This window comes from Streptomyces sp. SAI-170, from assembly GCF_049739565.1.
In the GTDB taxonomy this organism is placed as follows: Bacteria; Actinomycetota; Actinomycetes; order Streptomycetales; family Streptomycetaceae; genus Streptomyces.
The window spans coordinates 2,706,418-3,619,103 of sequence record NZ_JBMGQD010000001.1; the positions used below are offsets into that span (position 1 = coordinate 2,706,418).

The window sequence follows — 912,686 nt, forward strand, 5'->3', positions numbered from 1 at the left end:
GTACAGCCCGTGGGTGCCCTTGCCGGTGTGCAGGAGCTTCGGCGTGGTGAACTTGTCGCCGTCCAGCACCCACATGCCGTCGGCCATCATGTCGGCGACGTAGAACCTCTTGCCGTCCGGGGACACCTTCACGTCCTGCGGCATGGCGCCCTCGAAGGGCAGCTTCTGCTGTCCGATCACCTTCATCTTCTCGGTGTCGACCTTCAGCAGCTCGCCGCTGAACTCGCAGGAGACGATGAAGTACCTGCCGTCCATGGAGAAGTCGGCGTGGTTGACGCCGTAGCAGCTGACGGGCTCGGTCTTGACGACCTTCATGGTGTGCGGGTCGCGGAAGACCAGCTCGCGGTCGAGGGACGCCATCACCACCGCGTACTTGCCGTTCGGCGTGAAGTAGAGGTTGTACGGGTCGTGCACCTCGACCGGCTCGCCCGCCTCGCCCGTCCTCGGGTCGATGGGCGTGAGGGTGTGGCCGCGGTTGTTGTTGACCCACAGCGTCTTCATGTCCCAGGACGGCACCACGTGCTGCGGCTGCCGGCCCACCCGGATCGTGTCGACGATCTCGTACGTCCTGGGGTCGATCACCGACACGGTGTCCGACTCGGTGTTGGGGACGTACACCCGCGACGGGAAGTTCTTCACCGCCGGCGAGAGCCGGTTCGGCCGGTCGGCGGCGTACACGTCCTGCGGGTCGAGCACCGGCGGCATCCCGGGCAGGCCGTGGATCTGCTTCTTCTTCGGCGGCGCCGGGACGACCGCCGCCCGGGTGGTCGGCGCGTCGGCGTCCCGGTGGCCGGCCCCGGTGCCGCAGGCGGCGACGGCGGCGAGCCCGAGGAGGCCGACGGTGGCGAGGAGGGTGCGGGTCATCGGTTGGTGGCGCATCAGCTGAGCAGCTCCGTGGTGGTGACGGCGCGCAGGCCGCGGCGGTCGAGTTCTTCCAGTACGGCGGGCAGGGCGGCGACCGTGTCGGCGTAGCCGAAGTGCAGGCTCACCACGGAGCCGGCCCGGACCTCGCCAAGGACGGTCCGGGCCACGGCAAGGGCGCCCGGACCGGTGAAGTCGAACGAGTCGACGTCGTACGACAGCACGTGCGGGTAGCCCGCGCGGCGGGCCAGCGTCTCGACGAGCGGGGAGGCGCGGGTGGCCCGGGAGGGCCGGAACCAGGTGCCGATGGAGCCGGTGAGCCGCCTCAGCCGGTCGGCGCACTCGGTGATCTCCCGGCGTGCCTCCTCCTCGGGCATCGCGTTGATGTCGAGGTGGTTCTGGGTGTGGTTGCCGAGGTCGTGTCCGCCGTCGAGGATGCGGGTGGCTACCGCCGGGTTTTCGTCCAGCCATGTTCCTACTGCCAGGACGGTCAGGCGGGCGTTGTGTCGCTCGGCCTCTTTCAGCAGGGCTCTTGCTGTGGTGGGGTCGCCGCTGCCGTGGAAGGTGAGGGCCACCTGGGGTTTGTTGCGGGGGCCGTGGGTGATCTGGGCCGGGAGGTGGCTTGTCGGGGGTGGGGTTTTGGGGGCCGGGGGGGTTGTGGAGGAGCAGCCTGCTGTGAGGGCTGTCAGTAGTCCGGCGGCGGCTGTGCGGAGGGTTGAGCGGCGGTCATTGGGGGGCACGTTGACCATTTAAGGGGCATTTAGGTCGGATCCCGCCTATTGACGCATCTCGCTGCCCGGCTGCGGGCCGTATGTGGCTGGTCGCGCCCACGCGGCGGAGCCGCAAATCGATACAGCCCCGCGCCCCTAAAGACAGCTACCTCACCTGTCGGCCACTCTCATTTCGAACCACGTCGTCTTGCCCCGTGGCAGTAGGTCCACTCCCCACCTGTCTGCCAGTTTGTCCACCAGGAACAGGCCCCGGCCGCTGATGTCCAGTTCCTGGACCGGCATGAGGCACGGCAAGCCCCGGGACGGGTCGCGGACCTCCACCCTGATCCAGCCGCGGCGCCGATGCATCCGCAGGCCGAAGACGCGGGCGCCCGTGTGCCGTACGGCGTTCCCCACGAGCTCGGACACGAGTAAGACGGCGTCCTCGGTGAGCTTGGGGGTGAGGCCCCAGTGGCGTAGGACGACGACCTGGGCGAGGCGGCGGGCCGTTGCGGCCGACTCCGGGCGGGACGGCAGCGGAACCTCCGCCTCCGTCGGGTTGCCGAACAACTCCAGCGCCTTGAGCGCTCGTTCGTCCTCCACCGCGGGCGACCAGCGCGCCGCCGTCGCACGGCCGTGTCCCCGCGGCTGTTCGATGCCCTCCAGCCCCGCCATGCCCCCATCATGGCCGCCCAGCGCCCTCCGCGTGGCCGTTCCTGAGGAATACGCCCCCCGGAAGCGCTCATTCCGCGAGATCCGATCGGCATATGCCGAAGGCACTTCGGAGGTCTCCGCACCCTCTGTGACCTGCGAAGACGGCTCACCAAGAGGCAATGGACGGGCTCCCTCGACAAGGCGGACCTAAGGCAGCCTTAAGGTTTTCATGAACCGCCCCATCGAGGGACCCGGATCAGACACCTCGTCAATTGCAAGGGTCTGCGACGGGATTCACACCGCCGTCAGAGGAACTTCGCCTTGCCCGGCCCCTCCTCCACGAAGCTGCGCATCCCGCGCTCGCGGTCCTCGGTCGCGAACAGCCCCGCGAACCAGTTGCGTTCCACCGCGAGGCCCGTGTCGATGTCGGACTCCAGGCCGACGTCGATCGACTCCTTCGCGGCGCGCAGCGCGAGCGCCGGTCCCTGCGCGAGCTTCGCGGCCCAGGCGTGCGCCTCGGTGTAGACGTCCGCCGCGGGCACGACACGGTCCACCAGACCCAGTGTCAGGGCCTCGTCGGCCTTGACCATCCGGCCGGTGAAGATGAGGTCCTTGGCCTTGGAGGGGCCGATCAGCCGGGACAGGCGCTGGGTGCCGCCGGCGCCCGGGATCAGGCCGAGCAGGATCTCCGGCTGGCCGAGCTTGGCGTTGTCGGCGGCGATACGGAAGTCCGCGCACAGGGCCAGCTCGCAGCCACCGCCGAGCGCGTACCCGGTGACGGCGGCCACGACCGGCTTGGGGATGCGGGCCACCGCGGTGAAGGAGTCCTGCAGGGCGCGGGCGCGCAGGACCATCGCGGTGTGGTCCATGGCCTGCATCTCCTTGATGTCCGCACCCGCCGCGAACACCTTCTCGCCGCCGTAGATCACCACGGCGCGCACGTCGTCGCGGCGCGTGGCCTCCTCGGCGAGTTCCTTCAGCCGGTCCTGCGTGGCGATGTCCAGCGCGTTCATGGGCGGACGGTCCAGGCGGAGGGTGCCGACGCCCTCGGCCACTTCGAGATTCACGGTCATGCAGGCAGGTTAACGAGTATTAACGACAGCGGACCCGGTGCCGTAGGTCACAGCACCGGGTCCGTCAGCGGCGAAGAGCTACTTCGTCCACTCCGCCCACGACAGGTTCCAGCCGTTGAGGCCGTTGGACGGGTCGACCACCGGGTCGGTGGAGTTCTTCACGTCGACCACGTCACCGACGATCGAGTTCTCGAAGAACCAGGCCGCCTCGACGTCCTTGTCCCAGCCGCCGCGCACGTCGCGCAGGCCGATGCAGCCGTGGCTGGCGTTGTAGTTGCCGAAGGCGTCGCCGCCCCAGTAGTTGCCGTGCACGAAGGTGCCCGAGTCGGTCAGGCGCATGGCGTGCGGCACGTCCTTGATGTCGTACTCGCCGTCGTAGCCCACCGTGTCGCCGTTCATCCGGGTCACGGTGAACTTCTCGCTGATGACCATCTTGCCGTTCCAGGTGGCGTAGCCGGGCTTGCCGGTGGTCACCGGGACCGTCTTGAAGAGCTTGCCGTCGCGCATGACCTTCATGGTGTGCTTCTCGGCGTCGACGATCGCCACCTGCGAGCGGCCGATGGTGAAGGACACGGTCTTGGACTGCTCGCCGTAGACGCCGTCGCGGCCCTCGACGCCGTCGAGGTTGAGTTCGACGGTGACCTTGGTGCCGGCCTTCCAGTACTGCTCGGGCCGGAAGTCGAGCCGGTCGTTGCCGAACCAGTGGCCCTGGACGTCCACGGCCGGCTCGGTCTTGATCTTGATGGCCTTCTCGACGTCGTCCGGGTTGGTGATGCCCCGGGTGAAGCGGACCGAGAAGGGCATGCCCACGCCGACGGTGGAGCCGTCCTCGGGCGTGAAGGTGCCGACGAAGGTGTTCTCCGGGGTCAGCGTGGTGAAGCTGGAGTCCTCGGCGGCGGTGCGCCCCTCGGAGTCCTTGGCGACGGCGTGCACCTGGTACTTGGTGGCCGCCGCCAGATGCGTCTTCGGCGTCCATCCGCTGCCGTCGGCGGATATGGAGCCGTCTATCTTCCTGCCCTTGTCGTCCTTGACGACGACCTCGGTCAGCTTGCCCTTTGCGGCGGCGACCTTCAGCTCGCCGCTCGTGTCCACATCGCCGGCGCCGTTCTTCGGCGCGATGGTGACGACGGCCTCGGACTGTCCGGTCGCGGCCACCGAGCCGCCGCCCTTGCCCTTGCCGTCCCCGGGGTCCTTCCCGGAATCCGATCCCCCACCACCGCAGGCGGTCACGGCCAGCAGCAGCGCACCGGCGATCACGGCCCCCAGCCGCCGCCCGCGTGCGTCAACCGACGCCCCCGGTATCGGTCGCACGTTCAAGTTGTTCTCCCCTCCCCGGGCCTGGTCGGGCCCGCGAACAGCGCGTCCCGCGCGCGCACTGGCGCATATTAACCGTCCGTTCAGGAGCACCAAGGTCGCGCGATTGTCACCGTTCGGTCCCAACCGGCCCGGTCCGGGGGCTATCCGAGCGCGCTGCCCGCTTTCCACTCCTTCCAGTCCAGATTCCAGCCGCCGAGGCCGTTGTCGGGCGCGACCTTCTTGTCCTTGCTGTGGACGACCTCGACGACGTCCCCGACGATGCTGCGGTCGAAGAACCAGCCCGCCGGGGTGTCGGAGCCGCCGCCCTTGGCGTCGCGCAGTCCGACGCAGCCATGGCTGACGTTGGTGGTGCCGAAGACGGAGGCGGGTGCCCAGTAGTTGCCGTGCAGGAAGGTGCCGGAGTCGGTCAGGCGCATGGCGTGCGGTACGTCCTTGATGTCGTACTCGCCCTTGCCGTTCTTCTTCTTGAAGCCGACCGTGGCGCCGTTCATCCGCGTCACCTCGTACATCTCGGTGACGACCATCTTGCCGTTGTACGTCGTCGTCTTCGGGGCGCCCGCCGTGACGGGCACGGTGGCCAGCAGTTCGCCGTCGCGCCGCACCTCCATGGTGTGCCGGGCGGCGTCCACGAGGGAGACCTGGCTGCGGCCGACCGTGAAGGTGAACGTCCTGTCCTGCAGCCCGTACACCCCGGGCGCGCCCTCCACGTCCCGCAGGCCGAGGTCGACGGTGACCTCGGTGCCGGGCTTCCAGTAGTGCTCGGGCCGGAAGTCGAGGCGGGCCGTGCCGAACCAGTGGGGCCGGATCTCGACGGCGGGCTTCGCCGTGACCCGTACGGCGCGCTCCACGGCCGCGCGGTCGGCGATCTCGCGGTTGAACTCCAGGGAGACGATCATCCCGGTGCCGACGACGGCCCGGTGCTCCGGGGTGACGTAGCCGATGAACCGCTCCTCGGGGACGTACGTCGTGAAGGTCGTGTGCCGGGCCGAGCGGCGGCCGTGGCCGTCGAGGGCGACCACGTCGACCGTGTACCTGGCGGCCAGCGCCAGCCGCTCCTCGGCGGGCCGCCAGCTCAGCCCGTCCTCGGAGATCCGGCCTGGCACCTCCGTCTCCTGCGCGTCCTGCGACCTGCTGACCTTCACCGACTCCAGCCGCCCGTCGGGCACCCGCACCAGGAGCGGCTCCTGCGGCCGCACGGCCCTGCTGCCGTCGTCCGGCGAGATACGGATGACGTCGTCGGACGCCGGCGGTCTGCCGAGCATGCGGTCCGTACCGCCGCCGTCCGTGCAGCCGGACGCGCCGGCCAGCAGTCCTGCCCATGTCACTACGGCGGCCAGTGCGGCCCTCGCGCGCCGAGCGCGCCCATGTACGTGCCTCACATGGGTGTCCAACGAGCGGGCGGGCCCTGGGGAAACGTGAGTGCGACCCCGCCTCTGGGCAGAACAGGGGGAAGGGCCGACACGAGCCGAGGGAGGGGTGCGTGCCATGGCGCACCCGTCCCGTGTCGTGCCGACGAGCCGCGGGAGGCCGACAGGTGTCGAGCGCAGCCGAACAGGAGACGGTGGCCGTCGGGGACGGGCGTACGGCCGCCGTCGTCGAGGGAGCGCGGCGCGGGGCGCCGGCCCTGCCCGTGCCCGTGTGGCCGGGCGCGCCGACCCCGCTGGGCGCCCGGTTCCGGGTGGGTCCGGACGGGGTGGCCGGCACGAACTTCGCGCTGTGGGCGGGCGGGGCGGAGGCCGTGGAGCTGTGTCTGTTCGACGAGGAGGGCCGTGAGACGCGGGCCCGGCTGAGCGAGCTGACGCACGAGATCTGGCACGGCTTCGTGCCGGGCGTGCTGCCGGGCCAGCGCTACGGCTACCGGGTGCACGGCCGCTGGGACCCGTGGACCGGCGCGCGCTGGAACCCGGCGAAGCTGCTGCTCGACCCGTACGCGCGTGCGGTGGACGGCGACTACGCGGCCTCCGGACTGGCGCCGGAGCTGTACGGGCACGTCCGGGACTGGCCCGAGCAGCAGGTCGCCGACACCGTGCGCGACGACCGGGACTCGGCGCCGTTCGTGCCCAAGGGCGTGGTCGTCCATGACGACGACGACTGGTCCGACGACCGCCGCCCCAAGACGCCCTGGGCGGACTCGGTGATCTACGAGCTGCATGTGCGCGGCTTCACCAAGCGGCACCCCGGCATCCCCGAGGAGCTGCGCGGCACGTACGCGGGCCTCGCGCACCCCGCCGCGATCGAGCATCTGGTGAAGCTGGGCGTCACGGCGGTGGAGCTGCTGCCGGTGCACCAGTTCGCGCACGAGGACCACCTGCTGCGCAGGGGCCTGCGCAACTACTGGGGCTACAACTCCATCGGCTACTTCGCGCCGCACGCCGCCTACGCCGCCTCCGGTACGACCGGTCAGCAGGTCGGCGAGTTCAAGCGGATGGTGCGCGCGCTGCACGCGGCCGGGATCGAGGTCGTCCTCGACGTGGTCTACAACCACACGGCGGAGGCCGGCGAGTTCGGGCCCACGCTGTCGCTGAAGGGCATCGACAACCGCGGCTACTACCGGCTCCAGCCGGACGCGCGCCGGTACGCCGACTACACGGGCTGCGGCAACACCCTGCACGTGGTGCAGCCGCATGTGCTCCGGCTCATCACCGACTCGCTGCGCTACTGGGTGACGGAGATGGGCGTGGACGGCTTCCGCTTCGACCTGGCGGCCGCGCTGGCCCGCTCGATGCACGACGTCGACATGCTGTCCCCGTTCCTCGCGGTGATCGCCCAGGACCCCGTGCTGCGGCGGGTGAAGCTGATCGCCGAGCCGTGGGACGTCGGCTCGGGCGGCTACCAGGTGGGGGCGTTCCCGCCGCTGTGGACGGAGTGGAACGACCGCTACCGGGGTGCCGTACGGGACTTCTGGCGTGGCGCGCTGCCCGATGTGCGCGACCTCGGCTACCGGCTGTCGGGCTCCAGCGACCTGTACGCGTGGGGCGGGCGGCGGCCGTACGCCTCGGTCAACTTCGTCACCGCGCACGACGGTTTCACCCTGCGCGACCTGGTGTCGTACGAGCACAAGCACAACGACGCCAACGGCGAGGGCAACCGGGACGGCACCGACGACAACCGCTCCTGGAACTGCGGCGCCGAGGGCGACACCGACGACGAGCGGGTGCTGGCGCTGCGGCGCCGCCAGTTGCGCAACCTGATGACGACGCTGCTGCTGTCCACGGGCGTGCCGATGCTGGTGGCCGGGGACGAGCTGGGGCGCACCCAGCGCGGCAACAACAACGCCTACTGCCAGGACGACGAGACCAGCTGGCTCGACTGGGGCCTGCTGGAGGACCCCGGGTGGAAGGCGCTGCACGAGCTGACGTCCCGGCTGATCGCGCTGCGCCACCGGCACCCGGTGCTGCGCCGGCGGGCGTTCTTCTCCGGCCGGGCGCACTCCGCGGACGGGCTGCGGGACCTGGCCTGGTTCACCGCGCGGGGCTCCGAGATGACCGAGGGCGACTGGTACGCGCCCGCCGCCACGCTCGGCATGTATCTGTCCGGCCGGGACATCCCCGGCCGGGACGGGCGCGGCGCCCCGATCCTCGACGAGAGCTTCCTCGCCGTGCTGCACGCCGGGGAGCGGCCGGTGGACTTCGTGCTGCCGGGCCCGCCGTGGGCCGAAGTGTACGAACTGGTCGTCGACACCTCCCGGGAGGACCAGTCCGAGCCGCCGGGCACCGTGCACCGGGCGGGCACGCGGCTCACCGTGCCGGGACGGGCGGTGCTGCTGCTGAAAGTGGGCTGAACGGCAGGTCGTAGGACCTTCGGCGGAGGCCGGCCCGGCCGAAACTCGGTGGGCAGTGTCAGTGGCGAACCGTAGGCTCGCTGCTGATGCCCACGATGATGCCCACGACACGTGCAACCGCCGAGGACCGTTCCGCCGTTCGCAGCCTGCTGCGCCTGTGGCCGTACGTACGGCCGGTGCGCGTACGGCTGTTCAGCGCCGCTCTCGTGGCGGTCGTGGCCTCCTGTGTGGGGCTGGTGATCCCGCTCGTGCTGAAGTGGGTGGTGGACGGCCCCGTGGCCGACGGCGACCCGGCGGGTGTCTGGCTGGGCGCGCTGTATCTGCTGCTTCTCGGGTTCGCCGAGGCCCTGCTGTTCGGGTTCCGGCGCTGGCTGGTGGCCCGGCCGCTGTCGGGCGTGGAGGCGGCGATGCGGGCGGACCTCTACCGGCATCTGCAGCGCCTGCCGGTGTCCTTCCATGACCGCTGGGCCTCCGGCCAGTTGCTGTCGCGCGGCACGACCGACCTGATGCTGCTGCGGATGTTCCTGGCCTTCCCGCTGACCTTCCTGCTGGTCAACGGGGTGACGATCCTGGTCGGCGTGATCATCATGCTGGTCCAGGACCTCACCCTCGGCCTGGTGATCCTGCTGCCGGCCGTACCGGTGATGGTCACCTGTGTGGTCTTCGAGAAGCGGTACGCGGACGTGGCCCGGCTCGCCCAGGACCAGGTCGGCGATCTGACGACGGTCGTCGAGGAGAGCGTCCTCGGCATCCGCATCATCAAGGGCTTCGGCCGGCATCGCAGCCAGGCACGGGCGTTCCGCGAGCTGTCCGGCACCCTGCGCGGCACGGAGTTGCACAAGGCGCGGCTGCTGGCGGCGATCTGGGCCGTCATCGTGACGCTGCCGGAGGTGGCCATCGGGGCCGCGCTGGTCCTGGGCGCCGTCCAGGTGGCCGACGGCGACCTGTCGGCGGGCACGCTCGTGGCGTTCCTGTCGACCGCCCTCGCGCTGCGGTGGCCCGTCGACTCGATCGGCTTCCTGCTGGCGATGAGCCAGGAGGCGGCGACGGCGACCGAGCGGTACTTCGAGGTGATGGACGCGAGCCCGGAGGAGACGGGTACCGGTACCGCGACCGGTACTGGCACCGGTGTCGCGCCGGCAACCGGTACTGGCGCCGGTGCCGCTCCGGCAACCGCTGCCGACACCGCTGTCGTCGACCGTCCCGCAGCCACCGCCACCGCTGTGGGCAGTCGTTCCGCAGGGCGGAACGGGTGGGCACAGCCGACAGCGCCCGGCACCGCTGGAAGAGGGCTCCGCTTCGAGGACGTCACCTTCCGCTACCCGGACGCCCCGCCCGACACGCCGCCCGTCCTCGACGGCATCGACCTCCACGTCCGCCCCGGCGAGTCCATGGCCCTCGTAGGAGCCACCGGCAGCGGGAAGACCACGCTCACCGCGCTGGTCCCCCGCCTGCACGAGGTGACGTCCGGGAAGATCACCCTGGACGGCGTCGACATCACCGCCATCCCCCGCGAGGAACTCCGCGCCCTCATCTCCGTCGCGTTCGAGGAGCCCACCCTCTTCTCGGCGAGCGTCGGCGAGAACGTCCTCATGGGAGCCGGCGACAACCCCGGCCCGGAGGACCTGGACCGCGCGCTCGACATCGCGCAGGCCGGCTTCGTGCACGCCCTCCCGCAGGGCGCCGGCACCCAGGTCGGCGAGCAGGGCCTGAGCCTGTCCGGCGGCCAGCGCCAGCGCCTCGCGCTCGCCCGGGCGGTCGTGGGCAGACCGAGGTTCCTCGTGCTGGACGACCCGCTGTCCGCGCTGGACGTGCACACCGAGGCGGCCGTGGAGGCCGCGCTGCGCCAGGTGCTGGCCGACACCACGGCCCTGATCGTCGCGCACCGCCCCTCCACCGTGCTGCTCGCCGACCGGGTCGCCCTGCTGTCCGGCGGCCGGATCGCCGCCGTCGGCACCCACCACGAACTGCTGCGCAGCAACGCCGAGTACGCGCACCTGATGTCCGGAGCGGACGAGGAGGCCCACCGATGACGGCGACCGCCGCGAGCGCCCCCACGAAGGACGCGCCTCACGACGAGGAACCCCACCGCACCGGCGACCCCTTCGACCGCGACACCCTGCCCACCCCGCCGGGCGCGGTCACCGCCCTGCTGCGCTCCCTGCTCGCCCCCATGAAGGCCAGGGTCGCCGTCACCACGCTCCTGCTGCTGCTCCAGCAGGCGGCGGTGCAGGCGGGCCCGCTGCTGGTGGCGTACGCCATCGACAGGGCCGTCCCGGCCTTCCGCGCCGACGACCGCGGGCCGCTGCTCGCGGTGGCCGTCGGCTATCTGCTGTGCGCGCTCACCGCGGGGGCGCTGCAGTACGCGTTCATCGTGCTGTCCGCCCGCGTGAACCAGGACGTGCTGCTCGACCTGCGCGGCCGTATCTTCCGGCACGCGCAGGCGCTCAGCGTCGACTTCCACGAGCGGTACACGAGCGGCCGCCTGATCTCGCGCTCCACCACGGACGTGGAGTCGCTGCGGGAGCTGCTGAACGAGGGCCTGCAGGAACTCGTGACGGTGGTGCTGTCCTTCGTCTACATCTCGGCGCTGCTGCTCTGGCTGGATCTCGGCCTCGGCGCCGTCGCGGTCGCCTCGTTCGTGCCGCTGTACGGGCTGGTGCGGCTGTACCAGCGGCGGGCGGCACGGGTGTACGAGGAGCGGTCGACGGCGATCGCGGCGGTGATCGTGAAGTTCGTGGAGACGATGAACGGCATCCGCCCGGTGCGCGCGTTCCGCCGCGAGGCGGTCAACGACGCCGAGTTCCGAGTCCTCAACCGCCGCCACGAGCGCACCAACGGCGACGCGCTGCTGGAGATGATGCGCTATGTGGTCGGCTCCCGGCTGGTCGCCAACACGGCTGTCGCGCTGATCGTGCTGTGGGGCGCCTACCGGGTCGCCGACGGCGGGCTGGCCCTCGGTGTCCTCGCCGCCTCGGTGCTGTACCTGCGACGGCTGTACGACCCGATCGACCGGCTCGGCATGTTTCTGAACTCCTACCAGTCGGCGGCCGCCTCGCTGGCGAAGATCGCCGGTCTGCTGGCCCAGACGCCCTCGGTGCCCGAGCCGGCCGAACCGCGCCCGCTGCCCGAGCGCCGCTCGGAGCTGCCCGGCCGCGAGGTCGTCTTCGACGGCGTCCGGTTCGCCTACCGCACGGGCGGCGAGGTGCTGCCCCGCTTCGACCTGACCCTTCCGGCCGGGCAGACGGTCGCCGTGGTCGGCACCACCGGCGCGGGCAAGTCGACGCTCGCCAAGCTGCTCGCCCGCTTCTACGACCCCACCGACGGGCGGGTCCTGCTCGACGGGGTGGACCTGCGCGAGCTGGCGGTGCCCGAGCTGCGGCGCGGGGTGGTCATGGTGACGCAGGAGGCGTTCCTGTTCTCCGGCACGGTCGCCGAGAACATCGCCATCGGCCGCCCCGACGCCACCCGCGAGGACATCGAGCGGGCCGCGAAGGCCATCGGCGCCCATGACTTCATCAGCGCCCTGCCCGACGGCTACGACACCGACGTCCGCAAGCGGGGCGGCCGTATCTCGGCCGGTCAGCGCCAACTCGTCGCCTTCGCACGGGCGTTGCTCGCCGACCCGGCGGTGCTGATCCTGGACGAGGCGACCAGCTCGCTGGACATCCCCGGCGAACAGGCGGTGCAGCGGGCGATGGCGACGGTCCTGAAGGGCCGTACGGCCGTGGTCATCGCGCACCGGCTGTCCACGGTCGAGATCGCCGACCGGGTGCTGGTGATGGAGAAGGGCCGGATCGTCGAGGACGGCAGCCCGGCCGAACTCGTCGCCGGTACGGGCCGCTTCGCCGATCTGCACCGCGCGTGGCGGGACAGCCTGGCGTGAGGCGGCGGCAGGCGATCGACGCGTACGCCGACCCCGGGACGCCGGACACCCGAAGCTCCGGACGCTATCTGTGGTGGCTGGTGATGCGGCAGCCCGGGCGTTCGGTGACGGGGGCGGTGCTGTCCAGCGTGTGGATGATGCTGCTGGCGCTGACGCCGTACGTCATGGCGCGGGCCATCGACGACGGTCTGGAGACAGGCGACTTCCCGGCGCTGGCCGGGTGGTGCGCGGCGCTGGTGGGGGTGGGCGCGGTCACCGCCTGGGTGGGCATCCTGCGGCACCGGACGATGACCCGGGTGCGGATGGACGCCAACTTCCGCACGGTGAAGGTGCTCGTGGACCACTCCGTGCGGCTGGGCGCGGCCCTGTCCCGGCAGGCCGGGGCCGGGGAGGTCGTCACGATCGGCGTGGGCGACGTCCAGACGATCGCCGGCTCGCTGACGGCGGTGGGCCCGGGCCTCGGGGCGCTCGTCGCCTTCGTGGCCGTCGCGGCCCTGCTGCTGTCGGTGTCGCTGCCGCTCGCCGTCGTGGTGCTGGTCGGCGTGCCGGTGCTGGGCCTGGTGATGGGCCCGCTGATGAAGCGGCTGCAGGGCCGGGAGGCGGAGTACCGCGAGCGCCAGGGCGCGCTGACCGCGCGGATCGCCGACCTCGCGGGCGGGTTGCGGGTGCTCAACGGCCTCGGCGGCAAGAGCCTGTTCACCGACGCCTTCCGCCGGGACTCCCGGCATCTGCGCGACCAGGGCTACCGCGTGGGCGCGGTGACCAGCTGGATGGAGGCCCTCGGGGTCGGCCTGCCGGTGCTGTTCCTCGCGGTGGTGACCTGGCTCGGGGCGCGGCTGGCCGCCCAGGGCGACATCACCGTGGGCGAACTGGTCTCGGTGTACGGCTATGTGGCGGCCCTGATGTGGCCGGTGGCCTTCCTCGTCGAGTGCAGTGCCCAGATCAGCCGCGCCCTGGTGGCCGCCGGCCGGGTCGTCCGGTTCCTGCGCCTGGAGGCGGAGCCGGTGACCGGCACGGCCGACGCCCCCGCCGAGCCGTCGCTCCTGCGCGACCCCGACTCGGGCGTGTCCGTGCGCCCCGGCTCGCTGACCGCCCTGGCGGCCGCGCGCCCCACGGACGCCGCCGAGATCGTCGAACGCCTGGGCCGCTACGCCCCCTCGGCCGTCACCTGGGGCGACGTCTCCCTGGCCGACGTCCCGCTCCCGCAGGTCCGCTCGCGCATCCTGGTCGCCGATCACGAGGCCGACCTGTTCGCGGGGCCGCTGCGGGAGGTGCTGGGGGGCGACGACCCACGCGCCCTGCACGCGGCGGTGGCCGAGGACATCGTCCAGAGCCTCCCCGACGGCCTCGGCTCCCCGCTCGACGCCCAGGCCCGCAACCTCTCCGGCGGCCAGCGTCAGCGCGTCCGCCTCGCCCGGGCCCTCCTGACCGACCCCGAGATCCTCCTGGCCGTCGAACCCACCTCGGCCCTGGACGCCCACACCGAGGCGAAGGCGGCCGAACGCCTGAAGGCCGTACGCCAGGGCCGTACGACAGTGGTGACCACCACCTCCCCCCTGGTCCTGGCCCAGGCGGACATCGTCCACTACGTGGTGGACGGCAAGACGGCAGCCACGGGAACGCACCAAGCCTTGCTACAAACGGACCCGGGCTACAGGGAGTTGGTGGCCAGAGATGCAGAGTAAGACGCCCCAAAGGACACGCCCGAAGGGGCGCGGGGAACTGCGCGAGAAACCACAACGAACCCGCATCCGGCAGACCACAGAAGCCCCCCTCCCAGTAGCCGCCCCACCCCAGGTAAGACGCGCCGCACTCAACCTCGTCCAGGCGGACAAACGCGCCTTCGTCACCACCCTCGCCCTCAACTCCGCCGCAGCAGCGACAGGCGCAGCCACCCCTTGGCTCCTCGGCCGCATCATCGACGAGGTACGGGCAGGCGCAAACGTCACCACGGTCGACAAGCTGGCCCTGGCCATCCTCCTGTGCGCCCTGGCCCAGCTCCTCCTGACCCGCCAGGCCCGCTGCACGGCCCACCGCTTCGGCGAGAGAACCCTCGCCCGGGTCCGCGAACAGTTCGTCGACCGCGCCCTGGACCTCCCGGCCTCCACGGTGGAACGCGCCGGGACCGGCGACCTCACCGCCCGCGGCACCGCGGACATCGCCGCGGTCGGCGCCACCCTGCGCGACGTCGGCCCCGACCTGCTCATCAGCACCGTGCAGGCGCTGTTCCTGCTGGGCACCCTGTTCGTCGTCGACCCCCTGCTGGGCGCCGCCGGCCTGCTGTGTCTGATGCCGATCCACTGGGCCCTGCGCTGGTATCTGCGCCGCGCCCGCGACGGCTATCTCGCCGAGGGTGCGGCCACCTCCAAGGTCGCCGAGATCCTCGCGGCGACCGCGTCGGGCGCGCGCACGGTGGAGGCGTTCGGGCTGGGCGAGAAGCGCGTCGCGGCGAGCCGGGACGCGCTGGAGGAGTCCCGCCGCACCCGTGAGTACACGCTGTTCCTGCGCTCGGTGTTCTTCCCGTCGGTGGAGGTGTCGTACGTCGTGCCGGTGGCGGGTGTCCTGCTGCTCGGCGGTGTGCTGCACGCGCACGGCTCGGTGAGTCTCGGCTCGGTCGTGGCGGCGGCCCTGTGCATGCACCGGTTCGCCGAGCCGCTGGACCAGATCCTGATGCGGGTGGAGCAACTCCAGTCCAGCGGCGCCTCGTTCGCGCGGGTCGAAGGTCTGGCGCAGGCGCCCCGCCCCGACCGGGGCCCCTCCCGGAGTCCGGTCGGCGACCGGATCGACGTCTCCGGCGTGCGCTACGCCTACGACCGCGGGGGCGAGGTCCTGCGCGGCGTGGACCTGACGGTCCGCCCCGGGGAGCGGCTCGCGGTGGTCGGGCCCTCGGGCGCGGGCAAGACCACTCTGAGCCGGCTGCTGGCGGGTGTGGACGCGCCCACCGAGGGCGCGGTGACGGTCGGCGGGGTGGAGGTGGCCGCGCTGGACCCGGAGCAACTGCGCCGCCAGGTGGTGCTGGTGACCCAGGAGCACCACGTCTTCCTCGGCACGGTCCGCGACAATCTGCGCATCGCCGCGCCGGACGCCGGGGACGCGGCGCTGTGGGCCGCGCTGGGCACGGTCGGCGCCGAGGAGTGGGTGCGGGAGCTGCCGGACGGCCTGGACACCGAGCTGGACGCCGGCCGTCTGGACGGCTCGCAGGCCCAGCAGCTCGCCCTGGCCCGGGTGGTGCTGGCGGACCCGCACACGCTGGTGCTGGACGAGGCGACGGCCCTGCTGGACCCGGCGACCGCCCGGCACGCCGAGCGCGCCCTGGCGGCCGTACTGCACGGCCGTACGGTCATCGCGGTGGCGCACCGGCTGCACACCGCGCACGACGCGGACCGGGTGGCGGTGATGGAGGACGGCCGACTCGCCGAACTCGGCACGCACGAGGAGCTGGTGGCGGCGGGCGGGGCGTACGCGCGGCTGTGGCGGACCTGGCACGGGGAGCCGTCCGCAGCGCCGGTCGGACCGGCCGGCTCCGCGCCGAGCGAACGGTCCGCATATCGAACGTGAACTCCCGGTCAACGGACGATTTCCAGCCAATCTATTGACGCGCTCCTGACAGACAGCGCGATCTGCTGCCACTCTTCCCACGGCCACCCCACAGCAACCCCACAGTCCGACCACCCGCTGTGGGCCGGGTCATCGCTCTGACGCACGTGGTTGTCACGTACCACCCCGTTCTGCCCGGACGCCCCACCTCGGCGCTCCGGTCTCCCCCGGCCGCGCAACCCCGCGGCCCGCAGAAGGAGTCAGTGTTGAGACGCAGTTCCTCCCACAGACGCACCTCCCACACCCTGCACCGCAAGGCCGCGGCCGTCGCCCTGGTGGGCGTCTCCGCGCTTCTGGCCGCCGCCGTCCAGGCCGGCTCGGCCACCGCAGCCCCCGACCAGGCACCCGTGGCCGCGGGCAAGGCGGACCCCGGCGCGCTGCCGGCCAAGCTCAGCCCCGCCCAGCGCGCGGCGCTGCTGAAGGACGCGCAGTCCGCCAGCGCCGACACCGCCAAGGACCTCGGCCTCGGCGCCCAGGAGAAGCTGGTCGTCCGTGACGTCGTCCAGGACCGCGACGGCACCGTGCACACCCGCTACGAGCGCACCTACGCCGGCCTCCCGGTGCTCGGCGGCGACCTGGTCGTCTCCACCACCAAGGACGGCGCGCGCGAGGGCGTGGTCAAGGCGACCCGGGCCACCGTCAAGGTCGCCTCGCTGAAGCCCTCCGTCGCGGCGAGCCGCGCCGAGCAGCAGGCGCTGGGCGCCGCCCGGGCCGAGCGCGCCAAGGACGCGGACGTCAACCGCGCCCCGCGCAAGGTGATCTGGGCCGCCACCGGCAAGCCGACTCTCGCCTACGAGACGGTCGTCGGCGGCCTCCAGCACGACGGCACCCCGCAGGAACTGCACGTCGTCACCGACGCCACCACGGGCGCGAAGCTCTTCGAGTGGGAGGCGATCGAGACCGGCACCGGCAACACGGTCTACAGCGGCACCGTCGCGCTGACCACCACCCAGTCGGGCTCGACGTACAACCTCACCGACGGGGCCCGCGGCGGCCACAAGACGTACAACCTCAACCGTGGCACCTCCGGCACCGGCACGCTGTTCTCCGGCCCCGACGACGTCTGGGGCAACGGCAGCCCGTCCAACCTGGAGTCGGCCGGCGCGGACGCCCACTACGGCGCGGCGCTGACCTGGGACTACTACAAGAACGTGCACGGCCGCAGCGGCATCCGCGGCGACGGCGTCGGCGCGTACTCCCGGGTCCACTACGGCAACAACTACGTCAACGCCTTCTGGTCGGACAGCTGCTTCTGCATGACCTACGGCGACGGCTCGGGCAACACCAACCCGCTCACGTCGATCGACGTGGCCGCGCACGAGATGAGCCACGGCCTGACCTCCGCGACCGCGAAGCTGGTCTACAGCGGCGAGTCCGGCGGCCTGAACGAGGCCACCTCGGACATCTTCGGCTCGACCGTGGAGTTCTACGCCAACAACTCCTCCGACATCGGTGACTACCTCATCGGCGAGGAGATCAACATCAACGGCGACGGAACGCCGCTGCGCTACATGGACAAGCCGAGCAAGGACGGCGCGTCCAAGGACAGCTGGTACTCCGGCATCGGCTCGATCGACGTGCACTACTCCTCGGGCCCGGCGAACCACTTCTTCTACCTGCTCAGCGAGGGCAGCGGCGCCAAGGTCATCAACGGCGTCAGCTACAACTCGCCGACCTCGGACGGCCTTCCGGTGACCGGCATAGGCCGCGCCAAGGCCGAGCAGATCTGGTTCAAGGCGCTCACCACCAAGTTCACCTCGAACACCAACTACGCGGGCGCCCGCACCGGCACCCTCGCGGTCGCCGGTGAGCTGTACGGCACCACCAGCGCCGAGTACAAGGCGGTGCAGGACGCGTGGGCGGCCGTCGCGGTCGGCTCCCGCTCCGGCGGCGGTGGCGGCGGCACGACGTTCGAGAGCACCACGGACGTGTCCATCCCGGACCAGGGCGCCGCGGTGACCTCGCCGATCACCGTCACCGGCCGCTCCGGCAACGCGCCGAGCAACCTCCAGGTGGGCGTGGACATCGTGCACACCTACATCGGTGACCTCCAGGTCCAGCTGGTCGCCCCCGACGGCACGGCCTACACGCTGAAGGCGTACGGCACCGGCGGCAGCGCGGACAACATCAACACCACGTACACGGTGAACGCCTCCTCCGAGGTCGCCAACGGCACGTGGCTGCTGAGGGTCCAGGACAACGCGGCCATCGACACCGGTTACATCAATGGCTGGAAACTGACCTTCCCGTAAAACTCACAGGAACGGTCACCCGACGCCGCCCCGGGGCTTCAGCTCCGGGGCGGCGCCCTGCGTTTACCTGCCTGAAACGTTCACCGACCAGTCGGTATCCGGTCAACATCACTTGCTAGTCATGACATGTACGCACCATGGATGCCAGGCTTCCTCCACCGCCGCACAAGCACCAACACCCCCACGAACCAAGGAGCCTGTGTGTCCTCCCGCTACGCGCGTCACCAGCGCGCCACCCTGGCCATCGCCACCGCGGTGGCGTCCGGGGCGCTGCTCACCACCGCCCTGACCACCGGATCGGCCTCCGCGCAGACCCCCGCCGACACCGGCCGCACCTCCGCCGCCGCCACGCCGCTCGCCCTCTCCCCGGCGAGCCGCACCGCGCTGATCGCGCGGGCCGACGCGGCCAAGGCGCGGACCGCCGAGGAGATAGGCCTCGGCGCCCAGGAGAAGCTCGTCGTCCGGGACGTCGTCAAGGACGCCGACGGCACCCTGCACACCCGCTACGAGCGCACCTACGCAGGACTCCCCGTCCTCGGCGGCGACCTGGTCGTCCACGAAAGCCCGACCGGGCGGACCGAGGGCGTCACCAGAGCGACCAAGGCCGCGCTGAAGGTCGCCGACCTCACCCCGGAGGTCACCGCGACGGCCGCCGAGAAGCAGGCGGTCGGCCGCGCCAGGTCCCTCGGCGCCACCGCCCCCGAGGCCGGCCAGGCCCCCCGCAAGGTCGTCTGGGCCGCCACCGGCAAGCCGGTCCTCGCCTACGAGACCGTCGTCGGCGGCCTCCAGGAGGACGGCACCCCCAACGAGCTGCACGTCATCACCGACGCGGCCACCGGAAAGAAGCTCTACGAGTACCAGGGCATCGAGACGGGCAGCGGCAAGAGCCAGTACTCCGGCACCGTCACCCTCGGCACCTACCTGTCGGGCTCGACGTACCAGCTGAACGACACCGCGCGCGGCGGCCACAAGACGTACAACAAGGCCCGCTCCACGACCTCCTCGGCCGGCACGCTGTTCACCGACACCGACGACGTCTGGGGCACCGGCACCGCCTCCAGCTCCTCCACCAGCCAGACCGCGGCCGTCGACGCCGCCTACGGCGCGCAGGTGACCTGGGACTTCTACAAGAACACCTTCGGCCGCAACGGCATCAAGAACAACGGCGTCGCCGCCTACTCCCGCGTCCACTACGGCAACGCCTACGTCAACGCCTTCTGGTCCGACACCTGCTTCTGCATGACGTACGGCGACGGCGAGGGCAACGTCAAGCCCCTGACCTCGCTCGACGTGGCCGGGCACGAGATGACCCACGGCGTCACCGCCAACACGGCCGGCCTCAACTACAGCGGGGAGTCCGGCGGCCTGAACGAGGCCACTTCGGACATCTTCGGCACGGCGGTGGAGTTCTACGCGGGCAACGCCTCCGACCCCGGTGACTACCTCATCGGCGAGAAGATCGACATCAACGGCGACGGCACCCCGCTGCGCTACATGGACAGGCCGAGCAAGGACGGCGCGTCCGCCGACTCCTGGTCGTCGTCGCTGGGCGGCCTGGACGTGCACTACTCCTCCGGCCCGGCCAACCACTTCTTCTACCTGCTCAGCGAGGGCAGCGGGGCGAAGACGGTCAACGGCGTGAGCTACAACTCGCCCACCTCCAACGGCTCCACGGTCACCGGCATCGGCCGCACCAAGGCCGCCGCGATCTGGTACAAGGCGCTGACCGAGTACATGACGTCGACCACCAACTACAAGGGCGCCCGTACGGCGACCCTGAGCGCGGCGTCGGCGCTGTACGGCTCGACCAGCACCGAGTACAAGGCCGTGGCGGCCGCCTGGGCGGCGGTCAACGTCAACTGACGGCCTTCTAGGCTTGGGCGGCATGTCCTTCACCTATGAAGAGGTCGGCGCGACGCGTCGTGCCGGCCACTGCCCGCCCGGCTTCCACCCGCTGCACGTCCGTACCCGGATCGGGGAGGGCGAGGCGGTGTTCGAGCGGGCCGCGGAGGCGGTCCGCACCTGGGAGATGCACAGGGCGCTCGGCGTCGGCGTTCAGGCCGAGGCCGAGCGCGCCGCCGAGGGTGTCGGGGTCACCGTCACCCTCGCGGGCGTCATCAAGGCGCCGTGCAGGATCGTGTGGACGGTCGACGAGCCCCGCCGGGCGGGATGGGCCTACGGGACGCTGGAAGGCCACCCCGAGTGCGGGGAAGAGGCGTTCGTCGTCGACCGGACGGGAGACGGCACGGTGTGGCTGACCGTCTCCGCGTTCAGCAAGCCGGCCAAGTGGTACGCACGTGCCGGAGGCCCGGCCACCCGGGGCCTCCAGCACGCGTACGCCCGGCGGTGCGGGAAAGTACTGCGGGATTTGTGTGCCGCCTAGGGGCGGGGGGCTTGTGTGCGTGGCGGACTGCGAGCCGTCCGTGGTTGCTCGCGCCCGCGCGGCGGAGCCGCATATCGATACAGCCCCGCGCCCCTTGGGGCGTCACCTCTACCTCAGCAGCACCCCGGCCGCCTCCACCACCTCCTCCGACGGTGTCGACATCAGGCCCAGTTCCGCGCCGGAGGCCAGCAGGCGGTGGCAGGGCAGGACGCGGACCGTGTAGCCGTAGGGGCCGGTGCGGTCCAGGGACAGCGGGCCCTCGTAGGACCAGCGGCCCTCCAGATCGGGGCCGCCGCCGACCGGCTTGAGAGGAGCCGCCGTGGCGTCGGTGATGCGGTCGTCGGCGTCGACACGGCCCGAGACCGCCTGGATCTCGACGTCGTCCGGGCTGAGGTCACCGAGACGGACCCGGACCCGCAGGGTGAGGGTCGTACCGAGTTCGGCGGTGGCCGTCGCCGCGGAGGTCTCCACATGGTCCACCCGCACCGCCTGCCAGGACCTGCGCACCCGGTCCTTCCAGACGGCCAGTTCGCGGGCCGCGCCGGTGTCCATGGCCCGATGGGCATGGGCGGCCGGCGTGTAGAGGCGCTCGACGTACTCGCGGACCATCCGGCCCGCCAGCACCTTCGGGCCGAGCAGCGTCAGCGTCTGCCGGACCATCTCGATCCACCGCTCGGGCAGACCGCCCCGGCCGCGGTCGTAGAAGCGCGGGGTGATCCGCTGCTCCAGCAGGTCGTACAGGGCGGCGGCCTCGATGTCGTCGCGGTGGTCCGCGTCCGTCCCGGCGCCGTCAGCGGTGGGGATCGCCCAGCCGAAGTCCGGCTGGAACCATTCGTCCCACCAGCCGTCCAGCACCGACAGGTTGAGGCAGCCGTTGAGAGCGGCCTTCATCCCGGAGGTGCCGCACGCCTCCAGCGGACGCAGCGGGTTGTTCAGCCAGATGTCGCAGCCCGGGTAGAGCTTCTGCGCCATCGCCATGCCGTAGTCGGGCAGGAAGACGATCCGGTGGCGCACCCGCGGGTCGTCGGCGAACTTCACCAGCTCCTGGATCAGCCGCTTGCCGCCGTCGTCCGCCGGATGCGCCTTGCCCGCGACGACGATCTGCACCGGCCGCTCGGGATGCAGCAGCAGCTCCATCAGCCGGTCGCGGTCCCGCAGCATCAGCGTCAGGCGCTTGTACGACGGGACACGGCGGGCGAACCCGATGGTGAGGACGTCCGGGTCGAGGACCCCGTCGATCCAGCCCATCTCGGCCGTGCCCGCGCCGCGCTGCCGCCAGGAGGCACGCAGCCGGGACCGCACCTCGGTGACGAGCTGCTCGCGCAGGTCCCGGCGCAGGTCCCAGATCTCCTGGTCGGGGATGTCGGCGACGGCGTCCCAGCGGTCCGAGCCGCCGACGGTCAGCGCGTCCTCGGTGCGCTGGGCGCCGACCTGGCGGGCGCCGAGCCGCAGCACCTGCGGGGCGACCCAGGTCGGCGCGTGCACACCGTTGGTGACGGACGTGATCGGCACCTCGTCCGGGTCGAAGCCGGGCCACAGGCCGGAGAACATCTCGCGGCTGACATGGCCGTGCAGGAGGGACACGCCGTTGGCGCGCTGGGCGAGGCGCAGGCCCATCACGGCCATGTTGAACAGATTGGGCTCACCGCCCGGATAGGTCTCCATGCCCAGCCGGAGGATGCGCTCGACCTCGATGCCCGGCAGTTCCGCACCGGAGCCGAAGTGCCGCGCGACCAGCTCGCGGTCGAAACGGTCGATGCCGGCGGGCACGGGCGTGTGCGTGGTGAACACCGTGCCGGCCCGCACCGCCTCCAGACCGGAGTCGAAGTCCAGCCCGTCCTCGACCAGCTCGGCGATGCGCTCCAGACCGAGGAACCCGGCGTGCCCCTCGTTGGTGTGGAACACCTCCGGCTCCGGGTGCCCGGTGACCCGGCAGTACGTGCGCACCGCCCGGACTCCTCCTATGCCCAGGAGCATCTCCTGCAGCAGCCGGTGCTCGCTGCCGCCGCCGTAGAGCCGGTCGGTGACGCCGCGTTCGCCGAGGGCGTTCTCCTCGACGTCCGAGTCGAGCAGCAGCAGCGGGATCCGGCCGACCTGCGCGACCCAGATCCTGGCGTGCAGCGCCCTGCCGCCCGGCAGCGCCAGGGACACCTGGGCGGGGCTGCCGCCGGGCTCCTCCAGGAGTGCCAGCGGCAGCTCGTTGGGGTCGAGGACCGGGTAGTGCTCCTGCTGCCAGCCGTCCCGGGACAGGGTCTGGCGGAAGTAGCCGTGCCGGTAGAGCAGACCGACCCCGATCAGCGGCACCCCGAGATCGCTGGCCGCCTTCAGATGGTCGCCGGCCAGGATGCCCAGGCCGCCGGAGTACTGCGGCAGCGCGGCGGTGATACCGAACTCCGGCGAGAAATAGGCGATCGCGGCGGGCAGCCCGGCGGGCTGCGCCTGGTACCAGCGGTCGCCGTGGACATAGTCGTTCAGGTCGTCGACGGCCGCGGTCAGCCGGCGCAGGAACCTGCGGTCCCCGGCGAGTTCGGCCAGCCGTCGCGGCGGCACCCCACCCAGAAGCCGTACGGGATCACCGTCCGACGCGGCCCAGCGCTCGGGGTCCACCGACTGGAAGAGGTCACGGGTCTCGGCGTGCCAGGACCAGCGCAGATTACGGGCGAGATCGCCCAGGGGGCGAAGGGGTTCGGGGAGAACGGGACGGACGGTGAATCGACGGATCGCCTTCACATTCCACCTCGGCGCGATTGTGGATGAGACCGCACGGCGGTGTGCGGCTCAACGTCACCCCCGACGTTACCGGCGCCGGTACCGGCCTCGCTGGACCTCTCACCCGCGCGTGCGGGGGAGATCTGTTCGCCTCGGCGTGTCGATCACGTCCGCGGTGTGCGCCGACGAGACTGTGCACGTGACTTTCTCCGGTACTCCGACGACTGTCTCGAACGCAGCAACGTTTCTTTCCGGACATCCGAAAGCCTCACCCGCTTCGGTCGCCAGGCCTTTGGCCAAGGCACCGGCATCCGGCAAAGTGTCCGGAAGGGGCCTCGGCTCGCCGGACGAACTTCTGCGAGTGCCGCGCCAGTAACGGCGGACAGATGGGACCGGCCCCGTTCACCCGGAACGGGGCCGAACTTGTGCGCAGATGTACGCGTGAGTAGTTAACAAAGTGCCGGATTGCCCACCCGAATAGGGTGGGAAGGCTCCTGCGGTACACGCCACCGGTCTCCCGTCACAGGGACACCGAAGGTTCACCCGCAGGACCCATTCCCCACAGCCATCCGCCCACCCACGTTGACGCGGACAGGAGCGGTGATGCCCGCCACGCACCAGACGTCGGCAGTCCCGACGCCCAGCACCGAGCAGACCCCCGTACGACGCGCCCCGCGCGCCAAGACCAGCACCAAGCGCACTCCCGCGAAGACCGCGGCGAAGGCCCCGGCGAAAGCCGCGGCCAAGACCACGGCGAAGACCGCGAAGAAGGCCGCGGCGAAGCCCTCCACGGCTGTGGGGCGTATTCCCGTGCTCGATGTCCAGCCGGCCGTGCAGCGCGGGCGGCGGCCCGCGAAGTCCGTCACCGGCGAGGCCTTCGAGGTCTCAGCGACCGTTTTCCGTGAGGGACATGACGCCGTTTCGGCCAATGTGGTCCTCACCGGCCCCGACGGAAAGTCCGGTCCCTTCACCCCCATGAGGGAACTGGCCCCGGGCACCGACCGCTGGGGCGCCACCGTCGCCCCCGACCGCCCGGGCCTGTGGACCTTCACGGTCGAAGCGTGGAGCGACCCCATCGCCACCTGGCGGCACCACGCGCGGATCAAGGTCCCGGCCGGCATCGACACCGGCCTGGTCCTGGAGGAGGGCGCCCGCCTCCATGAACGGGCGGCCGTGGACACCCCCGAGGCCGACGGCATGCGCGCGACGCTGCTCGCCGCGGCGGACGCCCTGCGCGACGAGAACCGCCCGGCGGCCGTCCGTCTGGCCGCCGCCCTGATGCCCGAGGTGGACGAGGTCCTGGCCCGCCATCCGCTGCGGGATCTGGTGACGGCCTCGGAGCCGTTGCCGCTGCTGGTGGAGCGTGAACGGGCCCTGTACGGCGCGTGGTACGAGTTCTTCCCGCGCTCGGAGGGCACGCCCGAGAACCCGCACGGCACGTTCCGCACCGCCGCCCGCCGGCTCCCCGCGATCGCGGGGATGGGCTTCGACGTGGTCTACCTGCCGCCCATCCACCCGATCGGCACCACCCACCGCAAGGGCCGCAACAACACCCTCGACGCCCTCCCCGACGATGTGGGTGTGCCGTGGGCGATCGGCTCGCCGGAGGGCGGCCACGACGCCATCCACCCCGCACTGGGCACGGCGGAGGACTTCGCCTGGTTCGTCGGCCAGGCGCAGGCCAACGGACTTGAGATCGCCCTGGACTTCGCGCTGCAGTGCTCCCCGGACCACCCGTGGGTGCACAAGCACCCGGAGTGGTTCCACCACCGCCCCGACGGCACCATCGCCTACGCCGAGAACCCGCCGAAGAAGTACCAGGACATCTACCCCATCGCCTTCGACGCCGACATGGACGGCCTCGTCAAGGAGACGGTGCGGGTGCTGCGGCACTGGATGAGCATGGGTGTGCGGATCTTCCGCGTGGACAACCCCCACACCAAGCCCGTGGTGTTCTGGGAGCGGGTCATCGCCGAGATCAACGGCAAGGACCCGGATGTGATCTTCCTGGCCGAGGCGTTCACCCGCCCGGCGATGATGCACACCCTCGCCCAGATCGGGTTCCAGCAGTCGTACACGTACTTCACCTGGCGCAACACCAAGCAGGAGCTCACGGAGTACCTGACCGAGCTGACCGGCGAGGCCGCGAGCTACATGCGGCCCAACTTCTTCGCCAACACCCCCGACATCCTGCACGCCTACCTCCAGCACGGCGGCCGCCCCGCCTTCGAGGTCCGCGCCGTCCTCGCCGCGACCCTCTCGCCGACGTGGGGCATCTACTCCGGCTACGAACTGTGCGAGAACACCCCGGTCCGCGAGGGCACCGAGGAGTACCTCGACTCGGAGAAGTACCAGCTGCGCCCCCGCGACTGGGACACCCCCGACACCATCGCCCCCCTCATCACCCGCCTGAACCAGATCCGCAGGGACAACCCGGCCCTGCGGCAACTGCGCGATCTCCACTTCCACCACGCGGACAAGGAAGAAGTGATCGTGTATTCCAAGACGAGCGGATCGAACACGGTTCTGGTGGTGGCCAACCTCGACCCCCACCACACCCAGGAGGCAACCGTCTCGTTGGACATGCCGCAACTCGGCCTGGACTGGGACGAGTCGGTGCCGGTACGTGACGAACTCACCGGCGAGACCTACCACTGGGGCAGGACGAACTACGTACGTCTCGAACCGGGCCACGCGCCCGCGCACGTGCTGACCGTCCTGCGACCGTCCACCCCGCAGATCGGAGGGTCACCCATAAAATGAGCGTCAACGAGCCCGTTCCGGACACCTTCGAGGACACCCCCGCCAAGGACCGGGATCCTGACTGGTTCAAGCGCGCGGTCTTCTACGAGGTCCTGGTGCGTTCCTTCCAGGACAGCAACGGCGACGGCGTGGGAGACCTGAAGGGTCTGACCGCCAAGCTCGACTATCTGCAGTGGCTCGGTGTCGACTGCCTGTGGCTGCCCCCGTTCTTCCAGTCCCCGCTGCGGGACGGGGGCTACGACGTCTCCGACTACACCGCCGTACTGCCGGAGTTCGGTGACCTGGCCGACTTCGTGGAGTTCGTGGACGCCGCCCACCAGCGCGGCATGCGGGTCATCATCGACTTCGTGATGAACCACACCAGCGACCAGCACCCGTGGTTCCAGGAGTCCCGCAAGGACCCCGACGGGCCCTACGGCGACTACTACATGTGGGCCGACGACGACAAGCAGTACCAGGACGCCCGCATCATCTTCGTCGACACCGAAGTCTCCAACTGGACCTTCGACCCGGTGCGCAAGCAGTACTTCTTCCACCGGTTCTTCTCCCACCAGCCGGACCTCAACTACGAGAACCCGGTGGTGCAGGAGGAGATCCTGTCGGCGCTGAAGTTCTGGCTGGACCTGGGCATCGACGGCTTCCGCCTGGACGCGGTGCCGTACCTGTACGCGGAGGAGGGCACGAACTGCGAGAACCTCCCCGCGACCCATGAGTTCCTCAAGCGGGTGCGCAAGGAGATCGACGCCCACTACCCCGACACGGTGCTGCTGGCGGAGGCCAACCAGTGGCCTGAGGACGTCGTCGACTACTTCGGCGACTTCCAGTCAGGTGGCGACGAGTGCCACATGGCGTTCCACTTCCCGGTGATGCCGCGCATCTTCATGGCCGTACGGCGGGAATCCCGCTACCCGGTCTCCGAGATCCTCGCCAAGACCCCGGCGATCCCCTCGAGCTGCCAGTGGGGCATCTTCCTGCGCAACCACGACGAGCTCACGCTCGAGATGGTCACCGACGAAGAGCGCGACTACATGTACGCGGAGTACGCCAAGGACCCGCGCATGCGGGCCAACATCGGCATCCGCCGCAGGCTCGCGCCGCTGCTCGACAACGACCGCAACCAGATCGAGCTGTTCACGGCCCTGCTGCTCTCCCTGCCGGGCTCGCCGATCCTGTACTACGGCGACGAGATCGGCATGGGCGACAACATCTGGCTCGGCGACCGGGACGCCGTACGGACGCCGATGCAGTGGACACCTGATCGCAACGCAGGATTTTCCTCGTGCGACCCCGGCAGGCTCTACCTGCCGACCATCATGGATCCGGTGTACGGCTACCAGGTGACCAACGTCGAGGCGTCCATGTCGTCGCCGTCGTCGCTGCTGCACTGGACCCGCCGGATGATCGAGATCCGCAAGCAGAATCACGCCTTCGGGCTCGGCTCGTACACGGAACTGCACTCCACCAACCCGGCGGTGCTCGCGTTCCTCCGGGAGTACGGCGACGATCTGGTGCTCTGCGTCAACAACTTCTCCCGCTTCGCCCAGCCCACCGAGCTGGACCTGCGGGAGTTCAGCGGACGCCACCCGGTCGAGCTGATCGGCGGGGTGCGGTTCCCGGCGATCGGCGAACTGCCGTATCTGCTGACCCTGGCGGGTCACGGCTTCTACTGGTTCCGGCTCCGCAAGGACGCCGTATAAGACCGGAAGACGTCGTCCACAACCTGGGGCGGGTCGGTTTTCACCGTCCCGCCCGGGGCACGCAACAGTAATCACCCTGCCGGGGAAAGGACGCATGCCATGTCGGAAGCCGTCACCCGCCCCGCAACGATCCGCAGCGGCCTGCTCCCGTCACTCGAACCCTTATTGCGCGAATGGCTTCCGCGGCAGCGCTGGTTCGCGGGGAAGGGACGCCCGGTCACCGGACTGTCCCTGGTGTCGGCGACCGAACTGGTGCCCGCGAACGGCCGGTTGGGCTTGCACCATCTGCTCGTCCGCGCCCATCAGCCCTCGACGCTGGGCGCCCCGACCCACCCCGGCGACTGCTACCAGCTGCTGATCGGAGCGCGCGAGGCACTGCCGCCGCATCTCGCGCCCGCGCTGATCGGCCATGTGCAGGACGGCCCCCTCGCCGGACGCACCGTGTACGACGCGCTCTACGACCAGCGCCCCGCGGAGCTGCTCCTGGAGGCACTGCGCAGCCGGGCCCGGGTGGGCGCCCTCCGCTTCGACGGCGAGTCGGCCCAGGAGATCCGGTCCGGGCTGGTGCCGCGGCTGGTGACGTCCGAACAGTCCAATTCGTCCGTCGTCTATGGAGATACGTTCATCCTGAAGCTGTTGCGCCGGGTCGTGCCGGGCGTCAACCCCGACCTTGAGCTGCCGCTGGCGCTGGCGCGTGAGGGCTGCGCCCGGGTGCCCGAGCCGACGGCCTGGATACGGGCGGAGCTGGACCCCGAGCCGTACGTCCTCGGTGTGCTGCAACCGTTCGTGCAGGGCGCCGCCGACGGCTGGGAACTGGCGCTGAGCGAGCTGGCCAAGGGCGAGGACTTCACCGCCGAGGCCCGCGCGCTGGGCCGGGCCACCGCCGAGGTGCACACGGCCCTCGCCGCCGCCCTGCCGACCGTCACTCTCGGCCACGCCCAACTGGAGCCCCTGGTGGCCGGCATGCGCGAACGTCTGGACGCGGCCGCCCAGGCGGTGCCCGCGCTGCGGCCCTACGCCCCCGGCCTGCGCACCGCCTTCGACGCCCTGGCCGACCTCGCCGCCGAGGGCCACACCTGGACCGCCCAGCGCATCCACGGCGACCTGCACCTCGGGCAGTGCCTGCGGTCGCCGTCGGGCCGGTGGTCGCTGATCGACTTCGAGGGCGAGCCCGCCAAACCGCTCGCCGAGCGGCGGATGCCGCAGCCGGCCGTCCGGGACGTCGCCGCCATGCTGCGCTCCTTCGACTACGCGGCCCACTCCGTGAACCCGCCCGCGCCCGCCTGGGCGCACGCCTGCCGGGCCGCCTACTGCACCGGATACGCGGAGGCGGGCGGACCCGATCCGCGGACCGATCCGGTGCTGCTGCGTGCCTATGAGACCGACAAGGCGGTTTACGAAGTGGTCTACGAGGCCCGCCACCGCCCCGACTGGCTTCCGGTCCCGCTCTCCGCGGTGCACCGGCTCGCGTCACCCGACCTGACCTGACCACCTCACCAGACCCGCGCCCAGGAGGCTCCTCCCGTGACCCCCAGCTCCCCGTCCAGCGGCCCGCGCCAGGAAACCACGGCCGAAGAGACGGCCAAGGAGACGCGCATTCCGGCGCAGAAGAAGGCTGCTGCGGCCAAGAAGACTCCTACGGCGAAGAAGGCCCCGGCTCCGGCCAAGAAGGCGACGCCCGCGAAGAAGGAAGCTTCCGCGACAAAGGCGGCTCCCGCGAAGAAGGCCACGGCGAAGAAGACGACCGCTGCGGCGGCGAAGAAGACGGCAGCGACGGCGAAGAAGACAACGACCGCGGCGGCGAAGAAGACAACCGCCCCGGTCGCGAAGAAGGCGACGAAGGCAACGGCGAAGACGACCAAGGCCGTGGCGAAGAAGGCGACCACGAAGAAGGCGGCACCGGCCAAGAAGACGGCTCCGGCCAAGAAGGCCCCCGCCGCCAAGAAGGCCCCTGCCACCAAGAAGACCGCTGCTGCCAAGAAGGCCACCCCGATCACGCCCGCCACCCCGGTCACCCCGGCCCCCTCCCCCGCCCTCGACGCGGTCGACCGCGACCGGCTGCTCTCCGGCACGCACCACGACCCGCACGGCGTCCTCGGCGCGCACCCGCACCCCGACGGTGTCGTCTTCCGCGCCCTGCGGCCGTACGCCCTGTCGGTCACCGTCGTCACCGGCGACCTGCGGGCCGACCTGCACGACGACGGGGACGGCTTCTTCTCGGGCCTGCTGCCGCTGCGGGAGGTGCCGGAGTACCGGCTGCGGGTGACGTACGAGGGCAGCGAGCTGGAGGTGGAGGACGCGTACGGCTTCCTGCCCACGCTCGGTGAGCTGGACCTGTATCTGATCGGTGAGGGGCGCCACGAGGAGCTGTGGAAGGCGCTGGGCGCGCACCCGATGACGCACCAGGGGGTGACCGGCACCCGGTTCGCGGTGTGGGCGCCGAACGCGCGGGGTGTGCGGGTGGCCGGCACCTTCAACTACTGGGACGGCACCGGCTCTCCGATGCGCTCGCTGGGCTCCTCGGGGGTGTGGGAGCTGTTCGTGCCGGAGATCGGCGAGGGTGAGCTGTACAAGTTCGAGATCACCCGCCCCGACGGCTCGCGCACGCTGCGCGCGGACCCGCTGGCCCGCCGTACGGAGGAGCCGCCGGCCACGTCGTCGATCGTGTACGCCTCGCACTACGAGTGGGGCGACGAGGAGTGGCTCGCGCAGCGGGCGGAACGCCCCGCGCACGAGGCGCCGTTCTCGGTGTACGAGGTGCACCTGCCGTCCTGGCGGCCGGGGTTGACGTACCGGCAGCTGGCCGAGCAGCTCCCGGCGTACGTGAAGGACCTGGGCTTCACGCATGTGGAGCTGATGCCGGTCGCCGAGCACCCGTTCGGCGGGTCGTGGGGCTATCAGGTCACCGGCTTCTACGCGCCGACGGCCCGGCTCGGTACGCCGGACGACTTCAGGTACCTGGTGGACCAGCTGCACCAGGCGGGCATCGGTGTGCTGATGGACTGGGTGCCGGCGCACTTCCCGCGGGACGACTGGGCGCTGGCGGAGTTCGACGGGCGTCCGCTGTACGAGCACGAGAACCCGCTGAAGTCGGCGCACCCCGACTGGGGCACGCTGGAGTTCGACTTCGGCCGCCGTGAGGTGCGCAACTTCCTGGTCGCGAACGCCGTGTACTGGTGCGAGGAGTTCCACATCGACGGCCTGCGGGTGGACGCGGTCGCCTCGATGCTCTACCTGGACTACTCGCGCGAGCCGGGTCAGTGGGTGCCGAACGAGCACGGCGGCCGGGAGAACCTGGACGCGGTGGCGTTCCTGCAGGAGATGAACGCGACGGTGTACCGCAGGGCGCCGGGTGTGGTGACGATCGCGGAGGAGTCGACGGCCTGGGACGGCGTCACGCGTGCCACCCACCACAAGGGCCCGAGCGGTTTCGGCGGGCTCGGTTTCGGCCTGAAGTGGAACATGGGCTGGATGCACGACTCGCTGGACTACATGAGCAAGGAGCCGGTGCACCGCAAGTACCACCACAACGAGATGACCTTCTCGATGGTGTACGCGTACAGCGAGAACTACGTCCTGCCGATCTCCCACGACGAGGTCGTCCACGGCAAGCGGTCCCTGGTGTCGAAGATGCCGGGCGACTGGTGGCAGCAGCGCGCCAACCACCGCGCCTACCTCGGCTACATGTGGGCCCACCCCGGCAAGCAACTGCTGTTCATGGGGCAGGAGTTCGCCCAGGGCGCGGAGTGGTCGGAGGCGCACGGCCCCGACTGGTGGCTGCTGGACCCGGCCTACGGGGCCGAGCAGGAACACCGGGGCGTCCGCGACCTGGTCCGCGACCTGAACACCACCTACCGGGCCGTCCCCGCCCTCTGGGAGCGCGACAGCCACCCCGACGGCTTCGCGTGGGTCACCGCCGACGCCGCCGACGACAACGTCCTCGCCTTCCTCCGCCACGACGCCGAGGGCACGCCCCTGCTGGCGGTCAGCAACTTCTCCCCGGTGCCCCGCGAGGACTACCGCCTGGGCGTCCCCGACGACGTCCCCGCCTGGCACGAGGCCCTCAACACGGACGCCGCCCGCTACGGCGGCACCGACGTCACCCTCCCCGGCCCGGTCAAGCCCGAGCCCCAGCCCTGGCACGGCCACCCGGCCAGCATCCGGCTGACCCTGCCGCCCCTGGCCACGGTCTGGCTGCGGCCGGCCTGAGCCTGAGGCCCGCTGCCCGGCCGGGGTCCCGTCCTTCGGGGCTCCGGCCCGGCTGCGCCATCAGGGGCCCTGGACCGGAAATCCTTTGACCCGTTCGTCCCGCCCCGCTCACGCTGGAACCCCTCCGCACCACCCACCTCCGGCACACGGGGAGACGCCGCATGACGGATTCCGGCAAGGTCGAGATCGTCAGCTCGGACGAGTACGAGGCGCGGTTCGGACCGGACCGCGAGCCCTCGCCGCTGTCGATCGAGGAGGTCAGCGGGCTGTTCACCGAGTTCCTCATGGCGGTCGCCCGGCCGCGCCGCAAAGAGGCCGACGAGAGCCGGGACCTTAGCCGGCGCCTGCGTGAGCATCTCGGGGCCGCGCCCGCCGACCGGCCGGTGGTGAAGGCGGCGTACCCGCCCTACGACCTGCCCAATGTGCACCTCGCGCTGGAGCGCTGGTTCGAGGCCGAGGACCGCTCCTACGAGCTGATCGGCATGCGCGGCGCCCAGCACCACGGCGAGCTGACCCTCGGCGACATCCTGGAGGCCGCCGATCGCTACGACCGGTTCACCGTCGGCGCCGTCGACTACGCCCATCTGCCGGTGTCCCCGGACGAGGAACTCGCCTGTGTCTCCTGCGGGTTCTACCTGGGCCGTGCGGGCGGCGAGCGTTTCGCGGTGCTGCTGCGCGGCCCGCAGGACGAGTACGGACGCAACAAGGTCGAGGTCGAAGTCCTCGCACAGGACAAGGAGTTCGCCGACCGGATGCTGGCTGGGCTGGACGCCCTGGTGCGCGAGCACAACATCTTCCGCGGCCAGGTGCTCTCCTTCGAGGGCGCGGAGTTCGGCCACGGCCTCGGCCCGTTCCGCTTCCACCGCCGCCCCGCCCTGACCCGCGCCGACATCGTCCTCCCGGACGGTCTGCTGGACCGCGTGGAGCGCCAGGTCGTGGGCGTGGCCCGGCGGCGCGAGCGGCTGCGGGCCGCGGGTCAGCATCTGCGCCGCGGACTGCTGCTGTACGGGCCGCCCGGCACCGGCAAGACGCACACGATCCGCTATCTGCTGTCCCACCTGCCGCAGTTCACGGTCGTCGTCCTGTCCGGCGAGAGCATCGACGCCATCGGTCCGGCCTGCGCCCTCGCCCGGATGCTCCAGCCGGCCCTCGTCGTCCTGGAGGACTGCGACCTGATCGCCGAGTCCCGCGACCACGGCGGCGGTGAACAGCCCCTGCTCTTTCAGGTGCTGAACGAGATGGACGGCCTCGGCGACGACGCCGACGTCGCCTTCCTGCTCACCACCAACCGGGCCGACCTGCTGGAGCCGGCCCTGGTGCAGCGGCCGGGCCGGGTCGACCTCGCCGTGGAGATCCCGCTGCCGGACGCCGCGGGCCGCGCCCGGCTGCTGGAGCTGTACGGTGCCGGCCTCGGGCTGGACGAGGAGATCACCGCCGAGGTGGTGGCCCGCACCGAGGGCACGACGGCGTCCTTCACCAAGGAGCTCGTACGCCGGGCCGTGCTGATCGGCGCCGAGCGCGAGGCCCCGCGCACCGAGCCCGCCGACGTACGGGCCGCCCTCGACGAGCTGCTCTCCGACCGGGACCTGCTGACCCGGCGGCTGCTGGGCGTGCCTGATCAGGAGGAGTGAACCGCGGCGTCCAGGCGGGCCCGTTCCTGCGCCGAAAGCTCCAGGCCGGCCGCTGCCGCCGAGTCCCGGATCGTCTCGGGCCGGCTCGCGCCCGGGATCGGGATCACCGTCGGGGACCGTGTGAGCAGCCAGGCCAGGCACACCTGCTGGGGGCTGACCCCGCGCTCGTCGGCCACGGCGTGGAAGGCCGCGAACCGGGGCTCGCGCTCCTGCCGGGAGGGCCCGTCCAGGGAGCTGCGGGAGATGCCGCCGAGCGGGCTCCAGGGCAGGAAGGCGAGCCCGAGCCCGGCGCACAGGCGCAGCTCGGGGTCGCTGTCCCGGACGGCCGGGGAGTACTGGTTCTGCACGGAGACGAGCCGGTCGCCGAGGATCGTACGGGCCGTGCGGATCTGCCCGGCGTCGGCGTTGGAGAGGCCGGCCAGCCGGATCGTGCCCGCGTCGAGCAGGTCGCGCAGCGCGCCCACAGACTCCTCGAAGGGGATGGACGGGTCGGGCTTGTGCAGCTGGTACAGGCCGATGGCGTCGACGCCGAGCCGCTTCAGGGACCCCTCGGCGGCGGCCTTCAGATGCGCGGGGTCGCCGTTCACCGTCCAGGACCCGTCCGCCGGCCTGCCCCGGCCGCCCTTCGTCGCGACGAGCACCTGCGAGGTGTCACCGCCGTACGTCGCCAGGGCGCGGGCGAGCAGCAGTTCGTTGTGGCCGGGTTCGGCGCCGGGCAGGTGGTAGGAGTCGGCCGTGTCCAGCAGGGTCACGCCCGCGTCGAGGGCGGCGTGCACGGTGGCCAGGGCGCGCGCCTCGTCGGGGCGGCCCTCCAGGGACAGCGGCATCGCGCCGAGCCCGATCGCGCTCACCTTCACGTCACCGAGGGTGCGGTAGCGCATGTCAGTGGTCCTTTCCGAGAGTATGCGCGGCGGCGAGGGTTTCCGTGACGGCCCGCGGGAGCCACTGCCGTGCGTTGCCGAAGCGGAAACCGAGCTCGACGGCCCGGGAGTTGTCCATCCCGTACGAGCGGCGGAAGGAGAACGGCGACACGGCGCCCACTTTCACCTCCTGGAAGACGGTCTTGCCGTGGGGCAGGTGCACGGCCAGCTCCGCGCACAGGTCGTCGGTGGTCAGCCGCCCGTGGGAGGCGGCGTTGACCGGCCCGGTGAAGTCCTGGCCGGCCGCCCACAGGAGGAAGTCGGCGATCTCCTCGACGTGGATGTACGTCGCCGGATGGTTCGCCTCCGGGACGGCGATCGGCTCGCCCGCGCTGATGCGGTCGGCGTAGTGGGCCAGCCGGCCGGTGAAGTCGTCGGCGCCGCCCAGCACATGGGCCACGCGGACGGCGACGTACGACAGGCCGGGCGCCGCCGTGAACACCGCCTCGGCCTGCCGCTTGCCCTCGCCGTAGTGGGCTTCGAGGAACTCCGGGTCGTCCCAAGGGAGTTCGAGGTCCACGGCGATCGTGCGCGGGTCCAGGTCGCTCTCGCGGACGGGGGCGATGGAGTCCTCGTACTCGTACACCTCCACCGTGGACGTCATCACATAGCGGCCCACCCGGCCGGCGAGGACACGGACCGCGAGGTCGGCCTGGCGCGGGGTGTAGCAGACCTGGTCGACGACGACGTCGAAGGTGCGCTCCCCGAGCGCGGCCCGCAGCGCGTCCTCGTCGTCCCGGTCGGCGATCAGCCGGACCGCGCCGGGCGGGGGCGGGGCGGAGCCGCGATTGAGGACCGTGACCCGGTCACCCGCGGCCAGCAGCCGCTCGATCAGCCGCCTGCCGAAATAGCGGTTGCCTCCGATGACCAGTACCTCGCGTGCCTTTGTCATGGCCATAATTCTCCTGGCCGGACAGCGCGCCATGAAGGGGAGAACATGGGAGATCAGGCGGCCGCGCCGAAAGAAACACGGCATCTGCGGGCGGCTACCAGCGAAACATCGGCGGCCCTCGACGCCCTGGACCGGCAGATCCTGCACCTGCTCCAGACGGACGGCCGGATCAAGCTGAGCGAGCTCGGGCGGCGGGTGCGGCTGAGCCCGGCGGCGGTCACCGAGCGGGTGCGCCGACTGGAGGCTGCGGGCGTGATCAGCGGCTACGGCGCCCGGGTCGTCCCGGCCCGCCTCGGCTACGGCATTCAGGCGTTCATCAGGGTCAACCCGCACGGCGGCTACACCCTCAAGCATCCGCGGACCCTGGAGCTGATCGAGCGCCCCGAGATCACCGAGGTGCACCACGTGGTCGGTGAGGATTGCTGGATCCTCAAGGTCGCCGTGCGCGACACGGTCCATCTGGAGGACGTCCTGGAGGAGATCTCCGCGCTGGGCCGCACGACGACCTCGATCGTGCTGACCTCGCCGGTGGAGGGCAAACCGCTGCTGCCGTGAGAAGCGCGCTGCCGCGCGCAGGACACAGAAAATCCCCCGGGCAATTGCGCTCGGGGGATTGCTTTGCGTATATTTATTGATTCGCGACTTCAAGAAGATTGGGTCGCAAAGAAGTTCAGTGAGCACAGTATATCTGCGCGGGAGTGGCATTGTCAAACAGGGTTGAAAACAGCGGTGAAATTCTTGCCGAGCAGGAATTCATCGACGGTCTGTACGCCCGCGTGGACCTGCTGCGCGGCGAGACCGAGACGTCCGTGGACGACGCGCTCGCGCAGGGCGACACGCCCATGCAGGCCCGGCTGGAGCGGGACATCCTCGTCGCCGAGCGCTCCGGACTGCTGGCCGCGCTGAACGCCGTGGACGGCTCGCTGTGCTTCGGCAGGATCGACCTGTCCTCCGGCGACAGCCACCACATCGGCCGTATCGGCCTGCGCCGCGACGACGCCGAGCGCACGCCCGTGCTGATCGACTGGCGCGCGGAGGTCGCCCGCCCCTTCTACCTGGCCACCGGCCACACCCCGATGGGCCTGCGCCGGCGCCGCCACATCTCCACCGACGGCCGCCGGGTCACCGCCCTGCACGACGAGTTCCTCGACGTCGGCGACCGGGAGCGCACCGGCTTCGAGGACCCGGCCGGTGACGCCGTGCTGCTCGCCGCGCTGAACTCCGCCCGCACCGGCCGGATGAGCGACATCGTGCAGACCATCCAGGCCGAGCAGGACGAGATCATCCGCGCGCCCCACCGCGGCGTGCTCGTCGTCGAAGGTGGCCCGGGCACCGGCAAGACCGCGGTCGCGCTGCACCGCGCGGCCTACCTCCTCTACGAGCACCGCGAGCTGCTCGCCCGCCGCGCCGTGCTCATCGTCGGCCCCAACCCGGCCTTCCTCGGCTACATCGGCGAGGTGCTGCCCTCCCTCGGCGAGACCGGCGTGCTCCTCGCGACCGTCGGCGAGCTGTTCCCCGGCGTGAAGGCGACCGCCACGGACACGCCCGAGGCGGCCGCGGTGAAGGGCCGCGCCGACATGGCCGACGTGCTCGCCGCCGTCGTACGCGACCGGCAGGCGCTGCCCGACCCGGTCATCGCCGTCGAGCACGACCGCGAGGTGCTGATGCTCGACGACGGCCTGGTCAATGTCGCCCGGGAGCGCACCCGCGCCGCCAAGCTGCCGCACAACGCCTCCCGCGAGTACTTCGAGGGCCACATCCTCAACACCCTCACCGAGCTGTACGCCGAACGCGTGGGCACCGACCCCTACGACGGCTCGAACCTGCTCGACGCCAGCGACATCACCCAGATCCGCGACGACATCGCCGAGAACCCGGAAGTCTGGGCGGCCATCGACCAGTTGTGGCCGCGCCTGACCCCGCAGCGACTGGTCGCCGACTTCCTCGCCGCCCCCGAGGGCTACGTCGCCGACGCGGACGCCGCCGCCATCCGCCGCCCGGTCACCCGGGCCTGGACGGTGGCGGACGTGCCGCTGCTGGACGAGGCGGCCGAACTCCTGGGCGAGGACGACCGGTTGGCCCGCGCGCTGGCCGAGCGGGAGCGCGAGACGCAGGTGGCGTACGCGCAGGGCGTGCTGGACGTGTCGTTCGCGTCGCGGACGTACGAGTTCGAGGACAAGGAGGAGGACGACCCCGAGGCCTCCGAGGTCCTGTCCGCGCACGACATCATCGACGCCGAGCGGTTCGCCGAGCGGCATGAGGAGGCCGACCACCGCAGCGCCGCCGAACGCGCCGCGGCCGACCGCACCTGGGCGTTCGGGCACATCATCGTCGACGAGGCGCAGGAACTGTCCCCGATGGCCTGGCGGTTGCTGATGCGCCGCAGCCCGACCCGCTCGATGACCCTGGTCGGCGACCCGGCCCAGACCGCCGAGGCGGCCGGCGTCGGCTCCTGGGAGAAGATCCTCGCGCCCTACGTCGAGGACCGCTGGGAGCACACCCGCCTCGGCGTCAACTACCGCACCCCGGCCGAGATCATGGACCTGGCGGCAGCGGTCGTACGCGCCGAGCAGCCCGGCTTCGAGCCGCCCCGCTCGGTCCGCTCGACGGGCGTACACCCGTGGATCCGCGCCACGACCGACCTGCCCGCGGCAGTCTCGGAGGCGGTCACCGAACTCACCCCCGAGGAGGGCCGCCTGGCCGTCATCGCCCCACGCGACCTCCACCGCAGGCTGGCCGCCCACCTCGACGGCGTCACGGCGGGCGGGGAGCCCGACCTGACCCACCAGGTCGTCCTCCTCGACCCCCGCCAGGCCAAGGGCCTCGAATTCGACTCGGTCCTGGTCGTCGAACCGGCCCGCTACGGCACGAGCGACCTCTACGTGGCCCTGACGCGGGCGACGCAGCGGCTGGGGGTGCTGCACACGGGGGCGTTGCCCAAGGGGCTGGTGGACGCGGCCTGAGCCGCACGGCCGCGCTCAGCGGTGGCAGACGAGGATGCCGCCCAGACATGTGACCTCGAAGGTCCCGTACCGGGCAAGGTGTTCGAGGAGGATCGTGCGGGCCCGCTCGATCGTGTCCGCGAAGGGCACGTCGTGCTGATCCGCCCATGCCCGGTAGGAGGCCATGTGCGCGATGACCGGCTCGGGCTCCCGCACCGTGATGGTGCCCGGCAGTTCGATCGTCTCCACGCGACCGAACTCCTCGCCCAGGAAGACTCCGGCCTTCTCCAGGGAGAAGCGGGCGCTGAGCGAGATACGGGCCGGGCCGCGTCCGGTGCCGAGGACGTCACCGGCGGCCCGCTGCCACAGGTCGTCGAGTTCGGCCTTGTCCCGGTCGCTGTTGGTGGAGGCGATCACCATCCCGTCGGCGGCGACGACCCGGGACAGCTCCCGTACCGCCCGGGGGATGTCGGGGACGTGGTAGAGCATGTGCAGCGCCAGAGCGGCGTCGACGCTCGCCGTCGCCAACGGCAGGTGGGTGGCGTCCGCCACGGCGACAGGGCCGGGCACGCCCGCGAGGATGCCGGGAGCGAGGTCAAGTCCGAGCAGGGCCAGATCGGGCCGGTCGTCGCGAAGCCGCCGGATGAACCTGCCGTTGCCGCAGCCGACGTCCACGACGCTCCCGCGTACGCCGCTCAGCTGCTCGGCGACGATGCCGGGCAGGTCGTAGCGGGGTGTCTGCCAGCGGTAGAGCGACTGGCGGGCGGCCAGATCCCGGTCGCTGCTGTAGGCGCTCCCGGCGAGGCGGTCCCGATCGGTGACGGCGGCGTCGTGTGCGGCGGACAGTTCGGTCACGTCGGCAGATCCGGAGGGTTGACTGGGGGCGAGGTCGCGAGGACGGCTGTGTGGTGGAGTCGTTCGCGTAGGTGTGCGGCCTGCGCGGCTCCACCGTACTGCGGTCCACTCAGCTCCCGGCCCAGAGCGGTGAGCCGGCGCACGATGCTGGCCGACATGCGCTCGGCTGGGGATTCGAGGACGAACAGGAGCATCGCCTCGGTGCCGTCGAGGTCGCCCAGGAGCAGACGGCCGCGGGCCAGGTCGACATGGGCGGCGAACAGGTCGCCGACCGACCGGTCGTCGTCCGCCGCGCTGCGGTAGAGGAGAATCGCGGTCTCGGCGCTGGCAATGGCCTGCTGGACATGTTCCCGCCCCCCCAGGGCCAGATGGCTCGTCCCGGCGTACGCGAACTGTTTGGCCGCCGGGAAGGCGAAGACGCCCAGCACCTCGTCCTGCGCTGACAGTGCCTCACGGGAGCGTTCGGCGTCCGCCAGCGCGGCCACCGCTCCCACCCGGTCCCCGGCTATGGCCAGCGCCCGCGCCTCCAGGCTTGCCAGCCTGGCCCCGATGCTGCCGGGCGCCCGGTGGCGGTGGCCGGACCGGGCCAGCCGAGCCGCCTGCTCGTACCGCCCGGTCCAGTAGGCGATCAGCGACTCCACGGCTCGCACCCAGGCCAGCATCCCCTGGTGCCCGGCCGCCTCCGCGCACGCCCGCGCGGTACGGGCATGCGTGGCTGCGGACTCGTAGTCGCCCACGTCCAGGCAGACATGCGAGGACAATCCGCACAAACGTGAGGCCGCCAGGTACAGGTCGGCGGTCTGCCGAGGGTGCTGACGCCCCCGCAGCAACGCGAACGCCCCGTCCCGCAGCCGCTTGATCTCGACGTACAGCTCCAGCAACGGATGGCTGACGTAGGCGCGGGCGAGCCGGGCGACATCGGCCTCCAACTGTTCGACGACGAACTCGTCGGCGTTGCGCTGCGCGATGAACCGGGCGAAGTCGGCCGACACCGCTGCGTCCGCCGACACGGCCTCCGCGGCCGGGCGCGGACGCCGAACACCTGGGCCAGGTATTTCCGGGTGTACGGGACGGGAACACGCACCTCGCGCTCGTATCGCCCGATCTCCTTCCCGGTCTTGGCGGCGCGCCCCTCCAGGGCGTTGTACTCGTCGGCCACCCGCTGCTGGGTCCAGCCGCGGGCGGTGCGCAGCCGGACGAGTAATGCGCCGATCCCTGCTTCGTCCATCCCCTCTCCCCGGACCGTGCGAGCTCTGGCCCCCATAGTGGCCCCCGGAACGGCCCCCACGTCGGCTCCCGACCCGAACGAGGGACAGCGGTTGACTGTGGAACATGCCCAGCACCCCGCCCGACGAGCCGGGCGTCCTCACACCGACCTCAGTCCTCGGCCGCGCCGTCGAGCACCGAACGATGCTCTTCGACCGCCGCCGTTCCACGCCGGCCGCCGCTCGGTCGTTCGTCGCCGACACCCTTACCCGATGGGGCCGGACGGAACGCCTCGACGACATCCGGCTGTGCGCCTCCGAACTCGCCACCAACGCCATCCTGCATGGAGCCCCCACAGGGGGAAAGGTCCTCGTACGAGTCGAACTGCACGCCACCTCGCTGCGCATCGAGGTGCACGACGGCGGCAATGGCACCCCGACCGCGTGCACGCCCCGAAGCGTCGCCGAGGGTGGCCGCGGCCTGCTGCTCGTGTCGACCGTCGCCGATCGCTGGGGCGTGGAAGAGCGGCACGGCCCCGGCAAGTGCGTCTGGGCTGCCTTTCACCACAGCGCGGTCTCCGCATGCTGACGCAGGCCCGCACCGAAGAGACGCCTGTCCGATCCCAGGGGGGACATCCCGTGACGACCCACCCCGCCTCACCGAACACCGTCCTGGCCAACGCTCTCCACCACGCCGAGGACGTCCTGACCCCACGCGTCCTGGCCACCCGACCGGAGCGGATCGTGCTGGTCGTCGGCACCCAGATCAACGGCGCCCCGCACATCGGCACCTCACTCGTGCAGTCCCTGGCCTTCGCCATGGCCGCCCGCCTGCGCGAGCGCTTCGGCTTCCCCACCGAAGTCCTCTTCAGCGCCCTCGACAACGCCCCGTACGAGCTGGCCACAGACCTCGCGACCGGCCACCGTTACCAGCGCGCGTACGCCCACGCCCTCGGCGATCAGGCACTGACGGACCTCGTCGACACCCTCTACCAGCCCCTTTTCACCGCGTTGTCTCGGCGCCTGGGCATCCCGCATCGCGTCGAGACCTACACCGAACAGCAGGCCGCCGAGCACTTCCGGCTGACCTGGCTGCGGCTCCAGCCCCGCCTCGACGCCGCCCGCTGGTGGCTGGCCCCCTCCACCGGCATCCCGCACCTGCGCATCCCCTGCCCGCTCCCCGGCTGCGGCTGGACCGAGAAGCACGCTGAACGCACCCGCGTCCACCTCAACGACCGGGAGACCGCGCAAGTGGCTGCCGTCTGCCTCCACCACGGTCCCTACCGGGCCACCGTCACGCCGACCGGAGGCGCCTACCTCGACCTGGCCACCCTGTACCGCAACCTCGTCAAGGAGCTCGCTCTGGCCGACGCCCGGGGGACCCTGCACGTCATGGTCAAGGGCGGAGACTGGGTCTTCGGGACCCACTTGGTCGACGAAGCCCTCCAGGCGGTCGGTCTGACCCGCGCCCAGCTTCCGACCCGTCTGTTCTGCCCCCAGGTCGTCACCGACACCGGTGCCAAGCTGTCCAAGTCGATGATCCGCGAGGGCCTCGCCTCCTTGCCCGAGGGAGCCGCCGATTGGATGCTCGACACGCGTCGGTGGCCCGGCACGGTCGCGGAGTACGCGGATCAACTGCTGGGCGTGACCGATACCTTGCTGTCCCACCCCCGCCACTTCTTCCGTTCGTACTCGGCCGCCGAGATCGGCCGCATGATGACCGCGCCAGCCGCAAGGAGCGTCCCCGGCCCATGACCGACACCGCCGCCCGCGTCCACGAGCTCAACCTCTACCGGCAGTACTTCGACCTTGTCGCCGCCGGCACCAAGACCATCGAGGTGCGCGTCAAATACCCGCATCTGGCCGACCTGGCCGCGGGCGACGTGATCCGCTTCCGCATCAGGGGAACCGACGAAACCTGCGAGGTCAGGGTCAAGCGGGTCACCGAGTACCCGGACTTCGAAGCACTGCTCGACGGCGAAGGCCCAGCCAACGTGAACCCGACCGCCACCCGCGAGCAGCAACTCGCCAACATCCGCACCATCTATCCACGCGAAAAGGAAGCTCTCGGCGCCCTCGCCATCGAAATCGGAGGGATCGCTGCGCGCTGACCCTGCTGCGGGAGGTCACCGACCGGTGGGCGTGACCTCCTCGGGCACCGCCTCCGGCTCGGGCTCCTCCTCCTGCGGGACAGCCTCCGCCTTCCCGCCGCGCCCCGGCAGCAGCACAGCGACCAGCACCGTCCCCACGCCCAGGATCACCGCGCCCACCAGGCTCGTACGGGCGACCGCCTCGGAGAAGGAGGAGCCGACCGCGTCGGCCATCTGCCGGGCGCCGTCGGTGAGCTGGCCGGAGCGGGCCTTCAGCTGCGCGGCCTGCTGCGGGTCCGTGACCAGGGCGGCGCGCTCGGCGAGGTTGCGGGCCTGGGCGCCGATGGCCTGGGCCGTGGCGTAGCCGGCGCCCACGGAGTCCTGGGCGGTGGCGAGGGCATCCGCGGGGAGCCCGCTGCCTCGGGTCGCGTCCGTGAGGTGGTCGGCGTAGGACGTGCCGAGCAGGGAGCCGAGGATGGCGATGCCGAGGGAGCCGCCGAGTTCGAGGGAGGTGTCGTTCACCGCGCCGCCGACGCCCAGTTCGGACTCGGGGAAGGCGCCCATGATGGCGTCCGTGCAGGGCGAGAGCGCCAGGCCGATGGCGAGGCCGAGCACGACAAGGGGTGCGACCAGATCGCCGTACGACGATCCGGCGTCGACCTGGGTGAGCAGCGCGAGCGCGGCCGTGCCGCCGACCATGCCCGCGGTGACGGTGAGCTTCATGCCGACCCGCGGGGTCAGCACACCGGTCAGGGCCGAGCCGACGAACACCGCGCCCGCCAGCGGCAGCATGCGCAGGCCGGTGTCGAAGGCGTCGTAGCCGAGGACGAACTGCAGGTGCTGGGTGAGGTAGTAGAAGGCGCCGAAGACGGCCAGGAAGAACAGGGCGACGGCGAGGTTGGAGCCGGCGAAGCGGCGGTCGGTGAAGCGGCGGACGTCCAGGACCGGGCGCGGGTGGCGCAGCTCCCAGAGGACGAAGGCGAGCAGGCCCGCCCCCGCCACCACGGCCGCGGCGATCGCCTTCGTGCCCCAGCCGAAGTGCGGGCCCTCGATGATCATGTAGACCAGCGCGGCGATCCAGACCACCGACAGCAGTCCGCCGACGTAGTCGATACGGCCGTGGTGTCCGGCCTTGGACGGCGGTACGAGGACGAAGGCGGCGACCAGGGCGACCGCGGCCACGGGGACGTTGATCAGGAAGGTCGACGACCAGCCGTGGTGCTCCAGGAGCGCGCCCGCCACCAGCGGGCCGGCGGCGATGGCGAGGCCGGCCGTGGCGGTCCACAGCACGATCGCCTTGGCGCGTTCGGCGCGCGGGAAGGTCGCGGCGAGGAGGGAGAGCGTCGCGGGCATGATCAGCGCGGCGCCGACGCCCATCACGGCGCGGGCCGCGATGACCGTGGTCGCACTGTCGGCCAGGTAGCCGAAGACGGCACCGCCGCCGAAGACGACGAGGCCGAGGGCGAGCGCGCCGCGGCGGCTGTACTTGTCGCCGATCGCGCCGAGCAGCAGCATCAGCGCCGCGTAGGGGACGGTGTAGCCGTCGATGACCCATTGCAGGTCGGCGCTGGACAGGCCGAGGTCGCGGGTCATGTCGGGCGCGGCGACGGTGAGGGCGGTGTTCGCCATCACGATGACCAGCAGGCTCAGACAGAGCACCAGCAGGGCCCACCAGCGGCGGCGGTAGGGGCCCTCCATCCGTTCGACCGGTTCGTTGAGGACGAGTGGCATGGCGGAGGCGGCCTTCCTGGGGTCGTGCGCGGCACCGGCTCCCGCTCGTGACGGGCACCGGTTGCACATGGATGTGCAATTGCTCAACACTGTGCAATCTACGACTCTGCACACCACTGTGCAAATCGAAAGGCGTGCAGAATGACAGCCATGACCACGGGCCCCACCAGCCGCGCCGACGCCAACCGGCGGCGCATCCTCGACGTCGCCCTCGCGGAGCTGCTGCGCGACCCCGACGCGTCCATGGACCAGATCGCGCGCGCCGCGGGTGTCGTACGGCGCACGGTGTACGGGCACTTCCCGAGCCGTGAGGCGCTGATCGCGACGCTGGTCGACGACGCGGTCGCGGCGGTGGAGGCGGTGCACACGGCGGCGCGGGACGGGGTCGCCGACCCGGCCGAGGCCGTGGCCCGCTCCGTGCTCGCCGTCTGGGACATCGCCGACCGCTACCGGCTGCTGACCGCACTGGCCCAGCGCACGGTCACCATGCAGGGCATCCGCGAACGGCTGGCCCCCCTCAGGCGGGACGCCGTCGCGCATCTCCGGCAGGGCCTCGACGACGGCGTCTTCGTCTCACCGCTGCCGGCCGAGGCCCTGGCCTATGTCCAGGAACAGACGATCTTCGCGCTCATGGAGGCCGTCAACGACGGGCTGCTGCCGACCGAGGAGGCCGGCCGCTCGGCCGCGGTCACCGTGCTGACCTCGGCAGGCGTGCCGGCCTCCCGCGCCGCCGCGCTGGTGCGGGAACTGATCGCCTGAGCCGTATCCCGCGTATTTCCGTTTCTCCGTACGACCGGACGCCCGGCCCCCGTTCAGGTGGGGCCGGGCGTCCGGTGGCTCGAAGGGCGCAGGTCAGGCCTTGGCCAGCTCCTCGCGCTGGTCCGGCACCTCCGCGGGGGCCGGCGCGTGGTCGTCCAGGAGGGTCTTCTCGTCGAAGGGCAGCCGGCCCGCGAGGACCTCAAAGACGCGCTCCTTGTCGATCTCCTTGGTCCAGGTGCCGACCAGCACGGTGGCGACCGCGTTGCCCGCGAAGTTGGTCAGGGCGCGGGCCTCGCTCATGAAACGGTCGATGCCGACGATCAGGCCGATGCCGTCCACCAGGGCGGGCTTGTGCGACTGGAGGCCGCCGGCCAGCGTGGCCAGGCCCGCGCCGGTGACACCGGCCGCGCCCTTGGAGGCGACCAGCAGGAACAGCAGCAGCGGGATCTGCTCGCCGAGGGACATCGGCGTACCCATGGCGTCGGCGATGAACAGCGAGGCCATGGTCATGTAGATCATGGTGCCGTCGAGGTTGAAGGAGTACCCGGTCGGGACGGTGATGCCGACGACCGGCTTGCTGACGCCGAGGTGCTCCATCTTGGCGATGAGGCGCGGCAGCGCGGACTCAGACGACGACGTCGACAGGATCAGCAGGAACTCGCGGCCCAGGTACTTGAACAGGGTGAGGATGTTCAGCCCGGCGACGACCCGAAGCAGCGCGCCGAGGACGACGAAGACGAACAGGAAGCAGGTGACGTAGAAGCCGAGCATCAGCACGGCCAGGCTCTTGAGCGCGTCGAGTCCCGCCGAGCCGGTGACGGCCGCGATGGCGCCGAACGCACCGATCGGGGCGGCCCACATCACCATCGCGAGCACCCGGAAGACCAGGCGCTGGATGTGCTCGACGCCGCGCAGGATCGGCTGCCCGGCGGAGCCCATGGCCTGCAGCGCGAAGCCCACGAGCAGCGCGATCAGCAGCGTCTGGAGCACCTCGCCCTGGGTGAAGGCGGAGACGATGGTCGTCGGGATGATGCCGAGCAGGAACTCGGTGGTGTCCTTCGCCTCCGGCGACACCTGCGCCTGGCCGGTCTCCTTGACCGCGTCGGTCACCGCGAGGCCGGTGCCCGGCTCCAGGATGTTGCCGACGGCCAGACCGATGGCGAGCGCCACCAGCGACATCGCGAGGAAGTAGACGAGCGCGATCCCGCCGACCGCGCCGACCTTGGCGGCCTTGCGCACCGACCCGATGCCCAGCACGATCGTGCAGAAGATGATCGGCGAGATCATCATCTTGATCAGGTTCACGAACCCGGTGCCGATGGGCTTCAGCTCGACCGCGAAGTCGGGGGCGATCAGACCCACGGTGATACCGAGGGCGACCGCGACGATCACCGCGATGTAGAGGTAGTGCGTGCGGTCCCGTTTCACTGCGGGTGCCGTTTCGAGGGTTCTGGCGGCCACGGCTGCCCTCCTTGACGTCGTCGTCGGCATCACCGGCGTGCGGCTCACGTCCGGGCGAATTTGGGGAATGCCGTGACTATCTCCCGGCGTGTGAGGGCGGTCACCTTTACGTTCATTGAGTTCACGCGTGACACGCATTTACTCGGCGGCGGGGCGTGGAGGCACACTGACGGCATGCGCCCCCGCCTCCCCAGACCCCGCAGCCTGGCCGGCCAGCTGTTCGCCGTGCAGGCCGTGCTGCTCGCGGTCGTCGTCGCGGGATACGCGCTGTTCACGTACGCCGGCGACCGCAGCCAGGCCGAGGAGGCCGCGGGCCGGCAGGCCATGGCGGTGGCCCGCGCCGTCGCCGACGCCCCCTCGGTGCACGCGGCGATCCGCACCTCCGACCCGACCGCGCAGCTTCAGCCGTACGCCGTGGCGGTGATGCGGGACGCCGACGTCGACTTCGTCACGATCATGAACCCGCAGGGCATCCGCTGGACCCACCCCGACGAGCGGCAGATAGGGAAACGGTTCCTCGGCCATATCGCCCCCGCCCAGCGCGGCCGGGCCTTCACCGAGACCTACACCGGCACCCTCGGCCCGTCCATGCGCGCGGTCACCCCGGTCCTGGACGGCGGCCATGTCATCGGCCTGGTCAGCGCCGGCATCAAGGTCGAGGCCATCAGCAGGCGGGTCTCCGACCAGCTCACCGCGCTCGTCGGCGTCGCGGCCGGCGCCCTCGCCCTGGGCGCGATCGGCACCTACGTCGTCAACGCCCGGCTCCGCCGCCACACCCACGGCATGAACGCCGCCGAGCTGAGCCGCATGCACGACTACCACCAGGCCGCGCTGCACGCCGTACGCGAGGGGCTGCTGATGCTGGACGGGCAGTACCGGGTGGCGCTGATCAACGACGGCGGGCGCGAGCTGCTCGGGGTGTCCGGCGAGGTGGTCGGCCGGTCGGTCGCCGACCTGCGGCTGCCCGCGCCGCTGACGGGCGCGCTGCTGTCGTCCGAGCCACGCGTCGACGAGGTGCATCTGACGGCGGACCGGGTGCTGGTGGTGAACACCTCGCCGGTGTCGGGCGGCGAGCGCCGGGGCACGGTGGTGACCCTGCGGGACGTCACCGAACTCCAGTCCCTGATGGGCGAACTGGACTCCGAACGCGGCTTCACCCAGGCACTGCGCTCCCAGGCCCACGAAGCGGCGAACCGCCTGCACACGGTCGTGTCGCTGATCGAACTGGGCCGGGCCGAGGAGGCCGTGGACTTCGCGACGGCCGAGCTGGAGCTGGCGCAGGCGCTGACCGACCAGGTGGTCGCGGCGGTCGGCGAACCCGTCCTGGCGGCCCTGCTCCTGGGCAAGACCGCGCAGGCCAACGAGCGGGGCGTGGAGCTGGTGGTGTCGCAGGACAGCTCCCTCGACGACGGCCTCCTGCCCTCGACCCTGCCCGCCCGTGACCTGGTGACCATCCTCGGCAACCTGATCGACAACGCCGTCGACGCGGCGCAGGGCGGGGTGCCGGCCCGCGTGACGGTGGCGGCGTACACGTCGGGCGCCTCGGAGCTGGTGCTGCGCGTGTCGGACACGGGGGCCGGGGTGGACCCGGCTCAGGCCGAGCTGGTCTTCCAGCGCGGCTACACCACGAAGCCGGCCGGACCCGGGGGCCGGGGCCTGGGACTGGCCCTGGTCCGGCAGGCCGTGCACCGGCACGAAGGGACGCTGACGGTGACGGAGGCCGCCGGCGGTGGCGCGTCGTTCGAGGTACGCCTGCCGCTGCGCACGGCGCCGGTGAGAGGAGGTACCGCGTGACGGGCGTGGCTCCCATCCGCGTGCTGGTCGTGGAGGACGACCCGGTGGCCGCCGACGCGCATGTCCTGTACGTCGGCCGGGTGCCGGGGTTCGTCGCGGTCGGAAAGGCGCACACGGGCGCGGAGGCCCGGCGGGCACTGGAGCGCACCCCGGTGGACCTCCTGCTGCTGGACCTTCACCTGCCGGACGTGCACGGCCTCCAACTGGCCCGCTCCCTGCGGGCGGCCGGCCATCACGCCGACGTCATCGCCGTCACCTCGGCACGGGATCTGGCCGTCGTACGGGAGGGGGTGTCACTGGGGGTCGTCCAGTACGTCCTCAAGCCCTTCACCTTCGCGACGCTACGTGACCGGCTCGTACGGTACGCCGAGTTCCGCGGGGCCGCCGGTGAGGCCAGCGGCCAGGACGAGGTCGACCGGGCCCTGGCGACGCTTCGCGCCCCTGGGCCCGCCGCCCTGCCGAAGGGCTTGAGCGCGCCGACCCTGGAGCGGGTGACCGTCGCTCTGCGAGAGGCGCCGGAGGGACTCACCGCGGCGGGGGTCGCCGAGACGGTGGGGATCTCGCGGATCACCGCCCGGCGGTATCTGGAGCACCTGGTGGAGGCGGGGCGGGCCGGCCGGAGTCCGTTGTACGGGCAGGTGGGGCGGCCGGAGTTGGTCTATCGGTGGGGGAGGTGAGCCGGGCGGCGGCCTCAGGGGCGTGGGCGGCTTCGGTGGGGGCGTCGGCTCGGGTGTAGGCGTCGGCGGCCTTGCGACAGTAAGTGCGGGCCTCGGTACGGCGTCGGTCTCCGTCGAGCAGGTCCGCCACCCGGTCACCCCAGGCCCGCACCGCCTCGCGCCCCTCCGGACGGCCCGCGGCCTCGGCGAGCGCCTGCACCGAGCCGCCCGCGCCCAGCAGCCCCGCCGTCACGGCGGAGTCAGCGCCGGTCCCGCCGGCCTCGTGTACAGCACGACCTGCACGCCGAGCCCGACCACCGCGAGGGCCTCAAGGGCGGACAGCACGACCATCAGGCCGCCGCCCTCCCCGCTCACCCAGAACACGACCAGCGCGGCCAGCGGCACCGCGCAGAAGGCCACCAGGTCCACCACGCACTGGATCGCCTTGCGGGACCTGCGCCGCGCGTCACGCCGGTGGTACACCTCCCACCCGAAGGTCGAGAACCCGCCGCCGGTGCCCGGCACTTGGGCCGCCAGCCGGGGACCCAGCTCGTCCCGCACGTACAGCCCTATCGCCGAGATCTTCTCGTCGTTGACGAGGTACGTCCATCCGAGCACGACGCACACCGGCGGCAGGGCGAGCAGCATCGCCGGCTGCTTGGCCTGGGCCGCGGCGGCGATGACGGCGGCGGCCGCGGCGAGGGTGACGTAGAGAAGGTTGTCGCGGAAGCCGATGCGGGTCTTCTGCTCGTCCTTGACGGTCTGGTACTCGGCGAGCAGCAACTGCCCGACGCTGACGTCCCGTTCACGCTCGGCCATCTCCGACGCCCCCTTCCCCCAGGACCACTTGCCAGTACTTTAAGGGGGTGCCGCACAGAGACCGCACCGTCGTCGTCCTGACCGCGCTCGCGCTGGAGTACACCGCCGTACGTGCCGGAGCGGGAGGAGCGCGTCCACCGCGACGGAACCCGCGTCGAGGTGCCTGCTGCCCGGCACGGACTGGCAGGTCGCCCTCGCGGAGCTGGGTGAGGGCCCCGATCCGCCGCAGACGCATTGACCTGACCACCCCACGCGTTTACGTTCACCACGCACCCATCCCCGGCCACAAAGAAGTGAGTCCGCAGGAGGTCTGCCCGTGCGTGTCCGCCCCACCGCGTTATTGACCACGGTCGTCGCCCTGACAGCCGCCACCCTCACCGCCTGCGGCAGCGGCTCCGGAAGTGACCCCGACACCCTGAAGGTCTCCTTCAAGCAGTCCACGGACAACTCGGTCCGGGTGATGGACGACCACCTCGCGGACGTGAAGAAGCAGTTCGAGAGGCAACACCCGGGCAAGAAGGTGGAGTTCGTGCCGATCAAGGCGCCGGACTCGGAGTACTACACCAAGCTCCAGCAGATGCTCCGCTCCCCCAAGACGGCTCCCGATCTGGTCTACGAGGACACCTTCCTCATCAACTCGGACATCACCAGCGGCTATCTCAAGCCGCTCGACCCGTACCTCGCCAAGTGGCCGGACTGGGAGCAGTTCGTCGACACGGCCAAGCGGGCGGCGAAGGCCGAGGACGGGAAGACGTACGGCGTGCCGGACGGGACGGACACCCGGGGCCTGTGGTTCGACAAGGGGATCTTCGCCGAGGCGGGCCTGCCCGCCGACTGGCAGCCGAAGACCTGGGACGACGTCCTCGACGCGGCCCGGACCGTCAAACGGCGGGTCCCCGACGTCATCCCGCTCAACGTCTACACCGGCAAACCCGCGGGCGAGGCCGCCACCATGCAGGGCTTCGAGATGCTGCTGTACGGGACAGGGCAGGACCCCCTCTACGACCCCGCCACAAAGAAGTGGGTCGTGAACAGTCAGGGCTTCAAGGACGCGCTCGCCTTCGTGGAGACCGTCTACCAGGAGAAGCTCGGCCCGGACGTCTCCACCGCGCTCGACCCCAACATCCAGACCATCGTGCGCGGCGACCTCCTCCCCAAGGGCAAGCTCGCCATCGACCTCGACGGCTCCTGGCTGCCGCAGGACTGGCTCCCCGGTGCCGGGCACGCATGGCCCGAGTGGTCGCAGAAGCTCGGCCTGGCCGCCATGCCGACGCAAGCCGGGCAGGCGCCGGGCAAAGTGAGCATGTCCGGCGGCTGGACCTGGGCGATCCCCGCCAAGGCGGCCAACCCGGACCTCGCCTTCGAGTTCATCAAGACGATGCAGACAAAGGCGAACGCCCAGAAGTGGTACGTCGCCAACTCCGGCATCGCCGTCCGCGAGGACGTCGCCGCCGACCCCGCCTACGCCGAGGCGCAGCCCGGTATCGCGTTCTTCACCGAGCTGGTCGCCAGCACCCACTACCGGCCGGCGTACCCGGCGTATCCGCGGGTGTCGGTGGCGATCCAGGAGGCGATGGAAGGGGTGACGACCGGCGACAAGTCCGTGGACGAGGCCGCGCGCGCGTACGACCAGGCCCTGAAGGAGATCACCGACGACCGGGTGATCGCCCGGTGAGAGGCCGCTCCCTCCTCCGGCTCCTCCCCCTCTCCCCCGCCGTGGCCCTGCTTCTCCTCTTCCTCGGCGGGCCCCTCGCCTACTGCGTCTACATCGCCTTCACCGACCTCCAGCTCACCGGCCAGGCCGAGTCGTCCTTCGTCGGCCTGGAGAACTTCCGTACGGCGTTCCAGGACGAGGCGTTCCTGAACGCCGTATGGCTGACGCTGGTGTTCACCGTGCTGTCCTCGCTGGTCGGCCAGAACACCCTGGGGCTGGTGCTGGCCGGGCTGATGCGGCGGGCCTCCAAGCCCGTGCGGACCCTGACCGGAGGAATCATCGTCACGGCGTGGGTGCTGCCGGAGGTGGTGGCCGGGTTTCTGCTGTACGCGTTCTTCCGGGACCAGGGCACCCTGAACGCCGTCCTCGGCCTGCTCCATCTGCCCGCCCAGAACTGGCTGTTCAGCCTCCCCGTCCTCGCGGTGTCGTTCGCCAACGTCTGGCGCGGGACGGCGTTCTCGATGCTCGTCTACTCGGCGGCGCTGAACGACATACCCCGGGAGGTCGAGGAGGCCGCCGAGATGGACGGGGCCGGGGGCTGGCGGCGGGCGTGGCACATCACGCTGCCGATGATCCGCCGCTCGATCGGCACGAACCTGATGCTGAACACGTTGCAGACGCTCTCCGTGTTCGGGCTGATCTGGGTGATGACCCGCGGCGGGCCCGGCGGCAAGTCGCAGACGCTGCCGCTGTTCATGTACGAACAGGCCTTCCAGAACAGCCTGATCGGGTACGGCACGGCAGTGGCGCTGCTCCTGCTGCTGGTGGGCTCGCTGTTCTCGGTCGTGTATCTGCGGCTGCTGCGGACGGAGGTCTGAGGGACATGGCCCGCGCACGACGCCGTCTCGCCGCCGACGCCGGCCTGTTGCTGTTCGCCGCCGCGTTCGCGCTGCCGCTCGCCTGGGTGGTGCTCTCCGCCTTCGATCCGCGCGCCGACCTGAAGGTGAAGGCGCCCGACGGGCTCACGCTGGAGCACTTCGACGCCATCTGGACCGACGACATCACCTTTACGCCGCTGCTCAACAGCCTGCTGCTGTGCGGTGGGGCGACCGCACTGACCGTGGCGTGCGCGGCCGTCGCCGCGTATCCGCTGTCTCGGTTCCGGTCCCGGCTGAACCGGCCGTTCCTGCTGACGATCCTGTTCGCGACGAGCCTGCCGGTCACGGCGGTCATGGTGCCGGTGTACGCGCTGTATGTGCGGGTCGATCTGATCGACACCAGGTACGGGGTGATCCTTTTCTTCGCGGCCTCCCAACTCCCGTTCGCCATCTGGCTGATGAAGAACTTCATGGACGGCGTGCCGAAGGAGCTGGAGGAGGCGGCATGGACCGACGGGGCGTCCGCGGCGCAGTCCCTCACCAGGATCGTGCTGCCGCTGATGGGGCCCGGGGTGGCCGTCGTGACCGTCTTCTCGTTCGTGATGATGTGGGGGAACTTCTTCGTCCCGTTCATGCTGCTGCTCACCCCGGACCAGATGCCGGCGTCGGTGAGCATCAACGAGTTCTTCGGAAATCGTGGCATGGTCGCCTATGGTCAGCTCGCGGCGTTCTCGATCGTCTACTCCACGCCGGTGATCCTGCTGTACGTGCTGATCGCCCGGCGGCTCGGCGGAGGCTTCGCCCTGGGAGGAGCTGTCAAGGGGTGACCCGTAAGTAACACTGCGTGGCGGGGAAAACCGTACGTTCATACAATGCGTGATTGTGTCCGAACAGACCGTAGTCACCACGGCCGTCACACCTCTAGCTTGAGGTCCCGTGCGCCAACCCTCAGCTCAGCCGAACCACCCCGGTCCGCCCTTCAACGCCCCGGCCGCCCGCAGACTCCGTGCCGCGCTCGGCATGGGCCCCGAGCACGTCGCCTACGGGCTGCGTGCGTCGTACGGCCTGCCCTATGTGACACCCGACCTCGTGATCGCCTGGGAGCGCGGGACGCTCAGCCCGAGCAATCCGGAGCTCACCGCGCTCGCGGGTGTGCTGTGGTGCTCGCCGGGCGAGCTCATCGGGCGGGCGCGGACCCTCAAAGAGCACCGCATCGCCCGCGCGCTGGCCCCGGAGGACGTCGCGCGGGCCGTCGGACACGACCTCGACGTGTATCTGCGGATGGAGGACACCGGCCAGTGGCGGGGCACGGACCGGCAGGCCGCCGCGCTCGCGGAGGTGCTTGAGCTGTCGCTGCCCGACCTGGTGACCGTCACCGGGCGCGAGGGCAAGCTCGCCGAGCTGCTGCGCAGCGCGGTCGCCACGCGCTGGCAGGCGTACGTGCGGCCCGTGGGCAAGATCGTGCCGCTGGAGCGGCGCCATCTGGAGCACACGCTCCAGGCGCTGCACCAGGAGTACCAGGGCCAGATGGTCGCCACCCTCAGCTGGGCGGGCGGCAACGCGGCCGACGACTCACGGGACGCCGGCCGCGACTTCCTGGACCGGATCGTCGAGCGGTTCTGGACGGCCGTCGAGAACAGCTCGGCGTACTAACCGGTACGGCCTTGAAGGCTCCTGCCGGCACGGCCTCGAAGGCTCCTAGAAGACCGACTCCGCCTCGTCCATCCGGTCCTTCGGTACGGTCTTCAGCTCGGTGACGGCCTCCGCCAGCGGCACCATCACGATGTCGGTGCCCCGCAGCGCGGTCATCCGGCCGAACTCGCCCCGGTGCGCGGCCTCGACGGCGTGCCAGCCGAAGCGGGTGGCGAGGACACGGTCGTACGCGGTCGGGGTGCCGCCGCGCTGGACGTGGCCGAGGATGACCGGCTTGGCCTCCTTCCCGAGGCGGCGCTCCAGCTCATGGGCGAGAGCGGTGCCGATGCCCTGGAAGCGCTCGTGGCCGAACTGGTCGATGGCACCCTTGCCGTAGTCCATGGTGCCGTCGGCGGGGTGGGCGCCCTCGGCGACGCAGATGACGGCGAACTTCTTGCCGCGGGCGAAGCGCTCCTCGACCATCTTCACCAGGTCGGAGGGGTCGAAGGGGCGCTCGGGCAGGCAGATGCCGTGGGCGCCGCCGGCCATGCCGGACTCCAGGGCGATCCAGCCGGCGTGGCGGCCCATCACCTCGACGACCATCACCCGCTGGTGGGACTCGGCGGTCGTCTTCAGCCGGTCCATGGCCTCCGTGGCGACACCGACGGCGGTGTCGAAGCCGAAGGTGCGGTCGGTGGAGGAGATGTCGTTGTCGATGGTCTTCGGCACGCCCACGACGGGCACGCCCGCGTCGGACAGCATGCGGGCGGCGGTCAGGGTGCCCTCGCCGCCGATCGGGATGAGGGCGTCGAAGCCGCTCTTCTCGATGAGTTCCTTGGCGTTGTCGCAGGCCGCGCGGAAGCGGTCGCGCTCAAGGCGGGAGGAGCCGAGGATGGTGCCGCCGCGGGCGAGGATGCCGCTGACCGCGTTCAGGTCGAGGGTGCGGTAGCGGCCGTCCAGCAGACCCGCGTAGCCGTCCTCGAAGCCGATGACCTCGTCGCCGTAGTTGTCGACCGCTCGGTGCACGACCGACCGGATCACTGCGTTCAGGCCGGGGCAGTCGCCGCCTGCGGTGAGAACTCCGATACGCATCGTGCTGTGTCTCCTGCTCGCTGTGGTTCCGGTGAGCCGGTTCCGATTGTTCCACGTCCCACAGTGCGCTGCCGCCTCCGCACTTGACGGGCGCCTTATCTATCGAGGGAGGTATTGTCAAGAGGGTTCTGCTCACCTCGGTGGGCGATTTTTATGACAGCCCGGCGGGCAGGCCCAGGGCATCGGCACATCACCCACAGAACACCACCCACGAAACATCACCCATGAAACGGAGAGCACGCGTGACGCGCAGCGTGTACGTGACCGGTATCGACCGCGGCGACGGCCGGCAGGTCGTCGAGCTGGGGGTCATGGAACTCCTGACCCGGCAGGTCGACCGGGTGGGTGTCTTCCGCCCCCTCGTCCACGACGGCCCGGACCGGCTGTTCGAGCTGCTGCGCGCCCGCTACCGGCTCTCCCAGGACCCGGCGACGGTCTACGGCATGGACTACCACGAGGCGTCCGCGCTCCAGGCCGAGCAGGGCACGGACGAGCTGGTGTCGGTGCTGGTGGACCGCTTCCACGCGGTGGCCCGCGACTACGACGTCGTCCTGGTCCTCGGCACCGACTTCGCCGACACCCAGCTGCCGGACGAGCTGGCCCTCAACGCCCGGCTGGCCAACGAGTTCGGCGCCTCGGTCATCCCGGTGGTGGGCGGCCGCAAGCAGCCGGCCGAGTCGGTGCGCGCCGAGACCCGCAACGCCTACCGCGCCTACGACACCCTGGGCTGCGACGTGCTGGCGATGGTCGCCAACCGGGTGGACCGCGAGGACCGCGAGCTGATCGCCGACAAGCTGGCCTCCCGGCTGCCGGTCCCCTGTTACGTGGTGCCGGACGAGCCCGCGCTGTCCGCGCCGACGGTCTCCCAGATCGCCCAGACCCTCGGCGCGAGGGTGCTGCTCGGCGACGACTCGGGGCTGGCGCGGGACGCGCTCGGGTTCGTGTTCGGCGGCGCGATGCTGCCGAACTTCCTGGGCGCCCTGACGCCGGGCTGCATGGTCGTCACCCCCGGGGACCGGGCCGACCTGGTCATCGGCTCGCTCGCCGCGCACAGCGCCGGCACCCCGCCGATAGCCGGCATGCTCCTCACCCTCGACGAGGTGCCCAGCGACGAGGTCCTCACCCTCGCCGCCCGCCTCGCACCGGGCACGCCGGTGCTGTCGGTGTCCGGCAACAGCTTCCCCACCGCCGAGCAGCTGTTCTCCCTGGAGGGCAAGCTCAACGCGGCCACCCCGCGCAAGGCGGAGACCGCGCTCGGCCTGTTCGAGCGGTACGTCGACACCGCCGACCTCGCCCGGCGCGTCTCGGCGCCCAGCTCCGACCGGGTCACCCCGATGATGTTCGAGCACAAGCTGCTGGAGCAGGCCCGCTCCGACCGGCGCCGGGTCGTGCTGCCGGAGGGCACCGAGGCGCGGGTGCTGCACGCGGCCGAGGTGCTGCTGCGCCGGGGCGTCTGCGATCTGACGCTGCTCGGCCCCGAGGACCAGATCCGCAAGAAGGCCGCCGACCTCGGCATCGACCTCGGCGACTCCCAGCTGATCGACCCGGCGACCAGCGAGCTGCGCGACTCCTTCGCCGAGAAGTACGCCCAGTTCCGCGCCCACAAGGGCGTCACGGTCGAGCTGGCGTACGACGTCGTCTCGGACGTGAACTACTTCGGCACGCTGATGGTCCAGGAGGGCCTCGCCGACGGCATGGTGTCGGGGTCGGTGCACTCCACCGCGGCGACCATCCGGCCGGCCTTCGAGATCATCAAGACCAAGCCGGACGCCTCGATCGTGTCCTCGGTGTTCTTCATGTGCCTGGCCGACAAGGTCCTCGTCTACGGCGACTGCGCGGTCAACCCGGACCCGGACGCCGAGCAGCTCGCGGACATCGCCGTCCAGGCGGCGGCGACGGCCGCGCAGTTCGGGGTGGAGCCGCGGATCGCGATGCTGTCGTACTCGACCGGTACGTCGGGCTCGGGCGCGGACGTGGACAAGGTGCGCGAGGCGACCGAGCTGGTGCGCGCGCGCCGGCCCGACCTGAAGATCGAGGGGCCGATCCAGTACGACGCGGCCGTGGAGCCGACCGTCGCGGCGACCAAGCTGCCGGAGTCGGAGGTGGCCGGGCAGGCGACGGTGCTGATCTTCCCGGACCTCAACACCGGCAACAACACCTACAAGGCCGTGCAGCGCTCGGCCGGCGCGATCGCCGTCGGGCCGGTGCTGCAGGGTCTGCGCAAGCCCGTCAACGACCTGTCCCGGGGCGCGCTCGTCCAGGACATCGTCAACACCGTCGCCATCACGGCGATCCAGGCCCAGAACCCGAGCGAGAAGGTTTCCGCCCAGTGAGCTCCACGCGTGTCCTCGTCCTCAACTCCGGCTCCTCGTCGGTGAAGTACCAGCTGCTCGACATGCGCGACAGCAGCCGACTGGCGATGGGCCTCGTCGAGCGCATCGGCGAGCAGACCTCCCGGCTCAAGCACACGCCCCTGGCCGGCGGCGGCGAGAGCCGTGAGTGGACCGGCCCGATCGCCGACCACGACGCGGCGCTGAAGGCGGTGGCGGCCGAGCTGGCCAAGGACGGCCTGGGCCTGGACTCGCCGGAGCTGGCAGCCATCGGCCACCGGGTGGTGCACGGCGGCAAGCACTTCACCGAGCCGACCGTCATCGACGACACCGTCCTCGCCGAGATCGAGCGGCTCATCCCGGTCGCCCCGCTGCACAACCCGGCCAACCTCACCGGCATCCGCACGGCCCAGCACCTGCGCCCGGACCTGCCGCAGGTCGCGGTGTTCGACACGGCGTTCCACACGACGATGCCGGAGTCGGCGGCCCGCTACGCCATCGACGTGGAGACGGCCGACCAGCACCGCGTCCGCCGCTACGGCTTCCACGGCACCTCGCACGCCTATGTCTCCCGGGCGACGGCGAAGCTGCTGGGCAGGGCGCCGGAGGACGTCAACGTGATCGTGCTGCACCTCGGCAACGGCGCGTCCGCCTCCGCCGTACGGGGCGGGGTGTGCGTGGACACCTCCATGGGGCTGACGCCCTTGGAGGGGCTGGTGATGGGTACACGCTCCGGAGATGTCGACCCGGCCGTCATCTTCCATTTGATGCGCGTCGGTGGAATGTCCGCCGACGAGATCGACACTCTTCTCAACAAGAAGAGCGGGCTGATCGGGCTGTGCGGTGACAACGACATGCGGGAGATCCGCCGGCGGATCGAGGAGGGCGACGAACAGGCGCGCCTCGCCTTCGACATCTACATTCACCGGTTGAAGAAGTACATCGGCGCCTATTACGCCGTTCTCGGCCGGGTGGACGCGGTCGCGTTCACCGCCGGGGTCGGCGAGAACGCGGCCGAGGTGCGGGAGGCCGCCGTCGCGGGCCTGGCGGAGCTGGGCCTGGCGGTCGACGGCGAGCTGAACGCCGTACGCGGGGACGAGCCGCGGCTGATTTCGCCCGAGGACGCGCGCGTCGCCGTCGCGGTGGTGCCGACGGATGAAGAACTGGAGATCGCGACGCAGACCTACGCACTGGTCGGAAAGAACAGTTAAGCCCACCTGAGCAAAAGGGCACTCATTTGTATCTTCCACCAGACGGAATATTCCGGAGCGAAACAAACCGATAGGATCGCCTCATGCGCCGTTCGAAAATCGTCTGTACTCTCGGCCCCGCGGTCGACTCCCACGAACAGCTCGTGTCGCTGATCGAGGCCGGCATGAACGTGGCCCGCTTCAACTTCAGTCATGGCACGCACGCCGAGCACCAGGGCCGGTACGACCGGCTCCGGGCCGCCGCCAAGGAGACCGGCCGGGCCATCGGTGTCCTCGCCGACCTCCAGGGCCCCAAGATCCGTCTCGAGACCTTCGCCGAGGGCCCCGTCGAGCTGGTGCGCGGTGACGAGTTCACCATCACCACCGAGGACGTCCCGGGCGACAAGACGATCTGCGGCACCACCTACAAGGGCCTGCCCGGCGACGTCTCGCGCGGCGACCAGGTCCTGATCAACGACGGCAACGTCGAGCTGAAGGTCCTGGACGTCGAGGGCCCGCGGGTGCGGACGATCGTCATCGAGGGCGGCGTCATCTCCGACCACAAGGGCATCAACCTGCCCGGCGCGGCCGTCAACGTGCCCGCGCTCAGCGAGAAGGACATCGAGGACCTCCGCTTCGCGCTCCGCATGGGCTGCGACCTGGTCGCGCTGTCCTTCGTCCGGGACGCCAAGGACGTCGCCGACGTCCACCGGGTCATGGACGAGGAGGGCCGTCGCGTCCCCGTCATCGCCAAGGTGGAGAAGCCGCAGGCGGTGCAGAACATGGAGGACGTCGTCGCGGCGTTCGACGCCGTGATGGTGGCCCGTGGCGACCTGGCCGTCGAGTACCCCCTCGAGAAGGTCCCCATGGTGCAGAAGCGCCTCATCGAGCTGTGCCGCCGCAACGCCAAGCCGGTGATCGTGGCGACCCAGATGATGGAGTCGATGATCACCAACTCCCGGCCGACCCGCGCCGAGGCCTCCGACGTGGCCAACGCGATCCTGGACGGCGCCGACGCGGTCATGCTGTCCGCCGAGTCGAGCGTGGGCGCGTACCCGATCGAGACCGTCAAGACGATGTCGAAGATCGTCACCGCGGCCGAGCAGGAGCTGATGAGCAAGGGCCTGCAGCCGCTGGTCCCGGGCAAGAAGCCGCGCACGCAGGGCGGTTCTGTGGCCCGCGCCGCCTGCGAGATCGCCGACTTCCTCGGCGGCAAGGGCCTGGTGGCCTTCACCCAGTCCGGCGACACCGCCCGCCGCCTCTCCCGCTACCGCGCGGCCCAGCCGATCATCGCCTTCACCACGGACGAGGGCACCCGCAACCAGCTGGCGCTCAGCTGGGGCGTGGAGCCGCACGTCGTGCCGTTCGTCAACAGCACCGACGAGATGGTCGACCTGGTGGACCAGGAGATGGTCCGCCTGGGCCGCTTCGCCGACGGCGACACCGTCGTGATCACCGCCGGCTCGCCCCCCGGCGTGCCCGGCACCACCAACATGGTCCGCGTCCACCACCTGGGCGGCGGCGAGCGCGACTGACGCCCTTCAGGGCATACGACACCGAGGGCGCCCCTTCTCGTGGAGAGGGGGCGCCCTCGGTGTTCTCCGCGGCTCCCGGAGTGGCCTTGCGGGCTCTCAGTCGGTGATGAACTGGTGCAGCCCGGGGACGTGCAGGTCGCCGCCGAACTGGCCGGCCTGGGTGACCTCGACGTCGGTGAAGTAGATCAGCGGGATGTTCAGCGGCGGCGGACTGTCCGGGCTGAACGTGACCGGGATCAGGCCGAAGAGCTTGCCCGATATCTTCTCCGTGTACATGGTCGTCTTGCCGTTGGTGATGGTCGACTTCGACCCCTTGGCAGCCTGGACGTGGTAGGTCTTGCCGCCGTCCTCGTCCTTGACGAGCTGGTGCAGATCGCCGATCTCGGTGCCGTCGCTGATGACGTACTTCAGCACCTTCTTCACCGTGCCGTTGGCGGTGCGCACCTCGACGATGCCCTGGTAGTCGGCGCCCTTGAGGAGCAGGGAGCTGGCCTCCAGGCGCCAGGGCCGGTCGGGCAGCTGCGGCGCGTTCGCGTACTCGCCCTCGGCGTCGGTGGCGACCGGGCAGTCCTCGGGGTCCGCGCTCTCGGAGGCGGACGGGCTGGGCGTGGCCGTGGCGGAGGGCGCCTCGGAGGCGGCCTCCTCGGCCTTGTCGCCGGCCTCGTCGACCGTGTCCGTGACGTCCTCGGCCGTGTCCTCGACGGTCCCGGTCGTGTCCTCGAGGGTGTCCTTCGCCGACTGGACCGGGTCCGGGGCGTCGGTGTCCGGCGCGCTCGGGGTCGCCGTGGGCGTGGGTGTGGCGGAGGAGGGCGCCGGGGCCGGGGCCTCTTCCTCGTCGCCGCCGGTGAGGAGGTCACCGAGCGCGTCCCCGATGCCCAGCGGGTCCAGCGGGTTGCTGGTCTCGCTCTCGGACGGGGCGGGCTCGGCGGACTGCTGGCCGGCGTCCGTGTCCGTGGAGCCGGCCGGCTGCTCGGGTGCCTCGGTCGTCGGGGTCGGCGCGGGGGTGTCCGTGCCGGAGCCCGTGTCCGTGCCGGAACCCGTGTCGCCGGAGCCGGTGTCGGTGTCGGTCGAACCCTCGTCCGTGGAACCGCCGTCCGTGGAACCGCCGTCGGCGGAACCGTCGTCCGCGGTCTCCGAGGCGCTCGGCGACGGCGTCGCGGAGGGCTCGGCACTCTCGTCGACCCCGTCCGCGCCGTCCTGAGCGACCTCGAGGGCCTCCACGCAGGCCTGGTACTCCTCGGCCGTCAGCCGCTTGGGGTCCTGGCCGTCGGCCTGGGCGAGGGGGCCCATGCCGACGCCCATGAGGACGGCGGTGGGCATCGCGGCCAGCGCGATGGCACGACCCGTGGGCATGTGAAGTCGGGTCAGGAGCGGCTTCTTGGGGGCCGCGTGGCGCGGCCCTGATCTGATGCGCGGCTCGGCCGCGACGTCGTCCGCGCCCTGCGGCTCAGCCGGCACGGTGCCTCCCGTTGTCGTTGTCGGGCACGACGTCCTCGCTGTGCTCTCGCGGACCGGGCACGGAACCCGCGCCTTCCTCGGCGGCCTGCGGCTCGCGGGGGACCGGCGAGGCGGCCGCAGTGGCTGCCAGCATGGCGTCGGCGGCCTCGTCCTTGGCCTTGGCGGCCTTGGACTGGGCGCTCTCCTCGCCCGGCGCCCAGGACAGCGCGAGCGCGCCGCCGATCAGGGCGAGCAGGAAGCCGATCACGAAGCCGCCGATGTTGGACACCACCAGCGAGACCAGCGCCAGCACGATCGAGGCGACGCCCGCGAAGATGCGGGTGGCCTGCTGGAACCACATGGTCAGGCCGAGCGTGACCAGAAGGACACCGATGATCAGGGAGCCCGCACCGGCCGTGGTCGCCATCGCGATGGAGATGTGGCCCAGCTTGAGGGTGGCGTACGGGAAGTAGGCGATCGGCACACCGCCGAGCAGCGTGAACAGGCCCGCCCAGAAAGGCCGGTCGCCCCGCCAGGCGCGGAACCGCAGTCGCGTCCGGGTGAAGGCCCCGGCGCTCTGGACCGGAGTCTCGGCACTCATGGAAAAACAGCTCCCTGGATCCGGGGGAAGTACGTACCGGCGCTGTCGCCGTGGAGAGTTCGAGGTCGGCGCGCGAAGAGCGGTGCCCGGTGCTCCCGCACCGGACGAGGAGTCCGGTCGGGCGGGGAAGCCGTGGCTCCCCCGCCCGGCGGTCAGCTCAAGTACCGGTGGGTACCCGCGCGACGGAGGCTCAGAAGCACTCCATCTTGGAGTCGGTGCCGAGCCGCAGGCTCAGACCGCTCAGCTTGAAGGTGCCGGCGGTGGTGGCCCACGCCGTCTGCTTGGCGTCGTCGAGGATCGCCTTGTCCGCCTGCTGGGCGAAGCCGCCCGGCAGCACACCCTTGTCCGTGACGGCCGGACCCTTGCTCTGGTCCTTGACGGCCACACCGATGTCGATGCCCTTGAAGGTGGCGTCGGCGTCGAGCTGGGCGATGTCGAGGTACAGCTGGTCCGCGATGACGGGGTCCTTGTGACCCGCCTCCAGGCGCATGTAGACGGTGCCCAGGAGCGGGATGTCCGTCTTCAGCGACTGGCACATGTCGTTGATCTTGGCGTGTTCGAACGTCGAGATCGCGACCGGGCGCTTGGTGGTCTTGGAGCCACTGATGTCGGTGTAACCCTCGTCGACACCGCCGTACTGGGCGAAGCCGTCACCTTCGAGGTGACCGGCGCGCACCTTGAACTGCTGGCCGGAGACGGTGAACGACGCGGCGAGCGCACCCTGCGCCAGACCCACGCCGACCGCTGCGGCCGCGGCGACGCTGGGCACCATGACCACAGCGAACCGCTTCCATCTGGTCCCGCCACGAGGCTTGGAACCCATGATTTCCTCCTTCTCGGACGTACATCTCCGGCCCTGACTGCCCCGTGAAGGCGGCTCAGCCGGGCAGGGATGGGAGAAGTGCTACGTCCTCGGTAAGGAGAGCGCCCGCGCTCGGTGGCGCTTGTCGCGCCCGAATCACCGGCGATCACCCCCGAGCGACAACCACTGGTCGCGCCTGACACGCATCACGCACAACCTTGCTGGACAGGCTTCGCCGAGCGGCGAAGACCCCCCTGCCCAAGAGCCGGCTCCACTGCCGCCGTCTCTGCTCGGTGGGGACCCAGGAGCTGCCGCCACCCGACCGGCTGCCGGGGTACGTCAATGGACCGAGCGTGGCCGATCGTGGTGCATTCTCGCCGCCCGCACAAGGGGGTTCGTTACTCGCTAGTAACGGCCGGATAACCGAACAACGACCCGCTGATCTCGGTCGGCGACGCTCGGTGTCAGAGAGGTGCGGGACAAAACTATTGATCGCTGGACAGAAGCCGACAGATCGATGCGCTGGACTTACTTGCAGTAACAGCGGCCGCGATTACCAAGATTTGGTAAAGCGCGGCCGCTGTCGGGGTCCGAAGCCTCAGAACAGGGCGCGGGCCAAGGCCCGTCGGGCCGCGGCCACCCGCGGATCCTCGGCGCCGACCACCTCGAACAGCTCCAGCAGTCGCAGCCGTACGGTGTCCCGGTCGTCACCCACCGTGCGCTGCACCGTGTCGATGAGCCGCCCGAAGGCGTCCTCGACATGTCCGCCCACCAGATCCAGGTCGGCGGCGGCGATCTGCGCCGGCACGTCGGAAGGCCGCTCGGCGGCGTCCCGGCGCGCCTGCTGCGGGTCGAGGTCCTGCACCCGTTGGAGCAGCTCGGCCTGGGCCAGCCCCAGCTTGGCCTCCGGGTGGGCCGGGTCGTCGGCCAGTACGTTCTTGTACGCCTGGACGGCGCCGGCCAGGTCACCGGCGTCCAGCGCCTGCGCGGCGGCGTTGAGCAGGGAGTCGTAGGGACCGGCCGCGGGCGCGGCGGCCGGGGCGGCGCCCGGCTCGGCTTCCGGGTCGACGGTGAGGCCGGTCAGCCCGAAGCGCTGCTCGCCGACCTCCACCAGCTGGTCGAGGGTCTGGCGGATCTGCGCCTCGCCGGCGGCCCCCTGGAAGAGCGGCAGCGCCTGCCCCGCGACGACCGCGAAGACGGCCGGGATCCCCTGGATCCCGAACTGCTGCATCAGCATCTGGTTGGCGTCGACGTCGATCTTGGCGAGCAGGAAGCGCCCGTTGTACTCGACGGCGAGGCGCTCAAGGACCGGGCTCAGCTGCTTGCAGGGCTCGCACCACTCGGCCCAGAAGTCGATGACGACCGGTACCTCGGCGGAGCGCTGCAGGACGTCCTGCTCGAACCCCGCCTCATCGACGTCGATGACGAGGTCGGCCGGGGACACCGCCCCGCCCCCGCCCCGCCGCGCCGCTTCCGCGCGCGCCTGCTCCGCCTTCGCCTTGGCCTCCTGGGCCGCCTTGACCGCTGCGAGGTCGACGACGCCGCTCATGGACATGTTCCGTGGCTGCATGCGTCTATCCTCCCCCGTACCCGCGCGTGAGCGAAAAAGCGGTGCGAAAGCCGGTCGCTCCGCTCGGTGACGCCGGGTCCCCACCCGCGCCGCGCGGTGCTCCTCCGTGCACGTCCAGCACGGATCGCCGTTCAGCTTTCGCTACGAGTCGTAGCGTAATGCGGTCGGGGGCCGGCCGGGGTGCCGCGGGCCGGTGATCTGCCTCACTGTCGCAGCCGCTGTGGTGTGCGGACCAGCGGTTTATGGTCATGGGATGCAGAGCCGCTCCCCAGCCGTCCGAGGACGTCCGCGCAGTGCCGCCGCCGATACGGCGATCCTCGCGGCGACGCGGGCCGCCCTGGTGGAGCTGGGCTGGTCGAAGCTCACGCTGGGGGACGTGGCGACGCGGGCGGGTGTCGCCAAGACGACGCTCTACCGCCGATGGGCGGGCAAGAACGAGCTGGTCGTCGACGCGGTGGCCGAACTCTTCGACGAACTGCGTCTCCCGGACCGCGGCTCCCTGGCGGCCGACATCGAGGGCGTGGTGCTCCAGTTCGCGGCGATCCTGGCGCGGCCCGAGGCCAAGAGCGGGCTGATGGCGGTGGTGGCCGAGTCGACTCGGGACGACGCCCTGCGTGAGCGCATCCGCGCGTCCATCGTCGAGCGGCAGAAGTGCCTGGTGACGGAGGGGCGTGAACGGGCCCAGGCGCGGGGGGAGTTGCCGACGGAGGGCGACGCGGCCGAGGCCGCCCGCATGGCCGACCTGATCTTCGACATGGTCGCCGGCGCGGTGGTCCATCGCACGCTGGTGAGCGCGGAGCCGGCGGACGAGGAGTGGGTGCGGGGCTTCACTCGGGTGCTGGTGCTGGGTCTGGCGGGGGCGGGCCTGGAGGGGGCGGGCTGAGCTGCGCGGACGGGTGCGGGTGGTCCGTGGCTGGTCGCGCAGTTCCCCGCGCCCCTCCCAGGGACGTCCTAGCTGCGGGCATGCGTGCCGCCTGGGGCGGCACGGGTGGGCTCGGGGTCCCCCCTCTGGGGGAGGCACCTCACCTCGTAGCGCCGAGTTGCGCGCCCACCCCCGCCTGAATCGGAACGCCCGTCAGAACCCGGCAGGCTCCGTGTACACGCCCCATTCGTCCCGCAGCACGCCGCAGATCTCACCCAGAGTCGCCTCCGCGCGGACCGCGTCCAGCATGGGCTCGATCATGTTGGACCCGTCGCGGGCGGAGGCCAGCATCGCGTCCAGGGCGGAACGGACGGCCGCCTCGTCGCGGTCGGTCTTGCGGGAGGCCAGGACGCGCACCTGCTCGCGCTCGACCTCGTGACTGACGCGCAGGATCTCCAGGTCACCGGTGACGGAACCCGTGTGGACGTTGACGCCCACGACCTTCTTGTCGCCCTTCTCCAGCGCCTGCTGATAGCGGAACGCGGACTCGGCGATCTCGCCGGTGAACCAGCCGTCCTCGATGCCCCGCAGGATGCCGGAAGTGATGGGCCCGATGGGGTGCTGACCGTCGGGGTGCGCCCGCAGGCCCCGCTCCTTGATCTGGTCGAAGATCTTCTCGGCGTCGGCCTCGATCCGGTCGGTGAGCTGCTCGATGTACCAGGAACCGCCCAGCGGGTCGGCCACGTTGGCGACCCCGGTCTCCTCCATCAGCACCTGCTGCGTGCGCAGCGCGATCTCCGCGGCCTGCTCGCTCGGCAGGGCGAGGGTCTCGTCCAGGGCGTTGGTGTGCAGCGAGTTGGTCCCGCCGAGGACGGCGGCCAGGGCCTCCACCGCCGTACGGACTACGTTGTTGTACGGCTGCTGGGCCGTGAGGGAGACACCCGCGGTCTGCGTGTGGAAGCGCAGCCACTGCGACTTGGCGGAGCGGGCGCCGTAGACGTCCCGCATCCAGCGCGCCCAGATGCGCCGCGCGGCACGGAACTTGGCGATCTCCTCGAAGAAGTCGAGGTGCGCGTCGAAGAAGAAGGACAGTCCGGGCGCGAACGCGTCCACGTCGAGGCCGCGGCTCAGCCCCAGCTCGACGTACCCGAAGCCGTCGGCCAGCGTGTACGCCAGCTCCTGCGCGGCCGTCGCGCCCGCCTCGCGGATGTGGTAGCCGGAGACGGACAGCGGCTTGTACGCGGGGATGCGCGCGCTGGTGTACTCCATCAGGTCGCCGATGAGGCGCAGATGCGGCTCGGGCTGGAAGAGCCACTCCTTCTGCGCGATGTACTCCTTGAAGATGTCGGTCTGGAGCGTGCCGTTGAGCACCCCCGGATCGACACCCTGCCGCTCGGCGGCGACGAGGTACATGCAGAAGACCGGGACGGCCGGCCCACTGATGGTCATGGAGGTGGTGACGTCCCCGAGCGGGATGTCCTTGAACAGCACCTCCATGTCGGCCGCGGAGTCGATGGCGACACCGCAGTGCCCGACCTCGCCGAGGGAGCGCGGGTCGTCGGAGTCACGGCCCATGAGGGTCGGCATGTCGAAGGCGACGGAGAGCCCGCCACCGCCGTTGCCGAGGATCATCTTGTAGCGCTCGTTGGTCTGCTCGGCGTTGCCGAACCCGGCGAACTGCCGGATGGTCCACGTGCGCCCCCGGTACCCGGTCGGGTACAGCCCGCGGGTGAAGGGGTACTCACCGGGCCACCCGATCCGTTCGAAACCGTCGTACGTGTCTCCCGGCCGCGGCCCGTACACCGGCTCCACGGGATCGCCGGAGAGCGTGGTGAAGTCAGCGTCGCGCGTGCGCGCGGCGTCGTACCGGGCCTGCCAGCGTCGGCGGCCCTCCTCGATGGCGTCAGCGTCCATACTTCGAATTTACTAGGACGTCCTAGTAAATGTCGATGGGGAACCGCCGTGAGAGGGTCACGGCGGTGGAACGTTACGCCTTGGCAGGGACCGGCTGTGCGCCGCTGACCAGCGGAAGCGTCTCGCGGACGACCTTGCGCTCGACGAAGAAGGCGGCGAAGGGAATCGTCCCGGACAGCAGCACCCACAGCAGCTTGCCGAACGGCCACTTGGCCTTGGAGCCCAGATCGAAGGCGAAGATCAGGTAGATGATGTAGAGGACGCCGTGCACCTGGGAGACCGCGAGGGTCACGTCCTCGCCCATCTTGAACCCGTACTTGAACACCATGCAGGTACACAGCACGAGCAGCATGACGGCGGTCACGTAGGCCATGACGCGGTAGCGGGTCAGCACGCTGGATTTCATGCCGTCGAGCGTAACCGCACGTTCCGGGCGATCTTCGCGGGGGCTCTACTCCTCCTCGAAGTCCCCCGCCGCGATCCGCAGCGGCCGGAGCATCGCGAAGATCTCCCGGCACTCCTCGTCGTCGTACGCGGCGAGGCCGAAGTCCATGGACATCAGGTCGCGCGTGGCGGCGTCGACGACCTCGCGGCCCTTGTCGGTGATGGAGGCGAGGGTGCCGCGGCCGTCGTTGGGGTTGGGGCGCTTGTCGACCAGGCCGGACCTCACCAGGCGGTCGACGGTGTTGGTCACGGACGTGGGGTGCACCATGAGGCGCTCGCCGATCTTGGACATCGGCAGCTCACCGGCCTTGGAGAAGGTGAGCAGCACGAGCGCCTCGTAGCGCGCGAACGTCAGTCCGTACGGCTTGACCACCGCGTCGACCTCGGCGAGCAGGATCTGGTGCGCTCGCATGATCGAGGTGATCGCGGCCATGGAGGGCACGCCGCCCCAGCGCTGCTTCCAGAGCTCGTCGGCGCGGGCGATGGGGTCGAACGGGAGACTGAGCGGCTTCGGCACGGCATCAGACCTTACCGGCCGGTCACATGCTGGTCAGCCCTGTCTCGCCTTTCGGTCCGCGGCTACTGCGCGAGGTACCGCTCCACCCTCTCGACCTTCGCGGTGAGCCCGTCCGTCACCCCAGGGCGGACGTCCGCCTTGAGGACCAGGGACACCCGAGGCGCACGCGCCTCCACGGCGGCCACCGCTCGCTTGACCACGTCCATGACCTCGTCCCACTCACCCTCGATGGAGGTGAACATGGCGTCCGTACGGTTGGGCAGGCCCGATTCGCGGACCACGCGCACGGCGTCGGCGACGTACTCCCCCACGTCCTCACCGACACCGAGCGGCGTCACGGAGAAGGCGACGATCATGCGCCGACGACCCCTTCCTTGCGGGCGCGGGAGGCGATGACCGCGTCCTCGGACTCACGGCGGAGCTTGCGGTCGGCGAAGAAGCCGCCGGTGGGCAGGACCGAGAGGACGAAGTAGAGCGCGGCCGTCCCGAAGGACCACTTGGCGCGGTTCCAGGCGTCCGCCCAGAAGATCACGTAGAGGACGAAGAGCAGGCCATGGATCAGCCCCATGGGGAACACCGCGTCGAACTCCGTGGTCCGCTTGAGTACCGAACAGGTCAGCAGCAGCAGGAAGGACACGGCCTCAGGGGTCGAGACCAGGCGGAGCCGGCGCAGGGCGGATGCGGTCTTGATGTCCACGGGTCACCTTCGGTGGGAGGTTCGTCGGCCAGTTTGTGAACGGGTGCACAAACGTCCTCGCCATTGTGACAAACCGGCTGAGGGTCCCGGCGACCGGGCCCCTAGGGGCCGGCTCCGCCTGGGGGCTCTGTCGGTGTCAGGCCCTCCGGGCTACCTTCGCAGCGTGGCGATGTTCCGACTTCAGGGAAGCAAGGTGCTCGCCGTCGACATGACCGGGGACGCCGTGAAGGCGAAGAACGGCTCGATGGTCGCGTACGACGGGCAGATGGCCTTCAAGAAGCTGAGCGGCGGCGGTGAGGGGCTCCGGGGCATGGTGACCCGGCGGCTCACCGGCGAGCAGATGACGGTGATGGAGGTGAGGGGGCAGGGGACCTGCTGGTTCGCGGATCGCGCGTCCGAGATCAACCTCGTAGGACTACGGGGGGACAAGCTGTATGTGGAGAGCAGCAATCTGCTGGCCACCGACGCGGGGCTGAAGACCGGGACCACGTTCACCGGGCTCCGGGGCGCCTCTCAGGGCAACGGGCTGTTCACGACGACCGTCGAGGGGCACGGCCAGGCGGCCATCACCTCCGACGGACCGGCCGTGGTGCTGCGGGTGACTCCGCAGTATCCGCTGAGCGTCGACCCCGGCGCCTATGTCGCGCATCAGGGCGACCTGCGGCAGTCCTTCCAGTCGGGTGTGACCTTCCGCACGCTGCTCGGCGAGGGCGGCGGCGAGGCCTTCCAGATCCGCTTCGAGGGGGACGGCCTGGTGTACGTACAGCCCAGCGAGCGGAACACGATCGCGGGGGATGTGTGACATGGCCTTCCGGGAGCTCAACTCGAAGATGGTCGAGGCGACCGTCGCGCCGGGGCAGCGGCTGTTCAGTCAGCGGGGGGCGATGCTCGCCTACCAGGGCGAGGTGACCTTCACTCCGAACGTCGCCGGCGGCCAGGGCGGCGTGATGTCGATGATCGGGCGCAGGGCCGCGGGCGAGGACACCCCGCTGATGACCGTCGAGGGCAGCGGCACCGTGCTCTTCGGGCACGGCGGCCACCATGTGCACGTCATACACCTGACCGGTGACACCTTGTACGTCGAGGCCGACCGGCTGCTCGCCTTCGAGGGCACGCTGGAGCAGCGGACCGTGTTCCTGGGCGCGCAGGGCGGGGTGATGGGCATGGTGCGCGGCCAGGTCAGCGGGCAGGGGCTGTTCACGACGTCCCTGACCGGCCACGGGGCCGTGGCCGTGATGGCCCACGGCGGTGTGTTCGAGGTGCCGATCACCCCACAGCGGCCCGTGCACGTGGACCCGCAGGCCTACGTCGCCCACCACGGCGACGTACGCAACAAGCTGTCGACCGCGCTCGGCTGGCGCGACATGGTGGGCCGTGGGTCCGGTGAGGCCTTCCAGCTGGAGCTCAGCGGCAGCGGCTCGGTGTACGTCCAGGCCTCGGAGGAGAAGCTGTGACCGCCCACCCCGGCGCGGGTCCCGTCGTGCACGACCCGATGACGCTGCCCGCCGACGACAACGTCAACGCGTACACCTTCTGCGTGGAGCTCAAGGGGAGCCAGTGGTTCCTGCAGAAGGGGAAGATGATCGCCTACTACGGCTCGATCGAGTTCAACGGCATCGGGCACGGGCGATTGGACCGGCTTGTCCGTACGTCGTTCCATTCGCCTCTGCACGCCTCCGACTGGGTCGTGGCGGAGGGCTCGGGCAAGATGCTGCTCGCCGACCGGGCCTTCGATGTCAATTCCTATGACCTCGAGGACGGCAATCTGACCATTCGCTCGGGCAACCTGCTCGCTTTTCAGCCAACTCTGTCACTGAAGCAATCGATCGTGCCGGGTTTTCTGACCCTCATCGGAACCGGCAAGTTCGTCGCCGCATCTAACGGTCCGGTGGTGTTCATGGAACCCCCGATCCGGGTGGATCCGCAGGCGCTCGTCGGCTGGGCCGACTGCCCGTCACCGTGCCATCACTACGACCATGGCTACATGACCGGTGTGATGGGCGGTCTACGTGCGCTGACGGGCCTCGGCGGGGCCTCCGGGGAGGAGCATCAGTTCGAGTTCGTCGGGGCCGGGACGGTGCTGCTGCAGTCGACCGAGACCCTGATGGCCGAGCAGGCGACGGGGGCGGCTCCGCAGCAGCCGGGCGTGCCCGGCGGCGGGGCTCAGGGCGTCCAGGGTGGACCGCGTCTTCCCGGACAGTTGGGGGACCTCCAGCGTCGCTTCGGACTGTGAGCGGTAGTCTTCGGAGAGTGACATCGAACGCGTGCACGTAGTCACAGCCACCCCCCGTTAGTACGCCTTTCAACTTCTTAGGTAGACTTCATTTATGGAGACCGAAACGGCCACCCGCTGGCTGACCGATGCGGAGCAGTGCGCCTGGCGCACCCACCTGGAGGTCAACAGGCTGTTGACGTACCAGCTCGAAAAGGATCTGCAGCCGTTCGGCCTGACGATGAACGACTACGAAATCCTGGTCAACCTCTCCGAGTCCGACGACCGGCGGATGCGGATGAGCGACCTCGCCTCCGCCACTCTCCAGTCCAAGAGCCGTCTCTCGCACCAGATCACCCGCATGGAGAACGCCGATCTGGTGCGCCGGGAGAACTGCGAGTCCGACCGTCGCGGGCTGTACGCGGTCCTCACCGAGCACGGCATGGAGACCATGCAGCGGGTCGCACCCCACCATGTCGCCTCCGTGCGCAGGCACTTCATCGACCTGCTGTCCCCCGAGGCGCTCACCGAGCTCGACAAGTCCCTGAAGCCGATCGCGGAACACCTGCGCGGACAGCGCGGCCGCCCCTGAAACGCCAGTTCCCCGCGCCCGAGGGGCGCGGGGAACTGCGCGACCGGCCGAAGACGGCCCGCCGCCCGGCGACAGTCGCCGGCCCGGCTGCTCGAAGGCCGGTCCTCAGCTCTGGGTGAGCCCGGTCACCAACTCGTCCGCCGCCCGGTACGGGTCCAGCTCGCCGGCGACGATCCGCTCGGCCAGCGTGCTGAGCCGGCGGTCACCGTGCAGATCCCCGATGCGTTCGCGAAGGGTCGTGACCGCGATGGTCTCCACCTCGTGCGCGGCACGGGCCAGCCGGCGCTGCTTCAGGACGCCGTGCTCCTCCATCCACGCGCGGTGCTTCTCCAGGGCCTCCACGACCTCGTCCACACCCTCGCCGCGCGCGGCGACCGTCTTCACGATCGGCGGGCGCCAGTCGCCCGGGGCGCGGGACTCCCCGAGGCCCAGCATGTGGTTCAGCTCGCGCGCGGTGGCGTCGGCGCCGTCCCGGTCGGCCTTGTTGACGACGTAGACGTCGCCGATCTCCAGGATGCCCGCCTTGGCCGCCTGGATGCCGTCGCCCATGCCCGGGGCCAGCAGCACCACGGAGGTGTCGGCCTGGGAGGCGATCTCCACCTCCGACTGGCCCACGCCGACGGTCTCCACCAGGACCACGTCGCAGCCGGCCGCGTCCAGGACGCGGATCGCCTGCGGCGCGGCCCACGCGAGGCCGCCCAGGTGGCCGCGCGTCGCCATGGAGCGGATGTAGACGCCCGGGTCGGAGGCGTGCTCCGACATCCGGACCCGGTCGCCGAGCAGGGCGCCCCCGGAGAACGGGGAGGACGGGTCGACGGCCAGGACGCCAACCCGCTTGCCCTGCTTGCGGTAGGCGGTGACGAGCGCCGAGGTCGAGGTCGACTTGCCGACACCGGGCGAGCCCGTCAGGCCCACCACATAGGCGTTGCCCGTGAGCGGGGCCAGCGCCGCCATGACCTCCCTGAGCTGCGGGGACGCCCCCTCCACCAGGGAGATCAGCCGGGCCACGGCACGCGGCCGGCCTTCCCTGGCCTGGGCCACCAGCGAGGAGACGTCCTGCATCACAGCTCCGTTCTTCACTTCAGGGTCGTACGGAAACTCAGTCGTACGGAAACGAACTCAGGCCTTGGGTACCCGGACGATCAGCGCGTCACCCTGACCGCCGCCACCGCACAGCGCGGCCGCGCCGACACCGCCGCCGCGCCGCTTGAGCTCCAGCGCCAGGTGCAGCACCAGACGGGCGCCGGACATGCCGATGGGGTGGCCCAGCGCGATGGCGCCGCCGTTGACGTTCACCTTTTCCGTGGACACGCCGAGGTCCTTCATTGACTGCACGGCGACGGCCGCGAACGCCTCGTTGATCTCGATCAGATCGAGGTCGGAGACCTCCAGGCCCTCCTTCTTCAGGGCGTGCAGGATCGCGTTCGACGGCTGCGACTGCAAAGAGTTGTCCGGGCCGGCCACGTTGCCGTGGGCGCCGATCTCGGCGATCCAGTCCAGGCCCAGCTCCTGCGCCTTGGCCTTGCTCATCACGACCACCGCGGCGGCGCCGTCGGAGATCTGCGAGGAGGAGCCGGCGGTGATCGTGCCGTCCTTGGCGAACGCCGGGCGCAGCTTGCCCAGCGACTCGGCGGTGGTCTCGGCGCGGATGCCCTCGTCCTTGCTGAAGACGACCGGCTCGCCCTTGCGCTGCGGGATCTCGATCGGGGTGATCTCGGCCTCGAACAGGCCGTTCTTCTGCGCGGCGGCGGCCCGCTGGTGGGACAGCGCGGCGATCTCGTCCTGCTCGGGGCGCTGGATGCCGAGGCGCGTGTTGTGCTTCTCGGTGGACTCGCCCATGGCGATGCCCTCGAAGGCGTCGGTCAGACCGTCGTACGCCATGGCGTCGAGCATCTCGATCGCCCCGTACTTGAAGCCCTCGCGGGACTTGGGCAGCAGATGCGGGGCGTTGGTCATCGACTCCTGGCCGCCCGCGACCACGATGTCGAACTCACCGGCGCGGATGAGCTGGTCCGCGAGCGCGATGGCGTCGAGGCCGGAGAGGCACACCTTGTTGATGGTGAGCGCCGGGACGTTCATCGGGATGCCGGCCTTGACGGCGGCCTGGCGCGCCGGGATCTGGCCCGCGCCGGCCTGGAGCACCTGGCCCATGATGACGTACTGCACCTGGTCGCCGCCGATCCCCGCACGGTCGAGGGCGGCCTTGATCGCGAAGCCGCCGAGGTCGGCTCCGGAGAAGGACTTCAGCGAGCCGAGCAGCCGCCCCATGGGGGTGCGGGCGCCCGCGACGATGACGGACGTCGTGCCGTTCGTTGCAGAAGACATGAGCTGCGATCCCCTTACCGGCTGCACAGCCGAGGAGTGAACGAGGGTTTACTCGAATGTACTGAGCGGTACTCCGCCCGTCATCGGGCCGTCGGTGTGATCGCGCGCACGTTGCGTAACCACCTCCGGAGCGCTCCACTGAGTTCCATGCTGACGCGAATCGACCACATCGGGATCGCCTGTTTCGACCTCGACAAGACCGTCGAGTTCTACCGGGCCACGTACGGCTTCGAGGTGTTCCACTCCGAGGTCAACGAGGAGCAGGGCGTGCGCGAGGCCATGCTCAAGATCAACGATACGTCCGACGGCGGTGCTTCCTACCTCCAGTTGCTGGAACCGACCCGGGAGGACTCCGCGGTCGGCAAGTGGCTCGCCAAGAACGGCGAGGGCGTCCACCACATCGCCTTCGGCACGGCGGACGTCGACGGGGACTCCGAGGACATCCGCGGCAAGGGTGTCCGGGTGCTCTACGAAGAGCCGCGGCGCGGCTCCATGGGGTCACGGATCACCTTCCTGCACCCCAAGGACTGCCACGGCGTTCTCACAGAACTGGTCACTTCGGCGGCCGTTGAGTCACCTGAGCACTGACCCCCGTACATATGGGCCGGTAGGGTTGGGTGCGGTCGCCCGCCTCACAGCGGGCGTCCGCACGCCGGGGTCCGGGTTTTAGGGGGACGAGCGCCGGGCAGCAGCCCAAGCTCCGCCGTTGATCTGACACCATTCCCCGGGGGCCCCGTTCGGCGGACGGACGGAGCTCGTTCGGAAAGACTTGCGACCAGGGGACGGATGGGACCGCGCAGTGCGGGGCTACGAGAGCCAGGAGCGAGAGCCGGCGGCTGACGTCGACCACCTCTCTCGGTTCGAGGCCGAGATGAAGCGGCTGAGGACCGAGCGGGAAAAGGCGATCCAGCACGCCGAGGACCTCGGCTACCAGGTCGAGGTGCTGCGCGCCAAGCTGCACGAGGCGCGCCGCACCCTGATGACCAGGCCCGCCTACGACAGTGCCGACATCGGCTACCAGGCCGAGCAGTTGCTGCGCAACGCGCAGGTGCAGGCCGACCAGCTCCGCGCCGACGCCGAGCGCGAGCTGAGCCAGGCCCGTGCGCAGACCCAGCGCATCCTCCAGGAGCACGCCGAGCAGGCCGCCCGGCTCCAGGCCGAGCTGCACCAGGAGGCGGTGACGCGCCGCCAGCAGCTCGACGAGGAGCTGGCCGAGCGCCGGCAGACCGTCGAGTCGCACGTCAACGAGAACGTGGCGTGGGCGGAGCAGTTGCGCGCCCGCACCGAGGCCCAGGCCCGCCGCCTCCTCGAGGAGTCCCGCGCCGAGGCCGAGCAGGCCATGGCGGCCGCCCGCGCGGAGGCCGAGCGGCTGACCGCCGAGGCCCGGCAGCGGCTGCAGTCCGAGGCCGAGAGCGCCCGCACCGAGGCCGAGCAGCTGCTGCGCCGGGCCCGCGCGGACGCCGAGCGGCTGCTGAACGCGGCGTCCACCCAGGCCCAGGAGGCCACCGACCACGCCGAGCAGCTGCGCTCGTCCGCGGCCGGCGAGTCCGACGCGGCCCGCCGCCAGGCCGCCGAGCTCTCCCGCACCGCCGAGCAGCGCATGACCGAGGCCGAGGAGGCGCTGCGCAAGGCGCAGACCGAGGCCGAGAAGCTCGTCACGGAGGCCAAGGAGGCCGCCGCCAAGACGCTCTCCAGCGCCGAGGCCGCCAACGAGACCCGCACCCGCACCGCCAAGGAGCAGGTCGCCCGGCTGGTCGGCGAGGCCACCAAGGAGGCCGAGACCACCAGGGCGGAGGCCGAGCAGCAGCTCGCCGACGCCCGCGCGGAGGCCGAGAAGCTCCTCGCGGAGGCCGCCGAGAAGGCCCGTACGATCACCGCCGAGGAGAGCGCGACCCAGCTGTCCAAGGCGGCCAAGACCGCCGAGGACGTCCTCAACAAGGCGGCCGAGGAAGCCAAGCAGACCACCAAGGCCGCCGCCGAGGAGGCCGAGCGCATCCGCCGCGAGGCCGAGGCCGAGGCGGACCGGCTGCGCGCCGAGGCGCACGACATCGCCGAGCAGCTCAAGGGCGCGGCGAAGGACGACACCGAGGAGTACCGCGCCAAGACGGTCGAGCTGCAGGAGGAGGCGCGCCGGCTGCGCGGCGAGGCCGAGCAGCTGCGGGCCGACGCGGTCGACGAGGGCGAGAAGATCCGCGCCGAGGCCCGGCGCGAGGCCGTGGCGCAGATCGAGGAGGCCGCCAAGTCGGCCGAGGAGCTGCTGTCCAAGGCGAAGGCCGACGCCGACGAGCTGCGCCGCACGGCGACCGCGGACAGCGAGAAGGTCCGCACCGAGGCGATCGAGCGCGCGACCTCCCTGCGCCGGCAGGCCGAGGAGACCCTGGAGCGCACCCGCGCGGAGGCCGAGCGCCACCGCGAGGAGGTCGTGGAGCAGTCCGAGGGCATCCGCGCGGACGCCGAGCAGGCCGCGCGGGAGCTGCGCGAGGAGACCGAGCGCGCGGTCGCGGCCCGGCAGGCGGAGGCCGCCGAGGAGCTGACCCGGCTGCACACCGAGGCCGAGCAGCGCCTCGCCGCCGCCGAGCAGGCGCTGACCGACGCCCGCGAGGAGGCCGAGCGGATCCGCCGCGAGGCCGCCGAGGAGACCGAGCGGCTGCGCACCGAGGCCGCCGAGCGCATCCGGGCGCTCCAGCAGCAGGCGGAGACCGAGGCGGAGCGGCTGCGCACCGAGGCCGCGGCCGACGCGTCGGCGTCCCGTGCCGAGGGCGAGGCCGTCGCCGTACGGCTGCGCACGGAGGCCGCGACCGAGGCGGAGCGGCTGCGGACGGAGGCGCAGGAGAGCGCCGACCGGGTGCGCGCGGAGGCCCAGGCCGCCGCGGAGCGGCTCGGCACGGAGGCGTCGGAGACGCTGGCCGCCGCGCAGGAGGAGGCCGCCCGGCGCCGCCGCGAGGCGGAGGAGCTGCTGGGCTCGGCCCGGCAGGAGGCCGACCAGGAGCGCGAGCGGGCCCGCGAGCAGAGCGAGGAGCTGCTGGCGAGCGCGCGCAAGCGTGTGGAGGAGGCGCAGGCCGAGGCGACCCGGCTGGTCGAGGAGGCCGACCGGCGCGCGACCGAGATGGTGTCGGCCGCCGAGCAGCACGCGCAGCAGGTGCGCGAGTCGGTGGCGGGCCTGCACGAGCAGGCGCAGGAGGAGATCGCCGGGCTGCGCTCGGCCGCCGAGCACGCGGCGGACCGTACCCGCCGGGAGGCCGAGGAGGAGGCGGACCGGGTCCGCGCCGACGCCTACGCCGAGCGGGAGCGGGCGAGCGAGGACGCGTCCCGGCTGCGCCGCGAGGCGTCCGAGGAGTCGGAGGCCGCCAAGGCGCTCGCCGAGCGCACGATGGCCGAGGCGATGGCCGAGTCCGAGCGGGTGCGCTCGGACGCCGCCGAGCACGCCCAGCGGGTGCGCACGGAGGCCTCCGACACCATCGCGCAGGCCGACCAGGACGCGGCGCGCACCAGGGCGGACGCCCGCGAGGACGCCAACCGCATCCGCTCCGACGCGGCGACGCAGGCGGACACCCTCATCACCGAGGCCCGCAGCGAGGCCGAGCGGCTGACGAACGAGACCAACGCCGAGGCCGAGCGCGTGCGTTCGGAGGCCCTCGCCGAGGCTGAGCGGCTCACCACCGAGACGACCGCCGAGGCGGAGCGGGTGCGCACGGAGGCGCTGGCCTTCGCCGAGCAGCTCACGTCGGAGACCGCCGCCGAAGCCGAGCGGGTACGCACGGAGGCGCTGGCCTTCGCCGAGCAGCTGACGTCCGAGACCGCGGCCGAGGCGGAGCGGGTCCGGACCGAGGCGCGCGAGCAGGCCGAGCGGCTCACCGGTGAGACCGTCGCCGAGGCCGACCGCGTACGGACCGAGGCGCTGGCCGAGGCCGAGCGGCTCGCCACCGACACCGCGGCGGAGAGCGAGCGGGTGCGCGCGGAGGCCAAGGCGGCCGCCGAGCGGATGCTCGCGGACGCGTCCGGCGACGCGGAGCGGCTGCGGGCCGAGGCCGCGGAGACGGTCGGCTCCGCGCAGGCGCACGCCGAGCGGCTGCGGGCCGAGGCCGAGCGGCTGCGCGAGGAGGCGGCGCAGGAGGCCGAGCGGGTCACCACGGCCGCCCGCGAGGAGGCCGAGCGCACCCTGGACGAGGCCCGCCAGGACGCCAACAAGCGGCGTTCGGAGGCGGCCGAGCAGGTCGACACGCTCATCACGGAGACCACGGCCGAGGTCGACAAGCTGCTCGCGGAGGCGCAGGAGCAGGCGCTGAAGACCACCGCGGACGCCGAGTCGCAGGCCGACACGATGGTGGGCGCGGCCCGCAAGGAGGCCGAGCGGATCGTCTCCGAGGCGACGATCGAGGGCAACTCCCGGGTGGAGAAGTCCCGTACGGACGCCGACGAGCTGCTGGTCGGGGCGCGCCGGGACGCGACCGCGATAAGGGAGCGCGCGGAGGAGCTGCGCGACCGCATCACCAGCGAGATCGAGGAGCTGCACGAGCGGGCCCGCCGTGAGGCCGCCGAGACGATGAAGTCGACCGGCGACCGCTGCGACGCGCTGATCAAGGCAGCCGAGGAGCAGCTCGCCAAGGCCGAGGCGAAGGCCAAGGACCTGGTGTCGGAGGCCAACTCCGAGGCGGGCAAGGTCCGCATCGCCGCGGTGAAGAAGGCCGAGGGCCTGCTGAAGGAGGCCGAGCAGAAGAAGGCCAAGCTGGTCAAGGAGGCCGAGGACCTCAAGGCCGAGGCGATCCGCGAGGCCCGGCGCACGGTCGAGGAGGGCAAGCGGGAGCTGGAGGTCCTGGTGCGCCGGCGCGAGGACATCAACGCCGAGATCTCCCGTGTCCAGGACGTCCTGGAGGCGTTGGAATCCTTCGAGGCCCCGACCCCGGCCAAGGACGGCGGCGTCAAGGCGGGCGCCACGGTGGGGGCACCTCGTTCGGGTGGCAAGGCGTCGGACGGCTAGTCAGCAAGCGGCGTTCCGGTGTGTTCTGGGACCTTTGCCCAAGACTTGGCAAGCGATCCGGCGGTCAGCCACTCAAAAGAGGTGTCATTCTCCAGATCAAACACGCATCCGCTCGATGACACACCGTTCCGACCCCTAGGATTCCCCCTATCACCTCACCGGTCTCATTCGACAGGAACCCCATGAGCGACACTTCCCCCTACGGCTTCGAGCTTGTGCGGCGTGGATACGACCGCGCTCAGGTGGACGAACGTATCTCCAAGCTCGTCTCCGACCGTGACAGTGCTCTCGCCCGCATCACCGCTCTGGAGAAGCGCATCGAGGAACTCCACCTCGAGACGCAGAACGCCCAGGCCCAGGTGAGCGACGCCGAGCCGTCGTACGCCGGTCTCGGTGCGCGCGTCGAGAAGATCCTGCGCCTCGCCGAGGAAGAGGCCAAGGACCTGCGCGAGGAGGCCCGCCGCGCGGCCGAGCAGCACCGTGAGCTCGCCGAGTCGGCCGCCCAGCAGGTGCGCAACGACGCCGAGTCGTTCGCGGCCGAGCGCAAGGCCAAGGCCGAGGACGAGGGCGTCCGCATCGTCGAGAAGGCCAAGAGCGACGCCGCGCAGCTGCGCTCGGAGGCGCAGAAGGACGCGCAGTCCAAGCGCGAGGAGGCCGACGCGCTCTTCGAGGAGACCCGCGCCAAGGCCGCGCAGGCCGCCGCGGACTTCGAGACCAACCTGGCCAAGCGCCGGGAGCAGTCCGAGCGGGACCTGGCCTCCCGTCAGCAGAAGGCGGAGAAGCGCCTCGCGGAGATCGAGCACCGCGCGGAGCAGCTGCGTCTGGAGGCGGAGAAGCTGCGCACCGACGCCGAGCGCCGTGCCCGCCAGACGGTGGAGACGGCCCAGCGCCAGGCCGAGGACATCGTGGCCGACGCCAACGCCAAGGCCGACCGCATCCGTTCGGAATCCGAGCGCGAGCTGGCCGCCCTCACCAACCGCCGCGACTCCATCAACGCGCAGCTGACGAACGTCCGCGAGATGCTCGCGACGCTCACCGGCGCCGCGGTGGCCGCGGCCGGTGCTCCGGCCGAGGACGAGCCGATCTCCCGCGGGGTTCCGGCGCAGCAGACCCGGTAAACCGGACGGCGTCCATCCGCTGAACACTTGACGAGCCCTCTGTCACTCCGGTGGCAGAGGGCTTTGTCCCGTTTTAGCGTGGCCGCATGATCGAGCTCGAGGGGCTGACCAAGCGGTACGGCGAGAAGGTGGCGGTCAACAACCTGACCTTCACCGTCAGACCGGGCATCGTCACGGGCTTCCTCGGCCCGAACGGCGCCGGCAAGTCGACCACCATGCGGATGATGCTGGGCCTGGACCGGCCCACAGCCGGCGACGTCCGCATCGACGGCAAGCGCTACGACCAGCTGAAGGACCCGCTCACCTACATCGGTGCGCTGCTGGACGCCAAGGCGGTGCACGGCGGGCGCAGCGCCTTCAACCATCTGCTGTGTCTGGCGCAGAGCAACGGCATCCCGAAGGCCCGGGTGCACGAGGTGCTGGACACGGTCGGCCTGACCGCGGTCGCCCGCAAGAAGGCCAAGGGGTTCTCGCTCGGCATGGGGCAGCGGCTCGGCATCGCGGCGGCGCTGCTCGGCGACCCGCGGATCCTGATGTTCGACGAGCCGGTCAACGGCCTCGACCCCGAGGGCATCCACTGGATCCGCAACCTCATGAAATCCCTCGCGGCCCAGGGCCGGACGGTGTTCGTCTCCTCGCACCTGATGAGCGAGATGGCCCTGACCGCCGACCATCTGGTCGTCATCGGCCAGGGGCGGCTGCTCGCCGACACGTCCATGGCGGACTTCATCGCCCGCAATTCACGGACGTACGTCCGGATCCGTACGCCGCAGCGCGAGCGGCTGCTCGATGTGCTGCGCCGGGCCGGGATCACGGTGGTGGAGACGGGCGGCGGGGTGCTGGAGGTCGACGGCGGCAAGCCCGAGCTGATCGGCGAGCTGGCCGCGCAGCACCAGATCGTGCTGCACGAGCTGAGCCCCCAGCAGGCCTCCCTGGAGGAGGCGTTCATGCAGCTGACGGCGGAGTCCGTCGAGTATCACGCGCACGCCGGCACACCTGCCCCGCAGCAGGCGTGGGGCGACGGCTGGAAGAGGGACTGAGCATGGCGGCCACACAGGTCATCCGGTCCGAATGGACCAAGATCCGGTCGGTGGCGTCCACGGTGTGGACACTCTCGCTCTCGGTGGTGGTCACCATCGCGCTCGGGATGCTGATCTCGGCGCTGTCGAAGAACGAGTTCGACAGCATGGACGCCCGGCAGCGGCTGAACTTCGACCCGACCTACATCAGCTTCGCCGGGATGAGTCTCGGCCAGCTCGCGATGATCGTGTTCGGGGTGCTGGTGGTGTCCAACGAGTACAGCACCGGCATGATCCGCGTCTCGCTGTCCGCCGTACCGCAGCGGGCCACCTTCCTCTTCAGCAAGGTCGCCGTCGCGACGGGGCTCGCGCTGGTGGTCGGCATGGCGACCAGCTTCATCACGTTCTTCCTCGGACAGTCGATGCTGGGCTCGCTGAAGGCGTCCATCGGCGACCCGGGCGTGCTGCGGGCGGTGCTCGGCGGCGGCCTCTACATGGCGCTGATCGCGATGTTCTCCATGGGCGTCGCCGCGATGCTGCGCTCGCCGATGCTCTCCCTCGGCATCCTGATGCCGTTCTTCTTCCTCATCTCCAACATCCTCGGCAACGTCGGCGCGACGAAGAAGATCGGCCGCTATCTGCCCGACCAGGCCGGCAGCAAGATCATGCAGGTGGTCCGCCCGGTCGACGACGACACCCCGTACGGCCCCTGGGGCGGCCTCGGGATCATGGCGCTGTGGGTGGTCGCCGCGCTCGTCGGCGGTTACGTGCTGCTCAAGCGGCGGGACGCGTAGTCCCGGCCGGTTTTTACCCTCTCTTGGAGGGAACCGTCAGCGCCTCGATATCCTCCTAACCCTTACGGGGGCGTGTGCCCCGCTGTCCTGAACCTTTCGATGGGTGCGGAGCATGATCGAGGCAGTCGGCCTGACGAAGCGCTACGGCGACAAGACCGCTGTACACAACCTTTCCTTCCAGGTGCGGCCCGGCGCCGTCACCGGCTTTCTCGGGCCGAACGGCTCGGGCAAGTCGACCACGATGAGGATGATCCTCGGGCTGGACAACCCCACCTCCGGGCAGGTGACGATCGGCGGCTACCCCTACCGCAAGCTGCCGAACGCCCCGCGCCAGGTCGGTGCGCTGCTCGACGCGAAGGCGGTGCACGGCGGCCGCTCGGCCCGCAACCACCTGCTCAGCCTCGCCCAGCTGTCCGGCATCCCGGCCCGCCGGGTCGACGAGGTGCTCGGCGTGGTCGGCCTGCAGGACGTGGCCCGCAAGCGGTCCAAGGGCTTCTCGCTCGGCATGGGCCAGCGCCTCGGCATCGCCGGCGCGCTGCTCGGCGACCCGCAGGTACTGCTCTTCGACGAGCCGGTCAACGGCCTCGACCCCGAGGGCATCCTGTGGGTGCGCAACCTGATGAAGGCGCTCGCGGCGGAGGGCCGTACCGTCTTCGTCTCCTCGCACCTGATGAGCGAGATGGCCCTGACCGCCGACCACCTCATCGTGATCGGGCGGGGTCAGCTGCTCGCGGACATGAGCGTGCAGGACTTCATCGCCGCGAACTCGGCGGGCTTCGCGCGCGTGCGCACCCCGGACACCGAGCCGCAGCTGCGCGAGAAGCTGAGCTCCGCCCTGACCGAGGCGGGCGCGCACGTGATGCCCGAGCAGGACGGCGCCCTGCGGGTGACCGGGCTGCCGCTCCCCCGCATCAGCGACATCGCGCACGACACGGACGTACGTCTGTGGGAGCTGTCGCCGCACCAGGCCTCCCTGGAGGAGGCGTACATGCGGATGACCCAGGGCGCCGTCGACTACCGCTCCACCGTCGACCAGAAGGCGGGCCTCCAGCAGCCGATGCCGCCCGGCGCCCAGCCCCCCATGCCGGTCGCCGGCCAGGGCCAGCCCGGCTGGTACGCCCCGCCGCCGCCCCAGCAGGGCGGACAGCCCTTCGCGATGCAGCAGGGCCAGAACCCGTACCTCCAGGGCGGCCCCCAGGCCCCGGGCGCGGGCGGGCAGGCGTTCGCCGGCGGCCCGGCCCCGCAGGGTGCAGGCGCCCCGCAGGGTGGTGTTCCCCAGCCCCCGCTCGGCGCCGCGCCCGCCCCGGCCGCCCAGCCGGTCCCGGGCCCGCCCGCCGCCGCCCCGCACCCGCAGACGCCCCCGCAGGGCGGCCCGGCCCCGCAGCCGCAGGCACCCGCGCCTCAGCCCCCGGTCGCCGCGCCGCAGGCCCCCGCTCCCTCCGTAGACACCACCAAGTCCGAGGACGCCCGATGAGCACGCCCCAGCCCCCGATGCCGCAGGCGGCGGCCGGATCGCCGTACGCCGGTTACACCTCGCCCATCCCCGTGGTGCGCACGCACCTCGGACACGCGATCGCGTCCGAGTGGACGAAGATCAAGTCGATCCGGTCGACCATGTGGACGCTCGGCGTGTTCGTGCTGCTGGTCGTCGGCATCGGCCTGCTGACCGGCGGCGTGGTGGCGGCCAACTCCGACGAGGCCGGTCTCGGCGACGAGAACCCGCTGGGCCTCGGCTTCTTCGGACTGCTGCTGCTCGGCACCATGTGCGTCATCACGCTCGGCGTGCTGACCACGGCCTCCGAGTACGGCACCGGCATGATCCGCACCACCATGACCGCCTGCCCCAGCCGGGGCCGGGTCCTCGCCGCGAAGTCGATCGTGTTCTTCACGCTGGCGTTCGTGGTGACGCTGATCTCCTCCGGCCTGGTCGCCGTCGCCCAGATCGGCATGGTGAGTGACGCCCGCGAGCCCACCGGCGCGGAGTGGTTCAAGGGCACGGTCGGCGTCTCGCTCTACCTGGCCCTGCTCGGCCTGCTGTCGCTGCTGATCGGCTCGGTCATCCGGCACTCGGCGGGCGCCATCACCATCATGATCGGCGCCGTGCTGGCCCCGCTGGTGATCGCGCTGTTCATGTTCTCGTCGTCGCTGGAGGACCTGCGCCAAGCGCTGTTCGAGTACTCGATCCCGAACCAGCTCAGCGTCTTCTACTCCAACTCCCTCACCGAGACCGGCCCTTCGGGCTGGGACCCGCTGTGGATCATGCTGGTCGCGGTCGCCGCGGCCTTCGGCGGCGCCTACGCCCTGCTTCAGAAGCGCGACGTGTAGGTCGGTTCAGAACCTCGGCGCGTTACGGGACCGCTGCACCCGCGTGGTGCGGCGGTCTCGTGCGTTCCAGCACGCCTTGTGCCAGTGCCGCCGGTCGTCGACCCCGGCGTGCGCGGGCCACGCCACCACGTGCGGGACACCGGAGGGGATCATCTGGTCGCAGCCGGGGCAGCGATAGGTCTTGCCCTGTGCGCTCGCGCCCGCCACATGCCGCACGGTCCAGTCCTCGCCCTGCCAGTCCACCGAGGACTCCCAGCCGCCGTAGCGGCCCGGCCGGTCGGCGTCGGCAGCGCGGCCGGACGCGGAATCGCCACCCTTGGGTCGGTTGCGACGCGGGGACACAGAACACCTCACGGAGCTATACAGGAAGCAGGGTCCGTCCAGCGTACGCGGCGGGCACGAGGGCACCCGGAGGGTCCGGGGCGAGCCGGGGCGCCCGCAAGTCCCCCGACGGGGCCGCCCATTCCGCAGACAATCCGCAAATTACTCCGTCAGGCCGTGTCCTCGGCACGTGTCGGGCGGTTATGCCGGGTGGGGGAGCTCCGTGTCGGAGCCAAGGAAGCAGGAATTGCGATGCGCGTAGGAAGTTTCGTGCTGGCGGCCCAGTTCCCGGGGCAGGGCCAGGGGGAGGCGCTGCACCGGGCGGTCCGTTCGGCCGAGGTGGCGGAGGAGGCCGGGCTGGACGCGGTCTGGCTGGCCGAGCACCACTTCGTGCCCTACGGCACCTGCCCGTCCGCGGTCACGCTGGCCGCGCTGCTGCTCGGCCGCACCCGCCGGATCCGGGTCGGCACCGCGGTGAGCGTGCTGCCCACGACCCACCCCGTGGCCCTCGGCGAACAGGCCGCGCTGCTGCATCTGACGAGCGGCGGCCGCTTCTCGCTGGGCGTGGGGCGCGGCGGGCCGTGGGTGGACCTGGAGGTGTTCGGCGCGGGCCTCGACGCCTACGAGAACGGCTTCACGGAATCACTCGATCTGTTGGTGCGCTGGCTGCGCGAACCCTCGGTGGCGGCCGCCGGTGAGCGCTTCGTCTTCCGCGAAGTCCCGGTCGTACCCCGCCCGTCGGAGTCGCTGACGGACACCGCGGGCCCCGAGGTGCTGGTCGCCTGCACCTCCCCGGCGAGCGTCCGGCGGGCCGCCGAGCGCGGGCTGCCGATGCTGCTCGGCATGCATGTCGGGGACGAGGAAAAGGCCGAGATGGTCTCCCTGTGGCGGCAGTGCGCGCGGGCGGCCGGCCGGTCCCCGGAGGAGATCCGGGAGGCGGCCCATGTGTCGGCGGGTGTCTGCCAGATCGCGGACCGGCGCACGGACGCGGCGGAGACCCTCATGAAGGCGATGCCGGGCTGGCTGAAGCAGGGCCTGGACGCGCATGTGACGGTGGACGGCAGGGAACGCCGTATGCGCGATCCGCTGGCCTACACCGAACTGCTCTGCGGGCTGCACCCGGTGGGCACCCCGCGGCTGTGCGCGGACCGGCTGGCCGCGACCGCCGAGCGCACCGGCGTCTCCCGCTTCGCCCTGCTCGTCGAGGGCTCGGGCGATCTGACGGCCACGGAGGAGAACGTACGGCGGCTCGGCGCCGAGGTGCTTCCGCACCTGCGCTGAACCGCCGTGCCCCCTGAATGCCTGCCGCCCCGGCACAATCTGCACCTCCCGCGTACGGAGCGGCAAGCGGGCTGGTCAACCGCCTCAGCAGTCCCGCAGCTCCGGAGACTGGTTCAGCAGCTGACCGCGGATCGAGGTGAATCGGGCCAGCCTCTCGTCGGCAGAGGCATCCAGCGGGAACACCGCCACCCGGTGGCAGTTCTGGAAGGCCAGCCGCACCCCGAAGTGCCGCTGCAGCGCTCCGCGTATGGCGTCACTCGCGAGCGCACGCAGCAGCTGACCCCGTGCCTGCTCGTCCGGCGGAGGCGTCTGGTTGTCGGCGAACTGTCCGCCGTCCACCTTCAGCTGGGCCACCAGGGAGCTGATCATCTCCCATGCGTAGGGCAGGGAGGTCCGGACGCAGTCGACGAAAGCTGCTTCGTCGACCTCGCCTCGCTCGGCCTGTTCGAGTAGGGCCGGTGAGACGTCGAGCGACATGGGTTCTCCTCTCGCACCCCCGCACCAGCAGGGGTTGCCGGACAGGTAAGGGAGTTCGCGAATCTCGATACGCTGCGTACACACATCGCAACCTCCCGTTTAATACGGTAGGCAACGGACGGTGACCGCACCAGGAGATTGCACACATAGAGAACGACGAGTGTGCGCACAATCGGCCATTGCCGAACAGGCTGCATCTGGATCAAAAGGGGCGGCCCGGGGGGCCTCGGGGTGAGGGTGGGCGAATCGCGTGCACCCCTGCCCGTCGAGTAGCGTTGCGGACCATGCGTCTCGTCATCGCCCGGTGCTCCGTCGACTACGCCGGCCGGCTCACCGCCCATCTGCCCTCGGCTCCCCGCCTGATCCTGGTCAAGGCGGACGGCAGCGTCTCCATCCACGCCGACGACCGGGCCTACAAGCCCCTCAACTGGATGTCGCCGCCCTGCACGCTGAAGGAGGGCACGGGCGCCGAGGACGGCGTGTGGACCGTCGTCAACAAGGCGGGCGAGAAACTGATCATCACGATGGAGGAAGTCCTCCACGACTCGTCGCACGAACTGGGCGTCGACCCGGGCCTGATCAAGGACGGCGTGGAAGCGCACCTTCAGGAGCTGCTCGCCGACCGCATCGAGACGCTGGGCGAGGGCTACACCCTGATCCGGCGCGAGTACATGACGGCCATCGGCCCGGTCGACATCCTGTGCCGGGACGCCGAGGGGCAGACCGTCGCGGTGGAGATCAAGCGGCGCGGCGAGATCGACGGGGTCGAGCAACTCACCCGCTACCTGGAGCTGTTGAACCGCGACCCGCATCTCGCGCCGGTGCGCGGCATCTTCGCCGCCCAGGAGATCAAGCCCCAGGCCCGCGTCCTCGCCACCGACCGCGGCATCGGCTGCCAGGTCCTCGACTACGACGCCCTGCGCGGCATCGAGGACGACAAACTGCGGCTGTTCTGACAGACGCCTTCCCCCCTACGACGATCAGGGCCGGGTCTCCCCCACGGGAGCCCGGCCCTGATGTGTGCGCGGGGTCGGTCAGATGACGGCGTCCGAACCGCTCGGAGTGCTCCCGGCACCGGACTCCGAGGCGCTCGCGGACGCGCTGGCCGTCCCGCTGGCGGTGTTGGTCGTCGGGGGCTCCGCGGGCGTCTCGGTGGGCGTCTGCGTCGGCGTCGGCGAGGACGACGGCGTCGGGGACTCGCTCTCCGTCCGGGTCGGCCTCGGGGACATCGACGGGGGGCTCGTCGGCGACTGGGACGGCGGCTTCTTCGTCGTGGAGGTCGCCGACGGCTCGGTCGTGGGCCGCGGTGAGCCGCTCGGGGTGTCCGACGGCTCGGCCGGGTCCGTGGCGGCCGGGGGAGCCTCTGCGTCGGAGCTGCCGCCGTTGCCGGTGCCGGAGGCGGAGGGCCGGCTGGTGGCGGAGCCGGTGTCGCCGCCGGGGGTGGGCTCGGCCTCGTCGCCGCCCAGGTCGTCGTCCTCGCTCTGGACGGAGGTCGGGTTGACGCCCACCCGGTGCGAGGGGTCGTCGGCGTCGTTGTCGCCGGAGGTGGCGCCGAGGGTCACCACCGTGCCGAGCACGGCGACGAGCAGCGCGCCCGCACCCGTGGCGGCGAGGTTGCGCCGGGCCAGCCCGCGCAGCCCGCCCAAGGCGCGCCGCGGCCCGGAGCCGGAGGCGGTGGCCCGGTCGGTGACGAGGTCGAAGGAGTCGTCGGGCCGGTGCAGCGGCGGGAAGGCGGCGAGGCCCGCCGGGACGCCGTCGGAGGGCGAGGCGGACTTCCCCTGGGCGCCGTCCGCCCCCGGGCCGAGCTGCCCCAGGGCGCCGACCGGGGCCGGACCGCCGTACGGCAGGCCCCCGGACGGGGTCGTGCCCGCGGCGAGTGCCGGCAGTCCCGCACCGGGCGTACCGGACGGGCTCGTGCCGAGGGACCCGAGCGGCAGCCCGGGACCCGGGGTCGTACCGGAGCGGTCGTCGACGAGGGCCAGTGCGCGGCGGCCGGCGACCGTGCCGCGCTTGTCGGCGAGGGCGCCGCGCAGCCCGATGGAGGCCTCCAGCTCGGCGCGGGCGCGGTCGAGCTGTCCGCCGCACAGGGCGAGGATGCCGAGTTCGTGGTGGAAGTAGGCCTGCTCGGAGACGGCACCGGCGAGCCGGGCGGCCTCCGCGCCGGAGCGCAGGGCGCGTTCCCAGGCGCTCCAGTTGAGGCCCGCGGCGAAGGCGGGCGCGGCCGTGCGGGCCAGCTGGACGGCCGGGCTCTCCTCGTCCTCGGCCGGCACGGTGGTGAGAGGCACCAGCACGCTCAACGCGGCGAGCACGGCGTCGGCCTCGGCGCAGACCCGGTCGGGGCCGACCGAGGGGTGTCCGACCCACCAGGTGTAGTGCTGTGCGGCGGTCAGGGCGTAGGCATCGATGTCGTCGGCGTAGCCGGCGGCCTCCAGCTGGGTCAGCACACCGGCGGCGAGGCGGTGACGGCCGCCGACCGGGGAGACCAGGGCGCAGCCGATGAGTTCGCCGAGGGCCGCGTCGGCGTGGGTGTCGCCGACGAGGGCGGGCAGATGGGCCTGGTGCGGGATCTCGCCGCCCAGGGCGACGGCGAAGCGCAGGGTGGCGCGGGCACAGGCGCTGAGCCGGGAGGCGAGCAGGGCGGCGGGGGCGGCCCCTTCGGCGAGCGAGGGCAGCGGTATGTCCTCGCCGACGGGCGGTTCGGCGGGGACGGCGTCCTCGACCGGGACTTCGGGTTCGAAAACGCCATAGTCGTCCAGGGCGTCGGCCCCGGCCCGCAGCCGGTCGCGCTGCCGCAGCAGGGCGCCCGCCTGGACGAAGCGCAGGGGCAGGCCCTCGGACTCGAACCAGAGGTCGCCCGCCCAGTTGGCCTCGTCCTCGGTGAGGGTGCGGCCGACGGCGTGTTCCAGGAGCTCAAGTCCGCCGGCGCGGTCGAGGCCGTCGAGGAAGACCTCCTCGATCGGGGAGTCGGCGGACGGCGCGGGCACGTCGGGGGTCGCGGCGATCAGGAAGGCGCACTCGGGGGTGGCGTCCAGCAGCGTGTCGAGGGCGGCGCCGCCGAACTCGATGTCGTCGAGGACGACGACGGCACCGACCTCGCGGACGTAATCGAGCAGTTCGGCGCGTTCCAGCCGGTGCAGGGGGGCGCGGTGGACGGCGTGGAAGAGGTCGTGGAGGAGTTCGTCGGCGGTGCGGCGGAAGCCGCTGAGGCGGACGACTCCGTCGGGGGCGAGGTCGGCGCAGTCCGCGGCGACGACGTCCAGGAGGCGGGTGCGGCCGGAGCCCGCGGGGCCGGTGAGGCGGACGGAGCGGCCGCGGGCGAGGAGGCGGACGAGCCGCTCGTGCTCGTCGTGGCGGCCGAGCAGCGGCAGTTCGGGGCGGGGCGGTCCGGGCGGGGCCGGCGCGGCGGCACGGGCCGCTTCCGCACGTTCGGCGGGGGTGCGCCTCTCGGGCGCGGCGGGCCGCTGGGCCGGCGGGCACAGCTCGATCTCGCTGCCGTCGACGGGGTTGACGGTGAGCAGGTAGTCACCGGAGACGAGCTGCGTCGTCCTGGCCTGGGCGGGCGCGTGCTGGCCGAGGTCGCCCGCCAGCGGGTCCCTGGGCGGGCGCTGGCGCGGCGGCTGGCCGGCGCTGTCGTGGCCGCCCGCCTCGGGGCCCCGGGTGTTCGGGTCCATCGGTGTCCAACCCCCAAAAGCGTCGTGTGGCGTAGCCCTTCCCGGCCTTGCTGCACACTGCGCTGTCGCTTCTGGTCCGGTACCCGCTCGTGGGTTTCTGGCGGCGGGCAGTCGAACCGTAAACCGTCGCCCGGTGTCTGCGACAGCCCGGGGTGCCGGGCCGCCCGAGACGTCATGGTCTCGTGATGATTGGGCGCGTCGGGTGTTTCTACGCCGGACGTCCGGGTCCTGGTCACCGAACCCCGCGGTCCTGGTCACCGGCCGTGCGCGCGGTCACACGCGGGGCAGCGACTCCACGCCGAGGCCGCCCTCGATCGCAAGGATCCGGTGCAGCCGGGTGGCCACCAGCAGGCGCTGCATCTGCGGCGGTACGCCGCGCAGCACCAGTCGGCGGCCGCAGCGGCCGGCCCGCCGGTGGGCGCCCATGATCACGCCGAGTCCGGTGGCGTCCCACGAGTCCAGTTCGGACAGGTTCAGGATCAGATCGCCGGCTCCGTCGTCGACGGCCGAGTGCAGGACCGTACGGGCGTCCGCCGCGGTGCGGACGTCGAGGCGGCCCCCGACGACCACCTCGGCGTGGTCGCCCCTGATGTGCATATGCGCTCCTGTGCGTGCGTCTGGTGCTCCGCGATGCGATGAGTGTGGGCCGCGTTCTGCGAGCCACGGTTGCAACCTCTGACGGCGTCGCGCTGCCAGAGGTTGCCGTCCGTAAGCGAACCGATACCGAATTCACCCCGAGGTGTGACACCCCTGGGGCGTGTGCGGTTTCGGAGGCCGGGTGCCTCAGTGCTTGTAGAAGCCCTGCCCGCTCTTGCGGCCGATGTCACCGGCGTCAACCATCCGGCGCATCAGCTCCGGCGGAGCGAACTTCTCGTCCTGGGTCTCGGTGTAGATGTTGCTGGTGGCGTGCAGCAGGATGTCCACGCCGGTGAGGTCGGCGGTGGCCAGCGGGCCCATGGCGTGGCCGAAGCCCAGCTTGCAGGCGAGGTCGATGTCCTCGGCGGTGGCGACGCCCGACTCGTAGAGCTTGGTGGCCTCGACGACGAGCGCCGAGATCAGCCGGGTGGTCACGAACCCGGCGACGTCACGGTTGACGACGATGCAGGTCTTGCCGACGGACTCGGCGAACTCCCGCGCGGTGGCGAGGGTCTCGTCGCTGGTCTTGTAGCCGCGCACCAGCTCGACGAGCTGCATCATCGGCACCGGCGAGAAGAAGTGCACGCCGACGACCCGTTCGGGGCGCTCGGTGACGGCCGCGATCTTGGTGATCGGGATGGCGGAGGTGTTGGAGGCGAGCACGGTGTCCGGGCGCACGATCTTGTCGAGCGTGCGGAAGATCTCGTGCTTGACCTCGAGCTTCTCGAAGACGGCCTCGACGACGACGTCCGCGTCGGCGGCCGCGTCCAGGTCGGTCGTGGCGGTGATCCGGCCGAGCGCGGCCTCGGCGTCGGCCGCGTCGAGCTTGCCCTTGCTCACGAACTTGTCGTACGACGCCTTGATCCCGTCGGTGCCCCGCTTGAGTGCCTCGTCGGTGACGTCGCGCAGGACGACGTCCCAGCCCGCCTGCGCGGAGACCTGGGCGATGCCGGAACCCATGAGACCGGCCCCGATGACGGCGAGCTTCCGTGCCACTCCGACTCCCCTTGTGTGCATACACGCTGTTTACGTTTGCTCACGGCGGACACTAGCGGGCGTGAGCCGCTGTGTGACCGGTTAGTAATGCGCGTCACGTCTCACATGACGGACATCACACCGGTGGGGGCGGCGGGGCGTAACTACCCTGGCCTCATGGTCAATCTGACGCGCATCTACACGCGGACCGGCGACAAGGGCACCACGAACCTGGGTGACATGAGCCGGGTGCCGAAGACCGATCTGCGGATCGCCGCCTATGCCGACGCCAACGAGGCGAACGCGGTCATCGGCACGGCGATCGCGCTGGGCGGCCTGGCGGAGGACATCGTCGAGGTCCTCACCCGGGTGCAGAACGACCTGTTCGACGTGGGCGCGGACCTGTCGACGCCGGTGGTGGAGAACCCCGAGTTCCCGCCGCTGAGGGTCGAGCAGTTCTACGTCGACAAGCTGGAGGCGGACTGCGACCGCTTCAACGAACGCCTGGAGAAGCTGCGCTCCTTCATCCTCCCGGGCGGCACCCCCGGCGCGGCCCTGCTGCACCAGGCCTGCACGGTCGCCCGCCGGGCCGAGCGCTCGACGTGGGCGGCGCTGGAGGTGCACGGGGAGGTCATGAACCCGCTGACGGCCACGTACCTCAACCGGCTGTCGGACCTGTTGTTCATCCTCGCCCGAGCGGCCAATCAGGAGCAGGGCGATGTGCTGTGGGTCCCCGGCGGGGAGCGCTAGCTCACCTTTTCGCGCTTCGGGAACAGGGTGTAGCTCCCGGCGATGACCAGGTTGATGCCGATCACCCAGAGCATGCGCTGCTGCCAGGCGCGCAGGGAGCTGATGTCGCCGTCGGTGCCGATGTACCAGACGGCCGACTGGAGCAGGGCGAGGGCGACGACGGCCGCGAGGGTCCAGCGGCCGGCGACCTTCCACTCGTGGACCGCGCGGGCGGTGCCGTACTTCGGCGGGCGCACCGGCGGCGGCCCGCCCGCGAAGCGGTGGGCGAAGCGGGCGTCGGCCCACCTGATGGTGGAGTGACCGAGGCCGACGGTGAAGCCGATGTAGACGGCCGCCAGGCCGTGCTTCCAGTCGGGCTCCGCCCCGTTCTTCAGGTCGATCGCTGTGACGGTGAACAGCACGACCTCCAGCAGCGGCTCGCACAGCAGCAGGGCCAGGCCCACGCGCGGCATCCGCAGCAGATAGCGGAAGGACAGTCCCGCGGCCAGCAGCGCCCAGAAGGCCACTTCACAGGCGACGATCAGTCCGACGATCACGGCTCGCTCCTCTCGGTCACCCTTCCAGGCTGACGCGCGAATGGGCCGGGGTCGTCGTCGCCGATGAGGAAGCCGCGGTACATCGAAAGATGCAGTCGGCGACCCTCCCGCCGGACCATGCGACCGGTGGGCGGTTGCGTGTTGGATGGAGCCCATGGCCGCGCCGCTCCCCCGCCCCCACCGCTTCGACGTGTATCTCGGTGTCGCCGGGCTGCTCGGCGGGCTGGTCATGTGGAAGCTCGGCCTGAACACGGCGGGCAGCGGTCTGCTGCCGTCGGAGTGGGGGCTCATCCCGCTGGCCGTGACGGCACTCATGGAGCCGCTGCGCCGCACCAGACCGCAGGCGGCGCTCGTCGTGGGCACCTTCGCGCTGGTCGCGGACACCTTCACGCCGGGCAACCCGGCGACCATCCTGATGTTCACCGACCTCGCCTACGCGGCCGTGTTGTACGGCACCCCCGCCGCGGTCCGCCGTATCCCGGTCACCACCGGTCTGATCAGCATCGGCATCACCCTGGGCTTCCTGGTGTGGTGGCGCAGGCCCGAGGCGCTGCTGGTCGGGCTCGGCGCGGCCATCGTCTCCTTCGGCCCGGCCGCCACCGGCGCCATCGTGCGCAACCACCGCGACGCCGCGGACTCGGCCCGGCTGCAGGCCGAACAGACCGCGCTGCTCGCCGAGATGGACCGCACCCAGGCCGTCACCGCCGAACGCGCCCGGATGGCGCGGGAGCTGCACGACATGGTGGCCAACCACCTCTCGGCGATCGCGATCCACTCCACGGCGGCGCTGTCCCTGGACGACCCGGCCACCTCCCGTGAGGCCCTGGGGGTGATCCGGGAGAACAGCGTCCAGGGGCTGGCCGAGATGCGCCGGCTGATCGGCATCCTCAGGGACAGCAGCGGCGACCTGGAACCGGCCGTGGCGCCCACGCTCGACGGGCTCGGCTCCCTGGTCGAGGGCGCCCGCGCCAACGGCCTGGACGTCGTGCTGGACGCCGACCGCGGCGAAGGGCTGCCCGCACCGGTCGAACTGGCCGCCTACCGGCTGGTGCAGGAGGCGCTGACCAACGCCCTGAAGCACGCGGGGCCCGGCCGGGTCACCGTACGGCTGCGGCAGCGGGACGGGGCGCTGTGCCTCGCGGTGACCAGCCCGTACGGCGACCGGGACGGGCCGCGCGCGCCGGGTTCCGGGGCCGGGCTCGTGGGCATGCAGGAGCGGGTGGCCCTGCTGCGGGGCACGTTCGAGGCCGGCCCAAAGGAGTCGGCAGACGGCAAGGTGTGGGCCGTACGGGCCACGCTGCCGACCGGGGACATCGAGGAAGGGATGCGGGAATGATCCGGGTGCTCGTCGCGGAGGACCAGTCGGCCGTGCGGGCGGGGCTGGTGCTGATCCTGCGCAGCGCGCCCGACATCGAGGTCGTCGGCGAGGCGGCGGACGGCGAGCAGGCGGTGGAACGGGCCCGCGAGCTGCGGCCGGACCTGGTGCTGATGGACGTACAGATGCCGCGACTTGACGGAGTGTCGGCGACGCGGAAGGTCGTCGCGGAGGGGCTCGCCGATGTGCTGGTGCTGACCACCTTCGACCTCGACGAGTACGTGTTCGGGGCGCTGCGGGCCGGGGCGTCGGGGTTTCTGCTGAAGAACACCGAGGCGCGGGATCTGATCGAGGCCGTGCGGACGGTCGCGCGCGGTGAGGGCCTGATCGCACCCGCTGTCACCCGGCGCCTGATCGCGGAGTTCGCCGCGAAGCCCGTACGGCAGCCGAAGGCCGATCCGGCCGTCCTCGGTGGTCTGACCCGGCGTGAGCGCGAGGTGCTGGCCTGTCTCGGCGAGGGGCTGTCCAACGCGGACATCGCGGCCCGGCTGGACATGGCCGAGGCGACGGTGAAGACGCACGTCAGCCGGTTGCTGGGGAAGCTGGAGCTGCGCAGCCGGGTGCAAGCGGCGGTGCTCGCGCAGGAGTTGGGGATGTAGGGGCCCGCCTGTCGCGAGAGCTCCGAAGTGGTCCAGACCTATTGACCTCTGGTCCAGACCTTTCCTATCCTCGCGGCACCGTGGGCGTGAAGGCTCAGTCACGCCCCACCCCCTGTCGACAAAGGAGGCGCTGCATGCGCTTCAGACACAGAGCGGCGGCCGGACTCGCCACGCTCCTCCTCCCCGTGGCCGGCATGGTCGGACTCGCGAGCCCCGCCGAGGCCGCCACCAGCGCCACCGCCACCTACACCAAGGCCTCGGACTGGGGCAGCGGCTTCGAGGGCCGCTGGACGGTGAAGAACACCGGCACCACCACCCTCAGCGCCTGGACCGTCGAGTGGGACTTCCCCTCCGGCACCTCCGTCACCTCCGCCTGGGACGCCGACGTCACCTCCTCCGGTCTGCACTGGACCGCCAAGAACAAGTCCTGGAACGGCTCCCTCGCCCCCGGCGCCTCCGTCTCCTTCGGCTTCAACGGCACCGGCACCGGCTCCCCCTCGGGCTGCAAGCTCAACGGCGGCTCCTGCGACGGCACCTCCGTCCCCGGCGACGCGGCGCCCTCCGCACCGGGCACCCCCACCGCCTCCGGCATCACCGACACCTCGGTGAAGCTCAGCTGGAGCGCGGCCACCGACGACAAGGGCATCAAGAACTACGACGTCCTGCGCGGCGGCGCCAAGGTCGCCACTGTCACCGGAACGAGCTACACGGACACCGGCCTCACCGCCGGCACGGACTACTCCTACTCCGTCCAGGCCCGTGACACCGCCGACCAGACCGGCCCCGCCAGCGGCTCGGTCGCCGTGCGCACCACCGGCGGCGGAGGCACGGACCCCGGCCCGCAGCCCGGCTCCAAGGTCAACCTCGGCTACTTCACCGAGTGGGGCGTCTACGGCCGCAACTACCACGTCAAGAACCTGGTGACCTCGGGCAGCGCCTCGAAGATCACCCACATCAACTACGCGTTCGGCAACGTCAAGAACGGGCAGTGCACCGTCGACGACACCTACGCCGCCTACGACAAGGCGTACACCGCCGACCAGTCCGTCTCCGGCACCGCCGACACCTGGGACCAGCCGCTGCGCGGCAACTTCAACCAGCTGCGCCAGCTGAAGGCCAAGTACCCGAACATCAAGGTGCTGTACTCCTTCGGCGGCTGGACCTACTCCGGCGGCTTCGGCCAGGCCGCGGCCAACGCCGCCGCCTTCGCCAAGTCCTGCAAGGCCGTCATCGAGGACCCGCGCTGGGCCGACGTCTTCGACGGCATCGACATCGACTGGGAGTACCCCAACGCCTGCGGTCTGAGCTGCGACACCTCCGGCGCGGCCGCCTTCAAGAACCTCATGCAGGCGCTGCGCACCGAGTTCGGCCCGAACTACCTGATCACCGCGGCCATCACCGCCGACGCCAGTGACGGCGGCAAGATCGACGCGGCCGACTACGGCGGCGCCGGGCAGTACGTCGACTGGTACAACGTGATGACGTACGACTACTTCGGCGCCTGGGACAAGACCGGCCCCACCGCCCCGCACTCCCCGCTCACCTCGTACGCGGGCATCCCGAAGGCCGGCTTCAACTCGGCCGACGCCATCGCCAAGCTGAAGGCCAAGGGCGTCCCCGCGAGCAAGCTGCTCCTCGGCATCGGCTTCTACGGCCGCGGCTGGACCGGCGTCACCCAGGCCGCCCCGGGCGGCTCGGCCACGGGCGCGGCCCCCGGCACCTACGAGGCCGGCATCGAGGACTACAAGGTGCTCAAGAACTCCTGCCCCGCCACCGGCACCGTCGGCGGCACGGCGTACGCCTACTGCGGCAGCAACTGGTGGTCCTACGACACTCCGGCCACCATCGGCACCAAGATGACCTGGGCCAAGAACCAGGGCCTGGGCGGCGCGTTCTTCTGGGAGTTCAGCGGCGACACCAGCAACGGCGAGCTGGTCACCGCGATCAGCAACGGCCTGAAGTAAAGATCACGCACACGCACTAAGCGACATTGACGCGCTGTCCGGGCGGGGCTGCCTCCAGCCACGCGAGGAAACCGGTCAGCGCGTCTTCGCTCATGGCGAGCTCGAGACGGGTGCCCCGGTGCAGACAGACGAGGATCACCGCGTCGGACAGCAGGGCCAGCTCCTCCTCGCCCTCGGGGACGCGGCGGCCGGCCACCTCGATCGCGGAGCGCTCCAGGACGCGGCGCGGGCGAGGAGCGTAGGAGAAGACCCGGAACCACTCGATGCGGTCGCCGTTGTAGCGGGCGATGCCGTAGGCCCAGCCCTTGCCACTGGTGTCACCGCCCTCGGGGACGTCCCAGCGCAGGGAGCAGTCGAAGGTGCCGCCGGAGCGCTGGATCAGCCTGCGGCGCAGGCCGAAGACGAACAACCCGATCACCACGAGGGCGACGACGATTCCGCACACAGTCAGAGCGAGGACCATCGACACCGACCTCCTCGTCTGCTAGGTAACGGAACGTAAAAAACACCCAGATCTGCCTCAGCCGCGGCCGGTACCGGAAGTGTCCGGTGCCGGCCGCGGCTGAGTTACATCATCGCGTGCGAGCGCTGTGTCAGCGCGCCGCCGCCGCCCGCAGGCGGACATCCGCACGGCGCTCGGCGGCGGCGTCGCCCTCCGCCTTCGCCCGCTCGAGCTCCCGCTCCGCGCGCTGGACGTCGATCTCGTCCGACAGCTCGGCGATCTCGGCCAGCAGCGACAGCTTGTTGTCCGCGAACGAGATGAAACCGCCGTGCACCGCGGCGATCACGGTCCCGCCGTCACTCGTACGAATGGTCACCGGGCCCGACTCCAGCACACCGAGCAGCGGCTGGTGACCGGGCATGACGCCGATGTCGCCGGACGTGGTGCGCGCGACGACCAGGGTGGCCTCGCCGGACCAGACCTCTCGGTCGGCCGCGACCAGCGCGACGTGCAGCTCAGCAGCCAAGGTGGCTCCTCGGGTCACCACCCGGCGGTTCTGCCGGGTGTTGGTTACAAGTCTAGTAGGCGTGAGTGAGGGGGCGGGACGTGCCCGCCCCCTCACGACTCAGGCAGCTGCCCGGGTCAGGAGACGCCCAGCTCCTTCGCGTTCTTCTTCAGGTCCTCGAGACCACCGCACATGAAGAACGCCTGCTCCGGGAAGTGGTCGTACTCGCCGTCGCAGATCGCGTTGAACGCAGCGATCGACTCGTCCAGCGGCACGTCCGAACCGTCCACGCCGGTGAACTGCTTGGCGACGTGGGTGTTCTGGGACAGGAAGCGCTCCACGCGACGGGCACGGTGGACGACGAGCTTGTCCTCCTCGCCGAGCTCGTCGATGCCGAGGATCGCGATGATGTCCTGCAGGTCCTTGTACTTCTGCAGGATGTTCTTCACGCGCATCGCGGCGTTGTAGTGGTCCGCCGCGATGTACCGCGGGTCGAGGATGCGGGACGTCGAGTCCAGCGGGTCCACGGCCGGGTAGATGCCCTTCTCGGAGATCGGACGGGACAGAACCGTCGTCGCGTCGAGGTGGGCGAAGGTGGTGGCCGGGGCCGGGTCGGTCAGGTCGTCCGCGGGGACGTAGATCGCCTGCATCGAGGTGATCGAGTGACCACGGGTCGAGGTGATGCGCTCCTGGAGGAGACCCATCTCGTCGGCCAGGTTCGGCTGGTAGCCCACCGCGGAGGGCATGCGGCCGAGCAGGGTCGACACCTCGGAACCGGCCTGGGTGAAGCGGAAGATGTTGTCGATGAAGAACAGCACGTCCTGCTTCTGCACATCGCGGAAGTACTCCGCCATGGTCAGACCGGCCAGGGCCACGCGCAGACGGGTGCCCGGGGGCTCGTCCATCTGGCCGAAGACCAGCGCGGTCTTGTCGATGACGCCGGAGTCCGACATCTCCTCGATGAGGTCGTTGCCCTCACGGGTGCGCTCACCGACACCGGCGAACACCGACACACCGTCGTGGTTGTTGGCGACGCGGTAGATCATCTCCTGGATGAGCACCGTCTTGCCGACGCCGGCACCACCGAACAGACCGATCTTTCCACCCTTGACGTACGGGGTGAGAAGGTCGATGACCTTGACGCCGGTCTCGAACATCTCGGTCTTCGACTCGAGCTCGTCGAAGTTCGGGGCCTTGCGGTGGATGCCCCAGCGCTCGCCCTCGTAGGCCTCGTCGACGTTCAGCACCTCACCGAGGGTGTTGAACACCTTGCCCTTGGTGAAGTCGCCGACCGGCACCGTGATGGAGGCACCGGTGTCGGTGACCGGGGCCTGGCGGACCAGACCGTCGGTGGGCTGCATGGAGATCGTGCGGACCAGGCCGTCACCCAGGTGCTGGGCGACCTCCAGGGTCAGCGTCTTCTTCTCGCCGGCGTTGGCCGGGTCGGCCACCTCGACGTGCAGGGCGTTGTAGATGTCGGGCATCGCGTCGACGGGGAACTCCACGTCGACGACCGGGCCGATGACCCGGGCGACGCGGCCCGTGGCAACGGCCGTCTCAGAAGTCGTCGTCATTACTTGTCACTCCCCGCGGTCGCGTCGGCAAGGGCTGCGGAGCCACCGACGATCTCGCTGATTTCCTGGGTGATTTCGGCCTGGCGGGCCGCATTGGCAAGGCGGGAGAGCGTGTTGATCAGCTCGCCCGCGTTGTCGGTGGCCGACTTCATCGCGCGGCGCGTGGCGGCGTGCTTGGAAGCAGCCGACTGCAGCAGCGCGTTGTAGATCCGGCTCTCGACGTACCGCGGCAGCAGGGCGTCGAGGACGTCCTCCGCCGAGGGCTCGAAGTCGTACAGCGGAAGAAGCTCACCCTGGGGGGCGGCCTCCTTCGCGACCTCTTCGAGGCTGAGCGGCAGCATCCGGCTGTCGATCGCCGTCTGCGTCATCATCGACACGAACTCGGTGTAGACGATGTGGAGCTCGTCCACGCCGCCCTCCGCCGTGTCCTTCTCGATGGCCTCGATCAGCGACGCGGCGACCTTCTTCGCGTCCGCGTAGGTCGGCTCGTCGGTGAACCCGGTCCACGACTCCACGACCTTGCGCTCGCGGAAGTTGTAGTGGGCCACACCGCGCCGGCCGACGATGTACGTGTCGACCTGCTGACCCTCGCGCTCGAGGCGCTCGGTCAGCTGCTCCGCCGCCTTGATGGCGTTGGAGTTGAACGCACCGGCCAGACCACGGTCACTGGTCAGCAGCAGGACTGCGGACCGGGTGACCGTCTCGGCCTGGGTGGTGAGCGGGTGCTTGGTGTTCGACCCGGTGCCGACCGCCGTGACCGCGCGGGTCAGTTCCTGCGCGTACGGCGTGGAGGCCGCCACCTTGCGCTGCGCCTTGACGACGCGCGAGGCGGCGATCATCTCCATCGCCTTGGTGATCTTCTTGGTCGCGGTGACGGATCGGATGCGACGCTTGTAGACCCGGAGCTGGGCTCCCATGAGTCAGGTCCCTTCCTTACGTCACTTGGCGGCAGCGGCCGGAGCGTCCTCGCCGAGCAGCTTGCCGTCGGAGGTCTCGAACTGCTTCTTGAACTCCGCGACGGCCGAGTCGATGGCGGCGATGGTGTCGTCCGACATCTTCGCGCCCTCCTTGATGGAGGTCATCAGACCCTTGTGCTGGTCCTTGAGGTACTGGAGCAGCTCGCGCTCGAAGCGGCGGATGTCGACGACCGGGACCTCGTCCATACGGCCGTTGGTGCCGGCCCAGACGGAGACGACCTGGTACTCGGTGGCCATCGGCTGGTACTGGTCCTGCTTCAGCAGCTCGACCATGCGCTGACCGCGCTCCAGCTGCTGCTTCGACGCGGCGTCCAGGTCGGAACCGAAGGCGGCGAACGCCTCCAGCTCACGGAACTGGGCGAGGTCCACGCGCAGACGGCCGGAGACCTGGCGCATCGCCTTGTGCTGGGCGGAGCCACCGACGCGGGAGACCGAGATACCGACGTTCAGGGCCGGACGCTGACCGGCGTTGAACAGGTCGGACTCCAGGAAGCACTGGCCGTCGGTGATGGAGATGACGTTGGTCGGGATGAACGCCGACACGTCGTTGGCCTTGGTCTCGACGATCGGCAGACCGGTCATCGAGCCGGCGCCCATGTCGTCGGAGAGCTTGGCGCAGCGCTCCAGCAGACGGGAGTGCAGGTAGAAGACGTCGCCCGGGTAGGCCTCGCGGCCCGGCGGACGGCGCAGCAGCAGCGACACGGCACGGTAGGCGTCGGCCTGCTTGGACAGGTCGTCGAAGATGATGAGGACGTGCTTGCCCTCGTACATCCACTGCTGACCGATGGCCGAGCCGGTGTAGGGCGCGAGGTACTTGAAGCCGGCCGGGTCGGACGCCGGGGCGGCGACGATGGTCGTGTACTCCAGGGCGCCGTTCTCCTCCAGCGCGCGGCGCACGCCGGCGATGGTGGAGCCCTTCTGGCCGATGGCGACGTAGATGCAGCGGACCTGCTTGTTCGGGTCGCCGGTGCGCCAGTTGTCGCGCTGGTTGATGATCGTGTCGACGGCCAGGGCGGTCTTGCCGGTCTGGCGGTCACCGATGATCAGCTGACGCTGACCACGGCCGATCGGGGTCATCGCGTCGACGGCCTTGTAGCCGGTCTCCATCGGCTCGTGCACCGACTTGCGCTGCATGACCGTGGGGGCCTGCAGCTCAAGGGCACGACGACCGCTGGTCTCGATCTCGCCGAGGCCGTCGATCGGGTTGCCGAGCGGGTCGACGACGCGGCCGAGGTAGCCCTCGCCCACCGCGACCGACAGGACCTCGCCGGTACGGGTGACCGGCTGACCCTCCTCGATACCGCTGAACTCGCCGAGCACGACGGCACCGATCTCGCGCTCTTCCAGGTTCAGCGCGAGACCGAGGGAGCCGTCCTCGAACTTCAGCAGCTCGTTCGCCATGGCCGAGGGCAGACCCTCGATCTTGGCGATACCGTCGCCGGCGACGGTGACCGTACCGACCTCCTCGCGCGAGGCCGCGTCCGGCTTGTACGCCTGGACGAAGTTCTCCAGCGCGTCCCGGATCTCCTCCGGCCGGATCGTGAGCTCCGCCATCTGGGTTCCCTGCTCTCCTTGTTGGGCCCGAAGTTTCACTTGGGGGGATGGGGACTCCCCCCATCAGGAGGTGAATCCTCTGCACGGCCCAACATGGGCCGTCGTAAGTACGTACTGCGTATTGAGTTGCGGGCTAGCTCGCCAGGCGGCGGCCGGCGTCCTCGATGCGGTCCGCGAGGGAGCCGTTGATGACCTCGTCACCGACCTGCACCCGGATTCCGCCGAGGACCGCGGGGTCCACGTCGAGGTTGAGGTGCATCTGACGCCCGTAGAGCTTCGCCAGTGCGGCGCCCAGGCGCTGCTTCTGGCCGTCGCTCAGCGGAACCGCCGAGGTGACGACGGCGACCATGCGGTCCCGGCGCTCGGCGGCGAGCTTGGACAGGGACTCCAGTCCCGACTCCAGGCTACGTCCCCGCGGCGCGGTCACAAGGCGCGTCACCAGACGCTCGGTGGTGGCCTTGGCACGGCCGCCGAGCAGGCTGCGCAGCAGCTCGCCCTTGGCCGCGGTGGTGGCCTTGCGGTCGGTCAGCGCGGCACGCAGCTCGGTGGAGCCGGAGACGATCCGGCCGAACCGGAACAGCTCGTCCTCGACGTCGTCCAGCGAGCCGCCACGCTGCGCGGCGGTGAGGTCGGCGGTGTTCGCCAGCTCCTCCAGCGCGTCCACCAGGTCGCGGGACTGCGACCAGCGGGAGCGCACCATGCCGGCCAGCAGGTCCGCGGTCTCGCCGCCGACCTGTCCACCGAACAGGCGCTGGGCCAGCTCGGCCTTGGCCTCTCCGGCCTGCGCCGGGTCGGTCAGGACCCGACGCAGCGACACCTCGCGGTGGAGCAGCGCGGTGACGGCGGCCAGCTCGTCGGCGAGCCGCGCCGCGTCCACGGACGTGGCGTCCGTCAGCGCGTCGAGACGCTCGCGCGCGGCTGCCAGGGCCTCGCGGCTCGCTCCGTTCATCGCGCGGCCTCGGCCTTCGCGTCGAGCTCGTCCAGGAACCGGTCGATGACACGGCTCTGGCGGGCGTGGTCCTCGAGGGACTCGCCGACGAGCTTGCCGGCCAGGTCGGTGGCGATCTTGCCGACGTCCTGGCGCAGCGAGGACGCGGCGGCCTTGCGGTCGGCCTCGATCTGGGCGTGACCGGCGGCGATGATCTCCTCGCGCTGGCGCTGGCCCTCCGCACGCATCTCCGCGATGAGCGCGGCACCCTGCTCCTGCGCCTCCTGGCGCAGACGCGCGGCCTCGTGCCGGGCCTCGGCGAGCTGGGCCTTGTACTGCTCGAGGACGCTCTGGGCCTCGGTCTGCGCGGCCTCGGCCTTCTCGATACCGCCCTCGATGGCCTCACGCCGCTCTTCCAGAACCTTGTTGATGTTCGGAAGGAGCTTCCAGGCGAGGAAGCCGAAGACGATGACGAAGGCGAGAAGGCCAATGACGAGCTCAGGGATCGGCGGGACGAGGGGATTCTCGGTCTCCCCCTCGGCCGCCAGAATGAGCAGCTGGCTCATGTCGTTGCCTTTCGTCTGGATTGCGGTCGTCAGCCTGAAGTGATCAGGAGCCGTAGACGAACGGCATAACCAGACCGATCAGGGCGAGCGCCTCACAGAAGGCGAAGCCCAGGATCTGGTTGGCGCGGATCAGGCCGGCGGCCTCGGGCTGGCGGGCGAGGGCCTGCGTACCGTTACCGAAGATGATGCCGACGCCCACGCCGGGGCCGATGGCGGCAAGGCCGTAGCCGATGGAGCCGAGGGCCTTGAGGTCACCGGTGACAGCGGCAAGAGTAGACATGCCAGTTCTTCCTTCTCTTTCAAGGACCGGTGGGGGTTGGCCACCGGACGTCTGCGGGGGTTCGAAAGTGGCGGGTGCTCAGTGGTGCTCGGCGAGCGCGCCCTGAATGAAGGTGCAGGTCAGGAGCACGAAGACGTACGCCTGAAGGGCCTGGACGAAAAGCTCGAAGGCCGTCATGACGATGACCATGATGAACGAGACGCCGGCGTAGGCGATGCCGATGCCGTTCAGCAGGTACCAGCTGGCGATCGTGAAGAGCAGCAGCAGGGTGTGGCCCGCGAACATGTTCGCGAAGAGTCGTACCGCGTGGGTGAACGGACGGACGATCAGGTTCGAGAAGAACTCGATGACCATCGCCAGCGGCAGAACCGGGCCGAGTTCCTTGTTGTAGCCCGTGAAGTTCTTGAACGCGCCCACGAAGCCGTGCCGCTTGAAGGTCAGCGAGACCCACAGGACGTACACGATTCCGGCGAGGACGGCGGGGTACGAGATGATCGACGTCACCGGGAACTGGGCGAGCGGGACGATCGACCAGAGGTTCATCATCCAGACGAAGAAGAACAGCGAGACGATCAGCGGAACGTACTTCTCGCCCTCCTTCTTGCCGAGCGTCTCGTAGACGATGCCGCGGCGGACGAAGTCGTAGCCGGCCTCGGCGACCATCTGCATCTTGCCCGGGACGACCTTGGGCTTGCGGAAGGCGGCCCAGAAGAACCCGATCACAACGATGGAGCCGAGCAGCGCCAGCAGCATCGTCTTGTTGAAGTACAGGTTGCTGTCCGCGTCGCCCCAGATGGGCTCGAACAGGAACGAGTGCAGGCCGGGAGCGGGGAAGCCACAGCCGTCGAAGATGTGGCAGTCGGTCTCGAAGGCGAGCACCTGCGTCGGGTCAGCACTCACCGCGGGCTCCTTCAGCGTGGCGCATAGGTACGGCAACCTCGTTGTGTCGGCGCGGCGCGCAGCCGCGGGTCGGCACTGGACTGGTGTTTCGGATGTGGGGGCGGCTGTTCGGGGTCGAGCCTCGCGATGGAACAGGCGTCAGCTCGGATGCCCGCGCCCGCAGTGCCGCAGTTGGCACCGGACGATAGCAGCTTGTCGAACGCGTCTTTATCCCGGGCCTACCCCTCACGACGAAGGGCCCGTCTTCTCGGGCTTGCTGCCCTCGGAGGAGTCGGGTTCGACGTAAAGGATCTTGGACTTCATGTGCGCGTACGTCTGTGCGCCGATCCACACGAGGGTGGTCGCGACGAGCGTGAACGCGAAGGCCTTGGGGTGGAACAGTGACGTGTTCTTGAACGCGGCGAGGAAGATGAACAGCAGCAGGATCTGCGCCGCGTAGAGCATCAGGCCCATCGCCTGGAACAGGTGCGGAAGCGATTTGGCAGTGCGCTGGAGCACGATCAGGCCGATCCCCATGAAGAGGATCGTCACCACCGCGGCCACGCCGGACCCCACGGCGCCCTTGCCGCCGACCAACAGGCCACTGACGACAGCGGCAACCGCACCGACGGCAGCTGTGGGCACAGCGACCTTGGCCAGGATCCGGACGTCATTGGACGGCATGGCGGCAACTCCGCTTTCAAAGGGGGCAGGGGTGTCGTCATGGACGAGCGTAGCCCCGGGCTGAGAGAGAACCTCACGTCCGAGCGGACCCTCGCACTAGGGTCCTTCGGCTCTATCCCGGGTTCTCGTGAACCGTATCACAAACTATTTGATGAGGTCTTTACCTGGCAGGTGTGCTCGCTGTCACACATGAGAGTGAACGCGCGCGTCTGTGCAGGAACCGGGCCGACTTGTCTGCTATTGGCCCGGTTCGCTCCCCCATGATTTGGCAATGCTCTAGTCAGATTCTTACCTTCGCGTCAGCGCGAGGTGCCGGCCTTACGCCGGTCCGAGACCTGTGCGCGGGCGCTCAGAGCCGTCGCCCCGTTGGCCGTGCGGGCGCCGACCGCGACCGGGGTACGGGGCTCCGCCGTGGTGGCCGCCAGGGCCTGCGGGGCGGGCTCCGGGGCGTGGCGGCGGCGGTAGCGGGGCGGCACGAAGTGGTGGGCCCACCTCGGCACGCGCGGCCGGAAGCGCGGCAGCAGAAGCAGCACCAGGCCGATCGCGCTGAGGCCCACCACACCGAGGACGATCCACATGGACGCCGAGTTGACGGAGTAGGCGAGCGCGCCGAAGGCGATCAGCGCGGACCAGAAGTACATGATCAGCACCGCGCGGCTGTGGGAGTGGCCGATCTCCAGCAGACGGTGGTGGAGGTGGCCGCGGTCGGCGGCGAAGGGGGACTGGCCGCGCCAGGTGCGGCGGACGATCGCCAGGATCAGGTCGGCGGCCGGGATCGCGATGATGGTCAGCGGCAGCAGCAGCGGGATGTAGACCGGCACCGTCTGGTGCACGGCCTCCTTCTCCGAGCCCGCGAACAGCTTCAGCGCGTCCGGGTCCACCTGGCCCGTGATGGAGATCGCCCCGGCCGCCAGGACCAGGCCGATCAGCATCGAGCCCGAGTCGCCCATGAAGATGCGCGCCGGATGCATGTTGTGCGGCAGGAAGCCCAGGCACATGCCCATCAGGATCGCCGCGAACAGCGTGGCCGGGGCGGCGGCCTCGATGCCGTACGACACCCAGACGCGGTAGGCGTAGAGGAAGAACGCGGCCGACGCGATGCACACCATGCCCGCGGCGAGGCCGTCCAGGCCGTCCACGAAGTTGACCGCGTTGATGGTGATGACCACCAGCGCGACCGTGAGCAGGGTGCCCTGCCACTGGGTCAGCGCCACGTTGCCGAAGCCCGGGATGGGCAGCCAGAGGATCGTCAGACCCTGCATGACCATCACGCCCGCGGCGATCATCTGGCCGCCCAGCTTGATCAGCGCGTCGATCTCGAACTTGTCGTCCAGCACGCCGATCAGCCAGATCAGCGCGGCCCCGGACAGCAGCGCCCGCGGCTCGTTGGACGTCTCGAAGACCGCGCTGAGGTTCGCCAGGTGCGCCGCCACCAGCAGGCCCGCGCACAGCCCGAAGAACATGGCGATACCGCCGAGCCGCGGAGTCGGTTCCCGGTGCACGTCCCGGGCCCGGATCTCCGGCATCGCCCCGGCCACGATCGCGAACTTACGTACCGGCCCTGTCAGCAGATACGTCACCGCGGCCGTGATGCAGAGCGTCAGCAGGTATTCACGCACGGGCTTCCCCACAGGTCTCGCTGGCCATCACAGCCCCACACCCTAGCGACGGTCGCATACGCGACGCATATGTGTGGGGACTTCCGGGTAGCGACGATGGTTGCACGTGCGGCTGTGTGCCGCCGCACACTCGGTGCGCACAGCCTCCTCCGCACCCGGGAGCGCCTACCCCCGATCAGCCGGGATACGGCGGGAAGTCCGCCGTCAGCCGCCGTACCTCCTCGCGCGCCGTCCGGCTGTCGACCTCGTCACGCACCACCCCCGCCAGCAGTACGGCGACCCGGCCCATCTCCGCCTCCCCCATGCCCTGGGTCGTCACCGCGGCCGTGCCCAGCCGCAGCCCGCGGGTGTCGCCGTGCGGCAGGGCGCAGCAGTCCAGCACCACCCCGGCCGCGGCGAGCCGGCCGCGCGCGTCCCGGCCGTCCACGCCCAGCGGCGCCGGGTCGGCGGTGATCAGGTGGGTGTCGGTGCCGCCCGTGGTGACGACCAGGCCCTCGGCCGCGAGCCCGGCGGCCAGCGCCTTCGCGTTGGCGACCACCTGATGGGCGTACACGGAGAACTCAGGGGTCGACGCCTCGCCGAACGCGACCGCCTTCGCGGCGATGGTGTGCATCTGCGCGCCGCCCTGGGTGAACGGGAACACCGCCCGGTCCACCCGCTCGGCCAGCTCCTGCCCGCACAGCAGCATCCCGCCGCGAGGCCCGCGCAGCACCTTGTGGGTGGTGGCGCACACGATGTCGGCGTACGGCACCGGGTTGGGCGCCGCTCCCCCGGCCACCAGGCCCATCGGGTGGGCGGCGTCGGCGATGAGGTAGGCGCCGGCCTCGTCGGCGATGGCCCGGAAGTGGGCGTAGTCGATGTGGCGGGGGTAGGCGATCGAGCCGCACACGATCGCCTTCGGGTGGTGCGCGCGGGCCAGGGCGCGGACCTGCTCGTAGTCGATCAGCCCGGTCTCGGCGTCGACGCCGTAGCCGACGAAGTCGAACCAGCGGCCGGAGAAGTTCGCGGGCGAGCCGTGCGTGAGGTGGCCGCCGTGCGGCAGACCGAGGGCGAGGACGGTGTCACCGGGGCGCAGGAGGGCCGCGTACGCGGCGAGCACGGCGGAGGAGCCGGAGTGCGGCTGGACGTTGGCGTGCCCGGCGCCGAACAGCGCCCTGGCCCGGTCCACGGCGAGCCGCTCGGCCACGTCGACGATCTCGCAGCCACCGTGGTAGCGGTTGCCCGGGTAGCCCTCGGCGTACTTGTTGGCGAGCGGTGAGCCCAGCGCGGCCAGCACGGCGGGCGAGGTGAAGTTCTCGGCGGCGATCAGCTGGAGCGTCGTGGACTGCCGCGCGAGTTCTCCGAACAGGACGTCCGCGAGTTCGGGGTCCTGACGGCGTAGGGCGTCGGTCTCTTGGGCGGGAGTGACCGTCATGGGTCCAATGTAGGACCGGGGGGACCGGGGCGCCCGCCTGAGAGCTCGGGGTGTGCTCCAGTCGCGCGACTACGGGTCCGCGGTGGTCGACCGCGCAGTTCCTCGCGCCCCTAGGTGCGTGCGGCGACGCCCGTCAGAGCTGTCACCACCGGGTCCAGCGCCTCGTGTATCTCGTCGCCGATCGAGCGGAAGAACGTCAGCGGAGCCCCGTACGGGTCGTGCACCTCGTCCGCCTCGGCGGTCGGCGCGAGGAGCCACCCGCGTAGAGCGGCGGCGGCACGCACCAGGGCGCGGGCGCGCGTGACCACGCCGTCCTCCAGCGGAGGCAGCGTGGCCGGATCTATCGCCTTCACCAGGCGGGTGAACTCCTTCAGCGTGAAGGTGCGCAGCCCCGCCGAGTGGCCCATGGAGATGACCTGGGCGCGATGGTCGCGGGTGGCCGTCAGGACGAGGTCGGCCATGATGACGTGCTCGTCGAGGAGTTCACGGCCGGTGAATCCGGCGGCGTCCGCGCCGAAGTCGGCCAGCACCGTCTCGGCGTTGGCCTCCATCGGCGCGCCCTCGTGGCCCCAGGTGCCCGCGCTCTCCACTATCAGCGGGCCGCCCAGCACACCGAGCCGCTGGCTGACGAAATGGCGGGTCAGCCGCTCGGTGATCGGCGAGCGGCAGACGTTCCCGGTGCTGACGTGGAGGATGCGGAAGGAGTCCCGGGGGAAGCCGAAGGTGGTGGTCTCCTCCCCGATGCCGCCTATGCCACGCCCCGCGTCAGGGGCTGTCAATTGGCCACCTCGAGGTCGGGGACGACCTTGCGCAGCTCGTCCGGGGAGAGGGCTCCCTCGCGCAGCAGGACGGGCACCGGGCCGGTGACGTCGACGATGGAGGACGGCACGTTGCCCGGGGTGGGCCCGCCGTCGAGGTACACGGAGACGGAGTCGCCGAGCATGCCCTGCGCGGCGTCACAGGTCTCCGGGGAGGGGTGGCCGGTGAGGTTGGCGGAGGACACCGCCATCGGGCCGACCTCGGTGAGCAGCTCGATCGCGACCGGGTGCAGCGGCATGCGCACCGCGACGGTGCCGCGGGTGTCGCCGAGGTCCCACTGCAGGGACGGCTGGTGCCGCGCGACGAGGGTGAGCGCGCCCGGCCAGAACGCGTCGACCAGCTCCCAGGCCTGCTCGGAGAAGTCGGTGACGAGGCCGTGCAGGGTGTTGGGCGAGCCGATGAGCACGGGCGTGGGCATGTTGCGGCCCCGGCCCTTCGCGGCGAGCAGGTCCGCGACGGCCTCCGAGGAGAACGCGTCGGCGCCGATGCCGTACACCGTGTCGGTGGGCAGGACCACCAGCTCACCACGGCGGACGGCGGACGCGGCCTCACGCAGACCGGTCACGCGGTCGGTCGCGTCGTTGGTGTCGTATCGCCGGGCCATGTCTAGCGGTCCTCCTCGTACACGTAACTCTGGGGTGAAGTCTGGCGGGTGCTCACGGCAGGGCCTTGCGGGCCGTGGCGAAGCGGGGGCGCTTGTTGAGGTCCGGGTGATCGGCAGCGTCCGCCCAGCCCCGCTCCTCGGCGAAGATCCACGGCACCTGGCCGCCCTGGGTGTCGGCGTGCTCGATGACGACGACGCCGCCCGGGCGCAGCAGCCGGTGCGCGGTGCGCTCGATGCCGCGGATCAGGTCCAGGCCGTCCTCGCCGGAGAACAGCGCCATCTGCGGGTCGTAGTCACGCGCCTCGGGGGCGACGTACTCCCACTCGGTGAGCGGGATGTACGGCGGGTTGGAGATGACCAGGTCGACCTGGCCGTCGAGGTCGGGGAAGGCGTCGAGGGCGTTGCCCTGCCGCAGGTCGACCCTGGACCCCTCCATGTTCTTGCGGGTCCACACCAGGGCGTCCTCGGACAGCTCCACGGCGTGCACGCGGGATCGCGGCACCTCCTGGGCGAGGGCGAGCGCGATCGCGCCGGAGCCCGTGCACAGGTCCACGATGCAGGGCTCTACGACGTCCATCGCGCGTACGGCGTCTATGGCCCAGCCGACCACGGACTCCGTCTCCGGCCGCGGCACGAACACGCCCGGTCCTACCTGGAGCTCCAGGTAGCGGAAGAAGGCGCGCCCGGTGATGTGCTGGAGCGGCTCACGCGCCTCGCGGCGGGCGACGACCTCCCAGTAGCGCGCGTCGAAGTCGGAGTCCTTCACGGAGTGGAGTTCGCCGCGCTTGACGCCGTGCACGAACGCGGCCAGCTCCTCCGCGTCGGTGCGCGGCGAGGGCACGCCGGCGTCGGCCAGCCGCTGAGTGGCCTGGGCCACCTCTGCGAGCAGCAGGTTCACGCTCGTCCTCCGTGGGTGGTACTCGTACGTCCCGGGCTTTACGCGGCTGCGAGCTTGGCTGCCGAGTCCGCGTCGACACAGGCCTGGATCACCGCGTCGAGGTCGCCGTCCAGGACCTGGTCCAGGTTGTACGCCTTGAAGCCGACACGGTGGTCCGAGATGCGGTTCTCCGGGAAGTTGTACGTACGGATCTTCTCGGAGCGGTCGACGGTACGGACCTGGCTGCGGCGGGCGTCGGCGGCGTTGCGCTCCGCCTCCTCCTGCGCCGCTGCGAGCAGCCTGGAGCGCAGGATACGCAAGGCCTGCTCCTTGTTCTGCAGCTGGCTCTTCTCGTTCTGGCAGGAGGCGACGACTCCGGTCGGAATGTGCGTGATGCGCACGGCGGAGTCGGTGGTGTTGACGGACTGCCCGCCGGGGCCGGAGGACCGGTAGACGTCGATGCGCAGGTCGTTCGGGTTGATCTCGACCTCGACCTCCTCGGCCTCCGGCGTCACCAGGACACCGGCCGCGGAGGTGTGGATCCGGCCCTGCGACTCGGTCGCCGGCACGCGCTGCACGCGGTGCACGCCACCCTCGTACTTCAGCCGCGCCCAGACGCCCTGGCCGGGCTCGGTCGCGCCGTTGCCGCCCTTGGTCTTCACCGCTACCTGGACGTCCTTGTAGCCGCCCAGCTCGGACTCGGTGGCGTCGATGATCTCGGTCTTCCAGCCGACGCGCTCGGCGTAGCGCAGGTACATGCGCAGCAGGTCGCCCGCGAACAGGGCCGACTCGTCGCCGCCGGCGCCCGCCTTGATCTCGAGGATGACGTCCTTGTCGTCGCTGGGGTCACGCGGGACCAGCAGGAGACGCAGCTTCTCGGTGACCTCTTCGCGCTGCTCGGTGAGGTCCTTGACCTCGGCGGCGAAGTCGGGGTCGTCGGCGGCGAACTCACGCGCGGTCTCGATGTCGTCGCCGAGCTGCTTGAAGGAGCGGTACGTCGAGACGATCGGGGTGAGCTCGGCGTAGCGCTTGTTCAGCTTGCGCGCATTGGCCTGGTCGGCGTGGACCGAGGGGTCCGCGAGCTTCTTCTCCAGGTCGGCGTGCTCGGTGACCAGTTCCTCGACGGCCTCGAACATCTTGGGCTCCTGTGGGTGTACGGGGGTGAAGGGGCGGGCGACCAAAAACGCCGGTCCCGGGCGCACCCCCGCGGGGGCGCGGCCGTGGACCGGCGAATTGGGGCTCGCTACTTCTTGGAGCCGGCGGCAGCCTTGCCGAAGCGGGCCTCGAAGCGGGCCACACGGCCACCGGTGTCGAGGATCTTCTGCTTGCCCGTGTAGAACGGGTGGCACTCGGAGCAGACCTCGGCGCGGATGGTGCCGCTCTCGATCGTGCTGCGGGTGGTGAACGACGCGCCACAGGTGCAGCTGACCTGCGTCTCGACGTACTCGGGGTGGATGTCGCGCTTCAAGGTGTCTCCTAGGTTTCGGGAGGGCGCCGGGTCGCCTGCCGCGGGGTGCGGGGGCGTGAACCGGAGCCGACGTACCAGTCTGCCAGGACTGGGGCCATCTCCCAAAACCGGGTCTTGCTCTTATCTATTCCGTGCGGACCGTGGTCGCTTTTCGCGCAGTTCCTCGCGCCCCTTAAGAGCTACTCACCACGGACTTTGCCTGGCCTGTGGCTGTACCCGTTGTTGCCGACCTCGGAATCTGCTGGTCGTTCTTGAGGGCTGTCCAGACCATCTGTGCCTTGTCCTCGTCCAGCAGTACGCGGTTCAGGTCCGCCGGGTCGTACTGGACCGGCATCGTGACCATGGTCATGTGGGACGGGCTGATGCCCTTGAGGCCGTTGGCCCAGGACAGGAGGGAGTTGACCGAGCCGATGTCGGAGTCGGTGGTGACCGTTTTGGTGGCGGTGTCGGCGAGGTCGTAGAGCTTCTTGGGGTTGGTGAAGACGCCCACGTCCTTGACCTGGGCGACCAGGGCCTTCATGAAGGCCTGCTGGAGCTGGATGCGGCCGAGGTCGGAGCCGTCGCCCACGCCGTGCCGGGTGCGGACGAGGCCGAGGGCCTGGGCGCCGGTGAGCTGGTGGGTGCCGGCCTTCAGGTTCAGATGGCTCTCGGTGTCCTTGATGTCCTGGTGCGTCGTGACCTCTACGCCGCCCAGTTCGTCGACGAGCTTCTGGAAGCCGGCGAAGTCGACCTCCAGATAGTGGTCCATGCGCAGGTCGGTGATCGACTCGACGGTCTTCACGGCGCAGGCCGCGCCGCCGGTGGAGTACGCCGAGTTGAACATGACGCCGCTCGCCGCGTCATGGGTGACGCCGTCGGTGTCGGTGCACTCGGGGCGCTCGATGAGGGTGTCGCGCGGGATCGAGACCACGCTGGCCTTCTTGTGGCCCTTGTAGACGTGGACGATCATCGCCGTGTCGGAGCGGGCACTGCCGTCGTCCTCGCCGCCGCCGAGCTCCCGGTTGCTGCCGGAGCGGGTGTCCGAGCCGAGGACCAGGATGTTCTCGGAGCCGTTGTCGGCCTTGGTGGGGCGGTCGGTGCCCAGCGCCTGGTTGATGTCGACGCTGTTGAGGTTGCCGTTGAGCTTGAAGTACACGTAGCCGGCTCCGGTGCCGCCCAGGACGACGACGCCCGCCGCGGTCCAGGCCGCGACCGTCAGGCCCTTGCCGCGCTTGCCACGGGGCTTGCGGCGACGGCCCTTGGCGCGGTGGCGCGCCCCGCTGGTGCCGGGCGTTCCCGGTATGCCGGGTCCCGGCGTGCTGTCGGCAGACATGTGCTCCTCGGCTCTCGTCCGGTCGGTTACCCCCTGGGTCGGCGGACAGGCCAGGTCATTTCGACCTGCACCGCTCCATCGTCGCTCCAAACGGTCAGACGGTGGAACCCGGGACAGGGTTGCACAGCGTTCTGTGACGACCCTGTGGTCCAGGCGGTCACAGAGCGTCAGGGAGCAGGCCGAGGATGCCTGAGTGACCAGCGGTTTCAGCCGAGGAGGTCGTACTGGTCGAAGTCCGGCGCCGCCGGGACGCGTGTGGCGAAGATCTCCGGCGAGGCCTTGCCGGTGCCCTTGTACAGCCACAGCGTGCCGTCGTGGTCGCGGGCGAGCAGGTCGGCCCTGCTGTCGCCGTTGACGTCGCCGACGGCGTCGAGGAGGTCGTAGTCGGGCCAGGTGCGCACCTTGATGCGCGGGGCGAACGCGTCCGGGCCCGCCGCGCCGGTGCCCGGGTGGAGGTAGAGGTGGTGGCCGTCCTCACTCCGGGTGACCAGGTCGGGCTTGCCGTCGCCGCTGAAGTCGCCGTGGCCCACCACGGCGTCGTACCGGTTCCAGCCGGGGCCGACCTTCACCTGCGCGGCGAAGGTGCCGTCGCCGTTGCCGGGGTGGATCCACAGCACGCCGGCGGAGTCGACGGAGAGCAGGTCCGGCAGGTCGTCGCCGGTGACGTCGCCGGGGGCGACGAGCCGGGTGCGGGACGCCCAGTCGCCGGGGAGCTTCGTGGTCCGCCAGGTCTTGGCGGAGGGCGCGTAGTGCGCGAGGAAGACCGCGCCGTCGTCGGCGCGGCGCCAGAGAAGGTCCTGGAAGCCGTCGCGGTCCAGGTCCGTCTGCAGCACCAGTTCCGCCGCGCCCCAGTTGCCGACCTCGTCGCGGTTGTCGAGGGTGCTGCCCTTGGACGCCTTGAAGTAGCCCAAGTCGTCCTCGGAGCGGCGGACGAACACATCGGCCCGGTGGTCGCGGCTGAAGTTGCTGTCGTCGATGCGCGCGCGGACCGGACCGAGGTAGTGCCGGACCTCCAGGAACCGGCCGTCGGCGGCGGCGACTCCGACGACGCGGTCGCCGACGACCAGCGGGGCGCCGGGCTCGGGCCGTGCGGTGCCGCCCGTGCACACCATGTGGCCCGGGACGAAGTCCTGCTGCCGCGCGCAGTCGGCGTCCGGCCGGATCGGCAGCGTGGCCGCGCGGGTGTGCCCCCAGCCGAAGGTCCTGGCCGCGGTGCCGGGCGCGTACGCCGCGGTGTCCGTGGACGTCGTCAGACGGATCGGGGTGGCCCGTACGGGGGCGTCCAGGGTGAGGACCGCGATGTCGTTGTCGGAGGTGTCCGGGTTGTACGCCGGGTCGTAGAACTGGCGCAGCGGCAGCGAGGCGGTGCCGCCGTGCAGGTTCGCCCCGCGGGTGCCGGAGGTGGGGAGGTCGGTGGTGCCGGTGACGACGGCGCCGTACGCGTACCAGTTGTAGCCCTTGACGCAGTGCGCGGCGGTGAGGATCTTCGTCGGGGCGACGACCGTGCCGGCGCAGAAGAAGCTCACGTCGTCGGTCTTGGCGGGGGTGCCGCGGTCGTCGTGGTACCAGAGCTGGGCCAGCCAGGGGGCGCTCGAGCCGGTGGCGGTGCTCCGGGCGGAGGGACTCGGGGACGGCGCGGCGCCGAGCGCACCCGCCACGCGCCGCTCCAGCTCGCCGGAGGCCAGGGTGGTGTACCCGGGCGGCGTCAGCGTCGGCTCGGGCACGGCGGGGGCGGCCCCCGCGACGCGGGTGAACACCACGGCGGCGACGGCGGCGACAGCGGCTGCGGCGACGGGCAGGGCGATCCGCGTACGGCGCCTGCGACCCTCGGATGTGGACTTCTCCACTCCAGTCCCCTTAGGGGTGAAAGCTGTACAAAAAGAGGGCCGCCCCTGGTGAAAGGGGCGGCCCTTTCAGAAGAACAACCGTCAGTCGCCGTTGCCCGGCGTCGGCGTCGTCTTCTGGATCTGCATCAGGAACTCGACGTTCGACTTCGTCTGCTTCATCTTGTCGAGCAGCAGCTCGATCGCCTGCTGCTGGTCGAGCGCGTGCAGCACCCGGCGCAGCTTCCAGACGACGGCGAGCTCCTCGTTGCCGAGCAGGATCTCTTCCTTACGGGTACCGGACGCGTCGACGTCCACCGCGGGGAAGATGCGCTTGTCGGCGAGCTTCCGGTCGAGCTTGAGCTCCATGTTGCCGGTGCCCTTGAACTCCTCGAAGATCACCTCGTCCATGCGGGACCCGGTGTCCACCAGCGCGGTGGCGAGGATGGTCAGCGAGCCGCCGTCCTCGATGTTGCGGGCCGCACCGAAGAAGCGCTTCGGCGGGTACAGGGCGGTCGAGTCGACACCACCGGACAGGATGCGGCCGGAGGCGGGCGCGGCGAGGTTGTACGCACGGCCCAGACGCGTGATGGAGTCCAGCAGGACGACCACGTCGTGACCCAGCTCGACGAGACGCTTGGCGCGCTCGATGGCGAGCTCGGCGACCGTGGTGTGGTCCTCGGCCGGGCGGTCGAAGGTCGAGGAGATGACCTCGCCCTTGACCGACCGCTGCATGTCGGTGACCTCTTCCGGACGCTCGTCGACCAGGACGACCATCAGGTGGCACTCGGGGTTGTTGTGCGTGATCGCGTTGGCGATCGCCTGCATGATCATGGTCTTGCCGGTCTTCGGCGGGGCCACGATCAGACCGCGCTGGCCCTTACCGATCGGCGACACGAGGTCGATGATGCGGGTGGTCAGCACGCCCGGGTCCGTCTCCAGGCGGAGGCGGTCCTGCGGGTACAGCGGCGTCAGCTTGTTGAACTCCGGGCGGCCACGGCCGTGTTCGGGCGCCATGCCGTTGACGGAGTCGAGGCGGACCAGCGCGTTGAACTTCTCGCGGCGCTCGCCTTCCTTGGGCTGGCGGACCGCACCGGTGATGTGGTCGCCCTTGCGCAGGCCGTTCTTGCGGACCTGGGCGAGGGAGACGTACACGTCGTTCGGGCCCGGAAGGTAGCCCGACGTACGGATGAACGCGTAGTTGTCGAGGATGTCCAGGATGCCCGCGACGGGGATCAGGACGTCGTCCTCGGCGATCTGCGGCTCGGGGGTGCCCATCTCGTCGCGGCCGCGACGGCCACGGCGGTCCCGGTAACGGCCGCGACGGCCACGCCGGCCGCCCTCGAAGTCGTCGTCGTCCTGCGGACCGGCGTTGCGGTCCTGGCGGCCGCCGCCCTGCTGCTGACCGCGCTGCTGACCCTGCTGGTCGTCGCCCTTACGGCGGTCGCGGTCACGGTCCCGGTCACGGTCGCCGCGGTCACGGCCGCGCTCACGGCGGTCGCGGCGACGGCCCTCGCCGCCGTCCGAGTCGGACTTGGCGTCACCCTGCGGGGCGGGCTGCTCGACCTTGGGCTCGCTCTTGGCCTCGGCTACGACCGTCTCGGGGCTGCCGGCCTCGGCGGTGGCGCGGCGACGGCGGCGCTCGGTGGGCGCGTCGTCGCTGGCGGGCTGGCCCGGGATCTCGATCTGCTGCTGGGCCACGGCCTTCTCGGCGGGGGCCTCGGCCTTGGCGTCCGCCTTCTTCGCGGCGGCGTCGTCGCCCGTACGAGCCTTGGAGGTGGCGCGGCGCTTGGGCTTGGTCTCGGTGGCGGTCTCCGCCTTGGGAGCCGCGGCACCTCCCTGGGCCTGCGCCTCCTTGATGACCTCGATCAGCTGGCTCTTGCGCATCCGCGCGGTGCCCCTGATGCCGAGGCCGGAGGCGACCTGCTGCAGCTCGGCCAGCACCATGCCCTCGAGGCCGGTACCGCGGCGCCGCCGGGAGCCGGCACCGGCGGCAGGCGCGGAGGCGTCCGTGGCGGGCGCGGCAGCGGTCTCCTCGACACGTGCGCCCATCAGATCGGTGGTGTCGCTCACGAAGGGTCCTTCCCTGGAGCGGACGTCGGCCTGTCTGGCTCGGCGACCGGTTGTGCTGTCCGGCTTCGGTCCTTGCTGTGGACCGGCCGGGGCGGTAATCCGCCGAAGCGGCGGAAGAGATATCTGGTGATGGCGCTTCCTCGAGCCGTGGCACCCAGTGTCACGTGGCGTGGTCGCACCGATTCCGGAGCGTGCCCGGCGGACCGCTCAGTGTCCGCATACGGCGTACTGCCCGCGTATGACGTACGGAACACAGTGCGGCTTGGGGGGCTCCCGGAAGAATGTCTGTCCCGGACGGGGACACGAGGCACCTCGCCATGGTGGGGTCGGGTGCAGACTTGAGATTAACACTACCGGATCCAACAAACATTCCCCCTCTCCAAATCCGGCAACCGCGTGCCCTACTCCCCGCCCGCCGACGCGAGCGGCAGGACGCTCGCTCCCTGCAGGTCGAGGCCGAGCCGGTTGGCGGCCCATTCGGGACCGGCCAGGGCCTCGATCTTGTCGGCGGACTCGGCGTCGGCCAGGGCCATCACGGTGGGTCCGGCGCCGGAGATCACGGCGGGTACGCCGTCGGCGCGCAGCCGCTCCACCAGTGCGGCGCTCTCCGGCATGGCCGGGGCGCGGTACTCCTGGTGGAGCCGGTCCTCGGTGGCCGGCAGCAGCAGCTCGGGGCGCCGGGTGAGGGCCTCGACGAGCAGCGCGGCACGGCCCGCGTTGACGGCGGCGTCGACGTGCGGCACGGTGCGCGGGAGCAGGCCGCGGGCGGTCTCGGTCAGCACCGGCTTCCCGGGGACGAAAACCACCGGAACGATGGAATCCTTGGGCTCCAGCCTGATCGCCCGGGCGGCACCGGACTCCATCCAGGCGATGGTGAACCCGCCGAGCAGACACGGCGCCACGTTGTCGGGGTGGCCCTCGATCTCGGTGGCCAGCTCCAGCAGAGCGGCGTCGTCGAGCTTGGACTCGCCGCCTATGGTCACGGCGCGGGCGGCGACGATTCCGGCCACGATCGCGGCGGAGGAGGAGCCGAGGCCGCGGCCGTGCGGGATGCGGTTGGCGCACACGATCTCCAGGCCGCGCGGCTGTCCGCCGAGCGCGTCGAAGGCGGTGCGCAGGGAGCGGACGAGAAGGTGCTTCTCGTCGCGAGGGAGCGTTTCGCTGCCCTCACCCGCGATGTCGATGTGCAGCCCGGAGTCGGCCACCCGGACGACGACGTCGTCGTAGAGCCCCAGCGCGAGGCCGAGGGCGTCGAAGCCCGGGCCGAGGTTGGCGCTGGTGGCGGGGACGCGCACCCTGACGGCGGCGGCGCGGAAGGCTGGACCGGCCATCGCTCGATGACTCTCCTTGAGCTGCGGTGACTGTCGGAAGTCGCTCGACAGACATTCGATGACGTACGAGGAACCCTCGGGCCGCGGCGCAGACGCGGCCCCGAGCGCGACGCTCGGGCATATGCGGCAGGCGGGTTCGGTACAGCCTATCGAAGGAAGGTTCTGTGGCGACATAGGGCGCACAGGAGGCGCACGATGCGTGTCGCGAGCCCCCTGTGCACCCGTTGCAGGGAAAACCCGTACTACCGGGAATTCCCGTGACGGCGTCGGGGTCAGGCCAGGCCGAGGCGCTCGGCCGCGGTGGCCGCGTCGACCGGGACGGTGACCGGCTGCGGGGCGCCGGCGACGGCCCAGTCGGGGTCCTTCAGACCGTTGCCGGTGACGGTGCAGACGATGCGCTGGCCCGGGTCGACCAGGCCCTGCTCGGCGGCCTTCAGCAGACCGGCGACCGACGCGGCGGAGGCGGGCTCGACGAAGACGCCCTCCTGCGCGGCCAACAGGCGGTAGGCGCGCAGGATCTCACGGTCCGTCACCTCATCGATGAGTCCGCCCGATTCGTCCCGAGCGGCCAGCGCGAACTGCCAGGAGGCCGGGTTGCCGATGCGGATGGCGGTGGCGATGGTCGAGGGGTCCTTGACGACCTCGCCGCGCACGATCGGGGCACTGCCGGAGGCCTGGAAGCCCCACATCCGGGGGGTCTTCGAGGCGACGCCGTCGGCGGCGTACTCCGTGTACCCCTTCCAGTAGGCGGTGATGTTGCCCGCGTTGCCGACCGGCAGGACGTGGATGTCGGGCGCGTCGCCCAGCATGTCCACGATCTCGAACGCGGCCGTCTTCTGGCCCTCGATACGCACCGGGTTGACCGAATTGACCAGCGCCACCGGGTAGTTCTCGCTCAGCCCGCGGGCGAGGGTGAGACAGTCGTCGAAGTTGCCGTCGACCTGGAGGATCTTCGCGCCGTGCACGAGGGCCTGGCCCATCTTGCCGAGCGCGATCTTGCCCTGCGGGACGAGCACGGCGGAGACCATGCCCGCGCGCACCGCGTACGCGGCGGCCGAGGCGGAGGTGTTGCCGGTGGAGGCGCAGATGACCGCCTTCGCGCCCTCCTCCTTGGCCTTGGAGATGGCCATGGTCATACCGCGGTCCTTGAAGGACCCCGTCGGGTTGGCACCCTCGACCTTGAGGTGGACCTCGCAGCCCGTGCGCTCGGAGAGCACCTGCGCGGGCACGAGCGGCGTACCGCCCTCGCGGAGGGTGACGACCGGCGTGCTGCCCGACACCGGCAGCCTGTCCCGGTACTCCTCGATGATTCCGCGCCACTGGTGGGTCATTGCTGGTTACTCTCCTTCAACCCGCATGATGCTGGCGACACCGCGCACGGTGTCGAGCTTGCGCAGCGCCTCGACGGTCCCGTTGAGGGCGGCGTCGGACGCGCGGTGGGTGACGACGACGAGGGAGGCCTCGCCGTCCTTGCCCTGCTGGCGCACCGTATCGATGGACACACCGTGCTCCGCGAACACGGTCGCGACCTGGGCGAGCACGCCCGGTTTGTCGGCGACGTCCAGGCTGATGTGGTAGCGCGTGACGACCTCGCCCATGGGCGAGACGGTCAGGGCGGCGTACGCCGACTCGCCGGGCCCCGTCGCCCCGCTGAGCCGGTTGCGGCACACGGCGACCAGGTCGCCGAGCACGGCCGAGGCGGTGGGCGAGCCGCCCGCGCCGGGGCCGTAGAACATGAGCTGGCCGGAGGCGTCGGACTCGACGAACACGGCGTTGTAGGCGCCGCGCACCGAGGCCAGCGGGTGGGTCAGCGGGATCATCGCGGGGTGCACGCGCGCGGTGACGGACTGCCCGTCCGCGGCCCGCTCGCAGATCGCGAGCAGCTTGATGGTGCAGCCCATCTCCTTCGCGGAGGCGAAGTCGGCGGCGGTCACCTCGGTCATGCCCTCGCGGTAGACGTCGTCCAGGCGCACGCGCGTGTGGAAGGCGATCCCGGCGAGGATGGCGGCCTTGGCGGCGGCGTCGAAGCCCTCGACGTCGGCGGTCGGGTCGGCCTCGGCGTAGCCCAGGGCGGTGGCCTCGTCGAGGGCCTCCTGGTAGCCGGCGCCCGTGGAGTCCATCTTGTCGAGGATGAAGTTGGTGGTGCCGTTGACGATGCCGAGCACCCGGTTGACCTTGTCGCCGGCCAGCGACTCGCGCAGCGGGCGGATCAGCGGGATGGCACCGGCGACGGCGGCCTCGTAGTAGAGGTCCCTGCCGTGCTCCTCGGCGGCCGCGTGCAGGGCGGCGCCGTCCTGGGCGAGCAGCGCCTTGTTCGCGGAGACGACGGAGGCGCCGTGCTCGAAGGCGGTGGTGATGAGGGTGCGGGCGGGCTCGATACCACCGATGACCTCGACGATCACGTCGATGTCGCCGCGTTTGACGAGGGCCGTGGCGTCGGTGGTGATCAGCTCCCGCGCGATGCCCTCACGGACCTTGTCGGGCCGTCGTACGGCCACACCGGCGAGCTCGACGGGCGCGCCGATGCGGGCGGCGAGGTCGTCGGCGTGCGTCGTCATGATGCGCGCCACCTCTGAGCCGACCACTCCACAGCCCAGCAGCGCCACCTTCAGCGGACGCGTACGCATCATCCGACCTCGTTTCCTCATACCGTCTAGGTTGGTCCAGTCTCACTCACCGGACCGGAGTTTCTGCCCCTGGTCCGGATCGTGAGACATCTATTTCATCTGTGCAGGGGTGGCAGACCGAAGATCTTCCACCTGGGGGTTTTCGTCGATCATCGGTCGATCACCCGACGTCGAGCCGCAGGAGGTCCTCCTCGGTCTCCCGGCGGACGATGACACGGGCCTCCCCGTCCTTCACCGCCACGACCGGCGGCTTGAGGAGGTGGTTGTAGTTGCTGGCCATGGACCGGCAGTACGCACCCGTCGCCGGGACGGCGATCAGGTCGCCCGGCGCCACATCGGCGGGCAGGAACGCGTCCCGCACCACGATGTCACCGCTCTCGCAGTGCTTGCCGACCACCCGGGACAGCATCGGCTCGGCGTCGGAGGTCCGGGAGACGAGGGAGACGCTGTACTCGGCGTCGTAGAGCGCCGTACGAATGTTGTCCGACATGCCGCCGTCCACGGAGACATACGTCCGCAGCCCGTCGAGCGGCTTGACGGTGCCGACCTCGTAGAGGGTGAAGGCGGTGGGGCCGACGATGGCGCGGCCGGGCTCGACGGAGATGCGGGGCGTGCGCAGCTTGGCGGCCTCGCACTCACGCGTGACGATCTCGGTGAGGGCCTTGGCGATCTCGTGGGGCTCGCGCGGGTCGTCGTCGCTGGTGTAGGCGATGCCGAGGCCGCCGCCGAGGTCGATCTCGGGCAGCTCGACGCCGTGCTCGTCGCGAATGTCCTTCAGCAGACCGACCACCCGGTGGGCGGCGACCTCGAAGCCGGACATGTCGAAGATCTGCGACCCGATGTGCGAGTGGATGCCGATCAGCTCGAGCCCGTCGAGCTTCAGGGCCCGTCGTACGGCCTCGGCGGCCTGCCCGCCGGCGAGCGGGATCCCGAACTTCTGGTCCTCGTGAGCGGTCGCGATGAACTCGTGCGTGTGCGCCTCGACGCCGACGGTGATACGGATCTGCACCCGCTGCCGCTTGCCGAGCTCCTGGGCGATGTGGGCGACGCGCACGATCTCCTGGAAGGAGTCGAGCACGATCCGACCGACGCCTTCGGTGATCGCGCGGCGGATCTCCTCGGGGGACTTGTTGTTGCCGTGGAAGGCGATGCGGTCGGCGGGCATGCCTGCGGACAGCGCGGTGGCCAGCTCGCCGCCGGAGCACACGTCGAGGTTGAGCCCCTCCTCGTGCAGCCAGCGCACGACGGCCTTGGACAGGAACGCCTTGCCCGCGTAGAAGACGTCGGCGTCCGGCCCGAAGGCGGTGCGCCAGGCGCGGGCCCGCTCGCGGAAGTCGGTCTCGTCGAGGATGTAGGCGGGGGTGCCGAACTCCTCGGCGAGACGGGTGGCGGGGATGCCGCCGACGGTGAGCACGCCGTTGTCGTCACGGGTGACGGTCTCGGCCCACACCTTGGGGTCGAGGGCGTTCAGGTCGGCGGGCCGGGGCGCTGTAGTGGCCCTCGGGCAGGACATCGGCGTGACGGGGCCCGGCGGGGTGGGCGGAACGGCTCATCGTGGCTCTTTCAAAGATGGTCGGGTGCGTCGATGCCGAGCAGGGACAGGCCACCGGCCAGCACCGTCCCGGCGGCTTCGGCGAGGGCGAGCCGGGCGCGGTGGGCGGCCGAGGGTTTCTCGTCACCGCGCGGGAGCACGCCGGGCAGCAGGGCGAGGACGGCATCGGCGACGGTGACGAGATGCCGGGCGAGCCGGTCCGGAGCGCGGTGAGCGGCGGACGCGGCGAGGATGCGGGGGTGGTCGGCGAGGAGGGCGACCAGGGCGTCGCCGCCGGGACCGGGCTCGGAGCCGAAGCCGAGGTCGGCGGCGTTGCGACCGAGCGCCCGGGTACGGGCGTGGGCATACCGGACGCGGAAGAGAGGATTGCTCTCCCGCTGCACGAGGTGCTCGGCACCGATCCGGGGCCTGTCGTGCGGAGCGGGGAACAGCAGGGCCCAGCGGGCGGCGTCGGGCCCGAGGGGGACGGGGTCCTCCGGGGCGGGGACGGGGCGCAGATCGACGGCTTGGCCGTGCGGGACCTCGCCAGGACTGCTGTGCAGGACCTCGACACGGCCGCCCTGCGAGGCGACGATCCGGCCGAGGGCATCGGCGACGACCTCGGCGCGCACCTCGTACGGCACGCGCAGCGCGAGCACCTGCCCGGCGAGGGCGTCGGAGTGCCCGTACCGCACGCCGTCGCGCAGGACCTTCCGCACGACCTCGGCGCCGGCACCGCCGTCGAGGCTGATGTTGAGGAACCCGGGCCCGGTGACGGCGACGTCGCGGACGCCCTCGGCCCCGGCCAGATACGACCGCAACACCTCGGCCACCTGCCGCGGAGGCCGCCCGGCGGGCCTGGCCAGCTGCAACGCCACGTTGGTGGCGTAGTCCCCACACCCCCCGGGCCCCGGCGGCCCGACCTTCACCTTCTCCGGCACGGCCACGGTCAGCTCACCCTCGTCCACGGCACGACGAACCGCGTGCAGGACGGTGCGGGAGAGCTCGACGGGGGTCACGGGACAAGCGTATGGGAGGAGGGGGGTGGGTAGGCGAGCCGGTTTGGACGTTGGTCCGCGATGTGGACGGAGGGAGTGGGCAAGGGCCCGCCCGCCCGCCGCCCGCCCGCCGGCCGGCTACGCCCGGCTGCGCTCGGCTAAGCCTCGCCGCCGCCGAGGGCGCCTTCGAAGGTGTCTCCGAAGGAGGCGGCCTGTTCGCCGTCCTCTGCATCGCCGTCCTGGGGCCGCTCGATGAGCTGCCGGACGAGCCGGACCAGTTCGGTGGGCTCGAAGGGCTTGGCGAGGAAGGCGTCGACGCCGACGTCGAGGCCGGTCTCGACCTCGTACGGGGTGCAGGCGCTGACGATGGCGACGGGCAGATCACGGGTCCGCGGGTCGGCACGCAGCCGCGCGACGGTCCGCAGTCCGTCGAGGCGGGGCATGACGACATCGATCGTCACGACATCGGGCCGCACCTGATGGATGACATCCAGACACTCGACACCATCGGCCGCGGTCACGACCTCGAGGCCCTCCAGCTCGAGATTGACCCTGATCAGCTGCCGGATGACCTTGTTGTCGTCCACAACAAGCACCCGGCCCGACGCGCCTGGCACAACTTGAGAGTAGGTCGGGACCGGCCATCCCGTCCGGCTTTTCCCCACTTCCACCCCTGCGAGGGACACACCACCCCACCGGCCTCCCAAAACCCGTTCCGGATCACCCCGACAGAGCTGGTAGTGTTCTACCCGTCGCCGCGAGCAACACGCTCCATACCGACACGCCCCCGTAGCTCAGGGGATAGAGCAACGGCCTCCGGAGCCGTGTGCGCAGGTTCGAATCCTGCCGGGGGCACACTGTGCAAGTGTGCCAAGACCTCACCACCAGCAGAGATGCTGAGGGTGGGGTCTTTTTGCGTGTGCGGGCAGGTCGGCCTGGATCGAACGGTGTGGTGTGCATCTAGGATGACCGGGCCGTGCTCGAGGGCCGGCGGTGGTCGCGTCCTGGAGAACTGTGTGCGAATAGGCAAGAGGGCTGCCCGTCGAAGGGTGGCCGGTGTGCGGTCCGGGGGCGGCGGCGAGCGGATCGTCGTGCTCGACGGGTTGCGGCTCGTGGCCGCGTTGATGGTCGTGGCCTATCACTACGTGGCCTTCGGGGAGGGCTGGGAGGGGTCGCAGGCGAAGCTGTTCCCTGTGATCTTCCGGCCTTCCGCCTACGGGTGGCTGGGTGTCGAGCTGTTCTTCATGATCAGTGGCTTTGTCATCTGCATGAGCTGCTGGGGGCGTACCGTCCCGGACTTCTTCACCTCTCGGGTGATCCGGCTGTTCCCCGCGTACTGGGTGGGGGTGATCGCCACCACGGCGGTGGCGGCCCTGCTGCCCGGGGGGATCGATCCGCTGGCCTGGCGGGACGTGCTGGTCAATCTGACCATGCTGCAGTGGCCGATGGGGGTCGATCATGTCGACGGGGTGTACTGGACTCTCTGGGCCGAGCTGCGGTTCTATCTGCTCTTCGCGCTCGTGGTGTGGCGTGGGGTGACCTACCGGCGGGTGGTCGCCTTCTGTTGTGTGTGGGCGACCGGCGCGCTGCTCGCCACCGGGTACGACCTCGGTGCCCTCGACGATCTGCTGGTCGTCCCGCACTGCTGGTTCTTCATCGCCGGACTGGCCTTCTTCCTGATCCACCGCTTCGGGTCGAACCTGCTGCTGTGGGGCATCGTCGGCCTGTCCTTCGTCATGGGGCAGCACACGGTCATGCAGACCTGGCAGCGGACGCTGGAGCGCGTCGGGCACAACGTGCCCGGCTGGGGTGTCGCCGTTCTCATCACCGTCTTCTACGGGGTGATGGCCGGGGTCTCACTGGGCTGGTTCCGGCGGATCGACTGGCGGTGGCTGCCCGCGGCCGGGGCGCTCACCTATCCGCTGTATCTGCTGCACGAGTCCATCGGCTGGGAGATCTTCCGCCGTTTCCAGGGCTCGGTCGACCGCTGGGTGCTGCTCGGCGGCACGGTGGTGGGCATGCTGGTGCTGGCCCATCTGGTCCACCGGTGGGTGGAGCGGCCCGTGGCCCGACGGCTCAAGCGCGCCCTGAGCTCGGCCTTCGCGCAGGTCCGCAGTGGCGGCGCCGAGCCGCCTGCGGCTGGACCTGCTGAACCGGGTCGGCCTGCTTTCCAGGCCTTCGTGCCCGGGGAGCGCGCTCCGGAGTTCGACGCCGCCGCGGGGCCCTACGGGCGCTGATGCGCCGGCCCGTCACGCCGAGCGCTTGCGGGCCGTCGTCTTCTTGGCCGGGGTCTTCTTGGCGGAGGCCGTGGACTTGGTCGTGGATTTGGACGTCGACTTGGTCGCGGAGGTTTTCTTCGCCGTCGTCTTTTTCGCTGCCGTCGTCTTCTTCGCGGCTGTCGTCTTCTTCGCGGTCGACTTCTTGCCGGCCGGTTCCTTCGGCTGGGCGCGGCTGGATCTGCGTTGGGGGAGGTGGGTGACCTCGGCGGGTTCCTCGCCGCGGGACTCCTTGGCGGCGCGGACGCTGTTCTCGAGGGCGGCCATGAGGTCGAGGACCTTGCCGCCGGTGGCGGGCTCGGGGGCCTCGGGGGGTGCTTCGCCGGCGGCCTTGGCGGCGATGACCTCCTCCACGGCCTCGCGGTACTCGTCGTGGAGGTCGTCGAGGTCGACCTCGCCGAGGGTGTCCATCAGGGCGTCGGCGAGGTCCAGCTCCTTGTCGCGGACCGTGACGGAGGTGTCCGGGGCCACGCCCTCGGGGGCGCGGACCTCGTCCGGCCAGAGCAGGCCGTGCATGGCGATGGCGTCGCCGACGACCCGCAGCATGCCCAGGCGTTCGCGGCCGCGCAGGGCGTATTTGGCGATGGCCACCTTGTGGCTGCGCTTGAGGGCCTCGCGCAGGAGGGTGTACGGCTTCGCCGCGGGGGCGCCGCCCGCCGCGAGGTAGTACGCCGCGTCCATCTGGAGCGGGTCGATCCGGTCGGCCGGCACGAAGGCCACGATCTCGATCGTCCGGGCCGTGGGGAGCGGCAGGTGGGCCAGGTCCTCGTCGGTGATCGGGATGATGGTGCCGTCGGCGTCCTCGTAGCCCTTGCCGATCTCCGCCTGGCTGACCTCGCGCTCCTCCAGCTCGCAGACCTTGCGGTAGCGGATGCGGCCGCCGTCCTCGGTGTGGATCTGGCGGAAGGAGATCGAGTGGCTCTCGGTGGCGTTCACCAGCTTGATGGGGATGCTGACCAGGCCGAACGAGATGGCTCCGTTCCATATGGATCGCACGTGCAGCACACCTTTCGCGGTGGTTTGACCCGGATTCGTGTGATTCTCATCGTATGACGCCCATCACAGAGGTGGAGGGGCGGCGGCTCGCGCTCAGCAATCTGGAGAAGGTGCTGTACCCGGCGACCGGGTTCACCAAGGGCGAGGTGCTGCACTACTACGCGACCACCGCCGAGGCCCTGCTGCCGCATCTGCGGGACCGGGCGGTGTCCTTCCTGCGCTACCCGGACGGCCCCGACGGGCAGGTGTTCTTCACCAAGAACGTGCCGCCGGGTACGCCCGAGTGGGTCACCGTCGCCGAGGTGCCGCGGTCGGAGGGGCCGGCCCGGATGGTGGTGATCCAGGATCTGCCCTCTCTGATGTGGGCGGCCAATCTCGTCACGGAGTTCCACACCCACCAGTGGCTCGTCGACGACCCGGGCGAGGCCGACCGGCTGGTCTTCGACCTCGATCCCGGGCCGCCCGCCACGATCGTCGAGTGCTGCGAGGTCGCGCTCTGGCTGCGCGAACGGCTCGCCGGGGACGGCATCGAGGCGTACGCCAAGACCTCCGGCTCCAAGGGGCTGCATCTGCTGGCCGCCGTACGCGGAGCGTCCTCCGAACGGGTCTCGGAGTACGCCAAGGCGCTGGCGGTGGAGGCGGAGCGGGCCATGCCGCGGCTGGTCGTGCACCGGATGACGCGCAGCCTGCGGCCGGGCAAGGTGTTCGTCGACTGGAGCCAGAACGCCGCGCGCAAGACCACGGCCACGCCGTACACCCTGCGGGCCCGGCCGGAGCCGCTCGTGTCCGCGCCGGTGACCTGGACGGAGGTGGAGGAGTGCGGGGCGCCGGACCAGCTGTCCTTCGGCGCCGCCGACCTCGCGCCCCGGCTCCAGGACGGCGATCTGCTGGCGCCGCTGCTCGATCCGGCCCACGCGGGCGAGCTGCCGTAGTCCCGTCCGTACGTGGCTAGACCCGGCTCCAGGTGTTGCGGTCACGGGCCATCGCGTGCAGGGCCTCCACGTCCGCCGGTTTGAGTACGCCGCCCAGGCGGGCGAGGCCGCCGAGGTCCGTGTCCTCCAGGACGCGGACCTCGCGGGGCTCGGCGGTGACGGTGACGCGGCCGGTCGGGCCCACCAGGGCCAGGACGGGGCGGACCTCCGCGGTCAGGGCGTAGGAGGCGCGGTCGGCGGTGGCGCGGACGCGGCGCAGCAGCGGGGTCGCCTCGGCGCGGCCGAGGGTCACCATCGGGTCGGCGATCAGCACGCGCAGCCGGCGTGCGTAGACGGTGTGGACGGCGAACAGGCCGCCCGGCCCGATCACCAGGTGGTGGACGCGGTCGCCGCCGGGCAGCGGGAGGGAGTGCAGGGCGTGCCAGCCGGCGCCGTCCAGCCGGTCCAGCGCCTCCCCCACCGCCTGCTCGGCCAGCAGCGCCCTGCGCCGCGGGTCGGCACGCAGCCGGTGGGCGGGGCCGCGGTCGCGGTCCAGGGCGATCTGGAGGGCCTCGCCGGGGCGGTTGGGCGCCAGGTCGTCGTCCGGGTGCAGGGCGAGCCGGGCCAGCTCGGCGGGGGTCGGCGGCGGGGGCGGGCCGACCGTGACGGGGCCCGTGATGAAGGGATCCAGGGCTTCGAGGACGTCGGCTCTGCGGTCCTCCCTGAGCAGGTTCACCCGGCCGCCCTCCCTGTCGTACCAGGCGATGTTCCGGCCGTCGGTGAGACAGACGTAGAGCCGCTCACGGCCGTGCCGCCAGGTCGGTATGACGCGCAGTCCGCTCATGCACCATCACCCCATGACCATGGGACCAGGCGGGGTGCTCCCGGGGCAAGAACCCGGTTACCTTGGAGAGCAGTTGGGCAGGTCCCGGGGTTGGGGAGGCGCCGTTGCGTACCCGCAGGAAGCAACCCGACGTACCCGCTCCGGAACGCCGGTGGGACGAGGTCGTGCCCGGTCTGTGGATGGGCGGGCACGAGGTCCGGGGCCGTACGGGGCAGGTGGAGACCGTGGTGGTCCGTGACGAGTTCGACCTCGTGCAGACGCTGCTGCGGCTGCCGGGGTACGGGCCCGACCAGGGGGTCGAGCACCAGGTGTGGCCCATCCCGGACGGGCCGCTGGACGGCACGCAGCTCGCGGGCGTGATCCGGCTGGCCGAGGCCGCGTGCGACGCGCTGGACGCGGGCCGGCGGGTGCTGGTGCGCTGCTTCCACGGCTACAACCGCTCCGGCCTCGTCGTCGCCCACGCCCTGGTGCGCCGCGGTCATCGCCCGGAGGACGCCATCCGGCTCATCCGCACCCGCCGCTCGCCCTGGGCGCTGCACAACGGGCTGTTCGAGGACTACCTCCGGACCGGCCTGCCGACGGCCCGGCTGCTGGAGGAGCTGGCGGAGTAGCGGAGTAGCGGAGCCTCCCGCGTGCGCACCCCCCGGTTTCGCGTTACTACAGTTACGGGGCCCCCGGCCACGTTCCGTCGCCGTTCGATCCGCAGGAGTCCCGTGCCGTCGCCCCTCCGCCGCCCCTCGCGGGCTCTTCTCGCCGTCTGGGCCGTCGCCGTGCTCGCGGTGGTCACCGGCTGTGGTGACGCGGGCGGGCTGCGCGGTGCCGGGGCGACGCCGACCGCGGTGGGGCCGGCGCGGCTGTGGCCCGAGCTGGCGCCCGCCTCCTCGCCGGCCTTCGACTTCGACGAGGCGGAGACGAAGGTGATCAAGGGCGTCCGGGTGACCGGCGGCATTCACGAGGTCGATCCCGTGGCGATCGTCAGGGCGGAGGTCGACGGCGACCCCAAGCGCTACGCCGGTGAGAAGGCCGAGTTCCGGGAGACGGGCGCGCGGATGGCGGACTGCGCGGACGGCCCCGGCAAGGGCCGCTGCCCGGTGCTGCGGCCGTACTACCGCGACCTGACCGGTGACGGCCGCGACGATCTGACGCTGGGCTTCCGGCAGCTGCCGGGCACGCTGACCGCCGTACGCGTGTACACGGTGGACCGGCACCGGCTGGTGCAGGTCATGCACTACGAGGACGCCCTGAGCGGCGTCGAGCTGGCCGGGCACTCGGTGATCATCCGCTCGCCGTCGGAGGTCGCGGGCTACGAGTACCGGTTGCAGTGGACCTGGGACCCGGACCAGAAGGCGATGCTGCTGACCCAGGACGAGATGCTGCGCACCAGCGGACGAACCCCCACCCCCACCCTCACGGCGGCCCCCCGATGAGGCTCGCCCCGACCGGCACGCTCGCCGTGAAGTCGGCCGTGTTCATCACGGTGATGTGCTGCGCGCTGGCCGCGCTGCTCGGCGTACTGGTGCATGTGTCGGTGACGAACCAGACCGTGGGCCAGGCCCGCGACCTGGCCCTGGACCGGCTGGCGCAGGCGACGGACGCGTTCGAGGCCGGGGACACCCCGACGCCGGGCACAGGAGTGGACCCGGAGGGGCTGCCCACGCGGCTGCGGGAGCTCGCGGCGGGCGGCGAGCGCGGCACGATGGTCGCCCATCACCACGGCCGGCCGACGATGTGGGCGGCGGGCCCGGCCGACGGCGGGCGCGTCCTCGCGGTGCGGGTCGACTACTCGCAGCAGGCCCGCACCATCGACGGCCTCGACCGGGCGATCCTGTGGTCCTCGGCGCTGGCGATCGGCGCGACGCTGCTGGTCGGCGCGCTCGCGGTGCAGCGGGTGACCCGGCGGCTGCACGCCACCGCGCGGGTGGCCCGGCGGATCAGCGCCGGTGACCTGGACGCGCGGGTGGACGACCGCCGCTCCAAGGACCCGCGGCGCCCGCAGGACGAGGTGGCCGCGGTGGCCGCCGCGCTGGACTCGATGGCGGCGTCGTTGCAGGGCAAGCTGCTGGCCGAGCAGCGGTTCACGGCGGACGTGGCCCACGAGCTGCGCACACCGCTGACGGGGTTGCACGCGGCGGCGGAGCTGCTGCCGCCGGGGCGGCCGACGGAGCTGGTGCGCGACCGGGTGGCGGCGCTCAGGACGCTGACGGAGGACCTGCTGGAGATCTCGCGGCTGGACACCGGGCGTGAGCGGCTGGATCTGACGACCGTGGAGCTGGGCGCACTGGCCGGGCGGGTCGTGCGGGGGGCCGGCGGGGAGACCGAGGTACGGGTCGTACGGGATGTCACCGTCGAGACGGACCGGCGGCGGCTGGAGCGGGTGCTGGGCAATCTCGTGGCGAACGCGCACCGGCACGGGCGGGGGCCGGTGGTGCTGACCGTGGAGGGGCCGGTGGTGACGGTGCGGGACCACGGGGAGGGGTATCCGGAGTATCTCCTTCGGCACGGGCCGCAGCGGTTCCGTACCGAGGGGGGTTCGAAGGGGCACGGGCTGGGGCTGACCATCGCGCGCGGGCAGGCGGAGGTGCTCGGAGCGCGGCTGGAGTTCTCCAACGCCGTCGACGGTGGGGCCGTGGCGACGCTGACGTTGCGCCAGGGCGGGTAGGGCGCCTTCGTTTGGCCCAGCTCAGCGGGCAGGCGCCCGTCGGTCCTCCTAGCGTGGCGACTAGCCAGTTCCGCCCCCTTTCACGGAGGTTCGCATGTCCTTGCGCTCCCGTTTCGGCATATCCCTGACCGTCGCCGCACTGGCCGCCGGGGCCCTGGCGACGCCCGCCGTCGCGAACGACGAGGGGGCCGGTCAGCGAGGCAGTCTCGCCCCCCGCCTGTACAAGGGGCAGGTCACCGCGAGCACGCTGCTGCTGCGCAGCGCGCCGAACCGCGGCGGTCAGATCATCGGGTCCGTCCGCAAGGGCGACATCGTGAAGATCTTCTGCAAGACGACCGGCGAGAAGATCAACGGCAACAACCGCTGGTACCTCCTCAGGGACGGCACCTGGGCCTTCGCGTCGGCGTACTACATCAAGACCATCGGGACCGCGCCCCGCTGGTGCTGAGCGACATCGGCGCGACACCGCACGGCGTCAGCGGGCCACAAGGCCCACAAGGAGCTCTATTTGGGTAAGTTCCGGACATGACGAAGGCCGGAACCGGAATCACCGCGACGGCTACGGGCACGCCCGCTCCGCCGGTGCGCCTCCCCCGGCGCCGGGGCGTCGAACTCGCCCTCATCGTCCTCGCCGTCCTGTTGTCGGTGTACGGCTACTGCGCGGTGGGCCTCGCCCGGAACGGCACCGTCCCGCCCGGCGCCGCAGGTTACGGCGCCGGGCTGGGCGTGCTGGCGCTGCTGGCGCATCTCGCGGTGCGGCTGCGCGCCCCGTACGCCGATCCGCTGCTGCTGCCGATCGCGGTGCTGCTCAACGGGCTGGGCCTGGTGCTGATCTACCGGCTCGACCTGCAGACACCGGGCGACCGGGCGGCCCTCACCCAACTGGTGTGGTCCACCCTGGGCGTCGGGCTGTTCACCCTGGTCGTGGCCGCCCTGCGCGACCACCGGGTGCTCCAGCGCTACGCGTACGTGTGCGTGGCCGCGGCGCTCGCCCTGCTGTCGCTGCCGATCCTGTTCCCCGCGGTGAACGGCGCCCGCATCTGGATCCGGATCGCCGGGTTCTCCATCCAGCCGGGCGAGTTCGCGAAGGTGCTGCTCGCGGTGTTCTTCGCCGCGTATCTGGCCGCGAACCAGGGCGCGCTGGCGTACGCGGGCCGCCGGGTGTGGTTCGTGCAGCTGCCGACCGGCCGGGTGCTCGGCCCGATCGTCACCATCTGGCTGCTGAGCGTCGGCGTGCTCGTCCTGGAACGCGACCTGGGCACCTCGCTGCTGTTCTTCGGCCTGTTCGTCGTCATGCTCTACGTCGCCACCGGCCGCACCGGCTGGATCGCGGTCGGCCTGCTGCTCGCGGCGTCCGGCGCGGTGGCCGTGGGCTGGCTGGAGCCGCATGTGCACAGCAGGGTGGAGGACTGGCTGCACCCGTTCGCGTCGATCGAGGCGGGCGACGGCCCCAACCAGCTCTCCCAGTCGCTGTTCGCCTTCGCGGCCGGCGGCGTCCTGGGCACGGGCCTGGGTCAGGGGCACTCCATCCTGATCGGCTTCGCCGCCAAGTCGGACTTCATCCTGGCGACGGCCGGGGAGGAGCTGGGCCTGGCCGGGCTGTCGGCGATCTTCCTGCTCTATGGTCTGCTGGTGGAGCGCGGCTACCGGGCGGGGCTCGCGCAGCGCGACCCGTTCGGGCGGCTGCTGGCGGTCGGGCTGGCCTCGATCGTGGCGCTCCAGGTGTTCGTCATCGCGGGCGGGGTGACCGGGCTGATCCCGCTGACCGGCATGGCGATGCCGTTCCTCGCGCAGGGCGGCTCCTCGGTGGTCACCAACTGGGCGATCACCGCGCTGCTGATCCGGATCAGCCACTCGGCGCGCCGGAATTACGACGGGCGGGCCGCCGTATGACCCGCTACATCCGGCACGCGGCCGTCTTCTGCGCGCTGCTGCTGACGGCGCTGCTGGTCAACGCGGCCCGCATCCAGGTCTTCCAGGCCCAGCGCTACGACGACAGCCCGGCCAACCGGCGGGCCGTCATCGCCCAGTACGGCCAACCGCGCGGCGACATCCTGGTCGGCGGGCGCCCGATCACCGGCTCCCTGGACACCCGCGAGCAGCTGCGGCATGAACGCACGTACGGCAACGGGCCCTTGTACGCCCCGGTGACCGGGTTCGCCTCGCAGAAGTACGGCACGAGTCTGCTGGAGCGGGCCGAGGACCCGGTGCTGTCCGGCACGGACCCGATGCTGACGCCGTTGCAGCTGTGGAGCGACCTCACGCGGGCGCGCAACCCGGGCGGCGATGTCGCAACGACGCTGAACGAGGCCGCGCAGAAGGCGGCGTACGCGGGGCTCGGGGCGCGCAAGGGGGCGGTGGCGGCGATCGAGCCGGCGACCGGGCGGATCCTGGCGCTGGTGTCGACACCGTCGTACGACCCGGCGGTGCTGTCGGGCAACGGGCCCGAGGTGACGGACGCCTGGGCGCGGCTGAACGGCGACCGGGAGCAGCCGATGCTGAACCGGGCGGTGCGGCAGACGTATCCGCCGGGGTCGACGTTCAAGGTGGTCACCGCGGCGGCGGCGCTGGACGCGGGCGTGGTCACGGACCTGGACGAGCCGACCGACTCCCCCGACCCCTACACCCTGCCGGGCACCACCACCTCGCTCACGAACGAGTCCGACGGCTGCGAGGACGCCCCGCTGCGGATGGCCTTCGTGTGGTCCTGCAACACGGTGTTCGCCAGGCTCGGGGTGCAGGTCGGGCTGGCCGACATGGCGGCTACGGCGCAGGCGTTCGGGTTCAACGACACCGAGCTGCGCATCCCCTTCTCGGTGGTGCCGAGCACCTTCGACACGAGCGTCGACCGGGCGCAGCTCGCGCTGTCCTCGATCGGGCAGTACAACACGCGGGCCACTCCGCTGCAGATGGCGATGGTGGCGGCGGCCGTCGCGAACGGCGGGCAGGTGCGGGCGCCGTATCTGGTGGACCGTACGACGACGGCCCGGGGCACGACCCTGATGACGCCCGGCCCGCGCCCGGTCCGCCAGGCCATGCGCCCGATGACCGCGGAACGGCTGCGGGAGCTGATGCGGGACGTCGTGGAGAAGGGCACCGGCAGGAAGGCGGCCATCCCCGGCGCGGTCGTCGGCGGCAAGACCGGCACGGCCCAGCACGGCGTCGGCAACTCCGGCATCCCCTACGCCTGGTTCGTCTCCTGGGCCCAGGGCGCGCGCGACATGGAGCCGAAGGTCGCCGTCGCGGTGGTGGTCGAGGACGGCTCCCTCGACCGCGACCACATCACCGGCGGCGGGATGGCGGCGCCGATCGCCCGAGCGGTGATGAAGGCGGTCCTGACCACGCCACGCACCGGCTGACGCCCTTCAGGGCACGTCCCCAGGGGGACCTCCACAGTGACCGGACGACACCGCGGCCCTCAGGACTGCGCACCCTCCTCGATCGCCTGCTCCACCTCGGCCACCCGCTCCCGCTCCTCCACCGCGAACCGCTCCGCGTCCAGCCTCTCCGCGATCTCCTCGTCCTGGGACATCAACAGATCCAGGTCGGAGTCCCCCAGTTCGAGGACGCCCATGTCGACGTAGGCCTGCTGAAGCCGCTTGCCCCACAGTCCGATGTCCTTGACGCAGGGCACGATGCGCGAGAACAGAAGCTTGCGGAAGAGCGCGAGGAACTCGGACTGCTCGCTGAGGGCCTCGGCCTCGGCCTTGGGGATGCCGAAGTTCTCCAGCACCTCGACACCGCGCAGCCGGTCGCGCATGAGGTGGCAGCCCTCGATGACGAACTCCTCGCGCTCGCGCAGTTCGGCGTCGGTGAGCTGCTTGTAGTAGTCGCGCAGCGCCATGCGGCCGAAGGCCACATGGCGGGCCTCGTCCTGCATGACGTACGCGAGGATCTGCTTGGGCAGCGGCTTGTCGGTGGTGTCGCGGATCATGCCGAAGGCGGCGAGGGCGAGGCCCTCGATCAGCACCTGCATGCCCAGGTAGGGCATGTCCCAGCGGCTGTCGCGCAGGGTGTCGCCGAGGAGCGACTGGAGGTTGTCGTTGATCGGGTAGAGCATCCCGATCTTCTCGTGCAGGAAGCGGCCGTAGATCTCGGCGTGCCGGGCCTCGTCCATGGTCTGGGTCGCGGAGTAGAACTTGGCGTCCATGTCCGGCACCGACTCCACGATCCGCGCGGCGCAGATCATCGCGCCCTGCTCGCCGTGCAGGAACTGGCTGAACTGCCAGGAGGCGTAGTGCCGGCGCAGCTCGCCCTTGTCCTTGTCGGTGAGCTTGGCCCAGTGCTTGGTGCCGTACAGGCTCATCGCCTCGTCCGGGGTGCCGAGCGGGTCGTACGGGTCGACCTCCAGGTCCCAGTCGATGCGCCGCTGCCCGTCCCACTGCTTGTCCTTGCCCTTCTGGTACAGGGCGAGCAGTCGTTCGCGGCCGTCGCCGTACTCCCAGCCGAAGCGGGCCGCGCCGCTCGCGGGCACCTGCCAGTGCGGATCTCCGGGGTCACGGGCGTACAGCTCATACGTCGACATGTCCCGCAGGCTCACATGCACACGACAGACGAAGCAACAGGGTCTCGCTCACACCGGAAGGACAAGTTCGTGCGCGAGGGATTGACGACCTTGCTGACAGGCAGTCTCATAAGAGCAGTGACCGGCGGGTAACCCGCCACGCCCCCGTACGACGAGGTGGATCAGCCATGACGACCCTGACGGAAGCCGACGCGCTGGACGGGCTGCGCGACGCGCTCGGTCTGCTCAAGGACCGGGAGCAGGTGGCCGAGCGGCTGCTCGCCTCCTCCGCCAAGCACTCCTTCGATCCGGACAAGGAGCTGGACTGGGACGCGCCCTTCGAGCCGGGCAAGTGGTTCTGGCCGCCCGAGCTGGTGTCTCTGTACGACACCCCGATGTGGAAGCGGATGAGCGAGGAGCAGCGCATCCTGCTCTCCCAGCACGAGGCGGCCGCACTGGCCTCGCTGGGCATCTGGTTCGAGATCATCCTGATGCAGCTGCTGTGCCGGCACATCTACGACAAGGCCGCCACGAGCGCGCATGTGCGCTACGCCCTCACCGAGATCGAGGACGAGTGCCGGCACTCGAAGATGTTCGCCCGGCTGATCTCGCGCGGCGAGACGCCCTGGTACCCGGTCAGCCGCGTCCACCAGAACCTCGGCCGGCTCTTCAAGACCATCTCCACCACGCCGGGTTCCTTCACGGCGACACTGCTCGGCGAGGAGGTCCTGGACTGGATGCAGCGGCTGACCTTCCCGGACGAGCGCGTGCAGCCCCTGGTCCGGGGCGTCACGCGGATCCACGTCGTGGAGGAGGCCCGCCATGTGCGCTACGCCCGTGAGGAGCTGCGCCGCCAGATGGTGACCGCGCCGCGGTGGTCGCAGGAGTTCACGCGGGTCACCTCCGGCGAGTTCGCCCGGGTGTTCTCCGTCGCGTTCGTGAATCCCGACGTCTACACGAACGTGGGGCTGGACAAGCGCGAGGCCATGGCCCAGGTGAAGGCCAGTGGGCATCGGCGGGAGGTCATGCAGAACGGGGCGAAGCGGTTGACGGACTTCCTCGACGACATCGGCGTGCTGAGGGGTGTCGGCCGGAAGCTCTGGAGGTCTTCGGGGCTGCTTGCCTGAGTTTCGGCTTGCGGGCCGTCCGTGGCTGGTCGCGCCCACGCGGCGGAGCCGCATATCGGAACAGTCCCGCGCCCCTGACCACTTCACCGGCGGCTACGCTGCCGTCCATGAGTCCCTCCGCCCCCGCCTACCGTCGGCTCAGCGTCGAGGAGCGGCGAGCACAGCTCCTCGACGCCGCCCTCTCCCTCTTCGCGCACCGCGCGCCCGAGGACGTGTCGCTGGACGACGTGGCGGAGGCGGCCGGGGTCTCCCGGCCCCTGGTGTACCGGTACTTCCCCGGCGGCAAGCAGCAGCTGTACGAGGCTGCCCTGCGGTCGGCCGCCGAGGAGCTCCAGCACTGCTTCGACGAGCCGCGCGAGGGCCCGCTGCTGATGCGGCTGGCACGGGCCCTGGACCGCTATCTCGCCTTCGTGGACGAGCACGACGCCGGCTTCAGCGCACTGCTCCAGGGCGGCAGCGTGGTGGAGACCTCCCGTACGACGGCCATCGTGGACGGCGTACGGCGGTCCGCGGCGGAGCACATCCTCAGCCATCTCCAGGTCGCCCAACCGGGGCCCCGGCTGCGGATGACGGTCCGGACCTGGATCACGGCCGTGGAGGCGGCCTCCCTGATCTGGCTGGACGAGGACAAGCAGCCGCCCGTGACGGAGCTGCGGGACTGGCTGGTCGAGCAGTTCTTCGCGATGCTCACGGTGACCGCCCGGCGCGACCCCCAGACGGAGGCGATCGTGGCCGCCCTCGCCGGGGCGGACGGCTGACCCCGGTGCGCTGAAGCGCACACTGGTGCCGTGAAGAGCGAAGACACCCCGTTCGAGGGCGGGCCGATGGACGGCCGGGTGCTGCCGGTCCTGCTCGGCATGACCGGGCACCCGCCCAAGACGTACAAGATCCCCGTGCCCGACCCGGCAGGCGGCAGCCCGGCCGTGCTGGTGTACCGGCGCGTGCCGCGCCACGAGGGCAGGCCCGTCGGACTGCGCAACCGCTGGAAGTACCGCTACGACCCGCAGGGCGACCAGGGCGGCAGCGGCCTGCGATGGCCCTGGTCCAAGCCCCACGCCGGCTGAAGACGTACGGCCGCCCGCGCCAGCGCCATTTCCATAAGCTATGAATATAAAAATGTTATGCTTCGACCATGAGTCGTCACGACACCGCTCCTGACGCGTCCGCCGCCATCGGGGAAGCCCTCTACGGCCTGGCCACCAGGGCCGTGAGACGCCTGCCCCGGGACATGAGCCTGACGTCCGCCGCCACCCTGGCCACCCTGGACCGGACCGGCCCGCGGCGCATCACCGATCTGGCCGCGGTCGAGGGCGTCACCCAGCCCGCGATGACCGCCCTGGTCCGGGTGATGGAGGAGTCCGGCCTGGTCGAGCGGCGGGGCGACGCGTCCGACAAGCGGGTCACGCTGGTGTGCCTGACCGAGGCCGGCGCCTCCTATGTCCGCACGCGGCGCCAGGCGGGCGTCCACGCGTTCGAGCGGTTGATCGGCGAGCTCACCGGCGACGAGGTCGAGGCGCTGGTGGCGGCCCTTCCGGCGCTGAAGCATCTGGCAGAGCTCGAAAGCCAGGACCGCGAAGGGCCGAAGCCGTGACCGGGCAGCCGGCCGGCGAGGTCCCGCGGTGAAGGCGTTACCAGTGGCGCGTTCCGAGGCGCGGCCGCTGGTCCCCGCCCTGATGTTCATCGCTCTGGTCGTGGCGGCGGTCGCCAGCCTCGGGACGCCGCTCATCACCAGCGTGGCGACCTCGTTCCACGTCTCGCTCGGCAGCGCGCAGTGGACGCTGACCATCGCGCTGCTCAGCGGCGCCGTCGCCACGCCGGTCCTGGGCCGGCTCGGAGCCGGCCCGCACCGGCGGGCCACGATCCTCGCCACGCTGGCGGTCGTCGTCGCCGGCAGCGCGCTCACCGTGCTGCCGCTGCCGTTCGCGTGGCTGCTGGCCGGCAGGGCGGCCCAGGGCGTCGGGCTCGGGCTGACGGCGCTGATGATGGGCGTGGCCCGGGACCACCTCCCCGAGGAGCGCGGCGCGGCCGTGATCGCCCTGATCTCGGTGGTCTCGATCATCGGGGCCGGCGTCGGCTACCCGCTGGCCGCACTGCTCGCCGAGCTCGGCGGGGTACGGGCCGCCTACGGCCTCGGCCTGGTCGTCACCGCCGCCGCCCTCCTGACCGCGTGGCGCTCCATGCCCGAAGCCCCTGCGGGCCGCTCGGCCCACGTGGACGTGGCAGGCGCGGTCGTCCTGGCCGCTGCGCTGCTCCTGGTGCTGTTCCTCGCCGGCGAACGGAATCTGTGGAGCCGGCACCTCGCCGGGGCGGCGGGCCTCGCCGTCGTCGCGGTGGTGCTGCTCTGCGTCTGGGCCGTCATCGAACTGCGCAGTACGACGCCCCTGGTCGATGTGCGGGCGGTGCGGCACCCGGCGGTCGCCGGGGCGAACCTCGCCATGTTCGTCGGCGGGATCGGCATGTACCTCCTGCTCACGCTCATCACGCGGTACGCGCAGACGCCGCACGGCGCCGGCTACGGCTTCGGGCTGACGACCTTCGTCGCCGGGCTGGTCCTCATCCCGTTCTCGGTGCTGGGGTTCGTCGCCGGCAAGCTCACGCCACGGGTCCGGACGCGGATCGCCGACCCGCTGCTCCTGGCCGGCAGCGCCGTGGTGGTCGGCGGCGGGTTCGCCCTGTTCGCGGCGGCCCGGTCGGACCTGGCCGAACTGTTCGCGGCGATGAGCGTGCTCGGCTTCGGCGTCGGCGGCTTCTCGGCCGCGATGCCCGGCGTCATCCTGGCCGTCACCCCCAAGAGCGAGACGTCGAGCGCCATGAGCTTCAACTACGTCGTCCGCAGCGTCGGGTACTCCCTGGGCAGCGCCATCGGCGGCCTGATCCTCGCCGCGGGCACCGGCCCCGGCCGCCTCTTCCCCGACGACAGCGCCTACACCACGGCGGCGCTGGTCGGCATCGGCGCCATGGCGATCACGACGCTGACAAGCCTCGCTCTCGCCCGCCGACGCTCGTCCGAGACCAACCCGTAAGTCAGATGCACTCATCCGCACACTGGAGGTTCCATGCCCAAGGGCTACTGGGTCAGCGTCTACCCCGCCATATCCGACCCTGAGAAGCTGGCTGCCTACAACGCGCTGGCGGGTCCGGCTGTCCGGGCCGGGGGCGGGCGCGTCCTGTCCAATTTCGGTCGAGTCGTCGCCCACGAGGCCGGAATCGCCGAACGCGTCGTTCTGATCGAGTTCGACAGTTTCGAACAGGCGGTCGCGGCATACGAGAGCGAGGCGTACCAGAAGGCGCTGGTGGCCCTCCCCGACGGCTTCGAGCGCGACTTCCGCATCGTCGAAGGCATCGACTGACCGAGGTCCGGTCGGATCGGCTTGGCGCCGGTTTCAGCGACCGGGGCAGCTGCGCGCGACGGCCCCGCCGGAAGCCACACGCCACGCCGGGCGGCAAGTCGGACGACACCGACGGGTGACGGTGTTGCGCCACCTCACCGACACTCGGCGCGCGGACCTGCCCGGACCCGTCCCATGCTCGCGGTGCGGAGCGACCGCTCCTCACGCACCGGAGGTGATGACGTGTCAGGAAGGCTTGTGCGCCTGGTCTGCACGGTGGCGGTGGCCGCCCAGGCCGTCCTCGTGGCCGCACCCGCGACGGCCGCAGCCGAACCGGACCCTGCCGGTCAGCGGCCCGTCGCCGAGCTGCTGACGGACCTTCAGCGGTTGTACCGCGAGGCCGAGCGGGCGACCGAGACCTACAACGCGACCGAGGAGAAGCTGAAGGAGCAGCGCGCCCGGGTCGCCCGGCTCGACGGCGAGCTGGCGCGCGTCCGGCTGTCCCTGCACGACAGCCGGGGCGCCGCCGGACGGCTGGCCCGCCAGCAGTACCAGAGCAGCACCGACATCTCCCCCTACGTACGGCTGCTGCTCGCCCGTAACCCGCAGCAGGCGCTCGACCAGGGCCATGTCATCGGCCAACTCGCCCGCGACCGCGCCGAGACGGTCGGCCGCCTCACCGGCACCGAACGCAAGGCCGACGAACTGGCCCGCAAGGCCCGCGAGGCCCTCGACCGGCAGCTCACCCTCACCGAGAAGCGGAAGAAGCAGCGCGACGAGGTCCGCGACCGGCTCGACGACATCGAGGGCCTGCTCGCCGGCCTCACCCCCGAACAGCTCACCGCGCTGGCCGACTTCGAGAAGAAGGGCATCGACGAGGCCCAGCGCGAGATCATGTCCGCCCCCGGCGCCCCGGGCACCTCACTGGAGCCCTCCCGCGCCGGCGACACGGCCCTGCGCTACGCCGTCCAGCAGATCGGCAAGCCCTACGAATGGGGCGCCGAGGGCCCGGAGACGTACGACTGCTCGGGCCTGACCTCCCGGGCCTGGGCGAAGGCAGGCATCCCCATCCCCCGCACCAGCCAGGAGCAGTGGGCCCAGCTCCCCCACATCCCCCTGACCGACCTGCGCCCGGGCGACCTGGTGATCTACCACCCGGACGCCACCCACGTGGCCCTCTACCTGGGCGAGGGGATGATCGTCCACGCCCCCAGGACAGGAGAAAGGATCGAGGTGGCCCCTCTGGGCTCTCTACCGATCCGAGGTGCAGTGCGCCCCGAAGGGGCGCGGGGAACTGCGCGAGCAACCGCCGACAACCGATAGCCGCCCGCGCACAGGACCCTCAAAGGCGATCAGGCGAACGACCCGAGGTACGCCGAGGTCTTCGACGGCTCGTAGAAGAACTCCTCGAAGTCCCCAGGATCGTTGAACCCATTGGCGAACCGGTCGGCGACAGGCTGGATCTGCCCGGCCGCCCCGATGAGGTTCAGCACATGCTCCGGCGGCGGCGCCAGCATGGCATTGGTCCACTTCACCACGTGCTGCGCCGTGGCCCAGTACCGGTCGAACGTCGCCTGCATCCACGCCTCGTCGAACTCCTTCTCCCCGTGCTCGAGGATGGAGGCGAGGTAGGCGGCGGCGCACTTGGACGCCGAGTTGGAGCCCTGCCCGGTGATCGGGTCGTTGGCGACGACCACGTCGGCCACACCGAGCACGAGCCCGCCTCCGGGCAGCCGCCCGATGGGGTTGCGCACGGTGGGGGCGTAACGCCCGGCCAGCGTGCCACCGGCGTCGGTCAGTTCGACCTTGGTCGCCCGCGCGTACTCCCACGGCAGGAACTTCTCCATGAGTTCCAGCGTGAGGGAGAGGTGCTCCGCGGGGTCCTTCACCCCCTGGAACACGTCCAGGGGACCGCCCGGGACGCCCTCCCAGAAGAGGATGTCGGCGCGGCCGGACGTGGTGAGCGTCGGCATGACGAACAGCTCGCCGACCCCGGGGACGAGGTTGCAGCGGACCGCGTCGAACTCGGGGTGCTCCGGGCGCGGGCCGAGGCCGTGGACGTAGGCGACCGCGAGGGCGCGCTGCGGCTCGCTGTACGGGGAGCGGGAGGCGTCGCGGCCGAACATCTGGACGAGCTCGCCCTTGCCGGCGGAGACCAGGACGAGGTCGTAGGCGCGGGAGAAGTAGTCGAGGTCGCCGACCGCGGCGCCGTGGATGACGAGCTGGCCGCCGCGCTGGGCGAAGGTCTCCATCCAGCCGGCCATCTTCACGCGCTGGTCGACGGACTGGGCGTAGCCGTCGAGCTTGCCCACCCAGTCGATGACCCGCTGCGACTCGGGGCCGGCCACGGAGACGCCGACGCCCTCGATCTTCGGGGCCTGGGACTCCCAGAAGTTCAGCTGGAGGTCGCGCTCGTGCTGGAGTGCCGTGTGGAACATGCACTGCGTCGACATGACCCTCCCGGAGCGGATCTCGTCCGCGGTCCGGTTGGACATCAGGGTGACCTCGTAGCCGTGCGACTGGAGCCCGAGGGCGAGCTGGAGGCCGGACTGGCCGGCTCCGACGACGAGTATCTTCCGCATGCGGGGGTGTCTCCTACTCGGGGGTTTCGTCGAGCGCGTGGCCCACCAGGGCCAGGAGGGTCTCGATCACGGAGATCCGGCGACGCGCGTCCATGATCATGACAGGCACATGCGGAGGAACGGTGAGGGCCTCGCGCACATCCTCCGGCTCGAACAGCTCGGTGCCGTCGAAGTGGTTGACCGCGACGACGTACGGCATCCCGCAGCTCTCGAAGTAGTCGAGCGCGGGGAAGCAGTCCTTGAGCCGGCGGGTGTCGGCCAGCACGACGGCGCCGATCGCGCCGCGCACCAGGTCGTCCCACATGAACCAGAACCGCTGCTGGCCCGGCGTACCGAACAGGTACAGCACGAGGTCGTCGTCCAGCGTGATGCGGCCGAAGTCCATCGCCACGGTCGTGGTGAGCTTGCCCGGCGTGGCCGACAGGTCGTCGGTGTCCTCGCTCGCCTCGGTCATCAGCGCCTCCGTCTGCAGAGGCGTGATCTCCGAGACGGCGCCGACCAGGGTGGTCTTGCCGACACCGAAGCCGCCGGCCACCACTATCTTCGTGGCGATGGGGGCGCGGGTGCGGTCCGTCTGCCAGGCTTTCAGGTTCTCGTCCTCGTCGACGAGAGGGGCGACGCCCAAGGAGGAGGCGACGTCAGAGACGACGGAGTCCACTCATCACCCTTTCGAGCAGTGCGCGGTCCGGACGGCCCGTGCCGTGGCCGGTGCCCGTGCCGTACACCCTGATCTTTCCCTGGTCCGCGAGGTCGCTGAGGAGCACCCGGACCACGCCGAGCGGCATCTTCAGCAGCGCGGCGATCTCGGCCACCGTGCGCATGCGGCGGCACAGTTCGACGATGGCCCGCATCTCCGGCATCACCCGGGTGCTGAGGGAACCATTCGCCAGCTCCTTGCGCTGCTCCGGCGCCTGAAGCTCCGCCGTGGTCGCCACGAAGGTCTCCACCAGGAGCACATGGCCGAAGCGGGTGCGGCCACCGGTGAGCGAGTAGGGGCGCACGCGGGCGGGCTTGCGCTCGCCGCCGCGGACGGGGAGCCGGTTCTTCGGCGCGCCCGCGGTCATCGGACGCTCCCGGCGGTCTCGGTCTCCAGGGATTTTCGCAGCTCGCTGCGGAGTTCGGGGGTCAGCACATGGCCGGCCCGGCCCACGAAGAGCGCCATGTGGTACGCCACCACGCTCATGTCGCAGTCCGCGGAGCCGTGCACGCCGAGCAGGGAGCCGTCGCTGATGGACATCACGAACAGGCTGCCCTCGTCCATGGCGACCATGGTGTGCTTGACGCCGCCGAACTCCAGCAGGCGGGCGGCGCCGACGGTGAGGCTGCCGATGCCGGAGACGACGGTGGCCAGGTCGGCGGCGGACCCGCGGGGTCCGGTGGGCCGGCCCTCGGGCGCCTGCCGGGCCGCCTCGTTCCTTCCCGGGTCGGAGGAGAGCAGCAGCAGGCCGTCGGAGGAGACCACGGCGACCGAGAGGATGCCGGGCACCTCCTCGACCAGGTTGGTCAGCAGCCAGTGCAGATTGCGGGCCTCACTGCTCAGTCCGAAGGTACTGGGCGCGGTCAACTGCTTGCCTCCTCGACTGTGCCCCCCGTGGCTTCATCAGCGTGTGCGTGTGCTTCTCGTACGGTTCCTGCGGTCGGTGCCTCGGTCTGTGCGGTGTGCTCGGCGATCTCCGCCTCCACGTCCCGGTAACCGGCCTCCGCCCCCCGGCGGAAGCCGCCGAGGCGGCGCCGTAGGGCGTCCGCGTCCACGGAACGGCTGCGCTGGCGCGGTGCCTGCGCCGGAGCGGTGATCTTCGGGGTGCGCTTGGGCAGGCCCTTGTCGGTGAGGGGCTCGTCCTGGTCGTCGGGCACCCGGTCGTGGGTGGTGGGCTCCTCCGGGGCCGGCGCGGCGGGTTCCTCCACCGCCGGGACCGGGGCCAGCAGCTCCATGGTGGTCTCGGAGGGCGTCTCCGGCGGCGCCTTCGGCCCGGCTTCCGCCGGTTCCGCCTCCGTCTGTTCCGCCTCCGCTTCCCGTACGGCCTTCTCGGCCAGGTCCACCAGCGGGTCGCCGCTCGCCGTGCGGCCGGGCAGGACGTTGGAGTTGGCCTCGGCGTCGGCGCCCGGGAGGGAGAAGGAGTGGGCGCCGCCGGGGGCGGTGACGGCCGTGGGCGGGACCGGGGTCTGCGGGGCCGCCGCGAGCAGCGAGGTCGGCAGGACGACGACCGCCGCGACACCGCCCTGCTTCTGCTCGCGCAGCTGCACCCGCACACCGTGCCGGTGGGCGAGGCGGGCGACGACGTAGAGGCCGAGGCCGAGACCGTCCTCGCCCTCCTGGTCGTACGGCGTATCCGGGTCGAAGTCGGCGAGGCGGGAGTTGAGGCGCTCCAGGCGCTCGGCGGCCATGCCGATGCCCTCGTCCTGGACGGAGAGCATGACCTCGCCGTTCTCCAGGAGCCAGCCGGAGACCTCGACGGGCAGGTCGGGCGGGGAGAACGAGGTGGCGTTCTCCATGAGTTCGGCCAGCAGATGGCTCAGGTCGTCCGCGGCGAACCCGGCGATGTGCGCGTGCGGCGGCAGGGCGGCGATCCGGACGCGCTCGTAGCGCTCGATCTCGCTGACCGCGGCGCGCACGACGTCGACCAGCGGCACGGGGTGCGCGGTCTGCTGGACGTGCTCGGTGCCGGCGAGGACGAGGAGGTTCTCGCTGTGCCTGCGCATGACGGTGGCGAAGTGGTCGAGCTTGAAGAGGGTGGCGAGCCGCTCCGGGTCCTGCTCGCGCTCCTCCAGGCCCTCGATGACGGCGAGTTGCCGCTCGACCAGGCCGAGGGTGCGCAGGGCGAGGTTGACGAAGGTGGAGCCGATGCTGCCGCGCAGCCGCTCCAGGGCGGCGGCGGACTCGCCGAGCTCGGCGCGCAGTTCCTCGCGGGCGTCGGCCATCCTCTGCCGCTGGCCCACCAGATGCTTGCGGTCGGACTCCAGCGTGGCGATCCGCTCGTGCAGGCCGGCGGCGTGCGCGTGCAGGGCGTTGACGGAGCGGACGACCTGCGCGAACTCGTCGTTGCGGCCGGTGAACTTCACCGGCTCCTCGGCGGCCGGGTCGGCCGCCTCGGCCAGGCGCTTGGAGCCCAGGCGCAGCACCGCGAGCGGGCGGGTGAGGGTGCGGGCCATGCCGGTGGCGACGCCGATGGCCAGCAGCATCAGGGCGCCCAGGACGGCGACGCGGATCTCCAGCGCGGTGACGTCGTCGTCGCGCAGCTGGGCGAGGTCCTTGACGCGCTGGTTGTAGAGGGCCGACTCCACGCCGCGCATGGTCTCGATGCGGGCGGTGAGGGCGGCGTCCAGCTTCTCGGGGCTGGTGCCGAGCTCGTCGTCGGAGAGGGTGGGCTCGTCGGTGAGGGAGGCGAGGTACTTCTCGGCGGAGTTGACCTCGGCACCGGTGACCGTGGACTCGTAGGAGGTACGGGCCTTGGTGGTCGCGGTGTCGGAGAAGTCGGCGAGGGCGGCGTCGGCGCGCAGCCGGGCCTGCTGGGCGGCGGCGGTGAGGGCGTCGCGCTGCTCGGGGTCGGAGGAGACGCTGTTCTCGACGTTCTGGCCGGTGACCGGGTCCCAGACGGTCTCGGTCTCGCTCGGCACGTTCAGCGCGGCCAGCAGCAGACCGCGGGCGGCGGCGGACTGCTGGACGGCGGCGTCCAGTTCGGCCAGAGCGTAGGCGCCGGAGCCGGCCCTGGGGGGCAGTTGCTCGGCGAGGTCCTCGGCGAGGCGGTGCAGCTCGGTGATGGCCGCGGAGTACGCCTCGTGCGTCTGGAGAGCGGTGCTCTTGCCGGTGAGCGCCGCTCGGCGCAGGGCCGCGACGGCGTCCAGGTCCTCCCGCAGCACGGCGGGCGTGTCGCTGTTCGCGCGCAGTTCGTCCACCTGCCGGTCGACGCGGGCGCTGCGCTGCTCCGAGGGCGCCTTGGCCTTCGGGCGGCCGGCCGCGACGAAGGAGGTGACCTCGTCACGCTCGTCGGCGAGGGAGTGGGCGAGGGTGAGCGCGTCCCGGGTCTGCTCGGCGAGGGTCACCAGGTCCTGGGTGTCCTTCAGCTGCCCGGACGCGGCGAGCACCGAGGGTGCGCCCGCGCCGGCGACGGCGGCCGCCACGACGGCACACGCGACGATGAGCCGGTTGCGCACATGGGTGGGCCGCCCCTTGCCGGCCGGGGTGCCGGGCTGCTGCTCCGGGCCCCCCGTGGGAGCCGTCTGCCTGCCTGTGCGCCGAGGCCGCATCTTCTGCACCGGTGCTCGCAATCCTGTACTCGTGTACCCATGGGCCCGGGTGACGCTCCGTCAATCGCTGCAACTGGTGCGCGCACACCGGGTTACGGCTCCAGACCCTCCCAGTGCCGGTCGGCAGGGGGCGCGCATCACCAGACCCGCCACCCGAAGGAGTGAACATCGGAGGGGAGTTGGCGGGCAAGTTCCGGTGGCCTGTGCGACGGCCTTGTGCGGCGGGCCGGTTGGACGTGGGCGACGGGCTTTGACAGGATTCGCCACCACGCCTTCCCGGAGTGCGGTATTCCACCCCAAACCCGGCGCGTGACCTGCGCCGGTGCGTCGATTCCCGGGCGGTTGCCAGCCTTTGGCGAAGGACGTGAAGGGGTCGTGCAGACTGGCCGGATGCGAACCGAAGTCGTCTGCGAACCCGGCACCCGCACACGCCCCAACGAGGACTTCGCGAGTGTCGGCACATCCGCCTGCGGACAGGGCGGTTCGCTCGTCGTGCTGGACGGCGTGACGCCCCCGAAGGGCGGCACGGGGTGTCTGCATTCCGTCCCCTGGTACACGGCACGACTGGGCGGCGCCCTGACCGAACTGACCGTTTCACTCCTGGATGTCCCCCTCGCCGAGACCCTCTCCCGTGCCCTCACGCGTACCGCCGAGTACCACGCGGACACCTGTGACCTTTCTCACCCACGCACCCCTCAGGCCACAGTGGTCGTGGCGCGCTGGGACGCGGAGACGCTGGAGTACCTGGTCCTTTCGGACTCGGCGCTGCTGCTGGAGTCCCCCGACGGCACCGTCACCGCCGTACTGGACGACCGTCTGGACCGGGTCCCGCGCCATCTGCGGGTCTCCGACGACGTGCTGGACGCCGCCGCGCGCAACAAGGAGGGCGGCTTCTTCACGGCCGCCGCCGACCCGGCTGTCGCCGCTCGCGCGGTCACGGGCACGGTGGCGCGCTCACATGTCAGCGCCCTGGCGGCCCTCACCGACGGGGCGACCCGCTGGACGGAGAAGTTCCACGAGGGCGACTGGACGGACCTGTTCACCTACGTGCGCAAGCTCGGCCCGCGCGCGCTGATCGAGCGCGTACGGGAACTGGAACGCGCGGACGCCGAGGAACGAAGGCATCTGGGCCGCGGCAAGACGCACGACGACGCGACGGTGGTGTACGCGGAGCTGTGAGGCGCGGGGGCGTTACTTCTCGAAGCCTCGGTTGAGCTGGTGCAGCAGCCGGGCCAGTTCGGCCACCTCGTGGCGGTCCCAGTGGGCGAGCTTGCTGACGTAGCGGGCGCGGCGGGCCTCGCGGACGCGGCCGACGCGGGTGCGGCCCTCCTCGGTGAGGCGGACCAGCCAGGCGCGGCCGTCGGCGGGGTCGGGCTCGCGGGCGATCAGGCCCAGTTCCTCCAGGGCGCGCAGTTGGCGGGACATGGTGGCCTTGCCGACGCCGATGTAGCCGGCGAGGTCGGTGGCGCGCTGTCCGCCGCTCTCGTCCAGCCGGACCAGCAGGCCGTACGCGGAGGATTCCAGGTCGGGATGGACCTCGCGGGCCATCTCGCCCTGGTTGGCGCGGGCCCGCCGCAGAAAGACGGTCAGCTCGCGTTCGAGGGCGAGGAATTCCTGGTCCACACCACTCGGCGGGGCGTCGGATTCGCCCGGCCGCCCGCCACCGTTACCGCGCTCGTGCACGTCAGCACCCCTGCTCCGGTTTCCCGTTCCTGAAAGTTTCCGCCAAAGGCGACCATCGCCGCAGCTCGGTCAGTATTTCGCAGGCGTAGACCAACGGCGGTATCCGGACCCTCTTCCCTCACGGAGGTCTACGTGCGTAGCTTCGTAACCCTGCACATACTGGCATGCCCACGCCATGCCAGGCGTTTCCCCCCACCGAGCACCACCGAGTCTTTCGAAAGGCACGTCATATGCTCGTGCACAGACCCGGAACCACTCGCCGCCGGCGCCTCACGCTCGCCGGCACCCTCGCCGCGGCCTTCTCCCTCCTGTTCACCACGCCCTCCTCGGCGGCCGACGTACCGCCGCGCGGCTCCGCCCACATGGGCATGGGCGTCATCGCCCACGACGGCCAGGACGGCACGCCCGTCCCCGGTGACGCCACCCAGACCGAGGGCGTGGACGTCAGCGGCCACCAGGGCAACGTCGCCTGGACGACCCTGTGGAACAGCGGCGTCAGGTGGGCCTACGTCAAGGCGAGCGAGGGGACGTACTACACCAACCCGTACTTCGCCCAGCAGTACAACGGCTCCTACAACGTCGGCATGATCCGCGGCGCGTACCACTTCGCGACCCCGGACACCACGAGCGGCGCCACCCAGGCCAACTACTTCGTCGACCACGGCGGCGGCTGGTCCCGCGACGGCAAGACCCTTCCCGGGGCCCTCGACATCGAGTGGAACCCGTACGGCGCCGCCTGCTACGGCAAGACGCAGTCCGGCATGGTCACCTGGATCCGCGACTTCCTGAACCAGTACAAGGCCCGCACCGGCCGCGACGCCGTCATCTACACCGCCACCAGCTGGTGGAAGCAGTGCACCGGCAACTACGGCGGCTTCGCCTCCTACAACCCCCTGTGGATCGCCCGCTACGCCACCGAGGTGGGCGAGCTGCCGGCCGGATGGGCGTACTACACCATGTGGCAGTACACCTCGAGCGGCCCGACGGTCGGTGACCACGACAAGTTCAACGGCGCCCTGGACCGCGTCCAGGCGCTGGCGCTCGGCTGATCCGAGCTCGCGTTCACTCCCCGTTTCTCGGACAGGGCGAAGGCCCGGGCCTCCCTCACGGGACCCGGGCCTTCGCTCTTCTCCCCATGGCGTCCGTCACGCCGCCACGGGAACCTCGGGGGTCGCGGTGCTGGTGGCCGGCGTGAGGGCCAGTTCCAGCACCTGGCGGACGTCGGTGACGGCGTGGACGTCCAGCTTGTCGAGCACCTCGGCCGGGACGTCGTCCAGGTCGGGCTCGTTGCGCTTGGGGATGATCACCGTGGTGACCCCGGCGCGGTGGGCGGCCAGGAGCTTCTGCTTCACACCGCCGATCGGCAGGACGCGTCCGGTCAGGGACACCTCGCCGGTCATCGCGACGTCCGTACGGACCAGGCGGCCGCTCAGGAGCGAGGCCAGGGCCGTCGTCATCGTGATGCCCGCGCTCGGGCCGTCCTTCGGGACCGCGCCGGCCGGGAAGTGGATGTGCACGCCCCGGTCCTTCAGGTCGGCGACGGGGAGCTCCAGCTCGGCCCCGTGGCTGCGCAGGAAGCTCAGCGCGATCTGGGCGCTCTCCTTCATGACGTCGCCCAGCTGGCCCGTCAGGGTCAGACCGGCCGCGCCCGTCTCCGGGTCGGCCAGCGACGCCTCGACGTACAGGACGTCACCACCGGCTCCCGTCACCGCCAGGCCCGTCGCCACACCCGGGACCGCCGTACGGCGCTCCGCCGGGTCCTGCGCGGACTCGGGCACGTGGTGCGGCCGCCCGATGAGACCCCGCAGGTCATCGGCACCGACGGTGAACGGCAGCTGCCGCTCGCCCAGTTCGTGCTGGGCCGCGACCTTGCGCAGCAGCCGCGCGATGGACCGCTCCAGGGTGCGCACGCCCGCCTCGCGGGTGTACTCCCCGGCCAGCTTGCGCAGCGCGCCCTCCTCCAGGACGACCTCGTCCTTGTCGAGCCCGGCCCGCTCCAGCTGACGCGGGAGCAGGTGGTCCCGGGCGATGACGACCTTCTCGTCCTCGGTGTAGCCGTCCAGCCGGACCAGCTCCATCCGGTCGAGCAGCGCCTCCGGGATGGCCTCCAGGACGTTGGCCGTGGCCAGGAAGACCACGTCCGACAGATCCAGCTCCACCTCCAGGTAGTGGTCCCGGAAGGTGTGGTTCTGCGCCGGGTCCAGCACCTCCAGCAGAGCCGCCGCCGGGTCGCCCCGGAAGTCGGACCCCACCTTGTCGATCTCGTCCAGCAGCACGACCGGGTTCATCGACCCGGCCTCCTTGATGGCCCGCACGATCCGCCCCGGCAGCGCACCGACGTACGTACGCCGGTGACCCCGGATCTCGGCCTCGTCCCGCACACCACCGAGCGCGACCCGCACGAACTTCCGCCCCATCGCATGGGCGACGGACTCCCCCAGCGAGGTCTTGCCGACACCGGGCGGCCCGACGAGCGCCAGCACAGCCCCACCGCGCCGCCCGCCGACGACAACCAGCCCCCGATCGGTGCGCCGCTTACGCACCGCCAGGTACTCGGTGATGCGCTCCTTCACGTCCTCCAGACCCGCGTGCTCCGCGTCCAGCAGGGCCTTGGCGCCCTGGATGTCGTACGCGTCCTCCGTGCGCTCGTTCCACGGCAGTTCCAGAACGGTGTCGAGCCAGGTCCGGATCCAGGACCCCTCGGGCGACTGATCGGACGCCCGCTCCAGCTTGTCGACCTCCTTGAGCGCGGCCTCCCGCACCTTCTCCGGCAGGTCGGCGGCCTCGACACGGGCGCGGTAGTCGTCGGACTCCTCGCCCTCCTGCTCGCCGTTGAGCTCGCGCAGCTCCTTGCGTACGGCTTCCAGCTGGCGGCGCAGCAGGAACTCGCGCTGCTGCTTGTCGACGCCCTCCTGGACGTCCTTCGCGATGGTCTCGGCGACGTCCTGCTCCGCGAGGTGGTCGCGCAGCTGCTGGGTGGCGAGCTTCAGCCGGGCGACGGGGTCGCTGGTCTCCAGCAGCTCGACCTTCTGCTCGATGGTCAGGAAGGGCGAGTATCCGGAGTTGTCCGCCAGCGCGGACACGTCGTCGATGGCCTGCACCCGGTCGACGACCTGCCAGGCGCCGCGCTTCTTCAGCCAGGTCGTGGCGAGGGCCTTGTACTCCTTCACCAGCTCGGCGACGGCACCGGGCAGCGGCTCGGGCACCGTCTCGTCGATCCGGGTGCCCTCGACCCACAGTGCGCGCCCGGGCCCCGTGGTCCCGGCGCCGATCTTCACGCGTCCACGCCCGCGGATCAGCGCGCCCGGGTCGCCGTCGGCCAGCCGGCCGACCTGCTCCACGGTCCCGAGAACGCCCGTACCGGCGTACGTCCCGTCGATGCGCGGCACCAGGAGCACCCTGGGCTTGCCGGGCTCCGTGCGGGCTGCGGCCTGGGCGGCCTCCACCGCGGCCCGTACGTCCGTGTCGTTGAGGTCCAGCGGAACCACCATCCCGGGCAGCACGACCTCGTCGTCGAGCGGCAGCACAGGCAGGGCCAGCGGTGTGAACGCCGTGGACTCAGCAGCCATGATCTCCCCTTCGGCAGTCAAGTTGAGCTATGCCGACTCAATGCATGTGAGCCCCGGGATGTTCCCGACCCGGTGTTCGCTCTGAGCGATCACCTCTGCCGGACGCCCAACGCCCCGCCTACGGTAGGCCAAGGTAATAGCCACTACCCACCAGCACCTATTACGGGGGCGGAACATGAACGAGCTCGTACGAGCCTGGATCGACGGCTGGGTCGTCTCGCGCGGGGCGGCGGAGCCGTACGCCGAGCCCTGGGGCTGGACGATCGACTCGGGCCAGATGAAGGAGGTCACCCGGCACGTCCTCGGGGCGGTCGACGACGACGTCGAGGAGACGGTCGTCCGTAAGGTGGCCGACTCGGTGACCGGTGAGGGCGTCTGGCTGAAGATCTTCCGCGACCCGGCCGACACCGCGGGCTGGCTGCGCGGCAACTGGTGGATCGACCCCGAGACCGGCTACCTGATGTCCCTCCCCCTCACCTCGACGACCGCCCCCGACGCCCCCTCCGGCTACCGCCTCGCCTCCTGGACGAGGGCCGGGGTGACCCGCGTGATGCTCACCGCCGAGGACGGCTCCCTCGCCGCCCGCGGCCAGATCGCGGTGACCGGCCCCACCGCGGTGGCCGACCAGATCGAAACGGCCCCCCACCACCGCCGCAGGGGCCTCGGCTCCGTGATCATGCACACCCTCCACCACGCCGCCGCCGCGCAGGGTGCCCACACCGCCGTCCTGGCCGGCACACCCGCTGGGCGCGGCCTGTACGAGTCACTGGGCTGGCGCGTGGAGGCCCTCCTGACCAGCGCGAAGTACCTGGGCGGCGAGGGGCCCCACTGACCCGGGCACCGCGACCGCCATCCCACCTTCCCCCTTCCCGCCGTACGCGACCGCGGGCCGCCGCAGGCTGATCGCGCAGTTCCCCGCGCCCCTGAGGACGTGGACCCTTCCCGCCGTATGCGACCGCGGGCCGTCGTCGGCTGGTCGCGCAGTTCCCCGCGCCCCTAAGGGCGCGACCGTCAGCCGCGTACGGTCGCAAGGAACCACGGACGGTGGGCGATGGGGTCAGTCGCGAACGGCGGGGAGGGGACGGGACGGGGGGGTTGTCCGCCCGCAGCGGCCGGCGGAAACCCAGTGAGACCCCGTAGCCGACCAGATCGCCGGACCGAGGACGGACAACCCCCCGGCCCGGCCCCGGCCCACCCACACACCGGATGCGCTACAGCAACCCCCACCGAAGCCGCGCAGGCCGCCGCAGGCATTCGGCGGTCGAAGCCACCAAAGCCTGAGTCAGACCTAATTCCCCCGACACCCCGTCAGGAAAGTGCCAGGATGGCCGGATGGCCACCTCCTACGACATCCCCGAAGTCCTGGACCGTCGCGAGGGCCCGTACGGTGAGATCGTCCTGCGCCGGCACGGAAATTTGCTGCAGATCATCGCCAACGGCTGCTTCCTGATGGACACCTCGGACGGACGCTCGGAGCGCCTGCTCGTCGACGCCGCACTGGACGCCCTCGACGACAGACCCCGCCCTCACCTGCTGGTCGGCGGCCTGGGCGTCGGCTTCTCGCTCGCACACGCCGCAGCGAACCCCCGCTGGGGACGCATCACCGTGGTCGAGCGAGAACGCGCCGTCATCGACTGGCATCGGAACGGCCCCCTCACGGAACTTTCCGACGAGGCACTGAAAGATCCCCGCACCCGCATCGTCGAGGCCGATCTCCTCACACACGTCAATGAGACATACGCCACGTACGACGCCCTCTGTCTCGACATCGACAACGGCCCCGACTGGACCGTCTCGGAGGACAACGACAGCCTCTACTCACCCCCCGGACTGGCAAGCTGCGCAAGGGCGTTGAGCCCCGGCGGGGTACTCGCCGTATGGTCCGCCCAACCCTCCCCGGGTTTTGAAGAAACCTTGTGGAATGCCGGATTCCAACGTGTGCGTACCGAAGAGATCCCCGTTGCCCGGGGCGTTCCGGACGTCGTGCACCTCGGCGTCCGACCTGAATAGCAATGCCGTGGTGACTCCCCGTACGCTGCTTCCCTGACGCCGATCATTCAAGCGTCAATCGCAGACATGGGATCACCCCACTGATTCCGGAAAGCACACTTCAGGGGCGGGCGATGGAGCAGACACACACCTCCCACAACAACGGCACGGCGACGACCTCACCGGGCGCGCAGCGCCGGGTGCTGGTGGTCGAGGACGACGCGACGATCGTCGACGCCATCGCGGCCCGCCTGCGCGCCGAGGGATTTCTGGTGCAAACCGCAGGCGACGGACCGGCCGCGGTCGACACGGCCGAGGCCTGGCAGCCGGACCTGCTGATCCTCGACATCATGCTGCCGGGCTTCGACGGCCTGGAGGTGTGCCGCCGGGTCCAGGCCCAGCGCCCCGTCCCGGTCCTGATGCTCACCGCACGTGACGACGAGACGGACATGCTGGTCGGCCTGGGCGTAGGCGCGGACGACTACATGACGAAGCCATTCTCGATGCGCGAGCTGGCGGCGCGCGTGCACGTCCTGCTGCGCAGGGTCGAGCGCGCCGCACTGGCGGCGACGACGCCCCGCAGCGGCATCCTCCGGCTCGGCGAGCTGGAGATCGACCACGCGCAGCGCCGGGTGCGCGTCCGCAGCGAGGACGTCCACCTGACGCCGACCGAGTTCGACCTCCTGGTCTGCCTGGCGAACACGCCGCGCGCGGTGCTCTCCCGCGAGCAGCTCCTCGCCGAGGTGTGGGACTGGGCGGACGCCTCGGGCACCCGGACCGTCGACAGCCACATCAAGGCGCTGCGCCGGAAGATCGGCGCGGAGCGGATCCGTACGGTGCACGGCGTGGGCTACGCGCTGGAGACGCCGACGCCATGAGCGACGGGCGGAGAGCCGCACGGAGGAGCCCCGGGGAGCCCTGGGGCGGCGTACGCCCGTTCTCGATCAAGACCAAGCTGGGCGCGCTGGTCGTCATCTCGGTGCTGATCACCACCGGCCTCTCCGTGATCGCGGTGCACACGAAGACGGAGCTGCGTTTCATCACCGTCTTCTCGATGATCGCCACGCTGCTGATCACGCAGTTCGTGGCGCACTCGCTGACGTCGCCGCTGGACGAGATGAATCTGGTCGCGCGCTCGATCTCGTACGGCGACTACACCCGCAGGGTGCGTGAGAACCGCCGGGACGAGCTGGGCGACCTGGCCCAGACCATCAACGTGATGGCCGACGAGCTGGAGGCGCAGGACCGGCAGCGCAAGGAGCTGGTGGCGAACGTCTCGCACGAGCTGCGCACCCCCATCGCGGGGCTCAGGGCGGTGCTGGAGAACATCGTGGACGGGGTCACGGAGGCCGACCCCGAGACGATGCGCACGGCCCTGAAGCAGACGGAGCGGCTCGGCCGCCTCGTCGAGACCCTCCTCGACCTCTCCCGCCTGGACAACGGCGTCGTCCCCCTCAAGACCCGCCGCTTCGAGGTGTGGCCGTACCTCTCCGGCGTGCTGAAGGAGGCCAACATGGTCGCCTCGGCGCGCGCGGGGATCGCCTCCGGCTCGGGCAGCCACACCCGCGCGGACGTGCATCTCGCGCTGGACGTGTCGCCGCCGGAGCTGACCGCGCACGCGGATCCCGAGCGCATCCACCAGGTCGTGGCGAATCTCATCGACAACGCGGTCAAGCACAGCCCGCCGCACGGCCGGGTCACGGTCAAGGCGCGGCGCGGGGCGTATCCGGAGTCGCTGGAGCTGGAGGTCCTCGACGAGGGCCCCGGGATTCCGCGGTCGGAGTGGCACAAGGTCTTCGAGCGGTTCAACCGCGGCGCGGTGACCCGGCCGCACGGCCCGGGCAGCGACGGCGGCACCGGTCTGGGGCTGGCGATCGCGCGCTGGGCGGTCGATCTGCACGGCGGCCGGATCGGAGTGGCCGAATCCGAGCGGGGCTGCCGCATCCTTGTCAGCCTTCCGGGGATCCCTCGGTCGGGAAGTTGACGTAGGGTTCGAACCGCAGCCCCAAGATCCACGAGCGTCCGCGCTGACGGACACGTGTGATCAGGCACAGGTCCGCGCCGATCAGGCGCCGGACCTGCATCGACGCACCCTTTGCGCACCCTCACAGAAGCGGAACCCCGCTTGTTTCCCGCCATTTACGGCGCCGAAACACCCTCTGCAATGTGACTTACGCGACGATGAACGGGCCCGACCTGACCTTCTCGGTCTGGGAGGCGTAGCCTTTATTCCCGCTGTCCATCACCTTGTGAAGCGGAAGAGGGCGGTTGCCGCCGTGTCGCCACAGTCCCCCAGTAACTCATCGAGCATCTCGACCGACGCCGACCAAGCGGGCAAGAACCCCGCGGCCGCGTTCGGCGCCAACGAGTGGCTCGTCGACGAGATCTATCAGCAGTACCTCCAGGACCCGAATTCGGTAGACCGTGCCTGGTGGGACTTCTTCGCCGACTACAAGCCGGGGGCCGCCGCGTCCCAGGCCGCGTCGGGTACCACCACCCCGGCTCAGGCCCCGGCTCCGGCCGCGACCGCGGCGGCTCCCGCACAGGCCGCCGCGCCCGCGCCCGCCGCCCCGGCACCGGCCGCCCCGGCTCAGGCCCCGGCCGCGCAGGCCCCGGCTCCGGCTCCGGCGAAGCCCGCCGCAGCCCCGGCCCCGGCCCCGAAGCCTGCTGCCGCCGCCAAGGCCGCCCCGGCGACCGAGGCCCCGGCCGGTCCGGAGTTCGTGACGCTGCGCGGCCCCGCCGGCGCCGTCGCGAAGAACATGGACGCCTCGCTGGAGATGCCGACCGCCACCTCGGTCCGCGCCGTCCCGGTGAAGCTGCTGTTCGACAACCGCATCGTCATCAACAACCACCTCAAGCGCGCCCGCGGCGGGAAGATCTCCTTCACGCACATCATCGGGTACGCGATGGTGCAGGCGATCAAGTCGATGCCGTCGATGAACTGGTCGTACCAGATCAAGGACGGCAAGCCGACGCTGGTCAAGCCGGCGCACGTCAACCTGGGCCTCGCCATCGACCTGGTGAAGCCCAACGGCGACCGCCAGCTCGTCGTCGCGGCCATCAAGAAGGCCGAGACGCTGAACTTCTTCGAGTTCTGGCAGGCCTACGAGGACATCGTCCGCCGCGCCCGTGACGGCAAGCTGACGATGGACGACTTCACCGGCGTCACGGTCTCCCTGACCAACCCGGGCGGCCTCGGCACGGTCCACTCCGTGCCGCGTCTGATGCCCGGCCAGTCGGTGATCATGGGCGTCGGCTCCATGGACTACCCGGCCGAGTTCCAGGGCACCTCCCAGGACACCCTGAACAAGCTCGGCGTCTCGAAGGTCATGACGCTGACCTCGACGTACGACCACCGGGTGATCCAGGGCGCCGCCTCCGGCGAGTTCCTGCGCGTCGTCGCCAACCTGCTGCTCGGCGAGAACAGCTTCTACGACGACGTCTTCGAGGCGCTGCGGATCCCGTACGAGCCGGTCCGCTGGCTGAAGGACATCGACGCGTCGCACGACGACGACGTCACCAAGGCCGCCCGTGTCTTCGAGCTGATCCACTCCTACCGGGTCCGCGGCCACGTCATGGCCGACACCGACCCGCTGGAGTACCGCCAGCGCAAGCACCCCGACCTGGACATCGTCGAGCACGGCCTCACCCTGTGGGACCTGGAGCGCGAGTTCGCCGTCGGCGGCTTCGCCGGCAAGTCGATGATGAAGCTGCGCGACATCCTCGGCGTGCTGCGCGACTCGTACTGCCGCACCACCGGCATCGAGTTCATGCACATCCAGGACCCCAAGCAGCGCAAGTGGATCCAGGACCGTGTCGAGCGCCCGCACGCCAAGCCGGAGCGCGAGGAGCAGCTGCGCATCCTGCGCCGCCTGAACGCGGCCGAGGCGTTCGAGACCTTCCTGCAGACGAAGTACGTCGGCCAGAAGCGCTTCTCGCTGGAGGGCGGCGAGTCCGTCATCCCGCTGCTCGACGCGGTGCTCGACTCCGCTGCCGAGTCGCGCCTGGACGAGGTCGTCATCGGCATGGCCCACCGCGGCCGGCTGAACGTGCTGGCCAACATCGTCGGCAAGTCGTACGCCCAGATCTTCCGCGAGTTCGAGGGCAACCTCGACCCGAAGTCGATGCACGGCTCCGGCGACGTGAAGTACCACCTGGGCGCCGAGGGCACCTTCACGGGCCTGGACGGCGAGCAGATCAAGGTCTCCCTGGTCGCGAACCCCTCGCACCTGGAGGCGGTGGACCCGGTCCTGGAGGGCGTCTCCCGCGCCAAGCAGGACATCATCAACAAGGGCGGCACGGACTTCACCGTCCTGCCGGTGGCGATCCACGGCGACGCGGCCTTCGCGGGCCAGGGCGTGGTGGCCGAGACCCTGAACATGTCGCAGCTGCGGGGCTACCGCACCGGCGGCACGGTCCACATCGTCATCAACAACCAGGTCGGCTTCACGGCCGCGCCCGAGTCCTCCCGCTCGTCGATGTACGCGACGGACGTGGCGAGGATGATCGAGGCCCCGATCTTCCACGTGAACGGCGACGACCCGGAGGCCGTGGTCCGCGTCGCGCGGCTGGCCTTCGAGTTCCGCCAGGCGTTCAACAAGGACGTGGTGATCGACCTCATCTGCTACCGCCGCCGCGGTCACAACGAGTCGGACAACCCGGCCTTCACCCAGCCGCTGATGTACGACCTGATCGACAAGAAGCGCTCGGTGCGCAAGCTCTACACCGAGTCCCTCATCGGTCGCGGCGACATCACCCTGGAAGAGGCCGAGCAGGCGCTGCAGGACTACCAGGGCCAGCTGGAGAAGGTCTTCACCGAGGTCCGCGAGGCCACCTCGCAGCCGACCGCGGTGGAGGTCCCCGAGGCGCAGGCCGAGTTCCCGGTCGCCGTGAACACCGCGGTCTCCGCGGAGGTCGTCAAGCGGATCGCCGAGTCCCAGGTCAACGTCCCGGACCACATCACCGTCCACCCGCGTCTGCTGCCTCAGCTGCAGCGCCGGGCGGCGATGGTCGAGGACGGCACCATCGACTGGGGCATGGGCGAGACCCTGGCCTTCGGCTCGCTGCTGCTCGAGGGCGTGCCGGTCCGCCTCGCGGGCCAGGACTCCCAGCGCGGCACCTTCGGCCAGCGCCACGCGGTCATCATCGACCGCAGCACCGGCGAGGAGTACACGCCGCTGCAGTACCTCTCCGAGGACCAGGCGCGGCTGAACGTCTACAACTCGCTCCTCTCCGAGTACGCGGCCATGGGCTTCGAGTACGGCTACTCGCTGGCCCGCCCGGACGCGCTGGTGCTCTGGGAGGCGCAGTTCGGTGACTTCGTCAACGGCGCGCAGACGGTCGTGGACGAGTTCATCTCCTCGGCGGAGCAGAAGTGGAGCCAGACCTCCGGCGTCACGCTGCTCCTCCCGCACGGCTACGAGGGCCAGGGCCCGGACCACTCCTCGGCCCGCCCGGAGCGCTTCCTGCAGCTGTGCGCGCAGAACAACATGACGGTCGCCATGCCGACGTCGCCGTCGAACTACTTCCACCTCCTGCGGTGGCAGGTGCACAACCCGCACCACAAGCCTCTGGTCGTCTTCACCCCGAAGTCGATGCTGCGCCTGAAGGCCGCCGCGTCGAAGGCGGAGGAGTTCACCACGGGCCAGTTCCGCCCGGTCATCGGCGACGCGTCGGTGGACCCGGCGGCCGTCCGCAAGGTCGTCTTCTGCGCGGGCAAGGTCTACTACGACCTGGAGGCCGAACGGGTCAAGCGCGGCGTCACGGACACGGCGATCATCCGCATCGAGCGGCTGTACCCGCTGCCGGGTGCCGAGCTCCAGGCGGAGATCGCCAAGTACCCGAACGCCGAGAAGTACCTGTGGGCCCAGGAGGAGCCGGCGAACCAGGGTGCCTGGCCGTTCATCGCGCTCAACCTGATCGACCACCTGGACCTCGCGGTCGGCGCGGACGTCCCCCACGGCGAGCGCCTGCGACGCATCTCGCGCCCGCACGGCTCGTCCCCGGCGGTGGGCTCCGCGAAGCGGCACCAGGCCGAGCAGGAGCAGTTGGTGCGTGAGGTGTTCGAGGCGTAAGCCTCCGGCGGTTCAGCAGCCCTGAGGGCCCGGCCCCGAGTTCTTGCTCGGGGGCGGGCCCTTTCGCCTGCCCAGCGGGGTTGTGCTGTTCGTGTGCGGGTGCGGGTTGTGGCTGGCTGATCGCGCCGTTCCCCGCGCCCCTGGGTGAGTCACCCGAGGTACGGCTCGAAGTCCCAGTACGGCCTTGTGCGCTGGCGGGCCGAGATCGTGTGGGGGTGTTGGGCGCCGAGGGCTCGGGTGAGGGCTAGGAGGCCGGTTTCCTCCAGCTTGGTGGCCTCTTCCTGTTCGCGGGCGGCGCGCAGGTCCGCGGCGAGGGCGACCGTGCAGGACAGGGTCAGCGGGTGATCCTCGCCGAGGGTGTGGCGGGCGCGGCGCAGGGTGTCGCGGCTCAGTTCCACCGCGTCGGAGATCCGGCCGGTGAAGTTGCGTCCGCTGGCCGCGTTGAGGGCGCAGCCCAGCACCCACGGGTGGTCGGGGCCGAGGGTGGCGGTGAGGCCGGCCAGGGCGGCCTCGAACATGGACAGGGCCTCGGCGCGTTCCCCGGCGGCCTGCATGACGAGGCCGGTGTTGCTGAGCATGCCGGTGGCGACGGGGTGGGCGGGGCCGAGCAGGGCGCGGTAGCCGGCCTCGGCCTCGTCGATGAGCCGGCGGCACTGGGTGAGGTCGCCGTGCTCGCGCAGGAAGTTGGCGTAGTTGGTGATGAACGACAGGGTGAGGTAGTGCTCGCGGCCGTGCAGCTGGACGAGCTGGTCCAGCAGGCTCGCCATGGAGGGGCCGACGTCCGGTGAGGCTCCGCTCTCGCGGCGGCGGCACATGGCCAGTTGCGCGCGTGCGGCGAGGGTCTGCGGGTGCTGGGCGCCGAGCACCTGCACATGGAGGCGGACGATCGGCTCCTGCCGGGCGAGGGCGTCGCGGTAGCGGCCGAGCAGCCGCAGGTCGTGGGTGACGGCGTTGCCGGAGTTGAGGGTGGTGATGTGCCGGGCGCGCAGCACGCTCTCACGCCGGGTGAGGGTCTCCAGGTCCAGCTCCAGAGCCTCGGCGTAGCGGCCCAGGAGCCGCAGGGCGACGCCCAGGTTGTGCCGGGCGACAAGGGTCTGGGGCTCCTCGGTGCCGAGGAGCTGCTCGTTGCCCTCCAGCACCTCGCGCTGGAGTTCGTAGGCCTCCTCGTAGCGGGCGAGGTGGCGCAGGCCGGCCGCGACGGCGCTCTTGGTGACGAGCTCGCCGAGGGGGTCGCGCTCGGGGGCCTCCTGGAGCTTGGCCAGGACGCCCCGGTGCAGTTCGTAGGCGTCGCGGAACCGGCCGCCGGCCCGCAGCAGGTTGCCCTCCTGGGTGGCGAGATCCAGCATGGGCTGGTCCACCGGGTCCATGAACCGCGGCCACCACTCCCTGACCCGCCGGGCCAGCGCCAGGCCGCCGTTGTACTCGCCGCTGCGCACGCAGTAGCGCAGACAGTTCAGGACCAGTTCCTGCACACGCGGCTGGCGGCTCTCCAGCGCGCCGGACGGCTCCAGATGGGGCAGCAGTTCGGCGTACGTCGGCCAGGTGCGGCTGTCGGCCGGGTTGCCGGGGTCGGCCTCGGCGAGGAGGGTGCGTACGGCCCTGCGGTGCAGGTCGCGGTTGTCGTCGCTGGTGAGCTTGGAGACGATGTCGTGCACCAGCCGGTGCATGTGGACCGACTCCTGGTGCGGGCCCATCTCCGCGGCGAGAGGACCGCGGGTCTCGCGGGTGAGCACCGAGTAGTTGACCAGGGTGTCCAGGGCGCGGGTCCAGGCCGGCAGGTCGGTCGTCATCCAGCGCAGTTCCTCGGGCAGTTCGGCCCGCGGGTAGGCGCGGATCAGACCGAGCGGGATACGGCCGGGGGCGAACGAGGTGCACAGGCTGAGGATGTCGATGGCCTGGGGCTGGGCCCGCCGCAGCCGGTTGAGCAGTATCGACCACGAGGTGAGGGACGACTGCGGGTAGCCGTCGCCGGTGGCGGCGGGCTCGTCCACCGTGGACAGCTTGCGTTCGCGGACCATCCGCAGGTACTCGGACACCTCCATGCCCGACTCGCCGAGCCAGGAGGCGGCCTGCACCAGCGGCAGCGGGACGTCCCCGAACTCGGCGGCGACCTCGTCGGCCTCGGCGGCGGTGATGTGCGGGGCGCGGCGCATCAGGTAGCCGGTGGACTCCGGGCGGACGAAGGCGGGGATGTCCAGGACGTCGGTGTGCTCGCTCCAGCCGCGGTTGCGGGAGGTGATCAGCACATGTCCGGGGCCCTGCGGCAGCAGTGCGGCGGCGCCCTCGACGTCGTCCCAGCCGTCGAAGATGACCAGCCAGTTGGCGTACGGCTCGCCGCGGCGCAGGGCGTTGCGCACGGCGCGGATGCGTTCGCCGGGCTCGTTGCCGATGCTCAGGCCGAGTTCCACGGCGAGTTCGCCGAGGCGGTCACGCTGGATGTTGCGGTCGTCGCTGTTGACCCACCACACCAGGTCGTAGTCGGTGCTGAAGCGGTGGGCGTATTCGGCTCCGAGCTGGGTCTTGCCGATGCCTGACATTCCGACGAGGGCGCAGGCGGCGGCGCCGCGCTCGGCGTCGGCGAGGCGCTGGTGCAGTTCGTTCAGCAGGTCGTCGCGGCCGGTGAAGCGGGGGTTGCGGCGCGGGATCTCGCCCCAGATCTCGGCGCGGGTGTCGGGGTAGCGGACGCGGCCCTGCGTGGCGCGCGGCGGGCGCAGTCGCTCCAGGCCGAGTCTGCTGAGCAGGCGCTCCTCGGCGGCGGCCTCGCCGAGCCCCCACAGGCTGGCCGGTTCCAGGACGGCGGTGGCGGGCAGCAGCGGGCGGTTGGTGAGGTTGACGGCGGCGAAGCGCTCGGAGTTGGCGGCGACGAATCCGCGGAGCACGTCGTTCCACTCGCCCGCGGGGCGGGGGCCCAGTTCGAAGAACCAGTCGTTGAGGACGAGCAGCACCCGGCCCCGGGCGAGCAGCAGGTCACCGAGGGAGTCCTCCAGCGGCACCTCGCGGGGCGGGTCCCAGCGCTGCAGGGTGGCCCGGTGGCCGTTGCGCTCCAGGCAGTGGGCGATCCAGGCTGCCCACGAGCGGTGGTACCCCGGGAAGACCACGAGGAAGTGCTCGGAGGCCGCCGCTCCGTCCCCGCCCGACCGCCGCTGTTCCGCCATCGCCGCTCCTTGTTCCTGCGGCTGTCTCCCTGTCGGACGGCCGCACCGCATAACGTAACGCAATCGACGTTCTACGCAGGGTTACCCGGCCGGTCGGCCGCACTGCCGAGCCTTTCATGGCAGGCGACCATGCCGTGGACGAACTCCCTTCCTGCAGAGGTCAGTTCATCGGATTCACGCAAGATGGACAAGGCTTCGCCCACCCGCTCGCGGTGGGCCTCGAAGCGCTCGGCGGCCCGTCGGCGCCACGCCGTGAAGGAGGTGGGCGAGTCCCGGGCCCGGTGCCACAGGTCCAGCAGCGCCAGATGGGCGTAGGCGCCCTGCAGGACGCCGGGGACGGGGCGCGGGTCGCGCCGCCAGCCGACGCGGTGCAGGGTGCGGCCGTCGGGGCGGCACAGCGGGAGCAGTTCGTCGAGCGCGGCCAGTTTGGTGTGATGCGTCTCGTGCACCAGCAGCTCCACCAGGTCGGCGGGGGTGGCGGGCAGCTGACTGAGGACGGCTCCGGGGGCGGTGTGCAGGGTGGCGCTGGTGGGTGTGCCGGGGCGGGCCGGGGTCGCCAGGGGTACGACGGCCCGTACGAGGGCGGTGGTCTCGGCGACGCGCCCGGGGTCGGTGGCCGACAGCAGGACCCGGGCGTCGCGCCAGCGCGCGGCCCAGGCCGGGTGGTCGGTGTGCGGGCGCTCGGCGGCACGCAGGGCCGCGGGCCCGATCCCGTCGGGCGGGGCCCGGTAGGGGTCCTGGTCGTCGAGGACGGCCGCACTGTCGGGCAGGGGCCGCAGCGCGGACCAGGACAGGGCGCCGTTCCCCGCGCGCGGGTTCGGTCCGGCGACGGGGGCGGCGAGGACGCTGTCGCCGTCGGCGGTGACGCGCAGGCCGTCCGCGCCCGCGGTCAGGGTGACCTGGCCGGGACGGCAGCGCAGGAGGCCGAGGCCGGGAAGGTTCAGTGCGGGGGCGGTCAGGACGCGCTCGGTCCCGAAACGGCAGCCCGCGCGCACCGCCGCGGCCAGCGCCGGGCCGGTCAGCCGGCCCAGGTGCTCCTCGAACTCCGGCCCGTCGGGCACGGCCAGGGCCTCGGCCAGCCAGGCGCCGATGGTCGGGTAGTCGACGACGTCCCGAACGGCGGCCGCGTCGGTCTGTTCGGCCCGGACCAGGAGCGTCCAGTCGTCCTCCAGCCGGCGCCGCACGGCGGCCGAGAGACGGTCGCCCGTGCGGTCGGCCCTGACGAGCAGGGCCTTGAGCAGCAGGAGCCGATGGGAGTGGAGCGCGGCACGCAGTGTCGCCGTGAGGGCGGGCCGCGGCCGGGTCCGCGCCAGCGGGGAGAGAATCTCGAAAGAGCCGGGCGCCGGGGTCATGCCCCGGGGTCCTCACCCCGGGGGGAGTCTCCGTGACCGGCCGAAAATGGACGTACGCGGGGCCGGTCCGTCACGCCGTCCGGGTCGGGGTTGGCGTACCAGATCATGTGCGGTTCGCGGGCCCGGCTCAGCACCCGGTCCACCGCCGCGATGAGCCCGGGATCGTCCATGGCACGCAATGCCCGCAGGTCGACGTAGGTGAGGTCGGGCAGGGGCGCGGTCCGTACGGTGTGCGCGCCAGGGCTTGCCGCCCTCTCCCTCTGCTCCGGCACCCTCGGCTCCTCCCTGCCCGCCACCGCCCCGCACGGCTGCATTGGCTGCCCAGTTCTTCCCGACGGGCCCGGAACGGAAACCCTGTGTGGATCAACTCCGGTCAGTCGAGGCGCTGGTGGACCATTCCCGCGCCCAGGGCCACCAGGGCGGTGCGGCCTCGTTCCAGTCCGGCTCGGTGAGTCCGGCGGGGGCGGGGGCGCTCGCGTCCAGCGCCCGCTCGGCCGCGCGGGTCAGCTCCACATCCCCCCAGTCCACCTCGCGCAGCGCCCCCACCAGCCGCTGCCACTGCTCCCGGGCCGCCCGGTACGCCTCCCGCGCGGCGCCGGGACGGCCCATGAGCGCGAGGACCGCTCCGCAGGCGTGCCGGGCCCGGGCCGCGGTCATCGAGCCGGGGTCGGTGCCGTGGGCGGCGCGCGCCTCGCGCTCGGCGTTCTCGTATGCCTGGAGGGCGTCGACGAGGACGGGGGCGCCCGCCCGGTACCAGCCCTCCAGGCGGACGCGGCCCAGTTGCAGCCAGGCCTCGGCGCGTACGCCGGCGTCGGCCGCCGCCCGTACCGCCTGTCCCAGCAGATGCCGGCTCTCGAACAGATCCGGCAGGAAGCCCAGATGCCGGAAGCGCTGGGCGAGCGCGCTGCCGACCAGGCCCTGGAGGCGGCCGCGTTGGCCGGAGCGGGCGGGCAGTGCCTTCAGGGCCTCGCGCAGGACGTTCTCCGCGCGGTCGACGACGGATGCGCCGTCCTCGGCGGAGGCCCGCCGCAGCAGGGACTCGCCCCAGGCGGTGAGGAGTTCGCAGCGGCGGGGGCTGTCGGCGGGGGCGAGCATGGCGGCGGTCTCGTACGCCTGGTCCGCGGCCCGGGCCTCACCGGCCGCGTCGTGGAACGCGGCGCGGGCGGCCAGCACCGGCAGCAGCAGCTCGGGGTCGCGGCCCGCGGCCTCCTCGGCGCGGTCGAGGGCGTCGCGGATGCCGGTGTCGTCGGCCCCGGCGCCGCGCAGGGCCGCGGCGAGGTCGAGCAGGGCCCGGCTGCGGACGGAGGCGGAGGCGCCCTCGGCGTCCAGCAGGGCGCAGGCCTCGCGCAGTTCGGACGCGGCCGCGCCGGGCCGGCGCAGGGCGAGCAGCAGGCGGCCGCGGTGCAGCAGCCGGGAGCGGTGGGCCGCGGGCCAGGGGTCGGCCTGGTCCGGCGGGGCGGCGCGGCGGGCGGCCTCGGGCCAGGGCGCGATGTCGGGGGCCAGTACGGCGAGGGCGGCGGTGAGCAGCTCGCGCTGTCCGGTCAGCCGCCACAACTCGTGCCGGGCGGCGGCCAGTTCGAGGGCCGCCTCGGCCTGTTCGACGCTGTCGGCGGCAGCCCCGCCGTGCGCGGCGGCGAGCTCCGTCACGGCCTCGCGCAGCAGTTCCGTACGGCGGTCACCGGTGCGGGCGGCGGCGGTGCCGGCCTCGGCGCGCAGGACCTGGCCGAGGACGAGGCGGGCCTGTACGCCCAGCGGCTGGGCGGTGTCGCCGGCCTGGGCGCTGTCGCCGGGCCGGGTGTCGACGGCCCGTACCGCCGCCTCGGCCTCCTCCCGGGCCCTGTGCAGCACCGCGGGGTCGGCGAGGCTGCGGTACTGGCCGAGCAGCCTGCGGGCGGCGGCGACCGGCTGGGCGGCGACCAGGTCGGGCAGGTAGTGGCGCAGCACGCGCGCGGGGATACGGGCGAACAGCTCGGCCCGGGCGTCGCCGTGGGCGTCCGGCTCGGCCGCCTCCGCGAGGGCCTCGGCGGGGTCGGGGTCCGGGGCGGCGTGGTCGGCGAGGCGGGCCGCGGCCAGGGCGGCGAAGTTGCGGGTGCCCTTGCCGAAGTGGCGTTCGACGTAGGCGGAGCAGTGCTTGAGGACGAGGACGGCGGTGTCCTGGTCGAGGGAGCCGAGCAGCAGGTCCTGGAGGCGGCCGGGGTAGGCGAAGCAGGGCTGGTCGCCGGTGCCGGGCAGTTGCCGCAGCAGGCCGCCGAGGAGCACCTCGGCCAGTTCCATGGGGCCGGTGTCGGGCAGCATGGCCCGCTGCACGAGCTGCATGACCGGCAGGGTGAGCGGCGCGGCCGCGAGGTAGACGGCGAGGCGGACGGCGCCGGGGGAGGCACCGGCCCGGAAGGCGCGCAGCAGCTCCTCGTCGGTGCGGGCGCGGCCCGTGGGCACGGCGGCCGGTCCGGCGGGCCGCGGGGCCGTCCAGGCGGCCCAGGCGCGCTCGCTGGTGGGCCCGGTGCCGGACAGCAGCCGCGCCCACGCCTCGAAGGCCTCCGGGGTGGGTTGCAGGACCGGCACGGGCCGGGCGTCGGGCGCGGGCTCGTCCCAGGGCTCCTCGTCGGGCTCGAAGTCGATCCGGCCGCCCAGTTCGCCGGGGCGCACGAGCGTTCCGGGTTCGGCGGGCAGGGCCGTACGCCCCCACAGGCGCGGCGGCAGGGGCTGGACGACGGCGATCGGGGAGGTGCGGGGCCAGGCGTGCAGCAGCCGCTGGGCGCTGCCGTTCTGCCACAGCGGGCCGACGCAGTCGCTGATCACCACGGTGAGGCGGCGTCCGGTGGGGTCGTGCAGTTCCTCGGCGGAGCGCAGCCGGGTGTGCCGGCCGGGTCCGGCGGTCGTGCCGACGAGCGGGGTGCCGCCGCCGTCGGCGTACAGATGGTGGACGCGTACGGAGTCGAAGGCGCCGGACTGCTGGCAGGCCTGGCGCAGTTCCTCGACCATCTGGCCCCAGACGGCCATGGCGGGACCGGTGTCCATCAGCAGCTGGATGTCGCAGCGCCGGCGGCGGCCGGTGCGCGCGACGGGCAGCAGGATGCCGCTGGCGGCGGCGCGTTCGGCGGTGGCCTCCTCGTCGATGCCGCCGTCCTGCGCGGTGTCGGCGGTGACGCGGTAGCGGCCGAGGGCGCGCAGCGCCTTCTCCAGGCCGAGCAGCCCGGGCAGCGCGCTGGCGGCGGGCACCCGCACAGGGAACGACGGCGCGGTGTCCTCCGTGGCGTCGCTCGAGCGCGGGCCTCCGCCGCCCGACCGGTACAGGGGTACGACGTCGGAGGAGCGGTCGGGCGCGGGCCGCGGCCCCTCACCCGGGTCGCCGGCGTCGGCGCCGTCGGCGGCCCCGTCGTCGGGCGGGGAGTCCCGGCCGGTGTCCGGCGGCAGCACGGCACCGCCGGTGGGCGCCGGGTCCGCGGGGGCGTCGCGGGACGGGCGCGAGCCGATCCGCCGGGCCAGCCAGACCGCGTCCGCGACCTCTTCGGCGGTGAGGTCGAGGCCGCCCTGGCGGAGCCTGCGGATCAGCTCGTCCAGATGCATCCCCGGCATCCGGTCATCACCTCGAACGGTCGAGTGGCTGCATGAGCAGGTCCGCGATCCGCTCGCGCGTGACGCGTTCCGCGTGGGGGGCGTGCTGGGTGAGGAAGAGCGCGTTCAGCAACTGGTCGGCGGCGACGACCTCGCCGGGTTCGCGGTCGAGGAAGCGGTCGATCAGATCGCGGCCGGTGCTGACGCTGTCGTCGCCGAGGTGGGCGGCGACCATGGCGGTGAGCTGCTCCTCGCCGGGCGGCTCCAGTTCGAGCTGGACGCAGCGCCGCAGCAGCGGGGCGGGGAAGTCGCGTTCGCCGTTGGAGGTCAGGACGATCACCGGGAAGGCCGTGCAGGCGACCCGCCCGCCGTGCACCTCGACGCGCCGGCCGTCGTGGGTGAGCACCTCCACGACCGGCTCGCGGTCGGCGATCCGCTCCAGCTCGGGGATCGCGAACTCGCCCTCCTCCAGGGTGTTCAGCAGGTCGTTCGGCAGATCGAGGTCGCTCTTGTCGAGCTCGTCGATGAGCAGCACGCGCGGTAGTTCCGCGGGCAGCAGGGCGGTGCCGAGCGGGCCGAGCCGGATGTACGAGCCGATGCCCGAGGCGGTCGCGGCCCCTGCCTCCGTGCCCTGGGCGCGCTCCAGCTGGACGTCCTGGAGCCGGCCGATGGCGTCGTAGCGGTAGAGGCCGTCCTGGAGGGTCGTACGGCTGACGATGGGCCAGCGCAGCACGCGGCCGAGGCCGAGTTCGTGGGCGACGGCGTAGGCGAGGGTGGACTTGCCGGTGCCGGGGTTGCCGGTGACGAGCAGGGGGCGGCGCAGATAGAGCGCGGCGTTGACGGCGTCGACCTCGGCGGGGCGGGGCGCGTAGTTCTCGACCATCCGGCGGCGTACGCCGAGGCGGCGGGCGCTGCTGGGGTCCTCCGGGCCCGCCTCCGGGTCGCTGCGGCCGGCCGCGAAGTCGCGCCACGGGGGCGGCTCGGGTAACTGCCGCACACCGTCGTGCGGCTGACCCACGCCGCGGTAGATCCGCCAGTCGTTCACCTCGGTCTCCTCCCGGCTGTGGTGATCGTGCTGTGGGTCCGGCCGTTCGACGTACGACGTTACCGTCAGGCGGCCGGGCCTGCCGAGTTCCCGGACGCGTCGGGTCTCATTTCCGATCCACCGAAAGTCCGTGCAGGACAGTGGGGTTGACGGTCATTCAGTTGTCGGGGCCGACCAGTGGCGGAGGCTGCATGGTGTCCTCTCCGTGCGGGGGCCGGTCCGGGGGATCGAAAAGCACGGCGATCTTGCCTTTGAGACCTTGCGCGCGGGCGGTGTCCGGATCGGCCAGGCTGATGCGCAGCTCGCGCACCGGTTCGTGCAGTCCGTCCGCCTGGCCGGCCAGCTCCAGCACCCGGGCGGCCTGGTGGTGGAAGGCGGCGCAGTCGGCGTGGTCGTGTCCGTCGCGGCGCCACAGCAGCACCGCGTGGCCCGCGGTGAGCGCGGCCGCCATCGCCTCCCGGCCCTCGCGGCCGGTGACCGGGCCACAGTGCACGGGAACACGGCCGTCCGTCAGCGTGGACAGCCTGCCGTACGCGGCGACGGCCGACTCCCGGCGGACGCCCGGGGCATGCCCTTCGGCGGGCGCCTCCGCGCGCAGCGGGGTGTGGCCCAGCCGGCCGCGCCGTACACCGCCGAAGCGCGTGCGCCACTCGGGGCTCGGGGCGCGGGTGTTGCGCTTGAGGTCCCGGATGACGACCGTACGGCGCAGGCCGAGCGGCACGGAGTCCTCGTCGAAGTCGAACTCGAAGTCGGCGTCTGCGTCGAGGTCGAGATCCAGGTCGTCGTCCTCGGCCGGAGGGTCCCCCTCCGGGACGAGCCGCCACTCGTCGACGGGCAGGTCGAACAGCCGCCGCGGCAGGAACACCTCGACGGCGGCCAGGTGTTCGCCCTGGTCGCCCTGGCGCAGGGCCCGCAGCAGCGGCTCGCGGATCGCGTCGTAGAGGCCGTCGAGCGGTACGCCGCGGTCGTCGGCCGCGACCGGGGTGACGTCCTGGCCGTCGTACAGGAGTTGGACGCTCCACGGGTACAGGTCGCCGTAGACGCGGTCGCCGACGCGGACGAGGACGTCGGCGCGCAGCCGGGGTTCGGTGGGGCGGGTGGTGATGAACAGGCCGCGCAGCAGGCCGTCGATGGTGTCGCGGGCGCCCCAGTGGGCGTGCCGGCGGGCGTGTTCGGTGATCCAGTCGGCGAACGCGCGCAGCCGCGCCCGGTCGACGCCGGCGGGGTGCGTCTCGACGGTGTGCCGGGCGACCTCGGCGGCGTAGAGCAGGACGGCGTCGAGTTCGGCCTCGGATCTGCTGCGCAGGGCCTGGCGGTCGCGCAGGCCGAGCAGCAGGCCCGCGCCCTCGCGCCAGGTGCGGGGCTCGTGCAGGATCGGCGAGGGCTGGCCGACGCCGGTGACCCGGCGGCGGACGTTGTGCACCAGGGTCATGACCTCGCCGCTGCGGCCGGGCGGCGGCAGGTGCGCGAAGTGGCCGTAGAGGTGGACCCGCAGCTCGGGGGTGACACCGGCGGCGGCGTAGCCGGGCAGGCCGCTCTGGACGGTGGTCCAGTCGGCGTCGGCCGAGCCGTCGAGGTACCGCTGGAGGTGGTGCAGGTCGTGCTCGCGGACGACGGTGTGCAGCAGGTCGCCGCCGCGGACGTCGAACAGCTCGCGCAGGGCGGTGACGGCGACGGCGGCGCCCTCGTGTTCGTTGCGGCCCTTGTTCATGCCGACCAGCGCGCCGTGCCGCAGATCGACGACCGGCCCGCCGGAGACGCCGTCGACGAGCCGGCCGCCGCCGAGCACCAGCGCCCTGTCGTCGACACCCTGGATCTCGCCGGTGACGTCCCGTACGCCGAGCTCGCCGGTCTGGCGCGACCAGCCGTGCAGACTCACGGGGGTGCCGAGCACGGGTGCCCGGTCGCTCAGCCACACGCACGGGGCGTCCACGGCGTCGGGCACGCGCACCAGGGCGACGTCCGGGAAGTCCCAGTGGCGCCGGCCGGCGTCGGCCTCCTCGGGGCGGGGCTTGGCGAGGACCACCTCACCGGTGGTGCGGCCGCCCTGCCAGGTGACGCCCACAGCGCTCTCCCCTCGCCACACAGCCGCTCCCCCCTCCGCCACCACATGCGCGCAGGTCAGCAACCAACCCGGCGCGACGAAGAATCCACTGCCCCAATATCCGTCACGGTCCGGTGCATACCCGTCACGCGGCGCGACGATGCGTGCGAGCGAGGGGCGCACCATCTCCTCGAGGGCGCTCATACGACGCCGGAGGCCGGGTCGGCGGCCCCCGCGGCAGTGCTGCCGCCCGTGCCCGGGCCGGCCGTGTCGCCGTCGCTCGGGGGCTCGGTCCAGGTCAGGGACACCGACAGCGTGGCCTGGCCGCCGCCGCTCGCGATGGCGCTCACGATCCGGCCGGCCTGCGCCGACAGTTCGATGCCGAAGCTGACGCTGACCTCCACGGGTGCCGTGGTGTCGAGACCGGCGCGCAGGGAGCGCACGACTCCGCCGACGGTGCCGGCGAGGCCGCCCGCGAGTTCCATGACCCGGTCCCCTGCGCCGGTGTCCCGGTATCCGCCCCCGTGGGGCGCTCCTTCGTCGTCCGTACCGATCCTCGCCCAGACGACGGTCCCGTCGTCGAGCCGTATCTGCTGGATCCCTCCGCCCATGGCGCCCCCGTCCGTTCGCAGGTACTGCTGTGGCTCTACCGCAATGGGAGGGAAAGGCTAACTCCCGATGAAGTCGGGGAGCGAGGGAGAACGATCAACTGGCCGAAGTGGAGCGGTGGTTCAGGGGGGTCCGCCGGTCCGGGGCGGTCGTCCGCCGGGCGGGTGCGGTCACTCGTCGTCCTCGTCGTCCAGCCGCGCCAGCCAGGTGGCGAGCCGCTCGACCGGCACCTCGAAGTCGGGGTTGAGATCCACGAACGTCCGCAGCTGCTCGGCGAGCCACTCGAAGGTGACCTCCTCCTCGCCGCGCCGCTTCTCCAGCTCCTCGATGCCGCGGTCGGTGAAGTACATGGGGTGTTCTCTCCTGCGTACGGGGGTGACGTTCCGGTACGTCAAGCGTAGGCGGAGGTGCGGCAGGCCAGGGCCTCAGGTCCGGGGCCCCGGCCTCCCGAAGCCGCTCAGTCGCGGGGGCGCATCACGGCGTGGACCAGACCGACGGCCCCGTGGGTGAGCAGGACCGCGCCGGCCGCGAGCCAGCCGCCGCTGCGGCGACGGGCGCCGTGGACCAGGAAGGGGACGGCGAGGGCGACCTGGGCGAGGGCGAGGAGGCGGGCCTCGGTGCCGCCGGAGGACGGGAGGCGGGGGCCGAGGGTGCCGCGCTCGACCACATCGAGTTCGGCGCGGACGGTCTCGCGCAGGCCGGCCCACTCGATCTGCCGTACCTCTGGATGGCTGCGGGCCGCCTCGCGCAGGCGGTCCACGGGTTCGCCAGGGGTCAGGCCGTCGGGCAGGGACACGCCCACGCGGGTGAGGACGGCGATCAGGCCCCGCACACGCGTGTGCCCGTCGGCGTCGGGGTCCGGCTTCGTCAGCCGGTCCAGGGCCTGTACGTCCAGGACGGGGTCGAGTCCGAGCCGTGCCGCGAAGGTGCGCATGGCCTCGTCCTCGCCCGCGGGCGTGCCGTCGGCGAGCCAGACGTAGCCGACGCCGCGTCGGAAACCGGAGGCCAGGGTGTAGCCGCTGCGGTCGGCGTCCCACCACAGGGCGAGCACGGGCCAGGGCGCGGCGACGGCGAGGGCGGTGGCCCAGCCGGTGAGGACGCGGTCGACGGGTTCGCGGCCCTGCAGCCAGGGCTTCCCCTCCGGCACGAGCACGCTCCAGCCGTCGCCGGCCGGGGCGAGCAGCACGGGTTCGCGCAGCAGCTGGGCGGCGGGCGCGACGGAGTCGGGTTCCGCCCGGCAGAGCAGCAGGGCGCCGGGGGCGCGTGCACCTTGGGCACCGAAGCGGGACTCATCCGTCGACATGGTCACACGCTAGGACAATTCACCCCCTTGCGGGGGCGACTGATCACCAGAACGAGTGGCTTGACTTTGCCTATCCGCGATATATCGTGAATGGAAGGAGACGCGATATGCCGCGTTGATCCGTCGTCCAGTCGCCGGAGGTCTGCACATGTCCGAGTGGTCCGTCGCCGAGCCCCAGAAGCTCACCTTCGACGAGCCCGTGCGCGAGCTTCAGGTCCGCATCGTCAACGGCACGGTGAACGTGGTGGGCACGGACGAGGGTTCCGCCCGCCTGGAGGTCACCGACGTCGAGGGCCCACCCCTGCTGGTGACCCATCGGGACGGCGTCCTGACGGTGGCTTATGAGGACCTGCCCTGGAAGGGCTTCCTGAAGTGGCTCGACCGCAAGGGCTGGCGCCGCAGCGCCGTCGTCTCCCTGGCCGTGCCCGCGGCCACCCGGGTCGAGGTCGGGGTGATCAGCGCCGCCGCCGTGGTCTCCGGCGTCGACGGCCATGCCGAGGTCAAGGGTGTCACCGGCGACACCACCCTGGTCGGCCTCGCGGGTCCGGTGCGCGCGGACACCGTCTCCGGGGCCGTGGAGGCCCAGGCCCTCACCGGCGATCTGCGCTTCAACTCCGTCTCCGGCGATCTGACGGTCGTCGAGGCGGGCTCCTCGGTGAAGGCCGACTCGATCAGCGGCTCGATGGTCGTCGACCTCGACCCGGCGAGCCGCCCCACCGACATCGACCTCACCAGCGTCTCCGGCGAGATCGCCATCCGGCTGCCCCAGCCCGCTGACGCGCGGGTGGAGGCCAACACCGCCAGCGGCTCCGTGTCCAACGCCTTCGAGGACCTGCGGGTCAGCGGGCAGTGGGGCGCCAAGCGCATCACCGGCCGCCTCGGCGCGGGCAACGGCCGGCTGAAGGCCACCACCGTCTCCGGCTCGATCGCCCTCCTGCGCCGCCCGCAGACGGAGGAGGAGCCGTGGGACGGGGAACCGCAGGACGAGCCACGGCGGGACGAGGCACGGCAAGGCGGGGAACCGCGGGGCGGGGAGCCGTCGGACGAGGCACCGCGGGGCGGGACACCGGACACCCCGGGAGACAATGCGGTATCCGGCCAGACCGAACAGGCCACCCCCGACCAGGCCGACGGCCCGACCGACAAGAAGGTGCTCTGACATGCCCCCCGTCTTCGCCCACGGCCGTCTGCGGCTCTACCTGCTGAAGCTGCTGGACGAGGCCCCGCGCCACGGCTACGAGGTCATCCGTCTGCTGGAGGAGCGCTTCCAGGGTCTGTACGCCCCCTCGGCGGGCACCGTCTATCCGCGCCTGGCCAAGCTGGAGAGCGAGGGTCTGGTCACCCACACCACCGAGGGCGGCCGCAAGGTGTACGCCATCACCGACGCGGGCCGGGCCGAACTGGCCGACCGCAGCGGGGAGCTGGCCGACCTGGAGCTGGAGATCCGCGAGTCCGTCGCCGAACTGGCCGCCGAGATCCGGGCCGACGTACGCGGCGCGGCGGGCGACCTGCGGCGCGAGATGCGGGCCGCGGCGAGCGAGGCACGACAGGGCCCCGCCGAGGAGCAGCCCACCGAGCAGGAGACCTGGCGCGCCGCCAAGGAGGAGATGCGCCGGGTCCGCCAGGAGTGGAAGGAGCAGGCCCGGCGCGCCAAGGACGAGAGCCGTCGCGCCCGCGATGAGGCCCAGCGTGCCCGCCGCCAGGCCAAGGAGGCCCAGGACCGGGCCCGCGCCCAGGCCCAGGAGGAGGTGCAGCGCATCGCCCGCCGGGTCCAGGAGCAGGTGCAGGACCACTTCGCACGCGGCGACTGGCCGTCGGGCGTGCGCGAGGGGCTGACGGAACTGGCCAAGGAGTTCGGCGACTTCGGCCGCGACTTCCCCTTCGGCCGCAACGGCACGCACCGCCCGCCCTCCGAGCCGGAGTACACCGTCACCCGCGAGGACTTCCCCGCCGACTACGAACCGGCCTGGGCCCATGACCCCGGCACCGGCGACCCGGCCCGCGACCTCGACCGGCTCCTCGACCGATTCCGCGACGACATCCGTGACGCCGCCCGCGACCACGGAGTCACCGCGGACCAACTGCGCGACACCCGCCGCCATCTCTCCACGGCGGCCGCCCACATCGGCGCCCTGCTGCGGTCACCGAAGCCCTGACGCCCGACGCGGCAGGCCGGCCCCCGCCAGCCGGCCTGCACCGAAACCTGACGACCGACGGCGAGCGCCACCGCGCCCCGTCGCCGTTCAGCCGGCCTGCACGGCACCCGTCGCGTCCAGCCGGCTTGCACCGAAGCCCTGCCGACCAACGGCCAGGCAGCCCCCGCCCCTCGGTTCGCCGCCGCCCGGTCGGCCTGCACCGCACCCCGTCGCCGTCGCGGTCGCGGTCGCCGCAGGCCAGCTGTCCAGCCGGCTTGCACCGAAGCCCTGCCGACCGACGGCAAGCGCCGCCAGCCCCCCGTCGCCGTTCAGCCGGCCTTCGCCGCACCCCCGTTGGCGCCGTCGGCCCCGTCGGCGCCGTCGGCCCCGTCGGCGCCGTACAGCACCCGGACGACGCCGTCGTACGTCACCCCGTGATCGGCCAGCACCTCGGCGGGGACGCCGGGGCGGGCGGTGAGGGCGAGGAGGAGGTGCTCGTCGCCGATGGCGCGGTCCTTGTGGGCGAGGGCGATGCGGAGGGTCTGTGTGAGCAGGTCCTTGGCGCCCCGCCCGAACGGGCGCCGGCGCAGGCGCCGACCGCCGTCGGGGGCCAGCGCGCCCTGCCCGTGCGCCTCTTCGACCCGCGACACGATCGCCGCGAGGTCGATGCCCAGTCCCGACAGCGCCTCCTCGTCCGCGCGGGAGAGCCCGCCCTTGCGCCGCGCCTCGGCAAGGTCGCGCGCGACCCGCTCCCGGCGCTCATCGGACAGCCCCAGCGCGGACAGCGCGAACGACCCGCGGCTGCCGTCCCGGTCGAGCAGGGCGAGCAGCACATGCGTCTCGTCGACCTGCTCGGCACCCGCCTTCTCGGCATGCCCCGCGGCCCCTTCGACCACGGCCCGGGCTTCCTTCGTGAACCGCTCGAACATCATCGCCTCCCGTACTTCTTGTGCACGGCCTGCCTGCTGACGCCCAGTTCCGCGGCGATCTCCTGCCACGACCAGCCCTGATGGCGCGCGCTGCGCACCTGTACCGCCTCCAGCTGCTCCAGCAGCCTCCGCAGCGCGGCGACGGCCCGCAGTCCGACCCGTGGGTCGCGGTCCCCCGCCCGCTCGGCGAGATCCGTTGCTTCGGTCATGCTGTCAACATAGGTTGACAGGAGGGTGATGTCAACCGAGGTTGACAACAGTGGCCGAAAAAAAGGGCCGGGCGGACCCACCCAAGGACCCGCCCGCCCCAAACGCCCCGGAGCGCTCAGGAATTGGTCAGAACGACCTTCCCGAACAGCTCACCGGACTCCATCTTCTCGAAGCCCTCCCGGGCCCGGTCCAGCGGAAGCACCTCGTCGATCACGGGCCGCACCCCGGTGGCCGCGCAGAAGGCCAGCAGGTCCTCCAGCTCGTCCTTGGTGCCCATGGTCGAGCCGACGACCTTCAGCTCCAGGAAGAAGATCCGGGTCAGCTCCGCGTGCGAGGGCCGGTCCCCGCTGGTGGCACCGGAGATGACGATCGTGCCGCCGGGGCGCAGCGACTTCACCGAGTGCGACCATGTGGCGGCACCCACCGTCTCGATCACGGCGTCGACGCGCTGCGGCAGCCGTGCCCCCGGCTCCACCGCCTCCACGGCGCCCAGCTCCAGCGCCCGCTTCCGCTTGGCCTCGTCCCGGCTGGTGGCGAACACCCGCAGCCCGGCCGCCTTGCCCAGCACGATGGCGGCCGTGGCGACCCCGCCGCCCGCGCCCTGCACCAGCACCGAGTCCCCGGGCCGCACCCCGGCATTGGTGAACAGCATCCGGTACGCCGTCAGCCAGGCCGTCGGCAGACAGGCGGCCTCCTCGAAGGACAGCTCCTTCGGCTTGGGGAGGATGTTCCAGACCGGCACGGCCACCCGCTCGGCGAAGGTGCCCTGATAGCGCTCGGTGAGGATGGACCGGGGCTCGTTCGGCCCGACCCCGTGGCCGGTCTGCCCGATGACGGAGTGCAGGACGACCTCGTTGCCGTCCTCGTCGACACCGGCGGCGTCACAGCCGAGGATCATCGGCAGCTTGTCCTCCGCGAGGCCCACCCCGCGCAGGGACCAGAGGTCATGGTGATTGAGAGAAGCGGCCCTCACATCGACGGTCGCCCACCCGGCCCGGGCCTCGGGAGCCGGACGCTCCCCCAACTCCAGGCCGCGAAGCGGCTGCTCACGATCGATTCGGGCGGCGTAGACAGCGAACATGAAGCCGACCCTAGGTTCCCGAGGCCTCAGGGGGAACGCCAGACCCCTGTGACACACACCCCCTTGCGCAACCACGCCCCGCCTTTAAGGGGCGCGGGGCTGTATCGATTTGCGGCTCCGCCGCGTGGGCGCGACCAGCCACAGGCGGCCGGCAGCCGCGAACGGTACGCACCACGTAGACGAAAGGCGTAAATCACCCGAAAAGCCCAATCGCAAAGTAAAAAATGACCCCGCCCAAAAAGGACGGGGCCACTCGGCCGACTCAGCGAATCACCGCCGAGCCACACCCTCCGCCCGAGCCGCCGCAGCGACAGCCGCGGTGACGGCGGGAGCCACCCGCTCGTCGAACGGCGACGGGATGACGTAGTCGGGCGCGAGGTCGTCCCCGACGACAGAGGCCAGCGCCTCCGCGGCGGCCAGCTTCATGCCCTCGGTGATGCGCGAGGCCCGCACCTGCAGGGCGCCCGCGAAGATCCCGGGGAACGCCAGCACGTTGTTGATCTGGTTCGGGAAGTCCGACCGCCCGGTCGCGACGACGGCCGCGTACTTGTGGGCGACCTCCGGGTGGACCTCGGGGTTCGGGTTGGCCATGGCGAACACGAACGCACCCTCGGCCATGGAGGCGACAGCCTCCTCCGGCACCGTACCGCCGGAGACGCCGATGAAGACGTCCGCGCCGACGAGGGCGTCCTCGAGGGACCCGCTCAGCCCGGCCTTGTTCGTGAACCCGGCCAGGTCGCGCTTGACCGGCGTGAGGTCGTCCCGGTCCGCCGACACGACCCCCTTGCGGTCGGCCACGGCCACGTCCCCGATACCGGCCTCGACCAGCATCTTCGCGATGGCGACACCGGCCGCGCCGGCGCCGGAGATGACGGCGCGCAGCTGCCCGATCTCGCGCCGGCTCAGCCGCGCGGCGTTGCGCAGGGCGGCCAGGGTGACGACGGCCGTGCCGTGCTGGTCGTCGTGGAAGATCGGGATGTCCAGCTCCTCCTGGAGCCGGCGCTCGATCTCGAAGCACCGCGGCGCCGAGATGTCCTCCAGGTTCACGCCACCGAAGGACGGGGCCAGACGCACCACGGTCTCGACGATCTCGTCGACGTCGGTGCAGGCCAGAGCGATGGGAACCGCGTCCACACCGCCGAACTGCTTGAAGAGGATGGCCTTGCCCTCCATCACCGGGAGGGAGGCCTCGGGCCCGATGTCACCGAGTCCGAGCACGGCCGTGCCGTCGGTCACGACGGCGACGACGGACGACTTCCACGTGTAGTCATGGACGAGTTCCGGCTGCTCGGCGATCGCGGTGCACACTTTCGCGACGCCGGGCGTGTACGCCAGGGACAGGTCGTCCTTGTCACGGACCGGCACGGTGGCTTGCACTGCCATCTTGCCGCCGCGGTGCAGCGCGAACGCCGGGTCGAGATCGAAGGAATCGAGGGGCTCGCCCCCGGCTTCCCTGTCCGTACCGGTGTCACTGTCGCTGCGAGGATTGACGATCTCCGCTGCCACTTCTCTTTACCCCTTAAGTATTCAAGGTTGAGGGTTTGGTCCACTCCCGGTGAGGGGTGGGCGGGCACCGCGTACGCCCCTTGCTGAGTGATGCATACGGGCATGTACGCGACGGGCGCGCCGCACACGCGCCCTGGGCCCCGGATGAGGGGTGTAAAGAACCTTCTTACCGGACGGACCGCGTTCCGGACGAGTCCATAACGCGAAGGTCACACGCGGGTGCCCCGACTCATACCTCGATATCGGGACAAGGACCGGACAAACCCGCTACAACCGCCCAAGCGGTCGATGCGACCGGGGACCGGCCATCCGCATGCCGAGACAAACCGAAGATCTTCCGGCCGAAAAGCGGGATGCCGACAGATGATCCGGCCTGGAAGGACGGGACGGAGTGGGTTCACCGTCATCCCGTTATCTTATTTTGACATTGCGGCCCCCCTGAATGGCCGAGTCCGAATGGCAAGATGCGGTAATCACACGAGGTCGCGACACCCGAAGGTGTGTGTTCTCGTCGACCCATCGGCAACTCCACCCATCCGCCGGAGGAACCCACCATGACCGCAAGCACCACCCGTCGTACGACCGCCGCGCGCTCCCGGCTGGCAGCGGTCGGCTCGATCGCGGTCGCAGGCGCTCTGCTTCTCACCGGCTGCGGTGACCAGACCAAGGACAGCGGCTCCGACACGGCGGGCACCGCCACCTCGGCGGCCCCGCTCGCCGACAAGCTCCCCAAGGAGATCCGCGACAAGGGTGTCGTGAAGGTCGGTTCGGACATCGCGTACGCCCCGGTCGAGTTCAAGGACAGCTCCGGCAAGACGGTCGGCATCGACCCGGACATCGCCGACGCCATGGGCAAGCAGCTCGGCGTGACGTTCGAGTTCGAGAACGGCACGTTCGACACCCTGCTGGGCGGTCTGCGCTCCAACCGCTACGACATCGCCATGTCGGCCATGACGGACACCAAGGACCGTCAGGAGGGCATCGACGCCGACACCGGCAAGAAGGTCGGTGAGGGCGTCGACTTCGTCGACTACTTCACGGCCGGCGTGTCGATCTACACCAAGAAGGGCGACGACCAGGGCATCAAGACCTGGTCCGACCTGTGCGGCAAGAAGCTGGTCGTCCAGCGCGGCACGGTCTCGGAGGACCTGGCCAAGGCCGAGGCCCAGAAGTGCCCGGCGGGCAAGAAGCTCTCCATCGAGGCCTTCGACAACGACCAGCAGGCCCAGACCCGCCTGCGCTCGGGCGGCGCGGACGCCGGTTCCTCCGACTTCCCGGTCGCCGCGTACGCGGTGAAGACCTCCGGCGGCGGCAAGGACTTCCAGCTGGTCGGCGAGCAGGTCGAGGCCGCCCCGTACGGCATCGCCGTCGCCAAGAACGACACGGAGCTGCGGGACGCCCTGGTGGCCGCGCTGAACGCGATCATCGAGAACGGCGAGTACCAGAAGATCCTGGAGAAGTGGGGCGCTGCCGAGGGCGCCGTCAAGGAAGCCGCCGTCAACGGCGGCAAGTGACCGCCCGGCTCGCGGCCACTGAAAGGCAACACCCGTGACTGACATCGACAAGACGGACGGCCCGGCGGACACCCCGTCCGCCGGCCCGGAGGCCATCAAGGCCGTCCCGGTCCGGCACTACGGCCGTTACGTCTCCGCGGTGATCGCGCTCGCGATCTTCGGCTCGATCATCTGGGCCTTCGCGAACGGCGACATCAACTGGGGCGCGATCCCCGACTACTTCTTCAACGACCGCATCCTCAAGGGTGTCCGCGAGACGCTCTGGCTGACGTTCCTCTCGATGGTCATCGGCATCGCCGGCGGCCTCATGCTGGCCGTGATGCGGCTGTCGACGAACCCGGTGACCTCGTCCATCGCGTGGTTCTACATCTGGTTCTTCCGGGGCACCCCGGTCCTGGTCCAGCTGTTCGTCTGGTTCAACCTGGGCTTCGTGTTCGAGTACGTCAACCTGGGGCCGTTCTACAAGGACGAGTGGTCGGACTTCATGACCCCGTTCCTGACGGCGCTGCTGGGCCTCGGCCTCAACGAGGCCGCGTACATGGCGGAGATCTGCCGCGCCGGTCTGCTCGCCGTCGACGAGGGGCAGAGCGAGGCGGCGCACGCGCTGGGCATGAGCCACAGCAAGACCCTGCGCCGGATCGTGATCCCGCAGGCCATGCGCGTGATCGTGCCGCCGACGGGCAACGAAGTCATCAACATGCTGAAGACCACCTCGCTCGTGGCGGCGGTCCAGTACTACGAGCTCCTGCGGTACGCCCAGGACATCGGCACGAGCTCGGGTGCCACGGTCGAGGCGCTGTTCCTCGCGGCGGCCTGGTACCTGATCCTCACGTCCGTGCTGAGCGTCGGCCAGTTCTACGTCGAGCGCTACTACGCCCGCGGATCCAGCCGCCAGCTGCCGCCCACACCGTGGCAGAAGGTCAAGGCGAACCTGGCCGCCTTCTCGCACCGGCAGGGGGCGACCCGATGACCGACAAGCTCAGCAAGACGGACGAGCCCGTGAAGAACTCCACCGTCCCGATGGTCAAGGCCGAGGGCGTCCACAAGAGCTACGGCCCCATCGAGGTCCTCAAGGGCATCGACCTGGAGGTCAGGCAGGGCGAGGTGTTCTGCCTCATCGGCCCCTCCGGCTCCGGCAAGTCGACCTTCCTGCGGTGCATCAACCACCTGGAGAAGGTCAACGCCGGCCGGCTGTACGTCGACGGCGAGCTCGTCGGCTACCGGCAGAAGGGCGACAAGCTCTACGAGCTCAAGGACAGCGAGGTCGCGCTGAAGCGCCGGGACATCGGCATGGTGTTCCAGCGGTTCAACCTCTTCCCGCACATGACGGCCCTGGAGAACGTCATGGAGGCCCCCGTCCAGGTCAAGGGGAAGAGCAAGGCCGAGGCAAGGGAGCGCGCCGCGCAGCTCCTGGAGCGCGTGGGCCTGGCCGACAAGGCCGGGAACTACCCCTCGATGCTCTCCGGCGGCCAGCAGCAGCGCGTCGCCATCGCCCGGGCCCTCGCCATGGACCCGAAGCTGATGCTGTTCGACGAGCCGACCTCGGCGCTGGACCCGGAGCTGGTCGGTGACGTCCTCGACGTCATGCGCGACCTGGCCGAGTCCGGCATGACGATGGTCGTCGTCACCCACGAGATGGGCTTCGCCCGCGAGGTGGGCGACAGCCTGGTCTTCATGGACGGCGGTGTGGTCGTCGAGGCCGGCAACCCGCGCGACGTCCTGACGAACCCGCAGCACGAGCGGACCCAGGCATTCCTGTCGAAGGTCCTCTGATCCACACGCGTCGAGGGGCGGTACGGCAGACCCGTACCGCCCCTCACGCATGTCCCTTACGGCAACAGCTCCGGCTTCAGGGCGAGTTCGCGCAGCTGGTCACGGTCCAGCGGGAACTCCTTCAGCAGCGGGCCCTGCGAGCCCTGGCCGAGGAAGCCGGCGGTGTCCCGCAGGCGCAGCACCGTGCCGTCCTTCAGTCGCAGGCTCGCGGTGAGCTCGGGCCCCCACTGCGGCTGCCCTCCGTCGTCGGCGTACGTCCATTCCCACAGCGACAGCCGGGCCCCGTCGGGCAGCTTCTCGGTCGTGCAGTCGGTCATCCCGGTGTCCTCGTCGGCGAGCGCGCAGGGGTCCTGGAGCGTCCCTTTGAGCTTGGCCTCCTTCGCCCCGTACGCCCGGACGGTGAGGTATCCGACCCCGCCGTCGCGCTCGACCGCGTAGTCACCGTCGTACGGCCCCACGTCCTCGGGCAGCTGCGCGTCCGGGGCCTGCTTGATCAGGCGCATCAGCGACACCTCGCTGAGGTCGCCCACGTCCTCGGGCAGCAGCTTCGCGAAGCCGTCGGCGCCCGTGCCGAGGCCGCCGCCGGTGGGCGAGGCGGCGACCGGCGCCCCCTGCCCGTCCCCCGGCAACGCGCCCGACCCGAGCAGGACTCCCCCGGCCAGCACGGCGGCGACCGCTCCGGTCACCGCGGCCCGCCGACGCCACCGTAGGCGCGCGGCGCGGGTGAAGACGGCCTCGGCGCCGCGCCCGGCCGGTGCGGGCACGCCGTCGACGGCCCGTCCGAGCAGCGAGCGCACTTCCTCTGTCTCTGTCTCGTTCATACGTGTTCCTCCCGCACGGCGGCCCTGAGGGCCGCCAGTCCCCTCGCCGTGTGGCTCTTGACCGTGCTCTCGCGCATCCCGAGCAGCTCGGCGGTGGCGGCGACACTGAGGTCCTCCCAGTAGCGCAGCACCAGCACCGCCCGCTGCTTGGGCGCGAGCCCTGCCAGAGCGGCCCGCACCATCAGCCCGGTGTCGCGGTCGGCGCTGTGCCCGGGGATGTCGGGCAGTTCGCCGTACGCCTGCTCGCGCCGCCAGAACCGGCGGCGGGCCGAGATGAAGGTGTTGACGAGCGTCTTGCGCGCGAAGGCCTCCAGGTTGTCCAGCCGCCCGTGTCTGCGCGCGCCGAGGACGACCTTGACCAGGGTGGTCTGTACGAGGTCCTCGGCCTCGTCGCGGTTGCCGCACAGCAGATAGGCGCTGCGGAACAGCGCCGTGCGTCTGCCGTCGACGAAGGCGTGCAGCGCCGCGTCAGCGCCCCGCGTCATCGCTCCCCCTCTCCCGGTCCACCGGATACGGACCGTCTCACCTCTTCAGTGCGGTGGGGGGCGCGTCAGGACGCAGAAGAGGCGGTACGAATTCGTCGTACCGCCTCTGTCCCGTCGTACGGCCTGCTTACTTGAGCGCGAGCAGCAGGGTGTCCGAGGGCGAGCACCACACCGGCCGGACCTCGCCGAAGCCGTGGTCGCGCAGGACGCGGGCGTGCCAGGCGGCGGAGGGCATCTCGCCGTCGGCGTGTTCGCCGTAGATCTCGAAGCGGCGGGCGGTGGGTTCGGCGAGGACGGGGTCCTCGGCGGCGAGCTGCCACCACTCGGACCAGTCGAGGGCGCCGCCGTCCTTGGCGCGGTCCATGCGGGTGTGGCGCAGGGCGCGCTCGGCGGCGTTGATCCGCGGGGTGGTGTCGTCGATCATGTGGTCGGCGTTCATGAAGACACCGCCGGCGCGGACCAGCCCGGCGACCTGGCCGTAGAGGGCGGCGAGCGGCTCGCTGTGGAACCAGTGCAGGGCGGTGGCGGTCAGGACGGCGTCGTAGGAGTCGTACGGCAGTTTCGCCGTCCAGTCGGGGTCCTTGAGGTCGGCGGTGACGAGGGTGACGCGGTCGTCGCCGGCGAAGGTGCCCTCGGCGATGGTGAGGAGGGCGGGGTCGAGGTCGACGCCGGTGCTGGTGGCGCCGGGGAGGCGGGCGAGGAGCCGGGCGGTGATGGTGCCGGTGCCGCAGGCGAGGTCGAGGACGCGCGGGGTGGAACCGACGAGGGCTTCCACCATGTCGAGCATGATGCGGAAGCGTTCCTCGCGGTCGGGCATGTACCACTCCTGCTGCCGGTCCCAGCTGCGCTGCCAGGCCGGCCAGTCGGCCCCGGCCGCGGTGAAGCCGGTGGTGGTGTCCGTCATCGACGCCCTCCGTCCACGCATGTCCCGTAATACCCTGGATGCACGATCAGCTGTTACCGACCGCACGCCACGACGATAGATCGCCTCCGTAAGGACTACAAGTGGAACTGGCCTATTACTCGGATTACGCCGTACGACTCGTCAACAGCGAGGAACCGGCCCGGGGCACGGACAGCCTGACCTCGGTCGAGGCCGTCCGTGAGCTGTTCGGCGGCAACCAGTCGGCGGCCCGGCGCGCCACCGAGGCGGACGTGACGCGCTTCCGCTCGGTCCGCTCCCGGCTGCGGGCGGTCTTCGAGGCCGCCGACCAGGGCGACGAGACACTCGCCGTGGACCTGCTGAACTCCCTGCTGCTGGAGTTCCCGGTCAGCCCGCAGATCTCCGGCCACGACCACCGCGACGACGACGGCCGCCCCCTGTGGCACATGCACCTGGCCGACCACCCCTCCAACGCGACCGCGGGCTACGCCGCCATCGCCGCGATGGGCCTGGCCTTCCACCTCACCGAGTACGGCGTCGACCGGCTGGGCCTGTGCGAGGCGGCGCCGTGCCGCAACGCCTTCCTGGACACCTCGACCAACCGCTCCCGGCGCTACTGCTCCGACCGCTGCGCCACCCGCGCGAACGTCGCCGCCTACCGCGCCCGCAAGCGCCAGGAGGCCGACCGCGCGGCGAGCACCGGGCGTACCGCCGACAGCGCCCAGCCCAGCGCGGCGAGCGGCCCGCGCTGACCGGGCGTACGGGGTCGCAGCCGCAGCCGCGCCCGCGCCAGCACGAGCTCCTCGGGTACGACGCCGTAGTCGGTGCTGTCCCCTCCCGCGCGGGCGTTGTCGCCGAGCACCCACCAGCCGCCCTCGCGGCGCTCCGTGGCGCGCTTGACGACCAGCAGGTCCTGCTGGAAGGGATGGCGCAGGACGACCACGTCACCGGGCCTGATCCGGGCGCCGTAGTGCACGACGAGCCGGTCGCCGTGGTACAGCGTGGGCACCATCGACGGCCCGGTCACCTCGGCCAGCCCGAAGGGCAGCAGCGCGCCCCTGCGCTCGGTGTCCTGCGACAGCTCCGGCATCACCCGGCACCTCCCCGGTTCATCCTCCACCAGTCTCAGTCTGACCCTGGACTTTTGTCCTAAGCCCATGGGGGCACTCGCGAAAACCCGTGGCTCAGGGAGTAATGTCCCACCTGAGAAGACGATCACGAGGAAGGAACGCTCCATGCTTTCCCGCCTGTTTGCCCCCACGGTCAAGGTCAGCGCGCACTGCGACCTGCCCTGCGGTGTGTACGACCCGGCCCAGGCCCGCATCGAGGCGCTGTCGGTGAAGGCCGTGCAGGAGAAGATGGCCGCCAACGACGACCCGCACTTCCAGGCGCGTGCCACGGTCATCAAGGAGCAGCGCGCCGAGCTCGCCAAGCACCACGTCTCGGTGCTGTGGAGCGACTACTTCAAGCCCCCGCACTTCGAGAAGTACCCCGAGCTGCACCAGCTGGTCAACGACACCCTGAAGGCCCTCTCGGCCGCCAAGGCGTCCACCGACCCGAAGACCGGCGAGAAGGCTCTGGAGCTCATCGACCAGATCGCCGACATCTTCGCGGAGACGAAGAAGGGCTGACGAGGGCAACCCCCTCCGACCGGCGGTCGGTGCACCACCGCGGGTCCTTCGCCTCGACTCAGGGGTCCGGCCGAACCATCGGTCGGACCCCTGAGTCGTTGTCAGCGGGCGCCTGCGCCCTCCACCGCGGCCACGACCAGCGGCCGGACCGGGCGCGGCGGGTTGTCGAGCAGCTCCGGCAGGTCGCTGCGGTCGGCCGTGAGCCGGCCCGCGCGGTGGTTGGCGAAGATCGAGACGGTGTGGCCGATCTGGTACGGGAGCTGGCCGTTCGCGGCCAGGACCTCACGGGCGGGGCCCAGGGGCGTCGGCTCGTAGCGCACGGGCCGGCCCAGGGCGTCCGTCAGCGCCGCGGCGATGTCGTCGCCGTGCAGGCTCTCCACGCCTTCCAGCTCGTAGGTCCGGTCCGCGTGCCGGCCGGGTTCGGCGTGCGCCTCCAGCGCGACCTTCGCGGTGACGTCGGCGAGGTCCTCGCGGGCCACCACCGAGACCCGGCCGTCGCCGAAGGGCGCGCCGAAGACGCCGGTATCGGCGGGCGGCGCGGCGGCCGCGGCGAGCGCGAGGACGGCCGGGATCTCGGCGTACAGGCCGTTGCGCAGCACGGTCGTGGCGAAGGGGCCCTCGGCCAGGCGCTCCTCGGTCCAGCGGTGCGCGACGGACAGGGTGATCCGCTCGCCCGAGCCGGCCAGGCTCGTGTAGATCACATGCCGTACGCCCGCCGCCGCGGCCGCGTCGACGACCGCCCCGTGCCGGTCCATCACCACGTCGTCCTCGGCGTACCCGGCCGAGACGAACACCAGGACGTCGACGCCCGCGAAGCTCTCCGCGAGGGACGCCGGGTCGTCGAAGTCGACGCGGCGCTGCCCCGAACCGGGGGCCGGCGCGCGCGTGCCGGCGGCCACCTCGGGGCCGCCGGCCGCTTCGGCGGCCCTGAGCCGGTCCAGGACGAGGCCCGCGAGCGCTCCGGACGCGCCGGTCACGAGAATCATGGAAATGCCTCCGCATCGACGGTGGTTGGATCGAGTGATCGACACGACCAGCTTCGCCGGGATCGGCTCCGGGCGTAAGGAGGCACTTTTATGTCAGTGGGGCACACAGCGGTAACCACCCCCGAGGCCGCGCACGGCCCCTGCGGGGACGACGACTGCGGCATCCGGGAGGTGCTGGACCGCATCGGCGACAAGTGGTCGGTGCTGGTCGTCGTCGAACTCGCCAAGGGGGTACGGCGGTTCCGCGAGCTCCAGCGCGCGATCCCGGGCATCTCCCAGCGCATGCTGACCGTGACGACCCGCCGCCTGTGCCGGGACGGCCTGGTGGAGCGGACGGTGTACCCGACGATCCCGCCGCAGACCGAGTACGCCCTGACCGCGACGGGCCGCAGTCTCGCCGGGATGATCGAGGGCCTCGCCGACTGGTCCCGCGCGCACACCCCGGCCATCACCGAGGCCCGCGCCCGCTGGGACGCCGAGCACGCCGAGGAGACCGCGGGCGCGCCGGACCGTGCCATGCTGGGGGCGTGAACAGGGACGACCTGGTCCGGCTGCGGAAGGCGCGGGACCGCATGGACCGCGAGTACGCCGAGCCGCTGGACGTGGCGGCGCTCGCGGCGACCGCGCTGATGTCGCCCGGCCATTTCCAGCGCAGCTTCCGCGAGGCGTACGGCGAGACACCGTACGGCTATCTGATGACGCGCCGGGTCGAGCGGGCCAAGGCGCTGCTGCGGCGCGGCGACAGAAGCGTGACCGAGGTGTGCATGGCGGTGGGCTGCACCTCGCTCGGCTCGTTCAGCGCCCGCTTCACACAGCTGGTGGGCGAGACACCGAGCGCGTACCGGGCGCGCTCGCACGAGGACAGCGCGGTGATCCCACCCTGTGTGGCCCGCAAGTACACGCGGCCGCGTCGTGCGCCCCAGCGCCGGGCGTCCTAGCGTGAGGGCATGGACCTCAAACTCAGGCAGTGCTTCATCGCCGTCGACGACCACGACAAGGCGCTGATCTTCTACCGTGACGTCCTCGGCCTGGAGGTCAGGAACGACGTCGGCTTCGAGGGCATGCGCTGGGTGACGCTGAGCTCGCCGCTCCAGCCGGACGTGGAGATCGTCCTGGAGCCGCCGGCCGCGGACCCGGACGCCTCCCCGGCCGACAAGGAGGCGATGGCCGTGCTGCTGGCCAAGGGCCTGCTGCGCGGGGTCAACTTCACCACCGCCGACTGCGACGCCCTGTTCGACCGGGTGCGCGAGGCGGGCGCCGATGTGATCCAGGAGCCGATGGACCAGCCGTACGGGGTGCGCGACTGCGCGTTCCGCGACCCGGCCGGGAACATGCTGCGCTTCCTGCAGCGGCCCGCGCAGTGAAATTCCGGAGGCCGCACAGGACTTCGCGCCTACGATCACCGGCATGAGCATCCGCTGGACGTACGCCTTCGCCGACCGGCCCGCCGCGCGCTTCGAGCAGGCGTGCGCGTTCTGGACCGCGGTGACGGGCACCCGGTTGTCCGAACTCCGCGGTGACCTGGGCGAGTTCACCACACTGCTGCCGGACGGCGCCGACCCGTGCGTGAAGGTGCAGGGGGTTGCGGCGGGCGAGGGCGGCGCGCATCCGGACTTCGCCGTCGACGACGTCGACACCTTCACCGAACAGGCGCTGGGGCTGGGCGCGGTCCTGGCCGCCGGGCATGAAGGGTGGGCCGTGCTGCGCTCCCCGGCCGGGCAGTTGTTCTGCGCGGTGCCCTGGCAGGGTGAGGCGGTCCGGCCGCCCGTGGTGCACGGCAGCCGGCTGGACCAGCTCGCGCTGGACGTCCCGCCCTCCGCCTACGACGCCGAAGTCGCGTTCTGGAGCGGCCTGCTGGCCGGCTGGCAGTCGCTGCCCGGCTCCCGGCCGGAGTTCCATGTCCTCAAGCCGCCGCCCGGGCTGCCCGTACGGCTGCTGCTGCAACGCCTGGGCACCGAGCGGCCCGCCTCCGCGCACCTCGACCTCGCCTGCGCGGACATCGAGGCGACCCGCGCGCGGCACGAGGAGCTGGGCGCCGAGCTCGTGGCCCGCGGCGGCCACTGGACGGTGATGCGCGACCCGGCGGGCGGCACGTACTGCCTGACCGGCCGGGACCCGGAGACGGGCGCGCTGCCGGGGCGCTAGCCGCCGATGGTGGCGTAGGCGCAGACCACGTACTCGGCCTCGTGCGTGGGGCACGTGTAGTCGCTCGGCACCGGGACCGGGGTGCGGTACTCCTCCCAGCGGGCGTCCGGCGGCGGCTCCACGGAGTCCTGGAGCCACAGGGTCAGCACGCCCCCGACAGCGACCAGGACCGCCCAGCACAGGACCACCCGCCGCCATAACCGGCTCACGCCCAGACCTCCACGTCGACCACGGCGTCCACCGGGACGGGCCCGTACACGTGCGGGAACTCCTCGGCGCCGGGCTCGGGCGCCTCGTACTTCAGCGGCGCCGTGAGCCGCGCCGGGTCGATCACCAGGACGACCAGCTCGTCGGGGCCGTCGTAGGAGCCGTAGAGGAAGGCGGCGACGGACGGGAGCTGCTCGCGGGTCGAGCAGTGGATGAAGCCCTCCTCCTGGAGGGTGCGGCCGCGGGTGGACATCTCGTAGGTACCGCGCTCGCGGGCCGCGTCCCACAGGGAGCGCTCGGTGATGTGGAGGATCAACGGCTGGTTGGACGGCTGTTCGGGCATGGGCCCACGCTAGCCGCTCAGCCGTGCCGCCCGCTGCCGCAGATAGCGCTGCTCGGGCAGGCTGAGGGTCTTCGCGGCCGCCGACTCGTAGGCGGCGCGCGCGGCCCGGTGCTCGCCCGCCCGCTCCAGCAGATGCGCGCGTACGGCGTCCAGCCGGTGGCCCAGCTCGCCGTCGAGGGCGTCCAGCGCGGCGAGCCCCGCGCGCGGGCCGTGGACCATGGCGACGGCCACGGCCCGGTTCAGGCGCTCGACGGGGCCGGGGACCAGGCCGACGAGCACGTCGTACAGGCCCAGGATCTCGCGCCAGTCGGTGGCCTCGGGTGTCGGGGCCTCGTCATGGACGGCGGCGATGGCGGCGCGCAGCGCGTACGGTCCGGCCGGCCCTGCCGTGAGCGCCCGGGTCACCAGGGCCACGCCCTCCTCGATCGCGGCCTTGTCCCAGCGGCCGCGGTCCTGCTCGTCGAGCGGGATCAGCTCGCCGTGCGGCCCGCTGCGCGCCTCGTGGCGGGCGTCGGTGAGCAGCATCAGGGCCAGCAGTCCGGCCGCCTCGCCGTCGCCGGGGAGCAGCCGGTGCAGGGCACGGGCCAGCCGGACGGCCTCGCGGGCCAGGTCACGCCGCTGGAGGCTGCTGCCGGAGGTGGCGGTGTAGCCCTCGTTGAAGATCAGGTAGAGGGTGTGCAGGACGTCCGGGAGGCGCTCCTCCCAGTGGTCGGGGCGGCCGAAGCGCACCCCGCGCAGCTTCTTTTTGGCCCGGCTGATCCTCTGGGCCATCGTCGCCTCGGGGACGAGACAGGCGCGGGCGATCTCGGCGGTGGTCAGACCGCCGACCGCGCGCAGGGTGAGGGCGATCCGGGCGGAGGGCGGCAGGCCGGGGTGGCAGCACAGGAAGAACAGGGTGAGGGTGTCGTCCTCGCGCGGTGCCCCGTCGTCGGCGGGCGGCGCGTCGCGCGAGGTGAGCCGGACGACCCGGCGCTCCCGCTCGCGCCGCGCCTCGTCGCTGCGCAGGGCGTCGGTGAGCCGCCGCGAGGCCACCCTGATCAGCCAGCCGCGCGGATTGTCGGGCACCCCCTGCTCGGGCCACTGCCGGGCCGCCGCGAGCAGGGCCTCCTGCACGGCGTCCTCGGCGGCGTCGAAGTGACCGTGACGGCGGACGAGCGCGCCGAGGACCTGCGGGGCGTGGCCGCGCAGCAGGTCCTCGATCGCGTACGGCTCGGACACCGGGTCAGCAGACGTCGTCCCCGGCGCCTTCCATGATCTGCCGGATCACCACCGGATAGACCGGGGCACCCGCGGGCTGGGGGCAGCGAATGACGCGCTCGGCGATCTCGGTGACCCGCTCCAGGCTCGCGCAGTCCAGCACCCAGTAGCCGGCCAGCAGCTCCTTGGTCTCGCCGTACGGCCCGTCCGTGACGACCGTCCTGCCGTCGTCGCCCAGCGTGACGTGCCGGGTGCCGGCGGGCTCGCCGAGGCCCTGCCCGTCGACCAGCTCGCCGGTCTCGGCGAGGTCGTCGTTGATGGCGCTCATGTACGCGTACATGGCCTTGACCTCGTCCTCGGTCCAGGCCGGCGACTGCGCGGAGCCGTTGCCCCGCATCGCCTCGTAGTCCGCCTGGCTGCCCTGCACCATGACCAGGTACTTCATCGTCGGCTCCTTCGGCCGGGCCGCCCCCGGTGGGCGGCTCTCACCGGGGACGTCGGAGCCGGCCGGGGATTCTCGACAGCGGGGTTCAGGAATTTTCCGGAGCCGGCTGTCCGGTCCGCGGCTCGTCCTCCTGCACGGGGGCGCGGCCGTGTCCGCGCGGACGCTCGGCGCCCTCCGTGTCGTACGCCTCGCACTCCGGGTTCCGGCAGGGGCCTGGCTCCCACTTGGGAACCCATGCGCCCAGCGTCTTGTGACGCCGGACGACCGTTTCGACGGGCTGTCCGCAGACGGGACAGACGGGCTCTTCGCTGTCCATGCCTTCAGGGTAGGGCGGGCGGGGGCTCAGCGCTTCCTGCTGTACGTCCGCACCAGCGCACCGTTGCCGAAGGTGCGCACCGACTCCAGGGCGAAGTGCGTGAGGGACAGGCCGGTGGCGAACATCGGCATGCCGTTGCCGTAGACGATCGGGTACGTCTTGATGACGAGCTCGTCGATCTCGTCGAGCAGTTCACCGGCGACGGTCGCGCCCCCGCACAGGTAGATGTCGAACTCGCTGTCCTCCGCCTTGAGTTCACGGACCTTGGCGACGAGGTCCCCGGAGATGATCTCGACGTTCGGGTCGGGGGACTCGGTCAGGCTGTGCGAGGCGACGTACTCGCGCAGGTGGGCGTAGGGGCTGGTGACGCCCTCCTTCAGGCCGACCTCGTAGCTGCCGCGGCCCTGGATCACCGTGTCGAAGCGCTCCAGGGGCCGGTCGGCCAGCCCCATGGCGGCGCGGGCGAGGGCGGGGAGGGTGTCGGGGCACTCGCTGGCGAGGTAGCCGATGAACTCCTCGTCGAGGAGGGCCATCATCGCCGATCCGTCGCCGGACGGGTCTCCGATGAAACCGTCGAGGGAGCAGGCGATGAAGTACGTGAGCTTGCGCAAGCGGGTCTCTTTCCGTCGGTTGCCGCACGATGCGTTTCGTGACCGCTCCAGTTGTAGTACTTCAGTCGGAGTGGTTCAAGGGGTTTACGCGCGGTTTCCTCGCGGCTCACGCCACATGGGCCACATCGACGGACCGTCGGGCAGCTCCAGCGGGGCACCGAGGACCTCGAACCCGAGCCGCTCGTACAGCGCCCGGCTGCGGGCGTTGCTGGCCTCCAGATAGGCGGGCAGTCCGTCGCGGTCGCAGCGCTCCAGGACGTGCTCGACGAGCGCGGTCCCGAGTCCGCGCCCCTGCTGGGCCGGGTCCACACCGATCATCCACAGGTAGGCGTGGGCCCGGTCCGAAGGATGGATCCCGGCGGTCAGCCGCCCGATGAGCTCGACGCGCTCGTTCTGCGGATCGACGGCCTCCCGCATCTGCGCGAACCCGTCCTCGTCGCCCTCTTCCTGATGCTCCTCCGCCGGCACGGACAACCACAGCGCGCAGGCCGCGCCGTCCTCGGTCAGGTCGATCCACCCGTCCGCGAGGACGATGTCCGTGAAGGCCGCCATCAGCCGGTGATGCGTCGCCCGCCGGTACGCCTCCCCCGGAAACACCCAGCCGCTCACGGGGTCGTCCAGAAACGCCCGGTCCAACAACGCCACGACCGCCTCGCGGTCGCCCTCCCCCGCCACCCGTATGCCCACACCCATGCCGCACGCCTCTCAACCGACCATGATCGTATGGGGGTTGAGCCTAGCGGGGGGTGTGGTGGGGCCGGGAGGGGCCGAGGGGGAGGTGCCCGGGGTGGTCGGAGCGGCCGAGGGCGTCGCAGGGGCCTGCCGGTGCCCCGGCGCCCGCGCGGGGTCAGGACCGCGCCGGGGCCGGAGCCGCGGAGGCCGACGGGCGTCTGAAGCGCCTCTGAAGCGCCTCCCGCCTAGCTCGTGCGGCGGGTGACGAACTCCGCCAGGGACAGCAGGCCGCCCGCCGTCTCGGGGTCGGGGACCGCGCGGGCCAGTTCGGACATGGCCCGGGACATGCGGTCGGCCGCCTGGGCCTGGGCCCAGTCACGCCCACCGGCCCGCTCCACGGCGAGGGCGGTGCGCTCCAGGTCCTCCTGCGCGTACGGGACTTCGTACAGCCCGGCCAGCTCGGTCGCGGCCGCCGTACCCGAGGTCAGCGCGGCGACGACCGGCAGCGACTTCTTGCGCGCCGCGAGATCCGCTCCGGCCGGCTTGCCGGTGTGCCCCGGGTCGCCCCAGATGCCGATGACGTCGTCGATGAGCTGGAAGGCGAGTCCCGCCTCCCGGCCGAACGCGTCCAACGCCTCGACGTCCTCCTGCGCGGCCCCCGCGTACAACGCGCCCAGCGCGCACGCGCAGCCCAGCAGCGCCCCCGTCTTGGCCTCCGCCATGGCGAGCACCTCGTCGAGGCCGACCTCGGCGGGCGCGCGCCGCTCCATCGCCGTGTCCACCTGCTGGCCCTCGCACAGCTCGACGACACACGCCGTGAGCCGGGCGATGGCCGCCGCGGACGCCGGGTGCGGGTCCTCCGCGAGGAGGCGCAGCGCCAGGGCCTGCATGGCGTCGCCCGCGAGGATCGCGTCGGCGTCGCCGAACACCGCCCAGGCGGTGGGCCGGTGCCGCCGGGTGGTGTCGCGGTCCATCACGTCGTCGTGCAGCAGCGTGAAGTTGTGGACGAGCTCCACGGCCGCCGCCGCCCGCACGGCCGCGGCCCGCGCCGCGGGCCCGCCGAGCGCCGCGGCAGCGGTCAGCACCAGCGCCGGGCGGATCGCCTTGCCGGAGTTGCCCGCGGCCGGCGTACCGTCCGCGTGCTCCCAGCCGAAGTGGTAGAGCGCGACCCGCCGCATCCCGCTCGGCAACGAGTCGAGGGCGGCCCGCAGAGCCGGATCGACCGACTCCCGGACACCTTCCAGAACGGCCACGGCCTCATGCGCGTCGATTGGCTCGGAGGGGGTGGAGTCGTCGCTGTGGGCACGGCCGACTTCAGCGCGGCCGGCGTCAACAGCGCCACCACTGCCGGCACCGCCGCTGTCCGCACCATCACGAGCCGACGGAATCGACCGGCCACCGGCACCGCCGCCGTCCGCACCAGCACCGGCGCCCGCCCGGGCCTCCGGCGACTCCGGCCCACCGCCGGTACCGCCACCGTCCCGGCCGTCGCAGTCACCGTCAGCGCCACCGTCGGCCTCGGCCTCGGCATCACGCGCGTCCTCGTCGAGCGGAGCCGTCCGCCCGTCGCCGCTCGCCGCCTGGCTCCCGATGGGCCCCCGTCCCTCCGCGCCGCGCAGGGCGCCGCCGGGGCGCTGTCTGGTGTCCGTCATGAACTCGGCCATACGACCCCCCTGTCGAAGGCCCGGAACGCCGGTGCCTGCGCTCCGCCGGGGCGGGTGGGTGACGACGGGTGCGCCCGCCCCGACGAGGGGCGGACGCACGGCGCCGGTCGGACGGGAAGGGTCACTGCCAGCGGCCGATCTCGACGTTCTCCAGCACGCCGAGCGCGTCGGGCACGAGGACCGCGGCGGAGTAGTAGGCCGTCACCAGGTACTTGATGATGGCCTGTTCGTTGATGCCCATGAACCGCACCGACAGGCTCGGCTCGATCTCGTCCGGGATGCCGGACTGCCGCAGGCCGATCACGCCCTGGTCCTGCTCGCCGGTACGCATGGCGATGATCGAGGTGGTGCGGGCCTCGGTGACGGGGATCTTGTTGCAGGGGTAGATCGGCACACCGCGCCAGGTGGGGATGCGGTTGCCGCCGATGTCGATGGTCTCCGGCACCAGGCCCCGCTTGTTGAGCTCACGCCCGAACGCGGCGATCGCGCGCGGGTGGGCGAGGAACAGCTTGGTCCCGCGCCGCCTGCTGAGCAGCTCGTCCATGTCGTCGGGGCTGGGCACACCGGCGTGCGGCTGGATCCGCTGGTCGTACTCGCAGTTGTGCAGCAGGCCGAAGTCGCGGTTGTTGACCAGCTCGTGCTCCTGGCGCTCCTTCAGCGCCTCGACGGTGAGCCGCAACTGCTGCTCGGTCTGGTTCATCGGCTGGTTGTAGAGGTCGGCCACGCGTGAGTGGATGCGCAGCACGGTCTGGGCGATGCTCAGCTCGTACTCGCGCGGCTTGGCCTCGTAGTCGACGAAGGTGTGCGGGATGTCCGGCTCTCCGGAGTGGCCCGAGGCGAGTTCGACGACCTTCTCACCGTATTTGTTGGTGCGCTGCGTCGGGACCGAGCGCAGCTCCTGGAGGTGCTCGCGCAGGGAGTCCGAGCGCTCGGCGATCTGCTCGACGTCCTGGCGGGACAGGATCAGCACGGTGCACGCGGTGACCGCGCGGACGGTGTTCTCCCAGATGGCGTCCGCGTCCAGCAGCGCGGCGTCGCCGAAGTAGGCGCCGTCGGCGAGGACACCGAGCACCGCGTCGTCGCCGTAGGGGCCTTCGCCGACCCTCTCGGCCCGGCCGTGCGCCAGCAGGTAGACCTCGTCGGTCTGGCTGCCGAAGGAGGCGATGACCTCACCCGCCGCGTACTCGCGCTGCCTGCAGCGCTGAGCCAGCTCTCCGAGGACCTCGTCGTCCTCGTAGGACCGCAGGGCCGGCAGCTCGCACAGTTCTGCCGGGATGACCTCGACCCGGTCGCCGGTCTTCACGAAGGTGACACGCCCGTCCCCGACGGCGTAGGTGAGCCGCCTGTTGACGCGATACGTGCCGCCCTGCACCTCCACCCAGGGCAGGTTGCGCAGCAGCCAGCGGGAGCTGATCTCCTGCATCTGCGGTACGGACTTGGTGGTGGTGGCCAGGTTCCGCGCAGCCGCGGTGCCGAGACTCTGCTGCGGCTTGTCCTGCTCCGTGCGGACCTCTTCGCCTACCGACATAAGGAACTGCCCTCCCGGTCTTGCCCGACAGCGATCTGCGTGGGCACCGATATCTCGGGCAAGCCTTCCATTACGGAGCGTGTTCGTGCCATTACACGAAAGAGCGGGAATGGATCACAGTCACTCTGGGCATATACAGGGATCCCGTTTTCACGCGGCCGCCGGGCGAACGGCCCTCACACGCCGGTCCGAGGCGGTCGGGTGTTCGACAATGGGTGAGTGACCAGCCTCGACCCCGCCCTTCGGCCCCGCCTGCCCTCGCCGCTGCGGGACGTGGCCGACGACCGGTTCGAGCGTCACGGCGTACGGCTGCTCCTCAAGCGCGACGACCTGATCCACCCGGAGCTGATCGGCAACAAGTGGCGCAAACTCGCGCCCAATCTGGAGGCGGCGGCCGGCCGGCCGCTCGTCACCTTCGGCGGCGCCTACTCCAACCACCTGCGCGCCACCGCCGCGGCGGGCCGCCTCCTCGGCGTGCCCACGGTCGGCGTGGTCCGTGGCCAGGAACTGGCCGACCGGCCCCTCAACCCCTCGCTCGCCCGGTGCGCGGCCGACGGCATGCGGCTGCACTTCGTCGACAGGTCGACGTATCGCCACAAGGCCGAACCCGAGACGCTGGCGGCGATCCTGCGCGCGGCCCGCGCCGAAGAGGCGTACGTCGTCCCGGAGGGCGGCAGCAACGCCGAGGCCGTGCGCGGCTGTACGGCCCTCGGCGCGGAGCTGCGCGGCCTGGCGGACGTCGTCGCCGTCGCCTGCGGCACCGGAGGCACCCTGGCGGGCCTGGCCGCCGGACTCGGCACGGGGCAGCGGGCGTTGGGCGTCCCGGTGCTCAAAGGCGGCTTCCTGGCCGCTGACATACGCCGTCTCCAGGAGGCCGCCTTCGGGGAGCCGCGAGGCACCTGGTCACTGGACGAGCGCTTCCACTTCGGCGGATACGCCCGCACGACACCCCAGTTGGACGCCTTCGCCGACGACTTCGAGCAGCGCCACGGCCTGCCCGTCGAACGCCTCTACGTCGCCAAGATGCTCTACGCCCTTGTCGCGTTGACGGAAGAGGGCGCGTTCCCCCGCGGGACGACCCTCGCGGCGACGGTGACGGGCCGCCCCTTTCCCGCACCGCCGGCCGGCTGAACCGCACGCGCGAGGGTTCCGGCCCGCTGCCGTGGGTGGCGGCGGGCCGGAACCGCGTCCGCGTTCGCGACGGGGGAATGCGTGAACGCGGAGCCTTTCGGCCGAGCCCGGGTCAGACGGACTGCGGCGCACCGGAGCGCGGGAAGGCCGCGCGGTAGAAGAAGGCACCGAGGACGCCCACGACCGCGCACACGACCGGGATCGACTCGAAGGAGATCTAGGTGATCAGCACGCTGCCGATGGCGGCGCCGATCGACGTGCCCAGGTACATGAAGAAGCCGTCCCAGGCGAACATCGAGCCGATGTGATGCGCGGGAAGAACCGGTCTGCGCGGAAAAGAGGAGGACTACCTGCGGCTGCGCGACCGGGTCGCCGCCGCCGGCTGCGACACCCCGGTCGTCCCGGAGATCATGCCGGCCACCGACATCCGCCAGGTGCGCCGCTTCGCCCAGCTGAGCAACGCCCGCTTCCCCCGCCCGCTGGCCGAACGCCTGGAGGCGGCGCGGGACGACCCGACCGAGGGGCATCGCATCGGAGTGGACCACGCGACGGAGATGGCCGCATGCCTCCTGGCGGAGGGCGCCCCCGGCCTGCACTACATCACCCTCAACCGGTCCACGGCCGCGGTCGAGATCCACCGGGCCGTGTGTCCGTCACCAGTACCGGGCTGATCGTGTGCCCGGGGCCTCACGCCGTCTCGCGGTACGCCGCCGCCTCCTCCAGGTCCAGGCGGCGCAGCAGGGTGCGGAGCATCTCGTCGTCGATGTAGCGCATGTCGCGGAGCTTGACGAAGACCTCGCGTTCGGCGCCGATCATGTCGCGGGACAGGCGGCGGTAGGTGTCGTCGGCGGTCTCGCCGGTGATGGGGTTGGGCTGGCCGAGGCGTTCCCAGACGGAGTTGCGGCGGCGTTCCAGGACCGTGCGCAGCCGGTCGGCGAGCGGGCCGGGCAGGGCGTTGCGTTCGTCGGACAGCAGCTCGTCCAGGCGCTGTTCGGCGGCGCGGGAGGCCTGGGCCTGGGCGTTGGCCTCGGCGAGCGTCTCGGCCTGCTGGTCGCGTCCGGGGAGCTTCAGCAGGTGGATCAGCGCGGGCAGGCTCAGGCCCTGGACGACGAGTGTGCCGATGACGGTGGTGAAGGTGAGGAAGAGGATCAGGTTGCGGCCGGGGAAGGGCTCGTCGCCCTCCATGGTCACCGGGATGGAGAAGGCGATGGCCAGCGAGACCACGCCACGCATCCCGGCCCAGGAGATGACGAACGCGCCCTTCCAGGTGGGGTTGTCCTCGCGTTTGCGGATCCGCGCGGACAATATGCGGGGCAGGAACGTCGCCGGGTACACCCACACGAACCGGGTCACGACCACGACGAGGAAGAGCGCCACCGCGTACCAGGCCGCGTCGACACCCTCGTACTCCCCGAGCCCGCGCAGTACGACGGGCAGTTGGAGGCCGATCAGCGCGAACACCGACGACTCCAGGACGAAGGCGACCATCTTCCACACCGCGTCCTCCTGGAGGCGGGTGGCGAAGTCGACCTCCCACGCGCGGTGTCCGAGGTAGAGGGCGACGACCACGACGGCGAGGACGCCGGAGGCGTGGACCTGTTCGGCGACGCCGTAGGCGACGAACGGGATGAGCAGCGACAGGGTGTTCTGCAGCAGCGCCTCCTTCAGATGGGTGCGCAGCCAGTGGATCGGCACCATCAGCAGCAGGCCGATGCCGATGCCGCCGATCGCCGCGAGCAGGAACTCGCCGATGCCGCCGACCCAGCTCGCGCCCTCGCCGACGGCGGCCGCGACGGCCACCCGGTAGGCGGTGATCGCGGTGGCGTCGTTCACCAGTGACTCGCCCTGGAGGATGGTCGTGATCCGGGACGGCAGGCCCACCCGGCGGGCGATCGCCGTGGCCGCGACGGCGTCCGGCGGCGCCACGACCGCGCCGAGCACCAGCGCCGCGGTCAGCGGCAGGCCGGGGACCAGCAGATACGCCGCCCAGCCGACCGCGACCGTCGCGAACAGCACATAGCCCACCGACAGCAGCGCGACGGGCCGCAGTTGCGCCCGCAGGTCGAGGTAGGAGCTGTCGACGGCGGCGGTGTACAGCAGCGGCGGCAGCACGAGCGGCAGCACCACATGCGGGTCGAGGTGGTAGTCGGGGACCCCTGGGGCGTACGACAGCGCCAGTCCGGCGGCCACCAGCAGCAGCGGCGCCGGTACGGGGGTGCGCCGCGCGGCACCCGCCACCGCCGCGCTCCCCGCAACCAGCAACAGCAGTGGCATCACGTCCATGTCTCGCCCACCCTTTTTCCGCGCGGTCATGCGCACGCCCGTCGTAACCTGGCAATCATGAAACAGTGCACGCACGTGGACGAGCTGCCGCACCCGGAACCGGCCCCGCTGACGGAGACCTGTCAGGAGTGCGAAGCGGCCGGCACGCACCCCGTGCAGCTGCGACTGTGCCTCACCTGCGGCCATGTCGGCTGCTGCGACTCCTCGCAGGGGCGGCATGCCACCAGTCATTACAAGGAGTCGGGGCATGCCGTGATGCGCACCTTCGAGCCGGGCGAGGACTGGCGCTGGTGCTTCGTGGATCACGTACTCGTGTGAGCAAGGGCGGTTCTCGTGTGACCCTGGACGGGGACGGTTCGACTCTCTGACGTCTGGGTACGTCAACCCGGCGCGCGGTCTTCCCATTTGGGCCCGCAGAACCCCTAGACACGGAGCGTATCCGCAGGTTTACTGTGAGTGACGCCAGGGGGTTGGGGTCCCGGGGACAGTACGGTCGAGAGCGCGATAGCGTCACCGCTGTACCACACATCGCGTACCCCGGGGGGCGACCCTCGGCTCCGAACAGCTTGTACCACCTTGGAGGTGAGGGTGTCCCAGATCGCAGGCGAGCCCGCTACCCAGGACTTCGTGGAAGTCCGGCTGCCGGCTGCGGGTGCCTACCTGTCGGTGCTGCGGACGGCCACGGCCGGCCTCGCGGCCCGTTTGGACTTCACCCTCGACGAGATCGAGGATTTGCGCATCGCGGTCGACGAGGCCTGCGCGATCCTGCTCCAGCAGGCCGTGCCCGGCTCCGTCCTCAGCTGCGTCTTCCGGCTCGTCGACGACTCACTCGAGGTCACCGTCTCGGCGCCGACCACGGACGGCCACGCCCCTTCGCGGGACACCTTCGCATGGACCGTCCTGTCCGCCCTCGCGGGCAAGGTCTCCTCCGCGGTGGACGAGGACAGAACCGTTTCGATCAGCCTCTACAAACAGCGCGGCGCGGGACCCGGGCCGGCGTGAAGAACGGGGACGGGCCGGTGCGGGACGAAGAGCGCGGCACACAGGAGCTGCGGGCCGAGGACGGGGGCAGCCCCTTCTCGTCCGGGGCCGAGAGCCTCGGCCAGGCCGGACAGTCCGCTCCGGGCGGTTCGCGGCGCGTGGCGGACGGCATCGACGGCATCCCCGAGCAGGCCCGGCCGCATCCGGAGGACTCCCCGGAGACCGGCGCCCCGCACGAGGGGCGGACGGACGGGGACGGCGTCGGGGCGGCCGACGGCGCCGGTGGCGCCGGTGTCCGGGCAGCCGATGGCGTCGGCGTCCGGGCGGGCGGCGCCGGGAAGGGCGCGCCTTCGGCAGGGCACGACGGGGTCCGCCCGGTCCGAGAGGCCAGAGCTCGGGGAAGGGCGACGGGCGGGACGATGAGCGAGCACGAGCGAAATTCCGAGGACGACGCGCCGGGCGGCGCGGCGGCCGCCCCTGCGGCCACCGGTACGGCGCGCGCGGCGGCCACCGAGGGCCGCACGCACCACGACCCGCAGGACCGCAGCGGCGCCCGCGCGCTGTTCCTGGAGCTGCGGGAGCTCAAGGAGGGCAGCCCCGAGTACGCGGAGCTGCGCAACCGCCTCGTACGCATGCATCTGCCGCTCGTCGAGCACCTCGCGCGCCGCTTCCGCAACCGCGGCGAGCCGCTGGACGACCTCACGCAGGTCGCCACCATCGGCCTGATCAAGTCGGTCGACCGGTTCGACCCGGACCGGGGCGTGGAGTTCTCGACGTACGCCACCCCCACGGTCGTCGGCGAGATCAAGCGGCACTTCCGCGACAAGGGCTGGGCGGTACGCGTGCCGCGCAGGCTCCAGGAACTGCGCCTGGCGCTGACGACGGCCACGGCCGAGCTGTCCCAGCAGCACGGCCGCTCCCCCACGGTCCACGAGCTCGCCGAAAAGCTGGCGATCTCGGAGGAGGAGGTCCTGGAGGGCCTGGAGTCGGCGAACGCCTACTCCACGCTGTCGCTGGACGTCCCCGACACCGACGACGAGTCCCCCGCGGTCGCCGACACGCTCGGCGCGGAGGACGAGGCGCTGGAGGGCGTCGAGTACCGCGAGTCCCTCAAGCCGCTGCTGGAGGATCTGCCGCCGCGCGAGAAGCGGATCCTGCTGCTGCGCTTCTTCGGCAACATGACGCAGTCGCAGATCGCGCAGGAGGTCGGTATCTCCCAGATGCACGTCTCGCGCCTGCTGGCCCGCACGCTGGCCCAGCTGCGGGAGAAGCTCCTCGTCGAGGAGTGAGCCGGACCGCCGGGGGCTGCGGGGCAGCCCCCTGTGGTGCCTACTCCACGCGGCCCGGTCCGCGGATGCCCAGCGCCTCGGTCGTCTCCGCATTCACGAGCAGCACCAGCGCCGTCACCGCGGCGGCCGCGAGCGCGATGCCGGCCGGGATGGCCGAGCCGTCGGACGTCAACAGGTTGTAGGCGACCGGCAGCGCGACGACCTGCGTGATGATCGCGGGCCCCCGGCTCCAGCCGCGCCGCGCGAGCAGCCCACGCGCGGCGAGCAGCGGCAACAGCGCCAGCACGATCAGGGTGACGCCCCCGGTGACGGCCTGCTGCCGGTCATCGGGCTCGCCGGTCATCCCCAGAACGAGAATCCAGACCCCCCCGATCACCAGCGCGAGCCCCTCCAGCCCGGCAAGCGCGGCGGCATACGTCAGCCGACGGGGACGGGGTCCGATGACATCCGAGGCACTGGGGCTCTGCTCACTGCTCACCCCAGAAGGGTAGCCCCAGGGCCTCATGCCGCTGAGGCCCGAGGCGGGGCCTGGGCGGCGACGACGCCGAGGCGGGCGGGCCTGGGGGCGGCGAGACGCCGACGCGGGCTGGGGCAGGGGCAGTGGCATGCTGACGCGCGCAGGACCGTGCTGAGCCGTCCGCCTCACGGCCGGTCATCGCCCACCTAAGCCACCCTCAGCCTCAACCCCGCCCCCCCCTCCACCACGCCAAGCCTCGACCCCCCGACCTCCCCCGCACAGCCAGCCTCCCCCGCACGCCCAGCCCCCAGCAGCACCCCCAACACCACCCGCACGCCCAACCTCTCCCCACCCCCACCGCCAAAGCGCCGCAGGCGCCCGTGGTGATGTTCACGCCCGTTTGTCTGATCTGATCCCGGCCTCGGTCTGGGATCGGTACCGCCCAGTAGGTAATGTGCAACGCATGCGTGCACTTCTCGTGGTCAATCCGGCGGCAACCACCACAAGCGCACGTACGCGCGATGTCCTGATCCATGCGCTCGCCAGCGAGATGAAGCTGGAGGCGGTCACCACCGAGTACCGCGGGCATGCGCGTGACCTGGGGCGGCAGGCGGCGGAGAGCGACGACATCGATCTCGTCGTGGCGCTCGGCGGTGACGGCACCGTCAACGAGGTGGTCAACGGCCTGCTGCACGCCGGACCCGACCCGGAGCAGTTGCCCGGCCTCGCGGTGGTCCCCGGCGGTTCCACCAATGTCTTCGCGCGGGCGCTCGGCCTGCCCAACGACGCCGTGGAGGCCACCGGCGCGCTCCTCGACGCCCTGCGGGAGGGAAGCGAGCGCACGGTCGGGCTCGGACTCACCTCCGGCACGCCCGGCACCGAGGACGAGGCCGTGCCGCCCCGCTGGTTCACCTTCAACGCCGGACTCGGGTTCGACGCCGGCGTGGTCGGCCGCGTCGAGCAGCATCGCGAGCGCGGCAAGAAGTCGACGCACGCGCTGTACGTACGGCAGGCCCTGCGGCAGTTCCTGGGCGAGCCGCACCGCAGACACGGCACGATCACCCTGGAGGCGCCGGGTCAGGACCCGGTGACCGATCTGGTGCTGTCCATAGTCTGTAACACCGCCCCGTGGACCTATCTGGGCAATCGTCCGGTGTACGCGTCGCCTAAGGCGTCGTTCGATACCGGCCTCGACGTGCTCGGCCTCAGCCGGCTCTCCACGGCCGCGGTTGCCCGGTATGCGACCCAGTTGCTCACTTCGTCCCCCGAGCGCGGACCTCAGGGAAAACACGCCGCCTCGCTGCACGATCTGAGCGAGTTCACCTTGCATTCGAAGGTCCCGCTCCCCCTCCAGATGGACGGTGACCACCTGGGGCTGCGCACTAGCGTGACGTTCACAGGCGTACGCCGTGCACTGCGTGTGATTGTGTGAGCAGAAAGGGCTGAAGTCCTTTCACTCGAACGTTTAGGCCAGGATCCACCCCATGGAAGTACGGCTGTGACCTAGTCGACACCGAGGAATCAAAAAAAACTTTCCGGAAGGGGTTGTATCCGCCGCTGAGGTTTGCGAGTCTCTACGTGGCGATCGGGACAGCCCGCAACACCGGCTAGCACAGATCACCGGAACCCCTCACCAAACCAAGGACCACGCCAGGGAACCTGGCGGTCGGCCCTTCCCTTGTTGAGGGATTCGTGAAAGCGTTCACATTCACAAGCAACCCTGCACGTAATACCAAGGAGAGGTAGCAGCCATGGACTGGCGTCACAACGCCGTTTGCCGCGAGGAAGACCCCGAGCTCTTCTTCCCCATCGGCAACACCGGTCCTGCGCTGCTGCAGATCGAGGAAGCCAAGGCCGTCTGCCGTCGCTGCCCGGTGATCGAGCAGTGTCTGCAGTGGGCGCTCGAGTCCGGTCAGGACTCCGGCGTCTGGGGTGGTCTCAGCGAGGACGAGCGCCGCGCCATGAAGCGCCGCGCCGCCCGCAACCGGGCCCGTCAGGCCTCCGCCTGACATACCCACCCCGCTGACAGCCTGAGCTTGGCGGCGCGTACAGCGAGTACGCCGATCCCGCCCCCGAGCACGCAGCGCGCAGTACCCCCGATGCGCTTGAGCAAGTAAGCAGCAGCGAGCACGAGCCTCGGACCACATGATGGTCCGAGGCTCTTTGCTGTCCCCGAGGGCCCACTTCGGGCCTTCCCCAGGTGCTTACTTCTGCGCCCGCACCGGGATGTCCAGAATCACCTGGCACCCCCGCTCCGGCGCCGGCACCATGTCGAAGCTGCCACCCAACTCGCCTTCCACCAGAGTCCGTACGATCTGCAGCCCCAGGTTTCCGGAGGTGCGCGCGTCGAAGCCGGGCGGGAGTCCGACACCGTCGTCCTGGACGGTGACGAGGAGGCGGGCCTCCTTCGACGTACCGCCACGGACCGCCGAGACCTCGACCGTGCCGGTGTCGCCCTCACGGAAGCCGTGTTCGAGTGCGTTCTGCAGCACTTCGGTCAGGACCATCGACAGCGGGGTGGCGACCTCGGCGTCGAGGATGCCGAAGCGGCCGGTGCGCCGGCCGGTGACCTTGCCGGGCGAGATCTCCGCGACCATCGCGAGGACCCGGTCGGCGATCTCGTCGAACTCGACGCGCTCGTCCAGATTCTGGGACAGCGTCTCATGCACGATCGCGATCGAGCCGACCCGGCGTACGGCCTCTTCGAGGGCCGCGCGGCCGCGCTCGGACTCGATGCGGCGGGCCTGGAGGCGCAGCAGCGCGGCGACCGTCTGGAGGTTGTTCTTCACCCGGTGGTGGATCTCCCGGATGGTCGCGTCCTTGGTGATCAACTCGCGTTCGCGGCGGCGCAGTTCGGTGACGTCCCGGAGCAGGACGAGCGAACCGATGCGGGTGCCCTTGGGCTTGAGCGGGATGGCCCGCAGCTGGATGACCCCGTCCTTGGCCTCGATCTCGAACTCGCGCGGCGCCCAGCCGCTGGCGACCTTGGCGAGCGCCTCGTCCACCGGCCCACGGGTCGGGGCGAGTTCGGCGGTGGTCTGCCCGAGGTCCTGGCCGACGAGGTCGGCGGCGAGGCCGAGCCGGTGGTAGGCGGACAGGGCGTTCGGGGAGGCGTACTGGACGATGCCGTCGGCGTCGAGCCGGATCAGGCCGTCGCCCACGCGGGGCGAGGCGTCCATGTCGACCTGCTGGTTCGGGAAGGGGAAGGAGCCGGCCGCGATCATCTGCGCGAGGTCGGAGGCCGACTGGAGGTAGGTGAGCTCCAGTCGGCTCGGGGTGCGCACGGTGAGCAGGTTCGTGTTGCGCGCGATGACGCCGAGGACGCGCCCGTCCCGTCGTACGGGGATGGACTCGACCCGGACCGGGACCTCCTCGCGCCACTCGGGGTCGCCCTCGCGCACGATCCGGCCCTCGTCGAGGGCGGCGTCCAGCATCGGACGGCGGCCGCGCGGGACGAGGTGGCCGACCATGTCGTCCTGGTAGGAGGTGGGGCCGGTGTTGGGCCGCATCTGGGCGACGGAGACATAGCGGGTGCCGTCGCGGGTGGGGACCCACAGGACGAGGTCGGCGAAGGACAGGTCGGAGAGCAGCTGCCACTCCGAGACCAGCAGATGGAGCCACTCGAGGTCGGAGTCGTCGAGGGCGGTGTGCTGGCGGACCAGTTCGTTCATGGAGGGCACGTCTGCGAGCGTACCTGGGGGTCTGTACGGCCCTGAAATACGGACCTTCCCGGCCCCGGAAACACCCGCGGGCCGCGGCGCCTGAGAGGGACCCTCAACCCTCCCGGCACCGCAGCCCGGAGCAGCAACGGCCGGGGGGTGTGCGGTCCCGTCGGCCGAAGGTGAGGAGCCGGGGCAGTCAGGGCAGAGAGCCGCGGTTCCTCGTGCCGTCCTCCTGTGCGGGGAAGACGGACGTCTTGTGTGTTCTTCTCGGTTCCCTCTACGCATTGTGGACTAGACCATTGGGCGTGTCCATGCGTCGGAACGTGTTTTGTTGTCCGCGGAAGCCTAACCCGCCCGGGTCAGGTACGGGGCCAGATGGACATGGCAATTTCGGCGAGCGCCTCCAGCTCCTCCCGGCTTGCGCCGTCGCGCGCCTGTTGGGACATGCCCTGGACCATCGCGCCGGTGTGCCGGGCGAGGGCGGCGGCATCGGTGCCGGCGGGCAGTTCCCCCGCCGCGATGTCCGCCTCGATACGGCTCTTCAGGGCGGCGATGGTGGCGTTGCGCCGCTCTCGCAGGGACTGCTCCACCTCGCGGCTGGTGCAGTTGATGGCCGCGTGGACGACCAGGCAGCCGTGCGGACGGCCGGGCACCGTGTACTCGGCGGCGGCCTCGCGCAGCGCGCGCTCGACACCGGCGCGGGCCGTGGCCTCCTCGTCGAGGGCGCGCGCGAAGAACGCGCCGTACCGCTCGCCGTACTCCTGGACCACCTCGGCGAACAGGGCCTGCTTGTCCCCGAAGGCCGCGTACAGGCTGGGGGCGCCGATGCCCATGGTGCGGGTGAGGTCGGACACGGACGTGGCCTCGTAGCCGTGCTCCCAGAAGGCCATGATCGCCTTCTCCAGGGCCGTCTCGCGGTCGAAGGAGCGGGGGCGGCCGCGGGGCTTGGACCCCGGTGCGGACTGCGGAGTGCTCACCATGGGGTGGATTTTATAGCGCGGGCTAGAGAAATGTCGGCGGCCTGTTGTACGGTCTTTCTGTAGCGACCGCTAGACAACTCTCGGGCTCATGAAAGGGGGGCGCGCTCATGGGCGTGCTCACGGGCAGGACCGCACTCGTCACGGGGGCGAGCAGGGGGATCGGACGGGGCGTCGCCGAGCGCCTGGCGCGCGACGGAGCGCGGGTCGCCGTGCACTACGGCAGCAATGAGACGGCGGCGAAGGAGACGGTCGCCGCGATCGAGGAGGCCGGCGGCTCGGCCTTCGCGATCGGCGCCGAGCTGGGCAGGCCGGGCGACGCGGCCGCCCTGTGGGAGGAGTTCGACCGCCACGCGGACGGGTTGGACATCCTGGTGAACAACGCGGCGATCGCCACGTCCCGCCCCTTCGAGGAGATCGACGAGGCGGAGTACGACCGCCTCTTCGCGGTCAATGTGAAGGCGCCGCACTTCCTCGTCCAGCAGGGGCTCACGCGACTGCGCGACGGCGGGCGGATCGTGAACATATCCTCCGGGCTCGCCCGGACGGCCGCGATGCCGCATGTGATGGCCTACGCCATGACGAAGGGCGCGCTCGACGTCCTCACCCGGGATCTCGCCAAGGTGCTGGGCCCCCGCGGCATCACCGTGAACTCCGTCGCGCCCGGCATCGTCGACACCGATGTGAACGCCGAGTGGCTGCGCGCGAGCGACGAGGCGTGGCAGGGCGCCGCCGCGTACTCGGCGCTGGGCCGGGTCGGCACGCCCGCCGACATCGCCGACGCGGTGGCCTTCCTCGTCTCGGACGACGGCCGCTGGGTGACGGGGCACTGGCTGGACGCGACCGGAGGCTCGATGCCGTGATCCGAGCGGGGCTCGACGCCCCGACGCGAGGCCGGCACGCGCGCGGGTGCCGGGGGGCTTTTCATGGAGAGGGAACGGTACGGACCAAGCTGCCTCGGCGGGTCCGCTCTGTTAGATTGGTCTAAACCACATATCCCCTCCGGGTGCCTTCGAGTCCCCTCTCCAGAACGGCAGGCCCAGCGTGGAAGTTGTCATCGTTCCGGATGCCGAGGCCGGCGGCGAACTCATAGCCGAGGCCATGGCGCAGCTGCTGCGTCGCAAGCCCGACGCCCTGCTGGGCGTGGCGACCGGCTCGACCCCGCTGCCCATCTACCAGGCGCTGACCGCGAAGGTCCGCTCCGGCGCCGTGGACGCCTCCCGGGCGAGGATCGCCCAGCTCGACGAGTACGTCGGGCTGCCCGCCGACCACCCCGAGTCCTACCGCTCGGTGCTGCGCCGCGAGGTGCTGGAGCCGCTGGGCGTCTCCATGGACGCGTTCATGGGGCCCGACGGCACGGCGGCCGATGTCCAGGCGGCCTGCGAGGCGTACGACCGGGCGCTGGTCGAGGCCGGTGGGGTCGACCTCCAGCTGCTCGGCATCGGCACGGACGGGCACATCGGGTTCAACGAGCCGTGCTCGTCGCTGGCCTCGCGGACCCGGATCAAGACGCTGACGGAGCAGACGCGGGTGGACAACGCGCGGTTCTTCGACGGGGACATCCAGCAGGTGCCGCATCATGTGATCACGCAGGGGATCGGCACGATTCTGGAAGCGCGGCACCTTGTTCTGCTGGCTACCGGTGAGGGCAAGGCGGATGCCGTTGCCGCGACGGTGGAGGGGCCTGTTGCCGCTGTGTGTCCGGCCTCGGCGCTGCAACTGCATCCGCATGCGACGGTTGTTGTGGATGAGGCGGCTGCTTCCAAGCTGAAGCTGGCGGACTACTTCCGGCACACCTTTGCCGACAAGCCGGAGTGGCAGGGGATCTGAGCGGTTCCGTCTGCTTCCTTCTGACGTCTTCGGGGTGCGGGTTGTGGGTGGTTGCTCGCGCAGTTCGCCGCGCCCCTGAGGGACACGTCCCCAAGGCATGTAAAAGGCGCCGGTTCCCCTCCCGTGGGAACCGGCGCCTTTCTGTTGGCGGGTGGCGTCAGGAGGCCGTGATGACCTCGGCCGCCGCCCGGCCGCATACGCGGGCCGCGCCGTGGGTGGCGATGTGCAGGGCGCCCCGCGGGGGTGCCTGAGGGAGGCCCATCTCGACGACGACGGTGTCGGGGCGTTCCCGCAGGAGGGTGTCCAGGGCGGCGCCCATCCACGGGTGCCGGTGCTCGTCGCGGACGACCACGACGATCCTGCGCGTCCCCGCCGCTGCGAGGGCCGCCCGGGCCGCGTCGGCGCCCGTGTGCGTGTCCGCGGCCGTGCCGGGGAGGAGGGCCGAGAGTTCGGCGGCGACGCCCCAGGGGGTCTCGTCGCCGACGGCGAAGTTGGCGACCGGGGTGAGGGTGGCGACGTAGGGCGGCTCGGTGAGCGGGGTGAAGGTGTCCGCGCCGGTGACGCGCAGGGCGCGGCGGGCGGCGTGGAGGCCGACCTCGGGGTCGGTGCCCCCGGCCTCCCCGGCGCCGGCGCCCGCTGCCGTCCAGCGGGCCAGCTTCCGTACCCGCTCGGCCGCGTCCGCGAGGCGTTCCTCGGGGAGTTCGCCGCTGCGGACGGCGGTGACGAGGGCGTCGCGCAGCCGGCGGACGGTCTCGTCGTCGTTGAGGCCGCCGCCCACGCAGATGGCGTCGGCACCGGCGGCGAGGGCGAGGACGCTGCCGCGTTCGATGCCGTAGGTGGAGGCGATGGCCTGCATCTCCATGCCGTCGGTGACGATGAGGCCGTCGTAGCCGAGCTCGCCGCGCAGCAGGCCGGTGAGGATGCGGCGGGAGAGGGTCGCCGGGTACTCCGGGTCGAGCGCGGGGACCAGGATGTGGGCGCTCATCATCGCGCGGGTGCCGGCCGCGATCGCGGCGCGGAACGGGGCCAGTTCGCGCTCGGCCAGCACATCGGCGTCCACGTCGATGCGGGGCAGGGCGTCGTGGGAGTCGACGTTGGTGTCGCCGTGGCCGGGGAAGTGCTTGGTGCAGGCGGCGACGCCGGCCGACTGCAGGCCCTCGACGTAGGCGGCGGTGTGCCGGGCGACCAGGGCCGGGTCGGCGCCGAAGGAGCGGACGCCGATCACCGGGTTGTCGGCGTTGGAGTTGACGTCGGCGGACGGCGCCCAGTCGAAGTTGACGCCGCAGGCGGCGAGGCGGCGGCCCAGCTCGTGGGCGACCTCACGGGTGAGCGCGACGTCGTCCACCGCGCCGAGGGCGTGGTTGCCGGGGAAGGAGGAACCGGTGCGCACCTCCAGGCGGGTCACGTCCCCGCCCTCCTCGTCGATGGCGACGAGGACGTCGTCGCGCTCGGCGCGCAGCTGGGCCGTCAGCGCGGCCAGTTGCTCGGGCGAGGCGACGTTGCGGCCGAACAGGCCGACGGAGGCGAGGCCCTCCCCCAGGCGGCGCAGCAGCCAGTCGGGGGCGGTGGTGCCGGGGAAGCCGGGCTGGAGGACGGTCAGCGCATCGCGGGTCAGAGTGTCGGTTCCGCTGGCGAATGTCGTCATCGGATGGCGTTATCCCTTCACGGCGCCGGCGGTCAGACCCGCGGCCATCTTGCGCTGGACGAGGAGGAAGAGCACGACGATCGGCACGGCCATCATGGTGGCGCCGGCCATCATCGGGGCGTACTCGGTGCCGTGCTTGGTGGTGAAGTTGCCGAGCCAGACGGTGGCGGTCTGGTTCTGCTGGCTGAGCAGCATCAGGGCGTAGAGGTACTCGTTCCAGGCCTGGATGAAGCCGTAGACGGAGGTGGCGACCAGGCCGGGGGCCAGGAGCGGGAAGACGACGCGGACGAAGGCGCCGGTGCGGGAGCAGCCGTCGACCATGGCGGCCTCCTCCAGCTCCTTGGGGATGTTGACGATGAAGCCGCGCAGGGTCCACACCGTGAAGGGGAGGATGAAGGTCAGGTACGTGATGATCAGGCCGGTGAGCCTGTCGTACTGCCCCAGGTCGTTGAGCAGCAGGAACACCGGGATGATCATGGCGACCAGCGGGACCATCTGCACCGCGAGGATGCCGACGATCACGATCTTGCGGCCGCGGAAGGCGAACCGGGAGATGGCGAGCGCGGCGAGCAGGCCGATCGCGATGCCGATCAGGACGACGATCACGGAGACCACGAGGCTGCGCCAGACCGGGCCCCAGAAGTCGGCGATGTTCAGGGCGCGGTCGAAGTTGGACAGCGTCAGGCCGGTCGGGAACAGGCTGGGGTCCGGGTCGATGGCGTCCTTGGCGGGCTTGAACGCCGTGTTGAGCATCCAGTACACGGGGAAGCCGGCGACGGCGAAGACGAACAGGCCGACGAGGTTCCAGCCGAGCTTGGAGCGCTTCTGGGAGGTCCCGGGATCGGCGCCCTTGGTGACGACCGCGCTCGTGCCGCTCATTCCACTTCCCCGATCTTCAGCATCTGACGCATGTACACGGCGACCACACCGAGCAGCAGCACCACGGTGATCAGGGCGATCGCCGAGCCCTGGGCGTAGTCGTTGACCACGAAGGCGCGGTCGTAGGAGTAGGTGTTGAGGATCTGGAACTCCGGCTCGGGATGGCCGTTGCGCATCACGAAGACCTGGGGGAAGACGCCCATGTCCCAGATGACCGACAGGGTCGTGAGCATCACGATGATCGGCTTGAGGATGGGCAGGGTGACGTACCGGAAGACGCCCCAGGCGCCGGCGCCGTCGAGGCGGGCCGCCTCCTCCAGCTCCTTGGGGACCTGGGTGAGCCCGGCGCTGAGGGTGATCACCACGAAGGGCACGGCTCCCCAGACCACGAGGAGCATGATCACGGCGAGGCCCTGGGTGGAGCTGGCGAACCAGTTGTGGCCGATCAGGTCGACGCCCGGCAGCTTGCTCAGAACCGCGTTGAGGATGCCGTAGTCGGCGTCGAAGAGCCACTTGAAGACGGTGGTCGCGACGATGACCGGCATGCCCCAGCTGGCCACGAGCGCGATGTTGATCAGCGTCTTCACCCAGCCGGAGACCCGCTGGAGGAGCAGGGCGATCAGCATGCCGATGACCATCGTGAAGATCACCGCGCCGGCCGCGAAGAGCACCGTGCGCAGGACGACGGTCCAGAACTCGCTGTCGCCGAGGACCTTGGTGAAGTTCTCGAAGCCGACCGACTCGGCCGGCTGGAAGCCCCACAGCTGGGGCTGGCCGAACTTCTGGAAGGACAGGGTGACCAGGCGGACCAGCGGATAGCCCATGACCAGGGCGAGGATCAGCAGACAGGGCGCGAGCAGCAGCCAGGCGGTGGCGGCCGGGCCGTACGTCCGTTTCGCGCGGGGCCGGTCCGGTGCGGCCGGCGGCGGTGCCTGCCGCGGTGGCGGCACCTTGGCAGGGGTGGTCGTGTCGGCACTCATCGCGCGCTCCTCAGCGGTCCCTCAGGTCGTACCGGTCGTACGGGCGTTACGGAAAGACGGCGGGGCTCCGCCTGCAACGGAGCCCCGCCGGGAGGTCACTTGGTGTTGATGACCTTGTCGATCGCGGCGTCCGCGTCCTTCGCGGCCTCCTCGACCGACTTCTTGCCGGTGCCGATGGACTGCAGCATGGTCTGCAGGACCTGGGCCTTCTCGACCTGGCCCCAGCCGGGGGCCATGGGGACGAACCAGTTGGACTCGGCGGCGGTGGCCGGCACGACCGTGGCCGGGTCGTTCTTCAGGGTGGCGAGGTCGGTCTTGTTGTTGGGCAGGTTGCCCTTGGCCATCAGGCCCTTCTGGCCGGCGGCACCGGTGAGGGCGTTGATCCACTCGGCGGCGACGTCCTGCGCGTCGGACTTCACCGGGACGGCGAGGTCGGAACCGCCCAGGAAGACCGGGAGGTTCTTGCCGGACGGGCCGGGCATGACGAAGTTCTCGACGTTGCCCTTGAGCTTGCCGGTCTTGTCGTTCTTCGGGTCCGCGGCGCTGCCGCCCTCCCACGCCGGGGCGAAGATCATGCCGGACTTGCCCTGGCCGTAGACGATGTAACGGTCGGACTCGTCCTTGGTCTTGTCGCCGTGCATGTAGGAGTCGAGGACCTTCTTGAACTCGGTCAGGCCCTTGAGGGACTCCGGCGAGGAGAGGTTGGCCTTCCACTGGCCGCCCTCCTCCTTGGCTATGGAGCCGCCGGCGTCGTAGACGAAGGACATGGCCGCGTACCAGTCGCGGGAGGGCTGGTACCAGGCGCTGAACTTGTCGCCCTGCTTCTTCTGCACCTTGTCCAGGGCGGCGGTGAGCTCGGCGTAGGTCTTCGGGGCGGCCTTGACGCCGACCTCGCCGAAGACGTCCTTGCGGTAGTTGCCGACGCGGGTGCCCGCGTAGTACGGCACGCCGTAGGTCTTGTCCTCGTACGTCACCGAGTCCTTGAGGCCGTCGAGCCAGGCGTCGGACTGGTCGAACTTCGCCGGGTCGACCGGGGCGAACGCGCCCTTGACGACGTACGGCAGCATCTCGGTGTTGCCCATCTCGACGACGTCGGGGGCCTTGTCCGTGGCGAGGACGGCGTCGAGCTTGGCGTTCTTGTCCGGCCAGCCGTAGTACTCGTGCTTGATCTTGATGCCGGGGTGCTTCTTGGCGACCGCGTCGTCGGCGGCCTTCACCAGCTCGGGCCAGTTGTTCTGCGCGTCGACCGTCAGCCAGACGGTCAGTTCCTTGGCGTCCCCGCCGGCGCCGCCGCTGCCCTTGTCGTCACTGTCCCCGCACGCCGCGATCGAGAACATCATGCCCGCGATACCGATCGCGGCTACCAGCTTGCGCTTCACGCCACCCTCCTCAGGGATGCCACAAACCCCCCTCGTCCCCGCGGTATTTGGCGTCAACGCCGTGCGAACCGTCCGTGGGGCCGGGACCTGGACCAATGGTGTAGACCAGTACGGGGAGCTTGGCCCAGACCAATAGGGCTGTCAAGGGTGTTCAAGCGGCCTCCAGGCGTCCGTGATGGGACCGAGATATGCAGGGACCTTTCATTCCGCAAGCGACCAAACGGACGGACCACTGCCACTGGACCACTGCCCCCGAGCGGCGCGCTGGACTAGACCAACGGGGGCCCCGCCGGTATACAGAGAGATCACGGAGCGTGCGGAGGACACCCACACAGGTCACCCACCCACGAAGCCGTGCCACGATGTGAGCCGCGGCCGACGGGATGTCGGTCGCTTCGGCACCCGGAGCCGGGAAGGCAGAGCATGAGCACCGACGTCAGCAGTGCGGAGAACGAGGGTGGGGCGACCGTCCGTACCGCGCGCGTGCCCAAGTACTACCGCCTGAAGAAGCACCTGCTCGACATGACGGAGACGCTGCCGCCCGGCACGCCCGTCCCGCCCGAGCGCACGCTCGCCGCCGAGTTCGACACCTCCCGCACCACCGTGCGCCAGGCCCTTCAGGAACTGGTCGTCGAGGGCCGGCTCGAACGCATCCAGGGCAAGGGCACCTTCGTGGCCAAGCCGAAGGTCTCCCAGGCGCTGCAACTGACCTCCTACACCGAGGACATGCGCGCCCAGGGGCTGGAACCCACGTCCCAGCTGCTGGACATCGGCTACATCACCGCCGACGACCGCCTCGCCCAGCTCCTCGACATCACCGCGGGCGGCCGGGTGCTGCGCATCGAGCGGCTGCGCATGGCCAACGGCGAGCCCATGGCCATCGAGACCACCCACCTCTCCGCCAAGCGCTTCCCCGCCCTGCGCCGCTCGCTGGTGAAGTACACGTCCCTCTACACCGCGCTCGCCGAGGTCTACGACGTCCATCTCGCCGAGGCCGAGGAGACCATCGAGACCTCGCTGGCCACCCCGCGCGAGGCGGGCCTGCTCGGCACCGACGTGGGCCTGCCGATGCTGATGCTGTCCCGGCACTCCCTCGACCGCGACGGCCAGCCGGTGGAGTGGGTGCGCTCGGTGTACCGGGGCGACCGGTACAAGTTCGTGGCCAGGCTGAAGCGGCCCGCCGAGTAGCGACTTTGTAAAGGCGATACCGATATACGGACGAGGGGTTCCGCAGCCGCGACACCGTGACCTAGATTGCCAGCCCATTACGCAGGTGATCAGTGAGGGGACGGAGTCGCCCGATGTCGCAAGCCCCAGAAGTGAACAGAGGCCCGGTGGTGACGCCAGTGCGCGTCGTCATCGGCCTCTGTCTCGTCGCACCGTTCGTGGCCATGCTGTGGGTCGGCTCGTACGCCAAGACCGACCCGTCCATCGGCGGCATCCCGTTCTTCTACTGGTACCAGATGGCCTGGGTGGTCATCTCGACCGCGCTGACGATGATCGCGTACAAGCTGTGGCAGCGTGACCAGCGCGCCCGTCGGGGAGGCTCCAGGTGAACGACGGGGTCAACGGCGTCGCGCTCGCCGTCTTCATCATCTTCTTCCTGGCCGTCACGGTCATGGGCTTCCTGGCCGCGCGCTGGCGCAAGGCCGAGAACGAGCACAGCCTCGACGAATGGGGCCTGGGCGGCCGGTCCTTCGGTACCTGGATCACCTGGTTCCTGCTCGGCGGCGACCTCTACACGGCCTATACGTTCGTGGCGGTGCCGGCGGCGATCTACGCGGCCGGCGCGGCGGGCTTCTTCGCGGTGCCGTACACGATCCTCGTCTACCCGCTGATCTTCACGTTCCTGCCCCGCCTGTGGTCGGTCTCCCACAAGCACGGCTACGTGACGACGTCCGACTTCGTGCGCGGCCGCTTCGGCTCCAAGGGCCTGTCGCTGGCGGTCGCGGTCACCGGCATCCTGGCCACGATGCCGTACATCGCGCTCCAGCTCGTCGGCATCCAGGCGGTGCTGGACGTGATGGGCGTGGGCGGCGGCGAGGACACCAACTGGTTCGTCAAGGACCTGCCGCTCCTGATCGCCTTCGGCGTCCTGGCGGCGTACACCTACTCCTCGGGTCTGCGCGCCCCGGCGCTGATCGCGTTCGTCAAGGACACGCTGATCTACATCGTCATCGCGGTGGCGATCATCTACATCCCGATCAAGCTGGGCGGCTTCGACGACATCTTCGCCAAGGCCTCCGAGGCGTTCGGCCAGACGAATCCGGCCACGGGCAAGCCACGCGGCGCGCTGGTGCCGGCCGAGGCGGGCCAATGGACCTACGCCACGCTGGCGTTGGGCTCCGCCCTCGCGCTGTTCATGTACCCGCACTCGATCACCGCGACGCTCTCCTCCAAGAGCCGTGACGTGATCCGCCGCAACACCACGATCCTGCCGCTGTACTCCCTGATGCTGGGCCTGCTCGCCCTGCTGGGCTTCATGGCGATCGCGGCCGGGGTGAAGGTGCAGAACGGCCAGCTGGCCATCCCGCAGCTGTTCGAGGACATGTTCCCGGACTGGTTCGCGGGCATCGCCTTCGCGGCGATCGGCATCGGTGCGCTGGTGCCCGCGGCGATCATGTCGATCGCGGCGGCGAACCTGTTCACCCGCAACATCTACAAGGACTTCATCAAGCCGGACGCGACGGCCGCCGAGGAGACGCGCGTCTCCAAGCTGGTGTCCCTGCTGGTGAAGGTGGGCGCGCTGGTCTTCGTCCTGACCATGGACAAGACGGTCGCCATCAACTTCCAGCTCCTGGGCGGCATCTGGATCCTCCAGACCTTCCCCGCCCTGGTGGGCGGTCTGTTCACCCGCTGGTTCCACCGCTGGGCCCTCCTCGCCGGCTGGGCGGTCGGCATGCTGTACGGCACCATCGCCGCGTACGGCGTCGCCTCCCCGACCCAGAAGCACTTCGGCGGCTCCGCCAAGGAGATCCCCGGCATCGGCGAGATCGGCTACATCGGGCTCACGGCGTTCGTCCTCAACGTGGCCGTCACGGTGGTCCTCACCTTCGTCCTGAAGGCCGCCAAGGCCCCCGAGGGCGTCGACGAGACCCGCCCCGAGGACTACACGGCGGACGCGGGCGACCCGGGCGTGAAGCAGGAGCTTCCCGTGACCCACTAGGGCGCGAGCAACCACGGACAACGGGCAGCGGGCCGCCGACACAAGCGACAACGGCGGCCCGCTGTCGTACACACTGACGACCATGGACATCGTGATCCGTGAAGCACAGCCGACCGAGTACGACGAGATCGGCGAGATCACCGCACAGGCCTACCTCCAGGACGACCTCCTCACCTTCGGCGAGAGCGACTGGTACCTCGGCGAACTCAAGAACGTGGCCAAACGGGCCACCGCGGCCGAGGTCCTGGCCGCCACGGACGGAGACCGGCTGCTCGGCACGGTCACCTTCGTCCCCGCCCCCGGCCCGATGGCCGACCTGGCCGGCCCGGGAGAGGCCGAGATCCGCATGCTGGCCGTCGCCCACGCCGCCCGGGGCCGAGGAGTCGGCGAGGCCCTCGTCGGGGCCTGCCTCGACCGTGCGAGGGCCACGCCGGGCTGCACGGCGATCGTCCTGTCCACCCAGCCCGCCATGCGCGCGGCCCACCGCATCTACGAACGCCTCGGTTTCGTCCGCGCCCCGCACCGCGACTGGCAGCCGATCCCGGGCAGCGACTTCACTCTGCTCACCTACGAGTTGACGCTCTGAAGTCACACAGCGACACAACATATGGGGGCGTCACCCGCACCCGGCACAAGATGTATGCTCATGCTCGCTGTCGTCGCAGGGGAATCCGGTGCGAATCCGGAACTGTCCCGCAACGGTGTACTTATGCATGCATAAGCGTCAGTCCGAGGACCTGCCGACAGTGGCACCGGCCGACCGGTCGGGTGCCCCGACGTCCGGGCCTCGTGGAATGGGCCGGTGGACGCGACGCCGCGTGCGCTCGTGTGTGCCGTGCCCCTCGCGAAGGCCCCGTGCCGAGCGAGGGAGAGCCTCCACGTGACCATCGCGCCAGCAGACCCGGCTTCAGCCGTCCCGACCGACGAGGACGCCCCGGGAACGGCCTTGCTGCGGACCCTGACCGAGCTGACCGCCGACCTGCCCGACGCCGACCCCGGCCGGGTGGCCGCCGCCGCGCTGCGGGGCCGTTCCGCCCGGGCCGACGAGGCGGAGCTGCGCGAGCTGGCCACCGAGGCGGCGGCCGGGCTGATCTCCGAGGACCCGGCCTACTCCAGGCTGGCCGCGCGCCTGCTGACGATCTCCATCGCCGCCGAGGCCGCCTCGCAAGGGGTCACTTCCTTCACCGAGTCCGTCGCCGTCGGGCACCGGGAGGGCCTCATCGCGGACCGGACCGCGGAGTTCGTGCGCGTGCACGCCGAGCGGCTCGACGCGCTGGTCGACCGCGCCGCCGACGACCGCTTCGGCTACTTCGGCCTGCGCACCCTGCACAGCCGCTACCTGCTGCGGCACCCGATCACCCGCAAGGTCGTCGAGACGCCCCAGCACTTCCTGCTGCGGGTCGCCTCCGGCCTCGCCGAGGACGACACGGTCCGCTCCGTCGACGAAGTCGCCGCGCTCTACGGGCTCATGAGCCGCCTCGACTACCTGCCCTCCTCCCCCACGCTCTTCAACTCCGGCACACGGCACCCCCAGATGTCGTCCTGCTACCTCCTGGACTCCCCCCTGGACGAGCTGGACTCCATCTACGACCGCTACCACCAGGTCGCCCGCCTCTCCAAGCACGCCGGCGGCATCGGACTGTCGTACTCCCGCATCCGCTCGCGGGGTTCGCTGATCCGCGGCACCAACGGCCACTCCAACGGCATCGTGCCGTTCCTGAAGACCCTCGACGCCTCGGTCGCCGCCGTGAACCAGGGCGGCCGCCGCAAGGGCGCCGCCGCCGTCTACCTGGAGACCTGGCACTCCGACATCGAGGAGTTCCTGGAGCTGCGCGACAACACCGGCGAGGACGCCCGCCGTACGCACAACCTGAACCTCGCGCACTGGATCCCGGACGAGTTCATGCGCCGGGTCAACGCCGACGCGCAGTGGAGCCTGTTCTCGCCCGCCGACGTGCCCGAGCTGGTCGACCTGTGGGGCGAGGAGTTCGACGCGGCGTACCGCAAGGCGGAGGAGAAGGGCCTCGCGAAGAAGACCATCGCGGCCCGCGACCTGTACGGCCGCATGATGCGCACCCTCGCGCAGACCGGCAACGGCTGGATGACCTTCAAGGACGCCGCCAACCGCACCGCCAACCAGACGGCCCTGCCGGGCCATGTCGTGCACTCCTCCAACCTCTGCACGGAGATCCTGGAGGTCACCGACGACGGCGAGACGGCGGTGTGCAACCTGGGTTCGGTGAACCTGGGCGCATTTGTCACCGAGGGAGACATCGACTGGGAGCGGCTGGACGCCACCGTCCGCACCGCCGTCACCTTCCTCGACCGCGTCGTCGACATCAACTTCTATCCGACCGAGCAGGCGGGCCGCTCCAACGCCAAGTGGCGCCCGGTGGGCCTCGGCGCGATGGGTCTGCAGGACGTCTTCTTCAAGCTGCGGCTCCCGTTCGACTCGCCCGAGGCCCGCGCACTGTCCACCCGGATCGCCGAGCGGATCATGCTCGCCGCGTACGAGGCGTCCGCCGACCTCGCCGAGCGCAACGGCCCGCTGCCGGCCTGGGAGAAGACCCGGACGGCGCAGGGCGTGCTGCACCCCGACCACTACGACGTGGAGCTGACCTGGCCGGAGCGCTGGGCTGCGCTGCGGTCCCGTATCGCCGAGGTCGGCATGCGCAACAGCCTGCTGCTGGCCATCGCGCCGACCGCGACCATCGCCTCCATCGCGGGTGTGTACGAGTGCATCGAGCCTCAGGTGTCCAACCTGTTCAAGCGCGAGACGCTGTCGGGCGAGTTCCTCCAGGTCAACTCGTACCTGGTGCAGGACCTCAAGGACCTCGGCGTGTGGGACGCCCGCACCCGGGAGGCGCTGCGCGACTCCAACGGGTCGGTGCAGGGCTTCGCCTGGATCCCCGAGGAGGTCCGGGCGCTGTACCGCACGGCGTGGGAGATCCCGCAGCGAGGCCTGATCGACATGGCGGCGGCCCGTACGCCGTTCCTGGACCAGGCGCAGTCCCTGAACCTCTTCCTGGAGACGCCGACCATCGGCAAGCTCTCCTCGATGTACGCGTACGCCTGGAAGTCCGGGCTGAAGACGACGTACTACCTGCGCTCGCGCCCGGCGACGAGGATCGCCCGCGCGGCACAGGCGCAAGCCACCATCCCCGTCCAGCAGGCCAACGACCCCGACGCCGTCGCCTGCTCCCTTGAGAACCCCGAGTCCTGCGAGGCCTGCCAGTGATGTCCGAACGCAACACCAATCTCCTCGACCCGGGCTTCGAGCTGACCCTGCGCCCCATGCGCTACCCCGACTTCTACGAGCGCTACCGGGACGCCATCAAGAACACCTGGACCGTCGAGGAGGTCGACCTCCACTCGGACGTCGCCGACCTGGCGAAGCTGACGCCGGCCGAGCAGCACCTGATCGGCCGTCTGGTCGCGTTCTTCGCGACGGGTGACTCGATCGTGGCGAACAACCTGGTGCTGACGCTGTACAAGCACATCAACTCCCCCGAGGCGCGGCTGTATCTCAGCAGGCAGCTCTTCGAGGAAGCGGTCCACGTCCAGTTCTATCTGACCCTCCTGGACACCTACCTGCCCGACCCGGAGGACCGCGCGGCCGCGTTCGACGCGGTGGAGAACATCCCCTCCATCCGCGAGAAGGCCGGCTTCTGCTTCAAGTGGATCAACGAGGTCGAGAAGCTCGACCGGCTGGAGACCAAGGCGGACCGGCGCCGCTTCCTGCTCAACCTGATCTGCTTCGCCGCGTGCATCGAGGGCCTGTTCTTCTACGGCGCCTTCGCGTACGTCTACTGGTTCCGCAGCCGGGGCCTGCTGCACGGTCTCGCCACGGGCACCAACTGGGTGTTCCGCGACGAGACGATGCACATGTCCTTCGCGTTCGACGTGGTCGACACCGTCCGCAAGGAGGAGCCGGAGCTCTTCGACGACGAGCTTCAGCAGCAGGTCACCGACATGCTGCGGGAGGCGGTCGAGGCCGAGCTGCAGTTCGCCCGCGACCTGTGCGGTGACGGTCTGCCCGGCATGAACACCGAGTCGATGCGGCAGTACCTGGAGTGCGTGGCCGACCAGCGGCTGACGCGGCTGGGCTTCGCGCCGGTGTACGGCTCGGAGAACCCGTTCTCCTTCATGGAGCTCCAGGGCGTTCAGGAACTGACCAACTTCTTCGAGCGGCGCCCGTCGGCGTACCAGGTCGCGGTCGAGGGCACCGTCGACCTGGACGAGGACTTCTGAGCCTCGGCCTCCCGCAGTTCGCGGTCGATCCGGCGCTCGCGGGCCACTCCCACGAGCGCCGGTCCCGCCAGGAGCAGGAAGAGGACGACGACTCCCGCGTATTCCATGAGTGCGTTCATGTCGTCAGTGTCGTTCCGCATGAACACCACTGACAGTGGCAGGACTGCCGCACACCCTCGATTTCCTGCCAGCCGGGCGGCACACTGTGGGCATGCTGCAGAACGTGGCCACCGTCCTGCTCGACGGCGTGCATCCCTTCGAGCTCGGTGTCGTCTGCGAGGTCTTCGGCCTCGACCGCAGTGACCAGGGCCTTCCGGTGTACGACTTCGCGGTCGTCTCGGCCGAGGGCCCGGCGCTGACCACCCATGTCCCGGGCCTCACCGTGTCCACGCCGTACGGCCTGGACCGGCTGGAGGAGGCCGATCTGATCACGGTGCCGGCCGGGAGCGACTTCGCGGTCCGGGACTATCCGCCCGCGCTGCTCGACGCCCTGGTCAGGGCCGTGGAGCGGGGTGCCAGGGTGCTGAGCGTGTGTTCCGGTGTCTTCGTTCTCGGCGCGGCCGGGCTGCTCGACGGGCGGCGGTGTGCCGGGCACTGGCGGCATGTGGACGAGCTGACCCGGCGCTTCCCGCGCGCGGCCGTCGAGCCCGATGTGCTGTACGTGGACGACGATCCGGTGATCACCTCGGCGGGCACGGCCGCCGGCATCGACGCCTGTCTGCATCTCGTGCGCAAGGAGCAGGGGCCCGAGGTCGCCAACGCCATCGCCCGCCGCATGGTGGTGCCGCCCCACCGGGACGGCGGCCAGGCGCAGTTCGTGGACCGGCCGCTGCCCGCCGCGCCGTGCGACACGGTCGGCGAGGTGCTCGCCTGGATGGAGCGCAACCTCCACGAGGAGGTCACCGTCGAGCAGCTCGCCGAGCGCGCGCACATGTCCCCGCGCACCTTCGCCCGCCGCTTCCAGCAGGAGACCGGGACGACGCCGTACCGCTGGATCCTGCGTCAGCGGGTGCTGCTGGCACAGCGGCTGCTGGAGGCGACGGACGTGACCGTGGACGTGATCGCGAGCCGGACCGGCTTCGGCACCGCGGCCGCGCTGCGGCATCAGTTCGTCCGGGCGGTGGGAGTCACCCCGCAGACCTACCGGCGCACCTTCCGGGGTCCGGAGGCGGCCTGAGGGCCCGGGGGTTCACCGCAGGACGGGCCTGAGCAACAGCTTCTGCGGCCGCAGGGTGATGCCGACCCGGGTGGCGTCGTCGGAGCCGGGCACCTGCTCGAAGCGGTACTTGGTGGCCAGCGCCGCCGTGATCAGCGTCAGCTGGGCCATCGAGAAGTGGTCGCTCGGGCACTTCCGATTGCCCACGCTGAAGGGGCTCATGGCGTATTTCGGCACCTCCTTGGCGCGTTCCGGAAGCCAGCGGTCGGGGTCGAACTCCAGGTTGTGCGCGTACGAACGCGGGTCGCGCTGGATCGCGTAGGGGCTGTAGACGATGTCGGCCCCGGCCGGAATCCGATAGCCGCCGAGTTCGGTGTCGGCGACCGCCCGCCGGGTCAATATCCACACGGCCGGTCGCAATCGCATCGCCTCGACGACGACATTGTTGGTGTGGGTGAGCCTGCGGACGTCGTCGAATGCGACGGGACGAGCGCCATCGGTCAGAGATTCAACTTCCTTCTGCACCTTGTCGGCGTGCTCCGGGTGTTCCGCGAGCACCTGCAGCAGCCACATGATCGTGGAGGCGACGGTTTCGCTTCCGGGCGTGAGAATGGCGACGACCTGGTCGTGGATCTCCTGTTCCCCGATGGGGTCGCCATTCTCGTCCTTCGCCTCCAGCAATGCCGTCAGCAAATCGTCGGGCCTTTGCCCGGAGGCACGCCGCTCGGCGACGATCTCGTCGACGAGGAGATGCAGATCGGCCAGGGCGCGGTTGAATTCGCGGTTGGCCGGAAGCGGCAGCCGGTACAGCGGGCCGAGCGGCACCACCATCCGCCGGTACATGCCCTGGAAGACGACAGCCAGGGCGTTGCACAGCCGCTCGGCGCGCTCGTCCATGTACTCGCCGCGCAGCAGACAGCGGGCCGCGATGCGGACGGCGACGCGGAAGGACTCGGCGGTGCAGTCGACGGTCTGCCCGGGCTGCCAGCGCTCGGTGAGGGCGTGCGCCTCCTCCTCCATGATCGGGCCGTAGTTCGGGATCGCGTCCAGCCGGAAGGCGGGCTGGATGGTGCGCCGCTGCCGGCGGTGGCGCGGCCCGTTGGCGGTGGCCACGCCCTCCTTGCCGAGCAGGCCCTCCAGCGACTCCCACAGCGGCCCGTCGATCTTGAAGTCGGGGTTGAGGGCGAGCGCTCCGGTGAGGTCCGGGGTCGTGACGGCGTAGACCGTCTTGGGGCCGAGCTTGAGGCGGACGACGTCGCCGTGCTCGCGCAGCCGGGACATGAAGCTGAGCGGGTCGCGGGCCAGTTTCCAGCCGTGGCCGAGCAGCGGGACCCCGCCACCGGCCAGGGGCGGCTCACGCCAAGCGCGATTTTCGGCCTGTTCGGGCCTGACGGACTCGACGGTCATTTCTCACCTGCCGCTTCGTTGTTGACGTACGGGGGTGTGGCGCGGTCGTCCCAGCTGTCGACCCGGTAACGGCCGGACTCGTGGTGGAACCAGTACACGGAACTGAACCAGTTCCGCATATTTCCCAGGCAAGCGCGTACGGCAGTGCTCAGTTCCTTTCCCCGTACGGTGCCGTCGGCGAGGCTGTCGGCGAAACGCAGCGCCTCCCGTTCGGCGACGAGGAATTCGTCGATGCATTCCAGTACACGCCGGCGCAGTTCCACGACCGCTTCTTCGAGCGTCAGCCCCTCATGGGTGACGAGACTGATTCCGAGATTGTGGACCTCGTCGCCCGCGATTTCCTTGGGCAGTGAGCAGAGGTCGTTGTACCAGGCGGCGAATTCCTGACTGAGCAAAGCCGCCCGCCGATATGCGGGGTTTTTCCGTACAGTGTCCGGGAGTTCGAGTTCCGCGCTCGGCTCCAGCAGGTCGGTCCAGATCCAGTGCGCGAAGGTGAGCCGACGCAGGGCGAGGTATTCCTCGACCGTCGGAATGTATCCCTGGGTGCGGTTGCGGAATTCCCGGTCGTAGGCCTCGATCACCTCGTGGAAGTGCCGGGAGAAGCGCGCGTTCCAGGTGTCGGGCAGGAAGGCGTACAGCCGCTGGACGCTGTCCGCGAACCCCGCCACCAGGGGGTCGCGGTGGTGCAGATGGGACACCGGGGAGTCCAGAGCCACATGCAGGCGCTGCCGCAGCCGCTCCCAGGCGACGGGCCTGCCGTGCACGATGTCGCGGTCGTGACGGTCGTCCCAGACGAAGAACCAGGCACTGTAGTCCGCTATCGCCTGGAGGACCGCATCCGGGGCGCCGATGTAGTACCCCGCCATGAGGTCGGTGTAGCACAGGCCATCGGCATATTCCTCCACCTTGTCCGCGGGCATGAGCCGTTTTTCCAGCAGCCAGGTGCGGGTCTTCTCCTGGAGCCTGGGCCAATACGGGTGCAGTTGCCGGGGAAACGCCGCCTCGATCACCGGCAGAGAGAGTGATGGTGGTACCGCGAGCGCCGTCGTCGATGTGGTGCCGTGTGGGAAAGAAGACACGAACAAACCCCTCTCAGCCGACCAGAGTGCGCACACCCCTCCCGCTGTGCCGGGCGTGCGCCGTTGCGTATCCCCGCACTTCCCATTCAGCACCACAACTGACCGTTCTGGGAACGGATTTGCTCCATTCACTACCCCAACATGCTGAGAAGCACCCCTTGTGTGACTGGTGTGCAGCAGCCTCGGGGTGCTATGGGAGCGAACGTGCGACGGACAGACGAACGGGAGAAGACGGACGGCGCCCGCCCGGGATCAACTCCCGGACGGACGCCGTCCGTTGACGCGTCAGCGGCTCGGTGGCCGGCTCGGCAATCGGCCCGGCCGTCGGCTCAGTCGTTGGCGACGACCGGGTAGCGGGGCTCGTTCTCGGCCATCTGACGCAGCGCGTCCTTGCGGTCCCGCTTGGAGAGCCGGTCGATGTAGAGGTACCCGTACAGGTGGTCCGTCTCGTGCTGGAGGCACCGGGCGAAGTAGCCCGTGCCGCGCACCTTGATCGGGTTGCCCTTCTCGTCCTGCCCGGTCACCTCGGCGTAGTCGGGGCGGGCGAGCGGCATGTACGCCGTCGGCACGGACAGGCAGCCCTCGTTGCTGTCGTCCAACCGGCGCCGGTCCGCGGGCAGTTCGACCACCTTGGGGTTGCAGACGACGCCGACGTGCCGGACGCCCTCGTCGTCCGGGCAGTCGTAGACGAAGACCTTCTTGTCCACGCCGATCTGGTTGGCGGCCAGGCCCACGCCCTCGGCGGTGCGCTGGCTGGCGAACATGTCCGCGACCAGCTGCCGCAGCTCCTCGCCGAACTCGGTGACGTCCTCGCACTCCTTGTGCAGCACCGGGTTGCCCACGACCGTGATCGGCCGCGAGGTCCCCGCCTCGCGCCACGCCTTCTCCCGGGCCTCGGTGTCCTCGGTGTCGATGACGAAGCCCTCGTCGTCCACGGGGAGCACGCCCGCGTGCTGCTGATCGGTGTCCTGCTGCGCCATGACGACGTTTGCCTTCCTACACAAGAACGGGGTTCAGATGCAGTAACAGGGTAAAGGGGCGGTGTGCCTGAAGGGGCGCGGGGAACTGCGCGACCAGCCACGGGCGACGGATCGCCGGCGGTCTCAGCACACCTCTTCGAGATCCCGCCAATCCCGAGAGTCCGGGCTGTCCGCGACCCACCCGTCCAGCAGCCCCCTGACCAGCGAAGCCGGCGCAGCCACCCCGCACTCCCGCTCGGGCACCCACAACTGCCCGTCGGTCCGATGCCCCAGCGGCCCCGGATGCCCCGGCTCACTGTGATCGTGCGGGTCGAGATGCTCCCCGTCGCCCTCGTCCGCCGGCATCCGCGACTCCGAGCACATCCGGCACAGCAGCCGCACCGACGACGACCAGTCCTCCGCGGCGAACCCGGCGTCGGCGGCCAGTTGCTCCAGCGCGTCCCGGTCCGCCTCGGTCGCCGCCTCCAGCAGGACGACCCAGGTCGGCACGGGCGACGGCGCCCACAGCTCGATCTCGTCGAAGACCGGGTAGGCGTGCCCGGCGGAGGTGGTGCGCTCGCCGTGCGGCACGCCGTCGTGCAGGACGACCTCGCCCCAGCGGCGCCCCGAGGACGGCAGCGGGATCGACAGCACCTCGATACGGGCCGGGTCCAGCCGGCGCCCCCACACGACCTCGGCCTCGCCCTCCGGCGACAGCCGCACCGCGGCGCTGCCCAGATCCATCCCGACGGGCTCGCCCGAGTCGGCCGCGCCCCCCGGCACGGCGAGCCCGTACGCCTGCCAGGCGCGCCGGGCCAGCGGCCAGTCCTGGAGGGCGGTCGCGGCGATGCCCACGTTCCACCAGTCGGGTGCGCCGGTCTCCCGGTCGAGCAGGGCGACCGCGCGCAGCCCGGCGGTGCGGGCCTGCTCCCAGTCGTGCCGGAACTTGTGCAGCAGGGCGAGGTTGAACCAGGACTCCGACAGCCACGGCTCCAGATCGGCCGCCCGTGTCAGCAGCGCGCCCGCGTCCTCGTACCGGCCGTCGCCGATCAGCGTGAACGCACGGTCCGTGGCCTGCCGCCAGGAGGCGGAGGGCCGGTGCCGTCCCTTGCCGAAGATCCTCACGATTCCCGCCTGCCAGTTCCGTGGAGTGGGCTGGCCAGTGCCCCCGGACACTCCCTCTCCTTCGCATCCAACCACGTACGGCCGGAAGGGCGCTCATTACCCATGGGTTACCCAGCCAGGGGCAGGGTCAGACAGTCCCTGGCCAGTACCCGGGCCAGCGCTTCCACCACGTCCGGCGCGTAGTCCCCGGCCGTCCCGAGCCGCAGTTCCTCCAACGCCTCCAGCGCCTTCAGCGGCCCGCCCGGTCCCGCGCCGTGCGCCTTCTCCTCGTACGCGTTCACCGCCCGTACGATCCTCGCCGCCGGCGGCTGCTCGCGGTAGGGGTCGGCCTGCCGCTCGACGACCACGGCGACCGCGGCGTCCACCCCGGTCTGCCGTACGACGGCCCCGCCGAGCAGCGCGATGCGCCGCTGTTCGGCCGCGGGCAGGCCGGCGGTGGCGCCGTCCGGGACCGGGTCGACGAGGCTGAGCTGCCCGATGTCGTGCATGAGGGCGGCGTGCTCCAGGACGGTCAGCTCCGGCCCGGAAAGCCCCAGGTCCCGGCCGACGGCGAGGCTGAGCGCGGCGACGCGACGGGCGTGGCCGGCCGGGGTGTACCCGGCGATCTCGGTGGCCCGCGCCAGGGAGGCGATGGTCTGCCGGTAGGTGGTGCGCACGGCGGCGTACCGGCGCAAGGACAGCTGGGTGAGCAGCAACGGCAGGCTGAACACGGGCAGCGCCCACAGCCCGACGACGGCGACCGCGAGGGCCATCACCACACCGGTGGCGACGACGGCGGAGCCGATGCCCGGCATGGCCCGCAGCTCCTCGCGCAGCAGCGGGGCGAACGGCCAGCCGGTGCGGCAGTGCGCCAGCGCGGCGGCGAGCACGGCGTCGCACAGCGCGGTCAGGGCGAGCAGCGCCACCAGCAGCAGGGCGTACGGGGGGCCGCTCCAGCCGTCGAACACGCCCTGGTTGTACAGGGGCTGGAAGCACACGGCGGCGAAGCCGACGGTGAGCAGCCGCCGGGCCAGCTGGTCCGCGCTCGGGCCGCGCCCCCGCGCGATGTGCGGCACGCTGCCGAGCAGCGCGCCCGCGAGGACCACACCGACGACCTGGGCGACACCGTGCTCGGTGTGCCGGCCCGCGTGCTCCCCGAGCAGCGCGTACGCCAGCGCCCCGGCGCCCCCGAGCGGCGCGGCCTCGCGCACCCGGGCGCCCGTCCACCGGGCCAGCTCCCCCACCGCGACGAGCACCCCGAAGGCGACGGCCACGGGCCGCTCGGTGAGCCCGGTGTCCACGGTGACGGCGAGCGAGGCGACGGCGAGGAGCGCGGCGCCGCCGTGCACCAGCACGAGCAGGACGGGAGGCCGCCTGACGCACCTGGGGCTCACCGGTGGGCCCCTGTCCGCCCCTCGGCGGATGCGCGGGGCCGGGGCGGGTGGGGTTCGTCGGAGGTGACCGCCGGGTGCCAGCCGTCGCGGCGCAGCGCCCGGCACAGGGCCGTGACCATCCGGGGGTCGAACTGCGCGCCGGCGCACCGCTCCAGCTCCGCGAGGGCCGCCTGGACCGGGCGGGCCCGGCTGTAGGAGCGCGTGGAGGTCATCGCGTCGAACGCGTCGGCGACGGCGACGACCCGTGCGGGTTCGGGGATCTGGTCGCCGACGAGCCCGTAGGGGTAGCCGCTGCCGTCGAGGCGTTCGTGGTGGTGCAGGACGGCGGCCCGGGCCTCGCCGAGGAAGGAGATGCCGCGCACGATCTCGTGGCCGTACTCGGGGTGCAGTTCGATCACCCGCCGCTCCTCGGGTGTCAGCGGCCCGTCCTTGCGCAACAGCCGGGTGGGCACGCCGAGTTTGCCGACGTCGTGCAGGATGCCGGCGAACCGGAGCAGTTCGACGCGCTCGTCGTCCATGCCCAGCTCCCGCGCGATGAGCATCGACGCCCGGCCGACCCGCTCGCTGTGCCCGCGGGTGTAGCCGTCCTTGAGGTCGACGGCCTGCACCAGGGCGCGGATGGTCGCCTGGTGGGCGGCGCGCTCGCGGTGGTACTGGGCGAACACCCACCAGGAGACGCACATCGGCAGCAGCACCAGCAGCGCGGCGACCGGCCCGTAGGGGCTGCGCCACAGCACGGCCATCATCAGCCCGGCGAGCCCGTGCACCGCGAGGGGGCCCAGCGAGCGCGGGAACAGCCCGCGCCAGGCCCGTCGTACGGGCACCCGCTCGGCTAGCGCGAGGATGCCGCCGTCCAGGGCGGTCAGCACCAGGCAGAACACGACGACCGCGGCGCCCGCGGGCAGCAGCGCGTAGGGGAGGTCGGAGCCGGCGACGGCGTCCGGGCCGTCGAGCGCCCGGTGCACCCGGGAGGCGGCCCACACGGCGAGGGAGAGCTGGGCGGCGCGCCAGATCCGGCGCAGCGGGACGGGCCGCCGGTCGGTGCCGGACAGCAGCGCCCCGGGCAGCGCGACGAGTGCGGCGGCGGGCGGCGGCAGCAGAAAGGCCCCGGCGAGCAGCACGGGGTAGAAGGGGCCGGCGAGCCGGCGGCGGGCGATCCGCTCCCCCGCGGCGTACAGACCGGCGAGGAGGGCCACCGCCCACCAGGGCACGCGCACGCCCGGCAGCGGCAGCAGCCCGCTCAGGGCGACGAGGACGAGACAGACGACACAGGCGACGTACACACGCGCCCGCCCCGGTATCGCCTCCATGACCGCCCCTCCCCGGGCACGCCCGTGCCTGTCCAGGCTCGGAGCCTAGGGCGGGGAGGGAGGCGTCCGCGGGCGGAAAGCCCGCGGATTAGCACATTCGGGTGACCCGGGGGGTCGTCCTGGAGTCAGGACTCCTGCGGGGCGGCCGTGACGTCGTGCTCGGGCACGGCCTGCCCGGAGCGGATCAGGTCGAGCCGGCCCAGGACCTTGGAACGCAGATCGGTGGGCACGTCGTCATGTCCGCAGCAGCGCTTGACGAGCTTCTTCACGGCCTCTTCCAGGCCGTACTTCTCCAGGCACGGCGAGCACTCCTGGAAGTGCTGCTTGAACTTGTCGCGGTCGACGTCCGGCATCTCACTGTCGAGGAACTCGTAGAGATGATCGAGTACCTCACTGCAGTCCGTCTCGTGCGGCTCTCCGCAGCTCATGAGCCCGAACCTTTCGCTTCGTTCGACTCTCCGGCGCCGGCCGGGACCAGTCCGCGCTCGCGCGCGTAGTCCTCGAGCATGCCGCGCAGTTGCCGGCGGCCCCGGTGCAGCCGGGACATCACCGTACCGATGGGTGTCCCCATGATGTCCGCGATCTCCTTGTACGCAAAGCCCTCTACGTCCGCGAGATAGACGGCGATGCGGAATTCCTCGGGGATCGCCTGAAGTGCTTCCTTCACGTCCGAGTCGGGCAGATGGTCGAGCGCCTGCGACTCCGCGGAGCGCAAGCCCGTCGACATGTGCGACTCGGCGCGGGCGAGCTGCCAGTCCTCGATCTCCTCGGCCGCGGAGCGCTGCGGTTCGCGCTGCTTCTTGCGGTACGAGTTGATGAAGGTGTTGGTGAGGATCCGGTACAGCCACGCCTTGAGGTTGGTGCCCTCGCGGAACTGGTGGAAGGACGCGTACGCCTTGGCGTAGGTCTCCTGCACCAGGTCCTCGGCGTCGGCCGGGTTGCGCGTCATGCGCAGCGCGGCCGAGTACATCTGGTCGAGGAACTCGAGCGCGTCCCGCTCGAAGCGCGCGGTGCGCTCCGCGGCCGACTCGTCGCTCGCGTCCGCGCCCATGCCCTGGCCCTCGGGCAGCTCCGCCTGGCCGTTGTCGGTCCCTGCGTCGGTCCCAGTGACCGGACCCACCTCCTCAAGATCCCGGGCGGGACCGAGGCCGGTCCCACTGGAATCGGAGAATAGACGACTATCCCCACCTGCCGCCGCCCGAATAGGGGCGGTCTTCGCCGCGTGCAGCACCGTCCAGTCCAGGTCAGCGCGGCTGCTGCGGCTCGGGCAGTAGGTCGAACCCATGCGGCGGACTTCCTCTCCTACGACGGTGAAGTGCCGGTGGCTCTCGGCACATCTGTCCGCCTCAACCAAGGCCGGGGCCTGCGCATTCCCGGCCGTTCAGCCGAGTGACCGGGTCCACTCGACGACCGCGTCCGTGAGGAGCGCCAGCGCCTCTTCCTGGCTGATGCCGGCCCGTTTGGGCACGGCGAAGCCATGGTCGCCGTAGGGGATCTCGACCAGTTCATGAGCGCCCTTCGGGAATTCCTCGGGCTTTCCGAAGGGGTCGTTGCCGCCCTGGACGACGAGCGTGGGCACGCCGGCGCCGAGCAGCTCCTCGGCGCGGGACTTCTCGGGCTTGCCGGGCGGGTGCAGCGGGAAGCTGAGCGCGAGGACGGCGGCGGCCCCCAGCTCGGTCGCCGTACGGCAGGCCACGCGGGCCCCGGCGGAGCGCCCGCCGGAGATCACCGGGAGCCCGGGCTCGGCCACCGCGGGCCAGATGCCCCGCCAGCCGATGTCGAGGGTCTTCGGCGCGGGCGCGACCTTCTTGCCCGCCACCCGCCAGGGCTGCTCCACGAGGGCGACGCTCACCCCGTGCGCGGGGAGGGCGGCGGCCAGTGCCTGGAGGTCGCGGGCCTCGATGCCGCCGCCCGCGCCATGGCTGACGGCGAGGACCAGGCGTGCCTTCCTCGCCCTGTGCCAGGTGAGGCGGGCGTCCCCCGCGTCCGTGCTGATGATCTCGGTGATCTCTCGGGTCACGTCAGAAGAGTGTGCCCTCTTCGGGCCCCTCCAGCTCCTTCAGCAGCTCCGCGCCGTTGTTGCGGACGTTGCTGACCGCGGTGGACACCGGGTAGGCGCGCATGAGTCCGGCCGGCGGCGGCACGAGGAGCTCGCGCAGGTCGTCGGGGTCGGTGCGGGCCGGGTCCAGCCAGGCGTCCCAGCGGTCCGGGGTGAGCATCAGCGGCATCCGCGGGTGGATGTCGGCCAGCGCGTGCGGGCCCTCGGCGGGGGCCACGGCCAGCGGGCTCGTCTCGGCCTCGGTGGTGATCACCGAGCAGGTCACCCACCAGGCCTGCGGGTGGTCGTCGGGCAGGGTGCGGTCGCGCCAGAACTCGTACAGCCCGGCCATGGCGAACACCGACCCGTCCGCCGGGAGCACGAAGTACGGCTGCTTGCGCGGCCGCTTCTTCCTGCCCTCGACCTCCAGGTCGCGCTCCTCTTTGCCGGTGACCCACTCGTAGTAGCCGTCGGCGGGCAGGATGCAGCGCCGGGCGGCGAAGGCGCGGCGGAAGGCCGGCTTCTCGTGCACGGTCTCCGCGCGCGCGTTGATCATCCGGGCGCCGCCTTCGGGCGTCTTGGCCCACGAGGGCACGAGCCCCCACTTCAGCCTGCGCAGCTGGCGAACCGGACGCGGGTCGGCCGCGTCTTTCAACGGACGGTCGAGGACGGCGTGGACCTCCTTCGTCGGCGCCACGTTGTAGTCGGGCGCCAGCGTCTCCTCGGGCTCCCACTTCTCGACCTCGAAGATCCCGGCGAGATCCTCGGGCCTCCGACTCGCTGCATACCGTCCGCACATGCGTGCCACACTGCCAGACTCCGCCGCGACACAGGGAGCAGCCCGGAAACATGGACACCAGCACAGCGACCTCCCTCTGGGACGAGCTCGTCGGCACGCAGTCCGACCCGGACCTGTGGGTGGTGATCGCGACCGGGGTCGCGGCCCTCGCGGTGGTGGTCCCGCCCGCCGTCTGGCGCGTCGCCCGCAACGCGATCACCATCGCCCACGAGGGCGGCCACGGCCTGGTCGCGCTGCTCACCGGCCGCCGGCTGACCGGCATACGCCTGCACTCCGACACCAGCGGCCTCACGGTCAGCCGCGGCAAGCCGTACGGCCTGGGCATGATCCTCACCGCCGCGGCCGGCTACACCGCGCCTCCCCTGCTGGGCCTCGGCGGCGCCGCCCTGCTGGCTGCCGGCCGCGTCACGCTGCTGCTGTGGCTGGCGACGGCCCTGCTGCTGGTCATGCTCGTCATGATCCGCAACGCCTACGGCGTCCTGACGGTGGTCCTGACCGGCGGCGCCTTCCTGCTGGTGTCCTGGCTGGCGGGGCCCCAGGTGCAGGCGGGGTTCGCGTACGCGGTGGTGTGGTTCCTGCTGCTGGGGGGCGTACGACCGGCTTTCGAGCTCCAGGCGAAGAGGCGGCGGGGAGGTGCGGGTGACTCGGACGCGGACCAGCTGGCGAGGCTGACGCACACACCGGCGGGGCTGTGGTTCTTTCTGTTCCACGTGGTGTCGCTCAGCGCGCTGGTGGGCGGCGGCAGGTGGCTCCTTTAGGGGCGCGGGGCTGTATCGATATGCGGCTCCGCCGCGTGGGCGCGATCAACCACAACGGCGCCGCACCCGACAGACAACCCACCAAACCCCCGCCTTATAGAGTGGACCCATGTCAGGAACCCCAGCAGAAACCGCCCTATGGTCGGCCCCTTACGCACGCGAGGCCGTCGATGCAACGGTCCATGTGCCGGGGTCCAAGTCCGTCACCAACCGCGCCCTCGTCCTCGCCGCCCTCGCCGGAGAACCGGGCTGGCTGCGCCGCCCCCTCCGCTCCCGCGACACCCTGCTGATGGCGGGCGCCCTGCGGGCGATGGGCGTCGGGATCGAGGAGGGCGTCGGCCCCGACGGGACGGGCGAGTTCTGGCGGGTCATCCCGACCGCGCTGCACGGCCCGGCCACGGTCGACGTCGGCAACGCGGGCACAGTCATGCGGTTCCTGCCCCCGGTCGCGGCGATCGCCGACGGCCCCATCCGCTTCGACGGCGACCCGAGGTCGTACGAGCGTCCCCTGAACGGCGTCATCGACGCGCTGCGGGTCCTGGGTGCCCGGATCGACGACGACGGCCGCGGCGCGCTGCCGCTGACCGTGCACGGCGGCGGTGCCCTGGACGGCGGCCCGGTGGAGATCGACGCGTCCTCGTCGTCGCAGTTCGTGAGTGCCCTGCTGCTCTCCGGCCCGCGCTTCAACCAGGGCGTCGAGGTCCGTCACACCGGCTCGAACCTGCCGTCGATGCCGCACATCCGGATGACGGTGGACATGCTGCGCGCGGTCGGCGCCCAGGTGGACACCCCGGAGTCCGGCGGCGAGCCCAACGTCTGGCGGGTCACGCCGGGCGCGCTGCTCGGCCGGGACCTGGTGATCGAGCCGGATCTGTCCAACGCCCAGCCGTTCCTGGCGGCGGCGCTGGTGACCGGCGGGAAGGTGCTGATCCCGGACTGGCCGGCCCGCACCACCCAGCCGGGTGACCGGCTGCGGGAGATCTTCACCGAGATGGGCGGCACCTGCGAGCTGACCGACTACGGTCTGGTGTTCACCGGTTCGGGTGCCGTCCACGGTATCGATGTGGACCTCTCCGAGGTCGGTGAACTGACCCCGGGCATCGCCGCCGTCGCGGCCCTCGCCGACTCCCCGTCCACCCTGCGGGGCGTGGCCCATCTGCGGCTGCACGAGACGGACCGGCTGGCCGCGCTCACCAAGGAGATCAACGAACTCGGCGGTGACGTCACCGAGACCGCCGACGGCCTGCACATCCGCCCGCGCCCGCTGCACGGCGGCGTCTTCCACACCTACGAGGACCACCGCATGGCGACCGCCGGCGCGATCATCGGCCTGGCGGTCGAGGGCGTACAGATCGAGAACGTGGCGACGACGGCGAAGACCATGCCGGACTTCCCCGAACTCTGGACCGGGATGCTCGGGGCGTAGGGACGCGGGGAAACACCATGCGCCGCTACGGCAAGCACACCGACGAGGACGACATCCGCCAGCGCCCCAACCGCAAGGGCAACCGGCCGCGGACCAACATCCGGCCCAAGCACGAGGACGCGGCCGAGGGCATGGTCCTCACCGTCGACCGGGGCCGGCTGACCTGCCTGGTCGACGACCGGCCCGTCCTGGCCATGAAGGCCCGCGAGCTGGGCCGCAAGGCCGCCGTGGTCGGCGACCGGGTGTGGTTGGTCGGCGACCTGTCGGGCAAGAAGGACACGCTCGCGCGGATCGTCCGCATCGCGGAGCGCTCCTCGGTGCTGCGCCGCACGGCCGACGACGACGACCCGTTCGAGCGGGTCGTCGTCGCCAACGCCGACCAGCTGGCGATCGTCACCGCCCTGGCCGACCCCGAACCCCGCCCGCGGCTGATCGACCGCTGCCTGGTCGCGGCGTTCGACGGCGGTCTCACCCCGCTGCTGGTGATGACCAAGTCGGACCTTGCCCCGCCGGACAAGCTCCTCGAGCTCTACGGCGCGCTCGACATCCCGTACGTCGTCACCAGCCGCGAGGAGCTGGAGACCGGCGGCGCGGCGGACCGGGTGCGCGAGCACCTGGACGGCAAGGTGACGGCCTTCGTGGGCCACTCGGGCGTGGGCAAGACGACGCTGGTGAACGCGCTGGTACCACAGGAGCGCAGGCGCCTGACCGGCCATGTCAACGTGGTCACGGGCCGTGGCCGGCACACGACGACCTCGGCGCTGGCCCTGCCGCTCGACGCGGCGGACGGCTGGGTGATCGACACCCCGGGCGTACGGTCCTTCGGGCTGGCCCACGTCGACCCCTCCCGGGTCATCCACGCCTTCCCCGAGCTGGAAGGCGGCACCGAGGGCTGCCCGCGCGCGTGCAGCCACGACGAGCCCGACTGCGCGCTGGACGCGTGGGTCGCCGACGGCCACGCCGACCCCGCGCGGCTGTACTCCCTGCGCCGCCTGCTCGCCACCCGCGAACGCACGGACGGCGACTGACTCCCGCGTTGTTTGCCGCTCCGTGGGTCCGGTAAGGGCATAATCACAAAAGCCGGGCCCCAAGAGCGGGTAAAGCCTGACAAGCGGTCACTGAGCACCACAGGGCGTGGAGTTACGGGAGGACAGGCACATGGCGTGGCTGCTGGTCGTCGTGGCAGGGCTGCTCGAAACCGGCTTCGCCGTGTGTCTGAAGCTGTCGCACGGCTTCACCCGGCTCTGGCCGACCATCGCCTTCGCCGTCTTCGCACTGGGCAGTTTCGGCCTGCTCACCCTCTCCCTGCGCAAACTCGACGTGGGCCCCGCGTACGCGGTCTGGACGGGCATCGGCGCGGCGGGCACCGCGATCTACGGCATGGCCTTCCTCGGTGACGTGGTCTCCACCCTGAAGATCGTGTCGATCTGCCTGGTCATCTCGGGGGTCATCGGGCTGCAGCTCTCGGGTTCGGCGCACTAGACGGTCCGGGGTCTTTCTCGCACCTCATACGGTGTCCAGGGCGCCGCGTACGAGATCGGCGACCCCGCCCTCGCCGGGCGGGGCGGCGACGCAGGACAGGGCGAGCCGGACGGCCAGCTCGCAGGAGCGGACCAGGTCGGCGGATCCGTTCCCGGCGAGGGCGGCCACGGCCCGGTCGCGGACGATGACGACGAAGTCGGCGGGAGAGGGCAGCGGCCGGTCCGCCCGCCGCTGGGCGGGCACGGCCGAGGACGAGGCGACGGCGACCGCGGCGGTGGCGGGCGCGGGCAGCCGCTCGCTCCAGCAGCCGGTGAGCATGGCCCGCACCAACGCGTTCTCCCGGGCGAGGGTGGTGGTCCACTCGGCGGTCGCGGTGAGCTTGCCGCGGGCGTCGTGCTCCGCGGCGAGCGCGCGGTCGACTCCGGCGAGATATCCGTCGGCCTCCCTGCGCACCAGCGCCCTGGCCAGGCCGTCCTTGCTGCCGAACTCGTTGTACAGCGTCTGCCGGGACACCCCGGCCGCCGCCGCCACATCCACCATCCGCACCGCGGCCCATGGCCTACGGACCAGCGCCGCGAAAGCGGCGTCCAGCAGAGATTCCCGCGCTGCAGGCATCATCGCCTCCCGGGGAGACCGGCTCTGCGCTTCAGATTTGACGCGGATGAGAGCACTGTCAAGGGTTGCGGCGATGGTCCGGGGGCTCGCGGTCGCCTGCCGTCCGCGGGCCGTCGTGGGCCGGTCGCGCAGTTCCCCGCGCCCCTGGGGCGTCGCCGCTCAGCCGCGAGCAACGTGCGCCGCCGCTGCGGGCACTCGTGCCGCTGGGGCGGCACGGGTGGGCGCAGCGGCACCCGTCAGCACGGCCGGCGAAGACCCGCCTGCCCCGGCCCTCGGCGCCCCGGACCCGTCAACGCCCCGAGCTGTCCACACTCCGGCCCCGCTGGCACCGTGCGGACCGCGCCGGATACGGTTCGTCCATGCCGGACTACCTCGACGACCTCCGTCTCGCCCACGTCCTCGCGGACGCGGCAGACGCCGCGACCATGGACCGCTTCAAGGCCCTCGACCTCAAGGTCGAGACCAAGCCGGACATGACGCCGGTGAGCGAGGCGGACAAGGCGGCCGAGGAACTGATCCGGGGCCAGCTCCAGCGGGCCCGCCCGAGGGACGCGATCCTGGGCGAGGAGTACGGCCTGGAGGGCACGGGCCCCCGCCGCTGGGTGATCGACCCGATCGACGGCACGAAGAACTACGTCCGCGGCGTCCCGGTCTGGGCGACGCTCATCAGCCTGATGGAGGCCGGCGAGGGCGGCTACCACCCCGTCGTCGGCGTCGTCTCCGCCCCCGCGCTCGGCCGCCGCTGGTGGGCCGCGAAGGGCCACGGCGCGTACACGGGCCGCAGCCTGTCGAGCGCGACCCGCATCCACGTCTCGGGCGTCTCCCAGCTCGCGGACGCCTCGTTCGCGTACTCCTCGCTCTCCGGCTGGGAGGAGCAGGGCCGTCTCGACGGCTTCCTGGACCTCACCCGCGAGGTCTGGCGCACGCGCGCGTACGGCGACTTCTGGCCGTACATGATGGTCGCCGAGGGCTCGGTGGACATCTGCGCCGAACCCGAGCTGTCCCTGTGGGACATGGCCGCCAACGCGATCGTCGTCACGGAGGCCGGCGGCACCTTCACCGGCCTCGACGGCCGCCCGGGCCCGCACAGCGGCAACGCGGCCGCGTCGAACGGCCTGCTCCACGACGAGCTGCTCGACCACCTCGACCGGCGCTCCTGACTCACGCCGTACTGCCTCACGCGCCCTCAAAGGGCCGCGCGCGCCCCCTTGTTGACCCGTTCTTTGCCTGCCACTCTGAGAGTCCCCCCACTTGTGAACTTGTGAAACAATGAACAAGGGGGCGGGACACTCCCAGGAGGTGGCTCCAGCCCATGCTCGTCCGTGACGCCATGAGCACGATGGTCCTCACCATCGGCCCCAACCACACCCTTCGACAGGCCGCCGCCCTCATGTCCGCCCGCCGGGTGGGCGCGGCCGTGGTCCTCGACCCCGACGCCGGCGGACTCGGCATCCTCACCGAACGCGACATCCTCAACTCCCTCGGCCTGGGGCAGGACCCCGACACCGAACGCGCCCACGACCACACCACCACCGACGTCGTGTTCGCCGCGCCGTCCTGGACTCTGGAGGAGGCGGCCGCCGCCATGACGCACGGCGGCTTCCGGCATCTGATCGTGCTGGACCGAGGCGGGCCCACCGGCGTCGTCTCGGTCCGCGACATCATCCGCTGCTGGGCACCGGCGAGGCAGCAGGTGCCTGCCTGACCCACCGTCGTACGACAGAGCGGGCCGGACTCCCCGGGGAAGTCCGGCCCGCCCCTCGGCAGGCGATCCGTGCCGGCGTCAGCCGCGCAGCGCCTGGACCGCGACCTCCAGCCGCTTGCCGAAGTCCTCGTCGGCCTTGCGGAAGTTGCCGATCGCCCGCTCGACGATGTCGTCGCGCGAGACCCCGGCCATCGCCCCGGCCAGATTGCCGACCAGGCGCTCCTTCTCGTCCTCGGTCATCAGCCGGTACAGGTTGCCCGCCTGCACGAAGTCGTCGTCCTCGGCGTGCACGGAGACCGCGTGGTCGCCGGTGACGCCGCTGACGGAGACGGGCCCCCACAGCGGACGGCCGGTCTGCTGCGGGCCGCCGAAGCTGTTCGGCTCGTAGTTCTTCGCGCCGCCGTGCCGGCCGTCGTAGAGGTGGCCGTCACGGGAGTTGGTGCGCGCCTCGGTGGCGTGCGGGCGGTTCACCGGCAGGTGGTCGGCGTTGATGCCGACGCGGTAGCGGTGCGCGTCGCCGTACGCGAACAGCCGCCCCTGGAGCATCTTGTCGGGCGACGGGCCGATGCCCGGCACGAAGTGAGCGGGGCTGAAGATGCTCTGCTCGACCTCGGCGAAGACGTTCTGCGGGTTGCGGTTGAGCTCCAGCCGGCCGATCTCGACGACCGGGTAGTCCGCGTGCGGCCACACCTTGGTCAGGTCGAACGGGTTGAAGCGGTACGTCGCCGCGTCCGCCGCCGGCATGATCTGCACACCCACGGTCCAGCTCGGGAACTCGCCCCGCTCGATGGCCTGGCGCAGGTCGCGCTGGTGCGAGTCGGGGTCCTTGCCCGCGAGGAGCTCGGCCTCCTCGGCGGTCAGGTTCTTGATGCCCTGGTCGGTCTTGAAGTGGTACTTGACCCAGAAGACCTCGCCCGCCTCGTTGTTCCACTGGAAGGTGTGCGAGCCGAAACCGTCCATGTGACGGTACGACGCCGGGATGCCGCGGTCGCCGAACAGCCAGGTCACCTGGTGCGTGGACTCGGGGCTGAGGCTCCAGAAGTCCCAGACGTTGTCCGCCTCCTGGCTGCCCGTGTACGGGTCGCGCTTCTGGGTGTGGATGAAGTCCGGGAACTTGATGGCGTCCTTGATGAAGAACACCGGGGTGTTGTTGCCGACGAGGTCGTAATTGCCCTCCTCGGTGTAGAACTTCAGCGAGAAGCCGCGCGGGTCGCGCACGGCGTCCGCGGCACCGAGGTTGCCGGCCACCGTCGAGAAGCGCAGGAACACCTCGGTCTGCTTGCCGACCTCGGAGAGGAAGGCCGCCCTGGTGTACGGGGTGACGTCCGCGGTGACGGTGAAGGTGCCGTAGGCGCCCGCGCCGCGTGCGTGCACGACCCGCTCCGGGATGCGCTCACGGTTGAAGTGCGCGAGCTTCTCCAGCAGGAGCTGGTCCTGGACGAGGACCGGGCCCCCGACGCCCGCGGTCTCACTGTTCTGGTTGTCGGCGACCGGAGCACCGGCCTCCGTCGTAAGCGGTCCCTGAGTCACGTGGGCCTCCTGCTGCTGCGCCATTTCTTGCCTGTCCTGTCACTTGGCCAAAGCCGTTCCCGATCCTACACTGGACTAAGTCCAAAACAAGCAGCGCTCCAAATTCACACCGGGTCGGGACCTGGTCCCCTTTGCTGTTAGGCTGGTCTCATGAGTGACCTTCTTGAACGGCTGCGCGGACGCGGATGGCGGATGACCGCGCAGCGTCGTGTCGTGGCCGAGGTCCTGGACGGCGAGCACGTCCATCTGACGGCCGACGAGGTCCATGCGCGCGCGGTGACGAGGCTGCCGGAGATCTCCCGCGCGACCGTCTACAACACCCTGGGCGAGCTGGTCTCCCTCGGCGAGGTGCTGGAGGTGTCGACGGACAAGCGCGCCAAGCGCTACGACCCGAACGCCCACCGGCCGCACCACCACCTGGTCTGCGCCCAGTGCGGCGCCATCCGGGACGTCCACCCCGCCGGCAACCCCCTCGCCGACCTCCCCGACTCCGAGCGCTTCGGCTTCACGGTCTCGGACGTCGAGGTCACCTACCGAGGCGTCTGCCCGGACTGCGCAAAGGCGTGACCTCACACACATAAGGCCCTGGCTCACCGGCCAGGGCCTTTTTCTTGTCTCAGCTTGCCGCGCACACGACTGAGGGCCGGAACCCTTTCGGATTCCGGCCCTCGGCCTTCAGTAGCGGGGACAGGATTTGAACCTGCGACCTCTGGGTTATGAGCCCAGCGAGCTACCGAGCTGCTCCACCCCGCGTCGATGAATGCAACATTACGTCAAGGGACCGTACGGAGGCAAATCCATTACACGGGCCCCGTCCGGCCCAGCTGCGGGCCACCATTGCCGCGCCAGCTGCGGGCAATCGTGCCGCTGGGGCGGCTCCCGGCCCAAAGAGGCGGCACCTCGTCAGCGTCGAGGTGCGCCAACGCCCCGGCCCCGGCACCCACGCCCCGCGCCCCACAGCAGGGCCCGGCTCGACCCAGCCAGGCCGAGCTGAGGCCGAGCTCAGGCCGAGCTCAGGCCGACAGCTCCTCCCGCAGCGCGTCCCGCAGCCGGGCCGCCCGCTCGGCGACCTCGGCCGGCCCGAGCGTCACCGCCCGGTCCGCCCACCGCTGCCCCTCCGCGAGCTCGCCGCGACGCGCGTAGACCAGGGCCAGCCGCAACGCCGCCCGGCCGTGACCGGCGTCAGCCGCGCGCGTCCACCAGACCGCCGCCTCCGGCTCACTGCCCTCGCGGGCCAGCAGCAGGCCGAGGTTGAAGGCGCCGTTCCGGGACCCGGCCTCCGCGGCCTCCCGGTACCAGCGCGCCGCCTCGACGACCTCGCCCCGCGAGGCGGCCAGCATCCCGACCCGCACCTGGGCCCGCCGATGCCCCTGCGTGGCGGCGCGCTCGTACCACTCCTCGCACTCGCTCCGCTCCCGCACCGGCTCCCCGAGCTCGTGCGTGGCGACCGGCGGACGCCGCGCGTCCAGCAGCGCTGCCAGCCGGTACGCGCCCTCCGCGCTGCCCCCGCCCGCCGCGCACCGCAGATGCCGCTCGGCCTCCTGCTCCTCACCCTCCCGCAGCCGGGCGATCCCGACCTGGAGCGCCGCCTCGGTGTGCCCGGCCGCGGCGGCCCGCTCGTACCAGCGCAGCGCCGTCTCGCCCTCGCCGCGCCCGGCGTACAGGATCCCCAGGTTGAACGCGGCGTCCACGCTCCCGGCCTCCGCGGCCTTGGAGAACCACGGCTCCGCCCCCGTCGGGTCGCTGCCCTGGAGCAGCAGGACCGCCAGCGCGTTCGCCGCCTCCCGGTGCCCGGCGTACGCCGCGTGCCGATACCACTGCTCGGCCTGCGCGATCCGGCCCTGCTCGGCGCAGAGCAGCCCGAGGTTGTACGCCCCGTTCACATCGCCCGCGTCCATCGCGGCCCGGTACCACCGCTCGGCCGTCTGCGTCTCGCCGCGCTCGGCGTGCAGCGCGCCCAGCGCGTTGGCCGCGTTGCCGTCGCCGTCCTGCGCGGCCCGCAGCCACCACACGGCGGCACTCTCGGTGTCCCCGGCGTCCCGCAGCAGGAACCCGAGCGCGCACGCGGCCCGCGGCTCGCCGTCCTTGGCCGAGGTCAGGTACCAGCGCCCCGCCTCCTTCAGCTCGCCCCGCCGCTCCAGGATCGCGCCGAGCTGCAGCGCGGCCCGCCGGTGCCCGCGCGCGGCGGCCTGCCGGTACCACTGCTCGGCCTCCGCGGAGGCGCCCACGAAGGAGTCCGTGACACCGCACGACGCACCGGCGCCCACCGCGGCCGTGTCCGTCCGGAAACTGCCCGTGCTGACACCGTTGTCAGGGCCGGTCTCGCCCTCTGGTGCGCTCTTGCGGTCAAGTGCCCTGGCCAGCCGGTACGCGGCCTCCCGGTGCCCGCGCTCGGCCGCCACTCTCAGCCATCTCTCGGCCCCGGCGTCCCCGCGGTGCTCCAGCAGATCGGCCAGCGCGTACGCCCCGAGGGTGTGCCCCTGCTCGGCGGCCTGGCGCAGCCAGTACTCGGCGGCGGGCTCGTCCCCGCGCTCACGATGGTGCCGGCCCAGCGCGTGCGCGGCGGGCGCGGACCCGGCGACGGCGGCGATACGCCACCACCCGGCGGCCTCGTCGGCGTAACCGCGCTGGTGGAGGAGGACTCCCAGGTTGTTGGCGGCGGCCCGGTCGCCCTCGGCGGTGGCGGCACGCAGATGGGGCTCGGCTCCGTCGAGATCACCGCGGCGCAGCAGCATGGCCCCGAGGACGCTCATGGCCTCGACGTCGCCGGCCTCGGCGGCGATCCGGTGCCGCGCCTCCTCGACCGCTTCGCCCGTTTCGTCCCGTGCGGGGCTGGGTTCCTCGCGGCCGGAAGGCTGCACAAAACGCCCTGTCTCCAACAGAGTTGCCTTGTCCCCCATAACGTCCATCGTCGCACCACCTGCAACCTGGGTACACCCGGTATACCGCAGTCCGTGAGGTCACTTCAGCGTTTTGTCGACATGCCCACAGAGAGACAAGTCAAACACAGTTCGCCCAACTCCCCACCGCGGCACGACGATCCCCACGCATCGGCACATGCGTTCGCACACCACGAAGGCCCGGATCCTGTTGAGGATCCGGGCCTTCGGTGTCGTACGGCGTACCGTCGACTTCAGTAGCGGGGACAGGATTTGAACCTGCGACCTCTGGGTTATGAGCCCAGCGAGCTACCGAGCTGCTCCACCCCGCGCCGTTGTTCTGCAACCGTATCACGGCGCGGGGTCAGCTCTGTCCGTCAGCCGTCGGCCGACTCTCTGGCGCTGGTGCTGGGACGGGGACTGCCACTCGGGCTGCCGCTGGGGCTGGTGCTCGGGCTGGCGCCGGGGGTCGGCTTGCTACCGGCTCCGTCGCCCGTGCCGCCGCTCGAGCCGGCCCTGGACTGCGCCTCCTCGGCACGCTGGAGCGCGTCCTCGAGATCCTTCTGCGCCCGGCCGTACGCCTCCCAGTCACCCTTCTTCAGGGCTTCCTGGCCCGCGTCGAAGGCCTTCTGGGCGTCGTCCAGTGCCTGCTGAACAGTGGGATTCCTGGAAGTCGGCGGCTTGGTCGTGCCGTCGTCGCCCTCGTCCGGCGGCTGAGGCGTCGAACCCTCCGCGCCGAACACCTTGTTGAGGGCCTCGTCGAGGGTGTCCTCGAACGCCGTCTGACCGCCGTAGGTGACCAACACCTTGCGCAGCAGCGGGTACTTCAGCCCGCCACCGCGGACGTAGACCGGCTCGACGTAGAGCAGTCCGCCGTCGAGCGGCACCGTCAGCAGGTTGCCGTACTCGACCTCGGAGTCGCCGCCTCTGAGCAACCTGATCGACTCGGCGATGTCCTGCTCGGAGTTGAACTGGCTCTGCACCTGCTTGGGCCCGTCGACCGTGGTGCTCGTCGGCAGCTTCAGGATTCTGATCTTGCCGTAGCCGCTGGTGCCGGCCTCGGCGTCGACCGCCATGAACGCGCTGAGGTTGTCACGCCCGTTGGGTGTGAACGTCGTCGTCAGCGAGAACGCCTGCTCCTTCTGGTCCGGCATCTTCATGCTGAGGTAGTACGGCGGCACCGCGTTGCCCGACTTGTTGGTCGGGTCGTCCGGCACCTGCCACACCTCGCTGCCGCTGAGGAAGGTGTCGGCGTCGTCCACGTGGTAGCGGGCGAGCAGCTCGCGCTGGACCTTGAACAGGTCCTGCGGGTACCGCAGATGGGCCATCAGGCCCTGCGAGATGGCGCTCTTGGGCTCGACCGTGTCGGGGAACGCCTTCATCCAGGTCTTCAGGACCGGGTCCTCGGTGTCCCACTGGTAGAGCTTGACCTCGCCGGTGTACGCGTCGACGGTCGCCTTCACCGAGTTGCGGATGTAGTTGACCTGGTTCTGCTGGGCCACCACCGCGCGGGAGTTGTTCGTCGCGGTGAGCGAGTCGGCCGTGGTGTCACCGAGCGTCGTACGGGAGGCGTACGGATAGCCGTTGGTGGTGGTGTAGGCGTCGACGATCCACTGGATCTTGCCGTCCACGACCGCCGGGTAGGCGTCGCCGTCGATGGTCAGCCACGGGGCGACCGCCTCGACCCGGTCCTTCGGGGTGCGGTTGTACAGAATCCGCGAACCCTCGCCGATGGCACCGGAGTACAGGATCTGCGGCTCGCTGAACGCGACCGCGTACGCCGCGCGGTTGAGCGGGTTGGAGAGGTTGACGCCGCTCTTGCCCTCGTAGCTGTACGTCTTCTCGCCGCTGTCGTCGGAGTAGTCGATCTCCTTCTGGGGACCGCCGACGATGGAGTACGTGTCGGTCTTCTCGCCGTAGTAGATGCGCTGCTGGTACCGGGGCAGGTCGCCCTGGGACGGCAGGTCGGACTCGGTGAAGACCGGGCGGCCCTCGGAGTCGGCGGTGGTGCCCTTGGCGGCGACCACGCCGTAGCCGTGGGTGTAGCGGAAGTGGCTGTTGATCCAGTTCTGCTTGTCCACGCCGCCGAGGTTCAGCTCGCGCAGACCGATGACGGTGTCCTGGTCGGTGCCCTTGTCGTTGTAGCGGTCCACGTCCAGGTTGTTCGGGAAGGCGTAGTACTTCCGCATCTGCTGGAGCTGCTGGAACGTCGGCGAGACGATGTTCGGGTCCAGGATGCGGATGCTGGCCGCGGCGTCGACGTCGTCGCGCAGCTTCGTCTTGTCCTCGGTCTGGCTCTTGCCCGTGTAGTCCGTGACCTGCGCGCCGTCGATGCCGTAGGCCTCACGCGTCGCCTCGAGGTTCTTCTCGACGTACGGGGCTTCCTTGGCCTGCTCGTTGGGCTGGACCTGGAACTTCTGGACGATCGCCGGGTACAGGCCGCCGATGAGGATCGCGGAGAGCACCATCAGGCCGAAGCCGATGACCGGCAGTTGCCAGGTGCGCCGCCACAGGGTGGCGAAGAACAGCAGGGCGCAGATGACGGCGATGCAGAACAGGATCGTCTTGGCCGGCAGATAGGCGTTGGCGTCGACGTACCTCAGGCCGGTCCAGTTGTCCGTCGCCTTGAAGTCGCTGGACTTCACCGCCAGGCCGTACCGGTCGAGCCAGTACGCGACCGCCTTCAGCGCGACGAAGATGCCCAGCAGCACGGACAGGTGTCCCGTGGCCGCGGCCGTGGCGCGCGCGCCGGGGCTGGTGACGCGCAGCCCGCCGTACAGGTAGTGCGTCAGCGTGGCGGCGATCAGCGACAGGATCGCGGCGGCGAAGCCGAAGCCCAGCAGGAAGCGGTACCAGGGCAGGTCGAAGGCGTAGAAGGAGACGTCCAGGTGGAACTGCGGGTCCTCCTTGCCGAAGGGCACGCCGTTGACCCACATCAGCCAGGTCCGCCACTGACCGGACGCGGACGCGCCGGCGATCAGGCCCACCAGGGCGGTGATCGCGAGCAGCAGCCACTTCTTGTAGGGCGCGATGCCCATCCGGTAGCGGTCCAGGCTCTGCTGCTCCATCGACATCGCGCTCAGCGGCGGGCGCAGCCGGTGGGCCAGCCAGATGTTGAAGCCGACCGCGAGGGCCATGAGCAGGCCGAAGACGAAGAACAGTCCGATCTTGGTAGACAGCGTGGTCGTGAAGACGGACGAGTAGTTCACCGACCGGTACCAGAGCCAGTCCGTCCAGAAGCCCGCGAACATGGTGAACGCCATGCCGAGTACGGCAAGCACGCCCAGTGTCATGAGCAGGGTCCGGACACGCCGGGACGGGCGGCCCACTCTGATCCGTGGCCCCGTCGGGCCTCCGCCGCGGTCCGGCATCTGGAAAGCCAAGGTGCGCACCTCGAAGTTCGCTGTTGGTCCGTCAGGCCCCCGGGTTCGCGGGCCCTCGGTCGGGCCCCGTGATCGTAGGCCCACACCTATGCAACTTACTCACGCTTTACTCGGTTCCCGATTCGGGTCAGGAACCAGGCAGGATTGTGACCATGTCCAACACTCCCATGGCGGCGAGCCCGCTCACCCGGGCCGTACTCGAGATCGACGAGTACGCCTCCGGCCTCGGCTGGGACCAGCCCGCCCGCCTTTTCGCCCTCGTAGACACCGCTCGCCTGCGGACCCAGGAGCCCGCGCTCGCGGCGCAGCTCGGCCTCGGGGACGAGCCGGAGACCCCCACCGGTCTCACCCCGATCGAGCAGGACGAGATTCCAACGGACAAGGCGCTCGACGAGTTCCTCGGCACCATCGCCTGGCCTGACGCGGTGGTCGGCTGCGCCATCACCGTGGAGCGGCTGATGCTGCCGCCGTCCGCGGAGGCTCAGGTTCCGGACGGTCTGGGCGAGGCCCAGCTGGCCAAGTGGGTGGCGCGGCATCCCGAGCGCCAGGAGGTCCGCATGACGGTCGCGGTGCTGCGCGACGGCGCCCGTGAGTCGGCGCTGCGGCTGCGCGAGAAGGACTCGCCGACCGAGGTGCTCACCGGCCCGGACCTGGTTCCGGGTCTGGCGGAGGCGCTGGCGGCGACGTTCGAGGACTGAGGCCTCACGGCGTTCGTACGGCTCGTAAGGCGACGGGGGCGCCCCTGCTTGAGGGGCGCCCCCGGCCTTTTCCCTAGCGTGCGGCTCAGCCGGTGGTGCACTTCGGCAGGTCCGCGGTGTCGCCCTCGCGGATGTCCTGAAGGGCGTCGAGCGCGTCGCCGATGGTGTCGACCTTGACCAGTCGCAGCCCGGACGGGGTGTCCTTGGCGGCGGCCGCGCAGTTGTCGGCGGGCGTCAGGAAGTACTTCGCGCCCTTGTCGCGGGCGCCGACCGTCTTCATCTCGATGCCGCCGATCGGGCCGACCTTGCCGTCGTCGTCGATGGTGCCGGTACCGGCCACGAACTGGCCGCCCGTCAGGCTGCCCGGGGTGAGCTTGTCGTAGATGCCGAGCGAGAACATCAGTCCGGCGCTGGGGCCGCCGACGTCGGCGAGCTTGATGTCGATGGTGAAGGGGAAGGTGTGGTCGGTGCCCGCCGTGATGCCGACGATCGCGCGCTTCTCGCCCTCGTCGTCGGAGGCCGCCGTGGTGATCGTGACGTCCTCGGCGCCGGTCGCGGTGCGGTGCTCCTTCTCCGCGGCGGCCTGCTCCTTGGCGGGCACGACGGTGAAGACGACGTCCTCGCCCGGCTTGTGCTTCGTCACCAGCTCGGCGACGTCCCCGGGCTGCTTCACGGCCGTGCCGTCGACCGCCTTGATCACATCACCGGCGTGCAGCGAGCCCTCGGCGGGCGAGTCCTTCACGACCGTCGAGACGACCACCCAGGACTTCACGGGGATGTCCAGCTCCTTCAGGGCGGCGACCTTGGCGCTCTCCTGGGACTGGCTGAACTCCTCCGCGTTCTCCTGCGTGGACTCCTCCTCGGTCTTGCCGTCCGGGTACAGCGTGTCGTGCGGCACGATCTTGTTGTCGTGCGCGAGCCAGCCGTAGACCGCCTCGACGAGGTTCATCCGGTAGTCGGCGCTGGTGACCCGGACGGTGGTCATGTTCAGGTTGCCGGTCGTCGGGTAGGTCTTGCGGCCGGAGATCTGCAGCACCGGCTCGCCGTCGTGCTCGCCCAGGGTGTTCACCGTCGGACCCGGGGACATCTCCGAGTACGGCACTTTGATGAGCACTCCCGCGCACAGGAGCACGATCAGCATCAGGGTCGACGCGAGCATCGTCGTGGTGCGGCGTGGCATGCCACGACAGTACGTGACGAGCCTGTCGGAACACCGTCAGGGCCGCGATCAGCCGCTGGTGCGGGACTTCTCCATGGCCGCGCGAAACCGGGCATACCCGTCGAGCTCCGGACCGTCGCCCCGTGTCCTGCGTGTCCGGTTGGCCCAACTGCCCCACAGACCGGCGCCGATCGCAGCCACCAGCGGAATCAGCAACCAGGCGAGCGCCGCCATGCCGACCTCCCAACCCCATGAGCGTCCGCAACTGACTGATCAGCAGATTAAACATCCGCACTGACAACGCTCACGGCAGGGGTGCGGTTACGCAACCGGAGGGGTGGGTGACTGCGGGTGTGACAGGTGTGCCGGACCTCAGCAGGCGCCGACCCATTCCTCGGTGCCGTCCGAGAACTTCTGGTGCTTCCAGATCGGCACCTCGTGCTTGAGGTCGTCGATCAGCTTCCGGCACGCCTCGAAGGCCTCGCCGCGGTGCGGGCACGACACACCGACCACGACCGCGAGGTCGCCGACCTGCAGATCCCCCACCCGGTGCACGGCCGCCAGCGCCCGCACCGGGTACTCCGCCACGACCTTCTCGGCGATCCGCCGCATCTCCGCCTCCGCGGAGGGGTGGCAGGAGTAGCCGAGCTCGTCGACATCGGCGCCCCCGTCGTGGTTCCGCACGGTCCCCACGAAGAGAGCCGTCCCGCCGGCGGCATCGTCCCCCACAGCCGCGAAAACCTCGTCCAAGGAGAGCGCCGTCTCCCTGATCCCGATCAGCTTGATCGGATCCTGCGCGGCCCGCTCGCCGGGGTGATCGTTCGTGAGTGCCATACATCCATCGTGCCGCACACGCGGGAGCAGGGGGAATACCGTCATCGCCCGCACGCGCGTGTACGGCTTTGGAGATACGTACGGAGGGGGCGGGGGTGGCGCCGCTGAAGTCGGCCGCCGTGCCGGGCCGCTGGGGCGGCATGGGCGGGCGTGCCGGCCGTCATGGCGCACCGACTGGGGCGCCACGGTGAGCGCGCCGGCCGTCATGCCGCGCCGACTGGGGCGCCACGGGCGGGCGCACGGCCGCCGTGCCGCACCGCAAGGGCCCCCCGGCGGAGGCCCCAGCCATCACGCCGCACCACAGGGGCACCACCAGCGGGCGCACCGCCGTCCTGCCACACCGCTACGGGCACCACCGGCAGGCGCGCCAGCCATCACGCCGCACCGCAGGGCCACCATCAGCGGGCGCACCGCCGTCATGCCACACCGCTACGGGCGCCACGGGCAGGCGCACCGGCCACCACGCCGCGTCGCTGCGGGCAGTCGTGCCGCTGGGGCGGCACGGGTGGGCGCAGCGGCACCTCGTAGCGCCGAGCCGCGCCAACGCCCCGAGCTCAGCGACAACGCCGCCGCACCTGACAGGCGACCCAAGCGAGGCCCGGCTCACAAGCGCCGCCGCACCTGACAAGCAACCCCAGCGAGGCCCAGCCTCAGATGCGCCGCCGCGCCTTCCGGGCGCGCCGTACGACAGCCGCCGCACCCAGCAGAGCCACCGTCGCCCCGGCGGCCCCCGCAGCCGTCGCGTCCTTCCGCCCCAGCCGCCGCCCGGCAACGGTGTGCCGCCCGGAGACCTCCTCCAGCAGCTCCGCGAGCACCTCCTCGTTGGTCCACTGCGGCCGCCACCCGGCGTCGTGCAGCCGGCTGCCGCTCACCACCCAGGGGTACATCGTGTAGGCGAGGTCACCCGCGGGCGAGGGCGTGAGTCCGATCCGGTGCAGCCGGGCCGCGGCGCCGAGCGCGACCGCGGAGGGCAGCTCCATCCGGCGGATCCCGCTGAGCTCCTCGACCTCCTCCTGCTCCAGCCACCCGTCGCACCCGACGGCCAGCTCCCCGTCGACCTTCTCCAGGACGGCGTACTCCAGAGCACTGCACAGATCCTCGACGTGGCAGAACTGCCACGCGGGCCGCGACCCGGCGACGACAAGCAGCCGCGGCGACTCGAAGTACCTGGTCAGCGCGGTGTCGGTGCCACCGACCAGCACGGCGGGCCGTACGACGGTGACGTTCAGCCCGGGATGCGCGCGCGGGGCGCGCCGCGCGAGCCGCTCGATCTCCAGCAGGTCCCCGACGCCGGTCGCCTCGGCCGTGGCGCGCAGCTCGGCGTCCTCGGACAGCGGCAGCTCGTTGTCCGGCAGGGCGCCGTAGACCATGGAGGACGTGCACAGCACCACGCGGTGCACCCCGGCCGCGGCGGCCGCGGTCAGCACGGTCTGCGTCCCCCGCACGTTGTACGCCGTCCGGGCGGCGGGATCCGTCTCCAGATCCAGGTCGAGTGCGAGATGCACGACCACATCGGCGCCCCGCAGCTTGTCGGCGATCGCCGGGTCGCGCACGTCGAGGATGTGCCACTGCGCGTCCGCGCACGGGCCACGCCGCTCGTCGATGGCGATGACCTGCTTGATCTCCTCCGACGCGGCGAGCCGCTCGGTGAGCAGGGCGCCCACGCCGGACGCGGCACCGGTGACCGCGACGACGGGCCCGCGCGCGGCGGGAGAGGTTGACGGGTTTCGCGCTGCGCGAACCTGCGGGTCTGGGGAACTCACCGGGCGTCTCCAGCGGTTGTCTTCAATACGAGCGCGAGTGACGCGTACGTACCAGGTGGCATCCATCCTGCCGCAGGCCTTCTGTCGGCGAAGCACCGAGGCCCCAACCGCCCACGGTGTCTACGCTGGGTGGTGTTGTCGGGCAGTCGTGCCGTCGGGAAAGAACCGGCGGCCTTACCAGCCGAGGAATCCCGTGAGTGACACCCCATTCGGATTCGGCCTTCCGCCGGAGGAGCCGGAGAACGGCGACGAGGGCAAGAAGAAGGACCAGCAGAGCGGTGGTGAGCAGGGACCGGCCAACCCGTTCGGCTTCGGGCTGCCCGGCGCCGGAGGCTTTGGCGGCCCCGGAGCGGACAATCCGCTCGCTGCCATGTTCGGCTCGCTGAACCCCACCGACCTGGGCGCCGCGTTCCAGCAGCTGGGCCAGATGCTCTCCTACGAGGGCGGCCCGGTGAACTGGGACATGGCCAAGCAGATCGCGCGCCAGACGGTCTCCCAGGGCACCGCGGACGGCGTGAAGGACGCCAGCGTCGGCCCCGCCGAGCGGACCGCGGTCGAGGAGGCCGTCCGCCTCGCCGACCTGTGGCTGGACGACGCCACCTCGCTGCCGTCCGGCGCGGGCACCGCCGTGGCGTGGAGCCGTGCCGAATGGGTCGAGGCCACCCTGCCCGCCTGGAAGGAGCTGGTCGACCCGGTCGCCGAGCGGGTCGGCGGCGCCATGGGCGACATCCTGCCGGAGGAGATGCAGGCCATGGCCGGCCCGCTGATCGGCATGATGCGCTCCATGGGCGGCGCGATGTTCGGCACGCAGATCGGGCAGGCCGTGGGGGTGCTGGCGGGCGAGGTCGTCGGCTCCACCGACGTCGGCCTGCCGCTAGGCCCGGCCGGCAAGGCCGCGCTGCTGCCGGTGAACATCGAGGCGTTCGGCAAGGACCTGGGCATCGCCAAGGACGAGGTGCGGCTGTACCTCGCCCTGCGCGAGGCGGCCCACCAGCGTCTGTTCGCGCATGTGCCGTGGCTGCGCTCGCACCTGTTCGGCGCCGTCGAGGGCTACGCGCGCGGGATCAAGGTCGACACCGCCAAGCTGGAGGACGTGGTCGGGCAGTTCGACCCGCAGAACCCCGAGGAGCTGCAGCAGGCGCTCCAGCAGGGCATGTTCCAGCCGGAGGACACCCCGGAGCAGAAGGCCGCCCTGGCCCGTCTGGAGACCGCTCTGGCGCTCGTGGAGGGCTGGGTGGACGCGGTGGTCCACGCGGCCGCCAAGCCGCGCCTGGCGTCCGCGGACGCGCTGCGGGAGACCCTGCGCCGACGCCGCGCCACCGGCGGCCCGGCGGAGCAGACCTTCGCCACGCTGATCGGCCTGGAACTGCGCCCGCGCAGGCTGCGCGACGCCTCCCGCCTGTGGGCGTCCCTGACGGACGCGCGCGGGGTGGACGGCCGCGACGCGCTGTGGGCCCACCCGGACATGCTGCCCACCGCGACGGACCTCGACGACCCGGACGGCTTCGTGCACCGCGAGCACCTGGACTTCTCCGAGCTGGACAAGATGCTCGGCGAGGCGGCGGACGGCTCCACGAAGAAGCCCGACCTGCACAAGAAGGACGACGACAGCAAGGGCGACGACACCGAGTGAGCCTGTACGACGACGCGGTCCTCGTGCTCAAGGGCTACGAGGACCAGCCCGACCTGCGCCAGGCCTACCTGGACCATCTCGCGGCCCACCCGGACGGCATGTGGAAGGCCTGCCATGCGGGCCACCTCACCGCCAGCGCCCTGGTGATCGACCCCTCGCGCGGGCGGGTGCTGCTCACCCTGCACAGGAAGCTGCGGATGTGGCTGCAGATGGGCGGCCACTGCGAGCCGCAGGACACCTCCCTGGAGGCCGCCGCCCTGCGCGAGGCCACCGAGGAGTCGGGCATCACGGGCCTGACCCTGCTGCCGGGCGGTCCGGTGCGCCTGGACCGCCATCCCATCCCGGCGCCCTGCAACTGGCACCTGGACGTCCAGTACGCGGCCCTGGCACCGGCCGGAGCCGCCGAGGCCATCAGCGACGAGTCCCTGGACCTGCGCTGGTTCGCCTACGACGAGGTGGCGGACGTGGCGGACGAGTCGGTCGTACGACTGCTCGAAGCGACCAGAGCAAGGCCGTGAACAGATAGAGCGAGGCTCTGAACAGGTAAGGGGTGGCCACCAGGGTGGCCACCCCTTACGTCTGCTTTCCGGACGGTCAGCTCCAGACGTTGCCCTGGTTCTGGTTGCGGACCCCCTGCTGGCCCATGCCGTACTGCGCGGCGAGGCCCGAGCCGATCTGGGCGTTCTGCGGCGGCAACAGCTCGCTGGGCTGGACCAGGGCGTAGCCGCTGCCCATGAAGCTGAGCTCCCAGCCCTCGCCGGTGTTGCCACGCCGGCGCCACACGCCGGAGGAGTGCGTCTGGGCCTGCATCTGCACACGCAGCGAGGTGGACCAGGCGACGATGGCGTCGGCGTCGCAGTTGACGTACTTGTCCGGGGTGACCTGCATCAGCAGCGGCATGCCGGAGGTCATCAGGGCGACCTTGCCGCGGCCGGTGATGTTGAGCTGGTACTTCCCGGAGCCGGAGATGCCGTAGAGGCTGTCGACGGCGATGACCTCGTGGTGCAGGGAGGAGTCCATCGCCAGCACGTAGCTGCTGTCGACGGTGAGCCCGTCCTGTTCGACGTCCATGAGGTGGACGTGCTGCTTGAGGTTGGCCAGGTAGACGGTGCCCTGCCCGTGACAGCGCATCAGGTCCAGGCCCTCACCGGTGTGCGCACGCGCGCGTGAGGAGCTGTTGCTCTGGTACTCGGCGTCGAACTCGACGAGGCCCTGGTAGGCGACCATCGTGCCCTTGCGGGCGAGGATGTCGTCGTGACCCTCCATGGTGACGCGGAGCATCTGCTTGTTCTGCAGCGCCCAGCGTTCCTGGGTCTGCTGGTCGTTGTAGGCGAAAAGCGGACTCTGCATGGTGTGGTGCTCCCCCTCAGCCCCGGACCCGGAGACGGTCGGTGCTGTCCTCGCTGGGCTGGACGACGACGATGCCCTGGCCGGAGAAGGCCATCTGGTAGGCCTCGCCGCTGCCCCGGCCGATCAGCGACTGCGCCTTGAAGCTGCGCTTGCCCTTCACCTTCAGGTTCGGCGACCAGGCCACGAGCGCGTCCGGGTCGACGTAAGTCTCGTCCTCGCCGCCGCCGCAGTCGACGACGATCGGCTTGCCCCGGGAGGTGAGGGCGACCCACCCCTGACCGGAGATCTTGGTGTTCCACAGGCCCTGGCCGGCGAACTTCGCCAGCCCCTTGACCCGCTCCACGCCCCAGCTCAGGTGCGCGTCGAAGGCGAGCAGGTTGGTGGCGTTGACGGAGATGCCGTCGCCGTTGAGGTTGATCACGACGACGTTGGCGCCGTAGTCGGCCAGGTAGAGCAGGCCGTCGCCGGAGCACTTCATCAGGGGCGCGCCCTCGCCGGTCATCCAGTCCTTGGCGATCTGGCGGACGGCCGGCGGGTTGGGCTCGTACTGGACGAACCCTTCGTAGGCGACCATCGACCCCACGCGCGCGAGGAGGTCGTTTCCGGTCTGCATGGCCACCTTCAGCATGTGGTTGCCGTGGTTCTCCATGCGGGCGGTGACGGGTGCGGGAGCGAAGCCCGCGAGCGGCTGGTTCATGTCGGGCTCTCCCTCAGACCTCGTACGGCTGGACGACGATGAAGTTGCCGGGCGCTGCCCGGAACTGCAGGTTCACGCTCTCGCCGGTGTCGCCGGGGTAGGCGTTGCGGCGCATGCGGACCTGGCTGGAGACGACCACCTGGGCCGCCGACGACCAGGCGACGACCGCGTTGCAGTCGGCGAAGGTCGTGGGCGTCACCGGCAGCACGACGGGCGTGCCGTGCGTCTTGACGACGATCGTGCCGGTGCCGGTGAACTGCATCGTGAACAGCGCGCCGCCGGGGATGCCGTGCCCCTCGATGCGGCGGACCTCGTACTGCAGGCTCTCGTCGAAGGCGAGGACGTTCTCGGCGGAGACGCAGATGCCGTCGCCCTGGAGCTCGATCGGGTGCAGCATCGTGGAGTTCTCGGCGAGGAACACCTGGCCCTGGCCGGTGCAGCGCATCAGCTGCATCTCCTGGCCGGTGGCGTTGCCGGTGATCCGGCCGGCGAAGCCCGCGCCCTTGTAGCTGAAGTCGACCTTGCCCTGGTAGAGCACCATGCTGCCCTGGCGGGCGAGGACCGGCTGGCCGCCGATGCCGAGGTCGACGCGGACCAGCTTCTTGTTCTGCTGCGTCCAGCGCTGCCCGGTGGGCGTCTCCCGGAACTGCTGGAGCGCGCCCGCCACGCCCGGGGTGCCACCCTGCGCGGCGCCGTAGGGGGCGGCCTGCTGACCGGGGACCTGCCCGAAGGCGGGCTGCTGGCCGTAGCCCGGAGGCGGGGTCGGCTGCCCGTAGCCGGGCGGCGGGGCGGGTGACTGCGGGGCCTGCGGCTGGGCGTAGCCGGGGGGCGGCGGGGCGGTCTGGCCGTACGCCTGCTGCGGCGGCTGCCCGTACGGCTGCTGCGGCTGGGGCGGCTGGCCGTACGGCGCCTGCGGCGGAGGCGGGACGGTGCCGCCGGGCGGGGTGTGCAGGGGCGCGACGATGGTCGGCGCGGTGTGCACCTGGGGGGCGGGAGCGGGTGCCGGGGGCGGCGTGGCTCCGGGCGGCGGCGCGAATCCCTGCGCGGCGGGCGCGGGAGCGGGGGCGGGCGCCGGGGCGGGTGCCGGGGCGGGTGCCGGGGCGTTGAAGGCGGGGGCCGCGGCGGCCTGGGCGGGAGGTGCGAAACCGGGCGTGGCCCCGGCCTGCGGCGCCTGCGGTGCGGGCGCCTCCTCCTCGGCGACCTCGCCGCCGAAGTTCTTCAGCAGCGCCTCGAGTCCGCCGTCGAAGCCCTGTCCGACGGCGGCGAACCGCCACACGTCCTTCAGGTAGAAGTCGCCCAGCATCACGGCCCGCTCGGTGGAGAACTCCGAGCCGTTGAAGGCGTAGCGGGCCACTTCCTCGCCGCCCGCGACGATACGGATGTAGCCGGGAGCGATCTGCGACATCTGTCCGGCGCCGTCGATCGTCGCCGTGAAGGACAGCTTCTGGATCTGCGCCGGGATCCGGTCGAGCGTGATCCGGAAGGACTCCGTGTCACCCGCCTGGGCGCCCAGGAGCTGGATGGACTCCTCGGGGGACTTCGGCTGGTTGAAGAAGACGAAGTACCGGTCGTCCGAGAGCCGTTCGTCGGCGTCGAGCCCGAAGCAGCTGATGTCGAAGGTCAGCCCGGGGCCGGAGATCTGCACGCCTACGTACAGATCCGTGCCCGCGGTGAGGTCACTGATCCTGGCCTTGTGGCCGCGTTGGAATTCCCTGGCCATGCGTTACGACCGTCCCCCATCCCGAAGTGAGTGCGTCGCGCCAGGCTAACGGCAAACTCCGACAGCGGACGATGTCGGTACAGACCCGGTACACAACCACAGCTCAGCCGTACCACGGGGCACGGGAGCGGGCGGAATCCCTCGTTCACTCCCCCCGCGCGCCGGGCAGGTGCGGCAGCCGGTCGGCCGCCACCACGCCTTCGAGGTAGCCGCGGGCGCGCTCGGTGCGCGGATAGGCCTCCAGCAGCCGCCAGAAGCGGGGGCCGTGACCGGGCACGAGCAGATGCGCGAGTTCGTGGAGCAGGACGTAGTCGACGACGTACTCGGGCATGCCCTGCAGCCGGTGCGACAGCCGGATGCTGCCCTCGGCGGGGGTGCACGAGCCCCAGCGGGTGTTCTGGTTGGTCACCCAGCGCACCGAGGCGGGACGGGCGCGGCCGTCGAAGTACTGCGCCGACAGCCGCTCGGCACGCTCGGCCAGCTCGGCGTCGCCCAGGAGCTTGCGGCTCTCCTGGGCGGCGAGTTTGTCGAGCATGACGTTCACCCAGCGTCGCTCCTCCGCCTCGGACATGCGGGCGGGGATGAGCACGATGGTGCGATCGCCCTCGCGGTACGCGGAGACCGTCCTTCGTCGGCGGGCGCTCCTGCGGACCTCGATCGCGTCGGCCTGCGAGCCGCTGGGCGGCTGGTCGGTCGTGCGGCGCTGCGGTGTTCCGGCACGGTTCAGTGGGTCGGCGGACACGCCCCGACGTTACCCGCTGCATACGGGGGAAGTCCCGGCTCCGGACCGTTTCCGTGCGGATCCTGTGCCGCAGGCGTGACCCGCCCGCCGGATTTGTATGACAAGCAGCTCAGATGACTACTCACTGTCACCTGTGGACAACTTTCGCGGCGCCTCGCCCGGCCCCGGCATTCTGGCACTCGTCGGCGGAGCGGGGTGACCCCCACGCCCCCGCTCCGCCGACACACCTGTTCGTTCGGGGCTACGGGGGCCTGTCATGCATCCGATGGTGAAGCCCGCGCTGCGGCGCGGCTGGCGCGACCTCAGCACCGTGCAGTTCGGCATGACGCCGACACACGCGATGACGCTGGGTCCGATGGACACAGCCACGGGAAGTTTCCTGGACCTGCTCGACGGCACCCGCGGTCTGCCGCTGCTGCGCGAGGAGGGGCGGCGTATGGATCTGCCGGACGGCCAGGTGGACGCCCTGGTCCAGGGCCTGGCCCGGGCCGGCCTGCTCGACGACTCCCGCGGCGGCGGCCCGGCCGCTCAGGCACTGCGCGAGAAACAGCCCGTCATCGACCGGCTGCGGCCGGACCTGGCCTCCCTGTCCCTGACCACGTCCGCACCCGGTGAGGCCATGGAGCTGCTGGCCGCCCGCGGCTCCCTGCGGGTGCGGGTGCTGGGCGCCGGTCGGGTGGGCGCGCTGCTGGCGTCCCTGTTGTCCGGCGCCGGCGTCGGCGAGGTGGAGGTGCGTGACGTCGGCCGGGTCGAGCCGGAGGATGTCGGGCCCGGCGGCCTTCCCGCCGACGCGGTCGGTGAGCGCAGAGAGGAGGCCGCCCGGCAGGCCGTGCGCAGCGCCGCTCCGGACCGCCCGGCGCGGCGCGGCCCCCGCTCGCGCCTGGAGGAGCCCCAGCGGGGACTCTCCCTGGTGATCCTCGCCCCGCGCGACGACGCCGCCGTCCACGCGCCCGTGCCCTCCGCCGCGGATTCCCTGATGGCCTCCGGCACACCCCATCTCTATGCCGGTGTGGTGGAGGCGACCGGCGTCGTCGGCCCGCTGGTGCTGCCGGGCGACACGGGCTGCGCCGGCTGTCTGCACGAGGCCCGCGCCGACCGGGACCCGACCTGGCCCCGCCTGGTCGCACAGTGGCACTCCGGCCGACCGCGCCGGGTGCGCGCCTGCGATCTGACCCTCGCCACGACCGTCGCCGGACTGGCCGCGGCCCACGCGCTGACCTTCCTCGACGGCCGCACCCCCTCCAGCGCGGGGGCCCGCTGGGAGGTCTCGCTGCCCACCCTCCACTGGCATGCCCGTCCCGTGCAGGGGCATCCGGGCTGCCCCTGCGGTGCCGCGGAGCGGCGATCCGGCGAAGGTAATGAGGAACACATCTCGGAGACCGGGGGTTCGCACGAGACAATGGCGGTGCAACGGTCGTCAGCGGAGTCGGGCCGAACGGCAGGCGCGGCACGGCCGGCCGGCACTTGGAGGGCGCATGTCTGATCTTCCCCGGAAGGCGGTCACCCGGACCGCCAAGCTCGCCGCGCTTCCGCTCGGCTTCGCCGGCCGGGCGACCTGGGGCCTGGGCAAGCGGATCGTGGGCGAGTCCGCGGAGATCGTCGGCCGCGAGCTGCAACAGCGCACGGCGGAGCAACTGTTCAAGGTGCTCGGCGAGCTCAAGGGCGGCGCGATGAAGTTCGGACAGGCGCTGTCCGTCTTCGAGTCGGCGCTGCCCGAGGAGGTCGCCGGCCCCTATCGCGCCGCCCTGACCAAGCTCCAGGAGGCGGCGCCTCCGATGCCGACGAGCACCGTGCACTCGGTGCTCGAACAGCGGCTGGGCGAGGACTGGCGGGAGCTGTTCCTGGAGTTCGAGGACAAGCCGGCCGCGGCCGCCTCGATCGGCCAGGTGCACCGGGCGGTGTGGCACGACGGCCGCGAGGTCGCCGTCAAGGTGCAGTACCCGGGCGCGGGCGAGGCCCTGCTGTCCGACCTGACCCAACTGAGCCGGTTCGCCCGGCTGTTGGGGCCGCTCATCCCGGGCATGGACATCAAGCCGCTGATCACCGAGCTGCGCGACCGGGTCACGGAGGAGCTCGACTACGCCCTGGAGGCGCAGGCCCAGCAGGCGCACGCCGAGGAGTTCGCGGACGACCCGGACGTGGTCGTCCCGGCGGTCGTGCATCAGGGCGAGCAGGTGCTGGTCACCGAGTGGATCGACGGCGTCCCGCTGTCGGAGGTGATCTCCGACGGTACGCAGGCCCAGCGGGACCGGGCCGGCCAGCTCCTGGCCCGCTTCCTCTTCTCCGGCCCGGCCCGCACCGGCCTGCTGCACGCCGACCCGCACCCCGGCAACTTCCGCCTGCTGCCGGGCGGCCCGGAAGGTGAGGACGACTGGCGGCTGGGCGTGCTCGACTTCGGCACGGTCGACCGGTTGCCGGGCGGGCTGCCCACCCCGATCGGGCACTCGCTGCGCCTGACCCTCGCCGGTGAGGCGGAGGCCGTCTACGAGCTGCTGTGCACCGAGGGGTTCGTGAAGGAGTCGATCGACCTCGACCCCGACGCCGTTCTGGACTACCTCCTGCCGATCATCGAGCCGGCGCAGGTGGAGGACTTCACCTTCACCCGCGGCTGGATGCGCAGCCAGGCGGCCCGTATCGCCGACCCCCGCTCCCCCGCCTACCAGCTGGGCAAGCAGCTCAACCTGCCCCCGGCGTACCTGCTGATACACCGGGTGACCTTGAGCACCATCGGCGTGCTGTGCCAGTTGGGCGCGACGGTGCGGCTTCGGGAGGAACTGGAGGAGTGGCTTCCGGGGTTCGTGGCAGACGCCGAAGGCACCGAGGATGCCTCGGACGAGAACGCCACGGAGGCCGGCGACGACCTGGAGGCCGCCGTCGAGGCCTGAGCGCGGCGGCCCGCCCGGTCTACCACCAGGCCGAGTCGAGCCGCCCCTCGATCGCCCGGAGGTTCTCCCGCGAGCACCGGTCGCAGAAGTAGCGGCGTGCGCCGTTCTCCACGGAACAGGTCCAGGTCGGCTGCGGTGCCTGTTCCGTGGTACCGCAGCGGGCGCACACGAGGGTCTGGGGTTGCGCGGCGGAGCCGCCGTCGTCCCCACCTCCGGGAAGACTCGTCACCTGCCGACGATATCCCCGTGGCCCGTCGATCACCGGGCACAACGCACCGCGGGGGCCGGTCCGTTCGGACGGACCGGCCCCCGCGGGGAAGCTCTCTCCTCCCGGTGCGGGAGGCCACCGCTTTCAGGTGGTCAGGGTCACTGCATGACGGCGATCGCCAGCGCGCGGCGGGCGCGCAGCGACGCGCGCTCGGCCCGGCGCTGCATGCGACGCGCGGTCGCCACGCTCAGCGCGCGGCGCTCCTCCTGCGCGTCACGCAGGCGGTCGTGCATATGCGCACGTGCCAGGGCTTCTGGGATGAGTTGCATCTCGCGGGTCCTGTTCTGACGCGAGTCGTTCGCGCCGGTGGTGGTGACGTCTTCGATCACGGAGCTCGTGAGCTCGCTGGTGGACGGCTTCATCGGGGCCTGCTTCTTGGGGTCGTGCGTGAGGGGGCGGTCGATCGTTCCTGCGGTGTTCATGCTGTGACCGGGTTCTTGCGCGGGCGGCCACGCGGCCGCTTCCGGGCGACGACAACACCCTGGACGAACAGCTCGCCACCCCAGACACCCCAGGGCTCACGCCGCTCCTTGGCGCCGGCGAGGCAGGCCTCCATCAGCGGGCAGGTGCGGCACAGGGACTTGGCGTACTCGACGTCCGCCGGCGACTCCGCGAAGAAGACCTCCGGGTCGTAGGAGCGGCAGGGGACGGGCACACCGAGGTTCTCGATCGCGTCGTCGAGCGCGGTGAGCGCGGTGAGGGGGGTCAAGGCGGAGTCCTCCGTGAGGCCGGGCGGGGGGATCGTTTCGGAAGGCGGTACGGACGGGGCGTGCGCTTCGAGTTGCACGGTTTCGTCTTCCTCGTCTGGTCGTTCCGGCCCTGTTGGGCCGGGGGCGGCTGGTACCGGGTTCTTTTCTTGTCCCGAGGCTCCTTCGTTCCGCTCTCCCCGTTCGGGGAAAACAGAAGGGCCGCGGATCCCGGATGGGGTTCCGCGGCCCTGAAGGCGCCGGCCTGATCGACGATCAGGCTGGATCACTCCAGGGTTCTGGCCCACGGAAGGCCCACATCAGGTGGTGCTGCGTCGTCTGCTGCGTCCGGAATCCGGCACCGGTCGCGGTAAAGGCATAGGCCTGCGCCTGTGCCACTACTGCTGCTTCCAGTGCCTTGGTCGGTCGCTCATTGCGCTCACGGACGGGAAGGCCCGCGAGAGACAGGGAGGACGCCGGACGGACGGCGGGAATGCCGGACAGACCGGTGCCATGGTCCGAGGCGCCGAGCATGCACAGGGAAGCGACGACCGAGCGATCGGTCATTTTGGCGGTGCTGATGGAGCTGGCGTTGATGCTGATCACTGGACTCGCCTCCTCTCGGCGTCTAGGGGGACTGGGGTGAGCCAGTCCGACGGATATGCAAGTACAACACGGAATCGGCGCCTCCGAGAAGGCCGCCGTTCCCACGCCTAAGAACCTATGGGGATTGCTGGGGCATGCGCAAACTATTTTTTCGACGAGTTCGTATCAGTCGTCCTCGGCCCCGGCGACGACCTCTTGACCGGCGCAGATGGCCAGGACGTCGGCCCCGTAGCGGTTGAGCTTACGCGTCAGGACGCCGGGGATACGAGCGAGTTCGACGGGGTCGGCCGGGGCCGCCTCGGCGATGGCCATCAGCGTCTTGTCCGTGAAGACGCAGAACGCCGGCTGGCCGCTGCGGCTCGCCTGGATCTGCCGCCATTCGTGCAGCCGCTCGTAGAGACCCTCGTCCATGTCGGACGGGCAGTCCTCGCAGCGCATCAGCTTCATCTCACCGGCGTCGGTGAGGGTGCGCCCGCACACCCGGCACCGCGCAGGGGTGCGCTGTCTGCGTCTCGGAGCGGCCTCCACGGCGCCCACGACACCCCGCTCGACGCCGCCCGCGGCCGCGGCGCCGGTTCGGCCCGCGACGGTGGTCGTGCCGGGGCGCAGGCCGTCGAGGAAGCGGCTGGGTCTGCGGTTCGGGCGGCCGCCGGGCGAGCGGGACAGCGCCCAGGAGACATGCAGGCGCTCGCGGGCGCGGGTGACGCCGACGTAGAGCAGACGGCGCTCCTCCTCGATCTGCTCGTCGGTGCGCGCGTAGGTGATCGGCATCATGCCCTCGGCGACGCCGACCAGGAACACCACGTCCCACTCCAGGCCCTTCGCCGAGTGCAGGGAGGCGAGGGTGACGCCCTGCACGGTCGGGGCGTGCTGGGCGTTGGCCCGCTCGTCCAGTTCGGCGACCAGGTCGGCGAGGGTGGCGCGGGGGTGGACCGCGACGAAGTCCTGGGCGAGGTTGACCAGCGCGGCGAGCGACTCCCAGCGCTCGCGGACCGCACCGGAACCCGCGGGCGGCTGCGGCGTCCAGCCCTCGCCCGACAGCACCGCCCGGACCTGGGAGGGCAGGTCGACGGCGTCGTCCAGCAGGGAGTCGTTGCCGCCGAAGCGGGCCGCGCCGCGCAGGGCGATGCCCGCCTTGCGCACCTCGGGCCGGTCGAAGAACCGCTCGGCACCGCGCAGCTGGTAGGGCACACCGACGTCGGCGAGAGCCTGCTCGTAGATCTCGGACTGGGCGTTCGTGCGGAACAGGACGGCGATCTCGCTGGCCGGGACCCCGGCGTCCAGCAGCTCGCGGATACGGCGGGCGGCGCCCTCGGCCTCGGCGGGCTCGTCGGTGTACTCGGTGAAGACGGGCTCGGGTCCGGAGCCGCGTTGGGAGACGAGTTCCAGCCGGTGGTCGGCGGCGCGGCCGCGGGCCTGGGCGAGGAGTCCGTTGGCCAGCCGCACGACCTGTGGGGTGGAGCGGTAGTCCCGGACAAGCTTGACGACGGTGGCGCCCGGGTGGCGCAGGCGGAAGTCGAGCAGATGGTCCGGTGTTGCGCCCGTGAACGAGTAGATCGTCTGGCTGGCGTCCCCCACCACGCAGAGGCTGTCCCGCTCCCCCAGCCACAGTTCCAGCAGCCGCTGCTGCAGGGGGCTCACGTCCTGGTACTCGTCGACGACGAAGTGCTGGTACTGGTCGCGCACCTGGTCGGCGATGTCCTGGCGGTCCTGGAGGACGGCCACGGCCAGCAGGAGCACGTCCTCGAAGTCGATGACGGCACGGTCGCGCTTGACGTCCTCGTAGGCCGCGTACAGCTGGGCGATCTCCGCGGGGCTGCGGGGGGCCTCGCGGCCGGCCTTCGCGGCTGCGAGCGGATAGTCGGCGGGTGTGGTCTGGGTGACCTTGGACCACTCGATCTCCGCGGTGACGTCCCGCAGCTCCCCCCGGTCGAGCCGGATGCGGCACGCGGCGGCCGCGTCGGCGACGAGCTGGACCTTGCGATCGACGAGCCGGGGCATGGAGCCACCGATCGCTTTCGGCCAGAAGTACTGGAGCTGTCGGAGCGCTGCGGAGTGGAAGGTGCGGGCCTGCACCCCGGTCGCGCCGAGCTGGCGGAGCCGGCCGCGCATCTCGCCGGCGGCCCGGTTGGTGAAGGTGACGGCGAGCACGCTGGAGGGCTGGAGGATGCCCGCCCGCACCCCGTAGGCGATCCGGTGGGTGATCGCCCGGGTCTTGCCGGTGCCGGCGCCGGCCAGGACGCACACCGGACCGTGCAGGGAGGTGGCGACCTCGCGCTGCTCCGGGTCGAGCCCTTCGAGCACCGCGTCGGCCGAGTCCGGTGTCCGCGGGAAGAGAGGGGAGTGCGTTGCTGCTGTCACACAGCCATGCTGCCAGGTCGCCGGAGGCGGACGAGCCGGTTGTCCACAGGGGCGCACTGATAGTCGTACCGATGCGACAGGCGTCACGTCGACGGCCATACCCCCGGCGGGAATGGTGACCCGTTCGCGTATGTTCCTCCAACGGACGACCTGATCCCCGAGCCAAGGGAGCGCGCGAGACATGCAGGGCACTGTGACGATGTACAGCACCACGTGGTGCGGTTACTGCCAGCGGCTGAAGAAGCAGCTGGACCGTGAGGGCATCGCGTACACCGAGATCAACATCGAGCAGGACCCGGCGTCCGCCGCGTTCGTGGAGAAGGCGAACGGCGGGAACCAGACCGTGCCGACGGTTCTCTTCGCGGACGGTTCGACGCTCACCAACCCGTCGCTGGCCCAGGTGAAGCAGAAGATCAGCGTCTGACGCGGCTTGCGAAAAGGGCGGAGGCCCCCCGGTCGGGGGGCCTCCGCCCTTTTGTGTCCGTCCTCTTTGTGTCCGTCCTCAGACGTTGCGCGTCGGCAGCGGCTTGCCGTACCAGAGCTCGATGAGCCGGGTCGCGATGGAGATGCCGTAGGGCGGCAGCACCTCGCCGGAGTCGAAGGCGGCGCCCAGTTCGTCGCGGGAGAACCAGCGGGCCTCGTGGATCTCGTCGCCGTCGACGTTGATCTCGGTGGAGGTGGCACGGGCCATGAAGCCCAGCATGAGGCTGGAGGGGAACGGCCAGGGCTGGCTGGCGACGTACTCGACCTGGCCGACGGTCACGCCCGCCTCCTCGAACACCTCCCGGCGCACGGCCTGCTCGATGGACTCGCCCGGCTCGACGAAGCCGGCGAGCGTGGAGAAGCGGCCCTCGGGCCAGTGGACCTGGCGGCCGAGCAGGATGCGGTCGTCCTCGTCCGTGACGGCCATGATCACGGCCGGGTCGGTGCGCGGGTAGTGCTCGGCGCCGCAGGCCGGGCAGCGCCGGATGTGACCGGCGGCGGCGATGACCGTGCGCTCGCCGCAGCGGGAGCAGAAGCGGTGCGTGCGCTGCCAGTTCTCCAGGCCCACGGCGTGCACCATCAGGCCGGCGTCGCGCGGGGACAGCAGCAGTCCGGCCTCGCGCAGGCCCGCCGGGCGGGCGGACTGGTCGATACGGCCGGGCAGCGAGTCCTTCTGCAGGGCGAAGTAGCTGACGCCGTCGGCGTCGGTGCCCAGGAAGTAGCGGTGCGCCTCGGTGAGGGGCGCCTCGAAGGACGGCGTCATGACGAGCTCGGTCCGGCCGTCGGGCGTCTCGTCGATGAGGACCTGGCCGCCGGAGACCACGAAGCAGCGGGTCGTGGGGTGGCTCCACGCCGCCGCGAGCCAGGCTTCGTCGAGCCGGTGGTGGGCGGCGCGGTCGATGCCGCTCGGGGCGGTGAGCGAGATGGGTCGTTCGGCGGTGTGGTCGGTCCAGGTGGTCACGGGTGCTTCCAACTCCCCCGGGGGCAACGGTTGGGTTCGGCGGCGGTTCAGCGGGACGTGCGGCAGGCGGTGACCGGGTCCGGCGGGGCTTCGCGGTGCGGGGTGGCCTTTCCAGTGTGCCCCGCGCGCGAGGGCGCCCCGGACGGCGCCGGCCGGTCAGCTTTCATGGCGCCAGCTCTCCGCCAAGTCGCCCCACAGATAGGCGCTGGTCTCCACACCCTTGACCAGAAGGTCCAGCTCGACCTTCTCGTTGGGTGCGTGCCAGCCGTCGGAGGGCACGGAGATGCCGAGGAAGAGCACGGGCGCACCGAGGACTTCCTGGAGATCCGCGGCCGGCCCGGAGCCGCCCTCGCGGGTGAAGCGGACGGGCCCCTCGAAGGCACGGCTCATCGCACGCACCACCGACTGCAGGGCCGGGTGGTCCAGCGGCGTCAGACACGGGCGCGTGGCCGCGCCGAACTCGATCTCGCAGCGGATTCCGGCCGGCACCTGCTCGGCGGCCCAGGCGCGGACGACCTTCTCGATGTGGGCGGGGTCCTGGCCCGCGACCATCCGGAAGGACAGTTTCACCATCGCCGAGGACGGGATGATCGTCTTGCTTCCGGGGCCCTGGTAGCCGCCGCCGATGCCGTTGACCTCGGCGGTGGGGCGGGCCCAGATCCGCTCCAGCGTGGTGTGCCCGGCCTCGCCGTGGGCGGCGTACGACTTGGCCGTGCGCAGCCAGCGCGGTTCGTCGAAGGGCAGCTCGGCGAACAGCTCGCGCTCGCGGTCGGTGAGCTCGACGACACCGTCGTAGAAGCCGGGGATCGCCACGCGCGCGTGCTCGTCGTGCAGGGCGGCGACCAGACGGGCCACGGCGGTCGCCGGGTTGGGCACGGCGCCGCCGAAGGAGCCGGAGTGGATGTCCTGGTCGGGGCCGTGCAGCCGGATCTCGCACTCGGCGAGGCCCCGCATGCCCGTGCACACCGTCGGGGTGTCCTCGGACCACATGCCGGTGTCGGAGACGATCACCGCGTCGGCGGCGAGCCGGCCGGCGTGCTCCTCGACAAGAGCGCGGAAGTTCGGGGAGCCGGACTCCTCCTCGCCCTCGATCAGCAGTTTCAGGTTCACGGCGGGAGCGGTGCGGCCGGTGGCGGCGAGGTGCGCGCGGACGCCCAGGGTGTGGAAGAACACCTGGCCCTTGTCGTCGGCGGCCCCGCGCGCGTAGAGGCGGTTCTCCCGGACGACCGGCTCGAAGGGCTCGCTGTCCCAGCCGTCCTCGCGGGCGGCGGGCTGCACGTCGTGATGGCCGTAGACCAGGACCGTGGGCGCCTTCGGGTCGCCGGAGGGCCATTCGGCGAAGACGGCCGGCGCGCCCGGGGTCTCCCAGACCTCGACGGCCGGGAAGCCGGTCTCGCTGAGCTTGGCGGCGAGCCAGTCGGCGCTGCGCCGTACATCCAGGGCGTGGTCGGGCTGGGCCGACACCGACGGGATGCGCAGCCACTCGGCGAGGTCGTCGAGGAAGGCGGCACGGTGGTGCTGGATGTACTGGCGGACGGCGCTGTCCGGGGTCTGGCTCATGGTCACGAGCCTATCGGCCCGCACCGACATCCTTGTTGGGCGGTTCGTCACATACGGACGTCCCTACTTGGGCGGTTCGTCATATGCCGTCCTGCGCCGGCCCGGCCTCGCGCAGCAGCCGCTCGATCGCCGTCCGGTCCGGCAACGGCTGCGGGCGTACGACCTCACCGGTGCGCACGTACAGGAAAGCCGCCGTCACCGACTCCAGGGGCACGCCCTGCTGCTGGGCCCAGGCCAGGCGGTACAGGGCGAGCTGGAGGGGGTCGGCCGTGCCCTCGCGGCCGGTCTTCCAGTCGACGATCTCGTACGTCGCCGTCTCGCCGTCCCCGTCCTTGTAGACGGCGTCGATACGGCCCCGGATCACCCGGCCCGCGACGGCGAGCTGGAACGGCGCCTCGACGCGGTAGGGCGTGCGCTGCGCGTACGGCGTGCGTTCGAAGGCCTCCTTGAGCGCCTCCAGGTCGCGCTCGTCGGCGATCTCGGCGTCGGTTCCGGGCAGCTCGTCGGGCTCCAGCATGGGCAGCGTCAGCGCTTCGAAACGGGTCTCCACCCAGGCGTGGAAGCGGGTGCCGCGACGGGCTGCGGGCTGCGGCGGGCGCGGCATGGGACGGGCCAGCTCCTGTGCGAAACCGTCCGGGTCGGCGGCCAGGTGCAGCAGCTGGGAGGCGGTCAGGGCGGCCGGCAGCGGCACCTCGGTGACGGACCTGCGGGCGCGCAGCAGCTCTCCGGTGAGGGCGTCGAGGTCGCGGTCCCAGGAGGCGATGGTGCGGGCCTCCTCGGGGGTGAGGGGGTCCGGGTCCCGGGGGGTGCCCACGGACTCGGTCACCGGCTCCGGGGGGCCGGCCTGGTGCGGGACCGAGGGACGCTCGGGGCTGAGGGTGTCCCAGTCCTCGGGGTCGTCCTCGAAGAGGGGCTCGTCCTCGTAGGGCGGCGGCTCCTCCTCGTCCTGCGGCGGCTCCTCCTCGTACGGCGGCTCCTCGTCCTCCGGTGGCGGGGGCCAGTCCGGGTCCTCCTGGCCGTCCGGGTCGTACGGGGCCGTGGCGAGGGCCTCCAGGTGGGCCAGCACCGTCTCGGCGGCCGCGCGGCGGCGGGTCAGCGCCGTCTCGTCCAGGGGCAGCGGCCAGGCCTGTTCGACGCTGTCCCGGTGCAGGGCCGGGTTCTCGGCGTCCTCCTCCGGTTCGTCCGCCCAGACCTCGATCTCGCCGTACCCGGCGGCGCAGTGGTCGTACAGCGCAAGGAGGAAGTCGGACGGCCCGCGCGGCTTCTTCTGGCTGGGGCCCCACCAGTGGCCGGAGCCGAGCAGGAGCGAGCGGGGGCGGGTGAAGGTGACGTAACCGAGGCGGAGCTCTTCTGTGTGCTGGTGCTCCTTCATCGCCTCGTGGAAGGCCTTCATCCCACGCGAGTCCCAGGCCTCGACGTCGGGCAGCGTGTCGGCGTCGCCGCGCAGCTCGTGGGGCAGCACCTTCGCCTGGGCGGTCCACTTCTCGCGGCCCTGGCCGCTGGGGAAGTTCCCGGTGACCAGGCCGGGCACGGCGACGACGTCCCACTCCAGGCCCTTGGACTTGTGCGCCGTGAGCACCTTGACGGTGTTCTCCCCACCGGGCAGGGCGTTGTCCAGGCCCTTCTCGTACTGCGCCGCGGTGCGCAGGAAGCCGAGGAAGGCCAGCAGGGTGGCCTCGCCGTCGGACGAGGCGAAGGAGGCGGCGACGTCGAGGAAGTTCGACAGGGTCTCGCGGCGGCGGGCGGCCAGCGCGTGCGGGGACGCCGACAGCTCGACCTCCAGGCCGGTGACCGCCAGGACGCGGTGCAGGACGTCCATGAGCGGGTCGGACAGGGAGCGGCGCAGGTCGCGCAGCTCGGCGGCGAGGCGGGCGAAGCGCACGCGCGCGTCCGGCGAGAAGGGCAGCTCGTCGTCCTCCGCGGCGCCCTCCAGGAACGTGTCCAGGGCGTCCGCGAGCGATATCACCTCGGCCGGGTCGACCCCCTCGACGGCCGCGGCGAGCCTGCGGTCGGGGTCGTCCTCGTCGCCCACGCGCGCGTGGGACACCAGCAGCCGGGCGCGGCGGCCGAGCAGGGCGAGGTCGCGCGGGCCGATGCGCCAGCGCGGGCCGGTCAGCAGCCGCACCAGCGAGGCGTTGGCGCCCGGGTCCTGGAGGACCTCGCAGACCGCGACCAGGTCGGCGACCTCGGGAAGATGCAACAGCCCGGACAGCCCGACGACCTCGACGGGCACGTCACGGGCGACGAGCGCGCCCTGGATCTCGGCGAAGTCGGTCGCCGTACGGCACAGGACGGCGATCTCGCCCGGCGCGGTGCCGGTGCGCACCAGGTGGGCGATGGAGTCGGCGATCCAGGCCATCTCCTCGGCATGGGTGGGCAGCAACGCGCACCGCACGACGCCGTCGCGCTCGGCGCCCGGGGCGGGGCGCAGGGCCTCCACGCCCGCGTGCAGGGCGCGCAGGGGCTCGGCGAGGCCGTTGGCGAGGTCCAGGAGACGGCCGCCGCTGCGGCGGTTCTCGCTGAGCGCCTGGCGGGTGGCGAGGCGGCCGTCGGCGTGCGCGAAGTGCTCGGGGAAGTCGTCGAGGTTCGCCACGGAGGCCCCGCGCCAGCCGTAGATCGCCTGGCAGGGGTCACCGACGGCGGTCACGGGGTGGCCGGTGCCGCCGCCGAACAGGCCCGCGAGCAGGACGCGCTGGGCGACGGACGTGTCCTGGTACTCGTCGAGCAGCACCACCCGGAACTCGTCCCGCAGGATCCGCCCCACCTCCGGGAGCTGCGCCAGATGCGCGGCGAGGGCGATCTGGTCGCCGAAGTCGAGCAGGTCCCGCTCCCGCTTGGCGGCCCGGTAGCGCAGCACCAGCTCGGCGAGGTCCCGCCGCGCGGCGGCCGCCTCGGGGACCTTGCGCAGGTCGGCGTTGCTGAGCTTGGCGCCGTCGAGGGCGAGCAGCAGCCCGGCGTCCCACGCGCGCAGGCTCTCGGGCCGTACGAGGTGCTCGGACAGCTCGGAGTCCAGCGCGAGGAGGTCGGCGACCAGGTCGGCGAAGGACCGGCTGAGCGCCGGGTAGGGCCCCGGAGCCTCACGCAGCACCCGCGCGGCCAGCTGATAGCGGGTGGCGTCGGCCAGGAGCCGGGAGGTGGGCTCCAGGCCGATCCGCAGGCCGTGGTCGGTCAGCAGACGGCCGGCGAAGGCGTGGTACGTCGAGATCACCGGCTCACCCGGCGGGTTGTCCGGGTCGATGGCGTCGGGGTCGGTCACACCCGCACGGACGAGCGCCTTACGGACGCGCTCGGCGAGCTCGCCCGCGGCCTTGTTGGTGAAGGTCAGGCCGAGGACCTGCTCCGGGGCGACCTGGCCGGTGCCGACCAGCCACACCACACGCGCCGCCATCACCGTCGTCTTGCCCGAACCGGCTCCGGCCACGATCACCTGCGGGGCGGGTGGCGCGACGATGCAGGCCATCTGCTCCGGGGTGAACGGGATGCCGAGGAGCTCCTTGAGCTGCTCGGGGTCGGTGATACGGGCGGACATGAGAGAAGAGGCTAGCGGCGGGCACTGACAGCGGAGGCCGCGATGCCCTTCCTGGGCGGGAGAAGCGCAGGTCGGCGGAGGTGGTGCGATCCGTCACGTGCTGACGTGAGCGCCTGAGGACCGACCGCTACTCGACCACGTGCCGTCCCTCCGGCCGCGCGCTGCACGAGGCGCGGAAGGCGCAGTGCGTGCAGTGCTGGCCGGCCGACGGGGTGAACCGCTCGTCGAGGACCTTTCCGGCGGCCGTGGCCAGCAGATCGCCGACCCACTCGCCTTCCAACGGCTCTTGGGCTTGCACCTTCGGCAGCGTCTCGCCGCCGTCGCGCTTGGCCGCGCCCTGGCGGAGGTGGACGAGTTCGGCGCCGCCCGGCTCGGGGCGCACCCCGTCGAAGGCGTCGTCGACGGCCCCCTCACGGACGGCGAGCTGGTAGACGGCGAGCTGCGGATGGCGCTCGACCTCGCGCGCGGTGGGCGCCTGCTTGCCGGTCTTGAAGTCGACGACGTACGCCCGACCCTGACCGTCGGCCTCCACGCGGTCCATCTGGCCGCGGATGCGGACCTCGTACTCGCCCGCACCGAGGGTGACGTCGAAGTCGTGCTCACTGGCCACGGGCGTGCGGCCCGTGCGGTCCATGACGTGCCACTTCAGGAAGCGTTCGAGCGCCACGCGCGCGTGCTCCTTCTCCTGCGCCGACTTCCAGGGCGCGTCGAAGGCGAGCGCGTTCCACACCGAGTCGAGGCGTTCCATCAGGACGTCGAGGTCGGCGGGGGTGTGCCCGGAGGCGACCTCGTCGGCGAGGACGTGCACGACGTTGCCGAAGCCCTGTGCGGCGGTCGCGGGCGCGTCGGCCTTCACCTCACGGCCGAGGAACCACTGCAGGGCGCAGGTGTTGGCGAGCTGGTCGAGGGCGCTGCCGGAGAGCACGACGGGCTGGTCACGGTTGCGCAGCGGCACCTTGGACTCGGTCGGCTCGAACATGCCCCACCAGCGGTAGGGGTGCGCGGACGGCACCAGCGGGCGTCCGTCGTCGTCGGTGAGCGCGGCCAGCCGGGCCAGCCGACGGGCGGCGGCCTCCCTGAGCGCGTCGGACACGCGCGGGTCGACGGTGGTGGCGCGCAGCTCCGCGACCAGCGCGGCGACCGACAGGGGGCGTCGCGGGCGGCCGGTGACGTCCTTGGGTTCGACGCCGAGCTCGGTGAGGAAGCGGGAGGGCTGGTCGCCGTCGTCGGCGGGGGCCTTCACCGCGGTGACGACGAGCCGTTCACGCGCGCGCGTGGCGGCGACGTAGAACAGGCGCCGCTCCTCGGCGAGCAGGGCACCGGGGGTGAGCGGTTCGGCGAGTCCGTCCCGGCCGATGCGGTCGGCCTCCAGCAGCGAGCCGCGCCGGCGCAGGTCGGGCCACAGCCCCTCCTGGACCCCGGCCACGACGACCAGACGCCATTCGAGGCCCTTGGAGCGGTGCGCGGTCATCAGGCGCACGGCGTCGGGCCGCAGAGCGCGCCGGGTGAGCGTGTCGGCGGCGATGTCCTCGGCGTCGATCTGCTCCAGGAAGTTCAGCGCGCCCCGCCCTCCGGTGCGCTCCTCCGCGCGGGCGGCGGTCGCGAACAGCGCGCAGACGGCGTCCAGGTCGCGGTCGGCGTTACGGCCCGCCGCTCCGCCGCGCCGGGAGGTCCGCTCCAGCCGCGCGGGCCACGGCGTGCCGTCCCACAGGTCCCACAGCGCCTCCTCGGCCGTACCGCCGCCGGCCAGGCGTTCGCGGGCCTTGCGCAGCAGCGCGCCCAGGCGCTGCGCCCCGCGCGCGTACGCCGGGTCGTGCACGGTCAGCCGCTCCGGCTCGGCCAGCGCCCGCGCGAGCAGCTCGTCCGACGGCGGCGGCACGGGGTTCCCCGCGGCCCGCTCCTCCTCCCGCAGGGCCCGCCCGAGCCGCCGCAGATCGGCGGCGTCCATGCCGGCGAGAGGGGAGGTGAGCAGCGTGAGCGCGGTCTCGGTGTCGAGCCAGCAGGGCTCGGCGGTCTCGCCCGCCTCGTCAGCAGAGGCCGAGGCCTCCTCACCAGAGGCCGAGCCTCCCTCGTCGTCCGCGGCCACCTCCTCGGCCGCGCCCCCAGACTCCGCCGTGGCCACCGCCCGCAGCGCCGTCAGCAGGGGCGCCACGGCGGGTTCGTGGCGCAGGGGCAGGTCGTCGCCGTCGATGTCGAGGGGGACGCCGGCGGAGGTGAGGGCGCGGCGGACGGCCGGGATGGTGCGGGAGCCGGCCCGGACCAGTACGGCCATGTCGCTCCAGGGGACGCCGTCCTCCAGGTGGGCCCGGCGCAGGATGTCGGCGACGTTGTCGAGCTCGGTGCCCGGCGTCGGGTAGGTGAAGACCTCGACGCGGCCGCCCTCACGCGCGGGAGTCAGCTCGCGGTGGGCGCGGGCCTTGTCCGCGGGGAGGCGGTTGAGGGGCATGCGCCGGGTGAGCAGCCGGGTCGCGGCGAGCAGCGCTGCTCCGGAGCGGCGGGAGGTGCGCAGGACCTCGACGGGGGCCGGGGTGCCGTCCGCGCGCGGGAAGGTGTGCGGGAAGTCCAGGATGCCGTTCACGTCGGCGCCCCGGAAGGCGTAGATCGACTGGTCGGGGTCGCCGAAGGAGACCAGGGTGCGGCCGCCGCCGGCCAGTGCCTGGAGCAGGCGTACCTGCGCGGGGTCGGTGTCCTGGTACTCGTCGACGTACACGGCGTCGTACTGCGCGGCGAGCTTCTCGGCGGCGTCCGGGCGGCGGGCGAGGAGCACCGCGCGGTGGACGAGTTCGGCGTAGTCGAGGACGCCTTGGAGGTCGAGGACGTCGAGGTACTCGGCGAGGAAGGCGGCGGCCGCGCGCCAGTCGGGGCGCCCGATGCGGCGGGCGAAGGCGTCCAGCGCGCCGGGGTCCAGGCCCAGCTCGCGGCTGCGGGCGAGGACCGCGCGGACCTCGTCGGCGAAGCCCCGGGTGGTCAGGCAGGCGCGCAGTTCGTCGGGCCAGCGCACATGCGCGAGGCCGAGCCGCTCCAGGTCGGTCTGGCCGGCCAGCAGCTCGCGCACGGCGACGTCCTGCTCGGGGCCGGACAGCAGCCGCAGGGGTTCGACGAACAGGTCGCTGTCCTGGTGGGCGCGGACCAGGGCGTAGCAGAACGAGTGGAAGGTGGTCGCCTGCGGCGCGCGGGCGGCCCCTATGCGCAGGGCCATGCGGTCGCGCAGTTCGACGGCGGCCTTGCGGCTGAAGGTGAGCACCAGGATGCGCCGGGGGTCTCCGCCGCGCGCGATGCGGGCGGCGACGGACTCGACGAGGGTGGTGGTCTTGCCGGTGCCGGGGCCGGCGAGGACGAGCAGCGGTCCGTGGGTGTGGTCAACCACGGAACGCTGTGCGGCGTCCAGACGAGGGGGAGCGGGCTGGGTCGGCGGGGTACGGACCAGTCGGTAAGCGCCACGGCTCCCCTGTCGCACCGGGTGGTGCGACAGGCGCCTGGTGGAGGAAGAGGAGCTCACGTGGTTCGCCGGTCCTGGTGGGTGTGCTGGTTGCCGGGCCGCCTCCGAGGAAGGAAGGTGGCCAGGAGGTGAAAGGGACGCGCGCCGCCGACGCTACGCCGACGAGAAGGCCGGAAGCAGAGCTTCCGCTTCTTCCCTCCCGGCTCGTGAGCCACGTACGTCCCTCACCCCACGAACGTACGTCATGTCACGGAAGTGCCCCGTTTCCCCCGTACGGATCACGTGTCCCCCGCGTCCGCGTCCGATGGCCGAAGCTGTCAGGTGTGACCCTGCGCGTGTTCGCCGCCGTCCCATCGCGCCCGCCTCATGTCCAGGCGGGGCAGATGCCCCTCGGCCGCCCTGCCCGCCTCCTTCAGCGGGGTGCCCTCCGCGCGATAGTGGGCGAGCGCCCGCAGCTCGTGGCCGGGCAGCAGGACGCCGTCCGCGCGGGTCACGCGCCACCACGGCACGGCCCCGCCGTAGAGCGCCATCACCCGGCCGACCTGGCGCGGCCCGCCCTCCTGGAGCCACTCCGCGATGTCCCCGTACGTCATCACGCGCCCCGGCGGGATCAGTTCCGCGACCTCAAGGACCCGCTCGGCGTACTCCGGCAGCTCGTCCGCGTACTCCGCGCGGGCGTCTCGCGGCAGGCTCTCCTCGCTCATTCGCCCCATCCTGCACCACCCCACCGACAATGTGAGCGGCCCGCCACCGTGGGCATCCCTCGCCCGGGAGCGGCGCATCCGGCAGACTGTGCGCCCCCGCGATTGCACCCTGATGCCCCCGTGTGTCGGTGCGGCATGCCACCATCATGCGGGCGGTGACCGTTGATACGAGATCAAGAAGAGACGATGAAGCAGCAGGGTGTGCACCCCGACGACGCGGAGGGCAACTCTGACGCTGCGTCGCGCCCGGACGCCGCCACGACGGACGAGAAGGCCGGCCGGCAGGACGAGGACCCACCGCACGGGAACGACGAGGGCGAGGTCCACGCCGAGGAGGTGGAGGGCGACGAACCGCTGCTCCCCGCGCGCGTGCACCGCCCCTCCGACCTCATGCGGCTGCTGGTGGGCGTGCTCGCCATCGTCGTGCTGCTGGCGATCGCCGCGTTCGCGCACGGCACGACCTCGGGCCTGGAACAGGACATCAACAAGGGGACGGGGCAGGCGCCCGATCTCCTGATCAAGATCGCGGGGCTGGCGTCCAGCATCGCGATCCTGCTCGTCCCGGTCGCCTTCGCGATCGAACGCCTGATCAAACGCGACGGGCTGCGTATCGCCGATGGCGTGCTCGCCGCCGTCCTCGCGCACGGCGTGACCCTCGCCACCGACCTGTGGGTCGCGCGCGCCGCCCCGGACTCCATCCAGGAGGCGCTCACCCAGCCCTCCCCCGGCGACATCAACGCCCTGACCGACCCGGTGCACGGCTACCTCGCGCCGGTCATCGCGTACATGACGGCCGTCGGCATGTCCCGCAGACCCCGCTGGCGCGCGGTGCTCTGGATCGTGCTGATGCTGGACGCCTTCTCGATGCTGGTGACCGGCTACACGACGCCGTTCTCGATCATCCTCACGGTGCTCATCGGCTGGAGCGTGGCCTACGGCACCCTCTACGCCGTCGGCTCGCCCAATGTCCGTCCCACCGGCCAGACGCTGATGGCGGGCCTGCGGACGGTCGGCTTCCGCCCGGTGGGCGCCGCCCGCGAGGACGTCTCGGAGACCTCCGACGGCACCGACCGCGGCCGGCGCTACTTCGTCACCCTGGAGGACGGCCCACCCCTCGACGTCACCGTCGTCGACCGCGAACAGCAGGCCCAGGGCTTCTTCTACCGCGTGTGGCGCAACCTCACCCTGCGCGGCTTCGCCACCCGCCGCAGCCTGCAGTCGCTGCGCCAGGCGCTGGAGCAGGAGGCCCTGCTCGCCTACGCCGCCATCGCCGCGGGCGCCAACGCGCCCAAGCTCATCGCCACCTCCGAGCTCGGCCCGGACGCCGTGATGCTCGTCTACGAGCACACCGGCGGGCGCACACTGGACTCGCTGGCGGACGAGGAGATCACCGACGAGCTGCTGCGCAGCACCTGGCTCCAGGTGAAGGCCCTGCAGTCGCGGCGCATCGCGCACCGCAGGCTCGCGGGTGACGCGATTCTGGTGGATCGTTCCGGCAAGGTGATCCTCACCGACCTGCGCGGCGGCGAGATCGCGGCCGGCGATCTGCTGCTGCGCATGGACGTCGCCCAGCTGATGACCACCCTCGCGCTGCGCGTGGGCGCCGAGCGTGCCGTGGCCTCGGCGGTCGAGGTGCTCGGTCCCGACACGGTCGCCGACTGTCTGCCCATGCTCCAGCCCATCGCGCTGACCCGCTCCACGCGCGCGACACTGCGCCGGATGAACCGTGAGCGGGCCGAACGCGAACGCGAGGCCGTGCTGGAGGCGTCCCGGCACGCCAAGCAGGCCCGCGTGGAGGCGTCCGAGAGCGACGCCGAGCCCGTACGGCTCGACAAGGCGGGCAAGACCGTACAGCTCGACAAGGCCGACAAGAAGGCCGTCCGCGCGGAGGCGCGGGCCGAGAAGCGGGCCATGGACGAGGCGCTGGAGGAGGCGCGCGAGGACGATCTGCTGACGCAGATCCGGCACGAGGTGCTGCGCATCCGGCCCCAGGCACCCGTCGAACCGGCCCGTCTGGAGCGGGTGCGCCCGCGCACGCTGATCAGCTTCATCGCCGGGGCCTTCGGCGCGTACTTCCTGCTGTCGCAGCTCACCCACATCGAGTTCGGCAAGCTCTTCGCCGAGGCCGAGTGGGGCTGGGTCGTGGCGGCCGTGCTGTTCTCGGCGCTGAGCTATGTCGCCGCCGCGATGAGCCTGCTGGGGTTCGTGCCGGAGCGGGTGCCGTTCCCGCGGACCGTCGCCGCGCAGGTCGCGGGGTCGTTCGTGAAGATCGTCGCCCCGGCGGCGGTCGGCGGGGTGGCCCTCAACACGCGGTTCCTGCAGCGCGCGGGCGTACGCCCCGGGCTCGCGGTCGCCAGTGTCGGCGCGTCCCAGTTGTTCGGGCTCGGCTGCCACATCCTGATGCTGCTGTCCTTCGGCTATCTGACCGGCACCGAGAAGACGCCGTCGCTGTCGCCGTCCCGGACCGTCATCGCCGGTCTGCTGACGGTGGCGGTGCTGGTGCTCGTGGTCACGTCGGTGCCGTTCCTGCGGAAATTCGTCGTCACGCGCGTGCGGTCGCTGTTCGCCGGTGTCGTGCCGCGCATGCTCGACGTGCTGCAGCGGCCGCAGAAGCTGGTCACCGGCATCGGCGGCATGCTGCTGCTCACCGCCTGCTTCGTGATGTGCCTGGACGCCTCCATCCGCGCCTTCGGCGACCAGTCGACCTCCATCAGCCTCGCCAGCGTCGCGGTCGTGTTCCTGGCGGGCAACGCGCTCGGCTCCGCCGCGCCGACACCGGGCGGTGTGGGCGCGGTCGAGGCGACCCTGACGGTCGGTCTGATCGCCGTCGGCCTCCCCAAGGAGGTCGCCGCCCCGGCCGTGCTGCTGTTCCGGCTGCTGACCCTGTGGCTGCCGGTGCTGCCGGGCTGGCTGGCGTTCAACCACCTCACGCGCAAGGGCGCGCTGTAGGGGGCCGGGGCGCGGCGTAGGGCTCCACGCGCGCGTGCGGCTCGGAAGGCCCATGGCCTGCGTCCCTCGTACGGCCCGCGCCCCGCGCGGGCCGTCCCGCCCGGCCGCACGATGGGATCATGCCGAAGCCCTCCCGCCTGCGCGCCGCTGCCCTGGCCACCACCGTTCTGCTGCTCTCCTCCGTGCTGGCGGGATGCAGCGACGACGACGGAGGCGACGACGAGGATCTGACGGCACAGGAACTGGACTGGAAGGACTGCCCCGCACCGTCCCAGGCCGAGGGCGGCGGAGGCACCCCCTCGCCACTGCCCGACGGCGACGAGTGGCAGTGCTCCACCATGAAGGCGCCCCTCGACTGGGACGACCCCAAGGGCGACACCATCGACCTGGCGCTGATCCGGGCGAAGTCGAGCGGCGACGAGGACAGCCGGATCGGCTCGCTGATCTTCAACTTCGGCGGCCCGGGCGGTTCCGGCGTCTACACGCTGCCCTCCTTCGGAGCCGACTACGCGAAACTCCGCACCCGCTACGACCTGGTCAGCTTCGATCCGCGCGGGGTCGGCCGCAGCTCGCCCGTGACCTGCCTGAACGACCGGCAGCTCGACGCGTGGTTCCAGGAGGACGCCACTCCGGACGACGCCGCCGAGCGCGGGGCGCTGCTGGAGGGCACCAAGGACTTCAACGAGGCCTGCGAGAAGCACTCCAAGCGGATCCTGCCCCATGTGCGCACCACGGACGCCGCCCGCGACCTGGACCTGATGCGCGAGGTGCTCGGCGACGCCAAGCTGCACTACTTCGGCATCTCGTACGGCACCGAGCTCGGCGGCGTCTACGCGCACCTGTTCCCGAAGAAGGTGGGCCGGGCCGTCTTCGACGCGGTGGTCGACCCGACGGAGACGGCCGAGCAGGGCGCCCTCGGGCAGGCCAAGGGGTTCCAGCTGGCCCTGGAGAACTTCGCCGAGGACTGTGTGTCCAAGGTCGAGGACTGCCCGGCCGGCGACAGCGTCGAGGACGTGCAGAACCGTATCGCCAAGCTGCTGAAGGACCTCGACGCCAAGCCGATCCCCGGCGCCTTCCCCCGGGAGCTGACCCAGTCCGCGGCCACCAGCGGCATCCTCCAGGCCCTGTACTCCAAGGACCTCTGGCAGTTCCTCGCCGAGGCGCTGGACTCGGCCTACGCCGGGGACGGCCAGCTGCTGATGGTGCTGTCCGACTCGATGAACGGGCGCAACACCAACGGCGAGTACAGCAACATCACCGCGGCGAACATCTCCATCAACTGCGCCGACGACAAGGCCCGCTACGACGCCGCATACGTCCAGCGCAAGCTGCCCGAGTTCCGGGCCGCCTCGCGGCTGTTCGGCGACTCCCTGGCCTGGGGGATGGTCAGCTGCACCGACTGGGCGGTGCCGGGCGCCGCGGAGCATCCCGATGTGAGCGCCCCGGGCTCGGCGCCGATCCTCGTCGTGGGCAACACCGGCGACCCGGCGACCCCGTACGAGGGCGCGCACCGGATGGCGCAGGCGCTGGGCAAGGGTGTCGGGGTGGAGGTGACATACAGGGGGCAGGGGCACGGGGCCTACGACAGCAAGAGCAAGTGTGTCCACGCCGCGGTGGACGGCTACCTGCTGGAGGGCAAGCTGCCCGCGACCGGCACGGTCTGCTCGTGAGCCGAGCCGGCTGGAGTGGACCCTGGAACCCGAAAACCCGCAGGTCAGAAGGTTATCCACAGGCCTCGGCGAACTTCGGTGAAGTCGTCCTAACATGGCCTGACCGCCGTTCGCCCGTCGAAGCGCGGACGGCCAGAGGGGGATGGGACATGCGGCGATTCCTGGGGTGGGCGGCTGCCAGCGCCGTCGGCGCGCTGCTGGTGACGGGCTGCACGGGCGGCTCGTCGGACGACGGGGACGACAAGAACCCGGACGCGACACGGACCGGCCTCGCGCCGCCCTCCGCCTCCGCGCTGCCGTCGTCCCTCACCGGGCAGAAGCCGGACTGGGGCAGGTGCGAGGAGACCGCCGACTCCCCCGCACCGGGCGACGAGTGGAGCTGCGCGACGCTGAAGGTGCCGCTGGACTGGGCGAAACCCGGCGGCGAGACGATCGAGCTGGCACTGATCCGCGCCAAGGCGAGCGGTGACGACCGCGTCGGCTCTCTGGTGTTCAACTTCGGCGGGCCGGGCGGCTCCGGGGTGTCGACGATCCCGTCGTACGCCTCGACGTTCTCCTCCCTGCGCGAGCGCTACGACCTGGTGAGCTTCGACCCGCGCGGGGTGGGCGCGAGCGAGGGCGTCCGGTGCCGCGACGACAAGGAGATCCAGGCGGCCGAGACCGTGGACGTCACCCCGGACACGCCGCAGGAGGAGCGCGCCTACCTGGCGGACGCGACGGACTTCGGCAAGGACTGCGCGCGAGCCACGGGGCGGCTGATGGCACATGTGTCGACCACCGACACCGCGCGGGACATGGACCTGATGCGCCAGGTGCTCGGCGACGAGAAGCTGCACTACCTCGGCTTCTCCTACGGCACCGAACTCGGCGGGGTGTACGCGCACCTGTTCCCGGGTCAGGTCGGCCGCATGGTGCTGGACGCGGTCGTCGATCCGACCGCCGACGCCATGGGCCACGCCGAGAACCAGGCCAGGGGCTTTCAGCGCGCGCTCGACAACTACCTGAAGGCCACCGGCGAGGATCCCGAGCAGGGCACGGCGAGGATCGAGGAGCTGCTTAAGCAGATCGACGCCGAGCCGCTGCCGGCGTCGGCCGGACGGAAGCTGACCCAGAGCCTGGCGATCACCGGCATCGTGGTGCCGCTGTACAGCGAGAGCAGCTGGCCGAGCCTGACCAGCGCGCTGGAGGCGGCGCAGGAGGGCGACGGCTCCGAGCTGCTGGCCCTGGCCGACGCCTACAACGAGCGTGACGCCTCGGGGCGCTACGGCACCTCCACCCACGCCCAACGGGTCATATCGTGCCTGGACGACCGGCAGCGCCCGACGCTCCAGGAGACGAAACGGGCCCTGCCGGACTTCGAGCGGATCTCCCCCGTCTTCGGTCCCTTCCTCGGCTGGGACACGGCCGGCTGGTGCCACGACTGGCCGGTGCCGGGGCAGCACGACACCCCGGAGGTGAGCGCTCCCGGCGCCCCGCCGATCCTCGTCGTCGGCAACACGGGCGACCCGGCGACCCCGTACGAGGGTGCCCGCAGGATGGCCGACGAGCTGGGCAAGGGCGTCGGTGTGCTCCTCACCTGGAAGGGCGAGGGCCATGGTGCCTACGGCAGCGGCAGCGACTGTGTCGACTCGACGGTGGACGACTACCTGCTGGACGGCACGGTCCCGAAGGACGGCAAGGTCTGCTCATGACACCGGCGGGGGCCCCGGGCACCTGTGGTGCGCGGGACCCCCGCCGGGAAGGCGAGCCGGGCCTCGGCTCAGTGGGCCGCCGGGAAGGCGCGCCCGGCCTGGGCTCAGTAGACCGGCTTGGCCGGTTCGATCTGGTTGACCCAGCCGATGACGCCGCCGCCGACGTGGACGGCGTCGGAGAAGCCGGCCGACTTCAGGACGGCGAGGACTTCCGCACTGCGGACACCCGTCTTGCAATGCAAGACGATCTTCTTGTCCTGCGGGAGGCCCTCCAGGGCGGTGCCCATGAGGAACTCGTTCTTGGGGATGAGCTTGGCGCCGGGGATGGAGACGATCTCGTACTCGTTCGGCTCGCGGACGTCGATGATCTCGATGTTCTCGCCGTCGTCGATCCACTCCTTGAGCTGCTTGGGAGTGATCGTGGAGTCGGCGGCCGCCGCCTGGGCCTCCTCGGACACGACGCCGCAGAAGGCCTCGTAGTCGATGAGCTCGGTGACGGTCGGGTTCTCGCCGCAGACCGCGCAGTTCGGGTCCTTGCGGACCTTGACCTGGCGGTACTGCATCTCCAGGGCGTCGTAGATCATCAGGCGGCCGACCAGCGGCTCGCCGATGCCCGCGAGGAGCTTGATGGCCTCGTTGACCTGGATGGAGCCGATGGACGCGCACAGCACGCCCAGGACGCCGCCCTCGGCGCAGGAGGGGACCATGCCCGGCGGCGGGGGCTCCGGGTAGAGGCAGCGGTAGCAGGGGCCGTGCTCGGACCAGAAGACGGACGCCTGGCCGTCGAAGCGGTAGATCGAACCCCACACGTACGGCTTGTTCAGCAGCACGCACGCGTCGTTGACCAGGTAGCGGGTCGCGAAGTTGTCCGTGCCGTCGACGATCAGGTCGTACTGGCTGAAGATGTCCATCACGTTGTCGGCCTCGAGCCGCTCCTCGTGAAGGATCACGTCCACGTACGGGTTGATGCCCTTGACGGTGTCACGCGCGGACTCCGCCTTGGAGCGGCCGATGTCGGCCTGGCTGTGGATGATCTGGCGCTGCAGGTTCGACTCGTCGACCTCGTCGAACTCCACGATGCCGAGGGTGCCCACGCCCGCGGCGGCCAGGTACATCAGCGCGGGCGAGCCCAGTCCACCGGCGCCCACACAGAGCACCTTCGCGTTCTTCAGCCGCTTCTGCCCGTCCATCCCCACGTCGGGGATGATCAGGTGGCGGGAGTACCTGCGGACCTCGTCTACGGTGAGCTCGGAGGCGGGCTCGACCAGGGGTGGCAGCGACACGGGGACTCCGTTGGTCGGTCAATAAGTACGGTTGTTCTCCCCGTAACAGTGCCACGGCCTTTTTCATTCCGAGACACCTGTTCCGATCCGCGAGACGATTTCGTCCCAGTAACCGGGCATGGCCTCCCAGGGGTCCTCCCGGCCACCGTGCTCGGTGCGGTCGGTGAACCAGATCGTGGCCGCGCCCTGCCAGCGGGCGATGCGCAGCGCCTCGTCGAGATGGCCGCGGGGCACCCCGTGGACGAAGTGGCAGAACCGCTCGGGCGGATACTCGGCGGTCCACTCGGCCGCCTGCGACCAGCGGTAGTCGCTCCAGGACCCGGAGAACGTCACGAGTTGGTCGGCGCTCTCGGCGTACCCGGGATACGGGTGGATGCCGTGGCCGAGGACGATGTGCGGGCTGTCGGCCATGGAGCGCAGCGTGGTGACCGTGCGGCGGATCTCCGGCAGGGCGCCGCGTTCGGTGGGGCTGCGGTCGAGGAGGAAGCCGTCGACCCGGTACCACTCCAGATAGCGGTGCGCGTCGGAGATCACCTCGCCGAAGGGCCGGGCGCCATAGGTGGTGTCGAGCCGGCCCAGGACCCGGACGCCCGCGGTGCGCAGGCGGCTCGCGGTCTGGAGGCAGTGCGGGTCGGGGCGTACGCCGGGCCCGTCCGAGACGTCGAGGACGGCCCAGTGGACGGGCATGCCGGGGCGGGTGAGCTCGGCCCACTCGGCCGGTGCGACCAACGGATGCGCATAGCCGGGGACGCCGAGGCCGGTGCGGACGTCGGTGCTCGCGCTGCCGGCCTTCGCCCTGGTCAGATACGGCATGCCGCCTCCATCCAGATGTCGGCGAGCGACTCCTCCAGATTGATGCGGGGCCGCCAGCCGAGCCGGTCGCGCGCGGTGCGCACGTCGGCCTGCTGCCAGCTGCCGCAGCCGTCCGGGTACGGGTAGGCGACGGGTGCCGCGTGGCCCGGGTGGTCCGCGTCGCCGCGCGGGTGCCCGATGGAGGTCCGCAGGGCGCCGGGCGGGCCGTCCAGCTCGTGCAGGGCGCCGCCGTAGCCGGCCACCCGGGCGAGGACGGCCGCGGCGTCACGCAGTCGCACGGCACGGCCGGAGCCGATGTTGATGACGCCCTGGGCGGCCGACAGCGAGGCGGCGTGCACGGCACGGGCCACGTCCCGGACGTCGACGAAGTCCCGCTGGGCGCCCAGGCCGCCGAGCTTGAGTTCGCCGTCGCCGGACTGCATCGCCCGGCGCATGGCCTCGGCGAGCCGGCCGAGCGGCGACCCGGCCGGGGTGCCGGGGCCGGCCGGGGAGAAGACGCGCAGCACGACGGCGTCGAGGCCGGAGCCGAGGACGAGTTCGGTGGCGGCGAGCTTGCTGACGCCGTACGGGCCGCCGGGGCGCGGGACGGCGTCCTCCGCGGTGGAGGAGCCGGGCTGGCTGGGGCCGTACTCGGCGGCGCAGCCGATCTGGACGAGGCGGGCGCCGCAGCCGCTGCGGCGCAGGGCCTCGCAGACGGTGGCGACGGCGACGGTGTTGTGCCGGGTGAGGTCGCGGGCACCGCCGCGGGTGGCGCCGGCGCAGTTGATGACGACGCCCGGGTGCACGGCGTCCAGGAAGCGGGTGAGCGCTCCCGGGCTGCCGGAGGCGAGGTCGAAACGGACGTCGGCGTCGTCGCCGCGGCCGAGCGCGGTGAGCTGGACGGCCGGGTCGGCGAGCAGGCGGTCGGCGACGAAGCGGCCGAGGTAGCCGTTGGCTCCGATCAGCAGGACCCTCATCGCGCGCCCTCCTGGGTGTGCGCTTCGGTGGTTGCGGGCGTCTGGGCACCCGCGGCGGCCGAGCCGGCTCCGACACCCGCGCCGGCCCCGGCATGTGCGGTGGCTCCGGTGGCCCCGGCACGTGCAGCGGCTACGGACACGCCCGTGGCGCCGTGTGCTCCGGGTCGGGAGGTGGTCATCTGGTGTTCTCCTTACAACAGGGTGGTGCGAGTGCGGGTGCCTTCGGCTGCGCGACCTGTCGGTCCTGCGGGCGGCGGCCCGGGTCACCGCCGGTCACGGCGACGGCGTCGGGTGCGCGTGGGCCGAGGCGCGGGTCAGGGTGCGGCCGGCGTGGATCAGCAGGGTGAGGGCGCCGGCCGCGCAGATCAGGGCCGGTACGCTCCCCGCGCCCCAGGCGTCGAGGAGCTCCTCGGCGGGGACGGAGAGGAAGCCGCAGCCCGGGAGGCGGCCGGCGAAGACGCCGGCCAGGGCGATGGCCTCGCCGGACGCGCACGCCGTGAGGACGACCGCGGGCGCGTGGGTGAAGCCATGTGCGGTCAGCAGCCGCGCGAGCAGCAGGAGCGCGCCCAGGGCGAGGGTCGGGGCGTACCCGGCGGGCTCGTCCAGGACCGCGGCGCACAGTGCGAGCAGCGCGGCCAGCGCGCCCAGGTACAGGGCGAACGAGCCGAGCAGCAGCGGCCGTACGGCGGAGGCGAACTCCTCCAGGCCCCTGCTGGAGGTGAGCCTGCGCCGGGCCCGGCCGGCGAGGAGGCGGGCGCTCCAGGCGGCCGGGGCGCAGGACAGGGCCAGGGCGAGGAGCGGTGCCGTGGCAAGCGGCCAGGGGCCGTCAGGGGCGCCGGTCGGCAGCGTGTCGGGGCCTCCGGTGGCCGCGGTCCGCAGCAGGCCGTCGCCGAGAGCGGCGTATCCGAGGAGCCAGCCGATCCAGACGCCGGTGGCGGGACGGGCGGCCGACGGGGCGCCGTGCCGGCTCAACGGGCCGCGCGCGAGGGCGAGGCGCAGCCCCAGTCCCACGGCGAGCACCCCGGCAGCGGCCACCAGCAGACGTGTCTGCCCCTCGGTCAGCCGCAGCCCGGCCACCGCCGCCGCGCACAGCGCCCCGGGCAGCAGGGCCCACAGCGCCCAGCCCCACTCACGCCCCACCGAAGCCGAAGCCGAAGCCGAAGGCGAAGCCGAGGGAAAGCCCTGCGAGTCCCCGTCGCGCGGGACCCGCGCGAACATCTCCTCGGCCAGCGAGAACACATCCCGGTGCCGGAAGCGCGCGGCGGTCCGGTCGGTGACCCCGTGCGCCTCGAGCCCGGCCGCGATCTCCAGCGGATCCACCGCCCGCTCGCACAGCTCCCGATGACGGTGCATCAGCGCCTTCACCGGGTCCACGGCACCCCGCCGAGGGACGGCCCGAGGGACCTCGGCACCGGAAGCGGCCTCTCCGGCACGCCCGGCAGTCCCGGCAGCCCCCTCCGCCAGCCACCTCTCCGACCGCTCGTCCCACGCCCCCGCCCCGCTGGGCATACCGAGCCGGCTCTCCGTGTCGCTCATCGCACCCCCTCGGTCACGGCACCCCGTACGGCCCCCGATACCGACGTCGCCCGCACCGGCGGCCCCGCGGCCCAGCCGGGGACCGGCCCCGAGGCGGGTGCGGGCCAGCGGCCCGGGACGTGGGCCTCGGCGGGCACGCCGAAGGGCAGCGGCTCACCGGTGTCGTCGAGGACGACCCGGCGGACGGGGCACTGCGCGACGATCTCCAGGTAAATGCCGTGAAATGCCGTGATGTTCTGCTCGACGGTGAACAGCTCCAGCGCGCGGGCGCGCGCGGCGGCACCGAGGCGCGCACGGCGCTCGGGGTCGCGCAGCAGCGCCACGCACGCCTCGGCGAGCGCCCGCGGATTGCGCGGCGGCACCACGAGCCCCGTACCGCCGATGACCTCCACGACCGCGCCGACGTCGGTCGACACGGTCGCCCGGCCGCAGAGCATCGCCTGCACGAGGCCGAGCGGGAAGCCCTCGACGACGCTGGACAGCACGACCACCGCGCCGGACGCGTACGCCTCGGCGAGGTCGGGGGCCTCCGGGCCGCCGAGTTCCTCGAAGGAGACGGGGTTGTCGCCGATCGAGTGCAGCCCCGCGGCCTCGTCGGGGAAGAGCTGGGCGGCCAGCACCCGGCAGTGCTCCAGGTAGGCGGCCCCGTCGGCTCCCCCGTCGCCCGTGTCGATGACCCGCAGCCGCGCCCTCGGCTCCTCCTTGCGGATCTCCGCGAACGCGTGCAGCAGGGAGACGAGGTCCTTGGTGGGTTCGACGCGGCCGACCCAGACCAGCGTGTCGGGGTCCGCGCCCTCGGGCGCCTCACCGACCTCGGCGAACCGTTCGGCGTCCATGCCGGGGTGGACCGTGCGCAGCTTGGCCCGGTCGGCGCCGCACCGTTCCTGCCAGCGGCGGGCATGGGCGTTGCCGTGGGTGACGTACGCGGCCCGCCGGTAGGTCTCGGCGGCGAGCCGGCCGTGGAAGGCGGCGAGCAGGGCCCGCACGACGGGCGCCTCGTCCGTGCCGGAGGCGAGGTAGTGGCTGCGCAGCCGGACCCCGTACTCGGTGACCAGCAGGGGCACCCCGCAGAGGCGATGGGCGAGCAGCCCGGGCAGGGCGCCGGTGCCGCCGGACGCGGCGTGGCACAGGTCGACCGCACCGAGCCCGTCGTCCTCGTACCAGTCCAACGACAGGGGGCGCAGGGCCCGTTCCAGGTGCGCGGCGACGGCGAGCAGGTCGGGGACGCGTGCCTCGTGGGCGGCGCGCGGGGCGCCGAGCGCACGACAGGCGCGTTCGAGGGCGCGTACGGCGGTCTCGGAGCGCAGCGCCGCCACCAGGCCGCCCTCGTCGCGGGCGAGCTCGGCGAGCCCGTACAGCGCACTGGCGAAACGGTCCGCCTCAGGGGCGCAAGAAGGGGGCGGGGCGCCCACGGAGACCGCCTCGCACAGGGCGGCGGCCAGCTCGGCGTAGCACTCGGTGAAGCGCCGGCGCGCCCGGCGGCCGTGGCTCACGCCGTCCTCCTCGGCCGTCCACAGTGCCGCCGTGCGCACCCGGCTGACCTGCGGGGGCAGCGGGATCAGGCCCTCGGCCTCCTGGCGCGCGTCGCGGCTGAGCGCGTACACGTGGAACTCGTGCTGCCCGAGTCCGCGCACGAGACGGTCGCACCACAGCCTGGCGTCACCGCTCACATACGGATAGCCGCCCTCCGTAAGCAGTCCGATGCGCACGCGTGCACCCCCGTTCTCCCGAATCAGGAACCGCCGTTGACCCGGCGGCTCGCAGCGGGACGAACGTAAGCGGACAAGGTGGTGGTGCGACGGACGGTTGTCCGTCGCACCACCAAAAGGGGTGAACGGTCGTAACTTTCGCGTGCGGAGCGCGTTCCGTCGCGCTAAGAGATCACGGATCTACGGAACGTGACCACCGGCGACGGGCGCGTCAGCTGTTCGGGTACGCCCAGGGGTTGGGCAGGCAGTGCACGCCGTCGTGGTCGAGGAACTTGGTCTGCTGCTGCATGACCGGCGCGAGATCGCCGTCCTCGTCGCAGGTCACATGGTGGAAGCCGAGCCGGTGTCCGACCTCGTGGTTGATCAGCATCTGCCGATAGGCGTGGATCTCGTCGCCGAACGTCTTCGAGCCCTGTGCCCACCGGTAGGCGTTGATCATCACGCGCTCGGTGGCGGCCGAGTCGCACGAGACGTTGTCGACGGTCGTGTCCAGGCCGGACTCGGCGCACCACTCGGCGGTCGTGCCGGGGCTGGCCAGGGTGATGACGAAGTCGGGCTGTCCGGAGTAGACGCGTTCGAAGGTGCGGCTGCCGTTGTGGGCCCAGCTCCGGTCGTCGTTCAGCGTCTTGTGCACGGCCTGCGCGAACAGCTCGCCGTCCAGGCCGAGCCCCTGCTCGACGTCCACCCGGTAGGTGAACTTCTGCCCCTGGCCGGGCGCCTTGTCGATGCCCCGGATCGCCTCGAACTCACCCGAGCCGACGAGCTCCGGATCGAGCGGGTACTTCTTGTCCATCTTCTGCTCGTACGTCAGCGGTGCCGCGCTCGGCGACGTGGACGGCGTCGGCCGCCCGTCCCCGCGCGAGGCCGAGCCGGCGACCCCTCGCCCCTGCTGGGTGGCCGACTGGGGCCCCATGGCGGGGTCCTTCCCCCGGTCGGTGACCTGGCCCGTCACCACGACCGCCAGGACAGTGGTCACGGCCGCCGCCGCGATCCCGGTGAACGCGCGCCCCTTGCCGCCCTTGCCCCGCACCGACTCCTCCTCTACGGGGGGCTGCGGCGGCGCGCCCTCCCGCTGCGTGCCGGTGGCGTACGAGTCTGCGGCCGGCATGGCCGTACGACGCCCGAAGTCGCCCCCGTTGCCGCTGCCGGCGCCCTCGGCGTCGAACGCCGCGAGGTACTCCCGCCGCGGTCCACCGGGGGGCGCCTGCCGCTGCCGAGGCAGAGTGGGCCCGCCACCCGCCGGCGCGCCCCTCACCTCACCCCAGCCCCCACCGGCTTCCCGCTGCTCGGGATGCCCTCCCCGCACCTGCGGCATCCCGTGCGCGGGCGTCCCGTCGAAACGCGGAGTGCCTTGCGCGGGCGTGCCATCAGGGAAACGCGGCACGCCCTGCGCAGGCGTGCCATCAGGAAAACGCGGCACGCCCTGCGCAGGCGTCCCGTCCGGTCTGAGCGGCGCTCCGAAACCAGGCGCCCCGCCTCCAGGCCGCTGAAACTGAGGCTGCCGCGGAGGCTGCTGCTGGTACTGAGGCTGCGGCTGCGGCTGATACTGAGCGCGCTGCTGAGGCTGCTGCTGGTACTGAGCCTGTTGCTGTTGCTGACGCTGAGGCTCCTGAGGCCGCTCACGCGGCTCCCGCTCCGGCGGCGCTCCCGCGGCTCCCGAGGCCCCCGCTCCCAGGAACTTCCGGCGCCCCCCTATGTCCGCAGCGGTGCCCTTGGGTGCAGGGCCGCGGCGGCTGTGGCGTCCCACCGGCGCCTCAGCTCCTCTTGGTCTCGGTCGTGTTCACGGCACCGCCCTCGGCTCTGGTCGTGGAGGCGAGCAGGTCCCGGAAGGCGGTGGCCACCGTCTCGGGGTACTCCATCATGGCCACGTGCCCGGCGTCCGGAAGCGTCAACAGGCGCGAGTCGCGGAAAGCGCGGGCCGCCCTGTGGGCCATTCGGAAGCCGACCATCTGGTCGCGTGCGCCGTAGATCAGCAGGGTCGGCGCGAGGACCCGTTCCGCCTGACGCCACAGTCCGTGCTGGCCACCGAGGGTGTACGCGTCGACGATCCCGCGCGCGGAACGCGCCATCGCGTCCCAGAAGTACGGCAGCTGCAGCCGCCGCTCCATCTCCTCGACGGCGTTGCGAAATCCCTCCGGCGTCACCCGTCCGGGGTCGCCGTAACACAGCGCCAGCATCCCGCGGACCCGCTGCTCGGCCGTCCACTCCTTGGTCAACCGCGCGAAGAGGGCGGCGACGCCCGGCAGGGCCAGCAGCGCGGTGGGCACGGCGGTGCGCTGCACGCGCAGCTCCGGCAGCGCGGGCGAGACCAGGGTGAGCGTGCGCACGAGGTCCGGTCGTACGGCGGCGACGCGGGTGGTGACCGCGCCGCCGAGGGAGTTGCCGAAGAGGTGCACGGGGCCGCGCCCGGCGGCGTCGAGATAGCGGATGACCGCCCGCGCGTGCCCGGTGACCGAGTAGTCGCCGTCGTCCGGCGGCGGGGAGTCGCCGAAGCCCGGCAGGTCGAGCGCCTCGCTCTCGACGACCCCGTCGAGCACCCGCATCAGCTCGGTCCAGTTCTGCGAGGAACCGCCGAGGCCGTGGACGTACAGCGCGGGCGGGAGTCCCTCGCGCGCGGGCGGCCGGGAACGCACCGTCAGGGTGATCCCGGGAAATGCGACCGAGCGCAGCCGCTCGCCTTCCGCGACCCGGACGGGCGCCACCTTCGGGAGCACGGTGGCGGTCGGCACGGACGGCAGCTCGGTCGAAGACATGCGGCAATGTTACGAGGTGATCACGCACCGGCCCATGCGTGTCCCTGTGTTCGGCGTCACAGCATGCGCTCGCGTACCGCATGCACCGCGTGACCCTCCGAACGCGGATCGCATAGCGTGCGGATCGGGTGTCTCCTACGCTCGTACAGAGGGCACCCGCGTGTGGCCCCTGCTTTTCCCAGGGACGTTCGTAGGCGTACGCAGGAAGGGAGCCCAGCCATGACTGTCGACCCCACCGATCCCGAGACGTTCGAGGACGAGGAGACACGGGAGAGCGAGGAGTACGGCGTCGAGGCGCCGGAAGCCGACGCGGCCGAACAGCACACCGACGTCGCACCGGACCGCGACGACTCGCTGAAGGACATCGACCCGGGCCGGGGCAACGAGGCGGACCTGGCAGAGCAGGCCCGGGTCGTCTCCCTCGACGAGGACGACTACCGCTGAGCAGGCAAGAGGCCGAATTCTGCCCCTTTAGCCCCTGTTCAAAACCGTCTGCGCGGCTTTCGCCGCCGTCCGGTACGTGAAATTCTGCGCTCGCACCGCGCACACCAGGGTTACCCAAAAGTACGATGGCGGCGCGGCGCACACCGCATGTGGACGATTTTGGGAGGCGGCGTGACAGCCATCGAGCAGACAGAGGCGGCACGCCCGCGAGGCACGCGCCTGCCGCGCCGTGCCCGACGGAACCAGCTGCTGGGCGCCGCTCAGGAAGTCTTCGTGGCGCAGGGCTATCACGCGGCAGCGATGGACGACATCGCCGAGCGCGCCGGCGTCAGCAAGCCGGTGCTCTACCAGCACTTCCCGGGCAAGCTCGACCTGTATCTCGCACTGCTGGACCAGCACTGCGAGTCCCTGATCCAGTCCGTGCGCAGCGCGCTGGCGTCGACGACCGACAACAAGCAGCGCGTACGGGCGACCATGGACGCCTACTTCGCGTACGTCGAGGACGACGGCGGCGCGTTCCGTCTGGTCTTCGAGTCGGATCTGACGAACGAGCCCGCCGTGCGCGAGCGCGTCGACAAGGTCACCAACGACTGCGCGGAGGCGATCTGCGACGTCATCGCCGAGGACACCGGGCTGTCCCGCGCCGAGTCGATGCTGCTGGCGTCGGGTCTGGGCGGCCTCGCCCAGGTGGTCGCCCGCTCCTGGCTGCACAGCGACCGCAGCGTCCCGCGCGACCAGGCGGTGCAGCTGCTGACCTCGCTGGCGTGGCGCGGCATCGCGGGCTTCCCGCTGCACGGCACGGATCAGCACCACTGAGGTTCGTGGAAGAGAAGCAGAAGAGAAGCAAGAGACAAGCACCAAGGACAGCCGCCGGGATTTGTTCCCGGCGGCTGTTCGCTGTTGGCGTGGCCGCGCGGACCGTGTCCGTCCCCTCACCGGGCTAATGTGTGCTGGGTACGGCGCGGATGTCCGCGCACTTCACTGACCGTTCGGAGGGACTTAGCCGTGGAGGTCAAGATCGGCGTGCAGCACGCGCCGCGCGAGATCGTTCTGGAGAGCGGTCAGACTGCCGAGGAAGTCGAGGCCATCGTGGCGGAGGCGCTGTCCGGCAAGTCGCAGCTGCTGAGCCTGGTGGACGAGCACGGCCGCAAGGTCCTCGTCCCGGCCGAGCGCCTCGCCTACGTCGAGCTCGGTGAGCCGGCGCCCCGCAAGGTGGGCTTCGGCGCCCTGTAAGCGATACGCCCGGATGAGGGGCCCGGCGGCTTCGGCTGCCGGGCCCCTCGTGCGTGCCGGTTCACGGACGGAGCAGGTCCAGGCCCTGTGAGGGAGGATTGGATTCCGCAGGTCAGGGGTATGACGGACGAGGACCGCGAAGCACACTGCCGGCCGCGTGGGAGGGACCCTTCATGATCTTGGAAGCGCTCGGCTCCGCTCTGCTCGGCCTCGCCCTCGCCTGGACCGCGACGCACCGCCTGGCCCATCGCCTGCCGTCCCGCCCCTTGGTCCTGTCGACCGGCGTGGCCGGCGCCCTCTTCGGTGACTTCATCACCCACACCGCCCTGGACGCCGCCGCGATTCCCCTGAGCCTCCTGGGCGCCCTGGTCGTCTCGGCGGCGTCCCTGTCCCTGCTGGTCCGCCCGGCGGGAAGAGTGCGCCGACGATCGGTGACGGCCTGAGGGGCATGCCCTAGGGGGCGTTACGCCGCCAGGCCCAGCGCAGCCATCCGCTTGGTGTGCGCCTCGGTGATCCGCGAGAACATCCTGCCGACCTCCGCGAGGTCGAACCCGTCGGCCACGCCGCCCACCAGCATCGTGGACAGCGCGTCGCGGTCGGCGACCACCCGCTGCGACTGCGACAGCGCCTCACCCATCAGCCGGCGCGCCCACAGCGCGAGGCGCCCGCCCACGCGCGGGTCGGCCTCGATCGCGGAGCGCACCCGGTCCACGGCGAACCCGGCATGCCCCGTGTCGTCGAGGACGGCCAGCACCAGGGAGCGCGTGTCGGAGTCCAGCCGGGCCGCGACCTCCCGGTAGAAGTCGCTGGCGATCGAGTCACCGACGTACGCCTTGACCAGGCCCTCCAGCCAGTCCGACGGCGCCGTCTGCTTGTGGAAGCCGTCCAGCGCGGCCACGAACGGCTCCATCGCCGCCGTCGGCTCCTCGCCGATCTCCGTCAGCCGGTCCCGCAGCCGCTCGAAGTGGTGGAACTCCGCCGACGCCATCTTCGCCAGCTCCGCCTTGTCCTCCAGCGTCGGCGCCAGCTTCGCGTCCTCGGCCAGCCGCTCGAACGCCGCGAGCTCGCCGTACGCGAGCGCGCCGAGCAGGTCCACGACCGCGGCGCGGTACTGCGGCTCGGCGGACGCCTGCGCCCAGTCCTGGGCGGCGACGCCGGTGGGTTCGGCAGCGTTCTCGGGGGCGTTGTCAGGCTTGTCAGAGGTCGTCATGAAGCGCACAATAGCCCGCTCGCCGCACGGGGGAAGTCCCTGGTCAGTCACTGTGACCACGACGACGCGAAGGACCGCGCCCAGGAGTGTGACGACGACAACGTGACCGAATCGGCCATCACGTGTGCGCCAATCCGGGGTATGGTGGTAATGCGCCTGCTGGTACGTAGGCACGTTCGACACGTCATGCCGACGCGTCGGACGCACCGTACCTCGACAGGCCGCACGTATGAGGATGCCCGGTCGGTGGCCCGATCGGCTCCGACCCGACAGCCCTCCCCGACCGTACGGCACTGTGCGTACGGCCCCCGGAGGGGGACACCCTCAGCGGTACGAGCGCTAGAGCGTCGGCAGAGGTCCCGTGCCCCACGGCCAGCCCGTGAGGCGGCCGACGTCCCCCGGCACGGTCAGACACGACCCCCGCGCTCGCCTCGCGCCGCGCACACAGAAGAGGCAGCACCCTGACTACGACGTTCCGAGAGCTCGGAATCCTTCCCGAGACCGCCGAGGCCCTGGAGGCCGTCGGCATCGTCACCCCCTTCCCCATCCAGGAGATGACCCTCCCCGTCGCCCTCTCCGGCACGGACGTCATCGGCCAGGCCAAGACCGGCACCGGCAAGACGCTGGGCTTCGGCCTCCCGCTCCTCGAGCGCGTCACCGTCCCCGCCGACGTCGAGGCCGGCCGCGCGAAGCCCGAGGACCTCACCGACGCACCCCAGGCGCTCGTCGTCGTCCCCACGCGCGAGCTGTGCACGCAGGTCACCAACGACCTGCTGACCGCGGGCAAGGTGCGCAATGTGCGCGTCGTCGCCATCTACGGCGGCCGCGCCTACGAACCGCAGGTCGAGGCCCTGAAGAAGGGCGTCGACGTGGTCGTCGGCACCCCGGGCCGGCTGCTCGACCTCGCGGGCCAGAAGAAGCTCGACCTCAGCAGCGTGAAGTCCCTCGTCCTCGACGAGGCCGACGAGATGCTCGACCTGGGCTTCCTGCCCGACGTCGAGAAGATCATCAACATGCTCCCGGCCAAGCGCCAGACCATGCTGTTCTCGGCGACCATGCCGGGCGCGGTCATCGGCCTGGCCCGCCGCTACATGTCCCGGCCCACGCACATCCGCGCCACGGCGCCGGACGACGAGGGCGCGACGGTCGCGAACATCAAGCAGTTCGTCTACCGCGCGCACAACATGGACAAGCCGGAGATGGTCGCCCGCATCCTGCAGGCCGACGGCCGCGGGCTCGCGATGATCTTCTGCCGCACCAAGCGCACCGCAGCCGACATCGCCGAGCAGCTGCAGACCCGCGGTTTCGCGGCCGGCGCGGTCCACGGCGACCTCGGCCAGGGCGCCCGCGAGCAGGCGCTGCGCGCCTTCCGCAACGGCAAGGTGGACGTCCTCGTCTGCACCGACGTCGCCGCGCGCGGCATCGACGTCGAGGGTGTCACCCACGTCATCAACTACCAGTCCCCCGAGGACGAGAAGACGTACCTGCACCGCGTCGGCCGTACGGGCCGCGCGGGCGCCAAGGGCACGGCGATCACGTTCGTCGACTGGGACGACATCCCGCGCTGGCAGCTGATCAACAAGGCGCTGGAGCTGGGCTTCAACGACCCGGTGGAGACGTACTCAAGCTCCCCGCACCTCTTCGAGGACCTCGGCATCCCGGCCGGCACCAAGGGTGTCCTGCCGCGCTCGGAGCGCACGCGCGCCGGGCTGGCGGCGGAGGAGCTGGAGGACCTGGGCGAGCCGGGCGGACGCGGTCCGCGCGGTCGCGGTGGCCGGGGCGGCCGTGAGGAGCCCCGCTCCGCCGAGCGCGAGCGCTCGGCCCGTACGCCGCGCCGTCGCCGCCGTACGCGCGGCGGAGCGACGCTGGAGGAGGGCACGGCGGCCGTCGCCGGTACGACCGCTCCGGCGCCGGAGGCTGTCGAGGCCCCCGCCGCCGAGGGCGTGACCACGCCGCGCACTCCGCGCCGCCGTCGCCGTACGCGTGGCGGTGCCTCCGGTGCGCCGGTCGCCGCGACCACGGCGCCGGTCGCTGCGGCCGCCGAGGTCGTCGAGGCGCAGGCCCCGGCTGTGCTGGACGCCCCCGAGGCGCCGGTGACGCCGGTGACGTCGACGACCGGGGAGACCGCGGAGGCCAAGCCGCGCCGCCGCCGCACCCGCCGCTCGGCGGAGACGGCGACCGAGGCCGCTGTGGTGGAGGCCCCGGCCGCGGAGGTCGTGGAGACGCCTGCCGTCGAGGCGCCCGAGGTCCCCGTCGTCAAGCCGCGTCGCACCCGTAAGGCGGCCGCGTCCGCCGAGGCCGCGGTCGACACCGCCGAGGCCACCGAGGCCAAGCCGCGCCGCCGTACCCGTAAGGCCGCCACGGCCGAGCCGGAGGCGCCCGCCGCCGAGATCCCGGCCCAGGCCACGGAGGAGCCGGAGGCCGAGCCGCGCCGTACGCGCAAGGCTGCCGCCACCGCCGTCGACACGGCCGAGGGCGTGGAGGCGAAGCCGAAGCGCACCCGCAAGACGGCCGCCGCCAAGGCCGCCGAGGCCGAGGTCACGGAGACCGCCGAGGCCAAGCCGAAGCGCACCCGCAAGACCGCCGCCTCCGCCGCGACCGAGGCCGTCGACACGGCCGAGGCCGCCGAGGCCAAGCCGCGCCGCACCCGCAAGACCGCGGCCACGGCGCCGGTCACCGATGCGGAGACCGCCGAGGCGAAGCCGAAGCGCACCCGCAAGACGGCCGCCGCCAAGGCCGCCGAGGCCGAGGTCACGGAGACCGCCGAGGCCAAGCCGAAGCGCACCCGCAAGACCGCCGCCTCCGCCGCGGCCGAGGCCGTCGACACGGCCGAGGGCGTGGAGGCCAAGCCGAAGCGCACGCGCAAGACGGCCGCTGCAAAGGCCGCCGAGGCCGAGGTCACGGAGACCGCCGAGGCCGCGCCGAAGGTCCGGCGCACCCGCAAGGCCACGGCCGCCGCGCCCACCGCCGAGATCCCGGCGCAGGCCACCGAGGAGCCGCAGTCCAAGCCGCGGCGCACGCGGAAGACGGCCGCCACGGCCACGGACGCGGAGGCCAAGCCGCGCCGCACCCGCAAGGCCGCGGCTGCCGCCGAGCCCGTGGAAGGCTGATCCGAACGCCCGACGGCCCGGCTCCCCTCACCCGGGGAGCCGGGCCGTCGGCGTCTTCGCGGGTCGGCCTTCCCGTTACGCTCACCCCGTGAGCAAGCCCCCGACTCTGGACCCGCCCGTCGGCGCCCGCGCCTACCGTCTGCACACCGCGCGCGGTGACTTCGCGGTCGTCGATCACGACGTGGAGCCCGGCCGGCCCCGCAAGGGCGTCGTCCTGCTGCTGCCCGGGTTCACCGGGAGCAAGGAGGACTTCCACCTCCTGCACCAGCCGCTCGCGGCCCGCGGCTACCGCACGGTGGCGGTGGACGGCCGCGGACAGTTCGAGTCCGAGGGGCCGAGGGACGACGAGTCGGCGTACGCGCAGCAGGAGCTGGCGCGGGACGTGCTCGCCCAGGCGGCCGCGCTGCGGGGCGCAGGCCCGCTGCACCTGCTCGGCCACTCCCTGGGCGGCCAGATCGCCCGCGCGGCCGTGCTGCTGGACCACTCCCCCTTCGCCTCCCTGACCCTCGTCGCCTCGGGCCCGGCGCGGATCTCCGCCTCGCAGCAGGCGCGCGTGAAGCTGCTGCATGACGCGCTCGCGGTGATGACGATGGAGGAGGTCTGGGAGGCGATCCGGGCGACAGACCCGCCGGAGGACGTCGACGGCCCCTCCGGCAACCAGGACCATCTGCGCCGCCGCTGGCTGCGCCACCAGCCGGCCCAGCTCCTCGCGACGGGCCGACAGCTGTGCTCGGAGCCGGACCGGGTCGCCGAACTGGCCGCGCTCCCGCTGCCGTTCCATGTGCTGTCGGGGTCCTTCGACGACACCTGGCCGGTGCCGCTGCTGGACGAGATGGCCGTACGGCTGCACGCGCACCGCACGGTCGTCGAGGGCGCCGAGCACTCTCCGAACGTGGACCAGCCGCTGCGCACGGCCGAGGCCCTAGCCGACTTCTGGGACGGCGAACCCGTCTAGTACTGCGTCTGGATGTGCTCCCAGAACCCGTCCCGCAGCGCCCGCCGCAGGTCGGCCTGGCCGCGCAGGGAGTACTGGAGCATGCCCTCCGCCTCCACCAGCAGGTCCTGGTCGACCGAGCCGGGCAGATAGGGGTGGCCCGGCAACAGCTCGACGAGTGCCTCGCGGCCGCGCTCGGCCAGCCACTTGGCGGCGATCTGCGCCCCGACGAACCGCACGTTCTCGCGGGTGGGCCGGTTCACGGTGCCGGCCGGGTCGTAGACGGGGGCGGCCGTACGGCGGCTGACGTACGGCTTGAAGAAGTCGAGGTCGAGGGTGCGCTGGCTGTCGACCTCCCACAGCAGCGGCTCGGCCTGGTTGCGCCCCTCCGGTGCCTCGATGCCCCACAGGTGCACGCGGGCGCCGTAGCCCTGGGCCGCCTCGACGGCGGAGACCAGGTCCTCGTCGCCGCCGAGGAGGGCCGCGTCGCTGATGGCGCGGTGCCGGGCGAGGGACTCCAGGTCGCTGCGGATGAGGGAGTCGACGCCCTTCTGCTGGTTGTTGGCGTTGAGGTTGCCGAGGCGGACCTTGACGTCCGGCAGCTCGGCGATCGACTGCTGCTCGAGGGTGTGGATGCGGCGCCGGGCACCGTCGTACCAGTAGACGCGCAGCAGCCGGCTGTCGGCGAAGACCTGGCGGGCGCGGTCGATGAACCCCTCGATCAGCCCCTCGGCGTCCAGGTCGAAGGCGCGCCGGTCCTCGGTGCCGGCGACGAGCCGGCCCGCGGCCGCGTAGAGGTACCCCGCGTCGACGAAGATCGCGTGCGTCGAGGGGGTCTTCGCCACCTCGGCGAGCATGCGCTGGAGCAGTTCGTTGGTGCGGTCGATGCGGGCCGCAAGGGCCGCGAGGTCGTCGTTCATCGCTGCCCATTGTCCTTATCGTCACGCTGCGAGTACAACTGATGCCGTAGGGTCCACGAGACGCTCCTCAGGACGCCCCTTACTCGCTAGTAATTAGTTGTTCGAAAAATTTCTTTAGCGTAGGGAATGTTTGTAACACGCACCTCGTTGGATACCTACGTACGCAGCAATTCTCCTCAGGAGGATGACCAGACGAAGGGAGAAGCCCATGCGCTTCGAAATCATGCGACTCGACGACGTCGACGGCACGCCCGTGGACAGCACCGTCGTGGACGCCGCCTCCGTCAACCGGATCGTTCAGCAGGCCGCCGCCATCGGACAGCGCCTGTGGATCCGCCCGGCCGACACCGCGGCCTCGTAACGCGGATCCCTACCCACAGAAGCTTCGGAGCCCCGTACGGCCACTGCCGTACGGGGCTCCGCCGCATCCACCGGGGCTCAGGCGCCCTGGATCACCTGGGTGACGCCGTTGATGATCTGCTGCACGGCGATCGCGGACAGCATCATGCCCGCGAGCCGGGTGACCAGCACGACGCCGCCGTCCTTGATGACACGGATGATCAGCAGCGAGTAGCGCATCACCAGCCACAGCACGACATGGATGGCGACGATCGCCGTCCACACCGACAGCTGCGTGGCCACGCTGTCGGCCTTCTGCACGGCGAGGATCACGGACACGATCGCGCCCGGACCGGCCAGCAGCGGCATGCCCAGCGGCACGAGCGCCACATTGACGTCCTTGGTCGCCTTGGGCTCGTCGGTCTTGCCGGTGAGCAGGTCTAGGGCGATCAGCAGGAGCAGCAGCCCGCCCGCGATCATCAGCGCGGGGACGGACACATGCAGGTAGTTCAGGATCTGGTGGCCGAGGACCCCGAAGACGGCGATGACCCCGCCCGCCACACAGACGGCCTGGAAGGCCATCCGCTTCTGCACCTTCGCCGGACGACCGGCGGTCAGTGCCAGGAAGATCGGGGTGATCCCGGGGGGATCCATGATGACGAACAGGGTCAAAAAGAGTGAGCCGAAGACAGCGATGTCGAACATGGGTGGGGCACAGGCCTTGCTGGAGAAGAGGGTTTACGGAGGTGAGCGCGGGGTGGACCCTCAGGGCCCTCAGGCTCCGCCGGTACCCGGGACCGGGAACGCGCCCGTCGCACGCCGGGTGATCTCCCCGTACACCTCGGGGTCGGTCGTGAACTCACCGAGCGCGACCGTCTTGCGGCTGCCGTGGTAGTCGCTGGAGCCGGTGACCAGCAGGCCCAGTTCCTTGGCCAGTCCGCGCAGCCGGGCGCGGGTGTCCGGGTCGTGGTCCATGTGGTCGACCTCGATCCCGTCGAGCCCGGCCTCCGCCATCGCGGCGATCGCGGACTCCGGCACCGTACGGCCCCGCTTGACGGCCGCCGGGTGCGCGAACACCGCGACTCCGCCGGCGCCCTTGACCAGCCGGATCGCCTCGAAGGGGTCGGTCTCGTGCTTCTCCACGAACGCCCGGCCGCCGTCCGCGAGCCACTGCTCGGTGAAGGCGTCGCTCACCGTGGGGACGACGCCCAGCTCGACCAGCGCGGTGGCGACGTGCGGCCGGCCGACCGAGCCGTCGCCGGCGATCCGCGCGACCTGCTCCCAGGTCACGGGCACACCCAGTTCGTTCAGCTTGGCGACCATGCCCTTGGCCCGCGGCACACGGTCGTCGCGCACCAGCTCCCGCTCGGCGAGCAGCGCGGGCTCGGCGGCGTCGAAGAGGTAGGCGAGCATGTGCATGCTCGTGCCGTCGAGACGGCAGGACAGTTCGGCGCCGGTCACCAGCGTGAGGCTCTGCGGCAGTGCGGCGAGCGCCTCTGCGTGGCCCCTCGTGGTGTCGTGGTCGGTGAGGGCGATGACGTCCAGACCGGCGGCGGCCGCACGTCGTACCAGCTCGGCCGGGGTATCCGTGCCGTCGGACGCGGTGGAGTGGGTGTGCAGGTCGATACGCACGCGGACTCCAGGCGGTGACGGGCGGACAGGGACACCTCAGGATAACTGGGTTTTCGGGATACCCCGTCACACCCGTACAGGGGAAGTGACCTTTACGTCGACGCCCTCAGGGGCGCGGGGAACTGCGCGACAAGCCACAACGAACCCGCAGCCGCCCACGGACCGCGGGCACCACCTACGGCTTCAGCAAGCGCGGCGACAAGGCTCCGCACGGGACCAGCTCCACCTCTGCGCCTGCCTCTCTCAGGTCCGCCAGGACCATGTCCTCGTACATCAGGAGGCCGGACTGTTCGGGCCAGACGACGGCCCAGAGCCAGAGACCGAGGGCCTCTCCTGCGAAGACGGCGCGGTCGTCGGGGGTGCCGGAGACGTGCCACAGCGATGTCGGGCGGCCGGCCGCGAGGACTTTCGCCTGCGGGGGTTTCTCGACGTCGAGATACGGGCCCGGATCGGGTCCGTCGATACCGGCGTAGCGCGCGCCGAGACCGACGCCGAGTTCCTCCGCGACCAGGATCAGCTCGCCCATACCGCCGAGCGGACCTGGTCCGGAGCACGCGACGGCCGTCGCGCGACCGCCGTTGCGGTCGTCACCTGCACTGGCCACGCCCGTGAAGAGCCAGCCGACCGGCAGCGGCCACGGCATCCACACCGGCACCTTGGTGCGGTGCACCACCACGCCGAGGGCCTCGACGCTCGGCGGGATCACGGGCTGCACCGGATGCACCGTGCCGTGGAGGCCGCACTGCCAGGAATCGGCGAAGAGACCGGGAGCCCTGACCCGGCCACCGCACTTCGGGCAACTGGGTTCGCCCCTCATAGGGCCCCACGCTCCTACCCCGACACCGTCTCGTCAAGGACGATCACCCGTCCGGAGGGAACGCTCACCTTCAGGCAGTGGCGCGGGGTCCACCAACCGGCCCAATCGATCCGGCGGTTGGTGACATCCCTCACGCCCCGCCCGCAACCTCGCTCACGCCAGCGGCACGGAGGCGCGTGCGGGGTCGCGCAGGTCGGTGCCGTGGTTCAGCCAGCGCTCCTGGAGGGCCTGGGCGCCGTGCACCCGCTTCCAGGCGGCCTCGTTCGGCGTCATCGGCAGCAGCGGCAGGAAGCGGACCGGGTCGAGCGGCTCGTCCAGCTCCAGGTCCTCCACCAGGCCGCCCGGCTCGGCGACAAGGGCCGAGCTGAAGGGCGCGCCCGGCCACAGCGGCTCACCGACGTCCAGCGAGGCCCCGGGCGCCACGACCACGCCCTCCACCTGCGGGGACGCGGCCAGCACGGCGAGCGGCCTGAGCACCTTGTCGGTGTCGGCGAGCCCCGCGCGCACGGACAGCACCAGCTCGGCGCGCGGACCCTTCACAGGGTCGGCGACCATCGCGGTCGGGTCCGTCATGGGGTGCGCGGACATGCCGAGGGTGGCGTAGCGGACGATGCCGTCGCCCTGGAAGCGGAGCACCTCGACACGGTCGGTGCCGAGGAAGGTGACCGCCGCGCGGGCGTCCGGTTCGCCGAGCGCGGTACGCAACCGGGCCTCGACCAGAGCGAGAACATCAACCATGCGGCGAGCATAGAACTCGTCAGTACAAGGCAAAGCGGCGCCTTGACACTTCAGTCGGCTGATACTCTTGGCCGGTCGGGCAGCACGCAGAAGCGTCGCGCATCTTCGCCCGACGCCGATGGATCTCCCTTACGAGGGACCGACCGGAGGAGGTGGGGCTGCGATGGACCGAAGTCGACCGTGCAGTACCACCCGCTCTTCCGGCCGCTGAAGTAGCTGTCCTTCTTCCGGCTCAAGCCTTTCCGCCGCCGCTCCCGCGCGTCACCACGGAAGAGCACTTCGTTTCGTTCTGCCAGAACTGTCTGATCTGACCTGATCTGACCGGCAGCGAAGTCAGCCACCGCGACGGTGCGGTGCTCCCCGCTTTGTGGACGTGCCAAACATCCCAGCGTCAGGACGTCCCCATTCCGGGCAGTTCCACCCGTTCGCAGGCCGCCATGCGCTGCCCGCCCGCGAAGGAGCCTGCCATGTCGATGATCCGCGACCTGCGTTCCGTAGTGCGCCCCGCCCGCCCTACCCTGCGCAAGGAGACCGGCGGCTACGACACCACGCGCGACCCCGGCACCCCCTCGGCCGTCGTCGACTGCGCGGTCTACCGCGACGGCGCCCGCGTGGACTTCGGCAAGCCCGTCGGACCGCACGAGGCGATGCGCCAGGTGCGCCGCGACGGCGGGTTCGTGTGGATCGGGCTCCACGAGCCCACCGAGGCCGAATTCGCCGGTATCGCCAGCGAGTTCGGGCTGCACCCGCTGGCCGTCGAGGACGCCGTGCAGGCCCACCAGCGGCCCAAGCTGGAGCGCTACGACGACTCGCTGTTCACCGTCTTCAAGACCATCCACTACGTCGAGCACGACGAGCTCACCCCCAACAGCGAGATCGTCGAGACCGGCGAGGTCATGTGCTTCACCGGCCGGGACTTCTTCATCACCGTCCGGCACGGCGGCCAGGGCTCGCTGCGCGCGCTGCGCCACCGCCTCCAGGACGAGCCGGAGCTGCTCGCCAAGGGCCCCTCCGCCGTGCTGCACGCCATCGCCGACCATGTCGTCGACGGCTACATCGCGGTCGCCGACGCGGTCCAGGACGACATCGAGGAAGTCGAGACCGAGGTCTTCTCGCCGGGCCGCAAGGGCAGCCCGCGCGGCACCGACGCCGGCCGGATCTACCAGCTCAAGCGCGAGGTGCTGGAGTTCAAGCGGGCCGTGTCCCCGCTGGTGCGGCCCATGCAGCTGCTGAGCGAGCGGCCGATGCGGCTGATCGACCCGGACATCCAGAAGTACTTCCGGGACGTCGCCGACCACCTCGCCCGGGTGCAGGAGCAGGTCATGGGCTTCGACGAGCTGCTCAACTCCATCCTCCAGGCCAACCTCGCCCAGGCGTCCGTCGCGCAGAACGAGGACATGCGCAAGATCACGTCGTGGGCCGCGATCGTCGCCGTACCGACGATGGTCTGTGGCGTGTACGGCATGAACTTCGAGCACATGCCGGAGCTGGGCTGGAAGTACGGCTACCCGATGGTGCTGGGCGTCACCGCCATGATCTGTCTCGGCATCCACCGCACCCTCAAGCGCAACGGCTGGCTGTGACAGCGCCCCGATAGGCTGGGCTCATGACAAGCGAGCTGCTCGAGCGGGCCCTCGTCGAGGAGGCCACCAAGAAGTCCGGGCTCATCTGGGTCCGGGGTGCCGGTGCCCCGGCCGCCCGTGCGCTGTGGCACGTGTGGCACGAGGGCGCGGCCTGCGTGGTCGGCGACGGGCCCGGGGAACAGCCGCTGCCGGGGCTGGCCGACGGGGCCACCGCCGAGATCACCGTACGCAGCAAGGACAAGGGCGGCCGACTCGTCGCCTGGTCCGCGAAGGCCGTCGAGCTCGCGCCCGGGTCCGAGGCGTGGGAGGCGGCCGTCGCCGAGCTGAAGGGCAAGCGGCTCAACGCCCCCGACGGCGAGGCCATGCCCGGCCGCTGGGCCCGCGAGTGCCGGGTGCTGCGCCTGGAGCCCACCGGCGCCACCAGCGACCTGCCCGACGGCTCCCTCGCCGAGGCGCCGCTGCCGACTCCGGCGACGACCCGGCAGCCGATTCCGGCGGCTCTGCCGCGCCTGCTGCTGAAGAAGAGGCGCGCCAAGCGCTAGGGCCTGTCTGGCTTCCCGCCTGCCCCGCGACGCCTGGCACGCACGCTCGCCGCGTTGCCGAAACGCCCACGTGGCTCCGCCATGAGGGCGCTGCGGCGCCTTGCGATCGCACGCTCCCCCACGCTCGAACCGGCTTCGCCCGGCTCGCGCTGGGGCACCCCCATCGCCGCCGCGGGGCCCGCCCTTCGGGCGGACGTCGGGAATTTGCCAGACATGCCCTAGGACGTCGGCAGCTGCTGCCCGTAGTCCACGGTCTCGTCCTTCGGCGGCTGCTTCAGCGCGAAGTCCTCGCCCCAGTCGGAGAAGCGGAGCGTGCCCGCGTCGCCGGCGCGGATCAGGCGCAGCGGGTACGGCTTGCCCTGGAGGGAGACGTCCAGGGTGCCGCCGGAGCCCTTGTCGCCGGTGATGCGGATGGTGCGTACGCCCGCCTGCTCGTGATGGCCGTCGGTGGCCAGCGCGCCGTGCAGCGTGAGCAGGCCGTCCAGCAGGACGTCCATGTCGGTGAAGCCGCTGAACCGCTTGTAGGCGGGGTCGCCCTGCGGGACCTTCACATACTTGCCGCCGAGCTTGTCGGCGGCCGCCGCCGAGTCGTCCTCGTCGGAGTCGTCCTTGCCGTCCTCGTGGTCCCAGAAGGCGGCGTCCGCCTTCAGGTAGAGCTCGTCGTCGATGCGGAGCAGCTCGAAGGTCGCGCCCTGCGCGGTCAGCGAGCCGGAACCGCCGTCGTCCTTCAGCCGCATGTCCAGCTCGTACGTACTCCCGCCCGCGACCACGGTCCCCGACAGATGCACCGCGTCCGCGGCACCGGCCGCCGTGCGGGTCTCGGCCTGGATCTTGGCCGGGGGCAGCTTGCCGACCCCGTTGGTGCCCGCGTCCGGGTCCTCCTCGCTGCATCCCGTGAGCCCCAGGCCGGTCACGGCCAGCGCGCACACCGCGCCGGCCAGTCCGACCCTGCGGCGGATACGGCCCTGGGGAATCGCAGTCACAGGTGCGGTGCCTTTCCGACGTGTCCTTCAGCGGCTACCGCAGAGTACCGGGACGAGGAGTTCCGCCAGAAAGCAGAGTGATGTACGTCCTTCCCGTGGCAGGGCTACCGAGCCGTACCATCGTCCTTATGGTTACGGAAGACGCGGTGCGCGAAGCACTGGCGACAGTCAACGACCCCGAGATCAACCGGCCCATCACGGAACTCGGGATGGTCAAGTCGGTGGAGATCGGTGCGGACGGAGCGGTCGCGGTCACCGTGTACCTGACGGTCTCCGGTTGCCCCATGCGCGACACCATCACGCAGCGCGTGACCGACGCGGTCTCCCGCGTCGAGGGCGTCACCCGCGTCGACGTCACGCTGGACGTGATGAGCGACGAGCAGCGCAAGGAGCTGGCGACGGCGCTGCGCGGCGGCCAGACCGAGCGCGAGGTCCCCTTCGCCAAGCCCGGCTCGCTGACCCGCGTGTACGCGGTCGCCTCCGGCAAGGGCGGCGTCGGCAAGTCCTCGGTGACGGTGAACCTGGCGGCGGCGATGGCGGCCGACGGCCTCAAGGTCGGTGTCGTCGACGCCGACATCTACGGCCACTCCGTGCCCCGCATGCTGGGCGCCGACGGCCGGCCCACCCAGGTCGAGAACATGATCATGCCGCCGTCGGCGAACGGCGTGAAGGTCATCTCCATCGGCATGTTCACCCCGGGCAACGCCCCGGTGGTGTGGCGCGGCCCGATGCTCCACCGCGCGCTCCAGCAGTTCCTCGCGGACGTCTACTGGGGCGACCTGGACGTCCTGCTCCTGGACCTGCCGCCCGGCACCGGTGACATCGCGATCTCCGTGGCCCAGCTGGTCCCGAACGCCGAGATCCTCGTCGTCACGACCCCGCAGCAGGCGGCGGCCGAGGTCGCCGAGCGGGCCGGCTCCATCGCCGTCCAGACCCACCAGAAGATCGTCGGCGTGGTCGAGAACATGTCCGGCCTGCCCTGCCCGCACTGCGGCGAGATGGTCGACGTCTTCGGCACCGGCGGCGGCCAGGTCGTCGCCGACGGCCTGACCCGTACGACGGGCACCAACGTCCCCGTCCTCGGCTCCATCCCCATCGACGTCCGCCTCCGCGAGGGCGGCGACGAGGGCAAGCCGGTCGTCCTGACGGACCCGGACAGCCCGGCGGGCTCGGCCCTGCGCGCCATCGCCGGCAAGCTGGGCGGCCGCCAGCGCGGTCTGTCGGGCCTGTCCCTGGGAATCACGCCCAAGAACAAGTTCTGAGCGTCGTACGACGAGGGGGGTGCCGTCCCGCGGGACGGCACCCCCCTCGTCGTCTCCCCGGCCTACGCGTAGGCCGAGATGTCCTTGATCATGGCGAAGCCGAGCCCGTACGCGCTCATGCCCCTGCCGTACGCCCCCACGTGCACGCCCTCCTGAGTGGAGCCGGCCAGCACCCAGCCGAACTCGGACTCCCGGTAGTGGAAGGGCGTGGGCGCGCCGTCCACGGGCAGGGACAGCGTCGACCACTCGGACCCGTCGAGGTCGTCGGCCAGCGCCCACGCCGTCTCCGTCTGCTGCTCCAGCCAGTCGTCCCGCAGCGCGTGGTCCATCTGGCCGGGCCAGGTGAAGGACAGCAGCCCCACCCCGGCCAGCCACGCCGCCGACGACACCGACGTGGCCTCCAGCAGGCCCGTACCGTCCGCACTTCTGCGGGACGGATTCGCCGCGACGGTCACCACGACCGCGAACTTCTCCCGGTCCTCCGCATCGGCCCGCACCGAGGGCTCGTCACCGTGTCCGATGGACCCGTGCTCCACCGCCCCGTCGGCGGCGGTCCCGACCTGCATCAGCCAGCGCGGCCCCGTGAACGCCTCGTCGAGGCCGTACCACGGGAAGGGCGCGCTCAGGTAGCCGTCGACCGTACGCCGGGCGGAGGGGACCTGCTGTCCACCCTCCGCGGCCGGCGCCTGCGCGACTGCCCGACTCGTCGTCTCCATGTGCCCGGACGCCTCCTCGCTCTCGTCGGACCGAGCGGCCCGCCCCCCTTCGGGCGGCGTTGCTCATCTGCGTACGGTCCGCACAACAACTCGGCAGCATATCCACACCACCGGGAGCAGCCGGGAAAGCACCGGGCGCGTGGGTCGCGCGCGGGCCGCGCGCACGGCGTGTGCGCGCTACCGGATACGGCGTCTGCGCGCTACGGGATCAAGTGGCGTCCGCGTCGAACGGCGGGCGCTCGACGCCGCCGGGCTCGGGCTTCTTGACCATGTCGACCCGGCTGCCGGAGGGCTCGGCGGCGCCGGACGAGGACTCGCCGTCGCGGCCGTGCACGACGTCGGAGACCTCGGCCATCTCCTTCTTGAAGTCGAAGCCGTTGCGGATCTCCTTGATCCCCAGGTCGTCGTTGTCCAGCTGCTTGCGGATGAACGTCTTGGGGTTGAGGTCCTCGAACTCGAAGTCCTTGAACTCCGGGCCGAGTTCGTCGCGGATGTCCCGCTTGGCGCTCTCCGAGAACTCGCGGATCTTCCGGATCGTGCGGGTCACGTCCTGGATGACCTTGGGGAGCTTGTCGGGACCGAAGACGAGCACGGCGAGGACGATGAGCGTCACCAGCTCGAGCGGTCCTATGTCATTGAACACCTGAAGCTCCTTGCGATGTCCCGGGCCGGGTCCACGGTACCCGCCGATCCTGTCCGACCGGTACCGTCCCGTGACGTCCGACTGCGTGTATGCGGCCGGGCCTGTGAGATTTTGAGCACGTCTGTACGGTTTGTCACCCGTCGTCCGACGAGCCGAGCACCAGGGAGATCGTCCGTTCCTTGCCGCCGCGTTCGACGGTCAGCTCCAGCCGGTCGCCCGGCCGATGGGCGCGCGTCTTCACGATCAGCTCCTCCCCCGAATGCACGCGCTGTCCGTCGACCTCGGTGATCACGTCCCCGGCCTCGATACCGGCCCGGTCGCCGGGTCCGCCGGCCGTCACCGGGGCGCGGCCGCCGCTCTTCTCGGTGCCCACCCGGGCGCCGTCGCCGCTGTAGTCCATGTCGAGGGTGATGCCGATGACCGGGTGGGTGGCGCGGCCGGTGTTGATCAGCTCCTCGGCGACGCGCTTGCCCTGGTTGACGGGGATGGCGAAACCGAGCCCGATCGAGCCGGCCTGCTCGCCCTCGGCCTCGGAGCCGCCGCCCGCGGAACGGATCGCGGAGTTGATGCCGATGACCCGGCCGCGGGAGTCCAGCAGCGGGCCGCCGGAGTTGCCGGGGTTGATCGGCGCGTCGGTCTGCAGGGCGTCGACGTAGGAGATGTCGCCGCCGTCGCCGCTCTCGCCGCCCGCGGTGATCGGGCGCTGCTTGGCGCTGATGATGCCCGAGGTGACGGTGCCGGCGAGGTCGAAGGGGGCGCCGATCGCGACCACCGGGTCGCCCACCTGGACGTTGTCGGAGTTGCCGAGGGGCGCGGGCTGCAGGCCGCTGACGCCCTTGACCCGGACGACGGCGAGGTCGTAGCCGGTGTCGCCGCCGACGAGTTCCGCCTCGGCGGTGTCGCCGCTGTGGAAGGTCACGGTGATCTCGCCGTCCTCGCCCGCGGGCTCGACGACGTGGTTGTTGGTGAGGATGTGGCCCTGGTCGTCGAGCACGAAGCCGGTGCCGGTGCCCGACTGCTCGCTGCCGCTGACATGCAGCGTCACGACGCTGGGCAGGGCTCGCGCCGCGATCCCGGCCACGCTGTCGGGGTCCCGCCCGGCCGGCTCCTTCCCGGCCTGCGGGAGCTCCACGCCGCCGATCCCGCCGTTGCGCTCCAGATACGCCCCTACGGCCCCGCCGACGCCGCCGGACACCAGCGCCAGCAGCACGGCTCCCAGCACCAGCGCCTTCCTGGCCCGCCGCCTCCGCTGCGCCACACTCGGCGCGGCCTGCCCGGTCTGCTGCAAGGGCCCTGCGGGCGCGGCGGCCCAGGGGTCGTAGCGCGCCCAGGGGTCGGCGGGGGCGGGGGCGGCGCCAGGTATGGAGGCGCCGGGGGGTGGTGTGGGTACGGCGGTGGCCGGGGCGGCGTGTGCTGTGGGTACCGCGCCGGCCGGGCCAGCGGGCCCTGCGGGGGTGCCGGGGACGGGCCCGGGCGGCTCTGTGCCGGGGGACGGAGATGGGGGCGGGGTGGGCGGGGTGGGCGGGGTCGCCGTTTCAGTGCCATGGGACACCGCCGGGGCGGGCATTTCGGTGCCGTGGGACACGGTCGGGGCAGGCATGTCGGTGCCGTGGGACACCCCCGGGGCGGGCGGCTCGGTGCCCTGCGGCAGCGCCGCCGGTGGAGGCAGCTCGCCGCCGTGGGCGATCGGCTGCGGCGCCGGTACCGCCGTGCCGTGCGCCGGGGTCGTCGCCGGATGCTGCACCGGCGGCGCGGGCGCCCAGGGACCGGGCTCGCCGTAGGGCGGGGTGCTGTAGGGGTCGGGGTCGTGCAGGGGCTTCACCTGCTGCGCGCCGACGGGGGCGGGGTGCTGCTGCCCGGCAGGAGGCTCCTGGTGGACGGGGAGCGGGGCCGGCACGTCCTGCGCGGCCGGAGCTTCCTGCACGGCTGGGCCCTCCGGAGAAGCCGGACCGTCCTGAGCGGCCAGACCCTCCTGCGCCGACGGACCCTCCAGAGCGGCCGGGCCATCCTGCGCGGCCGAACCCCCCTCAGCAGCCACCGACGGCCCGCCACCCCCAGTCGGCGCGGTTGCCCCCGCGTTCGACACGCTGCCCGCGGCGTCCTCCTCAGGCCGCCGAAGCTCGAAGTCTCCGTCGTCGGAGGTTGGCGCCCCGGACGGGCGTTCCAGGTGGAAGTCGTCTTCCGCCTCGGTCCGCTGTCCCGAAGGGTCCTGCGTGGGCCTGCCCTCGTTCATGCTCTCCCCACAGCTGGCCGCGGCACGGCGGATGCAGGCGCTGGCCGCGGCTCGTCGAACTCCGCCGCCGCACCCGGCCGCCTGCCGCGGGCACGGCCCACCCTGGATTCAACCAGGTTCGTGGGCCGGCGCGCAGAGGACGGTCAGCCGTCCTGGGAGGCCGAGGGAGAGGCCGTCGGGTCGGTGACCGGCGCGGTGAGCAGACCGGGCGGGGTGAGGCCGGGAACGGTGGGCCAGGTGTTCAGGCCGAGCGAGGACGTCGTCGCGAACGGCCGTATCAAAGGGGACATCGCCGCCGCGTCCGCCATCACCGGTGTGACGGCCTGCTGCTGCGAGGACTGCTCGTCGGGAGCCGTGAACCCGGGCAGCAGGGGCGCCGACACCTGGGTCGGGGCGACGCCGGAGCCACCGACGGACTGCCGGCCGCCCTGCCCCTGGGCGAGGAGGTGTCCGCTCGCACGCCGGCGCTGGTTCTCGGGGGCCGTGGCCGCGCCGGTGCCTCCGGTGCGGGCCGGAGTCACATTGGTGCCGCCCGAGCCGCCGCGTGCCTCGGCCGTGTCGGCGGGCACGCCCGTGGTGACCCCGCCGAGCGCGATCGCGGCGAGGGACACCGCCCCTGCGGCGACGAACGCGAAGCGGCGCCCGCGCGAGGCGGAGCGGTCGGCGTCGGAGCGGCCGACGTCATGGATACGGAAGCCGCGGCCGGGCGCGGGGTCGGACGGCAGCAGGGCGTGCGAGCCCGCGGGGACGTAGTCGAACTCGAAGCGCTCGCCGCGCCTCATGCCGAACACCCCGGCGGGCCGTCCGCCGAGTCCTCCGGTGAACCCTCCCCCGACCGACGGCGAGCCACCACCGTCCAGGTCACCTCCTCCGGGGAGCCCCTGGAGCCGCGCCAGCAGGCTCTCGGAGGGAGGTGGCGGGGCCGCCTCCGCGAAGACGTTCTTCAATCGGCGCTGGGCGTCGACCTCTGCCTTGCACTTCGGGCAGGTGGCCACATGCGCCAGCACACGCTCACGCGTGTCATGACCGAGCTCGCCGTCGACCAGGGCGGCGAGTCGGTCCCCCAGATGCTGCTCCGCGAGGCGCTCCTCGCCGGGTTTCGGCCATGATCCACTCACGCGGACGCGCCCCCTCCTCCCAGTGCGGGAATGCGGGCGGCGATGGAGCGGCGCTCGGCGCGCGCCTGAGGGGAGCGGTGCGCGAGGGCCTTGCGCAGCTGGGAGCGGCCGCGGTGGATGCGGGAGCGGACGGTGCCGAGCTTCACGCCCAGGGTCGCGGCGATCTCCTCGTACGACAGTCCTTCGATGTCGCACAGGACGACTGCGGCGCGGAACTCGGGCGCCAGGGTGTCGAGGGCCTGCTGGACGTCGGCGTCGAAGTGCGCGTCGTTGAACACCTGCTGCGGCGACGGCTCACGGCCGGCCAGCCGCTCGGCCGCGTCCTCGCCGAGGGTGTCGAAGCGGATGCGCTGCTTTCGGCGGACCATGTCCAGGAACAGGTTCGTGGTGATGCGGTGCAGCCAGCCCTCGAACGTGCCCGGCGAGTAGGTCGACAGGGAGCGGAAGACGCGGACGAAGACCTCCTGGGTGAGGTCCTCGGCGTCGTGCTGGTTGCCGGTGAGGCGGTAGGCGAGCCGGTAGACACGGCCGCTGTGCGTGCTGACGATCTCCTCCCAGGTGGGCGGAGTCCACGCCTGCCCGTCCGCGTCGGTGGAGAAGGTCGCGGTCTGGGTCTGGCCAGCGGCGTGGCTGGGGTCAGCAGCGGTGTCGTTCACGGATTTCGGCCTGCCCGCCGATCCGAGGAAGCGCCGCAGCACTCCTCCGCGATCCACAGGCGCAGCCGCACCTCCCCTATCGGCTCTGGTGGTGTCCAGTGGAGCCCCTACCATAGCCACCTCGCCCGTTAGGACCGGATAAGCGGTTTTACGAGAATTTGATCTGCGCTGGTCCGGCTCATGCGGCTGCGTCAGTACTTGCTCGACGCCCCGCCCGTCGTCGTGATCCAACTGTGTCCCCCCGTACTCGTCCACACCCCTCTAAACGCCCGGTCCCATCTGCGGGTTCCCGTCGCCAACGGATACAGTCACGCCGAGGCAATCAGGGGACAGGAGAGGGTCATTACCGGCAACCGGCCGACGAGCTGGGCGTTCGCCGACGCCTATGTCGCCGAGGACGAAGCGCTGCACTGGGCCCGTGAGCGGGCGCTGGAGGCAGGGCTGCGCCCGGTGACGCCGGGCACCGGCGCCGCGCTGCGGTTGCTCGCCGCGTCCGTGGACGCCAAGGCCGTCGCGGAGATCGGCACCGGGACCGGCGTCTCCGGCATCCACCTGCTGCACGGGATGCGCCCCGACGGCGTCCTGACGACCGTCGACCCCGAGCCGGAGCACCAGCAGTTCGCCCGCCAGGCCTTCCGCGCCTCCGGTTTCGCCAGCAACCGCGCCCGCTTCATCCCCGGCCGCGCGCTGGACGTCCTGCCCCGCCTCGCCGACGCCGGCTACGACCTCGTCTTCTGCGACGGCGACCGGCTGGAGGTCCTGGACTACCTCGCTGAATCGTTGCGCCTGCTGCGTCCGGGTGGCCTGGTGGCCTTCGAGGGCGTCTTCGCGAGCGGCCGCACGGTCGACTCCGGGCCCCAGCCGACGGAGGTCGTGCGGCTGCGGGAGCTGCTGCGGGCGGTCCGGGAGAGCCAGGAGCTGGTGACGTCCCTGCTGCCGGTGGGCGACGGGCTGCTGTGCGCCGTCAAAAGATGACCGTCAAAAGATGGCCGTCAAACATGACCCGTCAAAAGGTGACCCGTCGAAGATGACCGGCGCCTGACGGACCTGAGAGAACGCAGCCGCCCCGGCACCTTCTGCGGTACCGGGGCGGCCGAACGGGTAGGGTCGCTTGCGCGTCAGCCCACAACCTTCTTGAGGGCATCGCCGAGCGCGTCGGCCTCGTCAGGGGTCAGCTCGACGACAAGCCGACCGCCGCCTTCGAGCGGAACGCGCATGACGATGCCCCGCCCCTCCTTGGTCACCTCGAGCGGGCCGTCGCCCGTCCGCGGCTTCATGGCCGCCATGCTCGTTCCCCTTCCTGAAACCAGCTCATCGTCAAAGCCGACGGCCCACAGACGGGGCACCGCCCCGTTGGGAGGGCACGCGGGATCCTGCGCAGGACACGCGACACCGGCATCGAACACATTGCTTCCAAGCCATTATCCCGCATCCCACGACCCGATGACCAACATCGGTCCGCATCGCTTGGGCAACGCGCGCGAGCAAAACCACTCAATTCGGCGATGTGGCTGCGATACTGCGCCGCCCTCAGGACATCCGGCGGCCGAGAACCACCTCATTTTCTTTGACGCAGGTCACACCTCCCCCGAGGTCCGGGTCCGCCATGCTGTCCTTCGGACATCAGGGCGTACCGACCGGTACGCCGATCCGCGACCGATGGAGGGGACGCCCCATGGCCGACACCGTGCTCTACGAGGTGAGCGACGGACTGGCGACGATCACGCTGAATCGCCCGGAGGCGATGAACGCGCTGAACATCGCCACGAAGGTCGCGCTGCGGGATGCCGCGCGGGCCGCCGCCGACGACACCGCCGTACGGGCGATCCTGCTGACCGCGGCGGGCGAGAGGGCCTTCTGTGTGGGCCAGGACCTCAAGGAGCACGTGGGCCTGCTGGCAGCCGACCGGGAGGCGGCGGGTGAGGGCCGGACGATGAGTACGGTGCGTGAGCATTACAACCCGATCGCTCGGGCGCTGGTGGAGGCGCCCAAGCCGGTTGTCGCCGCGGTCAACGGCGTCGCCGCCGGGGCCGGGTTCGGGTTCGCGCTGGCCGCGGACTTTCGTGTCGTGGCCGACACGGCTTCCTTCAACACGTCGTTCGCGGGGGTGGCGCTGACCGCGGATTCCGGGATCTCGTGGACGCTGCCGCGGGTGATCGGGCCGAGCCGTGCCATGGATCTGCTGCTCTTCCCGCGCAATGTCCGGGCTCAGGAGGCTCTGGAGCTGGGGATCGCCAACCGGGTCGTGCCCGCCGCGGACCTGCGCGGTGAGGCCGAGAAGGTGGCGCGGGGGCTGGCCGAGGGGCCGACCGTGGCGTATGCCGCGCTGAAGGAGTCCGTCGCTTATGGGCTCACCCATTCCTTCTCCGAGACGCTGGAGAAGGAGGACGAGCTTCAGGAGCGGGCCGGGTCCTCCGAGGACCACACCATCGCTGTGCAGGCGTTCGTGAACAAGGAGCGGCCCAAGTATTCGGGGCGATAGGACTCGGGTCCGCCCCTAAGAGGTACCTCTCCTCGAACAACCCTCCAAGTGATCGTCGACCAAACCGCACGCCTGCATCAGGGCGTAAGCCGTCGTCGGGCCCACGAAGCGGAGACCTCTCTGCTTCAGGGCCTTCGACAGGGCGGTGGACTCCGGGGTGACCGCGGGGACGTCGGCCAGGGTCCTCGGTATCGGGCGGGCCGCGGCGTCGGGGGCGTAGGACCAGATCAGCGCGTCCAGGTCGCCCTCGCCCCACTCCGCGAGCACCTTCGCGTTGGCCAGGGTCGCGTCGATCTTGGCCCGGTTGCGGATGATGCCTGCGTCGGTCAGGAGGCGGTCGCGGTCGGCGTCGGTGAAGGCGGCGACCTTGGCGATCTCGAAGTCGCAGAAGGCGGCGCGGAAGCCGGGGCGGCGGCGCAGGATCGTGATCCAGGACAGGCCGGACTGGAAGGCCTCCAGGCTCAGGCGTTCGAAGAGGGCGTCGTCGCCGTGGACGGGGCGGCCCCACTCCTCGTCGTGGTAGGCCACGTAGTCCTCGGTGGACAGGGCCCAGGGGCAGCGCAGGGCGCCGTCGGGGCCGGGGATCGCCTCGGTCACTGCTGGTCCTCCGGCTCGGGCTTGTCCAGGGGCACCCGGGGCGCGGCGGCGCGGGCGCCGGCCAGCGCGGACTCCAGGTCGGCGATGCGGGCGTCGCGCTCGGCGAGCTCCACGGCGACCCGGTTCAGGGCGTCGTCGACGTCGGACATGCGGTAGCCGCGGGCGGCGAGCGGGAAGCGCAGGGCGTCGACGTCGGCGCGGCGCAGCGGGCGGTCCGGCGGGAGCTGGTCCCACAGTCGCTGGGGCGCCGCTTCGGGCAGGGGTCCGCCGCCCTCGCCGCCGCCCACCACGGCGAGTGTCACCGCGGCGACGACGACGGCGAGCGCGAGAACCAGGAACAAGAACATGACCATCGCTTGAGTCCCAGAGATCGGCGCCGAATGTGTCAGGGTCCGATCGTGCCATGCGACGCTGACAGTTAGGGTCGCAGACGGCCGAAGACCAGCGCGTACGAGGAGAGGTCACAGGGGATGCTCAGGCTGGGCAAGCGGGAGTTCGACCCGCAGGAGCCGGTGATCATGGCGATCGTGAACCGGACCCCGGACTCCTTCTACGACCAGGGAGCCACCTTCCACGACGAGCCGGCGCTCGCGCGGGTCGAGCAGGCGATCGCCGAAGGCGCGGCCGTCGTCGACATCGGCGGCGTGAAGGCCGGCCCCGGCGAGGAGGTCTCCGCCGAGGAGGAGGCGCGGCGCACGGTCGGCTTCGTCGCCGAGGTCCGGCGGCGCTTCCCGGACGTGATCATCAGCGTCGACACCTGGCGGCACGAGGTCGGCGAGGCCGTCTGCGAGGCGGGCGCCGACCTGCTGAACGACGCCTGGGGCGGGGTCGACCCCCGGCTCGCGGAGGTCGCCGCGCGCTACCGGGTCGGCCTGGTGTGCACGCACGCGGGCGGGGCGGAGCCCCGGACACGTCCGCACCGGGTGACGTACGACGACGTCATGGCGGACATCCTCCGGGTCACGGTCGGGCTGGCCGAGCGGGCCGTCGCGCTCGGTGTGCCGCGCGAGTCGGTGCTGATCGACCCCGGGCACGACTTCGGCAAGAACACCCGGCACAGTCTGGAGGCGACGCGCAGGCTGCCGGAGATGGTGGAGACCGGGTGGCCCGTGCTGGTGTCGCTCTCCAACAAGGACTTCGTCGGGGAGACGCTGGACAAGCCGGTCAAGGAGCGGGTGCTGGGCACGCTCGCGACCACCGCCGTGTCGGCGTGGCTGGGCGCGCAGGTGTACCGGGTGCACGAGGTGGCCGAGACCCGGCAGGTGCTGGACATGGTCGCGGCCATCGCGGGCCACCGGCAGCCGACGGTGGCCCGCAGGGGTCTCGCGTAGATCACCCGGGGTCAGTCCCGGCCCGCCTCCTTGGACACCAGGGCGACCGCCTCGTCGACGTCGTCGGTGACGTGGAACAGCAGCAGGTCCTTCTCGGACGCCTTGCCCTCGGCGATCAGTGTGTTCTTCAGCCAGTCGACCAGGCCGCCCCAGTAGGCGCTGCCGAACAGGACGATCGGGAAGCGGGTGACCTTCTGGGTCTGCACCAGGGTCAGCGCCTCGAAGAGTTCGTCGAGGGTGCCGAGTCCGCCGGGCAGGACCACGAAGCCCTGGGCGTACTTCACGAACATCATCTTCCGTACGAAGAAGTACCGGAAGTTCAGGCCGATGTCGACGTACGGGTTGAGCCCCTGCTCGAACGGCAGCTCGATGCCCAGGCCGACGGAGATGCCGCCGGCCTCGCACGCGCCCTTGTTGGCGGCCTCCATCGCGCCGGGGCCGCCGCCGGTGATGACGGCCCAGCCCGCCTCGACCAGCCCGCGGCCGAGCCGGACCCCCGCCTCGTACTCCGGGGAGTCCGGGCGGGTGCGGGCCGAGCCGAACACGCTGATCGCGGGCGGGAGTTCGGCGAGGGTGCCGAAGCCCTCGATGAACTCCGACTGGATGCGCAGGACCCGCCAGGGGTCGGTGTGCACCCAGTCCGAGGGCCCGCCCGCGTCCAGCAGGCGCTGGTCGGTGGTGCTGGCGGTGACCTGGCTGCGCCGCCGGAGGACCGGTCCCAGGCGCTGCTCCTCCGGCTGTGTGCCGTCCTCAGGAATGCCGGTGGCCATGTGCGCTCCCTCCGCTCGGGTCTTTCCGCCTCAGCGTAGATCTACGCGGGTTACGCGCGGGGGACGTCGGCGTATCCGAAACCAGGGCCTTTCGTTTGGATCATGTCGGCGCCGCGGGGTCCGGCACGCACTCCCCCACTGCCCTAAAGGCGTGGGGGGACCCCCAGCCGCGTTGTCGTCGGTTGCCGAGGCTCCGCGTCGACGCCCTCCTCCGCCTTGCAGCTGCACGCACCAGACCCCGCTCGGACAGGGCGCGAAGCGCAGTCCCTTTCAGCCGACCTGATCCAAACGAAAGGCCCTAGGCGGTCAGCCAGTTCCGCAGCCGTTCCTCGCCCGCGAGGATCTTCGCTGTCTCGACGCGCTCGTCGCGCTTGTGCGCGAGGTGCGGGTTGCCGGGGCCGTAGTTGACGGCCGGGATGCCGAGCGCGCTGAAACGGGAGACGTCCGTCCAGCCGTACTTGGGCTGCGGGGTGCCGCCGACCGCCTCGATGAAGGCGGCGGCCGCCGGGTGGGACAGGCCGGGCAGGGCGGCGCCGCTGTGGTCGTCGATCACGAACTCGTCGACCCCGCAGTCCGCGAAGACCTCACGGACGTGCGCGACGGCCTCCTCGGGCGTGCGGTCGGGCGCGTAGCGGAAGTTGACCGCGACCACGCACTCGTCGGGGATGACGTTGCCGGCGACCCCGCCCTCGATGCGGACGGCGTTCAGGCCCTCGCGGTACTCCAGGCCGTCGATGACCGGGTGGCGCGGCTCGTAGGCGGCCAGGCGGGCCAGGATCGGGGCGGCGGCGTGGATGGCGTTGGAGCCCATCCAGGAGCGGGCCGAGTGGGCGCGCTCGCCCGTGGTCCTCAGCAGCACCCGCAGCGTGCCCTGGCAGCCGCCCTCGACCTGCCCGTCGGACGGCTCGAGGAGCACCGCGAAGTCGCCGGCCAGCCAGTCCGGGTGCGTCTCGGCGACGTGCTTCAGCCCGTTGAGGTCGGCGGCGACCTCCTCGTTGTCGTAGAAGACGAACGTCAGATCGCGGTTGGGCTCCGGGACGGTGGCCGCGATCCGCAGCTGGACGGCGACGCCCGCCTTCATGTCGCAGGTGCCGCAGCCCCACAGCACGCCGTCCTCGTCCAGGCGCGAGGGCACGTTGCCGGCGATGGGCACGGTGTCGATGTGCCCGGCCAGGATCACGCGCTCGGCCCGGCCCAGGTCGGTGCGGGCCACGACGTTGTTGCCGTGCCGGTCGACCGTGAGGTGCGGCAGGGCGCGCAGCGCGTCCTCGACGGCGTCCGCGAGCGGCTTCTCGCTGCCGGACTCGGAGGGGAAGTCGACGAGCTGCGCGGTGAGCCGGGCGGCGTCCAGGGTGAGGTCAAGCGGGGTATCGGCCATGGCCTCGACCCTAGCGCCGGGGCCCCGCCTCGTGCTCCGCCCATCCGCGATGTGTCCAACCGGCGCGCCGCGATCCGAACAACCTCCGTCCGACCGGCCGGACAGAAACCGAACATCCTCCGCTACCTTGTACGGCGTGTCCGAGCCGTCCCCCACTCCCAGGCGTCGCAGCCGCACCGGTGCGGCCTTCCTCGTGCTGCTCTCGCTCGCGGGTTATCTCGTCGTCCAGTACGTCAGCGGCGGCGCGGGCGAGCCCGACTGCCGGGTCGTCGCGGCCGACGGCGGGGGTGAGGCGTACGAGTTCACGCCGGAGCAGGCGGTGAACGCGGCGACGATCACCGCGGTGGGCGTGGACCGGGGCCTGCCGGAGCGGGCGGTGACGATCGCGCTGGCGACCGCGCTGCAGGAGTCGGCGCTGCGCAACATCGAGCACGGCGACCGGGACTCCCTCGGCCTGTTCCAGCAGCGGCCCTCCCAGGGCTGGGGCACCCCGCGGCAGATCATGGACCCGGCCTACGCGGCGGGCATCTTCTACGCGCACCTGGAGAAGGTGCCCGACTACACGGAGCTGCCGCTCACCGACGCCGCCCAGCGGGTGCAGCGCAGCGGCTATCCGCTGGCGTACGCCAAGCACGAGCACGACGCCACGCTGCTCGCCGCCGCCCTGACCGGCCGCGCCGCCGCCACGCTGACCTGCGAGGGCCGTCCTGCGGGCGGCGCGGCGGCGAAGGGCCCGGACGCGGTGCGCTCGGCGCTGGTACGGGACTTCGGGCGCGACGCGATGGCTCCGGCGGGCGCGGAGGTGGCCGCCGAGGGCGCCCGGGGCGCGGCGGGTTCCGTCGGCGCGCCGCGGACCAGCGGGCGCACGGTGACCGTACCGGCCGGCTCCCGGCAGCGCGGCTGGCAGCTGGCGCACTGGGCGGTGGCCAACGCCTCGGCGCTGCGCATAGAGCGCGTCTCGTACGCCGGGCGGGAGTGGACCGCCGGCACGACCGACAGCGAGTGGCGCCCGGCCGCCGCCTCGGACGCCGTACGGATCGTCACCGTGCAGTAGTACGAGCCCTCACCCGCAGGGGTTATGCGGCCACCCCGGGCGCGAGGGGGTGCGCAGGTTTTCGCGGCGTCACTCTCACGATCGCCGCAGCCCTTGGGAATCAAGAGCTGTAAGGATTCGGCAGATTCCCGCGGCGGACGCCCTTTGCCCGTTTTTATCCACAGCAGATAATGCGACGCATTACCAACTCTTTACGTTATCTCGCCGCAACCTCGGCGGGGTTCGAGCGGTAGTCACGGTGTCCGCGCCCGGTCAACCGGTGGGCGCGGTCGGACACTTCACACGTTCCCTCCCGTCAAAGGAGCACCATGTCCCTCCCCCTGACCCGCCGGATCGCCCGTGCCGCGCTGCTCGTCGCTGCGGGGGCGGCTGCCGGGGTCGGTGCGGCCGGCTCCGCGAGCGCGGCCCCCGACCTGCCCGCCACCCCGAACCTGGGCGGCCTGACCGCCCTGGACGGCGCGCACGTCGGCAACACCGCGGACCGCGCGGCGCAGGACGTCACCGGCATCGCGGGACAGGCCGGCGGCAAGGCGGTCGAGCAGGCCGTCCCGACCGCGGGCAAGACCGGCGGCAAGGCCGTGAAGAAGGCCACGCCCGCGATGCAGAAGGCCGCCGGTGAGGCGGCCGGCACCACCGGGGACATCGTCGGCGACACCGCCTCCTCCGCCACGAAGGGCGGCCTGCCGACCGACGGCCTCACCAAGGGCGGCCTGCCCACCGACTCCGTCACCGGTGGCGGCATCCCCGCGCAGACCCTGCCGGTGAAGGACCTGCCGCTGGGCTGAGGCAGCCGGATCTGAAGACAGCGACGGGGCCGGAGGCGATCTTCACCTCCGGCCCCGTCCTCATGCCCGCCTCAGGCGGTGAGGCGCTTCACCGCCGCCGCGACCCGCTCGTCGGTCGCCGTCATCGCCACGCGGACGAACCTCTCACCCGCCGTGCCGTAGAAGTCGCCGGGAGCCACGAGGATGCCCAGCTCGGCCAGGTGCGCCACGGTGTCCCAGCAGGACTCGTCGCGGGTCGCCCACAGATAGAGGCTGGCCTCGCTGTGCTCGATGCGGAAGCCGTGCGCGAGCAGCGCCTCGCGCAGGGCGGTGCGGCGGGCGGCATAGCGCTCGCGCTGCTCGGCCACATGCGTGTCGTCGCCGAGCGCGGCCACCACGGCGGCCTGGGTCGGCGCGGAGGTCATCATGCCGCCGTGCTTGCGGATCTCCAGGAGCGGACCGAGCACGGCCGGGTCGCCGGCCAGGAACGCGGCCCGGTAGCCGGCCAGGTTGGAGCGCTTGGACAGCGAGTGGACCGCCACGACGCCGTCGTACGAGCCGCCGTTGACGTCCGGATGCAGCACCGAGACCGGGTCGGCCTCCCAGCCCAGCTCCAGGTAGCACTCGTCGGAGACGACCAGCACGCCGTGCTCACGGGCCCAGGCGACGATCCGGGTCAGCTCCTCCTTGGGCAGCACCTCGCCGGTCGGGTTCGACGGCGAGTTCAGCCACAGCAGCTTCAGCCCGGCGGGGTCCAGCTCGGTCGGGTCGTCGTAGACCTCGTACGCGGCGCGGGCCAGCCGCGCGCCGACCTCGTACGTCGGGTACGCCAGCCGCGGATAGGCCACCTTGTCGCCGGGGCCGAGGCCCAGCTGGGTCGGCAGCCAGGCCACCAGCTCCTTGGAGCCGACGATCGGCAGCACATGGCGGTGGGTGATCTCACGGGCGCCCAGGCGGCGCTCCACCCAGCCCGTGATCGCGTCCCGCAGCGCCGGGGTGCCCCAGACCGTCGGATAGCCCGGGGAGTCGGCCGCGGCGATCAGCGCCTTCTGAATCAGCTCGGGCACCGGGTCGACGGGCGTACCGACCGACAGGTCCACGATGCCGTCCGGGTGCGCGGCCGCCGTCTTCTTGTAGGGCTCCAGCTTGTCCCAGGGGAAGGTGGGCAGACGATCAGAGACTGCGGACACGGGGATCTGGCTCACTTTCTGGTCGTACAGCCGTACAAGGCGAACGCCTCGGCCCCGTACGGCGATCAGGCCGTACGGGACCGAGGCGGCGCTGGTGGGAGCGGGCCGCCGTCAGCCGTTCTGCGGCGGGAGCGCGGCGATGAACGGGTGGTCCCGCTCGATCAGGCCGAGCTTGCTGGCGCCGCCCGGGGAGCCCAGGTCGTCGAAGAACTCGACGTTCGCCTTGTAGTAGTCCTTCCACTCCTCCGGAGTGTCGTCCTCGTAGAAGATCGCCTCGACCGGGCAGACCGGCTCACAGGCACCACAGTCGACGCATTCGTCCGGGTGGATGTACAAGGACCGCTGGCCCTCGTAGATGCAGTCGACCGGGCACTCCTCGATGCACGCCTTGTCCTTCACGTCGACACAAGGCTGCGCGATGACGTAGGTCACGCTGTCGTTCCTCCTCGATAGGGCGCTGGCGGGCCTCCTCAGGCTCCGCCGCCTGGCGCGCGGGAGCGCGGCGTCGTCGATGCCCGCCCCTAGTATCTCCGTTCCTGGGCACGATCCGAACAGGAGGGGTGGACCGACCTGTGGAAATCTCCGCGGCAGGGCGCCTCGAGGTCCGCATCACCGCTGCTGACGTGGGCAAACGCGTCTCCGTACGGCGGTTGAGCGACTCGGGCGCCTCGGTAGAGAAATTCACCGACACGGTGGGTGTTCTCACATCATGGGACAAGGATGTGCTGGTGATCACACGCCGGGACGGCGAACAGGTGCGGATCGCAGCATCCTCGCTGGTCGCGGGCAAGATCGTGCCCGCCGCACCGGCTCGCCGCAAGGGCCCCGCGGCCACCTACGAGGAACTCGCGCACATCTCCGCACGCGCGTGGCGGCCCTTGGAGAGCGAGCGGCTCGGCGAGTGGGAGCTGCGCGCGGCCTCCGGATTCACCCGGCGCGCCAACTCCGTGCTGCCGCTCGGCGATCCGGGCCTGCCGCTCGACGACGCCCTGACCGCCGTACGCCGCTGGTACGGCGAACGCGGCCTGCCCGCCTATCTCCAGACGGCCACCGGCGCCGCGGGCACGCAGGAGCTGCTGTGCGCGGAGCTGGCCGAGCGCGGCTGGGTGCGCGAGGTGACGGCCGAGCTGTGGATCGGGGCGCTCGCGCCGGTCGCGGACCTGCGCGAGCCCGGCGGGGTGACGCTGTCCCGGACCGCCGACGCGGCCTGGCTGGCCCGCTACCAGCGCAAGGGGCTGAGCGAGGTGGCCCTGCGGGTGCTGGGCAGCGGTCCGTCGGTGTGGTTCGCCTCCGTGCCCGGTGAGGGCGGTGCTCCCGCCGCGATCGGGCGGCTGGTCGTCGACGGCCGCTGGGCCGGGTTCGCCGCCGTCGAGGTCGCCCCCGAGCGGCGGCGCGAGGGCCTCGCCACCGCCGTCATGGCCGCGCTGGCCCGCCAGGCCCTCGACGAGGGCGCCTCCGCCGCGTGGCTCCAGGTCGAGACCGACAACACCGCGGCACGCGCCCTGTACGGCCGTACGGGCTTCGCCGCGCACCACGCCTACCACCACTACCGCGAGCCCGGAACGTCCGGCGCGAGGCGGTAGCGATCACCTCAGAGAGGGCACGTGCCAGATATGCGTGAACGCTCCGCCGAGCTGCGCCGCCGGTTCGCCGAGGAGGCCCGCGCCGAGCGGCCCGACCTGTCGCTGCTGTGCCTGCTGGTGGCCGCGGAGGCCGACGGCACGCTGGACGAGGCGGGCATGGACGCCGTCCAGGCCGAACTGGACGAGCTGGCCGGACAGCTGCCCTACCGGCCCGGCTCCCCGCAGGCCTGGGCCGCGGCCGTGCGCGACCTGCTGGGCGAGCGTTACGGCTTCGCCGGCTCCCCCGCGGACTACCAGCGTCTGGAGTCGTCCCTGCTGCACGAGGTCGTACGGCGGCGGCGCGGGCTGCCGATCCTGCTGTCCGTGGTGTGGATCGAGGTGGCCCGGCGGGCCGGGGCGCCGGTGTACGGGGTCGCCCTGCCGGGGCACTTCGTCGTCGGCTTCGGGCCCGTGGAGGAGCAGGTGCTCGCCGACCCGTTCGACGCCGGGCGGGTGCTCACCGGGACGGACGCGGACCTGCTGGTGGTGGGGGCGACGGGGGCGCCGCTGGAGCCGTCGATGCTGGTGCCTGCGGCGCCCCTGGAGGTGATCTCGCGGATCCTCAACAACATCCGGGCGTGGGCCGCGGCGCGACCTGAGCGGTCGGATGTGGCGCTGTGGGCGGTGGAGTTGGCTCTGCTGCTGCCCTCGCATCCGGCGCGGCTGCGGTACGAGCGGGGGCAGGTGCTGGTGCGGCGCGGCGCGTTCGTCGCGGGGGCCGAGGAGATGGAGACCTACGCCGAGCTGGTGGAGGTCGTGGACGAGTCGCTGGCGGAGCGGGTGCGGGGGGAGGCCCTTGCTGCGCGGGCGTTGCTGAACTGAACGGGCTACTGTGCGCCTGCTCGCCGTGGGGGGTTCTCCTCGTTCTGCGGGTGCGGGGCCGTCGTGGCTTGTCGCGCAGTTCCCCGCGCCCCTTGAGGGACGACGAGGGAGCACCCCGTTTGTACGCGGGTGCCCCCCTTTCTCGTCGCTCTCCTCAGTTCGGGTTGGTGTCGATGACGGCCGTGCGCTCTGCCTTGGTCGTGCCGCGCAGGGCCTTGCGCAGGGCGCCGACGACGTCCTCGGGGAGGATGCCGCGCTTTCCGGTGGCCGTCTGGATCTCCACGCCCTCGAAGGTGCTGCCGTAGGCCTCCTTGAGGGCGTCCAGGTCGTAGGTGTCGACGAGCTTTCCGTCGATGGCCTTGACGCCGAGGATCTTGGGCAGGGAGAGCGAGCCGAAGTCGATGCTGTGCGCGTCGTCGACCTTGACCGTGACGCGGTCGGACATCGCGGGCTCCGCGAACTCCTTCATCATCCGGTCGACCTCGGCGTTGCTGATCGTCGGCTGCCGGGTCGTGGTGGGGACCCGCACCGGCGTGGTCGCACCGGACTCGACCTGGGTGCGGAAGGCGTCCTCGACGGCCTGGCCGGCCTGGTCGACGGCGATGCCCTTGCCCGGCTTGCCGTAGACCGCGACCGCCTTGCCGGACGCGAAGCTGATCGTGCCCTCGGTCACCGAGCCGGAGCCGCCCGCGGCCGTGGACAGGGCCGAGTGCAGCTTCTCCTCGTCGACCGGCATGACCGGCTCCACGACCCGCTCGTTGCCGAAGAGCGAGCCGATCACCGAGACCGGGTTGTAGTCGCTGGTCGCGGCCTCGCGGACGGTGGCCTGGGTGTCGAACTGCAGACCCGCCTGGTCCGGCTTCAGCGCGACGGTGTCGTCGCCGACGGTGAGCTTGAGCGGGTTGTCGACGCGGTCGCCGAAGGCCTCGTCGAGCTTCTTGACGGCGTCGTCGCGCGTGCCGCCGCCGATGTCCACGCCGAGCACCGTGGTGCCCTTGGGCACGTCGGAGTGGTTCATCAGCAGGCCGGCGCCGTACGCCCCCGCGGCGATCACGATCACGCCGCTGCCGAGCAGCACCAGCTTGTTGCGGCCCTTCTTCTTGGCGCCCTTGCCGCGGGCCGGCGCCGCCGCGGGCACGTTCTGCTGCACCGGCTCGGGCAGCTTCGGCGGGGCGTGGTGCAGGGGGCCGTCGGTGCCGGGGCCGGCGAAGTCGTGCGCGTCCTGCGGGACGACCGGGATGCCACTGGTGACGGTGTGGCCGGAGACGTTGTCCGCGGGGCTCGCGAAACCGCCGGGCGGCTCGGGGGCCGGCTTCTGCGGGGTGAGGATCGCGGTGTCGTCGCTCATGCCGCCGCCCGGGTAGGGGGCGCCGCCCGGCGCGGTCGGGGCGTGGGGGGACGACTGGGTCGGGCGGGGGGCACCGGGGGCGCCGGGCACGCGGTGGGTGGCAGGGGTGCCGCCGGGGCCGCCGAAGGGGCCAGGGCCTGCCGGGCCGTTGCCGGGGCCGCCGCCCTGGCCGGGGGCGCCCGCGACCGGCGGGACGGCCGGGCCGTCGCCGGTGACCGGGCCGGTGGTGGGGCCCGCGGGGCCCTGGGGACCGCCGCGGCCGCCTCGGCCGTCGGGACCGTTGAAGCCGTTCGGGCCGCCCGGGCCCGCGGGGCCCTGGCCGGCGGCGGGGTGGTCGGGGCCGCCGTAGCCGGGGCGGGCGCCCTGCGGGGCCTGTCCGTCCTGGGCGTCGGAGAAGTACGGCAGGTCGTCGCGGCGCGGCTCGTCGGCGCCCGGGCGGGTGCCGCCGCCCAGCGGGCCGGCCGCCAGCGCCTCGGTGACGTCGAAGGAACCGGTGCCGCCGCCGTGGCCGGGAGCCACGGGGCCGCCGGTCGCGCCGGGCAGACCGGCACCGTTGGTGCCACCGGGGCGGGAGCCGCCGGGCATGTTCATCGAGCCGACCACACCACCGGGACGGCCCGCGCCGGGACGCGGCCCGCCGGGGGCGGGAGCGGCACCGGGGCGCGCGCCACCGGGGGCGGCAGCAGGACCCGTGGAGGGCGCGCCCGAAGTGCCGGGCGCCGGGGCGCCGTTGCCGGAGCCTCCGGTCGGACCGGCCTTGCCCGCACCGGACTTGCGCGGGGCGAACCACTCGCTCGTCCTCGCCTCCGTACCGCCCTGCGCGGGCTCGGCGGGAGCCTCGGCGGCGGGCGCGGCCGGTGCGGCGGGCGCCTCGGGCTCTGCGGGGGTGTCGCCGGCCTCGCTGTCACCGACGGGCTTGCGCACCACGACCGGCGGGATGGGCCGGGACCCGGGGATGTTGATCCGGATCCGGGTGGTCAGCGTGGTCTCGGTCTTGCGTTCCTCGGGCGCGGGCGAACGGCCCGCACCCGCGCCCCCGTCGGCGACCACAGGGGTGCCGTACGGCGGCGTGCCCGAGGGGTATGCGGCTCCGCCGCGCCCGTTGGGCCCGGAGGACGGACTGTCAGTTTCACGACTCAAGGCAGGTTCTCCCGGTTGGCTCCGCCGCCCGTTGCGACCTCACTCTGCTTGGGGGTCCCCCCGGCCCGAGTGAAAGTCGAGCGCTGGGGGAGGCTCGGCGGCGCGCACCACCATACTGGCCGCTTGTGGCGCGTATCCCACGACCGCTGTGGAAACCCACACGGGACTCCCACGCCCGCGTGACGGCGAAGTGGTACGTCACTTCCCAAGTCGGACGGCGGGGCCGTCCGGTTGCCGTCCCTGCGCAAGCGTGGCGCACATCACAGCGACGGCCATGCCGCCGAGCAGGAAAAGATACGAGCCCGCGCCCGCCGCGAACACGAAGTCGCCTTCCGGGCGGCTGGCGGTGAGCAGGACCACGGCGACCATCCAGCCGGCGGCGCCCGCCACGGCCCCGCCGCGCCCGCCGGTGGCCCGGGCCGCGCCCAGGAACAGCCCGGCCGCGCCGAGCAGCGCGAGCAGCAGGCCGCCCGGGAACCAGCCGGACTGCACCAGCGCCCCGGCCGCGCCGACGACCGCGCCGAGCACGAGAAGCAGCACGTACACGGCGATCCGCGCGGCGGAGGGCGCGCGCAGCGGCTGCGCGAGCATCGAGGGACGGTCGTTCACGGTGCCTCTCCGATTCCGGCGAACAGGTCGCGGTCGTCGCCCTCGGCGCGCTCACCGCGCACCAACTCGTAGTACTCGTCGGCGAACAGCGGCTGGGCGAGCCCGTTGGAGAGCGCGAAGTACGGCTCCGCGACCTCGATCTGCGTCGCGTGCGCGCGCATCGCCGCGGCCTTCGCGGCGACGTGGGCGGGGGCGCCGTGGACGCGGGTGGTGATCCGGTCGTCCTCCACGACACCGGGTACGTCGGCGACGACCGCGCTCTTGTCGAACGGCAGCCCGGCGAGGTCGTCCTGGAGCCGCGCGAAGGCCTCGTCGGCGACGGTCCGCGGGACACGGTTCCAGTACACGCGCTCGACGGGCACGCCTTCTGCGTCGGCCAGCTCGACGGCTCGCATCGCGACGCGGTGGGCCTGGATGTGGTCGGGGTGGCCGTAGCCGCCGTTCGGGTCGTACGTGACCATCACCTGCGGCCGCACCTCCCGGATCACCTCCAGCAGATGTCCCGCGGCCTCGTCCACGTCGGCCCCCCAGAAGGCACCGGGCAGCTCGTTGTCGGCCAGGCCCATCATCCCGGAGTCCCGGTACCGTCCGGCCCCGCCGAGCTGCCGGAAGTCGGACACTCCGAGCGCCTCCATGGCAGCCCCGAGCTCCCGCCGCCGGTACTCCCCCAGCGCGTCCCCGCTCAGGTGCGCCAACTCCGCCGGGATGACCTCCCCCAGCTCCCCCAGCGTGCAGGTCACCAGGGTCACCCCGGCCCCGTCCGCGGCGTACTTGGCCATCGTGACGCCGTTGTTGATCGACTCGTCGTCCGGGTGCGCGTGCACCAGCAGCAGATGCCGGGCAGGGAGGTGGGTCATGGGGTAAGGGTACGAGGTGGGGGGCCGCGGCCGAGGCAGCGGACCTCGGGGCAGCGCGCTGCCCCCCGCCCGGCCCGGCTCAGAAGCTGATGCTGCCGACCATGTCGGCGATGTTGGTCGTCAGTTCGTTGATCGTGGGTGACAGGGTCGAGGAGGCGAGGTAGAAGCCCAGGAGCATGCAGACGACAGCATGTCCGGCCTTCAGTCCCGACTTCTTGATCAGGATGAAGACGATGATCGCCAGCAGCACCACCGCCGAAATCGAGAGTGCCACGGCGGTTCACCTCCACTCAGATCCACTCGGAGCACATTGACCGGGAAGCCGTACATCCGTACAGCCGTAAATCCATACCGGAGCCAGCAGGTTCATACCCACGTAGCGTTAGTGATCATAGCTATCCGTGCGCGCGCATAGTTGGGCGCACGGATGCGCAAGGGAGCGCATGGCCAATCATCGGCGTCGTCGCCCATAGGGTCGGCTCATGACGATCGAGCCTGCTGACTCCTTCCCCCGCCGGCACGCCCGGACCCAGCGGTTCACGCTCGGCGCGCCGCGTTCGTTCACGGTCGCGCCGGACGGTTCGCGTGTCGCGTTCCTGCGGTCGGCCTCCGGCACGGACCGGGCCAACTCCCTGTGGGTGCTGGACCTGGCCGAGGGTCCGGCCGGCGGCCGGGAGCGGGTGGCCGCCGACCCTCGCGCCCTGCTCGGCGACAGCCGGGAGCAGCTGTCCCCGCAGGAGCGGGCGCGGCGTGAGCGCAGCCGGGAGGGCGGGGCCGGGATCGTCGGGTACGCCACCGACAGGGCCGTGGAGTTGGCGTCCTTCGCGCTGTCCGGCCGGCTCTTCGCGGCCGAGCTGCGGGCCGGGACCACCCGGGAACTGCCCGTGCCGGGGCCGGTGATCGATCCGCGGCCCTCTCCGGACGGGCGTCTCGTCGCCTATGTCCACTCCGGTGGGCTGCGGGTGGTCGGGGCCGAGGGGCAGGACGACCGGGTGCTGGCGGCGGCGGAGTCGGACGGCGTGTCGTACGGGCTCGCGGAGTTCATCGCGGCCGAGGAGATGGGGCGTTCGCGGGGGTTCTGGTGGTCGCCGGAGTCGGATCGGCTGCTGGTCGCGCGGGTGGACGACACGCCGGTGCGGCGGTGGTGGATCTCGGATCCGGCGCAGCCGGAACGTGACCCACAACACGTCCCTTATCCGGCTGCCGGGACGGCGAACGCGGACGTGCGGCTGTACGTGTTCGGGCTCGACGGGGTGCGGACCGAAGTCGTCTGGGACCGGGCGCGGTACCCGTATCTCGCGCATGTGCACTGGTCAGGGGCGGGTGCACCGCTGATTCTGGTGCAGGCGCGGGACCAGCGCAGCCAGCTGTATCTGGCCGTGGACCCGGACACCGGCGCGACCCGGATGGTGCACGCGGACGAGGACCCGATTTGGCTTGATCTTTTCGCCGGGGTGCCCTGCTGGTCGCCCTCCGGGCAGCTCGTGCGGATCGCGGACGAGGGCGGCGCGCGGGTGCTGGCGGTCGGGGAACGGCCGCTGACCGGGGCGCAGTTGCATGTGCGGGCGGTGCTCGACGTGGGGGACCACGATGTCCTGGTCTCCGCCTCCGCGGGGGCCGGCGCCGCCGAGCCCGAGGTCGGTGAGGTGCACGTCTACCGGGTCAACGAGCTCGGTGTGGAGCGCCTGTCGGAGGAGCCCGGCGTGCACGCGGCGGTGCGCGCCGGGGGCGTGACGGTGCTGGTGTCGGCTACCCCCGACCGGCCCGGGTCCCGGGTGCGGGTGCTGCGGGACGGGAAACCGGCCGCGACTGTCCTGTCGTACGCCGAAGATCCTGGTTTGTCCCCGCGCATGCTGCTGACCGAGGGGGGCGCACGACGCATCCCGTGCGCCCTGCTTATGCCTACGGACTACGACGGAGTCACTCCCCTGCCGGTGCTGCTCGACCCCTACGGGGGTCCGCACGGGCCGCGGGTGGTCGCGGCGCACAACGCGCATCTGACCTCGCAGTGGTTCGCCGAGCAGGGGTTCGCCGTTCTCGTCGCCGACGGACGTGGCACGCCCGGGCGGTCGCCCGCCTGGGAGAAGAGCGTCCAGCACGCCTTCACCACCTCCCTCGACGACCAGATCGACGCGCTTCAGGACCTCGCCCGCTCGCATCCGCTGGATCTGTCGCGGGTGGCCGTCCGGGGCTGGTCGTACGGCGGTTGGCTCGCGGCGCTGGCGGTGCTGCGGCGGCCGGACGTGTTCCACGCGGGGATCGCCGGGGCGCCGGTGACGGACTGGCGGCTGTACGACACGCACTACACCGAGCGGTACTTGGGCGACCCGGCCGCCAACCCCGAGGTGTACGCGCTGAATTCACTGGTCACCGACGAGGGGCTGTCCGCCCCCGCGGAGCCGCACCGGCCGCTGATGATCGTGCACGGACTCGCCGACGACAACGTGGTCTTCGCGCACGCCCTGCGGCTGTCCTCGGCCCTGCTGGCCGCCGGCCGCCCGCACGAGGTGCTGCCGCTGTCCGGCGTGACCCACATGACCCCGCAGGAACAGGTCGCCGAGAACCTGCTCCTGTTCCAGGTCGACTTCCTCAAGCGGTCCCTGGGACTCGCCTGACCGCACGGCGGCGGGCCGGGACGACATGGTGCATCCCGGCCCGCTTACGGCACCCGCACGGCCGTACGCTGTTCAGCCTCGCGCGTCCGTATATCGGAACAGGGTCGGCCGAGTTGCGCCCGTGTTACTCCGGCGCCGGCTGTTCCGGGTGTTCCGGCGGCACCACCTGCTTCTCCTCCGCGAACAGGCACGCCGAGTCATGCGCGCCCGGTCCGCCGGCGGGGGCCAGGTGGGGTGGTACGGCCAGCAGGGGGACCTCCTCGGCGCAGCGCGGGCGGGCCTTGAAGCAGCGGGTGCGGAAGCGGCAGCCGGAGGGGATGTTCGTCGGGGACGGGACGTCTCCGGTGAGGATGATGCGCTCGCGGTGCTCCCGGGCCTCCGGGTCGGGCACCGGCACCGCCGACAACAGGGCCTGTGTGTAGGGGTGGGTGGGGTGGTCGTAGATCTCGGCGTCCCTGCCGAGCTCGACGATCCGGCCGAGGTACATCACCCCGACCCGGTCGGAGATGTGCCGGACGATCGACAGGTCGTGGGCGATGAAGACGTAGGAGAGGTCGAACTCGGCCTGGAGGCGGTCCAGGAGGTTGATGACCTGGGCCTGGACGGAGACGTCCAGCGCCGACACCGGCTCGTCCGCCACGATCACCTCGGGGCGCAGCGCCAGGCCCCGGGCGATGCCGATGCGCTGGCGCTGCCCGCCGGAGAACTGGTGGGGGTAGCGGTTGATGTACTCGGGGTTGAGGCCGACCACGTCCAGGAGGTCCTGGACGTGTCGGCGGCGATCCCCCTTGGGGGCCACCTCGGGGTGGATCTCGTAGGGCTCCCCGATGATGTCGCCCACGGTCATACGGGGGTTGAGGGAGGTGTACGGGTCCTGGAAGACCATCTGGATGTTGCGGCGGACGGCTCTGAGGGCCCTGCCGGACAGCTTGGTGATGTCCTCGCCCTTGTAGCGGATCTCCCCCGCGGTCGGCCTCTCCAGGTTGACCAGCAGCTTGGCGACCGTGGACTTGCCGCAGCCGGACTCGCCGACGATGCCGAGGGTCTCGCCGCGGTGGAGGGTGAAGTCCACTCCGTCGACGGCCTTGACCGCGCCGATCTGCTTCTTGAAGAGGATGCCCTGGGTGAGCGGGTAGTGCTTGACCAGTCCGCGCACCTCGATGATCGGCTCGGTCAGTGAGGCCTCAGCCATCGATGCACTCCCTCCAGAAGTGGCAGGCGCTGCGCCGGTCCTCGTCGACCTCGTAGAGGGGTGGTACGTCGGTGCGGCAGACGTCCCTGGCCATCGGGCAGCGGGGGTGGAAGGCGCAGCCCGGGGGGATGTGGAGGAGGTTCGGCGGCAGGCCCTTGATGGCGTAGAGCTCCTGGCCCTTCTGGTCCAGGCGCGGGATGGAGTCGAGCAGGCCCCGCGTGTAGGGGTGCGCGGGGTTCTTGTAGATGCCGTGGACGGGGGCCGTCTCCACGATGCGGCCCGCGTACATCACCGCGATGCGGTCGGCCACGTCGGCGACGACGCCGAGGTCGTGGGTGATGAGGATGAGGCCCATCCGCAGTTCGCGCTGGAGTTCCGCGAGCAGGTCCATGACCTGGGCCTGGACCGTCACGTCGAGGGCTGTCGTCGGTTCGTCGGCGATGATCAGGGCCGGTTCGAGGGCCAGCGCCATGGCGATCATGATGCGCTGGCGCATGCCGCCGGAGAACTGGTGGGGGTACTGGCGGACCCGTTCCTTGGCGGCGGGGATACGGACGCGGTCCATCAGCTCGACGGCCTTGGCGCGGGCGTCCTTCTTCGACATGCCCTGGTGGACGACGAACATCTCGCCTAGCTGGTCGCCGACGGACAGCACGGGGTTCAGCGAGGACAGCGCGTCCTGGAAGATCATCGCCATCTCGGCGCCGCGGACCTTGCGCCGCTCCTCCTCCTTGAGCTTGAGCAGGTCCTTGCCCTGGAAGAGGATCTCACCGCCGGTGATCTTCCCGGGCGGCATGTCGAGGATGCCCATGACGGCCTGGGCGGTCACCGACTTGCCCGAGCCGGACTCGCCGAGCACGGCGAGGGTCTCGCCGGCGTCGACGGCGTAGCTGACGCCGTTGACGGCCTTGGCGATGCCGTCGCGGGTCTTGAACTGCACGTGCAGATCGCGCACTTCGAGCAGCATGGGGCCGTCACCTCAGCTTCGGGTCGAGGGCGTCGCGCACCGCGTCGCCGAGCATGATGAAGGCCAGGACGGTGACGGCGAGCGCGCCGGAGGGCCACAGCAGCGCGTGCGGGGCGTTGCGGACGTACGGGGAGGCGGCGGAGATGTCGATGCCCCAGGAGACGCTGGGCGGCTTCAGGCCGACGCCGAGGTAGGACAGGGTGGCCTCCAGCGCGATGTAGGTGCCGAGCGCGATGGTGGCGACGACGATGACCGGGGCGACGGCGTTGGGCGTGATGTGCCGCAGCAGCATGCGCGAGTTGGACGCGCCCAGCGCGCGGGCCGCCTGGACGTAGTCGTTCTGTTTGGCGGTGATGACGGAGCCGCGGGCGATGCGGGAGATCTGCGGCCAGCCGAGCAGCACCATGAACCCGATGACCGGCCAGACGGTGTTGCTGGTGACCACGGACAGCAGCACCAGGCCGCCGAGGATGACGGGGATGGCGAAGAAGACGTCGGTGATGCGGGACAGGATCGCGTCCCAGACGCCGCCGAAGAACCCGGCGAGCCCGCCGAGCACCGAGCCGAGGAGCGCGACCCCGAGCGTGGCGCACACACCGACGGTGACGGACGTACGGGCGCCGTAGACGGTGCGCGTGTACACGTCGCAGCCCTGTCCGTCGAAGCCGAAGGGGTGGCCGGACTGGGAGCCCTGCTGGGCCTTGGCGAGGTCGCACTTCAGGGGGCTCTCGGAGGCGATGAGCGAGGGCCACAGGGAGATGAAGACCAGGAACAGGATGACCAGGCCGGAGATGATGAAGACGGGGTTTCGGCGCAGGTCGTGCCAGGCGTCGGACCACAGGCTGCGGGGTTTGCCGGTGGGGCCGGTGCCCTGCGGTCCGCCCGGGGTCTTCTCCAAGGTCTCTCCCTCGCTGGTGGCGAGGTCCATGGCGCCACCCATGCCGGCGGAGGAGATGGCTCCCTCGGGCTCGAACGGCTCAGGCATAGCGGATCCTCGGGTCGAGTACGGCGTACAGGAGGTCGACGAGCAGGTTGGCGACCAGGAAGACCAGGACGAGGACGGTCACGAACCCGACGACGGTCTGGGTGTTCTGCCGGACGATGCCCTGGTAGAGCTGGTAGCCGACGCCGTGGATGTTGAAGATCCGCTCGGTGACGATGGCGCCGCCCATCAGGGCGCCGACGTCGGCGCCGATGAAGGTGACCACGGGGATGAGGGAGTTGCGCAGCAGGTGCCGGGAGATGACCCGGCGCCTCGGCAGGCCCTTGGCGATGGCGGTGCGGACGTAGTCGGAGCGCCGGTTCTCCGCGATGGAGGTGCGGGTCAGGCGGGTGACGTACGCCAGGGAGACCGAGGCCAGGACGAGGCCGGGCAGGATCAGCTCGTCGAAGGGCGCGCCCGAGGAGACGGACGGGCGGATCCAGCCCCACTCGACGCCGAGCAGCAGCTGGAGCAGCAGGCCGGTGACGAAGGTGGGGACGGAGATGACGACGAGGGTGGCGATCAGGACGGCCGTGTCGACGGGCCGCCCCCGGCGCAGTCCGGTGACCACGCCGAGGGTGATGCCGATGACGATCTCGAAGAGGATCGCGACGATCGTGAGCCGGATGGTGACGGGGAAGGCCGTCGACATCAGCTCGGTGACCTCCTGGCCGTTGAAGGCGGTGCCGAAGTCGCCGGTGAAGACGTTCCCCATGTAGGTCAGGTATTGCTGCCACACGGGCTTGTCGAGGCCGAACTCATGACGGAGCTGTGCGGCGGTCGCCGGGTCGCACTGCCGGTCGCCGCACAGGCCCGCGATGGGGTCGCCCATCACGTTGACCATGAGGAAGATCAGCAGGGTGGACCCGATGAACACCGGGATCATCTGCAGCAGTCGGCGGACGACGTACCGCCCCATGGCGCGCTCAGCCCACCTTGATCTCGTTGTAGACGGGGACGCTGAACGGGTTCAGCGCCACATTGGAGAGCCGGTCGGACCAGCCCGCGCTGCCGTTCTGGTACCACAGCGGGATCGCGGCCATCTCGTCGCGGACGACCTCCTCGGCCTGCTGGAAGGTCTCGACGGCCTTGGCGATGTCGGTCTCGGCGTTGGCCTTGTCGACGAGGTCGTCGAACTTCGGGCTGGACCATTTGCCGTCGTTGGAGGGGGCGTTGGTGTAGTACAGCGGCTGAAGGAAGTTCTGGATGAGCGGGTAGTCCATCTGCCAGCCCGCCCGGAACGGGCCGTGGAGCTTCTGGGTGGAGGCCTGGCTGCGGAAGTCGGCGAAGGTGCCGATGGGGTTGCCGACGCAGGCCTTCTCGTTGTCGAGGGCGTTGTTGATGGAGTTGCACACGGCGTCCACCCACAGCTTGTGGGAGCCGGTGTCCGCGTTGTACGTGATCTTGACCTGGCCGCCGGGGAGGCCGCCGCCCTCCTTGATCAGCTTCTTGGCCTCGTCGGCGTCGTACTCGCACCACTCACCGCACAGGCCCTCCTTGAAGCCGCCCTCCACGCCGAGGACGGGCGAGGTCCAGTCGGTGGCGGGGGTGCGGGTGTTCTGGAAGATCGTCTTGGTGATCTGGTCGCGGTCGATGGCGCGGGACAGGCCCTTGCGGATCTTGTCGCCGCCCGGCTTGTTCCAGTTCTTGTCGTAGAACGGGAAGGCGAGCGTCTGGATGATGCCCGCCGGGGTGTTGAGGTAGCGGTCGCCGAGGTCGGCCTTGACGTTGGTCAGCTGGGCGGCGGGCACGTCGTCGACGAGGTCGAGGTTGCCGGCCATCAGGTCGGTGTAGGCGGTGTTGTTGTCGGTGTACACCTTGAGGGTGACGCCGCCGTTCTGCGCGCCGTCCGGGCCCGGGTAGGCGTCCCACGTCTTCAGCCGCATCTCGGAGCCCTTGGTGTACGACTCCACGGTGTAGGGGCCGTTGCCGACGGGCTTGGACAGCCAGGCGGAGTGGTTGTCGAAGAAGGCGCGGGGCAGGGGGTTGAAGGCCGTGTAGCCGAGGGTGTCGGGGAAGCTCGAGAACTTTTGGGTGAGCTTGACGGTGAAGGTCTTCGGATTGACGACCTTCAGGCCGGACATGGTCTCGGCGGTCTGCTTGCCCTTGTCCGGGTGGACCTTGTCGTAACCCTCGATGTAGCCGAAGAAGTACGCGTTCTTCTGGTTGTTCTTCAGACTCGCGCCGTAGTTCCAGGCGTCCACGAAGGACTGGGCGGTGACCTTCTCGCCGTTGGAGAACGTCCAGTCCTTGATGGTGATGGTGAAGTTCTGCGAGTCCTTCGTGTCGATCTTCGCGGCGACCATGTCCTTGGCCTCGCCGGTCTTGGGGTCGTAGCGCTTGAGACCCCGGAAGACCATGTCCATCACCTTGCCGCCCTGCACCTCATTGGTGTTGGCCGGCTCCAGCGGGTTCTGCGGGTCGGTCCAGGAGGAGGAGAGCACCGCGCCGCTGTCGGCTTCGCCACCGCCGCCGCCCCCGTCGTCGCCGCCTCCGCAGGCCGTCGCCGCGAGGACTACCGCCGTCGCGCATGCGGCCCATTTGGCGTGCGTGGCTCCGCGCATGGAGTGCCTCCTCGTGAATGCGCAGTGATGCGCTGTCGTGCCCTGTGCCGCCAGCGCCGCGGCGCTGACCCGTCATCGGCCAATATCGGGGCATTCGGTGCACACCGCACACGCACGGGGCCCTTTGGGCGACGCGTGCGTCCTGATGGGCGTACACCCCACGTTCACCGGGCGTAAATCCGCGTTTTCTGTACTGACCGACGATTCAGCAGGCACACTGCCGGGATGGTTGATCACTCCTACGCCGACCTGGAGCTCGCGCGGCTGTACGACGCCCTCAACGACTGGGGGCCCGACGACGACTTCTACCTGGACCAGGTGATGTCCGCGCGGGCCGTGCTGGACGTCGGCTGCGGGACGGGCAGGCTGCTGCGCGGCGCGCGGGCGGCCGGGCACACCGGGCGGCTGACCGGCGTCGACCCGGCCGCGGCGATGCTGGTGCAGGCCCGTCGGGCCGCGCCGGACGTGGAGTGGGTGCTGGGGGACCTGGAGTCGGCCCGCTGGCAGGGCGAGTTCGACCTCGCCGTGATGACCGGTCACGCCTTCCAGGAGCTGCTGGGCGACGAGGCGGTCAGGCGGCTGCTGGCCGGGGTGCGGTCGGCTCTGGCGCCGGGAGGCCGCTTCGTCTTCGAGACGCGCAATCCCGCGGCGCGGGCGTGGGAGGCCTGGACGCCGGACCGGGTGCACGAGATCGCCGATCCGTACGGCGCCGAGGTGCGGGTCTGGCACGAGGTGGCCGGGCCGGTCGTCGGGGACCGGGTGACCTTCACCGAGACCTTCTCCAGCGAGCGCTGGGACCGCGACCGGGTGAGCCGCAGCGTCCTGCGGTTCCTGGACGCGGACGCGCTGGACGCCTTCCTGGCGGAGGCCGGGTTCGAGGTCACGGCCCGGTACGGCGACTGGCGGCGAGGGCCGTATGCCCCCGCCGCCAGCCGCGAGATCGTCACCGTGGCCCGAAGGGCCTAGAGAGACTTACTCCGAGTCCTCCAGCGCCTTCAGCGCCGGGTCCAGGACGATGTCCTCGCCCTGGGCCTCCGTCGACGGGTCCTCCGGGAAGTGGCAGGCCGTCAGGTGGCCCGCACGGTTGCCGGAGAGCTGGACCAGCGGGGGCTCCTCCGTGGCGCACTTGTCCTGGGCCTTCCAGCAGCGGGTGCGGAAGCGGCAGCCGGACGGCGGGTGGATCGGCGAGGGCACGTCGCCGGCGAGGCGGATGCGCTCGCGGGGCTCGGCGTCGTCGGAGACGTCCACCTCGGGCACGGCCGACAGCAGGGCGTGCGTGTACGGGTGGCGGGGCCGGTTGTAGATGGAGTCCCGGTCGCCGACCTCGACCACCTTGCCGAGGTACATCACCGCGACGCGCTGCGAGAAGTGCCGCACGATCGCGAGGTCGTGGGCGATGAAGACGAACGCGATGCCGAGCTCGTCCTGCACCTTCTGCAGCAGGTTGACGACCTGCGCCTGGATCGACACGTCGAGCGCGGAGACCGGCTCGTCGGCCACGATCAGCTTCGGGTTCAGCGCGAGCGCGCGGGCGACACCGATGCGCTGGCGCTGACCGCCGGAGAACTCGTGCGGGAAGCGGTTGTAGTGCTCGGGGTTGAGGCCGACCAGCTCCAGCAGCTCACGCACACGCTTCTCGCGGCCGCCCGCGGGGTTGATCCCGTTGACCTCCATCGGCGACTTGATGATCGTGCCGACGGTCTGCCGCGGGTTCAGCGAGGAGTACGGGTCCTGGAAGATCATCTGGATCTCGGACCGCACCGGCGCGATCTGCCGGCGCGAGGCGTGGGTGATGTCCTGGCCCCGGTAGGTGATCTGGCCGGCCGTCGGCTCCAGCAGACGGGTGACGAGCCGGCCCATGGTCGACTTGCCGCAGCCGGACTCGCCGACCACACCGACGCTCTCGGCGACGCCGACGGTCAGGTCGACACCGTCGACGGCCTGGACCGCGCCGACCTTCCGCTTGATCGGGAAGCCGCCGTAGATCGGGAAGTGCTTGGTGAGGCCCTTGACCTCGAGAAGCGTCTCCGGCGTGGTGTCGGCGGAGCCCTGCTGTGCGGGGAGGGTGAGGTTCTCGCTCATGATCTCGGTCTCTCCCTAGCGCAGCCGGGGCTGGATCTCGTCGATGAAGATGGACTGCTTCTGCTCGGCCGTCAGGTGGCACGCGGCGGCGCGGCCCTCGGCGAGCGGCGGCCGGGTCGTGGTGCAGAGGTTGCCCTCGACCTTGTCCGTGAAGGTGCAGCGCGGGTTGAAGCGGCAGCCGGACGGCGGGTTGAGCAGAGACGGCGGGGTGCCCGGGATCGGCGTCAGCTCCTGGTGGATGTCGCCGTCGAGACGCGGCATCGAGCTGAGCAGGCCCCAGGTGTAGGGGTGCTTGGGCGTGCCCAGCACCTCCTTGACGGTGCCGCGCTCCACGGCCCGGCCCGCGTACATCACCAGCAGGTCGTCGGCCATGTTGGCGATGACGCCCAGGTCGTGGGTGATGAAGATGATCGCGGAGCCGAACTCCTGCTGGAGGTCCTTGAGCAGGTCCAGGATCTGGGCCTGCACGGTCACGTCGAGCGCGGTGGTCGGCTCGTCGGCGATCAGCAGCTCGGGGTCGCACATCAGGGCCATGGCGATCATGGCGCGCTGGCGCATACCGCCGGAGAACTGGTGCGGGTAGTCGTCGAAGCGCACCTTGGGCTGCGGGATGCCGACCTTCTCCAGCATCTGGATGGCCCGGTCCTTGGCCTCCTTCTTGGAGGCGCCCCTGTGCTTCATGTACGGCTCGGACAGCTGCCGGCCCACCGTGTAGTACGGGGACATCGCGGTCAGCGGGTCCTGGAAGATCATCGCCATCTTGTTGCCGCGGAGCTTCTCCAGCTCCTTGTCGGTGGCGGTGACGAGTTCCTGGCCGTCGAGGACGATCTCGCCGTCGACGGTGGTGCTGCGGGGGTTGTGCAGGCCGAGGACCGTCAGGTTGGTGACGGACTTGCCGGAGCCGGACTCGCCGACGATGCCCAGGGTCTTGCCGCGCTCGATGTCGAAGGAGAGGCCGTCGACCGCCTTGACGATGCCGTCCTCGGTGGAGAACTGCACCCGCAGGTCACGGACCGAGAGGAAGCTCTCGGGCCCGGTCGGGGCCGGGGCGTCCTCGGTCTTGGTCAGTGTGGTCACGGTGGTTGGTTCTTCCTAGGAGAGCCGGACGCGCGGGTCGATCCAGGCGTACGCGATGTCGGTGAGGATGTTCAGGAGCAGGATGAAGAAGGCTCCGAACAGCATGACGCCCATCGTGAGCGGGAGGTCCTTCTGGGTCGCGCCCGCCACGGCCAGGCGCCCGATGCCCTGCAGCGAGAACGTGATCTCCGTGACGACACCGCCGCCGAGCAGGGAGCTGATGTCGATGCCGAGGACGGTGACGATCGGGATGAGCGAGCCGCGCCAGGCGTAGCGGAAGAAGACGTACTTCTTCGACATGCCCTTGGCCCGCGCGGTGCGCACGTGCTCCTCGGCGAGCTGCTCGATCAGGGAGGCGCGCGCCATACGCGTGTACTGCGCGGTGAAGATGGTGGCCATCACGATCATCGGGATCCACAGACCGGCCAGCCAGCCGGCGGGGTCGTCCGTGAACGGCACGTACTTGGGGTCCTCCACCCAGCCGGTGCTGTACACGAAGATCAGCAGCACGATCGGGCCGAGGAAGTAGATCTGGAAGGAGCTGAGCACCATCGAGGTGCCGGTGGCGACCTTGTCGAGCACCGATCCCCGCTTGTACGCCGAGATCATGCCCGCGCCGATGCCGATGGTCAGGAAGACCAGGATCGAGCCGAGGGTCAGCGACAGCGTCACCGGGAAGCGGTCCATGATGATGTCCCAGACGCCGTCGTCGTAGTAGAACGACTGGCCGAGGCACGGGGCCGGGCAGTGGCCGGTGGGGAAGTCACGCCCCATCACGACGCCGGACATGAAGTCCCAGAACTGCTGCGCGATGGGCAGGTTGAGACCCAGGGCCTCACGGATGTCCGCCAGTCTCGCCGGGGAGCAGTCCTTGCCGCAGGCCAGTGAGGCGTAGTCGGACGGCGCGGCGACGAACAGGAAGAAGGTTGCGGCGCCGATGAGGAACAGGGTGACGACGGCACCGACCAAGCGCCGGAGGATGAACTGAAGCATGGCGGGGAGGCTGCTCTCTGCGACAGACGGTGGATGGTTTCACGGAACCGCGGGAGTGCGCTCCGCCGGGGGCGCACTCCCGCGATCAGCCGTAGAGAGTTACGACTTCAGGAACAGACGGGTGACGTCGATGTAGCTCGACTCGGTGCTGTAGCGGGCACCGCCGATGTTCGAGCCGAAGAGCTGGAACTGCTTGGTGTACCAGAGCGGGGCGCCCGGGTTGATCTTCTCGATGATGTAGTGGTGCGCCTCGCGCCAGGTCTTGGCGGCCTCGGTCGGCTCCTGGGTCAGGGCCTTCTTGATCAGCTCCTGGACCTTCGGGTCGTCGATGTGCGAGTAGTTCGACGAACCGTCGGCGACCTGGTCACCGTCGTAGATCGGCGTGACGACCGTGCCGGGCGACGGCCAGTCCTGGCCCCAGCCGGTGATGTACATGTCGTACGGGTTGTCGAGCTTGGCGATCTGCTCGTAGTAGCTCGCCGAGTCGACCTCCTTGGAGACGACGTCGAAGCCGACCTTGGTCAGCGCGTCCTCGACGGCGACCTTGCGCTTCTGGCCCGCCTCGGAGTTGGAGTACGCGAAGACGAGCTTCTTCTGCGCGGCGGGAACGCCCTTGAGCAGCTCCTGCGCCTTGGCGATGTTGCCCTGCGGCGTCTTCAGACGGCCGAAGGGGTCGTAGGTGGGCTCGTAGCCCGGCAGGGTCGGGGCGAACAGGTTCGGGGCCACGTCGCCACCGTAGGCGCCGCCCTCACCGGCGATCAGCGACTTGGAGTTGACCGCGTAGGCCACCGCATCACGGACGGCCTTGTTCTTGACCCGGTCCAGGTTGAACGTCAGCGACATGACGTAGGGCTGGTAGCCCTTGATCGTGCGCTTGTTGACCGAGGCGTCGGAGATGACGTCCTGGATCTGGGTGGCGTCCACGGAGCCGGTGAACTGGATGGCGCTCTTGGCGTCGCCCTGGTCGGAGATCAGACGCTTGGTCTGCGTCGACTCGGTGACACCGAACTGGAAGTCCCAGCCGTCCACGTACTGGTGGCGCACGGAGTCGGTCTTCGGGTCCCAGTTCTCGTTCTTGACGAGCTTGAGGACCTTGCCGACCTTGTACTCGGAGATCTTGTACGGGCCGGTCGAGACCGGGGCCTTGTCGTACTTCTCCTTGGTGTCGGTCTTCTCCGGCACGACGGTGTAGCCCGGCATGGCCAGCGTCTGCGGCAGGTCGGGGCGCGCCGTGTCGAAGTGGAAGACGACCGTCTTGTCGTCCGGGGTCTCCAGCATGGTGTCCGGCAGGTGCTTCTTGCCGAAACCGCCGTCCGGGAGCACCTTGCGGTAGTCCGGGCCGGCCAGCCACGTCTGGATGTAGGTCGGGCCGTCGAAGATGAACTTCGCGAACTGACGCTCGAAGGTGTGGCGGATGTCGGCCGAGGTGATCTCGTTGCCGTTCTGGTCCTTGACGCCGTCCTTCAGCGTGTACGTCCAGGTCTTGCCGCCGTCGGAGGACTTGCCGGAGTCGGTGGCGAGGTCACCGACGACCGAGACGTTGCCCTTGCCGTCCTCCTCGAAGTTCGTCAGCCCGCGGAAGAGCAGGTTGGCGACCTGGCCGGCGTCGGAGACGTAGATCTGGCCCGGGTCCAGGTGGGTCAGACCCGACTCCTGGTAGGCGGTGATCGTGCCGCCGGGCTTGGCACCGGGGACCTCCTCGGCCGGGCCGGTGGAGGCGGCGGCGTCGGCGTAGACGACGGCCTTGGACTGGGCCGACGCCTCCTGCTGGTCCTTCTTGGAGTCCTTGTTGGAGCTCGTGCCCTTGTTCTCCGAGCAGCCGGTGAGCGCGAGGGAGCCGGCCGCGATCGCGACGACTATGGCACGCGCTCTGCGCGAGGTGAGCTTCATAGCGGTGAATGCACCTACCTGTCGGTTGTTATCCATGAGTACTGCCTGACGCGGCTGGTAGGCCGACGCGGGGGCGGCAGCCACCCCCCACCAATGGACGCTTTACCGCCCGGACTTGGGGTCGAAGGCATCCCGGACCGAGTCTCCGAGGAGGTTGAAGGCCAGGATGAAGATCACCAGCATCGTGCCCGGGAAGAACATGAACGCCGGGTCCTGCTCGGCGTAGTGGGCACCCGCTGCGAACAGCCGTCCCCAGTCCGGGGTCGGCTCGACGAAGCCGACGCCCGCGAAGGACAGGAACGCGATCGTGAGGATCGTGCTGGGCAGCTGGTACGTGAACTGCACCAGGATCGGCGAGACGATGTTCGGCAGGATCTCCTTGCGGACGATCCGCCAGGGCGAGGCGCCCGCGACCTTGGCGGCCTCCACGAACTCCCGCTCCCGCAGGGAGAGCACGGTGGACCGCACGAGGCGGGCCATGCCCATCCAGCCGAGCACCCACAGCACGATCAGGATCGCCAGCGCCCGGAAGTACGTGGGCGTCTCCTCCCGCGGGTCCACGAAGAACGCGGTCACGACGGGCATGAAGGCGATGAAGAACAGCTGCGAGGGGAAGGACAGGAAGAAGTCCGTGACCCGGCCCAGCCAGTAGTCGACGCGACCGCCGAAGTAGCCGCCGATCAGGCCGATGATGACGCCGGTGACCATCACCAGCACGGTCACGCCGAGCGCCATCAGCAGCGAGGTCCGCATGCCGTACATCAGCATCGCGAACAGGTCCCGGCCGTACTGCGGCTCGACGCCGAACCAGTGCTCGCCGGAGACGCCGCCGAAGTAGCCGAGCGGCAGACCGAAGTCGTCCAGGACCGGCTTGTCCGCGTAGGTCGGGTCCTGCCCGTACAGGGTGTACGGGTCGCTCCCGCTGAGCATGGTCAGCAGCGGAGCGGCGAGGGCCGCGACGAAGAAGAAAATGACTACGCCGGCGCAGACCATGCCTGTACGGTCACGCTTGAAGCGCTGCCACATCAACTGCCCAGGGGAACGACCCTCAAGCTTCTTCTCACCCTTGGCGACTTCGGAGGTCGCCTCGAGCTCAGGGTCCAAGGCGACCGCGGACCCGGAGCCCTCGGCCTTCGTCGGACTGGTCATGTGTGTTCTTCCCCCGGGGGGTTGGAGAGTTGAGCGCAGCACAGATACCGGCAGGTTCTGTGGTTTGGGGGAACTTTCGCCAAGTGCATCAACGCGCGTCAAGGGCGGAAGACATAGGGATCTCCCTAACTTCAAATTTTTGAGCAAAAATTGCGAAGATTGACACCTAGGCGCGCTTGACAGGTGAGACACTGACCCGGCATTTCGGACATTCAGGTAGGGATTTTTGTTTACATGTCCGAAACTTGATCGCTGGATCTCCGATATCCGAACAGCGTTCCAGCGGCGTTCGACCGCGGCTTGAACAGATCCGGCCGGGCACGCCGAGGACCCGGCCCTCCCCTCGGGGAGAACCGGGTCCTCTGGAACTGCTGTTGAGCCGGCGTCAGCCGTGCTTGGCGCGGCTCGCGGCGCGGGCACGCTCGCGGGCGTCCAGGTTCACCTTGCGGATGCGAACGGCCTCCGGGGTGACCTCCACGCACTCGTCGTCGCGGCAGAACTCCAGGGACTGCTCCAGCGACAGCTTGCGCGGCGGCACGATCGCCTCGAACGAGTCGGCCGAGGACGACCGCATGTTCGTGAGCTTCTTCTCCTTGGTGATGTTCACGTCCATGTCGTCGGAACGCGAGTTCTCACCGACGATCATGCCCTCGTACACCTCGGTGCCCGGCTCCACGAAGAGCACACCGCGCTCCTGGAGGTTCGTCATCGCGAAGGCCGTGACGGCACCGGAGCGGTCGGCGACCAGCGAGCCGTTGTTACGGGTCTGGAGGTTGCCGAACCAGGGCTCGAAGCCCTCGTGGATGGAGTGACCGATGCCGGTACCGCGGGTCTGGGTCAGGAACTCCGTCCGGAATCCGATCAGGCCGCGGGAGGGCACCACGAACTCCATGCGGACCCAGCCGGAGCCGTGGTTCGACATGTTGTCCATACGGCCCTTGCGGACGCCCATGAGCTGCGTGACGGCGCCCATGTGCTCCTCGGGCACGTCGATGGTCATGCGCTCGACCGGCTCGTACGTCTTGCCGTCGACGTCCTTGGTGACCACCTGCGGCTTGCCGACGGTCAGCTCGTAGCCCTCACGGCGCATCTGCTCGACCAGGATGGCGAGCGCCAGCTCGCCACGGCCCTGGACCTCCCAGGCGTCGGGCCGCTCGGTGTCGAGGACGCGCAGCGAGACGTTACCGATCAGCTCGCGGTCCAGGCGGTCCTTGACCTGGCGGGCGGTGACCTTGCGGTCCTTCACGGCCGCCTTCGCGTCGGCGCCCTTGCCGGTGCCGCCGCGGCCGACCAGCGGGGAGGTGTTGGTGCCGATGGTCATCGAGATCGCGGGCTCGTCGACCGTGATCAGCGGCAGCGCCACCGGGTTCTCGGGGTCGGCCAGGGTCTCGCCGATCATGATGTCCGGGATACCGGCGACCGCGCAGATGTCGCCCGGGCCGGCCTTCTCGGCAGGCTTGCGGGTGAGCGCCTCGGTCATCATCAGCTCGGTGATACGGACGTTGGTGATGGACCCGTCACGCTTGATCCAGGCGACCGTCTGGCCCTTGCGCAGCTCGCCCTGCTCGACGCGCAGCAGCGCGATACGGCCGAGGAAGTTGTCCGCGTCCAGGTTGGTGACGTGCGCCTGGAGCGGGGCCTCCTCGTCGTAGGTCGGGGCCGGGATGTGCTCCAGGATCGTGGAGAAGAACGGCTCCAGGCTGGTGGAGTCCGCCGGAACGGTGCCGTTCTCCGGCTTGGTCAGCGAGGCGATGCCGTCACGGCCACAGGCGTAGACGATGGGGAACTCGATCTGCTCCTCGTCCGCGTCCAGGTCGAGGAAGAGGTCGTACGTCTCGTTCACGACCTCGTCGATACGGGAGTCCGGGCGGTCCGTCTTGTTGATGCACAGGATGACGGGGAGGCGCTGCTGCAGCGCCTTGCGCAGCACGAAGCGGGTCTGCGGCAGCGGGCCCTCGGAGGCGTCCACCAGCAGCACGACACCGTCGACCATCGACAGACCGCGCTCGACCTCGCCGCCGAAGTCGGCGTGACCGGGGGTGTCGATGATGTTGATGGTGATGACGTCCCCCCCGTCCTTCGGGTGGTACTTCACCGCCGTGTTCTTGGCGAGGATCGTGATGCCCTTCTCACGCTCCAGGTCGTTCGAGTCCATCATGCGGTCGTCGACCGAGTCGAGCTGGTGGGCGGCGAAGGCACCGGCCTGCTTCAGCATGCCGTCGACGATGGTCGTCTTGCCGTGGTCGACGTGGGCGACGATGGCGACGTTGCGGATGTCGTGGCGCGTGGCCATAGTGAGGCGTTCTCCCGGAGTGTTGGGTGGCGCGCGCGTACGTCCGTGTGACGCGGGCCCTGCCGGGCTTGACACGCCACGGCCTCACCCCATCGTACGTGCCCCTGTGGGAGACGGCCTCCGCAGGGGCTGTTCCATGATCAGTTGCCCGAGGACGAGGGGGAGGCCGAGGGCGAGAGCTTCACGCCCTTCTCGAGGAATCCCATGTCCTCGTACACGGGCGTCCGGAAGCCGAAGGCGCCGACGTTGGCGAGGTTCTTGCGGACCGCCACCAGCTGGGGCCGCTGATACAGGGGGATCGATCCCGCGGCCGCCCAGATCCGGGAGTCCGCCTTGCGGATCAGCCCCCGGTTCTCCTCCTCGTCCAGCGTCGCGACGGCCTGGTCGAAGAGCTGGTCCACCTGGTCGGTGCCGACGCGCGTGTAGTTCTGTTCCACGCTCAGCGACCCGTCCGCGGCGGGCACCGGCTTGGCGTAGATGGGCCTGCCGTCGGTGGCCGGGAAGGCGGACGCGGGCCACGAGTACAGGGCCAGGTCGTACTCCCCGGCCGCGATGTGGTCCTTGAAGTAGCTCTCGTCGGACACCTTCGTGATCTGCGTGCGGATGCCGACCCGGTCCAGCATCCGCCGGATGCGTTCGGCCACCGTCCGCAGCGAGCGCGACCCGTCCCCGGAGGGCACCACGAACCGCAGGGTCAGCGGCTCGCCGTCCTTCGCCAGCGTCCCGGGCTTCGCGCCCGCGGGCGCGGCGGTGCCCTTCGGGGCGTACGCTCCCGGCGCGCCGCCCCGCTGGAGGCGCCCGTCGGTGTACTGCTTGCCGTCCTGGGCGAGGTTGCGGGAGCCGTCCCGGTCCCGGCTGTGCTCGCGGTCCTCCCGGTCGGCCTTGTTGTCCTCGCTGTCCTCGCTGTCCCCGCTGTCCCCGCTGTCTCCGTTGTCCTCGCCGACGATGTACGTGCCGTCGTCGTCGCCCTCGTCGGAGCGCTCGGAGTCTGCAGCCTTGTCCTTCTCGGACTTCTCCTTCTCGGCCTTCTCCTTCTCGGCCCTGTCCTCCTTGGCCTTGCGGCCCGCCGCACCGGCCGCCTCCTCGGCCTTCTCCGGCTCCTTCAGCGGGCCGCCCCGCTCCCAGCCGGCGTCGGCGAGCAGGGCCTGGGCCTCCTTGGTGTCCTGGCCGCCGAGGGCGCCGCTGTTGTCGGCGTAGGCGGCCTGCCCGGCCAGGGCGAGGTGGCTGCCGACCGGTTCGGCGGGCAGGCCGAGCGGCCCCAGCACCACCCGGGCCAGTTCGTCGCGGTCCAGGGCGCGGGCCACCGCCCGGCGGACCCGCTCGTCGGCGAGGGGGCCGCCGGAGCCGTTGAGGGCGAGCTGGGTGTAGGCGGGCTCCAGGGACTTGCGGATCTCGATGCCGCGCAGGGCCTGCCGCTGCTTCTCCCACCGGGCGATCGCCCTGCGCAGCTTCGTGCGGGCGTACACCTCGTCCTCGGCGGCCTCCTCGTCGGAGCCGTTGGCCAGGGCCCAGGAGCGCAGCGCCCTGGCCGCCGTACGGCCGGCGCCCGCACCGGCGAGGGGCCCGGCCGAGCCCTTGGCGGCGCCCTCGACACGGGCGGCCGCCTCCGGGTCGATCTCGGCCAGGTCGATCTTCCCCGCGGCGAGCTCGGCGGCCCGCTCCTCGCGCGGCACGGCCGTCAGGACGATCTTGTCGAGCTTGGGGGGCGCGCCCCACCAGCGCGGATTGCGGGCCAGGGTGACCTCGTCGTCCCTGCGGTCGACCTTCTTCAGGGAGAAGGGGCCCGCGGTGACCTTCAGCTTGCGCCGGGCGCCGTCGTTGAAGGAGTCCGGGGTGCCCATGACCTCCTTGGGGTACAGCGGCGAGAACAGCGACCTCCAGTCGGCGTACGGCCGGGCGAAGGTGACCTTGACCTCCAGGTCGTTGGCGCCGCGCTCGATCTTCTCGATGCGCTCGTACCCGGCGTTGCGGGCGGTCCAGTAGGCGCTGTCCTTGCCGGACAGGGCGCGCCACTGGGCGGCGAAGTCGGCGGCGCCGATCTCGCGGCCGTCGCTCCAGACGGCCTGCTGGTTGAGCTTGTACAGCACGACCTGGCGGGGCTCGGTCTCGACGACCTTGGCGGACTCGAGGAAGTCGGCGTTGCGCTCGGGGCGGCCGCTCGCGTCGAGCCGGTACATCGACGGCAGGACGGCCTGGGCGATGCGAGTGGTGGCGGCGTCGGCGTCGGACTGGAAGGTGTTGAGGGTCTCGGGGACGGCGTCCACGGCCCAGCGCAGGGTGCCGCCGTCGGCGATCTGCGCCCGGGCGGCGCTGCCGATGTCCTGCCCGGCCAGGGGCTTTCCGGCCTCGTCGGGCGACCCGCACCCGGCGAGCAGGGTCACCGCGAGGGCGCCCGCGGTGAGGAAGGCGACCGAGCGCATGACCGCCCGTGGTCTGACACCGACGTGAGACATCTCTGGTTACCTCCGGAAGCCGCGGGTTATGATCACGTTTGGCGGTATTTGGAGCTGATCACATGTTTTCGGATATCCGCTGCCACTGAAGAGGAAAGGGTTCGGCAGCAGGGGGCGACACGGCGGCGACGGCCCACAAGCCCACCCGTGCGGCGCAACGCACCGGGGAATGCACCAGTACGCCTTGGCCAATCGGTGCACATCCCTTCCCACCCACCGGTGTGACGCGCAACACTCGCAGGCGCATGAACGTCACCATCGAGAGCAAGGCCCCCGGCCGCACAGCCGATGGAAAAGAGGTCACGTCATGTCCGTGCACGACGAACTGACGTCGGTCCAGCGCTGTCTCGACGATCTGTCCCGGTCGGTGGGCCGACTGGAACAGCAGCTCGGCAGCACCGGCCTGGACATGCGCCGGGTCCGCGCCGACGCCGAGCACCTGCGCGAGAGCGTCGCCCTGCTGAAGGAGGCCACCTCGGCGCAGGGGCAGCCCCGCAAGCCGGAGCTGGTCACCATCCCCGACACCCCGTACGACGACAGCCTGTGGGTCGACATCGACGACGAGGGCCTCGGCGCCCGCGATCGGCGTGCCCCCTGAGCCCCTCACCGTGAGACACGGAGTCCCTCCTTGGCCACAGGTACGGAACCCCCCGGAACAGAACCCGGAACAGAACCCCATCCGCTCGGCGGCGGCGTACGGTCCGCGACGCGCGCCGCGATCAGCGCCCGGCATCTGCGGACCGACCGGTGGTGGCTGGCGCCCGCAGCCACCGCCGCCGGTCTGCTCGCCTTCGTCGTCTACTCGACATGGCGCGCCTTCGCCAACGCCGACTACTACGCGGCGCCCTACGTCTCGCCGTTCTACTCGCCGTGCCTGGCGGAGAACTGCGCGCCGATGCGCCACGGCCCCAACTGGGAGCTGTTCGGCGGCTGGTGGGGCATCTCCCCCGCGATCATCATCCTGATCTTCCCGCTGGGCTTCCGGCTGACCTGCTACTACTACCGCAAGGCGTACTACCGCGGCTTCTGGGCGTCGCCGCCCGCCTGCGCGGTCGCCGAGCCGCACAGCAAGTACACCGGTGAGACGCGCTTCCCGCTGATCCTGCAGAACATCCACCGGTACTTCTTCTACGCGGCCATCCCCGTCGCCGGGATCCTGACCTACGACACCGTGCTCGCCTTCCGCGACGAGAGTTACGCGTGGGGCCACGTGGGCCTCGGCACGCTCGTCTTCGTCGTCAACATCGTGCTGATCTGGGCGTACACGCTGTCCTGCCACTCCTGCCGGCACATCGTCGGCGGCAAGCTCAAGCACTTCTCCCGGCACCCCGTGCGCTACCGCATGTGGCAGCTGGTCGGGAAGCTCAACGCCCGGCACATGCTGCTGGCGTGGTCCTCCCTGGTGAGCGTGGCGCTCGCCGACTTCTACGTGTATCTCGTCGCGTCCGGTGCCTTCGACGATCCGAGGTTGTTCTGATGCCCGTGGTGGACTGCCAGGAGTGGGACGTCGTCGTGGTCGGTGCGGGCGGCGCCGGGCTGCGCGCCGCGATCGAGGCCCGCGAGCGCGGCGCGCGTACGGCGGTGATCTGCAAGTCGCTGTTCGGCAAGGCGCACACGGTGATGGCCGAGGGCGGCATCGCCGCGGCCATGGCCAACGCCAACGAGCACGACACCTGGCAGGTCCACTTCCGCGACACCCTGCGCGGCGGCAAGTTCCTCAACCAGTGGCGGATGGCCGAGCTGCACGCCCAGGAGGCCCCGGATCGGGTGTGGGAGCTGGAGACCTGGGGCGCGCTGTTCGACCGTACGAAGGACGGCCGCATCTCCCAGCGCAACTTCGGCGGCCACGAGTACCCGCGTCTCGCCCACGTCGGCGACCGTACGGGCCTGGAGCTGATCCGCACCCTCCAGCAGAAGATCGTCTCGCTCCAGCAGGAGGACCATCGCGAGACCGGCGACTACGAGTCGCGGCTGAAGGTGTTCCAGGAGTGCACGGTCACGCGGGTGCTGAAGGACGAGGCCGGGCGGGTCTCGGGGGTCTTCGCCTACGAGCGTGAGTCGGGCCGCTTCTTCGTGCTGGAGGCGCCCGCGGTGGTGATCGCCACCGGCGGCATCGGCAAGTCCTTCAAGGTGACGTCGAACTCCTGGGAGTACACCGGCGACGGCCACGCGCTGGCGCTGCTGGCCGGAGCCCCGCTGCTGAACATGGAGTTCGTGCAGTTCCACCCGACCGGCATGGTCTGGCCGCCGTCGGTGAAGGGCATCCTCGTCACCGAGTCGGTGCGGGGCGACGGCGGGGTGCTGCGCAACTCCGAGGGCAAGCGGTTCATGTTCGACTACATCCCGGACGTCTTCACGGAGAAGTACGCGCAGAGCGAGGAGGAGGCCGACCGCTGGTACGAGGACCCGGACAACAACCGGCGTCCCCCTGAGCTGCTCCCCCGCGACGAGGTCGCCCGCGCGATCAACTCCGAGGTGAAGGAGGGCCGCGGCTCCCCGCACGGCGGCGTGTTCCTGGATGTGTCCACGCGGATGCCGGCCGAGGTGATCAAGCGACGGCTGCCGTCGATGTACCACCAGTTCAAGGAGCTGGCGGACGTCGACATCACGGCCGAGGCGATGGAGGTCGGGCCCACCTGCCACTACGTCATGGGCGGTGTCGCGGTCGACTCCGACACGGCGGCCGCGCGCGGGGTTCCCGGGCTGTTCGCGGCCGGTGAGGTGGCCGGGGGCATGCACGGCTCCAACCGGCTGGGCGGCAACTCCCTGTCCGACCTGCTGGTGTTCGGGCGCCGGGCGGGCTGGCACGCCGCCGAGTACGCGACCGGGCAGAGCGTACGCCCGTCGGTCTCGGAGGCCGAGGTCAACGCGGCGTCCGCGGAGGCGTTGCGGCCCTTCTCCGCGGAGACCGAGGGGGAGGCCGGGCCGCCGGAGAACCCGTACACCCTGCACCAGGAGCTCCAGCAGGCCATGAACGACCTGGTCGGCATCATCCGCCGTGAGGCCGAGATGGGGCAGGCCCTGGAGAAGCTGGCCGAGCTGCGGCTGCGCGCCCGGCGGGCCGGCGTCGAGGGGCACCGGCAGTTCAACCCGGGCTGGCACCTCGCCCTGGACCTGAGGAACATGCTGCTGGTCAGCGAGTGTGTGGCACGGGCCGCGCTGGAGCGCACCGAGTCGCGCGGCGGGCACACCCGCGAGGACTTCCCCGGCATGGACCGCAGATGGCGCAACGTCAATCTGCTGTGCCGGCTCACCGACCCGACGGGCGGGCTCGCCGCGACCGATCCGGTGCGCGGGCAGATCGCCCTGGAGCGCGAGACGACCCCGCCCATCCGCCCGGACCTGCTCGCCCTCTTCGAGAAGGACGAGCTGGTCAAGTACCTCGCCGAAGAGGAGCTGTACGAGTGAGCGGCTACCAGGCCCGGTTCAAGGTGTGGCGGGGCGACCAAAACCGCGGAGGCCTCGCGGACTTCGAGGTCGAGGTGAACGAGGGCGAGGTCGTCCTCGACATCGTCCACCGCATCCAGGCCACCCAGGCGCCCGACCTCGCGGTGCGCTGGAACTGCAAGGCGGGCAAGTGCGGTTCGTGCTCGGCGGAGATCAACGGGCGGCCGCGGCTGCTGTGCATGACCCGGATGTCGGTGTTCGACCGCGCGGAGACCGTCACGATCACTCCACTGCGGGCCTTCCCGGTGATCCGGGACCTCGTCACCGACGTCGGCTTCAACTACACCAAGGCGCGCGAGGTCCCCGCCTTCGTGCCGCCGGCCGACCTGGCGCCGGGCGAGTACCGCATGATGCAGGAGGACGTGGACCGCTCGCAGGAGTTCCGCAAGTGCATCGAGTGCTTCCTGTGCCAGGACACCTGCCATGTGGTGCGCGACCACGAGGAGAACAAGTCCGCGTTCGCCGGCCCGCGCTTCCTGATGCGCATCGCCGAACTCGACATGCACCCGCTGGACGCCGCCGAGGACACGGGCCTGGACCGCAAACGCACCGCCCAGGACGAACACGGCCTCGGCTACTGCAACATCACCAAGTGCTGCACCGAGGTCTGCCCCGAGGGCATCAAGATCACCGACAACGCCCTGATCCCCCTGAAGGAACGGACCGTGGACCGCAAGTACGACCCGCTGGTGTGGCTGGGGTCGAAGATCAGAAGGCGCTGACCCGAGGTCAGGGTGCGCGCTGGGCCAGCACCTGGAGACACAGGCCCACCAGGAACACCGCCATGCCGGTGAACAGGAGCGCGCCGTAGGCCGAGGAGGGCCCCTCGAAGTTGCCGAGGATCATGACCGTCCCCAGGCCCGCGGTGCTCACCAGCGTGCCGTACCCCCACAGCCGGGGCCGCAGCACGCGCCGGCTGCCCCACGGCGGCACCCAGCCCACCGTGACTCCGGCGATCCCTATGACCGCGCCCGCCACCACGACCGCCACGGCCGTCCCCACCAGCACCTCATACATGGCCGGAGTGTGGCAGGCCGCGGCGCGCGGGCGCACCCCGGTAGCGAGGGCCTGAAACCGGCCATACGCTCCCGAATGTGACGCCTTCCACCTTCCGCGGGCGGCCCGGGCCGGGCCGGAGCCACATATCCGTGCGCGTGGCCCACACCGTGCTCGGCGGTGCGGCGGGGCTGGTGTGGCTGGTGCTGCCGACGGTGCCGACCGGGGCCGGGTCCGACCTTGCCGGGCCGGGCCCCCGTGCGGTGGCGCAGGAGCCCGAGGAGGACGAGACGGCGACGGCCGACCTGGTGCTGCCGCTGGTCGCCGTGGGCACGGCGGGTGCCCTCGCGGCGTACGGCTATGTACGACGGACCCGCCGCGCCCGTACCCCGGCCGTGCCGGCCCGTCCCGCGCCCGGGCCCGCCGCTCCCCCGCCCCTCGCCGAGTTGGAGGAACGCTGCCGGCGCGCGCTGATCGCGGCGGACGACAGCGTGCGGACCAGCGAGGAGGAGCTGGGCTGGGCGCGGGAGCAGGTGGGCGACGAGGCCGTCGAGCCGTTCGCGCGGGCGGTCGCCGAGGCCCGCGAGGAGCTGACGGCTGCCTTCCGGATACGGCAGCGGTACGACGAGGGCGTGCCCGCCGATCCGGCGGAGCGGCGCCACGCGCTGGCCGGAATCGTGGGGCGGTGCGCGGAGGCGGGGCGACGGCTGGACGCGGAGACCGCCGCGTTCGACGCGCTGCGCGCTCTGGAGGGGGACGGGCTCCCCCGCGCGCTGGAGGTGGCCGAGGGCAGGTTCCGTGAGCTGGCGGGGCGTACGGTCACGGCGGAGTCGACGCTCGCGGACCTGGCCGCCCGCTTCCCGCCGAGCACCCGCAACCCGGTCACCGGGTACACCGAACAGGCCAAGGACCGCCTGGTGTTCGCCACCACCCGGCTCAACCAGGCCCGCCAGTCGGCCGACCTGGGCGCTCCCGCCCGTGCCGCGGCCCACCTGCGCGCCGCCGAGTCCGCGATCGCGCAGGCGGCCGTGTTCCTCGACGCCCTCCACCGTCTCGGCACGGCTCTCGCCGAGGCGGCCGCCCTGGTGCCGGACGCGCTGACGGAGGCGGCGGAGGTCGGCAGCGACACGGCTTCCGCCGAGGACGCCGTGGACGTCCCGGTCGGTGAGGTGCGGGCCCGGCTGCTGCGGCTGGAGCTGGTGCTGACCGCCGTAGGGGAGGAGCGGGCGGGTGGGGCGTACGACCCGCTCGACGCGCTGCGGCGGATCGTGCGGGGGGTGGTGCCGCTGGGGGGCGGGGAGGACGGGGTGCTGGGGGCGGCGGCGCGGCTGGTCGCGCAGGAGTCCGTCGCGGACGCGGACGCCTTCGTCGCCACGCACCGGGGCGCGGTGGGCGCGCAGGCCCGCACCCGGCTCGCGGAGGCCCGGCGGCTTTTGGGCACCGGGCCCGAGGGCCGGACCGACGCCGAGGAACTGGCCCGGCAGGCCCGGCACCTCGCCGAACAGGACGTCCGTGTGCACGGCCACCCGCTCGCCGGCACGGACGCCCCGGGCAGCGGCCAGGGCGGGGCCCACGTCGGAGGCGTCCTGCTCGACGACGCCCCGGACGACACGCCCGCGAGCTTCGGCGGCCCGGCCGGCCGAGGCCGCCGCACGTCGGCGGCCTGAGCGCCTCAGAACAGGCTCAGCAGCGCCTCCGCCGGGTCCACCGGGCCGTTCTCGCCGTCGGGCAGCGGCAGTTCGAACCACACCGTCTTGCCGCGCGGCGTACGGCGCGAGCCCCAGGCCGCGCTGAGCAGGCCGACGAGCTGCAGGCCCCGGCCGCCCTCGTCGGTGTCGCGGGCGCGGCGGCGGCGCGGCTGGACGAGGCCGGAGTCCCAGACCTCGCACACGAGCGTGCGGTCCAGGAGCAGCCGGAGTCTGATCTCGCCCTCGCCGTAGCGCAGGGCGTTGGTGACCAGCTCGCTCACCAGCAGCTCGGCCGTGTCGACCAGCGGCTCCATGTCCCAGGACAGCAGCTGCCCGCGGGCGTACTCCCGGGCGCGGCCCACACTGCGCGGCTCGCGCGGCAGCGTCCAGTCGCCGACGGACTCGGCGGGCAGGCCCTGGACGCGGGCCATGAGCAGGGCGATGTCGTCCTCGCCGTGATGGGTGTCGAGGGTGTTGAGGACGTGGTCGCAGACGTCCTCCAGCGGCCGGGCGGGGTCCGTCAGCGCTCCGACGAACGCCTGGAGTCCCTCGTCCAGGGGGTGGTCGCGGGACTCCACCAGGCCGTCGGTGTAGAGGGCCAGCAGCGCGCCCTCGGGCAGTTCGACCTCGACCTCCTCGAAGGGCTCGCCGCCGACGCCGAGCGGCATGCCCGGCGGCACGTCGAGCATGAGGGCCGCCTCGCCCGGTTCGACCAGCACCGGCGGCAGATGGCCGGCGTTGGCGAAGGTGCAGCGCCGGGTCACCGAGTCGTAGACGGCGTACACGCAGGTCGCGAGGTACACCTCGGACAGGTCCGCCTCTCGGGGGCGCCGCGCGGCCCTCGTTGCCTGCTGGACGCCGCCGGGCGCGCCGAGACCGCGGGCGATCTCGTCCAACTGGGAGAGCACCTCGGCCGGTTCCAGGTCCAGCAGCGCCAGCGTCCGTACCGCCGTGCGGAGTTCACCCATCGCCACGGCCGCGCGCAGTCCGCGGCCCATGACGTCGCCGACCACCAACGCGGTGCGGTGACCGGGCAGTTCGATGACGTCGAACCAGTCGCCGCCGACCTCGCTGGGGCGCCCCGTGGAGGCGTTGCCGGGCAGATAGCGGCAGGCGATGTCCAGGCCGGAGGCGACGGGGTCGCCGGGCGGCAGCAGGGACCGCTGCAGTATCAACGCCCGCTCGTGCTCCCGCCGGTAGAGCCGCGCGTTGTCGATACAGACCGCCGCACGCGCCGCGAGCTCCACCGCGAGGTCGCGGTCCCGGTCGCCGAACGGCTCGCTGCCCTTCGTACGGGAGAACTGCACGAGTCCTACGACGGTGTCGTGGGCGACCATCGGCACGGCCAGCGTGGACTGCACCAGGGCGCCGTCCTCGGCGGGGACGGCACGCGGCCGGGCGGTGCGCAGGGCGTCCGCGCAGGGCGAGTTGAAGGAGTAGTGGTGGACCGCGCCGACGGTGACCGGGGTGTCGGCCTCGTCGAAGGGGGCGTCGGAGACGGCGCTGGCGTAGGCGACGCGGCGCAGCTCGGCGCTGCCGTCGGCGAGGCCGGGCGGTGTCTCGTCACCGGCCAGCAGGCCCTGGTAGAGGTCGACGGTGGCGAGGTCGCAGAAGCCGGGGACGACGACGTCGAGGAGTTCGCGGGCCGTGGTCTCCAGGTCCAGGGAGTTGCCGATGCGTGCGCCGGCCTCGTTGAGGAGGGCGAGGTTGCGGCGGGCCGCGGCGGCCTCGCGGGCGGCGGCGCGCCGTGAGGTGATGTCGGTGCCGAGCCAGGCGACGCCGATGGGGCGGCCGCTGCCGCTGTGCACGCGGTAGAGGTTGATCGACCAGTGCCGGCGCTCCTCGGAGCCGGGCACATAGCCGGTGACATGCATGTCGGTGATGGAGTCGCCGGTCTCCAGGACGCGGCGCAGGGTGGCGGAGACCCGGTCGGCCTCGGCGCGCGGCAGATAGTCGTGCACGCCCTTGCCGCGGTGGTCGTCGGGGGTGCCGCCGAAGATGGAGGCGAACCGCTGGTTGGCGCGGCGCACCTTGAGGTCGGTGTCGATCAGCAGGAAACCGAAGGGCGATTGGCCGAAAATCGCCTGCGACGCCGCGAGGTCGGTCTCGATGGTGCGCAGCACCCGGACGTCCACGACGATGCAGACGGCGGCCTTGGCGCCCTCCTCGGTGCGGGTGGGCATCACATAGACCTCGGCGAGCCCGTCGGTCCCGCGGGTGCCGTCCGGCGTGTCCGGCAGCCGGAAGGGGACCACGCCGGTCCACTCCCGGCCGTCGAGGATCTCGGCCATCTTGCGCTGGCCGCGCTCGCGCCGGTCGGGGTGGATGAACGTCTCGATGGGGTCCATGCCGAGGGCCCGCTCGGCGGGGATGCCGAAGATCTGCTCGGCACGCAGGCTCCACTGCTCGACGAGCCCGTCGGGGCCGATGGAGAAGGAGGCGACCTTTATGTAGTCGTACATCGAGCCGGGCGGACTGGACTGCCACATCGGATCACCGGCCGGCACACCCGTGCCGAGGCCCGCCTCGGGCGCCGTCCTCGCGCCGTCCGACGGGTCCTCGAACTCCGTGGCCTTCGCTGGTATCTCGCTCACGCGAACCGTCCCCTCCAGCTCACCGCGTCCGGCACCGGTCACCGGCGGCGGCTGCCCGCAGTATCCAGTACAACGGGGCCGCACAACACGGTGTTCACGATCACAGCATGGTCCAGTTGGTTTTCGGACCGTGCTGCGAGAACACTTCCAGACTTCTAACCAGCGCACACGTCGTCGAACCCCACCGACGGGCACCTCTCGGCGGCCGGATCGCGCCCCCGACGGAAGTGCTCCGGCTGTACACCCGTGCCACCCCCGTGGAGCCGTGTCCCGCGGGCCTCCTCAGCGCGGCACGGCGAGTTCGAACCACACCGTCTTGCCGGTCTCCCCCGGGCGGGTACCCCAGCGGCGCGAGGTGGAGGCCACCAGTTGCAGGCCCCGGCCGCTTTCGTCGTCGGGCCGCGGGGCGCGCTCGCGCGGCATGTCCGGGAGCGGGTCGGAGACCTCGACGAGCAGGGTCTCGGGGAGCCCGGCGGGGCGCACCAGGCGGACCCCGATGGGCCCGGTGGCGTGTCGCAGCGCATTGGTGACCAGCTCGCTGACCAGCAGGGCGGTGATGTCGCCGACGCTGTCGAGGTCCCAGCCGTGCAGCTGGCCGCGCACACAGGCCCGCGCGGTGCGGACGGCTCCGGGGTCCGCCGGGAACGTCCACTCGGCGCGGTCGCCTTCGGTGTCGATCACGCCGATCACTTCCCAGCCAGCGAGCCCACCCTGTCCGTTTTCAGGGGGTTAATGGGCACATACCCGATATGCCGACCTCGCTACCGCCCGGGGAGGCGCACGGTGACACGAACGGCGCACGGGGGAGCACCGCATTCAGGGGAGCGCCCCTTAGGGGCGCGGGGCTGTATCGATATGCGGCTCCGCCGCGTGGGCGCGAGCAACCACGGACAACCCGCACCCGGGCGCCGGGCGCAGCCCTAACGGCGGGACTCCGAGAAAACCCCCATCCCCACAACGGCCCGCACAGCCGGAACATCCTGCGGAAGCCACTCGACGTCCCACAGCTCCTCGACCGACAGCCACCGCAGCGCATCATGATCCTGGAGCGGCGCAGGAGCGCCGGACCCCGGCACCAACCGGGCCGTCCACACCCGCAGCACATACGGCGACCTCAGCGGAAACTCCCCCGGCACCCGCGAGAGCACCTCGGTCTCGACGCCGAGCTCCTCCCGCAGCTCCCTGCACAGCGCGGCCTCCGCCGACTCCCCCGGCTCGACCTTCCCACCGGGCAGCTCCCAGCGCCCGGCCAGCTCAGGGGGCGCACTACGGCGCGCGGCGAGGAGGCGGCCGCCCTCGATCAGGGCGGCGCCGACGACCACGGTCTGTTCCTTCATGCGCCGGAGCCTACGGGAGCGTGCGCCGGCTCAATGCCGTGAGCCGTTGCCGTTCTGCCCGATCCGTTCGACCCAGTAGAGCTGCTTGTGGCCGCGGGTGTCGAGGCTGTCGGCGATCTTCTGCGCCTCGGCCTTGGTGGCGTAACGCCCCACGCGGTAGCGGTTGCCGTTGTCGTCCTGGCGTATGACGAGCCAGGGCAGCGCGATGGTGCCGCCTTCGGTCATCGCACCCCTCCAGATCCCGTCCGCGGTCCACGCCGCGGCCCGCCCGCTGAGGAAACCGCACTCCGCATATGCCCGAGCCTACGCCCAACCTTCACGGAGCGAATACGGCTTTTCACAAAGAGACATGGCAAGGGTGGGCAACCGGCCAGTAACTCCGGGGCGCACAACGGCGAGCAGGCCGCCCGCGCGCTGCGGCTCATCCGCCGGGCGGCCCCTCGCACGCACCCTGGACGACCTGCGAGAACGACCGAAACCAACGGGTCGCACACCGGGGCGCGTCGGGCGCACCGCAGGAGGAACTCCGCACAGGTGCGCCTCACTTCACCGCGTATGCGGACTGGTGTGCGCTACTTCACGGGGAGGTGGTACGCGACGCGGTAGCGGTCGGCCGGGACGACCACGTCGGCGGTCTCCACCGGGCGGCCCGAGGCGTAGAAGGTGCGTTGGACGACGAGGACGACATGGCCGGGGACGCCGCCGAGGGCGAGGAGTTCCTCGGCGAGGCCGGGACGGGCGCCGACCTCCTCGGTGACGTTGTCCACGATGATGTCGATGGCACGCATGCGCTCGACGACGCCCATGCCGCCGAGCGGGCCCTCCTCCGGCAGCATCACCGGCGTGCGGCCGGTGACGGCGAGGGGCTCCCAGGAGGTGGAGAGCATCATCGGCTCCCCGGCCTCCCGGAAGACGTAGCGCGTGCACATCACGCGGTCGCCGGGCTGGATGGCGAGCCGCTCGGCGACGCACCGGCTGGCCTCGGCCTGCCGGCTGCTGGACTCCCAGGTGCCGCGGGCGCCCGCGTCGGCCTGCTCCTGCCGGAAGGGGGTGGCCCCGCCGGACGGGCGGTAGCCGGAGCGGGCGATACGGCGCGGCACCGGGCGCTCGCGCACGTACGTCCCTGAGCCGGATCTGCCCTCGACCAGGCCCTCCGCCATGAGCACCTTGCGCGCCTCCAGGGCGACGGTGTCCGAGACGCCGTACTCCTCGCGGATGCGGGCCTGCGAGGGCAGGCGGGTGTGCGGTGGCAGCGAACCGTCGACGATCTTCTTGCGGAGATCTCCCGCGACGCGCAGGTAGGCCGGCTGCTCACCGAATGTCACTGGCCGCTCCCATCAGGTTGTACAGACAGCAACAGCGTGGCAACCGTGGGTTGAGCCGTGCAAGCAAAGGCCAGAGAATCACTCGATGTGATGACAAGGCCCGCGGGAGGGCTTTACGCAGGCACTTTCTCCCCGCTATGGCCGCGCTCACACCTGCACGTTCGCACCTGCGCGATCACGCCTACGCGTTCAGGGAGCCGTCCCCTGCCTCGCCGTCCTCGCCGGAGCCGTCGTCGTAGTCGTACGCCGGCGGGGTCGTGGACAGGTCCAGTGCCTCGCGCGCGTCGATGGTGGCGGCGCCGTCGACGACCTCGTAGCCGGACTCGTAGTGCTCGAAGAAGACGTCCGGGTCGGTGGCGTCGGCGGCCTTGCCGAAGTCGTCCGCGGACGCCTCCAGTTCGGCGGCGAGCGCCTCCAGGGGCTGCTGGGCCCCCGCCGGCCAAGTATGCGCGCGCAGGGCGGCGGCCTGCTCGACGAGGGCGCCCTCCATGTCCTCGGCCCAGCCGGTGTTCACCTCCAGGTCCTCGTCGGGGTAGTCCTCGGGCTCCTTCTCCAGCACGGCGTCGAGGGCGCGGACCGTCTCCAGGTAGGCGAGCTGGTGGGCGTCGAGGGTGGTCTCGTCGGCGCGCAGCGAGCCGGTCAGGGAGCCCTCGGCGTCGGTGTTGCCGTAGATGCAGGTGATCTCGCGGTCGCCGATCGCCCAGCTCTCGCGGGTCGGGGTCAGGTAGTACACGTCGACGTTCTCGGGCAGGGCCCAGGTGTCGAGGACGTAGTCGCTCTCCAGCGCGAAGCACTTGTCGTCGGCGATGTCGGTGACGCGGCTGTCCCCGGGGAAGGCGCCGCCGGGAAGCTCGACCACGGCGAAGACCTCGCCGTCGTGCCGTCCGGAGCAGGGCACCTTGTCGACGTCGTAGGCCATCCCCTCCAGGGAGCCGGTGAGGGTGTCGAAGCACTCGCCCTTCTTCACCGAGAACACCGCGGAGTTGTCCCGCGCGGCCTCCTTGGCGCCGTCCCAGAACTCGGAGGCGGCGCCGGTGGTGAAGAACAGCACCCACAGCACGAGCCCCACCGCGGACAGCACGCTTCCGGCGATCGCCATGCCCCGCCCGCGCTGACCGCCCCGCTTGATCTGCCGCAGCGCCACGAGCCCGAACACCAGGCCGATCCCGGGCAGGAGGCACACGATGCCCAGCACCAGAGCCGCGACGGCGAGCCCGTTCACCGAGGGGCTGCCGCCCTGGCCGTACGGCGGCCACGGCTGGTACGGCTGCTGCGGGTACGGCCCCTGCGGCGGGTACGGGCCCTGAACGGGCGGCTGGTACGGACCCTGGGGCCCGGGCGGCGGAGGTATGGACACGGCTACCGTGCTCCCGGTTCGGCGGCAGAACTGATGTGCGGCTGCGCGCATCGTACGGGTGGCACGACCGAAGGCGGAACGCGGGTGACGAACCGGACAAACGCCTCGTCCTCGCGGCGGGCCGGGTCGAGGAACCCGGGCCCTTCCGCGAGGACGAGTAGGACGCGGTCGGTGGCGGCCGACCGTCAGGCTGTCAGAACTGCAGGGCCCAGGCGTCGATGCGCCCGGTGTCGTAGTTGGCGTTGTCGCTGACCCTCAGCTTCCACGTGCCGTTGGCCACCTCGGAGGAGGCGTTCACGGAGTACGTGGTGTTGATGTTGTCCGAGCTGCCGCCGGTGCCGTAGCCCTTGAGGGTGTACGCGGTGCCGTCGGGGGCGATCAGCTGGACCTGGAGGTCACCGATGTAGGTGTGCACGATGTGCACCTCGACGGCCAGCGTGGCGGGCGCGTTGCCGGACACGCCGGAGACGGTGAGCGGCGACTCGACCGTGGCGTTGTCGTTGATCGCGTAGTCGCCGGTGTTCTCGAAGCGCGGCCCGGGCGGGGTCGTGCCGCCACCGCCGACGTAGAGCAGCCGGTTGGGCGAGCCGCTGCCGGGGCTGGTGACCACGTTCGGGGTGGCCGCGCCCACCAGCGCGCTGCTCACCTGCGACGGGGTCGCCGTCGGGTTGTCGGCGAGGTAGAGCGCCGCCGCTCCGGCGACGTGCGGGGTCGCCATCGACGTACCGGAGATGGTGTTGGTGGCGGTGTCGCTGGAGTTCCAGGACGAGGTGATCGACGAGCCGGGCGCGAACAGGTCCAGTACGGAGCCGTAGTTGGAGTAGCTGGCCTTGGCGTCCGAGCTGGTGGTGGCGCCGACCGTGATGGCCTCGGTGACGCGTGCGGGCGAGCGGGTGGAGGCGTCGGTGGTCTCGTTGCCGGCCGCGACGGCGAAGGTGACACCGGCGGCTATGGCGTTGCGTACGGCGGTGTCGAGCGCGGAGTCGGCGCCGCCGCCCAGCGACATGTTGGCGACGGCCGGCTTGACCGCGTTGCGGGCCACCCAGTCGATGCCGGCGACGACCTGGGCGGTCGTACCGGAGCCCGAGTTGTTGAGGACCCGGACGCCGACGATCTTCGCCTTCTTGGCCACGCCGTAGGAGGTGCCCGCGACCGTGCCGGCGACGTGGGTGCCGTGGCCGTTGCCGTCCTGGGCGGTGTTGTCGTTGTCGACGGCGTCGTAGCCGTAGGAGGCGCGGCCGCCGAAGTCGCTGTGGGTGATGCGGACACCGGTGTCGATGATGTACGCGGTGACGCCCTGCCCGGCGGAGTCCGGGTAGGTGTAGGAGCTGTTCAGCGGGAGCGCGCGCTGGTCGATGCGGTCCAGGCCCCAGGAGGGCGGGCTGGGCTGGGTGCCGTCGATGTGGAAGGTGCGGTTCTGCACCACGGAGGCGACGGCCGGGTCGGCGGCGAGACGCTTCGCCTCGGCCTCGCTCGCCTGGATCTCGTAGCCGTTGAGGGCCTTCGTGTACGTCCGCTCGATCTCGGCGCCGTACTTGGCGGCCACGGCGCGTCCGGCGGCGGTGGCCGAGCGGGCGCGGTCGGCCTTGAGGGTCACGATGTAGCTGTCGGCGACGGCGTTCGCCGCGCCCTCGTACTGGATGCGGCCCTCGGGGGCGGTGGGGGCCGCTCCGGCGGGCAGGGCGGAGACGAGACCCGCGGTGAGCGCGGCGCTCGCCGCCACACCGATCGCGGCCAGTCTTCGTCGGGGGGTTCCGCCGGGAGTACGCATCGCTGCCATCTGAGGGGTCCTCCTCAATCGGTGGTGCGCTGCTGGTGGGGGATGGTGCATCGAGCAGACACCCGCGGGCACGACAGGGACATGTCAATCCGCTGTGGCGCTCCTGTGCGTCAGCCGAAAGATTGAGGGTTCCGCAGGAATTGCACAAGGGTCCTGCACGGATGTAACAGGCGTGCCACGCAACGGACATGATCGACCGTCAGCTACGGCCGTTCGCGCTCCAGCAGCTCCACGCACCGGCCGAGGAGCCCGACGAGCGCCTCCCGCTCCTCCTCGGTGAACTCGGCCGCCAGCGCCCGCTCCACCCGTACGGCCCGCTCGTCCGCGTCCCGCATCACCGCGCGGCCCTCGTCGGTCAGCCGGGTCTCCAGCACGTTGCGGTGCCACGCGTGCGGGGTGCGCTCGATCAGGGCCCGGTCCTGGAGGTTCTTCAGCACCGTGTTCATCGTCGGCGGCGTGACCCCGCACAGCCGGGCGAGCGCGGCGGCCGAGATGCCGGGGTTCTCCGACAGATACAGCAGCGCCGCGTACTGCGCGACGGTGAGGCCCGCCGGCTTCAGCACCGCGTTCTTGGTGGCGTTGAGCGCCTGCTCGGCCCGCTTGAGGTGGGAGCCGAGACGCTCGGAGGCGGGCATGGAGGTCATCCGGGCATGGTAGTCGCCCATACAGGGGTTAATGCCTTTACTGGAGTTAATATTGACGATGATTAGAGTTCTAACTTAAGTTCGTGTCGTCATCAGCGAGCAGCTCTCACGAGAGGCACCGACGTGTCCCGTACGATCCACCGCCGCACGTTTCTGACCACCACCGCGGCAGCCGTCGCCGCGGTCGCCGTACCGGGCTCCGCCCGAGCCGCCGTTCCGGGGATCACCACGGCTCATGAACTCCCCGGGGACCGCGTCTACCCGGAGGGCATCGCCCTCGACCCGCGCACGGGAGAGGTCTACGTCGGCTCGTACGCCGAAGGCACCGTCTATCGCGCCCGGCCGGGGCACCGCACCGCCGAGATCCTGCTGCCCGCCGGCACCGACGGGCGCCACACCGCCAACGGGCTGCGGGTGGACGCGGCCGGGCGGCTGTGGGTGACCGACTCCACGGCCGGGGTCTGCGTCTACGACCCGCGCACCCGCACCCTGCTGGCCCGCTTCGACGTGCCGGGCACGGCGCCGTTCTTCGTCAACGACCTCACCGTCACGGCGGACGGCACGGCGTATCTGACCGACAGCGTGCGCGCCGTGCTCTACCGCGTGACTCCGGCCGAAGTGGCGCGCGGGGGCCGCGCTGTGCTGCGCGTCGCCCACGACCTGAGCGGCGCTCTGGCACCGCGCCCGGCCGACACGCCCTTCAGCCTCAACGGCATCGACACCGACGGCCGCCGGCTGTTCGTGGTCGACATGCCCGTGGGCGAGCTGTTCCGGGTGGACCCCGCGACCGGTGCCGTACGCCGTGTCGAGCTGCTGGGCGGCGACCTGCGCCACGGCGACGGCCTCGCCCTGGCCCACGGCACGCTGTGGGTCGCCCACAACGCGACCAACACCCTCACCCGCTGGCACCTGTCCCCCGACGGCCGCACGGCCCGCCTGGAGCGCACCCTGACCGACCCGGCGCTCCAGATCCCCACCACGCTCGTACGGCACCGGGGGCGCCTGCTGGTGGTGCGCTCCCAGTTCGACAAGGGCGGGCCGTTCGGGCCGGGGGTGCCCGAGACGCCGTTCAGCGTGGCCTGGGTGCGCGGAATCTGACCGGGACTCAGTCGTCGTCGAAGGCCGTGTCCCGGGCGCGCTTCTCCCAGGCCTGGACGTCGGCGCGGACCTGGTCGAGGTGGTCGAGGACCGCGGCGACGGCGTCCTCGCCGACCGGCAGGTGCAGCGGGGTCACGGGGGCCTCCAGGGCGGCGATCAGCAAGGAGGCCAGCTTGGCGGGGTCGCCGGGCTGGGAGCCGTGGCCGCCGGAGACGAAGGCGCGGGTCTGGTTGACCTTGCCGTAGACGCCGGTGTCCTCGCTCTGCCCGGCCCGGCCGCCCTCGAACAGCGAGGTGCGGAACGCGCCCGGCTCGACGATCAGCACCTTGATGCCGAACTCCCGCACCTCGTCCGCGAGCGCCTCGGACATGCCCTCCAGCGCGAACTTGGTCGCGCTGTACGCCCCGAAGCCCGCCACCGACATCTGCCCGCCCATGCTGGACATCTGCACGATCGCGCCCGACCGCCGCTCGCGCATGTACGGCAGCACCGCGCGCACCAGCGCCGCCGGACCGAAGACATGCAGGTCGAACAGGTCCCGCAGCTCGTCGTCGGTGGTCTCCTCGAAGGCGCCCACATGGGTGCGGCCCGCGTTGTTCACCAGCACGTCGATCCGTCCGTGCCGGACCACGACGTCCTGGAGCAGCTCCTCGGCGGCCACCGTGTCCGTCACGTCGAGGGCCAGCGTCTCCAGCTGGTCCGGGTGCGCGGCCACCAGGTCGTCGAGGGCCTCGGGCCGGCGCGCCGCGCCCACCACGATGTCGCCGTCGGCGAGGGCCGCCTCGGTGATCGCCCGGCCGAACCCGCTGGTCGCGCCCGTCACGAACCACACCTTGTTCATGGGGATCTCCTCGTTGCCGGCGCTCGGGCCGGCGGTCCTGGTCGTGTCGCTTGCTGTCGGTTACCCGCGCTTCTCCATCACGCACCACCCTGCTCCGCAGACAGCCGGACGTCCAAGATCTACCGTGATAACCGATGGCTATGACGACGGACGTACACGGACGCGACCTGCGCTATTTCGTCGCGGTCGCCGAGGAACTCCATTTCACGCGTGCCGCCGAACGGATGTATGTGTCGCAGCCCGCCCTGAGCAAGCAGATCCGGGCGCTGGAGAGGCAGCTCGGCGTGAAGCTGTTCCGCCGCGACACCCAGGGCGTGGAACTGACGGCCGCGGGCAGCGCGCTGCTCCCCCACGCCCGGCGGGTCCTGGACGCCTGGGAGGCGGGCGCGGCCGCCGTCGCCCAGGCCCGGGAGGCCGAGCGCAGCACCCTGCGCGTCGGCATGAGCACCAGCCCCGGGCGCGGCGGACTGCTGCCGGCGATCCGCTCCCGCTTCACCGCCGCCCACCCCGAGGCGGCCGTACGGCTGCGGCAGATCACCTGGGACGACCCGACGGCGGGGCTGGCCGAGGGCGACACCGATGTGGCGTTCGTGTGGCTGCCGCTGCCCGACCAGGAGCGGTACGCCTGGACGGTGGTGGTGGAGGAGCGGCGGCTGCTCGCCCTGCCCGACGGCCATCCGCTCGCCGGGCGCACCGAGGTGGACTTCGCCGAGCTGGCCGACGAGCCGTTCCTGGCGCTGCCGCGCAGTGCCGGGCGGCTGCGCGACTTCTGGCTCGGCGTCGACGCCCGCGACGGCGGCGCGCCCCGCATCGGTGCCGAGGTGGCCAGCACGGAGGAGACGTACGAGGCGCTGGTCGGCGGGCTCGGCGTCTGTCTGATCGCCGAGGGCAACGCCCCTCTCATCACCCTCGGCGGCGTCACCACCCGCCCGGTCACCGGCCTCGGCCCCACCCGGTACGCCCTGGCGTGGCGCCGCGAGGAGGGGCGCAGGCCGCTGGTGCGGGCGTACGCGGAGGCGTGCCGGCAGGTGACGGGGCGGGTGTGAGGGGCGTTCTCGCGGGTTACGCCGGTTCCGCCGCCGTCATGCCGAGCCGGGCCTGTTCCTCCTCCACGATCCGGCGGGCCAGCGACACGTCGGAGACGTCCAGCGCGTCGGGCGTCGACTCGGCGACCTCGCTGCGGCGGGCGTAGGCGTCGAAGAGGCGGGACTTGTTCTCCAGCATGCGGACCATGCGCTCGTCGACCCCGCCGGCGGCCAGCAGCCGGTGCACCTGCACCGGGCGGACCTGGCCCATGCGGTGGGCGCGGGCCACGGCCTGGTGCTCGATGGTCGGCTTGATCTGCGGCTCGCACAGCACGACCACGGACGCGGCCTGCATGTTCAGGCCCACCCCGCCGGCCTCGATCTGCGCGAGGAGCACCGCGTGCCCGGACGCGGCGGAGAACTCGTCGACGATTCCCTGCCGGCGGGCGGGCGGCACGCTGCCGGTGATCGGCCCGAAGAGGGGGGCCGTGTCGAGCGCCTTGCGAACCGTGCCGAGCACGTCCCTGAAGGTGGAGAAGACCACCACCTTCAGCCCGCTGTCGGCGGCCTCGCCGACCAGTTCGCCCAGCCGCTGGAGCTTCGCCGATCGCTCGGGGCGTGCGTACGCCGCCCGCCGCATGGCCATGAAGTTGCCGTCCCGGACGGCCTGCCGGTAGGCCTCCTCGTCGGAGGCGCTGAGCTCCTCCCACTCGTCCGTGCGCTGCAGGGAGGGCAGTTCGGTGAGGACGTCCTGCTGGTTGCGGCGCAGATAGACGGGCGCGACCGCCCTGCGGAACGCCTTGGAGCCGGCCACCGAGGCCGGTGAGTCCTGGCCGTCGACGACCTCGGCGAGGTCGGGCCGCAGGATCCGCACCAGGTTGCGGAACTCGGCGACACGGTTCTCCATCGGCGTGCCCGTCAGGAACAGCACGCGCTCGCACCGCTCGGCCCACGCGGTCACCGTCGCCGTACGCCGCGTCTGCGGGTTCTTGACGTAGTGCGCCTCGTCTACGACGAGCATGCCGAGCTCGCCGCCGCCCGGCGTGGGGAAGCCGCGCAGCGCGTCGAACGTGGTGACGGCGACCCCGCCGCGGCCCTTCCAGTCGGCGAACGCCTCCTGCCGGTCGGGCCCGTGCAGCGGCATCGGGCGCAGGCTGCTGCGGGCCTCGATCTCGCGCGTCCAGTTGATGAGGACGCTCGCAGGGCAGACCACCATGAAGTGGCTCTGCCCCTCGGCGGCGAGGTGCGCGAGCGCCGCGATGGCCTGGACGGTCTTGCCGAGCCCCATCTCGTCGCCGAGGACGACCCGGCGCTGCGCGAGCGCGAACCGCGCCCCGAACGCCTGGTAGCCGCGCAGCGACACGCGTACGTGCCCGTCGTCCAGCCGCTGCTCCCGGACCCGCGCGGCGATGTCGTCGGGCAGGAAGCCCTCGGCCGCCGCGCTGTCGGGGCCGCGACCGGAGATCTCCGCGAGCAGGCCGTAGTACTCGGAGGCGCGCAGTTCGAAGTCGACCCACGCGGCGAGTTCGGTGTCGGGGCCGCGCAGCAGATCGACGGAGGCCTGCGCCAACAGCTCCGGTACGCCGTCCCGTTCGGCCTCGTCGACGAGGTGCCGCAGCTCGTCGACGGCCCGGAGCGCCCGCTGCCGTCCGGTCCGCCCGGCGAACAGCATCCGCAGCGCGCCCGTCGCGGGCTTCGCCTCCTCCAGCAGTCCGCCGAGCCGCGCGGCGAGCGCCGTACCGGTCTCGGCCGCGCGCCTGGCCTGCGGTCCGGCCTCCACCAGCACGTGCAGGGCGCGCACCAGCGCGGTCGTCCGCGGCTCGGGCCGGTCCACGTCGATGCGTACGGCGACCGTCTCGCGCACGGCGTCGGCGATCTGCCGCGCCGCCGCGAACGCCTGGTCCGCCGTACGCTGTCCGACCCCGGGCGTCTGCCGCAGCCGGTAAGGCCCCGCGTCCAGCACGGCCCGAACGGTCCGGAACCCGCCCTTCTCCAGCTCCCCGAGCCGCAGCCGCCCCTCGGTCACCTCCTTGAGCCGGGCGACGGAGATGGTGTCCAACTCCCGCTCGACCAGCTCCTCCTGGATCGGCCGCAGCGCCTCCCGCACCCCGTCCAGAGCCCGCTCGTGATCCCCGACGACCCGCCCGGCAGCCTCCGCCAGCCCCTGCGCCCGCCCGACGACCTCCCGCTCCCCGCGCCCCATCCCGCCCCGCTCCCCGCTGTACGCCTTGTGCTTCGAGGCATCGTGCCATCGCTTCTCCGACTCAGGCTCCCTGCGGCGGCAGCGCCGCTCCGCCGGCGGAGATCGACCGGTACAGCCGGTCGAGGTAGACGCGCAGCCGTCGGGCCATGTCGACGGAGTCCGGGGCGAGGGCCCACTGGAGCTGGTGGCCGTCCATGACGGCGAGGACTTCCTGGGCTGTCGCCGTGCAGTCGGTGTCGGGGAGGAGTTCGCCGGTGCCGACCGCGGTGTGCAGGGTGTCGGCCAGCCGTGTGACGACGGTGTCGTAGCGGCGCTTGAAGAAGGCGTGGGCGGGGTGCCCGGGTTCGGAGGACTCGCCGACCAGGACGTTGAACATCCGGGTGCGGCCGGGGCGGCGGCTGTTGTACGCGACGAGGTCGATCAGCCGCAGGAAGCAGTCCGCCGCCGAGTCGAACTCCGTGGTGAAGAACTGCTCGACGTCGTGTTCCTCGCTGCGTTCGAGCACGGAGACGAGCAGGTCCTCCTTGCTGCGGAAATGGTGCAGCAGACCGCCCTGTGTGACGCCGACCTCCTTCGCGATGCGGGCCAGGGAGGAGGCGTGGAAGCCCCACTGTGCGAAGTGCTCGACGGCGGCGTCGAGGATGCGCCGCCGTCGCTCGTCGCCGACGGCATAGGGGCCGCGCCTGGCTCCGTTCCGGGGGTGACCGCCGTTCGTCCGATCCATGGAGATCACCGTAGTCCGGCGGTCGCACCACCCGCGACGGAGTGACGTGGGTCACTTTCCGAAAACCTATTGGTCACTCGGGTTTCGTGGTTTTCTGTGCTCGCCCACACGGTGTGACGCACCTCTCCCGTCCCCCATGACCGTGGTACGCCCCGGCCTGGAGATGACACGTGTCACCAGCACCGGTGCCGTCGACGTCACGGTCACCCCTTCTTCTGCTTGCCCCGCCCCGCGAGAGCCGCCACTGAGGAGGCTGGACATGAGCACATCCAGACCCGAGACCCACCACGTACCCGCGACGGAACCGCCGGAGCCGGCCGACGAGGCCGAGGCCCCTGCGCAGCGGCCCGCCGGGCGGCTGGGCGGGCTGCTGAGCCTCCTCGCCCTCGGCAACACGGCCATGTTCATGGTCTACATGGGCGTCGGGCAGGTGCTGCTGCCCGTGCAGGTGGAGGCGCTGAATCCGGCGGACAAGGTCGCCAACCTCGGCCTGGTCTCCGGCGTCGCCGCCGTGTTCGCGACCCTCTTCAACCCGCTGGCCGGACTGCTGTCCGACCGCTCCGGGCGGCGCAATCCCTGGATACTCGGCGGCGGACTCGCCGCCCTCGGCGCTCTCGCCCTGCTCGGCGCGGTGCGCGGCATCCTGCTGGTCACCGTCGGCTGGTGTCTGGTCCAGGCGACGATGAACGTCTACCAGGCCGCCATCACCGCCGTCGTCCCCGACCGCGTGCCGATGGAACGCCGGGGCCTCGCCTCCGCCATGGTCGGCATCGGCACCCCGGTCGGCACGATCATCGGCGTCACCGTCGCGTCGGCGTTCGTGCCGCAGGACGTCGGCACGGGCTACCTCGTCCTGGGCGCGGTCGTCGCCGCGGTGGCCGTGCTGTTCACCGCCCTGGTCCGCGAGAGGAAGCTCCCCGCCGGCCGCGCGGCCGCTCTGGGGCGCCAGCTGGCCGCGTTCGGCTCGGCGATGAGGTCCGGGGACTTCCGGTGGGCGTTCATCGGCAGGTTCCTGCTGATGCTCGGCTACTTCGCCGTCGTGCTCTACCAGCTCTACGTCCTCCAGGACCACATCGACCTTCCCGACGGGCTGTCCCCGGCCGGCGCGGTGGCGATCCTCTCCCCGATCGGCGCGGTCTGCACCCTGCTGTCCACCGTGATCGGCGGGACGCTCTCGGACCGCATCGGCCGCCGCAAGCCGTTCATCGCGCTGTCCTGCGCCTTCACCGCGATCGGCATGATGATCCCGGTACTCAGCCCCACCTGGCCCGGCATGCTCGTCTTCGGCGTCCTGACCGGCCTGTCCTTCGGCTGCTTCATGGCCGTGGACACGGCCCTGGTCACGCTCGTCCTGCCCAGCGCGGAGGACGCCGCCCGAGACATGGGCGTACTGAACATCGCCAACGCGGGCCCGCAGATCATCGCCCCGTTCATGGCCTCGCTGGTGGTCGCCTCGCCCGGCGGTTACGCCGCGCTCTTCGTCACCGGCGCGGTGATCACCATCCTGGGCGCCCTCGCGGTCGTCCCCATCCGCGGCGTGCGCTGACCCACGCGCCGACCACCTCACCATCGGAGAAACAGTTGCTTCCCCCTGCCCGCAACGACGGTCATCCCTACCAGGATTCCTCCCGCGGAGTCGACGACCGTGTCGCCGACCTCCTCGCCCGGATGACCCTGGAGGAGAAGGCCGGGCTGCTCTTCCACACCGTGCTCCCGATGCACCCCGACGGCCGTCCCGTCGAGGACGGCGACGAGGCGTTCGTGCCCGCGGACACCACCGGCGCGATCCGCTCGAAGCTGATGAGCCACTTCAACCTGTTCGGCACGGCCGCGCCCCGGCAGATGGCGCAGTGGCACAACACCGTCCAGGAGCTCGCCGCCGGCACCCGTCTGGGCATCCCGGTGACCGTCTCCACCGACCCCCGGCACTCCTTCACCACCAACATCGGCGCGTCGATGAGCGCCGGGGCGTTCTCCGCCTGGCCGGAGCCGACCGGCCTTGCCGCCGTCCGCGACCCCGAACTGGTCCGCCGTTTCGCCGACATCGCCCGCCGCGAGTACCTCGCGGTCGGCCTGCGGGTCGCCCTGCACCCGCAGATCGACCTGGCGACCGAGCCGCGCTGGTCGCGTCAGTCGGCAACGTTCGGCGCCGACGCCGCGCTGACGAGCGAGCTGGTCCAGGCGTACATCCAGGGCTTCCAGGGCGAAGCGCTCGGCGCGCAGAGCGTGGCCACCATGGTCAAGCACTTCCCCGGCGGCGGCCCCCAGAAGGACGGCGAGGACCCGCACTTCCCGCACGGCAAGGAGCAGATCTACCCGGGCGGCATGCGCGAGTACCACCTGGAGCCGTTCAAGGCCGCCCTCGCGGCCGGAGCCTCGCAGGTCATGCCGTACTACGGGCAGCCCGTCGGCACCGACTGGGAAGAGGTCGGCTTCGGCTTCAACCACGGTGTCGTCACCGGGCTGTTGAGGGAGCGGCTCGGGTTCGACGGCATCGTCTGCACCGACTGGGGCCTGCTCACCGACCACGAGATCTTCGGTGAGGTGCACCAGGCCCGTGCCTGGGGCGTCGAGCACCTCACGGTCGCCGAGCGCGCGGCGAAGGCCCTCGACGCGGGCGCCGACCAGTTCGGCGGCGAGGCGTGCCCCGAGGTCGTGGTGGACCTGGTCCGCTCCGGCCGTATCACCGAGGAGCGCCTCGACCTCTCCGTACGCCGCCTGCTGCGCGAGAAGTTCGTCCTGGGCCTGTTCGACCAGCCCTACGTGGACCCCGACCTGGCCGAGGAGATCGTAGGGAACAGCGAGTTCCGCGGGGCCGGCGAGGCCGCGCAGCGCCGCTCGCTGACCGTCCTCGTGAACCGCGACCGGACCCTGCCGGTGACCTCGCGGCGCCCGAAGCTGTACGTGGAGGGCATCGACGCCCGCATCGCGGCGGGGTACGGGGACGTGGTCGGCGACGCGGCCGAGGCGGACCTGGCGGTACTGCGGCTGCACACGCCGTACGAGCCGCGGGACAACCGCTTCGAGGCGCTGTTCCACTCCGGACGGCTGGACTTCACCGAGGAGGAGCTCAAGCCGGTCCTGCGGCTGCTCGACACCGTGCCGACCGTCGTGTTCCTCCACCTCGAACGGCCCGCCGTCGTCCCCGAGGTGGCCGAACGGTGCGCCGCGCTCGTCGCCGACTACGGCGCGAGCGACGAGGCCCTGCTGGATGTCGCCTTCGGGCGGGCGCGTGCCGAGGGACGCCTTCCGTTCGAGATGCCCCGCTCGATGGCCGCGGTCGAGAACTCCCGCCCCGACGTGCCGCACGACACCGCCGACCCGCTCTTCCCGTACGGCGCGGGCCTGGACGTCTGACCTCCCGACCCGCTCTTCCCGTACGGCGCCGGCCCGGACGCCCGACCGTCCCGGCCCGCTCTTTCCCTACGGCGCCGGCCCGGACGCCCGACCGTCCCGGCCGCCCATCCGACCACCGGGGGCGGCGCCGCCCTGACCCGGAGCCGCCCCCGGTCCCGCTCGACGCCAAGGAGACCGCTCATGGCACGCACTCTGCGCACGACCTTGCGCACCACCCTCGTCCTCGCCGGCGTGACGGGCGCCGTCCTGTCGTCCCTCGGTGCGGCGGCCCCGGACGAGATCGCCGCCGCCACCTCCAGCCGTGCCTCACAGCCGCTGGCCGGCCTGCGCGTGCTGTTGTCCAACGACGACTCCATGCAGGCCGCGAGACCCTCGCACGCCGACGGTCTCGGCCTGTACGAGATCCGCAAGGCCCTGTGCGACGCCGGCGCCGACGTCGTCGTCATGGCGCCCTGGCAGGTGCAGTCGGGCAAGGGCACCGCCGTGACCAACGGCGGCACCCTCACCCTCGCCCGGCGCACCCGCATGCCCGAGGGCTACGAGAACGACTGCGCCGGCACCCCCTCCGGGTCCCCCGTCTACGGCGTCTGCCTGTCGGCGGGGCCCTGCGGTCCCGACACCCCGAGCGCCACCCCCGCCGACACCGTCAAGTTCGCGCTGCGCACCGGCCTCGCCGCGAAGGCCGGCTGGACGGACGGCCCCGACCTGGTGGTCACCGGCATCAATTCCGGGCCCAACGTCAGCGCCCAGGTGAACGACTCGGGCACGGTGGGCGCCGCCCTCGCCGCCATCGACCAGGGTGTCCCCGCGGTCGCCCTCTCCTCGTCCGGCGACGCCTCCCAGACGCGGTTCCCGGTCGTCAACTACCGGGCGCACGCCCGCTTCGCCGCCGCCTTCCTCGCGGGGATGCGCGACCGGGGCCTGTTCACCGACCGCTTCGCGGTCAAGGTCGACCACCCGGACGTCAGCGCCGGCCGGCCGGCCGAGGCCCCCGTGTGGACGAGCGTCGGACACGGCCAGGTCGTCTGGCACGCCTACCAGCCCCAGCCGCGAAGCGACGTGGACAGTTACGACATCACGCTCGGCGTGTGCCCGGACCGCCCCGGCGACCCGTGCACCGAGACCGTCCGGGACGCCGACTCCACCGCACTGCTGAAGCGCGGCCACATCACGGTCGCCCCGATCACCGCCGACCGCACCTACGGCGCCCGGACCGACGGCGCGAGGGACCTCGCCCGGCTGAAGCACTACGTCACCCACGACGCCCCGCGCTCCTGACCCGCCCACCCACCGTGGAGACCCTGATGCCCGACCCCTCCGCCACACCCGCCGTGACCGTGCGCACGCCCCACGGTCCCGTACGCGGTGAGCGCCACGCCACCGGCGTACGCTTCCTCGGCATTCCCTACGCCCAACCGCCCGTCGGCGCACTCCGGTTCGCCGCACCGCGGCCGGCCGAGCCGTGGACCGACGTCCTCGACGCCACCTCCTACGGGCCGACCGCGCAACGCAGGCCGTTCGCCGAGGTCACCACCATCCCCGAGCCGAGCGTCCCCGGTGCGTCCACGCTCAACCTCAACGTGTTCACCCCCGACCCCTCGCCCACCGCCGGCCTGCCGGTCCTCGTCTGGATCCACGGCGGGGGCTTCGTCGCCGGATCGGCCGCGAGTCCCTGGTACGACGGCAGGTCCTTCAACCGGGACGGCGTCGTCCTGGTCTCGCTCGGCTACCGGCTCGGCATCGAGGGCTTCCTCCACCTGCCCGACGCGCCCGACAACCGGGGCGTCCGCGACTGGATCGCCGCCCTGGAATGGGTGCGCGACACCATCGCCTGCTTCGGCGGCGACCCCGCCGAGGTCACCGTGGCCGGTCAGTCGGCGGGCGGCGGAGCCGTCCAGACGCTGCTCGCCACGCCCGCCGCCCAGGGCCTGTTCAGGGCGGCGATCTCGGTGTCCGGCGCCGTGATGGAGCCGCAGGACCGGGCCACGGCCGAGGCCGTCGGCCGGCTGTTCACGGCCCGGACCGGCGTGCCCGCGACCGCCGCCGCGCTCCAGGGCCTCACCGACGCCGAGCTGCTCGCCCACCAGGACGCCCTCAGCGCTCCCGGACCCGACCGCGCGCAGCTGCAGATGCTCGCCCTCGCCCCCTTCGCCGACGGCGAGCTCGTCCCGCGTCCGGTGCCCGAGACGCTCGCCGACGGCGACACCGGGGCGGACATCCCGCTGATGGCCGGCTTCACGGCACACGAGTTCAACGCCGTACCGCACCCCGGCCCCGCCGGCGACGACCCGGCCGGCATGCTCGCCGCCTTCGGCCTCGACGAACGGCGCGCCCGGCTCTTCCTCGACACGCACGCCGCGTACGCGAGCCGACCGGGTCTTCTGTGGGGCCAGGCGGTCACCGACACGGTCTTCCGCGCGCCCACGCTGGCCGTCGCCGAGGCCCGAGCCCGGCGGGAACGGCCCACCTGGCTCTACCAGTTCACGCGAGCGGCCACCGCACCGGGCTTCGAGGGCCTGGCGTACCACTGCACGGACCTGCCCTTCGCCTTCGACCTGCTCGACGCCGAAGGCGTCACCGCCGCCCTCGGTGAGGACCCGCCGCAGCATCTGGCCGACGCCCTGCACGCCGCCTGGGTCGCCTTCGTACGCGATCTGGATCCGGGCCCGTCCTGGCCGCCGTACACCGCCGAAGGGCGGGAAACGATGCTCTGGGACGACACCCCGCGCGTCGAGTCCGACCCGCTGCGCCCGGTACGGGAGACCTGGGCGCGCCGCCCGCAAGGGCGATGAAGCCACCGAAGCCCCCCAGCCGACCTGGAGTTGACGTATGACCATCGACATCCCCGCGCTGCTCGCCGCGCTCACCCTGGAGGAGAAGGCCGCGCTGCTGGACGGCTCGGACTTCTGGCGGACCCAGCCCGTCGAACGGCTCGGCATCCCGTCCGTGATGCTGTCGGACGGACCGCACGGCCTGCGCAAACAGCCCGACGACGGTGACCATCTGGGGCTCCTCGACAGCGTCCGGGCCACCTGCTTCCCGCCCGCCGCAGGCCTGGCGTCCAGCTGGGACGTCTGCCTCCTGGGCCGGGTCGGCGAGGCCCTCGGCCGTGAATGCCGCGCCGAGCGCGTCTCGGTGCTGCTCGGGCCCGGCATCAACATGAAGCGCTCGCCGTTGTGCGGGCGCAACTTCGAGTACTTCTCCGAGGACCCGCACCTGGCCGGCGAACTCGGCGCCGCTCTGGTCACCGGCCTGCAGAGCCAGGGCGTCGGCGCGTCGGTCAAGCACTTCGCCGCCAACAACCAGGAGACCGACCGCATGACGGTCTCCGCCGAGATCGACGAGCGCACCCTGCGCGAGATCTACCTGACGGCCTTCGAGACCGTCGTCACCAAGGCGCGGCCCTGGACCGTCATGTCCTCCTACAACAAGATCAACGGCACCTACGTCGCCGAGAGCCGCCGTCTGCTCACCGGCATCCTGCGCGAGGAGTGGGGCTTCGAGGGCCTGGTCGTCTCCGACTGGGGCGGGGTCGGCGACCGCCCGGAGACCGTCGCCGCGGGAGTCGACCTGGAGATGCCCTCCTCCAGCGGCGCGGGCACCCGCGCGATCCTCGACGCCCTGGCCGCCGGGCGGCTCGACGAGACCGACATCGACACGGCGGTCACCCGTGTGCTCACCCTCGTCGACCGCGCGCTGCCCGCCCTCAGTGAAGGGTCCGACGGCTTCGACGCCGACGCCCACCACGCCCTCGCCCGCGAGGCCGCCACCGCGAGCGCCGTCCTGCTGAAGAACGACGGCGCGCTGCTGCCCCTCGACCCGGACACCGGTGGCGCCGTCGCCGTCATCGGCGAGTTCGCCCGCACGCCCCGTTTCCAGGGCGCGGGGTCGTCGCAGGTCAACCCCACCCGCGTCGACTCGGCGCTGGACGCCCTGCGGGCCGCGCTCGACGGCCGCCGTGAGGTGGCCTTCGCCCCCGGCTATGTGATCGAGTCCGCGGAAGCCGATCCCGACCTCGTCGCGCAGGCCGTCCGTACGGCGGCGGACGCCGAGGTCGCCGTCCTGTTCCTCGGCTTGCCTCCGTCGTACGAGTCCGAGGGCTACGACCGCGACCACATGGACCTGCCCGCCCCTCAGATCGCCCTGCTGCACGCCGTCCTCGACGCCAACCCCCGCACCGTCGTCGTCCTGTCCAACGGCTCCGTCGTCACCCTCGCTCCCTGGCAGGACCGCGTCCCCGCCCTGCTCGAGGCGTGGCTGCTCGGCCAGGCCGGCGGCTCGGCCTGCGCGGACCTGCTGCTCGGCCGCGCGAACCCGTCCGGCAAGCTCGCCGAGACCATCCCCCAGCGCTACGAGGACACCCCGGCGGTCGGCACCTTCCCCGGGGAGTTCGGCCGCGTCCGCTACGCCGAGGGCCCGCTCATCGGCTACCGCTGGTACGACACCCGCCGCATGCCGGTGGCGTACCCCTTCGGGCACGGCCTGTCCTACACGGCCTTCGCCTACAGCGACCTCGATGTCACCGTCCGGGCGGACGGCGACGACCCCCAGGTCGACATCACCCTCACCGTCACCAACACCGGCGAGCGGGCCGGCACCGAGACCGTCCAGCTCTACGTCACCGACCCCGAGGCGTCCGTCCACCGTCCCGAGCAGGAACTCCGCGCGTTCACCCGAGTCCCTCTCGAACCGGGCCACAGCGAACGCGTCACCCTCACCCTGGGGCGCCGGGCCTTCGCCTTCTGGCACGAGATCGCCGCCGACTGGATCATCGAAGCCGGCACCTTCGGCCTCCGCCTCGGTGCGTCCTCCCGCGACATCCGCCTGGAGACCACCATCGCCCTCCCCGGCGACACCTACACCCCACCCCTCACCGCCGACTCCACAGCCGACCAGTGGCTGGCCCACCCCACAGCCGGCCCCTGGCTCCGCACCACCCTCGGCACCGACGGCTTCGCCACCCTCCTGTCCGACCCGCACACCGGGCCGATGCTGCGCGCCATCCCCCTCAGCCGCCTGACCCGCTTCCCGGGGTTCCCGGTCACGGGGGAGCAGGTGGGGGAGGCGGTGGTGAAGTACAGGGGGGACTGAGGGCGGCGGTACGGAAAGCCAAGGGGCCCGACTCCTGAGAGTCGGGCCCCTTGGTGATCGGCTTGTGTGCCGGCACCACCCACCCCGCCGGACCGGTGGTGTACACATGGGACACTCGGTACGCTTGAGCGCATGACACAGCCGCTGCCCATAGAGTCCATCCGCGACGTGCGCGCACACCTGGCTGAGGTCGTGGAGCGCGCGGATCGCGACGACGTACCCACAGTGATCACGCGCCGAGGCAAGGAAGTCGCCGCCATCGTCTCCATCGAGGTGCTGCGCAAGTACCAGGAGTGGGAAGAGCGCGAGATCAACAGGATCATCGACGAGCGCATGGCCAATCCGGCGCCCGGCATCCCGATCGAGGACGTCATGAGGGAGACGCTGGCGCGCGGTGAGTGAGTACCGAACCGTCTTCCGCCCCGAGGCTCAGGCCGAGCTTCGGAAAATCCCTCGCGACATTGCGCTGCGCATCCTGGCCAAGCTGACCGAGCTGGAGAGCGACCCGCTCGGCTTCAACACCACCGCGCTGGTGTCGCAGCCGGAACGCCGTCGGCTGCGAGTCGGCGACTACCGAGTCATCTACACGCTCGACAACGGAGAGCTCGTGGTGTGGGTCGTACACGTCGGGCATCGCTCCACCGTTTACGACACCTGACGCCGACTGATTCAACGTCAGGACATCTGCACCCCTTCAGCAGGGTGACGACGAAGGGGCCGACTCCCGGAGGAGCCGACCCCTTCTCATCTGCGCGCTTGACGAATCGCCTGGCGAACAGGAACGAACCGCTCACACGTTGAAGCGGAACTCCACCACGTCCCCGTCCTGCATGACGTACTCCTTGCCCTCCATGCGCGCCTTGCCCTTGGCGCGGGCCTCGGCGACCGAGCCGGTTTCGACGAGGTCGGTGAAGGAGATGACCTCGGCCTTGATGAAGCCCTTCTGGAAGTCCGTGTGGATGACGCCGGCCGCCTCGGGGGCAGTGGCGCCCTTCTTGATGGTCCAGGCGCGGGATTCCTTGGGGCCGGCCGTGAGGTAGGTCTGCAGGCCGAGGGTGTCGAAGCCGACGCGGGCGAGGGTGGCGAGGCCGGGCTCGTGCTGGCCGACGGACTCCAGGAGCTCCATGGCCTCCTCCTCGTCCAGCTCGGCGAGGTCGGCCTCCAGCTTGGCGTTCAGGAAGATCGCCTCGGCCGGGGCCACCAGGGCACGCTGCTCGTCCTTGAAGGCGTCGTCCGTCAGCTCGTCCTCGTCGACGTTGAAGACGTAGAGGAAGGGCTTCGTCGTCAGGAGGTGCAGGTCGTGGAGCAGCTCGGCGCGCTCCGTGCCCTGGACGATGCCCTGGGAGAACAGGGTGTCGCCCTTCTCCAGGATCTCCTTCGCCTCCTCGACCGCCTTGACCTTCGGAGCCACGTCCTTCTTGATCCGAGACTCCTTCTGGAGGCGCGGCAGGACCTTCTCGATCGTCTGGAGGTCGGCGAGGATCAGCTCGGTGTTGATCGTCTCGATGTCGTCCTTGGGCGAGACCTTGCCGTCGACGTGCACGACGTTCTCGTCCTTGAAGGCGCGGATGACCTGGCAGATCGCGTCGGACTCGCGGATGTTCGCCAGGAACTTGTTGCCCAGGCCCTCGCCCTCGGACGCGCCTCGCACGATGCCGGCGATGTCGACGAAGTCGACCGTCGCCGGGAGGACCCGCTCCGAGGAGAAGATCTCGGCCAGCTTCGCCAGGCGGGTGTCGGGGACGCCGACCACGCCGACGTTCGGCTCGATCGTGGCGAACGGGTAGTTGGCCGCCAGCACGTCGTTCTTGGTCAGGGCGTTGAACAGGGTCGACTTGCCGACATTCGGCAGACCGACGATTCCGATCGTGAGCGACACGTTGCGACTTCCCGTTACGTGAGAGGGGCCAGGGGACCTTCGAGGCCTGGGGGCCTTCGGGCCAGGGCCAGAGGACAGGGCTGGCCGATCCACCAGTTTACGGGGTGCCCGGCGCGGGCCCGGGCGATCCGTCGAACGCTTGGCCAAGCTCGGTCCCCCGGCGTGTCTGGAGGGCCATTCAGCACATAAACCGACCTAAGTTGGTCCAGTGGAGCAATACAGGACTCGCCCCGACCGGCCCGGACCGCGCCGCGGCACGCCCCCGCTGCCGCCGCAGGCCGGCTCCGCCGACCCTGGGGCCCGCCCGCCCCGACCCACCCGCCCGGCCCCTGGCCAGCCACGGACGCCCGCCGTCGGGCCCCGGGAACAGGGGGCCTCAGAGTTTCGGGAGCACAGGGGCCCAGAGTTCCGGGAGCCGGAGGGCGCAGGGTCCCGTGGCCGAGCGGACGCCCGCCCGGACCTGCCCCTCGGCCGCCCGGAGCCGGGCACCGGCGGTCCCCAGCCGGGCGGCCTCCGTCCTCGTGCGGGCGGTCCGCGTCCCCAGCCGGGCGACCCCCGTTCTCAGCCGGGGGACCCCCGTCCTCAGCCAGGCGGTCCACGCCCCCAAGCGGGCAGCCCTCGTCCCCAGCCGGGCGACCCCCGTCCTCAGCCAGGCGGTCCTCGTCCCCAGCCCGGCGGTCCACGTCCCCACGCGGGCGACCCCCGTCCCCAGCCGGGCGACCCCCGTCCCCAGCCCGGCGGTCCACGCCCCCAAGCGGGCAGCCCTCGTCCCCAGCCAGGCGACCCCCGTCCTCAGCCCGGCGGCCCACGCCCCCAAGGCGGCATCCCACGTCCCCAGCCAGGCGACCCCCGTCCCCAGCCCGGCGGCCCACGCCCCCACGCGGGTGACCCACGTCCCCAGCCGGACGGCGGCCGTCCCGATCAGGATGCCCGCCGCCGCCCCCGCCTGCCTGCCGGCCGCCCCCGTCCCCCCGGTATGACCCGGCCCCGCCCCGCCGGAGCACGACGGCCCGCTCCCCCGCGCCCGCCTGCGGTGCGGCGGCTGCCCGATCCGCGACTGACCGGGCTCGGTGGCGGTCTGTTCTGCGCGGCGGTGATGCTTGCGCTGGGCTCGCTCGACCGGCTGCTGTTCGGGTCGTCCCTGACGGTGTACGGCGTGCTGTTTCTGCCGGTGAGCGTGTTGACCGCGATGTGGGTGCGGCGGGGGGATCTGATGACCGGGCCGGTCGTCGTGCCGATCGCCTTCGCTGCGGGGCTGCTGACGGTCACGGGCGGGGAGGGAGTGGGCGGGCGGCTGATGAGCCTCTTCACCGCGCTGGCCACGCAGGCCGGCTGGCTGTACGGAGGGACGCTGGCCGCCGGTGTCATCGTGACCGTGCGCAGGTTCCAGCCGGCCGGCCGACGCCCGGGACCACAGGCGAGAACCCGGCCACCGGCCGGTTCCTAGACAAGCCCCCCGCGGAAAGACCTAGCGCCCCGCGCCCCCGGCCGTCCCCTCCTCCACCGCCCGCATGGCCGCCCCCACGATGCCCGCGTTGTTCTGCAGCTGCGCCGGGACGATCTCCGCTCTGATGCCGTCGATGAAGGGGAGGAACTTGGCGGACTTGCGGCTGACGCCGCCGCCGATGATGAAGAGTTCCGGGGAGAAGAGCATCTCGACGTGGGCCAGGTACTTCTGGACGCGGTGGGCCCAGTGTTCCCAGGTCAGGTCGGCGTCCTCCTTGGCCTTGCTGGAGGCGCGCTTCTCCGCGTCATGGCCGCCCAGTTCGAGATGGCCGAGCTCGGAGTTGGGGACGAGGACGCCGTCGACGAAGAGGGCGCTGCCGATGCCGGTGCCGAAGGTGAGGAGGATGACCGTGCCTCTGCGGTCGCGGCCGGCGCCGAAGCGCATCTCGGCGACGCCCGCCGCGTCCGCGTCGTTGACGACGGTCACCGGGAGGCCGCCGAGGCGCTCGCTCAGCAGGGCGCGCGCGTCGGTGTCGATCCAGCCCTTGTCGACGTTGGCCGCGGTGCGGATCGTGGAGCCGCCCGTCACGACCCCCGGGAAGGTGATGCCTACCGGGCCCGTCCAGTCGTAGTGCTCGACGACCTCGCGCACGCCGTCGGCCACCGCGTCCGGCGTCGCCGGATGAGGTGTGAGCACCTTGTGGCGCTCCTGGGCGAGGTCGCCCTTCTCCAGGTCCACAGGGGCGCCCTTGATCCCGGACCCGCCGATGTCCACGCCGAAGATCTGCATGGCCCTACGTTACGACGGACCACTGACAGTCATGCCCCCGCGGTCTCCCCCGGGCCCGTGCCGCCCCGCTCCGCCACCAGAGCCGCGGCCTCGGTGCGCAGGTCGCGGCGCAGTTCCTTGGGCAGGGAGAAGGTGATGGACTCCTCGGCGGCCTTGACCAGTTCCACGTCCTCGTAGCCGCGCTCGGCGAGCCAGGCCAGCACCTCCTCGACCAGCACCTCCGGCACGGAGGCGCCCGAGGTGACGCCGACGGTCGAGACGCCCTCCAGCCAGGCCTCGTCGATCTCGCTCGCGAAGTCGACCAGGTAGGCGTCGCGGGCGCCCGCCAGCTTGGCGACCTCCACGAGCCTCTTGGAGTTCGAGGAGTTGCGCGAGCCGACGACGATGACGAGGTCGGCCTCGGCGCCCATCTGCTTCACGGCGAGCTGGCGGTTCTGCGTGGCGTAGCAGATGTCGTCGCTCGGCGGGGAGATCAGCTGCGGGAACTTCTCCTTGAGCGCGTCCACGGTCTCCATGGTCTCGTCTACCGAGAGAGTCGTCTGGGACAGCCAGACGACCTTCGACTCGTCGCGGACCTCGACCTTCGCCACGTCCTCGGGGCCGTCGACGAGCTGGATGTGCTCGGGGGCCTCGCCGGAGGTGCCGATGACCTCCTCGTGGCCCTCGTGGCCGATGAGGAGGATGTCGTAGTCCTCGTTCGCGAAGCGGACGGCTTCCTTGTGGACCTTGGTGACCAGGGGGCAGGTGGCGTCGATGGTGGCCAGCTTGCCGCGCGCGGCCTCCTCGTGGACGACCGGGGCGACACCGTGCGCGGAGAACATCACGATGTTGCCCGGCGGCACCTCCTCCGTCTGTTCGACGAAGATCGCGCCCTTCTTCTCCAGGGTCTGCACGACGTACTTGTTGTGCACGATCTCGTGCCGGACGTAGACCGGAGCGCCGTACTGCTCGAGGGCTTTCTCGACGGCGATCACGGCGCGGTCCACACCCGCGCAGTAACCGCGGGGGGCGGCGAGCAGGACACGACGGCCAGGCGAAGAAGTCATGCGTCCCATCGTAAGGCCGCGTTCGGGCGCCCAAAGATCGCGTGCCCGGCGGGGCGCCGGGGAAACTGGCCAGGAGGCGGCCCACCAGCGACGGGGGAGGAACCGATGTCCGAGACCGGCACACAGGTTCCGGCGACGGACGAGCATCACCGGCTGCGGCGCTCCCTGGGCTTCCGGGACCTGGTGGTCTACGGGCTGCTGTTCATCGCGCCCATGGCACCGGTCGGTGTGTTCGGCACCCTGGACGCCCGCTCGCACGGCGCGGTCGCCCTCGTGTATCTCGTCGCCACCGTCGCGATGGCCTTCACCGCGTTCTCGTACGCGCAGATGGTGCGGTTCGTGCCGCAGGCCGGCTCCGTCTTCGCGTACGCGCGCGTGGCGCTCGGGAAGGAGGCGGGGTTCGTCGCCGGGTGGATGGCGATGCTCGACTACCTGCTGATCCCCGCGGTCGCCTATCTGTTCTCCGGCATCGCCATGGAGGCGCTGGTCCCGGAGGTCTCGCGCTGGGTGTGGACGGCGCTCGCGGTCGTGGTGACGACGCTGCTCAACCTGTGGGGCGTACGGGTCGCCGCGCGCGTGGGCTTCCTGGTGCTGGCGCTGGAGATCGTGGTCCTGCTGGTGTTCGTCGTCTCGGCGGTCGTGGTGCTCGCGCGTGACGGAGCCGAGCGCGGCTGGCTGTCGCCGCTGTCCGGGGACGGCACCCAGGGCGGCTTCGCGCTGGGGGCCGTCCTCGGGGCGGTGTCCATCGCGGTGCTGTCGTATCTGGGCTTCGACGCGATCGCCTCCTTCGCGGAGGAGGTCACCGGCGGTGCGGAGAAGGTCGCCCGCGCGGTGCTGTTCTGCCTCGCCCTCGCGGGTGCGCTGTTCGTGACGCAGGCCTATCTGGTCGCTCTGCTGGAGCCGGTGCCCTCGGCCGGGCTGGCCGCCGATCCCGCGCGGCAGGGCGCCGCCTTCTATGACGCCGTGGACGTCTCCGTCGGCAGCTGGCTGCACGACCTGGTGGCGGTCAGCAAGGCCATCGGTGCCGCGTTCGCCGCGCTGGCCGGGCAGGCCGCGGCGGGGCGGCTGCTGTTCGCGATGGGCCGCGACGGACGGCTCCCGCGCGCGCTCGCCCGCACCGACGGCGGCGTGCCGCGCGTCGCGCTGTCCTGCGCGGCGGTGGTCACCCTGGTCGCCGCGGTGTGGGCGGCCCGCCGCGACGACGGCATGGACCACCTGGTCTCGGTCGTCGACATCGGCGCCCTGACCGCCTTCACGCTCCTGCACGCGAGCGTGGTGAGCTGGTTCGCCGTACGCCGCCGAGGAGGACCGGTCAGCTGGTGGCGGCATGTGCTGGTGCCGGTGGCCGGCGCGGCGATCACCGTCGCGGTGATCGTGGAGGCCTCCGGTACGGCCCAGGTGGTGGGCGCGATCTGGTGCGTGGTCGGGCTCGGGGTGCTGCTCGCCCAGCGGGCACGCCCGGCAGCGGGGTAGCAGCGCCCCGCCCCGCCGGGCCGGGCCGGATTGTCGGTGGTGGCCGTTACGCTCGGCGGCATGGCTGTGAACACGACTCCCGAGTCCCCGTTGCCCGTCGGCGAGGTGTCGCGGCTCATCGGTGGGTGGATCGACCGGCTCGGGGCGGTGTGGGTCGAGGGGCAGATCACGCAGTTGTCGCGGCGGCCCGGCGCCGGGGTCGTGTTCCTGACGCTGCGCGATCCGTCGTACGACATCTCGGTGAGCGTGACCTGCTACCGCCAGGTGTTCGACGCGGTGGCCGACGTGGTCAGCGAGGGCGCGCGGGTCGTGGTGCTCGCCAAGCCCGAGTGGTACGCGCCCCGGGGCCAGCTGTCGCTGCGGGCCGCCGAGATACGGCCCGTGGGCGTGGGCGAGCTGCTGGCGCGGCTCGAGCAGCTGAAGAAGGCGCTCGCGGGCGAGGGGCTGTTCGCGCCGGAGCGCAAGAAGCCGCTGCCCTTTCTGCCGCAGCTCATCGGCCTGGTCTGCGGGCGCGCCTCGGCCGCCGAGCGGGACGTGCTGGAGAACGCCCGGCACCGCTGGCCGGCCGTCCGCTTCGAGGTGCGCAACGTCCCCGTGCAGGGCGTGCACGCGGTGCCGCAGGTCGTGCAGGCGGTCAAGGAGCTGGACGCGCTCGACGAGGTCGACGTGATCATCGTGGCGCGCGGCGGCGGCAGCGTGGAGGACCTGCTGCCGTTCTCCGACGAGCAGCTGGTGCGGGCCGTCGCCGCCTGCCGTACGCCGGTGGTGTCGGCGATCGGCCATGAGCCGGACACCCCGCTGCTCGACTACGTCGCCGACCTGCGCGCCTCCACGCCCACCGACGCGGCCAAGAAGGTCGTGCCGGACGTCGGGGAGGAGCTGGAGCGGGTGCGGCAGCTGCGCGACCGGGCGCGGCGCTGCGTGGAGGGCTACCTCGCGCGCGAGGAGCGCGGGCTCGCCCATGCGCTGGCCCGTCCGTCGATAGAGGACCCGCACCGAATGGTCGAGGAGCGCGCCGACCAGGTGGACGCGCTGATGGAGCGGTCCCGGCGCTGCCTCGGCCATCTCCTGGACCGCGCCGACTCCGAGCTGACGCACACGCACGCGCGCGTGGTGGCCCTGTCCCCCGCGGCGACGCTCCAGCGCGGCTATGCGGTGCTCCAGCGGGCCGACGGGCATGTGGTGCGCGATCCGGGCGAGGTGTCGGCCGACGAGACGCTGCGGGCGCGGGTCGCCGAGGGCGAGTTCTCCGTACGAGTGGATGCATAGGGTGGGCGGATGACCAGCAAGGTGGATGAGGCGCTCGGCTACGAGCAGGCGCGCGACGAGCTGATCGAGGTCGTACGGCGGCTGGAGGCCGGCGGTACGACGCTCGAGGAGTCTCTCGCGCTGTGGGAGCGCGGCGAGGAGCTGGCCAAGGTGTGCCGGCGCTGGCTGGAGGGCGCCCGGGCGCGGCTGGACGCGGCGCTGGCGGCGGAGGATGACTCCGGCGGTGAGGACGCCGAGGGCGACGAGTAGCCCCGGGCATGAGCTGAGGCCCCCCTGCGTGCTGCCGGGGGCCTTCGTGTGGCCGCCCGTGTGTCCAGCGACCTCAAGAAGTCCGGCGGGTCACCTGACGACGTGCCGCTCAGCCCTGCTTCAGCGCCCGTGCCATTTCCGTCAGGCGGGCGAAGGAGGCCGTGCCGGTCACCATCGTGGTCGCGCCGTCCTCACCCTTGAGGACCAGCGCGTCGTAGCGGCCTCCAGTGTAGCGGACCCAGGTGCGGCCGCCGATCTGCTCGGTGGTCTGCGTCTCCTCGGCGCCCTGGCTGGCCCGGTCGACGAACGCGGCCTGCCGCTCGGTGGACTGCTCGACCGCCACGTACTCGCCGTCGGGGTCGTGGAAGCCCAGGTGCCAGGCGTCGAACTTGTCGCCGCGGAAGCGCACGGACGTGGCCTTCCAGGTGTTCGGCAGGCCCTCGGGCGCCGCCACCGGGTACGCGGCGGCGCGGCGCGCGGTCAGCAGCTCCACGCGGTAGTCGACGCGCTGGAGGTCGGGTTCCCTGTCCTCGTGCGGGATGAAGACGTAGACCACCAACGCCGCGAGGACGATGAGGCCCAGGGAAAGGATCATGTCCCGGGCCGACTTCTGCTTGCCGTACGTACCTGCCACGCCCCCTATGGTCGCAGGTGACCCCCTCTGCTCATCCGTGGGGCCCCCTGCTCAGTTTGTCGGCCTGACGATAGAGTCGTCAGGCACAACCCTCATCCGGCCGTCGTCGTATCAGAAAGGTGCGCTCCGATGACCGAGCATCATCACTTGCCGTCCGAGCTGGACGTCCCCTCCGAGGCCCCCGACCGCAACCTCGCCCTGGAACTCGTCCGGGTGACCGAAGCCGCCGCGATGGCCGCGGGACGCTGGGTGGGGCGCGGTGACAAGAACGGCGCCGACGGTGCCGCGGTGCGCGCCATGCGGACCCTCGTGTCGACCGTGTCGATGAACGGCGTGGTCGTCATCGGCGAGGGCGAGAAGGACGAGGCCCCGATGCTCTTCAACGGGGAGCGCGTCGGCGACGGGACCGGGCCCGAGGTGGACATCGCCGTCGACCCGATCGACGGCACCACGCTGACCGCCAAGGGCATGCCGAACGCGATCGCCGTCCTCGCGGCCACCGAGCGCGGGGCGATGTTCGACCCGTCGGCCGTGTTCTACATGGACAAGCTGGTCACCGGCCCCGAGGCCGCGGACTTCGTGGACATCGACGCTCCCGTGTCGGTGAACATCCGCCGGGTCGCCAAGGCCAAGCGGGCCACGCCGGAGGACGTGACCGTGGTCATCCTGGACCGGCCGCGGCACGAGGGCATCATCAACGAGATCCGGGAGACCGGCGCGCGCATCAAGCTGATCTCGGACGGTGACGTCGCCGGCTCGATCCTGGCGCTGCGCGAGGGCACGGGCGTAGACCTGCTGCTCGGCATCGGCGGTACGCCCGAGGGCATCATCTCGGCCTGTGCCGTGAAGTGCCTGGGCGGAACGATCCAGGGCAAGCTGTGGCCGAAGGACGACGAGGAGCGGCAGCGGGCGATCGACGCCGGGCACGACCTGGACCGCGTCCTGACCACCGAGGACCTCGTCACCGGGGAGAACGTGTTCTTCGTGGCGACCGGCATCACCGACGGTGAGCTGCTGCGGGGCGTGCGCTACCGGTCGGAGACGGCCACGACCGACTCGATCGTGATGCGGTCGAAGTCGGGGACGGTGCGCAGGATCGACTCCGAGCACCGGCTGAGCAAGCTGCGGGCGTACAGCGCGATCGACTTCGACCGGGCGAAGTAGCGCCGTGGGGGTTTGACGCCGCTTTCGGGTGCGGGTCGCGGGTGGTTGCTCGCGCAGTTCCCCGCACCCCTTGGGTACATGCCCCCAGCAGCATCACAAAGGGGCGCCCTCCTGTGCGGAGGAGGGCGCCCCTTCTCGTATGTGTCAGCCCGCCTGCGGTATGCGGGTCGCCGCCCGCGCCTTCTGGAGTTCCAGTTCGCGGCGGCGGCGCCGCGCCAGGACCACGCGGCGTTCGGCGGCGGTGAGGCCGCCCCAGACGCCGTAGGGCTCGGGCTGGAGGAGGGCGTGCTCGCGGCACTCGACCATGACGGGACAGCGGGCGCAGACCCGCTTGGCCGCCTCTTCGCGGGAGAGCCGGGCGGCGGTGGGTTCCTTGGAGGGAGCGAAGAACAGGCCGGCCTCGTCGCGCCGGCACACCGCCTCGGTGTGCCAGGGTGCGTCTTGGTCCCTGTCCCGCACCGGCACCCGCTGGGCCGGAACGGCAGCTACCTGCAGGGACGAATGCGGCGGTTGCAGCACGGTCTACTCCTGACGACGGCTTCGCGAGCGAGCGACGATGCAGCAAGGTCTACCCGCTGTGCGCGCGCCTATGCAGGGAGTTCACAACCGCCGGAAAGGACCGGTTCGCACCCGTCAATGACCGAGGTGCCTGCGCAAACTGCGGTCGACCTTGCGCTGGACGCGATCCAGGATGTCCGCGACGACCTTGCCGCGCCTGGGCCGCGCCTCCACATTGCCGAGCACGGCCCAGCCGTCGACGAAGACCACCGGCGCCTGCGGGTCGGTCGCGTCCAGCGGGGCCACCTCGAAGTTGCCGAGGACGCCGCCGCCGGTGCCGCGCAACGACACGTTCTCCGGGACGCGGATGTCGACGCTGCCGAACACCGAGAACGCCTTGATGACGACCTGCTGGTACTCGAACAGCGCCTCGCTGAGGTCGATCTCGACGCTGCCGAAGATCGCGTAGGCGTGGATACGGCGGCCCGCGCGCCAGCGGCCCTTGCGGACGGCGCTCGCGAACACCGCGACCACGTTGTCGTCCGGGTCGACCGGGATGGCGCCGGCCGTCGGGCGGTTCGGGGCGGTGTAGGCGGCTGTGTACGCGGAGGCGGTGCGGGGTGCGTGCGCCGCGGGCAGGTCCCGTATGAAGACGTCCAGGTCACCGACCGTGCGGGCGGCCAGGACGCCCTCGACGCGCTCGGCGTGCTCGTCGGCGGTCAGCCGGCCCTCGGCCAGGGCCTCGCGCAGGATGTCGGCGACGCGGTCGCGGTCGGCGTCGGAGGCGCGCAGCTCGGCTGCGGGTGCGGGGGCGGCGGTCCCGCCGCGAGGGTCCGCGGTCTGCTTCTGAAGGTCCACGACAGCAGCGTACCGAAACACGATAGATCGCGACACCCCTCGTGCGAGTGACCCCGCGCCGACGGGCGGCTGCCGACTGAGCCCTACCTCACAAGCTCGCTGTCGGTGGCAGGTTCTACGCTGGTGAGGCTCGCCAGCGTCGGCGGGCGCCGTCCGTCACAGTGAGGAATGGGCTGAGATGCCTGAGTTCGCGTACACCGATCTGCTCCCCATGGGAGAGGACACCACCCCGTACCGGCTGGTGACCTCCGAGGGTGTCTCCACCTTCGAGGCCGACGGGCGGACGTTCCTCAAGGTCGAGCCGGAGGCGCTGCGCAAGCTGGCCGAGGAGGCCATCCACGACATCCAGCACTACCTGCGCCCGGCGCACCTCGCCCAGCTGCGGCGGATCATCGACGACCCCGAGGCGTCGAGCAACGACAAGTTCGTCGCGCTGGACCTGCTGAAGAACGCGAACATCGCGGCCGCGGGCGTGCTGCCGATGTGCCAGGACACCGGCACGGCGATCGTGATGGGCAAGCGCGGGCAGAACGTTCTCACCGAAGGTGAGGACGAGAAGGCGCTCAGCAAGGGCATCTACGACGCCTACACCAGGCTGAACCTGCGCTACTCGCAGATGGCTCCGCTCACCATGTGGGAGGAGAAGAACACCGGCTCGAACCTGCCGGCGCAGATCGAGCTGTACGCCACCGACGGCGGCGCCTACAAGTTCCTGTTCATGGCCAAGGGCGGCGGCTCGGCCAACAAGTCGTTCCTCTACCAGGAGACGAAGGCCGTCCTGAACGAGGCCTCCATGATGAAGTTCCTGGAGGAGAAGATCCGTTCGCTGGGCACGGCCGCCTGCCCGCCGTACCACCTGGCGATCGTGGTCGGCGGTACGTCCGCCGAGTACGCGCTGAAGACCGCCAAGTACGCCTCCGCGCACTACCTGGACGAGATCCCCGCCGAGGGCTCACCGCTCGGGCACGGCTTCCGGGACAAGGAGCTGGAGGAGAAGGTCTTCGAGCTCACGCAGAAGATCGGCATCGGCGCGCAGTTCGGCGGCAAGTACTTCTGCCACGACGTCCGTGTGGTCCGGCTGCCCCGCCACGGCGCGTCCTGCCCGGTCGCCATCGCCGTGTCCTGCTCGGCCGACCGGCAGGCCGTCGCGAAGATCACCGCGGAGGGCGTGTTCCTGGAGCAGCTGGAGACGGACCCGGCGCGGTTCCTGCCGGACACGACCGAGGAGCACCTGGACGAGTCCTCCGACGTCGTGAAGATCGACCTCAACCAGCCGATGGACGACATCCTCGCCGAGCTGACGAAGTACCCGGTCAAGACGCGGCTGTCGCTGACGGGTCCGCTGGTCGTGGCCCGTGACATCGCGCACGCGAAGATCAAGGAGCGGCTGGACGCGGGCGAGGAGATGCCGCAGTACCTCAAGGACCACCCGGTGTACTACGCCGGTCCGGCGAAGACGCCCGAGGGGTACGCGTCGGGGTCCTTCGGGCCTACGACGGCCGGGCGCATGGACTCGTACGTGGAGCAGTTCCAGGCCGCGGGCGGCTCGAAGGTGATGCTCGCCAAGGGCAACCGCAGCAAGCAGGTCACCGACGCGTGTGGCTCGCACGGCGGCTTCTACCTCGGGTCCATCGGTGGTCCCGCGGCGCGGCTCGCGCAGGACTGCATCAAGAAGGTCGAGGTCGTCGAGTACGAGGAGCTCGGCATGGAGGCCGTCTGGAAGATCGAGGTCGAGGACTTCCCCGCCTTCATCGTCGTGGACGACAAGGGCAACGACTTCTTCCAGGACCCGGCGCCCGCGCCGACGTTCACCTCGATTCCGGTTCGGGGGCCTGGGCTGGCGTAAGCCTGCAGGTGCGGCCGGGGGTTCTTCGCCCCCGCCGCCCCTACCCCTCCCATCCCCAGGGGCTCCGCCCCTTCGGCCCCGCCAGGGGGCTGCGCCCCCTGGACCCCCATCGGCCTGAACGGCCTCGTCCTCAAACGCCGGACGGGCTTGAAGGTCAGCTGCCCAGCTGGAAGTCCAGCCGCTGGTAGTCCCCGTCGTCGCTGAAGTGGATCTGGCCGCTCGCCCCGCGGTAGTCGTCCGTGCCGCCGGTGACGGCCGCGTCGAACTCGGCGAGTGCGGCGGACTCGTCCAGCGGGACCGTCTGCAGGACCTGGGCGGTGAGCTGGCCGCCGGACAGGTCGAAGGTGCCGACGCACAGGATGTCCATCGGGTTGCCGGCGCGGACGACCGTGCAGACGACACCGTCGCGGCCGACCTGCTTGCCGCCCTTCTCGCGGAAGAGGTCGTCGGCGAAGGAGAAGGTGTCACCGACCTCCGGGGCCTGCTGCTCGCCCTGGTCGTCCTGTTCGCCGGGGACCTCCTTGGCGTACAGGGTGAAGTCGTCGTCCTGGGCCGAGGCGGGTCCGGCGACGACGAGGGTGCCCGCCGCGGCCAGCCCGGCCCCGAGCGCGACGAGGGTCCTGATGCTGCGGAGCATGATCTGCCTCCTGGTGTCGGCTCCCACTCCCACCCCCACTCCGATTCTCCGACGGTGAAGATCGCCCCGCGACGGGAACAGCTGTCACGTCCCGGATGCTGTGACAGGTGGAGGTGATCGGCAGTGGCCGACGAAGAGCAGGACTACCGGATCGAGCACGACTCCATGGGCGAGGTACGGGTCCCCGCCCACGCCAAGTGGCGGGCGCAGACCCAGCGCGCGATCGAGAACTTCCCCGTGTCCGGGCAGCGCATCGAGCGCGCGCACATCGAGGCGCTGGCCCGGATCAAGGGCGCCGCGGCGAAGGTCAACGCCGAGCTGGGGGTGCTGGACAAGGAGATCGCCGAGGCGGTCCAGGAGGCGGCCGCCGAGGTCGCCGAGGGGCGCTGGGACGACCACTTTCCGGTGGACGTGTTCCAGACCGGGTCCGGGACGTCGTCCAACATGAACACCAACGAGGTGATCGCGACCTTGGCGAGCGAGCGGCTCGGCCGGCCTGTGCACCCGAACGACCACGTCAACGCCTCCCAGTCGTCCAACGACGTCTTCCCCTCCTCGATCCACATCGCCGCCACGGCCGCCGTCACCCGCGATCTGATCCCGGCCCTGGAGCACCTCGCGGCCGCCCTGGAGCGCAAGGCCGAGGAGTTCGCCGACGTCGTCAAGTCCGGTCGTACGCATCTGATGGACGCCACGCCCGTCACGCTGGGCCAGGAGTTCGGCGGGTACGCCGCCCAGGTGCGCTACGGCGTCGAGCGGCTGACCGCGTCCCTGCCCCGGCTCGCCGAACTGCCGCTCGGCGGGACCGCCGTCGGCACCGGCATCAACACCCCGCCCGGCTTCTCCGCGGCCGTCATCGAGGAGGTCGCCCGGGTCACGGGGCTGCCGCTGACCGAGGCGCGCGACCACTTCGAGGCGCAGGGCGCGCGCGACGGGATCGTGGAGACCAGCGGGCAGCTGCGGACGATCGCGGTGGGCCTGACGAAGATCGCCAACGACCTGCGGTGGATGGCGTCCGGGCCGCGCACCGGCCTCGCCGAGATCACCCTGCCCGACCTCCAGCCCGGCTCCTCGATCATGCCGGGCAAGGTCAACCCGGTGATCCCGGAGGCGGTGCTGATGGTCGCCGCGCAGGTCACCGGCAACGACGCCGCCGTCGCCGTGGCCGGTGCCGCGGGCAACTTCGAGCTGAACGTGATGCTGCCGGTGATCGCCCGCAACGTCCTGGAGTCCGTACGGCTTCTGGCCAACGTCTCCCGGCTGCTGGCCGACCGCACCGTGGACGGCATCGCCGCGAACCGTGAACGGGCCCGCGAGTACGCCGAGTCGTCGCCGTCGGTGGTCACCCCGCTGAACAAGTACATCGGCTACGAGGAGGCCGCGAAGGTCGCCAAGAAGTCGCTCGCCGAGCGGAAGACCATCCGCCAAGTGGTCCTGGAGGGCGGCTACATCGAGCGCGGCGACCTCACCCTGGAGCAGCTCGACGCGGCGCTGGACGTGCTGCGCATGACCCGCCCCTGACCGCGAGGGCCGGCCCCGTACGAACCGTGACGCGCACCGCAGCGTCGTACCTCCGTGACACCTAATATCTGTGCATGGCAGACGGTGGAGCGGTGAGACGCGCAGCGGCGGGCGGTACGGCAGACGGCGCGGCGGCCTTCTGGGCGCCCGGGAGCCGGATCCTGTGGCGGTACCGGGAGAACGCCGGGGACGGGTTCCACATCGCGCGCCCCGTCACCGTCGTACGGGACGACGCCGACCTGCTCGCCGTGTGGCTGGCGCCCGGCACCGAGTGTGTGAAGCCGGTGCTGGCCGACGGCACGCCCGTGCACGTGGAACCGCTGGAGTCGCGCTACACCAAGCCGCGCACGGTGCAGCGCGACCGCTGGTTCGGCACGGGCGTGCTGAAGCTGGCCCAGCCGGGCCGGCCCTGGTCGGTGTGGCTGTTCTGGGAGCCGGGCTGGCAGTTCAAGAACTGGTACGTCAACCTCGAGGAGCCGCTGACCCGTTGGCAGGGCGGCGTGGACTCCGAGGACCACTTCCTGGACATCTCCGTGCATCCGGACCGCAGTTGGCACTGGCGGGACGAGGACGAGTTCGCGCAGGCGCAGCGCGACGGACTGGTCGACGCCGAACTGGCCGGGCGGGTCCGCGTGGCGGGCCACGACGCGGTGGAGGCGATCCGCTCGTGGGGCACTCCGTTCAAGGACGGCTGGCAGCACTGGCGCCCGGATCCGTCCTGGACGGTACCGTCTCTGCCGGACGACTGGGACCGTACGCCCGCGTACATGTCCTCATGAGACCCTTGATGCGCCCCCGGGCATGAAACGTAGGATCGTCCTCCGCAAGGGCGCGCGGGGGCAACCACCGGCGCGCACAGCGAGTCTGACCGGATGTCACCGAGGGGCGGCAGGGCGTGAGCGAGGGGTACGACGGCAACACCCGTGCGGGCCGCGGCAGGCCCGCCGGTGACACAGGAACAGTCTCTGACCACGCGGGAACTCCGTTCCTGGGGCACGTATTCCGGGTATCGGAATTTCTGCGGGAAGAACTGCACGCGCGGCGCGCAGCCCCGGACGGACGGATTTCATACGCGTGACGGAGAACCCGACCTCCTATGAACGCCCCCAGGCGGGCGTCGACCCCGCGGACCCCCGCGGGGCGCTCCTGCATACCCCGGCCACGGGCCGCACCCCGAGTTCCGGGTTACCGGCACAGGCCCGGTCCGGCTCCGGCGAGAGCACGCCTGCGGGTACGTCCGTGACGCCCGAGGGCGACGGCGGCCCGGAGCACTCCCAGCCGGCCTCCGCCGAGACGGGCACCCATCGCCCCCGCCCGGCGCCCGAGGCGATCCCCGCCCAGCCCGGCACCGACCCGGACGGCGCGGGGCGCGGTCCCGGCGGCAAGGAGCGGCGCAGCGGCGCGGGTGTGCCCGGCGGCCGGCCCACGCCGATGCGGCGCGACGGCGACCGGCTGCGGTTCGTGGGCGCGGCGACCCGGCGGATCGCCCGCGGCATCGACCTCGACGAGATCGTGATGGGGCTGTGCCGGGCGACGGTGCCGACCTTCGCCGACGCGATCCTGGTGTATCTGCGCGATCCGCTGCCGGTCGGCGACGAACGGCCCACCGGCCCGGTGGTGCTGCGGTTGCGCCGCACCGACCGCATACCCGAGGAGCGGGACACCGACGGCGGCCTCCTGCCCGCCCAGGCCCCGGAGCCGGCCGAACTGTCCTCGCTGACATCGGAGTTGTGCGAGGTGCGGCCCGGCGGGGCGCTCGCCGAGGTGCTGCGCGGGGTGCGGCCGGTGTTCGCCGACGCGCCCGCGGCCCGTGCCGCGCTGCCCGAACTCCTCGGCGACGACGGCGAGGCGATCGTGCCGGGCGGCCGCCGTGCGATCCTCGCGCCGCTGCGCGGCCGGCGCCGGGTGATCGGCGCGGCCGTCTTCCTGCGCCGCCCCGAGCGCATCCCGTTCGAGACCGACGATCTGCTGGTCGCGGCCCAGCTCGCCACGCACAGCGCGCTCGGCATCGACAAGGCGGTGCTGTACGGCCGTGAGGCGTACATCGCCGACGAGCTGCAGCGCACCATGCTCCCGGAGACCCTGCCGCGCCCCACGGGCGTCCGGCTGGCGTCCCGCTACCTCCCGGCGGCGGAGACCGCGCGGGTGGGCGGCGACTGGTACGACGCGATCCCGCTGCCGGGGTCGCGGGTGGCGCTGGTGGTCGGTGACGTCATGGGGCACTCCATGACGTCCGCGGCGATCATGGGCCAGCTGCGCACGACCGCGCAGACCCTCGCGGGGCTGGACCTGCCGCCGCAGGAGGTGCTGCACCACCTCGACGAGCAGGCGCAGCGCCTCGGCACGGACCGCATGGCTACCTGTCTGTACGCCGTCTACGACCCGGTCACCCATCGGATCACCATCGCCAACGCCGGGCATCCGCCGCCGGTCCTGCTGCATCTGGGCGGCCGGGCGGAGGTGCTGCGGGTGCCGCCGGGCGCGCCGATCGGCGTGGGCGGCGTCGACTTCGAGGCGGTCGAGCTGGACGCGCCCGCCGGGGCGACGCTGCTGCTGTACACCGACGGGCTGGTGGAGTCGCGGCTGCGGGACGTGTGGACCGGCATAGAGCAACTGCGCGAGCGCCTCGCCGCGACCGCGCAGTTGACCGGTCCTGATCATCCGCCTCCGCTGGAAGCGCTGTGCGACGAGGTGCTCGACATGCTCGGTCCCGGTGACCGGGACGACGACATCGCGCTGCTCGCCGCGCGGTTCGACGGGATCGCGCCGAGCGATGTGGCGTACTGGACGCTGGAGCCGGAGGACTCCGCGCCGAGCCGTGCGCGACGGCTGGCCCGGGGCGCGCTGGCGCGGTGGGAGCTGGAGGAGCTCACCGATTCGGTGGAGCTGCTGGTGAGCGAGGTCGTGACCAACGCCGTGCGGTACGCCTCGCGGCCGGTCACCCTGCGGCTGCTGCGCACGGACGTCCTGCGCTGCGAGGTGGGCGACGACGTGCCGCAGCTGCCCCGGCTGCGGCAGGCCCGGGCCACGGACGAGGGCGGGCGCGGGCTCTACCTCGTCAACAAGCTGGCCCGGCGGTGGGGTGCGACCCGGCTGAGCACCGGCAAGGTGGTGTGGTTCGAGCTGAACCGGAGTTGATCCCGCCCTTCGCGCAGGGGACATGGAGGGGGCCCGGCATCCGAGATGCCGGGCCCCCTCGTGTCTATTCGTCCAGGTTCCCCGGATCGGCCGGGTCCGGTGGGGTCTCCGTCGTCGGCGGGGCCGTCGTCGGGGGTGCCGTCGTGGGCGGGGCCGTCGTCGTGGGCGGCTGCGTCGTCGGCTCCTCGGTCGTCGGCGCGGTCGTCGGGGGCCGGGTCGTGGGGGCCTTCGTCGTCGGGGCCTGGGTCGTCGGCTCCTCGGACGGCGTCTCGCTGGGCTTCTGCGACGGAGTGACGGTCGGCGTCCAGGTGGGCTCGACCGCGGCGCCCTGGTCGGTCTCCAGGTCGAACTCGGTGACCTTGTCCATGACGCCGAAGGTGTACGCCGCCCAGATCTGCGCCGGGAAGCCACCGCCGTTGACCCGGTCCTCGCCACCGGCCTCGTACATCGGGACCTGCCGGTGCGGGGGCTTGTCGTCCTCGCCGAACAGGCCGACGGAGGTGACGAGCCTCGGGGTGTAGCCGGTGAACCAGGCCGACTTGTTGTTGTCGGAGGTGCCGGTCTTGCCCGCGACCTGCTGGCCGTCGCGCATCGGGTTGTCGCGCACGGACTGCTGGGCCGTACCGTCGTCGACCACACCGGTGAGGACGGACGTGACGGCGTCGGCGGTGTTGCGGCTGATGACCTGCTCGCCGATGGGGTCGGGGATCTGGACCGTGCGGCCCTTCTTCGACGCCGACTTGATGATGGTCGGGGTGACCTTCTCGCCGTGGTTGGCGAAGGTGGCGTAGATGCCGGCCATCTCCAGGGGGCTCGCGCCCATGGAGCCGAGGGTCTGGGCGGGCACGGCCTGCATGCCCTCCGTGTCCATGCCGAGCCGCTGGGCGGTGTCCATGACGGTGTCCATGCCGACGTCGACGCCCATCTGGGCGAAGACCGAGTTGACGGACTTGTTCATCGCGGTCTGGACCGTGATGTCGCCGTAGTCCTCCTCGTCCTCGTTCGGCGGCGCGAAGCCGACCTTGCGGCCGTCGTCCACGACCGGGCGGCGGCTGTCGCCGTCGTAGACCGTGCTCGCGGTGATCGGCTCGCCGTCCTGGGTCTCGGAGCCCTCCTCCAGGGCGGCGGCCAGGATGACCGGCTTGAAGGTGGAGGCGGGCTGGTACTCGCGGCGCGTGGCGTTGCTGAAGTAGTGCTTGAAGTAGTCGCGGCCGCCGTAGAGGGCGACGATCTTGCCCGTCCTGGGGTCGACGGAGACCGCGCCCGGCTGGACGTCGGCGTCGACCTCGCGCTCCTTCGGGTCGAGCTTGCCGAGCAGCTCCGTCTTGACGGCCTTCTCCAGCGCGGCCTGCTTCTTGGGGTCGATGTTCAGGGTGATGGTCCAGCCCTGCTGGTCGACCTGCGCCGCGGCCTCGGAGCGGGAGATGCCCTCCTCGGCCATCAGCCGGTCCTGGAGCTGGCGGTCGGCGAGGTCGATCAGGTAGCCCTTCTGGCCCTCCCGGCCGGGCGCGCCCTTGGGCTCCTTCGGCACCGGGAACTCCATGGACGCGCGCTCGGACGCGTCCAGCCAGTGCTCCTCGACCATGTTGTCCAGGACGTAGTTCCAGCGGTTGGTCACCAGCTTCTTGCTGGTGTCGGAGGCGGCCGCCCAGTCGTACTGGCTCGGTGCCTGGAGCAGCGCCGCGAGATAGGCGCCCTGCTCGACGCTGAGCTCCTCGGCGTCGACGCGGTAGTAGGCCTGGGCGGCGGCCTGGATGCCGTAGGCGCCGCGGCCGTAGTAGCTGGTGTTGATGTAGCCCGCGAGGATGTCGTCCTTGGACATCTTGCGGTCCACCTTGAGCGAGATCACCAGCTCCTTGAGCTTGCGGCTGACCGTCTGCTCCTGGCTGAGGTAGTAGTTCTTGACGTACTGCTGGGTGATCGTCGAGCCGCCCTGCTTGCCCTTGCCGGTGACGGTGTTGAGCAGGCCGCGGGCGGTGCCCTTCAGGTCGATGCCGGAGTCCTGGTAGAAGGACTTGTTCTCGGCGGCGACGAAGGTCTTCTGGACCGGCTCGGGGATCTCGGCGAGGTCGACGATCTCGCGGTTGACCTTGCCGTCGCGGGCCAGCATGGTGCCGTCGCTGAACTTGTAGATGTTGCTCTGGCGCTGGGCGGCCGGGTTGCCCTGGGGCACGTCCACGACCATGTAGAGGACGATGAACGCGCCGATGCCGAGCAGGCACAGGCCCAGGAACGTGCCGAGGATCTTCTTCCAGGTGAAGAACCGGCGTATGCCGCTCGGGCGGCCGGCCGCCCGCGACGAACGGCGGCGCCCCGGCGCCGCGCGGCGGCCACCGCGCTGTCGCGCTCGTCTGTCTTCCGCTCGTCCCATCAGTCCGTCTGCTCCGCTTCGGTCTCGGGTGTCACACACGTGCGCTCGCTCAGGTCAGCTCAGAAAGCTAACACCGGTTTATGTGACGAAGTCCGTCCGATCCGGTCCTTTCCGGACGTGACAATGAGCACCCACCTCATGGGAACCGACGTCCGAGAGGCCCTCAGGGTTGCCGTCTCGGCGAAAAGTGATATCACTTAGATAGACCGAAGCTAAGCACCACAGCAAGAGCAGAGATACGGGGGACCACCATGTCCGCACACACCTCGCCCGCCGCCGACGTACCCGAGATGCCCGAGCCGCGGGTGAGAGAGTTCGCCGCGCACAGCATCGGCGGCGGACTCGCGCTGCTGCTCGGCCTGTTCGGGCTGCTGGCCGGGGTCGCCATGGTGGTCGTCGCCGCCAGCGCCGTCTCCTCGGGCGGCGCCCAGGCAGCGCTGATCGTCCCCGGCGTCCTGATCGGCATCGCCGCCTTCTTCGCCATGTGCGGGCTGAACATGGTCGCGCCCGGCGAGGCCCGGGTCGTCCAGCTCTTCGGCCGCTACCGCGGCACCATCCGCCAGGACGGCCTGCGCTGGGTGAACCCGCTCACCTCCCGCACCAAGATCTCCACGCGGGTGCGCAACCACGAGACCGCCGTCCTGAAGGTCAACGACGCCTACGGCAACCCGATCGAGCTCGCCGCGGTCGTCGTCTGGCGGGTCGAGGACACCGCGCAGGCCACCTTCGAGGTCGACGACTACATCGAGTTCGTCTCCACCCAGACCGAGGCTGCCGTCCGGCACATCGCGATCGAGTACCCCTACGACGCCCACGACGAGGACGGCCTGTCGCTGCGCGGCAACGCCGAGGAGATCACCGAGAAGCTCGCCGTCGAACTGCACGCGCGCGTGGAGGCGGCCGGCGTGCAGATCATCGAGTCACGGTTCACGCATCTCGCGTACGCTCCCGAGATCGCCTCCGCGATGCTCCAGCGGCAGCAGGCCGGGGCGGTCGTCGCGGCGCGGCGGCAGATCGTGGACGGCGCGGTCGGCATGGTCGAGGCGGCGATCGCGCGGATCGAGGAGCAGGACATCGTGGAGCTCGACCCGGAACGGAAGGCGGCGATGGTGTCGAACCTGATGGTGGTGCTGTGCGGGGACCGCGCGGCCCAGCCGGTCCTCAACACCGGGACCCTCTACCAGTGAGCACCCCCTCCGAGGGGCCGGCCCCTCAGCGGCGGCCGCAGCAGCGCAAGCAGGTGCTGCTGCGGCTGGACCCGGCGGTGTACGAGGCGCTCGCGCGCTGGGCCTCGGACGAACTGCGGTCGGCCAACGGGCAGATCGAGTTCCTGCTGCGGCGCGCCCTCGCGGAGGCGGGGCGTCTGCCGGGCGAGGCCGGGCCGATCGCCCGCCGGGGCCGGCCGCCGCGCGGCGAGTAGCAGACCCGTGCCCGAGTAGCAGACCCGTGCCCATGTAGCGCGACTGTGACAATCGGCCCTGACCTGGGCCGCAGCACTCCCCGCAGGACAGTGCACACTCCGCGTATACATGGCGCGTATACATGGTGTGTAGAGTCGAGCCATGTCCATCGGTCACACCCTTCTCGGCCTGCTGGAGTCCGGCCCACGCCACGGCTACGACCTCAAGCGCGCCTTCGACGCGAAGTTCGGTCAGGACCGGCCGCTGCACTACGGCCAGGTCTACTCGACGATGTCCCGCCTGCTGAAGAACGGCCTTGTCGAGGTCGACGGCATCGAGGCCGGCGACGGCCCCGAGCGCAAGCGGTACGCCATCACCGACGCCGGCGTCACCGACGTCGCGCAGTGGCTCGCCACCCCGGAGAAGCCCGAGCCCTACCTTCAGTCGACCCTCTACACGAAGGTCGTCCTCGCGCTGCTCACCCATCGCGACGCGGCCGAGATCCTCGACACCCAGCGCTCGGAGCATCTGCGCATGATGCGCATCCTCACCGACCGCAAGCGCAAGGGCGACCTCGCCGACCAGCTGATCTGCGACCACGCCCTGTTCCATCTGGAGGCCGACCTGCGCTGGCTGGAGCTGACCGCCGCGCGCCTCGACAAGCTGGCGGAGGCGGTGGTGGCCCAGTGACCGCCCCCGCCGGCGCCCTGCTCGTGGCCGAGGGGCTGCACAAGACGTACGGGCCGACGACGGCGCTGGACGGCGCCGGGTTCTCCATCCACCCGGGCGAGGTCGTCGCCGTCATGGGCCCCTCCGGGTCCGGCAAGTCGACCCTGCTGCACTGCCTCGCCGGGATCGTCCCGCCCGACGCCGGGTCGATCCTCTACGCGGGCCGCGAGATGGCCACCATGAGCGACTCCGAGCGCAGCGCGCTGCGCCGCAGCGAGTTCGGGTTCGTGTTCCAGTTCGGCCAGTTGGTGCCCGAGCTGAGCTGCGTCGAGAACGTGGCCCTTCCGCTGCGCCTGAACGGCACGCCCCGCAGGACCGCCGAACGCGCGGCACGGGAGTGGATGGCCCGCCTGGAGGTCGACGACATCGCGGGCAAGCGGCCCGGCGAGGTCTCCGGCGGCCAGGGCCAGCGCGTCGCCGTCGCCCGCGCGTTGGTGACCGGCCCGCGGGTGCTGTTCGCCGACGAGCCGACCGGCGCACTCGACTCCCTCAACGGCGAGCGGGTGATGGAGCTGCTCACGGAGGCGGCCCGGTCCACCAACGCGGCCGTCGTGCTGGTCACGCACGAGGCGCGGGTCGCCGCCTACTCCGACCGCGAGATCGTCGTACGGGACGGCAGGTCGCGGGACATGGAGCGGATCGTATGAACCTGCGCCAGTGGTCCAGGGACCTGGGCCTGGGCTTCCGCTTCGCGTTCGGCGGCGGGCGGGAGGGGTGGACCCGCACCCTGCTCACCGCCGTCGGCGTCGGGCTCGGCGTGGCGGTGCTGCTGCTCACGACCGCGATCCCGAACGCGCTCGCGGTCCGGCACGAGCGGGAGGCCGCCCGCTCGGACCTCCTGTTCAACCAGACCGAGCTGACGAAGAGCGCCGACAACACCCTGCTCCTCCTGCAGACCTACACGATCTTCCGCGACAAGGACGTACGAGGACGGGTGCTGGAGCCCGAGGGGCCGCGCGCTCCCCTGCCGCCGGGGGTCGAGAAGTTCCCCGGCGTGGGCGAGATGGTGGTCTCCCCCGCGCTGAAGCGGCTGCTGGAATCGAACGACGGCAAGCTGCTGCGTGAGCGGCTGCCGCAACGGATCACCGGCACCATCGCGGAGGAGGGCCTGGTCGGCTCGGCCGAACTCGCCTACTACGCGGGCGGGGAGGGGCTGGAGGCGCGGCTGGACTCCGGCGCGTCCCGTCTCGACCGCTTCGGTGATCCGCTGCCGTCGTCGGAGCGGATGGACCCGGTGCTGCTCCTGCTGCTCCTGGTCGTGGTGGTGGTGCTGCTGATGCCGGTCGGTGTCTTCATCGCCACCGCCGTACGGTTCGGCGGTGAGCGCCGGGACCGGCGGCTCGCGGCGCTGCAGGCTGGTCGGCTCCGACAGCCGGATGACCCGGCGGGTGGCCGCGGGCGAGGCGATGGCCGGGTCCCTGCTGGGCCTCGTCTTCGGCACCGGCTTCTTCCTGCTCGGCAGGCAGTGGGCGGGGTCGGTGGAGGTGTTCCACTTCAGCGCGTTCCCGAGCTATCTCGACCCCTCGCCGGTGCTGGCGCTGCTGGTCGCCGTCGCCGTACCGGCCGCCGCGGTGCTGGTCACCCAGTTCGCGCTGCGCGGTGTGGTGATCGAACCGCTCGGTGTGGTGCGCACCGCCCGCCCGGCGCGGCGCCGGCTGTGGTGGCGGCTGCTGCTGCCGCTGGCGGGTCTCGCGATGCTCTACCCGATGATCGGCAACGGCCGTGACAACGGCGAGTTCAACCAGTACCTCGTCACCGGCGGCGTGCTGTTGCTGCTGGTCGGCGTGACCGCGCTGCTGCCGTGGGTCGTCGAGGCGGTCGTCGCCCGGCTCGGCGCCGGCGGTGTGTCCTGGCAACTGGCCGTACGACGGCTGCAGTTGAGCAGCGGCACCGCGGCCCGCATGGTCAACGGCATCGCGGTTGCCGTGGCCGGGGCGATCGCCCTGCAGATGCTGTTCGCGGGCGTCGACGACGACTACACCCAGGAAACCGGCCAGGACGTCTCCCGCGTCCAGATGCAGGTGTCCGTGCCGGAGGGGATGCCGCTGGCGGCGGCCCGAGCCCGGTTCGAGGCCACCGAGGGCGTACAGCGGGTGTACGGCTTCTCCGAGGGCTACCTCGGCGACCGCCCCGACGGGCCCGAGCGGATGACGCCGGTGACGGTGGGCGACTGCGTGTCCCTGCGCGAACTGGCCGCGCTGCCCTCCTGCCGTGACGGCGACTCCTTCGTCCTGCGGGGCGGGGAGTTCGACGAGGACACCCCGGTCATGGTCAAGCAGGGCCGGACGCTGTACTTCGAGGAGACGTCCGAGGAGCGGCGGGCCGAGCCGGTCGCCTGGCCCGTGCCGCGCGACCTCGAACAGGCGCGCTCGATCCCGGACCCCAACGGCATCCGCCGCGGCGGCATCCTGCTGACGCCGGGCGCACTGCCGAGCGCGGCCGCCTCCTTCGTGCCCGGGCAGCTGTATCTGCGGCTGGACGAGTCGGTGCCGGACGTGCGCGAGTACGTCCGCAACACGGCGGCCCGGATGGACCCCTACGCCCAGCCGATGACCTGGGTCGACACCAAGCAGAACAACCGCTTCACCGCGATCCGCCGGGGCCTGTTCGTCGGGGCCGCGTGTGTGCTGGCGCTGATCGGGCTGAGCTTGCTGGTGTCCCAGCTGGAGCAACTGCGCGAGCGGCGGAAGCTGTTGTCGTCGCTGGTCGCCTTCGGCACGAGGCGCTCGACGCTGAGTCTGTCCGTGTTGTGGCAGACGGCTGTGCCGATCGCGCTGGGGCTCGTTCTGGCGTGTGTGGTGGGGCTGACGCTGGGGGCGGTGCTGTTGCGGATGGCTGCGGCGTCGGTCCGGGTGGACTGGGCGAGTGTGCTGGCGATGACCGGGATCGGGGCCGGGGTGGTGCTGGTGGTGACGTTGCTCAGCCTGCCGCCACTGCTTCGGCTCATGCGACCGGATGGGCTTCGCACCGAGTAACCCAGGGGCGCGGGGAACTGCGCGACCAGCCACGACGGCGCAGCAGACGAGGTCACTCGCCCCGTTCCATCACTCGAACGGGCAAGGGACTCAACGCCTCCCGCAGGGCCGTTGCCAGTTCCTGGTACTCCTCCCCCCGCGCCGCCCCCGCCCGCATCGCCAACGCGATACGGCGGGTGGGGGCGGGCTCCGCGAAGTAGCCCGTGAGGAGCTGGTTGCTGCGGCTGGTCTCGACCTTCACGGCCGTGCGGGGCAGGAGGGTGCAGCCCAGGCCCCCCGCCACCAGCTGGACCAGCGTGGACAGGCCGGCCGCGGTCGTCGTCACGTCGGCGTCCTCGCGGCCGGCCTCGCGGCAGATGTCGAGGGCCTGGTCGCGCAGGCAGTGGCCCTCGTCGAGGAGCAGCAGGTTGAGCTCCTTGAGGGCCTCGCGCGGGATGCCCTCGCGGCCGCCGAGCCAGTGGTCGAGGGGGGTGACGAGGACGAAGTCCTCGTCGAAGAGGGGGAGTTCGACGACGCCCTGCACACCGAGCGGCACGGCCAGCAGGAGCAGGTCGAGGCGGCCGCTGTTCAGGCCCTCGACCAGGCTCGCGGTCTGCTCCTCGTGAACCTGGAGGTCGAGGTGCGGATAGCGGTCGTGGACCAGGCGCAGGACCGTCGGGAGGAGGTACGGCGCGACGGTGGGGATGACACCGAGGCGCAGGGCTCCGGTGAAGGGGGCGCGGACCGCCTCGGCCTCCTCCAGGAGTGCGCCGACCTCGGCGAGGACGGCCCGGGCCCGGATCGCGAGGCGCTCACCCGCGGGTGTGAGCAGCACCTTGCGCGTCGTACGCTCGACAAGGGTCACGCCGAGGACCTCCTCCAGCGCGGACACGGCGCCGGACAGGGCGGGCTGGCTCATGCCGATCGCGGTGGCCGCGTCCCGGAAGTGCAGGTGCTCGGCCACGGCCGCGAAGGCCCGCAGTTGGGACAGACTGGGCTGGCGCCTCTTGGCCCCGGCGACACTCACCGTCACTGATAACCACCTCCGATCAACACGTCCGAGTGTAGCTATTTCCGTAATCAATGCTGCCTGTGCCAACATCGACAGCGTCCAACCCATGGGAAACGCCCCCAAAAAGGGTGCTTCCTCGCTGCAAGGAGAGCGTGTGCTCACTGTCGGTGACAAGTTCCCCGAGTTCGAACTGACCGCCTGCGTCTCGCTGGACAAGGGCGCGGAGTTCGAGCAGATCAACCACAAGTCCTACGAGGGCAAGTGGAAGGTCGTCTTCGCGTGGCCTGCCGATTTCACCTTCGTGTGCCCGACGGAGATCGCGGCCTTCGGCAAGCTGAACGAGGAGTTCGCCGACCGCGACGCCCAGATCCTCGGCTTCTCCGGTGACTCCGAGTACGTGCACCACGCCTGGCGCAAGGACCACGACGACCTGCGCGAGCTGCCCTTCCCGATGCTGGCCGACACCCGGCACGAGCTGATGCGCGACCTCGGCATCGAGGGCGAGGACGGCTTCGCCAAGCGCGCCGTCTTCATCGTCGACCCGAACAACGAGATCCAGTTCTCCATGGTGACCGCCGGCTCCGTCGGCCGTAACCCCAAGGAGGTCCTGCGGGTCCTGGACGCCCTGCAGACCGACGAGCTGTGCCCGTGCAACTGGAGCAAGGGCGACGAGACCCTGGACCCGGTCAAGCTGCTGGCCGGTGAGTGAGGCATGTCCCTCGACTCCCTCAAGTCCCGGATACCGGACTACGCCAAGGACCTGAAGCTCAACCTGGGCTCGGTCATCGGCAATTCCGACCTGCCGGCGCAGCAGCTGTGGGGCACGGTGCTGGCCACCGCCATCGCCTCGCGCTCCCCCATCGTGCTGCGTGAGCTGGAGCCGGAGGCCAAGGCGAACCTGACGCCCGAGGCGTACCAGGCCGCCAAGTCCGCCGCCGCGATCATGGCGATGAACAACGTGTTCTACCGGACGCGCCACCTGCTCTCGGACCACGAGTACGGGAACCTGCGCGCCGGTCTGCGGATGAACGTCATCGGCAACCCCGGCGTCGACAAGGTCGACTTCGAGCTGTGGTCCTTCGCCGTCTCCGCCATCAACGGCTGCGGGATGTGCCTGGACTCGCACGAGCAGGTGCTGCGCAAGGCGGGCCTGGAGCGCGAGGTCGTCCAGGAGGCCTTCAAGATCGCCTCGGTGGTCCAGGCCGTCGGCGTCACCCTCGACGCCGAGGCCGTCCTCGCCGAGTGACGGCAGTTCTACGAGGCCCCGTTCACCCTTCCTGGTGAGCGGGGCTCTCGCTTGCCCGGGCTACGGACGTGTCGGCCGGCGAGGCGTCCAGTGCGGTCGCGCCCCGGGGCTCGGCGGCGTGCAGCAGGGTCCGTTCGTGCGAGTAGGCGCGGAGATAGGCGACCACGGTGTTCGTCACGGCCACCAGCGGCACCGCGACCACGGCGCCGCCGATCCCGGCCACCATGCCGCCCGCGGCCACCGACAGCACGACCGCCAGCGGATGCACCCGCACGGCCCGGCCGAGGATGAACGGCTGCAGGATGTGCCCCTCGATCTGCTGCACGGCGAGCACCACGGCCAGCACCATCACGGCCGTGAACACGCCGTGCGTCACCAGCGCCACCACCACCGCCAGCGCGCCCGAGACCACCGCGCCGACCAGCGGGATGAAGGCGAACAGAAAGATGAACACCGCCAGCGGCACCGCCATCGGCACATCGAGGAAGTAGATGCCGAGGCCGATGAAGATCGCGTCGATCAGGGCGACCACCACCGTGCCCCGCACATACGCCGTCAGCGTCCGCCAGGCCCGCGGACCGGCCCCCGCCACACCTGGCCGGGCCGCCGCCGGGACGAGCTTGAGCGTCCACTCCCAGATGCGCCGGCCGTCGTAGAGCAGGAACAGCGTCGAGAAGACGGTCAGCAGGATGCCGGTCAGTGCCTCGACGACGACCGTGACGCCCTCCAGGCCCGCCGAGGTGATCTGGTCGGTGTTGGCGCCGACCGCCTCGCGCAGGTTCTTGGCGATCTCGTTGATCTGCTTGTCGGTGACATGGAACGGGCTGTCCAGCAGCCAGCGCCGCAGCTCGTCGATGCCGTCCTGGACCTGGTCGGAGAGGTCGTCGATGTTCTCCATGACCTGCCAGGTCACGAACCACCCGATCAGGCCCATGATGACGAAGCCGAGGATCGCGGTGAGCGCGGTCGCCGGGCCGCGCGGTACGCCGTGCCGGCGCAGCCAGGCCACAGAGGGCTGGAGCAGCGCGGTCATCAGCAGCGCGGCGACGAAGGCGAGCACCACCAGCTGTACGGCGCTGATGACCCGCATCAGCACCCAGAGCGTGCCGGCCAGCACCAGCAGCCGCCAGCCGGCCTCGGCGGCGACGCGCATGCCCCAGGGCACCGCCTGCGCCGGGTCGGGGCGGGGGCCCGCGACCGGCGGATGCGCGGGCGGGGCCGGCCGTTGCATGAGTTCACCGTCCTGAGCGGGCCGGTGCTCGGCGTGCCCGGCGTGCTCCTGCTCCGCCTCGGCGCGCCGCTCGTCCAACCGCTGTCCCATCTCGGTCAGGCCCGACCCGATCCGGCCCAGCCAGCCTGGCACTCGCGACATGATCCGTCCTCTTCCCCCGTCTTTCCCCACCACTCCCCCGGAGTCGTCGCGTCCGACCGTACAGGGCGAAAGCCCCTCTCCGTTAAGACGGGGAGGGGCTTCGAAGGGTTGAGCACGGCGACGCCCCGGAAGGGGCGCGGGGAACTGCGCGACAAGCCACCACGAGAGCCGCGGACGATCGACGGCCTCGAAACGGATCGACCCGCGGAGCGCCTAGTACCAGTGGTTGGCCTGCCAGAACGACCAGGCGCCGCACGGGCTGCCGTAGCGCTCGTTCATGTAGTTCAGGCCCCACTGGATCTGCGTGGCCGGGTTGGTCTGCCAGTCGGAGCCGACCGAGGACATCTTGGAGCCGGGCAGGGCCTGGAAGAGGCCGTACGCGCCGGAGGAGGGGTTGACCGCCTGGTAGTTCCAGCTCGACTCGTGGTCCACGATGTTGCTGAAGCAGCCGAACTGGTCGCCCGGCACCATCTGACGGGCCATCGACTGGATCTGCGACACGCTGTACGAGCTCTGGACGGCGAAGGTCGAGGCGTCGGCACGGGAGGCGCTGCGGCTCGCGGCGGCGGCCTTCTCGGCCTCCTCGCGCTCCTTGGCCTCCTTCTCGGCCTGGACGGCCGCTTCCTTCTTCGCGATCGCGGTCTCGGCCGCCTGCTTGCGGGCCGCGGCCTCGGCGTCCTTCTTCGCGGTGAAGTCGGCGGCGATGGCCTGCGTGTCGGCCTGCTGCGTCAGGGACGCGGTCTGCACCTGGGCGTATTCGCCCGCGGGGATGTCCGCGAGGAGCGTCGCGTCGGCTGCCGTCGCTTCGGCGTCGTTGTTCTGCGCGGTGCTGCCCGAGGCAACGCCGACGACGCTTCCGACAGCGGTGACCGCGGTGGCCGAGGCCACTGCGAATCCCCGGACCGAAATCCGGCTCACACGGTTTTCCTTCCAGCATCGCCCGCTTCGGTGACCCTGGCGGACGCAATCGTGCCCCTGGCGCTGGCCTCCCCACTGCACGGGTCACGGGAGGCACGGGCCCGGTGGGCAACTCCCGCACGGGGAGCGCCGCGTGGTGCTCGGGCGGCATACGGCGGCGCTATGGAGTTGGGTGGTGCTCAGGTTGTTGTGTACCGCTGGGGGTACACGTGTGCCGTATGCGGGGCCTGACAGGAGTGAGACTCTGCCGTAACACGACGGCGCAAGGCAATTCTGTGTTGCGTGTGAAAGCTCACATCCCGTTCGGCCCAGGCGATTTCATCGAACGCCCACATGTGAAGGCGCCGCCCCGCTAGGCTCTCGGCCTTTGCGGGGCGGCGCCAACAGGCGTGACAGGCCTCAGATGTGGCCGTCTTCCAGCATTTCCGTCACAAGTGCGGCGATCTGGGACCTCTCGGACCGGGTCAGGGTGACGTGCGCGAAGAGCGGATGCCCCTTCAGTTTCTCCACGACCGCGACGACACCGTCGTAGCGCCCGACGCGCAGATTGTCCCGCTGTGCCACGTCATGGGTGAGAACCACCCGGGAGTTGGCGCCGATCCGGGACAGCACGGTCAGCAGGACGTTCTTCTCCAGCGACTGCGCCTCGTCCACGATCACGAACGCGTCGTGCAGTGAACGGCCCCGGATGTGGGTGAGCGGCAGGACCTCCAGCATCCCGCGCGCGGTGACCTCCTCGATGACCTCGCGGCTGGTGACCGCCGACAGCGTGTCGAAGACGGCCTGGGCCCAGGGGCTCATCTTCTCCGCCTCGGTGCCCGGCAGATAGCCCAGTTCCTGCCCGCCGACCGCGTACAGCGGACGGAAGACCATCACCTTCTGGTGCTGCCGCCGCTCCAGCACGGCCTCGAGCCCCGCGCACAGCGCGAGCGCCGACTTGCCGGTGCCGGCCCTGCCGCCCATGGAGACGATGCCGATGTCGGGGTCGAGGAGCAGATCGAGCGCGATCCGCTGCTCGGCGCTGCGGCCGTGGATGCCGAACACCTCGCGGTCGCCGCGCACCAGCCGGACGTTGCCGTCCGGCGTGACCCGGCCGAGCGCCCTGCCGCGCCCGGAGTGGAGGGTCAGGCCGGTGTGCACGGGCAGATCGGCGGCCTCGGGGACGTACACCCGTCCTTCCTCGAAGAGGATGTCCACCTGCTCGGCGGGCAGGGTCAGTTCGGACATCCCGGTCCAGCCGGAGTTCTCCGTGATGGCCAGTTCGGCCCGGTACTCCTCGGCCTGGAGTCCCACGGAGGACGCCTTGATCCTCAGCGGCAGGTCCTTCGACACGACCGTGACGTCGAACCCCTCGGCCTGCAGGTTGCGGGCGACCGCGAGGATGCGGGAGTCGTTGTCCCCCAGCCGGTAGCCGCTGGGCAGCACGCTGGGGTCCGAGTGGTTGAGCTCGACACGGAGCGTTCCGCCCAGATCCCCGGTCGGGATCGGGGCGTCGAGACGGCCGTACCGCACCCGGAAGTCGTCCAGCAGGCGCAGGGCCTGGCGGGCGAAGTAGCCGAGCTCGGGATGGTGCCGCTTGGCCTCCAGTTCCGTGACCACGACGACGGGGAGCACGACCTCGTGCTCGTCGAAGCGGCTCATGGCGTTGGGATCGGCCAGCAGGACGCTGGTGTCGAGAACATAGGTGCGCCGGTCTGACTTGTGGCGCTTTGTGCTGGTCACCACGGAAGGACGTACCCCCTCGGATGAGGTCGGGGAGCGACGAAGGTGGAAACTGGGCCGGGGTGGGCGGGAAGGCTCCAGCCGGACGGACGGGAAGATTCCGGCCAGTTGGGCGGGAGATTCCGGCCCGACGGGCGGGGAATTCCCAGCCGGACGGGCGGGAATTCCAGCCGGTCGACGACCCTTGCGCGCGCCGCGGGTCGAGAACCGGCCCTCCGCGGCTGCTTCCGTGCGGTGGACGCACGGTGGGGCTGGTGCAAAGGGCCTCCCGGGCGGACGGACTCGTGCCGCCCGCTGAGATCCGACACCCGTGGTTCGGGTGTCGACCTGCTTGGCTTATGCCCTCGAACACCCGCTGCCATGCCACGGCATATGACGGCGGACCGGTGAACTCCTTGTGACGCCAGATACGTCCGGCCGTTACGTCGGATACGTCCGCACGCGCGGAGGTACGTCCGCGCGTGCCGGGTGTGTCTGTGTGCCGGTGTGCCGGTGCGTCAGCCGCCGTAACGGCGGTGGCGCGCCGCGTAGTCGCGCAGGGCCCGAAGGAAGTCGACCTTGCGGAAGGCCGGCCAGAAGACCTCGCAGAAGTAGTACTCCGAGTGGGCCGTCTGCCACAGCATGAAACCCGACAGCCGCTGTTCGCCGCTGGTGCGGATGACGAGGTCGGGGTCGGGCTGGTCGCCGGTGTAGAGGTGGCGGCCGATCATGTCGATGTCGACGGACTCGGCGAGGTCCTCCAGGGAGGCGCCCTTCTCGCTCGCGTCCAGGAGCATCGAGCGCACCGCGTCGGCGATCTCCTGGCGGCCGCCGTAGCCGATGGCGACGTTGACGAGTATCCCGTCGACGTCGGCGGTGGCCTCCTCGGCCTCCTTCAGCGTGCGCTGCATGCCGGCCGGCAGCAGGTCGAGCGTGCCGACGTGGTGCACCCGCCAGCGGCCGTCGGCGACGAGGGTGCGCACGACGTCCTCGATGATGCCGAGGAGCGGGACGAGCTCCTCCTCGGGCCGGGTGAAGTTGTCCGTGGACAGCATCCAGAAGGTGACGACCTCGACGTCCGCCTCGGTGCACCAGCCGAGGAACTCCCCGATCTTGTCGGCACCGGCGCGGTGACCGTGCACGGTGGTGGAGCCGGAGGCCTTCGCCCAGCGGCGGTTGCCGTCCATGATCACGCCGATGTGCTTGGGCACCTGAGCGTGGTCCAGGTGGCCCTCCACCCGGCGCGTGTACAGCCTGACGAGCAGGCCGCGCAGCTTGTCGCGCAGGTTCACGTGATTGTCAGCCCCTCCTGTGCGGATGCGGTCCCCGCGGGGCCGACAGCCTACCCCTGCTGTTGTTTTGGCCGTGCGGGCGGGGGTTGAGGGGGCTCGGACGGGCGCCGGGTCGGAGCTCCGGGGGCGTTCGTGCGCGCGCGGGCATGAAAAAACGGGCCGGTCCGTGGGGGGGAGACGGACCGGCCCGAGGGGGGGTTTCCACCATAACCCTTTGTAAGTGATGCCGCGTACATCGGCGTGCCGCAATTACTCTCCGGAATCGGGCGGCAACGCCTGGAAGGCCCCGGAATACGGGGTTCACAGGCTGTTCATGGCCAGAACACGGCGGCCGGCCCCGGGCGCGGCGCGTCCCTCCGACGGGCTAACCGCCCCGAGAACCCGCACTTGACGGCCGTAAGGCCGGAAGAAGAGGAGGCAGGGCACCGCGCAGCCCCCTCCACTGCGCGGTACCGCCCGCGCAGCTTTGCTCACGCGAATTACCTTGGTCTGAACTTACGCGACGCCGGTGGTCCAAAGCGAGCCGTTCGGGGTAACGATGTGGAAAACCTGTGAATACTGAGGCTGGAGAGGTGTGAAGGTCCTCACCTGCGTCTTTTGTCACGGCTGTGGGAGTTCAGCTGCAAAGCGGAATGCACAGCATGCGCCGAACGGCTGTTCCTGGCCATCTTCGATTCCGCGCCTCAGCGCTCCGGCTTCCGTACGTCGAACAGATGGCGGCTGCTGTACGCCACGAACGGCCCCTCCGCCAGGATCCGCTCGTGCAGCGCGCGCAGCCGGGGCTCGTAGGCCTCGACGGTGAAGCCCGGCACCATCCAGACGACCTTGCGCAGGAAGTGCACGACAGCGCCGATGTCGTAAAACTCCATCCGCAGCCGCTCGGCCCGCAGCTCGACGACCTCCAGGCCGGCGGCCTCGGCGTCGGCGCGCTCACGCTCGGGATCCCGCGCGCCGCGCACCTCGTCGGGCTGCGGCCCCAGGAAGAACTCGATCAGCTCGAAGACGCTGCTGGGCCCGACGTGCTGAGCGAAGTACGTGCCTCCGGGAGCCAGCACCCGCGCGATCTCGTCCCAGTGCGGACGCACGGGGTGGCGGCTGGAGACGAGGTCGAACGTGCCGTCCCCGAACGGCAACGGCGCGTCCTCCTCCGCGGCCACCACCTCGACGCCCCACCGACCCAGCAGCGCGGCGGCCTTCTCGACATTCGGCCGCCACCCCTCGGTAGCCGCGACATACGCGGGCCTGCGGAGGGCTCGGGCCAGGGCGAAGTCCAGTACCTCCCCACCCCCCGTCTGCACATCCACCGCCGCCTCCGCCCCGCCCAGCCGCCGGGCCAGGGAGACGGCATACCCCCAGGAGGGCCGCTCCTCGGTGGCCCGCCCCTCGAACCAGGAGAAGTCCCACCCTTCGGTGGGCTCGGCGACGGCTTCGGCGATGAGGTCTTCGAATGTGCGGGGGGTCATGGGGTGATGGTGTCAGGGGTGGGGGGTGGGGGTCGCGGATTTTTGTGCGGTGGGGGCTGGTGTCCGCCGGGTCGGGTCGGGCCGGCTGATCAGTGGGCGCGCTCGGGCTCCGTCCGGAGGGACGGCAGCTCAGCCCAGCAGCGGCCGGACCTGGTGCGCGGCGAACCGTACGAAGCCCTCGGGGTCCGGCTCGTCCGCGGTCGGCTGGAGGACGACGGTGTCGGCGCCGGCGTCGGTGAGGCGGCACACCGCCTCGGCGACGTCTTCGGCGCCGCCGGCGACTCCGAGGCCGGGCACGTCGGCCAGTTTCTCGGCCTCCAGCTCGGCGCGGAGGCGGGCGGCGGCGTCGGGTCCGGTGGCTGTGAGGAGGTAGACGACGACGCGGTGCGGGTCGGTGCGCCCGGCCGACGCGCGCCCTTCGTCGATGAGCCGCCGAGCCCGTCGTACGCCGTCCGGTGGCGTGGACGCCGTGAGGATGGTGCCGTCGGCCGCCTCACCCGACAGCCGCAGCGAGCGCGGTCCGGTGACGCCGGCGAGCACCTCGACCGGGCCGGCCGGGGGCCAGTCGAGGGCGACGTCGTCGAGCTTCACATACCGGCCGTCGGTGCTGACGCGCTCGCCGCGCAACAGGGCGCGCAGCGCGAGGAGGTACTCCCGCAGCAGCGTCGTGGGCGACTCCGCCCGCGCGCCGACCTGCTGCATCCAGTCCTGCACACCGTGCCCCACACCGAGGACGGCCCGGCCCGGGAACATCCGGTGCAGCGAGGCGGCCTCCATCGCGGTGACCGCCACATTCCGCAACGGCACCGGCAGCAGCCCCACCCCGACCCGCACCCGCTCGCTCCACGCCAGCGCCGCCGCCGCGGTGGAGACACCGCCCTCCAGGAAACAGTCCTCCCACAACCAGAGCTGCTCAAGGCCGCTCTCCTCCGCGACGCCGACCACCTCCCTGAGCCGCTCGGGCGGAAGCTGCGGACGGAAGACGACACCGAGTTCAGTCATGGGGCTTTCCTATCCGGGGCCGGGTCGAGGAACAACTCCTTTAGTTTGAGGGGGAAGTAGAGGAGGCGGATCATGGCGGGAGCAGGCTCCGGCTGGCGGGACGGCCACGCCCATCTGACGTTCGACAGCGACACGGGCCTCCCCGTGCGGCTCCCCCTGGAGATAGCGAGGTCCTACCGCGCCCGCCGAAAAGGCCTCCTGGGCCGGACCTCACTGACCGGCGCCCTCCTCCTCACGCCGGCCAACAGCATCCACACCTTCGGCATGCGCATCCCGATCGACGTCGCCTACCTGGACCGCCACCTCAGAGTCCTCTCCCTCCACACCATGCCCCCCAACCGCCTGGGCCTCCCCCGCCTGCGCGCCCGCCACGTACTGGAGGCCGAGGCCGGGGCGATGCGCTCTTGGGGACTCCGCGTGGGGGGCGTGGTGGGGGTGGAGGAGGGCCCGGCCTGACCGCAGGCCCCTACCCCCGCGGGAAGGAGATCTCCACGCGGCGGTTCTTCTTGCGGCTGGCCTCCGTGGCGTTGGAGGCGATGGGGTACTGCTCGCCGTAGCCGCGGACCTCGAAGGTGATGTCGGGGTCGTTGAGGGTGTCGCCCAGGATGGCGTGGACGGCGTTGGCTCGTTGCTTGGACAGGATGTCGCCGTGGGCGGAGGAGCCGAGGTCGTCGGTGAAGCCGAAGACTCTGACCTTGGTCGCGTTCTGGGCTCGGATCTCCTCCGCGATCGCCGCGATGCGTGCCTTGGCCTCCGGGCCGAGCCTTGCGCTGTCCTTGCCGAACAGCACCTCGGCCTGGAGCGCGAACTTCACGTCCGCGTTGGTGTCCTCTCGGCGTTCGTCCCCGCTCTCCTCCTCGACGACCTGCTTGATGTCCAGCACCTTCGGCTCCGCCAGCGTGGCCCCTTCCGGCAGCTTCAGGTCCGGGTCGTTGCCGTCGACCTCCACCGGGGCCACCGCGGTGGGTTCCGTGCCTGGGGGCACGCTGGGGTTGTCGTCCGCCTGAGCGCTGGTCGCCGCGAGCAGGATCAGCGTGGTCGCGGTGAGGGTCAGGGTGAGACGGGTCGGGGTCATCGGTGGCCTCACCCTGTGATCTGGATGGGGGCCGAGGCGAATGTGGGGAGCTGGAAGGTGACTTCTGTGGTGTTGGTGGGGGGTGCGGGGAACTGCATGAAGACGGGGATCGAGGCGCCGGCCTCGAGTCTGGGCATGCCCGTCGTCGTCAAGGGCCGACCGTCCGTATCGCGCAGCACGTAGTAGCGCTTCTTGCCCGCCGAATCCACCAGCGTGGCGCCGCCCAGTGACGAACCGTGCCGGATGATCTCTGTTTCATCGCCCGCGGCACGCACCGAGACGCGAACCGCGTCGTCTCCGTCGTTCTTGAGCTCGCCGGTCACGGTGACGAAACCGCCGCTGTCTCTGGCTGCGGCCGTGATCCTGAGGAGTAGGCCGTCCTCACCCTTGAGCTCGGCCAAGGGCGCGTCCGCCTGCCCCTCTTGAGCACTCGGCTTGGATCCCTCGCTACGGGACGCGGGAGCGGAACGGTCGGGCTTCTTGTCATCGTCGCCCCCTCCCCCGCAGCCGACCACACCGAGGGCCAAAGCGGCCGCCACAGTCATCGCGGCCATCCCCCGGCGGGCCTTGGTTGTGAACCGCTGGCTCATGACTTCGCTTCCTTCTCCCTCGCTCGGCCGTTCGCTTCTCAATCAGTCAGCCAGATGGACGTCGAAGAGGTCCTCGGGTTTCGGAAGCTCGTCCAGATCCTCAGGGTCCAGCTCCCAGACCTCGCCGTCGCATGTCAGCTCCGGCAGCGCGTCGTCCGCGGGCTCGTCTGCCGACGGGTAGGTGCAGCGAGGTTCGATCACGGCCTTGGCCGACGCCGTCGACTTCATGTCCTCCGTGCCCGGAACGATGGAATCGCCGACCGGCTCCGCAGCCGTGACCGTCACCTCGAAGCTCAAGGGGCCGTTCGGCTGGTCGCAGCCGCTCGCCGTGGCGTCATTGACCGCAGCCAGGTCGTAAGCCCGCCAGCACGCATCGACGGCCGGTCCTGTGCCGTTGAAGATGTCCCGCCACTTGGTCGGGTCGAGCACGTCCTCCACCCATGCCTGGGCCAGTTGGTCCCGCGCTTCCAGTGCCGCCGCGAGTGCAGCCGCATCGGCCGCCGTCTGGGCTCCGTTCCGATTCGCCGCCGCCTGGCCGACCGCGAGGTACGCGAGCGCGAGAAAGAGCAGGCCCGCCACCACCGTGATGTAGATGGGGAAAGCCTGCCCGCTGTCGCCTCGCCTGCGGACGAGTGTCAGCTGATGACTTCGTCGATCTTCGACACGATCGCGTCGTAGATCGTCTGCCCGATGTCCGTCCCCGTAATGGCCAACACGATCGCCACCACCACCGCGATGATCCCCAGGTACTCCACCGCGGTCTGGCCCTTGTCGTTGCGCATGGCGCTCCCCTTTCGCCGCACCGGAAACAGTGTTGTGTCTGTTAGCAGTACCCGGCGGGGAGGCCGGGGAAGAGGGTCCCTGGGCCCAATTCGAGGCCCAACGGCAGGTCATCGTGGGCCCCCTTCGGTAGTGCGGGTCGTCCGCAGCCACTTGGCTGCGGCTTCGCCGCGGGTCGTGCTGTGGAGTTTGGCGAAGATGCGGTTGATGTGGTTCTTGACGGTCTTCTCGGTGATGAAGCAGGCGGCGGCGATCTGGTGGTTGGTCATGCCGGAGGCGATGAGGTCCATGATCTCGGCCTCCCTGGGGCTCAGGTGGTGGGCGGAGGGGTCCCGGTTCGACGTTGTCGACTGTCTCATATCTCGTTGCAGTTGCGAAACGTTCTCTCGCTCTGAAGTCCTTGTCTCCGCGCGTACTTCCTCTACGTCCATTGCATTCGCACCTCCCCGCAGTGACGCCAGGACCACCGCTCCCGCGCTCGGGGTGAAGTGGGGCCGGCCCCGGGTCGCGTCGCGTACCGCGGTGGCCAGTTCCTCCGGGGTGAACTCGCCGTGGACGAGGTAGCCCACCGCGCCCAGGCGCAGGGCCTGTTGGACCGTTTCCGATTCGCGGCTGTAGGTGAGCATGAGGACGGGGGCGTGGCGGGCGAGGTGGGGCAGGGCGGAGAGGCCGTCGAGGCCGGGCATGCGGACGTCGAGGAGGATGACGTCGGGGTGGTGGCGGGCGGCCGCTTCGCGGGCCTCGCGGCCGTCGGCGGCCTGGGCGACGACGGTGAGGTCGTCGCGGCCGGAGAGGAGGGCTGTCAGGCCCGCGCGGACGACCGGGTTGTCGTCGGCCACGATCACCCGCAGGGCGGGTTCCGGGTTCAGCATCGGCTCCCTTGTCCTTCCCCCGCACCCAGCGGTACCTCCAGGCGTACCGCCGTGCCCGGGCCGTCGTCGCCGGGGCCGAGGGTGAGGGTGCCGCCCAGGAACGCCGCGCGTTCCGTCATGCCCAGCAGGCCGAAGTGGCCCGAGTGACGCAGGGCTTCGACGGTCGTGCCGAGCGGCAGTCCCCGGCCGTCGTCGCTGATCAGCACCCGCAGGCCGTCGAGCGAAGTCTCCGACCGCACTCGTACGTGCCTCGCCTCCGCATGACGTGCCGCGTTGTCCAGGGCTTCCGTCACGATCGTCAGGAGGTGGCGGGCCCTGGGGCGGGGCATCGGTACCGCCGTTTCCGCCGGGTGAGCCTCGTACGTGACCTTCAGCGCCGCCCGTTCCGCGAACTCCGCCACCCTCGCCGCCAGTTCTCCGGCCACGTCCACCTCGGCCGCGTCGTCCTGCTCGCCCGCCACCCGGCGCAGGTCCGTCAGCAGTTCGCGGGACTCCGCCGCCGCCCTGCGGGCCGAGCGGGCGATGAGGTCGGCCTGGGCGCGCAGGGTCGCCGGGTCGGGGGAAGGGTTCGAGGCCGTGGCCACCAGGGCCTCGGCCGCCAGGGCGACGCCGTGCAGGGTCTTGGCCACGGTGTCGTGCAACTCGCGGGCCAGCTCGGCGCGTTCGGCGCCCACGGCCTCGGTCACCGCCAGGCGGGCCCGGGTGGCCGACAGGGCCTCGGTCGCCTCGCCGAAGCCGAGCATGAGGTTGCGCAAGGTGGAGCCGACCGCGCCGGTGATGACGCACAGGCCGGGCAGGAGGAGGGACTCGGCCACGTCCTCGTCGGGGCCCAGCGTGGCGTGGACGAGGAGCAGTATCAGGCCCTGGAGGGAGGCGAAGAAGGCCGCGCCCCGCCAGCCGTAGACGATGCCGGCCAGCAGGGGCGTACAGACGCTGACGTAGGCCAGGGTCGTGTCCGGGCCCGCCGAGATCAGCAGCAGCGCGCCGAACAGGGTGTCCACGGCGAGCAGGGACGGGTGGCGCAGCAGCAGGGGGCCGAAGCGTTCCCAGTCGCGGAAGAGGGCGTACGAGCCCATGAAGGTGACCACCACCGCCGCCCCGACCAGGCGTACGCCAAGGCCGGGACTCGCGTTCAGCAGCGCCGCCGGGGAGGCAACCGCGATCATCGCCAGGCGGAAGCCGAAGACCTGGCGGCACATGGCCTGGACGGCGTTCACCTGGATCGGCAGCGGTGGCGCCCCGGCGGCCGCCCCGTCCCGCCGCTGTCGCCGCTCCCGCAGTCCGGGAAACGGCGCCCAGCGGCCCGTCCCCCGGCCCGTCGTCGCGATCGTCGCCACTGGTCCTCCTAGCGGCCCGTGATCGAGCCGAAGTCGGTGCCGGAGCCGAGGATCAGGCCGGCGCCGAGCAGCAGCATGGTGGCCGGGACCATGAAGGTGGTGATCATCATGGTGGCCTTGGGGACTGCTCGGGCCGCCTTGCGGCGGGCGTTCTGGGCGTCCGTACGGCGCATGTCCTTGGCGAGGGCCACGAGCGTGTCGACGATCGGGGCGCCGAGCTCCTCGCCCTGCTGGAGGGCCGTCACGAACATCGCCACCTGCTCGGAGTCGTTGCGGCGCCGCAGCTCCGCGAAGGCCTGGCGGCGGCTCATGCCGAGGTCCATCTGGCGCAGGGTGATGCGGATCTCGTCGGCCCAGGGACCCTCGTAGCGGGAGGCCACCCGGTCCAGGGCCTGGCGGAAGCCGAGCCCCGCGCTGACGACGACGGCGAGGACGTCCAGGAAGTCCGGCAGGGTGCGTTCGATGACGTCCTTGCGGACGCGGATCGCCGACCAGATGCCGACCTCCGTCCAGAAGGCCCCGAACGCCAGCAGCAGCAGAGCCACCAGCACCTCCCCGCGCAGGAGGAACACCAGCGCCCCTACGGCTCCCAGGGCGCCGTAGACCGCCCTGCGCGCGGCGTAGCGGTCCAGGGTCAGGCCTCCCGGGTTGCCCGCCAGGTCGATCTTGCGGCGGTACCGGGCGACCTGCCTCGGGCCCATCAGACGCAGGACCGCGGGGGCGTAGCGCATGCCCATACGGTCGATGAGGGAGTCGACGGCGCCGGTGCGGGTGGCGCCGACCTCCAGGGCGAGGGCCAGGTCGCCGGGGAGTCGGGCCTCGGCCCGGTACATGCGGATGCCGGCGAAGATGCCCCCGACGCTCAGGGCCATCAGCAGGGCGAGCAGCACAGCCATGTCGAGGCCTCCTCAGACGTCGATGCGGGACAGGCGGCGGATGAGGACGAAGCCGACGGCGTACAGCGCGAAGGCGATGATCACGCAGGCCTGGCCGACCGGCGAGCCGGTCATGCGGTCCAGGGCGCCGTCCTTGACGCCGTTCATGAGGAACAGCGAGCCGACGCCCATGACGGGGACGGCGTACGAGGTCATGCTGACCTGGGAGAGCTGGGTGCGGATCTCGCGGCGGGTCTCCTTGCGCTCCTCCAGGGTCTCGGTGAGGTTGCGCAGGGCGCCGACCACCTGACCGCCCGCCCGGCTGGAGAGCACCAGGGTCGTCACCAGGACCACCAGTTCGCGCGAGGGCAGCCGGTCGGCCAGCTCGCCGAGGGCGTCGTCCATCGCGGCACCCATCGCCAACTGGTCGGCCACCCGGGACAGTTCCTCGCCCGCGGGCGCCTCCAGTTCCTCGGCGGCCATGCCGATGGCGGTGCGCAGGGCGAGGCCGGCCTGGGTGGCGTTGGCGAGTATGCGGGCGAGTTCGGGGAGTTGGTTGATGAACTTCTCGATGCGTTTCTGCCGCTGCCAGTTGAGGAACTGCCAGGCCGCCCAGATGCCGAGGAGTCCTGCGATGGGCCCGAAGAAGGGGGCGAGGGTGGCCTGGCCGATGAGCCAGAGCGCGGCGACCGCGGTGAGCATGGCGGCGAAGAACTCGCCGGGTGTGACGTCCAGCCCGGTGGAGGCCAGGCGCAGCTCCAGCAGCCGGCCGAGCCGGGTGCGGCGCAGGCGGCGGTCGAGGCCGCGGAAGTAGCGCCTGCGTCCGGGGGCCGAGCCACGGCCGGCCTCCAGCGCGAGCCGCTCCACCAGGGCCTGGCGCTGGGCGCGGCCGGTGGCGTAGGAGTGCACGCCGATCACGGCGAGGAGGCAGGTCAGCAGGGTGAGGCCGGTGGTGAGCTGGACGAGCGTGCCTAGTTCCATGGTTCTACCTGGCTTCTCGGGTGGCGAGCTGATCGGCGTGCTGGGCGACGCCGAAGGCCTGCGGGAGGGGCTGGCTCGCCATGTAGAGGCGGTCGGCGGTGCGGCGCGGAAGCGGGAAGTAGCGGAAGGTGCCGTGCACGCGGCCGTCGGGGGTCATGGGCTGTGCGTCGAAGCGGGCCACGGTGGCCAGCCGGTACGGCTCTCCGCCGTGGCTGTCGAGGATCGCGATCTCGGTGATGCGGCGGGCGCCGTCCGCGAACCGCGCCAGCTGGACCAGGACGTCCACCGCGCTGTTGATCTGGTCGTGCAGGGCGACGAAGGGGATCTCCACGTCCGACATGGAGGCGAGGGTCTGCAGGCGGGTCAGGGCGTCCTCCGCGCTGTTGGCGTGCACCGTCGCCAGCGAGCCGTCGTGGCCGGTCGACATCGCCTGGAGCATGTCCAGCGACTCGCCGCCGCGGACCTCGCCGACGACGATCCGGTCGGGCCGCATGCGCAGGGAGTTGCGCACCAGGTCGCGGATGGTGACATGGCCCTTGCCCTCGACGTTGGGCGGGCGGGACTCCAGGCGGATGACGTGGGCCTGCTGGAGCTGGAGTTCGGCGGAGTCCTCGATGGTGATGATGCGCTCGCCGCCGGGGATCAGCCCGGACAGGGCGTTGAGCATGGTGGTCTTGCCGGTGCCGGTGGCGCCCGAGACGATGATGTTGAACTTCGCCTGCACCAGGCCCGCCAGCAGGAACAGCATGTGCTCGTCGAGCGAGCCGAAGCCGATCAGCTCCTGGAGGGTGAAGGAGCGCGGGAAGCGGCGGATGGTGAGGATCGGGCCGGTCAGGGACAGCGGCGGGATGATCACGTTGACGCGCTCGCCGGAGGGCAGCCGGGCGTCGACCATCGGGTTCGACTCGTCGACGCGGCGGTTGACCGTGGACACGATCCGCTCGATGGTCTGCATCAGCTGGTCCACGGACGCGAACCGCAGCGGCAGTTGCTCCACCCGGCCGCCGCGCTCCACGAAGATCGCGTCCGGGCCGTTCACCATGATCTCCGTGATGGAGGCGTCCTCCAGCAACGGCTCCAGGATGCCGAGGCCCAGCGCCTCGTCCACGACCCGGCGGATCAGCTGCGAGCGCTCGACCGTCGACAGCACCGGCCCCTCGCGGCTGATGATGTGCCCGAGCACCCGCTCCAGGCGGGCCCGGCGCTCGGCCGCCGCCAGCGAACTCATCTCGGCGAGGTCGATCTCCTCCAGCAGCTTCGCCCGGTACGAGGCGACCAGATGGCCGTCCTCGCCCCGGCTGCCGTTCTCCTCGGGGACGTTGATGCGTGCCCGCAGGCTCATGGCACAACCAGCTCCTCGTCGGTGTGGTCGAGCGGCATGGTGGCGGTCTTGGTGGCCGGGCCGAACTCCCAGCCGGGGACCAGGGACGGGATCTCGACCGTCGCGGTGACGGTCACCTCGTCGCCGCCGAAAGCCGGAACGCAGCTCACGGAGAGCCAGTCGCTGACCGCCCGGGTGCACGCGTCCTGCGCGTTCTCCTGGAGCGATGCGTACCGCGCCCCCGCCCGCGCCGCCGTACCCGCCTGCTGACCGGCGTACGCGATGAGCCCGATCTGCACGCCGGCGAGCGCCACGAGCACCAGGATCGGGATGAACCCCAGGTACTCGATGGCGACCTGGCCGCGGTCTCGGACCCTCACCTCAGTCCTCCTCCTGTACGGCGCCGGCGTGCGCCTCGACCGGGAGGGGGAAGCCGATCACGCCCGGGAAGAGGATGGGCACCTCCAGGTCGACCTCGGCGGTCACGAAGTCGCCGTCGGCGAAGCACTCCACGCCCGCCCCGCCCTGCCAGGCGCTCGGCAGGTCCTCCAGCCCCGCCCCGTTGCAGGCCGACTGTCCCTCCGACGCCGTCCCCGCCCGTACGGCCTCGTCGGCCGCGTGGGCCGCCAGCGTGTACGTGTAACCGACCAGCACGCACTGCCACAGCACCACCAGCGTGACCAGGATCGTCGGCGTCATGCCGAGGAACTCGATCGTGACCTGCCCCCGGTCCTCCCGGAGCCGGGCCCTCATCCCCCACCGTCCTTGCGCCGTCGGTCCCCGCGCAGCCGGCCGTGCTTCTGGCTGCCGGCCTGCGCCTTGACCAGGCCGAGTTCGCCGGCGAGGGCGAACAGGGCCTGGCGGATCTGGCCCTTGGCGTCGAGTTCGTGGACGCGGCCGGCGTCGACCGCGGCCTGGAGTTCCTTGAAGTGGGCCGGGATCGCGGTCGCGGCCAGCGCGGTGCCGGTGATCTTCTGGATCAGCGGCGGCTGGATCTCCGCGCTGCGGCTGGTGCGGTTGACGACGACGGTGGTCTCCTCGGCCTTGCGGATCTGGAGCCGGTCCCACATGCGCACGACCCGCTTGGCGCCGCGTACGGCGACGACGTCGGGGGTGGTGACGAGCAGGGCGGTGTCGGCCATCTCGACGGCGGCGGCGGAGGCGCCGGTCGTCTGGGCGCCGCAGTCGATGACGACGGTCTCGTAGCGGGAGCGCAGGGCGCTGACGATCTGCCGGGCGGCGCGGTCGGTGACCTCCTCGCCGCGTTCGCCCTCGGCGGGGGCCAGCAGGAGGGCGAGGCCGGTGTCGTGGCGGAAGACGGCGTCGGCGAGGACGCGCGGAGAGATGTCGGTGATGGCCGCGAGGTCGACGACGGAGCGGCGGAACTGGACGTCCACGAAGGAGGCGATGTCGCCGGCCTGGAGGTCCATGTCGACGAGGGCGGTGGAGCGGCCGGAGGCCTGGGAGGCGAGGGCGAGCTGGAGCGCCACCAGGGTGGTGCCGACACCGCCCTTGGCGCCGCTGACGGTGACGACGGTGCCGCCGGCCCCGGTGAACACGTCGGCGCCGCCGTGGCCGAGGTGGCGGCGGACGCCGACGGACCAGGTGGCGACGGCCTGGACGCGGCTGGCGAGTTCGTCGTACGACAGCGGCAGCGCGACCACGCCGCGGGCGCCGGAGTCCATGGCGGCGGAGAACAGGCCGGGGCTCGCGTCGCTGGTGACGAGGATGACGCCGACGGCGGGGAAGCGCAGGGCGACCTCGCGGATCAGCTCCAGTGCGGGTACGGGCCCGATGCGTTCGTGGACGACGACGACCTCGGGGAGTTCGTCGACGGAGTCGGCGGCGAGGCGGGCGAGGGTGTCGACGAGCTGGGTGGAGTCGACGACGGGGGCGAGGGGTTCGGCGTCGGGGAGCTGGCTGAGGAGCGTCGTGATGGACCGGACCGCGTCCGCGTCGCCGACGGCCGGGAGGATCCTCGTGGGCATGCGCGGCCGCCTCTCACTTGTCCTGGGCGAGTTCGTAGGTGCGGTCCTTGTCGGGGACGGCGGTGTCGCTGCCGGGCGCGACCAGGGCGAGGCGGACGCGCTGGGCGAAGGACTCGGCGTAGGTGAGGCGCTGGGCGTCGAGGGTGGACAGCGCGAAGGTGATGGGGACGGCCTCGCCGGCGCGGCGGGTGCGTTCGCTCGCGCCGGGCTCCAGGGGGGTCAGTTCGCCGACGTCGAGGACGCGGGCGCCCGTCACGACGATCCTGGACTGGTCGGGGGCGCCCTCGCGTTCGCCCTCGAAGGTGGCGTAGACGTTGACGGTGGAGCCCGGGGTGATCTTGCCGGCCACGCCGGTCGCCGCGTCGATCATGATGGCGACCTCCTGCTGCCCGGGGCGGAGCTCCGGCTGGTCGACGATCATGTCGCTCTGGAGCAGGGAGCCCTTCTTCAGGGTGGTGACGGCGATCTTGCCGCGGATGTCGTCGAGGTCGGTGACCGCGGTGGCCGACAGCCAGCGCTCGGGCAGGCTGATCCTCCTGAACTGGCCGGGGTTCAGGGCGGTGTAGGGGTCCACGTCGCTCTTCAGCTCGTACGCCGTGACCTCGGGGCCGACCTTGGACTTCACGTCGTCGACGACGGAGAGCACGCCGGCGAAGGCGCCGAGGGCGCCCAGGACCGACAGGAGCAGGAGTATCACGCCACGGCGCTGACGGGAGTTCATGGACCGAGCAACCTCTATGGGGGGTGGGGTCGGGGGACTTCACTGCGCGGGTCAGCCGGTGAGCATGCGGCTCTCCGAGGCGGGCGGGACGGCGGAGCAGAACACACAGCGGTCGCCGATGACGTCGAGCCCGCACCAGTGGCACACGCTCTGCCGCACCGAGGCGACCAGTTGGTAGAGCACGGACAGGTCGGGCAGGAAGCTGCAGAACTCGGTGAGCCGGCCGGTGCCCCACCAGGCGGGCGACTCGGCGGGCAGCGGGGTCTCGCGCAGGCCCTGGGTGTTCCAGGCCGGGGCGAGGGTCGAGGTGACCCAGTCGGTGGGGTGCTGGCCCTTGGCGACCAGCATCGAGGTGGCGAACTCCGGTCCGGTGAGCGAGGCTTCGGGGCCGATCCGCACGAGCTGGGGCGCGGGGTGGGCGACGACGGCGAACTGGCTGCCCGGCATCCAGGACTTGGCGTGCGCCTTGAGGGTGACGGGCACGCGGTCGAGCTTGGCGACGGAGCCGAGGACGGCGCCGGCGTGCAGGTAGTGGGTGAGCAGTCGGCCGGCGCAGGCGAGGACGCCCGGGGCGAGGTCGCAGGAGGCGAGCTGGCGCAGCTGCCGGGCGAGGACGGCGACGGCGAGCGGTGGCAGGTCGGGGCCGAAGAGGGCGATGCGGTCGCTCTCCAGCAGGGAGCGGACCGTGCGCAGACGCCGTTCTACAGCCGGGGACACGCCGGGCGGGTGGACGACGATCACATGGCCGTGCTGCTCGACGAGCGTGTGGAGGCGGGCGACGGACTGGTCGAGCGGCTCGCGGTCGAGGCCGGCCAGGACGGCCGCGGGCACGGTGCGTTCGTCCAGCGGCGGCAGCGCCAGATCGGCACCGGTCACGGCGACGGCAGTTGGCACGCGCAGCTCCCCGAATCCCCGCCAGTCGGCTCGCCGGGAGTTACTCCGGAGCACCGAGATGACTTCATTGCGTGACTACCTCGGCACTGTACCCACGGCCCTGTGACCGGAGAACAGCGTTTGGTGAGCTCCGGTGGAACTACTGGCGCACAAGTCGCGTCAAAACGGGTCAGGTTGCGCACTCAGCCCTTCAACTGTCCGTTCTGTTGGCGAGTTGGTCTGGACCTCTTGACACGTCCTATTGGTCTGGACCAACTTGGACGTCCAGCGGTGGCCACCGTCCCCATCCCACTCCCCCACCGGAGGCCCCAGTGGACCGCGCAACACGCCCGAGACGGACCCGCCTGTGGGCCGGTGCCGTCACCGCCGCCCTGGCCCTGTCCCTCACCGCCGCCGTCGAGGCATCCGCGGCCGACGTCAACAACGCGAAGAACGCCGGCTTCGAGTCGGGCCTCGCCAACTGGACGTGCAGCGCGAACAGCGGGACCACCGTCTCCTCGCCCGTGCACGGCGGCTCGGCCGCGCTGCGGGCGACCCCGGCCGGGCAGGACAACGCCCGCTGCTCCCAGACCGTCGCGGTCAGGCCGAACGCGACGTACACCCTCAGCGCCTGGGTCCAGGGCGGCTACACCTATCTCGGCGCCACCGGCACCGGCACCACCGATGTCTCCACCTGGACGCCCGACTCGTCCTCCTTCAAGCAACTGTCGACGACCTTCACCACCGGCGCCTCCACCACCTCGGTCACCGTCTATCTGCACGGCTGGTACGGGCAGGCCGCCTACCTCGCCGACGACGTCTCGGTCTTCGGCCCCGACGGCGGCGGGGGCACCGACCCGGGCCCGACGGTCCCCGGCGCCCCCACGGGCCTCGCGGTCTCCGGTACGACGTCGTCGTCGGTGTCGCTGGCGTGGAACGCCGTGTCCGGCGCGACCGGGTACAGCGTCTACCGCGACGGCACCAGGGTCACCGCGGTCACCGGCACCTCGGCGACCGTGACCGGGCTGACCGCCTCCACCGCGTACTCCTTCCAGGTCACCGCCACCAACGCGGCCGGTGAGTCGCCGAAGTCGGCGGCCGTGACCGGCACGACCGCGCCCACGGGCGGCGGCGGGGGCGGGACCCTGCCCAGGCACGCGGTGACCGGCTACTGGCAGAACTTCAACAACGGGGCGACCGTCCAGAAGATCTCCGACGTGCCGGGTCAGTACGACATCATCGCCGTGGCCTTCGCGGACGCGACCGGCACACCCGGGGCCGTCACCTTCAACCTCGACTCGGCCGGCCTCGGCGGCTACACCGTCGACCAGTTCAAGGCCGACATCCGCGCCAAGCAGGCCGCGGGCAAGAAGGTCATCGTCTCGGTGGGCGGCGAGCGGGGCACGGTGAGCGTCAACGACTCCGCCTCGGCCGCGAACTTCGCGAATTCGGTCTACTCACTGATGCAGACGTACGGCTTCGACGGCGTCGACATCGACCTGGAGAACGGGCTCAACGCCACCTACATGACCCAGGCGCTGCGGTCGCTGTCGGCGAAGGCGGGCCCGTCGCTGATCATCACGATGGCTCCGCAGACGATCGACATGCAGTCGACGTCCAACGCCTACTTCCGGACGGCCCTGAACATCAAGGACATCCTCACGGTCGTCAACATGCAGTACTACAACAGCGGTTCGATGCTGGGATGCGACGGCAAGGTGTACTCCCAGGGCTCGGTGGACTTCCTCACCGCGCTGGCCTGCATCCAGCTGGAGGGCGGGCTCACCCCGTCCCAGGTGGGGCTGGGGCTGCCCGCCTCCACGCGCGGCGCGGGCAGCGGCTACGTCTCGCCGACCGTGGTGAACAACGCCCTCGACTGTCTGGCCCGGGGCACCGGCTGCGGCACCTTCAAGCCGTCACGGACCTACCCCGACCTGCGCGGGGCGATGACCTGGTCCACCAACTGGGACGCCACCGCGGGCAACGCGTGGTCGAACGCGGTGGGGCCGCACGTGCACGCGCTGCCGTAGGCCCCGCGACAGCCGTGGCCGGAGGTCTTCTTCAAAGGCACAGAAGGACTCAGAAGAACTCCGACCACGGCTGGTCCCAGATCTGCTTCACGCACAGCACCAGGAAGAGCAGCCCGGCGAGCGCGAGCATCGTGTTGCTGAGCGGCCCGTTGCGCCAGGCGCGCGGGGTCCGGCCGGAGTTGAGCAGCCACAGCAGCGTGCCCGCCAGGAACGGCAGGAAGGCCGCGCCCAGGACGCCGTAGACGATGACCAGACGGAAGGGCTGGTCCTGGAAGAGCAGGACGATCGGCGGGAAGGTCAGCCACAACAGGTAGGCGCGGAAGGGCCAGGAGCGCTCCCGGGCGCCGGAGGCGACCTCCTCGCCGCGGGCGGCCTCGGTGCCGGGGCGCAGCCGGGCGACGAAGTCGGCGAACATCAGGCTCACTCCGTGCCAGACGCCGATCAGGGAGGTGTAGGAGGTGGCGAAGAAGCCGATCAGGAAGAACTTGGCGGTGGCGGGGCCGTACTCGGCCTCCAGGATGTCGCCGAGCTGGATCAGCCCCTTGTCGCCGCTCGCGATGGCCACGTTCGCGGAGTGCAGCATCTCTGCGCCGACGAACAGCATGGCGACGACGAAGATGCCGGTGGTGGCGTAGGCGACCCGGTTGTCCAGGCGCATGACCTTCATCCAGCCGGTGTCGGTCCAGCCCTTGGCGTTGACCCAGTAGCCGTACGCGGCAAGGGTGATGGTGCCGCCGACGCCGCCGATCAGGCCGAGGGTGTTGAGGACGGAGTCCTTCTCGTCGGGCAGCACGGGCAGCAGGCCCGCGAAGGCGTCCGGGAGGTTGGGGGTGACCCGGATCGCCAGGTAGACCGTCACCAGGAACATGACGCCGACCAGGACGGTCATGACCTTCTCGAACACGGCGTACCGGTTGAACCAGACGAACACCAGGCCGGTGAGGCCGCAGGCGATCGCCCACCACTTCAGGTCCATCACGTCCGGGAAGAGCGCCTGGAGCGGCAGCGCGCTGGAGGACATCGCGGCGGCGCCGTAGACGAAGCCCCAGACGACGGCGTAGACCGCGAAGAACCAGGTCGTCCAGCGGCCGAGGCTCGCCCAGCCGTCGAAGAGGGTGCGGCCGGTGGACAGATGCCAGCGGCCGGCCGCCTCCGCGAGGGAGATCTTGACCAGGCAGCCGACGATCGCGGCCCACAGCAGGGTGTAGCCGAAGCTGCTGCCCGCGATGAGGGTGGCGACAAGGTCGCCGGCGCCGACGCCGGTGGCCGCGACGACGATGCCGGGTCCGATGTGGCGCCAACTCGACGGCCGCATCGGCCGGTCGGTCTCGGATGTGACGCCTGGTTCCGTGGGGTGTCCCGTGGTGTCCGCCATGAGCGTCAAGAAAGCGTAAGGGCGGGTGCGGGGCAAGAGGGCCTGCCCGGATCTGCACCCGATGCGCGCAAGGCGCGGGTCCCCATACGGCCGGTTCTGATATTGACCTGAACATGCCACCCCCGCACCATGGGCGCCACACCCGCACCTGTCGCACGGAAGCACCACCCCCCAGCTCCACTCCCCACTTCCGGAAGACCCCGGAATCCCTGGAGAACCAAGGAGACTTCATGCGACTCCGCATACGCGGCTCAGGCGCCCGCCCCACCAGAAGGTCCGCCGCGCTGGCCGCCGTCCTCGCCCTCGCGCTCGCCGCCCCCGTCTCGGCGACCGTCGCCGACGCCGACAGCGCGGCGAAGGCGGCTCCCTCCGCCGACGACATCCGGCAGTACGAGGTCCACGTCCACAACAGCACCGCCGCCGAGCGCACCGCCGTCACCGCGGCCGGCGTGACCGTGGACCAGGCCGACGAGGAGGGCCTGGTCGTCTCCGGCCGGGCCGACCAGATCCGCCGGCTGCGGGCGAAGGGCTACCAGGTCACCGCGCTGCCCGACGCCTCGGCCCGGATCGCCGAGGACGAGATCCGGCTCTACGACTTCCCCTCGGCCGACTCGCGGTACCACAACTACGCCGAGATGAACGCCGAGATCGACCAGCGGCTCGCGGCCTACCCGAACATCATGAGCAAGCGGGTCATCGGCAAGTCCTACCAGGGCCGCGACATCGTCGCCATCAAGATCAGCGACAACGTGGGCACCGACGAGGCCGAGCCGGAGGTGCTGTTCACCCACCACCAGCACGCCCGCGAGCACCTCACGGTGGAGATGGCGCTGTACCTGCTGCGCGAGCTCGGCGCGGGCTACGGCTCCGACTCGCGCGTCACGAGCATGGTGAACGGCCGCGAGATCTGGATCGTGCCCGACCTCAACCCCGACGGCGGCGAGTACGACATCGCCTCCGGCTCCTACCGTTCCTGGCGCAAGAACCGGCAGCCCAACTCCGGTTCCTCGTACGTCGGCACCGACCTCAACCGCAACTGGAACTACCGCTGGGGCTGCTGCGGCGGCTCCTCCGGCTCGACGTCCTCGGAGACCTACCGGGGCACAGCGGCCGAGTCGGCGCCCGAGGTGAAGGTCGTCGCCGGCTTCGTGCGCAGCCGGGTCGTCGGGGGCGTGCAGCAGATCAAGGCGGCCATCGACTTCCACACGTACAGCGAGCTGGTGCTGTGGCCGTTCGGCTACACCTACTCGGACACGACGACCGGCATGACGGCCGACGACCGCAACGCCTTCGCGACCGTCGGCCAGAAGATGGCGGCCAGCAACGGCTACACGCCCGAGCAGTCGAGCGACCTGTACATCACCGACGGGTCCATCGACGACTACCTGTGGGGCGCCCACAAGATCTTCGGCTACACCTTCGAGATGTACCCGTCGTCCGGCGGCGGCGGCTTCTACCCGCCCGACGAGGTCATCGAGCGGGAGACGTCCCGCAACCGGGACGCGGTGCTCCAACTGCTGGAGAACTCCGACTGTATGTACCGGTCGATCGGCAAGGCCGCGCAGTACTGCGCCTAGTCCGCGGCCTCTTCGTCCGCGGGCTCTTCCTCGAAGTAGGCGTCGAGGACCGCGTCCAGCTGGGCGTCCCAGTCCTTGTGCCGGGCACGGGACTCGGCCTCGATCTCGATCGGGTACCAGCGGCGGTCGGGGGTGTGGACGGTGACCGTGTACCGCTTGCCGAAGCGGCCGGTCTCCGTCTCCACCGCGCCGATCTCGTCCCACCGGAACTCGCACTCCTGGTCGTCCAGGGCGAGCCGGACACCGGTGGCGTCCGCGACGATCCGCGCGCGCCGGTCGGCGGCCTCGAACACGGGGCCGTCGACGGGCGCCTCGGCGGGGGCCTCCTCGGCGGGGGCCTCCTCGGCATCGACCGCGGCCTCCTCGGCGGCGGACTCGACCGCGACCTCGACGTCGACCTCGGCCTCGGGCCGGGCGTCCTCCGGCTCCTCCTTGGACACGGGGCCCGTGAGTCCGGGGATGTGCGCCGGGTTCACTCCGGCGTCCAGGGGCTGACTGCTCGAACCTATGCGCTGCTCCACAGCGGAGCAGTATGGTCGACGATCCTGTGCCGCACACAGCCAGCCCCGGCATCGTTATACGAAGATGCTCAACCCGGCGGCCATCACGAAGCCCCCCACCGACAGCACCGACTCCAGCACGGTCCAGGTCCGCAGGGTGTCCCGCTCGCTGATGCCGAAGTACTTGGCCACCATCCAGAAGCCTCCGTCGTTGACGTGCGAGGCGAAGATGGAGCCGGCCGAGATGGCCATGATGACGAGGGCGACGAACGCCTGGGAGTGGTCGCCCTCGGCGAGCAGCGGGGCGACGATGCCCGCGGTGGTGACGATGGCGACCGTCGCCGAGCCCTGGGCGACCCGCAGCACCACGGAGATCAGGTACGACAGCACGATCACCGGCAGCCCGACGTCGTGGAAGGTGTCCGACAGGGCCTGGGCCACCCCGCTCGCCTTCAGTACGGCGCCGAAGACCCCGCCCGCGCCGACGACGAGCAGGATGTTGCCGACCGGCTTCAGGGACGAAGTGGACACGGTCTCCAGCGACTTGCGGGACCAGCCGCGGCGGATGCCGAGGACGTAGTAGGCGAGCAGCAGGGCGATCGTCAGGGCCACGAAGGGGTGGCCGAAGAACTCGATCACCGAGCGCGGGGTGGAGGGGTCCAGGGCGATCGAGGAGAAGGTCGCGGCGAGGATCAGGATCAGCGGCGTACCGATGACGGCGAGGACCGTGCCGAGGGCGACGGGCTGCTCACGGGGCTCGGCCTGCTCGGCCCGGACCGCGCGCTTGGCGTCCTCGGCCGCCTCCACCATGTCCTGCGGCACGGCCACGAAGATCCGGCGTCCGATCCACGCCGAGAACACCCACGCGGCCAGCACGGCGGGGACGCCGCAGACGACGCCCATGAGGATGACCCAGCCGAGGTCGACGTGGAGGAGTCCGGCCGCGGCCACGGGCCCGGGGTGCGGCGGCAGGAAGGCGTGGGTCATGGACAGGCCCGCGAGCAGCGGCAGGCAGTACAGCAGGATCGACTTGCCGGACCGCTTGGCGGCGGCGTAGACGATCGGCGCGAGGACGAAGATGCCGACGTCGAAGAAGACCGGGATGCCGAAGACGACACCCGTCACGCCCATGGCGAGCGGGGCGCGCTTCTCCCCGAACAGACCGAGCAGGCGCGAGGCGAGCACCTCGGCCCCGCCGCTGACCTCCAGGATCGCGCCGAGCATGGTGCCGAGGCCGATGATGATCGCGACATGGCCGAGGATGCCGCCCATGCCGGACTCGATGGTGGAGACGGCGTCGCTGCGCTGGACGGTGCCGAAGAGCTCCGTGACCGAGAGTCCGGCGAGCAGGCCGACGGCTATGGACACGGCGAGCAGCGCGACGAACGGCTGGAGCCGCACCTTGATGATCAGGAAGAGCAGCAGGGCGATGCCGACGGCGGCGACGGTCAGCAGCCCGGCCGTGCCGTCGATCAGCGTCAGAAGGCCCCCGGTGTGGGGTGGGGCCTCGGGGGCGGGAGCGGCGAGCGAGCAGGACATACGGGGGTCCTCTACGTAAGGGCATGGAGCTTTCGGGCAGGGGGGATCGCGGCATGGCGTCCGAGGGTGTCGGACACCATGCCGTCCGGGTCGTACGGGAGGGGAAGAGGTCAGCCGAGGACGGCGAGCGCGTCGATCTCGATGAGCAGCCCGGCGGGGAGGCCGACGTAGACGGTCGTGCGGGCGGCGGGCGGGGCGGTGAGGTTCTGCGCCTCGAAGTAGACGTTGTAGATCTCGTTCATCTCGGCGAAGTGCGCCACGTCCGTCAGATAGACGCGGATCATCATCACGTCGTCCCAGGAGGCGCCGCCCTCCTCCAGGATCGCCTTGACGTTGGCGAGGGTCTGCAGGGTCTGCTCGCGCAGGCTGGGGCCGGCGGGCGTGGGGGGCTTGCCGTCCTCGGCGGGCAGGAAGCCGACCTGGCCGGCGACCTGGAGGATGTTGCCCTTCTTCACGCCGTGCGAGAACTTCGCGGGCGGGACGGTGTGGGTCTTCGGGGTGAGCGCGATCTTGTCCGTCATGCGGGGTCCCTTACGGTCGTTCGTCCGGAGTACTCGCCGCTGATGGCGTCCGCGCTGCGGCGCACCAGCGGGAGCAGGGTGAGGAGTTCGTCGGCGGTGACGACGACGTTCGGCGCGGACACCGACATCGCGGCGACCACCCGGCCGTCGGCACCGCGGATCGGCGCGGCGACGCAGTTGATGGACTCCTCGTGGCCGCCGAGGTCGGAGGCCCAGCCCTGTTCGCGCGCCTGCGTGAGTTCCCTGAGGAACGCATCCGCGTTCGGCGTCGAACGGGCCGTGTACAAGGGGTAGTCGAGCTTCTCGGCGACCGCGCGGCGCTCGGCCTCGGGCAGGTCGGCGAGCAGCAGCTTGGCGACGGCCGCGACCGTGATCGCGACGGGCTTGCCGATCCGGGAGTACATGCGCACCGGGTAGCGGCTGTCGACCTTGTCGATGTAGAGCACCTCGCCCTCCTCGTACACGGCGAGGTGCACGGTGTGCCCGCACTCCTCGTTGAGGCGCAGGAGGTGGGGGTGGGCGATCTCGCGGATGTCGAGGTTCTCCATCGCCTCCTGGGCGAGCGCGAACAGCCGGGCGCCCAGCCGGTAGCGCTGGTCGGACTGGCGGTAGACCAGCCCGTGTTCGTGCAGGGTGCGCAGCAGCCGCAGCGCGGTGCTCTTGTGGACACCGAGGCGGTCGGCGACCTGCCCCAGGTCGGCGGGGCCCTCCGCGAGCAGCGGCAGGATGCTCAGTGCCCGGTCGACGGTCTGGCTCATGGCGTACGTACCTCCTCCAAGGCCTCTCCGGCACGCGTCCAGCCGGGGCCGAGTCGAAGTCTCCCCCACGCGTCCTCTCCGAGGGCGGCGAGCCGATCGGCGTGGCCTCGGGAAGGGGGCGCGGCGAGATCCCCGGGGACGGTGAGCACGGCCGCGGCCCACAGATGCCCGTGCCGCAGCCGGTCGCGTACGGGGAGCCCGCGCAGGGTGGCGGAGAGGAAACCCGCGGCGAAGGCGTCCCCGGCCCCGACCGCGGCGACGACCTCCACTTCTGGGGCGGAGCTGAAGTGCATGCCCTCAAGGGGCGCGGGGAACTGCGCGACCAGCCCACGAGAACCCGCAGACGGCAGACAACGCCGACCACCCCGCTCATAGGCCGCAGCCCCTGCCGCCCCCTGCTTGACGACGACCAGCTCAGGCCCGACCAGCGCCTCCAGCAACGCCCTCTCATCACTCAGGCCCCACGCCTCGCGTGCCTCGTCCGCCCCCACGAAGACCACATCGGCCCGCCGGGCAAGATCGAGCAGCACCCCCGGCCCCGCCGATCCGCCCCACAACCCCTCACGGAAGTTCACGTCGAAGGACACCAGAGGCCGCCCGTCCCGCGGTGCGGTCAGTTCGCGCAGCAGCTCCAGGCACTCCCCCGACAACGCGGCCGTGATCCCGGAAAGGTGCAGCACCCGCCCCGAAAGAGCCACGGAGAGGTCGACGTTCGCCACACTCATCGCGGACGCCGCAGACCCGGCCCGGTAGTACGCCACCTCGTGCGCGTCCGTCGAACGGTCCCCGGCGGTACGGAAGTACACCCCGGTGGGCCGCTCCGGGTCCCGTCCGACGGCCGACACATCGACGCCGTACGCGCCCACGGCCTGCACGAGATGGTCCCCGAATCCGTCCACCCCGACCCGGCTGACCCACCTCACCGCATGGCCGGCGGCAGCCAGCGCGCACGCCACGTTGGACTCCGCGCCGCCGATGCCGCGCTCGAAGGACGGCACGTCGGCGAGCCGTCCCGGCCGGGTGGGCAGGAACGTGACCATGGACTCGCCGAGGGCGACGACGTCCGGGGTGGGTCCGGTGAGAGTCACGATGGTCGGATGCTCCTTCGGGCTGCGCGGCCGCTCCGTTGACCCCGCGTCGGCCGAGATGTTAGACAGCAGCAAGCGTCATACGCAACGGATGTTGCACACACTGCAACGCCCCAGATCGGGAGGCCCCATGAGCATCGAGTCGCCGGACGGACTGGCCGCGGAACGCGTGGACCACCGCTTCAAGGGCCTCCCGCCGGACGCCGAAGGCCTCACCGTCGGCGAGCTGGCCGCCCAGCGCCGCAACCTCTTCACCGGCGGCTTCACCACGCCCGTGCTCGCGCTGTCCGCCGAGCGTCTGGAGCACAATCTGCGGCTGATGGAGACGTACGCCGAACGCCACGGCCTCGCCTTCGCCCCGCACGGCAAGACCACCATGGCGCCCCAGCTGTTCCAGCGGCAGGTCGAGCACGGGGCGTGGGGCATCACGCTGGCCGTGCCGCACCAGGTGCGCGTGGCACGGGCGTTCGGGTTCGGGCGCGTCTTCCTCGCCAACGAGCTCGTCGACCCGGCGGCCCTCGGCTGGATCGCCGCCGAGCTCGCGGCCGACCCGGACTTCCGTCTCGTCTGCTACGTCGACTCCGTACGCGGGGTGCAGCTGATGGACGCGGCCCTGCGGGGCACCCCGCGTCCGGTGGACGTCGTCGTCGAGCTGGCCGCCGGGGAGGGCGCCCGCACCGGGGTCCGTACCGAGGCGGAGTGCGCGGCCGTCGCCGAGGCGGTGGCGGCGACCGGGACGCTGCGTCTGGTCGGCGTCGCCGGATACGAGGGCGAGGTGCCGCAGGCGACGCCGGAGCGGGTGCACGCCTGGCTGCGGCGGCTGGTGGCGCTGGCCGTCGACCTCGACAAGGCGGGACGGTTCGGCCGTACGGAGGAGATCGTCGTCAGCGCGGGCGGCAGCGCCTGGTTCGACGCGGTGGCCGAGGTGTTCGCGGAGATCCCCGCACTGTCCCGGCCGGTGCTGAAGCTGCTGCGCTCGGGGGCGTACGTCTCGCACGACGACGGGCACTACCGCAAGCTGACCCCCTTCAACCGGGTCCCCGAGGAGGGTGCCCTGGAGCCCGCCTTCCGGCTGTGGACGCAGGTGGTCTCGCGGCCCGCACCCGACCAGGCGTTCGTCAACGCGGGCAAGCGGGACGCGGCGTACGACCTCGATCTGCCCTTCGCGCAGGTGGTCCGCCGGGACGGCACCGAGCGCCCGGCCACCGGCGTCTCGGTGACGGCCCTGTCCGACCAGCACGCGTGGCTGCGCACGACCGAGGAAGCCGATCTGGAGGTCGGGGACTGGGTGGGGCTCGGGCTGTCCCATCCGTGCACGTCGTTCGACAAGTGGCAGCTGATCCCGGTGGCCGAGGCGGACGGCACGGTCGTCGAATACATCCGTACGTTCTTCTAGGAGGCCCCGTGGAAGACCTCGTCATCCGGGACGCGGACGTCGTCGACGGCTCCGGCGGGCCCTCCTACCGGGCGGACGTCGTGGTCGACGGCGGCCGGATCGTGTCCATCGTCAAGGAGGCGGCGGCCGCCGGCTGCCAACGGCCTCGCGCCATGCGGGAGCTGGACGCGGAGGGCCTCGTCCTCTCCCCCGGCTTCATCGACATGCACGCGCACAGCGACCTCGCGCTGCTGCGCGACCCCGACCACAGCGCCAAGGCCGCCCAGGGCGTGACGCTGGAGGTCCTCGGCCAGGACGGGCTGTCGTACGCCCCGGTCGACGACCGCACGCTTCAGGAGGTGCGCCGGGCGATCACCGGCTGGAACGGCCACGGCGACGACATCGATTTCGACTGGCGCACGGTCGGCGAGTACCTGGACCGCCTCGACCGGGGCATCGCCGTGAACGCGGCCTACCTGATCCCGCAGGGCACGGTCCGCGCGCTCGTCGTCGGCTGGGAGGACCGCGCGGCCACGCCCGAGGAGCTGGACCGGATGCGGCGGCTGGTCGCGGAGGGCCTGGAGCAGGGCGCGGTGGGGCTGTCGTCGGGGCTCACCTACACGCCGGGCATGTACGCCGAGGACGCCGAACTGACCGAGCTGTGCCGGGTGGTGGCGTCGTACGGCGGCTACTACTGCCCGCACCACCGCAGTTACGGGGCGGGCGCGCTGGAGGCGTACGCGGAGATGGTGGAGCTGGCGCGGCAGGCGGGCTGCGCGCTGCATCTGGCGCACGCGACGATGAACTTCGGCGTGAACGAGGGCCGGGCGCCCGAGCTGCTGGCCCTGCTGGACGAGGCCCTGGCGGCGGGGGCCGACATCAGCCTCGACACGTATCCCTACACCCCCGGCAGCACCACGCTCGCCGCGCTGCTGCCGAGCTGGGCGAGCGAGGGCGGCCCACAGGCGCTGCTGGACCGGCTGAGGGGCGACGGGACCGCCGAGCGCATCCGGCACGACCTGGAGGTCACCGGCTCGGACGGCTGCCACGGGGTGCCGGTCGACTGGGACACGATCGAGATCTCCGGGGTGGGCGACCCCGCCCTGTCCGGTGAGGTCGGCCGCCGCCTGGACGGGTGGGCGACGGCCCGCCGGCTGCTCCTGAAGGACCGGCTGGCCACCTCGATCCTCCAGCACGTGGGTCACGAGGAGAACGTCCGGGCGATCATGCGCCACCGGGTGCACACCGGCGGCTCGGACGGCATCCTGCAGGGCGCGAAGCCGCATCCGCGGGCGTACGGCACCTTCCCGCACTACCTCGGGACCTACGTCCGTGAGCTGGGCGTGCTGTCGCTGGAGGAGTGCGTCGCGCACCTCACCTCGCGGCCCGCGGCCCGGCTGCGGCTGCCGGACCGCGGTCTGGTGCGCGAGGGTCACCGGGCCGACCTGGTGCTCTTCGACCCGGCGACCGTCGCGGCGGGCTCCACCTACGACCGTCCGCGCGCCCTGCCGACGGGCATCCCGTACGTCCTGGTGGACGGGAGGTTCGTCATCGAGGACGGGCGGCGGACGGACGTGCTGGCGGGGCGGGCGGTGCGCAGGACGCCCGTGTAGGCGTGCTTACGGCTTGGGCAGCGCGCAGCCGCTCGCGTACAGGTCCAGCTTGTTGTCCAGGCCGAAGCAGGCGGCGAGGAGGTAGGTCTGCTGGGCGTAGTTGATGCCCTGGCGGACCGTGACGTTGCCGTTCTGGTCGACCTCGCAGGGGTTGTTGACGGTGCAGCTCTGGCCGTCCTCGTTGCCGGTGTTGTTGACGGCGACGACCCGGCCGGTGCTCTGGTCGATCACGGGCGAGCCCGAGGTACCGCCGATGGTGTTGCAGGCGGAGGTGTAGCGGACGGAGTCCTTCCAGGTCCAGCCGCCCTCGCGCATGCGGTAGACGAAGCCGTCGATGGAGCAGTTGTAGATCCGCTTCCAGTAGCCGGAGACGACGCTGATGGCGGTGCCGGCGACCGGGTGGGTGTCGTTCAGGGTGAGGGCGTTGATGCCGTAGGTGCTGCGGATCGAGGCGTAGGAGCGGGTGAGCTGGTAGACGGCGACGTCGGTGTCGGTCATCGTCGAGTAGGCGATCTTGCTGGCGCGCAGGGTGCCGACGCGGGTGCCCGAGGAGTTCAGCAGGCCGAAGGAGCGGGTGGAGGCCTGGTCGACGACGACCTCGCCCGGGTCCGGCATGCCGGTCTCCAGACAGTGGCCGTTGGTGAGGACGAGCGCCGGGTCGTCGTCGGCCGAGTCGGGCATGCGGATCACGGAGCCTGAGCAGTTGCTGAGTGCCACGGTGCCGGCGAAGTTGACGGCCTTGATCGCGGGCGCCGCGCTCCCGCTGTCCGTCTCGGTGGCCGCGACGGCCGGTGCCGCACCCGCCCCGGTGATCACCAGGGCGGCGAGTGCGGCGAGGAGAGGCTTGTTCATGTGGGGTCCCCTCTATGGACGTGAGCGGCCGGAGATCTTCCGGCCGCCCCGTTCTTGTCATGCGCATTGTCAATGCGGTGACGGGAGGGGACAAGGAGTCGTTTCCGGCCCGGCTGGCCGATTAGCGACTGGCTGCCTCGGGCCTACCCTTTGGGCCCTTTGGTCTCCGGCCTGCCCTGCCCGCGGCCCGGCTTGGCGCCGGTGGCCGTGGGTGAGGCCTCGGGGGCCGAGGGGCCCGCGGTGGGGGCGGTGGAGGCGGTGGGCTGCCCGCTCTCCGTGGGGTCCTGCGCGCCGGGGTCGGCGGAGGAGCTCGCCGAGGCGCCGGGAGAGGCGGCCGAGGAAGGGTCGGCGGCCGACGGGCCGGTCGCCTGGGAGGCGGGCCCGTCGGGGTCCCCGGTGGCACCGGACCCCGAGGAGTCCGTGGCGTCCGTGGCGTCCGTCGCGTCCGTCGCGTCCTGCGCCGTCGGCCCCGTACGGTCGCCGCGGCCGACCGGGCCGTCGTCGGAGGACCCGCCGAAGGAGAAGCCCGCCACGAGGGCGGCGAAGGAGACGACACCGATGGCGCCGCCCGCGAACAGCAGCCGGCGATCGCGGCGGGCGGCGGCCCGGCGCACGTCCCGCCGGGTGGCGGCACGGCCGGCGGGGACGCCGACAGGGCCGTCCGCCACCTGAGGGAGCTGCGCCGTCTCGTCGTAGGCGTTCTGCCAGCCGTGGGCGGCGGCGGGGTCCGCGTACTCGTCGTAGGCGGGGACGGCGCCGGCCACCTGCGGGTGGTAGACGTTCGGCGGCGTCCCGAGCACGGCCTGCCCGTCGTACCCGCCGGTGGCGGGGGCGGCCGCGCTCGGGGGGTACGGCCCGGGATCGGGTTGACGGTACTCAGACATGGGCGCGCATTTTAGAGACTGGCGGGTAGGTTGCGACAGCTACCGGCGATAACCGAGCAAACCGGGCGTCTCACGTGGCGGAAAACACGACCCGAGGTGCCGGAGCGGGCCGTAAGCTCCCAGACATGCAGGTGATCCAGTCGACCAAGCTCGCCAACGTCTGTTACGAGATCCGGGGCCCGGTTCTCGAAGAGGCCATGCGGCTTGAGGCGGCGGGCCACCGCATCCTCAAGCTGAACACCGGGAACCCGGCCGCCTTCGGCTTCGAGTGCCCGCCGGAGATCCTGGAGGACATCCTCCGCAACGTCTCCACCGCGCACGGCTACGGCGACGCCAAGGGCCTGCTGGCCGCGCGCCGGGCGGTCGTCATGCACAACCAGACCCTCGGCATCGAGACCGACGTCGAGCACGTCTTCGTCGGCAACGGCGTCTCCGAGCTGATCGTGATGGCGATGCAGGGCCTGCTGGACGACGGCGACGAGGTGCTGGTGCCGGCCCCGGACTATCCGCTGTGGACGGCGGCGGTGTCCCTGTCGGGCGGTACGGCGGTGCACTACCGCTGCGACGAGCAGTCCGACTGGATGCCGGACCTGGCGGACGTGGAGCGCAAGGTCACCGACCGCACCAAGGCGATCGTGATCATCAACCCGAACAACCCGACCGGCGCGGTGTACGACCGGGCGATGATCGAGGGCCTGACGGACATCGCGCGCCGCCACAACCTGCTGGTCTGCTCGGACGAGATCTACGACAAGATCCTCTACGACGGCGCCACGCACATCCCGACCGCGTCGGTCGCCCCGGACCTGCTCACCCTCACCTTCAACGGCATGTCGAAGGCGTACCGGGTGGCCGGCTACCGGGTGGGCTGGATGTCGATCTCGGGCCCGCGCGCGCACGCCGAGTCCTACATCGAGGGCCTGACGATCCTGGCGAACATGCGGCTGTGCGCGAACATGCCGGGGCAGCACGGAGTGGTCGCGGCGCTGAGCGGACGCCAGTCGATCAACGACCTGGTGCTGCCGGGCGGGCGGCTGAAGGAACAGATGGACGTCGCCCACTCGATGCTGACGCAGATCCCGGGCGTGACGTGCGTACGGCCGAAGGGGGCGCTGTATCTCTTCCCCCGGCTGGACCCGAAGGTCTTCAAGATCAAGGACGACCGGCAACTGGTGCTGGATCTGCTGCGCCGCGAGAAGATCATGGTCGTCCAGGGGACGGGCTTCAACTGGCCCGAGCCGGACCACTTCCGGGTGGTGACCCTGCCGACGGCGCGCGACCTGCAGGACGCGATCGGCCGGATCGGGAACTTCCTGGACGGCTACAGCCAGCCCTGACGGCCCTGTTTTACGAACGGCTCAACTTTAGACTGAATCCAAGCTAGGATGGCTTCTGTAGAGAGCAGGAGGCCATCCATGTACGAACCGATCCGTACCCAGTCGGTCCACCGGACGATGGCCGGCACGTCCTCGGACTTTCCGCACCGCACGCGTGAGGAAGAGCTGGACATCCAGCTCGCGGGCCATCTCGGCGCGCTGCTCGCCGTCACCGACGAACTGCGCGCCCTGACGCCGTCCGCCGACCTGGAGGAGGCGGCGGCCCGTCTCGCCGAGCAGGTGTCCCGCCTGCGCGGCGGCCCGGCGCCGGTCCGCGCGGTCCCGGCCGCCACCGGTGAGATCACGGCCCTGCACCAGCGGGCCCACACCCTCGCCGGGCGCGCCCTGGTCGTCGCCGCGTCCCGCGCGGACACGGCGTCCGCGATCCTCGCCGCCGAGCGCATGGACGCCCACACCGAGGCCCTCGCATCCCGCGAGCCGGCCCTTTCCTGAGCCCCCTCCCCGGGGCTCCCCTCCACGGCCCCGGTCCGCGTGCGACCGCAGCGACGCGCGGACCGGGTGCCACACACTGCGTTGGCTTGAGCCGTCGGGCGCCGTTGGGGTGGATGCCGCCCTTTTGCTTTCCGTCGTCGGTGGTTGCTCGCGCAGTTCCTCGCGCCCCTTTTGGGCGTTGCAGTTCCGTATTCTGGCGACATGGAGTACGCGAAGATGCGCGCGATCGCCGAGCAACTCGGGGCTTATGCCGAGCAGCTCGAAGGCAGCTGGAGCGTCGAGATCGGCCCGTCCGGTCCGATACTGGCCATGATGTGCCCGTCTAAGCGGCATGAGGGCACCCTCCGTCGCATCTGCAGGCAACTGGACGCACAACTGCTCACCAGTCATCCCGGCTACGGCTGCGTTCCGGGCCCCGAGATCGAGCACCCGGCGCTCGCTCGGATGCGCCGCCCGGACGCGGTCGTCATTCCCGAAGACGTCCTGGACGAAGAGGGCCTCGCCGTCGACGCCACGCAGGTGCTCGCCGTCATCGAGATCGTATCCCCGTCCAACCCGAACAACGACTACATCGAAAAGCTCACCGAATACCCCGCCATGGGCATCGAGCACTATCTGATCGTCGACCCCCGCACCGGCACGATCCAGGTCCACTCCGAGCCCTGCAAGAACGGGTACGCCCGCAAGGAGCCCTATATCTACGGGGACACCGTGCCGTTCGGGCCGTGGGCACTGGAGACTGTCGAATTCCGGCGGTACGGCAAGGCGGGGGATGCGGGGCTCAGTTCCGCCGGAGGCGTGTGGCCAGGATGCCCATCGTGAGCATCAGGGTCGGCAGGACCAGCATGGCGGTGCGGAGGGTCGTGGTGGAGGCGAGGGCGCCGATGAGTGGGGGGCCGGCGAGGAAGCCGACGTAGCCGATGGCGGAGACGGCGGCGATGGCGGGGCCGGGGGTGTCGGGGCGCTGGGCGGCGGCGTGGGCGAAGACGACCGGGATGACGGCGGCCATGCCCAGGCCGAGGAGGGCGTAGCCGGTGAAGCCGGCCGGGGTGGTGGGGGACGCGATAGGGATCACGGCTCCGGCGCCTGCCAGGGCCGCGCAGGCCAGGGTGAAGCGGACCGTGCCCAGGCGGGTGCGGATGCGGTCGGCGGAGAGGCGGCCGAGGACCATGCCCGCGGAGAAGACCGCGTAGCCGAGGCCCGCCGCGCCCGGGGAGGAGCCGGTCACCTCGCGGAGGTAGACCGCGCCCCAGTCGTTGACGACGCCCTCGCCCATCAGGGCGCAGAAGGCGACCAGGCCGGGGATCCACAGGCCGGGGCCGGGCAGGGCCAGCATGGGGCCGCTGTCGCGGGTGTCCCGTGGGGGGTCCGGGGCCATGGAGGTCGCCGCGGCCGCGGCCACCGCGCACAGGGCCAGCGCGGCCAGCGGGAAGTGGCGGCCGATGCCGATGTCCGCGGACGCGGCCAGGCCGCCCGCGACCGCGCCCGCGATGCCGCCCAGGCTGAACATCGCGTGGAAGCCGCCGAGGACCGGCCGTTCGTAGGCGCGCTCCACCAGGACGCCCTGGGTGTTCATCGCCACGTCGACGGCGGTGTTGCCGCAGGCGAACAACGCCAGCAGCACCGTCAGCGCCGCCAGCCCGGGCGCGTACGCCAGTGCGGCGAGGGCGGCCAGGTAGACGGCGAGCCCGGTGCACAGCACCGTACGGCTGCCGTACCTGGCCACCAGGCCGCCGACCAGCGGCAGCCCGACGAAGGCGCCGCCGCTCAGGCCGATCAGGGCGATCGCCAGTTCGCCCGCGGAGAGGTTCAGGCGGTCCTGGACGGCCGGCACCCGGGAGGCCCAGGTGGCGAAGGCGGCGCCGGTGAGGAAGAAGACCGCGCTGACCGACAGCCGCTGCCGTCGCAGGGTGCGCCTGTGGCGGCCGTCGTCCCCGGAGCGAGCCACGCGCCCGTGGTCGACGTCCACATCCTTCTGCATCGGGCCTACGGTCCTTCCGTCACTGACGTGCCTTCTCCAGCCTCACCCACCCCGGCCGGCCCCGTTGGCGGAACCGCCGCCCCGTCACCCCATCGCGTCCGCCGTCCGCCGGGCCAGCGCCACCAGGGCGTCCCGCTCCTCCACCAGGACCTTGTGGAAGACGTCCGCGAACAGGTCCATCGTGCTGATGTCGTTGGGCGGGCCGAGAGAGCTGAAGCTCTGCCCGAGGACGAGGCGGCGGGCGCAGATCTCCTCGGCGACGGGGTGGTCGCGCGGGTCGTAGCCGATCCCGGGCCGGGCGTGGCCGCAGGTCCAGGGGCAGCCCCGGCCGTAGCCGCGCTGTTCCTGGAAGAGGGTCTGGGCGGGCACGGGCCGCGGCTGCCAGCGCATGATGCCCAGGCCCTCGGCGTTCACCGCCTGCGCGAGGGCGTCCCGGAAGGCCGCGACCGGGATGTCGTCGAGGCCCAGTTCCTCGGGCATGACCAGCAGGGGATAGAAGAAGAAGACGTGGGTGCGGTCCTCGGGGACGACCGGCGGGCGGATGCCGGGGATCTGCGCGAGACGGGCGGTGAGCGCGGCCCCGTTCTCCTCCCGCACCCGGGACATCCGCGGCAACCGGGCCAGCTGGGAGCGGGCGAAGGCGGCGGCGAGGACGTCGATGCGGTAGTTCCAGCCCATGATCCGGGCGTTGTAGTCACGGCTCTGGCCGGGCAGTTCCTCACCGAACATCAGCACCCGCCGCGCCAGCCGGTACTGCTCCTCGTCGCGGGTGGCGAACAGCCCGCCCTCGCCGAGCCCGGACAGGGTCTTGGAGCCGTTCAGGCTGGCCCCGCTCAGGGTGCCCAGCGACCCGACCGGCCTGCCCTTGTAGGTGGCGCCGTGCGCCTGGGCCGCGTCCTCGATCAGGGTCAGCCCGTGCCGGTCGGCGATCGCCCGCAGGGCGTCGTGGTCGGCGGGCAGCCCGTTGAGGTCGACGGCGACGATCGCGCGGGTGCGGCCGGTGATGCGTTCCTCGACGCGGGCGGGGTCGATGGCGAAGGTCTCGATGTCGGTGTCGACGAACACCGGGATCGCGTTGGCCTGCAGCACACAGGACGCGGAGGCGAGGAAGGTGTCGGCGGGCACCAGCACCTCGTCGCCGGGCTCGACCCCGGCCGCGGCGATCGCCATGTGCAGGGCGGCCGTACCGGAGTTGGCGGCCAGGACGTACGGCATGCCGGTGAACTCGGCCCAGGCCCGCTCCAGTTCCTGGACCGTGCGCATGGGCCAGTGCCAGGGCGTGGCCGAGTCGAGGGCGTCGAGGACGGCCTTGCGGTCGTCGTCGACGATGTGCGGCCAGGGGGCCACCGCGCCCTCGGGGACGAGCCGGGGGCCTCCGTCGAGCGCTAGCACGAGGTCACCTCCGCCATCTCGTCCACCGGGCTCAGCCGCCTGCGCCGGACCGGGCCCTCTCTGCGGAACACAGCCCTGGCGGAGGGAAGTTCGGGGTACGGGCCGAGCAGCGCGGCCAGTGTGGAGAGACCCTCGGCCAGGCTGACGCGGGGCCTGAAGCCGAGCCCGGTCAGCCGGGTGACGTCGGCGAGCAGGGTGAAGCTGTCCTCCAGGCTGGAGGTGTCGGCCTCCAGCTTCGCCGGGCGTCCGGTGGCCGCGCCGACCGCCTCGGCCAGCTCCCGCATGGACACGGCGGTGCCGGTGCCCAGGTTGTAGACGCCGCCGGCCTCGCCCCGGCCGGCCAGGGTGATCATCGCCCGGCACAGGTCCTCGACGTGGATGAAGTCGCGCCGCTTGCGGTCGATGTCGCCGACGACGGGGATGGGCCGTTCGCCCAGGTGCCAGCGCAGGAACTGCGACACCTCGCCGCCCGCCCTGCGCGGGTCCTCACCGGGCCCGTAGACGACGAAGGAGCGCCCGATGACGACGGGCAGCCCGGCGGTGGCGTGCAGCGCGCGCAGGGTCAGCTCGCCGGACAGCTTGGAGGCGCCGTACGGCAGAAAGGGCGCGGTCGGGTGGTCCTCGGTGATCGGGGCGTGCAGCGGGGTGCCGTAGACGATGGCGGAGGAGAGGTAGACCAGGCGGGCCACGCCCAGTTCGAGGCAGGCGTTGCCCACGTTGCAGGTGCCGAGGGCGTTGAGGTGGAAGTCGTGCCGGGGTTTCTCCACCGACTCGGTGCCGCTGGCGTTCCCGGCCAGGTGGAAGACGACGTCGGTGCCCTGCAGCGCGAGCAGGGTCTCGCCGTAGTCGCGCAGGTCGGCGCGGACGTGGCGGACGCCGGGCAGGGTGGCGACGTCCTCGGTGAGGGGGGCGTGGTCGACGACGGTGGTCTTCTTGCCGAGCAGGCTGAGGGCCGCGACGAGGTGCCGGCCGACGAAACCGGCTCCCCCGGTGACGGCCACCTCCTCGTGCTCCCGGAGCGTTTCGAGCATGTCGACGCCGTGCATCAGGATTCCCTCCAAGGGAAGTCCAAAGGGTGGTCTGCGGCCGGGTGGGCGTAGGTGCTCACGCCGCTGCACCGGTCCGGGCGAATGCGCTCTTCGGCTTGAGGTCCGGAGCCGCGCCCATCCAGGCGCCTGATCGGGCTCCGGCCGCATCAGTTCATCACGTGTATGGGCCACCGGTGCAAGGGCGGCCGGGGAGAGTGGCCGAGGCCGTATCCCCGGAGAGCCGGGGACGCGTTCCATCCGGAGCGGGCCGGCACGGGCGATCCCGCTGGGCGTTCGCGATCTGTGCGGCGTACCGGAAGGCGGTCTCGGGGGCCCGTGGCCGGGCAGGGATGGCCGATTGGCGGGGGGTCGTGGACCGGTCCGGGGGAAAGGCGGGGTCCGGCTATCTCCTGGCGGTCGAGCTGCCGTCCGGCGCCGCCGAGCGGCTCGACGACCTGAGGGCACTGCTGGCCGCCCTGCTCGACCCGGACCGGGGGGCCGAGCTGCCGGCCCGGGACCCCGAGGGGCTGCATGCGCTGTCGCGGGCGGTACGGCAGGACGTGCCCGAGGCCGTCGACGCGTATGTCCGCACCCGCCGGTGGAGCCGGCCGGCGCCGGGGCAGGAGGCGCCGGAGAACCATCTGGAACGGCAGCTCTCCGCGCTGCACAAGGAACTGACGGGCTGGCGGCGGACCTGCGCGAGAGCGAGGCCCGCCGCCAGGAGTCGCACACCCGCTATCTGGAGGAGCGTGGCGGCGGCACCGTGTGAGGGTCAGGGGCAGCTGATGCGGGCGTCGCCCGAGTCCGTGGTGCAGGTGTCCGAGCCGGGGCCGCCGTTGGCGGTGTCGTTGCCGGAGACGCCGTCGACGGCCTCCAGCCGGTCGTTGCCGTAGTTGCCGGTCAGGGTGTCGTTGCCCGGGCCGCCGACGAGCCGGTCGTCCTGGAAACCGCCGTCCAGGCGGTCGTTGCCGTAGTCGCCGAAGACGGTGTCGTTGCCGTAGCTCGCGTTGACGGTGTCGTCGCCGCTGAGGGCGCAGATCACGTCGGTGCCGGAGGTGCCGGTGATGGTGTCGTTGCCGCTGGTGCCGATTCGGGTGCAGCCGCGGGCGTTGTCGATCGTCGTCGTCTTGGTGGCCGTGTTGTTGCCGGGCGTCGGGTCGGACGTGGTGGAGGTGACGGTGGCCCGGTCGGTGAGGGTGCCGGTGGCGCGCGGTTCGACGACGATCGTCACCGTGGCGGCGCCCGCGGCGCCGGGGGCGAGGGTGCCGAGGTTGCAGACCGCGCCGTCGGCGTTGGTGGTGCAGCTGCCCCGGTTGGTCGTGGCGGAGATGACCGAGCCGGCCGGGCCGGTGAGCGTGTCGGTGAGGGTGACGCCGGTCGCCGAGGTGCCGGCGGTGTTGTTGGTGACGGTCACGGTGTACGTGGCACGGCTGCCGATGCTCATGGTGGTGGTGCCGGTCTTGGTGACCGACAGGTCCGCGCCCGGCGGCGCCGCGGCGACCTGATAGCGGACCAGACCGCCGTCGTCGCCGGTGTTGCCCGACGCGACGATCTTGCCGTCGGACTGGATCGCCACCGCGTTGGCGACGTCGAAGAAGCCGTTGTCCACATCGGTGGTGACTTTGCCGTCGCCGCTGAAAGCGGGGTCCAGGCTGCCGTCGGGGTTGTAGCGGGCCACCGCGAAGTCGGCCTGGCTGATACCGGCGGCGACGATCTTGCCGTCGGACTGCAACGCCAGGTCGGAGCTGCCGTCCAACGAGCCGCCGGCGAAGTCGGTGACGACCTTGCCGTCGCCGCCGAACCCGGGATCGAGCGCGCCGTCGGAGGCGTAGCGGGCCAGGGCGAAGTCGAAGTCGCTGCTCCCGGCGAGGACGATCTTCCCGTCGGGCTGCACCTTCACGCCGCCCGCCGAGTCGGCCTCACCGAAGCCGGTGACGACCTTGCCGTCGCCGTCGAACCCGGTGTCGAGGCTGCCGTCGGCGGTGTAGCGGACCACCGCGAAGTCGGAGGCGTTGGCGGGGTAGTTGTACCTGCCGCGGCCGGCGGCGACGATCTTCCCGTCGGACTGCAGCGCCACGTCGTAGGCGGCCGAGGCACCGTTCGCGAAGGCGGTGGTCACCGTGCCGTCGCCGGCGAAGTCCGTGTCGAGGCTGCCGTCCGAGTGGTAGCGGGCCACCGCGAAGTCGGACGGGCCGTACTCGAAGCCGCTCAGCCCGGCGACGAGGATCCGGCCGTCGCCGTACAGCTGCACGGCGTGCGCCTCGCCCGAGCCTTGCGTCGCCGGGAGGCTCGTGAGGACCACGCCGCCCGAGCCGAAGCCGGTGTCGAAGCTGCCGTCGGGGTTGAACCGGGTCACCGTGAACCTGGTTTCGAAGGTCTCCGGGTCCGCGCTGCGGCCGACCACGACGATCTTTCCGTCCGGCTGCACCGCGACCCCGTTGGCGACGTCCTCCCCGCCGCGCACATCGGCGATCACCCGGCCGTCCCCGCCGAACTCGGGGTCCAGGCTGCCGTCGGTGCGGTATCGGGCCAGGGCGAAGTCGATCTCGCCGGTCCCGGGGTGCTGGGTGAGGCCTACGGTGACGATCCGGCCGTCGGCCTGGACGGCCATGTCACGGCTCTCGTCGTAGGAGCCGCCGTTGAAGTCGGTGGCGACCCTGCCGTCACCGCTGAACGTGGTGTCGAGGTCGCCCGGTGCCGCGGCCGCGGTGCCGGGGAGGGTCAGGACGAGTGCCAGGACGGTCGCCGCGACGGTCCCGGCCCGGGCCGGAAGGGACCCGGGGTGGCGCCGCGCCCTTCGCGTGTGGGGTGTGAGCATGGGCGACAGCCTCGCGCCGCTCACACACACGGGCGCACGCCACGACCGGCATTGCCCTCACCGGACGCAGGAATCCATCCCGGTGGGTGAGGTGCCCGCCGTCGGCGGGGAAGCAGCACGGCCCCGCACGCCATTGTGCGGGGCCACGGTTCGTGACGATGTGCCGCCTCCCGCGGCCGGCCGTGACGATCACTGGTCAGGGCTCCCATCGGGGCCGGCCGCGGGGGAATGTGGGGGTGGCGTCGGCCACCCGGTGGGGCGCCGCTCGGGCGCCCCTTCGGTGGGGGTCGTCAGCCCAGGCGCTCCACGAGCGCGCGGTGCTGGTCCCACAGCTCCTTCGGCGTGTGGTCGCCGAAGGTGTTGAGGTGCTCGGGCACCAGGGCGGCCTCCTCGCGCCACACGTCCTTGTCGACGGTGAGCAGGAAGTCCAGGTCGGACTCGGACAGTTCGAGGCCGTCGGTGTCCAGGGCGGCCTTGGTCGGCAGCACGCCGATCGGGGTCTCGACGCCCTCGGCCTTGCCGTCCAGGCGCTCCACGATCCACTTCAGCACACGGCTGTTCTCGCCGAAGCCGGGCCAGACGAACTTGCCCTCGTCGTTCTTGCGGAACCAGTTGACGTAGTAGATCTTGGGCAGCTTGGACTGGTCCTTGCCCTTGGCCACGTCGACCCAGTGGCCCATGTAGTCGCCCATGTTGTAGCCGCAGAACGGCAGCATGGCGAAGGGGTCGCGGCGCAGCTCGCCGACCTTGCCCTCGGCGGCGGCGGTCTTCTCGGAGGCCACGTTGGCGCCGAGGAAGACGCCGTGGTTCCAGTCGAAGGACTCGGTCACCAGCGGTACGGCGCTGGCGCGGCGGCCGCCGAAGAGGATCGCGGAGATCGGGACGCCCTTGGGGTCCTCCCACTCGGGCGCGATGATCGGGCACTGCGAGGCGGGCACGGTGAAGCGGGCGTTGGGGTGGGCGGCCGGGGTCTCGGACGCCGGCGTCCAGTCGTTGCCCTTCCAGTCCGTGAGGTGGGCCGGGGCCTCCTCGGTCATGCCCTCCCACCACACGTCGTTGTCGTCGGTGAGGGCGACGTTGGTGAAGACGGCGTTGCCCCACAGCGTCTTCATCGCGTTGGCGTTGGTGTGCTCACCGGTGCCGGGCGCGACGCCGAAGAAGCCGGCCTCGGGGTTGATGGCGTAGAGACGGCCGTCCTCGCCGAAGCGCATCCAGGCGATGTCGTCGCCGATGGTCTCCACGGTCCAGCCGGAGATGGTGGGCTCCAGCATGGCGAGGTTCGTCTTGCCGCAGGCGCTCGGGAAGGCGGCGGCGACGTACTTCGACTCGCCCTGCGGCGGGGTCAGCTTGAGGATCAGCATGTGCTCGGCGAGCCAGCCCTCGTCGCGGGCCATGACGGAGGCGATGCGCAGGGCGTAGCACTTCTTGCCGAGCAGGGCGTTGCCGCCGTAGCCGGAGCCGTAGGACCAGATCTCGCGCGACTCGGGGAAGTGCGAGATGTACTTGGTGGAGTTGCAGGGCCACGGCACGTCCTCCTGGCCCTCCTCCAGCGGGGCGCCGAGGGTGTGGACGGCCTTGACGAAGAAGCCCTCGGAGCCGAGCTCGTCGAGGACGGGCTGTCCCATGCGGGTCATGGTGCGCATGGAGACGGCGACGTAGGCGGAGTCGGTGATCTCGACGCCGATCGCGGACAGCGGGGAGCCGAGGGGGCCCATGCAGAAGGGCACGACGTACATCGTGCGGCCCTTCATGGAGCCGCGGAACAGGCCCTTCTCACCGGAGAAGATCTCCCGCATCTCGGCGGGGGCCTTCCAGTGGTTGGTCGGGCCCGCGTCCTCCTCCTTCTCGGAGCAGATGAAGGTGCGGTCCTCGACGCGCGCCACGTCGGTGGGGTCGGAGGCCGCGTAGTAGGAGTTGGGGCGCTTGATCGGGTCGAGTTTGCGGAACGTGCCCTTTTCGACCAGTTCCTCGCAGAGCCGCTCGTACTCGGCTTCGGATCCGTCGCACCAGACCACGTTGTCCGGCTGCGTGATTTCGGCGATCTCGTTGACCCAGGTGACCAGTTCCTGGTGGTTGGTGGGGACGACGGAGGGAGCCGCGATGTCTCGCGCCACGATTGCTCCTAGAAAGAGGGTTTTTTGTCCTGTCTGCCCCGTGGGGGCCGCGACCCGGATGCTTCGCAGCTGCTCATCCGGTGCCGACCGCACTCATTTGATCATCCGACGTTCGCGCCCATCTGTCCAGAGGAGCTCACAGGTGAGCAGAGTGAGGATCGCCACGTGTAGCGGCGCTTCTTTGCGTCCACATGGCGTTCGGCAGAAAGTTCTTTGCCTTGACAGGGCGCAGACACAGGACGGACGGGCATGAGACGATGGCCACTCTTCGCCGGTTCATCTGCCCACAGAGGCCCGTAACTTACGGTTCCGTAGGTACGATTCGGTGTATGACTGCGTCCGCCACCGACGCGCCTCTGGACACGCCGGCCGCCGGCCGCGGTTCCGTCGCGCCCTCTCCGTCGCATCCGATCAAGCCGAAGCTCCGTGGCTGGCTGCACCTCGGCATGTTCCCGGCCGCGCTCGTCTCGGGCCTGGCGCTCACCGCGCTGGCCGACTCCCCGCGCGGCCGCCTCGCCTGCAGCATCTACGCCCTGACCGCCTGTCTGCTGTTCGGCGTGAGCGCGCTGTACCACCGGGGCAACTGGAGCCCGCGCATGGACGGCGTCCTGCGCAGGCTGGATCACGCCAACATCTTCCTGATCATCGCGGGCACCTACACCCCGCTGACCATGCTGCTGCTGCCCGGCGCCAAGGGGCAGTGGCTGCTGTGGGGCATCTGGGCCGCGGCCGCGGCCGGGATCGTCTTCCGGGTGTTCTGGGTCGGCGCCCCGCGCTGGCTGTACACCCCCTGCTACCTGGCCATGGGCTGGGCCGCGGTCTTCTTCCTGCCCGACTTCATGCGCGCTGGCGGCATCGCGGTGCTGGTCCTGGTGATCGTCGGCGGTCTGCTCTACAGCGCCGGCGGCGTCATCTACGGCATCAAGCGCCCCAACCCCTCACCGCGCTGGTTCGGCTTCCACGAGGTGTTCCACTCGTTCACGCTGGCCGCCTTCATCACCCACTACGTGGGCATCTCGCTGGTCGCCTACCAGCACGCATAACCTGCGCACCCCTCCTCGACGAGGCCACGGCTCACCTGAGCCGTGGCCTTTTTCGTATGCCCGGAAACCGCCCACCGATTGACAGTCCCTAGATTTTGAGAGCTACTCTCATTTCATGGTTACTCTCAATCCACGCCGCTGGTGGGCTCTCGGCGCTCTGGTCGCGAGCATGCTCACGCTCGGCTTCGACATGACGATCCTCAACGTGGCCCTGCCGACGATGGCCGCCGATCTCGGCGCCAGTACGGGTGAGGCGCAGTGGATGGCGGACGCGTACGTCGTCGTCTTCGCCGCGCTGATGCTGCCCGCCGGACTCCTCGGCGACCGCTTCGGGCGGCGCCGCATGCTGATCACCGGGCTGGGGATCTTCCTCGCCGGCTCGCTTCTCGGTGCCCTCGCCGACGACGTGACCTGGGTGATCGCCGCCCGCGCGGTCATGGGCGTGGGCGGCGCGCTGGTCACCCCGCTCTCGCTGTCCGTGCTGCCCTCGCTGTTCGCGGCCGAGGAGCGCACCAAGGCCGTCGGCATCGTCTCCGCCGCCTCCACGCTCGGCCTGCCGGTCGGCCCGATCCTCGGCGGCTGGCTGCTGAACCACTTCTGGTGGGGCTCGGTCTTCCTGGTCAATGTGCCCATGGCCGCCCTCGGCGTCCTGGCCTGCGTGTTCCTGCTGCCGGAGACCAGCGACCCGGCCTCCCCGCGGGTCGACCTCCTCTCCACCGCGCTCACCGCGACCGGCCTCGGCGCCCTCGTCTACGCGATCATCGAGGCCCCCACCCGGGGCTGGGGCGACTCGCTGGTCCTGGCCGGGTTCGCCCTGGCCGCCGTACTCATCACCCTGCTGGTGCTGCGCGAGCGGCGCTCCGCGCGGCCGATGCTCGACATGGGGCTGCTCGCCCAGCGCGGCTTCCTGTTCCCCGCACTCGCCGCGACCGTGGTGATGTTCGTGCTGTCCGGCCTGCTGTTCGTGCTGCCGGCGTACCTCCAGGCCGTCCTCGGCCATGACGCCCTCGGCACCGGGGTGCGGCTGCTGCCGATGATGGGCGGGCTGCTCGTCACCGCGCGGGCCGCGCAGCCGCTGGTCGTGCGCTGCGGAACGCGGTCCGTGGTCGGCGTCGGCATGGTGGTCCTCGCCTTCGCCGGACTCCTGGGCAGCCGTACGACGGTGGAGTCCGGCTACGGCTTCACCGCGCTGTGGCTCACCCTGGCCGGGGCCGGGTTCGGCCTGGCCGTCGTCCCGGCCATGTCCGGCGCGATCGGCGCGCTGCCCGCCGACCGGGCCGGCAGCGGCTCCGGGCTGCTGATGACCCTGCGTCAGGTGGGCGCCGCACTGGGCATCGCGCTGCTGGGCAGCCTGCTCGCCGGTGAGCTGGACGCGGCGAGCCTCGCCGCGTCCGCCGACCGCGCCTATGTGCACGGCATGGACCTGGCCCTGCTGGTCAGCGGGGTCACCGCCCTGGTCGCCGCGCTGGGGGCGGCCCTGTTCCTGCCGGGCCGCAGCGCGGCGGAGGTGGCCGCACCGGAGATGGCCGCGGCGAAGGCGGATGCCCGACAATGACCAGCATGACGGCCGCACAGAGCACCTCCCCCGCCGACCGCCCCCAGCTGAGCCTGCGCGAGCGCAAGAAGATCAAGACGCGTGAGGCGATCCGGCACGCGATGTACGCGCTGGTCAGGGAGCAGGGGTACGACGCGACCACGATCGACCAGATCGCCGAGCGCGCCGAGGTGTCCCCGTCGACCGTCTTCCGCTACTTCCCGACCAAGGAGGACATCGTCCTCACGGACGAGTACGACCCGATCCTGCTGGAGGAGCTGCGGGCCCGGCCCGTGGACGAGCCCTGGCCGGACTCGGTGCGGCACATGCTGCGGGAGGCCGTGCGCACCGGCATCGAGGAGGACGCCGAGGTGGCACGGCTGCGCACCCACCTCATGGTGCAGGTGCCCGCGGTGCGCTCGCGGATGATGGAGAGCATGTCGGTCACCGGCCGTGTGCTCTGCAGCGCCATCGGCGAGCGCACCGGCCGCGACCCGGACAGCCTGGAGGTGCGGGTGACCGCCATGTCGCTGGTCGGCGCCCTGATGGAGACCACCCTGTACTGGGCGGAGAACGACCACAGCGACGACTTCGCCGACCTCGTCGACCGTGCGCTGAACGTCCTGCAGCACGGGCTGCCCCGCCTGAAATCCTGAGAGCCGGCCCAGGGTCGCGTGCCATCCTGATCAGGTGAACGCACCCGAGATCCACGTCGACTTCGCCCCCGAACTGGCCCTGTTCGTCCCGTCCGACCGGCGCCAGGGCCCCACCGCCCTGCGCACCGACGGCGTCTCGACCCTCGGTCATGTCGTCGAGTCCCTCGGCGTGCCGCTCACCGAGGTCGGCGCGCTGCTCGTCGACGGCCGCGACACCCCGGTCGGGCACGTCCCGCGCGACGGCGAGAGGGTGAGCGTGCGTCCGGTCGCCCGGCCCCAGCCGGTGCCCGGCGCTCCCCTGCGGTTCCTGCTCGACGTGCATCTCGGCACCCTCGCCCGCCGGCTGCGGCTGCTCGGCGTGGACACGGCCTACGAGTCGACCGACATCGGCGACCCGGCGCTCGCCACGCGCTCCGCCGCCGAGCAGCGGGTCATGCTCAGCCGCGACCGGGGCCTGCTGCGGCGCCGCGAGCTGTGGGCGGGCGCCTACATCTACAGCACCCGCCCCGAGGAGCAACTCCGCGACGTCCTCGACCGGTTCGACCCCGAGCTGCGCCCCTGGACCCGGTGCACCGCCTGCAACGGGCTGCTGCGCGAGGCCACCAAGGACGAGGTCGCCGACCAGCTCGAACACGGCACGCAGCGCACGTACGACGTGTTCGCCCAGTGCCGCGACTGCGGGCGCGCCTACTGGAAGGGCGCCCACCACGACCAGTTGGAGGCGATTGTGGAGGGCGCGCTGAGTATGCGTACTCAGCGGGGTTGAGCAGCCGCGACGATCCCGAGCGCCCGGCCGGTGCGCTGGGATGGGCGGCATGAACACCTCGCCCCCGTCCCCCGCCCGGCAGCTGACCCGCTGGTCCACGTACGGACTCCTGCTGCTCCTGCCGACGGTCGTCCTCAGCTGGATCGTCGTGCTCAGCACCGAGCGGGGCGGCCGCTGCCTGATGTACGGAGAGCACTGCTCGACGGTTCCCGGCGCGGTGGTGTGGGGTTTCTTCTGGACCGCGGCCGGGGCCGGGGTGCTGGCACTGGCATGGCCCCGAACCCGGTGGTCGTACGCCAGGTTCGGGGCCGTGCTGGTGCAGTGGGGCGCTCAGCTCACGCTGGGTGCGCTGATTCTCAGCGGCGCCTGACGGTGTCGCCCTTGCCGCAGGCGACGCCGTCCCCGTTGCGGTCGAGGTGGTGCCGGTCGCGGCCGTGGACCGTGAGTTTCGTGCCGTAGCCCTTCTGCTTCAGCCAGGTGCAGCGCTCGGAGCTGGGCATCGCCGGGAACTTCCAGGGCACGCACTGGCTGATGGTGCCGTAGGAGTGGTCGCAGCCGTCGTAGCCCTGGGGCATCTTCATGCCCTGGTGGTGCTGGTGGTCGTGGCCGCCGCTGGTGGCCGCCTCCTCCTCCAGGTCCGTGGCGTACGCCTGGACGCGGGCCTCGGCGACCTGGCCGGCGGCGCCGACGCGGACCCACCGGGACACCGAGGGCACGCCGTCGGCGTCGACCACGCTCAGCATGTACCAGCCGGGCGGGGCCAGGTTGGGGTTGCTGGTCAGGCTGAGGTCGATCGTGGTGCCGTCGACGGTCATCGGCAGGTCGACGTAGCGCTGGTTGGGGTCGGAGGAGTGGGTGACCGCGGCCGGGCGGATCAGGGAGGCCTTCACCACCGGCTTGTCGACGGTGATGCGCTGGGTGCTGCCGTACGTCCAGGCGGTGTTCTGCAGCGAGGTGATCTGCGGCCGGGGGCCCTTGAACAGATACGGCGGCTTGTAGATCGACACGCGCTGGTCGAAGGAGCCGTCGCCCGGGTTGTTGCCGATGCTCATGACGCGGCCGTCGGGCAGCAGCACCGACGAGGAGTGGTAGGTCCGCGGGACCGGGTCGGTGGCCAGGCCCGGCTCGAAGGCGTTGGTGGCCGGGTCGTACAGGGACGCCTCGAAGACGGGGTCCTCGCGGTAGGTGTGCAGGGCGCCGCCGGTCTCCAGGACCTTGCCGTCGGGCAGGATCACCGCGGAGACGTACACCTTGCCCTGGTCGCCGGTCTGCGGGCTGCCGTTCTGGTAGTGGCCCTGCGGCAGGTCGGGTCCGGGCACGTAGGCCGGGGAGCCGGCCTTCATGTCGATGACGTCGACGAGCCGGTGCGCGTCGGGCGAGACGGTGTGGTTGCCGCCGCCGATGGTGATGACCTTCTGGTCCTGGGCGGGCGGCAGCAGCACCGACATGGACTGGTCGCGCTCGTCCTTCCTGCGCAGGCCGGGCACGTCGGCGATGGTGCCGGCCGCGTAGTCGTACACGGACGCGCCGGAGCCGGGCAGGCCGCCGCCGAAGACATGGCTGCCCGTGTAGAAGAGGCGGCCGTCCTGGAGCAGGATCATCGACGGGTACAGGCCCCAGAAGGACCAGGCCTGCTTGGCCTCGCCCATGGGCAGCCACTTGTTCTGGGCGTAGGAGAAGTGCTCGTTGACGACCGTGCCGGAGGAGTCCTCGCCGAGGCCGCCGAGGGAGAGGACGTCGCCGTTGCCCAGCGCGGTGGCCGACGGGTACCAGTGGCCGGCCAGCATGTCGTTGACCTTGACGTACTTGTTGAGCGCCGGGTCGAAGACGTACGAGGTCTTCAGGCCCTTGTAGCCGACGCTGCCGTCGGGCGCCGCGTAGTCCTTGTTGCCGCCCATCACCAGCACGCGGCCGTCCGGGAGCTGGACGTGCCCGGCGCAGAAGAAGTCCTCGGGCGTGGGGATGGCGGTGTAGGTGCCGGCGACCGGGTCGTACAGCGAGGTCTTGAAGGTGCCCGCGCGGAACGCGTCCTGGTCGTTGCCGGAGCCGGCGATCAGCAGCACCTTGCCGTTGTGCAGCAGCACGGAGTGGATGGCGCGCACCGGCGACCGGAGCGTCTGGACGGTCCACTCGCCCTTGCACTCGGGGCCCGTGCCGCCCGCCTGGCAGGGGTCGGACCCGGAGGGGACGGTGGCGTCGGTCATCGCGTAGTCGTCGGTGGTCAGGGTGCCGACGCCGTACAGGGCGCCGCCCCAGGTCACCTGGTCGGTGTCCGGCGGGATGACCGGGGTGCGCACCTCGGTGCGGGCCCAGGCGGCCGACTGCGTCAGGGTCTTGAGGTCGGTCCAGTAGACCCAGCCGAGGTCGGTGTCGTGGCGGAAGATCGTGAACGCCACGTCGGGAGTCGTCGACTTGTACCAGAAGGACAGGTCGTACTGGTGGCCCGGAGTGACCTGCGGGGCGCAGGAGTTCTCCAGCATCATCGTCTTGCGGTCGCCGCTCGCGCGCCGGGTCAGCGCGATGCGTACGGCGCGGTCCCCCGCGTGGGCGTCGTCGGTGACGGTGAAGCTGTAGTCGTTGTCGCCCCAGCCCGACTTCTCGAAGCACTGCGGGAACTGGGAGCCGGCGTCGAGGACTTCCAGGCCCGGGTTCCTGACCAGGTTGGTGGCGGCGGTGGCGGGCTGGGCGCCGAGCGGGCCGAGGCCGAGCGCGGCGGCGAACAGGATGAGAGCGGTGGTCAGCAGGCGGGTGGTTCTTCCGCGTGCCGGCCTTCGGGATGGGTACTGCACAGGTTCGTCCCCCCTTGGTGCTTGAAGAGGCCCTGGTCAGCCGTCGTCGCGGATGCGCAGGACGTCGATGCTGCCGCTGCCCTCGCCGAAGGTGGCGACGGGCGTGCCGTGCGCGAACAGGTCGCGCAGGGTGGGCAGATGCTCGCGCTCGCCGCGCAGGGCGGGCGTGGACAGGACGTAGTCGATGTCCTTCCAGCCGTGCGGCAGGGTCGCGGTGACGGCCGGGTCCTGGTCGAGCTTGTAGTGCCAGATGACACCGGTGCCGGGCCGGTGGCCGGCGTCGACGGCGTCCAGCCACAGCACGCCGTCGGTGACGACCCGGACCTGGCCGCGGTCCCCGACCTCGGCGTCGTGCAGCCAGCGCGCCGCCTCGCGGTAGACGCTGTTGTCGTCGGCGGTGGTGGCCGCGCGGTCGTGCTCGTACCAGTGCGGTCCGGCGAGTACGGCTCCTGCGGCGAGGACGGCGACCGCCGCGGCCGGCCGCAGCCAGGCCCGCCCGGACGTCCGGGGCAGCCGGGTGACCAGCGCCTCGGCCAGTCCGGCGGCGGTCAGGGCGAGGAACGGCAGGGCCTGGACGATGTACATCTGCGGCAGATAGCCGCCGGGCCTGAGCGCGACCAGGGCGAGGACCAGCACGGCGAGCGCGGCGGGCCGCAGCCGTCGTACGGCGAGCGCGACCAGGGCGGCCACGGCCCCGCCGATCAGCAGGTACGGGTCGCGCTCCAGCCAGTCGGTGAACAGCCGGTGCGCGTCGGTGCCGTCCTGGAAGGCGGAGCCGCTGCCCTCACGGCCGCCGAGCTGGAACTTCAGCGTGCCGAGCAGCGAGACATGTCCCGCGCCGGGCAGCAGTTCGCCCTTGAGCAGGGCGTACAGCGGATAGAACAGGACGGTCAGCACGAAGCCGGAGCCGAACCCGGCGAGGGAGAACTTGCGGGTGCTGGGGTGGCTGCCCTGCCAGAGGGCGACGACCAGCACGGGCAGCAGGACGGCGATGGTCTCCTTGGAGAGCACCGCCAGCGCGAAGGCGACACCGGCGGCCACGTGATGCCACAGATGGCGGCGCGGCGAGAGCGCGAAGGCGAGCGCGGCCAGCACCCACAGGACGGCGAAGTTGTCCAGGTAGATCTGCCGGTGCAGGACGACCGCGAGCGGGGACAGCGCGTACAGCAGCATCGCCGCGGCGGCCGTGGGCCGGGCGAGTCCGAGGCGCCGGCCGATCACGAAGACGAGGACGCTCGCGGCGGCGGCCACGGGCAGCATGGCGATCCGGCCCTGGACGTAGGCGGGCAGATCGGGCAGCAGCCACTCGGGCAGCCAGGACACCCCGGCGAGCTGTATCCAGCCCAGCGGCGGGTGGTCGTACCAGTAGGTGTAATGCGCAAGTTCGCCGTGCCGTACGGCCCAGGCCTGCGCGAGATAGGTGCCCTCGTCGTCGTTGGGGAAGGGGAAATTCCCTATTCCCAGGGCCCGGACCAGAATGCCGACCGCGAGCACAGGTGTGACCCAGAAATAATCGCGGCGAAACAAATCCCGGCGCCGAGGCCGGGAAACGGAAGGAGAACTTTCGGAAGCTTCGAACTCGGATCTGACGCGCACACGAGTGTGCGACACGGCTGTCCCCACCTTGAAACCCCCCGGAATCAGGCATGCCGGCACATCATGACACAGGTTCCGGCCAAGGTTGAGGGGAACACCAAATTCCGGGCGAGGCGAGGATCAGCACCTCAAGGCGCCATTGCGGGGGAAATAACGACCTGCTAGCTTCGGCCGATTCGCACCACCGTTTCACAGCAAGGATGACCAGAAAGACCAAGGGGGGAATTCATGGTCTCCGTTGTGCTGTTCATCGATTCCATCGTGCTCATGGCCGCCGCCGGCGTGACACTGTGGTGGATGCTGCACGCCTGGCGCACGCCCGAGACACTGGAGTCGACGGCCTTCGCCGCACCCGACGGCCGCGCCGAACTGTCCTTCACCCTGCTGGTGCCGGCCCGCCACGAGGAGGCGGTCCTCAGGCACACGGTCGAGCAGATGCTGCGCATCGACCACCCCGCCTACGAGATCATCCTGATCGTCGGCCACGACGACCCCGGCACCTCCGCCATCGCCCACGAGCTCGAGGCCGAGCACCCCGGTGTCGTGCGCACGGTCGTCGACACCCACGAGAAGAAGAACAAGCCCCGCGCCCTCAACACCGCCCTGCCGTACGCCCGTGGCCAGGTCGTCGGCGTCTTCGACGCGGAGGACGTCGTCCACCCCGAGCTGCTGGCCCACGTCGACTTCGCCTTCCGCCGGGAGGACGCCGACGTCGTGCAGGGCGGAGTCCAGCTCATCAACTACGAGAGCAGCTGGTACAGCCTGCGCAACTGCCTGGAGTACTTCTTCTGGTTCCGCAGCCGGCTGCATCTGCACGCCCGCAAGGGGTTCATCCCGCTCGGCGGCAATACCGTCTTCGTACGATCCGATCTGCTGCGCGAGACCGGCGGCTGGGACGGCAACTGCCTCGCCGAGGACTGCGACCTGGGCGTGCGCCTCTCCTCCGGCGGCGCGAAGGTCGTCGTCGCCTACCACTCCGCGCTCGTCACCCGCGAGGAGACGCCCGACTCCGTCAAGGCGCTCTACAAGCAGCGCACCCGCTGGAACCAGGGCTTCCTCCAGGTGCTGCGCAAGGGCGAATGGCGTCAACTGCCGGGCGTGGGGCAGCGGTTGCTGGCCCGCTACACCCTCAGCACACCCTTCGTGCAGGCCGCGACCGGCGTGATGATCCCCCTCGGCATCCTCTTCGCCGTCATCGGCGGCGTCCCGCTGCCGTTCTCGATGTTCGCCTGGCTGCCCATGCTGCCGATGGCCGCGATGATCGTCTTCGAGGCGGTCGCGCTGCACGACTTCGGCCGCGAGTACGGCTTCCGGATCGGCTTCGGCCACTACGCCAAGCTGATCCTCGGCGGGCCCGTCTACGCCGTCATCCTCGCGGCCGCCGCGCTGCGGGCCGTGTGGCGCGAGTACACCGGCCGTCGCGACTGGGAGCTGACCTCCCACGTCGGCGCCCACCTCGCGCAGCCGGCGCCTCAGCCCCAGGAGGTCCGGTGACGGCGCAGACCGCCGATGTCTCCGTCGTCGTCCCCGCCTTCGACCGATCCGCCGACATCCCCGAACTGCTCACCCGGGTCCGCGCCGGGATGCCGGCCGGCCTGCGCTTCGAGGTCGTGCTCGCCGACGACACCCGGCAGATGGTTCAGCGGGCCACCGCGCCCTGGATCGTCGTCCTCGACGCCGGCCTCCCGCACCCGCCGGAGCTGATACCCGCGCTGATCGCCCAGGGGGAGGCGACCGGCGCGGAGCTCGTCGTGGCCGGCGGCTCCGGCGCGGGCGGCGGCCACCGGCGGCTGCTCGCCAAGTCGGTGTTCCCGCGCGCCCTGCACGGGCTCAGCGACCCGCTGAGCGGGCTCTTCGCGATCCGCAGGGCGGCGGTCGAACGGGCGGCCTCTTCGGCCGACGGCCCTCAGCCGCTCGGCCACCGGATCCTGCTGGAGCTGGCCGTACGCTGCCGTCCGCGCGGCATCGCCGAGGTGCCGTACACGTTCGGCGGGCGGCACACCCGTGAGGCCGGGTCGAAGGGGCTGCACCTTCTGCGCCACCTCGTCGCCCTGCGCACCGCCGATCCGAGGGCCCGGGCGATCGTCTTCGGGCTGATCGGGCTGTCCGGTTTCGCGCCCAACCTGCTCCTGCTGTGGCTGCTCCACGGCTGGGGACTCGCCTACACCCCGGCGGAGATCCTCGCCAACCAGGCCGGGCTGCTGTGGAACTTCACGCTGATCGATTCCCTCGTCTACCGCGATCAGCGGCGCCATCGCCGACGCGCCGTACGCCTGCTGTCGTTCGCGGCGGTGGGCAACGTCGACCTGGTCGCCCGTATCCCGCTCGCCGCGCTGCTGATGGGCACGACGGGCATGACCGCCGTACCGGCGACGGCGCTCGCGATGGTGCTCGTCTTCACCGCCCGCTTCCTGGTCGTGGACCGCCTGCTGTACCGCCGGCCGCACACACCGGGAACTGTCCCCGCGCGGGTGGCGGCGCCGGAGCCGGTGGGCTGACGCGGCGGGTGGGGAAGGGGCCCCGTCCGCACGGGGCCCCTCTCCTACTGGCTGAGCTTCTCCCGCAGGGCCTGGCCGTCCGTCACCGGCAGGTCGCAGACGAAGTTGCGGCAGACGTACGCCGTCGGCGCGCCGCCCACCAGCGTGCGGTCGGCGAGGAGCGGGAACTCCTCACTGTCCGGGACGCCGTACGCCACGACGGCACCGGGCGCGGTGGACAGCAGGGCGGTGCGGTGCAGGGCGCGGGTCGCCGGGTCGCCGAGCGCGGGGCCGACGACGGCGACCTCACGCGGCCCGTCCAGCAGCGCCTCGGCGACGGCCAGGCCCCAGCCGATGAACCGCGGCACCCGCGGTCCGAGCGCCTTGACCACGCCCAGCGCCCGCTCGGCGGCGGCCCGGTGGGGCTCGGCCCCGGTGTGCGCGGCGTACGACAGCAGGGCGCCCGCGGCGGCGGTCCAGCCGGAGGGGGCTGCGTTGTCGGTGGGGTCCTGCGGCCGCCGGATCAGCCGCTCGGCGTCCACGGCCGTGTCGTACAGGGCGCCCGACTCCGCGTCGACGAACCGGGTCAGGACGTGGTCCAGGAGCAGCCCGGCGAAGTCCAGCCAGACGCCCTCGCCGGTCACCGAGGCCAGCGCCAGGAAGCCCTCGGCGACGTCGGCGTAGTCCTCCAGGACACCGGCGTTCGCGCCGACGCGGCCGTCCTTGCTGGTCCGGGCGAGACGGCCGTGGTCGTCGAGGTGGACGCGGACGAGCAGGTCGGCGGCGGCGAGGGCCGCGTCGACGAGGTCCGGCCGCTCCAGACAGGCGCCGGTCTCGGCGAGCGCGGCGATGGCGAGCCCGTTCCACGCGGCGACGACCTTGTCGTCCCGGCCGGGAGCGGGACGCCCGGCACGGGCGGCCAGGAGCCGGGAACGGATCGAGGCGACCTTCTCAGCGTCGAAGACGCCCTCCTGCTGCGGGAGTTGGAGCACCGAGGCGCCCTCCTCGAAGGTGCCCTCCTCGGTGACGCCGAAGTACTGCGCGGCGAGATCGGCGTCGTCCCCGAGGACCTCGCGGAGCTGGGCCGGCGTCCAGACGTAGTAGGCGCCCTCGACGTGCTTGCCGGTGCCGTCGTCGCTGTCGGCGTCCAGCGCCGAGGCGAAACCGCCCTCGGGCGTGCGCAGTTCGCCGACCAGGAAGTCGGCGGTCTCCAGCGCGACCCGCCGCGCGAGCTCGGAGCCGGTGGCGCGCCACAGGTGGGTGTAGACCCGGCACAGCAGGGCGTTGTCGTACAGCATCTTCTCGAAGTGCGGCACGATCCAGTCGCGGTCCACGGAGTAGCGGGCGAAGCCGCCGCCGAGCTGGTCGTAGAGGCCGCCGCGGGCCATCCGCTCGCAGGTGTCCTGCGCCATCTGCAGGGCGCCCTCGGCGCCGGTGCGCGCGTGGTGCCGCAGCAGGAACTCGATCACCATGGACGGCGGGAACTTCGGCGCCCCGCCGAAGCCGCCGCGCTGCGCGTCGTACTCGCGGGTCAGCCCGAGCAGCGCCTGCGCCAGCTCCTGCTCGCCGGGCGCCGCGGTGCCGCCGAAGTCGATCTCCCGACCGGCCAGGTCCCGCACGATCTTCCCGGCGACCTCGGCGACCTCGTCCCGGCGCTCGTCCCAGGCCTGCCGCACCCCTTCGAGCACCTGCCGGAAGGACGGCATGCCGTGCCGCGGGGCGGGCGGGAAGTACGTCCCGAAGTAGAACGGCTCCCCCTCGGGCGTCAGGAACACGGTCATGGGCCAGCCGCCCTGCCCGGTCGCCGCCTGCACGGCCTCCATGTAGACGGCGTCGACGTCCGGGCGCTCCTCGCGGTCGACCTTGACGCTCACGAAGTGCTCGTTGAGGTAGTCGGCGGTGTCCTGGTCCTCGAACGACTCGTGCGCCATCACATGGCACCAGTGGCAGCTCGCGTACCCGACGCTGAGCAGGACCGGTTTCCCGCTCTTGCGCGCCTCCTCGAACGCCTCCTGCGACCAGGGCCACCAGGCGACCGGGTTGTCGGCGTGCTGGAGGAGATACGGGGACGTCTCATGAGCCAGTCGGTTCGGCATACCCCCATCCTGCCGCAGGGGCCCTCCCGTCACGCGCCAGGCGTGCCCCGGGCCGTCTCCTCGCACCTCGGCGTCCCGCCGCCGGGCGTCCGTGCCGCCGCGGGTCAGGCCGGCGGCGAAGGCGACGGGGCCGGGGCCGGGGCCGTGCCGCACGGCGGCCTGCGCTCCGGCGGCCGCGGCGGTCGAGGTCCCCGAGCCGGTGCGACGGCACCGGCCCAGGCCGGGTGACCCGCGCGGATCACCAACTCGCCGCCTCTCCCCCACAGTTCGACCACATGCCGCCCCCTCGCCCCGCTGCTCCCCGCGCCGCACACTTGACCCCGTACGCCGTTGGCGCCGGAGGGGGACATGACATGAGGGACGGTCATCGGGCGGAGGCCGAGCGGTTGTTGGTGCGGGCCGTGGAGGAGGAGGTGCGCCGGTCGGGCGGCCGCAGCGACGGCAAGGTGCTGCTGGCCCGGGCGCGCGCGTCGCTGGACACGATGGCGGGCGCCGCGGCCGACGAGTACGCCGCCTATGTGCGCGCGCTGGACGAGTCGGACGCCGGCCGGCTGACCTTCGGGCAGCGCTACGCGCGCGAGGGCGGCGGCACTCCGCTGCTGGTGGCGGCCGTCGCCGCGGGCGCCGCGGTGGTGGCCGACCTGGCGCTGGGCACCGGCGGCGGGACCGCGCTGAGCGCGGGCGCGACCGTCGGGGTGGTGGGCGCCGCGGCGACCGTGGTGAAGGTGGCGGGCTCCCATCTGCCGGCCGCGCACCGGCGGGCGGGCGCGGCCGGGCAGCCCGGCGGGCCCGAGCAGTTGCGGCTGCAGTGGCTCACCGCGCTGGAGGTGCGCGGGATCCGGCCCTTCCTCGACCAGCAGCGCGTGCTGGCCGCGTCCACCGGCCCGAAGAAGACCGGGCCCAAGCTGCTCGGCGCGGACAAGAGCGCGGCGGCGCGGGGCCGGAGCGTGCTGGAGCAGTCGTTCGGGCATCTGCCCGAGCCGTCGGGGCCGTTCGCGGGGCGGCGCCAGGAGCTGGCGCGGATCCGGCAGTGGGTGCAGGCGGCCCGCGCCAGCACCAGCACCCGGCCGACCGTGGTGGTGCTGCACGGGGCGTCCGGCAGCGGCCGTACGACCCTGGCGGTGCGGGCCGCGCACGATCTGCGCGACCAGTTCCGCGGGGCCTGCCTGGTGGACCTGCGCGGCGACAGCCCGGAGGAGCCTCCGCTGTCCACGCGCGATGCGCTGCTGCATCTGCTGAACCGGCTGGGCGCGCCGCGCGAGCAGTTGCTGTTCCGGGAGCGCTCGTCGGCGGACCAGCAGGTCAAGCGGCTCAGCGAGCTGTACCACCAGCATCTGACGGGCGTGCCCGTCACCGTCGTACTCGATGACGCCTCCGATCCGGAGCAGGTGCGCACGCTCGTGCCGGAGCGTTCCGACAGCCTGGTGCTGGTGACCGCGCGGCGGCCGCTGGAGCTGTCGGCGGAGCTGCCGGCGTGGGTGCATCAGCTGGCGGTGGAGCCGCTGGACGCTGCGGGCGCGGAGGAACTGCTGGGGGCGGACGGGGCCGGCGGGGGCCCGTACGACGCGGTGGCGGCCGAGGAGATCCGCGAGCTGTGCGGCGGGCTGCCACTGGCACTGCGGATCGCGGGGTCGTCGCTGGTGGCGGGGGCTTCACCGGCTGCCGCGGGGACTTCGCCCGGCGCAGGCGCTTCGCCTGCCGCGGGGGCGCGGTCGCCGCGGGCGCTGGCCTCGGATCTCGGGGCGTACGGTCCCGTCGAGCCGGTCGAGCGTGCGCTGTGGCTGCGCTACACCGACCAGCCGGAGCCGGCCCGGCGGCTGCTGCGGCGGCTCGCGCTGGCCGGACGGGCCTCGCTGGGCGCGGCCGCGGCCGCCTCGCTGCTCGCCACGGACGAGGCGGAGGCGACCCGGCATCTGGAGGCGCTGTCCCGGGCCGGCCTGCTCGACCATGTCCGCGGCAGCCGCTACCGGCTGCACGACCTGGTACGCGCCTTCGCGCACGCCCGGCTGCTGGACGAGGAGGACCCGGCGGAGCGTACGGCCGCGCAGGAGCGGCTGATCGTGAACTACGCCGACCTCGCCGACTCGGTGCTGCGCCTGGTCGACGGCAACATGTCGACCCGCTCGGACCGCTTCGGGCCGCACGGCTTCACGTCGCTGGACGAGGCGCTGCGCTGGCTGGACGACGAGTCGAGCTTCATCACCTCCACGCTGCGGCACGCCGAGGGCGTGAACCAGGCGGCCGTGCTGAACCTGCTGGGCGCGCTGTGCGACTACTGCCTGCTGCGCGGCGACCTGTACCGGCTGGGCGAGATCAGCGAGCTGGCGCAGGCCGTGGACCAGGGGCTGCTGCTGCGCTCGGTGCAGTGGCGTACGGGCATCGCGGCCCGGCAGCTGGGCGAGCTGGACCGGGCACGCACCACGCTGGCGTCGGTGGTGGACCTGTACCGGGAGGCGCATCACGACGCGGGTGCGGCGCGCGCCCTGTGCTCGCTCGGCATCACCCTGCACCACCAGGGCAATCTGACCGAGGCGTCGGCGAAGCTGCGCGAGGCGCTCGATCTTCAGGCCGCGCCCGAGCTGACCACGGACCGGGCCTGGACGATGCACGCGCTGGCGGCGGTGGAGCGTGACCGCGCACACCTCTCCGAGGCACTGGACCTGCTCAACCGCTCCCTGGAGCTGCACCGCTCGGGCGAGTCCGTGCACGGCGAGGCCTGGGCGCACTACCAGCTCGGCCAGCTGCGGCTGCGCCTGGGCGACGTACCGCGCGCGGAGTCGGAGCTGCGCGCGGCCCTGGAGCTGTACGGCCGTACCCGCGACGCCCGCGGTACGGCGTGGGCGCTGACGCAGCTGGCGCGGGCCCGGCTGGTGGCGGGCGACATCACGCCCGCGGCGGACGGGCTGCGCCAGGCGGAGACACGGCACCGGGAGAACGAGGACGCGCGCGGCGAGGCCTGGACGCTGTACTACCTGGGGCAGGCGCTCGAGGAGTCCGGCGACCTGGACCGTGCGGTGCGCGCGCTGGAACGGTCCCGCACGATGTTCTCCCGGATGCGGGACGTCTACGGCCTCGCCTGCGCCCGGCATCATTCGGCGCGGGTGACCCGTGACCAGCGGGCCGCGCAGACGGGCTCCCTGCGCAACTCCGGCTTCGCCCGCCAACTGCTGGTCGACGCCCGAGCCGACTTCCAGCGCATCGGCGTCGCCCACGGCGAGGCGTGGACGTGCCTGGAGCTGGCGGTGGTGGACGCGGGCAACGCCCGCACCGCGCAGGCCCTCGCCCTGTGCGACGAGGCGCTCGGCCTGTTCGCCGGCTACGGCGACCGCCGCGGCGAGGACTGGGCCCGCTTCCTGCGCTGCACCCTCCTGCCGTACGCCGCCCCCGGCGGTGTCGACGTCGGTACGGCGGTGGCGCAGGAGGAGCTCGCCCAGCTGGCCCGCGACACGCACGGGCTGCGCGACGAGAAGCTGGACGACTTCATCGAGGCCTTCCAGCTGCTGCTGGAGCGCGGCGTGAGCCTGGAGGCCGGCTGGCAGGCGTGGCGTCTACGCATGGTGCCGGACCGGCACGCCCGCGAGGTGATGGGGGTGCTGGCGGCGCGGGCGGCGTCGTAGAGCATGCAGGCCGCGGGGCGGGCCGGACAGCCCGCGGCGCGGCTCGGCGTGACCTGCGCCGGAGAGACCTGAGGTCACTCCCGGGTCACCGAGCCGCGCCGGTGCCTACGTCGGCGTGCGGCTCAGCCCTTGGCGGGCGAGGCCTTGCCGGAGACGTCGGCCTGCGTCGTCTCCCGCTCGGGGGTCTCCTGGAAGTCGACCTTGCTCATGTGGCGGTTCATCGACTTCATCAGACCCCAGACGGCCAGGGCCATCACCGCGAACACGATGAAACCGAGGACGCCGGGGGTCACCTTGTCCTTGTCGATCTCATCGGCGAGGGGGACGAGGTGCGTCAGTGCCAGGCTTGCGCTCATGTCAGGCATTGTCGCGGATGCCCGCGAAGAGGTCGTCCTCGGGGAGGGTGGTGTCCACGAGCGACTTGGCGAGCTCGTACTCCTCCGTCGGCCAGACGTCCTTCTGGACCTCCATCGGCACCCGGAACCAGGGCCCCTCGGGGTCGATCTGCGTGGCGTGCGCGACCAGCGCCTTGTCACGGATCTCGAAGAACTCGGCACACGGAATGTGCGTGGTCAGCGTGCGGTCCTTGTGACCGGAGTCGTCCCAGCGCTTGAGCCAGTCGCCGTAGGGGGAGTCCAGGCCGCGGTCGAGCATCGCCTGGTGCAGCGCCATGGTGCGCGGCCGGTTGAAGCCCTGGTTGTAGTACAGCTTCCGCGGCTGGTACACCGGCCCGAACTCGTCCTCCGGGTACTTCCCGGCGTCCGCCGCGCCCTCGAACGCCACCATGGAGATCTTGTGCGTCATGATGTGGTCGGGGTGCGGGTAGCCGCCGTTCTCGTCATAGGTGGTGATCACCTGCGGCCGGAAGGCGCGGATCTTGCGCACCAGCTCACCGGCCGCCTTGTCCACGTCCTCCAGGGCGAAGCAGCCCTCCGGCAGCGGCGGCAGCGGGTCGCCCTCGGGCAGGCCGGAGTCCACGAATCCGAGCCACTCCTGCTTGACCCCGAGAATCTCGCGGGCCTCGTCCATCTCTTTCTTGCGCACCTCGTGGATGTGCTCCTCGATGTACGTGTCACCCTGCAGCTTCGGGTTGAGGATGGACCCGCGCTCCCCGCCCGTGCAGGTCACCACCAGCACGTCCACCCCCTCGGACACGTACTTGGCCATGGTGGCCGCGCCCTTGCTCGACTCGTCGTCGGGGTGGGCGTGCACGGCCATCAGTCGTAGCTGGTCAGTCAAGACTCAATCCTCAAGTCGAAGTCGGCGCCCGGGGTGACCGGGTGCGAACGGCGGCTTCTATAGTGACCGAATCGGGGGGCGAATAATTCCGGCTCCGGGTCCGGGGCCCCTTTCGGGACATTCGTCCCGCACTGCCGAGAGGACGATCATGAGTACGGCGAGTACGCGACTGCCCGAGGGCCGTTACGGCCGTTCCTCGGACGAGCGCGCCGACCGCAGGCTCAAGGTCGTCGGCATCGCCCTCGGCGCGGCCCTGCTCGCCGCGGTGGGCTGGTTCGGCTACCACTACGTGGCCGGCACCGACATCAGCGCCCAGGTGATCGGCTTCCAGGCCGAGGACGACCGGGTGAAGGTGCATCTGGAGGTGCACAAGGAGTCCGGGACCAGCGGCTACTGCACGGTCCGCTCCCAGGCCGAGAACGGCGCCGAGGTCGGCCGGGCCGACTTCCGCTTCGACGGCTCCGCCACGCGCATCGACCAGGTCGTCACGCTCCGTACCACCTCCCGGGGCACCACCGCCGAGCTGGTCGGCTGCCACGAGGACTGACGTCAACCGAGCGCTGTCGGCCTTCCTCGGAATACCGGGCGCTGACCTGCGTTGACGGGATTTTAGTGACTTATGTCCTCCCCCTTCCGCCTCTGAATTGTTAGGCTCGTGGTTTCGCCCACTCATGAAGGAACATTCTTCTGGGTAGGGCGATGCTTTGTATTCCCAGTACCGACGAGGAGCACCCTGTGACCCAGACCAGCGAGAACGTCACCTGGCTGACCCAGGAGGCGTACAACAAGCTCAAGGACGAGCTTGAGTACCTTACTGGTCCTGCGCGCACGGAGATCGCCGCCAAGATCGCGGCCGCGCGCGAGGAGGGCGACCTGCGCGAGAACGGCGGGTACCACGCGGCCAAGGAGGAGCAGGGCAAGCAGGAGCTCCGTGTGCGCCAGCTGACCCAGCTTCTGGAGAGCGCCCAGGTGGGCGAGGCCCCGGCTTCGGCGGACGGCGCGGTGGCCCCCGGCATGGTCGTGACGATCGCCTTCGACGGTGACGAGGACGACACGCTGACCTTCCTGCTCGCCTCCCGCGAGTACGCCAGCGCCGACATCGAGACCTACTCGCCGCAGTCGCCGCTCGGCTCCGGCGTGATCGGCCACAAGGTCGGCGAGGACGCCGAGTACGAGATGCCCAACGGCAAGAAGGCCTCCGTGCGCATCCTCAAGGCCGAGCCCTACCAGAACTGAGCCACGCTTTTTCCGGAGCCGTTCCGGCGAGCCCCCGGTGTCCCTCGTGACGCCGGGGGCTCGTCATGTCCGGGTCGTCCCGGGCCCGCTCAGGCCGCGGCCGAGCGGTACTTGCGCACCGCCAGGGTCCGGAAGACCACGATGATCAGGACCGACCAGATCAGCGAGGCCCAGGCCGGATGCTCCATCGGCCAGGCACTGGAGGGTGACACCCCCGGGTTGCCGAACAGCTCCCGGCAGGCCTGCACCGTGGCGCTGAACGGGTTCCAGTCCGCCACATGCCGCAGCCAGGGCGTCATCCGGCTGGAGTCCACGAACGCGTTGGACAGGAACGTCACCGGGAAGAGCCAGATCAGACCGCCGGAGGTGGCCGCCTCGGGTGTGCGCACCGACAGGCCGATCAGCGCGCCGACCCAGGTGAACGCGTATCCCAGCAGGAGCAGCAGGGCGAAGGCGCCGAGCACCTCACCGAAGCTGGTGTGGGTCCGCCAGCCGACGAGCAGGGCGACTATGGCCAGGACGAGCAGGGTCAGGGCGGTCTGCACCAGGTCGGCGAGGGTGCGCCCGGTCAGCACCGCTCCGCGCGCCATGGGCAGCGAGCGGAACCGGTCTATCAGGCCCTTGTGCATGTCGTCGGCGATACCCGCGCCGGCTCCGGCGGTGGCGAAGGTGACGGTCTGGGCGAAGATGCCCGCCATCAGGAACTCGCGGTAGACCCCGGGGTCGGTGGTGCCGCCGATGTTCATGGAGCCGCCGAACACATAGCTGAACAGCACCACGAACATGATCGGCTGGATCAGCCCGAAGATGATCATCTCCGGGATCCGGGACATACGGATCAGGTTGCGCTTGGCGACGACGAGCGAGTCCCGGACCGACTGGACGACCGGGTTCTGGCCCGCCGCGACGGGTGCGGCCTCGGTGACGGCGCTCACTGGCCGTCCTCCTTTCTGCGGGTGCGGTTGCGTGACCGCGCGTCGGCGGGGGTCTGCTCGTCGGTCTCCTCGTCCTCGGGCTTGGCCTCGGCGACATGGCCGGTCAGGGAGAGGAACACGTCGTCGAGGGTGGGGCGGCGCAGTCCGATGTCGTCGATCTCGATGCCGCGGACGTCGAGTTCGCGGATGATCTCGGCGAGCAGCTTGGCGCCGCCGGTGACGGGCACGGTGAGCTTGCGGGTGTGTTCCTCGTAGCTGGTCTCGCCCTTGCCGAGGCCGGTGAGCACCTCGGAGGCGGTGGGTATGTCCTCGCGCTCATGGACGACGACTTCCACGCGCTCGCCGCCGGTGCGGGCCTTGAGCTGGTCGGAGGTGCCGCGGGCGATGACCTTGCCGTGGTCGACGACCGCGATGTCGTGCGCAAGGTGGTCGGCCTCCTCCAGATACTGCGTGGTGAGCAGCAGGGTGGTGCCGCCTGAGACGAGCTGCTTGATGACCTCCCACAGCTGCTGGCGGTTGCGCGGGTCGAGTCCGGTCGTCGGCTCGTCCATGAACATCACGGGCGGGGAGACGACCAGCGCCGCGGCCAGGTCGAGCCTGCGGCGCATGCCGCCGGAGTAGGTCTTGGCGGTGCGGTCGGCGGCCTCGGTGAGGTGGAACTGCTCCAGCAGCTCCTCGGCCCTGACCTTCGCGGCCTTGGCCTTCATCTGGTAGAGCTGGCCGACCATCTGGAGGTTCTCGCGGCCGGTGAGCAGTTCGTCGACCGCCGCGAACTGGCCGGACAGGCCGATGGAGCGGCGTACCTCGTTGGGCTGCTTGAGCACGTCGAGGCCGGCGACGATCGCGCGGCCGCTGTCGGGGCGCAGCAGGGTGGTCAGACAGCGCACCGTCGTGGTCTTGCCCGCGCCGTTGGGCCCGAGCAGGCCGAGGACGGTTCCCTCGGGGACATCGAGGTCGACGCCGTCCAGTGCCTTTACCTTGCCGAAGGTCTTCACCAGACCCTCGGCGTGAATGGCGCCTGGCATATGAGTCTCCACGTCGTTGGGGATTCTGCGGAAAGCCTAGGTTCGTGCTTTTCGCTCCGCTCGGTGTTTTCGCGCTGTGCAGGTGAGGCGCGGAGTCCGCCGAGTGCGGGGCCGTGCGTCCACGGTATCGCGATGTATCGCGTCTCTCAATGGGCTTCGCTCGAACGAGTGACCGGGGGAGGTCCGGCCTCGGTCGAGGGTCGGTCGTGGCCAGGTGGACGACCGGTGGCGGGCTCAGCCGATGACCCGGCGCCCGGTCCCGGCCTCGGTCGAGGGTCGGTCGTGGCCAGGTGGACGACCGGTGGCCGGCTCAGCCGATGACCCGGCGCCCGGTCCCGGCCTCGGTCGAGGGTCGGTCGTGGCCAGGTGGACGACCGGTGGCGGGCTCAGCCGATGACCCGGCGTCCGGTCCCGGCCTCGGTCGAGGGTCGGTCGTGGCCAGGTGGACGACCGGTGGCGGGCGGCGTCCGGTCCCGGTCTCAGTCGATGACCCGGTACCCCGCCTCGCGCAGCGCCTGGCCGACCTCCGCGCAGTGCACGGGGCCCTTGGTCTCCAGGTGCAGGTCGACCTCCGCCTCCGTGAGGCCGAGCCGCGGATCGGTCCGGACATGGCCCACGTCGAGCACGTTGGCGTCCACCGCCGACAGCACCCCGAGCAGCGTGGCGAGGGCCCCCGGCCGGTCGGTCAGCCGCAGCCGGACCGCGAGGTAGCGGCCCTGCGCGGCCATGCCGTGCCGCAGCACCCGCTGGAGCAGCACCGGATCGACGTTGCCGCCGGACAGCACCGCCACGACCGGCCCCTCGAAGGCGCCCGGGTCGCTCAGCAGCGCCGCCACCGGGCTGGCCCCGGCCGGCTCCACGACCAGCTTGGCCCGCTCCAGGCACAGCAGCAGCGCCGTGGCCAGCTCGTCCTCGGTGACCGTGCGCACCTCGTCCACCAGCTCGCTGACCAGGCCGAACGGCACGTCGCCCGGCCGCCCCACCCGGATGCCGTCGGCCATCGTCACCGGGGTCGTGAGCGCCACCGGCCGCCCCGCCGCCAGCGAGGGCGGGTACGCGGCCGCGCCCGCGGCCTGCACGCCGACGATCCGGACGTCCGGCCGCAGCGCCTTCACCGCGACCGCGATCCCCGCGGCCAGCCCGCCGCCGCCGATCCCGACGACGATCGTCCGCACCTCGGGGCACTGCTCGAGGATCTCCAGGCCGACCGTGCCCTGCCCCGCGATGATGTCGGGGTGGTCGAAGGGATGGATGAAGACCGCGCCCGTCTCGTCGGCGTACTCCTCGGCCGCCGCGAGGGTCTCGTCGACGACCTGGCCGTGCAGCCGCACCTCGGCGCCGTAGTCACGGGTCGCGCTGATCTTGGGCAGCGGTGCGCCCTTGGGCATGAACACCGTCGACCGCACTCCCAGCAGCGACGACGCGAGGGCGACGCCCTGCGCGTGGTTGCCCGCGCTCGCGGCCACCACCCCCGCGGCCCGCTCCTCGGGGAGCAGTCCGGCGATCCGGACGTAGGCGCCGCGCAGCTTGAACGAGCCCGTCCGCTGGAGGTTCTCGCACTTGAGGTGGACGGGCGCCCCCACCAGCTGCGTGAGGTGCCGGCTGCCCTCCATCGCGGTCACCCGCGCCACCCCCGCGAGCATCTTCCGGGCCCCGCGCACGTCGTCGAGGGTGACCGGCGGCAGGGGATCGGCCTTGAGGTGGTTCATGTCTCAAGTCTCGCAGTTCACACCCGGCGCGCGCGGTTGTGACCAACCTCCGAGACCGGTTTGCGCAGCGCCGGTACGGCCCGTCCCCCATCCGCGTACTCTGTCCCCCAACTCAGCCGCCCCTTCATGAAGTGAGCCTCCGGCCATGCCCACAACACCTGAAATGTCGATGGACATGAGGACCGTCGGTGACACCGGTCTCCTCGACGCTCTGCAGCACGAGGTGGCGGTGTTCGCCCGCCGTGCCGAACAGACCCGGCTCGGTGGGGTCGGTCAGGTGCGCAACTCCATGGACCGCGCCGCGTACCTGCTGCTCAACCGGCTCGACAAGGAGGGCCCGATGGGCGTCAAGGCGCTCGCCGCGAGCATGGGCATCGACTCCTCGACGGTCACCCGGCAGGTGGCTCCGCTCGTCGACACCGGGCTCGTCAAGCGCACCTCGCACCCCGAGGACGGGCGGGCCGTGGTGCTCCAGCTGTCCCCGCGCGGGCTGTCGCGGCTGGAGGAAGTGCGCTCCTCGCGGCGTCAGTTGATGGACGAGCTGACACACGACTGGGGCCCGCAGGAGCGCGAGGCGTTCTGCACGCTCCTCACCCGCTTCAATGACGCCCTTTCCGCGCGGATGTCCACCCATGGCATGACCGGGCCGGAGTCCGCGCCGGCGTCCTGAGCGCCGCGACCGGCCGCCCGCACGCGCGCGTCCGCTGCCTGTACGCCGACCACAGGTTCGCCCCGCCCGCCTCCCGGTGCCGGTACCGCGTGACAGGGCTGCTGCGCGGCTCTTGACCGAAAGGGCACCCCTGGCCTCATATGAGACCGAGCCCCGTCGTACGCCGGTTCGCCGCGCGGCGGCCGTGCGCCGCCGGGGCCGATTCCTCATGGTCGCCCTCAGGGGGAGGTGCGGTGCGAGAACGGCAAGCGGACCGAGGCGCCCGCCGGGACCGGGAGTTCGAGGCGTTCGTCGCGGGCGCCTCGGGGCGGCTGCTGCACACAGCGACGCTGCTGACGGCGGAGACGCCGACCGACAACCCGCGCGCGCGGCGCCTGCTCACGCTCGCCCTCGCGCACACGTACGCGTGCTGGGACCGACTGCGCGGCGAGGACCCGTACAACCGCACCCGGCAGTATGTCGCCACCCGCTTCGCCCGTACGGCCTGGCATCAGTACGGCGCTCTGGGCCGGGCCCGCCCGCGCCCCGGCAGCGTCCTGGCCGTGCTCGCCCCGCAGGAGCGGCTGATTCTCGTCCTGCGGCTCTACGAGGGTGTCGCGGAGGAACAGGCCGCTGCTCTGCTGGGCCTGCCCGTGGAGCGCGTGCGCGCCATCTGCGACCGCGCGACCGCGACCCTGCTGCATCCGCCGCGGGGCCCGGCACCGGCGGTCGTGGGCGCGAAGGCGGTGGCGTCGTGAGCGCCGGGGCGGTGGCGTCATGAGCCGGGCCGACCGGGAGGCGGCGGCGCGGCGGATCATGGAACGGACGCCTCCGCCGGTGCCGCCCGAGCTGTACACCGACGCCGTGCGCCACGGCAGCCGGCTGCTGCACCGGCAGGTCCTGGTCCGGCGCCTGCTGTGGCTGCTGCTGTGCGTGGCGGTCGTGGCGTTCGCCGTCTGGGCCGTCATGGTCCAGCCGTGGGTGGAGCCGCCGTCGGAGACGACCCCACCCCTCGAGGGCTGGTAGCCGTCAGCCGATCGCCTGCTGGAGGTCCTCCAGCAGGTCGTCCACGTTCTCGATGCCCACGGAGAGGCGTACGAGGTCGGCGGGGACCTCCAGGGCCGAACCGGCCGCGGAGGCGTGGGTCATGCGGCCCGGGTGCTCGATCAGCGACTCCACGCCGCCCAGGGACTCGCCCAGGGTGAAGATCTTGGCGCGGTTGCAGACCTCGACGGCCGCCTCCTCGCCGCCGTCCACCTGGAAGGAGATCATGCCGCCGAACGACCGCATCTGCTTGGCCGCGACCTCGTGGCCCGGGTGGTCCGGCAGGCCCGGGTAGAGCACCCGCGTCACGCGCGCGTGGCGGGTGAGCATGTCGGCGATCTTGGTGGCGTTCTCGCTGTGCCGGTCCATGCGCACCGACAGCGTCTTGGTGCCGCGCAGCACCAGCCAGGAGTCGAAGGGCCCGGCGACCGCGCCCATGGCGTTCTGGTGGTACGCCAGCTCCTCGCCGAGGCCCTCGTCGGCCACGATCAGCGCGCCGCCGACCACGTCGGAGTGGCCGCCCATGTACTTGGTGAGGGAGTGCACGACCACGTCCGCGCCGAGCGACAGCGGCTGCTGGAGGTACGGCGTGGCGAAGGTGTTGTCGACGACCAGCTTGGCGCCGGCGTCCCGGGCGACCTGGGCGACGGCGGCGATGTCGGTGATGCCGAGCAGCGGGTTGGAGGGCGTCTCCACCCAGACGACCTTGGTCTTCGGGGTGATCGCGGCGCGCACCGCGGCCGGGTCGCTGGTGTTCGCGACCGACCACTCCACGCCCCAGCGGGCGACGACCTTGGCGAAGAGCCGGAACGTGCCGCCGTAGGCGTCGTTCGGGATCACCACGTGGTCGCCGGGGCTGAGCAGCGTACGCAACAGGCAGTCCTCGGCCGCCAGTCCGGACGCGAACGCGAGGCCGCGGCGGCCGCCCTCCAGGGCGGCGAGGTTCTCCTCCAGGGCGGTCCTGGTGGGGTTGGCGCTGCGGCTGTACTCGTAGCCGCCGCGCAGACCGCCGACGCCGTCCTGCTTGTAGGTGGACACCTGGTAGATCGGCGGGACGACCGCGCCGGTCAGAGGGTCGGCGGTGTTGCCCGCGTGGATCGCGAGCGTCTCGAAGTGCTGACTGATGTGCCTGTCGCTCATGTGCACCGAGCGTAGTGCTCCTGACGGGCGGGTGCCGGACGAGTGGGCGGCCACGAGGGTTCCCCCTCGGTTTTCCACAGGCCGGGGGCCAGGTTGGCCAATTGTCGGCGGTGTCTGGTTCGCTTGAGGCATGGAGATTCTCTGGGTCCTGATGGCACTGCTCATGCTGGGCTTCGTGCTCGGTCCGTTCGTCATGCGCAGGCGCCGCGGCATCGAGCTGGTGTCCCCGCAGCACCCGGACGCCGCCGACCCCGCGAACTACGGGTTCGTGCGGCAGGAGGAGCTCGACGTGCGCATGCCCGGCCCCGACCAGGATCTGCTGGACGTGCTGGACCTGGTGCAGCGCACCCAGGACCACCGGGCGGCGGCCCAGCTGCTCGCGGGGACCGAGACGGAGGGCGAGCGGCGCTGGCAGCGTGTGCAGGCCTTCGCCGGTGCGGCGGCGCTGGAGCTCCAGCAGCAGCCGGGCGGGGTCAGCGAGACGCCCGGCGGGCAGTGGCTGCGGGTGTGGCGCGCGGAGGCGCCGAAGGACGCGGGCGGGGCGGCGGTGCACGCCGAGTTCCTGGTGCAGCAGGCGTGGCGTACGTCGACGCCGGGCACGGACGACTTCCGGATCATCATGGAGGAGGCCAGGGCGGCGTGTGCCGACGCGGCGCTGCTCTCCCCCGGCGACCCGGTCCCCCACATCATCGAGCTGTCCGTTGCGCGGGGCCTGGCCTACTCGCAGGCCGAGTTCGAGCAGCTCTGGCTGAAGATCCTGGACCACGCGCCCGCGCACATGGGCGCGCATCTGGCGGCCCTGCACTACTGGTGCGAGAAGTGGCACGGCTCGCGCGAGCAGGCCTACGCCTTCGCCGAGGCCGCGGCGGCGCGGGCCCCGCAGGGTTCGCTGCTCGCGGCGATGCCGCTGTTCGCCGTCTTCGAGCACCTGCCCGAGGTCAACCTGGTCGCGAGCTTCTACCAGAGCGAGGTCGTCACCAAGGCGATGCACGGCGCCCTGCACGCGGTGCACTCCGCGCGCGCCGACGACCCGATGCTCGCCCACGTCCGCCACCTGCTGCTGTTCTTCCTGGTCCGCGCCGAGCGCTGGTCCGAAGCCATGAGCCAGCTCGTCCACGTCGACGGCCACGTCGGCGCCCTCCCCTGGACCCTGTCCGCCGACCCGGCCGCCCAGTTCGCGATATTCCGCGCCCTCGCGGTCGCGGGCTACGAGGCGAACGGCGGCACACCGGCGACGCTGCACAGCTGAGCGGCGGGCCGGCGCGCCGCGGGGGCGGGACCGGCCTCGCCCGCGGTCCGGGAGGGCCGTTTCCCGAACTGCTCGTCCCGCTTGGGGGGGGGACGAGGAGCCGGTCGGCCGACGCCGTGCGACGCTGCTCCACGACTGACCGGCCCGCCTCGGCGGGCACCCAGGGGAGGGGAACACACACATGGGGAAGCGGTTCGAGCAAGGCATGGCCACGCTGGCCGGTCTGACGCTGGCCGGTGGCGGCCTCGCGGCGGTGAACGCGACGCCCGCGGCGGCGAGTTCGTACGACTGCCCCGCAGGCTACTTCTGCGGATGGACGGGCGAGAACGCCGACGGCTCGATGTGGAAGACGAAGCAGAACGTCGCGGACCTGGGCGGCTGGGACAACAAGATCCGCTCGTACGTCAACCGTACGAAGGTGATCGCCTGCGTCTACGAGGACAAGAACTACTCGCCGTGGGGCGGCTACTGGGCGCAGGACCCGAACTCACCCGGCGAGTACAACGGGGAGCCGGTCGCGACCACCAGCTCGATCAAGTTCGTCCGCACCGAGCGCGAGTGCAGCCAGACCGCCTACCCGCGCTGGCACTCCCAGACCTCCCCGCAGGCCCTGGGCTTCGGGGACATGAACGGTGACCGCAGGGCCGATGTGATCACCCGCGACCAGGCCGGACGGATGTGGTTCACGCCGGGCAACGGCACCGGCCGGCTCATCGGCAGCGGCTGGAACGGCATGAACGCCCTCACGCGGCACGGCGACTTCAGCAGGGACGGCCGGGAGGACGTCATCGCCCGCGAGGCGTCCACCGGCAGGCTGTGGCTCTACCCCGGCACCGGCACCGGCTCCCTCGGCACCCGCAGGCTCCTCGGCTCGGGCGGGTGGAACTCCCTGAGCAAGGTCACCGCCTTCGGCGATCTGACCGACGACCGGCGTTCCGACCTGCTCGCGGTGGAGAAGGCCACGGGGAAGCTGTACCTGTACCCGGGCACCTCCACCGGCCGGCTCGGTGCGCGCAAGGTCATCGGCCGAGGCGGCTGGAACAGCATGAACGCCCTCGCCGGCGTCGGCGACATGAACGGCGACGGCCGCGCCGACCTCTACGCCCGCGAGGCCGCCACCGGCAAGCTGTGGCTCTACCCCGGCCGCTCCGGCGCCCTCGGCTCGCGCGTCCTTGTCGGCTCGGGCGGCTGGAACGCCATGGCGAACCTCATCCCCGTCGGCGACTTCTCCGGCGACGGCCGCCCCGACCTCGCCGCCGTCACCAACGAGAGGTACGTGATCGACGGCTTCTCCGGCAACCCCGGCTGGCTGCTCACCTACAAGGGCCTGGGCAACGGCCGCCTGGCCGCCGGCGAACGCACCGACGGCGAATGGTGGGGCCTCAACGGCTCCTTCTGATCCCCGCCCACCTCGGCCCCTGACCATTTCACCCCAGCCGGGGGCCGACACCATGCTTCGGCTGCGGTCCGGTTCCGTAGAACGTCAGCCTTCGTAGAGCAGTGTTTCGGTCACACTGCCCCATTCAGAACATGATTCGCCACACGCCTCGCCACCATGACCATCATGGCGACTTCGGGGGCGGGGAGCAGTGGGCTCGGTGGGTTGGGGCAGTGGTGGGGGGTGCTGGCCGGCGCACTGCTCATCGCTGTCTGGGTCAATGGGGCGGCCGGACCCGTGGCGATCGTCGTCCTTTCCGCCGCCGTGCTCCTGTGGTCCTTCTTCCAGGCTCCCGTGACCTGTGGGGCACCGGTCAGGGGGCGGAAGGACGGCTGCCGCAACAACGCAAACGGCCTCCTCATGGGCTGCCACATCCGCCAGCACCGATGGCAGAAGCTCAGAATGCTGATCATTCGCCGACGCGTACGCGAGTTCTGCGCCGGGTTGTTCTCCGACGGCAAGGCAGCCCTCGTCACACTCGCGGCCGTGGGCAGTTTTATCTCCGGCCTGGTGGCACTGATACCCGGCGCCGCTGTCGGCTGAGGCAAGTGGATGTTCAGGGCGGTGATTGCTGGATAAAGTCTTGCGGTTACTACTGGTCGTGGGGGCGACCAGAGCTCGGTCGGCCATGCCGACGTCCTGGGGAGGGCCTGTAACGCATGAGTCGTCGCTCTGCTGGTTTTGTCGGTGTCTGGGCCGAAATGCAGCGCCAGCACCAGCGTCAAGTGGAAGCCGAGGCCAGACGGAGCCGGGCAGAGGCACAGCAGGCGCGGGCACATCACCGACGTGCCGCCCAGGAGTACAAGGATTACCGGAACGCGGAGGCGAGGCGGCGCACCGAGGAGTTGGAGGCTCGGATCGCTGCTTTGCAGGGACTGCTCGGCGCGGGGTGCCGGGCGCCGGCCTTCAGCGCGTCGTCGTTGTTGCGGACCGCAGAGACTGCACCGTTCGACCCGGGGCCGCTCGCCTGGCCCGTGCGCATGCCTGATCCGAGCCAGTACCAGGCACAGGGCGGATGGACGGCCACTCGTCGTGCGCAGGCCCAAGCGGAGGCTCAGGCTCGTTTCGAACGGGACTGGCAAGCTGCTCAGGTGGCCGAAGGCCAGCGGCAGCAGCAGTTAGCGGCCCTGCGGCGGGATCACGAGCAGCGGGCGGCGGCCCAGCAGGCGGAGGTGCGGCGGCACAACGCCGACGTCTCGGAGGTGATCGAGGGCGTCCGGCGTGGTGACCCCGACTCGGTGGTCGAGTACTTCTCGGCCGCCCTCTACTCGTCGACCGCCTGGCCCGAGGGGTTTCCGCGACAGGTCGCGGCGGCATTCGACCCTGCGGCCCGGCAGCTCGTCCTGGACTGGGAGCTGCCCGGGTACGACGTCGTCCCCGAGGCGAAGTCGGTGAGATACGTACCCGCCCAGGACCAGGACAAGGAAACCGCACGTCCGGTGACCCAGCGCCGTGCACTGTACAGGGAAGTGCTGGCGCAGGGGATGCTGCTGGTTCTGCACCAGCTCTTCGCAGCGGACGAGTACGACATCCTCGACTCGGTGGCCCTGAATGGCTTCGTCGACGCCCACGATCCCGCGACGGGCCGGCAGACACACATCTTCCTGGCGACCGTCATGGCGCAGCGGGCGGTCTTCACCGGCCTGCACTTGACGCAGGTCGAAGCTGTCAGCTGCCTGACGGACGCGTTGCGGGGACAGCTCGCAGCCCGACCCGACCAACTCACCTCCGTACGGCCGAGTCGGAAGCCCCAGGACGTGGGGGATCACGTGGTCACTCATGGCGGTGACCAGGAGCCAGACCTGTACGACATGGACCCGATCGCCTTCGAGTCGCTCGTGGCCGACCTGTTCCGCGCCATGGGAATGCAGGCGGTGACGACCCAGCGCTCGAACGACGGCGGCGTGGATGTGGACGCGCAGGACCCGACGCCCATCCGGGGCGGCAAGATCGTCGTACAGGTGAAGCGCTACCGCAGCACGGTGCCGCCCACGGCTGTGCGTGACCTGTACGGCACCGTGCAGGACGCGGGTGCCAACAAGGGCGTCCTGGTGACCACGTCGGGCTTCGGTCCCGGCTCCCACACCTTCGCGCGAGGTAAGCCGCTGGAGCTCATTTCGGGCGGCGAACTTGTCGATCTGCTGCACCGGCATGGGCTTCGCGGCCGTCTGGGCGAGGGAATGCCGTCGGCCGCGGCGGAGCCGACACCCTCCGCGCCGTCCGCCCCGGTCGACGACTACAACGTGCTCGGTATGACGTGGTCCGGCAGCGTCGCCTTGGACGTATGCGCGCTCGTCTGCCATGGGAACCGGGTCCTGAGCGAAGACCACTTCGTCTTCTTCAACAACCCGCAGAGCCCGGACGGGTCGGTGCGAGCGGCATCCGCTGTGGCGCCGGACAAGGCGGCGGTCCGGGTGTCCTTCGACGCGCTGCCGCAGCACGCCGACCGGTTGGTTCTGGTGGCGGCCGTCGATCCAGAGGTGAACCCGCAGGCGGACCTCTCCGGGTTCACCGACGCATGCATCAGGTTGCTGGACCCGGGCATGACTGAGCTGGGCCGGCTCGAGGTCTCCGACGGTCGTGTCCACGAGACCGCGCTGGTGCTCGGCTCCTTCCGGCGCAGGCCGAGCGGAGACTGGGACTTCGTACTGGGAGGGAAGGGATACACCGGGGGTCTGGAGCAGCTTGTCGGGGAGTACGGCATCGAGGTGGAGTGACGCCACCGGTCAAGAGCTGGCCCTGCTGTCCGGTGCTGTCATGCAGCCCCGCTCCCATAAGGCCGCGTCAGTATCTCCAGGTTGTGCCCGTTCGGGTCCTCGAAGTACGTGCCGCGGCCGCCGTCGTTGTGGTTGATCTCGCCAGGGCGGGAGTGGAACGGGTCGGCCCAGTAGGTCAGGCCGGCGGCGCGGATGCGGGTGAAGATGGTGTCGAAGTCGGTCTCGGAGACCAGGAAGGCGTAGTGCTGGGGCGTGATGTCGCCGGGTGAGTCCATGTAGTCGAGGGTCACGCCGTTGGGTATCTCGACGGGGACGAAGGGGCCGTACTGCGGGCTCACCTCCAGGCCGAGGAGGTCGGCGAGGAAGCGGGCCGAGGCCTTCTTGTCGTGAGCGCTGACGATGGTGTGGTTCAGCTGCACGGTCATGCTTCCACGCTAGGCAGCGGCCCTGCCCCGCACCACAGACCTACGGACGATCCGGGTAGGTCCATGGGCCTACCGCGCGCGTACGGCCCTGGTCTTCCCCGGACGTACGCCGAGGCCCCCGGGGCGCTCCCCGGGGGCCTCGTACAGCGTCAGGTCAGATCGTCGACGCGTCGATCACGAAGCGGTAGCGCACATCGCTGTTCAGTACGCGCTCGTACGCCTCGTTGATCTCCTCGGCCCGGATCAGCTCGATCTCGGCGCCGAAGCCGTGCCCCGCGCAGAAGTCGAGCATCTCCTGGGTCTCGGCGATGCCGCCGATCATGGAACCGGCGAGCGTCTTGCGGTTGCCGATGACGGAGAAGAGGTTGAGGGAGATCGGCTCCTCGGGGGCGCCGACGTTCACCAGGGCACCGTCGGTCTTCAGCAGCGTGAGGTACGCGTTGAAGTCCAGCGGGGCCGAGACCGTCGAGACGATCAGGTCGAAGGTGCCGGCCAGCTCCTGGAAGGTCTTCGGGTCGCTGGTGGCGTAGTAGTGGTCGGCGCCCAGCTTGAGGCCGTCGTCCTTCTTGCGCAGCGACTGCGACAGGACGGTCACCTCGGCGCCGAGGGCGTGCGCGATCTTGACGCCCATGTGGCCGAGGCCGCCCATGCCGAGGATCGCGACCTTCTTGCCGGGGCCGGCGCCCCAGTGCTTGAGCGGGGAGTACAGGGTGATGCCGGCGCACAGCAGCGGCGCGGCCTCGTCGAGCGCCAGGCCGTCGGGGATGCGCACGACGTAGTTCTCGTCGACGACGATCTTCTCGGAGTAGCCGCCGTAGGTGGGCTCGCCGTCCTTGCCGACGGCGTTGTACGTGCCGACCATGCCGCCGCCGGTGCAGTACTGCTCCAGGCCGGCCTTGCAGTTGTCGCACTCGCGGCAGGAGTCGACCATGCAGCCGACGCCCACCCGGTCGCCCACGGCGTACTTGGTCACGCCGGAGCCGACGGCGGAGACGACGCCCGCGATCTCATGGCCGGGGACCATCGGGAAGATCGCCTCGCCCCAGCCCTCACGGGCCTGGTGGATGTCGGAGTGGCAGATACCCGCGTACTTGATGTCGATCAGGACGTCGTGCTCGCCCACCTCGCGCCGCTCGATGGTGGTGCGCTCCAGCGGAGCCTTGGCGGCGGGGGCGGCGTACGCAGCAACAGTGGTCATGCCGGGGGTTCTCCTAGCAGAGTGATCCGCGCCCGGCTGCCTTTCGGCCGGGCACGCTGACCAGCCTGCCGCAACGGCAGGCATCCGCCCAGGTCACGGCTGTGCCTACGCACGCTGTGCCTACCACTGGCAAGGTCAGGCTTGCGGGCGTACGTCCGGGAATACTGGACCGTATGGAAGCACAGCCCGCATCCGAGTCCGCGACTGACGCCGCGCCCGAGTCCGGCACCGCCCTGGACCGCCGAGCCGAGCTCAGCGAGTTCCTGCGCACCCGGCGTGCCCGGCTCAAGCCGCAGGACGTGGGGCTGCCGGAGTTCGGCAGGCAGCGCAGGGTGCCCGGGTTGCGTCGCGAGGAGCTGGCCCAGCTGGCCGGGGTGTCGGTGGCGTACTACACGCGCCTGGAGCAGGGCAACGGACGCAATGTGTCCACGGAGGTGCTGGACGCCATCGCCCGGGCGCTCAGGCTGACCGACGCCGAGCACGCGCATCTGACGCACCTGGCCAACCCCAAGCAGCACAAGAAGAAGCCGGCCGCGCGCAGCCAGCAGGTGCGTCCGGCGCTGCGGCAGCTGCTGGACACCATGGACGCGGTCCCGGCGTACGTCGTGGGGCGGCGCTCGGACATCCTGGCGTGGAACCGGATGGCGGCGGCGCTCTTCGGGGACTGGGCGGAGCTGCCGGCCGCGCACCGCAACTGGGCGCGGCTAGTGTTCCTGAGGCCCGACTACCACGACCTGTTCCAGGACTGGGAGCAGAAGGCGATCGACATCGTGTGCCATCTGCGGATGGACGCCGGCTGCTATCCGGACGATCCGCGGCTGTCGGCGCTGGTGGGCGAACTGTCCGTGAAGAGCGAGGACTTCCGTCGGCTGTGGGCCACCCATGACGTGAAGGAGAAGTCGCACGGGGTGAAGCTGCTGCGCCATCCGCTGGTGGGCGAGCTGTCCCTGCGCTTCGAGTCCTTCCGCCTCGCCGACGACTCCGAGCAGGTCCTGGTCACCTATCACGCCGACCCGGCCACGCCCTCCGCGGAGGCACTGCGGCTACTGGCCAGCTGGGGCACGGACGCGACCCGCGCGGGTCAGGGCAGCGGCGTACAGCACTGAGTCACGCGGGTCGGGACAGCGGCGTACAGCACTGGGTCAGTCGGCCACGCCCAGGTCCTCCCGCATCAGCCGCCGCATCGCCGACAGCCGCGGTTCGGCCTCCTTCAGCGCGAGCAGAGCCGCGTCGGGGTCCTCGCCCGGCCGGGCCAGGCCGCGGTCGAGGCGCTTGACGGCCGCGTCGCTCGCGGCGAGGACCTCGTTGACGGCCCGGGAGGCGTCGAGGATCCGCTCGGGCACGATCATCTGCGCCTCGGCGTACCGGTCGCGGTACTCGCGGCGCACCTCTTCGAGGTGATCGCGGTCCTGCTCGGTCCACACGCCGTCGCGGACGCGGTGCAGTGCGTCCTTGAGCAGGGTGTGGAACTGCCGGGCGGACCGGTTCATCGCGGTGTACGCCTCCCGCCGCTCGGTCAGCCGCCGCTCACGTACGGCGGCGCCGGCCTCCTCGGCACGTCGGCGGTCGGTCAGCCGCTGGCTGAGGACGGGCGCGAAGAGCGTGCCGAGGACACCGACGACGGCGGTGATCATGGCGGTGACGGCAGCGGTCATACGGCGACTCTACGGCGGCCCGCTCACCCCTGACACGACGTGACCGCGACCCTGCCCGCGGCCGCTCAGCCCTGGTACGGCGGTGCGGCGCCCCACGTCCACCGGGGCACCGGCTGCTCGGCGGGGGGTGCCGCGTCGGGGCCGGAGAAGTACAGCGCGAGGCGGGTGCCCCACTCGACGTAGGCGAGGAAGGCGGACCGGAACTCGGCGTCGGTGGGCAGGCCGGCCTCGTCGGCCGCGTCCTGGACGAGGTTGACCCAGCGGCGGCGCTGGGGCTCGGTGATGCCCTTGCCGAGATGCTTGGCGACCATGTGGCTGTGGCCGCCCTGGGTCTCGGAGTAGCGGGGCGGACCGCCGAAGACCTCGCCGAGCCAGAGGGCGACGTGTTCGGCGTGGGCGGGGTCGAGGCCGGCGAAGACCGGCGCGAGGAGGTCGTCCTTCAGGACCTTGTCGTAGAAGACCGACGTCAGGCGGGCAAGGGCCGCGGCGCCGCCCGCCCAGTCGTAGAGGCTGGGGACGGCCGCGCCCGGGCCGCGCACCGGGGTGGGGGCGTAGTGGCGCATCTCCTCGATGTCCGCGATGTACGGCCTGATCTCGGCGAGGAAGGCCGGGAACAGGTCGGATTTGCGGAAGCCTTCCAGGTGGTCGGCGGTGGAGGTCCAGGTGATGCGCAGGATGTGGTGCTCGGCGTCCTCCTCGCAGCGGGTGAGTTCGTAGTCGACACATTGCGGGGCCGCGGCCAGCTGCGTCGCGGCGCGGGTGTAGGCGGCCAGGAACTCCGCCGAGCGCTCTTCGGGAATGCGGTACCGGATGTACTCCACCGTGTGAGCCGTCATGGGGTCACACAAGCACGAACGGCCCGCCGGAAGCAGGGCTTCCGACAGGCCGTTCGCTCAAGGCTCAGTGAGCCGAGGGCTCAAGGAGCTGTGGGCTCTGTGAGCTCAACGCTCAGTGAGCAGACGGATCAACTCACTTGCCGTAGTAGGCGTTGTAGATCGACACCGTCGACTTGTTGTTCTTCTTGTCCGTGATCTTGGCGTGGAAGGAGACACCCTTGCCGGCCGCCGGGTTCTTCACGGTGATCTTGCCGTTCGTCACGGTGACCTTCTTCCAGGTCTGGCCGTAGTCGTACGACACGTACACGTACAGCGACTTGAGGTTGGTACCCCGCGCCGCACCCAGGACCGAGACCGGGAAGGTCTGCTTCACACCGGCCGCGACCCGGCCGTCGGAGCCGGTCTTGGCGCCGAAGACGGCGGTGGACGCGGGCAGCGCCACGTCGTCGGTGGTGGTCGGCTTCTTGGAACGGAAGGTCCAGCTGGCGTCGATCCGCGTGGAGGCGGCGGCGACGCGGACGCTGCGCTTGACCGAGGTGGTCAGACGGTACTCGGCGTCCGTGGACGGGACCGTGAACTCCTTCTCACCGAGCAGCGGGTCGTCGTGCGAGGCGACCTTGACGCCGTTGCGGTACAGGGTGGTCGCCACCGACGTGAAGTCGGAGGTGCCCGGGTGACCCGCGGAGTCGGCGTACAGCGGCAGCAGACCGCCGATCTTGTTGCCGTTGCGGTAGAGGCCGTAGTCGGCCGTCACGCGCGGGCCGAAGACCGGCTTGTTGAAGGTGGTGGTGTAGGTCTTGCCCGCCTGGTAGGCCTTCACGCCGTCCGAGGTGTAGAACGCCTCGGCGATCGGGAAGCCGTCGGCGTCCCGGGCTCCGCCGAACTGCTCGAAGTCCAGGCCCCAGGCGATGCCGTTCGCGGTGGACACGTTGACCGTGCGCGTGCCGGGCAGCTTCTGCGGGACCGACAGGCCCATCACGAAGTCCTCGGGGAGGAGGCCGTAGACGGTGAGCGCGCCGGTCTTGCCCGAGGTGGCCGAGGCCAGGACGTTCTTCAGGGTGGCGAGCTCAGAGGCCTTGAAGTGCTTGACCTTGTCGCCCACGACCTTGGTGAGGTTGGAGGAGGTCAGCGCCACGTCCCACTCGGTGGCCGTGCCCTTGGTGAACTGGCCGCCCCAGGTCTGGGACAGACCGGTGATGGTCGGGCCCAGGTGGGCGATGCGCAGGTCGGCGAAGGAGGACGCCATGAAGCTGACGCCGATGCCGAAGCTGTCGTTGCCGAAGACGTAGCTGATCGTCGCCGACAGCGGCTTGGCCGCGGTGTCGGGCACCGTGATGTCGGCCGCCTTCGTCGTACGGGCGTCGAGCGTCAGCGTGGTGTTCTTGGTGACGTTCAGCTTCGGCTGGACCAGCCAGTCGATGCCGCCCTCGAAGGAGGTGAGGTCCTTCACGATCCAGCCGTCCAGGCTGTACGTGCCGCGCGGGACACGAATGGTGGTGACACCGCTGTTGTCCAGCGGGACGTCCACCATGCGGCCCTCACCGAGGCCGGCGTAGCCGATCAGCAGGGTGCTGTACTGACCCGTCGGCTGGCCGTCCTTGCCGATGTGCTTGAGCGTCACGTCGTACGACTCGACCTCACGGTTGACCGCGGCGGCCGTACGGACGCTCTGGCCGCCTCCGGTCGCGGTGACGAACGCGGAGTACGCGCCGTCGACCGTGCCGCCCAGGCGGGTGTCGACGGTGACGTCGACGGAGGCCTTGCCGTGCGCCGGGACGGTCACCGTGGTGGCGCCCAGCTTGAAGAAGCCGGCCGGGGCGGCGGTGCCCTGCGGGTTCTTGGCGCTGGCCTTGAGGGTCAGCGTGACGTCCGTGTCACCGAGGTTGCGGTACGTCAGCGCCTTGGTGACCGGGGTGTCGTCGGTGTGCGGCCACTGCTGGGTGCCGAAGCTCACCGAGACCGGCTCGGCGATCAGGGTCTGCTTGATGGCCTTGTCGACCTGGATACGGCCGGAACCCTGCTGGAACGCCGTGTAGTTGCCGCCCTTGGTGGAGGCGGTCAGGGCGCCCTTGATCTCGGCGTACGTCCAGTCGGGGTGCTGCTGCTTCAGGATGGCGGCGGCGCCCGCGACATGCGGGGTGGCCATCGAGGTGCCCGAGATGGTCAGGTACCCGGCCGGGTTCTCGCCGACCTCCTGCTCGATGACGCTGCCCTTGGCGGACGCGGCGGTGATGTCCACGCCCGGGGCGGTGACGTCCGGCTTGATCGCGCCGTCGCCGACGCGCGGGCCGGTCGAGGAGAACGGGGCGAGCTTGTCGGCGGAGTCCACGGCGCCGACGGTGAGCGCGGAGTCGGCGGAGCCGGGCGAACCGACGCTCTCGGGGCCGGAGTTGCCGGCCGCGATCGCGAAGAGGATGCCCTTCTCCTTGGACAGCTTGTCGACCTCGGCCTCCAGCGGGTCCACACCGGGACCGTCGGGGCCGCCGAGGCTGAGGTTGACGACGTCGGCGCCCTGCTCGGCCGCCCACTCCATGCCGGCGAGGATGCCGGAGTCGTCACCGGAGCCGGAGTCGTCCAGCACCTTGCCGTTGAGGATGGTCGCGCCCGGGGCCACGCCCTTGTACTTGCCGCCCGACTTGGCGCCGGTGCCCGCCGCGATGGACGCGACGTGCGTGCCGTGGCCGAACTTGTCGGAGGCGTCGGCGGCGGAGGTGAAGTTCTTCGACGCCGTCACCTGGGTCTTCAGGTCCGGGTGGGTGGCGTCCACACCGGTGTCCAGGACGGCGATCTTGACACCCTTGCCGTTGTAGCCGGCCGCCCACGCGGTGGGGGCGCCGATCTGCGTGGTGGAGGTGTCGAGCGTGACCTTGCGGGTGCCGTCGAGCCAGACGTGCGCAATGCCGGCCGCGGTCCTGGAGCCGTCGGTGACGGCGTCCCACAACTCGGGCGTGTCGGCCTGGCTCGCCTGCACGGCGTCGGCGTTCAGCGTGTTCAGGGTGCGGCGCAGGGTGCCGGCCTCACGGACGTCCGCCTTGGCGGAGGTGGCGGCTCCCTTGTAGCCGACGATGACCTTCAGCCCGTTCTTCTGGGACTTGCGGGTCGCCGCCTTGTTCAGCTCGGTGATGTCGAACAGCCGCTGGTCCAGCTTGCCGGAGGCGACCAGACGGGCCGCGTCCGCCGGAATGACCAGGGTGTGCCCGTCGAACTTGCGGACGGCCACGGGTATGTTCTCGCGGCCTTCCGCGCGCTGCAGGCCGAGCACACGGCCCTTGCCGTCGACGGTGACACGGTCGCCGGTGATCAGCGTGACGCGATGACGGTCCGTCAGCTTGGCGGCGGTGCCGTGGTGCTGGGTGCCGGCCTCGGCCGAGGCCGGGCTGGTCAGACCCGCGGCCAGGGCGACGGCTGCGGCGCCGGCCACTGTGGCCGCGCCGACCTTCTTCACTTGTCTGCGCAAGACTCCCCCTGGGAGATGGAGTGCCGGGCGACTTCCCCGTTCACCCGGCCGGGGGTCATCCCGTACACCTGCGCGTACACCCCCCGGAGGATGAAGTATGCCGGGGGGTGATCAGCCGCCTCAACACGGGTTCGTCACGACTCGGTCATAAAACCCGCGGGACGGGAGCGCTTTCAGGACACCGCGCGTTCCGTGACCGAGACTGCGCCCTTGCGGATCGTCACGAGGCGTGGAGCGCGCCTGGCGATCGCGGTGTCGTGCGTGACCATCACGAAGGTCAGCCCGTGCTCCTTCCACATGGTCTCCAGGACCTCCATGACCTCGTCGCGCATCGACTCGTCGAGGTTGCCGGTGGGTTCGTCGGCGAGCAGCACCTTGGGGTGCTTGACGAGTGCTCTGGCTATGGCGACGCGCTGCTGCTGGCCTCCGGACATCTCGCCGGGGAGGTGGCCCCGGCGTTCCCCGAGGCCGACCGACTCCAGTGCCTCCGCGGCTCGTTCTCGGCGTTCCTTCGCCTTGATGCCGAGGGGGACGAGGGCCGTTTCCACGTTCTCCTGGGCGGTCAGGGTCGGGATGAGGTTGAAGCTCTGGAAGACGAAGCCGATGCTTTCGCTTCTTACGCGGGTGAGGCGGGCCTCGGGGAGGGCGGCGAGGTCGGTGCCGTCGAGGAACACCTGGCCGGAGGTGGGGCGGTCGAGGCCGCCGAGCATCTGGAGGAGGGTGGACTTGCCGCCGCCGGTGGGGCCTTGGATGACCAGGCGGTCGCCGTCGTTGATGGTGAGGTCGATACCGGACAGGGCCTGCACGGTCTCTTTGCCCCGTGTGTAGTGCTTTGTTACTGCCTTCAGGTCGTACATGTCGGTCCTTCGTCTACCGGTCGTCGTGGGCTGATCGCGCAGTTCCCCGCGCCCCTAGTCGATGCGGCGGAGGGCGTCTGCCGGGCGCAGCCTCGATGCTCGCCAGCCGCCGAAGGCGCCCGCGATGAGGCCGCCTGTCACCGCCAGGCCCACCGCGAGGGCGATCGTCGCCAGGCTCACCGGCGCCGTGAGGGCGACGTCGAGGGTCTTCGTCGCCGCCTCGCGGCCGGGGCCGACCATGCGCGGGCCGCTCATCGCGCCACCGAGTTCGGCCTGCAGGGTCGGGCTCAGTGCGGTGACGGCGTACGCGCCCGCGAGGCCCAGCGCGATGCCCAGTGCGCCGCCCACCAGCCCGTTGACCACGGCCTCGCCCATCACCTGGCGGGTGACGCGGCCGGACCTCCAGCCCAGTGCCTTGAGCGTGCCGAACTCCCGCACCCGCCGGGACACCGCGGACGACGTCAGCAGCCCCGCCACCAGGAAGGCGGCGACCAGCACCACGATCGACAGCCACTTGCCCACGCCGGCCGCCAGACTCGACGCCGTCGACAGCGACCCCGACACCCGGTCCGCCAGATCGGCCGACGTCGTCACCGTCGTACCCGCGATGTTCTTCTGGACGGCCGCCTTCACGGCGTCGATCCGCTGGGAGTCCTCGGCCTTGACGTAGATCGTGGTGACCTTGTTCGCGGAGCCGGCGAGGGTCTGGGCCTGCTTCAGCGGGAGGTAGACGTCGGCGGCCGCGTCCCCGCTGTCGGCGGTGGCCACGCCGATCACGTCGTACTCGACGCTCTTGACGGTGACCGTCGAACCGACCTTGTACTTCTTCTCCTTGGCGTACGCGGAGTCGACGACGGCGACCTTCGCGTTCGTCTCGGACGTCTTGAAGGTGCGGCCGCTGGTGATCTTCGAGGAGGTCAGCGGGCCGAGGGCGGGCTCGGTGACGTCGGTGCCGTAGACGGAGTAGTTGTCGACGTCGAAGTCGGCGCCGCCGCCCTCGACGCGGCCCTCGGCGGCCCCGCCGCCCGGCCCCCCTTGGGCGGGTGCCTCGCCCTGCTGGAACTCGCCGCGGGTGAACGCACCGCTGACCCGGACGACCTGGAGGCTCAGTCCGCCGACCGCGTCCGCGACACCGTCCTGCGCAGCCACTTTGGCGACGGTGGAGGAGGCGAGGGTCTCAAAGCCCTGGACCATGACGCGGTCGCTGCTCTGCTCCTGCGCGTCGGAGCCGGAGTCGCTGTCGCGCGCGTCGAAGCGGAAGCGGGGGCCGCTGCCCTGCTCGCCGGTGGGGGCCGCGGCGGCCTTGGTGACCGTCATGTCGGTGCCGAGGCCGTACAGCGACTGGAGGACCTTGTCCTGCGCCTTGCCCATGCCGGAGGACACGGAGGTGACCACGATGACGAGGGCGATGCCCAGCGCGAGGCCGGAGGCGACGACGAGGGCCGCCTTTCTACGGCGGCGCAGTTCGCGCCTCAGGTAGGTGAAGAACATGCGCCGCAAGCTAGGCACGCCTCGTGATGGGCGGTTGAGCCCCGCATAAGAGCCGCATGAGAAGCCCGGACACGCCGCTGCCGCCGGGCCCGAAGGCACGGCGGCAGCGAGGAGTTCCAGCGGGAGGGATCAGACGGCCGAGCCGGCCTTCCACTCCGCCCAGCTCATGTTCCAGCCGTTGAGGCCGTTGTCCGGCGAGACGGTCTTGTCGCCGGTGTTCTGCACGACGACCACGTCACCGACGATGGAGTTGTTGTAGAACCACGCGGCCTCGGTATTGGGGTCGTTGGCACCCTTGGTGTCGTTCAGGCCGACGCAGCCGTGGCTGGTGTTGACGTTGCCGAACACCGAGTCGGCGCCCCAGTAGTTGCCGTGGATGAAGGTGCCCGAGGTGGTCAGGCGCATGGCGTGCGGCACGTCCTTGATGTCGTACTCGCCCTTGCCGTCGTCGTCGGTGAAGCCGACCGTGGCGCCGTTCATCCGGGTCTCCTTGAACTTCTCGGAGATCACCATCTGACCTTCGTAGGTCTTGTTGTCGGGCGAGCCCGCGGAGATCGGGATGGTCTTGACGACCTTGCCGTTCTGCGTGACCTTCATCTGCTTGGTGTTGGCGTCGACGTACGACACCTGGTTGCGGCCGATCTGGAAGGTGACCGTCTTCTGCTGGACGCCGTAGACGCCCTCGGCGCCCTCGACCCCGTCGAGCGCCAGCTTCAGCGTGATGGTCGAGTTCTGCTGCCAGTAGTCCTCGGGGCGGAAGTCGAGGCGGTTGGCGTTGAACCAGTGGCCGACGACCTCCTGCCCGCTGGAGGAGGTGACGGTGATGCCCTTCTGGACGTCCACCTTGTTGGTGATCGCCTTGTCGAAGTTGATCGACACGGGCATGCCCACGCCGACGGTCGAGCCGTCCTCCGGCGTGAAGGAGCCGATGAAGCTGTTGTCCGGCGAGACCGTGGTGAAGGAGGCGTTCTCGTGGGCCTCGCGGCCCTCGGCGTCCTTCGCGGTCACGGCGACCTTGTAGGTGGTGGAGCGCTCCAGCTGGGCGGTGGGCTTCCAGCTGGTCTTGTCGGCGGATATCTCACCGGCGACGGCGGTGCCGTCCGCGGTGGTCATCGTCACCTCGGTGAGCGTGCCCTTGCTCACCGTGACGGCTGCCGAGTTGTTGATGGAGGCGTTGTTCGAGCCGTCCGCCGGCGTGATCTTGATCTGGGCCTCGGAGGTCTTCTGCGCCGCCGCCTCGTCGACCTTGGCCTGCGAGGTGTCCTCGGCCCCGTCGGCCTTGGCCTCGTCGCCGCCGGAGCAGGCCGAGAGCACCAGCACACCGCCGAGCAGTGCGGACGCGACCGTCAGGCCCTTGCGCCGCTTACTGTTCGTCATCACACGCTTCTCCATCGTTGCCGAATCCCCAGTACCCCGAGAGTTCCCCGCCAATAACGTTCAACGCTACGACCGGTCCGTCCCGTTCCACATGTCCCGTATGTGTGGGGCACACCACGTTGCCGGACGGCTGTTGCCGTCCGTGAGACGAAGAAACCCCGGACGGCGGTTGCCGTCCGAGGTCACGATTTCCCCACGTCCGGCTCAGCGGACGGACCGCTCCCCGCCGTCGTCGCCCTCTTCCTCATCGCCGTCGACATCATCCTCGCCGAGATCCCAGTCCGGCGAATCGGGGTCGTAGTCGATCAGCTCGCTGCTCCACGAGGCCTGCTGGAGCTCGACCCCGGGCACGTCGCCCACCAGGTCGAACGGGTCCACGAGGTAGGCGAGGGCCTCCGCCGTGTCCTCCGTCACAGCGCCTTCGGCGTGGGCGCGCTCGGTGTCGGGCATCTCGTCGTCCTCGGCGATGCGGGCGAGCGCCGCGCCGGTCACCGCCTCCACGTCGTCCACCTCGAGGACGAGTTCCACGCGAAGCCGTACGAAACGTGATGTCTCAGGAGTGCTCATGTCGCGAGCGTACGGCTCCCCGCGCCCACGGCTTTCCCGCGACCCGCGCCTTTCGGCCGGACGCCCTCGGGCCCGCGCCCACCTGCGCGGGCAACCGCTTCCGCTCGCGGCTGGCCTGATCCGGCGCACAGGCCCTAGCATCGCCCCACACGGCCAATTCGCCAGCGCCACAAGGGGATCGATATTCCGTGTCATCCGCTCGTCGTCCGTTGCTGACAGCCACCGCCGCGGCCACCCTGCTGGGCGCCCTGTGGTTCGTCCCGTCCGCCAACGCCACGGACGGCTCCCCGGCGAGACAGCAGCCCTCGACGACCACGACGACCCAGGCCAGGGCGGCCGTGGCGGCGAGCACCGAGGCCTTGCAGGACTCGCAGGGCGGCACCGAACTCGCCGACACCGGAAGCTTCGACAGCACGCCGTACGTCGTCGGCGGCACGCTCTTCCTCGCGGTCGGCGCCGGATTCGTGACGTATTCGGTGCGTAGAGAGCGACTTGGGTTCTAAATACCCAAGCTTGACGCGTCTTTGACCGAACACTCATAGTCCGCTCATGAACAGATCAACGGGGGCGCGCCTGTGCGCCACGGCTGTCGTGGGCGCGATGTCTCTGGCACTTCTCACGGGGTGCTCGGACAGTGGCTCGGACGACTCCAAGAACACCGGCTCGGGTGGTGCGTCGGAGAACGCCAAGACGTACACCAAGGCCGAGCTGGAGAAGCTGATCATCGCCCAGGGCGATGTGACCGGCTACAAGGTCGAGCCGCTGGAGAAGTCGGCCGTCGTGGCCAAGGACGACATCAAGGCGGAGGAGAAGTGCCTTCCGCTCACGTACGTCATGAGCGGCCTGGCTCCGGGTGACGCGGCGGCGGAGACCAACACCGGCGCCATGCAGGAGAAGAAGCCGTCGGACACGGCCTCCAAGTCCCTGGACGACCTGACCGACGGCAACGCCGAGGACGCCATGGCCGACGCCATGAACGTCAACTACGCGGTCGTGGGGCTCTCCTCGTACGACGGTGACGGTGCCGAGGAGGTGCTGAAGTCCGTCTCCGACGCCGTCAAGGACTGCGCGGGCGGCTTCTCGGGCACCCAGGACGGTGAGACCCAGAAGGTCAACAAGGTCGCCGAGGAGAAGAGCTCCGGCACCGGTGACGAGTCCGTGGCGTTCGCCGTGACCGGCGACATGGACGGCACCGAGGGGACCGTGCACGCCGAGGTGGTACGGCACGGCAACACCCTCGCCACGTACTACGCGGTGAACCTGGGCGCGCTCGTGTCCGGCAAGTCGTACGTGATCCCGGCCGAGGTCGTGCAGGCGCAGGCCACCAAGCTGAAGTAACCAGCTGCACGGAAGGGCCCCGTCCGGAACGCCGGACGGGGCCCTTCCGTATGGGTTAGCGCAGCGGCCCGGTGACCTTCTCCGCCGCCGCGACCAGCGAGCCGTCGCGGACGAAGGCGTCCGCCGCGGCGAGGTCGGGGGCGAGGAAGCGGTCCGGGCCGGGGCCGCCGACGCCGGCCGCGCGGGCGGCGTCGATGACCGCGCGGGTCGCCGGGGCCGGGGTGAGGCCCTCGCGCAGCTCGACCGCGCGGGCGGCGGCGTAGAGCTCGACGGCGATGACGCGGGTGAGGTTGCCGACGGCGGTGCGCAGCTTGCGCGCGGCCGACCAGCCCATGGAGACGTGGTCCTCCTGCATGGCGGAGGACGGGATGGAGTCGGCCGAGGCCGGCACGGCGAGCCGCTTCAGTTCGCTGACCAGCGCGGCCTGCGTGTACTGGGCGATCATCAGGCCGGAGTCGACGCCGGCGTCGTCCGCGAGGAACGGCGGCAGGCCGTGGCTGCGGTTCTTGTCGAGCAGCCGGTCGGTGCGCCGCTCGGCGATGGAGGCCAGGTCGGCGGCGGCGATGGCGAGGAAGTCCAGGACGTAGGCGACCGGGGCTCCGTGGAAGTTGCCGTTGGACTCGACGCGGCCGTCGGGCAGCACGACGGGGTTGTCGACGGCGGAGGCCAGCTCGCGCTCGGCGACGAGGCGGGCGTGGGCCATGGTGTCCCGGCCGGCGCCGGCGACCTGCGGGGCGCAGCGCACCGAGTAGGCGTCCTGCACGCGCGGGGCGTCGTCCTGGTGGTGGCCGGTGAGGCCGGAGCCCTGCAGCACGGCCAGCATGTTGGCGGCGGAGTCGCCCTGGCCCGGGTGCGGGCGGATGGCGTGCAGCTCGGGGGCGAGGACCTTGTCCGTGCCGAGCAGGGCCTCCAGGGAGAGGGCCGCGGTGATGTCGGCGCTCTTGTAGAGGGTGTCGAGGTCGGCGAGGGCCATGATCAGCATGCCGAGCATGCCGTCGGTGCCGTTGAGGAGGGCCAGGCCCTCCTTCTCGCGCAGCTCGACGGGGGCGATGCCGGCCTCGGCGAGCAGCTCGGCGGCGGGCTTCACGGTGCCGTCCGGGCCCTCGGCGTCGCCCTCGCCCATGAGCGCCAGGGCGCAGTGCGAGAGCGGGGCGAGGTCGCCGGAGCAGCCGAGGGAGCCGTACTCGTGCACGACGGGGGTGATCCCGGCGTTGAGCAGGTCGGCCATGGTCTGCGCGACCTCGGGGCGGACGCCGGTGTGGCCGGAGCAGACGGTCTTCAGGCGCAGGAACATCAGCGCGCGCACGACCTCGCGCTCGACGCGCGGGCCCATGCCGGCGGCGTGCGAGCGGACGATGTTGCGCTGGAGCTGGGTGCGCAGCTCCTGGCTGATGTGCCGGGTCGCCAGGGCGCCGAAGCCGGTGCTCACGCCGTAGACGGGGTCGGGCTTGGCGGCCAGCGCCTCGACGATCTCGCGGGCTGCCGCGAGGGCCGCCACCGCCTCCCCGGAGAGCTCGACCCGGGCGCCGCCGCGCGCCACGGCGAGGACGTCGGACGCGGTCGTGCCGGACGTCCCCACCACCACAGTGTGCATATCCATATTCAGGAGCGTACGCAGTGAAGACGAAGATGTCACCAGTGGGAGCCGGGTTCGCCCCTTACCGAATACGTCACATCCGTTGCGGTCACGCTTCTCGTACGTCACTGACGGCCGCGGAAGCGGCGCCGCTCGGCTCCGGTCTCGTGCGAGGGCTCGTCGGCCAGGCGTACGACGGGGTCGTCCGGGCCCTCACGGCCGGCCACCACCGGCTTGCCGCCCCGTACGGCCTTGGCCTGGTACTGGGCGGCGTCGGCCAGCCGGAACAGGCGCCGGGCCGAGGGGACCGCGCCGATCGGGTCCTCGGTGGACGCCACCCCGCAGGCCACGCCCTCGCCCAGCTCCAGCTCGGCGGCCCTGCGGCAGAGCTCCTCGGCGACCTCGACCACGTCGTCGGCGGGCGGGCCGACCGCCAGCAGGCAGAACTCGTCCCCGCCGAGCCGGGCGACCAGCGCGCCGGGCAGCATCGCGCCGCACAGGGACAGCACCGAGCCGAACCGTTCCAGCAGACGGTCACCGACGGCGTGGCCGAGGGTGTCGTTGACCCGCTTGAGGCCGTTCAGGTCGCAGACGACGAGGCTGACGACCACGCCCTGGGTGCGGTGGCGCTCGATCGCCTCGTCCAGGCGCATGTCGACGCACCGGCGGTTGGCGAGGCCGGTCAGCGCGTCGGTGAACGCCAGCCTGCGGGCCTCCTCGAGACGCTCGGTCTGGGCGAGGCCGGCCGCGACGACCGCGGCGAGCACGGTGGCGAACTCCGCGTCGGCCGGCTCGAACACGGGCTCTCCGACGGGCCGGGCGACATACAGTTCGCCCCAGGCCCGGCCGTGCAGCACGACCGGGGCGACGACACAGCTGCCGCGGCCCCGGCGGCGCAGGGCCGCGACGCGCTGGTGGATGTAGCCGGGGCGGCCCGCGGCGGGGCCGTCGGCGGTCTCCACCCAGGCGTTGGGGCCGCCGCCGCCCGCCCAGCGCTCGTGCAGGAACTCGGTGATCTCCGGGAACTGATGGACGGGGTAGGTCTCGTCGTCCGGGTACTCCACCTCGCCGGAGGTGCGCTCCCCCACGTTCACCAGGACCCTCAGCCGGCCCCGCTCACGCTCCCAGACCGAGAGCGCGGCGAAGCTGCCGACGAGCGCGTGGCAGGCGCCCTGCGCCGCCGCGCGCCAGGACTCGCGGGGGGTGTGTGCCGCGGCCATGCCCTGCGCTAGCGCGACTACCGCCGAGAGTCGCTTGTCCTCGCCCATTGCTCCAGGTTAGGGAGCTTTGGGGCGGTGTGGTGGGTTTGTGTGGCGAATAGGTGGGAGGGGCGTACTCACTCACCCGGCCACTGAGGCTTGCGCTTCTCGTTGAAGGCGGCGACTCCCTCCGCCCTGTCCCCCGAGAAGGCCACCGACCGCCAGGCGGCGTCCTCCACCTCCAGGCCCGCCTGCAGGTCCAGGCCGTGGCCGAGGCGGAGGGCGCGCTTGGCGGCGCGCAGTCCGACCGGGGAGTTGGCGGCGATACGACCGGCCAGCGCGAGGGCCTCCTCGCGGTCCTGGCCGGCGTCGACGAGGTGGTCGATCAGCCGGAGGTCCCTGGCCTCCTCCGCCTCCACGCGGCGGGCCGTGAAGATCAGCTCGGCCGCGCGGGCGGCGCCGACCCGGCGAGGCAGGAGCTGGGTGCCGCCGCCGCCCGGGATGACCCCTACGGAGACCTCGGGCAGACCGACCACGGCCGTACGGTCGGCCACGATCATGTCGCAGGACAGCGCCAGCTCGAAGCCGCCGCCGAGCGCGAAGCCGTGCACCGCGGCGATCGTCGGCACGGGCAGTTCCAGCACGCCGGTGTAGGCGCCGCGGGCGACGGGGCGCTGGCGCACCAGCTCGGCGTCGGTGAAGGAGTTGCGCTCCTTCAGGTCGGCGCCGACACAGAAGGCACGCTCGTGCGTGGAGGTGACCACGACGGCCCGGACACTCCGGTCCGCCCCCAGCGCCGCGCACGCCCCGGCGATGGAGCGGGCCATCTCCGTCGACACCGCGTTCATCGCCTTCGGCCGGTCCAGGGCCAGCTCGGCCACATGGCCCCCGTCCCCGTGCCGCCGCACGGCCACGAACTCCCCGAACCGCTCCTCGCTCATGAACGCCCTCCGGTTAACGCGGGTTAACAACTGTCGCCCCGATCATCGCAGCCGGGTCCCTCCGGGGGAAGAGCGGCCCGGAGTACCTCGCCGACAACCCGTTCGAGTGACATCCCCACCGACTCCCCCACCCGGCGCCGCCGGAGCGCCTAGCGTGCACGGCCACGGCGCACGGGGGCGCGAGCGCATCGGGGAGGCATCACGATGACGGACGACACGACCGGAGACACAGGGACCGCCGGCAGGGCTGCCGCACGTGCGAGGGCCGCGACGCCCACGGCCCCACGACAGGCGGCCGGCGAGCAAGCGGCTGCGGCGCCGCAGGAACCCGGGGCGAACGCCGAAGCTGCGGCGGGGGCGGACCGGACCGACGCCGAGGCGGGCACCCGCAAGTCCGAGGGGGTCACGCAGTCGGTCGCGGAGACCGGCGCGCCGAACGCCACCGCGGCAACCGCCACCCCCGACACCGAGGCGGGCACCCGCAGGTCCGACGGGGTCACGCAGCCCCGCGCGGCCCGCGCCCTCGCGGAGACCGGCGCCCCCGCGGCAGCCTCGGGGGCCGACGCCGTCGCGAAGGCGCACGTGTCCCGCGCTCCGGCGGGGCCCGAGGCCAGGGCTGGCGCCCGGGAGGAGCCGAGCCTCGCCCCCACGCCGGCACCCGGCCCCGCCGGGGTCGGGAGGATGCGGGGCCGGCACCGGCGGCCGCGGCCGCGCAGGGCGGTGCTGGCGGTGGGTGGGCTGGCGCTGGCGGCGGGGGCGTTGAGTCTGGTACGGATGGCGCCGGAGACGGGGATCGGGGGGCCGGGGGTGGCGGAGGCCGAGCCGCGGATCAATCCGTACCGGGGGACCGAGCGGGCGACGAACGCGGGGGCCACCGTCACCACCGTGCCGCAGGCGAGCCCGTCGGCGACCGTCCCGCTCGGCGGGACGGCTTCCTCGCCGGTGCCGGGCGTCAGTGCGGACGTGCCCGCCAGGGCGACGGCGGCGCCGTCCTCCGCCGCCGCGTCCGAGCCCGCCGCCCCTACCGCCACCGGCATCCCGCAGGCGCCGAGCACCCCGACGCCCCGGACGAACCAGCCGACCGAGGGACCACCGACGGCCACCCGTTCCCCGGCCCCGCAGCCGACGCCGACCACGCCTCAGCCGCAGCCTTCCTCACCGCCCCCGGCCACCACCCAGCCGACCCCGCCGCCAGGGCTGTGCCTGCCGGTCATCGGGCTGTGCGTGCTGGACGAGCAGCCGTGATCACACCGTAGGCGCGCCCTCCCGGCGCGTCAGCAGCCACGGCTCGACCACGCCGAGGCCTCGCACCGGACGCTGCCACATCGGCTGGAGCGCGAAACGGTAGGCCGGCGGCTCCTCGCCCTCCTTCTCCGCGGCGGCAGCCGCCTCCGCGGCCTCCGTCTCGGAGGCGGGCGCCTCGCCCGTGCGGATCAGCTCCTCGGCGAAGGCGCTGTCGACGAGCACAGCGTCCCGAGGGGCTATGGAGGTCAGACGGGAGGCCAGATTCACCGTCGTACCGAAAACATCACCCATCCGGGTGGTGACCGTGCCGAAGGCGATGCCCACCCGCAGCTCCGGCATCGTCTCGTCGTTCGCCATCGTCTCGATCAGGCGCAGGGCGATCTCCGCCGCCGTGCCCGCGTCGTCCGCGGCGTACAGCACCTCGTCGCCCAGGGTCTTGATCAGCCGTCCGCCGCGCGCGGCGACCAGGTCGGCTGCCGTGGTCTCGAAGGCCTCGACCAGTTCGCCGAGCTCCTCCTCCTCCAAGCGGCGGGTGAGGCGGGTGAAGCCGACCAGGTCGGCGAAGCCGACGGCCAGCCGGCGGTCGACCATCTCCTCGTCGTCGCCGGCCTGCACGACCCGGCCCGTCGCGGCTGCGAGCTGGCGGCGCCAGACGTAGACGAGGAACTCCTCCAGCTCGGGCAGCAACAGCTCGACCAGCGGGTACGTCACCTCGGTCCGGGTCATGCCCGGCTCCGGCGGCTCCGTCAGGCCCTCCAGGAAGGAGTCGATCTGCCACTCGGCGAGCCGGGCCGTGGTCTGCCCGGTGGAACGGGCCACCTGCACGGCCATCGCCTCGCTCAGCAGCCCCGCCTCCACCAGACCGGCCAGCCGGCGCAGCGCCAGCACGTCGGCCTCGGTGAGCGCCTTGGCCTGGCCGATGTCGGCGAAGCCCATCGCCCGCCAGAAGCGGGACGCCAACTCCATGGAGACACCGGCGCTGCGGGCGGCCTGGAAAGGGGTGTAGCGCCGCTCGGCGCCGAGGATGAGCTGTTCCAGACGCAGCGCGAGCGGGTCCTCACCGGGGTCGGTGCCGGTGTCGTCGACGGTCACGCCTGCTGCCCTTCCGATCTGTCGCGGTCAGGTATCGACCGGCCTCAACTGTACGGCCTCACTCCGTTGGGTTTCGCCGCGTCGGGGCTGCGCCGTTGTGGCTTCTCTTCGCTGCCGGGGTGCGGGTTTCCCGTGGCTGGTCGCGCAGTTCCCCGCGCCCCTTCAGGTACCCGTCCTCAAGCCAGTCTCAGGTGCACGATGTCTCCTGCGCCTACCGGTTCCTGTACGCCCTCCTTGGTCGCGATGACGAGCCTTCCGTCGCCGTCGATCGCGACGGCCTCGCCGACCAGCGAGCGGTCGCCCGGGAGCTCGGCACGGACCGTCCGTCCCAGAGTCGCGCAGCCCGCCGCGTACGTCTCCTGGAGGCCGGACGCGGTGGGGTCGCCGCCGGCCGCGCGCCAGCGGCCGTACCAGTCCTCCAGGGTGCGCAGGACGGCCCGCAGGAGGGTGTCGCGGTCGGTGCTGACGGCGTTCGCGAGGGCGAGGGAACCCGCCTGCGGGACGGGGAGTTCGTCCTCGCGGAGGGTGACGTTGATGCCGACGCCGAGGACGACCATGTCGTCGCCGGCACGCTCGGCGAGGATGCCGCCGGCCTTGCGTTCCTCGCCGCCGACGGTGACGAGGAGGTCGTTGGGCCACTTGAGTGCCGTGTCCACGCCCGCCGCGCGGGACAGGCCGGTCGCGACGGCGACTCCGGTGAGCAGGGGCAGCCAGCCCCAGCGGGCCACCGGGACCTCCGCGGGGCGCAGCAGGACGGAGAAGAAGAGGCCGGAGCGGGGCGGGGCGGACCACTGCCGGTCCAGGCGGCCGCGTCCGGCGGTCTGCTCCTCGGCGACGAGGACGGCGCCCTCCTCGGCCTCGCCCGCGACGGCGAGCGCGACGAGGTCGGAGTTGGTGGAGCCGGTGCTGCGCACCACCTCCACGTCGCAGTAGAGCCCTCCCTCGCGCACCAGTCCCCGGCGCAGGGACATGACGTTCAGGGGCGGCCGGTCCAGGTCGGACCAGCGGTTCTCGGAAGGCTCTCGCGGCGTCATGCAAGCCACCCTAGGTGTGTTGTATGCCGCACTGCCGATCGGTAGGCCCACCACTACGCTACGGATGAGTAATCGTCCCCCCTTTTGAGCAGGCAGGGAGCCGCATCCCGATGTCCGAGCCGGAAGAGATCGACATTCACACCACCGCGGGCAAGCTCGCGGATCTCCAGCGCCGCATCCAGGAGGCGACGCACGCCGGCTCGGCACGTGCCGTCGAGAAGCAGCACGCCAAGGGCAAGCTGACGGCGCGTGAGCGGATCGAACTGCTCCTCGACGAGGACTCGTTCGTAGAGCTGGACGAGTTCGCGCGTCACCGCTCCACCAACTTCGGCCTGGACGCCAACCGCCCGTACGGCGACGGCGTCGTCACCGGCTACGGCACGGTCGACGGCCGCCCGGTCGCGGTGTTCTCGCAGGACTTCACCGTGTTCGGCGGTGCCCTGGGCGAGGTCTACGGCCAGAAGATCGTCAAGGTCATGGACTTCGCGCTGAAGACCGGCTGCCCGGTCATCGGCATCAACGACTCCGGCGGCGCCCGCATCCAGGAGGGTGTGGCCTCGCTGGGCGCGTACGGCGAGATCTTCCGCCGCAACACGCACGCCTCCGGTGTCATCCCGCAGATCAGCCTCGTCGTCGGCCCGTGCGCGGGCGGCGCGGTGTACTCCCCCGCGATCACCGACTTCACGGTGATGGTCGACCAGACCTCGCACATGTTCATCACCGGCCCGGACGTCATCAAGACGGTCACCGGCGAGGACGTCGGCTTCGAGGAGCTGGGCGGCGCCCGCACCCACAACTCGGTGTCCGGTGTGGCCCACCACATGGCGGGTGACGAGAAGGACGCGATCGAGTACGTCAAGCAGTTGCTGTCGTACCTGCCGTCCAACAACCTCTCCGAGGCGCCGGCCTTCCCCGAGGAGGCCGACCTGGCCGTGTCGGACGAGGACCGCGAGCTGGACACGATCGTGCCGGACTCGGCGAACCAGCCGTACGACATGCGCACGGTCGTCGAGCACGTCCTGGACGACGCCGAGTTCTTCGAGACGCAGGCGCTGTTCGCGCCGAACATCGTCACCGGCTTCGGCCGGGTCGAGGGCCACCCGGTCGGCATCGTCGGCAACCAGCCGATGCAGTTCGCGGGCTGTCTGGACATCCCGGCCTCCGAGAAGGCGGCCCGGTTCGTGCGCACCTGCGACGCCTTCAACATCCCCGTGCTGACGTTCGTGGACGTGCCCGGCTTCCTGCCCGGTGTCGGCCAGGAGCACGACGGCATCATCCGCCGCGGCGCCAAGCTGATCTACGCCTACGCCGAGGCCACGGTCCCGCTGATCACGGTGATCACCCGCAAGGCCTTCGGCGGTGCTTACGACGTCATGGGCTCCAAGCACCTCGGCGCCGACATCAACCTGGCCTGGCCGACGGCCCAGATCGCGGTGATGGGCGCCCAGGGCGCGGTCAACATCCTGCACCGCAGGACCCTCGCGGAGGCCGAGGCCAACGGCGAGGACCTGGAGGCGGTGCGCGCCCGGCTGATCCAGGAGTACGAGGACACGCTCCTCAACCCCTACATCGCGGCCGAGCGCGGTTACGTCGACTCCGTGATCGCCCCGTCCGACACGCGCCGCCACATCGTGCGCGGCCTGCGTCAGCTGCGCACGAAGCGGGAATCCCTGCCTCCGAAGAAGCACGGCAACATCCCCCTGTAAGGAGCCGCTGTGACGATCAAGGTCGTACGGGGCAACCCGACCCCCGAGGAGCTGGCCGCCGCCCTGGCGGTAGTCAGGGCCCGCGCCGTGGCGGCTTCGGCTCTGCCGTCCGGCGCACCCGCCCCGAGGGACTCCTGGTCCGACCCGTCCCGCATCGCGGGCCGGCGGGTGCCCCAGCCGGGGCGTTCGGCCTGGGCCCGCACCTACTGGCCCTCATAGGGTCTGCAGCACGTCCGCGACGGCTTCGGCCATCACCTCGTACCCGGCGTCGTTCGGGTGCAGGTGATCGCCGAAGTCGTACGCCGCCCGCAGCCGGTCGGGGTCCTGAGGATCGGCCAGGGCCCGGTGGAGGTCCACGACGGCGTCGTACTCCCCGGAGTTCCGGATCCACTCGTTGAGCTCATGGCTCACCTTCGCCGCGTGCTCCCCCCAGTGGTCCGAGCCCGCCAGCGGCAGCAGCGTCGCCCCGATCACCCGTAGCCCGGCCCCGCGAGCCTGGCGTATCAACTCCCGGTGGCCGGCGATCAGTTCGTCCGCCTCCAGGACGGGCGCGGGCTTGTACGTCGGCTGCTCGTCGGTCTCGCTGAAGCCGATGTCGTTCAGCCCGAGCAGCACCACGAGGGTGTCCACGCCCGGGTGGGCCAGGACGTCCCTGGACAGCCGGTGGACGCCCTTCTCGCCGTACCACGCCGAGTCGTTGAGCAGCAGGTTCCCGCCGATCCCGGCGTTCAGCACGGGCCGCCCGGTGCGGGCGGCGAGGACGTCGGACCAGCGGCGGTCCGTGCCCGGGGTGGAGCCGAAGCCGTCGGTGATCGAGTCGCCGAAGAGGGCGACCGCGTCCCGGCGTCCCGCGTCCGTCTCGACGGCGGACAGCACGTACCAGGACTCGGTGACCGCGTCGAAGCTGGCGTCCGTGGCGCCCGTGAGGTCGCCCTCGCCGCGGTAGCTGTTCGTGAAGGCCTGTGCGTGGAAGGTCGCGGGCCCGGTGGCGGTGTCGAAGTAGAGGGTGACGGCGAGGGAGTCACCCGCGCCGAGGGCGAGTTCGACGGCGTCGCTGACGATCTCGCCGCGGGCCGGGATCTCCGCCTCCCGCTCTCCCCGGAAGGTGAGCGGCCGCAGCGTCCCCGCCTCGGCCCCGGCCCCTTCCCCAGCCCGCGCCACGCTCGCGGCGGCGACCCGCAGCGCTGAGGTGCCGTACGCGTGGGACAGCCGTATCCGCACCCGGCCTCCGCCTGCGGAGAGCCGGACGATCTGGCGCAGCGACTGGCGCCAGAAGCCCTCGCGGGACCAGTTGGGGGTGAAGCCCTCGCTGGGGAGCTGGGGTGATGCGGTCCAGACAGTGGTGAACACGGCAGGGTCCTCCTCGCCTTGACGGAGCCTAATGAAACCGAAGCACCATTAGGCTAACAGAACCAGAGTTCCATTTAGTTAAGTTGAGTACGCGTACTCAGGCGCCGCCCGAGCCGCCGGCCGGACCATTGCGGTCATGCTGTGGTCCGACCCGGAGAACGAACCGCCCGAGGAACTGCGTGAGATGCAGGCGATGTTGCGGCGGCTGGGCGTTCTCATGGCCGTGGCCATGGTGCTGGCGATGATCGCGATCGGCCTGAGGTGAGACACGGCCTGCCACCGCGAGGCCGCGCCGATACGCTGGCGGCATGACTGATCAGCCCCGCCGCCGACTCGTCCTCGCCTCCCAGTCCCCCGCCCGGCTCGGGCTGCTGCGCCAGGCCGGACTCGCCCCCGAGGTGATCGTGAGCGGCGTCGACGAGGACGCCGTCACCGCGCCGACCCCGGCCGAACTGGCGCTCGCCCTGGCCGAGGCCAAGGCCTCCGTGGTGGCCGCCCGGCCCGAGGTGCAGGGCGCGCTGGTGATCGGCTGCGACTCGGTGCTCGAACTCGACGGCCAGGCCCTCGGCAAGCCCGCCGACGCCGAGGAGGCCACCGCCCGCTGGAAGGCCATGCGCGGCCGTGCGGGCGTCCTGCAGACCGGCCACTGCGTCTGGGACACCGCCACCGGCCGCTACGCCTCGGCCACCGCCTCCACGGTCGTCCGCTTCGGCGATCCCACCGACGAGGAGATCGCCGCCTACGTCGCCTCCGGCGAGCCCCTCCACGTCGCGGGCGCCTTCACCCTCGACGGCCGCTCGGCCCCGTTCATCGACGGCATCGACGGCGACCACGGCAACGTCATCGGCATCAGCCTGCCCCTGGTCCGCCGCCTGCTGGGCCGGCTGGGGGTTTCCATCACCGACCTGTGGACCTGAGGTCCCACGGCGTACGGTGACGATGTAGGGCATCCGCACGGGGGGCAGGGCCGCTGATGAGCCGGATCGTCATGGTGCACGGCATCGCGCAGGAGTTTCTCGGCCCGGAGCAGTTGCGCCGGGACCTGGTACCCGCCCTCCAGGACGGCGTACAGCTCAGCGACGCCGGAATGCGGGTGGACCCCGACGACGTGTCCTGCGCCTTCTACGGCGACCTGTACTTCGAGCCGGGCACCCGCTCCATCGATCTGCCCCCGTGGGACGAGACCGACGTCGAGGACGACATGGAGGCCGAACTCCTCGCCGCCTGGTGGGAGACCGCCGCTCGGATCGACCCCGGGGTACCGGCCCCCGACGAGCCGGGCACCCGGGGCATCGGCGCCTTCGCCGTCTCCCGGGCGCTGCGGTACACCTGGGTGCGCACGGCCCTGGACGCGCTGGCCGCGTCGGCGTTCTTCGGCCGGGTGTCCGACCGGATGCTGATCTTCGCGCTGCGGCAGGTGCGCCGCTATCTGACCGAGCCGGAGCTGCGCGCCGCCGCCGTGCGGCGGGTCGCCGAGCAGGTCGGGCCCGACACGAAGGTGCTGGTCGGCCACTCACTGGGCTCGGTGGTGGCGTACGAAACGATCTGCGCGCATCCCGAGTGGCAGCCGCTCGACCTGGTGACCGTGGGCTCGCCGCTGGGCCTGCGCGGGATCGTCTTCGACCGCCTCACTCCCGCCCCGACGGACGGCCTCGGCGCCTGGCCCGGCCGGGTCCGGCACTGGAGCAACATCGCCGACCGGGGCGACATCGTCGCCCTGACGGACCGTCTCCGCGACCGCTTCGGCGACCGGGTCACCGACCACACCATCGACAACGGCGCCCGGATGCACGACTTCGCCCGCTATCTGTCGGCGCCGAAGACGGGGGCGGCGGTGGCCCGGGGGCTCGCATGACGACCGCCGGACCGGCCGACGCCCCGGCGGAAGGCCGCAGACTCCTCATCGCCGTCGGGGTGGGGACGTACACCGACCCCACGGTCCCGGACCTGCCCGGCGTGCACCACGACGTGGCACGGGTGCGGACACTGCTGGAGCCGATGGGGTACGAGACGGTGCTGCCCGAGCTGGCGGCGGACGCCACGGCGCAGCAACTGCGCGAGGGCATCGGGACCTGGGCGGCCGGCGCGGACCTCGGGCCGGACGACGTGGTCGTGCTCTACTTCGCCGGGCACGGGGTGAAGGACCTCGACCGGCACCATCTGCTCTGCTCCACCAGCGTGCCGGGCTCCCTGGACGCGAGCGCGCTGCCCAGCGAGGATCTGGGCCGGGCGCTGGTCAAGAGCGAGGTGGGCCAGCTCCTGATCGTCCTGGACACCTGCTACTCCGCCGAGGGCGCCGGGGACATCGGCCGGACGGCCTCCCAGCTCGCGCGGTTCCGGCGGGGCGCGGCGGGCCGCTGGCTGCTGGCGTCCGCCCGCTCCAAGGACAGGGCCCGGGAGAACGCCTTCGTGGACGCGCTCACCGAGGTGCTCCAGGAGCCGCGGCTGGGCGTGCTGCCGGAGTTCGTCGGCGTACGGGAGGTCACGCACCGGGTCAACAAGTACTTCGCGGCGGAGCGGCTGACCCAGCAGGCCCGGCTGTCGACGATCGAGAGCGACGGCTACGCGCCCTTCTTCCGCAACAAGGACCACATACCCGCCCTGTCCGGCCGCGCGCTGGACGGCGACACCCTGCTCCGGCTGCGCCGCCAGACCCGCGGCCACTTCGAGACCCGCGGGCGCGGAGTGGGCAGCCTGGAGGAGAAGGGCGACTACTTCACCGGCCGTACGGCGGTCCTGGACGAGCTGACCGACTGGCTGGACGCGCCGCACCACGACAGCCGGGCCCGGATCGTCACCGGCGACCCCGGATCGGGCAAGTCGGCCGTCCTGGGCCGGCTTCTCGCCCGCATCGCCGATCAGCGCCACGTCGTCCAACTGCACGCCCGGCACGGCACCCTGGAGGATCTGACCGCCGTCCTCGCGCAGGTGGTGCGCCAGCCGGGGGCCGCATTGGACGACCTGCTCCAGGCGCTGAGCGAACGCGCGTCCGCGGACCCGGTGACGGTCCTGGTCGACGCGCTGGACGAGGCGGGTGCCGCGGGTGACGCGGGCGAGGGCCGCCTGATCGCCCAGCGGCTGCTGCGGCCGATGTCGGCGCTGCCCGCCGTACGCCTGATCGTGGGCACCCGGCGGTCTCTGCTGCCCGCCCTGGGGGACGCCGTCGAGATCATCGACCTGGACGACCGCGTCCGCCCTCACGAGATCGCCGAGTACGCGACGAAGCTCCTGCTCGACGCGGCGGACCCGGCCTCGGCCTCGCCCTACCGCGGGTCGCCGGAGGCGGCGGCGACGGTGGCCCGCGGGATCGCCTCCCGCGCGGGGACGTCCTTCCTCGTCGCCCGCATGACGGCCCGTGCCCTGATCCGCGAGTCGCGACGCATCGACACCACCGCCCCCGGCTGGGAGGCCGGGCTGCCGAGCAGCGCGGACGACGCCTTCGAGGCGTACCTCAGGCAGTTCGGGCCCAGGCGGCCGCTCGTGGAGCGCCTGCTGATGCCGTTGGCCTACGCCCAAGGGGCGGGCCTGCCCTGGTCCACGGTGTGGGCGTCGGTGGCGGAGTCGCTGTCGGGCGAGCCGTGCTCCGAGGAGTCGCTGCAGTGGCTGCACGAACACGCCTCGTCGTACGTCGTGCAGTCGAAGACGCCGACCGGCGACTCGTCGTTCCGCCTCTTCCACGAGTCCCTGGCGGAGTACCTGCGCGCCCGGGGGCCGGACGACACGACGGCCCACCGGTCCATCGCCCGATACCTGCTCGCACAGGTCCGCCTCGCCCCGGAATCCGGCGTACGGGCGTGGTCCGGCGTCCATCCCTACCTCCGCAACCACCTGGCGACCCATGCGGCGGCGGGGGGTGTCCTGGACGACCTGCTGAGGGACACCGAGTTCCTGCTCCATGCCGCCCCGGCCCATCTCGTCCGCGTGCTGGACAGCGCGGCCTCCCCCGAGTGCAGCCTGCGGGCCGCCGTCTACCGGGCCTCCTACGCCGCCCACGCCGGGGCCTCGGTGCGCGAGCGTCGCGACATCCTGGCGATCGACGCGGCGCGGTACGGCGACAGCGGACTGAGCCGGGAGTTCGCCCGGGGACGGGGGTGGCTGCCCCGGTGGGCGACGGGCGGCCTGATCAATCCGGCGCTGCGCAGTACGTTGCGCAACCATCCGACCTCCGTGAGGAGCTTGGACAGCACGGTCGTCGACGGGCGGCCGCATGTCGTCACGGGCATCTTCGGCACGGGGTACCTCGGCGTCTGGGACCTGACCGACGAAACCTGCCGGACCGTCCTCTCCGGCCACACCGATTCCGTCGAAGTCGTGAGCTGCGTCGACATCGACGGCGTACCGCATGCCGTCTCGGGAAGCCACGACAGGACCGTGCGGCTGTGGAACCTGGCCGAGCAGAGAGAAGTACTCCGCTGCGAGGTGGGGCAGCCGGTCGAGACCCTCGCCTGCGCGACCGCGGACGGACGTCTCTGTGCCGTCGTGGTCACCCGAAGGTCCCTCAGTGTCTGGGACCTCGTCGACGGAACACGCCGCACGGAACTCGCCACGTACGACCTCGGAGTCCCGGCGGCCACGGTCGTCAGCCTCGGCGGACGCCTCCACCTCGTCGCCCCGGACGGACACGGCCGGCGTGCCGTGGTGCGAGACCTGCTGACCGGAGAGCCGTGGCGGACCTGGCGGGGCCGGCGCTTCCGGCGGCGTGCCGCAGAGCCGTATGTGCTGGCCTCCACCGTGCTCGACGGCGACCCGCACGTCGTCGTGTGCGGCTTCGAGAGGGTCGAGGTCTGGAACCTCGCCACCGGTGCCCGCCACAACAGCCTGCAGGCACCCGCGCGCGCCTTTCCGCACGCCGCGGTCTGCACCCTGATCGGGGGCACTCCCCATCTCCTCGTCGCCTACGACAAGACCGTCCGCGTCTGGAATCTGGTCGACGGCAGGCTCCGTGCGACGCTCACCGGGCACACCGAGGACGTCAGAACCGTCACCTGTGTCACGTTCGAGGGGCGCCCCCACGCCGTCACCGGCGGTGGTGACGGGGTGCGGATCTGGAATCTGACCGACGCCACCTGGCAAGGGTCGCGTGCGGGCCACACCTACGAGGTCCGATCGGCGTCCTGCCTCATGATCGGCGGGCGTCCGCACGCCGTCACCGGCGACCAGACAGGCGCCGTCGTGCTGTGGAACCTTGCGACCGACACGCCGACACCCGTGAGGTACGCGGACATCGGCTCATGGGTGTCGGCCTCGGTCTGCCTCACGGTCGACGGCGAACCGCACGCGGTCCTGGGCACCGCGGACCAAGGCCTGTACGTCTGGAACCTCGCCGGCGACCACAAGCCGAAGCGGATCGTCGAGCAACCGTCCTGGATCTACGAGGTGACCTGCACGGACATCGACGGCCGACCGCACGTCGTGTGGGCCGAGGACGGAAGCGTCCAGGTCTGGGACCTCGCACGAGCGGCTGCCCACCTGCAGATCGACATCCCCACCGGCATGCCCTACGGGCTGGCCTGCACCGTCCTGGACGGCCACCCCCACGCGGTGACCGGCAAGGGCGAGCTGATGAGCGTCCGGGACCTGGTCGACGGCTCGGACCGCACGGAGCACTACCGCGGTTCGCACACAGGAACGTACAAAGTGACCTGTTTCCACAGGGGTGGGCGCCCGCACGCCCTGATCGAAGGCTACGACGGCGTCCGCGTCCAGGCTTTCGACGGCAGCGGCCCCGGCACGGTCCTGGACACCTCTCCCGGGTACGACGTGCAGGCTCTGGCGTACACCACCATCGACGGGCACCCGCACGCCGTCGTGGCCTTCGGCGCGGAGCAGACCGGCAGGGGCGAGTACGGCATCGAGGCGAAGGCCACGGTTCAGATCTGGAACCTGACCACCCTCGAGCTCGTGGAGTCGATCAGGCTGCCCCTGCCCACGGACACCATCGCCGCCCAAGGCCCCGACATCGTCATCGGCATGGCCGACGAGGTCGTCGTCCTCACGCGGGCACGGCCCCACCCGTAGGCTCCGGCCCCGCGGCCGTCTCGGGGGCGTCCTGGGCGTCGTACGTCATGAGCAGCAGGACGATCAGCCCCAGCACGGCGGCCATGAACGCGAAGGCGGGCCAGCCCACCAGACCCCACGTCAGCGCGGCCAGCAGGCCGTGGACGACCGCCGCGCTGATCAGGGCGATGCGGCCGAAGCCGGCGGGCGCGCGGTCGCGCAGGCCGACGAGCAGGGCTATGTAGGCGCACAGCAGGAAGTACAGCCCGAACAGAATTCCGCCGACCTTCGAGGACAGGGACATCACGTCCGGGTCGAGGCCGCCCATGGACATGTGCTGGCGTTCGACGACCACTCCGAGGAACCAGTTGATCGCGGCGATCGCCAGGCCCTCCACGAGCAGAACGAGCGCCAACAGCCACGCCACCGGTCTGCGCACCACGGGTCCCCACCCTCTTCCGAACGCGGCGTTCGAGTCATCGCGAACGCTACTAACGGGTAAACCAGCGGACAAGGGTTCGGCGACGGGCAAAGAATCATTGGGCCATTCGTAGGGACTCGACAAAGAAACAGAGTGGGCCGCAGCACGCTCGCACAGAGACCTTGGCCACATGAGAGGGCTAGGGTTTCCCGGAGGAGTCCTGCGTACCAAGGTGCGACAAGGGATTTCACGGGTGGAGCAGGCCTCGCATCACGCTCCGTGTGGCACAGCTCACCATTGGGGACGGGTCGAACTGCCGTGTCGGCAGTCCCTAAACTCGGCTTGTTTCAAGGAGGGAGCCTCAATCGTGCGCAAGGTGCTCATCGCCAACCGTGGCGAAATCGCTGTCCGCGTGGCCCGTGCATGCCGGGACGCCGGGATCGGCAGCGTCGCTGTCTACGCCGACCCGGACCGGGACGCTCTGCATGTCCGCGCGGCGGATGAGGCGTTCGCCCTGGGCGGTGACACCCCGGCCACCAGCTATCTGGTCATCGACAAGATCCTGAACGCCGCCCGGGAGTCCGGGGCCGACGCCGTCCACCCGGGCTACGGCTTCCTCTCCGAGAACGCCGAGTTCGCTCAGGCGGTCCTGGACGCGGGGCTGATCTGGATCGGCCCGCCGCCGCAGGCCATCCGCGACCTCGGTGACAAGGTCGCCGCCCGGCACATCGCCCAGCGCGCCGGCGCCCCGCTCGTCGCGGGCACCCCGGACCCGGTCTCCGGTGCCGAGGAGGTCGTGGCCTTCGCCGAGGAGCACGGCCTGCCGATCGCCATCAAGGCCGCCTTCGGTGGCGGTGGCCGCGGTCTGAAGGTCGCCCGCACCCTCGAAGAGGTGCCGGAGCTGTACGACTCGGCCGTCCGTGAGGCGGTCGCCGCCTTCGGTCGCGGCGAGTGCTTCGTCGAGCGCTACCTGGACAAGCCGCGCCACGTCGAGACCCAGTGCCTCGCCGACCAGCACGGCAACGTGGTCGTGGTCTCCACCCGTGACTGCTCCCTGCAGCGCCGCCACCAGAAGCTCGTGGAGGAGGCCCCCGCGCCCTTCCTCTCGGACGAGCAGATGGCCGAGCTGTACAGCGCCTCGAAGGCCATCCTGAAGGAGGCCGGCTACGTCGGCGCCGGCACGGTGGAGTTCCTCGTCGGCCTGGACGGCACGATCTCCTTCCTGGAGGTCAACACCCGCCTCCAGGTCGAGCACCCGGTCACCGAAGAGGTCACCGGTATCGACCTGGTCCGCGAGATGTTCCGTATCGCCGACGGCGAGGAGCTGGGCTACGACGACCCGGCGATCCGCGGCCATTCCTTCGAGTTCCGCATCAACGGCGAGGACCCGGGCCGCAACTTCCTCCCGGCTCCCGGTACGGTCACGCGGTTCGACGCGCCGACCGGTCCGGGTGTCCGGCTGGACGCGGGCGTGGAGTCCGGCTCGGTCATCGGCCCGGCCTGGGACTCGCTGCTGGCCAAGCTGATCGTCACCGGCGCCACCCGTGAGCAGGCCCTGCAGCGTGCGTCGCGTGCGCTGGAGGAGTTCCAGGTCGAGGGCATGGCCACCGCCATCCCGTTCCACCGCGCGGTGGTGAAGGACCCGGCGTTCGCGCCCGAACTCACCGGCTCGTCCGACCCGTTCACGGTCCACACCCGTTGGATCGAGACCGAGTTCGTCAACGAGATCAAGCCCTTCGCCGCCCCGGCCGACGCCGAGACGGACGAGGAGGCGGGCCGCGAGACGGTCGTCGTCGAGGTCGGCGGCAAGCGCCTGGAAGTCTCCCTGCCGTCCTCCCTGGGCATGTCCCTGGCCCGCACGGGCCTCGCGGCGGGCGCCAAGCCCAAGCGCCGCGCGGCCAAGAAGTCCGGCCCCGTCGCCTCGGGCGACACCCTCGCCTCGCCCATGCAGGGCACGATCGTCAAGATCGCCGTCGAGGAGGGCCAGCAGGTCGAGGAGGGCGACCTGGTCGTCGTCCTGGAGGCCATGAAGATGGAACAGCCTCTCAACGCCCACCGGTCGGGCACCATCAAGGGCCTGACCGCGGAGGTCGGCGCGTCCATCACCTCGGGCGCGGCGATCTGCGAGATCAAGGACTGATCAGCTTTGCAGCGTGGTTTCCCCGCGTGCCGTCAGGGGCGCGGGGAACTGCGCGACAAGCCACAACGAACGGCAAGACGCACGGCAGCAGCAAGTCCGACGGCGAGAGGCGAGCGAAAACTCACCGCCGCCGCATATCAGCCACCCGTGCAGCCCGCTCCACGGACGCCCCCTGCTCACTCAGGACGCCTGCACGAAGGGACGCGGCGGCCCCACGCCGAGGCGCCGGCAGAGGCACATCCCGCCGCTGAGGGCGTACCCCCGCGGCCTCACCCCCGGCAGGGACCCCGTTTCCCGAGCCGCCGGCCACCGCGATCTGCACGCCCTGGTCGGCCAGCGCCTGCAACTCGGTCGCCGCGCGGTCGTCGTGCGCGGGCGGCTCGTCGGTGACCAGCCGGGTGATCACATCCGTGGGCACGGTCTGGAACATGGTGTCCGTCCCGAGCTTGGTGTGATCGGCGAGCACGACCACCTCGGCGGCGGCCTGCACCAGCGCCCTGTCCACGGACGCGGAGAGCATGTTCGAGGTGGACAGCCCCCGCTCGGCGGTGAGACCGCTGCCGGACAGGAAGGCGCGCGACACCCGCAGCCCCTGGAGGGACTGCTCGGCGCCGGAGCCGACCAGGGCGTAGTTGGAGCCCCGCAGCGTGCCGCCGGTCATCACGACCTCCACGCGGTTGGCGTGGGCGAGGGCCTGGGCGACCAGCAGCGAGTTGGTGACGACGGTCAGGCCGGGGATGCGGGCGAGCCGGCGGGCCAGCTCCTGGGTGGTGGTTCCGGCCCCGACGACGATGGCCTCGCCCTCTTCGACGAGGTTCGCGGCGAGGTCGGCGATGGCGGTCTTCTCGGCGGTCGCGAGATGTGACTTCTGCGGAAAGCCGGACTCGCGGGTGAGTCCGCCGGGCAGTACCGCACCGCCGTGCCGGCGGTCGAGGAGTCCTTCTGCCTCCAGTGCCCGCACGTCACGCCGTACGGTCACTTCGGAGGTCTGGACGACGCGGGCGAGCTCACGGAGCGACACTGCCCCGTTGGCTCGCACCATTTCGAGGATCAATTGGCGACGTTCTGCAGCGAACACGAAACTGACAGTAACCCCAAGGGCCGTCTGGTTTCAGCAGTTTGCGCCGAATAACAGAAATTGCGCACACAGGGCGACGGGAAGTGGTATGCGGGCATACTCCCGTCGCCCTCGCGGACGAGGAAATGCCTTACGCGTCGCCGGTCTTACGGGTGTGCAGCTGCCGTGCCACCTCGGCGATCGAGCCCGACAGGGACGGGTAGACGGTGAACGCGTTCGCGATCTGTTCGACCGTCAGGTTGTTGTCGACGGCGAGCGAGATGGGGTGGATGAGCTCCGAGGCGCGCGGCGAGACGACCACGCCGCCGACCACGATGCCGGTGCCCGGGCGGCAGAAGATCTTGACGAAGCCGTCGCGGATGCCCTGCATCTTGGCGCGCGGGTTGCGCAGCAGCGGCAGCTTGACGACCTTGGCCTCGATGACACCGCCGTCCACGTCCGCCTGGGTGTAGCCGACGGTGGCGATCTCCGGGTCGGTGAAGACGTTCGAGGAGACCGTCTTGAGGTTCAGCGGGGCCACCGCGTCGCCGAGGAAGTGGTACATGGCGATACGGCCCTGCATCGCGGCGACCGAGGCGAGCGCGAAGACGCCCGTCACGTCACCGGCGGCGTACACGCCCGGGGCGCTGGTGCGGGAGACCTTGTCGGTCCAGATGTGGCCCGAGTCCTTGAGCTTTACCCCGGCCTCCTCCAGGCCCATCCCCTCGGTGTTGGGGATGGCGCCGACCGCCATCAGGCAGTGGGAGCCGGTGATGACCCGGCCGTCGGCGAGGGTGACCTCGACGCGGTCGCCGACCCGCTTGGCGGACTGGGCGCGGGAGCGGGCCATGACGTTCATGCCGCGGCGGCGGAAGACGTCCTCCAGGACGGCGGCGGCGTCCGGGTCCTCGCCGGGCAGCACGCGGTCGCGGGAGGAGACCAGGGTGACCCGCGAGCCGAGGGCCTGGTAGGCGCCGGCGAACTCGGCGCCGGTGACGCCGGAGCCGACCACGATGAGCTCCTCGGGCAGCTCGTCGAGGTCGTAGACCTGCGTCCAGTTCAGGATGCGCTCGCCGTCCGGCTTGGCGTCGGGCAGCTCGCGCGGGTGGCCGCCGGTCGCGATGAGCACGGCGTCGGCGGTGAGGGTCTCCTCGGTGCCGTCGGCGGCGGTGACGACGACCTTGCGGGAGCCGTCGAGGGCCTGCATGCCCTCCAGGCGACCGCGGCCGCGCATCACGCGGGCGCCGGCCCGGGTGACGGCGGCGGTGATGTCGTGCGACTGGGCGAGCGCGAGCCGCTTCACACGCCGGTTGACCTTGCCGAGGTCCACGCCGACGACCCGGGCGGCCTGCTCCAGCGGAGGCGTGTCGTCGGCGACGATGATGCCCAGCTCCTCGTAGGAGGAGTCGAAGGTGGTCATCACCTCGGCCGTTGCGATAAGGGTCTTCGACGGCACGCAGTCGGTCAGCACCGACGCTCCGCCCAGACCGTCGCAGTCGGCGACGGTCACCTCCGCGCCGAGCTGAGCGGCCACCAGGGCCGCTTCGTATCCGCCGGGTCCGCCACCGATGATCACGATCCGAGTCACGTACCCCATTGTCCCGCACCCTTCAAGGTGCTACTGCCCAGGGGGGCCGGGCGTGGTACGTCCGTTACAAAGGGGACGCCCGAGGACTGCAGTGGTGTGAGTTCCGGCTGCCGTACCCTCTCCCCATGTCGCTCTATGCCGCGTACGCCGGCAACCTCGACGCGCGGCTCATGACGCGCCGCGCCCCGCACTCGCCGATGCGCGCCACCGGCTGGCTGAACGGGTGGCGGCTGACCTTCGGGGGCGAGCAGCTGGGCTGGGAGGGCGCCCTCGCCACGATCGTCGAGGACCCGTCGGCCCAGGTCTTCGTCGCCCTCTACGACGTCGCCCCGATGGACGAGGACTCCCTCGACCGCTGGGAGGGCGTCGGCCTCGGCATCTACCGCCGCATGCGCGTGCGGGTGCACACCCTGGACGGCGAGGAGTCCGCCTGGGTGTACGTCCTGAACGCCTACGAGGGCGGCCTGCCCTCGGCCCGCTACCTCGGCGAGGTCGCCGACGCGGCGGAGTCGGCGGGGGCGCCGCACGACTATGTGATGGAGCTGCGGAAACGGCCCTGCTGAGCCGTCCCGGCCCCTAGGCTGCGCACCCATGCACCAGGTCCACTTCACCGAACCGGCCGCGCGGTCCGCGACCGGCTCGACGCCCGCCGACGCGCCGCCTTCGACAAGGGCGTCGCACAGCTCGCCCGCGATCCGTTCCCGGCCGTGTCCCGGCCGCAGGGCGACCGCCGCACGGTGCTGCTCACCCGCGACACCCTCGTCCACTACACGGTGAACCTTGACCGACTGCTCGTCGCCGCCGTCGCCGCCTTCGACGACGAGGACGTCCTCATCACCGACGCGTAGCCGCTCCACCCAGCGGAGCGTTTCGTGGGAAACGACAAGACAACGATCGCCATCCCGTGAGCTCTGTCATCTACGCGCGTAGGCGATAACCGGCTACTCTCGTCGGCGTGAACGCATCTCTTCTTCCGGACGACATCCAGGGCGACCCGTACGCCGCCGCCGACGCCGCCGCCGCTCGCCTGCGCGAACTGACCGGCGCCGAGTCCCACGACGTCGCCCTTGTGATGGGCTCCGGCTGGGCACCGGCCGTGGACGCACTGGGCGATCCCGACGCCGAGTTCCAGGTCACCGAGCTGCCCGGGTTCCCGCCGCCGGCGGTCCAGGGGCACGGCGGCAAGATCCGCTCGTACAAGATCGGCGAGAAGCGCGCCCTGGTGTTCCTGGGCCGCACCCACTACTACGAGGGCCGTGGCGTCGCCTCCGTCGCCCACGGTGTGCGCACCGCGGTCGCCGCCGGCGCCAAGACGGTCGTCCTCACCAACGGCTGCGGCGGTCTGCGCGAGGGCATGCGCCCCGGCCAGCCGGTGCTGATCAGCGACCACCTCAACCTCACCGCCACCTCCCCGATCGTCGGCGCCAACTTCGTCGACCTCACCGACCTGTACTCCCCGCGGCTGCGCGCCCTGTGCAAGGAGATCGACCCCACCCTGGAGGAGGGCGTCTACGCGCAGTTCCCCGGCCCGCACTACGAGACCCCGGCGGAGATCCGTATGGCCCGGGTCATCGGCGCGGACCTGGTCGGCATGTCGACGGTCCTGGAGGCCATCGCGGCCCGTGAGGCGGGCGCCGAGGTGCTCGGCATCTCCCTGGTGACCAACCTCGCCGCGGGCATGACCGGCGAGCCGCTGAACCACGAGGAGGTCCTCCAGGCCGGCCGTGACTCGGCGGCCCGGATGGGCTCCCTGCTGGCCCAGGTGCTCGGCCGGATCTGAGTCGCACAAGGGGTGGGCCCGGGCCGCGGTCCGGGGGCCACCCCGCACCCCATCACACGAGAGGTTGACCGCACGTGACCGACGATCTCATGGCACGGGCCCGGGCATGGCTGGCCGAGGACCCCGACCCGGAGACCCGCGAGGAGCTGGCCGCGCTCGTCGACGCCGAGGACGTCGCCGAGCTGACCGCCCGTTTCAGCGGCACCCTGCAGTTCGGCACCGCCGGGCTGCGCGGTGAGCTGGGCGCCGGCCCGATGCGCATGAACCGCTCGGTCGTGATCCGCGCGGCGGCCGGTCTCGCCGGCTACCTCAAGGCCAAGGGCGAGACCGGGGGCCTGGTCGTCATCGGCTACGACGCCCGCTACAAGTCCGCCGACTTCGCGCGCGACACGGCGGCCGTGATGACCGGCGCGGGCCTGAAGGCCGTCCTGCTGCCCCGCCCGCTGCCCACGCCCGTGCTCGCCTTCGCGATAAGGCATCTGGGCGCGGTCGCCGGTGTCGAGGTCACCGCCAGCCACAACCCGCCGCGCGACAACGGCTACAAGGTCTACCTCGGCGACGGCTCGCAGATCGTGCCGCCCGCCGACGCGGAGATCGCCGCCGAGATCGACGCGATCGCGGCCCTGGCGGACGTGCCCCGCCCCGACAGCGGCTGGTCGGTGCTCGACGACGCGGTCCTGGACGCCTACCTGGCCCGCACGGACGCCGTCCTCGCCGACGGCTCGGCCCGCGGCGCCCGCACCGTCTACACGGCCATGCACGGCGTCGGCAAGGACGTCCTGCTGGCCGCGTTCGCCCGCGCCGGCTTCCCCGAGCCGGTGCTGGTCGCCGAGCAGGCCGAGCCCGACCCGGCGTTCCCGACGGTCGCCTTCCCCAATCCGGAGGAGCCGGGCGCGATGGACCTGGCGTTCGCCAAGGCGCGCGAGGTGGAGCCCGACCTGATCGTCGCCAACGACCCGGACGCCGACCGCTGCGCCGTGGCCGTGAAGGACGGCGCCGACTGGCGCATGCTCCGCGGCGACGAGGTCGGCGCGCTGCTCGCCGCCCACCTGGTCGCCCGCGGCGCGCGCGGCACCTTCGCCGAGTCGATCGTCTCCTCCTCCCTCCTCGGCCGGATCGCCGAGAAGGCGGGCCTGCCCTACGAGGAGACCCTCACCGGCTTCAAGTGGATCGCCCGCGTCGAGGGCCTGCGCTACGGCTACGAGGAGGCGCTCGGCTACTGCGTCGACCCCGAGGGCGTGCGCGACAAGGACGGCATCACCGCCGCCCTGCTGATCACCGAGCTGGCGTCGGAGCTGAAGGAGCGGGGCCGCACCCTGCTGGACCTCCTGGACGACCTCGCCGTCGAGCACGGCCTGCACGCCACGGACCAGCTCTCCGTGCGGGTGAAGGACCTGTCCCTGATCGCCGACGCCATGCGGCGCCTGCGCGAGCAGCCCCCGACCGAGCTCGCGGGCCTGGCCATCACCCGCGCCGAGGACCTCACCCGGGGCACGGAGACGCTGCCGCCCACCGACGGCCTGCGCTACACCCTGGACGGCGCCCGCGTCATCGTCCGCCCCAGCGGCACCGAGCCCAAGCTCAAGTGCTACCTGGAGGTCGTCGTCCCGGTCGCCGCGCACGCCGGGCTGCCCGAGGCACGCGCCAAGGCGGCCGACCTGCTCGCCACGATCAAGCGCGACCTGTCGGCGGCGGCCGGCATCTGACGCCGCCCTCCCCCTCGTCCGTGGGGCGCCCCACCGTCCGGGGGCGCCCCACGGCCGTCTCCGCCCGGGGGCGCCTCATCGGGTGACCTCACCGCGCCCTCAAGCCACCGCGCGCAACGCCACCACGGTCAGGGCGATGCCGGTGGCCGCCCCCGTCACCAGTGCGGCGACAGCCGCCCACCGGCCGACGCCCTGCTCGTGGGGCACGCTCGGCACCACCTTGTGCAGGACGGGCGCCACGAGCAGAACAAGCCCGAAGCCGGCCCCGAGGCGCGCATACGTCCCACCCGCGCAGGCCGCCCGGAAACGTCCCCCGCATCCGCCCGGCTCGGCGCTGAAGCCCGTCACCACGAGGAACAGCGCGGCGGCATACACCGCACCGAAGAGTGCCGTCACCGCGAAGTCGACCCGCCGCGCTCTGCCGGAGTCGTAGCCGTCACCGGGCATGTGTCCCCCCTACGGCAGCACGAACAGCAGCAGCGCTGTCCAGGCGACGGCAGCGGTGAGGCCGTACGGCCACTGCGGGCCCCCTCGGTGACGGGGCTCGACGGCCTCGGTCGGACGCTTGGCCGGGTCCTGCCACAGCGCGGTGAGCTCGGCGGCGATCCGGTCCTGGCGGTGCACCCGCCCGAGGCGGCGCTCCAGGCGGCGCCAGCGGTTGCCGTTGAGCGTCCACTCCATGAAGTCACGGTCGGTGCTGTCGATCTTCAACTGGTGCTTGTCGACCTTCACCAGCCGCAGTTGCTCCCAGGGGATGTGCCGGGGCCCCTTCAGACCGTCCAGCCACAGTCCCTCGCGGTCGGCGACGACGTACCAGGCGGCCAGGTGCGGGGCCACGCCGTAGGCCACCGCGGCGACGAACGCCCCGGCCAGCCAGCGCAGCACCCCGTCCTCGTCCCAGACGAACACGCAGGCGATCCCCAGGAAAGCCAGCAGGGAGAGCCAGTCGCGCAGCCCGGCCCGCCACCGCCGCACCTGTCCGCCCGCCACGGACGCGGCGAGGCCGTCCAGGCGCTGCCGGTCGGCGGACTCGTCGGCCACGGCCCGCTTCTGCCGGGCGGCCCGGCCCCGGACGGCATGCTCCGACAGCGGCAGCACCGGCCCCGTCGAGCACTCGGTGACGGGCGGCTCGTCCGACAGGTCGGCGGCGCTGACGACGACCACCTCGGCCCCGTCCCAGGGAGCGCCGTACAGGACGGCCTCCCGCAGCGGGCCCGGCTCCTCGGCGTCCAGCCGGTCGAGGAGGGCCTGGAACTCGTCGTCGCTGTCGTCGCTGTCGTCGCTGTCGTCGTCCTCGTCGGCCTCGTCCTCGTCGTCCTCGTCGGCGAACGACGTGGCGACCGTGAACAGGGGGCGCAGTCCGGTCCGGTCGTCGGCCGCGAAGACCTCCAGGTCCACGTCGACGCCCTCCCGCACCAGCACCCGCAGCACCGGCACGGGCCCCGCGCGCAGGGCGAGCGCACGGCGGCGGGCCAGCACCCCGGAGAGCAGCACAGTGAGCCCCAGCCCGACGACACACCAGGCCAGTGCCGGGGTGACCTGCCGGTCCTCGGCCAGGTCCCAGACATCCCGTACGGCGAACAGCACGGCCCCGGCCGCCGCGACGAGCACCCCCGCCCCGATCAGGAACCGCCCGCGGAGGACCTTCCCCGCGGCGTCCGGCACCACCGCGGTCACGCCCCCGGGGGCCGCCGCCCGCTGCCGCCCGCGCGCCAGCAGCCGCGGCAGGACGAGGGCCCACGCCCCGGCGAGTACGACGGCCAGGCCGAGTCGCGCGCCGAGCGGTGCCTGCGTCTGTACGAGCACCAGTCCGGCCGCGACCGGCGCGGACACCACGACGGCCTCCGGCCGCAAGGGCGTCCACACCAGGTGCAGCGCGGCGAGCGCGGCCACCCAGGCGGGCAGGTCGGCGTACAGGTGCAGGGCCCCGCTCGCGGTGAGCGCGGCCACGAGCAGGCCGAAGGTCACGGCGTCGGGTGTCCGGCCGGGCACCCAGCGGGGCGCGAGCGCGGCCGTCCAGCGCCGGGCCCGCTCACCGTCCCAGGCCGGACAGCCCTCGGGCACGAGCCCGGCGGGCAGCGGCAGGGGACCTTCGATGTCGGCGTTCGTACTCATCGAAGGTCAGACGGACGAACCGGGGAAGGGGTTGTCCTCCGCTGCGGGCTCACCCCAGCGCCGACAGCACCGCGAGCAGCACCGCGCCCACGACGGCCGGCGCGATGATCTCGTACGCCCAGCGCACGGTGACCTCGCCCTGCGACGTCTTCGCCTTCTCGCGGGCCTCCCGCATGGCGCGCAGCTCGTCCATGATCTTGTCGCCCTCGTCGCGCAGCGGCCCCTCGTCCAGGTCGGCGGCCGGCCCGAAGGCGCTGCCCCGCACCCGCTTGCCCGCCTTGGCCGCGGCGGCCTGGGCGTCGCGGCGCTGCTGGCGGCGGGCGGCCCGCTTGCGGCCGCGCAGGGAGACGGGGACGGCCCACAGCTGGAACTTGTCGCCGGAGTTGGCCACGACCTCGTTGGTGTAGCCGGAGCGCAGGGAGGCGATCTCGCCCCAGGGCAGGGTCACGTCCCGCAGCGGGTTGCGGACGCGCAGGCGGTCCTCGCCGGCGAAGACGGCGGGCCTGAGGGTGTAGGCCACGACGAGCGGCACGAAGGTGAGCAGAGCGGCGAGGGCGAGCCAGGGTGTGCGCCCCTCGCCCCGGATCAACGCGTCGATGCCGAGCCAGCCGGCGAGGGCGAGCAGCAGCACGCCGCCGACGAGGGCCATGGGCGAGCGGTAGATCCGGTCCTTGGTGGTCATGCCCGCGATTATGCCTGGGGGTTTTGTTCGCCTCCTCGCCGTGGGGGTCTGTGCGCGTTCGCGAGTGCGGACCGTCCGTGGCCGATCGCGCAGTTCCCCGCGCCCCTGAGGGACGCGTCCCTCAGGGGCGCGGGGAACTGCGCGAGCAACCCACGACCACCCGCAGACGCGAACGCGACAAATCCACCCACGGCGATAAGGCGCACCCACTCCCCCTGTACAGCCGCTACGCGCGTAGATATGCTCGTCTGGTGACCATGCCCACCAATGCACCCACCGCAGCACACGCCCTCCCGGACGTGACGTCGTCAGACACCTCGCTGCGCCGCTTCCTCCACGGGCTGCCCGGCGTCGACGCGGTCGGCCTGGAGGCGCGCGCCGCTTCCCTCGGCACCCGTTCCATCAAGACGACCGCCAAGGCGTACGCGATCGACCTCGCCATCTCGATGGTCGACCTGACGACGCTGGAAGGCGCGGACACCCCGGGCAAGGTCCGGGCGCTCGGCGCCAAGGCGGTCCTCCCCGACCCGACCGACCGCACCACGCCCACCACGGCCGCGGTCTGCGTCTATCCCGACATGGTGGCCACCGCAAAGGAGGCCGTCGCCGGCTCCGGCGTGAAGGTCGCCTCGGTGGCCACCGCCTTCCCGGCCGGCCGCGCCGCGCTCGACGTGAAGCTGGCAGACGTGCGGGACGCCGTCGCCGCGGGTGCGGACGAGATCGACATGGTCATCGACCGCGGGGCGTTCCTCGCGGGCAAGTACCTGAAGGTGTACGACGAGATCGTCGCGGTGAAGGAGGCCTGCGGGGCGGCCCGCCTCAAGGTCATCTTCGAGACCGGCGAGCTCTCGACGTACGACAACATCCGCCGCGCCAGCTGGCTCGGCATGCTGGCGGGCGCCGACTTCATCAAGACCTCCACCGGCAAGGTCGCCGTCAACGCGACCCCCGCCAACACCCTGCTGATGCTGGAGGCCGTCCGCGACTTCCGCGCCCAGACCGGGGTACAGGTCGGAGTGAAGCCCGCCGGCGGCATCCGCACCACCAAGGACGCGATCAAGTTCCTGGTCCTGGTCAACGAGACGGCAGGCGCGGACTGGCTGGACAACCACTGGTTCCGCTTCGGCGCCTCCTCGCTGCTGAACGACCTGCTCATGCAGCGCCAGAAGCTGGCCACCGGCCGCTACTCCGGCCCCGACTACGTGACGGTGGACTGATCGACATGACCTCCCCCTTCGAATACGCACCCGCTCCCGAGTCCCGCTCGGTCGTCGACATCGCCCCGTCCTACGGCCTGTTCATCGACGGCGAGTTCACCGAGGCGGCCGACGGCAAGGTCTTCAAGACCGTCTCCCCGTCGACCGAGGAGGTGCTCTCCGAGATCGCCCAGGCCGGTGAGGCGGACGTCGACCGGGCGGTGAAGGCTGCCCGCAAGGCGTTCGAGAAGTGGTCGGCGCTGCCGGGCTCCGAGCGCGCGAAGTACCTCTTCCGCATCGCCCGGATCATCCAGGAGCGCAGCCGTGAGCTGGCCGTCCTGGAGACCCTCGACAACGGCAAGCCGATCAAGGAGACCCGCGACGCCGACCTGCCCCTGGTCGCCGCGCACTTCTTCTACTACGCGGGCTGGGCCGACAAGCTGGAGCACGCCGGCTTCGGCGCGAACCCGCGCCCGCTGGGCGTGGCCGGCCAGGTCATCCCCTGGAACTTCCCCCTGCTGATGCTGGCGTGGAAGATCGCCCCGGCGCTCGCGACCGGCAACACGGTCGTCCTGAAGCCGGCCGAGACCACCCCCCTGTCCGCACTGTTCTTCGCGGACATCTGCCGCCAGGCGGGCCTGCCCAAGGGCGTCGTCAACATCCTTCCCGGTTACGGCGACACGGGCGCCGCGCTCGTCGCGCACCCGGACGTCAACAAGGTGGCCTTCACCGGCTCCACGGCCGTCGGCAAGCAGATCGCCCGGTCCGTCGCGGGCACCCACAAGAAGGTCACCCTGGAGCTGGGCGGCAAGGGCGCCAACATCGTCTTCGACGACGCCCCCATCGACCAGGCCGTCGAGGGCATCGTCAACGGCATCTTCTTCAACCAGGGCCAGGTCTGCTGCGCGGGCTCCCGGCTGCTGGTCCAGGAGTCGATCCAGGACGAGCTGCTGGAGTCGCTGAAGCGCAGGCTCTCCACCCTGCGCCTGGGCGACCCGCTGGACAAGAACACCGACATCGGCGCGATCAACTCCGAGGAGCAGCTCGCCCGGATCACCACCCTCGTCGAGAAGGGCGAGGCGGAGGGTGCCGAGCGCTGGTCCGCGGCCTGCGACATCCCCGAGGCCGGCTACTGGTTCGCCCCGACGCTGTTCACGAACGTCACCCAGGCGCACACCGTCGCCCGCGACGAGATCTTCGGCCCGGTCCTGTCCGTGCTGACGTTCCGTACGCCCGACGAGGCCGTCGCCAAGGCCAACAACACGCCGTACGGCCTGTCGGCGGGCATCTGGACCGAGAAGGGTTCGCGCATCCTCGCCGTGGCGAACAAGCTGCGCGCGGGCGTGATCTGGTCCAACACGTTCAACAAGTTCGACCCGACCTCGCCGTTCGGCGGTTACAAGGAGTCGGGCTTCGGCCGCGAGGGCGGCCGCCACGGCCTGGAGGCGTACCTCGATGTCTGACCCGACCCCCCGTCTCTCCGTCTTCAAGACCTACAAGCTGTTTGTCGGGGGCAAGTTCCCCCGCTCCGAAAGCGGCCGGGTGTACGAAGTGACCGACTCCAAGGGCAACTGGCTGGCCAACGCACCGCAGTCGAGCCGCAAGGACGCCCGTGACGCGGTCGTCGCCGCGCGCAAGGCGTTCGGTGCGTGGTCGGGGGCGACGGCGTACAACCGCGGCCAGATCCTCTACCGCGTCGCCGAGATGCTGGAGGGCCGCCGGGACCAGTTCGTGCGCGAGGTCGCCGACGCCGAGGGGCTGTCCAAGTCGAAGGCGGCCGCGCAGGTGGACGAGGCGATCGACCGCTGGGTCTGGTACGCGGGCTGGACCGACAAGATCGCCCAGGTGGTCGGCGGCGCCAACCCGGTCGCCGGTCCCTACTTCAACCTGTCCTCCCCGGAGCCGACCGGTGTGGTCGCGGTCGTCGCCCCGCAGGAGTCGTCGTTCCTGGGTCTGGTGTCGGTGATCGCCCCGGTCATCGCCACCGGCAACACGACGGTGGTCGTCGCCTCGGAGAAGTCCCCGCTCCCCGCCCTCTCCCTGGGCGAGGTCCTGGCCACTTCCGACCTGCCGGGCGGTGTCGTCAACGTCCTGTCCGGCCGTACGGCGGAGATCGCGGCGCCCCTCGCCGCGCACCAGGACGTCAACGCGATCGACCTGGCCGGCGCGGACGAGGCGCTGGCCAAGGAGCTGGAGATCGCCGCGGCCGACAACCTCAAGCGCGTCCTGCGTCCACAGCCTGTGGACGACTGGGCCGCACCGGCGGGGACCGACCGCATGACGGCGTTCCTGGAGACCAAGACGGTCTGGCACCCGACGGGTTCGCTGGGCGCGTCGGGGTCGTCGTACTGAATGTGCCTTTGAGGGGCGCGGGGAACTGCGCGACCGGCCACGACGATCAGCAGACGGCGGCCGGTCGCCAGTTCCCCCTTCTCAGCCGCCCAGAATGCTCCCGATCGACTGCGCCTGGGCGACAGGCCCCGTCAGCGCCTGGGACGTCAGCGGCTGGAAGTCGGCGAGCTGGGTGCCGACCCCGTTGTCGAGCGGGTCGACACCCGTCCCGGCAAGGGGGTTGGGCTTCAGGGCGGTGATCGGCCCGGTCACGTACTGGACGGATCCGGTGAGCGCCGCCAGCCCGGCCTGCGGGTCGATGTGGCCCAGCGAGGTGGGACGCGTACGCACCACGTCCAGGGCGGGCCCGCCGTCGGCCGCGGCCGTCGTGGCGGAAGCGCCCAGTGCCACGCCGGCGGTGGCCAGCACGGCCAGCGCGCGCCGGCCCGTGGAGTTCGGGGAGTCGTCGTGTCGGCCCATCGGTGCCACCTTCTGATGCGCTAGGTAATCGGTCAGACGCGAAGCGTAGTTGAGGTGTGACGCGGGCTTCAAAGCCGACCCGCTGGGTCGTGAACCGCGGGTGGATGCCTCACACTGGTGTTCCGTGAGTTCCCAACCGCCCATACCCACGCGAGTCGTGCTGCTCTGCGGCCCTTCCGGCTCCGGCAAGTCCCTGCTCGCGGCCCGCTCCGGCCTACCGGTGCTGCGGCTCGACGACTTCTACAAGGAGGGCGACGACCCGACGCTGCCGCGGGTGACGGGGAGCTCCGACATCGACTGGGACCACCCGGACTCCTGGGACGCGGACGCGGCCGTCGCCGCCATCGAGGAACTGTGCCGCACGGGCCGTACCGACATCCCCGTCTACGACCTCTCGCTCAGCGCCCGGACCGGCGCCGACAGCATCGACATCGGGCGGACCCCGGCGTTCATCGCCGAGGGCATCTTCGCCGCCGAGATCGTCGGGCGCTGCCGGGAGGCGGGAGTGCTCGCCGACGCGCTGTGCCTGAGCCGCGGCCCGGTCACCACCTTCCGCCGGCGCTTCCTGCGCGATCTGAAGGAGGGCCGCAAGTCGGTGCCCTTCCTGCTGCGCCGCGGCTGGCGTCTGATGCGCGCCGAGCGTTCCATCGTCGCCCGCCAGAGCGCGCTGGGCGCCCACGCCTGCGACCGGGACGAGGCCCTGGACCGGCTGGCCGCCGCGGCCGCGGGTCGCTGCGCGGCGACGCGGACCGCGGTCTGACCGTCGTACGACGTCCGTAGAGCGGAGAGCGGAGAGCGGGCCGCGGTCCGACCGTCGTACGGTGAAGCGGACATGCGAAAGCGGGACTGGACGGACCCCCCGGCCCTCCAGTCCCGCTCCCTTTGTGCTCCCCCGTGCTTCCCCCGTGTTTCCCCCGTAGGCCTTGCTTTCCCCCGTGTCCCCCGTGGTCCCTCGGTGGTGCTTCCCCCGTTCCCGTCCCCCCGGACCTGTAAGCAAGACCCCCGTACCGTCCCCCTGATACACCCCCAGGGGAACTTTTTTTACGACCTTCAGGCGACCAGCTCGCCGAAGGCGTCCTCCTCGTCACGGCCGAAGCTGAGGACCTCGTCCTCGCGCAGCCGGCGCAGGGACCGCCAGATGCTGGACTTCACCGTGCCGACACTGATGCCGAGGATGTCCGCGATCTCCGGGTCCGTGCGGCCCTCGTAGTAGCGCAGGACCAGCATGGTGCGCTGGAGTTCGGGCAGCCGGGCCAGCGCCTGCCACAGGACCGCGCGCAGCTCGGTGCCGCGCATCGCGTCCGTGTCGCCGGGCGTCTCCGGCAGCTCCTCGGTCGGGTACTCGTTCAGCTTGCGCCGCCGCCAGGCGCTGATGTGCAGGTTCGTCATGGTGCGGCGCAGATATCCGCCGACCGCCGCCTTGTCGCTGATCCGGTCCCACGCCCGGTAGGTCGAGAACAGCGCGCTCTGCAGCAGGTCCTCGGCCTCGAAGCGGTCACCGGTCAGGTGGTAGGCGGTGGCGTACAGGGAGGCGCGGCGCTCCTGGACGTAGGCCGTGAACTCGGCCTCCGACAGCGAGCGGCGCTCCCCCGATTCCTCCCTGTACGCGGCTCCCCCGTGCGGCGTCTCCCCCGTGAGACCGTCAACCACCGTCATGTAGGGCGCGACGCCCTGCTGCACATGCGCGGTGTGCTGACGTCCGGTGCCGCGAGCGCACCCCCGCCCGCTCACGGCACCGGACTTCTCGGAACCCCGGTGCGTGTGCACGTCGTGCAGGCGCGTGATCACTGCGCTGGTGCTCATGCTGTACAGCGTGTTCATCTCGCGCCCCCCGTCGTGGACTTGCCGGTGTTCGGCTTGCTTCCTTGCCTGTGCCGAAAAGCTTGCCCGGGCCACTTCATCGCCGTGTCCGCCGACTGTCACAGAGCTGTCACAGGGGTCGACCACCGGGAAGAACGGGATCACGGACAGGCACCGCGCGTAAGGGCTGCGTTCCATCGGGCCCACAGGTCGATCCTTGTGGCATCCATGGGCCAGAATGAGCCCGTGCCTTCCCTGTTGCTGATCGAGGACGACGACGCCATCCGGACGGCCCTGGAGCTCTCACTGACGCGCCAGGGACACCGGGTGGCCACGGCTGCCAGCGGTGAGGACGGTCTGCAGTTGCTGCGCGAGCAGCGGCCGGACCTGATCGTGCTGGACGTGATGCTGCCCGGCATCGACGGCTTCGAGGTGTGCCGGCGCATCCGGCGCACCGACCAGCTGCCGATCATCCTGCTGACCGCCCGCAGCGACGACATCGACGTCGTGGTGGGCCTGGAGTCCGGCGCGGACGACTATGTCGTCAAGCCGGTCCAGGGGCGGGTCCTCGACGCCCGGATCCGGGCCGTGCTGCGGCGCGGGGAGCGCGAGTCGAACGACGCCGCGGCCTTCGGCAGCCTGGTCATCGACCGGGCGGCGATGACCGTCACGAAGAACGGCGAGGACCTCCAGCTGACCCCGACCGAGCTGCGGCTGCTGCTCGAGCTGAGCCGGCGGCCCGGTCAGGCGCTGTCGCGGCAGCAGCTGCTGCGGCTGGTGTGGGAGCACGACTACCTCGGTGACTCCCGGCTCGTGGACGCCTGTGTGCAGCGGCTGCGCGCCAAGGTGGAGGACGTGCCGTCCTCGCCGACGCTGATTCGTACCGTGCGCGGTGTCGGCTACCGGCTGGATCCGCCTCAGTGACGAACGAGCAAGGGGGTCTCCGCGGCTGGACCGCGGATCGCAAGGGAGTGTTCTCGCGGCTGCGCTTCACCAGTCTGCGGCTGCGGCTGGTGGTCGTGTTCGGTCTGGTCGCGCTGACGGCCGCGGTGTCCGCGTCGGGCATCGCGTACTGGCTGAACCGGGAGGCGGTGCTCACCCGCGCCCAGGACGCGGTGCTGCGCGACTTCGAGCAGGAGATGCAGAACCGCGCGGGCACGCTGCCCGAGCACCCCACCCAGGACGAACTGCAGCGCACCGCCGGGCAGATGGCGGGCGGCAGCCAGCACTTCACCGTGCTGCTGGTCGCCCAGGACCCGGACGGCAAGACGGTGTACGGCAGTTCGGGCGGGCTGAACGGCTTCGCGCTGGGCGACGTACCGAAGTCGCTGCGCACCGCGGTGAACAAGAAGCAGTCGCTGACGTCGGCCAACGACGCCGAGTACCACCTGTACTGGCAGCGCGTCGTCGACGACGGCACCCCCTATCTGGTGGCGGGCACCCGGGTGATCGGCGGCGGCGCGTCCGGCTACATGCTCAAGTCGCTGGAGCCGGAGGCGAAGGACCTCAACTCCCTTGCCTGGTCGCTGGGCATCGCCACGGCTCTGGCGCTGATCGGCTCCGCGCTGCTCGCCCAGGCCGCGGCGACGACGGTGCTCAAGCCCGTGCATCGGCTGGGTGTCGCCGCGCGGCGGCTCGGGGAGGGGAAGCTGGACACGCGGCTGCGGGTGTCGGGCACCGATGAACTCGCCGATCTGTCGCGGACGTTCAACAACGCCGCCGAGGCGCTGGAGAAGCGGGTCGCGGAGATGGCGGCGCGCGACGACGCCTCGCGGCGGTTCGTGGCGGACATGAGCCATGAGCTGCGGACGCCGCTGACCGCGATCACCGCGGTGACCGAGGTGCTGGAGGAGGAGCTGGAGGCGGAGACCGGGTCGATGGACCCGATGATCGAGCCCGCGGTCCGGCTCGTCGTCAGCGAGACACGGCGGCTGAACGACCTCGTGGAGAACCTGATGGAGGTCACCCGGTTCGACGCGGGTACGGCTCGGCTGGTGCTGGACGACGTCGACGTCGCCGACCAGATCACCGCCTGCATCGACGCGCGGGCCTGGCTGGACGCGGTGGAGCTGGACGCCGAGCGCGGCATCCACGCGCGGCTCGATCCTCGCCGGCTCGATGTGATCCTGGCCAACCTGATCGGGAACGCGCTGAAGCACGGTGGCTCGCCGGTGCGGGTGGCTGTGCGTACGGCGGACGACTCGGTCGTCATCTCGGTCCGCGACCATGGGCCGGGTATCCCCGAGGACGTCCTGCCGCATGTCTTCGACCGGTTCTACAAGGCGAGCGCGTCCCGGCCGCGGTCGGAGGGCAGCGGGCTGGGGCTGTCCATCGCGCTGGAGAACGCGCACATCCACGGCGGGGAGATCACTGCGGCCAACTCGCCGGAGGGCGGGGCCGTGTTCACGCTGCGGTTGCCCCGGGACGGGGCGGATGTCGCGGAGCAGGCTGAGCCGGGCGAGGAGGGCGACGCCTCGTGAACGGGCTGAATGTGCGTCGGGCGCTGGTGTTCTCCCTGCTCGCCGGGGCGCTCGCCGGGTGCGGGATCCGGGCCACCGAGGTGCCGACCGACTTCGGGGCGGCGCCTTCTCGGGCGCACTGTTCGCTGGCCGGGGCGGATGTCACCACGCAGTCCTCTCGGGGGCTGGCGGTGCAGGTGTTCCTGCGGTGTGCGTCGTCGCTGGTGACGGTGGACCGGTCGGTGCGGGTGCCGGAGGGTACGGCGGACTCGGCTCGGCGGGTGCTGCTGGCGCAGGGGCTGCTGACCCAGCTGGCCGAACAGCCCTCTGCGGCTGAGCGGGAGGCCGGCTACAGCACGGACGTGCCCTCCGGGCTGAAGGCGGGCGGGCCTCGGGGCGGGGACCCGGAGGACACGCTGCGGCTGAGCACGCCGCCCGGGGCGCTGTCCTCGTACGCCCTCGCCCAGATCGTGTGCACCTTCTCCGACTCCGAGGCCGCGGAGGGGGACGGGTCGGTCATCCTGGGCGGGCCCGAGGGGGCCTTGCGTCGGTACGAGTGCACCGAGGAGGTGCGGTCGCATCCGGGTGAGGTGCGACCGCCGTCTTCCTAGGCCGCCGCGGGATGCCTGCGGCGGCCTGCGCGGCTTCGGTGGGGGTTGCTGTAGCGCATCCGGTGTGTGGGTGGGACGGGGCCGGGCCGGGGGGTTATCCGTCCTCGGTCCGGCGATCTGCTCGGCTACGGGGGTCTAACTGGGTTTCCGCCGGCCGCTGCGGGCGGACAACCCCCCGTCCCGTCCCCTCCCCGCCGTTCGCGGCTGGCTGCAATACCCACCGCCCGTGGTCGCTTGCGGTCGTACGCGGCTGACGGTCGTGCTGTTAAGGGGCGCGGGGAACTGCGCGACCAGCCCACGACGGCCCGCAGGCGCATACGAGGGGAACGGCCCACGACCTCAGGGGCGCGGGGAACTGCGCGATCGGCCGACGACGGCCCGCACGGGTACGGCGAGACGCGGCGACGGTGTGTCGTAGGCCTCACCCTCCGCTCCGCGGAACCGTTCGCGGTGGGGGCCGCGTCTAGGGGGGCGTGCAGCGTCAAGGCTCCATGGGCGGCAACGCCGCGTCCCGCATCCGTGTGACCGGGGGGATTCTCCTCGTCGCTCATCTCGCGTTCGTCGCCTGGTTCACGCTGCGTCCGCTGGACGTCCCCTGGGTGATGCCGGCCAATCTGCGGCCGCTCGCCGGGATCAGGGCCGATCTGGCGCTGGGCTGGCCCGAGGCGGCCCGTCGGATCGGTGAGGGGATGGCGCTGCTGGCGCCGCTGGGTGTGCTGCTGCCGCTGGTGGGCGGGAGGCTGACCGTGTCACCGCTGGGGTCGCTGCTGCGTACGGCGGCGGCGGGGGCGTTGATCTCGCTGGCTGTGGAGTTGTTGCAGACGGGCGTGCCCGGCCAGGTGGTGGATGTCGACTCGCTGCTGCTGAACACCGTCGGGGTGGCCCTCGTCCATGTGGCGGTGGTTCCGCTGGGGCGGGCGCGGCTGCGGCGGCGGGTGGGCCTTCCGAAGGAGGAGGCGGCTCAGGGTCGGACCCCGACGATTCCCAGGGTCGGGATCGCCCCCTGGAGCGATGCTTTGCCCCCTTCGTCTCCGTAACGTGGAGGGCAGATGAAGGCAGCCGCTCGGGCCGCCTTCCGAAGAGCTCACGAAGGAGCCGCCATGTCCCGCCTTGCCCGCCCCACGAACGGCCGGATGATCGGCGGAGTGTGTGCCGCGCTGGCTCGGCGTTTCGGCACCTCGACGACCACGATGCGGGTCATCTTCCTGCTGTCCTGTCTGCTGCCGGGCCCGCAGTTCCTGCTGTACATCGCTCTGTGGATACTGCTGCCCTCCGAGGACAAGGCCGCCCGCACCGCCTGGTGACGCCCTGCGCGCACGCGTCCGGGCGCGACCCGGAGATCCAGGTCGCGCCCCGACGGCGTGTGAGGTGCTCAGCCCAGCGGGATGCCGTTCACGGGCAGGCCGTGCGTGGGCAGGCCCTGGAGGGGCAGGCCGCCGAGGAGGCCGGCGACCGGCTTGGTCGGGCCCTCGGCGAGGGCCTGGGTGGCGATCGGCTGCACGGTGGCGAGGCTGGTGGCGAGAGCGGGCTGCGCCTGCGTGAGGGCGTCACCAGCACCCGGCAGCGACTTGGAGACGTTCTCGGCGGGCAGCGTCTGGGAGACGGCCCCCAGCGCCTGGGTCGCGTCGGGCAGGGCCGGAGCGGCGTTCGCGGCGCCCGCGCCGGTGGCGGCGAAGGCGGCACCGAGGGCGGCGACACCGAGGGTCTTGGCAGCAGACTGCTTCATCGTGAATGCGTCCTTGACTGAACTCGAAATGGGATGACACGGGGATGGGGAGCGGTCCATGAACGTAAACATGCCCGGGCGGCCGCCGCAAACATCGAAATGCGGACGGCTTGTGAATGCCCGCCCGCATTTCGCGCCCCGTGTTCGCCCTGTCAGTCCGTAGAGTCGCTGGTCGCGGCGGTCTGCTGGAACAGCCATTCGGACTTGAGCTCGGCGTAGCCGGGCTTGATCACGTCATTGATCATCGCGAGTCGTTCATCGAAAGGAATGAACGCTGATTTCATCGCATTGACGGAGAACCACTGCATGTCGTCGAGCGTGTAACCGAATGCTTCGACGAGATGCTCGAATTCCCGGCTCATGCTGGTGCCGGACATCAGCCTGTTGTCGGTGTTGACCGTGGCCCGGAAGTGCAGCCGGCGCAGCAGCCCGATGGGGTGCTCGGCGTAGGAGGTGGCGGCGCCGGTCTGGAGGTTGGAGCTGGGGCACAGCTCCAGGGGGATGCGCTTGTCGCGGACGTAGGAGGCGAGGCGGCCGAGGTGGATGCTGCCGTCGTCCTTGACCTCGATGTCGTCGATGATGCGCACCCCGTGGCCGAGCCGGTCGGCGCCGCACCACTGCAGGGCCTGCCAGATGGAGGGCAGTCCGAAGGCTTCACCGGCGTGGATGGTGAAGTGGTTGTTCTCGCGCTTGAGGTACTCGAAGGCGTCGAGGTGCCGGGTGGGCGGGTAGCCGGCCTCGGCGCCGGCGATGTCGAAGCCGACGACGCCGAGGTCGCGGTGGCGGTTGGCGAGTTCGGCGATCTCCAGGGCGCGGGCGGCGTGCCGCATGGCGGTCAGGAGGGCGCCGATGCGGATGCGGTGGCCGTTCTCACGGGCGCTGCGTTCGCCCTGGCGGAAGCCCTCGTTGACCGCCTCGACCACCTCTTCGAGGGTGAGGCCGCCCTCCAGGTGCTGTTCGGGGGCGTAGCGCACCTCGGCGTAGACGACGCCGTCCTCGGCGAGGTCCTCGGCGCACTCGCGGGCGACCCGCACCAGGGCGTCGCGGGTCTGCATGACGCCTACGGTGTGGGAGAAGGTCTCCAGGTAGCGTTCGAGGGACCCGGAGTCGGCGGCCTCGCGGAACCAGAGGCCGAGCTTGGCCGGGTCGGTCTCGGGGAGGGCGGAGTAGCCCTGTTCCTGGGCCAGTTCGACGATCGTGCCGGGGCGCAGCCCGCCGTCGAGGTGGTCGTGCAGCAGAACCTTGGGTGCCCGGCGGATCTGGTCCGGGCTCGGGGCGGTCCTCATCCGGTCAGTCTGGCTCGTCATTTTCGCACTGTAACGCCTACGCGCGTAGACGGCGCGGTGTACGGCTCCGGCCGATACGTAACGGTGACCGCACGGACGGGTGGCGTACACCCGGGCTTCTGAGACTGTTCTGCCATGGCACAGGAAGCGACGTCGGTTCGTGAGGCCCGACTGGGGCGGGGTTTCGGGCCGGAGCCCACGGCGGTGAGCGGGGTCGTGCTGCTGCTCCCGGCAGGTGAGGAACAGTCCGCCCGGCGGCCCTCGTCCTGGCTCGCCACCGCGTCCGTAAGGGCGTTGGGGCGGCAGCTGGCCCGTGCGGGCCGGGCGGACGGGCTGGTCACGCATGTGGTGCACTACCGCTTCCGGGGCTGGAACGGCAGCGAGGCCCATCTCGCGCGCGACGCCGCCTGGGCCGCCGACGAAGTCGTACGACGCTACGGCGATGTGCCCGTCTGTCTGGCCGGCCTCGACATGGGCGGGCGCGCGGCGCTGCACGCGGGCGGCCATGAAGCCGTCAACTCCGTGCTGGCGATCGCCCCTTGGCTGCCCGAGGAGGACATGGCGGCGCCGCCCGAACCGGTGAAGCAGCTCGCGGGGCGGCGGGTGCTGATCGTGCACGGCACGAACGACGAGCGGACCGATCCGGAGCTGTCCTTCCGGCTTGCGGCGCGGGCGAAGAAGTCCAACCGCGATGTGTGCCGCTTCGAAGTCCACTCCGACAGACACGCCTTGCAGCAGCACCGAAGTGAAGTGCTCGCCCTCGCCGAGGACTTCGTGATGGGCTCCCTGTTCGGGCATGCCTTCTCGCGTCCAGTGGAGGACGCGCTGGCCGCGCCGCCGCCGTTGGGGCTGCGGATGCCGCTGGCTTCCGGGTTCGGCCGCTCGTTGCGGCGCCACTGATCCAGCTCTCCCCTGGTGAGCTACCCCCTTGCGCCCCTTTGATGAAAATGATTATCGTCTCGGCATGCCCATGGCGGGCATGTCCATGATCCAGGGGGGTCTCTTTTGCGTACCCGCAACCGTCTGCTCACCGTCACCGGTGTCGCCGCCGCGGCGCTCGCCGCCGCCGGTCTCAACTCCTCGGCCTTCGCCGCCACCACCCTGTCCTCCGGCCACGTCGACGTCCTCGACGCGGAGTGGGACGGCGTCAACCTGCAGCTGCACGTCCACGACGAGGAAGCGGGCGTCGAGTACGCGCCGGCCGACGTGTCGCTGTCCGTGCCGGCCGCCGCGAAGGTCGCCAACCCCGGCTACGGCTTCCTCGGCACCGGCAGCCAGGTCTGGCTGCTGCCCGACGACGAGGTCGTCGCCGACAGCCGCGGCGTGCTGTTCCCCGGCATCTCCACCGAGCACCTCACCACCGGCGTCTTCGGGGGCGACGCCGTCACCTACACCCTCACCGGCGCCACCCGCAACGGCGGCTCGACCGACGACTTCAGCGTCTACACCGGCGCCGGGAGCCGCTGGTACGACAGCAACCCGGCGACGACCTCGTACAAGTCGAAGTCCTTCGGTGTCGCCACGCACAACCACGCCAACTGGGCCTTCGAGGAGCCCGGCACCTACAAGCTGACCTTCCGTGTCCAGGGCACGGTCGGCGGTGTCGCCAAGTCCGCGACCGCGACCTACACCGTGGTCGTCAGCTCGTGACGGCGGCCCTGACGCGCGGTGGGCGCGCCCTCACGGCAGCCGCTCTCACCACGGCGACCGCGGTGCTCCTCGGCGCGGCAGGGCTGGTCGTCGCCGGCGGCAGCGGGGATGCCCGCGCCGCCGGCGGCGGTGCCGTCGTGCTCGACGAGGGCGAGACCGACCTCGCCCCCCGGGTCGTCGACGGAAGGCTTCGGCTGCGCATCGACGACCGCACCGGCGGCACTCCCGTCGAACGCGCGCCCTCCGAGGTCGTCCTGCATGTCCCGCCGGCCACACGGCAGCACACCCCGTCCCCGCTGGCCGAGGCCTTCGGGCTGGTCAGCCAGGATCTCTGGCAGCTGAACGGGCAGCAGTCGGCCGGCCTGTTCGCGCTGGAACCCGGCTGGACCGGCGCCCGCGCCGGTGGCGCCACCGAGGTACGGCTGTCCGCCTTCGCGGGGCCGAGCGTCTTCGGCATGGCGGACTTCACCGCGGAGATGGAGAACGCCGACGAGCCGCCGCGGGTGTACCTCGGCAGCGCCGACCCGGCGCCGCGCGCGTTCACCCTCGACGCGGATACGCAGCGACGCACGCCCACCTGGCTGTTCGCGGCCGAGGGCGTCTACCGGCTGACCTTCACCGTGACCGGTGGTGCCGGCGCCTCCGACACCGAGACGCTCGCCGTGGTCGTCGGTGACGACGTCGACCCGGCCGACGTCCTGCCCGGCGACGGGGCCACGCCCACGGGAAGCCCCGGAACTCCCGGCACGCCCACCGGTTCCGGTGGTCCGACCGGCACCGCGCCGGCGGCTCATGTCATCAGCAAGGGCCATCTCGACCTGGCCGCCCGCAAGTCGGACGGTGATCTGGAGTTCCAGGTGAAGGAGGGCACCCCGGACGACCACGAGTGGTACGAGCCGGACGAGGTCGTCCTCCATGTGACGCCCGTCGCGCGGCGGAAGATCCCGCAGGGCTACGACTTCCTCGGCACGCCCGGCGACCCCGTGTGGTGGCTGCCGATGAGCCAGCACCCGGACATCGTGTGGCCCGGCTGGTCCACCACGGAGTGGGACAAGGACGAGATCGACGGCAGGTTCACCTACCGGCTCGACTCCGTGCGGGGGCCCGGGAACGTCGCGCTGTTCAGCGACGGCGCGCTGGGCGGCACGGAGGTGCAGATCAACAGCGGTGACGGACTGCCCGACGCCATGACCATCGCCGCGGACACCCACCGGCACACCTACTGGGCGTTCACCGCCGAGGGCGTCTACCGCACCACCTGGTCCTGGACCGCGACCCTCGCCGACGGCACACGGGTCGGCGACACCGAGACGCTGGCCTGGGTCGTCGGGGACGACGTGGACCCGGGCGGCGTGCGGCCCGGAGAGGGGTCCGAGCCCTCGGCCACTCCTACGACGACTCCCGCGACCTCGACCACGCCCACGCCCTCTGCCACGCCTTCCGCCTCGTCGAGCGAGCCGGCCGCGAGTCCATCGGTCCCGGAGGCGCCCTCCGGGTCTACGACAGGGGTCCCTGCACCGTCGTACGGCAGCGGTGGGGCCCCCGTGAACGGCAGTCTGGCCACCACCGGTTCGGGGGCCGCGCCGCTCGCCGGGACGGCGGTCGCCGCGCTGCTGCTCGGCGGGGCCGCGGTGTTCAGCGTCCGGCGTCGACAGCGGCGTAGGGCCTCATGAGCGGCGGGAAGAGGCGGGCGGCGCTCGCCGGGGCGCTGGCCGGAGCGGTGCTGGTGAGCGGATGCGGGGCCGGGCGAGAGGGCTCCGGAGACGCGGAGTTGACGGTGTCGACGACCACCGCGATCCTCGCGGACCTGGTGCGCCAGGTCGGTGGTGACCGGGTGGACGTCACCTCGATCGTGCCGCACCACGGCGACCCGCACTCCTACGAGCCGAGTCCCGGGGACGCGGCGAAGGTCGCGCGGGCGGACATCGTCTTCGGCAACGGGCTGCTGCTGGAGGAGCCCGGGATCATGAAGATGGTCCGTACGAACGCGCCGAGGTCGGCGCCAAAGATCGAGATCGCCGAGCGGCTGGAGGAATACGGCGGCACGGTCGTCGAGCTGGAGGAGGACCTAGGGCTCGACGTGCTGTGGCTCGGCTGGGCCGTGGAGGGCGAGGTCGCCGGGGAGGGCTCCCAGGTCCGTACGACCGCCACGAAGCTGGAGGGGCCCGGTGAGCTGCGCGTGTACCTCACCGACACGCTGGGGCGGCCGAAGGTGTACGTCGACTCCGCCGACGGGCTCGACGCACGGGACTCCTTCACCCTGCCGCCCGAGGCGCACACGCACGTCAACTGGGCGTTCAGCGAGCCGGGTACCTACCGGCTGACCGTGTCCGGCCGTACCGAGACGCTCGGCGGAGGCGGCGCGGACATCGGCAGCGGCACCTTCACGTTCACCGTCGGCGACGCGGCCGAGGCGCCCAGGGGCGCCGAGGTCCTCGACGGCGGGCACGCCGACCTGGCGCTGGACGCGGCGAGCGGCGAGGTGTACGTGCGGGGCGAGGCGACCGGCAGCGGGGAGCGGCGTCGGCTCGCGCCCGGGGACGTGGTGCTGAACGTGCCCGACCGGGCGCGGAAGTCCGTGCCGAAGGAGGCGCCGTACCGGTTCCTCGGCGCGCCCGGCAAGCCGGTGTGGGTGCTGCCGCAGGCCGTCGTCGGCCAGCATGTGCACGGCGACCTGGATCCGCACGCCTGGGAGGACGTCGCCAACGCGCAGGCGTATGTGCGGTGCATCCAGGCCGAGTTGACCAAGGCCGACCCGGCGGGCAGGGCGACGTACGCCCGGAACGCGAAGGCGTATCTGAAGACGCTCGACGCGCTGGACCAGGAGGTCGCCCGCACGCTCGCGGCGATCCCCGCCGCCCACCGCAAGCTGATCACCACGCACGACGCGTTCGGCTATCTCGCCGACGCGTACGGCATGGAGGTCGCCGGCTTCGTCGTGCCCGTGCCGGGACAGGAGCCGAGCGCCGCCGAGGTGCGGCAACTGGGCGCCACCATCCGGGACAAGCGCATCCCGTCGGTGTTCCTGGAGCCCAATCTGGCGGCCCGCGCGGATGTGCTGAAGCGGGTCGCGGAGGACGAGGGCGTCGGGGTCTGCACGCTCTACGGCGACTCCTTCGACGACCGGGTCCACGACTACGTATCGATGATGCGGCACAACGCGCGCGAGCTCGCGAAGTGCCTGGGGAGGGATGCCTGATGAGGGCGGCACGAGCAGGGGCGCTGGCCGCGCTGGTGGCGGCCGCGGCGGGGACGGCCGGGGGCGGTCCCGCCGCGGCCTCGGACGAGGACGGCCTCGGCATGGGTCGTATCGCCTACGCGGACGGGGCGTTGACGCTCGACGCCGGGACGGCGGCCCCTCCGGTGATCGAGGCCTCGGAGGACGGCTCCGCGCCCGGCTGGGACACCACCGGTGTGCCGGCCGGCGCGCTCGTCGGCGACACCGTGCGCTGGGGGCTGGACGGGGTCGACGGGCCGGGCGAGGTGCGGGTGCGCGGGGCGGACGGACCGCTGTTCGACAGCGGGGACGACGTGCCGGACGTGGTGGACGTGCCGGTCGGTGAACGGGCGCAGGCGGACTGGGAGTTCAGCGAGCCCGGCACCTACCGGCTGATCTTCACCGCCGCTGCCACTTCGGCCGACGGACGGGAGCTGTCGACGGGGACCGTGTACACGGTCCGGGTCGGCGAGGAGGAGGCCGGGGCCGCTGGGCCGTCGCCCTCCGCCCCCGGGAAGGAGCCTCCTGAGCGGGCGTCCTCCGCCGCCCCCTCCCCCGCGGCCCCGCGGACGCTCGCCCAGGCGGCGGCTCCAGCAGCGGCGGTGGCCGAGGACGACGTACGGACCGAGCGCGTGGTCCTCGGCGAGGGGCACATCGACTTCGCCGCCCGGGTGCTCGACGGCGCCCTTCAGCTGCACGTCAAGGACGGCACCGTGCCCGGGCGGACCGTGTGGCGCGAGCCGTCGGCCCTGGAGCTGCGGGTGAAGCCGGGGGCCCGCAACACCCTTCCGGCGGGCGGTCAGTTCTCCTTCCTCGGCAAGGCGGGCGACCCGGTGTGGCTGCTCGACCAGGTGCAGCAGGAAGGGCTGTTGTGGCCCGGCTGGTCCACGGACCACGTGGCCGCGGGGGCGCTGCGGGGCGGGGTCGAGTTCACGCTGGCCGGCGCGGACGGGCCGGGCTCGGTCGCGCTGTACACCTACGACGCCATGTCCGGCGCGACCGTGCTGTTCAACAGCAAGGACGGCGTGCCCGACTCCTTCGATGTGCCCGCCAACTCGCATGCGCACGGCGGCTGGGCGTTCACGAAGGAGGGCACCTACCGGCTGACGTTCCGGATGAGCGGCACGCTGGCGAACGGGCGGGCGGTGTCGGACACGGTGCCGGTGACGTTCGTGGTGGGGGACGGGAAGGCGGATGTGGGGGGCGGCGGCGCGGATCCCTCTGCGTCTCCTGCGTCTCCTGCGTCTCCTTCCGCGGGCGGCGCCGGCTCGGACACAGGCGGCTCGGGGTCGGGCTCAGGTGACTCCGGCTCCGGCGGCTCCATGGCGCACACCGGCGCCGGGGACCCCGTGCGGGTGGCCGCCGTCGCGGGCGGGCTCGCGCTCGCCGGTGGTGCGGCCGTGTGGGGCGTACGGCGACGGAGGGGCCGTACGACATGAGCGTGCTGGTGTCGGTCGAGGGGGCCGGGGTGGTGCTGGGCGGGCGGCAGGCCCTGCACGACGTGTCGCTCCAGGTAGGGGCCGGGGAGCTGGTCGGGCTGATCGGGCCGAACGGCGCCGGGAAGACGACCCTGCTGCGGGCGGTGCTGGGCCTGCTGCCCTGCACCGGCCGGGTCGAGACGCGGGGCGCGGTCGGCTATGTGCCGCAGCGGCACGAGTTCGCCTGGGACTTCCCCATCGATGTCGCGGGCGCGGTGCTGACCGGGCGGACCCGGGCGATGGGGCGGCTGCGCCGGCCTCGCCCGGCCGACCGGGCGGCCGCCGGGCGCGCGCTGGAGCTCACCGGACTCGCCGCACTGCGGCGACGGCCCGTCGGTGAGCTCTCCGGCGGCCAGCGGCAGCGCGTCCTGGTGGCGCGCGCCCTGGCCGCCGAGCCCGAACTGCTCCTGCTGGACGAGCCGTTCACCGGGGTCGACGTACCCACGCAGGATCTGCTCAACGAGCTCTTCGGCCGGCTGACCGCCGAGGAGGGCAAGGCGCTGCTGATGACGACCCACGACCTGGCGGCGGCCGCGCGCACCTGTCAGCGGGTGGTGCTGCTGAACCGGACGGTGGTCGCCGAGGGCGGCCCGGAGGTGCTGGCCGACCCGGAGCGGATGCTGCGGGCCTTCGGTCTGGACCGGGCGATGGGAGGGGTGTCCGCGTGATCGGCTTTCTGCTGGAGCCCTGGGAACTGCCGTTCATGCAGCGGGCGTTCGCGGTCGCCGCGGTGGTGGGGCTGGTGTGCGGGGTGGTCGGGGTGTACGTCGTGCTGCGCGGGATGGCGTTCATCGGGGACGCGGTGGCGCACTCGGCGTTCCCGGGCGTGGCCCTCGCCTACACCTTCCAGGGCAACCTGCTGCTGGGCGGGGCGGCCGCCGGGCTCGTCACCTCGGTGCTGATCGCGTTCGTGTCGCAGAACCGGCGGCTGAAGGAGGACACCGTCATCGGGGTGTTCTTCGCGTTCGCGTTCGGGCTGGGGATCGTGCTCGTCTCGACGCGGGACAGCTGGACGACCGACCTGTCGTCGTTCCTGTTCGGGCAGGTGCTCGCGGTGTCGGCGGCGGACGTGTGGACGGTGGCCGGGATCGGGGCGGTGCTCGTCGCGGTCGTGCTGGTCCTGCGCAGGGAGCTGGTGACGGTGAGCCTGGACCGGGAGACCGCCCGTGCGGCAGGGCTGCCGGTGTTCCGGCTGGACCTGGTGCTGTACGCGGTGGTGACGTCCACGATCGTGATGTCCCTGGAGGCCGTCGGCAACGTCCTGGTGCTCGCACTGCTCATCACGCCCGCGGCGACGGCCCGGCTGCTCACCGACCGGCTGTGGTCGATGACCCTGCTCGCCTCGGTGCTGGGCTGCGCGGGCAGCGTGGCCGGGCTCTACGTGTCGTACGCCTACGACCTGGCGGCGGGCGGGTCGATCGTGGTCGTGCTGACCGGTCTGTTCGCGCTGACGTGGCTGCTGGCGCCGAGGCACGGGCGGCTGCTGCGGGGGCGGCTCACTCGTGGAGCAGGCGTCCCCGGCGCGACAGCAGGAACTTCTTGAAGGCGGCCACCGGAGGCGTGTCCGGCCGGCCCTCCAGCCAGGCGACGCCGATCTCGCGGGCCGCGCGCGGGGCGGTCACCGTCAGTTCGACGACGCCGGGGCGGGGGACGGCGGGCGGCGGCAGCAGGGCGACGCCCAGGCCGGCGGCGACCAGGCCGCGCAGGGTCTCGGCCTCCTCGCCCTCGAAGGCCACCCGGGGTCTGAAGCCGGCCTCCTTGCAGAGGTCGTCGGTGATGCGGCGCAGGCCGTAGCCGGGCTCCAGGGTCACGAAGGCCTCCTCGGCGGCCTCCGCGAGCCGGATGCGGCGGCGGCCGGCCAGCCGGTGCTCGGCCGGCACGACGAGGCGCAGCTTCTGCTCGTCGAGCCGGCGCCCCACCAGGTCGGGGGCGTCCGGCACCGGCGAGGTCAGGCACAGGTCCAGCTCGCCCGCGCGCAGCCGCTCCAGCATGGCCTCGCCGTAGTTCTGCACCAGGCTGAAGCGGACCCTGGGGTGGTCGGCGCGGAAGGCGTGGATCAGGCCGGGCACGGTCTCGGCGCCCATGGTGTGCAGGAACCCGAACGCCACCTTGCCGGTCGCCGGGTCGGCGTCGGCGCGCACCTCCTCCGCGGCCCGCTCGATCTCGGCGAGGGCCCGCTCGACGGAGCCGAGGAAGGTGCGCCCGGCGGGCGTGAGGGACACGGTCCTGCCGCGCCGGGCGAACAGCTCGACGCCCAGGTCCTGTTCGAGGCGGACCATCGCCCGTGACAGCGTCGACTGCGGGACGTTCATCTCCTGCGCGGCACGGGTGACGTGTTCGGTGCGGGCGACCCCGGCGAAGTACGCGAGCCGTGGCGCGAGCAGCGCGACGATGTCTTCTGTGTCACCACTCGGTGACAGCCACTCCCCTGACCTCTGCTGATGCATCACGGGAACGATTATGCCGATTCCATGCATTGGACGGATGAGTGAAGGTCTCCTTACCTTCTAGGCATGAATCCCGCCGATACCGGGGCGTCCACCGTCGTGGGCGCCGTTCCGTCCTCCGCTCCCGTCCAGTCTTCTGCTGATTCCCGTATGACCCCGGGCGGGCCCGGCTACCGGCGCATGAGCCTCGCGCTCTTCCTCGCCGGTGTCGCGACCTTCGCCCTGCTGTACTCCACCCAGGCGCTGCTGCCGCTGATCTCCGGCGAGTTCCGGGTCAGCGCGAGCGAGGCGAGCTGGACGGTGGCGGCCGCGACCGGTGGCCTGGCGGTGTTCGTCCTTCCGATGAGTGCCCTGTCCGAGCGGTTCGGGCGGCGTACGGTCATGACGGCGTCCCTGGCCGTCGCGGTGACCGTGGCGGTGCTCGTCCCCCTCGCGCCCTCGCTGCCGGCCCTGGTGGCGCTGCGCGCGGTGCAGGGAGCGGCCCTGGCGGGGCTTCCGGCGTCGGCGACCGCGTATCTCGCCGAGGAGGTGCGGCCGCGGGCGCTGATCACGGCGATCGGCCTGTTCGTCGCGGGCAACAGCGTCGGCGGGATGAGCGGCCGGGTCATCACCGGCTGGGTGGCCCAGGAGTGGGGCTGGCGGGTCGCGCTCGGTGTGATCGGCGCACTCGCGGTCGCCTGCGCGATCGCCTTCCGCCTCCTGCTGCCCGCGCCCCGGCACTTCACGCCGGGCTCGCTGCGGCCCCGCGTCCTGCTGGACACGGTCCGCGGCCACCTCGCCGACCCGCTGCTGCGGCGGCTGTACGCGATCGGCGCGCTGTTCATGACGGTGTTCGGCGGCGTGTACACGGTGATCGGCTACCGGCTGACCGACGAGCCGTTCTCCCTGCCCCAGGGCATCGTCGGCTCGATCTTCCTCGTGTACCTGGTCGGTACGGTGTCCGCCTCGACGGCCGGCCGCCTGGTGGGCCGCCTGGGCCGCCGTGGCGCCCTGTACGCGGCGGGCGGGACCACCGCGGCCGGGCTGCTGCTCTCCCTGTCGGACTCCCTGGTGCCGGTGCTGCTGGGGCTGGTGCTGATCACCGCCGGCTTCTTCGCGGGGCACGCGGTGGCGTCCTCGGCGGTGAGCAGGACGGCGACGAAGGGTCGCGCACAGGCGTCCGCGCTCTATCAGTCGGCCTATTACGTCGGCTCCAGTGCCGGCAGCACGGTGGGCGCTGTCGCCTTCCATGCAGGGGGTTGGGGCGGAACGGTTGCGGTCGGTGTGGTCGCGGTTCTGGGCGTCGTGGGGATCACCCTCGCGGGTACGCGGGCGGCGCTGGTGGCGGCGCGGGCGGTGTAGGGGGTCGTCCGGTCCGTTGCCGGGTGCCGGCGGTCGTGGGTTGCTCGCGCAGTTCCCCGCGCCCCTTGAGTAGGCACAGCGCATGTCCCTCAAGGGGCGCGGGGAACTGCGCGACCAGCCACGTACCACCCGCACCCGGCAACGCACAGAACCCCCCACCACCAGCCCCTTTTCCAGGACGGCGGGCCATTGTCAGTGGCCTGCGGTAGCGTCCTTGTGGCGTACGACACAGGACCGGCCACAGGGGTGGGTGGACGATGAGCAACACCGCGACGACGACAGATCTCGACGTCGAGCTGGAGCGGCACCGCGTCGAGCTGACGGGCTACTGCTACCGCATGCTCGGCTCCTCCTTCGAGGCGGAGGACGCGGTCCAGGACACGCTGGTACGTGCCTGGCGGAGCCACGACAAGTTCGAGGGCCGGTCCAGTCTGCGCTCCTGGCTGTACCGGATCGCGACGAACGTGTGCCTGGACATGCTGACCGCGGGCAACAAGCGCGCCAGGCCGATGGACCTGACGCAAGCCACCCCGCTCGCGCAGGCGGCGCTGTCCCCGCGCCCCGACCACACCTGGCTGGAGCCGATGCCGGACGCGCGTGTGCTGCCCACCACGGCCGACCCGGCGGAGGCGGCCGTGGCCAAGGAGTCGGTGCGGCTGGCGTTCATGGCGGCGCTCCAGCAGCTGCCGCCCAAGCAGCGCGCGGTGCTGATCCTGCGCGAGGTGCTGGCGTGGAAGGCGAGCGAGGTCGCCGAGCTGCTGGACACCTCGGTCGCCTCGGTCAACAGCGCGCTCCAGCGGGCCCGGGCCACCCTCGCCGAGCGGTCCGAGGCGGGGGCCGACGCCGAGGTGGCGAACCCGCTGGACGAGGAGCAGCGCAAGCTCCTGGAGCGCTATGTCGCGGCCTTCGAGGGCTACGACATGACGGCGCTGACGGCGCTGCTGCACGAGGACGCCATCATGACGATGCCGCCGTTCGACCTGTGGCTGCTGGGCCCGTCCGACATCACCGGCTTCATGACGACGCTCGGCGCCGGGTGCGCCGGGTCGCGGCTGCGTCCGGTCGAGGTCAACGGCCTGCCCGGGTTCGCGCACTACAAGCCGGACCCGGAGAAGGGCGGCTTCTCCCCCTGGGCGATCCAGGTGCTGGAGGTCTCAGAGGGCCGGATCACCGGTTTCCACTGCTTCCTGGACGTCCAGCGGTGGTTCCCGCTGTTCGGGCTGCCCGACCACATCGAAGCGGAGTCCGACGAGGTCGAGCAGGGCGCGTAGCTCGGGGGCGGGGTCGCGCAGCCGTATCCGGCCGCCCGACCTGCGCGCGGTGAGCTGCATACGCGCCAGCAGGTCGACGGCCGCGAGCCCCGGCGGCCCGATCCCGGCCACGTCGCACTCCACGAGCCGGCCACCGGCGGGCCCGAGCAGCTCCCGCAGGGCATCGCACCACCCCGTCACCTCGCCCCGGGTGACGGGTCCTGTGATCACGAGTACAGCGGGTGTCATGGCGTCCACGTGCGGTAGACCGTGCGGGAGGCAGGAACTCATCGCGGACGTCGTCGGCATCACATTGACCGGGGTGTGTGCTCTGGCCAAGGGTTGAGGGCGTGCGGGGGGTACTGAGCGGGTTCGCGGTGATCGTGGTGGTGATCGCCGTCGGCTATGCCATCGGCCGGCGTGGCTACCTCGGCGACCAGGGCCGCGAGGTCCTGACCAAGCTGGCGTTCCACGTGGCGACGCCGGCCCTCCTCTTCACCGTCCTCGCCCAGGCCGACCTGTCGGTGATCTTCTCCACCCGCCTGCTGGTGACGGCCCTGAGCACGGCGGCCGTGGCCGCGCTGTTCGTGGCGGTGGCGGTCGTACGCGGCTGGGGTGTGGGCCGTACGACGATCGGCGCGCTGTGCGGCGGGGTACGTCAACTCCGGCAACCTCGGCATCCCGATCGCGGTGTACGTCCTCGGGGACGCCTCGCTGGTGGCTCCCGTGCTGCTGTTCCAACTGGTCGGGGTGACGCCGGTCGCGGTGACGGTGCTGGACCTGGCGACGGGCGGCGGCTCGAAGCGCCCGCTGTGGCAGCGCCTGCTCACTCCCTTGCGCAACCCGATCGCGCTGGGCTCCCTCTCCGGCGTGGCGGTGTCGGCGGCAGGCCTCTCGGTCCCGGCCCCGGTGCTGGACCCCCTGACCCTCCTCGGCAACATGTCCGTCCCCGCCGCCCTCCTGGCCTTCGGCATCGCCCTGCGGGGCAGTGCCGTACCGCTCCGCGGTGGCGAGAGAGAACCCGTCCTGCTCGCCGTGGGCCTCAAGACCGTGGCCATGCCCCTGATCGCCTGGCTCCTGGCAGCAGGCGCCTTCGACCTGCACGGCGCCCCGCTCCTCGACGTGGTCGTCACCGCCGCACTGCCCGCCGCCCAGAACCTCTTCACCTACGCGAGCACGTACCGGGTGGGCGAGGTCCTGGCCCGGGAGGCCGTGTTGCTGTCGACGGTGGTGTCGGTGCCGGTGCTGGTGGGGGTGGCGGCGGTGTTGGGGTGATGCCCCGGTTCATGCCGAACGGGACCGGCGGAGGTCCACCGATCCCGTTCACCCGAAAGGGAGACCCGCAGGTCAGGCGATACGTTCCAGCACCACGGGCGACGCCGTGAACGCCGTGCCCGGGGCTGCGATGTCGTACGAGCCCTCCACCGCCTGGAGGGCGTACTCGAAGCGCTCGGGGGTGTCGGTGTGGAGGGTCAGCAGGGGCTGGCCCTCGCGGATCTCGTCGCCGGGCTTGGCGTGCATCTCGATGCCCGCGCCCGCCTGGACCGGGTCCTCCTTGCGGGCGCGGCCGGCGCCGAGGCGCCAGGCGGCGACGCCGATGTCGTAGGCGTCGAGGCGGGTGAGGACACCGGAGGCCGGGGCCTTGATGATGTGCTGCTCCTTCGAGGTGGGCAGCTCGGCGTCCGGGTCACCGCCCTGGGCGGCGATCATGCGGCGCCAGACGTCCATGGCGGAGCCGTCGGCGAGGGCCTTGGCCGGGTCGGCGTCGTGGATGCCGGCCGCCGCGAGCATCTCGCGGGCCAGGGCGACCGTCAGCTCGACCACGTCCGCCGGGCCGCCGCCGGCGAGGACCTCGACCGACTCGCGGACCTCCAGGGCGTTGCCCGCGGTCAGGCCGAGCGGGGTCGACATGTCGGTCAGGAGGGCGACCGTCTTCACGCCGTGGTCGGTGCCGAGGCCGACCATCGTGGAGGCCAGCTCACGGGCGTCCTCGATGGTCTTCATGAAGGCGCCCGAGCCGACCTTGACGTCCAGGACCAGGGAGCCCGTACCCTCCGCGATCTTCTTCGACATGATGGACGAGGCGATCAGCGGGATCGCCTCCACCGTGCCCGTGACGTCGCGCAGCGCGTAGAGCTTCTTGTCGGCGGGGGCCAGGCCGTCGCCCGCCGCGCAGATGACCGCGCCGGTCGTGTCGAGGACGTGCAGCATCTCCTCGTTGGACAGCAGCGCGCGCCAGCCGGGGATCGACTCCAGCTTGTCCAGGGTGCCGCCGGTGTGGCCGAGGCCGCGGCCGGACAGCTGCGGGACGGCCGCGCCGCACGCGGCGACCAGCGGGGCCAGGGGCAGGGTGATCTTGTCGCCGACACCGCCGGTGGAGTGCTTGTCGGCGGTCGGGCGGGACAGCGAGGAGAAGTCCATGCGCTCGCCGGACGCGATCATCGCGGCGGTCCAGCGGGCGATCTCACGCCGGTTCATGCCGTTGAGCAGGATCGCCATGGCGAGCGAGGACATCTGCTCGTCGGCGACCTCGCCGCGGGTGTACGCGTCGATGACCCAGTCGATCTGCTCGTCGCTGAGCTCACCGCGGTCCCGCTTGGTGCGGATGACGGAGATGGCGTCCATGGCCATGGCTTTCCTTCCGACGTGCTGAAGAAAGTGGTGCAGAAAGTGCTGGAGAAAGGGGCGGCCCCTCTGAGCAGGGGCTCTCAGAGGGGCCGCGGGGAACTACTTGGTGAGATGGTCCGGGCCGAAGGCCTGGGGCAGCATCTGAGACAGCGGCAGGATGCCCGCCGGTGTCTCCAGGATCAGGTCCGGCCCGCCGAACTCGTACAGCAGCTGCCGGCAGCGGCCGCACGGGACGAGGATCTCGCCCTTGCCGTCCACACAGGTGAAGTGGGTCAGCCGGCCGCCCCCGGTGCGCTGCAGCTCCGACACCAGCCCGCACTCGGCGCACAGGCCGAGCCCGTAGGAGGCGTTCTCGACGTTGCAGCCGGAGACGGTACGGCCGTCGTCCACGCGGGCCGCGACCCCGACCGGGTAGCCCGAGTAGGGCGCGTAGGCGTGGGACATGGCTTCCCGCGCCACCGCCCGCAGGGCGTCCCAGTCGAAGGTCACTTGCCCTGTCCCTTCCGGTACGGCAGACCGTCCGCCTTCGGCATCCGCAGGCGCTGGGCCGACAGGGCCAGGACCACCAGCGTGATGACGTACGGCGTGGCGGAGACGACCTGGTTCGGGACCTCGTTGGTGCCCGCGTACCAGGCGAAGACCAGACCGCCGATCACCAGGGTGATCACGGCCGGGACGTACTTCTTGCGTACGGCCATCCAGATCGCGCCGATGATCAGCAGCAGCGCGCCGAGCAGCAGCAGGGCGTGGACGTTCTCCGAGCCGCCGCGCAGGTTGAGGCTGTCGGTGTAGCCGAACAGACCGGCGCCGAGGGCGAGGCCGCCCGGCATCCAGTTGCCGAAGATCATCGCGGCGAGGCCGATGAAGCCGCGGCCGCTGACCTGGCCCTCCAGATAGAAGGGGTTGGCCACGATGGACAGGAAGGCACCGCCGAGACCGGCGAGGCCGCCGGAGATGATCACGGCGAGGTACTTGTACTTGTAGACGTTCACGCCGAGGGACTCGGCCGCGACCGGGTTCTCGCCGCAGGAGCGCAGCCGCAGGCCGAACGCGGTCCGCCACAGGATCCACCAGGTGGCGGGGACCAGGGCGACGGCGATCAGGGTCAGCCAGGAGACGTTGGTGACCAGACCGCCGAGCAGGCCGGCGATGTCGGAGAGGAAGAACCAGCCCTTGGCGTTGAGGTCCCGCAGCGCGTCGGACAGGCCCGGCACCGTGAAGTGGCCGAGGGACTCCACCGGCGGGGACTGCTTGGCCGAGCCGCCCTGGTGGCCCTCGAAGGCCAGCGGGGCGAGGTAGCGGGTGGCGCCGAGGGCGAGGATGTTGATCGCCACACCGGAGACGATGTGGTTGACGTTGAACGTCACGGTGACGAAGGCGTGCAGCAGGCCGCCGAGGCAGCCGCCGATGATGCCGACGAGGACACCGGTCCAGGGGCCCCACTGGAAGCCGGCCCAGGCGCCGAACCAGGTGCCGAGGATCATCATGCCCTCGAGACCGATGTTGACGACGCCCGCGCGCTCGGCCCACAGACCGCCGAGACCGGCGAGGCCGATGGGCACGGCGAGCTGGAGGGCGGTGGACATCTGGCTGACGTTGGTGATGCCGTCCGCGCCGGTGATCAGGCGGACGATCGAGGTCAGCGCCAGGCCGCCGGCGATGACGAGCAGCAGCACCGGCAGCGACATGCGGCGGCCGGCCGGCGCCGCGGGCTGCAGCGTGGGCTGGTTGACGTCGGTCGCGGTGGTCATCGGCCCGCCACCTCCTTGTTCACGTTGTTGGTGGCCCCGAGGACATGACCGGCGGCGAGCTCGGCGCCCACGCGGCGCTGCTGGCGGCGCAGGCCCCACTCGCGGACGGCCTCGTAGGAGACGACCACCGCGAGGACGATGATGCCCTGCATGATGACCGCGATCTCCTTGTCGTAGCCGTGGAAGTCCAGCTCCGGGGAGGCCTTGTCGAGCCAGGCCCACAGCAGGGCGGCGAAGGCGATGCCGACCGGGCTGTTGCGGCCGAGCAGGGCGATGCCGATGCCGAGGAAGCCGATGCCGGTGGGGAAGTTCAGGTTGTACGTGTGGGCGTCGCCCATGAGGATCGGCAGACCCGCGAGACCGGCGACGGCGCCGGAGATCAGCATGGCGGTCAGCGTCATCCGCTTGGGGTCGACACCGCTGGCCGCGGCGGCCGACTCCGAGGCGCCGGAGGCGCGCAGGTCGAAGCCGAAGCGGGTGCGGTTGAGGACGACCCAGTAGCCGATGCCGAGCAGCGCGGCGAGGACCACGAGACCGTAGATCTCGCCGGACTCGCCGAGGTCGATGCCGGGCACCCAGCCGGACTCGTGCATCTCGCCGGTGGTGTTGTTGTTGCCGATCTTGACGCCGAAGACGTCGGGCAGCCACAGGTAGGCGATGACGGAGGTGGCGATCGCGTTGAGCATGATCGTCGCGACGACCTCGCTGACGCCTCGCGTCACCTTCAGGACACCGGCGATGCCGGACCAGAAGGCGCCGGTCATCATGGCGGTCAGCAGCAGCAGCGGGATCTGCAGCACGGCCGGCAGGTTCGCGTGCGCGCCGACGACGGCGGCGAGCATGGCGCCGAGCTGGTACTGGCCGTCGACACCGATGTTGAACAGGTTCATCCGGAAGCCGATGGCCACCGCCAGCGCCGCGATGTAGTACATCGACGCCTGGTTGACGATCCTGACCTGGACGTCGGAGAACCCGGCCTGCTCGAACATGATCGAGAACGGCTCCACCGGGTTCTTGCCCGAGGCGAGCAGCACGATCGCGCTGAGCGCGAAGGCCACGGCGAGCGCGATGACCGGTCCGGCCACCGCGAGGAGCACGCGCTCCTTGTCGAACTTCTTCATCAGCGGGCCTCGTCTTCGGGGGCTTCCGGCGTCTCTTCGTGCTCGAGGTGTCCGGTGGCGGCACCGGTCATGGCCGAGCCGAGCTCCTCGGGGGTGACGGTGGCCGGGTCGGCGTCCGCGACCAGCTTGCCGTTGTAGATCACCCGGAGCGTGTCGGACAGGCCGATCAGCTCGTCCAGGTCGGCGGAGATCAGCAGCACGGCCAGACCCTCGCGGCGGGCCTCACGGATGTGGTCCCAGATCGCGGCCTGCGCGCCGACGTCCACACCGCGGGTGGGGTGGGCGGCGATCAGGAACCGCGGCTTGTGGCTCATCTCGCGGCCGACGATCAGCTTCTGCTGGTTGCCGCCGGACAGGGAGGCCGCGGTGACGTCGATGCCCGGGGTACGGACGTCGTACTCCGTCACGATCCGCCGCGTGTCCTCCTGCGCCGCCTTCGGGTCCAGCCAGACGCCCTTGGCGTTGGGCTTCTCGGTGACGTGGCCCAGGATGCGGTTCTCCCAGAGGGGGGCCTCCAGGAGCAGGCCGTGGCGGTGGCGGTCCTCGGGGATGTAGCCGATGCCCTGCTCGCGGCGCTTGCGGGTGACCCAGCCGGTGATCTCCTCGTCGGCGAGGCTGATCGTGCCGGAGTCGGCGTTGCGCAGGCCGATCAGCGCGTCGACCAGCTCGGTCTGGCCGTTGCCCTCGACACCCGCGATGCCCAGCACCTCACCGGCGTGGATGGTGAAGGTGATGTCGTCCAGCAGCGCCTTGCCACCCGGGGCCGCCATGCGCAGCTTGTCGACCGTGATGACGGGACGGTCGGTGACGGTCGACTCGGCCGTCTCCGGCGTGGGCAGCTGGCTGCCGACCATCATCTCGGCGAGCTGACGCGGCGTCGTCTCGGAAGGTACGGCGGTCCCCACGGTCGTACCGCGCCGGATGACGGTGATGTCGTCGGCGACGGACAGCACCTCGCCCAGCTTGTGGGAGATGAAGATGACCGACAGGCCCTCGGACTTCAGTTCGCGCAGGTTGTCGAAGAGCGCGTCGACCTCCTGCGGAACCAGCACGGCCGTCGGCTCGTCGAGGATCAGCGTGGTGGCGCCGCGGTAGAGGACCTTGAGGATCTCCACGCGCTGCCGGGCGGCGACGCCGAGCTCCTCGACCAGGAGGTCGGGCCGGACGCCGAGGCCGTAGCGGTCGGAGATCTCCTTGATCTTGCGGCGGGCCTTGGCGCCGATGCCGTAGAGCTTCTCGCTGCCGAGGACGACGTTCTCGAGGACCGTCAGATTGTCGGCGAGCATGAAGTGCTGGTGCACCATGCCGATGCCACGCGCGATGGCGTCGGCCGGGGACGAGAAGCTGACCTGCTCGCCGTCGATCGCGATGGTGCCCTCGTCCGGTTTCTGCATGCCGTAGAGGATCTTCATCAGGGTCGACTTGCCGGCGCCGTTCTCGCCGACGAGGGCGTGCACGGTGCCCTTGCGGACGGTGAGGTGGATGTCGTGGTTGGCCACGACACCGGGGAATCGCTTCGTGATCCCGGCGAGTTCGACGGCGGTCACCGATTCGTTGACCGCCGCTCCGGCCGGAGGGCTGCTGGACGCGTTGATGGCGCACTCTCCTGGGGACGGGGGTCGTCTACGCGCGTAGCGCCCCTACGGCATACAAGGGGGTGACGCACCGCTGCCGACGGGGTACGGGGAGCAGCCTCCCCGTACCCCGTCCAGCGGACGTAACCCCTCGGTTACTCACTGCTCAGGGTGTGGTTCCTCAGCTGGACTTGACCTTGATGTCGCCGCTGATGATCTTCTCCTTGGCAGTCTCGACGGCCTTCTGCACCTGGGCGTCGCCCGCGAACTTCGGGTTCGAGCTCGACAGGGACACCTCGCCGCTCTTCAGATCGCCACGAACGATACCGGTCTCGGGCTTGCCGTCCTCGACCGACTTCGCCAGGTTGTAGACCGCCTTGGCGACGTCCTTCATCGCGGAGGTCAGGATCGAGTCCTTGTACTTCGCCAGAGCGGCCTGCTTGTACTGGTCGGAGTCGACACCGATCGCCCACACCTTGTTGGCGGCGGCGGCCTCGATGACGCCCTGGCCGGACAGACCGGCGGCGGCGTAGACGACGTCGGCCTTCTTCTCGATCTGGCCCTCGGCGGCCGACTTGCCCTTGTCGGGGCTGGAGAAACCACCCTCCTCGGCCGTCTGGGTCAGGTACTGCGAGAGCACCTTCACCTTCGGGTCGGTGTCCTTGACGCCCTGCTCGAAGCCGGCCTGGAACTTGTGGATGAGCGGAATGTCCACACCGCCCACGAAGCCGACCGTGTCGGTCTTGGTGGCCTTGGCGGCGGCGACACCGGCGAGGTAGGACGCCTCCTCCTCGGAGAAGACCAGGTCGGCCACGTTCTTCGCCTCGATCGTGGAGTCGTCCACGATGCCGAAGGTGGTGTCCGGGAACTTCTCGGCGGCGCCCTTGACGGCGGTGGCGTAGGAGTAGCCGATGCCGATCACGGGGTTGTAGCCCTGCTTGGCCAGGGACTCCAGGCGCTGCTGCTTGTCGGCGTCGGTCTCGCCCTCGGTGGGCTCGATGTCGGCCGTGTCGTAGCCGAACTCCTTCTTCGCCTGCTCCAGGCCCGCGTACGCGGCGTCGTTGAAGGACTGGTCGCCCTTGCCGCCGACGTCGTACGCGATGGCCAGGCCCAGGTCGCCCTTCGACTCCGACGAGCCGGCGGAGGTCGAGGTACCGCCACAGGCGGAGAGCGCGAGGGCCAGAGAGGCGGTCGCTGCGCCTGCGACCGTGATCCGGGAAATCCGGCGCATGTGTGGTGCTCCTGTCGTACAAGCGCCGTAGGACGGTTCAGCTTCGGCGCTGGCTTCGCCGCAGATTAACGCGCGTAGACCTACCTGAAAACCCCTTCTGTCCACCTTGTTATGCGCCCGTGGCCAACGTAACTCCACGGTCCGCCGGGGGCTTGCCGAACGCAAAGGGAGGGTGGCGGTGCGTGACGCCGCCCGGGGGCCTTCCGGTACGCCGAAGCGGGCGGGTACGCCGTCGTACCCGCCCGCTTCGGCTGTCGAGGGCCCGTTGGCCCGACCGGGTGCTACTCGGTCTTGACCTTGATCGAGCCGCTGATGATGTCTTCCTTGGCCTTGTTCACGGCGTCCGCGAGGCCGGGGATCTTGGCGTACTCGGGGTTGCTCTCGGAGAGCCCCACGCCGTTCACCTTCAGGTCGAAGGTCTGCACGCCGGTGAGCGGCTTGCCGTCCTCGACGGACTTGGCCAGCGCGTACACCGCACCGCCGACGTCCTTCAGGGCCGAGGTGAGGATGTAGTTCTTGTACGCGGCCAGCGCCTGCTGCTTGTACTGGTCGGAGTCGACACCGATCGCCCAGACCTTCGCCTTGGCGGCGGCCTCGATGACGCCCTGACCCGACAGACCGGCGGCCGCGTAGAGGACGTCGGCCTTCTTCTCGATCTGGCCCTCGGCGGCGGCCTTGCCCTTGTCCGGGCTGGAGAAGCCGCCCTCCTCCGCGGTCTGCGTCAGGTACTGCGAGACGACCTTGACCTTGCCGCCGCTGGTGTCCTGCACGCCCTGCTTGTAGCCGGCCTCGAACTTGTGGATCAGCGGGATGTCCACGCCGCCCACGAAGCCGACCGTGTTGGTCTTGGTGGCCTTGGCCGCCGCGACGCCGGCGAGGTAGGAGGCCTCCTGCTCGGCGAAGACGAGGGAGGCGACGTTGTCGCCCTCGACCACGGAGTCGACGATGCCGAAGGTGGTGTCGGGGAAGTCCTTGGCGACCTTCTCCATCGCGGGGCCGTACACGAAGCCGATGCCGATGACAGGGTTGTAGCCCTGCTTGGCCAGCGTCCTCAGACGCTGCTCCTTGTCGGCGTCCGTCTCGCCCTCGGTCGGCTCGATGTCGGCGGTCTTGTAGCCGAACTCCTTCTTCGCCTTCTCCAGGCCGGCGAACGCGGCGTCGTTGAAGGACTGGTCGCCCTTGCCGCCGATGTCGTACGCGATGGCGAGGCCGAGGTTCTCCTTGTCGCCGCCGTCGCCGCCGTCGCTGCTGGTGCCGCCGCAGGCTGTGGCCGCGAGCGCGATCGACGCGACTCCCACCGCGGCGCGGGTCAGTTTGGATATCCGACGCATCTGAAGTTCCCCATTCTCCAAAGCCCCGCAGTGGGCGCTCGGTTCGGCGCAGATTAACGCGCGTAGACACTCCTGGGAACGGGGTTCCGCGCGGCCGTTATCCATTCGTGCCGATGGCTGTTACGCCCCGGTGAACGACTGGTCCGAAAGGGACACGCCACCCGCACACGGCCCAGGCTGCCCCGCCCCTCAGCGGGCTGCAACCGGAACCGGGCATCCGAGCGGCGTGGCCCTGCCCGTTCCCGCCGTATGCGACCGCGGGCCGTCGTCGGCCGATCGCGCAGTTCCCCGCGCCCCTGAGGGCATGACCGCCAGCCCCGTACAACCGCAAGCAGCCGCGACCGGAGGGCAATGCGGCCGCGGCCGCGAACGGCGGGAAGGCATACGAACGGTCGGCGGCGGCCAGTCGCGAACGGCGGGGCGGGACGGAGGGCTATGCGGCGAGCCGACGTACGGCCGTAAGCAACCGCGGGCGGTGAGCGATGCGGCCAGTCGCGGACGGCGGGGGGACGGGGCGGATGCGGTCAGCCGCGTACGGCCGTAAGCAAGCGCGGACGGTGGGCGATGGGGCCAGTCGCGGACGGCGGGGAGGGGACGGGACGGGGGGTTGTCCGCCCGCAGCGGCCGGCGGAAACCCGTTCCACCCCTGTGGGCAACCAGATCGCCGGACCGAGGACGGACAACCCCCCGGCCCGGCCCCGGCCCACCCACACACCGGATGCGCTACAGCAACCCCCACCGAAGCCGCGCAGGCCGCCGCAGGCATCCCCCTACGACGGATCGATCAACGCCGCCGCGGTGAACAGCTCCACGCCCACCCCGATCGCGGACTCGTCCACGTCGAAGTCGCCTTGGTGCAGGTCACGCACAGTCCGCTCACCCGGCGGCCGGACGCCCAGCCGGGCCATGGCGCCGGGCACGTGCTCCAGGTACCAGGAGAAGTCCTCGCCCCCGAGGCTCTGCTCGGTGCCCTCCACCGACTCCGCACCGCGCCGGGCGATCATGGCGTCGCGGAGCAGGTCGGTGACGCCGGGGTCGTTCACCACCGGCGGCACACCGCGGACGTAGGTGATCTCGGACTTCGCGCGGTGCAGGTTCGCCACCTCGTCGATCGCCGCGACCACGATGTCCGGCGCCTGCCGCCACGCCTCGATGTCCAGGCACCGCACGGTCCCGGACAGCTCGGCGTGCTGCGGGATGACGTTCGGGGCGTGCCCCGACTCGATGCGCCCCCAGGTCACGGCGAGACCGGCACGCGTGTCGACGCGCCGGCCGACGATGGCCGGCACATCGGTGACGACGCGCGCGGCGGCGGTCACCAGGTCCGTGGTGAGGTGCGGACGCGCCGTGTGCCCACCGGGCCCGTCCAGCGCGATCTCCAGCCTGTCGCACGCGGAGGTGATCGCCCCCTGCCGCAGCCCGATCCGCCCGGCATCCACCCGAGGATCGCAGTGCACGGCGAGAATCCGCTCGACCCCGTCCAGCGCCCCGCACTCGATGGCGTCCGCGGCACCCCCGGGCAGCACCTCCTCGGCAGGCTGGAAGATCAGCCGCACGGGCCGCGGCAGCAGCCCCCGCTCGTGCAGTGAAGCCAGCACGAGACCGGCCCCGAGGACCACGGTGGTGTGCACGTCATGCCCACAGGCGTGCGCCCGATCGGGCACGGTCGACCGGTAGGCGCACTCCGTCTTGGCGTCAGGGATGGGCAGCCCGTCGATGTCGGCCCGCAGGGCGAGCATGCGAGGCCCGCCGTTCCACACACCGCCCTCGACGCCGATGTCGCACACGAGCCCGGTCCCCACGGCCAGCACCCGCGGCTTCAGGCCCGCCTTCTCCAGGCGCTCCTTGATCGCGGCGGTCGTACGGAACTCCTGGTTGCCCAGCTCGGGGTGCATGTGCAGATCGCGGCGGAAGGCCACGAGCTCGGCACGCAGCGCCTCGGGAAGCGTGCCGGGAAGCACGGCTTCCCCGGGAGGAACGGCCTCGGACTCTAGGGACATCAGTTGCTTCACCCTCTGGAGGGTAGGACGCCCGGACGGCCGACTGACACGCGATCAACAAAAGTTCAGCCCGTTAGGGGAAGAAAATCTGACCGCCCAAGGCATAGCTGTGGTTTCGGCTGGGTAAACTCGCCCGGCTTCACCACCGGCGAAGCAACAAACTCCGCAGCGAGCGACCCTCTCCTTCCACGGATACCACGCGACGCCCGACCGACGCCGAAGTGTTCACCTGTCGGAACGGGACTCTGTGAGGTCGCACACCGGCCGGGCCCGAGGCGGCCCGCCCAGGGAGGACGACGTCACACCGCCGCGACCGCCGCCAGCCTGTGCACATCGCGCGCCGACCCCGTCACCCCCGACAGAAAACCCTGGGCGCGCGGCGAGGCCGTCCGGGTGAGCCAGCTGGGATCGATGTCACACACGGAGACACGGACGTCGGTCCCCACGAGGGCCAGCGGAAGCGTGTGGACGACGGTGGACGGAAAGCTGAGGATCGTGCGGCCGATCGGACCACGGCGGGCGATCAGCTCCAGCGGCAGATCCGGCCGGACGACCTCCAGGCCGGTCTCCACGGCGAGCCGGTGCAGCTTGTCCGCGCTCTCCCGGCGGTGGGCGAAGTAGCGGGTGGCGCCGTGGGCCTTCGCCAGGCCCGAGACCGCCTGGAGGTAGCGGTCGCCGTCGACGACGCCGGTCTCGACGAGGGAGGTGCCGACCATGTCGGCGCCCTTGGTGATGCGGGGCGGCCCGAAGCGGGAGCGGGTCCAGGCGAAGTCGTTCGCGGACACGGTCACCCCTTCCGGCACCTCGTCGATCGGCATCGAGGAGAACACCGCCACCCGCCGGCCCTCGACCGGCGTGAGCCGGCGCCGGGCGGCCGAGGACACCGGCGCGAAGACCAGGTCGCGAGGGCCGGGCCGGCTGCCCTTGCGGTGCCAGCGCACCAGGCGCTCCCCGCGGGCGAGCTGCCCGACGAACTCCATCGTGGCCGTGCCGTCGTCGACGACGACCAGGTCACGGGTCCGGGTGATGGTGAGCAGCAGCTGGACGTAACGGGAGAACGGGTCGCCCATCACGATCCGCTCGGCCCGCCGCAGGGGGCCCATCAGGCCGCCTATGGTCTGGAAGGGCGCGGTGGCGCCGCCGCGCGCCTCCTCCCAGCGGACCTGGTGTCCCTCCTCGCGGGCCAGCTCGGCCATCCGGCGGAGCTGGCCGCGGGTCATCGGGTCGACGGGCGAGAGGACCACGAGCGTGAGCCCCGCGCCGGGCGCATGCGCGTGCGCCCATTCCAGTACGTTCAGCAGCTGTACCGGGCTCTCGACGAAGGCGAGAGTGCGGGGGCCGGTGTTCCCGGCGCGGGGGCTCATCGGCGTCACGACCGTCCCGTCATGAGGAGCAAGGAGGGGGTTTGCGGACCGGGGTCAGACCGAGACCGGCTCGCCCGCGGCGGCGGCGATCTCCGCCTCGGCGACGACACCGGAGACGCGGCGCAGCTTCTTCATCGGGCCGAGCTCGGAGTCGTAGACCTTCTTGACGCCGTCACCGAGGGACGCCTCGATGGTGCGGATGTCGCGCACCAGGCGCGTGAGGCCCTGCGGCTCGACGGAGGCGGCCTGGTCGGAGCCCCACATGGCGCGGTCGAGGGTGATGTGGCGCTCGACGAAGACGGCGCCGAGGGCGACCGCGGCCAGGGTGGTCTGCAGGCCGGTCTCGTGGCCGGAGTAGCCGATCGGGACGTTCGGGTACTCCTTCTCCAGCGTGTTGATCACGCGGAGGTTCAGCTCCTCGGCCTTGGCGGGGTAGGTCGAGGTGGCGTGGCACATGAGGATGTTGTCGCTGCCCAGGACCTCGACGGCGTGGCGGATCTGGCGAGGCGTGGACATGCCCGTCGACAGGATGACCGTACGGCCGGTGGCGCGCAGCTCGCGCAGCAGCTCGTCGTCGGTGAGGGAGGCGGAGGCGACCTTGTGGGCGGGCAGGTCGAACTTCTCCAGGAAGGCGACGGCCTCGGTGTCCCACGGGGACGCGAACCAGGCGATGCCCTTCTCCTTGCAGTACTCGTCGATCTGGCGGTACTCGTCCTCGCCGAACTCCACGCGGTGGCGGTAGTCGATGTACGTCATCCGGCCCCAGGGGGTGTCGCGCTCGATGTCCCACTGGTCGCGCGGGGTGCAGATCTCCGGGGTGCGCTTCTGGAACTTGACCGCGTCGCAGCCGGCCTCGGCGGCCACGTCGATCAGCTTGAAGGCGTTCTCCAGCTCACCGTTGTGGTTGATGCCGATCTCGCCGCAGATGTAGACCGGGCGGCCGGGGCCGACCTCGCGCGAACCGAACGTACGCAGACGGGAGTTGGTGCTCATGGCGAAAGGTGTCCTTACTGGGAGGGGGAGTCGAGAGAGGGTCCGAGAATCCAGCCGGCGATCTCTCGGATCGCGCCGTCGCCGCCGGGGAGGGTGGTGACCGCGCGTGCGGCGCCGCGTACGACGTCGTGGGCGCTCGCGACCGCCACGGGCCAGCCGACGAGGGCGAAGCACGGGAGGTCGTTGACGTCGTTGCCGACGTAGAGCACGCGCTCCGGCGCGATGCCCTGTTCCTCGCACCACTGCTTGAGCGCGAGGTCCTTGCGGTCGATGCCGTGCAGCACGGGCAGCTTGAGCTTCCGGGCGCGGGCGGCGACCACAGGGTTCTGTTCCGTGGAGAGGATCAGCATCTTCAGGCCGCTCCTGCGCAGGGCGGCGATGCCGAGGCCGTCTCCGCGGTGCACGGAGACGAACTCCTTTCCATCGGCGTCGATCAGCACCCGGTCATCGGTCTGGGTGCCGTCGAAGTCGAGGACGACGGCGTCGATGTCGTCGTGGGCGGGCAGCGCGCCGGGCCGGTCCGCGTCGAACAACGGGGCCAGCGCGCGGGCCCGCGCGAGGTCGTGCGGGTCGTCGATCTCCAGCACACGGGCCGGGTCGGTGCGGACGAGTTCGGTGCGGCCGAAGAAGCGGTGGCCGTGGGTGCGGAAGCCGGCCGCGTCCATGGCGTAGGCGGCGCCGGTCTCCAGGTAGTCCTGGGGCCGGTCCTGGCGGCGTGGACGGTAGGCCTTGTCGTGGTTGACGCCCACGCCTCCGTCGAGGTCTTCCTGGTCGCGCCAGACGAACCCGTGGAAGGGCGCGACGGTGACCGCGGTGTCGGCGCCCGCCTCCACGACGGCCGAGGCGACCCCGTCGACGTCCTCGCGCACCACGAACGGGCTGGTGCACTGCACGAGCAGAACGACATCGACCGGGGAGCCGTGCAACGCCTCATGGGCGTCCATGGCGTGCAGGACGGCGGCCTCGGAGGTGGCGGTGTCCCCGGCGATGGCGGCGGGCCGCAGCACGACCTCGGCCCCGGCCTCCCGGGCGGCGGCCGCGATGGCGTGGTCGTCGGTGGACACGACGACATCGGTGACGTGCCGCGCCGCGAGACACTCCCGCACGGCCCGGGCGACCAGGGGGATGCCCCCGACAGGCGCGAGATTCTTGGCGGGCACGCCCTTCGAGCCTCCCCGGGCGGGGATGACGGCGAGCACGCGCCGCATGGAGGCGTGGCTCCCGGTCTCCGGGCTGGACATATGAACTCCTTGGCGGGTGACGTCCCTAAGGGGCGCGGGGCTGTGTCGATCTGCGGCTCCGCCGCGGGGCGCGACCAGCCCCGACGGCGCGGCAGACGAAGAACGGGAGCTCACAACTCCCCCATCCGCCGGATGACGGGCGCCACCCGCTGCACCCCGTGCCGGTAGGCACCCCGCGCGGCCCGCCGCACGATCTGCCGAACAGCCCCCGGTTCCTTGTCGTGCGCAGGAGCCCCCGGCAACGGCGCCCCGTCGGGCCCGAGATGGTGACGGGCGAGAATCCCGGGCAGATAACCGGGCGCGGTGGCAGGCGTGTAGTACGGCGTGAGAGGTGCGAGCGGCTGCGCGAGCAACTGGGCGATCCGCTCACGGGCGGCATCGAACGCCCCCTCGGTGGCAACTCCCTGCCGGGCGACCCACTCCGGGTCCGGCACCGGCCGGAGGCCCTCGTCGAGCTCGTCCCAAGAGGCGAGGCACCCCGACCCCACGAAGTGATGGTTGCCGAGCACCTCCCGGACCCCGAGGTCGGTCAGCACGACAGTGGGGATACGGCGGTGGAGGGACTCCAGCGCGGCCGTGGAGCTGATGGTGACCAGCAGGTCGGTCCGGTCGAGGACCTCGCCCATGTTGCCGTAGACCAGGCGGAAGTTGGCCGGCAGGTCGAGCTTCTGGGCCAGCTTCTGGTAGGGCAGTTCCTCGATGTGGGTGGTGTGTTCGCCGGGCCGGGAGCGCAGCTTGAGCAGCACCTCGCGGTCGGGGTGCAGCCGTGCGTGCCGGACGAGCCGCTCCAGCAGGTACGCCCGGTCCTTGCGGCTGTCCGGGACGGACGGCTGGGCCGCGAACACCACGGTGTACGGGTCGTGTCGGCCTTCGTACGGGGCCCCGCCGAGGAAGGGGAGCGCCACCTCGGTCACGGAGCCGGCGTCGGCGCCGACTCCTTCGTAGACCGCGCGGAACCGCTCGGCGTCCTGGCGGGAGTTGGCGAGGACGAGGTCGGCGCCGTGCCGCAGGAGGAGGCCGTCGGTGAGCTTCTCGTAGACGACGCCGACATAGCCGGTGACGACGACGGGCCGCCGGGGCCGGTCCTCCCACACCCGCTTGAGGCCGTGCAGCATCGCCTGCACACCGCCGCCGACGAGGGAGAGCACGACGACGTCGTACGGCTCCTGCGCCATGGTGTGCAGGAACTCGACGGCCGTGACCTCCTTCAGGGAGTCGGCGCGCACGCCCACCTCGGCGAGCTGGCGTGCGGTCGGGGTGGCCCGGCCGCGCAGCAGGAAGCCGTCGAGGACGGGGGTGCCCGGGGAGATACGGGCCGCGGTCAGCGCGCCCCATTTCCATCGGGTGTCCGAGTCCGCGAGCACGGCGATCCGTGGGGGCTTCGTTGTACTTGGTGGCACGTCCAAGACGCTAGGAACGAATTCCGAGTTGCGGCCCAACCGCGACTCAACAAAAAGTTAACAGCAGCCCACCGAGAGCCGAACTGGCTTGTCGGAAGGGGAAAAGTACAGGGGGTGCACCGTTCCGACACATTGAGTTCACTGCCTGTATGCCCGGCGGAAATTTACGCAGCGGGGCCGCCTTCTAGGCTTTCGCAGGTGCCCAAGCTTTCCGTGATCGTGCCGTTCTACAACGTCCAGCAATACGCGCCGGACACGCTCAGAAGTCTTCGCAGGAACGCGCGGAGCGACTTCGAATTCGTGTTGGTGGACGACCATTCCCAGGACGAGACTCCGGCCATTCTCGAGCGTGCGGCCGAGGAGCTGTCCGAGGTCGCCCAGGTGCGGTACGTCCGCCATGAGGTGAACGGCGGTCTTGCCACCGCGCGCAACACGGGTCTGGACGTGGCGAGCGGCGAGTATCTGACGTTCCTGGACGGCGACGACTGGCTCGCCCGAGGCTACCTGGCCGAGCTGCTGGCCGCTCATGAGGAGCTGGGCTGCGACTTCGTGCGCACCGACCATGTCCAGGCCACGGCCCGCGCCCGGACCGTGCACCGGGCGCCGGTCGGCCCGCGCGGGCAGGTGCTGGACCCGCGCGCGGCGATCCTGCCCGCCGACCGCTCCACGTCGGTGGACTACGCCTACGCCTGGGCCGGCTGCTACCACCGCCGGCTCCTGGACCGGGGCCTGCTGCACTTCACGGACGGGCTGCGCACCGCCGAGGACCGGCCGTGGATCTGGAAGCTGCACCGCGAGGCGGAGTCGTTCGCGGTGCTGAGCCTGCTGGGGGTGTTCTACCGGCGCGGGGTGGCCACCTCGCTGACGCAGATCGGCGACATGCGCCAGCTGGACTTCATCCGCGCCTTCGACCAGGTGATCGAGGAGACGGCGCAGGACCCGGACGCCGACAGCCTCCTGCCGAAGGCGGTGCGCACCTACTGCGCGATCATCGCCCACCATCTGTCCGACGAGTCGAAGTGGGAGCCGGCCGTGGCGAAGGAGCTGCGGCTGCGGAGCGCCGCTGCCATCAAGCGCATGCCGCAGGACGCGCTCGGTGACGTGCTCGACACCATGGACCTGAACCGCTCCACCCAGCTGCGGCGGCTGCGGCGCCGGGCCTCCAGCACGAAGGCGGCTGCCTGATGTCCCGTACGACCCGGATCTTCTGCGCCTCCACGCTGTACGGCGCCGCCACGCTGGCCGCCGCGCTCGACGCGGGCTGTTTCACCGACGCGGACCGCCGGGTGCTGCTGGTGTTCAACAACGCCGCGAACCCGGAGACCACGCCCGCGGTCGACGAGATGCCGGGCTTCGAGCAGCTGCGCGACCACTTCGACGAGGTGCTCTCCTTCAACGAGGCGATCCGTCCGTTCCATCCGGGCGCCTGGGTGCCGCGCGCGGACGACCTGCCGCTGTTCGAGCGGTATCTGCGGCTGCTGTGGGGGCTCGGCGAGGACCGGGTGGAGCTGGTCCTGGAGTCGATCCAGGTCAGCCCCGCGCTCACCCTCGCGCAGATCTTCACCGGGGCGCCGGTCGACGTCTATGCCGACGGCCTGATGAGCTACGGCCCCACCCGCAACAAGATCGACCCGCTGGTCGGCACGCGCGTGAGGCGGCTACTGCATCTGGACCTGGTGCCGGGTCTGACGCCGCTGCTGCTGACGGAGTTCGGCGTGCCGGCGCAGGTCGTGCCGACGCCCGCGTTCCTGAAGGTGATGAGCGGCCTGACCGCGGCTCCCGAGGAGCTGCCGGAGGTGCCCGAGGGGGCCGCGCTGCTGCTGGGCCAGTATCTGTCCGCGCTGAACATCCTCTCCGCGAAGGAGGAGGAGGAGCTGCATGTGCGGATGGTGCGGGGCGCGGTGGCGCGCGGGCACCGGGCGGTCGTGTTCAAGCCGCACCCCACCGCGCCGGCGAGCTACGGCCGGGCCCTGGAGACCGAGGCGGAGCGGCTCGGTGTCGAACTGACCGTGGTGGACACGCCCGTGCTGGCCGAGGTGCTGTTCGAGAAGGCGCAGCCCGCGCTGGTCGTCGGCTGCTTCTCGACCGCGCTGTTCACGGCGTCCGCGTTCTACGCCCTGCCGGTCGCCCGGATCGGCACCGAGCCGCTGCTCGACCGGCTGACGCCGTACCAGAACAGCAACCGTGTCCCGGTGACGCTGGCGGACGCGCTGCTGCCGGACCTGGAGGCCGAGGGCGGCGACACGCTGGCGCAGGAGCAGCTGACCGGGCTGGTGGAGACGGTCGGTTTCACCATGCAGCCGCAGATCCTCGGCGCCCTGCGCCCGGCGGCGGAACGGTTCCTCGCCGAGCACCTCGGGGCGCGCACCCAGCGCTACTTCAAGCGCCGCCGGCTGACCGTGCTGGGCCTGCCGGGCGGCATTCCGCAGCGGCTGTCGTTCCTGCCGCGCAACGCGACCGCACGGCGGGTGGTGCGGCGGGCGAAGGCCCTGCGCAAGGCGGTCCGCCGGTAGGCCAACCGCGGGTGAATTACGAAGGGACGCCAAGGAAACAGCGGTCAACCCTTGGGTTCACTCATCGATTCCATGGTGGGGTGACGTTCGTGACCCTAGGATCACACAACGCGCCGCCCCAACCGACCCCGTGAGGCCTCCATGTCGAACCTGGCCCGGCTCTACCCGCTCCTCGACGACGTACAGCTCCCGGACGATCTGCCGTACACGCAGTGCAGCACCTGGGAGCTGAAGTTCCTCTACCTGCTGGGGCGGCATCACCTCACGGGGCAGGACCGGATCGTCGAACTGGGCGCGGGCGGCGGCGGATCGACGTACGCGCTGGCGCTGGGGCTGCACGAGAGCCCGGTGTTCGACGAGAAGACGGGACGGCTGCACGCCTACGACTTCTTCCGGGTCGGCAAGGGCACCTTCGCCAGCGAGAAGTTCTTCACCTCCGGCAAGGCGCCCGAGGGCGGCAACTCGTTCCTGGAGGAGTTCAAGGGCCGCCTGGAGCCGTTCCTGCCGTTCCTGGAGATCCACGCGGGCGACCTGTGGCAGACCTCCGACCCGGACGACCGCACGCCGGTGGAGTTCCTGCACATCGACATCGCCAAGACGGCCCGGGTCTTCCGGTGCGTCAGCGAGCGCTTCCTGACGCGCCTGCGGCCCGGCTCGGTCGTGCTGCACCAGGACTTCGCCGGACCGCGCCTGCCCTGGCTGCACCACAGCACCGGCGCCCTGCTGCCCTACATCGAGCTCGCGGGCCCGCCGATCCGCTCCACCCTCGCCTTCGAGGTGGTCCGCCCCATCCCCGAGCACGTCCTGAAGGCCATCAGCGAGGACTCCTTCTCCTACGACGAGAAGCTGCGGCTGATCTCGGCCGTGCAGGAGCGCGTCGACCGCGACCACACCGGAGGTATCCCCTTCAGGTCCGTACTGGAGCTGGCCAAGGCGTACGTCGCCCACTACGAGGGCCGGCACCGGCAGGCCTGGCAGCTCACCAAGCCGCTGCTGGACGACGAGTACCTCGCCCGCACCCGCGCCGACCACTTCGAGCAGCTCAGGAAGGCGTACGAGAAGGACCGGGCGGAGAAGGGCGGCGGCGCGCTGTTCACCCGGCTGGTGCGGAAGGTCGCGGGACGCTGAGAACGCGCCTTCGCCAAGTGGCGCGCCCGCCCTACTTGTTCACGCCCACGCGCTGGGCGTACTCCGTCAGCCCTGCCGCCGTCTCGCCCACCCAGCCGACGTACCCGTCGGGGCGGACCAGGAACACGCCCCTGCCGTAGGCCTCGTGCGCCGCGATCCGGGTCTCGGGGACGCCGAGCGGAGGGAGAGCGGCGTCCGTGCCCACCGCGAGCAGGGTCCAGTGCGGGCCCCGGAAGGCGTCGAAGAGCCGTGCGCCCGGGGCCGCCTCCCCGTCGGGTGCGCGGTCGCCGGCGCGGACCGTGCCGGACGGGGCCGTGCGGGTGTCCTCGCTGAGCGGGGAGTCCGGGTAGCCGAGGCCGAGCTGGCTCGTGGCGGCGCCGCGCCGGGTCTCGCCGCGGTGGATGCGGGTGGACAGGCCCAGCATGTCCGCCGCGACCGGGCGGCGTTCGGCCTCGTAGCTGTCGAGCAGCGCGGCCGGCGCGCCCTCGCGCAGTACGGCGCCCAGTTTCCAGCCCAGGTTGTAGGCGTCCTGGACGCTGGTGTTGAGCCCCTGCCCACCGGCCGGTGAGTGGACGTGGGCCGCGTCGCCCGCGAGGAAGACCCGCCCCGCGCGGAAGCGGTCGGCCAGCGCGGCCCTCGGCCGGAAGTCCGACGCCCAGCGCACCTCGGTCACCTGCTCGGGCGCCAGGTGCGAGCGCGACGCGACGAGCTTGCGGATGCCGTCGAGGCCGAGGTCGGGGGTCGCGTCCTGCGGGAGCTGGGCGACCAGCTGGAAGTCGTCCGTACCGGCCAGCGGGCACAGCGCGAGATAGCCCTCGCCCTCCGCGGACGGCGGGAAGAGGTGCCAGTACTCCCGCCCGAGGCCGCTCACCCGCACGTCCGCCACCAGCGTCGGACGCGGATCGACGCTCTCGCCGGTCATGGGGATGCCCAGGGCGCGGCGCAGCACCGAGCGGCCGCCGTCGGCGGCGACGGCGTACCGGGCGCGGACGGGCTCGCCGGAGGCGAAGTGCACGGCGACGCCGTCCGCGTCCTGGTCGAGGCCGACGGCCTCGCGGCCGAACTCGACCCGGCCGCCGAGTTCCTCCAGGCGGCGCAGCAGGATCCGCTGGGTGCGCCACTGCGGCACCATCCATGGGCCGAGGGGGCCCTCGGTGATCTCCGCCGGGTCGACCAGGTGGTGCTCGCCCACCTGCTCGCCGTCCCGCCAGATCATCCCGACGGGATACTCGCCGCCCGCCGCGCGGATCGGCTCCAGCACGCCGAGGTCGTCGAAGACCTCCATCGTGCGCGGCTGGAGGCCCTTGCCGCGTGAGCCGGGGAACAGCCCGTCGGCCTTCTCCACGAGGAGGGCGTCCACGCCGCGCCGGGCGAGGTCGATGCCGAGGGCGAGGCCGGTCGGCCCGGCGCCCACGATCAGAACGTCCCGCATGATCAGCTCCCTTAACGCTGTTAAGTGCCCTGTGGGGACAGCATGCCCTTAACGCTGTTAAGGAGGCAAGGGGGAAACCGATAGGTTGGGGAGCGTGACTACCGAACGCCGGGCCCCGCTCGACCGCGGCCGCGTCGCGGACACCGCCCTGAAGCTGCTGAACGAGGTCGGCCTGGAGGGGCTCACGCTGCGCGCCATCGCCAAGGAACTGGACGTCAAGGCACCCGCCCTGTACTGGCACTTCAAGGACAAGCAGGCGCTGCTGGACGAGATGGCCACCGAGATGCTGCGCCGCATGGCGGCCGAGTTCACCGACCGCGCCGACGTCCCGCCGCAGGAGTGGCGAACGGCGTTCTTCCGCATGATGAGCGGCCTGCGCGAGCACCTGCTGCGCTACCGCGACGGCGCCAAGGTCTACGCCGGAACCCGCTTCACCGACATGTCGTACGCCGAGCCGATGGAGGCCAGTCTGCGCCTGCTGACCCAGGCGGGCTTCACCCCGGCCGCCGCCGCACGCGCCTGGTTCACGGCGTACAGCTACACCATCGGCTACGTCATCGAGGAGCAGTCCATGGGCCCGGACCCGGCCACCGGCACCGGGGGGTACGACCTCCAGGCCCGCGCCGAGCGCCTCGCGGGGCAGCCGCTGGCCGCCCAGGCGGGCCACGAGATGTTCCAGCGCCGCGACGAGGGCTTCGCGGCCGGTCTGCACGCGGTGATCGCGGGCATCGAGGCGACCTTGCGGAGCGACCCGGCCGCGAAGTGACTCCTGCTCAGCGGGACTTGGCCAGCGCGTCGCGCAGCAGCGGCGTCCCCCGGCGCTCCACGAACCGGTTGAACAGCCACGCCAGCAACAGCATGCACGCCAGGGTCGAGGCCAGCGTCGCGTAGGCCGGCAGGCCCAGGTGCCGGTGGAAGACCTCCACGGCGACCCAGCCCAGATGCTCGTGCACCAGGTAGAAGGGGTACGTCAGCGCGCCCGCGAACGTCAGCCGGCGCCAGTCGGCCCGGCGCAGCCAGCCCAGCGCCACGGCGAGCACCGCGAGGAAGCCGAGGGTGACGATCGCGATGATGACGTACGCCGAGCGGTAGGAGAAGTGACCGGGGCCGGGCCGGTGCCACAGCTCGGCGACCGCGTAGTGCTGCCCGGTCAGCCAGCTCACCGCGACGATGCCCCAGGCGGTGACGTCCCGGCGGTCGCGGTACAGCAGGTAGATGCCGATGCCGCCGACGAAGAAGGGCGCGTGCTCGGGCATCAGCACCAGGTCGAGCAGCGGCTCGTTCGCGGCGTCCGCCACGGCCGCGGCGAGCGTCCACGCCGCGCAGAACATCACGACCCGCCGCCGGGAGGCCCCGGGCAGTACGACGCACAGGGCGAACAGCGCGTAGAAGCGGACCTCCACCCACAGCGTCCAGCACACCCCGAGCACCCGGTCGGCGCCGAGCGGCTGCTGAAGCAGCGTCATGTTCACCAGCGCGTCGCTGGGCGAGACCGCGTCGTACGCCACCACCGGCAGCGCGAACACGGCCGTGACGAGCACGACGGCCACCCAGTACGCGGGCATCAGCCGGGCCACGCGCGAGGCGAAGAAGGACCGCAGCGGGCGGCCCCAGCCGCTCATGCAGATGACGAAGCCGCTGATGACGAAGAAGACCTGCACACCGAGGCAGCCGTAGGCGAACCAGGAGTGCAGCGTCGGGAACTGCGTACTGGGCGAGGAGCCCCAGGCCCGCGTGATCTCACCGCCGCGGCCGCCGTAGTGGTAGAAGGCGACCATCAGCGCGGCCAGCAGCCGCAGTCCGTCCAGGGCGCGCAGCCGTCCGCCGGAATTCCGCGCCGCGGGCGCGCTTTCGCCGCGGGGTTCCTTGAGTGCGGACGCGACGGAGTGGGGCGCCGGAGTGCCGACGACCGTTTCGGTCATGGGGCCATTCCTCAGTCACCGGATGGGTCAACGCGCCAACCCTAGAGGCGAATCCGAGGAATTCCGTTCGACGGAAGCACCATTTGCCCGACGGTCCCGAGCGGTTCACCTGCTGGTCGCATTGGTTTCTTACTGTTCTCCGACCTTCACCCATGCTTCGGCATCTTCTTGCCTTCTTCGCCATTTCCCAGAGCAGGAGCACCATGACGAGGGTTCGCAGCAGATGGTCACGTCCCCGGACCGGGGACCTGGCATCCGCGCCCACGGACGCCGGCCCGCCGACCGCCCAGGTCACCCCGGCCGAGCTGGACGACTGTCTGCGCGCGTGCGCCGTGCACAGCGGCAAGCTCGTCGGGAGCCTCGACTCCCGGCGCATCGCGCTGGCCGAGCAGGTACGCAAGCTGCTCGCCCTGTGGGCGCAGACACAGGTGCCCGCCCCCGCACCGGCCGGCGCGGGCGGCCTCATCCGGCGCGGCACCAGGCCCGCGAGCACCGGCATCGGCAACGACCTCCTCGACGCCCTGCTCGCGGTCGGCAACAAGGCCCTGGACTGCGGGTACGACGACGAGCTGAACCTCGCCCTGCTCATCAGCGACACCGTCCTGACCCAGCGCAGGAACTCCCGCGCCGGCTGGCGGCTGCGCGGCCGGCTGCTGGAGGCCATGGGCCGTCCGGCCGCCGCCGTCGAGGCCTTCGACCGTTATCTGGAGCTGACCGACGAGGACGGCTTCGGCGTGCGCGCCAAGGTCACCGGCATCCGCGTCGCCCAGGACAAGCGCGCCGAACTGCTCGGCCTGCTGCTCCGTACGGTCCCCGCCGCCGAGCGGTTCACGGCGGCCCCCGCCACGGACACCTGGGCCGACGGCCTCGCCGCCCACGCCTCGGGCGACTGGGAGAGCGCCCGCGCCCGCCTCGTGGGAGCGCTTGTCGCGATGGACCGCGCCGAGGCGCCCGAGCAGGAGTTCCAGGAGGCCCTCGCCCACTACCTGGACCTCGCCACCACCGACCAGGTGCGGCCCACGCCCGAACTGACCGAGCTGATCACCCTGTTCGCCGAACAGCGCCGCAACCGCATGCGCGGCCCCGTGGCCGACCCGCTGTACGGAGGCGTGCAGTGGCTCAGCCTCGGCGAGTTCCGCAACCGGATCGCGGGGAAGTCGATCGCGCTGATCGCCAACTCCGGCAAGGTCGGCGAGAGTTCGATGGGCGCCGAGATCGACGCCTACGACCTGGTCGTACGCTTCAACTCGTACCGGATCGAGCCCGCGCACACCGGCCGCCGTACCGACATCCACGTCACGATCCACAAGCACGGCTTCAACTGGGACAAGCACGTCGACACCCGGCTGATCTTCGGCGGCATCTCCGCCGACTGGAAGCACTCCCTGCGCACCCGCCTGGTGCCCGGCGCGCAGAAGTACCTCGGCGACGAGACGCTGCGCTGGCCCGTGCGGAACATCGGCCGCCTCGGCACCGACCGCTGGCCCGCCATCCCCACCAGCGGCTTCAACACGCTGTGGCTGCTCGACTTCCTCGACGTCAGTCCCACCCTCGACCTGATCGGCTTCGACTTCTACGAGTCCGGCGCCTACCGCGTCGACGCCGCGATGAAGATGCCCATCACGTCCGTGCACGAATACACCAGCGAGAAGGCGTGGGTCATGGAACGGGCCCAGAGCGTCTCCGGCATGAGGATCTCCCTGCGATGACCGCGACCACCACATCAGCCGCGCCGACCATCACCTCCGCCACCGCGGCCCCGGCCACCGACGCCCGCGCGCTCACCGGCAAGCGCCGCATCGCCTTCGCGAGCTTCGTCGACGAGAACTACCTGCCCGGCTTCCTCGCCCTGCTGCGCTCGCTCGCCCTGTCCAACCCGGGCGTGTGCGAGGACTTCATCGTCCTGCACGACGACCTCAAGCCGTCCTCGGTCGCCCGGATCCGCGCCCTGCACCCGCGGGTCGACTTCCGCCGCGTCGACGCCGACCACTACGACACCTACGCCAAGGGCGACCAGGACAACTACCTGGTCCGCAAGGCGTACTTCATCCTCGACGTCTTCCGGATCCGCGACTATGACACCGTGATCACCCTGGACACCGACATGGTCGTCCTCGGCTCGCTCGCGGAACTGCTCTCCCTGCGCGAGGGCCTGGCCGCCGTACCGCAGTTCTTCTACGGCCAGCACAAGCTCAACTCCGGCCTGCTCGTCATCCAGAAGGAATACCTCAGCGACGCGTTCTACGCGAAGATCGACAAGGTCGGCCGGGAGGGCTCCTACGAGCTCGACAAGCACGACCAGGGCATCCTCAACGCCGTCCTGGACGGCGACTTCGTGCGCCTCGACCCGAAGTACAACTTCGTCAAGCGGCGCCTGTCCGGTGACCTCGACGTCCCCGACGACACCGCGATCCTGCACTTCACCGGCCGCCACAAGCCCTGGCAGGGCGGCGAGGCCGGCTACACCAAGGCGCAGGAGCGCTGGCGCGACTTCGAGATGAGCGACGCCGCGCTGCAGTCCGCCTACCTCTCCCGCGGCGGCGGGAACCTCCACCGCGACCTGCTGGTGCACTTCGGCACCCCGTACGTGGAGCGCACCGGGGACGTCGACACCGCCCGCCGGGTCGCCCACGCGCACATAGCGAACGGTGACTTCCAGTCGGCCGTCGACATCATGGAGCGCGTCCGCCTCCCCATCGACGAGGCCTGGCCGCACGAGGTGTACGGGCACGCCCTGATGAGCGTCTCCCGCTACGCCGAGGCCCGCGCCCAGCTGCTGCTGGCCACCGCCGCGCCCAACCGCGCCGCGACCGCCTTCGCGCGTCTCGCCCAGATCTCCTGGGTGCACGGCGACGACACCTCCGCTCAGCAGTACGCGCTGCAGGGCCTCACCGTCGACCCCACGCACCGCGCCAGCCGCGTCTGGCACCAGCGGGCCACCGGGGTCCCCGCGCAGGCGCAGGGCAGTGCGGGCGAGCAGCTCGCGCACGTCGCCTTCTACATGGACCGGCAGGGCAACGCCGGCGACAAGCTGCTGCCCGAGTCCGTCCGGCTCGCCTTCGACCCGGACACCACCGGCCGCCGCTGGCACTCCGTCCACGCCCACCGGCTGTTCGACGAGGCCGCGCTGGAGCGGGTCAACGCCCGCCGCGGCCTGGTCATCGGCGGCGGTGGCCTGTTCATCCCGGACACCATGCCCAACGGCAACAGCGCCTGGCAGTGGAACGTCCCGGACGAGATGCTGGAGCGCATCGACGTCCCCGTCGCGGTGTACGCGGTCGGCTTCAACGCCTTCGACGGGCAGTCCTACCGCGCCCAGCGCTTCCGTGAGTCGCTGCGCAGGCTGGTGGAGAAGTCCGCCTTCTTCGGGCTGCGCAACCACGGCTCGATCGAGAAGGTCCGCGCCATGCTCCCGGCGCACCTGCACGACAAGGTCCGCTTCCAGCCCTGCCCCACCACGGTCACCCGCCAACTGGTCGCGAACTGGCAGGACCCGGCGACGCGCGACGACACGATCCTGATCAACGCCGCCTACGACCGCGCGGGCCTGCGCTTCGGCCACGACTACGGCTACTTCCTCGCCCAGATGGCCAAGGCCGTGCGGGACCTCGGCGCGCTCGCCGAGGTGCAGATCGTGGCGCACTCCCTCGACGACGAGAAGCTCGCCTTCGACCTGCGCCGCGAGCACGGGATCTCGCTGCCGGTCGTGCCGCTGTACGACTTCGACAACGACGGCATCCGCGACCTGTACGCCCGTACGAAGCTGGTCATCGGCATGCGCGGCCACGCGGGCATGATCCCGTTCGGCTGCGGCACGCCCATCATCAGCCTGATCTCGCACCCGAAGATGGCGTACTTCCTCGCCGACATCGAGCGGCCCGAGTGGGGCGTGTCGGTCCACGACCGCAACCTCGCCGCGGTCCTGGTGGAGCGCGCGCGGGACCTGCTCGCGGACCACGCCATGACGGTGGCCGACGTGCACGGCAGGCAGCAGGAGCTGTGGAAGATCACCCAGGCGAACGCGGCCGAGCTGCGCACGATCCTGGGCTGACCACCGCCCGTGGTGTGAGCCGGGCCGGTCGGACGGCCCGGCTCACACCACGGCTACGCGCTCGCCAGCGACAGCTTCACCGCGAAGCCCAGGAACAGCGCGCCCGCGGCCGAGGTGGCGCCCGCCGCGAGCCGCCTGCGCCGCCGGAAGGCGTCCGCCAGGCGGGTGCCGCCGAATATGAGAAGCGACAGATACAGGAAGCTGGCCGTCTGGAGCAGGGCGCCGAGCACGACGAAGGACAGGGCCGGGTAGGCGTAGTCCGGGTCGACGAACTGCACGAAGAAGGAGATCAGGAACAGGATCGCCTTCGGGTTGAGCAGCGAGACCACCAGCGCCCGCCGGTAGGGGCGCTCCTCCCCCGGCTCCGTCGGCGCGGCCACGGCCTGCACGGCCGCCCGCTCACCGCGCGTCTTCCACATGGCCCACGCCGAGCGCAGCATCCCGTACGCCATCCAGCCCAGGTACGCGGCACCGGCGTACTTCACCACCAGGAACAGCAGCGGTGTCGTGGTGAGCACCGAGGCCGCCCCGAGCGCCGCCAGTGTCATCAGGATCGTGTCCCCGGTGAACACCCCGGCCGCCGCCGCGTAACCGGTGCGCACGCCCTTGCGGGCGGCCACCGAGAGCACGTACAGCGAGTTGGGGCCGGGGAGGAGGACGATCAGGACGAGTCCTGCCAGATAGGTGGGGAGATCGATGACGCCGAACATGAGAAGGAGTGTCGCACGGGGGTACGACACTCCTTCTTCGGCGTCCGTCAGTCGGTCAGAACGCGTCGGTGGGCACGTACGTCCCCCACACTTCGCGCAGGGCGTTGCAGACCTCGCCGACGGTGGCGCGGGCCTTGAGGGCGTCCTTCATCGGGTACAGGACGTTGTCCTCGCCCTCGGCGGCCTTCTTCAGGGCCTCCAGGGCCGCGTCCACCGCCGCCTGGTCGCGCTCGGCACGCAGCCGGGCGAGGCGGTCGGCCTGCTGGGCCTCGATCGCCGGGTCCACACGCAGCGGCTCGTAGGGCTCTTCCTCGTCGAGCTGGAAGCGGTTGACGCCGACGACGACACGCTCGGCGGAGTCGGTCTCCTGCGCGATGCGGTAGGCGTTGCGCTCGATCTCGTTCTTCTGGAAGCCGTGCTCGATCGCGGTGACCGCGCCGCCGAGGTCCTCGACCTTCTGCATCAGCTCGACGGCGGCGGCCTCGACCTCGTCGGTCATCTTCTCGATGACGTACGAGCCCGCGAACGGGTCGACCGTGGCCGTCACGTCCGTCTCGTACGCCAGCACCTGCTGGGTGCGCAGCGCGAGCCGGGCCGACTTGTCCGTGGGCAGCGCGATCGCCTCGTCGAAGGAGTTCGTGTGCAGCGACTGCGTGCCGCCGAGCACGGCCGCCAGGCCCTGCACGGCCACGCGGACCAGGTTGACCTCCGGCTGCTGCGCGGTCAGCTGCACACCCGCCGTCTGCGTATGGAAGCGCAGCATCATCGACTTCGGGTTCTTCGCGCCGAACTCCTCGCGCATCACCTTCGCCCAGATCCGGCGGGCCGCGCGGAACTTGGCGACCTCCTCCAGGATCGTCGTACGCGCCACGAAGAAGAAGGACAGGCGGGGCGCGAAGTCGTCGACGTCCATGCCGGCCGCGACCGCCGTACGCACGTACTCGATGCCGTCCGCGAGGGTGAACGCGATCTCCTGCGCGGGCGAGGCACCCGCCTCGGCCATGTGGTAGCCGGAGATCGAGATGGTGTTCCACTTCGGGATCTCGGCCTTGCAGTACTTGAAGATGTCCGCGATCAGGCGCAGGGAGGGCTTCGGCGGGAAGATGTACGTCCCCCGCGCGATGTACTCCTTCAGCACGTCGTTCTGGATCGTGCCGGTCAGCTTGTCCGCGCTGACGCCCTGCTCCTCCGCGACGAGTTGGTAGAGGAGCAGCAGCAGGGCGGCGGGGGCGTTGATCGTCATCGACGTCGACACCTTGTCCAGCGGGATCCCGCCGAACAGCACCCGCATGTCGTCGACCGAGTCGATCGCCACACCCACCTTGCCGACCTCGCCCGAGGCGATCGGCGCGTCCGAGTCGTGGCCCATCTGGGTGGGCAGGTCGAACGCGACCGACAGACCCATCGTGCCGTTGGCGATCAGCTGCTTGTAGCGGGCGTTGGACTCCGACGCCGTGCCGAAACCGGCGTACTGGCGCATCGTCCACGGACGCCCCGTGTACATCGACGGGTACACGCCCCGCGTGAACGGATACGCACCCGGCTCACCCAGCTTCTCCGCCGGGTCCCAGCCCTCCAACGTGTCCGGCCCGTACACCGGCTCGATGGGCAGTCCGGACTCCGACTCGCGTGCCATGGTGTGCCTCCGCGTAGCTTCATTACTCGCCAGTACAAGCCGACCCTCGCCACGGACTGTAGCGGCGGCCGTGCACTCCGGTGGAGGGCCCCAGGCTGGGACCTTGCTCACAACGATGCCGTGCTGTTCGCAACCCGTCACGTGCGGGGAGACATCTCAGGGGGCATAGGGGTACCGATCGGGGGTGCGGGATGCGGGTTCCGGGGTTGCGGAGCGTGGTCGTCGCGGTGGCGGCCGTCGTCGCGGTGGGCGGGTGCCGGGCGGAGGGGGGCCGGCAGGGGCACGGGGGTCCGCCCGTGAAGGTCACACGGACCGGGCAGCCCTCCTCGCCCGCGCCGGACGACAGGCCGGAGGACAAGCCGAAGGCCCCCGCCCCGCGGGTCCTGTGGTCGCGCGGCGCCGACGGGCGCGACGTACGGGAGATCCAGGCGCGGCTGCGGCAGATCGCGTGGCTCTTCGAGGGGCCGACCGGGACGTACGACGCGGCGACCGAGGAGGCGGTGAAGGGGTTCCAGGGCAAGCGCGGGCTGCCGCGCACCGGGGCCGTGGACACCGTCACCTGGGAGCGGTTGCTGGGAATGACCCGTGAACCGGGGCGCTGGGAGCTGTATCTGATGGGGGGCCAGCCGGCCGACGCGCCGGACGCGCGCTGTCTGACGGGCCGCGTGCTGTGCATCAGCAAGGAGAGCCGGACGCTGCGCTGGATGGTGGACGGCCGGACCCTGCTGACCGTGCCGGTGCGGTTCGGCTCGGAGTACACACCGACCCGGGAAGGTGTGTTCCAGGTCTACTGGAAGTCCCGGCACCATGTATCCACGCTCTACGACTCCCCGATGCCGTACGCGATGTTCTTCAGCGGCGGCCAAGCGGTGCACTACTCGGCCGACTTCGCGGCCCGTGGCTACGCGGGGGCCTCGCACGGCTGCGTCAACGTACGGGACGAGGCGGCGATCGCGGATCTCTTCGCCCAGGTCGACAACGGCGACAAGGTCGTCGTGCACTGGTGAGGCGGGCCTGCGCGAGGCGAGACGTGTGTGGGGCGCGGGCGGGACCGGGGGAACGTGTCCCGCCCGCGCCAAATGCACGAGCCACGGGTACGGGGGGAACCCCGGCTCTGTGCGAGGGCCGATGACCAGTCGGCTCACTTAGTACTGCGTCACGGCCCGCGAAAACGTCACACCTGCGTCGAAAAATTTTTGGACTCGGTGAAACCGCAGGTCACAGGCTTGTGTAGGGGGGGTTGGGCGAGGGCTGCGAGGACCGCGGGGACCCGGAGGTCGGCTCGGGCAGGGCGGGGCCGAAGGCCGGGGGCCTGCTGGTGGAGCGGTCGCGCCGCCGGTGGCCGTCGCCGGTCCGGTCGCGGCTGCCGCCGCTGCCGCCGCTGCCTCCGCCGACCTGGTCGCCGTCGCCGATCTGGCTCCCGCCGCCGGACTGGCCTCCGCCGTTGCCGTTGCCGTTGCCGTTGCCGGGCTCGTCCTTGTCGTCGGAGTCGCCGCCGCCGTTGCCGTCCTTGCCGGTGCCGCCGGTGCCGCCGTTCTTGCCGGTGTCCTGGGACGTGCCCCCGGAGGTGTCCTTGCTGCCGCCGTCGGCCTCACCGAGCAGGCCCTTGCAGTACGTCCACACCCGGGTGGAGCCGCCGGCCACGCCCTCCAGGGCGCGCTTGCGGCCGGCGTCGAGGGAGCGGCCGTCGCGCACGGCGCGGCAGGAGGCGACGGCCTCGCGCCGGGTGTCCGCGGTGCCCTGGCCGACGTCGGAGCCGCCGGGGGTGGTGCGGTCGCGGCCGAGGGTGCCGGTGCCGCCGGTGTCCCGGGCGGTGTCGCGGCCGGCGCTGCCGCCGCCGACGGAACCGTCCGGGCGGGGCGAAAGGCCGCTGCTGTCGGGCGAGGGCGTCACCAGCGGCTGCCGGGGGGTCGCGGCCGCGGAGACCGAGGCGGCGGGGGCGGGTTCGGCGTCGTCGAACGGCGTCGGCAGGACTCCGGTTCCGGCCGCGACGGCGACCCCGCCGACCATGCCGGCGGCCAGCGCGGCGGCCAGGCCGTAGCGCAGCGGGCGGGCCCAGCGCGGGCGCCGGACGGCACCGGCCGCGCCGTCGCCACCTCCCAGCCGGACCAGCCCGGCGTCGGAGGCACCGCCCCGTACGGCGGCGCCGCGGGCTGCCGGGCGCTCGGCGCGGGCGCTGCGGAACGCGGCCAGCGCGGCGGCCTCACCGGGGAGTTCGGCGCTGGTCGGGGCGGGTGTCGCGGACAGCGCGGCGAGGACTTCGGCGAGCTGCTCGGCCTGGCCCCGGGCATCGGCGCGGACCGCGTCCGGTGACTGCCCGCGCAGCAGTCGCTCCGCCGTTTCGCGGTCCAGCCACCCGTACTGCTCGTCGGCCATCACATGTCCTTCTGCGTCCGCGGTCGCGTATGCGTCACAGTCGCGGACGTCACCGTCCTGGCGCGCGGTTCTCGCTGAGCGGGCAGCGCGTCGAGCACGCCCGTGGATTCCGGATCCTCGCCGATCAGCTCGGCCAGCCGCTTCAGCCCCCGGTGTGCGGCGGTGCGGACGGCGCCCGCGCGCTTGCCGAGCGTCTCGGCGGCGGTCTTGGCGTCGAGGCCCACGACCACCCGGAGCACGACGGCCTCGGCCTGGTCCTGCGGGAGGCGGGCGATCAGGGAGAGGGTGCGGCCCGTCGCCAGGGCCTCCATGGCCTCGCCCGCGGTGTCGGACTCGGCGGGCTTGCCGGTCAGCTCGGTCTCGTCGCCGCCGACGGCGGGGCGGCGGCCGCGCATACGTATGTGGTCCAGGGCGCGGTTACGGGCTATGCGGGCGGCCCAGCCGCGGAAGCGGTCGGCGTCGCCGCTGAACCTGTCCAGGTCGCGGGCTATCTGGAGCCAGGCCTCGGAGGCGACGTCCTCGGCGTCGGGCTCACCGACGAGCGTCCGGACGTATCCGAGCAACCGCGGGTGCACCGCGCGGTACACAGTCCGGAACGCGGTCTCGTCCCCGTCCTGTGCCGCAAGCACCGCGGCCGTCAGCTCCGCGTCGTCCCCCAGCACCGCGCCCCTCTTGCGCACCGATCCGGTCGTACGCCGTGTCCGGGACCACACAGCCCTGGCAGCCCGGCGCGAATGGCACGTTACGGCGTGAAACCGCTCTGCGTCCATGTGCGACGGAGGGAGATGGAAGATGCAACTAACTCGTGACGCGGTGCACGGCTGCGGGGTGTGACAGAAATCGGGGCCCCGACGCTGAAGAAAGTACGGGCCGCCGCGCGGCCCGTCCGCGCGACGGCCGGGGCCTCTCCTGTGGGGGGTGGCGGCCCCGGCCGTTGCCTCGGTTCGCCACCCACCGCGCGTTTCAGCGCCGTCCGGGTTCTTCTGATTCAGCGCGTCCGCGTTCTTCTGCGCTCTTCTACGTTCTTCAGCGTGCTGCCACGCACCTGCTAGCGCTTCCCGCCCCCGGCAGGGTCCAGTGGGACCGCGTCGGCCGGTCGGCCGGTCTCGACCGGTGGGTCCAGTGGGGTCGGCGGTACGGCCACGGTCGGCAGGTCGAGGGGGGTCGGCTGCACCGACGGGGCGGGGGGCTTCGTGGCGCGGGTGTGGTCGGCGCAGTAGGAGTCGACGTGCTGCTCACCGCCGGCCGCCTGGACGAGCCGGGCCCAGGCTGTCGCCTCCAGTGCCTCGCCGCGGGCCTCGACCTGCGCGTAGGCGCGGCAGTGGGCCTCCGTGGTGTCGTCGGCCGGGAGGGGGCGGTCGGCAAGGCCGGCTCCGGTGGAGGGGGTGCCGGGGCGGTCGGAGGTGGCGTCGGTGGAGGGAGGGGTGGTGGGCGGGGTGGTGTCGGAGGGGGAGTCCGTGGAGGGGGCCGCGGGCCGGCGGGAGGTGTCCTCGGCGCTGTCGTCGGGGCCGCCGACGGCCGCGTAGGCGACGCCGCCGAGAGTCAGACCGGACAGCAGCACGGCGAGCGTGGTGCGCAGCGGCAGGCCGGCCCGCGCCCTGTGGGGCCGCCAGTCGTCACGCCGCCGGGTCCGCGCGTGCCGTGCGCGGCCGTGCTGCGCGGCCCGGAACGCGGCCAGTGCCCGCCGTTCGCCGTCGGAGCCGGGCTCGACACGCCGCAGAGCGACGGCGACGTACTCCTCCAGCGCCGCCGTGTCGACGCGCTCGGTGGAGCCGGAGCGGGCGGCGGCAGGGTCGGGTGTCGTGCCTCCGTTCAGCCACTCACCCATGCCCGCTTCCGCTTCCATTTCCGCCCCGCTCACCGGTTCACCCGGTCCATCGGGTCCGTCCGTCTCGCCGCCGGCCTGTCACCGCCGTCGTCGTTCATGTCGACTCACCCAGCGTCCGGGGAGCCTCATCCGTCACACCCAGCTGGCGTGCCAGCCGTTTCAGCCCGCGGTGGGCCGCGGTGCGCACCGCGCCGGGGCGTTTGCCGAGGACGCGGGCGGCCGCGGGCCCGTCGAGGCCCACCACCACGCGCAGCAGCACCGCCTCGGCCTGGTCGGGCGGCAGCGAGCGGACCAGCGCCAGGGCGCGCTCGGTGGAGAGCGACTCCAGTGCCTGCTCGTGCGTGCTGTGCGGGCCGGGCAGCTCCAGCACGTCCTGCTCCAGCACGGCGCCGCGCGGCCGCACCCGCAGCCGGCGCAGATGGTCCAGCGCCCGGTGCCGGGCGATCGTCGCCGTCCAGCCGCGAAAGCCCGCCCCGTCGCCCTTGAACCGCCCGAGGTCGCGGGCGATCTCCAGCCAGGCGTCGGAGGCCACGTCCTCGGCGTCGTCGCCGACGAGCCCGCGCAGATACCCGAGCAGTCCCGGCTGCACCAGCCGGTAGGCGACCGCGAAGGCGGCCTCGTCGCCGTTCTGGGCCCGGGCGACCGCCGCGCCCAGCTCCCCGTCGTACGCCTGCACGCGCCGGGGTTCCCCTCCCTGGCCCAAGACCGTCCTCGTTCGCACCGGATTGCCTGCGGGACCACGCCGTACGACTCCGTTGTCGGTACTGACGCCCCCCGTCTCATCAGCGCCGGGGTTCACAGAAGTGTCACAGCTGTGCACCTGCCCCCGGAAACGGGCGGTCGCGGGGAGGGGCGGCCCTGGTCTAGCCGCCCGCCGTCGCGTCCCGGCACAGCAGTCGCAGGGAGCCGTGGCCGGTGAAGCAGCGCCGGGCCTCGTCGATGGGGTCCCACAGACGGCCGTCGGGGGTGCGGACCCAGTGGTCGCCGCCGGTCGCCCACCACTCGCCGCCGGTCTGCCGGACGACCACCTCACCGGCGTACGCCCCGAGCCCGCGCAGCACGTGCTCCATGGCGGCGTACGGCGGGTCCTCCCGGCGCAGCTCCTCGATCATCCGGTCGACGCGCCACAGGCTCTGCGCCGAGTAGTCCAGGCGCAGCCGCGCGCCCTCCCGCATCGTCGCCACCGCGTCGGCCGCCCAGCGGACGGGCTTCGCGGCGGCCTGGGGCCTGGTCTCCTGATGTGTCGTCGTCACATAGGCAAGAGCGACGTGACAAGCGGTTTCGTCACTGTGTTCCGGCCGGTTCCCGGGACCGGCGCAGGATTGCCCCGCCTCCCCCGCAGCACGGTCACAGGATCCGCCGCCGGTGAGGGTTTCTCAGCCCTGCTGCCGGGTACGGCGCGACACGACCGCGCGCAGCACCCGCCGGCCCTCCGTGGAGATGTCCAGCGCCCGGCGCAGCCCGGACGGGCCGTGGCCCGCCAGCAGTTCCAGGACGGTGATCTGGCGGCGCAGCTCGGCGGCGACGAGCGGCGACATGCCCTCGGTACGGCCCGCGCGGCGCGAGTCGACCTCGCCGGTGTCCTCCGCCGGGTCGAGCAGCCGGTGTATCTGGAGCGAGGCGACCGAGCAGGCGTCCGCCCACACCCGCACCTCGGCGGCCGAGCGCGCCGCGGGGGCGGCGTCCAGCATCCGCCGGGCGAGCAGCGCGGCCTCGTCGGCGCCGATGTCCGGGGCGTCCAGCTTGTCGCGCGCCTGCTCCAGCAGGTCGCCCCAGGCGGCCGGGTCGCCGCCGTCGGCCAGGTTCGCCCACAAAGGGCGCAGCAGTTCGTCGTCGCCGCCCAGCAGCGGCACGCACCGATCCAAACAAGCCAGCCCGCTGGCGGCCAGTCCGCGCTCATCGGCTTGCGCGATCAGTTCCACCAGGCTCATGCACGCCTCCCTCGACGGGGCGCCATCCGTTACGGAGCCCGCACTTTTCCTTTCTGCGCGTGACGGCCCGGTTCTGTCACAGGGGCACCGCGCCGAGCCGCCCGAGGAGCCTGTAGAGAAGGTTTTCGGCCAGGTCTCCTTGGGAGGCGCTCAGCCCACCTTGTCGGCGAGGGCCCGGAACTCGGGCCAGCTCAGCACCGGCGGGTCCGGGTCCCACAGCTTCTGGACGGTGGCCCGCAGCGGCATCCGGATGCCGGCCGCGACCTGCTCCTGGGTCTGGGAGCGGGGCAGGTCTCCCCACACGGCGAAGGAGCCGCCGAGGATCTGGGCGTCGTAGCGGGCGGGGACGGGATCGGTGCCGCGCAGGACGCGCGGGGTCCACTGCTCGTAGATCCGCTCGCCGGTGGGATAGACGAAGGTCTGCGGCTCGCCGAGGACGTAGTACAGGAACTCGTCGTTGTAGTTGACGACCTTGCGGCCCGCCTCCAGATAGCCCGCGGGCTCCCGGGCGCCGATCTCCTTGCCGGTCCAGTAGGCGACCTGGATGTCCCGGTCCGGCGGGAAGGTCGTGGAGCGGTAGAAGCCGTCGTTCCAGGCGAGCGGGGTGCGGCCGAGCGCCCGGACGGTGTCGGCGCGGTCGTTGAGCCACCCGGTGGCCAGGTCGGCGATGCCCGCGTCGGGGCCGTAGGACTCCCGCGCGTCCGTGGCGAGCTGCGGGTAGGAGCCCTCGGGGTCGGACACCATCAGCGCGAGGTACTCGTCGCCGCCCAGATGCCAGGGCCCGCCGGGGAACAGCTCCGCGTACTCGCCGAGCAGGTCGTCGACGATCTCGGCGGCGTCCGGGTCGGAGATGTCGACCGCGCCGCGCGCGGCCACGCCCTGCACATCGCGCAGCTTCAGCTCGGGGTGCGCGTCGAGGACCGCGCCCAGATGGCCGGGTGAGTCGATCTCGGGCACGACGGTGATGTGCCGGCTCGCGGCGAGGCGGACGATCCGCCGGACCTGCGCCTTGGTCAGATGCTCCTTGGAGACGATCTCGGGGTGGGTGTCCGACTGGATACGGAAGCCCTGGTCGTCGGAGAAGTGCAGACCGAGCTGGTTGAACTTCAGGTCGCCCAGCTCACGGACCCGGTCCTCGATCCAGTCGGCGCTGTACGGCTTGCGCGCGATGTCCAGCATCAGCGCGCGCACCGGCTTGGCGGGCTCGTCCCGCACCACGCCCTCGGGCGCCGTTCCCCCGCCGCGCACCTCCTGCTTCAGCGTGCGCGTCCCGTAGAAGACACCCGCCTCGTCCGGCCCGCTGATGGTGACGCGCCCGCCGCGCACGGTCATGGCGTACGACTCCGGGTCCGCGCCCTCGTCGCCGTTCAGCGCGAGCCGTACGTCCCCTTCGCGTACGTCACCGCGCTCGCCGGCGTACGTCAGCCCCAGCTCACCGGCGATCAGCCGCCCCTCGTCGCCGAGCTCGGCGTCGCTGACGACCACGCGGTACGACGACCGCGGGCGCCAGCCGGGTCCGCGGGCGGAGGTGTGCTCGCGCACGGCGGGGATGGTGCGCGGGGCCTCGGACATGGGGTAGCTGCGGGTGGGGCTGGGCGTCGGACTCGGCGAAGGTCCGGTGCGTGCGCCGGGGCTCGCGCTCGGGGAGGCCACCGACGAGCCGCCGCCGTCTCCGCCGGAGGCCCACAGCCCCACACCCACTCCGAAGGCCACGACCGCGGCGCCGATGATCAGCGCCCGCCGCCGCACGTTCCGCTCCGCTCGCCCCGACCGGCTCGCCGGTGGGCGCCTGTGCTGGCTCACGCGGCCAACCTACGACCGTCGGGCGCCTGCGTTGTCCACCACACGTTCCGAAACTCTCTCGTCCGGGTGAAATTCGGGCATCCGTCGACACGGCATGAGCACGCTCTTATAGCGTGGCGGCACATCTCTCACACAATCCCCTGCCGAAACGTGACTCGTCTCCTTCCCGAGCAGACCCGCGCCACGCCGTCCCCGCTGCAGCGCTTCAACACGCTATCTGCCGCCGAGGCCCGGCACGCCCTCCTGTCCTGCCTGCGCAGCCTGCGCTGGGCCGACCGCATCACCGCCCACCGCCCCTATCCCGACCTCGACGCCCTCCTGGCCGCCGCGGACGAGGCCGCGTACGACCTGACGCCGTCGGACCTGGCGGAGGCGCTGGCCGCCGAGACCCTGCCGACCCTGCCGGAGGACACGTACGGGGCGGCCCACATGGCGCTGAGCGCCGCCCGAGCGGCATACGAAGCGAGATTCGGACACGCGTTCGTCATCTATCTGGGTGAGACACCGCCGGACGAAGCTCTCGACCGAACCCTGGAGGGCATCCGCTCCCGTCTGACGAACGACCCGGAGGACGAACGCCTGGTGGCAGCGGAAGAACTCCGCAGACTGGCAAAAGGACGGTTGATGAATGCCCTAAGGGGCGCGGGGAACTGCGCGACAAGCCACAAACAGCCCGCACCCGGCAAATAACAGAACAAGCCCCCACAGATGCCGAAAAACTCACCCATCCGCGTGCCACTTTGATCACACCGCAAGGCCCCGGGTCAGCCCAGCGGCAGCGCGTCGCTACGATGCTGGGGGCCGGTGGACCGTACCCGGCCGGGCCCGACCGACAGAGAAGCCGGCGCGGCCCTAGTCCCCGCTCCCGGAGGGTTCTTCCGTGCCGGCTGGAACGCTGTACCGCGGCCGGGAAGGAATGTGGTCCTGGGTGGCTCACCGAGTCACCGGCGTCCTCATCTTCTTCTTCCTGTTCGTCCATGTCCTGGACACCGCTCTCGTGCGTGTCTCCCCCGAGGACTACGACAAGGTCGTAGCCACGTACAAGACGCCGATCGTCGCGCTGCTGGAGTACGGCCTCGTCGCCGCCATCCTCTTCCACGCGCTCAACGGCCTGCGCGTCATCGCCGTCGACTTCTGGTCGAAGGGCCCCCGCTACCAGAAGCAGATGCTCTGGACCGTCGTAGGCATCTGGGTCGTGCTCATGGCCGGTGCCCTGTACCCGGTCCTCGGCCACGCCGCTCGTGAACTGTTCGGGAGCTGACGCGCATGTCCACGACTGAAACCAAGGCTTCCGGCATCGGTCCGGTGGAGGGCGCGGGCGCGTCCGTCTACAGCGTCGACAACCCGGCGCCGTACATCGAGGCCCCCCGCAAGCGCACCAAGAAGACCCCCCGGTCCACCCGCGGCAACTTCGAGATGGCCGCATGGCTGTTCATGCGCCTGTCCGGTGTGGTCCTGGTCGTCCTGGTCCTCGGCCACCTGCTGATCCAGCTCGTGCTGGACGGCGGCGTCTCCAAGATCGGCTTCGCCTTCGTGGCGGGCCGCTGGGCGTCCCCGTTCTGGCAGGTCTGGGACCTGCTGATGCTGTGGCTGGCGATGCTGCACGGCGCCAACGGCCTGCGCACGGTCATCAACGACTACGCGGAGCGCGCGAACACCCGGCTGTGGCTGAAGGGCCTGCTCTACACCGCCACGGTGTTCACCATCCTGCTGGGCACGCTGGTGATCTTCACCTTCGACCCGAACATCCGCTAGGCACGGGGCTGCGAGAAACATGAAGATCCACAAGTACGACACCGTCATCGTCGGCGCCGGTGGCGCGGGCATGCGCGCGGCCATCGAGTCGACGAAGCGCAGCCGCACCGCGGTCCTGACCAAGCTCTACCCCACCCGCTCCCACACGGGCGCCGCGCAGGGCGGCATGGCCGCGGCGCTGGCCAACGTGGAGGAGGACAACTGGGAGTGGCACACCTTCGACACGGTCAAGGGCGGTGACTACCTGGTCGACCAGGACGCCGCGGAGATCCTGGCGAAGGAGGCCATCGACTCGGTCCTCGACCTGGAGAAGATGGGCCTGCCGTTCAACCGCACCCCGAACGGCACGATCGACCAGCGGCGTTTCGGCGGTCACTCCCGTAACCACGGTGAGGCGCCCGTCCGCCGCTCCTGCTACGCGGCCGACCGCACCGGTCACATGATCCTCCAGACGCTGTACCAGAACTGCGTCAAGGAGGGCGTGGAGTTCTTCAACGAGTTCTACGTCCTGGACCAGCTGATCACCGAGGTCGACGGCGTCAAGAAGTCCGCCGGTGTGGTCGCCTACGAGCTGGCCACCGGCGAGATCCACGTCTTCCAGGCGAAGGCCGTCATCTACGCCTCCGGCGGCTGCGGCAAGTTCTTCAAGGTGACGTCCAACGCGCACACCCTGACCGGTGACGGTCAGGCCGCCGTCTACCGTCGCGGTCTGCCGCTGGAGGACATGGAGTTCTTCCAGTTCCACCCGACCGGCATCTGGCGCATGGGCATCCTGCTGACGGAGGGCGCCCGTGGTGAGGGCGGCATCCTCCGCAACAAGGACGGCGAGCGCTTCATGGAGAAGTACGCGCCGGTCATGAAGGACCTCGCGTCCCGTGACGTCGTCTCGCGCTCCATCTACACGGAGATCCGTGAGGGCCGCGGCTGCGGTCCCGAGGGCGACCACGTCTACCTGGACCTCACGCACCTGCCGCCGGAGCAGCTGGACGCCAAGCTGCCGGACATCACCGAGTTCGCGCGGACCTACCTCGGCATCGAGCCCTACACGGACCCGATCCCGATCCAGCCGACCGCGCACTACGCGATGGGCGGCATCCCGACGAACGTCGAGGGTGAGGTCCTGGCGGACAACACCACCGTCGTGCCGGGTCTGTACGCCGCCGGTGAGGTCGCCTGCGTCTCCGTGCACGGCGCCAACCGTCTGGGCACCAACTCGCTCCTGGACATCAACGTGTTCGGCAAGCGCGCGGGCATCGCCGCCGCCGAGTACTCGCAGAAGGCCGACTTCGTCGAGCTGCCGGAGAACCCGGAGTCCCTCGTCGTCGAGCAGATCGAGCGGCTGCGCAACTCCACGGGCACCGAGCGGGTGGCGACGCTGCGCCGCGAGCTGCAGGAGACCATGGACGCCAACGTCATGGTGTTCCGCACCGAGCAGACGATCAAGACGGCCGTCGAGAAGATCGCCGAGCTGCGCGAGCGGTACAAGAACGTGGCGATCCAGGACAAGGGCCGGCGGTTCAACACGGACCTGCTGGAGGCCATCGAGCTGGGCAACCTGCTGGACCTGGCCGAGGTCATGGCGGTCTCCGCCCTGGCCCGCAAGGAGTCCCGCGGCGGTCACTACCGCGAGGACTACCCGAACCGCGACGACGTCAACTTCATGCGTCACACGATGGCGTACCGCGAGGTCGGCGCCGACGGGTCGGAAACCGTCCGTCTCGACTACAAGCCGGTCGTCCAGACCCGCTACCAGCCGATGGAGCGTAAGTACTGATGGCTACCCCTGTTCTGGACAAGGTCGAGGCGGAGTCCGCGGCCTCCCCGTACATCACGGTCACCTTCCGGGTCCGCCGGTTCAACCCGGAGGTCTCGGCCGAGGCGACCTGGGAAGACTTCCAGCTGGAGATCGACCCGAAGGAGCGCGTCCTCGACGGCCTCCACAAGATCAAGTGGGACCTCGACGGCACGCTGACGTTCCGCCGCTCCTGCGCGCACGGCATCTGCGGCTCCGACGCCATGCGGATCAACGGCAAGAACCGCCTGGCGTGCAAGACGCTGATCAAGGACATCAACCCCGAGAAGCCGATCACGGTCGAGCCCATCAAGGGCCTGACGGTCCTGAAGGACCTGGTCGTCGACATGGAGCCGTTCTTCCAGGCGTACCGGGACGTGATGCCCTTCCTGATCACGAAGGACACCAACGAGCCGACGCGGGAACGCCTGCAGACGGCGGAGGACCGCGAGCGCTTCGACGACACGACGAAGTGCATCCTCTGCGCGGCCTGCACCTCCTCGTGCCCGGTCTTCTGGAACGACGGCCAGTACTTCGGCCCGGCGGCGATCGTCAACGCGCACCGCTTCATCTTCGACTCGCGTGACGAGGCCGGCGAGCAGCGCCTGGAGATCCTCAACGACAAGGACGGCGTGTGGCGCTGCCGCACGACCTTCAACTGCACGGACGCCTGCCCGCGCGGCATCGAGGTCACCAAGGCGATCCAGGAGGTCAAGCGAGCGCTGATCACGCGCCGCTACTGATCCCGGCTTCGGCCGCCTGACACCGAGGGCCCCGCTTCCCGGTTCCGCACCGGGGGGCGGGGCCCCTGTGCGTCCGCAGTGTGCCGCGCCGGCCGCGGACCGCCGCCAGAGGGTCATCAGCCGCCCACCAGCGGCACGAGCTTCAGGAACGTGACCTCGGTGCCGGATCCGAGCTCTATCTCCTCGTCGAGCTCGGTCACCTGACGGTCCCCCACGAGCAGCAGGAAGCCGTTGCGGGTGAACGCCTCCAGGGCCAGGGCGGTCTGCTGCTCCGGGTCGATGCGGCGAGGCGTGCGCAACGCGTAGCCGTCGAGGACGCGCTCGGCGTCCTGGGGCTGGACGAGCCCCTGGAAGACGGCCGGGGTGCGGGCGTTGTACTCCGCGACCTCCTCAAAGACCCGGCGCCGGATCAGTTCGCGCGCGCCGAGCCGCTCCTCGGCGACCTCCAGAGGCCGGCCCTCGCTGCGGCTCCCGCTGGTCGTCTCGTCGACGAACATCACGATTCCCATGCCGCCGACAGTACGAGGCACCACTGACAATGCCGGGTTCCGGGCGACCGGACACCTAGCCTGATGGCATGTCAGATGACGAGTCGTACGAACTGCTCGGGTTCGACAACGTGCTGCTGCCGGTCGGGCATCTCGGCGAGGCGGTGGCGTTCTACGAGCGGGCCGGGTTCGCGGTGGGCTTCCGGATCGACGAGGCCGGGATCGCGTCGCTGAAGGTCGGCGGGGAGACGCCGGGGATTCTGCTGCGGGTGGAGGACGAGCTGGGGCACCGGCCGCCGCCGTGGCACTCGGCGCAGGTCTGGCTGGAGGTGCCGGACGCGCGGGTGGCGGCGCGGGCGCTGCGGGCCGCGGGGATCGTGCCGCTCGACGAGCCCGCCTCGGTGGCCACGGGCTGGACGGTGGAGATCGCCGACCCGTGGGGCAACGTCATCGGGTTCACCGACTACACCAAGCGGCCGGAGCTGGGCCGCAGACCGTGACGCAGGTCTCCCCGCTCCGCGCGCTATTGCGTTGAACGCGTTCAAAACCAGGTCTACAGTCTTCCCTGTCAGCGTTTTGAACGCGTTCAAGAAGGGGGAGGCCATGGACCGCACGGTCATCGCCTACGTCATCTACCTGTCCGTCAGCATCGCCCTCACCGTGTGGGTGGCGCGCACGCTCAGCCGCAACGGACGGGTCTTCCTCGCCGACGTCCTGCGCGGCAACGAAGAGCTCGCCGACGCCGTCAACCGCCTTCTGGTGGTGGGCTTCTACCTGGTGAACATGGGCTTCGTCGCCCTCTTCATGACGGACAGCGGAGACGTCTCCGACACCCGCGGCATCTTCGAGAACCTGTCGGCCAAGCTCGGCGTGGTTCTGCTGGTGCTCGGCATCATGCACCTGGGCAACGTCTACGTCCTCAACCGGATCCGGCGCCGGGGCGCGATGGAGCGCGAGCAGGTGCCGCCGGTCGCGCCGCAGGGCTGGACGGCCCAGGCATGAGCACGGCACCGACCGTCCAGGACCGGGACGCCGCCACGCGCGTCCCGGTCCGCCGGCTCACCGTCCTCTACGACGCCGAGTGCGCCCTGTGCGCCCATGTGCGCGACTGGCTCGCCCGGCAGCGGCAGTTGGTGCCGCTGGAGCTGATCCCGGCCGCCTCGGCCGAGGCCCGCGCGCGCTTCCCCGGCCTCGACCACGCCGGCACCCTCGACGACATCACCGTCGTGGGCGACACCGGTCAGCTCTGGCAGGGCGCGGCCGCCTGGGTCGTCGTCCTGTGGGCCCTGCGCGAACACCGGCCGCTCGCCCACCGCCTGAGCAGCCCCGCCGGAATGCGCCTCGCCAAGGGCGCGGCCCTGGCGGCGGCGAAGTGGCGGGACGGACGGTGGGGCCGCGACCAGCAGGGCCGCGAGGTGTACCGGCGGACCGACGGGTGGTCGTACGACCCGTCGTGGGGCTGGAGGTACACGGGGCCGGGGTGCGAGGGCGGGGCCTGCACGCCGCAATAGGGCAGCCGAGGCCCGCAGCAGGTCAGTCGAGGACCGCAGCACGGCAGCCGAGGCCCGCAGTTTTGGCATGCACCCTTCCAAAATCGCGGCCGCGTTGGCACGCTGCCCCCGCAGCTCGCCCCCACACAGAAGGAGTTCGCGTGAGAGGCATACCCCGCATCTCCGGCACCTTCCTCGGCGTACTCGCCGGCGTCACCGCGCTGCTCGCCACCGGCGCCCTGGCCAGCCCGGCGGGTGCCGCCGCCCCGCAGCCCGACAGCACCGCCGTACGGCAGATCCCGGCCGCCGCGCAGCAGCAGGCGCGTGACTTCTGGACCCCGCGGCGGATGCGCGAGGCGCAGCCGCTGGACCTGCTGAGCGTCGGCCGGACCGGCGTGCACAAGGCACCGCGCCAGGGCGCCCCGAGCACGGTCCGGCCCACCTCCCCGGACCTCGGTGTGCTGGCCTTCCCCAACGCAGGCGGCGCCTGGACCGGCGGCGGCAAGGTCGTCTCCACGGCCGGCCGGGTGTTCTTCAGCTACCAGGGCCGTACGGCGTCCTGCTCCGGCAACGCCGTCACCAGCAACAACAAGAGCACGGTCATCACGGCCGGCCACTGCGTGAAGCTGGAGGGCGCCTGGCACACCAACTGGGTCTTCGTGCCCGGCTATCACGACGGCCAGGCCCCCTACGGCCGCTGGGCCGCCACCAAGACCCTGTCCACACCCCAGTGGACGGCGAGCGAGGACATCAACTACGACATCGGCGCCGCGGTCGTCGCCCCGCTGGACGGGCGCGCGCTCACCGACGTCGTCGGCGGACAGGGACTGGCCTTCAACACCGGGTACGGCCTGCGCATGTACTCCTTCGGGTTCCCGGCCGCGTCCCCGTACGACGGCGAGAAGTTCATCTACTGCAGCGGCACCACCAGCCGGGACTTCCTGCTGTCCAGCGACCACGGCATGGCCTGCAACATGACCGGCGGCGCGAGCGGCGGGCCCTGGTTCAGCCAGTTCGACGAGGCGACCGGCAGCGGCCTGCTGTCCTCGGTGAACAGCTTCAAGTACAACTTCCTGCCCAACCGCATGTACGGGCCGTACTTCGGCACCGACGCGCAGAACCTCTACCAGGCGGCGCAGTCCTCCTGATCCGTACTGGTTAGGCTCGCTCCGTGCCCTCGAAGAACGACAGCCCCCCGCGGAACGACAGCCCCGAGCCCAGCAAGTCCGAGCAGACCCGCGCGCTGATCCTGGAGACGGCCATGCGGCTGTTCCAGGAGCGGGGCTACGACAAGACGACCATGCGGGCCATCGCCAAGGAGGCCGGGGTCTCCGTCGGGAACGCGTACTACTACTTCGAGGGCAAGGAGCACCTGATCCAGGGCTTCTACGACCGGATCGCCGCCGAGCACCAGGCGGCGGTCCGGGAGGTCCTGGCCCGGGAGACCGACCTGGAGGCGCGCCTCGCGGGTGTGCTGAAGGCCTGGCTGGACGTCGCCACGCCGTACCACGAGTTCGCCGTCCAGTTCTTCAAGAACGCCGCCGACCCGGACAGCCCCCTCAGCCCTTTCTCCCCGGAGTCGGAGCACGCGCGCGTGGAGGCGATCAGCGTCCACCGGGAGGTGCTGAGGGGCGCGACGAAGACGAAGGTCCCGGACGAGCTGCGGGACATCCTCCCCGAACTGATGTGGCTCTCCCAGATGGGCCTGGTCCTGTACTGGATCTTCGATCGCACTGCAGGGCGGGAGCGCAGCTACAAGCTGGCCGAGCGGGGCGCCCGCCTCACCGCCCGCGGCGTCTCCCTGGCCCGCTTCCGCGTGCTGCGCCCGCTCGTGCGCGAGGTGCACGAGCTGTTCACCGACTTCCTGCCGGGGATGACCCGGATGGTGCCGGACCCGGCGGGCAAGGGGCCCACCGGGCGCGACAGCGGCTGAGGGCCGGTCAGATCCAGGTCAGGCGCCACAGGCGGAAGACGCCCGTGCCGTCGGAGAGGTACTGGCCGCCGCCGACGTCCACGCTGGCGACGACGTACTCCTTGCCCTGCCACAGCGGGATGACCGGCACGTCCTCGGCGATCGTCTGCTGGAGGTCCTTGAAGTCGTCGGCGACCTGGCCGCGGTCGGCGTAGCGCTGGCTCGCCTGGATCAGCGCGTCGACCTCCTTGGAGGAGTAGCCGGTGTTCATGGTGCCGTCGGTGCCGACGAGCGGGGCGCCGAAGGTGTCCGCGTCGGGGTAGTCGGCGACCCAGCCGACGGCGTACGCGTCGAGCCGGCCGCCCGCCCACTGCTTCTGGAAGTCGGTCCACTCGTAGCCCTTGAGCGTGACCTGGAACAGGCCGTCCTTCTCCAGCTGCCGTTCGATCGCCTTGGCCTCGGCCTCCGCGGCGCCGCGCCCCTTGCCGTAGCCGTAGGTGAAGCGGACCGGGAGGTCCACGCCGGCCTCGGTGAGCAGGGCGCGGGCCTTGGCGGCGCTCTGCTCGGGGTAGGTGTCGAAGAACGACGTGGTGTGGCCGAGGATGCCGGCCGGGATCAGCGAGTAGAGGGGGTCGACCGTCCCGTCGTAGACGTTGACGGCGAGGTCCTCGCGGCTGATCAGCCAGGCCATGGCCTGCCGGACGCGCACATCGTGCAGCGCCCTGCCCTTGCGGGTGTTGAGGTACAGGTTGCGGGTCTCGGAGCCGTCGGCCTCGGACACCCGCATGTCCGGGTCGCTCGCGGACAGCGCGGACAGCACCTTCGGCGGCAGCTGGCGCGCGGCCACGTCGATCCGCTTGCCCTTCCACGCCCGGTCCAGCGCCTCGGAGTCGCCGAAGTAGCGCAGCTCGACCGGCTTGCCGGTGTCCTTCAGCGCGCCGCGGTAGTCGTCGTTGGGCGTGAGGACCGCGCTGCTGTCCTTGGTGTACGAGGTCAGCTCGTACGGTCCCGTGCCGTCGACGGCGTCGTCCTCGCGCAGGGCGTCGGCCGGGTACTTGGTGCTGTCGACGATCGCGCCCGCGCCGGTGGCCACCTTGAACGGGAAGGTGGCGTCCGAGGAGGACAGCCGGAAGGTCACCGTACGGCCGTCCGCCTCGACGGACTTCAGCGTGGTGAACAGCGACGCGGGGCCGACGTCCGAGTCGATCGTGCGCAGCCGGTCGAAGGAGAACTTCACGTCCTTCGCGGTCATCTCGCGCCCGCTGGGGAACTTCAGGCCCTCGCGCAGTCTGCAGCGGTAGGTGCGCAGGTCCGTGCCCTCGAAGTCGCACTCCTCCGCCGCGTCCGGCACAGGTTCGGCGCCGCCCGGCTCGAAGGTCAGCAGTGACTGGAACACGTTGCTGAACAGGGCCCACGATCCCGCGTCGTACGCCCCCGCCGGGTCGAGCGACGTCACGGCGTCCGTGGTGCCGACCGCGATGGCGTCGTCCCTGTCGTCCTGTAGTGGCAGCAACTGCCAGCCACCCACTCCCGCAGCCGCCACGACCAGCAGCGACACGAGAATCCGCATGCGAACCGAACGCACCGGTTCCCCTCCCCAGGCAACACGAAGCCACCTCCCCAGTGGCCGGGCTCAATCAACCACACGGGCCTGAGCGGGCGGAAGAGCGATCTGAGAAGTTGAGGAAGAAATTGTCGCGAGTCGTTATGGGAACGTTTCCCAGGCGGTTCTCGGCCAAAGTTCGGCACGGCGGACCCCACCAGGCCGGGGACGCCGTCAGGCCTGCTTGGACGCCAGTTCCACGACCGTGATGTCCGAGGGCGCGCCCACGCGCGTGGGCGGCCCCCACGCGCCCGCACCGCGGGAGACGTACAACTGCGTGTCGCCGTAGCGGTCCAGGCCCGCCAGCGTCGGGTTCGCCGCACCGGCGATGAGGTTGCCGGGGAAGAGCTGGCCGCCGTGGGTGTGGCCGGAGAGCTGGAGGTCGACGCCGTGCTCGACGGCCTCGTGGATCTGCACCGGCTGATGGGCGAGCAGCACGCACGCGCGCGTACGGTCGCGGTCGCCCAGGGCGCGCGCGAAGTCGGGGCCCTGGCCCTCGCTCTCGCCCGCGATGTCGTTGACGCCGGCGAGGTCGAAGTACGGCAGTTCGGTGCGGGCGTTCTCCAGCGGGCGCATCCCGAGCCGCCGTACCTCCTCGATCCACTGGCCGGCGCCGGAGAAGTACTCGTGGTTTCCGGTGACGAAGTACGCCCCGTGCCGCGCTTCGAGCCCGGCGAGCGGGGCCGCGGCCGGACCGAGGTTGGCCACGCTGCCGTCGACGAGGTCGCCGACCACCGCGATCAGGTCGGGCTGCGTGGAGTTGATGGTGTCGACGACCTTCTGCGCGAAACCGCGGCCGAGGACGGGGCTGAGGTGGATGTCGCTGACGACCGCGATCCGGAAGCCGTGCGCGGCCCGCGGGAGTCTGGCCAGCGGCACGGTGACCCGCTTCACGCCGGGGCCGCGCAGCACGCCGTACGTGCCGTATCCGACGGTTCCGACGGCGGCCGCGGCGGCGGCTCCGGCGACGACACGGGAGACGAACAGGCGGCGGGAGGGCGCCGGGGCCTCGGGCGGGGTCACCGGCTCGGGCTCGGGTCCACGCGGCGGCGCGCCGACCGTCGCGGGTTCCGGTTCCGCGCGTCGTACGGGCACGTCGGGCGTACGGCGTTCCAGCGCGCGTCGCAGCAGCGGCCGTACGGCCTCGCCCACGACCACGGCCAGCAGGAGGTATATGGCGAGCGCCATCCACAGGAAGCCCGGCCAGGCCAGGGTCCGCTGGAGCCAGAACGGCGCCTCCGTCCGCTCGGCCACCAGCGCGCCGATGCACAGCGCCCAGCCGCCCGCGATCAGGACCGCGCCCGCGCGGCGCACCCAGCCGGGGCCTGCGGTGGTGTCCCGGAACAGACGGCGCCACAGGTACCAGTTGGCGACGACCATGACGCCGAGTGCGAGCAGTGCGAAGACGATGACCACGCTGTCGTGCCCCTGATCCGGTTGTGGGTGAGATCGGTGAGGTCTCTATGAGGTTCGGCGCAGTGCGCGCAGACCGCGCAACCCGATGCCCCCGACGACCGTCCCCAATACGAAGGAGACGACGGCCAGCAGCAGGTGCACCCAGAAGTACGCCGTCGGGTCGCCGTCCTCGAAGGCGAGCCCGCTGCCGTCCTTGACGAGGTTCTTGACGAAAGTGATCCAGATGACCCAGCTCCAGACCCCGAACGCGAGCAGGAACCAGGAGACGGGGCGGCTGAGTTTCATGGCTCCAGTATCGCCGCCGGCCGGTGGGTTCCTCGGCCGGGGTGGGGAGGCGGGCGGGACATCGTCTTCCCGTGCATGTACTTTCTCGGTCGTGCCCGCACCCAAGAAGACCGTCAGGCGATCCCTGCTGGTCACCTCCGCCGCCCTGCTGTCCCTGCCGCTGGCCGCGCCCGCCGCCGTGGCCGCGCCGAAGCCGTCGCCGAGTCCCTCGGTGAGCCCTTCGGCCACTCCCCCGGCGGACATGTCGAAGGTCGGCGGCGCCCGGCTCGGCCTGCCCGGCACCCAGGTGGAGCTCGCGCCCGGCGTGCCGGTGCTGCCCAAGGGCATCACCGCGCGGTCGTGGATCGTGGCCGACGCGGAGTCCGGTGAGGTGCTCGCCGCGCACAACGCGCACTGGCGGCTCGCCCCGGCCAGCACGCTGAAGATGCTGTTCGCGGACACGCTGCTGCCGAAGTTCCCGCGCACCGACCGGCACAAGGTGGTGCCCTCCGACCTCGCGGGCGTCGGCGCCGGCTCCAGCATGGTCGGCATAAAGGAGGACGAGACCTACTCCGTCCACGACCTGTGGCTCGGGGTGTTCCTGCGCTCCGGCAACGACGCCGTGCATGTGCTGTCCGCGATGAACGGCGGCGTCGACGCCACCGTCGCCGAGATGAACCGGCACGCCGAGGAACTCCAGGCGCTGGACACGAACGTGGTCAGCCCGGACGGCTACGACGCCCCCGGGCAGGTCTCCTCCGCCTACGACCTGACGCTGTTCGCCCGTTCCGGGCTGCAGAAGAAGGACTTCCGCGAGTACTGCTCGACCGCGCGGGCCAAGTTCCCCGGCGAGACGACGAAGAACAAGAAGGGCAGGCTCGTCCGGCCCTCCTTCGAGATCCAGAACACCAACCGGCTGCTGACGGGCGACTACGACATCTCCCAGTACCGGGGCATCGCGGGCGTGAAGAACGGCAACACCACCAACGCGGGCGCCACCTTCACCGGTGTCGCCGAGCGGGGCGGCAAGGTGCTGCTGGTCACGGTGATGAACCCGGAGAAGGACGACCACAACGAGGTCTACAAGGAGACCGCCCGGCTCTTCGACTGGGGCTTCCGCGCGGCCGGCAAGGTGCAGCCGGTCGGTGAGCTGGTGCCGCCGAAGGGCGCGGCGGGCGCGGGTGCCCAGCCCGGCGCGAACGCCTCCGGCGAGGCGGGCGGCGGCTCGGGGGACGGCTCCGGCTCGGGAACGGACAGCGGGTCCGGCTCGGGCGCCGGCAAGCAGGCGGCCGTCGGCGCGGCGACCGACGGCGGCTCGGGCGGGGTGGGCGTCGCCCTGGCGATCACGGGCGGGGTGCTGGCACTGCTGGCGGCCGGCGTGTTCCTGGTCAACCGCCGCTGGCCGCTGCCGGACCTGGTGCGCCGTCGTCGCTGAGCTTTTGCTCTTCTTCCGGTTCCGGTTCCGGTTCCGTTCCCAGCTCCTGCTCTTTGCTCTGCGTCGCCGTCCAGGCGGCGCAGAACAGCACCAGCTTCGACGTGAAGTTGATCCACAGCAGCAGGGCGACAGGGACGCCGAACGCGCCGTACATGCTCTTCGCGGCGATGCCCTGGATGTACCCGCTGAGCAGCAGCTTCAGCAGCTCGAAGCCGACCGCGCCGATCAGCGCGGCGACCAGTAGACGGCGGCGCTCCGGTTCGACGCCCGGCAGCAGGGTGAGGACGTAGAGGAGCACCAGGAAGTCGGCCAGCACCGCGACGGCGAACGCGGCGAGGTACAGCAGGACGCTGCCGATCCCGCCCCGCTCGATGCCCAGCCGGTCGACGATCCAGCCCACCAGTGCCGAGGCGACCGTGGAGGCGCCCAGGGTCACCAGCAGGGCGCCGCCCAGGCCGAACAGCACCCCGGCGTCCTTGGCCTTGCTCAGGATCGGGTTCTCCTCGCTGTCCGGCAGCTCCCACACCGCGCGCAGACAGTCGCGCATCTGGCCGACCCAGCCGATGCCGGTGAACAGCAGCACGGCGCCGGCGATGAGGCCCACCGTGCCGGCGTTGTCGACCAGGGCGCCGATGTCCAACTGGTCGGAGATGCCGGGCACCTGGTCGGCGATCTTGTCCTCCAGCTCCTGCTGGCCGTCCTTGTCGAGGGTGGCCGCGGCGATCGCGGCGGCCACCGTCAGCAGCGGGAAGAGCGCGACGAAGCTCACGAACGTCATCGCGGCCGCCAGCCGCGTCCACTTCACCCGGTCCAGCCGTTCGTACGACCGCCAGGCGTGCGTCGCCGTCAGCCGGTTGTACGCCGGTCCGACGACGGGGAGCTTCTTCAGCCAGTCCATGATCCGACTCTGCCCTCCGCGCGGGAGACCGATGTGTGCGAGTACCCCATTTCGGGGAGCGGACGGATGTTCTCGAACTGGTCGCGCACCTGAGGCGCTACGGTCGCCGACATGCACGCTGTCGTGAAGGACGCCTCCGGCCTGCCCCAGTCCCTGCTCGTCCTCGGCGGTACGTCCGAGATCGCGCTGGCCGTCGCCCGCCGTCTGATCGCCCGCCGCACCCGTACGGTGTGGCTCGCCGGACGCCCTTCCCCGGCCCTGGAGGCGGCCGCCGAGAGTCTGCGCGTGCTCGGCGCAGACACGCGTACGGTCGCCTTCGACGCGCTCGACCCCGACAGCCACGAGGCCGTGCTCGGCAAGGTGTTCGCCGAGGGCGGCATCGACATGGTGCTGCTCGCCTTCGGCGTCCCGGGCGACCAGGCGCGCGACGAGCGCGAACCGGCCGCCGCGGTGCGCGTCGCGCAGACCAACTACACCGGCGCCGTCTCGGCCGGCCTGATCGCCGCCGGCGCCCTGCAGGACCAGGGCCACGGCTCCCTGGTCGTGCTCTCCTCCGTCGCCGCCGAACGCGCCCGTCGCGCCGACTTCATCTACGGCTCCAGCAAGGCCGGCCTGGACGCCTTCGCCCAGGGGCTGGGCGACGCCCTGCACGGCACCGGCGTGCACGTCATGGTCGTACGCCCCGGATCCGTGCGGACGAAGACGACGTACGCTCCGCTGTCCACCACTGCGGAGGCGGTGGCGACGGCCGTCGAACTGGGGCTGCGGCGGCGCTCGGAGACGGTGTGGGTGCCGGGGGCGCTGCGCGTGGTGATGTCGGCGGTACGGCACCTGCCGCGCGGGGTGTTCCGGCGCCTGCCGCTGTGACCCGCGCGCGGGTGGGTCAGTGCGCGGGCAGGGAGCCCTGCTCGAGCGAGGCGGCGCCGGCCTGCTGCGGCACCACGGAACCGCCGAAGAGGTAGTCGCGCAGCTTGCGCCAGACGCCGTCCGGGCCCTGCTCGTAGAGCGCGAAGCCGGTGCAGGGCCAGGCGGCCTCGTAATCGGCGAGTTCCTCGAACGCGCGGTCCATGGACGGCTCGTCGATGCCGTGCGCCACGGTGACATGCGGGTGGTACGGGAACTGCAGCTCGCGCGCGACGGGGCCCGACGCGTCGCGCACCTGCTGCTGGAGCCGGGCACACTCCTCGGCGCCCTCGACGACGTTGACGAACACCACCGGCGACAGCGGCCGGAAGGTGCCGGTGCCGGACAGCCGCATCGGGAAGGGCCGGCCGGCCGCGGCGACGCCCGTCAGGTGCGCCTCGACGGCCGGCAGGTCACCGGCCTCCACCTCGGTCGGCGGCAGCAGGGTGACGTGCGTGGGGATGCCGTGAGCCGCGGCGTCGCCGAAGCCCGCGCGCCGCTCCTGGAGCAGGCTGCCGTGAGGCTCCGGGACCGCGATCGACACACCGATCGTTACGGTCCCCACGTCGTCTCCTGTCGTCGTGTCGTAGTGCGTGTACTGCCTGTGCTGCATGTATTGCCTGTGCTGCGCGTACTGCCTGCACTGCGCGTACTGCGTCTGCTGCGGGCCCCGGTCATCGACTGTACGGCCACGACTGTGCCGCGGGCAGGCGCAGCCGCAGTGATGTGCAGCGCTCTGCCCGGTCGTACGGGTGTGCGGTGGTGCGCCCCGGTCCCGGCTCAGTGCTTGGCCGGCAGGAAACCCACCCGGTCGTAGGCCTGCGCCAGCGTCTCCGCCGCGACGGCACGCGCCTTCTCCGCGCCCTTGGCCAGGATCGAGTCGAGCGTCTCCGGGTCGTCCAGGTAGCTCTGGGCCCGCTCCCGGAAGGGCGTCACGAAGTCGACCACGACCTCGGCGAGGTCCGTCTTGAGCGCACCGTAGCCCTTGCCGACGTACTTCTCCTCCAGTTCGGCGATTCCCGTCCCGGTGAGGGTCGAGTAGATCGACAGGAGGTTGCTCACGCCCGGCTTGGCCTCGGCGTCGTAGCGGATCACCGTGTCGGTGTCGGTGACCGCGCTCTTGACCTTCTTGGCGGTGGCCTTCGGCTCGTCGAGGAGGTTGATGAGGCCCTTCGGCGTGGACGCCGACTTGCTCATCTTGATCGCCGGGTCCTGAAGGTCGTAGATCTTCGCCGTCTCCTTGAGGATGTACGGCTTGGGGATCGTGAAGGTGTCCCCGAAGCGGCCGTTGAACCGCTCGGCGAGGTCGCGGGTCAGCTCGATGTGCTGGCGCTGGTCCTCGCCCACCGGGACCTCGTTGGCCTGGTAGAGCAGGATGTCGGCGACCTGGAGGACGGGGTACGTGAACAGGCCGACCGACGCGCGGTCGGCGCCCTGCTTGGCGGACTTGTCCTTGAACTGCGTCATGCGGGAGGCCTCGCCGAAGCCGGTGAGGCAGTTCATGATCCAGGCGAGCTGGGCGTGCTCGGGCACATGGCTCTGGACGAACAGCGTGCAGCGCTCGGGGTCGAGCCCGGCGGCGAGGAGCTGTGCCGCGGCGAGCCGGGTGTTGGCGCGCAGCTCCTTCGGGTCCTGCGGAACCGTGATCGCGTGCAGGTCCACGACCATGTAGAACGCGTCGTGGGACTCCTGCAGCGCCACCCACTGGCGGACGGCTCCGAGGTAGTTGCCGAGGTGGAACGAGCCTGACGTGGGCTGGATCCCGGAGAGCACGCGAGGTCGATCAGAGGCCATGCCCACCATTCTCTCAGGTCGCGGGGAGCGGTCGGGGACGGGGCGGAAAGTGGTGGGAACCGATCGGTCTCGGGCGGTGTACCAAGAGTGTGAAGACGCGGGAGGGGGGCCGCATCGTCGATGAGGCCGCGGTGATCGCCCGGGTACGCGCCGGAGAGCCGGAGGCGTACGCGGAGCTGGTGCGTGCCCATACGGGCATCGCGCTGCGAGCGGCCGCGGCGCTCGGGGCCGGTGCGGACGCGGAGGACGTGGTGCAGCAGGCGTTCGTCAAGGCGTACTGCGCGCTGGGCCGGTTCCGGGACGGCGCGCAGTTCAAGCCGTGGCTGCTGTCGATCGTCGCCAATGAGACGAGGAACACAGTCCGTACGGCGGCCCGGCAGCGCACGCTCGCCGGCCGCGAGGCGGCCCTCGCCGAGGCCGAGCCGCTGATACCGGACTCGGCGGACCCGGCGGTCGCCACCCTGGAGACCGAGCGGCGCACGGCCCTGCTGGCCGCCCTGGAGAAGCTGAGTGAGGAACACCGTCTGGTCGTCACCTATCGCTATCTGCTGGAGATGGACGAGCCGGAGACGGCCCAGGCCCTGGGCTGGCCCCGCGGCACCGTGAAGTCCCGCCTGAACCGCGCTCTGCGCAAGCTGGGCCGACTGCTGCCGGACTTCCGGCCTGGGGAGGGCGGGAGAGGAATCGGAAGCGCGACCGGGAGAGGAGGTGATGAGCGTGGCTGACGGACGGGAGGACGGGCGTGAGGGGAAGGTCTCCCGGCTGCCGGAGGAGTTGCGGGATCTGGGCCGGTCCCTGGAGCAGCCGTCCGGGTCGGAGTCGATGGCCGAGCGGGTGCTGGCGCAGATACTCGCCGAGCGGCTGCCGGTGCCGGTGGCCGAGCCGCCTGGGCCGGTGGAGCGGATACGGGCGGCTCGGCGCTGGGCGCGGGCCCGCCGCCGGTCCCTGACGGCAGTGCTGTGCGGGCTGCTCACGGTGCTGGCGCTCACGCCTCCGGTCCGGGCGGCGGTCCTGGACTGGTTCGACTTCGCCGGGGTGGAGGTGCGGTACGACCCGTCGGCCTCTCCCTCCCCCGGCGCCGAGGTGCCCGGCTGCGGGCGGCCGGTGTCGCTGCGGGAGGCCGCCCGGCAGACGGGCTTCGAGCCGCTGGTGCCCGAGGCGCTGGGCGATCCGGACGCGGTGTCGGTGAGCCGGGAGCCGCAGGGGCGGTTCCTGGTGACCTTGTGCTGGCGGGTGGAGGGCCGGACGGTACGGCTCGACGAGTTCCCGGCGCATCTGGACATCGGCTTCGCCAAAGCGGTGCCGCAGCCGGTCCAGTGGGTGCGGGTCGACGGCGACTCGGCGCTGTGGTTCCCGCGCGCCCATCTGCTCGACTTCTGGCTCGAGGACGACCGGGGCCGGTTCACCCGCGAGGAACGGACCTCGGGTCCCACCCTGCTGTGGAGCCGGGGCGGCGACACGACCCTGAGGCTGGAGGGCGTGGCGTCGCGGGAGCGGGCGGTGGAGATCGCCGGGTCGCTGAAGCCGGCGCCGGCGCCGAAATAGGGGGACGGGGAGCGGAACCCGAGAGGGTCGGGCGGTGTACCAGAAGTGACAGGCGGCCCGGGGCGGGTCGCGGGGGCTACGTCCGGCTGGGGTTGGGGCTCACATGGGGATGCGGGTGTGGATGCGGATGCGGTTGCTGAAGCTTGTGGGGGAGGGCTGCTGCCGCAGCTGGGCTCGGAGGCTCGCGGGGTCGGCCTCCGCGGCGGCTCTGGCACTCGGTCTGTTGCTGTGGGGCGCACCGGCGGCGACGGCAGGTGGCCTGACGAGCGTGCTGGTGGTGTCGCCGGAGAGCAGGGAGACGGCCTCCCTCTACTACTCCGACAGCGCGTACCGGCGCTTGGAGCGTCTGCTGGGCGAGCCGGGCGAGGGCACGGCGGCGAGGCCTCCGGAGGCGGACCTCGTCCGGACGCGGCAGATCAGTGTGACGTGGCTGGCGCACGACATATCGCCCGTCCGGGTCGACCGCGTCCACCTGGCGTCCGACGGCCCGGAGGTGTGGATCCACACCTCGACGACCCCGCCGGAGTGGACGGGCACCTGGCAGCGCGCGGCCCAGCCGAGCGCGCTGCGCTCACTGCTGGACGAGCTGGGGGTGATGGGCCGGGCGGCGGACCCGGAGACGGCCGCGGGCCCTCCACCGGCGCCGGCCGCCCCGGCGGAGACGGGGCCGCAGGACGACGCCTCGCAGCCGGTCACCGCGTCCGCGCCGCTCTCCGACGACTCCGGCTGGTGGTGGGCTCTGCCGGGCCTGGGCGTCGGCGTGGCGGTGGGGTGCGGCGGGGCGCTGCTGATACGCCGCGCGGCGGCCCGGCAGGAGCCCGGACCGCCGCGGGGAGAGCCTCGGCAGGAGCTGATCGACCTGTGAGCCGTGGGCCCGTGCCCGATCAGCCGAGGTCGATCTCCGGGTAGAGCGGGAAGCCGGCCACGAGGTCGGTGGCGCGGTGGGAGATCTCGTCGGAGACCTTCGCGTCGAGGACGTGAGCCGCCTTGGAGGGGGCGCCGGACTTGGTGGTGCCGGGCTCGGTGGCGGTCAGGACGCGGTCGATGAGGCCGGCCACCTCGTCCATCTCGGCGGTGCCCAGGCCACGGGTGGTCAGGGCGGGGGTGCCGATGCGGATGCCGGAGGTGTACCAGGCGCCGTTGGGGTCGGCCGGGATGGCGTTGCGGTTGGTGACGATGCCCGAGTCGAGAAGGGCCTGCTCGGCCTGGCGGCCGGTGAGGCCGTAGGAGGTGGCGACGTCGATGAGGTTGAGGTGGTTGTCGGTGCCGCCGGTCACCAGGGTGGCGCCGCGTCGCATCAGACCCTCGGCGAGGGCCCGGGAGTTGTCGACGATGCGCTGGGCGTAGTCCTGGAAGGAGGGCTGGCGGGCCTCGGCGAGGGCCACCGCCTTCGCGGCCATGACGTGCGGGAGCGGGCCGCCCAGCACCATCGGGCAGCCGCGGTCGACCTGGTCCTTGAGGGAGTCGTCGCACAGGACCATGCCGCCGCGCGGGCCGCGCAGGGACTTGTGGGTGGTCGTGGTGACGATCTGGGCGTGCGGGACCGGGTCGAAGTCGCCGGTGAGGACCTTGCCGGCGACGAGACCCGCGAAGTGGGCCATGTCGACCATCAGGGTCGCCCCGACCTCGTCGGCGATCTCACGCATGATCCGGAAGTTGACCAGGCGCGGGTAGGCCGAGTAACCGGCGACGATGATCAGCGGCTTGAACTCGCGGGCCTGGGCGCGCAGGGCCTCGTAGTCGATGAGGCCGGTCGCCGGGTCGGTGCCGTAGGAGCGCTGGTCGAACATCTTGCCGGAGATGTTCGGGCGGAAGCCGTGGGTGAGGTGGCCGCCGGCGTCCAGGGACATGCCGAGCATGCGCTGGTTGCCGAAGGCCTGGCGCAGGGTGGCCCAGTCGGCCTCGGAGAGGTCGTTGATCTGGCGGACGCCGGTCTTCTCCAGGAAGGGTGCCTCGACGCGGTCGGCGAGGACGGCCCAGAAGGCGACGAGGTTGGCGTCGATGCCGGAGTGCGGCTGGACGTAGGCGTGGCGGGCGCCGAAGAGTTCGCGGGCGTGCTCGGCGGCGAGGGCCTCGACGGTGTCGACGTTGCGGCAGCCCGCGTAGAAGCGACGGCCGACGGTGCCCTCGGCGTACTTGTCGCTGAACCAGTTGCCCATGGTCAGGAGCGTGGCCGGGGAGGCGTAGTTCTCGGAGGCGATCAGCTTGAGCATCTCGCGCTGGTCGTGCACCTCCTGGCCGATGGCGTCGGCGACGCGCGGCTCGACGGCGCGGATCACGTCGAGGGCGGCGCGGAAGGCGGTGGACTCGGTGGAGAGGGGCTGCTGCTCTGGCATGTCGGCCTCCGGGCGTGTGCGTTCACGGTTCACGGGTGGCCCAGGCGCACGGCACTTGATCGCAGGCCGCTCCCCGATGGTCCATCCCATCCCAGCGCGCCAGTCACGGCCCGGCCCCAGCCTACCGGTCGGTCATGAGCGTGCCGCTCGGGCGTCCACCATGCGAGCGAGACACGCACGAGCCGTGTACCTCACAGGATCACGTGGGGCAGGAAGCGCGCGTACTCGTCCGTCACCAGGCCCGACGACTCGCGGATGCCGAGTCCGGCGGCCTCGTCCTCGACGACCCAGGCGCCGAGGACGACGTGGTTGCCGTCGAAGGAGGGCAGCGGGGCGAGTTGCTGGTAGCAGCAGGGCTCGTCGCGCAGGACGGGGTCGGCGCCGGGGGTGTGCACGGTGACGCCCGCGCCCTCGCGGCCCAGCAGGGGCTTGGCGACGTAGCCGGTCGTCGTCGCCAGTTCGCGGGGGCCGTCGAGATACGCAGCGAGGAGATTCGGGTGGCCGGGGAACAGCTCCCAGAGGATCGCCAGCAGGGCCTTGTTGCTGAGCAGCATCTTCCAGGCCGGTTCGATCCACAGGGTGGAGCCGGTGCCGCCGCCGTTGTCGAGGGTGTCCAGGACATGGCCGGCGAAGCGGTCGGTGGTGAGCCACTCCCAGGGGTAGAGCTTGAAGACGCTGCGGATGAAGCGCAGCCGCTTGTCGACGAAGCGGCCGGAGAGCCGGTCCCAGCCGATGTCCTCCATGGAGATCCACTCGGTGGAGAGGCCGGCCTGTTCCGCGGTCTCCCGCAGATAGGCGACCGTCATCAGGTCCTCGCCGAGTTCGTCGGCGCTGGAGTGCGCGAAGTACAGGGGGCTGCCCGGGGGCAGCAGGGCGGCCTGCCGTTTCCAGGCGGCGACGAGGCGTTCGTGCAGGGAGTTCCACTGGTCGGCGCCGGGGAAGCGCTCCTCCATCCAGAACCACTGGGGGCTGGCCGCCTCCACCAGGGAGGTGGGCGTGTCGGCGTTGTACTCCAGCAGTTTGGCGGGGCCGGTGCCGTCGTGACGGAGGTCGAAACGGCCGTAGACGGAGGGGAGTTCGGCGCGGCGGTGCCAGGAGTCCGTGACGGCGGCGGCGACGCTCGGGTCGGTGATGCCGAGGTCGGCGAGGCGGTCCTCGCGCACGATGTGGTCCGCGGCGGTGAGGCACATGCCGTGGAGTTCCTCGACGACCTCCTCCAGCGCCTCGACCTCCTCCAGGGAGAAGACGTAGTAGGCGCTCTCGTCCCAGTAGGGGCGCAGGGAGTCGTCGGGGTAGCGGGTCAGGGGGTAGATCAGGCCCTGCTCCTCGACGGTCTGCTGCCAGCCGGGGCGGGGTTCGATGGTCCTGCGTTCCATGGTCAGTCGGCGTCCGTGCGGGGGCTCAGCCGCCGCCGCTGCCGGAGCCCGAGCAGCCGAAGCCGCCCCGGTCGACGGCCTCGCTGCGGCTGAAGGTGCCGTAGTCGGCGTAGCCGTCGTCGACCTCGGCGTCGTAGTACCAGGCCGCGTCCCGGGCACCCGCCTTGCCGGACTTGCCGCCGTTGCCGCCCTTGCCGCTCTTTCCGTACGACGAACCCGACGTGCCCGATTTGCAGTTGCTGTCGGCGACGATCTTGTAGCCGTTGAGGTAGTCGTAGCTGTCGCGGTCCACACAGCGGCGGTCGGGGTCGGAGCCGCAGGAGGTGAGGGCCGCCGCGACGACGCCCATGCCGCCGAGGACGACCGTGCTGGAGCGCAGCCGTCGCCGAGTCTGTGCCATGTCCTGTGTCTCCCCCGAGAGTTCGTTCCCGTGCGCGAACACCTTACGGGAGGGCCGCGCACAGCGCGTCGAGGGTTCCGGCCCAGGCGGAGTCGGGCGGGGTGCCGTAGCCGATGACGAGGGCGTCGAGGGGGTCGACGCGGGCGTCGGGGTGGCGGTAGCGGGACAGTCCGTGCACGGCGAGCCCGTGCCAGGCGGCGGCGCGGACGACGGACTGCTCGGTGCCGGGCGGCAGTCGGAGGACGGCGTGCAGTCCGGCCGCGATGCCGGTGACGCTCACCTCGGGGGCGCGTTCGGCGAGCGCGGCGACGAGGGCGTCCCGGCGGCGCCGGTAGCGCAGCCGGGCGGCACGCAGATGGCGGTCGTAGGCGCCGGAGGCGATGAACTCGGCGAGGGTGAGCTGTTCCACGACCCCGGTGGCGCGGGCCCCGCCGAGGTCGGCCACCTCCGCCACGAGCGCCTGCGGCAGCACCAGCCAGCCGAGCCGCAGTCCGGGCGCGAGGGACTTGCTGGCGGTGCCCATGTAGGCGACGTGCTCGGGGTCGAGGTCCTGGAGGGCGCCGACGGGCTGGCGGCGGTCGTAGCGAAACTCCCCGTCGTAGTCGTCCTCCAGGATCAGTCCGCCGGTGCGGCGGGCCCAGTCGACGAGCGCGGCCCGGCGGTCGGGCCGCAGGGCGAGGCCCATGGGGAACTGGTGGGCGGGGGTGAGCAGCACGGCACCCCCGGCACCGGGCAGGCCGGCCACGCCGACGCCGGCCCCCGCACCGGCTGCGGCGCCCGAGCCCACGCTGCTACCGGCACCGGACCTGTCGCCCACGCCCACGCCGCTACCGGCACCGGACCCGTCGCCCACGCCCACGCCCCTACCGGCACCGGACCTGTCGCCCACGCCCACACCGCTACCGGCACCGGACCCGTCGCCCACGCCCACGCCCCTACCGGCACCGGACCTGTCGCCCAAGCCCACGCCGCCCTCGGCACCGGAGCCGCGACCCCGGCCCGGGCCGCCCCGGCGACCGCGTCGACCGCCCATGCCGGCCCCGGCCCCGGCAACGGACTCGCGGTCCGAGCCCAGGCCATCCCCCGCACCGGACCCACCGCCCACACCCGAACCGCCGACGGCACCGGCACCCGCACCGGCCGCACCGCCCAAGCCCAAGCCCAAGCCCACGCCCGCGCCCGCGCCCGCGCCAACACCCAAGCCACCCCCAACAAGTCCCTCACCCCCAAGCCCGCCCGTGACCGTGCCGTACGTGTCCAGCGGCAGCGGAACCGTGCGGAGTCCCGCCCGTTCGACGAGGTCCCAGTGGAGGTCGAGGCCGTAGGACTCCACGCCCAGGGAGGTGACGCCCCGGCGGTGCAGGGCCTCGGTCAGGAGGCGCAGGCCCTGGGCGAAGCCGGCGCAGACGACGATGCGGTCGGGGTCGGTGCGGACGCCGCGGGCGCGGGAGAGGTAGTCGGCGAGGGCGGTGCGCAGCTCGATGCGACCGCGCGGGTCGCCGTAGCCGAACGCGTCGTGCGGGGCGGCGGCCAGCGCGCGACGGGTGGCCTTGAGCCAGGCGGCGCGCGGGAAGGAGGCGAGGTCGGGGGTGCCGGGCTTGAGGTCGTAGCGGGGCCGGCCGGGGACCCGGTGGGGATGCGGCGCCGCGGCGGCGGCCGGGGGTGCGGCGCGGTCGGCGACGCGGGTGCCCGAGCCCTGCCGGGCGGTGAGCCAGCCCTCGGCGACGAGGTCGGCGTAGGCGTCGGCGACGGTGTTGCGGGCGATGCCGAGGTCGGCGGCGAGTGCGCGGGAGGACGGCAGCCGGGTGCCGGGCGCGAGCCGCCCGGTGCGCACGGCCTCGCGCAGGGCGTCGGTCAGTCCGCGCCGCAGGCCCGGCCCCGCGGGCTCCAGATGCAGGTCGATGCCGAAAGTGGCCCAAGATCTCGCCATGAAAATGGACCATACTCCTGGGCTGCCTGGCTCCTAGGGTCGAGGACATGACGACGAACACCGAATACGCCCCCGAACGCCCCGCCCGGCTGGCCTGGACCGAACACGCCCCGGATGTCTACAAGGCCATGGTCCGGCTGGAGGTGGCCGCCAAGAAGGGCCTCGACCCGACGCTGGTGGAGCTGGTCAAGGTCCGTGCCTCGCAGATCAACCACTGCGCCTTCTGCGTCGACATGCACAGCAAGGAGGCGCTCGCCGCGGGCGAGAGCGTGGAGCGGATCGTCCAGCTCAGCGCCTGGGAGGAGTCCGAGCACTTCTACACCGAGAGGGAGCTGGCGGCGCTCGCGCTGACCGAGGCGGTGACGGTGCTGACCGACGGTTTCGTGCCGGACGCGGTGTACGAGCGGGCGGCCAAGCACTTCGAGGAGGCGGAGCTGGCTCAGCTGATCGCCGTGATCACGGTCATCAACGCCTGGAACCGGTTCGGCGTGACCTGTCGGCTGGTGCCGGGCCACTACGAGCCGGCGAGGCCCAAGCAGTGAGCGCCCGACAGGACGGGGCCGCCGTCTTCCGCGCCCTGCACCGCAGGCCCTCCCCCACCGACCCGATCGTCCTGCCCGGCCCCTGGGACGCGGCGAGCGCCCGGGTCTTCGCGGAGGCGGGCTTCCCCGCGCTGGCCACGCCCAGCGCGGGGGTCGCCGCCTCGCTCGGGTACGCGGACGGGCGGACCCCGGCCGACGAGATGTTCGCGGCGGTCGCGCGGATCGCGCGGGCCGTGGACGTGCCGGTGTCCGCGGACGTCGAAGGCGGCTACGGGCTCGCGCCGAAGGAGCTGGTGGAGCGGCTGCTGGAGGCGGGGGCCGTGGGCTGCAACCTTGAGGACTCCGAGGACGGTGTCCTCAAGGACCCGCGAGCACACGCCGACCGGCTCGCCGAGGTGCGCGCCGCGGCCGCCGACCGGCTGTTCGTGAACGCCCGTGTCGATGTGTTCCTGCACGGCGACCGCGACCCCGAACAGGCCATCGCACGGGCCGCGTTGTACGTCGCCGCGGGCGCCGACTGCGTGTACCCGATCGCCGCGCCGCTGGACGTGCTGCCGCTGCTGCGGTCGGGGATCCAGGGCCCGCTGAACATGTACGCGCCCATCGGCCAGGCCGACGGCCCCTCCCCCGCCGAGCTCGGCGAACGAGGGGCCACCCGGGTCACGTTCGGGCCCGGACTCCAGCAGCAGGCGACCGCGGCACTGCGACAGATCGCGGCCGGCCTCGCGAAGTGACCGCCGTCAGACCGTGAAAGCGACCGTCAGACCGTGAAAGCGACCGTCAGACCGTGAAAGCGACCGTCAGACCGTGAAAGCGACCGTCAAGCCGTGAAAGTGACCGTCAGGACAGCCACGCCCGCCACGTCGACTCGTGGCTGTCCACCCACTTCTTCGCCGCCTCGTCGGGCGTGAGCTTCTGGTCGGCGATCATCAGGGACACCGCGTTCTGGTCCTCGGTGGTCCACCGGAACTTCTTCAGGAAGGCGGCGGCCTGTCCCCCGTCGTGCGCGAAGTCCGCGTTGAGGTACTTCTGCAGCGGGGTGTGCGGGTAGGCGCAGGCGACCTTCTCCGGGTCGGCGTCGCAGCCGTCCTTGTACGCGGGCAGCTTCACCTCGGTCATGGGCACCTTCTCGAACAGCCACTGCGGTGCGTACCAGTAGGTGAGGAAGGGCTTCTTCGCCTTGGCGAACTGCTGGATCTGCGTGATCTGCGCGGCCTCGGAGCCGGCGAACACCACCTGGTAGTCCAGGTCGAGGTTGTTCACCAGCGCCTTGTCGTTGGTGACGTACGACGGGGAGCCGTCCAGGAGCTGGCCCTTGCCGCCGCTCTCCGGGGTGCGCATCTGCCCGGCGTACTTGTCGAGGTTCTTCCAGTCGGTGACGTCCGGGTGCTGCTCGGCGAAGTACGTGGGCACGTACCAGCCGATGTGCCCGGTGACGCCGAGGTCGCCGCCGGGGGCGATGGTCCTCTTGTCCTTGACGTACCGCTGTTCCTGGTCGGGGTGGCCCCAGTCCTCCAGGATGGCGTCGACGCGGCCCTGGCTGAGGGCGTCCCACGCGGGCACCTCGTCGACCTGGACGGTGTCGACGCGATAGCCCAGCTCGTGCTCCAGCAGGTACTGGGCGACGGCCACGTTGGCCTGCGCCCCGACCCAGGACTGCACGGACAGGGTGACGGTCTTGGCGCCCTCGGCGTTGGCGAAGGGCGAGGCCTGCTTCGTCATGTCGGCGGCGCCGCAGCCGGTGAGCAGCGCGAGCGCGCCCACCGAGGCGGCGAGAATACGGATACGCATGTCAGGCTCCCTTCTTCGCGCGCCGCTCGGTCGGCTGGGTCACGCGGTCGAGCATCAGGCCCAGGCAGACGATGGCGGCGCCCGCGACGAGGCCGGTGGCCAGGTCGCCCTGGGCGAGCCCGAAGACGACGTCGTAGCCGAGCGCTCCGCCGCCGACCAGGCCGCCGATGATGACGACGGCGAGGACCAGGACGACGCCCTGGTTCACGGCGAGCAGCAACGCGGGCCGGGCCAGCGGCAGCTGGACCTGCCGCAGCTGCTGCCAGCCGGTCGCGCCGAGCGAGCGCGAGGACTCCAGCGCGGCCGGGTCGACCTGGCGCAGGCCCTGCGCGGTGATCCGCACGACGGCGGGCAGCGCGTAGACGACCGCGGCCGCGACGGCCGGGGCGCGGCCGACGCCGAACAGGGCGACGACCGGGATCAGGTACACGAACTGCGGCATCGTCTGGAACACGTCCAGCACGGGCCGCAGCGCCTTGTCGACCCGCTCGCTGCGGGCGGCCGCGACGGCGACGGCGAAGCCGAGGACCAGGGTGACGGCGACGGCCGCGAGCACCTGGGAGAGGGTGTCCAGGGCGGGCTCCCATACGCCCAGCACACCGATGGCGGCCATGGCGGTGGTCGCGGTCAGGGCGGTGCGCCAGGTGCCGATCAGCCAGGCCAGGGCGGCCACCACCAGCAGGACCGCCCACCAGGGCAGCCAGAGCAGGCCGTCGCGCAGCGGGTCGAGCACCCAGGTGGTGAACCGGCCCGCCCAGTCGGCGGTGCCGCCGACCACGGGCACGCCCGAGTACAGGTGCGCGGTCATCCAGTCGACCGCGCGGTTGACCGGCCCGGCGATGTCCAGCGCCCAGCTCTCGGGCCACTCCAGGCGGCCCATGAGCCGCCCGGCGACCGCGATCCCGACCGCGCCGACGAGGGCGTACGGCCATCCCGTCCGGGTCGGCCGGGAGTCGCTGTGGCCCGCGGCCGCGGTCACCCGGTCCAGGACGACCGCGAGCAGCACGATGGGGATGCCGGCCGCGAGGGCCGCGCCGACGTCGACGGAGGCGAGCGCCTGGTAGACGCGGTCGCCGAGGCCGCCGGCGCCGATCACGGAGGCGATGACGGCCATGGACAGCGCCATCATGATCGTCTGGTTGAGGCCGAGGAGCAGTTCCCTGCGGGCCAGCGGGATCCGGGCGGTCAGCAGCCGCTGGCGCGCGGTGGCGCCCAGCGAGTCGACCGCCTCCAGCACCTCGCCGTCGGCGCCGCGCAGACCGAGCGCGGTCAGGCGGGCCATGGGCGGGGCGGCGTAGACGACGGTGGCGAGGACCGCGGCGGGCACGCCGATGCCGAAGACCAGCACGACGGGCAGGAGGTAGGCGAAGGCCGGCAGCACCTGCATGGTGTCGAGCACCGGACGCAGCGCGCGGTGCAGCCGGTCGGACAGGCCGCCGGCGAGCCCGAGAGCCGCGCCTACGACGACGGAGGCGAGGACCGCCACGGTCATCAGGGCGAGGGTCTGCATCGTCGGCACCCACATGCCGAGCGCGCCGCAGGCCAGGAAGGCCGCAGCCGTGCCGAGCGCGAGCCGGAGGCCCGCCACCCGCCAGGCGACGAACGCGCCGAGCGCGGTGACTCCGGCCCAGCCCGCGGCGAGGAGGCCGAGGTAGACGGCGCGTACGGCGAGGACGACGGCGTTGCTGACGTGGCCGAGGCCGTAGAGGAACACCGGGTGGCTGTCGCGGTGGTCGATGATCCACTCGCCCGCGCCGGTCAGCGGCTTGTCGAGGTCGACCGTGAGGGCCGCGGGCCAGGTCGCGCCCGGCCAGCGGGTGACGGCCAGCGGGACCAGGACGGCGGCGGCCAGCGCGAGCAGGATCAGCTTGGCGATGCCTCGGTGGCGCAGGAGTGCGGGGACGCTGCGCGGGGGTGTCGCGGTGAGGGTGGCCATCAGACGACCTCCGCGTTCTCCGCGTCGGGCCGCGGGGAGGGCACCGCCGGGGCGCTTGGGGTGACGCCGGCGACCACACCCAGCAGGCGCTCGTGGTCCACCACACCCAGGCAGCGGCCCTGCTCCACGACCCTGGCCGGCTCCCCCGCACGCGCCACGGCCTCGATCGCCTCGGCGACCGTCGCGCCGGGCGCCACCGCCGGGCCGGAGCCCGCCTCGTCCGCCGACGCCGGGCGCATGGCCGTACGGGCGGTGATGACCTGCTCGCGCGGCACGTCACGCACGAAGTCGCGGACGTATTCGTCGGCCGGGGAGCCCACGATCTCCTCGGGGGTGCCGAGCTGGACCACGCGGCCGTCGCGCATCAGGGCGATGCGGTCGCCGAGGCGCAGCGCCTCGTTCAGGTCGTGGGTGATGAAGACCATCGTGCGGCCCTCGTCGCGGTGCAGGCGGACGACCTCCTCCTGCATGTCCCGCCGGATGAGCGGGTCGAGCGCGCTGAACGGCTCGTCGAACAGCAGCACCTCCGGGTCGACGGCCAGCGCCCGGGCGAGGCCGACGCGCTGCTGCTGGCCGCCGGACAGCTGGCCGGGCCTGCGCTGTTCGAGGCCCTCCAGGCCGACCTTGGCGACGAACTCGGCGGCCTTCGCCCGGCGTTCGGCCTTGCCGACGCCCTGGATCTCCAGGCCGTACGCCACGTTGTCGAGGACCGTGCGGTGCGGCAGCAGGCCGAAGTGCTGGAAGACCATCGCGGCGCGGTGGCGGCGCAGATCGCGCAGCCGGGCCGCGTCCATGGCGCGGACGTCCTCGCCGTCGATGGCGAGGGATCCGGCGGTCGGCTCGATAAGCCGGGTCAGACAGCGCACCAGCGTGGACTTGCCGGAGCCGGACAGGCCCATGACGACGAAGACCTCGCCCTTGCGGACGTCGAAGGACACGTCCCGGACGGCGGCGGTGCAGCCGGTGCGGGCGCGCAGCTCGGCGGGGTCGAGGGCGGCCAGCTCGGGGTCGGCGGGGACGCGCTCGGCCTTGGGGCCGAACACCTTCCACAGCCCGTCGACGGAGAACACGGGGGTACCGGGGGTACTAGGAGTACTCATCACGCATCACCACCGATCAGCTCGGCGGCCTTCTCCCCGACCATGAGCACGCCGATCATGGGGTTGACCGCGGTCATGGTCGGGAACACGGACGCGTCGGCGATGCGGATGCCGTCCAGTCCGCGGAGGCGCAACTCGGGGTCGACGACCGCCAGTTCGTCGTCGGCGGCGCCCATACGGCAGGTGCCCGCCGGGTGGTACACGGTGTGCGCGACCTTACGGGCGTACTCGCTCAGTTCTTCGTCACTGGTGACGTCGGGGCCGGGGCACACCTCGCGCTTGAGCCAGCCGGCCAGCGGCTCGGCCTTCGCGATCTCGCGGGCGATGCGGATGCCGTCGACGAGGGTGCGGCCGTCGTAGTCGTCCTCGTCGGTGAAGTAGCGGAAGTCCAGCGCGGGCTTGACCGCCGGGTCGGCGCTGGTGAGGTACAGCCGGCCCCGGCTCCTGGGCTTGGGGATGTTGGGGGTCATGGAGACGCCGTGGGCGGGGCGTTCGTAGCCGAGCCGCTCCGGGTTGTCCGTGAAGGGGATCTGGTAGAAGTGGAACATCAGGTCGGGGCCCTGGTGTCCGGGGTCGCGGCGCACGAACAGGCCCGCGTCGGAGTCCATCGCGGAGTTCTCCGGGATGGGCCCGTTCGTCTCCCACACGATCACCGACTCGGGGTGGTCGAGCAGGTTCTCGCCGACGCCGGGCAGGTCGAGCGCCACGGGTATGCCGAGCGCCTTGAGGTCCTCGCGCGGGCCGATGCCCGAGTGCAGCAGCAGCCGGGGCGAGTCGACCGCGCCCGCGCACAGGACGACCTCGCGGCGGGCCCGGACCAGCAGCTCCTCGCCGTCCTTGGTGCGCACATGGACGCCCTCGGCCCGGCCGTCGGTGAGTTCGAGCTTGTACGCCCAGGTCTCCAGCAGCACGGTCAGGTTGGCGCGCTCGTCCATCACCGGGTGCAGATACGCCACCGACGCCGAGGACCGCTTGTTGTTCTCGGGGTGGTAGGCGAGGTCGAAGAAGCCGACGCCCTCGGTGAAGGGCTGCTTGTTGAAGCCCTCGACGCGGGGTACTCCGAGCGCCGCCTGGGCGGCGTCGACGAAGTCGCGGGCGATGGCGTTGCGGTCCTTCTCGTCCACGGAGACGATGTTGTTCTTCAGGCGCGCGAAGTACGCCTCCATCGGCACAGCACCCCAGCCCTTGGCGCCGGCCGCCTCCCACTCGTCCCAGTCGGACGGGAGCGGCTTGAAGGAGATGAGGGTGTTGTGCGAGGAGCAGCCGCCGAGCACCCGGGCGCGGCTGTGCCGGATGTGCGAGTTGCCGCGGGGCTGCTCGACCGTCGGGTAGTCGTAGTCGAGTTCGCCGCCGAGCAGGCCCATCCAGCGGCGCAGGGTCAGCACGTCGTCGCGGCCGACGTCGCTGGGGCCGCCCTCGATGACGGCGACGGTGACATCGGGGTTCTCGGTCAGACGGGAGGCGATGACGGAGCCGGCGGTGCCGCCGCCGACGACGACGTAGTCGTACTCGTTCTCGCGGGTGTGGTCGGACATGGGGTGGGAACTCCAGGGGGGTCTGGTGCAAAGGGGGCGTGGCGGAGGCGCCCTAAGGGGCGCGGGGAACTGCGCGACCAGCCACAACGGCGCCGCAGACGCCGAACGACGAACCGAGGCACTGTCAGGGGCGCAATGTCAGCCCCGGAACCACCGCACCGGGCTCGGCGCAAGGTTCTGGTACACGTGCTTGCTCTCGCGGTACTCCGCGAGCCCGGACGGGCCCAGCTCGCGGCCGACGCCGCTGCGGCCGAAGCCGCCCCACTCCGCCTGCGGCAGATAGGGGTGGAAGTCGTTGATCCAGACGGTGCCGTGCCGCAGCCGCCCCGCGACCCGCCGGGCGCGCCCCGCGTCCGCCGTCCACACCGCGCCCGCCAGGCCGTACTCGGTGTCGTTGGCGAGGGCGACGGCCTCGTCCTCGGTGCGGAAGGTCTCGACGGTGAGGACCGGGCCGAAGATCTCCTCGCGGACGACCTTCATCGCGCGGTGGCACCCGTCGAGGACGGTCGGCTCGTAGAAGTACCCGGGCCCCTCGGGGCGCTTGCCGCCGGTCCGCAGCACCGCGCCCTCCTCCAGCGCGGAGGCGACGTACGCCTCGACCTTGGCGCGCTGCTGCTCGGAGACGAGCGGGCCGCACTCGACGCCGTCGTCGGTGCCGCGGCCGAGGCGGATACGGCCCGCACGCTCGGCGAGTTCGGCGACGAAGCGGTCCCTGACCGACTCCTCGACGATGAGGCGGGAGCCGGCCGAGCAGACCTGGCCGCTGTGGATGAAGGCGGCGTTGAGGGCCTGGTCGACCGCGGTGTCGAAGCCCTCGTCGGTGGCGCAGGCGTCGGCGAAGACGACGTTGGGGTTCTTGCCGCCGAGTTCGAGGGCGACCTTCTTGACCGACATGGCGGCCGCCTGGGCCACCTTGACGCCGCTGGCCAAGCCGCCGGTGAAGGACACCAGGTCGACGTCGGGGTGCTCGGCGAGGCGGGCGCCGACCGTGTGGCCGGGGCCGGTGACGACATTGGCGACCCCGGCGGGCAGGCCGGCCTCCGTGAGCAGGTCGATCAGGGCGACGGTCGTCAGCGGGGTGATCTCGCTGGGCTTGACGACGAAGGTGTTGCCGGCCGCGAGAGCGGGCGCGATCTTCCAACTGGCCTGGAGCAGGGGGTAGTTCCAGGGGGTGATCAGCGCGCACACGCCGACGGGCTCGTGCACGACGACGCTGTGGACGTCCGGGGTGCCCGCGTCCACGACCCGGCCGGGCGCCTCGGCGGCGACGAGGTCGGCGAAGTAGCGGAACGCGTCGGCGACACAGTCGATGTCGATACGGCCCTCTTCGAGGGTCTTGCCCGCGTCCCGGCTCTCCAGCAGCCCGAGCCGCTCACGGTCGCGCACGAGCAGGTCGGCGACGCGCCGCAGCAGGGCGGCCCGCTCGGCGGCGGGGGTGCGGGGCCAGGCGCCCTGTCCGCCGTCGAAGGCGCGGCGGGCCGCCTCGACGGCGCGGTCCGCGTCCCTCTCGTCACCCTCCGCGACGACGTCGAAGGGCCGGCCGTCCGCCGGGTCGACGATCTCGCGGGTGGCTCCGGAGAGCGCGTCGTACCACTCGCCGTCTGCATGGATCGTCCGTCGTGCCTGCTGCCTTGCCATGGTCGGTATTGCCTTCCGTTCCTGTGCGATTCCCCTGAGTGACACGGATGTCACCCTCGGAGACCGGGAGCACATGCCCCCGGGCCCGAGATGCATGCGCAATCGGTGGCCGAAAGTGCGCTGCATCACTGAACATGCGGACAAAAAGGGCGAAACCTACCCTGGGAGAGATGCGCGCCTGGAGGTGACGCCATGGTCATGACGGCCCTGCTCTCCGCCGCGGTGAGTGCGACCCTGCTGCTGGCCCCGTCGGCGGCCGCCGCCGACGATCCCAGCGCCCGGCAGCTCGCCGACGAGGCGCGGGAGAACCTCCGCGACGCGGAGTCCGTCCATCTGAAGCTGACGGACCGCGGCAAGGACACGTCCACCGGCCGCACACGGCCGGCCTCCATGGACCTCGCCCTGGACCGGGACGGCAACTGCGCCGGCACGCTGAAGATGGCCCGGCACGGCGGCACCGTGGAGATCGTCAAGCGGGGCAAGCAGGTGTGGATGAAACCGGACACCGCGTTCTGGAAGGCGCAGGTGCCGGGCGGGCAGGGCGACGAGGTGGCCGAGCTGTTCAAGAACCGCTGGATCCACGGCTCCACCAGCGACGCCATGCTCAAGGGCCTGGCCGACACCTGCGACCTCGACAGCCTCCAGGACGACATCGGCTCCGGTGACGACCCGCCGACCGCCCTGAAGCGCGGCGAGAAGACCGAGCGCGACGGCACCGACGTCTACCCGCTGTCCGGCAAGGACGAGGGCAAGAACATCACGATGTACGTCACCGCCGACTCCCCGCACCAGGTCGCGGAGATCGTCCAGCGCGGCGGCGGCACCGACCGGTCCGTCACCTTCGACGACTACGACGAGCCGGTGCCGACGAGGACACCGCCGCCCGAGGACAGCGTGGACGTGGACAAGCTCCAGGACGAGCTGCAGAAGGTCTAGGAGAGGTCTGGTTGCGGACCCTCACAGATGCCGTACGGCGGGCAGAACCAGCCCAACGCCGTGTTCAGCACCTCCAGTTCGTCCGTGCCGCCGTCGGAGTCGGGACCGTAGGACGCCACGGCGTAGATCTCGCCGTCGGAGGCGACGAACCGCTCGTCGTAGATGTGCCAGGTGCCCACGTCGGGCTCCCCGTCGATGGAGGCGACCAGGTACTCCAGGCGTGAGCCGACAAAGTCGCCGTCGTCCAGGTTCTCCAGGGCGAGCTGCTCGAAGCCGTCCGCCTTTTCCCTGGCGTTGGACAGATACAGCTCGAACGACTCGTCCGGCGTCGCCTCGGACACCTGGTACACCTGGAGCCGCTGCGTGCGGTCGGGGCTGCGGTAGTTGACCACCGCGATGCCGTACTGCGAGTCGGTCTCGCTGCGCGACCACCCCTCCGGGACGGCCATGCGGAAGCCCTCGTCGTCCTGCGTCAGTACGTAGCCCGCCGGGGGTTCGGCGAAGGTGGGCGACGGGGTGACGGACTCCTCCTCGGTCGGCGTGGGCTGTGCGGAGGAGGACTCCACACGGGGCGAACTCGTCGCGGGCGGCCGGGCGTCCGTGTCGTCGTCGCCCTTCCCGACGACCAACGTCAGCACCAGGCTCACGGCCACACCGACGACAGCGGCACCGACGACGACGGACCAGACGACCCGCCGGTCGACGCTACGAGGAGACGGTCCGGGTCCGGCACCGGGCCACGGCTCGGAAGGCGGCACACCGGGCGTTCCGGGCCAGCCGCCGGGAGGCGAGGAGCCGGGCACCGGCGGTACCGGACCGGGCACCGGGTCCACGGGGTGAGCGGGCGGCGTGACCACGACGGCAGGCTCGTCGCCGGACCCGGGCCCGGCGAACGTCCCCGCGTCCGCGTCCCACGGAGCCCGCCGGCCGGCCCCCGGCGCGAAGTCGGGGCGCGGCGGAGGAGACGGCGCCGGAGCCGGGCCGGACGACGGGTCCTCCCAGCGCTGGGTGTCCTCGTTCCAGTACCGCTGTCCCCCGCTCATCGCGCCCCTCTCACATCCCCAGCATCGCGGCGACGGCCCCGGCGGAGGCGAGCAGGCTGACCAGGGCCTCGGAGTCGGTGAGCAGGGCGCGCAGGCGCTCGCGGCGGGTGGGCGCGGCCTGCCCCGTGCTCGTGATCTCCTCCTCGGTCCGGGCCAGCTCCGCGTCGAGCGCGGCGGTCTGGTCGGTGCCCCGCACACGCGACGCGAGGTCGGCCCGCAACTCCCGTACCGCCTTCAGCAGTTCCTCGGTGGCCGCGTCGCGCGGGCCGCCCGCGTACTGGTGGCTCTCGGCGCGCGCGTGGCTGCCGATGGCGAAGGTGCTGTGGGAGACGTTCCCCATGCTGACGTTCGGCTCATCGCTGGACATCGCCGGCTGATCCCTTCTGCGGCGCGTCGCCGCCCGAGACGGAGGAGGCGGAGGCGTGGGAACCGACCGCGAAGGTGCTGTGCGAGACGTCCCCCATGTTCTCGACGTTCACGCCGCCGTTGCTGATGTTGACGATCTTCTGTACGAACTCGCCGGTCTGGTAGCCGGATTCCTCGAGCGCGGTGCGCACACCGTGCGCCACCCGGTCCTGCACGCTGCGCAGATAGCGCACGACGTCCATCTCCTGGAACGTCGACCCGGCCTGCGCCGAGCCCAGTTCGCGCACCGACAGCGCCGGCCCCTCGGGCAGCGCGCCCGCGAACCCGCCGGTCAGCAGCCGCCAGCCGTACGCCACGGCCCGCCCGAGGACGGCCAGCGCGGACGCCGCGGAGCGCGGCACCCGGGCGAGCGCCCAGGCGGCCTTGCCGATCGCGTTGTTGTGCCGGAAGCGGTGGGCGGCCCGGTCGGCGTCCTTGAAGTCCGCGCGCACCGGCAGCAGCACATGCGGGGCGATCTCCAGCATGAGCATGCGGCCCTGCGTGTGGACACGCACGAACACGGTCGTGACCAGCTCCTCCTCCCAGCCGCCGACCCGGACGCGCAGGAAGTGACGCCGCTTCTCCGCGCCCTCCTCCACCGACCGCTCCCGGTGCTCGGAGAAGGCCGGGTAGGGCGCGTCCTCGCGGCGCAGCAGGCCCTCGGCGGGCAGGAACACGCACTCGTCGATCTCCAGCCACCGCAGCCGGTCGCGTACGACATGCCCGGCGTACTCGGCGGTCTCGGCGGGCAGCCGCAGCCGCTCCAGCAGAGGGCGGACCTTCTCCAGCACGGCGCGGTTGCTGAGCGGCTGCTGCTTCTTCGCGGGGTCCGGCCGCAGTTCGACGGCGAGCACCCAGGTCTCGTAGGCCGCGCCGGCCCCGCAGAACGGCCGGGCCGGGTGGTACAGGGCCAGGGGCGCGTGCTGCTCGGTGCGGATGCGGTCGCGCAGCCGCCGGAAGCGCTGCCCCTCGGCCTGTTCGGCCGGGTCGTTCGCCGCGTCCGGGAAGCGCTGCGGGGACAGCTCGGCGGCCATCACCCGGGCGAACTGGCCGCGCCGGCCGGCCTCGCACAGCGCGATCAGCGCGAGTACGGCGAGCGCCAGCCAGGCCTGCCAGACCTCGATGGCGGCGGCGAGCTCGCGGACGAGGTCGAACGGCCATCCGAACAGGCCGCCGTCAGTGGGGTCGTCGGAGTACAGGCCGAGGCCGTCGGAGGAGCCGTAGCCGTACGGATCGGACGAGTCCTCCTCCGCCGCGCCGAACGCGGCCGTCACCACGGCGGCCAGCAGGGCGGCGAACAGGATGCGGCCGTACCAGCGCAGCACGAACGCCGGCACCACCCGGTACAGGGGCGGCCGGGTGGACCGGCCGCGGATCCAGGAGGCCGCCGCGAGCAGCAGGCTGGGGCCGAGGAAGACGAACAGCACTCCGCGGGTCAGTCCCCCGCCCACGACCCACAGCCCCAGGATCGCCAGCGCCCAGGCGATCTCCTGCCGCCGGGCACGCAGCGCGTGCGCCAGCACCCGCGCGGCGTCGAACCCGAGCGAGGGCGCGGCGATCCGCTGCTCGTTGAGATGCAGCTCCTCGATCACCCGGTCCCGGTAGTCGGCGTCCAGATACACACCCGCGCACAGCAGCCGCGTGGCCTCGCTGGCGTGCGGCAGGACGGGCGGCCCGGGGCGGCGGCGCCCCCGACGGTTGCGGCTGCGACGGCACGTACGCAGTACTCACACCACTCCCCGAGGCATGAAACGGCTGACGTTCAGGCGTATTTGAGTGAGCATCAGCATAGTGGGAGCCGTGTCACGGCGCCCGCTTCACGGGCACACGCGGGTGATCAGCTCCCGTACGGTCCGCCGCAGCCAGGCGTGCGCGGGATCGGCGTCATGGCGGGGGTGCCAGGCCAGGCCCAGCCGCAGCGGCGGCAGGTCGAGGGGCACCTCGAAGGCGACCAGCCCGAGCACCTCGGCGAGCGGCAGCCCCCAGGAGCTGATCAGCCCCACCAGGTCGGTGTCGCGCACGACGAACAGCGAGGCCGGGAAGGTGCCGACACTGCCCACCACCCGCCGCTCCAGCCCCAGCCCGGCGAGCGCCCGGTCGACGGGCCCGTGGGTGCGGCCCCGCCGGGAGGCGGACAGATGGTCGGCCGCGGCGAACCGCTCCGGCGTCAACTCCCCCTCCAGCAGCGGATGTCCCTGCCGTACGACGCCGAGCATGCGGTCGTCGCAGAGGTGCTCGCGATGCACCTCGGGTGCCACGGTGTCGATCACCCCGACCTCCAGATCGGCCGTCCCCTCGCGCAGCAGGGGCGCGTCCACATGGCTCTCGGCCAGGAACCGCAGCCGTACGCGGGGCGCCTCGGCGGCGGCCCGCGCGAACAGTTCGGCGCCGAACGCGGCGGCCATGGCGTCCTGTCCGACGATGGTGAAGGTCCGCTCGACGGTCCTGAGGTCGGTGTCGCCGGGCGCGAACAGCGCGCGGGCCCGTTCCACCACCGCACTCACCTCGGCCCGCACCGCCAGGGCCCGCGGGGTCGGCACCATCGTGCGCCCGGCCCGCACGAGCACCGGATCGCCCAGGGCCTTGCGGACCCGGCCGAGTGTGCGGCTCATGGCGGGCTCGGACAGATGCAGCCGCCGGGCCGCACCCTGCACGCTCTGCTCCTCCAGCAGCACCTCCAGCGCGACCAGCAGATTCAGATCGAGCCCACCCGATTGCGTCACACGCATCCACCCCTTGCAAAGGTTGCACTGGAAGACAATCCACCCCCGACCCTACGGTGGCAGGGCATCCCATCCCACCCCGCTCCCGAGGAGGAGCCGTGCCTTCGCCTGCCCTGAAACGGTCCCCCGCCCCGAACCGCCCTCCTGTCCTGAAGCGCTCCACCCTGCTGGCCCTGTGCGCCTGCGTCCTGGTCGCGCAGAGCCTGGTGGCCGCCGTCAACCTGCTGATACCGCAGCTGAGTTCGTCCTCCCTGCACCCCTCGCACACCGAGATCCTGTGGACGGTCGACGCCTACGTCATCGTCTTCGCCGGACTTCTCGTCCCGGCCGGCGCCCTCGGCGACCGATACGGCCGCAAGGGCGCCCTGCTCGCCGGGCTCGCGCTGCTCGGGGCGGGCGCGGGCACCAGTGCGCTGGCGAGCGGGCCCGCGCTGCTGATCGCCGGGCGCGGGATCGCCGGTGCCGGGGCCGCGCTGATCACCCCGGCCACACTGTCGCTGGTGCTGTACCTCGCCGGTCCCGAACGGCGGGCCCAGGCCATGGCGTCCTGGACGCTGGCGATCGGGCTCGGCGGCCTCGCGGGCAATGTGGGCGGCGGCCTGGTGGGTGAATTCCTGTCCTGGCGGGCGCTGTTCGGCGCGATGGTGCCGCTGGCGGCGCTGCTGGCCCTCGCGGTCGCCGTCACCACCCCGCGCACCGCGCGCTCCCCGCACAGCAACCTGGACCCGCTGGGCACACTGCTGCTCACGGCCGGCCTGGTCGCCGTGCTGTTCGGCATCATCGAGGGCCCGGTCCACGGCTGGACGTCCGCGCGCATCCTCGGCGCGTTCGCTGCGGGCGCCCTGCTGGTGACCGCGTTCACGGTGCACGCCCTGCGCTCCCGCGCCCCGCTGTTCGACCCGCGGGTCTTCGCCTCCCGCCGGCTGCGCGCGGCCGCCCTGGGCACGGCGACCGGCTTCTTCGGCCTGTTCTCGTTCTTCTACGTCAACTCGCAGTATCTGCAGGGCCTCAAGGGCTACGGCCCCGCGCTCACGGGCCTCGCGATCGTGCCGCTGACCGTCGGCATGGCCGCGGTGCCGAAGCTGGCCGCGCGCTGGACGGCGTATCCCCGTGCGGTGATCGGGGGCGGGCTCGCGCTGATCGGGGCCGGGCTGCTCGGGGTGTCCACGGCCGACGCGGGCACGCCGTACGCGGTCTACGCGGGCTGGATGCTGCTGCTGTCGGCCGGTACCGGGCTGTGCATGCCCGCGCTCACCCTCGGCGTGGTCGCCTCCCTGCCGCCGGGGCAGGCGGGGCTCGGCTCGGGTCTGGGCGCGGCGGCCCGTGAGGTGGGCGCGGCGCTCGGGGTCGCGGTGACCGGCACCGTCCTCGGCTCCCACACGGGGCTGGCCGACGGTATGACGCCCGCGCTGCGCACGGTCGCGCTGCTGGTGCTCGCGGCGACCGTCCTGGTCACGGCGGGCTTCGGGGTCGTACGGCCGGCCGTACGAAGCACGAAGTCCCGCCCTGCCGAAGCAGGACGGGACTTGTGAGCGGAGCGCCGGGCAGGCCTTGCACCTGCATCTCCCCGCAGGAAGCGGGACGTCTTTCCTTGGACCACCAACGCACAGTCGGCTTCCGGGAGTTCCGGTGGCCGGTGTGTGATCAACTATAGCCCACACCGGCCGCCGGAGTCACGTCGGGGAAGCTCAGATGAGGCCGAGGGCGCGGACCGCCTCGCGCTCCTCCGCCAGCTCGGCGACGGAGGCGTCGATGCGGGTGCGGGAGAACTCGTTGATCTCCAGGCCCTGGACGATCTCGTACTTGCCGTCCTTGCAGGTGACGGGGAAGGAGGAGATGAGGCCCTCCGGGACGCCGTAGGAGCCGTCCGACGGGATGCCCATGGAGACCCAGTCGCCGTCGGCGGTGCCGTTGGTCCAGGAGTAGATGTGGTCGATGGCGGCGTTGGCGGCGGAGGCCGCGGAGGAGGCGCCACGGGCCTCGATGATCGCCGCACCGCGCTTGGCGACGGTCGGGATGAAGTCCTCGGCCAGCCACTTCTCGTCGTTCACGACCTCGGCGGCGTTCTTGCCGGCGACCGTGGCGTGGAAGATGTCCGGGTACTGGGTGGCGGAGTGGTTGCCCCAGATGGTCAGACGCTTGATGTCGGCGACCGTGGAGCCCGTCTTCTTCGCGAGCTGGGTCAGCGCGCGGTTGTGGTCCAGACGGGTCATGGCGGTGAAGCGCTCGGCCGGTACGTCCGGGGCGGCGGCCTGGGCGATCAGCGCGTTGGTGTTGGCCGGGTTGCCGACCACCAGGACGCGGATGTCGTCGGCGGCGTGGGCGTTGATGGCCTGGCCCTGCGGCTTGAAGATGCCGCCGTTGGCCTCGAGCAGGTCGCCGCGCTCCATGCCCTTGGTGCGGGGGCGGGCGCCGACGAGGAGGGCGACGTTGGAGCCGTCGAAGGCGACGTTCGGGTCGTCGGTGATCTCGATGCCCTGGAGCAGCGGGAACGCGCAGTCGTCGAGCTCCATGGCCGTGCCCTCGGCGGCCTTGAGCGCCGGGGTGATCTCCAGCAGGCGCAGCTTGACCGGCACGTCCGCGCCGAGCAGCTGGCCGGAGGCGATGCGGAAGAGCAGGGCGTAACCGATCTGGCCGGCCGCGCCGGTGACGGTGACGTTCACGGGAGTGCGGGTCATGGCGTTCTCCGTATGAAGCTGGCGGGGGGCGGCACTGCCCCGGGGTGCGGACGTACAGATGATCGATCTCTTGGTATCAAGAGATCCACCAGCGGTCAGGCTATCGCGCCCGCGTGATCCCGGGTGTCCGGGTGGGTGTGGCCCACCCCACAGCGCGCCCTGGACGGGCGCCCCGGGACGAAGAACGGCGGCCGCCCGTCCGGGAGAGGAGAGACGAGGGCGGCCGCCGAGCGGGGGTACCGATCACACCGGACTCCCGTGGGGGTACTGATCGCGTGCCCCGTATCCCGGCGGCCATTCCTTCTTGGAGAGGATTTCCGCGAGAAGATTTCCGCGAGAACTTCTCCCGCCCGGACGTCCCCGGCTGCTCAGGCCGTCATTGCGTGCAGCCCGTGGTGCCGGCCGCCGACAGCGTGGCGCAGGCGACCGCGTCGTCCGCGTCCTTCACCGCCACCATCGGCGTGTACGCGCTGGTGTCTCCGGCCGTGCTGGTCGAGCCGGTCTCGGTGCGCTTGCCCGCCGTCACCTTCACCTCGTCGCCCTGCGCGGCCCCGGTGATACGGCCCCACGCGGCCTGGCAGACCTTGCTGTAGCGGACCTCGACGAGGGTGGTGCCTACAGTGGCCGACGTGGCCGTGGTCACCAGGTCGCCGCTGCAGCCCATGGCCTCGGCGTCCTTGCCGGAGCAGGTCTCGCCGCTGCACTTCACGCCGGGCGGCAGCTTCGGGGCGGTGCTGCGGGTGGGCGAGGGCTTGGGGTCGGCGCCCTCGTTCTTCTTGTCGCCGCCGTTGAGGTACAGGAACGCGCCGACGGCCACGATCGCCACGCCGACGACGCCCGCGAGGAGCATCGTCGTACGCCGTCCGCTCCCGCCGCGGGAGGAGGCCGCCCGGGTGCCGCGCGGCGGTCCGCCGACGGCGCCCGCGTGGCGCGGCGCACCGGCCGGGGCGGCCGGACCACCGGGGCCGAGGGGGCCGGCCGGACCGACAGGGCCGCCGGGAGTGACCGTGGGGGCTGTGCCGGGGGCTGAGCCCGCTCCTGTGCCGGGTCGGCGGCTGCCGGTCGGGGCCGGTCCGCGGTATCCGGCGATGTTCCAGGAGTTGACGCCCGACTCCGGCGAGGCGGAGGGCTCGGCGGAGGACTGGGCGGACGGTTGGGCGGAAGGTTGGGCGGCGGGCCGGGTGGAGTGGCGCGGACCGGCGTCGCGTACGCCGGTGTCGGCCGTGCCGGCCGCGCGCGCACCGGTGTCCCGCCGGTCGGCGTCGGTGCCGGTCGGCTGGGCCGGGACCGTGGGGGCCACGCCCGTGGGGCCCGCGACGCCGGGCGTGGCCGTGGAGCTGCCGCCCTTGCGGGCCTTGGCGTTCCTGGCGTTCGCCGGCGGCACGCCGAACTCGCTGAGCGCGGCGCGCGCCTGCGATATCCGGATCGCCTCCATGGTCATGTCGTGCCGCATCTCCGAACGGCTCCACGCACGCTCGGCGAGCTCCCACATGGTGGTGAGGTGGACCGGGTTGGTGCCGGTGACCTCGGCGAGGGCGACGATCGCGCCCTTGGGCGCGAGCAGCCGTCCGTTCAGATAGCGCTCCCAGGACGTCTTGCTGTAACCGGTCTGGTCGGAGACCGCTGCGATACTCAGCCCGCTGCGGTCCACCAGGCGCCGCAGCTGGCTGGTGAACTCTCTGATCTGCGGATCGAGTTCATCTGGCAAGGCCTTCCAGCGAGGCATTGCTTTCCCCCTCTTCCCCCCGGTACGTGCTCATGTCTGTCCCGCGCGTGGTGGGGGCGCACGGGAGCTTCGGGGCCGTGGGCATGCACCGTTGCACGCCCCCGGGTCCGCGGTCCAGTGTTCCACCGACCGCGGTCGGGGTCGGCAGCCGCCCCGCTTCGGTCGCGCTCAGTCGTCGACCGTGCTCAGTCGTCGACCGTGCTCAGTCGTCGACCGTGCTCAGTTGTCGACCGTGAAGTGCAACGCGTCCTTGAAGAAGGGGATCTCCAGCCACGGGTCCGGCTGGACCATCATCGCCAGCAGCACGATCGCCAGCCCCAGGACGCCGTACGTGGCGATGTCCGTGAAGCGGGAGCGCACCGCGAGCATGCCGACGCCGGGCAGCAGCCAGCGCAGTACGGCGCCGCCGAGCAGGGCGGCGCCGACCAGCAGGGTGCCGACGCGGAACTGGTCCAGCGCGGTCAGCAGCAGGCCGAGCGCGACCGTGGCGAGCACGGCGAGGATCGGCCACTGCCGGGCGGGCACGGAGGCGGCGCCGGGGACGGCCCGGCCGCTGCCCTCGGGGCGTGCGGTGTCCCGGGTGACCCGCGGGAAGCGCCGGGTCGTACGGCGCGCACGACCCTCGGCGTCGGGCGCGCTGACCGCGTCCCGCACGACCGGCCGGTCCCCTTCGGGCGTCCTATCGTCCGACACTGCGCTCCGCCGCCTCGACGACGTTGACGAGCAGCTGCGCCCGGGTCATCGGGCCCACGCCGCCGGGGTTGGGGGAGATGAAGCCGGCCACCTCGCGCACGTCCGGGTGGACGTCGCCGACGATCTTGCCCTCGGCGCTGCGGGAGACGCCGACGTCGAGGACGGCCGCGCCCGGCTTGACGTCCTCGGCGCGGATCAAGTGGGCGGAGCCGGCGGCGGCGACGATGATGTCCGCGCGCTTGAGGTGGGCCGACAGGTCCTTGGTGCCGGTGTGGCACTGGGTCACGGTGGCGTTCTCGCTGCGCCGGGTCAGCAGCAGCGGCATCGGGCGGCCGATGGTCACACCGCGGCCGACGACCACGACCTCGGCGCCCTTGATCTCGACGCCGTAGCGGCGCAGCAGGGTGAGCACGCCGTTGGGGGTGCAGGGCAGCGGGGCGGGCTCGTTGAGCACCAGACGGCCGAGGTTCATGGGGTGCAGGCCGTCGGCGTCCTTGGCCGGGTCCATCAGCTCCAGGATGCGGTTCTCGTCGATGCCCTTGGGCAGGGGCAGCTGGACGATGTAACCGGTGCAGTCGGGGTCCTCGTTGAGTTCCCGTACGACCGCCTCGATCTCCTCCTGCGTGGCGGTGGCGGGCAGTTCGCGCTGGATGGAGGCGATGCCGACCTCCGCGCAGTCGCGGTGCTTGCCGGCGACGTACTTCTGGCTGCCGGGGTCGTCCCCGACGAGGATCGTGCCGAGGCCGGGCGTGACGCCCTTCTCCTTCAGCGCCGCCACGCGGGCGGTCAGATCGGACTTGATCGCGGCTGCGGTGGCCTTGCCATCGAGAATCTGGGCGGTCATGACCCCATCCTCCCGGATGACCGCCCCCCGGTTCCAATCCGGGCCCTTCCTGGGCCTCGTACCGGTGACATGCCCGTTTCTCCCCGTGATCGACGATGTTGCACTTGCACAACACATGACGCTCCGGCTGGACAAGCGCGCGACGGCTGAAGAACGATGAGCGGACAGTGCCGCGGGCAGCACCGGGGGGACGCACCGCTTCTGTGACTTTTCCTCCGCACAATGCCGCGCGTCGTCCCCGCACTCGGACAACGGAGGAAAGACCGCCATGAGTTTCGGCGACCCCAACAACCCTTACGGCACCCCGCAGGGCCAGCCCCAGCAGCCCGGTTACGGCTACCCGTCCGCCCCGCCGGTCGGCGCGTACGCCGCCCCGGCGCCGACCACGATGCCCGGGACGGTGAGCACCGCCCGCATCCTGCTGTGGATCATCGTGGGCCTCCAGGTCATCGGCACGGCCCTGTACGGCTTCGCCGCCGTGGCCGTCGACAAGGCCGAGGACGACGAGACCTTCGGTCAGTTCGCCGACTACCCGACCGGTCTGATCTGGGCCATCGCGGCGCTCGCGCTGGTGTGGCTCGTGTGGAGCGCCGTCCTCGCGACGAAGTTCACCTCCGGCGGCAACGGCGCCCGTGTGACCATCCTGGTCTTCGGCATCCTCACCGCGGTGCTGGCGCTGGTCTTCACCATCCTGGGCATCGTCCACCTGGTGTTCGGCATCCTGATCGCCGTCTTCGTCGGCAACGCCAAGGGCAAGGCCTGGTTCAACCGGCCGCGTTACTGAGCGACGTCCCGCCCAAGGGCCGCGTCCACCCCGTCGGGGGAAGGGCGCGGCCCTGGCGCGTTCCCGGGCCCTAGGGCATCCCGCCCACCCGTCGCTGTGCCTCGCGCAGCATCGACGCCCCCAGCGGGGTGAGGGTGTGCAGCACGGACGGGCCGTGCCGGGTGGTGGTGATGAGCCCCGCGTCGCGCAGGGCCGTGGCGTGCCGGCTGGCGGCGGACGCCGAGACCCCGGCCGCGCGGGCCATCTCACCGGTGGTGGCACCGGCGGACGCGGCGTACAGGGCGACGGCCCGGGCCCGTCCGAGCAGGGTGGTCAGGGACTTCGCGGGCGCCTCGACGCCGAACGGCGAGGCGTGCGCGGCGTCCCGGGCGTCGGGTTCGTGCAGCAGCGAGTACCAGAGCACGGGCGGCAGTTCGGGGTCCGCGAAGGCGACCGGCTCTCCCCAGTTGAAGTAGGAGGGGACGAGCGTGAGCCCGCGGCCGTTGAGATGCAGGTCCCGGTCCTCGGCCTGGGTCGGATAGGCGACCTCCAGGACGGGAGGGCGCCAGCGCATCATGGGCCCGAGTCCCGCGAGCATGCCCTCCACCCCGCCGTCCAGGATCCCGCGCGAACGCACCGCGCGCTCGGCCTCGATGCGCGCCTGCACCGTCTCCTGGTGCGGGACGACGACGGCCTCGTGGTAGGCGCGGAGCATGCCGGTGAACTCCTTGCGCACCACGGGCTCGGCCAGTCGCGCGGCCCATGAGGGCGCTCCTACGGTCCGGTCGAGGATGCTCACCTCTTCGAGGATCCGCTCGGGGGGTGTGGCGAGGATCGACTCCATGCCCGCGTCGAGTCCGTCCATGGCGTTGACCGGCGTCAGAAAGTCCGGAAAGTACTCGGCCCTCGGGTACAGGGGCAGCAGCACGCCCCGTACGAGAGGCGTCAGCCCCTTGTCCCGGATCTGCTGCCGTGCCGTGCGGTACCAGCCGGCGTAGGCCCACCTGCCTCGCCTGGACTGCAGCCGGTGCAGACTTGAGGCGATCTCCCAGAGCGGGTCGGGCGCGGCGGCGATCCGTGTCCTGCCCAGGTCGGCGTCGCCGAAGTGAATGCGGAGCATCTCGTTCCCCCCGGTCGAGCTCAGCTTTTGCATCCAGGCGCAACAGCATGGTCGGCCCGTCCGCCCGCACGCAATGCTCCTTCACGTCGCCCGGGCGGGCACGGGGGCTCGCCCGGGCGCGAGAGGGAGGGGGACGAACCGGTGTACAGCGTCATCGTCGTGCCGCCGGCCTGCGGCACACCCGACAGCCAGATCAGGATCGCGACCGGAGACCGGCTCTGCTTCGGCCGGGCGCGGGCACAGGACCGACTGACCCTCGCGCACGACGGAGTGCCCCGCGTCGCCGGTGAGATCACCGCGCACCGCACCTATTGGCTGCTGAGCAACCTCAGCGAGGACCGGACGTACGTGGTGGAGAATCCGGAGGGCGCCGGCGAACACGTCAAGGTCGCCCCGGGGCGGCTGGAGGCGCCCGTCCCGTTCGAGTTCGCGCGGATCGTGCTGCCCGCCGCGGGCGAGCTGCTGGCCATCGACGTCTGGGGACCTCGCCACGCCTTCCGCAGCGCCCCGCGCGCCGGGCTCCACGGGCCGCCCACCGCACCGGCGTTCGCCCTGGACCGCACCAAGCGGTACTACGCGGTGCTGGCCGCCTTGTGCGAACCCCGGCTGCGCGGCGCCCCGTACGCTCCGCTGCCCACCGTCGAGCAGCTGGTGGAGCGGCTGCGTCCGGTCTGGCCGGCGGCCTCCCGGTCGGCCGTCTACTGGAACATCGACTACCTCGCCGTGAAGCTCCGCCTGCGGCCGGGCCCGGACTCCGCGGCGCCCGGCCGACGGGTCCACGGCAAGAAGGAGTCGCTCGTCTCCCTCGCCCTGCGCTTCGACCTGGTCCGCGAGGACGACCTGGCGGTGCTGGCGCCGACCGCGGCGCAGGCTCCCTCGCGCCACCCTGGAACATTTCAGGTTCCCGCGCTGCACGGCGCCGGAGAGAGTGGACGTACGACCCGCTCATGAGCGGGACTCACGGGGACAACGGGGAAGGAAGCAGGATGAACATGCGCACGACACGGAGCCGGGCGGCCACGGGGGTCGTCGCCGCGCTCGCCACGGGGGCTCTGGCGCTGGGCGCGTCGCCCGCGTCCGCGGCCGCGTCCGACGGGTACGTCAGCGGCGGCGGCAGCTTCTACGACGACTTCGACGACGAGGGCACCCTGTCCACCTCGTCGCACGCCAAGTCCAACGCCACCTGCCTGTGGCAGATCATCCTCTACGCGGAGGGCGTCAAGGAGAGCAACGGCACCCTCTACGACAAGTCGGACATCGACGGGAAGTTCGGCGCGAACACCAAGTACGCCACCAAGCAGCTGCAGAGGGCGTGGGGGCTGACGCAGGACGGCATCGTCGGGAAGAAGACGTTCGGCGCGGCCGACGAGAAGTGGAACGCCTCGACGCGCGCGGGCGAGCTGGAGTACCGGGGTTCCAGCTCCGACGCGAGCAAGCGGTACAAGCTCCGCTACCACGGCTCGCGCTACTACTTCGACTTCTACCGGACGGCGAGCGGCAAGTACCGCTTCTACCACAACAGCAAGTGGATGTACGCCTCGTACAGCGGCACCGGTTGCGCCTGACCGGTTACGGAGCAGGGCGGGTGCCCCCCTCGGGGGTGGGGCACCCGCCCTTCGTGCTGAGTGCTCAGTGCTCAGCGCGAGCAGCGCTCAGTGCTCTGTGCTCAGTGGAAGAAGTGGCGCGTCCCCGTGAAGTACATGGTGACGCCCGCCTTCTTCGCGGCCTCCACGACGAGTTCGTCGCGGACCGAGCCGCCCGGCTGGACGACGGCCTTGACGCCGGCCTCGGTGAGGATCTCCAGCCCGTCCGGGAAGGGGAAGAAGGCGTCGGAGGCGGCGTAGGAGCCCTGGGCGCGCTCGGCGCCCGCGCGCTCGACGGCCAGCTTGGCGGAGTCGACGCGGTTGACCTGGCCCATGCCGACACCGACGGCGGCGCCGTCCTTGGCGAGGAGGATCGCGTTGGACTTCACCGCGCGGCAGGCCTTCCAGGCGAACGCCAGCTGCTGGAGGTCCGCGTCGCTCAGCGCCTCGCCGGTCGCCAGGGTCCAGTTGGCCGGGTCGTCGCCGTCGGCCTGGAGACGGTCGGTGACCTGGAGCAGGACGCCGCCGTCGACCGGCTTGACCTCGACCGGGCCCGCAGGCGCGGCCGGGGCCTTCAGGACGCGGATGTTCTTCTTCTTGGTGAGGGCCTCCAGCGCGCCCTCCTCGTAGTCCGGCGCCACGATGACCTCGGTGAAGATCTCCGCGACCTGCTCGGCCATCTCCTTGGAGACCGGGCGGTTCACGGCGATCACGCCGCCGAACGCCGACAGCGGGTCGCAGGCGTGCGCCTTGCGGTGCGCCTCGGCGACGTCCGCGCCGACGGCGATGCCGCACGGGTTGGCGTGCTTGATGATCGCGACACACGGCTCGTCGTGGTCGTACGCGGCACGGCGGGCGGCGTCCGTGTCCGTGTAGTTGTTGTACGACATCTCCTTGCCGTGCAGCTGCTCCGCCTCGGCCAGGCCCGCGCCCGTGCCGTCGACGTAGAGGGCGGCCGGCTGGTGCGGGTTCTCGCCGTAGCGCAGGGTGTTCTTGCGCTCCCAGGTGGCACCGAGGAAGTCGGGGAACTGCGAGTCGTCGACCGGGGCGTACTCGCTGGCGAACCAGGAGGCGACCGCCACGTCGTACGACGCCGTGTGCTGGAAGGCCTCGGCGGCGAGCCGCTTGCGGGTGGCGAGGTCGAAGCCGCCGTCCTGGACGGCCGCGAGGACGTCGGCGTAACGGGACGGGCTGGTCACCACGGCGACCGACGGGTGGTTCTTGGCGGCGGCGCGGACCATGGAGGGGCCGCCGATGTCGATCTGCTCGACGCACTCGTCGGCGGAGGCGCCGGAGGCGACGGTCTCGCGGAACGGGTAGAGGTTGACGACGACCAGGTCGAACGGCTCGACGCCGAGCTCCGCCAGCTGCTGCCGGTGGTCCTCCAGGCGCAGGTCGGCGAGGATGCCCGCGTGGACCTTGGGGTGCAGGGTCTTGACCCGGCCGTCCAGGCACTCGGGGAAGCCGGTGAGCTCCTCGACCTTGGTGACGGGGACGCCCGCGGCGGCGATCCGGCCGGCCGTGGAGCCGGTGGACACCAGCTCGACGCCCGCCTCGTGCAGCCCGCGCGCGAGCTCCTCGAGGCCGGTCTTGTCGTAGACGCTGACCAGTGCGCGACGGATGGGCCGCTTGTTGCTCTCGGCGGTCACTGGATAACTACCTTTCGTCCCTCAATGCGATAGCCGTTGCGGGCGAGCCGCCCCACGACGTCGACGAGCAGCCTTCGCTCGACTTCCTTGATGCGCTCGTGCAGCGCGCTCTCGTCGTCCTCGTCCCGGACCTCCACCACGCCCTGCGCGATGATCGGCCCGGTGTCGACGCCGTCGTCGACGAAGTGGACGGTGCAGCCGGTGACCCTGGCGCCGTACGCGAGCGCGTCGCGCACGCCGTGGGCCCCGGGAAAACTGGGGAGGAGGGCCGGGTGAGTGTTCACGAACCGGCCGCCGAAGCGGGCGAGGAACTCCTTGCCGACGATGCGCATGAACCCGGCGGAGACCACCAGATCGGGCTCGTACGCGGCGACCGCCCCGGCGAGCGCGGCGTCCCACTCCTCGCGGGTGGCGAAGTCCTTGACCTTGCACACGAAGGTCGGCAGCCCGGCACGCTCGGCGCGGGCGAGCCCCTCGATGTTCTCGCGGTCGGCGCCGACGGCCACGATCTCGGCGCCGTAGGCCTCGGGGCCGACGGCGGCGATCTCGTCGAGCAGCGCCTGGAGGTTGGTGCCGGATCCGGAGACCAGCACGACGAGGCGCTTGGCCACGGGCTTGGCGGCCACGGCGGGGCCCTTTCTCGGGGGTGCGTCTGTCCGGGCCGGCGGTTGCCCGCACATCACGTATGTACGTTCGTACGAATGCTTCGCCCTCCCCGATACGGGGAAGCCTACGAAGCGGCCGGCCGTCAGCAACGATACCGGCACTCCGGACGGCCCCCACGGGACGGGGGCGTGGCCGGGAGGTAGCGTCTGGGAGGAACCGGGTCGGGAACGCGCGTCGCGCGTGGCGCGTTGAGCAGTCGACGGACGCCGACGGACCCGGTTCGCTTGTCGTCGTCAGTCGTTGTCAGCAGTCGTATCACCGAGGGAAGACGCCCACTTGATGCCCACCCGCAGCCTGCGACTTCTCACGCTCCCCCCGCAGTCGGCGCAGGGAGGGGAGCGCGACGGCCTGCTGCTGCGGGAGCGCCCCTCCTCCCCGCCGGACGCGCCCTCGGGCGGGGAGGGCGACCGACGGGGTCGGGACAGCCAGGAGGAGAACCCCTTCGCGCCGCCGCCCGAGGGCACTCCCGACCAGCCGTGGCAGCCCCGGCACCCCTCCCCCGGCGACCGCGGAGCACCCCAGGCCGGCGACTCCGGCGACGGCTCCTCGTGGGGCAGCCGGTGGAGCGACCGCCAGCCCGGCCGCTCCCCCGGCGGCTTCGGCGAGCGGCCCGGCGGGGACCAGGAGGGCGGCGGCCCCGGCGGCGGCCGGCCCGACCGTATGCGCTGGGACCCGACCGACCCCGCCCAGCGCCGCGCCCGGTACGCGCTGCTGTCCGGCATGTGGGCCTTCTTCTTCGCCCTCTTCGGCTGGCCGTACGTCGCCCTGATGCTCGGCGCCCTCGCCCTCTACTGGGGCATCGACTCCCTGCGCACCCGCCCGCGCACTCCCGACCCCGACCAGCCCGCCCCGGAGAACCCCGGGCGCCCCGTGACCCCCTCCGCCGTCGGCGGCCTGGTCACGGCGTCCCTCGCGATCGTCCTGGTCGCCGCGTCCTTCACCGCCCAGCTGGTGTACAGCGACTACTACACCTGCACCAAGGACGCCCTCACGAACGAGGCCGAGCAGGGGTGTGCCGAGCTGCTGCCCAAGGAGCTGCGGGGCGTGCTGGACTAGGTCTCCTGCTGCGGCGGGTGCGGCTCGCCCTCCGAGGGGCTCACCGGCTCCTCCCGCGGCGTCGCCGCCTCCTTCAGGGCCGCCCAACGGGCCTCGCGCGCGGCCTCGTCGTGCCAGGGAAAGGGCGTGGGCGGTTCGGCGGGGACGAAGACGTACGGCTCGAAGGCGGGGTAGGTGTCCGAGGTGCCGTACGGGTCGCGGGCGTCGTAGGCGTCGTCGCGGGGGTCGTAGGGGGCGTCGAGGTCGTAGGGACCGGCGCCGTCGGGTGGGGTGTCTCGTCCTCGGCGGGTGGCCTCGGTGGGCTGGGGCTCGGCGGATCGGGACGTGCCGAACCGGGGCTCGCTGGAGCGGGACTCGGTTGAGCGGGACGGGGCGGATCGCGACGTGCCGGATCGGGATTCGGCGGACCGGGACTCGGCGGATCGGGACTCGGGATGGCCGTCAGCGTGACCGGACGTCGTACCGGACGTCGACGGGGTCTGGGCGCGCTGCCGGGCGATGCGCGGCCGGCGCGGGGCGCGGTCGCGGTCGCGGCGGCGCCAGGCGTGGGCGCCCAGGGCCACGGGGAGCGCGGCGAGAGCGCCCCAGAGGAGTGCCGCCGGCCCGGCCTGCCACCACAGCGGCCCGAACCGGGCGAGCGCGGACGTCCCGAGGGGGCCTCCGGACAGCGCGGCGGCCCCGGCGAGCCCTGCGGCGCACAGCGCCACCGCCAGGCCGGCCACGCCCGCGGTCCGCCGCAGCGTCCAGGCCTCACCGGCAGGGCCGCCTTCCGGCGCGGCGCCCCGCCCGGCCCGTTCCCGTGAGCGTCGGCCGTCGCCGGGGCTGTCCGTATCGGCTCCCTCGCCCGGCACCCGCGAGGCCGCCCGTGCCACGAACCACCCGACCGTCACGCCGGCCAGCACCGGCACGGTCGTGGCCGCCCAGTTCAGAGGTGTGCCCGGGCCGGGGTCGGGGACCGCGGCCAGGAGGGGGAACGGCGGGAGCAGCGGGGCCGGGTCGGAGGCCAGCAGGCCGGTGAGGTGGCCGGTGCCGAGGGCGAAGCCGGGGCCGAGGGCGTAGCAGGCGGCCCAGACGGCGGCGTTGGGGACCAGCACCAGACACAGGAGCAGGACCGCGAAACGGCCGGACCAGCCCTCCGTCAGCTGGGCGAAGGACGCGCGGGCCGTGCCGCCGTGCCACACCAGTGAGGTCGCGACCAGCAGGGCGCCGCCGCCGAGGTGGACGGCCAGTCCGGCCGTCGCCGCTCGGGCGGCCGTACCGAGCCGGGCCCTGGCCTCCGGGTCCAGGGCGAGCCGGCGGGGCGTGGCCGGCAGCAGGAGCAGGACGGAGTCGAGGGCGTCACGGGGGCGGCCGTACGCCGTCCACACCCCTGCTCCGGCCGCCGCGATCGCGACGAGCGGCAGACAGGCGCAGGTCCAGGGCCAGTTGGGGCGCAGAGCGCCGTCGGCGGCGTACAGCGCGGCCGGTGCGGCGACGGCGAGGTAGCCGAGGACGACGCCGGCCCACGCCGTACGCCGGCTCACCGGCCGCTCGTCCTCCTCGACCGCGTCGCGCGCCGCGCGGTGCAGCAGCCACAGCGGCAGGGCGAGGAGCAGCAGCGGGGTGAGGCCCACGGGCGCGGGGGCGCCGGAGAGCGTGTCGGCGCGGACCAGTTCTGCGCCGTGCGCCAGCAGCCACAGCGCGGCGGCCACATGCAGCGCGCCGCCGGGCCCGCTGTCGGGATACGGCGAGCTGATCCACAGCACCATCACCAGCACCGCGAACGAGCCGAGCCCCAGGCCCGCCGCGAGCACCCCGCCGAGGAGGCCGGCGGCCAGTCCGGGGGAGCGTCCGCGCATCCGGGTGAGCAGGAGCGACAGCGGTGGTCGGCGAGCGGTCATCGGGATCACGCCCGTCATGGTCCCAACGACACGCGCTTTCCCGTCGTAACAGGCGAACCTCCGACGTGTCACCCAATATATGTTTATGTTCTTTTCCGCACGAAGGGGCGCCCTGTGACACAGAGCCCGGCGAGCCCTCTTCCTCCGCCGAAGGAACGCCGACGCCTGCGCGAGGCCGCCGCGCTGACCCAGGGTCAGCTCGCCGCGCGGGTCGGGGTCACCCGGGAGACCGTGCGCGCGTGGGAGACCGGCCGCACGACTCCGCGCGGCCGCAAGCGGGAGGTCTACGCCAAGCTGCTGGCCTCCCTCGCCGAGCCGGCCACGGAGGAGAAGCCTGTGGAGGTGGTGGAGGTCGTGAAGGTCATGCAGGACACGGAGGTCGCGCAGGGCACGGAGGTCGTGCGCGACGCGGAGGTCGTGCGCGACGCGGAGGACGTGCGCGACGCGGAGGACGTCGAGGTGACGGCGCGTCAACCCGTGGTGGCCGTGGCGGCGGCTGTGGAGACGCCCGCCGCCGAGCCCGTCGTACGACCGGAGCCGTTGCGCGAGGCGGAGCCGGAGCGCGACTCCGGGGAGGCGCTGACGCCCGCTCAGGCCTTCGACGCGCTGTACGCGTTCTGCGCGCCCGCCCTCGTGCGGCAGGCCTATCTGCTCAGCGGGCGGCGGGAGCTGGCCCGGGAGTCGGTCGAGTGGGCCTTCCAGCTGGCCTGGGACCGTTGGCCCGAGGTCGCCGTGGACCCCGACCCGGCGGGCTGGGTGCGGGCGGCCGCCTACGAGTACGCCCTCTCCCCCTGGCACCGCTTCCGCCCCCGCTACCGGCACCCCGAGCCGCCGCCCTCCGACGCCTCCGACCGGGCGCTGCTGGACGTCCTGCTGGAGTTGCCGGCGCCGTACCGCCGGACGCTCGTGCTGCACGACGGCGTCGGCCTGCGGCTGCCGGAGACCGCGGCCGAGACGGAGGCGAGCACCCCGGCGGCCGCGTACCGGCTGATGCACGCCCGCGAGGAGGTCGCCGCGCGGCTGCCGGAGCTGTCGGACCCCGTCGCGCTGGGCCGGCGCCTCGCCGAACTGGCCTCCGCCGAGCGGCTGCGCGCGGCCCGGCCACCCGTCGTACGGGCGGGCAGCGAACGCCGGGCCCGCTTCTGGACCCGGGCCGCGATCGCCTTCACCATCGCGATCATCGGCGCCACCGCACTGACCCTGCGCACGGCTCCCACGCATTACGAGCCACCCGTCGCACCCGGTGAGACCGTGCCGGGCGTGCCCCCTCGGGCGGCGCCGGGGCCGCTGTCGGAGGAGGAGCTGGAGCTGCGCACCAAGCTGCGGCAGGAGACGGCGAACGGGCCGGAGAGGCTGGTGCCGCAGGCGGGCTGAAGGTCGGTGACATGCGCGAGGCCCGCACCCCGTCGGACGGGATGCGGGCCTCGGGTCGCCTGTGCGGGCGTCAGCCGGCGGGGCTGATTCAGCCGGTTCAGCCGGTTCAGCCGGTTCAGCCGGTTCAGCCGGTTCAGCCGGTTCAGCCGGTTCAGCCGGCGAGGATCTCGCGGGCCAGCTTGGCGGTCTCGGTCGGGGTCTTGCCGACCTTGACACCGGCGGCCTCGAGGGCCTCCTTCTTCGCCTGGGCGGTGCCGGAGGAGCCGGAGACGATGGCGCCAGCGTGGCCCATGGTCTTGCCCTCGGGCGCGGTGAAGCCCGCGACGTAGCCGACGACCGGCTTGGTGACGTTCTTCGCGATGAAGTCCGCCGCACGCTCCTCGGCGTCGCCGCCGATCTCACCGATCATGACGATCAGGTCGGTGTCGGGGTCGGCCTCGAACGCGGCGAGCGCGTCGATGTGCGTGGTGCCGATGATCGGGTCGCCACCGATGCCGACGGCCGTGGAGAAGCCGATGTCACGGAGCTCGTACATCATCTGGTACGTCAGCGTGCCGGACTTCGACACCAGGCCGATGCGGCCCGGCTTGGTGATGTCGCCCGGGATGATGCCGACGTTGGACTGGCCCGGGGTGATGATGCCGGGGCAGTTCGGGCCGATGATGCGGGTCTTGTTGCCCTTCTTGCCCGCGTACGCCCAGAAGTTCGCGGAGTCGTGCACCGCGATGCCCTCGGTGATCACGACGGCCAGCGGGATCTCGGCGTCGATGGCCTCGACGACCGCGTCCTTGGTGAACTTCTCCGGCACGAAGATGACGGAGACGTTGGCGCCGGTGGCCTCGATGGCCTCCTTGACGGTGCCGAAGACCGGTACCTCGGTGCCGTCGAAGTCCACGGACGTGCCCGCCTTGCGCGGGTTGACGCCGCCCACGACGTTGGTGCCGTCGCCGAGCATGAGCTTGGTGTGCTTCATGCCGGTGGCGCCGGTCATGCCCTGGACGATGACCTTGCTGTCCTTGTTGAGCCAGATAGCCATGGTGTGTTGTGTCCTCGTCCTGAGTGCTTACTTGGCGGCGTGGGCCAGCTCGGCGGCCTTGTCGGCCGCGCCGTCCATGGTGTCGACGCGCTGGACCAGCGGGTGGTTGGCGTCGGTGAGGATCTGTCGGCCCAGCTCGGCGTTGTTGCCGTCGAGGCGGACGACCAGCGGCTTGGTGACGTTCTCGCCGCGGTCCTCGAGGAGCTTCAGGGCCTGGACGATGCCGTTGGCGACCTCGTCGCAGGCGGTGATGCCGCCGAAGACGTTGACGAAGACGGACTTGACGTCCGGGTCGCCGAGGATGATCTCCAGACCGTTGGCCATGACCTGGGCGGAGGCGCCACCGCCGATGTCCAGGAAGTTGGCCGGCTTGACGTTGCCGTGGTTCTCACCGGCGTACGCGACGACGTCCAGGGTGCTCATGACGAGACCGGCGCCGTTGCCGATGATGCCGACCTCGCCCTCGAGCTTGACGTAGTTGAGGCCCTTCTCCTTGGCAGCCGCCTCGAGCGGGTTGGCGGCGGCCTTGTCGTGGAGCTCCTCGTACTCGGGGTGACGGAACTCGGCGTTGTCGTCGAGCGACACCTTGCCGTCGAGCGCGATGACCTCGCCGGAGGCGACCTTCGCGAGCGGGTTGACCTCGACGAGGAGGGCGTCCGACTTGATGAAGGTGTCCCACAGCTTGACGAGGACGTTCACGACCTTGTCGGCGACCTCGGCCGGGAACTTGGCGGCCTCGACGATCTCGCGGGCCTTGGCCTCGTCCACGCCGTCGATGGCGTCGATCGCGATCTTGGCGACGGCCTCCGGACGGGTGGCCGCCACCTCCTCGATCTCCATGCCGCCCTCGACGGAGGCGATGGAGAGGAAGGTGCGGTTGGCACGGTCGAGGAGGAAGGAGACGTAGTACTCCTCGAGGATCTCCGGGGCCGTCTCGGCGATCATCACCTTGTGGACCGTGTGGCCCTTGATGTCCATGCCGAGGATGTCCGTCGCGCGGGCGACGGCCTCGTCCGCGGAGGCGGCCAGCTTGACGCCGCCGGCCTTGCCGCGACCACCGACCTTCACCTGCGCCTTGACGACGGACTTGCCGCCCAGACGCTCGGTGATCTCGCGCGCCGCCTCAGGCGTGTCGATGACTTCACCGGCCAGCACCGGTACATCGTGCTTGGCGAAGAGGTCCCTCGCCTGGTACTCGAACAGGTCCACGCGCTTCCGTCCCTATCAGTGATCTCGCGGTTCGTTGGATGCGTGGGCGTGCCGCGAAGGGCAACGTGACGTCCGCTGTCACAAGGGAGGCGCACACGGTGTCCGAGCGCGCGGCATGTCCGTCTCGCAGGTTATCGCTGCTTTCAGGGGGCCCCTAAATCGAGGGTCACACCTGAGCGGTGATACCTGTCACATGATGCCGTGCTCACTGACACGCGGTGCCAGGTGTGAGCGGGGCCGAGGAGAGTCTCACGGGGCCGCCACGGGCTTGGTGAGGCCTCTGACCAGGCCTTCTTCCGGTGGGAGGAGGGGCCGGGCAGGGGGCAACGGGTGGTTTCGGGGACGGTGTTCGAGGGTTCGGCCGTGTGGGTGGGTAGGGGGTGCGCGTGTGTGGGTGTGGGGCCGGCCCCGCCCTCGGGCGCCGTGGTTCGCGTGGCGCCGAGGGCGAGGCCGGTGACCGGTGACCGGTGTGTCGTGTCAGACGCGGGGGTCCACGTGGGGCGCGTAGCCCGGGGTGGCGGACCCGGCGATGCCCTCGGCGCCGCCGACCGCGTGGTGGGCGAGGGGGTCCGCGCCGGTGTGGACGGTGCCGGTCAGGTCCTGGGCGAAGTACCCGGCCTGCCCGGCGACGCCGTGCGCGAACGGGTCGACCTGGCCGGTCACGCCACCCGTGAAGGGCGCGACCTCGTCCGCGACGCCGTACGCCAGCGCGGTCGTGCTGCCGCCGACGCCCCGCACGACCGGCTGCGCGGTCTGCCCGACCGTGTCGACGACCTGGTCGGCGAGGTAGGTGACCCGGTCGACGGTCGGCTGGACCGTTCCGGTCACCCCGTGCGCGAACGCCGGCACCTCTCCTGCGACGCCCCCGGCGAAGCCGTCGGCCTGGCCGACGACGCCGTACGCCAGCGGCGGTACGTCCGCGACGACGCCGCCCGCGAAGGGCCGCACCTCGCCCTGGACGCCGTACGCCAGCGTGCCCGCGTCCGCGACGGCCTGACCGGCGACGGGCACGACTCCGTGCACGACGGTGTGCGCGACGGGCGGCAGCACGGCGGCCGTGGCGTCGTGGGTGACCTGACCGGCCAGACCGGTCGCGTACGGCGGCACGTCGGCCACCACGCCCCCGGCGACGCCCCGCGCCCCGGCGACGGCCCCTCCCGCGACCGGCTGCACACCGGCGACGGCACCGCCGGCGACGCCCCGCACCTCGGCGACCGCCTGCCCGGCGACGGGCGTGACGCCGTGGACCAGCCCGTCCGCGACGGGTCGTACGTCCGCCACGACGCCGTACGCCAGCCCGGTCGCGGCGTCGACCGTGTGCGACGCGGTCGCCCCGACACCCGCCACCGCCTGCCCGGCGACGGGTACGACGCCCTGCACGGCGGTACCCGCGACCGGCCGCACGCCCTGCACCGCACCGGTCGCGACGGGCACCGCACCGTCCACGGCATGCCCGGCCACCGGCACGACCCCCCGCACGGCCGACTGCGCCACCGGGGTGACCCCGTCGACCGCCGACCCCACCACCGGCGGCACCGCGGCCGCGACGGTCTCCTGCGCGACGGCGGCGCCGGTGCCGGTCGCCTGCCGGCGGGCCGTGCCTGCGGTGGCGAGAGCCGATGCCTGGGCGGCGCCGACCGTGCGGTGGGCCTGGGCCTGGGTGTCGGTGACCGTGTCGGTCGCCTGCCGGCGGGTGCTGCCGACCGTGCCGACGACTCGCTGCTGGACGCCGTTCGCCGTGCCCGTGACGTGGGCCGGGACGTCGGCGACGGAGGCGCGGGCGGCCGTGGTGGCGGTGTTCGCGGTCGTCCCGGCCTGGCCGGTGACGTGGCCGGTGACCTGGCCGGTGACCTGCCCGGCGCGGCCCTGCGCGCCCGTGGCCGCCGTCTGCGCCGCCGGGGTCGCACCGGCCGCCGTACGGCCCGCCGTGGCGACGGTCTGCTGCGCCTTGGTCCGTACGACGCCGTCAACCTCCTGCACGTGGGCGCGAGCCGCTCCCTGCGTGCCCTGCAGGCGCGTCTGCGCGGCCGCCAGCGCCTTCTCGAGCTCGGGCGCGAAGGCCGACAGCGGGCCGAAGAGGTAGTCGATGAAACCGCCGGGCGTGTGCGGCGTCGGCACCTCGTCGCCGACCCGGTCGGCCGTGGCATCGGCCGCGCCGACACCCGACCGCGCGGCCTCGGCAACCTGCGCCGCCTTCGCCGCACGCGCCGACTGGGCCCCCTTGATGGCCTGCGCGCCCCGGACCTGCGCGGCCTTGGGGACACTCACCTCGGCGTCGACGTACCGCCGCGCCTGGTCGCTCACACTCCCGGGCGTCGCGACGGCGGTCCGCTGCACGCCCTCGACCGTGCCGGTGGCGGTGTGGGTGGCCGTGCTGGTGGCCGTGTCGGTGAGGCTGCCGGTGGCGGACTGGGTGACACCGGCGAGGGTGTCACCGGCGTCGGCCGTCGCACCCGAGACAGTGCTGGACGCGGTGTCGGACGTGCTGTCCGTGAGGTCGGTGAGGTCCGTGACGTCCGAGACGGACAGCGAGGAAGCGGGCAGTTCGTCGGCGCTGGCGACCGAGGAGCCGAGCGCCCACGCGCCGGTGACACCGGCGGCGATCACGATGGATCGGCGAATGTTCTTGTTCATGCGTACGTCAGATCCTTAAAGGACTTCCGCGGCACCGGAGCGTCAGGACTCCGGGCCCCGGAACGGCGCGAGCTCCCACGCCGGGTCGGTGACCGTCGGCCGGGCTCGCACCAGGGGACTTGGGGACATGGCGGCGCCGGATCCGAGCGCGGTCCGGGAGAGCGGACCAGCGGACGTGAGGTGATGCGGCGCGCCGGCTTCCCGTCCGGAGGCACCTGATACGGCATCCGGAACGGGCGGGCAGACCTGATCCGCCCCCGCGCGGCAGGTCTACGGGGCGGTACGGCCTGCCCTAGCCGGGGAAGACAGGGATGTCCCGGTGCCTGTCCCGAGTCCCGGGCACATCGGCCCGTACGGCGACGCCGGCCGACAGCCACAGCGACGCCCGGTCGTTCACGGTCACGGCCTGCGCATCCCCATGCCGCGGCGATCCGCTGTCCCCCGCCGACCCGTTCACCGGCCCACCGTCCACAGGCAGCGGCCCCTGCGGGCCGTCCGTGCCACGGACGGGGTGTGCTGTGGTGCCCGCCGCCCGGGAGGGGGAGCCGGTGAGACCGAGATCGGCATAGGGGCCCTGCCCCTGTCCCTGCAACGTGGCTCCGCGCTCGGTGCCGTGGTGCGCAGCATCCGCCTCGGTGGGCGCCCCGGTGAGCGCCCTGTCCAGTGCCTCGGCAGCGAAGCCCTGCGGGGCGACGGGCCACGGGGCCCCGTCCAGCTGATCGGCACCAGGCAGCGCGGAGGGAGCCGGGAGCACGGGCACCTCGTCCAGGCCGGGGAGCCCGGACTCGGGCTGCGCGCTGGGCAGCAGGGAGAGGTCGGGGAGGGCAGGCAGGCCGGTGGTGGGGGCGGACAGGGACGGGGAGGGCAGCGAGAGGGCGGGGGCGGGTGAGTCGGAGGGGTACGGCAGGGCTGGCGCGTCTTCGCTGAACCCCGCGAGGCTGTCGAGCCCGTCGAGCCCCTTGCCCGCCGACTCCGCGGCCGCGCCGATCATTCGGAGGCCCTGCTCGTCCACAGAAGCGACGGCCTGCGCCTCGCCAGGAGTCACAGGAGCGTCAGCGTCAGAGAAGACGGCATCGCCCTCGACCGCCGCCACCGAGTCAGCAGCCCCGGCCGATTCCGCCGCACTCGCCTCCCCACCCCACAGCAACCCCGCCACGAACAACCCGCCCACCAGCAGCACCACCCGCAGCGCATGCCGCCCCACCGCGGCGCGCATCACGCGCACAGCGGCACCGGGCAACACGGCTGAGCAGGTCAACAGGGGAGAGTCCTCCGGTGCGGCGGAACGAATCGCAGACAGTCGGTGCGATATCGCGGATGGTGGTGCGGCATCGCCAGGGTGGTGCGAGGTCGCGGGTGTTCGGTGCGAGGGGTGCGTGCGAGGCGGTGTCGACGAGCGGAGCTCGACGCACCGGCACGGGCCTCGATCCTTGCACGGGCCTCGATACTTGCACGGGACTCCTGAGGTTGCGCAAGCCCCGCGTTACCGATGGGTACTCATATCCGTTTTCCCTCCTCCGTCATGAGGTGTCCGGTATCGGAAGCGGGCGCTTCTCCATCGCCGCCGCTATGACCTCCGGAAACAGATCGGGCGTACAGGCGAAGGCCGGTGCGCCCAGCGCCGCCAACGCCGCCGCGTGCTCCCGGTCGTACGCCGGCGCCCCCTCGTCCGACAGCGCCAGCAACGCCACGAACTGCACCCCCGCCGCCTTCATCGCCGCGACCCGCCGCAGCATCTCGTCCCGTACGCCCCCCTCGTACAGGTCGCTGATCAGCACGACCACCGTCTCCGCAGGCCGGGTGATCTGCGACTGGCAGTACGCGAGCGCCCGGTTGATGTCCGTGCCCCCGCCGAGCTGGGTGCCGAAGAGGACGTCGACGGGGTCGTCGAGCCGATCGGTGAGGTCGGCGACCGCAGTATCGAAGACCACCAGCCGGGTGCTGATCGACCGCATGGACGCCAGCACCGCCCCGAACACCGACGCGTACACCACCGACGCCGCCATCGACCCCGACTGGTCGATACAGAGCACGATCTCCTTCCGCAGGGACTGGGACGCCCGCCCATAGCCGACAAGCCGCTCCGGCACGATCGTGTGGTGCTCGGGCAGGTAGTGCTTGAGGTTGGCCGCGATGGTGCGGTTCCAGTCGATGTCACGGTGGCGCGGCCGCTGCACCCGCGCGCTGCGGTCGAGCGCACCGGCGAGCGCGGCCCTGGTACGCGGGGCGAGCCGCCTCTCCAACTCCTCGACGACCTTGCGCACGACGGCCCGTGCCGTCTCCCTCGTCGTCTCCGGCATCGCCTTGTTGAGCGACAGCAGCGTGCCGACCAGGTGGACGTCCGGCTCGACCGCCTCCAGCATCTCCGGCTCCAGCAGCAGCGCGGACAGCCCCAGCCGGTCGATCGCGTCGCGCTGCATGACCTGCACGACCGAGGAAGGGAAGTACGTCCGGATGTCCCCGAGCCAACGCGCCACGGACGGCGCCGACGCCCCGAGCCCCGCCGCCCGCGGCTCGTCCCCCTTTCCGTAGAGCGCGGATAGCGCCCCATCCATCGCCGCGTCCCGCCCGGCGAGCGCACATCCCGTGCCGTCCGCCCCGTCCCCGCCCAGCACGAGCCGCCACCGCCGCAGCCGCTCCTGCGCCGCGGCTTCCACCGGTCCCACCGTCATCTCCTCACCTCCGCATGCTCTTCGAGCCCGGCACCCGACACCCCCGTCTCCACCCCCAACAGCAGCCGCACCACCGGAAGCGCCGCGTCGGCCCGTTCCCTGTCCAGGTCGGCCGCGAACCCCGGTGTCCCGGCTCCGATGGCCGTGGCTCCCCGCCGCTCGCCCGGCGCGCGCCGCACCAGTTCGCCGAGCGTGCGGCGAACTCCGGGCTCGTACGCCGAGAAGGTGCGCCGCAGCAGGGGCAGGACGTCGGTGAAGGCCTCCGTCGGTACTCCGCTCAGCCAGTCGTCGACCAGGGCGAGGAGTTGCTCGTCGTGGACCAGCAGCAGGCCGCCGCCGGAGCCTCCGCCCACGAAGCCCTCGATCCACGCTGCCGCGTCGGCCGGTGGTGTGCCCGGGGACAGTGCCAGCCCCATGAGCCGCGCCGCCTCCTCCTGCGCCAGCCACCCGCCGTCCAGCAGCAACCGCACGGCCCGGCCCCGGATGACCCCGGGCACACTGTCCCGGCCCGACAAGCGCCCTAGCGTCCGCTGCCAGCGGGCCCGCAACCCGGCGCGGTCCGCCGGCCCGGGTATCTCCTCGTCCGCCAGCAGGCCCACCGCTCCGTGCACGGCGTCCACATGGCGTCGCATCTCTTCGGCCGCGTCCGCGTCCAAGGCGGTGCAGGCCGGAAGCAGCCCGACGAAGATCCGTTCGGCCAATCCGACGGCGACCTCCGCGAGCGCGCCGGTGTCCGTGCCTCGCACGTCTCCGTAGCGCAGCGAACGCACCAGGGCGGGCAGGGCCTGGGCGAGGTGACCGACGTCCGTGTCCAGCGCGGCGCGGTCGGCGAGCACCCGCATCACCGCCGGAAGCGCATCGGGCAGCCCTGCCGCCAGGCACCGCTCGGCCAGTGCGGTCACGTCGGCGAGTGTCCGTGCGGCGACGGCGTCGGCCTCGGCTTTCGTGTGCGACGCGGACAGCACGGTCGTCCCCCACACGCCCGCTTCGGCGACCCGCAGCGACAACTCCGGCTCCCAGCGCAACCGCCAGGTCTCCCGGAAGGTTCCGGTGCTGCCCCGCGAGACGGCCGGTTCGCCCCAGGGCACGCCCAACAGCCGCAGCCGGTGCAGCAGTCTGCTGCGCTCGGCGTCGGTCTCCTTGCGCACATCGAGCTCCAGCTCACGCTCGGCCGCCTCCGGCTTGAGCCGCAGCCGACGCTGCTGCCGGTCCAGGTCCCGTTGCAGGGGGACCGCGGGTGCCGTGGCGGGGACGTGCCCCAGCACGTCCCCCACCACCAACCGGTCCCGGACCAGCGCGAGCGGCACGTCCGAGCCCTCGCACATCACCGCCCGCACCGCGTCGGTGGTCTCGCTCAGGCCGGGCAGCGGGCGGCCGCGCAGCGCGGCGAGTGTCTCGGCCAGCCGCACGGCCTCGATGACATGCGCCGGGGAGACGGTGCGGTCCTCGGCTCGCAGCAGCCCCGCCACCTTGGTCATCCACCGCTCCACGGGCCGGTCGGGTGCGGCGAACAGATGCCCGTACCAGCCCGGTGAGTCGATCCCCGCCCCGTACCCGCCGGCCCGCGCCAGCCTGCGGTACGTCCACGGCACCCAGGTCAGCTCGGCCTTCACCTTGGGCAGTCCCTTGAGTAGCGCCCGGTCGGCCGCGACGGTGGTCCGCAGCCGCAGCGCGGGCACATGCCACGCCCCGCACACCACGGCCACACCGTCACCGAACTCCCGATGCGCGGCGCGCACCTGGAGCCGCATGTAGGCCTCCCGCACCGGGTCCCGCTCGTGTCCCCCGGTGCCGTAGGCCTCCCGCAGTGCCCCCATGGCCTCCTCGACCGCGGCGAACGGTGCGAGCACGTCCGTGTCGCCCGGGTCGCCTCGGTGCTCGACGACGTCCTCCCACCAGCGCTCGGGGTCGTCGTAGCCGGCGATCTCGGCGAGCACGGCGAGCGGGTCGAGCCGGACGTCCCGCCCGACCGCGCTCTGTGCGTCCTCAGAGCCCTCCGTAGCCTCCACCCCCTCCGCGGTCTCGGGGATGTCGGCGCCGTCTGTGTCCTCCTCCTTTCCCCAGGCCAGCGTGTGGGTGGCGGGCAGGTCGATGAAACGGGCGGGGACCCTGTGCTCCAGGGCCCAGCGCAAGGCGATCCACTCCGGGGAGAAGTCGGCGAGCGGCCAGAAGGCCGAGCGGCCCGGCTCGTCCACGGCGTGGGCGAGGAGCGCCACTGGCGGACGCATGTCCGGGTCGGCGGCCAGCGGCACGAGCGCGTCGGCCTCGGGCGGTCCTTCGATCAGCACGACACCGGGCCGCACCTCGTCGAGCGCCACCCGCACGGCTCGCGCCGACCCCGGTCCGTGATGCCGCACCCCGAGCAGCACGGGCCCGGCACCGGCACGTCCCCTCACGTCTCCGTCAACTCCCGTCACTTCACACCTCCTTCGCTTCACTTACAGCTCGCACCGTTCTCGACTCCGCCCGCCACCCCGGGCCTCACGCCGTCCCGCTCCCGGCGCACGCAGCGTCACTCATAAAGAGGCCCTGACCCCCTCATTTCGTTGCCTCTCACTCCGTTCCGCTCACGCGCTGTGACATTCGACGGCCCCGGTCACCGCGGCCAAGCCGTGTCGTCGTCATCGGAGTTCACGTGCGCGGGCATCAGTACCGCGGCCGTGCGGCTCTTGCTGGCCTGGCCCCAGATCGAGGTGTTGTTCTTCACGCCGTCACCTCCCGGCAGGCGCGGTAGAAGTCCGTCCAGCCGTCCCGCTCACGCACCACCGTCTCCAGGTACTCCTGCCAGACGACCCGGTCGGCCGCCGGATCGCGGAGGACGGCGCCGAGGATGCCGGCGGCGACATCGCCCGGCCGCAGCACGCCGTCGCCGAAGTGAGCGGCCAGCGCCAGGCCGCTGGTGACGACGGAGATCGCCTCAGCCGTCGAGAGGGTGCCGCTGGGCGACTTCACCTTCGTACGGCCGTCGGACGTGACCCCGTCACGCAGTTCGCGGAAGACCGTCACCACGCGGCGGATCTCGTCGATCCCGTCGGGCACCGCCGGCAGGTCCAGGGAACGGCCTATCTGGTCGACGCGCCGCGAGACGATGTCGACCTCCGCCTCCACACTCTCGGGCAGCGGCAGCACCACCGTGTTGAAGCGGCGGCGCAGCGCGCTGGACAGGTCGTTGACCCCGCGATCACGGTCGTTGGCGGTGGCGATCAGGTTGAAGCCGCGAACGGCCTGCACCTCCTGGCCCAGCTCGGGTATCGGCAGGGTCTTCTCCGAAAGGATCGTGATCAGCGAGTCCTGCACGTCGGCAGGTATGCGGGTCAGCTCCTCGACCCGGGCCGTCATGCCCTCCGCCATCGCCCGCATGACGGGGCTGGGCACGAGGGCGTCACGGCTGGGTCCTTGCGCGAGGAGCTGCGCGTAGTTCCACCCGTAGCGGATGGCCTCCTCCGGAGTGCCCGCGGTGCCCTGCACGAGCAGGGTCGAGTCACCGCTGACCGCCGCGGCCAGATGCTCGGACACCCAGGTCTTCGCGGTGCCGGGGACTCCGAGGAGCAGCAGGGCGCGGTCGGTGGCGAGTGTGGTGACGGCGACCTCGACGATACGGCGCGGCCCCACGTACTTCGGTGTGATCACGGTGCCGTCGGGCAGGGTGCCGCCGAGCAGATACAGGGACACCGCCCACGGCGACAGCTTCCAGCGGGCCGGGCGCGGCCGGTCGTCGTGCGCGGCCAGCATGGCGAGTTCATCGGCGAAGGCGTGCTCGGCGTGCGGCCGCAGCGCCTCCGAGCCGACCTCGACGTCGGTCGCTCGGTCGGTGTTCGTCGGGTCGGTGGAGTTCGTTGGATCCGTGGTCGTCGGATCGGCGGTCGTCAGATCGGTCGTCGGATCGTCGGGCTTCGTTTCGATGGACACGGACATGGCTGAGTGCCCCCTCCAGCTCGGCCGGTTCGGATCTGACTCCACCGTGCACCACGCCACTGACAATGCGTTCCGACCTGCGCAAACGACCTCGCCGGACCCGATTGTCAGTGGGGGGATCTACCTTCGATGACATGACACAGCAGGGGGTGCGCTGGACCGCGGACCAGGTGCTGGCACTGGCGCCTGACGCCGCGTCACGTGATGCGGGAAGCAGGCTCGGTGCGGCCGGGCCGTGGTCCGAGACGGGTTCCGACGAGGGGGCGGTGTGGGGGCTGTGCATAGGCAGCGGCAGTCGGCCGTACCGCACGGCCGTCGACCTCGCGAACTCCTCGGGCCCGGCGTACACGTGCAGTTGCGCGAGCCGGAAGTTCCCGTGCAAACACGCGCTCGGGCTGCTGTTGCTGTGGGCGGACGGAGCCGGCAGAGGCGCGGTGCCGCCGGGGCAGGCACCGGAGTGGGCGGAGCAGTGGATAGAGGGGAGAAGGGGCAACGGGCGAGAGGAGAAGTCAGGGCCCGGTCACGGCACTTCGGGCGGGCCGTCCTCCGATTCGGAGGCGGCGGCGCGGCGCAGGGCGGAGCGACGGGCCGAGCGCATCACGGCAGGGGTCACGGAGTTGGAACAGCGCCTCACGGACCTGCTCCGCGGCGGCCTGGCCACGGTGGAACAGACGGGATACGGCCTGTGGGAGGAGACCGCGGCCCGCATGGTCGATGCACAGGCCCCAGGTCTGGCGGCGAGAGTAAGGGAGTTGGGGGCCACGGCGTCCTCCGGTCCGGGCTGGCCCGTGCGCCTGCTGGAGGAGTGCGCTCTGCTGCACCTTCTAGGCCAGGGCTGGTTGCACCGGGAGCACCTGCCTCCAAGACTGGCGGCCACCGTCCGCACCCGCGTCGGACTGCCCGCTGCCCCTGAGGGACCGCCGGTGCGGGACCGCTGGCTGGTCCTCGCCCAGTACGACACAGCGGACTCGAAACTGACAACGCGCCGGATATGGCTGTACGGCGCCGACTCCGGCCGTACGACTCTGCTCCTCTCTTACGGCGCCGCCGGCCGGGCTCCGGAGCTGGCCCTGCCGGTGGGCCTGGTGCTGGACGCGGAGGTGTCCGCGTACCCGGCGAGCCTGCGTGGCGCGCTCGGAGAGAGGTTCGCGCCACCGGAGCCCACGGCGATACGGCCGCCGGGTGTGACGGTGACGCGTGCCGTCGCACAGTACGGCGAGGCGCTACGGGACGATCCGTGGCTGGAGTCGGTCCCGGTGACACTCGACGGGGTCGTGCCCACACCGGACGGCGACTCCTGGCAGCTGGCCGACGCCACCGAGGACGCGGCGCTGCCGCTCACCCCTGCCGCCCGCACCCGGCCCGGCCTGTGGCGGCTGGTGTCCCTGTCGGGCGGTGCGCCGGTGAAGGTCTTCGGCGAGTGCGGCCACCGCGGCTTCACGCCGCTGACCGCCTGCGCCGACGGGGACGGCGACGAGGACAGGGACGGGCGGACCCATACCTCTGTACTGACCAGCCGATTCCCACACTCCAAAACGATCCGAAGCCCACGCCCCGAAAGGAAGCAGCCGATGACCAGGCCATCCGCCTCCGCGGAAGCGCCCGACCAGGGCGTCTGGGAGCAACTCGTCACCGCGGCCCTGCTCGGCACGGACCGACGCACACCATCCGTCGCGCTAGCCCCTGACCTGCGCACACCACCCGTCGCGCTCGCCCCTGACGGGCACACGCAGCCCGCCGGACCTGACACCGGCCCGCACACACCACCTGCCGGGCCCGACACCGGCCTCCGCACACCACCTCCCGAACCCGGTACCGGCATCCGCACACCACCTCCCGGACTCGACGCGATTCCACGCCCGTCGCCCATGGCGGCCGACACTCCACCCGCCGGCCCCGGCGCAATCCACGGCACAGCACCCGACGCCCCCAGGCCCCGTCGGCAGGCTCCCGCACCCGTGGCGCTCCTGGACGCGGCCGCACAGGAGACCGTACGGCGGCGGGCCGGGCTGCGGGCGGGGCGGGTCGCGCGGCGGCTGGAGCCGGCGCCGAGGGATCCGCGACCGGCGTTGCCCGCGGCGGCGGCACGCCGTCTCGCGGCGCTGCTGGCGGACCGGCCCGGGGTGGCGGGAGGCGGACGTCGAGGCACAGCGCCGGACCTCATGGAACTGCTCCCGCAGTGGCTGGCCACGGCGAACGCCCGTGGATACGCGCCACCCCCGGAGCTGCTGCCCGCCCTGCTGGACGCGGCACGGGGGCGTACGGATCTGCGGCCTGCGACCCTCACCTTCGCGGGTCGGCGTGCCCTGTGGCTGGCCCGGCTCAACCCGGACTGGCGGTTCGCTCTGCGGGCCACGCCCGGAGGCGGGGCCGCGCTGCCCCGCCTCGACGACACAGACGGGGTCCGGCGGCTGTGGCAGGAGGGACTGTTCGCCGAGCGGGTCGCGCTGCTCGCGGCGATACGGTCCCGGGAGCCTGCCGCCGCGCGCGAGCTGCTCGCGTCGACCTGGGCGGTGGAGCGGGCCGAGGACCGCCTGATGTTCCTGGACTCGCTGCGTGTGAGGCTGAGTCCGCGGGACGAGCCGTTCCTGGAGCAGGCGCTGGGCGACCGCAGCCGCAATGTGCGCGCCACGGCGGCGGAGTTGCTGTCGGCACTGCCGGAGTCGGCGCTCGCCGCACGGATGGCGGTACGGGCCGCGGCATGCGTGGCCCTGGACCACACGCTGCAGTCACCGACGATCAGCGTGGAGGCGCCTTACGAGTGCGACCCGGGCATGGAGCGGGACGGCGTCCTGGCCAACGCTCCGGCGGGACGGGGCGAACGGTCCTGGTGGCTGGGCCAGTTGGTGGAGGCTGCACCGCTCGACACCTGGCCGGGACGGCTCGGCAGGCGCACGCCCCAGGAGATCGTGGCGTTGCCCGTCGCGGACGACTGGCAGGGGGAGCTGCACGCGGCCTGGTGCCGGGCGGCGGTGCGACAGCGGGACCCGGCCTGGTCACGGGCGCTGCTCGGCCCACCGTCCGCTCCAGAAGCAGGTGGGCCGGGCGCGGTGTCGCTGGCGGAGCGGGCCAAGCTGCTGGGCACGCTGGACGCCGACGAACGGGCCGACTGGGTGGCCGGGTTCATCGCGACGCACGGACTGTCCGAGGCGTTTCAGCTGCTCGGTGTATGTGCGGTGCCGTGGGCTCCGCCCTTGGGGCAGGCCGTGGTGGACGCGCTCAACATCGCGCGGGACGCCGGGAGTTATCCGTGGAGCTTCAGCGGCGTCATGGGCCTCGCCGAGCGCTGCCTGGACCCGGCGGAGGCACGCCGTCTCGACGGCCTGCTGGCGATACCCGAGGAACCGGAGGACGCCTCACCGGGCGCCGGCGGCTACTGGGCAGAGGCCTTCCAGCGCCTGGTCTCCACCCTGCGCCTGCGCGCGGCGATGACGGAGGAACTGGGGGCCACGACGAGCGAGGGTCCCACCCAGGAACCGTAGGCACCACGGCCAGGCCCCGCCCGACCAGCCACCCACGCCCGAGCCACCGAGCCACCGAGCCACCGAGCCACCGAGCCACGAACGACCGCCCGGGCCCGCCGCCCCACTCAGGGAACCCCAGACCGAAGGCGAACCCACCCGCCCCGACGACAACCCCACCGACCCGAGCACACGCAAAGGAACCACGCGCGCCTATCAGCCCAAAAAGAACAGGCCCGAGAAATCCAGACCCGAAAGCCCAAGCCCCCAAGAGCCCGACCCCGCCCCCGGAAGAGCCCGACCGGCCCGACCAGTCAAACCCCGCCGAGCCAGAGGCCCCGCTCCCCCGCCGGAGGCCTACGCCTCGGCCGGCTGCCGCACGTTCGCCCGGACCCAGTCCACGATCGACGCGGTCGTGGCGCCCGGGGTGAAGATCTCCGCGACGCCCTTCTCCTTCAGCGGCGCGATGTCCGCCTCGGGGATGATGCCGCCGCCGAAGACCAGGATGTCCTCGGCGTCACGCTGCCGGAGCAGCTCGATCACGGCGGCGAAGAGCGTGTTGTGGGCGCCCGAGAGGATGGACAGCCCGATCGCGTCGGCGTCCTCCTGGATCGCGGTGTCGACGATCTGCTCGGGGGTCTGGTGAAGGCCGGTGTAGATGACCTCCATACCGGCGTCGCGCAGCGCCCGCGCGATCACCTTGGCCCCGCGATCGTGGCCGTCGAGCCCCGGCTTGGCCACCACCACGCGGATCGGACCGGCTGCCACACCCATCACTGCCTCCATGAAGCGACTTCATCCATCCGTACCGACAAGTACCGCACACATCAGACACCCCGTACATGTGACGCAGGTCACATACACCCTGGGTGGGTGCCGCACTCGCCCCGCCCCCGGCCGGGGGCGGCGCCGTCACGGCACGGACGCCCCGGACCACACGGAAACCGGGGAAGTGAACGAACGTTATCGCCAGCATCCCGCACCCGGCAGTTTCACGGAGGAGAGGGAGGGGGAAATCACACGTGGGACACGTTCGCCGCGCACCGTTCCGAGTCTTCGCGGCCCTCGCGCCGCGACATCCCGCGGCCGGGGCTCCCCGCGTCGAGGCGGAGCAAGCGCAAGGGAAGCCGCACCGGGGCCGCCGCGACCGGCGGCGGACCTCATCACCTCACCGGCGCCTTCCGCGCCACCCACCACCACTTCGGGCGCGGCCCGGCCGAACCGGGACGACCGCACCCATCGCGGCTTTCCACGAGGGCACACAGGGGACAGAGCGGTCCTCCGTGCGCCGATGGGAGGTCGGCCGTGAAGGTCACCTGGGACCTGCTGCCTCTTCACTCGGTCTGCCGGCGCCTGCTGCCGGGCAGACTGGCCGACCTGTCCGTGGCCCTGCTGAAGGCGACCGCGCTGGAGGTCGCGATCCTCGCCGGGCATCTGCTCCTCTACCCCTCCGGCATCAGCCAGGAGCGCCGTTCGCCGCCCCCGGCCCCCTCGCCCGACAGCACGGCACGGCTGCCGGCGCAGGACCGCCCGCCCGTGGTGCTGCTGCACGGCTTCATGGACAACCGCTCGGTGTTCCTGGTGCTGCGCCGCGGCCTGACCCAGCACGGCAGGCACCGGATCGAGTCGCTCAACTACTCACCGCTCACCTGCGACATCCGCACCGCCGCGGAGCTGCTCGGCCGGCACATCGAGGAGATCTGCGAGCGCACCGGCAGCCGGCAGGTCGATGTCGTCGGCCACAGCCTCGGCGGGCTGATCGCTCGTTATTACGTGCAGCGGCTGGGCGGCGATCTGCGGGTGCGGACACTGGTCACGCTCGGCACCCCGCACTCGGGCACGCGGGTCGTGCCGCTGGCGGACGCGCACCCGATCGTGCGCCAGATGCGTCCGGGGTCCCCGGTGATCGAGGAGCTGTCCCGGCCGGCACCCGACTGTCGCACGCGGTTCGTCAGCTTCTGGAGCGACCTGGACCATCTGATGGACCCGCTGGAGACCGCCCGGATCGACCACCCCGACCTCAAGGCGCAGAACGTACGGGTGAGCGGAATCGGCCATCTCGCCCTGCCCGTGCACCCCGCCGTCGCGACCGGGATACGTCAGGCCCTGGACAGCACCGACCCCGCGTCCGAGGCGACCACTACCCCCGACGGCCTCACCGTGGCGTGACACGCGGGGCGCAAACCGGCGGACCTTCAGCCGCAACCACCTGTCGACCAGCACGACTTCACCCGTTCGACTGTCGTACGAGCACACGCGGACGCCGTACAAGCACGCCCAGGACGCCGAACGAGCACGCCCGGAACGTCGTACGAGCACACCTCGAAGGCCACTCCCGACCCTCCGAAGCCCCTTCAAAGGATGGCCGGGCGCCGCTCAAGAGCGCCCGAAGATCGAACAATCCTCGAACACAAGGCCAATATCGTGCCCGCAGTCCCCCGAAACACGGCCGAATGCCCGTTTCCTTCGGAGGCGAAACCTGCGGAAGATTGTCGTGCCCGCGTACCGCCGGGTACAGTCACCGCACTGCTCTGGCAGCCCCTGTTGTCGAGGCGAAAGAGAAGTTGGTGAACGACCGTCACCCGTCGGGGACCATGACCACCCCGGCTCCGGCTTCCGACGCCTCCTCGGCGCCCTATGCGTCGTACGGCACCCAGGAAGCCGCGTACGGCGACTTCACCACATACGGCGGCTACGACGCGACCGGTTTTGCGGCCGACGGCCACACCACCGGGACGTACGCCACGGACCCGCTCTTCGGCGAGTTCCCCGCCGACGGCCATGACACCGGCGCCTACGACAGCAGCCAGTGGTCCACCGGCGGCCACCAGACCCTGAACTACGACGTGTACGCGGCCCAGCATCAGGCCGCCTACGACACGGGCGCGTACGACGCCACGGCCTGGGCCACCGACCAGCATCTCCCGCTCGTCCCGCCGCAGGCCACCGCCGCCGACGTCAGTGGCCAGTGGGACGCGAGCGCCTGGCTCCAGCCCGACCAGGCCGGCATCCCCGCGGACCAGACGCAGCAGTGGGACTGGGGCACGCAAGGCTTCGACACCGGCGCCTACGACGCCACGCAGTGGAACACCGACGGCACGGGCCCCGCCGCTCCCGCGACCGGCGAGTACGAGCAGCAGGCCACGGCGACCTTCGAGCAGATCTCCCACGAAGAGCCGACGGCGTACGACGAGCCGGTCTCGTACGACGACTCGGCCTCGTACGAAGAGCCCGCCTCGTACGACGACAACGGCCTGACCGCCACCGGCGAACTGCCCGCCCTGAGCCTCCTGGACGAGCAGGAGGAGGCATCCGCCCCCGCCCCGCGCGCCGCCACGCGCAGCGGGTCCCGCTCCCGTCGCCGTACGCCCGCCAAGCGCTCCGCGCTGCTGACGGTGGCCGTGCCCTCGGCGTGTGTGATGGGGGTCGCCGGGATCGCCGCGGCCTCGGTGGGCACCCTGACCGGCGACGACAAGGACACCACCGCGCAGGCCGCCCCGGACGCGGCTCCGGTGAAACCATCCGCCGCCAACAACAAGTTCAACACCCAGCTGGAGAACCTCACCGCCGAGGCCGACGACTTCGCCGACCGCGCCAGCCGGACGCAGGAGCGCATCGACCTCAAGGCGCAGCAGGAGCTGGAGCGGAAGCGGGCGGCGGAGGAGGCGGCCCGCAAGGAGCGGATGCGCCCCAAGTTCGCGCTGCCGGTCGCCCAGCACGGACTCAGCGCCTACTACGGCCAGTCCGGCGTCAACTGGATGTCCCTGCACACCGGCATCGACTTCCCGGTCTCGTACGGCACTCCGGTGATGGCCGCGACCGACGGCACCGTACGGACGCAGTGGAACAGCGCGTACGGCAACATGATGATCGTGACGGCGATGGACGGTACGGAGACGTGGTACTGCCACCTCTCCAGCTACACGGTCCCCTCCGGTGCGACCGTCAAGGCGGGCGACCAGATCGCCTACTCCGGCAACTCCGGCAACTCCACCGGCCCGCACCTGCACTTCGAGGTGCGTCCGGGCGGCGGTTCGTCGATCGACCCGCTGCCCTGGCTGCGCAGCCACGGCCTGGAGCCGTCGTAGCCGTCGTAGCCTTCAGCGTTGTGAGGCCCCGCCGAACAGGTCGGCGGGGCTTTCGCCTGTCTACAGCTTCTCCACCGGCGCGTACCGCAGCAGCAGCCGCTTGGGCTTGGCCTCGCCGAAGTCGACCGTCGCCTCGGCGTTGGCGCCGGTGCCCTTCACGGCCATGACCGTGCCGAGGCCGAACTGGTCGTGGGTGACGCGGTCGCCGACGGCGAGGGAGACGACCGGCTTCTCCGCCGCCGTACGGCGCGTGGCGAAGCCGGAGGCGCCCGACGCCGAGGAGCGCGAGCGGGAGGAGGACAGCGAGGCGGCGATCCCGGAGGCGGGGCCGGAGGACATCGGCGCGGTGGCGCCGGTTCGCTTCCAGTCCACGTGCTGCGTCGGGATCTCCTCCAGGAAGCGGGAGGGCGGGTTGTACGACGGCTGCCCCCAGGCGCTGCGCAGTGCCGCGCGGGTGAGGTACAGCCGCTCACGCGCGCGCGTGATGCCGACGTAGGCCAGGCGGCGCTCCTCCTCCAGCTCCTTGGTCTGGCCGAGGGCGCGCATGTGCGGGAAGACGCCGTCCTCCATGCCGGTGAGGAAGACGACGGGGAACTCCAGGCCCTTGGCGGTGTGCAGGGTCATCAGGGTGATGACGCCGGAGCCTTCCTCGTCCTCGTCGGGGATCTGGTCGGAGTCGGCGACGAGTGCGACCCGCTCCAGGAAGGCGGCCAGCCCTCCGGCGGCCCCTTCCTCCGACTCCTGCTCGAACTCCAGGGCCACGGCGGCGAGTTCCTGGAGGTTCTCGATGCGGGTCTCGTCCTGCGGGTCGGTGGAGGCCTGGAGCTCGGCGAGGTAGCCGGTGCGTTCGAGGACGGCCTCCAGGATGGTGGCCGGTCCCGCGCCGGACTCGACGATCGTACGGAGTTCCTCCATCAGCGTGTTGAACCGCTTGACGGCGTTCGTGGACCGCGCGGCCATGCCGTACGCCTCGTCGACCCGCTTGAGCGCCTGCGGGAAGCTGATCTTCTCCCGCTGGGAGAGGGCGTCGATCATCGCCTCGGCGCGCTCGCCGATGCCGCGCTTGGGGACGTTGAGGATGCGCCGCAGCGGGACGGAGTCCTCGGGGTTGGCCAGCACCCGGAGGTAGGCCAGGACGTCCCGGACCTCCTTGCGCTCGTAGAAGCGGACGCCGCCGACGACCTTGTAGGGCAGGCCGACGCGGATGAAGACCTCTTCGAAGACGCGGGACTGGGCGTTGGTGCGGTAGAAGACGGCGACGTCGCCGGCCTTCGCTTCGCCCGCGTCCGTGAGGCGGTCTATCTCGTCGGCGACGAACTGCGCCTCGTCGTGCTCGGTGTCGGCGACATAGCCGGTGATGCGCGCGCCGGAGCCCGCGTTGGTCCACAGGTTCTTGGGGCGGCGGGACTCGTTGCGCTCGATGACGGCGTTGGCCGCGGAGAGGATCGTCTGCGTGGAGCGGTAGTTCTGCTCCAGCAGGATCGTCGTCGCGTCCGGGTAGTCCTCCTCGAACTGGAGGATGTTGCGGATGGTCGCGCCGCGGAAGGCGTAGATCGACTGGTCCGCGTCACCGACGACGCACAGCTCGGCGGGCGGCACGTCGTACTCGCTGGGCGGTACATCGACGGGGTGCTCGGTGGTCCCCACCAGCTCGCGCACCAGGGCGTACTGGGCGTGGTTGGTGTCCTGGTACTCGTCGACCAGGACGTGCCGGAAACGGCGGCGGTAGTGCTCGGCGACGTCCGGGAAGGCGCGCAGCAGGTTGACCGTCGTCATGATCAGGTCGTCGAAGTCGAGGGCGTTCGCCTCGCGCAGCCGGGACTGGTAGAGGGCGTAGGCCTGGGCGAGGGTCTTCTCGAAGCCGTCGGAGGCCTGGGCGGCGAAGTCCTCCTCGTCGATCAGCTCGTTCTTGAGGTTGCTGATCTTGGCACTGAAGGACTTGGGCGGGAAGCGCTTGGGGTCGAGGTCCAGGTCGCGGCAGACCAGGGCCATCAGGCGCTTGGAGTCGGCGGCGTCGTAGATCGAGAAGGAGGAGGTGAAGCCGAGCTTCTTGGACTCGCGGCGCAGGATGCGCACGCACGCGCTGTGGAAGGTCATGACCCACATCGCGTTGGCCCGGGGGCCGACGAGCTGCTCGACGCGCTCCTTCATCTCGCCCGCGGCCTTGTTGGTGAAGGTGATCGCGAGGATCTGGCCCGGGTGCACGTTCCGCTCGGCGAGCAGGTGGGCGATGCGGTGGGTGAGCACACGGGTCTTGCCGGAGCCGGCGCCGGCCACGATGAGCAGGGGCGTGCCGGAGTGGACGACGGCGGCGCGCTGGTTCTCGTTCAGCCCCTCCAGCAGCGCTGCCGCGTCCAGGGCCGGGCGCGGGGCGCCGTCGCGGTAGTAGGCGTCCCGGTCCGGGGGCACGTCGAACTTCCCGCCGAACAGATCGTCCGGAAGCTGCTCCGGAGCGTGATCGTCCTCGGGCGGCGGCGGGTGCTCCTCCTCGTGCCCGCGAGGGCTCTGGAGGTCCGCCAGGAAGCTGTCGTCAAAGAGGCTGCTCATCGCTCTCCGAGTCTAGGGGTCGCCACTGACAACCGGTCGCCGTCTCGAGAACTCCGCCGACACCACCCTGCGTGACCCTGTGGGCACGGCCTGCGGCACTTCTGTCCCGCTCACGCCAAGGTCACGAAAATGTATCGGGCATATCACCCGTCAACCTTCACAGGGGCCACACGAGTTGGCTACGGTGCCGGGCAGGCCGTACGACCCCCACCGGCGAACGTCGCCGGGCCGCGCGGCCTCCGCCGAGTCCGGTGCGCCCGCACGCCACCGGAGCCGGGGACCCACCGAACCTGGGGTGAATCGGCCCACTCCCTCGCGGGGAGCGCCGTAGGGCACACCTTCCGAACACGCCCGAACCCGACAGCTAACCCGGTAGGCGGCAGATGGAAGGAGTCGCCACCCTTGGCGTCGCACCGCAAGCCGCGCACCACCGGGACGCGCGTCGCAGGCATACGGACCCCCGCCCTGGCCACCGCGGCCCTCACCTCCGTGGCCCTGCTGTCCCAGACGGCCAACGCCAGCCCCTCGGACGACGACCGGGCGAGCCTGGAAGAGGTCGAGAAGAAGGTCGACGATCTCTACCGGCAGGCGGAGACGGCGACCGAGAAGTACAACGCCGCCAAGGAGCGGACCGCCAAGCAGCGCAAGCGCGTGGACTCCCTCCTCGACGACGTGGCGAAGCGCACCGAGCAGCTGAACGAGGCGCGCGAGCAGCTCGGCTCCTTCGCCGCGGCCCAGTACCGCACCGGCGCGTCCGCGCCCGACACGGCGACCCTCCTGCTCGCGGACACCCCGCAGGACTACTTCGACCAGACCCAGCTGATGGACCGGCTCACCGGCCGCCAGAAGGACGCGGTCGACGACTACATCACCCAGCAGTCCGCGACCATGGAGAAGCGCCGCGAGGCCACCGAGAGCCTGTCGACGCTCACCGACTCGCAGACCGAGCTGAGGACGGCCAAGGCCACCGTCCAGAAGAAGCTCTCCACCGCGCGCGTGCTGCTGTCCCAGCTGACCGCCGAGGAGAAGGCACGGCTCGCGGCGATCGAGGAACGCAAGCGCGAGGAGGCCGCCCGCAAGGCCGCCGAGCTCGCCGCGCAGCAGGCCGCGGAGGAGGAGCGGCAGCGCAAGGCTGCCGAGGCTGCGGCGCAGGAGGAGGCCGCGAGCGGCGACTCGTCCACCTCGACCGGCGGCACCGGCACCTCTGACCCCTCGACGACCCCGACCTCCCCGACCACCGACTCCACCTACGCCGCCAAGGCCGAGAAGGCGCTCGCCTTCTCCCGCGCCCAGATCGGCAAGCCGTACGTCTGGGGCGCGACCGGCCCCGACTCCTACGACTGCTCCGGTCTCACCCAGGCCGCCTGGAAGGCCGCGGGCGTGGACATCCCGCGCGTCACGTACGACCAGGTCAACTCCGGCACGACGGTGCCGTTGTCGGACGCCCAGCCCGGTGACCTCGTCTTCTTCTACGCCGACGTCACCCATGTCGGCATCTACATCGGCAACGGCATGATGATCCACGCCCCGAAGCCGGGCGCGTACGTCCGCGAGGAGTCGATCTACTACGACGGGGAGTCCTCGATCCACAGCGTGGTGCGGCCGGCCTGACCTTCGCCGCTCAGCGAGCTGTCGGTCTTGGGGCGGCGAGCCCGGTGCCGGGCCGCCGCCTCGAGGGCGCGCCACTGGATGGCCCATGCGAACGCGCGGACCCCGTACCCGCTCCCTAGCATCGGCCGCATGCCCGGTACCTCTTCCCTGCGCGCCTGGTGGGCGCAACGCCCGCCCGCCGCCGGGGCCGCCGTGATGGCGACCGGCGTCGTCTCGGTCGGGCTGCACCTGGCCGGGCACGAGGTGCTGTCCCGGATTCTGCTCGCCCTGGCCGGCGCCGCGTGGCTGGGACTGGCCGCGGATTTCGTCGTACGACTGCTGCGGGAGCGGTCGAGGTGGCTGGCCGAGGCCGGGACGCCGGCGGCGCTGACGGCCGTCGCCGCGACCACCGTCCTCGGCACGCGCGTGTCCGCTCTGGGCTGGCAGGCCCTGGCCGGGGCGCTGCTGGCGCTGGCCACGCTGTTGTGGCCGGTGCTGCTGGTGGACGTCATCAAGCACTGGAAGCCGCGTATGCCGGGTGCGGTGTTCCTGGGCTGTGTGGCGACGGAGGGGCTCGCCGTGCTCGGGGCGACGCTCGCGGCGGCGGAGCATGCAGCCTGGCTCGCGCACGCGGCACTGGTGCTGTTCTGGCTGGGGCTCGTCCTCGACGGCTTCACGCTGGCCCGCTTCGAGCCGGCCGAGATGACGCGTGGGGCCGGTGATCAGTGGGTCGCGGGCGGGGCGCTGGCGATCGCGGCGCTCGCCGGCTCCCGGCTGATCGCCGCCGACAGCGCGCGGCTGCGGCTGTGGAACGACGACGCCCACGGTGTCCTGCGCGCGGTCACCGCGGCGGTGCTCGTCCTCGCCGTGGCCTGGTACGCCGTCCTGCTGGTCACCGAGGTGGGGTGGCCGCGCCCCCGCTACGACGTGCGGCGCTGGGCCACCGTCTTCCCGATGGGCATGACGGCGGCGGCGACGCTGTCCTTCGCCGCCGCCGACGATGTGCCGTGGCTGAAGGGGCCGGGGCGGGTGCTGCTGTGGATCGGGGTGGCCGCCTGGCTGGCCGTCGCCGTCGGGGCCGTCCTGAACGCCCGGACCGAGCTGCGCGGTCCGGCGCCCCGGCACCGCGCGGAGCGGGTCAGGTCCAGAGCACCGCGATGAAGATGTTCGCCGTGGTCAGCAGGCCGACCAGGCCGAACATCCCCTTGTCCACCTTCTCCTCGTCCCGCTTCACATAGACGAGCCCCAGGATCACGATCAGCAGGGCCAGCTTCACGCCGATCTTGATGTTGTTCACCGACTGGTCGTCGGCCTGGTTGAGGCCGACCAGGATCACGCCGGTGACCAGCATCGTCAGGGCGCCGTGCAGCATCGCCGGGACGAAGCGGGCGGTGCCCTGCCCCATCGCCTTCATCTGGGTGAGGAAGCCGCCCAGGAGCGAGGCGATGCCGATGATGTGCAGGCCCACGAAGAGATGGATGAGTACGTCCATGAGGCCGGAGCCTAATCAGCGGCCGGACCACCCCCTCACACCGGCCCACCCCCTGCATATATGCGCCCCATAACACCTCGCCCCTCCCACCAGCCCCGGAACCGTCACATCGGTCAGCGCACCCCGAGAAGTCGACCGCCCCGAACCCGGAAGGAGGACAGATACGGTCGCCCACCGGTCCCCTGCCGACACTTCCGTACATCGCGTTACCGAGCCGTCACACACGGGTCTAGCGTCCTCCCCCAGGTGACCGGATTCCCACCGCCGCCCGGGCCAGGGGCGGCAGCCGGGCACCACCGCCGAGAAGGTCCGGCGGCGGTCCGCTCCCCCCTGTGCGGGCGCCGCCGGACGCGCGGGCCGTCCCCGACCCCCGCGCGCCGCTCCCCCTGGCGGCCGTACCCTCCCGCTCGCGGGTCCCGGCGGTCCCAGGAAAGGACGTGCAGGTCCACGTGGCAGCGCACCGCAAGCCCAGACAGCGCCCGGCCGTCGGTGGTACGGCCCGTACGGCGGCCACGCTCGCCCTCGCGGGAGCCGCGACCGCCACCGCCTTCGACGGCACCGGGCAGGCCGCCCCGGATCTGACCCCGGCGCAGGTCAAGGCCAAGGTGAACCAGCTGTATCAGGAGGCCGAGATGGCCACCGAGAAGTACAACGGCGCCAAGGAGAAGGCCGACGCGGCCGAGCAGCGGCTCGAGCAACTGCGCGACGAGGCCGCCCGCAGGGAGGACAGGCTCAACACCGCGCGTGAGGCCCTCGGTTCGATGGCCGCGGCCCAGTACCGCCAGGGCGGCCTCGACCCCGCCCTGAGCCTCGCCCTGTCCGACGACCCCGACGAGTACCTCGACCACGCCGCCTTCGCCGAACGCGCCGGCGACCGCCAGTCCGCCGCCGTGCGCCGGGTGCGCGAGCAGCTCCGCGAGATCGAGCAACTCCGCGGCGCCGCCCGCATCGAACTCACCTCCCTGAAGTCCCGCCAGGCCGAACTCCAGCGCCACCGCCGCACCGTCACCGGCAAGCTCGACGCGGCCCGCCGGCTGCTGTCCCAGCTCACGGCCGAGGAACGCGCCGAGGTCACCGGCCGGAGCGCCACGGCTGAAGCACCCCGCGCCTCACGCGGCGCGACGACCTCCCGCCCCGACCTCCAGGCCCCTTCCCCGACGACCGCCGACGCCCCCGACTCCCGCGCCTCAGCCGCCGTTTCCTACGCCTACAGCAAGCTCGGCAGCCCTTACGTCTGGGGCGCCACCGGCCCGGACGCCTTCGACTGCTCCGGCCTCGTCCAGGCCGCCTACCGCTCCGCCGGTGTCGAGCTGCCCCGCACCACCTACGCCCAGATCGGCGCCGGCCGCCGCGTCTCCCGCTCCGAACTCCTCCCCGGAGACCTGGTCTTCTTCTACTCCGCCATCAGCCATGTCGGCATCTACATCGGCAACGGCCAGATGATCCACGCCCCCAACCCCTCCGCACCGGTCCGCGTGGCTCCCCTGGACGAGATGCCTTTCGCGGGGGCGACGCGGGTGGTGTGAGTGGTGTGAGTCTGGGTGGCTGGCAACTCGCCCGCCAGTAGAGCTAGTTGGCCGGGTGACGGGCTCCGCCTAGACCAACCGGCGCGCAGTCGCCCAGCGCGTCAGCTCGTGACGGTTGGACAGCTGGAGCTTTCTCAGTACGGCCGAGACATGGGACTCGACCGTCTTGACCGAGATGAACAGCTGCTTGGCGATCTCCTTGTACGCATACCCCCGCGCGATCAGCCGCAGCACCTCCCGCTCGCGCTGCGTGAGACGGTCGAGGTCCTCGTCCACCGGCGGCGCGTCGGTGGAGGCGAAGGCGTCGAGCACGAACCCGGCCAGGCGGGGCGAGAAGACCGCGTCGCCCTCCTGCACCCGGAAGATGGAGTCGACCAGATCCGAGCCGGTGATCGTCTTGGTCACATAGCCCCGGGCACCCCCACGGATCACCCCGATGACATCCTCGGCCGCGTCCGACACGGACAGGGCGAGGAAGCGCACAGGCTGCTCGGCGTCCCCCATCAACGGGGCGCACCGGCGCAGCACTTCGACCCCGCCGCCGCCCGGCAGGTGCACGTCCAGCAGGACCACCTCCGGCCGGGTCGCCGTGATGACGGTGACCGCCTGGTCGACGTCCGCCGCCTCACCCACCACCTCCACTCCGGTCTGCGCGGTCTGGCCGATCTCGGCCTGCACGCCGGTGCGGAACATCCGGTGGTCGTCGACGAGGACCACGCGCACACGACGCCCGCCCGCGCCGCCGGACGCTCCCGCGGTCTCGGCCGCCTCCGAGGCTGCCCCCGTGCCGTTCGTCTCGGTCGGATCGCTCATGACGTCTTCTCCGCCCTCTCCATCTCCAGCTCGACCTCCGTGCCGCCGTCCGGCACCGCGCGCAGCCGCGCCGTGCCGCCGTTGCGCTCCATGCGGCCGATGATCGATTCTCTGACGCCCATACGGTCGGCGGGTATCGAGTCGAGATCGAAGCCCGGGCCACGGTCCCTGACGGACACGAAGACCGTCCTGCCCTCGACTTCGGCGTAGACCTGCACGGCGCCGCCCTCGCCACCGTACTTGGCGGCGTTCACCATCGCCTCGCGCGCGGCCTGCATCTGTGCCCCGACCTTGTCGTCGAGCGGGCAGTCCCCGACGACGACCACCTCGATCGGGACACCGTGCTTGTCCTCCACCTCGGCGGCATTGCGCCGCACCGCGTCGGCGAGCGTGGCCGGCTCGTCGGCCTCTTCCTTGCCGGTGCCCTCGGGCTTGTACAGCCAGGTGCGCAGGTCCCGCTCCTGGGCACGGGCGAGGCGACGCACCTCGCTCGCGTTCTCCGCGTTGCGCTGGATCAGGGTCAGGGTGTGCAGCACCGAGTCGTGGACATGGGCCGCGACCTCCGCTCTCTCCTGGGCGCGGATGCGCATCAGGCGTTCCTCGGAGAGGTCCTGCGTCATACGCACCAGGTAAGGGCCGGCGAGCAGCGTTATCCCGACGAGCACCGCGAGCGCGGCCTGGAGGACCGAGCCGAGGTGGGCCGCGGAGCCCTGCAGGACGAATATCCCCGAGACACCGGCCGTGACCAGCAGGACACCGGCCACCGCACGCAGCAAGGTGAGGGTGCGCCGACGACGGCCGACCTCGACCCAGCGGGCCCGGCGGGCGTTGTCCGCCTGCCGCCAGACGAGGGCGACACCCGCTCCGACCAGCACGGTCGGCCAGAGGTAGGCCTTGGCGCCGTTGCCGAGATTCACATTGCCCACGAAGACCATGGCCACGACGACCATGAGGAGCAGGGCGAGAATCTGGCCTCTGTCCGGCTTGCGGGTGACGAGTCTGCGGCGGCCGTCGGGCGCGGTCTCGGTGGTGACGAGGGAGGGCGGCTTCTGGGCCTCGACCCCGCCGACGCCCAGCGGCACGAAGAACCAGAACGCGGCGTAGAGCAAGCCGCCCAGGCCGTCCGCCGTGAACAGGCCGACGAAGACGAGCCGCACCCAGATCACGGGCAGTCCGAGATGCCCGGCGAGCCCCCGCGCGACGCCACCCAGCCAGCGTCCGTCGCTGCTGCGGTAGAGCTTGCGCGGCGGCCGCGGTTCGACGATGGGTGCTGCTGCGGCTTCCGGCATGCCACCGATGTTCACACGGCCGGTGGCGGCGGGGCATCAGGGTCGGCCCCCGAGACGCCCCTGATCTTCGGGCGGCGTGCCCGTCGCACACATCCCTTTCGCCGTCTCAGGGGCGATATCAGGGTCCGGCCAGGGTCATACCGACTGCCGCCGCGGCGGCTCGGCCGTCACCATGGACTCATGACTGATCACCAGCACGCCGCGGACGCCGGGCCCGACACGGGCACCGGGCCCGGCTCGCTGCCCGCGGCCCCCGCGGGTGTGGGCCCGCGCACGCACGCGAGCGCGGGCACGCCCGGGCAGGCGGGCGCGCGGAAGAAGGGGACGGACCCGAGCGACATCGAGCCGAGCCCCGTCGAGGCGGCGGGCGAGCCCGCGGACAGGATGCCCTCCGGTGACCGCGCCGGTGAAGGCAACGGGGCTGGTGGCGGCGACCGGGCCGATAGAGGTCACCGGGCCGATGGAGGTGACCGAGCTGGTGGAGGCGTCGGCACCGGTGCAGACAACCGCACCGATGAAGGCAGCGGCACCGGCGGAAGCAACCCCGCCCACGGCGGCGACCGCGCCGCCGACAGTCATGAGCCCGGTCGGGCCGAACCGAGGAACGACAACGCCTTCGGCCCGCAGCCCGGCTCTCCTGAGTCCCCCGAGTCCCCCAAGTCATCCGAATCCCACGGCTCCCCCGGCGGCGGGCGACCCGGCGAGGGGCAGCCGACCGACGTTCCCGGTACCTCCGAGTCGCCCCGGCGGTTTCGCAGGGAGCGGGGGCACAAGATGCTCGCGGGAGTGTGCTCCGGGCTGGGGCGCCAGTGCGACCTGGACCCGGTGATCTTCCGCATCACCCTCGCCGTGTTGGCCGCCACCGGCGGTATCGGCCTCATCTTCTACGGCTTCGTCTGGCTCTTCGTGCCGTACGACGACGAGGACGAGAACGAGTTCCACAAGCTGCTGACCGGCCGGGTCGACGGCCAGGCCCTCGCTGCGGTGCTGTTCGCGCTGGTGGGCTGCGGGGTCTTCCTGACGATGCTGAACAACGGCGGTGTGCTCACCTTCGCCGTCGTCCTCTCACTGCTGCTCGCGGGCGCGGGGTACTGGTCGCAGCGGCGCGGTGCCCCCGACCACGACCCGCTGGCCGCGCAGGCCGCCGCCGACGCTCCGCCGGAGGCCCAGGCACCGCCGGTGTCCATCTCCTATCCGTCCTGGTGGCGTGACCCCATCGTCAAGGACGGCACGCATGTCGGCGGCACCGGCTATCTGTGGGGCCCGCACGACACCCGCGACCCCGACTTCATGTCCTCCGTCGCCCTCGACCTCGACCACTACCCTCACGCCGGCCAGGCGTCCCGGGCCGCGCGTCCTGAGCCACCCAAGCCGCGCGGCCCGCGCTGGATCGGCGGCTGGGTCTTTCTGCTCGCCCTGCTCGGTGGCGCCCTGACCACCCGGCTGACCTGGGAGGAGCACCCGCTGGGGACCAGCGTGCAGGCAGGGCTGGCCTGCGCGCTGATCGTCCTCGGCCTCGGTATAGCGGTGAGCGCCTTCCTGGGGCGCACCGGCGCCGGGTCGGTGTTCCTCGTGGTCGTCACCGCCGGGCTGCTCGCCGCCGCGTCCGCTCTGCCCAAGGACATCGGCACCGACTGGGTCCGCACGACCTGGCGGCCGGCCACCGTGGCAGACGTCCGGCCGCAGTACGACCTCGGCACCGGCGTCGGCACGCTGGACCTGTCCCGGCTCGACCTGGCCAAGGGCCAACAGGTCAGCGTCGACGCCGAAGTGGGCATGGGCCGGCTGCGGATCGTCGTGCCGCCGGATGTGACCGTGAAGGCCACCATCGAGGTCGGCGTCGGCGACATCCAGCTGCCGGGCGAGGGCAAGCAGGACGTGGACGTTGCGGCCGGCAAGACCAAGGAGACCGTCCTGCCACCGGTGAAAGGCACCAAAGCCGGGGGCACTATCGAACTCGACCTTCAGGTCGGTGTGGGACAAGCGGAGGTGAGCCGTGCTGCGTCATGAGTTCAGGCCGGGAAAGCTGGTGGCCGGGCTCTTCGTCACCGTCGCGGGCGTCGTCTACGCCGGTGACGCGGGCGGCGCCTGGGAGACACCGTGGTTCGCGGTGATACCCCTAGTCGTGGGCGGCCTCTGCCTGGCGGCCGTTGCGGGGTTGGCCGGCCGCGGCATACGGCGGCGCAGGGGAGGAAGGCCCGCGACCGGGACGACGACGCCGTAGCGGAGACTGCTGCCGGTCCCACTCCGGCGGCAGCGGCGCCCGCCGCAGGTCCGGCTCAGGCAGCAGCACCGCCACCCGCCCGACTCGGCCGTAAGCAGGGTTGGGGCGCCCAGGACGACGAAGCCCTGAGCGGGGACCACCGCCGGACCGCTCCATCGGCAACCGCAGCGACCCCCGCCACAGGCCCGGCTCAGAGCAGCAGCCGCCCCCCGCCTGGCTCGGCCGTAGCCACCGTCGGCCCGGCCAGGCAGTCACGACCACCCCACCCCACCATCAGCCACCCCCAGCCTCCTCGAACGTGACTGCACCCCCGCCGCCAGGCGGCCCCGGCCGGTCCACCTCACGAGTAGCCCCCAGCACTCCGTTCCCGGCGTCGATTGCGCAAGGCCGCGTCCAGCGAGAAATAGGGCGCGCCGGCGAGGACTAGGGGCAGCCAGCCCATCAGGTAGGGGAGGTCGTTGCCGTAGTAGTAGGGATCGGAGGCCCAGCTCACCGTCAGCCAGAAGCTGAGGGAGATCAGCGCACCGCCGAGGGCGGCGATGCGGGCGAGGAGGCCGAGCAGGGTACCGATGCCGACGGCCAGCTCGCCGATGGCGATGGCGTAGCCGAAGCCGGCAGGGCTCTTCAGGGCCAGGTCGACCAGTTCGGGAATGGCGGCGGAGTCCCGGACGCCGCGCATCATCGCGCCGATGGAGCCGGAGCCGGAGTCCTTCATGAAGCCGCTGTCGGTGAGTTTGTCCAGGCCGGCGTAGATGAAGGTGACGCCGAGGAAGAGACGCAGAGGAAGGAGCGCGTAGTAGGTGGCGGTGGCACGCCAGTCCCGGCCGCCGCCGGGGTAGGGAGTGTGCGTGTTGGGATGAATACGGTGCGTCATCGCTGCCGGCCGCCTCTCGCCCACGGGACATGACCCCTCGACCGACGATACGTAGGAAATGGAGGTGCTGCTCAGTCCGACGGCACACGGAGTCGGACCAGTTGCGTGACGGGCCGTCGAGAGCATCCCGCACGCTGGGCCCTGGGCGCCCCACCCCTCCCCGACCTCACCCGCACCCCGATCTCACCCAGCCCCGCCCCACCAAGTCAGTTCAGTTCAGCTCAGCTCACGTCAAAAGATCCGGCTCGCTCCGGCTGATGTCCTGCCAAAGTGGCTGGTAGTTGATCCAGGCCACCAGGTCCCCGCCCAACTGCTCCCGCGTGGCGACGGCCATGCGGTGGTCGATGAGGACGGGGCGGCCGGCGGCGCGGGCAGTGAGTTGGACCTGGCTGGAGCGTTCCATGGTGAGGAACCACCAGGCGGCGGCGTCGACCGAGTCGCCGACGGTGAGCAGTCCGTGGTTGCGCAGGACGAGGGCCTTGCCGGAGCCGAGGGCGTCGGCGATGCGGCGGCCTTCCTCGGCGTCGACGGTGACGCCGGTGTAGGCGTCGTAGAGGGCGTGGTCCTCGTAGAAGGCGCAGCTCTCCTGGGTGATGGGGTCGAGGAGTTCGCCGAGCGCGGCGAGGGCGCGGCCGTGCACGGAGTGGCAGTGGGCGACGGCGACGACGTCGGGGCGGGCGGCGTGGACCTGGGCGTGGACGGTGAAGGCGGCCTGGTTGACGTGGAAGCGGCCCTCGACGACCTGGCCGTCGGAGTTGGCGAGGACCAGGTCGCTGACGGTGACGTGCTTGAAGGGCATCCCGAAGGGGTTCACCCAGAAGCAGTCGCTGTACTCGGGGTCGCGGGCGGTGATATGGCCGGACACGCCGTCCTCGAAGCCGAGCCGTCCGAAGAGGCGCAGGGCGCCCGCGAGGCGTTCCTTGCGGTGCAGGCGTTCGTCCTCGACGGAGTCGTGCCTGGGGGGCATGGCGAACCGCAGCCGGTCCGTCGGGAGGGCGGGGGGCGGGGTGGGCCCGGGCGTCCCGTGCATCGAGTCCTCCGGCACTGGGTGGTCGTACGGGCGGAAGGTACCCCCGGTCGGCGCAGGAGGACAGGTCATTGCGCAAAGATGACGTACGCAACAGAGGCACGGCGCACAACCTTCGCGAAGGTTGGCGGGTCTGCCATCCGGAATCAGAAGTGAAGCGCCGATTTTCGGCCATCCGCACGTCAGGAGCTCCCGTGAGCCTCGCCGAGCAGCACATCACCGCCGTCATGCGGCAGGCCGCGTCCCAGGACGTCGTCGAGCTCCACCATCCGTTCGCAAAGGCGCAGACGGTGGCTTCGCTCGCGTACATCGCGGAGGCGTACGGCTTCCGGTACGCCGACGCGCGGGTCGAGGGCGAGAAGAAGACCCTGCACGTCTATCTGGTGCGTGACCACGACGACCGGGCGCGGCAGCGGGCGGCGGCCAACGCGGCGGCGTTCCCGCAGGCCGGAGCGGGCGGCCCGGTGCCCGGCATGCAGCAGGGCACGCTGACCCCGCTGCCCGAGGCGCAGGCGCACGTGGCGGTGCTGACCGCGCTGATCAGGTACGACGCGTTCGGCTCCGCCGTCGACCGGAAGAAGATGCTGAGCATGGCGGTGGCGTCCCCGCTGCTGTTCCTGCTGCTGGCCGTGGTGACCGGCAAGTACCTCGTGCTGCTGCCGCTCGTCGTGCTGCTGCCGACCTTCCTGCTCGGCGCGCTGCGCGTCAACGCGGCCAGGCGCGCCAAGCTGGCAGCCCAGCTCACCGCCGCGGGCTGCATACCGGTGCGGGACCAGCAGGGCCGGGAGCGGTACGTCCGGCCCATCCATCACGGCGTGTGAGGGTCGCACAATCCCGACAGCAGATGTCGGGATTCCGCGCCACACTCGCCGTATGGCAGAAAGCGCGACGCACACAGCGAAGACGAACGCCTCGAAGACGAACGCCTCGAAGAGGACCGCGGCGAACTGGGAGACCTTCCGCACCGCCGAACCCGACCTCGCCGGGACCGTCGAGGAACGGTTCGGTGCCTTCACGCACCACATCCTCGCCACCCTCCGCAAGGACGGCTCGCCCCGCACCACGGGCCTGGAGGTCCGTTTCCTGGGCGGTGAGCTGTGGCTGGGCATGATGCCGGGCTCGCTCAAGGCCCTCGACCTGCTCAGGGACCCCCGCTTCGCGCTTCAGGCGAACCCCGGGGAGGGCCAGTCCATGGGCGGCGGCGACGTACGGATCAGCGGGCGGGCGGTCGAGGTCACCGACGCGGCGACGAAGGCGGCTTACACGAAAGAGGTGGAACCGCCGGAGCCGTTCCACCTCTTCCGCACCGAGTTGACCGAGGTCGTGCGGACCTACGTCGAGGACGACAAGTACCTCGTCGTCCAGGTCTGGAAGCCCGGAGAGCCGGTGCGCACTCTCAAGCGGACCTGAGCCCCTTCACAACAGGGGCTTACTCCCACTCGATGGTGCCCGGCGGCTTCGAGGTCACGTCGAGGACGACCCGGTTGACGTCCCGCACCTCGTTGGTGATGCGGGTGGAGATCTTCGCGAGGACGTCGTACGGCAGACGCGACCAGTCGGCCGTCATGGCGTCCTCGGAGGAGACGGGGCGCAGGACGATCGGGTGGCCGTAGGTGCGGCCGTCGCCCTGGACGCCGACCGAGCGGACGTCCGCGAGCAGGACCACCGGGCACTGCCAGATGTCGCGGTCGAGGCCGGCCGCCGTCAGCTCCTCGCGGGCGATGGCGTCGGCGTCGCGGAGCAGGTCGAGCCGCTCCTTGTTCACCTCGCCGACGATGCGGATGCCGAGGCCGGGGCCCGGGAAGGGCTGGCGCTGGACGATCTCGTCCGGCAGGCCGAGCTCCTGGCCGACCATGCGGACCTCGTCCTTGAACAGCTTGCGCAGCGGCTCGATCAGCTTGAACTCGAGGTCCTCGGGCAGACCGCCGACGTTGTGGTGCGACTTGATGTTCGCGGTGCCGGTGCCGCCGCCGGACTCGACGACGTCCGGGTAGAGGGTGCCCTGGACCAGGAACTCCACGGCCGGACCCTCGTCCGCGATGATGTCCGCCTGCGCCTGCTCGAAGACGCGGATGAACTCGCGGCCGATGATCTTCCGCTTCTCCTCGGGGTCGGAGACACCCTTCAGCGCGGAGAGGAAGCGCTCCTCGGCGTCCACGACGACCAGCTTGACGCCGGTCGCGGCCACGAAGTCCTTCTCGACCTGCTCGGTCTCGCCCTTGCGCATCAGACCGTGGTCGACGTAGACGCAGGTCAGCTGGTCGCCGATGGCGCGCGCGACGAGGGCGGCGGCGACGGCGGAGTCCACACCGCCGGACAGACCGCAGATGGCGCGCTTGTCACCGACGAGGGAGCGGATCGACTCGACCTGCTCCTCGATCACATTGCCCGTGGTCCAGTTGGGCTGCAGGCCCGCACCCCGGTACAGGAAGTGCTCCAGCACCTGCTGGCCGTGCGTGGAGTGCATGACCTCGGGGTGGTACTGGACGCCGTAGAGCCTCTTGTCGTCGTTCTCGAAGGCGGCGACCGGGACGACGTCGGTGGACGCGGTCACGGTGAAGCCCTCCGGAGCGGCGGAGCAGGCGTCGCCGTGCGACATCCACACGTGCTGCTCGTCGGGGGTGCCCTCGAAGAGGGTGGAGGACGTCCGGGAGACGTGCAGGTCGGTACGGCCGTACTCACGGGCGCCGCTGTTGTCGACGGTGCCGCCGAGGACCTGTGCCATCAGCTGGAAGCCGTAGCACATGCCGAAGACGGGAACGCCGGCCTCGAAGATCGCGCGGTCGAGACGGGGGGCGCCCTCCTCGTACACGGACGAGGGGCCGCCGGAGAGGATGATCGCCGCCGGGTTCTTGGCGAGCATCTCGGCGACCGGCATGGTGCTGGGCACGATCTCGCTGTAGACCCGGGCCTCGCGGACTCGACGGGCGATGAGCTGGGCGTACTGCGCGCCGAAGTCGACGACCAGAACGGTGTCGGGGGCGGCGGCAGCGGGGGTCGCAGATGACACGGGTTGCCTTCCGGCGGCTGGGCGGGGGTCTTCTGCTGTCCGATTCTACCGAGGTGGGGGGCGGGAAACCGCCCCCGCTGCCGGCGTACGGCCCGACAGTCGCGCATCTCACCATCCGAACCGGCTTGGACGCCCGGGGCGGGCCCGGCATACTGAAGCCCATGCTCACGCAGACGACCTTCCTCTTTACCTATGGCAACCGGCCCGCCGGCTGCCATGGTCGTGCTGCTTGAGCTACTGACAAGCGACTTCCCAGGCGCCCCGGGCCGACAAGGCCCGGGGCGTCTGTCGTTTCCGGTCCTTGTCGCTCCGGGGCCTCTTCCCCAAGGAGCCCCCTATGACTGCCCTCGACGTGACCGGCGCCCGCACCTCCGAGGCCGCCGACGTGATCACCGGAGCGCGGGAGCGGATCGACGCGCTCGACGACCGGATCATCGGCCTGATCCAGGAACGGGTGGCCGTCTCGGCCGTCATCCAGGAGGCGCGGATCACCTCCGGCGGCCGCCGGGTGAACCTCTCGCGCGAGATGGAGATCCTCGACCACTACCGCGCGGCCCTCGGCAAGCCGGGCACCGCCCTCGCCATGACGCTGCTGGAGCTGTGCCGGGGTCGCATCTGAGTTCGGGCCCCGTCTCACCCGTACGGCGCGTGACCGGCACGCGAATCGCTTCGTTGCTCCGGGTGTCCGCGTCAGCCAGGCGCGGGCCCGAAAGAACCACGCGTGGCTCACTGGGGCGATGAGACGTACGGAACGTGCCGTGCGTCGTGGGACCTCGCTCCAGGGTCGTGACCGGACGGCAGGGGACAGCAGCCCGGTCACCCAAGAGAACGGTCGGCTCCGGGGACGCCCGGGGCCGGCCGGCGGACCCCCCAGTCCCCCTACGGGAAACCCGGCGACTCCCCCTGCGCATCACCCTGCCCCCTTCGACACCTCCTGCGGCACACCACGAACGGCACACCACCAGCGGCGCAACCCCCCGGCGCCGCTGTCCCGGGCACCGACACGGCCCTGACGTCGGTGCCGACCAGAGGAAGGGCCCCGCGGCGCAGCCCCGCGGGGCCCTTCGCCGCGCCGGCGCCCCTCTTCCCCCATGTGACTCAGGCCACATGAAATTTATGAGGGTGCGGGGACAACCATTCACAGGCCTCACTGATCAAACCTGGCACCAAGGGGCACCCCCACCCGTGGCCCGTTCGTGATCTCGAGGTCCTGATGAAGCTTCACCGTGCCGTGGCAGCGGCCGCCGCCACGGCGGTCGTGGCACCGCTCGCCGTGCTGTCCGCCTCCGTCGCGTTCGCCGACCCGTCGACCACGCCGGCCACGAGCGCGAGCGGGACCCCGAGTGCGACGACCGGGACGCCCGGCTCCACCCCGAGCCCGACCCCCACGTCCACCCCGGAGTCGACGCCCACGCCGACGCCGACCGGCTCCGACGAGCCCGAGCCGGAGCCGAGCCAGGTGCCGCCCGGCGAGGACTACCCGTTCTGCGAGGACCTCGACGCGGGCTACGACGACGTCAAGGTGTCCGCGGACATCAAGGGCCTGCCCGGCAAGATCGTCGCCGGCGACGGCGCCCACACCTTCCGCCTCGTCGTCACCAACGACTCCGACGCCCCGATCGAGGACGTCCACCTCTACGCCGAGGTCGAGAACTACGAGGTGGAGGAGTCGCGCTACCTCAGCCCGTACGTCGAGCTGGAGTTCAAGGACGGCGGCCGCTGGACCCGGATCGGTGACGGCGACTGGGCCGGTGACGAGTTCCTGGAGACCACGCTCGCCGCGCACGCCTCCCGGTCGGTCGAGCTGCGCCTGAGCATCGACGCCGAGGCCCCCGCCGGTGACGCCTACTCCTTCGGCTCCGGCGCCTACCTCGACCAGGTCGGCGGCAAGGAGTGCATCGCCGAGGGCTGGGCCCAGTACGACTTCGAGGTGTTGAAGGCCGGCTCCGCCAACCCGAGCCCGGGCCAGGCCACGCCGAGCGACACGGACCACAAGCCGCAGGGCGGCACGGGTTCCACCACGTCCGGCAACCTCGCCACCACCGGCTCCAGCTCCGCGCTCCCCGTCATCGCGCTCGTCGGCGGGTTCGCCGTCGTCGCCGGTGCGGGCGCGGTGATCGCGGTACGGCGACGCAAGGGCGGCAACGCCTGAGCGAACGCCCCGGAGGGCGTCGCACAGACAAAGCCGCACAGACAAAGCCGCACGGGAAAAGCCGCACAGGAAGTCGCACAGAAAAACCAGAGACCACCAGAGGGACCTGCGCTCGGAGGGGGGCGCAGGTCCCTCTGGTTTTCACGCGCCTACTTCTTCGGCGGCACCGTCCTTCTTCGGCGGCACCGCCGGCATCCCCAGGAACGGCAGCCGCAGCGCCCCGAACGCGTCCGCGGGCACGGCCGGCGCCTTCGGCTCGACCGGCTGGAGACGCTCGTACGCCGCTCCCTGCGCGGGACGCGGGTCGGCCTCGCCCTTGTTGGGCCAGAAGGACATCGCCCGCTCGGCCTGCGCGGTGATCGTCAGGGACGGATTCACGCCCAGGTTCGCGGAGACGGCCGCCCCGTCCACGACCGAGATGCCGGGGTGGCCGTACAGCCGGTGGTACGGATCGAGGACGCCGGTCTCGCGGGAGTCGCCGATGGGGCAGCCGCCGAGGAAGTGGGCGGTGAGCGGGGTGCCCATCAGCTCGCCCACGTTGGACCCGGCGAAGCCGTTGATCTCGGCGGCCAGCGCGTTCGCGCCCTCCTGCGCGGCCCGGATCTGCTTGGGGTTGGGCGAGCCGTGGCCCTGGCGGGCGGTCAGCAGGCCCTTGCCGACACCGTCCGGCTTCAGATACGTCGTCAGGGAGTTGTCCAGCGACTGCATCACCAGGCCGATGATGGTCCGCTCCGACCACTTCCGGTTGGACAGCGAGCGCAGCACCAGCACCGGGTGCCGGGCCGCGTTGGCCAGCCAGCCCAGCACCCGGGAGGAGTTCTCGGCGTACGGCACCTGGAGGATCGACAGGCTGCCCATCGAGTTGGAACCCTTGCCGTAGCGGACCGGCTCGATGTGGGTGCTCTCGTCCGGGTGGATGGACGAGGTGATGGCGACCCCGCGGGTGAAGTCGGCGCGTCGCTCGCCTGTGGCCTTGCGGTAGCGCCGGTCGGTGGTCTGGGCGCCCACCAGGGCTTCGGAGTTGGTGCGGGTCAGTTCGCCCAGCCGGTCGGAGAGGTACGGCAGGCGGCCGCTGGCCTTCATGCGGTGCAGCAGGGTCTGGGTGCCGTAGGTGCCGGCGGCGAGGACGACGCGGCGCGCCTTGAACACCCGGCCGGCGCCCTTGCGGCGGTTGTCCGTCGGCATCGTGGTGATCGCGAAGCCGCCCTGGGAGTCCTCCGTCACCGACACGACCGTCGTCATGGGGTGCACCACCGCGCCCGCCTTCTCGGCGAGGTAGAGGTAGTTCTCGTTGAGGGTGTTCTTCGCGCCGTGCCGGCAGCCGGTCATGCACTCGCCGCACTCGGTGCAGGCGTTGCGGGCGGGGCCGGCGCCGCCGAAGTAGGGGTCGTCGGCCTGCCGGCCCGGCTCGGCCTTCGCCTTGCCGTCGGCGTCCTTGCCGTCGCCGAAGAAGACGCCGACCGGGGCCATGTGGAAGGTGTCGCCGACGCCCATGCGCTGCGCGGCCGCCTTCAGATGGACGTCCGACGGGGTCATCGTCGGGTTGAGCCGTACGCCGAGCATGCGCTGCGCCTGGTCGTAGTACGGCTTCAACTCCTCCTGCCAGTCGGTGATGTCCTTCCACTGGGGGTCGTCGAAGAACGGCTTCGGCGGGACGTAGAGGGTGTTGGCGTAGTTGAGGGAGCCGCCGCCGACGCCCGCGCCGGCCAGCACCATGACGTTGCCGAGCAGGTGGATGCGCTGGATGCCGAACAGGCCGAGCTTGGGGGCCCAGAGGTAGTTCTTGATGTCCCAGGAGTTCTTGGGGAGTGTGCCTCGGGTGAAGCGCCTGCCTGCCTCCAGGACGCCTACGGAGTAGCCCTTCTCTGTCAGGCGCAGGGCGGTGACCGAGCCGCCGAATCCTGAGCCGACGACGATGACGTCGTAGTCGTAAGCGTCCTGGGACACGTGCTCTCCTCGTTGAGAACGGGTGGGGAGAAGAAGGGGGCCTAGCGGAGGCGGAACGCCTTCATCAGACGCAGGCTGCGGCTCATGAAGGCCGCGTACTGCTCGTCGTTCATGCCCAGCGACGGGGCCATCGGCAGAATCCGCTGGTGGGCCACGGTCTGGGCCTCCGTGTACTTGAGGATGCCCTCGGAGCCGTGGCGGCGGCCGAGGCCGGAATCCTTCATGCCGCCCATGGGGGACTGGACGGACCCGTAGGCGGAGGCGTAGCCCTCGTTGACGTTGACCGTGCCGGTGCGCAGGCGGGCGGCGACCTCGCGGCCGCGGCGGCCGTCCTTCGTCCAGACCGAGGCGTTCAGGCCGTACGACGTGGCGTTGGCGCGCTCGATCGCCTCCTCCTCCGTCTTGAAGCGGTAGATCGAGACGACCGGGCCGAAGGTCTCCTCGGTGCAGACGGACATCGCGTCGGTGACGCCGTCGAGGATGGTCGGCTCGAAGAAGTAGGGGCCGACGTCCGGGCGGGCGACTCCGCCGGCGACGAGCCGCGCGCCCTGCGCGACGGCCTCCTCCACATGCCGCTTCACGGTCTCCAGCTGGCGTTCGCCGACGAGGGAGCCCATGTCGGCGCCGTAGGCGAGGGAGGTGCCGAGCCGCATGGCCTTGGTGCGGGCGGCGAAGCGCTCCAGGAAGGCGTCGGCGACCGACTCGTGGACGTAGAGCCGCTCGATGGAGATGCACAGCTGGCCGGCGGAGGAGAAGCAGGAGCGGACCGCGCCCGCGGCGGCCTTGTCCAGGTCGGCGTCCTCGAGGACCAGCATGGCGTTCTTGCCGCCGAGTTCGAGGGAGACGCCGACCAGGCGTGCGGCGGCGCCCTGGGCGACCTCGCGGCCGGTGCGGGTGGAGCCGGTGAAGGAGACGTAGTCGGCGTGACGGACCACCTCGGGGCCGACGACCGGGCCCTCGCCGAGGACGACCTGGAAGACGTCGGCGGGCAGTCCGGCCTCGACGAGCAGGTCACGGGCCCAGAGAGCCGTGAGGCAGGTCTCGGTGTCCGGCTTCATCACGACCGCGTTGCCCGCGACGAAGGCGGGGAGCGCGTCGCCGACCGACAGCTCCAGCGGGTAGTTCCAGGGGGCGATCTGGCCGACGACACCGCGCGGGTGGCGCAGCTCGGTGACCTTGGTGAGGGTCGGGACGGCGCCCGTGTGCCGCTTGGGCTTCAGGTAGGCCGACGCCTTACGGCCGTAGTGGCGGGCCGCGACCGCCACCGCCTGGACCTCTTCGTGGGCGTGCAGCCGGGCCTTGCCGGTCTCCAGCTGGATGAGGTCGAGCACCTCGGCCTGGCGTTCCAGGACGAGGTCGTGGAAGCGGAGCAGCACGGCCGCGCGCTGCCGTACCGGCACCTGGGCCCAGACCGCCTGGGCGGCGCGGGCCGCCTCGAAGGCACGGGCGACGTCCTCGGGGGTGGACTCGGGCAGGTCGGCCAGCTTCTCGCCGGTGAACGGCGTGTGGTTGGCGGTCCGGCCGGAACCCGTGACGCCCTTGGTGAGTTGGGCCACCAGCTCTGGGGTGACCACGTCGGCGGCGGTGCGCACGCCCGCGGGGGCGGGGGCGACGGGGTTGGTGCCGGGGGCGGCCTTCTCGGGTGCCTGCGCTTCGGTCATGACGCGCAGGGTATGCGCAGGCGAGGGCTTTGTGTACCCGTCGGTAATGGGGATTCACCGACTGCACACAAGCCGCCAGTGATCACTGGCAATAAACGCCCTGATCAGGGGCTTGTCCCCCGCTCCCCCACTCTTCATTCAAACGCCAGTTTCGTCACGGCACCGGCGCGCACCTGCCCGGCCACCGCCGCCAGCTGCGCCGCGGTGAGGTCCGCGGCCGGGCGCAGCGCCGGCCGCGGGTGCAGCAGCCGGGAGATCAGCGGCCCGAGCGGACCGTCGGGCACGAGCGGAGACTCCGGCGCGAGGGGAGTCTCCGGCCCGGCATGCCCGGCCGGGGCCACGCCCACCGCCGCCGCGTGCAGCAGCGCACCGAGCGACCACAGGTCGGAGGCCGGCCCGGCGTCCCGTCCGGCCCGGCGCTCCGGCGCGGCGAACTCCGAGCCCCGTACGGGGTCGACACCGAAGTCGGTCAGGACGACCCGGCCGGTGCCGTGCTCGACGAGGACGTTGGCGGGCCGTACGTCGCGATGGACGATCCCGACCGCGTGCGCGGCGCGCAGGGCGCCGAGGACGGCGAGGCCCAGGCGCGCGCACTCGGTGTCGGGCAGCGGGCCGCGCGCGAGGAGTTCGCGCAGGCAGTGGCCGCGCACCAGCTCCATGACGACCCACGGGAGTCCGTCGTCGACGACCACATCGTGGATGACGACGGCCGACGGATGGTCGACGCGGGCGGCCGCGCGGGCCTCCCGGTACACCCGGTTCACGGCCCGGCGCCCCGGTTCCCCGTCGGAGTCGCGGGGCACCTTCGGCCGGCGCACGGCCACTTGACGTTCCATCAGCAGGTCGAACGCCTGCCACACGGTGCCCGTGCCGCCGGAGCCGAGCCGCCCGTCCAGCCGGTAGCGGCCGTCGACCAGGCGTCCCTCGCGCGCGTGTTCGCCGCCCTCGCTCATGCCCCATGCCTACCCCGTGGGGCGGGAGTTGTCGAAGGAACGAGTCAGAGATTGTCGATGTCGACGGTCTCGATCACGTGCTCCGCCACCTCACGGCCCCGCTCGGTGAAGTCGCCCTGGCCCGGATAGGAGATGGACAGCCGGTACATGTCGCCCTTCTCCGTGTTGACGTAGAAGAGCCTGACCTCCCGGGGCACGGGGAAGTCGCTGACCGTGTCGTCCGTGTAGGTCAGGGTGCTCTCGGCGGCCTCCCGGCCCCCGTAGGTGGTCTTCTCCGTCTCCACCTTCACGGGCTTGTCGTCGGCCATGTTGTAGGCGGAGCTCGTGCCGCCCTCGAGCTCCTCCTTCTCGTCGTAGGCCTGGCCGGTGGGGCTGCTGGCGATGGAGTCGAGCGTGTCCTCGGACTTCTTGCTCAGCTCCAGCCGGATGTACACGGCCCCGCTGGGGTCCGTGAAGCGCACCCAGTGATCGTCCTTGGGGTCGGTCGGCTCGGGCCCGGACTTCTGGTAGCCCGTGGGCACGGTCAGGGTCGCGGCCAGGTTCTTGGCCTCCTCCTTGTGCCAGTCCTCGGACAGCGGATCCTTGAAGGGCTGGGCGATCGCGAAGTAGGCCGCCACCGCGGCCGCGACGACCGCGGCACCGATGCCGATCAGCGTCCTGCGGCCGATGCGGATGCCGCCCTGGTCGCCGCCGCCCGACACCGTCACGACCTGGGTCGGCGCCGGGGCGGGCGGGTTGGCGGCCGCCTCAAGGAGGGCGCGCACCCGGGCGGCGCCCGGCCGGTGCGCCGGGTCCTTCTGGAGCAGGCCGTTGATGACCTCGGCGAGCGGGCCCTGCGCCGAGGCCGGCGGGGCCGGGTGGGCGTTGAGGACGGACTGGAGGGTGGCCGGGGTGTTGCTGCGGCGGAACGGCGAGACGCCCTCGGCCGCCGCGTACAGCACCACACCCAGCGACCACAGGTCGGAGGCCGGTCCCGGCCGCTGCCCGAGGACGCGCTCCGGCGCGATGTACTCGGGCGAGCCGACGAAGCCGCCCGTGTCGGTCAGATTGGTCTCGCCCTCGATCTGGGCGATGCCGAAGTCGGTGAGGACGACCCGGTCGTGCCGGCCGAGCAGGACGTTGTCCGGCTTGACGTCACGGTGCAGGATTCCGGCCGCGTGGGCCGCCTCCAGCGCGCCGAGCACCTCCAGGCCGACCCGGGCGGCCTCGCGGGCGCCGAGCGTGCCCTCCTGGAGCGCGGCACCGAGGGAGCGTCCCTGCACCAGCTCCATGACGATCCAGGGCCGGCCGTCGACGACCGCGACGTCATGGACGTTGACGACCGCCGGGTGGTCGAGGCGGGCCGCGGCGCGCGCCTCGCGGCGCATCCGCTCGTAGGCGTTGGCCTGCTCCCGCTCGGGCAGGTGGTCCGGGACGCGGGGCTCCTTGACGGCGACCTCGCGGTCCACCGTCTCGTCCTTGGCCCGCCACACCGTGCCCATGCCGCCGTGCCCGAGCTTGGCGAGCAGCCGGTAGCGCCCGGCGATCAGCCGTCCGGCGCCGGGATCTTGAGAGGCCTGGGCGGGCTGCTGGGGCGGCACGACCTGCGTCGGCGCCGCGTACGGGTTGCCCGGATGCGGAACACCCGCCGGCGGGTGCGGGTTCGGCGGTTGCAGGCCGAAACTCGTCGGCTCGTCGGCCCCGTAGCGGGCTCCCCCGTTGTTGCTCATGGGTCCATGCATATCGCGCCGACCGCCTGCTCAGCCAGCCGGAAGGGGGCACGGTCACAGACCCGTGACTCAGCGACGCCATGGGCTAGGCGCGGCCGGCCGAAGAGGAGGGGGTCCGCTGCGGAGTGCTCACCGACGTCGAGGGCGCCGGGCTCGTCGGCGGGCCGCCGCCGTCGCCGTCGCCGTTGACGAGCAGGGCCGCCGCGGACAGCCCGGCCGCCGCCATCGCGGCCACCAGCAGCGCGACCGCCAGCTTCCCGGCGCGCGCCGGCCGCTGTGCCGGCTCCGGCTCGGGCGTGCGCCCGGTGTCGCGGAAGGCCCGCAGCATCCGCTCGGCCGCCACGGCGTCCAGCCGCCGCGACGGATCACGCTCCAGCAGCCCTCGTACGACGGGCAGCAGCGGCCCCGCCCGGTCGGGCAGCCGGAGCTCGTCGGACAGCACGGCGTGCACGACCGCGCCCAGCGAATCGCGCCGGAAGGGCGACTCACCGCTGACCGCCGCGCACAGCAGCGCCCCCAGCGACCACAGGTCGGACGCGGCCCCGGTGCCCGCCCCCGACATGCGCTCCGGGGCGGTGTACTCGGCCGAGCCGACGAAGGAGCCGCTCTCGGTGAGCGTGGTGGTGCCCTTGACATGGGCGACGCCGAAGTCGGTGAGGACGACCCGGCCGGTGCCGTTCTCGACCAGGACGTTGGCGGGCTTGAGGTCGCGGTGCAGCACCCCGGCCGCGTGCGCGGCGCGCAGGGCGCCCAGCAGGGCGACGCCGATCCGCGCGGCCTCGCGGGCGTCGACCGGACCGTCCGCCCCGATGCGGTCGGCGAGCGAGGCGCCGTCGATGAACTCCATCACCAGGTACGGGCGTTCCTCGAACTCGACGACGTCATGGACGACGATCACATGCGGATGCCTCAACTGCGCGACCGCGCGGGCCTCCCGCAGCGTGCGCTCCCGCCGTCGCCGGGCCTCGCTCGCGGAGAGCGAGTCGTCGAGGGCGAGTTCCTTGACGGCGACGGGCCGGCCGAGCAGCAGGTCGGTGGCCCGCCAGACCACGCCCATGCCACCGCGTCCGAGCACCGTCTCCAGCCGGTAGCGCCCCGCGATCACACGTCCGCCGGCCCCCTCGGTCCCCATGCGCCCCATCATGCACCAGCCGGAGCGCCGGACTCCGGGACGCGACGGCGTCATTGGCCGACAACCGACGGTCAGAGCCCCCGCGTTCAGGAGCCGTTCGGCCGCCAGGTGCGCAGCAGGATGTCGAACTGCTTGCGCATCTCCGGCCAGTCGGCGACCGGGGCCGAGGCGTACAGCGCGTACTCGACGCCGTCGCGGGAGATGTACATCTGGTCGATCGCGCGGCGCGGCCCGGGCTTCGTCTTCACCTCGGGCTGGTCCTGCGCGGTCCAGGTGTACTCCCACAGGGAGCCGGGACGGTCCCGGTAGGTGTTCTCCGCCATGCTCAGCCGGTGGTAGTCGACCAGATCATTCACCTGCTGCTCCAGGTCGACCTGGTGCTCGTAGGGGTCGAAGTCGGGCGTCCGGTCGACGGCGATCCGGAAGAAGTGCTCGCCGCCGTCGGGCGAGTAGTCGACCTGCCCGGTGGCCTTGTCGAACTCCACGCGCTCCCACTCGGGTCCGGGCAGGGCGATGGTGAACCCGAAGGGGTCGTCCTGGCGCACCCAGCCGTCGGGGAGGGTGCCGGAGGAGGTCTCCGTCGGCGTGGGCTTCGGACCGGGGTCGGCGGTGTGCTGTTCCTGCCGCGCCTGCCACTGCTGGATGCCCACCGCGGTGCCGCCTCCGATGAGCGCCGCGAGGACGACCACCAGGGCGAGGGTGCGCCGCCGGCGCGGGCGTCTCGGCGTCCCGTAGGGGGCCTGCGGGTACGGCGTCGTCGTGGACGTCGGCGTGAGGAGGGCCGGCTGCGGACGCGGGCCCGCATGCGTCGGGACGTACGGCTGCGTGACGGCCGGAACGCGGCCCTCCGCCGCCTGGGCGAGCATCCGTTCGGCGTCGGCGGCACCGGGACGACTGGCCGGATCCTTGCGCAGCAGGGCGGCGATGACGGGCGCGAGCGCACCGGCGTTGGCGGGCGCGTCGGCCTCCTCCTCGACCACGGCCTGCATGGTGGAGATCGGCGAGGTGCGGCGGAACGGCGAGCGGCCCTCGACCGCGGTGTACAGCGTCGCGCCGAGCGCCCACAGGTCGGAGGCGGGCCCGGGGTCATGACCGCGGACGCGCTCCGGGGCGAGGTAGTCGACCGAGCCGACGACCTCTCCGGTGCGCGTGATGGTGGAGTCGCCCTCGATCTGCGCGATGCCGAAGTCGGTGAGCAGCACCCGGCCTTCACGGCCGAGCAGGACGTTGCCGGGCTTGACGTCGCGGTGCAGCACCCCGGCGGTGTGCGCGGCACGCAGGGCGCGCAGCACCCACAGGCCGATCCGGGCCGCTTCCGCGGGTTCGATGCGGCCTTCCTCCTTGACCGCGTCGGCGAGCGAGCGGCCCTCGACCAGCTCCATCACGATCCAGGGGCGGCCGTCGTGCTCCAGCACGTCGTGCACGGTGACGACGGCCGAGTGGTTGATCCGCGCGGCCGCGCGCGCCTCGGCCCGGGTCCGCGCCAGCAGGACGGCCTGGTCGCTCTCCGAGACGTAGAGAGCGGCCGTCAGTTCCTTGACGGCGACGGTCCGGTGCAGCACCTCGTCCTGCGCCCGCCAGACCCGGCCCATGCCACCACGGCCGATCGATTCGGCCAGGCGGTAACGGTCCGCAATGAGCTGGCCCTGCATCTGATTCACGTTGCCCCGCTTTGATATTGACAGGGTCAGGGTAAGGACCGGTGACCGCACGGGGAACACGCGGGGCCGCTCGGATACCGCACTGTGACGGTTGTCGCTTTGCGTGACGGAACGGAACCGAAACGCGGTGGTGTGAATCAGCCACCCGTGGGCTGGTAGGTGGTGGACGCCTGCTCGTACAGCCGTGTCACCTCGTCGCGTTCGGCCTCGGGGCCGCGTACCTGCACCACGTGGTAGCGGCCGTCGAGGAGGATCGCGACATTGCGCACGAACAGCTCCCGGCCGTCCGCCCCGGTCCAGGTGAACTGCCCCTCGGCCATGGTCCGTCCGCCCACGGATATCGTCTTCAGTCCCGTCGCGGTGGCCCAGGTGGAGTCGCGGTACGGCTGCAACTCCGCCTCCCGCTCCCGCTGGTACACCATCGGATCGGTACCGAACTCCGCCGCGGAGTCCCTTCCGGGTACGACGATCAGCTCGAACGCGCCGTGGCTGTAACGCACCTGACCGCGGCCGTTGCGGGGCGTGCGGTCCCAGCCGTCGGCGACGGCGACCCGGAAACCGGCCTCGTCGGCCCGTACGGTGAACCCGTCCGCGGCGTCGGGCCCGGTCGTCTGCGTCTCGGTCGAACCGGCCGACTCCGACGGGTCGTTGCCGCCGGGTGAGGTCTGGTCCGGCCGGGGTTCGCTGCTGGCCTCGGGCTCGGGCGCCTCACCGACCTGGCCCGCGGCTCCGGTACGGTCCGCGCGGGGCGCGCCGCCCGAACCGGCCTCGTCCGACTTCGGCATGAACAGCGCGGCGTACGCGATCACGGCGGCCATCGCCAGCAGCACCGCCACCAGCAGGGTGCGGCCCAGACTGCGCGGCGAACGCTCCGGCTCGCGGGCCCGCTTGTGTCTGCCGTGCGGCGCGGGCAGCCCGCCGCGCCGCCTGCGCACCAGCTCGCCCCGCCGCCGTACGACGGGCAGCCGGCCCGGGTCGACCGGCGGCACGGCGACGACGTGCACACCGGCCTCCGGCTCGGGCGCCGACCGCACGAGCGAGCGCAGCCAGCCGCCGAGTTCCTCGAAGTCGATGCGCTCGGTGGGGTCCTGACGCAGCAGCGACTCCACGACCGGCCTGAGCGGACCGCACTCCTCCGCGAACGCGGGCGGCTCCGCGCACACCATCTGCACCAGCTCGGCCGTCGACTCCTCCGGGTAGGGCGCATGCCCCTGTACGGCCCTGAAGAGCAGCGCGCCCAGCGCCCACAGGTCGGTGGCCGGACCGATGGGCGCCGCCAGCTGCCAGTTCTCGTGCACCGGGCCGGCCTGCTCCGGAGCCCACCGCTCGGTGACGGGCCCCACCACGGCCATACGCGCATGCCGCGCCCGCTCGGCGGCCAGCGCGGTGGCGGGGCCGCGGTGGGCGGGGGTGGCCTGGGAGTCCCAGGGGCTGGGAGTGCGGGGGGTCTGGGCGTGACCCGAGGGGGGAAGTGCCCGGAGGGCGGGGTCGGCCGAGGGACTCCCGGCGTCCGGGGCGGTGCGGGGCGCGGCCCCGTGCCAGGAGCCGGGGCGCACACCGTAGGGGTCGGCCGGCTGTCCGGGCGGGGTGCCACCGGGGCGGCCCTGGGTGTCCTGCCCGGGGACGTACGGCGGCGGCGGGGTGCCCTCCGGTGCGGGGCGCGCTCCGGGCAGCGGGGTGGGGCCGTTCGGCCGGGCCTCCTGTACGCGTGCCGCGGCGCGGGCGCCCGCCCGATAGGCCGCGATCGCCCCGGCGCGGGCCGCCCTGATGTCGTCCCCGGTCTCCAGCGCCCGGCGGCTCGCGGGCACGGCCGGGGTGCCGGGGCCGCCCCGCTCCTGCGCCCCGGGCAGCGGCAGCCGCCCTGCGCCCCGCGCCTCGATGGCGGCCCGCCGCGCGGCCTCGGCGTCGGCCGCGCCGCCGCCGGGCCCGGCCGGATGCCCGCCGGTGCCGAGGGCTCCGCGTGGAGCGGCGTACGACGGCGTACCGGCGGCGCCCGCACCTCCGGCGTACGGCGGCGTACCAGCGGCATACGGCGGCGTACCCACGGCGCCAGGACCACCGGGGCCCGGTCCGCCCGGTCCGCCCGGTCCACCGTGGCCCGGTTCGCCGGCCGCGCCCGCGTCAGGTGCGGCCTGGTGCGCTCCCTGGAGCCCGTCGTCGTCCGGCGTCGGCACGGGGTCGTAGCCGCACAGTGCCTCCTCCGCCGCCCCGACCGCGAGGCCGGTGAGCATGACGCGGCCGTCGTCGCAGACGAGGACCGTGCGGGCGGTGATGTTGCGGTGCACCCAGCCATGGCCGTGCAGCACGCGCAGGGCCATGAGGACGTCGGAGGCGACCTCGGCCGCCCGGTACGGCGTCAGCGGGCGCTCGGCCAGCAGCGCCGCCAGCGGGCGCGCCGCCACCAGCTCACTGACGATCCACAGCGAACCGCCCTCGGCGAAGACGTCGAAGACCTGGTCCAGCCGCGGATGGTCGGGGATCGCCGCCGCGGCCTGCGCGGCCTCCACGGCACGCCGTACCGCCGGGTCCGCGGGCCGCCGCGCACCGCCCCCGCGCGCGGCGGGGCGCCGTACGCCCGGGTCGCGCGCGGTGAATCCCTCGGGCAGCCCGTCCGCGTCGAGCACCTCCGCCTCGACGACCTCCGGCAACGGCACCTGCCGGACCAGGACTTCCTGCCCGCTGTAGGTGTCGAAGGCGCGCGTCTCGGTGAGTTCGTACTCGTCGGCGGGCGGCAGCGGCAGGCGGTAGCGGCCGGCGAGCACCCGTCCCGCATAGTCGTCCACGTTGCCTCCCCCAACCGCCCGGCTGGTCAATTCCGTTCGCCCGCCGCCCCGTTCCGGCTGCGTACGGTTCGCAAGCACTCACGATACGTGCCGGAGGCAACCCGCACCGAGGGGATGGGACATCTCACTTCGGCCGCATCCCCGAAATCCCGGTCCCCTGCCGGGCCACGCCCCCCGGAGCCCCCCGGCTCAGTCCTTCGGCTGGAACGTCTTCGTCAGGGTCCGCCATGTGTCCCGGCGCAGGTCCCCGTGCCACTCGGCGGCCTTCGCCGTGTACATCAGCGCGTAGCCCTGGTCGTCGTCGACGACGAACCCGCGGTCGACGGTGCGGTACCGCGTCCCGCCCTCGGTGTAGGTGAACTCCCAGTCGGCCGTGTTCCAGCCGCGGTAGTCCACCGCTTCTATGCGGATCCGCTGGTACTGCGAACGGACCATGGAGCGCTCCTGGTTGCGCCAGTCGGCGACCGGGTCGTCCTTGGGCGTGCTGGTCCAGCCGATGAGCAGCTTCTGCCCGTCGGGGCCGGTGAAGCGGTCGCCCGCGTCGCTGCTGGTCCGGAACTTCCAGCCCTTGGGCAGCCCGATCGAGTAGCCCTGGCCGCCCTGGTGCGTGCGGGCCACGTCGACGTCGTTCTTGCCGGAGGACCCGGAGGCGGACGCCTTGGGGGAACCACCGGCGGTGGGGGTGGTCCCGCCGCTCACGGCGCCCGCGCCCGGTGTCGAGCCCTGGTCCGCGGACTTCGAGGCGTCGCCGTCGGGGCGCGTTCCGCCCTGCTCGTCGTCCTTGGTGTCGGCGCTCGGGGTGGCTCCGGCGGCCGTGCCGGTGCCGGGGCCCGACTTCGCCGAGTCGGTGTCGTCGCCGCCGAAGGTGAGGGCCAGCACGGTGCCGAGCACGGCGAGCACCACGGCCACCGCGATGATCACCAGGGTCCGCTTGGGCACCACATCGGTCAGCGGCGCGCGCGGCACCGCCCGCGGCGGCAGGTCCGGCGGCGGCATCACGGGCCACCCCGAACTACGGCCGCCCGTCCCGGCGTTCGCCCCGCTCCCGGTCTCCGTGCGCGAGACCCCGACCGCGGCGGTGGTCCCGGCCACAGCACCGGGTGTTCCGGCGGAGCGCGTCTCGCCGCTGCCGGACTTCGTCCGCGACGCGGCCGCCGTGGTCGCCGCGCCCGCGGCGGCCTTGCGCACCGAACGCAGCGCCCCGCGCAGCCGATCGGCCGCCTCCTCGCCCCGCCGGCCTCCGGTGCCGGGCTCGCCGGGCTGTGCGGGCAGCGGTACGACCCGCGTGGCGTCCAGCGCCTCCGGCTCCTCGGCCGCGTCGGGGGCGTGAATGACGGCGTTGAGCATCGCCCGCGCGCCCGCGTCGTCCAGCCGCTCGTCCGGGTCCTTGGTGAGCAGGCCGCGGATGACGTCCGCGAGCGGCCCCGCGTTCTTCGGCTCGTCCAGCGGCTCGGTCATCACCGCGGTGAGCGTGGCGATCGCGGAACCCTTGTCGTACGGCGGTGTCCCCTCGACCGCCGCGTACAGCAGGCCGCCCAGCGACCACAGGTCGGCCGCGGGGCCGGGCTTGTGGCCGCGGGCGCGCTCCGGGGAGATGTAGGAGGGGGCGCCGACGAGCATGCCGGTGGAGGTGATGGACGGGTCGCCCTCGACCTGCGCGATGCCGAAGTCGGTGAGCACGACCCGGCCGTCCTCGGCGATCAGCACGTTGGACGGCTTCACGTCGCGGTGCAGGATGCCCTCGCGGTGCGCGGAGCGCAGCACGTCGAGGATCGCGAGGCCGACCTCGGCGGCGCGCTTCGGCTCCAGCAGGCCGTCCTCACGGATGACCTCGGCGAGCGACTTGCCCTCGACGAGCTCCATGACGATCCACGGCCGGTCGTCCTCCTCGACGACGTCGTAGACCGTCACCGCGCTGTTGTTGCGGATCCGCGCGATGGCCTTGGCCTCGCGCAGCGTCCGCGTGATCAGCCGGCGCTTCTCCTCCTCGTCGATGTTCGACGGGAACCGCAGCTCCTTGACGGCGACCGTGCGGCCGAGGGTCTCGTCCTCGGCCCGCCAGACCGTGCCCATGCCGCCGCGGCCGAGCACGTCTCCCAGCCGGTAGCGCCCGGCGAGGAGACGTGCGCTCTTGTCCTGACGGGGTGTCCCCGCCCGCTCCGCCTCCGACATGAGTCCCCTCGTACAACCCGCCCTGACAGAGGCTCCATTGTCCCTCACCCGACAAGTGCCCCACGCCCCGGGGGCCCCTCGCCGCGCAGCCGTGTCGGCGTGTCCTCAACTGAGCTGAATCGCCCGTTCCGCGGCGGGGCATGACGAGGCGTGGCCAAGGCTCCGACCTGGGCCGGAGCACCTGCGGGCCGTCACAGCGGCACGATGTCCGGCGCCCCGAGCCGGGCCGCGTCCGCGGTCAGGTCGTCGGGCTGGCGCTGGGACTCGCGCTCGGCCTCCACCCGCTTCTCGTAGTGCTGCACCTCCCTGTCGACATGGTCCTTGTTCCAGCCGAGCACCGGCGCCATCAGCTCGGCGGCCTCGCGCGCGCAGCGCGTGCCGCGGTCGAAGGTCTCGATGGAGATCCGGGTGCGCCGGGTGAGGACGTCGTCCAGGTGACGGGCGCCCTCGTGCGAGGCGGCGTAGACGATCTCGGCGCGCAGATAGTCCTCGGCGCCCTGCAGCGGCTCGGCCAACGACGGGTCCGACGCGATGAGTTCGAGCAGTTCCTCCGTCATCGAGCCGTAGCGGTTGAGCAGATGTTCCACGCGCACCACATGCAGCCCGGCCCGGGCGGCGATGCGCGCTCGCGCGTTCCACAGCGCGCGGTAGCCCTCGGCGCCGACCAGGGGGATGTCCTCGGTGACGCACTCCGCGACCCGCCGGTCGAGGGCGTGCACCGCCTCGTCCACCGCATCCTTGGCCATCACCCGGTACGTCGTGTACTTGCCGCCCGCCACCACGACGAGGCCCGGCACCGGGTGGGCCACGGTGTGCTCGCGGGAGAGCTTGCTGGTGGCGTCGGACTCGCCGGCGAGCAGGGGGCGCAGGCCCGCGTACACGCCCTCGACGTCGTCCCGGGTGAGCGGCACGGCCAGCACGGAGTTCACATGCTCCAGCAGATAGTCGATGTCGGCGCTGGAGGCGGCCGGGTGGGCCTTGTCGAGGTCCCAGTCGGTGTCGGTGGTGCCGATGATCCAGTGCCGGCCCCAGGGGATGACGAACAGCACGGACTTCTCGGTGCGCAGGATGAGCCCGGTGGTGGAGTGGATGCGGTCCTTGGGCACGACGAGGTGGATGCCCTTGGAGGCGCGGACGTGGAACTGCCCGCGCTCGCCCACCATGGCCTGGGTGTCGTCGGTCCACACGCCGGTGGCGTTGACGATCTGCTTGGCGTGGATCTCGTACTCCCCGCCGGCCTCGACGTCCTGCACGCGCGCGCCGACCACGCGCTCGCCCTCGCGCAGGAAGCCGGTGACCCGCGCGCGGTTGGCGACCTGGGCGCCATAGGCCGCGGCGGTGCGCACCAGGGTCGCCACATAGCGGGCGTCGTCCATCTGGGCGTCGTAGTACTGCAGCGCGCCCACCAGCGCGTCCTTCTTCAGGCAGGGTGCCACGCGCAGGGCGTGACCGCGGGTCAGATGGCGGTGCACGGGCAGGCCCCGGCCGTGTCCGCGGGCCATCGACATGGCGTCGTAGAGGGCGACGCCCGATCCGGCGTACAGCCGCTCCCAGCCCTGGTGCTGGAGCGGGTACAGGAACGGCACCGGCTTCACCAGATGCGGTGCGAGCCGCTCCAGGAGCAGGCCGCGCTCCTTCAGCGCCTCCCGCACGAGTGCGAAGTCGAGCATCTCCAGATAGCGCAGGCCGCCGTGGATCAGTTTGCTGGACCTGCTCGACGTGCCGGACGCCCAGTCACGCGCCTCGACCAGGCCGGTGGACAGCCCGCGCGTGACGGCGTCGAGCGCGGTGCCCGCGCCGACCACTCCGCCGCCGACGACCAGCAGGTCCAGTTCGTGCTCGGCCATGGCCGCGAGGGCCTCGGCGCGCTGCGCCGGTCCCAGTGTCGCTGTCCTCACCGCTGCCTCCCGCTCGTCGGTCGCACCGGCCGCACCCGTCGGGCGAAGCCCCGTTCGTATCCCTCTGCATCCCTCCTGCCCAAATTCTGACCGGCTTGCCCGACTTCAGCCACCACGCACGGTCGACCTGTGGATAACTCCTGCCGACCTGCACACGAACACGGCCGCCACACCCGACGACACAGGGAATGAATCCCGCATATCGGTCATATTTACGCCTAGTCTGACAGTGCGCTCGCTCGTTCTGTCCACACGGCTTGCGCACCTGTCCCGCTTCGGTTACTGGGAAGGACGGCATACGCCATGCCCGCAGATCTCGCCGTCATCGGACTCGGCCCGCTCGGCCTGCCGCTGGCCCAGGCCGCCGTCGCCGCCGGCATCCCCACGGTCGGCTACCGCACCGGGCCCGAGGCCGGTTCCCTCAGCCCCGCCGAACTGCGCCGGATGCACTCGGAGGGTTTCCGGCTCGCCGACGGGCCCGCGGAACTCGGCCGCGTGCGCACGGCGGTCATCTGCGCGCCCACCCCGCGTGCCGCCGACGGAGGCCTCGACCTGACCCAGGTGGAGACTGCCGCCCGCACCCTCGCCGCCCGGCTGCGCCCGCACACCACCGTCATCCTGGAGTCCCCGGTCCTGCCCGGCACCACCGAGGACGTGCTGCGCCCGCTCCTCGAAGAGGGCTCCGGGCTTCGCGCCGGCCGCGACTTCCACCTCGCCCACTCCCCCACCCGGGTCGACCCCGGCAACCGCGCCTTCACCCCCGCCAACACCCCCAAGGTGATCGGCGGCCTCACCCCCGCCTGCACCGAGTCCGCCGCCGCCTTCTACGGCCGTATCACCGACAAGGTCGTCCGCGCGCGGGGTCTACGCGAGGCCGAGGCGGTGCAGCTCCTGGAGACGACGTACCGGCACGTCAACATCGCCCTTGTCAACGAAATGGCCGTCCTGTGCCACGACTTGGGCGTCGACCTGTGGGACGTCATCCGCTGCGCCGAGTCCAAGCCCTTCGGCTTCCAGGCCTTCCGCCCCGGCCCCGGCGTCGGCGGCCACACCGTCCCCCAGGACCTCGTCGGCCAGCCGGGCCGCGGCCTGCGCATGGTGGAACTGGCCCGGCAGGTCAACGACCAGATGCCGCGCTACGTCGTCCAGCGCGCGGCCACGCTCCTGAACGAGCACGGCAAGTCGGCCCGGGGCGCCCGCGTGCTGCTGCTCGGCGTCACCTACAAGCCCGACCTCGCCGACCAGCAGGGCACCCCGGCCCATGAGATCGCCGTCCGCCTGATGTCCCTCGGCGCGGCCGTGAGCTACCACGACCCCCACATCCCGGCCTGGACGGTCCTGGACCGCCCGATCCCCCGCGTCGACTCCCTTTACGAGGCGGCCGCCGACGCCGACCTCACGATCCTCCTCCAGCCCCACCGCACGTACGACCTCCAGGGCCTGTCGGTGAAGGCCCAGCTCCTCCTGGACACGCGCGGGGCCACGCCCACGGGGGCGGCGCACAGGTTGTGACGGGGGGCGCGTGAGGCGCCGCGAGCCCCTGGGGCTGGTGGCGTGGGGGGCGGGGCGCCGGTACCGTACGAAGCAGGTGGAGCCCACCGCAGTGGCCACTGCGGCAGGCTCCTGGATGGATCACGGAGTGTCCGCCCCTACTCTCCTTGGGGGCGGCCGCTCACCGTCCGAAAGGGTGGAGCCCACCGCAGTGGCTGCTGCGGCAGGCTCCCGATGGTTTACGGGTGTCCGCCCCTATTCCCTCTGGGGGCGGCCGCTCACCATCCGAAAATTCGCAAGATCCACTTCCTCCGGCACTTCACCGTCCACAGACGGATCCGGTCCCAGCGGGTGGGCTTGCGGTGGCGTCCCATAGGCGCCCCCTTCCACGACGCCGCCCAGTAGCCCGGTGGACGGCACGTCGGAGTTCGGGCCGGGCCCCGAGGGCCGGGGTCCGGAACCGTGTCCTTGGAAGGGGGCACCCAAGAGAACTGGGGCGCCGGACAAGGACGTCAGCGCCTCAGCACCCCCGTCCGGCGCGGCATTCGCCCCGAACGCAACCGTGCGCCCCCTCCCACCCCGCGCGCCCCTCCCCCGAACCACCGGCGGCGCTCACCGTCAGGCCTGTTACCGTGCGGCGTCTCGTTCGCAGTCACGGGGGTCCCTGTCATGAGCCAGTCATTTCCACCGCAGCCCGGCGTCTTGCCGCCGGCCCCGCCGATGCCCGCACGCGCGCGTGGCGGCGGTCTCGCACTGGGCGTCGTCACCGCGTTCGTCGTCGCCCTGGTCACCGCCGGTGCGTACGGCGCGATCGTCGGTGCCACCCAGAAGCAGATCGGCTTCGTGGCCGTAGGGGTCGGCTTCCTCATCGGCTACGCGGCCGGCAAGGCAGGCGGCTCCCACCCGGCGCTGCCCCTGCTCAGCGCGCTGCTGTCCGTGGGCTCCGTCTGGCTGGGCCAGCTCATCGGCACCACGATCAACGCCTCGGACCTGTTGGGCGTCTCCGCGACCAGGTTCTTCTTCGACCACTTCGGCATCCTGATGGAGGCCTGGCAGCGGTCGGCGAACCCGATCACCTTCCTGTTCCTCGCCCTCGGCGCGTTCACCGCGTACTCGGGCACGAGGAAGGCCGCGGCGGCGTAAGGACGTACGACGAAGGGGCCCGTCCACGCGCGTGTGGACGGGCCCCTTGCTGCCGTGAGGGGGCTTACCGGCGGTGCTGCGAGTCCGCGACGGTCACCTCGACGCGCTGGAACTCCTTCAGCTCGCTGTAGCCGGTGGTGGCCATGGCGCGGCGCAGGGCGCCGAAGAGGTTCATGGAGCCGTCGGGGGTGTGCGACGGGCCCGTGAGGACCTCCTCGATGGTGCCGACGGTGCCGAGGTCGACCTTCTGGCCGCGGGGCAGCTCCTCGTTGACCGCCTCCATGCCCCAGTGGTGGCCCTTGCCCGGCGCGTCGATCGCCCGGGCGAGCGGGGAGCCCATCATCACGGCGTCGGCGCCGCAGGCGATGGCCTTGGGCAGGTCGCCGGACCAGCCGACACCGCCGTCGGCGATGACGTGGACGTACCGGCCGCCGGACTCGTCCATGTAGTCACGGCGGGCCGCCGCCACGTCCGCCACGGCCGTGGCCATCGGCACCTGGATGCCCAGCACATTGCGCGTGGTGTGCGCGGCGCCGCCGCCGAAGCCGACCAGCACGCCCGCGGCGCCCGTGCGCATCAGGTGCAGAGCCGCCGTGTAGGTGGCGCAGCCTCCGACGATGACCGGGACGTCCAGCTCGTAGATGAACTGCTTCAGGTTCAGCGGCTCGTGCGAACCGGAGACGTGCTCCGCCGACACCGTCGTACCGCGGATGACGAAGATGTCCACGCCCGCGTCCACGACGGCCTTGGAGAACTGGGCCGTGCGCTGCGGGGAGAGCGCGGCGGCGGTGACCACGCCGGAGTCGCGCACCTCCTTGATGCGCTGCCCGATCAGCTCCTCCTTGATGGGAGCGGCGTAGATCTCCTGCAGCCGGCGCGTGGCCGCCTCGACGGGCAGCCCGACGATCTCGTCGAGCAGCGGCTGCGGGTCCTCGTAGCGCGTCCACAGGCCTTCGAGGTTCAGCACGCCGAGGCCGCCGAGCTCACCGATGCGGATCGCCGTGGCCGGGGAGACCACGGAGTCCATGGGGGCGGCCAGGAAGGGCAGCTCGAAGCGGTAGGCGTCGATCTGCCAGGCGATCGAGACCTCCTTCGGGTCCCGCGTACGGCGGCTGGGGACGACGGCGATGTCGTCGAAGGCGTACGCCCGGCGGCCGCGCTTGCCGCGCCCGATCTCGATCTCAGTCACGATGTGTGGCCTTTCCCTGATGCGTTTCAGCGTCTTCCAGTATCGCCGACGGGTACGACAAGGGCGGCCCCGGAGCATCCGGGACCGCCCTGATCACGCTGTGCGACTTACTTACGGCTGTAGTTCGGCGCCTCGACCGTCATCTGGATGTCGTGCGGGTGGCTCTCCTTCAGGCCCGCCGCGGTGATCCGGACGAAGCGGCCCTTGGACTCCATCTCCTCGATGGTGGCGGCACCGACGTAGCCCATGGTCTGGCGCAGACCGCCCACGAGCTGGTGCAGGACGTTGGCCAGCGGGCCGCGGTAGGGCACCTGGCCCTCGACGCCCTCGGGGACGAGCTTGTCGTCGGAGGCGACCTCCGCCTGGAAGTAGCGGTCCTTGGAGTACGACCTGCCCTGGCCGCGCGACTGCATGGCGCCCAGCGAGCCCATGCCGCGGTACGACTTGAACTGCTTGCCGTTGATGAACAGCAGCTCGCCCGGCGACTCCTCGCAGCCGGCGAGGAGGCTGCCCAGCATGACCGTGTCGGCACCGGCGGCGAGCGCCTTGCCGATGTCGCCGGAGTACTGCAGGCCGCCGTCGCCGATCACCGGGATGCCCGCGGGGCGGGCCGCGAGGGCGGCCTCGTAGATCGCGGTGACCTGCGGGACGCCGATACCGGCGACCACGCGCGTGGTGCAGATCGAGCCGGGGCCCACGCCGACCTTGATGCCGTCGACACCGGCGTCGATCAGCGCCTGCGCGCCGTCACGCGTGGCGACGTTGCCGCCGATCACGTCGACGTTCACGCTCGACTTGATCTTCGCCATCCAGCTCAGCGCGTTGCTGTTGTGGCCGTGCGAGGTGTCGACGACCAGGAAGTCCACACCGGCCGCGGCGAGCGCCTGGGCCCGCTCCAGCGCCTCGGGGCTGGCGCCGACGGCGGCACCGACGAGCAGCCGGCCCTCGGCGTCCTTCGCGGCGTTCGGGTACTTCTCGGCCTTGACGAAGTCCTTGACCGTGATCAGGCCCTTGAGGACGCCCGCGTCGTCGACCAGCGGCAGCTTCTCGATCTTGTGGCGCCGCAGCAGCTCCATGGCGTCCTGACCGGAGATGCCGACCTTGCCGGTGACCAGCGGCATCGGGGTCATGACCTCGCGCACCTGGCGGCTGCGGTCGCTCTCGAAGGCCATGTCACGGTTGGTGACGATGCCCAGGAGCTTGCCGGCCGGGTCGGTGACGGGGACGCCGCTGATGCGGAACTTGGCGCACAGCGCGTCGGCCTCGGCGAGCGTGGCCTCGGGGTGCACGGTGATCGGGTCGGTGACCATGCCCGACTCGGACCGCTTCACCAGGTCGACCTGGTTGACCTGGTCCTCGACGGACAGGTTGCGGTGCAGTACACCGACGCCGCCCAGACGGGCCATCGCGATCGCCATGCGCGACTCGGTGACCTTGTCCATGGCGGCGGACAGGAGCGGGATGTTGACCCGGACATTACGGGAGATCCGGGACGAGGTGTCGACCGCGTTGGGGAGCACCTCGGATGCACCCGGCAGCAGCAGCACGTCGTCGTAGGTCAGCCCGAGTGTCGCGAATTTGTCGGGCACTCCGTCGACGTTGGCAGTCATGACACCTTCCCCAATGGCCTTGATCGGTGCGGATGTCCATGCTAACGGGAAGTGCACCCGTCTCATTCCACGGTCCGCGGCCGTACTCGTCTTCGTATGTTCCTACGGACACTGTCGGCCACCTTCTCAACCAAGGTGCCGTGACTGCGCTCCTACTGTTCGGCCAGTGCCCGCAGCCGGCTGAGCGCGCGGTGCTGGGCCACCCGGACCGCGCCGGGTGACATTCCCAACATCTGGCCCGTCTCCTCGGCGGTGAGGCCGACGGCGATGCGCAGCAGAAGCAGCTCGCGCTGGTTCTCGGGCAGGTTGGCCAGGAGTTTCTTGGCCCATTCGGCGTCGCTGCTGAGCAGCGCGCGCTCCTCGGGGCCGAGGGAGTCGTCCGGGCGCTCCGGCATCTCGTCCGACGGGACGGCCGTGGAGCCGGGGTGGCGCATCGCGGCCCGCTGCAGGTCGGCGACCTTGTGCGCGGCGATGGCGAAGACGAAGGCCTCGAAGGGCCTGCCGGTGTCCCGGTAGCGCGGCAGCGCGAGGAGGACGGCTACGCAGACTTCCTGCGCGAGATCCTCGACGAAGTGGCGCGCGTCACCCGGGAGCCGGGACAGCCGGGTGCGGCAGTAGCGCAGCGCCAGAGGGTGGACATGGGCGAGCAGGTCGTGCGTGGCCTGCTCGTCCCCGTCGACCGCGCGGTGCACGAGTGAACCGATCGCCCCCTGGGCACGGGTCGCCTCCTCGTCACGCATCGGTCCATGGTGCCTTGTGCCGGAACCGTCCGCGGCACCACGGCCGTCGTTGTGCACCGAAGCGTTATGAGCAGGTGCGCCGGAACTCATCCCCTGCGCCCTCCCCTTCCGCTCGACCGACTCGTCCCCGAGGAACTCCACACTCTCAAGGATGCGGCATCCGCGCCGAAACGAGCAGCACGCCTCCGAGGGGCGGTCCCCGCCGCACCCCGAAGGGGCGCGGGGAACTGCGCGACCAGCCCGATACGGTCCGTAGAAGACCACTCACGGACGACGGCGGACGAGTGGCGACCGACCACTCGCCGCACCGGAGCACTCAGCGAACGAGCCCCCACCGGAAACCCAGCGCCACGGCATGGGCCCGGTCGGACGCACCCAGCTTCTTGAACAGTCGCCGGGCGTGGGTCTTGACCGTGTCCTCGGAGAGGAACAGCTCACGCCCGATCTCCGCGTTCGACCGCCCGTGGCTCATCCCTTCGAGCACCTGGATCTCGCGCGCGGTGAGCGTGGGCGCGGCCCCCATCTCGGCCGACCGCAGCCGCCGGGGCGCGAGCCGCCACGTCGGGTCGGCGAGCGCCTGAGTGACGGTCGCCCGCAGCTCCGCGCGCGAGGCGTCCTTGTGGAGGTAGCCCCGCGCCCCGGCGGCGACCGCGAGCGCGACACCGTCCAGGTCCTCCGCGACGGTGAGCATGATGATGCGCGCCCCGGGGTCGGCGGACAGCAGCCGCCGCACTGTCTCGACGCCGCCCAGACCGGGCATGCGTACGTCCATCAGAATCAGGTCCGAGCGGTCGGCACCCCAGCGGCGGAGGACTTCCTCGCCGTTGGCCGCCGTCGTCACGCGCTCGACACCGGGCACGGTCGCGACCGCGCGGCGGAGCGCCTCTCGGGCAAGCGGGGAGTCGTCGCAGACGAGGACGGAAGTCATGGCCGCCCTCCGCAGCTGATGCGCGTCACCTTGAGCCTCCAGGCTGGTACGAATCGTCACCTGTGCGGTCGACCGTCTCGGACGCCTGCCCGAGCACTTGTGTTTTCAACCGCCTCGCACTCTCAACGACGGTCACTCGAAAGAGTTACGGGGCCGTCTGCCATCTTCGGCACTCTACGTGAGGGGGCGGACACGGTGCAGACATGGACGGCAGACCCTCAACGTTTCATCACAACCGTGCCCCATTCGGCCCATTTTCTTCCCTTTTGCTGGTGTCCACGGCTAGATTCGCAATGAGTCATATTTTCATCTCCTTAGATCGTAGTTGTACGGTCGTGGGCACCGTATCCGCTCAGAACGGCTACAAGGGGTCACGTAATGGCAGATTTCTCCCGCCTTCCCGGACCGAACGCAGACCTATGGGACTGGCAGCTCCTGGCTGCCTGTCGCGGAGTGGACAGCTCGCTCTTCTTTCATCCCGAGGGCGAGCGGGGGGCGGCCCGGAGCGCTCGCGAGAACTCGGCCAAGGAGGTCTGCATGAGGTGCCCGGTCCGCGCGCAGTGCGCGGCACACGCACTCGCGGTGCGCGAACCGTACGGCGTCTGGGGCGGGTTGACCGAGGACGAGCGCGAAGAACTCATGGGCCGGGCGCGGCACCGTCTGGTGACGGCTTCGGCCTCCGGCGGCGACGTCGCTTCGAACAATTGAAGGAACGTTTCTTCCGAGATCTCTCTCCGGAGACGAAGGGGCCCTCTCCAGGGACACCGGGGCTCTCCAGAGACATAGGGGCACGCGTGCGCGTGCCCCTCTCTACTTGCTCTGCTTCCTCTGCTTGCTCTACTTGCGGCCCGCCGCGGTCGCCAGCTGATCCAACGTGGCCGTCACGGCCGGGACCTGGGCCAGGTCGGGCAGCGTGAGCGCGACGATCTCGCGGCGCACCGCCGGTTCCAGTGTCACCGCGCGCGCCCCTCGGGGGCGTACGGACTCGATGGCGAGCTGGGGCAGTACGGCGACCCCGAGACCGGCGCCGACCAGGCCGACCACGGCCGGGTAGTCGTCGGTGGCGAAGTCGATGCGCGGCGTGAAGCCCGCCTTCTCGCAGACCTCGACGAGCTGGCCACGGCAACGCGGGCAGCCCGCGATCCAGGGCTCCTCGGCGAGTTCCCCGATGGCCACGGAGCCGGCGCGGGCCAGCCGGTTCCGTTCCGGTACGAGCGCGACCAGACGGTCCGTCAGCAGGGGCCGTACGACGAGGTCGTCCCACTCCCCTTCCTGTACGCCCGCCGCGCCTTCGTAGCGGAAGGCGAGGGCGATGTCGCAGTCGCCCTCGCGCAGCATCTCCACCGAGCGCGGCGGCTCGGCCTCCACCAGGGAGACCCGGGTGCCGGGGTGCGCGGCGCGCAGGGCGGCGAGCGCGGTGGGGACGAGGGTGGAGCTGCCGCTGGGGAAGGAGACGAGCCGGACCCGGCCGGCGCGCAGCCCGGCGATGGCCGCGACCTCCTCCTCGGCGGCGGTCAGTCCGGCGAGGATGCCGGCGGCGTGCCGCACCAGGGCCTCACCGGCCTGCGTCAGCCGCATCTCGCGACCGCCGCGCACCAGCAGCGGGGTGCCGACGGACGTCTCCAGGGCCTTCATCTGCTGGCTGACGGCAGGCTGGGTGCAGCCCAGCTCGCGCCCCGCCGCCGAGAAGGAGCCGGTGGCTGCCACGGCGCGCAGGACACGGAGATGTCGGGCCTCGATCACCCTTTGAGCATAAGCCGTCCTTGGGTGTGACCGCGAATAATGCGTCGACGCTTTGACCGTCGGCGCCCTACCGTGCGGCCATGAAGCTTCTTTCCGTGAACCTGGGCCGTGCGACGCGCGTCCCGTACACCGACCAGCCGGAGGGGCTGACCGGCATCGACAAGCGGCCGGCCGAGGGGCCGGTGCGGGTCACGGCCCCGGGCCCGAAGGGCGTCGGCGCCGGCGGGTTGGCCGGGGACGCGGTGTGCGACACCCGGCACCACGGCGGCGACGACCAGGCCGTGTACGCGGTGGCCCGGGAGGATCTCGACGCCTGGGAGCTCGAGTTGGGCCGCGAGCTGGCCAACGGCGTGTTCGGCGAGAACCTCACCACCCTCGGCCTGGACGTCTCCGGCGCGCTGATCGGCGAGCGCTGGCGGATCGGGCCCGAGGTGGTGCTGGAGGTCACCTGCGGGCGGATCCCGTGCCGCACCTTCCAGGCCCACCTGGGTGAGGAGCGGTGGGTGAAGCGGTTCACCGAGCGCGGGGCGCCGGGGGCGTATCTGCGGGTGATCGAGCCGGGCGAGATACGGACCGGTGACCCGGTCGAGATCGTGCACCGGCCGGACCACGACGTGACGGTCGCCCTGGCGTTCCGGGCCGAGACGACCCGGCGCGACCTGCTGCCGCGGCTCCTTCCGGCCGGGGCGGCCCTGCACCCGGAGCTGCTCGCGGCCGCGCGGAAATACACGGCCGCCCAGGGCGGCTGACGCGCAGTCACCTTTCTTCGCGGGCGCCGCACGGCTCCTAGGGGACAACCCCGGGAGCCCGGCCCGGGTCGGCTCGGGGGCGGGCCGGGGTTGCTCCCCGATGTCCGGCGGGCGGTGATCGAGGACGCTCGACGCATGGCCCGTTTCAAGCGCATCCTCGTCGTACTCGGCGCGACCCTCACCGTGCTCGCGCTGGCTGTGGGCGCCCTGTTCACCTGGCTGTGGACCGACGCCGACGTCAGCACGGTCGGCGACGCCCGCTTCGACCGCGAGCTGGCGATACCGCCCCTGGCGCCGTCGAGGGTCGCCGAGGACGGCACCCGCGTCTTCGACCTGCGGATGCAGGCGGGCGAGACCGAGTTCGAGCCCGGGCGGAAGACCCCGACGTGGGGGTTCAACGGCTCCTACCTCGGCCCCACCCTGCGCGCCGAGCGCGGTGAGAAGGTGCGGGTGCGGATACACAACACCCTCGACGAGGCCTCCGGCGTGCACTGGCACGGCATGCACCTGCCCGCGCGGATGGACGGCGGCCCGCATCAGCCGATCCCGGCCGGCGGCAGGTGGAGCCCGCAGTGGACGGTCGACCAGCCGGCCGCCACGCTCTGGTACCACCCGCACCCGCACGGCGCGACCGAACAGCATGTGCGCCGAGGCCTCGCGGGCCTGTTCCTGCTCGACGACGACCGCACGGCCCGGCTTCCCCTGCCGAAGCGGTACGGCGTCGACGACCTGCCCGTCATCGTGCAGGACGTGCGCTTCGACGGGGCGAGGCTCGACGGCGACCGCGGGCTGATGCAGAGCGTGGGGTTCCTCGGCGACCGGACGATGGTCAACGGCACACTGCGGCCGTACCGGCAGGTCGGCGACGAGCTGATACGGCTGCGGCTGCTCAACGCCTCCACGGCCCGCACCTACTCCTTCGGCTTCCCCGACGACCGCGCCTTCTCGCTGCTCGCCACCGACGGCGGACTGCTGGAGCGGCCGGTCCCGCTGGAGCGGGTGCAGCTGTCACCGGGCGAGCGGGCCGAGATCGTGGTGCGGATGCGGGCGGGCGAGCGCGTGATGCTGCGCAGCTTCCCGCAGGACAACTACGGGGGCGCCTGGCAGCGGCGGTTCTCCGGCGGCGACGACTCCTTCGACGTGCTGGAACTGCGGGCGGCGCGACACCTGCGGCCCTCCGCCGGACTTCCGCAAAGCCTGGGTGTCTTGGAGACACCGGACGGGTCGGACGCGGTGCGGGGACGCTACTTCGACCTGAAGCGGTCCGGGATCAACGGACGGTCGATGGACATGGGCCGCGTCGACGAGACGGTCACGCGTGGGACGACGGAGGTGTGGACGGTCCGCAACAGCAACGGCATGCCGCACAACTTCCATGTGCACGACGTGCAGTTCCGGGTCCTGGAGGTGGACGGCGAGGCGCCCCCGCCAGCGCTGCGCGGCCCGAAGGACACCGTGTTCGTCCCGCACGGGACGGTCATGAAGCTGGCTCTGCGCTTCACCGGGCCGGCCGATCCCGGGACGCCGTACATGTACCACTGCCACCTGCTGTACCACGAAGACGAGGGCATGATGGGCCAGTTCGTGGTGGTGGAGAAGGGCGGAGCGGCGACGGGCGGCGGCCACATACCCGCCGGGCCGAGGCACGCGCACCGCCACTGACAGGGTCACGACCAGGGCCATGCCCAGGACCGTGATCAGAGCCAGGGGCAGGCCCATGGCCAGGACCATGACCGCGCCGGACGCAGGCCGGGCAGGCGGTGTGCAGGGAAGCCGTACGGGCGGTGTGCACGGAAGCCGTCGGGGCGGCGTGCGGGGAGCGGATCGCTCCGGTCCGGGCCATAACCTTGCGCCATGACAACGGCTCTGATTACGGGATCGACCGCGGGCATCGGTGCCGCCTTCGCACGGCGGCTGGCGGCGGACGGGCACGACCTCGTCCTGGTGGCGCGGGACGCGAAGCGGCTCGCCGAGCAGGCGACCGAACTGCACGACCGGCACGGCATCGAGGCGGAGGTGCTGGTCGCCGACCTGGCGACGGACACCGGCATCGACGCCGTCGCGGCCCGGCTGTCCGACCGGAAGCGGGCCGTCGACCTGCTGGTCAACAACGCCGGCTTCGGCAACAAGGGCCGCTTTCTCGATGTGTCCCTCGACGACGAGCTGCGGATGCTCAAGGTGCACTGCGAGGCGGTGCTCCGGCTGACGTCGGCGGCGACGGAGGCGATGCGGGAGCGGGGGCGCGGCGGCGTGGTGAACGTGGCCTCGGTCGCGGCGTTCGTGCCGCGCGGCACCTACGGCGCGTCCAAGGCGTGGGTCGTGCAGTTCACGCAGGGTGCGGCGCGTGATCTGGCGGGCAGCGGGGTGCGGTTGATGGCGCTGTGCCCGGGGTTCGTGCGCACGGAGTTCCACCAGCGGGCGGGGATGGGCACCGACAACATCCCCGGCTGGATGTGGCTCGACGCCGACAAGCTGGTCGCGTCGGCGCTGGCCGACCTGCGCCGGGGCAAGTCGCTGTCGATCCCGGACCCGCGGTACAAGGCGCTGATGGGAGTGGTGAAGGTGGTCCCGCGGGGGCTGCTGGGCGGGGTCACGTCCCGGACGGGGCGGAAGTACGGGCCACAGTAGGACGACCGGGTCGGTGCGATGGAGAATGGAGCTGTCCGGACGGACCCCACGGGGGGTCGGAGGCGGCGCCATGACGTTCGTACAGCTCATCGACTGCAAGACCAGCCGGTTCGAGGAGATGAACCGGCTCATGGACTCCTGGGTCGAGCAGACCAGGGGAAAGCGGACCGCGACGCACAATCTGATCGGCAAGGACCGGTCGGACGGGTCGCACTACATCGAGATCGTGGAGTTCCCGTCGTACGAGGAGGCGATGCGGAACTCGAACCTTCCGGAGACCGACAAGATCTTCCGCGAGATGGTCGCGCTCTGCGACGAGATGCCGGTGTTCACCGACCTGGACGTCGTACGGGACGAGCAGCTCTATGCGACGAATGTGCGGCGGCTGCTGGAGACGCTGGGGACGCGGGGCGAGCTCCCGCCGCTCGACGACCTGATCGCGGAGCACTACCACGACCACGACCCGGCCAATGAGCAGGACACCCTCGGGCGGGACAACATCCGGCGCGAGATGGACATGTGGCGCGGGGCGTTCGACTTCGCGTTCACGGTGGAGGACCTGATCGCCGAGGGCGACCGGGTGTGCGCGCGGTGGTTCTGGAAGGGCACCCACAAGGGTGACTTCCTGGGGATCGCGGCGACCGGCAGGGAGTGCAGCATGAGCGGCACGACCGTCTTCCGGTGCGGCGGCGACGGGAAGATCGTCGAGGCCTGGTGGGAGTACGACCGGCTGGGGCTGATGACGCAGCTCGGTGTGCTGGACCAGCTGGAGCTGTAGGGCGCCCGAGCAGCCGGAAGGCCCGGCACCCCCGAAGGGACGCCGGGCCTTGCGCGGTGACGCGGTGACGCGGTGCGTCAGTGAGCGTGGCCGTGGCTGTGACCACCGGCGGCCGGCTCCTCCTCTTCCTTCTTCTCGACGACCAGGGTCTCGGTCGTCAGGAGGAGGGAGGCGATGGAGGCGGCGTTCTCCAGGGCGGAGCGGGTGACCTTCACCGGGTCGATGACGCCCTGCTTGACCAGGTCGCCGTACTCGCCGGTGGCGGCGTTGAAGCCCTGGCCCTTGTCGAGCTCGGCGACCTTGGAGGTGATGACGTAGCCCTCGAGGCCGGCGTTCTCGGCGATCCAGCGCAGCGGCTCGACGGCGGCCTTGCGGACCACGGCGACACCGGTGGCCTCGTCGCCGGTCTTGCCGAGGTTGCCCTCGAGGACCTTGACGGCGTGGACCAGAGCGGAGCCACCACCGGAGACGATGCCCTCCTCGACCGCGGCGCGGGTCGCGGAGATGGCGTCCTCCAGACGGTGCTTCTTCTCCTTCAGCTCCACCTCGGTGGCGGCGCCGACCTTGATCACGCACACGCCGCCGGCCAGCTTCGCGAGGCGCTCCTGGAGCTTCTCGCGGTCCCAGTCGGAGTCGGTGTTCTCGATCTCGGCCTTGATCTGGGCGACGCGGCCCTGGACGTCGGCGGAGTTGCCGGCACCGTCGACGATCGTGGTGTCGTCCTTGGTGACGGTCACGCGGCGGGCGGAGCCCAGCACCTCGAGGCCGACCTGGTCGAGCTTGAGGCCGACCTCCTCGGAGATGACCGTGGCGCCGGTGAGGACGGCCATGTCCTGCAGCATCGCCTTGCGGCGGTCACCGAAGCCGGGGGCCTTGACCGCGACCGCGTTGAAGGTGCCGCGGATCTTGTTCACGACGAGGGTGGACAGGGCCTCGCCCTCGACGTCCTCGGCGATGATCAGCAGCGGCTTGGAGGCACCGGCCTGGATGACCTTCTCCAGCAGCGGCAGCAGGTCCTGGATGGAGGAGACCTTGCCCTGGTTGATGAGGATGTAGGGGTCCTCCAGGACGGCCTCCATGCGCTCCTGGTCCGTCACGAAGTACGGCGACAGGTAGCCCTTGTCGAAGGCCATGCCCTCGGTGAAGTCCAGCTCCAGACCGAAGGTGTTGGACTCCTCGACGGTGATGACACCGTCCTTGCCGACCTTGTCCATCGCCTCGGCGATGAGCTCGCCGACCTGCTGGTCCTGGGCGGACAGCGCGGCCACGGCGGCGATGTCGGACTTCTCGTCGATCGGACGGGCGGTCGCGAGGAGGTCCTCGGAGACGGCGGCGACGGCCGCGTCGATGCCCTTCTTCAGGGCGGCCGGGGAGGCACCGGCGGCGACGTTCTTCAGGCCCTCGCGGACGAGCGCCTGGGCCAGCACGGTGGCGGTGGTCGTACCGTCACCCGCGATGTCGTTGGTCTTGGTCGCCACCTCCTTCACCAGCTGGGCGCCGAGGTTCTCGTACGGGTCCTCGACCTCGACCTCACGGGCGATGGTCACACCGTCGTTGGTGATGGTGGGGGCGCCGAACTTCTTGTCGATGACGACGTTGCGGCCCTTGGGGCCGATCGTCACCTTGACCGTGTCGGCAAGCTTGTTGACGCCGCGCTCGAGGGCGCGACGGGCGTCCTCGTCGAACTTCAGGATCTTCGCCATGGCAGCGGGAGCCCTCTCGGAAAAGTCTGCGGTAAAGAAACTGCGCCCCGGGCGCCCGGCTTCTCATCGATCGCGGGGGCCAGGGGCGCAGTGGAAGCAAAGGTGCTTCAAAGGTGCTTCGGAAGAAGCGAGGTGACTTACTTCTCGATGATCGCGAGCACGTCGCGAGCCGAGAGGACGAGGTACTCCTCGCCGTTGTACTTCACCTCGGTGCCGCCGTACTTGCTGTAGAGGACGACGTCGCCGACGGAGACGTCGAGCGGAAGACGGTTGCCGTCCTCGAAGCGGCCCGGGCCCACGGCCAGGACGACGCCCTCCTGGGGCTTCTCCTTGGCAGTGTCCGGAATGACCAGGCCAGAGGCCGTGGTCTGCTCGGCGTCGAGCGGCTGGACCACGATGCGGTCCTCGAGCGGCTTGATGGCAACCTTGGAGCTGGCGGTCGTCACGATCCGACCTCCCCCTTCGGAGATCTCACGGGGTTAACTGTCTGAGGTGGCGACCAGGTGGATCCGTCGTCGCGGGTGCCGGACCTGCCCGTCGCGTTGTTGGCACTCTCCAGTGGGGAGTGCCAGAGCCGAGACTATGACCGCGATTAGCACTCGGTCAAGCGGAGTGCCAATTGCCGTGCGGCGCGGCGGATGCGGGCGGGGCTACAGGTAGTCCTCCAGCCTCCCCACCGTCAGTCCCTTGCGCTGGATCTCCCGCAGCACGGCGACCGTCCGGTCGCGCAGCGGCGGGGCGGTCGGGTCGTCGGCGGGCAGGGAGACGATCGCGCCCGGGGCCAGTCCCGCGGGGGCCCGGGTGCCGGTGACCGTGGCGCCCCAGCGGACGACCGCCGTGATGCCGCAGTCGGCGGCCGCCCTCAGCGTGGTGGCGTCGTACGCGCCGTAGGGCGGGCGGAAGAGGCGCGGGCGGACGCCGAAGCGGGCGTGCAGCTTCTCCTGCTGCCCGCAGATCGCGGCGCGCTGACCGGCGTACGGCAGGCCGTGCAGGTAGGTGTGGTCGAGCGTGTGGTTCTGCACGCTCGCGCCGACCGCGCGCAGCCGCGCGAAGTGGGCGTAGCCCGGTCCTACGACGCTGTCGGTGAGGAACAGGCTGACCGGCAGCCGCAGTTCTCGTACGAGGTCGACGAACCGGGGGTCCCGCTCGGCACCGTCGTCGTACGTCAGGAACACCACCCGGTCCCGGGTCCGCACCCGCGCGACGACCGGCAGCGCGCCGCCCTTGCGCCTGGAGCCCGCCGCGTCCGGCCGGTCGACCGGGTGCGGCGCGCGGGGCAGCGGCGCGGTGAGCCCCCATCGCCGGTACGCGGGCCGCGACCCGGTGGCAGCGGGCCGCCCGGCACTTTGCCGCGCGTCGGAGCGCGGGGCCCCGCTGCGGGGTGCTCCGGTGGGAGGTGCAGCCTCGCGGGAGGCCCCGGCGTGAGGGCCGCCGCGGTGAGGCGCTTCGGAGCGAGGCCCGGCGGCGTGGGGCACGGCGGAACGAGACCCGGCAGCGTGGGGCGCGGCGGCGTCGGTGTCCGGCCCGGTCGCGTGAGGCGCACCGGCGTCAGCGCGAGACGCGCCACCGGGCACCCGCGCGCGAGGCCCACCGGCGTCAGCGCGAGGCGTGCCACCAGGGACCCGCGGGCGAGGCTCACCGGCGTCGGATGTCCCACCTTCGCCGGAACGCCCACCCGCCCCTCTCCCCACACCCGCCCCTCCACCCGGGGTGCCACCCCCGTCCGCCCCCGCGCCGCCCCTCCCCGGCGCTCGGGCGTCCCCCTGCGCCTGGACGCCCGGTGTCTGGGGCAGCTGGGCCGCGTTGTGGTCCGGTCGTTCGACGGGGTCGACGGACCGGGCGCAGCCCGTCAGCAGGGCGGCCACGGTGAGCGTGCCCGCGATCAGCCGCCGCACCGTCACAGGTAGTCCTCCAGCCGGGCCACCGCGTAGCCCTCGTCCGTCACCTTCTTCAGGAACCGGCGGATCATGTCGGGCATGGTGCCCTTCCACTCCTCCCGCCCCCGGAAGTGGCTGAGGACGATGTCGCCGGGGTGGAGGCTCCGGTCCCACTCGCGGTACTCCCAGCGGTCGACGAAGACCTCCTCGTTCCACAGCGGGGCGTACTTCACGCCGCAGGCTTTGGCGGCACGCAGCGTGGCCTCGTTGTAGTTGCCGAAGGGCGGCCGGAAGAGGACGGGGCGCTTGCCGTAGCGCTTCTCGATCACGTCCTGCATGCCGCAGATCTCGCGCTTCTGGCCGGCGTAGGACAGGCCCGGCAGGTAGGGGTGGTGCAGGGTGTGGTTGTTCAGGGCCACGCCGCCGTCCTGCATCCGCTTGAAGTACCCGTAGTCCTGCTTCACCAGGAAGTCGCTGAGGAAGGCGGTGTACGGGATCTTCAGCTCGCTCATCATGCGCAGGAACGCCGGGTCCTTCTCGGCGCCGTCGTCGATGGTGAGGAAGACGACCTTCTGCCGGGTGGGGATCGTGGTGAAGACGGGCGGGAGGCCCAACTCCTCGTGTCCGTCGACCTCGAAGCCCTCGCGCGTGGTGATCACCGGCTTCTTCGCGGGCGGGGCCGGGGCACTGAGCGGCACCTTCTTCAGGCCCCAGCGTTTCGCGGCGGCCACGCGGGCCATGTGCTCGGCGCGCAGCCGCGTCGCGTAGGACTCCAGGGCGCGGGCCGGGGGCGCCTTGAGGATCGGCTGCTGCCCGGGGGCGGGAGCCGCCTCACCTCGCGAGACGCGCGAGCCTCCCGAGTCGCCCGAACCACCCGAGTCGCCCGAACCACCCGAGCCGCCCGAATCGCCGGAACCAACAAAACCACCGGAACCAACGAGACCGCCAAACCCCCCGGGCCCCCCAGGCCCCCCAGGCCCGCCGGAGCCCCCCGACCCACTCCCCTCCGCGCAGCCCGAGGCGACCGCGGCAGCCGCCAGCACGGCGAGCGCGGCCCTGGCCCGCAGACCGCGGACCCGGCCGAGCGAACCCCCAGCCCGCCACGCCCGACTTTTGTCATTTTGTACTACTAGTCTCATGGCGCCGGATCCTCGCAGTCCCCCGCCCCGAACCCCGCCCGACACCGCCACCGCGGGCACACCATCCACCGACTGGCCGACAATGACCCGGTGAACGACCTCGACGCCCTCCTCACCCCCGAAGGCCGCGCCCTCCTCGACGAGGTACGCGGCACCGACCCCGCGCAGGAGCTGGCCGTCGCCACCCGGCTGCGCCGCGAGCACCCGGCCGAGCTGGTCTCGGCCGCGCTCGGCCAGGCGCGGCTGCGGCAGCGGGCCGTGGCGAAGTTCGGGCCCGAGGACGCGGGGCGGATGTTCTTCACGCCCAACGGGGTCGAGCAGTCGACGCGGGCGAGCGTGGCGGCGTACCGCGCGGACAAGCTCAAGGGCCTCGGCGTCACCTCCGTCGCCGACCTGTGCTGCGGGATCGGCGGGGACGCGATCGCCCTGGCCCGCGCGGGCATCCGCGTCCTCGCCGTGGACCGCGACCCGCTGACCGCGCAGGCGGCCCGCGCCAACGCCGACGCGCTGGGGCTGGCCGACCTGATCGAGGTGCGCGAGGCGGATGTCACGGAGATCGACACGACCCCGTACGACGCCGTGTTCGTCGACCCCGCCCGGCGCGGCGGGCGCGGCCGGATCTTCGACCCGGAGGCCTACTCGCCGCCGCTGTCCTGGGCCGTGGGCGCGGCCGGCCGGGCCCGGCACGCGGCGCTGAAGATCGCCCCCGGCATCCCGCACGAGGCCGTCCCCGCCGACGCCGAGGCCGAGTGGATCTCGGACGGCGGCGATGTGAAGGAGGCCGTGCTGTGGTTCGGGACGGAGCCGGGCGCCGTCCGCGCGACCCTGCTGCCCGGCCCGCACACCCTGCGCGGCACCGGCCTGCCCAACCCGCCGGTCCGCCCCCTCGGCCGCTACCTCTACGAGCCCGACGGCGCGGTCATCCGTGCCCACCTGGTCGCCGAGGTCGCCGAGGCCCTCGACGGCGGCCTCCTCGACGAGACCATCGCCTACGTCACCTCCGACGCCCTGCGCCCCACCCCCTACGCCACCGCCTACGAGATCACCGACCAGCTCCCCTTCAACGTCAAGAAGCTCAAGGCGCTGTTGCGCGAGCGCGAGGTCGGCATCCTGACCGTCAAGAAGCGCGGCTCGGCCGTCGAGCCGGAGGAGCTGCGCAAGAAGGTCAAGCCGCAGGGCCCGAACGCGGCGACGGTGTTCCTCACGCGCGTGTCAGGCGCCCCGACCATGCTCATCGGCCGGCCCCTCTAGGCCCCTGGCCCTGGCCCTGGCCCAGCCCCTGGCCCGTCCAGGCCCTACGCTCCTTCCCGCGCGCGGCGCAGCAACAGCTCGCGCTCCTTGTCGTTGCGCGCCAGCCCCGCGGCCCGTTCGAACTCCGCGCGCGCCTCCGTCGTACGGCCGAGGCGGGTCAGCAGGTCGCCGCGGACGCTGGGGAGCAGGTGGTAGTCGCGCAGGGCGCCCTCGGCGGCGAGGGCGTCGACGATCGCGAGGGCCTCGGCGGGGCCGTCGGCCATGGAGACGGCCACCGCGCGGTTGAGCTCGACGACCGGGGACGGCACCCGGGCGGCGAGCAGGCCGTAGAGGGCGGCGATCCGGGGCCAGTCGGTGTCCTCGTACGTCGCGGCACGCGCGTGGCAGCCCGCGATCGCTGCCTGCAGGGCGTACGGACCGGCGGCGCCGCCCAGCTCGACGGCCCGCTCCAGGGCCGCGAAGCCGCGCCGGATCAGCAGCCGGTTCCACAGCCGCCGGTTCTGGTCGGCGAGCAGCACCGGCTCCCCGTCGGGCCCGGTCCGCGCCGCGGTCCGCGAGGCCTGGAACTCCAGCAGGGCGGCCAGGCCGTGCACTTCGGGTTCCTTCGGCATCAGCGCGGCCAGCACCCGGGCGAGCCGCAGCGCGTCCTCGCACAGCGCGGGGCGCAGCAGGTCGTCGCCCGCGGTGGCGGCGTACCCCTCGTTGAAGATCAGGTAGATGACCTCCAGCACCGAGCCGAGCCGGGCCGCCCGGTCCGTCCCGTACGGCACCTCGAAGGGCACCCCGGCCTTCGCGAGGGTCCGTTTCGCGCGCACGATCCGCTGGGCGAGCGTCGGCTCCGGGACCAGGAAGGCGCGGGCGATCTCGTCCGTGCGCAGCCCGCCGACGAGCCGCAGGGTCAGTGCCGTGCGGGCCTCGGCGGACAGCACCGGGTGGCAGGCGGTGAAGATCAGCCGCAGCACGTCGTCGTCGATGTCCCCGGGCCCCGACGGCTCGGGGTCGTGCACCACCCCGGACACCAGGGCCTCTCCGGGCAGCTCACGGCCGGCCTCGGCGAGCTTGCGCGCGTACGTCTCGCGCCGCCGGACCAGGTCGATGGCGCGGTGCTTGGCGGTGGCGGTCAGCCAGGCGCCCGGCCGGTCCGGGATGCCGGCCTCGGGCCACTGCTCCAGGGCGGCGACGAGCGCGTCCTGGGCGATCTCCTCGGCGATGCCGACGTCCCGGACGATCCGCGCCACACCGGCGATGATCCGGGCGGACTCCATCCGGAAGACGGTGTCGACCGTCTCCGCGACCGCGTCTGTGCCGTGTGCCGTCACACCTCACATGACAGCACACGGCACTGACAACGGCGGCCGTGCGCTCAGCCCCCCATCTCCTCGATCTCGCGGATCTCCAGGCCCACCGTCCACTGCGGCGGGTGGACCTCCAGGAACCGCTTCCCCCACTCGATCGCCTCGGCCATGTCCTTGCACTGCATCAGCGCGTAGCCGCCGACGACCTCCTTGGTCTCGGTGAACGGGCCGTCGGTGTACGACAGCTTCCCGTCCGACCAGGTGACCCGGGTGGACTCGGCGGTCGGCTTCAGCCCGGCGGTGTCCAGCATGACCCCCGCCTTGGTGATCTCCTCGAACAGCGCGCCCATGCGCTCCTCGAAGCCGGGGTCGGCGGACGCCATGTCGATGGTGTTCTCCTCGATACGGACCAGGGACAGATAGCGGGGCATGGTCGCTCCTCGGGTTGCGGCGGGGTCTTTCCCCGCTCTCACCCTGTGCGTCGAACGGGAGACTCCCGGATCGACACGCCCCCGGAAAAACTTTTCAGCGCAGCGACTCCCACAGCGCGCCGGCCTCCGGCTCGTCCGGCACCACCCGGTTGCGGTCCCAGGGCGCCTGCACGACCGGCATCATGACCGTCCGCACCCCGTCCGCCGACAGCCCCGTCAGGCTGCGGCCGAGGCTCATCAGCTCGGCGAGCGAGTCCAGGCCGGTGTCGGTGGTCAGGCCGGAGGTCACCGTGTCGGCGACCCGGTAGAGGTGGCCCGGGTCGGTGAGCAGGCCCGCCGAGGAGACCTGCTCCAGCAGGGCCTTGACGAGCTGCTGCTGGAGGGCGATCCGGCCGAGGTCGCTGCCGTCGCCGATGCCGTGGCGGGTGCGGGCCAGGGCGAGGGCCTGCTCGCCGTCCAGCAGATGGGTGCCCGCGTCCAGCCGCAGACGGCTGTCCTCGTCGTCGATGTCCTCGTCGGTGGTGACGGTGACTCCGCCGACGGCGTCCACGAGCCCCGCGAACCCGGCGAAGTCGAGCTCGACGTAGTGGTCCATCCGTACGTCGGTGAGCTCCTCGGCGGTCTTCACCGCGCACACCGGGCCGCCGATCGCGTACGCCGAGTTGAACATCGCCCCCTGGCGCGGCTGCGAGGTGCCTCCGGACGGCAGCGGGCAGGACGGCCGGTCGACCAGGGTGTCGCGCGGGATGCTGACCACGGTGGCCGACGTACGGCCCGGGTCGAGGTGGACGATCATCGCGCTGTCGGAGCGGCCGCCGTCGCTGTCCCCGCCGCCGAGCCGCTGGTTCTCCGCGCCGCTGCGGGTGTCCGAGCCGAGCACCAGGATGTTCAGCGGCCCGCTGTCCACCGGCTCGGCGGACTGCGACGCCGTCGGCCGGGGCGGCCGGTCGTCGCCCAGCGCCTGGTCGATGTCGACGCCCTTGATGTTGTCGTCGAGCCGCCAGTAGGCCCAGGCCGCCGCACCGCCGGCCAGCACCAGCACCCCCGCCAGAGTCAGGCCGACGGTCTTCAGCACTGCCGACCGCCGGCCCGCTCTTCTGCCCTCGTCCTCGTTCCCGCCGCTGCCGTTCCCGTCGCGTCCCGTCACGGGCAGGAACGTACGTCCGAACCATTACGGGCGGGAACGTCACACCGTGTTTTCTTCGGAAAATCTCAGATTTCTCGGGTTGACCCCGGCGGCTGCACCTCAGCCCAGCGTCACCACCGGTGCCGGATTGCTCCCGCTCCACGTGCCGTTGAACCCGAAGGTCACCGAACCCCCGTCGGGAACCGTCCCGTTGTACGAGGCGTTGGAACAGGTGACGGCCGTCCCCGACTGGGTGCAGTTCGCGTTCCAGGCCTGGGTGACGCGCTGTCCGGCTCCGAAGGTCCAGTTCGCCCGCCAGGACGACAGCGAGCCGCCCGAGCAGGAGATCCGCACCTGCCCGGTGAAGCCGGTGCTCCACTGGTTGACGACGCTGTAGACCGCCGTGCAGCCGTCACCCGGAGGCTGGGTCGTGCCGCCGCCCAGCGAGCCGGCGATCGCGTAGTACGCCGGCTTCGGCGCGAAGTTCTCGGTGTACGGCGTCGCCGCGCCGTACCCGTCGAACACGTCCGGGACCCAGGAGTCGGAGTCGGTGAAGCCCCACACCGTCACGCCGACGCACCGGCTGACGGCCACACAGGCGTCCATGACGGCCTTGTAGTCGGCGGCCTGCTGGGCGAGCTTGGCGTCGGTCGCCGGCAGCTGCATCCGGATGTCGAGTTCGGTGATGGCCACGTCCACGCCGAGGTCGGCGAAGCGCTGGATGTTCTGCTGGAGACTGGAGGGCACCTGACCGAGGATCAGGTGCGCCTGCAGGCCCACGCCGTCGATCGGGACGCCGCGCTCCTTCAGCGACTTCACCAGGTTGTACAGGGCGGTGGACTTCGCGTTGACGCCCTCGACGTTGTAGTCGTTGATGTACAGCTTGGCGCCGGGGTCGGCGGCCCGCGCCCAGGTCAGGGCCTGCGCGATGTAGTCCTGGCCGAGACCGTTGGACCAGATCGTGGACCGGTAGGTGCCGTCCTCGTTGAACGCCTCGTTGACCACGTCCCAGGCGGCGATGCGGCCCTTGTAGCGGGTCATCTCGGTGGTGATGTGGTCCTGGAGGATGCTGCTCAACTGCGCCTGGGTCCAGGTGCCGTTGGCCAGCCAGCCCGGGTTCTGGCTGTGCCAGACCAGGGTGTGGCCGCGCACCTGCTGGTTGTGGGCGGTGGCGAAGCTGACGACCTGGTCGGCCGGGGCCCAGTTGAAGCTGCCCCGGCTCGGCTCGACCGACTCCCACTTCATGGCGTTGTCGGGGGTGACCGAGTTGAACTCGCGGCCGGCGATGTCGCCGTAGGTGCCGGTGAGCTTGGCGGGGTTCACCGCCGAGCCGATGACCTTGCCCTTGGCGGCGGCGAGGTCGCGCAGCGGCGTGTCGGCGGCCTGGGCTCCGGGCGCCGCCACGAGCAGGGCGCCGAGCGCGGTGAGTCCGGTGACGAGAGTGACGAGGCCGGATCTGAGGGATCTCATGTGCGGGTGCCTCCGAAAGTTCCGAATGTTTCGGTGGTGCAACCGATTGGCTTCGGAGGAGTGTGGAGGCGCACGCCCCACTCGTCAATAGGTCAACTTCCGGCCAGCGACCCCCAGGAGCACCTCAGACCCCTCCGGGCGCGGCCGTGCTGCTGCGCACCACCAGGCTCGTCGCCAGCTCCACCCGCGTCGCCGCCGGGGCACCCGCGTCCCCGCGCGCCAGCTCCAGCACCAGCCGGGCCGCCGCCTCGGCCATCTCGGTCAGCGGCTGCCGTACGGTCGTCAGCGGCGGGCCCACCCAGCGGGCCACCGGCAGATCGTCGAAGCCGACCACGCTCAGGTCCTCCGGGACGCGCAGCCCCAGCTCGCGCGCGGCCTCGTACAGCCCGAGCGCCTGGAGGTCGTTGCCCGCGAAGACGGCGGTCGGCCGGTCGGGGCGGCGCAGCAGCTCCAGGCCCAGCTGGTAGCCGGCCTCGTGGTGGAAGTCGCCGGTGACGACCAGCGAGGGGTCCACCGGCAGTTCGGCCGTCTCCAGCGCGGCCCGGTAGCCGTCGACGCGGGCGCGGCTGCACATCATCCGCAAGGGCCCGCTGATCGCGCCGATGCGGGTGTGGCCGAGTTCCACCAGGTGCCGGGTCGCGGCGAGGCCCCCCTGCCAGTTGGTGGCGCCGATCGAGGGCACGTCGGAGCCCGGGTCGCCGGCCGGGTCCATCACCACGAACGGGATGGAGCGGCTGGTCAGCAGCGCCCGCTGGGACTCGTCCAGCTCGGACAGCACCAGGATCACGCCGTGCGGGCGGCGGGCCGCGACCTGGTCGGCCCAGGTGCGGCCCGGGGTGAGGCGCCCGGCGATCTCGGAGAGCACCACGCTCAGCCCCGCGTCGCGCGCCACGTTCTCCACGCCCCGGATGACCTCCAGCGCCCAGGCGCTCTCCAGCTCGTGGAAGACCAGGTCGATCAGCGGGGAGCGGGTCGCCTCGGCGCGTCGGCGCCGGTAGCCGTGGGCGCGCAGCAGCTCCTCGACGCGCATCCGCGTCCCGGGCGCCACATCGGCTCTGCCGTTGAGGACCTTCGAAACAGTCGGCGCGGAGACCCCGGCCTCGCGGGCGATCTCGGCGAGGGTCGCGGTCTGCGCCGAGCGGGCTGCCGTATGGGCTTCAGCGGATTCCGGAGCTGTCATGTCGGCGATCGTATCTCTGCGCACGGTCTTGACGGACCCCCTCTGTCGCCATACCTTCCCGGAACATTCGTAATTCAGCCCGAATCTTTCGCTCAGTTCGTTCGACACAGGTTCTGACACTTCCCGGGAGAGGTGCTGTCATGGGGTCCACCACGCCGTCCTCCAAGCCGTCCGACGGCGGACGCACGTTCAGCAGGCGCTGGGTCCTCGGCGCGGGCGCCGCCGCGCTCACCACACCCGCCCTGGCCGCCTGCGGAGACAGCGGCGGCCAGAGCGGAAGCGGCGGCACGCTCACCGCCTTCGTCTACGGCGACGACGCGGTGAAGGTGCAGCAGGCCGCCGTCGACCGCTTCAACGCCTCCGCCGCCGCCAAGAAGACCGGCGGCCGGATCCGCCTGCAGAAGGTGCCCGGCTCCGACTACTCGCCCAAGCTGCGCACGGCCATGGGCTCGCCCAGCGCGCCGGACCTGTTCTTCAACTGGGGCGGCGGCTCCATCAAGGCGTACGAGGAGGCGGGCAAGCTCGTCGACCTCACCGACGTCATAGAGAACGACCCGGTCCTGAAGAGCGGCTTCCTGCCCTCCGTCCTCGCGGCCGGCGACCTCAAGGGGCGCCACTACGGCATCCCGATGCGCGGCATGCAGCCGGTGATCCTCTTCTTCAACAAGACCGTCTTCGCCGAGCAGAACCTCCAGCCGCCCACCACCTGGGACCAGCTGCTCGACATCAACACCAAGCTCAAGAAGGCCGGCATCACCCCGTTCGCGCTCGGCGGCTCCGACGTGTGGCCGGAGCTGATGTGGCTGGAGTACCTGGTCGACCGGCTCGGCGGCCCCGAGGTGTTCAAGCGCATCCAGGACGGCGACGCCGAGGGCTGGGGCGACCCGGCGGTGCTGAAGGCCGCCGAGATGGTCAAGGAACTGATCGACGACGGCGCCTTCGGCTCGAAGTTCACCTCCGTGTCGTACGTCAACGGCGGCGCCCCCGCGGTCTTCGCCCGGGGCAAGGCGGCCATGCATCTGATGGGCTCCTGGGAGTACTCCACGCAGCTCGGCAAGTTCCCCGACTTCGCCAGGAAGAACCTGGGCTGGGCGGCCTTCCCGCAGGTCGAGGGCGGCAAGGGCTCCCCGCGCAACGTGGTGGGCAACCCCACGAACTACTGGTCGGTCAACGCCCGAACCCGCAACAAGGACGCCGCGATCGCCTTCCTCAAGGACTGCGCGTCCAAGGAGTACGCCCGCGCGCTGGTCGCCAACGGCGACGTCCCCACGACGTCGAACGCGGCCCTGCTGCTCGCCGACGCCCCGAACTCCGAGTACGCCCTCTTCCAGTACAAGATGGTCGAGGACGCCCCCGCCTTCACCCTCTCCTGGGACCAGGCCCTCGGTGACGAGCTGGGCACCCGGATGCAGACGGAGATCGGCAAGCTGTTCGCGGGCAAGTCCTCGCCGAGCGAGTTCGTGGCGGCGTGCAAGGGGCTGAAGTGAGCTCCACCAGCCGCTCCCGGGACACCAGCATGCGCTCCCGGAACACCAGGAACCCCCGGACCACCAGGATCCGCCCGCACGCCTCCTGGGCCCTGCCGGGCGTGCTGTTCTTCACCTTCTTCGCCGTCGTCCCGATGGCGCTGGCCTTCTATCTGTCCTTCACCTCCTGGGACGGCCTGGGAGACCCGCGCCCGGTGGGCCTGGAGAACTGGCGGAAGCTGCTCGACGACCCGCGGCTGACCCAGTCCCTCAAGCTCACCGTGATGCTGACCGTGGCCAGCTGGCTGTTCCAGACGGTCGTCTCGCTGCTGCTCGGCGTGTGGGCGGCGGGGCCGCAGCGCAACCGCGCGGTCCTCTCGGCGATCTTCTTCGTGCCGCTGCTGCTGTCGTCGACCGCGGTCGCGCTGCTCTTCTACGCGCTGCTCGACCCGAACTTCGGCATCATCCAGAAGGACATCCTGGGCTCGTCCTCCGGTGCCTTCCTCGCGATCGTCTTCGTCGGCGGCTGGCAGTTCATCCCGCTGCACACCCTGATCTACCAGGGCGGCGCCCGCCAGATCCCGCCGGTCCTCTACCAGGCGGCGGCCATCGACGGCGCCGGACGCTACCGCCAGTTCTTCTCCATCACGCTGCCGCAGCTGCGGCACACCATGACCACCTCCACGGTCCTGATCGTGGTGGGCTCCCTGACCTACTTCGAGACGGTCCTGATCCTGACCAAGGGCGGCCCCGGCACGGACACCGCGATCCTGCCGTACCTGATGTACGAGGCGGGCTTCCGCTCCTACGACTTCGGCTACGCCAGCGCCATCGCCTCCTTCCTGGTCCTGGCCGCCACCGGACTGTCCCTGCTGCTGGTGAAGCTCACCGGCTTCGGCGGCATGCGCAGCACCCGCGAAGGGATGTGACGAGATGTCCCACGACACGCTGCCGCGTCCGGCGAAGACCTCCGGCCGTACGACGCCGCCGGCGGACAAGCCCTCTCGCCGCAGGCGCCACTGGACACGGCGACCCAACCCGGTCGCGGGCGCCGGTGCGCTGATCTGGCTGGTGATCGTGCTGATCCCGGTCTACGCGATGCTCTCCGCGTCCCTGACCGGCCCCGACCAGGCGCTCACCGGCAACCCCCTCAAGCCGCCCGCGCATCCGACCCTCGACAACTACAACACCGTGCTGCACAGCGGCTTCTGGCATCTGCTGAGCAACACCGCGATCGTCGCGGTCGCCGTCGTCGGCATCGTGCTCGCGCTGTGCGTGCCCCTCGCCTACGCCGTCGTCCGCACCCGCGACCGCTGGTCCGGCGCCGCCTTCCGGCTGTTCCTGCTGGGCGTGGCGATCCCCGCGCAGGCGGTGGTCGTCCCGCTGTACCTGCTGATCGCCAAGCTCGACCTCTACGACACCCTCCTCGCGGTCATCCTGCCGACGGCCGCGTTCGCGATGCCGGTCTCGGTGCTGGTGCTCGTCGGCACGCTCCGGGACATCTCGGAGGAGCTGTACGAGGCGATGGCGCTGGACGGGGCGAGCGCGCTCAGGCAGCTCTTCCGGCTGACGATCCCGCTGGCCAAGGGCGGCATCAGCACGGTCGTCATCTACTCGGCGCTCCAGGCCTGGAACGGCTTCCTCTTCCCGCTGATCTTCACCCAGTCCGACGAACCGCGGGTGCTGACCCTCGGCCTGTTCAACTACGTCAGCCAGTTCGGCGTGAACATCCCCGCCCTGCTCGCCTCGGTCGTCCTCTCCGGCATCCCCATCTTCGCCGTCTACCTGGTGGCCCGGCGCGCCCTCGTCGGCGGCCTGATGGGCGTGGGCGGCAAGTGAACCGACGCCAACCCGCCGTCCCACCCGACTCTGACAGGAGTTTCATGACCACCGCCCCCTGGCGCGACCGCGCCCTGCCCGCCTCCGACCGCGTCGACGACCTGCTCTCCCGGATGTCCCTCCAGGAGAAGACCGCCCAGCTGTACGGCGTCTGGGTGGGTGCCGGCACCGACGGCGACGGCGTCGCCCCGCACCAGGACCAGATGAACGCCGACTACGAGTGGGACGAGCTGATCACCCACGGGCTCGGGCAGCTCACCCGGCCCTTCGGCACGGCCCCCGTCGAGGCGGCGGCAGGCGCCCGCTCCCTGGCCGCGGCCCAGCGCACCATCGCCGCCGCGAGCCGCTTCGGCATCCCGGCGATGGCCCACGAGGAGTGCCTGGCCGGCTTCACCGCCTGGGGCGCGACCGCCTACCCGGTGCCGCTCGCCTGGGGCGCCTCCTTCGACCCCGCCCTGGTCGAGGAGATGGCCCGCAGCATCGGCCGCGACCTGCGCACGGTCGGCGTCCACCAGGGCCTCGCGCCGGTCCTGGACGTCGTACGCGATGCGCGCTGGGGCCGCGTCGAGGAGACCATCGGCGAGGACCCCTACCTGGTGGGCACCATCGGCGCCGCCTATGTGCGGGGCCTGGAGTCGGCCGGCATCGTGGCCACGCTCAAGCACTTCGCCGGGTACGCGTCCTCCGCGGGCGCCCGCAACCTCGCCCCCGTGCGCGCGGGTGTGCGCGAGTTCGGGGACGTGACGCTGCCGCCGTTCGAGATGGCGCTGCGCGAGGGCGGGGCGCGGTCGGTGATGGCCGCGTACAACGAGACGGACGGTGTGCCCGCGACCGCCGACGCCCGGCTGCTGACCGAACTCCTCAGGGAGACCTGGGGGTTCACCGGCACGGTCGTCTCCGACTACTTCGGCGTCGACTTCCTGCGCACCCTGCACCGGGTGGCCGCCGGCTCGGCCGAGGCGGCGCACGCGGCCCTCGCGGCGGGCGTGGACGTCGAGCTGCCGACCTTGGACTGCTACGGCGACCCGCTGCTGACCGCCGTGCAGGAAGGCCGCATCCCCGAGGAGCTGGTGGACCGGGCGGCCCGCCGGGTCCTGCTGCAGAAGTGCGAGCTGGGCCTGCTGGACGAGGACTGGCAGCCCGAGGTGCCCGAGTCGGTCGACCTGGACTCCCCCGCCAACCGGGCGCTGGCCCGCCGTCTCGCGGAGCAGTCGGTGGTGCTGCTGGCCGACCCCGATGCCACGCTGCCGCTGCCCCCGGACGCCCGGATCGCGGTGGTCGGCCCGCGCGCGACCGACCCGCTCGCCATGCTCGGCTGCTACTCCTTCCCCTCCCATGTGGGCGTGCAGCACCCCGAGATCCCCATGGGCGTCGACATCCCGACCGTCCTGGACGCGCTGCGCGCCGAACTCCCCGACGCCAAGGTGACGTTCGCCGAGGGCTGCGGGGTGGACACCCCGGACACGGCCGGTTTCGAGGAGGCCGTCGCGCGGGCCACCGAGGCCGATGTGTGCGTGGCCGTGCTCGGCGACCGCTCCGGCCTGTTCGGGCGGGGCACCTCCGGCGAGGGCTGCGACGTGGCCGACCTGCAGCTGCCCGGCGTCCAGGGCGAGCTGCTCGACGCCCTGCTCGCCACCGGCGTCCCGGTGGTGCTGGTGCTGCTCACCGGCCGCCCCTACGCGCTGGGCCGCTGGCACGACCGGCTGGCCGCGACCGTGCAGGCCTTCTTCCCCGGCGAGGAGGGCGGACCCGCGCTCGCGGGCGTGCTGTCCGGCCGGGTGAACCCCTCCGGCCGCCTCCCGGTGAGCGTGCCGCGGGGGCCGGGCGGGCAGCCCTGGACCTACCTCCAGCCGCCGCTCGGGCTGGCCGGGGACGTCAGCAGCCTGGACCCGACGCCGCTGTACCCCTTCGGGCACGGCCGCTCCTACACGACCTTCGCCTGGGAGGACTTCACCGACGGCACGGACATCGCCACCGACGGCTCCCTCGACCTGGCGCTCACCGTCCGCAACACCGGCGAACGCGCGGGCACCGAGGTCGTCCAGCTCTATCTGCACGATCCCGTGGCCTCCGTCACCCGCCCCGACATCCGCCTCGTCGGCTACCACCGCCTCGACCTCGACCCCGGCGAGTCCGCCCGCGTCACCTTCCGCTTCCACACCGACCTGTCCTCCTTCACGGACACGCGCGGCCGGCGGATCGTCGAACCGGGCGACCTGGAGCTGCGGGTGGGCGCGTCCAGCACGGACGTACGGCACACCGTGCGACTGCGGCTGACCGGGGACACGCGCGTCCTGGACGGGACGCGCCGGCTGCGCTGCGAGTCGGAGGCGAGCTGAGCCCGGCGGGCGTCAGCCGACCGACTCGAACCGCCAGCGGTGCACCGCCCGGGTCACCAACTCCCCGTCCGGCTCCGGCAGTTCGGGGAGGTCGGCGTCGTAGGGCGCGTCCCACCAGGTGATGACGAGCACCCGGTCCTGCGGCGCGCGGAAGGTCTCGCGGCGCAGCAGGGGGCCGTCGGCCGGCTCCTGCGCCCGGGCCCAGGCGAGCAGTTCCTCGCCCCGGCCGGGCACGGCACGCGCCTCCCACATCAGGGCGACCGTCACGGGTACAGGTTCTCCTTGCTGACCTCGTGCACATGGTCGTGGCCCGGCACATGAGGGTCCGTCACCGGCAGGGAGGAGTCGGCCGACAGGTCCCAGCTGGAGGCGGCCCGGTTGCGGGCGACCATCTCGGCGCCGAGGGCGGCCACCATCGCGCCGTTGTCGGTGCACAGCTTCGGCCGCGGCACCCGCAGCCGGATGCCCGCCCGCTCGCAGCGCTCCTGGGCGAGCGCCCGCAGCCGCGAGTTGGCCGCGACACCGCCGCCGATCATCAGGTGGTCGACGCCCTCGTCCTTGCAGGCCCGTACGGCCTTGCGGGTGAGCACGTCGACGACCGCCTCCTGGAAGGAGGCCGCCACATCACGCACCGGCACCTCCTCGCCCGCGGCCCGCTTGGCCTCGATCCAGCGGGCCACGGCCGTCTTCAGGCCCGAGAACGAGAAGTCGTACGCCGGGTCGCGCGGCCCGGTCAGCCCGCGCGGGAACGCGATGGCCTGCGGGTCGCCCTCCTTGGCGTACCGGTCGATGACCGGGCCGCCGGGGAAGCCGAGATTCAGCACGCGGGCGATCTTGTCGAAGGCCTCGCCGGCCGCGTCGTCGATGGTGGCGCCCATCGGGCGGACGTCGGAGGTGATGTCGGAGGACAGCAGCAGCGAGGAGTGGCCGCCGCTGACCAGCAGGGCCATCGTCGGCTCGGGCAGCGGGCCGTGCTCCAGCTGGTCGACGCAGATGTGCGAGGCGAGGTGGTTGACGCCGTACAGCGGCTTGCCCAGGGCGTAGGCGTACGCCTTGGCCGCCGAGACGCCGACCAGCAGCGCGCCCGCGAGGCCAGGCCCCGCGGTGACCGCGATGCCGTCGAGGTCACGGGCGCTGACGCCGGCCTCCTTCAGCGCACGGTCGATGGTGGGGACCATCGCCTCCAGATGGGCGCGCGAGGCCACCTCGGGCACGACGCCGCCGAACCGGGCGTGCTCGTCGACGCTGGAGGCGACGGCGTCCGCGAGGAGCGTGGTGCCCCGGACGATGCCGACGCCGGTCTCGTCGCAGGAGGTCTCGATCCCCAGAACGAGGGGTTCGTCAGCCATTGTTCTCGGTTCCTTGTGCGTTCGCTGGGTCGTTCAGGCGCATCACCAGGGCGTCCACGTTCCCCGGCTGGTAGTACCCGCGCCTGAACCCGATGGGTTCGAAGCCGAAGCGTTCGTACAGCCGCTGGGCGCGGGTGTTGTCCACCCGGCACTCCAGCATGACCTCCGAGCACTCGAAGGCGGTCGCCGCGCGCAGCAGCTCGGTCAGCAGCCGCGCGCCGAGCCCGGTGCCCTGCTGGTCGCGGGCCACGGCGATGGTCTGCACATCGCCGAGTCCGCCGGAGGAGGCCAGGCCCGCGTAGCCGACGATCCGCCCGCCGTCCTCGGCGACCACATAGCGGCGAGTGGAGCCGGGGCCCCGCGCATGGGCCAGTTCGGACCAGAACATGCCCCGCGACCAGGCGTCCTCGGGGAAGAGGTCCTTCTCCAGGTCCAGCACGGGGTCGATGTCCCACCAGCGCATCTCGCGCAGTCGCGGGGTCGTCACGGGTGCGGTCACTTGGGGGTGACCACCTTGTAGTTCTTGGGTACCTGCGCGTCCGGCCGGCGCAGATACAGCGGCCGGGGCGCTTCGAGCTCCTCGCCCGCGGCGAGCTTCTCGGCGGCCAGGGACGCCAGGGCCGCGGCCGACACATGCTCGGGCTCATGGGCGCTGGGGAAGGTGTCCGGGTAGAGCAGCGCACCGGCACCCACGGCGGGCAGTCCGGCCACCCGCTCCGCGATGTCGGCGGGCCGGTCGACGGCCGGGTCGGTGAGCCGGGTCCGGGAGTCGGCGTACGTCGCCCAGTAGACCTCCTTGCGCCGGGCGTCGGTCGCCACGACGAAGGGGCCCTTCTCGATGTCGGCGGCGTAGGCGAGGCCGTCCAGCGTGCACACGCCGTGCACGGGCACGCCGAGCGCGAGGGCGAAGGTGTCGGCGGTCATCAGACCGACGCGCAGACCCGTGTAGGGGCCGGGGCCGATGCCGACGACGACGCCGGTGACGGCGTCGAGCTTCAGTCCGGCCTCGGCCAGCACACGGTCCACGGCCGGCAGCAGCAGCTCGCCGTGCCGGCGCGCGTCCACCTGGCTCGACGAGGCGATGACGTCCGTGCCGTCGTGCAGCGCGACGGTGACGGCGGGAGTGGCGGTATCCAGAGCGAGCAAGAGCACGCAAACAGCCTACGGCCCCCACGCTGCGGGCACGGCCGCCCCGGTCGGCCGCGCACCGACTGCTAACGTCGCCACGAACCGGGACGTACGACGCAGAGGTGGACGACGGTGACAAGCAGCAGCTCGGGGTTCGTGGCCGCCCTCACCGCGGCGGCCGTCGCCACGGTCGGCTTCCTCACCTACCAGGCCTCGGCGAACGTCCCGCCGGAGCTGAGTCATCCGCAGGCGCTCTCCCCCTCGGACGTCTCCCCCGTCAAGGCACCCCGCGACAGGAGGCACCCCGCCGCCCTGCCCTCGGGGTCCGGATCGGGTGAACGTGTCGTGTACTCGGTGGACGACGACCGCGTCTGGCTCGTCGGCCCCGGCCACAAGATCCTGCGGACCTTCGAGGTCACCCCGGGCACCGTCGACCCCCGCCCCGGCACCTACACCGTCACCTCCCGCTCCAGCACGGTCACCGGCACGGACGGCACCCCCATCGAGCACGTGGTCCGCTTCACCAGCGTCCAGGGCGTCGCCGTCGGCTTCAGCGCGGCCCGCAACGGCTCCACACCCGCGCCCGACCCGCACCGCAGGACGGGCGGCATCCGCGAGTCCCGCAAGGACGGCGACGCGATGTGGGAGTTCGCGACGATCGGCCGGAAGGTCGTGGTGATCCGCTAGGGCCAAGCCGCCTCCGGCTGGGGTGCCGGGGGTGGCGTGGAGACGACGGTGGCGGCGGCGCAGGCCGCCAGCAGGTCGCGCATGGAGATGACGGACGGCTCGCTGGGCTGTTTGTCGTCTCGTTCAGTCGCGCTCACGAACGCCTCCTGGAGTGGGCGGCGGAGTTAGTAAGGCAAACCTAACCACGAAACGCCCACCCCGACAACGCCTTGTCTTCAGGGGCGCGGGGCTGTATCCGTATGCGGCTCCGCCGCGTGGGCGCGAACGGCCACGACGGCGCGGCAGACGCGACACAACAGCACAGGGCAGACGTTCAGGCGCCCAACGCGTCCAGATCCACAGCAGCCCACCGCGCACCAAGGCCCGTCAACGTCACCCGCCGCACCTCATCGGTCGTGTCCCCCACAGCCCGATGGATGACGACCTGCAACCGCTCCTCGGTCAGCTCCTCGACCTTGCCCTCGCCCCACTCCACGACCACCACCGACTCCGGCAGCGACACATCGAGGTCGAGGTCCTCCATCTCGTCGAGCCCCCCGCCGAGCCGGTACGCGTCCACATGCACCAGCGGCGGCCCGTCCCCCAGGGACGGATGCACCCGGGCGATGACGAACGTCGGCGAGGTCACGGCCCCCCGCACCCCGAGCCCCTCCCCGAGCCCCCGGGTCAGCGTCGTCTTCCCCGCGCCCAGCTCCCCGCTGAGCATCACAAGATCCCCCGCGCGCACCACCTCGGCCAGGCGCCGGCCGAGCTCACGCATCTGGTCGGGGGAGGTCACGGTCAGCCGGGTCTCAACGCGGCTGTGCGGTGCTGCTGCTTCCATAGCCACCCACGGTAGCTCCTGCCGGGACGGCCCCCGCACGGGTGAGGAGGTCGGCGAGCCGGTCGGTGACCACTTCCGGGTGCTCCAGCATCACCAGATGCCCCGCGTCCGGCACCAGCACCAGCTCCGCGTCCGGCAGCAGGTCGGCGATCGCCTCGCTGTGCTCACTCGGCGTGACCAGGTCCTGCACCCCGGCCAGCACCAGCACCGGCAGCTCACGGAAGTGCGCGAGCGCGTCCGTCTTGTCGTGGTCGGTGAAGGCCGGGTAGAACTCGGCGACCACGTCGATGGGCGTGCCCTCGATCATCCGCTCGGCGAACCGGGCCACGGCCGGGTCGACGTCCCGGGACGCGAACGAGTAGCGCTTGATGATCCCGGCGAACAGGTCGGCCGTCGCCCGCCGCCCCTTCTCCACCAGCTCGGCCCGCTGCCCCAGCGCCTTCAGCACGCCCGGCAGCACCCGCCGCACCGCGTTCACCCCGGCGACAGGCAGCCCGAAGTTGACCTCGCCGAGCCGCCCCGACGACGTACCGACGAGCGCGACCGCGACGACCCGCTCCCGGATCAGCTCGGGGTACTGCGCGGCCAGCGCCATCATGGTCATGCCGCCCATGGAGTGCCCGACCAGCACGATCGGCCCGTCCGGCACGGCCGCGTCGACGACGGCCTTCAGATCACGCCCCAGCTGGTCGATGCTGAGCGGCGCCTCCTCCTGGACCTGCGCCACTCCGCGCCCGGACCGGCCGTGGCTGCGCTGGTCCCAGTGCACGGTCCGTACGACACCCCGCAGCGCGGCCCGCTGGAAGTGCCAGGAGTCCTGGCTGAGGCAGTAGCCGTGGCTGAAGACGACCGTGACCGGGGCGGGTGCCTTACGGCCGAACAGCCGGCGCCGCCTCGGAGCACCGCCGCCCTCGGGGTCGACCTCGTCGACCTCGTAGTACAGCTCGGTGCCGTCGTCGGCGTACGCCTTGCCGGGCGTGCCGCGCAGCGCGCCGTACGGGCCGGCGGAGTCCAGGGCGAGGCGGGCCTTCTGCCGCATGCCGCGGCCCACGGTCAGCCGCTCTATGGCGACCCCGGCCGCGGCGCCCGCCGCGACGACGCCTATCGCCACACCGGCGATGCCGGTGGCCCGGCGCCAGCTCCCGGTGGCCGCCGCCCCCGTGGCGGAGGCGACGGCCGCGACGGCCTCCGCGCTGCTCTCGCTCACGTACCGCTCCTCACTAGGTGTCGCACCGGTCCGGGGTCGGCTACCCCTGTTCTTCCCCGTTCACATGGACGCGGGGCACACGGCTTCCGATCCGGGTGACGATCTCGTACGCGATGGTGCCCGCGGCCTGCGCCCAGTCCTCGGCGGTGGGCTCGCCGCGGTCGCCGGGGCCGAACAGGACGGCCTCGTCGCCCGCCGACGGCTCGTCCCCGCCGAGGTCGACGACGAACTGGTCCATCGCGATCCGCCCCGCGACCGTGCGCCACTTGCCGCCGATCAGGACCGGCCCGGCGCCGGAGGCGTGGCGCGGGATGCCGTCCGCGTAGCCGACGGGGACCAGGGCGAGGGTGGTGTCGCCGGGGGTCGTGTAGTGGTGGCCGTAGGAGATGCCGTGACCGCCGGGCACGTGCTTGACCAGGGCCAGGGACGCCGACAGCGTCATCACCGGGCGCAGGCCCAGCTCGGCCGGGGTGCCCAGCTCGGGGGCGGGCGAGATGCCGTAGACGGCGATGCCGGTGCGGACCAGGTCGAAGTGGGTCTCGGGCAGCGTGAGCGTGGCCGGCGAGTTGGCGATGTGCCGCACCTCGGGGCGTACGCCCTGCCGCTCGGCGTACGCCAGCATCTCCCGGAAGAGGGTGAGCTGGGCGGCGATCGACGGATGGCCGGGCTCGTCGGCGCAGGCGAAGTGCGACCACAGGCCGGTGATCCGGATCAGCCCCTCGCGCTCGGCGCGCAGGGCCTCGGCGACCAGCTCGGTCCAGTCGGCGCCCGGCTGGCAGCCGCCCCGGCCAAGACCGGTGTCGGCCTTGAGCTGCACCCGCGCGGGGGTCCCCGCCTGCCGGACGGCCGCGGTGACCTCGCGCAGGGCCCACAGGGCGCTCACGGACACGTCGACGTCGGCCTCGATCGCCTCGCGCCAGGGCCCGCCGGGCGTCCACAGCCAGCACAGGATGCGTACGTCCGTCAGCCCGGCGGCCCGCAGCGCCAGGGCCTCCTCCGGTGTGGCCGTGCCCAGCCAGGTCGCTCCCGCCGCCAGAGCCGCGCGGGCGCACGGCACCGCCCCGTGGCCGTACGCGTCGGACTTCACCACGGCCATGACGGCCGCGCCCGACGCCTTCTCCCGCAGGGTGCGCACATTGGCCCGCAGCGCGGCCAGGTCGATCTCGGCGCGGGCGCGCAGCGGGGCGGAGGGCAGGAACGCAGTCTCACTCATCCCGCCCAGTGTCTCAGAGGGGCCGGACAGCGCCGGGCGGGCACGGGCTCACGTCCCCGGCCGGCGACCCCACACGTACACCCGGTCGCCCTTCTTCAGCACGCCCCACAGCTTCTTGGCGTCCCCGAGCCGCAGGTTGACGCAGCCCATCGACCCGACGGTGGTGAAGATGGTCCCGTACACGGCGTGGAAGGCCTGCCCGCCGTCGAAGAACTGGGCGTAGGGCATGGGCTGGTCGTACAGGGTGGACACATGGTTCTTGTGCCGCCAGTAGACGGTGTGCCACCCGGTCCGCGTCCGGTACCCGGCCCGCCCGCTCCTCATCGGCACGGGCCCGTAGACGACCTTCTTCCCCTTCTGCACCCACGTCACCTGCCGGGCGAGGTCCACACAGGCGACCCGGTACGTCCGCACCGGGCACTTCTTCGCCGCGTTGGGGTTCTTCCGCGCGGACAGCAGCATCATGTGCGCCCAGGTGACGGGCCCGGCGAAGCCGATGGCGGGCTTGATGCCGTACTTGAGCTGGAACGCCCTGATGGCCCGGCAGTCGGCCGCCGACTGCTTCCCGTCCGCCTTCCGCTTCAGCCACTTCTCGACCTGCCGCTGATAGGGCCCGGTCCGCTTGCTGCACATCACGCGCGTGACGGCGTCCCCGAGGGGCACGTACTCGACCGGGTCGTACGCCCCCGCGGGCGCGGGCCGTGGCTCCAGTGAGTCCTCCCGCGCGGAAGGGACGTACACGCGGGGCGGCAGCGCCTCGTCCGGCGTGTCGGCCTGCCAGGCCGGCGCCGCCCCGGGCACCAGCTCCCTCACGGCGGCCTCGGGGGCGGGCGCGGGCGGCACGGGCGCGGCGGCCGCGGTGCCGGCGGGCAGCAGGGTCACGGCGCAGAGGAGTACGGCGACGCTTCTGGAGACAGTCGGTCCACTCATCACACGATCAGCAAAACGGCCGGCCTCGTGGCCACGGGGGCGCCGCGCGGCGTGAGTCACCCGGGCGTACGAGCGACGAGGGCGGGCACAGGCGCCGTCTAGGGTGCTCGGCATGAGCATCATCGGGGTCGGTATCGACGTGGCGGAGATCGACCGTTTCGCCGCGTCCCTGGAACGCACGCCCGGACTCGCCCGACGCCTCTTCCTGGACAGCGAGTTGCTGCTCCCTGGCGGAGACCGCCGCGGCATCGCCTCGCTCGCCGCCCGCTTCGCGGCGAAGGAGGCCCTGGCCAAGGCACTGGGCGCACCGGCGGGCCTGCACTGGACGGACGCCGAGGTGTACGTCGAGGACAGCGGGCAGCCACGCCTTCGCGTACGGGGCACCGTCGCGGCCCGCGCGGCCGAACTCGGCGTCCGCGCCTGGCATGTGTCGCTCAGCCATGACGCGGGAGTGGCCTCGGCGGTGGTGATCGCGGAGGGCTGAGGGCAGACTCGTCGTCATGCGTACTGCCTACAGCGTGGAAACGGTACGGACCGCCGAGCGGAGCCTGATGGCACGCCTGCCGGAGGGGACGCTGATGCAGCGGGCCGCGGCCGGCCTGGCCGCCGCCTGCGCCGACGTACTCGGCCGGGTCTACGGCAGCAGGGTCGTGCTGCTGATCGGCAGCGGCGACAACGGCGGCGACGCCCTGTACGCGGGGGCGAGGCTGGCGCGCCGGGGCGCGGGCGTGACGGCGGTGCTGCTGACGTCGGACCGGGCGCACACGGGGGGCCTCGCGGCCCTGCGCAGGGCGGGCGGCACGGTGCGGGACACGACGGACGCGGAGAAGTGGATCTCCCAGGCGGACCTGGTCCTGGACGGGATCGTGGGCATCGGCGGCAAGGGGGGCCTGCGTCCGGAGGCGGAGCGGCTGGCTGTCGTCTGCGAGCGTGCTGGTGTTCCGGTCGTGGCGGTGGACCTGCCGAGCGGCGTGGACGCCGACACGGGTGAGGTGCACGGCCCCGCGATCCGGGCCGACCTCACGGTCACCTTCGGCACGCACAAGCCGGGCCTGCTGATCGACCCGGCGCGGGACTACGCGGGCTCGGTCCGCCTGGTCGACATCGGCCTGACCCTGCCGGAGGTCCCGGAGGTGGAGGCGCTCCAGCACAGGGACGTGGCGGGGCTGCTCCCCGTACCGGCCCCGGAGAGCGACAAGTACCGCCGGGGCGTGGTGGGCGTGGCCGCCGGCTCGGCCCGCTATCCGGGCGCGGCGGTCCTGGCCGTGGCGGGCGCCCTGCGGGGCGGCGCAGGCGCGGTCCGCTACGTGGGCCCCGCCGCCGACGCGGTGATCGCCCGCTTCCCGGAGACCCTGGTCTCGGACCGCGGCCCGGCCAAGGCGGGCCGGGTCCAGGCGTGGGTGGTGGGCCCCGGCGCGGGCGACGACGCGGCGACCGTGGCCGAGGTCCTGTCCACGGACGTCCCCGTACTCCTGGACGCCGACGGCCTGCGCCTGGCGGACCAGGAGACGGTACGCGCCCGTACGGCCCCCACCCTGATGACCCCGCACGCGGGAGAGGCGGCTGCCCTCCTCGGGGTGACGCGCGAGGAGGTGGAGCGCGCCCGCCTGAACTCGGCCCGCGAACTGGCGAGGCGCTACGGGGCGACGGTCCTCCTGAAGGGCTCGACGACCCTGGTGGCCGACCCGACCACGGACACCCCGGTACGAGTGAACCCGACAGGCACCTCCTGGCTGGCCACAGCAGGCAGCGGCGACGTCCTGTCGGGCCTGGCGGGGTCCTTGCTCGCAGCGGGCCTGTCACCCCAGGACGCGGGAAGCGCGGCGGCGTACCTCCACGGCCTGGCGGGCCGGTACGCGGCGGAGGGCGCACCCGTGGGGGCGCAGGACGTGGCGGAGGCACTGCGGAGGGCGTGGCGGGACACCGGGTCAGGCTGAGGCCAGTTCGCACCACACCAACTTGCCCTGCTTCCCGAGACGACCCGAGGGCTGCCACCCCCACACATCGGCGCACGCCCGCACCAAGGCCAACCCCCGCCCCGACTCCGCCTCCCTCAACTGCCCCCACCCCGGCGGCGGCTCAGGAGGCTCCGGGTCCGCGTCCCACGCCCCGATCCGCAGCGTGCCCGGCGGGGTCCAGCTCAGCCGCAGCGCGGCGGGGCCCTTCGTGTGCGAGACGGCGTTCGCCACCAGTTCCGCGCCCAGGAGTTCGGCCGTGTCCAGCACATCGATCAGGCCGTGCAGCGTGAGGATCAGGCGGATGGTTCTGCGGCTCACCGTCACCGCGCGTAGGTCGTTCGGGATGTACAGGGTGTACTCCCACGGCTCGTTCCCGCTCTCGGGCATGCGTCAACTCCGTTCGGTCGGTGAGGAGTCAAGAAGGGCCGGCGGTGTCATTGCCGCGCCTGTCCTGGCAGGACGGGGCGGTGCGCTTCCGGTGGCCCGGGGTTCCGCAGCGTGTGCGGCGCATCACCGACAGTAGGGGCCAAATTTGGTCCCACGCAAGCCGTTGCCGTAATCTGCCCCTCGAACGAGTCGCCGCCCAAGGGCAGTTGAGCCCCAGGAGGAAGCCATGCCTCGCAGGCAGCAGGCCACCGCACGCCAGCAGCGACTGGGCGCAGAGCTGCGGAAACTCCGCGAGGCAGCAGGACTCAAGGGGCGCGATGCCGCCGCACTGCTGGGGACGGACTCGGCACAGGTGAGCCAGATCGAGGCCGGCCTCGCAGGCCTGAGCGAGGAGAGGCTGCGGCGGATAGCGGCTCACTACGCCTGCGTCGACCAAGAGCTGATCGACGCCCTGGCAGCAATGACCAGCGACCGGTCACGCGGCTGGTGGGAGGAGTACCGAGGCCAGCTGCCCACGCCGTACCTGGACCTGGCCGAGTTGGAACATCACTCCAGCTACCGATGGGACGTGGAGTTCCTGCACATTCCGGGCCTGTTGCAGACCGAAGGCTACGCGCGGGCGCTCTTCTCCTACGTCAACCCAGAGTTCCCAGAGGAGGAGCTGGACAGGCGCGTGGAACACCGGATGCGACGCAGGGCCATCATCGAGCGGCCCGACCCGATCACGTACGAGACCGTGATCCATGAGGCCGCCCTGCGGATCAAGGTCGGCACCAGCGCCGCCAGCCGCGCTCAGCTCGACCGCATTCTGGAGCTGTCCCAAGCCGAGCACATCTCGGTACGGGTCATCCCCTTCGACTTGGAGGGCTTCGCCGGAGCCGGAAGCGCCATGGTGTATGCAGGCGGCCCGCTCCCCCGGCTCGACACCGTCGTGCGCGACGGACCTCACGGCACCGTCTTCGTCGACGCCGAAGCTCAACTCATCCGCTTTCGAACGCTCTTCCGTAAGGTGGAGGCGGTGTCACTCGAACCGGAACGCTCGCGTGACTTCATCCGCAGACTGGCGAAGGAGCTGTGAGGCGCCCATGACCACCCCCGACCAGTGGCGCAAGTCGTCCTACTCCGGCGGCGGCGAAGGCAACGCCTGTGTCGAAGTCGCCAACCGACGGACCCAGATGGCCGTCCGCGACTCAAAAGCCCCCACCCGCGGCCCCCTCACCTTCCCCACCACCGCCTTCACCGCCTTCCTCGACAGCGTGAAGACCACCCCCTGGCGGAAGTCGTCCTACTCCGGCAGCGGCGACGGCAACGCCTGTGTCGAAGTCGCCCCCACGCACACCCACATATCCATCCGCGACTCAAAGGCCCCGACCCGCGGCACGCTCACCCTCCAGGTCGGAGCCTTCGCCCCCTTTCTCCAGGCCCTGAAGGGCTACTCCACCGTCACCGACTTCGCCAGATTCCGAGGCTGATCCACCTCGTTGCCCCGCGCAGCGGCCAGTTCGCAGGCGAAGACCTGGAGCGGGACGGTCGAGACGAGGGGCTGGAGGAGCACAGGGGTGGCAGGGATGCGGATCAGATGGTCGGCGTACGGGACGACCGCCTCGTCGCCCTCCTCCGCGATGACGATCGTGCGGGCACCTCGCGCGCGGATCTCCTGGATGTTGGAGACGATCTTGTCGTGGAGGACGGACCGGCCCCGAGGTGACGGGACGACCACCACCACGGGCAGGTCCTCCTCGATCAGGGCGATGGGCCCGTGCTTGAGCTCGCCCGCGGCGAAGCCCTCCGCGTGCATGTAGGCGAGTTCCTTGAGCTTGAGGGCGCCTTCGAGGGCGACGGGGTAGCCCACGTGACGGCCCAGGAACAGCACGGTGTCCTTCGAGGCCAGGGAGCGCGCCAGCTCCCGTACGGGCTCCATGGTCCGCAGGACCCGCTCGACCTCGCCGGAGATCTCGGCGAGGTCCCGGATCACGGCGCGGACCTCGTCGCCCCACTTGGTGCCGCGCACCTGGCCCAGGTACAGGGCCACCAGGTAGCAGGCCACCAGCTGGGTCAGGAACGCCTTCGTCGAGGCGACGGCCACCTCCGGGCCCGCGTGGGTGTAGAGGACCGCGTCCGACTCGCGGGGGATGGTGGAGCCGTTGGTGTTGCAGATGGCCAGGACCTTGGAGCCCTGTTCGCGCGCGTGGCGCAGGGCCATCAGCGTGTCCATGGTCTCGCCGGACTGGGAAATGGCGATCACCAGGGACCTCGCCCCCAGGATCGGGTCGCGGTAGCGGAACTCGCTGGCCAGCTCGACCTCGCAGGGGATGCGGGTCCAGTGCTCGATGGCGTACTTGGCGATCAGGCCCGCGTGGTACGCCGTACCGCAGGCGATGATGACGACCTTGTCGATCTCCCGCAGCTCGGCCGCCGAGATGCGCACCTCGTCCAGCGTGAGGGAGCCGGCCGCGTCGATGCGGCCGAGCAGCGTGTCGGCGACCGCCTTGGGCTGCTCGGCGATCTCCTTGAGCATGAAGTAGTCGTAGCCGCCCTTCTCCGCGGCCGAGGCGTCCCAGTCGACGTGGTACGAGCGGACGTCGGCGGGACGGCCGTCGAAGCCGGTCACCGTGACGCCGTCCCGGCGCAGCTCGACCACCTGGTCCTGGCCCAGCTCGATCGCCGAGCGCGTATGGGCGATGAACGCGGCCACGTCGGAGGCGAGGAAGGTCTCGCCCTCGCCGACGCCGACCACGAGCGGCGAGTTGCGGCGCGCGCCCACCACCACGTCCGGCTCGTCCGCGTGCACCGCGACCAGCGTGAACGCGCCTTCGAGGCGGCGGCACACCAGCCGCATCGCCTCCGCCAGGTCCGCCGTCGCGGAGAACTCCTCCGCCAGCAGGTGGGCCACCACCTCCGTGTCCGTCTCCGACGCCAGGGCGTGCCCGCGTTCGGCCAGCTCGGCGCGCAGGGCGGCGAAGTTCTCGATGATGCCGTTGTGCACGACCGCCACCCGCCCGGCGTTGTCCAGGTGAGGATGGGCGTTGGCGTCGGTCGGCCCACCGTGCGTGGCCCAGCGGGTGTGTCCGATGCCGGTGGAGCCGGTCGGCAGCGGGTGCTCGGCCAGCTCCTTCTCCAGGTTGACCAGCTTGCCGGCCCGCTTGGCGGCGGCGAGCCCGCCGTCCGCGAGCACGGCGACGCCCGCCGAGTCGTACCCCCGGTACTCCAGCCGCTTCAGTCCGGCCATGACGACGTCCAGCGCCGACTGCGGCCCTACGTATCCCACGATTCCGCACATGCGAGGCAGCCTAAGGGCGTCCGAATACCTGAACACCCCTTCGCGTGCCCGGATTCGGAAATAATCAGCCCCGTTCGGCCCCTCCAGAGCGCCACATCGGTCCGCGGAGGGAACCCGGCGTGACGGAGCACACCCACCACCCCGTTCAAACAGCGTTAACAATGGACTGTGATCTCTCCGGTCTCCTCGATGCCCCGGAGCGCCCACCGGCCCAGGCCGGAGGCGACTCCCTACGTCGACCTCACCCGAGCCGAGTGGAGCGCGCTGCGTGACAAGACGCCGCTGCCGCTGAGTGCCGAGGAGGTCGAGAAGCTGCGCGGTCTCGGCGATGTCATCGACCTCGACGAGGTCCGGGACATCTACCTGCCGCTGTCCCGGCTCCTCAACCTCTACGTCGGTGCCACGGACGGTCTGCGCGGCGCCCTGAACACCTTCCTCGGCGAGCAGGGCTCCCAGTCGGGCACCCCCTTCGTCATAGGAGTCGCCGGTTCGGTCGCCGTAGGAAAGTCCACGGTCGCCCGACTGCTCCAGGCCCTCCTCTCGCGCTGGCCCGAGCACCCGCGCGTCGAGCTGGTCACGACGGACGGCTTCCTGCTGCCGACCCACGAGCTCCAGGCCCGCGGCCTGATGTCCCGCAAGGGTTTCCCGGAGTCGTACGACCGCCGGGCCCTGACCCGGTTCGTCGCCGACATCAAGGCCGGCAAGGGCGAGGTGACGGCCCCCGTCTACTCGCACCTGATCTACGACATCGTCCCCGGCGAGAAGCTCACGGTCCGCCGCCCGGACATCCTGATCGTCGAGGGCCTGAACGTCCTGCAGCCCGCCCTGCCCGGCAAGGACGGCCGCACCCGGGTCGGCCTCGCCGACTACTTCGACTTCAGCGTGTATGTCGACGCCCGCATCGAGGACATCGAGCGCTGGTACCTCAACCGCTTCAAGCGCCTGCGCGAGACCGCCTTCCAGAACCCGTCCTCGTACTTCCGCCGGTACACCCAGGTCTCCGAGGAGGAGGCCCTGGACTACGCCCGCACGATGTGGCGCACGATCAACAAGCCGAACCTGGTGGAGAACATCGCCCCGACCCGCGGCCGCGCCGCCCTGGTGCTGCGCAAGGGGCCGGACCACAAGGTGCAGCGCCTCAGCCTGCGGAAGCTCTGACACGCGTAAAAGACGGGCCTGCTAGAAAGGCCGCATGCTGCATCTGCGTCTGATCACACCGGCCGGGCAGACCGACGCCGTGGTCCGTCTCATCGAGAAGACGGTGGGCACCACCCACCTGGTGGTGGTTCCGGGCGCCGCCCGCAACCCGGCCGGGGACGTGGTGATGTGCGACGTGGCCCGCGAGGCCGCCGACGAACTCATCGGCGACCTCCAGGAGCTGGGGCTCGACGCGACCGGTTCGATCGCCGTGGAGACCATCGACCTGTCGCTGTCGAAGCGCGCCGACAAGGCCGAGGAGGAGGCCCCCGGCGAGGGCGCCGACGCGGTCCTGTGGGACCACCTGACCGACCTCACCCACGAGGAGTCGACGCTCAGCTTCACCTACGTCGGCTTCCTGGCCGTGGCGACCATGCTCGCGGCCTGCGGTGTGATGCTCGACAACGCCATCCTGATCGTCGGCGCCATGGCGGTCGGCCCCGAGTTCGGGCCGCTGGCAGGTATCTGCACGGCCCTGGTCCAGCGGACCCCGCACCGCGTGTGGCGCTGCCTGTGGGCGCTGCTGGCCGGCTTCGCCGCCGCCATGATCCTCACGGCGGGCTTCGGCTGGCTCATGGACGCCTTCGGCCTCTTCGACAAGGACATGATCGAGGCCGCCCGCCCCAACACGGCCTTCATCTGGCAGCCGGACTGGATGTCCTTCGTGGTCGCCTTCCTGGCCGGCATCGCCGGCACCCTCTCCCTGACCTCGGCCAAGTCCGGCGCCCTGATCGGCGTCGCCATCTCGGTGACGACCGTCCCCGCCGCCGCCAACGCCGCCATGGCCTTCAGCTACAGCGACTACTCCCAGACCTGGGGCTCAGCCGGCCAACTCCTGGCCAACCTGGGCGGAATCGTGGCCGCGGGGACGGTTACTTTGCTGCTCCAGAAGTGGCTCTGGAGACGTAGTTAGGGGCGCGGGGAACTGCGCGAGCAACCACCCACAACGGAAAGCCCGCAACGCACAGAACCCCGCACCCCACAAACCCGGCAAATTAACCGAGCGCAGACTTCACGACATCAGCCAGCCGCCCGGCAACACTCCGAGCCTGCTCGATGTCAGCCGCCTCCACCATGACCCGGACCAGCGGCTCCGTCCCGGAGGGACGCAACAGCACCCGCCCGGTAGCCCCCAGCTCCCGCTCGGCCTCGGAGACAGCCGCAGCCAGCTCCCCAGAGGTCTTCACCCGGGACTTGTCCACATCGGGGACGTTGATGAGCACCTGAGGCAGCCGCTCCATGACGGAAGCCAGCTCCCGCAGCGACTTGCCCGTCTCGGCCACGCGCGCGGCGAGCATGAGCCCCGTCAGCGTGCCGTCACCGGTCGTCGCGTGGTCCAGGATGATCACGTGCCCGGACTGCTCACCACCGAGCGCGTACCCGTGCTGCTTCATCGACTCCAGCACGTACCGGTCGCCCACCGCGGTCTGCACCAGCTGGATGCCCTCGCGCTCCATGGCCAGCTTGAACCCGAGGTTGGACATGACGGTGGCGACGACGGTGTCGGACCGCAGCGCGCCCCGCTCCCGCATGGCGAGGGCGAGGACGGCCAGGATCTGGTCGCCGTCGATCTCCTCACCGGTGTGGTCCACCGCGAGGCACCGGTCGGCGTCCCCGTCGTGCGCGATACCGAACGCGGCCTCGTGCTCGACGACCGCGGCCTTGAGCTTGTCGAGGTGGGTCGAGCCGCAGCCGTCGTTGATGTTGAGGCCGTCCGGCTCGGCGCCGATGGTGACGATCTCCGCGCCGGCCCGGGAGAACGCCTCGGGCGACACCCACGCGGCCGCGCCGTGCGCCTCGTCGAGGACGATCTTCAGGCCGTCGAGGCGGTTGGGCAGGACGCCGACGAGGTGGGCGACGTACTTGTCGAAGCCCTCGTCGTAGTTGCGGACCCGGCCCACGCCCGACCCGGTCGGCCGGTCCCACGGCGCGCCGGTGCGGTGCTCCTCGTAGACGGACTCGATACGGTCCTCCAGCTCGTCGGCGAGCTTGTGGCCGCCGCGGGCGAAGAACTTGATGCCGTTGTCGGGCATGGCGTTGTGGCTGGCGGAGAGCATGACGCCCAGGTCGGCGCCGAGCGCACCGGTCAGGTACGCGACGGCCGGCGTGGGCAGGACGCCGACGCGCAGCACGTCCACCCCGGCGCTGGCGAGGCCCGCGACGACCGCGGCCTCCAGGAACTCCCCGGACGCGCGCGGGTCCCGTCCGACCACCGCGGTCGGCCGGTGGCCCTGGAAGGTGCCCGCCTCGGCCAGCACGTGGGCCGCCGCGACGGAGAGACCGAGGGCCATCTCGGCCGTCAGATCCGCGTTGGCGACACCGCGCACGCCGTCCGTGCCGAAGAGTCGTCCCACTTGTCCTCCTGAGAAAAGCGTCAGTTCGGGAAGGGCGTGCCGGTGCGGCTCGCGCACACCGCTTCCGTACCGGGCGCACGAGGGGCTCGATGCCCGGTGTTCAGATGACACAGGCCCACGATCGCCTTGTGTCGTTATACGCCCATCACTGGGATAAACCCATCACTGGGATAAACGAACGCCCCGACGGCACGTGGCGTGCCGCCGGGGCGTTCGAAGTACGCAGGCGGGGCAGGGCCCCGAAGACGTACGAGCAGGCAGCGAAGCTTAGCGCTTGCTGTACTGCGGGGCCTTGCGGGCCTTCTTCAGACCGGCCTTCTTGCGCTCGACCGCACGGTCGTCGCGCTTGAGGAAGCCGGCCTTCTTCAGCGGGCCGCGGTTGTTGTCGACGTCGGCCTCGTTCAGCGCACGGGCCACGCCGAGGCGCAGGGCGCCGGCCTGGCCGGAGACGCCGCCACCGGCGATGCGGGCGATGACGTCGTAGCGGCCCTCGAGCTCGAGAACCTTGAACGGCTCGTTGACTTCCTGCTGGTGCACCTTGTTCGGGAAGTAGTCCTCGAGGGTGCGACCGTTGATCTTCCACTTGCCGGTGCCCGGGACGATCCGGACGCGGGCGATGGCGTTCTTGCGACGGCCCAGGCCGGCGGCCGGCTGGGGCTCGCCGAAGCGGGAGGCGAGGGACTCGGTGGTGTACTCGCCCTCCACCGGAACCTCGGACTCGGTGGTGTAGCTGTCGATGTCAAGCTCTTCGAGCGGCTGCTCGGCAGTGGTCTCGGCCACGATGCTCCTCAGATTCTCTTCAGTCTTAGGGGGTGGCCGGACTTACTGCGCGACCTGGGTGATCTCGAACGGCACCGGCTGCTGGGCAGCGTGCGGGTGCTGGTCGCCCGAGTAGACCTTCAGCTTGGAGAGCATCTGACGGCCCAGGGTGTTCTTGGGGAGCATGCCCTTGACGGCCTTCTCGATGGCCTTCTCGGGGTTCTTGGCCAGCAGCTCGTCGTAGCGGACGGAGCGCAGACCACCCGGGTAGCCGGAGTGGCGGTACGCCATCTTCTGGGTCCGCTTGTTGCCGGACAGGTGCACCTTGTCGGCGTTGATGATGATGACGAAGTCACCGGTGTCGACGTGGGGCGCGTAGATCGGCTTGTGCTTGCCCCGCAGAAGGGACGCGGCGGTGGTGGCGAGACGACCCAGGACAACGTCCTGAGCGTCGATGACGTGCCACTGGCGCGTCACATCGCCGGGCTTGGGGCTGTACGTACGCACGGTTCGTAGCCTTCGCTTCGAGTGAATGGTCCTGAACAGGTCACCGAAACGATCACGACAGCCTTGACCGCACTGCGGTGACGCAAACCGCGTGCTGGTCGCTGGTCATCGGCCCGGTGGACCGGTGTAAGGGCCCGTCCCGTGAGAATGAGCAAGCCAATACACAACGAACACGCAGGATACCTGCGGCGCCACGGCCGGGTCAAAACGAGCCGGAACGCCACCGCTGGGGGCTGTTCGAAGCACCCAGTCTACGCGTACGCCCCGCACGGGGCCCCTCTAAGATGCACCCCCATGAGCTATGGGCAGGGGGGACCCCAGTCCCAGTGGGATCCCTGGACACCGCATTCGCAGCAGCAGTCCTGGAACAGCGGCACCGACGGAACCCCGGACTGGGCGGCGCTGGCCGAGGCGTCGGAGGCGCGCAAGAAGCGACGCCGGCTGCTGATGGTCGTCGGCGGCGCGCTGGCCACCGTCGCGGTGGGCGCGGCCGTCGCCGTGGCCGTGGTCTCGGCGAACGACGGCGGGCCCGAGGCGAACGGGCCGGCCTCGCAGCTGCCCGCGACGGCCGACATCCCCAGCTCCACGGGCCCGGCGCCGTCCTTCGAGCCGACGACCGCGCCGCCGCCGCTGGACCCCAAGGACTTCGTCTCCAGCAAGAACAAGGACACGGCCCCGCTGAGCCCGGACATCCTCTTCCCGGGCACGCAGCTGACCATGGGCGAGACCGTGTACCGCAAGGGCCCGACCGCGGACACCAAGAACTGCGCCTCCGCCACCCAGGGCACGCTCCCGAAGGTCCTCAAGGACAACGACTGCCGGCGTCTGCTGCGCGTGACGTACATCAAGGACGGCGTCGCGGTGACCGTCGGCGTGGCCGTCTTCGACACCGAGGCGCAGGCCACCCTCGCCAAGGGTCAGGCCGACTCCAAGAGCCTGGTGCGGGCACTGTCCGGCAACGGCGTCAAGGACTTCTGCGACGGCGCGGTCTGCCGCTCGACGACGAACAGCTACGGCCGGTACGCCTACTTCACCGTCACCGGGTTCACCGCCGGCAAGGACGTCACCACCAAGGACACCGCGGTGTTCAAGCAGGGCGACGACCTGGCCGAGTTCACCTTCCGCCAGATCCGCCGCCGCGGCGAGGCCCAGGCGTCGGCGGCGGCCCAGCAGTAGCGCTCAGCGGCGCTTGAGGCGCAGCCGGATCGGCACCACCGCCGACTCCAGCTGTGTGCGCAGCGTCATCTTGGAGGTGCCCTCCATCCGCTCCTCGAAGCGGATGGGGACCTCCACCGCCCGGTGCCCGGCGCGTACGGCCTTGTACTTCAGCTCCACCTGGAAGCTGTAGCCCGCGCTGTCCAGGGCGGCCAGGTCGACGTCGCGCAGCGTGGCGGCCGACCACAAGTTGAAGCCGGCGGTGATGTCCCGGATGTCGGTGCCGAGCACGGTCCGGGCGTAGCGGTTGGCGAACCGCGACAGCAGCACCCGGTGCCGGCCCCACTCCTCGTCCAGCGCGCCGCCCTCGACGTACCGGCTGCCGACCACCAGGCCGACATCCTGGGCCAGGGCCGTGTCGAGCATGCGCGGCACGGCGTCCACCGGGTGGCTGCCGTCGGCGTCCATCTGGACCACGTACTCGGCGCCCTCGGCGAGCGCCGCACTCATACCGGCCACGTAGGCGCGCCCGAGCCCGTCCTTCTCCGTGCGGTGCAGCACGCTCATGCGCGGGCCGTCGGCGTTGTACTTCTCCGCCAGCTCCTCGGCGATCCGCCCGGTGCCGTCCGGGCTGGAGTCGTCGACGACCTTCAGCCGCAGCCCCGGCAACGGAAGCCCCAGCACCGCCTCGGCCATGCGCGGCAGGTTGGCCGCCTCGTTGTAGGTGGGCATCACCACGGTGACGCGGACGCCCTCCATGTCGTAGGTCATCTCCCTTTCCCCTCCCCTGCGGGCGCGGTGTGCCCTGCGCCCGAAACCCGATACGGCCCCCCTCGGCCGCTCAGGACGTCTTGACCCAGATCCGGTAGGAGGTCGTCGCCCCCGGCATCTCGTGCGGGATCTTGCCGATCAGCCGGTAGTGGCCGCTTCTGGTGATCTCCCGCGCGAGGAACTCCTCCAGGTCCGGGGTGGCGATGCCGTCCAGCAGGACGAGATCGAAGTAGCCGTCCTGGAGGGCGAGGCGGTACGCCTCCCGGCCCTCGTGGGGCTTGCCCTGCTTGTCCGAGTAGCCGAAGCCGTACGTCGAGGACCACTGCGCGTGGTCGGTCTTGTCGCGCAGGTAGTACGTCGGCACCTCGTAGGTCGCGCCGAGGTAGTGGCCGTCGGGCTTCATGTACGGCTCGATCGCCTGGACCATCGCCCGGGAGTCGGGCCACAGCCCGAACCGCCACTCGGACTGGGAGACGCCGAGGCACAGGGCCGACACCCACAGCAGGATGCCCAGCTGCGGGTAGCGGAAGTGTTTGCCGACCAGCCGTATCACCCCGACACCCGCCATCGGCGCGGCGAAGAGCAGGCCGAAGTCGAGGTGCTTGTAGAGCGAGACCGAGGTCTGCAGATGGATCTGGTACGCCGGGGCCAGCAGCGCGGTGCAGGTGAGCACCGTGCCGAGCAGGGTGCGCCAGCGCCAGCCGGGGCCCATCAGGCCGTAGGAGCGCGGGGACTCGTTCATCCGGCCGCGCAGCATGTAGGCGAGAGCGCCCGCGACGGCGGTGGCGAACATCAGGCCGCCCCACTCGACGGACTTCTCGATCAGCGACATCGCGGAGTCGGTGCCGTGCTGCCGGTTGGTGGTGGTCTGCTGCACGCCGGCGAGCACGTCGGTGTACAGCAGACCCAGGCCGGCGAGGGCGGCCGTGCCCAGGCCCAGCACGAAGGCGCGCAGCAGGGCGGCCCAGCCGCGACTGTGCCAGGCGGTCAGCGCGGCGAGCACGACGAGCGTCGGCAGATAGAGCCCGGAGGCGTACTTCACCGCGACCGCCAGCACCATGACCGGCGCGGCGAGCAGCACGGCCACGATCGGGCCCCGGCCGGTGCGTACGACGATCCACGCGGCGAGCGCCAGCAGGAAGATCGCCGGTGCGTCGTAGGTGGCGAAGAAGCCGAGGACGATGCTGGGCTGGGTCACCGCGAACAGCGCCGCGGCCGCGAGGGCCACGCGCTCGTTGAACAGGCGCCGGGTGAAGGAGTACAGCAGGGCCGTCGCGCCGAGCATGCAGACGAGGCTGAGCAGCCGGGCCCCGGTCAGGCCGAAGTACCCGTCCACGAACGCGGCCGCCACCGGGTAGAGCATCGGCGAGCCGGAGAAGTACTTCTCGTAGCCGTTGTTCAGCGGGGTGCCGTCGGTCCAGTGGTCGATGATGTTGTGCCCGGCCGCCACATAGAGGGCCTCGTCCTGGAAGGCCGTGTTGGCCAGCCGCAGCGAGAGCGCCGCCTGGATCACGAGGATCACCAGGAGGATGCCCCGGCTGACCCGGTCGCGGCGCCGGCTCGGCTTGTCGTCCCAGCCGGCCTCGGGCGTCTCGGGCACGTGGTAGGCGGGCTGCTCCGGCTCCCAGAACTCCTGCCGCTCCCAGCTCTCCTGCGGCGCGGGGTCCGGCACCGGCTGCTGCTGCCAGTACTCCTGCGGGTACGGCTCGGCCTGGACGTCGTAGCCGTAGTGCTGTTGCTGGTACGCGTCCTGGTAGTACGGGTGATCGGACTGGTCGGCGTAGGGGTCGTACGGCTGGGGCGTGTAGTGCTCGTATCGGGAGGTCATCACGGCTTCCGTACGTCGAAGCCGAACCGGTCGTCGGCGGCCAGGCGCTTGAACTCCTCCAGCGCCAGCGGGCTCGCCTCCAGTCGCCAGTCGGCGCGCTTGTTGTGGTTGAACCAGATGAAGCCGAGCAGGTCGTCGTCCGCGGTCACGCTCTCGAAGAGGATGCGGATGTCGTCCCGGCGCCGCTCACCGGCCATGGCGGCGGTCTCCAGCAGGATCATCGGCTTCTCGGTGAAGCCGCGCACCTGCTTCTGGGTGGGCCCGAAGACGCTGTCGAAGGCGTTGGGCTGCTCGACGGTCCAGTAGCCGATCAGACCGATCCAGTCGACGTAGCCGTCGCCGGGGTAGTACGGCTCGAGCTTGACGCTCGCTACGGGGTTGACGATGTTCGGCGACCAGGCCCAGATCACGTTGGTCGCGCCGACCTCGGCGAAGGCGTCGTGCAGGTGCCGCCAGGCGGCGACGTACTGCTGGGGCGTTGCGTACTTGGTGCCCCACTTCTCCCAGTGGCCGTTGAACTCGTCGGCGAAGGAGATCACGACGGGCAGGTTCAGCCTGCGGACCGCCGTCGCGTACTCGGTGAGGTAGGCGTCCGATCTGCCCGCGGCGATGTCGGCGAGGGAGACGTCGAACGGCTCCCAGGAAACCAGCGTCAGGGCGCCCTCGCGCCAGGCGTTGCGCACGCCGGTGGCGTCGAAGCCGTCGCCCCAGGCGGCGTAGTACTCGATGAGGTTGGGCTGCTTGCCGACCATGTCGGAGTAGGCCCGGTAGCCGTCCATGGAGTTCGGCGCGCCCTCGACAGCGGCGCCGAAGTACTTCTTCTTCGGCCGCAGCAGCGGGACGACGTCGTAGGGGACGGCCGCCTCCGCGCTCTGGGAGACCCGCGGGCCGCCCTCGCCGCCGCCGTTCGCCGAGTCTCCGGCGCCGGTGTCGTCGTCGCCGAGCAGCGAGCAGCCGGTGAGCGCGAGCAGGGTGATCAGGCAGGCCGCGAGGGCCGCACGGGTGCGGGTGAGGAAGGTCATCGGGCCGTCGCCTCCGCGCGGGGCTGGACCAGGACGCGGCCGACGACGAGCGCGTAGAACAGCCCCGAGGACAGGATCAGCGCGAAGTCGGGGGCGTCCATGGTGAAGGTGCGGTACACCGCGGCGAGAACCCAGATCAGGGCCGTGCCGCCGCTCCAGACCCACATGCCGATCCAGAAGCGCCGGGTCTTGTTCTTCTTGGCGCCCGAGGAGCCGGTCGGCTGCCATCCCATGCGGTTCTTGCGCAGGATGTCCCAGATGGCGAAGACGTGCGCCCAGCCGTACATCATGCGGGCGGCCCAGGCCTCGAGGCGGTAGGGGGCGCGGTGCCACATCGGGAAGACGATCGTGGTGTAGAGGATGCTCGGCGCGACCAGCAGCAGATGCTCCAGCATCAGCTTCTCCGGCATGGCCAGCAGCAGCACGATCGGGATGACCGGGGCGGCGAAGGTGAACAGTGCCGTGTGGATGTAGTAGAAGAAGCCGGACATGTAGCAGAGCCGGCTGGAGAACTTGATCCTCGCCTGCCAGAACTTGCGGCTGCCGAGCAGGCTCATGGAGCCGGAGCACCAGCGGTACTGCTGGTTGAAGAAGGCGCCGGCGTTGTCGGGGCACACGCCCGTGGACACCGCGACCGGCACATAGCGCAGGTCCCAGCCGAGGCCGCGCAGGTCGAAGCCGGTGTGCACGTCCTCGGAGTGCTCGATGAGGGTGGTGCCGCCGTTGGTCTCCAGGGCGGCGCGCCGGTAGACGGCACAGCTGCCGACGCAGATCGCGCCGTCGCTGCCCTGCCGGGAGACCTGCACGGAGCGGTAGAACAGCTCCTGCACCGCGCCCGCGCCGCGCTCGATCCAGTTCTGCGAGTCCAGGACCCGGAAGTACTGCGGCGACTGGACGATCCCGATGCGCGGGTCCGCGGCCATGTAGGGCAGCAGTTCTTCGAGCAGGTCGGCGCGCGGGGTGAAGTCGGCGTCCAGGATGAGGATGAACTCGCCGTCGGACTGGGCGAACCCGAAGTGGAGGTTGCCGGCCTTCTTGAACCAGCCGCGGTTCTCCCGGGTGCCGTAGCGGAACCCGAAGTCCCGCGCCATGGCCTCCAGTTCGGGACTGGCGGAGTCGTCGAGCACGAACGGCACACAGACGCCCGGGTAGTGGTCGGCCATCTCCCGCACGTGCTTCCAGGTGTTGTGCAGCACCTCGATGGGCTCACCGCACACCGGCAGGAAGACATCCACGGTCGGATACACCTCAGGGCGCCAGTTGTGCACCAGGCGCTTGTGGTGGCCGATGTCGAAGTCGCGGGTGAAGCCGTTCACCCGCAGCGACACCAGGTAGTACAGCACCGTGAAGACCAGCAGCGGCGTGTACGCCCACAGGATGGGCGTGGACTGCGCCAGCTTGAACTGACTCACCGTCAGACAGCAGAAGCTGACGAGCGAACTGACCGTCAGAATCCACAGATACCGGCGTGCGTACGAGTACTTCTCCCGGTCCGTCGGAGGCAGCGGCAGCAGACCCGGCGAAGCCTGTCCCCCACGCCCCGCCCTGCGCCGGCCGCCGCTCTGCCGTACGGCACGACGGCCGCCGGCGCGCACGGGTCCCACAGAACTCATGCCTAAGAAACCCACCCTGGGCCACAACAGCCCGTCGACCCCCACCCTGGCCCGGCCTCCCCATTCGAACCAATGGCCGAGCAGGGAAAGGCTATACGGGAGGTGTGAAAGTCGTAAGAGGTGAGTGAAGGTTTACGTCCGGTATGTCGCCATATGCCGGAAGTTCTGGTGAGAAAAGCAGGTAACTAACAGGTTTCGCACCCGGACGAACCGGGCAGTGACCGCCGGTTCCGTGCCTCCCGGCTCCGCGCCGCGAGCAGTTCGTCCGCCGGATAGCCGACCTCTTCCAGCGTCAGCCCGTGCGGCCGTACGACATGGACGGCCGAGTCGCGCACCCCGGCGGCCAGCACCTTGGCGGGCCAGTCCGTCGGGCGGTGACCGTCCCCGACGAACAGCAGCGCGCCGATCAGCGAGCGCACCATGTTGTGGCAGAACGCGTCCGCCCGCACGGTCGCCGTGATGATCCCGTCCCCGCCCTTGACCAGACTCAGCTCCTGCAGCGTGCGGATGGTCGTGGCGCCCTCGCGCTTCTTGCAGTACGCCGCGAAGTCGTGCTCCCCCAGCAGCCCCCGCGCCGCCTCGTTCATGGCGTCCACGTCGAGCGGCCAGTCGTGCCACAGGACATGGCCCCGCAGCAGGGGGTCCACTCCCCCGGGGTTGTCGGTGACCCGGTAGGCGTAGCGCCGCCACACCGCCGAGAAGCGGGCGTTGAACCCGCTGGGCGCCTCGCGCAGCGCCCACACCCGCACATCCTTCGACAACCGCCCGGCGAGCCGCTTCAGCAGCTTCTCGTGATGCTCACGCCATACGCCCTCGGGCAGATCCACATGCGCCACCTGCCCCCGCGCATGCACCCCGGCATCGGTCCGCCCGGCCACCGTCAGCTCGTACGTCTCCCGCGACCGCGTCACCGTCCGCAGCGCGTCCTCGATCTCGCCCTGCACGGTCCGCCGCCCGCCGGCCTGCTTGGCCCAGCCGGAGAAGTCGGTCCCGTCGTAGGACAGGTCGAGTCGGATACGCACGAACCCAGGCGCAGCTTCTTCACTCACGTACAGATCCTCTCAGGAACACAAGAGCGGGCCCGCTCCTGTGAAGGAACGGGCCCGCAACGCCCTAAAGGGGCGCGGGGAACTGCGCGACAAGCCACGACGAAGCCGCAGCCGCGATCGAACAGTCACCCGGCAGAACGCTTACGCGTCCTTCGACTCCTCGGCAGGAGCCTCGGTCGCCTCGGTCGCCTCGGTGGCCTCGGCGGGAGCCTCGGCCTCCTTGACCGCACGCTGGGTGGCGGCCTCGGCCTCACCCGTCGCCTGCTGCGCGACCGTCAGCGCCTCGACCAGCTCGATGACAGCCATGGGCGCGTTGTCGCCACGGCGGTTGCCGATCTTGGTGATGCGGGTGTAACCACCGGGACGGTTCTCGTAGCGCGGGCCGATCTCGGTGAAGAGCGTGTGCACGATGCCCTTGTCCGTGATGACCTGAAGCACCTGACGGCGGTTGTGAAGGTCACCCTTCTTCGCCTTGGTGATCAGACGCTCGGCGTACGGACGCAGACGGCGCGCCTTCGCCTCGGTGGTGGTGATGCGGCCGTGCTCGAAGAGGCTCTTCGCCAGGTTCGCGAGGAGGAGCTTCTCGTGCGCGGCGCCGCCGCCCAGACGGGCACCCTTGGTGGGCTTCGGCATGTTCTTTCTCCTGTGTGTCTGCCCCGGCCGTATCAGGTACCGGGGTCAGGAACCCGATGAGCGGATGCTCACCGGCAAGGACCGATCAAGTACTGATCAGTACTGCTCGGTCTCCACGAAACCCGCGTCCGCGTCGTCGTCGGCGCCGAAGGCGTCGGCAGCGGCCGTGGGGTCGAATCCGGGCGGGCTGTCCTTGAGGGCCAGGCCCATGCCGGCCAGCTTCGCCTTGACCTCGTCGATGGACTTCGCACCGAAGTTGCGAATGTCGAGGAGGTCGGCCTCGGAACGCGCGACGAGCTCACCCACGGAGTGGATGCCCTCACGCTTGAGGCAGTTGTAGGAGCGGACCGTGAGCTCCAGCTCCTCGATCGGCAGCGCGAGATCGGCGGCCAGGGCGGCGTCCGTGGGGGACGGGCCCATGTCGATGCCCTCGGCGTCGATGTTGAGCTCGCGCGCCAGACCGAACAGCTCGACCAGGGTCTTACCGGCCGACGCCATGGCGTCACGCGGACGCATGGCCTGCTTGGTCTCGACGTCGACGATCAGCTTGTCGAAGTCGGTGCGCTGCTCGACACGCGTGGCCTCGACCTTGTACGTGACCTTCAGCACGGGGCTGTAGATGGAGTCGACCGGGATACGGCCGATCTCCTGGCCCACCTGCTTGTTCTGCACGGCGGAGACGTAACCACGGCCACGCTCGACCGTGAGCTCCATCTCGAGCTTGCCCTTGCCGTTGAGCGTGGCGAGGACGAGGTCGGGGTTGTGCACCTCGACACCGGCCGGGGGCGCGATGTCGGCGGCGGTGACCAGACCCGGGCCCTGCTTGCGCAGGTACATCACGACCGGCTCGTCGTGCTCCGAGGAGACGACCAGCTGCTTGATGTTGAGGATCAGGTCGGTGACGTCCTCCTTGACGCCCGGCACGGTGGTGAACTCGTGCAGCACGCCGTCGATCCGGATGCTGGTGACAGCAGCGCCGGGGATCGAGGAGAGGAGGGTACGGCGGAGGGAGTTGCCGAGGGTGTAACCGAAGCCCGGCTCCAGCGGCTCGATCACGAACCGGGAGCGGAACTCGTCGACGACCTCTTCGGTCAACGAGGGACGCTGAGCGATCAGCATGTGTGGATCAGATCCTTCTTTCGTGGACGCCCGCTATTTGACGCCCGACGGAACCGCGCCGCATACACGGCACAGGTACTACAAGGGTACGGGCGGTACGCCCCTTACAGAGCCGTACCGCCCGAGAAGCCCGAGAAAAGCGAGGTCAGACGCGACGACGCTTCGGCGGACGGCAGCCGTTGTGCGGGGTCGGGGTGACGTCCTGGATGGAGCCGACCTCGAGGCCCGTGGCCTGCAGGGAGCGGATCGCGGTCTCACGACCGGAGCCCGGGCCCTTGACGAACACGTCGACCTTGCGCATGCCGTGCTCCTGGGCGCGGCGGGCAGCCGACTCGGCGGCCATCTGCGCGGCGAACGGCGTGGACTTCCGGGAGCCCTTGAAGCCGACGTGGCCGGCGGAGGCCCAGGAGATCACGTTGCCGGACGGGTCCGTGATCGACACGATCGTGTTGTTGAACGTGCTCTTGATGTGCGCGTGGCCGTGAGCGACGTTCTTCTTTTCCTTGCGGCGCACCTTCTTGGCAGCGCCCTGACGTCCCTTGGGGGGCATCCTTTAACTCCTACGGGAGGTGGTCGGTCCTACAGCGAAGACCGTGGACAGGTGTCCGCTGCGGACTACTTCTTGCCCGGCTTCTTCTTGCCGGCGATGGCGCGACGCGGGCCCTTGCGGGTACGAGCGTTGGTGCTGGTGCGCTGACCGCGGACGGGCAGACCGCGACGGTGACGCAGACCCTGGTAGCAGCCGATCTCGACCTTGCGGCGGATGTCGGCCTGGATCTCGCGACGGAGGTCACCCTCGGTCTTGATGTTGTTGTCGACGTACTCGCGGATCGCGACGAGCTGCTCCTCGGAGAGGTCGCGAACGCGGGTGTTGGGGTCGACGCCGGTCGCAGCCAGCGTCTCCTTCGAGAGGGTCCGGCCGATGCCGAACACGTAGGTGAGGGCGACCTCCACGCGCTTGTCGCGCGGGATGTCAACACCGGAAACGCGTGCCATTCAATGGCTCCTGGTGATCTTCGGAGGTCTTCCGCAGAACCGACTCCCAGCCGCCGTACCAGGTACGAACTGGGTCCCCGGCCTCCGAACCGGGGGTGTCAGGCGATCGCTCGTAGGCGCGCCTGGGCTCTGCGTATGAACAAATTCAGCTCGCGTCGCGCGAAGACTCTGCAATAGAGGTGCAGAGGGTGTGATCTGCTGCGATCAGCCCTGGCGCTGCTTGTGGCGCGGGTTCTCGCAGATGATCATGACCCGGCCGTGACGGCGGATCACCCTGCACTTGTCGCAGATCTTCTTGACGCTCGGCTTGACCTTCATTGGGTGAGGTTCTCCGGGTCAGTGCCATCGCCGCGGGGAGACCCCGGGGCGCGGGCAAGATCTACTTGTACCGGTAGACGATCCGGCCACGGGTCAGGTCGTACGGAGACAGCTCCACCACGACCCGGTCGTCAGGGAGGATGCGGATGTAGTGCATGCGCATCTTGCCGCTGATGTGTGCCAGAACCTGGTGGCCGTTCTGGAGCTCGACCTTGAACATGGCGTTCGGAAGAGACTCGACGACAGTGCCCTCGATCTCGATGGCACCTTGCTTCTTGGCCACGCTTCGCCCTTCGAATCGACTACCTTGATCGGCTTCCGTGAGGCATGCAGACATGCGGATACACGAGAGCCGACGAGTCAGTCTACGTCAGCGCATCCGGAAACACGAATCGGGCGAGTTCCGAGGAGTCTGCCCTGCTGGAGAGATCCCTAAGCGCAGCCCACCCAGGGGCGCAGGGGACTATGCCAGCGGGTCGGGAGCGGCCGTCACTCCGTACTCCGCCAGCTTCGCCTTGCCGCCGTCAGGGGCAGTGAGCACAAGAGGGCCCTCAGCCGTCAGCGCGACCGAGTGCTCCCAGTGGGACGACCACGTGCCGTCGGTCGTGATGACGGTCCAGTCGTCCGACAGGACCTCCGTGCGCGGCGTGCCCAGCGACACCATCGGCTCGATGGCCAGGCAGAAGCCGGGGACCAGCTTGGGACCCTTGCCGCGGCGCCGGTCGACGTAGTTCAGCAGGTGCGGGTCCATGTGCATCTCGGTGCCGATGCCGTGGCCGCCGTAGTCCTCGATGATCCCGTAGCGGCCGCCGCCCGGCTTCGGCTGGCGGCGGATGTACGTCTCGATCGCCTTGGAGATGTCGAGAAGCCGGTTGCCCTGCTTCATCGCGGCGATGCCGGCCCACATCGACTCCTCGGTCACCCGGGAGAGCTCGATCAGCTCCGGGGCGTGACCGGAGCCCACGAAGGCCGTGTAGGCGGCGTCACCGTGCCAGCCGTCGACGATCGCGCCGCAGTCGATGGAGATGATGTCGCCGTCCTTCAGGACGACGTCCTCCGCGGGGATGCCGTGGACGACGACCTCGTTGACCGAGGTGCAGATCGTGGCGGGGAAGCCGCCGTAGCCGAGGAAGTTCGACTTCGCGCCGTGCTCGGCGAGCACCTTGCGCGCGACCTCGTCGAGATCCTTGGTCGTGGCCCCCGGGACCGCGGCCTCGCGCGTGGCCGCGTGGATGGCCGCCACGACCAGGCCCGCCGCACGCATCTTGGCGATCTGCTCGGGGGTCTTGATCTGCACCATGGGGACTACGGCCTTTCTGGACCGGAAGAACGGATGACTCAACCATCCACGATAAACAGCCTAGCCACACAGCAGCCGCGGCCCCTTCGGGAAGGGACCGCGGCTACGGCGACGTACGGACGCTTACGCGTCTTCGCGCGTGAGCGCGGTCAGGGCGCGCTCGGTGACCTCGTCGACCGGGCCCATGGCCTCGATCGTGACCACCAGGCTCTGGGCCTTGTAGTAGTCGATGATCGGCTCGGTCTGCGTGTGGTAGACCTCGAGCCGGTTGCGGACCGTCGCCTCGGTGTCGTCGTCACGCTGGTACAGCTCGCCGCCGCAGACGTCGCAGACGCCTTCCTTGGCGGGCTTCTTGTACGTGACGTGGAAGACGTGCGCGGAGTCGTTGCGGCAGATGCGCCGGCCGGCGATCCGCTTGACGACCTCCTCCTCGGGGGCCTCCAGGTCCAGTACCGCGTCCAGCTTGATGCCCTCGGTCGTCAGCAGCTCGTCCAGCGCCTCGGCCTGCGAGACATTGCGCGGGAAGCCGTCCAGCAGGAAGCCGTTCTCCGCGTCCGGCTGCTCCATGCGGTCCTTGGCCATGGCGATGGTGACCTCGTCGGGGACGAGGTTGCCGGCGTCCATGTAGGACTTGGCGAGCTTGCCCAGCTCGGTCTGCTGGCTGATGTTGGCCCGGAACAGGTCGCCCGTGGAGATGTGCGGTACCCGCAGCTTCTCAGCGAGGCGCGTGGCCTGCGTACCCTTACCGGGCACCCGGCGGCCCGACGAGGACGATTCGCATCAGCGGAGGAACCCTTCGTAATTGCGCTGCTGGAGCTGGCTCTCGATCTGCTTCACCGTCTCGAGACCGACACCCACGATGATCAGGATGCTGGTACCGCCGAACGGGAAGTTCTGGTTCGCCCCAAAACCAACCAACGCCATCGTCGGCACGAGAGCGATCAGGCCCAAGTACAGCGAACCCGGCCAGGTGATCCGGTTGAGCACGTACGAGAGGTACTCAGCGGTCGGTCGGCCAGCCCGGATGCCCGGGATGAAGCCACCATACTTCTTCATGTTGTCGGCGACTTCCTCGGGGTTGAACGAGATCGCCACATAGAAGAACGCGAAGAACACGATGAGCAAGAAGTACAAGCTGATGTAAATCGGGTGGTTACCGCTGACCAGCGTGGACTCGATCCAGGTCTTCCAGCCCGAGGTGCTCTTCGAGAACTGGGCGATCAGAGCCGGAATGTAGAGCAGCGACGAAGCGAAGATGACGGGAATCACACCCGCCTGGTTCACCTTCAGCGGGATGTACGTGGACGTACCGCCGTAGGAGCGGCGGCCGATCATCCGCTTCGCGTACTGCACCGGAATACGGCGCTGGGCCTGCTCGACGAAGACCACCAGGCCGACCATCACGAGGCCGACGAGGATGACGGTGCCGAACTCGATCCAGCCGTCCGCCAGGTCGCCCTGCTCCTTGATGGCCCACAGGGCGGAGGGGAAGGACGCGGCGATCGAGATGAACATCAGGATCGACATGCCGTTGCCGATGCCGCGGTCGGTGATCAGCTCACCGAGCCACATGACGACGGCGGTGCCGGCGGTCATCGTGATGACCATCGTGATGGTGGTGAAGATCGACTGGTCGGGCACGATCGAGGCGGCCTGCGGGCAGCCGTTGAACAGCGCGCCGCTGCGAGCGGTCGCCACCAGACCGGTGCCCTGGAGGATGGCGAGGGCCACCGTCAGATAACGGGTGTACTGCGTGATCTTCGCCGTACCGGCCTGGCCCTCCTTCTTGAGGGCTTCGAGGCGCGGGATGACCACGGTCAGCAGCTGCAGAATGATGCTCGCCGTGATGTACGGCATGATGCCCAGCGCGAAGATGGTGATCTGCAGCAGCGCGCCGCCGCTGAACATGTTGACCAGACCGAACAGGCCCTGGTTGCCGGCGGATGCCTGATCCACACACGCCTGCACGGCCCGGTAGTCGACGCCAGGGATCGGAATGTGCGTACCGACCCGGTAGACGACGATGATGCCGAGCGTGAAGAGCAGCTTCTTGCGCAGGTCGGGCGTCTTGAACGCCCGGGCGAACGCGGTGAGCACGGTGCCTCCTGCGACCCCCGCGCCAGTGCGTCAAGGGTGACGGTCTTGAGGTTCGACGAATAAGTAACGGTCAACTGCCGCTCAGGGTGCCCCATGTGAGGCATCCAGTGGAAGTTGGCAGTGCAGGCCACCTTACCGGCGAGACTGCCACCCTAGGAACGACCAACCGGGGATACCCCATTTGTGGGGTATCCCCGGTCGGGATCGCTCAAGTCATCGAGACGCCTGAAGGACTCAGACGAGCTCGGTGACGGTACCGCCGGCGGCGGTGATCTTCTCCTTGGCGGAGCCGGAGACGGCGTCGACCGTCACCTGCAGCGCCACGGAGATCTCGCCCTGGCCGAGGACCTTGACGAGGCTGTTCTTGCGAACGGCACCCTTGGCGACGAGACCCTCGACGGTGACCTCGCCACCCTCCGGGTACAGCGCGGCCAGCTTGTCGAGGTTCACGACCTGGAACTCGGTCTTGAACGGGTTCTTGAAGCCCTTCAGCTTCGGAAGACGCATGTGGAGGGGCATCTGGCCACCCTCGAAGCGCTCCGGAACCTGGTAACGGGCCTTCGTACCCTTGGTACCACGACCGGCCGTCTTACCCTTCGACGCCTCACCACGACCGACACGGGTCTTGGCGGTCTTGGCGCCCGGGGCGGGACGGAGGTTGTGGATCTTGAGCGGGTTGTTCTCCGCCATGATCAGTCGACCTCCTCGACCGTCACGAGGTGGCGGACGGTGTGCACCATGCCGCGGAACTCGGGGCGGTCCTCCTTGACGACCTGCGTGTTGATGCCCTTGAGACCAAGGGAGCGCAGGGTGTCACGGTGGTTCTGCTTGCTGCCGATGTAGGACTTGACCTGCGTGATCTTGAGCTGCGCCATGATTACGCACCCGCCCCGGCACGCGCACGAAGGAGAGCCGCGGGGGCGACGTCCTCGAGGGGCAGACCACGGCGAGCCGCGATCTCCTCGGGACGCTGCAGGCCCTTCAGGGCCTCCACGGTCGCGTGCACGATGTTGATGGCGTTGTCGGAGCCGAGCGACTTCGACAGCACGTCGTGGATGCCGGCGCACTCCAGGACGGCACGCACGGGACCACCGGCGATCACACCGGTACCCGGCGAAGCCGGCTTGAGGAGAACGACACCGGCAGCCTTCTCACCCTGGATGGGGTGAGGGATGGTGCCCTGGATGCGGGGGACCTTGAAGAAGTGCTTCTTGGCCTCCTCAACGCCCTTGGCGATGGCGGCCGGCACCTCCTTGGCCTTGCCGTAACCGACACCCACGGTGCCGTCACCGTCGCCCACCACGACCAGCGCGGTGAAGCTGAAGCGACGACCACCCTTGACAACCTTGGCGACGCGGTTGATCGCGACTACGCGCTCAACGTACGCGGTCTTCTCGGCGGCAGCAGCGCCGCCGTCACGGCCCTTCCGGTCCCGCCGCTCGCCGCCACCGGCACCGCTTCCGCGGCGCTGGGGTCCAGCCATTGGATTACCTCTCTCTTTCCGCTAGCTACAAGCGGCTCAGAACTTGAGCCCGGCCTCGCGGGCGGCGTCCGCCAGGGCGGCGATGCGCCCGGCGTACTGGTTGCCACCACGGTCGAACACGACGGCCTCGACACCGGCGGCCTTGGCACGCTCGGCGACCAGAGCGCCGACCTGCTTGGCCTGCGCCGACTTGTCGCCCTCGGCACCGCGGATCGACGCGTCCAGGGTGGACGCCGACGCCAGGGTGTGGCCCTTCAGGTCGTCGATCACCTGCGCCACGATGTGGCGGTTGGAGCGGGTCACGACGAGACGGGGGCGCTCCTCCGTGCCGTTGATCCGCTTGCGGATCCGCAGGTGGCGGCGCTTGATCGCGGCGCGCTTGTAGGCGTCGCCCTTCAGGATCTTCTGCCCGTATGCCATGGCTTACTTACCCGCCTTTCCGACCTTGCGGCGGATGACTTCGCCCTCGTACTTGACGCCCTTGGCCTTGTACGGGTCGGGCTTGCGCAGCTTGCGGATGTTGGCCGCAACCTCGCCGACCTTCTGCTTGTCGATGCCCTCGACCTGGAAACGGGTCGGGGTCTCCACCTTGAAGGAGATGCCCTCGGGGGCCTCGACAACGATCGGGTGGCTGTAACCGAGCGCGAACTCGAGGTTCGAGCCCTTGGCGGTCACGCGGTAACCGACACCGCTGATCTCGAGCTTCTTCACGTAACCCTGGGTCACGCCGGTGATCATGTTCGCCACCAGCGTGCGGGAGAGGCCGTGCAGGGCCTTGCTCTGACGCTCGTCGTTGGGGCGGGTCACCTGCAGGGTGCCGTCCTCGCCCTTGGCGATCTCGATCGGCGCCACGACGGTGTGGGTCAGTTCGCCCTTGGGGCCCTTGACCTTGACCGTACGGCCGTCGATGGTGACGTCCACGCCGGCGGGAACCGCGATGGGGAGCTTGCCGATGCGCGACATAGCTGTTTCCTCCGTTCCCTTCTGCTACCAGACGTAGGCGAGGACTTCCCCACCCACGCCCTTCTTGCCGGCCTGCTTGTCGGTGAGGAGCCCGTGCGACGTGGAGATGATCGCCACGCCGAGGCCACCCAGCACCTTGGGCAGGTTGGTGGACTTCGCGTAAACCCGGAGACCGGGCTTGGAGATCCGCTTGATGCCCGCGATGGAGCGCTCACGGTTCGGGCCGAACTTCAGCTCGAGAACGAGGTTCTTGCCGACCTCGGCGTCCTCGACCTTCCAGCCCGTGATGAAGCCCTCCTGCTGGAGGATCTCCGCGATGTGAGACTTGATCTTCGAGTGCGGCATCGCCACGGAGTCGTGGTACGCCGAGTTCGCGTTACGCAGACGCGTCAGCATGTCTGCGATCGGATCAGTCATGGTCATGAATTGGCCTGTGGCCTTTCTCGCCGGGGTTTCCTATATGCGCCATCCCTCTCCCCGTACTTCTGCAGACGGGACGGGTGCGGTGCGGGGACCTACGGCGTAGTAAGTCGATCCAGGGCGGCAGAGGCCCAACCCTCCTAGCCTAAGGCATCAGAGGTGGGGCCCCTGCCGACCCAGTTGCTTACCGAGAGGTCCAGGAATCCCTTGTTTAGGGGATTACCAGGAGCTCTTGGTCACGCCCGGCAGCTCGCCACGGTGAGCCATCTCACGAAGGCACACGCGGCAGAGGCCGAACTTGCGGTACACGGAGTGCGGACGGCCGCAGCGCTGGCAGCGGGTGTAGCCACGCACACCGAACTTGGGCTTGCGAGCAGCCTTAGCGATCAGAGCCTTCTTCGCCATCTCGCTCACGCCTCCTTGAAGGGGAAGCCGAGGTGACGAAGGAGCGCGCGGCCCTCAGCGTCGTTGGTCGCCGTGGTGACCACGGTGATGTCCATACCCCGGACACGGTCGATCTTGTCCTGGTCGATCTCGTGGAACATGACCTGCTCCGTGAGACCGAAGGTGTAGTTGCCACGGCCGTCGAACTGCTTGGGGGACAGACCACGGAAGTCGCGGATGCGCGGCAGCGCGAGCGACAGGGTGCGGTCCAGGAACTCCCACATGCGGTCGCCACGGAGCGTGACGTGGGCACCGATCGGCTGACCCTCGCGCAGCTTGAACTGCGCGATGGACTTGCGGGCCTTGGTGACGGCCGGCTTCTGACCGGTGATCGTGGTGAGGTCGCGGATGGCGCCCTCGATCAGCTTGGAGTCGCGGGCGGCGTCGCCCACACCCATGTTGACCACGATCTTGACGAGGCCGGGAACCTGCATGACGTTCTCGTACTTGAACTCGTCACGCAGCTTGCCCGCGATCTCCTCGCGGTACTTCGTCTTCAGACGCGGAGTGGTGGTGGTAGCCATCAGATGTCCTCACCCGTCCGCTTGGCAACGCGGATCTTGTTGCCCTCTTCGTCGAAGCGGTAACCGACTCGCGTGACGACCTTCTTGCCGTCCTTCTCCACGACCAGCTGGACGTTGGAGACGTGGACCGGCGCCTCGGTGGTCACGATGCCGCCGGCCTGGTTCGGGCCGGTCTTCGTGTGCTTCTTGACCCGGTTGACACCCTCGACCAGGACGCGGTCCTCGCGGGGGAAGGCCGCGATGACCTTGCCCTGCTTGCCCTTGTCCTTACCGGTGATGACCTGGACCAGGTCGCCCTTCTTGATCTTCATGCTTACAGCACCTCCGGCGCGAGCGAGATGATCTTCATGAACTTCTTCTCGCGCAGCTCACGGCCGACCGGGCCGAAGATGCGGGTGCCGCGAGGGTCGCCGTCGTTCTTCAGAATGACGGCGGCGTTCTCGTCGAAGCGGATGTACGAGCCGTCCGGACGACGGCGCTCCTTGACGGTGCGCACGACGACAGCCTTGACGACGTCGCCCTTCTTCACGTTGCCACCGGGGATCGCGTCCTTGACGGTGGCGACGATGACGTCACCGATGCCCGCGTAGCGGCGACCGGAGCCACCGAGCACACGGATGCAAAGGATCTCCTTCGCACCAGTGTTGTCGGCGACACGCAGTCGCGACTCCTGCTGGATCACGTCTATCTCCTGATCGTCTGCCGGTTCCCGGCAGGGGTCCTGTTACGGGACCCCTGCCGAGCCTGGCGGAACTGTCCTGCGGAAAACCCCGCAGGAATTACTTGGCCTTCTCGAGGATCTCGACGACGCGCCAGCGCTTCGTCGCGGACAGCGGCCGGGTCTCCATGAGGAGGACGCGGTCGCCGACGCCCGCAGCGTTCTGCTCGTCGTGGGCCTTGAGCTTGTTCGTACGGCGGATGACCTTGCCGTACAGCGCGTGCTTCACACGGTCCTCGACGGCGACGACGACGGTCTTGTCCATCTTGTCGCTGACGACCAGACCCTCACGGGTCTTGCGGAAGCCTCGGGCTTCGGTGTTCTCAGTCACGTTGCTCTCGCTCATCAGGCGCTCTCCACCGTCTCGATGCCCAGCTCGCGCTCACGCATCAGGGTGTAGATCCGCGCGATGTCCTTGCGGACGGCCTTCAGCCGACCGTGGTTCTCGAGCTGACCGGTCGCCGCCTGGAAGCGGAGGTTGAACAGCTCTTCCTTGGCCTCGCGGAGCTTCGCCAGAAGCTCCTCGTTGCCCAGCTCGCGCAGCTCGGACGCCTTGGTACCGGCCGACATCACGCTTCACCTGCCTCGCGCTTGACGATCCGGCACTTCATCGGCAGCTTGTGGGCCGCACGAGTCAGCGCCTCACGGGCGATCTTCTCGTTGGGGTACGACAGCTCGAACATGACGCGTCCGGGCTTGACGTTGGCGATCCACCACTCCGGCGAACCCTTACCGGAACCCATGCGGGTCTCGGCAGGCTTCTTGGTGAGGGGACGGTCCGGGTAGATGTTGATCCAGACCTTGCCGCCACGCTTGATGTGGCGGGTCATCGCGATACGAGCCGCCTCGATCTGGCGGTTCGTCACGTAGGCCGGGGTCAGCGCCTGGATGCCGTACTCGCCGAACGCAACCTGCGTTCCACCCTTGGACATACCGTTGCGCTTCGGGTGGTGCTGCTTGCGGTGCTTGACCCTACGGGGGATCAGCATGACGGTCAGGCCTCCGTTCCGGTGCTCTCAGCCGGAGCGGCGGCGGGAGCCTCGGCCTTGGGGGCCTCGGCGCCGGCAGCCTGCTGCGGCTTACGACCGCGCCCGCCGCGCTCGCCACCACGGCCACCACGGGCCGGGCGGTCGGCGCCACCACGGGCCGGGCGGTTACCCGCACGGGCCGCAGCGTTCTCGGCGCGGACCTCGGCGATGTTCTTGACGTCGCCCTTGTAGATCCAGACCTTCACACCGATGCGGCCGAAGGTCGTCTTGGCCTCGAAGAAGCCGTAGTCCACGTTCGCGCGGAGCGTGTGCAGGGGCACACGGCCCTCGCGGTAGAACTCCGAGCGGGACATCTCGGCGCCGCCGAGGCGGCCACCGCACTGGATCTTGATGCCCTTGGCGCCGGCCTTCATGGCGGACTGCATGCTCTTACGCATGGCCCGACGGAAGGAGACGCGGGAGGAAAGCTGCTCGGCGACGGCCTGAGCAACCAGCTGAGCGTCCGTCTCGGGGTTCTTGACCTCGAGGATGTTCAGCTGGACCTGCTTGCCCGTCAGCTTCTCCAGCTGACCGCGGATCTTGTCGGCCTCCGCACCGCGGCGGCCGATGACGATGCCGGGACGCGCGGTGTGGATGTCCACGCGGACACGGTCACGGGTGCGCTCGATCTCAACCTTCGAGATGCCGGCGCGCTCCATGCCGGACGTCAGCATCCGACGGATGGCGACGTCTTCCTTGACGTAGTCCTTGTAGAGCTTGTCGGCGTACCAACGCGACTTGAAGTCGGTCGTGACACCGAGCCGGAACCCGTGCGGGTTTACCTTCTGGCCCATTACCGGGTTCCTTCCTTGCTGGCGACGACCACGGTGATGTGGCTGGTCCGCTTGCGGATCCGGTAGGCACGGCCCTGGGCACGCGGACGGAACCGCTTCAGGGTCGGGCCCTCGTCGACGTACGCCTCGCTGATGAACAGCGAGGAGGCGTCCGTGTGGTCGTAGTTGTGCGCGGCGTTGGCGATGGCGCTGTCGAGCACCTTGCCGACCGGCACGGAGGCTGCCTGCGGAGCGAATCGCAGAACAGCCTGGGCCTCCGTGGCGTCCATGCCACGGATGAGGTCCACCACGCGGCGGGCCTTCATGGGCGTGACGCGGATGTACCGCGCCTGGGCCCTGGCTTCCATGGTTGTCCCTTCAGTTTCTTACGTGTCTGAGTGCGATCCGCTACTAGCGGCGCTTCGACTTCCGGTCGTCCTTGACGTGACCCCGGAAGGTGCGCGTCGGCGAGAACTCGCCGAGCTTGTGGCCGACCATCGACTCGGTGACGAACACCGGGATGTGGGTCTTGCCGTTGTGCACCGCGAGCGTGTGGCCGAGCATGGCCGGCACGATCATGGAGCGACGGGACCAGGTCTTGATGACGTTCTTGGTGCCGGCTTCGTTCTGGGCGTCCACCTTCTTGATCAGGTGGTCGTCGACGAAGGGCCCCTTCTTGAGACTGCGCGGCATCTAAACCCGCTCCTAGCGCTTCTTGTTCGTCTTGCGGCGGCGGACGATGTACTTGTTCGACGCCTTCTTGGGCGAACGAGTACGGCCTTCCTTCTTGCCCCACGGGCTGACCGGGTGGCGACCACCGGAGGTCTTGCCCTCACCACCACCGTGCGGGTGGTCGACCGGGTTCATGACGACACCACGGACGGTCGGGCGAACGCCCAGCCACCGCTTACGGCCGGCCTTACCCCAGTTGATGTTGGACTGCTCGGCGTTGCCGACCTCGCCGACGGTGGCGCGGCAGCGCACGTCGACCAGGCGGATCTCACCGGACGGCATGCGGAGGTGGGCCATCGAGCCCTCCTTCGCGAGCAGCTGCACGGAGGCACCGGCGGAGCGGGCGAACTTGGCGCCGCCACCGGGACGAAGCTCCACGGAGTGGATCGTCGTACCGACGGGGATGTTGCGCAGCGCCAGGTTGTTGCCGGGCTTGATGTCGGCACCGGGGCCGTTCTCGATCCGGTCGCCCTGGTTGAGGCCCTTGGGGGCCAGGATGTAGCGCTTCTCGCCGTCCGCGTAGTGCAGGAGCGCGATGCGCGCGGTGCGGTTGGGGTCGTACTCGATGTGAGCGACCTTCGCCGGCACGCCGTCCTTGTCGTGACGACGGAAGTCGATCACGCGGTAGGCGCGCTTGTGGCCACCACCCTGGTGGCGGACGGTCACGCGACCGGAGTTGTTACGGCCACCCTTGCTGTGCAGGGGGCGAACCAGCGACTTCTCCGGCGTGGACCGCGTGACCTCGACGAAGTCGGCGACGCTGGCGCCACGACGGCCAGGAGTCGTCGGCTTGTACTTGCGGATACCCATTTCTCAGTCCTCGTCCGATATTCGGACGATCCTGACCGCTTACGCGGTCGGACCGCCGAAGATGTCGATACGGTCGCCCTCGGCGAGGGTCACGATCGCGCGCTTGGTCGCGGCACGCTGGCCGAAACCGGTGCGGGTGCGCTTGCGCTTGCCCACGCGGTTGATCGTGTTCACCCCGGTGACCTTGACCTCGAAGACCGTCTCGACGGCCTGCTTGATCTGGGTCTTGTTGGAGCGCGGGTCGACGATGAACGTGTACTTGTTCTCGTCCAGGAGCGCGTAGCTCTTCTCGGAGACCACCGGCTTGATCAGCACGTCACGGGGGTCCGTGTACGACTTGCTGAGCGGGGTGATGACCGTGTTCTTGCCCTCGGCGGCGTGGCGACGCGCCTTCTTGACGCGCGCCTCCTTGGCCTTCTTGGCAGCCTTCGAGGCGACGGCGGGGTGACGGATAGCCATCAGACCTCAGTCCCTTCGGTGTCGGTGGCCTTCGGGCCGGACACGAAGGACTCGAAAGCGGCCTGGGTGAAGACCACGTCGTCGGAGACGAGAACGTCGTACGTGTTCAGCTGGCCCGGCTCCAGGATGTGGACCTGGGGCAGGTTGCGGGCGGACAGCCACGCGGCCTCGTCGGCGCGCTCGACGACCAGGAGCAGGTTCTTGCGCTCCGAGATCTTGCCGAACAGCGTCTTGGCGGCCTTGGTGGAAACCGCGCCCTCGACCACGCCGGAGACGACGTGGATGCGGTTGTGGCGGGCCCGGTCGGTGAGGGCACCGCGCAGGGCGGCGGCCTTCATCTTCTTGGGGGTCCGCTGCGAGTAGTCACGCGGCTGCGGGCCGTGGACGACGCCACCGCCGGCGAACTGCGGGGCGCGGGTCGAGCCCTGACGGGCGCGGCCGGTGCCCTTCTGGCGGTAAGGCTTCTTGCCACCACCACGGACTTCGCCACGGGTCTTGGTCTTGTGCGTGCCCTGGCGGGCAGCGGCCAGCTGCGCGACGACGACCTGGTGGATCAGCGGAACGCTGACCTTGGCGTCGAAGATCTCCGCGGGGAGCTCGACGGAACCGGCCTTGTCGCCCGCCGGCGAAAGGATGTCAACAGTGCTCATCGGTTACCTCAGGCCCCCTTGGCCGCGGTGCGGACCAGGACGAGGCCGCCGTTCGGACCGGGAACCGCGCCCTTGATGAGCAGCAGACCCTTCTCCGCGTCAACGGCGTGGACGGTCAGGTTCTGGGTGGTGACCCGCTCGTTGCCCATGCGACCCGCCATGCGGAGGCCCTTGAACACGCGGCCCGGGGTGGCGCAGCCACCGATGGAACCGGGCGAGCGGTGCTTGCGCTGGGTGCCGTGTCCGGCGCCGAGGCCACGGAAGTTGTGGCGCTTCATGACACCGGCGAAGCCCTTGCCCTTGCTCTTGCCGGTCACGTCGACCTTGACGCCGGCCTCGAACACCTCAGCGGTGATCTCCTGGCCGAGCGTGTACTCGGAGGCGTCCGCGGTGCGGATCTCGACGAGGTGGCGACGGGGGGTGACGTCGGCCTTGGCGAAGTGACCCTTGAGGGGCTTGTTCACCTTGCGCGGGTCGATCTCGCCGAAGGCGATCTGGACCGACTCGTAGCCGTCGACGTCGTTCGTACGGACCTGGGTCACGACGTTGGGGCCGGCCTTGACGACGGTGACCGGAACAACACGGTTGTTCTCGTCCCACACCTGCGTCATGCCGAGCTTCTCGCCCAGGATGCCCTTGATCTGCTTAGCCATTCTCAGCTCACCGACCCTCAGAGCTTGATCTCGATGTCGACACCGGCCGGGAGGTCGAGTCGCATCAGAGAGTCAACGGTCTTGGGGGTGGGGTCGAGAATGTCGATCAGGCGCTTGTGCGTGCGCATCTCGAAGTGCTCGCGCGAGTCCTTGTACTTGTGCGGCGACTTGATGACGCAGTACACGTTCTTCTCAGTGGGCAGCGGCACCGGGCCCGCGACCGACGCACCAGTGCGCGTCACCGTCTCGACGATCTTCTTCGCCGAGCTGTCGATGACCTCGTGGTCGTAGGCCTTGAGCCGGATGCGGATCTTCTGTCCCGCCATGGCTACTCAGTAGTCCTGTCTCTCTACAGCTCTGGAACCCGGCAGTTGTGTTCTGCCCTTCGTTCTCCGACCCACGCGGTCGGGCGTGTCGCGCTCCCGCTGACACGGATGTCCCTTGTTCGAACATCCCTGCGGGGAATGCACACGGCCCTTCCGGAACCGCAAGCCGGGGGCGGAAGGCCCACCGGGTGCCTGGCCGGTGCCGCGCATACGCTTCCCGGAAGATTCCCGTACGTCCGCCCCAGTGCTGCCATCAGGCAGTTAGGGCGACGAGTACTGTGGGACTCGCTTCCAGTCCTCCCGGCGGGAGGCGCGCAGCATCAACACTCGACCGAGCAACTCCGACAGTCTGCCATACGGGGCATGGCAGACGCCAATCGAGCCGGAGAGAATACCCCGGGAGTGACGGACGTCAAACCCGGGGTCACGGTCCTGCGTGGTCCTCCAGGAACCCGCCGATCAGCTCCGCCGGATTGGCGGCGACCGTGGCCTCCACCTCCCAGCCCGGCCGGTCCATGTCGAACACGACGACGGGGACGTCCCTGCCGAGCACACGCGCGAGGTGCCCGCCGCTGTGCAGCGCCCAGGCGGCGTCGAGACACACCTCGTCGAACCGCCGTACGAGCTCGTCGTCGTACTCCTCGACCAGGTCCTCGTCGAGATCGCCGGCGAGATCGTCGGCGTACCAGATCCCGGCGGCCCGGGCCTCGGCGAGATGCAGCGCGCTGCCGACCGGGTCCTCGGGCACATGCCCGATCCGCTCGAACCCGTCCAGCAGCCAGTACGGGTAGTGCCACCGAGCCAGGGGCCCCTCCCGCCGCGCCTGGCTCTCGGTGTTGTAGCCGACGGCGACGTAGGGGAACCGGGGGTCCTGGTCCTCGTGCCAGATCCGGAAGGAAACGGCGTAGATCTCGGGCCGCAGCGCCTCGGGAAACCCCTCCAGCGCCCGCTCGGCCCCGCTCCGGACGTGCGCGCGGAGAGTCTCGTGCATGATCAGAAGCCCCAGGGGTCGGGATGCGGCGTGAGGGACCTGTCCTCGGACCAGACGAGCCGGGCCTCCAGCCGCTCCCCCAGCAGCCCGGCCAGCCGCTCGACGGCCCAGCCGTTCCAGTGGACGACACCCGGCGACTCGGGCACGCGGAAGGCCGGCAGGTCGGTGGGCAGGGCGTCCGGACGGAAGACGGTGATCTTCATCGGGCCCCCGCCCTTCTTGGGCTTGGACGAGCGGCGCACGTCCACACAGTCGACGACCGCCCCGACGGCATAGAGCAGATACGCCCCCTCCTCGGCCCCCTCGACCTCGACCGGCAGCATCCGCCCCGCCTTCCCCAGGTCCTCCCCCAGCGACTCCGCGACCCGCCGGCTCAGGACGGGCGCCCCCGTGTATCCCGACGGGAACTCGGACTCCGGCAGCTTGGGGTTGCCGTCCCACTCGGCCGTCACCGAGCCGGGCGGCTCCGCGGCGGAACCGATCAGCCAGCGGATGACCTGGGTGAGCGACGGGCCGAAGAGGAGGGTGCGCACGTCGCCGAACCAGGGTTGCAGGCGGTACACGGACAACGGGTTCCGGATCATGACGCCGCGTCGCCCCCCATCGGCGTCCCCACCCCTCAGAGCCACTCTCCTCCGTCGTCCTCCACGGCACCGCCGTACTCACGCACCACCACGACCAGCTGCACCGGCGCCTCGGTGTCGTCGTGCTTGACGCCAGCCAGGAGAACCTTGTCCGAGATCCTCCACGCGGTGTGGTCGATGTAGTCCACACCGTCGGTCAGATCCTCCTCGACGGCCTCCAGCCGGGCGCCGAGCTCCCCGGACTCCAACTGGGCGGCTACGCGCGGAAGTTCGGCGGAAGCGGCATCGTAGAGGTCGTCGATGTACGTGTCCGGGTCCGGCCACTCCTCCTCGACCTCCCGGTACCAGAGCGTGAACTCCACCTCCACGGACGGCCCGTCCCCCTGAATCCACGCGTGCGCGCCGTCCCGCCGCCAGGTCGTCGCCCATTCCTTCGCCGGATTCCTGCGCTCGCCTTCCCAGCCGGCGGCGTGGAGAACCGCGGCCGCGGCCGGGCCGGTGAGTTCACGAAGTTCGGAGAGTCGACCCAATTCTGCGCTTACGTCAACCATTTACTCATTCCGCTCATACCGTTGCCGGGTACGTGAAACACCGCAAGCGTACCATTTGCCATTTGTTCCGGGAAATTAGTGGCAAGCACTTCCGTGAAGTGGGCCGCACCCGCCTCATTGGAAATGGCATAGCGTACGCCTTTCCCGCCGAGCTCTTCGTTCAGCTTCAGAAGCTTTTCGGCCTGGTCAGTGATTTTACTCTCGTTGTAGAAAGAGCTCTCGGGATTGTATGCCGACTTGGCCCACTCACTCTCCCGTCCTCCGGTGAACTTCGCCTCCATGATCCAGCCGTTGGTGGGGCCGCCGTCCACATGCACCTCACGGCCGTTGGACAGCTTCCAGATCTGCTCGTAGTCCGTGCCGGACACGACCCGCTGGTACCTGAACGAGGGGCGCTTCAGCATCTTCTCGGTCAGCCAGGCGAGCCCCTTGAAGGTGGGGCAGGTCTGCAACCCCAGAGGGTCGGACCAGACCAGAGGGTTGACCACGTATGCGTAGTGATCAGGCCCGGCGGCGAGCCCCAGAGGGTCGGGGGAGATGTACCGGGAGGTGTGCGGGTCGTAGTAGCGGAAATAGTTGTAGTGGAGTTCACTCTCGGCGTCGAAATACTGGCCGGGGAACCGAAGGGAACAGTCTTCTTCCCGCGTCGGTGTCTGCCGCGCTGCGCCCCATAGGTTCGACCTGTTCTTCCAGGTCGTTTCTCCATCCGGAGAGAGCAATTGGAATGGGCTCCCCGCGAGGTCGCTCACGATGAGCCGGAATCTCCGGTCCACCTCGTCCTGTGGTGCGTCACGAAGCCATTCACAAGTGCTCTGAGCCACCGGACGGTGGCTCTCGGGCGCGTACTCCCAGGTGACGCTGCTGCGGCCACCGGCTCCGCGATCGTGTATCTCCTCCGCCAGCCGGCTGCCGTCCCAGACGAAGAACACCGCCTCGGCGACCTGTCCCGAGGAATCCAGGCGCTCCTTGGATATCCGACGTCCCAGGGGGTCGTAGGCGTAGCGCCAGGTCGCTCCGTCCGGCGTGACAAGGCGCGTCAGTCGGTCCTCAGCGTTCCAGGTGTACGTCCAGACCCTCCGCAGACCCGAGAGGGTTCGCCTCGCCCGGCGGATCACACGGCCCTGGGAGTCGTACGCATAGCGGGTCCGTCCGGCCCTCGTCAGCCGGCTTCCGGAGTACTCGAACCGCCGTGCGGCGTCCTCCCGTTCAATGTCTCCGTGCTGCTGATCAGAGCCGGCCAGCCGTCCGCCGATGTCGTACGCGTAGTGCTCGGTCCAGTCGTCCGCCGTGACGCCGGTGGGCCGGCCGGTCACATCGAGCGCATAGCTCGCCGTGCCGTCCCCGGCATCGATCACCTCGACGGGACCGGCAGGGCCGTGCACGTACTGACGTTCGGCGGACACAGTCCCCGAGGCCTGGCGTCCCGCGCCAAGGACCGTCTGCCGTCGCATGCGGTGCATGACGTCCCAGGCCTGTCGCACGGACACCTGGTCCCCCAGGCGTATCTCCGTCTCCCTGCCTGCGGCGTCGTACGCGAAATGCAGGGCATGGTCGAAGGCCACCAGTTCCCGCGCCTGTCCGTCAGGGGTGTAGGACCAGCTGCTCACTGCTCCGGACGGAGTGGCGCGCGCTGTACGGCGGCCGGCGAGGTCGTAGCGGAAGCTGCTGGTTCTGCCGTTGACGGTCTCTTCCGTGACCCGGCCGTACTCGTCATGGGCGAAGGTGAGGTGGACTCCGGGCGACAGCGCTTCTCTCAGCAGTCCGGCGTCGTCGTACCGGAAGACGGTAGTGGTGTCTCCGGCTCGCTTCTCGACGACGTTGCCGATCACGTCACGCAGATACTCGATCGTCTCGCCGGCACCGTTGATCTGCCTGGTCAGACGGCCCACCTCGTCGCGGACATAGCTGAGCGAGCGCCCGTCGAAGTCGTGCTCCGCCACCAGATGACCTGCCGCGTCGTAGACGTAGTTCCAGGTCAGCCCATGGGCGTTGGTGACCGCGGTGAGCCGCAGCTCGGTGTCGTGGTGGAAGCGAAGGGTCGCGCCTGCCGGATCAGTTCTGCTCACCAGGAGATCGAAGTGCGAATACGTCGATGTGGTCGTCGCACCAGCGGCGTCGGTGTAGGCGAGGAGGTTTCCCTCCGCGTCCCAGGTCCAGCACTCCACGCTGCCGTCGGCTGCGATCCTCTCCCTTCTCCTGCCCTCCGGGGTCCAGGAGATGCGGGTGGTGCCGCCCATGGGATCCGTCACTGTGTCGATGCGGCCGAACGCGTCGCGCGTGTATGCGACGACCGCACCGGTGGCACTTGTGACCCGGACCGGTAGCCCGGCGGCATCCGTCACGAGGGAGGTCGTCGCACCCAGAGGATCCGTGATTCCGGTAAGTGCGCCCCGAGGACCGTAGCTGAAGCGGGTCTCAGCGGCGTACGGCTCCGTCACGGAGGTGCGGTTCCCGCGTTCGTCGTACGAGTAGGTACGTACGGCGCCGTCGGCGCCGATCGTCATGACCGGGAGGTGCCACTGGTTGTACTCGGCGGTCGCCCTGCGGCCGTCGGGGCCGATGATCGAGGTGACGTTGCCGGCTTCGTCGTAGGTGTACGCGGTCTCGCGCCCCATCGGGTCGGTCTGCCTGAGCAGTCGGCCATGGCGGTCCCATTCGAGCGACTCCTGCCGCTCCAGCGGGTCGGTCACCCGAACGAGCTGCAGAAGCTCGTTGTACTCGTAACGGGTCGCGTGTCCCAGCGAGTTCGTGTACGTGGTTGTGCGCCGCGCGGTGTCGTATGTGATGACGCAGTCCAGATACCCATCGGCCCCCCGTCCCGCCACGCAGCGGTCCTCGCCGTCGTACGTGAACCGGTACCAGCTGCCGTTCCGGTCGGTCCAGGAGACGACGCGCGCCCGGTTGTCGTACTCCAGGCGGAGCGGCAGCCCGGAGGAGTTGTAGATCTCGGTGAGGTTCCGGTCGGCCGAGTACGCATACCGCCGAAGCGTCGTGACGCCGTCGGCCTCGGCGTCGGCGCTGCCACGCAGTCGCAGACGCGTGACCAGGCCGTCCGTCGTCTCGACCTCGATGTGATACCCACCGGCGTGCCGAACCGCGGTAGGCGCCCCGTCGGCGCACCGGTCGAAATCGATGCGGTTGTCGTTCCGATCGGTCATCGCGGACAGCGCCAACGTGTACGGCATATCCGGCAGCGGCTCCGTCACCACGGTGAAGTGGCGGGTGACGCCGAGGGCGGGGTCGTGGATGCGCAGGGTTCCTTGCTGCGGACCGTCCCACTCCAACGGCCACTGCGGACCTTCGAGCGGCAGTGTCGGTTCGCCGGGACGCGGCACCGGATACGCGAGGATCATGCCGTCCTCAGCGGCGAACAGGACCCCTTGGTCGTCGAGTTCGACCCGCTCGTCGAGCGTGGATGCCCACGACCTCCCGAACCACCGCCCTTCTCGGTACGTGGAGACATGAGTCCGTTTCAGTGCCAACGTCAGGACTCCGGGCAGCTCGACATCCGTGTCGTACATCAGCATCTCGCCGGAGACCATGTCGATGGGGTCGCCGCCGGGACACCGTCCCGCGAGCGCCTTGGCCCTTTTCACGAGATTGCCCGCGCCACCTCTGAGGGACCTGCCCAGTCCCTTGATGCCCTGGGCCATGCCCTTGAGCCCCAGCTTGCCTGCGGCCTTGAGCCCCTTGGCCAGCCCCCCAAGCGTCGTCAACCCCTTCATGCCAGGTATGCAGTCCAGCGCCGCGAACGCCACATCCCACAGCGACGCTCTGCCCTGCGAGTACTTATAGAGCGTGTCCGCGAGCACCACCAACGCCGCGATCAGCACGATCGCACCGAGAATCGGCCCGCCGATGATCATCGCGATGACACCCAGCACCGCCACGACGACCTTGCAGACGGCGACGATGTTGTCCCAGTTGTCGGTGAACCAGTCGCCGATCTCCTCCCACCACGACCGGTTCTGGATCCCCGCGTCCGACGCCTCGTCGATCTTCGACTTCGCCGTCCGCGCCGCCTCCTGGCGCATCTTGCGCGCATCCTCGGCCATCTTCTTCGCCGCGTCCAACGCACTCTGAGCCGTGGAGACATCCGACTGCGCACTGGCCTGAGCGGCCTCCGCATGCTGCACATCCCGGGTGGCGGCACGCACCTTCGCCTCGTCCGGCTTCTCCGTCGACTTGCTGCCCGTCGGGTCGTCCTTGTACTTGTCCGCCTCCTTCCCCGCCCGCGTCACCCACGAATCCGCCGACGACAGACGCGACTTCGCCGAGGACAGATCCGACCGCGCCTCACGGCCCTTCACCAACGCACGGTCCGCCAGCGCCTGCGCACGCTCCAGCTTCGGCCAGTAGTCCGCCAGCGCGTCCCCGCACAGCGAGTACGACTTCTCCAGCTTCTTCAGGTTCTTCGGGACATCGGCGAAGTCCTCCTTGAAGACCTCCGCCGACTTGCCCGCCCACTCCGCAAGCGTCGACTCCCCCGCCATCCCCTTCACCAGACGCAACGCGTCCGAGACGTCATCCGCGAAGTCATGCAGAGACTTGGCCAGTTGGCGGACCCGCTGCGGATCCCCCGGCACCGGGTCCTCGTCCAGATCCAGGACATGCCAGTCCGTCGGCCGATGGCCCGCCATGCAGCAACCCCCGTCACCAGTGCATCAGCGTCAACGTTCGTATGCGGGTGTGAATTTACTGCACCCCGCTGCTCGCACAAGAGCCTGTACAGCCGCCCGCGCGCCCGGTTTGATCAGACCATGCGAAGATCCACTCCCTGGACGCGCCGCTGGGGCGCGGCCGCTCTGGTGTCCGCGGCCGTGGCCGTGCTGCTCCCGCTGCTGCGCTACGGCGCGCCCGTCCCCCGCTGGGACGTGATGGCCGCGCTGGCCGGGGCGCTGGTGTGCGGGCTCGGGTGGGTGGTGGCGACGGGGCGGGCTCCGCGGCTCGGGCCGGCGCGGCAGGGGGACGGTGGGCCGGTGCCGGGGGTGATTCCGCGGATGCCGGTGTCCTCGTTCGGGCGTGGGACGGCACTGGCCCTCGCGGCGTACGCCCTGGTCGCGGCGCAGTTGCTCGCCTGGCAGCCGGACGGCGGACAGGGGCGTACGCTCGCGGCGATCCAGGACGCGGGGGCGCGGGTGTCGCACACCCGCCGGACGGCACCCGCCTCGCCGTGGACCGCGGCATCGTCGCGGGGGCGCCCTTCGCCTATGACGAGGTGGACGTGCTGCATGTTCCGGGCCGGCCGGAGCTGGGCGGGTGGGTGGACGCCAGCACCGACATCACGGCGTACGCGCAGACCTGGCGGCCGCCGCTCGCCTTCGCGCCGTACTTTCTCGTCGTCGTCGCGGGTCTGCTCTTCCTGGGCGCTTCCGACCGCTCCCGGCTGACGGGCCGCGGTGCGCGGCGGCTGCTGCGCGAGGACGCGGCCCAGGGGCGTGTGTACGCGGTGCCGGTGCGCCGGCTGACGGCGGTGCGCGGCGAGCACCGGACGGTCGGTTCCCGGGCGGGCAGCATCAAGGTCGAGGTGAGGGTGTCCCTGGAGGCCGACACCGAGTCGGGCTCGCTGCGCCTGTTCGTGCCGAGCGAGGAGATCGCGCCTCTTGCGACGGAGTTCGGCGCCGGCGGGGGCCGGCTGCTGTTCGCCCGGCGCTGGGAGCTGACGGACGAGAAACACTCGGTGCCGGGTGTGTACGTCACCCCGGACGGCCGTGTGTGCCACTTCAACGCCCTCCGCGCGGACGTCCGCTCCCTCACGGCAGCTCGCGGGGCCCTGGTCGGCACGGACCGGTCCGTCACCGCCCGCCCCTGGGAAGGCGCCTGTACGACGACGCCCTGGGCCCGCCTCACCGTCGTCGGCGCCTATGCCGCGGCGGCCGCCTGCGCTCTGCCGGTGCTGACGGGTGGTGCCTCGCATCTGACGGGCTATCTGCCGATGGCGGCGCTGGGAGCGGCGTCCGTGCTCGCGCTGTTCCTGGGCCGGACCACCCGTATCGACCCGGTCTGGCAGCGCCGTACGACCAGCGACTCCCGGGTCCGAGGCGCTCAGGCCCGCTGACGCAGCCGTGTGAACGACGCGTCCAGGCCCCGCTTCATCACCCGCGCCACCGGCCGCTCCACGAACCGGTGCACCAGCCAGCTCAGCACCAGGAACCCGGCGGTCACCAGCGCGATCAGCAGTCGGGGGTCCATCGTGTCGCGCAGCCGGTTGATGACCGCCGTACCGGCGACGTAGTGCAGGAGGTACAGCGGGTACGTCAGACAGCCCGCCGTCACCAGCCACCGCCACTGGAAGCGGTCGGCCCAGCCGAGCGCGACGGCGACCATGACCAGCAGGAACGTGGTGTAGATCAGCAGTGCGCCGCGCCAGCTGGAGACGCCCTCGTACACCACGCGCTGCGCCAGCTCGTGCTGCGCCATCAGCCAGGACATGCCGAGGATGCCCCACAGCAGCAGGTCCTGGCCGAAGCGGTGCATGAGGTAGAGGGCGAGGCCGGTGATGAAGTACCAGGCGCCGTCGGGCTGGGCGAACAGCGTGAGCAGCGGCAGCTTGGCGACGGGCGCGAGCATCGCGGCCGCGCCCCAGACGCAGCAGAAGACGACGACCCTGCGGTACGTCAGCCCCATGGCGACGACGACCAGGAAGAGCAGGTAGAACCGCAGCTCGGACCAGAGGGTCCAGTAGACGGCGTCGACGTGCGGGACGCGGGAGCCGGTCTGCAGCATGGTGAGGTTGAGCAGCACGTCCCGGGCGGGGAGCCGCTCCCAGACCCCGGGGAGGGCGACGACCACACCGGTGGTGAACAGCACCGCGAACCAGTACGCCGGGTACAGCCGGATCACGCGGGAGACGAAGAACTGCCGGGGGCTGCGGCCCCAGCAGGACATGCAGATCACGAAGCCGCTGATCACGAAGAAGATCTCGACGCCGATCCAGCCGAAGGACGCGACCCGGAACACGGTCGGCATGATGTCCTGCACCGGACGGTCCCAGATGGCGTTGCCGGGCTGGTCGGCGCGCTTGGTGCCGGCGAAGTGGTGCATCACCACCAGCAGGGCCGCGGCGAGCCGGATGCCGTCGACCAGGTACAGCCGAGGGCGCTTGCGCAGGGCGCCGGGCGCCTCGGGCGTGCCGGCCGGCGGGGTCGGGGCGGGCCGCTCGGCGACGGCGACACCGTGCGTGGCTATCGACGATCTGAGCACACCCGCACGCTACGCGGGCACCTTCCGCCCCTTGCGGGCACAAGGGGCCATTTCACCCACCTGCTCGGCTTTGTTGACCCACTTCTCGCCCCTCGGCAGCCCAGCGTTCCCGAAGACTTCACCACCCGCCGCAGGGCAGAGGCAAAGCGAAGGGGCCCGCACGACCGAAGTCGTACGGGCCCCTCCTGGAGCTCGTTGGAGCTACCGGGTCAACCGACCCTCAAGCAAGCGGGGAGCTTACTTCAGGATCTTGGTGACCTGGCCGGCGCCCACGGTCCGGCCACCCTCACGGATGGCGAACTTCAGGCCCTCCTCCATGGCGATGGGCTGGATCAGCTCAACGCGCATGTCGGTGTTGTCGCCCGGCATGACCATCTCGGTGCCCTCGGGGAGGTGCACGACGCCGGTCACGTCCGTGGTACGGAAGTAGAACTGCGGGCGGTAGTTGTTGAAGAACGGCGTGTGGCGGCCACCCTCGTCCTTGGACAGGATGTACGCCGTGGCCTCGAACTCCGTGTGCGGGGTGACCGAGCCGGGCTTGATGATGACCTGGCCGCGCTCGACGTCCTCGCGCTTGATGCCGCGGAGCAGCAGACCGACGTTCTCACCGGCCTGGCCCTCGTCGAGCAGCTTGCGGAACATCTCGATGCCGGTGACCGTGGTGGTGGTCTTCTCGGTCTTGATGCCGATGATGTCGACGGTCTCGTTGACCTTGAGGACACCACGCTCGATACGGCCGGTGACGACCGTACCGCGACCGGTGATCGTGAAGACGTCCTCGATCGGCATCAGGAACGGCTTGTCGACGTCACGCTCGGGCTCCGGGATGGACTCGTCGACGGCCTTCATCAGGTCGAGGACGGACTGCGTCCAGGTGGCGTCGCCCTCGAGCGCCTTCAGCGCCGAGACCTTGACGACCGGCAGGTCGTCGCCCGGGAACTCGTACTCGGAGAGGAGCTCACGCACCTCGAGCTCGACGAGCTCCAGGATCTCCTCGTCGTCCACCATGTCGGCCTTGTTCAGGGCGACGACGATGTACGGCACGCCGACCTGGCGGGCCAGGAGCACGTGCTCCTTGGTCTGCGGCATCGGACCGTCGGTCGCGGCGACCACGAGGATCGCGCCGTCCATCTGGGCGGCACCGGTGATCATGTTCTTGATGTAGTCCGCGTGACCGGGGCAGTCGACGTGGGCGTAGTGACGCGCCTCGGTCTGGTACTCGACGTGCGCGATGGAGATGGTGATACCGCGCTGGCGCTCCTCGGGAGCCTTGTCGATGTTGTCGAACGGGGTGGCCTCGTTCAGCTCCGGGTACGCGTCGTGCAGCACCTTGGTAATGGCGGCCGTGAGGGTCGTCTTACCGTGGTCGATGTGACCGATGGTGCCGATGTTGACGTGCGGCTTAGTCCGCTCGAACTTCGCCTTCGCCACTGGGGTCCTCCTGGGAGTGGTTCTGGTACGCCTTACTTCATCGGCGCCAGGTGATCTTTGCTGTTAAGTCCCGGAACCCGGGGCAAACACCCACGATCGTGTGCGTTTGCCCCGTGAGGCTCCGGAGTCAAGCCTACGGCGTGAGAACGCGGTGCGTTACTCGCCCTTGGCCTTCGCGATGATCTCCTCGGCGACGTTCCGCGGAACCTCGGCGTAGGAGTCGAACTGCATGGAGTAGCTGGCGCGGCCGGACGTCTTGCTGCGCAGGTCGCCGACGTAGCCGAACATCTCCGAGAGGGGCACGAGACCCTTCACGACGCGGGCACCGGCCCGCTCCTCCATGGCCTGGATCTGGCCACGGCGGGAGTTGATGTCGCCGATGACCTCACCCATGTAGTCCTCGGGCGTGGTGACCTCGACGGCCATCATCGGCTCGAGCAGCACGGGGCTGGCCTTGCGCGCGGCCTCCTTGAAGGCCTGCGAACCGGCGATCTTGAACGCGAGCTCGGAGGAGTCGACCTCGTGGTAGGCACCGTCGAGCAGGGTGACGCGCACGCCGGTCATCTCGTAGCCGGCGAGGATACCGAACTGCATGGCCTCCTGCGCACCGGCGTCGACCGAAGGGATGTACTCCTTCGGGATACGGCCACCGGTCACCTTGTTCACGAACTCGTACGACGTGTCGCCGCCCTCGAGGGGCTCGATCGCGATCTGCACCTTGGCGAACTGACCGGTACCACCGGTCTGCTTCTTGTGGGTGTAGTCCACGCGCTCGACGGCCTTGCGGATCGTCTCGCGGTACGCGACCTGCGGCTTGCCGACGTTGGCCTCGACCTTGAACTCACGGCGCATACGGTCGACCAGCACCTCGAGGTGCAGCTCGCCCATACCACCGATGATGGTCTGGCCGGTCTCCTCGTCCGAGTGGACCTGGAAGGAGGGGTCCTCCTCCGCGAGACGCTGGATGGCGACACCCAGCTTCTCCTGGTCACCCTTGGACTTGGGCTCGATGGCGACCTGGATGACCGGCGCCGGGAAGTCCATGGACTCCAGGATCACCGGCTGCTTGTCGTCGCACAGCGTCTCACCGGTCGTGGTCTGCTTCAGACCCATGACGGCGATGATGTCGCCGGCGCCCACCGAGTCGATCTCCTCACGCTTGTTCGCGTGCATGCGGTAGATCTTGCCGATGCGCTCCTTCTTGCCCTTGACGGAGTTCAGCACGGCGGTGCCGGACTCCAGGCGGCCCGAGTAGACCCGGACGAAGGTGAGCTTGCCGAGGTGCGGGTCGCTCATGATCTTGAACGCCAGCGCGGACAGCGGCTCGTCGTCGGACGGCTTGCGCTTGACGACCTCCTCCGGGTCGCTCACGCCGTGGCCCTCGATGGCCTCGACGTCGAGCGGGGTGGGGAGGTAGCGCACGACCGCGTCGAGCAGGGGCTGGACGCCCTTGTTCTTGAACGCGGTGCCGCAGAACACGGGGGTGACCGTCGTGCCCTGGGACTTGCCGGACGCGATGGTGATGCGACGGATCGCGGCGTACAGCTGCTCCTCGGAAGGCTCCTCGCCCTCCAGGTACAGCTCCATGATCTCTTCGTCGTTCTCGGCCACGGCCTCGATGAGCTTGCCGCGGTACTCCTCGGCAGCCTCGGTGTGCGTGTCCGGGATGTCGACGACGTCGTACATCTCGCCCTTGGCGGCCTCGGCGGACCACACGAGCGCCTTCATGCGGACCAGGTCCACGACGCCCTTGAAGTCGGCCTCGGCGCCGATCGGGAGCTGCATGACGAGCGGCTGGGCGCCCAGGCGGTCCGAGATCATGTCCACGCAGCGGTGGAACTCGGCGCCGGTACGGTCCAGCTTGTTGACGAAGCAGATACGCGGAACGCCGTAACGGTCGGCCTGACGCCACACCGTCTCGGACTGCGGCTCCACGCCGGCAACGCCGTCGAACACCGTCACGGCGCCGTCGAGGACGCGGAGCGAACGCTCCACCTCGACGGTGAAGTCGACGTGACCCGGGGTGTCGATGATGTTGATGGTGTGGTCGACGCCCTCAAGCGGCCAGTGACAGGTGGTGGCAGCAGAGGTGATCGTGATGCCACGCTCCTGCTCCTGCTCCATCCAGTCCATGGTGGCGGCGCCGTCGTGGACCTCACCGATCTTGTACGAAACGCCGGTGTAGAACAGGATCCGCTCGGTGGTGGTCGTCTTGCCCGCGTCGATGTGGGCCATGATCCCGATGTTGCGGACCCTGGCCAGGTCAAGCGAAGTGGTAGCCATAAGGCTTCAGTCTTCTCTCGGTCTCGATGGGGTCTGCGACTACCAGCGGTAGTGCGCGAAGGCCTTGTTGGACTCGGCCATCTTGTGCGTGTCCTCGCGCTTCTTGACGGCCGCACCGAGGCCGTTCGAAGCGTCGAGAAGCTCGTTGAGCAGACGCTCGGTCATGGTCTTCTCGCGACGGGCGCGGGAGTAACCGACCAGCCAGCGCAGCGCCAGGGTGTTGGCGCGGCCCGGCTTGACCTCGACCGGGACCTGGTAGGTGGCGCCACCGACACGGCGGGACTTGACCTCGAGGGTCGGCTTGATGTTCTCGAGAGCGCGCTTCAGCGTGATGACCGGGTCGTTGCCGGTCTTCTCGCGCAGGCCCTCCATGGCGCCGTAGACGATGCGCTCGGCGGTGGAGCGCTTGCCGTTCAGCAGCACCTTGTTGATGAGCGAGGTGACAAGAGGAGAACCGTAGACCGGGTCGATGATGACCGGGCGCTTCGGGGCGGGGCCCTTACGAGGCATTCTTACTTCTCCTTCTTGGCGCCGTAACGGCTGCGAGCCTGCTTGCGGTTCTTGACACCCTGGGTGTCGAGCGAACCGCGGATGATCTTGTAGCGAACACCCGGCAGGTCCTTCACACGGCCGCCGCGCACGAGCACGATGGAGTGCTCCTGCAGGTTGTGTCCCTCACCCGGAATGTAAGCGGTGACCTCGATCCCGCTGGTCAGACGCACACGCGCGACCTTACGCAGGGCCGAGTTCGGCTTCTTCGGGGTGGTCGTGAACACACGCGTGCAGACGCCACGACGCTGAGGGGAACCCTCGAGTGCGGGCGTCTTGTTCTTCTCGACCTTGTCCTGCCGGCCCTTGCGGACCAGCTGCTGGATCGTAGGCACTACTTCTCCGGTTTCTGTGTGCCGAATGGTGAAGCTAACCTGGAACGTCGCCGACCCACGCGGTCGGGTGTGTCGAATCCCGCGAACCCCCGCCGCAAGGCGAGAAGGGCGCAGATTACGGTGGCCGGTCTCGGCCCGTATGCGGTCGAAGGCACGCACGAGGGCCAGGGCACACCCCAGGCACAAGGTCTGAGCGTACCTACCGCATTCGCTGCGGTCAAAACAAATGGAACCGGGCCCGACCTGCCCGACTTGCCGCCTGTGTCCGCGCCCCCCGGAACCGGGCGCCGGCCGGGGCTCAGACCAGGGCGACCGCCAGGACGAGCAGCAGGATCAGGCCCGCCGCCCACGCGGCCGTGGCCAGCCAGCCCAGGACCAGACCGGCCAGCGCCAGTCCGTCGCCGCCCTCTCCGCTGCGGCGGATCTCGGTGCGCGCCGCGTGGCCGAGAACGATCGCCGGGATGCCCGTGAGACCGCCGGTGAAGAACACCAGGCCCCCGCAGATCGCCGCCCCGATCGCCTTCTCGTTGGTCTTCGGCCGGCCCATCGGCATGAAGGTCACCGGCACGCTCGCCGGCTGCGGCATCGGCCCCTGCGGCAGATCCGCGACCAGCAGCGCCAGCTCGCCCACGGTACGGGCCCCGTACGCCCGCTCCACCCGCTTCTCGAACTCGGGCCGCTCCAGCCGCCCCTCCCCGTAACCGGCCCTCAGGACGTCGACCGCGCGCTCGCGGTCGGCGTTGGAGGCGAGCAGCGACGGGGCGTTCTGCCCGGTCCACGGCTGCCATGCGGGGTACGACACCGAAGAGCACCTCCCGAGACTGTGCGACACCATCATGCGCCGAAGCGCACGATCGGCACAGTCCCGAGTGGAGTGGCCCTGCGTGCGAGGGGCGTCCGGGGCGAACAGACTGTGGCCATGTCCACGTCGCAGACGCCGGCCGCTCCCGAGCCGCCTCCGCCGCGCTCGCCCGCCTCGGCGTTCCTGGAGAAGGCCGCGATCGTGGCGGCGCCGAGCACCGTGACCTTCGGCCTGCTCTACTACTTCGGCAGCCTGTACCTCAAGTCGTACTACTCCGCCCTCGGCGTGCTGCCGGAGGACCTCGGCTTCTCCATCCAGGGCGTCGTCGCCAACAGCACGAGCGCGGTGTTCCTGCCGCTGTGCGGGCTGCTGGCCGCGGGGCTGATCGTGTTCCTGGGGCTCGGCTGGCTGGGGCGGGTCCTGGCCGGACCGGAGCACGCGGTGCGGCGCCGTGCGGCCGTCGTCTGGCTGCTCGGTCTCGGCATCGCCCTGATCCTGGTGGGCCTGCCCGCCTTCTTCTCGGACCTGGCCGCCGTCTTCCCGGTGGGCTGGCCCCGCCGCTACATGCCGGGCCTGCTGGCGGCCCTGGGGTCCACCCTCGCCGTCTTCGCCGTCCATCTGCGCCTGAGCGAGGGCACCGGCACCCGCGTCCGGGACGCCGCGGCCGGCGAGCGGATGTGGCTGGCGGGCGGCACCCTGCTCATCGGCCTGCTGACGGTCAGCCTCTTCTACGCCATGGCGCAGTACGTCGCCGACGTCGGCCGCGGTGACGCCGTGCTGGACGCCGAGGAGGGCTATCGGGGCACGCCGTTCGTGGTGGTGCACTCGAAGGTGCCGCTGGACCACACCGCGAAGAGCATCACGTTCAAGGACCACGGCCGCCGCAGCGAGCCGTACCGGTACGAGTACCGGGGCTTCCGCATCCTCGCCAAGGCTCCGGCCCGCTTCTACCTCGTCTCCTACGCCTCACGCTACGAGGACCGCCATGTGGTGGTGCTGCCCGACGACGGCACCACCTGGCTGGAGATCCGCGGCGCCTGACGCCCTACTCGGGGACCAGTTCGTCCGCGTCCTCCTCCGGGGAGGGGGGCGTGTCCTCGGGCGGCACCTCCTCGTTCTCGGACGGTGTCGTGGGCGGGGCGACGCTGGTCGGCGGGGTCGAGGTCGGCCCCTCGTCGGCGACCGCCTCGCCGGAGATGGGGGCGGTGAGGGTGGCGCCGTTGGACAGCGAGACCGTCATGAGGCCGGTGTAGGGTCCCGGCTCCGTCGGCGTGTACTGGAAGACCACCGTGCAGTCGTCCGACTCGCCCACGCAGGTGTTGGTGGGAGGGATCGACTGTCCCTCGATCTCGATGTACACGCCGTTCACGGTGTTGAGCGGCTTCGACAGATTCGCACTCGGGGCTCCGACCGAGGCCGTCCCCGTCGTCTCTTCGCCCACCTTCGTCCTCGGCAGCTTGAGCGGCGACGCCCGGGGCTTCTCCGTCTCGCTGCCCGGGAAGATCGTGCCCTCCCCCTCCTGCCCGCCACCCGCGTCCGAAGGGGTCGCCGTGGCCGTGTCCTCGGACGGCGCCCATTCGGACTCCTCGTCGCTCCCCGCGCTCGACGAAGACCGGGCAGAAGGCTCCTCGACGGTCTCACCGCCGCCTCCCCCACCGCCCCCGCACCCGGCCGTCCCCGCCAGTACCGCCAGCGCCGCTGCCACGGCGAGTCTTCGGGCCATCGCTGACCTCATGGCGTCAGCACCTCCGCTCCGTGTCGGCTGGGCTCACAAGGTCGCACGGGGGCACGCGGAGGCAGCCGCGGACACGGCCCCGTCACTCGAACGCCTGGCCCGAACACGCCGAAGGGCGGCCACCCCGTAGGGTGACCGCCCTTCAGATCAAGCGGACGCTCGCGTCTTACTGGTTGTACGGACCGTAGTCGTAGTCCTCCAGCGGGACGGCCTGGCCGGAGCCGGTGCCGAACGGCGAGTAGTCGATGTCGTCGTAGCCGACGGCCGAGTACATCGCGGCCTTGGCCTCCTCGGTGGGCTCCACCCGGATGTTGCGGTAGCGGGACAGACCCGTACCGGCCGGGATGAGCTTACCGATGATGACGTTCTCCTTGAGGCCGATGAGCGAGTCGGACTTGGCGTTGATCGCCGCGTCCGTGAGGACTCGCGTCGTCTCCTGGAAGGACGCCGCCGACAGCCAGGACTCCGTGGCCAGCGAGGCCTTGGTGATACCCATGAGCTGCGGACGACCGGAGGCCGGGTGACCGCCCTCCTGGACCACACGACGGTTCTCGGTCTCGAACTTCGAGCGCTCGACCAGCTCGCCGGGCAGCAGCTCGGCGTCGCCGGACTCGATGATCGTCACGCGGCGCAGCATCTGCCGGATGATGATCTCGATGTGCTTGTCGTGGATCGACACACCCTGCGAGTTGTAGACCTTCTGGACCTCGCCGACCAGGTGGACCTGGACGGCACGCTGGCCCAGGATGCGCAGCACGTCGTGCGGGTTGGTGGCACCCACGGTGAGCTTCTGGCCCACCTCGACGTGCTCGCCCTCGCTGACCAGGAGTCGGGCGCGCTTCGAGATCGGGTACGCCGTCTCGTCGCTGCCGTCGTCCGGCGTGATGACGATCTTCTTGGTCTTCTCGGTCTCCTCGATCCGCACGCGGCCGGAGGCCTCGGAGATCGGGGCGACACCCTTCGGGGTACGGGCCTCGAAGAGCTCGACGACACGCGGCAGACCCTGGGTGATGTCGTCACCGGCCACACCACCGGTGTGGAAGGTACGCATCGTCAGCTGGGTACCGGGCTCACCGATGGACTGGGCGGCGATGATGCCGACCGCCTCACCGATGTCGACCAGCTTGCCGGTGGCCAGCGAGCGGCCGTAGCACATGGCGCAGGTGCCGACGGCGGACTCACAGGTCAGGACCGAACGGGTCTTGACCTCGGCGACGCCGTTGGCGATGAGCTCGTCGATGAGCACGTCGCCCAGGTCGGTGCCGGCCGGGGCCAGCACCTTGCCGTCCACGACGATGTCCTCGGCGAGGCAGCGCGCGTACACGGAGGTCTCGACGTCCTCGGCCTTGACCAGGGTGCCGTCCTCGACCGAGGCGATCTGCAGACGCAGACCACGCTCGGTGCCGCAGTCCTCCTCGCGGATGATGACGTCCTGGGAGACGTCGACCAGACGACGGGTGAGGTAACCCGAGTCGGCGGTACGCAGAGCGGTGTCCGCCAGACCCTTACGGGCACCGTGCGTGGAGATGAAGTACTCCAGCACGGACAGGCCCTCACGGAAGGACGCCTTGATGGGACGCGGGATGGTCTCGTTCTTCGCGTTCGACACCAGACCACGCATACCGGCGATCTGCCGCATCTGCATCATGTTTCCTCGGGCACCCGAGTCAACCATCATGAAGATGGGGTTCGTCTTGGGGAAGTTCTCGTTCATCGCCTCGGCGACCTCGTTGGTCGCCTTGGTCCAGATCGCGATGAGCTCCTGCGTGCGCTCGTCCTTGGTGATCAGACCGCGCTCGTACTGCTTCTGGACCTTCTCGTCCTGCGCCTCGTAGCCGCGGACGATCTCCTTCTTCGCCTCAGGGACGACGACGTCGGAGATGGCGACCGTGACGCCGGAACGGGTGGCCCAGAAGAAGCCGGCCGCCTTCAGGTTGTCGAGCGTCGCCGCCACGATGACCTTCGGGTAGCGCTCGGCCAGGTCGTTGACGATCTGGGAGAGCTGCTTCTTGCCGACCTCGTAGTCGACGAACGGGTAGTCCTCGGGCAGCAGCTCGTTGAAGAGCGCGCGGCCCAGCGTGGTGCGCAGCGTGAAGCTGTCACCCTGCTGCCACTCCGGCTCGCCCTCCTCGCGCGCCGGGGGCTCCCAGCCACGCGGCGGGATGGTGCCCACCGGGAAGCGGATGTCCACGCGCGCCTGGAGCGAGAGCTCACGGGCGTCGAACGCCATGATCGCCTCGGCGACCGACGAGAACGAACGGTCCTCGCCCTTGACGTTGCGGCCCTCGCCGTCGGTGGTGAGGAAGAACAGACCGAGGACCATGTCCTGGGTCGGCATCGTCACCGGACGGCCGTCGGCGGGCTTGAGGATGTTGTTCGAGGACAGCATCAGGATGCGGGCCTCGGCCTGCGCCTCCGCGGACAGCGGCAGGTGCACGGCCATCTGGTCACCGTCGAAGTCCGCGTTGAACGCGGTGCAGACGAGCGGGTGGATCTGGATGGCCTTGCCCTCGACCAGCTGCGGCTCGAAGGCCTGGATGCCGAGGCGGTGCAGGGTGGGAGCACGGTTCAGCAGAACCGGGTGCTCGGCGATGACCTCTTCGAGGACGTCGTACACGACCGTGCGGCCGCGCTCCACCATGCGCTTGGCGCTCTTGATGTTCTGCGCGTGGTTCAGGTCGACCAGGCGCTTCATCACGAACGGCTTGAAGAGCTCCAGCGCCATGGCCTTGGGCAGACCGCACTGGTGCAGCTTCAGCTGCGGGCCGACGACGATGACGGAACGCGCCGAGTAGTCGACTCGCTTACCGAGCAGGTTCTGACGGAATCGACCCTGCTTGCCCTTCAGCATGTCGCTGAGGGACTTCAGCGGGCGGTTACCGGGACCGGTGACCGGGCGACCACGACGACCGTTGTCGAAGAGGGCGTCAACAGCCTCCTGAAGCATGCGCTTCTCGTTGTTGACGATGATCTCCGGAGCGCCCAGGTCGAGCAGGCGCTTCAGACGGTTGTTGCGGTTGATCACACGGCGGTACAGGTCGTTCAGGTCGGAGGTCGCGAAGCGGCCACCGTCCAGCTGCACCATCGGACGCAGGTCCGGCGGGATGACCGGCACGCAGTCGAGCACCATGCCCTTGGGGCTGTTGGACGTCTGCAGGAACGCGGAGACGACCTTCAGGCGCTTGAGCGCACGGGTCTTCTTCTGGCCCTTGCCGGTGCGGATGATCTCGCGGAGCTTCTCGGCCTCCTCGTCGAGGTCGAAGGACTCCAGGCGCTTCTGCAGCGCCGCGGCACCCATCGAGCCGTCGAAGTACGTGCCGAAGCGGTCACGCAGCTCGCGGTAGAGGAGCTCGTCGCCCTCCAGGTCCTGGACCTTGAGGGTCTTGAAGCGGTTCCACACCTCGTCGAGGCGGTCGATCTCGCGCTGCGCACGGTCACGCAGCTGCTTCATCTCACGCTCGGCACCCTCGCGCACCTTGCGGCGCACGTCGGCCTTGGCGCCCTCGGCCTCGAGCTCGGCCAGGTCGGTCTCGAGCTTCTTGGCGCGGGCCTCCAGGTCGGCGTCGCGGCGCTGCTCGATCTGCTGACGCTCGACGGAGACGTGGGCCTCCAGCGAGGGCAGGTCGCGGGTGCGGCGCTCCTCGTCGACGAACGTGATCATGTACGCCGCGAAGTAGATGACCTTCTCCAGGTCCTTCGGGGCGAGGTCGAGCAGGTAGCCCAGGCGCGACGGGACACCCTTGAAGTACCAGATGTGCGTGACCGGGGCGGCCAGCTCGATGTGGCCCATCCGCTCACGGCGCACCTTGGCGCGCGTGACCTCGACGCCACAGCGCTCACAGATGATGCCCTTGAAGCGGACGCGCTTGTACTTGCCGCAGTAGCACTCCCAGTCCCGGGTCGGACCGAAGATCTTCTCGCAGAAGAGTCCGTCCTTTTCGGGCTTGAGCGTGCGGTAGTTGATGGTCTCCGGCTTCTTGACCTCGCCGTGGCTCCACTGACGGATGTCGTCAGCGGTAGCCAGACCGATCCGGAGCTCGTCGAAGAAGTTGACGTCGAGCACTATGCGTCAATCCCTCTCAGGGTTGTAAGTCTTGGGGTCTGAAACGGGGGTCCTGGGGCCGGCCGGGGGACCATCACTGGTCCCCCCGCCGGACTCCCGTCAGACCTCTTCGACGCTGCTCGGCTCGCGCCGGGACAGGTCGATGCCGAGCTCCTCCGCAGCGCGGAAGACGTCCTCGTCGGTGTCGCGCATCTCGATGGACATACCGTCGCTGGACAGCACCTCCACGTTCAGGCAGAGCGACTGCATCTCCTTGATGAGCACCTTGAAGGACTCGGGGATGCCGGGCTCGGGGATGTTCTCGCCCTTGACGATGGCCTCGTAGACCTTCACGCGGCCGGTGACGTCGTCGGACTTGATGGTCAGCAGCTCCTGGAGGGCGTACGCGGCGCCGTAGGCCTCGAGGGCCCACACCTCCATCTCACCGAAGCGCTGGCCACCGAACTGCGCCTTACCACCCAGCGGCTGCTGGGTGATCATCGAGTACGGGCCGGTCGAACGGGCGTGCAGCTTGTCGTCGACCAGGTGGTGCAGCTTGAGGATGTACATGTAGCCGACCGAGATCGGGTCCGGGAACGGCTCACCGCTTCGGCCGTCGTACAGCCGCGCCTTGCCGGTCGGGAGCACCATGCGCTCGCCGTCGCGGTTCGGGATGGTGTGCTGCAGCAGACCCGCGAGCTCGTCCTCACGCGCACCGTCGAAGACCGGGGTGGCGACGTTGGTGCCGGGCTCGACGCGGTCGGCGCCGATCACCTGGAGGCGCTGCGCCCACTCGTCGGCCAGGCCGGAGACGTCCCAGCCGCGGCTGGCGAGCCAGCCGAGGTGGATCTCCAGCACCTGTCCCGGGTTCATTCGGGACGGCACACCCAGCGGGTTGAGGATGATGTCGACCGGGGTGCCGTCCTCCAGGAACGGCATGTCCTCGATCGGCAGGATCTTGGAGATGACACCCTTGTTGCCGTGACGGCCGGCGAGCTTGTCACCATCGGTGATCTTGCGCTTCTGCGCGACGTAGACGCGCACCAGCTGGTTCACACCGGGGGGAAGCTCGTCGCCCTCCTCGCGGTCGAAGACGCGCACACCGATGACCTTGCCGGTCTCGCCGTGCGGCACCTTCAGCGAGGTGTCACGGACCTCACGGGCCTTCTCACCGAAGATCGCGCGCAGCAGGCGCTCCTCCGGCGTCAGCTCGGTCTCACCCTTCGGGGTGACCTTGCCGACGAGGATGTCACCGGCGATGACCTCGGCACCGATACGGATGATGCCGCGCTCGTCGAGGTCGGCGAGGACCTCCTCGGAGACGTTCGGGATGTCCCGGGTGATCTCCTCGGGGCCGAGCTTGGTGTCACGGGCGTCGACCTCGTGCTCCTCGATGTGGATCGAGGAGAGGACGTCGTCCTGCACGAGGCGCTGCGACAGGATGATCGCGTCCTCGTAGTTGTGACCCTCCCACGGCATGAACGCCACGAGCAGGTTCTTGCCCAGGGCCATCTCGCCGTTCTCGGTGGCGGGACCGTCGGCGAGGACCTGGCCCTCGATGACGCGGTCGCCCTCGGCGACGACGACCTTCTGGTTGACCGAGGTGCCCTGGTTGGAGCGGGCGAACTTGGCCAGGCGGTACGTGATGTACGTGCCGTCGTCGTTGGCGGTGGTGATGTAGTCCGCGGAGACCTCCTGGACCACACCGGCCTTCTCGGCCTTGACGACGTCACCGGCGTCGACGGCGGAGCGGTACTCCATGCCGGTGCCGACGAGCGGGGCCTCCGCCTTGATGAGCGGAACGGCCTGGCGCATCATGTTCGCGCCCATGAGGGCACGGTTGGCGTCGTCGTGCTCGAGGAACGGGATCATGGCGGTCGCGACCGACACCATCTGGCGCGGCGAGACGTCCATGTAGTCCACGTCGTCACCGGCGACGTAGTCGACCTCGCCGCCACGGCGGCGGACCAGGACGCGGTTCTCGGCGAAGCGCATGTCGTCGGTCAGGCCGGCGTTGGCCTGCGCGATGACGAAGCGGTCCTCCTCGTCGGCGGTCAGGTAGTCGACCTCGTCGGTGACCTGGCCGTCGACGACCTTGCGGTACGGCGTCTCGACGAAACCGAACGCGTTGACGCGGCCGTAGGAGGCGAGCGAACCGATCAGACCGATGTTCGGGCCTTCGGGGGTCTCGATCGGGCACATACGTCCGTAGTGGGACGGGTGCACGTCTCGGACCTCGAAGCCGGCCCGCTCACGGGACAGACCACCCGGGCCGAGCGCGGACAGACGACGCTTGTGCGTCAGCCCGGACAGCGGGTTGTTCTGGTCCATGAACTGCGACAGCTGGCTGGTGCCGAAGAACTCCTTGATGGAGGCGACGACCGGCCGGATGTTGATCAGGGTCTGCGGCGTGATCGCCTCGACGTCCTGGGTGGTCATGCGCTCGCGGACGACTCGCTCCATACGCGCCAGACCCGTACGGACCTGGTTCTGGATGAGCTCGCCGACGCTGCGCAGACGACGGTTGCCGAAGTGGTCGATGTCGTCGGTCTCGACGACGACCGTGTCGCCGTTGTCGCCGACGGTCTCGGTCTCACCGGCGTGCAGCTTCACCAGGTACTTGATCGTCGAGATGATGTCCTCGACGGTCAGGATGCCCGCGTCGAGCGGAGCGTCCGCGGCCAGCTTCTTGTTGACCTTGTAGCGGCCGACCTTGGCGAGGTCGTAGCGCTTGGGGTTGAAGTAGAGGTTCTCCAGCAGCGTCTGCGCGGCCTCACGCGTGGGGGGCTCGCCCGGACGCAGCTTGCGGTAGATGTCGAGCAGCGCGTCGTCCTGGCCCTGGGTGTGGTCCTTCTCCAGGGTGGCGCGCATGGACTCGTACTCGCCGAACTCCTCGAGGATCTGCTCGGTGGTCCAGCCGAGCGCCTTGAGCAGGACGGTCACCGACTGCTTGCGCTTGCGGTCGATGCGGACGCCGACCATGTCGCGCTTGTCGATCTCCATCTCCAGCCAGGCACCCCGGGACGGGATGATCTTGGCGGAGAAGATGTCCTTGTCGGACGTCTTGTCGATGCTGGAGTCGAAGTAGACACCCGGCGAACGGACCAGCTGCGACACCACGACACGCTCGGTGCCGTTGATGACGAAGGTGCCCTTGTTCGTCATGAGCGGGAAGTCGCCCATGAAGACGGTCTGGGACTTGATCTCGCCGGTCTCGTTGTTGGTGAACTCGGCCGTGACGAAGAGCGGCGCGGCGTACGTGAAGTCGCGCTCCTTGCACTCGTCGATCGAGTTCTTCGGCGGCTCGAAGCGGTGGTCACGGAAGGTCAGCGACATCGACCCGCTGAAGTCCTCGATCGGGGAGATCTCCTCGAAGATCTCCTCCAGACCGGACTTGGTGGGGACGTCCTGACCGTTCTCCAGAGCCTCCTCGACCCGACTCTGCCAGGCGGTGTTTCCGAGCAGCCAGTCGAAGCTCTCGGTCTGCAGCGCGAGCAGGTTCGGAACCTCGAGAGGCTCCTTGATCTTTGCAAAAGAGATGCGCAGCGGGGCGGTGCTGGCGCCGTTGTTCGTATTCGCGGTCGAGGCGTTGCGCGAGGCGGCCAAGAGGGGGTCCTTCCGAGGGCTCGGACTCACTACGCGCGTACCGGCCCCTCACTCACAAAGCGACAGGCTTCCCTTTGTGGCTGTTCGGCCAGGTCAGAGAGTTCTGATCGTCAGTGCTGAGGTGAGGGCAGACCCCTGGTGACGGGCAGGGGACAGCTAACAGGCAGCGCAAAGGGTCAGTGTAGCCACTTGGCACACTGATGTCCAGTCCCGGTTTGCACCACAGCCATAGGGACCCTCTTTGTTCTCAACGTCTGCGGCATGCCTGCCCTCAACGCACGTTGATACTGCCCTCTTCGTCGTCGATCCATGCCTCGGATTCGGACCGTTGTGACGACGCGTCCTGAGAATTGCGCGCTGCGTTCGGTTCGTCAAGGCCCCCTGGCCGGAACCAGGACGTTCGGAGACACGACGAAGATCACCATACCCCCCGCCGTACCGGGTGCAAGGCAACCGCGGCCGGCCCCCCGCAAACGCCGAAGAGCGACCACCCGGATGGATGATCGCTCTTCGGTGCGTCAGCGTTACAGCCCTACAGGGCCGCAATCAGCTCGCGTGAGTCCGTGCGGACCCGTGAGGTCTTACTTGACCTCGACGGAGGCGCCGGCAGCCTTGAGGGACTCGGCAGCCTTGTCCGCGGCCTCCTTGTTGACCTTCTCCAGGACCGGCTTCGGGGTGCCGTCGACCAGGTCCTTGGCCTCCTTGAGGCCCAGGGAGGTGAGCTCGCGCACGACCTTGATGACCTGGATCTTCTTGTCGCCGGCGCCGGTGAGGATGACGTCGAACTCGTCCTTCTCCTCCGGGGCCTCGGCGGCGGCGGCCGGACCGGCCGGACCCGCAACGGCGACCGCGGCGGCGGCGGTGACGTCGAACTTCTCCTCGAACGCCTTGACGAACTCGGAGAGCTGGATCAGGGTCATGCCCTCGAACTCGGCGAGCAGTTCTTCCTGGGTGAGAGCCACGATGGCTTTCCTTCCACTAATTCGGCTGGTGCCGGGATGTACATGAATGGCGGGCGTACGTTGGCCCGCTACGACCACTGCCTGCGGCGGAGCGCCTCAGGCGGCGATCATGTTGCGAGCCGAATTACTCGGCACCGCCCTGCTCGTCCTGCTTGGCGCGAAGAGCGTCCACGGTGCGGACGAGCTTCGTCGGGAGCGCCTGGAAGAGCTGCGCAGCCTGCGTCTGCTTGCCCTTCATGGCGCCCGCCAGCTTGGCGAGCAGAACCTCGCGGGACTCGAGGTCCGCAAGCTTCTTGATCTCATCGGCGGACAGCGCCTTGCCGTCAAGGACACCGCCCTTGATGATGAGATTCGGGTTGTCCTTGGCGAAGTCGCGCAGACCCTTCGCCGACTCCACCGGGTCACCGGTGACGAAGGCGACGGCCGTCGGACCAGCGAAGAGCTGGTCGTCCAGCGTGATCCCGGCCTCGTTGGCCGCAATCTTGGTCAGCGTGTTCTTCACCACGGCGTACTGGGCGTTCTCACCGAGCGAACGACGCAGCGTCTTGAGCTGCGCCACGGTGAGACCGCGGTACTCGGTCAGCACGGCGGCGTTGGAGCTACGGAACTTGTCCGTCAGCTCGGCAACCGCGGCAGCCTTGTCGGGCCTCGCCATAGAGCCTCGGCCTCCTTCCGGGTGATTCGGACCGCGCGGACCCGAAGGAGGACTGGGGAAAACGAAACGCCCCGGCGCAGGCGCTCGGGGCGGACTCGACCGGCCGTACACACGCATCGGCGTGCACTCCGGGAGCTCTTCCACGGTCACCTGCGCGGGTCGTCCGCATTTTCAGCGGATCCTTCGGCCACCGCGCCCTCTCACGAGCGCACGGCAACGACCAGCGGTCTTTGGCTTCGAGAAGGAGATTACGTGACCGGATCGCCGGGAAGCAAATCCGGTCGTACCAGGATCTTCGAAGAGGCCGAGAAGGGGCTCAGCTCGTGCCGAGAGGCTCGCTGTCGTCCAGGCCCTCCAGGTCGAGCGTGTCCTCGTTTATGGCGCTCTCGTCGAAGGCCCCGTCCTCGCCGAGGCCCTTGAACATCTCCATGAGGTCGAAGGTCTCGGACGCCGGCGGCACCTCGACCTCGGCCTTCGTGCCGTAGTCGGAGAAGGTCATGCTCATGTCGACGTCGCCCTCAGGGGTGTCGATCCCGACGTCCATACGGACCGGCAGGTCGTCGTCGTTGACCCACACCTCGGTGTCGTAGCCCTTGATGCCGGACTTCTCGATGTTGTCCAGCAGCTGCTTGCGCTCGGCGGGCTTCAGCACGTCCAGCGCCTTGTTGGTCTTCATCATCTCGGCGACGGTGAGCGTGCCCTTGTAGTGCTCGGCCTCGACGCCGCCGACCTTCCCGCTGCCCACGTGCTTGAGGTTGGGCGACTCCAGCAGGAGGGCTATCTGCTCGGCCGGGTTCTGGTTCATGTTGTCCATGCCGGCGGTCATCTGGCGGGCCAGGTCCTCGTTGCCTGCGGCCTCGGCCGCGGCGCCGAAGTCCAGCTTCATCCAGCGCTTGCCGTCCATCTCGGCGGCGGCCTCCTTGCCGCCGTCCATGTACATGACGTCGTCGCGCATGATCATGCGGATCTTCTCCGGCATGTCCGGCTCCGCCGCGTAGCCCTCGACCGTGAGGTCCATCACGGCCGGGTCCCAGCCCATGACGCCGCTCACGATCGCCTTGTCGCCGCCGCCCATCATCCCGGGCGCGCTCATGGTCATGTGGACCTTGGCGGACTTGGCCTCGGCGGTCTTCTCGTACGCCGCCGTCAGGACCTGGAACGGCGTCCGGTCGGCCCTGTCCCCCTTGTCCCCGCCACAGCCGACGGCCCCGCCCGCGAGCAGGAGTGCCGAGAGACCGGCGAGAGTGGCCCCACCCCGAGTACGTACAGAAAGGCCCATGATTCCCCCCACGGAACGAATGGCCGATACACAGTCAGTCTGTCGAGCGTATCCGAGGCCACCGACAGCCGACCTCTCAATTCCGGCCGGGACGGACGAGGTCCTTGAAGTCCTGCGTGTCCCGCGCGGGCGGCGGCTGGACGGAGACGCGCAGGCCGTAGTCGTCGTAGTACGCGGTCTGGATCACCGTCCCGCTCCTCTCGGCCTTCTTGATCAGCAGGCCGTCGCCGGCGATCCACAGGTCGACGGTCTGCCTGGGGAGGCCCGCGGGCTGCACGCTGCCCGTGTAGTGCGTGGCCGGCTCCCCGCGAACGGGCTCCGTGCCGACCAGGCGTACGTCCCCGGAGACCAGCAGCAGCGCCACGGCCCGGTGCGGTGCGGCCTCCCGGATCTGCGCGGCGAGCCGGGCGCCGGAGGCGCCGCCGAGGCCGGCCAGGTCGTCCCAGGCGTAGCGGATCCAGTGCCTGCCACCGGCCCGTGCGGCGAAGGCGTCGCCCACGCGCGTGTAGTACGCGTCGGGCAGATAGCGGGCCTGCGTCGAGGTGCTGCCCAGCTCCGCCAGGGTCGCGGCGACGCCGCCGCCGGTGTAGGTGAGGGTGAGGGCGCCGGTGAGCCCGTCGCGCCATGCGAGCGTGCCGGTGGAGGTCAGGGCGGCGTCCGGCCCCAGCGTGGTCGTGGACCGCACGCGCGCCGACCCGGCCCGCTCGGTGGCCCGCTGGGCGTCCCGCAGCGCGGCGAGGACAGCGGGCGCCGCCCGGGCCGTACGACGTTCGGAGGCGCGGTCCGCCGGGGAGCCGCTGTCCGCCGAGGTGCAGGCGACCGCGCCCGTCAGCAGCAGCGCCGCCATCAGTACCCGGCCCCGCCATGCCCTGCCGCCGGCCATACGTCCTCCCCCGCGCACGTCCTGCCCGCACGCTAGCGCAGGCCCGGGCAACGGGAACGGGCCCCGCACCTTCGAGAAGGTGCGGGGCCCGTGGCCTGCTTCAGTGAGCCTTGGGGGCTCAGACCGCGGCCGGGTCCTCCTCGACGAGGAGGTTGCGGGTGCGGTTGGGGTCGACCGGAATGCCGGGGCCCATCGTGGTGGTGATGGCGGCCTTCTTGATGTAGCGACCCTTGGCGGCGGACGGCTTCAGACGGAGGATCTCCTCCAGCGCGGCGCCGTAGTTCTCCACCAGCTTGGTGTCGTCGAAGGACGCCTTGCCGATGATGAAGTGCAGGTTCGAGTGCTTGTCGACGCGGAACTCGATCTTGCCACCCTTGATCTCGGTGACGGCCTTGGCCACGTCGGGGGTGACGGTGCCGGTCTTCGGGTTCGGCATCAGACCACGCGGACCGAGCACGCGGCCGAGGCGGCCGACCTTGCCCATGAGGTCCGGGGTGGCGACGACGGCGTCGAAGTCCAGGCGGCCCTTCGAGACCTCGTCGATCAGCTCGTCGGAGCCGACGATGTCGGCGCCGGCGGCCTCCGCGGCCGCAGCACGGTCACCGGTCGCGAAGACCAGGACCCGGGCAGTCTTGCCGGTGCCGTGCGGCAGGTTCACGGTGCCACGGACCATCTGGTCGGCCTTGCGCGGGTCGACACCCAGACGGAAGGCGACCTCGACGGTGCCGTCGAACTTGGTCGTGGAGGTCTCCTTGGCGAGACGGACGGCCTCGAGCGGGGCGTACAGCTTCTCCCGGTCGATCTTGGCGTCCGCAGCGCGGAGAGACTTGCTGCGCTTGCTCACTACTGCTCCTGGGGTTTTCTTAGGAGTCGTGGTTCGGGCCGAGCAGGCCCTGCCACTACTGCTTGCCTACGAGGTTGGGGCTCAGCCCTCGACCGTGATGCCCATGGAACGGGCGGTGCCGGCGATGATCTTCGCGGCGGCGTCCAGGTCGTTGGCGTTGAGGTCGGGCATCTTGGTGGTGGCGATCTCGCGGACCTGCGCCTCGGTGATCTTGGCGACCTTGGTCTTGTGCGGCTCGCCGGAGCCCTTCTCCACGCCCGCGGCCTTGAGGATCATCTTCGCGGCCGGCGGGGTCTTGGTGATGAAGGTGAAGGAGCGGTCCTCGTAGACCGTGATCTCCACCGGGATGACCCAGCCACGCTGCGACTCGGTCGCGGCGTTGTAGGCCTTGCAGAACTCCATGATGTTGACGCCGTGCTGACCCAGCGCGGGGCCGACCGGCGGAGCCGGGTTGGCGGCACCGGCCTGGATCTGGAGCTTGATGAGCCCCGTGACCTTCTTCTTCTTGGGAGGCATAGCTCTCCGGGTCCTTTCGATTCGGGTCCTGCCTGCACATGGGGACCAACCCGGATGCAGGCATACCGCACAACGATAACGGGTATAGATGTGCGGCCAAAAACGCAGCAGGTCAGGCGGCTCGCGAAGGGGCCGACCTGACCTGTGTGCCCCAGGGGCGCGGGGAACTGCGCGAACAGCCCCCACGACCCGCGGACGACAGACGAACGATCAGTTCTTCTGAATCTGATCGAACGAAAGCTCGACAGGCGTCTCGCGGCCGAAGATCTCCACGAGACCCTTGACCTTCTTCGAGTCGGCGTTGATCTCGTTGATCGTGGCCTGCAGCGTGGCGAACGGACCGTCGGTGACGGTGACCGAGTCGCCGACCTCGAAGTCCAGCACCTGGACCTCGACCTTGCGCTGCGGAGCGGGCTTGCCCTCGGCCTCGGCGGCCTCGCGGGCGGCCTTCTCCTCCGCCTCCGGGGCGAGCATCTTGACGATCTCGTCCAGGGTCAGCGGGTACGGGTCGTAGGCGTTGCCCACGAAGCCGGTGACGCCGGGGGTGTTGCGGACGACGCCCCAGGACTCGTTCGTCAGGTCCATGCGCACCAGCACGTAGCCGGGGAGCTTGTTCTGACGGATGGTCTTGCGGTCGCCGTTCTTGATCTGGACGACCTCTTCCTGCGGCACCTCGGCCTGGAAGATGTAGTCCTCGACGTTCAGGGAGACCGCGCGCTGCTCCAGGTTGGTCTTCACGCGGTTCTCGTAGCCGGCGTACGTGTGGATGACGTACCACTCGCCGGGCAGGGTGCGCAGTTCCTCGCGCAGGGCCTGGACGGGGTCGACGGGAGCGGCCTCCTCGGCCTCCTCCTCTTCCTCGACCTCTTCGTCGGTGGCCTCTTCGTCGGAGGGCTCCTCGTCGGAGGACTCTTCGCCGGCCTCTTCGTCGGTCGCGAGGACCTCGTCCTCGTCCTCGACGTGCACAGCGGCTTCCTCGGCGGGCTCGCCCGACTCGGCTTCGGCAGCCTCGAACTCGTCCAGGTCCTCGTCCGCGCCCTCGACGATGTCGAGCTCGTCGTCCACCGACTCTTCCGGCTCGATGGCGTCGTTCAGGTTCTGGTCAGACACGGTGGCTGCTTCTTCCTGGATACATAGGGGTGGAACATGCGAAAGGGGCGCCGGTAACCGCGGCGCCCTTCGCTCTTGGCTCAGCCGAAGACGTACTTGGCTGCGTGGTCGAGTCCATAGTCAATCACGGTGACCAGGCCGATCATGATGACCACGAAGACGATCACGACGGTCGTGTACGTGGTCAGCTGATTGCGCGTGGGCCAGACGACCTTGCGGAGTTCCGCGACGACCTGGCGGTAGAAGAGCGCGAGACGCTTCAGCGGGCCCTTCTTGGCGCGCTTGCCGCCCTTGCGGGCCTTCTTCGACTCCGGCGCCTCATCCCGGGCATCAGGCGTGTCGAGGGAGCCCACGGCGTCCGTCATTCATCCTCACCTGATCCCGGGTCGTGGCCGTGCCGCGCCCGGTCTGAGCCGCACGGCGGTGCATTGCTGTACGTACCTGCGCACACATCCTGGCGGTGTGTGTAGCAGGGCCGGAGGGACTTGAACCCCCAACCGCCGGTTTTGGAGACCGGTGCTCTACCAATTGAGCTACGACCCTTTGTGTGTCCCCCAACGTACCGCATCCGGACGGGTGCTCGGTGTGCACCGTCTGGAGTGCGTGCCGGTGGAGGCCGACGAGGTGAGAGTGTACGTGGTCCGGGGCCGGGCGTCGAACAGAAAGTGCCCGTGGGGCAGGGAAAGCTGCCGGGAAAGCGAAAGATCGCCGGAAGATCACCCAGGCAGGGCGGCGGATCCGGACACCTGTCCACAGCGTTGCCCGTCCATGTTCAGTCCGTGAAACCCGTGTGCCGGGCAGGTTTCGGGTCTGGAACGATGGGCTGCATGAGCGCTGCAACCCCTCCCACCGAGCGCCGGGTCTCCGCCCGAATCGGCGCGATCTCCGAGTCCGCCACCCTCGCCGTGGACGCCAAGGCCAAGGCCCTCAAGGCCGCCGGGCGTCCGGTGATCGGCTTCGGCGCGGGCGAGCCGGACTTCCCGACCCCGGACTACATCGTCGAGGCGGCCGTAGAGGCCTGCAAGAACCCCAAGTACCACCGCTACACGCCGGCCGGCGGCCTGCCCGAGCTGAAGGAGGCCATCGCCGCCAAGACGCTGCGGGACTCCGGCTACCAGGTGGAGGCCGCGCAGGTCCTCGTCACCAACGGCGGCAAGCAGGCCATCTACGAGGCCTTCGCCGCGATCCTCGACCCAGGCGACGAGGTCATCGTCCCGGCCCCGTACTGGACGACGTACCCGGAGTCGATCCGGCTGGCCGGCGGTGTCCCGGTGGAGGTCGTCGCGGACGAGACGACCGGCTACCGCGTCTCGGTGGAGCAGCTGGAGGCCGCTCGCACGGAGAACACCAAGGTCCTGCTCTTCGTCTCCCCCTCCAACCCGACCGGCGCGGTCTACTCCCGTGAGCAGATCGAGGAGATCGGCCGCTGGGCCGCCGAGAAGGGCCTGTGGGTCCTGACCGACGAGATCTACGAGCACCTGGTCTACGGCGACGCCGAGTTCCACTCGCTTCCGGTCGTCGTGCCGGAGCTCGCCGACAAGACCATCGTCGTCAACGGTGTCGCCAAGACGTACGCCATGACGGGCTGGCGCGTGGGCTGGATCATCGGCCCGAAGGACGTCGTCAAGGCCGCGACGAACCTCCAGTCGCACGCCACGTCGAACGTCTCCAACGTCGCGCAGGTCGCGGCCCTCGCCGCCGTCTCCGGCGACCTGTCGGCCGTCGAGAAGATGAAGGAGTCCTTCGACCGCCGCCGCCGCACGATCGTGCGGATGCTCAACGAGATCGACGGCGTGCTCTGCCCCGAGCCCGAGGGCGCCTTCTACGCCTACCCGTCGGTGAAGGGCCTGCTCGGCAAGGAGATCCGCGGCAAGCGCCCGCAGGACACCGTCGAGCTGGCCGCGCTGATCCTGGAGGAGGTCGAGGTCGCGGTCGTCCCGGGCGAGGCCTTCGGCACCCCGGGCTACCTGCGTCTGTCGTACGCGCTCGGTGACGAGGACCTCGTCGAGGGCGTCTCGCGCATCCAGAAGCTGCTGGCCGAGGCCCGCGACTGACGCACGCGCGCGTGGACGGGCCGTCTCCCTTTCGGGGAGGCGGCCCGTTTCTTCGTACGAGCAAGCCCCCGTCCGGGGAAACGGCTACCGGGACATGTACGGCGTACGGCAGGATCGGCGAATGGAGCGTGTACGTGATGTCGCCGAACTGCCGAAAGCCCACCTGCACCTGCACTTCACCGGCTCGATGCGGCCGGGGACCGTGCTGGAGCTGGCCGACAAGTACGGGGTGCGTCTGCCGGACGCCCTGAGCGAGGCGCTGACGAGCGGGGAGCCGCCGCAGCTGCGGGCGACGGACGAGCGCGGCTGGTTCCGCTTCCAGCGGCTGTACGACGCGGCGCGCTCGTGTCTCAGGGAGCCGGAGGACATCCAGCGGCTGGTGCGCGAGGCGGCGGAGGAGGACCTGCGGGACGGCTCGGGCTGGCTGGAGATCCAGGTGGACCCGACCTCGTACGCGCCGCGCCTGGGCGGGCTGATCCCGGCGCTGGAGGTCATCCTGGACGCGGTGGAGACGACCTCCAGGGAGACCGGGCTCGGGATGCGGGTGCTGGTCGCCGCGAACCGGATGAAGCACCCGCTGGACGCGCGCACACTGGCCCGGCTGGCGGTGCGGTACGCCGATCGGGGCGTGGTCGGCTTCGGGCTGTCCAACGACGAGCGGCGGGGCATGGCGCGGGACTTCGACCGTGCCTTCACCATCGCGCGTGAGGGGGGCCTGCTGTCGGCCCCGCACGGCGGCGAGCTGACCGGTCCGGCCTCGGTCCGCGACTGCCTGGACGACCTGGACGCCGACCGGATCGGGCACGGGGTGCGCGCGGCGGAGGACCCGCGTCTGCTGAAGCGGCTGGCCGACCGGGGCGTGACCTGCGAGGTGTGCCCCGCCTCGAACGTGGCCCTGGGCGTCTACGAGAAGCCCGAGGACGTCCCCCTGCGCACTTTGTTCGAGGCGGGCGTCCCGCTCGCCCTGGGCGCCGACGACCCCTTGCTGTTCGGCTCCCGCCTCGCGGCCCAGTACGACATCGCCCGCCGGCACCACGCCTTCACGGACCCGGAGCTGGCCGAGCTGGCCCGCCAGTCGGTGCGCGCCTCGTCGGCCCCTGAGGGGACCAAGGCGAAGCTGCTCGCGGGGGTGGACGACTGGCTCAGCGGCCCGGCCGCTTGAAGTGGGCGTACGGCGGACAGGGCTTGAAGCAGATCAGCACCTCGAAGGGGTGCCCGCCGCCCGGTGGCTGACGCAGCCCGGGAAGCGCGGTGACGAAGGCGAGGTGGCCCTGCTGGACACGCTTGTGCAGGGGCCCGTTGCCCGCCGCGTACGCGAAGGAGTCGGCGGCCTGGGCGAACACGTCCCGGCTGCCGAACAGGAAGAACGTCCGGGCGTGTGTGGTGTGCCGCAGTTCGTCGCGGCGGTCCGCACGGTGCGCGCGCCCCTGCCGGGCCGCCGCGTCCCGGGCGGTGCGCGCCTCGTCGGTGCGGACGGTGAGCGGGGTGCCGTGGGTGAGCCTGCGGCGCAGTCCGGGCCACTGGCTGGGGCGCAGTCCGTACGAGTGGTGGACCAGGACCAGGTCCACGAGCTCGCCCATGCCCTCGTCGGGCGGCACGCCGTCGCGGAGCGGGATGTGGACGACGGTGTGCCGGGAGTAGGCGGCGAACGAGAACAGCCCCGCGAGACGGTTCAGTCCGTCGTGGTCGGCGAGCAGCTGGCCGATGGGGGCCGGGTCGCGCAGTGAGGCGTGGCGCAACGGGTGCAGGGGCTGGACGACGCGGTGCTCGTGGGGGCCGGTCCGGGGCCGGAACCGGCGGAGTCTCAGGCGCATGCGGGGGTCACGGCAGCCAGTGCATGCCCCTCAGGGTCGCGGCCCGGGGTCGCTGTCGGCAACGGAGATTCCGGCGAGCAGCGTCCGTGCCAGCCGGGCGGCGAACTCGTCCACGGGTGGGCGGGCCTCCTCGTCGGCGTCGTAGGCGAAGGCGCGCTGGGCGCAGGCGCCGAGGAGGAGGGAGGCGGCGGCGAAGGTGTCCGCGTCCGCGCGCAGGCGGCCCTGCGTCCGCTCGGCCCGCAGGTACGCGTCCAGCGACTCGATGGGCAGATGCGGGCCCATGCCCATCCGGCGCATCGCGTCGTCGTGCCGCCGCTTGAGCTGGGTCTCGGCGTACAGGGAGGCGGCGATCGGGAAGCTCTGTTCGTAGAACAGGGCCGCCTGGCGGGCGATCTCGGTGAGGTTGTCCTCCAGCGTGCCGCGGCCCGGTGCCGCGGCGAGGCTGTGCAGCAGCGGGTTCAGCCGGGGCAGCCGCTCGGTGAGGACGCGGATGAACAGCTCCTCCTTGCTGTCGAAGTGCTTGTAGAGCGCCGCCTCGGAGCATCCGGCGGCCCGCGCGATCTCCTTGGTCGTGGTGCGTGCCAGCCCGACGGTGAGCATCAGTTCGTGCGCGGCGTCGAGGATCCGGACCTGGGCCGGCTTGTGCTCCATGGGTTGTCGTCCAATCGCCCTTGACGGGTGGGTGAGTGCTTACCCACCCTAGAGGGCAAGGGGGTGAGTGAATACTCACCCACCATCTCCATGGACGGGAGTCCGCCATGAAACTCACCGTTTTCGGCGCCACCGGCGGCATCGGCGGTCACGTCGTCCGTCAGGCCCTGGACGCGGGCCACGAGGTCACCGCGGTCGTACGGGACCCCTCCCGGCTCGGCATCGACGGCGACGGCCGGCTGAACGTGGTGCGGGCCGATCTGACCGACGCCCGGTCGCTGCGTCCGGCGCTCGCGGGCCGGGACGCGGTGCTGTCAGGGCTCGGCGCCCGCAGCCGCAAGGACGCCGGGGTGGCCGCCCGCCTGACCCGTACGGTCCTGGACGCCATGGAGGCGGCCGAGGTGCGGCGCCTGGTCGTGGTGAGCGCCGCGCCGGTGGGGCCGGAGCCGGACGACGGCTTCCTCGACCGCGGGATGCGCGCGATCGTCTCGACGGTGCTCAGGGACGTCTACGACGACCTGCGGGCGATGGAGGCCGCGCTGGCGGGCAGCGCGACGGACTGGACCGTCGTACGGCCGCCGCGGCTCCAGGACAAGCCGCTGACCGGCCGCTATCGCACGGTCGTGGGCGGCTTCCCGCCCCGGGGCCGCTTCATCGGCCGCGCGGACGTGGCCCACGCGATGCTGGCACTGACCGAGGACCCGGGCGCGGTGAAGCAGGGGGTCGGGGTCGCCTACTGAGCCCCGGCGCCGGGAGGCGCTACAGGCTGACGCCGACCGTCACCGGCTCGTTGACCAGCGTGATGCCGAAGGCCTCACGGACTCCGGCGACGACCTCGCGGGCCAGCGCCAGCAGGTCCCCGGTGGTGGCCCCGCCGCGGTTGGTGAGGGCGAGGGTGTGCTTGGTGGAGATCCGGGCCGGGCCGCTGCCGTAGCCCTTGGTGAAGCCGGCCTTGTCGATCAGCCAGGCCGCGGAGGTCTTGGTGTGGCCCTCCCCCGCCGGGTAGGCGGGCGGCTCGACGCCCTCGCCGAGGCGCTCACGCACACGCGCGTGGAAGGCGGCGAACTGGGCGTCGGTGAGGATCGGGTTGGTGAAGAACGACCCGGCCGACCAGGTGTCGTGGTCCTCCGGGTCGAGCACCATGCCTTTGCCCGCGCGGAGCTTCAGCACGGTCTCACGGGCCTCGGCGAGCGGCACCCGGTCGCCGGGCTCGACGCCGAGGGCGCGGGCCGTCTCGGCGTACTTGATCGGCGCGGACAGGCCGTCCGCGTCCTCCAGCTCGAAGCGGACACGCAGGACGACGTACCGCTCGGGGTCGGCCTTGAAGCGGCTGTGGCGGTAGGAGAACCCGCACTCGGCGCCGGTGAGCGCGACCGTCTCGCCCGCGTGGCGGTCGTAGGCGATGACCTCGGTGATGGTGGAGGAGACCTCCTGGCCGTACGCCCCCACGTTCTGGATCGGCGTCGCGCCCGCCGAGCCGGGGATGCCGGCCAGGCACTCGATGCCGGCGAGCCCGGCCTCCACGCTGCGGGCGACGGCGTCGGTCCACACCTCGCCTGCGGCCAGCTCCAGGCGGGTGCCGGTCAGCTCCACGCCGCGGGTGGCGATGCGCAGGGCGGTGCCGGCGAAGCCCTTGTCACCGATGACCAGGTTCGACCCGCCGCCGATGACCAGCAGCGGGGTGCCGTCGGCGTCCGCCTCGCGGACGGCGTCGATCACCTCGGCGTCGGTCGTCGCGGTGAGCAGTCGGGTGGCGGGGCCGCCCAGCCGGAAGGTGGTCAGCGGGGCGAGGGGGGCGTCGTGGAGTTCCTGCACGCGCTCAAGACTACGAGACCCCACTGACAGCCCCGGCACACGCGTGTACGGCCCCGCCGGGGTGGGCGGGGCCGTACACGCGTGTGCCGGGCTCGGTCTCAGGTCAGGCGCCGGGCCGCCTCGGTCCAGCCGAGCGGCAGCTCCTCGGCGGACACCGACCAGGTCGCGAACTTCACGTCCTTCATCTCGGCGGCGAGCCCCCGGGAGGTCGGAGCGTGTGCTCCGGCCCGGGCGAAGGTCTTGAGGGCGGTGGGCGACTCCCAGGCGGAGAGCGTCCAGAAGGTCCGCTTCAGCGGCTCGGCCTTCAGGGTGGCCCCGTAGGCGCCGGGCGCGCTGCTCACCTGCCGCCACACTCCCGGCGTACGGGCGAGGAACTTGAGCGCTCCCCACAGGGTGCGGGTCTCGAAGCGGGAGGCGAAGACGTGGATCTCGGCGCCGGCGGGCGGGGTGTTCGGCACGGTCCAGGGAAGGGTGGGCATGGCGGACTCCTGTCGGCGCGGTCAGTGGGAGGAGCCGGCGGGAACCTTCACCGGAGCGGGCTCGGCGGCGTCTGTCACGCCCGGCAGGGCCCGGCGGCGGGCCGGGACCACCAGGGCAGCGACCCCGGCCAGGGCGACGATCCCGGCGCCGACGGCGACCGCGGGCCGCAGCCCGTCGACGAAGGCCTGCGCGGACTCGTAGCCGCCCTGGGCCGAGAAGATCGAGGACATGACCGCGATGCCGAGCGCGCCGCCCACCTCACGCAGCGCGTTGTTGGCGCCGGAGGCGATGCCCTGCTCCTTGGCCGTGACACTGGCCATGACCAGCGCCGAGGCCGGCGCGAAGAACAGCGCCATGCCGATGCCGCTGAGGATCAGGCCGGGCAGCTGGGAGGCGTAGGAGGCGTCGGCGGTGGCCACGTAGGCGAGGTAGCCGAGGCCGACGGCCTGCAGGAAGAGTCCCGCGGCGACGACCGGGCGGCCGCCGATGCGGTCGGACAGGATGCCGGCGATGGGTGCGACGAGCATGGGCATGCCGGTCCAGGGCAGCATCCGCAGCCCGGCCTCGGTGGGCGAGTAGCCGAGGACGCCCTGCATGTACTGGCTCAGCAGGAAGATCGAGCCGAACATGCCGAGGAACATCAGCATGCTCGCGGCGTTGATCCCGGCGAAGGCCCGGGAGCGGAAGAGCCGCATCGGCAGCATGGGGTTCTTGGCGCGGGTGCCGTGCAGCACGAACCCGGCGAGCAGGGCCGCCCCGGCGAACAGGCCGAGCAGCACGGGCAGGGCGGTCCAGCCGTCGGCGGGGCCGCGGACCAGGCCGTAGACGATCCCGAACAGGCCGCCGCTGGCGAGCAGGGTGCCGGGCAGGTCGAGCGGGGCGCCGGTGCCGTGCGACTCGGCCAGGCGCAGTCGGGCGAGCGGCAGCAGGACGATGCCGAGCGGAACGTTCAGCCAGAAGATCCACTGCCAGGAGACGTGTTCGGTGAGGGTGCCGCCGATCAGCGGCCCCGAGGCGACCGCGAGGCCGTTGACCGCGCCCCAGATGCCGTACGCCATCCCGCGCTTCTCGGCGGGGACCGCGGCGGTGAGCAGGGTCAGGGTGAGCGGCATCATGACGGCCGCACCGACGCCCTGCACCGCGCGGGCGGCGATCAGCGAGTCGATGCCGGGCGCGAGGGCCGCGGCGGCGGAGGCGACGGTGAAGATCGCGAGGCCGACGCCGAAGAGCCGGCGGCGGCCGAAGCGGTCACCGAGCGCCGCACCGAACATCAGCAGCACGGCGAAGGTGAGCGTGTAGGCGCTCACGGTCCATTCCAGGTCGTGCAGTCCCCCGCCGAGGTCCTCGCGGATGGAGGGCAGGGCGGTGGTGACGACGAGGTTGTCGAGGGCCGCCATGAACCCGGCGACGCTGGTGATGGCGAGGGCCCAGCCGACTCCTGTGCGGCGGGCGCCCGGTGCGCTGTGCTGTGACATCTCTCCCCCAGAGGATGCTTGATTAGTTATTGATGACTAACTTTTACGGCAATGAGTAGGCGGAGGTTCCGTCTCCTCATGGTGGTGCCCTACTTCTCCAGCGTGCCCTTGAGCCTCGCCTGCGGGTACAGCCCCTCCCACACGCGGTGCTCCGGCGGAAAACCCATGGCCACCAGGCTGTTGATGAGCATTCCGTACGCCATGAACGTCGTCGTCTCGCCGATGTCCGCGCCCAGCGGCAGATGGACGGTGTCCCACAGCCGCATCCAACCGGCTCGCACGGCCTCGCCGAACTCGTGGTCGCCCTCCTCCTCGGCGGCCCCGACGGCGATGAACATCTGCATCTGCATCATCAGCCGCTCGGGCTGCTCGGCGATGACCTTGGTGTACGCGTTGGCCATCGCCCGCAGGGCCTCCTCGCCGTGGAGTCCCTCGGAGGCCTCCTGGAAGGTGCGGATGGTGCTTTCCATGCACCAGTCGGCCGCCGCCAGGAACATGGCCTTCTTGCCCGGGAAGAGCCGGAAGAGGTACGGCTGCGAGACGCCGACACGCTTGGCGATCGCCTCGGTCGACGTGCCGTGATAGCCGCCACGGGCGAACTCCTTCATCGCCGCGCGAACGACGCTGTCACGCCTCTCTTCTGCGCTCATCCTGACCATGCGGCTAAGTTAGTACTCAATCACTAACTAAGTCAAGCGCGGAAAAGGGGCGCCTCCTCGCGGCAGGCGCCCCCTTCACTGCGAACTCGACCCTCAGGCGAGTCTTACGACCGCGCGGGACATCCCCAGCACCTTCTGTCCGGCGCAGGTCACCGTCAGGTCCACGCGGACGGTGTTGTCGTCGAGCTTGGCCGCGACCTTGCCGCTGACCTGGATCTCGGCGCCCTGGTCGTCGTTGGGGACGACGACGGGCTTGGTGAAGCGCACGCCGTACTCGACGAGCGCGCCGGGGTCGCCGGTCCAGTCGGTGACCACGCGCGCGGCCTCCGCCATGGTGAACATGCCGTGCGCGATGACGTCCGGCAGCCCGACCTCCTTGGCGAACTTCTCGTTCCAGTGGATCGGGTTGAAGTCGCCGGAGGCGCCCGCGTAGCGGACGAGAGTGGCGCGTGTCACGGGAAAGGTCTGCGCGGGCAGCTCGGTGCCGACCTCGACGTCGGCGTACGCGATCTTGGCGGTCATCTGCTGCTCACGCCTCCTCGGCCGCGCGGGCCACGAGCTTGGTCCAGGCGGTGACGACGTGCTCGCCGGCCTCGTCGTGCACCTCACCGCGGACGTCCAGGATGTCGTTGCCGGCCAGGGACTTGATCGCCTCGATGGTCGAGGTGACCGTCAGGCGATCGCCCGCACGGACCGGGCGCGTGTAGGCGAACTTCTGGTCGCCGTGCACCACGCGGCTGTAGTCCAGGCCGAGCTGCGGGTCGTGGACGACCTCCTGCGCGGCCTTGAACGAGATCGCGAAGACGAAGGTCGGCGGGGCGATCACATCGGCGTGACCCAGCGCCTTGGCGGCCTCCGGGTCCGTGTAGACCGGGTTGGTGTCCCCGATGGCCTCCGCGAACTCATGGATCTTCTCCCGGCCCACCTCGTAGGGCTCGGTGGGCGGATACGTGCGCCCCACGAAGGACTGGTCGAGTGCCATGGTTCGGCGCCTCCTGGTCTCAGCGGTGGTCCTGCTTCTTGCAGCAAACGGCACGAGGCCGCCCCCCTGAATGATGGGGGCGGCCTCGTACGTAGGTCTGAAGTCAGCGCGTCTCGCGGTGCGCGGTGTGCGCGTTGCAACGCGGGCAGTGCTTCTTCATCTCAAGACGGTCCGGGTTGTTACGCCGGTTCTTCTTGGTGATGTAGTTCCGCTCCTTGCACTCCACGCAGGCCAGCGTGATCTTCGGGCGGACGTCGGTGGCAGCCACGTGAGTGCTCCTTGACGAAACGGTAGGTGATTCAACACAAGAAAGAGTAGCCGACTGAAGGACCGACCCCGCAATCGGCTACTATTAGTAGCGGTGACCGGACTTGAACCGGTGACACAGCGATTATGAGCCGCTTGCTCTACCGACTGAGCTACACCGCTGCGGTGGGATCCGTTCCCGTCTTGCGACGGGAACTTCTCTCACCAGAGCCCCAAAACGGAATCGAACCGTTGACCTTCTCCTTACCATGGAGACGCTCTGCCGACTGAGCTATTGGGGCGAGCGATGAAGACATTACACGGTCCGCGGCCGTTCACCCAAATCCGTATCCCGGACCCCCTTCGCCTGTGCTCCACACCGCTCTCGGCGGCCCTTCCGGCCCCGTCCGTCCCATGCGTCCACCTGGGGCCACACCGGTACGACTATTGCGCTCCTCCCGGCCAGGGGCGGACCGCCGCCCTAGGCTCGACTCACTCTGCGTGACCTTTGCGTGATCTTGCGTGCTGTGCGGCGGATGTGGCCTGAGCAGGGCGGAGTCGCGCGGTGCCATGGAGTGCGGGGTGTGCGGTGCGTGCGGGGTGTGCGGTGCGTGCCGTGCTTGCGGTCCTGGTCTTGCAGTCCTGGTCGTGCGTCTTGGGGCCTGCCACATCCGAGTCCCGAGCCGTTCGTCCCGAAGCCCTGAGCCCGTCAGTCCGAGCCCTTCGTCCCGAGCCCTGAGCCCGTCAGATCCGAGCCCCGAGCCGAGCCCCTGGAGCGCGATGCCCGACAGCCAGCCGCAGCCGCCACGCCCGTCGTCCTCGCCGGGCTCCTCGGGGCTGTCCGACACGCTGCTGCTGTGCGGGGCACGGCTCACCGACGGCCGGACCGTCGACGTGCGGCTGGGCGGCGGGCGTATCGAGGCGGTCGGCACCGCCGGCAGCCTGGGCGGAGCCGTCCGGGGCCAGGGCGCGCGCGTGGACCTCTCGGGCTACCTCCTGCTGCCCGCCCCGGCCGAACCGCACGCCCACGGCGACACCGCGCTCACCGCCGACGAGGACGGACCGGTCACCTACGACGTCCGGGACGTGCAGCGCCGCGCCACGGAGGCGGCCCTGCTGCAACTCGGGCACGGCGCCACCACGCTGCGGGCCCATGTGCGCGTGGGCGACGTCCAGGGGCTCGGCGCGCTGGGCGCCGTACTCCAGGCGCGGCGCTCGCTGCGCGGGCTCGCCGAGCTCACGACGGTGGCCGTACCCCGGCTGCTGACGGGGGTGGCCGGGGCCGACGGGCTCGCCATGCTGCGGGACGCGGTGAAGATGGGCGCGTCCGTGGTGGGCGGCTGCCCCGACCTCGACCCCGACCCGACGGGCTATGTCGAGGCGGTCCTGGAGGTGGCCTCCGAGCACGGCTGCCCCGTCGACCTGCACACCGACGCCGGCGACCCGGGCCGGCTCGCCCGTCTGGCTGCGATGGCCGGCGGGCTGCGGCCCGGTGTGACGCTGAGTCCCTGCGCGGGCCTGGCCCGGCTGCCCGTGGAGGCGGTCTCGCGCACCGCCGACCAGCTCGCCGCGGCCGGGGTGAGCGTGGTGTGTCTGCCGCAGGGCGGCTGCGCGGGCGTCGACGGGCGCGGTACGGCTCCCGTACGGCTGTTGCGCGCCGCGGGTGTCCGCCTGGCGGCCGGCAGCGGCGCGCTGCGGGACGTCTCCAACCCGGTGGGGCGCGGCGACCCGCTGGAGGCCGCGTACCTGCTGTCCTCGCGCTACGGGCTGCGCCCCGAGGACGCCTACGACGCCGTGAGCGCGTCCGCGCGTGCCGTGCTGGGCCTGCCCAAGGTGCGCGTGGAGGCCGGTTTTCCGGCGGAGCTGCTCGCGGTGCGCGGGGACCGGCTGTCGGGCGCCCTGTCCCTCGCGTACAGCCGGATCGTGGTCCATCGGGGGCGTGTGGTGGCTCGTACCAGCGCGGTGCGGGAGTACTGCAACTCGGCCGCCGCGGCGGAGCTGGGGCTGCCGCGGCAGGGACGGGGTGAGGTGTCGTAGGCGCCGGTGCGCCGAATTCCCTCCGGCGGGCCTGGGCGCGACGTTCGAGTCGCGCGGCGGGGGCGGGCGTTCGGGCGTACGGTCGAAGACATGCGCATTGTCATCGCTGGAGGTCATGGTCAGATCGCGCTGCGGCTGGAGAAGCTGCTCGCCGCGCGCGGGTACGAGGTCGCGGGCATCATCCGCAAGGCCGAGCAGGGCGACGATCTGCGGGAGGCGGGCGCCGAACCGGTGCTGCTGGACCTGGAGTCGGCCGCGGTGGAGGAGGTCGCCGCGCATCTGCAGGGCGCGGACGTGGCGGTGTTCGCGGCGGGCGCGGGCCCGGGCAGCGGACCGGCCCGCAAGGACACCGTGGACAAGGGCGCGGCCGTGCTGTTCGCGGACGCGGCGGTCCGGGCGCGCGTACGGCGCTTCCTCCTCGTGTCCTCGATGGGCGCGGACCCGGGGCACCAGGGCGACGAGGTCTTCGACGTCTACCTGCGCGCCAAGGGCGAGGCGGACGCGCATGTCCAGGGCCTGAACGCCCTGGACTGGACGGTCCTGCGCCCCGGTTCGCTGACGGACGACGCCGGCACCGGGCTGGTCCGGCTGGAGGCACACACCGGCCGTGGCGCGGTCACGCGCGACGACGTGGCCGCCGTGCTCGCGGAGCTGATCGAGACCCCTGCGACGGCCGGTCTGACTCTCGAACTGGTCGGCGGATCTGTGCCGGTGTCGGTGGCGGTGAAGTCGGTAGCGGGCAACTGAGCGTCGTCGCGACGTTGTCGCCGGCGGGCAACTGAGCCTCGGTGAAGAGGAGTCGCCGGCGGGCGACTGAGCCTCGGCGGGGTGCAGTCAGCGGCGGGCAATAAGCCTCCACGTCGGGACAGGGGTCAGAACAGGGGCAGTTGGCCCGGGAACTCGGGGACGACGTAGCCGTCGAGCGACGGCTGCACCGCTCCGAGCTGCGCGGGCCGGCGGGAGCCCGGGCACGAGACGAGCCGGTCGCCCTCCCGCGCCCCGGGCGGGTCATGCCGGGCGAACCGTCCGGCGACGACGGCGATTTCACGACGGCACTCGGGGCAGCGCCTGCGGCGGGACGACATGGGATCAGTGTGCCCGCCGGGTCTGACAATGCCCGCCTCCCAGGCAACGCAAAGACCCCCTCCGTTCGCACGGAGGGGGTCTTCCCCAGTGTGGCGGCGCCAGGATTCGAACCTGGGTAGGCTAAGCCGACGGATTTACAGTCCGCTCCCATTGGCCACTCGGGCACACCGCCTGGGATTGCTGCTCGGAGCCGCTTTTCGGCGGTGCTCCGTGGCAACGACGTAAACAATACCTGATCCCGGGGGGTGCTTCGCCACCCGATTGATCAGCGGGGAGATCGCTAGGCTTGGGGCCTACCCGCAGAGCGTCATCCCAGGACCGAGCAAGGAGCCACACGTCATGGCCGACTCCAGTTTCGACATCGTCTCCAAGGTCGAGCGGCAGGAGGTCGACAACGCACTCAACCAGGCCGCCAAGGAGATCTCCCAGCGCTACGACTTCAAGGGCGTCGGCGCCTCGATCTCGTGGTCCGGCGACAAGATCCTCATGGAGGCGAACTCCGAGGACCGGGTCAACGCGGTCCTCGACGTCTTCCAGTCCAAGCTGATCAAGCGGGGCATCTCGCTGAAGGCGCTGGACGCGGGCGAGCCGCAGCTCTCCGGCAAGGAGTACAAGATCTTCGCGTCGATCGAGGAGGGCATCTCCCAGGACAACGCCAAGAAGGTCGCGAAGATCATCCGTGACGAGGGCCCCAAGGGCGTCAAGGCCCAGGTGCAGGGCGACGAGCTGCGCGTCAGCTCGAAGAGCCGTGACGACCTCCAGGCCGTCATCTCCCTGCTGAAGGGCAAGGACTTCGACTTCGCGCTGCAGTTCGTGAACTACCGGTGACCTCACCCGTCCTGGCGGGCGGGCATCCGGGGAGCTCCCGGGATGCCCGCCCGCCTCGTCGGTGAACGGGACGTTCGAATTCCTTCGCTAGGGTGCGCCGCATGACGCACCCCTCCGGCCCCGGGCTGCGGCGCACGCTCGGTGTGAGCGACGCCGTGGTGATCGGGCTCGGCTCGATGGTGGGGGCCGGGATCTTCGCCGCGCTCGCGCCCGCCGCGCGGGCGGCCGGTTCCGGGCTGCTGCTCGGACTCGCGCTGGCCGCCGTGGTCGCCTACTGCAACGCCATGGCGTCCGCACGGCTGGCCGCGCTGTATCCGGCCTCGGGCGGCACGTACGTCTATGGGCGCGAACGGCTCGGCCCGTTCTGGGGCTACCTCGCCGGCTGGTCCTTCGTCGTCGGCAAGACGGCCTCCTGCGCGGCGATGGCCCTCACCGTGGGGGCGTATGTCTGGCCGGAGCAGGCGCACGCCGTGGCGGTCGCGGCCGTGGTCGCGCTGACCGCGGTGAACTACGGGGGCGTGCAGAAGTCCGCCCGGCTGACCCGGGCGATCGTGGCGGTCGTGCTGGCTGTCCTCGTGCTCGTGGTGGCCGTGTGCCTGGGCTCCGGGGACGCTGTGGGCGCCCACCTGGACATCGGGCTCTCCGGCGGACTGGGTGGTGTGCTCCAGGCGGGCGGGCTGCTGTTCTTCGCCTTCGCCGGGTACGCGCGGATCGCCACGCTCGGCGAGGAGGTGCGGGACCCGGCGCGGACCATCCCCCGCGCGATTCCGCTCGCCCTGGGGATCGCCCTGGCCGTGTACGCATGCGTGGCGGTGGCCGTGCTGGCCGTGCTGGGTCCTGACCGGCTCGGGCAGGCGGCCGCGCCGCTCGCCGAGGCCGTGCGGGCGGCCGGGCTGCCGGGGCTGGTGCCCGTCGTGCGCGTGGGCGCCGTCGTGGCCGCGCTGGGCTCGCTGCTCGCGCTGATCCTCGGCGTCTCGCGCACCGTTCTGGCGATGGCCCGGGACCGGCACCTGCCGGGGGCGCTCGCGGCGGTGCACCCCCGCTTCCAGGTGCCGCATCGGGCGGAGCTCGCCGTCGGCGCGGTGGTCGCGGTCCTCGCCGCCACGGCCGACGTACGCGGCGCGATCGGCTTCTCCTCCTTCGGCGTCCTGACGTACTACGCCGTCGCCAATGCCTCCGCCTGGACCCTCGACCCCTCCCCCAGGGCGCGCGCCCTGCCCGCACTGGGCCTGCTGGGGTGCGGGGTGCTGGCGTTCTCGCTGCCGGGGGCGTCGGTGCTGGTCGGCGCGGCCGTGCTGGTGGCCGGGGCCGTCGCCTACGGCGTACGCGCGCGGTGGGCGTAGCGGACGCTGGCGGACCCCTTCGGGCCTCGGACGTTGCCGGCCAGGTCAGCGGGCCGCGAACGGCTGGTCCGTCGGGACGATCTCGCGCCCCAGCGGGAGCAGCGAGACGGGTATCAGCTTGAAGTTGGCTATGCCGAACGGGATGCCGATGATCGTCAGACACAGGGCGATACCGGTCGCGATGTGGGCGAGGGCGAGCCACCAGCCGGCCAGCACCAGCCACAGGACGTTGCCCAGGCAGGACGGGGCGCCCGCGTCGCGACGCTCGACGGTGGTGTACCCGAAGGGCCACAGCGCATAGACGCCGATGCGGAACGCGGCGATCCCGAAGGGGATGCCGATGATCGTGATGCAGAGCAGCAGGCCCGCGGCCAGGTAGCCGAGGAAGAGCCAGAAGCCGCTCAGGACGAGCCAGATGACGTTCAGGATCAGTTTCATCGGCGGGGACCTGCCATCTGCTCCAGGCGCGAGATGCGCTCGGCCATGGGCGGGTGGGTGGAGAACATCCGGGACATGCCCTGTCCGGGCCGGAACGGGTTGGCGATCATCATGTGACTCGCGGTCTCGATTCTGGGCTCGGGGGGCAGCGGAAGCTGCTTGGTGCCGGCGTCGAGCTTGCGCAGAGCTGAGGCGAGGGCGAGGGGGTCGCCGGTGAGCTGGGCGCCGGAGGCGTCGGCCTGGTACTCGCGGGAACGGCTGATGGCCAGTTGGATGAGCGACGCGGCGAGCGGGCCCAGGATCATGATCAGGAGCATGCCTAGGAGGCCGGGGCCGTCGTCGTCGTCCGAGCGGCCGACCGGGATCAGCCACGCGAAGTTGACCAGGAACATGATCACCGAGGCGAGGGCGCCGGCGACCGAGGAGATGAGGATGTCCCGGTTGTAGACATGGCTCAGCTCATGGCCGATGACCCCGCGCAGCTCGCGCTCGTCGAGCAGGCGCAGGATGCCCTCTGTGCAGCACACGGCGGCGTTGCGCGGATTGCGCCCCGTCGCGAAGGCGTTGGGCGCCTCCGTCGGGGAGATGTACAGGCGGGGCATGGGCTGGCGGGCCTGCGTGGAGAGCTCGCGGACCATGCGGTACAGGGCGGGCGCCTCGAACTCGCTGACCGGACGGGCCCGCATGGCGCGCAGGGCCAGCTTGTCGCTGTTCCAGTACGCGTACGCGTTGGTGCCCAGTGCGATCAGCACCGCGACGATCAGTCCCGTACGGCCGAAGAAGCCGCCGATGACGATGATGAGTGCGGACAGTCCCCCGAGGAGTACTGCGGTCCTGAGCCCGTTGTGCCGGCGGTGCACGGTACGCCCTCCAAGTGGTGCGGCAGGGGAACCCTTTGCTTGTCGATCTCGATGCCACTGGTGCCGTGGTGTCACGTCCAGTGGACCCTCCCGCTTTGGACAACGCGAGGCGAGAGCCACTAGTTCCCTTGTGCCCGTGGGGGCGCTCCGAGGCGGGCGTGGGCCGTACGGGTGACCGTCGGCCCACGCGTCTCAGAACCGGTCAAGGCTTCTCGGAGCAGGTCCGCGTCTCAGAACAGGCCCGTGTCGGCGAAGCGCAGGACCAGCTGGGGTGCTCCGGACAGGGCGATGCCGATGACGGCCGTGACGGCGATCGCGGCCGTGAGGGGCGCCGGGACGGTGTGCCGGCCGGGCTCGCCCTCGGGGGCGCGGAAGAGCAGGGCCGTCCACTTCAGGTAGTAGACCAGCGCGATCACGACGTTCACCGCCATCACCACGGCCAGCCAGCCCAGGCCCGCCCCGACGGCCGCCGAGAAGACGGTGACCTTGGCGAACAGGCCGATGATGCCCGGCGGCAGGCCAGCGAGGCACAGCAGGAAGAACGCCAGGACCAGGGCGGTGACGGGGTTCTTGGCGTACAGGCCCCGGTAGTCCGCCACGCGGTTCAGGGCGTGCGTACGGCCCACCAGCGCGGCCACCGCGAACGCGCCGAGGTTCACGGCGCCGTACATGAGGGCGTAGGCGAGGGTGGAGCCGACGGAGTGCTCGGCGTCGTCGGAGTACGCGGCGGCGGCGATCGGCACCAGGAGGTAGCCGGCCTGACCGACCGAGGACCAGGCGAGCAGGCGTACTGCGCTGTACGCGCGCGTGGCCTGCTGGCGCAGGGCGCCCACGTTGCCGACGGTCATGGTGAGCGCGGCCAGCACGGCGAGGGCGGGGCCCCAGACGTCGGCGTAGGACGGCAGGGCGACGACCGTGACGAGGATCAGGCCGGAGAAGCCGACCGCCTTGCCGACGACGGACAGATAGGCGGCGACCGGGAGGGGCGCTCCCACATAGGTGTCGGGGACCCAGAAGTGGAAGGGCACGGCGGCCGTCTTGAAGGCGAAGCCGACGAGGGTGAGGACGACGCCGGTCTGGGCGAGGGTGTGCAGCTGGCCGTCGACGTCCTGGATGCGGTCGGCGACCTGGGTGAGGTACAGGGTGCCGGTCGTGGCGTAGACGAAGCTGATGCCCATCAGGCTGACGGCTGTGGCCGTGACCGAGGACAGGAAGAACTTCAGGGCCGCCTCGGAGGAGCGCTTGTCGCCGTGGCGCAGACCGACGAGAGCGAAGGCCGGCAGGGAGGCGACCTCCAGGGCGACGATCAGGGTCGCCAGGTCACGGGAGGCGGGCAGCAGGGCGGCGCCCGCGGCGGAGGAGAGCAGCAGGAACCAGAACTCCCCTTCGGGGAGTTCCTTGCGCGCGTCCTTCAGAGCGGTGACCGACAGCAGGGCAGCGACGAGGGCTCCGGCGAGGACCAGGAACTGGATGACGAGGGTGAAGCGGTCCGCCGTATAGCTGCACACGCGTGTGTCGCCGGTGAGGCAGAAGGTGGAGCGGTCGCCGTCCAGCAGGGGCAGCAGCATGGCGGTCGAAGCAGCGAGGCCCGCTACCGAGATCCACCCGAGCACGGCCTTCCTGCCGTCCGCCACGAACAGGTCGGCGACGAGGACGGCGAGCGCGACGACCGCCGCGATGGTGGGCGGCGCGACGGCGAGCCAGTCGACGTCCTGGACGAGGTTGACGGCCTGCGTCTGGGCCGGGTAGCTCATCGGGTGCCTCCTGCGAGGAGCTGCTGCACGGCCGGGTCGGTGAGGCCGAGGAGGGTCTTGGGCCACAGCCCGGCGACGACGGTGAGGACGACGAGCGGGGTCCAGGCCGCGAACTCGTACGTGCGGACGTCGGCCAGCTTCGGCACCTCGTCCTGCGGGGCGCCCATGCACACGCGTCGGACCACGACCAGCAGGTAGGCGGCCGTGAGCAGCGTGCCGAAGGCGCCGATCGCCATGAAGGTGAGGAACGCCGGCCTGCTGAGCCCGTCGGCGGGGTCGAACGCGCCGAACAGGGCGAGCATCTCGCCCCAGAACCCGGCGAGTCCGGGCAGGCCGAGAGAGGCGACCGCGGCGAACGCGAGCAGGCCGCCGAGGCGCGGGGCACGGCCGTACAGGGCGGCGCCGGTCTGCTCGGCGAGGGTGTCGAGGTCGGTGCTGCCGGTGCGGTCCTTCAGGGCGCCGACCAGGAAGAACAGCAGGCCGGTGATGAGGCCGTGCGCGACGTTGGCGAACAGGGCGCCGTTGACGCCGGTGGGGGTCATCGTGGCGATGCCGAGCAGGACGAAGCCCATGTGGCCGACGGACGAGTAGGCGATGAGCCGCTTCAGGTCGCCCTTTGCGCCGCGCCTGGCGAGGGCCAGACAGGCGAGCGATCCGTAGATGATGCCGACGACCGCGAAGGCGGCGAGATACGGCGCGAAGTCCCGGAACCCGTCCGGCGCGACCGGGAGCAGGATGCGGACGAACCCGTACGTGCCCATCTTCAGCAGGACACCCGCGAGCAGCACCGAGCCGACGGTCGGGGCGGCGGTGTGGGCGTCCGGCAGCCAGCTGTGCAGCGGCCACATCGGGGTCTTGACCGCGAGCCCGAGACCGATCGCCAATACGGCGATGACCTGCACGGACGTGGTCAGCGACCGGCCGTTGTCAGTGGCGAGTGCCACCATGTCGAACGTGCCCGCCTTGATTCCGATCAGGAGCAGGCCGAGCAGCATGACCACGGAGCCGAGCAGCGTGTAGAGGATGAACCGCCAGGCGGCCTCGGCCCGTCCCTCGCCGCCCCAGCGTGCGATGAGGAAGTACATCGGGATCAGGACCATCTCGAAGGCGAGGAAGAACAGCAGCAGGTCGAGGACGGCGAAGGTGGCGAGGGTGCCGGACTCCAGGACGAGCAGCAGGGCGACGAAGGCCTTCGGGGACGGGCCCGCAGGCATCTTGAAGTAGCTGTAGAGCGCGCAGAGGAAGGTCAGCAGCGCGGTCAGGACCAGAAGGGGGAGGGAGATGCCGTCGATGCCGAGGTGGATGCGCACGTCGAGTGCGGGGATCCAGCTGATGTCGGTGCCGGCCTGCATCTTCGACGGGTGGTCGTGGTCGAAGCCCAGCGCGAGGACGATCGCGGCGAGAAGGATCGCACCGGTGACGGTGACTCCGTGGCGCAGCACGGCCTGCTCGGGCGACTTCCCCTTCAGTCCGGGCGGGGCGGGCAGCAGAGCGGCGGCGGCGCCGAGGAGCGGGCCGACGACGACGAACGCCAGAAGGAACTGCATCACTGACTCGTTGATATCGATCACGCCTGCTCACGCTCCCGTGGCGACGAGGACGACGGCGACCGCCAGGACGACGGTGCCGGCGAGCAGCGCGCTCACATAGGTCTGCACATTGCCGGTCTGGGCGCGCCGGACGGCCGCGCCGAGCAGGCGGGGCAGGGCGCCCGCGCCACGTACGTAGGTCTCGACGACCTCGCGGTCGAGGAACCGGACGAGGCTCGCACCGGCCCGCACCGGGCGGACGAACAGCGCCGAGTAGACCGCGTCCAGGTGGAAGCCGACGGCCGCGTGCCGGTGCAGCGGGCCGAGCAGCAGCCGCCCGGGGTCGGCCGGGTCGGGGGCATAGGCCACATCGCCGTAGGCGGGCGCGTGGCTGGCGATGGCCTCGGCCTCGACGAGTCCGGCGTCGCCCTCGGGGTGGGCGGCGACCGCGCCCAGGGGCACACGCGCGGCCAGGGCGGTGGTGTGCCGCCAGGCGGCGTAGGTGACGAGGCCGCCGACGAGGGCCACGCCCGTGCCGAGGACGGAGGTGGTGAGCGTGGGCGCGAGGTCGTTGCCGTCGAACCAGTCGGGCAGCAGCCGGTAGGTGAGGCCGCCGAGCGCGAGGGACGGAAGGGCGAGCACCCACAGCACCACGGTCATCGTCAGCGGCTGACGGCCGTGGTCGGGGGCCTCGGCGCCCCGGCCGCGGAAGGCGCGCAGCCACAGCCGCATCGCGTACGCCGCGGTCAGCAGGGCGGTGAGCAGGCCCGAGACGAGGACGATCCACCCGGCTGCGCCGGGGGCGTGCTCGGTGTGCCCGGTGGAGACGTGCTCGGCGGCGCCGAGGACGGACTCCTTGGAGAAGAAGCCGCTGAACGGCGGGATCGCGGCGAGCGCGAGGAGCGCCACGGTCATCGTCCAGTAGGCGTCGGGGACGCGGTCGCGCAGGTCCTTCATCCGGGACATGGCGGCCAGCGAGTTGGTGCCGGCGGCGTGGATGATCACGCCGGCGGCGAGGAACAGCAGCGCCTTGAAGGCGCCGTGGGACAGGAGGTGGAAGACGGCGGCACCGCGGTCGCCGACGGCGAGGGCGCCGGTCATGTAGCCGAGCTGGCCGATCGTCGAGTAGGCGAGGACGCGCTTGATGTCGTCCTGGGCGAGCGCGGCGAGGCCCGAGCCGACCATCGTGACGGCGGCCATGACCGCGAGGGTGACCATCGCGGCCGTGGAGGCCTGGAAGACGGGCAGGAGCCGGGCGATGAAGTAGACACCGGCGGCGACCATCGTCGCGGCGTGGATCAGCGCGGAGACCGGGGTGGGGCCGGCCATCGCGTCGGGGAGCCAGGTGTGCAGCGGGAACTGCGCCGACTTGCCCGCCACGCCCGCGAGGAGCAGCAGGGCGATCAGCGTCGGGTGGTCGAGGCCGCCGCTCGCGACGGCACCGAGGACCTTGGTGATGCGGAACGACCCGGCGTCCGTGGCGAGGGCGAACAGGCCGATCAGGAAGGGGACGTCACCGAGCTTGGTCACCAGGAAGGCCTTGAGGGAGGCGGCGCGGGCCTCGGGGGTCTCCCAGTAGTGGCCGACGAGGAAGTAGGAGCAGATGCCCATGACTTCCCAGCCGACAAGCAGCACCATCAGGTCGCCGGAGTAGACGACCAAGAGCATCGCGGAGGTGAACAGCGAGACGAGAGCGGCGTACGACGGGTAGCGCGGGTCGTCGCGGAGATAGCCGGTGGAGTAGATCTGCACGCAGCCGGCGACGAAGGCGACCAGCACGGCGACGAGCGCGGCGAAGCCGTCGATGTGCAGGGCGAGTTCGATCGGGACCGAGCCGGTGGGGGTCAGTTCGGTGGCCGCGTCGACGGCCGCGTCCCCGCCCTGGCGGGCCGCGACGACGCAGGCCAGCACGAGGGAGGTGAGGACCGGCAGGACGGCCAGCGGACGGACGAAACCGGGGGCGGTGCGGCCGAGGAGCAGTCCGGCGGCAGCGCCGAGGAACGGCAGGAGGGGGACGAGAACGGCGAGGGTGGTCGTGGTCACGCGGTGGCCTCAGCCTTCTCGGCGGCCGTCCCCACCTCGGGGACGTCGGTCTCGTGGCCCTCGGCGGTGTCGCGGAGCTTGTCGATGTCCGCGGTGCCGCGGTTGCGGTACACGGCGAGGACGATCGCCAGGCCGATGCCGATCTCGGCGGCGGCGATGGCGATGGTGAACAGGGTCAGGGCCTGCCCGGAGTGCAGGGTCTCCTCGGCGGTCCGGCTGAGCCAGACGTCGAACGCGACGAGGTTGAGGTTGACGGCGTTCAGCATCAGCTCGACCGACATCAGGACCAGGATCGCGTTGCGGCGGGCGAGGACGCCGTACAGGCCGGTGCAGAAGAGGAGGGCGGAGAGTACGGCGGGATAGGCGAGGTGCATCAGCGGGCGCCTTCCTGCTCGGACGGGGTGACGCCCTCGGACGGGCCGGTGTTCACGGGCTGACTGGTGCCCTTGGACTGGCTGGTGCCCTGGGACTCGCTGGTGCCCTGGGACTCGCTGGTGCCCTGGGACTCGCTGGTGCCCTGGGACTGGCTGGGCTGCTCGGCCCGGCCTGTCCCCTCGGCCGACTCGGTTCGCGGGGCCGTCTCCGCTCGCTCAACCGGCCTGGTTCGCCCGATCGGGTGATTACGGGAATGCGGGGCGAAAGGGGAACCACCGGTGGTGGCCCGGGAGTTCACAGGGGGAGAGCTCGACTCCGCCTTCGCCTTGCGGGACAGGACGATCGCGCCGACCAGGGCCGCGAGGAGCAGGACGGAGAGGGCCTCGAAGGGGAGCACCCAGTTCTGGAAGAGCGCCTGGCCGGTGACCTCGGTGGAGCCGGCCGGGGCGCCGTCGAGGTCGATCCAGGTGGCGCGGAAGGCATCGACGACCACCCAGATCAGGGCGGCCGCCGAGGCGACGGCGACCGTGAGGGCGGCCCAGCGGTTCCCGGAGTCCGCGTCCGGGGAGCGGCCGATGGGTGCCCTGGTGAGCATCAGACCGAAGAGAAGGAGGACGACGACGGAGCCTACATAGATCAGGACCTGCACCCAGGCGATGAACTCTGCGGTGAGCAGGAGGTACTCGACGGCGAGGCCGCCGAGGGTGACCACCAGCCACAGGGCGGCGTGCACCAGCTGCCGGGTGGTGACGGTGACCAGGGCGGCGCCGAAGGTGACCAGGCCGACGAGGAGGAAGGCGATCTCCACGCCGGTCGGGGACAGGAAGCCGTGGCTGTCCGCGGCGACCGTGGTCAGCGCCGTGGAGCCGGGGGCCATGGCGTGGGAGGCGAGGCTCACGCGTCCCCTCCCTGCGACTCGGTTCCCTGCGGCCCGGTTCCCTGCGGCTTGGTCGGCTCGGTCGGCTCGGCTTCGGCAGCCTGGGCGGCGGCGAGCTTCTCCGCCGTCTTGTGGGCCGCGGCGATCTCCTTCGGTTCCTCCGCACCCGGGTCGAGGGCAGGCGGGGCCGGCACGGTCCACATCCACTCGCGGAGCTTGTCGCGCTCGTGGGTGAGGTCGTGGATGTCGGTCTCGGCGTACTCGAACTCCGGGGACCAGAAGAGCGCGTCGAAGGGGCAGACCTCGATGCAGATACCGCAGTACATGCACAGGGAGAAGTCGATGGCGAAGCGGTCGAGGACGTTGCGGCTGCGCTCACGGCCGCCGGGCGTCGCCGCCGGGATCGTCTCCTTGTGGGAGTCGATGTAGATGCACCAGTCGGGGCACTCACGGGCGCAGAGCATGCAGACCGTGCAGTTCTCCTCGAACAGGCCGATCACACCGCGGGTGCGGGGCGGGAGGTCGGGCTGGACGTCGGGGTACTGCTCGGTGACGGTCTTCTTCGTCATCGTGCGGAGGGTGACGGCCAGGCCCTTGGCGAGGCCGGAGCCAGGAATGGGGGCCACTAGGAGATCACCACCTTGACGATGCCGGTGAGGGCGATCTGAGCGAGGGAGAGAGGGACGAGAAGGGTCCAGGAGAGCTTCTGGAGCTGGTCCTCGCGCAGGCGGGGATAGGTGACGCGGAGCCAGATCACGACGAAGGCGAGGACGGCCGTCTTCAGCAGGGTCCACACCCAGCCGAGGCCGTCGGCGCCCCAGGGACCGTGCCAGCCGCCCAGGAACAGGACGGTGGTCAGGCCGCACAGGACGACGATCCCGGCGTACTCGGCGAGGAGGAAGAGAGCGAAACGCAGACCGGTGTACTCGGTGTAGGCGCCGAAGATGATCTCGGAGTCGGCGACGGGCATGTCGAAGGGGGGTCGCTGGAGCTCTGCCAGACCGGCGACGAAGAACACGATCGCGCCGACGATCTGCCAGGGCAGCCACCACCACTCGAACGCGTCGAGGATGCCGGGGAGGGAGACCGTGCCGGCCGCCATCGCCACCGAGGCGGCGGCGAGCAGCATCGGGAGTTCGTAGGCGAGCAACTGGGCGGCGGTGCGCAGACCGCCGAGGAGGGAGAACTTGTTGGCGCTGGCCCATCCGGCCATGAGAGAGCCGAGGACGCCGACGCCCATCACCGCGAGGACGAAGAAGACACCCGCGTCGATGACCTCACCGACCGCGCCTTCGCTCGGGCCGATCGGGATGGCGAGCAGCACGAGGAGGTAGGGCAGAAGGGCGACGGCCGGGGCCAGCTGGAAGATCCGCCGGTCCGCGCCTGTGGGGACGACGTCCTCCTTCTGCGCGAACTTCACGCCGTCCGCGACGAGCTGGGCCCAGCCGTGGAAGCCACCGGCGTACATCGGGCCGAGGCGGCCCTGCATGTGGGCCATCACCTTGTGCTCGGTCTGGCCGATGATCAGCGGGAAGGTGAGGAAGACGCCGAAGACGATCAGGAGTCGCAGGGCGACGTCGAGAGCGTCGTTCACTGCGGGCCTCCTGAGGGGTCGGCGGGGGTGTCGGTGTGGTCGGGGGCGTCAGGGCCGGGCTTGTCGGGGGCGGACTCGCCCGGGCCGGGCTCGTCGGGGCCGGCGTTGTCGGGGGTGGGGCTGTCCGGCGTGCGGCCTCGGGAGGCGGTCTCCTGGTCGGCGGTTCCGGGGGGCTCCGGGGAGGCCTCGGCACCGGGTTCCCGCGCGGTTTGCGCGCCCGGCTCCTGGGCCGAGCCGGTCTCGGAGGTGCCTGCGGCCTGCGCCTCCGGCTCCTGGGCCGGCGCCGTCTCGGGCGTGCCTGCGGCCTGCGGTGCCTTCGGCTGTTCCGGTTCCTGCTCCGGCTCCGGCTCCGGCTTCGGCTCCGGGCCCTGCTCCCGCTCCGGCTTCGGCTCGTCGAAGGCCGGGCGGGCGTGGTGCCAAGGCGCGTCGGCGCTGCGAGGGGCCGGGCGGGGCTTCGCTTCAGCGGGGGCCTGCCGTTCGGCAGAGGCCTGCCCCCCGGCGGGACCCTGCTGCCCAGCAGAGGCCTCCTGCCCGACGGGACCCTGCTGCCCGGCAGAGGCCTGCTGGTCGACCGGGGCCTGCTGGTCGGCCGGGCCCTGCTGATCAACCGATGCCTGCTCCTCCGCAGGAGTCGCGGCACGCTGGGAGGCCGAGCCCTGCGACGCGCTGCGGGCACGTCGGGGACCGGCCGGGGCCGTCGGTGCCGAGGTCGTTCCCTCGGTGCCGGAGTCCGTGGCGGGTGTGGTCGCAGCCTCCGTGCGTTGGGAGGCCGAGCCCTGTGAGGCGGTGCGGGCGCGGCGCGGGCCTGCGGGGGCCTCCGGTGCGCGGGGCGTCCGGCCGGGGGAGGTCTCCGGTGCCGGGGGTGTTTCGCCGGCGGAGGTGTCCGTCGCGGGGGTGGTCTGGCTTGCGGAGCCCTCGCTCGCGGTGCGGGTGCGGCGGGCCGGGCGTTCGCCTGCTGGGCGGGCGGCGCCTCGGGCCGGGCGGGCGGGGGCAGGGGGGAGTTGGCCCTTGAGGGGGCCCCAGTCGTTGGGGTCGGGGACACCCGGCGGGAGCATCTGGCGGCGCTTGGGGCCGCCGTGGTCGGACTCGCCCGGCTCCTTGGCGCCCGGCCAGGCCTTGGCGACGCGGGCGGCGAGGACGAAGTCCTTGCGCAGGGGGTGGCCCTCGAAGGTCTCCGGGAGGAGGAGGTGCTCCAGGCCGGGGTGGCCCTCGAAGGTGACGCCGAACATTTCGTGGGTCTCGCGCTCGTGCCAGGTGGCACCGGCGTAGACGTCCACGGCGGAGGCCAGCAGCGGCGTCTCGTGCGGGACGGTCGTGCGCAGCAAGAGCCGCCGGACCGGGTGGAGGGCGACGACGTGGGCCGAGACGCGGAAGCCGGTGCCGGGTTCGTCGACGGCGCTCAGCCAGTCGAAGTAGGTGCAGTCCAGCTCGTCGCGGGCGGTGCGCAGGGCCGGGATCCAGGCGGCCGGGGGCACGTCGACGGTGAGGACGTCGTACGACTCCTCGGCGGTGGCGTCGGGGCCGAAGAGTTCCTCGGCGGGGGCGGGCAGCCAGCCGGTGGCGGTCATCGCGCGCCCTCCGTGCCCAGGTCGGTCTCCTCGGCCGGTACCGGCGGCTGCACCAGGCCGCTCTGCAGGGCTGCCGTGGAAGGCCGGGCGGCGGTGTGGCCGTAGCGCTCGCCCAGGGACTCGCGGGCGATCTTCTCCTGGAGCTTGAGGATGCCCTGGAGGAGGGCCTCGGGGCGGGGCGGGCAGCCGGGGACGTAGACGTCGACGGGGATGATCTGGTCGACGCCCTTGGTGACGGAGTAGGAGTCCCAGTAGGGGCCGCCGCAGTTGGAGCACGCGCCGAAGGAGATGACGTACTTGGGCTCGGGCATCTGCTCGTACAGGCGCTTGACGGCGGGGGCCATCTTGTCCGTGACCGTGCCCGAGACCACCATCAGGTCGGCCTGGCGGGGGCCCGGGGCGAACGGGATCACGCCGAGGCGGATGAAGTCGTGGCGGGCCATCGACGCGGCGATGAACTCGATCGCGCAGCAGGCGAGGCCGAAGTTGAAGACCCAGAGGGAGTAGCGGCGGCCCCAGTTGAGGACCACCTTCATCGGCTCGGGGGCGAGGCGTGCGAGCGCGCCCAGGCGCTTCGGCTCGGGAAGGAGAACCGGTTCCGAGGGGGTCACGTCCATGCCAGGACGCCCTTCTTGTATGCGTAGAGCAGGCCCACGGCGAGGAAGCCGAGGAAGATGAACATCTCGACGAGGGTGGTCGCCCCGTAGCCCGGCGCGGCGAACACCGTCGCCCAGGGGAACAGGAAGATCGAGTCGACGGCGAAGATGACGTAGAGGAAGGCGTAGACGTAGTAGCGGACCTGGGTGTGGGCCCAGCCCTCGCCGACCGGGTCGACGCCGCACTCGTAGGTCAGGAGTTTCTCGGGGGTGGGCACGACGGGCCGCAGCAGCCGGCCGGCCCCGAAGGCGACGGCGACGAACAGCACGCCGACGGCGGCGAGCAGTCCGACGACGGAATAGGACTGGAAGTAGTCCGCCGCGACGACGACAGCCGGTTCGACGGTCGGTTCCCGCACGTCCGTCCCCTCGCTCCCTGGCCTTCGGCCCTCGACCCGCGACGACGACCTGTTCGACGATCTGTACGCACGGGAGTCTAGGCCCTGATAAAGAGACGGTAAGCAGCCCGTCACGCCTTGAGATGCCGGGGTGGGGTTTTCCCCAGCAGAGCCGGGCGGTCCGCCTCATGGCGTGGCCGGGCGCGGGCGGGCAGGCTGAGCCGTATGACCGAACGTACTCCGTCCGTGGGCGCCGGGACTGCCGAGCCGTTGCCGCCGCCTCGCCTCGCCTACGACGCTCACACCTGGAAGGAGATCGCGCATCTCCTGGCGAACCTTCCGGCGGCGCTGGTGGGCTTCGTCTATGTGACGACCGTGGTGTTCACCAGCGGGTTGCTCACCGTCACGGTGATCGGGTTCCCGTTGCTCGCGGCGGGGCTGATGGGGGCGCGGCAGCTGGGCAAGCTGGAGCGGGCGCGGGCCCGGGCGTTGCTCGGGGTGCGGGTGGAGGAGCCGTCGCCGATGCCGTTGCGCGGGCGGGGCGGGTTCCTTCAGCAGCTGTGGATGATGCTGAAGGACCCGGTGGGCTGGCGGACGCTGCTGTACGACTTCATCCGGCTGCCGTGGGGCGTGCTGACGTTCGCGCTGACGCTGGTGTCGTTGTTCGTGCTGTGGCCGGTGTTGCCGTATCTGGCGCGGGGGCTGGCGAACGCGGACCGGGCGATGGTGCGCGGGCTGCTGTCGCCGTCGGACGAGCTGGAGCGCCGTATCGCCGAACTGGAGTCCGACCGGGGGGTCGTGGTCGACACGGCGGCGGCCGATCTGCGGCGGATCGAGCGGGATCTGCACGACGGGGCGCAGGCCCGGCTGGTGAATCTCGCGATGGGGCTGGGTCTGGCGAAGGAGAAGCTTCTCGAGGACCCGGATTCGGCGGCCGTGATGGTCGAGGAGGCGCACGGCGAGGTGAAGCTGGCGCTGCAGGAGCTGCGGGATCTGGCGCGCGGTATCCATCCGGCCGTGCTCACCGACCGCGGTCTCGACGCGGCCCTGTCGTCGGTGGCGTCGCGGTGCACGGTGCCGGTGAAGGTGACCGTGGATCTGGACGCGCGGCCGGCGGAGGCCATCGAGGGAATCGCCTACTTCACCGTGTCCGAGCTGCTGCAGAACATCAGCAAGCACTCGGGGGCGCGGTCCGCCGCGGTGGAGGTGTGGCGGAGCCGGGACCGGCTGCTGATCCAGGTCGAGGACGACGGCCGGGGCGGTGCCTCGCTGGACGCGGGCAGCGGTCTGCGGGGGCTCGCGGAGCGGCTGGGCGCGGTCGACGGGCTGTTCGTCGTCGACTCGCCGCCGGGCGGTCCGACCACGATCACCGCCGAACTGCCCTGGCGCGCCCGCCCGAGGTAGGGAAAACCCCCCTTCCAAGACGCCGACGGCCTCCATGGTCCGTAGCGCGCCGGGCCGACAGGCTGGACGTAGAACAGCAGGAATCCGCGAGCAGCGAGCATCGAGCAGAAACGGACGGCGGGCGATGGCCACCACGCGGTACGGGGACACCGGGTACGGCGACACCGGGTACGAACAGCGCTACGGGCGCGGGCGGCGCCGGCTGCCCGCCGGGCTGCGGGCGCCGTTCGAGGCGCGGCACTGGCGCGAGCTGGGCTATGTGCTGCTGAGCCTGCCGGTGAGCGTGCTGATGTTCACGTACGCCGTGACGATGGTGTCGCTCGGGGCGGGGCTGCTGGTGACGTTCCTCGGCATCCCGGTGCTGGCGGCGGCGCTCGCCGGGTGCCGGGGGCTCGGGGCGATGGAGCGGGCCCGGGCGCGGGCGCTGCTGCGGGCGGACGTGGCCGACCCCGAGCCGCTGCGGATGCGCGGCAGCGGGCTGATGGCGTGGATGGGCGCCGTGTTCAAGAGCGGCTCGTCCTGGCGGCAGCTGCTGTACGCGGTGCTGCACCTGCCGTGGGCGGTGTTCTCCTTCACCGTGTCGGTGGCGTTCTGGTCGTACGGCTGGGCGATGCTGACGTATCCGCTGTGGTTCTGGGTGTTCCCGGCGTACGCCGGTCAGGACGGGCTTCAGCTGTACGGCGACGAGACGCACTCGGTCTACCTGGACAACCCCTTCGAGATCGGGGTGACCGCGCTGATCGGGCTGCTGATCACGCTGGCCACGCCGTGGATCGTACGGGCGCTGACGATGGTGGACCGGCTGCTGGTGCACGGTCTGCTCGGGCCGTCGCGGCTGTCGGCGCGGGTGGTGGAGCTGGAGTCGGACCGGGGGGTCGTGGTGGACACGGCGGCGGCCGATCTGCGGCGGATCGAGCGGGATCTGCACGACGGGGCGCAGGCCCGGCTGGTGGCGCTGGCGATGGATCTGGGGCTGGCGAAGGAGAAGCTGGCCGAGGACCCGCGGACGGCGGCGCGGATGGTGGACGAGGCGCACGGCGAGGTGAAGACCGCGCTGCAGGAGCTGCGTGACCTCGCCCGCGGCATCCACCCGGCCGTCCTCACCGACCGCGGCCTGGACGCCGCGCTCTCCGCGGTCGCCTCCCGCTGCACGGTCCCGGTCACGGTCGAGGTCGACCTGCCGTCCCGGCCGGCCCCGGCGATCGAGGGCATCGCCTACTTCACCGTCTCCGAGCTGCTCCAGAACATCAGCAAGCACGCGCGGGCCCGGTCGGCCTCGGTGGACGTGTGGCGCGCCGAGAGCCGGCTGATGCTCCAGGTGACGGACGACGGTGTCGGCGGTGCCGACGCGAGCCGGGGCTCCGGCCTGGCGGGTCTGGCGGAACGGCTGGACGCGGTGGACGGCATCCTGGTGGTGGACTCCCCCACGGGCGGCCCGACGACCGTGACGGCCGAACTCCCCTGGCGGGGCTGACCCGGTTCCGCCCCGCTGCCCGTACTTCCTTGGCGGCGCTGACCGGGCTCCGCCCTCGCTGCCCGTACTTCCTTGGCGGGGCTGACCCGATTCCGCCCTCGCTGCCCGTACTTCCTTGCCGGGACTCACCGGATGCAGCCCCTGCTCCCCGTACTTCCCTGGCGGGAGTCACCGGATCAGCCCTCGCTGCCCCTACTCCCCCGGCGGGGCTGACCGGATTCCGCCCCGCTGCCCTTACTTCCCCCCTTACTTTCCCCCGCCGCCCCCCATTCCCTGGAATGCTTGAGAACCGTACGGGCAGAGCCAGGGCACGGGGGGACCGAACAACGTGGAGAACAGAGTGCGCGTAGTCATCGCTGAGGACTCCGTGCTGCTCAGAGAAGGCCTGACCCGGCTGCTGACCGACCGCGGTCACGACGTGGTCGCCGGGGTCGGGGACGCCGAGGCGCTGATCAAGACCATCACCGAGCTGGACGCCGAGGGCGCGCTGCCGGACGTGGTCGTCGCGGACGTGCGGATGCCGCCGACCCACACCGACGAGGGCGTACGGGCCGCCGTACGGCTGCGTCAGTCGCATCCGGGGCTCGGCGTCCTCGTGCTGTCGCAGTACGTCGAGGAGCGCTATGCCACCGAGCTGCTGGCCGGCTCCAGCCGGGGTGTCGGCTATCTGCTGAAGGACCGGGTGGCCGAGGTGCGCGAGTTCGTGGACGCCGTGGTGCGGGTAGCCGGGGGTGGTACGGCGCTCGACCCGGAGGTGGTCGCGCAATTGCTGGGGCGCTCCCGCAAGCAGGACGTGCTCGCGGGACTCACCCCGCGGGAGCGGGAGGTGCTGGGGCTGATGGCCGAGGGACGCACGAACTCCGCGATCGCCAAGCAGCTGGTGGTCAGCGACGGCGCGGTCGAGAAGCACGTCAGCAACATCTTCCTCAAGCTGGGGCTCTCCCCGAGCGAGGGCGATCACCGGCGGGTGCTGGCCGTGCTCACCTATCTGAACTCCTGAGCCCCGTCCTCGAGCCGGGGCCCGGCCCAGAACCGAACGATGAGCGGTGCACGTCTTCAGCAGCGACGCCGGGGGGCGAGGACGAGATGACATGGCAGGGCGCCGGATCGAGGGCGCGTACGGGGGCCGGATGTGCTCGATGCGGTGATCGTCGCGCGAATGGTCCAGGGAAGGCGACCCTTACGGACGTAGGGTTGATCCTGGGAAGGCCTGCGGGAAGGCCGCTCCCCGACAGCCGCCTCGAAGGAGGTCCAGTTCAGTGACCAGTAGGGTCAGCAGTCCAGCGGAACAGGCCGACGGAGCCGTCGTAGGAGAGCAGCGCAAACCGGCCGGGGCGAAGGATGTCCGGCGCGTCGACCGGGTGATCATCAGGTTCGCGGGGGACTCGGGTGACGGTATGCAGCTCACCGGTGACCGCTTCACCTCGGAGACGGCGTCCTTCGGCAACGACCTGTCGACGCTGCCGAACTTCCCTGCCGAGATCCGGGCGCCCGCCGGCACCCTGCCCGGTGTGTCGAGCTTCCAGCTGCACTTCGCCGACCACGACATCCTCACGCCCGGCGACGCACCGAACGTCCTGGTGGCGATGAACCCGGCCGCGTTGAAGGCGAACGTGGGGGATCTGCCGCGCGGCGCGGAGATCATCGTCAACACCGACGAGTTCACCAAACGGGCGATGCAGAAGGTCGGCTACGACAGCAACCCGCTGGAGGACGGGTCGCTGGACGGCTACCACCTCCACCCGGTCCCCCTGACCACACTGACGGTGGAGGCCCTGAAGGACTTCGACCTCACCCGTAAGGAGGCCGAGCGCAGCAAGAACATGTTCGCGCTCGGCCTCTTGTCATGGATGTACCACCGGCCGACGGAGGGCACGGAGAAGTTCCTGACGTCGAAGTTCGCGAAGAAGCCGGAGATCGCGGCGGCGAACATCACGGCGTTCCGCGCGGGCTGGAACTTCGGTGAGACGACCGAGGACTTCGCGGTCTCCTACGAGGTGGCCCCGGCGGCGAAGGCCTTCCCGGTGGGCACCTACCGCAACATCTCCGGGAACCTGGCGCTGGCGTACGGGCTGATCGCGGCCTCCCGGCAGGCGGACCTGCCGCTGTTCCTGGGCTCGTACCCGATCACGCCGGCCTCCGACATCCTGCACGAGCTGAGCCGGCACAAGAACTTCGGTGTGCGCACCTTCCAGGCCGAGGACGAGATCGCGGGCATCGGTGCGGCGCTGGGCGCGGCCTTCGGCGGCTCCCTCGCGGTGACGACGACGTCCGGCCCCGGTGTGGCGCTGAAGTCGGAGACCATCGGGCTCGCGGTGTCGCTGGAGCTGCCGCTGCTGATCGTGGACATCCAGCGCGGCGGGCCGTCGACGGGTCTGCCGACCAAGACCGAGCAGGCGGACCTGCTGCAGGCGATGTTCGGCCGCAACGGCGAGGCGCCGGTCCCGGTGGTCGCCCCGTGCACCCCGGCGGACTGCTTCGACGCGGCGCTGGAGGCGGCCCGGATCGCGCTGACGTACCGCACTCCGGTGTTCCTGCTGTCCGACGGCTATCTGGCCAACGGCTCCGAGCCGTGGCGGATCCCGGACACCGACGAGCTGCCCGACCTCCAGGTGCAGTTCGCGCAGGGCCCGAACCACACCCTCGACGACGGCACCGAGACCTTCTGGCCGTACAAGCGCGACCCGCAGACCCTGGCCCGTCCGTGGGCCGTGCCGGGCACGCCGGGTCTGGAGCACCGTATCGGTGGCATCGAGAAGCAGGACGGCACCGGGAACATCTCCTACGACCCGGCCAACCACGACTTCATGGTCCGCACCCGCCAGGCCAAGATCGACGGCATCGAGGTGCCCGACCTCCAGGTCGACGACCCGCACGGCGCGCGGACGCTGGTGCTGGGCTGGGGTTCGACGTACGGCCCGATCACCGCGGCGGTACGGCGGCTGCGGACGGCCGGGCAGGAGATCGCGCAGGCCCATCTGCGTCACCTCAACCCGTTCCCGCGCAACCTCGGTGACGTGCTCAGGGCTTACGACCGTGTGGTGGTGCCCGAGATGAACCTCGGCCAGCTCGCCACGCTGATCCGGGCGAAGTATCTGGTGGACGCCCAGTCGTACAACCAGGTCAACGGGATGCCGTTCAAGGCGGAGCAGCTCGCCAGGGCCCTGAAGGAGGCCATCGATGACTGAGGCACTGAAGCTGGTCCCCAAGGCCGAGGCCAAGCAGTCCATGAAGGACTTCAAGTCCGATCAGGAAGTGCGCTGGTGTCCCGGCTGCGGTGACTACGCGATCCTCGCCGCGGTCCAGGGCTTCATGCCGGAGCTGGGTCTGGCCCGGGAGAACATCGTCTTCGTCTCCGGCATCGGCTGCTCGTCGCGCTTCCCGTACTACATGAACACGTACGGCATGCACTCCATCCACGGCCGCGCCCCGGCCATCGCGACGGGGCTCGCCGCCTCGCGAAGAGACCTGAGCGTGTGGGTGGTGACCGGTGACGGGGACGCCCTGTCCATCGGCGGCAACCATCTGATCCATGCGCTGCGCCGCAATGTGAACCTCAAGATCCTGCTGTTCAACAACCGGATCTACGGCCTCACCAAGGGGCAGTACTCCCCCACCTCCGAGGTCGGGAAGATCACCAAGTCGACGCCGATGGGTTCGCTGGACGCGCCCTTCAACCCGGTGTCGCTGGCGCTCGGCGCGGAGGCGTCCTTCGTGGCCCGCACGATCGACTCCGACCGCAAGCATCTGACCGAGGTGCTGCGGCAGGCCGCCGCCCATCCGGGCACGGCGCTGATCGAGATCTACCAGAACTGCAACATCTTCAACGACGGCGCCTTCGACGCCCTGAAGGACAAGGACTCCGCCGACGAGGCGCTGATCCGGCTGGAGCACGGGCAGCCGATCCGCTTCGGCACGGACCTCACCAAGGGGGTCGTACGGGACCGGGCGACCGGTGATCTGCAGGTGGTCACGGTGACGCCGGAGAACGAGGCGGACGTGCTGGTCCATGACGCCCACTCCGCCTCCCCGACCACCGCCTTCGCGCTGTCCCGGCTGGCCGACCCGGACACCCTGCACCACACGCCGATCGGCGTGCTCCGCTCGGTCGAACGGCCGGTCTACGACGCCCAGATGTCCGAGCAGCTCGACACGGCCGTCGAGCAGAACGGCAAGGGCGATCTGGCGGCGCTGCTGGCGGGCGGGGACACCTGGACGGTCGTCGGCTGACCCGTCCGTTCTCAAAAGGCTGTTTCAGGAGGCCTGTTTCAGGAGGCTGTTTTCAGGAGGCCCGGACGTCCGTCGTCCGGGCCTCGTCGTATGTCTTACGGGCTTCCTCCACGGCACTCATACGCCGCTCGGTCCAGCCGGCGAGGGCACGTACCTGCTCGGCGGCCTCGCGGCCCAGCTCGGTGAGGGAGTAGTCCACGCGGGGCGGGATGACCGGCTTGGCGTCCCGGTGGACCAGGCCGTCGCGCTCCAGGGTCTGCAGGGTCTGGGTCAGCATCTTCTCGCTGACGCCCCGGCCGCTCCGGCCGATCTCGCGGCGCAGCTCGCTGAACCGGTAGGAGCGGTCGAGCAGGGCGATCAGCACGAGGACGCCCCAGCGGCTGGTGACGTGCTCCAGGACGAGGCGGTGGGGGCACATGGCCTCGGGGTCGGCCTTGCCTTCGGGGCTGAACTGGTGGGTGCTTACTGCCATACCAGTACCTTACTTCAAAGTGGGTACTTACGAATAGTTAGCGCCTCTCCTAGGGTGAGTGTCAGACCCCACCGAAGGAGACAGGAACCATGGGCATCGTCGTCACCGGAGCCACCGGAAAGCTCGGCCGTCACGTCGTGGAGCAGCTGCTGGAGAAGGTCCCGGCCGAGCAGATCACCGCGGTCGTGCGGGACAAGGCCCGGGCCGCCGACCTCGCCGAGCGCGGCGTGCAGCTGGCGGTCGCGGACTACAACGCCCCGGAGACCTTCGCCGGAGTATTCGCGGCCGGCGACAAGGTGCTGCTGATCTCCGGCAACGAGTTCGACAAGGGCCGCCCCGCCCAGCACAAGGGCGTCATCGACGCCGCGAAGGCTGCGGGCGTCGCCCTGCTCGCCTACACCAGCGCCCCCGGCTCCCTGACCGCCGCGCTCGCCGACGACCACCGCGCGACCGAGGAGATCCTGCTCGGCTCCGGCGTGCCCTACACACTGCTGCGCAACGGCTGGTACTTCGAGAACTACACCGAGCACCTCGCCCCCGTCCTGGAGCACGGCGCCGTCGTGCAGGCCGCCGGCGAGGGCCGTGTCTCGGCCGCCTCCCGCGCCGACTACGCGGCCGCCGCGGCCGCGGTGCTGACCGGCGAGGGCCACGAGAACAAGACCTACGAGCTGGGCGGCGACACGGCCTTCTCGTTCGCCGAGTACGCCGCCGAGCTGAGCCGGCAGACCGGCCGGGAGATCGCGTACCACCCGGTCTCGGTCGAGGCGTTCACCGGCATCCTGACCGGCGCGGGGCTGCCCGAGCCGCTCGCCGCCGTCTTCGCCGGGGTGGACGCGTCCATCGAGAAGGGCGAGCTGGTGGTGTCCACCGGCGACCTGTCCCGGCTGGCCGGGCGTCCGACCACGTCGCTGGAGCAGGCGGTCGCGGACGCCCTCAAGGGCTGACCCGACTCGACCTGCCCTGATCCGACCTGATCTGACCTGCGCGAACGCCGGACACCCTCGGCCTGTCATGACCGTATGCCGATACGGGCATGACAGCCGGGGGTGCTCGGCGTTACCGTCGTCCGGACGGGTGACGGCGACGAGGTGAGGAGGACCCGTGGGCGAGTCGAAGGGCGAGCAGCGCATAGGACTGCTGAACGGCTTCGCGGCCTACGGGATGTGGGGCCTGGTCCCGCTCTTCTGGCCGCTGCTCAAGCCCGCCGGAGCGGTGGAGATCCTCGCCCATCGGATGGTGTGGTCCCTCGTCCTGGTCGCCGCCGTCCTGCTCGTCGTACGGCGCTGGGCCTGGGCCGGTGAGCTGCTGCGGCAGCCGAAGCGGCTGGGGCTGATCGCGATCGCCGCCGCCGTGATCACCGTCAACTGGGGCGTCTACATCTGGGCCGTGAACGACGGACAGGTCGTCGAGGCCTCCCTCGGTTACTTCATCAACCCGCTCGTCACCATCGCCATGGGCGTGCTGCTGCTGAAGGAACGGCTGCGGCCCGTGCAGTGGGCGGCCGTCGGGATCGGCGCGGCCGCGGTGCTGGTGCTGACCATCGGCTACGGGCGGCCGCCGTGGATCTCCCTGATCCTCGCCTTCTCCTTCGCCACCTACGGGCTCGTGAAGAAGAAGGTCAACCTCAGCGGGCTGGAGTCGCTGGCCGCCGAGACCGCGATCCAGTTCCTGCCCGCGCTCGCCTATCTGCTGTGGCTGAGCGGCCAGGGCGACATGACCTTCGGCACGGAGGGCGCCGGGCACGCGGCGCTGCTCGCCTCGACCGGCGTGGTGACCGCCTTGCCGCTGATCTGCTTCGGCGCCGCCGCCATCCGGGTACCCCTGTCCACGCTGGGGCTGCTGCAGTACCTCGCCCCGGTCTTCCAGTTCCTGTGCGGCATCTTCTACTTCCACGAGGCCATGCCGCCCGAGCGCTGGGCCGGCTTCGCGCTGGTGTGGCTGGCCCTGACCCTGCTGACGTGGGATGCGCTCCGGACAGCTCGACGGACGGCGCGGGCTCTGCGGGGTGCTGCGGCGGTGGCTGCTGAGGAGCGCGTGCTCGGGGTGGAGGACGTGGCTGTTGCGGAGGCCAAGCAGGAGGCCTAGGGGTGCGGCGGGGCTATGGCTATGGCAATGGCTAGGCCTTGGTCGCGCCGCGGGCCCGGTGTGCGCGGACCTTCTCGCGGTTGCCGCAGTGCTCCATGGAGCACCAGCGGCGTCGGCCCGGGCGTGAGGTGTCGACGAACAGCAGCGCGCAGTTGTGCGCCCCGCACTCCCGGATGCGCTCGGCGTACGGCCCACTGAACAGCTCGATCGCGTCGCGGGCCAGCGTGGCCAGTAGCCGGGTGCCCGTGGCGCCGGGCGCCCAGGCGGTCGAGCCGTCGGGGCCGAGGCGGGTGACGAGGGGCGGCTCGGCGGCGGCCGCGTTGACGACGTCGAGATGACCCGGCTGGAGCGGCCGTCCGTGCGCACGGTCGGCGGTGAGCAGGAACAGCGCGTCGCGGAAGTGCCGTACGGCACTCAGCTCCTCGTCGGAGACGGCGATTTCCAGCCCTTCCGCCAGACGGCTGTGGCCCACCCACGTCACCAGGTCGGCGGGCTCGTGCAGCACCTCGTACCGCGCGAACTCTCCCGGGCCGCCCGTGGTCAGCAGTTCCAGGCACAGGGCACCGGGGTCGAAGCGGTACGGCTTGCCCTCGCGCGAGACCAGGGTCAGACCAGGTGCTCTTGATGCTTTCGGCGTTTCCGTTGCCCGCTCGCTCACGTAACCAATATAACTGGTTACATGAACGACAGCGACGTACCCGCGAGCGGGTCCGGCTCCCCGGCGCCCGTCCACTTCAAGCTCGTCATCGACTGCACGAACCCGCAGGCCCAGGCCGACTTCTGGGCCGCCGCCCTCCACTACGAGGTCGAGGACAACAACGCCCTCATCGAGCGGCTGCTGGAGCTCGGCGCCCTGCCGCGCGAGGCCGTCGTGGAGTTCCACGCCCGTCTGGCCTTCCGGGACCTGGTCGCCGTACGGCATCCCGACGACCCCGTCGCCCCGGACAGCGGCACCGGCCTCGGCCGGCGGCTGCTCTTCCAGCGCGTCCCCGAGCCGAAGACCGGCAAGAACCGGCTCCACCTCGATCTGCACCCGGGTGAGGGGCTGCGCGAGGGTGAGGTGGAGCGGCTGAAGGGACTCGGGGCGAGCGTGCTGCGGGAGGTGAAGGAACCTTCGGGGCAGTGGGTGGTCATGGCGGACCCGGAGGGGAACGAGTTCTGCGTGCAGTAGGGCGGGGGAGCTTGCCCTGGAGGCGGGGGCGCCTGCCCTGGAGGCGGGAGCCTGCCCTGGAGGCGGGGCGCTTGCTGGAAGGCAGAGGTCTGCGTCCCCTCGGGCCCTATCTGCTCGCTCGGCCCGCTCCCCTCACTCGGCTCGCGCTGCCCGCTCGGCTCGTTGCGTGAGGCGGCCCATGCGGGCGTGGGCCGACTCCAGTTCCTCCAGGTCGTCGCCCGCGGGGCCGCCCTCGGCCGCCAGCTCGGTCCACAGCCCGATCAGTTCGCGACCGAGGTGCAGTCCGAGCCGCGGGTCGCGCACCGCGCGCCAAGCCGTGGCTGCGCTCTGGACGTTGCTGTAGGCGGCCTCGGCGTCACGCCGACGGCGATGCGTCCGGGCCAGCTCCAGCGACAGCGTCAGTGCGCGCTCGCCGTCTCCCGCCAAGTAGGCGATGTACGCGGCCAGTTCCCGCAGCCGCAGCACATCCGGGTGCTCATCGCCCAACGCCCTCGACGCCTCCCCGAGCACCCGCCCGGCCAGCTCGGCGGCCCTCTCCACCTGCCCCGACCGCACGGCCTCGTTGATCCCGGCCATGGGCTCCGCCAGCGGCCCGGGCACGCTCTGGTCGTCGTCCAGCACGGCTTCCGCTATGGCGTCGAACCCTCGGGGCGGGGTGGGAGTGGCGGAGGTAGCGGCGGCGGAGGACTCCACGAAGGCCGCGGAAGCCAGGGCGGCCATGGGGGCCGTGGTCGCCAACGGGGTCCTGGGAGGCGTGGGAGCGGAGGCCGGCGGGGCCGGGGCCGTGGGAGCCGGGGCCGGCGGAGCGGGGGGAGCCATCGAGGCCATGGGGTCCTTAGAGGTCGGGAGCGGCGCGGGCGTCGGATGCGGGGACGGCTGCGGGGACGGCCGGCTCGGGCCCGACTCCGAGCGCGGGCCCTCCGTCGGCCGGAGGTACGGGTTGGACTCCCCCTGCTGGGCCTGCTGCGGCGCCGAGACATAGGGCGACCCTGCCGACCGCACCGGCGCCTGCCCGCCACCGCACGACTCGACCTCACGCGAAGGCACCCCCATCACGGGCGGCGGCCCGAAGCCACCGGCCGGGGACGGGGACACCGGGGACGGCGAGGGGGCCGGAGCTGCGGGGGACGGCGAAGAGGAAGCCGAGGCGGCCGGGGACAGCGCGGAGGAAGTAGACGGGACCGAGGCGGCCGGGGACGACGACGGGGAAGCCGACGGGACTGAGGCGGCCGGGGACGACGACGGCGAAGCCGACGGGGCCGGGGACGACGACGGCGAAGGCGAGAGCGACGGCGTCACCGACGAGGCCGACGGCGACACCGAAGAGGCCGAGCCCGCACCCGCCACCTCCCCACCAGGCACCCCGCTCCGGGACGGCTCCTCCCCCTCCGGCGTCGCACCCGGCACCTGGCGTGCCGCGTCCTGCGAGGCCCGGTGCGACTCCGGTCGCGACTCGGCCCGCACCCGGACCGGCTCCCCCGTGAAGCGGCTCGCGCCGTCCGGGTCGACCTGGAGGGGGACGACGTAGCCGATGCGCTCGTCGTGGACCAGGGCGAGGACGGGGCGACCGGAGGCACGGGCGAGGGTGTGCAGGTGCTTGAGGACCGCGCGCTGGATCTCCTCGCCGGAGGCGGCGGTCACCCGCACCTCGTCGACCAGGGCACCGGCCGCGGTGACGCGGACGTCGAGCGGTGCCGCCGGTCCGGCGGCAGGCGCGTCGACACCGTACGGCTGCTCGCGCTGCTCACCGCGGCTGGATCGTGTCATCGTCATCGGTCCCCCCACTCACATGTGTCCGCGAACGCCGCCGGACACGCACTGACGAGTCTCTCCGCTCACCGGCCCTGCACACGTCACTACGACGTCACAGCCTCGTCCCAAGCGCCGGTCCAGGCCTCCCCCGACTCGAAAATCCGGACGCCCGCGCCAGATAGATGCGTGTGCATATACTGGCGAGGCCTGCTCAAGGCACCACACCGAGACCTGGGGGACCCATGACCCGCCGCTTCCTCTTCCTGATCACCGGCAGCCGCGCCGACGGCAACACCGAGCTGCTGGCCCGCCGCGCCGCCGAGCAGCTCCCCGAGGACGTCGAGCAGCGGTGGATCAGCCTGGCCGACCACCCCCTGCCGGACTTCGAGGACCTGCGGCACGACCCCGACCGCGTCCGCTCCGCCGACCCCAACGTCGAGCTGCTCCTCGACGCCACCCTCGCCGCGACGGACCTCGTCATCGTCTCGCCGCTGTACTGGTACTCGCTCTCCGCGCAGGCCAAGCGCTACCTCGACTACTGGTCGGGCTGGCTGCGTCACCCCGGCGTCGACTTCCGCGCGACGATGGCCGGGCGCACCCTGTGGGGCGTGACCGCTCTGGCGCACCGGGAGACCGAGGTCGCCGACCCGCTCGTCGGCACCCTCAACCACTCGACCGCGTACATGGGCATGCGCTTCGGCGGCGTGCTGCTCGGCAACGGCAGCAAGCCCGGTGACGTGCTGAACGACACCGAGGCCCTGGCCCGCGCGAAGACCTTCTTCGCGCAGGAGGCACCCTTCGCCCGCTTCCCGTACGACAGCTGACGGGCGCCGAGGCCGGTCCGGGGCGTCGAGGCCCCGGGCGGTCTCAGGCGGTGATGTCCTTCGCCGTGAACCGCGCCCACGCCGCCGAGCCGAACACGACCGCGTACAGCGCCTGTATGCCGAGGTTCTTGCGCAGGTCCTCCCAGTAGACCGGCTCGCGCATCAGGTCGGCGAAGGACAGCCAGTGGTGCGAGAAGAAGTACGGCTGCAGGGCGCTCAGCTGGGGTATCTGGTCGAGGATCTGCACGGTGATCAGCAGGCCGACGGTCGTCGCCATCGCGGCGATGCCGCTGCCGGTCAGCGTCGAGACGAACAGTCCGAGCGCCGCCATGCCGAGCAGGGACGCGGCGACGACCAGGGCTATCAGCACCGCCCGGCCGAGGCCCTCGGCGAAGCTGATCCGGGTCCCGGAGATGGTCGTCAGGTCGCCGAGCGGGAAGAGCAGTGCGCCGACCGCGAGCGCGGACATCGCCACGGTGAGGGTAGCTGCCAGGCAGAAGGCGCTCACGGTCGCGTACTTGGTGAGCAGCAGCCGGGTGCGGCCGGCGGGCGCGACCAGCAGATAGCGCAGGGTGCCCGCGTTCGCCTCCCCGGCGAGGGCGTCGCCCGCGACCACGCCGACGGCCATCGGCAGGAAGAACGGCAGGGTCGCCGCGAGGCCCGTGAACACCAGGAACAGGCCGTTGTTGGTGATCTGCGAGATGAACGCCGGGCCCTCGCCGCCTCCTCCGCCGACCGACGAGCCGTCGCCGGTCTCGATCTTCACGGCGATCCCGACCAGCACCGGCACGGCCGCCAGCACGCCCAGCAGGGCGAGTGTGCGCCAGCGCCGGAAGGTGATCGCGAGTTCGCTGCGCAGCAGGCCGAGGGTCCACAGGGGGTTCGGCCGCACGGCGACGGCGGTCTCAGCCTGCGACATCGAATCCCTCCCCCGTCAGTGCCACGAACGCCTCTTCCAGCGAGGGCCGTTCGACGCCGAATCCGCGCACCCGCACCCCTGCCTTGACCAACGCGGCGGTGAGGTCCGCGAGTTCCCGCTCCGGCGGCTCACCTGTCACCCGGTCCCCGTCGACCACCACATCGCCGACGCCCTGCTCCTTCAGCACCCGGGCCGCGTCCGCCAGGTCCGGCGTCGTGACGACCAAGCGGCCGCGCGCCCCGGCCGCGAGGTCGGCGACCGGGCCCTGGGTGAGGAGCCGGCCGCGGGCCATCACGGCCACGTGGGTGCAGACCTGCTCGATCTCGTCGAGGAGGTGGGAGGACAGGAACACGGTCGTGCCGTCGGCGGCGAGTTCCCTGACCAGGGTGCGGATCTCCCGCATGCCCTGCGGGTCGAGCCCGTTGGTCGGCTCGTCCAGCACGAGCAGTCGGCGCGGCTGGAGCAGAGCCGCGGCGAGCCCGAGCCGTTGCTTCATGCCGAGGGAGTACGCCCTGGCCTTCTTGCCGGCCGCGGCCGCGAGGCCCACCCGGTCCAGCGCCGCGGCGACCCGGGCTCGCCGGGTGCGTGGGTCGGCGGTGGGGTCGGCGGCGTCGTAGCGCAGCAGATTGTCGCGGCCGGACAGGAAGCCGTACAGCGCCGGGCCCTCGATGAGCGCGCCCACCTGCGGCAGCACGGCGCGCGCGGCGCGGGGCATGGGCTGCCCCAGTACGCGTGCCGTGCCCGAGGTGGGCGCGATCAGGCCCATCAGCATGCGGATGGTGGTGGTCTTGCCGGAGCCGTTGGGGCCGAGGAAGCCGAAGACGCTGCCCGCCGGGACGGTCAGGTCGAGGCCGTCGACGGCGAGCTGGCCGCCGCGGTAGCGCTTGGTGAGGCCGCGGGTGGCGATGACGCCGTCGCCCGCGTGGCTCCCTCCGGGGGCGCCTTCGCCCGCGTCGGTCTGCTCCGGCTCCCTGGCAGGCGCTTCACGCATGGGCTCCCCCGGCTCCCTCGACTCGTCGTACGCGCGTACGGTACTCACTGCCCCGCACGCACGCCCTCCACCGCGGCACCGCCCTTCTCGCTACGGCTCGGCCGACAGCGCTACCGCTCGGCCCGCAGCGCCGCGGCTCGGCCGTAGCGCTGCGCCCCGGCTGTCAGCGCTGCGACTCGGCCGCCTTCACCAGCGCGTCCTTGGTGACCGCGCCGACGTAGACCTTGCCGTCCTCGGTGATCAGGGCGTTGATCAGGCGGGTCTTGAAGACGGTGCCGGAGCCGAACTTGCCGCTGACGTGGTCGCCGAGGGAGTCCAGGAAGCCGCCGAAGTCGCCGCCGACCTCCTGGCCGGAGGGGATGCCCTCGCCGCCGGTGTCGAAGGTGGCTATCGCGTTCCACCCCTCGCCGATGGTGCTCATGCCCTCGGCGCCGCGGGCGGCGGCGTCCTCCTCGGTCTCGAACGGCTGCGCGCCCTCGTGGTGTTCGAGGTCGCCGTCCTGGGTGACCTTCGCGCCCTTGGGCGGGGTGAAGTCGAAGGTGGAGGCGGCCGGCTTGTCGAAGCTGACCTGGGTGAAGCCGGCGTCCACGACGGCCGCGCCGCCGCTGGTGGGGGTGAGGGTGAACTTCAGCGGCGTCCAGGTCTTCGCGTCCACCGCGATGCTGATCGCGCCTACGGTGCTGCCGGACTGCTTGGGCTTGATCAGCAGCTTGTAGGTGTCGCGGCCGGCGACCCGGGCGGTGCCGTCGACGGTGACGGACGTGGTGTCGTCGACCGCCTTCAGCGCCTGCTCGGCGAAGTCCTTGGGCGTGGCGGGCACGTCCTCGGCCTTGCCGCTCCCGGCGGTCGTGGAGTGGTAGACCTCGTTGGACTTGCTGTCGTAGCCCCAGACGTCCTTGCCGTTGTGGATGAGGCTGTACTCGGCGGCGTCCTGGAGCAGCGACACCTTCTGCCGGTCGGGGCCGTCGGCGGCCACGCGCAGGGTGTGCGTGCCGGTGGCCAGTTCGGTGAGGCGGGCCGACGGGTCGGCCGCGGAGCCCTCGCCGCCGTCCTCGCCCTGGGCGGCGCCGGCCAGCAGGCCGCTCTCCAGTCCGCCGAGGTCGGGCAGGCCGAGGTCGGTGTTGATGCGGACCGTGCCGGACAGCTGCTCGGTGTCCGACTCGGCGATGTTCTGGACGAGTTGCTCGGCGCTGATCTTCGGCAGGTCGGGGCTGCCGGAGTCGGCCAGTGCCGGGACGAGCCCGATGGTCGCCACCGCGACGCCGGTCACCGCGACCGGGACGACGTACCGCGCGGCCCTGCGTCGGCCCGCGCGCAGGTCGTCGGACTCCGCGGCGGTGGTGCTCTCGTCGGATTCGTACGGTGCCATGTGTGCCCTACCTCCGTGTCGGCGGCGGCCGTTCAGCTCGATGCGCACTGTTCACTCTGAGCCGCCATTCTCACCCGAATCGGTGAGGAGTGGTGTTTTCCGTCTGGTCTCCATCTGACCAAACGCACGCCGCCGGGGCGTCACTCCGCGGAGCCAACTCCGTGTACTACTGCGGTATGACACGTAAGGGCGGCGCCTCCCCCGACCCGTAGGGGTCGAGGGTGCGCCGCCCTCATGCGGAACGCGGTGGACGGGGCGTCAGCCGGCCCGGTGCACCACCGCGTCGCACAGCTCCATCAGCGCCGCCTTCGCGTCGCACTCCTTCAGCGGCACGAGCGCCGCACGGGCCTCCTCCGCGAAGCGGACGGTGTCCCGGCGGGCCTGCTCCAGGGCAGGGTGCGCCCGCATGGCGGCGAGCGCCTCGGCGTGCCGCGTGTCGTCGGTGAGGTCGGAGTCGAGCAGCTCGCACAGCGCGAGGTCCTCGGCGAGCCCGAGCCGGGCCGCGCGCTCGCGCAGCCGCAGCACCGGCATCGTGGCGATGCCCTCGCGCAGATCGGTGCCGGGCGTCTTGCCGGACTCGTGGGAGTCGGAGGCGATGTCCAGGACGTCGTCCGCGAGCTGGAAGGCGACGCCGAGCCGCTCGCCGTACTGGGTGAGGACGTCGACGACCGTCTCGTCGGCGCCGGACATCATGGCGCCGAACCGGCAGGAGACCGCCACCAGCGAGCCCGTCTTGCCGCCGAGCACGTCCAGGTAGTGGTCGACCGGGTCACGCCCGTCGGCCGGTCCCGCGGTCTCCAGGATCTGGCCGGTCACCAGGCGTTCGAACGCCTCCGCCTGCACCCGGACCGCCTCCGGGCCGAGGTCGGCCAGGATGTGCGAGGCGCGGGCGAAGAGGAAGTCGCCGGTGAGGACGGCCACCGAGTTGCCCCAGCGCGTGTTGGCGCTGGGCACGCCGCGGCGCACGGACGCCTCGTCCATGACGTCGTCGTGGTACAGCGTGGCGAGGTGGGTCAGCTCGACCACCACCGCGGAGGGCACGATGCCCGGCGCGTAGGGGTCTCCGAACTGGGCGGCGAGCATCACGAGCAGCGGCCGGAACCGCTTGCCGCCCGCCCGCACCAGATGCTGGGCGGCCTCGGTGATGAAGGGCACCTCGCTCTTGGTGGCCTCGAGCAGCCCTTCCTCGACAGCCGCCAATCCGGCCTGGACATCGGCTTCCAGAGCCTGGTCCCGCACGCTCAGCCCGAACGGCCCGACGACGGTCACGAGGGGTCTCCTGTCTGCTGGTGTCTACTGGCGATTACGCGGTATGTCGATAGGTCGCTGCCATCACTCAAGTCAGCGTATCCGGTCACGTTTCGATCACTGCCGCCACCCACCCCGCAGGCCGGGCGGTATTGCGGCACGGCCGGTATGTTGCTGATCAATCGATAAGAACGGACATTTATCGACTTAACGGAACGTTGAGCCCAGGTACCCCCCGAGGGATCACGCCATGCGCATCCGTACGTCCTTTCCCCACGACACGGCCCACGAGGACCTGCGTGTCCCGCTCGCGGACGGGACGCTCCTGCACGCGCGCGTATGGCGGCCCCTGACGGACGAGCCCGTCCCGGTGATCCTCGAGTACGCGCCGGACCGGCTGACCGACTCGACCGCGGTCCGCGACGCCCAGCGCCACCCCTGGTACGCCGGGCACGGCTATGCCTCCGTCCGGGTCGACGCCCGCGGGTACGGCAACAGCGAGGGGCTGCCCGCGGACGGCTGCTCGGCCCTGGAGACGGCCGACGGGGTGGATGTGGTGCTCTGGCTGGCGGGCCGGCCCTGGTGCGACGGCAGGGTCGGCATGTTCGGCATCGGCCGCGGCGGCCTCAGCTCCCTCCGTGTCGCGGCTCTCGCGCCCGAGCCGCTCAGGGCGGTCGTCGCGGTCTGCTGCGCGGACGACCATCCCGACAACGAACCGCACTCCGCCTCGGGTTCCGTCCGGGCGGAAGAGGTGCAGACCCGCTCCGCCGCGGCCCTCGCCCGCGTCTGCCTCCCGCCTGATCCGTCGTACGCCGGTCAGGACTGGCGCGATCTGTGGCTGAAGCGCCTGGAGGCCGTCTCGCCGGTGGTGCACGCGTGGCTGGACCCGCAGCCCGGGGACGCTCCCTGGCCGCAGGGCGGCGGCAGTGTCGACCCCGACGCGATCCGCGCGGCCGTGCTCGCGGTGAGCGGCTGGCACGACCCGTACCGCGACACCGTGCTCCACCTGCTGGAGCGCCTGCCCGCCGACCGGGTCCGCGGCCTGCTCGGCCCCTGGCCCCACCGCTACCCCGACCGCGACCGGCCGCCCGGCCCGGCGATCGGCTTCCTCCAGGAGACGCTGCGCTGGTGGGACCACTGGCTCAAGGGCGCGGACACCGGCGTCCTGCGCGAGCCCCTGCTGCGCTCCTACGTCACCGACGCGCACCGCCCGGCCACGGCGCAGCCGGCGCTGCCCGGCCGCTGGACCGGCGAGCCCGCCTGGCCGTCGCCGCTGGTGACGCCGGTGACGTACGCCCTCCAGGGCGCCCCCGTCGTCGTACGGTCGCCGATGCACACCGGTGTGGACGCCGGCCGCTTCCGCCCGCTCGGCCATGACGCCGATCTGCCGCCCGACCAGCGCGAGGAGGACGCACGGTCGGCGTGCTTCGAGTTCGAGGTGGGCGAGGAGACCTGGGTGCTGGGGCGGCCCCGGGTGCGGCTGCGGCTGAGCTGCGCGACGCCGCGCGGGCAGGTGGCCGCCCGGCTGTGCGACGTGGCCCCGGACGGGTCCTCGACGCTGGTCACACGCGGGATGCTCGACCTCGTGGCCGAGGGGACGTCGCAGACGGCGGACTTCTCCCTTAGCGCCGCCGGGTACGCCTTTCCGGCCGGGCATCGCATCCGGCTCGCCGTCTCCTCGGCGTACTGGCCGTGGATGTGGCCCGAGCCGGAGTCGGCGGCCGGTTTCACGCTTGACCCGGCGGGCAGCACGCTGGAGCTGCCGGTGCGCTCTCGCCGGGCGGGCGCGGAGGTCGCCTTCGAGGAGCCCGAGCAGGCCGAGCCGCTGGGGGTGAGCCTGCCGGCCACCCTGGACGAGCCGCGGCCGGAGCGGCTGGTGGTGCGCGAGGTCGCCGAGGACGTGTGGCGCCTGGAGGCCCTTCCGGTTCGGGGCGGCACGCGCGTGTACCCGGACGGCCTCGAGCTCACCGAGGAGGCGCTGGAGACGTACACGATCCGCTCCGACGACCCGCTGTCGGCCCGCGCCCGCTCGGAGTGGTCGATCGGGCTGCACCGGCCCGAGCTGCCCTGGGCCACCACCGTCCGCACCCGCTCGGAGATCGGCTGCGACGCGGAGCACTTCGTCACCTCCGACGAGGTGGTGTGCACGGAGGGCGGCGAGGTCGTCTTCCACCGCACCTGGGAGCGGCGGATTCCACGGACCGCCGATTGAGGGCGAGTTGGGGCTGATGCCCTAATTGCCGCTCTTGTGACTGACGGTGAGATGGCTCACTGCGGGGCCGGGCGCGCGGCGAACGGCCCTCGCGGCATGCACGGGGCCCCGCCGCCTGGTTGAGCGGATGTCGCCATAAAGGATCAAGTGCCACAAACGGACTGATCTTGCCCGACCGGTGCTTTGTGTGAATCCGGTACTTGTTTCGCCCATGTGCTCTCGCATACGTTCCCGGCCTGCCGGGCGGACGCCGAATCCTGCCGCCGCCCATTGGCATCCACCGACCACGCAGCGGCAGGAGCGGGGGACCTAGGTAAGTCGCCGTACCGGACGTCGTACCAGCCACGACACCCGGCACGGCTTGGGGTCAAGCCATGCCTCTTCGGGCCTGGCCGGGCACCTTTCCGCCCGAACCCGACAGCTCACCTCGCAGGCGCCGGAGAGGACGTTCCCCATGCCTGCGCACACGCATGCAAACCGCCGCCCCCGTCTCGCCCGTGCCCTCACCGCCGCCGGTGTGGCCGCCGCCGCGCTCGCCCTGCCGCTCGTCGGCGCGACCGGCGCCTCGGCCGCCCCCACGACCACCACGTCGGCGACCATCTACCCGAACACCCTCGACGGCTGGATCCGCCAGTCGCTCGACGTCATGGCCCAGAACGGCATCCCGGGCAGCTACGACGGCATCTACCGCAACATCATGCGCGAGTCGTCGGGCAACCCGCTCGCCATCAACAACTGGGACTCCAACGCGCTCGCGGGCACCCCGTCCAAGGGCCTGCTCCAGGTCATCGACCCCACCTTCGCGGCGTACCACGTGCCCGGCACCGCCTTCGACCCGTACGACCCGGTCGCGAACATCACCGCCGCCTGCAACTACGCGGCGGCCCGCTACGGCTCGATCGACAACGTCTTCGGCGCGTACTGATCACCTCTCGGCCCCTCAGCCGTAGAGCCGTTCGAGGACGACGGCGATGCCGTCGTCCTCGTTCGAGCAGGTGATCTCGTCGGCCACCGCCTTCAGTTCCGGGTGCGCGTTGGCCATGGCCACGCCGTGCGCGGCCCAGTCGAACATCGGGATGTCATTGGGCATGTCACCGAAGGCGAGGGTGTCCGCGGGCGTCAGACCGAGCCGGCGGGCCGCCAGCGCCAGGCCCGTCGCCTTGGTGACGCCGCACGGCTGCAGCTCCACCGTCCCGGGCCCCGACATGGTGACCGTCGCCAGCGAACCCACCACCGCCCGCGCCACCGCCGCCAACTCGTCGTCGTTCAGGTCGGGATGGCGCAGCAGCACCTTGCTGATCGGCTCGCACCACAGGTCGTCGCGGCGGCGCACCCGCACTGCGGGCAGGGTCGGGTGCGGCATCGTGTAGCCGGGCTCGATGAGGGTGAGCCCGTCGACGCCGTCCTGGTCCACGGCCGCGTACACCTGCCCCACCTCGGCCTCGATCTTGCCGAGCGCGGTCTCGGCGAGCTCCCGGTCCAGGGTGACGGACCACAGCAGCCGGTCGGCGCCGACGTCGTAGAGCTGCGCGCCCTGCCCGCACACCGCGAGCCCCGTACAGCCCAGGTCTTCGAGGAGGGGGCGCACCCGGGGCGCGGGCCTGCCGGTCACCACCAGATGTCGGGCGCCGGCGTGCGCCACCAGCGTCAGAGCGGCCCGCGACCGATCGGAGAAGGTGTCGTCGCCGCGAAGCAGCGTGCCGTCCAGATCGGTGGCGATGAGTGAGTACGTGGTGCGCTCGGCATATGCGGTGGGTGCGGCCATGATCAGAGAATACGGACATCGCGCGCCCCCACCCCGGCGCGAACCGACCCTCGCAAGGCGCCTCCTCCCAGCCCACGCGCCCCTTCAACTCCCTTTCGCGCTCCGGTAATTCACCCCCAGGTGTCGCTTCCCGGGCCGACGGCCTGCCTGCCCGGCGCCTTCCTCTCCCCGTCCCGGCGGCGGGACCTCGCCGAGCCCTGGGGCACTGCCCAAGACGGCCGCCTCGGCCGTAACGTGTGGCCCAGCCACCCACCTGTGCCCCGCACCGGTGGGCGGCCGCACGGCACCGCACACGGCACGCACGAGAGCGAGGCACAACCGCATGCCCCCCTTCGATGTCCCCGAGGGCGACCCCTTCGGCCCGCACAACCTTCCGTACGGTGTGTTCTCCACCGGAGGCCCGGACGAGCGGACCGTCGGCGTCCGGCTCGGTGACCACGTCCTCGACGCGGGCGCGGCGGCCCGGGCCCTCGGCTCCCCCTACGCCACCCTGCTCGCCCAGCCCTCCCTGGACCGGCTGCTGGCCGCGGGCCGCACTGCCTGGTCGGACGTCCGGCGCGCGCTGACGGCGTGGGTGACGGTGCCCTCGTACCGCGAGACCATCGAGCCGCTCATGCACCCGCTCGACTCGGTGACCCTGCACCTGCCGTTCACGGTCGCGGACTACGTCGACTTCTACGCCTCCGAGAACCACGCCCGTAACGTCGGCCAGATGTTCCGGCCCGACGCCGAGGACTCCCTCACCCCGAACTGGAAGCACCTGCCGATCGGCTATCACGGCCGCTCCGGCACGGTCGTGGTCTCCGGCACCGACGTGATCCGCCCCGCCGGCCAGCGCAAGGCCCCCACCGACCCGGCCCCGGTGTTCGGCCCGTCCGTCCGCCTCGACATCGAGGCCGAGGTCGGCTTCCTCGTCGGCACGCCGTCGCCCATGGGCAGCCCGGTGCCACTCGCCGGCTTCCGCGACCACGTCTTCGGCCTGTGCCTCCTGAACGACTGGTCCGCGCGCGATCTCCAGGCCTGGGAGTACGTCCCCCTGGGCCCCTTCCTCGGCAAGTCCTTCGCCACCTCCGTGTCGGCGTGGATCACCCCGCTGGAGGCGCTGGAGGAGGCCCGCGTCGCCCCGCCGGAGCGCACCCACCCGCTGCTGCCCTACCTCGACGACTCCGACGAGGAGCCCCACGGCTACGACCTGCACCTCTCCGTCGCGATCAACGGCCATGTCGTCTCCGAACCTCCCTTCTCCACCATGTACTGGACAGCCGCCCAGCAACTCGCCCACATGACGGTCAACGGCGCCTCCCTGCGCACCGGCGACCTCTACGGCTCCGGCACCATCAGCGGCCCCACCGAGGCCCAGCGCGGCTCCCTCCTCGAACTGACCTGGAACGGCCGCGACCCCCTCGAACTCCCCGACGGCAAGCGCACGTTCCTGGAGGACGGCGACGTCGTCACCCTGACCGCCTGGGCCCCCGGGCCGGGCGGGACCCGAGTGGGCCTCGGCGAGGTCACGGGCCGGATCGCCCCGGGACGGACGGCCTGAGCCAGCCGCTCCGCGGGTGAGCCGACCGGCTCCGCGGGTGGGCACGGGATACGGCCCGGGTCGCCAGGCAACCGCGGCCAAGTCGCCCTGCGGCCGAGTCGCCGGACGGGATACGGCCCGGGTCACCGGGCGAGTGCGCCCGAGGAACGGATGCGGCCCGGGTCGCCGGGGCGAGTCCGGCCGAGGAACCGGATGCGGCCCAGGTCGCCGGAGCGAGTGCGGCCGAGTCGCCGAACGGCATCGGATGCGGCCGGGATCACCGTGCGGGTGCACCGGGGTGCTCGTTCCGCGGAGCGGTCGTGCTGGATTTGTTACGTCGCTCGCCCGTCGCCGTCATACTGGCGGCGGGCGATCGCCGGTCCGGTCCGTCGGCCGGAGGGTGAGGTGCCCGGCGTTCCACCGTGCACCGCCCGCCTGCCCCGCAGCCGACCCCTCCCGATCAGGATCCGGAGCCCGTGGCATGACTGTCTGCATGCTCCTGCTGAGCGTCGTCGCCGTGACGGCCGCTGTGCCGGTCCCCCGTGCCCTGACCCGGGCCGTGTGGCCCGAACGGGAGCCCGTGGTCGCGCTGTGGGTGTGGCAGTGCCTGGTCGCGACCGTCCTGCTGTGCTGTCTCACCGCCCTCGTGCTGAGTGCCGCCGCCGTCTTCGAGACCGTCCGGGCGCGGGTCTTCGCTCCGGCCCCGTCGGCCGTCACCGCCGCCTACGACCTGTCCGCGGCGCCGCCCTGGCTCACCGTCCTCACCCTCCTTCTGGCCTGCGGGGCCGCCTGGACCACCGCGATGCTCGCCCGCGAGCTGGTGGAGGCCCGTCGCCGTCGGGGCGTGGCCCGGGCGCACTTGCGGGAACGCGCGCCCGACCTGCCTGTCGGCCTCCCGGCCGCTCGCGGCCCCTTGCTGGTGCTGGAGGACGAATACCCCGACGCCTGGTGGATGCCGGGCCACCCGCCCCAGCTGGTCGTCACCACCGGAGCCCTGCACCGCCTCACCGACCGTCAGCTGGACGCCGTGCTCACCCATGAGCGCGGCCACGCCCGCGCGCACCACGACTGGCTGCTGCACCTGTCGACGGCCCTGGCGACCGGCTTTCCGCGGGTGCCGCTGTTCGCCCACTTCTGCGACCAGACCCGCCGCCTGGTCGAGCTCGCCGCGGACGACACGGCCTCCCGCCGGTGCGGCCACCTCACCACCGCCCTGGCCCTGATCGAGCTGAACCAGCACCGCGGCGTCCTGTCCTGCGCCTCCAGCAACCGCCTCCTCGGCGAGCGCGTCGACCGTCTCCTTCAGCCGCCGCCCCGCCTGGAGCGTGGGCAGCGGGCCCTGACGACGACGGTGGCGGCGCTGGTGCCGTTGCTGCCGCTGCTGATCACCTTCGCGCCGGGTCTGACGGCACTGAGCTGAGCCGACCCGCCCCGGGCGCCGGTGCCTCGCCCGGGGGCCGGTTCTACTCCGGCTATATCCAGTCGTCCGGTTCCGGCTCGGCGTCCATCTCCGGCCAGTCGTCCGGCTCGGCCCCGCTCTCGGCCGGCGTGCCGGAGGCGGAGCCCGGTCCGTCGCCCAGGGACGCCAGCACCGCCAGCACGCCCTCCCCGTATGTCACCAGCTTCTTCTCGCCGACCCCGCTGACGCCGCCGAGCTCGCGCACCGAGGTGGGCCAGACCGTGGCGATCTCCCGCAGCGTGGCGTCGTGGAAGATGACGTATGCCGGGACGCCCTGCTCGCGGGCCTGTTCCGCACGCCAGGCGCGCAGGGCCTCGAAGGCGGGCAGCAGAGACTCCGGCAGCTCGGCCGCGGCGGCCTTCGCCTTGCGCTCGCCCCGGCCGGAGGAGCCCGACCGGGACCCGGCCGGCTTCTTCGGCTCCTTGCGCAGCGGCACCTCCCGCTCGCGCCGCAGCACCGTGCCGCTCGTCTCGGTCAGCACCAGCGTGCCGTACTCGCCCTCGACGGCGAGCAGTCCCTGGGCCAGCAACTGCCGGATGACGCCGCGCCATTCGGCCTCGGTGAGGTCCTCGCCGATGCCGAACACGGACAGCTGGTCGTGGTCGAACTGTATGACCTTGCCGGTGCGCCGGCCGAGCAGGATGTCGACGATCTGCCCGGTGCCGAACTTCTGCCCGCGCTCGCGCTGGAGGCGCACCACTGTCGACAGCACTTTCTGGGCCGCGACCGTGCCGTCCCAGGTCTCGGGCGGGGTCAGGCAGGTGTCGCAGTTGCCGCAGCCCGCCGGGTCGGCGTCCTGCCCGAAGTAGGTGAGGAGCTGGCCGCGCCGGCACTGGGCGCTCTCGCACAGGGCGAGCATGGCGTCCAGGTGGGCGGAGGCCCTGCGGCGGAAGGCCTCGTCGCCCTCGCCGGACTGGATCAGCTTGCGCTGCTGGATGACGTCGTTGAGCCCGTAGGCCAGCCAGGCCGTCGAGGGCAGTCCGTCACGGCCGGCGCGGCCGGTCTCCTGGTAGTAGCCCTCCACCGACTTGGGCAGGTCCAGGTGGGCGACGAAGCGCACATCGGGCTTGTCGATGCCCATGCCGAAGGCGATGGTCGCCACCACCACCAGGCCGTCCTCGCGCAGGAACCGGGACTGGTGGGCGGCGCGGGTGCCCGCGTCCAGGCCGGCGTGATAGGGCACGGCGGCGATGCCGTTGGCCGTGAGGAACTCGGCCGTCCGCTCGACCGAGTTGCGCGACAGGCAGTAGACGATGCCCGCGTCGCCCGCGTGCTCCTCGCGCAGGAAGCTCAGCAGCTGCTTCTTGGGCTCGGCCTTCGGCACGATCCGGTACTGGATGTTGGGCCGGTCGAAGCTGGCCACGAAGTGGCGGGCCGTCGGCATGTGCAGCCGCTCGGTGATCTCGCTGGTGCGTCGCCCGGGTGGCCGTCGCCGTGAGCGCGATGCGCGGCACGTCCGGCCAGCGCTCACCGAGCAGGGACAGGGCGAGATAGTCGGGGCGGAAGTCGTGGCCCCACTGGGACACGCAGTGTGCCTCGTCGATCGCGAAGACCGAGATCTTGCCGCGGGAGAGCAGGTCGAGGGTGGCGTCCAGGCGCAGCCGCTCCGGCGCCAGGTAGAGCAGGTCCAGCTCGCCCGCCAGGAACTCGGCCTCCACCGTCCGGCGCTCGTCGAAGTCCTGCGTGGAGTTCATGAAGCCGGCCCGCACGCCCAGCGCACGCAGTGCGTCCACCTGGTCCTGCATCAGCGCGATCAGCGGGGAGACGACGACACCTGTGCCGGGTCTGACCAGGGCGGGGATCTGGTAGCACAGTGACTTGCCGCCGCCGGTCGGCATGAGAACCACGGCGTCGCCGCCGGCCACCACATGCTCGATGACCGCCTCCTGCTCACCGCGGAAGGCCTCGTAGCCGAACACGCGGTGCAGCGTGACCAGCGCCTCGCTCGCGTCCGCCGGCACTCCGGTCACCTCTGGCATCTCGATGATCCCGCCCGTCCCGCCCATCGTCGTGTCCCCCGTACGTCGTGTCTCGACCACTGCGTCCACGATAGGCGCCGGCACCGACACTCCCGGAGTTGTCCACAGACCCGTTCGGGTGACAAGCGTTACTCTCCGTGATCAATCTAATGGCCCTCGTCACCTGGCGACACCGATCGCAGCCGGGTCATGCTGCACGAGCGGGACGGGGGGCCCGCCCTCCGCACGGCGCGCCCCAGCGCCACTTCCGTCCCGTAGGAGTGCCCCTATGTCCTCTCGGCCCCTCAAAGCCGCCGTCGGCCTCGCCGCCGCCGGAGTCCTCACCCTCGCCGCCGCGCCCGCGCAGGCCGCGGACCCGAACCCGTTCGCCTGGGCGCAGCTGACCCCGACGTACACGGCGACCGGCCAGTACGCCTACGAGCCGTTGGCGCAGGCCAGCGGTTACCAGCGTATGAACACGTGCGTGCCCCACCTGGGCTACCACTACGTCAACCCCGAGTTCATCGGCTCGGTCGACCCGGCCGAGCCGGCGGTGCTGGTGTACGAGGACGGTCCGCGCAACACACGCAGGCTGGTCGCGGTGGAGTGGGCTGTGATGGACACGGGTCAGGAGACGCCGGAACTCTTCGGGCAGAAGTTCGACGAGGGTCAGCATCCCGGCTACTTCACGCTCCACGCCTGGATCTACAAGTCCAACCCCGACGGGCTGTTCAAGGGCCCCAACCCCACGGTCGTGTGCGCGACGGCGCCCTGACCGCCCACGCACGCGGGCCCCGGCTCCCACCCTGGGAACCGGGGCCCACCGTGTGAACAGCGCGGGTCAGCGCACGAACACCCCGGACTGGCCGGCCAGGTCGAGGAAGTACTGCGGCGCCACACCGAGCACCAGCGTGACCACCACACCCACGGCGATCGCCGTCATCGTCAGCGGCGACGGCACGGCGACCGTCGGCCCCTCCGGACGCGGCTCGCTGAAGAACATCAGCACGATCACGCGGATGTAGAAGAACGCCGCGATCGCCGACGAGATCACGCCGACCACGACCAGCGGGGCCGCGCCGCCCTCCGCCGCCGCCTTGAACACGGCGAACTTGCCCGTGAAGCCCGAGGTCAGCGGGATGCCGGCGAAGGCGAGCAGGAACACCGCGAACACGGCCGCCACCAGCGGGGAGCGCCGGCCGAGACCGGCCCACTTCGACAGGTGCGTCGCCTCGCCGCCCGCGTCCCGTACAAGGGTGACGACCGCGAACGCGCCGATCGTCACGAACGAGTACGCGCCCAGGTAGAAGAGGACCGAGGACACGCCGTCCGGGGTGGTGGCGATGACACCCGCGAGGATGAAGCCCGCGTGCGCGATCGACGAGTACGCCAGCAGCCGCTTGATGTCGGTCTGGGTGATCGCGACGATCGCGCCGCCCAGCATGGTGACGATCGCCACGGCCCACATCACCGGCCGCCAGTCCCAGCGCAGGCCCGGCAGCACCACGTACAGGATCCGCAGCAGGGCGCCGAACGCGGCCACCTTCGTCGCGGCGGCCATGAAGCCGGTCACCGGAGTCGGCGCGCCCTGGTAGACGTCCGGGGTCCACATGTGGAACGGCACCGCGCCCACCTTGAACAGCAGGCCCATCACGATCAGCGCGGCTCCGACCAGCAGCAGCGCGTCGTTGCCCATGGTGTCCGCGAGCGCGGGGGTGACGTCGGTGACCGAGCCCTCGACGACCTGCGCGATCGTGGCGTACGACATCGAGCCGGAGTAGCCGTACAGCAGCGCGATGCCGAACAGGGTGAACGCGGAGGCGAACGCGCCGAGCAGGAAGTACTTCACGGCCGCTTCCTGCGACATCAGCCGCTTGCGGCGGGCCAGCGCGCACAGCAGGTACAGCGGCAGCGAGAAGACCTCCAGGGCCACGAACAGCGTCAGCAGGTCGTTGGCCGAGGGGAACAGCAGCATGCCCGCGACCGCGAACAGCAGCAGCGGGAACACCTCGGTGGTGGTGAACCCGGCCTTCACCGCGGCCTGCTCGCTGTCGCTGCCGGGCACGGAGGCGGCCTGCGCGGCGAAGGAGTCGACGCGGTTGCCGTGCGTCTGCGGGTCCAGTCGGCGCTCGGCGAAGGTGAACAGGCCGACCAGCGCGACCAGCAGGATCGTTCCCTGCAGGAACAGCGCCGGTCCGTCGACCGCGATCGCGCCCATCGCCGCGACGCGCGCCTTGGTGGTGCCGTACCCGTCCGCGGCGAGCGCCACCACCGCGGCGAACGCGGCGGCCAGTGCGACGACGGACACGAACAGATGGGCGTAATAGCGGGATTTGCGCGGCACGAACGCCTCGACCAGCACCCCGATGATCGCCGCGCCCACGACGATCAGAGTGGGCGACAATTGTCCGTATTCGATCTTCGGCGCGTCGATCTTCGAGATCGGATCGGCCGCCGTTGTCCACAGGCTGTGGACGGCTGTTGCGCTCACTTGGCCGCCTCCACCTCGGGCCGGGGGTCCTGCTTCTGTACGTCGGACATGGTCTGCTTCACCGCCGGGTTGACGATGTCCGTCACGGGCTTCGGATAGACGCCCAGGAAGATCAGCAGCACGATCAGCGGGGCCACGACCACGAGTTCACGCACCCGCAGGTCGGGCATCGCGGCGACCTCGGGCTTCACCGGGCCGGTCATCGTCCGCTGGTACAGGACGAGGGTGTACAGCGCGGCGAGCACGATGCCGAAGGTGGCGATGATGCCGACCACCGGGTACTCGGCGAACGTGCCGACCAACACCAGGAACTCACTGACGAACGGGGCGAGTCCGGGCAGCGACAGCGTCGCCAGACCGCCGATCAGGAAGGTGCCGGCGAGCACCGGGGCGACCTTCTGCACACCGCCGTAGTCGGCGATGAGCCGTGAGCCGCGCCGCGAGATCAGGAAGCCCGCGACCAGCATCAGCGCGGCCGTCGAGATGCCGTGGTTGACCATGTAGAGGGTCGCGCCGGACTGGCCCTGGCTGGTCATCGCGAAGATGCCCATGATGATGAAGCCGAAGTGCGAGATCGACGCGTACGCCACCAGGCGCTTGATGTCCCGCTGGCCGACCGCGAGCAGAGCACCGTAGACGATGCTGATGAGCGCGAGGACCAGGATCGCGGGCGTCGCCCACTTGCTCGCCTCCGGGAACAGCTGGAGGCAGAAGCGGAGCATCGCGAAGGTGCCCACCTTGTCGACGACCGCGGTGATGAGGACGGCGACCGGGGCGGTGGCCTCCCCCATCGCGTTGGGCAGCCAGGTGTGCAGCGGCCACAGGGGCGCCTTCACCGCGAAGGCGAAGAAGAAGCCCAGGAACAGCCAGCGTTCGGTGTTCGTCGCCATGTCCAGCGAGCCGTTCGCGCGGGCCTCGGCGATCTCGGTGAGGGAGAAGTTCCCGGCGACCACGTACAGGCCGATCACCGCGGCCAGCATGATCAGTCCGCCGACCAGGTTGTAGAGGAGGAACTTCACCGCGGCGTACGAGCGTTGCGTCGAGGCCGCCTCCTCGCCGTGCTCGTGGGCACGGTCCCCGAAGCCGCCGATGAGGAAGTACATCGGGATGAGCATGGCTTCGAAGAGGATGTAGAAGAGGAAGACGTCGGTGGCCTCGAAGGAGAGGATCACCATCGCCTCGACGGCGAGGATCAGGGCGAAGAAGCCCTGCGTCGGCCGCCAGCGGCGGCTTCCGGTCTCCAGCGGGTCGGCGTCGTGCCAGCCCGCGAGGACGATGAACGGGATCAACAGGGCGGTGAGCGCGATCAGCGCCACCCCGATGCCGTCCACGCCCAGCTCGTAGCGAACCCCGAACTCCTTGATCCAGGCGTGGGATTCGGTGAGCTGGTAGCGGTCGCCGTCGGGGTCGAAGCGGACCAGGACCGCGACGGCCAGGGCGAGCGTGGCCAGCGAGACCAGCAGGGCCAGCCATTTGGCGGCGGTGCGGCGCGCGGCGGGCATGGCGGCCGTGGCCACCGCCCCCACGGCCGGGAGCACCGCCGTCGCTGTCAGCAGAGGAAAGGACATCGGTATCAGACCGCCCTCATCAGCAGGGTCGCGGCGACGATGAGTGCCGCACCGCCGAACATCGAGACCGCGTACGACCGCGCGAAGCCGTTCTGCAGCCTGCGCAGCCGTCCGGAGAGGCCGCCGACCGAGGCAGCCGTGCCGTTGACGACGCCGTCGACCAGCGTGTGGTCGACGTAGACCAGGGACCGGGTGAGGTGCTCGCCACCGCGGACCAGGACGACGTGGTTGAAGTCGTCCTGGAGCAGGTCGCGGCGGGCGGCCCGGGTGAGCAGCGACCCGCGCGGGGCGACGGCCGGAACCGGACGGCGGCCGTACATGGCCCAGGCCAGGGCGACGCCGATGACCATGCAGGCCACGGTGGCGCCGGTGACCACGCCCGCGCTGATCGGCGCGTCGCCGTGGTCGTGCCCGGTGATCGGCTCCAGCCAGTGCAGGAAGCGGTCGCCGATGCTGAAGAAGGCGCCGCCCGCGACGGAGCCGACGGCCAGGACGATCATCGGGATCGTCATGACCTTCGGCGACTCGTGCGGGTGCGGCTCGGCGTGCTCGCCGCGCGTCTCGGCGGCGGGCTCCACACTGGGCTCGGCCGGGGACGGCGTCGGGGCGTTGCGCCAGCGCTCCTCGCCGAAGAACGTCATCAGCATCACGCGCGTCATGTAGAACGCGGTGATGGCCGCGCCGAGCAGGGCCACGCCGCCCAGGATCCAGCCCTCGGTGCCGCCCTTGGCGAACGCCGCCTCGATGATCCGGTCCTTGGAGAAGAAGCCGGACAGGCCCGGGAAGCCGATGATGGCGAGGTAGCCGAGGCCGAAGGTGACGAACGTGACCGGCATGTACTTGCGCAGGCCGCCGTAACGGCGCATGTCGACCTCGTCGTTCATGCCGTGCATCACCGAGCCGGCGCCGAGGAACAGCCCGGCCTTGAAGAAGCCGTGCGTCACCAGGTGCATGATCGCGAAGACGTAGCCGATGGGGCCGAGGCCCGCGGCCAGCACCATGTAGCCGATCTGCGACATGGTCGAGCCGGCCAGCGCCTTCTTGATGTCGTCCTTCGCGCAACCGACGATCGCACCGAACAGCAGCGTGACCGCGCCGACGATGGTGACGACGAGCTGGGCGTCGGGCGCCGCGTCGAAGATCGCCCCGGAGCGGACGATCAGGTAGACACCCGCGGTCACCATCGTCGCGGCGTGGATCAGGGCCGAGACCGGGGTCGGGCCCTCCATCGCGTCCCCGAGCCAGGACTGCAGCGGCACCTGGGCGGACTTGCCGCATGCGGCGAGCAGCAGCATCAGGCCGATGGCGGTGAGCTTGCCCTCGCCGGTGTCGGCGACCAGGCCGGGCTCCCCGTGCGTGCCGAGGACGGGACCGAAGGCGAAGGTGCCGAAGGTGGTGAACATCAGCATGATCGCGATCGACAGGCCCATGTCGCCGACGCGGTTGACCAGGAAGGCCTTCTTCGCCGCGGTGGCGGCGCTGGGCTTGTGCTGCCAGAAGCCGATCAGCAGGTAGGAGGCGAGACCGACGCCCTCCCAGCCGACGTACAGCAGCAGGTAGTTGTCGGCGAGGACCAGCAGCAGCATCGCCGCGAGGAACAGGTTCAGGTAGCCGAAGAAGCGGCGGCGGCGCTCGTCGTGCTCCATGTACCCGACCGAGTACAGGTGGATCAGCGAGCCGACGCCCGTGATCAGCAGCACGAACGTCATCGACAGCTGGTCGAGGCGGAAGGCGACGTCCGCCTGGAAGCCCTCGACCGGGATCCAGCTGAACAGGTGCTGGGTGACGGTGCGGTCCTCGGCGCCCTTGCCGAGGAGGTCGGTGAACAGCACCAGGCCGAGCACGAAGGAGACGGCCGCCAGCACCGTGCCGATCCAGTGGCCGACGGCGTCGAGCCGCCGGCCGCCGCACAGCAGTACGGCCGCTCCGAGCAAAGGCGCCGCGATCAGCAGCGCAATCAGGTTCTCCACGTGAGCGACCCCTTACAGCTTCATCAGGCTGGCGTCGTCGACCGAGGCCGAGTGGCGGGAACGGAACAGCGACACGATGATCGCGAGCCCGACCACGACCTCCGCGGCGGCGACGACCATCGTGAAGAAGGCGATGATCTGGCCGTCGAGATTGCCGTGCATCCGGGAGAAGGCGACGAACGCGAGGTTGCAGGCGTTGAGCATCAGCTCGATGCACATGAACAGCACGATCGCGTTCCGCCTGATGAGCACGCCGGTGGCGCCGATCGTGAACAACAGGGCGGCGAGATACAGGTAGTTGACCGGGTTCACTTGGACGCCTCCTCGGCCCGCTTGAAGAGCGGCGACTCGATCGCGGTGCGCTCCAGGCGCTCCTCGGCGCGCTGCTCGATGGCCTTGAGGTCGTTCAGCGCCTCCACCGAGACGTCCCGGATCTGGCCGCGCTCGCGCAGGGTCTTGCTGACCGTGAGCTCCGACGGGGTGCCGTCGGGCAGCAGGCCGGCGATGTCGACGGCGTTGTGCCGCGCGTACACACCGGGTGCCGGCAGCGGCGGCAGGTGCTTGCCCTCGCGGACGCGCTGCTCGGCGAGCTCGCGCTGGGTGAGGGCCCGCTCGGTGCGCTCGCGGTGGGTGAGGACCATGGCGCCGACGGCGGCCGTGATCAGCAGGGCGCCGGTGATCTCGAAGGCGAAGACGTACTTGGTGAAGATCAGGGACGCCAGGCCCTCCACGTTGCCGCCCGCGTTGGCCTGGCCCAGGCCGTTGAACTCCTTCAGGGAGGCGTTGCCGATCCCGGCGGCCAGCAGGATGCCGAAGCCGAGGCCGCACAGCAGGGCCAGCCAGCGCTGGCCCTTGACGGTCTCCTTCAGGGAGTCCGCCGCTGTGACGCCGACGAGCATCACCACGAACAGGAACAGCATCATGATCGCGCCGGTGTAGACGACGATCTGGACGACGCCCAGGAAGTAGGCGCCGTTGGCCAGGTAGAACACCGCCAGGATGATCATGGTGCCGGCCAGGCACAGCGCGCTGTGGACGGCCTTCTTCATCAGGACGGTGCACAGGGCGCCGATCACCGCGACCGTGCCGAGGACCCAGAACTGGACGGCCTCTCCGGTGGAGGTGGAGTAGGCGGCGAGCTGCGCGCTCATCGGCCGATCACCTCCTCCGAGGCGGGTTCGTCCGGGCCGAACGTGGAGGACGCCTCCTGCGGGGCCTCGCCCTTGGAGACGGCGACCTGCCGCTCCGTGCCGGGCGCGGCCTCGGTCACCAGGCCCCGGTAGTAGTCCTGTTCGTCCATCCCCGGGTAGATGGCGTGCGGACTGTCGACCATGCCCTCGTCGAGACCGGCGAGCAGCTGCTCCTTGGTGTAGATGAGGTTGGCGCGGCTGGAGTCGGCCAGCTCGAACTCGTTGGTCATCGTCAGCGCGCGCGTGGGGCACGCCTCGATGCACAGGCCGCACAGGATGCAGCGGGCGTAGTTGATCTGGTAGACGCGGCCGTAGCGCTCACCGGGCGAGTAGCGCTCCTCGTCGGTGTTGTCCGCGCCCTCGACGTAGATCGCGTCGGCGGGGCAGGCCCAGGCGCACAGCTCGCAGCCGACGCACTTCTCCAGGCCGTCCGGATGGCGGTTGAGCTGGTGCCGTCCGTGGAAACGCGGAGCGGTGGTCTTCTGCTGCTCCGGATACTGCTCGGTCAGCCGCTTCTTGAACATGGCCTTGAAGGTCACGCCGAAGCCGGCGACGGGGTTCTGGAAGCCGGGCTTCGCCTGCCCGGACTCCTTGGGCTCCTCAGCCATCGGACGCCTCCTTTCCATCCAGCGATCCGTCACTGTGAGTATCGGGCCCACCACTGACAATCAGCTCCCGGTCCCGGCGCGAGCGGCGACGGGGTGCCGCCGGAAGCTCCTGTCCGGGCAGCGGCGGCACGGGGAATCCGCCCGCCATCGGGTCGAACGCGGCGGGTCCGGCGGGCGCCGCCTCGGTCTGCTTGCCGCGGTCGCGGAAGAGGTCCGCGACGAAGGAGAGCAGCAGCAGGACGAGCACGCCGCCGCCGACGTACAGGGCGATGTCGGCGAAGTCGTAGTTCTCGTTGCGCAGGGCCCGCACGGTCGCGACGAGCATCAGCCAGACCAGGGAGACCGGGATGAGGACCTTCCAGCCGAGCTTCATCAGCTGGTCGTAGCGCACGCGCGGAAGCGTGCCGCGCAGCCAGATGAAGAAGAACAGCAGCAGCTGCACCTTGACGGTGAACCAGAGCATGGGCCACCAGCCGTGGTTGGCGCCCTCCCAGAAGCCGCTCACCGGCCACGGAGCGCGCCAGCCGCCGAGGAAGAGGGTCACGGACACCGCCGAGACGGTCACCATGTTGACGTACTCGGCGAGCATGAACATCGCGAACTTGATCGACGAGTACTCGGTGTTGAAGCCGCCGACCAGGTCGCCCTCGGACTCGGGCATGTCGAACGGCGCCCGGTTGGTCTCACCGACCATGGTCACGATGTAGATGACGAACGACACCGGCAGCAGCACGATGTACCAGCGGTCCGCCTGCTGCTCGACGATCGTCGACGTCGACATCGACCCCGAGTAGAGGAACACCGACGCGAAGGCGGCGCCCATCGCGATCTCGTACGAGATCATCTGCGCGCAGGAGCGCAGGCCGCCGAGCAGCGGATACGTCGACCCGGAGCTCCAGCCCGCCAGGACGATGCCGTAGATGCCGACCGAGGCGACCGCGAGGATGTAGAGCATCGCGATCGGCAGGTCGGTGAGCTGCATCGTGGTGCGCGTGCCGAAGATCGAGATCTCGTTGCCGGCCGGGCCGAAGGGGATCACCGCGATCGCCATGAAGGCCGGGATGGCCGCGACGATCGGCGCGAGGACGTAGACGACCTTGTCCGCGCGCTTGACGATGATGTCTTCCTTCAGCATCAGCTTGATGCCGTCGGCGAGGGACTGGAGCATGCCCCAGGGGCCGTGCCGGTTGGGGCCGATGCGCAGCTGCATCCAGGCGACGACCTTGCGCTCCCAGACGATGGAGAACAGCACGGTCACCATCAGGAAGGCGAAGCAGAAGACCGCCTTGATCGCGACGAGCCACCAGGGGTCGCGGCCGAACAGGGAGAGGTCTTCGGCGGCGAGGTACCAGCTCATGACTCCACCTCCTTGGGGGCCTCGGCGGCGAGGGTCGCCGGACCGATGCGGACGAGGGAGCCGGGCTGCACCCCGGCGTCGGAGGCCACGCCCCGGCCGGTGGAGTTCAGCGGGAGCCACACCACGCGGTCGGGCATCTCGGTGATCTCCAGGGGCAGTTCGACGGTGCCGGAGGGGCCGGTGACGGTCAGGACGTCGCCGTCCTTCACGCCCGCCTCGACGGCCGTGGCCGCCGACAGACGCGCGTGTGCCGCGTGCCGTGTCCCGGCGAGCGCCTCGTCGCCCTGCTGCAGGACGCCCTGGTCCAGCAGCAGCCGGTGCCCGGCCAGCACGGCCTCCCCGGCGGCGGGCCGGGGCAGCACGCCCCCGGTCTCCAGCGGCTCGGTGGCCCGCGGCCCGTCCCAGGCGCCGAGCCGGTCCAGCTCCGCGCGCGTGGTGCGCAGATCCGGCAGGCCCAGGTGTACGTCCATGGCGTCGGCCAGCATCTGCAGCACGCGCGCGTCGGCGGGAGCCAGGCGGCGGGTCATCTGGTCGGGCTTGAGGGCGGCCTCGAAGAAGCGCACCCGGCCCTCCCAGTTGAGGAAGCTGCCGGCCTTCTCGGCGACCGCCGCGACCGGCAGCACCACGTCGGCGTGCTCGGTGACCTCGCTGGGCCGCTGTTCGAGCGACACCAGGAAGCCGACCTCGGCGAGTGCCTCACGCGCGCGTGCCGGGTCGGGCAGGTCGGCGACCTCCACGCCCGCCACCAGCAGCGCCCGCAGCTCGCCGGAGGCCGCGGCCTCGACGATCTGTCCGGTGTCACGGCCGTAGCGGTGCGGGAGTTCGGCGACGCCCCAGGCGGCCGCCACCTCCTCACGCGCGCGTGGGTCGGTGGCCGGACGGCCGCCCGGCAGCAGCGACGGCAGCGCGCCCGCCTCGATCGCGCCGCGCTCACCGGCCCGGCGCGGGATCCACGCCAGCCGCGCGCCGGTCGCGGAGGCGGCCCGCACGGCGGCGGTGAGCCCGCCCGCGACGGCCGCGAGGCGTTCGCCGACCAGGATCACGGCGCCCTCGGTGCGCAGCGCCTCGGCGCACAGCCCGCCCGGCTCCTCCAGTCCGACGCCGCCCGCGAGCGCGTCCAGCCACTCGGTCTCGGTGCCGGGAGCGGCCGGCAGCAGTGTGCCGCCCGCCTTCTGCAGTCCGCGTGTGGCGTGCGTGGCCAGCGCGAACACCCGCTGGCCGTGCTTGCGCCAGGCCTTGCGCAGCCGCAGGAAGACGCCGGGCGCCTCCTCCTCGGCCTCGAACCCGACCAGCAGGACGGCGGGCGCCTTCTCCAGCGAGGTGTACGTGACGCCCGTACCGTCGAGGTCGCGGCCACGGCCGGCGACCCGCGCGGCGAGGAAGTCGGTCTCCTCGCTGCTGTGCACCCGCGCGCGGAAGTCGATGTCGTTGGTGTCGAGCGCCACGCGCGTGAACTTGCTGTACGCGTACGCGTCCTCGATGGTCAGCCGGCCGCCCGTGAGCACGCCGGTGCGGCCTCGGGCTGCCAGCAGGCCCTCGGCCGCGGCCTGGAGCGCCTCCGGCCAGGAGGCGGGGGCGAGTTCACCGTCGGCACCTCGTACGAGCGGCGTCTCCAGCCGGTCGCGCAGCTGCGCGTACCGGAACGCGAAGCGGCCCTTGTCGCAGATCCACTCCTCGTTGACCTCGGGGTCCGGGGACGCCATGCGCCGCATGACCTTGCCGCGCCGGTGGTCGGTGCGTGTGGCGCAGCCGCCGGAGCAGTGCTCGCACACCGAGTGCGAGGAGACGAGGTCGAAGGGGCGGGAGCGGAACCGGTACGCCGCCGAGGTGAGCGCGCCGACGGGGCAGATCTGGATGGTGTTGCCGGAGAAGTACGACTCGAAGGGGTCGCCCTCGCCGGTGCCGACCTGCTGGAGCGCGCCCCGCTCGATCAGCTCGATCATCGGGTCGCCCGCGACCTGGTTGGAGAAGCGGGTGCAGCGCGCGCACAGCACACAGCGCTCGCGGTCAAGCAGCACCTGGGTGGAGATCGGCACCGGCTTCTCGTAGGTCCGCTTCTTTCCTTCGAAGCGGGACTCTGCCTGGCCGTGGGACATGGCCTGGTTCTGCAGCGGGCACTCGCCGCCCTTGTCGCAGACCGGGCAGTCCAGCGGGTGGTTGATGAGGAGCAGCTCCATCACGCCGTGCTGCGCCTTCTCGGCGACCTGGGAGGTCAGCTGAGTCTTCACGACCATCCCGTCCGTACAGGTGATCGTGCAGGACGCCATGGGCTTGCGCTGGCCCTCGACCTCGACGATGCACTGGCGGCAGGCGCCGGCGGGGTCGAGGAGGGGGTGGTCGCAGAAGCGGGGGATCTCGATGCCGAGCTGTTCGGCGGCCCGGATGACCAGGGTGCCCTTGGGCACGCTGATCTCGATGCCGTCGATGGTCAGCGTGACGAGGTCTTCCGGCGGGACCGCCGCCTCGCCTCCTCCGGAGGGAGCGCTGGTGGTCACTGTCATGCGTTCACCTCCGTACGGTCGGCCCAGGCCGTCGACTTGGCCGGGTCGAAGGGGCATCCGCGGCCCGTGATGTGCTGCTCGTACTCCTCGCGGAAGTACTTCAGCGAGGAGAAGATCGGCGAGGCGGCGCCGTCGCCGAGGGCGCAGAACGACTTGCCGTTGATGTTGTCGGCGATGTCGTTCAGCTTGTCGAGGTCGCTCATCACGCCCTTGCCGGCCTCGATGTCGCGCAGCAACTGCACGAGCCAGTACGTGCCTTCGCGGCAGGGCGTGCACTTGCCGCAGGACTCGTGGGCGTAGAACTCGGTCCAGCGGGTGACGGCCCGCACGACGCAGGTCGTCTCGTCGAAGCACTGGAGCGCCTTGGTGCCGAGCATGGAACCCGCGGCGCCCACTCCTTCGTAATCAAGAGGGACGTCGAGGTGCTCGTCGGTGAACATCGGCGTCGAGGATCCGCCGGGCGTCCAGAACTTCAGCCGGTGCCCGGGCCTCATTCCGCCGCTCATCTCCAGCAGCTGGCGCAGGGTGATGCCGAGCGGGGCCTCGTACTGGCCGGGGCCGGCGACATGGCCGCTGAGCGAGTAGAGCGTGAAGCCCGGGGACTTCTCGCTGCCCATCGACCTGAACCATTCTTTTCCGTTTTGCAGGATCGCGGGAACCGACGCGATGGACTCGACGTTGTTCACAACAGTCGGGCAGGCGTAGAGACCTGCCACCGCAGGAAAGGGGGGACGCAGCCGCGGTTGACCGCGGCGGCCTTCGAGCGAGTCGAGGAGAGCGGTCTCCTCACCGCAGATGTACGCGCCCGCACCCGCGTGCACGGTGAGTTCCAGATTCAGACCGCTGCCCAGGATGTTCTCGCCGAGGTAGCCGGCCGCGTAGGCCTCGCGCACGGCCTCGTGCAACCGCCGCAATACGGGGACGACTTCACCACGCAGATAGATGAAGGCATGAGACGACCTGATGGCATGACACGCGATGACAATGCCCTCGATGAGGCTATGCGGGTTCGCGAAGAGGAGCGGGATGTCCTTGCAGGTTCCGGGCTCCGACTCGTCGGCGTTGACAACTAGATAGTGCGGCTTTCCATCTCCCTGAGGAATGAACTGCCATTTCATTCCGGTGGGGAATCCCGCGCCGCCGCGCCCGCGCAGACCGGAGTCCTTGACGTACGCGATCACGTCGTCCGGCGACATGGCGAGCGCCTTGCGGAGTCCCTCGTATCCTTCGTGCCTTCGGTAGACGTCCAGCGTCCAGGAGCGCTCCTCGTCCCAGAAGGACGACAGCACGGGTGCGAGCAGCTTCTCGGGGCTGGTGTCTTTCAGCTCGGGTGCCAAGGTCATCACTCCCCCTCCTCGGCGGTGGGCCCTGCCGGGTGGGCGGGGTCGGATGCCGACGTGTCCTGTGGCGCATCGTGCGAGCTGAGGTGCTCGGACGGTGACGGCTCGTGCACCCTGTCCTGCGGCTCGTCGTGCGGTCCGCCGTCACGCGGGTGGACCACGCGCGCGGGTGCGGTCTCTCCCTTGGCCAGGCGGAGGCCCACCAGCGAGGCGGGTCCCGCGCTGCCGCTCGCCTCGACGGCCCCTGGCCGCTCGTCGGGGAAGCCGGCCAGGATGCGCGCGGTCTCCTTGAAGGTGCACAGCGGAGCCCCGCGCGTGGGCGAGACCGTCCGCCCGATGCGCAGGTCGTCCACGAGGCGCTTGGCGCTCTCGACGGTCTGGTTGTCGAAGAACTCCCAGTTGACCATCACGACCGGCGCGAAGTCGCAGGCCGCGTTGCACTCGATGTGCTCCAGGGTGACCTTGCCGTCGTCGGTGGTCTCGCCGTTGCCGACGCCCAGGTGCTCCTGGAGGGCGTCGAAGATCGCGTCGCCGCCCATCACCGCGCACAGGGTGTTGGTGCAGACGCCCACCTGGTAGTCGCCGGAGGGCCTGCGCCGGTACATGGTGTAGAAGGTGGCGACGGCGGTGACCTCGGCCGTGGTCAGGCCGAGCACGTCGGCGCAGAACTGCATGCCGGTGCGCGTGACGTGGCCCTCCTCCGCCTGCACGAGGTGCAGCAACGGCAGGAGGGCGGAGCGGGAGTCGGGGTAGCGGGCGATGACCTCGCGCGCGTCACGCTCCAGCCTTTCGCGGACGTCGTCCGGGTAGCCGGGCGCGGGCAGCTCGGGCATGCCCAGGCTGACGCCTCGCTCGGCTCGCTCCGAGGATGAGGTGGTCACCGGTCGACGCCTCCCATCACGGGGTCGATGGACGCGACGGCGACGATGACGTCGGCGACCTGACCGCCTTCGCACATCGCCGCCATGGCCTGAAGGTTGGTGAAGGACGGGTCACGGAAGTGGACCCGGTAGGGGCGGGTGCCGCCGTCGGAGACGGCGTGTACGCCGAGTTCGCCCTTGGGGGACTCGACGGCCGCGTACGCCTGTCCCGGCGGGACGCGGAAGCCCTCGGTGACCAGCTTGAAGTGGTGGATCAGGGCCTCCATGGAGGTGCCCATGATCTTCTTGATGTGGTCGAGGGAGTTGCCGAGGCCGTCCGGGCCCAGGGCGAGCTGGGCGGGCCAGGCGATCTTCTTGTCGGCGACCATGACCGGGCCGGGCTGGAGCCGGTCCAGGCACTGCTCGACGATCCCGAGCGACTGGCGCATCTCTTCCACGCGGATCAGGAAGCGGCCGTAGGCGTCGCAGGTGTCGGTGGTCGGGACGTCGAAGTCGTAGGTCTCGTAGTCGCAGTAGGGCTGCGTCTTGCGCAGGTCGTGCGGCAGGCCGGTGGCGCGCAGGATCGGGCCGGTGGCGCCGAGGGCCATGCAGCCGGCCAGATCGAGATAGCCGATGTCCTGCATGCGGGCCTTGAAGATGGGGTTCCCGGTGGCGAGCTTGTCGTACTCCGGGAGGTTCTTCTTCATCTTCTTCACGAACTCGCGGATCTGGTCCACCGCGCCGGGCGGCAGGTCCTGGGCGAGTCCGCCGGGGCGGATGTACGCGTGGTTCATCCGAAGGCCGGTGATCAGCTCGTAGAGGTCCAGGATCATCTCGCGGTCCCGGAACCCGTAGATCATGATCGTGGTCGCGCCGAGCTCCATGCCACCGGTGGCGATGCACACCAGGTGGGAGGACAGCCGGTTCAGCTCCATCAGGAGCACCCGGATGATCTTGGCTCGCTCGGTGATCTGGTCCTCGATGCCGAGGAGCTTCTCCACGGCGAGGCAGTAGGCGGTCTCGTTGAAGAAGGACGTGAGGTAGTCCATGCGCGTGACGAAGGTGGTGCCCTGCGTCCACGTGCGGTACTCGAGGTTCTTCTCGATGCCGGTGTGCAGATAGCCGATGCCGCAGCGGGCCTCGGTGACCGTCTCGCCCTCGATCTCCAGGATCAGGCGCAGCACCCCGTGGGTGGAGGGGTGCTGGGGGCCCATGTTGACGACGATGCGCTCGTCGTCCGCGCGGGCCGCGCTCTGGACGACCTCGTCCCAGTCGCCGCCGGTGACCGTGTAGACGGTGCCCTCGGTGGTCTCGCGCGGAGTTGCGTGCTGCGTGCTCATGAGTACGACCTCCGCTGGTCCGGAGCCGGGATCTGGGCGCCCTTGTACTCGACGGGGATGCCGCCGAGGGGGTAGTCCTTGCGCTGCGGGTGGCCCTGCCAGTCGTCCGGCATCATGATCCGCGTCAGGGCCGGGTGACCGTCGAAGACGATTCCGAAGAAGTCGTAGGTCTCGCGCTCGTGCCAGTCGTTCGTCGGGTAGACCGCGACGAGCGAGGGGATGCGCGGGTCGCTGTCGGGGGCGCTGACCTCCAGGCGGATCAGCCGGTTGTGGGTGATCGAGCGCAGGTGGTAGACGGCGTGCAGCTCGCGGCCCTTGTCGCCCGGGTAGTGGACGCCGCTGACGCCGGTGCACAGCTCGAAGCGCAGGGCCGGGTCGTCGCGCAGGGTGCGGGCGACGCGCGGCAGATGTTCGCGCTCGATGTGGAAGGTGAGTTCGCCGCGGTCGACGACCGTCTTCTCGATCGCGTTCTCCGGGAGGAGGCCCTGCTCCTCCAGCGCGCCCTCGAGTTCGTCGGCGACCTCGTCGAACCAGCCGCCGTAGGGCCGGCTCGCCGGTCCAGGGAGGCGGACCGAGCGGACCAGGCCGCCGTAGCCGGTGGTGTCGCCGCCGTTCACGGCGCCGAACATGCCGCGCTGGACGCGGATCTCCTCGCCGCCCTGACCACGCTGGCCGGGGAGGTTCTCGGCGGAGAGCGCCTTCTCGGGGTTGACGCCGTTCGCGTCCTTGGGTGCGTCGCTCACCGCAGCAGCCCCTTCATCTCGATCGTGGGCAGGGCCTTGAGCGCCGCCTCCTCCGCCTCGCGGGCCGCTTCCTCGGCGTTCACGCCGAGCTTGGAGGACTGGATCTTCTGGTGGAGCTTGAGGATCGCGTCCATCAGCATCTCCGGCCGGGGCGGGCAGCCGGGGAGGTAGATGTCGACCGGGACGATGTGGTCGACGCCCTGGACGATGGCGTAGTTGTTGAACATGCCGCCCGAGGAGGCGCAGACCCCCATGGAGATCACCCACTTGGGGTTCGGCATCTGGTCGTAGACCTGCCGGAGCACCGGCGCCATCTTCTGGCTGACCCGGCCGGCGACGATCATCAGGTCCGCCTGGCGCGGGGATCCGCGGAAGACCTCCATGCCGAAGCGCGCCAGGTCGTAACGACCGGCGCCGGTGGTCATCATCTCGATGGCGCAGCAGGCGAGTCCGAAGGTGGCCGGGAAGACGGACGCCTTGCGCACCCAGCCCGCGGCCTGCTCGACGGTGGTCAGCAGGAATCCGCTCGGCAGCTTTTCTTCGAGTCCCATGTCTTAAAAGGCCCCTCAGTCCCATTCCAGGCCGCCGCGCCGCCACACATAGGCGTAGGCGACGAAGACGGTGAGCACGAAGAGCAGCATCTCCACGAGCCCGAACACACCCAGGGCGTCGAAGGTGACGGCCCAGGGGTAGAGGAAGACGATCTCGATGTCGAAGACGATGAAGAGCATCGCCGTCAGGTAGTACTTGATGGGGAAGCGCCCGCCGCCGGCCGGCGTCGGTGTCGGCTCGATGCCGCACTCGTAGGCCTCGAGCTTGGCGCGGTTGTACCGCTTCGGACCGATCAGCGTGGCCATGACCACGGAGAAGATCGCAAAGCCTGCCCCGAGGGCTCCCAGTACGAGGATGGGCGCATACGCGTTCACCGCTCCTCGCTCCTCTCAGTCGGCACTGACTGCTGGCGGGTTGCATCGGGCTCACAAGCGCCCCACTGCTCCCTCGAACCCCGCTTGTCCCGGGCCAAGATCGAGAACATGTGAAGCAGGTCACAAGCCCAACTGCCTCGCATCTTATGCCCGCCGCTCTGTGATCTGCGACACGGGGTCTTACACCAGCTTTGTGATCTCCACCACCTGACGAAGGATCATGAAGTCGGATGAGCGGTGATCTTCACACGCGAAGCGTCCGAGTGATCACCAGACGTGACATTTTCGCTCGTCAGGGCAGCTCAGAGGGGTCGTCTCAATATCAAGAGACTTCCGCTGCATGCAAATTGGCGCTGGACGGGACCGCTTGGTAGAGGGCGGCGTTCACACATCAGAGGGAGGTGCGGGGCGGGGTGTGGACGTGTGCACGCGTTCACGAGCGCGAGGGTCGTCGTCTGCCCGCGCGGGACGCGGCCGACACGGTGACCGTTCCGTGACCTGCGCCACATTGATGAGAGGCCGATGAGAAGCGGGCTTGGCCAACGGTCGCAACCAGTGGTAGGCCCCGGGGCAATCCGGACGTAACGACGAAAGCCCATGATCACAGGCTTGAAAGGGTGCGTCCGCAATGTCCGTTACGGCGTCAATAAAGAGTGACGCGTACGGGTTTCGGGGGCCCGATTGAACAACTGTGGCGCAGGCCACGTTTCTTGAAGGTATGGAGGAGCCCCTGATACCGATTGCTCTCATGTCCCACACCGCTCACATACGCAGCCACCGGAAGCCCCGCCGCAACGCGTCCTCGACGCTCGCGATGCGCGCCGGAGTTGCCGGTGGCGTCCTCAGCATGGCAGCGGCGGGCGCGTCGGCCTCGGCGAACGCCGCCGAGCCGGTGACGCAGACGCTCGAACTGCCCACCCTGACGGCGGACCTGGCCACCCAGGTCGCCGAGTCCGCGGACGCCACGGAACTGGCCGCCGCGAACTACGAGCTCGAGGCCGAGCGTGACGCGGCCGCAGCCCAGGCCGCCAAGCAGGCCAGGGCGGACCTCGCGGTGGCCAAGAAGAAGGCCGCCGCCAAGAAGAAGGCCGAGGAGGAGGCAGCCCGCCGGGCCGCCGCCGAGGAGGCCGCCTCCCGCGCCGCGGAGCGCGAGGCCCTCGCCACCACGTCCGCGAGCGCGGACAGCACCGGCAGCTCCGCCGACACCACCGTCTCCACGCCGGCCAGCGGCTCCGTCGCGACCGTCATCGCCTTCCTCAAGGCGCAGGTGGGCGACGCCTACATCATGGGTGCCACGGGCCCCGACGCCTGGGACTGCTCCAGCCTCGTGCAGGCCGCCTTCCGTGAGGTCGGCGTGGACCTGCCGCGCGTCTCCCAGGACCAGTCGATGTTCGGCACCGAGGTCGGCACCTCCAACCTCCAGGTCGGCGACATCCTGTACTGGGGCGGCAAGGGCTCCGCGTACCACGTGGGCGTGTACATCGGCGACGGCCAGTACCTGGACGCGGCGAACCCGTCCAAGGGCGTCGTCATCCAGGATCTGTCCGGCTACCCGGCGTCGGGTGCGGTGCGCGTGCTCTGAGCCGCGCAGCGCGTACCCGCGCACGCGAAACCGGGTGAACCGGGTGAACCGGATGAAGGGCCGCAGCCGCTCGGGGGCAGCGGCCCTTCGCCGTACCCCCGAAGGGGCAGGACGGCGGCCTCAAGCCTGGGAGGGCGCCTTGCCGCCCCCGAGCCCCCGAAGGGGCCCGGCGGCCTCGCCTGAAGGGCCAGGGCGGCCTCAGGCCTTGGGAGCCACCTTGCTCAGGCCGTTGATGATGCGGTCCATCGCGTCGCCGCCCGTGGGGTCGGTGAGGTTGGCCAGCAGCTTGAGGGTGAACTTCATCAGCATCGGGTGGGTCAGACCGCGCTGGGCGGCGATCTTCATGACCTTGGGGTTGCCGATGAGCTTCACGAAGGCGCGGCCGAGGGTGTAGTAGCCGCCGTAGGTCTCCTTCAGCACACGCGGGTAGTGCTGGAGCGCCATCTCGCGGCCCGCGGGCGTGGAGCGGGCGTGCGCCTGGACGATGACGTCGGCGGCGATCTGGCCGGACTCCATGGCGTAGGCGATGCCCTCGCCGTTGAAGGGGTTCACCAGTCCGCCCGCGTCGCCGACGAGCAGCAGTCCGCGCGTGTAGTGCGGCTGGCGGTTGAAGGCCATGGGCAGGGCCGCGCCGCGGATCGGGCCGGTCATGTTCTCCGGGGTGTAGCCCCAGTCCTCCGGCATGGAGGCGCACCAGGCCTTGAGGACCTCGCGCCAGTCCAGCTCCTTGAAGGAGTCGGAGGTGTTCAGCACGCCGAGGCCGACGTTGGAGGTGCCGTCGCCCATGCCGAAGATCCAGCCGTAGCCGGGCAGCAGCCGGTCCTCGCCGGGGCCGCGGCGGTCCCACAGCTCCAGCCAGGACTCCAGGTAGTCGTCCTCGTGGCGCGGCGAGGTGAAGTACGTCCGTACGGCGACGCCCATCGGGCGGTCCTCGCGGCGGTGCAGGCCCATCGCGAGGGACAGCCGGGTGGAGTTGCCGTCGGCGGCGACCACCAGCGGGGCGTGGAAGGTGACTTCGCGCTTCTCACCCGAGTCGCCGAGCTTGGCGGTCACGCCGATGATGCGGCCCGTGCGGTCGTCGACTACGGGGCCGGAGACATTGCACTGCTCGTACAGCCGGGCGCCCGCCTTCTGGGCCTGGCGGGCGAGCTGCTCGTCGAAGTCGTCGCGCTTGCGGACGAGTCCGTAGTCCGGAAAAGAGGCGAGATCCGGCCAGTCGAGCTGGAGGCGGACGCCGCCGCCGATGATGCGCAGGCCCTTGTTGCGCAGCCAGCCGGCCTCCTCGGAGATGTCGATGCCCATCGACACCAGCTGCTTGACGGCCCGTGGGGTCAGGCCGTCGCCGCAGACCTTCTCGCGGGGGAACTCGGTCTTCTCCAGTAGAAGGACGTCCAGGCCGGCCCTGGCAAGGTGGTACGCGGTGGTGGAGCCGGCTGGCCCCGCGCCCACGACGATCACATCAGCGGTGTTGTCGGAGAGAGGCTCAGTCACGACGGCCACGGCGGGATCTCCCCAAGGCTCGAAATCTGCGTGCCGACCGGCACTGGACATGGGCAGTCTATGCAGCAGAATTGATCACCCGGCTGAAGGGCTGCCCCGTGAACCGAGCTCTCCCCGTAGTACGGCTGCGCGTTCCCACCGACGAGGACGCCGTCGCCTGGCACCGGGCCTTCGACGACCCGGACGTCATGGAGTTCCACGGCGGCAGGTCCGCGGAGCTCTCCGTCTACGAGGAACTGACCGCCCGCCAGCGCCGGCACGACGCCGAACTGGGCTTCTGCCTGTGGACCATGCTGGACGAGTCCGGCGAGGTCATCGGCTTCACCGGGGCCCAGCCGTGGCCGCAGGAGTGGGGCCCGAAGGGCGAGATCGAGATCGGCTGGCGGCTCGGCCGGGCGCACTGGGGCAAGGGATACGTCACGGCGGCCGCGCAGATGACGCTGGAGCGGGTCCGCGCGGCGGGCGTGGGCGGCGTGGTCGCGATGGTCAACGCCCGCAACACCCGCTCGATCGCGGTGACCCAGCGGCTCGGCATGCGGCTCGCGGAGACCTTCGTCAGCCCGGAGTCGAAGCAGCAGGGACACTGCTACCAACTCGATCTGTGACGCAGAGTAACGACCTGCTACAGATAGCGACTTGACGCTTCCGGACGACACCCCGGGCGGTTACCCTTCCAGTACCGCTGGGGGTGACATCTGTGCGCATACCTCACAAAACACCCGAAGTGCACGTGCCGAAACTGGTCGGCCTGATGGCGGTCGACGCGCGCCGCCAGGCCGAGCGGCACGGCGTGCTGCTGGCCGCGCCGGACCGGCCGGACTTCCATCTCACCGTCGTCGACTACGTCGTACGGCAGTATCCGCCGCCCGGCGTCGAGGTGCCGCGGGACGCCGTGGTCACGGTGTGGTTCGACTTCCGCGACGGCGAGGGCGGCGGAGGCGTGCGCGAGCCGCGCCTGCCGCGTCCGGGCGGCGGCGGGCTGGAGCGGGAGCTGGACGAGCCGGGCGATCCGTACATGGCCCTGCGGTGACCGGACATGGCCCTACGGTGATCCGCGCCGAGCCGGCCGTCGACGAGCAGCCGACGAAGCGCCGGAGAAGCGACGGAAACCGGCTCAGCCCTTCTTGAACCCCCGGTGCAGCGCGACCACGCCGCCCGTCAGGTTGCGCCACGCCACATCGGCCCAGCCGGCCTGCTGGAGGCGCGCGGCGAGGGCGGGCTGGTCGGGCCAGGCGCGGATGGACTCGGCGAGATAGACGTACGCGTCCGGGTTGGAGGAGACCGCGCGGGCGACCGGCGGCAGGGCGCGCATCAGGTACTCGGTGTACACCGTGCGGAAGGGCGCCCAGGTCGGCTGCGAGAACTCGCAGATCACGACCCGCCCGCCGGGCCGCGTCACCCGGTGCATCTCGCGCAGGGCCGTGTCGAAGTCCTGGACGTTGCGCAGCCCGAAGGAGATCGTCACCGCGTCGAAGGTGTCGTCCTTGAAGGGCAGCCGCGTGGCGTCCCCGGCCGTGAACGGCATCCAGGCCTGGCGCCGCTTGCCGACCTGGAGCATGCCGAGCGAGAAGTCGCAGGGGACGACGAAGGCGCCGGCCTGCGCGAAGGGCCCCGAGGACGTGCCCGTGCCGGCCGCCAGGTCGAGGATCTTCTGCGCGGGGCGGGCGTCGACCGCCTTCGCGACCTCCTTGCGCCAGCCGCGCGTCTGCCCGAGGGACAGCACGTCGTTGGTGAGGTCGTACCGTTCCGCCACGTCGTCGAACATCGAGGCGACTTCGTGCGGCTGCTTGTCCAGGGATGCGCGGGTCACGCCCTCATTGTGGCAGCAGGGGCCCGGGATGCCGGGAAGCGGCCCTCGCTAGCGGGCCCGGTACACCAGCCGACCGCCCAGCACGGTCGCGACGCAGGTGCCCGCGCCCTGCCGCACCAGCCCGGCCCGGTCCGGGACGTCGAAGACGGCGAACCGGGCGGGCCCCGCCCGCGGCCAGGCCCGGGAGCAGGACCAGCGGGGACGGCGAGAGGGACGGTGGCCCCGGCAGCGACGGCGGCCGCTGCCCGACGGCCAGCCCGGCACGCCGTACGGCGTCCAGCGCGGCCCGGTCGCGCAGTTCGCCCGCGATGGCGACGGTGCCGTGCGCGAGGAGCCGCTGCACCCCGCGGCGCGCGCTGGCGCCCCGGCGGGCGGGGTCCGCGCGGAACAGGGCCTCCGCGCGCGGCCCGCCGATCGGCTCGGTGCCGAAGGCGTCGGCCTCGCGCGGGTCCGGGTGGTACGTCCGCTCCAGCAGCTCCGGGCCGTACGGGTTGAGCAGCCCGGGCAGCAGCAGGCCGGGCCAGCGGCGCAGCCGGGCCTGCGGATGGGCCGCGGCCAGCTCGTCGTACGGGCCGACGGCGGCGATGTGCGCGCCGTCGACCAGGACGGCGGCCTCGGGCGAGGCCTCGGCGACGTGAAGGGTCAGCACACCTGGCTCAGTTCGCGGCGAGGATCTTCAGCTCGGGGTGCGCGGTGCCGCCCTCGATCGCGGTGGAGGAGATGTGGGAGACGACGCGCTCGTCGACGGGGTCGTTCGCCGGGTCGTCGTGCACGAGCAGGTGCTCGTACGTCGTGGAGCGCTGGGCGGGCACCCGGTCGGCGCCGCGGATCATCTCGATCATCTCCATCAGGTTGGAGCGGTGCTTGGCACCGGCCGCCGAGACGACGTTCTCCTCCAGCATGATCGAGCCGAGGTCGTCGGCGCCGTAGTGCAGGGTCAGCTGGCCCGCGTCCTTGCCGGTGGTGAGCCAGGAGCCCTGGATGTGGGCGACGTTGTCGAGGAAGAGCCGCGCGATCGCGATCATCCGCAGGTACTCGAAGATGGTGGCCTGGGTGCGGCCCTTCAGGTGGTTGTTCTGCGGCTGGTACAGGTACGGGATGAAGGCGCGGAAGCCGCCCGTGCGGTCCTGGACGTCACGGATCATGCGCAGGTGCTCGATGCGCTCGGCGTTGGTCTCGCCGGTGCCCATCAGCATGGTGGAGGTGGACTCCACGCCCAGGTTGTGGGCCGTCTCCATGATCTCCAGCCAGCGCTCGCCGCTCTCCTTCAGCGGGGCGATCGCCTTGCGCGGCCGCTCCGGGAGCAGCTCGGCGCCGGCGCCGGCGAAGGAGTCGAGGCCGGCCGTGTGGATGCGCTGGATCGCCTCCTCGACGCTGACCTCGGAGATCCGGGCCATGTGCTCGACCTCGCTCGCCCCCAGGCTGTGGATGACGAGCTGCGGGAACTCCTTCTTGATGGCCGAGAAGTGCTTCTCGTAGTACTCGACGCCGTAGTCCGGGTGGTGGCCGCCCTGGAACATGATCTGCGTGCCGCCGAGTTCGACGGTCTCCGCGCAGCGGCGCAGGATGTCGTCCAGGTCGCGGGTCCAGCCCTTGTCGCTCTTCGGCGGGGCGTAGAAGGCGCAGAACTTGCACGCCGTGACGCACACGTTCGTGTAGTTGATGTTCCGCTCGATGATGTACGTCGCGATGTGCTCGACCCCGGCGTAACGGCGGCGGCGTACGGCGTCGGCGGCCGCGCCCAGCGCGTGCAGCGGGGCGTCCCGGTAGAGGTCGAGCGCCTCCTCGGGGGTGATGCGCCCGCCCCCGGCGGCTCGGTCGAGGACGGACTGGAGGTCGGCCTTCTCGGTCACCGGGTGTCCCTTTCGTCAAGGGTTGTGGACGGACTGATCCAGCGTACGCCAGGGGGTTGGTGGCCCCGACGTCAGGCCGCGTATGCCCCGGCCAGAAGGCCCAGGAAGGCGCCCGCGATGAGGAACGGGCCGAAGGGGATCGCCGTCTTGCGGTTCGCGCGCCGGGCGACGACGAGCGCGCCGCCGTACAGCGCGCCCAGCAGGAACCCGGCGAAGGTGCCGAGCATCAGGGTTCCCCACCCGTACCAGCCGAGCGCGGCCCCGGCCCCGAGGGCGAGCTTCACATCGCCGAAGCCCATGCCGCCGGGGTTGATCAGGAACAGCACGAAGTAGCCGGCCGCGAGGGCGAGGGAGCCGAACAGCGCCGACGTCCACTCCCCCGCGTGCTCGGGCGCCGCCGCGGCGGCTCCGAGCAGGGCGAGGGCCGCCGCCGCGAGGGGCAGCGTCAGCGGGTCCGGCAGCCGCTTCACCCGGAAGTCCACCGCCGCCAGCAGCACACCGACGGGCGCGATCAGCAGCCAGACGCCGAGCTCGGGCCGGGTGCCGGTGGCTGCGGCGAGGGCCGCGCAGACGAGTGCGGTGACGGTCGCCAGAGGCAGGGCTTTGGGGCCGTACGACGGTGAGGTGCGGGTGACCGCGGCCGGGGGCTCGGCCTCGCCGGGGGCCGGGACGTCGGTGGGGCTCCCCTGGTGGGCGGTTGCCGCTGAGGGGTCGGTGGCGGCGGGGGCCGGGACGTCGGTGGGGCTCCCCTGGTGGGCGGTTGCCGCTGAGGGGTCGGTGGCGGCGGGGGCCGGTTCGTCGGTAGGGCTCCCCTGGTGGGCGGTTGCCGCTGAGGGGTCGGTGGCGGCGGGGGCCGGTTCGTCGGTAGGGCGGCCCTGCGGGGCGGAGGCCGCGGGCGTGAGGGGTTCGGGGCTCGGGTCGGTCGCGGCCCGCCGGGACTCGCCCGCGGCCTGCGTCGTCGTACGGGCGCACTCGCCGCACCAGCCGCGGCCGAGCCAGCCCCGAACCGGGTGTCCGCCGGGGCACAGCCCTCGCCACGGCTCGCCGGAGGGGGCCGCGAAGCGGTAGACCGCGCGCGGGAGCAGGGCGCCCGCCGCCGCACCCCACAGCGCGGCGGCGATCACGAGCACAGCGCTGTTCATCCCACGGCCGCGGCGCTGTCGCGCCACGACGGGAGCAGCTCGTCCAGCAGGGCCTCGGTGCGCGGCGGCAGGCCGCGGGCGCCGCTGCGGCCCAGCAGGTCGGCGGCGAGGGCGGTGAGGCGGGCCGTGTCGCCGGTGGCGTGGGTGGCACGCAGGAGTTCGTTCCACAGGCGCTCGTCGGCCGGGGCCGTGCGCAGGGCGGCGTTCAGGGCCTCGATGGCCTTCTCCGCGCGGTCCTTCTCCAGGTGGAAGGCGGACAGCGCGAGCCCGATGTCGGCGACGAGCAGCGGGAGTTGGGCGTCGATGATCTCGTGGGTGAGCCAGCGGTAGCGGCCCTCGGGCCGGTCGGCGAGCAGCGGCCCGCGCACCAGCACCAGCGCGTCGGTGAGCAACCGCCCGCGCACGGCACGGTTGTCGACGCCCCTGCCCTGCGTGGCCTCGTGGTAGAGCGAGCGCAGCACGTCGAGGTCGGAGACGACCGACTTGGCGACGGTGAGGCGGCCGGTGGCGTCGGTGGCGAGGCGGGGCGTGCCGTCCGGGTCGGCGCCGAGCCAGTCGCGCAGCCGGTCGAGCAGCGCGTCGCGTACGTCGTCGGTGACGCCGCGCGGCCACAGCGCGGAGGCCAGCACGCGCGGGTGCACGCCCTCGCGGTGCAGGAGCAGCAGGGCGAGGGCCTCGTGCAGCAGGGCGCTGCGCTCGCCGTCGGGGGTGTCCAGGCCGATGATCTCGTACGACCCGACGAGCCGGGCGTAGACGGCGGGCCGGCCCTGTTCGCTGACGTCGACGAGGAAGGGCGGCGTGGGGGTCGGCCCCTGGGGGTTGTCGTTGTCCGGGTCGGTCTCGACGAACAGCTCGACGACCGCGCGCTGCTGCGGCACGGGCAGGAGCTGGGCGTCGAGTTCGAGGCCGAGGAGCGGGGCGAGCAGCTTGCCCTCGCCGGTGATCTCCATCTCCCAGGCGGCGCCGGGCAGATCGCCGGACTCGGTGCCGACGAGGTAGCCGATGCCGAGGCGGCCGGCGTCGGCGGCGAGTTCGGCGAGCTTGACGGCGTCCTCGGCGGAGGGCTGGGCGGCGAGCAGCACCAGGTGCGGGGCCCAGCGGGTGTGCTGGGCCGGGCCGGTGCGGCCGGTGAGCACGGAGTCCTGTCCGGCGGCGCCGAGCGCGCCGCGCCGCTGGCGGGTCTCGGCCTCCATGGTCTCGATGAGGTCGTCGATGCCGTCGAGGTGGCGCAGCCGGTTGGGGGCGAGCGGGGTGAGGTCCTCGCCGAAGCCGACGAGGGTGATGGTCATACGGTCCGACCAGCCGTTGGTGGCGAGTTCGGCGGCGACGGACGCGAACACGGCGGCCCGGTCGGCCTCGCGGCCGCTCAGCGAGACGATGCCGGGCACGGCCTCCAGGTTGAGCAGCAGCCGCGACTCGTCCATGGTGCCGAGGCTGACCAGGCCGGGGTACGGGGCGGCGGTGTCGACGTCCTCGTAACGCTCGGCGTCGGCGCGGGACAGCAGCCAGAACGTCTGGTCCTGGCCGGTCTGCCACGGCGCGGGCGGCTTCCCGGACGGCTGGGCGAGCTGGAGGTGCAGGTCGCCGTTGCTCAGCCAGGCCGCGTACACCACCGGCAGCGGCCGCGACTCGGCGGCGAGCGAGGCGGCGAGGCCGCGCAGCGAACGGTCGAGGAGGCGTACGGCCTCGGGGTCGGCGCCGACCAGCAGCGCGTCCTGGGCGTCCGCGGCGGCGCCGGTCGGGGTGGGCGGCTCCATGCCGCGCCGCCCGCCGACCGCGCCGAGCGCCGACTGCCACAGGGCCTGGCGGCGCCGCCGGCCGAGGGCGCCGAGGAGGCCGGCGGCCAGGAGGGGCGCGCCGAGGAGGGCTTCGGGGAGGCCGAAGGAGTGGCCTTCGGACTGGCCTTCGTCGGACTGTGCGGAGACCTGGGGGGTCTCCTGGTGCTGCGGGGCCTCGGGGGCGGGGGCCGGCCGCTGCTCGGGCAGGGACACACGCGTGTCGCCGTGGTCCCCGCCGGGCTGCTGCTGCTCGGCGTGGTCGCCGGTCTTCGCGTAGTCGCGGATCTGCTGCTGGACCTCGGGCGAGACGCTGGGGGCCTCGTCGGGCATCTCCACGAGCTCGCCGCCGCGGGCGTCGCCGGGCATCTCCATGATCCAGCCGGGCCGGATGAGGCTGGCCTCGGACAGGCGGGAGCCGTCGGGCTGCACGCGGTCCTTGTTGAGCTCGTAGATCTCCTTGTAGCGGCGGCCGTCGCCCAGGTGGCGTTCGGCGACCTCCCACAGGGAGTCGTGGTGGCGGCCCTCGGGCGGCTGGATCCGGTAGTACTTCGTGTCGCCGCTGCGGGCGGTGCTGCCGCTGTCGGCGTGGTCCGCGGCGTCGGCGGCCTGCTCGGCGAGGGCGGCCGCCGCGGAGGCGGTCTGCTCCTGCTGCTGGGCGAAGAGTCCGGGCGTCTGCTGCGCCGCGGCGACCGTGGGCCGCTGGTTGCCCTCCAGGTTCTGCCCGAGCTGCGACAGCCCGGGCGTCAGGCTGGCCGCGGTCGCGCCGACCAGCAGCAGCGCCGCGACGAGCTGCCGCGCGAGCAGCTGACTGGGCCCGGCCCCGGGCACCCGCCCCGGCACACCCACCCCGGACACGGCGGCCTTCACCTCGACCAGCACGCACGCGGTGAACTGGGCCCAGGCCAGCCACACGATCACGGTGAGGATGTTCAGGAACGTCTGCACCGAGATCTCACGCTGCAGCCAGTCCACACTCGGCGCCCCGTCGGGCAGCGGCCACCCCAGCTGCGAGGCCAGCCCCAGCGGCACGCCGAACACCAGCGCGGCCAGCGCCACGAACGCGAAGAAGGCCTTCACGAAGTCCCCGAACGTACGCCGTCGTACGCGTACGGGCTGAGGGGTGCGGTTGCGCGGGGTGTTCGGGCTTCCCGTCGGGTTTCCCGTCGAGCTTGACGAGCTTGAACTGCGGCGTCGCGGCATGGCGGGTGTCCTGGGGTGTGTTCGTCGGGGTGAGTGACTGATGGGGGTGACTGGGGGGATGACTGAGCCTACCGAGATCTTATGAATCCGGTTGTCGGCATAGAACCCCGTACCGGAAGCACAACCGCCGCTTTACGACTTGCCGCCCTTTACGCCCCACTTGACCCGCATGAAGGGGTGGTGTCTGCGCAGGATCTTCACGCCGGGGGGGGTGTCACAACGGGACGTTCGGCAACGGCCGAACGGCCGCACGGCGTACGCCCGACGGCGGCGTCACAGCCTCCCGAGCAGTCCCCACTCCTCAGGATCTAGCCCCGCCGCGACGCACCCGTCCCCCACGGAGACGTCGAGATCCCGCTGTTCCACGCGCCGCGCGATCGCCTGGGGGTCGAAGTCGCGGAACTCGAAGACGAAGCACTCCTCGACGGCCGGCCGGTCCAGGGGACAACCGTCCAGATCCACCGCGGAGTTCGCCCGGTCCGCCCCTTGGCACAGAACGGACACGAACAACGGGAAGTGCTCCGCCTCCAGCAACAGGTCCGCGTCGTGGATCACACCGGCCGCCCCCACCCCACCGGTCACCTCGCCGCACAGATCGTCCAGGCAGTCCACCAGGGCGTCCCAGTTCCGGCCGAAGTAGCCGGGAAAGCGCAGTACCTCCGCGAACGTGTCGTAGATCCCCCGCTCGGTCAGCAGATCCCCGGCGTCGAAGCGGTGGACCCGGCCGCCCCTCTCCTCCAGCTCCGCCATCCGCCGCCGGACCCCGGCCGTCCCGCGCGGGACGAAGAAGACGACCCATCTCGTGCGCGAGGCAGGCGGGTTCATGAGCGGCTCCGGCGCACGGTCTGCACGAACGACAGCGTGTCGTCGACGTCGGTCTCGGCGAAGCCCCTGGGCTCCTCGGAGCGCAGCGCGTCGTACAGCTCCGGGATCGGCTCCCCATGGGGCAGCGCCGCCGTCCACGCGACCCCCTGCCTGCCAACATGGTCCCGGACACTCACGTACACGGCGTCCCATTCCTCCGGGTCGTCGAGCGCCGGCAGGCCCTCGCCACGGTCCCAGTCCCGCGCGGACGTCACGTGTCCTCCTCCTTCGGGATTCCGGCCGATGCGATCAGCTCGTCCAGCGTCCGGTCGTACGCCCGGAAGCCGGCCTTTCCGCTTTCCGGTGCGTCGGAGGCGGGGCTGAGGATGCCCGACAGATGGGCGACCCGCCACATCCTGAGGACGAGGTCCGGGCTGCCGCCGCCCGACGGATCCGCCAGGCCGCAGGCCGTCGCGAGGACGTCGGCGACCGTGGGCGCGCCGCGATGGGCGGGCGTACCGGCGGCGATGGCAGCGGTGACCAACGCCTGCAGGAAGGCGGTCAGTTGCAGGTCCGCGGCCATACGGCACATGCGCCGCACCGTGGGTGGCTCTTCGAGCCGCGACAGGGGCTGGGGCACGCCGGTGACACCCGCCGACCAGAGCAGCAGGTGGGCGGCGGACACCTCGTGGTCGCGGAACCATCCCAGCTCGTCCACGACGGCCATCGCGTCGTCGCCGAAGCGGCAGACCGACCGGATGTCCATCAGCAGGAGCTCCATGTCGCCCTGTCGGCGAGACAGGAAGTCACGGAGCGACACATCGGCGAGCCGCCAGGTGCCGGTGGCGTTCACGGCGCCGACTTCGAGGACCCCACCGAGCGGTGCGAACACGGCGCGGGCGAGGGCCGTTCCGGGCAGCGGGGGGAGGTGCTCAGTCATGCCGTACGCCGCCCGGAACCGGTTCGGTGGCGATGATGTGCCCTACCTGTCGGCGGGCCTCCTCCCGCGTGCGCGGCGGGCGACGAACGTCCTTCTCGGTCGACCGGTCCACGGGCACATCCTCATGGCTCGTCTCGACCCGCTCGATGCCGAGCGCATGCTCCGCGAAGTCCAGGGACGTCATGTGTGAGGGGTCAGGCGGTCGCGGTACTCCTCGAAGGCTCTCCGGAAGGCGCTTGCGCTGGAATCGTCGGCGGGATTGTCCATGTTCATCAGTCCGAGGTTGAGCTCCACCGAGGAGATCTGGGTCTCGTGCCGGCTGTTCCATTCCGCGACGGCCTGGAAGGAGCGCGACGCCGCGAAATACGCGGGCGGAATGTCCGCGTAGTCCGCGTGGACCGTCCAGTTCCCCTCGGAGTCCTTCGTCATGGGCCGAGTCGGCGGCACGACGACGAGGCCGGGCCAGCCGTCACCCCGCCGGTTCTCCAGAATCTCCGCCGTGGAGAAGTTCGGCCGACCGCCGTAGCGCCCATGGGCGAACAAGCCGGCCATGAGGACGGCGTCGACCGGTGTGTCCGACCGCAGCCCGCGCCTGCACACCGCGTCGGCGCAGCCTTCGAAGACACGCTGCCACCGGGCCAGCGTGTCGGCCTTCTGTGACGTGATGACCAGGCGCAAGGCTGCTCTTCTCCTCAGGGAATGGGCATGCCGGGCAGGATACGGATCCGCCCCATCTGTTCGAGGACCTCGGTGGGCAGTGCCAGCGCCTCGATTCCTCCCGCCTCGACGAGATCGACCCGGCTGATCTCGGGAATGGCGTCGGTCCGGATGGTCGACCGGACGAGAGTGTACGGACCTTCGTGAGGAAACTTGCTGAACATCTCCCGTGCGTACGCGGCGGCGGATTCCGCGGTGGTGGAGAAGTACTTCGTCTCGATCCCCCGGGGATTCTGAAACGTCCTGGTGCGCATGACCTGCCCCAGCTCGCCGTCCATCACCGCGCGGTAGAGATAGATCTCCCCCGGGTTCAGCTTGTCCGGGCGTCCGGTGCAGGACAGCAGTCCCAGAGGGTCGATCCAGCTGTAAGGGTTGTCGACATACCCGTAGTGGTTGGGGTCGGGTTCGAGGCCGAGCGGGTCGGGGCTGGTGTACCGGGCGATCGCCGGGTCGTAATGGCGCTGGTAGTTGTAGTGCCACCCCGTCTCCGGGTCGTGGTACTGGCCGGGGAAACGCAGCGGGACGCCGACGGGCCGGTCCTCGCCACCGCTCTCCACTCCCCAGAGCGTGGCGTCGGCCTGCCAGACGATGTCGCCGCTCTCGTCGAGGAGATCGGTCGGCGTCCCGACGAGGTCGGTCACGATGGCGTAGAAGCGGGCGTCGACCTCCTGCTGCGTCATGAGCCGCCGTCGTTGGGCCAGGGGATGCTGGTCGCGGTAGTCCCACGTGAGGACCTCGGCCTCCGACTCGTCGCCCACGCCGCGGCTGACCTGCTCGATCAAGGTCGCGTTGAACCAGGTGAAGCGGACGTCCTCGGCGACTCCTCCCTCGATGTTCAGGCGCTGCTTGGACACGCGGCGCCCCAGGGGGTCGTACCGGTACCTCCATCGGCTGCCGTCCGGCGTGATCACCGCGGTGAGACGGTCCTCCGCGTCCCATTCGTACGTCCAGGTCGACACCTTGCCCGACAGTGACCTCGTGCGTCGCCGGACCGTTCGGCCCGCCCCGTCGTACTGGTACTGGGTTCTCCCCGCACGGACCAGACGCGTGCCCGCGTAGTCGCGGTCGCCCACGGCCGGGTGGGCGGCGGGCCAGTGGGCGGTCCGCTGGTTGCCGACGGCGTCGTAGGCATACGTCTCCTGGCCGGCCGGGCTCGTGATGTCCGTGACGCGGCCGAGCCGGTCGAGAGAGAAGCCCGTTTCGCCCCGGCGGCTGTCGGTGATGCCCGTCAGGTGGTGGTCGTCGCGGTAGGCGTACCTCCGCTGCCACAACGTCCGGTCCGGCGAGAGAGCGGTCTGGTCACTGAGGTTGCCGGCCACGTCCCACGTGTGGTGCAGGACGACGTCCGACGGCAGATGCCGAGTGGCCTCCCTGCCGGTCGGGTCGTAGGTGAACGCGAGCCGCTGGTCGCCCGCCCTGAGGCCGACGGGCCGCCCGGAGGGGTCGTAGTCGTAGCCGCTCTCGACGCCGCTCGGGGTGCTGCGCCGGGTCAACCGCCCTGCGGGGTCGTACGCGTAGGCGGAGACGCGGCCGTCGCAGACCTCCGTCAGGATCCGGCCCAACGGGTCCCTCTCGAAGACGAGCTCCGCATCCGGTCCGACCGCGCGCAGGAGGCGCCCCGCAGGGTCGTAGGCGTATGTGGTGACAGCTCCGGCCGCGTCCTTCTCGCGGATGCGGCCCAGAACATCACGGTCGTAGGTGATCCGCTGGCCCAGGGCGTTGGTCGTGGCCACCAACTGGCCTGCCGGGTCGTAGGCGTAGCGGACCGAACGGCCGTCGAAGTCACGCTCCTCGACCAGTCGCCCGGTGGCGTCGTAGCTGTACTGCCAGCTCAGGCCCTGCGGGCCGGTCACCGAGGTGAGCCGGAGTTCGGCGTCGCGCTCGAACTCGAAGCGGGTGCCGTCCGGGTTGATCTGGGCGCGCAGCGCGTCGAACGGCCCGTACTCGTAGCGGTGTACGGCGCCTGCCGCATCGGTGCGGCTCAGGCAGTTGCCCTCGGCGTCCCAGGTCCAGGACCACTGGGAACCCAAGGGGTCGACATGGTGTGCGGGCCTTCCCTCGGCGGTCCACTCCAGTCTGGTGACCGCGCCGCCCGGGGCAGTGATCTCGACCGGGCGGCCGAAGGCGTCGCGCCGGTAGGTGGTGGTCTCCCCGAGCGGCCTCACCACCCGGACGGGCAGGCCCGCCGCGTCGCACACGAAGTCCGTCGTGCCGCCCGCCGGATCGACGGCGCAGGCCAGTCCGCCCCGTTCGTCGTAGGTGTAGCGGACGGTCTCGCCGGCGGGATCGACGACCTCGGTGCGGTTGCCGGCCTCGTCGAAGGTCTGCCGCCACTGTGTGCCGTCCGCGGCGGTGATCCGCTCCGGCAGTCCCAGGTCGTTGTACTCCGCGGTCAGCGCAAGGCCGTCGGGACGCGTCACCTCGGTGACCCGGCCCAGCGTGTCGTACACGTAGGCGGTCGTACGGCCGAGGGCGTCGGTGATCGTCAGGAGCTCGCCGTGGTCGTCCCAGGTGCGCCGGGTGGACGCACCCAGCGGGTCGGTCTCGGTGAGGAGTCGGCAGTGGTCGTCGAACTCGTAGGCGGTGGTCTGACCGAGCGCATCGGTGAAGAGCGTGCGCGAGCCGTCGTCCTCGTACGCGATCTCGCTGTCGAGGTAGCCCTCGGCACCGCGCGTGCGCACACAGCGGCCCTGGGCGTCGTAGGCGTAGTGATACGCGATGCCGTTCCGGTCCTGCCAGCCGGTGATCCGCCGGCGCTCGTCGTAGGCGAGCCGCAGGGGTCGGCCTGAGGAGTTGAGGACCTCGGCCAGGTTGCCCTGGGCGTCGTAGCCGTACCGCATGATGACGGGCTGTTCCGGATGACTGAGCAGGGTCACCGCGGTGATGCGGCCCTGGTCGGAGTCGATTCCCAACCGGTAACCACCGGAGTGCACGACCTCCTGGGGGCAGCCGTCCGCGCTGTACCGGACACTGATCCTGTTGCCGTTGCGGTCGCTGATGGTCGTGAGGAGCAGTTCGCCGGCGGGGCCGCCGGACAGCGGACGGAAGTGGAGCATCCGCTCTGCCTCGGTGTCTCTGAGGACAAGTTCCCCCTCGGGGGACCCGTCCCAGCTGAGCGGCCACCGCGGGCCGGTCACCGGAAAGACGGCCCCGTCCGGGGTGGGTACCGGGTAATACAGGACCATTCCGTCGGCGGCGGCGAACCGCACACCGTCGGCATCGAGCACCAACCGCTGGTCCAGCGTCGATGCCCAGGCCGCGCCGAAGCTGCGACCGGTGCGCATACCGCTGCGGTGGTGGCGTTCGAGAACCAGCGGGAGTACCCCCGGCAGACTCAGATCCGTCGCCGACATGACCACCTGGCCGGTCGCCATGTCCACCGGGTCGGTCCGGCAGAAGAGCTTCTTCATCTGACGGCCGAGGGCACTGACTCCCTTTCCCATGCCCTTGACGCCGAGGGCCATGCCCTTGAGTCCGGTCTTGCCGAAGGCCTTCAGCCCCTTGGCCAGCCCCCCAAGCGTCGTCAGCCCCTTCATGCCAGGTATGCAGTCCAGCGCCGCGAACGCCACATCCCACAGCGACGCTCTGCCCTGTGAATATTTGTAGAGCGTGTCCGCGAGCACCACCAACGCCGCGATCAGCACGATCGCACCCAGGATCGGCCCACCGATGATCATCGCGATGACACCCAGCACCGCCACGACGACCTTGCACACCGCGACGATGTTGTCCCAGTTGTCGACGAACCAGTCCCCGATCTCCTCCCACCACGACCGGTTCTGGATCCCCGCGTCCGACGCCTCGTCGATCTTCGACTTCGCCGTCCGCGCCGCCTCCTGGCGCATCTTGCGCGCATCCTCGGCCATCTTCTTCGCCGCGTCCAACGCACTCTGCGCGGTCGAGACATCCGACTGCGCACTGGCCTGAGCGGCCTCCGCATGCTGCACATCCCGGGTGGCGGCACGCACCTTCGCCTCGTCCGGCTTCTCCGTCGACTTGCTGCCCGTCGGGTCGTCCTTGTACTTGTCCGCCTCCTTCCCCGCCCGCGTCACCCACGAATCCGCCGACGACAGACGCGACTTCGCCGAGGACAGATCCGACCGCGCCTCACGGCCCTTCACCAACGCACGGTCCGCCAGCGCCTGCGCACGCTCCAGCTTCGGCCAGTAGTCCGCCAGCGCATCCCCGCACAGCGAGTACGACTTCTCCAGCTTCTTCAGGTTCTTCGGGACATCGGCGAAGTCCTCCTTGAAGACCTCCGCCGACTTGCCCGCCCACTCCGCCAGAGTCGACTCCCCCGCCATCCCCTTCACCAGACGCAACGCGTCCGAGACGTCATCCGCGAAGTCATGCAGAGACTTGGCCAGCTGGCGGACCCGCTGCGGATCCCCCGGCACCGGGTCCTTGTCCAGATCCAGGACATGCCAGTCCGTCGGCCGATGGCCCGCCATACCGCAACCCCCGTCACGTGCGCATCATCAACAACGTATGCAGAAGCGAACTTACAGGGCGGGAAAGTCGGTTCGAAACCTCGGCCCGGCTATTCCGCGAAGCGGAACGTCGAGGTGATCGCGTCGAAGATGTCGAAGAAGGAGTCGGCCAGATCCAGCACCTGGCTGCTGCCGGCCACCAGGGCGACCTTGCCCTCCTGGCCGGGCACCGGGATGAACGTCTGCATCAGCACGGCCCGGACGGTGCGCTTGAGTGCGTCATCGGGTACGACGATGTCCTCGATGCCGTACGTCCGGGCGGCGGGGCCCACGCCGGGGATGTCGACCGTGGTGACCTTGCGCCAGGAGTCGCCCGCCTTCCGGGCCTCCTTGACGGCGAGCTGGCTCACGATGGCGGCCGGGTCGGTGGGCAGGGGCTCGCCGGTACTGCTGCGGCCGCCGACCAGGGAGACGGTCACCGAGCCGGTGATGGGAGTGTCGCCGCCGAAGCTCTCCGCCATGCAGCCGCAATACAGGGCGCCCGACTTCCATGCGTCGGCGGCGGCCTTGCGGAGGAAGTCGGTGTAGAGGTCGCGGTACTGGGCCAGCTCCGGGCGGCCCTTGATCCGCTCGCTCACCATCCGCCGGATCGAGTCGTCGCGCGACTCCGGGCGCACGTCGAACTCCCACCACGACTCCGGCACATTGATCCGGAAACCGCCGCGCTCGATCGTGAGCGCCTCCATGTAGCGGGCCATGACGTCGACCTTCCCCGTTCCTTCGATCCCCCGTACGGACATCACTTCGTTGTACGGTGCGATCAGCCTAGTGACGAGCCTACGAGGGACCGCGGGACGGGGGACACATGGGCAACGGCAAGAGCGACCTGTCACTGCCGCTGACCGAGCTGGAGGACTTCGGTCGCCGGCTGCGGTCCATCAAGAGCCGCATGAACGGAACGAAGAAGACCTTCGAGTCGTACGAGGACGACATCGGCGACGGCAGCGTCAACAACGCCCTCAGCGACTTCGAGGACAACTGGGAGGACGGCCGCGAGGACATCTCCCAGCAGCTCGACGCCCTCGCCAAGATGTCCGACGCGGTGGTGCGGGAGTTCAAGAAACTCGACGACGAGCTGGCCAAGCAGGTCAATGACGCGATGAAGGTCAAGGACACGAGGGGGGACAAGGGCGGCAAAGGTGACGGGGGCGGCGGCAAGTGACCCCGCCGGTCCGCCCCGTCGGCTTCTTCGCGAAACTCCGCCCGGGGTGGGGCATGCCTCTCGACGGTTCGATCAGGGATGCCGTCAGGCCTGCCGGCGAGCCGGACGAGAGGCGGATCGTCGAGTACCTCGGGCAGGGAACGGGGCTCTGGAGCGAGATGAGCGCCGGACCCGACGTACTGGACCCCGAGGCACGCGTCCCCTTCCTGTGAGGTGTCTCATCGGTTCACTGACTGGATCTCCCGTACGGTCACATCCTGCGTCGCCCCGAACGTGCCGTCCGGCAGCTTCCCGCCCTCGCCCGTCGTGCTGGTCCAGGTGATCTTCCAGGTGACGGTGGCCTTCAGGGCGTAGGCGCCGTTCGTGCCCGTAGAGCGGAGGTACGTCACGCCGCAGGGCGGGGTCTGGTCGGCCTTGCCCTTCGTGTACGGCTCTCCGATGCTGCCGTCGGTGTTGATGGCGCACTCGCCCGAGGCCGGGTAGGTCTCGGCGTCGGCCGTGCCCGGGTCGATGTGGAGGGACACCGGCTCGGCGGTGGTCGTGGCGGACAGGCCCGTCCCGGGGAGGCTGGCCGTGACCGAGATCTTCTTGAACTTGGCCTTGTCCAGCCAGATCCAGGTCGGGAGGTTGACGGTCGACCTGCCCGTCGGCGCCATCTCGATCTCCGTGCCGGGTACGGGGAGTTCGTCGTAGGCGTACTCGGCGAGGACCTGGGGGGTCAGGGCGAGGGGCTCGTCCGGGGTGTCGCCGTTGTCGACCCAGAAGGGCGGTTTGTCGCAGGACTGGGCTTCCGGGTCATCCTCCCGGTTGGGGTTGACCACGCCCGCCCAGAACATGCCCTCGCCTTCTTTGTCGAGGTTGTAGTCCTTGTAGGGCTCGCCCTCCTTGAAGTAGCCGTCGTACATGTCGGCCACCATGTTGCCGAGCCCGAAGGGATTGAACTTCCGCAGGGTGTCGACGGCGGACTTGATCTGCTTGGGCGAGAACGCGGGTTCGTACCAGCAGGCCGGGGGCGTCCAGTTGGTGTCCGTGGAGGTGAGCGTGCCGGTGTCGACTTCCTTCGTGCCGCCCGAGGTCGAGACCTGCACCTTGGTCTCGGCCTTGATCTTCCCGTTGTTCTGCGACCCGTTCGCGTCGCCGCCCGTGACGGTTCCGCCGGTGCCGATCGCCTGGGCGGCCGAGGGTACGAGTGACAGCGCGAGCGCCGCCGTCACGGCCAGGATCCTGTATGTCGAGCTCACGGGCGGCACGCCTCCGCGCCGCGCTTGGACAGACCCGCGGTGTTCTGCCACACACCTTGCGCGTTCTTCGTCAGCCGCAGGTTGTACAGGACGTAGTTGTCCTCGGGCTTGGTCTGGCCCGACTTCTTCTCCGCGCCGGTCTTGCGGTCCGTGTTGACGGCCCCGCTCTCGTCACCGCAGTACACGAGGGTCGCCGACGTGTCCGAGACGAGCTTGACCTTGAAGTCGTAGTAGCGGATCTCGCCCTTGTAGCTGATCCCCGCGTCCACGAAGCTCTGGACGTACTCGGCCGCAGCCAGGCGGACCTCTCCCGTGCTGTAGAAGCTCAGAGCCTTCGAGTCCGCGTCGCCCCGCAGAATCGCGTCGCTCTCCGCGTCGATCCGCCGTTCGTTGTCCGCGAGGACCTCGTCCTTCGCCGGGTCACCCGTCTCGGCGCCCTCGAAGACGTTGTCCACACCCTTCGGCAACGTCACCTCCGGCCGGTCGACCCCGTCGGTCGTCGCCGAGGCCGACGGTGACGCGGACGCCGTCGTGCCCGTGTCCGCTCCGGCGATCTTGTCGTTCGCCGCGTCCTCGCCGTCCGAGCCGCCGCAGGCGGTCAGGAGAAGGGCTGCGGTGACGGCGAAGGCGGCCGCCGTGGTTGTCGCGCGCGTGCGCATGAGGGTCGTACCTCCAGTGGGGGGAATGTCGGCTGCAGGGCAACAGAAGAAACGCTCGGTCAGCCCACCTCGTTCTCCGCCACCGCCTGACCATGAACCACCACATCCCCCCCGTAGAACATGCCACTGAAGACTGGGGAGTACGTCAGCTGGATCTCGACCTCGACCTGGGCCGCGTCGGCTGCCACGCAGTGGGACGCGGCGATGTCGGCGCCGGTCATGTCCATCTCGCGGGCGAAGGCCTTGACGCGGGCGTCGCAGTTGGCGAAGTTGATGGGGGCCGGGCCGCCCTCGTTGTCGTAGAGGGCCTCGCGGTCGATGTCCTGGGCCGCGTAACGGGCGGCCTGTTCCGCGATGTCGGCGGCGCGTTCGCGCTTGGAGATGGACAGGCCGCCGTCGATCACGAAGGCGGACAGGGAGAGGAAGACCAGGGCGAAGATGATCACCGCGCCCGCGCCCGAGCCCCTGTCGTCCAGCATCGCCCGGCGGGTGTGCAGCCACGTCCTCACGCCGTCCTCCGGAACGGGTCCAGCGGGGAGCTGAAGCTCGCCGACAACGTCGTAGGGACGTCCAGGCCCAGCATCGCCAGGCCGCGGACCTCGCAGCTGACCTCGACGGTGAAGAAGGTGTCCGGTTCGAAGCCGGGGCTGGTCTGGACGACCGAGACCGGGCCCGAGCAGACGTCCTCCAGGTCCGCCTCGGCGGCCTTCCGCGCCTCCGCGATCGCCGTCCCGTGGTCCTTCTGGATGGAGCCCGCGCGGGCGGCGTCCCGGGCCGCGCCGTCGATGGCGCCGCGGCCGTCGACCAGCTGGCCGAACGCCACCAGGACCAGGACGAAGAGGATCATCACGGGTGCGAGGATCACCACCTCGACCGTGGACAGGCCCTCGTCCCTGCGGATCATGTTCAGTTCTCCCCCTCCCGCACGAACCGCTCCACCGGGCCCGACGACTGCGCGTGCACCGTCAGGTCCAGGCCGGGGAAGACCGTGGGGACACGCGCGGTGATCTCCACGCCGACCGTGTTCTGCTCCGGCTGGAGCATCTTCACGTCCGGCGACAGCACGAGCTGCGGGCCCAGTTGGTCGATGTAGGAGTCGACGACCGTACGGGCCTCACCGCGCCAGGCGCCCGGCTGGGCGTCCGCCGTGGCGCGGGCCTTGCGCGCGCCCGCCTGGGCCGCCGCCTGGGCGACATGATCGGCGAAGAAGTACAGCGCGAACTGCACCGTCGCAAAGATCATGAAGAACAGCACCGGCGTGAGCAGCACGAACTCGATCGCGGTCATGCCGGAGTCGCCGCGGGCGGAGACGGCCTCCGTCCTACGGCGTACCCAGCGCACCACGCCCACCAGCAACCCCCGTCGATCCCGCGGCCGTCAGCAGGTCTTGCCCGCGTCCGCGCCCTTGATGCAGTCGCCGACCTTGTTGGCGCCCTCGCTCAGCGCGGCGTTGATGATGGCCGCCACCACGCCGACGATCGCCACGACGACCGCGGAGATGATGACCCACTCCACCGCGGAGGCACCGCGGTCCAGTTCGCCGGAGCGGGCGCGCTCGACACGGGCGCCCAGGAAGGTGATGAGGAAGTCCACCGCGGGGATGCCGGTGCGGAAGTTCTTCGGTGCGTTCTTCGGTGCGTTCATGAGTGTTCTCTTTCCTCTCAAATCAGCTCGGGCGGTTGCGATCGGTCACGTCACACCTGGAACACCCGCATCGCCGCCGGGAAGATCAGGAACACCAGGAAGCCGGCGCACAGCAGCAACTGCGCGACGAGCATCGACTGCGACTTCTCGCCCGCGCTGCCCTCGATCTCGGCCATCTCGCGGTGGCGCATGGTCTCGGCGCGCGAGGCGAGGGACTCACGGACCTTCGCACCGTCGTCCGCGACCAGGGCCAGCGAGGCCGAGAGGTCCTTCAGCTCCTCGACGCCGAGCTCCTCACCGAGCTGCCCGAGCGCCTGCCACTGGCTCAGGCCGGTGATCCGGGCGTCGGCGAGGGCGTTGCGGATGCGCTGCGTGGCCCAACCGTCGGAGACCTCGGCGGCGGCCATCAGCGCCTCGGGCAGACCGCGCCCGCCCGCGAGGCTCATCGACACGAGGTCGAGGTACGCCCCGATGACGCGCCGCAGGTCACGGCGCTTGTCGGCCGCGTCCCGCCGTACCTCCAGGTCGGGCAGGAAGAAGAACAGCGCCGCGCACACCAGGGCCAGCCACACCGGGATGACCGGGCTGCGGCCGACTCCCAGCGTGTAGACGACGGCGAACAGGAACGGGCCGAAGATCAGACCCGTCGTGCCCAGCAGCACCTTCGTCGCGAGGAACTTCTCCCAACTGCGGTCCAGGACGGCCAGGTCGGCCCGCAGCGAACGCTGCTCCCAGCCCTGCTGGAGATAGAACTCGGCCACCCGGACGCCGACTTCGGCCCGCAGCGAGGCGAACCTGCCGGTGTCCTGGCTGCTGCGCGCCGACTCGTACGCCGCCCCGCGCGCCCGCATGGCGTCGATCCGGGCGACCTGCGCGACCGCGCTGCGCTTGCTCGGCATCAGGGCGCGGATCAGGGCGTAGACGCCCAGACCGAAGACGACGCCCACGACGATCGGCATGGTGAGGCTCATCGCCGTACCCCCTCATCGCTCGTGCGGCTCATCGCCGTACCCCCTCTTCAGAAACAGGCGTACGGGGCCGTACGAACTGCACCGACGACTCGTCGCGCACCAGGAAGCGTTCGGGCGTCTCGATGGTGGACAGCTTGCGCAGCCACCAGAAGCCGAGTGCGAACAGGGCGCAGACGAGGACGAGGACGAGCTGGCCGACGGCGGTGCCGTACGGCTCGACGAACTCGCGGTTGAAGACGGACAGGCCGAGGACGAACGCGACCGACACGGCGACGACGATCTGGACCGAGCGGCGCGTGGAGGCGCGCTGGGCCATCACGCGCTGGCGCATGTCGACCTCCTCGCGCGCCGACTTGGCGAGCGCGCCGAGGACCTGGCGCAGACCCGGTCCGCGCAGCCGGGCGTTGAGGATGAGCGCGGCGACGATGATGTCGGCGGAGGCGTCGTCGATCTCGTCGGCGAGGAGCTGGAGCGCGTCGGGCAGCGGGGTGCGGGCGCGCAGGCGGTCGACGAGCGCGTCGAGGTGCGGGCGCAGGACGGGGGCCGCGGCGCGCGCGGACGCCGGGATCGCCTGCTCCAGGCCGACCGCGCCGGCGATGGTGTCGCGCAGCGACTCCGTCCAGGAGGCGAGGGCCTCCACGCGGCGCATGGCGGAACGCTCCTCGCGGGCGCCGCCGAAGAGACGGTCCCAGAAGAAGACGAGTACGCCGGCCGCGATGCCGGCCACCGCCCAGCGGGTGAGCAGCAGCACGGCGAGGCCGACGAGCGCGGCCAGCGAGCCGCGCCGCCCGGCGAACCGGATCAGCTCGTTGACCCGCTCCGCCGCCTTCTGCTTCTCGTGCTCGGGCTTGGCGGGCAGTCCTCGTACGGCGACGAGGAACAGGCCGAGACCGCCGCCGACGGCGACGCCGCAGGCGATGGAGTACAGGACGGTCGTGGAGAACAGGCCGCCCATCGAGCCGAGTTGGCCCAGCGCCGCAAGGTTCATGGTCATTCGGTACGTCACCCCCACGCCGCGTTCGGCCGGTAGCCCTGCGCCATCAGGTCGTCGATGCAGGCGATCGGCGCGTGCGGCACGATCCGGCCGTCGGGCGCCTCGGCGAACACCTCGCTGGACAGCACGCGTCCGTCGACGCCGTTGACCTCGCGGATGGAGGTCACGCTGCGCTGGAGCCGGCCGCCGCTCTGGAAGTTGTTGCGGCGCTGGATGAACACCACGAAGTTCACCGCGCCCGCGATCAGCATCTGGCTGGCCTCGATGGGAAGCCGTTCCGAGGCCTGGAGGGCGTACGTCGAGATGCGGTTGAAGACCTCGCTGGAGCTGTTGGCGTGGATCGTGGACAGCGAGCCGTCGTTGCCCTGGGACATCGCGTTGAGCATGGTGACGATCTCGTCGCCGAGGACCTCACCGACGATGACCCGCGAAGGGTTCATACGCAGGGACCGGCGGACCAGTTCGGCCATGGAAATGGCGCCCTGGCCCTCGGAGTTGGGCAGCCGCTCCTCGAACGCCACGACATTCGGGTGGAGTTCGGGGAAGGTGTCCAGGCCGAGCTCCAGGGCGCGCTCGACGGTGATGAGGCGCTCGTGCGGCGGGATCTCGTTGGCCAGCGCCCTCAGCAGCGTGGTCTTACCGGCGTTGGTGGCTCCCGCGATCATGATGTTCTTGCGGGCGCGCACCGCGCAGGCGAGGAAGTGGCCGATCTCCGGGCTGAGCGTGCCGTTGCCGACGAGGTCGGAGATGAAGACCTTGCCCATGCGCGCGCGACGGATAGACAGGGCGGGGCGCCGGGCGACGTCCATGACCGCCGACAGACGCGAGCCGTCCGGCAGGCGGAGGTCGAGCTGGGGGTTGGCGGAGTCGAAGGGGCGGGAGGACAGACCGCTGTAGGCGCCCAGTACCTGGATGAGCTCGATGAGTTCCTCGTCGGTCTCGGCGACCGGCTCGCCGCGCACCTCGCGCCCGTCGGCGTACCCGACGAACACCTGGTCGCAGCCGTTGATGTCGATGTTCTCGACCTCGGGGTTGTCCAGCAGCGGCTGGAGCCGGCCCACGCCGAACAGCGCGGCGTGCACGGCTGCCGCGTACGCCTCCTCGGTCTCGGCGTCCAGCGGCGTACGGCCTGCGTTGATCTCCTGGCGGGCGTGGTCCTCCAGGATCTGGGCTATGACCGCGCGGGCGTAGTGCCGCTCGTCCTCGCCGGACATCGGCGTGACACCGGCGACCTGGTCCTGCCGCCGCTGCTCGGCGATACGGTCACCGGCGTCCTGACGGAACCGCTTGACCAGCTGGTGGTCGACAGCGGTCATCGGCCGGCTCCCTGCGGGGCCTGCCCGGGCACGGACCAGGCGGCGCCGTACTGCTGGTACAGGTCCGCGGTGACCTTGCGGGCCGAGCGGATGAGCAGCGACTTGTCCAGCCGGCCGCGCTTGCGCCCGGCGAGCTGCTCGGCACCGGCCGGGTCGTCGGCGATGGTGCCGACCACGCGGGCGCCGGTCTGGGCGTGCACGAGCATGTCGTTGACCTGGCCCGCGAGCTTGCCGGCGTTGTTCGGGTCGGCGATGAGGACGACGCCGATGAGGGGCGTGCCGAGGCTGGCGACCCCGCGCGAGCCGCCGTGCAGCTTCGTGGACAGAGCGGCGGCCCGGTCGCGTACCCGCGCGATGGCCTCCGGCTCCGTACGCGAGATCAGCAGCACGAGCGCCGCGTGCGGGAACAGCTCGACGGCGGGCGTGTCCCCGCTGATGCGGCCGCAGTCGGCGATGACGTCGGCGGGCGCGTTCGGAGAGTCCGCGAGCGAGGCGAAGGCCCGGCCCAGCGTCGGCCACAGCCCCGCCAGACCGGCCGCCTGCTCGGCGATGCCGAGCCCGACGAGGACCTCGAGTCCGCCGCTCAACGGCTGTACGTGGTCCCAGAGTTGGTCGGGTACGAGGCCGCGGCGCGCGGTCGCGGCGATGGACAGCATGCCGGTGTTCGGGTTGAGCGGCCCGCCGTGCGCGGCGGCGGACCGGTACACCAGATCACCGCCGGCCGGGTCGGTCTCGGCCAGCAGGACGCGGCGCGGCCAGACCGCCGCGAGGGCGACGGCCGCGGTGGTGACGCCGGGGGAACCCTTGTCGGCGGCGAGAGCGATGAGCGCCATGGCTTGTGGTGCCCTGCCTTCTCAGTTGCCGGGGACGTGCACGATGGCGACCGCGTTGGCGGACGCCGCCTTGGCGACGGCGGCGGCGTCGGCCTGGTCGACGAGCAGCGTGAGGGAGAGGTTGCCGGTGGAGATGGTGGCGTCGCTGTTCTCGGCGATCGCCTGGATCTTCGCGTTGTCGACGAGCAGGCCGCCGGAGGACGCGGAGGCGGCGGAGTCGTCGTCGTTCGATCCGGTGGCGGCGTCGACGTTGTAGACGGCGACGGTGTTGCCGGCCTTGATGTCGGACGGGTACTGGCCCTCCTTGAGGGCGACGCCTACGGCGGCCTTGCCGGCGGGCAGCTCCTCACCCTCGGCGAACATCTGCCCCATCACGACCGTGCCCTTGTAGATCGTGGACTTGGCCTTGAGCTTCTTGAGGGACTCCCGCTGCTCCCAGGGGATGTAGTTGATGCCGTCGTCGGCGGCGACCAGAACGGACGTCACCTTGTCACCGACGGACTCACCCGCAGGGATCTCGGCGGTCACCTTGACGACCTCGATCCGGTCCCCCGCCCGCAGCACCAGCATCGTCGCGCCGAGCGCGCCGACGAGGATCAGCAGCACGGCGAGCGCCGCCAGTGCGGGTTTGCGCTCGCGAGGCGGCGTGGGAAGCCGATCACCGCCCGACGGCTGAGCCGGCACGGCGGAACGCCCGGCGCCCGCCCCCGTACGCTCTTGGATCTTCACGCAACCGCTCCCCGTACACCCAAGAAACTGTCTGCCAAATTCTGTGCAATTCCGGACACTTCACTCGTCTTCGCGCTTACCGTCCGCGCCCTGCGCGGGTATCCAGCACTGGGGTGAGTGTCAAGCCATGGCACCGTATCAGCCGCCCATAAGCCCCTCAAGGCACCCCCGGACCCTCGGGCCACCCCGCACCCACCATTGCTCCTCTGCAATTCCCGCACTCACTTCCCCTCTTGCATACGGCCTCTTGGTGCTCCTCGTCCTGTGCGCCAGCGAATCTGTTGCCGTTCGCACACCTTCCGCGCACAGGGCTGTGACGGAGCAGACGCGGGGTTCGTCACGGGGTGGCCATGAGGCCTGCACGAATCGCTCACGAGGGGATGGACGCAGGCAGAGGGGAATTCACCGTTCAGGGCGAGCGGAACGGTGGTCGGCCTGAGGCGAGTTGGGCGCATTACGGTTCACTGGCGCTACCGACACCGAAACCTCGACCGTACGGTGAAGCTCATCCCCCCCGAAGGAGTGCCCTCATGAAGCGCGTCGCCCTGACGGCAGCCTCTGTGCTGTCCCTCGCCGCCGTACTGACCGCCTGCGGCGGGAGCGACTCGGACGCGAAGCCGAAGGGCGCGCCCTCGTCGCCGAAGGCAGAGCAGGCGAAGCAGGCGACGCCGACGGAGCGGTTGGCGAAGCTGATGGTGACGAAGGCGGGCCCGTACACGCTGAAGGAGCCCGAGACCGAGGAGGCGTTCGCGACGAGCACCGACGAGGTGACCGTCGAGAAGCCCGAGTGTGCTCCGCTGGTGTACGCGATGAACGACCTCCCCCTCGGCGACCCCGAGGCTCATCTCACCCGTGTCACCAACGGCGGCGGCTCCACTTCCATGCTCACGTACGTCACGCTCAGCACGTACGAGGACGGCAAGGCCGAGGCCGCGATGAAGGAACTCGCCGCCGCTGCAGCGTCCTGCGGCGGCGGCTTCTCGGCGACGTCGAAGAGCGACGGCAGCGTGGTGTACGACTCGGCGAAGACGGAGAACGCGCCGAAGGCGGGAGACGAGTCGCTGGCGACGTCCGCCACCTTCGACTTCCAGGGCTTCCCGCAGACCGTCCGCACCCAGACCTTCCGCTTCGGCGACACCATCGCCAGCTACTTCACCCTGGACAGCGGCGCCTTCATGAGCGCCCGCCTGGGCGACGCGGAGATCCCGGCGGATCTGGTGAAGGCCCAGAACGCGAAGCTGGGCTGAGACCCGCCCATGAGGTCAGCCGACGTACTCCCGATCCCAACGGTTCTGTCGCACGCCGCCCCAGGTGCCCATCGCCACGGCGGCCAGGAAGAGGCCGGCGATCAGCCCGCCGTACGACGTGCTGTCCGCATCCTCGGTTGGTCTGGCGACACCTTCGGGGTCATAGCGCACCCGAAGCCTGTCCCCCTTCGCGATCGGGCCGTCGCAGCCGTCGCCCTCCGAGAGCGAGGGCGAGATCTCCCGTCCGTCGGTCGTACGCAGGTAGCAGTGGTCGGTCTTCGCGTCCTCCACCCGCACGACCTCGACGTCGGCCCACTCGCCCCGCGCATCCAGCGCGACCTGGTCACCGGCTTCCCGGCCGACCACACCCAGCGCCACGCCCGCGATGACGGGCACGACAAGCTGCCAGGCCACCTTCCGCCGCTTCCGCGGGACTCTGCGCAGCAACAGAAGCGGCACGAGGAGGGATGCGAGCGGCAGCAGGATCCAGGCAAGGAGCAGGGCCACTCCCCGCAGCGGACCCGGCAACGGCACGACCGGCCCGAGCCACGCCAGCCCCACCGAACCACCGGCGCACGCGAGGCTGAACAGCAGCCATCGGGTGATGTCCCGAGGCGGCGGGACTTCTCCACTCTCGCGCCCGGTCCGAGCGACCGCCGGCGCGGCAACGTTTCCGTCCACTCGCACACTTTAGAGCGGGCCATGCCTTCAAAACGGTTCGCGCTGGCGAAACCGAGAACCCCACCGATAGCGTCAGTCCCTTGACTCAACTGAAGCCTTACGGGGGAGCCCACTGTGAAGCGCCGCACTTCACCCGTTGCAGTCGCGCTCGCGACATCGGCAGCGCTGCTGCTGACCGCCTGCGGGGGCGGGGACGACAAGTCCGTAGCGAACGACAAGGTTGCCGGAGCCGACCGGACCACGGGGAAGCCGACGAACTCTGCCGAGCCTGACGGCGTCGACGTGTCGCTGCCCAAGGACATGAACCTGGTCTTCGACTGGGAAAGGCCGACGGACAGGAACGAGGCGGCTGCGATGGACGACGCCGCGAACTTCTTCCGGGCCATCTACCGGGGCGTGGACAAGCGCACGACCAAGGACGCGGCCGTCACCACGTACTCCACCGGCGAGGGACTCCACTACGCGACGACGCAGATCGACGCCTGGATCGAGGGCGGCTGGACCGCCATGGGCACCCTGCGTCACTACGACGTGACGACACGCTCCGCGCCGAACGGCAGCTCGGTGGAGGTGGCCTTCTGCGCCGACGCGGGCAAGTTCTACGGCAAGGAGATCAAGACCCAGAAGATCCTCAAGACCGAGCCCGGCATCGAGGACTTCGACTACTACAAGCTCGTCATGGTCAAGTTGCCCACGGGCGAGGGGCTGTGGCAGGCATCCAAGGTCTTCGTCGAGACGAAGGCGGAGAAGTGCCAGTGAAGGGACTGCGGCGCGTACTCCTCGGCACCACCGTTGTGACACCGACCTTCAGCGCCCTCCCCCTAGCAAACTCCTAGCCGTAGATCCGTCGCGAGTCACCGAAGGGCTATGACAATGCTGGACGAAGAACGCGAACCGGGAGCCGGCGAGTATCGGGCGCGCGGCGACATCATCAGACAGTTGGTCCCCGGAGAGGTGATCGCGGCCGTTCCCGAAGCCCGCAGTCTCGCCGAATCCGAAGGGCACCGGCTGCAGTTCGACTTCCTGGACGACGAATCCGTCCTGAAAATGCTGCGCCTGCGCCATCTGGACGAGAGCCGAATGCACATCGGTGGCATGAAGCTGGGCATCCCGTCCGCGTTGGTCCTCATGGGCCTCTTCGTCTACTGGGGGGCGTACGTCCAGTACTGGGAGTCGTCGAGGTCACAGGTGCTCTATTACGCGGCCGCCGGAACAGTCGTGGCCTTCATCGTTCTTCTCTACGCGGTCTTCCTGAGCCGGCACTGGGGCGATCGCCCCCGTCAGAAGGTGCGGGCAAGGGCAGCCGCATACCGCAAGATCGCTCATGTCGCCGCGCGGAACGGCGCAGACCTTCCTGCCTTCTATCCCCACTACGGCCCCTATCCCTTTGCCGCCAGCTTCCATGCGGACGCGGAGGAACTCGAACTGCCCGACGCGGCTGACGCCCGATGAGCACTGCCACTCAGCGTCCGAGGAACGTCTGAACTCCTGGCTGAACTTCTGTCACATGGCGAGTCCACTGTGAAGCGCCACACTGCGCCCGTTGCGTGGCTCAGGGGCGGCTGGATCGCCACCGGCACCCGCCGTCACTACGACGCCACCACACGGGCCGCCCCCAACGGCAGCTCAGTAGAGGTGTCGTTCTGCGCGGACACCGGAAAGTTCTACGGCAAAGAGGTCAAAACGGGGAAGGTCCTGAAAACCGATCCCAGCCCTGAGGACTTCGGGCACTACAAGGTGACCGGTCCCGGTGCACTGCCTTCGACGCCGATGCCGCTGCGCAGGCCCGTAGGCAGCGCTCGGGTCTGGCGAGGGTGATGAACCTGAGCTGCAAGGAATCCACCTAAACCCGTCGCGCCGGCCGACCAGGCATGAAGCAGGCCTGCCGGCAACCGGGTACCGCACACTCCACGCCAGATGTCCCGTATACCCAGAATTACCCCTCCGCCAAGAAGAGTTCGCGCTGGCGAAACCGAGAACCGCACCGATACCGTCTGAGCTCTTGACTGAACTTCTGTCTCACGGGGAGTCCACTGTGAAGCGCCGCACTTTGCCCGTTGCTGTCGCGCTCGCGGCATCTGCAACCCTGCTGCTGACCGCATGTGGCGGGGACGACAAGTCCGAAGCGAACGACAAGATCGCCGGAGCCGGCCAGGCAACGGAGAAGCCGACGAAGTCGGCGGAGCCCTCGGGAGCCCCGGCGTCGGACAAGCCCGACGGCGTCGACGTGTCGCTACCCAAGGACATGAACCTCGTCTTCGACTGGGAGAAGCCGGCCGACAAGAACGAGGCGGCTGCGATGGATGACGCCGCGAACTTCCTGCGCGCCATCTACCGCGGTGTCGACAAGCGCACGACCAAGGACGCGGCCCTGACCACCTACGCCACCGGGGACGCACTCCACTACGGCGAAGTGCAGATCAACGAGTGGCTCAAGGGCGGCTGGACCGCCACCGGCACCCGCCGCCACTACGACGCCACCACGCGGTCCGTCCCCAATGGCAGCTCCGTAGAGGTGTCTTTCTGTGCGGACACCGGCAAGTTCTACGGCAAAGAGGTCAAAACGGGGAAGGTCCTGAAGACCGATCCCAGCCCCAAGGACTTCGGGCATTACAAGATCATTATGGTCAAGTTCCCTACCGGTGAGGGGCTGTGGCAGGCATCTAAGGTCTTCGTCGAGACGGGAGCCGCACAGTGCCAGTGAACCGATCCCAGCGCACCGTCTTCGGCGCCGGCACCGCTCTGACCCTCGCGATCAGCGCCCTGATTCTCACGGCACCCGGCGCTGCCGCAGAGCCGGTGGACTACGGCAAGGGCGGCGGCACAGAGACGACCGGCGGCGGCGACGGCAAGGGCATCTACGCCACCGCCCGCATCACATACTCCGGCTCGGTCGCCAAAGGCGGCGGCAAGGGCAACGTCACCTCCGCGGACGTCAACTGGACCCCTCCGCCCTGCTGGTACGCCCCGTTCCTCGGTGCCAAGGACTTCAAGAAGCTGATGTCCAAGAACATCGACGACCAGATGAGCGCCCCCGGCATGGGCGGTCACGCAGGCGCCGCGCTCAGCGAGCTGCAGCGGCACTACGAGGACGAGTACGGTTGGACGGACACCCCCGGCTACAAGGACTACAACGTCGACAAGGACGGCGAGGGGATGTTCTGGGCCGCCGTCGAGAACCCCGACGAGCCCGACGTCCTCAAGCGCAGCTCGTGCAACGACCTCCCGTTCTGGGTCGAGAACGGCGACGCCCCGCCGCCGCAGTACGAGGAGGCCATCACCCCGGAGATACTCGCGGCCCTGGCCTACCAGCACATGCAGCTGCCCGACACCGAGGTCACCCTCGCCCCCGAGGGCACGACCAAGGTGAACCTGCCGACGTGGGCCTGGCTCGACCGGGCCGTCTTCGACGAGGTCCAGGCGACGGCGGCCCTCAACGTCCCCGGGTTCAACATCCAGGCCACGACCACGGCGAAGCCGGTGGCTCTCAAGCTGGAGCCCGGCACCGAGGACGCCGCCACCTACCCGGCCTCCGGCGAGTGCGCCATCAACGCCGACGACTCCATCGGCGAGCCCTACGCCAAGGGCAAGGCCGACCAGACCCCACCCTGCGGCCTCCGCTACCTCCGCTCCTCCGGCAACGGCTCCTACAAGCTCCGGGCGACCATCACCTGGGAGATCAACTGGACCGGCACGGGCGGCGCGGGCGGCGACATGCCGAACGGCACCTTCGGCAACGAACAGGCCGTCGTCGTCCAGGAGATCCAGTCCATCAACCGGTGAGACGGGCGGCCCGGCCGGCCTCATGTCCGGAGAGAGACTCGACAAAGTGACGTGACCGGCCGGCGGGGTGTGTTCCGACAGAGCTCGGACACCTCCGCCGCCCGGACCGACTTCACACGACCCACCGCACCGAGCCCGCAATGGCGTCGCACAGCCGCTCCATAGGCCCGGACATCCCGGTGAGCGGTGACGAGAAGGAGAGCGTCAGGTAGCCCACCGCGCCCGGCATACAGACATGGACGCTCAACGTCGTGGCGCCGAGGACGCGTACGGCGGTACCGGCGGAAAGTTCCACGACCGACACCCGCTTCCGTGGATCTCGCGCCTCCAGCCATGCCGCGTACTTCTGTGGATCGGCGGGCGTGCGGCCCATCGGCATCGAGGACACCAGGAGCGAGGCGGGCAGGCCGCCGTCGTCGGAGAGCGCCAGGACGAAGAACTCCATGGCGCCGCGGGCGAGGCCGGCTTCGGCGGTGTTGCGCAAGGTGGCCCAGACGCTGCGTCGGCGCTCGGCGGGGACGTGCCGGCCCGCCGCCTGCTGGTCCACGAAGGTCTTGAGCTGAGCGCGCCAGCGGTCCCCCGTGAGATCGACCCGGAACCATTCGCGGGGGACCAGCAGCCTGTAGTCCCTGGGGACTCCAGCCGTCGGCGGGACGTCCGGCTCTGCCGACTCCGTCACCCCGGCATCACCAAGGGAGCCCCCTGGTCGTCGAAGAGACGGACGCTCTTCACGACGCCGGCGAACATGGCCGAAAAGACTTCCCAGCCCTCGACCGTCGGCGTGCCCATCTCCATCAGGAGCACGGTCCCGTTATCCAGCGGAATCTGGACCTGGATGAACGATGTCCATATCGACTCGTCCTGCCCGGACGGGGTCAGGCTGCCGTCGACCTCGGAGCGTCGGTTGCCCACGCAGGTCACGGCCGGGCCGCAGGGCAGCTGCACCTCGCCGACCTGTCCGAGCGCCAGGTGCCGCAGAGTGGTGGCGATGAAGCCGGCCGGGTCGCTGCCGGCCCGCTCGTCGAGGTCCATGGTGCTGACGTTCACCGTGGCCGTGCAGCGCACACCGTCGACCTCCGTGGTGACGAAGCCCGCGTACTGCACACCCGCCGCGATGAACTCGTCGTAGTTCGCGGCGCACATGGCCGCGTACTGCAGTTGCACGTCCTCGTCGGCGCCGGGCAGCGCCTGCTTCGCCAGCTCGACGAGCTGGTCGGCCAGATCGTCCAGGTCGTCGGCCTCGAAGGGGAGTTCCAGGAACCCCTCCGGCATGATCCAGCGAACCTCCACGCCGCCTCGCGTGAGGCTGCGCCGGGCTTCGTCGACGGTGTCAGTGGTGGTGGTCATGGGAGCCTCTGCTCTCGGGCTGTTCTCGATCGTCGACTTCGGGACGGAACTTCGCCGCGAAGGGGTACGGCCCGTAGTGCGGGTAGAAGGCCGGGACATCGGCTCCGCCGCGTCGGGCGTGGTGGGCGATCTCCCGGTACCTGGCCGCCCGGGCCCGCAGGTTCTGCCGCACCGGATCTCCCCAGTGCGACAGCGCGCTGCGTACGAAGAAGAAGAGCTGCGTGATCACGACGGCGCCGGCCACGGCCAGATAGACCGTGCGGGAGGCGGCGGTCTCCCAGTACTGGGCGACACCGCCCCAGTAGACGACGGCTCCGAAGCCCACGAGCGCCAGTGGCACACCGTGCACGAGGCCCGCGTGGAACATGTCCTCCTCGTCCTCATGCCGTCGGCGCAGCAGTTCGAGCACCGCGTCGTCGTCCAGGAAGTCGAACCGAAGCTCCCTACCGGCCTCCTCCGCCACCCGCTTCGCCTCGGGTACGGCGGCCAGCACCGAGCCGTCGACCAGGGTGACGACCTCGCCGCCGCGTCGGCCGATGAACTCCCTCGGGCCAAGGATCACGCTCATGACATCTCTCCTCCTTGCACAGGTCGCCGCGTCCTACGCCGCCAGGGCCGCGTTGAAGGCCTTCGGTGAAACGCTCGGGGCAGGTCGGGGGGAAGGTGACGGAGTGGGCGTGGGGGCCGGGGGCTTGGCCGGTTCCTGGTAGCCGGTCCGCTCGCCGTTCTCGCCACTGATCATCCGGTGCAGGGCACTGCCGAGGCCTGCGCCCTTGATCACCGCGGTGATCTTCTTGCCCTCGATCACGGCGTTGCGCGCCGTCCGGCCCAGGACCTTGTTGACGAGTGTGACGCTGACCCCGTTCAAGAAGTTGTGCCCCACACCGTCGAGTGCGGCCAGCCCGCTGAACCTGAACTTCGCCAGGCCCTTGACGCCCTTGAGCGCCTTGAAACCCTTCAGCACTCCCAGGCCGGGCAGCACCCCCAGCGCGTCGGCGCCCAGTTTCAGCCAGTCGACCTTGCCGCCGCGCACCGTCATGTCGTACGCATGGCCGGCGAGTGCGGCCGCACTCGTCAGCACGGCGAGTGCCGCGAAAATGGGCACCAGGAACTGAAGGGGCGGCACAAAGGCACAGATGACCGCAAGAACGGACAGGACGGCGGAGATGTTCGACAGTGCGTCCGCCCAGTCCGCCAGCCAGTTCATGAAACCGCCGGGGTCCCGGACGGCATCGTGATGGACGACGTCCCGGATATGACGTGCGGCCTTGTCCCCCGCGTCGTCGTAGATGTCCCGGGCGTCCTTCACCGCCTTCCGGGCGCCACCGATGCGGTGCAGAGCGTCTTGACGCTTGCCGACCCAGCGCTCGTACTCCTCCTTCTCCGCCGCGGGAATGTTGTGCGCGGGGTACTTTTCGGTGAACTTCTTCACCTCACCGTCCGCCAGATCGTGATCGGCCTTCGCCTCACGGTAATCGGCGAGCGCCTTGTCGGCCTTGCGCTGTGCGCGACGCATTTCGCTCGCGAACTGGTCGGACTCCCCTTCGCGCACGTCCTCCCCGACGGCCTTGGCGGCCTCGTCGTAGCGCTCGAAGGATTTCTTCAGTTTGTCCGCCGCACCATCGGCCAGCTCATGGAATCCCTTGCCGGCCTCGCTGTCCCAGCCCTCCACGGAGGCCAGCGCCTTGATGACCCGGGACTGCTCGTCGATCATGTCGGCCATCTTGCGCAGTTTGCGCCCCAGTTCGGCCACCTCGTCCGGGTCGCCGGGTGTCGGGTCGTCGTGCCACAGCGGCGGCCAGTCGGCGTCGATCCTGCTCACTTCTTGCCTCCCTTCTGCGCCTTGGCGTCCCGGATCGCCTTGGCCAGCTCCTGGTCGATGTCGTCGTACGCCTTGGCGGCGGTCGACGTGAACTCGGCCAGCTGCTCAAGTTCCTTCATCAATTTCTTCCGGGTCTTCTTCCAGGTGTCACCGAAATCCGAGAAGGCGTCTTTCAGGCCGCCGTGACCCACAGCGTCGCCATACTCGTCCGCAGGATTTCCATGTCGCTCGAACTCGCCGTGAATCTTCGCCAGGTCGCGCGAACACTGCTTGATGGCGGCGAGATCCGCCTTGATATGGTCCCCCATGAACAATGCCTCTCTATGGCTGTACGAGATACGCTCGCGACATACCGATCCTGGTCCGCGCCGGCAAGGAGTATCTTGACGTGACACGTAGGGGCAAGCAGCGCGTCGTGACGGACCGTCTCGGCGTCCATGCCGAGGCGAGCGAATGGTGCTGGATCGACAAGATCCCGCAGCCTCCGGCGGAGGTTCTCGAAGCTGCGGGCAGCCCCCGCCTGCGCCCTGCAAGGCTGCCCCCGCTGGGGCTGATCGGCGCGGTGCTCGGTGCACCGTTCGTCCCCCTCATCATGCTGTTGAGCTTTCTGTCCGACATGGAGGAAGCCGCCAAGCGCGCCCTCGGCACAAACGAGGAGAAGGCGCAGTGGCGGGCCAAGAAGGAGGACGAGAAGCGCCGGGACGCCACCATCGCCCAGCAAGGCCTCGACAAGGTCTTCGACGGCAACTGGCACGGCGCAGCAGGGCAGTTCCTGCTCCGCTGGTACACCCACTCCACCCACCACCAGCGGCTGCTGCTGGCCACCCCGGAGGGAATCGTCCTGGCGGCCCCGCCGAAGCGCGTCAGCGTGGGGCGGGAGAAGCACATGCAGGTCGTCGCGCGGATTCCGGCCGAGGAGGCGAGTCTCTTCGACCCCTTCTTCGGCGAGTTCGAGACACGCATGCTGCTGATCCGCTTCCGTGACGGGTCCTGGCTGCGTGTCGAGACCGAAGAACTCCGCAGCGAGCTCCACATGCACGTGCTCCGGCAGTCCGCCCCCGGCGACTGACAGGCCGTGCCCGGTGCGGCGGGTCGCGCAGGCGGCCCGCCGCACCGTCACAAGCCCGGCCGGGCGTGCGTCACTTGCTCCGCGCCGCCTTCGCCAGCTCGTCATCGATCTGCTCGAACTTGTCCGCGGCGGTGGTCAGGTAGTCGCCCATGCCGTCGAGGCCGTCGAGGGTGTCCTTGGTGCCGCGGACGAACTCGTCGAAGTTCTCGTCGAAGGCCTTGGAGGAGGACTTGGTGACGTAGCCGGACTGGACCAGGTTGTTGATGTACTTGCGGAGGCCCTCCAGCTTCTCCTGGAGCTTCTCCTTCTCCTTCACGACATGCTTGGCCGCGTCGCGCATGTCCTGGTATGTGATGTCAAGGTCCTTGGCCATGAAGCCGCTCCCTATTCACAACGCCGCAGGGCCAACCCCCGTGGCTCCCTGTTTGCGGACGCTTCGATCACGGTGGCCGGCCAGGGGGCCGGTCGGTGACCGGTGTGATCGTCCGCTCTTGAGGCAGCAGCTTACGTGTGGGGCTTGCGGTGTCACATCCCGACCGTGTGAACAAGACGCGTGGGCGCGTGGCCGAGTTGTGCGTTTCGCGCCGGAGTGACGCCCCGCCGCGTTGCCATCGGGAAGTGTGGCCCGTCCCCCGCTCGGCCTCCTGTCCCCCCAAGCGGCTATCGTCACAACGACTCGCACTGGGGAGGACATAGCGTGCGCCTGACTCTGACCGTCGTCGATCCGTTCGGCGGAGGCTCCGCCGATGTCGTACTCGATGCCGATCCCGAGTCCACCGTCGGAGACATCGCCCAGGAGCTGGCCAAGCAGGTCGGCGACATGGGTGCCCAGGTCATCCCGATCGGGCAGCAGGCGAGGGCCGGCAGCGGTCCGCTCGTCTATGTGGACGGGTACGCCGTCGATCCGAGCGCCACCGTCGTGCGCTCGCCGCTGCGCGACGGCGCGGTCGTCAGCCTCCAGGACCCTTCGGGGTGTCTGCCCGGTGAGCCCGCCGGGCTGGTGGAGCTGCGGGTCGTCGGCGGGCCCGCGGCCGGGTTCGTGCACCGGCTGGGGGTCGGGCGGTACGACATCGGCAGCGGGCCGGCGTCGTACGTCCGGATCGACGATCCCGAGGTCGAGGCCCGCGCCCTGACCCTGTCCGTCGCCTCCGACGGCACCTGCACCCTCGCCGTCCATGTGGAGGACGACGACGCCGTACGCCTCGACGGGAAGTCCGTTGACGGCGACGAGTGGCCCCTCGGCGCCCAGGTCTCCGTCGGCAACACCCTGCTCCAGCTCGCCCGTTACTCCCCGCCCGACGCCGCGCTGAAGTGGTCCGAGGACGGCATCGGGCTCGACTACAACCGGCCGCCCCGGCTGCGGCCGGCCGAGCGGCAGACCAAGTTCCGGCTGCCCAGCCCGCCCCGCGAGTACGAGGCCCGGCCGCTGCCCTGGCTGATGGCGCTCACCCCGCTGGTCGGTGCCGTCGTCTCCGTGCTGATCTTCCAGCGCTGGTACTACCTGATCATGGCGGGCCTCAGCCCGATCCTGCTGTTCGCCAACTACTTCAACGACAAGAAGCACGGGCGCAAGTCCCATGCCAAGCAGGTCAAGGAGTACAAGGAGCAGAAGGAGCGGATCGAGGCCGACGCGCAGGAGGCGCTGCGCAACGAGCGGGACGACCGGCGGCACGCCGTGCCCGACCCGGCCGCCGTGCTGTCGCTGGGCACGGGGCCGCGCACCCGGCTGTGGGAGCGGCGGCGCACCGACCCCGACCATCTGATGCTGCGGGTCGGCACCGGCACCCTGCCCTCCGAGGTCGTCCTCGACGACCCCGAGCAGGACGACCACCGCCGTCAGGTCACCTGGAACATCGAGGACGCCCCCGTCGCGCTGTCCCTGCGCCAGCTCGGCGTCATCGGCATCGCCGGACCCGGCGACTCCGCACGCGCCCTCGGACGCTGGGCCGTCGCGCAGACGGCCGCCCTGCACAGCCCGATGGACGTGCAGTTCTGCGTCCTCAGCGACAACTCGGCCCGCGACAGCTGGGACTGGCTGCGCTGGCTGCCGCACACCCGGCCCGCCGCCGGCCTGGACGTGAACATCCTCATCGGCACCGACGCCGAGACCGTCGGCGCCCGCATCGGCGAGCTGACGCAGATCCTCGACGCCCGCAAGAAGGCCGCCGAGCAGAACCGCGGCCAGGCCGCCACCTTCTCCGACCCGGACATCGTCGTCGTATGGGACGGGTCGCGGCGGCTGCGCTCCCTGCCCGGTGTCGTACGGCTGCTGCGCGAGGGCCCTTCGGTGTCGATGTTCGCCGTCTGCCTCGACGCGGAGGAGCGGTTCCTGCCCGGCGAGTGCCAGGCGTTCGTCGTCGCCGAGCCCCGGCAGAAGAAGGAGCAGCACACCGACGCCGTCGCCCCCGCGTCCGCGCCCGGCGGCTTTCCCTCGTTCCAGGCCTGGCACACCGCCGCCCCGCAGGAGACCCGCTCCGACGACCGGGTGCCCGAACTGCGGCTGCGCGTCGAGGAGGCCGGAGCCGAGCGGATCAAGGACGTACGGCCCGACTTCGTCTCCCCGGCCTGGTGTCTGCGGCTCGCCCGGGCCCTCGCGCCGCTGCGGGACATCAGCGGGGAGACCGAGGACTCGGCGCTGCCCGGCTCCAGCCGGCTGCTGGACGTGCTCCAGCTCGAACCGCCGACCCCCGACGCCATCACCGCGCGCTGGCGGATGGGCGGGCAGTCCACGCTGGCCGTCATCGGTGAGTCGTACGACGGTCCGTTCGGCATCGACATCCGCAAGGACGGCCCGCACGGTCTCATCGCCGGTACGACCGGTTCAGGTAAGTCGGAGCTGCTGCAGACGATCGTGGCGGCGCTGGCGGTGGCGAACACGCCCGAGAACATGACGTTCGTGCTCGTCGACTACAAGGGCGGCGCGGCCTTCAAGGACTGTGTCCATCTGCCGCACACCGTCGGCATGGTGACCGACCTCGACGCCCATCTGGTGGAGCGCGCGCTGGAGTCGCTGGGCGCGGAGCTGCACCGGCGCGAGCACATCCTGGCCGCCGCGGACGCCAAGGACATCGAGGACTACCAGGATCTCGTCCGCAGGGATCCCTCGCACAAGCCCGTGCCCCGACTCCTCATCGTCATCGACGAGTTCGCCTCGATGGTGCGCGACCTGCCCGACTTCGTCACGGGACTTGTGAACATCGCCCAGCGTGGCCGTTCGCTGGGCATCCACCTGCTTCTGGCCACCCAGCGGCCCTCCGGCGTCGTCTCGCCCGAGATCCGCGCCAACACCAACCTCCGTATCGCCCTGCGCGTCACCGACGGCGGCGAGTCGAGTGACGTCATCGACTCGCCCGAGGCCGGCCACATCTCCAAGAACACCCCCGGCCGTGCCTACGCCCGCCTCGGGCACGCCTCCCTGGTCCCCTTCCAGTCCGGCCGCGTCGGTGGCCGGCGCCCCGGTGCCGCGGACCCGGCGGCGCTCGCGCCCTGGGTCGGCCCGCTGGCCTGGGAGGACCTGGGCCGGGCGGCGCTCGCCAAGCCCAAGTCTCAGGCGCGCGAGGACGACGAGATCACCGACCTGAAGGTCCTCGTCGACACCATCCGCGACGCCAACCGCTCGCTCGGCATCCCGCCCCAGCACAGCCCGTGGCTGCCCGCGCTGGACGAGACGCTGCTGCTGGACGACGTACCGGCACCGGCGTTCACGCCCGCACCGGGCAAGCTCGCGCCCGCGCCGTACGGCGTCGAGGACCTGCCGGCGCTCCAGGCGCGGCGCCCGGTCGTCGTGGACTTCGAGAGCTTCGGGCATCTGATGATCGGCGGCGCCCCGCGCAGCGGCCGCTCGCAGGTGCTGCGCACCCTCGCGGGCTCGCTCGCGCGCACGCACTCCGTCGCCGACGTCCACCTGTACGGCATCGACTGCGGCAACGGCGCGCTGAACGCGCTGACCCGGCTGCCGCACTGCGGCGCGGTCGTGAGCCGCAACCAGACCGAGCGGGTGATCCGGCTCGTCAACCGGCTCAAGGGCGAGATGGACCGGCGGCAGAACCTCCTCGCCGACAAGGGCTTCGCGGACATCGGCGAGCAGCGGGCCGCGGCCGCCGAGGACGAGCGGCTGCCGCACATCGTGGTGCTGCTCGACCGCTGGGAGGGCTGGGTGCCCACGCTCGGCGAGCTCGACCACGGCTCGCTCACCGACGAGCTGCAGACGATGATGCGCGAGGGCGCGAGCGTCGGCATCCACCTGGTCCTCACCGGTGACCGCACCCTGCTGGTCGGCCGGATCGCGACCCTCACCGAGGACAAGTACGGTCTGCGGCTCGCCGACCGCAGCGACTTCTCCGCACTCGGCATCCCGGCCCGCAAGGTGCCCGAGGAGATCCCGCCGGGCCGCGCCTTCCGCAACGAGTCCGGTACGGAGACGCAGTTCGCGCTGCTCGCCGAGGACACCACCGGCCAGGGCCAGGCGGCGGCGCTGACCGCGATCGGCGAGGCGGCCGCGGCCCGGGACGCCGAAGTGCCGCGCGCGCGGCGGCCGTTCCGCGTCGACAGCCTGCCCAGCCGGATCTCCTTCCCCGACGCGTGGGAGATGCGCGACCCGGAGGCGGCCCGCTCGAAGCTGTGGGCGCTGGCCGGCATCGGCGGCGACGAGATCGTCGGCCTGGGCCCCGATCTGGCCGACGGCGTACCGGCGTTCGTGATCGCGGGCCCGGCCAAGTCGGGCCGCTCGACGGTGCTGATGAACTTCGCGCAGTCCTACCTCCGGCAGGGCGTACGGCTGGTGATCGCCGCGCCCCGGCAGTCCCCGCTGCGCGGGCTCGAAGGCACCGAAGGCGTCCTGAAGGTCTTCACCGGCGACGACATCGACGAGGACGAGTTCGAGGAGCTCATCGACGACGCCGAGCCCTCCACCGACGCGCCGGTCGCCGTGCTGATCGACGACGCCGAGATCCTGGACGACGCCGACGCCGCGAGCCAGCTGAAGAAGGTCGTCTCGCGGGGCGCCGAGCGCGGTCTGGCCCTCGTCATCGCCGGTGACGAGGAGGACGTGTGCAGCGGCTTCTCCGGCTGGCAGGTCGACGCCAAGAAGGCCCGCCGCGGCATCCTCCTCTCCCCGCAGGAGTCCTCCAGCGGCGACCTCATCGGCCTGCGCCTGTCCCGCAGCCTGGTCGGCGGCCAGGTCGCCCCCGGCAAGGGCATGCTGCACCTGGGCGACGGCGAGCTGCGCACCGTCGTGGTCCCGGGGTAGGGGCCGGGCATGGGTGGGGGTTCCGCGCGTCCGAAGCGCCGCCGGGCGGCGGGGGCGAGCCTGGCGTACGACCATCAGCGCCGGCGTCCGCGGCTGCCGGGGGCGAAGAAGCGGGAGTGGAGCTGTGGCTTCGCTCTGCTGGTGCTGCTGGTGGCGTTTGCGCTCATCGTGCCGGTGGCCGTCGCGGCCGTCACCTGGGGGGAGACGATCTGGGGCGAGGTCGCGGCGGACTGGCCGGGCGGCGGCTACGGCTTCGCCGCGACCGTGGGCGCCCTGGTGCCCCTTGCCTTCGCGGCCTTCGTCGCCCCGCTCACCCGGATGGACCGGGGCAGGAGCAAGGCGCGTTCGCTCGGCTGGGCCTGCGCCGCGCTGCCGGGGTTGCTCGCCTGCCAGGGGCTCGGCGCCGTCATCTCCGGCGTGCTGCGGCCCAAGCACCGCCGGGACTGGGACACCGTGTGCTACAGCGAGGGTCACCCCTGCTGGGTGCACGTGCACTACCCGTGGGTCTGGCTGGTGGGCCTGCTGGTCACCCTCGCCGTGGGGGCGCTGCTGATCGCCGTGCTCGTCCGGTACGCGGCACCGCGCGCCGAGCGCCCCTCCGAGGCCCCGTAGCACGCCCTACGGCTGGAGCAGGTCCACCTTCACGTCCGCCGGGAAGCCGGTCGTCGGGCCGACGCGGCGGGCGAACTCGGCGACGGCCTCGAGCTGGGGGGCGCCGAAGCGGAAGTCGAGGGTGGTGAAGTAGCGCTCCAGGACCTGCTCGTCGAAGGCCTCCCAGCGGGCGGCCTGCTCGGCGACCTTGGCGACCTCCTCCAGGGAGAGGTTGCGGGAGGCGAGGAAGGCCTCGTGGACCTTGCGGGTGATGTCCGGCTCGCGCTCCAGGTAGTCGCGGCGGGCGGCCCAGACGGCGAAGACGAACGGCAGCCCGGTCCACTCCTTCCACAGCGCGCCGAGGTCGTGCACCTGGAGGCCGAAGCGGGGGCCGTCGTGCAGGTTGGCGCGCAGGGCGGCGTCGCCGATGAGGACGGCGGCCTCGGCCTCCTGCATCATCAGGCTGAGGTCGGGCGGGCAGGTGTAGTAGTCCGGCTGGACCCCGTAGCGCTCGGCGAGGAGCAGCTGGGCGAGGCGGACCGAGGTGCGCGACGTGGAGCCGAGGGCGACGCGGGCGCCGTCGAGGCGCTCCAGGGGCACCTGCGAGACGATCACGCAAGACATGACCGGGCCGTCGCAGCCGACCGCGATGTCGGGGAAGGCGACGAGGTCGTCGGCGTTGCGGAGGAACTCGACGAGGGTGACCGGACCGATGTCGAGGTCGCCGCGGACCAGCCGCTCGCTGAGCTTCTCAGGGGTGTCCTTGGTGAGCTCGAAGTCGAGGAGCGTGCCGGTTCTCGCGAGCCCCCAGTACAGGGGCAGGCAGTTCAGGAACTGGATGTGTCCGACGCGCGGCCGGGTGCGAGAATTGTCCACATCGTGAGGCTAGACCCCGTCGGGAACGCCACGGACTCCGACCCCCTGGTCAACCCGTTCACCGGATCTTCAAACATCCGGGTGACGTGATCTTGACCTCTATTGCATTCGGCTGCCCGCGTGCTAGGCTCGCCGCAAGTTGCAGTTTGGTTTCCCTTGCAGTACAGAGCCTGCGGAGCATGTAACCGCGGGCTCTCGTCGTTTTCAGGCGGATGCAGTTGTGCAGGACTTGTCTTCACACTTGCTGGTTCTGGAGCAGGGCAACCCTTTGAGCCCAAGGAGGGCTTATGGCTACCGGAACCGTGAAGTGGTTCAACGCCGAAAAGGGCTTTGGCTTCATCGCCCAGGAAGGCGGCGGCCCCGACGTCTTCGTCCACTACTCCGCGATCAACGCGAGCGGCTTCCGCTCGCTCGAGGAGAACCAGCAGGTGTCCTTCGACGTCACGCAGGGCCCCAAGGGCCCGCAGGCGGAGAACGTCACCCCGGTCTGATCTGACCTGATCCGATCCGGTCGAATTGAGTGCAGTACCCAAGGAGCCCCGCTACCCCTCGTGGCAGCGGGGCTCCTGCCTTTCCCGATCTTCCCTTCGGGTGAATTCCCGGCGAATTCTCAGACGTGCTGCATGATCAGCACGAACCGGCTGCCGGGCTCCAGCGCCTCGTAGGCGTGCGGCACGTCACCCCGATAGCTCATGTAGTCGCCCGGCCCCAGCTCCACGCTGTCCCCGTGCGGCCCGGCTTTCACTTTCCCGGCGCTGACCACGATGTGCTCCACGGACCCCGGAATGTGCGGCTCCGAATCCCGTACGGTGCCGGGCTCCAGGCGGATGTCGTAGATGTCGCGCCGCACGCTCGGCGGGCTCGCCGACAGCAGCGTCGCGACATAGTCCGCCTGCTCGGACTGGACCGCGGGGCCCTCCCCCGAGCGAATCACCCGAACGGCCGGAACCGGCGGTTCCACCAGCGCGCTGAACGGCACGCCCAGCGCCACCGCCAGCGCCCAGATCGTCTCCATGCTGGGGTTTCCGCTCGCCGCCTCCAGCTGCGACAGCGTGGACTTCGCGATCCCCGCACGCTTGGCCAGCTCCGACAGGGACAGCCCGACGCGGGTGCGCTCGCGCCGCAGCGCGGCGGCGATCCAGTCGAGGGGAAGGCGGGGCGGTACGGGTCCCGGCATGTTCGTTCGCTCCATCGGTACGCAGCGTTCGCCTTGACGAACGACGGGTCTGCTGTCCATTGTAGAAAACATGCGTTCGACACAGCGAACAACCACGGCGATCGACGCCGAACTCCTCCGTGACGTCTCCCTCGTCTGCCTCGCGGGCGGGATCGTCGGTGTGTCGTTCGGCGCCATCGCCGTCGCGGGCGGGCTGCCGGTCTGGGTGCCGGTGGTGATGTCCCTGGTGGTGTACGCCGGCTCGGCCCAGTTCAGCGCGGTCGGCGTGCTGCTGGCCGGGGGCGGTCCGGTCGCCGCGGCCGCGACGGGGCTGCTGCTCAACACCCGCACGGCGGCCTTCAGTCTCGCCGTCGCCGGCGTCATCGGGCGTGGCCGAGTGGCCCGGCTCGTCGGGGCGCACCTGGTGACCGACGAGACGGTCGCCTTCGCCCTCGCCCAGCGGGATCCCGGCCGCCGCCGGGCCGCCTTCTGGGTCTCCGGCGTCGCCCTGTTCGCCGTCTGGAACGCCGGCGTCCTCGCGGGCGCGCTCGCCGGGACCGCCCTCGGCGACACCGGCCGGTTCGGCCTGGACGCCGCCTTCCCCGCCGTGCTCGTCGCGCTCGTCCTGCCGACCGTGCGGTCGGACGCCGCCGTCCGCAGGGCCGCCCTGCCCGGCGCCGCCCTGGCGCTCGCGGCCACGCCGTACGTGCCTGCCGGGGTGCCGGTGCTGCTGGCCCTGGCGGGGCTGATGCTGTACGGCAGGGGGCGTACGGCATGAGCCCGACCGTCGCGATGATCCTCGCCCTCGCCCTCGGCACGTACGCCTTCCGGCTGGTCGGCCCCGCCCTGCACGGCCGCGTGGAGATCCCGCCCCGGGTCCGGGACCTGCTGTCGGCCGGAGCGGTGGTCCTGCTGGCCGCACTCCTCGCCACCGGCGCGCTCACCGAGGGCGGCGGCTTCGCGGGGTGGGCCCGCCCGGCGGGGGTACTGGCCGCGGGGCTGCTGGCGTGGCGCAGGGCGCCGTTCGCGGTGGTGGTCCTGGGAGCGGCGGCGACGACGGCTGCGCTGCGGGCGCTGGGGGTGGCGTGAAGGCCGATGTGGGGGCGGGCGGCCTGAAGGAGGCCCGGTGTCAGTGGGGGCCGCTAGGGTGCCCCGCCATGACCGACACCGACTTTCTCACCGCCACCCGCACCTTCTACGACGCCATCGCCGAGGACTACGCCGACCACTTCCGGTCGGACCTCGCCGACCGGCCCCTGGAGCGGGCCCTGTTGGCCGCGTACGCCGAGCTGGTGACGGGACCCGGCCCGGTGGCCGACCTCGGCTGCGGGCCGGGCCGGGTGACGGCGAGGCTGGCGGCGCTGGGGCTCGACGCGTACGGGCTGGACCTGTCGGCGTCCATGCTGGCCGTGGCCCGGCGGGAGAACCCCGGGCTGCGCTTCGAGCAGGGCTCGATGCTGGACCTCGACGTCCCCGACGGGCATCTCGCCGGGATCGTGTGCTGGTACTCCTCCATCCACACCCCTGTGGACCGCCTCCCCGACCTGTTCGCCGGCTTCCACCGGGCCCTCGCCCCCGGCGCCCCGCTCCTCCTCGCCTTCCAGGCCGGGGACGTCCCGAGCCGCGTCGAGCAGCCCTACGGGCACCCGGTCGCCCTGGACTTCCAGCGCAGGCGGCCGGACGCCATGGCGGCACTGCTGGCGGAGGCCGGTTTCGAGCCGCACTCCCGCATCGTGCGCGAGCGCGACGCGACACTGGGCGACAAGACCCCGCAGGCCTTCCTGATCGCGCTGAAGCCCGGTCGGTCCTAAACGGCGCGTCCCAGGACGGCCACGCATTCCTCCCACGCCGTCCGGCTCAGCAGCGGGCGCAGCCGGGTGCACAGCTTCAGCAGGTCGGGGCCCCAGCGCTCGCGGAAGAGCGGGTCCTCCCAGGCCAGGTCCAGCTCGTTCGCCGCGGTCAGTTCGGCGAGGTCGCGCCGCAGCCGCGCTCCGGGGACATGGGTGCGGCCGGTGAAGCGGTCGCGGAAGGGCGAGCCGGGTTCGGCGAGGACCGGGTAGGAGGCGCCGCGGTCGCAACTGCCGTACGCGTACACGATCGCCTCGGCCTCGTCGCCGATCAGGGCCGCGAGCTCGGCGCGCCGGTCGAGGGGAAGCAGGGCGGTGGGAAAGCCGTCGGTGCCGTAGCAGGCGTGGCAGAGCCCGGCCAGTTGCAGTTCGCGGCGTGCGCCCCAGGCGGCGAGGCGTTGCCGGACGCGGTCCAGGTGGGCGAGGAGGGTGCCGCCGGGGTGCGCGACGGACTCGGCGCCCAACCGGCTCAGGAACGCGTGGGCTTCGCTGGACATGAGCGGAAGGTCCCTTCATGACGGGGCCCGGTGTGGGTCGGCACCCGCTCCCCCTCCCCGCCCTGGTCCGGACCCCGGCGGGGCGCGGAGCGGGTTGCCGCCCTGGGCCCTGTGAAGATCCTCGTACGGCGGCGGAGCCCAGTCAATCCTAAGTATTTGTCGCCAACTCCAAGCTCGGGCTTGGGTATTGTCGGCGCATGACCCTCGACGATCTCCGTGTGTTCGTTGCCGTGTGCCGGGCCGGCAGCCTCAGTGCGGTGGCCCGGGATCTCGGGTGCACCCAGTCCGCGGTGAGCCAGCATGTGAAGCGGCTGGAGCGGGAGACGGGGGTGAGCCTGCTGGAGCGGCTGCCGCGCGGGGTGGCGCCGACGGCGGCGGGGCGGGTGCTGGAGGCGGCCGCGGCGGAGGGGATCGCCGGGCTGGACCTGGCGCTGCGGCGGCTGCGGGACCTCGCGGACGGGGAGAGCGGGTCGGTGCGGGTGGCGACGGGGGCGACGACCGTACGGCACTTCATGGCCGACGCGATCGTCGCGTTCCGGCGGACTCACCCCAAGGTCAACCTCGAGTTCCGTACGGAGAGTTCGAGCCGGGCCTGCTTCGGGGCGCTCGCCGACAGCGAACTCGACCTCGCGTGGATCACCCTCGGGGCGCCGGTGCGGGGGGTCGAGCAGCGGGCTGTGGCCGAGTTGCCGTGGGTCCTTGCCGTACGGCCGGACGATCCGCTGGCCCGGCAGTCGGCGGTCGATGCACAGCAGCTCGCCGGGCTGTCCGACCTGCGGCTGATACGGCTGCCGCCCAACTCGACCTCGGCGGCTCACCTGGACGCCGCCTGCGCGGAGTTGGGCGTCCGGTTCGCCTTCGACACGGGGGTCGCCGACTGGGACACGGCCTTGTTGCTGGCCGAGTTGGGGCTGGGGCGGGCGATGATTCCGGCCCGGCCCGGACTGTCGGCCGAGGACGGCCGGTTGCGGTTGCTTCCGGTGCCGGGGCTGCGGCCGCTGCGGGTGGGGTGGGCCGTACGGCGGTGGGACGCGTTGCCGCCGGTCGCTCGGGCCTTCGCCGACACGGTCGCGGCCAGTTTTGAGCGCCCCTCGCCGTAGACCCGGCCGTCGCGTCGCGAGTGCTGCGCCGTCGTGGCTTGTCGCGCAGTTCCCCGCGCCCCTGAAGCGCTCTCCCAAAGGCACGTTCACAGCAGGGCCAGCGACGCCACCGCCGGGGCCGCGTACAGCATCGGGAACAGTACGTGGCCGTAGGAGCGGGCCCTCAGGACCGCGACGACCGCGCCCGTGAAGTACAGGGCCAGCCCGATCGCCGCCGCGACCCCCACCCACGGCAGTGCGAGGCCCACCAGCATGCCCGCCGAACCCGCCGCCTTGGCACCGGCGAGCCTGTTCCACCAGGACTGCGGGACGCCGTACTCGGTGAGCGGTGCGACGACCCACTCCTGGCGGCTGAAGAGGGCCCAGGCAGAGAAGCCCGCCATGAGGGCTCCAAGGACGGTGACGACGGCGTAGGCGATGGACATGATGGGCTCCTCGTCGGTGCGCGGTGGGTGTTCACCTCACTGACACACCGCGGAGGAAGAACGTGACCGCACCAGCCCCCGCGAGACGCACGTCACTCTCGCGTGCCGCCGTACAGGCCCTCCACCACGTCCGAGAAGTCCCGCAGGATCGCCTGGCGGCGCAGCTTCATGGAGGGGGTGAGATGGCCGGAGAACTCGGTGAAGTCGGTGGGGAGGATGGCGAAGCGGCGGATGGACTCGGGGCGGGAGACGAGGCGGTTGGTCTCGTCGACGGCTCGCTGCAGGATGTGGCGCAACTCCTCGTCGTCCACCAGGAGTTCGGCGGGGACCGGATGGCGGCCGTTCATCCGGCGCCAGTGGGTCACGCCCTCCATGTCGAGGGTGATGAGGGCGGTGACGTAGGGGCGGCGGTCGCCCACGAGGACGCAGTGGGAGATCAGGGGGTGGGAGCGCAGGTAGTGCTCCAGCGGGGCCGGGGCCACGTTCTTGCCGCCGGAGGTGATCAGGATCTCCTTCTTGCGGCCGGTGATGACGAGATAGCCGTCCTCGTCGAGACGGCCGAGGTCGCCCGTGGGGAACCAGCCGTCCGGGGTGGCCGGGACCACTCCC

Annotated in this window: 822 protein-coding genes, 7 tRNA genes, 12 pseudogenes and 4 riboswitches (2 of these 845 only partly in view); of the genes and pseudogenes, 329 read left to right on the top strand and 512 right to left on the bottom strand. The window is 71.3% G+C overall.

The annotated features are described in order from the left end of the window. From RKD23_RS11900 to RKD23_RS11925, 6 genes are all read right to left on the bottom strand, one after another. On the bottom strand, window positions 1-879 hold the 5' portion of the coding sequence (locus RKD23_RS11900; protein WP_424853659.1) for a YncE family protein. Its footprint begins 312 nt before the window's first position; 879 of the gene's 1,191 nt are visible here — the first part of the coding sequence; it begins with the start codon at window positions 877-879; the stop codon falls past the left edge of the window. Further along, window positions 879-1,610, bottom strand: coding sequence for a polysaccharide deacetylase family protein (locus tag RKD23_RS11905; protein WP_424853660.1), 732 nt, complete (start codon window positions 1,608-1,610; stop codon window positions 879-881). Before RKD23_RS11905 ends, RKD23_RS11900 begins: the two co-directional genes overlap by 1 nt. 132 nt (window positions 1,611-1,742) lie before the next feature. Continuing rightward, window positions 1,743-2,246 (bottom strand): ATP-binding protein, encoded by a 504-nt coding sequence (locus RKD23_RS11910; RefSeq protein WP_399652570.1) that lies wholly within the window; start codon window positions 2,244-2,246, stop codon window positions 1,743-1,745. Between the two features lie 284 nt (window positions 2,247-2,530). Then, complete coding sequence (locus RKD23_RS11915; RefSeq protein ID WP_424853661.1) at window positions 2,531-3,298, bottom strand: enoyl-CoA hydratase/isomerase family protein; 768 nt, start codon at window positions 3,296-3,298, stop codon at window positions 2,531-2,533. A gap of 78 nt (window positions 3,299-3,376) precedes the next feature. Then, window positions 3,377-4,615 (bottom strand): L,D-transpeptidase, encoded by a 1,239-nt coding sequence (locus tag RKD23_RS11920; RefSeq protein WP_424853662.1) that lies wholly within the window; start codon window positions 4,613-4,615, stop codon window positions 3,377-3,379. Window positions 4,616-4,755: 140 nt separating this feature from the next. After that, complete coding sequence (locus RKD23_RS11925; RefSeq protein ID WP_424853663.1) at window positions 4,756-5,994, bottom strand: Ig-like domain-containing protein; 1,239 nt, start codon at window positions 5,992-5,994, stop codon at window positions 4,756-4,758. Window positions 5,995-6,149: 155 nt separating this feature from the next. On the opposite strand from RKD23_RS11925, the gene glgX reads away from it, so the two are divergent. The 8 genes from glgX (at window position 6,150) to RKD23_RS11965 (ending at window position 20,514) form a co-directional block, all read left to right on the top strand. Then, window positions 6,150-8,396 (top strand): glycogen debranching protein GlgX, encoded by a 2,247-nt coding sequence (gene glgX / locus RKD23_RS11930; protein ID WP_424853664.1) that lies wholly within the window; start codon window positions 6,150-6,152, stop codon window positions 8,394-8,396. 98 nt (window positions 8,397-8,494) lie between these two features. Further along, the gene (locus tag RKD23_RS11935; RefSeq protein WP_424858219.1) at window positions 8,495-10,429 is read left to right on the top strand and encodes an ABC transporter ATP-binding protein; all 1,935 of its coding nucleotides are present in this window, start codon (window positions 8,495-8,497) and stop codon (window positions 10,427-10,429) included. Next, on the top strand, window positions 10,426-12,282 hold the full coding sequence (locus tag RKD23_RS11940) for an ABC transporter ATP-binding protein (RefSeq protein ID WP_424853665.1): 1,857 nt from the start codon (window positions 10,426-10,428) through the stop codon (window positions 12,280-12,282). The genes RKD23_RS11935 and RKD23_RS11940 overlap by 4 nt, the downstream gene beginning before the upstream one ends. Continuing rightward, entirely contained in the window at window positions 12,279-13,967 is a 1,689-nt protein-coding gene (locus RKD23_RS11945; protein WP_424853666.1) for an ABC transporter transmembrane domain-containing protein, read from the top strand. Before RKD23_RS11940 ends, RKD23_RS11945 begins: the two co-directional genes overlap by 4 nt. After that, window positions 13,957-15,840 (top strand): ABC transporter ATP-binding protein, encoded by a 1,884-nt coding sequence (locus tag RKD23_RS11950; protein WP_424853667.1) that lies wholly within the window; start codon window positions 13,957-13,959, stop codon window positions 15,838-15,840. Before RKD23_RS11945 ends, RKD23_RS11950 begins: the two co-directional genes overlap by 11 nt. Window positions 15,841-16,085: 245 nt before the next feature. Next, window positions 16,086-18,131: a M4 family metallopeptidase gene (locus RKD23_RS11955; protein ID WP_424853668.1), complete on the top strand. Its 2,046-nt coding sequence runs from the start codon at window positions 16,086-16,088 to the stop codon at window positions 18,129-18,131. Between the two features lie 201 nt (window positions 18,132-18,332). Further along, on the top strand, window positions 18,333-19,994 hold the full coding sequence (locus RKD23_RS11960; protein ID WP_424853669.1) for a M4 family metallopeptidase: 1,662 nt from the start codon (window positions 18,333-18,335) through the stop codon (window positions 19,992-19,994). A gap of 22 nt (window positions 19,995-20,016) precedes the next feature. After that, on the top strand, window positions 20,017-20,514 hold the full coding sequence (locus RKD23_RS11965; RefSeq protein ID WP_424853670.1) for a DUF1990 domain-containing protein: 498 nt from the start codon (window positions 20,017-20,019) through the stop codon (window positions 20,512-20,514). A 108-nt stretch (window positions 20,515-20,622) separates the two neighbouring features. Here RKD23_RS11965 and RKD23_RS11970 read toward each other — a convergent pair whose 3' ends face one another. Beyond that, the gene (locus RKD23_RS11970; RefSeq protein WP_424853671.1) at window positions 20,623-23,244 is read right to left on the bottom strand and encodes a glycosyltransferase family 1 protein; all 2,622 of its coding nucleotides are present in this window, start codon (window positions 23,242-23,244) and stop codon (window positions 20,623-20,625) included. 582 nt (window positions 23,245-23,826) lie between these two features. Between RKD23_RS11970 and RKD23_RS11975 the strand changes: the two genes are divergently transcribed. The 5 genes from RKD23_RS11975 (at window position 23,827) to RKD23_RS11995 (ending at window position 33,523) form a co-directional block, all read left to right on the top strand. Then, the gene (locus RKD23_RS11975; protein WP_424853672.1) at window positions 23,827-25,986 is read left to right on the top strand and encodes an alpha-1,4-glucan--maltose-1-phosphate maltosyltransferase; all 2,160 of its coding nucleotides are present in this window, start codon (window positions 23,827-23,829) and stop codon (window positions 25,984-25,986) included. Continuing rightward, the gene (gene treS, locus RKD23_RS11980; RefSeq protein WP_424853673.1) at window positions 25,983-27,683 is read left to right on the top strand and encodes a maltose alpha-D-glucosyltransferase; all 1,701 of its coding nucleotides are present in this window, start codon (window positions 25,983-25,985) and stop codon (window positions 27,681-27,683) included. Before RKD23_RS11975 ends, treS begins: the two co-directional genes overlap by 4 nt. Window positions 27,684-27,782: 99 nt before the next feature. Continuing rightward, a complete protein-coding gene (locus RKD23_RS11985; RefSeq protein ID WP_424853674.1) occupies window positions 27,783-29,171 on the top strand; it encodes a maltokinase N-terminal cap-like domain-containing protein in 1,389 nt (462 codons plus the stop codon). Window positions 29,172-29,207: 36 nt separating this feature from the next. Continuing rightward, a complete protein-coding gene (glgB, locus tag RKD23_RS11990; protein WP_424853675.1) occupies window positions 29,208-31,892 on the top strand; it encodes a 1,4-alpha-glucan branching enzyme in 2,685 nt (894 codons plus the stop codon). Between the two features lie 161 nt (window positions 31,893-32,053). Next, window positions 32,054-33,523, top strand: a complete 1,470-nt coding sequence (locus RKD23_RS11995) for an AAA family ATPase (protein WP_424853676.1) — start codon at window positions 32,054-32,056, stop codon at window positions 33,521-33,523. Here the strand turns inward: RKD23_RS11995 and RKD23_RS12000 are convergent. Next, window positions 33,511-34,404 (bottom strand): aldo/keto reductase, encoded by an 894-nt coding sequence (locus tag RKD23_RS12000; protein WP_424853677.1) that lies wholly within the window; start codon window positions 34,402-34,404, stop codon window positions 33,511-33,513. The two genes, RKD23_RS11995 and RKD23_RS12000, sit on opposite strands and share 13 nt — an antisense overlap. Window position 34,405: 1 nt before the next feature. Beyond that, entirely contained in the window at window positions 34,406-35,335 is a 930-nt protein-coding gene (locus RKD23_RS12005) for an NAD-dependent epimerase/dehydratase family protein (protein WP_424853678.1), read from the bottom strand. Window positions 35,336-35,380: 45 nt separating this feature from the next. Between RKD23_RS12005 and RKD23_RS12010 the strand changes: the two genes are divergently transcribed. Together RKD23_RS12010 and RKD23_RS12015 are read left to right on the top strand one after the other, a co-directional pair. Beyond that, window positions 35,381-35,890 carry an Lrp/AsnC family transcriptional regulator gene (locus tag RKD23_RS12010; RefSeq protein ID WP_424853679.1) on the top strand — a complete coding sequence of 170 codons (510 nt, stop codon included), beginning with the start codon at window positions 35,381-35,383 and terminating at the stop codon, window positions 35,888-35,890. 179 nt (window positions 35,891-36,069) lie between these two features. Next, complete coding sequence (locus RKD23_RS12015) at window positions 36,070-38,298, top strand: HelD family protein (protein WP_424858220.1); 2,229 nt, start codon at window positions 36,070-36,072, stop codon at window positions 38,296-38,298. A 15-nt stretch (window positions 38,299-38,313) separates the two neighbouring features. Here RKD23_RS12015 and RKD23_RS12020 read toward each other — a convergent pair whose 3' ends face one another. Together RKD23_RS12020 and RKD23_RS12025 are read right to left on the bottom strand one after the other, a co-directional pair. Next, on the bottom strand, window positions 38,314-39,132 hold the full coding sequence (locus RKD23_RS12020; RefSeq protein WP_424853680.1) for a class I SAM-dependent methyltransferase: 819 nt from the start codon (window positions 39,130-39,132) through the stop codon (window positions 38,314-38,316). Beyond that, entirely contained in the window at window positions 39,129-40,142 is a 1,014-nt protein-coding gene (locus tag RKD23_RS12025) for an XRE family transcriptional regulator (RefSeq protein WP_424853681.1), read from the bottom strand. Before RKD23_RS12025 ends, RKD23_RS12020 begins: the two co-directional genes overlap by 4 nt. A 322-nt stretch (window positions 40,143-40,464) precedes the next feature. Between RKD23_RS12025 and RKD23_RS12030 the strand changes: the two genes are divergently transcribed. The 3 genes from RKD23_RS12030 to RKD23_RS12040 are packed head-to-tail and all read left to right on the top strand — an operon-like array spanning window position 40,465 to window position 42,448. Next, window positions 40,465-40,926, top strand: a complete 462-nt coding sequence (locus RKD23_RS12030; protein ID WP_424853682.1) for an ATP-binding protein — start codon at window positions 40,465-40,467, stop codon at window positions 40,924-40,926. A gap of 50 nt (window positions 40,927-40,976) precedes the next feature. Next, window positions 40,977-42,092, top strand: coding sequence for a hypothetical protein (locus RKD23_RS12035; protein WP_424853683.1), 1,116 nt, complete (start codon window positions 40,977-40,979; stop codon window positions 42,090-42,092). Then, window positions 42,089-42,448: an ASCH domain-containing protein gene (locus RKD23_RS12040; RefSeq protein ID WP_424853684.1), complete on the top strand. Its 360-nt coding sequence runs from the start codon at window positions 42,089-42,091 to the stop codon at window positions 42,446-42,448. Before RKD23_RS12035 ends, RKD23_RS12040 begins: the two co-directional genes overlap by 4 nt. Before the next feature lie 15 nt (window positions 42,449-42,463). On the opposite strand, the gene RKD23_RS12045 is transcribed toward RKD23_RS12040, so the two are convergent. Continuing rightward, a complete protein-coding gene (locus tag RKD23_RS12045) occupies window positions 42,464-44,158 on the bottom strand; it encodes an MFS transporter (protein WP_424853685.1) in 1,695 nt (564 codons plus the stop codon). 141 nt (window positions 44,159-44,299) lie between these two features. Here RKD23_RS12045 and RKD23_RS12050 point away from each other — a divergent pair, with 141 nt between their 5' ends. Next, the gene (locus RKD23_RS12050) at window positions 44,300-44,917 is read left to right on the top strand and encodes a TetR/AcrR family transcriptional regulator (protein WP_424853686.1); all 618 of its coding nucleotides are present in this window, start codon (window positions 44,300-44,302) and stop codon (window positions 44,915-44,917) included. Between the two features lie 93 nt (window positions 44,918-45,010). On the opposite strand, the gene RKD23_RS12055 is transcribed toward RKD23_RS12050, so the two are convergent. Continuing rightward, on the bottom strand, window positions 45,011-46,408 hold the full coding sequence (locus RKD23_RS12055) for a cation:dicarboxylate symporter family transporter (RefSeq protein WP_424858221.1): 1,398 nt from the start codon (window positions 46,406-46,408) through the stop codon (window positions 45,011-45,013). Between the two features lie 144 nt (window positions 46,409-46,552). On the opposite strand from RKD23_RS12055, the gene RKD23_RS12060 reads away from it, so the two are divergent. Next, window positions 46,553-48,172 (top strand): sensor histidine kinase, encoded by a 1,620-nt coding sequence (locus tag RKD23_RS12060; protein WP_424853687.1) that lies wholly within the window; start codon window positions 46,553-46,555, stop codon window positions 48,170-48,172. Beyond that, on the top strand, window positions 48,169-48,849 hold the full coding sequence (locus RKD23_RS12065) for a response regulator (RefSeq protein WP_424853688.1): 681 nt from the start codon (window positions 48,169-48,171) through the stop codon (window positions 48,847-48,849). Before RKD23_RS12060 ends, RKD23_RS12065 begins: the two co-directional genes overlap by 4 nt. 228 nt (window positions 48,850-49,077) lie before the next feature. On the opposite strand, the gene RKD23_RS12070 is transcribed toward RKD23_RS12065, so the two are convergent. After that, window positions 49,078-49,647 carry a hypothetical protein gene (locus RKD23_RS12070; RefSeq protein WP_424853689.1) on the bottom strand — a complete coding sequence of 190 codons (570 nt, stop codon included), beginning with the start codon at window positions 49,645-49,647 and terminating at the stop codon, window positions 49,078-49,080. Between the two features lie 316 nt (window positions 49,648-49,963). Here RKD23_RS12070 and RKD23_RS12075 point away from each other — a divergent pair, with 316 nt between their 5' ends. The 4 genes from RKD23_RS12075 (at window position 49,964) to RKD23_RS12090 (ending at window position 53,832) form a co-directional block, all read left to right on the top strand. Continuing rightward, the gene (locus tag RKD23_RS12075; RefSeq protein WP_424853690.1) at window positions 49,964-51,322 is read left to right on the top strand and encodes an ABC transporter substrate-binding protein; all 1,359 of its coding nucleotides are present in this window, start codon (window positions 49,964-49,966) and stop codon (window positions 51,320-51,322) included. Beyond that, window positions 51,319-52,179, top strand: a complete 861-nt coding sequence (locus tag RKD23_RS12080; protein WP_424853691.1) for a carbohydrate ABC transporter permease — start codon at window positions 51,319-51,321, stop codon at window positions 52,177-52,179. Before RKD23_RS12075 ends, RKD23_RS12080 begins: the two co-directional genes overlap by 4 nt. A 5-nt stretch (window positions 52,180-52,184) precedes the next feature. Continuing rightward, entirely contained in the window at window positions 52,185-53,006 is an 822-nt protein-coding gene (locus RKD23_RS12085) for a carbohydrate ABC transporter permease (RefSeq protein ID WP_424853692.1), read from the top strand. Between the two features lie 109 nt (window positions 53,007-53,115). Next, window positions 53,116-53,832 (top strand): helix-turn-helix domain-containing protein, encoded by a 717-nt coding sequence (locus RKD23_RS12090; RefSeq protein ID WP_424853693.1) that lies wholly within the window; start codon window positions 53,116-53,118, stop codon window positions 53,830-53,832. Window positions 53,833-53,877: 45 nt separating this feature from the next. On the opposite strand, the gene RKD23_RS12095 is transcribed toward RKD23_RS12090, so the two are convergent. After that, complete coding sequence (locus RKD23_RS12095; protein ID WP_424853694.1) at window positions 53,878-54,903, bottom strand: ATP-dependent 6-phosphofructokinase; 1,026 nt, start codon at window positions 54,901-54,903, stop codon at window positions 53,878-53,880. Window positions 54,904-55,145: 242 nt separating this feature from the next. On the opposite strand from RKD23_RS12095, the gene pta reads away from it, so the two are divergent. The 3 genes from pta to pyk all read left to right on the top strand — a co-directional run bounded on the left by pta (window position 55,146) and on the right by pyk (window position 59,958). Beyond that, window positions 55,146-57,236 carry a phosphate acetyltransferase gene (pta, locus tag RKD23_RS12100; RefSeq protein ID WP_424853695.1) on the top strand — a complete coding sequence of 697 codons (2,091 nt, stop codon included), beginning with the start codon at window positions 55,146-55,148 and terminating at the stop codon, window positions 57,234-57,236. Next, complete coding sequence (locus RKD23_RS12105) at window positions 57,233-58,444, top strand: acetate kinase (protein ID WP_424853696.1); 1,212 nt, start codon at window positions 57,233-57,235, stop codon at window positions 58,442-58,444. Before pta ends, RKD23_RS12105 begins: the two co-directional genes overlap by 4 nt. Before the next feature lie 83 nt (window positions 58,445-58,527). Then, window positions 58,528-59,958, top strand: a complete 1,431-nt coding sequence (pyk, locus tag RKD23_RS12110) for a pyruvate kinase (RefSeq protein ID WP_404042199.1) — start codon at window positions 58,528-58,530, stop codon at window positions 59,956-59,958. Between the two features lie 96 nt (window positions 59,959-60,054). Here pyk and RKD23_RS12115 read toward each other — a convergent pair whose 3' ends face one another. From RKD23_RS12115 to RKD23_RS12130, 4 genes are all read right to left on the bottom strand, one after another. Continuing rightward, window positions 60,055-61,416, bottom strand: a complete 1,362-nt coding sequence (locus RKD23_RS12115; protein ID WP_424853697.1) for a hypothetical protein — start codon at window positions 61,414-61,416, stop codon at window positions 60,055-60,057. After that, on the bottom strand, window positions 61,406-61,996 hold the full coding sequence (locus RKD23_RS12120) for a DUF6114 domain-containing protein (RefSeq protein WP_424853698.1): 591 nt from the start codon (window positions 61,994-61,996) through the stop codon (window positions 61,406-61,408). Before RKD23_RS12120 ends, RKD23_RS12115 begins: the two co-directional genes overlap by 11 nt. 190 nt (window positions 61,997-62,186) lie before the next feature. Further along, on the bottom strand, window positions 62,187-62,819 hold the full coding sequence (locus tag RKD23_RS12125; protein ID WP_424853699.1) for a DUF6230 family protein: 633 nt from the start codon (window positions 62,817-62,819) through the stop codon (window positions 62,187-62,189). A 577-nt stretch (window positions 62,820-63,396) separates the two neighbouring features. Next, the gene (locus RKD23_RS12130) at window positions 63,397-64,368 is read right to left on the bottom strand and encodes a tetratricopeptide repeat protein (RefSeq protein WP_424853700.1); all 972 of its coding nucleotides are present in this window, start codon (window positions 64,366-64,368) and stop codon (window positions 63,397-63,399) included. A 253-nt stretch (window positions 64,369-64,621) separates the two neighbouring features. Here RKD23_RS12130 and RKD23_RS12135 point away from each other — a divergent pair, with 253 nt between their 5' ends. Next, window positions 64,622-65,251, top strand: a complete 630-nt coding sequence (locus RKD23_RS12135) for a TetR/AcrR family transcriptional regulator (RefSeq protein WP_424853701.1) — start codon at window positions 64,622-64,624, stop codon at window positions 65,249-65,251. A 192-nt stretch (window positions 65,252-65,443) separates the two neighbouring features. Here RKD23_RS12135 and RKD23_RS12140 read toward each other — a convergent pair whose 3' ends face one another. The 5 genes from RKD23_RS12140 to RKD23_RS12160 all read right to left on the bottom strand — a co-directional run bounded on the left by RKD23_RS12140 (window position 65,444) and on the right by RKD23_RS12160 (window position 68,802). Then, entirely contained in the window at window positions 65,444-67,144 is a 1,701-nt protein-coding gene (locus tag RKD23_RS12140) for an acyl-CoA mutase large subunit family protein (RefSeq protein WP_424853702.1), read from the bottom strand. 73 nt (window positions 67,145-67,217) lie between these two features. Next, window positions 67,218-67,550 carry a DUF3817 domain-containing protein gene (locus RKD23_RS12145; protein ID WP_424853703.1) on the bottom strand — a complete coding sequence of 111 codons (333 nt, stop codon included), beginning with the start codon at window positions 67,548-67,550 and terminating at the stop codon, window positions 67,218-67,220. A 45-nt stretch (window positions 67,551-67,595) separates the two neighbouring features. Further along, window positions 67,596-68,105, bottom strand: a complete 510-nt coding sequence (locus RKD23_RS12150; protein WP_404042207.1) for a MarR family winged helix-turn-helix transcriptional regulator — start codon at window positions 68,103-68,105, stop codon at window positions 67,596-67,598. A 62-nt stretch (window positions 68,106-68,167) separates the two neighbouring features. After that, on the bottom strand, window positions 68,168-68,461 hold the full coding sequence (locus RKD23_RS12155) for an MTH1187 family thiamine-binding protein (protein WP_424853704.1): 294 nt from the start codon (window positions 68,459-68,461) through the stop codon (window positions 68,168-68,170). Next, entirely contained in the window at window positions 68,458-68,802 is a 345-nt protein-coding gene (locus RKD23_RS12160; RefSeq protein WP_424853705.1) for a DUF3817 domain-containing protein, read from the bottom strand. The genes RKD23_RS12155 and RKD23_RS12160 overlap by 4 nt, the downstream gene beginning before the upstream one ends. A gap of 169 nt (window positions 68,803-68,971) precedes the next feature. Between RKD23_RS12160 and RKD23_RS12165 the strand changes: the two genes are divergently transcribed. The 4 genes from RKD23_RS12165 to RKD23_RS12180 all read left to right on the top strand — a co-directional run bounded on the left by RKD23_RS12165 (window position 68,972) and on the right by RKD23_RS12180 (window position 71,606). Further along, window positions 68,972-69,604, top strand: coding sequence for an AIM24 family protein (locus RKD23_RS12165; RefSeq protein WP_404042630.1), 633 nt, complete (start codon window positions 68,972-68,974; stop codon window positions 69,602-69,604). Window position 69,605: 1 nt separating this feature from the next. Further along, window positions 69,606-70,256 (top strand): AIM24 family protein, encoded by a 651-nt coding sequence (locus RKD23_RS12170; RefSeq protein WP_424853706.1) that lies wholly within the window; start codon window positions 69,606-69,608, stop codon window positions 70,254-70,256. Further along, window positions 70,253-71,035: an AIM24 family protein gene (locus RKD23_RS12175; protein ID WP_424853707.1), complete on the top strand. Its 783-nt coding sequence runs from the start codon at window positions 70,253-70,255 to the stop codon at window positions 71,033-71,035. The genes RKD23_RS12170 and RKD23_RS12175 overlap by 4 nt, the downstream gene beginning before the upstream one ends. Window positions 71,036-71,129: 94 nt before the next feature. After that, window positions 71,130-71,606 (top strand): MarR family winged helix-turn-helix transcriptional regulator, encoded by a 477-nt coding sequence (locus RKD23_RS12180; protein WP_424853708.1) that lies wholly within the window; start codon window positions 71,130-71,132, stop codon window positions 71,604-71,606. Window positions 71,607-71,711: 105 nt separating this feature from the next. On the opposite strand, the gene meaB is transcribed toward RKD23_RS12180, so the two are convergent. Both meaB and RKD23_RS12190 read right to left on the bottom strand, forming a co-directional pair. After that, the gene (meaB, locus tag RKD23_RS12185; protein WP_424858222.1) at window positions 71,712-72,668 is read right to left on the bottom strand and encodes a methylmalonyl Co-A mutase-associated GTPase MeaB; all 957 of its coding nucleotides are present in this window, start codon (window positions 72,666-72,668) and stop codon (window positions 71,712-71,714) included. A 57-nt stretch (window positions 72,669-72,725) separates the two neighbouring features. Then, complete coding sequence (locus tag RKD23_RS12190) at window positions 72,726-73,931, bottom strand: acetyl-CoA C-acetyltransferase (protein ID WP_404042213.1); 1,206 nt, start codon at window positions 73,929-73,931, stop codon at window positions 72,726-72,728. 147 nt (window positions 73,932-74,078) lie between these two features. Here RKD23_RS12190 and mce point away from each other — a divergent pair, with 147 nt between their 5' ends. The 7 genes from mce to RKD23_RS12225 all read left to right on the top strand — a co-directional run bounded on the left by mce (window position 74,079) and on the right by RKD23_RS12225 (window position 84,165). Beyond that, a complete protein-coding gene (mce, locus tag RKD23_RS12195; protein WP_404042214.1) occupies window positions 74,079-74,519 on the top strand; it encodes a methylmalonyl-CoA epimerase in 441 nt (146 codons plus the stop codon). Between the two features lie 211 nt (window positions 74,520-74,730). Further along, on the top strand, window positions 74,731-78,909 hold the full coding sequence (gene scy / locus RKD23_RS12200) for a polarized growth protein Scy (RefSeq protein WP_424853709.1): 4,179 nt from the start codon (window positions 74,731-74,733) through the stop codon (window positions 78,907-78,909). Between the two features lie 182 nt (window positions 78,910-79,091). Continuing rightward, window positions 79,092-80,027: a cellulose-binding protein gene (locus RKD23_RS12205; RefSeq protein WP_404042216.1), complete on the top strand. Its 936-nt coding sequence runs from the start codon at window positions 79,092-79,094 to the stop codon at window positions 80,025-80,027. A gap of 86 nt (window positions 80,028-80,113) precedes the next feature. After that, the gene (locus RKD23_RS12210) at window positions 80,114-81,067 is read left to right on the top strand and encodes an ATP-binding cassette domain-containing protein (RefSeq protein ID WP_424853710.1); all 954 of its coding nucleotides are present in this window, start codon (window positions 80,114-80,116) and stop codon (window positions 81,065-81,067) included. 2 nt (window positions 81,068-81,069) lie between these two features. Then, the gene (locus RKD23_RS12215; protein ID WP_424853711.1) at window positions 81,070-81,840 is read left to right on the top strand and encodes an ABC transporter permease; all 771 of its coding nucleotides are present in this window, start codon (window positions 81,070-81,072) and stop codon (window positions 81,838-81,840) included. A 112-nt stretch (window positions 81,841-81,952) separates the two neighbouring features. Further along, complete coding sequence (locus RKD23_RS12220; RefSeq protein ID WP_424853712.1) at window positions 81,953-83,314, top strand: ABC transporter ATP-binding protein; 1,362 nt, start codon at window positions 81,953-81,955, stop codon at window positions 83,312-83,314. Next, window positions 83,311-84,165 (top strand): ABC transporter permease, encoded by an 855-nt coding sequence (locus tag RKD23_RS12225; protein ID WP_424853713.1) that lies wholly within the window; start codon window positions 83,311-83,313, stop codon window positions 84,163-84,165. Before RKD23_RS12220 ends, RKD23_RS12225 begins: the two co-directional genes overlap by 4 nt. A 6-nt stretch (window positions 84,166-84,171) precedes the next feature. Here RKD23_RS12225 and RKD23_RS12230 read toward each other — a convergent pair whose 3' ends face one another. Then, window positions 84,172-84,507, bottom strand: a complete 336-nt coding sequence (locus RKD23_RS12230) for an ATP/GTP-binding protein (RefSeq protein ID WP_424853714.1) — start codon at window positions 84,505-84,507, stop codon at window positions 84,172-84,174. 231 nt (window positions 84,508-84,738) lie between these two features. Here RKD23_RS12230 and RKD23_RS12235 point away from each other — a divergent pair, with 231 nt between their 5' ends. Next, entirely contained in the window at window positions 84,739-85,767 is a 1,029-nt protein-coding gene (locus tag RKD23_RS12235; protein WP_424853715.1) for an LLM class flavin-dependent oxidoreductase, read from the top strand. 84 nt (window positions 85,768-85,851) lie between these two features. Here RKD23_RS12235 and RKD23_RS12240 read toward each other — a convergent pair whose 3' ends face one another. After that, window positions 85,852-86,244, bottom strand: a complete 393-nt coding sequence (locus tag RKD23_RS12240) for an SCO5389 family protein (protein WP_399644961.1) — start codon at window positions 86,242-86,244, stop codon at window positions 85,852-85,854. A 284-nt stretch (window positions 86,245-86,528) separates the two neighbouring features. Between RKD23_RS12240 and nucS the strand changes: the two genes are divergently transcribed. Beyond that, window positions 86,529-87,200, top strand: a complete 672-nt coding sequence (gene nucS / locus RKD23_RS12245) for an endonuclease NucS (RefSeq protein WP_404042223.1) — start codon at window positions 86,529-86,531, stop codon at window positions 87,198-87,200. A gap of 78 nt (window positions 87,201-87,278) precedes the next feature. Here nucS and RKD23_RS12250 read toward each other — a convergent pair whose 3' ends face one another. From RKD23_RS12250 to RKD23_RS12260, 3 genes are all read right to left on the bottom strand, one after another. Next, complete coding sequence (locus tag RKD23_RS12250) at window positions 87,279-89,915, bottom strand: ATP-binding protein (protein WP_424853716.1); 2,637 nt, start codon at window positions 89,913-89,915, stop codon at window positions 87,279-87,281. A 273-nt stretch (window positions 89,916-90,188) separates the two neighbouring features. After that, window positions 90,189-90,512: an STAS domain-containing protein gene (locus RKD23_RS12255; protein WP_399644967.1), complete on the bottom strand. Its 324-nt coding sequence runs from the start codon at window positions 90,510-90,512 to the stop codon at window positions 90,189-90,191. A 186-nt stretch (window positions 90,513-90,698) separates the two neighbouring features. Beyond that, complete coding sequence (locus tag RKD23_RS12260) at window positions 90,699-91,547, bottom strand: 3-hydroxyacyl-CoA dehydrogenase family protein (RefSeq protein WP_424853717.1); 849 nt, start codon at window positions 91,545-91,547, stop codon at window positions 90,699-90,701. A 156-nt stretch (window positions 91,548-91,703) separates the two neighbouring features. On the opposite strand from RKD23_RS12260, the gene RKD23_RS12265 reads away from it, so the two are divergent. Then, on the top strand, window positions 91,704-92,276 hold the full coding sequence (locus RKD23_RS12265) for a cob(I)yrinic acid a,c-diamide adenosyltransferase (protein ID WP_424853718.1): 573 nt from the start codon (window positions 91,704-91,706) through the stop codon (window positions 92,274-92,276). On the opposite strand, the gene RKD23_RS12270 is transcribed toward RKD23_RS12265, so the two are convergent. Beyond that, entirely contained in the window at window positions 92,273-92,812 is a 540-nt protein-coding gene (locus tag RKD23_RS12270; protein ID WP_424853719.1) for a hypothetical protein, read from the bottom strand. The two genes, RKD23_RS12265 and RKD23_RS12270, sit on opposite strands and share 4 nt — an antisense overlap. A 154-nt stretch (window positions 92,813-92,966) precedes the next feature. On the opposite strand from RKD23_RS12270, the gene RKD23_RS12275 reads away from it, so the two are divergent. The 3 genes from RKD23_RS12275 to RKD23_RS12285 all read left to right on the top strand — a co-directional run bounded on the left by RKD23_RS12275 (window position 92,967) and on the right by RKD23_RS12285 (window position 96,750). Further along, entirely contained in the window at window positions 92,967-94,148 is a 1,182-nt protein-coding gene (locus tag RKD23_RS12275) for a sensor histidine kinase (protein ID WP_424853720.1), read from the top strand. Further along, complete coding sequence (locus tag RKD23_RS12280; protein WP_424853721.1) at window positions 94,145-94,786, top strand: response regulator; 642 nt, start codon at window positions 94,145-94,147, stop codon at window positions 94,784-94,786. Before RKD23_RS12275 ends, RKD23_RS12280 begins: the two co-directional genes overlap by 4 nt. A 134-nt stretch (window positions 94,787-94,920) precedes the next feature. Next, window positions 94,921-96,750 carry a glycosyl hydrolase family 18 protein gene (locus RKD23_RS12285; protein ID WP_424853722.1) on the top strand — a complete coding sequence of 610 codons (1,830 nt, stop codon included), beginning with the start codon at window positions 94,921-94,923 and terminating at the stop codon, window positions 96,748-96,750. A gap of 16 nt (window positions 96,751-96,766) precedes the next feature. Here the strand turns inward: RKD23_RS12285 and RKD23_RS12290 are convergent, their stop codons facing one another. The 26 genes and pseudogenes from RKD23_RS12290 to RKD23_RS12415 all read right to left on the bottom strand — a co-directional run bounded on the left by RKD23_RS12290 (window position 96,767) and on the right by RKD23_RS12415 (window position 124,300). Beyond that, window positions 96,767-97,213, bottom strand: coding sequence for a DUF2550 domain-containing protein (locus RKD23_RS12290; RefSeq protein WP_404042231.1), 447 nt, complete (start codon window positions 97,211-97,213; stop codon window positions 96,767-96,769). Window positions 97,214-97,343: 130 nt separating this feature from the next. Beyond that, complete coding sequence (locus tag RKD23_RS12295; RefSeq protein WP_404042232.1) at window positions 97,344-97,718, bottom strand: F0F1 ATP synthase subunit epsilon; 375 nt, start codon at window positions 97,716-97,718, stop codon at window positions 97,344-97,346. Window positions 97,719-97,834: 116 nt separating this feature from the next. Beyond that, on the bottom strand, window positions 97,835-99,271 hold the full coding sequence (gene atpD / locus RKD23_RS12300) for a F0F1 ATP synthase subunit beta (protein ID WP_424853723.1): 1,437 nt from the start codon (window positions 99,269-99,271) through the stop codon (window positions 97,835-97,837). Continuing rightward, the gene (locus RKD23_RS12305) at window positions 99,271-100,188 is read right to left on the bottom strand and encodes a F0F1 ATP synthase subunit gamma (protein ID WP_424853724.1); all 918 of its coding nucleotides are present in this window, start codon (window positions 100,186-100,188) and stop codon (window positions 99,271-99,273) included. Before RKD23_RS12305 ends, atpD begins: the two co-directional genes overlap by 1 nt. A 21-nt stretch (window positions 100,189-100,209) precedes the next feature. Next, window positions 100,210-101,802 (bottom strand): F0F1 ATP synthase subunit alpha, encoded by a 1,593-nt coding sequence (gene atpA / locus RKD23_RS12310; protein ID WP_424853725.1) that lies wholly within the window; start codon window positions 101,800-101,802, stop codon window positions 100,210-100,212. A 133-nt stretch (window positions 101,803-101,935) separates the two neighbouring features. Then, window positions 101,936-102,751, bottom strand: a complete 816-nt coding sequence (locus RKD23_RS12315) for a F0F1 ATP synthase subunit delta (protein ID WP_424853726.1) — start codon at window positions 102,749-102,751, stop codon at window positions 101,936-101,938. Continuing rightward, window positions 102,748-103,296 (bottom strand): F0F1 ATP synthase subunit B, encoded by a 549-nt coding sequence (locus RKD23_RS12320; RefSeq protein WP_404042237.1) that lies wholly within the window; start codon window positions 103,294-103,296, stop codon window positions 102,748-102,750. The genes RKD23_RS12315 and RKD23_RS12320 overlap by 4 nt, the downstream gene beginning before the upstream one ends. Window positions 103,297-103,339: 43 nt before the next feature. Continuing rightward, window positions 103,340-103,576, bottom strand: coding sequence for an ATP synthase subunit C (locus RKD23_RS12325; RefSeq protein ID WP_030042676.1), 237 nt, complete (start codon window positions 103,574-103,576; stop codon window positions 103,340-103,342). A 78-nt stretch (window positions 103,577-103,654) separates the two neighbouring features. After that, entirely contained in the window at window positions 103,655-104,491 is an 837-nt protein-coding gene (gene atpB / locus RKD23_RS12330; protein WP_404042632.1) for a F0F1 ATP synthase subunit A, read from the bottom strand. A 210-nt stretch (window positions 104,492-104,701) separates the two neighbouring features. Further along, complete coding sequence (locus RKD23_RS12335; protein ID WP_424853727.1) at window positions 104,702-105,139, bottom strand: hypothetical protein; 438 nt, start codon at window positions 105,137-105,139, stop codon at window positions 104,702-104,704. 299 nt (window positions 105,140-105,438) lie between these two features. Further along, on the bottom strand, window positions 105,439-106,758 hold the full coding sequence (locus RKD23_RS12340; RefSeq protein WP_424853728.1) for an MraY family glycosyltransferase: 1,320 nt from the start codon (window positions 106,756-106,758) through the stop codon (window positions 105,439-105,441). A 175-nt stretch (window positions 106,759-106,933) separates the two neighbouring features. After that, window positions 106,934-108,172: a serine hydroxymethyltransferase gene (gene glyA / locus RKD23_RS12345; protein ID WP_424853729.1), complete on the bottom strand. Its 1,239-nt coding sequence runs from the start codon at window positions 108,170-108,172 to the stop codon at window positions 106,934-106,936. A gap of 110 nt (window positions 108,173-108,282) precedes the next feature. Further along, window positions 108,283-108,951: a protein-tyrosine-phosphatase gene (locus tag RKD23_RS12350; RefSeq protein WP_404042241.1), complete on the bottom strand. Its 669-nt coding sequence runs from the start codon at window positions 108,949-108,951 to the stop codon at window positions 108,283-108,285. Beyond that, window positions 108,948-109,595, bottom strand: a complete 648-nt coding sequence (locus RKD23_RS12355; protein WP_404042242.1) for an L-threonylcarbamoyladenylate synthase — start codon at window positions 109,593-109,595, stop codon at window positions 108,948-108,950. The genes RKD23_RS12350 and RKD23_RS12355 overlap by 4 nt, the downstream gene beginning before the upstream one ends. 52 nt (window positions 109,596-109,647) lie before the next feature. After that, window positions 109,648-110,493: a peptide chain release factor N(5)-glutamine methyltransferase gene (prmC, locus tag RKD23_RS12360; RefSeq protein WP_424853730.1), complete on the bottom strand. Its 846-nt coding sequence runs from the start codon at window positions 110,491-110,493 to the stop codon at window positions 109,648-109,650. A 38-nt stretch (window positions 110,494-110,531) separates the two neighbouring features. After that, window positions 110,532-111,608, bottom strand: coding sequence for a peptide chain release factor 1 (prfA, locus tag RKD23_RS12365; protein WP_424853731.1), 1,077 nt, complete (start codon window positions 111,606-111,608; stop codon window positions 110,532-110,534). 107 nt (window positions 111,609-111,715) lie between these two features. Further along, window positions 111,716-111,940 carry a 50S ribosomal protein L31 gene (gene rpmE, locus RKD23_RS12370; RefSeq protein ID WP_019326867.1) on the bottom strand — a complete coding sequence of 75 codons (225 nt, stop codon included), beginning with the start codon at window positions 111,938-111,940 and terminating at the stop codon, window positions 111,716-111,718. Between the two features lie 172 nt (window positions 111,941-112,112). Next, window positions 112,113-113,252, bottom strand: a complete 1,140-nt coding sequence (locus RKD23_RS12375; protein ID WP_424853732.1) for an LCP family protein — start codon at window positions 113,250-113,252, stop codon at window positions 112,113-112,115. A 206-nt stretch (window positions 113,253-113,458) separates the two neighbouring features. Continuing rightward, the gene (locus RKD23_RS12380; protein ID WP_424853733.1) at window positions 113,459-115,099 is read right to left on the bottom strand and encodes a trypsin-like serine protease; all 1,641 of its coding nucleotides are present in this window, start codon (window positions 115,097-115,099) and stop codon (window positions 113,459-113,461) included. An 81-nt stretch (window positions 115,100-115,180) separates the two neighbouring features. Then, window positions 115,181-117,148: a transcription termination factor Rho gene (gene rho / locus RKD23_RS12385; protein ID WP_424853734.1), complete on the bottom strand. Its 1,968-nt coding sequence runs from the start codon at window positions 117,146-117,148 to the stop codon at window positions 115,181-115,183. A gap of 401 nt (window positions 117,149-117,549) precedes the next feature. Next, window positions 117,550-118,479 (bottom strand): homoserine kinase, encoded by a 930-nt coding sequence (gene thrB, locus RKD23_RS12390; protein ID WP_424853735.1) that lies wholly within the window; start codon window positions 118,477-118,479, stop codon window positions 117,550-117,552. Between the two features lie 272 nt (window positions 118,480-118,751). Continuing rightward, on the bottom strand, window positions 118,752-119,810 hold the full coding sequence (thrC, locus tag RKD23_RS12395) for a threonine synthase (protein ID WP_424853736.1): 1,059 nt from the start codon (window positions 119,808-119,810) through the stop codon (window positions 118,752-118,754). Between the two features lie 6 nt (window positions 119,811-119,816). Next, window positions 119,817-121,109 (bottom strand): homoserine dehydrogenase, encoded by a 1,293-nt coding sequence (locus RKD23_RS12400; protein ID WP_424853737.1) that lies wholly within the window; start codon window positions 121,107-121,109, stop codon window positions 119,817-119,819. A gap of 157 nt (window positions 121,110-121,266) precedes the next feature. Continuing rightward, window positions 121,267-122,659, bottom strand: a pseudogene (gene lysA, locus RKD23_RS12405) (diaminopimelate decarboxylase). Window positions 122,660-122,669: 10 nt separating this feature from the next. After that, window positions 122,670-123,656, bottom strand: a complete 987-nt coding sequence (gene nrtL, locus RKD23_RS12410; protein ID WP_424853738.1) for an ArgS-related anticodon-binding protein NrtL — start codon at window positions 123,654-123,656, stop codon at window positions 122,670-122,672. 137 nt (window positions 123,657-123,793) lie between these two features. Then, a complete protein-coding gene (locus tag RKD23_RS12415; protein WP_424853739.1) occupies window positions 123,794-124,300 on the bottom strand; it encodes a response regulator in 507 nt (168 codons plus the stop codon). Between the two features lie 118 nt (window positions 124,301-124,418). Between RKD23_RS12415 and RKD23_RS12420 the strand changes: the two genes are divergently transcribed. Continuing rightward, window positions 124,419-124,490 (top strand) — tRNA-Arg (locus RKD23_RS12420). A 203-nt stretch (window positions 124,491-124,693) separates the two neighbouring features. Then, entirely contained in the window at window positions 124,694-125,872 is a 1,179-nt protein-coding gene (locus RKD23_RS12425) for an acyltransferase family protein (RefSeq protein ID WP_424853740.1), read from the top strand. 12 nt (window positions 125,873-125,884) lie between these two features. On the opposite strand, the gene RKD23_RS12430 is transcribed toward RKD23_RS12425, so the two are convergent. Further along, complete coding sequence (locus tag RKD23_RS12430) at window positions 125,885-126,916, bottom strand: Ku protein (protein WP_424853741.1); 1,032 nt, start codon at window positions 126,914-126,916, stop codon at window positions 125,885-125,887. 44 nt (window positions 126,917-126,960) lie between these two features. Between RKD23_RS12430 and ligD the strand changes: the two genes are divergently transcribed. Continuing rightward, window positions 126,961-127,839 carry a non-homologous end-joining DNA ligase gene (gene ligD, locus RKD23_RS12435; protein ID WP_424853742.1) on the top strand — a complete coding sequence of 293 codons (879 nt, stop codon included), beginning with the start codon at window positions 126,961-126,963 and terminating at the stop codon, window positions 127,837-127,839. Between the two features lie 16 nt (window positions 127,840-127,855). On the opposite strand, the gene RKD23_RS12440 is transcribed toward ligD, so the two are convergent. Beyond that, window positions 127,856-128,662: a nuclease-related domain-containing protein gene (locus tag RKD23_RS12440; protein ID WP_424853743.1), complete on the bottom strand. Its 807-nt coding sequence runs from the start codon at window positions 128,660-128,662 to the stop codon at window positions 127,856-127,858. A gap of 104 nt (window positions 128,663-128,766) precedes the next feature. Between RKD23_RS12440 and RKD23_RS12445 the strand changes: the two genes are divergently transcribed. The 6 genes from RKD23_RS12445 to RKD23_RS12470 all read left to right on the top strand — a co-directional run bounded on the left by RKD23_RS12445 (window position 128,767) and on the right by RKD23_RS12470 (window position 134,680). Then, entirely contained in the window at window positions 128,767-129,273 is a 507-nt protein-coding gene (locus tag RKD23_RS12445) for a protein-tyrosine phosphatase family protein (protein ID WP_424853744.1), read from the top strand. A 102-nt stretch (window positions 129,274-129,375) separates the two neighbouring features. Beyond that, complete coding sequence (locus RKD23_RS12450) at window positions 129,376-130,089, top strand: hypothetical protein (protein ID WP_424853745.1); 714 nt, start codon at window positions 129,376-129,378, stop codon at window positions 130,087-130,089. Further along, on the top strand, window positions 130,086-131,321 hold the full coding sequence (locus RKD23_RS12455) for an ATP-binding protein (RefSeq protein ID WP_424853746.1): 1,236 nt from the start codon (window positions 130,086-130,088) through the stop codon (window positions 131,319-131,321). Before RKD23_RS12450 ends, RKD23_RS12455 begins: the two co-directional genes overlap by 4 nt. A 94-nt stretch (window positions 131,322-131,415) precedes the next feature. Beyond that, window positions 131,416-131,769, top strand: coding sequence for an SH3 domain-containing protein (locus RKD23_RS12460; protein WP_424853747.1), 354 nt, complete (start codon window positions 131,416-131,418; stop codon window positions 131,767-131,769). A gap of 77 nt (window positions 131,770-131,846) precedes the next feature. Beyond that, window positions 131,847-133,214, top strand: a complete 1,368-nt coding sequence (locus RKD23_RS12465; RefSeq protein ID WP_424853748.1) for an FtsW/RodA/SpoVE family cell cycle protein — start codon at window positions 131,847-131,849, stop codon at window positions 133,212-133,214. After that, complete coding sequence (locus RKD23_RS12470; RefSeq protein ID WP_424853749.1) at window positions 133,211-134,680, top strand: penicillin-binding transpeptidase domain-containing protein; 1,470 nt, start codon at window positions 133,211-133,213, stop codon at window positions 134,678-134,680. The genes RKD23_RS12465 and RKD23_RS12470 overlap by 4 nt, the downstream gene beginning before the upstream one ends. A 59-nt stretch (window positions 134,681-134,739) precedes the next feature. Here the strand turns inward: RKD23_RS12470 and RKD23_RS12475 are convergent, their stop codons facing one another. Continuing rightward, complete coding sequence (locus tag RKD23_RS12475) at window positions 134,740-135,846, bottom strand: ferritin-like domain-containing protein (RefSeq protein WP_424853750.1); 1,107 nt, start codon at window positions 135,844-135,846, stop codon at window positions 134,740-134,742. Between the two features lie 167 nt (window positions 135,847-136,013). Here RKD23_RS12475 and RKD23_RS12480 point away from each other — a divergent pair, with 167 nt between their 5' ends. The 7 genes from RKD23_RS12480 (at window position 136,014) to RKD23_RS12510 (ending at window position 141,604) form a co-directional block, all read left to right on the top strand. Then, window positions 136,014-136,952: an AurF N-oxygenase family protein gene (locus RKD23_RS12480; protein ID WP_424853751.1), complete on the top strand. Its 939-nt coding sequence runs from the start codon at window positions 136,014-136,016 to the stop codon at window positions 136,950-136,952. A gap of 107 nt (window positions 136,953-137,059) precedes the next feature. After that, window positions 137,060-137,710 carry a TetR/AcrR family transcriptional regulator gene (locus RKD23_RS12485; RefSeq protein ID WP_424853752.1) on the top strand — a complete coding sequence of 217 codons (651 nt, stop codon included), beginning with the start codon at window positions 137,060-137,062 and terminating at the stop codon, window positions 137,708-137,710. Between the two features lie 30 nt (window positions 137,711-137,740). After that, window positions 137,741-138,016, top strand: coding sequence for a hypothetical protein (locus RKD23_RS12490; protein WP_424853753.1), 276 nt, complete (start codon window positions 137,741-137,743; stop codon window positions 138,014-138,016). Between the two features lie 164 nt (window positions 138,017-138,180). Then, on the top strand, window positions 138,181-138,543 hold the full coding sequence (locus tag RKD23_RS12495) for a MarR family transcriptional regulator (protein WP_091261881.1): 363 nt from the start codon (window positions 138,181-138,183) through the stop codon (window positions 138,541-138,543). 43 nt (window positions 138,544-138,586) lie between these two features. After that, entirely contained in the window at window positions 138,587-139,975 is a 1,389-nt protein-coding gene (locus RKD23_RS12500) for an MFS transporter (RefSeq protein WP_424853754.1), read from the top strand. 33 nt (window positions 139,976-140,008) lie between these two features. Further along, entirely contained in the window at window positions 140,009-140,302 is a 294-nt protein-coding gene (locus tag RKD23_RS12505; RefSeq protein ID WP_424853755.1) for a DUF1330 domain-containing protein, read from the top strand. Window positions 140,303-140,524: 222 nt separating this feature from the next. Next, entirely contained in the window at window positions 140,525-141,604 is a 1,080-nt protein-coding gene (locus RKD23_RS12510; protein WP_424853756.1) for an NlpC/P60 family protein, read from the top strand. Window positions 141,605-141,633: 29 nt separating this feature from the next. Here the strand turns inward: RKD23_RS12510 and RKD23_RS12515 are convergent, their stop codons facing one another. Genes RKD23_RS12515 through RKD23_RS12535 form a run of 5 tightly spaced genes read right to left on the bottom strand, consistent with a single transcriptional unit; the run spans window position 141,634 to window position 147,117 of the window. Continuing rightward, window positions 141,634-142,863: a styrene monooxygenase/indole monooxygenase family protein gene (locus RKD23_RS12515; RefSeq protein WP_424853757.1), complete on the bottom strand. Its 1,230-nt coding sequence runs from the start codon at window positions 142,861-142,863 to the stop codon at window positions 141,634-141,636. Window positions 142,864-142,876: 13 nt separating this feature from the next. After that, window positions 142,877-143,521: a GTP-binding protein gene (locus tag RKD23_RS12520; RefSeq protein ID WP_404042269.1), complete on the bottom strand. Its 645-nt coding sequence runs from the start codon at window positions 143,519-143,521 to the stop codon at window positions 142,877-142,879. Beyond that, complete coding sequence (locus RKD23_RS12525) at window positions 143,502-143,927, bottom strand: DUF742 domain-containing protein (RefSeq protein WP_424853758.1); 426 nt, start codon at window positions 143,925-143,927, stop codon at window positions 143,502-143,504. The genes RKD23_RS12520 and RKD23_RS12525 overlap by 20 nt, the downstream gene beginning before the upstream one ends. Further along, entirely contained in the window at window positions 143,924-144,427 is a 504-nt protein-coding gene (locus RKD23_RS12530) for a roadblock/LC7 domain-containing protein (protein WP_404042271.1), read from the bottom strand. The genes RKD23_RS12525 and RKD23_RS12530 overlap by 4 nt, the downstream gene beginning before the upstream one ends. Further along, window positions 144,424-147,117, bottom strand: a complete 2,694-nt coding sequence (locus tag RKD23_RS12535; RefSeq protein ID WP_424853759.1) for a nitrate- and nitrite sensing domain-containing protein — start codon at window positions 147,115-147,117, stop codon at window positions 144,424-144,426. Before RKD23_RS12535 ends, RKD23_RS12530 begins: the two co-directional genes overlap by 4 nt. A 381-nt stretch (window positions 147,118-147,498) precedes the next feature. On the opposite strand from RKD23_RS12535, the gene RKD23_RS12540 reads away from it, so the two are divergent. Further along, on the top strand, window positions 147,499-148,287 hold the full coding sequence (locus RKD23_RS12540) for a protein phosphatase 2C domain-containing protein (protein ID WP_424853760.1): 789 nt from the start codon (window positions 147,499-147,501) through the stop codon (window positions 148,285-148,287). A 12-nt stretch (window positions 148,288-148,299) separates the two neighbouring features. Here RKD23_RS12540 and RKD23_RS12545 read toward each other — a convergent pair whose 3' ends face one another. After that, window positions 148,300-148,791 (bottom strand): MarR family winged helix-turn-helix transcriptional regulator, encoded by a 492-nt coding sequence (locus RKD23_RS12545; RefSeq protein WP_404042274.1) that lies wholly within the window; start codon window positions 148,789-148,791, stop codon window positions 148,300-148,302. Window positions 148,792-149,021: 230 nt separating this feature from the next. On the opposite strand from RKD23_RS12545, the gene RKD23_RS12550 reads away from it, so the two are divergent. Continuing rightward, a complete protein-coding gene (locus RKD23_RS12550) occupies window positions 149,022-149,840 on the top strand; it encodes a lysozyme (RefSeq protein WP_404042275.1) in 819 nt (272 codons plus the stop codon). A 96-nt stretch (window positions 149,841-149,936) separates the two neighbouring features. Here the strand turns inward: RKD23_RS12550 and lon are convergent, their stop codons facing one another. Next, a complete protein-coding gene (lon, locus tag RKD23_RS12555; protein ID WP_424853761.1) occupies window positions 149,937-152,360 on the bottom strand; it encodes an endopeptidase La in 2,424 nt (807 codons plus the stop codon). A 175-nt stretch (window positions 152,361-152,535) separates the two neighbouring features. Here lon and RKD23_RS12560 point away from each other — a divergent pair, with 175 nt between their 5' ends. From RKD23_RS12560 to RKD23_RS12580, 5 genes are all read left to right on the top strand, one after another. After that, window positions 152,536-153,192, top strand: coding sequence for a GNAT family N-acetyltransferase (locus tag RKD23_RS12560; RefSeq protein WP_424853762.1), 657 nt, complete (start codon window positions 152,536-152,538; stop codon window positions 153,190-153,192). A 500-nt stretch (window positions 153,193-153,692) separates the two neighbouring features. After that, on the top strand, window positions 153,693-154,370 hold the full coding sequence (locus tag RKD23_RS12565; protein WP_424853763.1) for a spermidine synthase: 678 nt from the start codon (window positions 153,693-153,695) through the stop codon (window positions 154,368-154,370). Window positions 154,371-154,483: 113 nt separating this feature from the next. Further along, window positions 154,484-155,227 carry a response regulator transcription factor gene (locus RKD23_RS12570; protein WP_404042279.1) on the top strand — a complete coding sequence of 248 codons (744 nt, stop codon included), beginning with the start codon at window positions 154,484-154,486 and terminating at the stop codon, window positions 155,225-155,227. Beyond that, entirely contained in the window at window positions 155,224-156,333 is a 1,110-nt protein-coding gene (locus RKD23_RS12575) for a HAMP domain-containing sensor histidine kinase (RefSeq protein ID WP_404042280.1), read from the top strand. Before RKD23_RS12570 ends, RKD23_RS12575 begins: the two co-directional genes overlap by 4 nt. Before the next feature lie 292 nt (window positions 156,334-156,625). Further along, a complete protein-coding gene (locus RKD23_RS12580) occupies window positions 156,626-160,423 on the top strand; it encodes a multifunctional oxoglutarate decarboxylase/oxoglutarate dehydrogenase thiamine pyrophosphate-binding subunit/dihydrolipoyllysine-residue succinyltransferase subunit (RefSeq protein WP_424853764.1) in 3,798 nt (1,265 codons plus the stop codon). Window positions 160,424-160,572: 149 nt separating this feature from the next. On the opposite strand, the gene fxsT is transcribed toward RKD23_RS12580, so the two are convergent. The 8 genes from fxsT to RKD23_RS12620 all read right to left on the bottom strand — a co-directional run bounded on the left by fxsT (window position 160,573) and on the right by RKD23_RS12620 (window position 173,486). After that, window positions 160,573-163,578: an FxSxx-COOH system tetratricopeptide repeat protein gene (gene fxsT / locus RKD23_RS12585; RefSeq protein WP_424853765.1), complete on the bottom strand. Its 3,006-nt coding sequence runs from the start codon at window positions 163,576-163,578 to the stop codon at window positions 160,573-160,575. A 71-nt stretch (window positions 163,579-163,649) separates the two neighbouring features. Further along, entirely contained in the window at window positions 163,650-164,930 is a 1,281-nt protein-coding gene (locus tag RKD23_RS12590; RefSeq protein ID WP_424853766.1) for an aKG-HExxH-type peptide beta-hydroxylase, read from the bottom strand. A gap of 363 nt (window positions 164,931-165,293) precedes the next feature. Continuing rightward, window positions 165,294-168,506, bottom strand: a complete 3,213-nt coding sequence (locus tag RKD23_RS12595; RefSeq protein WP_424853767.1) for an SAV_2336 N-terminal domain-related protein — start codon at window positions 168,504-168,506, stop codon at window positions 165,294-165,296. 7 nt (window positions 168,507-168,513) lie between these two features. Then, the gene (locus tag RKD23_RS12600; protein ID WP_424853768.1) at window positions 168,514-169,530 is read right to left on the bottom strand and encodes an AAA family ATPase; all 1,017 of its coding nucleotides are present in this window, start codon (window positions 169,528-169,530) and stop codon (window positions 168,514-168,516) included. A gap of 157 nt (window positions 169,531-169,687) precedes the next feature. Further along, window positions 169,688-171,778: a trypsin-like peptidase domain-containing protein gene (locus tag RKD23_RS12605; protein ID WP_424853769.1), complete on the bottom strand. Its 2,091-nt coding sequence runs from the start codon at window positions 171,776-171,778 to the stop codon at window positions 169,688-169,690. Continuing rightward, a complete protein-coding gene (locus tag RKD23_RS12610; protein ID WP_424853770.1) occupies window positions 171,775-172,185 on the bottom strand; it encodes a CU044_2847 family protein in 411 nt (136 codons plus the stop codon). The genes RKD23_RS12605 and RKD23_RS12610 overlap by 4 nt, the downstream gene beginning before the upstream one ends. A gap of 168 nt (window positions 172,186-172,353) precedes the next feature. Next, window positions 172,354-172,533 (bottom strand): DUF6104 family protein, encoded by a 180-nt coding sequence (locus RKD23_RS12615; RefSeq protein WP_003992906.1) that lies wholly within the window; start codon window positions 172,531-172,533, stop codon window positions 172,354-172,356. 107 nt (window positions 172,534-172,640) lie between these two features. Beyond that, on the bottom strand, window positions 172,641-173,486 hold the full coding sequence (locus tag RKD23_RS12620) for a hypothetical protein (protein ID WP_424853771.1): 846 nt from the start codon (window positions 173,484-173,486) through the stop codon (window positions 172,641-172,643). Between the two features lie 148 nt (window positions 173,487-173,634). On the opposite strand from RKD23_RS12620, the gene RKD23_RS12625 reads away from it, so the two are divergent. Both RKD23_RS12625 and RKD23_RS12630 read left to right on the top strand, forming a co-directional pair. Continuing rightward, entirely contained in the window at window positions 173,635-174,645 is a 1,011-nt protein-coding gene (locus tag RKD23_RS12625) for a DUF4097 family beta strand repeat-containing protein (RefSeq protein WP_424853772.1), read from the top strand. 1 nt (window position 174,646) lies between these two features. Continuing rightward, a complete protein-coding gene (locus tag RKD23_RS12630) occupies window positions 174,647-175,642 on the top strand; it encodes a helix-turn-helix transcriptional regulator (protein WP_424853773.1) in 996 nt (331 codons plus the stop codon). A 308-nt stretch (window positions 175,643-175,950) separates the two neighbouring features. Here the strand turns inward: RKD23_RS12630 and RKD23_RS12635 are convergent, their stop codons facing one another. The 4 genes from RKD23_RS12635 to RKD23_RS12650 form a co-directional block, all read right to left on the bottom strand. Then, window positions 175,951-176,550 carry a Clp protease N-terminal domain-containing protein gene (locus RKD23_RS12635; protein WP_424853774.1) on the bottom strand — a complete coding sequence of 200 codons (600 nt, stop codon included), beginning with the start codon at window positions 176,548-176,550 and terminating at the stop codon, window positions 175,951-175,953. Next, window positions 176,550-176,759: a helix-turn-helix domain-containing protein gene (locus RKD23_RS12640; protein ID WP_351836644.1), complete on the bottom strand. Its 210-nt coding sequence runs from the start codon at window positions 176,757-176,759 to the stop codon at window positions 176,550-176,552. Before RKD23_RS12640 ends, RKD23_RS12635 begins: the two co-directional genes overlap by 1 nt. 116 nt (window positions 176,760-176,875) lie before the next feature. Then, window positions 176,876-177,841 carry a zinc-binding dehydrogenase gene (locus RKD23_RS12645; RefSeq protein ID WP_404042291.1) on the bottom strand — a complete coding sequence of 322 codons (966 nt, stop codon included), beginning with the start codon at window positions 177,839-177,841 and terminating at the stop codon, window positions 176,876-176,878. A 270-nt stretch (window positions 177,842-178,111) separates the two neighbouring features. Beyond that, window positions 178,112-179,347: an NAD(P)-dependent malic enzyme gene (locus RKD23_RS12650; RefSeq protein WP_424853775.1), complete on the bottom strand. Its 1,236-nt coding sequence runs from the start codon at window positions 179,345-179,347 to the stop codon at window positions 178,112-178,114. A gap of 554 nt (window positions 179,348-179,901) precedes the next feature. Here RKD23_RS12650 and RKD23_RS12655 point away from each other — a divergent pair. The 3 genes from RKD23_RS12655 to RKD23_RS12665 are packed head-to-tail and all read left to right on the top strand — an operon-like array spanning window position 179,902 to window position 182,634. Next, window positions 179,902-180,861: an ABC transporter substrate-binding protein gene (locus tag RKD23_RS12655; protein ID WP_424853776.1), complete on the top strand. Its 960-nt coding sequence runs from the start codon at window positions 179,902-179,904 to the stop codon at window positions 180,859-180,861. Window positions 180,862-180,895: 34 nt separating this feature from the next. Continuing rightward, window positions 180,896-181,831 carry an amino acid ABC transporter permease gene (locus tag RKD23_RS12660; RefSeq protein ID WP_404042294.1) on the top strand — a complete coding sequence of 312 codons (936 nt, stop codon included), beginning with the start codon at window positions 180,896-180,898 and terminating at the stop codon, window positions 181,829-181,831. Beyond that, the gene (locus RKD23_RS12665) at window positions 181,828-182,634 is read left to right on the top strand and encodes an amino acid ABC transporter ATP-binding protein (RefSeq protein WP_424853777.1); all 807 of its coding nucleotides are present in this window, start codon (window positions 181,828-181,830) and stop codon (window positions 182,632-182,634) included. The genes RKD23_RS12660 and RKD23_RS12665 overlap by 4 nt, the downstream gene beginning before the upstream one ends. A 56-nt stretch (window positions 182,635-182,690) precedes the next feature. Here RKD23_RS12665 and RKD23_RS12670 read toward each other — a convergent pair whose 3' ends face one another. The 3 genes from RKD23_RS12670 to RKD23_RS12680 form a co-directional block, all read right to left on the bottom strand. Next, complete coding sequence (locus RKD23_RS12670; RefSeq protein WP_424853778.1) at window positions 182,691-183,455, bottom strand: hypothetical protein; 765 nt, start codon at window positions 183,453-183,455, stop codon at window positions 182,691-182,693. Next, window positions 183,452-183,940: a SigE family RNA polymerase sigma factor gene (locus RKD23_RS12675; RefSeq protein WP_424853779.1), complete on the bottom strand. Its 489-nt coding sequence runs from the start codon at window positions 183,938-183,940 to the stop codon at window positions 183,452-183,454. Before RKD23_RS12675 ends, RKD23_RS12670 begins: the two co-directional genes overlap by 4 nt. Before the next feature lie 127 nt (window positions 183,941-184,067). Beyond that, window positions 184,068-184,844, bottom strand: a complete 777-nt coding sequence (locus tag RKD23_RS12680) for a class I SAM-dependent methyltransferase (RefSeq protein ID WP_424853780.1) — start codon at window positions 184,842-184,844, stop codon at window positions 184,068-184,070. A gap of 101 nt (window positions 184,845-184,945) precedes the next feature. Between RKD23_RS12680 and RKD23_RS12685 the strand changes: the two genes are divergently transcribed. Next, the gene (locus RKD23_RS12685) at window positions 184,946-185,575 is read left to right on the top strand and encodes a CGNR zinc finger domain-containing protein (protein WP_424853781.1); all 630 of its coding nucleotides are present in this window, start codon (window positions 184,946-184,948) and stop codon (window positions 185,573-185,575) included. Here the strand turns inward: RKD23_RS12685 and sodX are convergent. Then, the gene (gene sodX / locus RKD23_RS12690) at window positions 185,479-185,913 is read right to left on the bottom strand and encodes a nickel-type superoxide dismutase maturation protease (RefSeq protein ID WP_424853782.1); all 435 of its coding nucleotides are present in this window, start codon (window positions 185,911-185,913) and stop codon (window positions 185,479-185,481) included. The two genes, RKD23_RS12685 and sodX, sit on opposite strands and share 97 nt — an antisense overlap. A gap of 145 nt (window positions 185,914-186,058) precedes the next feature. Here sodX and sodN point away from each other — a divergent pair, with 145 nt between their 5' ends. Next, window positions 186,059-186,454 (top strand): superoxide dismutase, Ni, encoded by a 396-nt coding sequence (sodN, locus tag RKD23_RS12695; RefSeq protein WP_424853783.1) that lies wholly within the window; start codon window positions 186,059-186,061, stop codon window positions 186,452-186,454. A 101-nt stretch (window positions 186,455-186,555) separates the two neighbouring features. Here sodN and RKD23_RS12700 read toward each other — a convergent pair whose 3' ends face one another. Next, complete coding sequence (locus RKD23_RS12700; RefSeq protein ID WP_424853784.1) at window positions 186,556-187,440, bottom strand: NmrA family NAD(P)-binding protein; 885 nt, start codon at window positions 187,438-187,440, stop codon at window positions 186,556-186,558. A gap of 90 nt (window positions 187,441-187,530) precedes the next feature. Between RKD23_RS12700 and RKD23_RS12705 the strand changes: the two genes are divergently transcribed. From RKD23_RS12705 to RKD23_RS12720, 4 genes are read left to right on the top strand one after another with little or no spacing between them, the layout of a single operon-like run. Next, window positions 187,531-187,971, top strand: a complete 441-nt coding sequence (locus tag RKD23_RS12705) for a winged helix-turn-helix transcriptional regulator (RefSeq protein ID WP_424853785.1) — start codon at window positions 187,531-187,533, stop codon at window positions 187,969-187,971. Next, window positions 187,968-188,378, top strand: coding sequence for a helix-turn-helix transcriptional regulator (locus RKD23_RS12710; protein WP_424853786.1), 411 nt, complete (start codon window positions 187,968-187,970; stop codon window positions 188,376-188,378). The genes RKD23_RS12705 and RKD23_RS12710 overlap by 4 nt, the downstream gene beginning before the upstream one ends. 9 nt (window positions 188,379-188,387) lie before the next feature. Next, on the top strand, window positions 188,388-188,804 hold the full coding sequence (locus RKD23_RS12715) for a VOC family protein (RefSeq protein ID WP_424853787.1): 417 nt from the start codon (window positions 188,388-188,390) through the stop codon (window positions 188,802-188,804). Window positions 188,805-188,847: 43 nt separating this feature from the next. Further along, on the top strand, window positions 188,848-189,585 hold the full coding sequence (locus RKD23_RS12720) for a VOC family protein (protein ID WP_424853788.1): 738 nt from the start codon (window positions 188,848-188,850) through the stop codon (window positions 189,583-189,585). Here RKD23_RS12720 and RKD23_RS12725 read toward each other — a convergent pair. The 9 genes from RKD23_RS12725 to RKD23_RS12765 form a co-directional block, all read right to left on the bottom strand. Further along, a complete protein-coding gene (locus RKD23_RS12725; RefSeq protein ID WP_424853789.1) occupies window positions 189,582-189,794 on the bottom strand; it encodes a hypothetical protein in 213 nt (70 codons plus the stop codon). The genes RKD23_RS12720 and RKD23_RS12725 overlap by 4 nt on opposite strands. Next, the gene (locus RKD23_RS12730; protein WP_424853790.1) at window positions 189,791-190,135 is read right to left on the bottom strand and encodes a DUF952 domain-containing protein; all 345 of its coding nucleotides are present in this window, start codon (window positions 190,133-190,135) and stop codon (window positions 189,791-189,793) included. Before RKD23_RS12730 ends, RKD23_RS12725 begins: the two co-directional genes overlap by 4 nt. A gap of 9 nt (window positions 190,136-190,144) precedes the next feature. Further along, window positions 190,145-191,353, bottom strand: coding sequence for an RNA polymerase sigma factor (locus RKD23_RS12735; RefSeq protein WP_424853791.1), 1,209 nt, complete (start codon window positions 191,351-191,353; stop codon window positions 190,145-190,147). Between the two features lie 4 nt (window positions 191,354-191,357). Next, window positions 191,358-191,777 carry a YciI family protein gene (locus RKD23_RS12740; RefSeq protein WP_424853792.1) on the bottom strand — a complete coding sequence of 140 codons (420 nt, stop codon included), beginning with the start codon at window positions 191,775-191,777 and terminating at the stop codon, window positions 191,358-191,360. Window positions 191,778-191,862: 85 nt separating this feature from the next. After that, on the bottom strand, window positions 191,863-192,093 hold the full coding sequence (locus RKD23_RS12745) for a hypothetical protein (protein WP_424853793.1): 231 nt from the start codon (window positions 192,091-192,093) through the stop codon (window positions 191,863-191,865). A 26-nt stretch (window positions 192,094-192,119) separates the two neighbouring features. After that, window positions 192,120-192,704: a dihydrofolate reductase family protein gene (locus tag RKD23_RS12750; RefSeq protein ID WP_424853794.1), complete on the bottom strand. Its 585-nt coding sequence runs from the start codon at window positions 192,702-192,704 to the stop codon at window positions 192,120-192,122. Between the two features lie 84 nt (window positions 192,705-192,788). Further along, window positions 192,789-193,397 (bottom strand): GNAT family N-acetyltransferase, encoded by a 609-nt coding sequence (locus RKD23_RS12755; protein ID WP_424853795.1) that lies wholly within the window; start codon window positions 193,395-193,397, stop codon window positions 192,789-192,791. Window positions 193,398-193,621: 224 nt separating this feature from the next. Further along, entirely contained in the window at window positions 193,622-195,028 is a 1,407-nt protein-coding gene (locus RKD23_RS12760) for a family 2 encapsulin nanocompartment cargo protein polyprenyl transferase (protein WP_424853796.1), read from the bottom strand. 133 nt (window positions 195,029-195,161) lie between these two features. Then, complete coding sequence (locus RKD23_RS12765) at window positions 195,162-196,568, bottom strand: family 2B encapsulin nanocompartment shell protein (RefSeq protein WP_424853797.1); 1,407 nt, start codon at window positions 196,566-196,568, stop codon at window positions 195,162-195,164. Between the two features lie 219 nt (window positions 196,569-196,787). On the opposite strand from RKD23_RS12765, the gene RKD23_RS12770 reads away from it, so the two are divergent. Both RKD23_RS12770 and RKD23_RS12775 read left to right on the top strand, forming a co-directional pair. Beyond that, a complete protein-coding gene (locus RKD23_RS12770; protein ID WP_424853798.1) occupies window positions 196,788-197,699 on the top strand; it encodes a 1-aminocyclopropane-1-carboxylate deaminase/D-cysteine desulfhydrase in 912 nt (303 codons plus the stop codon). Window positions 197,700-198,040: 341 nt separating this feature from the next. Continuing rightward, a pseudogene (locus RKD23_RS12775) lies at window positions 198,041-198,370 on the top strand (methylenetetrahydrofolate reductase); the annotation flags it as partial. 16 nt (window positions 198,371-198,386) lie between these two features. Here the strand turns inward: RKD23_RS12775 and RKD23_RS12780 are convergent. Then, window positions 198,387-199,982 carry a Na+/H+ antiporter gene (locus RKD23_RS12780; RefSeq protein WP_424853799.1) on the bottom strand — a complete coding sequence of 532 codons (1,596 nt, stop codon included), beginning with the start codon at window positions 199,980-199,982 and terminating at the stop codon, window positions 198,387-198,389. Between the two features lie 57 nt (window positions 199,983-200,039). Between RKD23_RS12780 and RKD23_RS12785 the strand changes: the two genes are divergently transcribed. The 3 genes from RKD23_RS12785 (at window position 200,040) to RKD23_RS12795 (ending at window position 202,252) form a co-directional block, all read left to right on the top strand. Next, window positions 200,040-200,300 carry a UBP-type zinc finger domain-containing protein gene (locus tag RKD23_RS12785; protein WP_424853800.1) on the top strand — a complete coding sequence of 87 codons (261 nt, stop codon included), beginning with the start codon at window positions 200,040-200,042 and terminating at the stop codon, window positions 200,298-200,300. Between the two features lie 270 nt (window positions 200,301-200,570). Next, window positions 200,571-200,984, top strand: coding sequence for an anti-sigma factor (locus tag RKD23_RS12790; RefSeq protein WP_006136266.1), 414 nt, complete (start codon window positions 200,571-200,573; stop codon window positions 200,982-200,984). Next, on the top strand, window positions 200,981-202,252 hold the full coding sequence (locus RKD23_RS12795) for an RNA polymerase sigma factor SigF (protein WP_424853801.1): 1,272 nt from the start codon (window positions 200,981-200,983) through the stop codon (window positions 202,250-202,252). The genes RKD23_RS12790 and RKD23_RS12795 overlap by 4 nt, the downstream gene beginning before the upstream one ends. Before the next feature lie 40 nt (window positions 202,253-202,292). On the opposite strand, the gene RKD23_RS12800 is transcribed toward RKD23_RS12795, so the two are convergent. Then, the gene (locus RKD23_RS12800; RefSeq protein WP_424853802.1) at window positions 202,293-202,730 is read right to left on the bottom strand and encodes a hypothetical protein; all 438 of its coding nucleotides are present in this window, start codon (window positions 202,728-202,730) and stop codon (window positions 202,293-202,295) included. 442 nt (window positions 202,731-203,172) lie between these two features. On the opposite strand from RKD23_RS12800, the gene RKD23_RS12805 reads away from it, so the two are divergent. Next, window positions 203,173-204,141 (top strand): diacylglycerol/lipid kinase family protein, encoded by a 969-nt coding sequence (locus tag RKD23_RS12805; RefSeq protein ID WP_404042335.1) that lies wholly within the window; start codon window positions 203,173-203,175, stop codon window positions 204,139-204,141. A 319-nt stretch (window positions 204,142-204,460) separates the two neighbouring features. Continuing rightward, window positions 204,461-204,718: a WhiB family transcriptional regulator gene (locus RKD23_RS12810; RefSeq protein WP_003992873.1), complete on the top strand. Its 258-nt coding sequence runs from the start codon at window positions 204,461-204,463 to the stop codon at window positions 204,716-204,718. 195 nt (window positions 204,719-204,913) lie between these two features. Here the strand turns inward: RKD23_RS12810 and RKD23_RS12815 are convergent, their stop codons facing one another. Together RKD23_RS12815 and RKD23_RS12820 are read right to left on the bottom strand one after the other, a co-directional pair. Next, window positions 204,914-206,389 carry a sensor histidine kinase gene (locus RKD23_RS12815; RefSeq protein ID WP_404042336.1) on the bottom strand — a complete coding sequence of 492 codons (1,476 nt, stop codon included), beginning with the start codon at window positions 206,387-206,389 and terminating at the stop codon, window positions 204,914-204,916. A gap of 341 nt (window positions 206,390-206,730) precedes the next feature. After that, a complete protein-coding gene (locus RKD23_RS12820) occupies window positions 206,731-207,351 on the bottom strand; it encodes a TetR/AcrR family transcriptional regulator (protein WP_424853803.1) in 621 nt (206 codons plus the stop codon). Between the two features lie 107 nt (window positions 207,352-207,458). Here RKD23_RS12820 and RKD23_RS12825 point away from each other — a divergent pair, with 107 nt between their 5' ends. Next, complete coding sequence (locus RKD23_RS12825; RefSeq protein ID WP_424853804.1) at window positions 207,459-208,211, top strand: SDR family oxidoreductase; 753 nt, start codon at window positions 207,459-207,461, stop codon at window positions 208,209-208,211. A 181-nt stretch (window positions 208,212-208,392) separates the two neighbouring features. Continuing rightward, a complete protein-coding gene (gene nagB / locus RKD23_RS12830) occupies window positions 208,393-209,178 on the top strand; it encodes a glucosamine-6-phosphate deaminase (protein WP_424853805.1) in 786 nt (261 codons plus the stop codon). A 157-nt stretch (window positions 209,179-209,335) separates the two neighbouring features. On the opposite strand, the gene RKD23_RS12835 is transcribed toward nagB, so the two are convergent. From RKD23_RS12835 to RKD23_RS12850, 4 genes are all read right to left on the bottom strand, one after another. After that, the gene (locus tag RKD23_RS12835) at window positions 209,336-210,823 is read right to left on the bottom strand and encodes a glycoside hydrolase family 3 protein (RefSeq protein ID WP_424853806.1); all 1,488 of its coding nucleotides are present in this window, start codon (window positions 210,821-210,823) and stop codon (window positions 209,336-209,338) included. Window positions 210,824-210,832: 9 nt separating this feature from the next. Further along, window positions 210,833-211,702, bottom strand: coding sequence for a carbohydrate ABC transporter permease (locus tag RKD23_RS12840; RefSeq protein WP_424853807.1), 870 nt, complete (start codon window positions 211,700-211,702; stop codon window positions 210,833-210,835). Continuing rightward, on the bottom strand, window positions 211,699-212,682 hold the full coding sequence (locus tag RKD23_RS12845) for a carbohydrate ABC transporter permease (RefSeq protein ID WP_404042342.1): 984 nt from the start codon (window positions 212,680-212,682) through the stop codon (window positions 211,699-211,701). Before RKD23_RS12845 ends, RKD23_RS12840 begins: the two co-directional genes overlap by 4 nt. A 95-nt stretch (window positions 212,683-212,777) precedes the next feature. Continuing rightward, the gene (locus tag RKD23_RS12850; RefSeq protein ID WP_424853808.1) at window positions 212,778-214,061 is read right to left on the bottom strand and encodes an extracellular solute-binding protein; all 1,284 of its coding nucleotides are present in this window, start codon (window positions 214,059-214,061) and stop codon (window positions 212,778-212,780) included. Between the two features lie 423 nt (window positions 214,062-214,484). Between RKD23_RS12850 and RKD23_RS12855 the strand changes: the two genes are divergently transcribed. From RKD23_RS12855 to RKD23_RS12885, 7 genes are all read left to right on the top strand, one after another. Then, on the top strand, window positions 214,485-215,249 hold the full coding sequence (locus tag RKD23_RS12855) for a GntR family transcriptional regulator (RefSeq protein ID WP_404042344.1): 765 nt from the start codon (window positions 214,485-214,487) through the stop codon (window positions 215,247-215,249). 113 nt (window positions 215,250-215,362) lie between these two features. After that, window positions 215,363-215,617 carry a DUF3311 domain-containing protein gene (locus RKD23_RS12860; protein WP_404042345.1) on the top strand — a complete coding sequence of 85 codons (255 nt, stop codon included), beginning with the start codon at window positions 215,363-215,365 and terminating at the stop codon, window positions 215,615-215,617. Further along, on the top strand, window positions 215,614-217,227 hold the full coding sequence (gene mctP / locus RKD23_RS12865) for a monocarboxylate uptake permease MctP (protein WP_424853809.1): 1,614 nt from the start codon (window positions 215,614-215,616) through the stop codon (window positions 217,225-217,227). Before RKD23_RS12860 ends, mctP begins: the two co-directional genes overlap by 4 nt. Before the next feature lie 82 nt (window positions 217,228-217,309). Next, the gene (locus RKD23_RS12870) at window positions 217,310-217,813 is read left to right on the top strand and encodes a GNAT family N-acetyltransferase (protein WP_424853810.1); all 504 of its coding nucleotides are present in this window, start codon (window positions 217,310-217,312) and stop codon (window positions 217,811-217,813) included. Window positions 217,814-217,867: 54 nt separating this feature from the next. Beyond that, window positions 217,868-217,986, top strand: a riboswitch (cobalamin riboswitch). Between the two features lie 121 nt (window positions 217,987-218,107). Next, window positions 218,108-220,465, top strand: a complete 2,358-nt coding sequence (locus RKD23_RS12875) for a ribonucleoside-diphosphate reductase subunit alpha (protein WP_424853811.1) — start codon at window positions 218,108-218,110, stop codon at window positions 220,463-220,465. Next, entirely contained in the window at window positions 220,465-221,478 is a 1,014-nt protein-coding gene (locus tag RKD23_RS12880; protein WP_404042350.1) for a ribonucleotide-diphosphate reductase subunit beta, read from the top strand. Before RKD23_RS12875 ends, RKD23_RS12880 begins: the two co-directional genes overlap by 1 nt. Window positions 221,479-221,689: 211 nt before the next feature. Next, window positions 221,690-222,655, top strand: a complete 966-nt coding sequence (locus tag RKD23_RS12885) for a helix-turn-helix domain-containing protein (protein ID WP_424853812.1) — start codon at window positions 221,690-221,692, stop codon at window positions 222,653-222,655. Between the two features lie 12 nt (window positions 222,656-222,667). Here the strand turns inward: RKD23_RS12885 and RKD23_RS12890 are convergent, their stop codons facing one another. The 10 genes from RKD23_RS12890 to RKD23_RS12935 form a co-directional block, all read right to left on the bottom strand. Then, a complete protein-coding gene (locus tag RKD23_RS12890; RefSeq protein WP_424853813.1) occupies window positions 222,668-224,041 on the bottom strand; it encodes a cytochrome P450 in 1,374 nt (457 codons plus the stop codon). After that, window positions 224,038-225,120 carry an epi-isozizaene synthase gene (gene cyc1 / locus RKD23_RS12895; RefSeq protein WP_424858223.1) on the bottom strand — a complete coding sequence of 361 codons (1,083 nt, stop codon included), beginning with the start codon at window positions 225,118-225,120 and terminating at the stop codon, window positions 224,038-224,040. The genes RKD23_RS12890 and cyc1 overlap by 4 nt, the downstream gene beginning before the upstream one ends. Window positions 225,121-225,449: 329 nt before the next feature. Next, a complete protein-coding gene (def, locus tag RKD23_RS12900; RefSeq protein WP_424853814.1) occupies window positions 225,450-226,100 on the bottom strand; it encodes a peptide deformylase in 651 nt (216 codons plus the stop codon). A gap of 123 nt (window positions 226,101-226,223) precedes the next feature. Then, window positions 226,224-227,204 (bottom strand): tetratricopeptide repeat protein, encoded by a 981-nt coding sequence (locus RKD23_RS12905; protein ID WP_404042639.1) that lies wholly within the window; start codon window positions 227,202-227,204, stop codon window positions 226,224-226,226. Between the two features lie 107 nt (window positions 227,205-227,311). Continuing rightward, window positions 227,312-228,577: an HD-GYP domain-containing protein gene (locus RKD23_RS12910; RefSeq protein ID WP_424853815.1), complete on the bottom strand. Its 1,266-nt coding sequence runs from the start codon at window positions 228,575-228,577 to the stop codon at window positions 227,312-227,314. Continuing rightward, window positions 228,574-229,887: an HD-GYP domain-containing protein gene (locus RKD23_RS12915; RefSeq protein WP_424853816.1), complete on the bottom strand. Its 1,314-nt coding sequence runs from the start codon at window positions 229,885-229,887 to the stop codon at window positions 228,574-228,576. The genes RKD23_RS12910 and RKD23_RS12915 overlap by 4 nt, the downstream gene beginning before the upstream one ends. A 125-nt stretch (window positions 229,888-230,012) precedes the next feature. Next, complete coding sequence (gene rsrA / locus RKD23_RS12920; protein WP_404042356.1) at window positions 230,013-230,315, bottom strand: mycothiol system anti-sigma-R factor; 303 nt, start codon at window positions 230,313-230,315, stop codon at window positions 230,013-230,015. Then, window positions 230,312-231,007, bottom strand: coding sequence for an RNA polymerase sigma factor SigR (gene sigR / locus RKD23_RS12925; RefSeq protein ID WP_424853817.1), 696 nt, complete (start codon window positions 231,005-231,007; stop codon window positions 230,312-230,314). Before sigR ends, rsrA begins: the two co-directional genes overlap by 4 nt. A gap of 261 nt (window positions 231,008-231,268) precedes the next feature. Next, complete coding sequence (locus RKD23_RS12930) at window positions 231,269-231,907, bottom strand: alpha/beta family hydrolase (RefSeq protein ID WP_424853818.1); 639 nt, start codon at window positions 231,905-231,907, stop codon at window positions 231,269-231,271. A gap of 1 nt (window position 231,908) precedes the next feature. Continuing rightward, window positions 231,909-232,724, bottom strand: coding sequence for an SOS response-associated peptidase (locus RKD23_RS12935; RefSeq protein ID WP_424853819.1), 816 nt, complete (start codon window positions 232,722-232,724; stop codon window positions 231,909-231,911). A 50-nt stretch (window positions 232,725-232,774) separates the two neighbouring features. On the opposite strand from RKD23_RS12935, the gene RKD23_RS12940 reads away from it, so the two are divergent. The 4 genes from RKD23_RS12940 to RKD23_RS12955 all read left to right on the top strand — a co-directional run bounded on the left by RKD23_RS12940 (window position 232,775) and on the right by RKD23_RS12955 (window position 236,390). Continuing rightward, on the top strand, window positions 232,775-233,482 hold the full coding sequence (locus tag RKD23_RS12940) for a M50 family metallopeptidase (RefSeq protein ID WP_424853820.1): 708 nt from the start codon (window positions 232,775-232,777) through the stop codon (window positions 233,480-233,482). A gap of 109 nt (window positions 233,483-233,591) precedes the next feature. After that, window positions 233,592-234,908 carry a 3-phosphoshikimate 1-carboxyvinyltransferase gene (aroA, locus tag RKD23_RS12945; RefSeq protein ID WP_424853821.1) on the top strand — a complete coding sequence of 439 codons (1,317 nt, stop codon included), beginning with the start codon at window positions 233,592-233,594 and terminating at the stop codon, window positions 234,906-234,908. Window positions 234,909-234,925: 17 nt separating this feature from the next. Next, a complete protein-coding gene (gene rsgA, locus RKD23_RS12950; protein WP_424853822.1) occupies window positions 234,926-235,936 on the top strand; it encodes a ribosome small subunit-dependent GTPase A in 1,011 nt (336 codons plus the stop codon). Between the two features lie 130 nt (window positions 235,937-236,066). After that, window positions 236,067-236,390, top strand: coding sequence for a DMT family transporter (locus tag RKD23_RS12955; protein WP_404042363.1), 324 nt, complete (start codon window positions 236,067-236,069; stop codon window positions 236,388-236,390). 24 nt (window positions 236,391-236,414) lie between these two features. Here the strand turns inward: RKD23_RS12955 and RKD23_RS12960 are convergent, their stop codons facing one another. Beyond that, window positions 236,415-237,008, bottom strand: a complete 594-nt coding sequence (locus tag RKD23_RS12960) for a TetR/AcrR family transcriptional regulator (protein WP_424853823.1) — start codon at window positions 237,006-237,008, stop codon at window positions 236,415-236,417. A gap of 356 nt (window positions 237,009-237,364) precedes the next feature. Here RKD23_RS12960 and hisN point away from each other — a divergent pair, with 356 nt between their 5' ends. Together hisN and RKD23_RS12970 are read left to right on the top strand one after the other, a co-directional pair. Beyond that, the gene (hisN, locus tag RKD23_RS12965; RefSeq protein WP_424853824.1) at window positions 237,365-238,165 is read left to right on the top strand and encodes a histidinol-phosphatase; all 801 of its coding nucleotides are present in this window, start codon (window positions 237,365-237,367) and stop codon (window positions 238,163-238,165) included. 152 nt (window positions 238,166-238,317) lie between these two features. Next, a complete protein-coding gene (locus RKD23_RS12970; RefSeq protein WP_424853825.1) occupies window positions 238,318-238,710 on the top strand; it encodes a cyclic nucleotide-binding/CBS domain-containing protein in 393 nt (130 codons plus the stop codon). A 78-nt stretch (window positions 238,711-238,788) separates the two neighbouring features. Here RKD23_RS12970 and RKD23_RS12975 read toward each other — a convergent pair whose 3' ends face one another. Beyond that, entirely contained in the window at window positions 238,789-240,240 is a 1,452-nt protein-coding gene (locus RKD23_RS12975) for a catalase (protein WP_424853826.1), read from the bottom strand. A gap of 150 nt (window positions 240,241-240,390) precedes the next feature. On the opposite strand from RKD23_RS12975, the gene RKD23_RS12980 reads away from it, so the two are divergent. Continuing rightward, window positions 240,391-240,807: a Fur family transcriptional regulator gene (locus RKD23_RS12980; RefSeq protein WP_404042368.1), complete on the top strand. Its 417-nt coding sequence runs from the start codon at window positions 240,391-240,393 to the stop codon at window positions 240,805-240,807. A gap of 112 nt (window positions 240,808-240,919) precedes the next feature. Here RKD23_RS12980 and RKD23_RS12985 read toward each other — a convergent pair. The 4 genes from RKD23_RS12985 to RKD23_RS13000 form a co-directional block, all read right to left on the bottom strand. Beyond that, window positions 240,920-240,993: transfer RNA gene (locus tag RKD23_RS12985), tRNA-Met, on the bottom strand. A gap of 260 nt (window positions 240,994-241,253) precedes the next feature. Next, the gene (locus RKD23_RS12990) at window positions 241,254-243,149 is read right to left on the bottom strand and encodes a tetratricopeptide repeat protein (protein WP_424853827.1); all 1,896 of its coding nucleotides are present in this window, start codon (window positions 243,147-243,149) and stop codon (window positions 241,254-241,256) included. A gap of 228 nt (window positions 243,150-243,377) precedes the next feature. Next, window positions 243,378-243,451 (bottom strand) — tRNA-Met (locus tag RKD23_RS12995). Window positions 243,452-243,496: 45 nt separating this feature from the next. Then, the gene (locus RKD23_RS13000; protein ID WP_424858224.1) at window positions 243,497-246,490 is read right to left on the bottom strand and encodes a UPF0182 family protein; all 2,994 of its coding nucleotides are present in this window, start codon (window positions 246,488-246,490) and stop codon (window positions 243,497-243,499) included. A gap of 164 nt (window positions 246,491-246,654) precedes the next feature. Between RKD23_RS13000 and RKD23_RS13005 the strand changes: the two genes are divergently transcribed. After that, window positions 246,655-247,200, top strand: coding sequence for a PPA1309 family protein (locus RKD23_RS13005; RefSeq protein ID WP_424853828.1), 546 nt, complete (start codon window positions 246,655-246,657; stop codon window positions 247,198-247,200). 85 nt (window positions 247,201-247,285) lie between these two features. Here RKD23_RS13005 and RKD23_RS13010 read toward each other — a convergent pair whose 3' ends face one another. The 4 genes from RKD23_RS13010 to RKD23_RS13025 all read right to left on the bottom strand — a co-directional run bounded on the left by RKD23_RS13010 (window position 247,286) and on the right by RKD23_RS13025 (window position 250,956). Further along, complete coding sequence (locus tag RKD23_RS13010) at window positions 247,286-248,380, bottom strand: YlbL family protein (protein ID WP_424853829.1); 1,095 nt, start codon at window positions 248,378-248,380, stop codon at window positions 247,286-247,288. A 48-nt stretch (window positions 248,381-248,428) separates the two neighbouring features. Then, window positions 248,429-248,593, bottom strand: coding sequence for a hypothetical protein (locus RKD23_RS13015; RefSeq protein WP_404042372.1), 165 nt, complete (start codon window positions 248,591-248,593; stop codon window positions 248,429-248,431). A 138-nt stretch (window positions 248,594-248,731) separates the two neighbouring features. Next, window positions 248,732-249,193, bottom strand: a complete 462-nt coding sequence (locus RKD23_RS13020) for a molybdenum cofactor biosynthesis protein MoaE (protein ID WP_424853830.1) — start codon at window positions 249,191-249,193, stop codon at window positions 248,732-248,734. A 650-nt stretch (window positions 249,194-249,843) separates the two neighbouring features. Then, on the bottom strand, window positions 249,844-250,956 hold the full coding sequence (locus tag RKD23_RS13025) for an SDR family oxidoreductase (protein ID WP_404042374.1): 1,113 nt from the start codon (window positions 250,954-250,956) through the stop codon (window positions 249,844-249,846). A gap of 193 nt (window positions 250,957-251,149) precedes the next feature. On the opposite strand from RKD23_RS13025, the gene RKD23_RS13030 reads away from it, so the two are divergent. Both RKD23_RS13030 and RKD23_RS13035 read left to right on the top strand, forming a co-directional pair. Further along, window positions 251,150-252,589: a zinc-dependent metalloprotease gene (locus RKD23_RS13030; RefSeq protein ID WP_424853831.1), complete on the top strand. Its 1,440-nt coding sequence runs from the start codon at window positions 251,150-251,152 to the stop codon at window positions 252,587-252,589. Then, a complete protein-coding gene (locus RKD23_RS13035; RefSeq protein ID WP_424853832.1) occupies window positions 252,586-253,107 on the top strand; it encodes an NUDIX hydrolase in 522 nt (173 codons plus the stop codon). The genes RKD23_RS13030 and RKD23_RS13035 overlap by 4 nt, the downstream gene beginning before the upstream one ends. A gap of 76 nt (window positions 253,108-253,183) precedes the next feature. On the opposite strand, the gene RKD23_RS13040 is transcribed toward RKD23_RS13035, so the two are convergent. The 4 genes from RKD23_RS13040 to RKD23_RS13055 form a co-directional block, all read right to left on the bottom strand. Beyond that, the gene (locus RKD23_RS13040; RefSeq protein ID WP_404042377.1) at window positions 253,184-253,939 is read right to left on the bottom strand and encodes an AIM24 family protein; all 756 of its coding nucleotides are present in this window, start codon (window positions 253,937-253,939) and stop codon (window positions 253,184-253,186) included. A gap of 16 nt (window positions 253,940-253,955) precedes the next feature. Continuing rightward, window positions 253,956-254,636: an AIM24 family protein gene (locus RKD23_RS13045; protein WP_404042378.1), complete on the bottom strand. Its 681-nt coding sequence runs from the start codon at window positions 254,634-254,636 to the stop codon at window positions 253,956-253,958. 13 nt (window positions 254,637-254,649) lie between these two features. After that, on the bottom strand, window positions 254,650-256,356 hold the full coding sequence (locus RKD23_RS13050; RefSeq protein ID WP_424853833.1) for a TerD family protein: 1,707 nt from the start codon (window positions 256,354-256,356) through the stop codon (window positions 254,650-254,652). 145 nt (window positions 256,357-256,501) lie between these two features. Beyond that, window positions 256,502-257,098 carry a M48 family metallopeptidase gene (locus RKD23_RS13055; protein WP_424853834.1) on the bottom strand — a complete coding sequence of 199 codons (597 nt, stop codon included), beginning with the start codon at window positions 257,096-257,098 and terminating at the stop codon, window positions 256,502-256,504. Between the two features lie 256 nt (window positions 257,099-257,354). On the opposite strand from RKD23_RS13055, the gene RKD23_RS13060 reads away from it, so the two are divergent. Both RKD23_RS13060 and RKD23_RS13065 read left to right on the top strand, forming a co-directional pair. After that, complete coding sequence (locus tag RKD23_RS13060) at window positions 257,355-258,581, top strand: TOMM precursor leader peptide-binding protein (protein WP_424853835.1); 1,227 nt, start codon at window positions 257,355-257,357, stop codon at window positions 258,579-258,581. Further along, window positions 258,574-259,983 (top strand): ABC1 kinase family protein, encoded by a 1,410-nt coding sequence (locus tag RKD23_RS13065; protein ID WP_424853836.1) that lies wholly within the window; start codon window positions 258,574-258,576, stop codon window positions 259,981-259,983. Before RKD23_RS13060 ends, RKD23_RS13065 begins: the two co-directional genes overlap by 8 nt. A gap of 19 nt (window positions 259,984-260,002) precedes the next feature. Here RKD23_RS13065 and RKD23_RS13070 read toward each other — a convergent pair whose 3' ends face one another. The 5 genes from RKD23_RS13070 to RKD23_RS13090 all read right to left on the bottom strand — a co-directional run bounded on the left by RKD23_RS13070 (window position 260,003) and on the right by RKD23_RS13090 (window position 263,904). Further along, window positions 260,003-260,212, bottom strand: a complete 210-nt coding sequence (locus RKD23_RS13070) for a hypothetical protein (RefSeq protein ID WP_424853837.1) — start codon at window positions 260,210-260,212, stop codon at window positions 260,003-260,005. Between the two features lie 137 nt (window positions 260,213-260,349). Then, on the bottom strand, window positions 260,350-260,673 hold the full coding sequence (locus RKD23_RS13075; RefSeq protein ID WP_404042384.1) for a hypothetical protein: 324 nt from the start codon (window positions 260,671-260,673) through the stop codon (window positions 260,350-260,352). After that, window positions 260,670-261,038 (bottom strand): WhiB family transcriptional regulator, encoded by a 369-nt coding sequence (locus tag RKD23_RS13080; protein ID WP_030784068.1) that lies wholly within the window; start codon window positions 261,036-261,038, stop codon window positions 260,670-260,672. The genes RKD23_RS13075 and RKD23_RS13080 overlap by 4 nt, the downstream gene beginning before the upstream one ends. Before the next feature lie 175 nt (window positions 261,039-261,213). Next, a complete protein-coding gene (locus RKD23_RS13085; RefSeq protein ID WP_424853838.1) occupies window positions 261,214-261,543 on the bottom strand; it encodes a hypothetical protein in 330 nt (109 codons plus the stop codon). Between the two features lie 165 nt (window positions 261,544-261,708). Next, window positions 261,709-263,904 (bottom strand): ATP-dependent DNA helicase UvrD2, encoded by a 2,196-nt coding sequence (locus RKD23_RS13090; RefSeq protein ID WP_424853839.1) that lies wholly within the window; start codon window positions 263,902-263,904, stop codon window positions 261,709-261,711. A gap of 181 nt (window positions 263,905-264,085) precedes the next feature. Between RKD23_RS13090 and RKD23_RS13095 the strand changes: the two genes are divergently transcribed. Then, a complete protein-coding gene (locus RKD23_RS13095; protein ID WP_404042387.1) occupies window positions 264,086-264,328 on the top strand; it encodes a mycoredoxin in 243 nt (80 codons plus the stop codon). A 78-nt stretch (window positions 264,329-264,406) separates the two neighbouring features. Here RKD23_RS13095 and nudC read toward each other — a convergent pair whose 3' ends face one another. The 5 genes from nudC to RKD23_RS13120 all read right to left on the bottom strand — a co-directional run bounded on the left by nudC (window position 264,407) and on the right by RKD23_RS13120 (window position 274,580). Then, complete coding sequence (gene nudC / locus RKD23_RS13100) at window positions 264,407-265,348, bottom strand: NAD(+) diphosphatase (RefSeq protein WP_424853840.1); 942 nt, start codon at window positions 265,346-265,348, stop codon at window positions 264,407-264,409. Between the two features lie 156 nt (window positions 265,349-265,504). After that, complete coding sequence (locus RKD23_RS13105) at window positions 265,505-266,908, bottom strand: dipeptidase (RefSeq protein ID WP_424853841.1); 1,404 nt, start codon at window positions 266,906-266,908, stop codon at window positions 265,505-265,507. Window positions 266,909-266,987: 79 nt separating this feature from the next. Further along, a complete protein-coding gene (locus RKD23_RS13110) occupies window positions 266,988-270,437 on the bottom strand; it encodes a UvrD-helicase domain-containing protein (protein WP_424853842.1) in 3,450 nt (1,149 codons plus the stop codon). 127 nt (window positions 270,438-270,564) lie between these two features. Continuing rightward, the gene (locus RKD23_RS13115; protein WP_424853843.1) at window positions 270,565-273,936 is read right to left on the bottom strand and encodes an ATP-dependent helicase; all 3,372 of its coding nucleotides are present in this window, start codon (window positions 273,934-273,936) and stop codon (window positions 270,565-270,567) included. 257 nt (window positions 273,937-274,193) lie between these two features. Continuing rightward, complete coding sequence (locus RKD23_RS13120) at window positions 274,194-274,580, bottom strand: MGMT family protein (RefSeq protein ID WP_404042392.1); 387 nt, start codon at window positions 274,578-274,580, stop codon at window positions 274,194-274,196. A gap of 186 nt (window positions 274,581-274,766) precedes the next feature. Between RKD23_RS13120 and RKD23_RS13125 the strand changes: the two genes are divergently transcribed. The 3 genes from RKD23_RS13125 to RKD23_RS13135 all read left to right on the top strand — a co-directional run bounded on the left by RKD23_RS13125 (window position 274,767) and on the right by RKD23_RS13135 (window position 280,890). Continuing rightward, window positions 274,767-277,529, top strand: a complete 2,763-nt coding sequence (locus RKD23_RS13125) for a lysylphosphatidylglycerol synthase transmembrane domain-containing protein (protein ID WP_424853844.1) — start codon at window positions 274,767-274,769, stop codon at window positions 277,527-277,529. A 119-nt stretch (window positions 277,530-277,648) separates the two neighbouring features. After that, the gene (locus RKD23_RS13130; protein WP_424853845.1) at window positions 277,649-279,199 is read left to right on the top strand and encodes an alpha/beta hydrolase; all 1,551 of its coding nucleotides are present in this window, start codon (window positions 277,649-277,651) and stop codon (window positions 279,197-279,199) included. Between the two features lie 149 nt (window positions 279,200-279,348). After that, a complete protein-coding gene (locus RKD23_RS13135) occupies window positions 279,349-280,890 on the top strand; it encodes an alpha/beta hydrolase (protein ID WP_424853846.1) in 1,542 nt (513 codons plus the stop codon). Between the two features lie 104 nt (window positions 280,891-280,994). Here RKD23_RS13135 and moeZ read toward each other — a convergent pair whose 3' ends face one another. From moeZ to RKD23_RS13170, 7 genes are all read right to left on the bottom strand, one after another. Beyond that, the gene (gene moeZ, locus RKD23_RS13140; protein WP_404042396.1) at window positions 280,995-282,173 is read right to left on the bottom strand and encodes an adenylyltransferase/sulfurtransferase MoeZ; all 1,179 of its coding nucleotides are present in this window, start codon (window positions 282,171-282,173) and stop codon (window positions 280,995-280,997) included. Between the two features lie 63 nt (window positions 282,174-282,236). Further along, the gene (locus RKD23_RS13145) at window positions 282,237-282,986 is read right to left on the bottom strand and encodes a spherulation-specific family 4 protein (protein ID WP_424853847.1); all 750 of its coding nucleotides are present in this window, start codon (window positions 282,984-282,986) and stop codon (window positions 282,237-282,239) included. Further along, window positions 282,974-283,942: an NAD-dependent epimerase/dehydratase family protein gene (locus RKD23_RS13150; RefSeq protein ID WP_404042398.1), complete on the bottom strand. Its 969-nt coding sequence runs from the start codon at window positions 283,940-283,942 to the stop codon at window positions 282,974-282,976. Before RKD23_RS13150 ends, RKD23_RS13145 begins: the two co-directional genes overlap by 13 nt. Window positions 283,943-284,215: 273 nt before the next feature. After that, window positions 284,216-285,478 (bottom strand): hypothetical protein, encoded by a 1,263-nt coding sequence (locus RKD23_RS13155; RefSeq protein WP_424853848.1) that lies wholly within the window; start codon window positions 285,476-285,478, stop codon window positions 284,216-284,218. Further along, window positions 285,475-287,187, bottom strand: coding sequence for a DUF3492 domain-containing protein (locus RKD23_RS13160; protein ID WP_424853849.1), 1,713 nt, complete (start codon window positions 287,185-287,187; stop codon window positions 285,475-285,477). Before RKD23_RS13160 ends, RKD23_RS13155 begins: the two co-directional genes overlap by 4 nt. A 211-nt stretch (window positions 287,188-287,398) precedes the next feature. Beyond that, window positions 287,399-288,934: a DUF3152 domain-containing protein gene (locus RKD23_RS13165; RefSeq protein ID WP_424853850.1), complete on the bottom strand. Its 1,536-nt coding sequence runs from the start codon at window positions 288,932-288,934 to the stop codon at window positions 287,399-287,401. A 7-nt stretch (window positions 288,935-288,941) separates the two neighbouring features. Beyond that, window positions 288,942-289,940, bottom strand: a complete 999-nt coding sequence (locus tag RKD23_RS13170; protein ID WP_424853851.1) for an alpha/beta fold hydrolase — start codon at window positions 289,938-289,940, stop codon at window positions 288,942-288,944. 219 nt (window positions 289,941-290,159) lie between these two features. Between RKD23_RS13170 and RKD23_RS13175 the strand changes: the two genes are divergently transcribed. The 4 genes from RKD23_RS13175 to RKD23_RS13190 all read left to right on the top strand — a co-directional run bounded on the left by RKD23_RS13175 (window position 290,160) and on the right by RKD23_RS13190 (window position 292,060). Beyond that, window positions 290,160-290,384 (top strand): hypothetical protein, encoded by a 225-nt coding sequence (locus tag RKD23_RS13175; protein WP_424853852.1) that lies wholly within the window; start codon window positions 290,160-290,162, stop codon window positions 290,382-290,384. A gap of 171 nt (window positions 290,385-290,555) precedes the next feature. Next, window positions 290,556-291,200, top strand: coding sequence for a TetR/AcrR family transcriptional regulator (locus RKD23_RS13180; protein WP_404042404.1), 645 nt, complete (start codon window positions 290,556-290,558; stop codon window positions 291,198-291,200). A gap of 189 nt (window positions 291,201-291,389) precedes the next feature. Then, window positions 291,390-291,617, top strand: coding sequence for a DUF3107 domain-containing protein (locus RKD23_RS13185; protein WP_404042405.1), 228 nt, complete (start codon window positions 291,390-291,392; stop codon window positions 291,615-291,617). 173 nt (window positions 291,618-291,790) lie between these two features. Beyond that, complete coding sequence (locus RKD23_RS13190) at window positions 291,791-292,060, top strand: hypothetical protein (RefSeq protein ID WP_424853853.1); 270 nt, start codon at window positions 291,791-291,793, stop codon at window positions 292,058-292,060. A gap of 20 nt (window positions 292,061-292,080) precedes the next feature. On the opposite strand, the gene RKD23_RS13195 is transcribed toward RKD23_RS13190, so the two are convergent. Next, on the bottom strand, window positions 292,081-292,836 hold the full coding sequence (locus tag RKD23_RS13195; RefSeq protein ID WP_424853854.1) for a ferritin-like fold-containing protein: 756 nt from the start codon (window positions 292,834-292,836) through the stop codon (window positions 292,081-292,083). A gap of 545 nt (window positions 292,837-293,381) precedes the next feature. Here RKD23_RS13195 and RKD23_RS13200 point away from each other — a divergent pair. Both RKD23_RS13200 and RKD23_RS13205 read left to right on the top strand, forming a co-directional pair. Beyond that, the gene (locus RKD23_RS13200) at window positions 293,382-295,937 is read left to right on the top strand and encodes a DEAD/DEAH box helicase (protein WP_424853855.1); all 2,556 of its coding nucleotides are present in this window, start codon (window positions 293,382-293,384) and stop codon (window positions 295,935-295,937) included. A gap of 88 nt (window positions 295,938-296,025) precedes the next feature. Continuing rightward, window positions 296,026-296,892, top strand: a complete 867-nt coding sequence (locus RKD23_RS13205; RefSeq protein WP_424853856.1) for an alpha/beta fold hydrolase — start codon at window positions 296,026-296,028, stop codon at window positions 296,890-296,892. Here RKD23_RS13205 and RKD23_RS13210 read toward each other — a convergent pair. Continuing rightward, complete coding sequence (locus tag RKD23_RS13210) at window positions 296,889-297,791, bottom strand: NYN domain-containing protein (RefSeq protein WP_424853857.1); 903 nt, start codon at window positions 297,789-297,791, stop codon at window positions 296,889-296,891. The two genes, RKD23_RS13205 and RKD23_RS13210, sit on opposite strands and share 4 nt — an antisense overlap. Before the next feature lie 208 nt (window positions 297,792-297,999). Here RKD23_RS13210 and RKD23_RS13215 point away from each other — a divergent pair, with 208 nt between their 5' ends. After that, the gene (locus tag RKD23_RS13215; protein ID WP_399323537.1) at window positions 298,000-298,152 is read left to right on the top strand and encodes a hypothetical protein; all 153 of its coding nucleotides are present in this window, start codon (window positions 298,000-298,002) and stop codon (window positions 298,150-298,152) included. Window positions 298,153-298,229: 77 nt separating this feature from the next. On the opposite strand, the gene RKD23_RS13220 is transcribed toward RKD23_RS13215, so the two are convergent. The 4 genes from RKD23_RS13220 to RKD23_RS13235 all read right to left on the bottom strand — a co-directional run bounded on the left by RKD23_RS13220 (window position 298,230) and on the right by RKD23_RS13235 (window position 301,317). After that, window positions 298,230-298,835 (bottom strand): MarC family protein, encoded by a 606-nt coding sequence (locus tag RKD23_RS13220; RefSeq protein ID WP_424853858.1) that lies wholly within the window; start codon window positions 298,833-298,835, stop codon window positions 298,230-298,232. 69 nt (window positions 298,836-298,904) lie between these two features. Continuing rightward, window positions 298,905-299,762, bottom strand: a complete 858-nt coding sequence (locus RKD23_RS13225; RefSeq protein WP_424853859.1) for a PHP domain-containing protein — start codon at window positions 299,760-299,762, stop codon at window positions 298,905-298,907. 175 nt (window positions 299,763-299,937) lie between these two features. Further along, window positions 299,938-300,579: a DUF6758 family protein gene (locus tag RKD23_RS13230; protein ID WP_424853860.1), complete on the bottom strand. Its 642-nt coding sequence runs from the start codon at window positions 300,577-300,579 to the stop codon at window positions 299,938-299,940. Between the two features lie 153 nt (window positions 300,580-300,732). After that, window positions 300,733-301,317, bottom strand: a complete 585-nt coding sequence (locus RKD23_RS13235) for a suppressor of fused domain protein (protein ID WP_424853861.1) — start codon at window positions 301,315-301,317, stop codon at window positions 300,733-300,735. A 467-nt stretch (window positions 301,318-301,784) separates the two neighbouring features. Here RKD23_RS13235 and RKD23_RS13240 point away from each other — a divergent pair, with 467 nt between their 5' ends. Continuing rightward, a complete protein-coding gene (locus RKD23_RS13240) occupies window positions 301,785-302,900 on the top strand; it encodes a magnesium and cobalt transport protein CorA (RefSeq protein ID WP_404042415.1) in 1,116 nt (371 codons plus the stop codon). Window positions 302,901-302,923: 23 nt separating this feature from the next. Next, window positions 302,924-303,442 (top strand): hypothetical protein, encoded by a 519-nt coding sequence (locus RKD23_RS13245; protein ID WP_424853862.1) that lies wholly within the window; start codon window positions 302,924-302,926, stop codon window positions 303,440-303,442. 218 nt (window positions 303,443-303,660) lie between these two features. Here RKD23_RS13245 and RKD23_RS13250 read toward each other — a convergent pair whose 3' ends face one another. Beyond that, window positions 303,661-304,425, bottom strand: coding sequence for a hypothetical protein (locus RKD23_RS13250; RefSeq protein WP_424853863.1), 765 nt, complete (start codon window positions 304,423-304,425; stop codon window positions 303,661-303,663). Window positions 304,426-304,553: 128 nt separating this feature from the next. Between RKD23_RS13250 and RKD23_RS13255 the strand changes: the two genes are divergently transcribed. Next, entirely contained in the window at window positions 304,554-305,687 is a 1,134-nt protein-coding gene (locus tag RKD23_RS13255; protein WP_424853864.1) for an Mrp/NBP35 family ATP-binding protein, read from the top strand. A gap of 62 nt (window positions 305,688-305,749) precedes the next feature. Here the strand turns inward: RKD23_RS13255 and RKD23_RS13260 are convergent, their stop codons facing one another. From RKD23_RS13260 to sigE, 5 genes are all read right to left on the bottom strand, one after another. Beyond that, complete coding sequence (locus RKD23_RS13260; protein ID WP_404042419.1) at window positions 305,750-306,403, bottom strand: hypothetical protein; 654 nt, start codon at window positions 306,401-306,403, stop codon at window positions 305,750-305,752. Between the two features lie 208 nt (window positions 306,404-306,611). Next, window positions 306,612-307,046, bottom strand: coding sequence for a sec-independent translocase (locus RKD23_RS13265; protein ID WP_424853865.1), 435 nt, complete (start codon window positions 307,044-307,046; stop codon window positions 306,612-306,614). A gap of 133 nt (window positions 307,047-307,179) precedes the next feature. Continuing rightward, window positions 307,180-308,970 (bottom strand): trypsin-like peptidase domain-containing protein, encoded by a 1,791-nt coding sequence (locus RKD23_RS13270; RefSeq protein ID WP_424853866.1) that lies wholly within the window; start codon window positions 308,968-308,970, stop codon window positions 307,180-307,182. A 452-nt stretch (window positions 308,971-309,422) separates the two neighbouring features. After that, window positions 309,423-310,397 carry an anti-sigma factor family protein gene (locus tag RKD23_RS13275; RefSeq protein ID WP_424853867.1) on the bottom strand — a complete coding sequence of 325 codons (975 nt, stop codon included), beginning with the start codon at window positions 310,395-310,397 and terminating at the stop codon, window positions 309,423-309,425. After that, complete coding sequence (gene sigE, locus RKD23_RS13280; protein WP_424858225.1) at window positions 310,394-311,095, bottom strand: RNA polymerase sigma factor SigE; 702 nt, start codon at window positions 311,093-311,095, stop codon at window positions 310,394-310,396. Before sigE ends, RKD23_RS13275 begins: the two co-directional genes overlap by 4 nt. 138 nt (window positions 311,096-311,233) lie before the next feature. Between sigE and RKD23_RS13285 the strand changes: the two genes are divergently transcribed. Continuing rightward, window positions 311,234-312,028, top strand: a complete 795-nt coding sequence (locus RKD23_RS13285; RefSeq protein WP_424853868.1) for an O-methyltransferase — start codon at window positions 311,234-311,236, stop codon at window positions 312,026-312,028. Between the two features lie 143 nt (window positions 312,029-312,171). On the opposite strand, the gene RKD23_RS13290 is transcribed toward RKD23_RS13285, so the two are convergent. Further along, on the bottom strand, window positions 312,172-312,339 hold the full coding sequence (locus tag RKD23_RS13290) for a DUF3117 domain-containing protein (protein WP_003966491.1): 168 nt from the start codon (window positions 312,337-312,339) through the stop codon (window positions 312,172-312,174). A gap of 389 nt (window positions 312,340-312,728) precedes the next feature. On the opposite strand from RKD23_RS13290, the gene RKD23_RS13295 reads away from it, so the two are divergent. Beyond that, window positions 312,729-313,535 (top strand): enoyl-CoA hydratase/isomerase family protein, encoded by an 807-nt coding sequence (locus RKD23_RS13295; protein WP_424853869.1) that lies wholly within the window; start codon window positions 312,729-312,731, stop codon window positions 313,533-313,535. Between the two features lie 15 nt (window positions 313,536-313,550). On the opposite strand, the gene RKD23_RS13300 is transcribed toward RKD23_RS13295, so the two are convergent. Continuing rightward, the gene (locus RKD23_RS13300) at window positions 313,551-314,132 is read right to left on the bottom strand and encodes a DNA-3-methyladenine glycosylase I (protein ID WP_404042426.1); all 582 of its coding nucleotides are present in this window, start codon (window positions 314,130-314,132) and stop codon (window positions 313,551-313,553) included. After that, on the bottom strand, window positions 314,129-314,479 hold the full coding sequence (locus RKD23_RS13305; RefSeq protein WP_424858226.1) for a DivIVA domain-containing protein: 351 nt from the start codon (window positions 314,477-314,479) through the stop codon (window positions 314,129-314,131). Before RKD23_RS13305 ends, RKD23_RS13300 begins: the two co-directional genes overlap by 4 nt. 123 nt (window positions 314,480-314,602) lie before the next feature. On the opposite strand from RKD23_RS13305, the gene folP reads away from it, so the two are divergent. Next, window positions 314,603-315,463 (top strand): dihydropteroate synthase, encoded by an 861-nt coding sequence (gene folP, locus RKD23_RS13310; RefSeq protein ID WP_424853870.1) that lies wholly within the window; start codon window positions 314,603-314,605, stop codon window positions 315,461-315,463. Window positions 315,464-315,474: 11 nt separating this feature from the next. On the opposite strand, the gene RKD23_RS13315 is transcribed toward folP, so the two are convergent. Both RKD23_RS13315 and dapE read right to left on the bottom strand, forming a co-directional pair. Beyond that, window positions 315,475-316,233 (bottom strand): TIGR00730 family Rossman fold protein, encoded by a 759-nt coding sequence (locus RKD23_RS13315; RefSeq protein WP_424853871.1) that lies wholly within the window; start codon window positions 316,231-316,233, stop codon window positions 315,475-315,477. Between the two features lie 298 nt (window positions 316,234-316,531). After that, the gene (gene dapE, locus RKD23_RS13320; protein ID WP_424853872.1) at window positions 316,532-317,611 is read right to left on the bottom strand and encodes a succinyl-diaminopimelate desuccinylase; all 1,080 of its coding nucleotides are present in this window, start codon (window positions 317,609-317,611) and stop codon (window positions 316,532-316,534) included. Between the two features lie 136 nt (window positions 317,612-317,747). Here dapE and RKD23_RS13325 point away from each other — a divergent pair, with 136 nt between their 5' ends. Together RKD23_RS13325 and RKD23_RS13330 are read left to right on the top strand one after the other, a co-directional pair. Continuing rightward, window positions 317,748-318,665, top strand: coding sequence for a heavy metal transporter (locus RKD23_RS13325; protein WP_424853873.1), 918 nt, complete (start codon window positions 317,748-317,750; stop codon window positions 318,663-318,665). A gap of 308 nt (window positions 318,666-318,973) precedes the next feature. Next, on the top strand, window positions 318,974-319,450 hold the full coding sequence (locus RKD23_RS13330; protein ID WP_404042431.1) for an ATP-binding protein: 477 nt from the start codon (window positions 318,974-318,976) through the stop codon (window positions 319,448-319,450). A 71-nt stretch (window positions 319,451-319,521) separates the two neighbouring features. On the opposite strand, the gene RKD23_RS13335 is transcribed toward RKD23_RS13330, so the two are convergent. Then, window positions 319,522-320,619 (bottom strand): bifunctional succinyldiaminopimelate transaminase/glutamate-prephenate aminotransferase, encoded by a 1,098-nt coding sequence (locus RKD23_RS13335; RefSeq protein WP_424853874.1) that lies wholly within the window; start codon window positions 320,617-320,619, stop codon window positions 319,522-319,524. A 111-nt stretch (window positions 320,620-320,730) separates the two neighbouring features. Then, complete coding sequence (gene fdxA, locus RKD23_RS13340) at window positions 320,731-321,051, bottom strand: ferredoxin (protein WP_031078476.1); 321 nt, start codon at window positions 321,049-321,051, stop codon at window positions 320,731-320,733. Window positions 321,052-321,191: 140 nt separating this feature from the next. Between fdxA and RKD23_RS13345 the strand changes: the two genes are divergently transcribed. Both RKD23_RS13345 and RKD23_RS13350 read left to right on the top strand, forming a co-directional pair. Next, a complete protein-coding gene (locus tag RKD23_RS13345; RefSeq protein WP_424853875.1) occupies window positions 321,192-322,202 on the top strand; it encodes a GNAT family N-acetyltransferase in 1,011 nt (336 codons plus the stop codon). Window positions 322,203-322,232: 30 nt separating this feature from the next. Continuing rightward, window positions 322,233-323,063, top strand: a complete 831-nt coding sequence (locus tag RKD23_RS13350; protein WP_424853876.1) for a tetratricopeptide repeat protein — start codon at window positions 322,233-322,235, stop codon at window positions 323,061-323,063. 154 nt (window positions 323,064-323,217) lie between these two features. Here RKD23_RS13350 and RKD23_RS13355 read toward each other — a convergent pair whose 3' ends face one another. From RKD23_RS13355 to RKD23_RS13370, 4 genes are all read right to left on the bottom strand, one after another. Beyond that, window positions 323,218-325,551, bottom strand: coding sequence for a hypothetical protein (locus RKD23_RS13355; RefSeq protein WP_424853877.1), 2,334 nt, complete (start codon window positions 325,549-325,551; stop codon window positions 323,218-323,220). Window positions 325,552-325,749: 198 nt separating this feature from the next. Next, the gene (locus RKD23_RS13360) at window positions 325,750-326,160 is read right to left on the bottom strand and encodes a DUF6113 family protein (RefSeq protein WP_424853878.1); all 411 of its coding nucleotides are present in this window, start codon (window positions 326,158-326,160) and stop codon (window positions 325,750-325,752) included. Further along, complete coding sequence (gene mshB / locus RKD23_RS13365) at window positions 326,157-327,017, bottom strand: N-acetyl-1-D-myo-inositol-2-amino-2-deoxy-alpha-D-glucopyranoside deacetylase (RefSeq protein WP_424853879.1); 861 nt, start codon at window positions 327,015-327,017, stop codon at window positions 326,157-326,159. Before mshB ends, RKD23_RS13360 begins: the two co-directional genes overlap by 4 nt. Window positions 327,018-327,096: 79 nt before the next feature. Next, window positions 327,097-327,291 carry a hypothetical protein gene (locus RKD23_RS13370; protein WP_399645409.1) on the bottom strand — a complete coding sequence of 65 codons (195 nt, stop codon included), beginning with the start codon at window positions 327,289-327,291 and terminating at the stop codon, window positions 327,097-327,099. A gap of 208 nt (window positions 327,292-327,499) precedes the next feature. On the opposite strand from RKD23_RS13370, the gene RKD23_RS13375 reads away from it, so the two are divergent. Then, the gene (locus RKD23_RS13375) at window positions 327,500-329,632 is read left to right on the top strand and encodes a prolyl oligopeptidase family serine peptidase (RefSeq protein WP_424853880.1); all 2,133 of its coding nucleotides are present in this window, start codon (window positions 327,500-327,502) and stop codon (window positions 329,630-329,632) included. A 124-nt stretch (window positions 329,633-329,756) separates the two neighbouring features. Here the strand turns inward: RKD23_RS13375 and RKD23_RS13380 are convergent, their stop codons facing one another. Genes RKD23_RS13380 through RKD23_RS13400 form a run of 5 tightly spaced genes read right to left on the bottom strand, consistent with a single transcriptional unit; the run spans window position 329,757 to window position 335,337 of the window. Continuing rightward, window positions 329,757-330,824, bottom strand: coding sequence for an ABC transporter ATP-binding protein (locus RKD23_RS13380; protein WP_424853881.1), 1,068 nt, complete (start codon window positions 330,822-330,824; stop codon window positions 329,757-329,759). Further along, window positions 330,817-331,791, bottom strand: coding sequence for an ABC transporter ATP-binding protein (locus RKD23_RS13385; RefSeq protein ID WP_404042438.1), 975 nt, complete (start codon window positions 331,789-331,791; stop codon window positions 330,817-330,819). The genes RKD23_RS13380 and RKD23_RS13385 overlap by 8 nt, the downstream gene beginning before the upstream one ends. Window positions 331,792-331,798: 7 nt before the next feature. Continuing rightward, the gene (locus RKD23_RS13390; RefSeq protein WP_424853882.1) at window positions 331,799-332,776 is read right to left on the bottom strand and encodes an ABC transporter permease; all 978 of its coding nucleotides are present in this window, start codon (window positions 332,774-332,776) and stop codon (window positions 331,799-331,801) included. Continuing rightward, window positions 332,769-333,692: an ABC transporter permease gene (locus RKD23_RS13395; RefSeq protein ID WP_404042440.1), complete on the bottom strand. Its 924-nt coding sequence runs from the start codon at window positions 333,690-333,692 to the stop codon at window positions 332,769-332,771. Before RKD23_RS13395 ends, RKD23_RS13390 begins: the two co-directional genes overlap by 8 nt. A gap of 7 nt (window positions 333,693-333,699) precedes the next feature. Then, on the bottom strand, window positions 333,700-335,337 hold the full coding sequence (locus tag RKD23_RS13400) for a peptide ABC transporter substrate-binding protein (RefSeq protein ID WP_424853883.1): 1,638 nt from the start codon (window positions 335,335-335,337) through the stop codon (window positions 333,700-333,702). 225 nt (window positions 335,338-335,562) lie between these two features. On the opposite strand from RKD23_RS13400, the gene RKD23_RS13405 reads away from it, so the two are divergent. Next, entirely contained in the window at window positions 335,563-336,303 is a 741-nt protein-coding gene (locus tag RKD23_RS13405) for a class I SAM-dependent methyltransferase (RefSeq protein WP_424853884.1), read from the top strand. A 6-nt stretch (window positions 336,304-336,309) separates the two neighbouring features. Here the strand turns inward: RKD23_RS13405 and RKD23_RS13410 are convergent, their stop codons facing one another. The 7 genes from RKD23_RS13410 to RKD23_RS13440 form a co-directional block, all read right to left on the bottom strand. Then, the gene (locus RKD23_RS13410) at window positions 336,310-337,419 is read right to left on the bottom strand and encodes an ABC transporter ATP-binding protein (protein ID WP_424853885.1); all 1,110 of its coding nucleotides are present in this window, start codon (window positions 337,417-337,419) and stop codon (window positions 336,310-336,312) included. A gap of 15 nt (window positions 337,420-337,434) precedes the next feature. Next, complete coding sequence (locus RKD23_RS13415) at window positions 337,435-338,496, bottom strand: ABC transporter ATP-binding protein (protein WP_424853886.1); 1,062 nt, start codon at window positions 338,494-338,496, stop codon at window positions 337,435-337,437. A 15-nt stretch (window positions 338,497-338,511) separates the two neighbouring features. After that, on the bottom strand, window positions 338,512-339,489 hold the full coding sequence (locus RKD23_RS13420) for an ABC transporter permease (protein ID WP_404042445.1): 978 nt from the start codon (window positions 339,487-339,489) through the stop codon (window positions 338,512-338,514). 99 nt (window positions 339,490-339,588) lie between these two features. Next, the gene (locus RKD23_RS13425; protein WP_424853887.1) at window positions 339,589-341,379 is read right to left on the bottom strand and encodes an ABC transporter substrate-binding protein; all 1,791 of its coding nucleotides are present in this window, start codon (window positions 341,377-341,379) and stop codon (window positions 339,589-339,591) included. A gap of 102 nt (window positions 341,380-341,481) precedes the next feature. After that, window positions 341,482-342,528: an ABC transporter permease gene (locus RKD23_RS13430; RefSeq protein ID WP_424853888.1), complete on the bottom strand. Its 1,047-nt coding sequence runs from the start codon at window positions 342,526-342,528 to the stop codon at window positions 341,482-341,484. A 385-nt stretch (window positions 342,529-342,913) separates the two neighbouring features. Further along, entirely contained in the window at window positions 342,914-344,821 is a 1,908-nt protein-coding gene (gene typA / locus RKD23_RS13435) for a translational GTPase TypA (protein WP_404042448.1), read from the bottom strand. A gap of 140 nt (window positions 344,822-344,961) precedes the next feature. Continuing rightward, a complete protein-coding gene (locus tag RKD23_RS13440) occupies window positions 344,962-347,274 on the bottom strand; it encodes an ABC transporter family substrate-binding protein (RefSeq protein ID WP_424853889.1) in 2,313 nt (770 codons plus the stop codon). Window positions 347,275-347,581: 307 nt separating this feature from the next. Here RKD23_RS13440 and RKD23_RS13445 point away from each other — a divergent pair, with 307 nt between their 5' ends. From RKD23_RS13445 to RKD23_RS13460, 4 genes are read left to right on the top strand one after another with little or no spacing between them, the layout of a single operon-like run. After that, window positions 347,582-347,872, top strand: a complete 291-nt coding sequence (locus RKD23_RS13445) for a hypothetical protein (RefSeq protein ID WP_424853890.1) — start codon at window positions 347,582-347,584, stop codon at window positions 347,870-347,872. A gap of 30 nt (window positions 347,873-347,902) precedes the next feature. Continuing rightward, a complete protein-coding gene (locus tag RKD23_RS13450) occupies window positions 347,903-348,751 on the top strand; it encodes a hypothetical protein (RefSeq protein WP_424853891.1) in 849 nt (282 codons plus the stop codon). Beyond that, on the top strand, window positions 348,751-350,682 hold the full coding sequence (locus RKD23_RS13455) for a fumarate reductase/succinate dehydrogenase flavoprotein subunit (protein WP_424853892.1): 1,932 nt from the start codon (window positions 348,751-348,753) through the stop codon (window positions 350,680-350,682). The genes RKD23_RS13450 and RKD23_RS13455 overlap by 1 nt, the downstream gene beginning before the upstream one ends. Next, the gene (locus RKD23_RS13460) at window positions 350,679-351,443 is read left to right on the top strand and encodes a succinate dehydrogenase/fumarate reductase iron-sulfur subunit (RefSeq protein WP_424853893.1); all 765 of its coding nucleotides are present in this window, start codon (window positions 350,679-350,681) and stop codon (window positions 351,441-351,443) included. The genes RKD23_RS13455 and RKD23_RS13460 overlap by 4 nt, the downstream gene beginning before the upstream one ends. 7 nt (window positions 351,444-351,450) lie before the next feature. Here RKD23_RS13460 and RKD23_RS13465 read toward each other — a convergent pair whose 3' ends face one another. Next, the gene (locus RKD23_RS13465) at window positions 351,451-351,738 is read right to left on the bottom strand and encodes a hypothetical protein (RefSeq protein WP_424853894.1); all 288 of its coding nucleotides are present in this window, start codon (window positions 351,736-351,738) and stop codon (window positions 351,451-351,453) included. A gap of 77 nt (window positions 351,739-351,815) precedes the next feature. On the opposite strand from RKD23_RS13465, the gene RKD23_RS13470 reads away from it, so the two are divergent. After that, the gene (locus tag RKD23_RS13470; protein WP_424853895.1) at window positions 351,816-353,384 is read left to right on the top strand and encodes a hypothetical protein; all 1,569 of its coding nucleotides are present in this window, start codon (window positions 351,816-351,818) and stop codon (window positions 353,382-353,384) included. A gap of 5 nt (window positions 353,385-353,389) precedes the next feature. Here RKD23_RS13470 and RKD23_RS13475 read toward each other — a convergent pair whose 3' ends face one another. The 8 genes from RKD23_RS13475 to RKD23_RS13510 form a co-directional block, all read right to left on the bottom strand. Then, window positions 353,390-355,999, bottom strand: coding sequence for a SpoIIE family protein phosphatase (locus tag RKD23_RS13475; RefSeq protein ID WP_424853896.1), 2,610 nt, complete (start codon window positions 355,997-355,999; stop codon window positions 353,390-353,392). Window positions 356,000-356,281: 282 nt separating this feature from the next. Further along, on the bottom strand, window positions 356,282-356,689 hold the full coding sequence (locus RKD23_RS13480; RefSeq protein ID WP_404042456.1) for an ATP-binding protein: 408 nt from the start codon (window positions 356,687-356,689) through the stop codon (window positions 356,282-356,284). Window positions 356,690-356,919: 230 nt separating this feature from the next. Beyond that, window positions 356,920-357,336: a (deoxy)nucleoside triphosphate pyrophosphohydrolase gene (locus tag RKD23_RS13485; protein ID WP_424853898.1), complete on the bottom strand. Its 417-nt coding sequence runs from the start codon at window positions 357,334-357,336 to the stop codon at window positions 356,920-356,922. 30 nt (window positions 357,337-357,366) lie between these two features. Continuing rightward, the gene (locus RKD23_RS13490) at window positions 357,367-357,561 is read right to left on the bottom strand and encodes an SPOR domain-containing protein (protein ID WP_424853900.1); all 195 of its coding nucleotides are present in this window, start codon (window positions 357,559-357,561) and stop codon (window positions 357,367-357,369) included. 347 nt (window positions 357,562-357,908) lie between these two features. Continuing rightward, on the bottom strand, window positions 357,909-358,661 hold the full coding sequence (locus RKD23_RS13495; RefSeq protein ID WP_424853901.1) for a GntR family transcriptional regulator: 753 nt from the start codon (window positions 358,659-358,661) through the stop codon (window positions 357,909-357,911). Between the two features lie 181 nt (window positions 358,662-358,842). Next, window positions 358,843-360,018, bottom strand: coding sequence for a DUF4190 domain-containing protein (locus RKD23_RS13500; protein WP_424853902.1), 1,176 nt, complete (start codon window positions 360,016-360,018; stop codon window positions 358,843-358,845). Window positions 360,019-360,211: 193 nt separating this feature from the next. Continuing rightward, window positions 360,212-361,798 carry a S8 family peptidase gene (locus RKD23_RS13505; RefSeq protein ID WP_424853903.1) on the bottom strand — a complete coding sequence of 529 codons (1,587 nt, stop codon included), beginning with the start codon at window positions 361,796-361,798 and terminating at the stop codon, window positions 360,212-360,214. 203 nt (window positions 361,799-362,001) lie between these two features. Next, window positions 362,002-362,442: a MarR family winged helix-turn-helix transcriptional regulator gene (locus RKD23_RS13510; RefSeq protein WP_424853904.1), complete on the bottom strand. Its 441-nt coding sequence runs from the start codon at window positions 362,440-362,442 to the stop codon at window positions 362,002-362,004. Window positions 362,443-362,565: 123 nt separating this feature from the next. Here RKD23_RS13510 and RKD23_RS13515 point away from each other — a divergent pair, with 123 nt between their 5' ends. Continuing rightward, entirely contained in the window at window positions 362,566-363,540 is a 975-nt protein-coding gene (locus RKD23_RS13515; RefSeq protein ID WP_424853905.1) for an SMP-30/gluconolactonase/LRE family protein, read from the top strand. 7 nt (window positions 363,541-363,547) lie between these two features. Here the strand turns inward: RKD23_RS13515 and RKD23_RS13520 are convergent, their stop codons facing one another. Next, window positions 363,548-364,381, bottom strand: coding sequence for an SDR family NAD(P)-dependent oxidoreductase (locus RKD23_RS13520; RefSeq protein WP_424853906.1), 834 nt, complete (start codon window positions 364,379-364,381; stop codon window positions 363,548-363,550). Window positions 364,382-364,515: 134 nt separating this feature from the next. Between RKD23_RS13520 and RKD23_RS13525 the strand changes: the two genes are divergently transcribed. Continuing rightward, window positions 364,516-365,427 (top strand): LysR family transcriptional regulator, encoded by a 912-nt coding sequence (locus tag RKD23_RS13525; protein ID WP_424853907.1) that lies wholly within the window; start codon window positions 364,516-364,518, stop codon window positions 365,425-365,427. A gap of 16 nt (window positions 365,428-365,443) precedes the next feature. Here RKD23_RS13525 and RKD23_RS13530 read toward each other — a convergent pair whose 3' ends face one another. Beyond that, entirely contained in the window at window positions 365,444-367,609 is a 2,166-nt protein-coding gene (locus tag RKD23_RS13530; protein ID WP_424853908.1) for a DEAD/DEAH box helicase, read from the bottom strand. 61 nt (window positions 367,610-367,670) lie between these two features. Beyond that, window positions 367,671-368,333 (bottom strand): TetR/AcrR family transcriptional regulator, encoded by a 663-nt coding sequence (locus RKD23_RS13535; RefSeq protein WP_424853909.1) that lies wholly within the window; start codon window positions 368,331-368,333, stop codon window positions 367,671-367,673. Between the two features lie 259 nt (window positions 368,334-368,592). Between RKD23_RS13535 and RKD23_RS13540 the strand changes: the two genes are divergently transcribed. The 7 genes from RKD23_RS13540 to RKD23_RS13570 all read left to right on the top strand — a co-directional run bounded on the left by RKD23_RS13540 (window position 368,593) and on the right by RKD23_RS13570 (window position 377,439). Continuing rightward, window positions 368,593-369,879 carry an MFS transporter gene (locus tag RKD23_RS13540; RefSeq protein WP_424853910.1) on the top strand — a complete coding sequence of 429 codons (1,287 nt, stop codon included), beginning with the start codon at window positions 368,593-368,595 and terminating at the stop codon, window positions 369,877-369,879. Window positions 369,880-369,914: 35 nt separating this feature from the next. Continuing rightward, window positions 369,915-371,690 (top strand): glycoside hydrolase family 3 protein, encoded by a 1,776-nt coding sequence (locus RKD23_RS13545; protein WP_424853911.1) that lies wholly within the window; start codon window positions 369,915-369,917, stop codon window positions 371,688-371,690. Between the two features lie 180 nt (window positions 371,691-371,870). Next, window positions 371,871-372,968, top strand: a complete 1,098-nt coding sequence (locus tag RKD23_RS13550; protein WP_424853912.1) for a 5'/3'-nucleotidase SurE — start codon at window positions 371,871-371,873, stop codon at window positions 372,966-372,968. 26 nt (window positions 372,969-372,994) lie between these two features. After that, complete coding sequence (locus RKD23_RS13555; RefSeq protein ID WP_424853913.1) at window positions 372,995-374,482, top strand: carboxylesterase/lipase family protein; 1,488 nt, start codon at window positions 372,995-372,997, stop codon at window positions 374,480-374,482. A gap of 37 nt (window positions 374,483-374,519) precedes the next feature. Continuing rightward, on the top strand, window positions 374,520-376,781 hold the full coding sequence (locus RKD23_RS13560) for a glycoside hydrolase family 3 C-terminal domain-containing protein (protein WP_424853914.1): 2,262 nt from the start codon (window positions 374,520-374,522) through the stop codon (window positions 376,779-376,781). 132 nt (window positions 376,782-376,913) lie between these two features. Further along, entirely contained in the window at window positions 376,914-377,183 is a 270-nt protein-coding gene (locus tag RKD23_RS13565) for a type II toxin-antitoxin system Phd/YefM family antitoxin (protein ID WP_424853915.1), read from the top strand. Continuing rightward, window positions 377,176-377,439, top strand: coding sequence for a type II toxin-antitoxin system RelE family toxin (locus RKD23_RS13570; RefSeq protein WP_424853916.1), 264 nt, complete (start codon window positions 377,176-377,178; stop codon window positions 377,437-377,439). Before RKD23_RS13565 ends, RKD23_RS13570 begins: the two co-directional genes overlap by 8 nt. A 132-nt stretch (window positions 377,440-377,571) precedes the next feature. On the opposite strand, the gene ychF is transcribed toward RKD23_RS13570, so the two are convergent. Next, entirely contained in the window at window positions 377,572-378,660 is a 1,089-nt protein-coding gene (gene ychF / locus RKD23_RS13575; protein WP_424853917.1) for a redox-regulated ATPase YchF, read from the bottom strand. 434 nt (window positions 378,661-379,094) lie between these two features. Here ychF and RKD23_RS13580 point away from each other — a divergent pair, with 434 nt between their 5' ends. Together RKD23_RS13580 and RKD23_RS13585 are read left to right on the top strand one after the other, a co-directional pair. Continuing rightward, a complete protein-coding gene (locus tag RKD23_RS13580) occupies window positions 379,095-379,640 on the top strand; it encodes a hypothetical protein (RefSeq protein ID WP_424853918.1) in 546 nt (181 codons plus the stop codon). After that, entirely contained in the window at window positions 379,637-380,107 is a 471-nt protein-coding gene (locus RKD23_RS13585; RefSeq protein WP_424853919.1) for a DUF6542 domain-containing protein, read from the top strand. Before RKD23_RS13580 ends, RKD23_RS13585 begins: the two co-directional genes overlap by 4 nt. Before the next feature lie 21 nt (window positions 380,108-380,128). On the opposite strand, the gene ppgK is transcribed toward RKD23_RS13585, so the two are convergent. Together ppgK and RKD23_RS13595 are read right to left on the bottom strand one after the other, a co-directional pair. Next, window positions 380,129-380,896 (bottom strand): polyphosphate--glucose phosphotransferase, encoded by a 768-nt coding sequence (ppgK, locus tag RKD23_RS13590; protein ID WP_424853920.1) that lies wholly within the window; start codon window positions 380,894-380,896, stop codon window positions 380,129-380,131. A gap of 29 nt (window positions 380,897-380,925) precedes the next feature. Next, the gene (locus RKD23_RS13595; RefSeq protein ID WP_424853921.1) at window positions 380,926-381,951 is read right to left on the bottom strand and encodes a 4-hydroxy-3-methylbut-2-enyl diphosphate reductase; all 1,026 of its coding nucleotides are present in this window, start codon (window positions 381,949-381,951) and stop codon (window positions 380,926-380,928) included. Between the two features lie 96 nt (window positions 381,952-382,047). Between RKD23_RS13595 and RKD23_RS13600 the strand changes: the two genes are divergently transcribed. From RKD23_RS13600 to RKD23_RS13610, 3 genes are read left to right on the top strand one after another with little or no spacing between them, the layout of a single operon-like run. Continuing rightward, the gene (locus RKD23_RS13600; RefSeq protein ID WP_424853922.1) at window positions 382,048-383,415 is read left to right on the top strand and encodes an APC family permease; all 1,368 of its coding nucleotides are present in this window, start codon (window positions 382,048-382,050) and stop codon (window positions 383,413-383,415) included. Window positions 383,416-383,475: 60 nt separating this feature from the next. Then, window positions 383,476-384,684, top strand: coding sequence for an exodeoxyribonuclease VII large subunit (gene xseA, locus RKD23_RS13605; protein ID WP_404042480.1), 1,209 nt, complete (start codon window positions 383,476-383,478; stop codon window positions 384,682-384,684). 9 nt (window positions 384,685-384,693) lie between these two features. After that, a complete protein-coding gene (locus RKD23_RS13610; protein WP_424853923.1) occupies window positions 384,694-384,933 on the top strand; it encodes an exodeoxyribonuclease VII small subunit in 240 nt (79 codons plus the stop codon). 109 nt (window positions 384,934-385,042) lie between these two features. Here RKD23_RS13610 and RKD23_RS13615 read toward each other — a convergent pair whose 3' ends face one another. Then, window positions 385,043-385,567 (bottom strand): DUF4245 domain-containing protein, encoded by a 525-nt coding sequence (locus RKD23_RS13615; protein WP_424853924.1) that lies wholly within the window; start codon window positions 385,565-385,567, stop codon window positions 385,043-385,045. Between the two features lie 129 nt (window positions 385,568-385,696). Between RKD23_RS13615 and glpX the strand changes: the two genes are divergently transcribed. Further along, window positions 385,697-386,731: a class II fructose-bisphosphatase gene (gene glpX, locus RKD23_RS13620; protein ID WP_404042483.1), complete on the top strand. Its 1,035-nt coding sequence runs from the start codon at window positions 385,697-385,699 to the stop codon at window positions 386,729-386,731. A 144-nt stretch (window positions 386,732-386,875) separates the two neighbouring features. Here the strand turns inward: glpX and RKD23_RS13625 are convergent, their stop codons facing one another. Continuing rightward, window positions 386,876-387,250, bottom strand: coding sequence for a WhiB family transcriptional regulator (locus RKD23_RS13625; protein ID WP_404042484.1), 375 nt, complete (start codon window positions 387,248-387,250; stop codon window positions 386,876-386,878). A gap of 114 nt (window positions 387,251-387,364) precedes the next feature. Continuing rightward, window positions 387,365-388,087 carry a DUF1707 SHOCT-like domain-containing protein gene (locus tag RKD23_RS13630; RefSeq protein WP_424853925.1) on the bottom strand — a complete coding sequence of 241 codons (723 nt, stop codon included), beginning with the start codon at window positions 388,085-388,087 and terminating at the stop codon, window positions 387,365-387,367. A gap of 178 nt (window positions 388,088-388,265) precedes the next feature. On the opposite strand from RKD23_RS13630, the gene RKD23_RS13635 reads away from it, so the two are divergent. Beyond that, window positions 388,266-389,933, top strand: coding sequence for a fumarate hydratase (locus RKD23_RS13635; RefSeq protein WP_424853926.1), 1,668 nt, complete (start codon window positions 388,266-388,268; stop codon window positions 389,931-389,933). A gap of 154 nt (window positions 389,934-390,087) precedes the next feature. On the opposite strand, the gene RKD23_RS13640 is transcribed toward RKD23_RS13635, so the two are convergent. After that, window positions 390,088-390,570: an allene oxide cyclase barrel-like domain-containing protein gene (locus tag RKD23_RS13640; protein ID WP_424853927.1), complete on the bottom strand. Its 483-nt coding sequence runs from the start codon at window positions 390,568-390,570 to the stop codon at window positions 390,088-390,090. 123 nt (window positions 390,571-390,693) lie between these two features. On the opposite strand from RKD23_RS13640, the gene RKD23_RS13645 reads away from it, so the two are divergent. The 3 genes from RKD23_RS13645 (at window position 390,694) to RKD23_RS13655 (ending at window position 395,229) form a co-directional block, all read left to right on the top strand. Continuing rightward, window positions 390,694-392,091 (top strand): class II fumarate hydratase, encoded by a 1,398-nt coding sequence (locus tag RKD23_RS13645; protein WP_424853928.1) that lies wholly within the window; start codon window positions 390,694-390,696, stop codon window positions 392,089-392,091. 74 nt (window positions 392,092-392,165) lie between these two features. Further along, a complete protein-coding gene (gene fomD, locus RKD23_RS13650) occupies window positions 392,166-392,870 on the top strand; it encodes a cytidylyl-2-hydroxypropylphosphonate hydrolase (protein WP_424853929.1) in 705 nt (234 codons plus the stop codon). Between the two features lie 295 nt (window positions 392,871-393,165). Next, complete coding sequence (locus tag RKD23_RS13655) at window positions 393,166-395,229, top strand: SpoIIE family protein phosphatase (protein ID WP_424853930.1); 2,064 nt, start codon at window positions 393,166-393,168, stop codon at window positions 395,227-395,229. A 64-nt stretch (window positions 395,230-395,293) separates the two neighbouring features. Here RKD23_RS13655 and RKD23_RS13660 read toward each other — a convergent pair whose 3' ends face one another. After that, on the bottom strand, window positions 395,294-397,600 hold the full coding sequence (locus RKD23_RS13660; protein ID WP_424853931.1) for a transglycosylase domain-containing protein: 2,307 nt from the start codon (window positions 397,598-397,600) through the stop codon (window positions 395,294-395,296). Between the two features lie 251 nt (window positions 397,601-397,851). Here RKD23_RS13660 and RKD23_RS13665 point away from each other — a divergent pair, with 251 nt between their 5' ends. The 5 genes and pseudogenes from RKD23_RS13665 to RKD23_RS13685 all read left to right on the top strand — a co-directional run bounded on the left by RKD23_RS13665 (window position 397,852) and on the right by RKD23_RS13685 (window position 402,704). Next, window positions 397,852-398,787: an SPFH domain-containing protein gene (locus RKD23_RS13665; protein ID WP_424853932.1), complete on the top strand. Its 936-nt coding sequence runs from the start codon at window positions 397,852-397,854 to the stop codon at window positions 398,785-398,787. Beyond that, window positions 398,733-399,020: a hypothetical protein gene (locus tag RKD23_RS13670; protein WP_424853933.1), complete on the top strand. Its 288-nt coding sequence runs from the start codon at window positions 398,733-398,735 to the stop codon at window positions 399,018-399,020. The genes RKD23_RS13665 and RKD23_RS13670 overlap by 55 nt, the downstream gene beginning before the upstream one ends. A gap of 142 nt (window positions 399,021-399,162) precedes the next feature. After that, window positions 399,163-399,690, top strand: coding sequence for a PadR family transcriptional regulator (locus RKD23_RS13675; RefSeq protein WP_424853934.1), 528 nt, complete (start codon window positions 399,163-399,165; stop codon window positions 399,688-399,690). Continuing rightward, window positions 399,687-400,376, top strand: a complete 690-nt coding sequence (locus tag RKD23_RS13680; protein WP_424853935.1) for an ABC transporter ATP-binding protein — start codon at window positions 399,687-399,689, stop codon at window positions 400,374-400,376. Before RKD23_RS13675 ends, RKD23_RS13680 begins: the two co-directional genes overlap by 4 nt. Further along, window positions 400,373-402,704: pseudogene (locus RKD23_RS13685) on the top strand (ABC transporter permease). Before RKD23_RS13680 ends, RKD23_RS13685 begins: the two are co-directional and overlap by 4 nt. 52 nt (window positions 402,705-402,756) lie before the next feature. On the opposite strand, the gene RKD23_RS13690 reads toward RKD23_RS13685, so the two are convergent. Beyond that, complete coding sequence (locus RKD23_RS13690) at window positions 402,757-403,716, bottom strand: LysR substrate-binding domain-containing protein (RefSeq protein WP_424853936.1); 960 nt, start codon at window positions 403,714-403,716, stop codon at window positions 402,757-402,759. Between the two features lie 133 nt (window positions 403,717-403,849). On the opposite strand from RKD23_RS13690, the gene RKD23_RS13695 reads away from it, so the two are divergent. Then, window positions 403,850-404,404, top strand: a complete 555-nt coding sequence (locus RKD23_RS13695; RefSeq protein ID WP_404042498.1) for a peroxiredoxin — start codon at window positions 403,850-403,852, stop codon at window positions 404,402-404,404. 3 nt (window positions 404,405-404,407) lie between these two features. Beyond that, window positions 404,408-404,941: an alkyl hydroperoxide reductase gene (locus RKD23_RS13700; RefSeq protein ID WP_404042499.1), complete on the top strand. Its 534-nt coding sequence runs from the start codon at window positions 404,408-404,410 to the stop codon at window positions 404,939-404,941. 22 nt (window positions 404,942-404,963) lie between these two features. Here the strand turns inward: RKD23_RS13700 and RKD23_RS13705 are convergent, their stop codons facing one another. The 6 genes from RKD23_RS13705 to RKD23_RS13730 all read right to left on the bottom strand — a co-directional run bounded on the left by RKD23_RS13705 (window position 404,964) and on the right by RKD23_RS13730 (window position 412,689). Further along, on the bottom strand, window positions 404,964-406,313 hold the full coding sequence (locus tag RKD23_RS13705) for an AI-2E family transporter (protein ID WP_424853937.1): 1,350 nt from the start codon (window positions 406,311-406,313) through the stop codon (window positions 404,964-404,966). Window positions 406,314-406,526: 213 nt separating this feature from the next. Then, window positions 406,527-407,231 carry a transglycosylase SLT domain-containing protein gene (locus tag RKD23_RS13710; protein WP_404042501.1) on the bottom strand — a complete coding sequence of 235 codons (705 nt, stop codon included), beginning with the start codon at window positions 407,229-407,231 and terminating at the stop codon, window positions 406,527-406,529. Between the two features lie 399 nt (window positions 407,232-407,630). Beyond that, on the bottom strand, window positions 407,631-408,956 hold the full coding sequence (locus RKD23_RS13715; protein ID WP_424853938.1) for a PhoH family protein: 1,326 nt from the start codon (window positions 408,954-408,956) through the stop codon (window positions 407,631-407,633). Window positions 408,957-409,450: 494 nt separating this feature from the next. After that, complete coding sequence (locus RKD23_RS13720) at window positions 409,451-410,224, bottom strand: isoprenyl transferase (protein WP_424853939.1); 774 nt, start codon at window positions 410,222-410,224, stop codon at window positions 409,451-409,453. Between the two features lie 683 nt (window positions 410,225-410,907). Continuing rightward, complete coding sequence (locus tag RKD23_RS13725; protein ID WP_424853940.1) at window positions 410,908-411,687, bottom strand: class I SAM-dependent methyltransferase; 780 nt, start codon at window positions 411,685-411,687, stop codon at window positions 410,908-410,910. A gap of 129 nt (window positions 411,688-411,816) precedes the next feature. After that, window positions 411,817-412,689: an LLM class flavin-dependent oxidoreductase gene (locus tag RKD23_RS13730; RefSeq protein WP_424853941.1), complete on the bottom strand. Its 873-nt coding sequence runs from the start codon at window positions 412,687-412,689 to the stop codon at window positions 411,817-411,819. A 72-nt stretch (window positions 412,690-412,761) separates the two neighbouring features. On the opposite strand from RKD23_RS13730, the gene RKD23_RS13735 reads away from it, so the two are divergent. Further along, a complete protein-coding gene (locus RKD23_RS13735; protein ID WP_424853942.1) occupies window positions 412,762-413,145 on the top strand; it encodes a DUF192 domain-containing protein in 384 nt (127 codons plus the stop codon). A gap of 10 nt (window positions 413,146-413,155) precedes the next feature. Here RKD23_RS13735 and RKD23_RS13740 read toward each other — a convergent pair whose 3' ends face one another. From RKD23_RS13740 to RKD23_RS13805, 14 genes are all read right to left on the bottom strand, one after another. Beyond that, window positions 413,156-413,764: an OmpA family protein gene (locus RKD23_RS13740; protein ID WP_424853943.1), complete on the bottom strand. Its 609-nt coding sequence runs from the start codon at window positions 413,762-413,764 to the stop codon at window positions 413,156-413,158. Between the two features lie 8 nt (window positions 413,765-413,772). Next, complete coding sequence (locus tag RKD23_RS13745; protein ID WP_424853944.1) at window positions 413,773-414,354, bottom strand: hypothetical protein; 582 nt, start codon at window positions 414,352-414,354, stop codon at window positions 413,773-413,775. A gap of 42 nt (window positions 414,355-414,396) precedes the next feature. Beyond that, window positions 414,397-414,993, bottom strand: a complete 597-nt coding sequence (locus RKD23_RS13750; protein ID WP_424858227.1) for a pilus assembly protein TadG-related protein — start codon at window positions 414,991-414,993, stop codon at window positions 414,397-414,399. Beyond that, entirely contained in the window at window positions 414,990-415,136 is a 147-nt protein-coding gene (locus tag RKD23_RS13755) for a hypothetical protein (protein WP_404042647.1), read from the bottom strand. The genes RKD23_RS13750 and RKD23_RS13755 overlap by 4 nt, the downstream gene beginning before the upstream one ends. A 108-nt stretch (window positions 415,137-415,244) precedes the next feature. After that, complete coding sequence (locus RKD23_RS13760) at window positions 415,245-416,006, bottom strand: response regulator (protein WP_424853945.1); 762 nt, start codon at window positions 416,004-416,006, stop codon at window positions 415,245-415,247. Continuing rightward, on the bottom strand, window positions 416,000-417,205 hold the full coding sequence (locus tag RKD23_RS13765; protein WP_424858228.1) for a sensor histidine kinase: 1,206 nt from the start codon (window positions 417,203-417,205) through the stop codon (window positions 416,000-416,002). Before RKD23_RS13765 ends, RKD23_RS13760 begins: the two co-directional genes overlap by 7 nt. Before the next feature lie 146 nt (window positions 417,206-417,351). Next, complete coding sequence (locus tag RKD23_RS13770) at window positions 417,352-418,239, bottom strand: DUF5936 domain-containing protein (RefSeq protein WP_424853946.1); 888 nt, start codon at window positions 418,237-418,239, stop codon at window positions 417,352-417,354. A 12-nt stretch (window positions 418,240-418,251) separates the two neighbouring features. Further along, window positions 418,252-419,199: a type II secretion system F family protein gene (locus RKD23_RS13775; RefSeq protein WP_424853947.1), complete on the bottom strand. Its 948-nt coding sequence runs from the start codon at window positions 419,197-419,199 to the stop codon at window positions 418,252-418,254. A 4-nt stretch (window positions 419,200-419,203) separates the two neighbouring features. After that, entirely contained in the window at window positions 419,204-420,541 is a 1,338-nt protein-coding gene (locus RKD23_RS13780) for a CpaF family protein (protein WP_424853948.1), read from the bottom strand. Then, a complete protein-coding gene (locus RKD23_RS13785; protein WP_424853949.1) occupies window positions 420,538-420,900 on the bottom strand; it encodes a TadE/TadG family type IV pilus assembly protein in 363 nt (120 codons plus the stop codon). The genes RKD23_RS13780 and RKD23_RS13785 overlap by 4 nt, the downstream gene beginning before the upstream one ends. 1 nt (window position 420,901) lies before the next feature. Then, entirely contained in the window at window positions 420,902-421,273 is a 372-nt protein-coding gene (locus RKD23_RS13790) for a TadE/TadG family type IV pilus assembly protein (protein ID WP_424853950.1), read from the bottom strand. After that, window positions 421,270-422,508 (bottom strand): AAA family ATPase, encoded by a 1,239-nt coding sequence (locus tag RKD23_RS13795; RefSeq protein WP_424853951.1) that lies wholly within the window; start codon window positions 422,506-422,508, stop codon window positions 421,270-421,272. Before RKD23_RS13795 ends, RKD23_RS13790 begins: the two co-directional genes overlap by 4 nt. 13 nt (window positions 422,509-422,521) lie before the next feature. Then, window positions 422,522-423,229: a Flp pilus assembly protein CpaB gene (cpaB, locus tag RKD23_RS13800; protein ID WP_424853952.1), complete on the bottom strand. Its 708-nt coding sequence runs from the start codon at window positions 423,227-423,229 to the stop codon at window positions 422,522-422,524. Between the two features lie 51 nt (window positions 423,230-423,280). Beyond that, entirely contained in the window at window positions 423,281-424,123 is an 843-nt protein-coding gene (locus tag RKD23_RS13805) for a hypothetical protein (protein WP_424853953.1), read from the bottom strand. A gap of 311 nt (window positions 424,124-424,434) precedes the next feature. On the opposite strand from RKD23_RS13805, the gene RKD23_RS13810 reads away from it, so the two are divergent. Next, window positions 424,435-426,132 carry a chitinase gene (locus RKD23_RS13810; protein ID WP_424853954.1) on the top strand — a complete coding sequence of 566 codons (1,698 nt, stop codon included), beginning with the start codon at window positions 424,435-424,437 and terminating at the stop codon, window positions 426,130-426,132. Between the two features lie 49 nt (window positions 426,133-426,181). On the opposite strand, the gene RKD23_RS13815 is transcribed toward RKD23_RS13810, so the two are convergent. Further along, window positions 426,182-427,507 carry an Nramp family divalent metal transporter gene (locus RKD23_RS13815; RefSeq protein WP_424853955.1) on the bottom strand — a complete coding sequence of 442 codons (1,326 nt, stop codon included), beginning with the start codon at window positions 427,505-427,507 and terminating at the stop codon, window positions 426,182-426,184. A 230-nt stretch (window positions 427,508-427,737) separates the two neighbouring features. On the opposite strand from RKD23_RS13815, the gene RKD23_RS13820 reads away from it, so the two are divergent. Then, a complete protein-coding gene (locus RKD23_RS13820; protein ID WP_424853956.1) occupies window positions 427,738-429,084 on the top strand; it encodes a M14 family metallopeptidase in 1,347 nt (448 codons plus the stop codon). Here the strand turns inward: RKD23_RS13820 and RKD23_RS13825 are convergent. From RKD23_RS13825 to RKD23_RS13845, 5 genes are all read right to left on the bottom strand, one after another. Further along, window positions 429,081-429,605, bottom strand: a complete 525-nt coding sequence (locus RKD23_RS13825; RefSeq protein WP_424853957.1) for a hypothetical protein — start codon at window positions 429,603-429,605, stop codon at window positions 429,081-429,083. The genes RKD23_RS13820 and RKD23_RS13825 overlap by 4 nt on opposite strands. A 54-nt stretch (window positions 429,606-429,659) precedes the next feature. Beyond that, window positions 429,660-431,123, bottom strand: coding sequence for a GntP family permease (locus RKD23_RS13830; RefSeq protein WP_424853958.1), 1,464 nt, complete (start codon window positions 431,121-431,123; stop codon window positions 429,660-429,662). A 110-nt stretch (window positions 431,124-431,233) separates the two neighbouring features. Next, window positions 431,234-431,644, bottom strand: coding sequence for a RidA family protein (locus RKD23_RS13835; protein WP_404042524.1), 411 nt, complete (start codon window positions 431,642-431,644; stop codon window positions 431,234-431,236). Further along, window positions 431,641-432,402, bottom strand: a complete 762-nt coding sequence (locus tag RKD23_RS13840; RefSeq protein ID WP_424853959.1) for an IclR family transcriptional regulator — start codon at window positions 432,400-432,402, stop codon at window positions 431,641-431,643. Before RKD23_RS13840 ends, RKD23_RS13835 begins: the two co-directional genes overlap by 4 nt. Continuing rightward, on the bottom strand, window positions 432,399-433,442 hold the full coding sequence (locus RKD23_RS13845; RefSeq protein ID WP_424858229.1) for a sugar kinase: 1,044 nt from the start codon (window positions 433,440-433,442) through the stop codon (window positions 432,399-432,401). The genes RKD23_RS13840 and RKD23_RS13845 overlap by 4 nt, the downstream gene beginning before the upstream one ends. 178 nt (window positions 433,443-433,620) lie before the next feature. On the opposite strand from RKD23_RS13845, the gene RKD23_RS13850 reads away from it, so the two are divergent. Continuing rightward, on the top strand, window positions 433,621-434,886 hold the full coding sequence (locus RKD23_RS13850; RefSeq protein WP_424853960.1) for an amino acid deaminase: 1,266 nt from the start codon (window positions 433,621-433,623) through the stop codon (window positions 434,884-434,886). Window positions 434,887-434,894: 8 nt separating this feature from the next. Next, on the top strand, window positions 434,895-436,478 hold the full coding sequence (locus tag RKD23_RS13855) for an N-acyl-D-amino-acid deacylase family protein (RefSeq protein ID WP_424853961.1): 1,584 nt from the start codon (window positions 434,895-434,897) through the stop codon (window positions 436,476-436,478). Between the two features lie 6 nt (window positions 436,479-436,484). Here the strand turns inward: RKD23_RS13855 and RKD23_RS13860 are convergent, their stop codons facing one another. Together RKD23_RS13860 and RKD23_RS13865 are read right to left on the bottom strand one after the other, a co-directional pair. Next, window positions 436,485-437,330, bottom strand: a complete 846-nt coding sequence (locus RKD23_RS13860; protein WP_424853962.1) for a S1 family peptidase — start codon at window positions 437,328-437,330, stop codon at window positions 436,485-436,487. Between the two features lie 143 nt (window positions 437,331-437,473). Further along, window positions 437,474-438,214 carry a hypothetical protein gene (locus tag RKD23_RS13865; protein WP_424853963.1) on the bottom strand — a complete coding sequence of 247 codons (741 nt, stop codon included), beginning with the start codon at window positions 438,212-438,214 and terminating at the stop codon, window positions 437,474-437,476. A 125-nt stretch (window positions 438,215-438,339) separates the two neighbouring features. Here RKD23_RS13865 and RKD23_RS13870 point away from each other — a divergent pair, with 125 nt between their 5' ends. The 3 genes from RKD23_RS13870 to RKD23_RS13880 all read left to right on the top strand — a co-directional run bounded on the left by RKD23_RS13870 (window position 438,340) and on the right by RKD23_RS13880 (window position 440,865). Further along, on the top strand, window positions 438,340-439,551 hold the full coding sequence (locus tag RKD23_RS13870; RefSeq protein ID WP_404042531.1) for a pyridoxal phosphate-dependent aminotransferase: 1,212 nt from the start codon (window positions 438,340-438,342) through the stop codon (window positions 439,549-439,551). A gap of 78 nt (window positions 439,552-439,629) precedes the next feature. Further along, a complete protein-coding gene (locus RKD23_RS13875) occupies window positions 439,630-440,043 on the top strand; it encodes a hypothetical protein (protein ID WP_424853964.1) in 414 nt (137 codons plus the stop codon). 201 nt (window positions 440,044-440,244) lie between these two features. Next, window positions 440,245-440,865: a Uma2 family endonuclease gene (locus tag RKD23_RS13880; protein WP_424853965.1), complete on the top strand. Its 621-nt coding sequence runs from the start codon at window positions 440,245-440,247 to the stop codon at window positions 440,863-440,865. On the opposite strand, the gene RKD23_RS13885 is transcribed toward RKD23_RS13880, so the two are convergent. From RKD23_RS13885 to RKD23_RS13895, 3 genes are all read right to left on the bottom strand, one after another. After that, entirely contained in the window at window positions 440,825-442,024 is a 1,200-nt protein-coding gene (locus RKD23_RS13885) for an MFS transporter (RefSeq protein WP_424853966.1), read from the bottom strand. The genes RKD23_RS13880 and RKD23_RS13885 overlap by 41 nt on opposite strands. Before the next feature lie 84 nt (window positions 442,025-442,108). Next, window positions 442,109-443,416 carry a DegT/DnrJ/EryC1/StrS family aminotransferase gene (locus tag RKD23_RS13890; protein WP_424853967.1) on the bottom strand — a complete coding sequence of 436 codons (1,308 nt, stop codon included), beginning with the start codon at window positions 443,414-443,416 and terminating at the stop codon, window positions 442,109-442,111. After that, window positions 443,410-444,447 (bottom strand): NAD-dependent epimerase/dehydratase family protein, encoded by a 1,038-nt coding sequence (locus RKD23_RS13895; protein WP_424853968.1) that lies wholly within the window; start codon window positions 444,445-444,447, stop codon window positions 443,410-443,412. Before RKD23_RS13895 ends, RKD23_RS13890 begins: the two co-directional genes overlap by 7 nt. Window positions 444,448-444,845: 398 nt before the next feature. On the opposite strand from RKD23_RS13895, the pseudogene RKD23_RS13900 reads away from it, so the two are divergent. Continuing rightward, window positions 444,846-445,213: pseudogene (locus tag RKD23_RS13900) on the top strand (hypothetical protein); the annotation flags it as partial. Window positions 445,214-445,216: 3 nt separating this feature from the next. On the opposite strand, the gene RKD23_RS13905 reads toward RKD23_RS13900, so the two are convergent. Together RKD23_RS13905 and RKD23_RS13910 are read right to left on the bottom strand one after the other, a co-directional pair. Next, window positions 445,217-447,262: a calcium-binding protein gene (locus RKD23_RS13905; RefSeq protein ID WP_424853969.1), complete on the bottom strand. Its 2,046-nt coding sequence runs from the start codon at window positions 447,260-447,262 to the stop codon at window positions 445,217-445,219. A gap of 290 nt (window positions 447,263-447,552) precedes the next feature. After that, on the bottom strand, window positions 447,553-449,376 hold the full coding sequence (locus RKD23_RS13910; RefSeq protein ID WP_424853970.1) for a phosphoenolpyruvate carboxykinase (GTP): 1,824 nt from the start codon (window positions 449,374-449,376) through the stop codon (window positions 447,553-447,555). Window positions 449,377-449,705: 329 nt separating this feature from the next. Here RKD23_RS13910 and trhA point away from each other — a divergent pair, with 329 nt between their 5' ends. The 5 genes from trhA to RKD23_RS13935 all read left to right on the top strand — a co-directional run bounded on the left by trhA (window position 449,706) and on the right by RKD23_RS13935 (window position 453,745). Then, on the top strand, window positions 449,706-450,419 hold the full coding sequence (trhA, locus tag RKD23_RS13915; protein WP_424853971.1) for a PAQR family membrane homeostasis protein TrhA: 714 nt from the start codon (window positions 449,706-449,708) through the stop codon (window positions 450,417-450,419). Between the two features lie 115 nt (window positions 450,420-450,534). Next, on the top strand, window positions 450,535-451,974 hold the full coding sequence (locus RKD23_RS13920) for a DHA2 family efflux MFS transporter permease subunit (RefSeq protein ID WP_424853972.1): 1,440 nt from the start codon (window positions 450,535-450,537) through the stop codon (window positions 451,972-451,974). Continuing rightward, window positions 451,971-452,609, top strand: coding sequence for a TetR/AcrR family transcriptional regulator (locus RKD23_RS13925; RefSeq protein ID WP_424853973.1), 639 nt, complete (start codon window positions 451,971-451,973; stop codon window positions 452,607-452,609). The genes RKD23_RS13920 and RKD23_RS13925 overlap by 4 nt, the downstream gene beginning before the upstream one ends. 34 nt (window positions 452,610-452,643) lie before the next feature. After that, window positions 452,644-453,375 carry a Mut7-C RNAse domain-containing protein gene (locus RKD23_RS13930; RefSeq protein WP_424853974.1) on the top strand — a complete coding sequence of 244 codons (732 nt, stop codon included), beginning with the start codon at window positions 452,644-452,646 and terminating at the stop codon, window positions 453,373-453,375. 49 nt (window positions 453,376-453,424) lie between these two features. After that, the gene (locus tag RKD23_RS13935) at window positions 453,425-453,745 is read left to right on the top strand and encodes a hypothetical protein (protein ID WP_424853975.1); all 321 of its coding nucleotides are present in this window, start codon (window positions 453,425-453,427) and stop codon (window positions 453,743-453,745) included. Here RKD23_RS13935 and RKD23_RS13940 read toward each other — a convergent pair. Next, window positions 453,732-456,164 (bottom strand): galactose oxidase-like domain-containing protein, encoded by a 2,433-nt coding sequence (locus RKD23_RS13940; protein ID WP_424853976.1) that lies wholly within the window; start codon window positions 456,162-456,164, stop codon window positions 453,732-453,734. The two genes, RKD23_RS13935 and RKD23_RS13940, sit on opposite strands and share 14 nt — an antisense overlap. Window positions 456,165-456,200: 36 nt before the next feature. Then, window positions 456,201-457,658, bottom strand: a complete 1,458-nt coding sequence (locus RKD23_RS13945) for an ArnT family glycosyltransferase (RefSeq protein ID WP_424853977.1) — start codon at window positions 457,656-457,658, stop codon at window positions 456,201-456,203. A gap of 330 nt (window positions 457,659-457,988) precedes the next feature. On the opposite strand from RKD23_RS13945, the gene RKD23_RS13950 reads away from it, so the two are divergent. Together RKD23_RS13950 and RKD23_RS13955 are read left to right on the top strand one after the other, a co-directional pair. Continuing rightward, window positions 457,989-459,254 (top strand): glycosyltransferase, encoded by a 1,266-nt coding sequence (locus RKD23_RS13950; RefSeq protein WP_424853978.1) that lies wholly within the window; start codon window positions 457,989-457,991, stop codon window positions 459,252-459,254. Continuing rightward, window positions 459,251-460,258 carry a GtrA family protein gene (locus RKD23_RS13955; RefSeq protein ID WP_424853979.1) on the top strand — a complete coding sequence of 336 codons (1,008 nt, stop codon included), beginning with the start codon at window positions 459,251-459,253 and terminating at the stop codon, window positions 460,256-460,258. The genes RKD23_RS13950 and RKD23_RS13955 overlap by 4 nt, the downstream gene beginning before the upstream one ends. A 44-nt stretch (window positions 460,259-460,302) precedes the next feature. Here the strand turns inward: RKD23_RS13955 and RKD23_RS13960 are convergent, their stop codons facing one another. After that, entirely contained in the window at window positions 460,303-462,333 is a 2,031-nt protein-coding gene (locus RKD23_RS13960) for a thioredoxin domain-containing protein (protein ID WP_424853980.1), read from the bottom strand. A 353-nt stretch (window positions 462,334-462,686) separates the two neighbouring features. On the opposite strand from RKD23_RS13960, the gene RKD23_RS13965 reads away from it, so the two are divergent. Then, entirely contained in the window at window positions 462,687-465,950 is a 3,264-nt protein-coding gene (locus tag RKD23_RS13965) for a tetratricopeptide repeat protein (RefSeq protein ID WP_424853981.1), read from the top strand. A 122-nt stretch (window positions 465,951-466,072) separates the two neighbouring features. Here RKD23_RS13965 and RKD23_RS13970 read toward each other — a convergent pair whose 3' ends face one another. Beyond that, on the bottom strand, window positions 466,073-466,306 hold the full coding sequence (locus tag RKD23_RS13970) for a hypothetical protein (RefSeq protein WP_424853982.1): 234 nt from the start codon (window positions 466,304-466,306) through the stop codon (window positions 466,073-466,075). Window position 466,307: 1 nt separating this feature from the next. Continuing rightward, window positions 466,308-467,168, bottom strand: a complete 861-nt coding sequence (mca, locus tag RKD23_RS13975) for a mycothiol conjugate amidase Mca (protein WP_424858230.1) — start codon at window positions 467,166-467,168, stop codon at window positions 466,308-466,310. Between the two features lie 169 nt (window positions 467,169-467,337). On the opposite strand from mca, the gene RKD23_RS13980 reads away from it, so the two are divergent. Continuing rightward, the gene (locus tag RKD23_RS13980) at window positions 467,338-467,736 is read left to right on the top strand and encodes a DUF4307 domain-containing protein (protein ID WP_424853983.1); all 399 of its coding nucleotides are present in this window, start codon (window positions 467,338-467,340) and stop codon (window positions 467,734-467,736) included. Between the two features lie 188 nt (window positions 467,737-467,924). Further along, window positions 467,925-468,425, top strand: a complete 501-nt coding sequence (gene greA / locus RKD23_RS13985) for a transcription elongation factor GreA (RefSeq protein WP_424853984.1) — start codon at window positions 467,925-467,927, stop codon at window positions 468,423-468,425. Window positions 468,426-468,514: 89 nt separating this feature from the next. On the opposite strand, the gene RKD23_RS13990 is transcribed toward greA, so the two are convergent. The 3 genes from RKD23_RS13990 to ilvA all read right to left on the bottom strand — a co-directional run bounded on the left by RKD23_RS13990 (window position 468,515) and on the right by ilvA (window position 472,094). Continuing rightward, window positions 468,515-469,360, bottom strand: a complete 846-nt coding sequence (locus RKD23_RS13990; protein ID WP_424853985.1) for an ABC transporter permease — start codon at window positions 469,358-469,360, stop codon at window positions 468,515-468,517. Beyond that, window positions 469,357-470,385, bottom strand: a complete 1,029-nt coding sequence (locus tag RKD23_RS13995; protein ID WP_424853986.1) for an ATP-binding cassette domain-containing protein — start codon at window positions 470,383-470,385, stop codon at window positions 469,357-469,359. Before RKD23_RS13995 ends, RKD23_RS13990 begins: the two co-directional genes overlap by 4 nt. Before the next feature lie 479 nt (window positions 470,386-470,864). After that, on the bottom strand, window positions 470,865-472,094 hold the full coding sequence (gene ilvA / locus RKD23_RS14000) for a threonine ammonia-lyase (RefSeq protein WP_424853987.1): 1,230 nt from the start codon (window positions 472,092-472,094) through the stop codon (window positions 470,865-470,867). A 163-nt stretch (window positions 472,095-472,257) separates the two neighbouring features. Between ilvA and RKD23_RS14005 the strand changes: the two genes are divergently transcribed. The 3 genes from RKD23_RS14005 to RKD23_RS14015 all read left to right on the top strand — a co-directional run bounded on the left by RKD23_RS14005 (window position 472,258) and on the right by RKD23_RS14015 (window position 473,769). Continuing rightward, window positions 472,258-472,764 carry a MarR family winged helix-turn-helix transcriptional regulator gene (locus tag RKD23_RS14005; protein WP_404042649.1) on the top strand — a complete coding sequence of 169 codons (507 nt, stop codon included), beginning with the start codon at window positions 472,258-472,260 and terminating at the stop codon, window positions 472,762-472,764. Between the two features lie 233 nt (window positions 472,765-472,997). Beyond that, the gene (locus RKD23_RS14010) at window positions 472,998-473,501 is read left to right on the top strand and encodes a sigma factor-like helix-turn-helix DNA-binding protein (protein WP_424853988.1); all 504 of its coding nucleotides are present in this window, start codon (window positions 472,998-473,000) and stop codon (window positions 473,499-473,501) included. A gap of 19 nt (window positions 473,502-473,520) precedes the next feature. Then, window positions 473,521-473,769 (top strand): hypothetical protein, encoded by a 249-nt coding sequence (locus RKD23_RS14015; protein ID WP_424853989.1) that lies wholly within the window; start codon window positions 473,521-473,523, stop codon window positions 473,767-473,769. 3 nt (window positions 473,770-473,772) lie between these two features. Here RKD23_RS14015 and RKD23_RS14020 read toward each other — a convergent pair whose 3' ends face one another. Further along, window positions 473,773-474,927 (bottom strand): cystathionine gamma-synthase, encoded by a 1,155-nt coding sequence (locus RKD23_RS14020; RefSeq protein WP_424853990.1) that lies wholly within the window; start codon window positions 474,925-474,927, stop codon window positions 473,773-473,775. A gap of 130 nt (window positions 474,928-475,057) precedes the next feature. On the opposite strand from RKD23_RS14020, the gene RKD23_RS14025 reads away from it, so the two are divergent. The 4 genes from RKD23_RS14025 to RKD23_RS14040 all read left to right on the top strand — a co-directional run bounded on the left by RKD23_RS14025 (window position 475,058) and on the right by RKD23_RS14040 (window position 480,331). Then, window positions 475,058-476,176, top strand: a complete 1,119-nt coding sequence (locus RKD23_RS14025; protein WP_424853991.1) for a hypothetical protein — start codon at window positions 475,058-475,060, stop codon at window positions 476,174-476,176. 181 nt (window positions 476,177-476,357) lie between these two features. Further along, window positions 476,358-477,575: an FG-GAP-like repeat-containing protein gene (locus RKD23_RS14030; RefSeq protein WP_424853992.1), complete on the top strand. Its 1,218-nt coding sequence runs from the start codon at window positions 476,358-476,360 to the stop codon at window positions 477,573-477,575. A gap of 165 nt (window positions 477,576-477,740) precedes the next feature. Continuing rightward, window positions 477,741-478,157 (top strand): hypothetical protein, encoded by a 417-nt coding sequence (locus RKD23_RS14035; protein ID WP_424853993.1) that lies wholly within the window; start codon window positions 477,741-477,743, stop codon window positions 478,155-478,157. A 116-nt stretch (window positions 478,158-478,273) separates the two neighbouring features. Further along, a complete protein-coding gene (locus RKD23_RS14040) occupies window positions 478,274-480,331 on the top strand; it encodes a restriction endonuclease (protein WP_424853994.1) in 2,058 nt (685 codons plus the stop codon). A 38-nt stretch (window positions 480,332-480,369) separates the two neighbouring features. Here RKD23_RS14040 and RKD23_RS14045 read toward each other — a convergent pair whose 3' ends face one another. Both RKD23_RS14045 and RKD23_RS14050 read right to left on the bottom strand, forming a co-directional pair. Further along, window positions 480,370-480,756 carry a VOC family protein gene (locus RKD23_RS14045; RefSeq protein ID WP_424853995.1) on the bottom strand — a complete coding sequence of 129 codons (387 nt, stop codon included), beginning with the start codon at window positions 480,754-480,756 and terminating at the stop codon, window positions 480,370-480,372. Window positions 480,757-480,910: 154 nt separating this feature from the next. Continuing rightward, window positions 480,911-481,954 carry an NAD(P)-dependent alcohol dehydrogenase gene (locus tag RKD23_RS14050; protein ID WP_404042565.1) on the bottom strand — a complete coding sequence of 348 codons (1,044 nt, stop codon included), beginning with the start codon at window positions 481,952-481,954 and terminating at the stop codon, window positions 480,911-480,913. A 173-nt stretch (window positions 481,955-482,127) separates the two neighbouring features. Between RKD23_RS14050 and RKD23_RS14055 the strand changes: the two genes are divergently transcribed. Next, the gene (locus RKD23_RS14055) at window positions 482,128-483,060 is read left to right on the top strand and encodes a helix-turn-helix domain-containing protein (RefSeq protein WP_424853996.1); all 933 of its coding nucleotides are present in this window, start codon (window positions 482,128-482,130) and stop codon (window positions 483,058-483,060) included. Between the two features lie 36 nt (window positions 483,061-483,096). On the opposite strand, the gene RKD23_RS14060 is transcribed toward RKD23_RS14055, so the two are convergent. From RKD23_RS14060 to RKD23_RS14090, 7 genes are all read right to left on the bottom strand, one after another. Then, on the bottom strand, window positions 483,097-483,609 hold the full coding sequence (locus RKD23_RS14060) for a hypothetical protein (protein WP_424853997.1): 513 nt from the start codon (window positions 483,607-483,609) through the stop codon (window positions 483,097-483,099). 65 nt (window positions 483,610-483,674) lie between these two features. Next, window positions 483,675-484,445 carry a group II truncated hemoglobin gene (locus tag RKD23_RS14065; RefSeq protein WP_424853998.1) on the bottom strand — a complete coding sequence of 257 codons (771 nt, stop codon included), beginning with the start codon at window positions 484,443-484,445 and terminating at the stop codon, window positions 483,675-483,677. 133 nt (window positions 484,446-484,578) lie between these two features. Next, on the bottom strand, window positions 484,579-487,902 hold the full coding sequence (locus tag RKD23_RS14070) for a S8 family peptidase (protein ID WP_424853999.1): 3,324 nt from the start codon (window positions 487,900-487,902) through the stop codon (window positions 484,579-484,581). Window positions 487,903-488,075: 173 nt separating this feature from the next. Then, on the bottom strand, window positions 488,076-488,759 hold the full coding sequence (locus RKD23_RS14075; RefSeq protein WP_424854000.1) for an ABC transporter ATP-binding protein: 684 nt from the start codon (window positions 488,757-488,759) through the stop codon (window positions 488,076-488,078). 54 nt (window positions 488,760-488,813) lie between these two features. Continuing rightward, on the bottom strand, window positions 488,814-490,250 hold the full coding sequence (locus tag RKD23_RS14080; protein ID WP_424854001.1) for an ABC transporter permease: 1,437 nt from the start codon (window positions 490,248-490,250) through the stop codon (window positions 488,814-488,816). A 129-nt stretch (window positions 490,251-490,379) separates the two neighbouring features. After that, on the bottom strand, window positions 490,380-491,642 hold the full coding sequence (locus RKD23_RS14085) for a L,D-transpeptidase (RefSeq protein ID WP_424854002.1): 1,263 nt from the start codon (window positions 491,640-491,642) through the stop codon (window positions 490,380-490,382). A 189-nt stretch (window positions 491,643-491,831) separates the two neighbouring features. Further along, window positions 491,832-492,194, bottom strand: coding sequence for a hypothetical protein (locus tag RKD23_RS14090; RefSeq protein WP_424854003.1), 363 nt, complete (start codon window positions 492,192-492,194; stop codon window positions 491,832-491,834). Window positions 492,195-492,403: 209 nt separating this feature from the next. Here RKD23_RS14090 and RKD23_RS14095 point away from each other — a divergent pair, with 209 nt between their 5' ends. Together RKD23_RS14095 and RKD23_RS14100 are read left to right on the top strand one after the other, a co-directional pair. Continuing rightward, window positions 492,404-492,697, top strand: coding sequence for a hypothetical protein (locus RKD23_RS14095; protein ID WP_404042574.1), 294 nt, complete (start codon window positions 492,404-492,406; stop codon window positions 492,695-492,697). Between the two features lie 46 nt (window positions 492,698-492,743). Further along, on the top strand, window positions 492,744-493,532 hold the full coding sequence (locus RKD23_RS14100) for a hypothetical protein (protein WP_424854004.1): 789 nt from the start codon (window positions 492,744-492,746) through the stop codon (window positions 493,530-493,532). A gap of 55 nt (window positions 493,533-493,587) precedes the next feature. Here the strand turns inward: RKD23_RS14100 and hutH are convergent, their stop codons facing one another. The 3 genes from hutH to RKD23_RS14115 form a co-directional block, all read right to left on the bottom strand. After that, window positions 493,588-495,126, bottom strand: coding sequence for a histidine ammonia-lyase (gene hutH, locus RKD23_RS14105; RefSeq protein WP_424858231.1), 1,539 nt, complete (start codon window positions 495,124-495,126; stop codon window positions 493,588-493,590). 107 nt (window positions 495,127-495,233) lie between these two features. Beyond that, window positions 495,234-496,376, bottom strand: a complete 1,143-nt coding sequence (locus RKD23_RS14110; RefSeq protein ID WP_424854005.1) for a diguanylate cyclase domain-containing protein — start codon at window positions 496,374-496,376, stop codon at window positions 495,234-495,236. Between the two features lie 68 nt (window positions 496,377-496,444). Continuing rightward, a complete protein-coding gene (locus RKD23_RS14115) occupies window positions 496,445-497,248 on the bottom strand; it encodes an enoyl-CoA hydratase/isomerase family protein (protein WP_424854006.1) in 804 nt (267 codons plus the stop codon). 204 nt (window positions 497,249-497,452) lie between these two features. On the opposite strand from RKD23_RS14115, the gene RKD23_RS14120 reads away from it, so the two are divergent. Beyond that, window positions 497,453-498,493 (top strand): hypothetical protein, encoded by a 1,041-nt coding sequence (locus tag RKD23_RS14120; RefSeq protein ID WP_424854007.1) that lies wholly within the window; start codon window positions 497,453-497,455, stop codon window positions 498,491-498,493. Here RKD23_RS14120 and RKD23_RS14125 read toward each other — a convergent pair whose 3' ends face one another. Further along, window positions 498,494-499,585, bottom strand: a complete 1,092-nt coding sequence (locus tag RKD23_RS14125) for an adenylate/guanylate cyclase domain-containing protein (protein WP_424854008.1) — start codon at window positions 499,583-499,585, stop codon at window positions 498,494-498,496. 176 nt (window positions 499,586-499,761) lie between these two features. Beyond that, on the bottom strand, window positions 499,762-500,619 hold the full coding sequence (locus tag RKD23_RS14130; protein WP_424854009.1) for a biotin--[acetyl-CoA-carboxylase] ligase: 858 nt from the start codon (window positions 500,617-500,619) through the stop codon (window positions 499,762-499,764). Window positions 500,620-500,729: 110 nt separating this feature from the next. Between RKD23_RS14130 and RKD23_RS14135 the strand changes: the two genes are divergently transcribed. Further along, entirely contained in the window at window positions 500,730-502,325 is a 1,596-nt protein-coding gene (locus RKD23_RS14135; protein WP_424854010.1) for an acyl-CoA carboxylase subunit beta, read from the top strand. A gap of 9 nt (window positions 502,326-502,334) precedes the next feature. Then, a complete protein-coding gene (locus RKD23_RS14140) occupies window positions 502,335-502,544 on the top strand; it encodes an acyl-CoA carboxylase epsilon subunit (protein ID WP_424854011.1) in 210 nt (69 codons plus the stop codon). Here the strand turns inward: RKD23_RS14140 and RKD23_RS14145 are convergent. After that, a complete protein-coding gene (locus tag RKD23_RS14145; RefSeq protein WP_424854012.1) occupies window positions 502,539-503,675 on the bottom strand; it encodes an SGNH/GDSL hydrolase family protein in 1,137 nt (378 codons plus the stop codon). The genes RKD23_RS14140 and RKD23_RS14145 overlap by 6 nt on opposite strands. 136 nt (window positions 503,676-503,811) lie before the next feature. Between RKD23_RS14145 and mmpB the strand changes: the two genes are divergently transcribed. From mmpB to RKD23_RS14165, 4 genes are read left to right on the top strand one after another with little or no spacing between them, the layout of a single operon-like run. Beyond that, complete coding sequence (mmpB, locus tag RKD23_RS14150; protein ID WP_399645817.1) at window positions 503,812-503,940, top strand: morphogenic membrane protein MmpB; 129 nt, start codon at window positions 503,812-503,814, stop codon at window positions 503,938-503,940. Window positions 503,941-503,983: 43 nt separating this feature from the next. Continuing rightward, complete coding sequence (locus tag RKD23_RS14155) at window positions 503,984-504,592, top strand: Maf family protein (protein WP_404042584.1); 609 nt, start codon at window positions 503,984-503,986, stop codon at window positions 504,590-504,592. Between the two features lie 56 nt (window positions 504,593-504,648). Next, window positions 504,649-505,530, top strand: coding sequence for an antibiotic ABC transporter ATP-binding protein (locus RKD23_RS14160; RefSeq protein WP_424854013.1), 882 nt, complete (start codon window positions 504,649-504,651; stop codon window positions 505,528-505,530). Continuing rightward, entirely contained in the window at window positions 505,527-509,693 is a 4,167-nt protein-coding gene (locus tag RKD23_RS14165; protein ID WP_424854014.1) for a caspase family protein, read from the top strand. Before RKD23_RS14160 ends, RKD23_RS14165 begins: the two co-directional genes overlap by 4 nt. On the opposite strand, the gene RKD23_RS14170 is transcribed toward RKD23_RS14165, so the two are convergent. Further along, on the bottom strand, window positions 509,668-510,114 hold the full coding sequence (locus RKD23_RS14170) for a hypothetical protein (protein ID WP_424854015.1): 447 nt from the start codon (window positions 510,112-510,114) through the stop codon (window positions 509,668-509,670). The genes RKD23_RS14165 and RKD23_RS14170 overlap by 26 nt on opposite strands. Before the next feature lie 346 nt (window positions 510,115-510,460). Between RKD23_RS14170 and RKD23_RS14175 the strand changes: the two genes are divergently transcribed. Then, window positions 510,461-512,233, top strand: coding sequence for an acetyl/propionyl/methylcrotonyl-CoA carboxylase subunit alpha (locus RKD23_RS14175; protein ID WP_424854016.1), 1,773 nt, complete (start codon window positions 510,461-510,463; stop codon window positions 512,231-512,233). 121 nt (window positions 512,234-512,354) lie between these two features. On the opposite strand, the gene RKD23_RS14180 is transcribed toward RKD23_RS14175, so the two are convergent. Both RKD23_RS14180 and RKD23_RS14185 read right to left on the bottom strand, forming a co-directional pair. Beyond that, complete coding sequence (locus RKD23_RS14180) at window positions 512,355-513,311, bottom strand: DeoR/GlpR family DNA-binding transcription regulator (RefSeq protein WP_424854017.1); 957 nt, start codon at window positions 513,309-513,311, stop codon at window positions 512,355-512,357. A 130-nt stretch (window positions 513,312-513,441) separates the two neighbouring features. Next, a complete protein-coding gene (locus RKD23_RS14185) occupies window positions 513,442-514,887 on the bottom strand; it encodes an NAD(P)H-quinone dehydrogenase (RefSeq protein ID WP_404042590.1) in 1,446 nt (481 codons plus the stop codon). Between the two features lie 116 nt (window positions 514,888-515,003). Between RKD23_RS14185 and RKD23_RS14190 the strand changes: the two genes are divergently transcribed. The 4 genes from RKD23_RS14190 to RKD23_RS14205 all read left to right on the top strand — a co-directional run bounded on the left by RKD23_RS14190 (window position 515,004) and on the right by RKD23_RS14205 (window position 518,364). Beyond that, window positions 515,004-515,441 carry a gamma-glutamylcyclotransferase gene (locus tag RKD23_RS14190; protein ID WP_404042591.1) on the top strand — a complete coding sequence of 146 codons (438 nt, stop codon included), beginning with the start codon at window positions 515,004-515,006 and terminating at the stop codon, window positions 515,439-515,441. Window positions 515,442-515,585: 144 nt separating this feature from the next. After that, a complete protein-coding gene (locus tag RKD23_RS14195) occupies window positions 515,586-515,726 on the top strand; it encodes a hypothetical protein (protein ID WP_424854018.1) in 141 nt (46 codons plus the stop codon). A gap of 107 nt (window positions 515,727-515,833) precedes the next feature. Then, window positions 515,834-516,658 carry a purine-nucleoside phosphorylase gene (locus tag RKD23_RS14200; RefSeq protein WP_404042592.1) on the top strand — a complete coding sequence of 275 codons (825 nt, stop codon included), beginning with the start codon at window positions 515,834-515,836 and terminating at the stop codon, window positions 516,656-516,658. A gap of 74 nt (window positions 516,659-516,732) precedes the next feature. Further along, entirely contained in the window at window positions 516,733-518,364 is a 1,632-nt protein-coding gene (locus RKD23_RS14205; protein WP_424854019.1) for a phospho-sugar mutase, read from the top strand. Between the two features lie 99 nt (window positions 518,365-518,463). Here the strand turns inward: RKD23_RS14205 and RKD23_RS14210 are convergent, their stop codons facing one another. The 3 genes from RKD23_RS14210 to RKD23_RS14220 are packed head-to-tail and all read right to left on the bottom strand — an operon-like array spanning window position 518,464 to window position 521,161. Then, window positions 518,464-518,811 (bottom strand): hypothetical protein, encoded by a 348-nt coding sequence (locus RKD23_RS14210; RefSeq protein ID WP_424854020.1) that lies wholly within the window; start codon window positions 518,809-518,811, stop codon window positions 518,464-518,466. Window positions 518,812-518,820: 9 nt separating this feature from the next. Next, window positions 518,821-520,479 carry a hypothetical protein gene (locus RKD23_RS14215; protein ID WP_424854021.1) on the bottom strand — a complete coding sequence of 553 codons (1,659 nt, stop codon included), beginning with the start codon at window positions 520,477-520,479 and terminating at the stop codon, window positions 518,821-518,823. Between the two features lie 49 nt (window positions 520,480-520,528). After that, window positions 520,529-521,161: a PH domain-containing protein gene (locus RKD23_RS14220; protein ID WP_424854022.1), complete on the bottom strand. Its 633-nt coding sequence runs from the start codon at window positions 521,159-521,161 to the stop codon at window positions 520,529-520,531. Between the two features lie 257 nt (window positions 521,162-521,418). Between RKD23_RS14220 and deoC the strand changes: the two genes are divergently transcribed. Genes deoC through RKD23_RS14235 form a run of 3 tightly spaced genes read left to right on the top strand, consistent with a single transcriptional unit; the run spans window position 521,419 to window position 524,709 of the window. After that, window positions 521,419-522,378: a deoxyribose-phosphate aldolase gene (gene deoC / locus RKD23_RS14225; RefSeq protein WP_424858232.1), complete on the top strand. Its 960-nt coding sequence runs from the start codon at window positions 521,419-521,421 to the stop codon at window positions 522,376-522,378. A gap of 5 nt (window positions 522,379-522,383) precedes the next feature. Continuing rightward, complete coding sequence (locus tag RKD23_RS14230) at window positions 522,384-523,820, top strand: aldehyde dehydrogenase family protein (RefSeq protein WP_424854023.1); 1,437 nt, start codon at window positions 522,384-522,386, stop codon at window positions 523,818-523,820. After that, window positions 523,813-524,709, top strand: coding sequence for an aldehyde dehydrogenase family protein (locus tag RKD23_RS14235; RefSeq protein WP_424854024.1), 897 nt, complete (start codon window positions 523,813-523,815; stop codon window positions 524,707-524,709). Before RKD23_RS14230 ends, RKD23_RS14235 begins: the two co-directional genes overlap by 8 nt. Before the next feature lie 81 nt (window positions 524,710-524,790). On the opposite strand, the gene RKD23_RS14240 is transcribed toward RKD23_RS14235, so the two are convergent. Then, window positions 524,791-525,168 carry a hypothetical protein gene (locus tag RKD23_RS14240; RefSeq protein ID WP_424854025.1) on the bottom strand — a complete coding sequence of 126 codons (378 nt, stop codon included), beginning with the start codon at window positions 525,166-525,168 and terminating at the stop codon, window positions 524,791-524,793. 124 nt (window positions 525,169-525,292) lie between these two features. On the opposite strand from RKD23_RS14240, the gene RKD23_RS14245 reads away from it, so the two are divergent. Then, a complete protein-coding gene (locus RKD23_RS14245) occupies window positions 525,293-525,928 on the top strand; it encodes a uridine kinase family protein (RefSeq protein WP_424854026.1) in 636 nt (211 codons plus the stop codon). A gap of 290 nt (window positions 525,929-526,218) precedes the next feature. Here RKD23_RS14245 and RKD23_RS14250 read toward each other — a convergent pair whose 3' ends face one another. Next, window positions 526,219-526,989 (bottom strand): SigE family RNA polymerase sigma factor, encoded by a 771-nt coding sequence (locus RKD23_RS14250; protein ID WP_424854027.1) that lies wholly within the window; start codon window positions 526,987-526,989, stop codon window positions 526,219-526,221. A gap of 225 nt (window positions 526,990-527,214) precedes the next feature. On the opposite strand from RKD23_RS14250, the gene afsQ1 reads away from it, so the two are divergent. The 5 genes from afsQ1 (at window position 527,215) to RKD23_RS14275 (ending at window position 531,342) form a co-directional block, all read left to right on the top strand. Further along, on the top strand, window positions 527,215-527,892 hold the full coding sequence (gene afsQ1, locus RKD23_RS14255; protein WP_404042600.1) for a two-component system response regulator AfsQ1: 678 nt from the start codon (window positions 527,215-527,217) through the stop codon (window positions 527,890-527,892). Further along, window positions 527,889-529,448 carry an ATP-binding protein gene (locus RKD23_RS14260; RefSeq protein ID WP_424854028.1) on the top strand — a complete coding sequence of 520 codons (1,560 nt, stop codon included), beginning with the start codon at window positions 527,889-527,891 and terminating at the stop codon, window positions 529,446-529,448. Before afsQ1 ends, RKD23_RS14260 begins: the two co-directional genes overlap by 4 nt. A 5-nt stretch (window positions 529,449-529,453) precedes the next feature. Further along, window positions 529,454-530,038 (top strand): hypothetical protein, encoded by a 585-nt coding sequence (locus RKD23_RS14265; RefSeq protein ID WP_424858233.1) that lies wholly within the window; start codon window positions 529,454-529,456, stop codon window positions 530,036-530,038. 473 nt (window positions 530,039-530,511) lie between these two features. Continuing rightward, a complete protein-coding gene (locus tag RKD23_RS14270; protein WP_424854029.1) occupies window positions 530,512-531,075 on the top strand; it encodes a VanZ family protein in 564 nt (187 codons plus the stop codon). A gap of 63 nt (window positions 531,076-531,138) precedes the next feature. Further along, window positions 531,139-531,342, top strand: a complete 204-nt coding sequence (locus RKD23_RS14275; RefSeq protein WP_404042604.1) for a PspC domain-containing protein — start codon at window positions 531,139-531,141, stop codon at window positions 531,340-531,342. A gap of 68 nt (window positions 531,343-531,410) precedes the next feature. On the opposite strand, the gene RKD23_RS14280 is transcribed toward RKD23_RS14275, so the two are convergent. Then, entirely contained in the window at window positions 531,411-531,764 is a 354-nt protein-coding gene (locus RKD23_RS14280; RefSeq protein ID WP_424854030.1) for an ATP-binding protein, read from the bottom strand. A 152-nt stretch (window positions 531,765-531,916) separates the two neighbouring features. After that, a complete protein-coding gene (locus tag RKD23_RS14285) occupies window positions 531,917-533,071 on the bottom strand; it encodes an adenosine deaminase (protein WP_424854031.1) in 1,155 nt (384 codons plus the stop codon). Window positions 533,072-533,185: 114 nt separating this feature from the next. On the opposite strand from RKD23_RS14285, the gene RKD23_RS14290 reads away from it, so the two are divergent. From RKD23_RS14290 to RKD23_RS14320, 7 genes are all read left to right on the top strand, one after another. Next, the gene (locus tag RKD23_RS14290; protein WP_424854032.1) at window positions 533,186-533,950 is read left to right on the top strand and encodes an alpha/beta hydrolase family protein; all 765 of its coding nucleotides are present in this window, start codon (window positions 533,186-533,188) and stop codon (window positions 533,948-533,950) included. A gap of 105 nt (window positions 533,951-534,055) precedes the next feature. Then, window positions 534,056-534,700, top strand: coding sequence for a choice-of-anchor M domain-containing protein (locus RKD23_RS14295; RefSeq protein ID WP_424854033.1), 645 nt, complete (start codon window positions 534,056-534,058; stop codon window positions 534,698-534,700). Then, window positions 534,697-536,373 carry a choice-of-anchor M domain-containing protein gene (locus tag RKD23_RS14300; RefSeq protein ID WP_424854034.1) on the top strand — a complete coding sequence of 559 codons (1,677 nt, stop codon included), beginning with the start codon at window positions 534,697-534,699 and terminating at the stop codon, window positions 536,371-536,373. The genes RKD23_RS14295 and RKD23_RS14300 overlap by 4 nt, the downstream gene beginning before the upstream one ends. Further along, window positions 536,370-537,899 (top strand): anchored repeat ABC transporter, substrate-binding protein, encoded by a 1,530-nt coding sequence (locus RKD23_RS14305; RefSeq protein ID WP_424854035.1) that lies wholly within the window; start codon window positions 536,370-536,372, stop codon window positions 537,897-537,899. The genes RKD23_RS14300 and RKD23_RS14305 overlap by 4 nt, the downstream gene beginning before the upstream one ends. Beyond that, window positions 537,899-539,356: a TIGR03773 family transporter-associated surface protein gene (locus RKD23_RS14310; protein WP_424854036.1), complete on the top strand. Its 1,458-nt coding sequence runs from the start codon at window positions 537,899-537,901 to the stop codon at window positions 539,354-539,356. The genes RKD23_RS14305 and RKD23_RS14310 overlap by 1 nt, the downstream gene beginning before the upstream one ends. Further along, a complete protein-coding gene (locus RKD23_RS14315) occupies window positions 539,353-540,063 on the top strand; it encodes an anchored repeat-type ABC transporter ATP-binding subunit (protein WP_424854037.1) in 711 nt (236 codons plus the stop codon). The genes RKD23_RS14310 and RKD23_RS14315 overlap by 4 nt, the downstream gene beginning before the upstream one ends. After that, on the top strand, window positions 540,060-540,938 hold the full coding sequence (locus RKD23_RS14320; RefSeq protein ID WP_424854038.1) for an anchored repeat-type ABC transporter permease subunit: 879 nt from the start codon (window positions 540,060-540,062) through the stop codon (window positions 540,936-540,938). Before RKD23_RS14315 ends, RKD23_RS14320 begins: the two co-directional genes overlap by 4 nt. On the opposite strand, the gene RKD23_RS14325 is transcribed toward RKD23_RS14320, so the two are convergent. Then, window positions 540,892-541,845: a LysR family transcriptional regulator gene (locus tag RKD23_RS14325; RefSeq protein WP_424854039.1), complete on the bottom strand. Its 954-nt coding sequence runs from the start codon at window positions 541,843-541,845 to the stop codon at window positions 540,892-540,894. The genes RKD23_RS14320 and RKD23_RS14325 overlap by 47 nt on opposite strands. Window positions 541,846-541,908: 63 nt before the next feature. On the opposite strand from RKD23_RS14325, the gene RKD23_RS14330 reads away from it, so the two are divergent. Both RKD23_RS14330 and RKD23_RS14335 read left to right on the top strand, forming a co-directional pair. Then, the gene (locus tag RKD23_RS14330) at window positions 541,909-543,183 is read left to right on the top strand and encodes an MFS transporter (protein ID WP_424854040.1); all 1,275 of its coding nucleotides are present in this window, start codon (window positions 541,909-541,911) and stop codon (window positions 543,181-543,183) included. 257 nt (window positions 543,184-543,440) lie between these two features. After that, the gene (locus RKD23_RS14335) at window positions 543,441-544,454 is read left to right on the top strand and encodes a sigma-70 family RNA polymerase sigma factor (protein WP_424854041.1); all 1,014 of its coding nucleotides are present in this window, start codon (window positions 543,441-543,443) and stop codon (window positions 544,452-544,454) included. Here RKD23_RS14335 and RKD23_RS14340 read toward each other — a convergent pair. Continuing rightward, entirely contained in the window at window positions 544,338-544,724 is a 387-nt protein-coding gene (locus RKD23_RS14340; RefSeq protein ID WP_424858234.1) for an STAS domain-containing protein, read from the bottom strand. The genes RKD23_RS14335 and RKD23_RS14340 overlap by 117 nt on opposite strands. 59 nt (window positions 544,725-544,783) lie before the next feature. Here RKD23_RS14340 and RKD23_RS14345 point away from each other — a divergent pair. Next, a pseudogene (locus RKD23_RS14345) lies at window positions 544,784-545,708 on the top strand (AEC family transporter). 72 nt (window positions 545,709-545,780) lie between these two features. On the opposite strand, the gene RKD23_RS14350 reads toward RKD23_RS14345, so the two are convergent. The 12 genes from RKD23_RS14350 to RKD23_RS14405 all read right to left on the bottom strand — a co-directional run bounded on the left by RKD23_RS14350 (window position 545,781) and on the right by RKD23_RS14405 (window position 561,067). After that, entirely contained in the window at window positions 545,781-547,064 is a 1,284-nt protein-coding gene (locus tag RKD23_RS14350) for a thymidine phosphorylase (protein WP_424854042.1), read from the bottom strand. A 96-nt stretch (window positions 547,065-547,160) separates the two neighbouring features. Further along, entirely contained in the window at window positions 547,161-547,550 is a 390-nt protein-coding gene (locus RKD23_RS14355) for a cytidine deaminase (RefSeq protein ID WP_404042622.1), read from the bottom strand. Continuing rightward, window positions 547,547-548,812 carry an ABC transporter permease gene (locus tag RKD23_RS14360; RefSeq protein WP_424854043.1) on the bottom strand — a complete coding sequence of 422 codons (1,266 nt, stop codon included), beginning with the start codon at window positions 548,810-548,812 and terminating at the stop codon, window positions 547,547-547,549. Before RKD23_RS14360 ends, RKD23_RS14355 begins: the two co-directional genes overlap by 4 nt. After that, window positions 548,809-549,933: an ABC transporter permease gene (locus RKD23_RS14365; protein ID WP_424854044.1), complete on the bottom strand. Its 1,125-nt coding sequence runs from the start codon at window positions 549,931-549,933 to the stop codon at window positions 548,809-548,811. Before RKD23_RS14365 ends, RKD23_RS14360 begins: the two co-directional genes overlap by 4 nt. Next, a complete protein-coding gene (locus RKD23_RS14370; RefSeq protein WP_424854045.1) occupies window positions 549,933-551,480 on the bottom strand; it encodes an ABC transporter ATP-binding protein in 1,548 nt (515 codons plus the stop codon). The genes RKD23_RS14365 and RKD23_RS14370 overlap by 1 nt, the downstream gene beginning before the upstream one ends. Before the next feature lie 208 nt (window positions 551,481-551,688). Continuing rightward, window positions 551,689-552,738, bottom strand: a complete 1,050-nt coding sequence (locus tag RKD23_RS14375; protein ID WP_404042626.1) for a BMP family lipoprotein — start codon at window positions 552,736-552,738, stop codon at window positions 551,689-551,691. A 281-nt stretch (window positions 552,739-553,019) separates the two neighbouring features. Continuing rightward, window positions 553,020-554,069, bottom strand: coding sequence for a BMP family lipoprotein (locus RKD23_RS14380; protein WP_424854046.1), 1,050 nt, complete (start codon window positions 554,067-554,069; stop codon window positions 553,020-553,022). A gap of 770 nt (window positions 554,070-554,839) precedes the next feature. Continuing rightward, complete coding sequence (locus RKD23_RS14385; protein ID WP_424854047.1) at window positions 554,840-556,069, bottom strand: M20 family metallopeptidase; 1,230 nt, start codon at window positions 556,067-556,069, stop codon at window positions 554,840-554,842. A 299-nt stretch (window positions 556,070-556,368) separates the two neighbouring features. Further along, window positions 556,369-557,433 (bottom strand): hypothetical protein, encoded by a 1,065-nt coding sequence (locus tag RKD23_RS14390; RefSeq protein ID WP_424854048.1) that lies wholly within the window; start codon window positions 557,431-557,433, stop codon window positions 556,369-556,371. A 54-nt stretch (window positions 557,434-557,487) separates the two neighbouring features. Further along, on the bottom strand, window positions 557,488-558,426 hold the full coding sequence (locus tag RKD23_RS14395) for an N-acetylneuraminate synthase family protein (RefSeq protein ID WP_424854049.1): 939 nt from the start codon (window positions 558,424-558,426) through the stop codon (window positions 557,488-557,490). A gap of 14 nt (window positions 558,427-558,440) precedes the next feature. Then, the gene (locus tag RKD23_RS14400; RefSeq protein ID WP_424854050.1) at window positions 558,441-559,667 is read right to left on the bottom strand and encodes a cytidylyltransferase domain-containing protein; all 1,227 of its coding nucleotides are present in this window, start codon (window positions 559,665-559,667) and stop codon (window positions 558,441-558,443) included. A gap of 110 nt (window positions 559,668-559,777) precedes the next feature. Further along, window positions 559,778-561,067: a DUF6716 putative glycosyltransferase gene (locus tag RKD23_RS14405; protein WP_424854051.1), complete on the bottom strand. Its 1,290-nt coding sequence runs from the start codon at window positions 561,065-561,067 to the stop codon at window positions 559,778-559,780. A 198-nt stretch (window positions 561,068-561,265) separates the two neighbouring features. Between RKD23_RS14405 and RKD23_RS14410 the strand changes: the two genes are divergently transcribed. From RKD23_RS14410 to RKD23_RS14420, 3 genes are all read left to right on the top strand, one after another. Beyond that, window positions 561,266-562,252 carry a glycosyltransferase family 2 protein gene (locus tag RKD23_RS14410; RefSeq protein ID WP_424854052.1) on the top strand — a complete coding sequence of 329 codons (987 nt, stop codon included), beginning with the start codon at window positions 561,266-561,268 and terminating at the stop codon, window positions 562,250-562,252. Then, on the top strand, window positions 562,252-563,580 hold the full coding sequence (locus RKD23_RS14415) for a polysialyltransferase family glycosyltransferase (protein ID WP_424854053.1): 1,329 nt from the start codon (window positions 562,252-562,254) through the stop codon (window positions 563,578-563,580). Before RKD23_RS14410 ends, RKD23_RS14415 begins: the two co-directional genes overlap by 1 nt. Before the next feature lie 141 nt (window positions 563,581-563,721). Next, window positions 563,722-564,708 carry a hypothetical protein gene (locus RKD23_RS14420; protein WP_424854054.1) on the top strand — a complete coding sequence of 329 codons (987 nt, stop codon included), beginning with the start codon at window positions 563,722-563,724 and terminating at the stop codon, window positions 564,706-564,708. 31 nt (window positions 564,709-564,739) lie between these two features. On the opposite strand, the gene RKD23_RS14425 is transcribed toward RKD23_RS14420, so the two are convergent. Continuing rightward, the gene (locus RKD23_RS14425; RefSeq protein WP_424854055.1) at window positions 564,740-566,140 is read right to left on the bottom strand and encodes an FAD-dependent monooxygenase; all 1,401 of its coding nucleotides are present in this window, start codon (window positions 566,138-566,140) and stop codon (window positions 564,740-564,742) included. 94 nt (window positions 566,141-566,234) lie between these two features. Here RKD23_RS14425 and RKD23_RS14430 point away from each other — a divergent pair, with 94 nt between their 5' ends. Then, complete coding sequence (locus RKD23_RS14430; protein ID WP_424854056.1) at window positions 566,235-566,906, top strand: TetR/AcrR family transcriptional regulator C-terminal domain-containing protein; 672 nt, start codon at window positions 566,235-566,237, stop codon at window positions 566,904-566,906. Between the two features lie 7 nt (window positions 566,907-566,913). Here RKD23_RS14430 and RKD23_RS14435 read toward each other — a convergent pair whose 3' ends face one another. Then, on the bottom strand, window positions 566,914-568,062 hold the full coding sequence (locus RKD23_RS14435) for an acyltransferase family protein (RefSeq protein ID WP_424854057.1): 1,149 nt from the start codon (window positions 568,060-568,062) through the stop codon (window positions 566,914-566,916). Window positions 568,063-568,265: 203 nt separating this feature from the next. Here RKD23_RS14435 and RKD23_RS14440 point away from each other — a divergent pair, with 203 nt between their 5' ends. Both RKD23_RS14440 and RKD23_RS14445 read left to right on the top strand, forming a co-directional pair. Further along, window positions 568,266-569,771, top strand: a complete 1,506-nt coding sequence (locus tag RKD23_RS14440) for a glycosyltransferase family 29 protein (protein WP_424854058.1) — start codon at window positions 568,266-568,268, stop codon at window positions 569,769-569,771. Beyond that, window positions 569,768-572,113 (top strand): glycosyltransferase, encoded by a 2,346-nt coding sequence (locus RKD23_RS14445; protein WP_424854059.1) that lies wholly within the window; start codon window positions 569,768-569,770, stop codon window positions 572,111-572,113. Before RKD23_RS14440 ends, RKD23_RS14445 begins: the two co-directional genes overlap by 4 nt. 53 nt (window positions 572,114-572,166) lie before the next feature. Here the strand turns inward: RKD23_RS14445 and leuE are convergent, their stop codons facing one another. Further along, on the bottom strand, window positions 572,167-572,823 hold the full coding sequence (gene leuE / locus RKD23_RS14450; RefSeq protein ID WP_424854060.1) for a leucine efflux protein LeuE: 657 nt from the start codon (window positions 572,821-572,823) through the stop codon (window positions 572,167-572,169). A 55-nt stretch (window positions 572,824-572,878) separates the two neighbouring features. Further along, window positions 572,879-574,459, bottom strand: coding sequence for an acyl-CoA mutase large subunit family protein (locus RKD23_RS14455; RefSeq protein WP_424854061.1), 1,581 nt, complete (start codon window positions 574,457-574,459; stop codon window positions 572,879-572,881). Window positions 574,460-574,650: 191 nt separating this feature from the next. Between RKD23_RS14455 and RKD23_RS14460 the strand changes: the two genes are divergently transcribed. Further along, window positions 574,651-575,466: a L,D-transpeptidase family protein gene (locus tag RKD23_RS14460; RefSeq protein WP_424854062.1), complete on the top strand. Its 816-nt coding sequence runs from the start codon at window positions 574,651-574,653 to the stop codon at window positions 575,464-575,466. A gap of 211 nt (window positions 575,467-575,677) precedes the next feature. Here RKD23_RS14460 and RKD23_RS14465 read toward each other — a convergent pair whose 3' ends face one another. From RKD23_RS14465 to RKD23_RS14495, 7 genes are all read right to left on the bottom strand, one after another. Then, entirely contained in the window at window positions 575,678-576,835 is a 1,158-nt protein-coding gene (locus RKD23_RS14465; protein WP_424854063.1) for a hypothetical protein, read from the bottom strand. Then, entirely contained in the window at window positions 576,835-577,497 is a 663-nt protein-coding gene (locus RKD23_RS14470) for an RNA polymerase sigma factor (protein ID WP_424858235.1), read from the bottom strand. Before RKD23_RS14470 ends, RKD23_RS14465 begins: the two co-directional genes overlap by 1 nt. 386 nt (window positions 577,498-577,883) lie before the next feature. Beyond that, the gene (locus RKD23_RS14475; RefSeq protein ID WP_424854064.1) at window positions 577,884-578,663 is read right to left on the bottom strand and encodes a hypothetical protein; all 780 of its coding nucleotides are present in this window, start codon (window positions 578,661-578,663) and stop codon (window positions 577,884-577,886) included. Between the two features lie 94 nt (window positions 578,664-578,757). Next, window positions 578,758-579,366: an RNA polymerase sigma factor gene (locus RKD23_RS14480; protein ID WP_424854065.1), complete on the bottom strand. Its 609-nt coding sequence runs from the start codon at window positions 579,364-579,366 to the stop codon at window positions 578,758-578,760. 160 nt (window positions 579,367-579,526) lie between these two features. After that, window positions 579,527-579,916 carry a hypothetical protein gene (locus RKD23_RS14485; protein WP_424854066.1) on the bottom strand — a complete coding sequence of 130 codons (390 nt, stop codon included), beginning with the start codon at window positions 579,914-579,916 and terminating at the stop codon, window positions 579,527-579,529. Between the two features lie 123 nt (window positions 579,917-580,039). Next, on the bottom strand, window positions 580,040-580,594 hold the full coding sequence (locus RKD23_RS14490; protein ID WP_424854067.1) for a hypothetical protein: 555 nt from the start codon (window positions 580,592-580,594) through the stop codon (window positions 580,040-580,042). A 150-nt stretch (window positions 580,595-580,744) separates the two neighbouring features. Next, window positions 580,745-582,343: a beta-N-acetylhexosaminidase gene (locus RKD23_RS14495; RefSeq protein WP_424858236.1), complete on the bottom strand. Its 1,599-nt coding sequence runs from the start codon at window positions 582,341-582,343 to the stop codon at window positions 580,745-580,747. Window positions 582,344-582,547: 204 nt separating this feature from the next. On the opposite strand from RKD23_RS14495, the gene RKD23_RS14500 reads away from it, so the two are divergent. The 5 genes from RKD23_RS14500 to RKD23_RS14520 all read left to right on the top strand — a co-directional run bounded on the left by RKD23_RS14500 (window position 582,548) and on the right by RKD23_RS14520 (window position 586,687). Next, window positions 582,548-583,087, top strand: coding sequence for a 2-oxo-4-hydroxy-4-carboxy-5-ureidoimidazoline decarboxylase (locus RKD23_RS14500; RefSeq protein ID WP_424854068.1), 540 nt, complete (start codon window positions 582,548-582,550; stop codon window positions 583,085-583,087). Between the two features lie 190 nt (window positions 583,088-583,277). Then, window positions 583,278-583,658, top strand: a complete 381-nt coding sequence (gene sdhC / locus RKD23_RS14505; RefSeq protein ID WP_404043434.1) for a succinate dehydrogenase, cytochrome b556 subunit — start codon at window positions 583,278-583,280, stop codon at window positions 583,656-583,658. A gap of 5 nt (window positions 583,659-583,663) precedes the next feature. Continuing rightward, window positions 583,664-584,152, top strand: a complete 489-nt coding sequence (locus RKD23_RS14510) for a succinate dehydrogenase hydrophobic membrane anchor subunit (protein ID WP_404043436.1) — start codon at window positions 583,664-583,666, stop codon at window positions 584,150-584,152. A 19-nt stretch (window positions 584,153-584,171) separates the two neighbouring features. After that, window positions 584,172-585,926: a succinate dehydrogenase flavoprotein subunit gene (sdhA, locus tag RKD23_RS14515; protein WP_424854069.1), complete on the top strand. Its 1,755-nt coding sequence runs from the start codon at window positions 584,172-584,174 to the stop codon at window positions 585,924-585,926. Beyond that, a complete protein-coding gene (locus tag RKD23_RS14520; protein ID WP_404043440.1) occupies window positions 585,926-586,687 on the top strand; it encodes a succinate dehydrogenase iron-sulfur subunit in 762 nt (253 codons plus the stop codon). The genes sdhA and RKD23_RS14520 overlap by 1 nt, the downstream gene beginning before the upstream one ends. 116 nt (window positions 586,688-586,803) lie before the next feature. On the opposite strand, the gene RKD23_RS14525 is transcribed toward RKD23_RS14520, so the two are convergent. Beyond that, the gene (locus RKD23_RS14525) at window positions 586,804-587,196 is read right to left on the bottom strand and encodes a hypothetical protein (protein ID WP_424854070.1); all 393 of its coding nucleotides are present in this window, start codon (window positions 587,194-587,196) and stop codon (window positions 586,804-586,806) included. A 68-nt stretch (window positions 587,197-587,264) separates the two neighbouring features. On the opposite strand from RKD23_RS14525, the gene RKD23_RS14530 reads away from it, so the two are divergent. From RKD23_RS14530 to RKD23_RS14550, 5 genes are all read left to right on the top strand, one after another. Continuing rightward, window positions 587,265-587,675, top strand: a complete 411-nt coding sequence (locus RKD23_RS14530) for a VOC family protein (protein ID WP_424854071.1) — start codon at window positions 587,265-587,267, stop codon at window positions 587,673-587,675. Window positions 587,676-587,778: 103 nt separating this feature from the next. Next, complete coding sequence (locus RKD23_RS14535; protein ID WP_424854072.1) at window positions 587,779-588,177, top strand: hypothetical protein; 399 nt, start codon at window positions 587,779-587,781, stop codon at window positions 588,175-588,177. Continuing rightward, window positions 588,174-588,686, top strand: a complete 513-nt coding sequence (locus tag RKD23_RS14540; protein ID WP_424854073.1) for a thiol-disulfide oxidoreductase DCC family protein — start codon at window positions 588,174-588,176, stop codon at window positions 588,684-588,686. The genes RKD23_RS14535 and RKD23_RS14540 overlap by 4 nt, the downstream gene beginning before the upstream one ends. A gap of 140 nt (window positions 588,687-588,826) precedes the next feature. After that, on the top strand, window positions 588,827-589,813 hold the full coding sequence (locus RKD23_RS14545) for a trypsin-like serine peptidase (RefSeq protein WP_424854074.1): 987 nt from the start codon (window positions 588,827-588,829) through the stop codon (window positions 589,811-589,813). Between the two features lie 23 nt (window positions 589,814-589,836). Then, entirely contained in the window at window positions 589,837-590,598 is a 762-nt protein-coding gene (locus RKD23_RS14550; RefSeq protein ID WP_424854075.1) for a TetR/AcrR family transcriptional regulator, read from the top strand. A 7-nt stretch (window positions 590,599-590,605) separates the two neighbouring features. On the opposite strand, the gene RKD23_RS14555 is transcribed toward RKD23_RS14550, so the two are convergent. The 3 genes from RKD23_RS14555 to RKD23_RS14565 all read right to left on the bottom strand — a co-directional run bounded on the left by RKD23_RS14555 (window position 590,606) and on the right by RKD23_RS14565 (window position 593,881). Beyond that, a complete protein-coding gene (locus RKD23_RS14555; RefSeq protein ID WP_424858237.1) occupies window positions 590,606-592,147 on the bottom strand; it encodes an ABC transporter substrate-binding protein in 1,542 nt (513 codons plus the stop codon). A 207-nt stretch (window positions 592,148-592,354) separates the two neighbouring features. Further along, window positions 592,355-593,596: a metallophosphoesterase gene (locus tag RKD23_RS14560; protein ID WP_424854076.1), complete on the bottom strand. Its 1,242-nt coding sequence runs from the start codon at window positions 593,594-593,596 to the stop codon at window positions 592,355-592,357. A 45-nt stretch (window positions 593,597-593,641) separates the two neighbouring features. Further along, window positions 593,642-593,881: an SCO4848 family membrane protein gene (locus tag RKD23_RS14565; RefSeq protein WP_404043454.1), complete on the bottom strand. Its 240-nt coding sequence runs from the start codon at window positions 593,879-593,881 to the stop codon at window positions 593,642-593,644. A gap of 91 nt (window positions 593,882-593,972) precedes the next feature. Here RKD23_RS14565 and RKD23_RS14570 point away from each other — a divergent pair, with 91 nt between their 5' ends. Continuing rightward, window positions 593,973-595,295 (top strand): D-alanyl-D-alanine carboxypeptidase family protein, encoded by a 1,323-nt coding sequence (locus RKD23_RS14570; RefSeq protein WP_424854077.1) that lies wholly within the window; start codon window positions 593,973-593,975, stop codon window positions 595,293-595,295. Here the strand turns inward: RKD23_RS14570 and RKD23_RS14575 are convergent. Beyond that, on the bottom strand, window positions 595,249-596,193 hold the full coding sequence (locus tag RKD23_RS14575; protein ID WP_424854078.1) for a YihY/virulence factor BrkB family protein: 945 nt from the start codon (window positions 596,191-596,193) through the stop codon (window positions 595,249-595,251). The two genes, RKD23_RS14570 and RKD23_RS14575, sit on opposite strands and share 47 nt — an antisense overlap. A gap of 123 nt (window positions 596,194-596,316) precedes the next feature. On the opposite strand from RKD23_RS14575, the gene RKD23_RS14580 reads away from it, so the two are divergent. Continuing rightward, window positions 596,317-597,060, top strand: coding sequence for a decaprenylphospho-beta-D-erythro-pentofuranosid-2-ulose 2-reductase (locus RKD23_RS14580; RefSeq protein WP_424858238.1), 744 nt, complete (start codon window positions 596,317-596,319; stop codon window positions 597,058-597,060). A 16-nt stretch (window positions 597,061-597,076) separates the two neighbouring features. On the opposite strand, the gene RKD23_RS14585 is transcribed toward RKD23_RS14580, so the two are convergent. Together RKD23_RS14585 and trpS are read right to left on the bottom strand one after the other, a co-directional pair. Continuing rightward, window positions 597,077-597,661: a 2'-5' RNA ligase family protein gene (locus tag RKD23_RS14585; RefSeq protein WP_424858239.1), complete on the bottom strand. Its 585-nt coding sequence runs from the start codon at window positions 597,659-597,661 to the stop codon at window positions 597,077-597,079. 215 nt (window positions 597,662-597,876) lie between these two features. Continuing rightward, entirely contained in the window at window positions 597,877-598,890 is a 1,014-nt protein-coding gene (trpS, locus tag RKD23_RS14590; RefSeq protein WP_404043462.1) for a tryptophan--tRNA ligase, read from the bottom strand. Window positions 598,891-598,979: 89 nt separating this feature from the next. Between trpS and RKD23_RS14595 the strand changes: the two genes are divergently transcribed. From RKD23_RS14595 to RKD23_RS14605, 3 genes are all read left to right on the top strand, one after another. Beyond that, on the top strand, window positions 598,980-599,615 hold the full coding sequence (locus tag RKD23_RS14595) for an RNA polymerase sigma factor (RefSeq protein ID WP_424854079.1): 636 nt from the start codon (window positions 598,980-598,982) through the stop codon (window positions 599,613-599,615). Continuing rightward, window positions 599,602-600,435, top strand: coding sequence for a hypothetical protein (locus tag RKD23_RS14600; protein WP_424854080.1), 834 nt, complete (start codon window positions 599,602-599,604; stop codon window positions 600,433-600,435). Before RKD23_RS14595 ends, RKD23_RS14600 begins: the two co-directional genes overlap by 14 nt. Window positions 600,436-600,538: 103 nt before the next feature. Further along, the gene (locus RKD23_RS14605; RefSeq protein WP_424854081.1) at window positions 600,539-601,300 is read left to right on the top strand and encodes a hypothetical protein; all 762 of its coding nucleotides are present in this window, start codon (window positions 600,539-600,541) and stop codon (window positions 601,298-601,300) included. A gap of 19 nt (window positions 601,301-601,319) precedes the next feature. On the opposite strand, the gene RKD23_RS14610 is transcribed toward RKD23_RS14605, so the two are convergent. The 4 genes from RKD23_RS14610 to RKD23_RS14625 form a co-directional block, all read right to left on the bottom strand. Further along, on the bottom strand, window positions 601,320-602,771 hold the full coding sequence (locus RKD23_RS14610; RefSeq protein WP_424854082.1) for a glycine hydroxymethyltransferase: 1,452 nt from the start codon (window positions 602,769-602,771) through the stop codon (window positions 601,320-601,322). A 31-nt stretch (window positions 602,772-602,802) separates the two neighbouring features. Further along, window positions 602,803-602,888: riboswitch (ZMP/ZTP riboswitch) on the bottom strand. 74 nt (window positions 602,889-602,962) lie between these two features. Next, complete coding sequence (locus tag RKD23_RS14615; protein ID WP_424854083.1) at window positions 602,963-604,147, bottom strand: glutathionylspermidine synthase family protein; 1,185 nt, start codon at window positions 604,145-604,147, stop codon at window positions 602,963-602,965. Window positions 604,148-604,172: 25 nt separating this feature from the next. Continuing rightward, complete coding sequence (locus tag RKD23_RS14620; protein WP_424854084.1) at window positions 604,173-604,547, bottom strand: hypothetical protein; 375 nt, start codon at window positions 604,545-604,547, stop codon at window positions 604,173-604,175. Between the two features lie 43 nt (window positions 604,548-604,590). Continuing rightward, window positions 604,591-606,477, bottom strand: coding sequence for a PLP-dependent aminotransferase family protein (locus RKD23_RS14625; protein ID WP_424854085.1), 1,887 nt, complete (start codon window positions 606,475-606,477; stop codon window positions 604,591-604,593). A 47-nt stretch (window positions 606,478-606,524) separates the two neighbouring features. Here RKD23_RS14625 and RKD23_RS14630 point away from each other — a divergent pair, with 47 nt between their 5' ends. Then, entirely contained in the window at window positions 606,525-607,019 is a 495-nt protein-coding gene (locus RKD23_RS14630) for a carboxymuconolactone decarboxylase family protein (protein ID WP_404043475.1), read from the top strand. Next, window positions 607,016-607,753, top strand: coding sequence for an isocitrate lyase/PEP mutase family protein (locus RKD23_RS14635; RefSeq protein WP_424854086.1), 738 nt, complete (start codon window positions 607,016-607,018; stop codon window positions 607,751-607,753). Before RKD23_RS14630 ends, RKD23_RS14635 begins: the two co-directional genes overlap by 4 nt. A gap of 106 nt (window positions 607,754-607,859) precedes the next feature. Here the strand turns inward: RKD23_RS14635 and RKD23_RS14640 are convergent, their stop codons facing one another. The 5 genes from RKD23_RS14640 to RKD23_RS14660 form a co-directional block, all read right to left on the bottom strand. Beyond that, entirely contained in the window at window positions 607,860-608,810 is a 951-nt protein-coding gene (locus tag RKD23_RS14640) for an ABC transporter substrate-binding protein (protein ID WP_424854087.1), read from the bottom strand. A gap of 1 nt (window position 608,811) precedes the next feature. Beyond that, on the bottom strand, window positions 608,812-610,746 hold the full coding sequence (locus RKD23_RS14645) for an ABC transporter permease subunit (RefSeq protein WP_424854088.1): 1,935 nt from the start codon (window positions 610,744-610,746) through the stop codon (window positions 608,812-608,814). Next, window positions 610,746-611,846 (bottom strand): quaternary amine ABC transporter ATP-binding protein, encoded by a 1,101-nt coding sequence (locus RKD23_RS14650; protein ID WP_424854089.1) that lies wholly within the window; start codon window positions 611,844-611,846, stop codon window positions 610,746-610,748. The genes RKD23_RS14645 and RKD23_RS14650 overlap by 1 nt, the downstream gene beginning before the upstream one ends. Beyond that, window positions 611,846-613,381 carry a GMC family oxidoreductase gene (locus tag RKD23_RS14655; RefSeq protein ID WP_424854090.1) on the bottom strand — a complete coding sequence of 512 codons (1,536 nt, stop codon included), beginning with the start codon at window positions 613,379-613,381 and terminating at the stop codon, window positions 611,846-611,848. The genes RKD23_RS14650 and RKD23_RS14655 overlap by 1 nt, the downstream gene beginning before the upstream one ends. A gap of 138 nt (window positions 613,382-613,519) precedes the next feature. Next, window positions 613,520-615,019: an aldehyde dehydrogenase family protein gene (locus RKD23_RS14660; protein WP_424854091.1), complete on the bottom strand. Its 1,500-nt coding sequence runs from the start codon at window positions 615,017-615,019 to the stop codon at window positions 613,520-613,522. Between the two features lie 192 nt (window positions 615,020-615,211). Between RKD23_RS14660 and RKD23_RS14665 the strand changes: the two genes are divergently transcribed. Further along, window positions 615,212-615,955, top strand: a complete 744-nt coding sequence (locus tag RKD23_RS14665; RefSeq protein ID WP_424854092.1) for a hypothetical protein — start codon at window positions 615,212-615,214, stop codon at window positions 615,953-615,955. Here the strand turns inward: RKD23_RS14665 and RKD23_RS14670 are convergent. The 4 genes from RKD23_RS14670 to RKD23_RS14685 all read right to left on the bottom strand — a co-directional run bounded on the left by RKD23_RS14670 (window position 615,952) and on the right by RKD23_RS14685 (window position 620,132). Next, window positions 615,952-616,998: a hypothetical protein gene (locus RKD23_RS14670; RefSeq protein ID WP_424854093.1), complete on the bottom strand. Its 1,047-nt coding sequence runs from the start codon at window positions 616,996-616,998 to the stop codon at window positions 615,952-615,954. The two genes, RKD23_RS14665 and RKD23_RS14670, sit on opposite strands and share 4 nt — an antisense overlap. 10 nt (window positions 616,999-617,008) lie before the next feature. Beyond that, window positions 617,009-617,365 carry a hypothetical protein gene (locus RKD23_RS14675; protein ID WP_404043492.1) on the bottom strand — a complete coding sequence of 119 codons (357 nt, stop codon included), beginning with the start codon at window positions 617,363-617,365 and terminating at the stop codon, window positions 617,009-617,011. Beyond that, window positions 617,352-619,025, bottom strand: a complete 1,674-nt coding sequence (locus RKD23_RS14680) for a hypothetical protein (RefSeq protein ID WP_424854094.1) — start codon at window positions 619,023-619,025, stop codon at window positions 617,352-617,354. Before RKD23_RS14680 ends, RKD23_RS14675 begins: the two co-directional genes overlap by 14 nt. Before the next feature lie 195 nt (window positions 619,026-619,220). Next, window positions 619,221-620,132, bottom strand: coding sequence for a LysR family transcriptional regulator (locus RKD23_RS14685; protein ID WP_424854095.1), 912 nt, complete (start codon window positions 620,130-620,132; stop codon window positions 619,221-619,223). Window positions 620,133-620,224: 92 nt separating this feature from the next. Between RKD23_RS14685 and RKD23_RS14690 the strand changes: the two genes are divergently transcribed. Next, window positions 620,225-621,658 carry an MFS transporter gene (locus tag RKD23_RS14690; RefSeq protein ID WP_424854096.1) on the top strand — a complete coding sequence of 478 codons (1,434 nt, stop codon included), beginning with the start codon at window positions 620,225-620,227 and terminating at the stop codon, window positions 621,656-621,658. A gap of 156 nt (window positions 621,659-621,814) precedes the next feature. Here RKD23_RS14690 and RKD23_RS14695 read toward each other — a convergent pair whose 3' ends face one another. From RKD23_RS14695 to RKD23_RS14710, 4 genes are all read right to left on the bottom strand, one after another. Beyond that, the gene (locus tag RKD23_RS14695) at window positions 621,815-622,804 is read right to left on the bottom strand and encodes a malate dehydrogenase (RefSeq protein WP_404043500.1); all 990 of its coding nucleotides are present in this window, start codon (window positions 622,802-622,804) and stop codon (window positions 621,815-621,817) included. Between the two features lie 376 nt (window positions 622,805-623,180). Next, window positions 623,181-624,530, bottom strand: a complete 1,350-nt coding sequence (locus tag RKD23_RS14700) for a DUF2690 domain-containing protein (protein ID WP_424854097.1) — start codon at window positions 624,528-624,530, stop codon at window positions 623,181-623,183. 219 nt (window positions 624,531-624,749) lie between these two features. Next, window positions 624,750-625,223, bottom strand: coding sequence for a DUF3017 domain-containing protein (locus RKD23_RS14705; RefSeq protein ID WP_424854098.1), 474 nt, complete (start codon window positions 625,221-625,223; stop codon window positions 624,750-624,752). Beyond that, the gene (locus RKD23_RS14710; protein WP_404043506.1) at window positions 625,210-626,067 is read right to left on the bottom strand and encodes a bifunctional methylenetetrahydrofolate dehydrogenase/methenyltetrahydrofolate cyclohydrolase; all 858 of its coding nucleotides are present in this window, start codon (window positions 626,065-626,067) and stop codon (window positions 625,210-625,212) included. Before RKD23_RS14710 ends, RKD23_RS14705 begins: the two co-directional genes overlap by 14 nt. Window positions 626,068-626,335: 268 nt before the next feature. Here RKD23_RS14710 and RKD23_RS14715 point away from each other — a divergent pair, with 268 nt between their 5' ends. Further along, window positions 626,336-626,851, top strand: a complete 516-nt coding sequence (locus tag RKD23_RS14715) for a hypothetical protein (protein ID WP_424854099.1) — start codon at window positions 626,336-626,338, stop codon at window positions 626,849-626,851. Between the two features lie 70 nt (window positions 626,852-626,921). On the opposite strand, the gene RKD23_RS14720 is transcribed toward RKD23_RS14715, so the two are convergent. Next, window positions 626,922-627,950, bottom strand: a complete 1,029-nt coding sequence (locus tag RKD23_RS14720) for an ArsR family transcriptional regulator (protein ID WP_424854100.1) — start codon at window positions 627,948-627,950, stop codon at window positions 626,922-626,924. Window positions 627,951-628,091: 141 nt separating this feature from the next. Here RKD23_RS14720 and RKD23_RS14725 point away from each other — a divergent pair, with 141 nt between their 5' ends. Together RKD23_RS14725 and RKD23_RS14730 are read left to right on the top strand one after the other, a co-directional pair. Further along, window positions 628,092-628,901, top strand: a complete 810-nt coding sequence (locus RKD23_RS14725; RefSeq protein ID WP_424854101.1) for an FHA domain-containing protein — start codon at window positions 628,092-628,094, stop codon at window positions 628,899-628,901. Between the two features lie 41 nt (window positions 628,902-628,942). After that, a complete protein-coding gene (locus tag RKD23_RS14730; protein WP_424854102.1) occupies window positions 628,943-629,515 on the top strand; it encodes a peptidoglycan-binding domain-containing protein in 573 nt (190 codons plus the stop codon). Window positions 629,516-629,616: 101 nt separating this feature from the next. Here the strand turns inward: RKD23_RS14730 and purH are convergent, their stop codons facing one another. Together purH and purN are read right to left on the bottom strand one after the other, a co-directional pair. Next, window positions 629,617-631,182 (bottom strand): bifunctional phosphoribosylaminoimidazolecarboxamide formyltransferase/IMP cyclohydrolase, encoded by a 1,566-nt coding sequence (gene purH, locus RKD23_RS14735; protein WP_424854103.1) that lies wholly within the window; start codon window positions 631,180-631,182, stop codon window positions 629,617-629,619. Then, window positions 631,179-631,808, bottom strand: coding sequence for a phosphoribosylglycinamide formyltransferase (gene purN / locus RKD23_RS14740; protein WP_404043518.1), 630 nt, complete (start codon window positions 631,806-631,808; stop codon window positions 631,179-631,181). The genes purH and purN overlap by 4 nt, the downstream gene beginning before the upstream one ends. A gap of 319 nt (window positions 631,809-632,127) precedes the next feature. Between purN and RKD23_RS14745 the strand changes: the two genes are divergently transcribed. Beyond that, a complete protein-coding gene (locus RKD23_RS14745; protein ID WP_424854104.1) occupies window positions 632,128-632,904 on the top strand; it encodes a hypothetical protein in 777 nt (258 codons plus the stop codon). Here RKD23_RS14745 and RKD23_RS14750 read toward each other — a convergent pair. Next, the gene (locus tag RKD23_RS14750) at window positions 632,901-634,802 is read right to left on the bottom strand and encodes a DUF6350 family protein (protein ID WP_424854105.1); all 1,902 of its coding nucleotides are present in this window, start codon (window positions 634,800-634,802) and stop codon (window positions 632,901-632,903) included. The two genes, RKD23_RS14745 and RKD23_RS14750, sit on opposite strands and share 4 nt — an antisense overlap. Before the next feature lie 96 nt (window positions 634,803-634,898). Here RKD23_RS14750 and RKD23_RS14755 point away from each other — a divergent pair, with 96 nt between their 5' ends. Next, window positions 634,899-636,158 (top strand): helix-turn-helix domain-containing protein, encoded by a 1,260-nt coding sequence (locus tag RKD23_RS14755; RefSeq protein ID WP_424854106.1) that lies wholly within the window; start codon window positions 634,899-634,901, stop codon window positions 636,156-636,158. A 151-nt stretch (window positions 636,159-636,309) separates the two neighbouring features. Here the strand turns inward: RKD23_RS14755 and sucD are convergent, their stop codons facing one another. The 7 genes from sucD to RKD23_RS14790 all read right to left on the bottom strand — a co-directional run bounded on the left by sucD (window position 636,310) and on the right by RKD23_RS14790 (window position 647,624). Next, window positions 636,310-637,194 carry a succinate--CoA ligase subunit alpha gene (gene sucD, locus RKD23_RS14760; protein ID WP_424854107.1) on the bottom strand — a complete coding sequence of 295 codons (885 nt, stop codon included), beginning with the start codon at window positions 637,192-637,194 and terminating at the stop codon, window positions 636,310-636,312. Window positions 637,195-637,221: 27 nt separating this feature from the next. Next, complete coding sequence (sucC, locus tag RKD23_RS14765; RefSeq protein WP_404043526.1) at window positions 637,222-638,403, bottom strand: ADP-forming succinate--CoA ligase subunit beta; 1,182 nt, start codon at window positions 638,401-638,403, stop codon at window positions 637,222-637,224. Window positions 638,404-638,880: 477 nt separating this feature from the next. Continuing rightward, complete coding sequence (locus tag RKD23_RS14770) at window positions 638,881-641,037, bottom strand: hypothetical protein (protein WP_424854108.1); 2,157 nt, start codon at window positions 641,035-641,037, stop codon at window positions 638,881-638,883. Between the two features lie 292 nt (window positions 641,038-641,329). Continuing rightward, window positions 641,330-642,295 carry a hypothetical protein gene (locus RKD23_RS14775; protein ID WP_424854109.1) on the bottom strand — a complete coding sequence of 322 codons (966 nt, stop codon included), beginning with the start codon at window positions 642,293-642,295 and terminating at the stop codon, window positions 641,330-641,332. A gap of 262 nt (window positions 642,296-642,557) precedes the next feature. Further along, window positions 642,558-643,709, bottom strand: coding sequence for a VWA domain-containing protein (locus tag RKD23_RS14780; RefSeq protein WP_424854110.1), 1,152 nt, complete (start codon window positions 643,707-643,709; stop codon window positions 642,558-642,560). Beyond that, entirely contained in the window at window positions 643,706-646,126 is a 2,421-nt protein-coding gene (locus RKD23_RS14785; RefSeq protein WP_424854111.1) for a DUF5682 family protein, read from the bottom strand. The genes RKD23_RS14780 and RKD23_RS14785 overlap by 4 nt, the downstream gene beginning before the upstream one ends. A gap of 286 nt (window positions 646,127-646,412) precedes the next feature. Continuing rightward, window positions 646,413-647,624: an ATP-binding protein gene (locus tag RKD23_RS14790; RefSeq protein WP_424854112.1), complete on the bottom strand. Its 1,212-nt coding sequence runs from the start codon at window positions 647,622-647,624 to the stop codon at window positions 646,413-646,415. A gap of 134 nt (window positions 647,625-647,758) precedes the next feature. On the opposite strand from RKD23_RS14790, the pseudogene RKD23_RS14795 reads away from it, so the two are divergent. Both RKD23_RS14795 and RKD23_RS14800 read left to right on the top strand, forming a co-directional pair. Continuing rightward, window positions 647,759-649,099, top strand: a pseudogene (locus RKD23_RS14795) (SWIM zinc finger family protein); the annotation flags it as partial. Window positions 649,100-649,195: 96 nt separating this feature from the next. Further along, window positions 649,196-651,106 (top strand): DUF5691 domain-containing protein, encoded by a 1,911-nt coding sequence (locus RKD23_RS14800; protein ID WP_424858240.1) that lies wholly within the window; start codon window positions 649,196-649,198, stop codon window positions 651,104-651,106. Window positions 651,107-651,442: 336 nt separating this feature from the next. Here RKD23_RS14800 and RKD23_RS14805 read toward each other — a convergent pair whose 3' ends face one another. Continuing rightward, a complete protein-coding gene (locus RKD23_RS14805) occupies window positions 651,443-651,859 on the bottom strand; it encodes a cobalamin B12-binding domain-containing protein (RefSeq protein WP_424854113.1) in 417 nt (138 codons plus the stop codon). 531 nt (window positions 651,860-652,390) lie between these two features. Between RKD23_RS14805 and RKD23_RS14810 the strand changes: the two genes are divergently transcribed. Both RKD23_RS14810 and RKD23_RS14815 read left to right on the top strand, forming a co-directional pair. Then, window positions 652,391-653,254 (top strand): esterase/lipase family protein, encoded by an 864-nt coding sequence (locus tag RKD23_RS14810; RefSeq protein ID WP_424854114.1) that lies wholly within the window; start codon window positions 652,391-652,393, stop codon window positions 653,252-653,254. A 284-nt stretch (window positions 653,255-653,538) separates the two neighbouring features. Next, window positions 653,539-655,173: a peptidoglycan DD-metalloendopeptidase family protein gene (locus RKD23_RS14815; RefSeq protein ID WP_424854115.1), complete on the top strand. Its 1,635-nt coding sequence runs from the start codon at window positions 653,539-653,541 to the stop codon at window positions 655,171-655,173. 60 nt (window positions 655,174-655,233) lie between these two features. Here the strand turns inward: RKD23_RS14815 and pcrA are convergent, their stop codons facing one another. Continuing rightward, window positions 655,234-657,720, bottom strand: a complete 2,487-nt coding sequence (pcrA, locus tag RKD23_RS14820) for a DNA helicase PcrA (RefSeq protein ID WP_424854116.1) — start codon at window positions 657,718-657,720, stop codon at window positions 655,234-655,236. 230 nt (window positions 657,721-657,950) lie between these two features. Beyond that, window positions 657,951-658,114: riboswitch (cyclic di-AMP (ydaO/yuaA leader) on the top strand. An 8-nt stretch (window positions 658,115-658,122) separates the two neighbouring features. Between pcrA and RKD23_RS14825 the strand changes: the two genes are divergently transcribed. Next, on the top strand, window positions 658,123-659,331 hold the full coding sequence (locus tag RKD23_RS14825; protein WP_424854117.1) for an NlpC/P60 family protein: 1,209 nt from the start codon (window positions 658,123-658,125) through the stop codon (window positions 659,329-659,331). Window positions 659,332-659,460: 129 nt separating this feature from the next. After that, entirely contained in the window at window positions 659,461-660,471 is a 1,011-nt protein-coding gene (locus tag RKD23_RS14830) for a hypothetical protein (protein ID WP_424854118.1), read from the top strand. Here RKD23_RS14830 and RKD23_RS14835 read toward each other — a convergent pair. Further along, entirely contained in the window at window positions 660,449-660,802 is a 354-nt protein-coding gene (locus tag RKD23_RS14835; RefSeq protein WP_424854119.1) for a hypothetical protein, read from the bottom strand. The genes RKD23_RS14830 and RKD23_RS14835 overlap by 23 nt on opposite strands. 449 nt (window positions 660,803-661,251) lie before the next feature. On the opposite strand from RKD23_RS14835, the gene RKD23_RS14840 reads away from it, so the two are divergent. Beyond that, complete coding sequence (locus RKD23_RS14840; protein WP_424858241.1) at window positions 661,252-662,328, top strand: NlpC/P60 family protein; 1,077 nt, start codon at window positions 661,252-661,254, stop codon at window positions 662,326-662,328. Window positions 662,329-662,397: 69 nt separating this feature from the next. Here the strand turns inward: RKD23_RS14840 and RKD23_RS14845 are convergent, their stop codons facing one another. Then, complete coding sequence (locus RKD23_RS14845) at window positions 662,398-663,141, bottom strand: LuxR C-terminal-related transcriptional regulator (RefSeq protein WP_424854120.1); 744 nt, start codon at window positions 663,139-663,141, stop codon at window positions 662,398-662,400. After that, complete coding sequence (locus RKD23_RS14850; protein WP_424854121.1) at window positions 663,138-664,430, bottom strand: PspC domain-containing protein; 1,293 nt, start codon at window positions 664,428-664,430, stop codon at window positions 663,138-663,140. The genes RKD23_RS14845 and RKD23_RS14850 overlap by 4 nt, the downstream gene beginning before the upstream one ends. A gap of 384 nt (window positions 664,431-664,814) precedes the next feature. Between RKD23_RS14850 and RKD23_RS14855 the strand changes: the two genes are divergently transcribed. Further along, the gene (locus RKD23_RS14855) at window positions 664,815-666,440 is read left to right on the top strand and encodes a PspC domain-containing protein (protein ID WP_424858242.1); all 1,626 of its coding nucleotides are present in this window, start codon (window positions 664,815-664,817) and stop codon (window positions 666,438-666,440) included. Further along, window positions 666,427-666,654 carry a hypothetical protein gene (locus RKD23_RS14860; RefSeq protein WP_424854122.1) on the top strand — a complete coding sequence of 76 codons (228 nt, stop codon included), beginning with the start codon at window positions 666,427-666,429 and terminating at the stop codon, window positions 666,652-666,654. The genes RKD23_RS14855 and RKD23_RS14860 overlap by 14 nt, the downstream gene beginning before the upstream one ends. A gap of 340 nt (window positions 666,655-666,994) precedes the next feature. Here RKD23_RS14860 and RKD23_RS14865 read toward each other — a convergent pair whose 3' ends face one another. Together RKD23_RS14865 and RKD23_RS14870 are read right to left on the bottom strand one after the other, a co-directional pair. Further along, window positions 666,995-667,528 (bottom strand): DoxX family protein, encoded by a 534-nt coding sequence (locus RKD23_RS14865; RefSeq protein ID WP_424854123.1) that lies wholly within the window; start codon window positions 667,526-667,528, stop codon window positions 666,995-666,997. 226 nt (window positions 667,529-667,754) lie between these two features. Next, window positions 667,755-668,558, bottom strand: a complete 804-nt coding sequence (locus RKD23_RS14870) for a class II aldolase/adducin family protein (RefSeq protein ID WP_424854124.1) — start codon at window positions 668,556-668,558, stop codon at window positions 667,755-667,757. Between the two features lie 191 nt (window positions 668,559-668,749). Here RKD23_RS14870 and RKD23_RS14875 point away from each other — a divergent pair, with 191 nt between their 5' ends. Both RKD23_RS14875 and RKD23_RS14880 read left to right on the top strand, forming a co-directional pair. Continuing rightward, complete coding sequence (locus RKD23_RS14875; protein WP_424854125.1) at window positions 668,750-669,376, top strand: hypothetical protein; 627 nt, start codon at window positions 668,750-668,752, stop codon at window positions 669,374-669,376. A 52-nt stretch (window positions 669,377-669,428) separates the two neighbouring features. Beyond that, window positions 669,429-669,965, top strand: coding sequence for a pyridoxamine 5'-phosphate oxidase family protein (locus tag RKD23_RS14880; protein ID WP_424854126.1), 537 nt, complete (start codon window positions 669,429-669,431; stop codon window positions 669,963-669,965). 19 nt (window positions 669,966-669,984) lie between these two features. Here RKD23_RS14880 and guaA read toward each other — a convergent pair whose 3' ends face one another. After that, window positions 669,985-671,565: a glutamine-hydrolyzing GMP synthase gene (guaA, locus tag RKD23_RS14885; RefSeq protein WP_424854127.1), complete on the bottom strand. Its 1,581-nt coding sequence runs from the start codon at window positions 671,563-671,565 to the stop codon at window positions 669,985-669,987. 337 nt (window positions 671,566-671,902) lie between these two features. Here guaA and RKD23_RS14890 point away from each other — a divergent pair, with 337 nt between their 5' ends. Next, window positions 671,903-672,184 (top strand): chorismate mutase, encoded by a 282-nt coding sequence (locus RKD23_RS14890; RefSeq protein WP_404043572.1) that lies wholly within the window; start codon window positions 671,903-671,905, stop codon window positions 672,182-672,184. Window positions 672,185-672,778: 594 nt separating this feature from the next. After that, window positions 672,779-673,717, top strand: coding sequence for a cell wall protein (locus RKD23_RS14895; RefSeq protein WP_424854128.1), 939 nt, complete (start codon window positions 672,779-672,781; stop codon window positions 673,715-673,717). 141 nt (window positions 673,718-673,858) lie between these two features. Here RKD23_RS14895 and RKD23_RS14900 read toward each other — a convergent pair whose 3' ends face one another. From RKD23_RS14900 to RKD23_RS14940, 9 genes are all read right to left on the bottom strand, one after another. Further along, window positions 673,859-675,664 (bottom strand): GMC oxidoreductase, encoded by a 1,806-nt coding sequence (locus RKD23_RS14900; RefSeq protein ID WP_424854129.1) that lies wholly within the window; start codon window positions 675,662-675,664, stop codon window positions 673,859-673,861. Window positions 675,665-675,705: 41 nt separating this feature from the next. Next, window positions 675,706-677,325 carry a succinic semialdehyde dehydrogenase gene (locus RKD23_RS14905; RefSeq protein ID WP_424854130.1) on the bottom strand — a complete coding sequence of 540 codons (1,620 nt, stop codon included), beginning with the start codon at window positions 677,323-677,325 and terminating at the stop codon, window positions 675,706-675,708. A 134-nt stretch (window positions 677,326-677,459) separates the two neighbouring features. Further along, the gene (locus RKD23_RS14910) at window positions 677,460-678,278 is read right to left on the bottom strand and encodes a serine/threonine-protein kinase (RefSeq protein WP_424854131.1); all 819 of its coding nucleotides are present in this window, start codon (window positions 678,276-678,278) and stop codon (window positions 677,460-677,462) included. A gap of 44 nt (window positions 678,279-678,322) precedes the next feature. Then, window positions 678,323-679,987 carry a serine/threonine-protein kinase gene (locus tag RKD23_RS14915; protein ID WP_424854132.1) on the bottom strand — a complete coding sequence of 555 codons (1,665 nt, stop codon included), beginning with the start codon at window positions 679,985-679,987 and terminating at the stop codon, window positions 678,323-678,325. An 85-nt stretch (window positions 679,988-680,072) separates the two neighbouring features. Next, the gene (locus RKD23_RS14920) at window positions 680,073-681,119 is read right to left on the bottom strand and encodes a serine/threonine-protein kinase (protein ID WP_424854133.1); all 1,047 of its coding nucleotides are present in this window, start codon (window positions 681,117-681,119) and stop codon (window positions 680,073-680,075) included. Window positions 681,120-681,205: 86 nt separating this feature from the next. Then, window positions 681,206-682,771 carry a serine/threonine-protein kinase gene (locus RKD23_RS14925; RefSeq protein ID WP_424854134.1) on the bottom strand — a complete coding sequence of 522 codons (1,566 nt, stop codon included), beginning with the start codon at window positions 682,769-682,771 and terminating at the stop codon, window positions 681,206-681,208. A gap of 146 nt (window positions 682,772-682,917) precedes the next feature. After that, a complete protein-coding gene (locus RKD23_RS14930; RefSeq protein ID WP_424854135.1) occupies window positions 682,918-685,563 on the bottom strand; it encodes a protein kinase in 2,646 nt (881 codons plus the stop codon). 189 nt (window positions 685,564-685,752) lie between these two features. Continuing rightward, window positions 685,753-687,735 (bottom strand): protein kinase domain-containing protein, encoded by a 1,983-nt coding sequence (locus RKD23_RS14935; RefSeq protein ID WP_424854136.1) that lies wholly within the window; start codon window positions 687,733-687,735, stop codon window positions 685,753-685,755. Window positions 687,736-687,926: 191 nt separating this feature from the next. Next, window positions 687,927-689,633 (bottom strand): glycerol-3-phosphate dehydrogenase/oxidase, encoded by a 1,707-nt coding sequence (locus RKD23_RS14940; protein ID WP_424854137.1) that lies wholly within the window; start codon window positions 689,631-689,633, stop codon window positions 687,927-687,929. A 303-nt stretch (window positions 689,634-689,936) separates the two neighbouring features. Between RKD23_RS14940 and RKD23_RS14945 the strand changes: the two genes are divergently transcribed. After that, complete coding sequence (locus RKD23_RS14945; protein WP_424854138.1) at window positions 689,937-691,145, top strand: nucleotide sugar dehydrogenase; 1,209 nt, start codon at window positions 689,937-689,939, stop codon at window positions 691,143-691,145. Between the two features lie 648 nt (window positions 691,146-691,793). Beyond that, window positions 691,794-692,267, top strand: a complete 474-nt coding sequence (locus tag RKD23_RS14950) for a hypothetical protein (RefSeq protein ID WP_424854139.1) — start codon at window positions 691,794-691,796, stop codon at window positions 692,265-692,267. A gap of 64 nt (window positions 692,268-692,331) precedes the next feature. Here the strand turns inward: RKD23_RS14950 and RKD23_RS14955 are convergent, their stop codons facing one another. The 4 genes from RKD23_RS14955 to RKD23_RS14970 all read right to left on the bottom strand — a co-directional run bounded on the left by RKD23_RS14955 (window position 692,332) and on the right by RKD23_RS14970 (window position 696,734). Beyond that, window positions 692,332-693,456, bottom strand: coding sequence for a GuaB3 family IMP dehydrogenase-related protein (locus RKD23_RS14955; protein ID WP_404043597.1), 1,125 nt, complete (start codon window positions 693,454-693,456; stop codon window positions 692,332-692,334). A 107-nt stretch (window positions 693,457-693,563) separates the two neighbouring features. Then, window positions 693,564-695,066, bottom strand: coding sequence for an IMP dehydrogenase (guaB, locus tag RKD23_RS14960; RefSeq protein ID WP_424854140.1), 1,503 nt, complete (start codon window positions 695,064-695,066; stop codon window positions 693,564-693,566). A 152-nt stretch (window positions 695,067-695,218) separates the two neighbouring features. Next, the gene (locus RKD23_RS14965) at window positions 695,219-695,806 is read right to left on the bottom strand and encodes a sigma-70 family RNA polymerase sigma factor (RefSeq protein ID WP_404043601.1); all 588 of its coding nucleotides are present in this window, start codon (window positions 695,804-695,806) and stop codon (window positions 695,219-695,221) included. 316 nt (window positions 695,807-696,122) lie between these two features. Next, window positions 696,123-696,734 (bottom strand): response regulator transcription factor, encoded by a 612-nt coding sequence (locus RKD23_RS14970; protein WP_003948568.1) that lies wholly within the window; start codon window positions 696,732-696,734, stop codon window positions 696,123-696,125. Between the two features lie 378 nt (window positions 696,735-697,112). On the opposite strand from RKD23_RS14970, the gene RKD23_RS14975 reads away from it, so the two are divergent. After that, window positions 697,113-697,442 carry a WhiB family transcriptional regulator gene (locus RKD23_RS14975; RefSeq protein ID WP_404043603.1) on the top strand — a complete coding sequence of 110 codons (330 nt, stop codon included), beginning with the start codon at window positions 697,113-697,115 and terminating at the stop codon, window positions 697,440-697,442. A 129-nt stretch (window positions 697,443-697,571) separates the two neighbouring features. Here RKD23_RS14975 and RKD23_RS14980 read toward each other — a convergent pair whose 3' ends face one another. Beyond that, window positions 697,572-698,477, bottom strand: coding sequence for a LysR family transcriptional regulator (locus RKD23_RS14980; protein WP_424854141.1), 906 nt, complete (start codon window positions 698,475-698,477; stop codon window positions 697,572-697,574). A gap of 80 nt (window positions 698,478-698,557) precedes the next feature. Between RKD23_RS14980 and RKD23_RS14985 the strand changes: the two genes are divergently transcribed. From RKD23_RS14985 to RKD23_RS15000, 4 genes are all read left to right on the top strand, one after another. Further along, window positions 698,558-699,226, top strand: coding sequence for an MOSC domain-containing protein (locus RKD23_RS14985; protein ID WP_424854142.1), 669 nt, complete (start codon window positions 698,558-698,560; stop codon window positions 699,224-699,226). A gap of 135 nt (window positions 699,227-699,361) precedes the next feature. Then, a complete protein-coding gene (locus RKD23_RS14990; protein ID WP_424854143.1) occupies window positions 699,362-700,888 on the top strand; it encodes a multicopper oxidase family protein in 1,527 nt (508 codons plus the stop codon). Between the two features lie 192 nt (window positions 700,889-701,080). Next, on the top strand, window positions 701,081-701,854 hold the full coding sequence (locus RKD23_RS14995) for an SDR family NAD(P)-dependent oxidoreductase (RefSeq protein WP_404043609.1): 774 nt from the start codon (window positions 701,081-701,083) through the stop codon (window positions 701,852-701,854). A 70-nt stretch (window positions 701,855-701,924) separates the two neighbouring features. Continuing rightward, the gene (locus tag RKD23_RS15000) at window positions 701,925-702,632 is read left to right on the top strand and encodes an ester cyclase (RefSeq protein ID WP_424854144.1); all 708 of its coding nucleotides are present in this window, start codon (window positions 701,925-701,927) and stop codon (window positions 702,630-702,632) included. Between the two features lie 77 nt (window positions 702,633-702,709). Here RKD23_RS15000 and groL read toward each other — a convergent pair whose 3' ends face one another. From groL to RKD23_RS15020, 4 genes are all read right to left on the bottom strand, one after another. After that, window positions 702,710-704,335 carry a chaperonin GroEL gene (gene groL, locus RKD23_RS15005; RefSeq protein WP_424854145.1) on the bottom strand — a complete coding sequence of 542 codons (1,626 nt, stop codon included), beginning with the start codon at window positions 704,333-704,335 and terminating at the stop codon, window positions 702,710-702,712. Between the two features lie 137 nt (window positions 704,336-704,472). Further along, entirely contained in the window at window positions 704,473-704,781 is a 309-nt protein-coding gene (gene groES, locus RKD23_RS15010) for a co-chaperone GroES (RefSeq protein ID WP_014178834.1), read from the bottom strand. A 204-nt stretch (window positions 704,782-704,985) separates the two neighbouring features. Continuing rightward, on the bottom strand, window positions 704,986-705,810 hold the full coding sequence (locus RKD23_RS15015; protein ID WP_424854146.1) for a polysaccharide deacetylase family protein: 825 nt from the start codon (window positions 705,808-705,810) through the stop codon (window positions 704,986-704,988). Window positions 705,811-706,232: 422 nt separating this feature from the next. Continuing rightward, on the bottom strand, window positions 706,233-707,255 hold the full coding sequence (locus tag RKD23_RS15020) for a polysaccharide deacetylase family protein (RefSeq protein ID WP_424854147.1): 1,023 nt from the start codon (window positions 707,253-707,255) through the stop codon (window positions 706,233-706,235). 186 nt (window positions 707,256-707,441) lie between these two features. Between RKD23_RS15020 and RKD23_RS15025 the strand changes: the two genes are divergently transcribed. Further along, a complete protein-coding gene (locus RKD23_RS15025; RefSeq protein WP_424854148.1) occupies window positions 707,442-708,602 on the top strand; it encodes a THUMP-like domain-containing protein in 1,161 nt (386 codons plus the stop codon). Between the two features lie 44 nt (window positions 708,603-708,646). On the opposite strand, the gene RKD23_RS15030 is transcribed toward RKD23_RS15025, so the two are convergent. The 5 genes from RKD23_RS15030 to RKD23_RS15050 form a co-directional block, all read right to left on the bottom strand. After that, on the bottom strand, window positions 708,647-709,867 hold the full coding sequence (locus tag RKD23_RS15030) for an RNA polymerase sigma factor (protein ID WP_424858243.1): 1,221 nt from the start codon (window positions 709,865-709,867) through the stop codon (window positions 708,647-708,649). A 98-nt stretch (window positions 709,868-709,965) separates the two neighbouring features. Further along, entirely contained in the window at window positions 709,966-710,328 is a 363-nt protein-coding gene (locus RKD23_RS15035; protein ID WP_424854149.1) for a YciI family protein, read from the bottom strand. 94 nt (window positions 710,329-710,422) lie between these two features. Next, window positions 710,423-711,475, bottom strand: a complete 1,053-nt coding sequence (locus tag RKD23_RS15040; RefSeq protein ID WP_424854150.1) for an LCP family protein — start codon at window positions 711,473-711,475, stop codon at window positions 710,423-710,425. Window positions 711,476-711,574: 99 nt separating this feature from the next. Then, window positions 711,575-712,924: an endo-1,4-beta-xylanase gene (locus RKD23_RS15045; protein ID WP_424854151.1), complete on the bottom strand. Its 1,350-nt coding sequence runs from the start codon at window positions 712,922-712,924 to the stop codon at window positions 711,575-711,577. A 124-nt stretch (window positions 712,925-713,048) separates the two neighbouring features. Further along, a complete protein-coding gene (locus RKD23_RS15050) occupies window positions 713,049-714,104 on the bottom strand; it encodes a LacI family DNA-binding transcriptional regulator (RefSeq protein ID WP_424854152.1) in 1,056 nt (351 codons plus the stop codon). Window positions 714,105-714,244: 140 nt separating this feature from the next. Between RKD23_RS15050 and RKD23_RS15055 the strand changes: the two genes are divergently transcribed. From RKD23_RS15055 to RKD23_RS15070, 4 genes are read left to right on the top strand one after another with little or no spacing between them, the layout of a single operon-like run. Then, complete coding sequence (locus RKD23_RS15055; RefSeq protein ID WP_424854153.1) at window positions 714,245-715,591, top strand: ABC transporter substrate-binding protein; 1,347 nt, start codon at window positions 714,245-714,247, stop codon at window positions 715,589-715,591. Between the two features lie 29 nt (window positions 715,592-715,620). Beyond that, the gene (locus RKD23_RS15060) at window positions 715,621-716,499 is read left to right on the top strand and encodes a carbohydrate ABC transporter permease (RefSeq protein ID WP_424858244.1); all 879 of its coding nucleotides are present in this window, start codon (window positions 715,621-715,623) and stop codon (window positions 716,497-716,499) included. A gap of 4 nt (window positions 716,500-716,503) precedes the next feature. Continuing rightward, on the top strand, window positions 716,504-717,409 hold the full coding sequence (locus RKD23_RS15065; RefSeq protein WP_424854154.1) for a carbohydrate ABC transporter permease: 906 nt from the start codon (window positions 716,504-716,506) through the stop codon (window positions 717,407-717,409). A gap of 44 nt (window positions 717,410-717,453) precedes the next feature. Continuing rightward, window positions 717,454-719,748, top strand: coding sequence for a glycoside hydrolase family 3 N-terminal domain-containing protein (locus tag RKD23_RS15070; RefSeq protein ID WP_424854155.1), 2,295 nt, complete (start codon window positions 717,454-717,456; stop codon window positions 719,746-719,748). A 12-nt stretch (window positions 719,749-719,760) separates the two neighbouring features. Here the strand turns inward: RKD23_RS15070 and RKD23_RS15075 are convergent, their stop codons facing one another. The 4 genes from RKD23_RS15075 to tsaB are packed head-to-tail and all read right to left on the bottom strand — an operon-like array spanning window position 719,761 to window position 722,249. Then, window positions 719,761-720,015: a hypothetical protein gene (locus RKD23_RS15075; RefSeq protein ID WP_424854156.1), complete on the bottom strand. Its 255-nt coding sequence runs from the start codon at window positions 720,013-720,015 to the stop codon at window positions 719,761-719,763. Further along, complete coding sequence (gene tsaD / locus RKD23_RS15080; protein ID WP_424854157.1) at window positions 720,012-721,097, bottom strand: tRNA (adenosine(37)-N6)-threonylcarbamoyltransferase complex transferase subunit TsaD; 1,086 nt, start codon at window positions 721,095-721,097, stop codon at window positions 720,012-720,014. The genes RKD23_RS15075 and tsaD overlap by 4 nt, the downstream gene beginning before the upstream one ends. After that, window positions 721,090-721,560 (bottom strand): ribosomal protein S18-alanine N-acetyltransferase, encoded by a 471-nt coding sequence (rimI, locus tag RKD23_RS15085; protein WP_424858245.1) that lies wholly within the window; start codon window positions 721,558-721,560, stop codon window positions 721,090-721,092. The genes tsaD and rimI overlap by 8 nt, the downstream gene beginning before the upstream one ends. A 32-nt stretch (window positions 721,561-721,592) precedes the next feature. Continuing rightward, on the bottom strand, window positions 721,593-722,249 hold the full coding sequence (gene tsaB, locus RKD23_RS15090) for a tRNA (adenosine(37)-N6)-threonylcarbamoyltransferase complex dimerization subunit type 1 TsaB (RefSeq protein WP_404043638.1): 657 nt from the start codon (window positions 722,247-722,249) through the stop codon (window positions 721,593-721,595). Between the two features lie 108 nt (window positions 722,250-722,357). Here tsaB and RKD23_RS15095 point away from each other — a divergent pair, with 108 nt between their 5' ends. Continuing rightward, the gene (locus RKD23_RS15095) at window positions 722,358-722,912 is read left to right on the top strand and encodes a hypothetical protein (RefSeq protein WP_424854158.1); all 555 of its coding nucleotides are present in this window, start codon (window positions 722,358-722,360) and stop codon (window positions 722,910-722,912) included. Here RKD23_RS15095 and RKD23_RS15100 read toward each other — a convergent pair. From RKD23_RS15100 to RKD23_RS15120, 5 genes are all read right to left on the bottom strand, one after another. Further along, entirely contained in the window at window positions 722,909-723,049 is a 141-nt protein-coding gene (locus RKD23_RS15100; RefSeq protein WP_424858447.1) for a hypothetical protein, read from the bottom strand. The genes RKD23_RS15095 and RKD23_RS15100 overlap by 4 nt on opposite strands. A 176-nt stretch (window positions 723,050-723,225) precedes the next feature. Next, window positions 723,226-723,735, bottom strand: coding sequence for a tRNA (adenosine(37)-N6)-threonylcarbamoyltransferase complex ATPase subunit type 1 TsaE (tsaE, locus tag RKD23_RS15105; RefSeq protein ID WP_424854159.1), 510 nt, complete (start codon window positions 723,733-723,735; stop codon window positions 723,226-723,228). Next, window positions 723,704-724,942 carry an alpha/beta fold hydrolase gene (locus RKD23_RS15110; RefSeq protein ID WP_424854160.1) on the bottom strand — a complete coding sequence of 413 codons (1,239 nt, stop codon included), beginning with the start codon at window positions 724,940-724,942 and terminating at the stop codon, window positions 723,704-723,706. The genes tsaE and RKD23_RS15110 overlap by 32 nt, the downstream gene beginning before the upstream one ends. Window positions 724,943-724,982: 40 nt before the next feature. Then, window positions 724,983-726,155 carry an alanine racemase gene (gene alr, locus RKD23_RS15115; protein WP_424854161.1) on the bottom strand — a complete coding sequence of 391 codons (1,173 nt, stop codon included), beginning with the start codon at window positions 726,153-726,155 and terminating at the stop codon, window positions 724,983-724,985. Window positions 726,156-726,203: 48 nt separating this feature from the next. After that, window positions 726,204-727,085, bottom strand: coding sequence for a L,D-transpeptidase family protein (locus RKD23_RS15120; protein WP_424854162.1), 882 nt, complete (start codon window positions 727,083-727,085; stop codon window positions 726,204-726,206). A 112-nt stretch (window positions 727,086-727,197) separates the two neighbouring features. Between RKD23_RS15120 and RKD23_RS15125 the strand changes: the two genes are divergently transcribed. Continuing rightward, window positions 727,198-727,569, top strand: coding sequence for a holo-ACP synthase (locus RKD23_RS15125; RefSeq protein WP_424854163.1), 372 nt, complete (start codon window positions 727,198-727,200; stop codon window positions 727,567-727,569). A 16-nt stretch (window positions 727,570-727,585) separates the two neighbouring features. After that, the gene (locus RKD23_RS15130; protein ID WP_424854164.1) at window positions 727,586-729,022 is read left to right on the top strand and encodes an NAD(P)H-hydrate dehydratase; all 1,437 of its coding nucleotides are present in this window, start codon (window positions 727,586-727,588) and stop codon (window positions 729,020-729,022) included. Here RKD23_RS15130 and RKD23_RS15135 read toward each other — a convergent pair. Next, the gene (locus RKD23_RS15135; protein ID WP_424854165.1) at window positions 729,014-729,430 is read right to left on the bottom strand and encodes an ATP-binding protein; all 417 of its coding nucleotides are present in this window, start codon (window positions 729,428-729,430) and stop codon (window positions 729,014-729,016) included. The two genes, RKD23_RS15130 and RKD23_RS15135, sit on opposite strands and share 9 nt — an antisense overlap. Before the next feature lie 226 nt (window positions 729,431-729,656). Here RKD23_RS15135 and RKD23_RS15140 point away from each other — a divergent pair, with 226 nt between their 5' ends. The 3 genes and pseudogenes from RKD23_RS15140 (at window position 729,657) to RKD23_RS15150 (ending at window position 730,902) form a co-directional block, all read left to right on the top strand. Continuing rightward, a complete protein-coding gene (locus tag RKD23_RS15140) occupies window positions 729,657-730,508 on the top strand; it encodes a helix-turn-helix domain-containing protein (RefSeq protein ID WP_424854166.1) in 852 nt (283 codons plus the stop codon). A gap of 7 nt (window positions 730,509-730,515) precedes the next feature. Next, window positions 730,516-730,680, top strand: a pseudogene (locus tag RKD23_RS15145) (DUF397 domain-containing protein); the annotation flags it as partial. Window positions 730,681-730,686: 6 nt separating this feature from the next. Beyond that, window positions 730,687-730,902, top strand: coding sequence for a DUF397 domain-containing protein (locus RKD23_RS15150; RefSeq protein ID WP_424858246.1), 216 nt, complete (start codon window positions 730,687-730,689; stop codon window positions 730,900-730,902). On the opposite strand, the gene glmS is transcribed toward RKD23_RS15150, so the two are convergent. Then, a complete protein-coding gene (gene glmS, locus RKD23_RS15155; RefSeq protein ID WP_424854167.1) occupies window positions 730,863-732,710 on the bottom strand; it encodes a glutamine--fructose-6-phosphate transaminase (isomerizing) in 1,848 nt (615 codons plus the stop codon). The genes RKD23_RS15150 and glmS overlap by 40 nt on opposite strands. A 189-nt stretch (window positions 732,711-732,899) precedes the next feature. On the opposite strand from glmS, the gene coaA reads away from it, so the two are divergent. Together coaA and RKD23_RS15165 are read left to right on the top strand one after the other, a co-directional pair. Further along, window positions 732,900-733,868: a type I pantothenate kinase gene (gene coaA / locus RKD23_RS15160; protein ID WP_424854168.1), complete on the top strand. Its 969-nt coding sequence runs from the start codon at window positions 732,900-732,902 to the stop codon at window positions 733,866-733,868. A gap of 34 nt (window positions 733,869-733,902) precedes the next feature. Beyond that, window positions 733,903-734,820, top strand: coding sequence for a DUF389 domain-containing protein (locus RKD23_RS15165; protein WP_424854169.1), 918 nt, complete (start codon window positions 733,903-733,905; stop codon window positions 734,818-734,820). An 82-nt stretch (window positions 734,821-734,902) separates the two neighbouring features. On the opposite strand, the gene glmM is transcribed toward RKD23_RS15165, so the two are convergent. The 3 genes from glmM to rplM form a co-directional block, all read right to left on the bottom strand. Further along, entirely contained in the window at window positions 734,903-736,261 is a 1,359-nt protein-coding gene (gene glmM, locus RKD23_RS15170) for a phosphoglucosamine mutase (protein WP_424854170.1), read from the bottom strand. A 267-nt stretch (window positions 736,262-736,528) separates the two neighbouring features. Next, window positions 736,529-737,041 carry a 30S ribosomal protein S9 gene (gene rpsI, locus RKD23_RS15175; protein WP_404043662.1) on the bottom strand — a complete coding sequence of 171 codons (513 nt, stop codon included), beginning with the start codon at window positions 737,039-737,041 and terminating at the stop codon, window positions 736,529-736,531. 42 nt (window positions 737,042-737,083) lie between these two features. Further along, the gene (gene rplM, locus RKD23_RS15180) at window positions 737,084-737,527 is read right to left on the bottom strand and encodes a 50S ribosomal protein L13 (RefSeq protein ID WP_402631455.1); all 444 of its coding nucleotides are present in this window, start codon (window positions 737,525-737,527) and stop codon (window positions 737,084-737,086) included. A 294-nt stretch (window positions 737,528-737,821) separates the two neighbouring features. Here rplM and RKD23_RS15185 point away from each other — a divergent pair, with 294 nt between their 5' ends. After that, window positions 737,822-738,703 (top strand): hypothetical protein, encoded by an 882-nt coding sequence (locus RKD23_RS15185; protein WP_424854171.1) that lies wholly within the window; start codon window positions 737,822-737,824, stop codon window positions 738,701-738,703. A 3-nt stretch (window positions 738,704-738,706) separates the two neighbouring features. Here the strand turns inward: RKD23_RS15185 and RKD23_RS15190 are convergent, their stop codons facing one another. From RKD23_RS15190 to RKD23_RS15380, 39 genes and pseudogenes are all read right to left on the bottom strand, one after another. After that, complete coding sequence (locus RKD23_RS15190; protein WP_424854172.1) at window positions 738,707-739,453, bottom strand: polyprenol monophosphomannose synthase; 747 nt, start codon at window positions 739,451-739,453, stop codon at window positions 738,707-738,709. Window positions 739,454-739,523: 70 nt separating this feature from the next. After that, on the bottom strand, window positions 739,524-741,281 hold the full coding sequence (locus tag RKD23_RS15195; protein ID WP_424854173.1) for a glycosyltransferase family 39 protein: 1,758 nt from the start codon (window positions 741,279-741,281) through the stop codon (window positions 739,524-739,526). Then, window positions 741,281-742,303 (bottom strand): glycoside hydrolase family 26 protein, encoded by a 1,023-nt coding sequence (locus tag RKD23_RS15200; RefSeq protein ID WP_424854174.1) that lies wholly within the window; start codon window positions 742,301-742,303, stop codon window positions 741,281-741,283. The genes RKD23_RS15195 and RKD23_RS15200 overlap by 1 nt, the downstream gene beginning before the upstream one ends. After that, a complete protein-coding gene (locus RKD23_RS15205; protein ID WP_424854175.1) occupies window positions 742,300-743,916 on the bottom strand; it encodes a glycosyltransferase family 2 protein in 1,617 nt (538 codons plus the stop codon). Before RKD23_RS15205 ends, RKD23_RS15200 begins: the two co-directional genes overlap by 4 nt. A 185-nt stretch (window positions 743,917-744,101) precedes the next feature. After that, window positions 744,102-744,965: a tRNA pseudouridine(38-40) synthase TruA gene (gene truA, locus RKD23_RS15210; protein WP_424854176.1), complete on the bottom strand. Its 864-nt coding sequence runs from the start codon at window positions 744,963-744,965 to the stop codon at window positions 744,102-744,104. 141 nt (window positions 744,966-745,106) lie between these two features. Beyond that, on the bottom strand, window positions 745,107-745,598 hold the full coding sequence (gene rplQ, locus RKD23_RS15215; protein WP_424854177.1) for a 50S ribosomal protein L17: 492 nt from the start codon (window positions 745,596-745,598) through the stop codon (window positions 745,107-745,109). Window positions 745,599-745,694: 96 nt separating this feature from the next. Then, the gene (locus RKD23_RS15220; RefSeq protein ID WP_003966937.1) at window positions 745,695-746,717 is read right to left on the bottom strand and encodes a DNA-directed RNA polymerase subunit alpha; all 1,023 of its coding nucleotides are present in this window, start codon (window positions 746,715-746,717) and stop codon (window positions 745,695-745,697) included. Between the two features lie 145 nt (window positions 746,718-746,862). Beyond that, the gene (rpsK, locus tag RKD23_RS15225; protein ID WP_003956432.1) at window positions 746,863-747,267 is read right to left on the bottom strand and encodes a 30S ribosomal protein S11; all 405 of its coding nucleotides are present in this window, start codon (window positions 747,265-747,267) and stop codon (window positions 746,863-746,865) included. A gap of 65 nt (window positions 747,268-747,332) precedes the next feature. Beyond that, window positions 747,333-747,713: a 30S ribosomal protein S13 gene (gene rpsM / locus RKD23_RS15230; protein ID WP_208899296.1), complete on the bottom strand. Its 381-nt coding sequence runs from the start codon at window positions 747,711-747,713 to the stop codon at window positions 747,333-747,335. 204 nt (window positions 747,714-747,917) lie between these two features. Continuing rightward, window positions 747,918-748,031 (bottom strand): 50S ribosomal protein L36, encoded by a 114-nt coding sequence (gene rpmJ, locus RKD23_RS15235; protein WP_004984509.1) that lies wholly within the window; start codon window positions 748,029-748,031, stop codon window positions 747,918-747,920. Window positions 748,032-748,092: 61 nt separating this feature from the next. Beyond that, window positions 748,093-748,314, bottom strand: coding sequence for a translation initiation factor IF-1 (gene infA / locus RKD23_RS15240; protein WP_003948620.1), 222 nt, complete (start codon window positions 748,312-748,314; stop codon window positions 748,093-748,095). Window positions 748,315-748,494: 180 nt separating this feature from the next. Continuing rightward, the gene (gene map / locus RKD23_RS15245) at window positions 748,495-749,331 is read right to left on the bottom strand and encodes a type I methionyl aminopeptidase (RefSeq protein WP_404043678.1); all 837 of its coding nucleotides are present in this window, start codon (window positions 749,329-749,331) and stop codon (window positions 748,495-748,497) included. Window positions 749,332-749,454: 123 nt separating this feature from the next. Then, a pseudogene (locus tag RKD23_RS15250) lies at window positions 749,455-750,112 on the bottom strand (adenylate kinase). Beyond that, entirely contained in the window at window positions 750,112-751,428 is a 1,317-nt protein-coding gene (secY, locus tag RKD23_RS15255; protein ID WP_424854179.1) for a preprotein translocase subunit SecY, read from the bottom strand. Before secY ends, RKD23_RS15250 begins: the two are co-directional and overlap by 1 nt. Before the next feature lie 234 nt (window positions 751,429-751,662). After that, on the bottom strand, window positions 751,663-752,118 hold the full coding sequence (rplO, locus tag RKD23_RS15260; RefSeq protein ID WP_003974249.1) for a 50S ribosomal protein L15: 456 nt from the start codon (window positions 752,116-752,118) through the stop codon (window positions 751,663-751,665). A 2-nt stretch (window positions 752,119-752,120) separates the two neighbouring features. After that, window positions 752,121-752,303, bottom strand: coding sequence for a 50S ribosomal protein L30 (gene rpmD / locus RKD23_RS15265; protein WP_003974250.1), 183 nt, complete (start codon window positions 752,301-752,303; stop codon window positions 752,121-752,123). Between the two features lie 2 nt (window positions 752,304-752,305). Beyond that, a complete protein-coding gene (gene rpsE, locus RKD23_RS15270; RefSeq protein WP_019753099.1) occupies window positions 752,306-752,911 on the bottom strand; it encodes a 30S ribosomal protein S5 in 606 nt (201 codons plus the stop codon). Between the two features lie 36 nt (window positions 752,912-752,947). Further along, complete coding sequence (rplR, locus tag RKD23_RS15275; protein ID WP_404043684.1) at window positions 752,948-753,331, bottom strand: 50S ribosomal protein L18; 384 nt, start codon at window positions 753,329-753,331, stop codon at window positions 752,948-752,950. 3 nt (window positions 753,332-753,334) lie between these two features. Continuing rightward, window positions 753,335-753,874, bottom strand: coding sequence for a 50S ribosomal protein L6 (gene rplF, locus RKD23_RS15280; protein ID WP_404043686.1), 540 nt, complete (start codon window positions 753,872-753,874; stop codon window positions 753,335-753,337). A gap of 24 nt (window positions 753,875-753,898) precedes the next feature. Continuing rightward, window positions 753,899-754,297, bottom strand: a complete 399-nt coding sequence (gene rpsH / locus RKD23_RS15285; protein ID WP_004984520.1) for a 30S ribosomal protein S8 — start codon at window positions 754,295-754,297, stop codon at window positions 753,899-753,901. 216 nt (window positions 754,298-754,513) lie between these two features. Further along, complete coding sequence (locus RKD23_RS15290) at window positions 754,514-754,699, bottom strand: type Z 30S ribosomal protein S14 (protein ID WP_003948630.1); 186 nt, start codon at window positions 754,697-754,699, stop codon at window positions 754,514-754,516. Window positions 754,700-754,704: 5 nt separating this feature from the next. After that, the gene (rplE, locus tag RKD23_RS15295) at window positions 754,705-755,262 is read right to left on the bottom strand and encodes a 50S ribosomal protein L5 (protein ID WP_053661885.1); all 558 of its coding nucleotides are present in this window, start codon (window positions 755,260-755,262) and stop codon (window positions 754,705-754,707) included. Then, a complete protein-coding gene (gene rplX, locus RKD23_RS15300; RefSeq protein WP_404043689.1) occupies window positions 755,262-755,573 on the bottom strand; it encodes a 50S ribosomal protein L24 in 312 nt (103 codons plus the stop codon). The genes rplE and rplX overlap by 1 nt, the downstream gene beginning before the upstream one ends. Window positions 755,574-755,575: 2 nt before the next feature. Continuing rightward, a complete protein-coding gene (rplN, locus tag RKD23_RS15305; RefSeq protein WP_055718836.1) occupies window positions 755,576-755,944 on the bottom strand; it encodes a 50S ribosomal protein L14 in 369 nt (122 codons plus the stop codon). Between the two features lie 97 nt (window positions 755,945-756,041). Further along, complete coding sequence (rpsQ, locus tag RKD23_RS15310; protein ID WP_014674375.1) at window positions 756,042-756,326, bottom strand: 30S ribosomal protein S17; 285 nt, start codon at window positions 756,324-756,326, stop codon at window positions 756,042-756,044. Continuing rightward, a complete protein-coding gene (rpmC, locus tag RKD23_RS15315; RefSeq protein WP_003974259.1) occupies window positions 756,326-756,550 on the bottom strand; it encodes a 50S ribosomal protein L29 in 225 nt (74 codons plus the stop codon). Before rpmC ends, rpsQ begins: the two co-directional genes overlap by 1 nt. After that, window positions 756,550-756,969, bottom strand: coding sequence for a 50S ribosomal protein L16 (gene rplP / locus RKD23_RS15320; RefSeq protein ID WP_009190136.1), 420 nt, complete (start codon window positions 756,967-756,969; stop codon window positions 756,550-756,552). Before rplP ends, rpmC begins: the two co-directional genes overlap by 1 nt. A gap of 5 nt (window positions 756,970-756,974) precedes the next feature. Continuing rightward, window positions 756,975-757,802 carry a 30S ribosomal protein S3 gene (gene rpsC / locus RKD23_RS15325; RefSeq protein WP_399649785.1) on the bottom strand — a complete coding sequence of 276 codons (828 nt, stop codon included), beginning with the start codon at window positions 757,800-757,802 and terminating at the stop codon, window positions 756,975-756,977. After that, window positions 757,802-758,149 (bottom strand): 50S ribosomal protein L22, encoded by a 348-nt coding sequence (gene rplV, locus RKD23_RS15330; protein WP_003998827.1) that lies wholly within the window; start codon window positions 758,147-758,149, stop codon window positions 757,802-757,804. The genes rpsC and rplV overlap by 1 nt, the downstream gene beginning before the upstream one ends. 43 nt (window positions 758,150-758,192) lie before the next feature. After that, on the bottom strand, window positions 758,193-758,474 hold the full coding sequence (gene rpsS / locus RKD23_RS15335) for a 30S ribosomal protein S19 (protein WP_003992359.1): 282 nt from the start codon (window positions 758,472-758,474) through the stop codon (window positions 758,193-758,195). Window positions 758,475-758,486: 12 nt separating this feature from the next. After that, a complete protein-coding gene (gene rplB, locus RKD23_RS15340; protein WP_404043693.1) occupies window positions 758,487-759,323 on the bottom strand; it encodes a 50S ribosomal protein L2 in 837 nt (278 codons plus the stop codon). 39 nt (window positions 759,324-759,362) lie between these two features. Continuing rightward, window positions 759,363-759,782, bottom strand: coding sequence for a 50S ribosomal protein L23 (rplW, locus tag RKD23_RS15345; RefSeq protein ID WP_404043695.1), 420 nt, complete (start codon window positions 759,780-759,782; stop codon window positions 759,363-759,365). Beyond that, window positions 759,782-760,432 (bottom strand): 50S ribosomal protein L4, encoded by a 651-nt coding sequence (gene rplD, locus RKD23_RS15350; protein ID WP_404043697.1) that lies wholly within the window; start codon window positions 760,430-760,432, stop codon window positions 759,782-759,784. The genes rplW and rplD overlap by 1 nt, the downstream gene beginning before the upstream one ends. An 8-nt stretch (window positions 760,433-760,440) precedes the next feature. Then, window positions 760,441-761,085, bottom strand: coding sequence for a 50S ribosomal protein L3 (rplC, locus tag RKD23_RS15355; protein ID WP_014674369.1), 645 nt, complete (start codon window positions 761,083-761,085; stop codon window positions 760,441-760,443). A 17-nt stretch (window positions 761,086-761,102) separates the two neighbouring features. After that, a complete protein-coding gene (gene rpsJ, locus RKD23_RS15360) occupies window positions 761,103-761,411 on the bottom strand; it encodes a 30S ribosomal protein S10 (protein ID WP_003948644.1) in 309 nt (102 codons plus the stop codon). Window positions 761,412-761,835: 424 nt separating this feature from the next. Continuing rightward, on the bottom strand, window positions 761,836-762,402 hold the full coding sequence (locus RKD23_RS15365) for a hypothetical protein (RefSeq protein WP_424854180.1): 567 nt from the start codon (window positions 762,400-762,402) through the stop codon (window positions 761,836-761,838). A gap of 2 nt (window positions 762,403-762,404) precedes the next feature. After that, window positions 762,405-762,965 (bottom strand): hypothetical protein, encoded by a 561-nt coding sequence (locus tag RKD23_RS15370; RefSeq protein WP_424854181.1) that lies wholly within the window; start codon window positions 762,963-762,965, stop codon window positions 762,405-762,407. 56 nt (window positions 762,966-763,021) lie between these two features. Then, the gene (locus tag RKD23_RS15375) at window positions 763,022-763,537 is read right to left on the bottom strand and encodes a hypothetical protein (RefSeq protein ID WP_424854182.1); all 516 of its coding nucleotides are present in this window, start codon (window positions 763,535-763,537) and stop codon (window positions 763,022-763,024) included. Beyond that, window positions 763,525-768,177, bottom strand: coding sequence for an RHS repeat-associated core domain-containing protein (locus tag RKD23_RS15380; RefSeq protein WP_424854183.1), 4,653 nt, complete (start codon window positions 768,175-768,177; stop codon window positions 763,525-763,527). Before RKD23_RS15380 ends, RKD23_RS15375 begins: the two co-directional genes overlap by 13 nt. A gap of 533 nt (window positions 768,178-768,710) precedes the next feature. Between RKD23_RS15380 and RKD23_RS15385 the strand changes: the two genes are divergently transcribed. Next, window positions 768,711-769,595, top strand: a complete 885-nt coding sequence (locus RKD23_RS15385; RefSeq protein WP_424854184.1) for a hypothetical protein — start codon at window positions 768,711-768,713, stop codon at window positions 769,593-769,595. Here the strand turns inward: RKD23_RS15385 and RKD23_RS15390 are convergent. The 6 genes from RKD23_RS15390 to RKD23_RS15415 all read right to left on the bottom strand — a co-directional run bounded on the left by RKD23_RS15390 (window position 769,583) and on the right by RKD23_RS15415 (window position 776,140). Continuing rightward, the gene (locus tag RKD23_RS15390) at window positions 769,583-770,740 is read right to left on the bottom strand and encodes an acyltransferase family protein (RefSeq protein WP_424854185.1); all 1,158 of its coding nucleotides are present in this window, start codon (window positions 770,738-770,740) and stop codon (window positions 769,583-769,585) included. The two genes, RKD23_RS15385 and RKD23_RS15390, sit on opposite strands and share 13 nt — an antisense overlap. Before the next feature lie 237 nt (window positions 770,741-770,977). Further along, window positions 770,978-772,171, bottom strand: a complete 1,194-nt coding sequence (gene tuf / locus RKD23_RS15395; RefSeq protein WP_424854186.1) for an elongation factor Tu — start codon at window positions 772,169-772,171, stop codon at window positions 770,978-770,980. A gap of 156 nt (window positions 772,172-772,327) precedes the next feature. Continuing rightward, window positions 772,328-774,454 carry an elongation factor G gene (fusA, locus tag RKD23_RS15400; protein ID WP_424854187.1) on the bottom strand — a complete coding sequence of 709 codons (2,127 nt, stop codon included), beginning with the start codon at window positions 774,452-774,454 and terminating at the stop codon, window positions 772,328-772,330. A gap of 39 nt (window positions 774,455-774,493) precedes the next feature. Further along, window positions 774,494-774,964 (bottom strand): 30S ribosomal protein S7, encoded by a 471-nt coding sequence (gene rpsG / locus RKD23_RS15405; RefSeq protein WP_003998848.1) that lies wholly within the window; start codon window positions 774,962-774,964, stop codon window positions 774,494-774,496. 2 nt (window positions 774,965-774,966) lie between these two features. Next, entirely contained in the window at window positions 774,967-775,338 is a 372-nt protein-coding gene (rpsL, locus tag RKD23_RS15410; protein ID WP_003948652.1) for a 30S ribosomal protein S12, read from the bottom strand. 298 nt (window positions 775,339-775,636) lie between these two features. Next, window positions 775,637-776,140, bottom strand: coding sequence for a DUF1707 and DUF4190 domain-containing protein (locus tag RKD23_RS15415; protein ID WP_424854188.1), 504 nt, complete (start codon window positions 776,138-776,140; stop codon window positions 775,637-775,639). A 117-nt stretch (window positions 776,141-776,257) separates the two neighbouring features. Between RKD23_RS15415 and RKD23_RS15420 the strand changes: the two genes are divergently transcribed. Next, a complete protein-coding gene (locus tag RKD23_RS15420) occupies window positions 776,258-777,181 on the top strand; it encodes a hypothetical protein (protein ID WP_424854189.1) in 924 nt (307 codons plus the stop codon). Window positions 777,182-777,185: 4 nt separating this feature from the next. On the opposite strand, the gene RKD23_RS15425 is transcribed toward RKD23_RS15420, so the two are convergent. The 12 genes from RKD23_RS15425 to RKD23_RS15480 all read right to left on the bottom strand — a co-directional run bounded on the left by RKD23_RS15425 (window position 777,186) and on the right by RKD23_RS15480 (window position 792,315). Next, window positions 777,186-777,875, bottom strand: a complete 690-nt coding sequence (locus RKD23_RS15425; protein WP_424854190.1) for a hypothetical protein — start codon at window positions 777,873-777,875, stop codon at window positions 777,186-777,188. A 166-nt stretch (window positions 777,876-778,041) separates the two neighbouring features. Beyond that, a complete protein-coding gene (locus RKD23_RS15430; protein ID WP_404043723.1) occupies window positions 778,042-781,938 on the bottom strand; it encodes a DNA-directed RNA polymerase subunit beta' in 3,897 nt (1,298 codons plus the stop codon). 99 nt (window positions 781,939-782,037) lie between these two features. After that, window positions 782,038-785,523 carry a DNA-directed RNA polymerase subunit beta gene (gene rpoB / locus RKD23_RS15435; RefSeq protein ID WP_424854191.1) on the bottom strand — a complete coding sequence of 1,162 codons (3,486 nt, stop codon included), beginning with the start codon at window positions 785,521-785,523 and terminating at the stop codon, window positions 782,038-782,040. A gap of 581 nt (window positions 785,524-786,104) precedes the next feature. After that, complete coding sequence (gene rplL, locus RKD23_RS15440; RefSeq protein WP_404044176.1) at window positions 786,105-786,443, bottom strand: 50S ribosomal protein L7/L12; 339 nt, start codon at window positions 786,441-786,443, stop codon at window positions 786,105-786,107. Between the two features lie 166 nt (window positions 786,444-786,609). Continuing rightward, entirely contained in the window at window positions 786,610-787,140 is a 531-nt protein-coding gene (rplJ, locus tag RKD23_RS15445) for a 50S ribosomal protein L10 (protein ID WP_356692205.1), read from the bottom strand. Between the two features lie 316 nt (window positions 787,141-787,456). Further along, a complete protein-coding gene (locus RKD23_RS15450; RefSeq protein ID WP_424854192.1) occupies window positions 787,457-788,419 on the bottom strand; it encodes a hypothetical protein in 963 nt (320 codons plus the stop codon). 76 nt (window positions 788,420-788,495) lie between these two features. Beyond that, window positions 788,496-789,302 carry a hypothetical protein gene (locus tag RKD23_RS15455; protein WP_424854193.1) on the bottom strand — a complete coding sequence of 269 codons (807 nt, stop codon included), beginning with the start codon at window positions 789,300-789,302 and terminating at the stop codon, window positions 788,496-788,498. Window positions 789,303-789,420: 118 nt separating this feature from the next. Next, the gene (rplA, locus tag RKD23_RS15460) at window positions 789,421-790,146 is read right to left on the bottom strand and encodes a 50S ribosomal protein L1 (protein WP_404043732.1); all 726 of its coding nucleotides are present in this window, start codon (window positions 790,144-790,146) and stop codon (window positions 789,421-789,423) included. An 81-nt stretch (window positions 790,147-790,227) separates the two neighbouring features. Beyond that, on the bottom strand, window positions 790,228-790,662 hold the full coding sequence (rplK, locus tag RKD23_RS15465) for a 50S ribosomal protein L11 (protein WP_028805116.1): 435 nt from the start codon (window positions 790,660-790,662) through the stop codon (window positions 790,228-790,230). A gap of 210 nt (window positions 790,663-790,872) precedes the next feature. Beyond that, on the bottom strand, window positions 790,873-791,772 hold the full coding sequence (gene nusG / locus RKD23_RS15470; protein WP_424854194.1) for a transcription termination/antitermination protein NusG: 900 nt from the start codon (window positions 791,770-791,772) through the stop codon (window positions 790,873-790,875). An 80-nt stretch (window positions 791,773-791,852) separates the two neighbouring features. After that, window positions 791,853-792,137, bottom strand: coding sequence for a preprotein translocase subunit SecE (secE, locus tag RKD23_RS15475; protein WP_424854195.1), 285 nt, complete (start codon window positions 792,135-792,137; stop codon window positions 791,853-791,855). Between the two features lie 105 nt (window positions 792,138-792,242). Continuing rightward, window positions 792,243-792,315, bottom strand: a tRNA-Trp gene (locus tag RKD23_RS15480). Between the two features lie 284 nt (window positions 792,316-792,599). On the opposite strand from RKD23_RS15480, the gene RKD23_RS15485 reads away from it, so the two are divergent. Both RKD23_RS15485 and RKD23_RS15490 read left to right on the top strand, forming a co-directional pair. Further along, window positions 792,600-793,826, top strand: a complete 1,227-nt coding sequence (locus tag RKD23_RS15485) for a pyridoxal phosphate-dependent aminotransferase (RefSeq protein ID WP_404043738.1) — start codon at window positions 792,600-792,602, stop codon at window positions 793,824-793,826. A 121-nt stretch (window positions 793,827-793,947) separates the two neighbouring features. Beyond that, window positions 793,948-794,988, top strand: a complete 1,041-nt coding sequence (locus tag RKD23_RS15490; RefSeq protein WP_424854196.1) for an adenosine deaminase — start codon at window positions 793,948-793,950, stop codon at window positions 794,986-794,988. On the opposite strand, the gene RKD23_RS15495 is transcribed toward RKD23_RS15490, so the two are convergent. Both RKD23_RS15495 and RKD23_RS15500 read right to left on the bottom strand, forming a co-directional pair. Then, on the bottom strand, window positions 794,969-795,640 hold the full coding sequence (locus tag RKD23_RS15495; protein WP_424854197.1) for a hypothetical protein: 672 nt from the start codon (window positions 795,638-795,640) through the stop codon (window positions 794,969-794,971). The genes RKD23_RS15490 and RKD23_RS15495 overlap by 20 nt on opposite strands. Window positions 795,641-795,670: 30 nt before the next feature. After that, a complete protein-coding gene (locus tag RKD23_RS15500; protein WP_404043744.1) occupies window positions 795,671-796,291 on the bottom strand; it encodes a TetR/AcrR family transcriptional regulator in 621 nt (206 codons plus the stop codon). Between the two features lie 107 nt (window positions 796,292-796,398). Between RKD23_RS15500 and RKD23_RS15505 the strand changes: the two genes are divergently transcribed. After that, window positions 796,399-797,031, top strand: a complete 633-nt coding sequence (locus tag RKD23_RS15505) for an NAD(P)-dependent oxidoreductase (RefSeq protein ID WP_424854198.1) — start codon at window positions 796,399-796,401, stop codon at window positions 797,029-797,031. 19 nt (window positions 797,032-797,050) lie between these two features. Here the strand turns inward: RKD23_RS15505 and RKD23_RS15510 are convergent, their stop codons facing one another. The 9 genes from RKD23_RS15510 to RKD23_RS15550 all read right to left on the bottom strand — a co-directional run bounded on the left by RKD23_RS15510 (window position 797,051) and on the right by RKD23_RS15550 (window position 802,250). Further along, complete coding sequence (locus tag RKD23_RS15510; RefSeq protein WP_424854199.1) at window positions 797,051-798,106, bottom strand: UDP-N-acetylmuramate dehydrogenase; 1,056 nt, start codon at window positions 798,104-798,106, stop codon at window positions 797,051-797,053. A 98-nt stretch (window positions 798,107-798,204) separates the two neighbouring features. Further along, window positions 798,205-798,585, bottom strand: coding sequence for a DUF3291 domain-containing protein (locus RKD23_RS15515; RefSeq protein ID WP_424854200.1), 381 nt, complete (start codon window positions 798,583-798,585; stop codon window positions 798,205-798,207). A gap of 21 nt (window positions 798,586-798,606) precedes the next feature. After that, a complete protein-coding gene (locus RKD23_RS15520; protein WP_424854201.1) occupies window positions 798,607-800,061 on the bottom strand; it encodes a DHA2 family efflux MFS transporter permease subunit in 1,455 nt (484 codons plus the stop codon). Window positions 800,062-800,150: 89 nt separating this feature from the next. After that, complete coding sequence (locus RKD23_RS15525; RefSeq protein ID WP_424854202.1) at window positions 800,151-800,720, bottom strand: TetR/AcrR family transcriptional regulator; 570 nt, start codon at window positions 800,718-800,720, stop codon at window positions 800,151-800,153. A gap of 93 nt (window positions 800,721-800,813) precedes the next feature. After that, a complete protein-coding gene (locus RKD23_RS15530) occupies window positions 800,814-801,242 on the bottom strand; it encodes a MaoC family dehydratase (RefSeq protein WP_424854203.1) in 429 nt (142 codons plus the stop codon). A gap of 7 nt (window positions 801,243-801,249) precedes the next feature. Next, entirely contained in the window at window positions 801,250-801,702 is a 453-nt protein-coding gene (locus RKD23_RS15535) for an FAS1-like dehydratase domain-containing protein (protein ID WP_424854204.1), read from the bottom strand. Window positions 801,703-801,805: 103 nt separating this feature from the next. Continuing rightward, on the bottom strand, window positions 801,806-801,970 hold the full coding sequence (gene rpmG, locus RKD23_RS15540) for a 50S ribosomal protein L33 (protein ID WP_003948671.1): 165 nt from the start codon (window positions 801,968-801,970) through the stop codon (window positions 801,806-801,808). 88 nt (window positions 801,971-802,058) lie between these two features. Further along, window positions 802,059-802,131 (bottom strand) — tRNA-Met (locus RKD23_RS15545). Between the two features lie 46 nt (window positions 802,132-802,177). Beyond that, a tRNA-Thr gene (locus RKD23_RS15550) sits at window positions 802,178-802,250 on the bottom strand. A 478-nt stretch (window positions 802,251-802,728) separates the two neighbouring features. Between RKD23_RS15550 and RKD23_RS15555 the strand changes: the two genes are divergently transcribed. Further along, window positions 802,729-803,985 carry an amidohydrolase family protein gene (locus tag RKD23_RS15555; RefSeq protein WP_424854205.1) on the top strand — a complete coding sequence of 419 codons (1,257 nt, stop codon included), beginning with the start codon at window positions 802,729-802,731 and terminating at the stop codon, window positions 803,983-803,985. Window positions 803,986-804,075: 90 nt separating this feature from the next. Then, on the top strand, window positions 804,076-804,732 hold the full coding sequence (locus tag RKD23_RS15560; RefSeq protein WP_404043762.1) for an SDR family oxidoreductase: 657 nt from the start codon (window positions 804,076-804,078) through the stop codon (window positions 804,730-804,732). A 125-nt stretch (window positions 804,733-804,857) separates the two neighbouring features. Here RKD23_RS15560 and RKD23_RS15565 read toward each other — a convergent pair whose 3' ends face one another. Further along, window positions 804,858-805,070 (bottom strand): hypothetical protein, encoded by a 213-nt coding sequence (locus tag RKD23_RS15565; RefSeq protein WP_399649652.1) that lies wholly within the window; start codon window positions 805,068-805,070, stop codon window positions 804,858-804,860. 91 nt (window positions 805,071-805,161) lie between these two features. After that, window positions 805,162-805,243: transfer RNA gene (locus RKD23_RS15570), tRNA-Tyr, on the bottom strand. Window positions 805,244-805,410: 167 nt separating this feature from the next. Between RKD23_RS15570 and RKD23_RS15575 the strand changes: the two genes are divergently transcribed. Further along, window positions 805,411-805,899: a YajQ family cyclic di-GMP-binding protein gene (locus RKD23_RS15575; protein ID WP_393585090.1), complete on the top strand. Its 489-nt coding sequence runs from the start codon at window positions 805,411-805,413 to the stop codon at window positions 805,897-805,899. A 101-nt stretch (window positions 805,900-806,000) separates the two neighbouring features. Beyond that, window positions 806,001-807,242 (top strand): APC family permease, encoded by a 1,242-nt coding sequence (locus RKD23_RS15580; RefSeq protein ID WP_424854206.1) that lies wholly within the window; start codon window positions 806,001-806,003, stop codon window positions 807,240-807,242. A gap of 45 nt (window positions 807,243-807,287) precedes the next feature. Here the strand turns inward: RKD23_RS15580 and RKD23_RS15585 are convergent, their stop codons facing one another. The 12 genes from RKD23_RS15585 to RKD23_RS15640 form a co-directional block, all read right to left on the bottom strand. Next, window positions 807,288-807,680, bottom strand: coding sequence for a YccF domain-containing protein (locus RKD23_RS15585; protein ID WP_424854207.1), 393 nt, complete (start codon window positions 807,678-807,680; stop codon window positions 807,288-807,290). Then, window positions 807,677-808,540, bottom strand: coding sequence for a zinc metalloprotease HtpX (gene htpX / locus RKD23_RS15590; RefSeq protein ID WP_404043769.1), 864 nt, complete (start codon window positions 808,538-808,540; stop codon window positions 807,677-807,679). The genes RKD23_RS15585 and htpX overlap by 4 nt, the downstream gene beginning before the upstream one ends. Before the next feature lie 230 nt (window positions 808,541-808,770). Further along, entirely contained in the window at window positions 808,771-810,294 is a 1,524-nt protein-coding gene (locus RKD23_RS15595) for an NADH-quinone oxidoreductase subunit N (protein ID WP_424854208.1), read from the bottom strand. Further along, on the bottom strand, window positions 810,291-811,865 hold the full coding sequence (locus tag RKD23_RS15600) for an NADH-quinone oxidoreductase subunit M (protein WP_424854209.1): 1,575 nt from the start codon (window positions 811,863-811,865) through the stop codon (window positions 810,291-810,293). Before RKD23_RS15600 ends, RKD23_RS15595 begins: the two co-directional genes overlap by 4 nt. A 6-nt stretch (window positions 811,866-811,871) precedes the next feature. After that, complete coding sequence (locus tag RKD23_RS15605; protein ID WP_424854210.1) at window positions 811,872-813,866, bottom strand: NADH-quinone oxidoreductase subunit L; 1,995 nt, start codon at window positions 813,864-813,866, stop codon at window positions 811,872-811,874. Further along, window positions 813,863-814,240 (bottom strand): NADH-quinone oxidoreductase subunit NuoK, encoded by a 378-nt coding sequence (nuoK, locus tag RKD23_RS15610; protein ID WP_424854211.1) that lies wholly within the window; start codon window positions 814,238-814,240, stop codon window positions 813,863-813,865. The genes RKD23_RS15605 and nuoK (RKD23_RS15610) overlap by 4 nt, the downstream gene beginning before the upstream one ends. Continuing rightward, window positions 814,240-815,118 (bottom strand): NADH-quinone oxidoreductase subunit J, encoded by an 879-nt coding sequence (locus RKD23_RS15615; protein ID WP_424858247.1) that lies wholly within the window; start codon window positions 815,116-815,118, stop codon window positions 814,240-814,242. The genes nuoK (RKD23_RS15610) and RKD23_RS15615 overlap by 1 nt, the downstream gene beginning before the upstream one ends. Window positions 815,119-815,135: 17 nt before the next feature. Continuing rightward, complete coding sequence (locus RKD23_RS15620) at window positions 815,136-815,744, bottom strand: NuoI/complex I 23 kDa subunit family protein (RefSeq protein ID WP_424854212.1); 609 nt, start codon at window positions 815,742-815,744, stop codon at window positions 815,136-815,138. Continuing rightward, the gene (locus tag RKD23_RS15625; protein ID WP_424854213.1) at window positions 815,744-816,712 is read right to left on the bottom strand and encodes a complex I subunit 1/NuoH family protein; all 969 of its coding nucleotides are present in this window, start codon (window positions 816,710-816,712) and stop codon (window positions 815,744-815,746) included. Before RKD23_RS15625 ends, RKD23_RS15620 begins: the two co-directional genes overlap by 1 nt. Further along, window positions 816,709-818,280 (bottom strand): NADH-quinone oxidoreductase subunit C, encoded by a 1,572-nt coding sequence (locus tag RKD23_RS15630; protein ID WP_424854214.1) that lies wholly within the window; start codon window positions 818,278-818,280, stop codon window positions 816,709-816,711. The genes RKD23_RS15625 and RKD23_RS15630 overlap by 4 nt, the downstream gene beginning before the upstream one ends. Next, the gene (locus RKD23_RS15635; protein ID WP_424854215.1) at window positions 818,277-818,897 is read right to left on the bottom strand and encodes an NADH-quinone oxidoreductase subunit B; all 621 of its coding nucleotides are present in this window, start codon (window positions 818,895-818,897) and stop codon (window positions 818,277-818,279) included. Before RKD23_RS15635 ends, RKD23_RS15630 begins: the two co-directional genes overlap by 4 nt. Next, window positions 818,888-819,295: an NADH-quinone oxidoreductase subunit A gene (locus tag RKD23_RS15640; RefSeq protein WP_424854216.1), complete on the bottom strand. Its 408-nt coding sequence runs from the start codon at window positions 819,293-819,295 to the stop codon at window positions 818,888-818,890. Before RKD23_RS15640 ends, RKD23_RS15635 begins: the two co-directional genes overlap by 10 nt. 204 nt (window positions 819,296-819,499) lie before the next feature. Between RKD23_RS15640 and RKD23_RS15645 the strand changes: the two genes are divergently transcribed. The 5 genes from RKD23_RS15645 to RKD23_RS15665 all read left to right on the top strand — a co-directional run bounded on the left by RKD23_RS15645 (window position 819,500) and on the right by RKD23_RS15665 (window position 826,382). Beyond that, on the top strand, window positions 819,500-820,678 hold the full coding sequence (locus RKD23_RS15645) for a sensor histidine kinase (protein ID WP_424854217.1): 1,179 nt from the start codon (window positions 819,500-819,502) through the stop codon (window positions 820,676-820,678). Between the two features lie 124 nt (window positions 820,679-820,802). Continuing rightward, window positions 820,803-822,152, top strand: a complete 1,350-nt coding sequence (locus RKD23_RS15650; RefSeq protein ID WP_424854218.1) for a sensor histidine kinase — start codon at window positions 820,803-820,805, stop codon at window positions 822,150-822,152. Window positions 822,153-822,480: 328 nt separating this feature from the next. Beyond that, complete coding sequence (locus RKD23_RS15655) at window positions 822,481-823,152, top strand: LuxR C-terminal-related transcriptional regulator (protein WP_399649616.1); 672 nt, start codon at window positions 822,481-822,483, stop codon at window positions 823,150-823,152. Between the two features lie 259 nt (window positions 823,153-823,411). Beyond that, window positions 823,412-825,340, top strand: coding sequence for a 2-oxoacid:acceptor oxidoreductase subunit alpha (locus RKD23_RS15660; RefSeq protein WP_424854219.1), 1,929 nt, complete (start codon window positions 823,412-823,414; stop codon window positions 825,338-825,340). Continuing rightward, window positions 825,333-826,382, top strand: a complete 1,050-nt coding sequence (locus RKD23_RS15665; protein ID WP_424854220.1) for a 2-oxoacid:ferredoxin oxidoreductase subunit beta — start codon at window positions 825,333-825,335, stop codon at window positions 826,380-826,382. The genes RKD23_RS15660 and RKD23_RS15665 overlap by 8 nt, the downstream gene beginning before the upstream one ends. Before the next feature lie 52 nt (window positions 826,383-826,434). Here RKD23_RS15665 and RKD23_RS15670 read toward each other — a convergent pair whose 3' ends face one another. Further along, window positions 826,435-826,854, bottom strand: coding sequence for a winged helix-turn-helix transcriptional regulator (locus RKD23_RS15670; protein WP_424854221.1), 420 nt, complete (start codon window positions 826,852-826,854; stop codon window positions 826,435-826,437). An 89-nt stretch (window positions 826,855-826,943) separates the two neighbouring features. On the opposite strand from RKD23_RS15670, the gene RKD23_RS15675 reads away from it, so the two are divergent. Together RKD23_RS15675 and rarD are read left to right on the top strand one after the other, a co-directional pair. Further along, window positions 826,944-827,798 (top strand): SDR family oxidoreductase, encoded by an 855-nt coding sequence (locus RKD23_RS15675; RefSeq protein WP_424854222.1) that lies wholly within the window; start codon window positions 826,944-826,946, stop codon window positions 827,796-827,798. 217 nt (window positions 827,799-828,015) lie between these two features. Continuing rightward, window positions 828,016-828,939, top strand: a complete 924-nt coding sequence (gene rarD / locus RKD23_RS15680; RefSeq protein ID WP_424858248.1) for an EamA family transporter RarD — start codon at window positions 828,016-828,018, stop codon at window positions 828,937-828,939. A 31-nt stretch (window positions 828,940-828,970) separates the two neighbouring features. On the opposite strand, the gene RKD23_RS15685 is transcribed toward rarD, so the two are convergent. Beyond that, window positions 828,971-829,597 (bottom strand): CGNR zinc finger domain-containing protein, encoded by a 627-nt coding sequence (locus RKD23_RS15685; protein WP_424854223.1) that lies wholly within the window; start codon window positions 829,595-829,597, stop codon window positions 828,971-828,973. A gap of 21 nt (window positions 829,598-829,618) precedes the next feature. On the opposite strand from RKD23_RS15685, the gene RKD23_RS15690 reads away from it, so the two are divergent. Then, window positions 829,619-830,110, top strand: a complete 492-nt coding sequence (locus RKD23_RS15690; protein ID WP_424854224.1) for a VOC family protein — start codon at window positions 829,619-829,621, stop codon at window positions 830,108-830,110. A 132-nt stretch (window positions 830,111-830,242) separates the two neighbouring features. On the opposite strand, the gene RKD23_RS15695 is transcribed toward RKD23_RS15690, so the two are convergent. Beyond that, window positions 830,243-831,877, bottom strand: coding sequence for a tetratricopeptide repeat protein (locus RKD23_RS15695; RefSeq protein WP_424854225.1), 1,635 nt, complete (start codon window positions 831,875-831,877; stop codon window positions 830,243-830,245). A gap of 227 nt (window positions 831,878-832,104) precedes the next feature. Between RKD23_RS15695 and RKD23_RS15700 the strand changes: the two genes are divergently transcribed. Next, window positions 832,105-832,686, top strand: coding sequence for a flavodoxin family protein (locus RKD23_RS15700; protein ID WP_424854226.1), 582 nt, complete (start codon window positions 832,105-832,107; stop codon window positions 832,684-832,686). A 43-nt stretch (window positions 832,687-832,729) separates the two neighbouring features. Here RKD23_RS15700 and RKD23_RS15705 read toward each other — a convergent pair whose 3' ends face one another. The 4 genes from RKD23_RS15705 to RKD23_RS15720 form a co-directional block, all read right to left on the bottom strand. Further along, entirely contained in the window at window positions 832,730-833,605 is an 876-nt protein-coding gene (locus RKD23_RS15705) for an ABC transporter permease (protein WP_424854227.1), read from the bottom strand. After that, window positions 833,592-834,596, bottom strand: a complete 1,005-nt coding sequence (locus RKD23_RS15710) for an ABC transporter ATP-binding protein (RefSeq protein WP_424854228.1) — start codon at window positions 834,594-834,596, stop codon at window positions 833,592-833,594. The genes RKD23_RS15705 and RKD23_RS15710 overlap by 14 nt, the downstream gene beginning before the upstream one ends. Window positions 834,597-834,759: 163 nt before the next feature. Beyond that, the gene (locus RKD23_RS15715; RefSeq protein WP_424854229.1) at window positions 834,760-835,965 is read right to left on the bottom strand and encodes a LolA family protein; all 1,206 of its coding nucleotides are present in this window, start codon (window positions 835,963-835,965) and stop codon (window positions 834,760-834,762) included. Window positions 835,966-836,223: 258 nt separating this feature from the next. Then, the gene (locus tag RKD23_RS15720; RefSeq protein WP_424854230.1) at window positions 836,224-837,234 is read right to left on the bottom strand and encodes a polyprenyl synthetase family protein; all 1,011 of its coding nucleotides are present in this window, start codon (window positions 837,232-837,234) and stop codon (window positions 836,224-836,226) included. 229 nt (window positions 837,235-837,463) lie between these two features. On the opposite strand from RKD23_RS15720, the gene RKD23_RS15725 reads away from it, so the two are divergent. Continuing rightward, complete coding sequence (locus RKD23_RS15725) at window positions 837,464-839,425, top strand: CocE/NonD family hydrolase (RefSeq protein ID WP_424854231.1); 1,962 nt, start codon at window positions 837,464-837,466, stop codon at window positions 839,423-839,425. A 268-nt stretch (window positions 839,426-839,693) separates the two neighbouring features. After that, window positions 839,694-839,876, top strand: a riboswitch (cyclic di-AMP (ydaO/yuaA leader). 3 nt (window positions 839,877-839,879) lie between these two features. Further along, a complete protein-coding gene (locus RKD23_RS15730; RefSeq protein ID WP_424854232.1) occupies window positions 839,880-840,350 on the top strand; it encodes a transglycosylase SLT domain-containing protein in 471 nt (156 codons plus the stop codon). Between the two features lie 15 nt (window positions 840,351-840,365). Here RKD23_RS15730 and RKD23_RS15735 read toward each other — a convergent pair whose 3' ends face one another. Further along, window positions 840,366-841,190 carry an HAD family hydrolase gene (locus RKD23_RS15735; RefSeq protein ID WP_424854233.1) on the bottom strand — a complete coding sequence of 275 codons (825 nt, stop codon included), beginning with the start codon at window positions 841,188-841,190 and terminating at the stop codon, window positions 840,366-840,368. Window positions 841,191-841,512: 322 nt separating this feature from the next. Here RKD23_RS15735 and fahA point away from each other — a divergent pair, with 322 nt between their 5' ends. Both fahA and RKD23_RS15745 read left to right on the top strand, forming a co-directional pair. Next, window positions 841,513-842,733 (top strand): fumarylacetoacetase, encoded by a 1,221-nt coding sequence (gene fahA, locus RKD23_RS15740; protein ID WP_424854234.1) that lies wholly within the window; start codon window positions 841,513-841,515, stop codon window positions 842,731-842,733. A 460-nt stretch (window positions 842,734-843,193) separates the two neighbouring features. Further along, the gene (locus RKD23_RS15745; protein ID WP_424854235.1) at window positions 843,194-844,132 is read left to right on the top strand and encodes a M56 family metallopeptidase; all 939 of its coding nucleotides are present in this window, start codon (window positions 843,194-843,196) and stop codon (window positions 844,130-844,132) included. 52 nt (window positions 844,133-844,184) lie between these two features. On the opposite strand, the pseudogene recQ reads toward RKD23_RS15745, so the two are convergent. Further along, window positions 844,185-846,177, bottom strand: a pseudogene (gene recQ, locus RKD23_RS15750) (DNA helicase RecQ). A gap of 241 nt (window positions 846,178-846,418) precedes the next feature. On the opposite strand from recQ, the gene RKD23_RS15755 reads away from it, so the two are divergent. Beyond that, on the top strand, window positions 846,419-846,904 hold the full coding sequence (locus RKD23_RS15755; protein WP_424854236.1) for a hypothetical protein: 486 nt from the start codon (window positions 846,419-846,421) through the stop codon (window positions 846,902-846,904). Window positions 846,905-846,970: 66 nt separating this feature from the next. Here RKD23_RS15755 and nuoN read toward each other — a convergent pair whose 3' ends face one another. Genes nuoN through RKD23_RS15825 form a run of 14 tightly spaced genes read right to left on the bottom strand, consistent with a single transcriptional unit; the run spans window position 846,971 to window position 863,023 of the window. Continuing rightward, window positions 846,971-848,620 (bottom strand): NADH-quinone oxidoreductase subunit NuoN, encoded by a 1,650-nt coding sequence (nuoN, locus tag RKD23_RS15760; protein WP_424854237.1) that lies wholly within the window; start codon window positions 848,618-848,620, stop codon window positions 846,971-846,973. Further along, complete coding sequence (locus RKD23_RS15765) at window positions 848,617-850,188, bottom strand: NADH-quinone oxidoreductase subunit M (protein ID WP_424854238.1); 1,572 nt, start codon at window positions 850,186-850,188, stop codon at window positions 848,617-848,619. The genes nuoN and RKD23_RS15765 overlap by 4 nt, the downstream gene beginning before the upstream one ends. 5 nt (window positions 850,189-850,193) lie before the next feature. Further along, entirely contained in the window at window positions 850,194-852,158 is a 1,965-nt protein-coding gene (gene nuoL, locus RKD23_RS15770) for an NADH-quinone oxidoreductase subunit L (protein WP_424854239.1), read from the bottom strand. A 12-nt stretch (window positions 852,159-852,170) separates the two neighbouring features. After that, complete coding sequence (gene nuoK / locus RKD23_RS15775) at window positions 852,171-852,470, bottom strand: NADH-quinone oxidoreductase subunit NuoK (protein WP_053760538.1); 300 nt, start codon at window positions 852,468-852,470, stop codon at window positions 852,171-852,173. After that, window positions 852,467-853,309, bottom strand: a complete 843-nt coding sequence (locus RKD23_RS15780; RefSeq protein ID WP_424854240.1) for an NADH-quinone oxidoreductase subunit J — start codon at window positions 853,307-853,309, stop codon at window positions 852,467-852,469. Before RKD23_RS15780 ends, nuoK (RKD23_RS15775) begins: the two co-directional genes overlap by 4 nt. Continuing rightward, window positions 853,306-853,956, bottom strand: a complete 651-nt coding sequence (nuoI, locus tag RKD23_RS15785) for an NADH-quinone oxidoreductase subunit NuoI (protein WP_404043837.1) — start codon at window positions 853,954-853,956, stop codon at window positions 853,306-853,308. The genes RKD23_RS15780 and nuoI overlap by 4 nt, the downstream gene beginning before the upstream one ends. Beyond that, window positions 853,949-855,313, bottom strand: coding sequence for an NADH-quinone oxidoreductase subunit NuoH (gene nuoH, locus RKD23_RS15790; RefSeq protein WP_424854241.1), 1,365 nt, complete (start codon window positions 855,311-855,313; stop codon window positions 853,949-853,951). The genes nuoI and nuoH overlap by 8 nt, the downstream gene beginning before the upstream one ends. Further along, window positions 855,310-857,814, bottom strand: a complete 2,505-nt coding sequence (locus tag RKD23_RS15795) for an NADH-quinone oxidoreductase subunit G (protein ID WP_424854243.1) — start codon at window positions 857,812-857,814, stop codon at window positions 855,310-855,312. Before RKD23_RS15795 ends, nuoH begins: the two co-directional genes overlap by 4 nt. Beyond that, window positions 857,811-859,157, bottom strand: coding sequence for an NADH-quinone oxidoreductase subunit NuoF (gene nuoF, locus RKD23_RS15800; protein ID WP_424854244.1), 1,347 nt, complete (start codon window positions 859,155-859,157; stop codon window positions 857,811-857,813). Before nuoF ends, RKD23_RS15795 begins: the two co-directional genes overlap by 4 nt. Further along, window positions 859,157-860,035 carry an NADH-quinone oxidoreductase subunit NuoE gene (nuoE, locus tag RKD23_RS15805; protein ID WP_424854245.1) on the bottom strand — a complete coding sequence of 293 codons (879 nt, stop codon included), beginning with the start codon at window positions 860,033-860,035 and terminating at the stop codon, window positions 859,157-859,159. Before nuoE ends, nuoF begins: the two co-directional genes overlap by 1 nt. Continuing rightward, window positions 860,032-861,354 carry an NADH-quinone oxidoreductase subunit D gene (locus tag RKD23_RS15810; RefSeq protein WP_424854246.1) on the bottom strand — a complete coding sequence of 441 codons (1,323 nt, stop codon included), beginning with the start codon at window positions 861,352-861,354 and terminating at the stop codon, window positions 860,032-860,034. Before RKD23_RS15810 ends, nuoE begins: the two co-directional genes overlap by 4 nt. After that, window positions 861,351-862,097, bottom strand: a complete 747-nt coding sequence (locus RKD23_RS15815) for an NADH-quinone oxidoreductase subunit C (RefSeq protein ID WP_424854247.1) — start codon at window positions 862,095-862,097, stop codon at window positions 861,351-861,353. Before RKD23_RS15815 ends, RKD23_RS15810 begins: the two co-directional genes overlap by 4 nt. Beyond that, window positions 862,094-862,648, bottom strand: coding sequence for a NuoB/complex I 20 kDa subunit family protein (locus tag RKD23_RS15820; RefSeq protein ID WP_007383964.1), 555 nt, complete (start codon window positions 862,646-862,648; stop codon window positions 862,094-862,096). The genes RKD23_RS15815 and RKD23_RS15820 overlap by 4 nt, the downstream gene beginning before the upstream one ends. 15 nt (window positions 862,649-862,663) lie before the next feature. Then, entirely contained in the window at window positions 862,664-863,023 is a 360-nt protein-coding gene (locus RKD23_RS15825; protein ID WP_007383963.1) for an NADH-quinone oxidoreductase subunit A, read from the bottom strand. Window positions 863,024-863,741: 718 nt separating this feature from the next. On the opposite strand from RKD23_RS15825, the gene RKD23_RS15830 reads away from it, so the two are divergent. Beyond that, on the top strand, window positions 863,742-864,605 hold the full coding sequence (locus RKD23_RS15830) for a C40 family peptidase (RefSeq protein WP_424854248.1): 864 nt from the start codon (window positions 863,742-863,744) through the stop codon (window positions 864,603-864,605). 198 nt (window positions 864,606-864,803) lie between these two features. Here RKD23_RS15830 and RKD23_RS15835 read toward each other — a convergent pair whose 3' ends face one another. Beyond that, window positions 864,804-866,105 (bottom strand): geranylgeranyl reductase family protein, encoded by a 1,302-nt coding sequence (locus RKD23_RS15835; protein ID WP_424854249.1) that lies wholly within the window; start codon window positions 866,103-866,105, stop codon window positions 864,804-864,806. Window positions 866,106-866,203: 98 nt separating this feature from the next. Here RKD23_RS15835 and RKD23_RS15840 point away from each other — a divergent pair, with 98 nt between their 5' ends. Both RKD23_RS15840 and RKD23_RS15845 read left to right on the top strand, forming a co-directional pair. Continuing rightward, entirely contained in the window at window positions 866,204-866,710 is a 507-nt protein-coding gene (locus RKD23_RS15840) for a GNAT family N-acetyltransferase (RefSeq protein WP_424854250.1), read from the top strand. A 119-nt stretch (window positions 866,711-866,829) separates the two neighbouring features. Then, a complete protein-coding gene (locus RKD23_RS15845) occupies window positions 866,830-867,135 on the top strand; it encodes a PASTA domain-containing protein (RefSeq protein ID WP_424854251.1) in 306 nt (101 codons plus the stop codon). An 84-nt stretch (window positions 867,136-867,219) separates the two neighbouring features. On the opposite strand, the gene RKD23_RS15850 is transcribed toward RKD23_RS15845, so the two are convergent. From RKD23_RS15850 to RKD23_RS15905, 12 genes and pseudogenes are all read right to left on the bottom strand, one after another. Continuing rightward, the gene (locus RKD23_RS15850) at window positions 867,220-867,915 is read right to left on the bottom strand and encodes a demethylmenaquinone methyltransferase (RefSeq protein WP_404043859.1); all 696 of its coding nucleotides are present in this window, start codon (window positions 867,913-867,915) and stop codon (window positions 867,220-867,222) included. A 48-nt stretch (window positions 867,916-867,963) separates the two neighbouring features. Continuing rightward, a pseudogene (locus RKD23_RS15855) lies at window positions 867,964-868,564 on the bottom strand (imidazolonepropionase-like domain-containing protein). A gap of 7 nt (window positions 868,565-868,571) precedes the next feature. Beyond that, on the bottom strand, window positions 868,572-869,768 hold the full coding sequence (gene mqnC / locus RKD23_RS15860) for a cyclic dehypoxanthinyl futalosine synthase (RefSeq protein ID WP_404043863.1): 1,197 nt from the start codon (window positions 869,766-869,768) through the stop codon (window positions 868,572-868,574). A gap of 71 nt (window positions 869,769-869,839) precedes the next feature. Continuing rightward, window positions 869,840-870,361, bottom strand: a pseudogene (locus tag RKD23_RS15865) (prepilin peptidase); the annotation flags it as partial. 545 nt (window positions 870,362-870,906) lie between these two features. Beyond that, the gene (locus tag RKD23_RS15870; protein ID WP_424854252.1) at window positions 870,907-873,888 is read right to left on the bottom strand and encodes a BTAD domain-containing putative transcriptional regulator; all 2,982 of its coding nucleotides are present in this window, start codon (window positions 873,886-873,888) and stop codon (window positions 870,907-870,909) included. A gap of 273 nt (window positions 873,889-874,161) precedes the next feature. Further along, on the bottom strand, window positions 874,162-874,713 hold the full coding sequence (locus tag RKD23_RS15875) for a barstar family protein (protein WP_424854253.1): 552 nt from the start codon (window positions 874,711-874,713) through the stop codon (window positions 874,162-874,164). Beyond that, window positions 874,710-874,967, bottom strand: coding sequence for a hypothetical protein (locus RKD23_RS15880; RefSeq protein ID WP_424854254.1), 258 nt, complete (start codon window positions 874,965-874,967; stop codon window positions 874,710-874,712). Before RKD23_RS15880 ends, RKD23_RS15875 begins: the two co-directional genes overlap by 4 nt. Then, on the bottom strand, window positions 874,964-875,632 hold the full coding sequence (locus RKD23_RS15885; protein ID WP_424854255.1) for a hypothetical protein: 669 nt from the start codon (window positions 875,630-875,632) through the stop codon (window positions 874,964-874,966). The genes RKD23_RS15880 and RKD23_RS15885 overlap by 4 nt, the downstream gene beginning before the upstream one ends. Then, window positions 875,625-875,816 carry a hypothetical protein gene (locus RKD23_RS15890; protein ID WP_424854256.1) on the bottom strand — a complete coding sequence of 64 codons (192 nt, stop codon included), beginning with the start codon at window positions 875,814-875,816 and terminating at the stop codon, window positions 875,625-875,627. The genes RKD23_RS15885 and RKD23_RS15890 overlap by 8 nt, the downstream gene beginning before the upstream one ends. Further along, window positions 875,813-876,310 (bottom strand): hypothetical protein, encoded by a 498-nt coding sequence (locus RKD23_RS15895; RefSeq protein WP_424854257.1) that lies wholly within the window; start codon window positions 876,308-876,310, stop codon window positions 875,813-875,815. Before RKD23_RS15895 ends, RKD23_RS15890 begins: the two co-directional genes overlap by 4 nt. Window positions 876,311-876,324: 14 nt before the next feature. Continuing rightward, window positions 876,325-880,800, bottom strand: a complete 4,476-nt coding sequence (locus tag RKD23_RS15900) for a DUF6531 domain-containing protein (RefSeq protein ID WP_424854258.1) — start codon at window positions 880,798-880,800, stop codon at window positions 876,325-876,327. Window positions 880,801-880,889: 89 nt separating this feature from the next. Next, window positions 880,890-881,537, bottom strand: coding sequence for a hypothetical protein (locus RKD23_RS15905; protein ID WP_424858249.1), 648 nt, complete (start codon window positions 881,535-881,537; stop codon window positions 880,890-880,892). A gap of 107 nt (window positions 881,538-881,644) precedes the next feature. On the opposite strand from RKD23_RS15905, the gene RKD23_RS15910 reads away from it, so the two are divergent. After that, the gene (locus RKD23_RS15910; protein ID WP_404043889.1) at window positions 881,645-882,001 is read left to right on the top strand and encodes a hypothetical protein; all 357 of its coding nucleotides are present in this window, start codon (window positions 881,645-881,647) and stop codon (window positions 881,999-882,001) included. 53 nt (window positions 882,002-882,054) lie between these two features. Further along, window positions 882,055-882,213, top strand: coding sequence for a hypothetical protein (locus RKD23_RS15915; RefSeq protein WP_424854259.1), 159 nt, complete (start codon window positions 882,055-882,057; stop codon window positions 882,211-882,213). A 6-nt stretch (window positions 882,214-882,219) separates the two neighbouring features. Here RKD23_RS15915 and RKD23_RS15920 read toward each other — a convergent pair whose 3' ends face one another. The 11 genes from RKD23_RS15920 to RKD23_RS15970 all read right to left on the bottom strand — a co-directional run bounded on the left by RKD23_RS15920 (window position 882,220) and on the right by RKD23_RS15970 (window position 890,388). Then, window positions 882,220-883,242 (bottom strand): hypothetical protein, encoded by a 1,023-nt coding sequence (locus RKD23_RS15920; RefSeq protein ID WP_424854260.1) that lies wholly within the window; start codon window positions 883,240-883,242, stop codon window positions 882,220-882,222. Beyond that, on the bottom strand, window positions 883,239-883,901 hold the full coding sequence (locus RKD23_RS15925) for a hypothetical protein (RefSeq protein ID WP_424854261.1): 663 nt from the start codon (window positions 883,899-883,901) through the stop codon (window positions 883,239-883,241). The genes RKD23_RS15920 and RKD23_RS15925 overlap by 4 nt, the downstream gene beginning before the upstream one ends. Before the next feature lie 59 nt (window positions 883,902-883,960). Further along, window positions 883,961-884,380, bottom strand: a complete 420-nt coding sequence (locus tag RKD23_RS15930; RefSeq protein WP_404044184.1) for a pilus assembly protein TadG-related protein — start codon at window positions 884,378-884,380, stop codon at window positions 883,961-883,963. A 26-nt stretch (window positions 884,381-884,406) separates the two neighbouring features. Then, window positions 884,407-884,805 (bottom strand): TadE/TadG family type IV pilus assembly protein, encoded by a 399-nt coding sequence (locus RKD23_RS15935; protein WP_424854262.1) that lies wholly within the window; start codon window positions 884,803-884,805, stop codon window positions 884,407-884,409. A gap of 2 nt (window positions 884,806-884,807) precedes the next feature. Then, window positions 884,808-885,188, bottom strand: a complete 381-nt coding sequence (locus tag RKD23_RS15940) for a TadE family protein (RefSeq protein ID WP_424858250.1) — start codon at window positions 885,186-885,188, stop codon at window positions 884,808-884,810. 90 nt (window positions 885,189-885,278) lie between these two features. Then, window positions 885,279-885,545 (bottom strand): hypothetical protein, encoded by a 267-nt coding sequence (locus RKD23_RS15945; protein ID WP_424854263.1) that lies wholly within the window; start codon window positions 885,543-885,545, stop codon window positions 885,279-885,281. Between the two features lie 50 nt (window positions 885,546-885,595). Beyond that, entirely contained in the window at window positions 885,596-886,516 is a 921-nt protein-coding gene (locus RKD23_RS15950) for a type II secretion system F family protein (protein WP_424854264.1), read from the bottom strand. 28 nt (window positions 886,517-886,544) lie between these two features. Then, window positions 886,545-887,471 carry a type II secretion system F family protein gene (locus RKD23_RS15955; RefSeq protein ID WP_424858251.1) on the bottom strand — a complete coding sequence of 309 codons (927 nt, stop codon included), beginning with the start codon at window positions 887,469-887,471 and terminating at the stop codon, window positions 886,545-886,547. Between the two features lie 47 nt (window positions 887,472-887,518). After that, on the bottom strand, window positions 887,519-888,826 hold the full coding sequence (locus tag RKD23_RS15960; protein WP_424854265.1) for a CpaF family protein: 1,308 nt from the start codon (window positions 888,824-888,826) through the stop codon (window positions 887,519-887,521). Further along, entirely contained in the window at window positions 888,823-889,659 is an 837-nt protein-coding gene (locus tag RKD23_RS15965; RefSeq protein WP_424854266.1) for a hypothetical protein, read from the bottom strand. Before RKD23_RS15965 ends, RKD23_RS15960 begins: the two co-directional genes overlap by 4 nt. 21 nt (window positions 889,660-889,680) lie before the next feature. Further along, window positions 889,681-890,388 (bottom strand): hypothetical protein, encoded by a 708-nt coding sequence (locus RKD23_RS15970; protein ID WP_424854267.1) that lies wholly within the window; start codon window positions 890,386-890,388, stop codon window positions 889,681-889,683. Between the two features lie 530 nt (window positions 890,389-890,918). Here RKD23_RS15970 and RKD23_RS15975 point away from each other — a divergent pair. Continuing rightward, on the top strand, window positions 890,919-891,635 hold the full coding sequence (locus RKD23_RS15975) for a hypothetical protein (RefSeq protein WP_424854268.1): 717 nt from the start codon (window positions 890,919-890,921) through the stop codon (window positions 891,633-891,635). A 15-nt stretch (window positions 891,636-891,650) separates the two neighbouring features. On the opposite strand, the gene RKD23_RS15980 is transcribed toward RKD23_RS15975, so the two are convergent. Continuing rightward, entirely contained in the window at window positions 891,651-892,316 is a 666-nt protein-coding gene (locus RKD23_RS15980) for a hypothetical protein (RefSeq protein ID WP_424854269.1), read from the bottom strand. A 114-nt stretch (window positions 892,317-892,430) separates the two neighbouring features. On the opposite strand from RKD23_RS15980, the gene RKD23_RS15985 reads away from it, so the two are divergent. The 5 genes and pseudogenes from RKD23_RS15985 to RKD23_RS16005 all read left to right on the top strand — a co-directional run bounded on the left by RKD23_RS15985 (window position 892,431) and on the right by RKD23_RS16005 (window position 896,099). Further along, window positions 892,431-893,075, top strand: a complete 645-nt coding sequence (locus RKD23_RS15985; protein WP_424854270.1) for a hypothetical protein — start codon at window positions 892,431-892,433, stop codon at window positions 893,073-893,075. A 114-nt stretch (window positions 893,076-893,189) separates the two neighbouring features. Further along, window positions 893,190-893,768 carry a hypothetical protein gene (locus RKD23_RS15990; protein WP_424854271.1) on the top strand — a complete coding sequence of 193 codons (579 nt, stop codon included), beginning with the start codon at window positions 893,190-893,192 and terminating at the stop codon, window positions 893,766-893,768. Between the two features lie 96 nt (window positions 893,769-893,864). Then, window positions 893,865-894,056 (top strand): annotated as a pseudogene (locus RKD23_RS15995) (hypothetical protein); the annotation flags it as partial. Between the two features lie 295 nt (window positions 894,057-894,351). Beyond that, window positions 894,352-895,020, top strand: coding sequence for a hypothetical protein (locus RKD23_RS16000; RefSeq protein WP_424854272.1), 669 nt, complete (start codon window positions 894,352-894,354; stop codon window positions 895,018-895,020). Next, window positions 895,017-896,099: a hypothetical protein gene (locus RKD23_RS16005; protein WP_424854273.1), complete on the top strand. Its 1,083-nt coding sequence runs from the start codon at window positions 895,017-895,019 to the stop codon at window positions 896,097-896,099. The genes RKD23_RS16000 and RKD23_RS16005 overlap by 4 nt, the downstream gene beginning before the upstream one ends. Window positions 896,100-896,211: 112 nt before the next feature. On the opposite strand, the gene RKD23_RS16010 is transcribed toward RKD23_RS16005, so the two are convergent. From RKD23_RS16010 to RKD23_RS16030, 5 genes are read right to left on the bottom strand one after another with little or no spacing between them, the layout of a single operon-like run. Next, entirely contained in the window at window positions 896,212-896,778 is a 567-nt protein-coding gene (locus RKD23_RS16010) for a hypothetical protein (protein WP_424854274.1), read from the bottom strand. Beyond that, window positions 896,775-897,446, bottom strand: coding sequence for a hypothetical protein (locus tag RKD23_RS16015; RefSeq protein WP_424854275.1), 672 nt, complete (start codon window positions 897,444-897,446; stop codon window positions 896,775-896,777). The genes RKD23_RS16010 and RKD23_RS16015 overlap by 4 nt, the downstream gene beginning before the upstream one ends. After that, window positions 897,430-898,014 (bottom strand): hypothetical protein, encoded by a 585-nt coding sequence (locus RKD23_RS16020; RefSeq protein ID WP_424854276.1) that lies wholly within the window; start codon window positions 898,012-898,014, stop codon window positions 897,430-897,432. Before RKD23_RS16020 ends, RKD23_RS16015 begins: the two co-directional genes overlap by 17 nt. Before the next feature lie 33 nt (window positions 898,015-898,047). Then, a complete protein-coding gene (locus tag RKD23_RS16025) occupies window positions 898,048-899,268 on the bottom strand; it encodes a putative T7SS-secreted protein (RefSeq protein ID WP_424854277.1) in 1,221 nt (406 codons plus the stop codon). Beyond that, window positions 899,265-899,576 carry a WXG100 family type VII secretion target gene (locus tag RKD23_RS16030; RefSeq protein ID WP_424854278.1) on the bottom strand — a complete coding sequence of 104 codons (312 nt, stop codon included), beginning with the start codon at window positions 899,574-899,576 and terminating at the stop codon, window positions 899,265-899,267. Before RKD23_RS16030 ends, RKD23_RS16025 begins: the two co-directional genes overlap by 4 nt. Before the next feature lie 80 nt (window positions 899,577-899,656). Here RKD23_RS16030 and RKD23_RS16035 point away from each other — a divergent pair, with 80 nt between their 5' ends. After that, complete coding sequence (locus tag RKD23_RS16035; protein ID WP_424854279.1) at window positions 899,657-900,337, top strand: hypothetical protein; 681 nt, start codon at window positions 899,657-899,659, stop codon at window positions 900,335-900,337. 70 nt (window positions 900,338-900,407) lie between these two features. On the opposite strand, the gene RKD23_RS16040 is transcribed toward RKD23_RS16035, so the two are convergent. Next, on the bottom strand, window positions 900,408-900,710 hold the full coding sequence (locus RKD23_RS16040; RefSeq protein WP_404043937.1) for a WXG100 family type VII secretion target: 303 nt from the start codon (window positions 900,708-900,710) through the stop codon (window positions 900,408-900,410). A gap of 324 nt (window positions 900,711-901,034) precedes the next feature. Here RKD23_RS16040 and RKD23_RS16045 point away from each other — a divergent pair, with 324 nt between their 5' ends. Both RKD23_RS16045 and RKD23_RS16050 read left to right on the top strand, forming a co-directional pair. Then, on the top strand, window positions 901,035-905,585 hold the full coding sequence (locus RKD23_RS16045; RefSeq protein ID WP_424854280.1) for an FtsK/SpoIIIE domain-containing protein: 4,551 nt from the start codon (window positions 901,035-901,037) through the stop codon (window positions 905,583-905,585). 9 nt (window positions 905,586-905,594) lie between these two features. Further along, complete coding sequence (locus RKD23_RS16050) at window positions 905,595-906,197, top strand: hypothetical protein (RefSeq protein ID WP_424854281.1); 603 nt, start codon at window positions 905,595-905,597, stop codon at window positions 906,195-906,197. 6 nt (window positions 906,198-906,203) lie between these two features. Here RKD23_RS16050 and RKD23_RS16055 read toward each other — a convergent pair whose 3' ends face one another. Then, complete coding sequence (locus RKD23_RS16055) at window positions 906,204-907,052, bottom strand: menaquinone biosynthetic enzyme MqnA/MqnD family protein (RefSeq protein ID WP_424854282.1); 849 nt, start codon at window positions 907,050-907,052, stop codon at window positions 906,204-906,206. Between the two features lie 287 nt (window positions 907,053-907,339). On the opposite strand from RKD23_RS16055, the gene RKD23_RS16060 reads away from it, so the two are divergent. Next, window positions 907,340-907,543, top strand: a complete 204-nt coding sequence (locus tag RKD23_RS16060) for a cold-shock protein (protein ID WP_003992177.1) — start codon at window positions 907,340-907,342, stop codon at window positions 907,541-907,543. Window positions 907,544-907,662: 119 nt separating this feature from the next. On the opposite strand, the gene RKD23_RS16065 is transcribed toward RKD23_RS16060, so the two are convergent. Further along, window positions 907,663-908,229, bottom strand: coding sequence for a helix-turn-helix domain-containing protein (locus RKD23_RS16065; protein WP_424854283.1), 567 nt, complete (start codon window positions 908,227-908,229; stop codon window positions 907,663-907,665). Between the two features lie 70 nt (window positions 908,230-908,299). Here RKD23_RS16065 and RKD23_RS16070 point away from each other — a divergent pair, with 70 nt between their 5' ends. The 3 genes from RKD23_RS16070 to RKD23_RS16080 all read left to right on the top strand — a co-directional run bounded on the left by RKD23_RS16070 (window position 908,300) and on the right by RKD23_RS16080 (window position 910,019). After that, window positions 908,300-908,986: an AzlC family ABC transporter permease gene (locus tag RKD23_RS16070; protein ID WP_424854284.1), complete on the top strand. Its 687-nt coding sequence runs from the start codon at window positions 908,300-908,302 to the stop codon at window positions 908,984-908,986. Further along, entirely contained in the window at window positions 908,983-909,297 is a 315-nt protein-coding gene (locus tag RKD23_RS16075; RefSeq protein WP_424854285.1) for an AzlD domain-containing protein, read from the top strand. Before RKD23_RS16070 ends, RKD23_RS16075 begins: the two co-directional genes overlap by 4 nt. 68 nt (window positions 909,298-909,365) lie before the next feature. Then, on the top strand, window positions 909,366-910,019 hold the full coding sequence (locus tag RKD23_RS16080; RefSeq protein ID WP_424854286.1) for a class I SAM-dependent DNA methyltransferase: 654 nt from the start codon (window positions 909,366-909,368) through the stop codon (window positions 910,017-910,019). On the opposite strand, the gene RKD23_RS16085 is transcribed toward RKD23_RS16080, so the two are convergent. Further along, a complete protein-coding gene (locus tag RKD23_RS16085) occupies window positions 910,016-910,552 on the bottom strand; it encodes a DUF6817 domain-containing protein (RefSeq protein ID WP_424854287.1) in 537 nt (178 codons plus the stop codon). The two genes, RKD23_RS16080 and RKD23_RS16085, sit on opposite strands and share 4 nt — an antisense overlap. A 197-nt stretch (window positions 910,553-910,749) precedes the next feature. On the opposite strand from RKD23_RS16085, the gene RKD23_RS16090 reads away from it, so the two are divergent. Further along, the gene (locus tag RKD23_RS16090) at window positions 910,750-911,652 is read left to right on the top strand and encodes a LysR family transcriptional regulator (protein WP_424854288.1); all 903 of its coding nucleotides are present in this window, start codon (window positions 910,750-910,752) and stop codon (window positions 911,650-911,652) included. Between the two features lie 86 nt (window positions 911,653-911,738). On the opposite strand, the gene RKD23_RS16095 is transcribed toward RKD23_RS16090, so the two are convergent. Further along, window positions 911,739-912,077 (bottom strand): DoxX family protein, encoded by a 339-nt coding sequence (locus tag RKD23_RS16095; protein WP_424854289.1) that lies wholly within the window; start codon window positions 912,075-912,077, stop codon window positions 911,739-911,741. Window positions 912,078-912,169: 92 nt separating this feature from the next. After that, window positions 912,170-912,686, bottom strand: the 3' portion of a protein-coding gene (locus RKD23_RS16100; RefSeq protein WP_424854290.1) for an AMP-dependent synthetase/ligase. 1,442 nt of this gene lie beyond the right edge of the window; 517 of the gene's 1,959 nt are visible here — the last part of the coding sequence; its start codon lies beyond the right edge, outside the window; the stop codon is at window positions 912,170-912,172.

Coding starts and splice junctions, on each gene's coding strand:
- RKD23_RS13110 (WP_424853842.1), bottom strand. CDS start 270,437: ATGTCCGCCCGTATCACCGACCCCGAGCAGCTCAAGGAGCTCCTCGGC.
- RKD23_RS14020 (WP_424853990.1), bottom strand. CDS start 474,927: ATGAGCGACAGGCACATCAGTCAGCACTTCGAGACGCTCGCGATCCAC.
- RKD23_RS13405 (WP_424853884.1), top strand. CDS start 335,563: ATGGTTGATCACTCCTACGCCGACCTGGAGCTCGCGCGGCTGTACGAC.
- RKD23_RS15525 (WP_424854202.1), bottom strand. CDS start 800,720: ATGGTCAGGATGAGCGCAGAAGAGAGGCGTGACAGCGTCGTTCGCGCG.
- glpX (WP_404042483.1), top strand. CDS start 385,697: ATGACCGAGCATCATCACTTGCCGTCCGAGCTGGACGTCCCCTCCGAG.
- mce (WP_404042214.1), top strand. CDS start 74,079: ATGCTGACGCGAATCGACCACATCGGGATCGCCTGTTTCGACCTCGAC.
- RKD23_RS13600 (WP_424853922.1), top strand. CDS start 382,048: ATGTCCGAGACCGGCACACAGGTTCCGGCGACGGACGAGCATCACCGG.
- RKD23_RS15820 (WP_007383964.1), bottom strand. CDS start 862,648: ATGGGACTCGAAGAAAAGCTGCCGAGCGGATTCCTGCTGACCACCGTC.
- RKD23_RS13980 (WP_424853983.1), top strand. CDS start 467,338: ATGAGTACGGCGAGTACGCGACTGCCCGAGGGCCGTTACGGCCGTTCC.
- RKD23_RS15455 (WP_424854193.1), bottom strand. CDS start 789,302: ATGGCCGGCGGCAGGGCATGGCGGGGCCGGGTACTGATGGCGGCGCTG.
- RKD23_RS13525 (WP_424853907.1), top strand. CDS start 364,516: ATGGCTATGACGACGGACGTACACGGACGCGACCTGCGCTATTTCGTC.
- meaB (WP_424858222.1), bottom strand. CDS start 72,668: ATGCAGGACGTCTCCTCGCTGGTGGCCCAGGCCAGGGAAGGCCGGCCG.
- RKD23_RS15050 (WP_424854152.1), bottom strand. CDS start 714,104: ATGACAGCTCCGGAATCCGCTGAAGCCCATACGGCAGCCCGCTCGGCG.
- RKD23_RS15135 (WP_424854165.1), bottom strand. CDS start 729,430: ATGCCCGAGAGCGGGAACGAGCCGTGGGAGTACACCCTGTACATCCCG.
- RKD23_RS16020 (WP_424854276.1), bottom strand. CDS start 898,014: ATGAGCGTGATCCTTGGCCCGAGGGAGTTCATCGGCCGACGCGGCGGC.
- RKD23_RS15875 (WP_424854253.1), bottom strand. CDS start 874,713: ATGAACCCGCCTGCCTCGCGCACGAGATGGGTCGTCTTCTTCGTCCCG.
- RKD23_RS14510 (WP_404043436.1), top strand. CDS start 583,664: ATGTCCACGACTGAAACCAAGGCTTCCGGCATCGGTCCGGTGGAGGGC.
- RKD23_RS15185 (WP_424854171.1), top strand. CDS start 737,822: ATGAGCTATGGGCAGGGGGGACCCCAGTCCCAGTGGGATCCCTGGACA.
- RKD23_RS15930 (WP_404044184.1), bottom strand. CDS start 884,380: ATGCTGGACGACAGGGGCTCGGGCGCGGGCGCGGTGATCATCTTCGCC.
- RKD23_RS12540 (WP_424853760.1), top strand. CDS start 147,499: ATGCGAACCGAAGTCGTCTGCGAACCCGGCACCCGCACACGCCCCAAC.
- RKD23_RS14615 (WP_424854083.1), bottom strand. CDS start 604,147: ATGGAACGCAGGACCATCGAACCCCGCCCCGGCTGGCAGCAGACCGTC.
- RKD23_RS15695 (WP_424854225.1), bottom strand. CDS start 831,877: ATGACACGATCCAGCCGCGGTGAGCAGCGCGAGCAGCCGTACGGTGTC.
- RKD23_RS13210 (WP_424853857.1), bottom strand. CDS start 297,791: ATGAACGACGACCTCGCGGCCCTTGCGGCCCGCATCGACCGCACCAAC.
- RKD23_RS14800 (WP_424858240.1), top strand. CDS start 649,196: ATGACCAGGCCATCCGCCTCCGCGGAAGCGCCCGACCAGGGCGTCTGG.
- RKD23_RS15955 (WP_424858251.1), bottom strand. CDS start 887,471: ATGGGCGGCCTGTTCTCCACGACCGTCCTGTACTCCATCGCCTGCGGC.
- rpmJ (WP_004984509.1), bottom strand. CDS start 748,031: ATGAAGGTCAAGCCGAGCGTCAAGAAGATCTGCGACAAGTGCAGGGTG.
- RKD23_RS14090 (WP_424854003.1), bottom strand. CDS start 492,194: ATGAGCACTCCTGAGACATCACGTTTCGTACGGCTTCGCGTGGAACTC.
- RKD23_RS13775 (WP_424853947.1), bottom strand. CDS start 419,199: ATGGAACTAGGCACGCTCGTCCAGCTCACCACCGGCCTCACCCTGCTG.
- RKD23_RS14285 (WP_424854031.1), bottom strand. CDS start 533,071: ATGACGAGCCAGACTGACCGGATGAGGACCGCCCCGAGCCCGGACCAG.
- leuE (WP_424854060.1), bottom strand. CDS start 572,823: ATGTTCGGCGTCATCGATCTCCCCACCTATCTGGCAGGACTCGTCCTG.
- RKD23_RS14555 (WP_424858237.1), bottom strand. CDS start 592,147: ATGCGGATTCTCGTGTCGCTGCTGGTCGTGGCGGCTGCGGGAGTGGGT.
- RKD23_RS13700 (WP_404042499.1), top strand. CDS start 404,408: ATGTCCCTCGACTCCCTCAAGTCCCGGATACCGGACTACGCCAAGGAC.
- RKD23_RS16040 (WP_404043937.1), bottom strand. CDS start 900,710: ATGGCCAAGGACCTTGACATCACATACCAGGACATGCGCGACGCGGCC.
- RKD23_RS15495 (WP_424854197.1), bottom strand. CDS start 795,640: ATGCGCCTGAGACTCCGCCGGTTCCGGCCCCGGACCGGCCCCCACGAG.
- RKD23_RS12765 (WP_424853797.1), bottom strand. CDS start 196,568: ATGTCGGTAGGCGAAGAGGTCCGCACGGAGCAGGACAAGCCGCAGCAG.
- RKD23_RS15745 (WP_424854235.1), top strand. CDS start 843,194: ATGACTGTCTGCATGCTCCTGCTGAGCGTCGTCGCCGTGACGGCCGCT.
- RKD23_RS12645 (WP_404042291.1), bottom strand. CDS start 177,841: ATGTTCGCTGTCTACGCCGCCCGAATCGATCGTGAGCAGCCGCTTCGC.
- prfA (WP_424853731.1), bottom strand. CDS start 111,608: ATGTTCGAGGCCGTCGAGGAACTGGTCACCGAGCACGCCGACCTGGAG.
- RKD23_RS12885 (WP_424853812.1), top strand. CDS start 221,690: ATGCTGCAGAACGTGGCCACCGTCCTGCTCGACGGCGTGCATCCCTTC.
- RKD23_RS12060 (WP_424853687.1), top strand. CDS start 46,553: ATGCGCCCCCGCCTCCCCAGACCCCGCAGCCTGGCCGGCCAGCTGTTC.
- RKD23_RS14620 (WP_424854084.1), bottom strand. CDS start 604,547: ATGGCACAGACTCGGCGACGGCTGCGCTCCAGCACGGTCGTCCTCGGC.
- RKD23_RS14920 (WP_424854133.1), bottom strand. CDS start 681,119: ATGGGGACCGAGGGGGCCGGCGGACGTGTGATCGCGGGGCGCTACCGG.
- RKD23_RS13135 (WP_424853846.1), top strand. CDS start 279,349: ATGCGGCGATTCCTGGGGTGGGCGGCTGCCAGCGCCGTCGGCGCGCTG.
- coaA (WP_424854168.1), top strand. CDS start 732,900: ATGCCCCGGAGCGCCCACCGGCCCAGGCCGGAGGCGACTCCCTACGTC.
- RKD23_RS15060 (WP_424858244.1), top strand. CDS start 715,621: ATGCGCTCCCGGAACACCAGGAACCCCCGGACCACCAGGATCCGCCCG.
- RKD23_RS14965 (WP_404043601.1), bottom strand. CDS start 695,806: ATGCGTGACGAGGAGGCGACCCGTGCCCAGGGGGCGATCGGTTCACTC.
- RKD23_RS13045 (WP_404042378.1), bottom strand. CDS start 254,636: ATGAACCAGCCGCTCGCGGGCTTCGCTCCCGCACCCGTCACCGCCCGC.
- RKD23_RS13610 (WP_424853923.1), top strand. CDS start 384,694: ATGACCAGCAAGGTGGATGAGGCGCTCGGCTACGAGCAGGCGCGCGAC.
- RKD23_RS15965 (WP_424854266.1), bottom strand. CDS start 889,659: ATGGCGCTCATCGCTCTCGCCGCCGACAAGGGTTCCCCCGGCGTCACC.
- RKD23_RS12485 (WP_424853752.1), top strand. CDS start 137,060: ATGAGTCCCTCCGCCCCCGCCTACCGTCGGCTCAGCGTCGAGGAGCGG.
- nuoK (WP_424854211.1), bottom strand. CDS start 814,240: ATGCACCTCGCCTATCCCGCCGTACTCTCCGCCCTCCTCTTCTGCACC.
- RKD23_RS12700 (WP_424853784.1), bottom strand. CDS start 187,440: ATGATTCTCGTGACCGGCGCGTCCGGAGCGCTCGCGGGCCTCGTCCTG.
- RKD23_RS13965 (WP_424853981.1), top strand. CDS start 462,687: ATGAGGGACGGTCATCGGGCGGAGGCCGAGCGGTTGTTGGTGCGGGCC.
- RKD23_RS14770 (WP_424854108.1), bottom strand. CDS start 641,037: ATGAACAAGAACATTCGCCGATCCATCGTGATCGCCGCCGGTGTCACC.
- RKD23_RS12785 (WP_424853800.1), top strand. CDS start 200,040: ATGAAACAGTGCACGCACGTGGACGAGCTGCCGCACCCGGAACCGGCC.
- RKD23_RS13865 (WP_424853963.1), bottom strand. CDS start 438,214: ATGTCTGAGTACCGTCAACCCGATCCCGGGCCGTACCCCCCGAGCGCG.
- RKD23_RS14305 (WP_424854035.1), top strand. CDS start 536,370: ATGAGCGGCGGGAAGAGGCGGGCGGCGCTCGCCGGGGCGCTGGCCGGA.
- RKD23_RS12470 (WP_424853749.1), top strand. CDS start 133,211: ATGACCCGCTACATCCGGCACGCGGCCGTCTTCTGCGCGCTGCTGCTG.
- RKD23_RS14015 (WP_424853989.1), top strand. CDS start 473,521: ATGAGCCGGGCCGACCGGGAGGCGGCGGCGCGGCGGATCATGGAACGG.
- RKD23_RS13380 (WP_424853881.1), bottom strand. CDS start 330,824: ATGGCTGAGGCCTCACTGACCGAGCCGATCATCGAGGTGCGCGGACTG.
- RKD23_RS12780 (WP_424853799.1), bottom strand. CDS start 199,982: ATGGACGTGATGCCACTGCTGTTGCTGGTTGCGGGGAGCGCGGCGGTG.
- RKD23_RS14630 (WP_404043475.1), top strand. CDS start 606,525: ATGACGACGAACACCGAATACGCCCCCGAACGCCCCGCCCGGCTGGCC.
- RKD23_RS13840 (WP_424853959.1), bottom strand. CDS start 432,402: ATGAGCCAGACCGTCGACCGGGCACTGAGCATCCTGCCGCTGCTCGCG.
- RKD23_RS15905 (WP_424858249.1), bottom strand. CDS start 881,537: ATGGCCCGCTACATGGAGGCGCTCACGATCGAGCGCGGCGGTTTCCGG.
- RKD23_RS16050 (WP_424854281.1), top strand. CDS start 905,595: ATGGGTGGGGGTTCCGCGCGTCCGAAGCGCCGCCGGGCGGCGGGGGCG.
- RKD23_RS14990 (WP_424854143.1), top strand. CDS start 699,362: ATGGCCCGTTTCAAGCGCATCCTCGTCGTACTCGGCGCGACCCTCACC.
- RKD23_RS16095 (WP_424854289.1), bottom strand. CDS start 912,077: ATGTCCATCGCCTACGCCGTCGTCACCGTCCTTGGAGCCCTCATGGCG.
- RKD23_RS14350 (WP_424854042.1), bottom strand. CDS start 547,064: ATGGCCATGGACGCCATCTCCGTCATCCGCACCAAGCGGGACCGCGGT.
- RKD23_RS15065 (WP_424854154.1), top strand. CDS start 716,504: ATGTCCCACGACACGCTGCCGCGTCCGGCGAAGACCTCCGGCCGTACG.
- RKD23_RS12670 (WP_424853778.1), bottom strand. CDS start 183,455: ATGAACGAGACAGAGACAGAGGAAGTGCGCTCGCTGCTCGGACGGGCC.
- RKD23_RS13410 (WP_424853885.1), bottom strand. CDS start 337,419: ATGAGCGAGAACCTCACCCTCCCCGCACAGCAGGGCTCCGCCGACACC.
- RKD23_RS14310 (WP_424854036.1), top strand. CDS start 537,899: ATGAGGGCGGCACGAGCAGGGGCGCTGGCCGCGCTGGTGGCGGCCGCG.
- RKD23_RS14135 (WP_424854010.1), top strand. CDS start 500,730: ATGTCCGAGCCGGAAGAGATCGACATTCACACCACCGCGGGCAAGCTC.
- RKD23_RS12595 (WP_424853767.1), bottom strand. CDS start 168,506: ATGCCGGGGATGCATCTGGACGAGCTGATCCGCAGGCTCCGCCAGGGC.
- RKD23_RS14240 (WP_424854025.1), bottom strand. CDS start 525,168: ATGGGCCGACACGACGACTCCCCGAACTCCACGGGCCGGCGCGCGCTG.
- RKD23_RS13765 (WP_424858228.1), bottom strand. CDS start 417,205: ATGTGCCGCCAGGTCTTCGGCTTCCGCCTGGCGATGATCGCGGTTGCC.
- RKD23_RS14710 (WP_404043506.1), bottom strand. CDS start 626,067: ATGACCGCCCAGATTCTCGATGGCAAGGCCACCGCAGCCGCGATCAAG.
- RKD23_RS13395 (WP_404042440.1), bottom strand. CDS start 333,692: ATGGGGCGGTACGTCGTCCGCCGACTGCTGCAGATGATCCCGGTGTTC.
- hutH (WP_424858231.1), bottom strand. CDS start 495,126: ATGCACACTGTGGTGGTGGGGACGTCCGGCACGACCGCGTCCGACGTC.
- RKD23_RS14640 (WP_424854087.1), bottom strand. CDS start 608,810: ATGCGTATCCGTATTCTCGCCGCCTCGGTGGGCGCGCTCGCGCTGCTC.
- fxsT (WP_424853765.1), bottom strand. CDS start 163,578: ATGGCGGAACAGCGGCGGTCGGGCGGGGACGGAGCGGCGGCCTCCGAG.
- RKD23_RS14700 (WP_424854097.1), bottom strand. CDS start 624,530: ATGCCTCGCTGGAAGGCCTTGCCAGATGAACTCGATCCGCAGATCAGA.
- RKD23_RS12820 (WP_424853803.1), bottom strand. CDS start 207,351: ATGGTGAGCACTCCGCAGTCCGCACCGGGGTCCAAGCCCCGCGGCCGC.
- rpsQ (WP_014674375.1), bottom strand. CDS start 756,326: ATGAGCGAGAGCAACGTGACTGAGAACACCGAAGCCCGAGGCTTCCGC.
- RKD23_RS14915 (WP_424854132.1), bottom strand. CDS start 679,987: ATGAGCAACAACGGGGGAGCCCGCTACGGGGCCGACGAGCCGACGAGT.
- rpsC (WP_399649785.1), bottom strand. CDS start 757,802: ATGGGCCAGAAGGTAAACCCGCACGGGTTCCGGCTCGGTGTCACGACC.
- RKD23_RS15190 (WP_424854172.1), bottom strand. CDS start 739,453: ATGACCTACGACATGGAGGGCGTCCGCGTCACCGTGGTGATGCCCACC.
- RKD23_RS14465 (WP_424854063.1), bottom strand. CDS start 576,835: ATGGCCGACGAGCAGTACGGGTGGCTGGACCGCGAAACGGCGGAGCGA.
- RKD23_RS11905 (WP_424853660.1), bottom strand. CDS start 1,610: ATGGTCAACGTGCCCCCCAATGACCGCCGCTCAACCCTCCGCACAGCC.
- RKD23_RS14830 (WP_424854118.1), top strand. CDS start 659,461: ATGCCCGGTACCTCTTCCCTGCGCGCCTGGTGGGCGCAACGCCCGCCC.
- RKD23_RS14535 (WP_424854072.1), top strand. CDS start 587,779: ATGGACCGCACGGTCATCGCCTACGTCATCTACCTGTCCGTCAGCATC.
- RKD23_RS15735 (WP_424854233.1), bottom strand. CDS start 841,190: ATGGCCGCACCCACCGCATATGCCGAGCGCACCACGTACTCACTCATC.
- RKD23_RS15830 (WP_424854248.1), top strand. CDS start 863,742: ATGGAGGAGCCCCTGATACCGATTGCTCTCATGTCCCACACCGCTCAC.
- RKD23_RS16085 (WP_424854287.1), bottom strand. CDS start 910,552: ATGTCCAGCGAAGCCCACGCGTTCCTGAGCCGGTTGGGCGCCGAGTCC.
- RKD23_RS13230 (WP_424853860.1), bottom strand. CDS start 300,579: ATGAGGGGCGAACCCAGTTGCCCGAAGTGCGGTGGCCGGGTCAGGGCT.
- secE (WP_424854195.1), bottom strand. CDS start 792,137: ATGACGGACGCCGTGGGCTCCCTCGACACGCCTGATGCCCGGGATGAG.
- RKD23_RS14855 (WP_424858242.1), top strand. CDS start 664,815: ATGCCCTCCGGTGACCGCGCCGGTGAAGGCAACGGGGCTGGTGGCGGC.
- RKD23_RS12140 (WP_424853702.1), bottom strand. CDS start 67,144: ATGGACGCTGACGCCATCGAGGAGGGCCGCCGACGCTGGCAGGCCCGG.
- RKD23_RS15990 (WP_424854271.1), top strand. CDS start 893,190: ATGCTGGACGAAGAACGCGAACCGGGAGCCGGCGAGTATCGGGCGCGC.
- RKD23_RS13725 (WP_424853940.1), bottom strand. CDS start 411,687: ATGACCCCCCGCACATTCGAAGACCTCATCGCCGAAGCCGTCGCCGAG.
- RKD23_RS13595 (WP_424853921.1), bottom strand. CDS start 381,951: ATGGGACGCATGACTTCTTCGCCTGGCCGTCGTGTCCTGCTCGCCGCC.
- rplP (WP_009190136.1), bottom strand. CDS start 756,969: ATGCTGATCCCCCGTAGGGTCAAGCACCGCAAGCAGCACCACCCGAAG.
- RKD23_RS14215 (WP_424854021.1), bottom strand. CDS start 520,479: ATGAGTACGAACGCCGACATCGAAGGTCCCCTGCCGCTGCCCGCCGGG.
- RKD23_RS12240 (WP_399644961.1), bottom strand. CDS start 86,244: ATGTCGCTCGACGTCTCACCGGCCCTACTCGAACAGGCCGAGCGAGGC.
- atpD (WP_424853723.1), bottom strand. CDS start 99,271: ATGACGACGACTTCTGAGACGGCCGTTGCCACGGGCCGCGTCGCCCGG.
- rplK (WP_028805116.1), bottom strand. CDS start 790,662: ATGCCTCCCAAGAAGAAGAAGGTCACGGGGCTCATCAAGCTCCAGATC.
- RKD23_RS15755 (WP_424854236.1), top strand. CDS start 846,419: ATGTCCTCTCGGCCCCTCAAAGCCGCCGTCGGCCTCGCCGCCGCCGGA.
- RKD23_RS12050 (WP_424853686.1), top strand. CDS start 44,300: ATGACAGCCATGACCACGGGCCCCACCAGCCGCGCCGACGCCAACCGG.
- RKD23_RS13235 (WP_424853861.1), bottom strand. CDS start 301,317: ATGGTTGATGTTCTCGCTCTGGTCGAGGCCCGGTTGCGTACCGCGCTC.
- RKD23_RS13530 (WP_424853908.1), bottom strand. CDS start 367,609: ATGGGGCGCGGGGAGCGGGAGGTCGTCGGGCGGGCGCAGGGGCTGGCG.
- RKD23_RS12315 (WP_424853726.1), bottom strand. CDS start 102,751: ATGAACGGAGCGAGCCGCGAGGCCCTGGCAGCCGCGCGCGAGCGTCTC.
- rpsM (WP_208899296.1), bottom strand. CDS start 747,713: ATGGCACGCGTTTCCGGTGTTGACATCCCGCGCGACAAGCGCGTGGAG.
- RKD23_RS12085 (WP_424853692.1), top strand. CDS start 52,185: ATGGCCCGCGCACGACGCCGTCTCGCCGCCGACGCCGGCCTGTTGCTG.
- RKD23_RS13315 (WP_424853871.1), bottom strand. CDS start 316,233: ATGGCCACCGGCATTCCTGAGGACGGCACACAGCCGGAGGAGCAGCGC.
- treS (WP_424853673.1), top strand. CDS start 25,983: ATGAGCGTCAACGAGCCCGTTCCGGACACCTTCGAGGACACCCCCGCC.
- RKD23_RS14100 (WP_424854004.1), top strand. CDS start 492,744: ATGAACAGATCAACGGGGGCGCGCCTGTGCGCCACGGCTGTCGTGGGC.
- RKD23_RS13125 (WP_424853844.1), top strand. CDS start 274,767: ATGAAGCAGCAGGGTGTGCACCCCGACGACGCGGAGGGCAACTCTGAC.
- RKD23_RS11910 (WP_399652570.1), bottom strand. CDS start 2,246: ATGGCGGGGCTGGAGGGCATCGAACAGCCGCGGGGACACGGCCGTGCG.
- RKD23_RS12915 (WP_424853816.1), bottom strand. CDS start 229,887: ATGGAGGCGATACCGGGGCGGGCGCGTGTGTACGTCGCCTGTGTCGTC.
- RKD23_RS13065 (WP_424853836.1), top strand. CDS start 258,574: ATGTCTGATCTTCCCCGGAAGGCGGTCACCCGGACCGCCAAGCTCGCC.
- RKD23_RS12210 (WP_424853710.1), top strand. CDS start 80,114: ATGATCGAGCTCGAGGGGCTGACCAAGCGGTACGGCGAGAAGGTGGCG.
- dapE (WP_424853872.1), bottom strand. CDS start 317,611: ATGGCCGATACCCCGCTTGACCTCACCCTGGACGCCGCCCGGCTCACC.
- RKD23_RS11965 (WP_424853670.1), top strand. CDS start 20,017: ATGTCCTTCACCTATGAAGAGGTCGGCGCGACGCGTCGTGCCGGCCAC.
- RKD23_RS15890 (WP_424854256.1), bottom strand. CDS start 875,816: ATGACGTCCCTGGACTTCGCGGAGCATGCGCTCGGCATCGAGCGGGTC.
- RKD23_RS14750 (WP_424854105.1), bottom strand. CDS start 634,802: ATGACGGGCGTGATCCCGATGACCGCTCGCCGACCACCGCTGTCGCTC.
- RKD23_RS14280 (WP_424854030.1), bottom strand. CDS start 531,764: ATGAAGCAGTCTGCTGCCAAGACCCTCGGTGTCGCCGCCCTCGGTGCC.
- RKD23_RS13870 (WP_404042531.1), top strand. CDS start 438,340: ATGCAGGTGATCCAGTCGACCAAGCTCGCCAACGTCTGTTACGAGATC.
- RKD23_RS12055 (WP_424858221.1), bottom strand. CDS start 46,408: ATGCCGACGACGACGTCAAGGAGGGCAGCCGTGGCCGCCAGAACCCTC.
- cpaB (WP_424853952.1), bottom strand. CDS start 423,229: ATGAACTCCCGTCAGCGCCGTGGCGTGATACTCCTGCTCCTGTCGGTC.
- RKD23_RS14650 (WP_424854089.1), bottom strand. CDS start 611,846: ATGAGTACTCCTAGTACCCCCGGTACCCCCGTGTTCTCCGTCGACGGG.
- rpmD (WP_003974250.1), bottom strand. CDS start 752,303: ATGGCGCAGCTCAAGATCACGCAGGTCAAGTCCTACATCGGCAGCAAG.
- RKD23_RS13675 (WP_424853934.1), top strand. CDS start 399,163: ATGTCCATCGGTCACACCCTTCTCGGCCTGCTGGAGTCCGGCCCACGC.
- RKD23_RS15715 (WP_424854229.1), bottom strand. CDS start 835,965: ATGGCACCGTACGAATCCGACGAGAGCACCACCGCCGCGGAGTCCGAC.
- RKD23_RS13995 (WP_424853986.1), bottom strand. CDS start 470,385: ATGCCAGGCGCCATTCACGCCGAGGGTCTGGTGAAGACCTTCGGCAAG.
- RKD23_RS12095 (WP_424853694.1), bottom strand. CDS start 54,903: ATGCGTATCGGAGTTCTCACCGCAGGCGGCGACTGCCCCGGCCTGAAC.
- RKD23_RS14390 (WP_424854048.1), bottom strand. CDS start 557,433: ATGAGCCCCCGCGCCGGGAACACCGGCCCCCGCACTCTCGCCTTCGTC.
- fusA (WP_424854187.1), bottom strand. CDS start 774,454: ATGGCTACCACTTCGCTTGACCTGGCCAGGGTCCGCAACATCGGGATC.
- RKD23_RS14455 (WP_424854061.1), bottom strand. CDS start 574,459: ATGGCACGCGAGTCGGAGTCCGGACTGCCCATCGAGCCGGTGTACGGG.
- RKD23_RS15885 (WP_424854255.1), bottom strand. CDS start 875,632: ATGACTGAGCACCTCCCCCCGCTGCCCGGAACGGCCCTCGCCCGCGCC.
- RKD23_RS15595 (WP_424854208.1), bottom strand. CDS start 810,294: ATGAGCTACCCGGCCCAGACGCAGGCCGTCAACCTCGTCCAGGACGTC.
- RKD23_RS13005 (WP_424853828.1), top strand. CDS start 246,655: ATGTCCAACACTCCCATGGCGGCGAGCCCGCTCACCCGGGCCGTACTC.
- RKD23_RS12605 (WP_424853769.1), bottom strand. CDS start 171,778: ATGAGCGCCCTCGAGGAGATGGTGCGCCCCTCGCTCGCACGCATCGTC.
- xseA (WP_404042480.1), top strand. CDS start 383,476: ATGGCTGTGAACACGACTCCCGAGTCCCCGTTGCCCGTCGGCGAGGTG.
- RKD23_RS14895 (WP_424854128.1), top strand. CDS start 672,779: ATGAAGCTTCACCGTGCCGTGGCAGCGGCCGCCGCCACGGCGGTCGTG.
- RKD23_RS13440 (WP_424853889.1), bottom strand. CDS start 347,274: ATGTCTCACGTCGGTGTCAGACCACGGGCGGTCATGCGCTCGGTCGCC.
- RKD23_RS15700 (WP_424854226.1), top strand. CDS start 832,105: ATGACCCGCCGCTTCCTCTTCCTGATCACCGGCAGCCGCGCCGACGGC.
- mca (WP_424858230.1), bottom strand. CDS start 467,168: ATGGCCGTGCACGCCCACCCCGACGACGAGTCGAGCAAGGGCGCGGCC.
- RKD23_RS15070 (WP_424854155.1), top strand. CDS start 717,454: ATGACCACCGCCCCCTGGCGCGACCGCGCCCTGCCCGCCTCCGACCGC.
- RKD23_RS12005 (WP_424853678.1), bottom strand. CDS start 35,335: ATGACAAAGGCACGCGAGGTACTGGTCATCGGAGGCAACCGCTATTTC.
- RKD23_RS13305 (WP_424858226.1), bottom strand. CDS start 314,479: ATGTTCTTGTTCCTGGTTCTCGCGCTCGCCGTCGTCGTCGCCGCGGTG.
- RKD23_RS12120 (WP_424853698.1), bottom strand. CDS start 61,996: ATGAGTGCCGAGACTCCGGTCCAGAGCGCCGGGGCCTTCACCCGGACG.
- RKD23_RS12225 (WP_424853713.1), top strand. CDS start 83,311: ATGAGCACGCCCCAGCCCCCGATGCCGCAGGCGGCGGCCGGATCGCCG.
- rpmC (WP_003974259.1), bottom strand. CDS start 756,550: ATGTCGGCCGGTACCAAGGCGTCCGAGCTGCGCGAGCTGGGCAACGAG.
- RKD23_RS14110 (WP_424854005.1), bottom strand. CDS start 496,376: ATGGGCGAGGACAAGCGACTCTCGGCGGTAGTCGCGCTAGCGCAGGGC.
- RKD23_RS12010 (WP_424853679.1), top strand. CDS start 35,381: ATGGGAGATCAGGCGGCCGCGCCGAAAGAAACACGGCATCTGCGGGCG.
- rpsH (WP_004984520.1), bottom strand. CDS start 754,297: ATGACCATGACTGATCCGATCGCAGACATGCTGACGCGTCTGCGTAAC.
- RKD23_RS11985 (WP_424853674.1), top strand. CDS start 27,783: ATGTCGGAAGCCGTCACCCGCCCCGCAACGATCCGCAGCGGCCTGCTC.
- RKD23_RS16015 (WP_424854275.1), bottom strand. CDS start 897,446: ATGACCACCACCACTGACACCGTCGACGAAGCCCGGCGCAGCCTCACG.
- RKD23_RS13640 (WP_424853927.1), bottom strand. CDS start 390,570: ATGCTCCGCAGCATCAGGACCCTCGTCGCGCTCGGGGCCGGGCTGGCC.
- RKD23_RS12355 (WP_404042242.1), bottom strand. CDS start 109,595: ATGGCCCGGCGATACGACACCAACGACGCGACCGACCGCGTGACCGGT.
- RKD23_RS12855 (WP_404042344.1), top strand. CDS start 214,485: ATGAGCACCGACGTCAGCAGTGCGGAGAACGAGGGTGGGGCGACCGTC.
- RKD23_RS14445 (WP_424854059.1), top strand. CDS start 569,768: ATGACCGCGACCACCACATCAGCCGCGCCGACCATCACCTCCGCCACC.
- RKD23_RS14540 (WP_424854073.1), top strand. CDS start 588,174: ATGAGCACGGCACCGACCGTCCAGGACCGGGACGCCGCCACGCGCGTC.
- RKD23_RS13760 (WP_424853945.1), bottom strand. CDS start 416,006: ATGCTGAACCCGGAACCCGCCCTGCGGGTGATCGTGGCCGACGACAAC.
- RKD23_RS14475 (WP_424854064.1), bottom strand. CDS start 578,663: ATGGGTGAGTGGCTGAACGGAGGCACGACACCCGACCCTGCCGCCGCC.
- RKD23_RS14210 (WP_424854020.1), bottom strand. CDS start 518,811: ATGCCCGGTGACGGCTACGACTCCGGCAGAGCGCGGCGGGTCGACTTC.
- RKD23_RS15915 (WP_424854259.1), top strand. CDS start 882,055: ATGCCTCTCGACGGTTCGATCAGGGATGCCGTCAGGCCTGCCGGCGAG.
- RKD23_RS14230 (WP_424854023.1), top strand. CDS start 522,384: ATGACCTCCCCCTTCGAATACGCACCCGCTCCCGAGTCCCGCTCGGTC.
- RKD23_RS12990 (WP_424853827.1), bottom strand. CDS start 243,149: ATGGACGTTATGGGGGACAAGGCAACTCTGTTGGAGACAGGGCGTTTT.
- aroA (WP_424853821.1), top strand. CDS start 233,592: ATGTCAGGAACCCCAGCAGAAACCGCCCTATGGTCGGCCCCTTACGCA.
- sodX (WP_424853782.1), bottom strand. CDS start 185,913: ATGCCGGAGCTGTCGCAGGACACCGAGCGCAGGGGCGCGCTGCTGCCC.
- RKD23_RS14970 (WP_003948568.1), bottom strand. CDS start 696,734: ATGACTTCCGTCCTCGTCTGCGACGACTCCCCGCTTGCCCGAGAGGCG.
- RKD23_RS13105 (WP_424853841.1), bottom strand. CDS start 266,908: ATGAGCCAGACCCCGGACAGCGCCGTCCGCCAGTACATCCAGCACCAC.
- groL (WP_424854145.1), bottom strand. CDS start 704,335: ATGGCGAAGATCCTGAAGTTCGACGAGGACGCCCGTCGCGCCCTCGAG.
- RKD23_RS13540 (WP_424853910.1), top strand. CDS start 368,593: ATGAGCACATCCAGACCCGAGACCCACCACGTACCCGCGACGGAACCG.
- RKD23_RS14385 (WP_424854047.1), bottom strand. CDS start 556,069: ATGTCCCTAGAGTCCGAGGCCGTTCCTCCCGGGGAAGCCGTGCTTCCC.
- RKD23_RS13465 (WP_424853894.1), bottom strand. CDS start 351,738: ATGTATGAGGTGCTGGTGGGGACGGCCGTGGCGGTCGTGGTGGCGGGC.
- RKD23_RS15900 (WP_424854258.1), bottom strand. CDS start 880,800: ATGGCGGGCCATCGGCCGACGGACTGGCATGTCCTGGATCTGGACAAG.
- RKD23_RS14235 (WP_424854024.1), top strand. CDS start 523,813: ATGTCTGACCCGACCCCCCGTCTCTCCGTCTTCAAGACCTACAAGCTG.
- RKD23_RS14360 (WP_424854043.1), bottom strand. CDS start 548,812: ATGACCACCGCGACCGACGTCAACCAGCCCACGCTGCAGCCCGCGGCG.
- RKD23_RS13120 (WP_404042392.1), bottom strand. CDS start 274,580: ATGAGCGAGGAGAGCCTGCCGCGAGACGCCCGCGCGGAGTACGCGGAC.
- RKD23_RS13860 (WP_424853962.1), bottom strand. CDS start 437,330: ATGAACAAGCCTCTCCTCGCCGCACTCGCCGCCCTGGTGATCACCGGG.
- RKD23_RS15530 (WP_424854203.1), bottom strand. CDS start 801,242: ATGACCGCCAAGATCGCGTACGCCGACGTCGAGGTCGGCACCGAGCTG.
- rplQ (WP_424854177.1), bottom strand. CDS start 745,598: ATGCCGAAGCCCACCAAGGGTGCCCGTCTGGGCGGCGGCGCCGCGCAC.
- RKD23_RS15130 (WP_424854164.1), top strand. CDS start 727,586: ATGCGTACTGCCTACAGCGTGGAAACGGTACGGACCGCCGAGCGGAGC.
- RKD23_RS14120 (WP_424854007.1), top strand. CDS start 497,453: ATGACGGACGACACGACCGGAGACACAGGGACCGCCGGCAGGGCTGCC.
- RKD23_RS14950 (WP_424854139.1), top strand. CDS start 691,794: ATGAGCCAGTCATTTCCACCGCAGCCCGGCGTCTTGCCGCCGGCCCCG.
- RKD23_RS13285 (WP_424853868.1), top strand. CDS start 311,234: ATGCGGCTGCGTCAGTACTTGCTCGACGCCCCGCCCGTCGTCGTGATC.
- RKD23_RS12320 (WP_404042237.1), bottom strand. CDS start 103,296: ATGAGCCAGCTGCTCATTCTGGCGGCCGAGGGGGAGACCGAGAATCCC.
- RKD23_RS11950 (WP_424853667.1), top strand. CDS start 13,957: ATGCAGAGTAAGACGCCCCAAAGGACACGCCCGAAGGGGCGCGGGGAA.
- ilvA (WP_424853987.1), bottom strand. CDS start 472,094: ATGAACCACCTCAAGGCCGATCCCCTGCCGCCGGTCACCCTCGACGAC.
- RKD23_RS15630 (WP_424854214.1), bottom strand. CDS start 818,280: ATGACCGCCACCGGCTGGCTGCCCGCCCCCGCCGAGGAACTCTTCGGC.
- RKD23_RS12235 (WP_424853715.1), top strand. CDS start 84,739: ATGCGCGTAGGAAGTTTCGTGCTGGCGGCCCAGTTCCCGGGGCAGGGC.
- rpsJ (WP_003948644.1), bottom strand. CDS start 761,411: ATGGCGGGACAGAAGATCCGCATCCGGCTCAAGGCCTACGACCACGAG.
- rpsK (WP_003956432.1), bottom strand. CDS start 747,267: ATGCCCCCCAAGGGACGTCAGGGCGCTGCCAAGAAGGTGCGCCGCAAG.
- RKD23_RS11915 (WP_424853661.1), bottom strand. CDS start 3,298: ATGACCGTGAATCTCGAAGTGGCCGAGGGCGTCGGCACCCTCCGCCTG.
- RKD23_RS13155 (WP_424853848.1), bottom strand. CDS start 285,478: ATGAGCGACACGGAGAGCCGGCTCGGTATGCCCAGCGGGGCGGGGGCG.
- RKD23_RS13510 (WP_424853904.1), bottom strand. CDS start 362,442: ATGACCTCCATGCCCGCCTCCGAGCGTCTCGGCTCCCACCTCAAGCGG.
- RKD23_RS12040 (WP_424853684.1), top strand. CDS start 42,089: ATGACCGACACCGCCGCCCGCGTCCACGAGCTCAACCTCTACCGGCAG.
- RKD23_RS16070 (WP_424854284.1), top strand. CDS start 908,300: ATGCGTTCGACACAGCGAACAACCACGGCGATCGACGCCGAACTCCTC.
- RKD23_RS15000 (WP_424854144.1), top strand. CDS start 701,925: ATGACGTTCGTACAGCTCATCGACTGCAAGACCAGCCGGTTCGAGGAG.
- RKD23_RS14610 (WP_424854082.1), bottom strand. CDS start 602,771: ATGCCAGAGCAGCAGCCCCTCTCCACCGAGTCCACCGCCTTCCGCGCC.
- RKD23_RS12620 (WP_424853771.1), bottom strand. CDS start 173,486: ATGTCGACGGATGAGTCCCGCTTCGGTGCCCAAGGTGCACGCGCCCCC.
- RKD23_RS14420 (WP_424854054.1), top strand. CDS start 563,722: ATGTCGAACCTGGCCCGGCTCTACCCGCTCCTCGACGACGTACAGCTC.
- tsaD (WP_424854157.1), bottom strand. CDS start 721,097: ATGGCTGACGAACCCCTCGTTCTGGGGATCGAGACCTCCTGCGACGAG.
- RKD23_RS13950 (WP_424853978.1), top strand. CDS start 457,989: ATGGTCTCCGTTGTGCTGTTCATCGATTCCATCGTGCTCATGGCCGCC.
- RKD23_RS15195 (WP_424854173.1), bottom strand. CDS start 741,281: ATGACCTCCCGATACGAGCACTACACGCCCCAGCCGTACGACCCCTAC.
- RKD23_RS14005 (WP_404042649.1), top strand. CDS start 472,258: ATGTCGATGGACATGAGGACCGTCGGTGACACCGGTCTCCTCGACGCT.
- RKD23_RS13220 (WP_424853858.1), bottom strand. CDS start 298,835: ATGTTCGACATCGCTGTCTTCGGCTCACTCTTTTTGACCCTGTTCGTC.
- RKD23_RS12305 (WP_424853724.1), bottom strand. CDS start 100,188: ATGGGAGCCCAGCTCCGGGTCTACAAGCGTCGCATCCGATCCGTCACC.
- RKD23_RS12680 (WP_424853780.1), bottom strand. CDS start 184,844: ATGACGGACACCACCACCGGCTTCACCGCGGCCGGGGCCGACTGGCCG.
- RKD23_RS14290 (WP_424854032.1), top strand. CDS start 533,186: ATGGCACAGGAAGCGACGTCGGTTCGTGAGGCCCGACTGGGGCGGGGT.
- RKD23_RS14530 (WP_424854071.1), top strand. CDS start 587,265: ATGTCAGATGACGAGTCGTACGAACTGCTCGGGTTCGACAACGTGCTG.
- RKD23_RS14380 (WP_424854046.1), bottom strand. CDS start 554,069: ATGCGTCGGATATCCAAACTGACCCGCGCCGCGGTGGGAGTCGCGTCG.
- def (WP_424853814.1), bottom strand. CDS start 226,100: ATGGCGCAGCAGGACACCGATCAGCAGCACGCGGGCGTGCTCCCCGTG.
- RKD23_RS13835 (WP_404042524.1), bottom strand. CDS start 431,644: ATGACGGACAAGATCGCGCTCACCCCGAAGACCCACACCGTCCCGCCC.
- RKD23_RS14130 (WP_424854009.1), bottom strand. CDS start 500,619: ATGACGCCGCGAGAGCCTTCCGAGAACCGCTGGTCCGACCTGGACCGG.
- RKD23_RS13095 (WP_404042387.1), top strand. CDS start 264,086: ATGCAGGGCACTGTGACGATGTACAGCACCACGTGGTGCGGTTACTGC.
- RKD23_RS12440 (WP_424853743.1), bottom strand. CDS start 128,662: ATGAGCGGACTGCGCGTCATACCGACCTGGCGGCACGGCCGTGAGCGG.
- RKD23_RS13015 (WP_404042372.1), bottom strand. CDS start 248,593: ATGGCGGCGCTCGCCTGGTTGCTGATTCCGCTGGTGGCTGCGATCGGC.
- RKD23_RS14790 (WP_424854112.1), bottom strand. CDS start 647,624: ATGTCCGTGTCCATCGAAACGAAGCCCGACGATCCGACGACCGATCTG.
- rplJ (WP_356692205.1), bottom strand. CDS start 787,140: ATGGCGAGGCCCGACAAGGCTGCCGCGGTTGCCGAGCTGACGGACAAG.
- RKD23_RS13885 (WP_424853966.1), bottom strand. CDS start 442,024: ATGCAGAAGGATGTGGACGTCGACCACGGGCGCGTGGCTCGCTCCGGG.
- RKD23_RS14365 (WP_424854044.1), bottom strand. CDS start 549,933: ATGAAGAAGTTCGACAAGGAGCGCGTGCTCCTCGCGGTGGCCGGACCG.
- nuoH (WP_424854241.1), bottom strand. CDS start 855,313: ATGAGCTGGTACCTCGCCGCCGAAGACCTCTCCCTGTTCGGCCGCGAC.
- RKD23_RS15560 (WP_404043762.1), top strand. CDS start 804,076: ATGCGCATTGTCATCGCTGGAGGTCATGGTCAGATCGCGCTGCGGCTG.
- RKD23_RS15810 (WP_424854246.1), bottom strand. CDS start 861,354: ATGAGCACGCAGCACGCAACTCCGCGCGAGACCACCGAGGGCACCGTC.
- RKD23_RS15120 (WP_424854162.1), bottom strand. CDS start 727,085: ATGAGTGGACCGACTGTCTCCAGAAGCGTCGCCGTACTCCTCTGCGCC.
- RKD23_RS15940 (WP_424858250.1), bottom strand. CDS start 885,188: ATGACCGCGATCGAGTTCGTGCTGCTCACGCCGGTGCTGTTCTTCATG.
- RKD23_RS12880 (WP_404042350.1), top strand. CDS start 220,465: ATGTCCGAACGCAACACCAATCTCCTCGACCCGGGCTTCGAGCTGACC.
- RKD23_RS12000 (WP_424853677.1), bottom strand. CDS start 34,404: ATGCGCTACCGCACCCTCGGTGACGTGAAGGTGAGCGCGATCGGGCTC.
- RKD23_RS13375 (WP_424853880.1), top strand. CDS start 327,500: ATGACGATCGAGCCTGCTGACTCCTTCCCCCGCCGGCACGCCCGGACC.
- RKD23_RS12845 (WP_404042342.1), bottom strand. CDS start 212,682: ATGAGTGCCGACACGACCACCCCTGCCAAGGTGCCGCCACCGCGGCAG.
- rplD (WP_404043697.1), bottom strand. CDS start 760,432: ATGAGCACTGTTGACATCCTTTCGCCGGCGGGCGACAAGGCCGGTTCC.
- RKD23_RS13850 (WP_424853960.1), top strand. CDS start 433,621: ATGAGCATCGAGTCGCCGGACGGACTGGCCGCGGAACGCGTGGACCAC.
- RKD23_RS14985 (WP_424854142.1), top strand. CDS start 698,558: ATGAAGCTTCTTTCCGTGAACCTGGGCCGTGCGACGCGCGTCCCGTAC.
- RKD23_RS15710 (WP_424854228.1), bottom strand. CDS start 834,596: ATGCGTGAAGCGCCTGCCAGGGAGCCGGAGCAGACCGACGCGGGCGAA.
- RKD23_RS14935 (WP_424854136.1), bottom strand. CDS start 687,735: ATGTCGGAGGCGGAGCGGGCGGGGACACCCCGTCAGGACAAGAGCGCA.
- RKD23_RS12455 (WP_424853746.1), top strand. CDS start 130,086: ATGAGGCTCGCCCCGACCGGCACGCTCGCCGTGAAGTCGGCCGTGTTC.
- RKD23_RS12220 (WP_424853712.1), top strand. CDS start 81,953: ATGATCGAGGCAGTCGGCCTGACGAAGCGCTACGGCGACAAGACCGCT.
- RKD23_RS12615 (WP_003992906.1), bottom strand. CDS start 172,533: ATGTACTTCACCGACCGCGGCATCGAGGAGCTGGAGAAGCGGCGCGGC.
- sdhA (WP_424854069.1), top strand. CDS start 584,172: ATGAAGATCCACAAGTACGACACCGTCATCGTCGGCGCCGGTGGCGCG.
- RKD23_RS13555 (WP_424853913.1), top strand. CDS start 372,995: ATGCCCGACCCCTCCGCCACACCCGCCGTGACCGTGCGCACGCCCCAC.
- RKD23_RS12980 (WP_404042368.1), top strand. CDS start 240,391: ATGAGTGACCTTCTTGAACGGCTGCGCGGACGCGGATGGCGGATGACC.
- RKD23_RS12285 (WP_424853722.1), top strand. CDS start 94,921: ATGCGCTTCAGACACAGAGCGGCGGCCGGACTCGCCACGCTCCTCCTC.
- RKD23_RS14805 (WP_424854113.1), bottom strand. CDS start 651,859: ATGGGTGTGGCAGCCGGTCCGATCCGCGTGGTGGTGGCCAAGCCGGGG.
- RKD23_RS13170 (WP_424853851.1), bottom strand. CDS start 289,940: ATGTCTTCGACCGAGCTGCCGTCCGTGCCGACCGCCACCGTGCTCCCG.
- RKD23_RS14340 (WP_424858234.1), bottom strand. CDS start 544,724: ATGAGTTCCTGCCTCCCGCACGGTCTACCGCACGTGGACGCCATGACA.
- mmpB (WP_399645817.1), top strand. CDS start 503,812: ATGCTGTGGTCCGACCCGGAGAACGAACCGCCCGAGGAACTGCGTGAG.
- RKD23_RS14435 (WP_424854057.1), bottom strand. CDS start 568,062: ATGACCGAAACGGTCGTCGGCACTCCGGCGCCCCACTCCGTCGCGTCC.
- RKD23_RS12030 (WP_424853682.1), top strand. CDS start 40,465: ATGCCCAGCACCCCGCCCGACGAGCCGGGCGTCCTCACACCGACCTCA.
- RKD23_RS14115 (WP_424854006.1), bottom strand. CDS start 497,248: ATGAGCGAGGAGCGGTTCGGGGAGTTCGTGGCCGTGCGGCGGCACGGG.
- RKD23_RS14185 (WP_404042590.1), bottom strand. CDS start 514,887: ATGGGGTACGTGACTCGGATCGTGATCATCGGTGGCGGACCCGGCGGA.
- RKD23_RS15925 (WP_424854261.1), bottom strand. CDS start 883,901: ATGCGCACGCGCGCGACAACCACGGCGGCCGCCTTCGCCGTCACCGCA.
- RKD23_RS14025 (WP_424853991.1), top strand. CDS start 475,058: ATGGAGATTCTCTGGGTCCTGATGGCACTGCTCATGCTGGGCTTCGTG.
- RKD23_RS15420 (WP_424854189.1), top strand. CDS start 776,258: ATGTCCACGTCGCAGACGCCGGCCGCTCCCGAGCCGCCTCCGCCGCGC.
- RKD23_RS12575 (WP_404042280.1), top strand. CDS start 155,224: ATGAGCGACGGGCGGAGAGCCGCACGGAGGAGCCCCGGGGAGCCCTGG.
- RKD23_RS13295 (WP_424853869.1), top strand. CDS start 312,729: ATGGCCGACACCGTGCTCTACGAGGTGAGCGACGGACTGGCGACGATC.
- RKD23_RS13150 (WP_404042398.1), bottom strand. CDS start 283,942: ATGAGGGTCCTGCTGATCGGAGCCAACGGCTACCTCGGCCGCTTCGTC.
- nuoI (WP_404043837.1), bottom strand. CDS start 853,956: ATGGCTGAGGAGCCCAAGGAGTCCGGGCAGGCGAAGCCCGGCTTCCAG.
- rplL (WP_404044176.1), bottom strand. CDS start 786,443: ATGACCCTGATCCAGCTCTCCGAGTTCGTCAAGGCGTTCGAGGAGAAG.
- RKD23_RS15535 (WP_424854204.1), bottom strand. CDS start 801,702: ATGGCACTCGACCAGTCCTTCGTGGGGCGCACGTATCCGCCCACCGAG.
- RKD23_RS15520 (WP_424854201.1), bottom strand. CDS start 800,061: ATGTCACAGCACAGCGCACCGGGCGCCCGCCGCACAGGAGTCGGCTGG.
- RKD23_RS12465 (WP_424853748.1), top strand. CDS start 131,847: ATGACGAAGGCCGGAACCGGAATCACCGCGACGGCTACGGGCACGCCC.
- RKD23_RS15645 (WP_424854217.1), top strand. CDS start 819,500: ATGACCGAACGTACTCCGTCCGTGGGCGCCGGGACTGCCGAGCCGTTG.
- alr (WP_424854161.1), bottom strand. CDS start 726,155: ATGAGTGAGACTGCGTTCCTGCCCTCCGCCCCGCTGCGCGCCCGCGCC.
- RKD23_RS12515 (WP_424853757.1), bottom strand. CDS start 142,863: ATGCGGAAGATACTCGTCGTCGGAGCCGGCCAGTCCGGCCTCCAGCTC.
- RKD23_RS14685 (WP_424854095.1), bottom strand. CDS start 620,132: ATGCGTGTGACGCAATCGGGTGGGCTCGATCTGAATCTGCTGGTCGCG.
- RKD23_RS12145 (WP_424853703.1), bottom strand. CDS start 67,550: ATGAAATCCAGCGTGCTGACCCGCTACCGCGTCATGGCCTACGTGACC.
- nuoF (WP_424854244.1), bottom strand. CDS start 859,157: ATGACCTTGGCACCCGAGCTGAAAGACACCAGCCCCGAGAAGCTGCTC.
- RKD23_RS15725 (WP_424854231.1), top strand. CDS start 837,464: ATGCGCATCCGTACGTCCTTTCCCCACGACACGGCCCACGAGGACCTG.
- RKD23_RS12835 (WP_424853806.1), bottom strand. CDS start 210,823: ATGACGACATTCGCCAGCGGAACCGACACTCTGACCCGCGATGCGCTG.
- RKD23_RS13130 (WP_424853845.1), top strand. CDS start 277,649: ATGCCGAAGCCCTCCCGCCTGCGCGCCGCTGCCCTGGCCACCACCGTT.
- RKD23_RS12325 (WP_030042676.1), bottom strand. CDS start 103,576: ATGTCTACTCTTGCCGCTGTCACCGGTGACCTCAAGGCCCTCGGCTCC.
- RKD23_RS12375 (WP_424853732.1), bottom strand. CDS start 113,252: ATGTCTGCCGACAGCACGCCGGGACCCGGCATACCGGGAACGCCCGGC.
- RKD23_RS14315 (WP_424854037.1), top strand. CDS start 539,353: ATGAGCGTGCTGGTGTCGGTCGAGGGGGCCGGGGTGGTGCTGGGCGGG.
- RKD23_RS14670 (WP_424854093.1), bottom strand. CDS start 616,998: ATGAGCGGGGGACAGCGGTACTGGAACGAGGACACCCAGCGCTGGGAG.
- mshB (WP_424853879.1), bottom strand. CDS start 327,017: ATGACCCACCTCCCTGCCCGGCATCTGCTGCTGGTGCACGCGCACCCG.
- RKD23_RS14995 (WP_404043609.1), top strand. CDS start 701,081: ATGACAACGGCTCTGATTACGGGATCGACCGCGGGCATCGGTGCCGCC.
- RKD23_RS13145 (WP_424853847.1), bottom strand. CDS start 282,986: ATGCCGTATCTGACCAGGGCGAAGGCCGGCAGCGCGAGCACCGACGTC.
- RKD23_RS12960 (WP_424853823.1), bottom strand. CDS start 237,008: ATGATGCCTGCAGCGCGGGAATCTCTGCTGGACGCCGCTTTCGCGGCG.
- rplV (WP_003998827.1), bottom strand. CDS start 758,149: ATGGAAGCCAGGGCCCAGGCGCGGTACATCCGCGTCACGCCCATGAAG.
- RKD23_RS16075 (WP_424854285.1), top strand. CDS start 908,983: ATGAGCCCGACCGTCGCGATGATCCTCGCCCTCGCCCTCGGCACGTAC.
- atpA (WP_424853725.1), bottom strand. CDS start 101,802: ATGGCGGAGCTCACGATCCGGCCGGAGGAGATCCGGGACGCGCTGGAG.
- RKD23_RS13240 (WP_404042415.1), top strand. CDS start 301,785: ATGTCGATGATCCGCGACCTGCGTTCCGTAGTGCGCCCCGCCCGCCCT.
- RKD23_RS12720 (WP_424853788.1), top strand. CDS start 188,848: ATGAGCATCCGCTGGACGTACGCCTTCGCCGACCGGCCCGCCGCGCGC.
- RKD23_RS14190 (WP_404042591.1), top strand. CDS start 515,004: ATGTCGCTCTATGCCGCGTACGCCGGCAACCTCGACGCGCGGCTCATG.
- trhA (WP_424853971.1), top strand. CDS start 449,706: ATGACTGCGTCCGCCACCGACGCGCCTCTGGACACGCCGGCCGCCGGC.
- rplO (WP_003974249.1), bottom strand. CDS start 752,118: ATGGCGGAGAACAACCCGCTCAAGATCCACAACCTCCGTCCCGCCCCG.
- RKD23_RS12125 (WP_424853699.1), bottom strand. CDS start 62,819: ATGGGTTCCAAGCCTCGTGGCGGGACCAGATGGAAGCGGTTCGCTGTG.
- RKD23_RS15220 (WP_003966937.1), bottom strand. CDS start 746,717: ATGCTGATCGCTCAGCGTCCCTCGTTGACCGAAGAGGTCGTCGACGAG.
- RKD23_RS14730 (WP_424854102.1), top strand. CDS start 628,943: ATGCGCACGACACGGAGCCGGGCGGCCACGGGGGTCGTCGCCGCGCTC.
- RKD23_RS15290 (WP_003948630.1), bottom strand. CDS start 754,699: ATGGCGAAGAAGGCTCTGATCGCTAAGGCTGCTCGCAAGCCCAAGTTC.
- RKD23_RS15945 (WP_424854263.1), bottom strand. CDS start 885,545: ATGAACGCACCGAAGAACGCACCGAAGAACTTCCGCACCGGCATCCCC.
- RKD23_RS13790 (WP_424853950.1), bottom strand. CDS start 421,273: ATGAGGGCCCGGCTCCGGGAGGACCGGGGGCAGGTCACGATCGAGTTC.
- RKD23_RS16065 (WP_424854283.1), bottom strand. CDS start 908,229: ATGCCGGGACCCGTACCGCCCCGCCTTCCCCTCGACTGGATCGCCGCC.
- RKD23_RS14865 (WP_424854123.1), bottom strand. CDS start 667,528: ATGACGCACCGTATTCATCCCAACACGCACACTCCCTACCCCGGCGGC.
- RKD23_RS14645 (WP_424854088.1), bottom strand. CDS start 610,746: ATGGCCACCCTCACCGCGACACCCCCGCGCAGCGTCCCCGCACTCCTG.
- rsgA (WP_424853822.1), top strand. CDS start 234,926: ATGCGCCGCTACGGCAAGCACACCGACGAGGACGACATCCGCCAGCGC.
- rimI (WP_424858245.1), bottom strand. CDS start 721,560: ATGCGCTGGTGGGACATCGACCCCGTGCTGGACCTGGAGAAGGACCTC.
- RKD23_RS15730 (WP_424854232.1), top strand. CDS start 839,880: ATGCCTGCGCACACGCATGCAAACCGCCGCCCCCGTCTCGCCCGTGCC.
- RKD23_RS11975 (WP_424853672.1), top strand. CDS start 23,827: ATGCCCGCCACGCACCAGACGTCGGCAGTCCCGACGCCCAGCACCGAG.
- RKD23_RS12675 (WP_424853779.1), bottom strand. CDS start 183,940: ATGACGCGGGGCGCTGACGCGGCGCTGCACGCCTTCGTCGACGGCAGA.
- RKD23_RS14155 (WP_404042584.1), top strand. CDS start 503,984: ATGACTGATCAGCCCCGCCGCCGACTCGTCCTCGCCTCCCAGTCCCCC.
- RKD23_RS14575 (WP_424854078.1), bottom strand. CDS start 596,193: ATGGACTGGCTGAAGAAGCTCCCCGTCGTCGGACCGGCGTACAACCGG.
- fomD (WP_424853929.1), top strand. CDS start 392,166: ATGGCAGACGGTGGAGCGGTGAGACGCGCAGCGGCGGGCGGTACGGCA.
- pcrA (WP_424854116.1), bottom strand. CDS start 657,720: ATGAGCAGCCTCTTTGACGACAGCTTCCTGGCGGACCTCCAGAGCCCT.
- RKD23_RS13815 (WP_424853955.1), bottom strand. CDS start 427,507: ATGGCGGACACCACGGGACACCCCACGGAACCAGGCGTCACATCCGAG.
- RKD23_RS15125 (WP_424854163.1), top strand. CDS start 727,198: ATGAGCATCATCGGGGTCGGTATCGACGTGGCGGAGATCGACCGTTTC.
- RKD23_RS15485 (WP_404043738.1), top strand. CDS start 792,600: ATGAGCGCTGCAACCCCTCCCACCGAGCGCCGGGTCTCCGCCCGAATC.
- RKD23_RS13740 (WP_424853943.1), bottom strand. CDS start 413,764: ATGACCCCGACCCGTCTCACCCTGACCCTCACCGCGACCACGCTGATC.
- thrC (WP_424853736.1), bottom strand. CDS start 119,810: ATGACCCACCAGTGGCGCGGAATCATCGAGGAGTACCGGGACAGGCTG.
- RKD23_RS13565 (WP_424853915.1), top strand. CDS start 376,914: ATGACACAGCCGCTGCCCATAGAGTCCATCCGCGACGTGCGCGCACAC.
- RKD23_RS14835 (WP_424854119.1), bottom strand. CDS start 660,802: ATGGACGTACTCATCCATCTCTTCGTGGGCCTGCACATCATCGGCATC.
- RKD23_RS15505 (WP_424854198.1), top strand. CDS start 796,399: ATGAAACTCACCGTTTTCGGCGCCACCGGCGGCATCGGCGGTCACGTC.
- RKD23_RS15665 (WP_424854220.1), top strand. CDS start 825,333: ATGACTGAGGCACTGAAGCTGGTCCCCAAGGCCGAGGCCAAGCAGTCC.
- RKD23_RS13390 (WP_424853882.1), bottom strand. CDS start 332,776: ATGCCTGAGCCGTTCGAGCCCGAGGGAGCCATCTCCTCCGCCGGCATG.
- RKD23_RS14945 (WP_424854138.1), top strand. CDS start 689,937: ATGCCCGCAGATCTCGCCGTCATCGGACTCGGCCCGCTCGGCCTGCCG.
- RKD23_RS12135 (WP_424853701.1), top strand. CDS start 64,622: ATGCAGAGCCGCTCCCCAGCCGTCCGAGGACGTCCGCGCAGTGCCGCC.
- RKD23_RS15515 (WP_424854200.1), bottom strand. CDS start 798,585: ATGCCCACCCTTCCCTGGACCGTGCCGAACACCCCGCCCGCCGGCGCC.
- RKD23_RS15165 (WP_424854169.1), top strand. CDS start 733,903: ATGCTGCATCTGCGTCTGATCACACCGGCCGGGCAGACCGACGCCGTG.
- RKD23_RS14625 (WP_424854085.1), bottom strand. CDS start 606,477: ATGGCGAGATCTTGGGCCACTTTCGGCATCGACCTGCATCTGGAGCCC.
- RKD23_RS14415 (WP_424854053.1), top strand. CDS start 562,252: ATGTCCCGTACGACCCGGATCTTCTGCGCCTCCACGCTGTACGGCGCC.
- RKD23_RS15375 (WP_424854182.1), bottom strand. CDS start 763,537: ATGGTTGACGTAAGCGCAGAATTGGGTCGACTCTCCGAACTTCGTGAA.
- rplB (WP_404043693.1), bottom strand. CDS start 759,323: ATGGGTATCCGCAAGTACAAGCCGACGACTCCTGGCCGTCGTGGCGCC.
- RKD23_RS13875 (WP_424853964.1), top strand. CDS start 439,630: ATGTACGAACCGATCCGTACCCAGTCGGTCCACCGGACGATGGCCGGC.
- RKD23_RS13820 (WP_424853956.1), top strand. CDS start 427,738: ATGCGACTCCGCATACGCGGCTCAGGCGCCCGCCCCACCAGAAGGTCC.
- RKD23_RS12760 (WP_424853796.1), bottom strand. CDS start 195,028: ATGACGGACACCAGACAGCGCCCCGGCGGCGCCCTGCGCGGCGCGGAG.
- RKD23_RS13245 (WP_424853862.1), top strand. CDS start 302,924: ATGACAAGCGAGCTGCTCGAGCGGGCCCTCGTCGAGGAGGCCACCAAG.
- RKD23_RS14675 (WP_404043492.1), bottom strand. CDS start 617,365: ATGTCCAGCGATGAGCCGAACGTCAGCATGGGGAACGTCTCCCACAGC.
- fahA (WP_424854234.1), top strand. CDS start 841,513: ATGCCCCCCTTCGATGTCCCCGAGGGCGACCCCTTCGGCCCGCACAAC.
- RKD23_RS14720 (WP_424854100.1), bottom strand. CDS start 627,950: ATGCTCCGCATTCACTTCGGCGACGCCGACCTGGGCAGGACACGGATC.
- tsaE (WP_424854159.1), bottom strand. CDS start 723,735: ATGGAAGCAGCAGCACCGCACAGCCGCGTTGAGACCCGGCTGACCGTG.
- RKD23_RS12475 (WP_424853750.1), bottom strand. CDS start 135,846: ATGTCGACGTATGAGCTGTACGCCCGTGACCCCGGAGATCCGCACTGG.
- RKD23_RS11935 (WP_424858219.1), top strand. CDS start 8,495: ATGCCCACGACACGTGCAACCGCCGAGGACCGTTCCGCCGTTCGCAGC.
- RKD23_RS15035 (WP_424854149.1), bottom strand. CDS start 710,328: ATGCCCCGCTATCTGTCCCTGGTCCGTATCGAGGAGAACACCATCGAC.
- RKD23_RS12505 (WP_424853755.1), top strand. CDS start 140,009: ATGCCCAAGGGCTACTGGGTCAGCGTCTACCCCGCCATATCCGACCCT.
- RKD23_RS14335 (WP_424854041.1), top strand. CDS start 543,441: ATGAGCAACACCGCGACGACGACAGATCTCGACGTCGAGCTGGAGCGG.
- RKD23_RS15030 (WP_424858243.1), bottom strand. CDS start 709,867: ATGGAGTCCGCCCGGATCATCGCCGGTGTGGCGCGGATCGTCCGGGAC.
- RKD23_RS12635 (WP_424853774.1), bottom strand. CDS start 176,550: ATGTTCGAGCGGTTCACGAAGGAAGCCCGGGCCGTGGTCGAAGGGGCC.
- RKD23_RS14160 (WP_424854013.1), top strand. CDS start 504,649: ATGAGCCGGATCGTCATGGTGCACGGCATCGCGCAGGAGTTTCTCGGC.
- RKD23_RS14815 (WP_424854115.1), top strand. CDS start 653,539: ATGCCCGTTTCCTTCGGAGGCGAAACCTGCGGAAGATTGTCGTGCCCG.
- sodN (WP_424853783.1), top strand. CDS start 186,059: ATGCTTTCCCGCCTGTTTGCCCCCACGGTCAAGGTCAGCGCGCACTGC.
- RKD23_RS14330 (WP_424854040.1), top strand. CDS start 541,909: ATGAATCCCGCCGATACCGGGGCGTCCACCGTCGTGGGCGCCGTTCCG.
- rpsS (WP_003992359.1), bottom strand. CDS start 758,474: ATGCCGCGCAGTCTCAAGAAGGGGCCCTTCGTCGACGACCACCTGATC.
- ppgK (WP_424853920.1), bottom strand. CDS start 380,896: ATGCAGATCTTCGGCGTGGACATCGGCGGGTCCGGGATCAAGGGCGCC.
- RKD23_RS13255 (WP_424853864.1), top strand. CDS start 304,554: ATGGTTACGGAAGACGCGGTGCGCGAAGCACTGGCGACAGTCAACGAC.
- RKD23_RS14850 (WP_424854121.1), bottom strand. CDS start 664,430: ATGCCGGAAGCCGCAGCAGCACCCATCGTCGAACCGCGGCCGCCGCGC.
- RKD23_RS14605 (WP_424854081.1), top strand. CDS start 600,539: ATGGGGATGCGGGTGTGGATGCGGATGCGGTTGCTGAAGCTTGTGGGG.
- RKD23_RS15045 (WP_424854151.1), bottom strand. CDS start 712,924: ATGAGATCCCTCAGATCCGGCCTCGTCACTCTCGTCACCGGACTCACC.
- rarD (WP_424858248.1), top strand. CDS start 828,016: ATGTGGGGCCTGGTCCCGCTCTTCTGGCCGCTGCTCAAGCCCGCCGGA.
- RKD23_RS14745 (WP_424854104.1), top strand. CDS start 632,128: ATGCCCACCCGCAGCCTGCGACTTCTCACGCTCCCCCCGCAGTCGGCG.
- RKD23_RS13505 (WP_424853903.1), bottom strand. CDS start 361,798: ATGGCAGCGATGCGTACTCCCGGCGGAACCCCCCGACGAAGACTGGCC.
- RKD23_RS13960 (WP_424853980.1), bottom strand. CDS start 462,333: ATGCCGAACCGACTGGCTCATGAGACGTCCCCGTATCTCCTCCAGCAC.
- RKD23_RS16030 (WP_424854278.1), bottom strand. CDS start 899,576: ATGGGGGACCATATCAAGGCGGATCTCGCCGCCATCAAGCAGTGTTCG.
- guaB (WP_424854140.1), bottom strand. CDS start 695,066: ATGACTGCCAACGTCGACGGAGTGCCCGACAAATTCGCGACACTCGGG.
- RKD23_RS11940 (WP_424853665.1), top strand. CDS start 10,426: ATGACGGCGACCGCCGCGAGCGCCCCCACGAAGGACGCGCCTCACGAC.
- RKD23_RS15615 (WP_424858247.1), bottom strand. CDS start 815,118: ATGGCCCCCGGCTCCACGGCGCTGACCACGGTCGCCGCGGACAGCCAC.
- RKD23_RS14655 (WP_424854090.1), bottom strand. CDS start 613,381: ATGTCCGACCACACCCGCGAGAACGAGTACGACTACGTCGTCGTCGGC.
- RKD23_RS13445 (WP_424853890.1), top strand. CDS start 347,582: ATGTCCGTGCACGACGAACTGACGTCGGTCCAGCGCTGTCTCGACGAT.
- RKD23_RS14030 (WP_424853992.1), top strand. CDS start 476,358: ATGGGGAAGCGGTTCGAGCAAGGCATGGCCACGCTGGCCGGTCTGACG.
- RKD23_RS14520 (WP_404043440.1), top strand. CDS start 585,926: ATGGCTACCCCTGTTCTGGACAAGGTCGAGGCGGAGTCCGCGGCCTCC.
- RKD23_RS14460 (WP_424854062.1), top strand. CDS start 574,651: ATGCGGGTTCCGGGGTTGCGGAGCGTGGTCGTCGCGGTGGCGGCCGTC.
- RKD23_RS15585 (WP_424854207.1), bottom strand. CDS start 807,680: ATGAAACTGATCCTGAACGTCATCTGGCTCGTCCTGAGCGGCTTCTGG.
- RKD23_RS13200 (WP_424853855.1), top strand. CDS start 293,382: ATGACCCTCCCCGTCGCCCTCTCCGGCACGGACGTCATCGGCCAGGCC.
- RKD23_RS13535 (WP_424853909.1), bottom strand. CDS start 368,333: ATGGATCGGACGAACGGCGGTCACCCCCGGAACGGAGCCAGGCGCGGC.
- RKD23_RS14910 (WP_424854131.1), bottom strand. CDS start 678,278: ATGAGCGAGGGCGGCGAACACGCGCGCGAGGGACGCCTGGTCGACGGC.
- RKD23_RS14060 (WP_424853997.1), bottom strand. CDS start 483,609: ATGACCGCTGCCGTCACCGCCATGATCACCGCCGTCGTCGGTGTCCTC.
- RKD23_RS13560 (WP_424853914.1), top strand. CDS start 374,520: ATGACCATCGACATCCCCGCGCTGCTCGCCGCGCTCACCCTGGAGGAG.
- rsrA (WP_404042356.1), bottom strand. CDS start 230,315: ATGAGCTGCGGAGAGCCGCACGAGACGGACTGCAGTGAGGTACTCGAT.
- RKD23_RS14085 (WP_424854002.1), bottom strand. CDS start 491,642: ATGGAGAAGCGTGTGATGACGAACAGTAAGCGGCGCAAGGGCCTGACG.
- RKD23_RS13770 (WP_424853946.1), bottom strand. CDS start 418,239: ATGGCTGTGCTGCTCGCCCTGCTGATGGCCCTGAGCGTCGGGGGCATC.
- rplX (WP_404043689.1), bottom strand. CDS start 755,573: ATGAAGATCAAGAAGGGCGACCTGGTCCAGGTCATCACCGGTAAGGAC.
- RKD23_RS15055 (WP_424854153.1), top strand. CDS start 714,245: ATGGGGTCCACCACGCCGTCCTCCAAGCCGTCCGACGGCGGACGCACG.
- RKD23_RS14890 (WP_404043572.1), top strand. CDS start 671,903: ATGACTGCCCTCGACGTGACCGGCGCCCGCACCTCCGAGGCCGCCGAC.
- hisN (WP_424853824.1), top strand. CDS start 237,365: ATGCCGGACTACCTCGACGACCTCCGTCTCGCCCACGTCCTCGCGGAC.
- RKD23_RS14440 (WP_424854058.1), top strand. CDS start 568,266: ATGACGAGGGTTCGCAGCAGATGGTCACGTCCCCGGACCGGGGACCTG.
- RKD23_RS15635 (WP_424854215.1), bottom strand. CDS start 818,897: ATGGACGTGACCCCCTCGGAACCGGTTCTCCTTCCCGAGCCGAAGCGC.
- RKD23_RS13705 (WP_424853937.1), bottom strand. CDS start 406,313: ATGTCGCGAGTGCCAGGCTGGCTGGGCCGGATCGGGTCGGGCCTGACC.
- RKD23_RS12170 (WP_424853706.1), top strand. CDS start 69,606: ATGGCCTTCCGGGAGCTCAACTCGAAGATGGTCGAGGCGACCGTCGCG.
- RKD23_RS12250 (WP_424853716.1), bottom strand. CDS start 89,915: ATGGACCCGAACACCCGGGGCCCCGAGGCGGGCGGCCACGACAGCGCC.
- RKD23_RS12630 (WP_424853773.1), top strand. CDS start 174,647: ATGCCCCCCGTCTTCGCCCACGGCCGTCTGCGGCTCTACCTGCTGAAG.
- RKD23_RS14080 (WP_424854001.1), bottom strand. CDS start 490,250: ATGTTCTTCACCTACCTGAGGCGCGAACTGCGCCGCCGTAGAAAGGCG.
- RKD23_RS16060 (WP_003992177.1), top strand. CDS start 907,340: ATGGCTACCGGAACCGTGAAGTGGTTCAACGCCGAAAAGGGCTTTGGC.
- RKD23_RS14065 (WP_424853998.1), bottom strand. CDS start 484,445: ATGACGGCTCACACGGTGGAGTACATCCGGTACCGCATTCCCGAAGAG.
- RKD23_RS12665 (WP_424853777.1), top strand. CDS start 181,828: ATGACCGACAAGCTCAGCAAGACGGACGAGCCCGTGAAGAACTCCACC.
- RKD23_RS13020 (WP_424853830.1), bottom strand. CDS start 249,193: ATGGCACTCACGAACGATCACCCCGGCGAGCGGGCCGCGCAGGATCCG.
- RKD23_RS12715 (WP_424853787.1), top strand. CDS start 188,388: ATGGACCTCAAACTCAGGCAGTGCTTCATCGCCGTCGACGACCACGAC.
- RKD23_RS13385 (WP_404042438.1), bottom strand. CDS start 331,791: ATGCTGCTCGAAGTGCGCGATCTGCACGTGCAGTTCAAGACCCGCGAC.
- RKD23_RS14600 (WP_424854080.1), top strand. CDS start 599,602: ATGAGCGTGGCTGACGGACGGGAGGACGGGCGTGAGGGGAAGGTCTCC.
- lon (WP_424853761.1), bottom strand. CDS start 152,360: ATGGCTGCTGAGTCCACGGCGTTCACACCGCTGGCCCTGCCTGTGCTG.
- RKD23_RS14045 (WP_424853995.1), bottom strand. CDS start 480,756: ATGACCGTGCAGCTGAACCACACCATCGTCAGCGCTCACGACAAGAAG.
- RKD23_RS12280 (WP_424853721.1), top strand. CDS start 94,145: ATGATCCGGGTGCTCGTCGCGGAGGACCAGTCGGCCGTGCGGGCGGGG.
- RKD23_RS12940 (WP_424853820.1), top strand. CDS start 232,775: ATGGACACCAGCACAGCGACCTCCCTCTGGGACGAGCTCGTCGGCACG.
- RKD23_RS15670 (WP_424854221.1), bottom strand. CDS start 826,854: ATGGCAGTAAGCACCCACCAGTTCAGCCCCGAAGGCAAGGCCGACCCC.
- RKD23_RS12165 (WP_404042630.1), top strand. CDS start 68,972: ATGTTCCGACTTCAGGGAAGCAAGGTGCTCGCCGTCGACATGACCGGG.
- RKD23_RS13665 (WP_424853932.1), top strand. CDS start 397,852: ATGTCCGCACACACCTCGCCCGCCGCCGACGTACCCGAGATGCCCGAG.
- RKD23_RS13895 (WP_424853968.1), bottom strand. CDS start 444,447: ATGCTCGAAACGCTCCGGGAGCACGAGGAGGTGGCCGTCACCGGGGGA.
- RKD23_RS13010 (WP_424853829.1), bottom strand. CDS start 248,380: ATGCCACGCCGCACCACGACGATGCTCGCGTCGACCCTGATGCTGATC.
- RKD23_RS13175 (WP_424853852.1), top strand. CDS start 290,160: ATGACTGTCGACCCCACCGATCCCGAGACGTTCGAGGACGAGGAGACA.
- RKD23_RS14400 (WP_424854050.1), bottom strand. CDS start 559,667: ATGTCCAGCCCGGAGACCGGGAGCCACGCCTCCATGCGGCGCGTGCTC.
- RKD23_RS13190 (WP_424853853.1), top strand. CDS start 291,791: ATGATCTTGGAAGCGCTCGGCTCCGCTCTGCTCGGCCTCGCCCTCGCC.
- RKD23_RS13780 (WP_424853948.1), bottom strand. CDS start 420,541: ATGAGCCTGCGGGCACGCATCAACGTCCCCGAGGAGAACGGCAGCCGG.
- RKD23_RS12550 (WP_404042275.1), top strand. CDS start 149,022: ATGCTCGTGCACAGACCCGGAACCACTCGCCGCCGGCGCCTCACGCTC.
- RKD23_RS12955 (WP_404042363.1), top strand. CDS start 236,067: ATGGCGTGGCTGCTGGTCGTCGTGGCAGGGCTGCTCGAAACCGGCTTC.
- RKD23_RS12070 (WP_424853689.1), bottom strand. CDS start 49,647: ATGGCCGAGCGTGAACGGGACGTCAGCGTCGGGCAGTTGCTGCTCGCC.
- RKD23_RS12155 (WP_424853704.1), bottom strand. CDS start 68,461: ATGATCGTCGCCTTCTCCGTGACGCCGCTCGGTGTCGGTGAGGACGTG.
- RKD23_RS15205 (WP_424854175.1), bottom strand. CDS start 743,916: ATGAGTTCTGTGGGACCCGTGCGCGCCGGCGGCCGTCGTGCCGTACGG.
- glmS (WP_424854167.1), bottom strand. CDS start 732,710: ATGTGCGGAATCGTGGGATACGTAGGGCCGCAGTCGGCGCTGGACGTC.
- rplF (WP_404043686.1), bottom strand. CDS start 753,874: ATGTCGCGCATCGGCAAGCTCCCCATCGCGGTTCCCGCCGGCGTGGAC.
- RKD23_RS14565 (WP_404043454.1), bottom strand. CDS start 593,881: ATGAAACTCAGCCGCCCCGTCTCCTGGTTCCTGCTCGCGTTCGGGGTC.
- RKD23_RS13745 (WP_424853944.1), bottom strand. CDS start 414,354: ATGAGCCAGCGGTTCACAACCAAGGCCCGCCGGGGGATGGCCGCGATG.
- RKD23_RS12935 (WP_424853819.1), bottom strand. CDS start 232,724: ATGTGCGGACGGTATGCAGCGAGTCGGAGGCCCGAGGATCTCGCCGGG.
- RKD23_RS12525 (WP_424853758.1), bottom strand. CDS start 143,927: ATGACCGCGGGCGCGCCGAAGAACCGGCTCCCCGTCCGCGGCGGCGAG.
- RKD23_RS14425 (WP_424854055.1), bottom strand. CDS start 566,140: ATGCGGGACGTTCTGATCGTGGGCGCCGGGCCGACCGGCCTCGCCCTC.
- RKD23_RS13050 (WP_424853833.1), bottom strand. CDS start 256,356: ATGGCCAGGGAATTCCAACGCGGCCACAAGGCCAGGATCAGTGACCTC.
- RKD23_RS13420 (WP_404042445.1), bottom strand. CDS start 339,489: ATGCTTCAGTTCATCCTCCGGCGCTTGGTCGGTGCCGTCGTCACCCTG.
- RKD23_RS12215 (WP_424853711.1), top strand. CDS start 81,070: ATGGCGGCCACACAGGTCATCCGGTCCGAATGGACCAAGATCCGGTCG.
- RKD23_RS13585 (WP_424853919.1), top strand. CDS start 379,637: ATGACCCGGCCCCGCCCCGCCGGAGCACGACGGCCCGCTCCCCCGCGC.
- RKD23_RS12655 (WP_424853776.1), top strand. CDS start 179,902: ATGACCGCAAGCACCACCCGTCGTACGACCGCCGCGCGCTCCCGGCTG.
- RKD23_RS12740 (WP_424853792.1), bottom strand. CDS start 191,777: ATGAAGTACCTGGTCATGGTGCAGGGCAGCCAGGCGGACTACGAGGCG.
- rplR (WP_404043684.1), bottom strand. CDS start 753,331: ATGGCATACGGGCAGAAGATCCTGAAGGGCGACGCCTACAAGCGCGCC.
- RKD23_RS14375 (WP_404042626.1), bottom strand. CDS start 552,738: ATGCGCCGGATTTCCCGGATCACGGTCGCAGGCGCAGCGACCGCCTCT.
- RKD23_RS15870 (WP_424854252.1), bottom strand. CDS start 873,888: ATGCCGCGACGCCGCAGTTCAAGCTCGTCAAGCTCGACGGGAAACCCG.
- RKD23_RS13520 (WP_424853906.1), bottom strand. CDS start 364,381: ATGAACAAGGTGTGGTTCGTGACGGGCGCGACCAGCGGGTTCGGCCGG.
- RKD23_RS13550 (WP_424853912.1), top strand. CDS start 371,871: ATGGCACGCACTCTGCGCACGACCTTGCGCACCACCCTCGTCCTCGCC.
- RKD23_RS13400 (WP_424853883.1), bottom strand. CDS start 335,337: ATGCGCGGAGCCACGCACGCCAAATGGGCCGCATGCGCGACGGCGGTA.
- RKD23_RS15705 (WP_424854227.1), bottom strand. CDS start 833,605: ATGTCGCAGGCTGAGACCGCCGTCGCCGTGCGGCCGAACCCCCTGTGG.
- glyA (WP_424853729.1), bottom strand. CDS start 108,172: ATGACGGTCACTCCCGCCCAAGAGACCGACGCCCTACGCCGTCAGGAC.
- rplC (WP_014674369.1), bottom strand. CDS start 761,085: ATGGCTAAGCAGATCAAGGGCATCCTGGGCGAGAAGCTCGGCATGACG.
- RKD23_RS15650 (WP_424854218.1), top strand. CDS start 820,803: ATGGCCACCACGCGGTACGGGGACACCGGGTACGGCGACACCGGGTAC.
- sucD (WP_424854107.1), bottom strand. CDS start 637,194: ATGGCTATCTGGCTCAACAAGGACAGCAAGGTCATCGTCCAGGGCATG.
- RKD23_RS13455 (WP_424853892.1), top strand. CDS start 348,751: ATGCCCGTGGTGGACTGCCAGGAGTGGGACGTCGTCGTGGTCGGTGCG.
- RKD23_RS14275 (WP_404042604.1), top strand. CDS start 531,139: ATGTCCCGCCTTGCCCGCCCCACGAACGGCCGGATGATCGGCGGAGTG.
- RKD23_RS14780 (WP_424854110.1), bottom strand. CDS start 643,709: ATGACGGTGGGACCGGTGGAAGCCGCGGCGCAGGAGCGGCTGCGGCGG.
- RKD23_RS13905 (WP_424853969.1), bottom strand. CDS start 447,262: ATGCTCACACCCCACACGCGAAGGGCGCGGCGCCACCCCGGGTCCCTT.
- RKD23_RS15580 (WP_424854206.1), top strand. CDS start 806,001: ATGACGCACCCCTCCGGCCCCGGGCTGCGGCGCACGCTCGGTGTGAGC.
- RKD23_RS14075 (WP_424854000.1), bottom strand. CDS start 488,759: ATGTACGACCTGAAGGCAGTAACAAAGCACTACACACGGGGCAAAGAG.
- RKD23_RS15795 (WP_424854243.1), bottom strand. CDS start 857,814: ATGACAGTGACCACCAGCGCTCCCTCCGGAGGAGGCGAGGCGGCGGTC.
- RKD23_RS13060 (WP_424853835.1), top strand. CDS start 257,355: ATGCATCCGATGGTGAAGCCCGCGCTGCGGCGCGGCTGGCGCGACCTC.
- RKD23_RS14040 (WP_424853994.1), top strand. CDS start 478,274: ATGAGTCGTCGCTCTGCTGGTTTTGTCGGTGTCTGGGCCGAAATGCAG.
- RKD23_RS14925 (WP_424854134.1), bottom strand. CDS start 682,771: ATGCAGGGCCAGCTCATTGCGGACCGTTACCGCCTGGCCGAATCGATC.
- RKD23_RS13485 (WP_424853898.1), bottom strand. CDS start 357,336: ATGAAGGAACAGACCGTGGTCGTCGGCGCCGCCCTGATCGAGGGCGGC.
- RKD23_RS12860 (WP_404042345.1), top strand. CDS start 215,363: ATGTCGCAAGCCCCAGAAGTGAACAGAGGCCCGGTGGTGACGCCAGTG.
- RKD23_RS13430 (WP_424853888.1), bottom strand. CDS start 342,528: ATGACCAGTCCGACGAAGGCCGAGGGCTCCGGGTCCGCGGTCGCCTTG.
- RKD23_RS15950 (WP_424854264.1), bottom strand. CDS start 886,516: ATGAGCCTCACCATGCCGATCGTCGTGGGCGTCGTCTTCGGTCTGGGC.
- RKD23_RS12970 (WP_424853825.1), top strand. CDS start 238,318: ATGCTCGTCCGTGACGCCATGAGCACGATGGTCCTCACCATCGGCCCC.
- RKD23_RS15490 (WP_424854196.1), top strand. CDS start 793,948: ATGGAGCGTGTACGTGATGTCGCCGAACTGCCGAAAGCCCACCTGCAC.
- RKD23_RS12130 (WP_424853700.1), bottom strand. CDS start 64,368: ATGCAGCCACGGAACATGTCCATGAGCGGCGTCGTCGACCTCGCAGCG.
- RKD23_RS13425 (WP_424853887.1), bottom strand. CDS start 341,379: ATGAAGCTCACCTCGCGCAGAGCGCGTGCCATAGTCGTCGCGATCGCG.
- RKD23_RS12335 (WP_424853727.1), bottom strand. CDS start 105,139: ATGCCGTCCAATGACGTCCGGATCCTGGCCAAGGTCGCTGTGCCCACA.
- nucS (WP_404042223.1), top strand. CDS start 86,529: ATGCGTCTCGTCATCGCCCGGTGCTCCGTCGACTACGCCGGCCGGCTC.
- RKD23_RS12805 (WP_404042335.1), top strand. CDS start 203,173: ATGCGTGCACTTCTCGTGGTCAATCCGGCGGCAACCACCACAAGCGCA.
- RKD23_RS13830 (WP_424853958.1), bottom strand. CDS start 431,123: ATGTCCTGCTCGCTCGCCGCTCCCGCCCCCGAGGCCCCACCCCACACC.
- RKD23_RS15975 (WP_424854268.1), top strand. CDS start 890,919: ATGAAGCGCGTCGCCCTGACGGCAGCCTCTGTGCTGTCCCTCGCCGCC.
- RKD23_RS14695 (WP_404043500.1), bottom strand. CDS start 622,804: ATGACCCGCACTCCCGTGAACGTCACCGTCACCGGCGCGGCCGGCCAG.
- RKD23_RS12745 (WP_424853793.1), bottom strand. CDS start 192,093: ATGGACAGCGAAGAGCCCGTCTGTCCCGTCTGCGGACAGCCCGTCGAA.
- RKD23_RS12460 (WP_424853747.1), top strand. CDS start 131,416: ATGTCCTTGCGCTCCCGTTTCGGCATATCCCTGACCGTCGCCGCACTG.
- RKD23_RS12400 (WP_424853737.1), bottom strand. CDS start 121,109: ATGATGCGTACGCGTCCGCTGAAGGTGGCGCTGCTGGGCTGTGGAGTG.
- RKD23_RS12275 (WP_424853720.1), top strand. CDS start 92,967: ATGGCCGCGCCGCTCCCCCGCCCCCACCGCTTCGACGTGTATCTCGGT.
- pyk (WP_404042199.1), top strand. CDS start 58,528: ATGCGCCGTTCGAAAATCGTCTGTACTCTCGGCCCCGCGGTCGACTCC.
- RKD23_RS13000 (WP_424858224.1), bottom strand. CDS start 246,490: ATGCCGGACCGCGGCGGAGGCCCGACGGGGCCACGGATCAGAGTGGGC.
- RKD23_RS15675 (WP_424854222.1), top strand. CDS start 826,944: ATGGGCATCGTCGTCACCGGAGCCACCGGAAAGCTCGGCCGTCACGTC.
- RKD23_RS14880 (WP_424854126.1), top strand. CDS start 669,429: ATGGCAGAAAGCGCGACGCACACAGCGAAGACGAACGCCTCGAAGACG.
- RKD23_RS13260 (WP_404042419.1), bottom strand. CDS start 306,403: ATGGAGACGACGAGTCGGGCAGTCGCGCAGGCGCCGGCCGCGGAGGGT.
- RKD23_RS15935 (WP_424854262.1), bottom strand. CDS start 884,805: ATGATCCGCAGGGACGAGGGCCTGTCCACGGTCGAGGTGGTGATCCTC.
- RKD23_RS14220 (WP_424854022.1), bottom strand. CDS start 521,161: ATGACCACCAAGGACCGGATCTACCGCTCGCCCATGGCCCTCGTCGGC.
- rplW (WP_404043695.1), bottom strand. CDS start 759,782: ATGGCTATCCGTCACCCCGCCGTCGCCTCGAAGGCTGCCAAGAAGGCC.
- RKD23_RS15690 (WP_424854224.1), top strand. CDS start 829,619: ATGAACGACAGCGACGTACCCGCGAGCGGGTCCGGCTCCCCGGCGCCC.
- RKD23_RS14250 (WP_424854027.1), bottom strand. CDS start 526,989: ATGAACACGCTGTACAGCATGAGCACCAGCGCAGTGATCACGCGCCTG.
- RKD23_RS12810 (WP_003992873.1), top strand. CDS start 204,461: ATGGACTGGCGTCACAACGCCGTTTGCCGCGAGGAAGACCCCGAGCTC.
- map (WP_404043678.1), bottom strand. CDS start 749,331: ATGGTGCAGATCAAGACCCCCGAGCAGATCGCCAAGATGCGTGCGGCG.
- typA (WP_404042448.1), bottom strand. CDS start 344,821: ATGGCCACGCGCCACGACATCCGCAACGTCGCCATCGTCGCCCACGTC.
- thrB (WP_424853735.1), bottom strand. CDS start 118,479: ATGGCCGGTCCAGCCTTCCGCGCCGCCGCCGTCAGGGTGCGCGTCCCC.
- rpsE (WP_019753099.1), bottom strand. CDS start 752,911: ATGGCTGGACCCCAGCGCCGCGGAAGCGGTGCCGGTGGCGGCGAGCGG.
- RKD23_RS15555 (WP_424854205.1), top strand. CDS start 802,729: ATGCCCGACAGCCAGCCGCAGCCGCCACGCCCGTCGTCCTCGCCGGGC.
- RKD23_RS13920 (WP_424853972.1), top strand. CDS start 450,535: ATGGTTACTCTCAATCCACGCCGCTGGTGGGCTCTCGGCGCTCTGGTC.
- RKD23_RS12290 (WP_404042231.1), bottom strand. CDS start 97,213: ATGGTCCTCGCTCTGACTGTGTGCGGAATCGTCGTCGCCCTCGTGGTG.
- RKD23_RS12570 (WP_404042279.1), top strand. CDS start 154,484: ATGGAGCAGACACACACCTCCCACAACAACGGCACGGCGACGACCTCA.
- RKD23_RS12565 (WP_424853763.1), top strand. CDS start 153,693: ATGGCCACCTCCTACGACATCCCCGAAGTCCTGGACCGTCGCGAGGGC.
- RKD23_RS12870 (WP_424853810.1), top strand. CDS start 217,310: ATGGACATCGTGATCCGTGAAGCACAGCCGACCGAGTACGACGAGATC.
- RKD23_RS15780 (WP_424854240.1), bottom strand. CDS start 853,309: ATGAGCGCGCAGCTCGCCGCCTACTCCACCTCCACCGGAGAGGCCGTC.
- RKD23_RS12625 (WP_424853772.1), top strand. CDS start 173,635: ATGTCCGAGTGGTCCGTCGCCGAGCCCCAGAAGCTCACCTTCGACGAG.
- RKD23_RS12840 (WP_424853807.1), bottom strand. CDS start 211,702: ATGAGCGGCACGAGCGCGGTCGTCACCAAGGGCGCCGATCCCGGGACC.
- RKD23_RS13735 (WP_424853942.1), top strand. CDS start 412,762: ATGGCGGGAGCAGGCTCCGGCTGGCGGGACGGCCACGCCCATCTGACG.
- RKD23_RS13795 (WP_424853951.1), bottom strand. CDS start 422,508: ATGCCCACGAGGATCCTCCCGGCCGTCGGCGACGCGGACGCGGTCCGG.
- RKD23_RS14975 (WP_404043603.1), top strand. CDS start 697,113: ATGGCAGATTTCTCCCGCCTTCCCGGACCGAACGCAGACCTATGGGAC.
- RKD23_RS14050 (WP_404042565.1), bottom strand. CDS start 481,954: ATGACCACTGTTGCTGCGTACGCCGCCCCCGCCGCCAAGGCTCCGCTG.
- deoC (WP_424858232.1), top strand. CDS start 521,419: ATGCCCACCAATGCACCCACCGCAGCACACGCCCTCCCGGACGTGACG.
- RKD23_RS13075 (WP_404042384.1), bottom strand. CDS start 260,673: ATGAACACCGCAGGAACGATCGACCGCCCCCTCACGCACGACCCCAAG.
- RKD23_RS15500 (WP_404043744.1), bottom strand. CDS start 796,291: ATGGAGCACAAGCCGGCCCAGGTCCGGATCCTCGACGCCGCGCACGAA.
- RKD23_RS15450 (WP_424854192.1), bottom strand. CDS start 788,419: ATGGGCCTTTCTGTACGTACTCGGGGTGGGGCCACTCTCGCCGGTCTC.
- RKD23_RS12045 (WP_424853685.1), bottom strand. CDS start 44,158: ATGCCACTCGTCCTCAACGAACCGGTCGAACGGATGGAGGGCCCCTAC.
- RKD23_RS12190 (WP_404042213.1), bottom strand. CDS start 73,931: ATGTCTTCTGCAACGAACGGCACGACGTCCGTCATCGTCGCGGGCGCC.
- ligD (WP_424853742.1), top strand. CDS start 126,961: ATGACGCCCATCACAGAGGTGGAGGGGCGGCGGCTCGCGCTCAGCAAT.
- RKD23_RS15565 (WP_399649652.1), bottom strand. CDS start 805,070: ATGTCGTCCCGCCGCAGGCGCTGCCCCGAGTGCCGTCGTGAAATCGCC.
- RKD23_RS11995 (WP_424853676.1), top strand. CDS start 32,054: ATGACGGATTCCGGCAAGGTCGAGATCGTCAGCTCGGACGAGTACGAG.
- RKD23_RS15765 (WP_424854238.1), bottom strand. CDS start 850,188: ATGTCCTTTCCTCTGCTGACAGCGACGGCGGTGCTCCCGGCCGTGGGG.
- folP (WP_424853870.1), top strand. CDS start 314,603: ATGCTCAGGCTGGGCAAGCGGGAGTTCGACCCGCAGGAGCCGGTGATC.
- RKD23_RS14845 (WP_424854120.1), bottom strand. CDS start 663,141: ATGAGCGATCCGACCGAGACGAACGGCACGGGGGCAGCCTCGGAGGCG.
- RKD23_RS13970 (WP_424853982.1), bottom strand. CDS start 466,306: ATGAGCGCAAGCCTGGCACTGACGCACCTCGTCCCCCTCGCCGATGAG.
- RKD23_RS13730 (WP_424853941.1), bottom strand. CDS start 412,689: ATGACTGAACTCGGTGTCGTCTTCCGTCCGCAGCTTCCGCCCGAGCGG.
- RKD23_RS13350 (WP_424853876.1), top strand. CDS start 322,233: ATGCGTGAACGCTCCGCCGAGCTGCGCCGCCGGTTCGCCGAGGAGGCC.
- RKD23_RS13215 (WP_399323537.1), top strand. CDS start 298,000: ATGCGCTTCGAAATCATGCGACTCGACGACGTCGACGGCACGCCCGTG.
- RKD23_RS12560 (WP_424853762.1), top strand. CDS start 152,536: ATGAACGAGCTCGTACGAGCCTGGATCGACGGCTGGGTCGTCTCGCGC.
- RKD23_RS12610 (WP_424853770.1), bottom strand. CDS start 172,185: ATGGGCGGAGGGATCCAGCAGATACGGCTCGACGACGGGACCGTCGTC.
- RKD23_RS12480 (WP_424853751.1), top strand. CDS start 136,014: ATGACGACCCTGACGGAAGCCGACGCGCTGGACGGGCTGCGCGACGCG.
- RKD23_RS13880 (WP_424853965.1), top strand. CDS start 440,245: ATGGAGTACGCGAAGATGCGCGCGATCGCCGAGCAACTCGGGGCTTAT.
- RKD23_RS13935 (WP_424853975.1), top strand. CDS start 453,425: ATGAACACCTCGCCCCCGTCCCCCGCCCGGCAGCTGACCCGCTGGTCC.
- RKD23_RS15575 (WP_393585090.1), top strand. CDS start 805,411: ATGGCCGACTCCAGTTTCGACATCGTCTCCAAGGTCGAGCGGCAGGAG.
- RKD23_RS13925 (WP_424853973.1), top strand. CDS start 451,971: ATGACCAGCATGACGGCCGCACAGAGCACCTCCCCCGCCGACCGCCCC.
- RKD23_RS15140 (WP_424854166.1), top strand. CDS start 729,657: ATGCCTCGCAGGCAGCAGGCCACCGCACGCCAGCAGCGACTGGGCGCA.
- RKD23_RS13040 (WP_404042377.1), bottom strand. CDS start 253,939: ATGCAGAGTCCGCTTTTCGCCTACAACGACCAGCAGACCCAGGAACGC.
- RKD23_RS14035 (WP_424853993.1), top strand. CDS start 477,741: ATGGCGACTTCGGGGGCGGGGAGCAGTGGGCTCGGTGGGTTGGGGCAG.
- RKD23_RS12265 (WP_424853718.1), top strand. CDS start 91,704: ATGGTCAATCTGACGCGCATCTACACGCGGACCGGCGACAAGGGCACC.
- RKD23_RS15910 (WP_404043889.1), top strand. CDS start 881,645: ATGGGCAACGGCAAGAGCGACCTGTCACTGCCGCTGACCGAGCTGGAG.
- RKD23_RS14055 (WP_424853996.1), top strand. CDS start 482,128: ATGGAAGCACAGCCCGCATCCGAGTCCGCGACTGACGCCGCGCCCGAG.
- RKD23_RS13290 (WP_003966491.1), bottom strand. CDS start 312,339: ATGGCGGCCATGAAGCCGCGGACGGGCGACGGCCCGCTCGAGGTGACC.
- rpsG (WP_003998848.1), bottom strand. CDS start 774,964: ATGCCTCGTAAGGGCCCCGCCCCGAAGCGCCCGGTCATCATCGACCCG.
- RKD23_RS16090 (WP_424854288.1), top strand. CDS start 910,750: ATGACCCTCGACGATCTCCGTGTGTTCGTTGCCGTGTGCCGGGCCGGC.
- rplE (WP_053661885.1), bottom strand. CDS start 755,262: ATGGCTACCACCACCACTCCGCGTCTGAAGACGAAGTACCGCGAGGAG.
- RKD23_RS13845 (WP_424858229.1), bottom strand. CDS start 433,442: ATGGTCACGTTCCTGCCCACCCGGCCGGGACGGCTCGCCGACGTGCCG.
- RKD23_RS14905 (WP_424854130.1), bottom strand. CDS start 677,325: ATGACCGAAGCGCAGGCACCCGAGAAGGCCGCCCCCGGCACCAACCCC.
- RKD23_RS15960 (WP_424854265.1), bottom strand. CDS start 888,826: ATGACCGCTGTCGACCACCAGCTGGTCAAGCGGTTCCGTCAGGACGCC.
- RKD23_RS12825 (WP_424853804.1), top strand. CDS start 207,459: ATGGGCGTGCTCACGGGCAGGACCGCACTCGTCACGGGGGCGAGCAGG.
- RKD23_RS16080 (WP_424854286.1), top strand. CDS start 909,366: ATGACCGACACCGACTTTCTCACCGCCACCCGCACCTTCTACGACGCC.
- RKD23_RS13660 (WP_424853931.1), bottom strand. CDS start 397,600: ATGGGACGAGCGGAAGACAGACGAGCGCGACAGCGCGGTGGCCGCCGC.
- RKD23_RS14660 (WP_424854091.1), bottom strand. CDS start 615,019: ATGGCAAGGCAGCAGGCACGACGGACGATCCATGCAGACGGCGAGTGG.
- RKD23_RS12590 (WP_424853766.1), bottom strand. CDS start 164,930: ATGACCCCGGCGCCCGGCTCTTTCGAGATTCTCTCCCCGCTGGCGCGG.
- RKD23_RS12495 (WP_091261881.1), top strand. CDS start 138,181: ATGAGCCTGACGTCCGCCGCCACCCTGGCCACCCTGGACCGGACCGGC.
- RKD23_RS12205 (WP_404042216.1), top strand. CDS start 79,092: ATGAGCGACACTTCCCCCTACGGCTTCGAGCTTGTGCGGCGTGGATAC.
- RKD23_RS15365 (WP_424854180.1), bottom strand. CDS start 762,402: ATGCACGAGACTCTCCGCGCGCACGTCCGGAGCGGGGCCGAGCGGGCG.
- RKD23_RS12180 (WP_424853708.1), top strand. CDS start 71,130: ATGGAGACCGAAACGGCCACCCGCTGGCTGACCGATGCGGAGCAGTGC.
- RKD23_RS15425 (WP_424854190.1), bottom strand. CDS start 777,875: ATGAGGTCAGCGATGGCCCGAAGACTCGCCGTGGCAGCGGCGCTGGCG.
- RKD23_RS14165 (WP_424854014.1), top strand. CDS start 505,527: ATGACGACCGCCGGACCGGCCGACGCCCCGGCGGAAGGCCGCAGACTC.
- RKD23_RS12640 (WP_351836644.1), bottom strand. CDS start 176,759: ATGACCGAAGCAACGGATCTCGCCGAGCGGGCGGGGGACCGCGACCCA.
- RKD23_RS14870 (WP_424854124.1), bottom strand. CDS start 668,558: ATGCACGGGACGCCCGGGCCCACCCCGCCCCCCGCCCTCCCGACGGAC.
- RKD23_RS14395 (WP_424854049.1), bottom strand. CDS start 558,426: ATGAGCACCAACTCCCGTCTGCGTACGTTCGGTTCGCGCGAGGTCGGC.
- RKD23_RS14715 (WP_424854099.1), top strand. CDS start 626,336: ATGAGTTTCGGCGACCCCAACAACCCTTACGGCACCCCGCAGGGCCAG.
- trpS (WP_404043462.1), bottom strand. CDS start 598,890: ATGGCCTCTGATCGACCTCGCGTGCTCTCCGGGATCCAGCCCACGTCA.
- RKD23_RS14525 (WP_424854070.1), bottom strand. CDS start 587,196: ATGGGAATCGTGATGTTCGTCGACGAGACGACCAGCGGGAGCCGCAGC.
- RKD23_RS13490 (WP_424853900.1), bottom strand. CDS start 357,561: ATGACCGAAGGCGGCACCATCGCGCTGCCCTGGCTCGTCATACGCCAG.
- RKD23_RS15200 (WP_424854174.1), bottom strand. CDS start 742,303: ATGACCTTCCTCACCCGCACCCGTGCGGCCCTCGCGGCCTGCCTGATC.
- RKD23_RS13330 (WP_404042431.1), top strand. CDS start 318,974: ATGTCCCTCCCCCTGACCCGCCGGATCGCCCGTGCCGCGCTGCTCGTC.
- RKD23_RS12890 (WP_424853813.1), bottom strand. CDS start 224,041: ATGACCGTCGAGTCCGTCAGGCCCGAACAGGCCGAAAATCGCGCTTGG.
- RKD23_RS15380 (WP_424854183.1), bottom strand. CDS start 768,177: ATGGCGGGCCATCGGCCGACGGACTGGCATGTCCTGGATCTGGACGAG.
- RKD23_RS12255 (WP_399644967.1), bottom strand. CDS start 90,512: ATGCACATCAGGGGCGACCACGCCGAGGTGGTCGTCGGGGGCCGCCTC.
- RKD23_RS12705 (WP_424853785.1), top strand. CDS start 187,531: ATGTCAGTGGGGCACACAGCGGTAACCACCCCCGAGGCCGCGCACGGC.
- RKD23_RS12730 (WP_424853790.1), bottom strand. CDS start 190,135: ATGCCCGAACAGCCGTCCAACCAGCCGTTGATCCTCCACATCACCGAG.
- RKD23_RS12755 (WP_424853795.1), bottom strand. CDS start 193,397: ATGGGTGTGGGCATACGGGTGGCGGGGGAGGGCGACCGCGAGGCGGTC.
- RKD23_RS13755 (WP_404042647.1), bottom strand. CDS start 415,136: ATGCGCAACGACAAGGGCCAGACCGCGGTGGAGTACCTGGGGATCATC.
- RKD23_RS14665 (WP_424854092.1), top strand. CDS start 615,212: ATGGTCATGACGGCCCTGCTCTCCGCCGCGGTGAGTGCGACCCTGCTG.
- RKD23_RS14490 (WP_424854067.1), bottom strand. CDS start 580,594: ATGAGCCTGGTGGAACTGATCGCGCAAGCCGATGAGCGCGGACTGGCC.
- RKD23_RS13635 (WP_424853926.1), top strand. CDS start 388,266: ATGCCTGAGTTCGCGTACACCGATCTGCTCCCCATGGGAGAGGACACC.